Source organism: Amycolatopsis sp. cmx-11-32, from assembly GCF_047608695.1.
GTDB lineage: Bacteria > Actinomycetota > Actinomycetes > Mycobacteriales > Pseudonocardiaceae > Amycolatopsis.
Map to the genome: position 1 here is coordinate 1 of NZ_JADNQN010000001.1, position 888,816 is coordinate 888,816.

Genomic DNA, 888,816 nt, shown 5'->3' on the forward strand with positions numbered 1-888,816 from the left:
TCTCCAACAATGTCAAATTTGATCGAGGCAAATTTTACTTGCACTCAAAGAAACCTCAAACGAGGTTCACATACATAAGCTCTACTGGCTTAATTCACTAGCACACTGTTGAGTTCTCAAGCAACACGCTTTGTTTCAAAGCGATATTCACAAACTTTTCGTCGAGCATGCCGAATCCTACGGTCTTAGCTGCAGGGAGTCGGCGGCCGCTCGTGGGCCGACGCTGAACGTTACCTGGTCCGATTCGCGGTGTCAACCCGCTCGGCCCGTGTTCCTGGCCTGGGGCTTTTCGGCCCCGTTGGCCCGGTGTTCTTGGCGACGAAGAGAAGATTACATGCCCCGGAACCCCCCTGAAACAGGGGGGTCACATAACGGCATCGCCGCAGGTCAGCCGGTGCGAACCCCCGTCATCCGACGGTCTTCAGGTAGCGAGGCGTTTTCCGAGCGGGGACGACGCGCTCGAAGTCGGCCGCGTAGGCGAGCATCCGAGCGTCCGTCCACTGCCCGGCCATGAACGAGATCCCGACCGGGAGCGCCCCGACGAATCCGGCCGGCACGGTCACCGCCGGGTACCCCGCGACCGCGGCGGGGGTCGACGACGGGATCACGTCGTTGTCACCGGTCTTGCAGTCGGTTTTCCAAGCAGGCGGGTTCGTGGGTGCGACGATCGCGTCGAGGCGGTGCTTCGCGACGGTCTCGTCGATCGAGCGTTTCGCCAGGTCGGTCAGCTCGCGGCGCATCGCCAGGTAGCCGGGGTCGGACGGACCGGGCGCGGCGAGTGCCTGCTCGAAGAGTTCCTGCCCGGCGAAGCAGGTCTGCTCCAGCGGGTCGGATCGGTTGTAGGCGATCAGCGCGGCGAGGTCGCGCGGGCCTTCGGGGCGCGTGGCCAGGTAGCGATCGATGTCGCGGTGGAACTCCGTGAGCAGTGCCGGGAACTCGAGTTCACCGAGCCTCGCCTGGTACGGCGGTGTCACTTCGACGACTTCGGCGCCAGCCTTGACCAGCGAGTTCCTGGTCCGCGTCAGCACGTTGTCGACGTCCGGACCGAGTACCGGCAAGCGCCAGAGTCCGATGCGGGAGCCCTTCAGAACACCGGGCCGGAGGTGTGCGGCGTAATCGGTCGGCTGGTTCGGCGGGTACGCGCCGGTGGCCGGGTCGCTCGGGTCGCGGCCCTGGAGCGCGGACAGGGTCAGCGCGACGTCGACGACGTTCCTGGCGATTGGACCGGCGGTGTCCTGTTCGGCCGAGATCGGCACCACGCCGGTGCGGCTGACCAGGCCGAGGCTCGGTTTGTGCCCGACGGTCGAGGTCATCCCAGCCGGGCAGACGATCGAGCCGTCGGTCTCGCTGCCGATCGCGACCTGGGCGAGTGACGCGGCCACGCCCGCGGCGGATCCGGCGGATGACCCACACGGGTTGCGGTCGAGTACGTACGGGTTGTTCGTCTGCCCACCGACGCCGGACCACCCGGAAGTGGGTTTGGCGGCGCGGAAGTTCGCCCATTCGGACAAGTTCGCCTTGCCGAGGACCACCGCGCCCGCGTCACGCAGACGGCGGATCAAGGTCGCGTCCTTCGCGGGGTTGCCGCGCAGAGCGCGGGAGCCGGCGGTCGTCTGCATCGACCGGGTGTCGACGTTGTCCTTCACCAGGATCGGGATGCCGTCGAGAGGGCCTCGTGTCTTGCCCGCCCGGCGACGGATGTCGCTCCCCGCGGCTTGCGCGATCGCGGCCGGGTTGACCGCGATGACCGCGTTCACCTTTCCGTCGACCTTGCGAATGCGATCGAGATAAGCCGAGGTCAGACTTACCGCCGTGAGCCGCCCGGAGGACATCCGCGCCTGGAGCGCGGGGATGTCGGCGGCGTCGAGATCGAGAGGCCTACCGGTGGCGGATGCCGCCGGCGCGGCAGTCGCCGTGATGGTCACGGCGACCAGTGTCGTCAGGATTCGGAACACCGGTCGCCGCACCATCAGGTCTCCTTCTAGAGCACCGGAAGCAGGGTCCGCAGTTCGTACGGGGTCACCGCGCTGCGGTAGTTATCCCATTCAACACGTTTGTTGCGCAGGAAGAAGTCGTAAACGTGCTCCCCGAGCGCTTCGGGCAGAAGTTCCGATTTCTCCATCTCGGACAAGGCCTCGCCGAGGTTCTGCGGGAGCTGGGCGTATCCGGCCGCGCGGCGTTCGGCGTCGGACAGCTGCCAGATGTTGTCCTCGGCGGGAGGCGGGAGCTCGTAGCCCTTCTCAATGCCCTTGAGACCGGCGGCCAGGATGACCGAATAAGCCAGATAGGGGTTGCAGGCCGAGTCGAGCGTGCGGATCTCCACACGGCGTGACGACGCCTTACCCGGGGAGTACATCGGGACCCGGACCAGCGCGGAGCGGTTGGCCCGGCCCCAAGAGACGGTCGTCGGGGCCTCACTGCCGCTGATCAGCCGTTTGTAGGAGTTCACCCACTGGTTGGTGACCGCCGAGATCTCCTTCGCGTGGCGCAACAACCCCGCCACGAAAGCTTTACCTGTCGCTGACAACTCGTACGGGTCTTCGGCGTCGTAGAAGGCGTTGCGGTCACCCTCGAACAGGCTCACGTGGGTGTGCATCCCGGAGCCCGGCTGGTCGGTGAACGGCTTCGGCATGAAGGTGGCGCGGACCCCCTGGGTGATCGCGACCTCTTTGACGACGTAACGGAAGGTCATCACGTTGTCGGCCATGGTCAGCGCGTCGGCGTACCTGAGGTCGATCTCCTGCTGGCCGGGCGCGCCCTCGTGATGGCTGAACTCGACCGAGATCCCCATCGCCTCGAGCGTCTCGATGGCATGGCGGCGGAAGTGTGTCGCGGTCGCGTGGCTGGCCTGGTCGAAGTACCCGCCGTTGTCCGCGGGCTCGGGCTCGCTGCCGTCGTCCGGCAGGCTCGCGAGCAGGAAGAACTCGATCTCGGGGTGGACGTAGCAGGTGAAGCCCGCTTCGGCCGCCTTCGAAAGCTGCCTGCGCAGGACATGCCGCGGGTCCGCCCAGGACGGGGAGCCGTCCGGCATCGCGATGTCGCAGAACATGCGCGCCGAATACGGTCCACCGTCGGGGGTCTCCCAAGGCAGGACCTGGAACGTGGCCGGGTCGGGTTTCGCGACCATGTCGGATTCGTAGACGCGCGCGAACCCTTCGATGGCTGATCCGTCGAAGCCGATCCCTTCGCTGAAGGCTCCCTCGAGCTCGGCGGGCGCCACGGCGACGGACTTGAGAAATCCCAACACATCCGTGAACCAGAGCCTGACGAAACGGATGTCGCGCTCTTCCAAGGTACGGAGCACGAACTCCTGCTGGCGATCCATGGCCGCACCCTAACGAGAACGTGTTAACGACATGTTTCGCGACGCGCCGTAGGACCGGAAGTGGTGGATCACCCGACCAGAACCGGCTCGGGCTTGGCGGCCTTTGTAATCGACAGCGAAGCGACCGAAGCGAGCACCGCGAGACCCCCGGCGATGTACCAAGCGAGCGCGTAGCTGCCGGAAGAGTCGCGGATCGCTCCGGCGCCGAAGGCCGCGAGACCCGCGCCGAGCTGGTGGCTGGCGAAGACCCAGCCGAAGACGATCGGTCCGGCGGTACCGAATTGGCGGACGCAGAGCGCGACCGTCGGCGGGACCGTCGCCACCCAGTCGAGGCCGTAGAAGACGATGAACGCCCACATGCTCGGTTCCACCGATCCGCTCAACAGCTGCGGAAGAAGCGCGAGCGAAACGCCACGAAGGGCGTAGTAGACGCCGAGCAGGATGCGCGGATCGACCCGGTCGGTGAGCCAGCCGGAGGCGATCGTGCCGACGACGTCGAAGATCCCGACGAGAGCGAGCAGGCCGGCGGCGGTGGTCTGCGGCATGCCGTGGTCGTGCGCGGCAGGAACGAAATGAGTGCTGACCAGGCCGTTCGTCGTGGCACCGCAGATCGCGAAACCGGCTGCGAGCAGCCAGAACGTCTTCGTGCGCGTCGCTGAGCCGAGGACCGAGAGCGCGCGGCGGGCTGAACCACCCGTACGGGCCGGTGGTGCGACTTCGCCGGGTCCGGCGCCGTAAGCGGTCGTTCCGACGTCGGACGGGTGATCGCGGACCACCAGAAGGACGACGGGGACGACGGCCAATGCGGCGATGGCGATGACGAGCGACGCCGTCCGCCAGCCTTCGTCGATGGCGAGGTTCGCCACGATCGGGAGGAAGATCAGCTGGCCGGTGGCGCCCGCCGCGGTGAGGACGCCGGTGACGACGCCGCGGCTGCGGACGAACCAACGGGCGGCGACCGTCGCGGCGAAGCTCATCGCCATCGAGCCGGTGCCGACGCCGACCAGGACGCCCCAGCAAAGGATGAGCTGCCAGCTCGCGCTCATGAACACCGTGCCGCCCGCGCCGATCGCGACGACGAACAGCGCCGTCGAGGCGACGCGTCGCATGCCGAAGCGCTCCATAAGAGCTGCCGCGAAGGGCGAGAAGAGGCCGTAGAGCACGAGGTTGACGGAGACGGCTGACGCGATCGTCGCGCGTGACCAGCCGAACTCGTTGTGAAGCGGGTCGATGAGCACGCCAGGGGCCGCGCGGAAACCGGCGGCGGCCAGGAGGGCGACGAATGCCGCGGCGGCGACGAACCACGCGCGGTGGAGTCGGGTTTCGAGTTGCACGGGAACAGCGTCACCGACGGCTGCCCCCGGCGGAAGCGGCTGGGAGGACACCGTGCGAAAGATTCGGGCCAAGGCCATAGGCTCTGGCCATGCACTGCCGTCATCTCGTGCCGGCGCTGCTGCTCTCGGTCGGGCTCATCGGCGGCTGCGCGGGGTCACCCTCGTTGCCCCCTGCCCAGGATTTCGTGAGCGCGGCGGCCGACTCCCTCGTCTCGTTGCGCAGTGTGCGGTTCACGCTCGGGGTGAACGGCGTGGTCTCCGGGTTGCCGGTGCGCGGGCTCGACGGCGAAATCAGCCTCGAGGGTGGCGCAGTCGGTAATGCCGACCTGCAGGACGACTTCGAACGGATGAAGGTCAAGTACCGGTTGTCCGGTTCGGAGATCACGCTCAGTGGGTCTGGTGCGGAGCGCGTGATCCCTGCTTCGGCGCCGTACACGCCTCGGGCGATGCTCGGAGCTGAAGGGGGGCTTCGGCGGCTGCTGACCGGGGCGACCGAGCTGAAGGGCGAGCGGTGGGAGCGGGTGCAGGACACCGACTCGTTCCGGATCGGCGCGAAGGTGCCGGCCGCGGTGATCGGCGGGATCGTGCCGGAGATCAGGTCGGACGTGGTCGTGAAGCTGTGGATTTCGAAAGACGAGCCGCGGCGGCTGATGCGGGTGTGGGTGCAGGTGCCGCCGACGAAGCCGGAGGAGTTCGCGGTGATGCTGGAACTGGCGCTGACCGGGCATAACGCGGTGGTCGTCGGGGACGGGCGATAGCAAAGGTCCCTTGCTCCCCCGCTAGGTGCAGCGGGTGTCGGGGGCGGGCAACTCGCCGTCGATCAGGTACGAGTTGCCGGCGCCGTCGACGCACTCGTTGCCGTCGAGGAAGACGGTGTGCCGCGCGCCCTCGAACGTGAGCAAAGCTCCCTTGAGGTCGCGCGCCAGGTTCACGCCGGACGCGTATGGGGTCGCGGGGTCGTCGGTGGTCGAGATGATCAGTGGCCGCGGCAGGCCGTCGATCTTCGGGCTGTGGACCTCGGAGGTGGCGGGCACCGGCCAGACCGAGCAGATGTCGAGTTCACTCATGTCCGGGGTGCCGCCGGCGAGGAACGGCGCGCTCTGGAGCATCCGCTGATGAGCACCGTCGATGACGCGCCGGTCGGCGATCCGCGTGCTGTCGACGCAGCGGACCGCGAAGTAGACGTCGAGGATGCCGGTGTACCGGCCGTCCGGCTCACGGCCGTAGTAGCTGTCGGCGAGCGCGACGAGGGTTTTGCCGCTCCCCCGCCTGAGCTCTGCGAATCCTTCGTTGAGGAACTTCCAGGCGTCCTGCGAATACAGCGCGGCGCTGGTACCGGTGATGGCGTCCTCGAACGAAAGTTCACGGTTCCCTGCCGGGACCGGTTCGGTGATCAGCGGCCGGACCAGGTCCTGGAACGCCTTCGTCACCGCGCCGGCGTCACGACCGAGCGCGCAGTCTTCACGGGCGGCACACCACTTGCCGAACTCGATGAACGTGTTCTGGAAGCCGGCCATCTGCGTGACCAGCGATTCGGCGGTGTCGAGTTCGGGGTCGACCGCGCCATCGAGGAGCAGCGCCCGCACCTTGTCGGGGTAAGCCTCGGCATAGGCGGTCCCGATCTGGGTGCCGTACGAAAAGCCCAGGTAGGTGAGCTTCTCGTCGCCGAGAGCCGTGCGCAGGACGTCGAGGTCGCGGACGACGTCCCTGGTTCCGATGTTGGCGAGCAGCTCTTGGCCGTGCTTCGTGCGCTCGGCGCACTTCGCGGCGTACGCCCGGGCGTCGTCGAGTTGCTTCGCGATCCCGCTGGGAGTCGTGTCGCTTTCCGAGTCCTCCGCGCGGTCCGCGTCGCGTTCGGCGTCGGTGAGACAGACGAGCTTCGGTTCGCTGGTCCCGACGCCGCGCGGGTCGAATCCGACGATGTCGAACCGCGCGGCCAGCGTCGCCGCGGGATCGGACTTCGCGATACGCGCCGCCGCCGACACGCCCGAGCCGCCGGGCCCACCTGGGTTGACCACGAGCGACCCGATCCGCTGGTCGGTCTTCTTCGTTTTGTGCCGGAGGACGCCGATGGAGATCGTTTCGCCGTCCGGTTTCAGGTAGTCGAGCGGAACGGTGAGCTTCGCGCAGTCGAACGCCTTGTCCGCGAAGTCCGTGCACGCGCCCCACTTGAGCTTCTGCCCGGTGAACTTTTCCAGCGCCTTCGGATCCGGAGTCGGCGACACCGAAGTCGTCGGCGACACCTGCGGCGCGGGTTGCGGCCGTGGCGTCGTACACGAAGCGACGAGCACGGCGACAACGAGCACGGCCGGGACGCGGCGAAGGCTCATCTTATTTGGCCTCGCAGCGAGTGCCCTCGTCCGGTACGGCGCCGTCCACCAGGTATTCGATGCCGATCTGATCGACACACGAGACGCCCTGGAGGAACACCGTGTGCTGGTTCCCCTCGAACGTGAGCAAAGCTCCCTTGATCGCTTTCGCGAGGTTCACGCCCGCTTGGTAGGGGGTCGCCGGGTCGTTCGTCGTCGAGATGACCAGCGTCTTCGGCAGACCTTCGACCTTGGGCAGGTGCGGCTCCGAGGTGTTCGGCACCGGCCAGAAGGCGCAGGCGTCGCGCGCGGAACCGTCCGGCTTGCCGTCGTCGAGGAACGGCGCCGCCTGCGCGTACCGCTTCTGCGCGTCCAGGATCTTCGCCGGATCGGTGACCCGCGGATCGTCGACGCAGCGGATCGCGACGAACGCGTCCTGCGTCGTCCCGTAGCGGCCGTCGGCGCCACGCTCGTTGTAGAGGTCGGCCAGCCTTTCCAGGCCGTCGCCGCGCTGGCGCTTCAGTTCGTTGAGCGCGGTGTTCAGCGGTTCCCAGAGATCTTCCTGGTAGAGGGCCTGGATCACGCCGGTGGTCGCGTCCTCGTACGACAGTTTCCGGCCGTCGCCGACCGGGACGGGGAAGTCGATCAGTGGCCGCACCAGGTCCTGGAACGCCTTTGTCACGCCCGCGGCGTCGCGTCCGAGCGCGCAGTCCTCCCGCGCGGCGCACCAGTGGGAGAACTCACCGAACGCCTTGCCGAAGCCCTGCCCCTGCGCGACCAGCGATTCCACCGCGTCCTGCTCCGGGTCGACGGCCCCGTCGAGTACCAGCGCGCGGACGTTCGTCGGGAACGCCTCCGCGTAGGCGGATCCGATCCGCGTCCCGTACGAGTAGCCGAGGTAGCTCAGCTTCGGATCGCCGAGCACCGAACGCAGGATGTCCATGTCCTTGACGACCTCGCGGGTACCCACGTTCGCGAGCATCGAGGCGCCGTGTTCGGTCCGCTGAGCGCACCTGGTCGCGAAGTCCTGAGACTCGGTTTCCTGCTTTTTCACGCCTTCGGGTGAACCGTCCGTCTCGCTGTCGTCCGCTCGGTCCGCGTCGCGTTCGGCATCGGTCAGGCAGCGGATCTGCGGCTGGCTCGCACCGATGCCTCGCGGGTCGAATCCGACCACGTCGAAGCGTTTGCCCAGCTCGTTAGTCGCGGTCCGGGACGCGAGACCGGCCGCGGCCTGCATGCCGGAGGCACCGGGGCCACCCGGGTTGACCACGAGCGAGCCAATCCTTTCGTCGGTTTCCAGCGCCTTCCGGCGTAGGAGGCCGAGGGTGATCGAGTCGCCTTCAGGCTTCGCGTAGTCGAGTGGGACGGTCAGTCGGGCACACTGTGCGTCCTTCACCCGAAACGCCGTTTTTACGTCATCGGATGTCGCGTAGGGTGCACAGTCGGCCCAGGTCAGACTCTGTCCGTAGAACTTCTCGAGTCCTGCAGGCACTTGTCCGGACGGTGCGTGCGATTCGGTCGCCGGAGGCGGCGGCTGGGTTCTACCCTCTCCCGACGAGCAACCGGCGAAAGTGACGGCGAGCAGGCCGGACAGCGAGATCGCGGCGAATCGACGGGCACGGGACCTGGCGCTGACATGAGTGGACACGGTTGGATCGTGCCATCGGCCGTGGAACTCGGCCGCACCACCACTGCGTTGGTGATACGAGTGCGGACGGCAGAAGAACAGACGGGAGCACAGGGGTGGCAGCACTGATCAGCCGGGTGGGCAAGAAGCTGCGCCGGATCATCCAGCGGCCGGGCAGCGTCGAGCTGACCCGCTACGAAGCGCTGCTGCCGGCCATCGAGAAGCTCGAGCCCGAGTTGGAGAAGCTCTCCGACGAGGAGCTGACAGAGCGGGCCGGCAAGCTTCGGGACGCCACGGCCTTCGGCAACGACCAGCTGGTCGAGGTCTGCGCGCTCGGCCGTGAGGCCGCTCGGCGCGCCCTCGGCGAGCGTGCCTTCGACGTCCAGCTGCTCGGCACGATGGGCTTGCTCAGCGGGCACATCGTGCAGATGGAGACCGGTGAGGGCAAGACGCTGGCCGGTGCGCTGGCCGGCGCCGGGTACGCCCTGCGCGGCAAGCAAGTCCACGTCGTCACGGTGAACGACTACCTCGCCCGCCGTGACGCGGAGTGGATGGGCCCGATCTACGACCTGCTCGGCGTCTCCGTCGGCTGGATCGAGCCCGCGCACTCCCGCGACGAGCGCCGTGAGGCGTACGCGAAGGAGGTCACGTACGGCGCCGTCAGCGAGATCGGCTTCGACGTGCTCCGCGACCGCCTGGCGACGCGCGAGGAGGATCTGGTCCAGCGCGATCCCGAGGTGGCGATCGTCGACGAGGCGGACTCCGTACTGGTCGACGAGGCACGCGTGCCGTTGGTGATGGCGGGGTCGATCGACCACACCGATGCCGACGAAGAGGTCGCGAACATCGTCCGTCGGCTGCGGCTCGGGCTGCACTACGAGACCGACGCCGACGGCCGCAACGCCTGGTTGACCAAGGCGGGCGCTTCAGTGGTCGAGAAGGCTCTCGGCGACGACATCAACCTTTACGACGACACGGGTTCGGACCGGCTGCCCGCGGTGAACGTGGCGCTGCACGCGCACGCGCTGCTCACCCGCGATGTCGACTACCTCGTGCGTGACGGCAAGGTACAGCTGATCAACGCCGCGCGCGGCCGCGTCGCCGAACTGCAGCGCTGGCCGGACGGCCTCCAGGCCGCCGTCGAGGCGAAGGAGCAGGTGAAGGCGACCGACCGGGGCGAAATCCTCGACTCGATCACCGTGCAGGCGCTGCTCGCGCGCTATCCCGAGGTCGCGGGTATGACCGGTACCGCGGTCGCGGTCGCCGAACAGCTGCGCGAGTTCTACAAGCTCGAGGTCGCGGTCATCCCGCCGAACACGCCGAACATCCGCGAAGACCAGGAAGACCGGATCTTCGGATCGCCGTCGCAGAAGCTGCGCGCGATCGAAGAGGAGATCAGGCGGGTGCACGAGAGCGGACGGCCGATCCTCGTCGGCACCCAGGACGTCGCCGAGTCCGAGGAGCTGGCCGAGAAGCTGGCGAAGGCCGAGCTCGAGTGCGTCGTGCTCAACGCACGCAACGACGCCGAGGAAGCCGAGATCATCGCCGACGCCGGCAAGAAGGGCGCTGTCACCGTTTCGACCCAGATGGCCGGTCGAGGGACCGACATCCGGTTGGGCGGCAAGGAGGGCGACGGCCGCGACGAGGTCGTCGAACTGGGCGGCCTGCACGTGATCGGCACCGCCCGTTACCCGTCGAGCAGGCTGGACGGCCAGCTGCGCGGCCGGTCCGGACGGCAGGGCGACCCGGGCAGCGCGGTGTTCTTCGCCAGTCTGAACGACGAACTCGTGCTGTCGAACGCGCCGGACGTGCCCGAAGGCATTAGCTCCGACGTGGGCAGCGGCGAGGTCACCGACCCGGCGGCGCTGCGGCAGATCAACCACGCGCAGCGCGTCGCCGAGGGCGTCGACCTGGAGATCCACCGGAACACCTGGCGCTACACGCGGCTGATCGAGCGGCAGCGCGGCGAGCTGCTCGAGCACCGGGACAAGGTGCTGAGGACCGCGCACGCGGCGGAGGTGCTGGAGAAGGCGCACCCGGAGAAGTTCAAGGAGCTTTCGGAGGCTGTCGACGACGAAGCACGCGTCGAACAGCTCAGCCGTGAGGTGCTGCTGTTCCACATCGACCAGCTGTGGTCGGACCACCTGGCGTTCCTGACCGATGTGCGGGAGAGCATCCACCTGCGGGCGCTGGCGCGGGAGACTCCGATCGACGAGTTCCACCGCGCGGCGATCCCCGAGTTCCACAAGATCATCCCGGAGGCGGCCGAGCGGGCGGCGAAGACGCTCGAAGAAGCCGAGATCACCGAGGACGGGATCGACCTCGGTGACGCGGGAGTGCGGCGGGCGAACACGACGTGGACCTACCTGGTGCACGACAACCCGTTCGACTCCGACTTCGAGCAGACCATCAAGAAGGTGCGGAGCATGATCAAGCGGAAATAGCGCTCGGGTCCTGTCGCGGTAGCGGGGGACCTTTGCTATCACTCTCTTTTGGAGAGCGATAGCAAAGGTCCCCCGCTCTCTTTTCACACGACCGGACCCAGGTGGGCGATTCGGCACATCCGGTCGTCCCCGCGGACGCCGGTGGGTGAGAATGTCGGCATGCCGCAACTGCGCATCGCACTGGCCCAGGTCAACACCACCGTCGGAGACCTCGAGGGCAACGCCGAGCTCACCGTCGAGTGGACCCGTAAAGCCGCCGAAGCAGGCGCCCACCTCGTGGTCTTCCCGGAGATGTCCCTCACCGGTTATCCCGTCGAGGATCTCTCCCTCCGCCCGACCTTCGCCTCCGCCTCGAAGCAGATGGTCGAAGCGCTCGCCCGGCGGCTCGAGGACGCCGGATGCGGTGAGGTGCTCACCTACATCGGCTATCTCGACCTGGACGAGACCGGTCCGCGCGACGCGGCGGCCGCGCTGTACCGCGGCGAAGTGGTCGCCCGCCAGTTCAAGCACCACCTGCCCAACTACGGCGTCTTCGACGAACACCGCTGGTTCAAGCCGGGCAACGAACTCGAAGTCGTCCGCTTCCACGGTGTCGACGTCGGCATGGTGATCTGCGAGGACGTCTGGCAGGACGGCGGCCCGATCTCCGCGCTGGGCAAAGCCGGGGTGGACCTCGTGGTCGCGCCCAACGCTTCGCCTTACGAGCGCGCGAAGGACGACATCCGCCTGCCGCTCATCGCCCGCCGCGCGACCGAGGCCGGGGCGCCGCTGGTGTACACGAACCAGATCGGCGGCCAGGACGACCTCGTCTTCGACGGTGACTCGATCATGGTCGGCGCGGACGGCCGGTTGCTGGCGCGCGCGCCGCAGTTCGCCGAGCACCTGCTGATCGTCGACACCGACCTCGTCGCGGGCGGGCACACCGCCGAGGGCGAGTTCGAGGGGCTGCGGGTCAAACGCCGCGTCCTCAGCGACGAACTGGTTCCGGCCTACAGCCCGCGCACCGAATCCGCGATCAGCGAACCGCTCTCGGACGAGGCCGAGGTGTGGCACGCGCTCGTGATCGGCCTGCGCGACTACGTGCACAAGAACGGCTTCTCGTCGGTGACGTTCGGGTTCTCCGGCGGCATCGACTCGGCGGTCGTGGCAGCGCTGGCCGCCGACGCGCTCGGCGGCAACAACGTCTACGGCGTTTCAATGCCTTCGGAGTACTCCTCGGAGCACTCGAAGGGCGACGCCGCCGACCTCGCCCGCCGCATCGGCGCGCACTACCGCGTCGAACCGATCGCGGACATGGTCAAGGTCTACGTCGACCAGCTTCAGCTGACCGGCCTCGCCGAAGAGAACATCCAGGCCCGTGTCCGCGGCATGCTGCTGATGGCACTGTCGAATCAGGACGGTCACCTGGTGCTCGCCACCGGCAACAAGACCGAGCTCGCCGTCGGCTACTCGACGATCTACGGCGACGCCGTCGGGGCCTTCGCGCCGATCAAGGATTTGTTCAAGACACACGTCTGGCACCTGGCCAAATGGCGCAACGCGGAAGCCGAGAAGAACGGCGAGACCCCGCCCATCCCGGAGAACTCGATCACGAAACCGCCGTCGGCCGAGCTGCGGCCGGGGCAGCTGGACAGTGACTCGCTCCCCGACTACCTGATGCTCGACGACATTCTCGACGACTACATCGAGGGTGACCGCGGCTACGTCGACCTGGTCGACGCGGGCTTCGAGCCGGAGACCATCGATCGTGTGGTGCGCATGGTCGACAAGGCCGAATACAAGCGCCGCCAGTACCCGCCGGGCACCAAGATCACGTTCAAGGCGTTCGGGCGGGACCGGCGGCTGCCGATGACCAACGGCTGGAGCGAGGGCACCGTCGTGGCACGCTCAGCTCAGCGTGATTTGCTTCCCGGCTGAGTTTTGGAGCACGGCCACCATGCCGGGCTTCGCGTCACGCCGTACGAGCATGTCCATCCCGAGCGCCCGGACCGCAGTTTCCACCGCGGCCGGCTCGGGGTGGACACCGGTGACCAGGAGCAGCGGGATCGACGGGAGTCCGCGCGTCGTCGGATGCGGGGTGCTCCCCCAGTCGATAAGGAAGGGTGCGAGCCCGTCCAGGCCGCCGGCGCCGGTGAGACGCCATGTCAGCAGTTCGCCGTCGTCGGTGGCGCGCGACATCTCGAACGCCTCCCCCGGGTCGTAACCGCGCTCGCGCGCCTCGGCGATCGCGTCGTCGATGCCCCGCGCTCGCGCGGCCCAGGTGACCAGTGCGGGCGCGGTCAGCTCGTCGACGCCGAACGGTCTCGGCCTGACGTGCTCGGGTTGATCCGGATCGGGCCCGACCACCTCGAGATAGGCACCGGCACCGAGATCGGCCAGGTAGTTGGCCGTGCCGTGCCGTGCCCGACATGCCTGCCGCCGCGTACGGGCGTGACGCCGGTCAGATCGGCGACGCGCGCGACGGCCTCATCGAGATCCGGCCCGGCGTAGACGAGGTGATCAAGCACGAGGTCGCTCATGCGCATAGTCCTATCGCAGCCGCCGCGTCCTTAGGCACCGTGGTGTCGCCAAAAGCAGCAAAGCCGAAACTGTCGGACCTGTCTCGTACCCTGGACTCATGACGGCACCGGGCTACGCCGTGTTCGGCACCGCGATCGGCGACTGCGGCATCGCGTGGAACGAACGCGGGGTCATCGCGGTCCAGCTCCCCGAGGGCAGTGAGGAAAAGACCAGGACACGGCTCGCCGCTCGTCTGCCCGACGCGGTCGAATCCGTGCCACCGGCGGACGTCCAGCGGTCGATCGACGGCGTGGTCTCGTTGATGAACGGCAAGCGCACGGACCTCACCGGCGTCGAGCTCGATTACGAGGGCGTGCCGGAGTTCCATCACCGGGTCTACGAATTCATCCGCTCGATCCCCGCGGGCAAGACGCTGACGTACGGCGACATCGCGAACATCCTCGGCCTGCCCGGCGGGGCGCAGGCCGTGGGGCAGGCGATGGGCCGGAACCCGTTCCCGATCATCGTGCCGTGCCACCGCGTGCTCGCCGCGGGCGGCAAGGACGGTGGGTTCTCCGCGCGCGGAGGGGTCGCCACCAAGCGCCGGATGCTGGTCATCGAAGGCGCTTTGGCGGACGAACCGACGTTGTTCTAAACGGTCGCGGCCGGCGACCACGGCTTGAGCCAAGGTGTCTCCGGCCAGCCTTCCGCGGCGGCCATCAGCGGGATGGCGGTCGCGCCGTCGATGTGCTCGCGGATGATGTCGGCGTGCCCGGCGTGCCGCGCGGTCTCCTCGATGAGGTGGAAGAGCACCCAGCGGACAGACCAGGCGTCGACGTCCTGCGGGTACCAAGGCACGCCCTTCGGCACCGGGACCAGCTGGCCGAGGTCGGCGATTCCCGCGACGACGTCCGAAGTGCGGCGAGCGACCTCGTCGTAGCGTGCGAAGACGTCTTCGAGCGTCTCGCCGTCAGCCATCACGTAGCCGGCTTCGTATTCCTTCATCGTCTCCTCCATCGGCTTCGAAGGCTTCTGAAGGAGGATGTCGATCCAGCCGTCTTCCACGGTGGCGGTGTGCTTGATCAGGCCGCCGACGCTCAGTGAGCTTCTGGTCGGGACCGCTCTGGCCTGTTCTTCGGTCAGGCCGTGCGCGGCGATGCGCAGGACGTGCCGTTGCTGCTCGAGGTAGGCGAGGAGACCTTCGCGCTCGTCAGCGACCGGGGGAACGTTTCCAGCCATGGTGGCTCCTTCCGTAGGGAAGAAGATCTTTACATCAGGAAGGCGGGCTCGGGCCGGTTTTGCCAGGAAGAGAGCAAGGGACCTTTGCTACCACTCGCTTAGGCAGGCTAAGCAAGTGAGAGCAAAGGTCCCTTGCTACCGCTACGACTGGGGGCGCACGAACGGGAACAGCACGGTCTGCCGGATCGAAGCCCCGGTCAGCATCATCAGCAGCCGGTCGACGCCGATGCCGAGCCCGCCGGTCGGTGGCATGCCGTGTTCGAGCGCGAGCAGGAAGTCCTCGTCCAGTTCCATCGCCTCGACGTCCCCGCTCGCCGCGCGCAGCGACTGGGCCTCCAGTCGCCGCCGCTGTTCGAGCGGGTCGGTCAGTTCGGTGTAGGCCGTGCCGACCTCGGAGCCGAACGCGATCAGGTCCCAGCGCTCGGCCAGCCGCGGATCCACGCGATGTTGCCGGGTCAGCGGCGAGACATCCGTCGGGTAGTCGGTGTAGAAGGTCGGCATCACGGTCGAGCCTTCGACGAGATGCTCGTGCGCCTTCAGCACGAGGTCGCCGTGCCCGGCCTCCTCGTTCACCGGCACTCCCGCCGCGCGGCACAGCCGCTGGAGTTCGGCGACCGGGGTGCCCGCGTCGATCTTCGCCCCGAGCCCCGCCGAAACGGCTTCGTGGACCGGGATCACCGGCCAGTCACCGGAGATGTCGTACTCGACGACCTTCCCGTCCGGCCCCGGACGGCGAACGACCTGCGCGCCGTACGCGGCCTCCGCGGCGTGCTGCACGAGTTCTCGCGTCAGAGTCCGCATCGTGTTGTAGTCGGCGTACGCCTGGTACGCCTCCAGCATGGTGAATTCGGGGTTGTGCGTCGCGTCGACGCCTTCGTTGCGAAAGTTCCGGTTCAGCTCGAAAACGCGCTCGACCCCGGCCACGCACAGCCGTTTCAGATACAGCTCGGGCGCGATCCGGAGGTACATCCGCATGTCGTAGGCGTTGATGTGGGTGACGAACGGACGGGCGTTGGCGCCGCCGTGGACGGTCTGAAGCATCGGCGTCTCGACTTCGAGGTAGTCGCCCTGGTGCAGCCGTTCCCGCACCGCGCGCACCACGGTCGAGCGCATCCGCAGCATCGTCGTCGAATCCGGGTTCACCGCGAGGTCGAGGTAGCGCTGCCGCACTCGCGTCTCCGGATCGGTGAGACCCTTTCGCTTGTCCGGCAACGGATGCAGGCTCTTCGCCGTGACCGTCCACTCGTCGACGAGCACGGAAAGCTCACCGCGCCGCGACGTCACGACCTGCCCGCTCACACCGACGTGGTCGCCGAGGTCGATGCCCCGCCGCCAACCGCCGAGATCGAGCACCGAGGCGTCGAGCATCAGCTGGATCTCGCCGCTGAAATCCTTGACCCTGGCGAAACAGAGCCCGCCGAGGTTGCGCAACGCGAGCACCCGGCCCGCGATGCGGACCCGGTGACCGGTGTGAGTGTCCGGGCTCAGGTCGCCGAACTTGGCGACGACGTCGCCGAGCAGATCCTCCCGGGTGAAACCGACCGGATAGGGGTCGATCCCGGCTTCCCGCAAGCGATCCAGCTTCGCCATCCGTACGCGGACCTGGTCCGGGCGCCGCACCTGCTTCGGTGCGGGGGTGGCCGCGTTCGCGTCGATACGGTGGACTTCGGCGACGAATTCGTCGGTGACCGTCTCCAGTTTCAGCGCCCGCCCTGACCGTCCGGTCGGGACGAAACCTTCGAGCGCGCCGGCGACGATGCCGACCCTCGGCAGCCGTCGAGCCGAGGAATAGCACAGGAATCGCGGTTCCCAGTCGGGTCCGTACTTCGCGTTGGACCGGTAGAGCGATTCCAGCTGGAAGAACCGCGACGCCATGCTGAGGACACCGCGCCAGGCCCGCAGTACCGGACCCGCGCCGATCCGCTCTCCCTCGGAGAAGACCGCGCGGAACATCGCGAAGTTCAGCGAAATCCGTTGTGCGCCAAGGTGTGAGCTCGCCGCCACGACCTCGGCGATCATGTACTCGTTGAGGCCGTTCTCGGCGTCACGGTCGCGCCGCATCAAGTCCAGTGACAATCCGCGACGGCCCCACGGGACGAATGACAGCATGCCGCGCAGCTCGCCTCGGGCGTCGTACGCCTCGACCATCACGCTCCGGCCGTCACTCGGATCGCCGAGCCTGCCGAGCGCCATCGAGAATCCGCGCTCGGTCTCCGCGCCGCGCCATTGCTGCGCCTGCAACAGCAGCCGAGCCATTTCGTCGGCCGGGATTTCGCTGTGCCGCCGGACTTTCGTGGTGTATCCCGCCCGCTCGATCCGTTTGACCGCTTGGCGAACCGAGCGGCGTTCCGGCCCGGCGAGACTGAAGTCCCGGACGTCGAGGACCGCTTCGTCGCCGATTTCCAGGGCGCGCAGACCCGCGTCGGCGTAAGTCTTCGCGCCGCGTTCGCTCGCGCCGAGCACACCGGGGGTCCAGCCGTAGGTGCGTGCTTCGTTCAGCCAGGCGCGGACCGCGTCAAACCAGGCATCGGGATCACCGATCGGATCCGCACTCGCGACGCTGGTGCCCGCGAGCACGCGGTAAGCGACGGCGGCGCGGCCATTGAGCGAGAAGACGACACTCTTCTCGCGCCGGGTGGCGAAATAACCCAAAGAGTCGTCTTCGCCGTGTTCGGCGAGAAGGCGCCGTACGCGCAGTTCTTCCTCGTCTGTCCTCAAACGACGGCTGCGTACGCCACGGAAGAGCGTGTACAGCGCGGCCGTCGCGACGGCCGTCGCGCTGAGGTCGAGCACGAGGTCGAGCCAGGCAGGTCCTTCGCCGATGCCGACCCGTCGGAGCTGGATGTTCTCACCGGTCGTGTGGTTGACGACCCAGGCGAAGCGCGCCCAGGTGTCCGCGAGACGACCGGGGAAGGCCTCGCTCAGCCCCCAGCCGACGAGAATGACCGCGGCCAGCCCGCCGAACAGCATGGTGAGGCCGTCGCGCCACGCGCTCGGGGCGAGCCTGGCCGGGAACGCTGGCCGCAGGATCCACAGGAACGCGATCATGCCGATCGAGATCAGGTCGGCGATGGCCAGCACCCACACCTGATGCGGGATGTGCCGGACCTGCCACGGACCCAGTTTCAGCAGTTCGGGCCACCACAGCAGGGCGGCTTGGAAGGCCAGGGTCACCGCCAGGCCACTGATCTGGAACAGCAGCAGCGTGTAGAGGGCGGCGCGTTTGCGGCGGCGGAGCGCGGCGCCGAGGACGACGAGCAGCAGGACGATCACGAGGCTCGCGTTTGTCGGGATGCTCAGTGCCGAGAAGGCGACGTCGCCCATCTTGAGCACCCGCCCCTTCACGCCGCCGGCGAGAAGGAGGATCACTGAGAACACGGCCGCGAGCTGCACAAGAGTGGCGACGATGCCGCCTGCCCTCGCCTTCCACGGCGGGACACGGCTCGCTGGGTTTCCCATACTGGCCTTTCGGGGTACACACAGGTGATCGACAGCTGCTACTACTTGACGTCACACGACCCTGTGTGGTTGTCAAAGATCATCATCCTCTGGTCTGAATCTCTTCCTCGGCAGCGTCGACACCGCGGTGTGAAGCTGGTCGCAGGGCCTTGGGGGCGCTATCCCCGCGTGTCAGGCTTTGATCTGTTCAGCTCCACGACCCGGGGACCTCTTCGAGGCCTCGAGGGAAGGACGGTCGACAAGGATGTCTGCCACCGAAAAGGATTCCGGCGAACTCGCTGCCCCGTATGGAACCGGCGCGGCGCCCCAGGCCACATCTGGGAAGAAAGTCCGCGTACATCACCTTCGCGACATGAAGGAGCGCGGCGAAACCTGGCCGATGCTCACCGCCTACGACATGTACACCGCCGCACTGTTCGATGAGGTGGGCATTCCCGTGCTGCTCGTCGGGGACTCCGCGGCGAACAACGTCTTCGGCTACGACACGTCACTTCCGGTGACCGTGGACGAACTGCTTCCCTTGGTCCGAGCGGTGACCCGCTCGGTGAAGCGGGCGCTGGTCGTGGCCGATCTTCCGTTCGGCTCGTACCAGCTTTCGCCGCAGCAGGCGCTGGAGACAGCGGTGCGGTTCATGAAGGAAGGTCGTGCGCACGCGGTGAAACTCGAAGGCGGGCGGAAGTTCGCGCCGCATGTCGAGGCGCTGACGTCAGCAGGCGTCCCGGTGATGGGACATATCGGATTCACCCCGCAGAGTGAACACAATCTCGGCGGCTACCGAGTCCAGGGACGCGGCGAAGCGGCCGAAGCGCTGCTCGCCGACGCGCTCGCCCTGGAAGAGGCCGGCGCCTTCTCGGTCGTCATGGAGATGGTGCCCGCCGAAGCGGCGAAGCGGATTACGCACGAACTGAAGATCCCGACGGTCGGCATCGGCGCGGGGCCGGACTGCGACGCGCAGGTGCTCGTCTGGCAGGACATGGTCGGGCTTCGACGCGGCAAGACCCCTCGCTTCGTGAAGAAGTACGCCGATCTGGCGGGCGTGCTGGCCGGGGCCGCGACGGCGTTCGCGGAAGACGTCCGGCGAGGCGAATTCCCGGCCTCGGAGCACTCGTTCCACGACTGACCTGCAACTGACCTGCAAGAAGAGAGCAAGGGACCTTTGCTATCACTCCCGTTGGGGAGGGCGATAGCAAAGGTCCCTTGCTCTCTTTCGGGGCAGCCCGTGCGCACCGAGCCTCCTTTAGTCGTTCACGTATATGAACTTCAATCATGTCCTTGACTAGCGTTCGAGAGCTGCCTTACGGTCTAGCCGTCGCTGCCACGACCGAGCTTCGATCCCTCGACGAGGAGGACTACGGATGCGTATTCGTGAGCGGGTTCTGGCCATCGCGACCGGTGCCGCCCTGCTGTCGCTCCTGGCGACGTATCCCGCCCAGGCCGCGACGGTCCGCGTAGGCACTTCGGCGGAACTGACGTCCGCGCTCGCTTCAGCCAATCCGGGCACCGTCATCGAACTCACGGCCAACAAAACTTTCACCGGCAACTTCAAGGCGGCGAAGAGCGGTACCTCCGGCAGTCGGATCACGCTGAAGGGTCCGCGAAGCGCGGTCATCAAGGCCTCGGCGGGACGCACGCTCGAACTCACCGGCAGCTACTGGAACCTGACCGGCTTCACCCTCACCGGTGGCCAGAAGGGCCTGATGGCGACGGGCGTCAAGAACACGGTCGTCGACGGTATTGAGGTCACCGCCGTCGGCCATGAGGGCATCCATTTCCAGTACGCGAGCACCGACAACGTCGTAAAGAACTCCGAGGTGACCGATACCGGCCGCGAGTACGCGGGCTACGGCGAAGGCATCTATTTCGGTTCCGCGAAGGGCAACTGGCCCGGCGGCACGCCCGACCGCAGCGACCGCAACAAGGCGCTCGGTAACAAGATCGGCCCGAACGTGCGGGCCGAGTCGATCGACATCAAGGAAGGCACCACCGGCGGCGAACTGCGCGGCAACGTCTTCGACGGGACCGGGCAGAGCGGCGAGCACTTCGCCGACAGCTGGGTGGACATGAAGGGCAACAACTACGTGGTCGCGGACAACCGGGGCAGCAAGGTCTTCGTGCACAACGCGACCTACGGCGGCTTCGAGGTCCATGTCCAGCTCGACGGCTGGGGCCGCGACAACACCTTCTCCGGCAACACCGCGGACGTGCAGTCCAGTTACGCGTACGGCTTCTATCTCGTGAAGGCCGCGACGGGGAACAAGGTCTGCGCGAGCAACAAGGTGACCGGTGCCGGGAAGGGATTCGCGAACGTGGCCGCCACGGCGGGCTGCTGACGCGACCGAAGACCGGGGGCCCGCTCAGCCCGGCGGCGGGGGCGGGCCCCCACCCTTCGGACACTCGCCGATTCGGGCAGAGTGTCCATATGGACGATCTGTACCCGCCGATCCACGTGCGTGCCGAGGGCATGCTCGACGTCGGCGACGGGCACCGGATCTACTGCCAGGAAGCCGGGAACCCGAACGGCAAACCGGTGGTCGTCCTGCATGGAGGCCCTGGTAGCGGCATCTCGCCCATGGCCCGGCGGCATTTCGACCCCGAGGCTTATCGGATCATCTTGTTCGACCAGCGCGGTACCGGCCGCAGCACTCCGCACATCGGTGAGCCGGACGTCGACCTGTCGGCCAACACCCTCTGGCACCTCGTCTCGGACATGGAAAAGCTGCGCGAACGGCTGAATCTTGAACAATGGCAGCTCTTCGGCGGCTCGTGGGGCGCGGCCCTCGCCCTCGCTTACGCCGAGACCCATCCGAGCCACGTCAGCGAAATCATCCTGCGCGGCGTCTTCACCGCCCGCCGCGGCGAACTCGACTGGATCTACAACGGCGGCGCCGCGAACCTCTTCCCCCGCGAGTGGGAAGCCTTCCTAGCACCGATCCCCGAAGAGCGTCGCGACGACCCGCTGTCGGCCTACCGCGAACTCGTTTACCACTCCGATCGGGTGATCCGCGAGCGTGCCGCCATCGCTTGGAGTACCTGGGAAGGCGCGATCGTCTGCCTGCGCCCGGATCCGGCCTTCCGCAACCAGTACGCGTCGCCTGACTTCGCCCTCACCTTCGCGCGGCTGGCGCTGCACTACTTCTGCCATGGGCCCTGGCTTGAGGACGGGCAGTTGATCCGGGAAGCCGGAAAGCTGTCCGGGATCCCGGGTGTCATCGTGCAGGGGCGGTACGACGCGGTGTGTCCGCCGGCGACGGCTTACGAGCTGCATCGGGCTTGGCCGGACTCGAAGCTGGAGTTGGTGGAGGCGGCCGGGCACGCGGTGACGGATCCGGGGATGCTGGCGGGACTCCGGGCCGCGACGGACGCGTTTCGGTCGGTTTGATCAAGGCCTTTCGCAGCGCGCTCTTTCCAAGATCGTTGCTCCACGAACACTAATGCCCCGACCCACCCCCGACCAACGTCTACCGACTCATATGCGACCGCGCGACCGCTGCTACTTCTACGCCCAAGGGGCGGCTTGAGGGCAAGAGTTGATCCGGAAGCTGTTCAGGACCCCCGAAGCCATCGCGCTGGGACGGTTCGACGCCATGCGCCCTCCGGTGACGGCCTTACTCCACGACCGCGTCCCCTGACCGTCGCATCCCGATGATCCCGAGTCTCCAGCCAATGACCGACCATGGCCTTTGTCGCCATAACGACGTCCGCAATCGGTCGCGTCGTCGGCATGTCGACCTACTCGACGACCATTCCCGATGACGTCGCCCTCCTTCCGATTCTGCTTCGCCGCCGTGGCCGCGTTGCCACCGAACGGCAGCTGACTAACTGTCGCCAGAATCGCCAAACTCACCGGGCGCAGAATTTCGTCGAATTAACTGGCCTTTCGCTTCTTCACGCACGATTTCATCGCCAATATCATACAACTCTAAAAGGACGTTCTTCGCTTCAAGACCCGGAGTCCCCCCTAAAGCCCAAATTGCTTTCGTTGCGAGAGCGCGGTTTTCGTCCCAATCAAGGTAGTCAGGCACCCATATTGCCGCATGACGAAGAACACTCACAGATTCCGGAATTCGCAACGAGCCAATCATGGCCACGGCACTCTCATGCTGCTGATGCCAATCAGCAGAGACCAAACCGGCCAATAAGCCGTAATGCTCCATACCGACACCAAACGCATTGCATACAATGAGGGCAGCTTCAAGATCCACTGAACTCTTGTCGGCAACAGAATTTTGCAGCAGCCGCAGACCAAGAGCGCGACCGTCAGCCGTCTCGTAATGACGCAGAATATCGTCCTGCGAGCCCACTGTTTCACGCCCCGGAACAGTCACTAGCGAGAAGATCAAGTCATGCTCTTCCGGGGTCATCGAAGCCTCTCAAAGCCAACAATTCCGTCGTTGAATATATCAAGGGCTTTACCGCCACCCAATCCAATATTGACGTGCCCTGCCCCTTTACCCTTGAAGAATGCAGACGTTTCTCGCCAACCTCTTGAGACCAGCCCCATGTTCGGAAAGGCACGGGCCGAAGCAGCCGATGCGTCGCGGACACCAATATCGGAAAGCGACTCCGTCGTGCCCTTACGAACGGTGAAACGCACCAAGATACCGTCGTAGTCTTCCGAAAAGGCCCTCGTCGGAGAAATGAAGGTCTCGCGTGTCGCCGATAGGCGACCTGTCGCTTCAAGAGAGTCGAAGTGTCCTTGGCTCATAGTTCGATAGTAGCTCTCGTCGCCCCCACAGTTGTGGGTGAGGACAGGCGTCTGACCTGCGATAACGAAGTACGTGTGGTCGCCATCGGCGGTCAGGTTGTAGACCCGCCTGGTCTCAGACCACGACCGCGTCCCCGTGACCGTCGCGTCCCGATGATCCCCGGTCTCCAGCCGATGACCAGCCTTCAGATCAACAGCGTTCGACCACCGCTTCTCCGAGGCCACCCAGAACGGGTGCTCATCCGTCGCCACCACAGACCTACGACCAACCTCACCCGCGACACCGACCTCGACCAACGTCCGCTGACTCACATGCAAACGGGCATCCATCTTCACCCGAACTGCGGAACGCCCCGTCGTCGGATCCTCCACATCCTTGATCGGCTTACAAGACCCGTCACCCATCAACACGCTCCGCGGCCTCCCGCGCAGCAGCGGCCCCAGCCTCCCTCTTCGCCTATCACATTAATTGCAGGCAAAAATGTGCAGCAAGGAATCTATTGACACCCAGAGAAGTCGATACTTATTTACTCTGACGAGCGATCTCAATATCGGCCGTCAACGCACTTGCACGAAAAGGCACTACCGTGTCATCGAGGACTACGACGTGTAGTTCTTCGCCAACGTTCGGACCTTCAGCTCCTTCCACCCATCTAGGGTTCTTTGTGTTGTCAATAAATCCATCTTGACCATTGCCTGTTTTAACATTCAAGCCCCACGGCTTGATTTCCACGACCGCGACGTCTAATTCATCGTGAATCATAACCCGCCATCCATCGGAATCCAGGTCCGCTTATTTGTCATATCATTAAATTCTTTAAATCTTCCAGCTGGAATTCTGAACTCAATTCTTGCCGCACCACCCGGCCCCTGCCAGTCGTACCTTTGAGCCGTATCCGAGAACGATTCCAAAAAACCTGGCTTCATATCGTACCTCAAAATGCCACGAGCATACGATCCACGGCCTTGGTATTCAGCTGCCACACTCTGCTCACCGAAATATGCAGAATTATTGCCACCTGGCGAATCATGAGAGGAAGGATTCGGCCCGTTCGCTTCTTCGTATGCCCGGTCCGCCTCCTTTGGCGTTCTATATATCGAGCAAGCACCAGCTGTTGAGGAGTCTTCATTGTGAGTAAGGACGGGCGTGGCCCCCACCAGCACATAGTACGTGTGGTCGCCATCGACGGTCAGGTTGTAGACCCGCCTGGTCTCAGACCACGACCGCGTCCCCGTGACCGTCGCGTCCCGATGATCCCCGGTCTCCAGCCGATGACCAGCCTTCAGATCAACAGCGTTCGACCACCGCTTCTCCGAGGCCACCCAGAACGGGTGCTCATCCGTCGCCACCACAGACCCACGATCGGCACCACTCGCCACGCCGACCTCGACCAACGTCCGCTGACTAGCATGCGAACGGGCATCCGTCACCACCCGAACCGCAGAACGCCCCGTCGTCGGATCCTTCGCCAGAACCCGATCCCCGACCTTCACATCCTTGATCGGCTTACGAGACCCGTCACCCATCACCACCAGCGTGTCCGGATCAAAACTGTTCTTCTGTGTCACACAGCCCGGATCCGCCCCACCAGACGACTCATCATGATGCTTACCCCGCCCCTTGTTCCGCCCAGACAAACCACCCAACCCAGACAAAACATCATCAGGAGAAGCACCCGACTGAGCAACCTCCGACACCGCCGTCACCGTCTCCGCGACATTCTGGACGACAGCCCCATCCCCCACCACCTGCTTCTTGAAAAAGTCCGTGACCTGACCCGCATCCTGCACATTCGCCTTGAACGACTGCACAATCCGAGCCGGCACCAACGGCGACGAAGACACCAAATCCGTCCCCTTGAACACCGGCTTCAACGCCGCCTTCAACGAAGGAATCGGATTCCGCTTCGCCGTCCGCTCCGCAGCACCCCGCGCAGCAGCGGCAGCGGCCTTCTTCTTCGCCAGGATCGCCGCAGCCCGCCTAGCCGCGGCCGCAGCAGCCGCCTTACGAGCAGCCGCGACAGCGGAAGCCTTGCGAGCAGCGGACGAAGCGGCGTCACCGGCAGTTCGACGGGCCGCGCCCGCGACGTCGTCGCCATACCGGCGACCGAGACCGACGGCATCGTCGGCGTACCGGCCCGCCCGACGACCACCGCTGATGAGGTTGCCCGCCTTCCGCGCCCACTTCGCGGCGGTCGCGGCGTTGCCACCGAACGGGATCGCGCCCGCGGCCGACCACGCGGCATTCTCCCAGTCACCCTCCACCGCGTAGATCGCGGCGTTCGCCAGGTCGGCGATCTCACCGATACCGGGGATCATGCCCGCCACGTCCAGCGCGGTGTGCACGATGCCGCCCGCCTTGTCCCACAGGTCACTGAACCAACCGTGACCGTCGGGATCGAAGAAGTTCATCGGCGAGCCGAGCACGTAGGAGTACCGGTTGGCGCTGATCGACGGCGAGAACGGCAGTTCGATGCTGTCGCGGGAGGCGAAGGTGCCGGAACCCGGCTGGTACCACCGCGCCCCCATGTTGACGTTCCCGTTGTCGGCATCCGTCCAGTCGCCCTGGAAGCCGACAGAACGCTGGACACCTGTCGACGCGATCCGCTTGCCGTACGGGTCGTACGCCGTCGAGTCGACGACGCCTCCGGACGCGGGCGCCAACGCGCCGATGACATCGCCGTGCCGGTCGGAAAGCGTGAGCCTGGAATCGGTTCCCTGCGAAAGCGATACCAAGGAACCGTCGGGACCGCGTCCGAAGCGCGAGACACCGTCACTGACAGCGTCTCGTTCCATGCCCGCGTACGAGAACTGCTGTCCGCCTCGGGTCGCGAGCCGATCGAAGTCGTCGTAGGTGTACTCGGTCGTGCCGAACTTGGTCAGCCGATCGAAGGCGTCGAAGGAGTACTTCTCCTCCAGGCCGGACGACGTGCGTGAACTCAGTGAACCGCGCGGCGAGTACGCGTAGGTGTAGTCACCATCGGCGAGGACACGGTTCCGCTCGTCGTAGCTCGCGTTCTTGTCGCCAGCCTTGACCCGGTTGCCCGAGTCGTCCCATCCGTACTCGGTCGCCTTACCCGCCGGATCGGTCCAGGAGAGCATGCGTCCCTGGAAGTCGTACGAGTAGCTGTTCTGACCGGAGCCTGCCAGCCCCGCGGTGCTCTTCGTCTTGACCCGGTCATTCGGATCGTAGGTGTAGGCGATCGAAGAGAGGACCGATCCGTTGGCCTCCTTCAGGACATCCGACTTCGGCCGTGCGAGGTTGTCGTAGTCGTAGGTACGGACCCGGCCGGCGCCGTAGTCGACCGTCTTGACCTTGCCGGCTTCGTTGTAGCCGTAGGTCAGTTTGCCGCCGGTCGCGCCGTCGGTGACGGAGTCCAGCCGTCCCTTGAGATAGCCGTATTTGGTGGTACCGGCGGCATCCTTCCGGGTGGTGACGCGCCCGGCGGTGTCGTACTCGAAGGACGACGCGCCGGAGGCACCGGTCGCGGTCAGCAGGCCACCGCGGTCGTTGTAGGTGTACGCGTTGTTCCCCGCCACCCGCAGACGGCCGTCGGCGTCGTAGGTCCGTGCCTTGTCCGCGGTCTGCGTCTCGGCGCCGGAACCGGTCTCCGTGAGCATCCGGTTCAGCGCGTCGAACGTCCGGTCCCGGTTCACGTTTCCGGGCGCGGTCAGCCTGGTCGCGTTGCCCGCCGCGTCATAGGACTGCGTCCAAGTCCGATCGGCCGCCGCGGGGTGTGCGGCGGTGGCCGGTTCGACCACCGACTCCGGCAGGTTCAAACTGTTGTAGGTGAAGACGGTCTTGTTCGACCGCCCATCGGTGAACCTGGTGCGGTTTCCGGCCGCGTCGTACCCGAACGAGGTGGTGATCGTCTTGCCGTCCGCGACCGGCTCGAGCTGACTGGACAACCGGTTCGCCGCGTCGTAGCCGAACGTGGTGACGCGCTTTTCCCAGTCCTCCGCGGTGCGCATGTTGCCGGCGAGGTCATAGGTGAACTTGCGCTCCCGCAGCGCGGGCTGCGTGCCCGTCCACTGTGCGTCAACGTCGAACTCGGCGACCATGCGGCCAGCCAGGTCATAGTTGAGCCGCTTTGTGACGCCCGCACCGTCGCTTGCCCGGACCAGACGACCCTGCCGGTCATACCCCCGCTTGGTGGTGACCCCTGCCGGATCGACCGCGGTGATCAGCTGGTTCAGCTTGTCGTAGGTATTCAGACTCTTCTCGCCGGCCGGGTTCTCGACCGACATCACGTTGCCCGCGTCGTCGTAGCGGTACTTGGTCGTGTACGCGGCCGGTGCCGGGAACCGCTCCACCGCGGTGGACGTGGCCTTGCGACCCAACTCGTCGTACGTCGCCTCGACTCGGGCTCCGGTCGGCGAAGTGGCGGACAGGGGCAGACCGGTCAAGGTGTACGAGTACTTCCAGACGCCACTGGCCGTGCCGTCGGCCTGCGGGTCCTGGCGCTCCAGCAGCCTTCCCAGCTGGTCGTAGCGCAACTCGGTCGCGTGCTGCCGGGCGTCGATCTGCTTGATCACGCGCCCCATCGAGTCGTACCGGATCTCCTTGCTCGGAGTGACCGGCGTCGTGCTCCCGGGTGGCGTGTACGACGGCAGGCTCGACTTGACCAGCTGGCCGAGCCGGTCGTACTGCGCCGTGGTGATCCGGCCGACCGGATCCTTCGTGTGCGTGACCGAGCCGAAGGTGTCGTACCCGGTGACCATGGTCGCCTGAGTGTCGGTGGCCGCGCCGCCACCGGATTCGGTACGGACTCGCGGCCCGGTGGCCCGGATGGGCCTGGCCAACTCGTCGTAGTCCATCTTCGTGGTGAAGGCGGGTAAAGGCTCCTGTCCGAGGTTGCCGCGAGGATCCGTGACGGCCGTCGGCATTCCGCGTTCGTCGTACCGCCACCGTGTGGTGATCTGCTCCTGACCATTGTGGACGGTCTGCTGGATCCGCTTACCGGTCGTGTCGTAGACGAAATCGGTGGCTTCGGTGACGTTCGTCTGTCCGATGCCGACATTCGAAGAATTTCCGGACTTCTCCGACCGGACGACGTTGCCGCCACGGTCATAGGTGAACTGCGTACGCCGTTCGAGCCCACCCGAGTCCTCATTCGTCAGCGTGAGCCTGCTGACGGCGTCGTACTCGTAGGTCGTGGTCCGGTTACCCGCGGTGGTCTGCTTGGTCAAGTTCCCGGCACCGTCGTAACTGTTGTTCTCCAACAGAACGTCGCGGACATTCCCGGTCACCGGATCGCGGTAGCCTTCAGCAACCACCTGCGCGATGAGATCGTTGGCGTAGTAGTGATTTCGTGTCGCCCTGCCCATTGCATCGACGTGCAAGGTTTGCCGACCCGATTCGTCATAACGAAAGGACTCGAGCACTGTCGGCTTGGAGTTGCCGGGGTCGGTGTCACCTTCGCCGTCGCCGGGCCTGCCGTCACCGTCGGACGGGTCGACCACGCCGCCGTGCCAGCCGTGCAGCCGGACCTCCGCGACCTCATTCCGCGCCGTGTACGCGTACGACCTCTTCACACCGCTCGCGTCGATCACGAACGTCCGGTTGCCGAAGACGTCGAAGCCGTACCGGGTTTCCTTGCCTTCGGGGTTCACGACATGGACGAGCCTGCCGTGATCGTCGTATCCGCGCTTCGTGACCCGCGTCTGATCGCCGCCGGTGAGGTCCGAGACCTCCTCCCGCTCGACGTTCCCGTCCTTGTCATAGAGCGTCGCGGTCCGGGCGGTGTGCTTCACACCGGTGACGGGGTTCGTCGTCCCTGGTCCGATCTCGGCGATCACCCGTGAAAGTGCGTCGTACTCGTAGGTTGTCTTGACGCCGTCGGGATAGGCCGTCGTGTAGACCGTGGCCGATGTCTTGCGCCCGCCGACGTCGTAGCCGAACCGGGTGCGCATTCCGGCCTGCTCTTCGATCTCGCCGAGATCACCCGAGCTGTAGTACCGGTAAATAGTGGTGTCGCCGAGCGCGCCCCGTGTCGACGCCAGCAAGTCGGCCGGGACGGACAGGCTCACGTTGTCGAGCGACGGCTCGGTGCCAGTTGTGTAGATGTGCGTGACCCGTCCGCCGTCAGGCATCTCCTGGGTGAGGAGATCTCCCTTGGCGGTGTAGGTGTACGTCGTCAGATACCGGTTGTCGGTGGCGTTCGTCGACCTGCCGTCCCTGCTCCACGCGACCTTGTCGTTACTCGGGTCCAGCGGATTGCCCGCGTTGAGGAAATAGCCGAAGTACTCGGTCTGGCACCTCCCCGGCAACAGACAGGTTCGCTTGCTGGTCACGTTGCCGCGCTGGTCGAAACCGAGCACGACCTCGTTGAGGTTCTCGGAAACGATCGTGCTCTGGTTGCCTTCGTCGTCGTAGTCATAGCTACGGATTCCGTAACCGACCGGCTCACCGGGCTTGTCTTCCGGACGCACGCCGAGTCCCAGCGGCATGACCATCCGAAGGATCCGGCCCCGGACGGGGTCGTAGTCATAGGTGTGGTCGCGGTTCCCCGGATCCGTGAATTTCACGGTCCGGATCAGGTTGTTCTCCTCCCCGGTGATCACCGGGGCACCGAGCCGCCACACCCCGCCGTTGCGGTCGGTGTAGGTCTTCACCCGCTCGTTGACCGTGTCGTACCCGACCTCCGCGGCCGTCTTTCCGCTGGGCAGGACGATCTTGCTCAGCCCTACGGACGGCTGCGCGGCTTGGAAGTGTTCACGGACCACGGTCTCGCTGAGCGGCTTGCCGTAGACCGCGATCTCGTCGATCGCGCCGGCGAAGTACCCGTGGTCGTTGGCGGGCTTCGCCGGCCAGTTGCCCGCGATGAACCCAGCCCCGGCGTACACCTTGGTCTGGTTGCCGTGGTCGATCACGCCCTGCTTCGTCCCGGCCTGGACACCGTCCAGGTAGAGCCACTGTGTCGCCAGGGCCCCGGAAAGCACGACATGATGCCATTTACCGTCGTTGACCGAGGCGGCGGTGCGGATCGGATTGGTCGTGCCGTCGGAGAACTGGCCGTACAGCTTGCCGTCCGTACCGACGTAGAGTGCCGGCGTGTAGGCGTTCTGCAGTGCGCCGGTGATCTCGTTCTGCTGGTAGCCCAGCAGTACACCGGATCCGGTGGTCTTGAACCACAGTTCGACCGCGAGGTCCCTGCTCTTCTTGATCGCCCCGTCTTGAAGCTGCAGTACCGAACTCGAGCCGTTGAACGTCGCGGCGGTGTCGCCCGAGCCCGGCAGCGCACCAGGGGCACCGAGGACGACGTTCTTGTACTTCCCGTTGTCCTTGCCCCGGTTGAACGCCACCTGACTGACCGCGACGTCCCCGGTCAGGTCACCGAGCCGCCAGTACGCATCGGGCGACGCGTCGTTCACCACCGTGCGGAACCTGGACTGGTCCGTGTAGTCGTAATGGGTGGCGCCCCCCTCGGGGTCTTCGACCCGCTTCAGCCGATTTCCTTCGTAGAAGTATCTCCAGTTCCGGATCTGGCCGTTGATCTCGGAGGCGAAGACGTTCGCGACCTTGCCGTTCTGAACCAGGAAGACCAGCTGGCGTCGACTGGCGAGGTCGAGGACGCGGGAAAGGTTGGCACCGTCCCACTGCACGACCGCGCCACGCCCGACCCCGTCGGTGTATCCGGTCAGCTTGCCCGATGAGTCGAACCGGTAAGTGGTCGCCGACTTGTCGGTGAGACGCCAGCCACCGTCCGGGGTGGACGCGAAGTCCGCGAATCGGCCTTGAGGAGGCGCATAACTGCCATCTGGGTTGAGTCCGAAGCGCAGTTGCTGCCCGTCGGGATAGGTGACGAGGGTGTTCCCCGCGTAGTCGCGGACCACCTTCATGTCGAACTTCGTCGCCCAGCCCGTGCCGAACCAGTGGTCGCGCCGCGGGTCCAGCGAGTTGTACGTGCGGGTCACGCTCAGTTCGGGGCCAGCGGTCGGGAGCTGGACGTCGACCGCGCTGGAGTAGTAGTTGCCCACCATCGGATCGAAATCACGATCGGATCCGCTGTGCGGCGTCATCGCCATATGCGAGGTGATCGCGGGCTGGGGAACCGCGCTGAGGATCGCGCTGAACGGGAGCGGTTCGCTCTCGTTGGCACCGTCGAAGGCGAACGACCGCCAGAGATAGATCTTGTTCCAGAACAGTTTCTTGTCCGGCACCGTCCACGTGGGATTCGACTGGTACGCGGAACTGAAGCACTCGACCGGATTGTCGTCGTCACCCTTCCGGCACACCTCGAACCGGTACTTCAAGGTGCTGCCGGGCGGCGGGTCGACGTCGATACCGTTGGCCCACAGTTGCGGTGTCAGCGTCTGGACGGACGCACCGTTGGGCGGGTACTGATGCTTGATGAACGGCGGCACGTCGTAGACGTCGAGCCCGATCCGAGCCGGTGCGACCTGGTGGTCGGTGAAGTAGTCGCCCGGTTTGCGGACCATGCTGAAGTCGAGGAGGTAGCTGCCGACGCCGATCGCCTTGATCTCGGCGTCGAGCGTCACGGACGCCCCTCGCGCCACATCACCGGGAAGTTCGGCGGCCAGCTGAGAACTGACCGGCGTCCCGCTCCGGTCGAAGGCGCGGTAACCCAGCGCGAAATCGGCCCGAGTCCACAGCTGGGCACCGCGGTTGGTCACGGTGATCTTGACCTTGCCCGGGGTCGCCCGGGTGACCGGCGGTTCGGGGGTCGCGCGGTCGACGCGGTACTCGGCGTTGTACGGCGAATGCGTCACGTACAGCCGGGGCGGGTTCGCCGTGCCGAATCCGGTGAACCGCTTCCACGCGGCCGGATCATCCGGGGCCCGCAGGGCGAGGCCGTGGTTCGCCGCACCGCCCGCCCACTGCTGGACCAGGCTCCGGCCTTCGACACCCAGATCGACGAGTTCGTGCGCGGTCGGACAGTTGGACCTGGTCGCCAGCGGGGCCATGTACCCGTGCGAGAACACACCGCTGCCGAGCGCGCCACCGATCGGCGGTGTTCCGGACGAACCCCAGTCCGCGGTGACCGGGTGCACGTACATCGGGCGAGGCGCACAGGAACCGGACCAGAAGTTGGTCAGCTGCAACTGGGCGCCGAAGATCCGGTTGTCCTTCAGATCTCCGCCGATACCACCGAAACGAAGGTAGCTCGAAGCTGTCTTGCCACCGCTGCGGCCGACGCGCAGTTCGTTCGCGTTGGTGTGGCGCTGGCCGTTCTCCACCACCATGTTGCCGGTGCTGACCGACTCCTTGACCACGGTGGGGTCGACTCGCACGGGATAGACCCGGGCCGGGTCGCGCAACCAAGCGGAATCCAGTTCAACACGCAGGATCTGGCGGCCGTCACGAGACACGAGCCGGTAGGTGACACCGTAGGAGGTCGCGGGCTCGCCGCTTTCCTGTCGGCTCGAGTCGAGCATGTAACCGGCCGGGACACGCAGGACCACCGCGCCCGCCTGGTCGACGAAGACCACCGCGCCGTCGACGATCCTCGCTTCGAGTCCCTTCAGATCGAGAGCGAACTCCCAGGCGTGAGGAGCGTCGGGGCGCTTGAGGACGAACCATTCCTTGGCCGCGCCCGCGGAGAACTCGACCTGCAGGTCGGCGTTCGGAAGGACATCGGGGTAGCCGACGGTGTTGCCCTCCGCGCGTCCGGCCGAAGCCCGCGCACCCAGCAGGGTGAACGCGGCTTCCTGACCGGCGCCCGGACTGACGCGCATCGAGCCCGCTGTCTGCCCCATACGGACTTGGAGCGCGTCGCCCGCCTTACGCCATCCGCCGGCCTGGTCCGGCACGGCACGCGCGTCGACGGCACCGTAACCGCCCTCGGGCAGCGGATAGTTTAGTGGATCCTGGCCGTACACCGTGGTCTGGGTGCCGTCGGGATTGTCGTAGACGCTGCTGTGCGAGGTGCGCTGTTGCGGCAGTTCCCGACTGGCTTGCGCGTCGAATCCGCGCACCTGCGTGGCGGGCGGCGGAACGGTCTTGGCGCTGCTGCGCTTGTCCGCCGAGGGTTCGGGGAAGGTCAGAGGCGGGTACTTCGACTGCAACGACGCGGCCGTCGCGCGATTGACCGCGGGAGCGGCGGCACTGTCGAGGGTCGGCCGATCCGGAACATTTTCGGCGGATCCCGACTGCTGCTTGGGCGCGTCGGCCGCGGCCGTGGCACCCGCGTCGTCCGACGAGGGGAACCGTTGCGAAGCCGCCGGCCCCAGCGTCGCGACCAAGGCGACGATCAGCAGCAACGCGAGCGTCACCCGGAGTCTTGCGCGCAGGACAGGTCTACGACGGATCCGCTTCATGATTTCCCCCCATGGGATGCCCATCCAGGACAGCCCTCGGCTCCTTCAGAGCAGGTCAGCAAGTTGATATTGGTGGGCCGCGACGAGCCCGGCAAGACCATTTCCCGAAATTGGGCCGAATGGCCGTGACCGTTTGGGTACGAAGGCCTGTCCAGTCAGGCATCGAACTCACGTTCGACGACAAGAATACTCGCGGACGCAAATGAGCTTCGTCACAAAACACCGTTGGCGTTGATCGAATCATGCTTTCGGCCGAATGACGCCTCGCTGGCCAGCCGATAGCGTCCGGCGTGCGCATAGCCAAAACGAGGGCGCTGGGGGCGGATCGTCGTGTGGCGTTACAGAATGGACAACTCTGTCGCACCGTCGAAGTTTTGTGCGTTCGTGAGCACTTTCCGCGCATGGCACTCTCCGTATTCGGAGAAGGAAGGTCCAATGCGGATCCGAAGATCCCTGGTCGTCTCTGCGGCCGTCACGGTGTTGCTCGGCACTGTGGTCACGACGGCACCCCCGGCGAACGCCGCGCCGGTACTGCCCGCGGGGTTCGCCCTGTTCGACACCCCCACCGGCCACCAGGCTGGAGATCTCACCGACGCCGCCTACCTACCGGACGGAAGCGCGCTGACCACCGGCCGCCTGGGATCCGTCCGGCTGACACCACAGGGCGGTCAGCCGATCCAAATCGCCTCGCTCCCGGTGTTCACCGCCGGCTCGCTCGGCCTCACCGGCATCGCGGTGGCGCCGGACTTCGCCACCAGCCGGGCGGTCTACACCACTCGGGCGGTGTCGACTGGATCCTCCGCGGTGTTCCGCCTCAGCAGGTGGAAGGCAGGTGAAATCGGTGCCCCCACATCGCTGTCGGAAGAGTTCACGGTCTTCGAGTTCCCGGTTAACGCTGACAGCAAGGGTATCCAAGACGTGGCCGTGGACCCGTCGGGCACCTCGCTGTGGGTCGCCGTCGGCGACAACGCCACCGTGCGCTCCCACACCGACGCGACCAAAGACAATGTCGACAAGTTCGCGTTGCGGGCTCTGGATCCGACTCAGCCGACAGGCAAGGTCCTGCGCGTCGACCTTTCCGGCCATGGCGTACCGGACAACCCCTTCTTCGAGGCGACGGCAACGCAATCCTGGAAGAGCCGCAACTACTCGAGCGGGCTGCGTGATCCACGGATCGCGCTGGACCCACGCGGCGGCGTGATCGTCACCGACATCGGCTGGGCGGCGCGCCACGAGGTCGACCTCGCTTTCCCCGGCCAGAACCTGAAATGGCCTTGCTGGGAAGGCACGACACGAACGCCGGGCTATCGCGACACACCGGAGTGCAAGAATATCGCGAATTCCGGGCCGCTCGGCGAAACAGTTCACGGCACTGCGGATACCCTCGTGGGCGGTGTTCCGTACACCGGAGTCTCCTATCCCGAGGCTTACCGGGGAATTCATTTCGTAGCCAACAAGGGTGCGCAAACTCTTTCCACCCTGGGTTTCGACAGCGGGGGCGCCGTCACCCAGCCACTCACCGCCATCGCTTCGGATATCGGCGACCCGGTGTCCGTTCTGACCGCGCCGAACGGCGACATCGTGCTGGCCAACACCGCCACGTCGATGTTGCGCAGACTGAGCTACAAACCCGTCAACAAGACTCCCCGCGCCGCTTTCACCGCGACGACCGATCCGGCCACGCGCACTGTGTCGTTCGATGCGAGCGGGTCGGACGATCCTGACCGGGACGCTCTCAGTTACCAGTGGACCTTCGGTGATGGCACCACCGACACTGGGAAGACTGTGAGCCACGCCTACGCGGCTGGAGATCCGGTAACGGTGAGTCTCGCGGTCAGCGACCCACACGGCACCGTGTCGAACACCAGCCAGACGGTCATCCCGACCGAGCCGAGCCCCGCGATCGATCTCCTCCCCCCGTCATCGACGGTCTTCTCGGCCAACGACACCGTCTCAGTCGGTGCCACGGCGGAGGATCCGGTCGACGGACCGCTCACCGTGAGCTGGCGCGCGGAACGGACGCACTGCCCTCGCAACGCCGTTTGTGCGATCAGTCAGCTCAAGACCGGCTCCGGGCCGGCGTTCTCGATCGCTTTCCCGAACGAGAACGACACCCATGTCGTGGTCACCGCCACCGTGACGAATGTCCGCAACGTCATCACCAGCAAGCGGTACATCGCGAACCCGCGACTGGCCCGCCTCACCGTCATCGGAAACCACCCTGCCCAAATCAAGATCGGCGCGAACGAGGACGCCAACCGTCAGGTGACGGTGGGGACGCCGGTTCTGATCACCGCACCGGCGACCTCACTTGACGCGGCGAAGTTCGTCGAGTGGGCGGACAATCAGAGCGTGGAGCCGACTCGGCAAATTGTCATGCCCAGCGGTGGCCTCGGCTTGCGCGCGGATTATCAGACCCCGATCCAGAAGCGGTACGCCGACGAGGCGCCCCTCCGCACACTACTGGGAACTCCAGTAGGGCTGGAACTGATCGAAGGTGACGGGCACTGGCAGCTGTACACGTCCGGCCGTCTCTACTGGACGCAGCTGTACGGCGTGAAGGCCGTCGCCGGCGAAATCTTGACCAAGTACGTCACCCTTGGCGCCCACGCTTTCCTTGGGTCGCCGAAAACCGACGAACTCGTGGCCAGGGCGGGCAACGGCCGCTACAACGATTTCATCGGCGGCCCGACCACCGGTGCCGGGTCGATCTACTGGACCTCCAGCATCGGGGCGATGGGCATCCACGGTGAGATCCGCACGAAATGGCTGGCGACCAACGGCGAGGCAGGGCCGCTGGGCTTCCCGACCACCGACCAGCTGACCACCCCGGACGGGATCGGCCGCGTCAATCACTTCACCAACAACAACGCCTCGATCTACTGGACCACGGCGACCGGTGCGCACTATGTGTCGGGGCGGATCTGGCAGAAATGGCGTTCACTGGGCTGGGAGACTTTCTTCGGCTACCCGACCACCGATGAGGTGGCCACGCCGGACGGCGTCGGCCGGTACACCCACTTCAGTGGGAACGGGTCGATCTACTGGTCGCCGTCGACGGATGCCTTCGAGCTGCACGGATCGATCCGGGATCGCTACAAAGCGATCGGCTGGGAAGCCAACATGGGTTACCCCATCACCGATGAGCTGTGGACACCCGGCAATACGGGCAAGTACAACCACTTCCGCCAGGGCGGCTTCGATCACTCGATCTACTGGCGTTGGGGCACCAACGAGGCCTGGGAGGTCAAGGGGGCGATCCGGCTGCGCTGGCGGGATCTCGGCTGGCAGACGTCGTATCTCGGCTTCCCCATCAGCGGTGAGTACAACACACCGACCGGCAAGCGCAGTGATTTCCAAAACGGCTACATCACCTACAACGGTTCGACGGGAGCGATCGAAGACCGTCGGTACTGAGTGAAACCTGAGCGCCGGTGCGGCTTTCACAGCCGCACCGGCGTTTTTCACAGTCGTCCGCCCGAAGTCGTGTCGATGGAAAGACGTCGCGCCAGGTACACCGGCACCGTCGAAGCCAAATAGGCACCGCCGCGAGCACTGTCCCGAGGGTGAACGTCGTGACGATGATTCCGTCGAACGTCAACGCGAAGGCCAGCAGGGCCGAACGCAGCATCGGGAAGGTGACCAGCCAGAACGTCGTGAGCCGTCGCCGCCGAGATCCATCGACGCCTCTTCCAGGTTGCCGCCCATGCGCCGCAGCCGCGCGACGATCGCGGTGGACAGGCCGAGGATCGTCCGGAGCGCGTTGTTCAGCGCGATGCCGGGTAGCGCGATCGGCAGATTGATCAGCAACGACACCTGATTGCGGCCAAAGAACCGGTACTTCTGGAGCGCGAACGCCGCCATCGTACCGAGTACCAACGCGATCGCGTGGCCGCGAGTCCTGCTTGGACACTCGTGCCCAGCGCGTTCAGTGTGCTTCGTTCTCCGCAGCCCGTGACCACCACTCGAGGGTGAAGCTCGACGGCGGCCAGTCGAAGGTGGTGCCGCGTTGAAAGAACTTGAGCAGTACCACCAGCGAGGCGGACGCGCTTAACATCCTTCGCCGCCGAAGCGGCGACTTCGATCCTGGCGCGTACGGACCCGGTGATGGACACCATCGCGGGGATCTCGTGCTCGACGAGCACCCGCCCGGGTGTCGCGGTCGCCGCAGATCGCCTTGAGCACTCCGGGCGGCGGGAATTCGGCGAAGGGCAGGCTCGAAGCGGGAGTCGTGTCGGCCGGTTTGAGCATCACGGTGTCCCGCGCGGCGAGCACGGGTGCGATCTTCCAGACCGCCATCAGCAGCGGGTAGTTCCAAGGCGTAACCTGCGCGCACACGCCGATCGGTTCTCGGCGGACGAAAGAGGTATGCCCTTCCATGTATTCGCCCGCCGACCGTCCTTCCAGGACACGCGCGGCCCCCGCGAAGAACCGTGGCTGGTCGACGATCATCGGCAGTTCTTCCGCCGCAGTGAGCGCGAACGGCTTGCCGGTGTTCGCCGATTCGTCGAGCACGAGGCCGTCCGCGCGCGCTTCGACGGTTCAGCAGCGCGGGCTGGCGCTGCGCGGGCGTGGTCTCGCGCCAGTACTCGGGGCCGGTGACGGGATCGACGATGTCGGCGGCCTCACCCGAGGCGGATCCGATGTACTCGGTGCCGATGAAGTGTTCAACTGCTGCACGAGAGGTCCTGGCTATGGGGGCCTGGGCGTGAGGCGATAGCAAAGGTCCCTTGCTCCCTTTTGGGGAGCGAGAGAACTGAAACACATAAGTCCATAGGTTAAATGACAAACGATGGGGCAAGATTGGTTCCATCGGGTAGCGGTACGGGCGAAGGGCCACCATGCGTAAGGGGATGTCGCACAGCGCGCGGTCAGCGATGTTCGCGCCGCTCGACCAGATCGGCCGGGCGGAAGCGGTCACCGCGCGGCTGGTCGACGCCATCACGCTCGGGCTGCTGGCCGACTCGGAACAGCTGCCGAGTGAAGCCGAACTGGCCGCCCAGTTCGGCGTCTCCACCGTGACCGTCCGCGAAGCGCTCGTGGCCTTGCGACAGCAGGGCCTTGTTGAGACGCGACGTGGGCGAGGCGGTGGAAGCTTTGTGAAAACGCCCGTGGACCCTTCGGCCGCTTCTTGGCGAGAACGCCTTCGCACGGTTTCGCTGTCGGATCTGCGCGACGTCGGCGATCACTACCTGGCCATTGCCGGCGCCGCGGCCAAACTCGCCGCCGAGCGGAGTTCGCCCGAGGACATCGAGCGGCTCGAACTGGCGACCGAAGACATCCGTATCGCGACAGGCGCGGAAGCGTCGCGCGCCAGTTCCACCTCGAAATCGCCGCGGCCGCGCAGTCACCGCGGCTGACCAGGGAGGAAGTTCGGTTGCAGAGCGAGCGAGGCGGGCTGCTCTGGCTGCCACTCGAAGCGCACGGCACCCGAGAGAACGCCTACGCCGAACACCGCGCGATCACCGCCGCCATCGCGCAGGGCGACGGCGAGCTGGCCAGGAAACTCACCGAGGAGCACATCCTCGAGGCGATAGACCGGCTGGCGGACGTGCATTTAGCCCTTCTGGACCCTTAAGCTGCGGCATCCGAGGTGAGCATCGTGAACGACACACCGTCAGCCGGTTCCGAGGTCGTCGGACAGGTATCCGCCCTGGTCGAGGACGTTTTCGGACGGTTGAAGCCGGTCCTTGCCGGCGCCGAAGCGCTGCTGGCCGCCTCCGCCGATGCCACCGCCGACGACCTGACCCGGCTCCGGCCGCAGGTCTTCGACGTCCTCGGCGGCCTGGTCGTCGGCGCCGGGTTCATCAGCGCGCCGAACGCGCTGGCCGATCAGGAATTCGGCTTCGACTGGTGGACCGAGACCGGGGACGCCGAACCCGCTCAGCTGGTCATCAGCCTCGACCCGGCCAGCGACAACTTCCTCGACTACACCCGGCAGTCGTGGTTCACCGTCCCGCGTGACACCGGCCGCCGCCACCTCAACGGACCGTACGTCGACTACCTCTGCACCGACGAGTACACGCTGACCTTCACCGTCCCGGTCCAACGGAACGGCTCGTTCGCGGGGGTCGTCGGCGCGGACATCTACGTGCGCGAGGTCGAACGCCTGCTGCTGCCGAAACTGCGCGCGCTCGGCGGCCGCGCCGCGCTCGTGAACGCCCAGGGCAGGGTGATCGTGTCGAACAACGCGCGCCAGGCGACCGGCTCACTGGTCCGCGACGTCGACGTCCCGGCGTGGTGGTACTCCGGCGCGGAGCCGGTCACCCTCGAGAACGGCGCCACGCTACGACGGTGCGAGGACTCGCCGATCGCGCTGGTCAGGTCCGGGGGCTGAAGGACGCCATACCCGCATGTGACGCGAGGAAAGGGCCCTTCACCGCGTCACATGCGGGGAAAGCGTCCTTCAGCCCCCGCTGACCTGCAGCGCGAGCCAGAATTCGGCACGCACACCGGGGGAATCGAGGTCGCGGCCGGTCAATTCGGCGACCTTGCGCACGCGGTTGCGCAAGGTGTGCCGGTGCACGCCGAGCCGCGCGGACGCCAGATCCCAATGACCGTGATGTTCGAGCCAGCAGGTCAGTGAGGCGACCAGTTCACCTCGGCCGATCTCGTCGTGCTGCCGAAGCGGCGCCAGCAGACTGTCCGAAAACGCCTGTGCCGCTTGGGAATCGACCATCTTCAGGAAGCCGCGTCCGGCGTGTTCCGCGAACCGGACGAACTCGACCCGCTCGGCCTTCGCCGCTTCCGCCGCTTGCTTCGCCTGACGGAGCCCCGCCGAGAAATCCACTGTGGACACCGAATCAGAGAGCCCGGCGTGCAGCCCTCCGACGCGGGACACCAGCCGCGACACCACCTCCACGTCGCCGAGCACGACGACGAACGCCCCGGACTCACCGAAGAACACCTTCTCTCCGGACACCTCGTCGTCGAGCGCGTCGGCGAGTGAACGGCGGGCCGCGGCGGGACCGGTGACGGCGAGGACCGGCCATGGCGGTTCCGGAACACCACCCCAGAGGGTCTTCATCGTGCGGGTGGCGAGGTCGGCGTGTCCCGCGGCGAGCAGGTCGCACAGTCCGGACCGCAGCCGCCGGAGCGCGCCGACGTGTTCCCGGTTCTGTTCCAGCGCAAGGGAAAGCAGTGACACGGCGGTGTTGACGATGTGCTGTCCCGCGGCGTCGAGAGGCTCGCGGGTGCCGACGACGAGCACGCCGCGCGCACGGGTGTCGAGCGTCTGAAGGACGACCTCGTCCTCCCTTACCGCCGTCACCAAGGTGCCCGCGCGCAATCGCCCGAAGTCTTCCCGCACTTCGTCGGCGAGATTCCGGGCCGACGCGGGCGACGCTTCAGTGGCCGTGCCCGCCGAATCGAGCAGGAGCACCCAGCCGTCGACCAGGTTCGCCAGTTTGCGCACCACTCCACCGGGACCACCCTTCCCGACGGCGGTCCTGGTCAGTTCCTGCTGTCCCTTGCCGGTGCGCACGAGCGAGGCGTACTCGTCGGCGGCGACCGCACGGGAGACCGCGCGCGTGATCGCGATGAACGGCGTCTTCCTCGGCACTTCGAGGAGCGGGAGCCCCACCTCTTCGGCGGTGTCCACAAGGGACCTGGGAATGCTGTCGTGGCTGAGGCCAACTCCGAAACCGAGCCCCGCCACCCCCGCGCCGACGAGGCGCCGGATGTACTCCGGCGCCGTGCTCTCATCGAGTGAGAGGCCGGTGGTCAGCAGCAGTTCGCCACCTTCGAGGAAGGCCTGCGGGTCGGTCAGTTCGGTGGGATGGACCCAGCCGATCGGCCGGTCGAGTCCGGCCTCGGCCGCACGCACGCGCAGGCCCAGTGGGCGTTCGGCCGCGAGGGCGCGGAGCGTCAGTGCCATGTTGTCCAAGTCTACGCCTCGATATGGACAAGATGTCGAGCTGACGCGGACCGGCCCGGCTCTCATCCTGGAGGGCGACCCCGTCCCTCGTGTCCGCAGGAGTCTGGCCGTGACCGTCACCACCGAAACCCAGCGCAGGCTGCGCACCGAGATCCCCGGCCCCGCCTCACGCGCCCTGCAGGAACGCCGCGCCGGTGTCGTCGCCGCGGGCGTCAGTTCGGTGCTGCCCGTCTACATCAGCTCGGCCGAGGGTGGCCTGCTCACCGACGCCGACGGCAACGTCCTCATCGACTTCGGTTCCGGCATCGCGGTGACCAATGTCGGCCACGCCGCCCCCGCCGTCGTGGACCGCGTCCGCGAGCAGGTGGGCCTGTTCACGCACACGTGTTTCATGGTCACGCCGTACGAGGGGTACGTCGAGGTGTGCGAAGCCCTCGCCGAGCTGACGCCGGGCACCCACGAGAAGCGTTCGGTGCTGTTCAACTCCGGCGCCGAGGCCGTCGAGAACGCGGTGAAGATCGCCCGCGCCGCGACCGGCCGCCAGGCGGTCGTCGTATTCGACCACGCTTACCACGGCCGCACCAACCTGACGATGGCGCTGACCGCGAAGTCCATCCCCTACAAGCACGGTTTCGGCCCGTTCGCGCCCGAGGTCTACCGGGTGCCGGGGTCGTACCCGTACCGCGACGGCCTGTCCGGTCCCGAAGCGGCGCGCATCGCCATCGACCGTATCGAGAAGCAGATCGGCGGCGACCAGGTCGCGGCCGTCGTCCTCGAACCGGTGCAGGGTGAGGGCGGGTTCATCGAGCCCGCACCCGGTTTCCTGCCCGCGCTCTCGAACTGGTGCACCGAGAACGGCGTCGTGTTCGTCGCGGACGAGGTGCAGACCGGCTTCTGCCGCACCGGCGAGTGGTTCGCGTCCACGCACGAAGAGGTCGTACCCGATCTGATCGCGACCGCCAAGGGCATCGCGGGCGGACTGCCCCTGGCAGCCGTCACCGGCCGCGCGGAACTGCTCGACGCAGTCCCGCCGGGCGGCCTCGGCGGCACCTACGGCGGTAACCCGATCGCGTGCGCCGCGGCACTCGGCTCGATCGAGATCATGCGCCGGGAGAACCTCGCGACGTCGGCGAAGCGCATCGAGGACACCGTGCTGCCGCGACTGCGGACACTGGCCGAGGAGACCGGCGTGCTCGGCGACGTCCGCGGCCGCGGCGCGATGCTGGCCGCCGAGTTCGTCAAGCCCGGCACCACCGAACCCGACGCCGACCTGACCAAGCGGGTCGCGCAGGCCTGCCACCAGGCCGGAGTCGTCGTCCTCACCTGCGGCACCTACGGGAACGTCGTCCGACTGCTGCCGCCGCTGTCCCTGTCCACCGAACTGCTCGACGAAGGCCTGTCCGTCCTCGAGCACGCTGTCCGCACGGAGGCCGTCAAGTGAGCACTCTTTTGAACAGCTCGAGCCCTTTTTGGGTAGCCGGAAAGCCGGTCACCAACAACGAGACCGTCGTCGTCCGTCACTCCTTCGACGGAAGCGAGGCGGGCTCGCACCACGTACCGTCCACTTCGGACATCGAGACCGCGGTCCAGGCCGCGCACGACGTCCAGGACGAATTCGCGACACTGCCCGCGCACGTCCGGGCCGGCGCGTTGGACCACGTGTCCCGAGTTTTGGGTGAGCGGTCCGAAGAGTTCGCGCAGCTGATCACGGCCGAGTCCGGCAAGCCGCTGAAGTGGTCGCGCGGCGAGATCGGGCGTGCGGCGTCGACGTTCCGCTGGGCCGCCGAGGAGGCGCGCCGGTTCTCCGGTGACCTGCAGCGGCTCGACACCGACCCGGGCGGCACCGGACGGCTCGCGCTGGTGCGCCGCGTGCCGAAGGGCCCGGTCCTGGGCATCACACCGTTCAACTTCCCGCTGAACCTGGTGGCGCACAAGGTCGCCCCGGCGATCGCGGTCGGCGCGCCGATCGTGCTCAAGCCGGCGCCCGCGACGCCGCTGACCGCGCTGCTGCTCGGCGAGATCCTGGCCGAGACCGACCTTCCGGCCGGGAGCTGGTCGATCCTCCCGGTCAGCAACGAGGAATCGGCTCGGCTGGTCTCCGATCCGCGACTGCCGGTCGTGTCGTTCACCGGTTCCGTGCCGGTGGGCTGGGGGATCCGCGACAGCGCGCCGCGCAAGCACGTCGCGCTCGAACTCGGTGGCAACGCGGCGGTCCTCGTCTGTCCGGATTGGCCGGACCTGGACTTCGCGGCGCAGCGCATCGCGACCTTCGCGATGTACCAGGCCGGACAGTCGTGCATCTCGGTGCAGCGCGTGTACGCGCACACCGACGTCTACGACGAGCTTCAGGCGAAGGTGTTGGAGCAGGTGCGCGCGCTCGGGACCGGCGACCCGCGGGCGGACGGCGTCGACGTCGGGCCGCTGATCAACACCGCAGCGGCCGAGCGGGTCGAGTCGTGGGTCGCGGCCGCCGTCGACGCCGGTGGCGAGCTGCTGACCGGCGGCGAGCGCGACGGCGCGACCGTCGAGCCGACCGTGCTCGCGAACGTGCCGGAAGACGCGTCCGTGATGGCGGACGAGGTCTTCGGGCCGGTCGTGTCGATCACGCGCGTGGAGTCGGTGGACGACGGCGTGCGGCGGATCAACGACTCGCGGTTCGGGCTGCAGGCGGGCGTGTTCACCCGCGACCTGCCGACCGCGTTCGACGTGTCCGCGAAGTTGCGCGTCGGCGGCGTGCTCGTCGGGGATGTGCCGAGTTTCCGTGCCGACCAGATGCCTTACGGCGGCGTGAAGGACTCCGGCGTCGGCCGCGAGGGCCCGGCTTCGGCGATGGCCGACTTCACCGAGGAGCGCGTCACCGTCCTGACCGGCCTGACGCTCTGACCTCCTCGCGTTTCGTCCTCTAGTTGCGGTGGTTCGTGGCGCGAACTACCGCAACTAGAGGACGAGTTGCGTGAGGTGGGTGTGCGCTTCGACGAGCGAAGGGCCGTACCAGGTGAGATGGCGACCGGAGACGAGGACGTACTTCGCGCCGGGGAACGCTTCGGGGCCGTCGTCCGCAGCGAACTCGTAGGGCTCGTCAGGCAATACGAGCAAGTTCGCGTCTCCGTCCGCGAAGCGCGATTGGAGCTCTTCGAGCTTCGGACGCGGGTAGCGCTCTTCGTCCTCCGCGTAGGCGTTGCCGATTCCGACGCGATGCAGGACGTCGCCGCCGAAAGTGTCGCGACCGAGCACGATCCACGGCTTCCGCCAGACCGGCACGACCGCCCGAAAACGCTCCGGCAGGGTCTCCCGCCACACCTCTTCGGCCTCGACCAGCCATTCCGGCTCAGCGAGGTCGTAGGCCCGCGTCAGTATCCGCCGGATCGAGCCGAGCGCGCCGGGCACGGTGGCCGACGCCTCCATCACCCAGACCGCGATCCCGTCGGCACGCAGGCGTTCCACGTCCTCCGGCCGGTTCTCCTCGGAGTTGGCCAGCACCAGATCAGGTTCGAGTTCGAGCACTTTGTCCACGTTCGGGTACTTCGAGCCCCCTACCCTCGGGACGTCCAGGTCGACCGGGTGGGTGCAGTAGTCGGTGGCGCCCGCGAGTCTTCCCGGCGCACTCACCTCGACGGCCTCGGTCAGCGACGGCACGAGCGAAACCACCCGCGCCGCCGGTCCTCGCAGGGGGACCACTTCGCCGAGATCGTCGATCATGCGCGCTCGAAGGACAGTTTCCGCTTGTCGACGTCCACCGCGGTGAGCCGGACGCGGATCCGCTCGCCCTCGGGCAGCTTTTCGCCCGAGCACTTGGACATCACCGGCGGATCCTCGACGAGGATCTCGGCCTTGGTCTCGTCCGCGCGCAGGACGATCGCGCCGAACTCGCCGCCGATGTGCTCGGCCATCACCCAGACCTCGACCTGGTCGATACAGGCTCGTTCGACCTTGGCCGCCAGCGTGTCGGACGCGGTCATCTGCTCCGGCACCTCCTTGAGCGCCGCGCGCACCCACGCGGGCACTTCGCGGCCGGCGCTCACGGCCAGGCAGATCTCGGTGGCGAACCGGTCGACCAGGCGCCGGATCGGCGCGGTGACGTGGGCATACGCGCCACCGATCCCGGCGTGCGTGGTCAGCGCGGGCAGTTCGCCGTCGAACGCGGTGTACCCGGCACCCCGCAGAAGCCTCGTGGTATCGGCGAAAAGCGCCATGGAAGCGGGCTGACCGGGATCCAGCGCGGCCAGGAACTCCGAAACGCTCGTACCCTCGGGCCACTCGATGTTCAGCGCCTGCGCGGACCGCCGCAGCCACTCGATCGCTTCGGCGTCGGGCTGGGGCAGCGTGCGCAGGACACCGATCCCGGCGTCGATCATGATCTTGGCCGCCGCCATCCCGGTGAGCAGCGAGATCTCGGCGTTCCACGCGTCGACGTCGTTACGCGGCCGCTGGATCAGCGCCCAGCCGCCGTCGGGATCACCACTGATCTCCTGCTCCGGCAACTGCAGTTCGACCGCGCCGCGCCGGATCGCGAGTTCGCGGCGCAAGCGGCCGAGTTCCGGCAGCGCGGCGACCGACGGATGCGGGGTGCCCGCGTCGATCGACGCCTGGACGGTCTCGTAGTCGAACTGTTCGCCTGACCGGACCAGTGCCCGGCGGACCTTGGTCACGGTCGGCTCGCCCTTGGCGTCGACGTCGATGGTCCACAGCACCGCGGGCCTGGTCTCCCCCGGCAGCAGGCTCGCCGCGCCTTCGGACAACACCGGCGGGTGAAGCGGGACGTTGCCGTCGGGCAAGTAGAGCGTCTGACCCCGGCGGCGTGCCTCCCTGTCGAGCGCGCCACCCGGCGGGATGAACGCGGCCAGGTCGGCGATCGCGTAGTGCACCCGGAAGCCGCCGCCCTCGACGCGCTCGATCAGCACCGCCTGGTCCAGGTCCTTCGAACCGGGCGGATCGATGGTGACGAAGGGCAGACCGGTGGCGTCCTCACGTTCTCTCGCGGACTCGAGCGGGTCGACGACCGCCGCCTCCGCCTCGGCGAGCACGTCAGGCCCGAACGTCTCCGGCAGCGAGAATTCGGCTCGCAGGTGACCGAAGTCCCCTCCGGCCGTGTGTGTCCTGAGCACGAGTGAAGGCACCACCCAACCCTATCCCGACCCGGCCCGGTTGATCGCCCGTTCGGGTGCAGGCCGGCCGGGTGTACGTTACGAGCCGAAATGAAAACCGATACCCTTTTCAACACGACAGGGAGGGCCGTGGCGTGAAGATCGCGTTCGTCGGGAAGGGCGGCAGCGGCAAGACCACGCTGGCGTCGCTGTTCACCGCGTACTTGGCCGGAGCCGGGAAACCGGTACTGGCGATCGACGCGGACATCAACCAGCATCTCGCCGTCGCGCTCGGCGCGAGCGAGGAAGAGGCCATCGCGTGGCCGACGCTGGGCGACAACATGGGCCTGATCAAGGAATACCTGCGTGGCGACAACCCTCGGATCGCCGACGCGGCCTCGATGATCAAGACGACCCCGCCGGGGCGCGGGTCGCGGCTGGTCCGGCCGTTCGAGGACAACCCGATCTTCCAGGCCTGTTTCCGCGAGTTCGGCGGCGTGCGGCTCGGCGTCACCGGGCAGTTCGACGAGGACGACCTCGGCGTCGCCTGCTACCACTCGAAGATCGGCGCGGCGGAGCTGCTGCTGAACCACATGATCGACGACGCGGGCGAATACGTGGTCATGGACATGACCGCCGGCGCCGACGCGTTCGCGTCCGGGCTGTTCACGCGGTTCGACGTGACGTTCCTGGTGTGCGAGCCGACCGTGCGCAGCGTCGGCGTGTACCGGCAGTACGCCGACTACGCGCGGGACTTCGGGGTACGGCTGGTCGTCGTGGGCAACAAGGTGACCGAGGACGAGGACATCGAGTTCCTGCGCGACGAGGTCGGCGACGCACTGCTGGGCTGGATGGAGAACTCGCGGCACGTCCGCGCCGCCGAACGCGGCCGAGCGCGCCCGATCGGCGAACTCGAGGCGCACAACCTCGGGACGCTGGACTCGATGCTCGCGGCCGTCGATGCCGAGCGACGCGACTGGGCTCGCTACCAGCGTCAAGGCGTCGAGTTCCACCTGCGCAACGCGCGGGCGTGGGGCAGCGGGCGGGCCGGGGAAGACCTCACGGCGCAGGTGGACCCGGAGTTCGTGCTGGGGCCGGCGCTGGCCGGGCAGGACGCCTGAGCTTCGGGCGGCAGGGAGTGCAGGACGCTTTCCCCGCATGGCACGCGGAGAAAGCGTCCTTCACGTCGCGAGGTATCTCCCCACGCCCGGTCGGCGGCGGTCCACAGGGACCCTCAGTCACCGTTCCACTTGGCGTCCTCGGTGTCGGCCTGACGGGTGCGTTCCTTGGCGATGTCCAGGGCGCGCCTGGCCGTCGCCTCGTCCGGGTACGGGCCGAGGAGGTCGACGCTCCGGCCGCGTTCCAGGTGCTCGACCTGATTCGTCTTGGTGTTGAAGTACCAGCCCTGATCCGGGTTCGGGTCGCTCGACATAGGTCCAGCGTGACATCACCCGGACGTCCTGTCATCACTTGCGGTAGCGGTAGGGGATCTCCGTGGGATCACCGGTCGGACCGAACTCGCTGTTCTCGGGCGGATCCAGCTTCGAGCTCTCCGGTACGTTTTCGCCCATTTCGTCGAACCAGCCCCGGTTCATCGGGATGCCGCGCGGCGGGGTGGCGTCCTCCGGCGCGACGGGGATGCCCCGCGGCGGCGAACTGGGCGACACCGGCTGCGGCAAAGGCCCCGGAGGCGGCCCGGTCACCGGAGGAGCGGACGGCGGCGGGGTCATGGCGGGCGGCGGGGCGACCGGCATCGGCGGGCTCGCGGGCTGCGGCGGATCCGGCTGCGGTTCGGCCTGCGGCGGCGCGGCGGACTGCGTTTCCGGCGTGGCCGGAGGCATGCTCACCGCCGGAGGCGGCGCCTGCGCGGGCTGAGGCCGCACCGGCGGAGGCATGACCGGGGGCGCGGCAGGCGGCCCGGACTGAGGCGTGGCGGGCGGCGGGGATCCGCCCGGCGACGGCGGCGCGGCGGGCGGGGTGACCGTGCGCCACACCGGCGCCGGTCCGATGTTCATCGGCGCCGGGGCGCGCGGCGGCTGCGCGGTCACAGGCGGTGCGGCCTGCGAAGGAGGCGGTGGTGCCTGACGCCGCGCGGGCTTCGGGATCGGGTCGAGGCAGGAGACGAGCACCGTGGTGCTCGCCGGGTCCTCGATCTTCCGGCCGCTGCGCTCCCGGTAGATCATCTCGCCTTCGGTGTCCATCTCGACCAGGTAGCCGGCCTCCGCCAGCTGCTCCTCGTCGAGATCGACGAGCTTTTCGTACCGCGAAGGGACGACCCGGTAGATCGGCCAGGCGAGATGGGCGTTCTCGTGGTGGAACTGGGCCAGCAGGGCGGCCATCTGCTGCTGCCAGGGCAGCGACATCCCTTCGGCCAGCGAACGCGGCAACACCACGTAACCGGGGTCGACCCCCGGCCAGCCTTGCTTCAGCTGGTCGGCCAGCGGTGTGCTCGACGCCGGCCTCGCGGCCTGCCGCGCGGGTTGCGGAGTACCGAAAAGATCGCGGGGATCGACCTCCGGGCCGTGCGCCGCCGCGGGCTTGCCTCGCCTTCCGAATTTCCGTGCCACGCTCGTCATCCTCTGCCAGTGTGCGGCCGCTTGCCGGTGGACAGGCCGCCACTTCGGGTGAATCCGATGGTCCGCGGTCGCGAAACCACGCGTTCACCATGCTAAACGCCAGGACGGACCGCCTGCGCGACCACTTCGGCCTCGTCGAAGGAGAAGTCGCGGATGTGCACCGGGACCCCGGTCTGCTGCGCCTCGACGATCTTGCCCTCACCCAGGTACATCATCACGTGGTGGATGGTCGCCGGGTTCGACGGGACGGTGGCGAGGAACAGCAGGTCACCCGGCTGCGCCTGGCGGACCGGCAGCATCGCGCCGCCCTTGTACTGGTCACGGGAAACCCGCGGAATGATGATCCCGGCCGACTCGTAGGCCCGCAGCATCAGCCCGGAACAGTCGTAGGAATTCGGTCCGGTGGCGCCCCAGATGTACGGCTTGCCCTGCTCGCCGAGGGCGAACTTGATGGCCTGCGCGGCGGCCTGGCTCGGCGGCACCACACTGCCCACGCTCGAACCGCAGCCGACGACGTCGACGATCTGGCCCTCGTTCTGCACGAGGAGCGCCGCCATCGGCTCCCAGTTGTGATACCGGTCGGGGAAGCCGGACCGCTCCACCCGCTGCGCCGCGTCACCGGGACGCAGGTTCTCCCAGTCCGGCACGGCGAGCAGCACGTCGTAGAACTTGTTGACCTGGTACGGCGGGTCGGTGACCTGGGCGACGGTGCCCCAGCCCATCGACGGCCGCATCTGGAAGATGCCGAGCGAGTCGCGGTCGCCGTGGGTCAGGTTCCGCAGCTTGGACTCGGTCATCCCGGCCTGGATCGCCACCTGCCACGCGCGCGGCGACAGGGTCCGCTGCTTGCCGATCGAGATGATCAGCGCGACGATCCCCTTCTGTTCTTCGTCGAGCTTGTTGACGTCCGAAGAACCGCGATCGACCTGGCCGGGCAGGGTCGGCCCGATGGACGCGTCACAAGAGGTTTTGACGACGCCGCCCGCCTGCGCCTCCAGGTGGTCGGTCACCACCTCGGTGACCGTGTTCGTGGTGACCACCGCGGCGAAGACCGCGGCGATCAGCACGCCGATGATGATCCCGATCTTCATCGGGTCAGCCCGCTTGCGTGAACTTGGTGACCCGCCACCCGAAGTTCCGCTGGGTGACGGTGACCCGGACCTTGGGCCCGTCCGTCGGGACGTCCACCTCCATCGATCCGGCGAGCGAGGACACGACCTGCGGCTCCCCGGTCACCTTCGTGGCGGTGATGTTCGCGGGATCCACCGTCGTCAGTTCCCCGGCCAGGTATTCCTCGGTGGTGTACGGCCGCAATCCGTTCAGCCATCGCTCGGTCGTCGTACCGTCGGGATGGTTCGCCCATGCCGTCACCCACTCCTTGGCGACCCGGACACCGCTCTGGTCAGGTGGCGCGGACGACGGCGGTGGCTGGGTGGTGAGCCTCGGCGGCAACGTCGAGGTCACGGTCACCGGCGCCGCGACGCCCGGCCGCGAGGTGCTGGTCGTCGGAGAACCCGGCCCGGTGGCCAGCTGCCCCGGTTTGCCGACGGCCTTCGGCAGCAGGATGCCCACCGCGGTGAGGACCACCGCGAGGACCACCAGCGTGCCGGTGAGGTGGCGAGGTGAGCGCAGCGGCCAGCCCCACAGCCTGCGATAGACCGCGGTACGTCCGCGATTCGTCCGGATCGGCATGGGTCACCGGCCCACTGCGTGGTCGGTGTCCCGGAAGTCCTCGCGGACCTCGAGGCCGCGCGAAGGCCGGTACACCACGAAGACCTGCTTGCCCGCGACGACTTCGGGATCGACGCGGCGGGGACGCGGTGTGGACGGGCCCGGTTGCACCGGCACGACACCCGAGTGGTCGGGAATGGCGTAGCCGCCACCCGCGGAGTTCATCCGCGACGGCACCACGACCGGCTCCGGTTCGTCGCTCCAGCGCCGGTCGGCGACCGGCGACGTGTCGACGCGGCGGCTCGGCACTTGGATAGGGCTCCGCCCACCCGAGGTGAACATGGAGTCGCCGGGACTGCCCGCGGACGGGTTGTACTGGCCGAAGACCGGAACGCCTCCGCCGCCACCGCCGGAAGGAAGCGCGGCCATGCCGCCACCACCACTGCCGACCGCGCCCGGCCAGGGTGCTCCGGACCAGGCCGCGGCGGGCCGGATCGCGCCGGAACCGTTGTCGAGCCGCTGGGAACTGGCGAAGATCGTCGCCTCGGGCCGGAATCGCCCGCCGCCGACGGTCGCGCCCACGGGACCGCGGAGGTCGCCGTCGACGACGTCGTCGGTGTCGCGGACGTTCTGCCAGAACGCGTCCTGCGGCGTCTGCTCGTTGTTCTTCTTGCGGAAGCGGGAGAAGAGCCCGCCGCGTGGCGAAGGCGCCGCGCCGCCGACCATGCCGACGGACATTTCCACCATCTGCCACAGCCGCCGCACGGGACGGCCGACCATGAACAGCAGTACGGTGATGATTCCCGCCAGCACCATCTTGGTCAGCAGGGAAAGCGAGTTCCCCGCGGTGAAGATCGCCTCCAGCAGGAGGGTGTGCACACCCGCCAGCACCGAGAGCACCATGAGGTTGAAGGCGACCGCTCCGACCACCTTCAGGATGCGCTGCATGATCTGCGGCTGGAGCAGCGCGATCAGGCCGATCAGCGGAGCCGTCAGTACGAAGATCCTGATCAGCACCTGCGCGAGCAGGACCGTGGCCTTCGCCAGCAGCTGGAACAGCGAGTAGACGATTCCCTGGCCGAGGGAAAGGAAACCGGCGCCGACGCGGCTGCCGTCCTCGCCCGTGAAGTACCCGGTCGCCGGGCCGAGTTTGGTCGAGATGTCCTTGAACGCGGCCTTCTTGGAGTCCACCAACGCGGTGTCGGCATCACCGCCCTGCTGGATTTGGGGCCAGGTGAAGGCACGGGCGTCCAGCAGCGGCGGGCCGTATTGCAGTGCCTGTGGCGAGTCCGGACTGCCGAACTCCCCCCGGAGCCAGTTGTCGTAGACGACCCGGCAATGCAGTTCGGTCGGGACGCGGTCCCATGGCTCGCGCGCGGCGACGGCCTCCGGTGTCGCCTGGCACGGCTGTGCCGAGGGCGGGGTCGGCTGGTTCGGCGGAGGGGTCTTGGCTTCGTCGATGAAACCGGCCTGGATGTTGGTCGTGGTCTGCACGATCGCGTTGTCGATCGGATCGAGGAAACGCAGCAGTGCCAAGGAAGACGCCGCCAGCCAGACCGCGGCCAGGCCGTACAGCGCCCGTTTGCTGACCGCCGCGAGATCGCCACGCCAGATGTTGCGGAACAGCATGATCGACATGATCAGCGCGGCCAGGCCGAACAACTGGGCGTAGATGTTGTTGTAGACCTTTTCGGCCCCGGCCTTGACGGCGTTGTACAGCGGGCTGAGCAGGCTGCCCTGCAGCACGGTGTAGTGCAGCGAGTTCGTGGCGCCGACGAGGTTCTTGCCGATGTTGAAGAGCTGGTTTCCCGCCCAGGTGTCGATCGTCGAGTTGGGCGAGGTGATCCCGGCCAGCGGGCCGCAGTCGGTTTCGAAGGTGTCCCAGACATGTCCCGCGTATCCGTAGACGTTGTACGGGCTGCCACCTTCACCGCGAGCGGTCGCGGGCGGGTCGAGGGCGCCGACCATGCCGGCTCCGGGCCGTTCCGGGTTCGGCGCCTCACCACAGGCCGCGGCCGACGCCGCCGGAGCGGTCGCCACGGCCTGCAAACCCAGGATCAGCATGACGACGAACATCGTCGCGCGGCGGCTGGGCCTGCTCTTGCCCGGCCGCGGCCCCTCTTTGAGGCGGCGGCGCAGCGCGTGCCAGCCGGCGGCGAACGCGAGCACAGACGCCAGCGTGATCACCGTGTTCATGCGGCATCCCTGCCGGTGCCGCCCTTGCCGGCGCGCACGTGCTGCTCGCCCTTTTCACCGTTCGTGATGTGTCCATTTTGGACAGTGCCGTTGACCTCGCCCGTCTCGGCGGCCAGCGGGTCCGGGGCGCCGAGCATCTGCTCGTCGGTGAGGCCGACCTCGAGTTCGGCCGCGAGTTCGAGGTCCTCTTCGAGCTCGAAGTCGTCTTCCTCCGGCGGCGACGCCACGAACTGTTTCTCCGCCGGGGCCGCGAGTTCGTTACCCGGCCGGGAAGGCTTGGCGTCGGGTGAGCCCGGCGTCGTGTCCATGACCCGGCGCAGGTGTTCCAGGTGCGGCCCGGAGAAGTCGACGCGGATCCGCTCCACCCCACCGGCACCGTCACCGAAGATGAACTGGCGGGGCTCGACGTCCCGCTGGAGATCGCGGGACGAGCCGGGACGGCGGCCGAGTGCGGCCACCACCTGCTCGTAGCCGACGCCGACCGGGACCTTGAGCAGGCGCAGCGCGTCGGCCTGGGCGTCGTCGTCGTCGAGACGGCCGACGAACACCGAGTCCAGCAGTGCCACGAAACCCTGGATCTTCAGGAAGTCCGCGGGGATCTGCGAGGACAGCAGCACCCGGACGTTCCACTTACGCGAGTCACGCGCGAAGCGGTTCATCAGCACGCGACCGGTCGGGACCTCGGAGAGGAAGAACGCCTCGTCGATCCAGACGCCCTTGCGCAGTTCCTTCGGCTTCTCGTACACCGACCGCTGCGTCAGCCACGCGGCGAGGTTCAGCATCTCGACGCCGAGCGATTCCGCGTCCGTCCAGTACTCGCGCGGGACGCCGTCCTTGGGAAGGGTCAGCCCCGCCATGGTCAGCACGGTCATCCGGTCGTCGCGGGTCTCGGCGTACGGGTCCGCGTCGGTCTCCGGGATGAGCAGCGCCATCCGCTCGCGCATCTCGTCGAGGAAGTCCGCGACGACGACGGCGTGCTCGTGGTGCTCGCTGGAGTCCCGGCGCAACGCGTCGATGACCTGGCCAGGGTCGGCTTCGAACCGGCCGCCGACCGCGCGGACGGCGCGCAGCAGCACGATCCGGGTCTGCGCCATCCGCGAGACCTCGTACGGCAGGACACCGGTGAGGACGTCGAGCACGAGACGTCGCCGCGTCGCACCCGCGAGGGCCTTCTCCCGCCGCCAGGAACGCTCGGGGTCTTCCTCGTCCATGAAGTGCTCGATCTGCGGCTCGGCGACCACCCGGTACGGGTTGAGGATGCCGGGCTGCGCGTTGAGCAGGTTGATGTTCCGCGCGTACGGCCGCATCTCGGGCAGATCGCACAGGCGCGACAGCGGACCGGACGGGTCGAGGATCGTCCAGTGCGCGCCCGCGCGGAGTGTCTTGTAGACGATGCCGCCACCGAGGAACGACTTACCGCCACCGAGGCCGGCGACCATCGCGGTCAAGCCCGAACCGTCACGGATCTCCTGCGCCATCCACGGGTCCCACGCCACCGGGCGCCGGGTCGCGGTCACGGTCTCGCCGAGCAGGATGCCGCGGCGGTCACCCACTTCGGCCGTCGCCGTCGGCACCGACGAGGACGCCCACACGACCGAACCGCGGCGCATGTACGCCGCCGAGGCCAGCGGCTCGCCGGGGATGAATTCCCTGGCGAGCGCGTACTGGGCCTCGGGGTGTTCAACGGCGATCTTCGGCTTGTAGAGGTCGAGAAGCTGCTGGGCGAGGCGCAGCGCGTCACGCTCTGTCGGCCCGGAGACCGCCAGCCGCCACCAGGAGCGCACACGGGTGGCCAGCGCGGTGAAGCCCGACGTCATCTCGTCGTCGATCTCCAGCACCCGGCCCGCCTGGCGCGCCAGCGACTGCGGCGGCTCCAGTTCGTGCTCGTCGGTGTAGTGCTTGACCTGCGAGCGCACCTTGTTCATCTGGCGCTGCAGCTCACTGGCGACCTCTTCGGGCCGCCGGACGTAGATCCGCGCGGACACCTCGACCGCGGCGGGCAGCCGGTCCGCGTGCTGGATCCAGGGGTCGTCGACCTCGGGGATCTGCAGGCCGTGCATCTGGCCGACGGTGAGGACGGCGAGGTGCCGCGAGACCCCGGCGTTCGACCCGGTGCGGCCGCGCACGGTGACCGTCGGCGCGTAGGGCTCCGCGTGGAAGTCCGCCGCGTCGGTGAAGCTGGCGAGGTCTTCGGGTTCCCAGGCGGCGCCGGGGACCGCGGGCATGTGGCGCGGCGCGGGCAGGCCCAGCGAGCACGAGCGGTGCATCAACCAGGACATCTCTTCGGCGTGCACCGGTCGGCCTTCGAGCCCGGCCGAGCCGATCACCTGGTCGAGGTGCTCGACCTCGGAGTCGAGCGCGGCCAGTTCGGCGTCGACGGCCTCGGGAAGGATCTTGCGCAGTACCGGAGCGGCGCTCTCGACGGCGCGGTCGATCATCCGGCGGGTCTGCACCTGGATGCCGAGATAGACCTCCTTCTCGGCCATCGAGCGGCCCATGAGCTGCTGCTGCTCGCCGATGAGGTAGTCGTCGAAGGAGAGCGCGCCCTGGACGTCCTGGGGACGACCGACGGCGTTGTGCACATGAGCCTCGGCCCACATGCGGATCGGGTACGGCCGGTTGGTCACGCGCAGGTGCAGCCAGCGGCCCTGGAGCTCCGCGTACTGCCCGGCGATGGCCGCGATCAGGTCGCGACGCTGCGAGTCCGACCGGAACGACCAGCGCTGCGGCGCGAGCCGGTACCAGGCGTAGACCTCATGACCGGTACGTAACAGGTGCCCGTCGATGCTTCGCGCCGCGATCGACGGGGTGTAGGCAGGTATGGCCGCCTCCCCTGGCAGCCGCCTCCCCTTGCCGGCCTTCTTGGGCTGCGCGGAGCGGACCTGCTGGGGCTGGTTCCAGGCCCCTTGCTGCAGGTCACGATCACGTTTTCCTCGGCTTCCGCCGCGACCGAACAACGACTACCTCCCGGCCCGAGCCGCAGGGCGGCTCCGACGCGCTCTTGGTGTTCCCTGAGCTCCGGCGCCGCCGCCGTAGCCGTGTTGCTGGTACTGCCGTCTCCTGCGGTGCTTCGGCAGCGGGCGGGTCGCCCGCACCCGGACGCGGGACGCGCTGGCTGCGCCACCCGTACCCGTGGTCCGTTCTCTGGGTGAGTTGAGCTCTTTCGCCGCCATCGCGGCCACGGCGCCGAGCGGGCGCTCGTGGCTGATCTTGGCCGTGATCAATCTCGTGATCACAATTGTGGCGACGAAGGCCCAGGCGGTCGAGAAGAACCCGAAGCTCCAGCCCGCCCACCGTTCGACGGTGAGGACGAGCAGGAAGACCGGGATACCGACAAGCCACGCGACGTAGCGGGCTCTCCAGGGAAAAGTCGCTTTCGGCGGGCCCAGCCACACGGCGTCGACCCGGTAAACCTCGTCATCGGTACGGATACGCAACGCGGGCCCTGCCTCAGCCCGTGAAGAGGCCGGCGATCCACTGGCCCACGTTGACTCCGGCGCCGCTCACCGCGAGGCCGATGATCGCCAGCGCGATCACGACACCGGCGAGACGGCGCATGACACCGGCGTTGTCCCCCTTGCCACCGCCCAGCCACAGCAGCAGAAGTGCGACGGCCAGCAGCACAAGGGGGATGATGTTGTCGATCAGCCAGGTGCGGACGTTGCCGGTGCCGAGCTCGCCGGCGGCCAGCGTGTCGAGGGTGGTCAAGGTCATCATCGCATTACTCCCGGTGCGCGGAGAGGGGTTTCGCGCGGTTCTGGCTCGGTTGTGCTTCGAACATCATGGCGTCACGAGGGGTAGTGGTCAAAGCGCGCTCTGTAGACACCGTTTTGCCTACGAATTACAGAGCGAGGCACAGCACCACGACCATCCTCGGTCTCCATCATCGTTGCAAGGGTCGTCAGGATTAACCCCGGCCACCCGTATTTCGCAGTGTGCTGACGAACTCACCCGGTTGCGAGGTTCTTGCTCACTGTGAGTACGGATCGACGGCCGGGAATTGGGCCGCGACCAGTGTGACATGACTCGTTCGGTGGCTTTCCGCGAGTCCACTGCGTGAGCGCGTATTCGACAAAATTTATGGGCACCGATCAAGGGAAAGTCATGCTTCCGTTACCCAAAGCGAAAACTTAACCCGCATTTTCACTACATAGCGTGATTATCGGCCCGTGGAGAACACATTCGCCGGAAAAGCGCCGGCTTCGACAGCCTGGCGGCTCAACGGCCCACAGAGCTCGTGAAGCCGTTTGGTCTTCTCCTCGCCGAGGTGCTCCCAGGGCCCTGTCGACGCCGCGTTGGTGGCGGCTTCGACCCGTTCGCGAAGATCGTTCCCGGCCTCCGTCAAGCCGCCCTCGGCGTCGAGGACGCCCTTCTCGCGGAGAGCCTCGGCCGCCGCGTCCCACTGCTCGTCGCTCCAGCCACGGGAGGCCTTGGCCGCCGCGGCCTGGAAGCCCTTGCCCGTGGCGGTGTGCGTGACGAGAGCGTCGAGGCCGCCGAGACCGTTGAGGACGAGCGCCGCGATGTGGCCGTCGCCGCGGTGCTCACGCAACAAGGTGATGGCGTGCCAGAGGACGAGGTGCGGCTCGCTCGGCCAGTCGAGGTCCGCGTGCCCGGCGTAGAGCGGCCGCCCGTCGACCCGGCAGCCCCCGGTCGCCGCACGGGCTAGTTCGGCGGCCTCGGCGACCTCCTCGGAGTCGAGGGTGTCCTTGCCGAGAAGCCGGATCAGCGTCGCGTCGACGGCTTCGAACCGGGCCTCGATGATCCGGTCCGGGGTGGCCAGCGTCCACGCACGCGGGATGTAGCGGGCGACCAGCTCGGGATTGAAGTTGTAGAACGTGGCGGCGACGACGCCCGCGCTCACCGCGCCCATGGGGGCCGCGCGGCCCGCGAAGTACGTCATGCGCCCCGGCCGGAGCCCCGCGTCGGTGAGCGCGGCTTCCGTCTCCGGTGCGAAATAGGTGAGGGAATGCAGTACATCGAACGTTCCGCGGAACCGTCCCGTGACCCGACTCGCTTCGCCCATGAAGGCACCCTACCGGCAAGTAGACAGAGTGCGCAGCGTCCGAAGGGGCCGAGGCGGGGAGCAAGGGACCTTTGCTGTCACTTCCCAGGTCGGGGGCGGGTTCCGCGAGCGATCCGTGAGGCTGCCCTACTGCCGCCGGCCTCACCCCCGGTGCGGCGGCGCGGGCGCGTGGCGGGTCCCCAGCCACCCAGGCCAGGAGTACAGGAAGGCCCCCTTCCTCGCGCTAGGCAGAAGGAAGGGGGCCTTCGTACTCGGACGAGCCGGCGTGTAAGCCGGATCCTGTCCTCGCCTCGCCTTGCGGCTGGGCGAGTGGCGGTCATCCATCTAGGCCCGCCGTCGCCGACGGGCTCGAGCGGCCTACCCGCAGACTCGGGCGGGCAGCCCTCGGTCGTCTGCGCAGGAACCTCGCGGCTCCCTCTTGGCCTTGCTCCGGGTGGGGTTTACCTAGCCGTCCTGGTCACCCAGGACGCTGGTGGTCTCTTACACCACCGTTTCACCCTTACCTCCGCGAGCGGAGGCGGTCTGTTTTCTGTGGCACTGTCCCGCGGGTCGCCCCGGGTTGCCGTTAACAACCACCCTGCCCTGTGGAGTCCGGACTTTCCTCGAACCGGTCTCCCGGCTCGCGGCCGCCCTGCCGACTCGTCCGCCGGCGAATCCTACTGCACGGGCTCGGGCAGGCGGTTCAGGTTGTGCCGCCCGTCGGGTTCGATCACGAACCAGACGCGGTCGGTGCCCTGTCCGGTCCATTCGCCGGGCCGCGCGTTGCCGAACTTGCAGAGCGGCCAACCCGCCAAGGTCACCTGTCTGGCGCCTTCGAGACGTTCACGGTCCCCACTAGCGCGGGATCGATGCCGGTCACCGAGGCACGCCGAGCGGGCCTTGTGCGGGTCGTCGCGTTCGTAGCGGAAGAGGCGGCACCCGTCTCGTCAGCGCGGCCGGGCCCTCGGGATCAGCCGCCTGCCACCACATCGCGGCGCCCACGACGAGCGCCGCGAGGACGACGAGCATGGTCAGCCGCGATCGGCGCATCAGGCGTCTCCGTTTCTCCTTGACGGCCGGCGGGGTTCTGCTCCGCGATCTCATCGGTCCAATGAAGGACGGCGGACGGGCTGTCGAGGCCGACGACACCGGCGAGCACGACGTGGCCGCCGCGCGGCGCCTCGTGCCCGGTGACGCGCCGGATCCAGCCGGTGGCGCTCAGCACGCCCCAACGCCGGCGTCAGGCACATCGTCACGCAGGCGAACCGGGCCGAAAGCGTGGCGATGTCCCGCACCCCGCTGTCGTGGGGCGACGGGGCCGGGATGACCGCGAAGAGCGACACCGTCATGCGCGCCTGCCCGGCGAACCGAGCACCCGCACCACACCGAACGTCGCTCCCCCGGCGAGCCCCGCCATGAACACGCCGAGCGCGACGTCGCCACCGTCCCGTTCGGCGCCACCGGTGGCGACACCGTCAGTGAGATCGTCTCGGCGAGGCCGGTGCTTTCGAGCAGGGTCATCTGCCGCATGACGGTGTCGACGGCCGTCTGGGCGAAGGAACGCATCGCGTCGTCACGGGTGGCCGCCCGGACCTGTGAGGCGAGGCCGAAGATGCTCCCGTGCGCGGCACGGGCACGGTTGACGTAGACGCGGTCGAAGTCGGCGAACGCGGCGCCGGTGATCTCGTCGGCCCAGGACCGTTGCTCTTCGGTCGGCTCACCGGGAAGTTCGACACGGATTCTCGACGCGAGTTCGCGGGCCTGGCGTCGAGGCACTCGATTTCCGCGTAGGCATGGGCGGGCATTCCCGCCCATATCACCAGGCAGGCGATCACCACTCCGAGCAGCCGATAGATCATGTCACCCGTCCCCGTCCGTAAAGTGCCTCATGGGGGAGCACGGCGAACCGGAGCGACCGGTTCGATCTCTGTCCGCCCATGCCAGTGTGACGTGTATCACACGTCGCATTAGAACCGTTTCTCGCTGCCATACGTACCGGACGAACAATGGTAATTGGAGCACTACCGCACGTGACTTACGTCGATAGTCTGCGCTACGGTGTAGCGACCTGCGAAATCCTCCACCGCCGGGAGGTTGCGAACCTTATGGAAGCAGTGGGCAGAGGGTGCCGATTCGGCCGCGATCGCCAGGTCGCCGACCTGTCCGAAGTTCCTTCCGATGAGATGATGTTGTTGCTGCACAAGGACTTTGGAGACACGCTGTTCAGCCAGGTCCTGCATCTGACCGGCCATGATCAACAATGGACCGAAGACGTCGTCCAAGAGACACTGATTCGCGCCTGGCAACATTCGGGCATCCTGAACCGCGAGCCGGGAATGCTGCGTGACTGGCTGCTCACGGTCGCGAAGCGGATCGTGCTCGACGGCTGGCGAAACCGGCACGCCCGACCGCGGGAAATGAAGCTGGACAGTTCCGAAAACGCCGAAAAAGCGGACCAGACGGATCAGTCGCTGTCCGCACTCGTCATTTCGGAGGCGCTACGATATCTGGACAGCAAATATCAGGCTGTCCTCTACGAGACGTATCTGACCGGGCATACGGTCCGGGAGGCGGCGGCGATATTGGGAATCCCGGAGGGAACGGTCAAATCACGGCTGTACGCGGCTATGAGGACACTGCGACGGTCGTTAGGGGAACTGGGTTCGCGATGAGGAAGCGGAAGGCGAAACACACCGATGTCGCGGCCTTTGCGCTCGGTGTGTTCGATCAAAGCGAGGCATACGTCTTCGAAGAACACCTGAAGGGATGCGGGCGCCGCGGACGACAGGTCGCGGAATTCGCGTCGGTGGAAGCCGCGCTGGCGAAGGCCGATCCGCGCTACCTGTCCCCCGGCGCCGCACGGCGTCGCGGGCGGCTGTCACGGATCACGGCCAACCTCGTGGTGGTCCTCCTGATATGCGTCGTCGCGGCCGTGATGTCGTCACACCGGTCGTCCGGCCGGTGACTTCGACCAGCGACAGTTGCCGCAATCCGACACGAGGGTATCGACGGTGCATACCGGAGTAAATCCCGAGAGTCCCTTCAGCGGGTCTCGAAGCGCCACGCGCGCTCGGCCGTTCCCAGCGCGTGGACCACGATTGACGGTTTCCGGGGGCGGCGGGTTCACTCCGCGGCATGCCGGGAATCGAATCCGAACCACTCAAATTCGCCTATTGGGTCCCCAATGTGAGCGGCGGGCTGGTCACCAGCGACATCGAGCAGCGCACCGACTGGGGCTACGAGTACAACCGGGATCTCGCCGTCCTCGCGGAGAACAGCGGATTCGAATACGCGCTGAGCCAGGTCCGTTACACGGCCAGCTACGGTGCCGCCTACCAGCACGAATCAACCGGATTCAGCCTCGCGTTGCTGCTCGCGACGCAGCGGCTGAAGGTGATCGCGGCGATCCACCCCGGACTGTGGCATCCCGGAGTGCTCGCGAAGTTCATCGCCAGCGCGGACGTGATCTCCGGCGGGCGCGCGGCGGTCAACGTGGTCAGCGGCTGGTTCAAGGACGAATTCACGAACCTCGGTGAAGCGTGGCTCGAACACGACGAACGGTACCGGCGTTCGGAAGAGTTCATTCGCGTACTGAAGGAACTCTGGACGAACGACCACGCCGAATTCAACGGTGATTTCTACCGGATTCACGATTTCGACATCAAGCCGAAACCGGTCGGGCGGCCGCATCCGGAGATCTTCCAGGGCGGCAACTCCACCGCCGCGCGGAAGCTCGCGGGCCGGGTCTCCGACTGGTACTTCAGCAACGGCAAGGACTTCGACGGCTTCAGCGAGCAGGTTTCGGAGGTCCGTGGCTACGCGGCCGAGAACGACCACTCCGTCCGCTTCGGGCTCAACGGTTTCCTGATCGCGCGGGAGACCGAGAGCGAGGCGAAGGCCGTGCTGCGCGAGATCGTCGAGAAGGCGAACACCGACGCCGTCGAGGGATTCCGCAACGCCGTCAAACAGGCGGGAAGCTCCACTTCGGACAAGAAGGGGATGTGGGCCGACTCGGAGTTCACGGATCTGGTGCAGTACAACGACGGCTTCCGCACCGGGCTGATCGGCACGCCGGAGCAGATCGCGGACCGGGCCATCGAGTACAAGAAGCGCGGGGCGAACCTGCTGCTGCTCGGATTCCTGCACTACCTGGAGGACGTCGAGCACTTCGGGAAGCACGTCCTGCCGGTGATCCGGGCGAAGGAAGCGGACCTGGAGCAAGGCTCCGCCACCCCCGAACCCCTCACGCAAGTAGTCCTCTAGTTGCGGTAGTTGCGCGGCGCAAGGATCGCAACTAGAGGACGAAACGCGGAGGGGTCAGGGCAGGTAGACGGTCTGGCCCGGGTGCATGGTGGGGCCGCAGTCCTTGAGCGGCCCACCGAACCGCGCCGCCTCGACGTCCGGAAGGGTCTTCGCGGCGTAGTCCTGGGCCGCCTTCAGCTTCTCCGGGCTGGAGACGGCGTCCTTGCGCACGAAGTCCCCATTACGCGGCCCACCGCCCGGGTACACGAAGATCGGCTCGTAGTCGCGATCGATCCGCGGGTCGACGGTGATGCCGTTGCCCGCGGCCCACGGGCCCCACGAGTGAATGAAGGTCGGCTTGACCTTGTCGAACACGTAGTCGCGCAGCCCCGGCATGTCGCCGTTCTTGACGAAGTCCGCGACGTCCGCCTCGACCAGCCCGGCCATGTCGACCAGGTGCAGGCGGCTGGTCATCGACGAGCCACCGAGGTCGGGCAGCAGCAAGGACGCCTGCTGCAGGCCGAGGATGTCGGCGATGGTGTTGAAACCGCGGCCGAAGCGGTCGGCGATGAGGCACGCGGGCACTGTCGGAACCTCTTGGAACTTCTCCGACGACGACGCGAAGCCCATCCCGGACGGGATCGCGGCCGCGACCAGCACGAGCACCACGACGGCCCGCAGGACCGCGCGCGAACGGCGCAGCAGTTCGCCCGCGGCCAGCGTTCCCGCCAGCGCGGCGAGGATCCAGATCGGGGTGGCGAAGCGGTGCTGGCCCATCCAGTCCGGGACCATCACGCCGTAAGCGATGATCCCCAGCGCCAGCGGCGTGAGCAACGCGACCAGCGCACGCCGCCATTCCGCGCGGACGAGCGCGTAACCGACGGTCAGCGCCAACAGGATCGTCCCGGCGACACCGGCGTAGCCGACCAGCTCGAACGGCTGCTTCAGCGCCGAAAGGCCGGGAAGTCCCTGCCCCTTCGCGATGGACGGGTTCGCCAGCAGCCTGCCGAACTCCGCGATCCGCCAGGCGAGGTACGCGCCGAACGGGATCGCGAACGCGACCACGGAGACCACGATGAACTTGACGCTCTGCCCCAGCAGCGGCTTCCGCAGCTGGAACAGGACGACGAGCGGGTACGCGCCGCCGTAGATCAGGCCTTCGGGCCGGGTCAGCGCGGCGAACGCGACGAGCACCCCGGACCAGATGGCGATCTTCGCGGTGAGCACGGTGTTCTTGCGCACGGCCACGAACAGCAGCACCGCGAGCCAGGCGACGGCCATCCCGAACAGGGAGTTCTCCAGACCGGAGATGGTCCAGATGACGAACGACGGGATCGCGGCGAGAGTCAGCCCGACGACCAGCGTCGCCAGCCAGGCGAAGCGCGTGAAGACCTGCTTCGCGGCGACGTGGCAGGCAGCCAGCGTCCCGGCGGTGAACAGGAGCCCGAGCAGCTTCGGGAACAGGACGTAGTCGGGGAGGCCGAACAGCATGCCGCTGTCGAAGATCCCGACGAGCTTGCCGAGCGCCAGCAGCACCAGCCAGGTCGAGTTCGACCACCCCTCGACCGACGGCTGCCCCGGCTGCAGCACCGGGCCGAGTCCGTCGGCGAAGCTGCGCGCGTAGGAGAAGGTGATGGCCGCGTCGTCGACGATCCAGTGGCCGTAGAGGGTGGCGTGCCAGGCCAGCGCCGCGACACCGGCGAGCACCGCCAGGTACGGCGCGATCCGGGCGGCCGGGCCACGACGGGCCGACGTCTCCGCCGGGTCGGGCACGTCTTTTTCGGAAGCTTCGCTGAGTGCGCTCGCCGTCATGTCCCTGTCTTTGCCTTCTCGCTCACATGCCCGTCGCCGAAACTGTAGCCAATACCCCATCGGCCGTCCGCGACACGTCATATCCAGGCGTGATCCGCGACACATTCCCCCGCGTCAGGACAGATGCGAGATGTCGTTCACCAAGCGGACCGAAGCGTTGCCGTCCGGGTAGAACTCGACGATCGACAGCGAGGCCAGGTCCAGGTGCAGGCGGAACAGCAGCGACGGCCCGGCGTCCAGGCCCATCCGCAGCAGCGCCTTGATCGGCGTGACGTGGCTGACCAGCACGAGTGTCCGCCCGCCGTACTTCGCGATCAGTTCGTCGCGGGCCTTGCGGACACGGCGGTGGACGCCGTCGAAGCTCTCGCCGCCCGGCGCCGCGATGGAGGTGTCCGAGAGCCAGCCGGTCTGGAATTCGGGGTCGCGGTCCATGGCCTCTTTGAAGGTGAGGCCTTCCCAGTCGCCGAAGTCGGTCTCGATCAGCCCGGGGTGCGTCTCGACCCGGCCGCCGAGCGCGTCCGCGATCGCCTGGGCGGTCTGCTGGGTGCGGATCAGCGGCGAAGCGATGATCGGTGCGGCCTCGCCGTCGACGACCAGGCCCTCCATCGAGCCGAGGCGTTTCGCGGCGGCGGCCGCCTGCTGCTTGCCGTGTTCGGTGAGCGGCACGTCGCCGCGACCGGAGTAACGCTTGTCGACCGACATCGCCGTCTGGCCGTGCCGCACGAGGAGCAGTTTGGTCGGTGTGCCGGTCGCGCCGGTCCAGCCGACCGGGCTGATCCTGTCCTGCTTCACGGTCTTCGGCGCTTCTGGCTTCTTCGCGGCCTGAGCGCCGTCCATCGCCTCGTTCGCGAGCCCGTCCGCGTGCGAGTTCTCCGCGCGCGGGATCCACTCGTAACGCACGCGGGAAAAGCGCGCCGCGAGTTCCTTGGCCTCGGCGTTCAGCGGCCGCATCGACGGGTGCTTGACCTTCCAGCGCCCGGACATCTGCTCCACCACGAGCTTCGAGTCCATCCGGACGTCCACTGTGGACGCTCCGAGCTCGGCGGCCGCGGTGAGCCCGGCGATCAGACCGGAATACTCGGCGACGTTGTTGGTCGCGATGCCGACGTAGGCCTTGCGCTCGGCGAGCACCTCACCGGTGACCGCGTCCTTGACGACCGCGCCGTAGCCGGCGGGCCCGGGGTTGCCCCGCGAGCCGCCGTCGGCCTCGATCAGCACGTGGTCGGTCACAGGCCGGACTCCAGCGTGCGCACCAGGATGGCGCCGCAGTTCTCGCACTGGATGACGTTGTTCTCGGGTGCGGCCTTGATCTCGGCGATTTCGCGGCGGTCGATGTCGAGCTGGCAGGCGCCGCAGCGGCGGGCCCGCAACAACGCCGCGCCGATGCCCTTGTGCGCGCGGATCCGCTCGTAGAGCTTCAGCAGGTCGTCCGGGAAACGCGGAAGGAGCTTGGCGCGGTCTTCGTCGCGGCGTGCCTTCGTGGTGTCGAAGTCGGTGAAGTTCTCGTCGCGGCGGCGGACGGCTTCGGCGACCTCGTTTTCGGCCTTCGCGACTTCGGCGCTGGTGCGCTGGGCGTCGAGGTCGAGCGCCTCGCGGCGTTCCATCAGTTCGAGCAGGTCGTCCTCTAGCGCGGACTGACGCCGGTTGAGGCTGTTCAGCTCGTGCTCGATGTCGGTCATCTGCTTCGCCGCGACGGAACCGGATTCGAGGAGCTTGCGGTCGCGGTCGCCGCGGGCGCGCACCGACTCGATCTCCTTTTCCTGGCGGGCGATCTCGCGATCGAGGTCGGACGCCGCGGTCTGGACCGAGACCAGCGCGTCACGTCGATCGCGCACCGTCTTCTCGCCCGCGTCGATCTCGGCGATTTCCGGCAGGGTGCGGCGGCGGTGGGCGGTACGCGAAAGCTCCGCGTCCACCTTCGCGAGTTCGAGCAGCTGGCGCTGGACGGCGGGGTCGGCCTTCACGGTGCTCCTTGTAGTTTTAGTGCTCGGTTCGGGTGGCCCGTAGCGTCCACGGGTCGGTGCACCGCGTGGAGATGTGAACGTCGACGTTACCCGCAAACGCGGCGCGGACGACGGCCGAGGCTTGCTCGCACCACGGCCACTCGCTCGCCCAGTGTGTGACGCCGACCAGCGCGGGGACTTCGGCGATCTCGGCGAGGTGTTCGCCGGCGGGATGATGCCGGAGATCGGCGGTGACATACGCGTCGACCCCGGCGGCGGTGGCACGCTCGAGATAACTGTCGCCGGAGCCTCCCGACACGGCGACACGGCGGATCAGGCGGGCCGGATCACCCGCGCCGTAGACGCCGGGTTCCGTGCGGGGCAAGGCATTCGCGACCCGTTCGACGAAGACGGAGAACGGTTCGGGCGCGGGCAGTTCGCCGATGCGGCCGATACCGGTGACGCCGTCCCCGCGGGGGTCGAGCGGGCCGAGGACGGTCATGCCGATGGCGTCGGCGAGTGCGTCGGAGACGCCGGGTGACGCGGAATCGGCGTTGGTGTGCGCGCAGTAGAGGGCGACGCCCGCGCGGATCATGCGGTGCACGAGGCGGCCCTTGGTGCTGTCGGCGGGGACGCCGTGGACGCCGCGCAGCAACAGCGGATGGTGCGCGACGATCAGCCCCGCGCCGTCGGCGATCGCCTCGCCGACGGTCTCGTCGACCGGATCGACGCAGAACAGCACCTTGTCCACGTTCTCGGCCGGGTCGCCGCAGACGAGTCCGACGGCGTCCCACGATTCGGCGAGTTCGGGCGGGTACGCCTGCTCGAGGGCGGCGATGACTTCGGCTAGCGCGGGCACCCGGCGATTTTCGCACGTAGCGTTTCCGGGCACGCGACTTCGGGTGTCGATCTTCGCCGTGGTCCTGCTCCTCGTGGGCCTGCCCGCGCCCGCTTCGGCGTCTTCGGGTTCCTGGACGCTGACCGAGCCGGCCGCCCAGCGCGTGCGGATCGCCGACAAGGTCGCGGCCGCGAAGTTCGGCACGCCGTCGCCGATCGACGACCCGGTGCGCGAACAGCAGATCCTCGACTCGGTGGCGGCGAAGGCGCCCGGTCTCGGCCTCGACTCCGGCGGCGTGGTGCGGTTCTTCCGCGACCAGATCGAGGCGAACAAGGTCGTGCAGCGGGGCCTGTACGGGCGGTGGACCGCGCCCCCCGGTTCGCGGCCGCCCGGACGACCCGATCTGGCGACCAAGGTCCGGCCGGTGATCGACCGGCTCAACGCGGTCCTGCTCGCCGAACTCGCGGCGACCCGGGACGCGCGAGCGCGGCGGTCCTGCGACGCGCGGCTCGCGGTCACGGTGCGGCTGGTCGACGCGCGGCGCGACCTGGGCCGGTTGCACTCGGTCGCGTTCGGGGAGGCCGTCGGGTCCGCTTGCTCCCGCCCCTGACCTCGAGGCGGAAGCAAGGGACCTTTGCTGTCACTCGGGGCGCTGACCTGCGAAAAGAGAGCAAGGGACCTTTGCTGTCGCCGGTGGCCGAGGGGGTGCCACGGCCGCGGAAGCAAGGGACCTTTGCTATCGCGCCCGGCTCACTCCAGCGCCTTCGCGTCCTTGTTGACCGCCCAGCGGCCGGCCGCGCGCATGACGCGGCCCGTCCACAACATGGCCCGATACGCCTTCGTCGAGTGATCGGGGAGGTCGGAGTAGTCGACCTGATAGGGCGCGACGGACGCGCTCGACCGGAGGTGCAACGGCATCCTGGTCATCGCCTCTTTCGGCGATCTCGCCTGGACGAAGTGGTGCTCGGAAAGGATCCGCCCGACCTCGTAGGGGTGCGGATGTTTGACGGTGATGCGGTACCAGCGGAGCCCGGTTGCCGGGGATTCCACGGTGGGTGTTGGGGCGCTCATACGCGACCTTCCTGCGTGTTTCTCTCCAGGAGGTCTACTCCCGCTTCGTCCCGGCTTTCCAGCTTCGCGCGCCCGGAAGCCGTTCGGAGCCGGTGAGCGGTCGATCTCCCCTGCCTTCACACTGATCGGGTGCTGCACATCGTCTTCGTCTGTTCCGGCAACATCTGCCGCTCGCCGATGGCCGAACTCGTCTTCCGCGCGAAGGTCGAGGAGGCCGGTCTCGATCACCTCGTACAGGTGTCGAGCGCGGGCACCGGCGGCTGGCACGTCGGCGAGGCCGCCGACAAGCGGGCCCGCGCGAAGCTGGCCGAACACGGTTACCCGACCGGTCACGTCGCGGCCGAGGTCGATCGAGGTCATCTCGCCGCCGACCTGCTGCTCGCCGCGGACGACAGCCACTTCTCGTTCCTCCGGCGCAAGGTTTCGGATCCTTCGAAGGTCCGCCTGCTGCGCGAGTTCGACCCGTCCGCGCCCGAAGGCGCCGAGGTCCCCGACCCGTACTACGGTGAAGACGACGGTTTCGAGGACGTCCTCGGCATGATCGAGCGGTCCGTTCCCGGCCTGCTCGACTGGGTGCGCGCACACGCTTGAGGCGGACCGCTTACCGTGGTGGGGTGCGGTTGAAGTTCCTGCTGAAGCCCGGGTGGCTGGCGTTGACGTTGGTGGTGTTCACCTTCGCCGCCTGCTGCTTCACCCTGCTGGCACCGTGGCAGTTCTCCCGCGACACCGAACGCGAACACCAGAACGCGGCGTTGCGGGAGTCGTTCACCGGGCAGCCGAGGTCGCTGGACCAGCTGCTTCCCGGCGGAGCCGCCCCTGACCAGCGCACCGAATGGCATCTGGTCGCGATGAAGGGAACGTACCTTCCCGAAGGTGAGGTCGTGGCCCGTCTGCGCTCCGTACAGGGCGAAGCGGCCTACGAGGTACTGACGCCGTTCCGGACCGTCGAAGGCACGGTCGTGCTGGTGGACCGCGGTTACGTCCGGCTCGACGACAAATCGCGCGCGCTCCCTTTCGAACCGCCGCCCGCTGGGACCGTCGACATCATCACGCGGGCACGTCACGACGAGCGGGACGGGAAGAGCCGCGACGCTTTCGCCGACGAGTCGACCGGCGGGAAGCTGCAGAGCTACGTCGTCGATTCGCAGGTCGTCGCGCGGGCCGCGAAACTCGACATCCGGCCCGGCTATTTTCAGCTCGACGTTGAACAGCCCGGCGTGCTGGGTGCGCTGCCGCTGCCACAGACCGACTCGGGTCCGTTCTTCTCCTACGCGCTCCAGTGGATCGCGTTCGGGGCCATGGCGTTGATGGGCTGGCTGTACTTCACCGTCCGCGAGCTCAAGCCGGGCGGCGTGCTGACCACCGAACGGCCGCAGCGGCGCAAGAGTGTCGCGGAGATGCTGGCCGAGGACGAACGCTCCGAAGTGGCCACCTGATCCGACGCGAAACTGGACCTTTTATAGGTCCACTCCGCGTGCTCATACTCGGACATGCTGATTCACCCGTGGGACGCCGCCCACGACGACGCGGACTGGAAGGCCTGGCTCTCCGGGCACGACTTCGGCCAGCTGATCGCCGGTGGTACGGGCCGTGACCTGCCGGTTGTCAATCCGGTGCACTTCGTCCACGACGGCGACCGAACGGTCCTGCTGCACCTCGCGCGCCCCAACCCGGTATGGCCACTGCTGGAGGAACACCCGCGGGCGCTGCTCGCGGTGACCGACGACCACACCTACATCCGATCCGGCTGGAACACCCCCGCCGACCCACCGCACGGCGTCCCGACGTCGTACTACGCGTCGGTGCAGCTCGAATGCGACGTCCGGCTGGTCGATGACGTCGAGGAGAAGGCGGCGCTCCTGGACCGGCAGCTCGCGCATTTCGAGCCCGGTTCGGGCCGGTTGGGAGTGAGCGCCACCGAGGTGCCGGACAAGCGGCTGCTGCCGGGGATCCGCGGCGTCGAGCTGACCGTGACGGGGGTGCGGGCGAAGTTCAAGTTCGGCGGAAACAAGCAGCCGGCCGACCGGTCGCGGATCGACGCCGAGCTGGAGCGGCGCGGCGGCCCGATGGACTCGCGGGCACGGGCGCAGCTGGCCCGGCGAGAGCGATAGCAAAGGTCCCTTGCTCTCTTCCCGCAGGTCAGCGGTGCGGGTGGTCGATCGGGGATGTCGCAGCCCAGGCCGAGACGGGCAGGCGCGGTCCGGGTGATAGCAAAGGTCCCTTGCTCCCCTGAAGGTCCGTGAAGGACTCCTTGAGGGACCTAGAGTCCCTTAAGGGGGCCTTCACGGACTTGCCACGCGGTTCAGCGCCGCCGCCGAAGCCCCACCAAGACCGCCAGCACCACCGAGCTGAGCGCGCCCAGCCACCCGACCACTCGCGACAGCTCCACGGCCCGCGTCACGTGCCCGGCGTCCGGGTTGCGGCCGATGCCGAGCACCGGCAGCTCCTCGACCCCGTGCGGGTACACCGTCCGCCCGCCGACCCGGATCTCCAGCGCCCCGGCGAACGCGGCTTCGACGCGGCCCGCGTTCGGGCTGGGGTGAGCGGTCGTGTCACGGCGCCAAGCCCGCCAAGCGCCGCCCGCCGAGCCGCCGACGACCGGTGCTGCGAGGACGGTCAGCCCGGCCGCGACCCGCGTGGGCACGAGATGGACGATTTCGTCCAGCCGGGCGACGAACCAGCGGTACCGCTCGGGACGGCCCCGGCCGAGACCACGCAGCAGGCTGATCGCGCGCGAGCCGAGCAGACCGGGTGCGCCGGCCAGCGCTCCCCACACCAGCGGGGCGATGACGACGTCCGCGGTGTTCTCGGCGAGCGTCTCCACCGAAGCGCGCGAAAGGCCGATGACGCCGAGGTCGCCGGCGACCCGGGGGTCCAGTGTGGACAGTGTGCCGCGGGCGGTTTCGAGGTCGCCTTCCTCGAGATCGCGGGCGAGGGAGGTGCCGTGCGCGGCGAGGCCGGCGGCGCCGAGGACGGCCCAGGCGGTCACCGCGGTCGTGGTCGCCTGCAGGACAGGGCTACGCCGCCCGGCGCGTTCGACGAGCACGCCCGCCAGCACGGCGGAGCCCGCGAGACCGCCGGTCCACAGCACTCCGGCCACCGGATGTTCCGAGCGGACCTTCGCGTCCACCGCCGAGGCCGCCTTGGCGAACGCCGTCACCGGACGGCGCGATCGAGGGTTGCCGATCGCCCCGTCCGCGGCCACCCCCAACACCAAGCCGATCGCGCGTGCCGCGCTCACCGTCGCCCCCTGCGTGCAGTTCCCTCGAAAGACCTGCAGAGATTACTCGAAGATCATCCGTCCAACGCGACGGCCATCTCGTCCCGCGCCTGGATGACGATGTCCCGCATCGCGCGTTCGGCCCGGTCAGGGTCACCGGCGTCGATGGCGGCCGCGACTTCGACGTGCAGCGCGACGGCCTCGGGCTGCGGCTCCTCCGGCATCAGGCCATGCTCGGTCCGCCCGGCGAGCACTTCGGCGACGACCGCCGAAAGCTGCGCGAACATCGGATTCCGCGACGCGGTCAGGAGCAGCTCATGGAAAGCGACGTCGTGGCCGAGGAACGTCACGAGGTCCCGGCGGTGCGCCGTCTCCTCCAGCCGCTTCGCCAAAGCCCGGAGACGGCCGCCCTCTTCCGGCGTCGCCCGCAGCGCGGCGAACCGGGCCGCGCACGGTTCGACGCCGGAACGCAGTTCGGTCAGCGTGCGCAGCGCGGTCTTCCGCTCGGAGCCGTCGAGCTGCCAGCGAAGCAGCCTCGGGTCGTAGTGGTTCCACTCGCCCGGCTCGCGCACGATCATTCCGACCCGGCGTTTGCTGCTGGTCAGGCACATCGTCTCCAGTACGCGCACGACCTCGCGCGCCACCGTGCGGGACGCGCCGAACCGCTCCTGGAGCTCGTCGGACCGCAGCACCGAACCCGGCGGGATCTCCCCGTTCGCGATCGCGGAACCGAGCGCGTCGAGCATTTCGGCATGCCTGTCGTTGCCCACCTGGCGACCTTAACGTTCTGACTCGATTAAGTAGTACTTCATGTTGCTTAAGTAGTACTTTTGAGCTGTACTCGTCCCGGCTACAACGACGTGGGAGGTACGGATGACCGTCATCGTGGTGATGGGTGTTTCCGGCTCGGGCAAGACGACCGTCGGCACCGAACTGGCCACCCGGCTCGGCGTCGGCTACGCCGAGGCGGACACGTTCCATCCGCGGGCGAACATCGACAAGATGAGTTCCGGCCACCCGCTCAACGACGAGGACCGGCAGCCGTGGCTCGAAGCCATCGCCGGCTGGATCCGGGACCACCAGGAGTCGGGTGGCGTCGTCACGTCCTCCGCCCTCAAATACCGGTACCGCGACATTCTGCGCGGCGGCGGCGACGTCTGGTTCCTGCACCTGCACGGCGACCGCGCCCTGCTCGCGGACCGGATGAAGACGCGCTCCGGGCACTTCATGCCAGTGTCCCTTCTGGACTCGCAACTCGCTGACCTCGAACCGTTGCTGCCGGACGAGTTCGGCTACGTCGCCGACATCGCGAAATCGCCGGAACAGATCGTCGAAACCACCCTTTCCGCCTTCGAGGACCGTTGATGACCACCACTCTCGCCGCCTCTTGGACCGGGCACGACACCCGCCTCATCGGCGCGACGGTGCTCGCCATCGCCGTGATCGTCGCCGGAATCACCAAGGCGAAACTGCATCCGTTCCTGGCCCTCATCCTCGGTTCCGGCGTGCTCGGGCTCGTCGGCGGAATGCCGGTGGACAAGCTGATCAAGAGCTTCAGCTCCGGCGTCGGCTCCACCGTCGCCTCGGTCGGCGTGCTGATCGCGCTCGGCGCGATGCTCGGCAAACTGCTCGCCGACTCCGGTGGCGCGGACCAGATCGTCGACACGATCCTGCGCAAGGCGAGCGACCGGACGCTGCCTTGGGCGATGGCACTGGTCGCCGTCCTCATCGGACTGCCGATGTTCTTCGAGATCGGCCTGGTCATGCTGATCCCGGTGATCCTGCTGGTCGCCAAGCGCACCGGGAAACCGTTGCTGCTGCTGGGCATTCCGGCGCTCGCCGGGCTTTCGGTGCTGCACGGCCTCGTCCCGCCGCACCCCGGCCCGCTCGCCGCCGCCGGCGCACTGAACGCGAACGTCGGCCTCACCCTCGCCTTCGGCCTGCTCGTCGCGATCCCGACGGTGATCATCGCCGGACCGCTGTTCGGCAGGCTGGCCGTCAAGATGGTCCCGGACGCCGTCGCGCCCGAGCGGCTCGTGCCGGAATCGTCCTCGGGAGACGGACGGCGCCCCGGCTTCCTCGCGACGTTGTCGACAGTATTGCTGCCGGTCGTGCTGATGATGGGCAAGGCGCTCGCGGACATCCTGCTGGAGAAGGAAAACCACGTCCGCCGCGTACTCGACTTCATCGGCGACCCGCTGGTCGCCTTGCTCGCCGCCGTCCTGCTCGGCATGATCACCCTTGGCAAGGCCGCGGGCTTCACGCGCGACAAGATGTCGTCCACCATCGGCGATTCGCTCCCGCCGATCGCCGGCATCCTGCTCATCGTCGGCGCGGGCGGCGGGTTCAAGCAGACCCTCGTCGACGCCGGGGTCGGCGACGTCATCACCGGCCTGGCGACCGGAGCGAACCTGTCGCCGCTGCTGCTGGGCTGGCTGGTCGCGGTCGCGATCCGCCTCGCCACCGGTTCCGCGACGGTCGCGACCGTGTCCGCGGCCGGCATCGTGGCACCGCTCGCGGCGACCATGGACCCCTCGCACAGCGCGCTGCTGGTGCTGGCGATCGGCGCCGGTTCGCTGTTCTTCTCGCACGTCAACGACGCCGGATTCTGGCTGGTCAAAGAGTACTTCGGGCTTTCGGTCGGGCAGACACTGAAGAGCTGGTCGATCATGGAGACGGTCATCTCCGTGGTCGCGATCGCACTGATCCTTCCCCTCGGCGCACTCTTCTAGCGGCCATCGGTTGACACGTGACCTTTTGGTCACCTATTCTTCCGGTGTGCCCGACGACGACCTGGTTTTCAAGGCCCTGGCGGATCCGACCCGCCGGTTCCTGCTCGACCAGCTGTTCGCGCGTGACGGCCGCACGCTGACCGAACTCGAGTCCGAAGTGGACATGAGCCGGTTCGGCGTGATGAAGCACTTGAAACTGCTGGAAGAAGCCGGACTTGTCGTCACGCGCAAGGAGGGCCGGGAGAAACGGCATTTCCTCAACCCGGTTCCGATCCGGCAGATCCACGACCGGTGGATCGACAAGTTCACCGAGCGCAACGTGACCGCGTTGCTCGACCTCAAAGCCGAACTCGAAACCGAGGAGCCACCGTCATGACCGACACCACCGTCGCCACGACCCAGGTCTACCGCGTCTACATCAAGGCCACCCCGGAGAAGATCTGGGACGCCATCACGAAGCCCGAGTGGTCGCAGAAGTACGGCTACACCGGCCTCGTCGACTACGACCTGCGTCCGGGCGGCAGGCACGCCACCCACCCCACGAAGGACTTCATCGACGCCGGGTTCACGAACGACCTGACCGACGGCGAGGTGCTGGAGGTCGACCCACCGCGCAAGCTGGTCATCACCTGGAAGCTGCTGATGGACCCGTCCTTCGACAAGGAGCCGTACACCAAGCTCACCTACGAGATCGAAGAGACGAAGACCGCGGGCACCCGGCTGACCGTCACCCACGACGTCACCGACGCGCCCACGACCGCCGCGCTGGTCAACGGCTCGCAGGAGGACATCGACGCCGGACCGGGCGAGAACGCCGGTGGCGGCTGGCCGTGGATCCTGTCGGACCTCAAGTCGCTGCTGGAGACCGACGAGCCGCTGGTCCCGGCCGCTTCCTGAGCTGAAGGGGACTTTCCCCGCGTCTCACGCGACGAAGGGGCCCTTCACCGCATCGCATGCGGTGAAGGGCCCTTTCAGCCTCATCAGCTCCGTTTGGTCGCCGCCTTGAGCGCGACCTTGGCCGAGTCCTCGGCACCGATCGTGTCCAGGGCGAACAACGCCGCGCCGACCACGGGAGCCACGTCGACCACCTGGATCGAAGCGTGCGGCGCCACCTTCAGGCACCGCCGCTCGATCTCCGCGATCACCCTCGCGCCGACCCCGGTCAGTACTCCCCCGCCGAGGATGACTTCGGGCGCTTCCCCGGTCAGTTCCAGCCGCCGCAGGATGACCGCGACCAGCACGGCGACCTCGTCGACGAACCGGTCGACCACGTCCTGCGCCACCTCGTCGCCGTCCGCCGCGACGGCGAACAGCAGCGGGCACAGGCCGTGGATCGAATCGGCGTGAAGGTCCTCGAAGTGCAGGCTCCGCACCACTTCCAGCACCGACGACGCCTGGAAATGCGCGGTGACCGCGGCCTGCAAGGCCGTGCTCGGACCCCGGCCGTCCTCGGCGCGGACGGCCCACCAGAGCGCTTCTTCACCAAGCCGGTAGCCGCCGCCCCAGTCGCCGGAAATCTTGCCCAGCGCCGGAAAACGGTGCTCACGACCGTCGGTGCTGATGCCGGCGCCGTTGATCCCGGCACCGCACACCACCGCCACCCCGCTCCCGTCGGAGCTGCCCGCGCGCAGCAGCGCGAGCGTGTCGTTGCCGACGATCAGCGTGTCGCTCCACCCGCGTGCGGCCAGCGCCGCGTGCAGGATCGCTTCCTCTTCGGGGAAATCCAACCCCGCGAGGTACGCAGACGTGTGTGTCGCGAAAGGACGCTCGTCGGGAAGCCCCGCCCCGCGAAGTGCCTCCAGGACCAGCTCCTCCAGCGCGCGGACGCTGGCGTCGACCCCGATGTTCTGCGGGGACGCGCCCGGCCCCCGCGACTGCCCGAGCACCCGTCCGTCCCGGGAGACGATCAGGACGTCGGTCTTGCTGTTACCACCGTCGATCGCGACGACGACGTCCCGTGAACCGGCCGTCATGCTCCGGCCCACGGCAGGAACTGGCGATTGATCCGCACCAGCGTGTCCGCGAGCTGGTCGGCCTTGGCGTACTGGCCGACGAGCGGATGCGCGAGCAGCGCGTCGGCCACCCGGTCCCGGCCGCCCTTGATCGCCGCCTCCAGCGCGAGATGCTCGTACGCGGTCACGCCGGCGATGAGCCCGGCGAACCGCTGTTCCACCGGCGCCTGCGGGATCGGGCGAGGACCCTTACCGTCCACGAGGGACGGAACCTCGATGACGGCGTCGTCCGGCAGGAAGTCGAAAGTGCCTTCGTTGCGGACGTTGACGACGTGTTCCTCCGCGGGCCCACCTGAGGTGAGCGCGTGCACGAGCTGCACCGCGGCCTCGGAATAGTAGGCACCGCCCCGCTTTTCCAGCTGCTCCGGTTTGGTCACCACCTCCGGGTCGAGGTACACCTTGAGCAGCTCCTCCTCGACGTCGCTGACGACGTCCGCGCGCGGCCGCTCGGTGCGCTGCTTCATGACCTGCTCGTCGTGCCCGTAGTAGTACTTAAGGTAGTACGACGGCACGACGTTCATCCGCCGCATCCACTCGACCGGCGCGGTGACGTGCTCGCCGAGGAATTCCGCGTGCTCGGCAAGGAGTTCCGGCAACCGGTCCTCGCCGTTGACGAGCACTTTCCGTTCCCAGCTCAGGTGATTGAGTCCGGTGTGCACGAGTTTGACGTCGTCGACTCCGGCGCCGAGGAGATGGGCGAACGTGCGCTGGAGGTGGATCGCGACGTTGCACAGCCCGACGGCGCGGTGGCCCTCGTTCAGCAGCGCGCGGGTGACGATGCCGACGGGGTTGGTGAAGTTGACGATCCAGGTGTCGTCTCCGGCGATTTTCCGTACCCTGTCGGCGATGTCGAGCACCACCGGCACGGTGCGCAGCGCCTTCGCGAGGCCGCCCGCGCCCGTGGTCTCCTGCCCCACGCAACCGCAGGCGTGCGGGAACGTCTCGTCCCCGCGCCGCGCCCGCTGTCCACCGACCCGCAACTGGATCAGCACCGCCGACGCGCCCTCGACACCTTCTTCGAGATTGGCGGTGGTCCGCACCCGCGCCGGATGCCCGGCGTGGCTCAGCAACCGGTTGCTGAAGTCCCCGACCGCCTCCACCCGGTAGGCGTCCGGATCGATCAGCACGATCTCGTCGACGTCCAGAGTGGACCGCCGACCGGCGATCCCGTCGATCAGCTCGGGCGTGTAAGTGGACCCACCACCGACGACTGCCAGTTTCATCCCTTGACCCCTGTGAATGTGACGCCCTTGACGAAGGACTTCTGCGCGAATACGAACAGCACGATCACCGGCAGCATGATCAGCGCGGTGGCCGCCATGGTGAGGTTCCATTCCACGTGGTGCATCCCGCGGAAGGACGCGATCGCCAGCGAAAGCGGCCAGCTGTCGCGGGTCTCACCGGTGTAGAGCAGCGGACCGAAATAGTCGTTCCAGGTGAACAGGAAGCAGAACATCGCGGTGGCCGCGATCCCGGGCTTCGCCATCGGGATCAGCACCTTGGTCATCACCTGGAACTCGTTGCAGCCGTCGATCTTCGCCGCTTCGAGATAGTCCTTCGGAATGGTGAGGAAGAACTGGCGCAGCAGGAAAATCGAGAACGCGTCGAAGAAGAAGTACGGCACGATCAGCGGAATCAGTGTTCCGGTGAACCCGAGCCGCACCCACAGGTCGTACAGCGGCACGACGGTGACCTGCGGGGGCAGCATCATCGCGGCCACGGTCAGCATGAAGAACAGGTTCTGCCCGCGGAACTTCAGCTTCGAAAGCGCGTACGCCGCCGGGATCGCCGAAACGAGCGCCCCGAAGGTGGCCAACGTCGAATAGAGCATGCTGTTGCCGAAGTACTGCAACAGCGGGGCCTTTTCGAACACCTCGATGAAGTTCTCGAAGTGCCATTCCTTCGGCCAGAAGTTCGATGAAAGCGCCTGGTCGCTGGACATCACCGCGGTGAGGAACACGAACAGGATGGGCAGCATGAAGATCATGCCCATCGCGACCCCCACGCTGTGCGTCGCGATCCAGTACAGCTTCTTGTCCCATTGGCGCCGCACCCGCACCTTCGGCGGTTCGGACGCCGGGGCGGTGTGCCGGGGTTCGGCCAGTGTGGTCATCCGCCTTCCTCCTGGTGCTGGGACTTACGCAGCTGCCGGACCAGAATCCAGGTGAACCCGGCCGAAACGATGAACAGCAGGACCGCCATCGCCGCCGCGTAACCCATGTTGAAGTACCGGAAACCCTGGACGTACAACCAGACCGGATAGGTCAGCGTCGAGTTCTGTGGTGCGCCGATGAATCTCGTGTTGCCCGCGACGTCGGCCGCGCCCGCGGCCGCCGAACCCGCGACGATCGCCTGCGTGAAGAACTGCAAGGCGAAGATCATCGAGTTGACGACGCCGAACAGCAGCACCGGCGAGATCGACGGGAGCGTGACGTGCCAGAACCGGCGGACCGGTCCGGCGCCGTCGAGCTGAGCGGCTTCGTACTGTTCCTGCGGAACGTCGAGAAGCGCCGCCAGGATGATGATCATCAGCTCGCCCGACCCCCACATCACCAGCAGGGTCAGCGCGGGCTTCGACATCGTCGGGTCGTTGAACCACAGACCGCCGTCGATGCCGACCGCCCCCAGGAACGCGTTGACCGGGCCGTATTCCGGGTTGAACAGGAATACGAACGCCAGGGTCGCCGCGGCGGGCGGGGCCAGCGACGGCAGGTAGCAGAGCGTCCGCACCAGGCCGACGCCCGACTTGAGCCGGGAGATGATCGACGCCGTGCCGAGGGCGAACACCACGCGGCAGAACGTCAGGACGATCACCAGCCACAGCGTGTTGTACGCGGCGGTGCCGACCAGCGGCTCGCTGGTGAACATCCGGATGTAGTTGTCGAAGCCGACGAATTCCGGCGCGTTGATCAGGTCGTAGCGGGTGAACGAGTAGTACACCGTGGCGATCAGCGGGTAGCCGAAGAAGATCAGGAACCCGAGCATCGCCGGTGCGATGAAGTAGAAGACGGTGCGACGGCGGCGCGCTGCGTTCCCCTTCCGCGTCCGGGTGGACGCGGAAGGGGAACCGACCACGTGCGAGTCCAGGGTCGATGTCATGCGATCAGCCGCCGGCGCGTTTCTGGGCCAGCTCGTCGTTGATCTGAGCGTCGACCTGCTTGAGCCCCGCGGCCATGTCGGGGATGTTGCCCGCCTGCCACTTCTCCGCGAAGTCGTTGACGGCCTTGAGGTGCGCGTCGCCGATCGGGGTCGACGGGTTCGGCAGCAGCTTCCCGCCGTTGTACAGGTCGAGGAACGTCTTGAACTCCGGCGTGACCTCGAGCTTCGGGTCGGTCAGCGCGGCCTTGGTGCTCGGCACGTTCTTGAGCCCGTTGGAGAGTTCGACCAGCGTCGAGGTGTCCAGCGTGACCTGCTTGATCAGTTCCCAAGCCGCGCCGGGGTTCTTGGCTCCCTTGGGGATCGCGATGATCGTGCCCGTGGTGAACGCGCCGCCGTAGCGGTCCGGCTTGCTGTCGAGCACCGGCGGGGCGGCGGTGCCGAACTTCAGTGCCGACGCCTGGTCCTTGATGAACGCGGTGCGGTACTCACCGTCGATCATCATCGCGAGCTTGCCGCGCTGGAAACCGTGGTCCGCCGAGTACTCCTCGCCGAGGCCTGCCTTGAACTGCTCGACCTTGGCGTGGCCGCCGTAGAAGTCGACGAGCTGCTTCTGGAAGTCGAACATCGCCTTCCACTCGGCACTGTCGGCCAGGTGGGACTGCCCGTCCGGGCCGAGGTAGGTGGCACCGAAGTTCGGGGCCCAGTACTGCGCGTAGTTGGCGTAGAACGGCATCGACGGCAGGAAGCCCGCGGTCTTGATCGAGCCGTCCGGGTTGAACTCGGTCAGCTTCTTGGTGGCCTCGAACAGTTCCGAGGTCGTCTTCGGCGGCGACGTGATGCCCTTCGCCGCGAACATGTCCTTGTTGTAGTAGAAGCCGTAGACGTCGGCGAGCAGCGGCATGGCGCAGCGCTTGCCCTGGAACTCGGTGTAGCTGCGGACCGCGTCGGGGATCTGCGTCAGGTCGATCTTGTCGCGTTCGATGTAGGGCTTGAGATCCTGGAAGCTGCCCGTGGAACACCACGCGCCGAGGTTGTCGGTGAAGAACGAGATCGCCACGTCCGGCGGGTTGCCACCGCGGATGGACTGGGTGATCTTGTCGTCGTCCTGCTGCCCTTCGTGCTTGATCTCGATGTTCGGGAATTTCGCCTTGAGCTTGTTGAGCCCGGCGGTGACCACGTTGTACTCGCGGTCGGTGAACTTGCTGTAGACGGTCAGCGTGAGCTTCGCGTCCGCGGCGGGTGCGGCCGCCGCGTCACCCGACCCACCGTTGGGGCCGCTTGCGGCGCCCGAACAAGCGGACACCAGTGCGGCGACGGTGACCGCGCCGAGCACTATCGAGCCGCGCCAACGGCGGCCACTTCTGGAAACCTGGGTCGTGGAACTCATGACCCTCCTCCTAGTTGGTTGGGGCGGGAGACGGTGGTTCTGTTCGTGAATCCGGGATCGCCACGATCGGATGGGGCTCTCCCGCCCCGGACCTGCGGGGCCCGAGGAGTGCAGGGGTGTTGACGCCGAAGACGTCCCTGCGGACGGTGGCGAGGGCGGATTGAAGAGCGCCCTCGCGCACCGCGTTGCCCTGCACCGACGCGACCCCGACGGGGGTGCGGGGCAGGACCAGTTCGTGCAGCCTCTTCGCGACCAGCGCGGCGAATTCGTCGCCACCGGCGCGGCTGGTGTCACCCGACAGCAGGACGAGTTCGGGGTCGACGACCGCGATCAGGTTGGCCGCGCCGCCCGCGACGCGGCGGGCGAGATCGTCGAGGAAACCTTCGTTGTCGTCTCGTCGCGCCTTGGCGACGGCGTCCGCGCCGGTCTCGGCCTCGATGCCGTGCGCGGCGGCCAGGGCGACGACCGCGGGCGACGCGACGATGTCGCCGAAACGATCCCCGGCGCGGGGCTTGGGGTTCGGGGTGGCGACGGAAACCGGGTCGGGCACACGCATCCAGTCGATCTCACCGCCACCGCCGGTCGCGCCGCGCAGCAACCGCCGCCCCACCACCACCGCGCCGCCGACGCCGTCGCTGAGCCAGATCATCACGAAGTCGTCCAGTCCGACGGCCTGGCCGACGGTCATTTCGACGATCGCGACGAGGTTGACGTCGTTCTCGATGGTGACCTCGACTCCGAGTTCCTGGCTGAGCCTGCTCGGCACGTCGAAGCCGAGCCAGCCGGGGATGTGCGGGGCCGACGAGAGCAGGCCGGTGCGCGGATCGAAGGCACCCTGCGCGCCGATGACGACGTGACGGAGGTCGGTGGCGGCGAGCCCGGCTTCACCGGCTACGTGGCTGAGGGCCGTGCCGAAGGTGCCGACGACGTCCGCGCCCTCGTGGACCGGCAGCGGGACCTGGTACTCCGCGAGCACCGCGCCCGTGACGTCGGCGACGACGAAATCGGCGACGTGCGGCGTGAGATCCACGGCCGCGACGTAAGCGACGCAGCCGTTGACCTGCCAGAGCTGCGCCCTCGGCCCGCGACCCCCACCGCGCACGCCCGCCTTGGTGACGATGTCGTCCTGTTCGAGGCGCGTGAGCAGCTGCGCCGTCGCTGGCTTCGACAGGCCGATCTCGACCTCGAGTTCGGAGCGCGTCAGCGGCCCCTCCCTCAGGAGGACCTCGATGGCCGCGCGATCGTTGATCTCGCGCAGCATTCGCGGACTACCGGCTCGCACTGGGGTTCGCTCCCGACTTCGTTAGGAAACTTTACAGACGGTTTCCGGGGACTGTAGTGAGCCGAACCACAGTCGTCAACGGGCCTGGGAAACGGGGAGGTAACGCTTCTTCGTCTCGCACAGCGGGTAGATGTACCGCTGCGGAGCGTGTCCACTGAGGGACAGGGGGCGGACCTGTGTCGTGAGTGGCGATCCGCGCAGGTCGTCGGCGAATTGCGAATGGGGCGTTGGGTAATCGTGTCGCTGTCACGAAATCACCCTCCAGTGTTATTCGTGCCAATTGACGATCGCACAAATTACGAACATCTGTTCGATGGTTTTAGGTAGATTGGGGGTGTGTCCGAGACCGAGGTTTCCGTGCTTCCCGAGCCGCCGCAGGAGTTGTGGCGTGCCGGGAAGCTGGAACTCGCCCATGGTGTGACCCACGCGTTGGAAGTCATGCGTGCCGCGTCTGCCGTTCTGGGCACCTATGTGGCGGAGATCGAGTCTAGTGGCGTGAACGACTTGTACGGGTATGGCAGTACCTGGTCGTGGCTGGCCGATACGGCGCGGATCTCCCGTGGTGACGCGGAAAAGATCGTCAACCGCACGCTGGTGCTGAACCCGACCCGCGCGCTGGACGGCACGGAAATCCGCCTTCGCACCCACCACCGCGACGGCGGCTACGGAGGGCGTGCTCGGGGACGCCCAGGTGGATCAGATCGTCGCGTTCTTGAAGAAGATCCCGGTGGAGGTGTCACCGGAGAAGCGGGAGGGCGCGGAGAAGATCCTTACCGATCTCGCCCGCGAGGCCGGGCCCAGCGAAATCGCGAAGGCCGGTCACAACCTGCTCGCCCACCTGGACCCCGACGGCAACGAACCCAAAGACCCCGACCCGGCCGAGCCCCGCCGTGAACTCCAACGACCCGAATCACTCACGATCCCCGAGACCATCGGACGGGGTCAGTCGGTCCATCAAGCATCGACGGCTTGGCGTTCGATATCGATGTCCGCGCGGTCCGCGGCCGCCCGGCCCGCTTCCCAGCCGGCTCCGTTGCTGACCGTCGCGGAGCGCTGAACAGTGTGGCTGAACATCTTTTGGAAGGTCTCCTCGACCACCAGCGACCGGGCGGCCAGCACCGGGAGCAACCGCTTGTCTTCGACCGGGTCGTGTGCGCGTGAACTCGCCTCTTCGAGCCGCTCCCCGATACGAACGGCGTAGGACACCAGGAAGGACTGCCGGAACGACCGGGTCCGCGAGGTTCCGGACCGCGTGATCTGGCTGCCTTCGGCGACCATCGCGCGGGTGGCCTGTACCAGCAGCGAGGTGGTCAGCAATTCGGTGATCTCCAGGTCCATCGCCTCGCCGACCAAGGCGACGAATCCCAGTTTGGAGTAGAAGACCGATTTACTGCGGTTCGCCCTCGCGATCGCGGCGACCAGATGCGATTTGGCCTCGACATACGGCGTGTCCAGCCAGACCCTGACCGACGCCGCCGTCTGCTTCCGGTTCGCGTCGGCGTCGAGCAGGGCACGCTCGAAGGCGTACCGGTTCATCAACTCCTGCGCCTTGGCCGAAAAGGCCTCGGCTTCTTCGGGGTACTCCGTCGATTCCGCCTTGGCCAGCAGACCACGGACCTTGGCGAGCACCTTGTGGTCGACCCCGTTCGCCGAGGCGGACACTCGCGCCGAGGCCGAACCCGGCGGCGGCAGGATCTGCGGCAGCTCGGGCAGCTTCAGCAGCGAAGCAAGCACCTTGACCGTGGCCCACAACGCCTCGGCGAGGTCGGCGCCGTGCCGATCGGCCCAGTGCAGCAGATGGGGCCGATCGCGCTCCCACCAGATTTCGCCGCCGAGATCGTGGACCTGTCCAGCCCACCGATCGTCCACAGTGGATGGAGCGTATTTCGCCAGATCGACGGCGATACAGTCCACCAGCAGAGCGACCACCGGCGCGCTTTCGTCCCGGCGGATGAACTCCCAGACGTCGGCGGGCGTCCAGCCCACCTTCCACGCCCTGCCGAGCAGCTCTGCCACCGCGATCCCGGCACCGCTGGCCACCGCCCTGGGCTCGGCCACCGGATCGGCTCCGGCGAGATCCGCCACCACGCGTTCGGGGAAATCGCCGGCACCCCCCGGCCCATGGTCGGCTTGGTGGTCGAACGCGGCCTGTGTCAGCCCCTCGGCGATCATCTCCACGGTGAGCCGCCGCGGCGGGGGCACAGTGTATTCGTCGAACTCGCCGTCGTGCTTGGGCGCCGTGGGACCGCGCGCCGCCCGAGCGCGTTTCTTCGCCGCGCGCTTCTGACGGTTGTTCTTGCCCACTGAAACTCCTCGCTTATACCCCGGCCCAGGCCGCCAGCATGACGCGCGCGATCGACGAGTTCCCCGGCAGCACCAGCTGCCGCGCACCACCGGCGATCGGGGTCGGCACGGCGCCCGCGTTCCGCGACCGACTGTTCTCGAAAGCGGCCCGCACCTCCCCGCGCGAGACCCAGAACGCCTCCTCGATCTCGCCCTCCGCGGGCACGATCGTCGAAGAGATGTCGGCCCGCGCGGTGAAACCGAGCATGATCGACCGCGGGAACGGCCACGGCTGGCTGCCGAGATAACGCACATCGCGCACGTCGACACCGACCTCTTCGCGGATCTCCCGCTCGACACAGCCTTCGAGCGACTCCCCCGCCTCGACGAATCCGGCGAGGATCGAGTACCGGTTTTCCGGCCAGATCGGCTGCCGGGCCAGCAGGACGTGTTCGCCGTTGACACCGGCGTCGTCGTGCACCAGGCAGATCACGGCGGGGTCGGTGCGCGGGTACTCCTCCCGGCCGCAGCCGGTGCACATGCTCGCCCAGCCCAGCTGGACCAGCTCGGTCGGGCTCCCGCAGCGCGTGCAGAACTTCGCCTGGTGCCGCCAGTTCCGCAGCCCCTGCGCGGTGGTGAACAGCCCGGCCGACGCGTCGTCGAGCAGGTCACCGTAGCCGCGCAGGTCGACCCAGATCTCGCCTTCGTGGCGCGGAACCGCTTCGACGACACCCCAGCTTCCCGCCATCTCGACGGTCTCGGTCTCCCCCGCGGGGCGGCCGGGCAGCGACCAGAAGTCGGTGCCCCGCCACTCCCCCAGGAAGACCGCGTCGGCGGGCGGCTCGGCGCCGAAGTCCTGCGTCTTGCGGGTCGCGAGCGTGCCGGAACCCTCCACCACCGGGGTCCGCGCGTGCTCGTCGAGCAGTACGACGTGCGCGTCCGGCCAACGCTCGGCGAGCCTGTCCGGGTTGGTGCGCAAGGATTCCTGACGGTCCGCCGTGGAGCGCGAAAGCGTCGGGAGCGCCCCCAACCCGAACGGTGTCTCCATCAGGCCGGCTCCCCGACGGTCACGTCTCCCAGCGCCTCCAGCTTCGGCGCGAGGACGTCGGCGTCACCGACGACGACCCCGGTGAACCGCTTGGGCGCGAAGAACTCCAGCGCGGCATCCGCCACTTCTTCGGCGGTGACCGCGGCGAGCCGCGCCGGGTGCTCGGCGAGCCATTCGACGCCCAGCCCGGTCGCGGCGAGCGCGGCCAGCTGCGCGGCGAGGCCGCCCTGCGACGACGCCGCCGTGACCAGCGAACCGATCGCGTACTGCCGGACCGACTCGACCTCGTCGGCGGTCGGCGGCACGAGACCGAGCCTCGCCAGCTCGTACCGCGTCTCCATGAGGGCGGCCGCGGTCGCGTCGGTCGCGGTGTCCGCGTCGACGTTCACCACCGCGGTCTGGTCGGTGAACTCGAATCCCGAGTGCGCGCTGTAGGTGTAACCCTTGTCCTCACGGATGTTTTCGACCAGTCGCGACGAGAAGTACCCGCCGTACGCGAGGTTCGCCAGCTGCAGCGCGGCGTAGCGCGGGTCCGTCCGCGACACGGTCTGCGCGGACAGCCGGATCTGCGACTGCACGGCACCGGCCCGCGGCACCAGCAGGACGTTGCCGCCGGCGAGGTCGGGCAGTGCGGGCAGGCGGACGGCGGACCGGTCCGAAGCCCAGCCACCGAGCGCCTTCTCCAGGTCACCGATGACGGCCCGCGGGTCGATGTCGCCGACGAGCACCAGCACGGATCCCCTCGGCAGCACCGAAGCCTGGTGCAGTGCGCGAACCTGTTCCGGCGTCACGACGGCGACGTCTTCGGCCCGCGGGACTTCCCGCACCGCGGGGTGATTGCCGTAGCGGTGCTTCTGCAGCGCCTCGCGGGCGATCGTCCTCGGCTGCGTACGGGAGACCGCGATCCGCTCGATCAGCCGCTCACGTTCCCGCTCGACCTCGGCGCCGTTGTACGACGCGCCGGTGAGCGCGTCGGCGAGGACGTCGAGCATCGTCGGCAGACCGTCGGCCAGCGAGGTGCCGGTGATGGCCAGCCGCTCCGGGTCGACACCGGACGCGATGTCGCCACCGATCAGGGCCAGGTCCGCGTCGATCTCGATACGGTCGCGGCGGGCGGTGCCGGTCAGCAGGGTCTCGGCCAGCACTTCGGCGGTCGCCGGGTGCAGCGCGTCGTCGCCGGCGAACGGGATCCACATCCGCAGCTCGACCAGCGGCACGGTGGCCTTGCGGACGGCGAGCACCCGCAGCCCGTTGCTCAGCGTGGTGTCCACCTGGGACAGCTCGGCGGCGGCGCGCTGCGTCCCCAGCGGCGGGACCGGACGCGGCCCGACGGCCGTGCGGCCGATCTCTTCGGCGGTGCGGTGCGGTGCGCTCACTGCTCGGTACCTTCCTGGTCTGAAGATCCACTGGCTCCACTGCCCGGGCGGACGACGAGTACGGCGCGCGAATCCGGCCGCAGCGCCTTCGCCGCCGCCGAAACGGCCTCCCCGGTGACCGCCGAGATCTTCTCGGCGAGCCGGTACACCAGCGACGCGTCGCCGTACAGCAGTTCGAACGAGCCGAGGGCGAGCGTCCGGGACACCAGCTTGTCGTGCTCGGAGTGCAGGCTCGCGGCCCAGCGCGCGGTGACCTTCTTGATCTCCTGGTCTCCCGGCGGCGTGGCCGCCAGCTTCTCCAGTTCCTCGTCCAGCGCCGCGAGGACCTGGTCGGTGCGCACGTCCGGCGGGTGGATCGCGGTGATGGTGAAGGTGTCCGGGTCGCGGGCCTCGAACGGGCCGAACAGCCCGGCACCGGCGCCGATGTCGACGACCAGCGGCTCGCGGTGCACCAGGCGCTGTTGCAGCCGGGAACCGTCGCCGTCGGTCAGCACGCCGGCGAGCACGAGGTTCGCCAGGTAGCCGTCGAGGTCGTTGATCGGGTCCGGCATCCGGTAGCCGACGCCGACCGCTGGCAGCGGGGCGTGCGGGTCCACCTGCTCGCCGCGCAGCTCACCATCGGGTGCGGGCTCGGCGAACGAGGGACGCTCGGGCGCGGGCCGGTGCGGCACGTCACTGAAGTGCTTCTCGATCAGCTCGCGGGCCTGCTCGACGGTGAAGTCGCCGGCGACGGTCAGCACCGCGTTCGCGGGCGAGTAGTAGGTGTCGAAGAAGGCCGCGCAGTCGTCAAGGGTGGCCTGCTCGAGATCCTCGAAACCGCCGTAACCGTTGTGCGCGTTGGGGAACGTGGAGTACAGCACCGGCGGGAGGGTGATCCACGGGAACCCGCCGTACGGCCGGTTCAGCACGTTGAGGCGGATCTCCTCCTTCACCACGTCGATCTGGTTGGCCAGGTTCTCCTGCGTCAGTTTCGGCGCCCGCATCCTGTCCGCTTCGAGGAACAGGGCACGCTCGAGCGCCGCGGCGGGGAGGACCTCGAAGTAGTCCGTGTAGTCCGGATGGGTGGAGCCGTTGAAGCTGCCACCACTCGACTGGACGTGCCGGAAGTGCGCGAGCTTCTCCAGGCTCTCGCTCCCTTGGAACATCAAATGCTCGAAGAGGTGCGCGAAACCGGTGCGCCCTTCGGGCTCGGAACGGAAGCCCACGTCGTAGTGGACGCTGACACCCACCACCGGAGCGGTCGCGTCGGGCGCGAGCACCACGCGCAGACCGTTGTCGAGGGTGAATCGGACAAGCTCGGGATCGGCCATGCGCACCACCCTACGGGCTAGAGCGTGTCTCCCGAACTGAGGTTGGCAGGTTGGGTGAGGACACGCGCGCGCGTTTCTTGTCGGCCGGAGGCCTCGGTTTTGCGGCGGTGGGCCGCTGATATGGCTGAGTGGGTGCTAGTACTCCAGGCGACGACCCTGGCGGGTCGCGGCGAAGGTTCCCACTAGCGCGGCCGTGAAGTCGCTCACCCGCGCGAGGCCGTCCTCCTCGGCGCCTTCCTTTCCGTACCAGTAGATCTTGGGCGGACCCTTCAGTCCGGCGAAACCGGCGACCCACTGTTCTTGTTCGCCGAGAGCGAGCGCGTAGGGCAGCGCCCGCGAAAGCAGCACCTCGCGTTCGAGCTTCGGGACGGCCGCCGGCTTGGTCGACAGCAGCGCGGCACGGACGCCGAGCAGCCGCCGGTGCAGCGCGACGCCGGCACCGGTGCGCACCGGCAGCCACCGGGCGGCGACGGTGAGTACCGCGCCCGCCGCGACGACGATCAGCCCGAATTGCGCGTAGCCGACGGTGAGCGCCAGCAGGACGGTGAGGAACAAACCGTAAAAGCAGATACGCGGGCCGACGCGGACGAGCCTGCCGGGCAGGCGCGAATACCAGCCGCGCTCGACAACGCTGTCGCGCACCTTGCCGCGCACCGCCTCGATCCCGATCCGGGCGGACTGGATCTCCGACAGCAGCACCGACTCGCGTTCGTCCGGCAGCAGTGCGTCGAACACGGCTCGTTCGAAAGTGGTGAGCTGCTCGTCCGGCGGGTTGCGGCGGACGAGCAGCCAGCCGGTCAGCTCGCCGGGCTCCTCACTCACCCACAGGTAGTTCCGGACCACGAGGTCGACGGCTGTCGCGGCGAGATCGACGGCGTCGGCGTGCCCCGAAAGGACCATTCCGACCTGTCCCGGAAGCACACCGTCAGGTGACGCGAACGCCGCCTTGTCATCCTTACCGGTGAGCAGCCGGACCGGGAGTGCGTCGCCCGGGTGCTTGTCCCGCCTTCGGAGCAAGCCCAGCGCCACGGCGGCCGCGACCAGCGCGAGCGCGAAGCCGCCCCAGGCCCAGCCGACCGGAGCGGTGAGCACGAACGCGCCGGCGAACGTCTTCGACGGCTCCAGCCGGGCGTTCGCCGGGACGGTGCCGTCGGGCAACTCGACCGAGATCTCCATCCGCTGTCCGGTCGCGAGGTTCTGCTGGCTGAACCGGGTCAACCCGGAATGCGCGATCTGAGCGACCCCGCAGTGCGCGCGCGAACCCTCGGGACCGGCGTGACAGGTGACCGCGTTCGGGATGGCCGGTGCCGCGAAGCTCGCGCGCACGAGTTCGAGGCGGGTGTCCCAGCCGCCCGCGATCCGCCAGCCGACCCGCGTCAGGCCGTCGGCTTCGGCGACCGCGCCGTCCACCGTGTACCGGACGATCGAGGTGCCGCCCTTGAGCCGGATGACGAATTCGTCTTCGGTCAGCTCGGAGTTGCCCGCGCCTTCGATGACGACGTCACGGACGCCGATGATCCGGTCGCGATCGCTTGGCGCGGCCGTCCGCAGCGGAATGCGACGGGTCATCGTCGCCTCACTCGGCACGGACACCGCCTCGACGACCGAGAGGGCACCGTCGCGTTCCAGCTTGAGCGAGATCTCCGCGCTGTTGGGGAGCGTCGGTAGCGGAGCCTCACCCTGGGCTCCCGCCGGTGCCGCGCCCAGCACCAGCAGGAGGACCACCACGAGCACGGGGAACATCACGTCAGGCGGGGACCGGCTCAGGGCGGATCGAGCGCAGGTGCCCGGATTCGGCGAGCAGACCGTCCAAAGCGGACAGGAACGACGGCAGGTGCGCGGCGAACCGGCGCAGATCCCGATCGCCTTCGAGCCCGCCGAACCAGTACAGTCCGGCCGAACCGTCCGCCGACGGGTCGAGCGCTTCGAACGTCCGGAGCCAGTGTTCGGTGTCGCCGAGGACGATGGCGTACGGCAGCGACCGGGAGAACACCATTTCCCGGTCCGCCGGAGGAATCTCGGCGACCTTGACCGTGTGCAGGTACTCGAGCAGCCCGCGTACCTGGCCGACCAGGCGCCTGCCGCGCGAAGTCCGCGGCGGCACCCAGGAGGCGCCCAGCAGCACGGCGACCCCGGCGAGCGCGACCGCGACACCGAGCAGCGCGTGCCCGGCGGTGAACGTCAGGACCGCGGTGCCCACGAGTCCGAGCGCGACCAGGCCGATGCCCGCCAAGGTGAGCTTGCTCTTGCCCTTGTCGGGGCGACGCGAGAACCAGCCCTTGCGCACGACGTCGGCGTACATCGCCTCGCCCGCCACTCGGAGATCGACGGAGCCGCGGCCGCGCAGTTCCGACAGCAGCACGGAATCGGTGCCCTCGGGAAGGATCGCGGTGCAGATCTCGCGCTCGAAGGCGACGAGGTGCTCGTCCGGCGCGTTACGGCGGGCGATCTGCCAGTCGACGGTGCCCGCGCCGCGGACCTCGGCGATCCACAGGTAGTTGCGGACCGCGAGGTCGACCACCGTGCCGCTGACGTCCACGACGTCGACCGTCTCGTCGACGACCGTGCCGACCTGGCCGGGCAGGACGCCGTCGGGAGAGGCGAAGGAGACGCGACCACCGTCGCGCATGAGGACGTCGACCGGACCGGTGCCCGCCGTGAGCGCGCCCTTGTCGCGACGGCGCGACAACCAGACGGCCAGCGCGCCGAGAAGAAGGAACAGTGCCAGTGCGCCGAAACCGATCCCGGTGAGCGTGGTGAGGGCGAACGCACCGCCGACCGAGGCGATCCGCTCGAACCGCGCGTTCGCCGGGACGGTGCCCGCCGGGAGCTGGACGGCGAGGTCGACCCGCTCACCCGCCGCGAGCTTGTCCTGCTCGATGCGGACGACGCCGCTGTGGTCGGTCTCCGCGAGCGAACACTGCCTGTCCGAACCGAGCGGCCCGGCGAAACAGTCCACGGTGGGCATTTCGCGCGTCGGCGCGCTGAACGAAGCGGACACCCTGGACAGTTCGCCGCTCCAGCCGCTCGCGACCTGCCAGCGCACTTGCTGCGCGCCGTTGACGTCGGCGACCGCTCCGTCCACTTTGTACTTGAGGGTGGACGCGCCGCCGTCGAAGGTGGCGACCAGCTGCTCGCCGTTCGACTCGGTCTTGCCCGCGCCCTCGACGGAGACGTCACGGACCCCGTAGACGCGGTCCTGCTCCTCACCGGCGGGAACCTTCAACGGAAGCCTGCGTACCAGATGCTGTCCACCCGGGACGGTCACCTGCTCGGTGATCGACACCGAGCCGTCGCGTTCCACCTTCACCGCGACGTTCGCGGACGCGCCGGTCGGCGGCTGGAGCAGGCCGAGCTGGCCGCGCGCGCCGATCGGTGGCGGCTTCGGCAATTGTGGCGCGTTCGTCAGCGAAGGGCCCGCTTCGGGCGCCTCCGGAACGTTCGAATCCGTCGGCGGGGCCATCAAGGCCGTACTCGCCGCGACGGCCGCGACCGCCGCCCCCCATTTCGTCAACACAGCCACACACTCTAGGGCAGCCGATCTATGCTGACCGCCGAAACGCCGAATCCGCTACCTGGGTGAACGGCGTTGCCGACCGCATGGGGGATCCACTCGATGAACCAGCAGCCGCCCGGCCCGCCTGATCCGCGGCGCCGGCCGACTCCGCCACCGCGACCGCCGCAGGGCGGCCGTCCGCTCCCACCACCGGGCACGCGGCCACTGCCGCCGCGCGGTGGTCCGCCGATGCCACCGCCGAACCGGCCGGTCCACGGTGGACGCCCGGTTCCCGGCCGTCCACCGGTCTCACGGCCGACCCCGATGCCGGCCCCGCCGCCGCCGTTCCGGCCGGGTCCGCCGAGCGGCGGGATGCCGCTGCCCCCGCCGGGCGCGGCTCCGCTGCCGCCGCCGCGGATCGGCGCGCCGGTCCCGTTCCAGCCCGCCGCCGTCGGGCCGCCGCAGCTTCCCTACGGCCCGCGTTTCGCTCAGCCCGCGTTCACGCCCTACGGGGGATATCACGCCAAGAAGTCGAACGGCGGTGTCATCGCGGCCGTCGCGATCGTGGCCGTGATGGCGGTGATGGGCGGGCTGATCATGGTGATCGCCATCGCGAACAGCGGCTCGCGGCACGTCGCGGACGCCGGATACTCGAGCTATTCGACGAACCCGACGACGTCCTCTTCGGACTACACGACGACGACAACCTCCAGTGAGACGTCGACGACCGCCACTCGCTCGCGCGATTCGACCGCATCGCGCGAGACGTCGACCGGCTCGACCCGTGGGACCTCGGCGAGCCGGGCACCGTCCGGTCCGCAACCGCAGCACAAGCTGGCGGACAACCCGCTGTGGCTCAGTTCCAACGTCGGCCTGCCGAACCAGGCGTGCAACCTCTCGCGCTGGGCGAGCAACCCGAACGCGTCTTCGGCGTTCTTCGAAAGCGCGCGGCCCTGCCTGGACAGTGTTTGGCAGCAGGTCATGAGCTACACGAAACTGCCGTTCCGGGTCCCGACCGTGAAGTACCCGTCCGGCAAGAACTGGTCGAGCCCGTGCGGTGACGCCAGCGGCGGCACGGTGGCGGCGTTCTACTGCTCGCAGAACGAGACGCTGTACATGCCGTACGAAGGCCTTCAGCCCAACCAGTACGGCAACCGGCCCGGGGTCTACCTCGCGGTCTTCGCCCATGAGTACGCGCACCACGTCCAGGCGCTTTCCGGTATCTCGAAGGCCTATTGGGACGCACGGTACGAAGCGGGCACCGACTCGGCGGCGGGCCTGGAGATGTCGCGGCGGAACGAACTTTCGGCGCAATGTCTGTCCGGGACTTTCCTGGGCTCGACGGTGGGCCGCGGCGGCTCGGTCGATCAGGCGATGTACCGGGACGCGTGGGGGTCGCAGGACCGCGGCGACCACAACGGCGGTCCGCGCGACCACGGCTCCGACGCGCACGCGATCTCGTGGTGGCAGCACGGTGCGCAGAAGAACCGGATAGCGCAGTGCAACACGTGGGCGGCGAAGGCCTCGGACGTCTCCTGAAACCGCAACTAGAGGACTAATTGCCTTGCGGGGGGGCGCCCCGACCTGAAGTCCGTGAAGGACTCCTTGAGGGACTCTGGGTCCCTCAAGGAGTCCTTCACGGACCTGCGATTCGCCCCTGCACCATTAATTGCGGCGGTCGCTGGTCAGCCTGGTGGCGCGAAGGGGTTCTCCGCCAGCGGTTCCGCCGGGGTCTCCGGCGCCGGCTGCGTCACCGGAACCGGTGCGGTCACCGGCGCGACCGGCTGCGCGTATTGCGGCGGGTACCGAGGCTGCGGCGGCGGCGCGTACTGGGGCCGCAGCTTCACCTGATCCCGCCGCCGTCGCTCGGCCAGCACCGCCGACAGGTACGCCCAGGACGGCACCCCGGGCGGCATCGGTGCCCCGATCGCCGCCGCGACCTGCTGCGCGAGCCCGTACCCGAGGGCTTCGACCGCTTCGGGGCGAAGCTCGCTCGTGCGGCTCAAATACTGACGGACGGCGAGGGCGAGGTCGTTCGGCAGCCGGGTCAGGTCCAGCTGCGAAGCCCAGTACGCCAGCTGCGGCGGCATCCCGACGTAAGGAGTCCGGGAGGCGGGCATGCGTTCCCGGATCACCAGGGTTCCGGCGAGGTAGTCGCCGACGCGGCGGCCGTTGGTGGACAGCAGCGACGTGACCACCGCCACGACACCGAGCAGGCCCAGCGCCCAGAAGTCGATGAAGAACCCCGCGAGCCCGCGGACCAGCGCGTGCCGGAACCGGACCGGTCCGCCGTCGGTGCGGACCACGCGCAGGCCAAGCGCCATTTTCCCGAGCGTCCGGCCCCGGCTCAGCGTCTCGAAGATCACCGGGTAGCCGACCATGATCAGCACGAGGGTCACCAGGGACAGGGTCAGCGCCAGCGCTTCGTCACCGAACGCGGCGATCTGGCTCAGTATCAGCATCGCGACGAACAGCGTGATCAGCTGGAGAGCGACGTCGAGCATCATGGCGAGCCCGCGGCTGGCCAGTTTCGCCGCGCGCACGTCCAGGACGACGGCCTCGCCGGTGACGAGTTCGGACTCTTGTTCCACCTGGCAAGCGTAGTGACGAATAGGCTGGGCCACCAAGGACGATCGCCGGGAGGGCTCCGAGTTGGACGTGGACGTGTTCGTCGCCGCGCACCAAGCCGAATGGAATCGGCTGCGTGACCTCGTCGGCCGCGCCGGGAAACTCAGCGGCCCGGACGCCGACGAGCTGGTGACGCTGTACCAGCGTGTCGCGACGCACCTTTCGATCATCCGCTCGGTCGCGCCCGACCCCGTGCTCGTCGCGCAGCTGTCCGGCCTGGTCGCGAAGGCCCGGTCGGCCGTCACCGGTTCGCACAGCCCCGCCTGGCGCGAGGTCGGCCTGTTCTTCACCAGGCGGTTCCCCGCGGCGCTGTACCTGAGCAGGCGCTGGTGGCTGACGTCGGCGGCGGCGTCGATCGCGGTGATGGCGATCGCGGCGGTGTGGATCGCCGGTGACCCGCAGGTGCTCGCGTCGCTGGCCTCGCCGGAGGAATTCAAGGACCTGACGGCGCCGGGCGGGAAGTACGAGACGTACTACTCGTCCGACCCCGCGGGTTCCTTCGCCGCGCGCGTCTGGACCAACAACGCGTGGGTGGCGGCGACCTGCCTGTTCCTCGGCGTGGTGCTGGGTGTCCCGGTGATCTACGCGCTCTGGGCGAACTCGCTGAACCTCGCGATCGGCGCGGCGCTGATGTCGTCGGCGGGGCGGCTCGACGTGTTCTTCGGCCTGATCCTGCCGCACGGCCTGCTGGAGCTGACCGCGGTGTTCGTCGCGGCCGGGACCGGGCTGAAGCTCGGCTGGACGGTCATCGACCCTGGCCGCCGCTCCCGGACGGCGGCGCTCGGCGAACAGGGCCGATCGGTCGTGGTGATGGCGCTGGGGCTGACCGTGGTGCTGCTGATCTCCGGCGTCATCGAGGGTTTCGTGACGCCGTCGGGCCTGCCGACCTGGGCGCGGATCGGGATCGGCGTAGTCGCCGAAGTCGCCTTCTTGCTCTACGTGTTCGTAGTCGGGCGTAAGGCCGCGAAGGCGGGCGAAGTGGGCGACGTGGACTGGCGGTACGCCGGAGATGCTCGTCCAGAAGCGGGCTGACCTGCGAAAAGAGAGCAAGGGACCTTTGCTATCGCCTCCGTTGGGAAGGGCCGGGCTGTGTGGAAATAGGGACGTCGAGTGTCTCTATTTCCACACAGCTCAGCCCTTCCCGCGCCTGATTCGAGGCCGCTTGACCTGCGGAAAGGAGGCAAGGGTTCCTCCTGGTGATCGAGTCAGCAGGAGGTCGGAACCGCTATCGGGAATTCGGCATCACAGCCGGCCGGCGGCCTTCAGCGCGAGATACCGGTCGGCCAGCCGCGGCGGCAGGTCTTCGGGAACGGCGTCGACGACCTCGACCCCGTGCCGCGCCAGCCGCGCGGTGACCTGGCGCCGTTCCGCCAGCACCCGCTCGGCCGCGGCCGCGTCGTAGACGGCTTCCGCGTCGCCACGGCCCGCCGCCATCTCGGCGACCCGCGGGTCCGCCACCGAAGCGAGCACCAGCTGGTGCCGCGAGGTCAGCTTGGACAGCACCGGGAACAGGCCTTCTTCCAGCGGTGCCGCGTCCAGTCCGGTCAGCAGGACGACCAGCGCGCGCCGCCGGGTCCGCCGCAGCACCTCCGCGACCATCCCGCGCGCGTCGGTCTCGATGAGCGACGGCTCCAGCGGTGCCATCGCGTTCACCAAGGAGGGCAGCAAATCCGTCGATCCCTGGACGGCCGCGTGCACCTGACGGTCATAAGCCAGAAGGTCGACGTGATCACCCGCCCGCGCCGCCAGCACGGCCAGCAGCAGCGCCGCGTCCATCGCCGCGTCGAGCCGCGGCGCGTCACCGACCCGGCCCGCCGAAACGCGGCCCGTGTCGAGCACCAGCACCACGTGCCGGTCGCGTTCGGGCCGCCAGGTCCGCACCATGACGTCGGACGCGCGGGCCGAGGCACGCCAGTCGATCGATCGGACGTCATCGCCGATCACGTACTCGCGCAAGGAGTCGAATTCCGTGCCCTGGCCCCGGATCAGCACCGCGTTGCGGCCGTCGAGCTGCTGCAAGCGTGCCAGCCGGGACGGCAGATGCTTGCGGCTGTGGAACGGCGGCAGCACCCGCACGGTCCACGGCACTTCATGCGATCCCTGCCGCGCCGCGAGACCCAGCGGCCCGGTCGACCGGACGGTGACCCTGGACGCCCGACGGTCACCACGCCGGGTCGGCAGGAGCCGGGTGGTCACGACCCGGCGTTCGCCCGCGGGCAAGGACAAGCGGTGCCGGTCGTCCGCGACGGCGCTGGGCGGCCAGGCGTCACGGAGCCAAGCGCGCACTGGACGGCCACCGGGATTGGCCACGGTCAGCGTGATTTCGCACGCCTCACCCAGCCGCACGGACGTCGCGCCGGACCGCGCGAACCGCAGCCGCCGCACACTCCCGGCGAGCAGGAGATCCAGTATCACCAACAGAAGCAGCACCGCGGCGGCCAGCCCGATCCCGGCCCACGAGGGCAGCAGCAAGCCGACAACCGGCGCCGCGAGGAGCGCCAGCAGCCCGAGCCGCCCGGTGACGGCCATCAGCGTGGAACGGGCACGGACGCGAGGACGCGGTCCAGCACACCGTCGGCGGTCACGCCTTCGAGTTCGGCCTCGGGCCGCAGATCGAGCCGGTGCCGCAAAGACGGTCGTGCCAAGGCCTTGACGTCGTCCGGGGTGGCGTAGTCGCGGCCCGCGAGCCACGCCCACGCCCGCGTCGCGGCCAGCAGCGCGGTCGCGCCCCGCGGCGAGACACCGATGCGCACGGACGGCAGCGCCCGCGTCGCCCGGCAGACGTCGACGATGTAGGCGAGCACCTCGGGCCGCACGGTGACCCCGGAGACGGCGCGCCGCGCCGCGTCGAGTTCGACGATCCCGGCGACCGGTTTGATCCCCGCCGCGGCCAGGTTCCGCGGGTCGAAACCCTGCGCGTGCCGGGAAAGAATGCCGAATTCGTCCTCACGGGACGGTGTCGGCATGGTCAGCTTCAGCAGGAACCGGTCCAGTTGCGCCTCAGGAAGCGGGTACGTGCCTTCGTATTCGACCGGGTTCTGCGTCGCGATGACGATGAACGGATCGGGCAGCGGCCGGGTCTTGCCGTCGCTGGAGACCTGACGCTCCTCCATCGCCTCCAGCAGTGACGACTGCGTCTTCGGCGGGGTGCGGTTGATCTCGTCCGCCAGCAACAGGTTCGTGAACACCGGGCCCTCACGGAAGGAGAACTCGCCGCTGTGCGCGTCGTAGACGATCGAGCCGGTGATGTCACCCGGCATGAGGTCCGGCGTGAACTGCACCCGGGTCGTTTCCAGATCCAGCGACGCGGCCAAGGCCCGCACCAGCAAGGTCTTCGCCACACCCGGTACGCCTTCGAGCAGCACGTGTCCCCGGCACAGCAACGCGATGATGAGCCCGGTGACGGCCGCGTCGTTGCCAACGACGGCCTTCCCGACCTCGGCACGCAGGGCGATCAGCGCCGCCCGCGCTTCGGCCGCACTGTCCACACCGGACTCACCGGTCTGTTCGGTACTCAAGACCGTTCCACCTCTCGTTCCACGACATCGAGTCCGTCCGCCAGCCGCACCAACGCGGTGTCATCGGCGGGCGGGTCCCCATACAGCAGCGCGCCGATCTCGGCCGGTGCCCGGCCGGACCGTGCGGCGACGGATTCCACCAGTGCCGCCGGTTCGGCGTCACGGGGCAGCCCCAGCAACGACCGAAGCCGCGCACGGGCCGCCTCACGCAAGGTCTCCCCGGCGTGCGCGGCGGCCTTCGCCTTGCGATACAACCGAGCCCGTCCCTCGGTGGCCTCGGCCGCGCGCACCACGACCGGGATCGGCTCGGTCACCACCGGCCCCAACCGGCGGGAACGCCACAACGCCAGCAGGACCACCGCGACCCCGGCCTGCAACGCGGCGTACGACCAGCCCGACGGGATCAGTTCGGACAGCGGCTTCTTCTCGTTCTCCAGCGACGGATCGGCAGGCGTCGGCAGGTACCAGACCAGCCGCTCGTGCTTGCCGAGCAGCCGCGTCGTCAGTGCCGCGTTGCCCTCGTCGGCCAGCCATTCATTGGACAGCGGTTCGGGGGAGCCGAGTACGGTGACCGTCCCTTGTGGACCGGGCACCTCGAGGTACGAGCCGCCGTAGCATTCCTGCGCCCTCGGCTGCGTGGCCGCGTACTTCTGGCCGCCCAAGGTCGCGCTCCCGGCCGCGACGGGATCCGCCGCCGGACAGTCGGGTTGGCGGGTCTCCACTTCGAGCTGACCGTTCACCCGCACACCGGGAAGCATCTCGTCGACCGTGCTCGCGCTCGGCTGCACCAGCACGATGCGCGGAGAGATACGCCGGAATTCCGTGAACGCGCTCTTGGGCACATAGCCGGGCTGGGTGATCAGGACGGTCGCGCCCTCCGCGAAGTCCTTGGCCTCGGCCGCCGTGTGCACCGGGATGATCTTGACGCCTTCCCGTTCCAGCAAGGTCGCCAGCGCACGGCTGCCGCCGGGCTCGTACGAACCCGGTTCGAGCGCGCCGGTGGTCTGCTCCCCGCGGAAAAGCACGAGCAGGGTCCCGGTCAGCACGATCAGGAGGACGACCGCGAGCGGGAACCGCACCCCGCGCCAGATCCGGCGGGCGTCGGGCGAAACTGAGGTCATCCGGCCGCCAGGGCGACGGGCCTCGCACGGCGGCACCGTTCGTCCAATTCGGACAGTGATCGGTAGTCCGCCTCGGCGGCCGGGATCCCTCCATAGTGGACGTCGTCGAACAACCGGGCACCGGCGCGCAGGGCGTCGGCGACATCCGGGAGCAACCGTCCGGCTTCGATGGCGGCCTCGTCGGCGGTCCGGCCGGACTTCTCGTCCAGCAGCGCCCGCTCCTCCAACGACCGCACCACGGCGCGGAAGATCTCACGGACGGCTTCGTCGAAGTCGCCTCGCGACGCGGCTTCCCCGGCTGCCTTCCGGTAGTCACCGGAAGCCTTGCGCTGTCCGGCGAACACGGCCCTGCCACCCTTGGCCGCCGTCGCCAAGGGGCCGGACCGCAGCCGGATCACCACCACCAGCACGATCAGCACGACGACGAGCAGCACGACCGCGAAGATCCCGCCGGGTACGGCGCCGTTGACAGTGTCGAGGAAGCGCAGCACCCGTTCGACCAGCCAGGTGAAGGTGTCGGACAACCAACCAGGTCTCGCGGCCGCGTAAGTCGGATCCGAGAGTTCCTCGGTCGCGCGCAGCCGGGCGGTGTCCCGGTCGATGTCGACCGGGACCTCGGTGAAAAAGCGCGTCACCATGCCTGCGGCGGAGGCGGCGTCGCGATCCCGGCCGCGCGGGCCAGCTCGATGTCCATGCCTTCGCGGCGCATCCGCTGGTCGATGTAGAGGATCACGGTGACCAGCGCGGTGAACGGCCCGACGATGGTCTGCGCGATCACCGTGCCCACCGACTGCAGGATCAGGTCACCGGTCGAGGGGATGTACATCTGGTCCAGGTTGCCGAAGATCGACATGAACGCGCTGAAGCTGAACGGCAGCGTGATGATCGACGCCAGCAACGACGAGATCACGTAGGCCAGCAGCAGGATCCCGAAAACCCGCCAGAACATCCCCGAGACCAGCTTCACCGAGCGGCGGAACGCCTCCATCACGGTGCCGCGTTCGAGGATGAACGCCGGACTCGCCAGTGCCCAGAAGGTGTAGGGGATGATCGCGGGCAGCAGGCAGAAGATCGCCCCGACCAGGATCGCCAGCGTGTAGAGCACGGTCAGCCCGAGCAGCGGCAACAGCCGCGGCGTCGCCTCCTTCAAGGCCTCCTTGAAGGTGACCGGCTTGCCCAGTACGGCCTTGCCCATCAGGACGGTGAGGAATCCGGTGAGGAGGGTCGTCCCGAGCAGGGTGGCGACGAGGGTGATGGACGACGACGCCAGTGTCCCGCCCAGCAGGCCGAGCATCTGGTTCATCAGTTCCTGATCGGTGGCCGCCGGGCCGAGATCGCGGACCTGCTCGAGGTCGCCGGTGGTGTCGACCAGCAGCAGCCCGGCCAGGTTGAGGGCCGCGGTGAGCACGGCGGTCACCGCGGCGGCGCCGAAGACCATCCGCCAGTGCCTGCGCATGGCCGTGACCGCGCCGTCGAGGATGTCGGTCAGGTTCAGCGGGCGCAGTGGGATGACCCCGGGCCTGCCGAGACCGACCTTCCAGTTCGGATACTGCTGTGGCGGCGCCTGATAGGACGGCAGTGGCGGCGGCGGTGTCACCCCAGAGGGGGACTGCCACTGCTGCTCCGGCGCCGGTGGCGGCCGCACTTCACCCTGCGGCGGCGTCGGTGCGTCCGCCTGCGGCTTCGGCGTCTCGGTACCTTCCGGCCCGGACGGTCCGCCGGTCTCCCTCATGCGACAGCCCCTTACCCGTTCGCGTTGCTTGCGCACACTCTTCCAGAGGGTCCGACACCCGACCAGAGCTGGGGGGACGACACTGATGGGTGACCGCTCGGCTCCCGCTGGATACCCTCTGCAGCCGAGCAGTGGGAGGGAATGCCGTTAGCTCGTTATGCTGAACTATCGGGCCGGGTACCCCCGGTTCGCCCCTAGAACCACCGGGACCGACTTGATGACGCAACCGCCCCACGGCCAGTGGCCGCCACGCGGCGCCGTCCAGCCACCGCCGGTGCACGGCCAGCCCCCTGCCCAGTGGCATCACGGTGCGCCGCCCCAGTTTCCACCGCCGCCGCCACCACGCCGGTCCGTCGGCGCGATCGTCGGCATCTGCCTCGGCGCGGTCGCCGTACTGGCCCTCGGCCTTGTCGCGATCGTTTCACTCAATCGTGGCGACAAAGAGCACGTAGCGAACGCGGGCTACCAGACCCTGCCGAACCCGACTTCCCCGGCGGCCCTGCCGCCGAGCGGGTCGTCGTCACCCTCGTCCTCGCCGGACCCGTTCCCGACGACGTCGTCCAGGGCGCCTTCGTCGCCGACCGGGCCGCAGAAGGTCCTCAAGCTCGGTGACCACCCGATACTCCAGGATCCCAACGCCGGGCTGCAGAACCGCGTCTGCTCGCTGCCGCAGTGGCAGAGCAGCCAGCAGGCCGCCGAGGCGTTCTTCACCGCGGCGGGCAAGTGCCTCGACGACGCGTGGGGCCCTTTCCTCGGGGCCTACCGCCTGCCGTTCACCCCGCCCGCCCTGCACTTCCCCACCGGCGCCAGCTTCGAGACCGAATGCGGCACAATCCAGGTGGGCATCGCGACGGCGGCGTACTACTGCGAGAACAACCTCTACGTGCCGTTCCGGGGTCTGCAGACCGACCAGTACGGCAACAACCCCGGCGTCTACCTCGCCCTCTTCGCGCACGAGTACGGGCATCACGTGCAGGAGGTCGCCGGGTTGATGGACGCGGCCTGGCAGAAGATCTACGAGGCAGGCCAGAACAGCCCCACCGGACTGGAGATGTCGCGGCGCAAGGAACTGCAGGCGCAGTGCTTCTCCGGGATGTTCCTCGGCGCGCACGTCGACCAGGGCGGCACGGTCAGCCGGGACATGTACAACAAGGCCTGGAACGACCAGGAGACCCGGGGCGACAACACCTCACGCAGCCAGGACCACGGGACGAACGCGCATTACGCGTCCTGGTGGCGGGCGGGCGCGAGCAACAACCGGGTCGCCGACTGCAATACCTTCTCCGCTCCGGCCAGCGCCGTCTCCTGACCCACCCCACCCCACCCGCGTTTCGTCCTCTAGTTGCGGTACTTGCACGTGCAACTACCGCAACTAGAGGACGAAACGCGGTGGGTGGGGGTCAGGCCGTCGCCAGCCGACGCGGACCGCGCAGCACCAGGTAGACGTACATCCCGCCGGCGAAGCAGCTGAACACCAGCAGAGCCAGACCGACCGGCCGCCGCGCGTCTTTGGCCCCAGCCGCCGCGTCGGCCGCGTGCACCGAGACAGCGTTCCCGGAAGCACCATCGGGGACGACGACCTCGAGCCGCTCCCCCTTGCCGTGCCCGCAGCCGTTGAGCGCACCCTCCATCGGCTTGCCGCCGAATTCGAACTTGACGGTCTCGGCGGTCCCGCCCGCCACGCACGGCGTGGGCTGGACGACCTCGGCCTGGACGGTCGTCCCCTTGGCGTCGTTCGAGATGCCGAACAGCCCCGGCCCGGCGAACCAGGCCAGGAAGATCACCAGCAGGCCGGCACCGGCAGCCACCGCCAGGGAGTTCCATCCCGGGCTGAGCCCTCTGGCGGGGTCCGATCGCTTGCGCACGAACGCCATGCTTCCAGAACCCGGCGGCAAAACACAGCGAGCCCTCCGGTCGGAGGAGGGTGATACCAGCGGCAGAACACCGGAGCCCATTTGTCCGGGGGCTGCTGATACCAAAGGTCCCTTGCTACCGCTCGATCGTCTCCGCGGCTGTCACCTTGCGGATGTACAGCAGCCTGTCGCCCGGCTCGATCGCGTCCGCCTGCGGAGCGTCCACGCGGTACAGGACGCCGTCGCGGACGACACCCAGCACGATGTCCGACAGATGCCGCGGTGAACCGCCCTCTTCCGACGGCTCCACCGGGCGTTCGGCGATCGCGAGGCCGGACTCGGGGGTGAGCAGATCCTCGACCATGTCGACCACCAGCGGCGTCGACGTCGCCATGCCGAGCAGACGCCCGGCGGTCTCGCTCGACACCACGACCTGGTTCGCGCCCGACTGCTTGAGCAGGTGGACGTTCTCCGCTTCCCGCACCGAGGCCACGATGTGCGCCTTCGGTGCCAGTTCGCGAGCGGTCAGCGTGACCAGCACGGCGGTGTCGTCCCGGTTCGGGGCGACGACGACGGCCTTGGCCCGCTGCACACCGGCGACCCGCAGCACGTCGGCACGGGTGGCCGAACCGTGCACGGTCACCAGACCGAGCGAAGTGGCCGCTTCGAGGGCCTGCTGGTCGGTATCGACGACGACGATGTGGTCGGGTTCGGTGTTCTCGTCCCCGAGCAGCGCGTTGACCGCCGACCGGCCCTTCGTGCCGAATCCGACGACGACCGTGTGGTCACGCACCTTCGTCCTCCACTTTTGGATCTTGAAAGCCTGGCGGGAGCGCTCGGTGAGCACTTCGAGTGTGGTACCGACCAGGACGATGAGGAAAAGCACCCGCAGCGGGGTGATCACCAGGACGTTGACCAGGCGCGCCGACGACGTCGCGGGCGCGATGTCACCGTAGCCCGTGGTCGACAGCGACACTGTTGCGTAGTAGAGGCTGTCGAGAAAACTGAGCCCGTCGCCGTTGGCGTCGCGATAGCCGTCCCGGTCGAGGTAGACGATCAGCACGGTCGCCAGCAGGGCGAGCATCGCGCCGATGATCCGCTTAAGGATCGACCGCAGCGGGCTGACCGTCAGTTCCGGCATCCGGATCACGCCGACGAGCTCATGGTCCGGGCGGTCGCTCAGCCTGACCGGGAAACGCTTGAGAACCCTCATGCACAGGCTCCGGCCTGGTCCGCGTCACTCACGGTCGGGAGGATAGCCGACGAACCTTACGTTCAGCGCGGTATGCGAAGCTCAGGGGCATGTCCTCGGATTCCAAGCCGTCCCAGCGGCCCGCATACTTCCTCGCCGGCCTGCTCGGTGCGGCCGGTGTCCTGCACTTCGTCCAGCCGAAACCCTTCGACGCGATCATCCCGAAGCAGCTCCCCGGCTCGCCGCGGGCATGGACCTACGGCTCGGGGGTCGCCGAGCTGGGGGTCGCCGCCGCGGTCGCCGCTCCGAAGACGCGACGGCTCGGCGGGCTGACGGCCGCGCTGCTGTTCGTCGTGGTCCTGCCGGGGAACGTGAAGATGGCCCTCGACGCCGACCGCCGGAAGGCCCCGAAGCACTGGCGAGCGGCTTTCTGGGCCCGCGTCCCGCTCCAGATCCCGCTGGTCACCTGGGCCCTGAAGGTGCGCGACCGCGCCTGACCCCCGCCGCGTTTCGTCCTCTAGTTGCGGTAGTTGCGCGTGCAACTACCGCAACTAGAGGACGAAACGCTAGAGCGTCGGGACCCTGCGTAGGAGGTCTCGCAGGCCTTCGGCGTCCAGCAGATCCGCCGGGCGGACGGTCTTGTCGTGCTTCACGTAGTGGAACGCCGCCCGCACCTTCTCCACCGGGATCTTTCTCAAGGCCGCCCACGCCAGCCGGTATGCCGCCAGCTGTACGGCCAGCGGCGCGAGCCGGTCCTTCTCCGGGACGGCGCCGGTCTTCCAGTCGACGACGGTCCAGCCGCCGTCAGGATCGGCGAACACCGCGTCCATCCGCCCTCGCAGCGTCACGCCCACGATGTCGGCCGAGAACGGGACCTCGACGGCGTGCGGCACCCGGTTCGCCCACTCGCTCTTCTCGAACGCCGTCTGCAGCGCCTCCAGCTCGGAATCGGGCGCCTCGTCGACGTCCGCCGCGCCCGGCAGATCGTCGATCTCCAGCAGCTGCTCACCACCGAACCGCTGCTCCAGCCAACCGTGGAACGCCGTCCCCCGGCGCGCGTAAGTATTGGGACGCACCGGCAGCGGCCGTCGCAGCCGTTTGGCCAGCGCGGCCGGATCGGCCGACAGCTCCACCAGCTGACTCACCGAAAGATGCGGCGGCAGCACGACCTGCTGGACCCGGTTCCGCGCCCGCGCGCGTTCTTCCAGCAGCACCTTGGTGTCGGAGATCCAGCCGTCCGGATCGTCCTCTTCCTCAGTGTCCTCCGCGTCTTCGGTATCTTCCATGGCACCGAGCACCAGATCGACGCCGTTGGTGACGCCCTCGCGCCGCGGCCACAGCGGATCGACCGGCCACCGCGCCTTGCGTGAATCGGCGACCAGCGGGTTCTCCCCGTCGGCCTCGGGCTCGTCGGCCCAGTGCTCGATCCGGCCGACCGAGTTCGCCCGCATCACCTCGCCGATTTCGAGCAGGAACTCCGAAGGTCCCTTCGGCCGCGCGCTGCTCTCGTTCCACCAGTGCCCGGAAACCAGCATGGTGTGCTCAGAGCGGGTCAGCGCGACGTAGCAGAGCCGCCGCTCCTCATCCGCCTCTCGCGCCACGAATCCTTCTTCGTGCAGTTCCAGCGCTTCCTGGACTTCCTTGCGGTCGAAGCCTTCGGACACCCGCAGCTCCGGCAGGTCCTCCGAGTCGCCGCGCAGCGCGGCCGGAAGCGAGGTCGACGTCCGCAGCCACGACGACGACCGCCGCCTCCCCGGGAAGACCTCCTTGACCAGGTGCGGAACCGCGACGATGCGCCATTCCAGCCCCTTGGCCGAGTGCACGGTCAGTACCTGGACCCGGTCCGGGACGACCTCGACCTCGCCGGGGGTGAGCCCGTCCTCCGCGTGCGCGGCGGTGTTCAGATAGTCCACAAAGGACAGCAGGGTTGCCGTCGGCGAGGTCTCGGCGAAGTCCGTGACGACGTCGGCGAAAGCGTCCAGGTGCGCACGTCCGGCGGGCCCGGGACGGGCCAGCGATTCGACGTCGAGCAGCATGGTGCGTTCCACGTCGGCGACGAGTTCGGGCAGCGACTGGTCGAGGCGGCGGCGCAACGCCGAAAGCTCGCCACCCACTCGCCGGATCCGCCGGTACCCCTCGGGCGAATACCGTTCCGCGGTACCGGGGTCGTCGATCGCGTCGGCGAGCCCGGCCTGTTCGACCCGTTCGGTCACCAGCACCGGTTCGTCCACAGCGGACCTTTCCGAAGGCGGCACCGGCGAGGAGAGTTCGCCCGCCCGCCGCCACAACGCCGCGAGGTCGGCCGCCGCGATCCGCCAGCGCGCCCCGGTCAGCAAGCGCGCGGCCGCGCTGCCCGCGAGCGGATCGGCGAGCACCCGCAACGTGCTGACCAGGTCCGCGACCTCGGGTTCGTCGAGCAGACCACCGAGGCCGACGACCTCCACCGGAAGCCCCCGGGCCCGCATTTCGGCCGCGATCGGCGCCATGTCGGCGCGGCGGCGCACCAGCACCGCGGCGGTTGGCGGCTTTCCGGTCTCCTCCACGGTTTCGAACCAGCGTTTCGCCACCGCGTCGGCCACCCACTCGCGTTCGGCGCGGATGTCCGGCAGCAGCGCGGAGGCGATGTCGGCTGTTCCCGCGCCTTCCAGCGCACGCAACCTCGCGACACCGAGGCCGCGCTCCCGTAATGGTTCCGAGATCGCGTTCGCGAGCTCCAGCACCTCGGGTGGGTTGCGGAAACTGGTCAGCAGCCCGAACTCCAGTGCCGGGACGAGCCGTTCGCCGTTGTCGCGCGGGAAGTCCGTGGTGAACCGCGGCAGGTTCGCCGCACTGGCGCCGCGCCAGCCGTAGATGGCCTGCGCCGGGTCACCCACCGCCGTCACCGGCATCGGCGGATGTTCGACGCCGCCGAACAGCGATCGAAGCAGGATCCGCTGGGCGTGCCCGGTGTCCTGATATTCGTCGAGGAGCACCGCGCCGTACCGCTCACGTTCCCCTGCGACCACCGCCGGATAGCTGTCGGCGAGCTGCGCGGCCAGCGACATCTGGTCGGCGAAGTCGAGCGCGCCCTCGGCCCGCTTCCGCGCGTGGTATGCCTCGACCAGCGGCAAGAGCGCGAGCCGGAACCGTTGCGCCGTCATGACTTCGGCCAGTTTCTGCGGCAGCGCCGCACGCTGCCCCTTGGCTCGCGGCGCGTTTTCGATGACCTCGCACAACCACGACGTGTACTGCGCCAGCCGTTCGGTCTCGACCAGATGCTCGCCGAGTTCCCCGGCCAGCGCCAGCAACTGCGCGGTCACCGTGGAGGGCACGCGATCGGTGTCGAGGTCATTGTCCCAAGTGGACACCACGCGATGCGAGAACTGCCACGAAGACGTCTCCGAAAGCAGCCGGACTCCCGGCTGGACCGGCAAACGCAGGCCGTGTTCGGACAGCAGCCGCCCGGCGTACGCGTGATAGGTGAGCACGGTCGGTTCCCCGGCGGTCACCGTCATGCGGAGGTCGCCGGTCGGGTCGATCCTGTCGAGCAGCCCCGATCCGACGAGGCGGCGCAGCCGGGTGCGGACGCGTTCGCCGAGCTGGCGGGCGGCTTTACGGGTGAAGGTCAGGCCGAGGACACGTTCCGGCGGCACGACACTGTTGGCCACCAGCCACACCACGCGTGCGGCCATCGTCTCGGTCTTGCCCGCACCGGCACCCGCGACCACCAGCGACGGCTCGATGGGGGCGGCGATGACCTCGGCCTGCTCGTCGGTCGGGCTGTGCAGGCCGAGCGCGCGGGCGATCTCGGCCGGTTCGACCTGACGGCGCTGGAGTTCGGAGATCAAGGACCGGTCACCTGCCTGCCCTCGGGCCGCAGCGGACAGCAACCCCTCGCCGGACAACGATCACAGTCCGGGTTCTCGGTGACCCCGTACTCCGGGCCTGCGGCCGATCCGGCCGCCGAACGCACCAGCTCGAGCCATTGCTTGCCGCCGTCGGAGTCAAGCGGCGGCTGCTCACGCTGGGTGGATCCGGTCTTGTTGTTGGACTTCGCGACGTAGACCAGCCGCGCACCACCGGGTTTCGAACCGCCCTCGACCGCGCCGAGCAGTACGGCCAGCTGGTACGCGGCCAGCTGCGGATGCTGTTCGGCGTCGGAGGCGGAGATCGGGACCTTGCCGGTCTTGATGTCGATGACGACCTGGCGGCCGTCCTTGTCCATTTCCACGCGGTCGACGCGGCCGCGCAAGAGCACGCGGAGGTCGCCTTCGCCGACGGGCAGCTCGACTTCGATGTCCTGCTCGACCCCGGCCTCGATCAGTTCCTTGCGGCTGGATTCCAGCCAGGAGACGAAGTTGCGCAGCATCTGCTCGACCCGCGACCGCTCGCGGCGCGAGAACCACGGCGCCCCCGCGTCGACCCGTACCCACGCCTCGTCGAGGGCCGCGCGGATCTGCTCGTCGCTGCTGCCGCCCGCGACCGCCTGCGCGAGCCCGTGCACCAGGGTTCCGGTGACGGCCGCGAGTTGCGCCGGGTCACTGCCGCCGTGGCGTTCGATCAGCCATCGCAGCGGGCATTTGACCAGAACCTCCACAGTGGACGGTGAGATGCGGATGAGATCCCCCGCCCCGTGCACGGGTTCGCTGGTGGAGGGTTCCAGTAGCCCGTACCAGGTGCCCGGATGCGCGCCCGGCACCCCGGCGGCCGCCAGTTTGGCGAGCTGCCGCGCCGCTCGCTGCCGCCGCTCGGGCTCGCTCGTCTCGTCGCAGACGACCTCGCGCAGTTCGCCGACGAGTTCGGCGAGCACCAGCGAACGGCCCGCGGACTTCATCCGCGAGTCGAGGCCGCCGTCGTCCGCGCCGTTCTCCTCCAGGTCGTCGATGAACCGCGAGGGCTGCTCGTCCTCCCCCGCGACCGCGCTGACCAGCAACGTCTTCCGCGCACGGCTCGCGGCGAGGTAGAACAGCCGCCGCTCCTCGGCGAGGATCGGCGCGGTGGCGGACACCTTTTCGTCGTCGACACCGGACATGAGGTCGACCAGCCGCTCGACGCCGAGCACGGAACCGCGCAACCGCAGGTCCGGCCAACTGCCCTCCTGGACACCGGCGATCGCCACGACCGTCCACTGGCGTCCGGCGGACGCGTGCGCGGTGAGCAGCGAGACGCCCTCGCTCTTCAGTGCCGCGGGGGCCAGCGTGTCACCGGCGATGTTCTGCGAAGACAGGTAATCCGCGAACGAGGCGACACTCGCCCTCGGCAACCTGTCGACATAGCGACCGGCAGCGTCGAAGAGCGCGACGATCGCGTCGAGATCCCGATCCGCCTGCGAGCCCAGGGAACCACCGCGATCGACCAAACGCAGGAAGCGCTGCTCCAGAGCGCTGGCCTGCCACAGCTCCCACAGCACCTGCTCGACGCCGTCACCGCGCACGACGGCCTGGTGCGCCGCGTGGAGCAGGCCGCCGATCCGGCGCATCGGCAGCGCCTCCGCCTCCGCCAGGCCGGTGAGAACGTCGTTGGTGCGCAAGGCTTCCACCAGCAGTTCGTCGCTGGACCGCTGTCCACCGCCGGCGAGTTCCAGCCTGCGTAAACCGCGACGCAGCCGCCGCAGGGCGAGCGGATCCGCGCCACCCAGCGGTGAGGACAACAACATCTCGGCGAGGTCGACGTCGAGCAGTTCCGGGTCGGCGGCGAGCCGCAGCATCGCGAGCAACGGCCGGACGGCGGGTTGTTTCGCCAGCGGCAGTTCCTCGGTGGCCGAACCGATCGGCACCCCGGCGGCCCGCAGAGCACGTTGCAGGACAAGGAAAGTACGGGCAGGCGACCGGACGAGTACCGCCATCTCCGACCACGGGACGCCGTCGACGAGATGCGCGCGGCGGAGCTGGTCGGCGATCCAGCTCGCCTCGGACGCCGGTGTCGGCATCAGTCGGACGCGGACGGCGCCGCCCTCGGCGTCCGGCGCGTCGACGAGCTTGCGCTGCGGCGACGAACCCGGCAGCACCGAGCCGAGTTTCGTGACGGCCGTGCGGATCACCGGGGCGAGCCGGTGCGCGGTGGTCAGCAGGACCGTGCGCTCGCCGTCGTCATCCGAGTCGGCGAACAACCGGGGATCCGCGCCGCGGAAGGAGAACACGGACTGATCCGGGTCACCCGCGACGACGAACTCGTCGGCCGCGTGCCCGATGAGCCTGATGAGCCGCGTCTGCAGCGGGTCGAGGTGCTGGGCGTCGTCGACGAACAGGTGGCGGATCCGCCGCTGCTCGCGTTCGCGCAGTTCGGGGTCGTCCTCCAGCGCCAGCAGCGCGGAAGTGACGAGTTCCGCCGCGTCCAGCGCCGGGGCGCTCGCCACGCCCAGCGCGTTGCCGCCCGCACCCTGCAGCAACGTGACCTCTTCGTACTGGCTCCAGAAACGCCCGGCCGCGATCCACTCGTCACGGCCGCGGCGCCTGCCGAGTTCGGCGAGGTCCTCCGGGCCGAGCCCGCGTTCGGCGGCGCGCAGCAGGAGGTCTCGCAGTTCCTCGGCGAAACCGGGCACGTTCAGCGCGGGCCGCAGCTGTTCCGGCCAGTCGAGCGCCCCCGCTTCGAGGTCGCCCGCGAGCAGGTCTCGGACGACGACGTCCTGCTCCGCTCCGGCCAGCAGGCGCGGCGGCGGGAGTTCGTCGGCCTGGGCCTCCATCCGCAACAGCGCGTACGCGTACGAGTGCACAGTGCGCACCAGCGGCTCGCGGATCGTGCGGGGCAGCGGATCTTCTTCCGGATCGGTGGTGAGCCGGTGGGTGATGTCGGCGCGGAGGACCTCGGCGGCCTTGCGAGAGGTGGTCAGGATGAGGACGCTCTCCGGGTCCGCGCCTTCGGCGATGCGCCGCGACGCCGCCGACGCCAGCAAAGCCGTCTTGCCCGTGCCCGGGCCGCCGAGGACCCGGCGGAAGCCGTCCGGGGCGGCCAGCAGACGGCGGGCGCCGGAATCCCACTGGAACTCCCGTGTGCCGGTGACCGGCGTGCGGACCAGCCGCGCGTCGGTTCCTGCCGCTGTTCGCCGCCCGTTCACGCCCACGATGGAACCACGCCCCGCCGACACAACCTCGCAGCGGCACGGCAAAGTGGTCCCATGGATGACGAACTGCACGAGCGGGTGCGCGAGGTCATCGCGAGTGTGCCCGCCGGCTCGGTCGCGACTTATGGGGATATAGCGTCGGTTTCGGGAGCGCCGTCACCACGGCTGATCGGCCGGGTCCTCGGCGAGGACGGCCACGACCTCCCTTGGCACCGCATTCTGCGCGCCGATGGGACACCGGCTCCACATCTGGTCCACGAGCAGTTGGAGAAACTGCGCGCCGAGGGGGTCCTTGCCGACGGCCAGCGCGTCGACCTGCGAAAATACCGGTGGCAGCGTGATCCCGATGACGACGCCGGCTTGGGCGGCCTGTTTTAGGTTAGCCTCGCCTAATGATCTACATCGAGGCGAAGGTGACCGGTGTCCGGCGGCTCACCCCGCACATGACCAGGGTGACCTTCTCGGGGGCGTCACTGGAGGACCAGGCGCCCGACCAGTACCTGAAGGTGTTCTTCCCGCAGCCCGGGCAGACGGAACCCGTTCTGCCCGCGCCACTGGGCGGCGACGAGGTGTACTCCTGGTACAAGACCTACCTCGCGATGCCCGACGACGTCCGCCCGCCGATGCGCACCTACACCGTGCGCGCGCTGCGTCCGGCGATGCAGGAGGTCGACATCGACTTCGTGCTGCACGGCGACGAGGGCCCCGCTTCGGCGTGGGCTTCGAGCGCTTCGGAAGGAGACCGGGTCGCCCTCATGGGGCCGCACGGGCTCTACGACGTGCCCGAAGGTACGACCTGGCAGCTGCTGATCGGCGACGAGACCGCGATCCCGGCGATCGGCGCGATCGTCGAGGCCCTGCCCGCCGGGACACGGGCGCTGGTCTACGTCGAGATCGGCGACCGCGAGGACCGGCAGGTCTTCGAAACGCGGGGGACGGTGGAGCTGCACTGGGTGGTGCGCGGCTCCGGCGGCATCGGCGAGGCTGTCTTGGACGCCGTCCGCAAGGTGGACCTGCCGGGCGGGACGCCTTACGCGTGGATTTCGGGCGAGGCGAACATGGTGAAACTGGCGCGGCGGCACCTCGTGCGGGAGCGCGGGGTGGACAAGCGAGCGATCTGCTTCACCGGGTACTGGCGGCGGGGAATGAGCGAAGAGGCCGCTGGGCGTGAGGCGATGCGGCAAAGGGAGAGCGGAGAAATTCCGGCCGAGGAGGACTAAGTCTTATCCTCCGTCTCCTCCGTCTCCTCCGTCTCCTCCGTCTCCTCAAGTACACGATGGCCCCCTTCTTGCGCCCAGGTACAGAAAGGGGCCTCACACTCACCCCTGTGAAGGGTGAGGCACCTGGGGCCACCGTGGCGACCGAGAAGTCCGTGAAGGCCACCTTGAGAGACCCTGGGTCCCTTAGGGAGGCCTTCACGGACTACAGCGACCAACCCCAGCGCCCCAAAGCCCTCAGTGCGGAACCCAAAGCGTTACCCGAGTCCCCCGCCCCGGATGCGAATCGATCGTCCCCCGCCCACCGACCTCCGCCAGCCGCGCCATGATCGACTGGCTGATCCCGAACCCCGGCGGCCGGTCCAGCATGCTGAATCCGGTCCCCTGATCCCGCGCGATGACCGCGATGCCGCCTTCGCGCTCCTCGACGCGAAGCACGACCTGCTTGGTCCCGGCGTGCTTCACGGTGTTTCGGAGCGCTTCGCGGACGGCGTCGCGGATGGCGGTCCGGCGCGCGTGTGAGAGGCGGTAGTCCTCTTCGGTCTCGGCGGCGACGAGTTGGGTGCGGAGGCCGTCTCGCGCCATTTCGGTGGCGACCTCGGCGAGGTCCGCCGCGAGACCGCGGGCCGAAGGCGCGTCCGGGCCGGACAGTTCGCGCCGTAGTTCGGCGGCCTGCGCACGGGCCGCGGCCCGCATCTCGGCGAGCCTTCGCACGGCGGCCGAATCGTCGTCGGGCGCCTCCATGCCCATCGCTTCCAAAGTTTGCAGCACGGAGTCGTGCATGACCCGCTGAGTCCGCAGCCGTTCGGCGCGCTGCCCGCGACGCATCCCGATCCCCAGCGCGAACCTGGTCCCGACGCCGAGCAGGATCAGGATCCCCGCCGTGGTCACCATCGCGACGACCAGCGCGACCATGCATCCCACCGACCGGCTCACCGCGAGCGAGTGGTCGATCGGGAGCCCGCCGATCCAGGTCAGGAACGCCCGGAACGGGAAAGCCGCGATCAGCAACAGGAACGCGGCGGGCAGTCCGAACGACAGCGTCCACAACGCCACCGTCCCGACCAGCCACGTCCACGCGACGTCGATGGCGAACGGCTGGATCTCGGCGGGCGCGGTCGCGGCCACGACCGTCGTGAGCACCATGCCCATCGCGAGATCCGCGTACATCAGCCGCCCGGACGTCTTCGCCCGGATCCCGCGGCCCCGCACCACCCACCAGATGGCGAAGACGTTGAGCAGCACCGCCAGTATCGTCGTACTCAGCACCGGGACGATCCCGGCCGACCCGTTCGCGACCAGGAAACCGATGTACACCTTGGGAAACGCGGCCACACGGTAGAAGATCGGGCCGAGTGCGGAGTAGCGGATCGCGCGCATCAGCAGTAAGTCCGCCGAGTCTTCGCGATAACGCCAGTCGGGAACAGAATCGGGATCGGGTGCTTCGTCGGCCGGGCTCGCGCCCAGAACCGAAGACCCTTTGCGCAACATAGTTCGCACGAAGGTGACCGACTCGGACATCCTCCGCCCTCCCGTGCGTTCGCTGTCGAGCCTGGCAAAGGGGACCACACTCGTCAAGACGGCCGAATGCGCAGTTCCGCGACGAGAAGTTTCACCAGAGCGCCGAGCCTTTGCCGTTCGGGCTGGACAGTCGGTACTCCGGCGGCTTCCAACGGCGCCGCGGTCACCGGTCCGACGCACGCGCACAGCACCGGACCTCGCAGTGCGGCAAGGAGTTCCTCGCGACGCGGTCCCGCCAGCACGAGAAGGTTCGCCGCCGCCGGAGCGGAAGTGAACGCCAGGGCGCGCACCCGCCCGGCAAGCACACTTTCGACGAGATCGTGCACAGGTTCGACGTTCGCAGGCGAAAGCCAGCGATACGGCTGAGCCTGGACGACGTCCGCGCCGGAATTCCGCAGTAACCCGGTGAGTTCGGGCAGCAGGGTGCCGTGCAGCTGGACGGCGACCCGTGCCCCGCCGACCCCGGCGTCACGCAAGCCCTCGAACAGTTCGGCGTTGCTCTCCTCCGGTGCGGAGAATTCCTCACGCAGCCCCTCGCCGCGCACCGCGCCTGCCGCTTTCGGCCCGCGCACGAAGATCCGTGACGCCGCCAGTCGTTCCAGCAGCGGTTCGCGCAGCCCCCAGCCTTCGGCCGCGGAAAGCCAGCCGCGGAACCCGGCGCCGGTGGTGACCGCGGTGAATCCGACCGGTTCGGCCAGCACCGCGTCCGTCGCAGCCCGTAGTTCGGCGTCGTCGGGCAGCGGGACGATGCGGATGGTCGGCGCGTGCAGCACGGTCGCGCCGTGCCGCGTCAGCGCGGCGATGAAGTCGTCGGCCCGCCGCTCCGCGGTGATCCCGATCGTGATGCCGCTGAGGTCAGCCATAACGCGCGCCCATCTTCCTGATCTCCTCCGCCAGCCGCTCGCGCAGCTCCGGCGGTTCGAGCACTTCGAGGTTCCCGCCGAACCGCAGCAGTTCCCCGACGGCCTGCTCCCCCGGCTCGACGGTCAGTTCCATCGTCAGCCAGTCGTCCTCGTCCGGCCCGGCGCCGCCTTCGACGGCTTCCCGCAACGCTCGCACGCCGACCGCGCCCAGATAGAACGGTAGGAGTACGCGGGCGAACTCGTTCAGCCGGACCACCGCCACGCGCGAGTACATCCGCTTCTCGAACTGCTCCGACCACTCCTGCCAGTAGCGCGCGAGGTCGAAGTCGGACGGCCGCTCGAAGGGCTCGCCGAGATCTTCGAGCTCCTCGATCCGGGAGACGCGGTAAGTCCGGTCGGTCCCGTCGCACCGCGCCGCGAGGTACCAGTTGCCCGCCTTGAGGATCAGGCCCAGCGGGTCGAGGACGCGATCGACCTTCTTCTGGCCCCAGCGTTCGTACCGGACCTTGATCCGCCGCGCGTGCCACACCGCGTCGGCCAGTTCGGACAGTCGCGGCAGGCTCTCGATCCCGCGGTGCCAGCCGGGGACGTCCAGATAGAACCGGTCGGAGACCTTGCTCGCCCCCGCGCGCAGCTCCGCGGGCATGGCCGCGTGCAGTTTGAGCTGCGCGGCGGCGAGAACGGTGCCCAGCCCGAGTTCGGCTGCCGCGCCCGGCAGACCGGCCAGCGAAAGCGATTGCGCCTCCTCCTCGGTCAGCCCGGTCAGCCGCGTGCGATAGCCGTCGACCAGCTGGTATCCGCCCGTGCGGCCGCGGTCGGCGTACACCGGCACGCCTGCCGCCGACAACGCCTCGACGTCCCGATAGACCGTCCGGACCGACACCTCCAGCTCGGCCGCCAGCTCCTCGGCCGTCATCCGGCCACGGTTCTGCAGCAGAAGGAGGACCGACAGGAGTCTGCTCGCGCGCATGAATCCAGTATCCCCGAAAAACCTGACATGATCTGACAGGTATGACTGACAGGGTGAGTCCCATGAACACCTTCGCCATGAAGAACTGGGACGAAAGCATTGTCAGTGGTACCGAGGGCGGCCCGCGCGTCGCCTACGCCCATGCCACGTTCGCCTACAGCGGGGTGATCGACGGCGAATCGGTCGTCGACTACCTGCTGTACTACGCGGGTGAGGGCTCCGACGGCGACGGCACGACGGCCCCAGGGTTCGAACGCATCGAGGGCAGTGTGGACGGGCGCAAAGGAAGCTTCGTGATCAAGCACGACACCGGTTTCGACGCCCAGGGCGTCTCGTCGGCGTTCACGGTGGTCGAGGGCTCCGGAACGGGTGGACTCGCCGGGATCACCGGGTCCGGTACCACCACGGGCGTCGTCGGCGAGCCGACGATGTCGTACACGCTCGAATACTCGCTCTAGGGAGGACAAGTGCTCGAGGTCGATCGCGAACAGGTGCTGGCGTACCGGATCGCGGCGCACGGACTGCACCGCGAGGAGACGGACGCGGCCGCGGTGCCCGTATTCGACCTCGGCCTGCAGGATTCCGTGCGCGACACCGCCCTGCTGGGTCTCGCCGCCCGTCTCGACGGCGACGTGACGCCCGGCGTCTGGGACGACGAGCGCTTCGTGCTCGCGTGGACGCATCGCGGCGCACCGCATTTCCACCGCCGCGCGGAGCTGGACGGGATCCGGGCGGCGCTCGTCCCACTCGACGAGAAGGACGCGATGGCCCGGATCCTCTGGCAGCGCAAGCAGGTCGAGGACGCCGGAATGCCCGCGATGGACGCTCTGTTCACCGCCGCGAAGGCGATCCGCGAGGTCGTCACCGGTGTGCGGACCAAGGGCACGGTGAGCGGCGCGGTCACGAAACTGATCCCCGACGGCCTCTCGTACGCCTGCCGCGGCTGCGGTGTGGTGCACATCTACGAGCAGTTGATGCGGGTCGCGACGATCCACGCCGGTGTCCGCCTCGAAGTGGGTGCGACCCCGGCGACGTTGGCGCCGTGGGAACTGGCCCCATTCAAGAAGGGAGGCGCGCTGAAGACCTCGCCGGACGCCAAGGCCGCCACTCGCGTGGTCGAGGGCTACCTGCGGATCAACGGTCCGGCCGCCCCGGGCGACGCCGCCGCGTACGTCGGGACGACCCGCACCGGCGTCGACGCGATGTGGCCCGACGGCCTGGTCGAGGTCCGCGTCGACGGCAGGAAGGCGTTTCTGCCGGAAGACCGGGTTCCGCTGCTGGAGAACCCGCCGGAGCCGGACGTAGTCCGTCTGCTGCCGCCGCTGGACCCGTTCGTCCAGGCGCGGGACCGTGCCGTGCTGGTACCGGACAAGGCCAGGCAGAAGGAGGTTTGGAAGATCCTCGGCAACCCCGGTGTGGTGCTGGCCGACGGCGAGATCGCCGGGGTCTGGCGGGCCAAGGCGAGCGGTAAGAAGCGGCTCGACTTCACCGTCACCCCGTTCGACGCCCTCCGCCCGGCTGTGCGAAAAGAGGCCGAAGCGGAGGCCGCCCGTGTCACGGCCGCACGGGAGTTCCCCGATTTCCGCCTCACCTTCTCGTGACCTACCCCCGCGTTTCGTCCTCTAGTTGCGGTAGTTCGCGTTGCCAACTACCGCAACTGGAGGACGAAACGCGGGGTCACGGGTCGACGGCCAGGCGGTAGCCTCGTTTCACCACCGTCTGGACGAGTTTCGGGGCCCCCAAAGAGCTCCGCAGGCGGCCGATGGCGGTCTCGACGGCGTGCTCCTCGCCGCCATCGGGCAACGCGGAGATCAGTTCCCGCCGGGAGAAGACCCGGCCCGGCGACTCCGCCAGCGCCCGCAGCAAGGCCATCGGCGCGGGTGCGATGTCGCACCACTGCCCGTCCACCAGCGCCGCCTGGCCGCGCAGTTCGATGCTCCGCCCGGCCGCGTCCAACCGCGGCGAGCGGGCTTCGAGCGCGTCGGACACCGTCCGCGCCAGCGCCCCGATACGTGACCGCGCCGGCTGGACCGTCGGGATCCCGAGCGCGGCGAGCGGCCCCGCGGTGATCGGCCCGACACAGGCCGCCACGACTCGTTTCTCCAATGCCCGCACGATTCCCGGCAGCCGCCCGGTCCGTTTCGCCACCGCCAGCAGTGACGCGACAGCCGGCGCGCTGGTGAACGGCAACGCGTCCACCGAGCCGTCGAGCACCGCGTCCAGCAGCCGGTCCAGCGGTCCGGGATCGGCCGGGCCGACCCAGCGGTACACCGGCACCTCGATCACCTCGGCACCCGCGGCGCGAAGACGGTCCACAAAGTACGGAAGTGGTTCACCGTGCAACTGCACGGCGATCCGCTGACCGTCCACACCGGAATCGAGCAGATGTCGCAGCACCTCGGCGTTGCTCTCCGACGCGGGCGAGTACGCTTCCGAGAGCCCGGCCGAGCGGATCGCGCCCTTGGCCTTCGGGCCCCGCGCGAGCAGTGACGACTCCCCCAGCCGGTCCAGCAGTTCTTCCCCCAGCCCCCAGCCTTCGGCCGCCTCGGTCCAACCCCGGAAGCCGATCCCGGTCGTCGCGACGACGACGTCGACCCGCTCTTCCAGCAGGCGCATGGTGGCCGACCGTAGTTCGGTGTCGTCGGCGAGCGGCACGATCCGGATGGCCGGGCCGTACCGCACGGTCGCACCTTTACGCACGAACAGCGCGCCGAGCTCGTCAGCCCGTCGCGCCGCCGTGATCCCGATGACGAATCCCGCCAAGGGAGGGACGTCTGTCACGGTGAATCCTCCACCTCCACCACACCCCCGGTGACCCGGACCCGATACGCCTCGACCGAGACACTTTCGGCGTCGAGACAGTCACCGGACCGCAAATCGAATCGTTCCTTGTACACCGGTGAAGCCACCACCGGGACACCGCCCGCGTCGCCGACGATTCCCCGCGAAAGCACCGCGGCGCCGCTGATCGGGTCCATATTGGACAGTGCGTACCATCGGCCGCCGGGCAGCCGGAAAATCGCCACCTGCACGCCGTCGTCGAGCAGGGCGGCGACGCCGGACCATTCGGGGACCGCGCCCGCCGCGCAGACGGCGGTCCAGGTGCGCTCGATCGAGGTCGTCACTGTTTCACCTCCGGGATGCCCAGCAGCACGGGCACCTTCTGGTCGCGTTCGGTGCGGAACGAGATCGTCGGGTCCGGTGTGCCCGGCGCGTTGACGAACGAGCTGAACTTCGCCAGCTTCTCCGGATCCTCCAGCACTCCGCGCCATTCGTCGGCGTAGTCGCCGACGTGCTTGGCCATCGCCGCGTCGAGGTCTTCGCAGATGCCGAGCTTGTCGTCGACGATGACCGCGCGCAGGTGGTCGAGCCCGCCGTCCATCTCCTCGACCCACGGCGCGGTGCGCTGCAACCGGTCGGCCGTGCGGACGTAGAACATCAGGAACCGGTCGATCGTGCGGATCAGCGTCTTGGTGTCCACTTCGGACAGCAAAAGGTCCGCGTGCCTCGGGGTCGCGCCGCCGTTCCCGCCGACGTAAAGGTTCCAGCCTTTGTCGGTCGCGATGATGCCGAAGTCCTTGCTGCGAGCCTCCGCGCACTCCCGCGCACAGCCCGACACCGCGGACTTCAGCTTGTGCGGCGAGCGAAGCCCTCGATACCGCAGTTCCAGTTCGATGGCGAGGCCGACACTGTCCTGGACACCGTACCGGCACCATGTCGAACCGACGCAGGACTTGACCGTACGCAACGACTTCCCGTACGCGTGCCCAGACTCGAACCCGGCGTCGACGAGCCGCCGCCAGATCAGCGGGAGCTGGTCCACGGTGGCGCCGAACAGATCGACCCGCTGTCCACCGGTGATCTTGGTGTACAGCCCGAAGTCCATCGCCACCTGCGCGATCACCATCAGCTTCTCGGGCGTGATCTCGCCACCCGGGATCCGCGGGACCACCGAGTAGGTGCCGTTGCGCTGCAGGTTCGCCAGGAACTTGTCGTTGGTGTCCTGCAGGGTCGCCTGCTCACCGGCGAGGATGTGCCCGTTACCCAGCGTGGCCAGAATCGACGCGATCGCCGGTTTGCAGAGAGCGCACCCGGTTCCGCTTCCGTACCGGTCGATCATCTCGCTGAAGGTACTGATCCGCGTGGCCTGCAGGATCTGGAACAACTCCGCGCGCGACTGCGAAAAGTGCTCGCACAACGCCTTCGACTGCTCGACACCGCAAGCCGTCAGCAGCCTGCCCAGCAGCGGGACACACGATCCGCACGCCGTTCCCGCCCGCGTGCAGCCCTTGATCTTGGCGACCGAATCGCAACCGTCTTCGGTGATCGCGTGCGTGATCGCGCCCTTGGAGACCGCGTTGCAGGAACAGATCTGCGCGGCGTCGGGCAGCGCGTCGACACCGACCGCGGCGCCGCCACCGGCCGGGGCGAGGATCGCGCCCGGTTCGGCGGGCAACGGCCTGCCGACCATCGCGCGCAACGTGTTGAACTCGCTAGCGTCGCCGACGAGAACGCCGCCCAGCAACGTTTTCGAGTCGTCCGACACGACGAGCTTCTTGTAGGTCCTGGCGACAGCGTCGTTGAACGCGACTTCGAGCGCGCCCTCGGTCGCCGCGTGCGCGTCGCCGAAACTGGCGACGTCGACACCCATGAGCTTCAGCTTCGTCGACATGTCCGGCTCGGGGAACGTGCCCTCGCCGCCGGTCAGCCGCGCGGCGACGATCTCCGCCATCGCGTAGCCGGGCGCCACGATGCCGTACACCTTTCCGGCGACGGCCGCGCATTCACCGATCGCGTACACCGCCGGGTCGGACGTCCGGCACGCGTCGTCGACCAGGATGCCGCCCCGCGCGCCGACTTCCAGCCCGGACGACCGGGCGAGGTCGTCGCGCGGGCGGATCCCGGCGGAGAATACGACCAGGTCGACGTCCAGCTCGGTTCCGTTGCCCAGCCGGGCGAGGTACCGCTCACCGTCCGGTTCGATGGCGTCGGTCGACGTTCCCGTGTGGACGGTCACGTCGAGTTCGGTGATCAGCCGCCGCAGCAGGCCACCGCCGCCCTCGTCGACCTGCAGTGGCATCAGCCGCGGCGCCATCTCGACCACGTGCGGCGAGAGACCCATGTCCCGCAACGCCTTCGCGGCTTCGAGACCGAGCAGGCCACCGCCGATGACGACCGCCGACCGCCGACCTCGGCCGGGCCGGTGAGCGGCTGCCCGGATGGCGTCGAGATCTTCGATCGTCCGGTAGACGAAGCAACCGGGAAGATCGTGACCGGGCACCGGCGGAACGAACGGCCTCGAACCGGTCGCGAGGACGAGCGCGTCGTACGACTGCTCGTACCCGGACTCGGTGACGACGACCTTGCGCTCCCGGTCCACCGAGACCACCGCGTCACCGAGCCGCAATTCGACCAGTGGGTCGTCTGCGTAGTCCGCGCCGGGAAGTGCCAGCGAAGCCGGATCCCAGGTGTCCACATAGGACGTCAGAGCGACGCGATCGTAAGCGGGCCGCGCCTCCTCGGCGAGGACCACCACCTGCCATTCGCCCGTCTTGTCCTCCGCGCGCACCGCTTCGACGAGCCGGTGCGCGACCATGCCGTGTCCCGCGACGACGAGTTTCCGCATCAGACCTCCGCTCCGGCGAGCGCCAGACCTCGGGTGCCCGCCACCTCCGTCTGCTGTTTGCGCAGGTACACCGCCCAGGTGACGGTGAAGCACAGCCCGTAGAAGACGAGGAAGGCGACGAACGCCGGCACCCCGCTCTTCGTGTCCGCGAACGACTGCCGGAAGGCCAGGTTGATGAACAGCCCGCCGAGCGCGCCGATCGCCCCGGCCAGCCCGATCAACGCGCCGGAGAGCTTGCGTGCCTTGAGCATCTCGAGGGTCTCGTCGGCGCCCTCGCTGATCGCCACCCTCGCCTTGGCGCGGAAGATCGCCGGGATCATCTTGTACGTCGAGCCGTTGCCGACGCCGGTGAGCACGAACAACACGATGAACGCGACGGTGAACAGCGCGAGCGAGTTCGACGTCGACGCCAGGATCAGCACCACGGTCGCCGCGGCCATCCCGGCGAACGTCACGAAGGTGACCTTGCCGCCGCCGATCCGGTCGGACAGCCAGCCGCCGGCCGGCCGCGAGAAGGAGCCGAGCAGCGGCCCGAGGAACGTCACCGCCGCCGCCTGCAACGGGGTCCGGCCGAACTGGTTCTGCAACACGAGGCCGAACGCGAAGCTGTAGCCGATGAACGAACCGAACGTGCCGACGTAGAGTAACGACATCACCCAGGTGTGCGGATCCTTGACGACCTCCCGCATCGCCTTGGTGTCGCCCTTCATCGAGGCGAGGTTGTCCATGAAGAAGTACGCGCAGGTCGCGGCGAGCACGATCAGCGGGAGGTAGATCGCGAGCACCAGCCGGGGCGCGGTCGCACCGACGGTGCCGATGACCAGCAGCCCGATCAGCTGGATCGCCGCCACGCCGAGGTTCCCGCCGCCCGCGTTGAGTCCGAGCGCCCAGCCCTTGTGTTTCTCCGGGTAGAAGGCGTTGATGTTGGTCATCGACGACGCGAAATTCCCGCCGCCGACCCCGCCCAGCGCGGCGATCAGCAGGAACGTGCCGAGCGAGGTGCCCGGTTCCATCGCGATCGCGGCCAGCACGGTGGGCGCCAGCAGCAGCATCGCGCTGACGATCGTCCAGTTCCGGCCGCCGAACCTCGCGACCGCGAAGGTGTACAGCGGCCGCATGAGAGCGCCGACCAGCGTCGGCGTGGAGACCAGGAGAAACTTGTCGGCTGGCGAGAAACCGTACTGCGGCCCCATGAACAGGACCATGACCGACCACAGTGTCCAGACGGAGAAGCCGATGTGCTCGGCCAGGACGGAGAACCAGAGGTTCCGCCGGGCCACCTTCTTCCCGGTCTCTTCCCAGAACCGCTCGTTCTCCGGATCCCAGTGCTCGATCCAGCGCTTTCCACGAGCTGCCACGAGGTCCTCCTTGGTGGATGCGTTCGGGTTCATTGGGCGGCCAGCCATTTCGCGACCCCGCCGACGGCGTCCTTGCAGCCACCGCAGCCGGTCGTCGCGCGGGTCGCCCCGGCGAGGGCGGGAACGTCGGTGGCACCGGCGCGCCAGGCCTCGACGAGCCGCCCCTTGGTCACCGCGTTGCAGCGGCAGATGACCGCCGACGCGGGCAGATCGGCCGGGCTCGACGCCGACGGCGCCCCGGCGGGCAGCGCACGTCCCAACAGGACGGCGAGCCGGTCTTCTGGCACCGGGGTACCCCGGTCGTAGAGTTGCGCGATCGTCGCGGCCGCGTCGGGCAGGCCGAGCAGGATCGCGCCCGCCACCCGGTTTTCGCGGACGACGAGCTTGCCGTAGCGGCAGCCGGCCGGGTCGCTGAAGGTGAGCACCTCCGCGGTCGGGTCGTCGGCGCCGGTCATCGTCTCACCGAGCGCGGTGAGGTCGATGCCGCGGGCCTTCAGCCGGGTCACGGGCTGGGTGCCGCGATAACGCGACGCGGACTTCGTCCCGGTGACCAGGTCCGCGACGACGGCGGCCTGTTCCCACGCGGGTTGCACGAGGCCGCCGAACGAGCCGGGATGCCGGGCGCAGTCACCGATCGCGTGAATCCGGCCGTCGCTGGTGCGCAGCAGATCGTCGACGACGATGCCGCCCTCGACGGTCAGCCCGGCGTCCACGGCCAGTTTCGTCTCGGCACGGACGCCGGTCGAGACGACGATCAGGTCGGCGGGCACATGCGTGCCGTCGTCGAGTTTGAGCCCGTCGCCACTGACATAGCGCGCGGCCCCGACACCGAGCCGGAAACCGACGCCGAGTTCTTCGAGCTTCCTGGTCAGCACCCGCGCGGATTCCGCGTCCAGCTGACGTTCCATGATGTGCGGCATCGGATGTACGACGGTGACGAGGTTTCCGCGTCCCGCCAGGCCTCGCGCGGCTTCCAGGCCGAGCAGCCCGCCGCCGAGCACGACGACCGGGGCACCCAGTTTGGCGGCGTCGAGAATACGGGCGCAGTCGTCGAGAGTGCGGAACGCGACGACGTCCGGGCCGGGTTCGAGTCCTTCGACCGGTGGCATCCACGGGTTGGCGCCGGTGGCGAGCACGAGCGCGTCGTAGTCCACAGTGGACCCGTCATCGAGGTGCACCCGCCGCGCCGCGCGGTCGATCGACGTCGCGGCGACCCCGCGTCGCAGGTCGGCCCCGGTACGGGACGACCAGTCGTCGTCGTGGAGCCGGACGACCTCGGGCCGCATGGTCCCGGCGACCACCGACGACAGCAGCACACGGTTGTAGGCGGCGTGCGTCTCCGCGCCGACGACGGTGAGCCGGACGCGTTCGCCGTCGGGATCGCGGCGGCGGATGTCGTCCGCCAGCCGCGCGCCCGCCATCCCGTACCCGGTGATGACCACCGACCGGGGGCTCACGCGACGACCTCGGCCGGGGCGAGCGCGACCGCGCACACCTTGAACTCGGGCATCCGGCTCGTCGGGTCGAGTGCCGGGTTGGTCAGCAGGTTCGCCCTTCCCGCACCGGGGAAGTGGAACGGCAGGAACACCAGGTCCGGGCGCAGTGACGGCACGCAGCGGACGCGGGCGACGGTCTCCCCTCGCCGGGACCGCACGACCGCGAGGTCGCCCTCCGCCAGTCCCGCGTGCGCGGCGGTGTCCGGATGAACTTCCACGAAGGCCTCCGCAGCGACGTCGTTCAGTTCCTTGACCAGCCGGGTCTGCGCGCCGGACTGGTAGTGCTGCAGGATCCGGCCCGTGGTGGCCTGCAAGGGGAATTCGGCGTCGGGTACTTCGGCTGGGCCGACGTGGTCCACCGGAACGAACCGTGCGCGACCGTCCGGGTGGGCGAAGGAGTCGAGGAACATCCGCGGCGTGCCGGGATGCGATTCCGAGGGAACGGGCCAGTACAAGGCCTCACCGTCACGGAGCCGGTCGTAGGTGATGCCGGAGTAGTCGGCGACGCCACCCTTGGACGCCCGGCGGAGTTCGGTGAAGACGGTCTCGGCGTCGGAAGGGAACCGGCCGTCCGGCTGCCCGAGCCGCCGGGCGAGTTCCGAAAGCACGTACAGGTCGGTCTTCGCTCCGGACGGCGGGTCGATCGCTTTGCGCCGAAGCAGGATCCGGCCTTCGAGGTTCGTCATCGTGCCGTCTTCTTCGGCCCACTGAGTGACCGGGAGGACGACGTCGGCCATCGCCGCGGTCTCCGAAAGGACAAGGTCCGAGACGACCAAGAAGTCCAAAGAGGACAATTTTTCTTGGATGCTCCCCGCCCGGGGCGCCGAAACGACGAGGTTGCTGCCGAACACCATCAACGCGCTCGGTCCGTCGTCGGTGCCGAGCGCTTCCAGCAGCTCGACGGCCGAGCGGCCCGGACCCGGCAGGGATTCCGGTGGCACACCCCAGACCCCGGCGACGTACTCGCGGGCGGCTGGGTCGTCGATCTTGCGGTACCCCGGAAGCTGGTCGGCCTTCTGGCCGTGTTCGCGGCCGCCCTGGCCGTTTCCCTGCCCGGTCAGGCAGCCGAAGCCGGAGCCCTGACGCCCTGGCAGGCCGAGGGCGAGCGCGAGGTTGATCCACGCGTTCACCATCGCCGTGCCGTTGGCGTGCTGTTCGGTGCCCCGCGCGGTGAGAACGTAGGCGTTGCGAGCGGCGGCGAGTTTCGCGGCGACGCGGCGCTGGTCAGCGGCGGAGACCCCGGTGATCTGCTCGACGCGCTCCGGCCACCAGGCCGCGACCGACCGCCACAGCTCCTCGAAACCGTTCGTTCGGGTGTCCACATAGGACTGGTCGAGCAGGCCATCGGCGACGACCGCGTGCAGAATTCCTTGCGCGAGGGCGACATCGGTACCCGGCGCGGGCGCGAGATGCAGTCCGGCGAGTTCGGCCGTCGGGGTACGTCGAGGGTCGATGACGATCAGGTCCGCGCCACGCAGATGCTGCGTGAACGGCGGCATCGTCTCGGACGGGTTCGCCCCGACGAGCAGGACGGCGTCGGCGTCGGCGAGATCCGTGACCGGGAACGGCATCCCGCGATCGGCGCCGAACGCCATGACCGCGGCGGCCGCCGCCGACGACATGCAGAACCGGCCGTTGTAGTCGATCTGCGAGGTGCCCAGCGCGACGCGGGCGAATTTCCCCAGCAGGTAGGCCTTTTCGTTGGTCAGCCCGCCGCCGCCGAAGACGGCGACCGAGTCGGCGCCCTCGGCCGCCCGGATCTCGGTGAGCCTTCGCGCGACGAGGTCGAGCGCCTGTGCCCAGGTCGTCGGCCGGAGTTCGCCGTCGACCCTGATCAACGGTGTCGTCAGGCGGGAAGGTGAGGTCAGGAGCTCTCCCGACGTCCAGCCCTTCTGGCACAGGCCGCCGGCGTTGACCGGGAAGTCGCGCGGGGCGACGCGGGCGCCGTCGAGGCTCATCCCGCACTGCAGTGCGCAGTACGGGCAGTGCGTGGCCACGGCTCGGGCGGGGGCGGCGAGCGGCACGGGCACCTCCTCCAGGCGTCGATTTCGCTTGAAGGTAGGGAGGCCGTGTTACCTGAGAACTCCTGAATGTTTCAGGCGTTTGACATTGCCCGCCGCCGGTGGACGTCACACCGTGAGGTGGAGCGTGGGGCTGAAGGCTCCCTTCACCTCATGCGACGCGGCGAAGGGAGCTTTCACCTCATGCCACGCGGCGAAGGCTCCCTTCACCTCCAGACCTGGTGGCGGTCCGCCGCAGACGTCGCGAAAGCCACTTTCAGGACACCAGACGTCGCGAAAGCCACCTTCAGGACACCAGACGTCGCGAAAGCCACCTTCAGGACACCAGACGTCGCGAAAGCCACCTTCAGGACACCAGACGTCGCGAAAGCCACCTTCAGGGCACCAGACGTCGCGAAAGCCACCTTGAGGAACCCCGAGCCCGCAAGGAGGCCTCAACCTCCCCGCCCGCACCCCGCACCGCACCGCACCGCACCCGAGCTGAAGGGGACTTTCCCCGCATGTCACGCGACGAAAGCTCCCTTCACCGCATGACATGCGGGGAAAGTCCCCTTCAGCAACTAGGCACTGGATGTATAGAGCGAGCGTATACACACTGTGTATAGTTGCCGCATGTCCATCGGGAACACCCTGCTCGGCCTGCTCGAAGCCGGCCCCAAGCACGGTTACGACCTCAAACAGCTCTACGACAAGCAGTTCCGGCAAGATCGCCCACTGCACTACGGGCAGGTCTACTCGACGCTGAACCGCCTGCTGAAGAACGGTCTCGTCGAAGAGAACGGCATCGAGGCAGGCGGCGGTCCGGACCGGAAGCGGTACGCGATCACCGAAGCCGGCGTCACCAACGTCGAGGAATGGCTGAAAAGCCCGGAGAATCCCTCCGTTTACCTGCAGAACACGCTCTACACCAAGGTCGTACTCGCCCTACTGTCCGGCCGAGGCGCCCAAGACCTGCTCGACGCCCAGCGCGGCTCCCACCTCCGCGCCATGCGCGAGCTCACCGCCCGCAAGACCGACGGCGACCTCGCCGACCAGCTCATCTGCGATCACGCGCTGTTCCACCTCGAGGCGGATCTGCGATGGCTGGAACTCACGGCCGCCCGTCTCGACGACCTCGCGCGTCAGTTGACGCGCTGACCTGGGGACCACAAAGTGGAAACACTGTTGTTACAAGGCTTGAACCTGTACAAGGCTTTCGGCCCCGATCAGGCGCTGGCCGGGGCGGGCCTGACGCTCGAAGCCGGGGAGATCGTCGCGATCATGGGCCCGTCGGGCTCGGGGAAGTCGACCCTGCTGCACTGCCTGTCCGGCATCGTGCGGCCCGACGAAGGACGGGTGCTGTTCCGCGGCCGCGCGCTCTCTCAGATGGCCGACGCAGAACGCAGTGCCTTGCGGCGCACCGAGTTCGGCTTCGTCTTCCAATTCGGGCAGCTCGTCCCGGAACTGACGTGCCTGGAGAACGTCGCGTTGCCACTGCGGCTCGGCGGGATGAAACGCCGTCCCGCCGAGCGACTCGCGAAGGCCTGGCTCGACCGGCTGGAAGTCGGCGACTCCGAGGACAGCACACCCGCCCAGGTGTCGGGTGGGCAGAGCCAGCGGGTCGCCATGGCAAGAGCGCTGATCACCGAACCGTCGGTGGTCTTCGCCGACGAACCCACGGGCGCACTGGACACGCTCAGCGGCGAGCTCGTCATGCGCCTGCTTTCCGAGACGGCGAAACAGACGAACGCCGCCGTCGTCCTGGTCACCCACGAACCGCGGGTGGCCGCCTACTCAGACCGGGAGGTCATCGTGCGAGACGGCCGGACACGTGAACCGGTGGTGACCCGATGAGCGGGCGCGAAGACCTGCTGCTGGGGTTCCGGCTGGCCGTCGGGGGCGGCCGGGGCTCCATCGTCAGGCTCGTCCTGAGCGCCTTCGGCATCGGGCTCGCGGTGGTGATCCTGCTGACCGGCGCCTCCACGGGCACCGTCAAGGAGAACCGGGACCAGCGGGCGTTCGCCTCGTACGTGCGGAGCGAACCGATCCCTGGCGTCGCCCCGCTGGCCTACCGCCCGGCGACGACCGACTTCCGCGGTCAGGCGATCGCGCTCGTCCACCTGCGGCCCACCGGGCCGAACTCGCCGATCCCACCGGGCGTGGACCGGCTGCCCGCGCCGGGCGAGGTCTTCCTTTCGCCGAAACTGGAAGAACTCGTCGCAGCCGATACCAGTGGCCTGCTGCGGCCACTGCTGCCAGGCGAGCCGGTCAGGGTCATCGCCGCGGGAACCGTGCTCAATCCGAACGACCTGGTCGCCTACGTCGGCTCGGACACGTTGCGGTCCGGCTCGATGGTCTACGGCTTCGGCGCCGAACGCGGCTACGACTACACGATCGAACAGGAAGTACTGGCGCTGCTGCTGATCGGGCTCTTCGTTCTGCTCACGCCGGTGTTCATCTTCATCGGGACGATCTCCCGGCTCGGCGGCGCCACCCGGGACCGGCGGCTCGCCGCGTTGCGGCTGGCGGGCTCGTCCGTCCGGCAGCTGCGCCGGATCACCGCGGCGGAATCACTCGCGGGCGCCGCCGCCGGGCTCGTCGTCGGCGCCGCGTTGTTCCTGCTCTTGCGCGGTGCGGTGACGAACTTCCAGGTGTTCCGCTTCGGGCTCTACCCAAGCGACCTCACCCCGCCGTGGCCACTAGTGGTGCTGATCGTGCTTCTCGTCCCCGCCCTGACCGTGGTGACGGCGTGGTTCGCCCAGCGGCACACGATCGTCGAACCACTCGGCGTCGTCCGCGAGGCCACGCCGCCGAAGCGGCGGTTGTGGTGGCGACTGTTGCCGATCCTCGCCGGAATCGCCTTGGTGCTCCCGGATTTCGGCATGGAAAGTGGTCTCGGCCGGGCGGCGCTGATCGCCGGGGTGGTGCTGCTGATGCTCGGGATCCCGGCGCTGCTGCCGTGGCTGCTGGAACGCGTCGTGTCCGGGATCAAGGGTGGGCCACCGTCGTTCCAGCTCGCGATCCGCCGGCTGCGGAGCGACAGCGGGACGCCGTCGCGGGTGGTCGCGGGGCTCTGCGTGGTGCTCGCCGGGGCGATCGGGCTGCAGAGCCTGGTGGCCGGCCAGGCGGCGCTGCAGGACGAGTACCAGGACACGACGGCCGGTCGGACGATCGTCACCGCGGAGGGCCCGGTGGCCGACAAGGCGGTGGCCGCGGTGCGCGCGGTTCCGGGCGCGGCCGATTTCCAGGCCATGCGCTCGATGTTCGTCACCACGGCCGGCGGGGACCACTCCTTCTCCTCGTTCGCTGTCGCCGACTGCCCCACGATCGAAGCGTCGACGGGGACGACGGGTTGCCGCGACGGCGACGTGTTCGCCGAAGCCCCTTCGTTCCACAAAGGACAGTCGGTGACGCTCACCGACCTCGACAAACATGAGCAGCCCTGGTCCGTTCCGGCCACACCGCGACCGCTCGACCCGAAGAAGTCGGGGATCGCCGAATACCTCGGGGTGCGCGTGCTCGCGACACCGGGCGCGGCAGGGGGCATCGATCTGACGGCCGCCTCGGTCACGGTGAGCCTGCGTGACGGGGCCGCGAACCCGGACTTCGTCGAACTGGTGCGGAATTCGGTCGCCCCGCTCGGCTGGGAGGCCACGGTGGCCACGTACAACAGGGAACGGGTCACCGACGAGGCACAGATGTTCGGGGACGCGCGGAACATCCTGCTCGGCGGCGTGCTGTTCGTCCTGCTGCTGGCGGGGGTGAGCCTGCTCGTGCTCGCCCAGGAACAGGTCCGGGAACGGCGGCGGGCCCTCGGCGCGCTGTCCGCCACCGGGGTCCCGGTGCGCGTGATCCTTCGATCAATGGTGTGGCAGAACGGGATCCCGCTGCTGCTGGGGATCGTGATCGCGACGGCGACCGGGATCGGCATCGCCGCGGTCGGCAGGCGGATGTTCTGGGACACGTTGTACATCGACTGGGCCGCTGTCGGGGTGCTCGCCTGCGCGGCGGTCGTGATGGTGCTGCTGGTGACGGCGTCGACGCTGCCGTCGGTGCGCTCGGCCGCGCGGTCGGAGAATCTGCGAACCGAGTGAAAGTCCGGGCAGGCCCCGGTTTCGGGGCCTGCCCGGCTCTACAGCACAGCGCTGACGTCGCGGGCCGCGGCGCGGAGCCCGTCGTGCGCCGCTCGCGTCGACCGCGGGTCGAGGGCGTTGGCGGCCAGGCGGAAAAGGATGGCCCGCAGGAGAAGCTGGGGCCATTCCGGCAGATGCGCCCAGCGTTCGAGAAGATCGATGGTGGCGCCGCCCCAGGCCAGCGCGTCGACCGCGACGATCGCGGCGCCCCATTCACCCGGCCGGTAGTACGGCACGAAATCGACGATGCCGGGGGCCGCGTCACCGTCGAACAGCACGCCGGCGAGAAGCTCCCCGTGGACGACTTGATCCGGCAGCTTGACCGGTCTTCGGGACCCCGCCAGCACCTCGAACCAACGGCCGCCCTTGTTCTCGTCGAGGGACATGTCCGCTTCGCCCCACGCGAGTTTGTCGGCCAAAGCCTCGATATCGGTGCGCCGTCCCAGGAAATCCGGCCGAGGCAACCCCGCCGTCGTCCGGTGCAACTTGACCGCCGCGTGCACGACCTCGTCGTAGCGGTGCTCTGCCGTCCCGGACACGAACCGGTTCGCCGACCAGCCGCCGAGCACCCACCGGCCGTCACTGGACCGGACGGGCTTCGCGACCCTCAGCCCCGGCTCGTCCACGGCTTCCAGCGCTCGGGCCGTCCACAGGGTCCGCGACTTGTCCACGACCGGCTTCAGCACGAGATCGCCGTAGCGCCAGGCGGTGGTGCCGGGCAGCGGCTCCCCGTCACCGGTACGTCCGCCGAACGCCGCGCGGACGTGAGCCGGAGGGCTTTCCAGGGTGGCACGCACGGCTCGGCACGTTACCCCGTCTTCCGCGCCACGAACGAGAAGACGCGCTGGTGGAAGGGCAACGTTCGGGGCGGCAGCCGTCGGCCCGTGATGGCTTCCTTGCCCAGTACAGGAAGGCCCCCTTCCTGTACCCAGACGCAAGGAAGGGGGCCTTCCTGTACTTCGACCGTCAGTAGGTCGGCAGGCTCTGGTCGATCTGCCGCGCCCAGGCCAGTACGCCGCCACCGAGGTGGGTCGCGTCCTTGAACCCGGCCTGGTGCAACGCCGCGAGCGCCTCCGCCGAACGCGCGCCCGACTTGCAGTGCAGCACGATCGGCTTGTCCTGCGGCAGTTCCGACAGCGCCTCGCCCGAGAGGATCTTGTCCTTCGGGATCAGCGTCGCGCCCTTGATGTTCACGATCTCGTACTCGTGCGGCTCACGGACGTCGATGAGGGCGAAGTCGTCGCCGTTGTCGAACTTGGCCTTGAGCTCCGCAGGAGTGATCGTGTGCCCCGAAGCGGCCGAAGCGGCTTCGTCGGACACGACACCACAGAACGCTTCGTAGTCGATGAGCCCGGTGATCTCCGGGGTCTCCGGATCCTTGCGGATCTTGACCTCGCGGTACTTCATCTCGAGCGCGTCGTAGCTGACGAGCCTGCCCAGCAGCGGCTCACCGATGCCGGTGATCAGCTTGATCGCCTCGTTGACCATGATCGAACCGATCGACGCGCACAGCACGCCCAGCACGCCACCCTCGGCGCACGACGGGACCATGCCGGGCGGCGGCGGCTCGGGGTAGAGGTCGCGGTAGTTGAGGCCCTTGCCGTTCGGCGCGTCCTCCCAGAACACGCTCGCCTGGCCCTCGAACCGGTAGATCGAGCCCCACACGTAGGGCTTGCCGGTGAGCACGGCGGCGTCGTTCACCAGGTAGCGCGTGGCGAAGTTGTCGGTGCCGTCGAGGATCAGATCGTACTGCTCGAACAGTTCCAGCGCGTTCGACGACTCGAGTCTGTCGGTGTGCAGGTGCACCTTCACGAAGGGGTTGATCTCGGCGATCGACTCCTGCGCCGACGCGGCCTTGAGCTTGCCGATGTCGGACTGGCCGTGGATGACCTGGCGGTGCAGGTTCGATTCGTCGACCTCGTCGAAATCGACGATGCCGAGCGTGCCGACCCCGGCCGCGGCCAGGTACAGCAGCGCGGGGCTGCCGAGGCCACCGGCACCGATGACCAGCACCTTGGCGTTCTTCAGCCGCTTCTGCCCGGTCATCCCGACGTCGGGGATGATCAGGTGACGGCTGTACCGGGCCACCTCTTCCTTGGTGAGCTCGGCGGCCGGCTCGACGAGCGGCGGCAGCGTGCCTGACATCGGGTCCTCCATCTCGCGTGGATCGCGGGTCGCATCCCAGTATCTACAACACCGACAGGCGGAAACGACTTCCCCTGTTTCAAATCCTGGGAAATTCCAGCAGATGGGAGGGCGTGACTAAGGTGTCTGATTCGGCCAGGAGCCCGGCTTGCAGACCTTGCCGTCCGCCGGCACCTTGCCGCGATCACCGCCGGGGAGATTGTTCAGCTGCGCCACGAAGTCGTTGGAGACGCCGAACGTCTGCTGCATCATCACCGGCGCGATCCCGCCGTTCACCTGACAACCCACGTGCTTTCCGCCAAGTGCATGCCCGACCTCGTGGTTGATGGCGTACTGGCGATACCCGGTCATGTCGCTCTCGAAGGCCAACGCCCCCCGCACCCAGCGGGCGAGGTTGATCACCACGCGCTTGTCGAAGCTCGATCGATAGCACGACGTCTCGTAGGTGATCTGGAACATGCAGACGTCCGCGCGGTGCGTCGTGTTCGGTGTGGTGAGACTCACCCGGAAGCTGGGGTTCGGGAAACTCGCATCCACGCGCTGGAGCGCTCTCTTTCCGTCCCACGTCCAGCTCTTGGAATTGGACAGGATGCCCTCCACCGTCGTGGCGAAGCTGTCGTCACCGGTGTAGCTGGCCGGATCAATGCCGTCCTCGACCTCGATCGTGTAGGTGAACAGCTGCCCCGTGCCCACCTTCTCGCCCTTGCCCGCCACCACGTGATAGGTGCCCTTGCCGGACTCGGTGAAGGGACCGCCCTTGGGCAGGTCCGCGGTCGGGATCTTGAGATCCACCGGTTTGGCCGGATTCTCCGGGAGGACGTCGCCACCCCCGTCGACACCCGCGCCCGGCTCGCCGCCGTTTCCCGCGGAGCCGTCGGCCGAGGCGAGACTCGCCCCGCCGGGGGCGATCGGCTCGGCCGGGCCGGTGGCGGTGTTGAACACGACCAGCGCGGTGATCACCACGAGGATCGGCAGCGCGTACACACGCCAGCCGTAAGTCTTGGCGAAGTGGCCGATGCCGCCTTTGCTCTTGCGCCTGGCGGTTTTGGCGGCGCCGGGCTCGTGCGGCTTCCAGGACGCGCTGAGCGGCTGGGCACTGGTCCGGCGACTGCCAGGGCGGTAGCGGTCTTCGTCGAGCCGCTGTGACGGCGGCGGCGACGGCCGGTACTGGCCGGTGCGCGGGACGTCGGAGGTCCGGGGCTGGGCGCGTGGCGAACGACGGGCGGAAGCCGGGTACTGAGACCGCCGACCTTCGCCCTGCGCGCCATGCTTCACCCGATCCACGGGCACCAGGGTGCCATAACCGAACTGTGATGTTGTGAGCGACCGCCGCATCGCACGGCGTGTCCTCCTCACCCGAATGGGCTACCAGGTGCCCGATTCGACCGATTCCCACATTCCCAAAACGGCCTTTGCCACCACATTCGGGCGTTCCATCTGCGCCACATGGCCGGTTCGGGGCAGAACCAGCAACCGGGCGTGCGGAAGTAGCCGAGCGGTGCGCTCGGCGCGCCGGACGGAGATCACCCGGTCGTGCTGCCCCCATACGACGAGCGTCGGCGTGGCGACCGTCGGCGCGACGGCCCACAGCGACGCGGGTCCGCGCGCGGACCACGTCCGGAAGATGCCGAACGTGCTGCGGGCCAGCGCGGGGGCGGCCCAGGCGAAGCCGGCACGGGCGTTGTGCTCCTCCTCCAGTTCGCTCAGCCTGCTCTCGGCGAAGCGGGTCGGATCGGCGAAGCACAGCTTGATGACCTGCATGGCGCGTTCGCGCGGACCGAGCGCGGCCAGTTGACGGCGCACCCTCGGACCGATCAGCGGCAGATACGCGAACGCCATCCGCGGATCGGACAGCCGGCTCATGCTGGGACGGAGATCCGGCATCGCGGGCGAGATCAGCGTCAGCGTCTTCACCAGCTTTGGACGGCGGGCCGCGACGAGCAGTGCGACCGCGCCACCCATCGAGTTGCCGAGCAGGTGCACCGGCCCGGTTCCGAGGCTCTCGATGTGGCTCGCGACGATCTCGGCGTGCGCGTCGAGACTGAAGCTGAAACCGTTCGGTGGCTCCGAATAGCCGAATCCCGGCAAATCGACCGAAGTGCCGGCCGCCTGGGGCGCCAAGAGCGCGGCGAGGTCGGTCCAATTCGTGGACGAACCGCCGAGCCCGTGGACGTAAACCGCCGTTTCGGGGCCGCCTGGAGTCCGGCGGATGTGCAATTTCACCCCGCCGACATCTATTGTTTCCCCGGGCCACGGCGGCGGCGCGGGATCCAGCGACGGCAATGACCTGCGCGACAGCGGTACGTGGGTCAGCGGTGAGCGGCCCACGGCGGCACGGGAAACTGGAGAAGACACAGCATCAAGGATGCCCGACCCTTGGCGGTTCGGCCGTACCGGCGAGTAATCTCGAGTTCACTTCACGCGGCGGTGATCCCGCCCTGCGGAGCCCCGCTCGACTGGAGGAACGATGACCGAAATGGCGCGACTGCAAGCCCGAGGCGTCCGCCTGCCCAGGACGGAACGCCGGGCCCAGCTGCTGGCCGCCGCCCAGCGGGTGTTCGCCGCGAACGGATACCACGCCGCCGCGATGGACGAGATCGCCGAAGAGGCCGGGGTCAGCAAGCCCGTCCTCTACCAGCACTTCCCCGGCAAGCTCGACCTCTACATCGCGCTGCTGGAGAGCCACGTCGACGAACTGGTGCGGCGGGTCAAGGACGCGCTCGACTCCACGACGGACAACAAGCAACGTGTCCCGGCGACCGTCGGCGCGTTTTTCGACTTCGTCGACAACGACGCCGGCGCGTTCCGCATGGTCTTCGAGTCCGACCTGCGCGGCGAGCCTGCCGTGCAGGAGGCCGTGGACCGGGCGACGTCGGCCAGCGTCGACGCGATCACCGAGACCATCACCGCCGACGCGGGCCTCGACGAGGACAAGGCACGGCTGCTCGCCGTCGGCCTCGTAGGTCTCTCGCAGGTCAGCGCGCGGTTCTGGCTGGCGCACCACAAGTCGATGAGCAAGGACGAGGCCGTCGCGCTCACCGCCAACCTCGCCTGGCGCGGCATCGGCGGTGGTTTCCCGCTGCAGCACTGACCCGCGTTTAGTCCTCTAGTTGCGGTCCTTGCGCGTGCAACTACCGCAACTAGAGGACGAAACGCGTGGGTTCACCGGACGCGGACGCCCCGCAGGATGACCGCGACGGGGTGCTCCAGCCGCGCCAGGTCCTCACACGGATCTTCCGCATGGACGACGGCCCTGGCACCAGCCAGCCCTCCGCGACCGGCTCCGCACCGAGGACCGGATCGGCCGTCCAGCGGTCACCATCGGCGTGGAGATCGACGTACCCGCCGTCGGGAAGTGCTCGGCCTCGGACTCTGACGATCACGGTGCCCCCTCGTGAGTGGTGATTCGACTCAACCACGGACTGCCGGGGAGCAAGGGACCTTTGCTACCGCTTTCCACCATCCAGCGGCACCGCGACGGGCCGGGTTTCGGCTATGACTCGATCGACCGCGTTGCCGACCGGCGAGGAGTTCCCCATGCCCCACATCACGCTCGACGAGAACCTGCTCGGTATCAGAGCCCTGTTCGCCTACCGGCCCGAGACGGCGGCGCCGCTCGGACAACTCGCCGAAGTCCTGCTTCGCGGGCCGAGCAGCCTCAGCATTGGCGAACGCGAGCTGATCGGCGCTGTCGTTTCGCGCGGTAACGACTGCACGTTCTGCTCACGCAGTCACGCCGCCGTCGCCGCCGAAGCGCTCGAAGGCGGCATGCCGGTTGTCGAAGCAGCCTGGGAGGACATCGACGGCGCGCCCGTCTCGGCGAAGGTCAAGGCGCTCCTGCACATCGCGCTCGCCGTCCGTGAAGGCGGGAAATCCGTGAGCGAAGACCTGATCGCGGCGGCCCGTGCGGAAGACGCGACGGACATCGAAATCCACGACACGGTGCTGATCTCAGCGGCGTTCTGCATGTTCAACCGGTACGTCGACGGGCTGGGGACCATCGCCCCGGACGACCAAGACGCCTACCAGGGCGCCCGCCTCCTGGCGGGCGGCTATACCCGCCTCTGAGACAGCGAAACAGAGCAGGGGACCTTTGCTACCGCTTGCCCCACCGAGAGCGATAGCAAAGGTCCCCTGCTCCCTCTTCAGACCCTCGCGGCGCGGCGGACGAGTGCCGCGACGCGGTCCGAAACCTCCTGTGCCCGTTCCTGCGGAAGCATGTGCCCGGCACCCGGGTAGCGCACGAATTCGGCGTCCGGCAGCGCGTCGGCGATGACCTTGGCGTGGGTGGTCGGGCAGAGCCTGTCCCGCTCCCCCGACAGCACGATCACCGGTTTCCCGAGCAGCGCGGCCAGCGTGACACGGCAGTCGTGCCGTGAGATCGCGTCCTGGAATCCGGCGACGCTCGCCGGATGCGCGCACAGCAGCTGTTCCGCCACCGAATTGACGTCCTCCCGCCGCGGGCGCCGCCCGAAGACGAGCATTCGCGCGCCGGGGCGCACCACCGACAGCGGCAACGGCAAGGCGTCCCGGCGCTGTTTCGCGAGCAGTTTCGCGAGGCGCCGTTCGAACCTCGCCGCGCCGCTGCCCGCGATCCCCGGCAGGCCGAGGGTGATCCGGTCCATCTCACCGGACGACGTGGCGACGAAGGCGACACCGGCGACGCGCCGGGCCACGAATTCGGGGTGACTACGGGACAATTCCATGATCGTCATGCCGCCCATGGAATGGCCCGCGAGCACGATCGGCCCGTTCGGTACACGGTCTTCGATCAGCTCGGCGAGGTCGTTCGCCAGCGTCGGGATCGTCGCCGTGCCCGGTTTCGCCGGCGCGGAACCACCGTGCCCGCGCAGGTCGTAGCGCAGGATCCGGACGGAGTCGCCGAGCCGGGCCACCACGCCGTCCCAGGTCCGGAGGTCCTGTGTCCAGCCGTGCACCAGTACCAGCGTGAGTTCGGAGTCGGCGGGGCCGCTCGTCTCGACGTGCAGGGCGGTGCCGTCACCGGTCACGAACCGGTGTTCCCTGGACGGGTCCCAGGAAACGGTGCCGCGCTGTTCGACGCTCCTCATCGCTTCCCCGGCAGCAGGAAGGACTTGCGCCAGAAGTACATTCCCGGCTTCCCGACCAGACCGGCCTCCTGCAGGAACGGCATGATCTTCTCGCCGGCCCAGCGCACGCTGTCCTGCCAGTTCGGGTTGTTCATCGCGGCTTCGACGCCGTCACGCGGACGGATGCCGACGGCCTTGTAGACATGCGGGTTGATGAACGCCCGCGTCACGAAGTACGAGATCAGCGCGATGATGAACTGCTGATAGACGATTTCCTTCTTCGACAGCTTCGCCATCCCGCGAGTGACCTCTTCGCGGGCGAAGGTGACGTGACGGGCTTCTTCGAGCACGTGGATCCGGTTGACCATCCGCACCAACGGCTGGATGTCCGGGTCGTTCATCTGCTCGCGCTGAAGCCGGTCGAGGACCTCTTCGGCGACGAGGATCGCGCCGTAGCGCGCGGGCCCGTAGCTGATCGACGGCATCAGTTTCGCGAGGCGCCGCAGCCAAGGTACCGGCCCGTAGGACGGGCAACCGATCCGCGACGCCATCCGCGCGAACATCGTCGAGTGACGGCATTCGTCCGCGATCTCGGTCAGCGCGTACTGCGCGTGCGAACTGGTCGGGTCTTCGTCGTAGACCTCTTTGAGCAGCATCTGCATCAGGAGGATTTCGAACCACAGCCCGGTCGTCGCCACACTCGCGACCTCGTGCTTGCCGAGCTCGATGCGCTGCTCTTCGGACAGCGAGTCCCACAGCTTGGTGCCGTAGAGCGAGGAGCGATGTGCCGGGATGAAGTGCTTCCCGTCCACCAGCGGAGCGTTCCAGTCGATGTCGACGTCGGGGTCGTAGAACTTGTTTGCGGAGGACTTGAGCAGCCGCTCGGCCGTCTTCTCCCGGTCTGTTTCCTTCAGCGCCCGCGTCATGGCCGACACGCCCCTATCTGTAACTCGCGGTAACAGTTACCTCTGGTAGCATGACCGGGGTGATCGAACGTGTCAAGCGCAACAGCAAGCAGTCGAGCAAGCACCCCACGGCGGGTGAGGCCGACACGGGTGACGCCCGTCGCGATCGCTGGCGCAAGCACCGGATCGAGCGCCGCGCGGAATTCGTCGAGGCCGCCCTCCGCGCGCTCGACACCCACGGGCCGGACCTCGGCATGGAAGACGTCGCCGCCGAAGCGGGCGTCACGAAGCCTGTGCTGTACAGGCACTTCGACGACAAGGCCGACCTGTACGTCGCGCTCGGGCAGCGTGGCACCGAGATCCTCTTCCAGCGGCTGATCCCGGCCATCAACTCCGAGCTGGCCCCGGTCCCCCGGATCCGGATGGCGCTCGACGCGTTCTTCAGCGTCATCGAGGAGCACCCCAACCTGTACCGCTTGCTCGCGCGCGGTGGCCTGCAGGAGAAGGTACTCGTCAAGTCCGACGTCGTCGCCGAGGACAAGGAACTGATCGCCACCGCGCTGACCGCGCTGCTCGGCGACTACATGCGGATGTTCAACATGGACTCCGGCGCCGCCGAACCGTGGGCGCACGGCATCGTCGGCATGGTGCAGAGCACCGGCGAATGGTGGCTGGACCGGCGCTCGATGGGCCGCGACAGCGTCGTCGAATATCTGACGCAGATCATCTGGGCCGCGATCGACGGCCTCTCCCGGCAGCAGGGCATCGTCATCGACCCGAACCTGCCGCTCGAAGAGAACAAGGTCGTCCAGATGCGGAAGGAAGCAGAAGCACAATGAGCGAGCACGACGAAGACGGCTACTCCGGCGAAGCGGTCCTCGTGATCGACGGGACCGAGATCGCGGCCACGGTCGAACTGCGGGGCTACTTCCAGCCGATCGACGGCTACTACCGCTGGTACGGCCGCGTGGCCACCAGCGAGCAGGTGTCCGCGGCCGCCGACGGCAAGAAGACCGCTGTCGAGATCCGCGCGGGCGAGTACAGCGCGAAGGGCGAACTCTCCGACCCGGACCCGTGGGACCGCTACCGCATCATGGGCACCAGCACGCCGCCCTTCCACGTCCCCACCAGCCTCGAAGAGCTGAACGAACTCAACGCCTGACCGTGGCAGTACGTGAAGGCCCACTGGTCGGCGCCGCTCCCCGGCCCGAGGGCCGGTGATGTAGGAATGGGGACGTTCAGTGTCCCAACTCCTCCATCGTCACGAGGTCGCGCCGGTCTCGGACCTCGAGCAACGGAAGATCGAGCTCAGGCCAGTGGAGTGGGGAGGATTGGGGACGTTCACCGTCCGAAATCTTCCCCGCTCAGGCGTGTGCCGGGTACATGTCCCCGAATCTCTGTCGAGCAAGGTCCGCAACCGGTGTGACCTCGCAACGATGGAGAAATCGGGACACTCAACGTCCCCATTCCTCCATCGTCAGCCTCACGCAGCGACCACTAGCCGCCACCTCGACATTGCCGGGACCCTGCCTTGAGCCGAGGGAAGGGGCGTTCCCGCGAGAGGCCCCTTCAGCCCCGCCGCTGAGCAGGCACCTGCGTCACCGCTCCCAGATACTTCGGCCAGCTCGACAGCTTGTTCATCGCCCATTCGAGCGGCCCGCGCCCGATGAACTTCCGCCACAGCACCGCGGCGGTCAGCGCGACCACCGAGAACTCGACGAAATGCAGCACACTGAAGATCGAATCGCCGTCGCTCTCGTCCCACAGCACAGCGATCGCCACGAAATGCAGTACGTACGCGCTCAGCACCCGCCCGCCCAGGTCCGAAAGCGGCCGCAGCACGCGCCCGAACCTCGGCATCAGCAGCTGGCAGCCACCGATCACCGCCGCCGCGATCCCGATCGAGATCAGCAGGTCGAACGGCGTGTACGAGGTTCCGGTCGGCAGCAGCTCCCAGGCCCAGCTGGTGGTCGGCGGCGTGCCGTGGATCCAGGTCTGGTGGAGCCGGAAGAACTCCGGCGGCGTCATCCCCGCCTGCGCGGCGGCCGGTTCCAGCGAGCGGTAGACGGTCTGCATGCCGCCGAGCGGCCCGGTCGCGATCCAAGACACGAGGTACCCGCCCACCGCGAGCGCCGTTCCGCCGAGGAACAGGCGGCGGCACACGCTGCGTGAGGTCAGGTCCATCCGCCCGAGGGACATCCCCGCGAACACGTACGCCATCAGCGTCAACGCGGGGAAGGTCCCGGTCAGGACGAGCACACTCGCGGCCTTCAGCAGACCTGTCGAGGTGACGTCGTCCGCGGTCAGGTCCGGAGCGAAGAACAGCAGGTCACGGGGTAGCACTTGGGCCCTGATCAGATGCGAGGACAGCGGGCCCGCCACGGCGACGACGACCGCGGCGATCGCCAGCGCCTTCGCGCTCGCGCGCAGCCACGGAATCGCGAAGAGGAAACAGGCCCCGTAATAGGCCAGGATCACCATGTAGCCGGTTTCGAGGCTGGTCAGCCAGAGTCCCAGCGCCACCAAAAGCGGTGCGCGGGTCGCCAACTTGAGCACGACGCGGGTCCGGTCACGGCCCAGTTTCGGACGGCGACCGCCGGACATCAGCGCGATCGAGACCCCGGCCAGCACCGCGAACAGCGCCGCTGAGTGGCCTTCGAACGGTTTGAACAGCACCCCTACGCCGCCCTTGGCGGGATCAGGGCCGACATGCACCGCGTACATGCCGAGCACGGCCAGGCCGCGGGCGACGTCGATACCGGTCAGACGCCCAGCGCCCCGTCTGCCTCGTTCGGGAACAGTGCGCGCGCCGTCGACCAGCGCGCGGTCCATCACAGTGACGCCGTCCACCTCATTCCTCGGCTAGCCCCCGCCGTCCCCGCCTTAGCGTGACGATCAAAACTGAGAGCTGGCTGAGACACGGCGGTGACGCCACTGTGACATCGGACTACAACCCGATCGGGTCAGCCACCAACGGCGAAGCCGACCTTGCGAACGTCCGACGGCGCGATCTCGACGTAGGCGATCCGGTCGGTGGGCACGATGTACTTGCGGCCCTTTTCGTCGTCGAGGCGGAAGATCCCGTCGACGGCCCCCAAGGCGTTCGCGACCAGTGCCTCGACCTCGTCGGGCGACTGGCTGCTGGACACCACGAGCTCCCGCGGCGTGTCCTTGATGCCGATCTTGACCTCCACGTGGGACCTCCGCTTGAAAGTTCGAAATTACTTGTCCGACAAGGCTAGCCGAAGAGACCTCAGCCGAGCCCCAGTACCTGCATGCGCTTGGTGTGCCCCTGCTGCAACCGGCGGAACAGCGCGGCGATTCCCGAAAGGTCGCCCGATCCTTCGACGATCAGTTCGGCGAGCCCGTCCCGTTCGGCGACGACGTACTGGGCCTGCGTCAGCGCCTCGCCCAGCAGGCGACGGCCCCACAGCGCGAGCTTGTCGCGCGCCTTCGGGTCGGCTCCGATCCCGGCCGCGACCTCGCGCTCGGCGAAGGCCGAATGCCCGGTGTCGGCGAGCACGGTGAGCACCAGATCCTTGGTCTCGGGGTCGAGCCAGCTGGCCATCTCGCGGTAGAGGTCCGCCGCGAGCCCGTCGCCGACGTAGGCCTTCACCAGCGACTCCAGCCAGGAACGCGGCTTCGTGGAGGCGTGCCAGGCGTCGATGTGCCCGACGAACGGCCGCATCGCGTCCTCGATCGCGACGCCGTGTCCCGCGAGGTGCTTGGTGAGCAGGTCGTAGTGCCCGATCTCGGCGGCCGCCATGGACGCCAGCGCGGCCCGGCCGGACAGGGTCGGCGCGGTGCGCGCGTCCTCGGCCATGCGATCGAATGCGGACAATTCCCCATAGGCGAGTACGCCGAGCAAATCGACTACGCCCTCGCTGATCTGCTTTGCCTCCGTCACGGCGAAGAGGGTATCGCCGAACACACCCGCGGAGTGGTGAAGAGACCGATCACACCCACTCCGGCGCGGCGGGGACTATCCTGAAACCGCAGACCAGGTACACTGGCGGCCGGATACGACGGATCTTCCGTCCCGGATCGGGACGCTGCTGCGGCTGAAGGACAGCCGATGTGGCCCTGGTCAGCGCAAGAATGATGTGCGTGCACGCCATCCTGCGGCATTCCCACGAAGGGCCGCTTCAGCGCCAGTAGCGCGGAGCCGAGCGAATCCTCGTGGTCGAGTGTCGAACGGTGACCAGGGCAGTGCGCGCTGGTCACGAGAGAGGCGAGCACCCTGACCACGAACGAAATCACCACCGAAGAGAACACCACCACCGACGTCCCCGAGGCCGTCGCGCTGGAGCACAGCGAGACAGGCCCGGCGGCGCTCGACGTGTCGCACCCGCTTCAGGCGGGCGCGCCGGTGGAATCCGAAGCCGCTTCCTTCGCCTCCTTCGGCGTCAAGCCGGAGATCGTGAAGGCCCTGAGCGAAGCCGGGATCGAGCGCACCTTCGCCATCCAGTCGCTGACCCTGCCGCTGGCCATGGCAGGCGACGACCTCATCGGCCAGGCCCGCACCGGCATGGGCAAGACGCTGGGCTTCGGCGTCCCGCTGCTGCACCGCGTCGAGGTCCCCGGCGACGGCACCCCTCAGGTGCTGGTCGTCGTGCCGACCCGCGAGCTGTGCATCCAGGTCGCGAACGACCTCAAGGGCGCGGGCAAGCACCTCGGCATCCGCACGCTGGCCATCTACGGTGGCCGCCCGTACGAGCCGCAGATCGCGGCGCTCCGCAGCGGCGTCGACGTCGTCATCGGGACGCCCGGCCGCCTGCTGGACCTGGCCGAGCAGAAGCACCTGGTGCTGGGCAAGGTCCGCGGCCTGGTGCTGGACGAGGCCGACGAAATGCTCGACCTCGGCTTCCTGCCCGACATCGAACGCATCCTGCGGATGGTTCCGGACAAGCGGCAGACGATGCTGTTCTCGGCCACCATGCCGGGCCCGATCATCACGCTGGCCCGCACGTTCCTGACCCAGCCGACGCACATCCGCGCCGAGGAGAACGACGCCGGCGCGATCCACGAGCGCACCACCCAGTTCGTCTACCGGGCGCACTCGATGGACAAGCCCGAGCTGATCGCCCGCGCGCTGCAGGCCGAGGGCCGCGGCCTGACGATGATCTTCACCCGCACCAAGCGCACCGCGCAGAAGGTCGCCGACGAACTCGTCGAGCGCGGCTTCGCGGCCGCCGCCGTGCACGGTGACCTGGGTCAGGGCGCCCGCGAGCAGGCGCTGCGCGCGTTCCGCGCCGGCAAGGTCGACGTGCTGGTCGCCACCGATGTCGCCGCCCGCGGTATCGACATCGACGACGTCACGCACGTGATCAACTACCAGACACCGGAGGACGAGAAGAACTACGTCCACCGTATCGGCCGCACCGGCCGCGCGGGCCGCACCGGTGTCGCGATCACCCTCGTCGACTGGGACGAACAGCCGCGCTGGAAGATGATTTCCGACACCCTCGGGCTCGACATGCCCGAGCCTGCCGAGACGTACTCGTCGTCCAAGCACCTGTTCAGCGACCTGGGTATCCCCGAGGGCACCGCCGGCCGTCTCCCGCTCTCGAAGCGCACCCGCGCCGGCCTTTCGGCCGAGGTCGAGGAAGACCTGGGTGGCAAGCGCCGTGGCCGCGGCCAGGGCGTGGCGAAGGACAAGGACGAAGAGGCACCCCGCAAGCGCAACCGCACGCCGCGCAAGCGGACCCGTGGCGGTGCCGACGCGGCCGCCAAGATCGAGGCCGCCGACGCCGCCGCGAACGCTTCGGCGGACAGCGCCGAGGGCCAGAGCGAAGCCACTTCGGAGGGGCGTACTCGTACGCGCCGCCGCAGCCGTGGCGCCGCGAAGCCGAGCCCGGAGGTCAGTGGCCCAGCGGTCGAGAAGGAAGCAGGCGACAGCGCCGAGCGTCCGGCTCGCCGACGCCGCCGTCGCCGTCCCTCGACGACTTCTGATACACCTGCGTCGGCAGACTGAGCATCAGAACCGGGCGGCGGAGCTGAAGGCTCACTGCGGAACCAGCCACAAACGTGAACCTGCCCCGGCCGAAGGCCCCGCGATCCCTGCGGCAAGGTGCCTGGCTCGCACACGTGACCTGTGTGCCCGTCCAGCACCCTGGCGACGAGATCGCGGTCGCGGGTTCACCACTCAGAACGCAGACCGCGGACGTGGGGAGCTAAGGGCACGTGAGCGAACGTTGGGACGCCGCGCCGGACGAAGATCCGGCACGGCCCATGTCCGCTGATCCCGAACAGCCGTCGAACGGCGGCGAGCCGGACACCTCGGCCGCGATCGGCACCGAAGACGTACTGGACGCCGAACCCGCCCAGCCGGAGGCCACCGTGCCTCCGGCGGCCGGGAAACGCGCCCGGCGCTCGCCGTGGAACCGCACGCGGGATCGCGTGATCGTCGCGGTCATCGTGGTGGTCGTCGCGGTCACCGGTGTCGTGATCGGCGTGACCAGCGACAACGCGGCGACGGTCGCACAGATCGCCGCCACTCTGCCGCCCGGTCTCCCGCCCGCTCCGGCGGAAGTACCCGGCTCGCTGACCGAACTGTGGCAGGCGCCCAGTTCGTCGACGCCCGTCCCGATCGGTGAGGCCAACAGCGTCGTCACCGCCGACAAGGGCGAAGTACTCGGCCGGGACCCGTACACCGGCGATGTCCGATGGCGCTATTCCCGCGATCTCGAGCTGTGCACCGTCGCACTCGCCGGGATCAAAGTGGACGCGGTGTACCGCAAGGACACCGGCTGCAGCGAGGTCACCCAGCTCGACGCCGGGACCGGGCGCCGCACCGCGCAGCGCAACGGCGACGCCGAACTCGGCACCCAGCTGGTCGTGGACGGCTCGCACGTCACCACGACCGGCAAGAAACTGCTCAACACCTGGCGCGACGACCTGGTCAAGAGCATGGAGTACGGCCAGGTCCCGGCCATCGTGAACGCGAACAAGCAGCCGAGGACGGGCTGCACCTACGGCACGGTGGCCGCGGCGGCGGGCAAGATCGGCGTGATCGAGCGCTGCCCCGGCGACCCGGCCGACCGCTTCACCATCTACCGCGCGACCAACGACGAGGCCGACGACCCGAAGGTCGACTACAGCACCGTGCTCGCCGGGAAGAACGCCAAAGTCGTCGCGATGTCCGGCGACCTCGCGCTGATCGTGCTGCCGGAGCAGAAACTGCTGGTCATCTACGGCGGCGACGGCCTGCAGAAATCGGCGTACCCGCTCGACGCGCCCGCCGCGGACATCGAGCAGGATCCGGTGGGCGGCATCATGGCGACCGCGTGGACCGCGCAGGGCGTCTACTGGTTCACCGGCTCCAAAACCATGGCGTTCTCACGCGACGACCTCACGCCGCGCTGGACACTGAACAGCTCCGTCGGGCCCGGCGTCACCTTCGGGGATCAGCTGGTCGTGCCGATCCAGGGCGGGCTCGCCGTACTCGACGAGCTGACCGGCACCACGATCCGCACCGTCGGCGTCGACCGGCACGGCTACACCGGCCCGGTGCGGCTCTCGTCGGTCGGGCCTGTGCTGCTGGAGCAGCGCGGCGCCACCCTGGCCGCCCTCAAGTGACCGCCGGGCGATAGCAAAGGTCCCTTGCTGCGCTCGGTGGATCCGGTCACTACGTCGAAGATTTTGTACGAAGCCGGCTGACTTCTTTCCAGCACCATTTGCCGCCCTCGTCGGCGAGCGTGCCGGTGGCGGTGGCGGGTCGCCCCGCGATGCTCAGCGTGACGGCCACCGTGTACTTGGTCTCGGAGACCTTGGTGACCTCGCCGAGCATGGCGTTCGACGCTTCGCCGACTCGATCGATGACCTGGTCGATGTCCTTTTCCGCGTTCCCGCACTTGAGCGCCGTCAACGCGGTCCTGTCGCCGGCGTTGATGCCGTCGACGATCGCCCGCGCGGTCCCTTCAGGGCTGGTCACTTTGTCGGCCGCGTCGTCGCTGAGAAAGAACCCCGGAGCGACGAACCCGGTGATACCGAGCGTGACCAGCACCACGACAGCGGCGGCGATGCCCACCAGGAGGCCGGTCTTGCCGTTCTTCGGTGGCGCGGGCGGCCCGCCGAAGCCCTGCCCGTACTGCTGGTTCTGACCGTAGGGCTGCTGGCCGTAGCCGGGGTACTGCTGCTGGGGGTATTGCTGCTGGGGGTACGCGCCGCTCTGGTCGTAACCGCCCTGCTGGTACTGCTGCCCGCCATGGTCGTGGTGGGGCTGGGGTGGGTAGGTCATCAACGGTGCCTTCCGTGCTCGCTGTGCGGCAGCGTCTTCGTCTACGACGTGCCCAGTGAGCCACAGTTTCGCTGTGCCAGGTTACTTTTCCGGCAAGTGGCATTTTCCTGCCGTGTTCAGTTCCACCAGAACAGGCTCAGCGCGGCCGTCACGCTCACCACGACGCCGAGACCCGCGAAGCCCGCGACGCGACCATTCCGCGCATCGGCCACCCGCTGACAGAGCAGGGCGACCACCGTCGCGACCGGATGTCCGATCAGCATCAGCGGTCCCGGCCCCGGAACACCGGTGGACAGGCAGATCCCGGCGATCGAAAGCACGCACACCGCGAGGACGACCATCCCGGCCGCGAGCGAACCGGTCAGCCCGCGCCAGAACCGGCCGCGCCCGGACGCCGCGGAAACGTCCGGTCCCACGGGCAGCGGTGCGGTCGCGAGCTCTTCGGTGTCCGGTGACGACACGTCCTCGCCTGTCCAATCGTCGGGTTTCGAGCTAGGGCGCCAGCAGCTCCCACGGCTGGGATGCCGGTCCGGCCTCCTGGCCTGCCGCGCAGCTGGGCCGGAAGTCGCACCATGAGCAACGGCGGCTCGGGCGCGCGGGGAACAACACGTCCTCGTCGCCGCCGGCGTTCAGGGTATCCGTTGCCAGCCGTAGGTCCCCGGCGGTCTCATCGGCGCGCTGGAGATGCCGTTTGAGGCTCTGCTCGGTGTGCTCGGCGGCCGCGATGGTGCCCGTGGGCACGTGATGCAACTCGACCTGGTAGCACGGCGCCCGCAACGTTCTGGCGGCCGCGACCGCGTACAGCGCCAAAGCCTGCGAAGAGCGCGCCTCGTAGTCGTCCGGCTCACGACGACCGGTCTTGTAGTCGATGATCACCAGCTCCCGGCCGCGCTGGTCGATGCGGTCGGCGCGGCCTTCGATGATGAGGCTGGGCCCGCTGCCCGGTTCGAGCGTGACGGGCGCCGAAACCCAGCGCTCCAACCCGACCGGATCGACGCTGACGTCGTTGTGCTCGACGTACTCCGCCACCCACCCCTTGGCACGCGCGCGATAACGGGCGGCCTGGCCGGTGTCTTCGAACCCGGCGTCCTTCCAGTGCTCGGCGACGAGCGCCATCGCCCGCTGCGGCACGCGCTTGATCACCGGCAGGTCGAACAGCGCCCGCAACGCGTTGTGCACCACCGCGCCGAGCGTGCTGTGCGCCCACGCCCCGGTGCGGGTCGGGGACGGGCGGTCGAGGTACGACATGCGGTAACGGCGCGGGCAGTCTTCGAACGTCGCGAGGCGCGCGGGCGAGACCTTCGTCAGCTTGCGCGGTGCCTCGACGCCGAAGTCGAAACCAATCTGCTCCATCGGATCACCCCGCCCGCAACGCTACGCACCCCCACCGACACTTTTCGAGGGGATCCCCAGGGAGAGAGCAAGGGACCTTTGCTATCGCTTGCGCCTGGGCAGGGTCCGTGAAGGCCCCCTTCCCTACCGTCAGGGTCAGGGCCCCGGCAAAGTCGAGGTCTTGCGGGTCAGGCGGCTATCCGTCGCTGCGTGAGGCTGACGATGAAGGAATTGGGACGTTGAGTGTCCCCATTCCTCCATCGTCGCGGGGTCACACCGGTTGCGGAGCTTGATCAACAAGGGTTCAGGGGGATATGCCCCCCGGCACACGCCCGAGCGGGGAAGATTTCGGACGTTCAACGTCCCGAATCCTCCCCACTCGGGCCTGGCAGGCACTAGCGATGCCAAGCTCGAATCACCATCAGCAGCGCTGCGACTTTGCCGGGACCCTGACCCTCAAGTAGGGAAGGAGGCTTCACGGCATGCCAAGAGAGAGCAAGGGACCTTTGCTATCACCCGCGTTGTCGCCAGGGCACGCAGGTGGGCTGAAGGGGCCCATGACCGCATCCGACGCGGTGAAGGGAGCTTTCGCTTCATGACATGAGAGGAAAGTCCCCTTCAGCCCCCGTCACGTGCCCGCGATGAAGCCCTTCACCGAGTTCGCCACCAGCTCGACCGCGATGGCTGCCAGCAGCAAACCGGCGATCTTCGCCAGCAGCGTGATCCCGCTTTCCTTGATCAGCCGGATGACCACGCCCGAGTACCGCATGCACAGGTACAGCACGAAGTGCACCGTCACGATCGAAAGCGCGAGAGCCACGTACGCGCCGGGGTGCCCATCGGCCTGCCGTACGAAGACGATGGTCGCGGCGATCGCGCCCGGACCGGCGAGCAGCGGCGTTCCGAGCGGCACCAGCGCGACGTTGACGTCGTCCCCCGCCGCCTCGGCCTCACCGCCGGTGTTGCCGGTGAGCAACTGCAGCGCGATCAGCAGCAGCAACAGCCCGCCCGCGCCCTGCAACGCCGGGATGCCGATGCCGAGGTACGAAAGGATCGCTTGCCCGGCCACCGCGAACAGCGAGATCACCAGTAGCGAGACCAGTACCGCCTGCCGCGCGGCCTTGGCGCGGAACGCCACCGACTTCCGGCCGGTCAGACTCAGGAACACCGGCACCGTGCCGGGCGGGTCCATGATGACGATCAGCGTGATCGTCGCGCTCATGAACAGGCGCGCGTCGAAGAAGTCCGTGATCGTCACCGGGTCACGACCTCGTATCCGGTCGACCGCGAGACGAGTTCCTCCAGCGCGAGCGGGTCGGTGGTCTCGTCGCCGAGGTCGATGGTCTTGTTCGTGCCGTGGTAGTCGCTCGACCCTGTCCGCACGAGCCCCAGTTCCCCCGCCAGCCCGTGCAGCCGGACGCGGGTCTCCTCGTCGTGGTTCGGGTGGTCGACCTCGACGCCGGTGAGCCCGTGCCCCGCCAGCGCCGCGAGCACATCGACGGTGATGGTCGCGCCGCGCGTGTAAGCGAAGGGGTGCGCGATCACGGTGACCCCGCCCGCGTCCGCGATCATGTCGATCGCGTCCTCCACGAGCGTGTCCTGACGCGCCACGAAATACCCGCTGCCGTTGCCGAGATAGCTCCCGAAGGCTTCGTTCACCGACGAGACGACGCCGCCGCGCACCAGGGCCTGCGCGAGATGCGGCCGTCCGGCCGAACCGTCCTCCGGTAACAGCGACATGACCTCGTCGGGATCGACAGGCAGACCGTCGGCGGCCATCCGCTCGGCCATCACGCGCAGCCGCCACCGCCGCTCCGACCGCAGCCGGGTCTGCTCGGCGACCAGCGCCGGCGACGCCGGGTCGAAGAGATACGCGAGCAGATGGACGCTGACGTGCCGCCCGGTCACCGGATCGACGGAGATCGTGGACAGCTCGGCTCCGGGCACCAGGGAAAGGCCGGGCGGGAGGGCCTCGGCGGCCGGGGCCCAGCCGGCCGTGGTGTCGTGATCGGTGATCGCGACGACGTCGAGGCCCGCCTTCGCGGCGGCGGCTACCAGCCCGGCAGGGCTGTCGGTGCCGTCGGAGGCGGTGGAGTGGGCGTGCAGGTCGATGCGCATCAACTGTATTGTCTATCGCGCTGATCAGGGCCGCGCTGCCAGGGCGCGACTAAAGTGCCCTACGTCGCCATCGCGGTAAGGGCGCCCTGCCATCGCGCCCCTGAGGCCTGGCGGCCAAAAGGCGCGCGACTCCAAAAGATCAAAAAACTCCGGTCACCTCAGTCGAGGCAGGGGCTGCTGCGGCGTCGCCAGTCGGGATAGGCGGCTAGCCGACCTTCTTCTTGCCACGCGCCGCACGCTGCGCCTTGATCATCGAGAAGCGCTCGGCCTGCTTCTGCTTGTCGCCGAAGACGAGTTCGGAGATCGTGTCGTAGAACTCTTCCGGCCGCGGCAGGTAGTCGATGCGGTTCAGCGCCTGGATCTGACCGGCCGACTCGACCACCATCGTCCCGTATCCCACCATCCGGCCCCAGGCCGAACGCTCGTACGTGAGGTCGGTGACCTTGGTGATCGGCATCATCAGCACCTTGGTGGTGAAGACGCCGGTGGTCATCACGAAGCGTTTGTCCGTGACGACCAGCCGCTCGACCCACCACTCCATCACCACGTACGCGAAGCGCAGGATGACGAGCAACGCGGCATACCAGAGGATGTTCTGGATCACCCACGCGGCGGGCGGCAAGAGGTAGGACACCAGTACGCAGACGGCCAGCAACGCGGCCGTCTCGAAGGTTTCCCACAACAGCACAGCCCAGTGACGGCGGATCCTGATGACCCGCCGCTCGGTGTCGAGGAGATACTCGTCTGGATCGCGTGGTGCGAACATACCGATAGAGTATCCGCTCCTTCGCTAGCTGAAGACGCTGCTGACGAAGGTGATCACCGATTCGGCCGAGTCACGCAGGAAGCCGATGATGTTTCCCACGAGGCCCGCCGCCTGACCTGGCTGCGCGATCACGAAGAACAGCACCAACGCGATTCCTGCGAAAGTGAGGAGCTTTTTCGCGTTCACAGCGATCAATCCTGTCTCTTACGGTGACTGACTGCGGATACTGACCATTCATTTTGTACCGCACCTTCCACCCGCGCGGGAGGGAAGTCCCGCGCTTGGGTCAGTCGGCGAGGGGAAGTGTACCGTACGGCTACTCTCCGTGTACAGGACAGCCGTTGTCAGGGCGCCCGCGTCTACCATTCGGGAATGAACACCGTGTCGAACAGCACCGTCCGCTGTGTCGGCGGCATCGTCCACGACGAACGCGGTCGGATCCTGCTGATCCGGCGCGCGAACGAACCCGGACGGGGACTGTGGTCGGTCCCCGGTGGCCGTGTCGAACCCGGCGAAACGGACGAAGCGGCTGTCATTCGCGAGATGCGCGAAGAGACCGGATTGAACGTGATGCCGGGCACATACGTGGGCAACGCGTGCCGCGGCCGCTACGACATTCACGACTACGCCTGCTCGGTCACCGGCGGCACTCTCCGTGCCGGGGACGACGCCGACGACGCCCGCTGGATCGACGCCGTGACCTTGATCGAACTCGATGAAAGCGGCCGATTGGCCGAACTCCTGCTCGTCACTCTCCGCGACTGGGGAGTGCTGCCAACCGCCGATGGCTCACCGGAATGACAACCGCCGTGCCCGATTTGACGAATAGCATGTGATTAAACAGCGCAAGAGGTGAAAATTAACCTTGTCGATGCTTTACCGACGTCTCCCGGGGAGCCGAAACCTTAAACCGGGAGCCAGGTCATCCGCTGTCCGTGCGGCGCCGTCCTGGCCAGTGCGCGCGCGTCCGGGGTCCCGTCATCCCAATGGACGAGTCCGAGCACGGCCGATCCGCCGTTGGTAGCGGCCAGTTCGGTCCGGCCGGGGAGCAACGGCTCCAGCGCGGCGGCGTAGAACTCCTCGCTGACCCACCACAGCGGCCGCGCGGCCGCGAGTTCGCGCAAGGCGTCGAGGAAGTCGGCCCGCCGCTCCCCCAGATACGCCAGCACGTGACTGGTCAGCACCACGAGGGGGACATCCGAGGCCACGGTGGCGGCCGCCGAGGCGAGGTCGTCGACGGCGTCGCCGGTGATCAGCTCCGGCCGCTGCTTGGCCTGCGCGGCCGCGGCGGTGCGCAGGAGCCGGATCCGGTCCGGCTGGTCGGCCCAGACGCAGGCTTCGAGCCAGGCCAATTCGTCCTCGTCGGTCAAGTCCACCGGGGCACGGTCGAGGCCGGCGCGGGCGGTGACCGTCAGCTTCTTGGGCACCTTCGGTGTGACGGCGCCAGGCGCGAGGTCGAGCGCGCAATGCAGGCCCACAGCGGCCTTCGCGGGCCCTGCGGTGAGCTGCTCGCCGCCGTCGCACTGGTAGCGGTAGGCGTACCTGTCCAGGCCGAGGAGCAGCCCGGCGCTACAGCCGACCTCGAGCAGCGCGATCTTGCCACCTGCCTGCTTCGCCGCCGCCGTCACCGCGGGGTAGAGCAGTGCGGCGCGGCGGACCTCGTTGGTCTGCGTGTACCGCGAGGAGATGATCGCCCGTGCCCGGTCCGCCCGGTCCAGCAGGAACGAGCGGAACAGCGGCCACGTCTCCGAGTCCACGCCGTCGAAGCCGCCGACGGACGGGTAGTACCGCGAGAGCGGGTGGATCGGGTCGGCCTGGATGAGCCGGTGCGCGGTCGCCAGGAGCAGCGTGCCGCGCGCTTCACCGCCGCGCGCGTCGGTCAGCAGCCCGGCGACGTCGTCGTCCTCGGCCGCCTTCGCCGCCAGGTGCTCGTACAACGGCGAAACACCGGCCGCCTCGACCGTCGCGAACTTCCGCAAGCGGCTCTTGATCTCATCCAGCCCGATGGGCATCGACGCGCTCCCTCTTCGTTCGTGACACCCGTTATTCGTGCGGCACGGGACGGCCGGGCTGTTCGCCACCCCTGGCGTCACCGTAGGACTGTTTCGGCACCATCACCTTGCGACGGAACACACACACGATCGTGCCGTCCTGCTTGTAACCGCGGGTCTCGACGTAGACGACGCCACGGTCGTCCTTCGATTTCGAAGGCGTCTTGTCCAGCACCTCGGTCTCGCCGTAGATGGTGTCGCCGTGGAAGGTCGGCTTCACGTGTTTGAGCGACTCGACCTCGAGGTTCGCGATCGCCTTGCCGGACACGTCCGGCACCGACATGCCCAGCAGCAGCGAGTAGACATAGTTGCCGACCACGACGTTCTTGCCGAAGTCGGTGGTCTCCCCGGCGTAATGCGCGTCGAGGTGCAGCGGATGGTGGTTCATGGTGATGAGGCAGAACAGGTGGTCGTCGTACTCGGTGACCGTTTTGCCCGGCCAGTGCTTGTAGACGGCGCCGACCTCGAACTCTTCGTAATAGCGACCGAACTGCACCCAGTCCTCCTGCACGAGTAACGCGGCGTGAGCCTGGAACGACAGGCTTTCGTGTTGAGGAGTACCCTCGACCATTGGTGTCGGGTCGTCAACGCGACCCGCACCACTGTGCAACCGTCCGCCGAGCCGAGGAGGTGAGGAACCCGATGTCCAGTGGCGATACTCCGCTTCCTAGTAGTCGCAGCGTTTCCGCCTTCACGCCTCGCCGGATCCCCACCTGGCAGGGCTGACGAAACCGGGAACGCTGGCCTAGCCGAGCGGCCCCCCGACCGCTTGGCCCGTCGTCTTCGCGCACAAACGCACGACGTCTGCCCAGGAGATCCCATGCCTGCCATTCCCTCGCTCGGCGGCCTTCGCGGCCGGAGCAACGGCCGCGCCAAAAGCGTCGCCGAGCGCCCGCTGCCCGTCCCCCTTTCGGCGTACGTCGTCGACTGCGCGGTGTACGTGGAAGGCAAGCGCCTGCCCGGCCGCTGGTCGCACTCCGAGGCGATCAAAGAGGTGCGCAAACGGCACGCCGGGTTCGTCTGGATCGGCCTGCACGAGCCCGACGCGGTCCAGATCCAGGGCATCGCCGACACCTTCGGCCTGCACGAACTGGCCGTCGAGGACGCACTCGAAGCACACCAGCGGCCCAAGCTGGAGCGCTACGACGACACGCTGTTCATGGTGCTGAAGACGGTCCGCTACGTCGAACACGAGTCACCCGCGACGGCGAACGAGATCGTCGAGACCGGCGAGCTGATGGCGTTCCTCGGCCGCGACTTCGTGATCACCGTGCGGCACGGGAACCACTCGGGGCTCGCCAGGCTGCGCCGCGAACTCGACCAGGACCCGGAGCGGCTCGACCTCGGGCCGTCCGCGGTGCTGCACGCGATCGCGGACCACGTCGTCGACCACTACCTCGATGTCACCACCGCGATCGAATCGGACATCGACGAAATGGAGACGCACGTCTTCGCGCCGCGCTCCAAGGTGAGCGCCGAGCAGATCTACTTCATGAAGCGCGAGGTGCTGGAGCTGCGCCGCGCGGTCATGCCGCTGGGGACTCCGCTGCAGCGCCTCGCCGAGGGCTACACGCGGCTGATCCCGGACGAGGTCCGGTCCTACTTCCGCGACGTCTCCGACCACCTCACCACGGTCGCGGAGCGGGTCGCGAACTTCGACGAACTGCTGACCACCCTGGTGGACGCGACGCTGGCGAAGATCACGCTCCAGCAGAACACCGACATGCGCAAGATCACCGCGTGGGCGGCGATCATCGCGGTCCCGACGGCGCTGGCCGGCATCTACGGGATGAACTTCGACTACATGCCGGAGCTGCACTGGCGGTTCGGCTACCCGATGGCGATGACGGTCATCTTCGGCGTCTGCATCCTGCTTTACCGAATATTCCGGAAGAACCGCTGGCTCTGACCTTTCTTCCCCATTCGGTAGTTGCGGAGTTCCCTCATGCCAAGGATCCTGACCAACCTCAAGTTCTGGGCGCTGGCCTTCTGCGTCGTCTGGCTGGGCATCGTGATCGCGATCATCGCCAAGGACCCCGCGTTCGCGCACGGCCCCAAGTAGCGCCGCCGGCATTACCCTGGGGCGTATGAAGGCGCTGGTCGTCGCGGACGAGGTCGAGGAGCGGTTGTGGACGTCCGCCGTCCACCACCACCGGGCCGACCTCGTCATCGGTGCCGGCGACCTGCCGTACGACTACCTCGAGTTCCTGGCGAGCGCGCTCGACGTGCCGTGCGTGTTCGTTCCGGGCAACCACGATCCCGACCTGTCCGGCTACACGCGCTACGGCGGACTGTCTTTGAAGGACGGTATCCCCGCGGAGTGGCCGGGTCCGGCGGGCGGGGTGAACGCGGACGGCCGGATCGTCGACATCGGCGGGCTCCGGTTCGCCGGGCTCGGCGGCTCGGTCCGCTACAACGACGGCCCGAACCAGTGGACGCAACGCCAGCAGGCGCGGCGTGCGCGGCGGCTCGTGCGCCGGGCGCGGTTCCGCCGCTGGCGGGACGGGCGGGACGTCGACGTCCTGCTCACCCACGCGCCGCCACGGCACTGCGGCGACCGTGAGGACCCGCCGCACCGCGGTTTCGACTGTCTCCATCGCACGATCGAGTCACTGCGGCCGAAATGGTTGCTGCACGGGCACATCCACCCGCACGGTGCACCCGTGCCGGACCGGGTGGTCGGCGGAACCACGATACGCAACGTGGTCGGGCACCGGATCATGGAGTTCCTATGAAGGACACCGGATTTCCCCGGGCGGACGCGGAACACGACTTCCTCCGCGCACGACGGCGTCAGGTGCTGTCGCGGCTGGCGAACTGGCTGCGCGGCGAACCCGACGACGTCAACATCATGCTGCCGTTCCACGAGGTGGTCGACGCGCTCGGCTACCTCGGCGAACGGAAGATCGGGGCGCGGGTGATCCGGCTCGATTCGATCGTCGGCAGCGTCGACCGCGGCCGCGACTTCGACCGCCGCTTCCGCCCGACGTCCGGCCGCGTCCGCGAACGCTGGGAACGGCTGGCGCTCGCGACCAGACGTGGCGAGTCGATTCCGCCGATCCAGGTGTACCGCGTCGGTGAACTGCATTTCATCATCGACGGGCACCACCGTGTTTCGGTGGCGCACGCGATGGCACTGTCCACAATAGAGGCGATAGTCACCGAGGTGCGGACCAAACTGGACCCGAGCGGGATCCGGTACCGCGGCGACCTGATCGTCAAGGACTACCGGCGGCTGTTCCTGGAACGCGTTCCGCTTTCCGGGCACTCGCGGGCTTCGGTGGTGTTCACCGATCCGTGGGACTACGCGCGGCTCGGTGAGCACGTGGAGGCTTGGGGTTTCCGGCTGATGCAGGACGAAGGGCACTACTCGGACCGCGCGACGCTGGCGCAGCGGTGGTTTGACGAGGAGTTCGTCCCGGTGGTGGCGATGCTGCGGCAAGCGGATCTGATCGGCGACCGCACCGACGCCGAGGCGTATCTGTGGGTGGCTTCCGAACGGTACCGGCTGATCCGGACGCACCGGTGGGACGACGAGGTCTTCGAGGCCGTGCGCTCACAGTCCCGGTGACGCCTCCCCCGCGTGAGCTGAACGGGACTTTCAGTGCAAATTTTGCACTGAAAGTCCCGTTCAGCTCATCCTCCAGTTGCTACATGTGGACGGCGACCGGGGCGTCCGAAGAGGCGGCCTTCGCCGGGGCACCCGACCGCAGCAGCAGCCCGCAGATCACCGCACCCGTGACGAAGATCCATCCGCCCCACACGAAGGCGGTCGTGTAGCTGTGTACGGCCGCTTCAGCCGCGAGTTGCGGCGAAGGCGTCTTCCCGACCATAAACGACGTCGCGGCGTTTCCGGCCAGCGTGCTCAGCAGCGCGGTCCCGATCGAGCCACCGACCTGCTGCGCGGTGTTGACCGCCGCCGACGCGACACCGGCGTCGTGCGTGTCGACCCCGAAGGTCGCGACGCTCATCGCGGGCGCCATGGCGAGGCCGATACCGACACCCATGATCATCAGCGGGAACAGCACGCCGCTGGAGTAGGTGCTGGTGGTGTCGATCGCCGAGAGCCAGAACAGGCCCAGACCGGCGATCAGCATTCCCAGTGAAACCAACGGTTTCGCGCCGAACTTCGGCAACAGGACGGCTGTCGCCGACGTCGCGCTGGCCATCAGGGTGGCGACCATCGGCAGGAACGCGACCCCGCTCTGCACCGGCGTGAACCCGAGGTTCAGCTGGATGTAGAAGGTGAGGAACAGGAAGATCGAGAACATCCCGATGGCGAGCAGGAACATCGCGAGGTACGAACCGCCGCGGTCGCGGTCGAGCAGGACGCGCAGCGGCAGGAGCGGGTGTTCGGCCCGTTGCTGGATCGCCACGAACGCCACGATCAGCACGACACCGGCGGCGAGGAAACCCCACACCGAGATCGCGGACCATGAGTCGCGTTCGGCGTTCGCGAAGCCGTAGACCAGCGCGAACAACCCGGCCGACGCGGTGATCGTGCCCGGGATGTCGAGCTTCGGGCGCGGTCCGTCGGTCTCGGAGTCCTTCAGCAGCACGGCCGAGCCGGCGAACGCGATCACCGCGAAGACGATGTTGACGTACATCGACCAGCGCCAGTCGAGGTACTCGGTCAGCACGCCGCCGAGCAGCAGGCCAATCGCCGCACCGCCACCACCGATCGCGCCGAAGACCCCGAAGGCCTTGCCTCGTTCCTTCGGGTCGGTGAAGGTCGTGGTCAGCAGCGAAAGGGCGGCCGGGGCGAGAAGCGCGCCGAAGACACCCTGTGCGGCGCGGGCGATGAGCAGCATTTCGATGCTGGTGGCGGCGCCGCCGATCGCGGACACGATGGCGAAACCGGCGAGTCCGACGAGGAACGCGCGTTTGCGGCCGAAGAGGTCCGCGAGCCGCCCGCCCAGCAGGAGCAGGCTGCCGAACGCGAGCGCGTAAGCGGTGACGACCCATTGGCGGGCGTCGTTCGAGAAGCCGAGGTCCTGCTGCGCCGACGGGAGCGCGATGTTCACGACGGTGGCGTCGAGTACCACCATCAGCTGGGCAAGACCGATCATCACCAGGATCAGCCATCTCCTGGCGTGGTGCGGGTTGGCGTGCTGCGCGGCCGCGTCCCCCGACGGCGTGACGACAGCGGCGGATGAGTCAGACATACGGGTGGTTTCCTCACCGATAGTGACCAAGAGGCTATGTGGAGTAGGTATCTCCCCTTTTCGTCGCCAAGGTACCCGAAAAGCGGAGAAGCGTCCTCTACTTCATTTGTTAAGCTGGACGAATGGCTCGGGACCTCGCTCCCGCCGCATCGGCGCGGCCGCTGCGGCGCGACGCTGAACTCAATCGGCAGCGCATCATCGCGGCGGCACGCGATGTCTTCGGCGAGCGCGGGCTCGAAGCGACACTCGACGACGTCGCGCATCACGCCGGCGTCGGCGTCGGCACCGTCTATCGGCGCTTTCCGAGCAAGGAACACCTGGTCGAGGCGATGTTCGTCGACCAGTTCGAGACGATCCGCGAGTTCGCCGAAGAGGCGCTTCGCGCCCAAGATCCGTGGGAGGGCTTCACCGGCTTCACCTGGCGCGCGGCCGAACTGCACGCCGGTGACCGCGGGTTACGCGAAGTCATGCTGTCGAACGTCTTCGGCCACGAGCGCGTCGCCGAGGCGAAAGCACGCATGGTGCCGTTGATCACACAGCTCGTCGAGCGGGCTCAGTCGGCGGGCGTCCTCCGCGCGGACGTCGTGCCGACGGACATGCCGCTGCTGCACCAGATGATCGGCTCGGTCATCGAGTTCACGCACGGCATCCAACCGGACCTGTGGCGCCGGTGCCTCGCCTTGCTGCTGGACGGCCTGCGCGCCGAACCCGGCCGCGCCACCCCGTTGCCGCATCCGCCGCTGGACTTCGAGGCGCTGGACGAGGCGATGTGCTCCTTCCGGCTGCCCAAACTGCGCTGACCCGCCCGCAATTAGTCCTCTGGTTGCGGTCCCACCCCCGCCGCCAACCCCGAACTCGCGTGCTTGGACGCGGAACTCGCGTGTCCAGACGGACAACACGCCCGGCGCCACGCGTGTCGTCCACCCACTCACGCGAGTTCGCCATCTAGACACGCGAGTTCCGCCTTCAAGCACGCGAGTTCCGCGTCCAGTCACGCGGCGCGGAGCGAGGCCCACGCAAGTAGTCCTCTAGTTGCGGTAGTTGCGCGTGCAAGTACCGCAACTAGAGGACGAAACGCGGTCAGGGGAGCTTCGGGAACACCGCGACGGCGACTTCCCGGGCCGCCGCGCACGTGGCGTCCTCCGGCGCCCCGTCGACGCCGACCACCGAGAGCAGTGCCTGCTCGACTCGCTCCGGCGTGCCAGGGATCGGCCGGTGCGTGATCACCTGGCAGAACGCGCCCGACGTGGTGACCTGGACCTGACGCCCGCCCAGCGCCTCCGTCGCGCCCGGCGTGGTGTCCGCCCCCACCGACAGCGACACGCTGACCTTGCCTCGGATGCAGTTGTGCCCGGACAGCGCCGGGGCCGGTTTGGTCTCCGCCCCGGCGGCGTCGTCGAGTTCGTGCTGGTCGAGCAGTGCGCAGGGGGCGACGCGGCCCCAGGAGCGCTGGTCGAGGTTCAGCCGCCCGACCTTCCGCGCACCGATCACCCCCGCCGCGCTGCCGACCGTCGCGTCGGCGAACCGGCAACGGTCGGCCTGGTCGGACGGGTTCTCGTTGTCGGAGGTGACGACGACCGACAGCCGGATCCCGTCGGCGAAGGTCAGCAGCCGCGTGCAGGTGGTTTCCTCGTTGAACGTCGACTGCTGGACGCTGACGCCCTCCGGCAACGCCCCACCGTATTCGTAAGGCCGATTGTTCGGATCCTGCCCGGAAGTGATCGGGCCGGTGGTCACGGTGTAGCGATTGGCGCCCTCGACGAATTCCAGACGGCAGAACTCGAAGGAGGTCAACGGCGGTTTGACCGCGTTTCCCCCGCCGATCACCTTTTTCTGGTCGACCAGGCTGCAGTAATCGAGCGACGAGTAGTCCCCGAGCGCCTCGGAGGCGGTCAGGGCCTCGTCGCGAGCCGTAGTCGGCGACGACGTCGCCACCGGTTCCGGGGTGGTACAGGCCGCGGCCAGGAACAGGCCACAGAGGACCGCGATCAGTCTGTTCGAGGGCACCGGAGCAGTATCGTCAAAAGAACCGGGAACACCACCCCCTACGGGCGAAGAACACAGGGTCTTCGACGTTTTCCCAGGTGGGTGCTTTACCGCGATTTCACGCCCTTAGGGGTGTGTTTCGTTCCGTGGTGGGATGCGATCTCGCCGCCGGGCGACGAAAATGGGTTTCACACACACCGGATCGGATCCACCGATTCCGACCCACCGTGACGACCGAGAGGGAAGAACCCGTGAGCAACCCCGTAGCCGCCCGCCTGACCAGACCGCGACAGGGCCGCATGATCGGCGGCGTCTGCGCCGGTATCGCCAAACGCTTCGGCACCACGCCGGGCAAGGTCCGCCTGCTCGCCGTGCTCTCCTGCCTGCTGCCGGGCCCGCAGTTCATCGTCTACATCGTGCTCTGGCTCGCCCTGCCCGAGACCGACTACTGATCCAGGGCAGGACGAGCTTGAGTCAAGCCCGGGAACGCAGCTCCTCCTTTGAGAGCGGCGGCGGGGGCCTGGATGGATCAGTCGGTGTAGGTCAGGTTCTTGCCGCTGGCCCCGTCGAACAGCTTGATCTTGTCCGCGTCGAACCACAGCTCTACGTTCTGGTTCTCCGCGGCCGAGGACGCCGCCGAAAGGCGGGCCACGATCTGCGACTCCGAACCGGGGACGTCCGAGGATCCGCTGTCGGCGGCGAGATCCGCGAGGTCGGATGACGACGCGGCCTCACCCTCGACCGAGAAGTGCGCGAACTTCTCGGAACCCATCGACTCGAGGACGTCCACATGGGCGGTGAACGTCGCGCCCTCGCGGGCGGACGCGTCCACCAGTGCGGCGTCCTCGAAGTGCTCCGGCCGGATGCCGACGATGACCTCGCGGGGCGCGTCGGCGGCCTCGACCAGCCGCCGGACCCGGTCGGTGAGCGGGATCTCGCCCAGCGCGCTGCGGGCGACACCGTTCTCCAGCGTCGCCGCGACGAAGTTCATCGACGGGCTGCCGATGAACCCGGCGACGAACAGGTTCGCCGGGTTGTCGTAGAGGAACTGCGGCGACCCGATCTGCTGCACGTAGCCCGCCCGGAGCACGACGACCCGGTCGCCGAGGGTCATCGCCTCGGTCTGGTCGTGCGTGACGTAGAGCGTCGTCGTGCCCAGCTGCTTCTGGATCTTCGACACCGAGGTCCGCATCTGACCGCGCAGTTTCGCGTCCAGATTGGACAGTGGCTCGTCCATCAGGAACGCCTTGGGGTTACGGACGATCGCGCGTCCCATCGCGACCCGCTGCCGCTGCCCGCCGGAGAGGTTGGCCGGTTTGCGGTCGAGGTGCCCGGTCAGGTCGAGGATCTTCGCGGCCTCTTCGACCTTCGCGCGCACGGTCTTGTCGTCGACCTTGGCCAGCCGCAACGGGAACGCCATGTTCTCCCGCACGCTCATGTGCGGGTACAGGGCGTAGGACTGGAACACCATCGCGATGTCACGGTCCTTCGGCGCCTTTTCGTTGACGCGCTTGCCGTCGATGCGCAGTTCGCCGGAGGAGATGTCCTCCAGGCCGGCCACCATGTTCAGCGTCGTGGACTTGCCGCAGCCGGACGGCCCGACCAGGATGATGAACTCACCGTCGGCGATCGTCATGTCCACTTCGGACACCGCGAGGGCGCCGTCGGGGTACTTCTTGGACACCTTCTCGAGAACAATTTCAGCCATGGGTCAGCCCTTCACCGCACCGGACGTCAGCCCCGCCACGATGCGACGCTGGAACAACAAAACGAACAAGATGATCGGGACGGTGATCACCACGGCGGCCGCGGAGATCGTCCCGGTGGGGTCTTCGAACTGCGAGGACCCGGTGAAGAACGACAACGCCGCCGGGACCGTCCGCGAGGCCTCGGTCGAGGTCAGCGAGATCGCGAACAGGAAGTCGTTCCAGCAGAAGATGAACACCAGGATCGCGGTGGTGAACACCCCTGGTGCGGCCAGTGGCGCGATCACCTTCCGGAACGCCTGTGCCGGGGTCGCGCCGTCCATCTTCGCCGCCTTTTCCAGCTCCCACGGGATTTCCCGGAAAAACGCGGAAAGCGTGTAGATCGACAGCGGCAGCGCGAACGTGATGTACGGCAGGATCAACCCCGGCCAGGTGTCGAACAACCCCAGCTCACGTTCGATGTTGAACAGCGGCGTCACCAGCGACACCTGCGGGAACATCGCGATCAGCAGCGACATCCCGACCAGCAGTTGCTTACCGGGGAAGTCCAGCCGCGCGATCGCGTACGCCGCCATCGTGCCGAGCACGACCGCGATCACCGTCGCGATGATCGCGATCCCGATCGAGTTCACCAGTGCTCGGATGAACTCCGTGGTCTCGAAGATGTCCGCGTAGTTCTGCCACGTCCATTCCTGCGGGATGAAGTACCCGTCGTCCAAGGTCTCCTTGGTCTTGAACGAGAGGGACACCACCCACAGCACCGGGAACAGCGCGAACACCAGGACCAGGAGGTCCACCACGCCCCATTTGAGTTTGCGGCCGGGAGTGACCGCTCCACCGATGGCCATCAGCGTTTACCCCCGTTGTCACTACCAGGTGCGGCCGTGCCGAACACCTTGATGAAGATGAACGCGATGATCGCCACCGTGATGAAGATCAGCACCGCCATCGTCGATCCGATCCCGAGGTTCAGCCCCTTGACCAGGTTGTTGTAGGTCTGCATCGACACCGACGACGTGTCCTGCGCGCCATTCGTGAGCACGAAGATGTTGTCGAAGATGCGGAACGCGTCCAGGGTGCGGAACAGCAGCGCCACCAGGATCGCCGGCTTCATCACCGGCAGCATCACCTTGGTGAACCGCTGCCACGCGGTCGCGCCGTCCATCGACGCGGCCTTGAGCAGGTCGTCCGGTACCAGCGCCAGCCCAGCCATCAGCAGCAGTGCCATGAACGGCGTCGTCTTCCACACCTCGGCCAGCACGATGATCGCCAGCGAGGGCCAGTACTCGGTCAGCGGCGCGGTGTCGGGGAAGAACAGATTGGCAAGATACCCCGTGTCCGGCGTCCAGGCGTAGTACCAGGAGAACGCCGCGACCACCGTCACGATGCCGTACGGGATCAGGGCGACCGTCCGCACGAGGCCCCGTCCGACGAGCGTCCGGTGCATGATCAGCGCCAGTCCCATGCCGAGGACGAACTCGATCACCACCGAAACGATGGTCAAGCCCATCGTCGTCCCGAACGCCGTCCACCAATAGCCGTTGGACAGTACCGCGATGTAGTTGTCGAGCCCGACGAACTCCTGCTGCGCGGGGAACCGGAGGTCGTAGCGCTGCAGGGAAAGCCAGATCGAGTAGATGATCGGATAGCCGGTGACGGCGATCATCACGAACGCCGCCGGGGCACACAGCCAGAGCCCGAGTCTGCGCTCGGCCTTCTTTCCTTCGCTGAGAACGAGTTTCGCCTTCTTGCCCGGCTCGCTCTCGGTCGCCGAACCGGCGGTTTCCTGCACGGTCACGGGATCACTCCCTTCGACTGGAGCGCGTCGGCGAGCTGCTCCCGCAGCTTCTCCGCCGTCTTCTGCGGATCGATTTCAGAAGGCGGGGAGAGTAACTTCGACAACACGGTCGAAGCGTTCTGGTACGCCGGGGTCAGCGGGCGCACCGCGGCGTCCTTGAGCGCGTCCAGGATCGTTTCCCGCATCGGGTACTTCGTGTCCATGCTCGGGTTGTCGTCGCTCTGCGGCGCGGTCGCGTCGAGCGGCACCGTGTCCGTGTAGAGCGATTCGAGCGTCGGCGGGACACCGTCCTTGAGCGCGGAGAACTTCTGGTTCTTCTCGTTGCGCAGGCACAGCGCGACCTCGTAGGCCTCGGTCTTGTGCTTCGAAGTCGAGCTGACCGCCAGGTTGTAGCCACCGATCGTGGTCTTGGCGGGCTTGCCTGCCTCGAACTCCGGATAGGTGGTCCACTTGAAATGCTGCAGCTCGTCCTTCTTCTCCTTGGCGTAGGAGGCGTAGACGAACGGCCAGTTCAATTCGAAGGCCGCGTTGCCGCGCTGGAAGGACTGGCGGACCTCGTCCTCCTTCGAGTTGGTCAGCGACGGGTCGGTGACCCCGGCCGTGGTGACCTTCTTGAGCATCTCCAGCGCCTTGATCGCGCCCGCGTCCATCACGACCGATTTGCCGTCGTCGGAGAGGATCTTGCCGCCCGCCGACTCGACGAGCGTGTTGTAGATGACGACGAGGCCTTCGTACTGCGCACCGGTGAACACGATGTTCGCCGGTTTGCCCTGCGCCTTGAGCGCCTGGGCCTGTTGGATCATCTCGTCCCAGGTCTTCGGCGGCGTCGGCGTCAGCCTGTCGTCGTACCAGAGCAGCTGGACGTTGGTGTTCTTGGTCGCCGCGTAGAGCTTTCCGTTCCACGTGGCGGTTTCGAGCGGCCCAGGCAGGACACCGGCGGTCGCCTCGGCTTTCGCCTCCCCGGTCCACTCGTCCGCCCAGCCCGCCTCGGCGAACTCGGAAACCCAGGTGACGTCCAGCCCCAGTACGTCGAGTGAATCATCGCCGGCCGCCAGCCGGCGCACCATCTGTTCCCGCTGGCCGTCGGCCGGTCGCGGGAGCTTGTTGTAGACGACCTCGTACCGCCCGTTCGAGGCCTTGGTGCATTCGTCCACAACGGACTGGAAGTTGTCTTCGGGCGCGTAGTAGACGTTGATCTTGAGTCCGGCGTCCGACCCGCAGCCCGCCAGCAGGCCGACCGTCAGCGCCGTCGCGCCGAGTAGCGAGCCGGTGCGGCCCGGTGAGCGGCCCCTCCGGCTCGCGCTCATCCTCTTCCCCATGAGGCCTCCTCGCCCGCGCACGCCTGGGAGATGGCGGCGCTAGGACGCGTTGAAGAAGCCGCGCGCCAGCACCCCGACGTGCTAGTGCTCGGGCGAGCACGCTGGAGTACGTGACCGCCCGACTGGTGTTGTGCAACCTATTCCGGGCGATCTACGCCCGCAAGCAGTATCGGTAACGATTCAGCGGACCGCACGACGAACAGGTGAACCAGTACCGCCGAATGTCAGTGGTCCGGTCCCCGCGTCACCCCGGCGAGCGCAGCGCGAGCTGGGCGAGGAGCTCGCGGCCCTGCTCGGCCGTACGCGGCTGGCAGAGCACGTCGTAGCGGCCCGCGACCAGCTGGCTCGCGGAGGAGAAGTCGCGGCGGGACATGCCGTAACTGATCGCCGCGAAGACCGTCCACGCCAGGATGCCGAGCACGAGCCCGCCGATCATGGGCTGCCACGCGAAGCCCTGGTTGTCGAACATCCCCAGCAGCAGCCCGATGATCAGGCCGAACCACGCGCCCGACACCGCGCCGGTGCCCAGCACGCGGCCCCAGCTCAGCCTGCCGACGACGCGTTCGACGAGCATCAGGTCGACGCCGACGATGGTCACATCGGTGACCCCGAACTCCTTTTCCGCGAGGAAGCCGACGGCGTGCTGCGCTTCGCCGTACGTCGCGTAGGAGCCGATCGGCCAGCCGGAAGGCGGCGTCGGCAGTCGGGGCAGTCCGCCTGCGGCACGTCCGCCTCCGCCAAAGGGAGCACTCACGTAATCACCTCTCGCCCGTCCCGGTCCATCTTCTCAAGGACGGGCGAAAGGCGCGAACGTGAGCTGAAGGACGCCATCCCCGCATCGGACGCGGCGAAGGGAGCTTTCACCGCATGAGACGCGGGGAAAGCTCCCTTCAGCTCCCATTCAGGACCGGGACTTGTACTCGCGGAGCAGGCCGCGGCTGATGATGGTCTTCTGGATCTCGCTGGTGCCCTCGCCGATGAGCAGGAACGGCGCCTCGCGCATCAGGCGCTCGATCTCGTACTCCTTCGAGTAGCCGTAGCCACCGTGGATGCGGAACGAGTCCTGGGTGACCTCGGCGCAGTACTCGCTCGCGATCAGCTTCGCCATCCCGGCCTCGACGTCGTTGCGCTCGCCGGAATCCTTGAGGCGGGCGGCGTTGACCATCATCAGGTGCGCGGCCTCGACCTTGGTGGCCATCTCCGCGAGTTTGAACGCCACCGCCTGGTGCTCGGCGATCGCCTTGCCGAAGGTCTTGCGCTGCTGGGCGTACTCCACGGCCAGTTCGAACGCGCGGATCGCGATGCCGCAGGCACGCGCGGCGACGTTGACGCGGCCGACCTCGACACCGTCCATCATGTACGCGAAGCCCTTGCCCGGCGCTTCGCCGAGGACCTTGTCGGCACCGATCTCGTAGCCGTCGAAAACGGCTTCGGTGGTGTCGACGCCCTTGTAGCCCATCTTGTCGATCTTGCCGGGGATGGTGAGGCCGGGAGCGACCTCGCCGAAGCCCTCGGGCTTCTCGACCAGGAACGTGGTCAGGTTTTGGTGGGCCTTCTCGGCACCCTCGTCGGTCTTGACGAGCAGCGCGATCAGGTTGGAGCTGCCGCCGTTGGTGAGCCACATCTTCGAGCCGTCGATGACGTAACCGTCGTCGGTCTCGCGGGCGCGGGTCTTGATCGCGGCGACGTCGGAACCGAGGTCCGGCTCGGACATCGAGAAGGAGCCGCGGACCTCACCGGTCGCCATGCGCGGCAGGAAGTGCTGCTTCTGCTCCGGCGTCCCGTGACGGGTGATCATGTGCGCCACGATGAAGTGGGTGTTGATGACGCCGGAGACACTCATCCAGCCGCGCGCGATCTCCTCGACCACGAGCGCGTAGGTCAGCAGTGATTCGCCGAGGCCGCCGTACTCCTCCGGGATGGTGAGCCCGAACAGGCCCATCTCCTTCATCCCCTCGACGATGTCGGTGGGATAGGTGTCGGAGTGCTCGAGTTCCTGCGCGCGCGGGATGACCTCCTTGTCCACGAACTGGCGGACCGTGGCCAGGATTTCGGACTGCACGTCGGTCAAGCCGGCGGTCTGGGCGAGGCGAGCCATCGTTGCTCCCTAAATTCGCGCGCACCGGGCTCCCGGCGCTGGGTTACCGGTGAGTATGACGCGTGGCCGGGGACCTCGCTATGAGCGCAGTCACGCGTACGCCATCCGTGATCATGGCACTACAGTGACAGCCCGATCACAGTCCGAGGGGGACGAACGTGGCTCAGCAGCCCTTTGGTGGATTTCCACCGCACCAGCAGTACGGCTTTCCGCACCAGCCTCCGGCGCGGAGCAAGGACTCCGGTCTGGCGATCGCCGCCCTGGTCTTTTCACTCTTCGGGCTGATCGGACTGGTGTCGGTGATCCCGGGGATCGTCATGGGCCACGTCGCCTTCGCGAAAGCCCGGCGCGGAGAGGTGGGCGGCAAGGGCATCGCGCTGGCCGCTTTCGTCGTCGGCTACCTGATGATCATCCTGTACGCCATCGCGATTCCGGTCGTCCTGAACATCGCCGCGAAACATGGGGCGTTCCGCTAGCGATACGGTCCGGTGCCGGCGAGGGGACCATCATGACGAATCCGTACGACCCGTACGGGCACCAGCAGCAGGCTTCCGGGCAGTTCGAACAGCCCTACGGACTCCAGCCGTACCAGCCTCCGCAACACTTCTACGTCCAGCGGACCTACGTGCGGCCGCCGGACCAGGGCATGGCGGTGGCGTCACTGGGCTGCTCGGGCTGGTCATGTGCTCCCGGCGTTCCTGGGGTTCATCTTCGGGCACATCGCGCTTTCGAAGGCCAACCGCGGCGAAGCGGGCGGCAAGGGCATGGCACAGGCCGGGATGATCATCGGGTACGTCATCACCGGACTGTGGCTGATCCCGGTCATCCTGTGGTTCGTGGTCGTGGTGTTCGCGGTCGGTGCCGCGGGCGTCTCGTGACCCGTTGCCGGATACGGTGGGGTCTCGCACGAACCAGGGGGCCAACCGGATGAGCAGTTCCGACTCGCAGGACACGCCGTCGACGTCGTCCTACACCGACTCGAACACCTTCTCGGATCCGACGTCCGCGTCGGAAACGGTGTCGAGCCCGACGCCGGCGGAACCGCGGCAGTTCCAGCCGCCCGCGCCCTTCACGCCGCCTCCGCCGTTCGAGCCGCCCGCTCCGTTCGAGGCTCCTGGTTCGGCTCCCGCTCCCGTGGAGCCGTACGCGCAGGCCATCGACCCACTGACCGCCGAGCCCGTCCCGCAGCCCGAGCCTTCCTTCGCGGCTCCGGACCCTTCGGTTCTTCCGGTGTACGCGCCCGCGCCTATGCCGGTCGCGTATCCGCCGCAGCCGTACAACCCGTACGCGGCGTCGGCACCGCAGCGTCCGCAGGACAACGGGATGGCGATCGCCGGACTGGTGTGCTCGCTCGTCGGGATCTGCTCGTGCGTGACCGTGATCGTCGGGCTGATCCTGGGGCACATCGGGCTGGCGAAGGCAAACCGCGGCGAAGCGGGCGGGCGCGGCATGGCGCTCGCGGCGGTGATCATCGGCTACGTCGTCCTCGCGCTGTACGTCGGGTTCTTCGGGACGTTGATCATTTTGGGTGTCAACGGCGAGTTGGACTGAAGGGTTGAGGTTCCCCGGAAACCGGACACCGGGGTTTTAGCCGCGAGGTCCGGTTCCCGGGGGGACCTCATTCCGCCGCGTGTCGTCCGTCCAGTCACGCGAAACCGCCATCCGCGCACCGGCAAGTACGGACCTCAGACATGGTCGGTTCCAACCGTCGCTACCACTCACGAGCCCTGGTCCGCATCGTCTGGTGAGCGAGGCGCGGGCGCCACCTGACTATTGGCCTCCGGCGTCTCCCTCCTCGGCGTGTTCGCGTCGAGGAAGCGCAGCAGTTCCACCGGGAACGGCAGGACCAGCGTCGAGTTCTTCTCCGCCGAGACCTGCACGACGGTCTCCAGCAGCCGCAACTGCATCGCCGCCGGGGTGTCGGCCATGGTCGCGGCCGCCTGCGAAAGCTTGTGCGACGCCTGCAGTTCGCCGTCGGCCGAGATGACCCGGGCGCGCCGCTCGCGTTCGGCTTCGGCCTGGCGTGACATCGAGCGTTTCATCGACTCCGGCAGTGCGACGTCCTTGATCTCGACCCGGTCGATGTGGATGCCCCAGTCCAGCGCCGGGCTGTCGATCATCAGCTCCAGGCCCTCGTTGAGCCGTTCGCGGTTGGACAGCAGGTCGTCCAGCTCGCTCTTGCCGATGATGGACCGCAGCGACGTCTGCGCGACCTGGCCGACGGCCGAGCGGTAGTCCTGCACGTTCACCGCGGCCAGCACCGGGTCGACCACCTTGAAGTACACGACCGCGTCGACCCGCACACTGACGTTGTCGCGGGTGATGCCGTCCTGCGCGGGGATCGGCATCGTGATGATCTGCATGTTGACCTTCTGCAGCCGGTCCGCGAAGGGCACCAGCAGCGCGAGCCCTGGTTCCCGGACGGTCGCGCGCACCCGGCCGAACCGGAAGACCAGACCGCGTTCGTACTGTTTCACCACGCGCAGACCGGTCGCGAGCCAAGCGCCGCCCGCGACGGCGATCGTACCGAGAATCTCCACCACCATGGCCACTCCCCGGGGTTGCGTTCTCCCTGCTCACGGTACGCCTGGCCGGTCACGGGCGAAACACGGTGGACACGCCTGCCAAGGTGGGGATCGTGACCGGTTTCAAGATCCCGCCCCCATTCCTCGACCGCGCCGCCGGACTCGGCCCCGGAGCCGCCGAATGGCTCGACTCCCTCCCGTTCCTCGCCCAGAAGTACACGGCCAAGTGGAGTCTCACGCTCGACGGTGAGGCCATGCACGGCTTCGTCGGCGTCGCCCAGCCCGTCCGCCGCGCCGACGGCTCCCGCGCGATCCTCAAACTCGGCTGGCCGCACGAGGAATCCGACGACGAACCGCTCGCACTGTCCACTTGGGCCGGTCAGGGCGCGGTGCTGATGTACGACAGCGTGCCCGAGGACGGCGTGCTGCTCCTGGAGCGGCTCGACTCCTCCCGATCGCTCGAAACCGAGCCGATCCGGGAAGCCGTCGAGACCATCGGCGCGATGGCGCGACGGCTGGCCGTCCCGGCTCCCGAAGCGCTGCAACGTTCCCTTCGCGAAGAAGCCGAAGAGCTGGTCGCCGGACTTCCGAGGACCTGGAGCGAACTCGGCGAACCGTTCGACCGGAAGTACATCGACGCGGCGGTCGAAATCTGCGTGCACCTCGGGCCGGAAGCCGGCGAGCTGATGGTGAACGAGGATCTGCACTTCGAGAACGTCCTCGCCGGGGAACGCGAACCGTGGCTGGTGATCGATCCGAAGCCGCTGGCGGGCGACCTCGAGTTCGGCGCGATCTCGATCCTCTGGAACCGGGCGGCCGAGTCCACAATGGACGACAAGGTCGCGTGGTTCACCGCGGCGGCCGGAGTGGACGCCGAACGCACGCGGGCATGGACGCTCGTGCGCGCGGTGCAGAACTGGACCTGGCTTCACGAAGACCTCGCCGAGGGCGCCGAACCCGAGACCCTCGCCGAAGACCCGGCCTACGCCGCGGTCCCCGAAATCGCCGCCTGGGCATTGCGGTGATCACACGAATCGTCTCCCGGCCCGGGAGCCGATAACCTTCGGGCATGGCCACCGTGAACAGGGTATTCGCAGCTCAGTTGGCCGGTTTGCCGGTTTTCGGACCCGATGGCGAATCGATCGGCAAGGTGCGGGATCTGGTGGCGGGTCTCCGGCTCGACCAGCAACCACCGCGGATTTTGGGCATCGTCGTCGAGCTGACGACGAGGCGCCGCGTGTTCGTGCCGATGTTGCGCGTGACCTCGATCGAGCCCACCGCCATCACGCTCGCCACCGGTTCGGTCAACATGCGGCGGTTCCATCAGCGGCCCAACGAGGTGCTGGTGGTCGGGCAACTGTTCGACGCGTACGCCACGCTCGCGGGCTCGGACACCAGGGTCACCGTCGTCGACGCCGCCATGGAACCGACGAGGACCCGGGACTGGGTGCTCGCGAAACTCGCGATCCGCGAGCGCACGAGCAGGCTCGGCCTCGGCAGGCGTCGCGCGCCGATGCAGGTGCTGCCGTGGTCGGAGGTGTCCGGGCTCGGGCTCACCGACCTGACCGGCCAGACCCAGGGCGCGGCGCAACTGCTGATGCTGTTCGACACCATGCGCGCGGCGGACGTCGCAGCCACGGTCCGGGACCTGCCGCTGAAACGGCGGCACGAGGTCGCCGACGCGATGGACGACGAGCACCTCGCCGACCTCCTCGAGGAACTCCCCGAGGACGACCAGAAGGAACTGCTGTCCTACCTCGCCGAGGAACGGGCCGCCGACATCCTCGAAGCGATGAACCCCGACGACGCCGCCGACCTGCTCGCCGAACTGGCGCCCGCCGAACAAAGCCGGTTCCTGGAGCTGATGGAACCCGAAGAGTCGGCGCCGGTGAGGCGGCTGCTGGAGTACTCCTCCGACACCGCGGGCGGCCTGATGACGCCCGAGCCGGTGGTGCTGACACCGGACGCCACGATCGCGGAGGCGCTCGCGCACATCCGCAACGCCGACCTGCCGGTGGCGCTGGCGAGCATGGTGTTCGTCTGCCGTCCGCCGACGGAGACACCGACCGGACGTTTCGTTGGCGTCGTCCACTTCCAGCGTTTGCTGCGCGAACCACCCGCGGAGATGGTGGCGAGCGCCGTCGACACCCAGTTACCCGCGCTGCGGCCGAACGCCACCTTGTCCGAGGTCACCCGCTACTTCGCCGCCTACAACCTCACCTGCGGGCCGGTGGTCGACGCCGAGGACCACCTGCTCGGCGCGGTCACCGTCGACGACGTGCTCGACCACCTGCTCCCGGAGGACTGGCGCGAGACCGGGCTGCACGACATCACCGGCGAGATCACCGAAGAGACCGAGGAGGCCGAACGTGCCTGAACTGACGTCCGGGCGGCGGCTGGACCAGCCCCGAGGCCAAGGCCGGTTCAGGCTGAACATGGATCCGGACACGTTCGGCAGGCTCACCGAACGGGTCGCGCGGTTCCTCGGTACCGGCAAATACCTGTTCTGGCAGACACTGACCGTCATCGTCTGGATCGTGCTGAACCTGGTGGCGGTCTCGTTGCGCTGGGACCCGTATCCGTTCATCCTGCTGAACCTGGCGTTCTCGACGCAGGCCGCGTACGCCGCGCCGCTCATCCTCCTGGCACAGAACCGGCAGGACGACCGTGACCGCGTCTCGCTGGAGGAAGACCGGAATCGGGCCGAGCAGACCAAAGCGGACACCGAATACCTCGCGCGGGAGCTGGCGTCACTGCGGATCGCGGTCGGCGAGGTCGCCACCCGGGACTTCCTCCGCGGCGAACTCGACCGCCTCCGTGAGGATCTTGACGCCAAGCCGCGCAAGGGCAAACCCGACCGCACGGCTACCGGTACGTAACATGGACGTGTGACCAGTACGCAGCAACTCCCCAGCGTCGACGATGTCCGCACCGCGCTGAAGGCCGTGTACGACCCGGAGATCAAGAAACCGATCACCGACCTCGGCATGGTCAAGGGCGTGGAGGTGGGCTCGGACGGTGTGGTCACCGTCGGGATCTACCTGACGGTCGCCGGCTGCCCGTTGAAGGCGACGCTGACCAAGGACACGACCGACGCCGTCGCGAAGCTCCCCGGCGTCAGCGACGTCCGGGTCGAGCTCGACGTGATGAACGACGAGCAACGCACGGAACTGCGAAAATCGCTGCGCGGTGATGCCGCGGAACCGGTGATCCCGTTCGCTCAACCGGGTTCGCTGACGCGGGTCTACTGTGTCGCGTCCGGCAAGGGCGGGGTCGGCAAGTCCTCGGTGACGGTGAACCTCGCGGCGGCGATGGCCGAACGCGGGCTTTCCGTCGGCGTGGTCGACGCGGACATCTACGGGCACTCGGTGCCGCGGATGCTCGGCGCGCGGGAGAAGCCGACCAAGGTCGACACCATGATCATGCCGCCGCAGGCGCACGGTGTGAAGGTCATCTCGATCGGCATGTTCACCCCGGGCAACACACCCGTGGTGTGGCGCGGGCCGATGCTGCACCGCGCGCTCCAGCAGTTCCTCGCGGATGTGTTCTGGGGCGACCTCGACATCCTGCTGCTGGACCTGCCGCCGGGTACCGGCGACATCGCGATCTCGGTGGCGCAGCTGATCCCGAACGCGGAGATCCTGGTCGTGACCACCCCGCAGCAGGCGGCCGCAGAAGTGGCCGAGCGCGCGGGCGCGATCGCGTTGCAGACGCGGCAGCGGGTCGCCGGGGTCATCGAGAACATGTCGTGGCTGGAAACGCCCGACGGCGGCCGGATGGAGATCTTCGGGTCGGGTGGCGGACAGTCCGTGGCCGACTCGCTGTCGAAGTCGGTCGGCTCGACCGTGCCGCTGCTCGGGCAGATCCCAATGGACCCGCGCGTGGTCTCCCTCGGCGACGCGGGCACGCCGATCGTGCTGGCGGAGCCGGACGCGCCGGCGTCGCTCGTGCTCAAGGAGGCGGCGAAGAAGCTGACCGTCCGGGCGCGCGGGCTGGCCGGGATGATGCTGAACGTGACCCCCGCGGGGCGCTGACTTGCCTTTTCGCAATTAGTCCTCTACTTGCGGGCCTTGCGCCACGCAAATAGAGGACTGGTTGCGGTAGTTGCGCGTGCAAGGACCGCAACCAGAGGACTAAACGCGGGGGATCAGGTGGCGTCGGGGTCGACTGGAGGGCGCTCGCCCGGCTTCAACGGCTCGGGCTGCGCGGCGGTCGCCGCCGGGTAGCCGTTGGGCTTGGCCGTACCGTTCGCGCCGTTCGTGGCGCCATTGGTGCCGTTGACGTCCTTGAGCCCCAGCGGATCCGAGTCACCGTCGAACAGATGCTGGGTGACGACCCGCTTCGGGTCGAAGTTACGGAGGCCTCGCAGGTCCTCCAGCGGCTTGCGCAGCTGATCGAACTCCGGGCCCATCTCCTCGCGCAGTTGCGTCTTGGCACCGGTCGCGAAATCGCGGACCTTGCGGATGCTCTTCGCCGCCCATGACGCGGCTTCAGGGAGCCGCTCCGGACCGAGAATGAACAGACCCGCGACGATGATGATGAGGATCTCGCCCCAGCCGACACTTTCGAACACCCGTGTGAACCTCCGCCTCGGCGTCTTCCCCGTTCAGGGTACCCGGCTGGACTGGCTAGTCCGAGGCCAGTTTCACGTCCACCACGAGCGAAGACCCATCCCGGACGAGCCGGACAGGGACCATCTCGCCGACTTCGCGTGCGCGGACCGCGACGAGCAGTTCCGCCGAGTCCCGCACGAGCCGTCCGCCGACCTCGGTGATCACGTCGCCTTCCTTGATCCCGGCCGACGCGGCCGGGCCGCCAGGGGCGACATTGCGGACCTGCGCGCCCATGGTGCTGGAGCCCGCGACGGTCGACGAAGCGTTGATGCCGATGTCGGGGTGGACGACCTTTCCGTCCTTGATCAGTGTTTTCGCGATCTTCACCGCGTAGTCGCTCGGGATGGCGAACCCGATGCCGATGCTGCCGCCCTCGGCGGTGGAGGAGCGGATCGCCGAATTGATCCCGACCAGCGCACCGGTCGCGTCGACGAGCGCGCCGCCCGAGTTGCCGTGGTTGATCGCGGCGTCGGTCTGGATGGCCTCGTAGATCACCGGCGCGCTGCCGCCGTCGCCGCCCGCGGTCACCGGACGGTTGAGCGCGCTCACGATGCCGGCGGTGACCGAGTTCTGCAGCGCCAGCGGCGAACCTACGGCGATCACCGAGTCGCCGACGGCCAGGTCGGACGACTTCCCGACCTGCAGCGCGGTCAGGTTCTGCACGTTGACCTTGACCACGGCCAGGTCGGTCTTGGCGTCGGAGCCGACGACCTTCGCCTCGACGCGCCTGCCGTCGAAGAACACGGCCGTGACCTTGGTGGCCGAATCGGCCGTCGCCGCCGAGATCACGTGTTCGTTCGTGAGTACGTAGCCCTGGGGGTCGATGACGACGCCGGAACCCTGCTGCCCGGCGTCGGCGCCGGGCTTGAACACCTCGAGCGAGACGACGGCGGGCGCCACCCGGTGGGCGATGTCGGCGATCGAGCCCGCCGGACGCTCCTTGGCCGCGTCGGCCTCGGAGATGCTGGCCTGCCCGGTCAGTTCGGTGCCGGTGTCGGCGAACCACCAGCCGATCAGCCCGCCCGCGGCGCCGACGACCAGTGCGACGGCGGCGAGCATCGCCAGCGCCTTCGTCTGCACGCGCCGCCCGAAGAGGACTTCCGGGAGACTCAGCAGCGCGCCTTGCGGTCGCTTCACGCCCTTTTCCTGTTCTGATTCCGCCTGCACGGCGGGCCCGGCGAGCACCGCGCCGGACGAGGGGTCGCGCCACGGGTCCGAAGTCGTGGTCCAGAGCGGACCTTCCGCGCCGTTCTCGGACGGTTCGGGCCCGGTGCTCCCGTGCGGCCGCTCCAGCACGACACCTTCGGCACCCGGCGGGCGGCGGAAGGCCTCGGCGAGCGATTCCGGGGTCGGCGGTGCCAGGTTCATACCCGGCGTGGCCCGCCCGTTCGCGCCCGGCTGGTACAGCTTGTCGAAGGCGCCGTCGACGCCACGCGGCCTGCCGAACGTGGCCGCTTGAGCGGGATCGACGGCGGGCCGGGCCAGCGGGCGCGGCGCCAGCCGATCCCCCGCCGGGTCACCAGGCTGCTGCGGATTCGCGTTCGGCTGCTCGGTCATCATTCCCCGGGGCTGAGATCAGGTTGGCCGGACGCGAGAGTACGCCAAGCCTTGCCCTCCCGATTCTGCCGTGACCACGGTGAAGTGCGCGTTGATTTCCCCGGAACGACAAGAACTGTGACACTTGAGGCAACCATGTCTCACTTCTGGCAGTCTAATGACCATGTCAGCGAATCACGGGGGACAGTTCCCGCCTCAGCAGCATTGGCACCAACAGCAGCAATGGAACGAGCGGCAGGGGTGGCCGCTGCAACCACCCAAGAAGAAGGGCCTGTCCACGAGACTGAAAGTCCTGCTGCTCGTCGGCGCGCTCGTCTTGGTCGGCGGCGGGATCGGCCTGATCTTGGTGATGAAGGCGGCCGCCGGGCCGGAGAAGCAGGCGAAGAGCCTGACCGAGGGTGACTGTGTCGTGCTGACCGGCTCCGGCAAGGAGGCCGACGCGGTCAAGACGCCGTGTGATTCCCCGCAAGCGCCTTACGCGGTGAGCCTCACCGGTGTCGACAAAGGCGAGTGGAACTGCAAGGAAGGCTTCTACCAGTACACCGTCCCGAGGCCGGTGCGCGGGGACGGCGTCGCCTTGTGCCTGGCGATCAACGCCAAGATCGGGTTGTGTTTCGACGAAATCGAGACCAAGACCCCGCCGCCGCTGAAGGACTGCGGCTCGGCGCGGCTGCGGATCAGCGAGGTCTTCCCGCGGATGAGCGTGGTGAACAGCCCGTGCGCCGAGGGCACGGCGGAGGTCATTTCCTACGCCAGCTACGGGACTTCGAACTTCAAGAGCGCGACGATCTGCTTCGTCAAACCCTGACGAAGCAAATCAGCGAGCCGACACGGGCATGGGCGCGGTCGACGTGCTCGGGCTCGGCGTGGGGCTGCGCGGCGGTTCCGGCTTGGCACCGCCGCCCAGCTGCGCGGGCAGCAGACCGGCGTTGACACCCTGCGGGGGTACGAGAGCGGGGCTCGGCTGGTCATCCACGCCCTCACCCGAGGTCGCGACCAGGGCCAGGGCGCTCAGCACCAGACCCGAAACGACGACGCCGGCGCCCTGCGCGTACTTCCGCCGGGCGAGTCCGAACTTTCCACCACCCAGGACATTCGGGGACTGACCCAGTGGCGCCGATGAGCCCAACGGGGCTGTCCCGCCCAGCACTCCGGTGTCTCGAAGGCCGGCGACCCTGTCGGGTCGCTGGATGGCCACCAGCTGACCGTCGGCGGTCATCGCCAGGTTGTCCGGCGCGCCGGGGAGTTCGGTGTTCTGCGGGATGGAGCACAGGCTGGCCAGGAAACCCGCCGACATCGACGGGGCGCCCGCCTGCTTCACGGCGGTGACGGCCTGCCGTTGCGCCGCGACCTCGGCCGCGCACGACTGGCAATGGGCGATATGCGCCGATGCCCTGTCCTGGGCGCCGAGACTCAGCTCGCCGTCCACGAAGGCGACGATGGCGTCCGGAAGCAGATGCGACTCGGGGAGTCCCCAGCCTCGCGGTGCGGTCATACCCCCACCTTCGCAGACTCCTGCGCCGCGGCGCGACGACGCTCCAAAGAAGCGCGCAGCGCCTGGCGACCGCGGTGTATCCGGCTGCGCACGGTGCCGAGCTTGACACCGAGGGTGGCGCCGATCTCCTCGTACGAGAGGCCTTCGACGTCGCACAGCACGACCGCGGCACGGAACTCGGGCGGCAACTCGTCGAGCGCGGCCTGCAGGTCCGGGTCGAGATGGGTGTCCGAGTAGACCTGCTCGGGGCTCGGGTCGTCACCGACGATGCGGTCGGTGTCCTCGGGCAGGCCTTCCATCCGCACGCGTGAGCGGCGGCGGGCCATGTCGAGGAAGAGGTTCGTGGTGATGCGGTGCAGCCAGCCTTCGAAGGTGCCGGGCTTGTAGGACGCGAGGGAGCGGAAGACCCGGATGAAGGTCTCCTGCGTCAGGTCCTCGGCGTCGTGGGCGTTACCGGTCAGACGGTACGCCAGCCGGTACACGCGGTCGGCGTGTTCGCGCACGACCTCGTCCCAAGACGGCGGCGTCCACGCGGCCTCGTCCACGGTCACCGGTGTGACCTGGTCCACGTGCTGATCCTGCATCGTTTCCTGCATCGGGGAAGTAGGCACCTCCATCAGCGTCTTCTCCCTAACTACTCCACCCAACGCGGGCGATGTGCACGGTGTTCCCGTTGTCGAGACCCAGTCTCTCCGGCCTGCTTATGTTTCTAGTGAGACTGGACTGAGAGGAGGCTGAGAAGTTCGGTAGCAGGGAGTCTTCGCTGTTTTGTCCACAGGCAGCGCTAACCTCCGCGTGTGAATTCCGGGACGCATGCGGGCTCGGCGGCCGCGGCCGCCGACGCCGACCTCGTCGACGGGTACCTCCCCGACGACGAGGTACTGGCCACGGCGCGGGCGCGGTCGGCCGATCTGGGGTGCGGTCCGCTGAGCGCGGGCGCCGGCGCGACGCTGCGTTTCCTGGCCACGACGCTGCGCGCGAAGGCCGTCGTCGAGGTCGGGACCGGAGCGGGCGTGAGCGGGTTGTGCCTGCTCAGGGGCATGGTCGACGACGGGATCCTGACCTCGATCGACATCGAACCCGAGTACCACCGGGCGGCGAGGTCGGCGTTCCGGGAGGCGGGTTATCCGCCGGGACGGACCCGGCTGATCATGGGCCGCGCGCTCGACGTCCTGCCCCGGCTCACCCCCGGTGGCTACGATCTGGTGTTCGTCGATTCGGCGCCGATCGAGTACCCGAGTTGCTACGAGAAGGCCGTCGCGCTGCTCCGGCCCGGCGGGATACTGGCGTTTCACAACGTCTCGGGGGCCAGGGTGACCGATCCCTCACGGCGCGATCCGGACACCCTCGCGCTGCGCGAGGTCGCGCGGGCCTTCCGCGAGGACGAACGGCTGGTCCCGGCCCTGTTGCCCGTCGGCGGCGGGCTGCTGGTCGCCGCCATCGCGTAGCAAGGGACCTTTGCTATCGCCGGGAGCTGATGGGGACTTTCCCCGCATCTGACGCGGTGAAGGACGCTTTCCCTGCATGCGACGCAGGGAAAGTCCCCTTCAGCCGCGTTGGCACGGCCACTGCCGCCGCCGCGAGGGCGAGCCAGGCGGCGGTGAGCGCGATCAGCCAGGTCCAGCCCGCGTGCCCGTAGACGGTCGCACCGACGGCGCCGCCGATACTGCTGCCGAGGTAGTACGAAAGCGTGTACAGCCCGCCCACCTGGCCCCGGGCGTTCTCGGGCGCCTCCGCGGCTGCCCAGCCGTTGGCGACGGCGTGGGCGGCGAAGAACGCGCCCGTCAGCACGACGAACCCGACGATGACCAGCGGAAGCGAATCGGGCAGCGTCAGCGCGGCCCCGGCGATCGTGAGCAGCAACGCGCCGGAGAGCGATCGGCGACGTCCGAACCGGCCGACGAGTTTGCCCGCGGTCGCCGACGAGACCGAGCCCATCGCGTAGGCGAGGAAGACCAGCGACGCGATCGCGGGCGAGAGGTCCAGCGGCTCGCCGGTCAGGCGGAATCCGGCGGCGTTGTACAGCGCGACGAACGAGCCCATCGCCAGCAGCGCGACCGCGTACTGAACCAGGAGGATCGGCTTCCGAACGGCGGCGCCGAGGCCCGCGAGGACCGCCCGCCCCTGTTCACGCAGCCCCTCTGAACTGCGACGATCCGCCGAAGTGGTAGCAAAGGTCCCTTGCTCCCCCGGCGGCAGGGTCAGCACCGTGACCACCGCGCAGACCAGCCCCATCACCGCGACGACGAGCAGCGCACCGTGGTAGCCGAACGGACCGGCGGTGAACCCGGCCGCGAGCCTGCCGACCATGCCGCCGACGGTGTTCCCGGCGATCATCGCGCCCACCGCCGCCGCGAGCCCGGCCTTGCCGAGCCGTTCCGCGAGGTAGGCCGCGGCCACTCCGGGGAACCCCGCGATGGCGACGCCCTGCAACGCCCGCAGCACGAGCAGCGCCGGATAGCTGGGCGCCAGCGGCAGCAGGAAACCGAACACGACCGCCGAGACCACCGAAGCGATGATCACCGGGCGCCGTCCCACGACCTCGGAGAGCGCCGCGATCGGCAGCACGGCGATCGCGAGCGCGCCGGTCGCGACACTCACCGCGAGCGAGGCGCCGCCCGGGTCGAGGTGGTACTGCTCGGCCAGCTGCGGCAGCACCGGCTGCGGCGCGTAGAGCAGGGCGAACGAGGAGATCCCGGCCGCGGCGACGGCGATCGTCACGCGGCGGGTGGTTCCGGTGGCAGGCACGGTCTCGAAGCTAAGCCTGGCTAAACGATACGTCTAATACGTTCATCTGCGACAATCGATGCTGTGCTGAATGAAAGGATGACCGCCCAGCTAGCCCCCCAGCTCGCGTTGCTCTCCGCACTGCGCCGCACGACGAACGTCACACGCGCGGCCGAACTCCTCGGTGTCCCGCAGCCGACGGTGAGCCGCCGGATCGCCGCGCTCGGCGAAGCCCTCGGCGCCCCGTTGACCGTCCCCGACGGCCGCGGCATCCGCCTCACCCGGGCAGCCGAACTGCTGGCCGACGCCGCCGAACGCGCCCTCGCCGCCGTCGACACCGGAGTCCGCCAAGCCCGCGAAGAGGTCGACCCCGAATCCGGGCACATCGTCCTCGGCTTCCTGCACCTGCTCGGCCGGTCGCTGGTCCCCACCCTGCTCCGCGGCTACCGCGCGGAGCATCCGCACATGCGCTTCACGCTGGTCCAAGGCTCACGTCAGGACATGGTCGACAGGCTGACCAGCGGCGAACTCGACCTCGCGCTGCTCGCACCCGCGCCCGTCGGAGACCCGCTGCTCGACACCGCCGTGCTCGCCGAACAGGAGATCTTCCTGTCCGTCCCGACATCGCACCACCTCGCCGACCGGCCGAACGCCGCCATCGAAGACCTCAAGGACGAGGAATTCGTGCTCCTCGAGACCGGCTACGGCCTCCGCACCATCACCGACGATTTGTGCGCCGAGGCCGGCTTCGACCCGAAGATCGCCTTCGAGGGCCAGGAGTCCGACACCGTCCGAGGACTCGTCGCGGCCGGGCTCGGGGTGGCGCTGCTCCCCCGGTTCGAACCCGGCAGCCCGGCGGGCGTCGCCGAAGTCCCGCTCGTGCCGCCGGTCGGGCGGACCATCGGGCTGGCGTGGCGCAAGGACGTCGTCCTGCCACCGGCGGTCCTGCGGTTCCGGGAGCAGATCCGCGCCGAGCGGGTGTGAGGCGACATAGGTCCGTGAAGCCCACCACGCTTCCTGTACTCGAGATCCGAACCTCGGGACAGGCGGTAGCAAAGGTCCCTTGCTACCGCCCCGCTGGTCAGACGTAGGAAGCGACCAGTTCGACCAGCGTCCGCGCGGCGAAACCGGTGGCTCCCGGCACGACGTCGGCGTAGGTCTTGTCGGCCCGCGCGGGGCCGGCGATGTCGAGGTGCGCCCACGGCACGTCGCCGACGAACTCCCGCAGGAACAGCGCCGCGACGATGCCGCCGGGACCACCGGGCGCCTGCCGGACGTCGCCGAGCGAACCCTGCACGGTCTCGGCCAGGTCCTCCAGCAGCGGCATCCGCCACCACGCCTCGCCGACCCGCTCGCCCGCCTTCGTGACCCGCTCCGCGAGCGCGTCGTCGGTGGCGAAAACGCCGCCGGTCCGGACGCCGAGCGAGACCTTCATGGCGCCGGTCAGCGTCGCCGCGTCGATCACGGCGTCCGGTTTGTGCTTCCTGATGCCGTAGACGAGCGCGTCGGCGAGGACCATGCGGCCTTCGGCGTCGGTGTTGCCCACCTCGGTCGTCTTGCCGCCGTAGTGGCGGACGATGTCGCCTGGCCGGTACGACGAACCGGACACGTGGTTCTCGGCGGCGGGCACCAGCCCGGTCACCTTGACCGGCAGGCCGAGTGCGGCGATCGCACGGACCGCGGCGATGATCGCCGCACCGCCAGCCATGTCGGTGCGCATGAGGTGCATGCCGTCGGCCGGTTTGATCGAAAGGCCGCCGGTGTCGAAGGTGATGCCCTTGCCGACCAGCAGCAGATGCGTCGCCGCCCCGCGCGGCCGGTACTCCAGCTCGATCAGCCTCGGCGGCGCGGACGAACCGCCACCGACGGCCAGGACGCCGCCGAAGCCCTGCTCCGCCAGCCACTTCTCGTCCCGGACCGAGACGGTCAGGTTCGGGATGCCGCCGGCGACGCGCGCTGCGGTGTCGGCGAGCCAGGCGGGGGTCTTGATGTTCGAAGGCGCGTTCGCCAGGTCGCGGGCGAACGAGGCGGCCGCGGCGAGTTCGCGAACCCGCTCCAGTGCCTTCTCGTACGCGGGCACGGCGCGCTCGTAGCGGGTCAGGAGGCGCACGGTCCGCAGGCTCGGCCTCGGCTCCTCGGCCGTCACCGTGAACCGGTAGCCACCCAGCAACAGACCGAACGCCAGTTCCTCGACGTGCTCGGCGCCCGCGTCCTCGGGCAGTTCGACGGCGAAGGCGCGGAACGCCTTCTGACCCGCCTTCACGTCCTCGTCCAGTGCCGACGAGACGGCGCGGATCAGCGCGGCACCGGCTTTGCGGTACTGACGCGGTTCACCGTCGCCGACGCCCGCGAGCCAGCGGGTGCCCCCTGTCGGCACGGTCTGCACGTCGCCGGCCTTGCCGGTCGGCCGCACGCCGCCGATCTCCTCGAGTCCGGTGTCACCGTCCTCTTCGGACGGCGCCGCGATCAGCGTGGCCAGCGGTGTGCCGCGCCGCAGGTCGTCCGAGACCTCGATTTCGAGCAGCTTCCCCGGAACGGGGGGTAGCGGGTTACGCACAGTGAGCGACCTCCGGGCACAGATGAACCGCGACCCCGGCCTCCGAACGGAGACCGGGGTGCGGGTGGTTGAACGTTGGTGCGGTCCGGCTCAGCCGGTGACCTCCTGCAAGGCCGCGCCGAGATCCTTCGCTTCTTCCGCGGAGAGTTCGACGACGAGGCGCCCACCACCCTCGAGTGGTACGCGCATCACGAGGCCCCGCCCCTCCTTAGTCACTTCGAGGGGACCATCTCCGGTCCGGGGCTTCATGGCCGCCATAGCGTGCTCCCTCCGTCTCAACCGGCGCGCCCGGGTCGCGCTCGTCAAAGCCAGCCGGGTCTACTGTCCATTGTCCCTCATCAGCGGCCGGGCGCGAACGCGGACCGATCTTTTGCCGTCGTATCGGTGCTGGTATGCGGCTCGCGAGGCTGAAAGACTCCACTCAGACCGCAGTTTCGCCGACTAGGAGATCCCGTGACCACATCCGACGTTCTGCTGACCGCCGACGCCGATGGCGTGCGCACTTTCACGCTGAACCGGCCGCAGGCGTACAACTCGCTGACCGTCGAACTCAAGGAACTGCTGCTGGCGGGGTTGCGGGAGGCCGCGGCCGACGAAAGCGTCCGGGCCGTCGTGCTGACCGGCTCCGGCAAGGCGTTCTGCGCCGGGCAGGATTTGAAGGAGCATGTCGGACTGCTACAGGCGGGTGACCCGGCTCCGCTACACACCGTCAAGGAGCATTACAACCCGATCGTCAAGGCCATCGTGGGGATGCCGAAGCCGGTCATCGCCGCGGTGAACGGCCCCGCGGCGGGCGCGGGCGCCGCCTTCGCCTACGCGAGCGACCTCCGGATCGCGACGACGTCGGCGAACTTCCTGATGGCGTTCGCGAACGTCGGCCTCGGCCCGGACTCGGGCGCGTCGTGGACGCTGCAGCGGCTGATCGGCCTCGGCCGCGCGGCCGAACTGATGCTGCTGGCCCGCACTGTCGACGCGGCCGAAGCGCTGACGCTCGGGCTCGTCAGCGAGGTCGTCTCGGACGAGGAACTGGCGGGCCGCGCGCAGAAGGTCGCCGCGAAGCTCGCGGCCGGCCCGACGGTCGCCTACGCGAAGATCAAGAACGTCCTGTCCGTCGCCGCCGAGTCCTCACTCGAAGAGGCACTGGACGCCGAGGACGCCGCGCAGTCCGCGTTGGGCGCGACCTCCGACCACACAGAGGCTGTCGAGGCCTTCGTGGGGAAGCGCAAGCCGAACTTTCAGGGCAAGTAGCCCCTCGGGACGTGCCATGAACGGTCCGTTACTTGCAAATTTTGCAAGTAACGGACCGTTCATGGCATCGGCGCCCCGCTTCGGGACCGGTACCAAGCGGTGGCGGTTAGCGTTCCGCCGTGCTCCCGATCCCAGCCCACCTCCAGGCGAAAGCCGCGGAACACGGCCTCGGCGAATGCCTCCGTCGCTATCGCCGCAGGCCAGGGCTCGTCGGCACCTTCTTCGCGTTCGCACCACTAGCGGGCGCTCTGGCGCTCGGGATCCGCGAAGGCGACCTGACCGGAGCGCTGGCCGTCGTGCTGTTCGTGTGGCCGCCGCTGTTCCTCCCGTGGTGCCACTTCACGAGGAAACGCCTCGCCGGTGGCGTCTACGTCTTCACCGGCGGCTTCGCGGAGGTCTACGGACGCAAGATCCCGCACGCGATCACTTGGGCCGAAGTCCACGAAGTGCGCTACAAGGGCGTCGAGCACTGGGTGAACTTCTTCCCCGTCGCCTACGTCGCGTTGTGCACGATCGGCCTGCGCGACGGGCGCGAGATCGAGTTCGACGGCACTTACCGGCCGCTGGAACGACTGGCGAGCGACCTCCGAAGCAGTGCCTAGGCGTGTCTCCCGAACTGGGGTTGGCAGGTTGGGCGAGGACACACGCGTGCGTCTTTCGGCCGGAGGCCGCGGATTCGCGGAGGCGGGCCGCTGATACGGCTGGGTGAAGGACCAGCTGATGCCGCGGCCCGGCTGCGGAAACCCGAAGACACGCTTCGAGAGGGCCTAACCGGCCCGGAAGCAGTCCTTCACGTGGTCGTCGACCATCCCGGTCGCCTGCATCAGCGCGTAACAGGTCGTCGGCCCCAGGAACACGAACCCGCGCTTCTTGAGGTCCTTCGCCATCGCCTTCGACTCGTCGGTGATCGCCGGGACGTCCGCCATCGTGCGGGGCCGCTTCTGCCGCGCGGGCGCGAACGACCACAGCAGGTCGTCCAGTGCACCGTCCAGCTCCGCGATCACGCGCGCGTTGTTGATCGCCGCCAGGATCTTCGCCCGGTTCCGCACGATCGACGCGTCCTGCATCAGCCGTTCGACGTCGTCGTCGGTGAAGACGGCGACCTTCTTCGGCTTGAACTTCTTGAACGCCTTCCGGAACGACTCCCGCTTGCGCAGGATCGTGATCCACGAGAGCCCGGACTGGAACGACTCAAGGCACAAGCGCTCGTACAACTCTTCGTCCCCGTGAAGCGGCACGCCCCATTCGGTGTCGTGGTACTCGACGTAGTCCGGGGCCGAGTTACCCCATGAGCACCGCTTGATCCCGTCCGTGCCCAGCAAACCCGCCTCAGCCAACCCGGTACCCCTCCGCGTACTTCACGAACTTCTGCAGGCACAGCCGCAGCCCCAGCTCGAACCCCGGTTTCGCGACCGGCCAGCCGAGCCGCCCGACGACGCCGAACGGCGGCCGCAGCTGCTCCGCCCAGACGAACGTCGACGAATGCGGCCCCTTTTCGATCACCTGGAACACCCCGGTGCCCTGCACGATCTTGCCGAGGTGCCGGACGACGCAGCGCAGCGGTGGCTCCCAGCTGGTGATCTCCATGGTGTCGGTGAACCCGATCCCGGCGACGCCGGTGAAGGCCGACAGCTTCGAGCCCACGCTGCGCCCGTTGCCCTCGACGACCTTGACCTCGGTGCCGAGCATCCATTCGCCCTGGCGTTCCCAGTCGGTCAGGGCGAGCCAAGCCGTCCCGGCCGGTACCGCGACGTCGACGGAGACGACGACATCGGTCACCTGGCGCCCTCGCGCTCGGCCTCCAGCTCGGCCACCTTGGACCGCAGTTCGTCGATCTCGACGCCGAGACGCCGCATCACCCAGTCCACTTCGGACATCTTGTAGCCGCGCACCACCATCTGGTAGCGGACGGCGTAGACGTCCTCGGCGGTGATGTCCTCGGCGGGCAGTCTGGTCGGCGAACTGCCGGGGGACAGCGGGGCCAGTTCCTCACCCCGGCCGAACACCACGGCGGCCAGCAGAAACACCACTGCGGCCACCAGCAGCATGACTACGAGGTAGATCAGGGCGGTCGTCACGCGACGATCGTGGCACACGAACGCCACGATCGTCGCGCCAGCAACGCGAGTCGCACGCTGAGCACCACCCAGATGACCATCAGGATCCCGCACGGCACGGACAGGAACAGCCGTGACGCGTCGATGAGCCCGGTGGCGATCACCAGCAGCGCCACCGAAAGCAGGTTCAGCCCGACGGCCTCGCCGATCAGCACGCCGATGGTCCTGACCAGCTTGACCCCGTCCATCCGCCGGGAGAGCCAGCGCATGCAGAGGAGGGCGAACACCCCCAGCACCGGCACGATGAACACCGAACCGTGGGTGAACTGGGCGATGTACTTGTACCAAGCCGGGGTGGCCTCGAGCTGCGACCAGTCGCCGAAAGTCCATTTGCGGGCGAATTCCCAGGCGAGCTGCATCATCGGCACGCCGAGGATCAGCTTCCAGAGGGTGCGCGTGCCGCTGTGCATGCCCAGTTCGGCCTGATAGTCCCGCGCGATCAGGTGCGCCGGCCCGAAGTCGTCGACGGCGCGCCGCTGCGCCTCGTGCTCGCTCCAGCCGCCCTCGCGGTAGGCGTCGGCGGCGTCGTTGAGCCCGTCCCGCGCCTCGCGGAGCAGGTCCCGTTTGGCCGACGCCGGACCGTCCAGCCGCGCGCGCAGGTCACCGAGATAGGCCTCGATCACAGTCATGCCGTAGTTCTCCCGATGCTCCGCGCGGTCAGGCCGCGATCGCCATAGCCGGCCGCCGGTGACGGCGCGCGGCGACCGTGAGCCGCATGCTGAACAGGATCCACGCGCCGGACAGGACCGCGCACGGCACGCTGACGATCAGCCGCGCGGGCTCCAGCAGCCCGGTCGCGCCGCCGTACAACGCGACCGCGATGAGGTTCAGCCCCACCGCCGCGGCCACGGACAGCGAAATAAAGCGCGCGGCACGCGGGCCGTCCGTCCGCCGCGAAAGCAGCCGTGCCGCGATCACGCCGGCGACCGCGACCACCGGGGACAGCGCCGCCACGGTGTCGGCCGCGCCGATCGCGCGGTGGTACCAGGACGGCGGCGGGTCACCGAACCGCGACCAGTCGCCGAAGCTCAGCACCCGCAGGAGGTCCCAGCCGACGAGCAGCACGGGGACACCGACGATCAGCTCCCACAGGACACGGATGTCACGCCGCAGTCCCAGTTCCGCCTGGTAGTCACGGGCGATCAGGTCGGCGGGGCCGAAATCGGCGACGGCCCGCCGCTCGGCGTCCGCCTCGCCGGCACGGTAGGCCTCGGCCGCGTCGGTCAGGCCGTCCCTCGCCTCGGTGAGCAGATCGGCCTTGGCCTCCGCCGACCCGCTCAACCGTCTGTCCAGTTCCGAGATGTATGCCTCGATCGCGCTCATGCCGTGCTCCCCCCGAGGACACCACCTATGACCGTGGTGAACTCCTGCCACTCCGCCCGTTCCGCCGCCAGCGCCTTCTGCCCGGAGCGGGTGAGCTTGTACGTACGACGTTTGCGGCCGGATACGACGTCCCATTCGCTGGCGAGGAAACCGGCGCGCTCCAACCGGCGAAGCGCCGGGTAGACGGTGCCCGTCGGCAGGTCGAGCGCACCGTCACTGCGGAGCTGGAGCGCCTCGATGATGGCGTACCCGTGCAGCTTCCGGCCGTCGAGGACGGCTAGGAGCAACGCGTCGAGGTGCCCGCGCAGGCTGTCGGCCTTCATAGATAGACAGTCTACACATCGCCGCCGACCAGGGTAGCCGGATCTTTCCCGGACCCGCCTCAGGGAATGTCCCCGAGATCACCCCTGATTCATAGATTTGGTGGCTACATGTAGCCAGCCTACGTATACAGTGCCTCGGCATGGACGCACTCCCGATCGCGAGACTCCAGTTCGCGACGACGACCTCGTTCCACTTCCTGTTCGTGCTGCTCACACTGGGGCTCGTGACACTCGTCGCGGTGATGCAGACACGTTCCGCGCTCGGCGGCAAGCCGGAGCTCATGCGGATGACCCGTTTCTGGGGCAAGCTTTACGTGATCAATTACGCGCTGGGAATCGTCACCGGAATCGTGATGGAATTCCAGTTCGGGCTGACCTGGACCGGCTTGTCCACGGTCGCGGGCGACGTCTTCGGCGCACCGCTGGCCATCGAGACACTGGTGGCGTTCTTCGCCGAATCGACCTTCCTCGGACTGTGGATCTTCGGCTGGGGGCGGCTGAACAAAGGGGTCCACCTGACCCTGATCTGGCTGATCACGCTGACCGCGTACGCCTCGGCACTGTTCATCATGGTGGCCAACTCGTTCCTGCAGAACCCGGTCGGCACGCACGCCGAGAACGGCGTGCTGAAACTCGACGACTTCGGTGCGCTGTTCACCAACCCGGCGCTGACGATGTCGCTGCCCCATGTACTGAGCGCGGCGTTGATGACCGGCGGTTTCTTCGTGGTCGGCGTCAGCGCGTACCACTTCATCAAGCGCACCAAGGAGATCGAGTTCTTCCGGTCCTCGATGCGGATCGGCGTGCTCACCTCGCTGGTGGGCAGCGCGATGGTGATCGGCTTCGGTTTCGCCCAGTTCGGCCCGCTCGGGGAATACCACGCCAGGAAGCTCGAATCACCGGAACCGCTGGTCGGCGCCCCACTGGGGTTCATGATCCAGCTCGGCTTCATCGCCTTCCTCGCCTCGATCCTCGGCACGCTGCTGCTGTTCCGAAACTGGATCACCAAGGTGCGGCCGCTGCTGTACGTGATGGTGCTGGCCATCCCGCTGCCGTTCTTCGCCGCGATCTCCGGCTGGCTCGTGCGGGAGATCGGCAGGCAGCCATGGCTGATTCGCGGTCAGTTGACCACCGCGGACGCCGTCGCGTCGATCCCGGCGGGCCAGATCCTGTTCTCCTTCATCGCTTTCACGCTGTTGTTCGCGGTACTCACGGTCGCCGACTGGGTGCTGATGTCGCGGGTCGCCAAACGCGGCCCGGAACCCGAAGGCGAGGCGAAGATGCCTCAAGCTGAAAATCTAGTCCTGAGCGGAGTCTGACCATGGTGATCCTGTGGTGGTGTGTGCTCGGTTTCCTGACCGGCGGCTATTTCGCGCTGGCGGGCTACGACTACGGCGTCGGGATGCTGCTCGGCAGGCTCAGCCGTGACGAGGAAGGACGACGGCGCGTGCTCGGCGCTTTCGGCCCGTTCTTTCTCGCCAACGAGGCCTGGCTGGTGGCCGCGGTCGGCGTCCTGTTCGGCGCCTTCCCACACCTGGAAGGAAAAGTGTTCTCTGGGGCGTACCTCCCGGTCGTCACCCTGCTGCTCGGGCTTGTCACGTTCACCGCGGCGGTGCAGTTGCGCAGCAGGCGGCCGGACGCCGGACGTGGCACCTGGACGCTCGCGATCACCGTCGGCGCCTGGGTGACGGCGGTGTCCTGGGGCGTGTTCCTCGGCAACCTCGTCCTCGGGCTCCCGCTCGACGCCAAGGGGCTGCCGACAGGCGGTGTCCTCGCCGTGTTCGAACCGTACGCGCTGCTCTGGGGCGCCGGGTTCGTCGCGCTGTTCGCCTTACAGGGAGCGGCTTTCCTCGCTGTCCGAGCGCCTGTCGAATTCACCGACGGCGCGAACCGGATCGCCAGGGCCCTGCTCGCGCCCGCGCTCGCGTTCCTGGTCGTGGCGGTCGCCTGGGGCGCGATCGAGACCACCGCGTCGTGGACCGTACTGCCCGCGATCGGGCTGGCGTTCGGAGCGCTGGGTGTCGCGTTCACGGCACTGCGGGCGGGACGGCACAAGGCGGCACTGGTCGCCACGATGGTTCTGTCCGCGTCACCGGTGCTGGCCGTCGGAACGCTGCGCCTGCCGGACACGCTCGTGTCCTCTGTGGACGGCGGGTTTTCGCTGAGCCTGACGGAAGCGGCCGCCAGCTCCGAGACGCTCGGTCTGCTCACTTTTGTCCTGCCGCCCGCGCTGGTGGTGATCGCCGCCGTGCAGTGGGTGACCTGGCGTGGGCACGGCGACCGCGTCGACCAGCGCTCGTTGCTGCACTTCTAGGAGCTGATGATGCCTCCCCTTCCCGGACTGCGACGCCATTTCGGTGTGCTGGCCGTGCTCGGCACGCTGACCGCCGTGGCGGGCCTCGTCCAGGCGGACGGCCTCGCGACGCTGCTCACCGGCGGCGGCGTGACCTGGACGCTCGCGGCGGCGATCGCGGCGCGGGTGCTGCTCACGGGTGTTCAAGGTTCGCTCGGCGGCCGGTTCGCGGCGACGGTCAAAGCCGGACTGCGCAAGCGGCTTCTCGGCGCGGAAGCGGAAAATCCCGGTGAGGTCGCGACTTTGGTGACCAAAGGGATCGACGCCGGTGACGCCTACCTGACCGGCTACCTGCCGACGCTGGTGCTGTCGGCGATCGTGCCGGTCGCCGTGCTCGTCCGGTTGTTCACCGCGGATCTCGCGTCGGCGCTGATCATCACCGCGACACTGCCGTTGATCCCGGTGTTCGCGATCCTGGTCGGCCAGCTCGCGATGGCCAAGACGGCGAAGCAGTGGCAACTGCTTTCGAAGCTGGGCGGGCATTTTTTCGACGTCGTACGCGGGCTCGGCACGCTGAAGGTGTTCGGCCGCGCCGCCGCGCAGGCGAAGACGGTACGGGCGATGGCGGACGCGCATACGGACGCGACGATGCGCACGCTGCGGGTCGCGTTCCTGTCCGCGCTGGTGCTGGAACTGGTGGCGACGCTTTCGGTGGCGCTCGTCGCGGTGCCGATCGGTTTCCGGCTGCTGGAAGGCGGGATGGTGGTGCACACGGCCGTACTGGTGCTGCTGCTCGCCCCCGAGGCCTACCTGCCGTTGCGGGCGGCCGGGGCGAAGTTCCACGCCAGCGCGGAAGGGCTCGCCACCCTGCGGGAGGCGCTGGCCGTCCCCGCGGACGAGACCGTCCGGGGTTCTCAGGTGGCAGGCCGTGGTGCGCCGCGGATCGTGCTGGAGAAGGTGAGCGTCGCGTACGGCGACGAGATCGTTCTGTCCGAAGTGGACTTGGCGATCGAGGCGGGCGAGCACGTCGCGCTCATCGGCCCCAGTGGTTCCGGGAAGAGCACGCTGCTGGCTGTCCTGCTGGGCTTTGTCACGCCGACGTCCGGCCGGGTCCTCGTCGACGGCGTCGACCTGCGTGAACTGGATCCGATGCCGTGGCGGGCCAGGACGGCCTGGGTGCCGCAACGGCCGACGTTGTTCACCGGGACCGTCGAGGAGAACATCGCCATGGGCCAGGTGCCGGACGTCCAGGCGGCGGCCCGCGCGGCGGCGTTCGACGAGGTCGTGCGGGGGCTGCCCGGCGGCTACCGGACGCGGATCGGGGAACTGGGCGCGCCGCTTTCGGCCGGGCAGCGGCAACGGCTCGGGCTCGCCAGGGCGCTTGCCCGCACGGAGGCGGGCCTGGTGCTGCTCGACGAACCGACCGCCCGGCTCGACGCGGAGACCGAAGCGGCCGTGCTCGGCGCGACCCGCGAACTGCTCACCGGCCGGACCGCGGTGCTCGTGGCCCACCGGCCAGCCATGGCCGAGCTGGCCGTCCGCGTCTTCGAAGTCCGCAATGGCGCACTGAGAGAACGGGAACTCGTGTGAACGTCTGGGGTGTGTCCGCAAAGGACACTGTCCGATTGGTGCGCGCCGGGCTGATCGCGGCCGGTGCCGAACTGGCCGGACTGGCGCTGATGGCCACCGCGGCGTGGCTGCTGCTGAAGGCGGCCGAGCAGCCGCCACTGGCTTCGCTCACGGTGGCGATCGTCGCCGTCCGGACACTGGCGTTGCTGCGCGGCGGACTGCGTTACGCGGAACGGCTCGCCGGGCACGAAGTCGTCCTGCGCTATCTCGGCGCCTTGCGGACCCGCGTGTACACGTCGCTGGTGCCGCACCGGGTTTCCCGGCATTCCGGCGGCGACCTCGTCACGCGCCTGGTGTCCGATGTGGACGCCGTGCAGGACGCGATCCTCCGCTGCCTGCTGCCCGCCGGGGTCGCCGCCTTCGTGGGCCTTGTGTCGACCACGGTCGCGTTGATCGTCAGCCCGATGGCCGGTCTGGTGCTGGCGCTCGGCCTCGCCATCGCCGGGATCGGGTTGCCATGGCTTTGCGTGCGGATCACTCGCGCGGCGGCGGAGCAGAGCGCTCCAGCGCGGGCGGATCTGGCCGAACGGTCGGTCGAACTGATCAGCGGACGACGGGAGCTGATCGCCTACGGCGTGCACGAGTCCACCGTGGACGCCGCGCACACCGCTGTCGACGCCCTCGCCTCCCGGGACCGGGCGACGGCGAACCGGACCAGTCTGCTGACCGCGGCCGGGCTGCTCGTCCAGCTGCTGACCTGCGTCACGATCGCGCTGACCGCCGGGGTTTCACCGCCGCTGACGGCGGCGCTGGCCCTGGGCGCGCTGGCCGTGTTCGAGCTGGTCCTTCCGCTGACCGCGGCCGCCCAGCGCTGGGTCGAGGTCCGCGCGTCGGCGGGGCGGGTGCGCACGCTGCTGGCCGAGCCCGCTCCCGCGCGTGGAACGCTGGTGCCTGAACCTGGACACCTGCGGCTCGAAGGCGTCGGCGTGCGTTTCGAGGGCAGGGCTCCGACGCTGGACGGCGTCGACCTCGACCTCCCGCCGGGCAAGCGGCTCGGGATCCTGGGGCCGAGCGGTGCCGGGAAGACGACGTTGCTGAACGTGCTGCTGGGTTCCGTGGCGCCGACGTCCGGGCGCGCGCTGCTGAACGGAAGGCCGCTGGACGTGTACGACCCGGCGCTGCTGCCGTCGGTGGTTTCGGGCGCACTCGCGGACGCGCACGTCTTCCACACGACAGTCCGGGAGAACCTGCTGCTCGCGAAGCCCGGCGCGACCGACCCGGAGCTGCTCTCGGCGTGTGAAACGGCGGACTTCGCTCTGCCACTCGACCGCGAGGTCGGCTCCGATGGCGACGCTCTGTCTGGCGGGCAGCGCCAGCGGCTCGTGCTCGCGCGGGCGGTGCTGGCCGCCCCGCCGGTCCTGGTGCTGGACGAGCCGGTCGAAGGGCTGGACCCGGAACACGGCGACGCCGTCCTGGCAGACGTCCTCGCGGCCGCGCGCGGCACCGTCGTCCTCGTGACGCATCGCGAAGCGCACGTGGCCGGGTTCGACGAAGTACTACGGGTGGGTTAAACCGCGCACGTCCCGCATCGGCGGCCGGTCCCTCACCGATATCTCGGCCACCTCCGACAGCCACTCGTCCTCTACTTGCGCGAACTGGGTGAGCTGAGCCGGGTCGTCCGACTTGATGCCGCAGCGCGCGAGCGCCGTCCCGAGGATCTGCCGCGCCATCACACCCAGCTGAAGCAGCGAGCGGTTGCGGTGCTTGCGTACGCCGAGGTTGACCTGTGCGAGTCCTTCGAGGCCGTAGCGCGCTTCGGCGTCGAGGATGAGCCCGATCTCGACGCCGTACCCGGCCGCGAAGGGCACTGACTCGAGGAACTCGCGCGTCGCGGCGTACTCGCCGCCCAGGGGCTGGATGAGCCCCGAGAGCGACGGGCGCAGCGCCGAGAGGACCGGTCGCGCCAGCAGCTCGGTGACCCGGCCGCCACCGCTGCTCTCCAGCCGCAGCGGTCGCCGGTAAAAACCTTTGACCAGGTGGACGCCGTCTTCGCAGAGCAGGGGCCCGAGCAGGGTCGGCACGAACGCCGGATCCGGGTCGACCAGGTCGGAGTCGAGGAACACGACGACGTCGCCGGTCGTCGCGGCCAGCGACCGCCACAGCACTTCGCCCTTGCCCGGCACCGGCGGCAGTCCGGGGAGCACGTCCTCGCGGTGCACCACCCGCGCGCCGGCCCGTTCGGCGAGCTCGGCGGTGGCGTCGGTGGACCCGGAATCCATCACGACCAACTCGTCGACGACCGTGCCCAGCAGCGGCCGCACCGTGCCGACGACTTCGGCGACGGTGTCCTCTTCGTCGAGTGCCGGTAGCACGACCGAAACCGTCCGGTCACCCTTCGCGGCGACGATGTCGTCGAGCGTCCAACCGGGGTTCTGCCACGTGCGCCGCTCGAACCAACTCATGAGTAGTGATCGTGCCATGCTGGAGTCCGACACCCCGTCGATGGAGGAACCTTGCTACCGCTACTCGTCCGATTCGTGCTGGGCCCGCTGGTCAGGGCGCTGTACCGCCCCGAGATCCGCGGCGTGGAGAACATCCCCGCCGCCGGGCCCGTGCTGCTGGCGCCCAACCACCGGGCGGCCCTGGACACCGGCGTGATCACTTTCACGGCGATGCGGCCGGTCAAGTTCCTCGGCAAGGCGGAGTACTTCACCGGCCGCGGGCTCAGGGGCAAACTGATGGCGGGTTTCCTGGGCGGCCTCGGCTACGTCCCCGTCCAACGCGGCAACGCGCAGGCCGGTCTCGCCGCACTGGAGGCGGCGCGGAAGGTGCTCGACGCGGGCGGCGCGTTCGCGATCTACCCCGAGGGCACCCGCTCGCTGGACGGACGACTGCACCGCGGCCACACCGGCGTCGCGGCCCTCGCGCTGGCGACCGGCGCGAAGGTCGTCCCCGTCGCTCTTTCCGGCACCGAGGACCTGCAGCCTCCCGGAAAGCGGATCCCCCGACGGGCGAAGATCACGGTCACCTACGGCTCGCCCTTGGACTTCTCGCGGTATGAAGGACAGGACTCGTCACCGGCGATCCGGCGCTCGGTGACCGACGAGATCATGTACACGATCCTGGAGCTTTCGGGGCAGGAGTACGTCGACTCGTATCACAAACGCCCTGATCAGAGCGCCGCCTGACGCTCCGGCGATAGCAAAGGTCCCTTGCTTCCCCGACGACGCTCGGTGGAGGTTCCGCTGGCCGGGGTAGGTGACTGGGTGGATCTTGGGGCGTTAGCTGACCCAAACACAGCCACCCATCCCGGCGACCTTCACGAACTTCTGAGTCCCTCAAGGAGTCCTTCACGGACCCTGGGTCCCTCAAGGAGACCTTCACGGACCCTGAGTCCCTCATGGGGGCCTTCACGGACCGGCACTTCGCGGCCCCAGCGGCTCCAGCGGCTCCAGGCGTCACCGCAGCGGCACGTGAAGGCCTCCTTACCGCCTAAGCGAAGAAAGCTCGCCCCTCACAACCCTCCAAGTACAGAAAGGCCCCCTTCCTGTACCTAGGCGCAAGCAAAGGGGCCTTCATGCACTAAAAGAGCCCTACTTAACCCACTTAGGACGCGGCGGAGGCACGTAGCCCGCGAAGCCGTCCAGAAGCACCGAAGCGTCCGAATCGATCGAAAGCATGTCCCGGTACCCAGCCGACAGGAAACCCTCCGACACCATGTGGTCGGCGAACTTCAGCAGCGGCGCGTAGTACCCGCCGACGTCGACCAGCCCGATCGGCTTCTCGTGCAGCCCGAGCTGCGCCCACGTCCAGACCTCGAACAGCTCCTCCAGCGTCCCGGCCCCGCCCGGCAGCGCGAGGAACCCGTCGGACAGCGCGGCCATTTTCGCCTTGCGCTGGTGCATGTCGGCGACGGCGTGCAGTTCGGTCAGGCCGGCGTGTGCGATTTCGACGCTGCCCAGCGCCTCCGGGATCACGCCGATCACCTCTCCGCCCGCGGCCAGCGCGGCGTCCGCGATGACGCCCATGGTCCCGACCGAGGCACCGCCGTAGACGAGCCCGATCCCCCGCGAAGCCAGCAGTGTCCCCAGCGCGCGTGCCTCATCGGCGTAGCGCGGATCGAAGCCCATCGACGAACCGCAGAAGACGCACACCCGGCGCGGAGCCGCCATCAGTGGGTGTCGTCCCATGCCTGGTACGAGTCCTGCACGACCCGCACGGCGTCGTCGATGTCGTCGGTGACGTGCAGCAGGTCGAGGTCCTTCTCGCCGATTTTGCCCTCGGCGAGCAGCGTCTTGGCGATCCAGTCGTACAGGCCGCCCCAGTAGTCGCTACCGAACAGCACGACCGGGAACTTCGTGACCTTCTTCGTCTGCACCAGGGTGAGCGCCTCGAACAGCTCGTCGAGCGTGCCGAAGCCACCGGGCAGGCAGATGAACGCCTGCGAGTACTTGATGAACATCGTCTTGCGGGCGAAGAAGTACCGGAAGTTGACGCCGAGGTCGACCCACGGGTTCAGGCCCTGCTCGAACGGCAGCTCGATGCCGAGGCCGACGGAGAACCCGCCCGCTTCGTTGGCGCCGCGGTTCACCGCTTCCATCGCGCCGGGGCCGCCGCCGGTCATCACCGCGAAGCCGGCGTCGGCGAGCGCGCCGCCGATCTTGCGGCCGAGTTCGTATTCCGGGTGGTCCCGTTTGGTCCGCGCCGAGCCGAACACGGTCACCGCGCGCGGCACCTCGGCCAGCGCGCCGAAGCCCTCGACGAACTCCGCCTGGATCCGCAGCACGCGCCACGGGTCGGTGTGCACCCAGTCGCTCGGCCCCCGTGAGTCCAGCAGGCGCTGGTCGGTGGTGCTGCTGCCCTGGTCACGGCGATCCCGCCGCAGCACGACCGGGCCCTTGTGGCGCTCGATCGGACGTTCCGGGTACTGGCCGTCGGGGAACTCGCTGTTTGTCTCACTCACCCAACCAAGACTACGACGTCGTCACCGTCTGGAGCGGCAGCATCGCCGCGAACAGGAGTTGTCGGATTCGCGAACGTGGGGCCCGCCGGAGAGCGGGCCCCACGAACGCGTCTAGGAACGTCCTGCCAGCGAGAACGCGAGCATCGCCGTCGAGGTGAAGTCGATGGCGGGCTCGTTGCTCGGCCATGAGGCGAGGTCGTCGGTGTAACGGGACTCGGCCGTGTCGAAGGCGTCGTACGGCTTCGTGCACTCCTTCGCCCCGGCAGGGAACGGAAGGTCCGCGAAGTGTTCGGCCCCGTTCGGTCCGTTCACGACAGCGCCGTAGAGCACCTTGTCCTCACCCGCGAGGTTGGCCGCCTGGTGGTGCGGGCATTTCGGGGACGTCGTGCCGACCCCGACGACCAGCGAGATGCCCCAAGCGTTCGCGCCCAGGGTGAAGTTCCGTTGCTGCGAACCGAACGCCGCGTACCGCCGGTCACCGGTCACGTCGGCGTACAACCGCTCGGTCGCGGCGAAGCCGAAGCTCTTGCTGGCGGCGTCGAAGTCGGTGACGGACACAGCGGTCCGGAAAGGACTCTTCGCCGCGTTCGCGACACCTTCGTCGAGCTGACGCCGCAGGTCGCCGATCAGCTCCTCCGGGCCGAGCGCGGCACCCGGGACGCCGTGCCGCAGGAGCTTCGCCAGTTCGGCGTGTGCCAGCGCGCTGGTGTCGTACAGGTTGAGCGTGCTCTTCTCTTCGAGGTCGATGTAGGCCTTCGCCCAATGCGCCGCCTGCCGCGTCCATTCGACCGATCGCGGGTCCCGCAAGGCCTTGCCCGCCAAAGCGAGCTGTGTCGCGCCGAGTTCCATGTCGTCCCGCCAGGACGATTCCGGGTAGTACGCGTGCGGGAACGCGGTGACGAGCTCGCCGACGTCCTTGGTCTTGGCCTGCGCGAAGACCGAGGCGGCCTCGGCGAGGTACTTCTTCGCCAGTGCGGGGTTCCGCTTCGCCTCGACCTGCGCGCCGAGCGCGAACGCGGCGGCCACGCGGCCGGCGAGGTTCGGGCTGAGCGCGGAACCGCCGGGGTTGGCGGGGAAGACCGGCCGGTGTTTGACGAAGTACTTGGGGTCACCGGATTTCACGTCGAGCGGGTCGTCGTCGTGCGGGTTCCGCCAGACGTCGTGGTCGCCGAGGAACCCGAATTTGTCGCTGCCCGTCCCGATCCCGACCTGGGCGTAGAGCGTCTTGTTCCGCTGGTCCCACATCTTGTCGAGCCAGTCGAGGCCGAGCGTGACCTCCTTGGCCAGCACCGGGTCGTAGCCCTCGCGGAGCACATAACCCATCTCCGCCAGTGAATACGCCGTGTTCGAGGTGAACTTGACGAAGTCGCCCGCGTCGACCCAGCCGCCTTCGACGTCGATCGGCCCACCGACCGGCTTCAGCGGTTCGGCGATCTCGTCGCCGCCCTCGCCGACGAACACCGGCCAGTCGTAGACCGTGGCCTCCTTGTCCGCCAGGTGTGAAGGCTTCCTGCCGAGACGCCCGGGGATGATGTCGTCACCGTCGCGCTGCGCCTGGAAGAACTCGTTGGTGGCGCGGACGAGCGGCGTGAAGAGCCGCTGCCTCGTGTCCACCCGGAACGTCGGCGAGGTCGCCTTGGTCTCGCCGCTGACCTCGATCCGGTACTTGCCCGGCAGCCAGACCTTCGACAGGTCGAGCTGGTACACCGCCGGGTACTTCGCGTTCCACGCACCGAACGAGGGCCCGGTCCGTCCACGATGGACGGTCCAGCCTCGTTCGTCGACCACCGAGAACGACCCCGGCGCGCTGGACAGCAGATAGGCGTACTTGGTCTCGGTGATGCCGTAGCCGACCTGATCGACCCGGACCTCTCCTCGCACCGCCGCCGCGGCCGAAACCGCCGGAACCGTCAAACCCCCGAGGACCAGTGCCGACACCGCGGCCACCGCCCTGGACCAGGAACTCACCATCATCGGCGCCCCGCTCGAATTAGTTAAGAAAGTTTCCTTTTTATGGCGCATGACGCTAGCGCCAGGAGCACCCCCAGTCAATATGTCCGATTCGCCGGGTGAAAGTCACCGGAACGGGACCACTGTCAGCGGGTATCCCACAGATTGAGCCCCTGGAAGAGAACGTTGCCTCAAAGTCGGCACCGACTGTCTACACGTCGGCATCCGCGACGACACAGATCAGCGCGAACTCTCGTCCGAGGTCAGTCCGGTACTCGGGAAATCGTCTACCGTGGACTGATGCCCTCCCTGCGAACCGAGGCCGAATCGCTCGGCGCGCGGATCCGGCGGTTGCGCAAGGCGCGCGGGCTGACCCAGCGTGAGCTCGCCGAGCCCCGGTACGACCGCGGTTTCCTCGCCAAAGTCGAGTCCGGCAGCCGCGTGCCCTCGGACGACGTCCTGACCCATCTCGCGCGACGGCTCGGGCTGACCGCGGACGAACTCCGCTTCGGCAGGCCGCCGGGCGCCGCCGCGGAACTCACCGACGCGCTGGAAAGTGCATATCGGGAATTGCAACAAGGCGGACTCGGGGCCGCCGAGCGCGAATTCGCGCGGATAGAACAGCGAGCTGCCGCGTACCGCCTGCCCGACGTCCAGTGCCACGCGCGGTTCTATCTCGGCGAGGTCGACTGGCAGCGCTACGACATCCCGTTGGCGGACAAAGGGTTCGCCTACGCCATGGAACTCGCCGACGCCGCGTCACCTCGGTTGCGCGCGATGATCGTCAACCGCGTCGCCGCCTGCCGCGCGCTGTCGGGCGACCTGGGCGCGGCGGTCGCACTGGCCGAAACCGCGCTCGCCGGGCTCCGCGCCGCCGGCCCCGTCGACCCCGACGCCGAACTCGCGCTGGTGACCGCGCTGATCCACCCGCTCATCGAAATGGGTGCGCTCCGCCGTGCGCGGCGGGCCGCCGAAGAAGGGCGTCGGGCGCTGGCTTCCGCACACCGCAAGGACATCTCCGCGCGGTACCACCGGCAAGCCGCGCAGCTGTGGCAGGCGATCGGCCTGGCCGACCGCGCCGAAAAGGACCTTTCGCGGGCGTTGCGGCTGTTCACCTCCATCGGCTACGACCGTGACGCCGCCCGGAGCCGCTGGGCCCGTGGCTTCCTGTGGCGACGGCTGGGCAAACTCGACGACGCGCACGCCGAACTGCTGCTCGCCCGCGACCTCCTCGCCAAAGCCGGTTCGCGTGAAGGCGTCCTCGGCGCGACCATCGAACTCGCCGACGTCCGCCGCCGCCAAGGGGCACTCGACGAGGCCGCCGAACTCGCCGAGGGGATCCGGCCGCTTCTGGATCGATCCCCCGACGTCGAGGCCAAGGCGGAGGTTCTCCGCTTGCTGGGACTCATCGCCCGTGCCCGCGGCGATCTGCCCAAGGCGACCGCGTTGCTCGAAGAAGCCGCCACCGCACAGGAAAAGTCCGAACTGCGCGGCGCACTCGTCGCCACTTCGCTGCATCTGGGCGATACTTTGCGCGCCCGCGGATTAATCGACAAAGCCGCGGAGGCCTATCGGCGCGGCGTCCGCGCGGCCGCTATGTCCGATTCCGGGCCAACGGACTGAAAACCATACGAAAGTCGCTATATATCGCGACTGGCGACAAAAGCCTTACTACACAGGGATTTTATTCCTCGCATAGTGATCTTCACCCGTCCCGCTAGGCCATCCGGCCCATTGACGCCTCCCGTGACCGGCTCCTTTACTCGGACGTGTCCATCGAGATAACTCCAGTTATCCGAATGGACACGCTCCCCGTCCCCCGCCGTGCTCCCCGACTCGGTCGAATCCCCCGTCGCGCCTGTGGCCGTCCGGGTTCACGGTCCTGCCCATGGAAGGTTCCCCATGACCGTTCAGCGAGGGCTCAGAACAGGGTTGGCGGCCATCGCCGGCCTTGCCCTGAGCATGACGTTCCCGGTGACCCCGGCGAACGCGACCACCGCGACCGTCCAACCCGCGAGCCCCGACTCCGTGGCCGCGAGCGCGGCCGACCGGGCCGCCGCGACCGGTGTGGACCAGTTGCGCAAGGGTGCCGACGAAGGCTTCCGCCGCGTCGGACTGACCTCTGGTGGTGGAGGACTCTTCTACGCCGCTTACGAACGGACCTACCGTGGCCTGCCGGTCGTCGGCGGGGACGCGGTGGTGGTCGCCGACGGCGCCGGGCGCGTCCGCGGCACCAGCGCCGCGGAGACCGCGGCGATCTCGGTCGGCACCAAGGCCAAGATCACCGCGGCGAAGGCGGCCGAGGTCGCCCGCGCACAGCTGTCCGAAGTAGACAGTGTCACCGCGCCGAATCTCGTCGTGCTGGCCGGGAACTCCCCCAAGCTCGCTTACGAGGTCGTCGTCGCGGGCACCAAGGCGGCGACGCCGAGCAACCTGCACGTGTTCGTGGACGGCGCCACCGGCGCTGTCCTCCAGACGCGTGACGACGTCAAGATGTCAAACTTCTCCACCGCCGCCAAGGCGACGTCGAACGAAGCCAGTGTGCTGGGCGCCGGGAACAGTTACTACGTCGGCAACGTCACCATCGACACGACGAACTCCGGCGGCACCTACACCATGCGCGACCCGCAGCGCAGCAACATCAGCTGTGCCCGCCAGAACGGTTCGCCGTTCTCCGGGCCGGACGACAACTGGGGCAACGGTTCCGGCACCGACCTGGAAACCGCTTGTGTCGACGCGCTCTTCGGCGTCCAGACCGAGTGGAAGATGCTGAGCGAATGGCTCGGCCGCAACGGCATCAACGGCAACGGCGGCGGCTTCCCCGCCTACGTCGGCCTGAACCAGGCCAACGCCTACTGGAACGGCTCCTCGACCACCTACGGCCGCTCCTCCGACAGCCAGCGCCAGGCCACCCCGATGGACGTCGTCGCGCACGAGTACGGCCACGCCATCTTCCAGACCACGCCGGGCGGCGCGGGCAGCGGCAACGAGAACGGCGGCCTCAACGAGTCCACCGGTGACATCTTCGGTGCCCTCACCGAGCACTACGCGAACAACGCCAAGGACCGCCCCGACTATGACGTCGGCGAGGGCGTGAACCTGGTCGGACAGGGCCCGATCCGCTACATGAACCAGCCGAGCAGGATCTCGGGCAACCCGAACTGCTACTCGTCGTCCATCCCGAACACCGAGGTGCACGCCGCGGCGGGCCCGCAGAACCACTGGTTCTACCTGCTGGCCGAAGGAACCGCCCCGGTCGGCAAGCCTGCCAGCCCGACCTGCAACAACACCTCGATCACCGGCATCGGCATCCAGAAGGCGGGGAAGATCTTCTACAACGGCCTGTTGAAGAAGACCTCCAGCTGGAACCACCGGGCGGCCCGCAAGGCCACCCTGGAAGCGGCGCTCGCGCTGTACCCGGGTTCCTGCACCGAGTTCAACACCACCAAGGCGGCGTGGGAGGCCATCAGTGTCCCCGCGGCGACCGGTGAACCGACCTCGTGCACCCCGAGCGGCTCCGACTTCTCGGTCGGCGTCACCCCGGCGTCCGGCACGGTCAAGCCCGGCGAATCGGCGACCGCCACGGTGAACACCGCGACCGTCAACGGTGCGGCACAGTCGGTGGCGCTGAGCGCCAGTGGTCTCCCGGCCGGGGCGACCGCGACGTTCAACCCCGCTTCGGTCCAGTCCGGTGCCTCCTCGACGCTCACCATCGCGACGTCGGCGAGCACCCCTGAAGGCACCAGCACCATCACGGTGACCGGCACCGCGGCCAGCGGCGCGCACACCGCGCAGTACACGCTGACCGTCGGCACCGGCGGCAACATCCGGTCGTTCAGCAACGACACCGACTTCCCGCTGAACGACTACGCCACGGTGAACAGCTCGATCACCTCGACCGCGACCGGCAACGCCGTGTCGCCGGTGAAGGTGACGGTCACCGGGACGCACACCTGCTCCGAGGACCTTCGCATCAGCCTGAAGGCCCCCGATGGCAGCACGTACTCGGTGAAGGCGACCGGTTCCCTGCCCTGCACCGATCTGGGCACCCGGAACTACTCGGTCCCGGTGACCAACGAAGTCGCGGCAGGCACCTGGACCCTCGTGGTCTACGACGCCTACGCACAGGACACCGGCACGCTCAGCAGCTGGTCGATCACCGTCTAGCTCTCCCTCGCGCGTGAAGGACTCCTTCCCTCGACTCGGTCGAGGGAAGGAGTCCTTCACGCAAACCCGATCCAGGAAGGAAACCCCGGCATGAAGTGGGGAAAACGATTAGGAGTGGCCGTCATCGGCATGGCCGCCGTATTGGGCGTCGTCACGGCGCCCGCGCAGGCGGCAGGCAACGCCGCGCCGGACATCTCGCTGGCCAACGTCAAGGCGCACCTGAGCGCACTGCAGACGATCGCCAACCAGAACGGCGGCAACCGCGCCTCGGGACGGCCGGGCTATCCGGCGTCGGTGTCCTATGTGGCGCAGAAGCTGCGCGGCGCCGGCTACAACGTCACGCTGCAGACCTGCACGAGCTGCGCGGGTCAGAACCAGAACATCATCGCGGAATGGCCGCAGGGTGACGCCAACCAGGTCATCATGCTGGGTGCGCACCTCGACAGCGTCGCCGCAGGCCCCGGCATCAACGACAACGGTTCGGGCTCGGCCTCGATCCTCGAAGTCGCGCTGACGCTGGCCCGTGAGAACCCGACGATGGCCAAGCGGGTCCGCTTCGGCTGGTGGGCCGACGAGGAGTCCGGCCTGCGCGGGTCCAAGCACTACGTCGCCAACCTGCCCGCCGCCGAGCGCACGAAGATCAAGACCTACCTGAACTTCGACATGATCGGCTCCGACAACTGGGGCTACTTCGTCTACGACGACGTGGCTTCGGTCAAGGCCGTGTTCGACGAGTACTTCACGTCGATCGGCATCCGGACCGAAGGCGACACCGAAGGCGACGGCCGCTCGGACCACGCGTCGTTCAAGAGCGCGGGCATCCCGGTCGGCGGTCTCGCGACCGGCGCCGGCTACACCAAGAGCGCCGCACAGCAACAGAAATGGGGCGGCACCGCCGGAAGGGCGTTCGACAGCTGCTACCACCGCGCCTGCGACACGCTGTCCAACATCCCGGACACCCCGCTGGAGAAGAACAGCGACGCGATCGCCTACGCGGTCTGGAAGCTGGCCGTCGGCGCCTCCACAAGTCCCGACTTCTCGCTCGGCCTCTCCCCGGCCTCCGGCACCGTCCAACCAGGACAGTCGGCGACCGTCACGGTCAACACCGCGACCACTTCCGGTGCGGCACAAACGGTTTCACTGAGCGCCAGCGGTCTACCCGCCGGAGCCACCGCGACGTTCAACCCGGCTTCTGTGCAGTCGGGCGGATCCTCGACGCTCACCATCGCGACGTCGGCGAGCACCCCTGAAGGCACCAGCACGATCACGGTGACCGGTGACGGGACCTCGGTGGACCGCACGGCGCAGTACACGCTCACCGTCGGCAACGCCGGCGTGCGCACGTTCACCAACGGCGCCGACTTCGCGCTGAACGACTACGCCACGGTGAACAGCCCGATCACCTCCACCGCAACGGGTTCGGCGACATCGCCGGTCAAGGTGACCGTCACCGGGACGCACACCTGCTCCGAGGACCTTCGCATCAGTCTGAAGGCACCCGACGGCAGTACTTACTCGGTCAAGGCCACCGGATCCCTTCCGTGCACCGACCTCGGTACCCGGGACTACTCGGTCCCGGTGACCAACGAGGCCGCTTCCGGCACTTGGACGCTCGTGCTCTACGACGCCTACGCCCAGGACACCGGCACCCTCGACAGCTGGACCATCACCGTCTGACCCGCTGAATCGACAGGGCCATCTCACGGGGACACCCGGCTTCGTGAGATGGCCCTGTCCTTTCGCGGGGAAGAATCCGGCAACTCTTCGATATCTGGTCTAGACCACCCGATCGTCGGTAGCGCCACTCATGCACGGCGACCTATGTTGAGCCGAACGGCCGCTTCCTGTTCGTTCACAATCGCTTTCGAGATGGGAGCTGGGTATGTTCGGTCGCGTCTCACGGCTGCTCGCAATCACCGGCGCGGCGGCACTCGCCGTCACCACCTTGGTCGTCCTGACCCCGGCGCAGGCGTCGGTGGACGCCGAGGTCTGCGCGGTCAAATCGAAGCCGGCGGGCAAGGTCCTGCAGGGCTACTGGGAGAACTGGGACGGGGCCTCGAACGGCGTCCATCCGCCGATGGGCTGGATCCCGATCACCGACGCGCGGATCAAGGCCAACGGGTACAACGTGATCAACGCGGCCTTTCCGGTCATCCTGTCCGACGGAACGGCAAAATGGGAGGATGGGATGGACGCGACTGTGAAGGTCGCGACTCCGTCCGAAATGTGCGCCGCCAAGGACGCGGGCGCGACGATCCTGATGTCGATCGGCGGTGCCACCGCGGGCATCGACCTGAACTCGGCCACCGTGGCGGACAGGTTCGTCGCGACCATCGTGCCGATCCTGAAGAAGTACAACTTCGACGGGATCGACATCGACATCGAGACCGGCCTCGTCGGCAACGGGAACATCAACACGCTTTCCGCGTCCCAGAAGAACCTCATCCGCATCATCGACGGCGTACTCGCGGCGATGCCGTCGAACTTCGGGCTCACCATGGCGCCCGAGACCGCGTACGTCACCGGTGGCAGCGTCGTCTACGGCTCGATCTGGGGCGCGTACCTGCCGGTCATCAAGAAGTACGCGGACAACGGCAGGCTGTGGTGGCTGAACATGCAGTACTACAACGGAAGCATGTACGGCTGCTCCGGCGATTCGTACCAGGCCGGGACGGTGCAGGGCTTCGTCGCGCAGACGAATTGCCTCGACAAGGGCCTGGTGATCCAGGGCCAGACGATCCGGGTTCCCTATGACAAGCAGGCGCCGGGTCTGCCCGCACAGGCCGGAGCCGGCGGCGGCTACATGTCGCCGAGCCTGGTTTCCCAGGCGTACCGGAGCATTCCGGCGCTCAAGGGTCTCATGACCTGGTCGATCAACTGGGACGGTTCGCGGAACTGGACCTTCGGAAAAAACGTGAAGTCACTCCAGGGCCGCTGAGCATCTCGCGCGATACCTGGCGCATTTAGTCCTCTAGTTGCGGTAGTTGCGTGTGCAAGGACCGCAACTAGAGGACTAATTGCGGTCGGTCGGTGGGATACGCGCGCAACCTTCGGCGCGGTCGGCCGTATCGTTCCCGGGTATGGGCGAGGAGGTCGGCGGACGGCTACGGCGGTTGCGCGCCGAACGCGGCCTGACGCAGCGCGAACTCGCCGAACCGCACTACACCGCCGCGTACGTCTCGTCCGTCGAGACGGGTGCCCGGACCCCGTCCGGTGACGCGCTGCGCCACTTCGCCGCGCGGCTCGGGGTGGACACCGGCGAACTGCTCGGCGTGACCTCGCCCCGCGACGACGTCCGGCTCGAGCTGGACATCGCGGCCGCCGCGGCGGACTTCCTCGCGGGAAACGGCTCGGCGCCGAAGATGCGGCGGCTGGCGCGGCACGCGAAGGGGATCGGCAGGACCCGCCAGGCCGGGCTCGCCTGGCTGTGGCTCGCACGGTACGCCGAAGGCGAAACTCGGCCGCGACTGGTGGCCGCCGCCGAAACCGCTCTCGACGACGACATCCCGCCGTACCGGGAACTGGCCATGGCGCTGCGGGCGAACACGCTGATCGACCGCGGCGAGCCACACCACGCCATGCACCTGCTCCGGACCGCGCTCGACGCGAGCCTCGACCGTCATCCGCATCCGGTGCTCCTGTTGACGCTGCACGCGTACCTCGCCGACGGGCAGCTCCGCCTCGGCGAGACCACCCATGCCGCGCACCACGCCGGCGAGGCGCTCCGGCTGGTCCGCGGCGGCGAGGAGATCCTGGCCGAGCTCACCGAGAACCAGCGTCGGCTGGCCGAGGCCTATCTCGGCGAAGGACGGGTAGCCGACGCCGTCGCCGCCGTGTCGGCGCTGCACGACCTGCTCCACGAACGCGCGCTGCGGCCGGTGCTGGCCCGGTGCTTGTTCGCGCGGGCGCTGGTCCGGCGAACCGACGATCTCGATGGCGCTCTCGCGGACCTTCGCGCGTCACGAGCGGCCGTGTCCGATCCTGCCGTCACCCTGGAACTCGCCGATCTCTGCCGCGAACTCGGCCGTCTCGACGACGCCGCCGTGCTGCTCGCCGAAGCGGCCGAAGCCATCCCGGAGGACTCGCCACACTCCGCGTCCCTTACGTTCCAGCAGGGCTTACTCGCTCTGGCACGCGGAGACCTCGAAGCAGCCGAAACTAACTTCGCGCACGCCATCGACATCGCCGCCCTCCGCGAGGCTCGCGGCGTACTGGCCGCTTCGGTGGACAAAGCGGGAGAGCTGCTTCGCGACCAGGGGCGAACCGAAGAGGCCGTGGATCTGTTGCGGCGCGGACTGCTCCTACTAGGCGCCGAGGAGGACATTCCGAAATGACCGAAGTGGACAGGGAAGACATCCGTACCCGGCTGGTGAGCCGATTCGGTCCTGAGGCCGAAGAATGGCTCGCCGGGGTTCCGTCTCTCGCCGCGCGGCTAGCCTCCCGGTGGGGCTTCGTGCTCGGCGAGTTGTTCGAGAGCGGCGCCTCGTCCGTCGTCCTGCGTTGCCGCTGGTCCGACGGGACCCCGGCGGTACTCAAACTCAGTCCGGACCGGGCGCTGCCGGCCAAGCAGATCGAGATGCTGCGGGTGTTCGCCTCATCGGGCCGCGTGCCCGCCGTGCTGGCCGCCGACGCGGACGCCGGAGCGATGGTGCTGGAGGAGATCCTGCCGGGCACCGAGGCCGAGGACCTGCCCTCGCCGTCGTTGCCACAGCGGTGGGGAGAGCTGCTCGCCGCGCTGCACTCCGTGGACACGCCCGCGCACTGGCCGTGGAGCCTGCGCGGCCGGTGCGAGGAGGCCTTCGACCGGATCGGCCGGAGGCTGACCGAACCGGCCATCGACGCCCGGATCGGCAAGGAAACCTGGCGGCGGGCGATAAAGCGCTGTGAGACATTGCTGGACACGCAGGACAGGGTCGTGTTGCTCCACGGCGATCTGCACCTCGGCAACGTCCTGGACGGCGGCCCGTCGCGCGGGCTGATCGCGATCGATCCGAAGGCATGCGTGGGCGATCCGTGTTACGACGCCGTCGACTACGTGGTGTCCGGCGCCGGACACGAGGGTGTCGGGGCCCGGTGCCAGGTGGTGGCGAGCGCGTGCGGGCTCGACGGAGACAGGTTGTACGCCTGGAGCCGGGTCATCGCGCCCATGTTCGCCATCGCGTACCTCACTCATGGCGGTCCAGAGGGGGCGATCGAGGAACTGCTCGCCCTGGCTAGCTGAGGAACTCGCGCAGCACCGCGGCGACCTGCCGGATCTGACCGGCCCGCACGTTCTCCTGCCGCGTGTGCGCCAGCGTCGGGTCGCCTGGCCCGAAGTTCACCGCCGGAATTCCGAGAGCCGCGAAGCGCGCGACATCGGTCCAGCCCAGCTTCGCGACCGCCTTGCCGCCTGCCGCCGCGACCAATTCAGCCGCCGCGGGGGCGCTCAGACCAGGCAGCGCACCCGGCGACAAGTCGACGATCTTGACGTCGTAGCCCTCGAAGACCTCGCGAAGGTGTGCCTCCGCCTCCTCGGCGCCGCGGTCGGGGGCGAACCGGTGGTTGATCGTGAGCACGGCCTCGTCCGGCACGACGTTGCCCGCGACACCGCCGCCGATCTTCGTGGCCTGCAGGCCTTCGCGGTAGGTCAGGCCGTCGATGTCGACCACCCGCGGCGTGTACTCGGCCAGCCTGCGCAGCGGTTCGGCGAGGCCGTGGATCGCGTTGACGCCCATCCAACCGCGCGCGGTGTGCGCTCGGACGCCTTCGACGCGGATCTCGATCCGCATCGTGCCCTGGCAACCACCCTCGATACCACCGTTCGACGGTTCGCCGAGAATCGCGAGGTCCGCCCGCAGCCACTCGGGCAGCTCGCGCTCGATGCGGCCGAGGCCGTTCTTCGTCGCTTCGATCTCTTCACAGTCGTAGAACACGAAGGTCAGGTCGTGCCTCGGCTCGCGCAGAGCGGCGGCGAGGTGCAGGAAGACGGCGTCGCCGCTCTTCATGTCGACAGTGCCCAGGCCGTGCAGGACCTCGTCGTCGCCGGTCCCCTCACGACGTACCGGCAGGTTCTCGTTGACCGGAACGGTGTCGAGATGCCCGGCCAGCATCACCCGCGAAGAGCGGCCGAGATTCGTGCGGGCGAGGACGGCGTCGCCGTTGCGGATCACCTCGAGGTGCGGTGCCTGCGTCTCCAGCGCGGCCTGCACGGTGTCCGCGATGACCTTCTCCTCTTCCGAGACGCTGAAGATGTCCACCAGCGCGGCGGTGAGGTCGACGGGGTCCGCGTGCAGATCGAGCGAAGGCATGCCCGCACCGTACCCGCGTGGTCGCCGGGCTACCGTGAAGGAGTGCGCATGCGAGCGATCTTGGCCTGCCTTCTCCTGCTGCTCGGCGGCTGCGGATCGGGCGAGGTCCCGGTGACGGTGAAGCCCACCCAGAGCACGGCGCCGGACGTGCTGCCGATCAAGCTCAAGGCGCTGACCACCGACCAGTGCTATCTGGCGCCGGGGACCGAGTCGCCCAAGGGCTGCCAGAAGTACGTCACCGAACTCTCCGGCGCCGCGGGCGGCATCCGCAAGCGCCGCCCGGACCTGTCGTCGCACGCCGACGCCCTCGATCGCCCGATCTCGGCGTTCCGCACCACGAACTGCCAGGACCAGCCTGCCCCCGGCGGCCCGTGCGGACAGGCCCTCGGTGCCATGTCGGCGGCACTGACCTCGGTGAAGAGCCTCGTCGGCGGCTGACGTCGGTCACTGGGTTACCGTTCAGGGCGTGAGCGAGCAGACCCCTGATCCCGAAACGACCGGCGCCACCGGCGTCGGACTGGCCACCGTCACGACCGACGGCACGGTGCTGGACACCTGGTTCCCGCTGCCCAAGCTGACCGAGCGTGCCGAGGGCAAGCCCGGCACGGTGCGGCTGACCGCCGAAGAGGCCACCGAGGCCCTCGGCGAGGCGGCCGCCGCCCAGCTCGGGCCGGACACCGACCGCGGTGTCGAGGTCGTCGCGGTCCGCACGACCATCGCCGGCCTCGCCGACGCCCCCGGTGACACACACGACGTCTACCTGCGCCTTCACTTGCTGTCGCACCGCCTGGTCCAGCCACACGGCGCGAGCCTGGACGGCGTCTTCGGCCTGCTGGCGAACGTCGTGTGGACCAACCACGGGCCGTGCCCCGTCGAGGGCTTCGAGGCGACCCGGCTGCGGCTGCGGGCGCGCGGCAACGTCACCGTCTACAGCGTGGACAAGTTCCCGCGGATGGTGGACTACGTCGTGCCCACCGGCGTCCGCATCGCCGACGCCGACCGCGCCCGCCTCGGCGCGCATCTGGCCAACGGCACCACGGTCATGCACGAGGGCTTCGTCAATTTCAACGCCGGCACGCTCGGCGCCTCCATGGTCGAAGGCCGGATCTCGGCGGGCGTCGTGGTCGGTGACGGCTCCGACGTCGGCGGCGGCGCGTCGATCATGGGCACGCTGTCCGGTGGCGGCAGGGAGACCATTTCGATCGGCGAGCGCTGCCTGATCGGCGCGAACGGCGGCGTCGGCATCTCGCTCGGCGACGACTCGGTCGTCGAAGCCGGCCTGTACGTCACGGCGGGCACGAAGGTGAACTTCGAGGGCAAGGTCGTTAAGGCGCTGGAGCTGTCGGGCATCTCGGGCGCGGTCTTCCGGCGGAATTCCGGGACCGGCACCGTCGAGGTCGTCGCGCGCACCGGCGTCGGGATCGAGCTGAACGCGGCCCTGCACGCCAACTGACCTGCCGCGAGGCGTGACCAGGCGGATGACAGGAGGGTGTGTGGAAATAGAGACGTTGAGTGTCCCTATTTCCACACACCCCTCACCCCGCGTAGCGGACGCTAACTGATCGCGTGGATTTTGGACGTTAGATGTCCCGAAACCCACACAGTCACCTGAGGTGGCCCAGGGCCGCTTCGGCGCGGGAGCAGGGGACCTTTGCTGCCGCTTTTGGTCTCCCGGGTGTCGCGAAAGCGACTTTCGCGACGTCTGATGTCTCGAAAGTGGCTTTCGCGACACCCTCGGCAGCACGAAAAGAGAGCAAGGGACCGTTGCTGTCACTCTCCCCCAGAGAGCGATAGCAAAGGTCCCTTGCTTCTGTCACGGTCTGGGGGTGTCTCCCGGGTTTGAAGTGGACTGGTTGGGTGAGGGGCACGCGCGCGCGTTTCTTTTGGCCGGAGGCCTCGGGTTTGCGGGGGCGGGCCGCTGACACGGCTGGGTGAGTGATCCGCCATTTCCGTAGCCCGGCCGCGGAAATCCGGAAGCGCGCTCTGAGCGACACAGCCTGGACCACCTTGCCAGTTCACCTAGAATTCATCTTGTGACAGCCGAGACCCTGCCGCGCAAAAACGCCCCTTCGACCACTCCTGCCGCGCTCGGACTCGGCGACCGTCCCGCGAAAGCCGGGCCGGACGATCCGGCGGCCGCCCACGTCCGGGTCAAACTCGACGTCGAGATCCGCGCGCTCCTCGCGCACGAACCCGGCACCAAATCCGGCGCCGACCCCGAGGACCTGCACCAGATGCGGGTCTCGCTGCGCCGGATGCGCAGTGTCCTCAAGCTGTCGGGCCGCCTTGTCGGCCCGGACGCCGAACCGGTGCGCGCGGAACTCGGCTGGCTCGGCCAGTCGCTCGGCGACGTCCGCGACTACGACGTCCTGATCGGGCATCTCCGCGAGGTCGTCGCCGAGTTCGAGGTGCGCGACCAGCCCGCGGCGCGCCGTCTGGTCTCGATGTTCGTCACCGAACGCGGTGTCGCGAAACGGCGGCTCACCCGCGCGCTCGCCAGCCCCCGGTACGCCTCGATGTTGCGGGACATCGGCCGTCTCGCCCGGCCGCCCGCGGCCGAAGAGTCCGCCTCCGAAGCCCCTCTCACCTCGGCCGGCCTCATCGCCGGGCTGGCGAAGCCGCACCGCAAGCTCGCGAAGGCGGTGAAGGCGCTTCCCTCGAATCCCCCGGATGACGACCTTCACGCGCTCCGCATCTACGGCAAGAAACTGCGCTATGCCGCCGAGATGGCCAAGCCTGCCGCGAAGAAGAAGCAGGCGGCGAGAATCCAGAGGCTGATCAAGGCGACGAAGGACCTTCAGACCGTTCTCGGGGACCACCAGGACGCCTGTGTCGCCGCCGATCGCATGCGGGGAACCTTGGACTCCAGCGACGTCGAGGTCGCCTTCATCGCGGGCCGGGTCGCGGAGAAGGAACTGCTGCGCCGCGCCGAGGTCCGTGCTGTGTGGCGCGACGTCTGGGCAGAGGTCGACGCGGCCGCTCAGGCGGTGAGCCCGCGAATGTAGCCGTCCGGGCGGATCTGCACCTGTCGCCCGTTCTCGGCCTCGTACGCGGCGAAAGCGTGCCCGCCGACGTCTTCGAAGTCCCCATCGGACAGTGCGCTGCCCTCGGGCAGGATCCGGCGGGCGCCTTCGAGAGTCGGACCGTCGCCGAACACCAGCACCGTCGCCTGCGGACCGTGCGGCAACGCCTCGGGCGAGCGGTCCACCGCGGTACCCGATGTCGAACTGGCGGGTGTTCTCGCCGCGCTCGTGGGCGTCGTCCGCGCCCTCGGTGTACTTCTCGAGCAGCTCGGTACTGATCTTCAGCACCCGCGCGGCGACTCCTCGCCGACCCGGACCCCGCTCACCGGGCTGCGATGTGAGCTGAAGGGGCCCATGGCCGCATGTGATGCGGCGAAGGGCGCTTTCACCGCGTCGGATGCGGGGAAAGTCCCCTTCAGCTCACGGCGCCAGGTACTTGCCCAGCCTCAGGAAGCGAGCCGCTCCGCGGCCGCCTCGATCCGCTCGTCCGTGGCCGTCAGAGCGATGCGCACGTGCCGGCCACCCGTCGGCCCATAGAACGTCCCCGGCGCGGCGAGGATGCCGCGCTCGGCCAGCCAGTCGACCGTGTCGAGCGCGGTTTCCCCGCGCGTGGACCACAGATACAGCCCCGCCTCGGAGTACGAGATCTCAAAATTGCTGTCCAGCAACGCCTTCCGCAGCACCAGTCGGCGGCGCGCGTAACGCTCCCTTTGCACGGCAAGCGCTTCGTCGTCCTTCAGCGCGGCGACCATGGCCTCCTGCACCGGCCGCGGCATGATCAACCCGGAGTGCTTGCGAATCTCCAGCAGCCCGGCGACGAGCTTCGGGTCACCGGTGACGAACCCGGCCCGGTAGCTCGCGAGGTTCGCGGACTTCGACAGTGAGTGGACCGCGAGCAGGCCGTCGAGGGAGCCGCCGTGCACGGACGGGTGCAGGATCGACACGGGCTCGCTTTCCCAGCCCAGCGCCAGATAACACTCGTCGGAGACCACGACGACGTCGCGTTCCCGCGCCCATTCGACAACTTTGCGCAGGTGGTCGGCACCGAACACGCGACCGGTCGGGTTGGACGGCGAGTTCAACCACAGCATCGACGGCCGCTGCGGACCGAGCGCGAAAGTGCTGTCCGCGCGTAGCAGCGAAGCACCCGCCAGCAGCACACCGACCTCGTAGGTCGGGTACGCCACTTCGGGAATGACGATGAGGTCACCAGGGCCGAAGCCAAGCTGACGCGGCAGCGAGGCGACCAGTTCCTTCGAACCGATCGTCGGCAGGACGGCCGCTTCGGGAACGCCCTCGACACCGTGACGCCGTGAAAGCGCGTCTATCGCGGCCGCCCTCAGCTCAGGTGTCCCGTGCGTGGTCGGGTACCCCGGGACCTCCGACACGGACGCGAGCGCCGCGCGGATGCTTTCGGGGACCGGATCCACCGGCGTGCCGATCGACAGGTCGACGATTCCACCGGGATGCGCCTGGGCCTTCGCCTTGGCTTCGACGAGGGAGTCCCAGGGAAAATCAGGAAGGGCGATCCGGCTCATTCGCCCTGCGGGGGAAGAGCCTTGATGAAGGCGGGGTCGTGGCTGGTCTTGCCGACCTTCGAGGCGCCGCCGGGCGAGCCCAGCTCGTCGAAGAAGTCGACGTTGGCCTTGGTGTAGGCGTTCCACTCGTCGGGGACGTCGTCCTCGTAGTAGATCGCCTCGACGGGACAGACCGGCTCGCAGGCACCACAGTCGACGCATTCGTCCGGGTGGATGTACAGCATCCGGTCACCCTCGTAGATGCAGTCCACGGGGCACTCGTCGATACACGCCTTGTCGAGCACGTCGACGCAGGGTTCGGCGATCACGTAGGTCACTGCGCACTCCTGCTTTATCTCTGCTTCACCAGTCTGCAACGGACATTACGCGCCCACGGGCGCGACCAGCCCGCTTAGGCCACCCTTATCCGTACCCCGGGTATGGGCCCCTCAGCGGTCCTTTCGGCGAGGCGGCGGAGTGGCCCTGCTGTCCCCGGTGATGACGAACTTCGGCGCGGCGGGTTTCGCCTTTTCGGCGTCCGCCTCTTCGACGGCCTTCTCCGAGCCCAAAGCCCGGTTGAAGCCGTCGGAGATCTCGCGGACCAGGTCTTCGTTGTGCCGGTCGTCCTTGCGCGCGATGCTCATCGGGTTCCTCCCACTGCCTTCCTTGGCACAATCTAACCGTGAACACTGCGGAATTGCTCGAGCTCACCTGCAGTCAGGCCTGGATGCCCCTGCTGGAGAGCCGGATCGGCGACTGGAGGCTTCGCTGGGCCGGCGGGTTCACCGCCCGGGCGAACAGTGCCCTGGCGATCGGCGACCCGGGAAAACCGCTGCCAGACGCCTTGAAACAGGTCTGTGACTTCGCCCACGATCATTCCATCCCGCCGGCCGTTCAGGTGATCCAGAACACGTCGACCGAAGACGCCATCGAGGCCCAGGGCTGGGTCCACTATGTGGAACACCGTCCCGCACACGAGGTGCGTTTGCTGACCGGGCCGCTCTCGCGCGGGACCTCGGGGGGAGCGGTGATCCTCGACGAGCCGACGTCCGGATGGTGGGAGATGACGGCGGGCAGTGCGACGCCCGCGGAGGCACCGCGGCACGTTCTCGGCACCGGCAAGGTCGGTTTCGGGTTCGTCGAGCTGGACGGCGTCACGGCCGGGGCGGTGCGCGGTGCGGTCGTCGGCGAGTGGCTGCACATCGCCCGGCTGGAGGTCCGGCCGGAGTTCCGTCGGCGGGGGCTGGCGCGCGGGCTGATGAACGCGGTGGGCGCTTGGGGCGCCGCTCAGGGGGCGACGGGCATGCTCTTGCAGGTCGCGGTGGCGAACTCCGGCGCGCTCGCGCTATACGAGGACCTGGGCTGTACGGAGCACCACAGGTACCGCTACTGGGCCCCCGGTCCGGACACGTGCGAGGATCGCCTGTCGTGAAGGTCGTCATTTTGGTCGGCGGAGTGGGCGGGGCCCGCTTCCTGCTGGGGGTCAAGCAAGCACTGGGTCTGCCCGCGGTCGGTTCCGCGCCGGAATCACCACACGAGGTGACCGCGCTGGTGAACACCGGGGACGACGTGTGGATGCACGGTCTGCGCATCTGCCCGGACCTGGACACCTGCATGTACACCCTCGGCGGGGGGATCGACTCCGAACGCGGCTGGGGGCACTCGGGCGAGACCTGGACGGTCAAGGAGGAACTCGCCGAGTACGGCGCCGAGCCGACCTGGTTCGGTCTTGGCGACAAGGACATCGCGACGCACCTGATCCGTTCGCGGATGCTGCGCGCGGGCTATCCGCTCTCGCAGGTCACCGAGGCGCTGTGCGACCGCTGGCAGCCGGGCGTGCGCCTGCTGCCGATGTCGGACGACCGCGTCGAAACGCATGTCGTGATCGACGATCCCGAAGATCCGGACCAGCGCAAGGCGATCCACTTCCAGGAGTGGTGGGTGCGGTATCGCGCCGAGCCGAAGGCGCATTCGATCATCGCCGTCGGCGCCGACGAGGCCAAACCGGCGCCGGGAGTGCTGGAGGCGATCGCGGCCGCCGACCTCGTGCTGTTCGCGCCGTCCAATCCGGTGGTGTCGGTGGGCACGACCCTCGGCGTCCCCGGGATCCGCGCCGCGCTGCGGAAGACGCGCGCCAAGGTCGTCGGGATCTCGCCGATCATCGGCGGGAAGGCGTTGCGCGGCATGGCCGACGCGTGCCTGAGCGCGATCGGCGTGGAGACGTCGGCCGAGGCCGTCGGACGGCATTACGGTTCCCGCGAGGGATCCGCGGAGGGGGTGCTCGACGGCTGGCTGGTCGCCGAGGGCGAGACCGTCGACGTGCCGGGTGTCGCCGTCCGCGACGTCCCCCTGCTGATGTCCGATGTGGACAAGACCGCGGCGATGGCGCTCGCGGCCTTCGACCTGGCCGGAGTTTCTGTTGAGTGACCACGCTTCCACGAAAATCGAGATCCTGCCGGTCGAAGGTCTGCCCGAGTTCCGTCCCGGTGACGACCTGACCGGCGCGATCGTCAAGGCGGTCCCCTGGCTGCGTTCGGGCGACGTCCTGGTCGTGACGAGCAAGATCGTCTCCAAGGCCGAAGGCATGCTGATCCGCGTCCCCGCCGATCCCGAAGAGCGTGACGCCGCCCGGCGCAAACTCGTCGAGGACGAGTCCGTCCGCGTGATCGCGCGGATCAACCGGACGGTGATCACCGAGAACAAGCTCGGCATCGTGCAGGCGGCGTCCGGTGTGGACGCGTCGAACGTGGCCTCCGGTGAGGTCGCGCTGCTGCCGACGGATCCGGACGCCTCCGCGCTCGCGCTGCGGAACGGGCTGCGCGAGCGGATGGGCGTCGAGGTCGCGGTCGTGGTCACCGACACCATGGGCCGCGCGTGGCGGGTCGGGCAGACCGACGCCGCGATCGGCTCGTCCGGGCTGCGGGTGCTGCATTCGTACGAGGGTGAGATCGACAGCCAGGGCAACGAACTCGCGGTCACCGAGGTGGCGATCGCCGACGAACTCGCCGCCGCGGCGGATCTGGTCAAGGGCAAGCTCGGCGGGACACCCGCCGCCGTCGTGCGCGGACTGCGGCTGACCGACGACGGGTCCACCGCGCGCAAGCTGATCCGGCCGATCGAAGAAGACCTGTTCCGGCTCGGCACCAACGAAGCCATCGCGCAGGGCCGCCGGGAAGCGGTGCTCGCGCGGCGTTCGATCCGGTCGTTCACCGGCGAACCGGTCGATCCCGAGGTGCTGCGCCGCGCCGTCGGGACCGCGCTGACAGCGCCCGCGCCGCACCACACGAAGCCGGTCCGATTCGTATGGCTGCGTGAGGAAGGCCTGCGCCGTAAGCTTCTCGACGCGATGAAGGCATCGTGGCAGGCCGATCTCGAAGGCGACGACTTCACCGCCGAGCAGGTCGCGAAACGCCTCAGCCGCGGCGACATCCTGTACGACGCCCCTGAGGTCGTGGTGCCGTTCCTCGTCGCCGAGGGCGCGCACACCTACCGCGACGAGCGGCGGAATGCCTGCGAGCACACGATGTTCACGGTCGCCGGTGGCGCGGCGGTGCAGGGTCTGCTGGTCGCTCTCGCCGCCGAAGACCTCGGCTCGTGCTGGATCGGGTCGACCATCTTCGCCGCGGACATCGTGCGCGAAGTACTCGGCCTGGACGCGCGCTGGGAGCCGCTCGGCGCGGTCGCGATCGGACATCCCGCCGCCCTGCCGCCCGCTCGCGGCGCGAGCGAACCCGGAGAAGGACTTCTCGAACTGTGACCCTGCACAGCGATGTCGTGTCGACTTTGTCCGGTTGGCGGCCGGTGGACACGGCCCAGGAATCCTTGCGCCAGGCCTATCTCGGCTTCCTGGCCGCCCGTGACGACGTCTGCCGCCGCGAATGCGCGGCCGGGCACGTCACCGCGTCGGCCGTGCTTCTGGACGCCGAAGCGGAAAACGTCCTCCTCACCCTGCATCCGCGAGTCGGACGCTGGCTGCAGCTCGGCGGGCATTGCGAACTGGGCGACGCGACGCTCGCGGACGCGGCTCTGCGTGAGGCACGGGAGGAATCGGGCATCGAGGAGCTGGTGATCGACCCGGTTCCGGTGCATCTCGACGTCCATCCGATCACCTGCTCGCTCGGCGTGCCGACCCGGCATTTCGACGTGCGTTTCGTCGTGCGCGCACCCCGGGGCGCGCGGCCGGTACAAAGCGACGAATCGGACGATCTTCGCTGGTGGCCGGTGAATTTTCTCCCTCAGGGCTCGGAAGACCTCGCCGAACTGGTGGAAGCAGCCCTCCCCGCGCCCCTCGGCCGTTAGGGTGTCGGCTGACGTTCAAGGGGGAATGATGCTGACGACGCTGACGCCATACCTGGGCCGGGTCCGGGTCCACAGCGACGGAGACGGTGACGGCGCCGGCTGGGTACTGCTGATCCTGGCGATCATCATTGTCATCATCGTGATCGTGGTGATCATCGTGAAGGTCAACCAGGCGAAGAAGCCGCCGATGGCCTTCCCGCAGAACCCGAACTTCGGCGGTGGCGGCCCGGCTCCGGGCTTCCCGCCGCCCCCGCCCGCCGGTGGCCCCGCCCCGCAGGGCAACTGGCAGCAGCAGCCCGGTTTTCCGCCGCCTCAACCCGGTTATGGCCAGGCGCCCGGTTACCCGCCGCCTCCGGCTCCGGTTCCGGCGGGTTTCGCGCCGCCGCCCAGCCCGTTCGGCGCGCCCGGGATGTCCCAGCCGCCGATGCTCCAGCCGCCGATGCTCCAGCCGCCGATGCCGCAGCCCGGTTTCCCGCCTCCTCCTCCGCAGGCCGGGCCGCCGATCCACGGCAGCGCCGACCGCACGCAGGTCCTGTCCCGGCAGCAGCAAATGGACGCGGGCGCCGATCGCACCCAGGTCGTCTCGCCCGCCGGCGCCGATCGCACCCAGGTCGTCTCGCCCGCCGGCGGTGACCGGACGCAGGTGGTGCCCGGTAGCGCGGGTGACGCCACTCAGGTCGTCCCCGGCGGCGACCGGACCCAGGTGGTCCCGCCCCGCCAGTAGCCCGACATTCCGTGAAGGCCTCCTTCCCTACTCCATCCATGCCCCACCGCCGCCCACAACGGACGCGCTGCGCGCGCAGGTCGATTCAGAGTGGTGAAGGGAGGCCTTCACGGCATTTCCAGCAGGGAGAAACCGCATGGTCAGTGTCGACCCGAACTCCTCGGTCCCACCCTTCGAGCAGGTGCGCACCGCCTACGCGGCGCGGATCAACGACGGCTCACTGCCCGTCGGGGCGAAACTCCCGACCGTGCGGAAACTGGCCGAGGACCTAGGCATCGCCCCCAACACGGTCGCGAAGGCCTACCGTGAGCTCGAAGAGGCTGGCTTGATCGAGACCCGCGGCCGGGCGGGCACTTTCGTCGGCGCCGTCGGCGACGAAACCCGCGAACGGGTGAGGCAAGCAGCTGCCGACTACGCCGCGCTGACCAGGAAACTGGGCCTCGACCGCGACGAGGCGAAGGCGATCGTCGACGCCGCCCTGGGCTGATCTACCGTCCGCTGGAACGAACGAAGGGGTCTGCCGTGGCCGGGATCATCTTCTCGATCAAGGCGCTCAACAAGCCGAAGCAGCCGCCCGGCTGGTGACGGGGCGTCCGGTTAACCTCTTGGCATGGTCTTCCTTCTGGTGCTGGTGCTCATCCTCGTGGTCTTGGCGGCGGTCGGGATCGGCGTCTTCTTCCTCGTGAAGTCGAACAACAAGCCGCAGCCGCCCGCGCTCCCTCATCACCAGTACCCGCAGCACCCGAGCCAGCAGCAGCCGTACCCGCCGCGGGGCTGGGGCAGCTAGGCGCGGCTCGCACCTCGGGCCTGATGTCCCCAATGCCACATTGGGGACATCGACCAAGGCGCCGCAGGTGTTGGACGTCGGCCTCGCGAGACTCGCGGTAAGTCACATCGCGCGGTAATCGCGCAGTTCGATCTTCGGCCCGAATCGCGGGCGCCGGAATCCCGCCGTCGACAGGTAGCGCACCGCGCGCTGCCGCTGCGGTGAATACGGCGCCAGCACCTCGGACATCCCGGCGTCGTCGAGTTTCGTGCCGACGAGCGCGTGCCCGACCATCGACGGGATGTTGTAGTCGCCGAAGCTCACCGCGTCCGGGTCGCCCCAGGCGCGCTGCGCGATCTCCGCGGCGGTCCACACGCCGATGCCGGGTACCTTCCGCAGCCAAGCCCGGCCTTCAACGCCCTTCAGCTCGACGGCCTTCTCCAGCCGGGGCGCGACGCGGGCCGCTGTGATCAGCGTCGTTCGCCGTTTCAGGTCCACTCCTGCGCGATGCCATTCCCAGTCCACAATGGACCGGATGGCGACGGGCGACGGCGGCACGCGCAGCCGTGACGGCCCGGGCCCAGGCGCGGATTCCCCGAACCAGCGGCACAGTTCGCCCCACGACCGCAGCGCCTCCACGCTGGTCACCTTCTGTTCCAGCACGGCGAGCACCAGCGCGTCCCACACCCGGCCGGTAGCCCCGAGGCGCAGTCCCGGATTCCGGCGCCGCGCCGACGCGATGACGTCGTGGTGCGCCACGAATTCGGAGTCGTCGTCGTGCGCGCCCAGCATCGCCGGGACGCCGTCGAGCAGCCTGTCCGCGCCGGGCCCCCAGGCCTCCGCCTCGATCTCGCCGTCCGCGCGCCGCAGCAGCGCGAGCGTGCCCGCGCCGTCCGCGGTGTTGGCGGCCAGCCAGGTGACCCCGCCCTCGGTGCGGACGACGTTGGGCGACCGCGACCCACGGCTCAGCGGACCCAGGACGGTGTCCAGGTCGAGTTCGAAGCCGGGGCGGAACAGCACACGGTGAAACTACCCGGCACTCGGCTAGGGTTGTCCGAGCCACCCGACCCGTAAGCCGATGGAGGACACCGACGATGACCGAGCGACCGGCGAAGGCCTCGATCGTCAGCGGGTACTTCAACCCGCTCCACCAGGGCCACCTCGACCTGTTCGAGGACGCGCAAGCGCGGTCCGGCTACCTGATCGTCATCGTCAACAACGATCACCAGCAAGTGCTCAAAAAGGGCAAAGTGATCCAGACCGAGGACATCCGGGCCAGGATCGTCCGCGCGCTGCGCATCGTCGACGACGTGTACATCGCCGTCGAGCAGGGGCCGGGCATCAACGAATCGTTCGACCTGATCCGGGCGGCGTATCCGGACACGGAACTCGAGTTCTGCAACGGCGGCGATCGGCGCAGCGTCGACGAGCTTCCGGCCGACGAGATCGAGGCGGGGGCCCGCAACGACATCACGTTGCTCTACGGCATCGGGGGCACCGACAAGGCCGACTCCAGCACCCGGATCCTGTCGGACATGGAAGCCTGAGTTCCTTGAGGCCGGCCAGGTGCCTGCCGAGAATTGTCCGAAGACGTTTGCGGGTCTGCTGACGGCAGCCGCTCCTAGGGCCTACCCTAGACGTCACACAGTCGGCCCTGAACCCAGAGGGCCCCAGGTCAGTCGGGAGGCCTAGGGGATGGACCCCCGTGCTCGGGCGGACGCCTTGCTCGCACGCGCCAGTGCGCGTGGAGCCTTCGTCGTGACACCGGACAACGCGACGTCGCCGATGGACTCCGCGAACACCCAGCAGATCCCCCGATCGGTGGTCGCCGAGATCGACCGTTCGTCGGACCCGGACACGACCACGCAGCTACCGGCCTCGCTGATCGCGGAGAACGACCACCCGCTGGCGGGGCCCGAACCGACCACCCGGCTGGACCTGCCGCCGGTGCGGGGCGAAGGTTCGACACAGCCGCAGCCGTACCCGCGCCGTCGCGGTATGCAGCCGACCAGGCCCCTGCCGCAGGCGACGACCCCGCTCAACCGGCGGCCACCCGCCGCGCCGGTGCAGAGCCCCCTGATCGAGCAGCCGGAGCCGGACACCGTCGAGAACGAGATCGGTGGCTTGGTGCCGACGGTGAAGCAGAACCCTTCGGGGCGTTCGAACCTTTCGCGGCGGCTGGACGGCATCTAGCCCCTACTCGCGGGCAGCTCCGTCAGAAAGCCTGGATCACCCGATCGCAGCCCCTTGCCCGGATAGTGCCGCGCGAGCGAGCAGACACCGGCGTTGCCGCCGTCCTTGTAGTAGTTCCACACCGAGCCGAACTGCTCCAAGACGAATACGAGACTGAAGCCGTACCAAACGCCTTTGCCGTGGAGCACCTGCGGCGTGTGGAACTCCTTCGTGCGTTCCGGCGACAAGAACCGTTCTCCGCGAATCGCACGCAAAGACAGGACGAGGTCGCCGACAGTGCAGTACGCACCCCCATCGGGTGAACCGATCGGCGAGATGCGGTGGGGTGAGAAGCCGAGTCGCGCGAGTTCCGGTGGCCGGAACGGCTACTTCTTGCGGGTCTCCAGCTTGAGCCGCAGCGCGAGACCGGCCTTCACCGCGAGCATGACCGGCTTCCACAGAAGGCCGCGGTGACGGTCCGCGAGATAGCGGTAGGCGCTGTCGTGGTGCGCGCGCAGCATCTTTTCCGAAGCCTGCGAAGTCGAGTGCCCGCCGATGTGCATGACGCTGGACGAAGGGGCGTACACGTTCAGCCAGCCCGCGCGGGACAGTCGCTCACCGAGGTCGACGTCCTCGAAGTACATGAAGTAGCGCGTGTCGAATCCGTCGACCGAGTCGAACGCCTCGCGGCGGAACAGCTGGCAGGACCCGGAAAGCCAGCCCGCCGTCCGCTCGACCGGGGTACCGGTCTCCTGGCGGTACTGGCGCGTCCACGGGTTGCCCGGCCAGAACTTGCCGAATGCCGCGTGCCCGATCCCCCTGCCGAAGGACGGCAGCAGGCGAGCCGACGGGTAGACGGTCCCGTCTAGGTCGTGGATCAGCGGACCGAAGGCGCCACCACGCGGCCAGCGTCCGGCGACCTCCAGCAGCGCGTCGAGCGAACCGGGTTCCCATTCGAGGTCCGGGTTCACCACGACGATCCAGCCGTAGCTGTCGTCCAGCGCCGCGACACCGCGGTTGGCGGCCGTGCCGTAACCGACGTTCTCACCGATGCTGACCAGCTTGACGTTGTCCCGCCGGGCGGCCTTCTCGGGCGCGCCGTCCGTGGAGTCGTTGTCGGCGACGACGACCTGGACGTCCCGATCCGTCGCCTTCTCGAGGGTGTCGAGGAACTTCTCGAGGGTTTCGCCGGGGAAGTACGTCACGGTCACGACGGCGAGCCCGTCGCCGTAGCTGGGGTGCTCAGTCACGCGGCCATTGTCCACCCGTCACCGGACGCGACTTCGGCCCCCACCCCGGTCCGGCACCATTTGCCCCAAAGCAACTATGGGTAGTCGCCCGAACTCATTCCGCGATCGAGGTCGGGCAGAATGGATCCATGCCGTGCACGCCTCATCGACGGATCGGTGCGTGATCAGCGCCATCTCCTGTGCATGACCCTGGTCGCTCCGGCACAACTCTCGCGCTCACGACGAGAGCTGAACACCCTACTGTTGCCCGGCGCGCGGGAGCCGCACTTCAAGAAGGAGAAGGAAACCCCGCCGCAGGCAGCTGATCGGCCGGATCGCACTCTCGAAGCGGCTACCACGATTACGTGGGGACATGACCGGCTCATCGAAGCGGTCATCGACCTGTAGAAAGCGAAAAGCTTGTGAGACGACCGTCCGGACGCGTCACGAGCTTTCATACGGATACGTGTCCGCCAGAGGGACCGGTGTGCCCCTCAGCCGGCCCGCCGCTGCGCATGCCGGTGCCAAGCCTTCGCGTAGGCCTCCCGGTGACGCTCCGCGGTCGTCGCCCACGAGAACTCCTTCGCGCGCCGCTGCGCGGCTTCGGCCAGCTCCGCCCGCCGCGACGGATCGTCGAGCAGTTCCGAGATGGCCGCGGCGACGTCTCCGGCGCCGACACCGCAATAAGCGACCGCGTCCCCGCCGACCTCCGGCAGGGAAAGCCGCCGTGTCGTGAGCACGCTCGCGCCGCACGCCATCGCCTCCAGCACCGGCAGCCCGAAACCTTCACCGAGGCTCGGGTAGGCGACCAGTTCGGAGCCGCCGAGGAAGCCGGCGAGAGTGTCGAACGGCAGATAGCCGGCGCGGATCACCCGCAACCGGTGCGGTACGGCGTCCAGTGCGCGCTCGACCTGCGAATCCCAGCCCGGCTGACCGGCCAGCACCAGCGCGGGCGGGTTCGGCCTGCTGATCACGGCGTGCGCGAAGCCGCGGATCAGCGCCGGCACGTTCTTGCGCGGTTCCAGCGCGCCGAGGAAGGCGACGTACGGCGTCTTCCCGAGTCCGACGGCCTTTCGCGCGGCTTCGATCTCGGCGGGCGAGGGCGGATGGAATCGATCCGGTTCGACGCCGTGGTGGATGATCTCCAGCTCGGCCGTCCGCACCTGGCCGACGCGCTCCAGTTCGGCCGCCGTCGCGATGCTCGGCACGACGCACAGCGTCGCGCGGCGAAGCGCCGTCGCGGTCCAAGCGCGAAAGAAGCGCGCCTTCACCGACGAGTGCAGGATCGCGTCGGTGAAGAAAGTCGCATCGTGCAGTGTCACCACCGAAGCGGCCGGGCTGGCCAGCGGCATCGTGTAGTGCGGCGAGTGGACGACGTCGGCGGCGAGCCGCCGGACCAGCCGGGGCAGTGTCGCCTGCTCCCAGGTCAGCCGCGCGGTCCTGGTCGAAGTCGACGGCGAGGTGGGCACGATCCGCGCCCCCGGCGCCAGCCGGTCGTACAGCACCGCGTCCCGCGGCTGGCAGACGACGGTGATCCGCGCACCGTCCGTGTCCAGCGCCGCGACCAGCGAGTCCACGTAGCGACCGACGCCACCCCTGTCCGCCGGGACGGCTGTCGCGTCGATCAGCACGCGAGGGTCATCGGTCACCCCCGCAGAGTACGACGGCGCCCTGCCCCCGTGGCGGGGAACCGACAAACTAACGATGCAGGTGAAGAGCCCAAACGGCGGAAGCGGCACGCTGCCAGGTGAACTCACTCGAACGGTCGAGACCGCTGTCACGCAGCGCTGCCGCCTGCTCCGAATGGTCGAGTACGTCTCGCAGGGCACCAGCAAGCGCTTGCGCGTCACCCACCGGTACGACGATGCCCGCTCCCCCGGTGACCTCGACCAGGGCCGGGACGGCCGAGTGCACCACCGGCACCCCAGCCGCCATCGCCTCGATCAGCGGCAGCCCGAACCCCTCCGCCCGGCTCGGCATCGCCAGCACGGACGCGCCCCGCAACACGAACGCCAGTTCCGCGTCGCTCACCTTCCCCAGCAGCCGGACGTCCGCGCCGTACTCACGCGCCAGCGCCCCCGGATCGATCCCGCCCCAGCCCGGCTGCCCGGCCAGCACCAGCGGCACCCCGATCCGGCCGACTGCGTCGATCAGCACGTCGATGCCCTTACGCGGCTCGATCGTCCCGATCGCCAGCACGTAGCGCTCGGGCAGCGCGACCTCGGCGAACTCGGTATGCGGCCGCACCCCGTGCGGAATCACGCTCACCGGGACCGAGACCGGCACCAGCCCGGCGAGCTCGTCCGCAACCGCTTGCGTCGGCACGGTCAGCGCTGTCGCCCGCGACGCGGCCCGCGCGATCACCGCCTTGTGCCACGAGACCCCGCGCGGCGTCAGCGTCTCGGGATGCGTCCACGGCACGGTGTCGTGCACCGCGACCGACAGCGTCCGCCCCCTCGGCACCCGTGCGGGCGCGAGCGGTGTCGGCGCGTGGACCGCGTCGCCGCCCGGCCACCACGGCAGGCCCAGTTGCCAGGCCGCGATCAGCACCCGGGGCGGGACCGGCAGCACTCGCGGTCCGTCGACCCCTTCTACGACCGCGGCCTCGATACCCGCATGCCGTGCGACCACGCTCGACACCGTCCAGCCCGGCGGCGCGGTCTCGGCGAGCGCCCGCAGCAGCTCGCCGGTGTAGCGGCCGGTTCCGCCGGGGACGGGCGCCAGCAGCTGCTCGGCGAGCACGACCAGTTCGGGCATGGTCTCTATTCTCTCTGGCATGACCGCCGCCGAGCCCAGCACCACCGTCGTCGTGGTCACCTGGCGCGGCGCCGCGCATGTCACCGCCTGCCTCGACGCCCTCGCCGGGCAGTCCCGCCCGCACCGCACCCTGGTCGTCGACAACGCCTCCGACGACGGCACGGCCGCGCTGCTCGCCACCCACCCGTCGCGGCCCGAGGTGCTCCGGTTGCGGCGCAACACCGGCTACGCGGGCGCCATGGCCGCCGCACTGGACAAAGTGGACACTCCGCTGATGGCCTGGCTGAACGACGACGCCGCGCCCGCCCCGGAATGGCTCGCGAACTGCGAAGACACCCTCGCGAAAGCCCCGCTCGCCGCGGCTGTGAGCGCCCGACTGACGCTGGCCGACGGAACCGTCCAGTCCACCGGCGTCCGCCTGACCGCCGACGGCCACGGCGCCGACCTGCCGGAGCCCGCCGACGAGGTCTTCGGCTTCTGCGGCGGCGCGGCCGTGCTGAACGTCGAGGCACTGCGCTCCGTCGGTGGAGTCCCGGCCGCCTACTTCTGTTACTACGAGGACACCGACACCGCGTGGCGCCTGCGGCTCGCGGGCTGGGACGTCGTCAGCGCCGACGCCGAGGTCATCCACCAGCATGGCGCGAGCACTCGACCCGGTTCGGCCCAGTTCCACCTGTGGAATGAACGCAATCGCCTGCTGACCCTCCTCCGGTGTGCTCCGGGACAGGTGGCGATCCGGCAACTGGTGAAGTTCATCGTCCTGACGGCGATACTCCCCCTTCGAGGGCTCCGTCGTACCAAGAAACCAGCGGCCCCGAACTTCCGTCTCAGCCTCCGGTGCCGGGTCCTGGGTGCCGTCGTCGCCCGCCTTCCGCGCACGCTGTTCGAGCGGCGGGCCATCGGACGGCGGGCGGCGCTCGGCCGAGGCGCGGTCTGGGACGCGTGGGCCGGGCTTTAAGCTCTGGCAGAAGACGGAGATGAAGGCTGAGTCCGAGAAGGGCCTCGCCGGCACCAGTAGTGAGGGGCAGGCGAACGAGCGCCCTGGCGACGCGAAGCGGTCGCGGGCTCTTCATCGACGCCGTCCAATCGAGTGCAGGGAGTACTGCTTTGACGCAGGGGGAAACGCAACCGGTCGTCTCGGTGATCGTGGTGAACTATCGCGGGGCCGCCGACACCGTCACCTGCCTGCGCGCACTGGCCGGACACGATTACCCGAACCTCGAGGTCATCTGCGTCGACAATGCTTCCGGCGGCACCGACGTGGCCGAGATCAAGGCGGCGGCCCCGGGTGTCAAGCTCGTCGAGTCCCCGGTGAACTCCGGCTTCGCCGGAGGCTGCAACCTCGGCGCGAGGCACGCCACCGGTACCGTCCTCGCTTTTCTCAACAACGACGCCCGCCCCGCGCCCGGCTGGGTGGGCACGGCCGTCGCCGAACTGCGCGCGCAGCCGACGGTCGCCGCGGTGGCCAGCAAGGTCCTCGACTGGGACGGCACCGGCACCGACTTCGTCGACGCGGGCCTGACCTGGTTCGGCATGGGCTACAAGCGCCACGCGGGCAGCCTGCTGGCCGACGTCCCGGCCGCCGAGCACGAGATCGCCAAGGACGTCCTGTTCGCGACAGGTTCGGCGATGTTCGTCCGCGCCGGGGTGTTCGCCGAACTCGGCGGGTTCGACGAGCGGTTCTTCATGTTCTATGAGGACGTCGACCTCGGCTGGCGGCTGAACCTGCGCGGCTGGCGCGTCCGGTACGTGCCGGAATCGCTGACCTACCACAAGCACCACGCCACGATGTCCACAGTGGACGCCCCCGACTCCGGCCGTGAGACGTTTCTGCTGGAGCGCAACGCTTTGGCCGCACTGTACAAGAACCTCTCCGACGAGACACTGTCACGCGCGTTGCCCGCCGCGCTGGCGCTCGCCGTCCGCCGGGCGACCGCGCGCGGCGATCTCGACGCCACTCGGTTCGATCTCGCCAAGGGCGTCGGCCCGGCCGAAACCGGTCCGGTCGAGGTGCCGCGGACGACACTGGCCGGCGTGCTGGCGATCGACCAGTTCGTCGAACTGCTGCCGTCGCTCGCCGAGTCCCGCGCCGCCGAACAGGCCGTCCGTGTCCGCACCGACGCCGACCTGCTTCCCTTGCTGCGCAAGGCCTTGGAGCCCGCGTACCCACTGCCGCGCTACCTCGCGGCGCACGACATCCTGGTCGAGACGTTCGGCATCGACGCGCTCTTCGGGCAGCGCCGCAAGGTACTGGTGATCACCGGCGACGCGATCACCGAGCGAATGGCCGGCCCCGCGATCCGCGCGTGGAACATGTCCGCGACCCTGGCCACCGAACACGACGTCCACCTGGTGACGATCAACCCCCTCGCCGACCCGCCACCCGCTGCGTTCCAGGTCAGCGCGGCGACCCGGCGCGACCTGGAAGCCCCGATCGCCTGGGCCGACATCATCGTCCTGCAGGGCCACGTGCTGGAACTCGCGCCCTCGCTCAAGAAGCAGTACGCGCACAAGATCGTGGTCGCGGACCTGTACGACCCGATGCACCTGGAACTGCTCGAACAGGGCAAGGGCGTCCCCGACGACAAACGCGCCCTCGACCTCATCGGCGTCACCAAGGTCCTCGACGCGCAACTGGAACGCGGCGACTTCTTCCTGTGCGCGTCGGATCGTCAGCGCCACTTCTGGCTCGGCCACCTCGCCGCGATGGGCAGGCTCTCGCCGCGGCTCTACGACGCCGACCCGACCACCCAGTCGCTGCTCTCGATCGTCCCGTTCGGCCTGCCGCCGCAGGCACCGGTTCGCACCGGCCCCGGCCTCCGGTCCACTTTGGACGGAATTGGCGAGACCGATCACGTCGTGCTGTGGGCGGGCGGGGTCTACAGCTGGTTCGACCCGCTCACCCTGGTCCGCGCGATCGAGCGGCTGCGGCAACGCCGCGGCGATGTCCGCCTGGTGTTCCTCGGGATGAAGCATCCCAACCCCGAAGTCACCGAGATGGACATCGGCGCGCGCACGATGCTGCTTTCCGACACGCTCGGGCTCACCGGCAAACACGTGTTCTTCAACCAGAACTGGGTGCCGTACGAGGAGCGCCAGAACTGGCTGCTGGACGCGAATTGCGGCGTCACCACGCACTACGAGCACATCGAGACGACGTTCGCCTTCCGCACCCGGGTGCTGGACTACCTCTGGGCGGGCCTCCCGATCGTCACCACCGACGGTGACTCGTTCGCCGACCTGGTCCGTGAGGAACGGCTCGGCGTCGTCGTCCCGGCCGAGGACGTGGACGCGCTGGCCGACGCGCTGGAAAAGGCGTTGTACGACGAAGAGTTCGCGGCGGGCTGCGTCGAGCGGATGGCCGCCGTCGCCCGGCGTTACGCCTGGCCGGAAGCGCTGAAACCGCTGGTGGAGTTCTGCCGGAACCCGCGCCCCGCCGCGGACAGACTACCCGGTTCGGCGGACCTCGTACTCACCGAACCGGTGCGGGGCAAGGAAATACTGCGTCGCGACGTCGACTTGATCCGCGAGTACCTCGCCGACGGCGGCCCGAAGGAACTCGTGCGGCGCGTCGGCGGCCGGGTGGTCAAGGTCGCCAGGCAAAGGCTCGGCCGTGGCTGACCGCCCCTTGCGCGTCCTGCTCGACGGGACCCCGCTTCTCGGTGCCAGGACGGGTATCGGCCGGTACACGGTCGCGCTGTCCGAAGAGCTCGCGTCGATGTCCGAAGTGGACACTCGCGCGGTCGCGTTCACGTTGCGCGGCTGGCGGCGCCTGCGGAAGGTGCTGCCGCACGGCGTCCAGGCCCGCGGCATGCCGGTGGCCGCACGGTTGCTGCGCAAGGCGTGGCTGCATTCCCAGCTGCCGCCGGTGGAACTGTTCGCCGGCCCGACGGACGTCGTGCACGGCACCAACTTCGTCCTGCCCGGACGGCTCCGCGCGGCCGGTGTGGTGACGATCCACGATCTGGCCTTTTTGGACGCTCCTGGGGAGCTCTCGCCGAGCGATCACGAACTCCCTCGGCTGGTCCGCCGGGGCGCCCGGCTCTCCGACGTGATCTGCACGCCCACCAACGCCGTCGCCGACCGCATCGCCGAACGGCTCGACGTCGACCGCAGCAAGATCGTGGTCACCCCACTCGGGGTGAACCCGGCCTGGTTCACCGCGCGCCCACCGGACAAGGAACGCCGCGAGGAACTCGGCCTTCCGGACAAGTACCTGCTCTTCGCCGGTGCCCCCGGGCCGCGCAAGGGCCTGCACTGGCTCCGGCAAGCACACGAGGCCGCGCCGGATCTGCCGGAACTGGTGTTTGTCGGCCCCGGCTCGTTTCCCGTGGGCCCACGTTCGCGGCATGTCGGCTACCTGTCGGACGTGAACCTCCGGAGGGTCGTCGCCGGGGCGAGCGCGCTGGTGCTGCCGTCGCGCGACGAGGGCTTCGGGCTCCCGGTGCTGGAAGCGATGGCGTCGGACGTACCCGTGGTGTGCACGGACATCCCGGCGCTGCGCGAGGTCGCCGGGAACTGCGCGAGCCTGGTCCCCTACGAGGACGTCGACGGTCTCGTGGAGGCCCTGCGGATCGCCGTCAGCGACCCGCACGCCGTCGCCACCTCGGCCGTGCGCCGCGCTCACGTCGCGAACTTCACGTGGCGCACGTGCGCCGAACTCACCGTCGCCGCCTACCGCCAGGCCAGCACCCAGCACTGACCGCCCGCAATTCGTCCTCTAGTTGCGGTACTTGCATGCGCAACTACCGCAACTAGAGGACGAAACGCGAGGGGATCAAGAACCGAAGTAGGCCTTCAGCGCATCGGACCAGTCCTGAAGCGGCGTGAGGCCCGCCTCGCGCCACGAAGCGTTCGACAGCACCCCGTACACCGGACGCACCGCCGGACGCGGGAACTCCGACGTCGCACAAGGCTTCACCCGCGCCGGATCCGCGCCGAGTTCCGCGAAGATCGCCTGCGCGAACCCGCACCACGTCGTCGACCCACCACCCGTGCAGTGCAGCACCCGTTGCGACGGCCCCTGCCCGGAAGCGACCTTCCCGGCCAGTTCCAGCAGCCCGGCGGCGAGATCGCGGGACCACGTCGGCGAACCGGTCTGATCGTCCACAACGGACAGTTCTTCGCGTTCCTTCTCCAGCCGTGCCATGGTCTTCACGAAGTTCGATCCGGTCTTGCCGTACACCCAGGACGTCCGCACGATCCAGGACCGAGCCCCCGAGCCGAGGACCGCGTCCTCACCGGCCGCCTTCGTCCGGCCGTACGCGTTGAGCGGCCCCAGCAGATCACCGGTCTCGTACGGCGAAGTCGCGTCGCCAGGGAAAACGTAGTCCGTCGACACGTGGATGAGCGGCACTCCTCGCGACGAGCACGCCGCGGCGAGCACCCGGGGGCCGTCGGCGTTCACCGCGAACGCCCGCTCCTCATCGGCTTCCGCCGCGTCCACCGCGGTGTAGGCCGCCGCGTTGATCACCACCGGCGACGTTCCGGCCGCGCATGCCCGGTCCGCCAGTTCGGTCACCGCGGCGACGATCTGACCGGTGTCGCGCACGTTCAGCTCCGCCGACGACGGTGTCGCGGCGTCCGGCGCCAAGGCCGCGATGTCCTGTCCCAGCTGACCGGAGCCGCCCGGCACGAGAATGCTCGGCAACTCCTCACGCCCCCGCACGGTTCTTCAGCGGCTCCCACCAGGACCGGTTTTCCTGGTACCAGGCGACAGTGTCGGCCAGACCGTCCTCAAAGGACCGCTGCGGCGTGTAGCCGAGCTCCTGCGAGATCTTGCCGATGTCGACCGAGTACCGGCGATCGTGCCCCTTGCGGTCCTCGACCGGCTCGACACTCTCCCAGTCGGCGCCGACGGCGCCGAGCAGCAGCTCGGTCAGTTCGCGATTGGTCAATTCCGTGCCACCGCCGATGTTGTAGACCTCGCCCGGCCTGCCGCCGTCGGCGACGAACTGGATACCGCGACAGTGATCGTCCACGTGCAGCCAGTCACGCACGTTGAGCCCGTCGCCGTACAGCGGGACCTTCTTGCCGTCGAGCAGGTTGGTCACGAAGAGGGGAATGACCTTCTCCGGGAACTGGTACGGACCGTAGTTGTTCGAGCACCTGGTGACACAGACGGGCAGACCGTGAGTACGGAAGAAGGAGCGTGCCAACAGATCCGAGGACGCCTTCGACGCGGAGTACGGCGAATTCGGCTCCAGCGCGTGGCTTTCAGTCCAGGATCCCTCGTCGATCGAGCCGTAGACCTCGTCGGTGGACACGTGGACGAACTTCCCGACCTCGGCTTCGAGCGCGCCCTGCAACAGGGTCTGCGTGCCGAGCACGTTGGTCAGCACGAAGTCGGCCGCCCCGGTGATCGAACGGTCCACATGGGACTCGGCGGCGAAGTGGACGACCAGGTCGATACCCCGCATCAGCTCACTGACCAGGGCTGCGTCGCAGATGTCGCCCTTTTCGAACCGGTAGCGCGGGTTCTTGCTCACCGGTTCCAGATTCGCCTCGTTGCCCGCGTAGGTCAGCTTGTCGAGTACGACCACCTCGGCGTCGGCAAGACTCGGGTACGCCCCGCTCAGCACCTGACGGACGTAGTGCGAACCGATGAACCCGGCACCTCCGGTGACCAGCACGCGCATCCCGGGATCCTCCCTTTACGACTTCCGGCCCAGCCGAGTGTGCACGACCGGGGCAACCTCCCACCAGCCTACGGACGTCTAACACCAGGGTCAGTAGAGTCGTGGACGAGGCACGCGTGTGCCCTGGGGAGATTCGTGGAGGACCGCACGTGACCGAGTGGCCCGGGCCACCCCGTCCGGCACGCCGGAACGGCGGCGTCGTGGTGTTCGCCCGCCGTGGGGTGAAGGTCGTGTTCAGCCTGGTCTCGATCACGATCCTGGCGCTGACCTGGTGGGGCTGGCAGTTCATCGGCGACCCGACGAAGGGCTTCGCGACCACGAACATCTTCGAGGACAACGGTCACCCGCCGGCGAAACCGCTGGACGGCGCGATCGACATCCTGCTCGTCGGCCAGGACAGCCGCACCGACGCGCAGGGCAACCCCCTGCCGCGCGAGGTCCTCGACATGCTGCATGCCGGGGTTTCCGACGGCGAGCGCCAGACCGACACGATGATCCTGGTGCACATCCCGCAGAACGGCAAAAAGGCGGTCGCGTTCTCCTTCCCCCGTGACTCGTGGGTCGAGATCACCGGCGGCTTCGGCAAGCACAAGCTCAACAGCGCGTACGTGTACGCCTACAACGACACGTCGAAGACACTGCAGCAGCAGGGCAACTCGGACCTCAAGGACGTCGACGCCAAGGCCAAGGACGCCGGCCGCAAGAACCTGATCGCGACACTGGAAAAGTTCATCGGCAAGCCGAAGATGATCGACCGGTACGCCGAGGTGAACCTGTCGAGCTTCTACGAGATCACCAAGGCGATCGGCGGCGTCGAGGTCTGCCTGAACGGGCCGGTCAAGGAACGGAAGTCCGGCGTCGACCTGCCCGCCGGACGGCAGACCGTCGAAGGCGTCCAGGCACTCGCGTTCGTCCGCCAGCGATACGACCTGCAAAACGGCGACCTCGACCGGATCGCGCGCCAGCAGGCCTTCCTGTCCGGGCTGGCCAACAAGGTCCTGTCCTCCGACGTCCTGGTCAACCCGGCGAAGATCGCGAACCTCATCGACGCGGTGAAGAAGTCGGTCGTGCTGTCGGCGGGCTGGGACCTACCTGAGTTCGCCGCGCAGATGCGTGGCCTGACCAGCGGAAACGTCGAATTCCACACGATCCCGACCCAGGGCGACGCGACGATCGGTGGCGCCGCCGTGCTCCGGGTGGACCCGGCGCAGGTGCAGGCCGAGATCACCCGCCTGACCTCCGACGGGCAGACCACGCCCACCGAGACCTCGGCCAAGCTGCCGGGCGCGGAAGCGGTGACGGTGGAGATCTTCGACGGTTCAGGCTCCCCCACCCTGGCCACCGAGACCCGGAACCTTCTGCAGAGCAAGGGTTTCAAGCTCGCGGCCGACGCCAAGCTCAGCACCCGCAACTCCACGGTCGTCCGGTACGCGCCGGGCGACGAGGACGCGCTCGCCCTGATCAAGCAGGTCTTCGGCACCGCGGTCCAGACCGAAGCCGATCGCGACGTCGCCCCGGGCAAGGTCCGGGTCCTGCTCGGCAAGGACTTCAAGGGCGCTGCCGCCGGCGGCGCGACCACGACCCCGCCGAAGACGTCGACCCCCTCAAAGCCTGCTCAGCCCCCCTCCAGCGCTCCGGCGGTACCCAGCACGACGCCGATCGTCGCGGGCAATGTGCCCTGCGTCAATTAATGAGCGGGTACTCAGCGTGGCCGACCTCGCGGTGGCCTAGCCTTCTCCTACGATCGGATCAGTGGGTACGCCAGGGGAGGTGAACAGGGATGGACAGCGAAGACAAAGACGCGGATGAGCGTTCTGAGCAGTTGGACGCCGAAGACCCGGAACCGGAAGAAGACGCCACTTCGGACACCGAGAGTGACGAAGAGTCTCGGTTCGTCCCGACGCCGTACCCGCGGAATCCCCTCCCCCAGCCATCCACCCCGCCCGAAGACGAAGCGGTCTCGGGCGTACTCGCCTTGCCGGAGCGCCCGCTGCGCCGCGCCGGCCGGGTCACCCGCCGGATCGCGCTCGGTCTCGTGTCCCTGCTCGCCCTCGGCACGACGGGCTACGCGTACGTCACCAAGGACCAGCTGCAGAGCAACGTCCCCACGACGAACGCCCTGAGCAAGGCGGACGATCCCGCCGCACCGCCCGCCGACGACGGCGCGATCGACATCCTCCTGGTCGGCAGCGACGCGCGCACCGACGCGCAGGGCAACCCGCTGCCGCTCAAGGTCCTCAAGCAGTTGCGCACCGAGGAGAAGGCGGGCGTCAACACCGACACCATCATCATCTTGCGCATCCCGAAGAACGGCGGGAAGCCGTCCGGGGTCTCGATTCCGCGCGACACCTGGACCGACATCCCCGGCCGCGGCCCGAACAAGATCAATTCGGCGTATGGCGTCGCGAAGACCGACTACGCGAACGCGCACCGCGGCGAGCCCGACCAGGCGAGACTCGAACGCGATTCCGACCAGGAGGGCCGCAAGGCACTGGTCCAGACCGTTCAGGACCTGACCCAGCTCCGCGTCGACCACTACGCCGAGGTCAGCCTGCTCGGGTTCTACCTGCTGACCGAGGCGCTGGGCGGGGTCAAGGTCTGCCTGAACCACTCCACCGAGGACAAGGACTCCGGCGCGAACTTCCGGCGCGGCGAGCAGACCGTCTCGGGCGGCGAAGCGCTTTCCTTCGTGCGCCAGCGGAAGAACCTGCCGCGCGGCGACCTCGACCGCATCGTGCGACAGCAGACCTTCCTGTCCTCGGCGCTGAACCAGGTGCTCTCGGCGGGCACGCTCACCAGCCCGTCGACGATGAGCGGCCTGATGGACGTCGTTCGCCGGTCGATCGTCCTGGACGAGGATCTGGACCTGCTGGAGTTCGCGCAGCAGGCGAAGGGGATCGCGTCGGGTGACCTGACGTTCACGACCATCCCGGTGGTGAACGTCAACGGCCGCAGCGCGGACGGCCAGAGCATCGTCGAGATCGACCCCGCCGCCGTGCGGACCTTCGTTTCCGGCCTGGTGGGCCGGGGCGGGGGCGGCAGGTCCTCCGGCGCGGCTCCGCTGCTCGCCGCGTCGAGCGTTCCCTGCGTGAACTAGCGTGAGGGCGTGAGCCTCACCGAACTGCTGCTGCGGCCCCTGCTCGGGTCGCCCGCGAAACCGCTGATCACGCACTACGACGACAAGCAGGGCAGCCGGGTCGAACTGTCCGTGACGACCACGGTGAACTGGGCCGCCAAGACGGCGAACTGGCTGGTCGACGAGTTCGACGTCGAACCAGGCGACGAGGTCGCCGTGGTGCTGCCGTCGCATTGGCAGACCGCCGGCGTCCTGCTGGGCGCGTGGTGGTGCGGCGCCAGGGTGGTGACGGAGACCGCGGGCGCACGGGTGGCGTTCATCGCGCCGGACGGCGTTTCCGGCGCGGCCGCGACGGCCGTCGTCTCGCTGCACCCGATGGGCCTCGGACTGCCCGCCGGTTCCGTGCCCGACGGGGCCTTGGACTACCTGACCGAAGCCCGGCTTTCGGGCGACCAGTTCCGCCCGCTCTCGCCCATTCCCGGCGACACCCCGGCACTGGGTTCGTCCACTGTGGACGAGGTGCTGGCCGAAGCCCGTTCGCGGGCTTCCTCGGCGGGCTTGTCCACGGCGGATCGCGTTCTGTCCACTGTGGAATGGGCGAGCGAGGAAGGGATTCTCTCGGGGTTCCTGACGCCGCTCGCGGCCGGTGCGCATCTGGTCCAGGTCACCGACGCGGATCCGGCCAAACTGGCTTCTCGGCGCGAAGCCGAACGGACGACCGCGGATCTCCCCGCCTGACGTGCGATGAACGGGACTTTCATTGCAAATTTTGCAATGAAAGTCCCGTTCATCACCTTTGCCGAGGTGAACTCAGGCGTCCTGAAGCTGCTTCGCTTCACGCTTGCGTCCGAAGAGCACGTGGTCGAGCGACAGCTTTCCGGCGTTGAACCCGAGCGCGAGCCCGGTCACCGCCAGGACGAGGACGAATTCGTAACCGCCCTGACCGGTCAGGCCGTTGTCGAGGTGCACCGAGAGCAGCGCGCCGACGGAGACCACGACAAAGCCGAGGCCCACCAGCGGCGTCAAGAAACCGACGATGAACAAGATGGCTCCCACGATCTCCACCGCGATCGCGAAGATCGCCGCGAGCGTCGGCAGCGGGATGCCTGTCTGCTCGAAGAACTTCGCGGTGCCGTCGATCCCGTTTTCCCACTTCTGCAGGCCGTGTGCGAGGAAGACCACACCGACACCGATCCGGCCCAGCAGGAGGGCGACATCCTTGAAACGAGCGAACATCGGGTATCAGCTTTCTGGTCGGTGAATATTCAACTTACCCGGATCACGGTAGGGCACCGGGCGCTTCCGGCGGCACCTCCGGAGCGTGATCGACAGGTACCCGACAGGAACCAAGCCCGATCGGCGGCATGTCCGCTGCGGAAGGTCGTGGATGTTATTCCCCCGGTACGGCGACCTGCGGGCAGAATCTCCTGCTTGAGTGATGAAGGTCTGATCGGACCGCATGCTGTACCCGAGCGACAACTGGCCTTCTGCTGCGACGGCTCCCGATGGCTCCACTGGTCCAGCTGGAGCACCGAGTTCACGGTGTCGCGCTACACGTGGACGCGTTCACCCCTGGGCGAACTGGCCCTGAAATTCCACCACACCCTCGGCGGCACGTGGTCGATCGACAACGGCGTCACGCGGCACGACGTCGACTCCGACGAGAAGGAAGAATCCGTGGTCGAGGTCGGCCACCCCCAAGGTGCGATCTCACCCGCAATTAGTCCTCTAGTTGCGGTACTTGCACGTGCAAGTACCGCAACTAGAGGACGAAACGCGGAGTTCCCAAGCGCGTCGCGAGAAATCAGCCCTTGAGCAGGGCGCGGGCCATGACCATGCGCTGGATCTGGTTGGTGCCTTCGTAGATCTGCGTGATCTTCGCGTCGCGCATCATGCGCTCCACCGGGAAGTCGCGCGTGTAGCCCGCGCCGCCGAAGAGCTGCACGGCGTCCGTCGTCACCGACATCGCGATGTCCGACGCGTACGCCTTCGCGGCCGCGGCCATGTAGCCGCCGCGCTTGTCGCCACGCTCGGTCGCCGCGGCGGAGGCGTAGACGAGGTTCCGGGCGGCCTCGATCTTGATGCCCATGTCGGCCAGCATGAACTGGACGCCCTGGAACTCCGCGATCGCCTTGCCGAACTGCTTACGCTCCTTGACGTACGCGATGGACGCGTCGAGCGCACCCTGCGCGATGCCCAGCGCCTGCGCGCCGATGGTCGGGCGAGTGTGGTCGAGGGTGCGCAGCGCGGTCTTCAGGCCGGTGCCGGGCTCCCCGATGATGCGGTCGGCCGGGATGGTGCAGTTCTCGAAGTGGATCTCGCGGGTCGGCGAGCCTTTGATGCCGAGCTTCCGCTCCTTCGAGCCGACGGTGAAGCCAGGGTCGTCCTTGTGCACGGCGAACGCGGAGATTCCGTTGGCCTTCTTTTCGGCGTTGGGTTCGGTCACCGCCATTACCGTGTACCAGGAGGATTCCCCCGCGTTGGTGATCCAGCACTTGGTGCCGTTCAGCACCCAGTGGTCACCGTCGAGCTTCGCGCGGGTGCGCATCGACGCGGTGTCCGAGCCTGCTTCGCGCTCCGAAAGGGCGTATGACGCCGAGGCCTCGCCGGAGGCGATCGACGGCAGCACCAGCTTCTTGAGGTCTTCCGACGCCGAAAGGATGATCGGGACCGTGCCCAGCTTGTTGACCGCCGGGATCAGCGACGCCGACGCGTCGACACGCGCGACCTCTTCGATCACGATGCAGGCGGCGATGGCGTCCGCGCCCTGGCCGTCGTAGGCCTCGCCGATGTGGACGGCGTTGAAACCCGACTTGACCAGCGCGTTGTACGCCTCGAGCGGGTAGCGCTCGTTCTCGTCGACCTCGGCCGCGTACGGCTCGATTTCCTTTTCCGCCAAGGCACGGACCGCGGCCCGCAGCTCTTCGTGCTCCTCGGCAAGCTGGTAGAGACCCGGGCCGTCAGACACCTTTGTCACCTCTTCTAACGCGAATGGGAGTTCGACCGATGTTAGCGCTCGTTCACATTCCGCGACATCGCGAGCGCTTGTGTCCTTGACCGCAAAGTCCGTACGTTCGAGTGATGCAGCTCACTCCGTTCCCCCGATCGCTCGACTATCCCGAGGTCCCGGTCGGCTCGGTGCTGGCCGGCGCCGCTGCTCGCTGGGGCTCCCGCACGGCCTTCGCCCACCGAGACCAGAGCCTCACCTTCGCCGAGACGTACAGCGCGGCCTGCCGGTTCGCGAACGCGCTGCGTGCCGAGGGCATCGGGCGGGGCGACGTCGTCGCGCTCCACCTGCCGAACTGCCTCGCGTACCCGGTCGCGTATTACGGGACGCTGCTCGCGGGCGCCACTTTCAGCCCGGCGAACCCCCTGCTTCCGCCGGAGGACCTCGCCTTCCAGCTGGCCGACGCGGGGGCGGTCGCCGCCGTCACGGCCGGCCCGGTCGCGCGCGTGCTCGCTTCGATCCGTGACCGGACCTCGATCCGCCTGAGCATCGTCGTTCACCCGCCCGAGGCACTGAACGAAGGCGAAGTCGAGTTCACCGAGTTCCACTCCGGTCACCCCGACGAGCGGCCGGACGTGGAGATCGACATCTACCGCGATCTCGCCCATCTGGCGTACACCGGCGGCACCACCGGTCGCTCGAAAGGTGTCTGCCTGCCGCATCGGAACGTGGTGGTCAACAGTCTGCAGAGTTCCTGCTGGCGGCTGGGCGCGGTGCCCGCCCTCGACGCGTCAGGCGAGGTGATCGTCGAGCAGCTCGGCGGCCAGGACGAATGGCCGTCCCGGATCGGCACCGGGATCGCCCTCAACCTGACGCCGTGGTTCCACGCCATGGGCACCATCGCCGCGCTCAACGTCCCACTGCTCGACGGCGGCACCATCGTCCTCCACGACCGCTTCGACCCGGCCGCGTACGTGGCCGACGCCGAGATGCTGCGCGTCACCACCATCGGCGGGGCGCCCGCGCTGTTCGCCGCTCTGCTCGCGTGCCCCGAGTTCCACACGGCCGATCTGTCTTCGGTGTTGACCATCGGCTCCGGCGCCGCGCCGATGAACCACGAAATGATCCGCGCCCTGCAGAACCGCTTCTCCGGCGTGCTCGTCATCGAGGGCTACGGCCTCACCGAGGTCACCATGGGTGCGGTCATCGCGCCGTCCTCTCGCTCCGCCACCCGCAAGGTCGGCTCGGTCGGCCTGCCGTTACCCGACACCGAGATCAAGATCGTCCCGGCAGAAGGCGGTGAGAATCCCCTGCCGTCCGGCGAACGCGGCGAAGTGTGCCTCCGCGGGCCGCAGGTGATGACCGGCTATCGCAACCGCCCCGAAGAAACCGCGGCCGCGCTCGTCGACGGCTGGCTGCACACCGGCGACATCGGCGTTCTCGACGAGGACGGCTACTTGTCCATTGTGGACCGCAAGAAGGACATGCTGCTGTACAAGGGATACAACGTGTTCCCCCGCGAACTGGAAGAGCTGCTGATCACCCTGCCCGGCGTATCCGCGGCGGCCGTCGTCGGCAAGCCGGACACCGAGGTCGGCGAACTGCCGGTCGCATTCGTGGTCCGCAGCGACGAGAACGTCACCGCGGACCAGCTCATGGACGCGGTCAGCGGGCGCGTGCTGCCGTACAAACGATTGCGGGCGATCCACTTCGTCGACCAGATCCCGGTTTCGGCCGCCGGGAAGGTACTGAAGCGAGAGCTGCGGAAGCAACTCGCCGAGTGACCCCCACCGCAATTAGTCCTCTAGTTGCGGTGGTTCGACGACGAACTACCGCAACTAGAGGACTAATTGCGGTCAGCCTTCGACGCGTTTGCGCAGTGCGGCGTCCTTGTCGAGCACGAGCTGCTCGAGGTCCGCCTGGAACCGAGCCATCTTCGCCTGGAGTCCTTCGTCGGACGCGGCGAGGATCCGCACCGCGAGCAGGCCCGCGTTCCGTGCCCCCCCAACGGAAACCGTCGCGACCGGGACACCGGCAGGCATTTGCACGATCGAGAGCAGCGAGTCCATGCCGTCGAGGTACTTCAGCGGGACGGGCACACCGATCACCGGCAGCACGGTCGCCGACGCGACCATGCCCGGCAGGTGCGCGGCGCCGCCGGCGCCCGCGATGATCACGCGCACACCGCGCGAAGCGGCCGACGTCGCGTAGTCGAGCATCCGTTGCGGAGTGCGGTGCGCCGAGTAGACGCCGACCTCGTATTCGATGCCGAACTCGTCCAGCGCCTGGCCTGCCGCTTCCATCGTCGGCCAGTCCGAATCGCTGCCCATGATCAGGCCAACCTGCGGCGACATCTTCAACTCCTAGTGAATCTCGTAGCCGTCGAGCCAGACGGCGTGGGAAAGCCAGTGCGCGGAGAGCAGCGCGCGATCACGCAGTTCCTCCATGCGTTCGCCAACAAGATTGACGTGGCCGAGTTTGCGACCGGGGCGCTCTCCCTTGCCGTACAGGTGAACGCGAATGTCCGGGTACCGCGCGAACAGATGATGCAGCCGCTCGTCCGGCCCCATTTCGGGCGCCTCGGAGGCGCCGAGGACGTTCGCCATCACGCAGGCGGGAGCGATCAGGTCGGTCGCTCCGAGGGGGTAGTCGAGCACCGCGCGCAGGTGCTGCTCGAACTGCGAGGTCCGCGAGCCGTCCTGCGTCCAGTGTCCCGAGTTGTGCGGACGCATGGCGAGTTCGTTGACCAGCAGGCCTTCGTCGGTCTCGAACAGCTCGACGGCGAGCAGCCCGGTCACGTCCAGCGTCGCGGCGATCCGCAGCGCGAGGTCCTGCGCCTCCTGCGTGCGCGCGTAACTCAGGCCCGGTGCGGGCGCGAGCACCTCGGTGTTGATCCCGCCGGACTGCACGGTCTCCACCACCGGCCACGCCGCGCCCTGTCCGAACGGCGAACGGGCCACCAGCGCGGAGAGTTCGCGCCGCATGCCGACCTTTTCCTCGACCAGCAAAGGAGTTCCGGCTTCGAGCAGCTCAGGAACGGTTTCGCGCGCTTGCTGCGCGGTGTCGAGCATCCAGACGCCGCGGCCGTCGTAACCGCCCTGGGCCGCCTTGAGCACCACCGGCCACGAGTGCTTGTCACCGAAGGCGATCACGTCGTCCACAGAGGACACTTCGGCGAACTCGGGGCCGGGGATCTCGAGTCCGGCCATCATCTCGCGCATGACGAGTTTGTTCTGCGCCATCGACAACGCGGCCGGATCGGGCCGGATGGTGACGCCTTCCATCGCCAGCGTCAGCAGGTGCTCGCCGGGAACGTGCTCGTGGTCGAAGGTCAGCACGTCGACCCCGGCGGCGAACGAGCGCAGCGCTTCGAGGTCGGTGTGGTGCCCGTGCACGACCTCGCCCGCGACGAGGCCGGCGGATTCGTTCTCCCCGGCGGCCAGCACGCGCAGGGACTGGCCGAGGGAGATCGCCGCCTGGTGGGTCATCCTGGCCAGCTGTCCGCCGCCCACCATGCCCACGATCGGAAGACCGGTTCGTTTGTCCATAACGAGGGAGAGATTACTTGGCCGCCACCGCCGCGACCTGGGCGGACCCGCGTCGCAGCTCCCGCACGGCCAGGCCTGTGATGGCGGTCGCAGCCGTGAGCACGTAGACGTTGCCGAGCAGCGACCAGCCCAGCCCCCAGCCGAACTCGGTCTCCCCGCCGTTGGGCACGAACATGATCACGCCGCTCGCGAACAGCACCGCGACGCCCGCGGCCGGAACCCACGATCGGCGGATGACGAGCAGGACGAGCAGCGGCGCCGTCCACACCCAGTGGTGTGACCAGGACACCGGCGAGACCAACAGCCCGTAGAACGCGGTCACCAGCAGCGCGCCGACCGGGTCACCGCGGCGGTGCAGGCGCACGACCAGCCAGACGGCGGGTACGGCCAGGACGGCGGCGATCGCGATGGCCACCGTCAGCGACCACGGCGCGTGTTCCGAAGCGCGGTTCACCAGCCCGTTGAGCGATTGGTTGAAGATCCAGTGCACGGAACCGACCCGGCTGGGGTCGGTCGCCGATTCCGTCCAGAACCGGAAGGCGTCGCCGGGGATCACCGCGAACATCACCGCTTCGAGCGCGAAGAACGTGCCGAGCGCTCGCAGCGCGTCCTTCCAGCGGCCGGTGAACAGCAGGTGCGGCACGAAGATCAGCGGCGTCAGCTTGATCGCGGCCGAGATCCCGATCAGCACCCCGGCCCATCTTGATCCAGCGCAGTGCGAACCGCGCGCCGAAAGCACCAGGACGTCGAGGACGATCAGCGCCATCAGGATGAGATTGATCTGGCCGAGGAAGATCGTCTTCCAGACCGGCTCCAGCGCCAGCGCGCCCGCCGTTGCCAGCGGCAGTACCCACCATCGGGTGGTGGGAGCACCGCAGGCCCGGGCGACCACGGAGATCACGACGCTCAGGCAGACCAGCGAGAGCGCGCCGACGACTCCCCAGGTCAGCCCGGCCGGGACGATCGCGAGCGGCAGGAACAACGGCGCCGCGGCCGGGGTGTAGGTGAACGGCAGCAGTACCCACGGCGGCAAGGTCGTCAGCGCCTCGCGGGTGTAGAGCGGTTCACCCTTCAGCAGGGTGAGGGCACCGGCGCGGTAGACGGCGCTGTCCGCGCCGAGGTGCCATTCGCCGAGCCAGGCCGCGATGCCCAGCACGAGCATCGCCAGGGCGAGCACGCCCGCCAGCGTGACCCCGACGAGCCGTGGCTCAGCCGCCGGTCGCGATTTCAGCATGCTCGCCGTCGTCCCCAGCTCCGGTAAGCCGCTTCCGGCGCAGATACCACCAGCGCCCGGCGAGCGCGAGCGCCAGCACCAGCGGCATGAAGATGTACGCGCTGCCGAGGATGTTCTGCCACACCTGCCAGTGCAGCTCGACGTTGCGGCCGTTCGGCAGGATCAGCAGCACGCAGCTGATGAAGACGAAGAACACCGCGAACGTGCCCAGCCACCGTTTCCACGCCGTGGCGGGCGTGGTCTTCGGCAGCCGCGAGACCAGCAGCACGACCAGCGGCGCCACCCAGACCCAGTGATGCGTCCAGGAGATCGGCGAGATCAGCAGGATCCAGAACGCCGTCACCAGCATCGCCGCGAGCGGCTGGCCCTTGCGGTGGAAGCGCAGCACCAGCCAGATCGCCGGGATCGCGAGCAGCGCGCCGATCCCCAGCGCCGCGTTCGACGCCCAAGGCGCGAGCTCGGTGAAGCGGTTCAACAGCCCGCTCAGTGACTGGTTGCCCGCCCAGTGCACCGGGCCGATGCGGCCCGTGTTGAACACGGTGTAGGTCCAGTAACGCACCGTGTCATGCGGGATGATCAGGAACATCAGGCCCTGCATCAGGACGAACGTGATGAACCCGCGGATGGCGTCCATGCGGCGGCCGGTGATGAACAGATGCCCCAGGAAGACGATCGGGGTGATCTTCACCGCGGCGGCGACACCGACCAGTACCCCGCCCCAGCGGCTGCCCCTCGCCCCGACGACCAGGATGTCGAGCATCACGAGCGCCATCAGGATGATGTTGATCTGGCCGAGGAAGGTCGTGCGCCACACCGGCTCGAGGCCGAGGAAGACCAGGAAGAACGCGATCGTCGACCGTGCGGGCGAGGCCCACCAGCGGGGGCCGTCGGTCGACGGTTTCGGCAGCGCGCCGATCGCGATCCGGACGCACAGCGCCAGCGCCAGCAGCGAAACCGCGGTCAGGAGCCCCCAGGCGACCTGCGTCGGAACCAGTGCGAGCGGGATGAAGAGCAGTGCGGCCGTCGGTGGGTAGGTGAACGGCAGCAACGCCCACCAAGGCTCCACCGCGAGCGTGTTGGAGTCGTACAGCGGGTCGCCGTTCAGCAGCGTCTCGGCGCCGGCGCGGTACACCGCGCTGTCGACGCCAAGCACCCATTCGTGCTGCCAACCCCAGATGCCGAAACCGATCGCGACCAGCGGGATCACCGAGAGGATCAAGATCGATCTCGGCCGGACGGACAAGCGAGCGAGCGAGCGGCGCAACGAGAGGCGATGCTGCGGGCGGCTCGCCGATACGTCGCCGTTCGCGTCGGCGGGAACAGTCCGGGTCACGCAAACAGGAAATCATGAACCGGGTCGTCGCACCTCGACTGGGTCGCCCGCGACCTGGAGAACGTCTTGCGCTATCCCGGTTCAGGACCGGGCGAGGGAGCCGAGGAGATCGCACGCCTGGTCGTAGGTCGCCGGGAGCCGGACGGCCGAGATCTGCGGACGGCCGGTGTCACGCAACTGGGCGTCCACCGAAAGCCGCTCGTTGAGCGCCCGCCGCAGCGCGACGCCGGACGAAGCGAGCCTCACGTCCTTCGGCACCAGCGCGCCCGCGACCGACGGACCGAGCGAGGCGACGCTCTCGCCGCCGTCGAAGACCTGCTTCAGCGCGTCCGCGACCAGGATCATCCCGGTCAGCCGCGGCCAGCCCGCGACCGAACCGAAGTCCATCGAGACCACGAGCAGGGTGTGCGCCTCCGCGACCGGCCGCCCTTCGCGGCGGGCCTGGCGGTACAGCTCACTCAACCGGGTCCTGAGGTACGCGGCCGTGGGCAGTCCGGTGAGCGGTTCGGTGACTTCGGTGTGCACGAGCTGATCGGTCGCCACGTCCGCCCACGCCAAAGCCGTCACCCGGAGTAGCCGGGAAGGCGTGGAGTCGACATCCGGTGTGAGGAAACCGTCCACCGCGTCCGGGTCGGCGAGCACCGCGTGCAACGCCGCGAGATCCGCGAGCGTCTCAGCCAGTCCGGCACCCGCCGCGGCGCGTGCCCGGCCCAGTCCCGCGAGGGCGGTTTCCGCCACGTCGACGGGGACGGACCGGCCGTTCTTGATCACCGCCGCGCAGACGGCGTCGACCTCGGGGAGGCCCCAGTCACTGGGGAATCGCCAGCCCGCGGCCAGGCTGGCGGTCCGCCAGCGAGCCCGCAGGGCGCGGAGGGAGCGATCTCGTTCGAACCGGTTCCAGGCGGCTTGCCCGTCGGGTCCCCCGGACGGCGCACCGGTCGCCGGTACGTCCACTGGCCACCGCCCCTTCCGTCCCGATCTTTTCGATCTTGCGATCGCTTCACGGTGGGGACGCCGGTCCATGCCGGGCGTGACGGCGTTTCCCAAGGATCTTTCCGAACCCTCCATCCATGCCCCCGCCACCGCCCTCGACGGACGCGCTACGCGCGCAGCTCGAAATCCGACCCAGGCCGGGTGAAGGTGTTGCGCCCTCCGGGTCATCGACGGGGCCGCGAGGTGACGTGCGTCGCCCAGTCCGTCACACTGAGCGCGTTCGGGCGTTTAAAGAGTAGATGCGCCGAACCCGCTGATGAAGGAGTCCCGTGTCCACCGTTCCCGCCGATCTCTCCGGTAAGAGTGACGCCGAGCTGATCGCCGAGGTGCGTGACGGGAAGATCGCGTCCTACGGAACGCTCTACGAACGTCACGCCGGCGCGGCGCACAACCTCGCCCGCCAGCTCGCCAAGTCGAGTTCCGAAGCCGACGACCTCGTTTCGGAAGCCTTCGCGAAGGTGCTGGACACGCTGCGCGTCGGCAAGGGCCCCGACACCGCGTTCCGGGCGTACCTGCTGACGGCGCTCCGGCACACCGCCTACGACAAGACGCGCAAGGACAAGCGCGTCGACCTCAACGAAGACATGTCCGATGTCGGCGGTGCCGTCGGCGAAGCGCTGACAGTCCCCTTCTCCGACACCGCCGTCGCCGGGCTCGAGCGCACGCTCGCCGCGAAGGCCTTCACCCGGCTGCCCGAGCGGTGGCAGGCGGTGCTGTGGCATACCGAGATCGAGGAGCAGAGCCCCGCCGAGGTCGCGCCGCTGCTGGGACTGACCGCGAACGGGGTGTCCGCGCTCGCCTATCGGGCCCGTGAAGGCCTGCGGCAGGCGTATCTGCAGGTGCACCTGGCCGAGAACTCCGGCGAACGCTGTCGCGCGAGTGCGGACAAGCTCGGCGCGTGGACCCGCGACGGATTGTCCAAACGTGAACGGGCCCAGGTGGAGAACCACCTGGACGAATGTGAGAACTGCCGCGCGCTGGCCGCGGAACTGGCCGACATCAACGGCGGTCTGCGCGGGATCATCGCGCCGATCGTGCTCGGTGGCGCGGCTCTCGGTTACCTGGCCACCGCCGGGGCGGGCAAGGCGAGTGCGGTCACCGCGGTCGCGACGGCCGCCGCCGCGGGTTCGAGTTCGGGCGGGGCGGCCGGTGCCGCCGCGGCCGGACCACGCCAGTTCGCCGGAGTGGCCGGATCGAGCGCGGCCATCGTCGCCGCCGTCGCGGTGGCACTCGCCGCCGGTGGCGGCACCCAGGAGATCCCGGCCGCCGCGGCCGTCCCGCCGCCCGCCGTGGCTCCCGCTCCCGCGGTCCCCCCTGCCGTGCCTCCGGCGGTCCCGCCCGCCGTGCCTCCGGCGCAAGACGTGCCTCCCGCTCGGCAGCCGCCCCCGGTGGTACCTCCTCCGGTCGTGCCGCCGCCCACGACGCCTCCCGCTGAGGAGCCTCCGCCCGCCGAGGAGCCCCCGCCCGCGTCGTCGCCGGTGATCCCGTCGCCGCCGGTGATGACGGCGTCGGCCCCGATCGGCGGCGTCCAGCTCAAGCCCGGCGAGGACACCAACCTGCCGATCACCGTGCGCAACGACGGTGGATCGAAGTCCGAGCCGGTCGCGGTCTCGCTGAAACTGCCGAAGGGTGTCACGGCCGTTCCCGCCGGCGGCGGTGGCGGGATGGGCGTCAGCGGTTTCCGGCAGCAGGCGGGGCCGGCCCCGATCGCGGTGAGCTGCCCCGGCGGCACCGGCACGGTGACCTGCGAGACCGGCACCGGCCTGGAACCGGGACAGGCCGCGGTGTTGACGTTCCGGTTACGTGCCGACGAAACCGCCGAAGCGGGCGGCATGGTGACCGGTTCGGTGACGGCGGGCGCGCTGATCAAGGTGTCGGTTTCGGTGAGGGTCACCGTGAAGCCGCCGCCGGACGACCTCGCGCTCCGTGCCGAGAGCGACGGGCTGTCGGCGTTCCCCTGGAACCGCAACCCGCTGGTGATGATCCGGGTCAAGAACACGGGCAAGACCACGAAGCCGGTGACGATCACTCTCGATCACCGCGTGCTGAGCTCCTGGAGCGTGTCCGGCATCCGGTGCAGCCCGACCGGCGAAGGCGCGTCGTGCACTTCGCGTGACTCGCTGACTCCGGGACGTCAGGCGAGCCTGTGGGTCCGGTTGAAGGGCCGCCCGGCGGCCAATCTCCCGGTGACGGTGAACGCCACCCTCGGCGTCGCGAAGGCGAAACCGGTGGAGGTCCACTTCGGCTGCTGGCACCACTGGTGTGACGACTCCGCGCTGCTTCCACCGTCCACGCCTCCTTCGCTGCCTTCGGTCACTTCGAAGCCTTCGGTCACTTCGAAGCCTCCGGCCACTTCGGAGACAACGAAGCCGGGGCGGCCTGTGTGGCCTTCTCCATCGAAGAAGCCCGCGCCGTCCGCGACACATTCAGAGCCCGCGAAGCAGGAGCCCGCCCCACCGGCCGCGACCACGAGCGCGCCGCCGCGGCCGGGCAAGTCGAAGCCGACCACGGAGCCCAATGGGGTAGGCGACCGTATTTTCCAGTAACGTGCCCCTCATGCTGGGGAAGCATCGCGAGATGCTGCGTTTCGCCGTGGTCGGGAGTGCGAGTTTCGTCATCACGATGACGGTGACGTACGGGCTGAAGTTCACGGTGCTGACCGATAAACCGGTGACAGCGCTGGTGATCGGTGTCCTGGTGGCGACCGTTTTCTCGTACGTGGCGAATCGTGAATGGTCCTTCCGGACCCGTGGTGGCCGTGAGCGGCCTCACGAGGCGACGCTCTTCTTCCTGCTCAGTGCGATCGCGCTCGGCCTCAACGCGCTTCCGCAACTGGTGTCGCGACAGGTACTCGGGCTGCAACAGCCGCGGGTCGGCCTGCTGACACAGGAGATCGCGGACTTCGTGAGCGGAATGGTCATCGGAACACTGCTCGGCACGGCGTTCCGCTGGTGGTCGTTCAAGAAATGGGTGTTCCCGGAGGCCGGGGCGCGACCGCGGCTGCTGCGGGGCGGCGGACGGAGTTCTTCCGCCGACCGGGACGACTCAGCGGCCTGACCCGCGTCGGCGATAGCAAAGGTCCCTTGCTACCGGCTTCACGGCCAGCGAAGTATCAGCACATACAGGTGGTACGGCTGGGACACGTGTGACGTCGTGGAAGTCCGGTCCACCGCCGAAGAATCGCCCAAAGTGTCCTATAACGCTCCGACAGTGCCCTGCCGGCCCGTTGGACGGCCCGCGCGAATTAGAATGGTCGGGTGACCGTGGTCGAATCCGTCCTTTCCCGGACGCCCGAGCCGCTCCGATCCGTGCTGATCAAGCACCGCGAGCTGCTGAAGTTCGCGATCGTCGGCGGCACGACGTTCCTGGTCGACAACGGGGTCTGGTACCTGCTGAAGCTCAGCGTGCTGGAGCCGAAGCCGACCACGGCGAAGGCGATCGCGATCATCGTCGCGACGATCGTGTCCTACATCCTCAACCGCGAGTGGTCCTTCCGGACCCGCGGCGGCCGCGAGCGGCATCATGAGGCCGCGCTTTTCTTCGTGATCAGCGGGATAGCCGTGGTGGTCAACCTGATCCCGCTCTACACGTCGCGGTACATCTTCGATCTCGAAGTGCCGCACGTGACGCGGTTCGTCCAGGAGTTCGCGGACTTCACGAGCGGGTCGATCATCGGCATGCTGTTGGCGATGTTCTTCCGCTTCTGGGGTTTCAAGAAGTGGGTCTTCCCGGACGAGCTGGGCAAACGCCGCCGGGACAGCGACGAGGACGACGACGTCGTTCCTCTCCGATAGATACTTGTCAAAAGACATGTGATTGTTTAGGGTCATCCATGTCAACGTTCCTTCACTGCTGACGCCGGCCGGGTTCGCACGGGTCGAGCGGGACGAATCCGAGGTGATCGCCAAGCGCGAAGAGGACCGCATCCGGTTCGGATGACGGTTGAGCCTTTTCCCGTCTTGGCGGGGATTCGGAGCACTGCTCCGCGTCCTTCGCGTGTCCTCGTTCGTTCCAGTGAATGGATCTCTTTCTTGAGTACCGCTCCCGGGGCGCCTCCGCGCGCCCAAAACACCCTTGCCCTCGTCGGGCTCTTCGCCGCCGTGTTCCTGGCGATGCTCGACGCCCAGGTCGTCGCGACCGCCCTGCCTCGCATGGTCGGCGAACTCGGCGGCGCCACGTCGTTCGCCTGGGTCACCACCGCCTACCTGCTGGCGGGCAGTGTCAGCGCGCCCGTCCATGGAAAACTCGGTGACCTGTTCGGCCGTGAACGTGTCGTTCTCGTCGCGATCGCGCTGTTCGTCCTCGGCTCTCTCGCCTGCGCGTTCGCGCCGACGATGCCGCTGCTGATCGCCGCCCGCGTCCTGCAGGGTGTCGGCTCCGGCGGCCTGTTCGTCGCGGTCGCCGCGATCATCGGCGAACTGTTTCCCGGCCGCGAAGGCGCGCGTTATTTCGCCTGGTTCTCGATCTGTTTCGCCGGGTCCTCGCTGGCGGGTCCGGTCGTCGGCGGCGTGCTGACCGACCTCGCGGGCTGGCGGTCCATCTTCGGAGTCAACGTGCCGATCGGGCTGGCCGCCTTCGTCATCGTCGCGCGATGCCTGCGGCTCGAACGGCGCCGGACGACCGCCCCGTTCGACTTCGCCGGCATCGTCGCCCTGTCCGGCGCGATCGTCGGACTGACGCTGGCGACACCGCTGTCCGCGTCGATCGGCGTCGTGCTGCTCGTCGCCTTCCTGATCATCGAACGGCGGGCGGCCGAGCCGATCATCCCGCTTCGGCTGTTCCGCGCCAGGATGTTCAGCCTCAGCGTGCTGGCCAGTGCCGCCGCCGGGTTCGTCTTCTTGGGTTCGGTCAACTACCTGGCGCTGTTCCTGCAGACCGCGGGCGGCGCCGGGCCGTCGGAAGCCGGGCTTCTCCTGCTGCCCATGACGCTCGCCGTCGCCGTGTCGTCGATGGTCGCGGGCCGGGTCATCGCCAAGACCGGCGCCTATCGCTGGGCGCCGATCCTCAGCATGACGCTCGGCCTCACCGCCGCCCTCGCGATGTCCACAATGGACGAAATGACGCCCTTGCCGCTCGTCGTCGCCTACCTCGTCGTGTTCGGTGCGGCGGCCGGTCTCACCATGCAGGTGCTTTCCATGGCCGCCCAGCAGAACGTGCCCCGCACCGATCTCGGCGCGGTTTCGGCGACCGTCGGCTTTCTTCGTTCCCTCGGCACCACGGCCGGGCTGACCGTTTTCGGCGTGGTGTTCACGAGTTCGTTCAGCACCGAAAGTCCCAGTGGCTACGCCTCCGCGCTCAACGGGGTGTTCTGGGTGATGGTTCCCGCCCTGGCGATCGGCCTCGCCGCCTCCCTCTTCCTGCCGCGCGTTTCCCTGCGGCGCCACCACTAAGGAGTTCTTCGATGATTCTCGTTCTCGGTTCCACCGGCAAAATCGGCCGCGAACTCGTTCCCTCACTGCTCAGCAAAGGCGCTCGCGTACGCGCTCTGACGCGTGACCCCGCCCGCGCCCGGATCGATCCGCGTGCCGAAGTGGTCGCCGGCGATCTCGACGCTTTCGACCCCGCGCTGCTCGACGGCGTCGATCGCGTCTTCATCTTGACCTCCGGGCACGGTTCGGATCCGCTCGCACAGGAACGAACGGTGCTCAAAGCGGCCGCCGATGTCGCGCACGTCGTCAAACTCTCCACCACCGGCGTCCACTTCGGACAGACCGATCCGATCTCCCTTGTGCACACCGCGGCCGAACAGGCCGTGCGCGAGGCCGGGCCGGACTGGACGATCCTGCGTCCGGGCACGTTCATGGACAACCGGTTCGCTTGGCTGCACGCCGTGCGCGGGGACGGCGTCATCCGCGTCCCCGAAGGCGATCCGGCATCCGCACTGGTGCACGTCCGCGACATCGCCGAGGTCGCCGCGACGGTGCTGACCACCGGCGGGCACGCGGGCGAGACGTATCCGATCACCGGTGGCGAGGCCCTCACGACGCGGCGGCAAGTCGAGATCCTGGGCGACGCCCTCGGTCGACAGCTGACCTACGCCGAAGAGCCCGAAGCCGACGCCCGCGCCCGGATGCTCGGGTTCGGCTGGCCCGCTTCGGCCGTCGACGGGATCTTCGAGCTCAAACGGCAGTCCGCCGGGAACGAGGGGATCGTGTTCGGCACCGTTCGCGAACTCCTCGGCCGGGCGCCACTGACGTTCGCCGACTGGGCCCGCGAGCACGCTCCCGCCTTCGCCTGACCTGCGAAAAGAGAGCGAGGGACCTTTGCTATCACTCGCTTAGCATTCCTAAGTAAGCGAGAGCAAAGGTCCCTTGCTCCCCCGGCCTGAACCGAAGGTCAATGACTTGCGCTACGCGACACGGTGTTGTTGATCGTCGCCACCAGGCCGTGCCCCGTGCCGGGCACCGTCACCAGGTGACTGTCCCCGTTCGCATACGTCACGACTCGCCCGGCACCTCAGTCAGCGTCCTCACCAAGGCGGTGGCGTGCCGTTGATCGTTCGCGCCTTCGACCATGAAGACGTGCGGGCTGAACTAGTTCCTCGCTCTCCCAAGGCTGGACCGAAAGGGTTAAAGACTTGGGCTGGTTCCCGCGATACGCGACACTCATCAGGCGTTTAATTCTCGCCGGGTCCACTGTCCGGACCGCGCATTGTTCCCGGCCGGTCCTCTCGCTAGCGTGCCGCCTCGGGGATACAGGGGGACTACATGGACAGACACCTTCGCGTACTCGTGGTCGACGACCATCCACTGTTCCGGTTCGGGGTGTGCACCTTGCTCTCCAACGAGCCGAAGATCGGCGTGGTCGGCGAGGCCGCGAGCGGGGCGCACGCGATCAGCGCGGCGAGCGCCCTCAGACCCGACGTCGTGGTCATGGACCTGCACTTGCCCGATCTCAGCGGTGCCGAAGCGACTCGGCACATCGTCGCCGAACAACCCGGCGTCGGCGTGCTGATGCTGACCATGGCGGACGAAAGTGAATCGGTATTCTCCGCGATGCGGGCGGGCGCCCGCGGATATCTGCTGAAAGACGCGGAACCGGACGAGATCATCCGTGCCGTTCACGCCGTCGCAAGGCGCGAAGCGATCTTCGGGCCCGACATCGCGACGCGCGTTCTCGGCTTCTTCAACCACTCTCAGCCGAGCGCGGACACGGTGTTCCCGGAACTGACCGTCCGCGAACGAGAGGTCCTTTCGCTCATCGCCGGCGGGCACAGCAACACCGCCATCGCCAGCACCCTGTGCCTCAGCCCGAAAACCGTGCGGAACCACATTTCCAACGTGTTCAGCAAACTTCATGTCGCAGACCGCGCCGAAGCGATCGTCCTCGCCCGTGAAGCGGGACTCGGTCGTTGAACACCCCGGATAGGGCGGCTTTTCGGGCAAGGTCGGGACCGGAGTCCCATGCGCCCGGGACACCGCACCCGGCAGGGTGAGCAGTGCGAAGGGTGGGGCCCTCGCACCGTTCGAGGGGAATGGGAGTCACATGTTCGAACCGAACAGGACACCGGTGATCGTCCGCGCCACCGATCCGATCCTGCACAACGGCGTCTGTATGACGCTTCGCTCCCGTGACGACGTCTGGCTGGTGGACGGGGAGACCGCCGACCCGACCATGGTGGCCCTCCTGGTCACCGACCGCCTCGACGAGGCGATGACGCGATTGCTGTCCGCGCTGCACCACCAGGGGTTCACCCGCATCGTGCTCGTCGCGGGTGAAGTCGACGACAACGAGATCCTCAGCGCCATCGAGCACGGCGTCTGCGCGGTCGCTCGCCGCTCGGAGGCGGGCGCCGATGTCCTGGTCCGGCTGATCAAGGCGGCCGCGGCCGGGGAAGGCGCGCTCCCGCCCGACCTGCTCGGCAGGCTTCTGCACCGGGTCTCCCGGCTGCAGCGTCAGGTCCTGCAGCCGCGTGGCCTGCACCTCGGCGGCATGAGCAGCCGGGAAACCGAGGTGCTCAAGCTGGTCGCGTCGGGGTTCTCGACACAGGAGATCGCCGACCAGCTCTGCTACTCGCAGCGCACGGTGAAGAGCATCCTGCACGACGTGACCAATCGCTTCCAGCTACGGAACCGCTCGCACGCGGTGGCTTACGCACTGCGTGAGGGATTGATCTGACTCGTGATCACTCAGGTCGACGAGGCTTTGTGCCAGCTCATCGCACCGCATCTGCCGGAGGGGACGGTGGTCCGGCTGGATCCGCCGAAACCCACCTGGCAGACCGAGACGCGGGTGTCGAGCGTCGACTTGTTCCTCTTCGCCCTGCACGGTGCCGGCCCGGGAACCGGCACCGTGCGGGCGAAGCGGTGTGAGCTGTCGTATCTGGTCGCGGCGCGGGCGGGCAAGGTCCGGGACGAGCACACCCTGCTCGACCGGTCGCTGCGAGCCTTGATCTGGACCGAAAGCTTGATGGTCGACGAGCAGCCGGTGCGGCTGGCTCTCGGAGAAACCGACCCGACCGGGCTGTGGGTCAGCCTCGGCCTGCCCGCCAGGGCGGCGTTCGTCGTCACGGTCACGGCGGAGTACCGGGACTGAGCACCGAGGCCCGCCGCAGGACCACCCCTCCGATGGACGCCAGCTGCGCACCGAAGAACTCGCACCATTCGGCCGCCGTCGCGGGCGGGCCGCATTCACCGGCCCGTCGAGCCCAGCCGGCACGGACTTCGAGACGGTAGCCGAGCACACCGGTCAAGGTCAGCCCGTTCCGGCTGGCACCGACCCCGCAGCTGCCCCGGTAGATCCAGCGGTCCGGGGGCTGGAACACGGCGTTCTCCTGGACGAACCGATGACCCGCCGCTCCGGTGACGGTCGCGATCGGGGTGTCGATCCCGCTGACGAACAGGCCCTTCGAGAGCAGATCCAGGGCTTCGGCTTCCCTCCGCTCCACCCCACCGGCCGGACAGCGGTACGCGGACGGGTCGCCGTCGAAGGACAACCGCACGGAAACCGTCACCTTGCCGATCTCCACGGTCGCCGCGGCCACCGGATTCCCCGGTGGGCTGTATCGGAACGCCGACGCGTGCACCCCTCGACGTTAGGTCTGCGCGCTTCCCCGGCGTTGCCCGATCGGGAGATCCTTCGGGAGGTCCTAGCGAGGGACCCGCTCGGCGGGCCAGCGCACTTCGGCCACATCGCCAGGACGGGGGACCTTCAAAAAGAGGCTGAACACCGCGGGCTGCTTGCTCGACAACTCCAGCCGCCCGCCGTCAGCCTCGATGAGGGCACGGGCGAGGGCGAGCCCGACGCCGGTCGACCCGCCGCCGGAGAATCCGCGTTCGAAGATGTGCGGCGCCAGCTCGTCGGGCACGCCCGACCCGGTGTCGGCGACCTCGATGACCACGGTGCCGTCCGTGTCGCCACGCCGAGCCGCGAGCGTGACGGTCCCCGCGCCGTGACGCAACGCGTTGTCGAGCAGGACGCCGACAACCTCGCGCAACCGGCCAGGGGTGGCCCTCGCTCTTAACCCGTCACCGACACGGAGCCGCAGATGCCTGCCTTCGGCGCGAAGCAGCTGTCGCCATTCTTCCGACACGATCGGGAGCACCTCCGGCAGATTCACCGGTTCCGCGCCGACCTCGCGCGCCGCCCGCGCGGCGGCCAGCAGTTCGTCGAGTGCCCCGGCCAGCCGATCCGCCTGTTCCTGCGCGGCCTTCGCCTCGTCGACGACGTCCTGATCGGGATGGACGGTGAGCGGTTCGAGCCGCAGCTGCAACGCGGTCAGCCGGCTCCGCAGCTGATGGGAAACGTCGCCGACGAGCTGGCGTTCTCGCTGGACGAGCTGCGCCAGCGCCGAGCCGGACGCGTCGAGCGCTTCGGCGACCATGTCGAGTTCGCCGACGCCGTAGCGCTTCGGATCCGGCCGGAAATCACCGCCACCGAGTTTGACCGCGCGATCGGCGACGTGTCTCAGCGGTTTCGCGAGCCGTCGCGCCGTCACGGTCGCGACCACCGTGCCGGTGCCCACCGACAGCACGACCAGCAACACCACGAGCAACGTCACCTGGGTCTGCCGGGTACGCATCGGCCCGGCGGGAATGGCCAGCTCGACCTCGCCGTGCAACGCGATCGGCGCTCGCTCGGACACCACATCGGTACCGGGGTCGGAGCCATACCGCTTCTCGATCTGCCCCTGCGCGCGGACGGTCAGCAGCCCGCCCTGCGGCACGCCCACCCGGAGCAGGTCGAGGTTGATCGGCTGGCCGACGGCGATCTCGTTGTCCAGCGTCGCCGCGATCCCGCGCGCCGAGGAAGCCAGGTTCTCGCGGTTGAGGTTCTCGACCAGCTGCCAGGCGGTGATTCCCAGCGGGATGCCCAGCACCGCCGCCGTGACCGCGACGGCGAGAAGGATCGCCAGGAGGATGCGACGGCGCATGCTATTCCGCGTTGAAGCGGAAGCCGACGCCGCGGACCGTGGCGATCCGCCGTTCGCCGTCGCCGTTGCCGCCGGGCTTCGCCGTCCGGCCCGCGGCCTCGTCCGCGGCGATCGCGAGCTTCCGGCGCAGCCACGACATGTGCATGTCGAGTGTCTTCGAAGTCTTCGATTCGAGGTCGTTCCACACCTCGGCGAGGATCTCGTCGCGGCTGACCACCTGGCCGGCGCGGCTCATCAGCACCCGCAGCAGCTCGAACTCCTTGTTCGCCAGCTGCACCTCGTGCAGATCCACGGTGACCATCCGGGCACCGAGGTCCATCCGCACTCCCCCGGCGTCGAGCACCTCGGGTGCCCGGCGGCGGAGCAGTGCCCGGATGCGGGCCAGCAGTTCGGCGAGCCGGAACGGCTTGGCGACGTAGTCGTCGGCGCCCGCGTCGAGCCCGACCACGAAGTCGACCTCGTCCGTGCGCGCGGTGAGCATCAGCACCGGCACCTCGGTGCCGCTCGCGCGCAGGCGGCGGCAGACCTCGAGCCCGTCCATCCCCGGCAGACCGAGATCGAGGACCAGGAGGTCCACTCGATCACTCTCGGTCGCGTCGAGGGCGGCGGGTCCGTCGCCGACGACACGCACGTCGTATCCCTCCCGCTGCAGCGCGCGGGAAAGCGGATCGGCGATGGCCGGGTCGTCCTCGGCGAGTAACACCATGCTCACCTGGCCAACTCTACGACTGCCGGGCGTGAAAGCATCGTGACCGTGCCTGGCTACGAGAATGATCTGGAACTCGCCACCCGGCTGGCCGACGCCGCCGACGCCATCACCACCGACCGCTTCCGCGCGCTGGACCTGGCCGTGGAGCGCAAACCCGACCGGACTCCGGTCACCGACGCGGACACCGCCGTCGAAGACGCGATCCGCGCGATCCTCGCCACACAACGTCCGGAAGACACCGTCCTCGGCGAAGAACGCGGCGGTTCGGCCACGACCGGCCGGGCCTGGGTGCTCGACCCGATCGACGGGACCAAGAACTTCCTGCGCGGCGTACCGGTCTGGGCGACGCTGATCGCGCTGGTCGAAGACGGCACCCCGGTGGTGGGCATGATCAGCGCGCCGCTGCTCGGCCGCCGCTGGTGGGCGGCCGCCGGGGACGGCGCCTGGATGCGCGACTCCGCCGGCGAACGACGTCTTTCGGTGTCGAAGGTCGCGTCGCTCGAAGACGCGTACCTGTCGACGACCGACCTGAACTCGTGGGTCGAGTACCACTCGCGGGAGAAATACCTCGACCTCGTCAACGCGTGCTGGGAAAGCCGCGCTTTCGGCGACTTCTGGCACCACTGCCTGGTGGCCGAGGGCGCGCTCGACGTCACCGCGGAATGCGTCGTCAATCCGTGGGACGTCGCCGCGGCCCAGGTGCTGATCACCGAGGCGGGTGGACGGTTCACCGACCTTTCCGGCGTGGCGCGCTACGACAACGGCTCAGCGCTTTCGACGAACGGCCTGCTCCACGACGAGGTCCTCGCCATTTTGAAGCGCTGAATCACTGCGCGCCGGGGAGGAGGCCGACGGCGCCGCGCGCGACCTGTGACCAGGCCAGACGGCCGAAAAGGTAGTGGCAGGCGACCTGTTCACTGGTGAACCGCGCCCAGTCGTACCGGTTGCCCTGCTCACGCCAGAAGACTTCCCAGGCGGGCTCGGCGCCGTCTGTGCCTTCTGCGTCCGAGCGCATGAGACACCAGGCGTTGTCCGCCTCCGCGCCGACCGAGACCACCTCGGGCGGCACCCCCAGCGCGGCCAGCCATCGCAGGATCGTCCCCGTGTTCACCGAACCTCCCCCGTGACGTCCGCCAGAAAGCCCAGCGTGACGAGTTCATCGGCGCCCAGCACCGCCCGAAAACGGACTCCGCCGCCCGGCTGGCCGAACCACTCGGCGGTCACCGAACGCCAGACCGGCAACGGCCGGACGACGCGGTAACGCCGATACGCGGTGACCTGGCCGGGCGGCAACGAACGCATCGAATACAAGGTCGCGTCCTCGGCGAAGACCCGGCCGTGCCGGTCACCGAAGCGGTCGAGATGGGTACCGACCTCGAGCATCACCGGCTTCGCCGGATCGATACCGCCCTCGGGGAAGAGTTCGCCGGGCGGCCACAGATAGCCGGTTTCACCGAGGAAACGCTTTCGCCAGTCCTCTTGGGACCCTTCGCCCCAGGGGTCGTGTCCCCTGGTCAACGCCGGCGGGGGAACGACGGCCGGAGTCGTCGGCGATCGCCGGAAACCGCTGCTGACGTGCGACAACGCGTCCAGGTCGTCCAGCACGTCCGCCTCGGGGTGATCCAGCGGGCCGGAACCGCCGTCGGGGAGCGGCAACTGGCGCGCTGGTCTGCTCATCGCCACCGGAAGATGCCCGATGGGGAACATGTGCACGAGGAACAGCGCGATCACGCTCTCCCGTTCGGTCCGCAGGGCGCCCATGGGCGGCGGGGCGGCGGGCGGCGGAGGGAACGGAACTCGCAACGGCGCCACCGCGAGCGGCCACGGCGAAGGCGCGTATGGAGCGCGCGCACCGTGAGGCGGCGTCGGTGCGTCAGCGCCTTTGTACTGGACGGGCAGCCGAATCGGGCCCGTGCCGGCCTCGCTCGGATCGGTCACCGCACCTCCCCCAAGGAATCGGTCCCACCGGTGAAGGGGGAGGCAGCGGACAGGACGCGCTAAGACCTTAGCGCCGAACGGTGATCTCGTCGGCGGATACCCGGAAGCGCGTCAAGGCCCGCGCGGGCCGGCAGTCGCCACGGTTTCCCGGCGACGGTCTCATCCCGCGAGCGCGTTGACCACCCGTGACGGACTCGGTCGGCCCAGCTTCCCCGCCATCCACTTGCTCGTCGACACCAGCGCGTCGAGGTCGACACCGGTTTCGACGCCGAGACCGTCGAGCATCCACACCAGATCCTCGGTCGCGAGGTTCCCGGTCGCCGACTCGGCGTACGGGCAGCCGCCGAGACCACCGGCGGAGGAGTCCACAGTGGACACACCGCAGCGGAGCGCCGCCAACGTGTTCGCGAGCGCCTGGCCGTAGGTGTCGTGGAAGTGGACGGCCAGCGCGTCGACGTCGGAGAACTGCCCGATCAGCGCCTCGACCTGGCCCGCGGTGGCGACACCGATGGTGTCCCCGAGCGAAAGCTGCGAACAGCCGAGGTCCAGGAGACGTTTGCCCACTCCGGCGACCTGCGTGGCCGGGACGGCGCCCTCCCACGGGTCGCCGAAGCACATCGACACGTATCCGCGGACGTCGAGACCTTCGGCCCGCGCACGGGTGACGACCGGCTCGAACATCGCGAACTGGTCGTCCACCGTCGCGTTGAGGTTCTTCTTGGCGAAGGTCTCGGTGGCGCTGGCGAAGATCGCGATATGCGAGACCCCGGCCTCCAGCGCCCTGTCCAATCCGCGCTCGTTCGGGACGAGCACCGGATAACGGACACCTTCACGCCGATCGAGCCCTGACAGGAGTTGCTCGGCGTCGGCCAGCTGCGGCACCCATTTCGGGCTCACGAAACTGGTCGCTTCGAGCGTGGTCAACCCGGCGTCGGCGAGCTTGTCCAGGAACTCGAGCTTGACCTCGACCGGAACGATCGACTTCTCGTTCTGCAGGCCGTCCCGCGGGCCGACCTCCCAGATCGTCACCCGCTCCGGCAGCGCGGCGGCGGACGGGACGCGATCGGGCAGCCCCAGCTCTCGCGTGCCCATCAGCGACGCCGGTTTCCGCGCGGCTGGTGTCCCTGCGGCGGCAGGGGTTCGGTCTGCTGCGGCCCGCCCGCGGCGGGCGGCGCGAAGTCGTCGTACGGGTTGTCGTTGACCTCGCGGTAGATGACCGTGTGCACCCGCTCGACCTTGGGGATGTCGTCGAATTTGAGCGGTTCGTCCGAAGCCGACTCGATGACCAGCGTGCCGCAGCCGAAGACGCGGTCCAGCAGCCCGTGCTCGAACTGGACACTGTTGATCCGCGACAGCGGGATGTCGATCCCGGTGCGCTTGAGCACGCCCTCCCGGGCGATCAGGCGGTCCGTGGTCACGATGAAGTGCGTCGTGCGCCAGCGGACGAACGGCGCCAGGAAGAGCCACACGACGAGACCGAGCCCGATCGCGCCGACCGCGATCAGCGAGATCAGGTCCCACGGGGCCGCCGCGTCCTTCGCCAGGATGCCCAGCCAGACGCCGACGCCGAGCGTGACGATCAGCGCGACGAAGGGGAAGATCAGCATTTTGAAATGCGGGTGACTGTGCACCACGACGTGCTCGTTTTCGCTGAGCAAATCGTCCGGATAGGCCACGAGGGACGCTCCCAAAGTGTGTTCGGCGCTGGTGGGCTCACCGTACCGGCGAACGGTCTCGGCGGACGAGGAGGCGCCGAAAATCGAGACCTCCGGATCAAGCCTTGGCGGGCCTTACGTGGACGACGTCCCCGGCGAACACCGTGTACCGCTCACCACCGGGAACGTCGACCTGGAGCTGGCCGGCGGGATCGATGTCGGCGGCGCGGCCGGTCAGCGCCGAACCGTCGGGCAGCTGGACCTCGACGTCCTGGCCCAGCGTGGCGCAATGCCGCCGGTAGTCCCCGAGCAGGCCCGCCTCGGCCAATGACCCACGGGCGAGCCGCCAGCGGTGTTCGAGTTCGTCGAAACCGGTGAGCAGCCGCGCGGCGATCTCGGCGCGATCGGTCTCCGTCGCCCCCTGCTCGGCCAGCGAGGTCGCGGGCAGGCCACCGGGCCCGGCGGGGACGTTCTCGCCCAACGGCAGCACGTTCAGGCCGATGCCGAGCACCACGGTGGCCTCCTCTCCGGCGACCGCCTCCGCCAGGATGCCCGCGCATTTGGCGTGCTCCGGCCCGGCGAGGACGTCATTCGGCCACTTGAGGACGGCGTCGACGCCGAGGTTCGCGGCGACCTCCCGCACCGCGAGGCCGGCGACCACGGAAAGTGAACCCAAGGTGGCGAACGGGACCCCACGCGGACGCAGCAGAACGCTGACGTAGAGGCCCGCTCCCTTCGGCGAGGACCACCGCCGGGCGCGGCGGCCGACACCTGCCGTCTGCTCTTCGGCGATCAGCACGGTGCGGTCCTCGGCCCCCCTCGCGGCGGCTTCCCGCAGGTCGGCGTTGGTGGACCCGGTGCTTGCCACGACCTGGATCGCGGCATACCGGCCGGACAGCGCGGCACTCAGACGCTCGGCGTCGAGCGCTCCCGTCTCACTCATTTGTCCAGAATATGAGAGTCCCCCTAACGTGCAAGACGTTCGCTCGTTACGCAGAGGTGGTCTCCAATAACCTGGACGGCGTGACCGAGCCCGAGTCCGCCACGAGCGTGCCCGAAACCGGCCCGAAGAAGAAGTCGTGGGCCCATGGTGTGGCGATGCGCAGCCTGGTCGCCCTCCCGCTGGTCGCGGGGCTCGCGACGGCGGGCTGGCTGCTCGCGGGCGGCGACGATCCGGCGCCTGCCGGCGGGATCCAGCAGGCCCCGCTCCCCGCCGCCAACCAGGACCCGGCCACCGTCGGCGGCGGCGCGGGCCCGTCGGTCCTCGAAGTCAGCGCGCCGGTCAAGGCCCAGGAGACGCCGAAGGGCGCCCGGCCGCTCGAAGAGTGGGCCAACAAGCTCGCCGGGTCGCTCGACATCCCGGCGAAGTCGCTGATCGGCTATGCGAACGGCGAGCTCGCGCTGCGCGGCGAGCAGCCGAACTGTCATCTGTCCTGGGTCACCCTTGCCGGAGTCGGCGCGGCGAGCTCGAACCACGGACGTGGCGGCGACAACCCCCTCGGCCTGTCGGCACAGCAGTGGAAGAAGCACGGCACGTCGATTCCCGGGATCGCGAAACCCGCGCTCGCCGACCCCGATTCCGCCGCTGTCGCCGCCGGTCGCGCGCTGTGCGCCTCCGGGGCCGACCTCGGCGGCGGCAACGGCTGGTGGAAGGCGATCGCCGGCTACCAGGGCGGCAAGGGCAATGAAGCCGAACTGTTCCGCCAGCGCGTTCTGGGCAACGCCCAGCTGTACGCGACCCTGTCCCTCGACCCGGCGCGAGCCTCCAGCCCCGCGGTGAAGGCGGCCAGGTTCGCCCTCGGCCAGCTGGGGCTCCCGTACGTGTGGGGCGGCAACGGGCCGGAGGCGGGCGCGGCGGGCTTCGACTGCTCCGGGCTGACCAAGGCGTCCTACGACGAAGCCGGAGTCGGGCTTCCGCGGACCGCGGACAGCCAGTTCCGGGCCCTGCCGCAGGTCCCCGGTGGACAGGAACCGAAACTCGGCGATCTCGTGTTCTACGGGAACCCGGCGACGCGGATCCATCACGTCGGGCTTTATCTGGGAAACGGCCTGATGATCAACGCGCCCACCCAGGGCCAGGCGATCCAGATCCACACGTATCACTCGAAGGGCGACGACTACACCGGCGCGGGACGGCCGTCGGCCTAAAGAACGGGGCCGTCTCGGCGCCAACGCAGCCGGTGGACGGCGGGCATCGGCATGTCCCGCGAGAACGGCCAGCCGATTCCCGGGGTGAGCCCGGCCAGCAGGCGGGACACGAACGTACCGTGACTGCCCACCAGGACGACGCCGCCGAAGTGCTGATCCGCGATCTCCCCGACAGCGGCCATCGCCCGTGTCGTCAGTTGCCGCAGGCTTTCACCGCCCGGCCGAGCGAAGTCCGGATCGGCCCAGCTGCGCTCGTGGTGCACGGCGTAGTCCGCCGTCGGCTCCAGTCCCGAGTCCCATTCACGCAGCTTCCAGCGCATGGTGACTTCGAGCCCTGCCTTCCTGGCCGCGGGTGCGACCGTCGAGACCGCTCTCCGGTACGGACTCGACACCACCGCCGTCGGGTTCATCGCGACGAGTTCGTGCGCGAGGAGTTCCGAGGCCGCCACACCCGCCGCCGTCAGGGGCCGATCCGGGTCGTCGGGTTCCCCCGGCGAGGGCGGAACGGACTCGGCGTGCCGGACGAGAACGATGTCGCAGGTCAAGCGTGCTCTGCCAGCCATTCGAGCACGGACTCTCCGTGGCGGAGGATCGAGATGTGCCCGTCCTCGGGATACGCGCGCAACTCGGCCGTGGCGATCCGCCGAGCGAGCCACTCGCCATGTCCGAACGGCGCGATCCGGTCCGCGCCACCGTGCGGAAGCAGAACCGGCGCCTTGACGTCGGACGGCTGGAACCCCCACGGCGCGACGTACGCGAGATCGTCATCGATCAACCCACCCGGCCCGCCTTCGAGCGCCGGGCCGACGACATCGAGGAACCACTGCCAGTCGCCCGACAGGGTCGCGTGATCCGACGCGGTGAACATCTCGGGGTCGTACTCCGCCGATGCCTCGTATGCCTCCTTTCCGTTCGTCCGGCCAAGGCCGCGGTCAACGATTCGACACCCACCCTGCCCATTCCCTCGAACCAGTCGAGCCCTTCCCCGTCGCGCGGAGCCATACTCGCGACGCCGACCGCCGCCGAAACGCGTTCCGGGAGCAGAGCCGCGCAGGCGAGCGCGTGCGGGCCGCCACCGGAATGATCGAAGACCGCGAACCTCTCGATCTTCAGGGCATCGGCGATCTGCGCGACATCGCCCGCCACCGAGGCGGCGTTCCTTCCCCGCCGGGGCGTCGAGCCGCCATAGCCGGGCCGGTCGTAGGACACCCACCTCAGCCCGAGCAGTTCGGCGGCGGGAACAGCGGCGCCGGCTGAGCACCGATGTTCGGGGTTCCGTAGCGCCAGGAGACCACCGGGCCGGCCCCGCCCGTGTCGTACGTGTGCACTGTGGTCCCATCCCCCAAGTCCACGTCGGACTCGTTCACCATGAGCCGAGCGTACTGACGCGGCCGACGAAAACCGGGTGAGTTCCAGTACCGTCGACGATCATGACCGACCAGACGCGCCGGAGCTACGACCTGGTGGCCGACCGGTACGCCGAGGAACTCGGTGACGAACTCCGGCACAAGCCCCTGGACCGCGCCCTGCTCGACGCTTTCGCCGAACTGGTCCGCGAAGGAACGGTCGCCGACATCGGCTGCGGCCCTGGACAGGTCGCCGCTTATCTGGCCTCCCGAGGCTCGCGAGTCGTCGGCCTGGATCTCTCGACCGCGATGTGCGCGGCCGTCCGGCGCCGCACCTCGCTACCGGCCTGTGCCGCGGACATGACGGCGTTACCCCTGCGAGTCGCGGCACTGGACGGACTGGTCTGCCTCTACGCGACCATCCATCTCGACGACGACCACCGGGCGGCGGCCTATCACGAATTCGCCCGGGTTCTGCGGCCCGGCGCGTACGCCCTGCTCTCCTTTCATGTCCGTGATCCCGACTTCCCGTCCGGCGGGGTGAAGACCCTTGGCACCTGGTGGGGTCGCGATGTCGACCTGAGTTTCCGGTTCCTCGATCCGGACGCCGAGGTGTCGGCGTCGCGCACCGCGGGCTTCGACCTCGTCGCCCGCCTCGACCGCGGACCGCACGCCGGCTTCGAACATCCCAGCGAGCGGTGCACGCTGCTGTTGCGCCGGGCAACCTTGACCTAGACCTCCTCTTCGAGCCTCTGGAGCAGCATGTCGCGCTTTCACGAGATCAAGCACCGGGTGGCCACGACGTTTCAGCGGAACGTCGCGAACCCGCTCCTCGTCCGGCTGCCGAATCAGTCGATCCTCGAGACCACCGGCCGCAAGTCCGGGGTACCCCGGCAAACGCCGCTCGATGGCCGCCGGGTGGGCCGCGAGTTCTGGATCGTCTCGGAGTTCGGCGAGAAGTCGCAGTACGTCCGCAACATCCAGGCCGATCCACGTGTCCGGGTCCGGCTCAAGGGCCAGTGGCACACCGGCACGGCACATCTGCTCCCAGACGACGATCCCCGCGCCCGGTTGAAGGCCCTGCCCAGGTTCAACAGCGCCGCCGTGCGGGCGATCGGCACGAACCTCCTCACCATCCGAGTCGATCTCGACGAGTGATCTATCCGGACACAACCGTGGTCAGCCGTGGCGATCCGGACAAGGATTCTTGCCTTGACGCCAAGGACAAGGTTTACGCTCGGAACCATGCGGATCGGCGAACTCGCCGCGCGTACCGGAACCACCACCCGCGCGCTGCGTTTCTATGAGTCACAAGGACTTCTCGACGCACGGCGCGCGTCGAACGGGTACCGGGAATACGACGAGGACGACTACCGTCTGGTCAACGAGATCCTGACCCTGCAAGCGGTCGGGCTCAGCCTCGAAGACACCCGGCCTTTCGTCGAGTGCCTGCGCGCCGGTCACGAGACCGGCGACTCGTGCGCCGATTCGATCGAGGTCTACCAACGCAAACTCGCCGAGGTGGACGCCTGCCTGTCCAGGCTCAACGACGTGCGGGGCAGCCTGCTGGCCAAGTTGGCGGGCGCGCTGAAAACGCCGCCGGGTCCGTGTGTCGTCGTGCCGGAATACGAGGAGACCTGAATGTCATCCCTTTCTGTCGTCACCGATGAAACCTTCCGAGAACTCGTCCTGGAACAGGACAAGCCCGTCCTGGTGGACTTCTGGGCGCAGTGGTGCCCGCCTTGTCACATGATCGCGCCGGTGCTCGCCGAGATCGCCGATGAGCGCGCCGACGCGCTGATCATCCGCAAGCTGAACTCCGACGAAAACCCGCTTTTGGCAAGGAACTACCAGGTCATGTCCCTGCCGACCTTGATTCTTTTCCACGACGGGAGTCCGGTGTGGACGACCGTCGGCGCCAAGCCGAAAGCCCGGCTGCTGGCGGACCTGGATTCCGCTCTGCAGACGACCGGCGTCTGATCACCTCCTTTCACCCGGTCTTGCTGCTCGCTTTCGACATTAGCGCCAGTCGAACATATGCGCTAGTACCAATTCCGTGATGTGCGAACTTGTCAGGTTCACCCGATGGGCGCCTTTGGCCAGATACGGCCGCAACAGTGCGCTGTCAAACCTGACGAACATCTGTAATCACAGGTCGCTTGAGAGCGCGAAGTGTTCTGAAAGGACCTATGACGACAGGTCCGGGAATTGACTCACGATGCTTCGGCGGGCGATCTACGCAAAGTACCTTCGCCCACTTCGCGCACTGGCGCGTCCTAATTCTGTGCGCGGAACCCCTTCCTTGCGCTAGACACAAGAAAGGGCCCCTTCCTGTACTTAAGACGACATGCCGGGGTCGCGAACGATCTGCGCGGAAATCCCTCAGTGGCAACGAAGCCGCCCGTGACGACCGCTTCGCACGAAGGTTAAGTTGCCGTATCAGGTGGCGGGTCCGTGAAGGCCTCCTTGAGGGACTCTGGGTCCTTTAAGGAGGCCTTCACGGACTTCGAGACGGGGCACTGGCGTCACGACTATCCCAGCATCATCAGGGCAGTGAAGGAGTCCTTCACGGCCTGGCGAGCGCGGGGTGACCACACGCCACGTTGCACCCGAGTCACCACTCACGACTTTGTCGGACCCTTGGTGCATAGTGGCCGGCAGAGCGAGGAAGACAGCGGGCAGAAGGGGGAGCAAGGATCGACTGATGCCATAATTGTGTTGCGCGCGGAGCGATCCGTTCGCATCCTTCAGCACATGACTTCGACCCTCACTTTCCTGCCGCCGTCCTCCGCCGTCCGACGGGTGCGGGTGTGGCAGCAGGCCGTGACCGGTGTGAGGCCGACAGAAGTTCGACCATGAGCGCCGCGTTCGTCGCGGGCCTGCTCGCCGGCTATGGCATCGCCATACCGGTGGGCGCGGTCGCGACTTATCTGGTGGTGCTGACGGCCAGGACAGGACTCAGGATCGGCGTGTACGCCGCGTTGGGCGTCGCCACGGCCGATGGTCTCTACGCCTTGATCGCGGTGCTCGGCGGCAGCAGGCTCGTCCCGGTCATCCAGCCGATCGCCGTACCCCTGCGCTGGATTTCGGTGGCGGTACTGCTCGGGCTGGCCCTCCACATCGGCTTCACCGGGATCCGGAATTATCGCGACTCCGCGAAGGCCGAGGTGACCCAGCCGGTGGCGATCGGCCCGTTGAAGGCCTACGTGAGTCTGCTCGGGATCACGCTGCTGAACCCGACGACGGTGGTCTACTTCGCGGCACTCGTCCTCGGCAGCGAGGACATGACCGCCGCGAGCGGGGCGGAACACGTGGTCTTCGTGATCGCGGCGTTCGCGGCCTCCGCCAGCTGGCAGTTGTTCCTCGCGGGCGGCGGCGCGGTACTGGGCAAGGCACTTACCGGACGACGCGGGCGGTTGATCACCGCGCTCGCGTCCAGCGTGATGATCACGGTGCTCGGCGTTCACCTGCTCTGGTGATCCTCCGGAAAAGATCGCCGATGACCGAGGACCATAGTTGTCCGCATTAATTGCGAGGCTGTGCCCATGACCGAAACCGCTGAACGCCCGGCCTCCCTCCACTCCTACCTCGCCTACCGCGACGCTCCGAAGGCACTTCGCTGGCTCGAAAGCGCCTTCGGCTTCGAGACCCTTATGGAGTACCCCGACGACAAGGGCCTGATCCAGCATTCAGAACTGCGGCTTGGCGGAGCCTCCATCATCGTGTTCAGCGCCGAGGACGACTACGACCGCGCGACCCGCAAGGGCGAGACCGTCGGCCACGGCCTCTACGTCAGCCTTGCGACGCGAGAGGCCGTGGACGCCGTCTTCGCTTCCGCCATCGAAGCCGGCGCGACGCAGGTCTGGGAACCGGCGAACACCGAATGGGGCAACTACCGCTGCCGAGTCGACGACCTTGAAGGGTACGAATGGACCTTCGGCACACACATTCCCGGACAGCCAAGCTAGAGCAAGCGCGCGAACCATTCGCGGGTGCGGCGGAGCAGGTCCAGCTGGTGTTCCCGCCCGCGGAACGAATGCCCTTCGCCGGGATACACGACGAGGTCGTGTTCGACATCGAAGTGGCGTAGCGCGCGGTGGAAGAATTCCGCTTGGGACAAGGGGACGTTCGTGTCTTCCGCACCGTGCACGATCAGCACGGGGGTCTTGATCTTCGACGCGTACGAGATCGGGCTGAGCTGATCGTGCCGGTGCGGGCCTGTCCCTTCCCAGCCGATACTCCCGCTATGCGCGGATTCCACCAGCGGACCGAGTTCACCGGTCGCGGCGAGCATTCCCTAGTCAGAGATCCCGGCGACCATCAGCGCCGCCTTGAACCGGCGGGTCTGCCCGACGGCCCAGGCCGTCATATATCCGCCGTGACTCCCGCCCACGATCCCGAGCCGCTCCGGATCGGCCACTCCTTCGGCGATGAGGAGATCGATCCCGGTCTCGAGATCGCTCCATTCTTCCTGGCCTACCCGTCCCGCGACGGAAGCGGCGAATTCATGCCCATGGCCTTGTCCCCCACGGGGATTCGGCAGGAAGACGGCGTGCCCTGCCAGGGCCAGCCACTGCGCGGACGGGAACCAGCCGAGCATGAAGCAGTCCGCGTGCCGGTCGTACGGTCCGCCGTGAACCCGCGTGACCAGCGAGAAAGGCCCGTCGGCCCGAGTCTTCCCCGGCGGCAGAACGAGCAGGCCGTCCAACGCGAGGCCGTCGGACGCCTTGTAGGACAGCCGTTCCTGGGAGCCCCACGAAATCCCGGCGAACTCCGGCGCCGTGTCGCTGACCCGCGTCAACGCCCCACCCACCGGTCCACAATGGACATCTTTCGGCCGGTACGCGGTACTCAGCACGGTGACCACGATCTCGCCGTTCGAGGCCAGCGCGTCGGCTTGCCCGCGCCAGAACGACACTTCGCCGGACCCGAGCCGATGGAGGGCCGTGTCGAGTCCGTCGGCGACGAGCACCAGCGGAGCACCGGAATCGACCTGCGCGAGCTTGACCGGGCAGGTCGATTCCTCGGTCAGGTTCCGATGTTCCCCTGTTTCCACGGAAACGTCGAAGACCGCCCAGCCACCCACCAGTTCCGGAGTCCCGAGATACGCGATGTGCCACCCGGCCTCGTCCTGCCACCACACGGGGCTGGTGGCTTCGACCGCGACCTGACCGAGGTCACGCCGTACACCGGTTTCCAAATCCAGCACGGAAAGCCGGGGTTCGAGTCCGCCGGGGTCGAGTTCGGGCGTCGGCCAGGTGACGACAGCGAACGCCTTGTCGTCCGGACGGCGGGCGACGGCGACGACGTGGTCTTCGACCAGCGTCCTGATCTCGCCGGTCCGCGGGTCGAAACTCCGCAGCCGCGCCGGGCGAAGGCTCTCACTCCAGACCCAGACGGCCGGTGCGGGCGTCTCGTCCTCGGCGATGAACACGATCCGGTCGTGCAGCGGAAGGAACCCGGAGATCTCACTCTGCCAAGCGAACAGCTCCTCGTCCCGCGAACAGACACGGCCGTCCTTCAGGAAATAGAGGGCGTCCGTGGACCACTGGGGCGAGGACCCTTCAGTCAGCTTCCGCGGCTTTTCGCTGCCGTCCACAGCGGCGAGCCAGATCTCGGGGACGCCTTTCGTGATGGTCGAGACCTGGTAGGCGACCCACTTCCCGTCGGGGGAGAGCGCGGGTTGCGAGGGGAAGTGGCTGTCGACGATCAGCTCAGCGGTCAGCATGTCTCCATACTGCCGGAAGTTACCGCGCCACCGCTTTGCCCAGCTTGTCGAGCCAGTCGCCCGTTCCCTGCTCCCGCCAGCTCGGTTCTTCGTGCCCGTCGAGGAACGTGCCTTGTTCGATCAGCGTCAGCCGGGTGCCACCCGCCTCGGCTTCGAACAAGATCGTCGTTACGGACACTGTCGCCAAGACGTCGTTCGCGGAGAGTGCTGACGTGTAGACGATCCGCTCGTTTTCGACGATGTCCTTGTAATGCGACGTGAAGGCCATCCGTTTTCCGTCATCGGGCGGGCCGGTGGTGACTTCGCGGCCGCCGACGCGGAAGTCCAGGGAATGGCCGCCGCCGGGCACGGTGAACCAGCCTGCTTTCGCGGCGGGATCGGACCAAGCGGCGAAAACGCGCTCGGGCGGAGCGGAGTAGACGCGTTCGAGAGTGAAGGTGGCGTGTTTGACGGTCATGACTCGTTCCCTTCAGCGGAGTTCAGAAAGTCACCAAGGCGATCGAGCCGGTGTTCCCAGCCGGTGCGCTGCCCGCCGAGCCAGTCCTCGGCCATCCGCAGGCCGTCCGGTTCGAGGTGGCAGGTGCGAACGCGACCCGCCTTCTCCGACCGGACCAGCCCGCAGGCTTCGAGCACCTGGAGGTGCTGCATCACGGCGGGCAACGACATCGACAACGGCTGGGCGAGCTCCCCCACCGAGGCTGGTCCCCGGGTGAGGCGCTCGATCATTTCGCGGCGCGTCCCATCGGACAGCGCCTTGAACACCTGATCCATCCGTTGGTTAGGCACATGCTTAACCATCCGCCCACACCGAGCAATAGTCAAGTAGATGCTTAACTTTTACTTCTCCGCGGTCATGCCCTCGATGAGCAACCACTGGGCGGCCAGGTACGAGGTCAGCACGAAGGTCTCGAGGTTGGCCCGCACCCGCTCACTGGTGACGAAGTTGCGTCGGAGCAGAATCGCCAGGTCCGACACGGAGAACAGCAGCGCGCCGGCGGCGAGCCAGGTCCGGCGATCGTCCGACGGGACCGCCATCCCGCCCGATACGCGAGCCTTCGGCGCCAATGCCGGATCGGCCGCGAGGGTCGACGTCGCGCTCAGCAGGCCTCCGTAGACCGAAAGCACCGAAGAGACCGGAGACGGCTTCGGGAGCGTCATCGCGACAGCGGCCGCGGCCCACGCACCGAGCCGAGGTGTCGCGGTCGCCACACGCGGACGTGCGCCGCGTCGCCACAGGAACGCGGAGTACAGCACCTGCATCACACCGAACGACGTCGCACCCTTGATCAGTTCGCGGTCCTCGTGAGACCTGCCCATGAAGTGGTCGCCCGCACCAGCTGCGACCAAGGCGGCGACGAGCAGGCCCTTCTCCCCTGGGGCAAGCGTTTGCGCACGGGCGACACGAGCGGCGAGCACGGGGACGGCGGCCGGTTTCGTCACCAGCTGCAACCGCCGGTTGCCGATTCTGGCGGAGTACACCGTGCCGATCGCGGCGGCACCGAACAGCACCCGCTCGGCGAACTTGAGGACTTTCACTGGCGACCTCCGGAACTTATTTCCAGGTAAGTTACCAGCAGGTCAGCTCTCGGTCGTCCCTAAACCGCCTCGCGGAAGGTGTTCCGGTACGCGCTCGGTGAGACACCCAACGCGGCCTGCAGATGCTGGCGCAGCGACGCGGCCGTGCCGAACCCCGCCTCGGCCGCGATCTTGTCCACCGGCAGATCGGTCTCTTCCAGCAGCTGACGGGCCCGTTCGACCCGCTGCCGGGTCAACCACTGCAACGCCGAAACCCCGACCTCGTCCCGGAAACGCCGCGTGAACGTCCGCGTGCTCATCGACTCCTTCGCCGCGAGTTCGCGCAAGGTCAGCGGCCGGTCGAGGTTCTCCAGCGCCCAGGCCCGCGCCGCCGCCGTCGACGAGGACTGCGGTTCCGGCACCGGACGCCGGATGAACTGCGCCTGCCCGCCCTCCCGATGCGGCGAGACGACCGTGCCGCGCGCGACCTCGTTCGCGACCGCGGCACCGTGATCGCGGCGGATCATGTGCAGGCAGAGATCAATGCCGGACGCGACCCCCGCCGCGGTCAGGACCTTGCCGTCGTCGGTGTAGAGCACATTGGGGTCGAGGTCGACCTTCGGGAATTTCGCCTGGAAGTCCAGCGCCGAGCGCCAGTGCGTGGTCGCCTTCCGGCCGTCGAGCAGGCCCGCGGCGGCGAGCACGAAGGCGCCCGTGCAGATCGACGCGATCCTGGCGTCCGGCCGGATCAGCTCCAGTGCCCGCGCGAGCGGTTCGGTGAGGTCCTGCCCGGTCGGCTCGTATTCGGTGGACGACGCCGGGATGACGACGGTGTCGGCCTCGGCCAGCACCTCCGGCCCGAGCGGGACCGAGACGGTGACGTCGGCGTCGGTGCGGATCTGCCCGGGTTCCGGCGTGCAGGTGACGACCTCGTACAGCGCTTCGCCGTCCGCCGCCTTTGCCGTGCCGAACAGCCGGACGACGATGCCCAGCTCCATCACCAGCATTCCGTGCCGGACCAGGACGGCGACCCGATGGCGGCCCGGACGCGTGAAAAAGCCCATGGCTCGATTCTTGCACATGTTGGCCATCGAGCCACTCGCATCGATGGACGGGCCGAGAGACCTTGAGGACATGAACGTGTTGTGGATCTTCGCCCATCCGGAACCCCGTTCCCTCGGCGGCGCGCTGCGCGACGAAGGATTGCGCACGCTCCGCGAACAGGGCGCGAACGTCCGGGAATCCGACCTGTACGCGATGAAGTGGAACCCGGTGGTCGACGCCGAAGACTTCGGCTCCGCCGCACAGGGCGACCGAGAGGGCGACCGGCTGATCGTCGGCGCGACCTCGAAGAAGGCCTTCGGCTCCGGAGAACTGAGTGAAGACATCCGCGCCGAGCACGACAAACTGGCGTGGGCGGACACGGTGATCGTCCAGTTCCCGCTGTGGTGGTACGGGATGCCCGCGATCCTCAAGGGCTGGTTCGACCGCGTCTTCGTCAAGGGTTTCGCTTACGGCGTGCAGCGTTCCGATGGCCGGACGTCGCGCTACGGCGAAGGGGCGTTGGCCGGAAAACGCGCCATGGTCCTGCTGACCGCGGGCGCGCCGGAGGCCACGATCGGACCGCGTGGCGTGAACGGTGAGATCAACGAGGTGTTGTTCCCCCTGCAGCATGGAACCCTTTGGTACGCCGGGATGTCCGTGCTTCCCCCGCTGACGGTCTGCGGCGCCGACCGGGTTTCTCCCGAGCAGTACGCCGCCACCACCGAAGCACTGCGAGGCAGGCTGCGCGCACTGTCCACAAGCGACCCGATCCAGTTCCGCTCTCAGAACGGCGGCGACTACGACGAGAACCTCGTGCTGCGCGACGACCTCGCCCCCGGCCGGAGCGGAATCGGCGTCCACACGTCTTGAAGCTCAGGCACGCACGAGATCCGCCCCGGCGAAGAAGGTCTCGGCCGCCTTGAGCGCACCCTCGTCCAGCAGGACGTCGCCAGGACGGCTCCCGTTGCCGAGCAACTGCCCGCCCCAGTGCATTCCGAGATATTCGGCGGTTTTACGCAGGGTTCCGATCAGCGGTTCCGCCTGCTCCGGCTGCTCGGCGAGCGCGCTCACCCCCCACAGGGTCTTACCCCGCATCTGCTCCTTGAAGCGGAGTTCCGGCTGGTCCATCCAGCCCGCCCAGTGGTCGAAGTAAAGCTTCACCGATGCCGACACGCTGTACCAATAGACCGGCGACGCGATCACCAGATCCGTGGCAGCCATGGTCGCGTCGAACAGTGATCGCTCGTTCCCGGCGGGCGGGACGAACTCCTCACCGTCGTGTTTCCGGTCGACGAACGGCGCCAACGGCAACTCGGACGTCCGGATCCATCGCTGCTTCACAGCGCGAGGCAACTCCTTCGCCGCCCGCCTCGCCAGGATCTCCGTGTTGCCGCCCGCACGGGCGCTCCCGAGCAGGAACAGGAAGCTTCGATCGTCGGTCATCGCGATCCCCTCCGAAGTGATTTCAAAGTACATGTATGTGCAAGCAGATGCTGTCACTGCATGTAACCTGGTGTCAAGCAAATCCAGGGAGGTCGCCGTGACCGCCGACGAACAGGCATGGGGCCGTGTCCTCACGCTGCACGGGCGCATCGAGCAAGAACTCGCGAAGGCACTGCAACGACGGCACGGACTCGGACTCTCCGAGTTCCGCGCGCTCGGCAAGCTGGCCGCCACCGAGAAGGGTGTCCTGCGCATGCAGGAACTCGCCGAGGCGATCGGGCTCAACCAGAGTTCCGTGAGCCGGATGGTCGTCCGCCTCGAAGACGCCGGCCTGACGGAACGCGACCCCTGCGAGAACGATCGCCGCGGGGTGTACTCGTGCATCACCAAGGAAGGCAGGAAACGGTACGCCGAAACCGAACCGACCTATCACGAGGTCTTGGCGGCGGCCCTCGACAAGGCTCACGCCGACCCCGAACTGAAGAGCGCGGTAGCCGCCCTGCGCGGCGTTTGACCTAATATTCCCTTGCGGTTATATTCCCCTAACGGCACTTTAGGAGGTAACCGTGACCGATCGCGCCCGGCTGGAGACCGTCGGAGAACGTCCCGCGCTCCGCCTCGAACGGCGGCTCGCACACAGTCCCGAGCGTGTCTGGCGGGCGGTGACCGAGCCTTCGGAGCTCGCGAAATGGTTCCCCGCCGCGGTCACCGTCGACCTGCGCCCCGGCGGAACCATCGAGTTCACCTTCGAGGGTGAAAAGACCCCGACAGTGGGCAAAGTCCTCGAAGCCGACGAGCCTCGCGTCTTCGCGTTCAGCTGGAACGAAGACGTCCTCCGCTGGGAGATCACCCCGGAGGATGAAGGCAGCAGGCTGCTTTTCACGCATACGTTCGGCCGGGGTGAACCCGCCATCGCCAGGATCGCGGCCGGCCGCACGGCCGCCGGCTGGGACAGCTGCCTCGTCGCACTCATCGCGCTGCTCGACGGCGAAGAGTACGAACAGCCCGAGGACTGGGTCGGCCCCATCGAGGCCTACGTCGAGGAATTCGGGCTCGCGGACGGCGAAGTCCTGGAAACCGATGACGGCAAGGTGATCCGCTTCCGCCGCGACCTGATCTGGAAGCCACTCGACGACGTCTGGGCACTGCTCACCCCGGAACGGGCGGCGATCGGCCCCGGCACGGTCACACGCGAGGAACCGCCACGGCTGCTGGAGTTCTCCGTGCCGCGAGGGGGCGTCGTCCGCTGGGAATTCACCCACTCCGAACTCGAAGGGACCATGGTCGAGGTGACCCAAACGGTCCCCGGCGGACAAGACGACGTCGTAGCCGAGGCGCTGCGAAGCTGGCGCGAGAAGCTGAAGCAGTTCTTCGCGGCGGCGCACGGGAGCTGATCTCCACCCTGGGGATGACCTCCGCCGGACGGACGCGCGCAAGTCGTCCGCCCGGCTAGGTTCGCCGTATGGAACCGCCGTCCACGCTCCCCGGCCGGGTGCCGCACGTCCTCGACGTGATCGTCGCGCTGGTGCTGGTGGTGTCCGTCGGCGGGAACCTCGCCGCGAAGACGTGGACGTTCGCCGTCGCCATCCCGATGTGGCTCGCCTGGGCGACGGTCGCCGCGTGCGCGATCGCGATCGTGGTGCGAAGGCACTGGCCCGTGGCGGCCTACGGCGTCGGCCTGCTCAGTCTGACCCCGGCCGTCCTCGCCGGCAACGGGCTGGGCCCGGCCGCGATCCTGGCCATGGCTTGCGCCCTGTACACCCTGGCACTGGAATACCCGCGAGCCCGCTCGCTGATCGCCTTGGGCCTCGGCCTGCTCGTCGTCGCGGTCCTCGAAGTCGTGCGGCTCGGGCCCTCCACGTTCGCGTCGATCGCGTTCGCGGGCGGCGGGGTGGTCGGCTCGTGGGCGCTGGGCTGGACGGCGCGCCAACGACAGGCGAACCTCGCCCTGCTCACCGAGGCCCACGCCGATCAGGCGGTCTCCGACGAACGGCTGCGCATCGCCCGCGAGATGCACGACGTCGTCGCACACAGCATGAGCCTGATCGCCGTCAAAGCGGCCGTCGGCAACCACGTCGCGAAGGAACAACCCGAAGAAGCACGCGAAGCGTTGCGGGTCATCGAACTCACCAGCCGCGAAACCCTCGTCGAACTCCGGCGGATGCTCGGCGTCCTCCGCTCCGGCGACGGTACGCCCGAGGCCGCGCTCGGCCCCGCGCCGAAACTCGCCGATCTGCGGACCCTCGCCGAACGCGCCGGGCAGGCCGGAGTACGGGTCGAGCTGACCGGCGAGGTGGTGGACGAGCTTCCCGAAGGCGTCGCGCTTTCCGTCTACCGCATCACGCAGGAGGCGGTGACCAACGTCGTGAAGCACGCGGGGCCGTCGACCTGCCGGGTCACGATCACCGAGGGCCCCGGCGAAATCAGCGTCGAGATCGTCGACGACGGACGCGGCGAGGGCTCGGCCACGACCGTCGGCGGGCACGGTTTGATCGGCATGCGCGAGCGCGTCGCGGTCTACGGTGGTGACTTCGAAGCGGGGCCACTGCCCGCTGGGGGATTCCGGGTGTTCGCGCGGCTGCCGTACGCCACCGAGGAAGTGGGGACACGATGATCCGCGTACTGATCGCCGACGACCAGGCGTTGCTGCGCGGCAGTTTCCGCGTGCTCGTCGACAGCGCTCCGGACTTCGAGGTCGTCGGTGAGGCGGAAAACGGCGTGGAGGCCGCTGAACTGGCCGAGAAGGAACGCCCCGACGTCGTGCTGATGGACGTCCGCATGCCGGAACTGGACGGGATCGAAGCGACCCGGCGGATCTGCGCGTCGACCGCCACCGAAGGCGTCCACGTGCTGATGCTGACGACTTTCGACCTCGACGCCTACGTCTATTCGGCACTGCGCGCGGGTGCGAGCGGCTTCCTGTTGAAGGACACCCCGCCCGCCGAGCTGCTGACCGCGATCCGGGTCGTCGCGGCGGGCGAAGGACTGCTCGCGCCTTCGATCACGCGAAGGCTCATCGCCGAGTTCGCCCGGCTGCCCGACCCCGGCCAGCGCGTCGCGGCCTCGCTCGACAACATCACCACGCGCGAACGCGAGGTCCTGAGCCTGATCGCGCGTGGCCTGTCGAACGACGAGATCGCCGGCACGCTGCATCTCGGACTGGCGACGGTGAAGACGCATATCGGCCATCTCCTGCACAAACTCGCGGCACGGGACCGGGCGCAGCTGGTGATCGCGGCCTACGAATCCGGTCTGGTGCGGGCCGCGCTGTAGTCCGGACGTTGCCTACGCCACACGCGAAGTGACCGCTGAGTAGCTAGGCTGCGGATTCATGAGCAGTGCGACGGAGCCGCTCGGGACGCCGCCCGAGGACGAACCGGACATCCACACCACGGCCGGCAAGCTGGCCGACCTGTACCGCCGATACGACGAGGCGGTGCACGCGGGTTCCGCGAGGGCGGTGGAGAAACAGCACGCCAAGGGCAAGAAGACCGCTCGCGAGCGGATCGACCTGCTGCTGGACGAAGGCTCGTTCGTCGAACTCGACGAGCTGGCGAAGCACCGCTCGGTCAACTTCGGCCAGGAGAAGAACCGGCCCTACGGCGACGGCGTCGTCACCGGCTACGGCACCGTCGACGGCCGCCCGGTGTGCGTGTTCAGCCAGGACGTCACCGTCTTCGGCGGTTCGCTCGGCGAAGTGTACGGCGAAAAGATCGTCAAGGTGATGGACCTGGCGATCAAGACCGGCCGCCCGATCGTCGGCATCAACGAGGGCGGTGGCGCGCGCATCCAGGAAGGCGTCGTCTCGCTCGGGCTGTACGGCGAGATCTTCAACCGCAACGTCAAGGCTTCCGGCGTCATCCCGCAGATCTCGCTGATCATGGGCGCCAACGCGGGCGGGCACGTCTACTCCCCCGCGCTGACCGACTTCGTGGTGATGGTCGACAAGACCTCGCACATGTTCATCACCGGCCCGGACGTCGTGAAGACCGTGACCGGCGAAGAGGTCACCTTCGAGGAACTCGGCGGCGGGCGCACGCACAACACCCGTTCGGGCGTCGCGCACTACCTCGGCTCCGACGACGAGGACGCGATCGCGTACGTCAAGGAACTGCTCTCGTTCCTCCCCGCGAACAACCTGTCCGAAGCTCCGCTCTTCGAGACCGACACGCGTGCCGGTGGCTTCTTCGACGATGTCACCGAGTCCGATCGCGAGCTGGACACGCTCATCCCGGACTCGCCGAACCAGCCGTACGACATGCACGAGGTCATCAACCGCATCGTCGACGACGGTGACTTCCTCGAGGTGCACGAACTGTTCGCGCCCAACATCCTGGTCGGCTTCGGCCGGGTGGACGGGCGCAGCGTCGGCATCGTGGCGAACCAGCCGACCCAGTTCGCCGGTTGCCTCGACATCGACGCCTCCGAGAAGGCCGCGCGGTTCGTGCGCACCTGCGACGCGTTCAACATCCCGGTCCTGACCTTCGTCGACGTCCCCGGCTTCCTGCCCGGCACCGACCAGGAGTGGAACGGCATCATCCGGCGCGGTGCGAAGCTGATCTACGCCTACGCCGAAGCGACCGTCCCGCTGGTCACCGTCATCACCCGCAAGGCGTACGGCGGCGCGTACGACGTCATGGGTTCGAAGCACCTCGGCGCGGACGTCAACCTGGCCTGGCCGACCGCGCAGGTCGCGGTCATGGGCGCGCAGGGCGCGGCGAACATCGTCCACCGCAAGACGCTCGCCGCGGCCGCCGCCGACGGCAAGGACGTCGACGCGCTGCGGGCCGAGCTGATCCAGGAGTACGAGGACACCCTCCTGAACCCGTACGCGGCGGCCGAGCGCGGTTACGTCGATTCGGTGATCGTGCCCGCCCATACCCGTGGTCACATCACGAAGGCGCTCGCGCTGCTCCAGGGCAAACGAGAGACGCTACCGCCCAAGAAGCACGGGAACATCCCGCTGTGACCGCGCCCGAAACCCCGCTGTTGCGGGTCGTCCGCGGCAATCCGAGCGACGCCGAACTCGCCGCGTTGACCGCCGTCGTCGCGGTGGCGGCGAGCGCGCGGGCACCGGAGCCGTCGCCGAAACGGGATTCGTGGTGGGCGGACAAGGCCTCTCTCGTCCGGGCCCCGCTTTCCCCCAGCGAAGGGGCCTGGCGGGCTTCGGCGCTCCCTCGCTGACGCGACCCCGTCGAACAGCGCGGATCCGATTCCGCGGGCTATCGTGACAGGCCTGGCAGACCGGCTCGTCTGGTTTGCCGGGCCTTCGAGCCGATACGCCCCAGAAAGCCGTGCGTGACGAACCAGGACCATCTTTCCACCGAACTGCGCCGTCTGCGCAAAGCCGCCGGGCTGTCCGGTACCGAGGCGGCGAGCCTGACCGGCCTCAGCCAGTCCAAGGTCTCGCGGGTCGAAACCGGCGCGTTCATGCCGACCGAGGATCAGGTCGTCGCACTGTGCCGGGCCTACGGCGCGCCCGCGAAAGTCCGGCGGGCACTGGTCGCGATCACCCGCGACCTCCGCGAAGAAGCGTCGCCTGCCCGCGTCGTCTTCCAGCGGGGCGCCTGGCGGATGCAGCAGCGGATCGGCAAGATCGAGTCGGCGTCCGCCCGGATCCGGAGCTTCCAGCCGACGATCGTGTTCGGCCTGCTGCAGACCCGCGACTACATCACCGCGCTGTTCGGTGATTCCCTGCCGGACGGCGAACGCGATCAGACGGTCGAGGCCCGGCTGGAGCGCCAGCGGATCCTCCATTCGAACCGTGAATTCCACTTCGTGCTGACTGAAGGCGCCCTGCGCTGGAACATGGGCGGGGCGGCGACCATGCTGGCCCAGCTCGGCCATCTCATCGACCTGTCCCGCCGAGGGCGGGTGCGGCTGGGCGTGATCCCGTGGACCGCGCCGGTGTCGGTCCCCGTTCTCCACGGTTTCGACATCTACGACTCGCGCGCGGTGCTCCTCGGCACGCAGACGGCGACGGCGCTCGTCACGGACGAACGCGAAGTCGCCGACTACGAGAAGAACTTCGCCGAAGTCGAGCGCTACGCCACTTACGACGGTGTCGCGTGCTCGCATCTGGCCCGGATCGCGGATGACTACCGACGGCTCGCGACTGAATCACTCCAGTGACCAAGGACTCTTGGCGCTATGCACCCTGAGAGTGCATCTTGAGTAAAGCAGCTGTCGGTGAAGGTCCCCTTTTCTGCGCCGAGCGCGATCTCGGGGGCCTTCCAGGACCGTTCGCAGACCAGCAGCGGTAGATCACTCGAAATTGACAACTTTGCCTCCGCGCAACCCGTCTACTTGCCGAAACAGTCACTCGGGAAAGGGCGACTCCGATGACCACCTGGCACGAACGCATGACCGACTGGCACAAGTCGACCTACACGCACTGGGAAGAGAACGCCTGCGTGGAGGTCGGCGGACTGCCCGGTCTGGTCGGCATCCGAGACACCAAACAGTGGGCACTGCCGGACGAGACCCGGCCGATCCTGGTGCTCCCGGCCGCGTCCTTCGCCGCCTTGCTCGATCACTTGGGTCGATGAACGACGTCGCCGAGCCGTACATGGTCCATGATCCGCGGGAGATGGCGGGCCAGCTGATCAACGGCAACTGGATCGTCGCGCGGTGGGAGCATCTCGGCGAGGACGAGGACCTGGAGCACTGGACGGCCGTGCTTCGCGAGCACTGCGAAGAACTCGGTGTCGATCCGTACGTCATCAACATCCCGCGAAAGAGCCTGACGATCGTCTTCAACGGCGCGCTCCCCGCCCCGACGTTCGAACAGCTGGAGGATTCGATCGCGGCCATCGAATACCACCGCTTCCTCGAACGCGAAATCGGGCCGAGACGACTCAACTAGCTCGAACTAGGCGACCTTGGGGGCCGCGCGCATCCCGATGTAGACGCATTCCGTGCCGCTCGAAAGCGTCGAGAACACCACGGGCATCCAGTCCTCACTGAACGACGGGCCGGCGCCTGAGGCGGCGAACACCGTCTCCGTGACGGGGACCAGGTCCATGTCCAGCGCCGGCGAGAAGTCCTTCATCCCGTCGACGAACTCGTACGTCAGTTTCCGGTCTTCGGTCACCGTGATGACCACACCTTCGCGCCGATAGACACCCGCGAACCGCGCCAGATCCACGACCGGCGGTTCGGCGGGCGGCGCGAAGGCGCCGGGAATCCGGACATCGGCGAACTCGTCGAGCAGCTCACGGAACAGGGCCGCGTAAAGCTGCCTGGCGCCGCCGCCGTTGGTCACCAGTGCGACGGCCACGCCCGCCGACGGGACCACCCGCAGATACGCGTACTGCCCGATGGCCGCGCCGTCATGGCCGAAGCCGGCCGTGCCGTCCCAGTCGTAGAGCGTCCAGCCGAGCCCCCAGCCGTCCGCACTGACCGTCCACTTGTCGGGGACATCGGTCTCGCGGCGCTGCATCGCCCCCACCGTTTCCGGCGCCAGGACACGGGTCCCGTCGGGCGCGAGACCACCGTCGAGATGCATTCGCGCGAGCCGGACGACGTCACCGGCGGAGGCGATGACCCGCGCGCCCGGTCCCGACGACCGCGGCATCAGATCCCAGGCGGGTGCGGGCTCCGGGTCCCGCCCCGGCTCGCCGAGATGACTCATCGCCGCGCGGAAACTCAGGGCTTCCTCGGGCAAGGTCATCGACTGCTTCAGCCCGAGCGGCGTGAAGATCAGCTCCTTCAACGCCTGATCCCAGGTCAACCCGGTCAGGACCTCGACGATGCGGCCGAGCACCTGGAAACCGACGCTGCTGTAGGACACCGCGGTCCCCGGTGGGCAGTCCATCGCGATGCCCTTGCTCGCCTCGACGAAGCGGGCGATGCAGTCGTCACCCCGTCCGGTGTCGAGGTGGAAGTCGCAGGTGAGGCCGCTGGTGTGGCTCAGCAACTGCCGGACGGTGATCGTTTTGGTCGCCTCGGGATCGATCGTCTCGAACTCCGGCAGCACCCCGGCGACCGGTGCGTCGAGGTCCAGTTCGCCGGTTTCGGCCAGCCGCATGACCAGGGTGGCGGTGTAGATCTTGGCGATCGAACCGAGCTGGAACACCGAATCGGTCGTCGTCTCGACACCGGTTCCGCGGTGCAGGACGCCACTCGCGAGTTCGTGGATCTCGCCGTCCACCAGGATCGCGAGGACCGCGCCCGGAACGTGATGGGCCGCGCGGAGCTCGTCCAGCCTGGCCTGCCAGCGTCCGGCGTCCCAGTTCACGGTGTTCGTCATGATCTTCCTCTCGGTCGTGCGTACGTCGCTCTCGCCTTGCGCACACTGTACGCCTAAGCGATCGGCGTGCGCAACCAGGGAAGTTCACTTGCCGGTGGCCGAGTCCCGTCATATAGTCCACGCGGAATAATCGACACGGAATCTTCCGAGAGGACCATGGATGGCCGCGAAGCTCACCCCGCTCGCCATGGCGGTGCTGGAACTCCTCCACGAGCGGCCCATGCATCCGTACGAGATGGCACAGCTGATGAAGGAGCGCTACGTCAGCACCCGTGTCAAAGTGAAGGCCGGATCGCTCTACCATGCGGTGGATCGCTTACAGCAGAACGGTTTCGTCGAGATCGTCGAGACACAACGGGACGGGAAACGCCCCGAACGCACCGTCTACGCGATGACAGACGCGGGTCGCGACGAGTTCGTCGACCGCGCGCAGGACATGCTGAGCACTCCGGCCGAGGAGTTCCCCGAGTACCTCAGCGCGCTCGCCATCATCGACGAACTGGGCCCGGAGATGTCGATCACCCAGCTCAAGCACCGGGTGCTGCGACTCCAGGCCTCCGCCGCCGCCGACAAGGTCGTGCTCCAAAGCCTGGTCGAAGAGCACGAACTCCCCGAGGTCTACTGGCTCGACTGGTCCTATGCCACCGCGCGCCGGGCCTTCGAACTCGAGTGGACCCAAAAACTGATCGACGACCTGGAATCCGGCCGCATCCGATTCCAGGACCACTGCATGCCGAACTTGAACCTGGTCACCGAGGAAGCCACCGATGAACGCAAGACAAGCTAACCCCTGGGCCGCGCTTTCCGCACTGTGCCTGGGTTTCTTCATGATCCTGCTGGACACCACGATTGTTTCGACCGCGATTCCCGCCATGCTGCGCGAACTCGACGCCGGGCTGAACGCGATCGTCTGGGTGATCAGCGTCTACCTGCTCGCCTACGCGGTGCCGATGCTGTTCGCCAGCCGACTCGGCGACCGGTTCGGCCCGAAACGGGTCTACCTGGTGGGCCTCGTGGTGTTCACGCTCGCCTCGTTGTGGTGCGGCCTTTCCGGATCGGTCGAGATGCTCATCGCGGCCCGCGCGGTGCAGGGACTCGGCGCTGCCTTGATGACGCCACAGACCTTGGCGTTCATCAGCCACCTGTTCCCGCCGTCGAAACGCGGTCCCGCCATGGGACTCTGGAGCGGTGTCGCCGGGATCGCGGCGATCGTCGGGCCACTGCTCGGCGGTGTGCTCGTCGACCACCTCGGCTGGGAATGGATCTTCTTCGTCAACCTGCCGGTCGGCGTGGTCGCGTTCGCGCTGGCACTGCTCAAGGTGCCGGACTGGCAGCCGAAACACTCGCATTCCTTCGACGTGCCAGGAATCCTGCTCTCCGGCGCGGGGTTGTTCCTCGTGGTGTACGGAGTCCAAAATGGACAGCACTACGACTGGGGACGCGCACTCGGCCCGATCACCGTATTCGAGATCATCGGCGCCGGACTCGCCCTGCTGATCGCTTTCGTGATGTGGCAACGATTCAACCGCGACGAACCATTGCTGCCGCTGAGTGTCTTCGCGAATCGCAACTTCTCGGCCGGCGCGCTGACGTCGGCCACCGTCGGCTTCGCGATGACCGGCCTGTTCCTGCCGCTGGTGATCTACTTCCAGGCCGTCCTCGGCGAATCGCCGACGATGTCCGGCCTGTTGTTCGCGCCGATGTCGTTGCTGGCCGGCCTGATCGGCCCGTTCGTGGGGCGCGCTTCGGACAAGGTCAGCGGCAAGGTCCTGCTCATCATCGGGCTGACCGCGCTCGCCACCGGGATGGCTCTCGTCGCGCTGATCGCGCGGGCCGACACGAACGCGTGGGCGCTCACCCCGGCGCTGCTGGTGGCGGGTGCCGGGATCGGGTTCATCTTCGCGCCGATGGGCAACCTGGCGATGAGTTCGGTGGAGCCGCGGCTCGTCGGGACCGCGTCGGGCATCTTCAACACCGCCCGGCAGGTCGGCGGCGTGCTCGGCAGTGCCGCCGTTGGCGTGCTGTTACAGGCACGGATCAGCGCGTCGATCGCCGACGAGGCGGCGACGGCGGCGGCGACGACCGCTTTGCCGGAGCAGTACCGCGCGCCGTTCGTGGAAGGAATCGCGAAGGCCGCGGAATCGACCGGGGAGTTCGGCTCGTCCGGACAGGCGTCCATTCCGGGGCTTCCCGCCGAGGTGGCGAAGCAGGCTCAGCGGCTCGCGCTCGAAGCCGTCCACAATGGACTGACCGATGCCGCCAGGGTGACTCTGCTGCTGCCGGCGGCCGTGCTGCTGCTGGGCGTGCTGGCGGCACTGACGATGCGGCGCCCGGTGCCGCGGATTCCCGCACCGGCCCCGGCTGCGGCGACCGCCACCACCGCCGCCTGACCCTCCTTCGCAATTAGTCGACTACTTGCGTGCCACGTGCTTTCGCAAGTAGTCGACTAATTGCGTTGCCACCGGCGCGGTGAAGGGGCCTTTCGTCGCGGATTTCGCGACGAAAGGCCCCTTCATCTCATCCGCGGGAGGGCGGAAGCTTCCTATCGGCGGTACCGCAGGCCGAAGCCGTACGGGAACAGCGCCCTCTTGCCGTCGCCGACGTTCACCGGTTCCTGAGCCGCACTGGTCAGCCAGCCGAACGTCAGTTTCCCGGTCGGGTTGTAGTCGCCGTAGAGGACATCGGCGACACCGGCGCCTTCACTGCCCGGCAGCCAGGCCGCGACGAGACCGCTGAAGCCCGTCAGTTGCGGAGCGATGTCGAGCGGACGCCCGGACACGGTCACCACGACGACCGGGACCCCGGAACTCTTCGATTTGGCGATCGCGGCGAGGTCTTCCGCGTCGAGCCCGAAGCCGTTCGGGCGGTCTCCCTGCCCTTCGGCGTACGGCGTTTCCCCTACCACTGCGACCGCGACCCGGTAGCTGCGGACGCCATCGGGGCCAGCGCCGAACCGGCAAGGAGCAGGCCTGCGAGCACAGTGGTTTGCGTCGTGCGAAGTGATCCTCTGACGCGGAGGTGAGACGGCATTGTTTCCTCTGTAGCTCGAACAATCCATATGTTGCGCGCCACAACAAACTAGCTCCAGAGGCGAGTGTCCCAGGTCACAATCGGGCGACAGGCTCCTCGGAGGTCGATCGAGTACCTTCCTGCAGGTGCGTTTCGTCCTCGCTTCCCAGTCCCCCGCCCGCCTCGGCGTCCTGCGTTCCGCCGGTTTCGACCCGAGCGTCGTCGTCTCCGGCGTCGACGAGGACGCGGTGGCCGCGTCCCTGACCGACCCGGCTCCAGTCGAGCTGGTCCGTGCGCTCGCCGTCGCGAAGGCCGAGGCGGTTTTCGAGACGCTCGTCGGATCTCACGACGGAAGCGCCGACATGGTCATCGTGGGCTGCGATTCGATGTTGTCGATCAACGGCGAAATGGTCGGGAAGCCGATCACGCCGGAGGCCGCGCGCGAGCGCTGGGCGTCGATGGCGGGCAAATCCGGTGAACTTCTGACCGGGCACGCGATCATCCGCGTCGAGAACGGCGAGAAGACGAAGGAAACGTCAGGAACCGAAGGAACCACTGTTCGCTTCGGCACACCGTCACAGGAAGAAATCGACGCCTATATCGCGTCCGGAGAACCACTTCAGGTGGCGGGCGGTTTCACGCTGGACGGCCGGGGCGGCTGGTTCATCGAGGGCATCGACGGCGACTTCTCCAGCGTCATCGGGATCAGCCTGCCGCTGACCCGGCGGCTGCTGGCCGAGGTCGGCGTGAGCGTCATCGATCTCTGGACGCGTCCCGCATCCTGAGACAGCTCCCACGCGATCGGGTGATCCGGAAGAGTCCTGCCTCGCCGAACGTTCTTCACGTTCGGCCAATCAGGAAACTTTCACGCACCGGAGTCGCCCCGTGTCTTTCATTCGGACCTACACCAGGCCAAAAGTCTTCGCGGTGGCAGTCCTCGGCTCGCTCGTCGTGGGTGCCCTCCTCGGCGTCCTCGCCAGGAGCACCGAAGCGAGCTGGCTGACCGAACTGCTTGCCCAGATCGGCACGATCTTCACGACACTGCTGCAGATCGCGGTGATCCCGCTGGTCTTCACGGCGATCGTGGTCGGCATCAGCAGCCTGCGCAACCTCGGCGGTGGCAAGAAGGCCGCCCGGCTGGGTGGCAAGACCGTCCTGTGGTTCGCGATCACCTCGTTCATCGCGTCCTTGATCGGCATCGCCGTCGCGAAGCTGTTCAACCCGGGCAGCGGCGGTCTCGGCGAAGGCGTCGCCGCGACCGCGAAGAACACGGACAAGGCCGCCAAGGCCACTTGGGGATCGTGGAGCGACTTCATCAACGGGTTGCTGCCGAAGAACTTCTTCACCGCCTTCACCGAGGGCGAGACGCTTCAGGTGCTGTTCCTCGCCGTTCTGATCGGTGCGGCCGCCTACAGCCTCGGCGACAAGGCGAAGCCGTTCGTCGACTTCACGACCAGCGTTTTCGAGATCATCCAGCGCTACCTCGGCTGGATCGTGCGCCTGGCCCCGATCGGCATCATCGGCCTGATCGGCAAGGCCGTGTCGACCTACGGTGACTCGCTGTTCAAGCCGCTGCTCACCGCCACTCTCGCGGTGTACGTCGGCTGCTTCCTGGTGCTTCTGGTGGTGTACCCGATCCTGCTGCAGTTCGTGGCGAAGGTCAGCCCGCTGCAGTTCTTCTCCAAGGCCGGCACGGCGATCCAGTTCGCGTTCGCGTCGTCGTCCTCGGGCGCCACGCTGCCGCTGACCCGCCAGGCCGCGGTGAACCTGGGTGTCCAGCCCGGGTACGCCGGCTTCGCGACTCCGCTGGCGAGCGCCACGAAGATGGACGGCTGCGCGGCGGTGTTCCCCGCGATCGGCGCGATCTTCATCGCGAACCTGTCCGGCGTTTCGCTGAACTTCTGGCAGTACCTCGGAATTGTCGCGGCCGCGGTGTTCGGGGCGCTGGCGACCGCGGGTGTCACCGGCTGGCTGGCCGCGCTGACCCTGACCGCGTCGGTCATCGGGCTCGACCCGGCGCAGGTCGCGCTCGGGATCGCGCTGATCTACTCGGTGAACCCGATCATGGACATGATCCGGACCGCGACCAACGTCGCGGGCCAGATCGTCGTGCCGGTCGTCGTCGCCCGCAGCGAAGGCTTGCTGGACGACGAAGTCCTCAACTCGCCGACAGACCCTTCGCCCACCGACAACGGCGAAGCGGCCACCACCTCCTTCGAAAAGGAACCCGCCGCGACTGGTGCCAAGTAGTTCTCAGTACATGAAGGTCCCCAGTCCTTGCCCCTAGCTCCAGGGTCCCGGCAAAGTCGACGTCTTGCAGGCCAGGGGGCTATTGGTCGCCGTGTGCGGTTGACGATGAAGGAATTGGGACGTTGAGTGTCCCAATTCCTTCATTGACGCGGGTCACTAGCGGTATTGAGTCCGGATTACCAACGGCCGCGCTGACCAGCGGCACTTCAGCCTGGTTACTTAGCCATGCTCAGCAAGCGATAGCAAAGGTCCCTTGCTACCGCCTCAGGGACAGGTCCGCAGGTCGGCGCGGGTCAGCCGGACATCCGGCCAGCCTCTCAGTTCCGAGGGCGCGGTGTACCGGCGCGTGCAGCCCACCGAGCCGCTGGCGACGTCGTAGACCTCCGCGAGCACCGGCGCCGCCTGGCACCGGGCCGATCCGGACTGCGCGTCGGGGCACTCGTGCCGGACGACGATGACGTCCGCGATCCCGTCGGCGGTCACGTCGTTCAGGGCGATCGTCCCGGCGTCGGAGAAGTACGGCTTCCCGGGGTCCCGCCAGATCCCGCCGCGTGAGACGAACAACTCAGCCGCCGAGCCGTCGGCGGTCTTACCGCGCACCAGGCAGACCGGCGTGGCGCCGTCGACACAGCGCAAAGAATCGCCCGTGAGGGTGACCCCCATGTCGTTGATGATCAACGGGAACACCGAGTCCGCCCCGATCCGGACCACGCCCTGCTTCCCCGTTTCGTCGGCCAGCAGGACGATGGGCACCCCTCCGACGGTCATCGCGCCGACCTCCCGGCAGGCCGAGTAGCCGCAGCTGGCCCCCGGCGCGGTCGGGACGCCATCAGGCAGCGGAGGCACCCCGGCCTCACCGTCGGGCACCGGATCGGGCTGGCGAAGCAGGATCACGGCCACGATGACCCCCGCCGTCACCACGACGGCCAGCATCGCGGTGACCAGCACGGATCGCGGCGTCCGCACTTCCTGAGTCCGCATATCCGAGAGCGTAAGTGATCTAGCGGAGAGTGCACGTCTATGTTGTTCCGGTGACGAACCCCGGATTGCCCAACGCCCTGTTCCTCCCCGCGGCGAAAAGGCCGAAGGACTTCACGAGTGCGGAGATCGAGCTTCGCGAGACCAAGGACGGCCGGATGGCGTTGATCGCCTTCAGCACGGTGCGGCGCCTGGTCGAATGTTGCGGCCCGCACCAGCCGTGGGCGCTGGTCAAGGCCGAGCACCTCGGCCGGGTCTACCAGGCCCAGCCGTACGACCTGATCGTGCTCGATTCCGACCTTCCGGAAGAACTGCGGCACCGCGACGCGCTGGTGTAAGCCGTTCCAAGAGAACTGAGACACGGGGAGGTACTGATATAAACAATGTCACCGGGTGGCCTTGCTCTCACTCAACCAGAGCCGGAACTTCCGTAAACTGCTGCGGAGCCGCATCGGGGCGGCCCGACGTGCGAACGCAGGAGGTACGGCGTGACCGAGCAGGCCGGCACAGGTGGTCCGGTGACCAAGATCCTGATCGCGAACCGCGGCGAAATCGCGGTACGGGTGATCAGGGCGGCGAAGGACGCCGGGCTGACCAGCGTGGCCGTCTACGCCGATCCGGATCGTGACGCACCCCACGTCCGTCTCGCCGACGAAGCCTTCGCTCTCGGCGGCACCACCGCGGCGGAGAGCTATCTCGTCTTCGACAAGCTCCTCGACGCCGCCAAGCGGTCGGGCGCGGACTCGGTCCACCCCGGCTACGGGTTCCTCTCCGAGAACGCGGACTTCGCGCAGGCCGTGATCGACGCCGGGCTGACCTGGATCGGGCCGAGCCCGCAGGCCATCCGCGACCTCGGTGACAAGGTCACCGCGCGCCATATCGCGCTGCGGGCCGGCGCCCCCCTCGTGCCCGGTACGAAGGATCCCGCCAAGAACGCCGACGAGATCGTCGCTTTCGCCGACGAGCACGGCCTGCCGGTCGCGATCAAGGCGGCGTTCGGCGGTGGCGGCCGCGGTCTCAAGGTCGCCCGCACCCGCGAGGAGATCCCGGAGCTGTTCGAGTCCGCGACCCGTGAGGCGATCTCCGCCTTCGGCCGCGGCGAATGCTTCGTCGAGCGTTACCTGGACAAGCCGCGCCACGTCGAGGCGCAGGTGCTCGCCGACCAGCACGGCAACGCCATCGTCGTCGGCACCCGCGACTGTTCGTTGCAGCGCCGCCACCAAAAACTGGTCGAGGAGGCGCCCGCGCCGTACCTGACCGATGAGCAGCGCAAGCGCATCCACGAATCCGCGAAGGCGATCTGCAAGGAGGCCGGCTACTACGGCGCAGGGACCGTCGAGTACCTCGTCGCCGTCGACGGCACGATCTCGTTCCTCGAGGTCAACACGCGGCTGCAGGTCGAGCACCCGGTATCCGAGGAGACCACGGGCCTCGACCTCGTACGCGAGATGTTCCGCATCGCGCGCGGCGAGAAACTGCGCATCACCGAGGACCCGGAACCGCGCGGGCACTCGATCGAATTCCGCATCAACGGTGAGGACGCGGGCCGCGGCTTCCTGCCGGCGCCCGGCACCGTGACGAAGTTCGTCGCGCCGAGCGGCCCCGGCGTCCGCGTCGACTCGGGGGTCGAGTCCGGCAGCGTCATCGGCGGCCAGTTCGACTCGATGCTCGCGAAGCTGATCGTCACCGGCTCGGACCGGCAGAACGCGCTCGAGCGCAGCCGCCGGGCGCTGGCCGAAATGGTCGCCGACGGTATGGCGACGGTTTTGCCGTTCCACCGCGTGATCGTGGACGACCCGGCCTTCATCGGTGACGAGAACGGCTTCAGCGTGCACACCCGCTGGATCGAGACCGAGTTCGAGAACAAGATCGAGCCGTTCGTCGCCCCGGAAGCCGCCGAGGCCGAAGAAGAGCAGCCCCGCCAGAACGTCGTCGTCGAGGTCGGCGGCCGTCGTCTCGAGGTGTCGCTTCCCGGCGGGTTCTCGCTCGACGCCGGTGGCGGTGGCACGGCCGTCAAGGCCAAGCCGCGCAAGCGCGCGGGCGGCACCAAGGCCGCGGTGAGCGGCGACGCGGTCACCGCGCCGATGCAGGGCACCATCGTCAAGGTCGCCGTCGAAGAGGGCCAGCAGGTCGAAGCGGGCGAACTGGTCGTCGTGCTCGAGGCGATGAAGATGGAGAACCCGGTCACCGCGCACAAAGCGGGCACCGTGACCGGCCTCTCGATCGAGGTCGGCGCCGCGGTGACGCAGGGAACCCAGCTGTTCGAGCTGAAAGACTGACGAATGTCGTGGTAGACGGCGCCTTGCTCGGCCTACCATCGAAAGGGTGAGCGAAGCGCCGTCTCCGCAGCTGCGGATCAGTGACCAGGATCGAGAGTCCGCGCTGACCGCGCTCGGCGAGCACCTGAGCGTGGGCCGGATCGACATCGACGAGTTCGGCGAGCGGTCCGCTCAGGTCACTGCCGCCAAGACACGTGGAGAGCTGTCCGCGTTCTTCCTCGATCTGCCCGAACCGCACCCCGTCTTCGACGCACCTAAGACGGCCGTGAGCGAACCGGAGAAACCGGCGTCGCCGTCGGCGGGCATCTCCCCGATGCAACGGGTCATGGGCGCGCTCCTGCCGATCCTCTTCATCGCCTCCATCGCACTCATCGTCACCACCAGCGTCACCTGGTGGTTCATCCTCGTCCCGATCGGGATCAGCGCCGTCGGCGAAGGCATCTGGGGCAAGGGCTGGGACAACGCCCACAAGAAGCTCGGGAAGCAGCGCCGCCGGGAACTGGACGGCTGATCCGCCCGTAGACTCGGGACGTGAGCGCCGAGAGACCGGACATGCGGCTGAGCGACGCCGAACGCCAAGACGCGCTCGACGCGCTGGAAGAGCATGTCCGCACCGGCAGACTCGACCTCGACGAGTTCGGCACGCGCTCGGCCAAGGTCAGCGCCGCGAGGATGGCTAGCGATCTCGAACCCCTGTTCACGGACCTGCCCTCGCCCCGGCCGAGCGCGCTACTGCCCCTGCCCCCGATGCCCGGCGTCGCGCGGGCGAGCGCGAAGAACGAGGCCCAGCCGTCGAAATGGCTGACCGCCAGCGCCGTGCCGATCGCCGCCGCGGTCGCGATCGCGTTGTTCTTCTTCACCCGAGGGACGTTCCTGGTGTTCCTGCTGCCGTTGGCGGTCGCGCTGATCATGAGCCGCCGTCACTGAAGATCCGGTTACCCTCGAAGGGTGGAACCGGTGGAGATCAACGCGGGCGAGTACTACCTGCGGCAGCTGCGGGCGGACAAGGCCCTCGACGACCGTCCGGCGCTGGTCGCGGCCTTCGCCGATCCGACACACCGCAAGTACGTCCTGAACTACCGCTTGCGAGACCTCGACGAGGCGACCGAGTACGTCGCGCTGCGCGCCGCCCAGTGGGCCGGTGACGAACGTTGTTCCTGGGCCGTGGCCGCGCCGACGACCGGGGATCTGCTGGGCGAGGTCGGCCTGCGGGATCTCGATTTCGACCTCGGCTACGCGGAGGCGTCGGTCTGGGTGCGCGCGGCGTCGCGGGGCGAAGGTGTCGCGAGCACCGCGCTCAACGCGGCCCTGCGGTTCGGTTTCGGCGGACTCGGCCTGCGTGAGGTCAGCTACCGCTACGAAGAGACCAACGAGGTTTCGGCCTCGGTCGCCCGCAAATGCGGATTCACCCTGATCGGGCCCGAACTGGACCCGGCCCCGACCGGGGAACGCCTCATCCGCTGGCGCCGCACCGCCTGACTCCCCCCGCGTTTCGTCCTCTAGTTGCGGTAGTTCGCACTACGTACTACCGCAACTAGAGGACTACTTGCGGTGGTCAGAAGGGGTAGGTGGGGGGTGCGGCGCGGACGGTGACCCAGCGGGTTTCGGTGAAGGCCTCGACGTTCGCCGCCGCCCCACCGAAACGGCTTCCGGTGCCCGAAGCAGCGACGCCGCCGAAGGGACTGTTCGCCTCGTCGCTGACGGTCTGGTCGTTGATGTGCACGATCCCGGTCGGGACGCGGTCGGCCAGGTCCAGTCCTTTGAGGACGTCACGGGTGACGATCCCCAGCGAGAGCCCGTATTCGCTCGCCGTGGCGAGCCGGACGGCCTCCTCCGCGTCGGAGAACCGCACGACCGGCGCGACCGGGCCGAAGATCTCCTCGGCGACCGCGGGCGCCGTCGGCGGCACGTCGGCGAGCACCGTCGCGGAGTAGAACAGCCGGTCGAAGTCGGCACCGGCGGCGACCCGCGCCCCCGCCGCCACGCTGGCCGTGACCAGCGCGTGGATCTTGTCCCGCTGCCCGGCGTCGATGATCGGCCCGAGCGCGACCTCGTCCCGTGCCGGGTCGCCCACCCGGATCGCGGCCGCCTTCGCCGCCAGCCGCTCGACGAAGTCGTCGTAGATCCGCTCGTGCACCAGGTGCCGCCCGGTGGTCATGCAGATCTGGCCCTGGTGGAAGAAGGAGCCGAACGCGGCGACTCCGGCGGCTTCCTCCACGTCCGCGTCGTCGAGCACGATGAGCGCGGAGTTCCCGCCCAGCTCCAGATGTGCCCGCTTCAGATGTTTTCCGGCGAGTTCGCCGACCTTGCGCCCGGCGCCGGTCGACCCGGTGAAGGAGATGACCCGGACCGCCGGATGCGTCACCAGCGTCTCGCCGACGTCCGCGCCACCCGGCAGCATCTGCAGCACTCCCGGCGGCAGCCCCGCTTCCTCGAAGATCCGCGCGAGGACCACGCCGCCGGTGACCGCGGTGCGCGGGTCCGGCTTCAGGATGACGGCGTTGCCCAACGCGAGCGCCGGGGCGACCGAACGGATGCCCAGGATGATCGGCATGTTGAACGGTGAGATCACCGCGACGACGCCCGCCGGGACACGGCGTGCCATCGAAAGACGCGGTTCTTCACTCGGCAGGAGTTCGCCGTACGGGCGGCCGGGCAGGGCCGCCGCCTCGTAGCACTCCTGTTCCGCCACGTGCAGCGAGAAGCCGGCCACCCCCGGCACCGCGCCGACCTCACGCACGTTCCACCAGCGGATCTCGTCGGCGTGCTCGGCCCACAACCGGGCAGCGGTGCGCAAGATCGCGGCACGCCGGACGTGCGGCGTCGCCGCCCAGGACCGTTGCGCCTCGGCCGCGGTTTCCGCCGCTTTCGCGGCATCCGCGGCCGAAGCGATCCCGACGCTGCCCAAGACCGCACCGGTCGCGGGCTCTGTGACGTCACGGGTGCCACCGCTACTGGGCACCCACGAGCCCCCGGCGAAGATCCGGTCCGTCCACGTCGACGAGTCGAGAAACACCACAAGTCCGCCTTCCGCCTCAGGGACGGTCGACGCTATTTCAAATTCACCCGATCAGGCAATGACCGAATCAACTCACCGGTTCGATGATGCCGGAGCGTGCTTCCGGCGCGGACGACCGCAACGCGTCGGCGGCCTCGTCGCTCGGCTGCGACTGGGACTCCCGTTCCGCGTCCACCCGCGCCTTGTAGACCTCAACCTCGCGTCGGATCTGGTCCTCGGACCAGCCGAGCACCTCGCCCACCAGGATGCCGACCTGCTCGGCGCAGTCGACGCCGCGATGCGCGTACTCGATCGAGATCCGCGTCCGGCGCGCGAGGACGTCTTCCAGGTGAAGCGCGCCTTCGTGACTGGCCGCGTAGACGACCTCGACGCCGAGGTAGTCCGGCGCGTGCTCCAGCGGCTTGAGCAGTTCCGGCCGTCCTTCGCCGAGCGCGAGGACCTCGTGCACCATCGAGCCGTACCTGTCGAGCAGATGACGGACGCGGTACGGGTGCAGCCCGTGCTCGCCGGCCAGATGGTCGGCCTGGTTCACCAGCGCGTGGTAGCCGTCGGCGCCCAGCAGCGGCACCTTGTCCGTGATGGACGGCTGCGGCCTGCCGGGCAGGTCGACGGCCGCCGCGTCGACGGCGTCGGCCGCCATCACCCGATAGGTGGTGTATTTGCCGCCCGCGATCGCGACCAGTCCCGGAGCGACCCGGGCGACCGCGTGCTCACGCGAAAGCTTCGACGTCTCTTCGCTTTCCCCGGCGAGCAAAGGCCGGAGTCCCGCGTAGACACCTTCGATGTCGTCGTGCGTCAGCGGTGTCGCGAGCACGGTGTTGACGTGCTCCAGGAGGTAGTCGATGTCGTGCTTCGTCGCGGCGGGATGCGCGAGGTCGAGGTTCCAGTCGGTGTCGGTGGTTCCCACGATCCAGTGATTGCGCCACGGGATGACGAACAGCACGGACTTCTCGGTACGCAGGATCATGCCCGCTTCCGACACGATCCTGTCGCGCGGGACGACGATGTGCACGCCCTTGCTCGCCCGTACCCGGAACCGGCCGCGGCCACCGGAAAGCCGCTGCAGTTCGTCGGTCCAGACGCCGGTGCAGTTGACCACCGCGGAAGCGTGGATCTCGGTCTCGCGGCCGTCTTCGACGTCGCGTACGCGGACGCCGGAAATACGGTCCGCCTCACGGAGGAAACCGACCACCTGGGTGGAGGTGCGCACCACGGCGCCGTAATGCGCGGCGGTGCGGGCGACAGTCATCGTGTGGCGCGCGTCGTCGGATTGCGCGTCGTAGTAACGGATCCCGCCGATCAGCGCGGACCGCTTCAGCGCCGGAACCATGCGCAGCGCGCCCGCGCGGCTCAGGTGTTTCTGGCCGGGAACCGACTGCGCGCCGCCCATCGTGTCGTACATCAGCAGGCCGGCCGCGGTGTATGGGCGCTCCCAGATCCGGTGCGTCAGCGGGTACAGGAAGCTGACCGGCTTCACCAGATGCGGCGCGATCGTCGTCAGCATCAACTCGCGTTCACGCAGGGCTTCTCGTACCAGACCGAATTCCAGCTGTTCGAGGTAACGGAGCCCGCCGTGGAAGAGCTTGCTGGAGCGGCTCGACGTCCCCGAGGCGAGGTCGCGTGCTTCGACCAGCGCGACCCGCAGTCCGCGTGTCGCGGCATCGAGCGCCGTACCGGCACCGACCACTCCGCCGCCGATCACGACGAGGTCGAATTTGTCCTCACCCAGCCGCTGCCACGACTCTTCCCGCTTGAGCGGTCCCAGCCTGGCGGGGCTGTTTTCGGCTTCGCGCTGAAAGCTTGCCACGTGACATTCCTCCTTGGTGCCGCTGTCACACCAGCATCGCACGATCGGCCGCGACCGGTCCGTTATGCGGGTGACACATGTGGCGTAACCCTCGCCGATCTTGGAAGAATTCGTGCTCGCGGCGCCTGGAAGGAACAAATACGCGACGGTAACGTGCCTCGAACGTGGGTCGGCAAGGGCGCCGTGGCACACCGTGTACGACCCTGCGCGGAATGTCCCACGCAGTATGTCCACAGTGGAGGTCGAGCGGTGAGCGCAGGAGCCATATTCGTCTGGGAACTGCTGGGAACGGCGGTCCTGATCCTGTTGGGTAACGGCGTGGTCGCCAACCACGTGTTGCGGAAGAACAACGGCCACAACGGTGGCATCGTGATGATCACCCTCGGGTGGGCGTTCGCGGTCTTCACCGGTGCGAGCCTCGCCGCGCCGAGCGGCGCGCACCTCAACCCGGCGGTGACACTGGGCCTCGCCATCGCCGACAAGACTAAGTGGGCGGACGTCCCGATCTACTTCGCCGGGCAGCTGGTCGGCGCGATCCTCGGCGCCGTGCTCTGCTGGGCCACCTACAAACTGCAGTTCGACGACCATCCGAACCGCGACGAGACGCTCGGCATCTTCTCGACCGCGCCGCAGATCCCGAACAAGGCCTGGAACCTCGTCACCGAGGTCATCGGCACCTTCGTGCTGGTCGCGTGGATCCTGCTCAGCCCGATCTACGCCAACCCGACGAGCGACAGCGGAACGCCGAATTTCGGCAACTCCGCGCTCGGCTACGCGGGTGTAGCGTTCGTCGTGCTGGTCATCGGCCAGTCCCTCGGTGGCCCGACCGGTTACGCCATCAACCCGGCCCGAGACCTCGGCCCGCGCATCGCGTACGCGTTCCTGCTGCCCATCAAGAACAAGGCCAACCCGAACTGGGGTTACTCCTGGATCCCGGTCGTCGGCCCCCTGGTCGGCGGTGCCCTGGCCGCCCTGCTTTTCCTCGCCGTCCACAACCTGACCTGAGACTGGAGCTTCGATGACTTCGTACGTAGCCGCGATCGACCAGGGCACCACGTCGACCCGCTGCATGATCTTCGACCACTCCGGCCGTGTGGTCGCCGTCGACCAGCGGGAGCACGAGCAGATCTTCCCGAAGGCGGGCTGGGTCGAGCACAACGCCGAAGAGATCTGGGAGAACACCCGCGCCGTCGCGGCGGGCGCGCTCGCCAAAGGGGACCTGGTCGCGGGCGACATCGTCGCGGTCGGCATTACCAACCAGCGCGAGACCACGCTGGTCTGGGACCGCAGCACCGGGAAGCCGGTGTACAACGCGATCGTGTGGCAGGACACCCGCACCGACAGGATCGTCAGCGACCTGGGCGCGCTCGGTGGCGGGCAGGAGCGCTACCGCGAGAAGGTGGGCCTGCCGCTGGCGACCTACTTCTCCGGCCCGAAGATCAAGTGGATCCTCGACAACGTTGACGGTGCCCGCGCCAAGGCCGAAGCGGGTGACCTGATCTTCGGCAACATGGACACCTGGGTGCTGTGGAACATGACCGGCGGGGTCGACGGCGGCGTGCACGTCACCGACCCGACCAACGCCTCGCGGACCATGCTGATGGACCTCGACACCCTGGCCTGGGACGCCGGGATCGCCGAGGAGATGACGATCCCGCTGTCGATGCTCCCGGAGATCCGGTCGTCTTCGGAGACCTACGGCAAGGTCCGGGAGAAGGGAGCGCTGGCCGGTGTCCCGATCTCGGGCATCCTCGGCGACCAGCAGGCGGCGACCTTCGGGCAGGCGTGCCTCTCGCCGGGTGAGGCCAAAAACACCTACGGCACCGGCAACTTCATGCTGCTCAACACCGGCACCGAGAAGGTCATGTCGGACAACGGGCTGCTCACCACGGTCTGCTACAAGATCGGCTCGAACGACACGGTGTACGCGCTCGAAGGTTCGATCGCGGTCACCGGATCGCTCGTGCAGTGGCTGCGGGACAACCTCGGCCTGATCGGCTCCGCGGCCGAAGTCGAGCAGCACGCCCGCAGCGTCGAGGACAACGGTGGCGCGTACTTCGTGCCGGCGTTCTCGGGCCTCTTCGCGCCGTACTGGCGCTCCGACGCCCGTGGCGCGATCGTCGGCCTCACCCGGTACGTCAACAAGGGGCACATTTCGCGGGCGGTCCTGGAGGCGACCGCGTTCCAGTCGCGCGAGGTGATCGACGCGATGAACGCCGACTCCGGTGTCCCGCTGAAGTCGCTGAAAGTCGACGGCGGCATGGTCGTCAACGAACTGCTCATGCAGTTCCAGGCCGACATCCTCGGCGTGCCCGTGATCCGCCCGGTGGTCAACGAGACCACCGCGCTCGGCGCGGCCTACGCGGCCGGTCTCGCGGTGGGCTTCTGGAAGAGCGAAGACGACATCCGCAACAACTGGGCGCAGGACAAGCAGTGGGACCCGTCGATGGACGAGGCCCGCCGCGAGTCCGAGTACCGCAACTGGAAGAAGGCCGTCACGAAGACCTTCGACTGGGTCGAGGGCGAAGACTGAGAAAGCTCGTGAAGGCCTCCTATTCTACCTTGCGAGCAGGGAAGGAGGCCTCCACGGGCTTCAGCCGAAAGCGCCGCCGCCGGTCTGCGGAGCTCCCACCGGAATCTTCGAAACCTGACGTCCGGCCGCCGGTTTCACCGACGGAACCGTCTTCGGCGGCGTCTGCTTCGGCGGTTTCGTCGTCGGAGGCGGGGTCAGGGTCGGGGTCTTGCCCGGCGCGACTTCGAGGTTGATCGTCACCGTCGCCGTCTTGCAGGTCGCCTTGACCGCGTAGAAGCCCGGCTTCGCCTTGTCGCTGATGTGCGCGACCGCGCCGAGGATCACCGGGTCCTCCGAGGTCACCTCGAATTTCCCGATCCGGTCCAGCACCATCGACGTCACCTCGACGAAGTCGGCCACCGGGCAGCCGACCGAGACCAGGACGTCCTCCCCCGCCGTCGACTTCGACGGGGAGACGCCGATGAACGGGTATTGCATGGGCGGCGGGGTGAACGTCGTCGGCGGGGGTGCCTGGACGCCGTCCTGCGCGAACGCGACGGCAGGGGCGGCCAGGGCCACCCCGCACGCCACCACCAGGGCGGACCGGTACCTGATCATGGAACTCACCTCACGAGCAGCCGAGCGAAAACGATGATGTTGTCGAGATAGTTGTGCGACGCCTTGTCGAAGACCCCGCCACAGGTGATGAGCCGCAGTTCCGGCTCGGTGGTGTCGCCGTAGACCGCGTCGGTGGGGAACTTGTCCTTCGCCACCCGCTCGACCTTCGTGACCGCGAACTCGGCCGTCGTGCCGTCCTTGCGGGCGATCGAGACCTTGTCGCCGGGCGCCAGTTCCTTCAGCCGGAAGAAGATGCCCTTCTGCTTGTTCCCGTCCACGTGGCCGAGGATCACCGAAGGCCCGACCTCCCCCGGGGTCGGCCCGTTCACGTACCAGCCCGCCTGCATCGGCTGAGTCACCGGCGGCACCTCGACGGTGTTGTCCGCGTTGAGCCCGAGCGGGACCAGGCTGGACTTCGCCTCGATCTTCGGCACGTCGATCGAGACCGGATCGGCTTTCGGCATCCCGTCGGCCGCCTCACCTTGCGGCTCGGCACTCGGCGCCATCGGTGCCGCGGCCTGCTGCGTGACCTGCGGCGAAGCGGCCTGCCCGGTCTCCCCCGGACCGGACAGGACGACCACCACCGTCGCCAAGACGGCCACCAAGACGACGACGAGTACCAGCGGTGCCCGTCGTCCTCGCCACCACGTCGACTTCATGTTCACCCCCGAGGAAGCGGTGCGAGAGCGACGGAGCCGGTCACCCCCACGCCTGCCAGACGCCAGGCGCGACCGGACGGTTGCCCGCCCAGGTCACGAAACGATCGCGATCAGTTCCGCACCGCGCGACGACGGTACGCGGACGCGCCGAACTCGTCGGCCCCGTCGCGCACCTGAAGTCGATCTTGACCTGACCACCCGCGCGGCCCTTGGCGGGCGAGACGCTCGGCTCCCCGAGGATCCCGATCGGGGACGCGTACGGGCCGAGGCCTCGGTGGGGGAAGCCGGAGAAAAGGGCGAAGAAGATAAAAGTGAATCGATAGAGGAAAGAAAGGAATCCCGCGCCCCTGTTCACCCAGTGGCGGTTCTCCGTTTCCCAATCCCCGCATGACGCCTCGACCGGGGCCGGGCTGCCTGCCTTCATCACGAAAGGTCGCGAAAGTCAGGGTGCCATACTGCCGTCACCCGCGCGGGCGGCGCCGGAAGGTACTGCGCTCACCTGCCGGGGAGGAACGGAAAACGTTGCCGTGTGGTTCTTTCCGTTGCAGTTGACGGTCAGCGGGTAGGTGCCCGGTGCTGTGCCATCCTTGAGGTCGACCTCCGCGCTGACGTTCGCGGGGACCCCGACGAGCGGGCCGTAGTCGTACTTGCCCACGCTCAGCACCGGCGAGCTGAACGTCGTCGACTTCGGCGCTTTCAGTCCATCGCCGGGGCACTGCGCCAGCGCCACATTGGACTCACCGTGCACGTACTTGTCGACGAGCCCCAGTTCGTAGGCCGTGTCGTCGTTGAGCTGCACCGTGACGCCTGGTGTATCGGGCTGGGGCTGCTGGGCGAGACCGGTCGCCGAACCCGCCAGCACCGCCGCACCGATCGCCACCACTCCGAAGAGAACCCTGCGCACCACGAAAAACCCCTAGCTGCCAACGAAACATCCGACACGCGCTAGACGCGGGCACCCTCGCGAGGGTTGCTTCCCCGGAGAAGATCAGTCCAAGTCGTCGTGGCGCATCAGCTGGCGGCCCGCTTCGGTGATCGATCCCGAGAGCGACGGGTACACCGAAAAGGTCAGTGCCAGGTGCTCCACTGTGAGCTGGTTCTGGACGGCGAGCGCGATGGGAAGGATGAGCTCGCTCGCGTTCGGGGCCACGACCACCCCGCCGACGACCACACCGGTGGCGGGGCGGCAGAACAGCTTCACGAAACCACGTCGCAGGCCTTCCATCTTCGCGCGGGCGTTCGTCGCGAGCGGGAGCATGATGGTGCGGGCGGGCACCTCACCCGAGTCGATCGCCTGCTGGCTGATGCCGACGGTCGCGATCTCGGGGTGGGTGAACACGTTGGCGGCGACGGTCTTGAGCTTGATCGGCGCGACGCCTTCGCCGAGCGCGTGCCACATTGCGATGCGGCCCTGCATGCTGGCCACCGAAGCGAGCATGAGCACGCCGGTGCAGTCGCCCGCGGCGTAGATGCCGGGCGCGTTGGTGCGGGAAACGCGGTCGACACCGATGAAGCCGCCGGGGCCGGGCTCGATGCCGACCTTCTCCAGGCCGATGTCGACGGTGTTGGGCACGGAACCGACGGTCATCAGCGCGTGGCTGGCTTCGATCACGCGACCGTCGGCGAGGTGGATCGCGACGCCCTTTTCGGTGCGCTCGACCTTGTCGGCGCGGGCCTGCTTGGCGACGGTGGTGCCGCGCTGGGAGAAGACCTCTTCGAGTACGGCGGCGGCGTCGGCGTCCTCGTGCGGGAGCACGCGGTCGCGGCTGGACACGACGGTGACCTTGACGCCCATTTCGGTGTAGGCCGACGCGAACTCGGCGCCGGTGACGCCCGAACCGATGACGGCCAGGTGCTCGGGCAGCTCACGCAGGTCGTAGAGCTGACGCCAGTCGAGGATGCGCTCGCCGTCCGGCACCGCACCGGGCAGCACACGCGGGGTGGCGCCGGTCGAGATGAGGACGACGTCGGCGTCGAGGACCTCGACGGTGCCGTCGTGGGTGGTGACGGCGACCTTGTGCGTGGCGAGACCGGTCTCTTCGTCGTCGAAACGGCCCTGTCCGATGAGGACGCGGACGCCTTCGCGCTGGACGCGGGCGCGGATGTCGGCGGACTGCGCGAGCGCGAGACCCTTCACGCGACCGTGGACGGTCGGCAGGTCGACACTGGTGTCGGCCATGTCGGTGTTGATGCCGAGTTCGCGGAGGTCGTGCATGTTCGCGAGCGCGCCGGAAGAGGCGATGAACGTCTTCGACGGAACGCAGTCGTAGAGCACGCACGCACCGCCGAGACCGTCGCGTTCGACGATGGTGACGTCGGCCCCGTGCTGGGCCGCGACCAGTGCCGCTTCGTAACCGGCGGGGCCTCCGCCCATGATCACGATCTTGGTCACTGGTCTCCTCCTCTTAGCGCTGTCTGTGACTGCGTTTACCGTACGCGGGCGACCGCTGGGCGGATTGAGTGGCCGGACACGGCATGTACGTCCGGCCGGGCGACCGCCGGGTCGCTAGGCTGTCGCCGTGCCGTTGTATGCCGCGTATGGATCCAATATGGAGCCCGCCCAGATGTTGGAGCGCGCTCCGCACTCGCCCATGGCCGGCACCGGCTGGCTGGAAGGCTGGAGGTTGACCTTCGGCGGCGAGGACATGGGCTGGGAAGGTGCCCTGGCCACCATCGTCGAAGACCCGGGCTCCCGGGTCTTCGTGGTGCTGTACGACGTCACGCCGCTGGACGAGGACGGCCTCGACCGCTGGGAAGGCGGCGAGCTCGGCATGCACAGCAAGCTCCGGCTGCGCGTGCAGACCATGGACGGCTCGGTCCTGCCCTGGCTGTACGTCCTGGACGCCTACGAGGGCGGACTCCCGTCCGCGCGTTACCTCGGCGTTCTCGCCGATGCCGCCGAGGCCGCGGGCGCCCCCGCCGACTACGTCGACGCGCTCCGCACCCGCCCGTGCCGGGGCATCTCCGGCTGATCACGCGAGTTCTCCGCCCAATCACGCGTGACGTCCGCCTGATCACGCGACCGCGCGCATCTCGAACGCCCTGGCCAGCTCGGCCAAGACACGCTGGGGATCACGCAGGTCCGCCGCCGACACCCGGATCGTGATCCACCCTCGTCCAGCCATCCGTGCGTCTCGCTCGGAGTCATAGTCGTGGCGCCCCTCGTGAGATGCGAAGCCGTCATACTCCAGCGCGATCCGCCGCGACGGCCACGCCATGTCGAGTACGTACAGCTTGCGACCCTCGATCGTGGTGATCTCGTACTGCACCTCCGGTATCGGGAATCCTGCCTCGACGACGATCAGCCGAAGGATGCTCTCCGGCGGGGATTCCGCCTTGCCGGTCGCCAGGTCGAGCAGCAGGAGAGCCCTGTGGATACCTCGCCGGTCGCGGCGATCCATGATTCGGTCCCGGACGTTCTCACGCAGGGCCCGGACATGGTCCGGCGCAAGCCCGTGCATCGCCTCGTCCAGCGCGGCGATCGCGGTTCGCTTGTCACCGTCGCAGAGAAAATCGGCCAGCGCCAGATCCAAGGAGAACGTCGTGAGCCCGTCGAGTTCGACGACGTCCGAAGGCCGGAAATCGGCGTGGTGGATGACCAAACCTGGCTTCGGCTTGTTCCGTCGCGCGTAGGGCACCGTCACGTGGATGCTCGTGTCGTCCACGGCCGAGATCCCATGTAGCGCAAGGGATGTAGCTCCTGACAAAGCAGCAGGTTGCGCCACCACGAGCAGAGCGGCCTGCGCCCGCGTGGTCAGTTCGAGCGAATCGGCGGCATGGATGACGACTCCCCGCCATGGCTGTGCGAGGACACCCGCGGCCAGTCCTTCAAGGACCATCCGGCGCCCCAGAACTCTGTCAGCCTCACTACGCGAGACCGCCCCATGTCGTCCTCCCCAGTCGATCATGACCTCGAGAGTCGTGGGTTCCGGAGCCTCTGGAAAGCCCCTTTCCACAACCTGTGGATAGCTCCATAGGTTGTGGATAACCCTGTGGACAGTTGTTCGACACCGGAAGTGGCGAACAACTGTGACCAGGTGGAGATCACGCGTGACCAGAGGGAGAACACGCGTGATTGGGTGGAGATCAGGCCAGGGTGGCGAGGGCGGTGTGGACCAGGGTGCGGACACCGCACAGCAGGGCGCGTTCGTCGAGGGTGAACGTCGGGCGGTGGATGTCGGCCATGGGGCCTTCGCCGGGCCACACGCCGAGCCGCGCGAAGGCGCCCTGGACGTGCTCCAGGTACCACCCGAAGTCCTCGCCGCCGGACGACTGCTCAGTCCCGGCCACGCCGGCCTCCCCCAGCGCGGCTTCGACACCGGCCCGCATCAGCGCGGTCGACTCCGGGTCGGAGACGACCGGCGGGACCCCGCGGCGGTAGTCGAGCGAGAACCCGACGCCGGTCGGCGCGAGCAGCGACTCCACCGAAGACGCGACGAGCGGCTCCAGCATCGTCCAGACCTCGTGGTCCGCGGTCCGGAGCGTGCCGCGCAGCACCCCGTCCTGCGGGACGGCGTTGGCCGCCTGCCCGGCGTGCACCGCGCCCCAGACCAGCACGGTCCCGGAACGCGGGTCGACGCGCCGCGACAGGACCGCGGGCAGCGACGTGATCACCGTGCCGAGGGCGTGCACCAGGTCCGCGGTCAGATGCGGCCGCGAAGTGTGCCCGCCCGGCGAGGTGAGGCGCAGCTCGATGAGGTCCGCGGCGGACGTCAGCGCGCCCTCGCGCAGGCCGACCTTGCCGACCTCGAGCCGGGGGTCGCAGTGCAGCCCGTAGATCCGCTCGACGCCTTCCATCGCGCCGGCGGCGATCATGTCCAGCGCGCCGCCGGGCATGACCTCCTCGGCGGGCTGGAAGATCAGTCGCACGCGTCCCGGCAGCTCCGGCGCTCCCGCCAGCGCCCGCGCCGCGCCCAGCAGGATCGCGGTATGCGCGTCGTGTCCGCACATATGCGCTGCGCCGTCGGTCTTGGAGGCGTACGGGAGCCCGGTGGCCTCGGTCAGCGGCAGGGCGTCCATGTCGGCGCGCAGCGCGACGCAGCGGTCGCCGCTTCCGATGTCACAGACGACGCCGGTGCCCACCGGGAGCACCCATGGCTTGAGCCCGACCGAGCGGAGCAGGGACATGACCATTTCGGTGGTCGCGAACTCGTGGCGGGAGAGTTCCGGGTGCGCGTGGATGTGCCGGCGCCACGCGAGGACGTCGGTGGCGTTCGCGCGAAGCCAGTCGTCGAGCCAGAAGGGGCCACGCCCGGCACCCAGATCATCCACAGGTGTCATGCTGACGCCGGCCTCGGAGATCAGCGCGGTGGGCGCCTCTTTAGGGGCAACGACGCGACCCTCGGGGTCGCCTGGAATGTCCGGACGTGAATCGAGCACCGTCACGCCGCACCTCCTCCCGCAACACGGTTGCCTTCGTCTACCACCGTACGAGTGGTCACTGAAGACACGCTGGGTGCCGTTCGATCTGTGATACGCATTTGCGATAGATCGTGCACCATGCAGATGACAAGCCGCTCGTCGAGTGATCGAGCCCTAGACGGCCGGTAGTGGATCTGCGTTGAACGGCTCGGAGGAGTTCAGCCCGGGCTAAGCGGAGAGTCCTTCTACTTCCCGGGAGCGGTTCAGGACTTCTTCTTCTTGGAACGGGCGCGACGGCCGAGGACCACCAAACCCAGCAGTACCACCGCGATGACGCCCGCGATGATCTTGTTCTTGGTCTCCTGGCTGTTGGCCTTGTCGGTCTCGGCGGGGTCGAGGACCGGGCCCGGCGGCGCCTGCGATGGCACCTCGTGCACCGTCCCTGCCTGCATGATCACCGGCGAAGCGGCCGGGACCGCCGAAGACGGCGCGGCCGGCGCACAGACGACCAGTCCGGCGGCGATCAGCCCGGCCAGCTGCCCGAGGCGAGACCTTTTCGGCATGACTCCCTTTCGTCGGCACTCGGTTCGTTGACAGAGTGTTCGTCGACAGAGTGCGAACCCGATTCTGCACTCTGCCGCGTCCCCACGTCAGCCGCCACGCGGAGGACCGGAAAACGCCGACAGGATCTGTTGAGCGGCCAGCGTCGGCGTCAGTTCCCCGTCCCGGACCGCCCGTTCGACGTCCGGAACGACCGCTCGCACGTCCGGGTGCGCGGCGAGCCGCCCGAGCAGCTGTTCGCGGACCATCGACCAGGTCCACTCGACCTGCTGCCGCCGTCGCCGTCCGTCCAGTTCGCCGGACTCGGTCAACACGTCCCGGTGACGGCCGATCTCGGCCCACACCTCGTCCAGCCCGACGTCGGTGAGCGCACTGCACGTCAGCACCGGCGGGGTCCACTCGGCGTCTCGCCCGTAGATCATCCGCAGGGCGCCGGAGAGTTCGCGGGCCGCGCGTTTCGCGTCGCGTTCGTGGTCGCCGTCGGCCTTGTTGACCGCGATGACGTCGGCCAGTTCGAGGACGCCCTTCTTGATGCCCTGCAGCTGGTCGCCGGTCCGGGCCAGGGTCAGGAACAGGAAGCAGTCGACCATGTTCGCCACGGTCACCTCGGACTGCCCGACGCCGACGGTCTCGACCAGCACGATGTCGTACCCGGCCGCCTCCATCAGCACGATCGTTTCGCGGGTCGCTCGCGCGACACCCCCGAGAGTCCCCGAAGTCGGCGAAGGACGGATGAACGCCTTCGGGTCCACCGCGAGCCGCGCCATCCGGGTCTTGTCGCCCAGGATCGAGCCGCCGGTCTTGGTCGACGACGGGTCGACGGCCAGGACGGCGACCTTGTGGCCGGCTTCGGTCAGGTCCGTGCCGAGCTGGTCGATGAAGGTCGACTTGCCGACACCGGGGACGCCGGTGATGCCGACCCGTCGCGCGCCGCCCGCGTGCGGGAGCAGCTCGACCAGCAGTTCCTGCGCTTGCGCCCGGTGGTCTTCCCGGTTGGACTCGACGAGCGTGATCGCCCGCGACAGCAGGCCGCGGTCACCCGCGAGGACGCCCTTGGCCAGCGCTCCGACGTCGATCTTGCGCGGCAAGGTTCAGGACTCCTGGGCGGTCAGCTGTCCGATGAGGTCGATCGCCGCGTCGGCGATGACCGTGCCGGGACCGAAGATCGCCGCCGCGCCCGCCGCGCGCAGTTCCTCGTAGTCCTGCGGCGGGATGACGCCGCCGACCACGACGATGATGTCCTCGCGGCCCTGTTCGGCGAGTTCGGCGCGCAGGGCGGGGACCAGCGAGAGGTGCCCGGCCGCCAGCGACGAAACGCCGATGACGTGCACATCCGCCTCGATCGCCTGCCGCGCGACCTCGCCGGGAGTGGAGAACAGCGGACCGACGTCGACATCGAAACCGATGTCGGCGAAGCCCGTCGCGATCACCTTCTGGCCGCGGTCGTGACCGTCCTGGCCCATCTTCGCGACCAAGATCCGGGGACGACGGCCCTCGTCCTCGGCGAAACTCTCGACCAGTTCACGAGCCCTTTCGACATTCTCGGCCTTGCCGACCTCCTCGCGGTACACACCGGAGATGGTACGAATCTGACCGGAGTGGCGCCCCCAGATCTTCTCCAGCGAGTCGGAGATCTCGCCGACCGTCGCCTTCGCCCTGGCGGCGTCGATGGCCAGCGCGAGCAGGTTGCCGTCGGACTGGGCGCCCGCCGTGAGCCTCCGGAGCGCGTCCTGCGTGGCGTCTTCGTCTCGTTCTTCGCGCAGCCGCCGCAGTTTCTCCAGCTGTTGCGTGCGGACGCCGGCGTTGTCGACCTTGAGCACGTCGATCTGCTCGTCGTCGGTGACCTTGTACTTGTTGATGCCGATCACCGGCTGACGGCCGGAATCGATCCGTGCCTGGGTGCGCGCCGCGGCCTCCTCGATGCGCAGCTTCGGAATGCCCGCGTCGATGGCCTTCGCCATCCCGCCCGCCTGCTCGACCTCGGTGATGTGGCCCCACGCCTTGCGGGCGAGGTCGTACGTCAGCTTCTCGACGAACGCGCTGCCGCCCCACGGGTCGATGACCCGCGTGGTGCCGGATTCCTGCTGCAGCAGCAACTGCGTGTTCCGCGCGATGCGGGCGGAGAAGTCGGTCGGCAGCGCGAGGGCCTCGTCGAGGGCGTTGGTGTGCAGCGACTGCGTGTGTCCCTGGGTCGCCGCCATCGCCTCGACGCAGGTGCGGACGACGTTGTTGTAGACGTCCTGCGCGGTCAGCGACCAGCCGGAGGTCTGCGAATGCGTGCGCAGACTCAAAGACTTATCGTTCGTGGGCTGGAACTTTTTGACTAGTTTCGCCCACAGCAGCCGTGCCGCGCGGAGCTTGGCGACCTCCATGAAGAAGTTCATCCCGATCGCCCAGAAGAAGGACAGGCGTGGTGCGAACTTGTCGACGTCCAGCCCGGCCTCGGTGCCCGCGCGGAGGTACTCGACGCCGTCCGCGAGCGTGTAAGCCAGCTCCAGATCGGCGGTCGCCCCGGCTTCCTGCATGTGATAGCCGGAGATGGAGATCGAGTTGTACTTCGGCATGTTCCGCGAGGTGAACGAGAAGATGTCCGAGATGATCCGCATCGACGGCTGCGGCGGGTAGATGTAGGTGTTGCGGACCATGAACTCCTTGAGGATGTCGTTCTGGATGGTCCCGGCCAGTTTGTCCGGCGTGACACCCTGTTCCTCGGCCGCGACGACGTACAGCGCGAGCACCGGCAGTACGGCGCCGTTCATGGTCATCGAAACGCTCATCTTGTCGAGCGGGATGCCGTCGAAGAGCTGGCGCATGTCGTAGATCGAGTCGATCGCGACGCCCGCCATGCCGACGTCACCGGCGACGCGCGGGTGGTCCGAGTCGTAGCCGCGGTGCGTCGCGAGGTCGAAGGCGACCGAAAGGCCCTTCTGCCCGGCTGCGAGGTTGCGGCGGTAGAAAGCGTTCGACTCCTCGGCGGTGGAGAACCCCGCGTACTGCCGGATCGTCCACGGCTGGTTGACGTACATCGTCGGGTACGGGCCGCGCAGATAAGGCGCGACACCGGGATACGTGCCGAGGAAGTCCACTCCGGACAGATCGTCGGCGGTGTAGACCGGTTTGACTCCGATCCCTTCCGGCGTCTCCCACGCGAGCGCGTCGGGGCCCTTGCCGGTGGCGGCATGCAGGGCTTCGGTCCACTGAGGACGGTCGACCGGGTCAGGGGTGCCGAGGTCGACGCCTGCGAAGTTCGGGATGGTCATCACTGCACTCCGAGCTCGTTCAACGTGCCGGTCAGGACTTCGAGGGCGTCGCAGCCCGTGAAGAGATAACCCGAGACGTTCTCGTGATCGCCGGGTTTACCGGCGAGAAGCACTGACGTGGCGCCTGCTTCCTTCAACGCCTTCGCGACGCTGTCGCCTTCCTCCGCGTAGGAAGTGTTGCTTCCGCAGAGGCAGGCGATCTTCGTTCCGCTGGCCCGGAATTCCGCGATGAGGTCCTCCGGGGCGCCGGGGTTCACGGCTTCGATCCCGCCCGCTTGGAAGAGGTTCGCCGCGAAACTCGCCCGTCCGGTGTGCGCCGCGACGGGTCCGAGAGTGGCGAGGAAGACGCGGGGACGGCTGGGGTGCGCGTCCGCCCGGTCTCGCAGGGCTTCGAAGGCCTCGGCGTACCGATGCCGGGGCAGGCCGCCGTCCGGTAGGTCTTCGAAGGGATCGCGAGCGACCGTTTTCTCGGCCAGGTTGGGAAATTCGCTGACGCCGGTGATCGGGTCACGACGGGTCGAGAGCCGCTTCGACCGCTTTTTCCAGGTTTCGGCGAGTCGCCCGGCGAGCGCGCCGGAGGCCAGTTCGGCCTCGATCCCGCCCGCCGCCTCGATGGCGGTGAACTCGCGCCACGCGGCCTTGGCCAGATCGTCGGTGAGGTTCTCGACGTACCAGGAGCCGCCTGCCGGGTCGATGACGCCGGCGAGTTTGGACTCCTCCAGCAGGACGGCGTGCGTGTTGCGCGCGATCCGCGCGGAGAACGCGTCCGGCTGGCCGATCGCGGCGTCGAAGGGGAGCACGGTGATCGCCTCCGCGCCGCCGACCCCGGCACCGAAGCAGGCGAGCGTGGTCCGCAGCATGTTCACCCACGGGTCACGCTGGGTCAGCATCGCGGGCGAGGTGACGGCGTGCTGCCGCATACCCGCCCCCTTACCACCGGATACCTCGGTGACCCTTGCCCAAAGCCGCCGCGCGGCACGGAACTTGGCGATCGTGAGGAACTGGTCGGCCGTGGCGGCGAGCCGGAACTCGAGCTGCCCGGCCGCGGTGTCGATGTCCAGCCCCGCTTCGGTGAGCGCCCGCAGATAGGCGACGCCCGCCGCGATGGTCGCGCCGAGTTCCTGCGCGTCCGAACCGCCCGCCTCGTGGAACGGCAGGCCGTCGGCCACGATCGTTCGCACCTTCGGGTGACTGGAAGCGACGCGCGCCGCCAGTTCCGCGGCGGGGACGAGCGGATACGCCGAACCGGTGCGCGCGATCAGGCCGATCGGGTCGGCGCCGAGCGTCGCGGTGACCGCGCTCGCCGGGATCTCGCGTTCGGCGAAGAGGCCGAACAACTCGTTCGCCGCGGCTTCGTACTCTTCCCCCGCGTCGAGGGTGACAGGCGCGAGGTCGATGTAGACCTCGTTCAGCGCGTCGGCCAGGTCGGCGACGGGGACCCCGGTCGCGCCCACACGCAGCCAGATCGAGCTGACGCCGCCTTCGAGGTCGGCGAGGATCGCGGTGTTCGTGACTTTGGCGTCGCGTCGCGCGTACCGGGCACGGATGTCCCAGCCCGTCGTCACCGAACCCTCGGGCCGGGCGCTTCTCACGAACGGCGGAAGACCGGGGAAGCCCGTTCCCTCGACCGCGTCATCGGCGGTGTAGAGCGGCTGGATTTCCAAGCCGTCATACGTCCGGGTGACCAGTTTGCTTTCGGGCAGGCCATCGAACCCCTCAGCGATCGCGCCGCTCTTGCGCAGCACTCCGGCGACGAGTTCCCGCCACTGCTCGCGGCTCGCTTCCGGGAACTCCGCCGCGAGAGCCAGCGCATGGGGCTCGGCTGGTGCAGCGTGTCCATCGGGGGTCGGCACTGACTCCGTCTCGGCCACTTCCGTCATAACCAACGATGTTAACGGCCCTTAACAAGACTCACTTGTGACGCTAGTCGCGCCGGGAGGGGACCGTTCACTCCTCCAGGGCACGGCGCATCGGCCCGCCAGGTGGGCATACGACACAATTGGGGCCGTGCCGCCCGACACCACCGAGTCCAGCGAGAGCCCCGGCGACGAGAAGCGTGTCGTCGCCGGGCGATATCGGTTGCGCTCGGTCATCGGATCGGGGTCGATGGGCACCGTCTGGTCGGCCTACGACGAGTTCCTGCACCGTCCGGTCGCGGTCAAAGAGGTCCGCCTCCCGCCCGGCGTCCCGACCGCGCAGGCCGACGAACTGCGCGAACGGACCCTGCGCGAAGCCCGCGCGATCGCCGTCCTGAGTCACCCGAACGTGATCATCCTGCACGACGTCGCGCGCGAGAACGACGAACCCTTCGTGGTCATGGAGCTGCTGCCGTCACGCAGCCTCGCGCACATCCTGCGCGACCACGGGCCGCTGACGGTCGAGCAGACGGCGGCGGTCGGCATCGCGGTCGCGTCCGCGCTCGAAGCCGCGCACGCCGCCGGGATCACTCACCGTGACGTCAAACCGGGGAACGTCCTGGTCGCGGGCGACGGCCGCATCAAGCTCACCGACTTCGGCATCGCCAGGAACGTCTCCGAAGCCACCATGACCCGCACCGGGATGATGCTGGGCTCCCCCGCCTACATCGCGCCCGAAGTCGCCTCCGGGGGCGCGGTCGTCCCCGCCGCCGACCTGTGGGGCCTCGGCGCGACGCTGTTCGCCGCCATCGAGGGCTCTCCGCCCTACGACGCCGACGGCGACCCGCTCGAAACGGTCGGCAAGGTCGTCAACGGCAAGGTGCCGAAGCCCGGCCCCGGCCCGCTGTCCGACGTCATCGGCGCGCTCATGAAGAAGGAGCCGTCGAAGCGGGTCACTCTGCGTGAGGTGCGGCGACGCCTGTATCCGTTGCAGGCCAAGACACTGATCGACCTCTTCCCCGCCGAGCTGTTCCACACGCCCGACGGGAAGAAGACCACCGCGCACCTTGACGCGACCGACACCCAGGTGATCAAGCCGGTCGTCCCCGACAAGCCGGGCGAGGGCACGAGTTCCGAACTCGCCGCCGACCCCGGGCCGCTGCCGTTCCTGAACCCGCCCGCGGCGGCTCCGGAACCCCGGTCTCCGGAACCCCGGTCTCTGGAAGTCCGGTCTCTGGAACAACGGTCTCCGGAACAACGGTCTCCGGAACACCATTCTTTGGAACACCCAGCCGAACCCGCGCCGATGCCGACGGTCACGCCGGCCGCGCCGCGTCCGCTGAGCCGGTCGACGGTGGCCACGGTGGCCTTGGCGCTCGCGTCGGTCGTCGTCTTCCTCCTGGCAGCGGGAGGCGGGTTCGTCCTGGCCAGGACGGTCGGCGGGCAGCAGCTGCGGCCACCGGAAGGGACGCCGCAGGGCGGCACGATCGCCACTCAGCCCCCGCCGGTGCTCGTCACACAGCAAGGTGACGCGAGCACGGTGAACGGTGTCAAAGGCGGCCGGTTCAGCATCGGCGTGCCGGAGGACTGGAAGAAGTTCGTCGCGCCGCACGTCACCAGGGGTGTGCCCAGCACGGTGGTCCAGTACGTCGCGCCCGACGGCGGCCAGGTGATCCGGATCGAGCGGCTGACCGGCTTCCTCTCCGACAATTCGCCTCCGGCCTACTTCAGCTGGCTGAAGTCGCAGCATCCGGAGGTCTCCCTCATCGGGGAGCCCACCCCCGTGCCAGGGCGGGGCGACGACAGCATGCGGTACGTCTACCGGACGACCGAGCGCTCCGCCGCGGCCAGGGACTCCGCGAACGAGAGCATCACGCGCACGACGTTCATGGACCTGTTCAGCGGGGGCGTCGACCTGTGGATCCTCTCGGTGACCTCGCCGATCGAGCAGGAGACGTCGGCGAAGACCGCGGTCTTCGAGCCGGTCGCGCGGTCACTCGTCGTGGACGGCTAGCCAGGGGCTGAAGGGGACTTTCCCCGCATGCGATGCGGGGAAAGCGCCCTTCGCCGCGTGAGACGAGGGGAAAGTCCCCTTCAGCCCCCGCCGCGCAGTCACTCTTCGTCGACGGTGGGCCGCGCGAAGTGCGCCTTCGAAGCCCGCTGCTGCGCCAGCCTCCGCAGCACCGAAAGCAGCCTGTCGCCGAGAACGGTCTCCACGACGGCGATCTCGACGATGCGCTCCAGCGACTCGACCCCGGCGATGCCTTCGAGGTCCAGGTCGGCGATCCGGTCGGCGATCTCGGCGTAGCCGTCGAGTTTGTCGAGGTACCAGCCATGCCCGACCTCCCGGATCGCGCACAGGACGCCGACCAGGGCCTGGATGACCGGATCGTCGTCGTCCTTGCAGGGCCAGTTCCGGCGCTCCGCCAGCTCCCGGACCGTGGTGAGCGCCCAGTTCCGGGCTTCGTCGTCGACGATCTGCTTGGCGGTCGTGATGCCCTGCTGCGCGATGCCGAGGACGCGGTGGGGATCGGCTCCCCCGGCGTCGACCGCGGCGAGCACCTCGCCGACCGTCGTGAGCGCGAGCCCGCCGACGTCCATCAGCGCCCTGATCAGCTTGATCCGCTGGATGTGCCCGTCGCCGTACTTCGCCTGATTGGGGCTGGTCCGCTCACCCGGCGGGAGCAGCCCTTCCCGCAGGTAGTACTTGATCGTGGCGACCGGGACCCCGGCTTTTTCGCTCAGTTCCGCCATCCGCACGCGTTGTCACTCCGATCTCGGGGCCGGTTCCAGGGTCGTCCCTGAAGACTTCTCAGGATGGATAGTTTAACTTCCCATAACGGAGAGCATGACTATCCATTCTGGGAGGGACCCATGACCATCTTGACCGATCTCCGCGAGAGAACCCGCACCTGGCACCGGGGTTCGTATCGCCTGGCCCAGGCGTTCGCCGTGATCACCGTGCTGTGCGTGCTGGACATGCTGATCGACCAGCGGACACTGAACGGCGCGCCGCTCTGGGCGAAACCGTTCAAATTCGCCGTCTCCGCCGCGCTCTACTTCTTCACCTGGAGCTGGCTCGTCTCACTGCTGCCCAAGTTCCGGCGGACCACGAACTGGCTGGTGAACGTCCTCGTCGTGATCTTCGCGGCCGAGTACGCGCTGGTGGTGTTCCAGGCCGTCCGCGTCCGCGCGAGCCACTTCAACAACGCGACCCCGCTGGACAACACGATCTTCCAGGTCATGGGCGGGATGATCGCCGTGCTGTGGGTGGTGAACCTCGTACTGACGATCGCCGTCATGTTCACGCGGCTCCCCGACCGCGCGACGACGTGGGCCGCCCGGATCGGCGCGGTTCTCGGCATGATCGGGATCTCGCTGGCGACGCTGATGAGCAGCCCCACCCCGGACCAGCAGGCCGTGCTCGACGCGACCGGCCAGTCCGCGATGATCGGCGCGCATACCGTCGGCCTCCCCGACGGCGGTCCCGGCCTGCCGATCCTCGGCTGGAGCACGGTCGGCGGCGACCTCCGGATCCCGCATTTCCTCGGCCTGCACGGACTTCAGGCGCTTCCGCTGCTCGCGCTCGCCCTTGGCGTCCTGGCCGCGCGGTACCCGCGGCTTCGCGACGACGTCGTCCGGCTGCGGCTGGTCGTGGTCGCCGGCATCGGCTACGCGGGGCTTCTCGCCCTGCTCACCTGGCAGGCGCTGCGCGGCCAGTCCATCGTCGCCCCCGACGGCCAGACCCTGACGGCCCTCGCCCTGCTCATCGCCGGCGTCGCCGTTAGCGGGCTAATCGCGGTCGGGCGGCAGGCGAAGGACCGAGAGCTGGAGTACTCCCTTCGATGACCGCCGAGACCCTGTTCACCTGGACCTTCCCGTCGGCCGCGCCGTTCTGGCTGCTGATGATCTTCCTGCCGGGCTGGTCGTGGACCCGCCGGATCATGTCCTCACCGTGGGTGCCGCTGCTGCCGCTGATCCCGTACTTCGCGCTCGCCATCCCGCATCTCGGCGAGCTGTGGACGGCGGTGAGCAGGCCCGATCTGGACGTGCTCAGCGCGTTCACCGGTTCGCCGTACGGGGCGGCCGCGATCTGGGCCCACCTGATCGCCTTCGACCTGTTCATCGCGCGGTGGATGTACCTCGAATCCCGCGAGCACCGCATCCACCCGCTGGTGACGGGCCCGATCCTGGCGCTCACGATCTTCCTGTCCCCGTTCGGGCTGGTGGCGTTCCTGCTCGTGCGAAGTGTCCGGATACGCTCGTCGCATGAGTGAGAACGAGGTCGCGGCGGCCGCCGCCATCGCCGAACGCACCGGCGTCGAGAAGCACGACATCGCCGTCGTGCTCGGTTCGGGCTGGCGCCCTGCGGCGGACGTCATCGGGGAGCCGGCGGCGGAGATCCCGCTGGGCGAACTGCCCGGCTTCGTCGCGCCGGGCGCGGTCGGGCACGGGGGGACCGCCCGGTCGGTCCGCGTCGGCGAAAAGCGCGCGCTGATCATGCTGGGCCGCACACACTTCTACGAGGGCAAGGGCATCGACCCGGTCGTGCACAACGTGCGCACCGCCGCGGCCGCGGGCGCCAAGACGGTGCTGCTGACCAACGCGGCGGGCGGTCTGCGCGAGGGTTTCCGCGTCGGGCAACCGGTGCTGATCTCCGACCACCTGAACCTGACCGCGCGCTCGCCGATCGTCGGCGCGAACTTCGTCGACCTGACGGATCTCTACTCGAAGCGGCTGCGCGACATCGCGCGCGAAATCGACCCCTCGCTGGAAGAGGGTGTTTACGCGGGACTGACCGGGCCGCATTTCGAGACTCCGGCGGAGATCCACATGCTGCGGACGCTCGGCGCCGACCTCGTCGGCATGTCGACGGTGCTGGAGGCCATCGCCGCCCGCGCCGCCGGGATCGAGGTCTTCGGGCTCTCGCTGGTGACCAACCTGGCGGCCGGGATGACCGGGGAACCGCTGAACCACGAAGAGGTGCTCGAAGCGGGCCGCCAGTCGGCGACGCGGATGGGCACCCTGCTGAAGGAACTCGTCGCCCGCGCCTGACATACCCATGCGAAAGGCCTCGGCTCACCTGAGCCGGGGGCCTTTCCGTACTTCTCGACCTGCGAACCCGGGAAGCCGCTGCGCGACCTCGACGGCGAGCAGCTTTCGCGACTGCTCGAAAAGGGCGTCCTCAGCGCCGGTCAGCTGTGCACCCACCCCGGCCACGACGACGGCTTCGGCGTTCGTGGACGAACCACCGCGGCAGGACGTTTCCGAACACTTGCCCGATGACGGGATAGAACGACTCGGGTGGGGCATCGATGGCACGGGGTTGAGCATCGGGCCCGAAGAACGAGGCGAACGCCTCGCGCATTCCGAAACCGGCGCTTTCCGTGGCCACACCCGCCTTTTCGACGACCGGGCGCATGTCCTCACCGGTGGCGAATCAGGACGTCGCGCGCGGCGACGGCGAGCGGTAGCAGATGATCATGACCGACCCAGGGAAGTGAAGATCAATCGCACCTTCTCCAACGTACCCGTAGGCTGACTCGGTGACGACTTCCTTGACCCCGGAGCTCCGGGATCGGGCGTTCCGCTGGATCGCCGACGATCCGGACGACGATTCCCGTGTGGAGCTGCAGAACATCCTCGCCCGCGCGATGGGCGGGGAAGCCGGTGCGGCGGACGAACTCGCGGATCGGATGGCGGGCCCGCTCGAGTTCGGCACCGCCGGGCTGCGCGGCCCGGTGCGCGCGGGACCCCAGGGGATGAACGTCGCGGTCGTCACCCGAACGACGGCCGGAGTCGCGGCCTGGCTGACCGCGCAAGGACATCCGGGCGGGGTCGTGGTGGTCGGCCGCGACGCGCGACACGGTTCGGAAGCGTTCGCCAGGGCCGCCGCCGAGGTGCTCTCAGCCGCCGGATTCGCGGTGAAGGTGCTGCCAGGGCCGCTGCCGACGCCGGTGCTCGCGTTCGCCGTGCTGGAACTCGGCGCCGTCGCGGGCATCCAGATCACCGCGTCGCACAATCCCCCCGCCGACAACGGCTACAAGCTTTACGACGCGACGGGCGGCCAGATCGTCCCGCCTTCGGACGGCCAGATCGAACGCGCCATCGAAGCCGCTCCCCCGGCCATCAGCGTCCCGCGCGAGCCGGGCGCCGAGGTGCTGGGCGACGAACTCCGGGACGCCTATCTCGCCAAGGTCGCCGTTCTGCCACGCGGCCCGGAACGCGGGGTCAAGGTCGCCGCGACAGCGTTGCACGGCGTCGGCGCGGAAACCCTGCGTGCCGCCTTCGACCGCGCCGGTTTCACCGAGCTGAGCTTGGTGGCCGAGCAGTCCACGCCGGATCCCGACTTCCCGACGGTCGCCTTCCCGAACCCGGAGGAACCGGGCGCGACGGACCTTTTGCTCGCGCTGGCGTCCGAAGTGGACGCCGATCTGGCGATCGCGCTCGACCCCGACGCCGACCGGTGCGCGCTGGGCGTGCGCGAACGGGACGGTTCGTGGCGGATGCTGCGGGGCGACGAAACCGGCGTCCTCCTCGGCTGGCACATTCTGTCCACTGTGGACTCCATTGATCCGCTCGTGGCGACCACGATCGTGTCGTCGTCGATGCTCGGCGAAGTCGCGAAGGATTTCGGAGCGCGCTACGCGGAGACGTTGACCGGGTTCAAATGGCTGGTTCGCGCGGGCGATGGGCTCGTGTTCGCCTACGAAGAGGCGCTCGGTCTCTGCGTCAATCCCGGTTTCGTGCGTGACAAGGACGGCATCGCCGCCGCCGTGTTCGCCGCGGGACTGACCGCTTCGCTGCGCGCGTCGGGCCGCGGCCCACTGGACGTCCTCGACGAACTGGCCGTGAAACACGGGGTACACGTGACGGATCAGGTCTCGCTGCGGGTCACCGACCTGTCGGTACGGGAGAAGCTGATGGCGGGCCTGCGCGCCGCTCCCCCGGCGTCGCTGGGCGGCATCGACGTCACGATGGAGGATCTCCTGCCCGACGCCGACGTGCTGCGGCTGACCGGAGAGGGCCTGCGCGTCGTGATCAGACCGTCCGGAACCGAGCCGAAGCTGAAGGCGTACCTGCAGGTGAAGCAGCCGGTTTCCGGAGACCTCGCCGAGGCGCGCGTCGCCGCGGACACCAAGCTGGCCGCGCTCCGGGCCGACCTCGAGTCCCGTCTGGCCTGACGCCATGGCCAAGTTGCTGATCGTCCACCACACGCCCTCGCCCTCGACGCAGGAGATGTTCGAAGCCGTCCTCTCCGGCGCGAAACATCCGGATATCGAGGGCGTCGAGGTCGTACGCCGTCCGGCGCTGGGCGCGACCGTGCCCGACGTCCTCGACGCGGACGGCTACCTGCTCGGCACCCCGGCGAATCTCGGCTACATGTCCGGGGCGCTGAAGCATTTCTTCGACACCGTCTATTACCCGTGCCTGGATTCCACGCGAGGGCGGCCGTTCGGTTTCTTCGTGCACGGCGGCGGCGACACCACCGGGACCGTGCGCGGAATCGAGGGCATCACCACCGGTCTCGGCTGGGAGCGCGCGGCTTCCCCGGTCCTCGTCACCGGAAAACCGGGCAAAGAGGAACTGGAGGCTTGTTTCGAACTGGGTGGCACCCTCGCGGCCACCCTCATGGCCTGACCCACCGCCGCAATTAGTCCTCTAGTTGCGGTAGTTGGCGACACGAACCAGCCGCCGAAAGTGGAAAAAGTAAAGGGGCCTGTTACCGGAAGCCCTGGGGGTCGACCTCCGGCAACAGGCCTAGACCAAGGGTTCGCCGTGATGGCGATCAACCTTGGCTACCCAAGCGTACTACATCAAGCACGATCTTGTGCACCCGCCTGGAAAAACGCCTCTCACTCCGTTCTCCGTACACCCCCAGGGCACGGATTCCGGAGCAAGAGGCCCGGACACGGTACGAAACCGCTTGACAACTGTAAACCACTGCATACATAGGCTGTCAACAGCTGCGGACAGACAGAATCGCGTTACACTTCAACTACAGAACGGGACCATGGAACGAACGGGGGGCCATGTCGCCGCACCAGACCTTCGCCCAAAAACTGAGCGCGTTGATCGACTCGGTGCGCGCGGACGAAGGTGCACCGCACAGCTATCGCGAACTGTCCGCGGCGATCGATCGCGCCGGCGGGCCCGCCATGTCACCCGCGTACCTGCAGCAGCTCGCCACCGGCAAACGGATCAATCCGAAGATCCACTACGTCGAAGCGCTCGCGAGACTTTTCGGGGTCCCGATCACCTACTTCTTCGAAGACCAGGAACCGCACCCCATCGGAGAGGCGAAGCTCATGGCCATGCGCGCGCAGGAGCTTTCCCCGCAGGGCCGTCGTCAGGTCATGGATCTGCTGGAACTCGTCGAACGGTACGAACGGGCCGAACGCGAGCAGCCGGGTGAAAACCGATGAAGGAACGCGAACTCCGCAAACGCTGCCGAAAGATGTTGAACAGCCTCGACATCGAACCGCCGCTCGACGTCGGCGTGCTCTGCGAGCGGCTCGGCGAGCGGCGTGGCAGGCCGATCCGGTTGATGCCGTATCCGCTGGAGGTGCCCGGCCCGTTCGGCTGCTGGATCGCCACCTCGTCGGCGGACTACATCTTCTTCCAGCAGGAGACCACGAAGTCCCACCAGGATCACATCGTCCTGCACGAACTCGGGCATATGCTCGCCGACCACCATCCCGGCGGCGACGCCGAACCGGCCGACTTCCTGCGCGGCCCCGCACCCGGGCTCGACGGCGACGCCGTACACCGCGCTTTACGCCGCACCTCCTACGATGAGGCGCACGAATGGGAAGCCGAGACCGTGGCGACGATCATCCTCGAATGGGCGTCGGTCTTGAACTACACGATTCCCCGTCGCGCCGACGACGATGACGTCCGCCGTGTCCAAGGCGCGCTGGGCGACCATCAAGGGTGGCTGTGAACTCGCTGTTCTCCCCTCTCAACCTCGTGGCGATGACACTGTTCGCGACAGCGCTCGCCTGGCGGATCTATCAGACGTACCGGGCGCCGCGGGTGCTGTCCAACTGGGCGATCACCATCACGATCGTCTGCGTCGCCGGTTCCTTCCTCGCCCAGCAGAAAGTCATCTCCGGCTGGCTCGACGGCCTGACCGGCAGGGGCACCGGCCGCCTCGTCAACAACGTCATGCTCGCCTTCGGGGTCTGCGCGCTGTTGATCGTCTTCCTCGGCTCCGCGCTCGGCCCGCGCCGGCCACGACGGGTCCTCTTCGAACTGATTCCGCTGGCAGGCGCGATCGCGCTGATGCTGGTGGCCATGGCCATCACTCCGCCGGAAGCACGCGGGCTCGCGCTGAGCCCGAAGATCGTGCACGTGTCCGGGGTGGCACTGTTCTACCTCGGGGCCGGGCTGTACCTGATCTACGGCCTGTCCGCCTGCGCCTGGTGGATCTTCCGATACATCCGCACGGCGGACCGTCACCTGCGGACCGGGTTGAAACTCAGCGCCGCCGGACTGATCTGCCTTGCCGCAGGCAGCGTCATCCGCGCGCTCTACATCGTGATCGCCTGGGCGTTGGGGCCGTCGATGCCGCTTCTGCTCACCGTCGCCGTCCCGCTGGTGCTACTCGGGATCTTGCTCTTCCTCGCGGGGATCACCTATCCCGGTGTCCGCGCGCGGCTCGCCGCGCTGCGCCGCCGTCGCCAGCACCGCTTGCACCACGAACGGCTCACCCCCTTGTGGACCGCCCTCGCCGAGGTCTACCCGAACATCGTGCTCCGGACCACCCCGCAGGGATCGTGGGAGCGGTGGCGTCCGCGCACGATCCATCGCCATTACTACCGCCGTGTGATCGAGATCCGGGACGGGCTCGTGCAGTTGAGCCCCTACCTGGAAACCGATCTCACCTCGCTCGCCGTCGACGACCCCAGCGCGGCGGCGGAGGCACTGAAGACGGCGATCGCCAGGCAAACCGCGGGCGAGAAGACCGACGGGCGGGCGAAACTCGTGCTTCCCGGCGGTGGCGCGGACATCGAATCCGACGTGCGGCCGTTGCTCGCGCTTTCGGCCGCGGTATCCCGGAACGGGGCATGACCTTGCAGCTTCTCCTTACCGCCAGCCGGATCCTGCCACGCCCGAGCACACCCGTCGAGGACGGCGCCGTGCTCGTCGAGGGCGACCGGATCCTCGCGGCGGGCCCGCGCGCCGAAGTCACCGCGCAGGCGTCGCCGGACGCTGAAAGACTCGACTTCCCCGGCGCGACGCTGATGCCCGGCCTCTTCAACGCCCATGTGCACCTGGCTTTCGACGCCACCCGCGAGATGCTCCCGAATTTCCTGGCGAGTGACGACGTCGCTCTCCGCGCCGGGGCCAAAGACCGCTTGGGGCAGTTGCTGCGCAGCGGTGTCACGACGGTGCGAGACCTCGGCGACCGCGACGCCCTCGGCGCACGGGTCCGGGTGGAACTGGCGGCTGAAAGGATCGCCGCTCCCCGTCTGCTGACCGCGGGCACGCCGCTGACCGTGCCCAGGGGACACTGCCATTTCTTCGGCGGTGAGGTCACCGGCGACGGCGTGATCCGCGCGCTCATCGACGCCAACGCGGCCGACGGCGCGGACGTGATCAAGGTGATGGCCAGCGGCGGCCAGATCACCGAAGGCGGCGCGGACATGTGGGAGTCGCAGTTCGACGTCCGGCAACTGCAGTTGATCGTCGAACACGCGGCGAGCCACGGGCTTCCCGTCGCGGCGCACGCTCACGGCGCCGACGCGATCGAGGCGTCGGTCGAGGCCGGCGTCCGCACCATCGAACACTGCACGTGGATGACCGGGCCACAACAGCAGGACCGGCGTGACGGCGTCGCCAAACGGATGGCCGACGAGGGCATCGCGGCGTGCTCGACGAGCAGCCGCAACTGGCGCGTACTGGCCGAGCGCATGGGTGAGGAACTCGCGAAGAACGTCTACGGCCGGCTGTCCTGGCTGGAGGAACTGGACGTCCCGCTCCTGTCGGGGACGGACGCCGGGCTTCCCGGTTCGGTCTTCGACGACCCCGTCGGCGCCCTCGAACTCTACGAATGGCTTGGCTTCGGCAAGCGCCGGATCCTGGAGATCGCGACCGAGGACAGTGCCACCGGACTCGGCTTCGGCGACGTCACCGGACGGCTCGCCCCCGGACTGAGCGCCGACGTCCTGGTGGTCGACGGCGACCCGCTCACCGACCTTTCCGCACTCCGGAACCTTCGTCTCGTCCTCGCGCGCGGCTCCCAGGTCTGACCCGAGAGTGGGGCCGCCTGTTTGGTGACACCGTTTTAAAACGGTGTTATTGTCGCCTTCGCCACCACAGCGAAGGGAAAAACCATGGAAGGCCCGATCAGACTGTTCACGGTCATCGCGCTCGTGTCGCTGCCGACGGTGATGTACGGCGGATACGCCTTGATGGGCGTCCTGCGCGACCGGAAACTGACCGAACACCAGCGGACCATGTTCCGCGCCGGCCACGCCCACGCCGGTGTCCTGCTGGTCTTGGCGCTGGTCGCGCTGCAGATCCTCGGGCAGACCGGGCTCACGGACACCGCGTCGTGGATCGTGTGCTTTCTCCTGTTGTTCGGTGTGCTCGCCCAGTCGGGTGGCTTCTTCCTGCACCTGGCACCGGGCAAGGGCAAGCTCGGCGGCCGGGTCACCAGCGCCGGGGCCGTCCTGCTCGGGGCGGCGATCCTGACCACCGCGTACGGCGTGGCCTTCCCCTGACAAAAGCGTTGACGGCCGCTCGTTAAGCTTGCTGACGTGCCTGAATACCTGCCGACAGCCCCCGCCAAGGGGACCCGCGACTTCCTGCCCGCCGAGATGTCCGTCCGGACGCAGGTGTTCGGCCATCTCTACGACGTGCTCGAACTGCGGGGATTCCTCCGCTACGACGGCCCGATCCTCGAACCCGCCGAGATCTACGAGCGCAAGTCCGGTCAGGAGATCGCGGACCAGCAGCTGTACACGCTGACCACCAAGGGTGGCGAGCGGCTGGCGCTGCGCCCGGAGATGACACCGTCGGTCGCCAGGATGATCGCGGGCAACGCCAAAGCGCTGCAGTTCCCGGTGCGCTGGTACAGCCACCCGAACTGCCACCGCTACGAGCGGCCGCAGCGTGGGCGGGTCCGCGAGCACTGGCAGATCAACGCGGACATCTTCGGTTCGGACAGCGCGAACTGCGAGATCGAGATCTTCGAGCTGATCCACGACATGATGGGCGCGCTCGGCGCGACCCCGGACATGTTCCAGGTGCGCGCCAACGACCGGAACCTGCTCTCTTCGGCGCTCACCGACATCGTCGGCGTGACCGCGGAGCAGTTGCCGCAGGTGTTCACCCTGGTGGACCGCTGGGAGAAGTCGGACCGCACGAAGCTGAGCGACGTCGCGGCCGAGATCGGGCTGACCGGCAAGCAGTTCGAGAAGCTGACGGAGACCCTGTCGTCCGGCGCGGCCCTGCTCGACGAGCTGCCCGAGCAGGTCAAGGAGAACTCCAACCTGGTGAAGGTGCTGAACAGCGGCGCCGCGAACCTGATCACGTTCGATCCGATGATCGTGCGCGGGCTCGCGTACTACACGTCGACCGTGTTCGAGGTCTTCGACACCTCTCCGGAGAACCGCCGGGCCCTCTTCGGCGGCGGCCGGTACAGCGACCTGGCGTCGTTGTTCACGTCGCAGCAGATCCCCGGGATCGGCTTCGGCATGGGCGACGTCACGCTGATCGACTTCCTCGACACCCACGAGCTGACGCCGAAGCCGCGCAGCGAGGCCGATGTCGTGGTGATCCCGGTGGTCGAAGAGCTCACCGACGCCGCACGTGAGGTCGCGGGACGGCTCCGGAAAGCCGGTCTGCGCACGCTCACGCCCGTCGAACTCCGCAAGCTGGGCAAGGAACTCACCCGGGCCGACAAGGCCGGAGCGCGGGCCGTGGTGATCGTCGGCCAGGAGGACTGGGACGCCGGAAACGTGACGGTCCGCGGTCTCGCGACCCGCGAGCAGCAGACCGTCGCCCTCGACGCCGTGGTCTCGACCGTCGCTTCTTTGCTCTGACGCGGAAATCCGGCGCCGGGTTGATCCCGGCGCCGGACCTCGTCTCACTCAGCGCGAAAGCGTTCGCATGGACGCTTCGGGGTAGCGCTCCCCCGCGACCGCGTCAGCGGGTACCGCCGCCTCGATCGCGGCCACGTCCTCGGCGGTCAGCTTCAGCCCGACGGCCGCGACGTTCTCTTCGAGGTACTTGCGCCGCTTCGTCCCCGGAATCGGCACGACGTCCTCACCCTGGGCCTGCACCCACGCCAACGCCAGCTGGCCCGCGGTCACACCCTTCTGCTCGGCCAGCGCCCGCAGCGCCTCGACGATCGCCAGGTTCCGCTCCAGGTTGCCATCGGCGAACCGCGGCTGGGTCGTCTGCCGGAAGTCGCCGTCCGCGAAGTCCTCTTTGGACTTGAAGCGGCCGGTGAGGAAACCGCGTCCCAGCGGGGAATACGGCACCAATCCGATGCCGAGCTCCCGGCAGACCGGGACGACCTCGTCCTCGATGTCGCGCGACCACAACGACCATTCCGTCTGCACGGCCGTCACCGGATGCACGGCGTGCGCCCGCCGGATCGTCTCCGGACCGGCCTCCGACAACCCGATGTGCCGGACCTTCCCCTGCTCGACCAGTGAGGACAGCGCGGCGACGGTCTCCTCGATCGGCACGTCCGGGTCGACACGGTGCTGGTAGTACAGATCGATGTGGTCGACGTTCAGCCGCCGCAGCGACGCTTCGACCTGTTGCCGCACATAGAATTCGTCGCCGCGGATCCCGCGCTTGCCGGGATCCGCCTCGTCGCGGACGATGCCGAACTTGGTGGCCAGCACGACCTTGTCCCGCTTGCCTGTCAGCGCGCGGCCGACGAGTTCCTCGTTGCGGCCGAAGCCGTACATGTCCGCCGTGTCGATCAGGGTCACACCCAGCTCGATCGCGCGATGGATCGTCGCGACCGATTCGGTGTCGTCACCTTGGCCGTAGAACTCGCTCATGCCCATACAGCCGAGCCCCTGCGCGCCGACTTCCAGCGCGCCGAGACCGCGGGTGGGCAGGGTTGAACCCGTCATGTTTTCTCTCGCATTCTTCGGAGACTTATTTGCCGGCGGCGCGAGCGAGCCGCTCCGGGTAACGCTCACCGGCGATCGCCTCGACGGGCGCCGCCTTTTCGATGGCCGCGATGTCCACTTCGGACAGTTCCAGTTCCGCCGCGGCGGCGTTCTCTTCGAGGTACTTACGGCGTTTGGTGCCCGGGATCGGCACGACGTCGCCACCCCGCGACTGCACCCACGCGAGCGCCAGCTGTCCGGCGGTGACGCCCTTCTCCGCCGCCAAAGCACGCAGCGCCTCGACGATCGCCATGTTGCGCTCGACGTTGCCCTCGGCGAACCGCGGCAGTCCGCGGCGCATGTCGTCCGCGGGCAGGTCCTTCACCGACGTCACGCTGCCGGTGAGGAAACCGCGGCCGAGCGGCGAGAAAGGCACGACGCCGATCCCCAGTTCACGAACGGTCGAGAGGATCTCGCCCTCGATGCCGCGAGTCCACAGCGACCATTCGCTCTGCAGCGCCGTCACCGGGTGCACGGCGTGCGCGCGACGGATCGTCTCGGCGCCGGCTTCGGAGATCCCGGCGAACCGGATCTTCCCCTCCTCCACCAGCTCCGCGAGCGCGCCCCAGGTCTCCTCGACCGGCGTGTCCGGGTCGACGCGGTGCTGGTAGTAGAGGTCGATGTGGTCGACGTTCAGCCGTCGCAAGGACTCTTCGCAGCTCTGCTTGACGTACGCCGCGTCGCCGCGAGCGGTCATCCCGCCGTCTTCGGTCCAGATGATGCCGAACTTGGTCGCCAGCACGACCTGGTCCCGTTTGCCCGCGATCGCCCGGCCGACCAGTTCCTCGTTCTCGCCGCCGCCGTAGACGTTCGCCGTGTCGAGCAGGGTCACACCCAGTTCGAGGGCGCGGTGGACGGTCGCGATCGACTCCGTGTCGTCGTTCCGGACACCGTAGGCGTCGCTCATTCCCATGCAGCCGAGCCCCTGCGCCCCGACTTCCAGACCGCCGAGCTTCCTGGTGCTGATCACGCTGAAATTCCCTCCATGGTGACACCGGTGCCGAGCACCTTGCGTTCCACCTGGTCGTAGTGGTCGATCTTGTAGTCGAGGATGTCGAGGCAGGCCTGCAACTCGGCGATCCGGTCGGCGACCGAGGTGCGCTGGTCGACGAGGATCGACTTGCGCCGTCCCGCGCTCGCCGCTCCGTGGTGGCGCAGCGACGCGTACTCCCGCATGCGCTTGATGGGCATGCCGGTCAAGCGCAGCTTGGTCAGGAACCCCAGCCATCCGAGGTCGTCGTCGCTGTAGGCGCGACGCCCCGCGGCGTCCCGCGCCGGAGGCTCGACGAGTTTGATGCGCTCGTAGTACCTGAGGGTGTCGATGGACAACCCGCTACGTCGCGCGGCTTCCGCTATCGAGTAGCTCATGTGAACGACAGTACGACCTGGAGTGCACTCCAGGTCAAATCCGAATCCGAGCGATTGATAACAGCGTTGCGATACGCTCTGCTCATGCCCCGCCCCAGGACGCACGACGAGAACCTCCGGCTGAAACTGCTGGACCGCGCCGGTGAGCTCATCTCGGCCGACGGCCCGAAGGCCCTCAGCCTCCGCAAACTGGCCGCCGACGTCGGCACGTCCACCACCGCGGTCTATTCACTCTTCGGCGGGAAAACAGACCTTGTCAGCGCGCTTTTCTCGGAGGGCTTCCGGCGCTTCGGCGTCCGGATGTCCGGGGTCTCGCTGAGCGGCGACCCGGTCGAGGACCTGGTGCGCCTCGGCGTCGCGTACCGGGAAAGCGCGCTGGCCGATCCGCACCTCTACGCGATCATGTTCACGAAGTCGGTGCCGGGTTTCGAACCGGCCGAGGAGACGTCCGAGCAGGCTCGCGCCACGATGGCGCCGCTGGAGGAGACGATCCGCACCGCTGTCGCGGACGGCGTTTTCCTCGGCGCGCCGCCCGAGGTCATCGTCGTGAGCTGCTGGGGCACCGTGCACGGCCTCGTGTCGCTGGAACTGAACGGGAACCTGCCGGACGCGTACACCGTGAGCACCGCTTACGAGACGGCCCTGCGGGCGAACGCCTCCGGCTGGCTGCGCCGCTGACAGCTCGCGTTTAGCCCGCTAAACGCGACGCCGCGCGCTTGCTCAAGTACATGAAGGCCCCCATCCTTGCGCCTAGCTCCAGGGTCCCGGCAAAGTCGCAGCGACGCTGGTGGTAGTCCGGGCTTGACGTTTCTGGTGCCTGCAAGAGCCGAGTGGGAAGATTTGGGACGGTGAACGTCCGAAACCTTCCCCGCTCGGGCGTGTGCCGGAGGGAGACTCCGCGACCAGTGTGACCGCAGCGACGACTAACCGCCTAACCCGCAAGACCTCGACTTTGCCGGGACCTTGCGCCTAGTTCCGTGAAGGCCCCCTTCACGTACTCCCTGAAGCGGCGGGAAAGGGTCCTCACGCGCACCCGGATCGCGTTCAGCGGGCTAAACGCGATCGGAGTCCGCTCAAACGGCCCCGTACTGCCGGTCCCCCGCGTCCCCGAGACCCGGCACGATGAACCCGGAGTCGTTGAGCCGCTCGTCGACGCTCGCGGTCACCACCCGCACCGGCAGCCCGGTCTTCCCGAGGTGCTCGATTCCCTCGGGAGCGGCCAGCGCGCAGATCGCGGTGACGTCGGTGGCGCCGCGATCGGTGAGCAGCCGGATCGTGTACTCCATCGAGCCGCCGGTCGCCAGCATCGGGTCGAGCACCAGCACCGGCCGGTCGGCGAGCGATTCGGGCAGCGACTCCAGGTACGGCGTCGGCTTGAGCGTCTCCTCGTCGCGGGCGAGCCCGACGAAGCCCATCTGGGCGTCGGGGATCAGCTTGTGCGCCTGGTCCGCCATCCCCAGCCCGGCCCGCAGGACCGGCACCAGCAGCGGCGGGCTCGCCAGCGCGTAGCCGTCGGTGCGCGCCACCGGCGTGTGGATCCGGTCGACGCGCACGGGCATGTCGCGGGTGGCTTCGTAGACCAGCATGACGGTCAGTTCGTGCAGCGCCGCGCGGAAGGCGGCGCTGTCGGTGCGCGCGTCGCGCATGGTGGAGAGCCTGGCCTTGGCCAGCGGGTGATCAACGACGTGCACATCCATGCCGGTCAATTTAACGTCTCACGCCTGCCGCGCGAACCAGCCGACCCAGCGGCGCTGCCAGGGTGTCTCCACCGAACGCTCGTGGTGGTTCGCCCGTGCCCACGCCACGGCCTCGTCGGCGCTCAGCCCGCCGAGCGTCGCCAGGCAGGACAGCACCGTGCCGGTCCGCCCGACCCCGCCGTAACAGGCGACCTCGACGTTCTCTCCCGCCGCGGCCCGCCCGTGCGCGGCCACGATCTGCTGCCGGGCCTCCTCCCGGTCCATCGGGAGCAGGAAGTCGGGCCAGCGGATCCACTCGTGGTCCCAGTCCAGCTTGTGGTCGTGCTTCCGGCGCAGCTTCGCGCCACCCAGATATAGCCCGAAGTCCGGCGAAGGCCCCTCTGGCCAGGGACGACCCAGGCCTCGTCCTCGAATCTCGACACCGTCCGGCAGCGTGATCGCGCCGGGTAATGAGTTCCCCATCACGGCAGAATCCCATTGTCGGCCGGAAGGTGGACGCCCGGCCCTCCCGGCGGCGCTAGGCTCCTGCGCGTGAGCGAAGAGTCCGCCCTGCCGGGACCCGAACAGATGCGCATCTCCGACGCCGACCGCGAGCAGGTCGCGCAGGTGCTGCACGCGGCGATGTCCGAGGGCCGCATCACCATCAACGAGCTGGAAGAACGGCTCACCATCGTCTACGCGGCCAAGACCGTCGGCGACCTCGAACCGGTCACCGCGGACCTGCCGCGGAACCGCTCGGCGATCCAGCCGGCGACGTCGCGCGCGCTCGGTTTGCCCGACGACCGCATCGGCGGGCATCCGGGCTCCGGCGCCTCGATCGCCGTCATGTCCGGCGCGTCCCGCAAGGGCAGCTGGGTCGTCCCGCCGCAGCACAACAGTTTCGCGTTCTGGGGCGGGACCGACATCGACCTGCGGCACGCGCGCTTCGCCGAGAAGAACACGACGATCACCGCGGTCGCGATCATGGGCGGGATCGACATCGTCGTGCCCGACGACATCAACGTGGACGTCACCGGAATCGGCTTCATGGGGGCCTTCGAACTGGAGGACCGCGCCGGTACGCCCGCCGCGCCGCCGACCGCCCCGACGGTGAAGATCACCGGACTGGCGTTCTGGGGCGCCGTCATCGTCAAGCGAAAGCCACGCAACAGAGATGTACCTGAACTCGAAGGCTGAACCGAACCGGGGGGACCGTCTGATGCGCCGAAGTTTCGTCGCCATCGCTTGTGCCGCACTGCTTTCCGTCACTGCCTTCCCGGCGGCGGCGGGCGGAAAGACCGATCCGCGCCAGACCGCGATGGACGCGGCGGTCGCCGCCGGCATCCCGGGGATGGTCGCGGTCGCCGACGATTTCCGAGGCGTCAGCGGCGTCGCGAGCATCGAGCGGCCCGGCAAACCCGACGCCTCCGGGCGCTGGCGGGTCGCGAGCGTGTCCAAGGTCTTCGTCGCGACGCTGGTCCTGCAGCTGGCGGCCGAGAAGCGCGTCGGACTCGACGAACCTGTCCAGCGCCACCTGCCAGGGCTGCTGCCGTATCCGGAACCGATCACCGTCCGCCAGCTGCTGCAGCACACCAGTGGCCTCCCCCGCGACCTGCTTCCCGAGGACTCCTGGGCGACCGGGCCGGAGGTCGACACCGAACGCTTCCAGCACTTCGACAGCGACGACCAGATCCGCCTCAGCACGAAGAAGCAGCCGCTGGTGTTCAAGCCGGGGACGAACTGGGCGTACTCCAACACCGGCTACAACGTCCTCGGCCTGCTGGTCGAGAAGCTCACCCGCAAGCCGCTCGAACGGGTGCTGGACGAGCGCATCGCCCGCCCGCTGCACCTGCGCGACACCTCGCTCCCCCGCGACTTCCCGTTCCTGATCGGCCCGGCCGCCCGCGGCTACGAGCAGCTGTACGACGCCCCGCGCGGCCTCACCGACGTCACCACTTACAACTACTCGCGCTACTTCGGCGCGGGCGGCGTGGTGTCCTCGGGCGCCGACCTCAACCGCTTCTTCGAGGCGCTGCTCGGCGGCCGCCTGCTGCCGGCCGATCTCCTCGCGCAGATGAAGAAGACGGTCCCGGCGGGTGGGATGGAGTACGGCCTCGGCCTGATGAAGCTGAACCTCAAGAGCGCGGGCATCTGCGCGGAGGACATCACCATCTGGGGCCACGGCGGCGACCTGCCCGGCTTCAACACCCTCAGCTTCCGTGACGACGCGGGCAAGAACATCTCGACGCTGGCCACCGTGGACCTCACCGCGTCACCGGACGCCTCGCTCAAACGCCAGCTGCCGATGATCAGCGAGTTCTGCGCGCCGGTGCTGCCCGCGCCGGCCACCGCCCGGGCCCCGGTGCCCAGCCTGTAGGCCGCCTACACTCACCGGTATGACAGCTACGACCAGCTCGTCGGCGGTGACGGCCACCCCGGCGCCGCTGACGGACGCGACTCGCGACGAGGCGAGCCTGCGCCGGTTCCTGCACGGGCTGCCCGGTGTCGACCAGGTCGGCGTCGAGCAGCGGGCCGCGGGCCTCGGCACACGCAGCATCAAGAAGTCCGCCAAGCTCTGGGCGATCGACACCGCCATCTCGATGGTCGACCTGACGACCCTCGAAGGCGCCGACACGCGGGGCAAGGTCCGCGCGCTCGCGGCGAAGGCCAAGCGGCCGGACCCGGACCGCCCGGACACCCCGCGGGTGGCGGCCGTGTGCGTGTACCCGGACATGGTCGAGACGGCTGTCGAGGCGCTGCGCGGCACCGGCATTCACGTCGCGAGTGTGGCCACCGGCTTCCCGGCGGGCCGCACGAGCCGCGAGATCAAGCTGGCCGACACCAAGATCGCCGTCGACGCCGGCGCCGCCGAGATCGACATGGTGATCGACAGGGGCGCGTTCCTTCAGGGCCGCTACCTGGCGGTCTTCGAGGAGATCCAGGCGATCAAGGCCGCCTGTGGCAGCGCCCACCTCAAGGTCATCCTCGAGACCGGTGAACTGGCCACCTACGACAACGTGCGCCGCGCGTCCTGGCTCGCGCTGCTGGCGGGCGGCGACTTCATCAAGACCTCCACCGGCAAGGTCTCGCCGGCCGCGACGCTGCCGGTCACCCACGTGCTGCTGCAGGCCGTCCGCGACTGGTTCGTCCAGACCGGTGACCTGCGTGGCGTCAAACCCGCCGGTGGCATCCGGACGACCAAGGACGCGATCAAGTACCTGGTCGCGGTGCACGAGGTCGCCGGTGAGCAGTGGCTGACGCCGGACCTCTTCCGGTTCGGGGCGTCCAGCCTGCTCAACGACCTCCTGCTGCAGCGCCGCACCCAGGCCGACGGCCACTACAGCGGTCCCGACTACGTGACGGTGGACTGATCCATGGGCATCTTCGAGTACGCGCCCGCGCCCGAATCGCGCGACCTCGCGAACCTCAAACCGCACTACCGGCCGTTCGTCAACGGCGAGTTCGTGGACGGCTCCGGCGAGCCGCTCAAGACAATCAACCCGGCCACCGAAGAGGTGCTCGCCGAGGTTGGCACCGCGTCGGTGTCCGATGTGGACAAAGCGGTCAAGGCCGCACGCAAGGCGTACACCGGCGTCTGGTCCAAGATGCCGGGCTCGGAACGCGCCAAGTACCTGTTCCGCATCGCACGCCTGATCCAGGAGCGGTCGCGGGAGCTGGCCGTGCTGGAAAGCCTCGACAACGGCAAGCCGATCAAGGAATCGCGCGACTCCGACGTGCCGACGGCCGCCGCGCACTTCTTCTACCACGCGGGTTGGGCCGACAAGCTCGACTACGCGGGCTACGGCCCGAACCCGAAGCCGCTCGGTGTCGCGGGCCAGGTCATCCCGTGGAACTTCCCGCTGCTGATGCTGGCTTGGAAGATCGCACCCGCGCTGGCCACCGGCAACACCGTGGTGCTCAAACCGGCGGAGACCACGCCGTTGACCGCGCTCGTGTTCGCGGAGATCTGTCAGCAGGCGGAACTCCCGCCCGGGGTGGTCAACATCCTGCCCGGCGCCGGTGACATCGGCGCCGCGCTGGTGGGCCACGACGACGTCGACAAGGTCGCCTTCACCGGATCCACCGACGTCGGCAAGGCCATTCAGCGTCAGGTCGCCGGCACGTCGAAGAAGCTCACGCTGGAACTGGGCGGCAAGGCCGCGAACATCGTCTTCGACGACGCCGCGCTGGACCAAGCCGTCGAGGGGATCGTCAACGGGATCTTCTTCAACCAGGGCCACGTCTGTTGCGCGGGTTCGCGTCTGCTGGTGCAGGAGTCGATCGCCGACGAGGTGCTCGAAAAGCTCCGCTACCGCGTCTCGACCCTGCGGCTGGGCGACCCGCTCGACAAGAACACCGACATCGGCGCGATCAACTCCGCCGAGCAGCTCGCGAAGATCAAGGGACTGGTGGAATCCGGCGACGCCGAAGGCGCGGAGCGCTGGACCAGCCCGTGCCCGGTGCCGGAACGCGGTTTTTTCTTCGCTCCCACGGTGTTCTCGGATGTCCAGCAGTCGATGCGCATCGCCCGCGAGGAGATCTTCGGGCCGGTGCTGTCGGTGCTGACGTTCCGCACGCCGGACGAGGCCGTGACCAAGGCGAACAACACGCCGTATGGGCTCTCCGCCGGTATCTGGACCGAGAAGGGCTCGCGCATCCTGTGGATGGCGAACCAGCTCCGCGCCGGTGTCGTCTGGGCCAACACGTTCAACCGCTTCGATCCCGCCGCGCCGTTCGGCGGCTACCAGGAGTCGGGTTTCGGCCGCGAAGGCGGACGCACCGGACTGGAGGCCTACCTCGATGTCTGACCGTATTTCGGTGGCGAAGACCTACAAGCTCTACGTCGGCGGCAAGTTCCCGCGCTCGGAGTCGGGCCGGGTGTACCCGGTCACCGACGCCAAGGGCAAGTTCCTGGCCAACGCCTCGCACGCGTCCCGCAAGGACGTCCGCGACGCGGTTTCCGCCGCCCGCAAAGCATTCGGCGGCTGGTCAGCGGCGACGGCCTACAACCGTGGCCAGGTGCTGTACCGGGTGGCGGAGATGCTGGAAGGCCGTCGCGAGCAGTTCGTCGCGGAGGTTTCGGCGTCCGAAGGCGTGGCGGCGAAGAAGGCTCAGTCCCTTGTGGACGCTTCGATCGATCGCTGGGTCTGGTACGCGGGCTGGACGGACAAGATCGTGACCGTCCTCGGCGCGGCCAATCCCGTCGCGGGCCCGTACTTCTCCTTCACGGTCCCCGAACCGACCGGTGTCGTCGGCGTGCTCGCGCCGCAGCAGTCGTCGCTGCTGGGCCTGGTGAGTGTGCTGGCCCCGGTGCTGGCGACGGGCTCGACCGCCGTGGTCGTCTCCAGTGCGGAGCGACCGCTGCCCGCGATCACCCTGTCGGAGGTCCTGGCGACGTCCGACCTGCCCGGTGGCGTGGCGAACATCCTGACCGGACGGGCGTCGGAGCTGGGCCCGTGGCTGGCGTCGCACGCGGACGTCAACGCCCTCGACCCGACCGGCGCCGAGCCTTCGGCCCGTGCCGACCTGGCGCGAGACGCCGCGGGCACCGTGAAGCGCGTCCTGTCCGTCTCGGACGCCGAGCCGGACTGGACGGCCGACGCCGACATCGCGCGACTGCGGCGGTACCTGGAAGCGAAGACCGTCTGGCACCCGCTGGGCGTCTGACCCCCTGGCGCAATTAGTCCTCTAGTTGCGGTCCGTGTGGATCGCAACCAGAGGACTAAACGCGTTCCGGCGCCAGGCACCTCGTCGCGTTTAGTCCTCTGGTTGCGGCCGCTTTACGGGTGCAGGTCGGCGCCGGTCAGGGCCCGGCCCGGAAGCGGCTCGTTCGAGCCCGCGGCCCGCAGGCCGTCGATCATGATCCCGATGCACCGCCGGGTCGCCATCCGCGCGACCTCCTCGCCCTTGCCCGGCATCTGCCGCAGCACGGTCGCGAACAGGATCGCCACGTCACCGGTCGCGACGTCCGTGCGGAGCCGTCCCTCCGCCTGCGCTCCCCGCACGAAGGCGTCCATCACCAGCAGCAACTCGTCGCGCAGGGCCTTGATCGCGGGGTCGCCGGTGAGGATCGCCAGCGCGCGAGGCGACACCATCGCGAGCTGAATGCTCAGCTGCAGCTCCATCGACTGGTGCAAGAGCCGGATCAGGGCGTCCCAGTCGGAGGACTCCTGGTCCTTCGCGGCCTTCGCGTCCCTGAGAACCCGATCGAAGTTGTCGACGGCGACCGCCCGGATCAACGCGTCCCGGTCCGGGAAGCGCCGGTAGAGGGTGCCGACGCCGACGCCCGCCGAGCGCGCGATCTCCTCCATCGGGACCTCGGGGCCCTGAGCGGCGAAGATGACTCTCGCGGCGGCCAGGATCTGATCCCGGTTCCGGCGCGCGTCGGCACGCAAGCGGGTCTCGGGGTCGGCTGTCATGATCCTCGCCTCTCAAGGGTGCTTCGGCGCCGTGATTCTCGCACGTACGCGCGCGCCCTTCACGCTTCCCGGAGAACCACCCCTTCGCGAGTGGACGACCTGCCTCCACTTGAGTACCTTGGATGACATAAGCGGAATAAAACCATCCGCATACATTTTGGGGCCCACTTTCCGATATCGCCCGAACCCACCCGACATGCTGGGGAAGGACAAACCCGATGACCGACGTCGAGGAAACCACCGCCACCTTGCCGCTGGAACGCACTTGCCCGTTTTCACCGCCGCCGGAATACAAGAAACTTCGCGAGGAAAGCCCGATTTCCCGGGTCGGTCTGCCTTCCGGGCAGACGGCTTGGGCACTCACCCGGCTCGAAGACATCCGCGAAATGCTGAGCAGCCCGCATTTCAGCTCCGACCGGCTGAATCCGTCGTTCCCGTTGATGGTCACACGGCAAATCCGGCGTGAAGACAAGCCGTTCCGCCCGTCTCTCATCTCGATGGACCCGCCGGAGCACAGCCGAGCCCGGCGTGACGTCGTCGGGGAATTCACGGTCAAACGCATGAAGGCGCTGCAGCCGCGCATCCAGCAGATCGTCGACGAGCATATCGACGCCCTGCTCGCGGGCCCCAAACCCGCCGATCTGGTACAGGCGCTTTCCCTGCCGGTTCCGTCGCTGGTGATCTGCGAACTGCTCGGCGTCCCCTATTCGGACCACGATTTCTTCCAGGCCCGCAGTTCCAAGATGCTGAACCGTGAGGTCTCCCCCGAGGAAAGGCAGTCGGCGTTCGAGCAGCTCGAGAGCTATCTCGACGAACTCGTAACCAAGAAAGAAGCGAACCCCACCGAAGACGACCTCATCGGCCGCCAGATCCTGAAGCAGCGGGAATCGGGCGAGGAAGACCACGGCGAACTCGTCAGCTTGGCGTTTCTGCTGCTCATCGCCGGCCACGAGACGACGGCGAACATGATCTCGCTCGGCACGGTGACCCTGCTGGAGAACCCCGATCAGCTGGCGAAGATCAAGGCGGACCCGGACAAGACCCTCCCCGCGATCGAGGAGCTGCTGAGGGTCTTCACCATCGCGGAGATAGCGACCTCACGCTTCGCCACGACCGACGTCGAGATCGGCGGCACGCTCATCCGCGCCGGTGACGGGGTCGTCGGCCTGAGCAACGCCGGCAACCACGATCCGGACGGGTTCGAGAACCCCGACGACTTCGACATCGAGCGTGGCGCACGGCACCACGTCGCGTTCGGGTTCGGGGTGCACCAGTGCCTCGGCCAGAACCTCGCGCGGATGGAACTCCAGATCGTTTTCGATACGCTGTTCAAGCGTATTCCGGGCATCCGGATCGCCGTTCCGGTCGACGAACTGCAGTTCAAGCACGACTCGTCGATCTACGGCCTCCACGCCCTTCCGGTCACCTGGTAGGAGGATCCATGAAGATCATCGCGGACACCGGGAGGTGTGTGGGCGCGGGCCAGTGCGTGCTCACCGACCCCGATCTGTTCGATCAGAGCGAGGACGACGGGACGGTCATCGTGCTGAACGCGGAGCCCGAAGGCGACGCACAGGAGAACGCGCGCACGGCCGTGCATATCTGCCCTGGTCAGGCGCTCTCGCTCGCTTAAGTGAGTGGCTGTTCCGAGTCCGTGAAGGTCGCCTTGAGGGACTCTGGGTCCCTCAAGGTGGCCTTCACGGACCGCAGTCCGGCCCCAAGACCTACTTGACCGCGCCCATCGACAGGCCGCGGACGAGGTGGTTCTGCGCGATCCAGCCGACGATCATCACCGGCGACGACGCGAGCAGCGCGGCCGCGGACAGCTGCGCCCAGTACAGGCCCTCGCTGGTGATGAACCCGACCAGGAACACCGGCACGGTCCCGGCCCGCGCGGCGGTGAGGTTGACCGAGTAGAAGAACTCGGTCCACGAGAAGATCACGCAGATCAGCGCGGTCGCGGCCACCCCTGGCGCGACGACCGGCATGATGATCTTCCGCAGCAGCACCGGCAGGGTCGCGCCGTCGATCCGGGCCGCTTCGATCATCTCGTGCGGCACTTCGAGGAAGAACGACCGCATCATCCAGATGGCCAGCGGCAGGTTCATCGAGGTGTACAGGATGATCAGCGCCCACACGTTGTCCAGCAGCTGGGTGTTCTGCGAGATCACGTACAGCGGGATGATCGCCGCCACGATCGGCAGCATTTTCGTCGACAGGAAGAAGCCGAGCGCGTTGCTCGTCCCCTTCACCGGCGCCAGCGACAGCGCGTACGCCGCCGGGATTCCCAGCAGCAGCACGAAAATCGTCGAGACGATGGTGACGAACGCGGAATTCGACAGGTACGGCAGGAACCCGCGTTCGAGTACACCGGCGAACTGGTCGAGGGTCGGGGAGAAGAACAGCCGCGGCGGATCGGTGTAGGCGTCGGCCTCCTGTTTGAAGGCCGTGAGGATCATCCACAGCAGCGGGAACACGAACAGAATCGCGATCACCCAGGTCGCGACCGTCAGCGCGCCCGCGCCGAACCGGCCTCTCATTTCGCGCCTCCCTGGACCGAGAACGTGCGGAACATCAGTCGCAGCGCGAAAGTCGCGACGATCATCGTCAGGATCACGACGATGACGCCCATCGCGGACGACTGCCCGATGTCAAAACCTTGGAACGCCCGCTGGTAGATGTAGAACGGCAGGTTCGTGCTGGCCGTACCCGGGCCTCCTTGTGTCATCAGGAAGATCGCGTCGAAGCTGTTCACGATGTAGATCGCGCCCAGCAGCGTCGCCAGCTGCAGGAACCGGCTCAGATGCGGCAGGGTGATCAAGGTGAACGTCCGCCAGCGGCCGGCGCCGTCGACCGACGCGGCCTCCAGCACGTCCTTGGGCTGGCTCTGCAGCCCGGCCAGGATCAGCAGCATCATGAACGGCGTCCACTGCCAGACGACCTGGGCCATCACCGCCGCGAGCGGGAACTCCGAAAGCCAGTCGACGTCCGTGCCGAAGACGAAGTGCAGCAACCCGTAGGTCGGGTCGAACATCGTCGTCTTCCACAGCAGCGCGCCCGCCGCGGGCAGGATCAGGAACGGCGTGATCAGCAGCGTCCGGACCACGCCGCGGCCGAGGAACTCGCGGTCCAGCAGGATCGCGAGTCCCAGGCCGAGCAGCAGGGAGAAGAGGACGCAGACGACCGTGAGCACGACGGTGTTCAGCAGTGCGCCGAGGAACGTCGAGTCGGCGAAGACGTCGATGTAGTTCTGTAGCCCCACGAAATGCCGCGAGCCCGGCCGCACCAGGTTCCACGACTGGAACGAGTAGAACACCGTCAGCACGAACGGCAACTGCGTCACCGCGACGACGAACAGCAAAGCGGGCAACAACGGGAGCCGTCGTTTGAACGGCGTGTCGGTGCCGCGCTTCGGAGCCGCCTTCTTCGCGCGGGCGGGCTCGGTGCGGGCGGGAGCGGAGAGCGTGGCCATCACTGCACCTCCTGATACGACTTGCCGACGGTCTGCGCGTACTCCTGTGACTGCTCCAGTGCTTCGTCCACGGTGATCTGGCCCGCGATCGCCGCCGAAAGCTGCTGGCTCACGCGCGTGCCGAGATCCTGGAACTCGGGGATGCCGACGAACTGGATGCCGGGGTAGGGCACCGGATTCGCCATCGCCTTTCGCTGGTTGGCGTCCGCGATCCCGTCCAGCGTCGGCTGTGCGTAGGCCTTGGCGGCCTCGCGGTACTGGGGAATGTCGTAGGTCGACTTGCGCACGCCCGGCGGGACGCGGTTCCAGTCGCCATATTCCTGGGCGACCCGCCGCACGTAGGCCTTGTCGGTCATCCAGGACATGAACTTGAAGGCGGCGTGCTTGTCCTTGGCCACCTTCGGGATCGCCAGCGCCCAGGTGTAGAGCCAGCCGCTCGCCCGCGTCTTCTCCACCGGTGCCGGGGCATACCCGGACTTCCCGACGACCTTGCTGGCCGACGGGTCCTCGTTCGTGCCCGCCATGACGGTGGCGTCGTACCAGATCGCGGCCTGACCCTGCGTGTACCGCGTGCCGCATTCGGAGAAGCCCGCGCTCGACGCGCCGACCTCGCCGTGGTCGCGCACGAGGTTGACGTAGAACTCGGCGGCCGCCTTGAACTCGGGGCTGGTCAGCTTGGCGTTCCAGTCCTTGTCGAACCACTGGGCGCCGAAGGTGTTGGCGACCGTGGTGAACGGCGCGAGGCTCTCGCCCCAGCCCGGCTTGCCGCGCAGGCAGATCCCGGCCAGGCCCTTCGCCTTGTCGTCGAGTTTCGCGGCGTACTCGGCGATCTGCGACCAGGTCGGCTTGGCGGGCATGGTGATCCCGGCCTGCTCGAACAGGTCCTTCCGGTAGGCCAGGAACGAAGACTCGCCGTAGAACGGCACCGCGTACATCGATCCGTTGTGCGACAAGGATTCCTTGATGCTCGGAATGAAGTCGGCCGAGTCGTACGAAGGATTCGCCGCGATATGCGGTTCGAGGTTTTCGAGCCAGCCGTTCGCGGCCCACTGCGGCGCCTCGTAGTTGCTGATCATGACGACGTCGAACTCGCCGCCCTCGGTGGCCGTCGACGCGGTGATCTTGGCGCGCGCCTGGTTCTCGGGCAGGGAAACGAACTTGAGAGTGACACCGGGATTCGCCTTCTCGAACTCGCCGGAAAGCTCGATGGCGTCCTTCATCTGCGGGTTCGCGACGATCGCGACGACGAGCGTCCGGTCGCCGGTCCCGAGCGCGCCCGCACCGGCGCAACCGGTCAGGGTCAGCAAGAGAACCGTGAGCAGAGCGACCGTTTCACGCACTTTCGCCTCCCGGTAAGACCTGCACCTTCAGGCCGGCGCCGCTGCGCATGAGGGCGAGCGCGTCGGGGTACTGCTCCAGCGGCAGCGTGTCGGTGAGCAGGGCGCCGGTGTCGATGGCGCCGTCGGCGACCAGGTCGAGCGCGGCACCGAAGCTGTTCATGACGGCCATCGAGCCGACGACGGTGATCTCGTCGTTGTAGATCCGGAACGGCGAAAGCGCGACGCGTGCTTCAGCGGGCGCGACGCCGAAGACCAGCAAGCGGCCTCCGCGCTGAAGCGAGTCGAAGGCGGCTTCGATGGCCGGCGCGGCGCCGGTGCAGTCCGCGGCGGCGTCGAACTTCTCGTCGTCCAGGTCCTTCACGTCACCCGCGACCGCGACCGCGCCGAGGTCCTTCGCGCGACCGAGGCGGGAGGTGTTGCGGTCGACCATCGTGACGTGGGCGCCCGCACGCTGCAGCAACTGCTGCATGATCAGGCCCATCGTGCCCGCGCCCACGACGAGGAACCGCTCCCCCGCCTCGACGCCGATCCGGCGCACGCCGTGGACAGCGCAGGAAACCGGCTCGACGAGCGCGCCCTGTTCCCAGGTCATCGTGTCCGGCATCCGGTAGCAGTTCGCCGACGGAACGGCGACGTACTCGGCGAAAGCGCCGTTCACGGTGTCCCCGGTCGCGTTCCAGTTCTCGCAGAGGTTGCCGCGGCCGGACCGGCAAGGCTTGCAGTAGCCGCAGAACAGCGACGGGTCGACGGCCACGCGGTCGCCGATCCGCCAGCCACCCGGCACGTCGGCGCCGAGTTCGACGATCTCGCCGGCGAACTCGTGGCCGGGGACGATCGGATAGGGCGTCGGCGGGAAATGCCCGTCGGCGATGTGGAGATCGGTCCCGCAGATCCCACAGGCACCGACCTCGAGGACGACCTGGCGATCCCCCGGTCGAGGATCGGGCACCTCGCCGACCCTGATCTCCCCGGGCTTGTCCACGATCGCGGCACGCATGCCAGCTCCTCTTCTCTCCGCTCAAATGAGCGAGGTGGGCTTATGCTTTTGACTGCATGTCCAGGCATGGTGGGACTTTCCCTGTTGTTACGTCAACCTTTCGCACAGATTTCGCGCTACAGTGCTCATATGAGCGGGAAGAAACAGAATCCCGGCCTGGTGGAGTCGTTGCGCCTGGCCGCGGTCGCCCGGCGTTTCTACGAACAGGGCGCCTCGAAACTCGAAATCGCCGACGAGTTCGGGATCAGCCGGTTCAAGGTCGCCCGAATGCTGGACACGGCCAGGGAAAGCGGCATCGTCCGGGTCGGGTTCCACCTGCCGTCGCCGGTCGACCTCGTGCTGTCCGAGGAGATTCGCGCCGCGTACCGGCTGGACCGGGTCCTCGTGCTCGAACGAGCGCCGGAACCGGAATCCCGCGAAGTGGCCCGGCGGAAGATCGGCACGCTCGCGGCTCAACTCCTGGCCGAGATCGTCACTCCCGGCGACGTCCTCGGCCTGTCATGGGCACGTTCCGTGAACGCGATGACCGACGCGATCCAGTCGTTGCCGAAATGCCCGGTCGTGCAACTGTGCGGAGTGCAGGCGGGCATGGACATGCGGGACCGTTCGGTGGAGACGGTCGGCCGGGTCGCCTCCGTCTCCGGCGGACAGGCGTACCCGATCTTCGGCCCGCTCGTCCTCCCCGACCGCCGCACCACCGAGACGCTGCGACGGCAGCCCGGGATCGCGGAAACCTTCGGGCAGTTCAAGAACCTGACCAAGGCGGTCGTCAGCATCGGCGCGTGGAAACCCGAGGAATCGACGGTTTTCGACGCGCTCGACGAAACGGAACGAGGCGCGATAGCGAAACGCGGTGCCAAAGCGGAGGTTTCCGCGCGCCTGTTCGACGCCGACGGCACACCGATGTCCACCGGACTGGCCCACCACGTGCTGGCCATCAGCGCCGAGGAACTACTGGCGGTCCCCGAGGTGATCGCGCTGGGCTACACGGAACCGAAGGCAGAGGCGATCGACGCCGTCCTGCGCTCCGGCATGGTTTCGACGCTGATCACCGACGCGGCCGCGGCCGTCCCGCTCCTCAAGCTGGCCGAGGCCCGCCCGCACTCACTCACGTGATCCGCCTCCAAACACGCGAGATCGCCGGGCAATCACGCGAGATCGCGCGACTGGGTCGCCTTGTCCTGCGCGGACATCACGTCGTCACCGTGTCGATGGGCCCACTCCCCGAAGGCCTCGATGGGCCCCAGGAGGCTGACCCCGAGGTCTGTCAGCGAGTACTCGACCTTCGCCGTGCGACCGCAGTCACGCCTGCTGACCAGACCATTGAACTCCAGCCGCCGGACCGTCTCCGTGAGCACCTTCGTGCTGATCCCGCCGAGCCGTCGCCGCAGTTCGGCGGGCCGGAGCGCGCCGTCGCGCAGGGCCCACAGGACGACCGGGTTCCACGTGTTCGCCATCAGGTCGAAGGCCAGCCGGGCGCGGCAATCGGCGAGGAAGACGTCGTTCATGGGGACCTCCGGTAACCACTTGGTACCCGCGCGGCTTTCTACCGTCGTGCTGTAACTCGATCTTAGGGAGCAGCACAATGCGTATCGGCATTTTCGGCGCGGGCGGGATGGCGGAGGCGCTCGGGGGCCAGTGGGCCAAGGCCGGGCACGAGGTGATGGTCTCCGCCCGCGACCGGACCAAGGCCGCCAAGATCTCCCCACGAGTGGGACCTGGGAGGAAACCGCCAGGGCAAGTGAGGTGATCCTGCTCGCCGTTCCCGCCGCCTCGGTGACGGAAGTCCTTGCCGCGGCGGGAAATCTCACCGGGAAGGTCCTGGTCGACTGCACCAACGCGGTCGGCCCCGGCGCCGTGCTCACGGTGCCCGATCAGGCGGCCCGGATCGCCGCCGCCGCGCCGGACGCGCACGTGGTCAAGGCGTTCAACCTGTGCCACGTGGACGTCTGGCGGATGACTCCGCCGGTGTTCGGCGTGCGTCCGCTGGCGGTGCCGATCTGCGGCGACAAGGTCGGCGAAGTGAGTGAACTGGTCCGCGACCTCGGGTGCGTTCCCCTGGTCGCGGGCGGTCTCGACCGCGCGGCGCTCATGGAGGCGACGATGGCGTTCACGGTCGGGCTGTGGTTCGACGGCCACGACGCCCAGGCCTGCTTCCCGCCCCTTCCGGCCTGATTTCCGGGTCGTCCCCGATGTGCCGGGCGGGGCGGTCACGCGAACCTGTGCGGCGTGAAGACCAAGACCTGGCGACAGCTGACCGTGTGGCTGCATGTCATCACCTCGGTGGCCTGGATGGGCGAAGCCCTGGCGTTGTTCACCCTCCTAGCGATCAGCCGTACCACCGAGGACGGCGCGACCCGCGTCGCGGCGACCTCCATGGCGCATGAGATCGACTCGCTCCTGCTGGCACCGCTCGCCAACGCCTCGGCCTTCACCGGTTTCATGCTCGCGGCGACGACGGCCTGGGGTTTCACCCGGCATTGGTGGGTACTGGCGAAGTTCGCGATCACGCTCGTGCAGCTCTACGCCGGGATCTTCCTGCTGTCCGGCGCTCTACAGGACTCCGTCGAAGCGGCGCGGGCGGGCGAGCCGGAGCCCGCGCCGCCGGCGTTGGTCGTCGGCACCGCGCTGATGGCGAGCGCACTCGCGTTCCAGGCGTGGCTTTCGGTGGCGAAGCCGTGGGGCAAGGCCCGGACCGGTGTGAAGCTGCCGACGGCGCCGACGTGGGTGTTCGCCGCCGCCGTCGGCGCGCCGCTCGCCGATATCACAGTGGGCCTGATGCTGGGCTATCCACTGCCCGCGCTCTCGCTGGTCGTGCTGATCACGCGGTTGGTCCAACGCAGACGAGAGCTTCGGCCTCAGGTCGCGATGGCCGGGAGCTGAAGGGGACTTTCCCCGCATGTCACGCGACGAAGGACACTTTCCCCACGTGACATGCGGCGAAAGCGTCCTTCAGCTCAGGGCCGGTCCACCGCCGTGACCCGGATGATCGCCGACCCCGCCTCGTCCGAAGCCGCCAGATCGACCTCCGCACTGATGCCCCAGTCGTGATCACCCGCCGGGTCGTCGAAGATCTGCCGCAGCCGCCAGATCCCCGTCTCCTTCTCGATGATCAGCAGCTGAGGCCCGCGCGCGTCCGGCCCGATGCCGAGGGTTTCGTGTTCGTCGAAGTAGTCCTCGATGGCGTCTTCCCACGCGTCCGCGTCCCAGCCCGACGCGGCGTCCAGTTCGCCGAGCGTCCCGTAGGAACGCCGGGAAGCGAGTTCGACGCGGCGGAACAACTCGTTCCGCACCAGGACCCGGAAGGCCCGCTCGTTGCGGGTGACCGCGGGCGGCTCGGACGGCGGCCGCGTCGAGACCGGACCCTCGTCTTCGGGGTGCCGCAAGGCCTCCCACTCGTCGAGGAGGCTGGAGTCGACTTGCCGCACCAGTTCGCCGAGCCATTCGATGAGGTCCTGCAACCCTTCGGTCTTGGCCTCGTCGGGAACCGTGTGCCGGAGCGAGTCGTAGGTGTCGGTGAGATACCGCAGCACCAGCCCTTCCGACCGGGCGAGCTGGTAGAAACCGATGTACTCGACGAAGTTCATCGCACGCTCGTACATGTCGCGCACGACGGACTTCGGCTTGAGCTCGTAATCGTCGACCCACGGATGCCCTTGCCGGTAGCGGGAATACGCCGCCTCCAGCAGTTCTTCCAGCGGCTTCGGATAGGTGACGTTTTCGAGCAGTTCCATCCGCTCGTCGTACTCGATGCCTTCGGCCTTCATCGCCTGCACGGCCTCGCCACGCGCCTTGAACTGCTGCTGTGAAAGCACCGGACGCGGATTGTCCACAGTGGATTCCACAATGGACACGACATCGAGCGGATACGACGGCGAATCGACGTCGAGGAGTTCGATCGCGGCCAGCGCGAACGGCGAAAGCGGCTGGTTCAAAGCGAAATCGAACTGCAGGTCCACGGTGAGCCGGACGATCCGGCCCTGCTCGTCCGGTTCGTCGAGCCGCTCGACGACGCCCGCCGCGAGCAGCGCGCGGTAGATCGCGATCGCGCGCAGGATCAGCTTCCGCTGGGCCGGACGGTCGGAGTGGTTGTCCTCCAGCAGATGCCGCATCGAGTCGAACGCGTTACCCGGCCGCGAAACGACGTTCAGCAGCATCGAGTGGCTGACGTGGAAGCTGGACGTGAGCGGTTCCGGATCGGCGGCGATCAGCCGGTCGAAGGTGCTCTCCGTCCAGTTGACGAACCCTTCCGGCGCCTTCTTGCGGACGATCTTCTTTTTCTTCTTGGGATCGTCGCCCGCCTTCTCCAGCGCCTTGGCGTTGTCGACCACGTGATCCGGCGCCTGCACGACGACGTAGCCGTCGGTGTCGTAACCCGCCCGGCCCGCGCGTCCGGCGATCTGGTGGAACTCGCGCGCCTTGAGATGCCGTTGCCGCACACCGTCGTACTTCGTCAGCGCGGAGAAGACCACCGTGCGGATTGGTACGTTGATGCCGACGCCCAGGGTGTCGGTCCCGCAGATCACCTTCAGCAGCCCCGCTTGCGCGAGCTGTTCGACCAGGCGCCGGTACTTCGGCAGCATGCCGGCGTGGTGCACGCCGATACCGTGCCGGACCAGCCGCGAGAGGGTCTTCCCGAACCCGGCGGCGAAGCGGAAGTCGCCGAGCATCTCGGCGATGGCCTCCTTCTCCGCCTTGGTGGTGACGTTGATGCTCATCAGCGTCTGCGCGCGCTCGATCGCCGCCGCCTGCGAGAAGTGCACGACGTACACCGGCGACTGACCACCGTGGAGCAGCTCGGACATCGTTTCGTGCAGCGGCGTCAGCGCGTAGCGGAAGGTGAGCGGCACCGGCCGCTCGGCCGAGGTGACCACCGCGGTCGGGCGGCCGGTCCGGCGGGTGAGGTCCTTCTCGAAGAACGCGACATCGCCCAGCGTCGCCGACATCAGCACGAACTGCGCCTTCGGCAGTTCCAGCAGCGGCACCTGCCAGGCCCAGCCGCGATCCGGCTCCGAGTAGAAGTGGAACTCGTCGGCGATGACCTGGCCTACCGGCGCGTCGGCACCGAGCCGCAACGCCATGTTCGCCAGGATTTCCGCCGTGCAGCAGATGATCGGCGCGTCGGCGTTGACGCTCGAATCGCCGGTCATCATGCCGACGTTCTCCGCACCGAAGATCTCGATGAGCTGGAAGAACTTCTCCGAGACGAGCGCCTTGATCGGCGCCGTGTAGTAGCTGCGGCGGCCGTGCGCGAGCGCGGTGAAGTGGGCCCCGACGGCGACCAGGCTCTTCCCGGACCCCGTCGGCGTCGACAGGATCAGGTTCGCCCCGGAAACCACTTCGATGATGGCCTCCTCCTGCGCGGGGTACAGCGCTAACCCGCGCTCGACCGTCCAGGTGGAGAAGGCTTCGAACAGCGAGTCGGGGTCGGGATCCGCAGGCAGGAGGTCTGTAAGTGTCATCAGAGGACCTATCGTGCCATCCGTTGGTCGCTTCTTGCCTAGGGGTGATCGCGCCCTTCGATGGAAACCCGTAGGCTTCGCGGTACCGCGCACCCACCGGGCATGCATTTCCCGGCCGCGCGCACACAGGCGGTAATCCGAGAGGGCTAAGGAATGGCACAGGACATCATCCCGATCGAACTCGGCCTGCCACAGGGTGACGTCGTCACTCTCTGGGCGCCGCGCTGGCGGGAAGACGGCGAGGAGTGGGAAGCCTTCCTCGGCGACGAGGAAGACCTGTACGCCTTCCCCGACGCCGCGCACCTCGCCGCGTTCGTCCGGACTTCCGAGCAGCACGACCTGCTCGACCACCCCGCCTGGGAGGTCGTGCCCGCGCTGAACGTGCCCGAGCTGATCCCGGACGAGGACCACACCTACGACCTGGTGGGCGTCCCCGAGCTGGTCGCCGAGAAGCCGGACCAGTGGACGCTCGGCGAGCTGGCCGAGATCATCGGCATCGTGCGTTCGCTCGCGGACGTGTGCGAACTCGAAGACGTGCACGAGGTCCTCGACGCGCACGAGAGCTTCTCGCTGCTGGACCAGGGCACGCTGCCCTTCTCCGGCCGCGACGGCGAACGCCTCTGGGCGGACCTGTCTCAGGCCGTCTCCGAGAAGTGGGACGTCGTGCTCGACGCGATCGACGGTCTGGTGACCGCTCCCGACGTCGACGAGAAGGTGCTGGAGCAGACAGCGGAAGAGCTCGCGACCTTCCTCGCGGAATCCGCCGAAGCCGAGGCCGCTGCCGCCGCCGCTGACGACGACGAGGACCTCGAAGACGTCGACGTGGACGATGACGAAGAAGACGACGAGCCCGTCGGTTTCTGGGGCGAGGTCGGCATCGACCCGATCAAGATCATCACCTCCGGCGCCGAGTACTACACGCTGCGCTGCTACCTCGACGACAAGCCGATCTTCCTCGGCAGCGAAGGCGAGATCGACGTCTTCTCCTCCGAGAAGGCCCTCATCCGCGCGATCGCGGACGGCAAGGAGCTGGCGGACAACGACCTCGCCCAAGTGTCCACTTGGGACGAGGTGGCCATGAAGGCCACCGCGGGCGACCTCGAGGTCGACGTCGACACCGAGAACACCTACGTGCTCAACGGCATCGCCGACGACATCGCCGAGGGCCCCGAGTCGATCGACCCGATCCAGCTGGAGCTGGCCGTCGAGCTGATCACCGACGCCGCCGAGTGGGCCGAGGACGACAGCGTCGATACCGCGCTGGCCACCAACGAAAGCCTCGGCTGGCTGGTGTCGTTCGTGCTGCGGCCGGACCCCTCGCGTCTCGAGCCGAGCGCTCCGTTCGACGCCGAGCAGTCCGAATGGCGCAAGCTCGTCGAGAGCTTCGAGAACCGCCTAACTGTGTTGTAGCTCGCGCGCCACCTCGCCGAACTCGGTCTCCGGGAGGGCGCACGGCGGTGAAGGGGCGCCTGATCTCTCGACGTGAGTCGAAAGATCAACGGTGCCCCTTCGGCGTGTCTTCGTCAGCGCACGGCACCATAAATGCTGCCAGCACCGGGAAGATCGCGGCGACGCAGAAGGCCAGCGCGTAGCGGGAGTCGCCGATCACCAGGCCCAGCATCGGCGGGGTCAGGGCGGCGGCGATGTTCTGGCCGGTGTTCTGCGTGCCCATGGCCCGCCCCGCCCACGCGAGCCCGGCCATCTCCGCCGAAGCGGTGAACCCGAGCCCGTTGTCGGACACGGTGATCACCGCGGCCAGGACGAGCGCCAGCAGCACCAGCCACGGCCCTGTCGCGTCCCCGAGCGCGACCAGCAGCATCACCGCGGCGCTCGAGATCGCCAGCTGCCGCATCGGCCGCAGCCTGCTGCCGACGCGGTCGGACCAGTAGCCCGACACGAGCCTGCCCAGCGCGCCGAGGATCTGGACGGCGCCGACGAACCAGCCCGCCGACGCGGCCGTCCAATGGTGCATGGTCACCAGGTACACCGGCGTGAACGCGGAGACCGTGAACTGCGGGACGACGAGCAGCGCGCTCGCGCCGTGGACCCGCCACAACGCCGGTTTCCGGTACGGCGACGGCGGCTTCTCCCCGGCCGCGGTCCCGGGTTCCGGACGCGGCGGGTCGACCAGGAGCCAGGCGACGAGCAGCGCGACGACGATCGCGGCCACCGCGGGCAGCACGAGCGAGACCTGGAAACCCCAGCGATCCGCGAGCGGGGGGAGACCGAAGGCGGCCACTCCCACGCCGAGTGGCTGGGCCATCTGGCGGATGCCCATGGCGAAGCCGCGTTCGGCCGGACCGAACCAGCCGAGGACGGCCCGGCCGCTCGCGGCGTTCACTGACGCGGTGCTCGCGCCGGCGAGCAAGAACACTCCAAAGAGGATCCCGAGCGAGTGGTCACCGGTAGCCGCGTACACGAGGAGTAACCCTGAGACGCCCAGCCCGATGGCCATTACCAAACGCTCTCCGTAACGGTCCGCCGCCGCGCCCCACAGGATCAAGGTGAACAGCAGGCCAAGACTCGGCGCCGCGACCACCGTTCCCGCTTCGGCGAGCGTGAGACCCTCCGCACGCTGCATCGACGGGACCAGGAACGGGATCCCGTAGAGGAACGAACAGCTCGCGGTCTGCGCGGCGAGGCCGAGCGCGAGGATGCGCCAGCGTCGTTTGCCGCCGACCCCCACGTCCACGACCTGCGTCATCATCGCCACCGTTCCATTATTTGAGAAAGTTCTCCTATATAGTGAAATATAGTTGGCTATGCTAACGAACGCAAGGCTGCGTACCCGGGCTTGATGACCGTGTTGATGATGTCGAGCCGCTGGTCGAAATCGAGGAACGCGGATTTCATCGCATTGATGGTGAACCACTCGAGATCGGGCAACCCGAAGCCGAACGCCTCGGCCAGCGCGGCGAATTCGCTGGTCATCGTGCAGCCGCTCATCAGCCGGTTGTCGGTGTTGACCGTGACCCGGAAGCGCAGCCTGGCCAGCAGGCCGATGGGATGCTCGCCGATCGAGCGCACCGCTCCCGTCTGGACATTGGACGTGGGACAGATCTCCAGCGGGATCCGGCGGTCGCGGACATAGGCGGCCAACCGTCCCAAATGGACCGTGCCGTCACTGTCGGTCTTGATGTCGTCGACGATGCGGACTCCGTGGCCGAGCCGCTCCGCGCCACAATGCTGAATCGCCTCCCAAATAGACGCGAGCCCGAACGCCTCCCCGGCATGAATGGTGAAATGCGCATTATTCGTCCGTAGAAACTCGAATGCGTCGAGATTTCTGGTAGGCGGAAATCCGTCTTCCGGTCCGGCGATGTCGAACCCGACGACGCGGGCGTCGCGGTAGCGGACGGCGAGACCGGCGATTTCGAGGGCGCGGGCGTGCTGGCGCATCGCACAGAGCAACGTCCCGACCCGGATCCGGCCCCCTCCGGCCGCCACTCTCCGTTCACCTTCCGCGAAGCCGGCCTGAATAGCCTCGACCACCGCATCGAGTGACAGTCCGCGTTCGACGAAGAGTTCGGGCGCATAACGCACCTCGGCGTAGACGACCCCGTCGGCCGCGAGGTCTTCCACCGCCTCGGCGGCGACTCTGACCAGCGCTTCCTCGGTCTGCATCACGCCGCAGGTATGTGCGAACGTCTCAAGGTACGAGACGAGAGAGCCGGAATCGGCGGCTTCGCGGAACCATCGGCCGAGTTCCACGGGATCGGTGGCGGGCAAGCCGGTGTACCCGGTCAGGTCGGCGAGTTCGGCGACGGTGCCGGGACGCAGGCCGCCGTCAAGATGGTCGTGCAGGAGAACCTTCGGAGCGCGGGTCAGTACCGCCTCCGGGATGGGGGAACTGGTGCTTTCAGAGGACATACGTAACGGTAACCAGCCTGTCATTCCCCTACATGGCGGTAACTCTCATGCTGGACTTAACCCTCAGCTTTGTCGATCACGGGCTGAATCGGCCATCAGGGGCAGAGCTCGGCATTGTCCGATACCCGGGGGCCATACGCACAGCAATTTCGCAATGGATAAGCTTGCGGTCACGTCCCTCCCATTTCCCCGCCCACGAAGGACACCGCAGTGACCACTGACAACCACATTGCAGCCCCGTCCTTCGACCGGATGCGCAACATGCTGGTGCGCGCGGCCGAAGTGCGTGAGAGCGAACAGCAGCAGATCTTCGACGCGCTCGACGACATCTACGCCCGCCTCGCCCCGGTCGACTCGCTCGGCGCGGTCCGCAAGCGGCTGTCGGAGATGCCCGACCGCACCGAGACCAGTGTGCTCGCCGAACGCCTCGACGAGACCATGTCGCGACTCGAAGCGCAGGACACGGCGATCGCCGCCCTGACGCGCGCCGTCGAAAGCATCGTCGACAAGCTCGCCAAGCCCTTCGCCCAGCTCGACGGCCGCCTCGACGGCATGGCCGCGCGCCTCGAAGGCGTCGGGGGCCGGATGGACGGGCTCGAGGACAAGCTCCAGAACATCCACCGCCGTCTCGACGAGCTCGGCGCGCACCTCGACAAGCAGGACGTGAAAACCGAATCGCTGCCGCAGTCGGTGATCGGCCCGGTGCGCGAGCGCGTCGAGCAGGCCGAGTCGGCCCTGCGCGACCGCGTCGACACCGTCGACCGCGAACTGCGCACCCGCGTCGAGAACCTCGACAAGGCGACCAAAGACAGCCTCGCCGCGAACGCGGAGGCGCTGAAGACCGCGCTGACCGAGACCGGCGAGATGATCGACGCGTCGGAGCGGCTCGACGGCCTCGGCGACCGCCTCGAGAAGGTCACCTCGCGGCTCGACGACCTGGCGGAGCGGCTCGACAAGGTCGAGGACGGCTTCACCGGACGCCTCGGCGACCTCGACGGCTCGATCCGCAGCGGCCTGTCGAAGGTCGAGAGCACGCTGTCGAAGCAGCCGGACACCGACTCGGTGGACACGCTGGTGCGCAAGAGCAACGACGAGTCCGTGCGCCGCATCGGCGGCCAGCTGGACGAGGCGATGGCGACCTTCGCGGAGCTGATGCTCGGCGGTGGCCCGGCCGTGCAGCAGATCTCGCCGCCGGCGCCCGCCCCGCGCCAACCGCGCCGCAGCTCGCGCAACGGCCGGGCGCCCAAGGCGGCCGACGCCAAGACCAAGGCCGACGGCACCGACGAGCCCACCGACTGAGGTCTTCTCCCCTTCCCCGCGTTTAGTCCTCTAGTTGCGGTAGTTCGTATTACGTACTTCCGCAACTAGAGGACTAATCGCGATCCGGCTGTCGGTCGACCAGGCCGAAGGGCCCCATCACCCCACACCGGCCCGCGACCCCGACACGCCACCTCGTGAGCGACCACAGGTCGCGTTCAGCGGGCTAACCGCGATCAGGAGGGGCGCACGGTCTCCAGGACCAAAGGCGTCACCGCAGGGGCCTCCGAGGAGACCGCGTAGGCGTCGATGAGCGCAGCGAGCGCCGAAGGGACGGCATCCGGGGTGTCGGTGTGCAGCTCCAGCAACGGCTGCCCGGCCGCCACCTCGTCGCCCGGCTTCGCCAGGCACAGCACGCCCGCCGCGGCCTGCACCGGATCCTCCTTGCGCGCCCGCCCGGCCCCGAGCCGCCAGGCGGCGACCCCGACCGAATACGCGTCCAGAGACGACAACACGCCATCCGACGGCGCCTCGACGACATGGACGTGCCGAGGCCGCGGCAGAGCGGCCTCCGGATCCCCGCCCTGAGCGGCGATCATCCGGCACCACGTCTCGTACGCCCGGCCCGACGCGAGCACCGAAGCCGGGTCCACATCGGACAGACCCGCCAGCGCCAGCATCTCCCGCGCGAGCGCCACGGTCAGTTCGACGACGTCGGCCGGACCACCACCCCGCAGGACCTCGACCGACTCCGCGACCTCGATCGCGTTCCCGACGGCGTACCCGAGCGGGACGTTCATGTCCGTGATCAGCGCCGTCGTCGCGACACCGTGCGCGGTCCCGATCTCCACCAGGGTCCGCGCGAGTTCCCGGGCCTGCGGAAGCGTCTTCATGAACGCGCCCGAGCCGGTCTTCACGTCGAGGACCAGACCGGCCGAGCCCTCGGCGATCTTCTTGCTCATGATCGAGCTCGCGATCAGCGGGATCGACTCCACCGTCGACGTCACATCCCGCAGCGCGTACAGCTTCTTGTCCGCGGGAGCCAGCCCGGAGGTCGCCGCGCAGACCACCGCGCCGACCTCGTCGAGCTGCCGGATGATCTCCGACGTCGTCAAAGCGGCACGCCAGCCCGGAATCGACTCCAGTTTGTCCAGCGTCCCGCCGGTGTGCCCGAGCCCGCGCCCGGACAGCTGCGGCACGGCCGCACCGCACGCCGCCACGAGCGGCGCCAGTGGAAGCGTGATCTTGTCGCCGACACCGCCCGTCGAGTGCTTGTCGATCGTCGGACGGCTGACCTTCAGGTCCAGCCGCTCCCCCGACTCGATCATCGCGCCGGTCCAGCGCGCGATCTCACCGGAGTCCATCCCGCGCAGGAAGATGGCCATCGCGAGCGCGGCCATCTGTTCCTCGGCGATGTCGCCGCGTGTGTACGCGTCGATGGTCCAGTCGATCTGCTCGTCGGTGAGCCGGCCGCCGTCCCGCTTCGCCCGGATGACGTCGACGGCGGCGAAAGCGCTCACTTGTTCTCCGGCAGGTCGTCGGGGCCGAACGCGTCCGGTAGCACCGCGGACATCGGCAGGATGCCGCTGGGGGTGTCCACCAGGCACTCAGCGCCGCCGTGCTCGAACAGGATCTGGCGGCAGCGCCCGCACGGCATCAGCAGATCACCGGCACCGCTGCGGCAGGCGACGGCGACGAGTTTGCCGCCGCCGGTCAGCCGCAGCTGTCCCGCCATCGTGCATTCCGCGCACATTCCCAAGCCGTACGAAGCGTTTTCGACGTTGCAGCCGACGACGACCCGGCCGTCGTCGACGACACCGGCGACGCCGACGTGCAGCCCTGAGTAGGGCGCGTACGCCGACTTCGCCGCTTCAACAGCTTGAGCCCGCAGCGCTTCCCAAGCGAAGTCCGTCATGTCAGTCCCCGCCTCGCCGGTAGAGTGCGCCGTCCGCCTTGGGCGGCCGCAGCCGCTGCGAAGCCACCGCCAGCACGATCAGCGTCACGAAGTGCGCGGTGTACGGGATGAGGTCGCTGGGCAGGTCGTCGTTGGTCCAGTAGATCGCGTACAGCAGACCCGCGCCGGCGACACCGAGCGCGGAAGCGATCCACTGGCGGCGGAACAACTGCACGACCACGAGCACGGCAAGCAGGATCACCGCGCCGTACAGCAGCGCGAGCACCGCGGTCCCGCCGCCGGCGAGCTGGAGCCCGTCCGCGTAACCGAACAGCGCCGCGCCGCCGAGCAGGCCGCCCGGCCGCCAGTTGCCGAAGATCATCGCCGCGAGGCCGATGTACCCGCGGTTGTTGGTCTGGTTCTCCAGGTAGTCCGCCCCACCGGTGAGCAGCACGAGCGACGCGCCACCCATCCCGGCCAGCCCGCCGGAGATGATCATGGCGACGTACTTGTGCGCGTACACGTTGACGCCGAGGGACTCGGCCGCGACCGGGTTCTCACCGCAGGACCGCAGCCGCAGGCCGAATCGCGTCCGCCACAGCACGAAGTAGCTGATCGGGACGAGCGCGATCGCGATCATCGTCAGCGGCGCGACCTCGGTGATCAGCCCGTTGACGACCCCGGCGAGGTCGGAGAGGAAGACGCGCTGCATCTTCTCCAGATCCGAAAGCCAGTCCGAGAGGAACGTCGCCGAGTAGGTGTCGAACTTCGGGACCGGCGGCGACTGGCGCGGGTTCCCCGAAAGCGGGGTGAACACCAGGTTCGCGAGGTACTTCGCGACGCCGAGACCGAGCAGGTTGATCGCCACACCGGAGACGATGTGATTGACGTTGAAGGTCACCGTCGCGACGGCATGCAGCAGACCACCGAGCGTGCCGAACACGACCGCCGCGAGCAGCCCGGCCCAGACACCGCCGTAGAAGGCGCCCCAAGCGGCACCCCAGGTGCCGAGGATCATCATGCCTTCGAGGCCGATGTTGATCACGCCCGCGCGTTCGGCCCAAAGGCCGCCGAGCGCGCACAGCAGGATCGGCAACGCCAGCCGCAGCGCGGTGTGCGCGGTGTTGGTCGAAGTCAGTGTGTTGACGCCGGTGGCGTACGAAGCGGCCGAGAGCACGCCGATCGCCAGCAGACCCCAAATGGCGCCCTTGGCCCAACCCGGGATACGGCGCTTCGGCCGTTTCACCGGCATGGTGGTCCCGCCCGAGTTGGGCGAAAGAACGTCCGCGGTGGTCACACCGCACCTCCCTCGGACACGCTGGAACCCTTACCCGCCAGCGCGCGACCGACACGTCGCTGTTCGGCGGCCAGGTCCGCGCGGCGCACGATCTCGTACGCGATGACGACCGACAGCACGATCACGCCCTGCATGATCACCGCGATCTCTTTGGACACGTTGATCTGCTCGAGCGAAACGGCGGACCGGTCGAGGAACGCCCACAGCAGGGCGCCCAGCGCGATCCCGGCCGGGTGGTTACGGCCGAGCAGGGCGACCGCGATACCGGTGAAGCCGTACATCTGGGTCGAAGTGATGCCGTAGGTGAAGTCGCGGCCGAGCAGTTCCGGCATCGCGATCAGACCGGCGATGCCACCGGAAAGCAGCATCGCGATCAACGTCATCTTCTTGGCGTTCACGCCACCCGCGGCGGCCGCCGTCGTCGATTCGCCGCTGGCCTTCAGCTCGAAACCGAACCGGGTCCGGTTGAGCATGAACCAGTAGGCGGCGCCGATCAGGATCGCGATGATCACGAACCCGAACAGCTCGCCGGAGCCGATCGGGATGCCGGGGATCCGGCCGGTTTCGGCGATCTCGCGGGTGGCGATGTTGTTGCCGGTCTGCACACCGAACTGGTCGGCGTTGACCAGGAACGCCACGATGCCACCGACGATCGCGTTCAGCATGATCGTCGAGATGACTTCGGAAACACCGCGGGTCACCTTCAGCACGGCCGGGATGGCCGCGTAGAGCATGCCGCTGGCCACCGCGACGACCAGGATCGCCAGCACGTGAATCACCGGCGGCAGCTTCAGCGCCCCGCCGATGATGGCGGTGACGATGGCGGCGAACCGGTACTGACCCTCGACCCCGATGTTGAAGAGGTTCATCTGGAAGCCGATGGCCACGGCGAGACCGGACAGGTAGTAGACCGTCGCGAGGTTGATCGTGTCGACCGCGGTCGAGCCCTTGAACAGCTGGCCGATCATCGTGCCGTACGCCTGAAGCGGGTCGGCGCCCGAGATGATCAGCGCGATCGCGGTCAGGATGACGGCGAAAACGATCGCGAGCAGAGGCGGCAGCAGCCTCGTGCGCCAAGAACTCACGGTGTGCCTCCCGCGGAATTGCGCGCGACCGCGATCATGTCACCAGGGCGCGGCTGATACTTCTTGCCTTCGTGATCGGGGAGTGCGCCCTGCCGCCGCGATAGCGGCGCCTGCCGGCGGGCGCGCGCTCCTCGATCACCAGGGGTGCCGCGAATCTCGAACCTACTCACGCTGCACCTTCTTCGTCTTCGGAAGCCCCGGTCATCGCGGAGCCCAGTTGCTGCGGGGTCACGGTCGCGGGGTCGGCCTCGCCGACCAGCCGCCCGCGGAGCATGACCCGGATGGTGTCGGAAAGCCCGATCAGCTCGTCGAGGTCGGCCGACACCAGCAGCACGGCCAGCCCCGCCGCCCGTGCCCGGCTGATCTGTTCCCAGATCAGTGCCTGCGCGCCGACGTCGACACCGCGCGTCGGATGCGACGCGATCAGCAGCACCGGGTTCCCGGAAAGCTCACGGCCGACGATCAGCTTCTGCTGGTTACCGCCCGAAAGCGCGGCGGCCGGGACGTCGATGCCCGGTGTGCGAACGTCGTACTGCTCGACGATGCGGCGGGTGTCCTGGCGTGCGCCGGGGATGTCGAGAAGCTGGCCTTTCGCGACCGGGTTCCGCGTCTGGTAGCCGAGGATCCGGTTGACCCACAACGGCTGGGTGAGCAGGAGGCTGTGCCGCGTGCGGTCTTCGGCGATGTAGCCGATGCCCGCCTCGCGGCGGGCGAGCGTCCCCAGTTTGTGCAGTTCGACGGCCTTGCCGTCGGTGCCGACGAGTTCGATCCGGCCGCCGCCCTTGCGCATGCCCATGATCGTTTCGACGAGTTCGGTCTGGCCGTTTCCTTCGACACCGGCGATACCGAGCACCTCACCCGCGTGCACGGTGAAGGAGATGTGGTCGAGGACGTTCCGCTCGGAACCCTCGACGTTCAGGCAGACGTCGTCCAGGCGCAGCACGGGCCGGTCGGTCACAGTGGACTCGCGGGTCTCGGGGCTGGGCAGTTCCGAACCGACCATCATCTCGGCCAGCTGGCGCGAGGTGATCGCCTTCGGATCTGCCGTGCCGACGGTGGTGCCGCGGCGGATCACGGTGACCGTGTCGGCGATCGCGCGCACCTCGTCGAGCTTGTGGGAGATGAAGAGGAAGGTGAAGCCTTCGGCCTGCATGCCGCGGACCGTCTCGAACAGCGCGTCGACCTCCTGAGGCACGAGCACCGCCGTCGGCTCGTCCAGGATGATGATCCGTGCGCCGCGATAAAGCACTTTCACGATCTCCACGCGCTGGCGATCGGCGACGCCGAGTTCTTCGAGCAGCGTGTCCGGGCGGACGCGCAGGCCGACCTGCTCGGCCAGTTTCCCGAGCTTCGCCTTGGCGGCGCGGCCGATGCCGTGCAGCCCCTCGGCGCCGAGGAAGACGTTCTCCCCGACGGTCAGGTTGTCGGCCAGCATGAAGTGCTGGTGGACCATCCCGATACCGGCCCTCATGGCGTCCTGCGGGTTGCGCAGTCTCACCGGTGAACCGTTGATCGCGATGCCGCCCTCGTCCGGCTGCTGCATGCCGTAGAGGATCTTCATCAGGGTGGACTTGCCGGCGCCGTTCTCGCCGCAGACGGCGTGTACCTCGCCCTTGGCGACGGTGAGGTTGACGTCGGAGTTGGCCACCACACCCGGGAATCGTTTGGTGATCCCGGTCAGCTGCACGGCCGGTTCACCCCGGTCGGGGGCGTCGGTGACCTCGGCCTGGGGAGCGCTCATGAAAAGCCATCCAGTTCTGGGAGACAAACAGGTGGGGCTCGGAAGGGGTTACCCTCCCGAGCCCCGCTGCGAGACGAACCTTACTTCTGCGGCTTGTCCGAGACGGTGATCGCCCCGGAGACGATCTGCGCCTTGTAGCCGTCGAGGACGTCCTTGATGTCGTCGATCTTGCCGCCGGAGGTGGCGTAGCCGACGCCGTCGACCTTGAGGTCGAAGCGCTTCGGCAGCGACGTCAGGTCACCCTTGGCCAGTGCGCGCAGGTAGTCGAACACCGCCACGTCGACGCGCTTGAGCATCGAGGTGACGATGACGTCCTTCGACGCCTCGACCGTCTTCTGGTTGTACTGGTCGGAGTCGACGCCGATGGCGAGCGCGTTGCCGGTCTTCGCGGCCTCGAAAACGCCCTTACCGGAGGCGCCGGCGGCGTGGTAGACCACGTCCGCGCCCTTGGAGATCTGCGCCGCGGCCTTCACGTTGCCCTTCGCCGGGTCCTGGAACCCGGAGAAGTCACCGGCCGGGGTGAGGTACTCGTCCTCGATGACGGCCTTGGCTGAAGCGGCCTTCACACCCTGCAGGAAGCCGGCCTCGAACTTCTGGATCAGCGGCGTGTTGACGCCACCGACGAAGCCGACGTGACACTTCTTCGACTTGTAGGCGGCGGCGACACCGGCCAGGAACGAGCCCTGCTCCTCGGCGAAGACCAGCGGGGTGACGTTCGGGGCCTTGACGGAGTCGTCGTCGACGATCGCGAACTGGGTGTTCGGGTACTTCGGCGCGATGGCGCCGACGGCCTTGGCGTAGGCGAAGCCGACCGCGATGATCGGGCTGAAGCCCTGCGCGGCGAGCTGGTCGAGACGCTGCGACTTCGCGGCCTCGTCTTCGGACGTCGCCGCGGTGCTCTCGCTGACCGTGGCCACGCCGAGTTCGGCCTTCGCCTTGTCGGTGCCGGCGGCGGCGGAGTCGTTGAACGACGCGTCGCCACGACCGCCGACGTCGAAGGCCAGCGCGACCTTGAGCTTGCTGCCGTCGACCTTCTCACCGCTCTGGGTGCTGCTCGAAGCGGCGGGCGCGGCAGGCGGCTTCGGCGCGGTCACGCAGCCGGCGGCCTGGTCCCCCGTGCTCGCGTTGTTGTTGTTCCCCGCTCCGGAATCCTTCGCGCACCCGGCCAGTGCGAGTGCACCGGCCATGGTGACGGCGGCCAGCGCGGTTCCACGCATGCGACGCAACGTGTGTCTCCCTCCCCGCTGATCCAGCGGATGGTCCGAAGAAACGACCCGGCGACAGTGCCGGGTTCGACCGAGAGACGGTACCTAACGGCCGCTTAGCCGCCATAGGAAAGGCACGCTACGTAACACAAACGTTTACTCATGGATCGTACGCGCGACGAACAAAGTACTTAGGGTGATCGCAATGGGGTAGTCGCATGAGGCCCCCCTCCCTCGTTTGAGCCGGGTGAAGAGGGCCTTCACGCGCTGTTCAGGGCCAATCCGCAGGTGGTCAGGCCGCCCTGGTCACGTCGGCCGTCTTCGCCACCGTCGGTGAGCACGCACTCCTGCCTCAGACGAGTGCCGCGCGCCGAAGGGGGCTGAAGGGGACTTTCCCCGCATGCGATGCGGGGAAAGCGCCCTTCGCCGCGTGAGATGAGGGGAAGGTCCCCTTCAGCCACCGTCGGTGAGCAGGCGCCCGGGCTCTCACACGAGCTGGAAGGACTTCAGCCCGCGGATGTTCTGATGGCAGTTCGTCAGGCCGGACGAATTCAGGCTGCGGTAGACGCCCCATTTCGGCGCAGGTAGTGCACGTCCCCGCCACAGATCCGCGGCCTTCCGGACGTCGGCGACGGTCTTGGCACCGTCCTTGAGCACGCAACGCAGGTAGCCGCGGTGCGAAGCCTTGAACTCCCAGGACACGTCGATCCACTTGTTCTGCAGCGGCACGTAGTCGGCGAGGTCGGCCTCCGCCCCCGAGTCACCGGCGATGGTCAGCACCCCTTTGCCGCCCTTCTGGCGCGGCGTGAAGGTCCACTGCGGAGGGCCGACGTCGGGAACCTTCATCTGGAACAGGTGGGTGAACGCCGTCGTCGCGGTCAGCTCGGTGGGCCAGAAGGCCTGGTACGACATCCGCCAGGTCTGGTCCCGCAGGATCTTGTACGTCGTGTCGCCGTCACGCATCCCTTTCGCCTCGTTGCGCTGCCGGTCTGTCGATGTGTCGACATCCCGTGTGTGCATGTCGAAGCGCCAGTGGTCGCCGTGGGGGTAGATGTGCTTGACGCCGGGATGCGATCCGGCGCGGTCGTCCTCCAGGCCTTCGAACACGCGCAGACCGTCCTTCGCCGGGTCCGGGCTCCATCGCGGTGTCCAGGTGGCCGCGTGCGCCGTCCCGGTACCGAGCGCGGCCGCGCCGAGCACCCCCGCGCCCAGGATGAGCGCCTTCCGGCGGTCGAGGTTCTCCATGGCTACTTTCCCTTCTCGAGAGTGACCGCGAAGACGTGCGGTCTTGGGGTGGCGGCGGAACACGCTGGTGGAAGATCGCGAGCTTCACGGACTGGATCCCGGCCCGTGCGTGCAGTTGATTCGTGGTGGCGGCCTCGCTCTCGCCGGACGCCGCCGTCGCACGCCATCCGGTGAGCCGCTGGGAACGTCGGCCGATCCATCCACATAGGACACCTTCAGCGGTGTCGGCGGCGCCGAGCAGATGGAGGGCGGCGTACTTCCCGGCGGGCACCGGGATCGTCGCGCCGACGACGTTGTCCGGCGTGCCCTCGCTGCCGTTGGCGAACAGGAATTCCGGCACCGTCGTCGGTGATCCGCCCGGCCCGGCGCACCCGGTACGCCGTCGCGTTCTGCCCGCCGGCGACGAGCGGCTGGACGACCACGGTGGTGTCGCCCCTGGCTGCTCGCGGACGATGCGCGGCTCACCGCGAAAGTGAGACCGAAGCCTCGTTCTCCCGCGCTCGGTGCGACGTCCACCAAGAACAGATCGCGCGAGCTGTGCACGAACGCGCGGGTGTCTTTGCCGGTGGTCACGGTCCCGGTGAGCTCGGCGTTCCAGAGGTCGAGTCGCAGCCAGGCGCAGGTAAGTTCACCCACCGGTGTGAGCAGGACCCTCCCGATCGGGAGTCGCGCGACACCCCATTCGTTGCCGTTGCCCAGGAACGGCCGTTCCCAGCGCGGATCCTGTCCGGCGAGGAACCGAGACCAGTCCGCGCCGGCGCTCCTCCGGTGGCATCCGCCGAGCAGATCGCGGCGTGGGGAACCAGCGGGCTGGCCCATAGTCACCCCATCGTGAACTCGGCTGAGTGGTCGGATGTATGACCGGAGTGAACGTAAGATATGACCTATACCTCGTCAGCGAATTACAGGATTGTCACCTCATTCGGCCGAGCCCGACGGATCCCCTCCGGGTGTATCACTGAGAGAGATCTGATGTTCGGTGGCCTGAGCACTTGAGACCGGAGCGGATGCGACAAACCGGGGCGGATCCGACGGGGTCACCCGCGACGGGGCGTGATGTCTGGTCCATCACACAGACGAACCCGGAGGTGAGCCCACCGTGAGGAGCGGGTCTAGCATCCTTTTATCCACGCTCGATGACCATGATCTCGGCACCGTCGCCGGAGCCGTCCCCAGGTGGGCGTCCCGGCGGCAGGCGCGGAAACCAGCGGTCAGCGGGCCCAAGCCATGACGTTGGAGGCCGTTCACCGATGTCCACCACGGCTAGCACCGCCACCGAGGCGGCCTCGAGCGCCTCCACGGGTGCCTCACGCCGGCAAGGGACTTTCTACCGGGGCGACCCCGGTATGTGGTCCTGGGTGCTCCACCGCATCACCGGCGTGCTGACATTCTTCTTCCTCTTCGTGCACGTGCTCGACACCGCGCTCGTGCGCGTGTCACCCGACACGTACAACGAGGTCATCGAGACCTACAAGACCCCGCTGGTCAACCTCCTCGAAGTCGGCCTCGTCGGCGCGGTGCTGTTCCACGCGCTCAACGGCATCCGGGTCATGCTGGTCGACTTCTGGGAAAAGGGACCGAAGTTCCAGAAGCCGATGCTCTGGACGATCCTGGCCATCTGGGTCGTGGTGATGATTCCCGGTGCCTTCTTCATGATGAAGCGCACCGTCGAGGTTATGTTCGGGGGGCACTGACCATGGCTGAACTCGCACTCGAGCGCCCGCGCGCACCGAAGCGCGCCGCCGCCCGCCGCAGCAACTTCGAGCTCTACAGCTGGCTGTTCATGCGCATTTCGGGCCTCGCCCTGATCGTGCTGGTGCTCGGCCACCTGTTCATCATGAACATCCTCGACGGTGGCGTGCACCGCATCAACTGGGGCTTCGTCGCCGGCCGCTGGGCTTCGCCGTTCTGGCAGTTCTGGGACCTGTCGATGCTGTGGCTCGCCGAGATCCACGGTGGCAACGGGCTGCGCACGATCATCGACGACTACGCCCGCAAGGACAGCACCCGGTTCTGGCTGAAGATCGTCCTCTACGTCTCGATGGTGTTGATCCTCGCCGTCGGCACGATGGTGATCTTCACCTTCGACCCGGGTATCTCGGCCAACTGACGCCCACCACACGTTAAGCGGAGTCCTCAATGCAGTTCCACAAGTACGACGTGGTGATCGTCGGCGCCGGAGGCGCCGGCATGCGCGCGGCCATCGAATCCGGCCAGCGCACGCGCACCGCGGTCCTCACGAAGCTCTACCCCACGCGTTCGCACACCGGCGCGGCGCAGGGCGGCATGTGCGCCGCGCTCGCGAACGTCGAAGAGGACAACTGGGAGTGGCACACCTTCGACACGATCAAGGGCGGCGACTACCTGGTCGACCAGGACGCCGCCGAGATCATGGCGAAGGAAGCCATCGACGCGGTCCTCGACCTCGAGAAGATGGGCCTGCCCTTCAACCGGACACCCGAAGGCAAGATCGACCAGCGCCGCTTCGGCGGGCACACCCGCGACCACGGCAAGGCCGCGGTGCGCCGCGCCTGCTACGCCGCGGACCGCACCGGGCACATGATCCTGCAGACGCTGTACCAGAACTGCGTCAAGCACGGGACCGAGTTCTACAACGAGTTCTACGTGCTCGACCTGGTGCTGACCCCGGACGAGAACGGCAACCCGGTCGCCTCCGGCGTCGTCGCCTACGAGCTGGCCACCGGCGAGCTGCACGTCTTCCAGGCGAAGTCGATCGTGTTCGCCACCGGTGGCGCGGGCAAGATCTTCAAGACGACGTCGAACGCGCACACCCTCACCGGCGACGGCCTCGGCATCATCTTCCGCAAGGGCTTGCCGCTGGAGGACATGGAGTTCTTCCAGTTCCACCCGACAGGTCTGGCCGGGCTCGGCATCCTCATCTCCGAGGCCGTGCGCGGTGAGGGCGGCATCCTCCGCAACGCCGACGGCGAGCGGTTCATGGAGCGCTACGCCCCCACCATCAAGGACCTCGCGCCGCGCGACATCGTCGCCCGGTCGATGGTGCAGGAAGTGCTGCAGGGCCGCGGTTGCGGACCGAACAAGGATTACGTCGTCCTCGACGTCACGCACATCCCGGAAGAGACGCTGAACGCGAAACTCCCGGACATCATGGAGTTCTCCCGGACGTACCTGGGTGTCGACCCGGTCACCGAGCCGGTGCCGGTGTTCCCGACCTGTCACTACGTGATGGGCGGAATCCCGACGAACATCCACGGCGAAGCGTTGCGGGACAACGAGAACGTCATTCCTGGCCTGTACGCCGCGGGCGAGGTCGCGTGTGTTTCGGTGCACGGCTCGAACCGGCTCGGCACCAACTCGCTGCTCGACATCAACGTCTTCGGCCGCCGTGCCGGCATCGCCGCCGCCGAGTACGCGCTGGCGCACGACTTCGTCGAACTGCCGGAGAACCCGACCACCATCGTGGAAGAGCAGCTTTCGGGCCTGCTTTCGGAGCACGGTGACGAGCGCGTCGCCGACATCCGCACCGAACTGCAGAAGACGATGGACTCGCACGCTTCGGTGTACCGCACCGAGGACACGCTGAAGCAGGCGCTGACCGACGTGCAGGCGCTGAAGGACCGGTACGAGCGGATCACCGTGTCGGACAAGGGGAAGCGGTACAACACCGACGTCCTCGAGGCCGTCGAACTCGGCTTCCTGCTCGAACTCGCCGAGGTTCTCGTCGTCGGCGCCCTGGCGCGCAAGGAATCCCGCGGCGGACACGCGCGCGAGGACTACCCGAACCGCGACGACACGAACTTCATGCGGCACACCATGGCCTACAAGCAGGGTTCTGGTCTCGCCTCCGATATCCGACTGGACTACAAGCCGGTGACCTTCACCCGCTACGAACCGATGGAGCGGAAGTACTGATGACCACGGCCACCCCCGAGAAGTCGGAGGCCGTGTCCTCCGACCACACGCCGATCACCGTCACGCTGAAGATCCTGCGGTTCAACCCCGAGGTCGACACCGAGCCGCACTGGGAGTCCTACGACGTCCCGGCGCAGCGCACCGACCGGCTGCTGAACCTGCTCTTCTACGTGAAGGACTACATCGACGGGACGTTCTCGTTCCGTCGCTCGTGCGCACACGGCGTCTGCGGTTCCGACGCGATGCAGATCAACGGCATCAACCGCTTGGCGTGCAAGGTCCTGATGAAGGACCTGCTGGAGACCAGTGGCAAGAAGACCACCATCACCATCGCGCCGATCAAGGGCCTGACGACGCTCAAGGACCTTTACGTCGACATGGACCCGTTCTTCGAGGCCTACCGTGCGGTGAAGCCGTACCTGATCGCCTACGGGAACGAGCCCACGCGCGAGCGGATCCAGTCGCAGGCCGACCGCGACCGGTTCGACGACACGACCAAGTGCATCCTGTGCGCCTGCTGCACCTCCTCGTGCCCGGTGTACTGGAACGACGGCTCGTACTTCGGCCCGGCCGCGATCGTCAACGCGCACCGGTTCATCTTCGACTCGCGTGACGAAGGCGCCGAAGAGCGTCTCGACATCCTGAACGACTCCGAAGGCGTCTGGCGCTGCCGGACGACCTTCAACTGCACCGACGCCTGCCCGCGCGGGATCCAGGTGACCAAAGCCATCCAGGAAGTCAAGCGCGCTCTGCTCTTCAAGCGCGTCTAACCCTTCTGCGGCTCGCGGCTCCAGCGGCTGTCCGTGAAGGCCTCCTTGAGAGACCCAGGGTCCCTCAAGGAGGCCTTCACGGACTTCAGGGGAGTTATCCACAAGGGGTGGGTTATCCACAGGTCGGCGAAAGGTGTCTGGTGATCGCGGTGCCGGCAGGCCCACGCTGTGCTCATGAACAAGCGCGGCAGATGGGCTGAGCACCCCGAACTGCTCCAGGAACGAAGCCGGCACGGCGTCATCAAGGCCACGGCCTTGGAATCGCTCGAAAAATGGGCAGCAAGGTCATTTACCGACGATGCCTACCCGGCGGCCCATGGCAACGGCTGCTTCCAGGGATCATTCTTCTCCACAACACTGCTCCCACGTCTCTGGAACGTGTGACGGGAGCTTTGCTCCACGCAGGGCCGCGGGCGGTCGTGACCGGAGTGGAAGCCTGCCGCCGGCACGGCCTACGCCCACGCGAGCTACCTCCGGACGAAGACATTCACGTCCTCATCCCCCACGAACACAAAATCCGCAGCGCTGAATTCGTGACCGTCGAGCGAACCCATCGCCTACCGGAACCGCGAATCCGCGACAGCATCCCCTTGGCGCCACTCGTTCGGGCGACCACGGACACCTGCCGACGCCTGCGGACGGCCGAACCTGTCGGCCGTCTCCTCGTCGAGTCGATCCAGCGCGGCCGGTGCTCGCCCGAAGCTCTCGCCCACGAGTTGGACATCGGTTCCAAACGAGGCACAGCAGTCCCCCGTAGGATTCTCGCCGAGTGGAAGGACCTCTGCTCCGTGGCGGAGGCACGGGCGAAGATACTCAGTCGTAGTCTCATGGTCCGGCCGAGCCATTGGAATCCTGAGATCCGTGACAGCCATGGCGGCTACATCGGGCGTCCCGATGCCTGGTGGGACGAGGTGGCGCTCGCGTGGGAGATCGACTCCTTCGACTTCCATTTCTACCGCGACGATTACAAACGCACGGTTCTGCGGAACACCCGCTACGCCACCGCCGGGATCACTGTCGTGCAGACACTTCCTTCTCAGCTCCTGACGGATCCAGCAGGTGTAGTGGCTGAACTGAATGCGGCCCACCTTGCCGCGTCCTTACGCCCACGCCCTCCCGTCAACCTGGTCTCGCGAGCCGCTTGACGGTCCGTGAAGGCCTCCTTAAGGGACCCTGGGTCTCTCAAGGAGGCCTTCACGGACCACCCAACTCCACGCCTACTCCAGGATCCGCGCCAGCGCGGCCGAGGTACACCGAACGCAGTGCCCGCGCCTCGGGCGTGATGAACCAGCCCGGCCGATCCGGAGCGCCAGGGAAGTCCTCCGCACGCGGGACGTAGGTCAAATCCGGGTTGAAGTCTCGATTGACGTCGCTGCCGGGACGCTTCCGGTAGTCGTCGCCCTGGATGACGTCGCTGAGGTAGTTCCAGGCCGGCGGCCGGTCCTTGAGTCGCGGGAACTTCCGCTGCACTTCGGCCCACGACAGGTCGTTGCCGCGCCGGTCGAGTTCGGCGCCGTCCGGGTTCAGTTTCGGGACGGCGACGAAGGTGACGGTCTTCCGCAGCCGCTCGGCGTCCCGCGACTCCGATGTGCCGAGGTAGTCGAGAATCCGCAGCAGCGCGTCGGTACCCGTCTTCTCGTTGCCGTGGATCTCGCTGGACACGACGAAGACCTTCGGCCCGGTCCCGACGGTCGCCTGGTGGATCACCCGGCCGCGGTGGGAGCGCCCGACCTCTTCGACCGCCAGCCGCCCCTTGCTCACCCGCTCGAGCCTGCCGAGTTCGCGGACCATCTCGCGGTAATCGGTGAACTCGTTGATGGGCAGCTCTCGCGGTTCCTCACTGCAAGCCTGGACAGGCGCCGCCACCGCCGCGGGCGCGCTGACGAGCGGGACCACCACCAGGCCCACCATCACGGGAACCAACCGACCGAACACGGACATCGTGAACTCCCCACTGTCGAAGGTGTGCACAACGTAGCGAGGACGCCGTCGAAAGGGCCAGGAAAACGAAACGGGGCCGGCCCACGAAACGTGGACCGGCCCCGTGACAGCCGAACTACTTCACCGCGTCCAGAGCGTTGACGCGGCCGTGGCCGTAGTACGAGTTGTCCTTCGCCGGGCCTTCACAGACCGGCGCGGCGGTGCCGCAAGCGACCGTGTCGGCCTGGTGCTCCAGCAGCCAGGTCAGCAGCTGCGGCGGAGCGTGGCGGTAGCGGGAGGCGAGCAGCGCGGCGACACCGGCGGCGTGCGGGGACGCCATCGAGGTACCGCACTTGGTGCCGTAGGCGCCGTTGAAGATCGTTGACAGCGGGCAACCGGCGCCCTGGCCGGTCGGCGGCAGCTGGGCGCGGTCGCCGCCGGGAGCGGTGACCGAAACGTCGTTACCGTAGTTGCTGTACGACGACTTCGAGCCCGCGTAGCCGATGGCTGAGACGTTGACGACGCCGTCGATGGCCTTGGGCAGGATGCCGCAGCTCTCGTCGACCGGGTGCGGCCGGTTCGGGTCGACGGTCTGCTTGTCCGGGTCGAAACCGCTGTTGCCGGCGGCGGCGACGTTCAGCACGCCACGGCCGGTCGAGTGGACCACCGCGCGGCGGACGGCCTCGTACGCGGCCGCGTCACCCGGCTCCTTCGAGCAGTAGAACATGCCCGGGTCGATGTAGTAGCTGTTGTTCGTGACCGGGAAACGGTGCTTCGCGGCCCACATGAACCCGCACACGGCGGCTTCGGGAAGGATCATGCCGTCGTCGTTGACGACCTTGACCGACGCCAGCTTGACGCCGGGCGCGACGCCGGTGAAGCCGCGCGCGGCGTCCTTGCCCGCGATCGTGCCGGCGACGTGCGTGCCGTGGTCGGAGTTCGTCGGCGCCCAGGAGGCGGGCGTGGTGTCGGGCGCGCCCGTGTTGCAGCCGGCGGACACCTTCGGGTCCAGTGCGTTCTTCAGCGCGGGGTGGGTGGGCTCGATACCCGAGTCCAGCACGCCGACGGTCACCGAACGGCTGCCACCGGAGACCTTGTTCGCCTCGGGAGCCTGGATCGCCCGCATGTCCCACTGCTGGGCCGACAGGTCCTCGTCGACGGCGACGCTGGTGGTCTCTTCGCTTTCCTTGGTGTCGACCACGGCGGATCGGGTCGACCGGGACGAGGCCGCGGGCGGGAACGCCACGTCCCGGCCGCCCGAGTAGGCACGGTAGACGCCGATCTTCGCCTGGAAGTCGGCGTTGCGCGAGGTCGCCACCGCGACCCCGATCTCCGGGTAGTACGCCACCTTCTCGCCGCACTTCGCGCGCAGCTCGATGTCGACCTTGCGCTCCGGGGTACGCGGGTCGTAAAGCACCACGTAAGTGAACGGCGCGCTCGCGGTGTCGCACTGCGGCGCGGGCGCGGCGCTCGCCGACGGGGCCGCGAACACACTTCCCGCCGCCGCCGCGGCGAGCGCGGGGACGAGCAGGCGTCTGATCCGGGACATTCAACCTCCATGATTCGGTGGAGTGAACGTTAGGGAGCCAGAGCCGGACTCGCCACCGTCAAAAGGACGACAAACCCCATCGATCAGGCGTCAGCCTTTTCCGTGTCCCGTGACTTGGCGCCACGAAGCGTGCGCAGACCGATCAGGCCGATGATGGTGCCGAGCACGAACGAGACGACCGTCAGCACCGCGTGCACGATGAAGTAGGCGGTGGGCGAGCCGTCGGCGGCCCAGGCGCGATCGCTGTCCCAGAGGTTCTTGGCGAACGTGATCCAGATGATCCACGACCACACGCCGAAACCCAGCAGGAACATCGAAGTACCTCGCGAAATGCGCATGCCCCTGAGTATGAACCGAGCCCGGCGACGCTACATTGCTCGGGTGCACAGCGCTATCTCCCGGTCGCTCATGGTCCTCGTTTCCGGTGTGCTCGCCCTCGCGGTGACGCCGGTGGCCACAGCCGCTCCGAAGCCACCAGCCCAGGCGCAGCCGTGCGCGAACAAGACGACGCCTCCCGCGCCGATCGACACCTCCGAGAAGCCGCGCCCCGGCGAGGTCGCGCCAGAGCCGTTGCCGGTCCCGCCGGTGCCGGTGGGCGGCGAACGGATGGCCGAATGCGGGCTCGTGCTCCCGAAGCGCGCGCTGAACCCGCCCGAGGGGTCCACCGCCGCGTCCTGGGTGCTGCAGGACCTCGAAACCGGCGACATCATCGCGGCGAAGGATCCGCACGCCCGTCAGCGGCCGGCGTCGCTGATCAAGACCCTGCTCGGGCTGGTCGTGGTCACCGAACTGCCGCCGGGCAAGGTCATCACCCCGACCAAGGAGGACGCCGAGCAGGAGTGCACCTGTGTCGGCATCGTCGCCGGTGGCCAGTACACAGTGGACCAACTGCTGCACGGGCTGCTGATGCACTCCGGCAACGACGCGGCTCACGCGCTCTCCACCGTGCTCGGCGGCGTCGACGCCGCGGTCACCAAGATGAACGCTTTGGCCGCCCGCGTCGGCGCCACGGACACGCGGGCCGCGACACCGTCCGGGCTCGACGGGCCGGGGATGTCGACCTCGGCCTACGACATGAGCCTGATCTTCCACCACGCGATGAAGCAGCCGGAATTCGCGCGGGTGGTCAAGACCAAGAGCTTCGAAATCCCGCCCACCGGCGGAAAACCGGTCATCACGATCTACAACGACAACAGGCTCCTCGGCGTCTATCCCGGGTTCCTCGGCGGAAAGACCGGCTTCACCGACGACTCGCGCCACACCTACGTCGGCGGCGCGCTCCAGAACGGCCACCGGGTCGCGGTCGTGATGCTTCGCGCCGAGCAGCGCCCGACGCGGGTCACCGAGCAGGCCGCGAAGCTCCTTGATTACGGCATCGCGTTGCGAGAAGCGAAGGCGGAATCGGTCGGGCGGATCGACTACAAACCGGCGGAAACCGTGGAGCCGGGCCCGGCCAAGGCCGCGCCGAACGCCGACGGTACGTCGAACAGTGGCGCCGCCGCCGCGGCCGAAGACCCGTTCGGGACGGTTGGCTGGATCATCACGCTGATCGTCTTCCTGATCATCGTGGCCTGTTTCGTCATCGGTCACCAGCGCAAGAAAGCGATGGCAGACCACTAGGCAAGCCCGGAACCGCGAACCGGCCGACAGTGGCGGCTCCGGCCGCTACTCTGCTGTCTCCGCTTGCGAACCGTTCGGGGGACGGCCGCGGATGTCGTCCGCAAGAGCCGCAGCCGGCCGGTAGTCAGGATTTTCGGCGGCCGAACCAGCCCAACAGCGCACCGGTCGCGAAAGCTCCGCCGACGGCCGCGGTGCCCAGCCCTTGCTGAACGGTCACCCTCGGGTGAATGGACACGGGGGCAGGCGGCTCGATGACCGTCGACATGTTCTCCTTCGCCGTCGCGGTCCACGCGGTGACGAACAGCAGGAAGCGCGAAACGAGATTCGCGAAGACGAGCAGACCGATCACCGGTCCGAACAACGTGAACGCTGGTGATTTCGTGACGCTACCGAGGTAAAGGGTCGCGCCCTGCTGGAGCACGATGAACCCGACAGCGGCGAAGATCGCGCCCTTGACCGCGCTGCGCAGCGCGACGTGCTCACGAGGCAGCCTCGCGATGACCCAGAGGAACACCAGCGTGTTCGCGAGCAGGCCGAGCAGGATCGTCGCGACCTTGAGCAGCAACACCGCCCAGCTCTGGTTTTCCAAGCCGACGAGTTCGAGTAGGAACCGCCCGATCCCGCTGCCCGCGGCGGTGAGGCCGAACGAGATCACCAGCGCGAGGCCCAGCCCGACCAGTGACAACAGGTCCTTGATGGTCGTCGAAACCAGCGGCAGCTGCTGCTTTTCCTGGCCCCATTGGGCGGTCAGCGCGTCGCGCAGGTTCGTCATCCAGCCGACGCCGGAGTACAGCGCGAGCACCAGGCCGAACACCCCGATGCCGCCGCCGGACTTCAGTGCCGCGCCGACGATGCCGCCGACCAGGTCGCGCAGGCCGTCGGGCACCGACTTGTTGATGCCGTCGGTGATCTGGTTGAGCACCGTCTGATCGCCGGCGACCACCATCCCGATGACCGCGAAGGCGACCATCAGGATCGGGATCACCGAAAGCACGCTGAAGTAGGTGATGGCCGCGGCGTAGTGGTTGCCGTAGCGCTCGGTGAAGGCGTCGTTCGCCCGGATGAGGTGATCGAGCCAGCCGTATTTCCGCCTCAAGCGCGGTATCAGCTTGTCCTCGTCCGGCTTCGCGCCGTCATCTTTCGCCACCTGTCGACGCTAACCACGTCTACCGCGGCTCGCAGCGCGAATCAGCCCGCCGGGGGAAGGAAACCGATGTTCTCGTAGACGTTCCGCAAAGTCACCGAGGCGACTTCCCGTGCCCGCTGCGCGCCGAGGGCCAGCGCCTTGTCGAGCTCGGCGACGTCATCCAAATAGGACTGGACGCGCTCCTGCACCGGGGTGACCCAGTCGACGAACGCCTCGGCGACGCCCTTCTTCAGATCGCCGTAACCCTTGCCCTCAAAGGTGGTTTCGAGTTCGGCGACCGGCTGGTCGGTCAGCGCGGAGAGGATCGTCAGCAGGTTGGAGACACCCGGTTTGTTCTCGGTGTCGAAGACGATCTCGCGGCCGGTGTCGGTGACCGCCGAGCGAACCTTCTTCGCCGACTTCTTCGGGTCTTCGAGCAGTTCGATGAGGCCGTTGCCGGTCGACGAGGACTTGCTCATCTTCGCGGTCGGTTCCTGCAGGTCGTAGATCTTCGCCGTGTCCTTGACGATATGCGGCTCCGGCACCGTGAACGTCTTGCCATAGCGGTTGTTGAACCGCTGCGCGAGGTTGCGCGTCAGCTCCAGGTGCTGCCGCTGGTCCTCGCCGACGGGGACCTCGTTCGCCTGGTACAGCAGGATGTCCGCGGCCTGCAGGACCGGGTAGGTGAACAGGCCGACGCTGGCGCGATCCGTGCCCTGCTTCGCGGCCTTGTCCTTGAACTGCGTCATCCGGCTCGCCTCGCCGAACCCCGTCTGGCACTCCAGCACCCAGCCCAGCTGGGCGTGCTCGGGCACCTGGCTCTGGACGAACAGCGCGCTGCGGGCCGGGTCGACGCCGAGCGCGAGCAACTGCGCGGCCGAGCGGCGCGTGCGGTCCCGCAGCACCTTCGGGTCCTGCTCGACGGTGATCGCGTGCAGGTCGACGACCATGTAGAAGGTGTCGTGGGTGTCCTGCAGCCGCACCCATTGCCGCAGCGCACCCAGGTAGTTGCCAAGGTGGAACGAGTCGGCGGTCGGCTGGATCCCGGAGAGCACCCGCGGGCGCTTCAGTTCGTCGGACACGCCCGGATTCTGTCAGGCCACGCCGTGGCGGGTCATCCGAGGTGGCCCCGGCCGAAAGATGTAAACGGTTAACCGCCACATACTTCCGACGGTTCTGGGCGCGGTGTCCGGTTCCTAGCGTTCATGGCACCGGATCTTCCGGCCACACCGAAGGAGAACCCAGATGAAGGCACGATCCCTACTGATGGGCATGGCCATGGCGGCCGCGGCCGTCTTCTCGCTTTCCGGCGTCGCGGCGGCGGCCGAGCCCACCGGAGGCGTCCAGCCGAACATCGTCGGCGGCGGCAACGCGACCCAGGTCTACTCGTTCATGGCGTCCCAGCAGTCGAGCGGCGGCGGGCACCAATGTGGTGGCTCACTGATCAGCTCGACCTGGGTGGTCACCGCGAAGCACTGTGGCACGCCGTACCAGGTGCGCGTCGGCACCACGAACCGCACCAGCGGCGGCACCGTTGCCCGCGTGGCCCAGCGGATCGCCCACCCGAGCGCCGACCTGGCGCTGCTGCGCCTCTCGACGGCGGTGTCGCAGGCGCCGGTCACGATCGCCGACACGTCCGGGGCCGTCGGCACCGCGACGCGGATCATCGGCTGGGGCCAGACCTGCGCCCCGCAGGGCGCCTGTGGTGCCCCGATCACCCTGCAGGAACTGAACACCTCGATCGTCGCCGACAACCGCTGTCTCGGGATCAGCGGCGCGAGCGAGATCTGCACCAACAACCCCGGTGGGAACAAGGGCGCCTGCTACGGCGACTCGGGCGGCCCGCAGGTCAAGCAGGTCAACGGTGTCTGGCAGCTGGTCGGCGCCACCAGCCGCGCCGGGAACAACAGCAGCACCTGTGCGACCGGGCCGTCGATCTACGTGGACGTCCCCTACTTCCGCAACTGGATCCGCACCAACTCCGGAGTCTGATCCGGCCCCCGCGTCGCCCCACCGTCCCCTGGGGCGACGCGGTCCCAGCCTGTTCAGCAAGGAACCGGGTGGAAGTTCGAAGAGCCGCTCCAGCAGCGCGACCGCCTTCAGGGAGTCGCACCGCTCGGGGCGGCTTCTTCCGGTCCGCCAGTAGCTCAAGGTCGCGACACTGACCCGCACGCCCTGCTGGGCGAGCCGGTGCCGGATCCGGTCGAGTCCGAGACCGCTGTCGGTGATCGCCCGGTCCAAAGCACGCGGGAAGGGATCACCGGGCCGGCTGCGACGCCGCGTCACCGTCATGGACCTGAGCGTGGCGATCAGCGGGCGGCTAAACAATCCGGGCCGGACTAGGTGTCCCTACCCAAGAAATCCGACACGTCACGTTTCGCGGGCTAAGTGCGATCTGCCCGGTCCCGCCGCCGACCCGCGTTTAGCGGGCAAACTGCGATCCGGCGCCCAGGGACACCCTCGCGAGCGATGTCGACTTCAGCGGGCAAACTGCGATCCGACCGGGCCGGCGCCAGGGCGACTTCAGCGGGCAAACCGCGATCCCTGGGGCGGGTCGCGTTTAGCGGGCTAAACGCGATCTGGGGAGGGAAGGCGCAGGTCAGGGGAGCCGCGGGCGGGTGAGGGCGTCGCCCTTGGCGAGCACCGCCTCTGCCATCGCGGCGACGTCCGGGGCGGCGGGCTGGATCGGGGTGGCGACAGCGGGGCCGCCCGCGACGACGCGGGCCTTCCGGCGCTGACGCAACACACCCAAGGCCATGCCGACGATGCCGAGCGCGACAGCGATCAGGCCGACCGGGCCCAAGAGACCGAACGCCATCTCCGAACGCGAAGTCGACTCCGCGGCCGAGGCCGGGCCGGCGCCCGCGACGAGCAGGGCGACCGGGATCGCGACGACCGCCGCGGCTCTGGCCGCGGGCAGGGCCGACCGCATCAGGAGATGAACTGGGTTCCGCACCGGAGTGCCTCCCGTGAGGTGACATTGCTGAACCGGAACGCTAACCCGAACGAGTGAGCATTTCCAGGTTGCTGGTCAAAAAACTACCGAGCGTGTCAAGACCTGTGGGTTCTGATCAACTCGACCCGAGAATAGCCCCTCACAGGGGGGATCTTTCGAGCACCCCTCTTCTCAGAGTTGTCGTGGCCGGAAACGGTTTCTGACCGAACAGGACACGGGTTAGGCCATTCGGATGTCACCACAGAGCCGAACAGGCACGATCCGACTTTCCTCGGTTGGTTTCTTGTCCGCAATGGTCTATACCTGTTGGCCATACCTTTAAAAGGTATAGACCAATATCCCTGCATGGTCCCCTCGTACGAAGGAGCCACCGATGTCTCTTCGACGTATTCTCGCGGCGGTCGCCGCCACCTTCGCCGCCACCACGGTCGCCGTGGTCGTCCCGGCCCAGTCCGCCTCCGCGGCGGACTGCGTGGCGCCTTGGAAGGCGAGTTCGGTCTACCGGGGCGGCAACACCGCCTCCCACAACGGGCACAACTGGTCCGCGAAGTGGTGGACGCAGAACGAAACACCCGGCTCGGCGCAGGTCTGGGCCGATCAGGGTGCCTGCGGTGGCGGCTCGCAGAACCCGTCCGATTTCGTGGTCAGCGAAGCCCAGTTCAATCAGATGTTCCCGAACAGGAACCCCTTCTACACCTACAACGGCCTGGTCACCGCCCTCAGCGCATACCCGGCCTTCGCAGGCACCGGCAGTGACATTGTCAAGAAGCAGGAAGCGGCGGCCTTCCTGGCGAACGTCAACCACGAGACCGGCGGCCTGGTCCACATCGTCGAGCAGAACCAGGCCAACTACCCGCACTACTGCGACACGAGCCAGTCTTACGGCTGCCCGGCGGGTAACGCCGCGTACTACGGTCGTGGCCCGATCCAGCTGAGCTGGAACTTCAACTACAAGGCCGCAGGCGACGCGCTGGGCCTGCCGCTGCTGACCAACCCGTGGCTGGTGCAGAACGACGCGGCAGTCGCCTGGAAGACCGGCATCTGGTACTGGATGACCCAGAACGGCCCTGGCACGATGACCCCGCACAACGCGATGGTCAACAGCCGCGGCTTCGGCGAGACCATCCGCAGCATCAACGGCAGTCTCGAGTGCAACGGCGGCAACCCCGGCCAGGTGCAGAGCCGCGTGAGCAAGTACAAGCAGTTCACCGGCATCCTCGGCGTCGACCCCGGGGGCAACCTGTCCTGCTGATCCGTCCAGGGGACTGAAGGGGCCCTTCGCCGCACTTGACGCGGCGAGGGCCCCTTCGTCATTCAAGAGCGCCGAGCAGTCGACGCAGTGAGGCGTCCAGAACGTCAAGGTCGTCACCGAGCGGCGACAGCAGCTTCGCAACATTCGCGGCGTGGTCGGTCATCGCGGCGTCGACGACTTCGAACCCGCGTTCGGTCAGCGTGACCCGAAAGCTGCGCCGGTCCTCCGGGTCGAGGGCGCGCTCGACCAGTCCCGCCGACTCGAGTCTGTCGATCCGGCTGGTCATCCCGGCCCTGGACATCATCAGCGTCGCGGACAGCTCGGACGGGATGAGCGTGTACGGCTTCCCTGACCGCCTGAGCGCCGCGAGAACGTCGAACTCCCCTTGCTTCAAGCCGTGTTTCGAACACGGCCTCCACCATCGGCGTCGTCAGCGTCACCACGCGGCCGAGGCGCCCGGCGACCCCGATCGCGGCCAAGTCCAGTTCCGGCCGCTCCTGCCGCCAAGCGCCGACCACCGCGTCGGTCGCGTCGGCGTTTTGCTCGTCATTCACCACGACATCCTATTCGACAGGAGATAGTTTGGCAGCTAACTATCAGCAGTGGAACTATCTTGAGCAGCCGATGCCGAGACCGTCGGCGCGGACGGCGCGGCGCCGCACTACCACACCGGCTCCTCCGAGATGTTCTTCGTACTCGGCGGAAAGCTGGAAGTCCTTGTGGGAGAGGAGATCGTCACCGTTTCCGAAGGCGACCTGCTCGTCGTCCCGCCACTGACCACCCACGCGTTCCGCGCGGCCGTCGGCTCTCCGGCGGATGTGCTGATCGTGTTCATTCCCGGCGCGGAACGGTTCGGCTACTTCCGCCTGCTGGAGAAGGTCGGCCATGGCAAGGCGACTGTTCAGGATCTCTTGGACAGCCAAGAAGAATTCGACAACCACTTCGTCGAGAGTCCAGTGTGGACGGAGACGGCGAAGGCTCGTCAGTAGCCGCGCGGCGGGTATCCCTGCGGTGGGTACTGGGGTGGCGGGTACTGCGGCGGATACCCGTACTGCGGCGGGGGCGGGTACTGCTGCGGATACCCGGGATTCTGCGGCGGATACGGCTGCGGCGGGTACTGGGGCTGTGGCGGGGGTGGCGCGGCAGGCTGCCCGCCACCGAGGTGGAACGGCAACAGCGGCACCAGTTGCGCGAGCCTGCCCAGCGTCGCGAGTATGTCGTCCGGTTTGATCCGGCCGAACGTCGGATTCTCGACGTAGACCAGTTCCGGCCCCACCAACGACCAGGTGTGCAGCTTCAACGACCGCATCGTGGCGGCGACCTGCGGCGTGAGTACCTGGATCGCGACGTTCGGATCCGTGTCGATCAGCTTGTACCAGCGGTTGAACTTCCGGTCCGCGGTGGCGGGCTCCGGGTATCGCTCGACGTCCCAGGCGGATTCGATGCTCGACACGATCTGGAAGTTCGGCATCGACGCGGGCAGGGTGACCACCCAGACCGAGTCGATCGAGAGCGTGTCGAGCTCGTTGACCTTCTTGTTGGTCCACCGCGTGTGGACGCTTGTGACCGTCGGACGGCGGTGGTAGTCGAAGACGCTGAACCGAAGCCCGTTGTACGCGCCGTTCAGCGCGCCGAACGCCATCCGCTTGTCGCCGCGCTGGTTGAACGGCAGCACCGTCCAGCGCTCCAGGAGGTTCGGTGCGTCCGGACTGAACTCCCACCCGTACTGACCGGACATCTGGTAGCGCTCGGCGTTCGTCGCCTCGACGCGCCGGGCCTCGTTCGTCTCCATGATCGCTCGGGCTAACCGGAATACGTCGCCGTCACCGGCGCGTGGTCGGACCAGCGCTGGTCATAGGACTCGGCACGCTCGACCACGACGGAGGTGCACCGCTCGGCAAGACCAGGGGTGGCGATCTGGCAGTCGATGCGCCAGCCCGAGTCGTTGTCGAACGCCTTCCCGCGGTACGACCACCACGTGTACGGGCCGGGGCCTTCCGGGGCGAGTTTGCGCTGCACGTCGACATAACCGGCCTCGGTGAACACGCGGCCGAGCCATTCCCGCTCCTCCGGCAGGAAACCCGAGCTCTTCTGGTTCCCGCGCCAGTTCTTCAGGTCGGTCTTCTCGTAGGCGATGTTCCAGTCGCCCACGACCACGACCTCACGGCCACCGGCCTCGGCCTTGGCGCGCAGGTCGACGAGGTACGGCAGGAACGCCGCCATGAAGCGTTCCTTCTCGTCCTGGCGCGGGGTCCCGACGTCACCGCTGGGCAGGTACAGGCTCGCGACCACGACATTCGGCAAGTGGATCTCGGCGTAACGGCCGCTGTCCTCGAATTCGGGCTCGCCGAAGCCGATGCGGACCTCGTCCGGCTCGGCCCGGCTGAAGAGCATGACGCCGTTGCGCCCCTTCTGCGCGGACGGCGCGTGCACCACGTGCCAGCCTTCGGGCGCGGCGGCACCGGCCGGCAGCTCCTTGAGCTCGGCCCGGACCTCCTGGCAGGCGACGACGTCGGCCTTGGTGGAGCCGAGCCACTCGACGAAGCCCTTTTTCGCGGCGGCACGGAGGCCGTTGACATTCACTGTGGAGACGGTCAGCACTCTTCGAACGCTACCCGGAGGGTCCGACAGAACCGTCAGGGGTTGAGCCGCGCGGAGAGGAGGTGCGGAAGGAGTTCAGCGGCGAGGTGCCGGCGGCCGAGGAAGGCGCCCACTTGCGTTTAGCGGGCTTAACGCGATCCCACAGGTCATGGGCCACACTGGGAGCCTACGACCGGGGCCGCGTACTGGGCGGAGACCCACTTGCCCTCGGCGATCTTGCGGAAACCGTTCTCGACCACCGGCTGCGCGTCGATCTTCGCGTCCTTGTTGTACTTGCCGACGATCTTCTGCCCGCCGGGGGTGTCGCGCGCGTTGAGCACGTCGGCGGTCACCACGACCTGGCAACCGGTGGGGCTCGAAGCGCTCGACTCCCTGTCTTGTCCCGAGATGGCGACGACGACGATCAGCGCCGCGCCGGCGCCGAGGAACAAGACCGGTTTCGAGATGGCCATGATGGTCACTCCTCGAACAAGGGAATCGTTTTCTGCCTCGACCAGAGTGGCAGAAGCCGGGGCGGTCGCCCAGATCCCGGATTGCCAACCACCCGGAGGCGCCAACCCTGAACGGTGGCGTACTACCCACCGTCACAACGCCGGGCCGAAGAACGTGAAGGCCCCCTCCGCAAGAGAGGGGGCCTTCGCGTATTCGAAGCGAAACTCAGCCCTGGGAGATCTTCTTGGCCAGGTTCTCGTCCAGCGTCGCGAGGAACTCCTCGGTGGTCTGGAACGGCTGGTCCTTGCTGATCAGCAGCGCGAGGTCCTTGGTCATCTTGCCGCTCTCGACGGTTTCGACGACGACCTGCTCCAGCTTGTTCGCGAACCCGATCAGCTCCGGGTTCGAGTCCAGCTTGCCGCGGTGCTCGAGGCCACGGGTCCACGCGTAGATGGACGCGATCGGGTTGGTCGAGGTCGGCTTGCCCTGCTGGTGCTGGCGGTAGTGCCGGGTCACCGTGCCGTGCGCGGCCTCGGCCTCGACGGTCTTGCCGTCCGGGGTGCGCAGCACCGAGGTCATCAGACCCAGCGAGCCGAAGCCCTGCGCGACCGTGTCGGACTGCACGTCACCGTCGTAGTTCTTGCAGGCCCAGACGTAGCCGCCCTCCCACTTCATCGCCGCGGCGACCATGTCGTCGATCAGGCGGTGCTCGTAGAAGATGCCCTTGGCATCGAAGTCGGCCTTGAACTCGGCCTGGTAGATCTCCTCGAACACGTCCTTGAACATGCCGTCGTAGGCCTTGAGGATGGTGTTCTTGGTCGACATGTAGACCGGGTACTCACGGTCGAGGCCGTACTGCAGCGAGGCGCGCGCGAAGTCCTCGATGGACTTGCGGTAGTTGTACATCCCCATGGCGACGCCGCCGCCCTCGGGGAACTTCGCGACCTCGAACTCCATCGGCTCGGAGCCGTCGTCCGGGGTGTAGCTGATGGTCAGCGTGCCGGGACCGGGGACCTTGAAGTTGGTCGCCTTGTACTGGTCACCGTGCGCGTGACGGCCGATGATGATCGGTTTGGTCCAGCCCGGCACCAGGCGCGGGATGTTCTGGATGACGATCGGCTCGCGGAAGATCACGCCGCCGAGGATGTTGCGGATCGTGCCGTTGGGCGAGAGCCACATCTTCTTCAGGCCGAACTCTTCGACACGCGCCTCGTCCGGCGTGATCGTGGCGCACTTGACGCCGACGCCGTGCTTCTTGATCGCGTTCGCCGAGTCGACGGTGATCTGGTCGTCGGTGCGGTCCCGCTCCTCGATGCCCAGGTCGTAGTACTCGAGGTTGAGGTCCAGGTAGGGGTGGACCAGTTTGTCCTTGATGAACTGCCAAATGATGCGGGTCATCTCATCGCCGTCGAGCTCGACGACGGTGCCCTGGACCTTGATCTTGGCCATGAGCAGCGGTGCTCCTTCCGCGGATCTTCGCGTTCTTCTTGAGTCTCTCCGGTAGCGGTACAAGCGTACTGCTTAACGGTCCTGGATGGTTCCAGTAGTGGTCGGTATCAAGTCTCCACGAGGCCGATGTGGCCGACGTCACCCGGTCGGACGACGGCCATCCGGCCGTCACGCGACCCGCGGAGACCGCGACATCATCGAACCGCACTCCTCAGCCTGCCACCGGAAAGGGCGGTCCCCATGTCCACCAACCCCTACGCTGTACCGCCACACGAGCAGCCACCCGCACCGGAGCCGTACCTCCAGCCTAAGCAAAGCAGCCGCGCCGTGCCTCGCGTGCTCAGCGGGGTCGGCGGGGTGCTGCTCACGCCGGTCGCGCTCGGCCTGGTGATCTACGGCGGCACGCGGCTGCAACGGTCGCTTTCGCAGGGCTTCACCGTCAGCGGCGACCCTCTCGGCCTGTTCTTGCTGATTCTCGGTGGCGTTCTCCTGCTCGGCGTCGCGCTCCTCGGCGCGCTGTCCGGGCTCGGTCCGGTGATCGGCGGGCTGGTCTGGGGCGTGCTGCCCGGGCTGAGCGTCTTCTTGGGCCCGAGGAGCCTCATGAACGTCATGTACGACATCGGTGGGCGGGAGCTCGGCGTCGGCCTGGTGACCTGGCTGGTCATGGGCGCCCTGATCGGCTGCGGGTTCCTTCTGGTCGGGGCCGGCCTGGTCGGCACCCTGACCCGCCGGCGGCCGGGAGCGCGTTTAGCGGGCTAAACGCGCTCCCGGCGAGATCGATGTGAACCGTCCGGGTCTCCCGTCCGTAGTCCGGTTAAGGGAGGTGGCCCGCCCATGTCATCGCACCGGTACGTCGCGGAGTACGACGACGAGGACTACCAGGAGTACGGCGAGTACGAACAGCAACCGAAAGACCCGCGAAGGCCCTACGAGGACATCGAGTCGTACGAACCGTACGAGCCGCCTTACGAAGACGACCTGGGCGCCGAAGACACCCGCGCGGGCCGAGGCGCGCGTCGCGCCCTCAGCGGAGCGGGCGGGCTGATCCTGACGCCGGTCGCCCTCGGCCTGCTGGCTTGGGGCGGCCTGCGGCAGCAGATGCTCGTCCAGGCGACGCTCAGCACCCAGCGTGACGCTTTCGGCATCGGACTGCTCGTGGGCGGCGGGATCCTGCTGCTGGCGGTCGGGCTGCTCGGCGCGCTCTCGGCCACCGGCCCGATCCTCGGTGGCCTCGTCTGGGGCATCGCACCCGGCGTGGCCGCCGCCGCGGTCCCGGAATGGGGCTTCCGCCTGGTGAAGTACCTGCCGCAGAACGACGTCACCTACGGCGTCACGAGCTGGCTGTTCATCGGCGGGTTGCTCGGCACGGGCTTCCTCCTGGTCGGCGCGGGCCTCGCGTCGAGACTCGCCCGGCGGCGCCGCTGAGGAGGCTGAGACCATCGGCGCATGGGATTGTTCACCGTTCCTGAAGCCCGCGCCGAACTCGCCCGGCTACGCCCCGCGCTCGACGAGCTCGTCCGCCTCCGCGCCGACGCGGCCGAACTCGCCGCGGCCCTGCGCCCGGGAGGCCGGGAGACCGCGCTCGGCGGGATGCCGGAGTGGAAGGCCGCGCAGGCCCGGCTGGACGATCTGATGACCACCGTCCAGCGGACGGGCGCGGAGCTGAAGGGGTTCGCCCCGCTCCTGATCGACTTCCCCGCCGAACTCGATGGCGTCGACGTCCTGCTCTGCTGGCTCGAAGGTGACCCGGAACTGTGCTGGTACCACCGCACCGACCTGGGCTTCGCGGGGCGCCGTCGCCTCCCGGACACCGCCGTGGTCGTGCGCGAGGAGATCGCGGCGGGCCTCTTCGACGGTGTCGCCGCGCACTACGACGAAGACGCCTTTCACGGCCTCGTCGCCGACGCGCTTGTCGACGGCCTCGGCCGCACAGCTCCCGAACGCGTTCTCGACGTCGCGACCGGGACCGGCGTGGCCGCGTTCGCCGCGCTGCGCCTGAAGCCGGGTGAAGTGCTCGCGATCGACATCTCGCCGGGCATGATCGCCCAAGCCGAGACGAAGGCGGCGACACGAGACCCCGGCAGGCTCATCACCTGGCAGGTCGCTTCGGCGGTGCCGTCGCCGGTGGAGGACGAAGGCGCGGATGTCGTGTTGTGCGCGTCCTCGCTGCACTTCCTCGGCGCGGCCGCGCTCCGCGACTGGCTGCGTGCCCTGCGTCCCGGCGGCCGAGTGGGCTTCAGCCTGCCGCTGGCGTCGGCGTTCCGGCCGTCGGAGGCGTTCGCCGCGATCGTCCCCACCGACCTGAAGCTCCCGGAAACCGAGTACGACGCGGCCGGACTCGCCGCCGAAGCGGGCTTCACCGAGGTGACCGTGAAGCGCCTCGAGGTCGAGTCCGAGGACAGAATCCGGTCAGTGTTCGTGGTGCACGCGACCAAACCCTGACCCCTGCACCTGAGCGCAGAGCGGCACGCACGACGGGCTCGGGGTGGTTCGCGAACGACCAGACTTGCGCGCCGCCTCTCAGATCAGATCACAAGGGCACGAGGACCCGTCGTTCGATCGGGCTGGACATGACGATCGACGTCGTCGTGGTGCCCAGTGTGGACAGGTCTTCGAGAAGATCTTCCAGGTGGGAGGTGTCGCGGACGGCGATCTTGAGGATCCAGCAGTCCTCCCCGACGACGTGGTGCAGTTCGAGGATCTCCGGGCGGTCCATGATCTTCCGCGTGCGCGGATGCCGGACGGTGAACCCGCTGTGCGGTGCCATCCGCACGAACGCCCGCAGCCCGAGGCCGATCCCGGACGGCGAGACGAGTGCCGCGTAGCCGGTGATCGTGCCGTCGGCTTCGAGGCGTTTGACGCGTTCGCCGACGGCGGCCGGGCTCAGTGAGACGCGGCGCCCGAGTTCACTCAGGGTGATGCGGCCTTCCTCCTGGAGGAGTTCGAGGAGTCGCTTGTCGATCACGTCAAGTGAGCTTTCAGCGAAACCATGTTTTGACCGAGTTTCTTTCCGTGATTCCGCCGAATCGCCCATGTTCTACCCTTCAAACACCCGTGCTGCCACCGTAACACTGGTCGACATGAAGAAAGTGCTCGTTCTGGGTGGAAGCCGGTACTTCGGCCGCGGGGTGGTCGAGCGGCTGCGCGACGCCGGACTGGACGTCACCGTGGTCAACCGCGGCTCCACCCCGGCGCCGTCCGGCGTCGCTCACCTGATCGCCGACCGCGACGACGAATCGGGCCTGAAGGCCGCGCTGGGTTCCCGTTCCTTCGACGTCGTGCTCGACCAGGTCTGCTACACCCCGGTCCAGGCGGACATCGCGCGCCGCGTCATCCACGCGGGCCGGTACGTGATGACGTCCACGATCGCGGTCTACGACCGGATCCGGACGCACACCCCGATGGCCGAATCGCTGGTCTCGCGTTCCCCCGTCGACTTCGAACTTCCTTGGCACGACGAGGATTTCCTCGAAGCTCACTACGGCGACGGCAAGCGGCAAGCCGAGGCGGTCTTCGAAGCCGGAGACGTGCCGTTCGCTTCCGTGCGGGTCGCGCACGTCCTCGGCGGTGACGATTTCACCGGGCGGCTGCGGCATTACGTCGAACGGCTGGACGCGGGTGAAGCCGTCGCGATCCACGCGGCACCGCGGCCATCGACGTTCATCCACGAGCGGGAGATCGCGGACTTCCTGGCCTTGGCCACGCGAGCGGACTTCACGGGTCCGATCAACGCCGGTTCGCACGGCGAGCTGTCCGCGGTGGGCCTCGCCGCCGCGATCACCGCCGAGCCCCGGTTCCGGATCGTCGAGCGGGACGCGTCGCCGTACTCCTTCGACCGGTACGCCGTCCTGGACACCACCCGCGCGACCGACCTCGGTTTTTCCTTCTCCACCACCACCGATTGGCTCGGCGAAGCCGTCGAAGAAATCCGAAAGGCAGCTTGAGCATGCGCTACCGCAGCATCGGCGACATCGAAGTGAGCGCGATCGGACTGGGCGCGATGCCGTTGTCGATCGAGGGCCGCCCGGACCCCGAACGCGCCATCGCCACCGTCCACGCCGCGCTCGACGCCGGGGTCACGCTGATCGACACGGCGGACTCCTACCACTGGCACGCGGGCGAAACGGGGCACAACGAGATGCTGATCGCCGACGCGCTGGCCACCTACGGCGGTGGCTCGGACGCAGTTCTCGTCGCGACCAAGGGCGGCCGTGGCAGGCCCGGTGACGGCTCGTGGACCGTCACCGGGACGCCCACGCACCTCAAGAACGCCTGCGAGGGCTCACTGAGCCGACTCGGCGTCGAGGCGATCGGGCTCTACCAGTTGCACAAGCCCGACGAGCACGTGCCGTGGGCGGAGTCCGTCGGCGCGATCAAGGAACTGGCCGACGAAGGCAAGATCCGGCTCGCCGGAGTGTCCAATGTGTCCAGTGCGCAGATCCTCGAAGCCAGGGAAATCCTCGGCGAAAAGCTGGTTTCGGTGCAGAACGAACACTCGCCCGCCCACTTGGCGCACGAACCGGAACTGGCACTGTGCACGGAACTCGGGCTCGCCTACCTGCCGTGGGGTCCGCTGAGCGGGATCGGCGGGGAATTCCTTGCCGTGGCCGAAAATCATGGTGTCAGCCCGCAACGGGTGTGCCTGGCCTGGCTGCTCGCGAAGTCACCGTCGATGATCGCGATCCCGGGTTCGACACGGCCGGCGACGATCCGTGATTCGGCGGCCGCCGCCGAACTCGTGCTCACCGCCGAGGACCTGGCTCGCCTGCCGTGATCAGGCGCTGGCCACCAGCGTGACGCCGAGGGCGATCATCGTCGCGGCGACCAGGCCGTCCAGTACCCGCCACGACGACGGCTTGCGGAAGAACCCGCTGAGCAGCCTCGCGCCGAAGCCGAGTACGAGGAACCAGAGCACGCTGGCCGACACCGCACCGACGCCGAACGCCCACCGGCCGCCGCCGTGCCCCGCCGCGATCGCACCGAGCAGAAGCAATGTGTCGAGGTAGACGTGCGGATTCAGCCAGGTGATCGCCAGTGTGGTCAGCACGATGCGGCGCAGCGACCCGCCGGTCTCCGGATTCCCGGTTTCCAGTGCCGCCGGCTTGAACGCGCGACGGGCCGCGAGAGCGCCGTAGCAGAGCAGAAAGGCGCCGCCGACCAGGGCGGCGATGGTCAGCGCTTCGGGCGAGGTCCCTACCAGCGCGCCGACTCCCCCGACGCCGAGACTGACCAGGATGACGTCCGAGACGATGCAGATCAGCACCACCACGGGCACCGCTTCGCGCCGGATGCCCTGACGCAGCACGAAGGCGTTCTGTGCGCCGATCGCGACGATGAGGGCCATGGTGGCGCCGAACCCGGCTGCCGCGCTGAACAGGACGTTTCCCATAGAGAAAACACTACGAAGCCAATCGTCAACAGTACAGCTAAAGATTCTTACGTAAGATTAGCGCTTGTGATGACAGACTTGCCCCTCGACCTGGTCCGCACGCTGCTGGCGGTCGCCGACGAAGGCACGTTCGACGCGGCTGCCTCGGCCCTGCACGTGACGCCGTCGGCGATCAGCCAGCGCGTCAAGGCACTAGAACAGCGCACCGGCCGGGTCCTGCTGATCCGCGCGAAACCGGTGCGCCTGACCGAATCCGGGCAGGCGGTCGTGCGCTTCGGTCGTCAACTGGCCTTGCTGGAGGCCGACGCCCGGGCCGAACTCGGCCTGACCGCGGGCGACGAACCGGTCCGGCTGCCGATCGCGGTGAACGCCGATTCGCTGGCGACGTGGTTTCTGCCGGCACTCACGCGGGTGCCGCCCGAGCAGAAGATCTGCTTCGAACTGCACCGCGAGGATCAGGACCACACCACGACCCTGCTGCGCGAGGGTCTGGCGATGGCGGCCGTGACGTCGTCGCCGGAACCGGTCGCGGGCTGTTCGGTGCACCGGCTCGGGCACATGCGCTACCTGGCCGTCGTGAGCCCTCGCCTCGGGACAGACCTCGATCTCGCCGAAGCGCCTGTCGTCGTCTTCGACCGCCGTGACGACCTTCAGGACCGCTTCGCTCGCGAACGCGGCACGATCGCGAGTCCGCTACGGCACTACGTCCCCTCCTCCGAAGGGTTCTTCGACGCCGTCGCGGCCGGGATGGGCTGGGGCATGGTGCCGCTCGCGCAGATCGGCGACCGCCTGCGCGACGGGCGGTTCACCTGTCTCGATCCGGACCACCCGATCGACGTACCGCTGTTCTGGCAGCAGTGGAAACTCGACTCCCCCGCGCTGGCGGCGGTGTCGGCCGCCGTCACCGCCGCGGCCGCGGATCTGCTGGTCGACCCACACGGATGAGGACGCGCACCGCGGCGCGTTCGTGAGATCCTGGGCGCATGACGCGCGCATTGCACCTGGTCGGGGACGAGGAAGCGGACCGGCTGCTGACCGAAGACCCGTTCGCGCTGCTCGTCGGGATGCTCCTCGACCAGCAGTTCCCGATGGAACACGCGTTCCGGGGCCCGCAGAAGATCGCGGACCGGATGGACGGTTTCGACATCAAGAAGATCCACGCGATGGACGCCGAGACCTTCGTCGAACTCTGTGTCGTCCCGCCCGCGATCCACCGCTACGGCGGTTCGATGGCCCGGCGGGTGAAGGACCTCGCCGAGCACGTCGTCGACCGCTACGACGGCGACGCCGCCGGAATCTGGACCGCCGGGCGGCCCAAGCCGGACGGCCCCGAGGTCCTCAAGCGACTCAAGGCGCTGCCCGGTTTCGGCGACCAGAAGGCCGCGATCTTCCTCGCACTGCTCGGCAAGCAGCTCGGCGTGCAGCCCAAGGGCTGGCGCGCGGCCACCGGCTCGTACGGCGACCGTGGCTCCCGGCGTTCGATCGCCGACGTCGTCGACACGAAGACCCTAGGCGAGGTGCGGGCGTTCAAGAAGGCGGCGAAGGCCGCTGCCAAGGCTCCGGAGAAGTAGCTACTTCTTCGCGGCTCCCGGCCACGGTCCCGGCGTCTCGGCGGGCAGTTCGGCCTGCTCGACTCCGGTCCGGAACAGCCGGAAGCCACGTGCCTGATAGTTCTTGAGCGCGGCCGGGCCGTCCGTGGTGCAGGTGTGGACCGTCACGCGGCCCGTCGCCGTCTTGCCTGGCCAGCGCTCCGCGAGCGCCCACGCCTCCCGCAGCGCGATGGTCAGCAGGTGCCCGCCGATGCCCTTTCCGACGAAGGACGACATCAGGCCGAAGTACGCGAGTTCCACTTCGTTGTCTGCACTGCCGTCGAGTTCGAAGAAGCCACACGGCGTCCCTTGCGCGTACGCGACCCACGTCTCGACGCCCGGCCTGTCCAGCCACTCGACCCACTGAGTCCACGTCCAGCCCAGCCTGTCGATCCAGAACCAGTCGCCGCCGACGGCGGTGTAGAGGTACCGGTTCAGCTCAGGGCTGACCAGCTCGGCGCGGGTGACCGTCACCGGGACGGCGGGCGGTTTCGCCGCGCTCAGGTCGTCCGGCGAGGTCTGTTCGAGGTGCCAGGTCGTGATCTCCATGCGGGGATCATTTCAGTACGATTCCGTCCAGCACGTCCACCGCGGCCGGGTACGGACGCGCACGGCGTCCGCTACACCCGCGCGAACCACAACACGTCCGGTTCGCCTTGCGGCACCGGGATCTTCAGCTCGCGCACTTCACCGAACCGCGCCCGCATCCGCTTCGCGAAAGACGGCGCCGACTCGGCGCTCCACACCCCGAGAACACCGCCGGGCCGCAGCCGGGCGGCGAGCATGTCGAGCCCGTCGTTCTGGTACAGCTTGGCGTTGCCGTCGGTGACCGTCCACTCAGGACCATTGTCGATGTCGAGGCACAGCGCGTCGAACCGCTCTTCCGTCCGGCGCAACCACTTCACCAGATCGGCCTCGACCACGGTGACCCGCTTGTCGGAAAGGGCGTCATCGTGAACGTCCTTGAGCGGCCCTTCGCGGTTCCACCCGATCACGGCGGGTTCGCGCTCCACGACCACGATCTCGCCGACACCGGGGTGGTCCAGCGCGGCACGCAGCGAATAGCCGACACCGAGGCCGCCGATCAGCATCCGCGCCTTGCCCGGCACCAGGTCTGCCGCCACCGAGACGAGCAGCCGTTCGGATTCGCCGTTCCGGGTGTCCATCAGGAAGACGCCATTGGCGATGACCTCGAAATCGTCACCGACCCGGCGAAGCACCAGTTCACCACTTTTCCCGGCCACTAAGTCGAGCACGTCGGTCATCCGGGCAGCCTATCGGCGACGGTCACCACAGGCCCGCGCATTTCGCGGATCATGCAAACGCGGTAGCGGGATCACCTCCGGCGCTCCTACCCTCGAAGTTTCGGAGGTGGTACCCATGTACGCGACCGTCGGAGACGAGATCCACGTGCACGGACGCACGGTGGGCTCGGCTGGGCAACGCGGCGAAATCCTTGAGGTACGCGGCGAACACGGTGCCCCGCCGTACCTCGTCCGGTTCGCCGACGGACACGAAGGGCTGGTCTTCCCCGGCCCTGACTGCGAAGTCCAGTCTCGCGCCGAATAGGCGTCACTCGACCAGCGGGGGTTGCCTTACGCGGCTCCACCAGCCCGGCGACGACCACGGCCGCGCCGAGCGCCAGCACCGCGGCCCTGGGTGGTGCGAAAGTCATGGCTCCCCAGCTCCAGCCCCCTTTTGCGGCCACTTCCCGCCCCCGGCCCAGATCGCGATTAGGGGGCGAAAGTCGCTCCGGGCCCCGGTCACCCAGGTGCCGCACGGAGCGCGATTAGCCCGCTAAAGGCGAGGCGGTGCCGCAGGGGCCCAGACGACGCCAGAGCGCACTTAGCCCGCGAAAGTCGCCACGCTCGCCGCCCCGGCGCGGCCGACATGGTCCGCCAGCTGGCCGGACCCGGCACCGGGATCTCGTGCAGCGGTTCGACGTCGCCGTGACCAAGTCCACACTTACCAACCACCTGCGCACCCTGCGCGAAGCGGGCGGCATCATGGGCCGCCAGCAGGGCACCACACGCTACAACTCGTTGCGCCGCAACGATCTCGACGAACCCTTCCCAGGACTGCTCCAGGGAGTGCCCGCCGCCCGCCGCTGAGGGTGGGCAGCCTCACCCGAAACCGGGATGACAAACGCCCCCGTGATCCGTTGAACTGAACGCAGGACAGCTCGTCGACGTCGGGGCCGAACGCGCTGTCCACTTTCATGTCCGAGACCTAAATCGATTCAGTTGTCCATCCGCGACGGTGGGCGAGTAATCGTTTACTCACATACGACCCTCGAAGGGAGAGCCGTGCCCGTCGCGCTGCTCGCGCTCGCCATCGGTGCCTTCGGCATCGGGACCACCGAATTCGTCATGATGGGCGTACTGCCCGAAGCCGCCAGAGATTTCGGCGTGTCGATCCCGTCCGCCGGCTACCTCATCTCCGGCTACGCCCTCGGCGTCGTGGTCGGCGCCCCGCTCCTCACCGCCGCCGCTGTCCGGCTGCCGCGCAAGACCATGCTGCTGGCGATGATGGGGCTGTTCACGCTCGGCAACGTCCTCTTCGCGCTGTCGCCGAACCAAGGTTTTGGCGTCGCCTTCCGCTTCCTCGCCGGCCTCCCGCACGGCGCGTTCTTCGGCGCCGGAGCGGTCGTCGCGTCCAGCCTGGCCAAGCCGGGCGAACGCGCGAAGGCCGTCTCGATGATGTTCATGGGCCTGACCCTGGCCAACGTCGTCGGCGTGCCGCTCGGGACGCTGCTCGGTCAGAAGGTCGGCTGGCGTGCGACCTTCGGCGTCGTCGCGGTGATCGGCCTGGTCGCCATGGCCGCGATCGCGAAACTGGTCCCCCACCAGGGCAAACCGGTCGAGCCGTCGCTGCGCGGCGAACTCGGCGCCTTCCGTCGTCCCCAGGTATGGCTCGCGCTCGCGATCGTCACCTTCGGCCTCGGTGGCGTGTTCGCGTGCCTGTCCTACATCGCGCCCATGCTGACCGATGTCACCGGCTACTCGCCGTCCGACGTCACCTTGTTGCTCTCGCTGGCCGGGGTCGGCATGACGATCGGCAACTACCTCGGCGGCAGGCTCGCCGACAAGGCGCTGATGCCGAGCCTCTACGTCTCACTGTTCGGGCTGGCCACGGTGCTGGCGATCTTCACCTTCACCGCGAACGGCAAGGTCGGCGCCGCGGTGACGATCTTCTTCGTCGGCCTCGCCGGTTTCATGATCGGCCCGATGATGCAGGCCCGGATCATGGAGAAGGCGGGCGGGACGCCGTCGCTGGTCTCCGCCGCCGTGCAGTCGGCGTTCAACGTCGCCAACTCGATCGGTGCCTACCTCGGCGGTCTCGTGATCGCAGGCGGACTCGGCCTGGTCGCGCCCAACTGGGTCGGTGCGTCGCTGGCCGTTCTGGGGCTCTCGCTGGCCGTGGTGTCCGGCGGCCTGGACCGCCGCGAAGCCCGGCTCACGCCCGCCGTGGCCTCCTGACCCTCAGGACAGCGGGCCGCCGGTGATCGTGAAGGCGATGAAGAGGATCAAGACGGAAAGCGCGCCATAGGTCAGGACGTCGACCGGCTTGCCCCGGATCGCCAGCAACCCGGCCTTCGCGTCGGGCAGGACCGCCCTCAGCAGGCCCGCGAGCAGCAGCGCGCCGCCGATCAGCACGGCCCCCTGACGCCAGTGGTACTGGCCGATCCGCAGGGCGGCGACGGCCACCACGAGCATCACCAGCAGGAACGGCAGGTGACGGAGCAGTACCCCACGGTCACGCCGCTGTCCGGCCACCGCCATCAGTCCTCGTCCTTCATGGTCTCGCGGGCGAAACGGTTCACGCCGTCAGTATCCCGGGTGAGCAACCGGACAGCAGGTCAGGGCGTCTTCCGAGTTGTCAAGAGCGGCAAAACCCACATGCGGGGTGCACATGGGCGCGGATACGGTCAAAATGTGATCGTGGCACAACCGACGACTCAGCTGAACGCGACCGAGCAGGACACCCTGGTCAAACAGATCGGCCTCGCCCTGCTGCGGGCCGCGCCTCGTGATTGGCGGAAGGTGACCGCCGACTACCGAGCCGTCGGCAGGTACCACGAGATGACCGGCGAGATCATCACCGAGGACGGCACCGCGCACGAATGGGTCGCGACGCACGACATCGCGACGCTGTTCGGCAGGCTCCGTGCCGGGATGTACCGCGACGGCCGCGGCACCTGGTTCAACGCGCGTTACCAGCTCGACCACCCGTCCAGCTACAACCTCGAGTACAACCGCGACGAGCCCCAGTGGCGCCTCGCGCCACCTCCGCAGGCACTCTCCGACGAACTGCGCATGTTCCCCCGCTCCGAGGAGAATGTGCCCGAATGGCTGATCCGGCGCATGTCCGGTCTCGGCCCCGAACAGCCGGGACCGCACTTCCGCATCGCCCGCATCTTCGACACCATCGGCCCGGCCGGGCGTCCGGTGATCAACCGGCCCGACCTGGAGATCGAGGAGCAGGACAGACTGCTCGAGTACCTCGACCACGCGCCGCTGGTGGTCACCGAACGCGGCTACGACATCGACAGGCTCGCCCAGACCCCCGAGGCCACCGTCCCGGTCGCCTTCCACAGCGACGGCCTGTGGATCTGGCCCGCCGCCGTCAACTTCTACCTGCGCGAGTACGGCGTCTCGCCGGAACTCGACCTGATCGACCACGTCCGGCAGAACGGCTTCACCCTGCCCGAGGTCGACGACCCGACGCTGCAGGCCGCGGCGGGGTACCTCACCCGGGGGAACCAGCCTCCTCAGCAGCGCCCCAACGGTCCCGGTGGACCCAACGGCGGCCCCGCCGGTCCGCCTCCGCAGGGCCCGCCGCAGAACGGGCCTGTCCAGCACAGCCCGGGGCCGAACGCGCCCGTGCCGCCGCCGCAGCAGGCCGCGGTCAACCAGGGCCCCGTTCCCGCGGGTCCCGGCCCGAACCAGGCCGCTCACCCCCCCGTCCCGCCGCCGCACCAGCAGCAGGGCCCGGACGCGGCCTCGATGGCCGCCGCTGCCGCCGCACCGGTCGCTGCCGCCGCGGCCGTCCCCGCCGCCGAGGCAGGCGTCCCGGACCAGGCCGAGCAGGCCCAGCGGTACGAAGAGGACTACGACACCCAGGACTACCAGTCGCAGGACCTCCACGGAGCCGCCGCCGAACAGCAGTACGAAGACGGCTACGACGAGCAGTTCGGGCACGGAGCGGCGCAGTTCCACGAGTCCGAACAGGACGCCTACACCGACGAAGCCCGGCAGGACGACGCACCGCACCAGCGCGTCGAGCCCCAGCCACCGGCCGCGGACCCGGAGGCCACCACGTACGCGCGGCCTCCGCAGGTCAACGCTTACGAGCAGCCTCACGAGGAAGAGCAGGACGCGTACGTCCCGCCGGAAGAAGACCAGCCGTACGCGCCCCCCGAGGAAGAGGCGACCACTGGCTACACGCCGGTCGAGCAGGCCGACGCCAGTGCCGAGCCGCCCCTCCTCACACACGACGCGGAGCCGCCGAGTGCGCCCCCGCCGTCGGACTCCGAGATCACCCAGGTCGACGGCCCACCGCAGGAGCGGGGGACCTTTGCTACCGCCCCCGTGTCCCGCCCGGAGCCCGAACCGCGGCGCGCCGAGCACCCCGTCCCGGTGCTGAACGAGCTGCAGGCGAAGTTCGACGACCTCGACGTACCCGGCGACGTCTACCGCATCGGCTCCCCCACCGAGCACGGCTGGAGCGTCGAGCAGGTAGACGGTGGTGGCTGGCGGGTCGGCTGGTACGACGGGAAGCTGACCAACCCGGCGGTGTTCGGCGACGCCGAGGACGCGGCCGCGTTCATGCTCGGCAAGGTCCTCCTCAACCCGAACGGCGCTCCGCCGGTCACCGGGCAGCCCTTCGAAGAGCCGCCCGCTGCCGAGGAGCGGGCGATCGAGGAGCCGCCCCCGGCACCGGCGCCGCCCGTACTGGCGACGCTCTCCCCCGAGATCGCGACCGGTTCGCATCCGATTCCGCCGCGGGAGTCGATCCCGGCACAGGAACAGACGGCGTTCACGACGGCCGAGGAGCTGCTCGGGGACGACTTGGACGACGAGCCCGCCCCCGCACCGGTCCCGCCCCCGGTGCGGCCGAACCCGGTGCTGTCGAGCCCGCCGCCCCCCGTCCCGCCCCGGCGCGAACCGCCGATGGCCCCGGTGGCGCCGCCGCCGCCACCGATGCGGCGCGAGGAACCGGCCCGCCCGCTGGTTTCACCGGCCGGGCCTCCCGACGCCAAGCAGAACTGGCCGATCTCGCCGCTCAACGGTGAGCCGCCGCTGACGCTGTTCCGCGGCAAGGAACTGCGTGAGCTGCCCGCGGGCAGCGAGCTGGACCGCTTCGGTGGCCCGAACGGCAACCTGACCTACGCCGCCGGGACGCCGTTCGAGGAGCGCTCGCTCGTGCCGGAGTGGGTGAACCGGCCGTATCACGTGTACCGCGTGCAGCGTCCGTTCGAGGCGCTCGCCGGTGTCGCGATCCCGTGGTTCAACCAGCCCGGTGGCGGGTCGGCGTACCTGCTGCCGGCGTCCATCGAGGAGTTGCTGGCCGAGGGCGATCTCATCGAACTGGACCCCGGCGAACCGCCGATCGACTAGAGCGTGTCTCCCGAACTGAGGTTGGCAGGTTGGGTGAGGACAGGCGCGCGCGTTTCTTGTCGGCCGGAGGCCTCGGTTTTGCGGAGGTGGGCCGCTGATCTGGCTGAGTGGGTGACCAGCGGATGCCGCGGCCCGGCTGCGGAAATCCGAGAGCGCGCTTTGAGAGACACCGCCTAGTCCGACGTGTTATGGACGGACCTTGCATAACAGAATTCTGTTATGCAAGGTCCGTCCATGACATTCGGGGTCAGTGGATGACGAGGCCGTGCGCGGCGGCGTAGGCCACCGCGGTCTCGGTGTCCACGTGGACACCCGAGAGGTTCGCCTGCACGAGGCCGTTGGCGTCGATTCGCGCGCCGCGCAGGTCGGCGCCTTCGAGTTTCGCGCCAGCCAGCCGGGCGCCGGTGAGGTCGGCGCCGCGCAGATCGGCGCCGGTGAGGTCCGCCTCGATCAGGTTGGCCTCGCGCAGCCGCAGTCCGGACAGGTCCACTTTGGACAGTCGATTGCGGCTCAACGAGACCAGCGACAGGTCGCATTCGGTGAAAGCGACCTTCTGGAATCGGCAGTCCACAAAGGACGATCCGAGCATGGAGCAGGAACTCCACCGGGTACCGGCGAGCACACTGCGGTCGAAAGTGCACGACCGGAAGGCCGACGCCTCGTGGCGTGAGCCCTCGAAGTCGACCTTGGTGAAGTCGCACTGGTCGAAGGTGCAGCCCTGGGTGCGCAGCCCGCGCAAGTCGGCTTCGGTGAAATCACAGCCGACGAAACTGCGTTTTTCCCACCACTGCTGGGAAAGGACGGCTTCTCGGTAATCCTCGGCGGTCTCGATCACCCGTCCAGGATCGCACACCCGCTCACGGCCAGGTGATCCCACCGAACAACGCCCGCAGCTTCGCCGCCCGCACTGGCGAAGACGCGGCGATCCAGCCGATCCGGCCGAGCAGGTGAGCACGGAAGTCCGGTTTCCCGGCCCGGTTCTGCGCCTCCGGGCCGGTTCGGGCGCAGTTGTGGAGCAAGGCGCGCAGCGCGTCGTAATCGGCGCGCGTCGCCGCCGGTGTGCTGTTCACCACCAGGCCCGCGACGCGTTGCCGCTGGTGCGCGGCGGCGACCGACGTCTTGTCGTCCCGCAGCCGGAAGCTCGGTCACGATCCGCCGGACACCGGGCAGCAACCGGAGCAACGGCAGGGAATCCCCGGAGAACGCCAGATCGTCAGCGTACCGCGTGTAGGCCGCGCCCAGTGAACGCGCGAGGCCGTCGAGCCGCCGGTCCAGGTGGTGCGTGACCGCGTTCGCGACCGCGGGCGAGGACGGCGCGATGTGTGGCCGCCAGGTTGTTCAGCAGCCGACCGCGCGCCGGATCCCGCCGTCCCTCGGGTGCGGCGGCGAGGACGTCGGGCGGGGCGGCCGTGGTGAGCACGCCCGCGAGCGCTTCCGCCACGGCGGCCGGATATCCCGCGAGCGCGAGCAGAGCCGAGATCCGGCGCGCGGACACCGCCGGGAAGAACCCTTCGAGGTCCATCCTGACCACGGTCTCCCGGCCGGCGTGCGGTGCGGCGCAGGACATCGGCGAACGTCCGCGCCGGAACCCGTGCGCGGCCTCGTGCACCGGCAGCGCCTCGACGACGTGCCGCACGATCCGACGCTGCAGTTCGGCGATCCGCGGTTTCGGCCGCTCGATGAGCCGCACTCCGCCGGACGCCGTGGGGATCCAGCGGTAGCTGTAGTGCCGGACCGGCTCGGCCGCGCGTCGGTTCCAGCCCTTCGCGTCGGCGAACCACGAGAGTTCGCCGGGCGTCAGGTCGAGCGCGGCGGCGCAGTCGTCGAAGGTCACCCACCGGGCCACCTGCCACCGCCAGACCGGCATCGGCCCGAGGAGCGACGCGGAGGTGACTCTTTCTCCTGTCATCCGCGCGGCCTCGTACGCGAAGCATGCCGCGCTCGCGCGGGGCGCCTTGTCTCGCTGTCGTCGTGCTCCCCGGGGTTGCCCCGGAGTGGGTGGTGATCCACCGGCTCACCTCCGCGTCGCTGTCACCACCCTATCGACTTCAGCGGCTCGGGATGATTTTCGAACCCGACACGTACCGCATGGCCTCGATGAACTTCGGGTCGTTCATGCGGCGCTCCATCTCCGGGAAGCCGAGGTCGACGAGCCGGGTCTGGATCCACCACAGGTTGCCGAACGGGTCGCGGACCCGGCCGACGCGGTCGCCGAAGAAGAGTTCGGTCTGCTTCGTGACCTCTACGGCGCCCGCCTCGACGGCCCGGCGCTGCGTCTCGACACTGTCCTCGACGTAGAGCCGCAGGTACGCCGGGGTGTCGACCCAGTCGTCCTGCGCGTCGAACAGCATCACCACCGAGTCGCCGAGCCGGACCTCGGCATGCCCGATCTTCCCGCCCTCGACGTACACCGGTTCGCCCATCGGCTCGGCGTCGAAGACCCGCTCGAGAAAGTCGATCACGCCCGCGCTGTCGCGCGAGATGATCCACGGGGTGACCGAGTGGTAGCCGGCGGGGATCGGGTCGCTCATCAGAGTTCTCCTCAGTCGTCGTGGCGCGTTGAGAAGAACGCTAGAGGGCGTATAGGACAAGTTTTGTCCTAGTGGGATTTCAGCAGGAACGACGGCTTCGCGTCCTGCCACTCCGGCATGTCCAGGGAGTTGAGCACCTCGACGATGCGCTTCTCCTCGTAGCGGAAATGCGTCTCCATGATCGCCGTGAGCCCGTCGAGTTCCCGCTGGACATGCAGGATCTCGGCCGCACTCGACTCCGGTCCGACGCCCGCGACCAGTTCCTCGAGCCGTTCGATGATGCCGGTCATGACGTCGTGGTCGTGCGCGAGTTCTTCGAGCGCCGGGCGCAACTCAGGGAATTTCTCCGACAGCACAAGGAAAGCGCCGCCGTCCTCCCCGGTGTGATGTCTGGTCAGCGCCGAGCAGAAGGTGAGGCAATGCGCCCGTAGATCACGCAGCCGCTCGGCCCGCCCGGCCGCGACCGACCCGAGGTCGTCGTGCAGCCTGGCCAGCTCTTTACGCAGCCAGTTGTGCACCTGAACGAGTTGATTTCCGAACGCCGTCAGCCGGCCGTTCGATGAAGAAGGGGTTTCCATGATTTCCCATGGTCCGACGCCTCCGCGCCCACGACGGTCTCTTTGCCGGGTGCACTGCGACGCTGGATGCACTTCAGCACGACTCCCGGGTGATCGTCAAGAGGGACTCAGTGGAAGTCACGGGACTTGGCGGTGATCCGCAACGGCAAGTGCCGGATCTGTTCGGCGAGAACGTTCACCACCTCTCCGGTGCGTTCGACCACGCCGCGGATCAGCAGCGCGGGGCTGCCGCGGGCGACCCGGTGGTAGCGCTGCCACACCCCCACCGGGCAGATGATGTTGATCATCCCCGTCTCGTCTTCGAGGTTCATGAAGGTGACGCCGCCCGCGGTCGCCGGCCGCTGGCGATGGGTCACCGCGCCACCGGTCAGCACCCGCGTGCCGTGCGGGACCTCGCGCAGGCCCGCCGCCGTGACGACGCCGAGTTCGTCGAGGTCCTCCCGGATGAACTGGGTCGGGAAGCTGTCCGGCGACACCCCGGTGGCCCAGACGTCCGCGGCCGCGACATCGATTTCGTCCATACCCGGCAACATCGGCGCCTTGGCCCCGGTGGTGAGCCCCGGCAGTTTCTCCAGGCTTTCGTCGGCGACGGCGCCCGCCGCCCAGAGCGCGCTCCGCCTGCTCTCGCCGAAACATCCGAACGCGCCGGCCGTGGCCAGCGCCTCGACCTGCGGTTTGGTCAACCGCACGCGCCGGGCGACCTCGGGCAGGTCCGCGAACGGGCCGCCGCGTTCCCGTTCCTCGACGATCTCCTTCGCCAGGTTCTCGCCGATCATCCGCACGGTGGACAGCCCGCCCCGCACAGCGAGGAGTTCTCCCTTGTCCGGCGACGGTTCCAACGTCGCGTGCGGGAGGCTCGCGTTGATGTCGGGGCCGAGCACCTTCACGCCGTGCCGCCGCGCGTCGGCGACCAGCGACTGCGGCGAATAGAACCCCATCGGCTGAGCGCGTAGCAGTCCGGCCAGGAACGCGTCGGGGTGGTAGTGCTTGAAGTACGCGCTCGCGAACACCAGCAGGGCGAAACTCAGCGCGTGACTCTCCGGGAAGCCGAAATTCGCGAACGCCTTGAGTTTGCCGAAGATCTTCTCCGCGAGCTCCTCACCGATATCGTGCTTCGCTGCGCCTACGAGGAATCGTCGTTTGAGTCGTTCCATCTTCTGCTCGGACCGTTTGGCCCCCATGGCGTGCCGTAACTGATCGGCCTCCGCCGGGGTGAAATCGGCGACGTCGAGGGCGATCTGCATCATCTGCTCCTGGAACAACGGGACGCCGAGAGTCTTCTTCAGCGCGTTCTCCAGTTTCGGATGGTCGAAATCCCATTTCTCCTGCCCGTTCTTGCGCCGGATGTAGGGATGCACCGAACCGCCCTGGATCGGGCCGGGCCGGATGAGCGCGACCTCGACCGCGAGGTCGTAGAACTTCTTGGGGCGCAAGCGGGGCAGGGTGGCCAGCTGCGCGCGGCTCTCCACCTGGAAGACGCCGATCGCGTCGGCGCGGCAGAGCATTTCGTAGACGTTCTGATCCTTGAGATCCAATTCGGAGATGTCGACCTCTTCCCCTTTGTGGTCGTGAACCAGATCTATCATATAGTGCAGGGCCGACAACATTCCGAGCCCGAGCAGATCGAATTTGACCAATCCCGCGGCGGCGCAGTCGTCCTTCTCCCACTGCACGACACTGCGATCCGCCATCCGGGCCCATTCGATCGGCACGATCTCGCTCACCGGTTGTTCGCAGATCACCATCCCGCCGGAATGGATACCGAGGTGCCGGGGAAAGTCTTCGAGCGCGCAGGCGAGTTCGACGACTTCGCCGGGGATGTCGTGATCGTGGTCCTTCTCCGTGGAACGCAACGCACCCCAGCGGTCGATCTGTTTGCTCCACGCGTCCTGCTGGCCGGGCGAGTACCCCAGTGCCCGCGCCGCGTCCCGGACCGCGGACCGCGCCCGGTAGGTGATCACGTTCGCCACCTGCGCGGTGTTCAGCCGCCCGTATTTCTCGTAGACGTACTGGATCGCCTCCTCGCGGCGATCGGATTCGATGTCGAGGTCGATGTCCGGATAGCCGTCGCGATCCGGGGCGAGGAACCGTTCGAAGAGCAGGTTGTAGCGCACCGCGTCGACCTTGGTGATGCCGAGCGCGTAACAGACCGCCGAATTCGCGGCCGAACCCCGGCCCTGGCAGAGGATCTTGTTCTCCCGGCAGAATCGCACGATGTCCCAGACGATCAGGAAGTAACCGGGGAAGCCCAGCTCCTCGATGACTTCCAGTTCGTGCTCGATCAGCTTTCGGGCTTTTTGGCGGTACTTGGCGGTTTTGTTCTTCTCGTGGTCTTCCGCGCCTTTGTAAGTGAGATGCCGCAGGTAGGTCGCCTCAGTGTGGCCTTCGGGCACCTCGAAGGGCGGCAGCTTCGGTTCGATGTGGTGCAGTTCGAACGCGCACTCCCGGCCGAGCAGCGCCGCCCGCTGCACCGCGCCCGGGTACCGCGCGAAGATCTCGGCCATCTCCTCCCCCGACCGCAGGAACGCCGTCCCGGCGGCGGGCAGCCAGCCCTCCATGTCCTCCAGGCCCCGCCGGGCGCGGATCGCACTGAGCGCGTCGGCGAGCGGGGCCCGTTCCGGGCGGGCGTAGTGCGCGGCCGTGGTCGCCACCGTCGGCAGCCCGAACTCTCCGGCCATTTCACTCAGCAGGTCGTTGTGCGTGCTGTCCAACGGAAGACCGTGGTCGGTCAGTTCGACGTAGACGTTGTCCCGGCCGAAACAGTCGATGAGTTCCTTCAGTTTCCCCACCGCCGCGGAAGGCCCCTCGGCGATGAGCGCCTTCCGTACCGCGCCCTTGCGGCAGCCGGTGAGCACGACACATTTCCCGTCGACCTCTTCGGCGACCGCGCGCAGGTCGTAGACCGGCCTGCCCTTCTCCGCCCTTTCCTTGGCGGACAACGACTGCCTGTCGAAACCGTACAGCTGTCCGGCGGTGATCGCCCGGTTCAGGCTCAGGTAGCCACCCTGTTGTTTGGCCAGCAAGAGGAGATGCTCGCCCTCGGGGTCGGCGAACCCGTTCTGCGGTCCGGACAACCCGAAGCTGAGCTCCGTGCCGAAGACGGTGTGCACGCCCAGTTCCCTGGCCGCTTCGGCGAAGCGCACCACGCCGTACATGCCGTCGTGATCGGTGAGCGCGATCGCGTCCAGGCCCAGCCGCGCGGCCTCCTCCACCAGTTCCTCGGGATGGCTCGCCCCGTCCAGGAAGCTGAAGTTCGAATGGCAGTGCAGTTCGGCGTACGGCACCCGGCGCGCGGTGGCTCCGTCGTCTTCACCGATCAGCCCCGAGAGGTCGGCGGGTCGCTGGTAGCCCTCCCGTTTGGCGCTCCAAGCGGGGCTGTCACCGCCGTCGCCGGGCTGGACCTCGCCCGCGAGTTCGCGCGCGAGGTCCTTCCACGGCCGTGGAGGGTTGTCCCAGCCCATCGGTCACCGATTCTCGGTCGAGCGTCTCGGCGGCGGGACGAACACTTCCGCTCGCGGGACGCACGCCGCCCAAGCCGTGTCCAACTCGGCGCGCTGCACCGGGATGGCCGGTTCCTCCAGCCAGCGCCGCACCAGCCGCGTGTACTCCTCGTCCATGTTCAGTCGTACTTCCCTTCCAGTGTCCACATCGGATTCTTGTGGGGTTCGAAGCGGAGCAGCACCGCCTCCTCGGCGTCGTTCCCGTCGGCCAGCAGCACCTGCATCCGGATCCGGGTCCCCGACCGCGCGTGGCCTGCCCCGGCCCGGACGCCGACCGGCCACGGGCCGGCCCACGAAAGAACTTCGCGCGGCTCACCACCCTCGAAGCTCACGAGGAACGGTGCGGCGGTGATCCGGCGCCGCGCGGTGATCTCCACGACGCGCCCGTTCTCGTCCAATACCTTGGCGGGTACCGGCCGCGCGAACACCGTCGCCGGGGAAGGCGACGGGAGCCGCCCGGCCCAGTTCGCGTCCGCCCGCGCCGACTTCTCCCGCTTGTCACCCCACGGCACCAGCCGGACACGCTCGCCGGGATCACGGCCGCCGTCGAGGACCGCGGTGAAGACGCTCTCCGGGCCGAGCAGCCCCTGCACCCGCACCAGGGCGCGGCCGGCGCGCTCACCGGACAGGCCTTCGTCCTCGGTGGAGGGCCGCAGCCCGCCTGCCGAGGACGCCTGCCACAACCCGAGTTGCAGCGACCGGCCTTCGACGGTCTCCTCCGGCTCCAGCCGCAGCCGGACGACGCCGGACCGAGGCCGCGCTGAGGTGTCACGGACCTTCAGCCAGCCTTCGAACTGCCAGCGCACCCTGTCCGCGACGCCGAGCGGGGTCAGCGGTTCGGCGCAGCGCCACACCCGGCCGAGTTGTTCGCCGGTCTCGGTGGTGGCGTAGATGCCGAGGCGGGTGCAGGCCAGCCCGTGTGTGGCGAGCCCGGCGTGGAATCGTTCACCGAGCCCCTTCGCCACGAACGCGGCGGCGTCGACCCGGTCGATCGGCGGGTCGAAAGCCTGCGCGAGCGACAGTTCCGGCGGTGGACGGCGGCGCGACGGCGGCCGTTCGGACCGTCCTCGTGCCAGCCGGTGCGCGAGCACGCCCTCCATCCCGAAGCGCGCGGAGACGTCGCTTTCGTCGAGCGCCGCGAAAGCACCCAACGTGCGAAGGCCGAGTTGCCGGAGCAGGGTGACCAGTTCGGCTCGGCCGGCTTCAGGCTGATCGAGTTCACGGATGGGCAACGGGGCGAGGAATTCCGCCGTCTCGCCCGACCCGACCAGCGCCGACCGGCGGGCGGCGAGCGTCGCGGCGAACAAGCCGTCGGCGACGCCGACCTGGCATTCCACCCCCGCCGCCACGGACACCTCGTCCACCAGCCGTTCGAGGAGGCCGTGCTCACCGCCGAAGTAACCGGCCGCGCCCTCGACCGGGACGGCGACGATCCCCGGACGGACCACCTCGACCCCGACGGCCAATTCCTCCACCGCCTGCGCGACGGACTCGAAGAGCCGGGCGTCACGGCCGTCGTCCTCGCCGAAGACCGCCAGTTCCGGGCAGCAGGACTGGGCCTCACGCCGCAGCATCCCGCGGCGGACGCCGTCCCCTCTGGCCACCGCGGTGCAGGCGACCACGCGGTTCGCCGAGAAGACCGCGGCCGGACGGCCGACGGGCTCACCCGCCGCGGCCGCGGCGGCGACCGCGGGCCAGTCCGGGCACCACAGCACCAGCATGCGCACGGGCGGGTTCACGCCGTCCCCCACCTGGTCGCGGGAAAGTCCGCCCGCTCGACCGCACCCTCGCCGGGAAACCGCAGCAACGCCGACGTCGGCCGGGCGGCCGCACCCCGGCCACCGGCCCGCACCTCGATCTCACGGGCGCGCAGGTAGCCCGCGCCACCGCCTTCGAAGCCCGTCCAGCGCGAACGGCGGCAGCTCAGCTCGACCTCCGCACCGGGCCAGGAACCCAGCGAAAGCAGCACCGAGTCACGGTTGCGAGCGCGCGCGGACAGCCGTCTCGCCACGTCGGGCCGAGCGAGCCCCGGACCGACGACCACGAGATCGAAGCCGTCGAGCAAGGCCGCGGTCACCGCCGGGAACTCGGCACCGGGACGGGGGACCAGCGCGAGCCTGCCCACCTCGACCCCGAGTTCCGCGGCGGCGACCACCCCGAGCGCGGGCAGGCCGACCGCGACCGCCCACGCACCGCCGGCGGTGGCGGCGGCGAGCAGGGTGAGCATCAGTGACGTGGACCCCAGCACCGAAACGGTGCTCCCGCGCCGGAGCCCCGCGGCGGGCAGCAGACCGGACAACGCCGGGGACACCGGGAGCACCCTTCCCGTCGTCCTCGCGTGTTCGGCCGCGGAAGCCACGCCACTGGCCGTGCTCACTCCTGGCAAGGCCGCCAGTCTCGCCAACGGCAAGGCCCGTGCCTCGACCACCTCCGCTGTCACCGGACCTCGCCTCCCCACGACACCTAGACCATCCATCGAGGACGGCGCTGGCATGCCACGGGGAAGGCGGCATCTCGAACAGGTGTTCGATGACTCCAGTAGACCGGGTGTCTCGGTGGTTGTCAAGCGATAAGGGCACGATCACCGCACCTGCCCTGCCCGAAGCCGGGAAACACCCCCGGAGCCGCTCGGATAGCAGCACCGCGTTGAGCCCACCGTCGGAAGCACCCCAGGTGAGCACCTGCCGCGGACAGCCGATGTTGCGGTCGAACCAGGACAACAACGCCGTCTGGTCGTGGACGGCTTCGCGCGCCGAGAACCCGTTCGGCTTGCTGTAGAGCGACGCGGCCAGCTCGATCTCCTCGGGAACACAGCCCGGCGGGTAGATCTCGTGGTCGTACAGCAACAGTCCGCCGTTCCAGTACGGCGGCACTTCGACCCGGTATTGGGCGCCGTCGATCACTCCGGTGTGGACTCGGACGTCGTCCGCGGGCATAGCGGGGCGCCGGTGACGATCAGCGGGGCGGCCACGATTCCTGTCAGCGTCACGTCGGAAATGCCGGCAGCGCAAGGCTTGGCGGGAATCCGTCGAGACGCGGCTCCTCGCCTACGCTTCCGAGCGGACGAGTTCTTCCGCCAGCTCGACGACGACCCCCTCCGGGCCACCGACGTAGCAGAGCCGGTAACTGTCCTCGTATTGCACCAGCTCGCCGACGAGTGCGCCGCCGTACGGCCGCAAACGGTCGAGGGCGTCGTCGATGTCCTCGACCGAGAACACGAAGTGGCGAATGCCGGGCGTGTTCATAAGCGCCCGCGAATCACCTTCTCGTCCCTCCGGCGTCCGGTAGTGGATCAGTTCCACCCCTCCGTGACCGTCCGGCGGCCGTAGCACCGCGATATCCGTCCTGACCCCTTTCAATCCGGTGAGACGGTCGACCGTGTCGCCCGTGAGCGACGCCTCGCCTTCCAGTTCGAGACCGAGCGCGATGAAGAACGCCTTGGCCGCTTCGAGGTCGCGGACGACGACACCGACGTGTTCCAGCTTCTTGAGTGGCATGACAGTTCCTTTCAGGCACTCTGACGCGCTGCCTGCCGACGCAGGAGCTCTTCGACGGCGGAAGGCAGGGTGGTCTCGAAGTCGATGAGCTTGACCCAGGTCGGGGTCACCACGATCCGGACCATGCCGTCGTAGAGCGACCGCACGCCTTCCTCCCACTCGACCCGCTGCTCGGGCGTCATCTCGTAGGTGCCGTTCCACTGCATGTACTCGTCGGGGATGCCGTCGACGACGTCCAGCTCGGCCGTGCCGCGGATGAGCAGCACCTTCGGCGGGTGCGATTCAGTGTCGATCGTCAGTGCGACGGCGGGGTTGCGGCGCAGCGACGGCAGTTTCTGCGCGTTCGTCGCGGTGCACATGACGATCTCCTTGCCGTTCCAGTGGATCCCGATCGGGATCGCCCGCGGCGTGCCGTCGAGCGCGGTGTAGGCCAGCCGGGCCAGGTCACGGGCCAGGAGTTCCTGGCTGAGCGGGCGGTTCAGGATCTCGTCGATCGCGCTCTGCCGCATGTCGCTCTCCTTTGGGTCGCTGTCTTCGCGGACGTCCCAGGGACGCCGCTGTCCCCAGCACTTCGACACTCTCGAATGTGTCCCGCATCACATCGTCTTTAGCGGGCTAACCGCGACCTGTTTGTCGAAACGGCACCTGGCCGGGCGTCGCGTCTGTGAAGGCATACGAGAGGACAGTCCATGACGAAGGAATCCAAGGTCCGCTTCGAGGGCTTCCTGCCCGCCACACCCGCCGACACCTGGGCCGCGATCACGACGGGCAGCGGCGGCTGGCTCTGGCCGATCCAGTACGAACCACGCGACGGCGGTGCCGAATCCGGCCTCACCCCGAACGGCGGCATGGTGACCGTCTGGAAGCCGTCACAGCGCTTCGTCACTTACGCGGAAGACGAAACGGGCTGGTTCAACACGCTCGAGTACGTGCTCGAACCGAACGACGGCAGGACCTACCTGCGCTACGAACACACCACGGTCCTCGACGACGTCGAATACGACGCGTGCAAGCGGCACACGGCGTTCTACTACCACTCGCTGGGCGAGTACTTGACGCACTTCAACCGGCGCGAGGTGAAGTACTTCAAGACCGACGCGCCCGAAGCCTCGAAGGCTCCGGAGGCGTTCGAGGTCGTGCGGGCAGCGATCGGCGCGACGGTCGCAGGCGACCAGGTGCGCTTCGAGGTGCCGGGCGTCGGCACCATCGAAGGCGTCGTCGACTATCTGACGCACGTCTTCATCGGCGTCCGGACCGAAGACGCGCTGTACCGCTTCTACGGCCGGAACGCCTGGAGCTGGCCTGTCGGCATCGGGCACCACCTGTTCGCCGAAGACGCCGACGTGAACAAGGCCGAGAAGGCGTGGACGGCCTGGCTGAACGGCCTGTACGCCTAACGGGGCAGGTTCTTCGCGAGTTCGGCCCCGACGGACTTCGCCGCTTCGGCAGACTCTCCGGGCGGGATCGGTGAGTTCGTGAAGAACCCCTTGTCCCAGCCTTTGTAGGTGACGATGCCGACGTACACGCCTTGGGTGAAGCGCAGTTCCGCGCCGCTGAAGGCGCTGTCGGTGTCCAGAGTGACGAGAACTGCCTTCTCCCCGATGCCCTTCACCTGCTGCTGGCGTTCTGACGGCGCGGCCGACCCGACGGAGGACTCGGCCGCGCGCTTCTCGGCGTCCGGCCCCTCGTGGCGGTAGACCATGACCTGGAGGGTGCGGTCGTGGACGTTGTCGCCGTCCGGCGCCGACCAGGAGCAGCCGTACTGCTTGGTGACGATGTCGCCCGCCTTGATCTCGTTCTCGCGGACGCCCTGGAAGCTGTTGGTGACCGTCTTGTTCAGGGTCTCTGGGGAGATCTTGCACTCGGTGGGCGGCTGCTGGGAGACCGGCGCCTTGCCGACCGACGAGTAGTACTCCGACGCGAAGATGCCGCCTGGGATACCCAGGCCGAGCAGGACGACGCCGCCCACGATCAGGCCGACGATCAACCCGGTCTTTTTCTTCTTGGGCGGCTGCCCGTAGCCGGGCTGGGGGTATCCGGGATGCGAACCGTAACCGGGCCCACCGGGCCGGCCGTAACCCGGCTGCTGTCCGTATCCCGGCCCAGGTGGCGGGCCCTGACCCGGACCTGGGCCGTACCCCTGCGGCGGCTGGTGCACCGATCCTCCTACCGATCCTCGCGTACGCTCCGCGTCGCGTTTAGCCTGCTAAAGGCGACACGCGGCCAGCATGGCACGGCGGCCGGGGCCCGGGGCACCGGGAACGCCCACAGTGCTGTCCGTGGGCGCCCCCGGATCGCGATCAGGGGGCTGAACGCAAGTCGGCCGGATCGCGATTAGCCCGCTGAAGGCGACGTCGGTGCCAGGAGCGGCCTGATCGCGATTAGGGGGCTGAACGCAAGTCGGCGTTAGTGGGCGAAGTGGCGCGTGCCGGTGAGGTACAGGGTGACCCCGGCGGCCTCGGCGGCGGCGATGACCTCGGCGTCGCGGATCGAGCCGCCCGGCTGGACGACGGCGCGGACACCAGCCTCCAGCAGGACCTCCAGGCCGTCCGGGAACGGGAAGAAGGCGTCCGAAGCGGCGACAGCGCCCTTCGCCCGGTCCCCCGCCCGCGAGACCGCGAGCCGCGAGGAGTCGACCCGGTTGACCTGGCCCATGCCGACACCGACGGTCGCGCCGTCGTTCGCCAGCAGGATCGCGTTCGACTTCACCGCGCGCAGCGAACGCCACGCGAACTCGAGGTCGGCCAGCGTCCGCTCGTCGGCGGCCGCGCCGGCCGCCAGGGTCCAGTTCGCCGGGTCGTCGCCCTCGGCGGCGATCGTGTCGACGGTCTGCACCAGCATGCCGCCCGAGATCGGCCGGAACTCGATCGGATCCGGCGACGTGATCGCGGGCAGCTTCAGCAGTCGCAAGTTCTTCTTGCGCCGCAGGATCTCCAGCGCCTCGGTGTCGAAGTCCGGCGCCAGGACGACCTCGGTGAACACCTCGGAGATCTGCTCGGCGGCTTCGCGGCTCACCGGCCGGTTGGTCGCGATCACCCCGCCGTAGGCCGAAACCGGGTCGCAAGCGTGCGCCTTCCGGTGCGCTTCGGCGATGTCCTCGCCGACGGCGATCCCGCACGGGTTGGCGTGCTTGATGATCGCGACGGCCGGGGCGTCGAAGTCGTAGGCGGCGCGGCGCGCGGCGTCGGTGTCGACGTAGTTGTTGTACGACATGGCCTTGCCGTGCAGCTGCTCCGCGTGCGCGAGACCCGGCCGCCAGTGCTTGTACAGCGCGGCCTTCTGGTGCGGGTTCTCGCCGTAGCGCAGCACGTCACCGCGCTCCCACGAAGCGCCGGTGAAGTCCGGGAAGCCGGAGTCGTCCGCGGGCGCGTAGACGTTGGCGAACCACGCGGCGACAGCGGTGTCGTACGCGGCGGTGTGCGCGTACGCCTGCGCGGCGAGCCGCTTGCGGTCGGCCAGTTCGAAACCGCCGTCGGCGACGCGCTCCAGTACCCACCCGTAGCGGGAGGGGTCGACCACGACGGCGACGCTGTTGTGGTTCTTCGCCGCGGCACGCACCATCGCCGGGCCGCCGATGTCGATGTTCTCGACGCAGTCCTCAGGGCTCGCGCCCGAAGCGACGGTCTGCGTGAACGGGTACAGGTTCACCACGAGCAGGTCGAACGGCGCGATGTCCAGCTTCTTGAGCTGCTCGACGTGCTCCGGGCGGTCACGGTCGGCGAGCAGGCCCGCGTGCACGCGAGGGTGCAGCGTCTTGACCCGGCCGTCGAGGGACTCGGGGAACCCGGTGACCTCTTCGACCGGCGTCACCGGCACCCCGGCGTTGGCGATGACCTTCGCCGTGCCGCCGGTCGACACGATCTCGACACCCGCCGCGTGCAGCCCGGTGGCGAGTTCGAGCAGGCCGGCCTTGTCCGAGACGCCGATCAGCGCGCGCCGGATGGGCCGCTGCCGGAGTGCAGTACTCACGAAAACCTCACCTTTCGTCCCTCGACCGCGCACCCGCTCCGGCCGAGTCTTTCGATCGTTTCCACCAGGAGCCTGCGTTCCACGGCCTTGATCCGCTCGTGCAGGACGTGCTCGTCGTCGTCGGACTCCACGATCACCGGCTCCTGCGCGATGATCGGCCCGGTATCCACCCCGGCGTCGACGAAATGCACCGTCGACCCGGTGATCTTGACGGCCATCGCCAGCGCGTCGGCCACGGCGTGCGCGCCGGGGAACGACGGCAGCAACGCCGGATGCGTGTTGATCACACGGCCGGGGAACCGCGCGAGGAATTCGGCGCCGAGGATCTTCATGAATCCCGCCGAGACGACCAGGTCGGGCTGATAGGCGGCGACGGCTTCGGTGATCGCCTTGTCCCACGCCGTGCGGTCCGGATGGTCGGCCATCCGGACGGTGAACGACGGCACGTCGGCGCGTTCGGCCCGGGTGAGTGCCTCGATCCCGGTGCGGTCGGCTCCGACGGCGACCACCTTCGCCGGAAAGTTCGGCTTTTCGACCGCGTCGAGCACGGCTTGCAGCAGCGTGCCGGAACCGGACGCGAGGACGACGAGCTTCACCGGAGTGGGCAGGTCCAACCGACTAGCCAGAACGGGCTCCTTGCCACGGCGGTACGCACTCGGGCGTACGGCGCTTCACTCGGTCGCGACAACCCTAACGGTCGCCACCAGGCACGCTTTCGTCGCCGGACCCGTCGGTGGACTCGGTCACAGCGATGTCCTGCTCGGGCTGGGTTTCGGGCGGGGTCTCGTCGGAGTCTTCATCCAGCTCGCGGGTGAGTTCCGCTTCGGCTTCGTCGTCCAGATCGTCGTCGTCCGGTACTGATTCGTCTTCTTCTTCGGCTTCGACGATGGCTTCAGGTTCCGTCGGCGGCGCGGGCGGCTCGTGTGCCCCGGCGAAGAAGGCGACGAGCCCGCCGGGGATGACGATCCAGCAGAAGGCGATCACCGACGCGACCCCGACCGGCACGCTGACCGGGTCGAACGGCCCGTCGCCGAGCCTGCCGCCGGAGAGGGTCCCGAGGATGACGCAGCCGAACGCGACGAGCGCGCCCGCGACGGCGACCGCCCGCATCCGCAGCATCGGATCCTCGTCGATCGTGCGGATCTTCCAGCCGACGAGCGCACCGACCAGCGCGGGCAGGACCAGCAACGCCGGCCACCAGACCGCGTGGTGCGACGGGATCCCCGCCAGCACCGGCACGCCCGGCAGCTGTCCTTCCTGGTAGCCGAACATGCCGACGGTCAGCGAACCGACCGAAAAACCCGGACCGGTGGTGAAGGACAGCGCGGCGACGACCGCGTTCGGCAGATACGCCACGGAAAGCACGAACAGGCCGAAGCTCGCGCCGAGGCCGGGTTCGAACAGGCTGTCCACAGTGGACCAAGTGAGCGCGGTGGCGACGGTGAACACCACCGCGCCACAGGCGACCATCGCGGCGAGGCCGAGCGCGCCCGCCCGCAGGCCCTGCCCGGCCACCGGGTCGAACCGGTCCCGCACCGTGGCGGGAAGCCCGCAGCGCTTGGCGACTCCCGCGACGGCGGCGAATCCGGCGATGAGTCCAGGCACGCAGAAGGCGGTCAGCGGGTTCACCCCGATCGGCGATCCTTCTGCCAGCAGGGCGATGAACACACCGAACAGCGCGTGCGCCCCGGCTGTCACCGCTACCACCGGGACGGCGTCCGCCGGGGTCCGGCCGCCGATCCGGCGCACGGCGTGCGCGGCCGTCCTCGCCGCGAATCCCGCGACGACGAGTGTCGGTAGCAACGGAAGTACGCCGAGCGGGTGATCGTCGAGTTCGAGTTCCACCTGCCAGGAGGCGAGCCAGCCCGGCCCCGCGGCGAGCAGGGCGCCCATGGCGGAGAACCGGGGACGGTCGGCGGCGAACGCGACTACCGCGAGGACCGTCGCGACGGCGGTGTAGGAGAAGAGCAACGGCGTACAGGCCGCGGCGAGCAACACCCGAACCCGTTTCGCCCTGGACACCTCCGGCGGCGAGCGTTCGTCGCGGGTGAGCAGCTTCATGATCCGCACCATGACATCCGGACTGAGCCGTCCGGGTGAGGCACGCCGCCACCGGGTGACGTGCGTGGCCCAACCCACCCGGTCGGGTAACCCGGAAAAGAAAGCACCCATTGTGACACGGAGTGTCACAATGGGTGCTTTCTCGGTACGGAAGGTCAGCTTTGCCGGTCGAAACCACCCGGCGGCGTGCCCGGGTTCTGGCCCTGCTCCGAGGACGGCGGCTGCTGGAAGAACTGGCCCTGCTGCGGCGCGTACGTCGTTGCCTGCTGCCCCGGCGGCTGCGTGACCGGCGGCTGGAAGCCACCCGGCTGCGCGAACGGGCCGGACGGCTCACCTTGCTGCTGGCCCTGCTGCTGCTGCCCCGCACCGGGGAACGACTGGACCTGCGTGGCGGCCGGGCCCTGCTGGCCCTGCTGGCCGAACGGACCCTGCGGGCCCTGCTGCGGGAACTGCTGGCTGTAGGGGGCCTGCGGCGCCTGCTGCTGCGGCTTCGCGGCGGGCAGTTTGAGGACGCCGTGCTCGAACAGCAGCGCGGCGACCGCGATCAGCATCTGCAGGATGCCGAGGATCAGCACCACGGTGATGATGCCCGGGACCGAGACCTCCGGGCGGCCCTCCCCGCCGTCGACGGTCGGGTAGCCGATGATCAGGTCGAGCGCGCCGAACGCGCCGAGCACGCTGAACAACGCGGCGAACGGCAGCACCTTCGGGCCGCGCGGCAGCGCGTGCAGTGCCGCGAGCAGACCGCCGACCAGGAGGAAGACCGAGACCTCCTTGGCGGCGTCGGCTTCATCGGAGAAACCGACGAAGAACTGCACCAGGCCGAGGACGGTGACGGCGAGCGCGAGCAGCAGCGCCAGGTTCAGCGGTGACGACGGCGCCTGCTGCTGCGGGAAGGCTCCCGATCCTGGGTTGGGGTGTTGCTGGCCGCCACCCTGCTGGGGGTAGCCGGGCCCACCGCTGGGATAGGACATCCGAATGCTCTCCTGTCGTTGGACCGGCACCCCGGGGGCACGCGGAACTCCCGGGACAAACGAGGCGGCTGTGATGCTCGAACGCTAGCGCACGCACGCGGTCATCTCGCGCCTCGGGCTCTGAGACGTCTGTACACCTGATCGGGTTCCGCGCGGAACCCCTCGGCGACGCCCATTTCGCGTTTAGCCCGCTGAACGCGACGCGGCACCGAGTCGCGTTCAGCGGGCTAAACGCGAGCAGGCGGGCCGGGCACCCGCGTGGGTGCCCGGCCCGCCGGGGAAAACGCTCCGTCTCTGAAAGGATCAGAGGCTGTTGTACAGCTCGCGCGCCAGGACGGCGGTCTCGCTCGGGGTCTTCCCGACCTTGACGCCGGCGGCCTCGAGGGCCTCCTTCTTGGCGGCGGCCGTGCCGGAGGAGCCGGAGACGATGGCGCCGGCGTGGCCCATGGTCTTGCCCTCGGGCGCGGTGAAGCCCGCGACGTAGCCGACGACCGGCTTCGTCACGTTGTCCTTGATGTAGGCCGCGGCACGCTCTTCGGCGTCGCCGCCGATCTCGCCGATCATCACGATGACCTTGGTCTCGGGGTCGGCCTCGAACGCCTCGAGGGCGTCGATGTGCGTGGTGCCGATGATCGGGTCGCCGCCGATGCCGACACCGGTCGAGAAACCGATGTCACGCAGCTCGTACATCATCTGGTAGGTCAGCGTGCCGGACTTCGACACCAGCCCGATCGGGCCGTCACCGGTGATGTCGGCCGGGATGATGCCGGCGTTCGACTTACCGGGGCTGATCACGCCGGGGCAGTTCGGCCCGATGATGCGGGTCTTGTTGCCCGTCGCGACCGCGTGCGCCCAGAAGTAGGCCGAGTCGTGCACCGGGATGCCCTCGGTGATCACCACGGCGAGCGGGATCTCGGCGTCGATCGCCTCGATGACCGCGTCCTTGGCGAACTTCGGCGGCACGAAGATGACCGAAACGTCGGCTCCGGTCTCCTTGATGGCCTCCTCGACCGTGCCGAACACGGTGAGGTCCTTGCCCTCGACGGAGACGGTCTGACCGGCCTTGCGGGCGTTGACGCCACCCACGATGTTCGTGCCGGACTTCAGCATCTTGGTCGCGTGCTTCATGCCCTCGGAGCCGGTGAGCCCCTGGACGATGACCTTGCTGTTTTCGTTGATGAAGATCGACATCTCACGCACCTGCCGCGGCGAGCTCGGCGGCCTTGTCGGCCGCGTTGTCCATTGTGTCCACCACGGTGACCAGCGGGTGGTTCGCGTCGGCCAGGATCTGGCGACCCTCGATGACGTTGTTGCCGTCCAGCCGCACGACGAGCGGCTTGGTGGCCTCGTCGCCCAGGATCTTCAGCGCCTCGACGATGCCGTTCGCGACCGCGTCACAAGCGGTGATGCCGCCGAAGACGTTGACGAAAACGCTCTTCACGTCGGTGTCGTTGAGGATGACGTCCAGCCCGGCCGCCATGACCTCGGCCGAAGCGCCGCCGCCGATGTCGAGGAAGTTGGCGGGCTTGACGCCGCCGTGCTTCTCGCCCGCGTAGGCCACGACGTCCAAAGTGGACATCACGAGGCCCGCGCCGTTGCCGATGATGCCGACCTCGCCGTCGAGCTTGACGTAGTTGAGGTCCTTGGCCTTGGCCTTCGCCTCGAGCGGGTTCTCCGCGTCCTTGTCGACCAGGGCCTCGTGGCCCGGCTGACGGAACGAGGCGTTCTCGTCGAGGGTGACCTTGCCGTCGAGGGCGATGATCTTGTCCTGCGGGTCACGGACCAGCGGGTTGACCTCGACCAGCGTCGCGTCCTCGGAGACGAAGGTCTCCCAGAGCTTCACGACGACGTCGGCGGCCTCGTCGACCACGTTCTCCGGGAACTTGCCCGCGGTCAGGATCTCGACGGCCTTCGCCTTGTCGACACCGATGATCGCGTCGACCGGGATCTTCGCGAGCGCTTCGGGACGCTCGACGGCCAGCTGCTCGATCTCCACGCCGCCTTCGGCCGAAGCCATCGCGAGGAAGGTGCGGTTCGCACGGTCCAGCAGGAAGGAGAAGTAGTACTCCTCGGCGATGTCCGAGGCTTCGGCCACCAGCACGCGGCGCGTGATGTGACCCTTGATGTCGAGACCGAGGATCGCCTCGGCCTTTTCCGCGGCCTCGTCCGGCGTCTGAGCCAGCTTGACGCCGCCGGCCTTGCCGCGGCCGCCGGTCTTGACCTGCGCCTTGATGACGACCTGGTTGCCGATCTTCTCGGCGGTGGCCTTGGCTTCTTCGGGGGTGTTTGCCACGGCACCCGGCAGAACCGGTACTCCGTGGGCGGCGAAGAGATCCCTCGCCTGGTACTCGTAGAGGTCCACTACTCCAGTCTCCTGACGACACGCCACTGTGGTGGTCCGTTGCCGGACCGCGCTGTCGGACCAGTCGAGGTTAGCGACCTGCGCAGAAGCAGGGGACTCCGCACCTGGTGAAGTCGGTCACCGTATGCGGTCAGATGGTGTTTCCACGGTGTGAGACCGCACACCGGAGACCCAGTTCGCCGCCTCTTCCAGGCTTTCGAAGGCGTTCTCGAACTTGCTCGGGCCGTTACCGACCGCGAAGAGGAGGACGTCCGGGAGCGCTTCGGCGAGCCCTTCCGGTTCACTCGCGCCTCGCACGACGCCGAGGATGTCCGGATCCTCCTGTTCGGCCGTCCGCACCAGGTGCGCGACGGTGTCGAGGCGCCCGGTGTAAACGACCTCGACACCGTCATCACGCAACAGCCTGCCGAGCGCGACCGCCGCGCCTTCCTCCACGCCGAACTCGGCCAGCACGACGCGCGGCAGACGACGCGTCACTCGGACCGCCGTGAGCCCACGACGGCCGTCCCGGCCGCGACGAGGGAGACGGCGGCGGCGCCCAGCGCGAGCCAGAACCCGATCCCCGCCGACGCGTCGTCGTACTCCGCCCCGACGAGCGGCAGTTCCGCCGCGCGCAGACCGAGCACCAGCGCGGCACCGGCCAACGCGGCCGCGGCCGCGATCGGGCGCGAGCGCACGACGAGCGCGTACAACCCGAGGACGACCGCGAGCGCGCCGAGCAGGCCCCACGACGCCGCGCCGAAGTCCGACCACAGGCCCGGAGCGGTGTAGCCGGGCGCGATGAACACCGGCGTGCCGAACGCGGCGATCGCCAGCACCGCCGCGGCGACGACCGGGGTGAGCAGGTTGCCGTTCGCCCGCGAGCCGTCCAGCCCGGTGTCCATCGCGGCGTCCATCGCGGCGTCGTCGGTGACGTCGCGCTCCACGACCCCGGTGATCACCGCGGCGAGCGCGGCGACGGCCGCCAGCGCGAGCGCGATGAACGTCCAGGTGACACCCGGGCCCGCCGAGTAGCCGACCTTGTCCGGCGACGGCAGCGGCAGGTCGACACCGAACAGCGCCGGGTCGACCGCCTTGTCCTCGGTCACGGACAAAGCAGCGCTCAGCACGCCCGCGCCCGCGAGGACGACGCCCGCCCATGTGGCCGCGACGACTCCCCTGGCGAACGGTGAGAGCCTCGGCACGAAGACGAACAGCGCGGGAATGGCGAGCACGGCGGCGGCGCCGAGCAGCAGCCAGCGCGCCGGTGTCTCCGGGACGGGCGCCGGACCGTTGGCCGTCAGTACCGGTGTCAGCACGCCCGCGACCGCCGCCGCGGCGGCGAGCAGCGCCAGTCCGCCGGTGGCCAGCCGCCACCAGAACAGCCCGGGCAGCCTGGCCTCGCCCGCCAGATCGCCGGTGACCGCCTCGCCCGCTTCCTCGACGTCGAACCGGGTGAAGGCCAGCCCGAGCAGCAGCAGGCCCGCGACGGTCACCAGTACCGAACCCGGCGCGACCGAGAGCCGGTCCACGACCAGCCCCGCGACCACCTGTGGCACGCCGACCGCGAGCGCCGCCAGCGCGGCCCCGGCGAACCCGCCCTTGCCGACCGCTGCCGGGGGCCAACTCACCGCCACGAGCACGGTCAGCGGAAGCAGGGCCGCGAGCAGCAGGTATCCGGCCATCGCGACCGTCGGTCCCTCGAAGGCGTTCTTCGCCAGGAGGTACGCGTTGCCCGAACCGAGAGGTGCGAGCAGCAAGCCGATCCCGCCCGCCACGCCGAGCATGGGCCCGAGCAGCCGCCAGCGGCGCCGTCCGTCGAGTTCGCCCGCCAGTTCCGCCTCGTCACGGGCGGTCCCCGCGGCGAACGCCCCGGCGGCGAACGTGAGGAGGTGGCCGGCCACCAGCGGCCACAGTCCCGGCCCGGCCGGAGGCAGGGTGAGCAGGCGGTCGGCGAGGAACAGCTCCGGACGCGCGGCGAGGGATCCGTCCGCGAGCAGCTGCAGGTCCAGCAGTAGCCGTCCGGGCGCGAGCGCGGTCAGCCCGAGCACCAGCCCCGCCGTGAGCCCCGGACGTCCCGTCACCACGGCGTAGACCACGGCCACCGCGGGCGCCAAGGCCAGCACGACCAGCAACGGCCCGGCGGCGAAACCGGGTGAACCACCCCGGACGACGGGCATCAGCGCGCCGACGGCCAGCGCGACCGCACCGGCCGCCACCAGCCCCGCCGACAGCACAAGCGCTCGCGGGCGGGCGGGCGGTTCGCTCCGGAGTGGTTCGGCGGACACGGTCCCGGGGACGGCCTGCCCGGTGGATTCCGCGAGCACTGGAGAAACTGCGGATTCGTCACCGGGGTGCCGTGAGCGCGAAGTCATCGACGGCGACGCTAGCAAGCCGGGCTCGCACGGGCCCGCCAGCAGGGGCGCCGCAGGTCTCACCAGCGCTCAGCGGCACTCACGTGCTGCTCAACGGCACTCACCTACGGCACTCACCTGATGCCGCTGAGGCCTGAGTGGCCTCAGCAGAGGCCGAGAGCGGGTAAACCCCCTTCAACATCACCGAGCAACCAGTTATTTCCCTCGTTTGCCTCCCTCCTGGCCCTCCGGTACCCCGAACGGCCGCATGATCTTGTAACGCAAGTCACAAGGTTACGAGTAAACCCCAGCTAACTTTGGGTGATATTCACTGGATAACGGCCAGATCGTCATCGCCCGATCGGCCGAGGGCGCGGCCGAATCTTGCTGATCGGGGTGCCGCTTCGTTACTGTCCCCACGTCCCCATTACAGTCAGATCACGAATGAGAGTTCTGAACGAACCACCCCCGAGGTCGTTCACCGGGTCCCCCGCCCGGGCTCTTGATCCGACTCCCCGAACATGGAAGGCCCCGTCTTGGCTTCACACCGCTCCCCCGGCGGCCAAGCTCCTTCCCCGGCGCTCGAGAACGCACTCGATGGTGCGGTCGTTCGCGTCCGGGGCTCGCACCGACTGTCGCCCCCGTCTTCGGCCCTTCGTGGCCGTGTCGTGGTCGCGGCCGTCGCTGCCGGCGCCTTCGCGGCCGCCGCTGCCGGGCAGACTCTGAAGTCCGTTTCGGAATCCTCCGACGCAGCCGTTACCCCGCTGGCCAGCGCCCAGGACGCGAGCGCCTCGTTCGCCCTCGGTGGCGGAGCCGGTGGTGGCGCCCCCGAGTTGCTGCCGACCAGCCAGTCGGCGAACGCCTCGGCCGAGGCCCAGAAGCTCTCGGACAACAACAGCATCACCCAGGCCCGTGTGAAGCGTGAGGCCGACGCGGCCCGCAAGGCGGCCGAAGAGGCCAAGCGGCCCAAGACCTGCATGCCGACCAAGGGCACCTTCACCTCGGGCTTCGGTGCCCGGTGGGGCACGAGCCACCTCGGCATCGACCTCGCGGCCCCGATCGGCACGCCGATCGTCGCGGTCTCCGACGGCACGGTCATCGAGGCGGGCCCGGCCAGCGGTTTCGGCCTCTGGGTCAAGGTTCAGCTCCCCGACGGCACGGTCCACGTCTACGGCCACATGAACTCGTTCTCCGTCCGCGAAGGCCAGAAGGTCAAGTGCGGCGAGGAGATCGCCGAGGTCGGCAACCGTGGCCAGAGCACCGGCCCGCACCTGCACTTCGAGGTGTGGCAGAACGGCACGAAGAAGATCGACCCGCGACCGTGGCTCGCCTCCCGCGGCGTCAACGTCGGCTGATCGAGTCCTTTCTCACCCACCACATCGGTGATCACGCCCGCGCCAAGGGCACGCCTGGCAACGACGCCCTGGCGTGCCTTCGGAATCTCCGCTCCCCCCATTTCGGGCATAAGGGAGCGTCTTAGGTCCTCTGACTCGGCGCACGTTCGGCTTTCCGGACCCTCAAAGGGCTCATACGACACCGTCGGGCGGTCTTCGGACGAAGTACCCCACGGCGACTTGCCACACCGTGCAGAGTCCTGCCGGGCGCCGTCTGAGTGACGGCCACCAGGCGACCATTCCCCGGGAAGCCTCCCGGTACCCGGCTGACCGCGGCCCGAACAGCCATCGCCGCGCGTGCCCGCATACGACGCACCGTCCGGCCCCGTCCGGTTCGTGCATCCGCAGTAACGCGCGCCAGGCCGCGACCAGCCTGAGCACTTCCGGCGGTTCCGGACCCCGATCCGGTCCCGCCCCTTCTTCAACACCCCGCAGGTATTCGAGTACCCCAGCGGCGAGAACCCCAAACAAGACCCCGTCCACACCGTGCGCCCCCTCCCTTGGTCGGGGGACACCGGCTTTTCCAGCATACCCCAGCGCATCGAACTCGTGTTCGATGCGACAGGTATACGGGAGGGGTCCGACAGTTTTCGAACGCGGTGATAAAACCGCAGTTCAGGCTATAGTTTGACCATCGGCACGCTGCCGATGAGCATCAGCCGGACCTTGCCGGCGGCACCGAAGTCGATCGTCGCCGTGGCCCGCGGGCCGGCTCCGTCGCAGGCGACGACGGTCCCGAGCCCGTACTTGTCGTGGCTGACCCTGTCGCCGATGTCGAGCTTGAGCGCGACAGTGTCCTTCCAGCCTTTGCCGAACGGGCTCGTGCCCGTCGACCTCGACGGCGACGCGGAGCCACCACCGCGGCTTCCCCAGGTCGTCGCGGCGCGCGGCGAGCCGCCCGACGAACCGAAGCCGCCGGAGGACGACGACGGCGCGAGCCTGCGCCAATCGACCAGTTCGTCGGGAAGCTCGTCGAGGAACCGCGAAGCCGGGTTCATCTGCGGCTGGCCCCAGGCCGAGCGCACCATCGAACGGGAGACGTACAGCCGCTTCCTGGCCCGCGTGATCGCGACGTAGGCGAGACGGCGTTCCTCGGCCAGTTCGGCCGGGTCACCGAGCGCGCGCATATGCGGGAAGATCCCGTCTTCCCAACCGGTACAGAAGACGACGGGGTACTCGAGGCCCTTCGCGGTGTGCACGGTCATCAGCGTGACCACACCGGCGTCGTGCCCGTCGCCGTCATCGCCGCCGTCGGCCGCGGGAATCGAGTCCGCGTCCGCCACCAGCGAGACCCGCTCCAGGAAGGCGGGCAGCGAGCCCGGTTCCGGCACTCCGGGATCGGCCTCGGGCAGTTCGCCGTCCGGCCCAGCGACCTCGGCGGTGAACTCGGTGAATTCCCGCGCGACGGTGACGAGTTCCGTCAGGTTCTCCACCCGCGAGGCGTCCTGCGGGTCGTCGGACTCCTCGAGTTCCGCGCGATAGCCCGTGCGCTCCAGGACCGCTTCGAGGATGTCGGCGACTTCGGCGCCGCTCTCGGCGATTTCACCGAGTTCGTCCAGCAGCTCGACGAAACCGGTGATCGCCCTGGCGCTACGCGGATTCAGCAGCGGCACCTCACCGTTGACGGCGCCGCGCAACGCCTGCGCGAACGAGATGCGCTCCCGCTCGGCGTACGTCGCGATGACCGCTTCGGCGCGGTCGCCGATGCCGCGTTTGGGGACGTTCAGGACACGGCGCAGGCTCACCGTGTCCTCCGGGTTCGCCAGCACCCTCAAGTACGCCAGCATGTCCCGGACCTCACGCCGTTCGTAGAACCGCACACCGCCGACGACCTTGTAGGGCAGGCCGAGGCGGATGAAGATCTCTTCGAAGACACGCGACTGGTTGTTGGTGCGGTAGAAGACCGCGACGTCGGAGTAGTCCGCTTCGCCCTTGTCCGCCAGCGCGTCGATCTCGCCCGCGACGAACGCCGCCTCGTCGTGCTCGTTGTCCGCGACGTAGCCGACGATCTTCTCGCCGTCGCCGGAATCGGTCCACAGCCGCTTCGCGCGCCTGTTGGGGTTGCGCGCGATGACCGCGTTCGCCGCCGAAAGGATCGTCTGGGTCGAGCGGTAGTTCTGTTCCAGCAGCACGGTCCGCGCGTTCGGGAAGTCGCGTTCGAACTCCTCGATATTGCGGATGGTCGCGCCGCGGAAGGCGTAGATCGACTGGTCCGCGTCGCCCACGACGCACAGTTCCGCCGGGTCGATCGCGGCCTCCTTCGCCTCGGTGCCGACCAGTTCGCGGATCAGGGTGTACTGCGCGTGGTTCGTGTCCTGGTACTCGTCGACCAATACGTGCCGGAACCGCCGCCGGTAGTACTCGGCGACGTCCGGGAAGGTCTTCAGGAGTTCGACCGTCCGCATGATGAGGTCGTCGAAGTCGAAGGCGTTGGCCTGGTTCAGCCGCCGCTGGTACTCGACGTAGACCTCGGCGACGCGGCGTTCGAGGTCGTTGCCCGCGTCGGCGACCGCCGTGTCCGGATCGATCAGTTCGTTCTTCAGGTTCGAGATGTGCACGGCCAGCGTGCGCGGCGCGTACCGCTTCGGGTCGATGTCGAGATCACGGGAGACGAGCGTGATGAGCCGCTTCGTGTCGTCCGAGTCGTAGATGGAGAAACTCGACGACATCTCCAGCGTTTTGGCCTCACGGCGCAGGATCCGCACGCACATGGAGTGGAACGTCGACACCCACATGGCGTTGGCGCGGCGGCCGACGAGGTCGCTCACCCGCTCCCGCATCTCCGCGGCCGCCTTGTTGGTGAACGTGATCGCCATGATCTGGCCGGGATGCACGTCCCGCTCGGCGAGCAGGTACGCGATCCGCCTGGTCAGCACCCTGGTCTTGCCCGAACCCGCACCCGCGACGACCAGCAGCGGCGCGCCCGCGTGGGTCACGGCCTCGCGCTGCGCCGGGTTCAGGTCGTCGAGCAGGTCCGCGTGCCGGGGCTTGGCCGGGCCGTCCGCTGGGAGATCGAAGAGGGTGTTCATCGCCGGTCCACGCTACAGCGCCGGGCGTAGGCGCTGTTGCCGCCTGCCGTCCGACGCGCGGGCGGTGTTCGCGGCGGAGGATCGGATGCCATGGACACCAACGGAATTTCCTCCCGGCTCAGGGCCGCCGACGCCGACCGGGAGCGGGTCGCCTCGCTCATCCAGGCCGCCGGCGGCGAAGGTCGTCTCACTCTCGAAGAAGTAGAAGACCGGCTCAGCACCGTGTATTCCACGAAGTACACGGACGAACTCGCTACGCTCACCTCGGATCTGCCGAAACCCACGCCGAAGCGGCACCCTGTCGCCTTCGGGCATCCGGCGGTGCGGATCCACCTCGCGGTCGCCGTGGTGCTTTCGGTGCTGCTGATCGTCCGCTGGACGGTTTCGGGCGTGCCGTTCTTCTGGCCTGCGATGCCGATGTTCTGGCTGGCCATGAGCGTCCTGGTGCACGCGCGCGTCCGCGGGACGCGGCGCCGCTTCAAGCCGGAGGACGACTTCGCTGTGGCATAATGATGGTATGCGGCACCGCGCGACGCGATTTTTTTACGGGAACCGGACTCCGGCTCCCGTGATCGCATAGTGCCGTTATGCCATCACCCGAAGCCCCGGAGTCCACGGACCCCGGGGCTTTACGCTGTTCCGGGGGCCAGCAGGGAATCCGGACCGAAGAGAGGTCCCGATGGACACCACACAGAAGCCGGACGCCGAAGAACCCACCGCCACGGCCGAGGAGATCAGTGAGCTCCGCAAGGAGATCGACTGGCTCGACGGTGAGATCCTGCGGCTGGTCAAACGCCGGGTCGAGGTCTCCAAGACGATCGGCGCCGCCAGGATGGCCGCGGGCGGCACCAAGATCGTCTACAACCGCGAGATGGACGTGCTGGGGCGCTACCGCGAACTCGGGCCGGAGGGACGGCAGCTGGCGATGGCGCTGCTGAACCTGGGCCGGGGCAGGCTGGGGCGCTAGACCCGCGCCTCCAGGCCCACGGCACCCGGATCGCGTTCAGCCCGCTAAACGCGAGGCGGCCGCATCACGATCGCGTGCCGTGAGGAGAAACTCAGGGGTGTTCCCCGAGCCATGGCGACTGGGGACCAGGCAAACTGGACACATGATTAACCTCATCGCCATCGTGATCGCGATCGCCGGCGTGCTCGCCGCGTTGGGCCATCTCGGTTATCTCGCCATGTTGAACAACGCGGCGGGTAAGCGAGCGGGCGGTACGCCCATCGCTCAGTACGTCAAGTCGCGTTGGCCGATCGCAGCGGGTACCACAGCAGCCTCACTGTTCGCCTGGTTGCTCACTAGTGGGGGAACGCCGCTCGACATCATCGCCATTTTGCTTGCAGCGGGTAGTGGAATCACCGCCACCAAAGCCCTGCAGTCGACCCAGCAGAAGTACCGCAGCGGCAACTGAGGGGCCTCACCAGCACGAATAGCATTGCGTTACGTCATCAAGCCCGTTCGGCCGCGCCCGACCGAGTGAAACATCTGCAACTTGCAGAGTGGGTGAAGACTTGCGGGTGTCGAGCTTTTACTGTGGATCCCGTGAAGACCCTTGCGTCTGGGTCGGGCGATGCCCGAACGACGTGCGGGGGCAATAGCCCCGCGCGTCCACAGTCGCGTGCTCGTGCATTTGCTCACGAGAGTGCCCGGGAGTCTGCAAGCGAGGGATCCCGTGAAACCGCTGCGCCGTTCGGCTTGATCGGTGTCACATCGCCGTCAGGGACGGCCCGCGAGGGGGTCGCTCGGACATGACCGGCTGGGTGGAACACCTGGGACGTACCGGACGGGACGGCGCCGCGCACCCGGGCCGCCACCGGGCGGGCGGGACCGAGGGCTGGACCCCGCCCGTGCCGCCGAGGCGGCAGCGTCCAACCGGGCACGGGCATCACGCGCACAGCGAGTTCGCCCCGCCCGCCATCGGTTCCCTTCCCCTGCCGCCACCGCGGAACGGGAGGGCGCCGAGCCCCGGCTACGCCCCATCGAGCGGCCGACTGCCGCTCCCCCAGCCCGCACGCGAGGTTTCCGTGGAACGCCCGGCACGTCTCGAGGTCGCGTTCACCGAACCTGTCCGGCCCACCGCCGAAGAACGGCGCGCGAAGGCCGCCCAGCGCACGAAGGTGACACTGACGGCGCCCGCCCCCCGCCGCCCCGCACCGGTGGAAACCGAGGTCGGCGACGACGACGTCCGCGTCTACCTAGCCCCGCCCGTCGACGGCCTGAGCACCTTCGATCTCGGTTCGGTGCCCGCTTCGGTGACCCCGCCCAAGACCTGGCGCAAGGCCGCCTGGTTCGCCGCGTCCGCGTCCGCGCTGGTCGTCATCGGCCTGCTCTTCGCCGGTTCGTTCCTGGTCGGCAAACCCGCATCGGAGCAGCAGAGCCAGGGCGGCTGGCCCGGCTACCGCGGCGGCAGCCCGTTGACCAACGAAGGCATCGCCGCCGACCCGATCACACCGCCACAGGGCGGCGCGGCGGGCAACCCGTCCGGTTCCGAGACCGACTCCTCCCCCCAGGACGACCGCAGCTCCGTCAAGTCGGGCACCTCCTCCGACAGCGAGACCACCGGCGGTGGCGGGTCGCGGCCCGACTCGGGTGGACCGGTCACGAGCGGGCGGCCCGCGCCGTCTTCGAGCGATCGGCCGCGGAAGCCGCCGATCATGCCCGCCGACCGCACCACCACGACGGCCCCCTGGTACGCGTCGCAGCCGGACGCGCAGGCGATGGGCGACAACACCGAGGTCTTCCTCAACTCCGTCACCACCGACCCCCACGAAGCCTCCTCCGTCACCTCCGGTGGTCTGCGCGAAGAAGGTGCGCAGGGCCTCCGCGAGCGCTACGCCGAAGTCGCCTACTTCGAGGTGAAGAAGATCAGCATCGACCAGCGCCGTGGCGTCACCGTCAACACCGTCGAGGTCACCCACAAAGACGGTACGAAGACCATGGAGCAGCGCACGCTGACCTTCGGTGACGACGACAAGATCGTCGACGACGGTATGTAGGTGTCCACGCACGTGCAGGTGTGCTGTTCCGCTGCACGTGCGGAGCGGCGAGCGGTTGTCCCTGGTCCGGGTGGGTGACCTAAGCTGCCGTTCGTCGTATCGCGACGGCATTCCGGCGATAGAGCCTGGCCGCGGACCGTCTCCACAGGGTTACCTGACGACAGCAGGGTCCGCACCGTTCAGAAAACGACCGCGGATCAGAGGCGTCGGCCGAACGGCCTGACGTCTGCCCCAAACCAGAGCGAGGAATTTCGTGCTTGATCGACAGCGCATACGGCGTGAGGACGCCGTACGTGTCGAGGACGTCATCCCGGAAGAGATCCTGAACGACAACCGCGTCGACCGCGAGTACCTGGAGCAGGTCTTTCGCGAGCCGCAGAAGTTCGTTCCCGCCCGCACCCGCGAAGAGTCGTCGCCACGGCCAGAGCCCGAGGAAGAGCCGGAAAGCCGCGCCGCCCGGCGAGCCAAGCTGGCAGGCCTGGTCGCCGCCGGACTGCTGGTCGCGGGTGCCGTTGTCACCGCGGGCTTGCTCGCGGGAGCCCAGCGGCAGGACCCGTTGCCGGGCGCCGCGGCGCCCGAGGTGATGAGCGGAGCCGCCGCGCTCGGCGGGCTCGCCGTCCCGGACGCCACCGAACCGCGGCAGAAGCGGGAGACGCCGACGCCGCCGGGGACCAGCACGACGGCCCATCCGGCTTCGGGCACCGGCTCGGGTCCGGTCCCGCGGCGGGGTTCGGCGGCCAGCAGCACCAGTTCGCAGCCGATCGCCAAACCGGCCGCGATCAGCACGGCCGAGGACAAGATCGACGCGGTCCGAAAGTTCTACCAGACCGTCGACGCCGACCCCTATGGCGCGAAGTCGCTGCTCACGCCGGTGCTGGCCGACTCCGAAGCTGGCATGCTGATCCAGGCGTGGAGCACCATGGACGCCATCCAGATCCAGGACATCCGGGAGCAGGCCGACGGCACGATCCTCACCGTGGTGACCATGCGCAATCCGGACGGCGGCCTGGTTCGGGTCACGCAAGTGCTGGAATTCGCCGACGAGACGACGGGTCTGATCACCGACGCCCGGCTGCTGTCCGCGCAGCACATGTGACGGATACCGGGCGTGAAACAGCCCTCCACCCAGGGCGATCAGAGCGTACCGCGTGTGTGTGCGCAGAGTGAGGGCCTAGCCTTGTCACGAGTCGGTCTCGGAAAGCCGGCACACAGACCACTACATGTGCATACGCTCCAACGCTGTGGCGTGCTGAAGGCCGCACCGCGTGCGCGGACCACTCCGCGACGTGAAGACGGAGCCCAAAGGGAGGTCGCGTGAGCGACGAGGGTCGCCTGGTCGCCGGTCGATATCGCATCGCCGGGCGGATCGGCACGGGCGCGATGGGTGCCGTCTGGCAAGCGCACGACGAAGTACTCGGCCGCACGGTGGCGATCAAGCAGTTGCTGCTGCAGCCCGGCCTCGAGGCTCACGACGCCGAGGACGCCCGCCAGCGCACGATGCGCGAGGGCCGGATCGCGGCCCGGCTGCACCACCCGAACGCCATCTCGGTGTTCGACGTCGTCACCGACGACAACGGGCAGCCGTGCCTGATCATGGAGTACCTGAACTCCACCAGCCTCGCCCAGGAGTTGCAGGAGCATCGGACGCTGCCGCCGATCGAGGTGGCCAGGATCGGCGCGCAGGTCGCGGCGGCGCTGACCGAAGCGCACGCGGTCGGCATCGTGCACCGGGACATCAAGCCCGGCAACATCCTGCTGGCGCCCAACGGCTCCGTGAAGATCACCGACTTCGGCATCTCGCGGGCCAAGGACGACGTCACGGTCACGAAGACCGGGATGATCGCCGGAACCCCCGCCTATCTGGCGCCCGAGGTGGCCATCGGCGGCGACCCGGGCCCCGAGTCCGACGTCTTCTCACTCGGCTCGACGCTCTACGCGGCCTGCGAAGGCCAGCCGCCGTTCGGCCTCAGTGAGAACACGCTGAGCCTGCTGCACGCGGTCGCGGCCGGGCAGATCATCCCACCGCGCCAGTCCGGCCCGCTCGCCAGCGTGCTGGCCGTGCTGCTGCATCCGGAGATCCGGCACCGACCCACCGCCGAAGAGTGCGAGGAACTCCTCGCCGCTGTCGCGCGGGGTGAAACGCCGCTGGGCGGTCCCACGGACGAAACCGTGCTCGCCGCCCCCGTCGCGGGCGCGCTCGCGGGTGCCGGCGTGACCCAGGCGCTCGACAGTGAGGCGGCCGGGCATTCGGGCTCACTCCTCGACGAGCAGGCCGCGGCGGGACCGTACTACGACGACGAGGACGACTACCATCAACCGCCCGCGTCGAAGTACCCGGAAGACGATTACGACGGGTACGACAACTACGACGAGACGGCGTTGCTGTCCGAACGCGGCCACCCCGGTGGCCCGGAGCCCACACGCGCCGTCCCGGTGCCCACGGGCGACTACGACAACGATTCCTACGACGATTACGACGACCCGCCTCCTCCTCCCCCACCGCCGCCCACCCGTGCGCAGACCAGCCCGGCGGACGAGGACGACGAGAAGCCGGGCGCGTGGAAGAAACCCGCGATCATCGGCGGTGTCGTGGTCGTGGCGCTGGCCGCGCTGGGCTTCTGGCTGCTGAGCCCGAACAACCCGGAGACGCCCGCGCAGGTGGGGAACTCTTCTACGAAGCCGACCCCGTCGGCGACGTCTTCGGCGCCCGAGACGACGGAATCGCCGTCGGAGACGCAATCGGCCGAGCCGCCCAAGGAGACGGCGGGCTCGTCGAAGAAGACTTCGAGCAAGGCGACTCAGCCGCAGGAGCCGAATCGGCCGACCCCGCCGAAGTCGACTCCGAAGTCGACTCCGAAGCCGCCGTCTTCCCCTGACGACCCTCCGCCGAGCACTACCCCGAGCCCGACAACGACCCCGACTCCCGCCGGAACGTGATCCATTGAGTTCTGAAGGTTCCATCGTCGGCGGCCGGTACCGCCTGGACCAGCCCATCGGGCGTGGCCGGGCGGGCATCGTGTGGCTGGCGTTCGACACACGTCTGCTGCGCACGGTCGCGATGAAGCGCATGTACCTGCCCGTCGGTCTGCCGCCGGACCGGGCGGAGCAGGCCAAGGCCGTCGTCGTCCAGGAGGGCAAGGACGCGGCCAAGTTCGAGCACGCCACCGCCATCAAGGTGTACGACGTGCTGCCCGACGGCCCGGACGTGTGGCTGGTGATGGAGTACATCCCGTCGCGCGGGATGTCGACCTTCCTGGCCGAGCACGGCAGGCTGACCGCGGAACAGGCCGCCGCGCTGGGCATCATGCTCGGCCGCGCGCTGGCCGCGATGCACGAGGCCGGGGTGGTGCACCGGACCGTCGAGCCGGGCACGATCCTGCTGGCCGACGACGGCGGCGTGAAACTCACCGATATCGGCATCACCGGTGGCGGCGCGAGTCCGGCCTACCGGGCGCCCGAGGTGGCGCGCGGCGAACCGGCGACTTCGGCGTCCGACGTGTTCTCGCTGGGCGCGACGCTGTACACGGCCGTCGAAGGCGTACCGCCGTTCGGCGAGGACGGCGAGTCGTCGGAACGGCCGCCGCAGACCGCCGGTCCGCTGGCCGGTGCGCTGCGCAAGATGCTGCGGGCCGAGCCGGACGTGCGGCCGACGATGGCCGACACCGTCCGCTCGCTGGGCGCGATCACCGAGGGGCGGCAGACGGCGTTCATTCCGCCGACCGCGCCCGCCATGCCGACGATGCCTGCCTCGATGCCGATGCAGCAGGCGCCGCAGCAGCCGGTTCCGCAGTTCCCTCAGCACCAGCCGCCGCAGTATCAGCCCCCACCGCAGCAGCAGTACCCGCCGCCGCCGCAGCAGCAGTACGCACCCGCGCCGGCCGCGGCGAAGTCGCCCGACACCCGGAAGTGGCTGATCACGGCGGGCGCCGTGGTGGCGGCGATCCTCATCGGGGTGCTGTTCGCGGAACTGTTCCTGATCTGAACAACCGGGCAGGCTACAGCCGCTCGCGAACCAGTGCCGCCAGTTCGACGGGACGGCTGAGGAACGGGCTGTGGCTCGCCCGCCAGGTCACCTGCGTGTCGCACCGTGCGGCGAAGTGGGCGACCATTTCCGGTGCGATCGCCCGGTCTTCGGCACAGGTGAGGTAGGTGTTCGGGGTTTCCTTCCACGCCGCGCCCTCAGGCGACTCGTCGAAGATCGTGACGGGCTCCGGACGCAGCAGGGCCGTGGCCCATTCGGCGACGGCGTCCGAACAGTCGGCGTACAGGGCCTCGCGGACGGCGGTGCGGTCGAGATGGGTCATGCCCGCGTCGTCGAAGGTCAAGGGCAGCGACTCGGGTTCGCGTCCGGTTTCCTCCTTGATCCGCTCGATCCAGTACTGAGCTGTCTCACCGGGTTCGCTGACGATCGCGGCCAGAAGGATCAGGTGCGAGACCCCTTGGAGCCCGCTGGCGGTCACTCCGCCGTAGGAGTGCGCGAGCACCACCGGTGGTTCGGCCGCTCGGTCGACGATTTCCTGGACGGTCCGGGTGGTTTCGGCGATCGGGCGCGCACCGAGGTCGGGAACGGTGACCTCGACGCCTTCCCGGCGCAGGCGTTCGGCGATGTCGTCGAAATGGGCGGGCTGGTGCCAAGAGCCGTGCAGGATGATCAGGGGACGCACGGAGGTCCTTTCGCCGGCGGGGTCGGTGGCTTCCCTGCCAGGTTGCCGACCGCCGGCACGGCTGATCAAGCTCAGCCGGTTTTCGTGCCCGCCTGGTCAATCCCGGTTGCCTGTCCGGTCAGGCCGCTTTCGCCGCTTCACGGATCGCGCTGAGGAACCGTCGCACCGCGGGGTGTTCCCTGGCGTGCGCGGCCACGGCCGCATGGATGGAGCGGACCGGATCGGGGCGGCGGACCTTGCGGATCGCGACGCCGGGGTGCGGGGCGCCGAGGCCGAGTTCCGGGATCAGCGCGACTCCGAGCCCGGCGGCCACGAACCCTTGCGCCGTTTGGTAATCCTCGGATTCGACGACGTGGTTCGGGGCGAATCCGGCCGCGCCGCACGCGTCGAGCAGGATGTCGCGGCAGGCGCCGGGCAGGCCGTCGACGCCGACCCACGGATCCTCCGCGAGTTCGCCGAGATCGAGGACGCGTTTACGGGCGAGCCGGTGGTTCTTCGGCAGGATCGCGCGGTACGGGTCGTCGAGAAGGTGCACGTACTCGACACCCTTGACCCGGGGAAGGGTCGTCGGGAGCACGATCATCGCGACGTCGGCCTTGCCCGACTCGATCTCGAGCATCGAATCGTCGGGCTCGACCAGTTTCAGTTCGAGGCGGACCCCCGGAAAGTCCCGGCGCAGCGCGGCGACGGCCAGGGGCACCAGTGAGGCACCGGCCGTCGCGAAATAGCGGATCGCGAGTCTGCCGGTGCGGCCTTCCTTGAGTTCGGTGAGCGCGGCCTCGGCCTTGGCGAGCTGGGTGCTCAATGTTTCCGCGTGTTCGGACAGCAGCGAACCGGCGGGCGTCGGCCGCACGCCGCGTCCGACGCGCTCGAGCAGTTCGACGCCGGCTTCCCTTTCCAGCGTGGACAATTGCTGGCTGATCGCGGAAGGTGTGTAGCCGAGGTTCCTGGCGGCGGCGGTGATCGAGCCGCTGCTGATCACGGCTCGGAGGACCTGCATGCGGCGGACGTCCAGCATGGTCCGATCTTACAGTTCTTCTTAAAGCTCCCTGCAGTAATTCTCGCTTGTCCTTACGCGTCGGCGCGGCGAAGCTGAGCCGACGCGTAAGGGAGGACTGGGGTGGGCGAGACGAAGACCCTGCTGCGGATCGGCGCGCTGGCGCTCATGTGGGGATCGAGTTTCTTCTGGATCAAACTGGGGCTGGGCGCGTTCTCCCCGGTGCAGCTGGTACTGGCGCGGGTGACGCTCGGCGCGGCGGTGCTGATCGGGCTCTGCTATCTCGGCCGGGACCGGCTGCCGTCGGGACGGCGGATCTGGGGACATCTGGCCGTCGCGGCGTTCTTCCACAACGCGCTGCCGTTCCTGCTGTTCGCGTGGGGTGAGCTGACCGTCGACTCCGGGATCACCGGCGTCCTGAACGCGACGACGCCGCTGTGGGTGCTGCTCGCCGCGCCGATGCTGGGCACGCGAACGAAGATGACCGCGGTCCGGGTCGCCGGGCTGATCGCCGGGCTCACCGGGATCCTGCTGATCTTCGCGCCTTGGGAAGCCTCGGGGCTGCTCAGCTGGGGTGCGCTGGCCTGCCTCGCGGCGGCCGCGAGCTACGGGTTCGCGTTCGTCTACGAGGGCAAGTACCTGACCGGCACCGGCGACTCGCCGATGTCGCTGGCGGGTGGGCAGATGCTGCTCGCGACCGGGTTCCTGCTGCTGGCGATGCCGATGGGTGGCTTCGAACCGGTACACCTGAGCACCGGTGCCGTCGTCGCGGTCGTGATTCTGGGGATCGGGTCGACCGGGATCGCGTTCGCGCTGAACTACCAGCTCCTCGCGAGTGAGGGCGCCGTCGCGACGTCGATCGTCGGGTACCTGCTGCCGGTGGTTTCGGTGCTGCTGGGGGCGGTGTTCCTGCGGGAACCACTGAACTTCCGGGTGATCGCGGGGATGGTCGTCGTGCTGGGAGGCGTCGCGCTGACCCGGCTCCGCCAGAAGGAGCGGGGGACCTTTGCTACCGCCCCGGTGGTGGAGCGGCCCCTCGCGACCGCGGGGGAGGCGCCGTGACCCGCGTTTAGCGGGCTGATCGCGCTCCGCCCGCCCGGCACCTCCCAGGGCAGGCGGGACGACTTTCGCGGGCTAAGTGCGACGCGGCGGGGCCTGGGGGCTCACCGGATCGCACTTAGCCCGCGAAAGTCGCCACGGTCACCGGATCGCGATTTAGCCCGCTAAAGGCGACGCGAGTCAGAGGGCGGAGACGACGAGCAAAGCGGCCATGATCAGCTCGACCCAGAAGTAGAGCCAGCTCGGATAGAACCGCTCGGGCCGCTCCGCGAACCGGGCGACCAGCCGCCCGAAGGCCATCCCGGCGAGCGCGACGGCCACCGCGATCGCGGCGCCCCGCTGGATCCCGCCGACGTCGAAGGCCGCGAACCCGAGCAGCACGGCGATCGCCACCCCGAAGCCGCCGTAGACCGCGCGCACCTCGGTCCGCGCGGTCGCGGAGTCCAGCGTGATCCCGAACGGCCGGATCAGCCGCCTCGGCGCGACGAGCCCGAGCAGGCCCATCCCCAGGAAGAACACGGCCACCAGGCCGATGAGAACGGGCGTCACTCAGACGAGACGCCGGTCGGAAGCCCAGCGCGAAAGCTCGTACCGGTTCGAAAGCTGCGTCTTCCGCAGAACGCTCGACACATGCGTCTCGACGGTCTTCACCGAGATGAACAGCTCGGACGCGATCTCCTTGTACGCGTACCCGCGCGCGAGCAGCCGCAGCACATCGCGTTCCCGCGGCGTCAGCAGGTCCAGGTCCGGGTCGCTGATCGGCGCGGAGCCCGGCCGGTCGGCGAACGCGTCGAGTACGAACCCGGCCAGCCGCGGCGAGAACACCGCGTCACCGTCGGAAACCCGCACGACGGCGCGCACGAGTTCCTTCGACGAGATCGTCTTCGTGACGTAACCGCGGGCCCCGGCACGGATCACGGCGATCACGTCCTCCGCGGCGTCGGAGACCGAGAGCGCGAGGAACACGACATCCGGCAGTTCCGGACGGATCCGGCGCAGCACCTCGGCACCGCCGCCGTCCGGCATGTGCACGTCGAGCAGCACCACCTGCGGCTTGGTCCGCGCGATCCCCGCGACCGCCTCGGCCACCGAGCCCGCCTCACCGACCACGCGCACGTCGTCGGTGATCGAGTCCAGTTCGGTGCGCACGCCTGCCCGGAAGAGCGCGTGGTCGTCGACGAGGAAGACCTTGACCGGCTCCCGCGTCTGCTGGTTCTCCGTCACGATGCTCCCTCGCTCGCCCTGTCCCGTGAGCATAGCGACCTCACGCCGCACCCTTCCCCGCCTTGACCGGCATCTCCAGCTGGACCTCGGTTCCTTCACCCGGTGCGGTACGCAGCTTGCACTTGCCCCCGTGCCGTTCCATCCTCCCCCGGATGGAATCGGCGAGACCGTGCCGATCGCCCGGCACGACCTCGGGGTCGAAACCCTTGCCCCGGTCGCGCACGAAAACCGTCACCGACGTCGGCTCGACCTCGGCGTACACGCTGACCTCGTCGACTCCCGCGTGCTTCGCGGCGTTGACGATCGCTTCGCGGGCGGCCTGCACCAGCGCGGTCAGCGGCTCGTTCAGCGTGGCCTCCCCCACGACGACCTGCTGTACCGAAATCGCGAACGCGTCCTCGACCTCGCCGCACGCGGCCGCGAGCACCTCGGACAACTGCCCACTGATCGCTTCCTCTTCGGTCTTCTGGCTCTTTCCGTACCCCGTCGGCCCGTACAACCAGCCGCGCAGTTCCCGTTCCTGACCGCGCGCGAGCCTGGCGACCTCACGCGGCGATTCCGCCTGCTTCTGGATCAGCGCGAGGGTCTGCAGGACCGAGTCGTGCAGGTGGGCGGCGATCTCGGCGCGTTCGTCGGTGCGGACGCGGGCGGTGCGCTCGTCGGAGAGGTCACGGACCAGACGCAGCCAGAACGGGACGGTCAGCACGGCCACCCCGAACAGCGTCGCGATCACCGCGACCAGCGCGAACTTGACCTGGTCGATACTGCCGCTCTGCAGGACCACGACACCGATGCCGGCCATCACCAGCGCGACACCGGCGACCACACGGATCGCGGCCGACCAGCCCCCGCCGCCGAGGAAGGCCCCTGCGACACTGCCCTTCGCGCCGAGACGCCAGCGCCTCCGTTGCGACTCGTCGGCCTCACGCCAGACGACCGCCGCACCGATCATGGCCAGTGCCAGCGGGATGGCGACCCAGCCACTGATCAGGCCGGTCAGCGTGCCGCTGGCGACGGCGAGACCGACACCCAGCGCCATCAGGCCGAAAGCCTGCTGCTTCTCCTTCGGCGCGGCTTTCTCCGGCTCGACGTCACCGGTCTGCTGCTGGACGAAGACCCAGAGCAGGCCGTACGCGAGGAGGCCGATGCCATTCAGCGCGGCCAGCAACGCGAACGCGGTCCGGACCCAGAGCACCCTGACGCCGAGGTGGTCGGCGAGGCCGGCGGCGACACCCGCGATGGCGCGGCCGGACCGGCGCCGGTACATCTTGGGCGGCTCGAACGGCGCCGGTGACAGGCTGCCGGGCACGGGCACCGGAGTGCGCTCGATGAGCGTCGGCTTCCCCTGCTCGGCGAGGTCGTTGGAGGCGGATTCCTGCACGTTCTCCATGGTCACATGGAGTGCGGTACTGATCCATCGGGGAAACCCCTGACTCTTCCCGCTGGGGAAACCTCAGGGACGTTCCCGGATGTGGCGGGAGGTCACCGGGGCGCATTCTTTGTGGCATGAGTGGGAGTGAGACACATACACCGAGGCGCGGCCCTGCCGCCGGCTTCGAACACACCGTCAAGGATTTCTGGCGGAGCAGGCCGGTCCGCCCGGCGCACGGCCGCAAGTTCGCCGGCGTCGCCGCCGGGATCGGCTACCGGTACGGCATCGACCCGACCGTGGTCCGCGTCGCGCTGGTCGCGGCGACCGTGTTCGGCGGTTTCGGCGTCTTCGTCTATCTGCTGGGCTGGCTGTTCCTGCCGCAGGAGGGCGACAGCGTTTCCGCGTTCGAGGGCCTGATCGGCCGGGGCAGGGCGTCGAGCTCACCCGCGTTCGCGGTGCTGCTGCTGCTCCTGCTGTTCCCCGGTCTCACCTGGACTTTGAGCGGCGGCTGGATGACCGACGGCACCGGGCTGATCGGTTTCGCGCTGATGGCGGTCGCACTGTACCTGCTGCACCGCAACCGCGGTCAGTTCAACCGGCCGGTGATGCCCGCTCCGGCGTATCCGACCGCCGCGTTCTCGATGGCGTCGGCGGCGACCTCGGCCTCGACGGCGACCGAGAGCGGCTGGGACCCGCTCGCGGCCGACCCGTCCGCCTGGGACCTGCCGAACGCTTCGCCGTCCGGCGGCCTGCCGCCGCAGACCCCTCCCGCGCCGCCGGCGCCTCGCGGCCGGAAGTCGAAGATCGGCGCCGCGACCTTCGGGCTCGCCGTGCTGGTCGCCGGGATCGGCACCGTGCTGAACCTGGACGGCGAGGCGTGGTTCACCGTGCAGCACGTCGTCGGGCTCACCCTGGGTGTGGTCGGCATCGGGCTGGTCGCCGGTTCGTTCGTCCGGGGCGGTCGTGGGCTGATCGGGCTGGCGGTGCCGCTGGCGATCGTCGGGATGGCGCTGACGACGGTCCCGTTCGAGAACTTCTCCGCGAAGGGCGGCTTCGGTGACATCAAGGCGACACCGAGCGCGGCGTCCGAGGTGCTACCGGAGTACCACCGCTCTGCGGGGAACATCGACCTCGACCTGACCAAGCTGCCCGCGGGGACGCCGGTGACCACGAGAGTCTCCAACGGAGCGGGCAACTCGACGGTGCTCGTGCCGGCGGGTGCCGAAGTGAAGGTCACCTGCGAGACCGGAGCGGGCGAGGTCGACTGCCTCGGCCAGTCTCGCTCGGGGGTCGGCGTGGACACCGTCGACTTCACCTCGGCGGGTACCAGCGGCCAGAAGATCGTCCTGCAGGTCGAGAACGGTGTCGGAAACGTGGAGGTGCGTCGTGGCTGAGTACGACTACGACAACTACGACAACACGCAGTCGGCTCAGCCCGCGAAGCGCGGGGTAGACGTCTTCACGCTGATCGTCGGGATCGCGACGCTGCTGGTGTCGGGGTACGTCCTCTCGGACGGCTCCTCGTGGCTCCCGCGGTTCGACTTCCGGTGGGTCATGGCGGGCGGGGCGATCTTCGTCGGTGTCCTGCTGCTCGCCGCTTCGGTGCGCAAGAGCCGCCGCTAGCGGCGCCGCTCACGATCCACTCCACTCCGAAGGCCCCGGCCACTCGCCGGGGCCTTCGCCTTGCGCGGGGCCGCGCGACTTTAGCCCCCTAATCGTGATCCGGTGGGCCCCGAGCACCGGATCGCGTTTAGCGGGCTGATCGCGATCCGGGTCACGCGGGTGCCCTGGGTCGCCAGATCGCGCTTAGGGGGCTAAACGCAAGTCGGAGCGGTGCGGGTCACTCCCACTCGATGGTGCCCGGCGGCTTGGACGTGACGTCCAGGACCACCCGGTTCACCTCGGCGACCTCGTTGGTGATGCGGGTCGAGATCCGCTCCAGCACCTCGTAGGGCAGCCGCGTCCAGTCGGCGGTCATCGCGTCCTCGGACGACACCGGCCGCAGCACGATCGGGTGCCCATAGGTCCGCCCGTCGCCCTGGACGCCGACGCTGCGGACGTCGGCAAGCAGCACCACCGGGCACTGCCAGATCTCGCCGTCCAACCCGGCCGCGGTGAGTTCCTCGCGCGCGATGGCGTCGGCCGCGCGCAGTGTCTCGAGCCGCTCGGCGTCGACGGCGCCGATGATCCGGATGCCGAGTCCCGGCCCGGGGAACGGCTGACGCCGCACGATCGTCTCCGGCAGCCCAAGCTCCATCCCGACGCGGCGCACCTCGTCCTTGAACAGCAGGCGCAGCGGCTCGACGAGCTCGAACCGCAGGTCGTCGGGCAGCCCACCGACGTTGTGGTGGCTCTTGATGTTCGCCGCGCCCTCACCGCCGCCGGATTCGACGACGTCCGGGTACAGCGTGCCCTGGACCAGGAACTTGTAGTCGCCCTCGGCCTTCAGGTCACGCTCGGCCTGCTCGAACACGCGGATGAACTCGCGGCCGATGATCTTGCGCTTCTCCTCGGGGTCGGTGACCCCGGCCAGCGCGTCGAGGAACCGCTCACGCGCGTCGACGGTCACCAGGTTGACCCCCGTCGCGGCGACGAAATCACGCTCGACCTGGGTGCGCTCACCGGAGCGCAGCAGACCGTGGTCGACGAACACGCAGGTCAGCCGGTCGCCGATGGCGCGCTGGACCAGCGCGGCCGCCACCGCCGAGTCGACACCGCCGGAAAGCCCGCAGATCGCCCGGCCGTCGCCGACCTGCTCGGCGATGCGCTTGACCTGGTCGTCGACGATGGAAGACGTCGTCCACTGCGGCCGGATGCCCGCGATGTCGTGCAGGAAGCGGCGAAGCACCTCTTGGCCGTGCGGCGAGTGGTGAACCTCGGGGTGGTACTGGACGCCGGCGAAGCGGCGCTCGACGTCTTCGAACCCGGCGACGGCGGCGCCGTCGCTCGACGCGGTCACGGTGGCGCCCTCAGGGGCCTTGGTGACGCTGTCGTTGTGGCTCATCCAGGCGGGCTGGTTGTTGGGGAGGCCGGCGTGCAGGACGCCACCCTCACCGGCGACGCGGACCTCGGTGCGGCCGAACTCGCGGGTCCCGGTCGGCTCGACCGTGCCGCCGAGGGCCTGCGCGAGCACCTGGTGGCCGTAACAGATACCGAAAATCGGCACGCCGGCGTCGACCAGCCCGGGGGCGAGTGCGGGGGCGTTCTCCGCGTACACACTGGAAGGACCACCGGAAAGGATGATCGCGGCGGGGTCCTTCGTGAGGATGTCCTCGGCGGTGGCGGTGTGCGGGACGACCTCGGAGTAGACCTGGGCCTCACGCACGCGGCGCGCGATCAGTTGCGCGTACTGCGCCCCGAAGTCCACGACGAGTACCGGACCGGTGGGACTGGGCACCTGAAACCTCCAGATCAGAGCAGTACGCTTCCCCACCATCGTCCCAGGTGGGCCGGGTCACCTCGCCGCCAACCCCCTCACGATTCAGGACAGCGACTGACCGCTAAGGGGCCTACCTTCCGGGGACATGAGCATCGACTGGAGCAAGGAACTCTCCGAACAGCTCGACTGGCACTGGACACAGCACTTCCGTCCCCGGCTGGACACCCTCACCGACGACGAATACTTCTGGGAACCCGTCGAAAATTGCTGGTCGATCCGTCCTCAGGAGGACGGCCGCCTGATGATCGACTGGGCGCATCCGGAGCCCTCACCGCCTCCGGTGACGACGATCGCCTGGCGCCTCGCCCACATCACCATCGGAGTCTTCACGATGCGGAACGCGTCGCACTTCGGCGCCGAACCCGTCGACTACCAGACCTTCCCCTACGCGGCCTCCGCCGCCGAAGCGCTGAAGCAGATCGACGACGCGTACGCGCACTGGCGTGACGGCGTCCGCGCCCTCACCGCCGAAGACCTCGAACGTCCCTGCGGCGAGGCCGAAGGCCCGTACGCGGACTACCCGTTCTCGGCGCTCGTCCTGCACATCAACCGGGAGGCCATCCACCACGGCGCCGAGGTCCTCCTGCTGCGCGACCTCTACGCGCGTCGCGTTTAGCCCGCTAAACGCGACGCGGGCGGGGAGCGCGTTTAGCGGGCTAAACGCGACGCGCCCATACTGAGGCGAGCCCAGGAAAGGACCCGCCTTGCGAGCGACAGTCATCTACGGCGCCGGCGACGTACGCGTCGAGACCGTCCCGGACCCGAAGCTGAGCGAACCCACCGACGCCCTTCTCCGCGTCGTCCGCTCGTGCATTTGCGGCAGCGACCTCTGGCCGTACGGCAGCATGCCCGCGCGCGACCGCGGCGTCCGGATCGGTCACGAGTTCCTCGGCGTCATCGAGGCCATCGGCTCCGACGTCACCACGCTCAAAACCGGTGACCTGGTCGTGGCCCCGTTCGTGTACTCCGACAACACTTGTCAGTTCTGCCGCGAAGGCCTCCACACCTCCTGCCTGCACGGGGGCTTCTGGGGCGCGAAGGGCGTCGACGCCGGTCAGGGCGAGGCCGTCCGCGTCCCACAAGCCGATGGCACGCTGGTGAAACTGCCGCACACCGAGGACGACGACCTGCTCGCCTCGCTCCTCACGCTCTCCGACGTGTTCCCGACCGGACACCACGCCGCGACCAAGGCGGGCGTGAACGCACGCACCACTGTCACCGTCATCGGCGATGGCGCCGTCGGGCTCTCCGCGGTCCTCGCCGCGAAGCGTCTCGGTGCCGAGCGCATCATCCTGATGGGCCGCCATCAAGCCCGCACGGACCTCGGCCGCGAGTTCGGCGCGACGGACGTCGTATCCGAGCGCGGCGACGAAGGCATCGAGAAGGTCCGAGACCTGACGAACGGCGAAGGCACTCACACCGTTCTCGAGTGCGTCGGTACGAAGCCCGCCTTCGAGATGGGCGTCGGCGCGGTCCGCCCCGGCGGCACGATCAGCCGGGTCGGCGTGCCCCAGTACGACGAGGGCCCGATCGGCCCGCCGCTGTTCCGCCGCAACATCACCGTCACCGGCGGCGTCGCCCCGGCGCGGCACTACATCCCCGAACTGCTCGACGACGTCGTCGAGGGCCGGTACCAGCCGGGCAAGGTGTTCGACCGGACCATCGGGCTCGAAGAGGTCCCGGACGGCTACCGCGCGATGGCGGACCGCGAAGCACTCAAGGTGCTCGTCAAACCATGACTCGGTCGAGTGGGTGTTCACACCTTGGACACCCACTCGGAATACCTTGTCACACATGGACATGATCACCCCGGAGCCGCGTCCCGCCTGGATCGCCGGCCGCCCCGAACAGGGCGCTTCGACGCTCACCGTGCACCACCCGTTCGACGGAAGTGAAGTCGCGACCGTCGCGGTGCCCGGACCGGAGCAGGTCGAACGGGCGGTGAGTGCGGCGGCAGCCGTCGCGAAGGAGTTCCGGCGTTCCTCGGCGCACAGTCGCGCCGCGGCGCTCGACCACGTTTCGCGGGTCATCGCCGGCCGGGCCGAGGAGATCGCCGAGGTCATCACCGCCGAGAACGGCAAACCGCTCAAGTGGGCCGACGCCGAGGTGCGGCGCGCGGTGTCGGTGTTCCGGATCGCGGCCGAAGAGGCCCGCCGGTTCAGCGGTGACCTGCAGCGGCTGGACACCGACCCGGCGGGCGAGGGCAGGCTGGCCATCACCCGCCGCATCCCGCGCGGCCCGGTACTGGGGATCGCGCCGTTCAACTTCCCGCTGAACCTGGTGGCGCACAAGGTCGCGCCGTCACTCGCGGTCGGCGCGCCGATCATCGTCAAACCCGCGCCGCGCACACCTCTCTCCGCGCTGATCCTCGGCGAAATCCTGGCCGAGACGGACCTGCCGGAAGGCGCGTTCTCGGTGCTTCCGCTCGGCAACGAGGAGACTTCGGCGCTGGTCGCGGACCCCCGCCTCCCGGTCGTGTCGTTCACCGGTTCGGGTCCGGTCGGCTGGTCGCTGGCGGACGCCGCGCCGCGCAAGCACGTCGTGCTCGAACTCGGCGGCAACGCGGCCGCCGTCGTGCTTCGCGACTGGCCGGACCCCGAAGGCGCGGCGCACCGCATCGCGACGTTCGGCAACTACCAGGCGGGGCAGTCCTGCATCGCGGTCCAGCGGGTGATCGTCGAGCGCGAGGTCGCCGAGAATTTCCTGCCGGCGTTGGTGGAAGCGGTGCGGTCGCAGCAGCCCGGCGATCCCTACGACAAGAACACCGACGTGGGCCCGGTCGTCGACGAGGCCGCCGCGGAGCGGATCGTCGCGTGGATCGACGAGGCCGTCGCCGCGGGCGCGAAGATCCTCACCGGCGGCAAGCGGAACGGCGCGACGGTGGAGCCGACCGTGCTCACCGACGTCCCACCGTCCACAAAGGCCTGGGCGGAGGAGATCTTCGGGCCGGTGCTCGCCGTGTCCATTGTGGATGGTGTTGACGAGGCTTTCGCTTCGGTCAACGAATCCGCCTACGGCTTGCAGGCCGGAGTGTTCACTCGCGACGTGCATCTCGCCTTCTACGCGTCGACCGAACTCGAGGTCGGCGGTGTGATCATCGGCGACGTCCCGTCCTACCGCGCGGACCAGATGCCGTACGGCGGCGTCAAGGGATCGGGCGTCGGACGGGAAGGCGTGCTCGCCGCGATGCACGACCTCACCGAGGAACGGGTCACCGTCTTCACCGGCATCGACCTCTAGGCGGGAGTGACGGCCTGCGCGAACCCGAACACCTTGTCCGGGTCGAAGGTCTTCGCCACCCGCTTGAGGCGGGCGGCGTTGTCGCCGTAGTAGGCCGTCATCCAGTCGGGCAGGGCGGGGTCGATGTAGTTGACGTAGCCACCGCTCAGCCCGAGCCCTGTCACCACCTCGGCAACGGAATCTGTTGCCACGGAACGGTTACGCGTATCCGCCTGGCTGTAGATCTGCACGCTGCCGATCGCCTTCCGGTGCCAGAACGCGGTGGCGTCCGGGGCGATTTCGGCGACGGCACCGCCGAGACCGTCGACCAAGAGGTCCATTCCCCGCCTGCCGTCGAGGATCGACGTCAGCTTCGCGGGATCCACCACCTCACCGAGGATCCGTGAAGAGGCCACAAAGGACTGACGGCTTTCACTGCCGGAGAAGTACTTCATGGCACCGAGGTAGTCGAGTTGCTTCACCGTACGCGTGCTTTTGACCTTGCCGGTCAGTTTGTCCAGCTCCCTGGCCAGCGAAGCGGAATCGCCGACATAGCAGCCGGAAACCCGGGCACCGACCGGAGATCCTCCCGACAGTACGACGTTCGCCCACAACTCCGATGGAGCTTCGGGCAGCCATCGTTGCCACTCGGCGAGGACCTCGTTCGCGCTGCCCGCCGGGAATCGCAGGGAGAACACCGAAACGACCGAGGGCGACGGGTCGGTGCGGAAGGTGAACGAGGTGACGACCCCGAAGTTGCCGCCGCCTCCTCCGCGCAACGCCCAGAACAGCTCAGGCTCGGAATCCGCCGACGCCGTCCGGAGTTTCCCGTCCGCCGTGACGACTTGCGCCGACACCAGGTGATCACACGTGAGCCCGTATTTGCGAGCGAAGACACCGATTCCGCCGCCGAGTGTCAACCCGGCGATGCCGACGCTGGGGCACGACCCCGCAGGAAGACAACGGCCAGCGCCACCGAGCGTGGCGTAGACATCCTTGAGTTTCGCGCCCGCACCGATCACGACCTGTTCACCGCGAACGTCCACTGAGGACATTCCGTCGAGGTCGATCATCAGGCCGCCGTCAGGAACGGAATAACCTGCGTAGCTGTGGCCGCCGCTCCGAGCGGCGATCGGAACCCGCCTCGCCGCCGCCTCGACGGCGGCCTGCACGTCTTCCGGTTTGGCGCAATTCGCGATCGCGGCGGGCTTGAGGCCGTCGAAGGCCGGATTGAACACAAGTTTGGCGTTGTCGTAGCCGGAATCACCCGGCAAGAGCAGCGAGACCTTGTCGCGCAGAGCGGCCCAGTCCGGCGGCCCGGACGGCGGCGTGACACTGGTGCTCGGCGGCAGCGAAGCGCCCGGCGCCGAACTGGGCGCTTGTGCCGGAGGCGCGGCAGAGCACGCCGTCGCGGCCGCCCCCGCCGCGGCCGCGCCGGCGAGCTTGAGGAAGTTTCTTCGCCCCAACTTCATACTTGTGAAGACGCCTGGGCCGTGATCGGGTTGCCGCGATCACCCGGCCGAGTCACAGCCAATGCGGCAGCGGCGGCACTTCGCCGTCCAAAGTGGATCCGTCGGCGCGGCCGGTGATCCAGGCCAGGACGTCGCCGGGCGCGCCGGTCACCTTGGCAGGCTCGCCGGTGCCCATCCGCCATTCGTGCCGTGTCCCGTCGCCGTCGACGGCGATCAGGAGGACGGCGGGCAGTTCGTCGCCGTACCAGGCGATCGCGCTGCTCACCACCACCTCGAACTCCCGGCCGAGCAGCCCGGAGACCCGGTCGAAGTCGTAACCGGAGTCCAGGTCGACGAGGTGGATCGAGGTTTCGGACAGCCGTTTGAGCAGCACTCCCTCACCGGTGAGGCGATTGCCCAGCCGATCACGAGCCTCACCGGCCCATGCCTCGTCCGGCATGGACGCGGCCAGGTTCGCGAACCGCTCACCGGAGTCCACGACGTCGGCGACGATCACCGCGGCGGAGCGGTCGGCTCCGGCCTCGATGCCCTCGTCGCGAGCCGTGGCCGTGGTGTACATCGGCGTCTCGACGCCGGTCTTCGCCCAGGTCAAGAGGTTGCCGAGGCCGTCGGCGTTGCGCGCGACGTGCGAGAGCAGATGCGCCCTCGTCCAACCGGGCAACGCGCTCGGGGCGTGCACGGCGTCCTCGCCGAGGCCGCGGGCCACGAGCGCCCATTCGTCATGCAGGGCGCGGACGCGATCGAGCAGGGCGTGCGCGCGTTCGGAGGCGGTCACCTGCCCCAACTTACCGCCGAAGGGCCGCCGGTGCGTCCGCCGGAACGGACGGGTTCTTGGGCGCGATCGGTTCGAGCCGCGCGTACGGCAGGTCCTGCGACGGCCGATTGTCCGTTTCGCCCTTGTTGGGCCACAGGGAGAACGCCCGCTCGGCCTGCGCGGTGATGGTGAGCGAGGGGTTCACACCGAGGTTCGCCGTGATCGCCGATCCATCCACAATGGACAGTCCAGGGTAGTTGAAGACCCGGTGGTACGGGTCGATCACACCGTTGTCGGCCGCCGTGCCGATCGGCGCGCCACCGATGAAGTGCGCGGTGAGCGGGATGTCGAAGATCTCGCCCCAGGTACCGCCCGCCATCCCGCCGATGCGCTCGGCGGTGCGGAGATTGGCTTCGTGTCCGGCGGGGATGAAGCTGGGGTTCGGCTCGCCGTGCCCCTGCTTCGAGGTGTACTTGCGGCGGCCGAAGAGGCCGCGCTTGGTGTAAGTGGTGATGGAGTTGTCGAGGCTCTGCATCACCAGCAGGATCACCGTGCGCTCGCTCCAGCGGTAGCCGTTGAGCAGGCGGACCGTCTGGACCGGGTGCTTGACCATGAAGTCGACGGCCTGGCGCCAGCGCGGGACCGCCGAATCGCCTTCGGTGGCGATGGTCTGGAGCAGGCTCATCGCGTTGCTGCCCTTGCCGTAGCGGACGGGCTCGATGTGCGTGTTGTCGTCGGGGTGGATCGACGAGGTGATCGCGACGCCGCGGCTGAAGTTGCGCTCCTCGTCGACCGAGGTGCGGGCGGCGCCGATGATGGCCTCGGAGTTGGTGCGGGTCAGTTCGCCGAGGCGCGGCGAGAGCTTCGGCAGCTTGGCGGTGTCACGCATGCCGTGGAGCAGGTTCTGCGTGCCCCAGGTGCCCGCGGCGAGGACCACCTGCGCGGCGGTGAGCTTGTGTCGGAACTTGCGCGAGGTGGTCCCGGTCTTCTTGATGCTCACCTCGTACCCACCTGCGTTTAGCGGGCTAATCGCGCTCACGGTGGTGAGCGGGATGACCTGCGCGCCGTCCTTCTCCGCGAGGTAGAGGTAGTTCTTGACCAGCGTGTTCTTGGCGCCCACCCGGCAGCCGGTCATGCAGGCGCCGCATTCGGTGCAGCCGGTGCGCGCCGGGCCCGCGCCACCGAAGTACGGGTCCTCGGCACGCTCCCCCGGCTTGCCGAAATACACGCCGACGGGCGTCGGGTGGTACGACTCGGGGACACCCATGTCCGTGGCGACGGCCTTCATCACGACGTCCGACGGCGTGACGCTGGGGTTGGTGACTACGCCCAGCATGCGGCTGGCCTGGTCGTAGTGCGGGCCGAGCTCGGACTCCCAGTCGGTGATGTGGGACCACTGCGGGTCGACGTAGAACGGCTTCATGGGCCGGTACAGCGTGTTCGCGTAGACCAGCGAGCCGCCGCCGACGCCCGCGCCGGCGAGCACCATGACGTCTTTGAGCATGTGGATGCGCTGGATGCCGAAGCAACCGACCTGGGGTGCCCAGACGTAGCGGCGAAGGTCCCAGGACGTCTTCGCGAACTCGTCGTCGGCGAAGCGGCGGCCCGCCTCGATGACGGCGACGCGATAGCCCTTTTCGGTCAGGCGCAGTGCGGCGACACTGCCCCCGAACCCGGAGCCGACGACGATCACGTCGTAGTCGAAGTCGTCTTCAGTGGTGGTGTTACTGGCAGTCACACCCTCGACTGTAACCCCGGCCACCCCTTCTGACCAGAGGTAAGTTACTGGCCAGTCACCTTCCACCCGTCTGCGCGACGTCGACGATCCAGGTGACGCCGAAGCGGTCGGCGAGCATCCCGAAGGCGGGCGCCCACTGGGCGGGGCCGAACGCCTCGATCACGGTCGCGCCCTTGGCGAGGCCCTCCCATACGGGGCTGACCTCGTCGACGCTCTCACCGCGGACGGAGAGGAAGAACGGCTCCTTGGTGATCGTGGTGCCGTTTTCGCGATGCGTGCTCGGGGCGGCCGGGACCGCGGGCGTGTGCTCGCCGGGCACGTCGTAGGCCATGACCTGGAAGCCGTTGTCGGCGACGACCTGGCCGAACACGACGTGGGCGGCGCCGGGCAGTTCGGCGGGCATCCCGAAGTCGGCGTAGGTGACAACAGTGAGTTGCCCGCCGAAGACCGACTGGTAGAACTCCAGGGCTTCGCGAGCCTGGCCGTGGAAGTTCAGATGGGCGACAGCGTTGAGCGACATGGTTTTCCGGTCCTTCACCAGGGATTTCTGGCGCCGGAGGCTTCCGGCGACAAGAGCCACGATGTCAGTGGTACCGGTCAAAGAACGTCCGCTACTTGTGCCATGGTGAAAACATGCCGATCGCTTCCTCGACGACGACGTCCAGCCGGCTGCTGTCACTGTTGTCGATGCTGCAGGCCCGCCGCGACTGGCCGGGCGGCCTGCTCGCCGAGCGGCTGGGTGTCAGCGAGCGGACAGTGCGCCGCGACGTCGACCGGTTGCGCGAGCTGGGATATCCGGTTCAGGCGGTCAAAGGCCCCGACGGCGGCTACCGGCTCGAAGCGGGCAGTCGGCTGCCGCCCTTGCTGTTCGACGAGGAGCAGGCGGTCGCGCTCGCCGTGGCGCTGCGGATCGCCGTCGGGACGGGCGCGGGTATCGAGGAGGCGGCCGCGCGGGCCCTTGTCACCGTGCGGCAGGTGTTGCCGTCGCGGCTACGGCAGCGCGTCGACGCCCTCGAGATCAGCGCGGCCGGGCGCGGCGTCGATCCGCAGGTCGACACCGGGGTCCTGCGCACGCTGAGCGCCGCGGTCCGCGCCGGGGAGGAGCTGCGGTTCGACTACCGCCCGCCGGGACGCCCTGAGGACGCCGAACCGCATCCGCCCCGCCGGGTGCAGCCTCGTCACCTCGTGGCGCGGGCCGGGCGCTGGTACGTCGTCGGCTGGGACCCCGATCGCGAAGACTGGCGGACTTACCGTGCCGACCGGATGACACCACGTGTTCCGACCGGGCCGCGGTTCGTTGCCCGCGAAGTGCCGGGCGGCGACGTGGCCGCCTTCCTGTCGGCCCGGTTCACAGGTTCCGAGAGCACGAACACCTGGCCCTGCCGCGGCGAGGTGATCCTCGACCTGCCCGCGGCGGAGGTGGCGCCGTTCGCCGGTGACGGTGTCGCGGAGGAACTCGGCGCCGCCCGGACCAGACTGGCGACGGGGTCCTGGTCGTGGGCAGCTCTCGCGGCGGCGCTGGCGCGCTTCGACACCGAGATCGAAGTGGTCGGTCCGCCGCAGTTACGTGCGGCGTTCGCCGAACTGTCCCGTCGCGCCGACCGCGCCGCGGGGACCGGTGCATGCTCGTAGTCGTAGTCGATGATTTCGCGAAGGAGCACCTGCACAGCGACCTGCAAGTGGTCCGCGCGGCGATGCTCCGGAAGCTCGACGGGCTGCCCGAGTACGACATCCGTCGTCCCTGGCCTCGACCGGGACCAACCTGCTCGGCCTGGTCAAGCACCTGTCGGTGTGGGAATCCCGGTACTTCGGCGAGGTCTTCGATCAGCCGTTCCCCGAGCCCGTCCCCCGCTGGGACGACCCCGGACAGCGCGGGGCCGACATGTGAGCGACGAGCAGGAACACACGACGAGATCACCGGCCGCTTCCAGCGCGCATGGGCTCACTCCGCCGCGACGATCGCCGCGCTCGCCGTCGCCGCCCGGAGCGACTTTAGCGGGCAAATCGCGATCTGCTGAGCACGCAGAGAGGGCTGGATGACCACGGTGGTCATCCAGCCCTCCCAGATCACGTCATTCCGCCGGGATCGCGTTTAGCGGGCTAAACGCGATCCGAGGCGGGGAGCGAGCGTCAGCGGCGGACGGTCAGGCCGACGCGCTGGAACTCCTTCAGGTCCGAGTAGCCCGTCTTCGCCATCGCGCGGCGAAGCGCGCCGAAGAGGTTCACGACACCCTCAGCGTCCGAGGACGGCCCGAAGAGCAGCGTCTTGAGGTCGACGGCGTAGTCCGGCCCCAGCGCCACGCGCGAACGCGGCAGCGACGGGTGCGCGGCCGCCGACGTCCAGTAGAGCCCCTGCCCCGGAGCCTCGGAGGCGGCCGCCAGCGGTGCCCCGAGCATGACCGCGTCGGCACCGCAGGCGATGGCCTTGGCGATGTCGCCGGACACGCTCATCCCGCCGTCGGCGAGCACGTGCACGTACCGGCCGCCGGTCTCGTCGAGGTAGTCGCGGCGTGCGGCCGCGGCGTCGACGATCGCGGTCGCCATCGGCGTCCCGATCCCGAGCACGCTGTCGGTGCTCGTCACACCGCGGCTCGCGCCGTGGCCGACGATGACGCCGGCCGCGCCGGTGCGCATCAGGTGCATCGCGGTGCGGTAGTCGCTGACCCCGCCGGCGATCACCGGGACGTCGAGGCGTCCGATGAAGTCCTTGAGGTCCAGCGGCTCGGCGTCACGCTGCACGTGTTCGGCGGAGATGATCGTGCCTTGCACGACCAGGATCTCGACGCCCGCCTTCAGCAGGTCCGGCGTGAGTTCGGCGGCGTGCTGCGGGCTGACCCGCGCGGCCACCGTGACACCGGACTCGCGGACGGTCTTGATCGCCTCGGTCAGCAGGTCCAGCCGGATCGGGGCGGAGTGCAGTTCCTGCAGCTCGCGCACGATCGCGGTCGGGTCCTCGGTGTCCTCGGCGGCCCGGACGAGGCGGAAGATCGCGTCCTCGACGTTCGGGTGCCGCGCCCAGAGCCCTTCGGCGTTGAGGACGCCCAGCCCGCCGAGCTCGCCGACAGCCACCGCGGTGCCCGGCGACACGATCGCGTCGGTGGGGTGTGTGACCAGCGGCAGCTCGAAGCGGTACGCGTCGATCTGCCAGGCGGTGGACACGACCGAAGACGACCTGGTGCGCCGCGACGGCACGATCTCCACGTCATCGAGGTCATACGCCCGCCGCGCGGTGCGGCCCATGCCGATCTCGACCAGATCCCGCACGTCAAGTCCCTTCTCGCCGACGACCGTTACACCCCATTGTCGCTAGGCCGCGTGGGTGACCTGCGCACGGGGCACCCGAACCGGCCCCGAAGTCACACCAGCCCCATCTGCCTCACCAGTTTCACGATTAGCCCGCTAAAGGCGCGCCGGTGGGGCGAGTGGGACTGGAGGGTCAGGAGGAGACCGTCTTCTTGTAGGTGGTCCGGATCTCCTCGATCTCGCGGTTCGCTGAACGGGTACACGACGACGATCACCTTCGACTTCTCCCGAGAGATCACCCGTCCGACCCGCGCCACTGCCCGCGCCCGGTCAGTTCGGTGAACCCGTCCGGGAACCGCGGGGTGACGACCTCGTCGGTCAACTCGCCGCCGCCCGGCCGTCGTGCCGAAGTACAGCTCGGTGCGCTTCCACGGCTCACCCGGCGACGTCTCGGTGTCCCCGCGGCCTGCGCGGGCGGCGCGGCGGCGAAGACGGCCGGCGCAGTACGCCGTGGAGTGGTCAGCGAGAAGACATCGGGTTCCTCCCAGGAGACTGGATCAGCGGACCAAAGTCTCCCGAGCACGGAACCGGATGGGTAAATATCCTCGAGGGCGGACTACCGGGTGGTGTAGTTCGGCGCCTCGACGGTCATCGTGACGTCGTGCGGGTGGCTTTCCTTGAGCCCGGCCGCGGTGATCCGCACCAGCTGCGCCTCCTGCAGCTCGGGGATCGTCGACGCACCCGCGTAACCCATGCCCGACCGCAGCCCGCCCACCAGCTGGTGGACGACGTTCGCGAGCGGCCCGCGGAACGGGATCCGCCCCTCGATGCCCTCGGGGACCAGCTTGTCCTCGCTCAGCACGTCGTCCTGCGCGTAGCGGTCCTTCGAGTACGACTTCGCCTGGCCGCGCGACTGCATGGCGCCCAGCGAACCCATCCCGCGGTAGGTCTTGAACTGCTTGCCGTTGACCAGGATCAGGTCACCGGGCGATTCGGCCGTCCCGGCGAGCAGGCTGCCGAGCATCACGGTGGACGCGCCGGACGCGATCGCCTTCGCGATGTCACCCGAGTACTGGATGCCGCCGTCGCCGATCACCGGGATCCCGGCCGGGCGCGCCGCCTGGTCGGCCTCGTAGATCGCGGAGATCTGCGGCACGCCGACCCCGGCCACGATGCGGGTGGTGCAGATGGAGCCAGGGCCGACGCCGACCTTGATCCCGTCCGCGCCCGCCTCCACCAGCGCCTGCGCGCCGGCCCTGGTCGCGACGTTGCCGCCGACGATGTCGACGGTGTCGCCCAGTTCCTTCTTCAACAGCGCGACGGTCTCGACGACGGCGCGGGAGTGCCCGTGCGCGGTGTCGACCATCAGCACGTCGACCCCGGCGTCGGCCAGCGCCATCGCGCGCTTGTGCCCGTCCGGGCCGACGCCGACGGCGGCACCGACGATCAAACGGCCGTTGGGGTCCTTGGAAGCGTTGGGGTACTGCTCGGTCTTGACGAAGTCCTTGACCGTGATCAGCCCGCGCAGCTTGCCGGCACCGTCGACGATCGGCAGCTTCTCGATCTTGTGGCGGCGCAGCAGCCCCAGCGCGGCCTCCGCGGTGACCCCGACCTGCGCGGTGACCAGCGGCAGCTTCGTCATCACCTCGTGCACCGCACGGGTGTGGTCGACCTCGAACCGCATGTCGCGGTTGGTGATGATGCCCACCAGCGTCCCGGCGGCGTCGGTCACCGGCACACCGGAGATCCGGAACCGCGCGCACAGCGCGTCGACCTCGGCGAGGGTGTCCTCCGGCGAGCAGGTGACCGGGTCGGTCACCATGCCGGCTTCGGAGCGCTTCACAACCTCAACGGCGGACGCCTGGTCATCGATCGGCAGGTTGCGCTGCAGCACGCCCATCCCGCCCTGTCGGGCCATCGCGATGGCCATCCGGCCCTCGGTGACCGTGTCCATGGCGGCGGAGACCAGCGGGATGTTCAGGGTGACGTTGCGGGAGAGCCGGGTGCGGGTGCTGACCGCACTGGGCACCACGTCGGACTCGGCCGGCAGCAGCAGCACGTCGTCGAAGGTCAGCCCGAGCATGGCGAATTTGCTCGGGACGGGGGCGGTGACGCTGTCGCTGGTCATAGCAGGCGAACGGCCTTCCTAGCGGTGACTTATGGGGGCCGCCGTGGCTGGTGGCAGCACGGCGAGGGCCTGCCCCTCATGATATCCGGGCCGGGCGGCCGCTCGGCCCGGGTGGGCGCCCGGTAGCGTGCAGGCGTGCCGCAAGATGCGTTGCCCCCAGACCCGTTCGCGGATGACCCGGACGACCCGGCCCGCGCGTTCATCGACGACGCCGACCGGCTCGACGAGCCGATCAGCGACGAAGAGCGCACCGAGTTGCTGGCCGACCTCTCCGATCTCGCCGTCTACCAGGCGCTTCTCGAACCGCGCGGGGTACGCGGGATCGTGGTCGACTGCGGTGAATGCGACGAACCCCACTACCACGACTGGCATCTGCTCCGCGCCAGTCTCGAGCAGCTGCTCGCCGACGGCCGGATGCGGCCGCACGAGCCGGCGTTCGATCCGAACCCCGGTGACTACGTGAGCTGGGACTACTGCCGCGGTTTCGCGGACGGCGTCACGGCGAACGAGAGCGCTTACTAAGACACACCGAAAGGGCCTGGTGAGAGAGATCTCACCAGGCCCTTTCGGTTGTTCCTGAGGATGCTAGGACGTCTCGGCCGCGGCGGGCGCCTGCGCTCCGGCACCCGGCGACGGCTCGTTACGCGGGCCACCGGGGTCATTGCCCGAAGCGGGCGGGGTCGTCGAAGTCGTCGGCGGAGGCGGTTCGCTCGTCGAAGTCGGCGGAGTCGGTGTGGGAGTCGTGGTGCCCGGCAGACTGGTGCCGGGGTTGCCGCCTCCTGGCAGCGACGTCGGCGAAGCGGTCGGCTGCGGAGAGAGCTGAGGCGTGGTCGCGACCGGGGTCCGCGAAGGCAACTGCTGATCCGGCGGCAGCGGCTGCTGGCCAGGGTTCTGCAGCTGTGCGCTCAACTGGCGATGCTGCTCGAGCAGCTGATCGCGGTTCTCTTCATCGGTCACCTGGCTCAACGCGGCCTGTGCCTCGTCGAGCGCCTTACGCGCGTCGTCGAGGCGCCCACCGGCGAGCGCGAGGTTGGCCTTCTCCAGATCGAGTTTGACCGCGGCGGCGGCCTCGACCGACCGGGCGTGGTCGGCGTAAAGCACTTTGGTCAGGCCCCAGAGCGTGTCACCAGGCTGCGCGTCCTTCGCGGCGAGACCGGTACCGGCGAAGGCGATGGCCAGGACGGCCGCGGCGGCGGCCACCGGGACCAGCAGCCGGCGTCTTCCCCCGTGTTTGCGGGCGAGCGCGGCGGTCTTCACGGTGGTGATCGCGGTGTCGACGTCGACGAGTTCCGCGAGCGGTTCACTGTCGATGTCACGACGCCAGGCCAGCAGCAGCGCGTTGAGCTCCTGATCACCGAGGTCGTCGGCCATTTTCGGGTCCGAGCCGCCGAGCGCGTCGAGCAGCGCGTCATCGGCCTGAACGGCCGACAGATCCGCGGCGAACTCGGCCTCGGAAGACGTCAGCCCTCTTTCGAAGACCGTCAGTTCACGATCGGTCCCAGGGGAGAGCCGATGGTCGCGATCGGTCACTCAGATCACCTCCTCAGCGGCCAGAACCTTACGTAGGCGCGCGAGGGCGCGATGCTGAGCCACCCGGACGGCGCCAGGGGTGGACCCCACGGCCTCCGCCGTTTCTTCGGCGGACAATCCCACGACGACACGCAGGACCACGATCTCACGCTGTTTATCGGGAAGGACACGCAGGAGTTGCGCCATGCGCTCGTTCAGCTCGCCCTGGAGAGCGCGCTGCTCGGGGCCGACGTCACCCTCGATCTCGTCGGGGACCTCGGCGACCGGTTCGGCACGGTTACGGGCCGCGGCGCGATGCGCGTCGGCCACCTTGTGCTGGGCGATCCCGTAGACGAAGGCCAGGAACGGGCGGCCCTGATCACGGTACGAAGGCAATGCCGTGAGCACCGCGAGACACACCTCCTGAGCAACGTCGTCTGCGGAAGCGAACGAACGCTCCTGCCTGCCAACCCGAGCGCGGCAGTACCGCACTACCAAAGGACGGATGGCCGCCAGCAACCGCTCGACCGCTTGAGGATCACCCTCAACAGCAGCGGCGACCGGCTCATCCAGTCCGTCCCCCACATTGGCCATCGCAGACAACAGTCCCAGTGTTACGTATAGGCGTGCAAAGAGTCCGGCGTGTGACTTCGGAGGCCACTACCGGTGACAGCTACCGTACCGCCCCGGGCCCGTCGCCTTCGCTGACGACCGCCATCGGCGCGCCGCCCTTCCGGCGAGCGCGCTGAAACCGGGTCTTCCTGGTTCTCTTCGCTCGTAGTCGAACTTTCCACGAGTTGGAGCGCAGTGGGGTACGACGGTCCACCCGGAGGCGGACACGCTCGGGCAAGAGTGCCCGAGCTGTGAACGGAAAAGCACGAAGCGTGACAGGGAACACAGGTACGGGCCAGGGGCTTGCCCCCGGCCCGTTGTCACCCGTTGCCGCTATCAGCCGGTGAAATCAAGAAAGCGTTGTCAGGAAACAAGTCCACGGCGGAATCCGTGGGCGACCGCCTGAGCGCGGTCCCGCACACCGAGCTTGCGGAACAAGCGGCGCGCGTGGGTCTTCACAGTGTCTTCGGACAGGTACAGCTCGCGGCCGATTTGTCCGTTGCTCTTGCCCTGGCTCATCCCACGGAGCACTTGAAGCTCGCGCTCGGTGAGCTGAACACCGGGGTCGGACGGCTGGCGCGGCGCCGGCACCGAGGTGCTGGCGAGCGTATGCGCCAGTGCGGCGACCAGTTCGGGACGCGAGGCGTCCCAACGCAGGTAGCCGCGGGCTCCGCCGGCGATGGCGGCGGCGATGCTGCCCGCATCGTCCGGGGCGCCGAACACGATCACGTTCGCTTGGGGGTTCGCTGAGACGAGCCGCCTGGTGGCTTCGACGCCAGTCGGGACAGCGCGCTGGGTTCCGACCAGCACGACGTCGACCGGCTGACGGGAGTACCGGGCCAGCAGCTCGTCACCGTGCGCTACGCAGTCGATGCGACTGACCCCTGGGACCGCGGACATCACTCGAGTGAGCCCTTCGCGGACACTGCGTCGGTCGTCGCAGATCAAGACCGTCGTCACGGGGTTTCCTTCCTGCAGCCGGGTGACATTCCACTTCCCCTATCGGACGCTTTAGCCCGAACCTTGACACGATCCGGTGGCTTTTTTGAAAGTTTCTTAGCCCGGTTGCCGGAATGGGCCCTCCAACAGGCTAGACGCCCCGAGCGGGGACCCATGGAGATTCCCGGGCGAGCCACCTCCCGCAAGGATCTGCGTGCCGTAACACTGCGTGCAACAGTTCGGCACTTCTGAATCGATACTCACCGGCGTGTCCTGCCCCCATGTCCGCAGCGACCAGGCAGGCCACCCATAGAAGTGAATTGAATTCGTATTTCTCGGCGGTTTCGCGAGCGCTCTCGATCAGCGCCATCGCACGGTCTCGCTCAGCGGAACTTCCATTCGCGATCGTCACGCCGAGTACAAGCTGTGATTTGACGACATGTCGGCAGGCACCCTGGGCTCGCGCCGTTCCCAGCGCCATTTCCGCAGGTGCGATCGCGGCGCCGGAAATGTTACTCGCCAGTTCGATTTCCGCGCCCACCCAACCGGCCCTGGTCCGGCTCCGCCAGTTGCCGAGGTGCGCCTCCGCACGGGCCACCAGCCGCCGGGCGGCGGCCAGCCTGCCGCGCCCGAGGTTGTCCGCGGCCAGACCGAGGAGGGCGTCCGCGCGTGCCCCCTCGGCGTCCAGACCGTCGGGGTCGGGTTCGCCTCGCGGCTCCGCGATCACCAGCGCGAGCGCCTCACCGTCGAGGACGAGGGCCGCCGCGTGCCCGCCCAGCTGCCGCCGGTGCGACGCCAGCGTGCTCGCGGCCAACGACGCGAGCACCGGATCTTCGCTCGTGCGCAAACCGTGCAGCAGGGTGGCCGCCATCGCGTACCGGCCGCGGGCACCAAGCCCGATCGCGGCGAGCAGCCGGCCGCGAGGCGACGCGGGCACCGCGAAGGAGTTCGGCGGCGGCACGCCGTCACCGAACGCGGCGGACCGCAAGGACGCTTCCATTCGTCCTTTCTATCGCCTCGCACCGACAAGAACGTGCTCGATCCGATCGGCGGCCGTCGTCAGCTCGCCGAGCAGTTCGATCTTGTCCGGAAGCGTCGCGGGATCCCAGCCAGGGCCGCAGGCGAACAGCCTGCTGCGCTGACGGCCGCGGGACACCCTGGCGAACAGGCGCGGATCCGCGGTCGCGTGCCGCCCCGACCACAGCACCACCGCGGCCGGAACGCTGCGGCGGACGGTCACCGCGAGCACCTCGGCCGGGAGGGAGGCGCCGAACAGCTGGGCCCCGATCCGGCGTCCCGCGAGCGCCGCGGCGAGCGCGTACATCGGCATGTTGTCGCGCTCGTCCGGGACGCAGGTCAGCAGGACGGGCCGCTGGTTGCGCGGTTCGCGGAGCACCGGCGTCGCGCGGACCAAGGCGGCGTACACGCATTCGGCGAGCAGGTATTCGACCTCCGCGCCGGCGCTGACCCCCCGCCAGCGCGCGCCGAGCGCGGTCAGCACCGGCGACACGACGCCGGTCCAGGCGGGCAGGACACCGAGTTCGCGGATCGTGTCGGCGAGCATGCGCTGAACCGCGCCGAAATCCATCGCGAGCGCGGCCGTGCTCAAGCGTCTGGCGAGACGGGACGGGACGTCGTGATCCTCGGCGGGTGGCGCGGCGGCCTGTTCCTCCGCTTGGACCACAGGGGTTTTCGGGCTCTCCACCACCGTCCGGGGCATTTGCTCGAGCGCGTACTTCGCCGCTTCGGCCGTCGAGGCACCGCGGAGCAACGCGCGCTGCATCAGTTCGAGACGGCCGATGTCGGAGCTGCCGTAGCGGCGGTGGCGGCCGTTGGTGTGGCGGCTCGGCCCTACGCCGTATCTGCGGTCCCAGGTTCGCAGGGTGGACGGTGCGACCCCGAGCCGGCGAGCGACGGAGGCCACCGGCAGGGTGGGTTCTTCACTGCTGATCCGAGATCCCACTCGACCCAATATCCAGGCAGGCCGGGGCCGCGGCAACCGGAACGGAAAGTGTGGCTAACACATCCGGGGGATGCCTAAAGGCTGAATCGTCTTGAATCTCTTGAACAAGTATTGGCGCGCTTCTAACGTTACCGCCGTTGCATCGAATGGAGTAGCCGCAGCGCAGCAGAGCAGGTAAACGCTTCGACCGGATGACGGAGGCGGTCAGGATGGCGGACACACGCAGGCTCCCGGGACCCAACGCCGATGTATGGGACTGGCAGCTCGAAGGGTCGTGCCGAGGCATGGACAGCGCGTCCTTCTTTCACCCTGACGGCGAACGCGGGCCCGCCAGAGCCCGCCGCGAGGCGAGGGCCAAAGCCGTGTGCCTGGCTTGCCCGGTGCTGGCCATGTGCCGGAACCACGCACTCGCCGTGCACGAGCCCTACGGGATCTGGGGCGGGTTGTCGGAGTCGGAACGCGAGCACATCATCAAGGCGGACAAGCGCACATTGAGCATGTCGAACGGCTGATCCGGCCGAGTCGGCAACGCGGAAGGGCGGCATCCGGGTGGGGTGCCGCCCTTCCGCGTGTCCAGACCCGGACGCGTCACGATTAGCCCGCGAAAGTCGCTCCGCCCGGCCTCCGCTCCCCGCCGCCCCAGATCGCGATTAGCCCGCTGAACGCAGGTCGGTGCAGTCGCGGGGCACCCGGTCGCCGGATCGCACTTAGCCCGCGAAAGTCGCTCCCGTCGCGCCCGCGCTCCCCTGCCACCGGATCGCGCTTAGCCCGCTAAACGCGAGTGGGCGACCCCAGCGCACAAGAAAGCGGGGCGGCACTCCGCGTGGAGTGCCGCCCCGCTTCGGGGTGGAACGGTGGAGCTAGTGCGCGTGGCCGTGACCGGCCGCGGACGACTCCTCGCCGGCCGGCTTCTCGACGATGGCGCTCTCCGTCGTCAGCACAAGCCTGGCGATGGAGGCGGCGTTCGCCACCGCGGACCGGGTCACCTTGACCGGGTCGACGATGCCGGCGGCCAGCAGGTCGGTGAGCTCACCGGTGGCGGCGTTGAAGCCGTGCCCCCAGCTCTGCTCCTGGACCTTGTTCACGATGACCGCACCCTCGTGGCCCGCGTTGGTCGCGATCCAGAACAGCGGGGCGGACAGCGCGTCGCGGACGATGCGCACACCGGTCGCTTCGTCGCCTTCGAGGCCGAGGCCGCCGTCGAGTTCCTTGACCGCGTGCACGAGCGCCGAGCCACCGCCGGGCAGGATGCCCTCTTCGACGGCCGCCTTGGTCGAAGCCACGGCGTCCTCGATGCGGTGCTTGCGCTCGTTGAGTTCGGTCTCGGTGGCCGCGCCGACCTTGATCACCGCGACACCGCCGCCGAGCTTCGCCAGCCGCTCCTGCAGCTTTTCGCGGTCCCAGTCGGAGTCGGTGTTCTCGATCTCCTTGCGGATCTGCGAAACGCGCCCGGCGATGTCGTCCTTGGTGCCCGCACCATCGACGAGCGTGGTGTCGTCCTTGGTGACGACGATCCGGCGAGCACCGCCCAGCTGGGCGAGCGTGGTCTCGGACAGCTTGTGCCCGATCTCGGCCGAGACGACCTCGCCGCCGGTGACGACCGCGAGGTCGTCCAGGAATGCCTTGCGACGGTCACCGAAGAACGGCGCCTTGACGGCGACGGCGGTGATCGTCTTGCGCAGCGAGTTCACCACGAGGGTCGACAGCGCTTCGCCATCGACGTCCTCGGCGACGATCAGCAGCGGCTTCTTGGCCTCGACGACCTTTTCCAGCACCGGGAGCAGGTCGGCCAGGGCCGAGATCTTCTCACGGACCAGGAGGATGTAGGCGTCCTCGAGGACCGCCTTCTGCTCCTCCGGGTTGGTCGCGAAGTGCGCCGACAGGAAGCCCTTGTCGAACTGCACGCCCTCGGTGATCACGAGCTCGGTCGCCAGCGTGGACGACTCCTCGATCGTGATGACGCCGTCCTCGCCGACCCGCTCGACGGCCTCGCCGAGCAGGGCGCCGATGGCCGCGTCACGCGAGGTGACGGTGCCGACCTGGGCGATGTTGTCGCGGCCCTTGACCGGGGTCGCCTTCTCCTTGAGGATCGCGATGACCTTCTCCGCGGCGGCCTCGATGCCGCGGCCGACGGCCGTCGGGTTGGCACCGGCGGCGACGTTGCGAAGGCCGACCTTCACCAGCGACTGGGCGAGCACGGTCGCGGTCGTGGTGCCGTCACCGGCGACGTCGTTGGTCTTGGTAGCGACGCTCTTGGCGAGCTGGGCGCCGAGGTTTTCGAACGGGTCGTCGAGCTCGATTTCGCGAGCGACGGTAACGCCGTCGAGGGTGATGGTCGGGCCACCGAACTTCTTGTCGAGCACAACGTGGCGACCGCGCGGGCCGAGGGTGACCTTGACCGCGTCGGCGAGCTTGTTCACCCCGCGCTCGAGCGCGCGACGAGCGTCCTCGTCGAAACTGATCTGCTTGGGCATAGCCTTTTCCGCTTACCTTCCAGTTTTAAAGCTCGGAAAACACGAACGCCCCGTCCCCCGGCAATGCGGGGCCCGGGGCGTCATGCGCTGAGAGCGGACGTCAGTTGATGACGGCCAGCACGTCGCGAGCGGAAAGGATCAAGTAGTCCTCGCCGTTGTACTTCACTTCGGTGCCGCCGTACTTGGAGTAGATGACGACGTCGCCGACGGAAACGTCGAGCGGGACGCGGTTGCCCTTGTCGTCGATGCGGCCCGGGCCAACGGCCAGAACCTTGCCCTCCTGGGGCTTCTCCTTGGCGGTGTCGGGGATGACGAGACCGGAAGCGGTCGTCTCCTCGGCCTCACTCGTCTGGACAACGATCTTGTCCTCGAGCGGCTTGATGTTCACGCTCACCGGGTTGACCTCCACGGTCGTCGAAAGCGTTGGCAGGATGAATTACGGCTCCTACCACCCCCGCCGTCGCGGGTGCCGGGGCGTGTTCGGGCCGTGCAATTAGCACTCTAGCCATGTGAGTGCCAGCTTCGCAAGGAGGGTCCACTCACTCTGCGGAAACTCGGCTACTGAACGCCTGACCGGCCGTTTTGTTCCGCGATGCCCGCGACCGCATTCCCCCTTGCGCGTGCCCGTCCGGCTGAGCCACTTGCCTCTTGGAACCAAGTCCGGGCGGCGGGGACGGTCGCGCGATTAGCTTGTGACCTGCGGTCGGCCCGAGGGGAGGCAACGATGCTGCCGCTCGTCGAGCGGAACAAGCTGCCGGTGTACCTGCGCCTGATGCGGGCGGACAAGCCGATCGGCTTGCTGTTGCTGTTGTGGCCGACACTGTGGGCGCTGTGGATCGCGACGGCGGGTGAGCCGTCACCGTGGATCCTCGCCGCCTTCGTGGCCGGAGTGTGGCTGATGCGCGCGGCGGGCTGTGTGGTGAACGACTACGCGGACCGTGGATTCGACGGTCACGTGAAGCGCACCGCGCGTCGCCCGCTTCCCAGTGGCGCCGCGACGGCGAGAGAAGCGCGCTTCCTGTTCGCCGTGCTGGTGTCGCTCTCCTTCCTGGTGGTGCTGACGCTCAACACCTCGGCCGTCCTGCTGTCGGTGGTGGCACTGGCACTGGCGTGCGCGTACCCGTTCGCGAAGCGCTACACGCCTCTGCCGCAGGTGGTGCTGGGCGCGGCGTTCGGATGGTCGATCCCGATGGCTTTCGCCGCCGCGGGGGAATCCCTGCCGCCGATCTGCTGGCTGCTGTTCCTCGCCAATCTCCTGTGGGTGGTCGCGTACGACACGCTGTACGCCGCGGTCGACCGGGACGACGACCTGAAGATCGGCGTGAAATCCACGGCCATCCTGTTCGGCCGCCACGACAGATTGGCCATCGGCGTTCTGCAGGGAACGATGCTGGTGGTCATGGTGGCGGTCGGCCGAGTGGGCTCGCTCGGCTGGAAGTTCTACCTCGCCGCCGGAATCGCGGGCGCGTTGTTCGTCCACCAGCAGAGGCTGATCGCGCGGCGCGAGCGCGACGGCTACTTCCGGGCGTTCCTGAGCAACAACCACGTCGGGATGGTGCTCTTCCTCGGCCTGCTGGCAGGACACACCTGGTGACGGCCCCGCAGGTCACGATTAGGGGGCTGAACGCAAGTCGGGGCCCTGGTCACACCCGGGAGGCAGGGCGGCCGCCGGATCGCGATCAGGGGGCTAAACGCAAGTCCGTGAGGTCGCTCACCAGGGCATCGGGGTGCAGGGCGGCGAGGGACCGGCGCTTCGCCGGCGTAGTCGCGAGGGCGACCGAAGCGACTCCGGCGGCGCGAGCGGCGAGGACGTCCGCAGCGGAGTCACCGACCATCACGCACTTCCCGGGCGAAGTGCCGAGAGCCCTCACCGCGGCCTCGATCAAGACCGGGTGCGGCTTCAGGTGCGCCGGGTCGCTCGACATCCGCGCGCTGATCCGGCGGACCTGCTCGGCGAGTTCGTGCACGGCGAGGAACGCCCGGATCGCTTCGACGGAGTTGGTGCTGACGATCGTCACCGTGAACCCCTGCGCGACCCACTCACGGATCACCTCAACAGCACCGGGGGCGGGCGGCACCGTCGAGACGGCCTCGTTCTCCAGCCGACTGAGCTGTCGCTCGACGACGTGCGCGGCGTTCGGGCCGCACGAAGCCGCGTACCGGAGCACGTCGAATGGATCCGCCGAGGCGCTCACCTCACGAGGCAGGTCGGGTCCGACGAGTCGCTTGAGCCTGTCGGCCACCTCGCTCGCCGCCAGCTTCGCGAACACGTCGCACACCGGACCGTCGAAGTCGAGGAAGACGTGGTCCTTCTCCTGCAGAAGCTCCTTCACCCCAGTCATGCGCCCACCTTGCCACCGGATCGCGATTAGGGGGCTGAACGCAAGTCCGGGAGGGACCTTACGGAAGGGGCGGCTTTCTGGTTAGGTTCCGACCATTGGGGTCGGTCCTGTACAGCAGACCTAGACACTGGGGGTACACGCCCATGCCGCGTCCCTTCCGTCCCGTTGCCCTCCTACCGCGCCGGCGCCGACCCAAACGGACCGCCGGACTCGCGATCCTCACCCTCACCGCCGGTCTTCTCGCCGCAGTCCCCGCCCAAGCCGCCCCGGCGGGCCAACAGCGCCAACGGGACTTCGCGGCCGCCGCACAGGAGTTCGGCGTCCCTGAGAACGTCCTGCTCGGCGTCTCCTACCTGGAGTCGCGGTGGGACTTCAACGCCGGCACGCCGAGCACGTCCGCCGGTTACGGCCCGATGCACCTGACCGACCTGCGCGAAGCGGGCACCGGCACGCATCACGACGAAGGCGCGGAGGACGCGCGCGGCGACGACGCTCGCCAGGCGAAACTCCCGGTGACACCGGCTCCGACGACTCCCCCGGCCGGGCTCCAGACCATCGACGAGGCGTCCAGGCTGATCGGCCAGGACGTCGCGACGCTGCGCACGAACACCACGCAGAACATCCGCGGTGGCGCCGCTCTGCTGGCGAAATACCAGCGGGAAACCGGTGACTGGAACGCCGCCGTCGCACGCTACAGCGGCGCGAAGGACACGGCGGGCGCGCAGGCCTTCGCCGACGAAGTCTTCGACACCATCTCCAGGGGCGTCAGCCGCAAGACCGACGACGGCCAGAGCGTCACCCTCGCCGCCACTCCGGTGAGTCCGGCGCGCGACCAGGCCGACACCTCGAAGGCCGGCACCTCGACAACGGAGTGCCCGAAGAAGGTCTCATGCCTTTCGGTACCGGCGCCGTACCAGGAGTTGCCGAAGAACGACTACGGCAACCACGACAAGGCGGACCGGCCGAAAAGCCAGAAGGTCGAATACATCGTCATCCACGACACCGAGGGTTACTGGGACACGGCGATGGACCTTGTCACCGACCCGACGTACGTGAGCTGGCACTACACGATCCGCTCCACCGACGGCCAGATCGCGCAGCACGTGCCGACCAAGGACGTCGCATGGCACGCGGGCAACTGGTACGTCAACGCGAAGTCCGTCGGCATCGAGCATGAGGGCTTCGCCGCGAAGGGCACTTGGTACACGGAAGCGATGTACCGCACCTCCGCGAAGCTCGTCGGCTACCTCGCGCGGAAGTACGACGTCCCGCTCGACCGCGCGCACATCCTCGGCCACGACAACGTCCCGGGCACGATCCCCGCGACCATCAGGGGCATGCACTGGGATCCGGGCCCGTATTGGGATTGGTCGCACTACTTCGACCTGATGGGCGCGCCGCTGTCCGGCTTCGGCCGTCCCGGTTCGCCGCTGGTGACCATCACACCGGACTTCGCGACGAACCAGCCCGCGTTCACCGGCTGCGAGACCGCCGGAAAGCTTTGCCCGGCACGAGGTTCCGGTTCCGTCGTGCTGCGCAGCGAGCCGAACGACTCGGCGCCGCTGCTCAAGGACATCGGCCTGCGGCCGGACGGTTCGGCGAGCACGATGGCCGTCTCCGACATCGGCAGCCGCGCGGAGACCGGCCAGCGGTACGTGGTCGCCGAACGGCGTAACGGCTGGACGGCGATCTGGTATCTCGGCCAGAAGGGCTGGTTCCGCGACGCGCGCACGACAAGCCCGGCGTTCGGCCTGGTCGTCACGCCGAAGCCCGGCTTGGCGAACGTGCCGGTGTTCGGGCGCGCGTACCCCGAACCTGAGGCCTATCCGGCGAACGTGCCGGTGCAGCAGGTCATCCCGCTCCCCTACACCTTCTCGGCGGGGCAGCGGTACTCGGCAGGCAACGTGCTCGGGTCCGAGTACTTCTGGGCGACGACGTTCGATCCGGCCAACCACGTTGTCGTCAAAGGAAAGACACGCTACGTGCAGATCCAGTTCGGACATCGCGTCGCGTTCGTGAAGGCGGACGACGTCCGGATCCTGCCCGCTTTCTGACGCCGGTCCCGGGGTCAGGAGTCGAGGGCGACCTTGACCCCGGGAGCGTGCTCGGTGTTCCGCCGCGTCTTCGACCAGCCGTTCCGGCCGCGCACCAGGCGGAACAACGCCCGCCACGACGTGATGTAGAACGTGTAGATGTACAGCGCGTAGGCGAAGCCCATCCCGAGCCCGCGCAGGAGATTGCGGCTCTTCAAGCATTTGAACTGATAGATCGGGCCCCACACGATGAACGGCAGGAGCCCGAACGAACCGTAGATCGCGAACAGGATCCACGCGCCGTCGTCGGCGAACCAGGTCCACATCCGTGCCGGATCGCCCACCGTGGTGAACAGCAGCAGAAGGAACGGGATCGGGTACAGCAGCGAGCCGAGCAGCTGCATCCACGGCTGCGCGAGGTAGTACATCATCTCCGCCGCGCCCAGCGTGCTCACGTGCGGCGAATCCCAGATCCGCCGGAGATACCGCGAACACTGCATCGTGCCCTGGCCCCAGCGTGTGCGCTGCACCAGGAATCGCCGCAGGCTGTACAGCCCCTCCTGCTTCACATGGGAGTCCGGCGTGTACCCGGTCCGCCAGCCCGCGGTCAGCAGGTGCACGCCGAGTTCGAAATCCTCCAGCAGCGAACCGCGCCACGGCTGCGCGTCCTCGCCCGCGATCGAGTCCAATGCGGACAGTCGCGTGAACTGACCGTTGCCGCCCATGGAGATCGTGCCGGTGAACCCGCGCGAGGTCTGGATCGCCGCGATGGCCGTACGGAACTCGAGATCCTGCATCTGGGCCAGCTTCAGCCCGAAGGCGCGCGAGAACCAGTTCTTACCCGGCGGTCGGGTGTCGGCGTTGCCCATCCAGACGTCGAGTTGCACCGCGCCGATCGTCTCGTCGCCGAAGAGATGGTCCGCGGCGCACACCTCGAGGCAGTTCTCCGCCGGCCGTCCGTCCGCGTCGACGACCACGACGACGACGTCGTCACGGCTCGCGTCCGGGCCCATCCAGTCGTTGAGCGCCTGATAAGCGGCGTTGAGCGCGTCCCCTTTGCCTGTCCTCGCCTCCGGACGGCGCCGGGGAACGAGGTGCAGGTACGGGTCGTAGCCGCCGTTGCGCCGCCAGATCGACTTGACCACGCGGGCCGTGCGGTCCTCGGAGTCGTCGTCGACGACCCAGACGTGCGCGTGCCGGAACGTCGAACGCAGGTAGCGCACCGTTTCGCGGATGACGGTCTGTTCATCCCGGCACGGGACGAAGAAGTGCCAGGTGAAGTCGGCGGCCTCACCGACGGGCGCGGGTCTGCGCCGCAGGTACGGCACGACGATCACGACCACATACACGATGAACGCGACGCTCATGGTGAGGGCGAAAGCCTGCGTGATCGCGAGCAGGATCTTGATCGAGCCGCCGCCCATCAGGCTGTCCCGCGCTCGGCCCGCGGCCTGCGCGTGCTCAGCCAGACGAACAGCACGAGGGCGACCGCGCCGCCGATGACACTGACCATCGAGCCGAGCAGAGTGTGACCCCAGTAATAACCTTCGTCGATACCCATCATGTTCACGAGTCCCACGATCGCCAAAACCCTCATCTGATTGACAAGAACGACCGCTATCGCGGAAATCGCCAACGAACAGAACAGCCTCTTCGCATTTTTCGGACGGAAATACAACATGACGGCGGTCACCAACAACAGCGGCAACAACATGAATGCCGACGAGCATTCCGGCGTCATTCTCAACCCGAGTGGAGTATCGCTGGACAACCCAAAGTAGACAGTCTCGCGTTCACTGGCGACGTAGACACCCGATGTGGTGATAACGCTCAGTATCAGCCCCGACACCTGCACTTCGAACACCCGGTACAGGCGTTCGGCCAGCACCAGGCCGACCGCGACGGCGATCACCGCGATCACCGCCATACGCAGCGGAAATCGGCTTGAACCAGGCAAAGGAGCGCTCGCAACGGCCACGATGACCCTCTCAGGAAAGGCGCAGCAGACAACGGATTCGGCGAAGTGGACGGGGACCTCGCCGACGAGAGTAAGTCAGCGGGAGCCGGTCCTTTCGTCCGGGGTTCTCATTTCGCATGTGATCATGAGCCTTTCGGCACGATCGTGGCGAAACTGGCTGATCCGAACGAGTGACGCTATCAATGTCTTGTGGTAAATGTCCTCCAAGGTCACCCGATCAGGTGATTCTGGCCCCGTTCTGTGCAATTTCGGAAACACTCGCCGATAGACGATCCGCTAGCCGAGTCAGGCCAGCTGAGGATTCGTTCGCAACGGTCGTGCCCATGCGCCGACCGCAGATGAAAGCCCCCCCACGAATAAATTCGGAGGACCAGTTGAAGAACACGCACCTCTTGCGACGAGGCGGAGTGCTCGCCGCTGTGGTGGCGAGCGTGGCTCTCGCCGGTGCGGTGCCCGCCTCGGCGGCCCCCGGTGACGGCTCCGCTTATGGCGTCAAGGTCGATGTGAAGCTCCTCGGCCTCGACGCGGTGAAGGCCGGGCCGCTCGCCGAAGCGAAGACCTCCGGGCCGACCACCAACAGTCTCGCGAAGGCCAACGTCACCGGTGTGCTCACCGCGGGCGCGATCAACACCGAAGCCAAGCGCGAAGACAACTCCGGTGCCGTGACGGCCAAGGCCAGCACCGCCGATGTCGGGTTGCCGCTGCTCAAGGGCGCGCTCGGCGACGTCGGCGTCAAGGTCGTCGAAGCCACCTGCACCGCGACCCAGAAGGGCGTGCAGGGCGCGACCACCCTGGTCGGCGCAAACCTCGGCAGCGCGGGCGCGGTCGACTCCACGCCGGCACCGAACACCCAGGTCAAGGTCGGTCTCGGCACCGTCAACGTCGCGACGATCATCCTGAACGAACAGATCAAGAACAACGACGGCAGCCTGACCGTCAACGCGATCCACGTGAAGCTGCTGGGCGGCGCCCTCAACCCGCTCGGCTCCGGCGACGTGATCGTCTCGTCGGCCACCTGCGGGCCGGCCGGGCTGCCCGTGCCGCTCGCTTCGGGCGCGGGGCTGTGGATCGGTCTCGGACTGCTCGGTGCCGTCGCCGTTCCGGTCGGTATCCGCGTCGTCCGCAACCGGCGTCCGGCGACCACCGCCTGACCAGGGTGAAGTGAGGCCGAAATGTACAAGTTGCCTGGCGCCGGAGTCGGCGTCGCCGGTGGCGGGGTGGGTGCCCTCGCCGCCACCGGGGCCGATGTCGGCTGGTGGCTGGCCATCGGGGTGATCCTGCTGGTTCTCGGAACCATCGCGGTCATCGCCGGCTACCGCCGCACCAAACGGCTCGGCAAGGTCGGGAGCTGACTCCCTGGAACAGCACGGCCGCCGGCGTGGGCCCCTCGCACGCCGGCGGCTTTCCGGAACACTCGAATCCGTGGATGAGGAGCGCGAACGCGTGGACGTGATGTTGCTGGCCGGAACCCGCCCGGAGGCGGTCAAGCTCGCGCCGCTGGCATTGGCGCTGGCGGAGCACCCGCACCTACGGCCCTTCGTCGTCCACAGTGGACAGCATCAGGGCATGGTCGAACAGGCGCTGATCCCGTTCGGCCTGCCTGTCGATGCCTGGCTCGACATCCCACCGCGAACCACCGGGACCCAGGCGGAACTCGTTTCCGGGGTGCTTCCCGCGCTCGACGAGCTGCTGCGGCGGGTCGCGCCCGCGGCGGTCGTCGTCCAGGGTGACACGACGACGGGACTGGCGGGCGCGCTCGCCGCGTTCTGGCTGGGCATCCCGGTCGTGCATCTGGAAGCGGGGCTGCGCACGCACGACCTCGCCGCGCCGTTCCCCGAAGAGGGGACGCGGCAGATGATCTCGCGCATCGCGGCCCTGCACCTCGCGCCGACACCGGGCGCCGCGGCCGCGCTGCGCGCGGAAGGTGTTCCGCGCCAACGGATCGCCGTCACCGGCAACACCGTCGTCGACGCCGTGCTCGCGATCGCCGAACGTGATCTCCCGGCGAGGGACACCGCGTTCGCTTTGCTGGAGATGGAGATCGCCGAGGCGGGCGAACGCCTCGTCCTCGTGACGTCACACCGGCGCGAGTCCTGGGGCGAGCCGCTGAGCCGCACGCTCGCGGCCATCGAACTGATCGTCGCGGAACACAGCGACGTCCAGGTCCTGTTCCCGGTGCACCCCAACCCGGACGTGCGGGAGCAGGTCGTGGCCGCGCTCGGCGGGACCCCGCGGGTGACGATCACCGAACCGCTCGAATACCCCGATCTCGTGCGCGCACTGCGGCTCGCCGAGCTCGTCCTGACCGATTCCGGTGGTATCCAGGAAGAAGCGCCGACCTTCGGCACACCCGTCCTCGTACTCCGTGACGTCACCGAAAGGCGCGAAGCCATCGAGGCGGGCTGCGCCTGGCTCGTCGGTACGGACACCGGCCTCATCGCCGACACCGCGGCCAAGATCCTGCGCGGCGATCTCTACCCGACGCACGCCGGAAACCCTTACGGTGACGGCAATGCCGCCGCGTTGTCGGTGGCGGCGCTGGAGGAGCTGCTCGACCTCGCCCCGGCTCCGCGCACCGCCGCCGAATCGCGCTAGATCGAGACGATCTGGACCGGCAGTGCCGGATTGGCGGAGAAGTCGAGCGAGGCCCGCGGACGTCCGGCCGCGACCACGTGGGCGCCGAGCGCGGCGATCATCGCGCCGTTGTCCGTGCACAGCCGCGGCCGCGGGACGCGCAGGGTGATCCCGGCCTCGGCGCAGCGCTCGGCGGCGAGTTCGGACAGCCGTGAATTCGCCGCCACGCCACCGGAAATCACCAGCGTGTCCACTCCGTGTTCCTTGGCGGCACGGATCGCCTTCTTGGTGAGAACGTCGGCGACGGCCTCCTGGAACGACGCGGCGACGTCGTCGACAGGGATCTCCTCGCCACGGCGCTCGGCGCCTTCGATCCAACGGGCGACGGCGGTTTTCAAGCCGGAGAAGGAGAAGTCGAACTTGGCGTCTCGGGGTCCGGTCATGCCGCGGGGGAACGCGATCGCCGCACCGTCACCGTTCTTGGCCGCCTTGTCGACGGGCGGGCCGCCAGGGTAGGGCAGGCCGAGGACGCGGGCGACCTTGTCGTAGGCCTCGCCCGCCGCGTCGTCCACAGTGGACCCAAGCTCGGTGATGTCGGACGCAATGTCGTCCACCAGCAGCAATTGCGTGTGACCACCGGAGACGAGCAGGGCGAGACAGCGTTCGGGCAGCGGCCCGTGCTGGAGCGTGTCGACGGCGATGTGCCCGGCCAGGTGGTTGACGCCGTAGAGCGGGATATCGAGCGCGGCGGCGTACGCCTTGGCCGCGGCGACGCCGACCAGGAGCGCACCGGCGAGACCAGGTCCGGCGGTCACCGCGATGGCGTCCACATCGGACAGTTTCAGCCCGGCCTTGTCGAAGGCGCGCTCGACGGTCGGGACCATCGCCTCCAGGTGCGCGCGGCTGGCGACCTCGGGGACGACGCCGCCGAAGCGGGCGTGCTGGTCGACGCTGGAGGCGACCTCGTCGGCGAGGAGTTCGACCGTGTTGTCGTCGTGCAGGCGGACGAGGCCGACGCCGGTCTCGTCGCACGAACTCTCGATGCCCATGATGATGCGTGGCATCAGCCCGCCACCTCGTCTCGGACCTGGGCCCGCGGACGGGCCATCGTGTAGGCGTCGGCGCCGGAGGGCTGGTAGTAGCGCTTCCGGAGGCCGACGCGTTCGAAACCGTGCCGCTCGTAGAGCGTGATCGCCGCGTCGTTGTCGGTGCGGACTTCGAGGAACACCGGCGCGACGAGCTCGTCGGCGCGAACGAGGAGCGCTTTCAGCAGCGTGGTGCCGATGCCGTGGCGCTGCCATCCTGGGTCGACGCCGATCGTGTGGATGCTCGCCTCGTAGTCGCCGCGACGACCGACGACGGCGAGTCCGGCGTAGCCGATGACCTCGTCGCTTTCGTCCGGGCGCGCGACGAGATAGTGGCCGCCGGCGTCGAGTTCCGCGTGGAAGGCGTAGGCACTCCACGGCGAATCGCCGGGAAAGAGGATCTTCTCTATCTCGACACAGCGGGGAATATCCTTGCGGCGTAAGGGTTCCAGCCTCACGGCGTGGTCACCTTCTTGCGCGCGGCCGGTTCGACGGCGTCGGGGCGGCGGAGGTAGAGCGGGGTGAGCGGTGCGGGCTCGCTTCCGCTTTGGAGTGCTTCGCGGGCGGCCTTGACCAGTCCGAGGGGTGACGGGAAGCGCGGCTCGATCGGCTGGACGCCGAGGGCGTCCGCGTAAAGGAGGGCGCCGTCGCCCGCCGCGACCTTGATGGTGGTCTCGAGGTCGGCAGGACGCTGGACGTGCGGGCCGTCGGTGCGGGTGCTGTCGGCGGCGTACGCGGCCCAGTAGACCTCGCGGCGCCTCGCGTCGGTGAGGACGAGGAAGGGCGCTTCACCGGGGGCGACGTCAGCGGCGATCGCGTCGAGACTGCAAACCGGGTGGGCGGGGATGCCGAGGGCGTGGGCGAGCGACGCGGCGGTAGCCATTCCGGCGCGAAGGCCGGTGAAGGGGCCGGGGCCGACGCCGCAGACGATGGCGTCGAGATCGCGGAGCGTGACGCCCGCGGCCTTGACCGCTTCGAGGGTGTGGGGCGTGATCAGCTCGCCGTGCGCGCGCGGATCGACCGTGACGCGGTCGCCGCGTGACTCGAGCGTGTCGCCGTCGAGGGCGACGAGGCCCGCGGTGACCGCCGGGGTCGAGGTGTCGATGGCCAATACCAGCACGGTTACCCAGCCTACGACCAGGCCCGCGCGTCGCGTTTAGCGGCCTAAGTGCGATCCGGTGCCGTGACCGCTCCCCCGCCGCCGGATCGCACTTAGGCCGCTAAAGTCGCTCCCGCCTGGCCGCCCGCTCCCGCAGGTGACTCCGGCCGCCAGATCGCGATTAGGGGGCTAAACGCACGTCGGCGGCCGGAGCGGGGAGGGGTGTGAAGCAGGTCGCAGGGGTGGAGGCGGGTAGCGCGGTACGGTCCGTCCAGCGAGGGTCACATGCCCCGGCACGCGGAGTCGAGCAGGAGGTCACACGGTGCCCGATCGGTTGTTCCCCACCCTGGCGAGCGGCTCCGACAAGGAGGCCCTCCGCTTCGGCGGCACTTCCCTGACCTACGCGGACCTCGCGGCCGTCGCCGGCACGCTCGCCCGCGACCTGCCGAGCGGCCGTGTCGCCGTTTGGGCGACACCGACGGTGTACACCAGCGTCGCCGTGATCGCCGCGCTGCTCGCCGGCGTCCCCGCCATCCCGCTCAACCCGAAGATCGGTGAGCGCGAACTCGCGCACATCCTCGGCGACAGCGAGCCCGTCCTCGTTCTCGCCGAACCGGGCGCCGACCTGCCCTCCGGCCTCGCCGGCCTGCCCCGTCGCGACATCACTCTCGAAGGCGCACCCGTCGATCTCCCCGCGGAACCGGACGCCGAGGCCCCGGCGCTGATCGTCTATACCTCCGGCACCACCGGCCCGCCCAAGGGCGTAGTCCTCCCACGCCGCGCGATCTCGACCACTCTCGACGCGCTCGAGAGCGCCTGGGACTGGACGGCCGACGACGTCCTGGTGCACGGTCTTCCGCTGTTCCACGTCCACGGCCTGATCCTCGGCGTCCTCGGACCGCTTCGGCGTGGCGGCTCGGTCCGGCATCTCGGCCGGTTTTCCACGGAGGGCGTGGCACGCGAACTCGCGACCGGGGCGACGATGATGTTCGGCGTCCCGACCATGTATCACCGCATCGCGGGCGAAGTCGGCGACGACCCTTCGCTTGCCGAGGCTCTGAGCGGTGCCCGGTTGCTCGTTTCCGGATCGGCCGCGCTGCCCGTCCACGACCACCAGCGCATCACCGCGGCGACGGGCCAGCGCGTGATCGAGCGCTACGGGATGACCGAGACCCTCATGAACACCAGCGTTCGCGCCGACGGCGAGCGTGTCCCCGGCACCGTCGGCCTCCCGCTGGAAGGCGTCGATCTGCGGCTCGTGGACGAGGCGGGACAGCCCGTCGAGGAGATCGAGACCGTCGGCGAGATCCAGGTCCGCGGGCCGAACCTGTTCACCGAATACCTCAACCGCCCCGACGCCACTGAAGCCGCGTTCGACGACGGCTGGTTCAGGACCGGCGACATGGCGACCCGCGACGCGACCGGATACGTGAAGATCGTCGGCCGGAAGGCGACGGATCTGATCAAGAGCGGCGGTTACAAGATCGGCGCGGGCGAGATCGAGAACGCGCTCATGGAGCACCCCGGTGTCGCGGAGGTCGCGGTGACCGGCGAGCCCGACGACGACCTCGGCGAGCGCATCGTGGCCTGGGTGGTGCCCGACGGACAACGCCCGACGGAGTCGGAACTCGCCGACCACGTCTCGCGCCTGCTGTCGCCGTACAAACGGCCTCGGGTGGTCCGTTATCTGGAGGCGTTGCCGCGCAACGACATGGGCAAGGTCATGAAGCGGGCGCTCGGATGAGCAGGCCTTCCGCGCGGTCCGTCATCAAGGAGATCGCGACCGGTTTCGTGGACTTGGACGTTCCGCGTTCCGACGAGCCGGACGACGGGCCGATCGATTGGCCCGGCTACCGCTTGGCACGTGAGGCCGCCGCGGAGCGATCAGGTGAAGACGAGTCCGTCCTTTGCGGAACCGCCAAGATCGGCGACGTCGAGGCGGTCGTGATCGCCTTCGAGTTCGGCTTCCTGGGCGGATCGATCGGTCAGCGGACCGGTGATCGCGTCGAGGCGGCGTCGCGCGGGCAGTGGAGTCCCGGTTGCCCGTGGTGTCGTTGATCGCGACCGGCGGCAGCCGCACGCAGCAGGGGATGCGCGCGCTTTCGCAGCTGCAGCGCATCGCGCGGGCAGCGGCCGGAGCCCGGACGGTGCCACGGATCTCGGTGCTGCGCGATCCGACCACAGGCGGCGGCTGGGCGACACTTGGCGCGAGCGCCGACGTCATTCTGGCGCTCCCAGAAGCGCAGGTCGGCTTCGCCGGTTCACGGGTACGCCCTGCCGACGCGCCTGCGGAGGCGTACACGGCTGAGGCGAAGCTCGCATGGGGTCAGGTCGACAGGGTCGTGCCGCCCGCCGACCTTCCCGACGTGCTGGAACGGTGGCTGCGTTTGCTGTCTTCGCCGACGACGGAAGCCGCCGTGCGGAGTACCTCGACGCGTACTTCGATTGGCGTGAAGATGTCTCGGGCGACAGGTGCGGCGGAGTCGACTCCGGTGTCTTATGCGGCTTCGGCCGGCGAGGTGGCCGGACGATCGCGTACGCGGCGCAGTGCGGGACGGCGACGCTGCCCGCGGGGTTCCGGAAGGCGGCACGGCTGGTGAGGCTCGCGTCGCGGCTCGGGATCCCGGTGCTCACGCTCGTCGACACCCCCGGTGCGGCGAACGACGCGGCGGCCGAACGGGCCGGGGCCGGTGCGGCGATCGCGGAGTTGTTCGAGGCGATCGCGAGTGCTGCCGTGCCGATCACGACGCTGGTGATCGGGGAGGGCGGATCCGGTGGCGCGCTCGCGCTCGCGGCACCGGGATCGACCTGGGTGACGCCCGGCGCGTACTTCTCGGTCACCTCGCCCGAGGCGGCCGCGGCGATCCTCAAGCTGCCGGCCAACGAAGTCCCCGCCCTCGCGGACCGCCTGCGGCTACGCCCCCAAGACCTGGTCGATCTGGGAATCGCACGCTCCGTGGTCGCCCCCGCGGATCGCGTTTAGCCCGCTAAACGCGATCCGGGAGTTGCCGGCGCGGAAACAGAAGCGACAAACGGTCGAAGATCGGCGCTGAGCGGGCATTATGCGCCGAGAATGGCCATCTGAATAGGGCGAAGGTCGTCGTCGAACGTCCGGTACCGAACATTTCTTTCCATATCGACGACGGTGATCCACTCGAAAGTGTGACCGCGAAGAACTCTGGGTGTACTTAACTCTCGCTATCTGCGCAAAAAGATTGCGAGCCGCGTCCGCAACCACTCTTTCGTGTTACCACTGCACAATCCGATGACCCGGGGTGAATTACGCCGACCGCTCGGCGCAGGATCCAGCAACCTTTCACTTACCGCTCCGTAGGTCCGGAAAGTTCGTCCACAATGGCTTGTGTTGCGGCTCGGAAACATCCGTGTGTCGCGCATAAAGGAAGCGGCTCCCCATGCCGGGGGAGCCGCTTTGAGGTTCAACAGCTCCATCAACCCGAAGAAGACCTATGGAGGCGTCAAACATGCCCAGCGTAGCGCCGTGTTCCGGCGGTATGCCAGAGGAGCCACCCCAGCCGCAGGCGATGACCCCGGATACGAACCAGGATCACCACGGCGGGTGTCACCCGGCAGAAGTCAGTCTCGACGAATTGCTCGATTTGACGGGCGAACCGGTCGGCATGGTCACCGACCCCGCGTGCCGTCGCGTACATCTGCGTCCCGCGACGCAGTGGCCCGAATTCTGGCGAAGCACGTTCTTCGGCAGCCGGGAGAACACCAGGCGTGTCCTGCTTTATTGGTTCGCCTTGATCGCCGCACTTCTCGCACTGACCGTCGTCGCGACACCGGCCGCGCAAACCGGCGTGATCGGCCTGTGCGGAGTGTGGTGGCTTCACCATCGGCGCGGACGAGGCGGGCCGCAGGCCGAACCGGCCCCGGCCGTCTAGGAAAGGGTGCGCATGCCGCTGTTCGAACCAGCGGCATGCGCACCCCCAAGCCCGGACCACCGCGGTCTTGGGGCACGAAGGGGACGCTTCGCCAGGTCAACTCTGATGCGGCATCCGGGTGAGACTCGCGTTTAGCGGGCTAAAGGCGCTCCGGCCCGCTCGCCGCACAGATCGCGATTAGCCCGCGAAACGCAAGTCGGGCGTCCGGGACTCCCAGGTGCCGTGCGGCTCCAAGGTGACCATGCGGACATCGTCCTCGCGACGCTCCAGGCGCACGACGAGGTAGTCCTCCGAAAGGCGTTCCGCCGCTCCTTCGCCCCACTCGACGACCAGGGCGGACCGCTCGAGTTCGGTGTCGAGATCCAAATCGTCCAGCTGCGAGAGATCCCCACCGAGCCGGTACGCGTCGACATGCACCAGAGCTACCCCGGCCTCACCCGCCGGATGCACCCGGGCGATCACGAACGTCGGCGAGCTGACCCGCCCACCGACGCCGAGACCGTCCGCGATCCCGCGGGTCAGCGTCGTCTTGCCCGCCCCGAGCGGCCCGGCGAGCAACACCAGGTCGCCCGCGAGGAGGGAACGCCCGAGCGCGCGCCCGAAGTCCATGGTCGACTCGGGAGTCGGGAAAGCGAAGTTCATCAGCGCTGCCACCACCAGGTTCGCCGGTCAGGATTTTCACCATCGGTGCCCGTGCACCGCTGCATCAAGTCGATCAGGTGGCTGTTCACCAGTTCAGGTTGTTCCAGCTGCACCATGTGCCCCGCGCCGCGCACGCGCACCAGCTCCGCGTCCGGCAGCTCCGCCGCGATCCGCTCGGCGTGCGCGATCGGCGTGAACCGGTCGGAATCGCCGCCGATGACCAGCACGTGCGCGTGTTTCAACCCGGCGAGCGCGGCGTACCGGTTGTGGCTGCCGAGCGTGTCGACGAAATTCACGAGCCCGCGCACCGGCGTCACTTCGAGCATTTCCAGCATGAAGTCGACGAGTCGCGGAGACACGTCCCGGCTGCCGAAAGCCAGCCTGCGCACGGCTTGCCGGGTCAGCTGCCCTCCCGCCGCGCGCACGAACTCGACGAGTCCCGGCTGCCAGCCCGCCAGCCCGCCGACGCCTCGTGTGAGCGGGTTGTACTTCGAAAGCAGTGATCGTGGCAGTCCCCGAGCACCGACTTCGCCCGCCGCGGTCGCGATGAACGCGACACCGCCGACGCGGTCTTCGAACAGCTCGGGATGCTCCGAAGCGAGTTCCATGATCACCATGCCGCCCATCGAGTGCCCGATCAGCACGATGGGTCCCTCCGGCACCACCGAGCGCAGGACCATGTCGAGGTCGCGCGCCAGCTGTTCGATGGTGCTGGTTTCGGCGTTCGCGGCGCCGGATTGCCCGTGCCCGCGGTGGTCGTAGTACACCTGACGCACTCGCGGCAGCTTCAGCGACGCGAGGTCTCGCCGCTGGAAATACCAGCAGCGCTTCGACAACGCGAAACCGTGCACGCCGACGACGGTCAGCTCCGGTTCGCCGCCATCGGCCGGATCGATCTCCTCGACCGTGAGCGGCGTGCCGTCCTCCGCCGCCACCGTCGAAGTCCGGTCCGGTTCGAGATCCCCCAACGGCTCGTCCACGAACGGATCCTCACTCTGCCGCCGCTGCTGGGCGGCGACGGCGATCGCGGCGGCGGTGCCGGTGGCGACCGCCCCGACGCCGCCGACGATGGCCAGCAGTCGTCGTGAAGGTGTCACGAGCCTGCCTCCAGATACGTCCGGTGGATTCGCGGGCGGTACATCGAAGTCACGATCTCGTAGTCGATCGTCCCCAGCTTGTCAGCCCATTCCCGGGCCGTCGGCTCGCCAAACGTGCCCGGGCCGAAGAGGACCACTTCGCTGCCGACGGCCGGTTCGTCTTCTCCGCAGTCGACGATCAGCTGGTCCATGCAGACGCGTCCGGCCACCGGACGGCGACGTCCGCCGAGCCAGACGTCCATCCGCCCGGACAGCGACCGCGGCACGCCGTCCGCGTATCCGACCGGGACCAGGGCGAGGGTGGTGTCGCGCTCGGTCGTCCAGGTGTGGCCGTACGACACGGACTCGCCGGCGGCGATCCGTTTCGTGAGCACAACCGACGACTTGAAGGTCATCGCCGGGCGCAGATCCTCGGTGACGGGCACCGGGTTCAGCCCGTAGATCGCGATCCCGGGACGCACGAGGTCGAAGTGCAGATCCGGCCTGGTCAGCACCGTGGCGGAGTTCGCGAGGTGGCGCAGTGGGTCCAGGCCCGCCGCGCGGGCGATGTCGTAGGCCTCGTCGAACCGCTTCGCCTGCGCGTCGATGGACGGGTGACCTGGCTCGTCGGCGCAGGCGAGATGCGACCAGATCGCGACGACCTCGATGAGCGGCTTGGCGGCCGCCGCGGCCTTCACCAACGCCGGCCATTCCGCAGGTGGGCACCCATTTCGGGACAGCCCGGTGTCGATCTTGAGGTGCACCCGACAGAGCGCACTTAGGCCGCTAAAGTCGCGCGCCCGGCGCGCGCCGTCGGCCACTCGCGCGAGCTCGTCGAGGGAGCTGACGGCAACGTCGATGCCTTCGGCGACCGCGGGCGCGAAGTCGGCTTCGGGGGTATCGAGCCAGCTGAAGAGACGGCATCCGATCCCGGCGCGGCGCAGCGCGAGCGCTTCGTCGAGAGAGCAGGTGCCCAGCCAGGTGGCCCCGCCCTCGACAGCGGCCCGGCCGATCTCGAACGCGCCGTGCCCATAGCCGTCGGCCTTGACCACGGCCATGGTCTGGGCCCCTTGGGCGCGGGAAGCGAGCAGGGCGACGTTGTGCCGGATGGCGGACAGGTCGATGACGACCTCGGCACGCGGGAAACTGGCGGTCATAACGACCACCAGTTTCCCACGGACCCGGCTCAGGACAGGCGTGCCCCGGTGGTGGCGGAGAACACGTGCAACTCGTCGGAGCGGACCCGCAGGTGCAGGGTGTCGCCCATGACCGGCGGCTTGCGCGGGTCGACCCGGGTGACGACGTTCGACTTCGTGCCTTCGGCGTCGGTCTCGGCGAGCTTGCCGTAGACGTACGCGTCCGAGCCGAGCTCCTCGACGAGATCCACCTTGATCGGCAGCGTGCCGTCTTCGCTGGTGGTCACTTCGAGCGATTCCGGCCGGAAGCCGAGGGTGACGGTGTCACCGTCGGCCTTGGCGAGGATTTCGCGGGTCAGCGGCACTCGCGCACCGCCGAGTTCGGCACCGTCTTCGGTGAGCTTCGCGGTGACGAGGTTCATCGCGGGCGAGCCGATGAACCCGGCGACGAAAGCGTTTGCGGGCCTGTCGTACAGCGCGCGCGGGGTGTCGCACTGCTGCAGGAGACCGTCCGAGAGGACCGCGACCCGGTCGCCCATCGTCATGGCCTCGACCTGGTCGTGCGTGACGTACACGGTGGTGACGCCGAGACGGCGCTGCAGGGCGGCGATCTGCGTACGCGTGGACACCCGCAGCTTCGCGTCGAGGTTCGACAGCGGCTCGTCCATCAGGAAGACCTGCGGCTCACGCACGATGGCGCGCCCCATCGCGACACGCTGCCGCTGACCACCGGAGAGCGCCTTCGGCTTGCGGTCGAGGTACTGCTCGATGTCGAGCAGCTTGGCCGCGTCGAGCACCTTCTGTTTGATCTCCGAGGCCGGACGGCCCGCGATCTTCAGCGCGAAGCCCATGTTCTGGCCGACGGTCATATGCGGGTACAGCGCGTAGTTCTGGAACACCATCGCGATGTCGCGGGCGCGCGGTGGTAGCTGCGTGACGTCGCGGTCGCCGATCCAGACGGCGCCTTCGTCGATGTCCTCGAGGCCGGCGAGCATCCGCAGGCTGGTGGACTTGCCACAGCCGGAAGGCCCGACCAGCACGAGGAATTCGCCGTCGGCGATCTCGAGTTCGAGTGCGTCCACGGCGGGCCGCTCGGAACCGGCGTAGCGCCGGGTCGCCTTGTCGTAGGTGATCGTGGCCATCGGTTCAGTCCTCTTTCGGTTTCGCGGAAACGCCGTGCCCGAGTTCGCGGGCTTCGAGATGCCGTTGCTGGATCCGGTGTCCCTCGGCGCGGTCCGCCTCGGTCGGTTCGAGCGGGGTGTTGCCGTGGTCTTCCTGCCAGCGGGGAGGTTCCGAGCTGGAAGCGAGGGCCCAGGCCGCCTGCCGCGCGGCACCGACCGCGACGTACTCGGCGACCTCGGGGATGACGACGGGCACGCCGAACACGATCGGCGCGACCGCGCGGACGGCGGCCGACCGCGCGCCACCGCCGATCAGAAGCACTCGACGGACTTCGAGTCCCTGCTCACGAAGGGCGTCGAGACCGGCGGCGAGTCCGCACAACATGCCTTCGACGGCGGCGCGGGCGAGGTTTTCGGGCGTCATGTTGGCCCTGGTCAGGCCGAAGAGCGTGCCGGTGGCGTCCGGGAGGTTCGGCGTCCGCTCACCGTCGAGGTACGGGAGGAAGGTGAGGCCATCGGAGCCCGCGCCGGCGGCGAGCGCCAGGTTGTCGAAGTCCGCGAGTTCGACGTCGAGCATCGCGGAAGTCGCGGTGAGCACGCGGGCGGCGTTGAGGGTGCAGGCCAGTGGCAGGAATCGGCCGGTGGCGTCGGCGAATCCGGCGACGATGCCGGAGGGGTCGGCGCTCGCGGTCTCCGAAACGCCGAACACCGTGCCGCTCGTGCCGAGTGAGACCACGACGTCGCCGGGGGCGAGTTCGAGGCCGAGCGCGGCGGCCATGTTGTCGCCGGTTCCGGCCGAGACCAAGATCCCGTCCGACGTGTGCCCCGCGGCTTCGGCGGGACCGATGACCTTGGGTAGTTCGGGGGTACGGCCGCCGAACGCGTGCGCGAGGAGGTCTTGGCGGTAGACGCCGGCGGCGGGCGAGAAGTATCCGGTGCCGGAGGCGTCGCCGCGGTCGGTGACCGGCTCGGCGCCCTCGCCCAGCAGCCGCCAGGTCAGCCAGTCGTGCGGGAGCAGGACGCGGGCGACGCGATCGGCAAGCTCGGGCTCGTTCTCCGCCATCCAGCGCAGTTTCGTGACGGTGAAGCTGGCGACCGGTAGTGAGCCGACGGACTTCGCCCAGTGCTCGGGGCCGAGTTCGCCGCCGAGGTCTTCGGCCGCCCTCGCGGATCGAGTGTCGTTCCACAGCAAGGCGGGCCGGACGACCTCGCCTGCTTCGTCGAGGGTGACCATGCCGTGCTGCTGACCGCCGATGCCGATCGCGCCGACACCGTCGAGCAGGCCGTCGGTGGCCTCGCGGAACGCGTCCCACCACGCCGACGGGGCAACCTCGGTGCCATCGGGGTGCGCGGCGCGGCCGGTGCGGACGATCTCGCCGGTGTCCGCGTCGCAGACGACCACCTTCGTAGACTGGGTCGACGAGTCGATTCCGGCGACCAGGTCAGAACTCATATTCCGGGCCCTCCGGTGCGCATTCGACCTGCTCGATGGCCGTTCCGGCGAGCAGCGCCGCCTCGATCTCCTCGGTCGGCGCCTCTTCGTCGGTGATCAGGAGGTCGTAGTCGCCGATATCGCCGTACGCGTAGGTGGCGGTGCGGCCGAACTTGGAGTTGTCGACGACCAGGACGTTGCGGTCGGCGGTGCGCAGCGCTGCCTTTTTGAGCTCCGCGTAGTCCTGGACCGGGTGGAACAGGCGGCCGACCGCGACCGCGGCGACCGAGACGAACGCGATGTCGGCGTGCGTGCGGTCGAGGATCGCGACCACGTCCGGACCGGCGCACGAATCGAACTCGTGGTGGTAGCGGCCGCCGGCGAGGACGACCTCGACGCTCTTCGCCGGGCCGAGGATGCGGGCGGCTTCGAGCGAGTTGGTGATGACGGTGAGGTCCTCGACCTGGCCGAGGCGGCGGACGAACGGAAAAAGCGTCGTGGAATCATCGACGAAGACCGTCTGACCGGAGTGGACGTGCGCCGCGGCGGCCTCGCCCAGTGCGTCCTTCGTGGCCTGGTTGAAAGTGTCGCGGAAGCGGGCGGCCGACTCCATGGTCGTCGCCGGGTAGGCCTCGACCTTGCCGCGCAGTTTGCGGAGGAGGCGGCGCTCGGCGAGGTCGTCGAGGTCGCGGTGCATCGTCATCAGGCTGACGCCGAACCGTGCGGTGAGGTCGTCGATGCGGACCTCGCCGGTGGCGATGACGTGGTCGAGGATCTCCTGGCGCCGGTGCTCGACGGCGGCGTCCGAGGGCCTGGTCTTAGACATGGGCGACACCGTTCACGACCCGGACCTTCGCGGTCTCGGCGGGGTAGGTGTCGGCGCTCACACCAGCTTCTTACCAGATTATTCGCCCAGAGTTAACACGTAACTCGATAACTCTCCCATTTCCCCTCACCTCCCCCCTCCGCCCGCCGACGTGCGTTTAGCCCCCTAAGTGCGATCTGGGGGCGGGCGCCCGCAGAGCACACTTAGGGGGCTAAACGCACGTCAGGGCCCTGGTCAGGAGGCGAGGGAGCGGACGGACCGGATGGCGTCGGGGACGGCGTCGAGGATGCCGGACGCCGCGGTGGGCGCGCCGTCGGCGGCCAAGGATCCGGCGAGCGAGTGAGCGTGCGCGGCGGACCCCGCGGCGAGCCACGGATCGAGCCCGGCCGCGAGCAGTGCGCCGACAAGACCGGACAGGACATCCCCCGACCCGGCCGTCGCGAGCCACGATCCGCGGGGCGTGTTCACCAGCGCGCGCCCGTCCGGCGCCGCGACCACCGTGCAGTGCCCCTTCAAGAGCACGACGGCGTCGTACTTCCGCGCGGCCGACCGCGCCGCCGCGACCCGGTCCGCCCCCGGCGGCGACCCCATCAGCCGCTCGAACTCCCCCGCGTGCGGGGTCAGCACGAGCGGCGTGTCCGGATCCCGCGCGTCGAGTACGTCGGGCGAGCGCGCGATGATCGTCGTCGCGTCGGCGTCCGCACACACCGGCACGCCCCGCCCGAGCACGAACCGCAGCACATCCCGGCCCTCATTGCCGGTTCCGATCCCTGGACCGACGACCCACGCCTGCACCCGCCCGGCGTCCGTCACCGACCCCGTCGCGATGACCTCGGGCCAACGTCCGCGCACCACGTCGGCGGCGTGCCCGGCGTACCGAACCAGCCCAGACGTCGCCCGCATGGCGGCGCCGGCAGCGAGCACGGCCGCACCCGGGTACGTCGCGGATCCCGCGGCCACCCCGACCACGCCTTGGCTGTACTTGTCGTCAACCGGCCCCGGCACCGGCCACGCCGCGGCGACGTCCGCCGTGTCGAGCCGTTGAAGATCGGGCACGCCGAGTTCCGGCCGCAATCCGATGTCCACCAAGGCGACCTCGCCGCACGACACGGGAGCGAGAGCGTGTACCGGTTTGAGCGCGCCGAAAGTGACCGTGCGGTCGGCGACGACCGCCGGACCGTCGACGGCGCCGGTGTCGGGATCCACCCCGCTCGGCAGATCGACGGCCAGCACGGGTGCGGTCACGCGCTCGATCAGTGCGGCAGCATCCGCCCGCAAGGGCCCTCGCGCCGAGATTCCGACGATCCCATCGATGACGAGGTCGGCTCGATCAATCCATTGTGGACCGTCCTCAACAGACATAACCTTGCCACCGGATCGCTTCAAAGCGGCCAAACCCGGTCCGTGAGCGCGCTCAGGCTTCAACAGGATCGCCGAGACGGCCACATTGCGGCGGCGCAGGAACGCGCCTGCCCACAAGGCGTCACCGCCGTTGTTACCCGACCCGACGAGCAGCGTCACCCGCCGCCCGGACACCGAACCCGTGTGATCGGCCAGCATCTCGACGGCGTTCACCGCCAGAGCGAATGCCGCTCGCCTCATGAGCTCGCCGTCGGGAGTGACGGCGAGCAGCCGATCCTCCGCCGCGCGAATCCGTTTCGTGGTCCAGATTCCCTGCACGACGCCTCCGGTCCTTACTCGACGGTGACCGACTTCGCCAGGTTACGCGGTTTGTCGACGTCGTACCCGCGCGTACGGGCGATCTCGGCGGCCAGCACCTGCAGCGGAACCGTCGAAACCAGCGGCTGCAGCAGCGTCGGCACGGCCGGGATCTCGATCAGCTCGTCGGCGAACGGGCGGACAGTCTCGTCACCCTCTTCCGCGATCACGATCGTGCGGGCGCCGCGCGCCTGGATCTCGCTGATGTTCGACACCAGCTTCGAGTGCAACACCGCGCGGCCCTTCGGCGACGGCATCACCACGACGACCGGCAAGCCTTCTTCGATCAGCGCGATCGGGCCGTGCTTGAGCTCGCCGGCGGCGAAGCCCTCAGCATGCATGTACGCCAGTTCCTTGAGCTTCAGCGCGCCTTCGAGGGCGACCGGGAAACCGACGTGACGGCCGAGGAACAGCACGGCCTTCGAGTCGGCGATCCGGCGGCCGAGGTCGCGGACCTGGTCCACAGTGGACAGGACCTTCTGCACCGCGGCGGGCATGGCCTCGAGTTCGGCGAACTCGCGGGCGACCTCATCCGGGTACTTGGTGCCGCGGGCCTGCGCGAGCGCCAAGCCGACCAGATAGTTGGCCGCGATCTGCGCGAGGAACGCCTTGGTCGAGGCGACGCCGATCTCCGGACCGGCGTGCGTGTAAAGGACGGCGTCGGACTCGCGCGGGATCTGCGCGCCATTGGTGTTGCAGACAGCCAGGACGCGGGCCTTCTGCTCGCGCGCGTGCCGGACGGCCTCGAGGGTGTCCGCGGTCTCGCCCGACTGCGAAACGGCGACGACCAGCGTCGCGCGGTCCAGCACGGGGTCTCGGTAGCGGAACTCGCTGGCCAGCTCGACCTCCACCGGGAGACGGCACCAGTGCTCGATGGCGTACTTGGCGACCAAGCCCGAGTGGTACGCGGAACCACAGGCGACGACGAAGACCTTGTCGACGTCACGCAGGTCCTGGTCGGAGATGCGCTGCTCGTCGAGGATGATCCGGCCGCCGTCGAAGTGGCCGCGCAGCGTGTTCGCCAGTGCCTCCGGCTGCTCCTCGATCTCCTTGAGCATGAAGTACTCGTGGCCGCCCTTTTCCGCGGCCGAGAGGTCCCAGTCGACGGTGAACGGCTTGGCCTGGGCGGCGTCGCCGTGGAAGTCGGTGACCTCGTAACCCCCGCGGGTGATCACGACAAGCTGGTCCTGGCCGAGCTCGACGGCCTCGCGGGTGTGTTCGATGAACGCGGCGACGTCGGAAGCGACGAAGTGCTCGCCCTCGCCGACGCCGACGACCAGCGGGGAGGAACGACGGGCGGCGACGATGGTGTCCGGCTGGTCGGCGATGGTCACGACCAGGGTAAACGCGCCCTCGAGGCGACGGCAGACCGCGGCGACACTGGCCGGGAAGTCGCCCTTCGTGTCGCCCCCGATGTAGGCGCGGGAAATGAGGTGCGCGGCGGTCTCGGAGTCGGTGTCGCTCGCCATCTCGATGCCATCGGCCTCGAGTTCGCCGCGAAGGGCGGCGAAGTTCTCGATGATGCCGTTGTGCACGACGGCGACACGCTGGGAGGCGTCGCGGTGCGGGTGCGAGTTGCGGTCGACCGGGGCGCCGTGGGTGGCCCAGCGGGTATGACCCATCCCGGCGGTGCCGGTGAAGGCTTCCCTGCCGACGGTGTCGAGCTGGGACTCCAGGTTGGCCAGGCGACCCGCCTTGCGCTCGACTTTCAGTGCGCCGGCACCGTCTAGGACGGCGACGCCTGCCGAGTCATAGCCGCGGTATTCCATCCTGCGCAGTCCGCCGATGACGACGTCCAGGGCCGGGCGGTGTCCGACATATCCCACGATTCCACACACGGCCGCCAGCCTAACGAGAGAAATTCGGCCCCCTCGCGCGGGCGGCGCGCACTCGCGTTTAGCGGGCTAAACGCGTCGCGTTTAGCCCGCTAAAGGCGAACGCCGGGGCGGCGCGCGGGCCGGACGGAGGTGCGGGCAGTAAGGTCACGAGCATGGCCAGCAAGCCCAAGCAGCTGCTCGCGGAGCTGTCCCACCCAGGTCCGCACGAGGTTTTGCGCGGCAACCTCGCCCTGGTCGGGCTCCCCGGCGTCGTGTTCACGCCCCGTTCGGGGCTCGGTCTGCCCGCGATCGCGTTCGGGCACGGCTGGTTGCAGCCGACCGGGAGCTACCGGCACCTGCTCCGGCACCTCGCGAGCTGGGGCATCGTCGCGGCGGCTCCGGCCACCCAGCGCGGGCCGCTGCCGTCGCATCGGCTGCTGGCCGGCGACCTGCTCACCACGCTCGACCTGATCACCACGGTCCGTCTCGGACCGGACGGCATCAGCGTCGACCCGGCGAAACTGGGCCTCGCGGGGCATTCGACCGGAGGCGGTTCGGCGGTACTGGCAGCCGCGCAGGCCGTCGAGAACGACGATCGACCGCGAATTCAAGCTGTCGCGACCATCACTCCCGCACAGACGCTGCCGCCGGCGACGGTATCCGCCCAGTCGGTGACCGTGCCCGGTCTGCATCTCGCCGCGGGCGAGGACCTGGTCGCGCCCCCGGTCGGGCATGCCGAGGCCATCGCGGACGCGTGGGGCGGGCCGGTGCAGCTGCGGACGCTCGGGAAGTCGTCGCACCTCGGTGTCACCGAAGGCAAGCACTGGAGCCAGCTGCTGCTGCACGGGAAGCCGCACCGCGGGACCCAGCAACTGACGAGGGCGCTGTTCACCGCGTTCTTCCTCACTCACCTGACGGGGACGACGAAGTACCAGCCGCTGCTGGACGCCGACGTCAAACGCGCCCCGATCGAGCTCCAAGACGAACCCGCCGCCTGACCCGCTCCCCCGCTGACTTGCGTTTAGCAGGCAAATCGCGATCCGGGCCCTCAACCCGCACCTGGGTACTTAGCATGCCTACGCGTCACACTTAGCCCGCGAAAGTCGACACGGCCCGGGCGCGGGAGCCCTGCCGCCGGATCGCGATTTGCCCGCGAAAGTCGACGTGGGCTGGGCGAGCGGAGTGGGAATAGGAAGGGCCCGGCTCTGGTGAGCCGGGCCCGAAGTACGGTGAAGCGGGTCAGTCGACCATCCACGAGTTGTTCGAGAAGTCGTCGTCGTCGAAACCCTTGTCGTCGCGGGCGTGACGACCTCGGCGACGCGCGGGCGCGCCAGGTGCGTCGGGCGCCCCGGCACTCGGCGCGGGTGTGGGTGTGGGCGCAGGCGTCGGCGCCGCAGGCGGAGGGACGTCCACCGTCGCCGGCATTCCGGGCACCCCCGGCGCGACCAAAGGCGGCGGAGGAGGCAGCGGCGCCGGACGCGCCGTGTCGGGCCCCTGGCGGGTGCCGAACTCGGCGAACCGGGCTTCCGGCTTGCCGTCGTCCTCGATGTCGAAGCCGATCGTGTGACTGCGGTCGGCGGTCGTCTTGCCGGTCAGCCAGCCGCCCGCCTCCTTGCTCCGCTTCCCCAGTTCTTGCATGTGGGCGGCGTACTTGTCGTGGACGGCGGCGTCCTTCTGCATGGTCTCCATCGCCTGGGCTTTGGCGTCGGCGAGATGCCGCTCCCGTAGCCCGCGCTGCTCCAACTGCTCCGTGATGGCGGCGTCCTGCCTGGACATGGCGGCCGCCAGCCGGTCAACAGCGCTCATCGGTCCTCCTCGTTCCCCTGCTACCGATCATCGCTCGTAGCTGATCGAACGGTCGCCACCCTCGTCGTCGAGCGACCCGCTGATCCGGCCGCCCGCGCCACTGGTCTCGAAAATGCCACCCTCGACGCGGTACTGGCTCGACCCGCGTTGCGTGTCACCCCCGCCGCCGCCGCCACCGGCCGCGCCGCCCATGGCACCCATTCCACCCATCATGCCGCCCATTCCGGCGGACGAGCTTCCGGCACCGGCGCCCGCGGGGGCCGGGTCCATCCCGCCGGGCGCCATTCCGAGACCGCCGTCGGTCCCGGCCGGCTGCGCGCCGCCCCCGGTCTGAATGCCCGCCTCCAGCGAGCCGGCTTCGTTCAGCGACCCCGCCGAACCACCGTCGCCGACGCCACCGAGCGCGCCTTCGAAGCTGTTACCGCCTCCGCCACCACTGGCGGTCGGCACGGTGCCGTCACCATCCGAACCCGACGCCGCACCACCGGCGGCCGCGGCCTCCGCGGACACCGCGGCGGTCCCTTCGCCACCACTGACACCGGCGCCGACCTCGACGCCACCCGGAGCGCTGAAGCCTCCACCATCGGCGGGGGCGGGCATCGTGCGAACCTCGTCGACCTTGCCGGGCTGCGGATTGCCGGGATTCCGGTCGTCGAGACCGTTCTTGATGTCGTCGGTCTCGACGACATCGCCGGGCTTGAGTTCCTTCTTCTCACCCTTTTCGTCGAGGGTGTAAGTGGTCGGCTCGCCCTTGCCGTCATCGACGGTCACCACGGTCGGACCGTTCGGGCCCTGCGGCTGCTCGGCGGTGATCTTGAGGTTGCCGTCCTGGATGTGGATCTTGCCGTCCGGGCCGGGCCGGTAGACGCCGTCGGCGCCGGGCTCGCCTTCCTTGACCGCACCCTTCGGGCCGAAGTCGCCGTCTTTGCCCTCTTCGCCGGGCTTGCCGTCCTCGCCCTTCGGGTCGTCGAAGTCGAGCTTGTAGTCCTTCTCGTTGCCCTTGCCGTCGTCGACCTTGATGTCCATTTTGCCGTCTTTATCCGGCTCGGTCATCTCGATCTTGTTGTCGCCCTTTTCGACGGTCATGGTGTCCTGACCGTCGATGCCGTCCTTGATCGCATCGCCCGTCGCCGGGTCGATCGGGTACGGCTTGCCGGTCTCGGGGTCCAGCTCGAGCGGCTTCCCGGTGACCGGGTTCGTCCCGTCAGCGGGTTTGTCCTCCGGCTTCGGCGCCTCGGGAACCGACGCCGCCGGCGGGGTCCCGCCACCTCCGCCGGGCGGAGTGCCACCCCCGCCACCGGGCGGGGTCCCGCCACCACCACCGGGCGGAGTACTTCCGCCGCCATTGTCATCCTTGACCGGCGGTTTCTCGGCGGGCGGCTTCCCGGATCCGGCCGCGGGGAACGGATTCGTGTAGTCCTCCATAAACCGCGAAAGCTCGTGATACTGCGTGTTGATCGTGTCGGTCGCGTTCTTGCAGAGCTTCTTGAAGTTCTCGAAGCGTTCACCGAACTCTTTCGCGAACGAACCCTTCAGCCACTGCTTCGCGGCCCCGATCGCGTAATCCTTGTTCTCGTCGTTCAGCTTGCAGTCGTCGTCACGCAGCCGTTCGGCGAGATTGTTTCCCGGACACGCGGAGTCGAGCCAAGTCGCGACGTCCATGAGCTTTTCTTTGGAATCGACCTTGCCGTTCGCGATCTCGACGACCTGCTTCGCCGTGAAGAGCGGCGCGGTGGCGACCTTGTCGACACGCAGCTTCAGCGTTTCGTCGACCTTCAGCTTGAGCGCGGTGTAAATCTTGTCGATGGTCGAGGGCACCAGCTTGATGGCGCCGTCCATCTGCGCGATGAGTTCCCCTGCGTCGGGCTGGATTCGCTGCTCGTATTTGACCTTCGCGGCCGTCGCGCCTTCACCTTTCCAGTCGTGGAAAAGCGTGGTCAGCGCCGAAGTCGCGTCCGTCCTGGTCTGTTCGACGGCCTTCTTGGCGTCACCGAGATCCTCGACCTCGTCGAACATCGCCTGGAAATTGATCTCGCGGTTTTCGTGGAACCGATCCCAGACGTCGGTCTTGTAACTGATTTCGTACGGCCTGTCCGGCATTTTGTTCCAGACCTGCTCGGCCCAGTCGGAAAAGAAGTCCAGCGCCGGTTTCCCGAGGTCGAGCACCTGGTCCGACTTGGTCGTGGAACCACCCGCGGCAGGCCGGGCCATGGCGTCGAGGTCCTTGTCGGCCTGTTTCGTCTCGGCCGCCTGTTTTTTGTCCGCCCCCGCGTTCGAGTCACGTTCGGCGATGGCCTTCTCGTAGGCCGCGTCCCCACCGAAGATCAGCGCTTTCTTCGTGCCTTGCGTGATGTACGGATCGTCGAGCAGAGCTTTCTTCTGCTCCCACGTGTACTTGCTCATTGCGTCCCCGCCTTGTTGGCAGCCGCGGCGTTCGCCTGGTCGGATGTGGTGTAGCGGGTCGACGCGGTACTGACCCCACCGGCGAGCTGGGCGAGCTGGCCCGCGTAGCCCTTCATCGCGTCGGAAATGGCGAGGATTCCGGTGGCATAGCCCTTCTGGTGATCCTTGTGCACCCGGCCGAAGTCCGTGGGCTGGACCTGCGTCGGCCCCACCTTCCCCGCCTCGGACGTCGTGTTCTCACCTGCGCGCTCCAACGACGTCGACGCCGTGAGCATCGCCTCTGAATCGGCTTTGTAGCCCCCGTCCGGCATGACCGGTGCCCCCTTCGTCCCGCTGTATCCGCCTCGTTGTCCTACCTACGACGCACGCCGGCGGCATCAGGTGCCATCGCATATGCACACAGAATGTACCCACCGGTCATCGAGGCCGCAGGGACATTCACACCTTTGCTAACTCAAACGATTTCGGCGCAAGAGGCCTGGTAGACCGCGTTTCCGGGGCTTCGCGCCTGCCTCGACGGCCTCGGCGAGCACGGTCGCCGCTCCCCGGATGTCGACCAGGCGATCCAGCTCGTCGAGGTCGATGTCGATCCCGAACTCCACCTCGACCGTCGCCAGTAGCCGGACACGGCGCCGGGAGTCGACGCCCATTTCCGCGAAGGGCGTGTCCTCGTCGATGGTGTCCGGATCGACGTCGAAGGTCTTGCAGACGAGAGCCTTGATCTCGTCGACGTACTCGCTCCCGTCAGGTGCCATGGGGGGATTCTGTCCCATCCGGCGCCCAATACCGCGTTCTGGCCGCGGAACGCGCGACCTTGCCGCTGGAGGTCCGCGGCAGCCCGCCGGGTTTCACCAGGAAGAAGGCCCGAAGCGCCACGTCGTGACGCTCGGCGACGGCGCGGGTGACCGCCCGCACGATCTCGGGTTCGTCGAAGTCAGGGGCTTTCCGCGCACGCTCGGCGACCACGGCGACGCCCTCGCCTTCATCTCCGTCGACCGCGAAGGCGGCGACCCGCTCCGGCCCGAGAAGGGGGTGAGCGGCGGCGACGGTCTCTTCGATGTCGTGAGGGCTGTGATTGCGGCCGTCGACGATGATCAGGTCCTTGAGACGTCCGGTCACGGACAGCCTGCCGTCCCGGATCGACCCCAGGTCGCCGGTGCGGAGCCAGCCGCCTTCCCCGTCGAGTTCGGCGTCGAACACCTCGGCGGTCAACTCGGGCCGACGCCAATACCCGGCCCCCACGTTGGGCCCCTTGACCCAGATCTCGCCCGTGTCGACTTTAGCGGGCAAACCGTGATCCGGTGGGGCGACGACGCGGACCCGCTGCCCCCGGGGCCAGCCGATCTCGACGACTTCGCGGCCGTCGACCTCGATCACCACCGGACCACTGGAGTCGCCGCTGGCGACGTAGACCGTCGCCTCGGCCAGGCCATAGGACGGCCGGAACGCGCCGCGCGGGAAACCGTGGGGCTCATAGGCGGCGAGGAACTTCCGGACGGTCGCCGCCCGGACCGGTTCACTGCCGCTCAGCGCGATCGACACCGTCGAGAGGTCGTACTCGGCGCGCTTCGGCTCGGGCACGGCCTCGGTAACCAGGTCGTACGCGAAGTTCGGAGCCGCCGTGAGCGTGTTCGGATAAGCCGACATCAGCAGCAGCCAGCGCTCCGGGCGCCGGATGAACTCCAGCGGCGCGATGAACACCGTCCGGCCGCCGGAGTGCATCGTCCCCGCGAGCAGTTGCGCCAGCCCCATGTCGTGGAAGAACGGGATCCAGCCGACGCATGTGGTGTGCTCGCCGACGTCGTAGGCGTCGCAGATCTGCCAGCACGCCGCCGAGAGGGCCCGATGCGTGATGATCACACCGGCGGGTGATCGCGTCGTGCCGGACGTGTACTGCAGGTAGGCGGGGTCTTCGGGGGAAACCGGCGACGGTGGGGTCCGGTCCGCCGGATCCAGCGGCAGGGTGTCGACAGCGACGATCTCGCGAGGCGCCGGGACCGGCTCGGCCTCGGCGAACTCCGTGAGCCGCTCGACCAGGGAAGCCGAGGTGAGCCAGATGTCGGTGTCGCAGTCGTTGAGGACCCCGACGAGCCGCTCGCGGTGAGCGCGGACGTCGGGCGCGGACAGCGGAACCGTGACGGCTCCGGCGTACAGCGCGCCGAAGAACGCGACGACGTAGGAGAGGTCCTGTCGTGCCGTGATCGCGACACGGTCTCCCGGCTGGATCACCTCGCGCAGCTTCGCCGTGACAGCGCGGACGCGGACGAGGAGTTCGGCCCAGGTCAGCGTGTTCTCGACGAGTTCGTGCCGGTTCGAGCAGTCGAGGTGCGTGTACGCCGGGCGCTCAACATCCGCGCGCTCGAGCAGGCGGTGCACGAGCGGGGTCCGCAATACTTCTTCGGGCATTTCTTCGGACACTGGCACCTCCTCCGACCGCGGCATGGGCATCATACGAACGTGGACGACTTCTTCGTGCTGGACGATCCGGCGGACCGCGTCAAGGCCCTGCGCGACCGCGAGCTCAGCTCGAACCCGGGCGGTGCCGCCGCCGAGACCCCCAACCTCCTGCTGATGGACGGCGCGGACCACCGGCGGCTGCGCGCGGTCGTCAAGGAGGTCATCGCCCTGGTGGAGCCGCTGCCGGACGCCGTGCTCGCCGACCTGCGCGTCACGCTTAGCCCGCTAAAGTCGCGCGCTCGGTTCGACCTGGTGGCCGACTTCGCCAGGCCGGCGGCGGCCAGGGTGACCGAGGCGGTGCTGGGCACGGTCGAGCCGCTTGGCGCGAAGCTGCTGACGAACCTTACGGAGACCGCCGCGAACCTGGACGTCTGGTCGGGCGGGCCAGGCGGAGCCGACACCGCCGCGCTCAGGGTCGCGATGTTCTTTCTCAAGGCGACGGCCGTCGAAGGCGGCGGGCTGGCGCTGCTCCGCGAAGCGCACGAAGCAGGCCGGATCACCGAAGACGAACTGATGATCACGCCGGTGATGCTCGCCCACGCGGCGTACGAGAACTCCACGAACTTCCTCGCCCTCGCCGCCCTTGAAATTTTACGCCGCCCAGACGCTCTCGAAGACGTACGCGGTCTGATCCACGAGATCGCCCCGACCCGCTTCGCCGCCCGCCGCGTGACCGCGCCGTTCTCCTTGGCGGGCAAAGACTTCACGATCGGGGACAAACTGGCCATCCCGCTGGGCCCCGACGCCGAACTCGCGTTCGGCCTCGGCAGGCACACCTGCCCCGGCTCGCGAGTCGCCGTCGCCGAGGGCGAAGTGGCCCTTCGCGCTCTTGCCGAGATCCTGACTCCCGACCACGTCGCCGAAGACGTGGAGTACAAGACGCATGCCGTCTTCCACGGCGTCGAGCGGGCCATCGTGACGCTGCGAGCCTGACGGCTCAGGTCGCCAGCCAGTCGGTTTCGGCGAAATCGTCGTCGTCACCCCGTGCGGCCGACCGCCGATGCCGCCCGGCCGGACGCTCCTCGGGCACCGGGACCGGAGCCGACGGCGGCGGCGGCGGTAGGGGCGGCGGGGCCTGCGAGGCAGGAGTCGGCCGGAACGAGATCGGCGGCTCTTCGGCCCTCCGATATCCGGCGCGGCGCTCGTTCTCCGCCTCGTCCTCCTCGAACCCGAAATCGCCGTCATCTTCGGCCTTGTCACCGAGGGTCGACTCGGTCTCCCAGCCGCCCGCGGCCTCCGCCCGCCGCTTCTGCTCCAGCCGCGCGGCCAGCGCCGCGCTCGTCTCTTGCTTGAGCTTGTCGCCCGCGGCCTGGGTCTCCTCGATCGCCTTGGTCGCCCGGTTGTCGACCAGGTACATCCGGTCGCCGTTCTCGCGCTCCAGCCCGGCCAGCTTGTGCCGGAGTCTGGCGAGATCGTCCTCAGGATTCACTGATCCCCTCCCCTGACCCGCTAGCGGAAGCCGATGACGCCGTCGTCGTCGAGCGACCCGCTGATCCGGCCGCCCGTCGTCGTCGCGGTGTCGAACAGGCCGCCGTCGACCCGGTATCCGCTGGACGTGCGCTGCTGGTCTTCACCGGACCCCTGCCCGCCTCCGGCCGCTCCGCCGCCCATCATGCCCATGCCGCCCATCATCCCCGCTCCGGCCGCGGCCGGGTCCTGGGCGCCCCCGCCGGGAGCGGCACCGAGCCCGGACGGCGGCGACGGAACGGACGCGCCGCCACCGGATCCGGTGGGATCCGACGTGTCGCCAAGGCCATTGTCGTCGCCGTCGAACGGGTTGCTCAACGACTGGGCGGTGGTCGATTCGGAATCGCTGTCCACGGGCGCCGGAGCGGGTGCCCCGCCGCCGACACCGCCGGACATCACCGCGTCGTGCGGGCGAACGCTCTGCTCGGCCTGCTGACGCGGGACCTCTTGGACCGGCCGCGGCGCGGCACCGTCCGCGGCGTGCCTTCCCGCCGCCGGATCCGAACTCGCGTGACGACCGCCCGCGGGCTCGTTTTCGCCCAAGGCGTATTTCGACGGATGCCCTGATCCGTCGTCGACGGTGACCAACGTCGGCCCCCCGGGACCGCTGGGCCGTTCCGCGGTGATTTTGAGGCCACCGTCCTCGATGTGGATCTTGCCGTCGGGGCCCGGCTGGTAGACCTGTCCCGGGCTCGCGAGGGGAAGCGAGGCCGACTGCTTCTCCAGCCGCTCGGCGGTGTCCCGGTGCGCGGGCCCGCCTGCCGCGTCGTCGGCGCCGGGCGTGGCCTTTCTGTCGCCGAAGTCGAGGCTGTAGTCCTTGGCCTGACCGGTGCCGTCCTGGACGGAGATGCCCATCTTCTCGTCGGCGCCGGGTTCGGCCATGGAGATCTTGCGGTCACCCTGTTCGACCGTCATCGTCTCGGGCTGGGTGCGGTCCTTGATCGCCTCGCCCGTGCGCGGATCGATCGGATACGGCTCCCCGGTCGCCGGGTCGATGTCGAGCGGCTTGGCCGTGACCGGGTTCTTCTCCTGCCCTGGTACTTCGGGCTTTTCCGGCTGCAGGTACTCGACGGCGCTCGGCGGCGGCTTCTGCCCACCGCCGGAAGACGGGCCGCCACCACCGGAGGACGGGCCGCCGCCCCCGGTGTCCTTGCCGCCACCGCCCTTTTCCACCGGCTTTTCGCCGCCTGTCTCCGGGGTCTTGCCGAGATCCGCGTAGGGGTTCTCTTCGACCTTGCCGACCGACTCGGCGTACGCCTTCCACGCGCCGTTGATCGCGTCGCGGGTGTTCTCGCACACCAGCTGGAAGTTTTCGATGTGCTTGCCGAACCAGGCGAGGAAGACATCCTTCAGCCAGGCCACCGCCTGAGGTTTGAGAACCTCGTCGATGGTGCTCTGGTCGATGTCGCCCAAGTCGTCGTTGAAGGCGTTCTTGGCGTCGATGCTCAGGAACTTGATGCAGTGGATGATGTCGTTCTGGCTGCAGGAACCGCCGGCGATCCGCATGATCCGCTCAATGTCCTGCGCCGTGGCGTCGCCGATCTTGTCGGTGTACCACTTCTGCAGCCACTCGACCTTCTCACGACAGAACCTGCCCACCGAGGCGTTGGTCCGCAGAAGTCCGTCGCCCGCCGCCTTGAGCGCCTCGGCGACCTTTCCGTTCTTGTCCGCGTAGGCCTTCTGATACGCGCGGGCCTGGTCGGCCGCAGGGCCTTCCCAGGTGCCGAGCGAGTTCCCCAGCTTCCCGGAGACGTCCTCCGAAGAACCGGAAACGGCCGTGCCGAGCGCGGTCAGTTCGTCCGCGCTCGCCTTGAACAGGGTGAACGGGATGTTGTCCTGCTCGTGATACAGCCGCTGGAGCTCGCCGAGGGCGATGGCCGCTCCGCCGCCCGCGAAGCTCAGCGCGCGGACGTAGAGCGGATGGAAGATCTCGTAGACCTTGAACCCGGACAGGCCGGGGACCATGATGTCGTTCGAATTCGCGCAGCCCGGGTCGGTTTCGGTGGCGCGACCGGCGATTTCCTGCGTTTTCGCCGCGTCCTTGTTCAGCGCGTCGCGTTCGCCTTGCCGCCCTGCGGCCTGGTTCGCGTCGTACTTCTCGTGCGCGGTCTTGTACGCCGTTTGGACATCTTCGAGGTAGCCGTCATTGGAGTTGATGTCGCTCTCGGTGATCCAGTCACCGTTCATTGACTTGAGGTAGTCCCGGAAACCGTTCCGGTCGGCTTCGCTGGCGAAACCGCAGCTCTCCGGGCTCTCGTCCTCGATGTAGTCGATGTAGTTGAGGGCGAGTTCGCGTTTCGTGTCGCGATCGATGTTCGGGTCGTTGAGGATCTTTTCGACTTCGGCACGGCTGGGAATGTCGTGACCGGTGTCCCCGCCGACATCTGCGAGACCCATCAGTGCTTCCTCATCTCGGCGGCGTTCGCGTCCTCATTGGACTGATAGAGGTCCTTGGACGCCGCGAGTTTGCGGCCGAACTCGTCCGACGCCGCGACGTAGCTGCGCGCGCATTCCGCCAGTCGCCGCATGCTCGTGGAATAGCCGGTGAAGCAGTCCCCGTGCGCCGGCCCGAAACTGCCGGAACTCACGTTGCTCTGCTCGACCGCCCCGATCGGCCCCTCACAGGCCTGCTTGGGAAGGTCCCGCAGAACCTTGGCGGCTTCGTTCAGCTGCGCCGGATCGACCTTGTGCCCTTTGCCCGTCACCGTCACCCTCCCCTAGGTATACGCACACGGAATGTACCGGGCCGGTAACCGGGGCGCAGCCAGTCGGGAAGATCGCGAGAGGGCTTACGAGGCGGAGGAGACGACTCCCGCGAGCCGGTCCGCGGCCGCCTGTGCGGTGTCGTGCGCGGGGGCTTCGACCATGACGCGGACCAGTTGCTCGGTACCCGACGGGCGCAGCAGGACACGGCCCTGTTCGCCGAGTTCGGCCTCGACGGCATCGACGGCGTCGCGGACCGCGGCCGAGACGGCGACCGCCGCCTTGTCCGCCACGGGCACGTTCACCAGCACCTGCGGCAGGCGGTTCATGACGGCGGCGAGGTCGGCGAGCGACTTGCCGGTGGCCGCCATGCGGCTCATCACCCGCAGCGCGGTGAGGAGACCGTCGCCGGTGGTCGCGTACGCGGGAAGGACGACGTGACCCGACTGCTCGCCACCGAGGGCGAACCCGCTCGCGCGGAGCTCCGCGAGGACGTAGCGGTCGCCGACCGCGGTGGTGACGAGGTCGATGTCGTGCGCGCGCATCGCCAGGTGCAGCCCGAGGTTGCTCATCACGGTCGCGACCAGGGTGTTCTTGGTCAGCTCGCCGGTCTCGGCGAGGGCGAGCGCGAGGACGGCCATGATCTGGTCGCCGTCGATGAGCTCACCTGCGGCGTCGACCGCGACACAGCGGTCGGCGTCACCATCGTGCGCGATCCCGAGGTCGGCGGCGTGCTCGACGACGGCCGCGCGCAACGCGTCCGGGTGATTCGACCCACAGTGCTCGTTGATGTTCACGCCGTCCGGGTCGGCGTGGATCGCGATGACCTCGGCGCCGGCCTTGCGGTAGACGTCGGGGGCGGCGAAGGAGGACGCGCCGTTGGCGCAGTCGACGACGACGCGCAGGCCCGCGAGCGGGTGCGGGGTGGCGGACAGCAGGTGCTGGATGTAGCGATCACCCGCGTCGGGGACGTCCTTGACGCGGCCGACGCCGATGCCGGTCGGGCGGGCGACGGGAGCGGCGAGACCGGCCTCGATCTCGTCTTCGATCCCGTCGGGGAGCTTGTGGCCGCCCGCGGCGAAGAGCTTGATGCCGTTGTCGGGCATGGGGTTGTGGGAGGCGGAGATCATCACGCCGAGGTCGGCTTCGAGTGAGCCGACCAGGTAGGCGACGGCGGGTGTCGGGAGGACGCCGAGACGGAGCACGTCGGCACCGGCGGACGTGAGACCCGCCACGACGGCGGCCTCGAGCATCTCGCCGCTGGCCCGCGGGTCACGGCCGACGACCGCGACCGGACGGTGCGAACGGTCGTGGGCGGCGAGGACGCGGGCCGCACTGGCGGCGAGCGAGAGCGCCAGTTCCGGGGTCAGCTCCTCGTTGGCGAGGCCACGTACGCCGTCGGTACCGAATAGACGAGCCATCTGTCGACCTCCTTGAGAAACCACCACGACAACCTAGCGAGCCCCGAGAAAGTGCGTTTAGCGGGCTAAACGTGAAACAGGTGGGGCGCATGGGGCAGGTGGGACCACGGGGAAACGGGACCGAGAGACCCCGGAAACACGGAAGCGCCCATCCGAAAGACGGATGGGCGCTTCCGCGGGTTGCGCCAGAGGCGCGATCAGCGCTTGCTGTACTGCGGAGCCTTACGGGCCTTCTTGAGGCCGTACTTCTTCCGCTCCGTGGCGCGGGCGTCACGGGTCAGGAAGCCGGCCTTCTTCAGTGCCGGGCGGTCGTCGGCGTCGACCTCGACGAGCGCACGGGCGATCGCGAGACGGAGCGCACCGGCCTGGCCCGAGATCCCGCCACCGTGCAGGTTGGCGAAGATGTCGAACGAGTCGGGCTTGTCGACCGTCACCAGCGGCTCACGGATGAGCTGCTGGTGCACCTTGTTCGGGAAGTACTCGGCGAGCGTGCGGCCGTTGAGCTTGAACTCACCGGTACCGGGAACGACGCGGACCCGGACGACGGCTTCCTTACGGCGGCCGACGGTCTGGGCGTTGCCACCGGCGGCACGCGACGGACGCGCGGCGGCCGGGGTCTCGCTGGTCGCGACAGCGTCGCCGACAGCGGGGGTCTCCGTGGTCGCGACGGCCTCGGTGGTGGCCTCGGTCGCGGTCTCCTCGGTGCTGGTCACAGACTGTTCCTCACTCACTGCGCGACCTGCGCGATCTTGGTGATCTCGCGCGCCTGCGGCTGCTGCGCGGCGTGCGGGTGCTCAGGGCCGGCGTAGACCTTGAGCTTCTTCCCCTGGGCGCGGCCGAGCTTGTTCTTCGGGAGCATGCCCTTGACGACCTTCTCGAGCAGGTGCTCGGGCTTGGTGTCGAGCAGCTCGCCGAAGGAACGCTTACGCAGACCGCCGGGGTAACCGCTGTGCCGGTACGCGAACTTCTGTTCGCGCTTGTTTCCGGTGAGCGCGACCTTCTCGGCGTTGACGATGATGACGAAGTCACCGGTGTCCACGTGCGGGGCGAAGGTCGGCTTGTGCTTGCCGCGCAGCAGCGTGGCGACCTCGGTCGCGAGCCGGCCGAGCACGACATCCTCGGCGTCGATCACGTGCCAGGCACGAGTGACGTCGCCGGGCTTGGGGCTGTACGTGGGCAAGGGTCTACCTCGTCGTCAACATTGCGTGTGGGTTCTGTGCGGGCCTAGCGCTTACGCGCCGCAGCGCACAACGACATATGAAGATACCCCCACGCCCGACCCTACTGCGAAGCGGGGGTCGGTCCGGGGTCCCATACTAGGACCGGCGCCCGGCGGGCGCGTGGCAACTGTACCCCGCCGGTGTGGCGGAACCGCCCACGGCATCGTCCTTCGCGGGAGAGGATGAGACGATCCGGACGCGCACCGCGCGCGGGGGACTCGATCAGGGGAACGGCGATGAACAAACGGCCAACGACCATCTTGTGCGTGCTGGGTGCCGTGCTGGCGCTCACCACCGCCTGCGGCCAGGCCCGGGCGGGCACCGCCGTGCCGAAGGGCGACGACGCGGCGACCTACGTCGGCACGAAGTTCGAGGCGGCGATGAACAAGCTGCAGGACACCATCGGCGACCAGCGCGACGTCACCAGTGAATCGGGCGCCTACTTCCGCTTCGACGAGAAGTACGTCCGCAGCACGATCTCCTCGGCCCGCACCGGATCCCCGGAAGGCCGGGTCAGCCGCCAGCGCTCGCAGAAGAACCCGGACGACAGCATCGACTGGTACACCCCGGGTGACGGGACCGTCGAATACGCGTACCTCGGGCCCGCGTACAAGAGCCTCGCTCCGACGGCGTGGGTTTCGATGCCGAAGTCGGAGACCGGGCTGACCATTCCCTGCGCGTGGGTCGGGATCATCACCGCCTGCAAGATGGCCGACGCGATCGCCGTGTCCTACAACGCGGACAGGAAGATCGTGAAGGGCGCCAAGAGCCTTCCGGACAAGCGGATCGAGCTGACCGCCGACGTCCCGTTCGGGAAGTTCATCGAACGGCGGGTGGAGATCCTGCCGCCGTCGATCAGCGGGGCGATCACGGACGAGATGAAGAAGGCCCCGGTGCGGACCACCGTCTCCCTCAACGCGGACGGGACGCTGAACCAGATCGTGATGGACGCCAAGATCGAGGGCGGCGGACACAAGATCGAGCTGCGCTACGACTTCCGCTTCACCGGCAAGGCGACCACGCAGGATCTGCCGAGGCTGCCGGACGCCTCGCAGATCACCGTGCTGCCGGACAAGGCGGCCAAGGACGACTTCAACCGCCGGTTCAACGAGTTGAAAGGCGTCTGAGGCATGACTGAGCCGCAGCGACCGCAGCAACCACAACAGCCGCAGCAGTGGTGGCAGCCACCGGCGAATCCCGGGAACCAGCAGCAGGAAGAGCAGGCCACCGGACCGCATTCCGGGCAGTGGCAGCAGAACGACCCCAACGCCGCGAGCACCGGCTCGTACACGGGACAGTGGCAGCAGCAGCCCGGCGTCACCGGTTCGTTTTCCGGGCCCTGGCAACAAACCGGCGCCTCGGCGCCGGGCACGGCGTGGCAGCAGCAGCCCGCGCCGCAGCAGGATTGGCAAGCACAGCAACAGATTCCGGGCCCTCCCCCGCAGGGACAGTACGGCGGAGGATTCCAGCCCGCCCAGTCCTCCCACTACGGCGGACTCGGCGCTTTCGGTGCGCAGCCGGAAAAGAAGCCGAAGGTTTCGAAGAAGACGTTGCTGATCGGCGGAATCGCCGCGGCCGTCGTGGTCGCGGGCGGCGTCGGGGCCTGGTTGCTCGGCGCGTTCGCGGGTGACAGTCTCGACCAGAAGTCGGTCCAGGACGGGGTCACCCGTGTGCTGAGCGAGCACTACGGGGAGCCGGACGTGAAGAACGTGGCATGTCCTTCCGGCCAACCGGTGGAGAACGGCACCACGTTCGATTGCTCGATCGACCTTTCGGGGCAGCAGAAGAAGGTCACCGTTCGGGTGCTGAACACCACCCCGGAGTTCGAGGTCGGCGCGCCGCACTGACGCGCGGGAAAGCCGCGACGGCACACCGTCGCGGCTTTTCTTTCACACAAACGAAACGGCGGGCTCGGCATCCGAAGATGCCTGCCCGCCGTTGCTCGTTCGGAGCGTGAGACTCAGAACAGGCCGGTGACGCCCTGCTCCGTGCTCTGGTAGCCGTCGGCCAGCTGCGGCAGCACGCCGGCGACCTGCGCGAGGAGCTGCTTGAGCTCGTCGAACTTGGTGTCCCACTCCTGCTGAGCGGCCATGTACGCGGTCTTCGCGTCACCGTCCCAGGTGTTGACCAGCGGCGCCAGGTCGCTCTTCAGCTGTCCGAACAGGGACTCCAGCTCACCGCCGGTCGACGTGCAGTCGTCCGCCGCCGCGTGGATCGTGGCGTAATCGACCTTAATTTCGCCCATGGTTTCCTCCAGTGCTCAAGAAAGTCTTGGTTTGTGAACGGGTAGAGAGAAGATCAGCCGAGGACGCCGAAGCCCTTGTTGACCGAGTTGATCAGTTCCTGCTGCTGCTGCTCGGAAGCGTTGTACTTCGAGCCCGCCTGCTCGAGCAGGTCACCGATGTTCTGGAGAGCCTGGTTGAGACCCCGGCCCGCCTCGTCGAAGCGCTTCATCACGTTGTTGAACGCGAGCGCCGCGTCACCGGTCCAGCCCGCGCGGGTGGCCTCGATGTTGTCGCGAAGCTTGCTCAGGTTCTGGTCCATCGAAACGCGAACCTCGGTCACGCGCTTCTCGGACTGAGTGAACTGCTCAACTGTCCCGGTAAATCCGCCAGCCATGGGAGCTACCCCCTTCGTTCGTGGTTTATCCGTACTCGGTGAAGTTCGTTTGGTACGGACCTACGACGGAGACACTGCCACGTCTGGTTCCCCTTGTCGCTCGTTGGTTTCAAGTAGTTGCTTGCGTTAACGCTCCCGGCGGGAACCGAACGCGGGAACCCGGCGGGCGCACTGCGATTCCCGTACGGAAAAGCGCTTTCACCACGCGACTTAGCAAGTGCACAGGGGCCGGTCAATCGCCGCGGCTCATGATTCGCGACTGCGAAAAGTCCTCGTCGTCGTCACTCACCCGTGGCCGTCTGGTCGCCGGTTGTGGCCGAAAGGGAACCAAGTCTGCCGCCGAGGGCAAAGCGGGAACCGGAAGACCGGCGCCCGCGCGGAACCGCTTGGCGGCGTTCCGGACGACGGCGGGCGTCGGCGCGGTCTCACCGCCCGCGAGCCGTCCCTTGCCGAATTGCTTCGCCAGTTCCGCGTTTTCGCCGCGCCGGCGTTCGTACCGCGCTTTGGCCGTGCGGGCGACCTGCCGGGCATAGGTGACCGCGTCACGCCCTGTGCGCGCGAAATGTTCGGCGGCGGTCTCGGGTTCGGGTGGCATATGCCTCCCCCTTCAGTTGACGACCGCCATCGTTTTGACGACCTGCTCGCAGGCCGCGCTCACCCGCTGTTCGAGCGGTGATCCGGTGCCGTACTGGCAACCGATGTGGACGCGGATCTTTCCCTGCGCGACGACGTACCAGTCGACGCGGGCACTCGGCTTGGTCTCGCGGTAGTAGATGACGGTTTTACCGGCGTAGTTCGCGGAACCGTTGAAGCCGCTGTATCGCGCCGGCTCGTCCTCCGCCTCGCGCCCGAGTTCATCGACGAGTTTCTGTCTGTCGACCGTCGCGTCGTAGTTCATCACGAACTCCTGGGCGACCACGAGGTCGTCCCCGGTGAAGGAGTCGTTCGGATGGATCACCACCTGGCGCTTGGCGACGCGGTCGTCGGTCTGTATCCAGTCCATCGGCGCGATGAAGCGGTAGTCGTACTGGGCGAGCGTCCGGCCTTCCGGCACGTCCTCCCCGCTGTTGACCGCGAAGAGGACGCCACCGATGGCCGCGGCCACGACCACGATGGCCGCGGCGATGATCCAGGGCGTCTTCTTGGCCTTGCCGCCCCGCTCGGCGGGTTTGGCGTCCCGGGGAGGCTCACCCGGCCGCCACGGTGGCGGTGTGGTGATCCCGTGCTGTCCCCTCGGGGGCGACGGCGGCCCCTGCCGCGTCGCGTTTAGCGGGCTAAACGCGCTTTGCGGGGGCGTGGCGGGCTGGCGAGGGAACTGGGGGCGCTGGGTTTCGGGGCGCCGGTCGTTGGGGGCGGGCGCGCCGACGCGGGAGACAGCTGAGCCTGCCAGCGAACCCGTGCGGTCCGGGTCGATCAGCACCGCGCGCAGAGCGCCTCGCGCGACCACGGTCTCCGGCTGGTCCAACGTCGTGGGCACGACACCGGTCCGCTCGTGCACGAGCCGCGACACCATCGGAATCCGGCTCGACCCGCCCACGAGGAAGATCGCCGTCAGCTGCTTGGGCCGCAGCCCGGAATCGCCGATCGCGGCCACGGTCAGCTCGACGGCGCGTCCGAGGGGGCCCGTGATGAGCCGCTCGAGGTCCTCCCTGGTCACGTGGGCGTCGGCGAACGGCGGTGGCATCGGAACGTCGGTGTACGCGTGCCGGGACAGCGTCTCCTTCGCACCACGCACGTCCTGTCGCAGGACACGGCGGCGGCGCCGGTCGGTGAGCTCGCGGCCCTCGACCAGCTTCCGCCATTCCGGCGGGTCGACGGACGACACCAGCGAACCCACGTGCTCCAGGAGCGCCTGATCGACGTCCGCGCCCCCGAAGCTTGGATCCCCCCGGGTGGCCAGCACCTGGAACCCGGCGCGTTTAGCGGGCAAACTGCGATCCGCCGGACTGCCGGGCATGCGCTGGACCACGGAGACGTCGACGGTGCCACCGCCGAGGTCCAGCACCGCGAGGGCGTCACCTGGCCTGCCGCTGAACTCGACGGTGCGCTCGGAATTGAGCTCGGCCGGGGCGAAGGTCGCGGCGTGATAGACCGCCGCGGCCACCGGCTCCGGCACGAGGGCGACCTGGCGCGCGAGACCGCCCGCGGCCTGCCGGAGCAGACGGGTCCGCGTCGCGCCCCAATCGGCGGGATGGGTCAGGACGAGCAGCTCGACCTCGGCGTCACCGGCGAGCCGGCGTGCCTCGGTCACCGCGCGCTTCAACACGGCGCGGACGACATCGGTCACGCGGAGGACGTTGTCGCCAAGCAGCAGGTCGCCTTCGTCGATCCGGCGCTTCGGGTTCGGCTCGTAGCGCGACGGATCCACCGCCGCCTGCCGTTCCGCCTCCTGGCCGACGAACAGCGTCCCGTCCGGCGCGGCGTAGACCGCCGACGACATCAGAGGCTGCCCGTCCACCACGACGACCTGAGGCTCGCGGCCGTTGATCGAAGCGACTACGCAGGTGCTCGATGTCCCGAAGTCCACCGCTACCCGCACAGTCACAAGCCACTCCCGCAGATCGTCGTCGTCACCCCTCGCCCAGCCGGGACCTCACCTGGTTCAGCGGGAGATCAGTCCGGCTGGATCCACGAGACCTGCATGAGCTGCTTGCCGTGCTTCCGGGTCACGAGATTGCCTCGGCCCGGCGGCATCTGGCTCGGCTTCACGTTCGAGACGAGGTTGCCCTCGTCACGCGAGCCGTTCATGACCATACCGGGCGCCGCGATCTCCTTCAGCTTGCCGAGGATCGGGTCGAACATCGCCCGGCTCGCGCCGCCGCTCCGGCGCACCGCGATGACGTGCAGACCGACGTCCTTCGCCTGCGCGAGGAACTCGGCGAGCGGCTTCAGCGGGTTGCTCGTCTGCGTGGCGACCAGGTCGTAGTCGTCGACGATGACGAACAGCTCCGGACCGGTCCACCAGGACCTGGTCTTCAGCTGCTCCTGCGTCACGTCCGGACCGGGGAGCCGCCGGGTCATCGACCCGTGGACGTCCTTGACCATGCTGTCCAGCTGCGCGGCGGACACCGCGTAGCCCAGCAGCTGGTCTCCGCTGACGAAACCGAGCATCGTCCGCCGGTAGTCGACGAGGATGATGACCGCTTCCTGCGTCGTGTACCGCTCGGTGATGCCACGGGTGATCTGCCGCAGCAGGTTCGTCTTGCCCGACTCCCCGTCCGCGAAAGCGTAGAAGTGCGAGTCTGCCGCGAAGTCGAGGTAGATCGGCTGGAGGTCTTCCTCGTTGACGCCGATCGGCACCAGCTTCGTGTGGCGCTTGGTGTCGATGCCGAGCACCTCGTCGTAGGTGACCATCTCGGGCAGCAGGCGGACCTGCGGCGCCGGGCGGCCACGCCACGCGCCCTTGATCTTCGCCACCGCGTCGGCGACACCGGCGGCGACGTCATCGGGGTTGCTCGATCCGTCGATGCGCGGAAGACCGGTCAGCAGATGCAGCTTGTCCCTGGTCAGACCGCGGCCGGGGCGGCCTGACGGGACGTTCACCGCGACCCGGCGGTCGATGTCGGACTCGCTCGGGTCACCGAGGCGGAGCTCGAACCGGGTGCCGATCATGTCCTTGATCGCCGGGCGGATGTCCGCCCACCGGTTCGCCGCGATGATGACGTGCACGCCGTAGGAAAGACCCTGGGTGGCGAGCTTGGTGATCGAGATCTCCAGCTCGTCGAAGTCGTCGCGCAGCGCTTTCCAGTTGTCGACGATCAGGAAGGCGTCACCGAAGGCGTCATCCTCAGGCTTGATCTCGCCGCGCCGCTTGCGGTTGCGGAACTCGTTCATCGAGTCGATGCCCATCGCACCGAACCGGCCTTCCCGCTCGGTGAGCAGGGTGGTCAGCTCGGCCACGATCCGGCGGGCCTTGTCCGGCTCGCGCCGGGCGACGGCGACGCCACCGACGTGCGGCAGGCCCTGGAGACCGGCCAACGTACCACCACCGAGGTCGAGCGCGTAGAACTGCGCTTCCTCGGGGGTGTGGGTCAGCGACATGGACATGATCAGCGTCCGGAGCATGGTGGACTTGCCCGACTGCGGCCCGCCGACGATCACACCGTGCCCGGCGGCACCGGAGAAATCGGCCCACAGCAGGTCACGACGCTGCTCGTACGGGCGGTCGACGATACCCATCGGCACCTGCAGCCGTCCGTTGCCGAAGAACCCGACCGGGGACAGACCGCGGTCGTCGGTGGGGTTCAGGTTCGGCAGCAGCGTGTCGAGCGAGTTCGGTTCCTTCAGCGGCGGCAGCCACACCTCGTGCGCCGGCGGACCCTGCCCGATCAGCCGGGAGACGACCACGTCGAGCTCGCTGGGCTCGACGGCCTCCTCCGGCTTGGCCTGCTCGACCGGCGCGGCCTCGACCTGCTGCGGCTCCGGCTCTTTCGGCAGTTCGACGAAGTCCGGGACGAACAGCTGCGGGCGCTTGTCCGCGCGGACCACGGTCGCGACCGGGCCCGCCGCCTTGATGCCCGCGGGCCGGTACGGGCCCGAGACGTACGCGGCCTTGAACCGGACCAGCGTCGAGGTGTCGTACTTCAGGTAACCGCCACCGGGCACGGACGGCAGCTCGAACGCGTCGGGCACGCCGATCGCGGCGCGGGATTCCGCGGCGGAGAAGGTCTTCAGGCCGATGCGGTAGGAAAGGTGCGAGTCGAGACCGCGCAGCTTGCCTTCTTCCAACCGCTGCGACGCGAGGAGCATGTGCATCTGCAGCGACCGGCCCAGCCGTCCGATGGCGACGAACAGGTCGATGAAGTCCGGCTTCGCGGCCAGCAGCTCGGAGAACTCGTCACAGACGATGAAGAGCGCGGGCAGCGGGTCGAGGTCGGCGCCGTTCTCGCGCGCTTTCTCGTACTCCCAGACGTTCTTGAAGTTGCCGCCGTTTTTCAGCGCTTCCTGGCGCCGGTTCATTTCACCGGCCAGCGCGTCCTTCATCCGGTCGACCAGCGTGACCTCGTCCGCGAGGTTGGTGATGACCGCGGAGACGTGCGGCGCGGCGTCCAGCCCCATGAACGTCGCACCACCCTTGAAGTCGACGAGGACGAAGTTCAACGTGCTCGACGAGTGTGTGGCGAGCATGCCCAGCACCAGGGTGCGGAGGAACTCGGACTTACCGGAACCGGTCGCCCCGATGCACAGGCCGTGCGGGCCCATGCCCTCCATCGCGGCTTCCTTGATGTCCAGCTCGACCGGCTGGCCGTACTCGCCGACGCCGAACGGGACGCGATAACGGTCCCGCATCGGGCGCGGGCGCCAGGCCTGCTGGACATCGAAAGTCATCGGGTCACCGGGGATGCCCAGCAGCTCGAGCAGACCGGGGTTGGACAGCAGCGGCTCTTCCTCGGCGGCGTCCTGCGCGGCGGTGCCGACGCGGTACGGGGCGAGGAGTCGTGCCAGCGCTTCGGACTCGACGACGCTGAGCGTGTCCGGGCGGCCGAACCACTCGACGCCGCCGGCGCTGCGCGCGCCGAGGCGGTCTTCCTCGACGACCAGCCGCAGGCCGCGGCGGGCCGCGAGGTTGCCGATGGAGTCGGAAAGATCGATCAGGGTGACGCCGACCAGACCCTCTTCGAGGATGATCTGCTCCTCGCGGGTGACCTCGGCGTCGTCGACGATGATGACGACGTGCGGCTGGTCCGGGGCGGGCGTCGCGTTGCGGGAGAACCGCTGGCGGTCACGGAGTTCTTCGTCGAGCCACTCCTCGATCTGCGCGAGGGAGCCCGCCATCATCCGCAGCTGGCCGATACCGTCGGCGAGCGCCGGGTGCTGGGCGTGCGGCAGCCACTTCGCCCACTCCCACTCCTCCTTGGCGCGGCCCGCCGTCGCGACCGCGATGAGGACGTCGTCGGGGCTGTGGAAGGTGACCAGCTGAGCAAGCATCGCCCGGGTGAGGCCGCGGGTGAGGCCGCGGTCGCCCTGCATGCTGACCGCGGCGAATCCGCGGAGGGTGATCTGGGTCGGCAGATCCGGGACGATCGAGTGCGCGCGCACGAACCGGCGCAGGGCCAGCGTCGCGATCGGCTCCAGTTCGTCGACCGGACCGGTCTGCGGCGGCACGAGCCGCGTCGCGAGACGGTGCGAGCTGCGGCCGACGCGGAGGTGGAGGAAGTCCTGGTCGTTCTGGCGGCGTTCCCACATGCGACGGCTCGCGGCCAGCGACCACAGCGTCTGCGGGTCGGGGTGGACCCACTCGAGCGCGGCGCGCTGGTCGACCATGGCCTCACGGGCCCTGTCACGCATCTGGCCGAGGTAACGCAGATAGTCCTTTCGGTCCTCGTCCATCTCGGCTTTTTTGGCGCCACCGCCCTTGCCCGCGCCACCGGCCATCATGCCGACGGTGCTGAGCACCATCATGCCGCCCATCATCATCATCATGGGATTGCGTCCACCCGTGGTGAACATGAAGACCATCATCCCGAGGGAAGCGACGATCATCACCGCGGGAAGCAGCTTCATGACGATGTTGCCCGGGATGGTGCGCGGCACCTCAGGCGGCGGTTCGAGATGCACCTCGCCGCCCGGCGGGCGCGGTGCCGCCAGGCGCGGTGACTTCTTGAACTGCAGCGTGCTCATCGAAGGACCCCTCTTCAAACTCGACGATGGCGGCCACCGTTGGTGCGCGTACGGGTGCGCGAGACAACCTATCGAACGCGACCGGTGAAATCCGGACAACGCCGAGAACGACCCCGACCGGGGCCATACGCATGCCGGGGAGTGTAGGGCTCCGGACCGACAGACCCCAACGAACCCGCGGGCTCCAGACCAGGGCGCGGCGACTTTAGCGGCCTAAGTGCGATCCGGCGGCCGTGAGACCTCCCGGATGCTTAGGGCCGCTAAGCGTCGCAGTTTGCCCGCTAAAGTCGCCGCGCCCGGCCGCCGGTGAGAGGGCCGCGGAGGGCGCCTGCGCACTTTCGCCGGTCTTTTTCCGGCAGTCGATGATGTGGGCACCCGGGTTCGGTATAGGTTCCCCGGTGACCAGACTTTCAGGGCAGGGGGAAGGCAGTGGCAACGGGCACGACGGTATTCAGCAGGGTGACGGTGGTCGCGCCACGCACCCGGATCGACGTGGCTTTGCCGGCTGACGTCGCGGTGGCGGACCTGCTGCCCATGCTGTTGGAAATGGCGAAGGAGGCGACGCCGGACGGCGGCGCCCGCCACGGCGGCTGGGCACTGGCGAAGCTGGGCGACGCGCCTCTCGACCCGAGCCGGACCCTCGCGTCCCTCGGCGTCGTCGACGGCGAACTGCTGCAGCTGCGTAAACGCAACGAGAACCCGCCTCCGCCGCTGTACGACGACGTCGTCGACGCGATCGCCGAGTCGTCCCCGGACAGCTTCCGTCCGTGGACCAAGGAGACGGCGCGTCGTTTCGGGCACATCGCGGGCGGCCTGGCGCTGTTCTTCGCGGCCCTCGCGCTCTTCACCAGCGGGTCGTTCTACGGCGGCAACGCCCTCGCCGCCGCGATCGCCGGCGGTGTCGGCGCGATCGCGTGCGTCGCGATCGGCGCGACGCTGGCCAAGGCCTACAAGGCCGAGGCGACCGGCGTCCTGATCGCCGCGACGGGCGGCCTGCCGCTGGCCTTCGTCAGCGGCTTCTACATCGTGCCAGGGCTGTCCCTGTGGGCGAACCTGCTGCTCGCGAGCGCCCTCGTGATCATCGTGGCGGCGGTCTGCATCCTCGTCATCGGGCAAGGGATCACCACCTTCATCGCGGCCGCGACGACGGCCACGATCTCGGCGCTGACGTTCCTGGCCGCGACGCTCATCGACACCCCGATCGCCGGTGTCGCCGCCGGCGCCACCGCGTTCTCGCTGGCCTGCATCTCGATCCTCCCGCGCGCGACGATCAAGCTCGCGGCCCTCCCGACGCCGCACGTTCCCGGCAGCGCCGAGGAACTCAAGGAAGACTCGGGCTTCCCGGACTACCGCGCCATCGAGCGTCGCACCGCGGTCGCCCACGAGTACATGACCGGCCTGCTGACCGGCTGCGGCGCGGCCACGGCGTTGTTCGCGATCATCGCCTCGACGTCGCCGTCGATCTTCGGCCCGATCCTCGGTGTGGTCGCCACGCTGGTCCTGCTTCTGCGGGCGCGGGCGTACGCGAACGGCGCGCAGGCCATCGCGCTGCTGACCACCGGAATGGTGGCGGGCGCGGGCATCCTGCTCGGCTGGATGTGGTCGGCGAGCCCGCTGAACCGCGTCCTGTTCGTGTTCGGTGCGCTGGTGCTGATCGGCGCCGGCGCGCTCGTGGTCGGCGTGATCTTCCCGAACCAGCGCTTCTCGCCGCCGCTGCGGCGGACGGTTGAGATCTTCGAGGCCGTCTTCATCGCGACGGTGCTCCCGCTGGCGCTCGGCGTCATGGATCTCTACACGACGCTGCGCCACCTCAACTTCAAGTGACGACCCGATCGGATGATGCTCTGATGGCTGTAGCGCGGAAGTCCAGGGGGACGCGCGTCCGCCACCTCGGCTTCGCCGGGCGTACCGGAACGGTGCTGCTGGCGGCCGGTATCGGTGTTCTCTCGCCCGCGTCGGTCGCACTTCCCGCGTGGGCGCAGCAAAGCAGCGTCGCGCCGGACGCCGGTGGCTACTACGCGACTCCGCCGCCGGTGGACAGGAGCAAGAAACCGGCGGACGAAGGCAAGCCGGACAAGACCTACGAGAAGAAGACCGAGTGCGTACAGCGCAGCAAGCTCGGCGGCGACCAGGTCGACATCAAGAACCGCCCGTGGGGCCAGGAGTACCTGCAGATCGAAAAGGTGCACCAGCTGATGCGTGGCGCCACCAAGTCGGTCGGTGGGGGCGTCAAGGTCGCGGTGATCGACACCGGCGTCAGCGCGCACCCGTACTTCGGCGGACGTGTCGAATCCGGGGGCGACTACGTCGCGACCCCCGCCGGTAAGGCACCGGGGCTCGAGGACTGTGACGGCCACGGCACCGAGGTGGCGGGGATCATCGCCGCGAACCCGCCCGACGCGAGTATCGGGTTCCGGGGGGTCGCGCCGGACGCCACAATCCTGTCGATCCGGCAGTCCAGCCAGAACTACGAAGAGGCCGAGAAGAAGGCGGAACCGCCGCCCAGCACGGCATCCAGCTCCGCTCCGCCTGCTTCGTCTAACAAACCCAGTTCGCAGCTTCCGCCGTCCTCACAGGGAAACGGTGCAGCAGGCGGAACGGCACCGGGGCAGGACAAGGGCGGACGGCAGCAGGAACAGGGCAAGACCGCGGGGACGCTGAAGACGCTCGCGCAGGCTGTGGTCCGGGCCGTCGACAAGGGCTCCCGGGTGATCAACATGTCGGTCGACAACTGTCGTCCGGCCACCGGCAGCATCACCTTGGGCGAGCAGCAGCTTCAGGCGGCGGTGAACTACGCCGTCGACCGTGACGTGGTCGTCGTCGCGGCGGCGGGCAACGTCGGCGACAAATGTCCGCAGAACGACCAGCCGGACCCCAAATCCCCCAAGATGATTGTCACGCCGCCGTGGTTCGCCGACGACGTCCTGTCCGTCGCGGCGATCGACGACACCGGTGGTGTCGCGGACTTCAGCGTCAACGGACCTTGGGTCAGCGTCGCCGCTCCGGGCACCAAGATCATTTCCCTCGACCCGGCGGACGGCTCGAACAGCCTGGCCAACCTGACCATCGAGGGCAACGGAGAGCCGGGTGCCATCCAGGGGACCAGCTTCGCGGCGCCATACGTCGCCGGCGTGGCCGCTCTCGTGCGCGCGAAGTTCCCAGGTCTGCAGGCACGCGAGGTGATGAACCGGATCAAGGCGACGGCGCAGCACCCCGCGGCGCCGGGCGGACGGGACAACTTCGTCGGCTTCGGGGTCATCGACCCGATCGCGGCACTGACGGCGATCGTGCCGTCGGAGGCGGACAAGGCCAAGCCCGTCCAGCTGCCCGCGGATCTGCCGCCCGCGAACGACCGCGATCCCGCCCCGATGATCGTCGCGCTCGCCGGAACCGGCGGGGGCCTGGTGGCGCTGCTCGTCACGCTGTTCGTGGTGCACTCGGTCCGCCGCAACCGGCCGACCACCTCACCAGGCCGCAAAACCCCGTAGGCCTCGACTTTAGCGGCCTAAGTGCGATCTGCCCTGGACTCGCCTCCGAGCCGTCCAGATCGCACTTAGGCCGCTAAAGTCGCTCGGGCGCGTGGGGCACCTACTTGGCGGGTTTGGGCTTCGGAGCGGGTTTCGCCGGGCTGTCGTCCTCGCCGATCACGGGCGGGACGACCTGGCCAGGCTCGCCGACCACATCGGACGGCTTCGAGGTGGGCCGTGTCTTCGACTGGTGAGCCGCCCGGCCTCCACCGCCCATGCCCATCCCCATCGGCGCCATCCCCATGGGCATCATCCCCGTCCCCGACCCGGCCGCGGCCTGGCCCTGAGGCGGCGAAGCCTGCACGGACGCGACCTCCGGGATCGGCGCCTGTCCTTGTTCGATCAGCGGTTCCTGCGACCCGGTCTTCCGGCCGTCGGCGGGGTCGGCGGCCGCGGACGGCGAAGTCGACTGTTCCTCGGACGCGGCACTGGAATCCGATTCCGCGGCGTCCTTCTCCACGGTCGGCGCACCCGCCGCCGTGGAATCGTCATGGAGCTTGAACTCGTCCTGCGGGTACCGGTGAGCGATCTCGATGCTCCGCGAAACAGCATCGGGATCGTCCACCCCGTCACAAAGCCTCACAAAGCCCTCGAGGACGTCGCGGCCGGCTTCGAAAAGCGCCTTGGCCGACTCTTGCGCCTCTTCCAGCTGAGTTCGCGCCCGCCGGACGCCACCGACCGGCAGCATCGCGGTCTCGGAGGTCAGTTCGGCCGTGTCGACCAAGACTTCGACGAGGTCGGCCAGGATGCGACGGATCGACAACACCAGTTCGTCGAGCGAACCCGCCAGCGTGTTCAGGGCGTCTTCGACGTCGGAGCCCGCGATGTTGATGTCCCCGATGTACGCGACGAACGCATCGGCGTCCTTGCCGGACCACCCGGCGTCGAGACGGCCGAGGTCCTCCGACAGCTCCTTCGACACGGTGGCCGCGGTCATCGCCGCTTTTCGGAGCCGTCCCGCTTCGTCCTTCAGGTCCTCCCAGCGCCCCGCCAGCGGAGTCAGGTAGGCCTCGACCGGATCGATCAGCCCCAGATGGCCGGACAGCTCCGAAACAAAGGCGAGATGCGGCTCCGCATCCCCGATGAGGTCCTCACCTGCCGAGCCAGGCGCGTTTAGCGGGCTAAACGCGCTCGGCGCCGCCACAGGAGCGGCAGGGCGCGCGGACGCCATCGGGTGCGGGATGGAATCGGTCGGGTTCTCCGACTCGGCGATCATGCGGTTCAGAGCTCCACGGCGTGCTTGATCATCTGGGCGGCCTCGTCGTCGTGCCCGGCGTGCCGCGCGGTCACCGTGCGGAGGGCCTCCGACGCCGACCTCAGCGCGGCCGCGCCTTCCACCAGCTGACGCTGGATGGCCTCGGCCGCGCGTCCGTAAGACGCGCCGAGGCCCAGCTCCTCCCCCAGCGTGCCGTGGGATTCGACAGTGATGCCGTCTCCGGTCACCTCGGCGGCCGCCAGCTCGAGTTCTCCGGCGGCCGCGTCGACCCGCTTCGCGTAGTCACCGACGACGGTGCCGTCGATCTTCAGGCCGGCCACTGCGCCCTCCACTCACCCGACAGTGCTTGGGCGTTGAGACGCTTGTGCCGCCCCGAAGGTTCCCGCGATCAGTTTCCCGCCGGAGGCTGCTGCCCCTGCGTGGCGACCGATCCGGCCCTGTCGTCGATCGGCACCGTGTCGAACGCGCGAAGTACGTCCTGCGTGTTCAGCGACGCGCCGACCGGCAGGATCCTGACGATCGACTCCGGTGCGGGCACGCGCTTGTTGAGCCCGATCGAGTCCGCCGTGACAGCGTCAGGGATGCCGTAGCGGATCCCGCGATCGGAGATCAGCTGGATCGGCCCCTTGTCGAAGGTCTCCTTGCCGGTCGCCGACTGGACGACCGCCGCGAAACCGGGCTCCATGAAGAAGCTGTTGATCGGCGCGCCGACCGGGCCGGGAGTACCGATCTTGACCCCGGGCGCGGAACCGTCTGCGTTCCTGCCCTTCGGCAGCTTGTCGTCGACGAAAACCGCGGTGTGACCGTCCCGGCTGTTGCCGTCGCCGGTGATGGACCAGCTCAGGCAGGACACCCGGGAACCTTGGGTCGCGTTGAGCACCGTCGGCACGGTCTGGGGGTAGGCGTCGAGCTCGATGAAGCCCGGCTGCCCGGCGGCCACCCGCGTGACGTTGCGGATCTTGCCCAGCGCCACGGACATGACCGAAGTGCTGCCGTCGTTCTTCCCGGTCTGGACGATGTCCGCGACGGCCGGGGAGATGGACTGGATCCCTTCCCTCGTGATGAGGTGGAAGTCCTTCCGCCCTTCGGCCTGCTCGGTGGAGAAGACGTCACCAACCTTCATGCCTTCGATTTCGAAGCTGGGGTTCTCGCCCTTGCCCGTGACGTCCGGCTGCTTCAGCTCCGGCACCTCGGGGATCGCGTCCAGCAGGCCCTGGGAAATACCGCGAGGCTGGTCGGGCAGCTTCAACGCGGAGAGGACGGCACTGGCGTCGGGCTTGATCTCGGCCTTGACGGCGTTCGCGTTCGGGAGGTTGGGATTCGACGCCAGCCGGTAGATCAGATAGATCCTGCCGTTGGCGCCCCTGGCCATCAATGCCTCGTTCTGGCCGAGCTCACGGTTTCCGAGCTGTTTCACACCCGCGTAGACGGTCGTCTCGGTCTTCGTGAGATCTGGCCTGGGCACCGTCGGGTCGTACATGACCTCGTCGCACACACCCCAGTCCGGGGCGACACGCTGGCCTTCCGTCGGCATCAGCTGCGGGCCGTTGGGAATGCCCATGAGCTGACCGCGGGGAATGTTCTTCAGCTGTTCGTCCGAAACGACTGTGGGGTTCTTCACTTCGGAGGCCTGTGCGGGCCCGGAAGGCTTGCTGCCTGCCTGCTGCGCCCCTTGCTTGGACTGCGCGATGATCAGCAGCCGTGCGGAAGCGAGGTTGAAGGTCGGAATCAGTTTCTTCGGGTTCCCCGCAACGACGTACACCGTTCCGGACTGTTCGCCGATGACGATGTTGCCCGCCTCCGGAACGGAGGGTTTCGGGCTCAACAGCCCCCAGATGACGAAGACCAGTACGCCCAGCGCGGCCAGCACGATGCCCACGATGGTGGCGCGCGTGTGCGTGCGCATCGGGTCGTGGAGCATGACGGCGTCGCGACGGACCAGCGCGGATTGCATCCGGCGCAGAACGAACTGATAAGCCTGAACTTGAGACTTAGTAGTCGGTGTTGATGGCATTCTCGACCTACAGTCCTCCCCGTCGCGGTACGGTTCCGCAGGATAGCCGTACGGGGACCGTCTGGTGTGGGGTTTCTACCAACCCCAGCTAGTGTCAAGTTCCTCGGGACCGGCTTTCCGGGTACGCAGCACGCACGAGGGGAAGAGAAAGCGCGGATGTCCGTCACCACTCCTCCACGTCCGCCCGGCCCTCCGGGGTCTCAACCTCCAGGTCGCCCGCCGGGGCCGCCGCCAAGGCCCGGCAGACCAAATGGTCCTGGTGGCCCGGCCGGCGGCCAGGGAGGCCCCGGGGTTCCTCGTGGACCCGGTGGTCCCGGTGGTCCCGGTGGCCCTGGCGGACCGCAGGGGCCAGGCGGCCCCGGAGGTCCTGGGGGACCTAGTGGTCCTGGAGGCCCCAGTGGTCCGAGTGGCCCGGGCGGTCCTCCGTCCGGCGGCCCCGGCCCGCAGCCCGGTCCTCCGGCCACCCCCGCGCCGCGGATCGCCGCGCCGGCGCGGCGACGGACCGGCGGGATCAACCTCGGTCCGCTGCCCGTGGCGAACCTGGTCGTGCTCGAACTCGGGCTCGCGATCGGTCTCGTTCTCCTCGCGATCGACATGAAGCTGAAGTACGTCGCGATCGGTGTGCTCGGGGTCGCGATCATCATCGCGTTCCTGCGCTGGGGCGGCCGCTGGTTCACCCAATGGGCTGGACTCACCATGCGGTACATGTTCCGTTCGCACGATCGCGTGGCGGCTCCGCTTCCGCCGAGCAGCATCGAGACGCTCGCCACCGAAGAGGACGCCGTCACCGGCCCCGACGACGCCCGGGTGAACCTGCTTCGCCTCGCCGTTCCCGATCTCGTCGTCGCGCACGGCGTCGACCACGAACGCCAGCAGGTCGGCCTCGCGTGGAACGACGGGACGTGGACCGCGGTCCTGCTCGTCGAACCCGCGCCCGCGCTGATCACCCAGGCCGGCGGCGCGCCGAGCCTGCCGCTGTCCGCGCTCGCGCCGTGTTTGGAAGACCGCGGCGTGGTCCTCGACTCGATCCAGATGATCTGGCACTGCTACCCGGGCAGTGCGTCCCTTCCGTCGGACTCGCCGGCACTCAGCTCCTACATGGAGGTACTCGGCCCGCTCCCCGCGGCCGCGCGCCGGACGACGTGGGTCGCCATCCGGCTCGACCCGCGCCGGTGCCCGGCCGCCATCCGCGAACGCGGCGGCGGCGTCGTCGGTGCGCATCGCGCGCTGATCGGTGCGCTGTCGCGAGTGCGCAACGCCTTGGAGTCGCAGGGCGTGCCGACCCGGCCTCTCGACCCGGACGAGTTGCTGCGGTCCAGCATTTCGGCCGCGGAACTGACCGCGGTCGCCGGTTCGCCCGCGAAAGTCGGCCTGCAGGAGCGCTGGACCGGCGTTACCGCGGCGGGCATCGGACACGCGAGCTACGCGATCACCAGCTGGCCGAAGGGCAAGATCAGCGGCAGCCTGAACGCGCTGACCAGCGTCCGCGCGTTGTCGGCGACGGTGGCGATGTCGATCTCGCCGTCCGCCGATGAAGGCAAGATCGGCCTGCGGGGCATCGTGCGCCTGAGCGCGCGGAACCCGCGTGAACTGGACGCGGCCGACCAGCGGCTGCAGGGCATCTCGGACCGGCTGGGCGTGGCGCTGACGCCGTTGCGCGGCCTGCAGATCTCCGGGTTCTCCGCGACATTGCCGATCGGAGGCACGGCATGAGCACCCGTATGCGTGACGCCGGCCAGAACGCCGGTATCGCCCCGGAATTCACCGTCGACCCGGCGATGCTCGACGCGATCAGCCCGTCCGGCGACCGAGGCGGGATCGTCCTCGGCTCCGGACTCAAGGGTGAGCCGCTGACGATCTCCGCGCTCCGCTCGACGCCGACCCGGATCGTTCTCGTCGGAGGTCTGTACCTGGCTCGCCAGGTGGCGTTGCGGGCGATGGCGGTCGGAGCGTGGGTCGTCGTGGCGACCGGGCGACCGGCCGCGTGGCAGGTTCTCCCCCAGGCGGCGGGCAATCAGCCCAACGGCAGGCCGTCGCCGCTGGTACAGATCCGGCGGTTGTCGCCGGTGGACCTGCCGCGTCCGTCCGAGGACGCGCCGCTGCTGGTGGTGACCGACGGCGGCCCGACACCGCAGGACCTGTTCCCGCCGCGGTCGCCGTGGCAGACCACGGTCTACGTGCTGCCTTATCTGCATCCGCAGGCCGGGGCGACCGCGAACGCGGCCGACCTGGTGCTGATGCAGCGGCTCCCGCCTGGACAGGCCGAACTGGCCGCGCGGATCTGGCGACTCCCGCCGCAAATGATGAAGCAGCTCACGGCCTTGAAAGACGACCAAGTCGTCGCACTGGGACGCAACCTGTGGCGCCCTCTTCGCCTGGTCACCACCGCGAAAGAGCAGCAGATCCTGGGCCCCGTACGCCGCGGCGACTAAGCCGGCGCGGCGACTTTAGCAGCCTGATCGCGCTCTGCGGGGCACTGTCCACATCGGACAGTGTCCCCGTTTTGCGTCCCGCCCCGTTTCACGATTAGGCCGCTAAAGTCGACCTGGCTCGGGAAGCGGGTGGGGAGGTTGTCCGTCAAGGGGCAACTGCGCGGACTGTGGATAAGCCGGGGTTTGTGGATAAGTCGCCCCTGAAGGACCTGTGACGGCCATGCGTTGTCGGTCTTTTCGATCACGGTGTCGGCATGACCAAACCATTCGATTCATCCCATCTCCCCGACGTCTTCCGTGGCTCCGAGGCACGCAAAGCAGGCCTCATCACGGCAAGCCGCCTCCGCGGTCCCAGCGTGCGGAGGCTGTTCCAGGACGTCTACACGCGCGCTGACGTGGAGGTCACGCACGAGCTGCGCTGCCGAGGCGCCGCGCTACTGGCGCCTCCGGAAGCCGTGCTGACCGGACGATCGGCTGCGACCGTTCAAGGCATCGAGCTGGCCAACCCCAACGATCCGGTCGAGATGGTCGTACCGGAGAAATACCGCTTCGGACCGATAGACGGAATCAAGATTCGGCGTACCGAGATCAGGCCCGAAGAATCGGGGCCGTGGAACGGCATTCGTATCGCGCGTAAGACCCGGATCGCGCTGGACCTGCTCCTGCGGCTTTCTCCTCGAAAATCCGGTTGGGTGAGACGGCTCCGCACCGGCGTCCCCGATCTGGACCAGTTCATGAGAGCCGAGAAGCTGCGCGATCTACATCTCAACGGGGAGTTCTACGGTCGCCGCAATCGAGGAATCCGCCTGGCCAGACATGCTTTACGACTGTCCGATCCTCGCGCGGAGTCGCCCCCGGAATCGGAGGTTCGCATCGTGCTGGCCGCCGGCGGAATTACGGCGACACCTCGGTTCGAAGTCATCTCTCGAACGGGTCATTTCGTCGCTCGCCTCGATCTAGGAGACGAGGAGTACAAGGTCGCAATCGAATACGACGGACGCTGGCACAACACGCCAGCGCAACGAGCTCACGATCGGAAACGCCGAAGACGAGCGGAAGCCGAAGGCTGGCGCTTCGTCATCGTCACCGCGGAAGACCTGGCGACCGATTTCGAAGGCATCGTCGAGGCCGTCCTGCGTGCCCGCCGCGGCCCGGTTAGCCCGCTAACTGTGCCGCGCCCGGGTCAGGAGGGGGTGCGCATGGCGCGCGTTTGATCGGCGCGGGCGGCGAGTTCCGTGTCCGGCGGGTAGTCGACGGCCATCAGCGACAGGCCGTGTGCGGGAGCGACAGCGCTGTCGCGCGTGCGGTTCTCCAAGACGTCGCCGGGCCAACCCAGCGCACGACGGCCGTCTCCGACCAGAAGCAGTGCCCCGACCAGGCTGCGCACCATCGAGTGGCAGAACGCGTCAGCGGAGACGTCGACCTCGACCGCGTGTGGTCCGGTCCGCCGCCAGACAAGCCGCTGCAGCTCGCGAATTGTCGTGCTGCCTTCGCGCTGCTTGCAGAAGGCCGCGAAGTCCTGGAGCCCCAAGAGGGACGCCGACGCCTCGTTCATCGCGTCGATCGAAAGCGGCCGTCCCCAGGCCAAGGTGTCGTGACGCCGCAAGGGATCCACTCCCCACGGCGCATCCGAGACGCGGTAACGATAGTGCCGTCGCACAGCGGAGAACCGCGCGTCGAACCCCGGGGCGGCCACCCGAGCACCCAGCACCCGCACGTCACCCGGCAGGTACCGATTCCAGCGGTGACGCATCCGCCCCAGGTCGGGAATACCTTGCTCGTCCAGTTCAAGGCGACCGGATCGCGTTTTGCCCGCTAAAGGCGACACGTCGACGTGGACCACCTGGCCGGCCGCGTGCACACCGGCATCGGTGCGGCCGGCGACGACGACGGACTTCGGGACCGAGGCTCCTGGAGGCTGCTTCGCGAGCGCTTCTTCGAGGAGTCCCTGAACGGTGCGCCGCCCGGGCTGCCGCGCCCAGCCGGAGAAATCGGTGCCGTCGTAAGAGACATCCAGACGCAGACGAACGAGCCCGCCCTCCGCAGTGGGAGTGGCGGGCTCGTCCGGGGTGTTCGGTGCCGTCAGGACGTCAGTCCTTCTTGCTGTCCGCGTCCGCGGCGGGGGCCTCAGCGGCTCCGTCGGCGGCGGGAGCCTCGGTGGCCTCCGGAGCGTCAGCGGCGGCCGTGTCGGCTGCCTCGGTGGTCTCCTCGGCGGCCGGGGCGGCAGCCTTCGGCTCGTCCTTGGCGAACTTCGTCTTGCGCGCGGCCTCGGCCTCGGCGGTGACGGTCTTCTCGGCCACCAGTTCGATGACCGCCATGGGGGCGTTGTCGCCCTTGCGTGCCATCGTCTTGGTGATCCGGGTGTAACCACCCGGACGCTCCGCGAAGAACGGACCGATTTCGGCGATCAGCTTGTGCACGACGTCCTTGTCGCGCACGATGCGCTGGATCTGACGACGGTTGTGCAGGTCGCCCCGCTTCGCCTTCGTGATCAGCTTTTCGGCCAGCGGGCGCACCCGCCGGGCCTTCGCCTCGGTCGTCGTGATCTTGCCGTGCTCGAACAGCTGCGTGGCCAGATTGGCCAGGATCAGCCGCTCGTGCGCGGGCGACCCGCCGAGACGGGGTCCCTTTGTGGGGGTGGGCATCGGTTCTCCTCGTTCAGCTCACAGCTGGAGGCCGGGGCTCCCCCACCCCTACCGGTGAGGGAGCCGAAGCTGGCCCTACAGCTGCTCCGTCTCTGCGTAGTCCTGGCCATCGTCGTGGCCATTGTCCGAAATTCCGTCCGTGATGCTGTCGACGCCCTCGGACCAGCCTTCACCGTCGTAGCTGGCCGCGGCCGCGGTCGGGTCGAACCCGGGCGGGCTGTCCTTCAGCGCGAGGCCGAGACCGACGAGCTTGAGCTTGACCTCGTCGATCGACTTCGCGCCGAAGTTGCGGATGTCCAGCAGGTCGGCCTCGCTGCGCGAGACCAGTTCGCCGACGGTGTGGATGCCCTCGCGCTTGAGGCAGTTGTACGACCGGACGGTGAGGTCCAGGTCCTCGATCGGCATCGCGTAGGCGGCGATGGTGTCCGCCTCCTGCGGCGACGGGCCGATCTCGATGCCCTCGGCGTCGACGTTCAGCTCGCGCGCGAGACCGAACAGCTCCACCAGCGTCTTACCGGCCGACGCGACAGCGTCCCGCGGCGTGATCGACGGCTTCGTCTCCACGTCCAGGATCAGCTTGTCGAAGTCGGTGCGCTGCTCGACACGGGTCGCCTCGACCTTGTAGGTCACCTTCAGCACCGGGGAGTAGATGGAGTCGACCGGGATCCGGCCGATCTCCGCGCCCGCCTGCTTGTTCTGCAGGGCCGGAACGTAACCGCGGCCGCGCTCGACGACGAGCTCGATCTCGAGCTTGCCCTTGCCGTTCAGCGACGCGATGTGCAGATCCGGGTTGTGCACGGTGACACCGGCCGGGGGCACGATGTCGGCAGCGGTGACCTCACCGGGGCCCTGCTTGCGCAGGTACATGGTGACCGGCTCGTCCTCTTCCGAGGAGACCACGAGCTCCTTGAGGTTCAGGATGATGTCGGTGACGTCTTCCTTCACCCCGGGAACGGTGGTGAACTCGTGCAGCACACCGTCGATGCGGATGCTCGTCACGGCCGCGCCCGGAATGGACGACAGCAGCGTGCGCCGCAGCGAGTTGCCGAGCGTGTAGCCGAAGCCGGGCTCCAGCGGTTCGATGGTGAACCGGGAGCGGGTCTCGTTGACCGTCTCTTCGCCGAGAGCCGGCCGCTGGGAAATCAGCATCTTTCCTAATTCCTTTCCAAACGGCGCCCGCCATATGACACCGAAAGGGATGGCGAAACGGCGGCGCACTCCGGGCGCCGCCGCCCGTGCCCACACCGGGCCGGGGTTTCCCCGGCCCGGTGATGGATCACTTCGAGTAGAGCTCGACGATCAGCTGTTCCTGGACCGGAACGTCGATCTGAGCGCGCTCCGGGAGCTGGTGGACCAGCACCCGGAGGTTGGACGGAACAACCTGGAGCCACGCGGGAACGGGACGCTCGCCGAACGACTCCTTGGCAGCGACGAAGGGCAGCATCGCGAACGACTTCGGCCGCACGTCGATGATGTCCCACTTGCTGACCTGGTACGAGGGCACGTTGACCTTGACGCCATTGACCACGAAGTGACCGTGGCTCACCAGCTGACGCGCCTGACGGCGGGTGCGGGCGATGCCGGCGCGGTAGATCACGTTGTCCAAACGGGACTCGAGGATCTGCAGCAGGTTCTCACCGGTCTTACCCGGACGCCGGACGGCTTCCTTGTAGTACCGGACGAACTGACGCTCGAGAACGCCGTAGGTGTAGCGAGCCTTCTGCTTCTCCTGCGACTGCAGGAGGTACTCGGACTCCTTGATGCGCCCGCGGCCGTGCTGGCCCGGCGGGTAGGGGCGACGCTCGAAAGCCTGGTCGCCGCCGATGAGGTCAACCTTGAGGCGACGCGAAATACGCGTCGCGGGGCCGGTGTAACGAGCCATTTCTTCTTACTCCTCCCCGTTCCTCAGACCCGGCGCCGCTTGGGCGGGCGGCAGCCGTTGTGAGGCTGCGGGGTCACGTCCTGGATGGTGCCGACCTCGAGGCCGGCCGCCTGCAGCGAGCGGATCGCCGTCTCGCGGCCCGAACCCGGGCCCTTCACGAAAACGTCGACCTTCTTCATGCCGTGCTCGGCAGCCTTGCGGGCGGCGTTCTCGGCGGCCATCTGCGCGGCGAACGGGGTGGACTTACGCGAGCCCTTGAAGCCCACGTGACCACTCGACGCCCACGCGATCACGGCACCGGTCGGGTCCGTGATCGAGACGATGGTGTTGTTGAAGGTGCTCTTGATGTGCGCGTGGCCGTGCGCGACATTCTTCTTTTCCTTACGGCGGACCTTCTTGGCCCCCGCCGCAGTACGAGACTTCGGTGGCATGTTCTGAGGGTTCTCCTGTTAGCGCGCGTTCTCTTGGTGAGCGGCGACCGCTTCGGCCTGGCCGCGCCGGATGATCGAACCGGCGTCGGTGTACAGGTTGCGGAGCGCCATCGGGCGGGCGTAAAGCGCCTTGGGCGAGACACATGCCGAGCCGCGGCGGTGAACGCCGCCCATCTGCACGACCTTCTTGCCCTGGACGCTCACTTCTTGCCAGCCTTCTTCTTGCCGGCGACCGTCTTCTTCGGACCCTTACGGGTACGGGCGTTCGTCTTGGTCCGCTGACCACGGACGGGAAGTCCGCGACGCCAGCGAAGGCCCTCGTAACACCCGATCTCGATCTTCCGACGGATGTCGGCGTTCACCTCACGGCGAAGGTCACCCTCGACCTTGAAGTTCTCTTCGATGTAAACCCGCAGCTTGGCGAGGTCGTCATCGCTCAGATCCTTGACGCGAGTGTCCGCGTTGAGCTCGGCAGCCGCGACGAGCTGCTTCGAGCGGGTACGGCCGATGCCGTAGATGTAAGTCAGCGCGATCTCCAACCGCTTTTCGCGGGGGAGGTCTACGCCAGCGAGTCGTGCCATTGGCGTTGATGCTCCTTCATAGAATTCGTCTTCAGGTCTGCTCCCCGTCCGGTCCCGGGACCGACTCGCCTGTCGTGCCCTCGGCTCGCGCTTCGGGTGTCCCGGCCCCGGCCTGAAGTCCGGGGGTGAACCGGGCCGTTCGCACGGCCCGGCAGGTGCGGGGAGATTGTGTAGCCGTCAATCCACTCTGTACGAGTGCGAGTGATCAGCCCTGCCGCTGCTTGTGCCGCAGGTTCTCGCAGATCACCATGATCCGGCCGTGACGGCGGATCACTTTGCACTTGTCGCAGATTTTCTTGACGCTCGGCTGAACCTTCACGTCTCCTGCTCTCCTGCTTGTACTAACTCGTCGTGATCACTTGTAGCGGTAGACGATGCGACCACGAGACAAGTCGTAGGGCGAGAGCTCCACGACAACCCTGTCCTCGGGCAGAATGCGAATGTAGTGCTGCCGCATCTTGCCGCTGATGTGTGCAAGGACCTTGTGGCCGTTCTCCAACTCGACGCGGAACATCGCGTTGGGGAGCGGCTCGACTACGCGGCCTTCGACCTCGATGGCCCCGTCTTTCTTGCCCATGTCCTCCGCATTTCCTGTCGCTACGCTGTGTTATCAGTCAGAGCTTGAGTGCTTGGCTGGGTGGTGCGTCGGCACACTCCACCCGGGGTCCAATGTTCGTTCGCGAGAATTCACGAGCGCGCAGGATCCGGGCGCGATGAGTACACCGACTTGACAGTGTACGCAACCCGTGTCGCGAGGCCCAGACGGGGGGTAACTGTGTTACATGCCCCGGGCTCGCCGGAAGCGACCTCCCCCATCATACGCCTCCACCGACCTGCGTTTAGCGGGCTGATCGCGACCTGGCGGGCCTATTGCCCGGCGTGCTCGGCGGCCCCGAGGTGTGCCCGATGGGGGCAGCGCCCAGACGCCTCAGGCGAGGCGGGGCACTGCGCCGACCAGCGGGCGGACTTGCGTTTCGCGGCCTAACCGCGACCTGGCGCCCACCTGGGCGCACTTGCGTTTAGCGGGCTAAACGCGATCTGGGGCCGGAGAGGGTCAGGCGTCTTCGGGGGCGGTCAGCACCCACGGGCCGTCGTCGGTGATGGCGACGGTGTGTTCCCAGTGCGCGGCCCGCGAGCCGTCCGCTGTCACGACGGTCCAACCGTCGTCGAGCTCGACGGTCTCACCACCACCACCACCACCACCGGTCAGCATGGGCTCGATCGCGAGCGCCATTCCGGTCTTGAGTCTCGGGCCCTTGCCGGGCTTACCGAGGTTCGGCAGGAACGGGTCCATGTGCATCTGGCGCCCGATCCCGTGACCGCCGTACTCGACGATCATCCCGTACTCGATGCCGTCATCCTGGCCGGCCTTCTCGGCCGCGGTCTGCACGGCATGCGAGATGTCTGTGAGCCGCCCACCGGATGACACCGCGGCGATCCCCGCCCACATCGCCGCCTCGGTGGCCGCCGAAAGCGCGAGATCCGCCTTCGACACCTCACCGATCGCGAGAGTGACCGCGGAGTCGCCGTGCCAACCGTCGAGGATCGCGCCGCAATCCACCGAGATGATGTCGCCCTCGTTCAAGGCCTGCGTCTTCGACGGGATGCCGTGCACGATCTGCTCGTTCACCGAAGCGCAGATCGACGCAGGGAAGCCGTGGTAACCCTTGAACGAGGGCACCGCGCCGGCGTCGCGGATCGTCTGCTCGGCGAGTTCGTCGAGATCGGCCGTCGTCGCCCCTGGCTTGGCGATCTCGCGCACCGCGGTGAGGGTGCGCCAGACGATCAGACCGGCCGCGCGCATCGCCTGGAGCTCGCCCGGGGTCTTGAGTTCGATCATGCGCCCACGACGAAGCCGTTGCAGTACACGCAGTCCTCCGAGGTTCACGTGCGGTCGCGCAGCGCTTCCAGCACGCGGACGGAGATCTCGTCGACCGAGCCGACACCGTTGACCGTGACCAGGATGTCCGCGTAGTACTCGAGCAGCGGAGCCGTCTCGGACACGTAGATCTGCTGGCGACGACGGATGACCTCTTCGGTGTCGTCCGAGCGGCCACGGGACAGCAGCCGCTCGACGACGACGTCTTCGGAGACCTGGAGCTGGATGACCGCGTTCAGTTCGGTGTCGACCTCGCCGAGGATCTCACCGAGGACGTCAGCCTGCTTCGTGTTGCGGGGGAAGCCGTCCAACAGGAAACCGACCTTGGCGTCGGGTTCGGCAAGACGCTCACGCACCATCTCGTTCGTGACCGAATCGGGCACGAGTTCACCGGAATCCAGGTAGCGCTTGGCTTCCTGGCCCAGCGGCGTCTGCTCCCCCACGTGGGCGCGGAACAGATCGCCGGTCGAGATATGCGGGATCCGGAGCTTCTCCGACAGTGCTACCGCCTGAGTACCTTTGCCCGCGCCAGGAGGGCCAACAAGAACCAGGCGCGTCACTTCAAGAACCCTTCGTAGTTACGTTGCATCAGCTGGCTTTCGATCTGCTTCACGGTGTCGAGACCGACACCGACCATGATCAGCACAGCCGTGCCACCGAACGGGAAGTTCTGGTTGTTCCCGCTACCGGTAACGGACAGGAAGAAGTTCGGGAGGATCGCGATGATGCCCAGGTACAGCGAGCCCGGCAGGGTGATCCGGCCGAGGACGTAGCTGAGGTACTCCGCGGTGGGACGGCCCGGGCGGATACCCGGGATGAAGCCACCGAACTTCTTCATTTCTTCCGCACGCTCGTCCACGTTGAACGTGATCGTGATGTAGAAGTACGTGAAGAAGATGATCAACGCGAAGTACAGCAGGACGTGCGCCCAGCTGGACTGGTTGACGATGTAGTTCTGGATGAAGACCTGCCACCCGGCGTTGCTGTTGGCGTCAGCGACGAGGCGGCTGATCAGATCCGGCAGGTAGAGCAGCGACGAGGCGAAGATGACCGGGATGACACCGGCCTGGTTCACCTTGATCGGCAGGTAGGTCGAGGTCCCGCCGTACATGCGGCGGCCGATCATGCGCTTGGCGTACTGCACCGGGATCCGGCGCTGGCCCTGCTCGACGAAGATGACGCTGGCGATGATCACCAGGCCGAACACGCAGATGAGGGTGAACACCACGGGGCCCGCGCTGCTGAGGATGTTGCCACCCTCGATCGGGATGCGGGCGGCGATGTTCAGGAAGATCAAGACGGACATACCGTTTCCGACGCCGCGCTCGGTGATCAGCTCACCCAGCCACATCATGACGGCGGTACCGGCGGTCATCGTGATGACGATGATGGCCAGCGTGTAGACGCTGTTGTCCGGGATGATCGCGGTGTCGCACTGCGGGAAGAGCTGCTTGCGGTCGGCGAGCGCCACCACACCGGTGGCCTGCAGAACCGCGAGGGCGATCGTCAGGTACCGGGTGTACTGGGTCAGCTTGCCCTGGCCGGCCTGGCCTTCCTTCTTCAGCTCCTCGAACCGTGGGATGACCACGGTGAGGAGCTGGACGATGATGCTCGCCGTGATGTACGGCATGATGCCGGTCGAGAACAGCGACAGCTGCAGCAGTGCACCGCCACTGAACAAGTTCAGCAGCTGATAGACGCCCTCCTGCGACCCGGTTTCCGTACATTTCTGGACGGCGGAGTACGAGATGCCCGGGGCCGGGATGGTGGCACCGATTCGGTAGACCGCGACGATGGCTAGCGTGAACAGGATCTTCTTACGTAGATCCGGCGTCGCGAGAGCCGAGCGGAAGGCGCTGAGCACGCGGGGGACCTCCTCGGCGTCGTCGGCTGTCGTACCGACGATCGGCTTGGCCGACCTAGGGCCGGCAGGAACACACAGCTTTCTGGCACAAGCCAGGAACGCTTCGGGGCACACTCGTCCCGAAGCGTGTCGCCGACTCTAACAGCTTCACGGGGCGTGTCCGCAGTGCGTGTGGGTTTTCCGAACGAAGGTTGGTCCGCGAGGTTGATCGGCTTCCGCTTCTCGCTCCGGAACCTTGACAGATCGCCTTGTCGTTCCGTGCTTTCCGAGCCCATCGGATCGCGATTAGCCCGCTAAACGCACCGTGATCGGGGGTGGGTTCAGAGGCTCGACGCGGCGAGGGCTCCCGCCATGCCGAGGCACACGACACCGGTACCCCGATCGACGTTGCGGGCGACTTCACGAGCGCGCCGGCTCCGATGGAGGTCACGCCCGCGACGAGCTCGGCGACCACGTAAATGGCGCCGGGGGTCGCGATCTGGGCAGAAAAGGAGCCGTGAGCTGCGTCGATGAACTGGGGCACGAACGCGGCGAAGATGAGGATCGCCTTCGGGTTCGTGATCGCGACGACGAATTCCTTCCTCGCGACCTGCGGGGCCGGTACGGATTCAGTGTCCTGCGGCCCCGGGACCAGCGGTCCGCTCACCGCGGAACGTCGGCCACGGCAGCCGTCCGCCGATCCAGACCAGATAGGGGACACCTACCGATTTGATCACTGTGAGTGCAACTTCGGAGGCGGCGAGGAGTTGCCCAAGTCCTGCGGCGACGGTAGCGATCAACACTGTGAATGCACCCAATCGGCCTAACAGGCCCACCAGCCCTTTCCATCCACCCTGTGTCATGCCGTGGTGCAGGCTGAGCTGATTGTTCGCCCCTGGCGTAAAAGCCACGAGCACCGCCGCACCGAAAAGACCACCGCCCAGTCATCGGCCACCTCCACCCCCACGGTGTCGACCGACGCGAGCGCCTTTAGCGGGCTAATCGCGCGCTTTCGGGCCGGGATCCGGCGGAGGGACGAAGGCTGAATAGTCCGGAGGGGACATCGGCTGAGGTTCCGGCGGCAGCACCGCGATGTAAATGCCGTCCTTGGAGTGGGCAGGTCCGCGAGCCCCGGCTCATCGCTCACCGGCATTTCGACCTCCTCGACACGGTGAGTCATGACCGCCGCGCCCACCGCGGCGACCACGGCCGCGAACAGAGCCCATAAGCCCGCACTGAGCGTCATCGCCGATTCGGTGGGTTCTCCCAGCTGTTGTCCGGATCCCAGCATGGTGACGGTGAGACGACTCCTGGGAGGAATACCGCCCCGATGGTGACGAACCATCGATCCAAGGTTCCCGGCCGTCGTAAGAGGGCGGCACGGGCGCTGACGATCGTGGCCGCCAACAGGATCGTCGCGGCGATCAGGAGAGGAATACCGACAGGCGACGTCGACATCGTAAGGCTGCGTCCCCCGGGCTGGTTGATCATTGTTTCCCACGCGCCTTGAACGACCACGATCACGAGCTTGTCGCTGCGATCGAAGTCGAGTCGATGCTCCGTGGTGAAGAACGGGAAGAAGCAGCCGACGAGGGTCAGTACCACTGCCAGAGCCGCCAGGCCCGCTGCGACCTGCCCGCGAGGCTCGGGCTGGTCAGACCGGACCGGCACGCCTGCGGGGTCCATGGGACCTGACACCGAGATGACCGTCGGCGGCGCGACCGGCTGCTGCTGAAAGGGCTGCGGATCCTGCCCGGAAGGTGTTTCACCTCGCGAGCCTTCCAGCTCAGACCCCCGCCCGCCACGCTCGCCGCCTGGTGCGTTTAGCCCCCTGATCGCGATCTGAGCGGCGGGCACCTGGGCGACCGGCGGAGCGCGATTAGGGGGCGAAAGTCGCTCTCTGTGCCTTTGGCCCCAGATCGCGATTAGGGGGCTAAACGCAAGTCGGCGGGAGCGCCGGGGAGAAGGGACCGGATCGCACTTAGCCCGCGAAAGTCGAAGCCGCCGGGAGGAGCGCAAGCGAAAGGCCCGCCGGGCGGAGCCGGGCGGGCCTTTCGGTGAAGCGAGCGAAGAAAGCTCAGAGCGTGGTGGCGGAGCCACCGGCGGCGGAGAGCTTCTCCTTGGCGGAGCCGGAGAAAGCGTCGGCGGTGACGTCCAGCTTGACGCCGTTCAGGTCACCGTTGCCGAGTACCTTCACGAGCTTGTTCTTGCGAACAAGGCCCTTCGCGACGAGCTCCTCGTTGCCGACCTTGCCACCGTCCGGGAAGACGCGGGCGATGTCGCCCAGGTTCACCGGCTGGTACTCGGTACGGAAACGGTTCTTGAAGCCGCGCAGCTTCGGCAGCCGCATGTGGATGGGCATCTGCCCACCCTCGAAACCGGCGGGCACGTTCTTCCGGGCCTTGGTGCCCTTGGTACCGCGACCGGCGGTCTTGCCCTTCGAGCCCTCACCACGGCCGACGCGCATCTTCTCGCGCTTCGCGCCCGGAGCCGGACGAAGGTGGTGGATCTTGATGGCAGTCATGCCTTGACCTCCTCGACCTCCACCAGGTGGCGGACCGTGTGGATGAGGCCGCGAACCTGGGGGGTGTCTTCACGCACGACACTCTGCCGGATCTTGCGCAGCCCGAGGGTGCGCAGCGATTCACGGTGATTGTGCTTCGTGCCGATCTTGCTCTTGACCTGGGTCACCTTGAGCTGAGTCATGTCAGACCCCCTGACCCGCACGCTGACGCAGCATCCGAGCGGGGGCGACGTCCTCGAGCGGGAGACCGCGGCGGGCCGCGACCTCTTCGGGACGCTGCAGACCCTTCAGGGCCGCCACGGTCGCGTGCACGATGTTGATCGCGTTGTCGGAGCCAAGCGACTTCGACAGCACGTCGTGGACACCCGCGCACTCCAGCACCGCGCGCACCGGACCACCGGCGATGACACCGGTACCGGCGGACGCCGGACGGAGCAGCACGACACCGGCGGCTTCCTCACCCTGGATGGGGTGGGGAATGGTGCCACCGACGCGGGGAACGCGGAAGAAGTTCTTCTTCGCCTCCTCGACGCCCTTGGCGATGGCCGCGGGAACTTCCTTGGCCTTGCCGTAGCCGACGCCGACCTGACCGTCACCGTCACCGACGACCACCAGGGCGGTGAAGCTGAAGCGACGACCACCCTTGACGACCTTGGCGACGCGGTTGATCGTCACGACCTTCTCGAGGTGCGGGGTCTTGTCCTGGCCGGCCCCGCCACGACCGCTGTCGCGACGATCCCGGCCGCCACCACGACGTTCATTGCGGTCGTTGCCGCCCTGCCCGCCGGGTCCGCCCTGGCCGCCGCCGAATTGCCGTGTACGTCCCGGCATCAGGCTTTCCTTCCATTCACGAGCATCTGCATCAGAATTCCAACCCCGCTTCACGGGCGGCGTCGGCCAGTGCGGCGATGCGGCCGTGGTAGGCGTTACCGCCACGGTCGAACACCACAGCCGAGACACCGGCGTTCTTGGCGCGAGCGGCGAGAAGCTCCCCGACCTTGGCGGCCTTGGCCTTCTTGTCGCCGTCCAGCGCACGGACGTCCGCCTCGAGGGTGGACGCCGACGCCAGGGTCTTGCCGGCGAGGTCGTCGATCAGCTGCACGGCGATATGCCGCGAGGACCGCTTGACGACCAGACGCGGACGCAGGTCCGTGCCGTTGATCTTCTTGCGGAGCCGGAAGTGCCGACGGGCCTTCGCGACGCGGCGGCGGGTCGAGATGTCCTTGCCGACCGGCTTGCGCTTCGTAGTCGTGTCGCTCATGATCACTTACCCGTCTTTCCGACCTTGCGGCGGATTTTCTCACCCTCGTAGCGCAGGCCTTTGCCCTTGTACGGGTCCGGGCGGCGCAGCTTGCGGATGACCGCGGCGATCTGGCCGACCTTCTGCTTGTCGATGCCCGAAACCGAGAACCGGGTGGGGGTCTCGACCTTGAAGGTGATGCCTTCCGGGGCCTCGATCTTCACCGGGTGGCTGTAGCCGAGGGCGAACTCGAGGTCCGAACCCTTGGCCTGCACCCGGTAACCGACACCGTGGATCTCAAGCTTCTTCTCATAGCCCGCGGTCACGCCGACGACAAGGTTGTTGACCAGCGTCCGGGTGAGACCGTGCAGGGCACGGCTGTTGCGTTCCTCGTCGGGACGCTTCACCTGCAGCGTGCCGTCCTCGGCGCGCTCCACGGTGATCGGCTCGGCGATGATGTGCTCAAGGGTGCCCTTGGGTCCCTTGACCCTGATCTGCTGACCTTCGATGGTCACGTCGACCCCGGAGGGGACGGCGACCGGCAGCTTTCCGATGCGTGACATGTCTGTGCCCCCTTCCTTACCAGACGTAGGCGAGGACTTCGCCGCCCACGCTGTTGCGCTTGGCCTGACGGTCGGTCTGGAGGCCGGAGGACGTCGAGATGATCGCGACGCCGAGGCCACCGAGAACGTTCGGCAGTTCGGTCGATTTTGCGTAGACCCGCAGCCCGGGCTTGGACACGCGGCGGAGGCCGGCGATGCTGCGCTCACGGTTGGGGCCGTACTTCAGCTCCACGACGAGGTTCTTGTGCTTCTCGCCCGGCTCGTCGCGGTAGCTCGCGATGTAGCCCTCGCGCTTGAGGATCTCGGCGATGTTCGCCTTGATCTTCGAGTGGGGAAGCACGACCTCGTCGTGGTAAGCCGAGTTCGCGTTACGCAGACGGGTCAAGAAGTCTGCGATGGGGTCGGTCATCGTCATGGTGACCTGTCAACCTTTCTCGCCCTGGTTCCCTGCGGAGCGCGGGGCCTGTGGCGAAGTGGGAGTTAAAAAAGACTCTTACCAGCTGGACTTGCGGACACCGGGCAGCTCGCCCGCGTGTGCCATCTCGCGAAGGCAGATCCGGCAGAGCCCGAACTTGCGGAACACCGAGTGCGGGCGACCGCACCGCTGGCAGCGCGTGTAACCGCGAACCTTGAACTTCGGCGTCTTCGCGGCCTTGTGGACCAGTGCTTTCTTGGCCATCGACTCAGTTCTCCTTGAACGGGAAGCCGAGCTTGCGAAGCAGCGCGCGGCCCTCGTCGTCGGTGTTGGCGGTGGTGACGACAGTGACGTCCATACCGCGCGGGCGGTCGATGGCGTCCGGATCGATCTCGTGGAACATCGACTGCTCGTTGAGACCGAACGTGTAGTTGCCGTTACCGTCGAACTGCTTCGGCGAAAGCCCGCGGAAGTCACGGATACGCGGCAGCGCGATGGTCAGCAGCCGGTCGAGGAACTCCCACATCCGGTCGTTGCGCAGCGTGACGCGCGCACCGATCGGCTGGCCCTCACGCAGCTTGAACTGCGCGATGGACTTGCGAGCCTTGCGAACCTCGGGCTTCTGCCCGGTGATCGCGGCCAGGTCGCGGATGGCGCCTTCGATCAGCTTGCTGTCACGGGCGGCGTCACCGACACCCATGTTCACGACGACCTTGACGACGCCCGGGATCTGGTGGACGTTCTCGAAGGAGAACTCCTCCTGGAGCTGTCCCTTGATCTCCTCGCGGTACCGCACCTTGAGGCGCGGGGCGATCTTCTCTGCGGTGGTCATGATCAGATGTCCTTACCGTTCCGGCGCGAGACCCGGACCTTCTTGCCGTCCTCGCCGATGCGGTAGCCCACCCGGGTCGGCTTGCCGTCGGAGTCGACGACCATCACGTTCGAGACGTGGATGGGCGCCTCCTGCGTGACGATGCCGCCGGACTGCGCGCCGCGCTGGGTCTGGGAGATCCGCGTGTGCTTCTTGATCCGGTTCACGCCCTCGACCAGCACGCGCTCGCGCTCGGGGTAGGCCTGAATGACCTTGCCCTTGGCGCCCTTGTCCTTGCCGGCGACGACGACGACCGTGTCGCCCTTCTTCACCTTCATGCTCTACAACACCTCCGGCGCGAGCGAAATGATCTTCATGAACTTTCGGTCGCGCAGCTCGCGGCCCACCGGGCCGAAGATGCGGGTGCCGCGGGGCTCATTGTCGTTCTTGATGAGCACAGCAGCGTTCTCGTCGAAGCGGATGTAAGAACCGTCCGGACGACGGCGCTCCTTGCGCGTGCGAACGATGACAGCCTTGACGACGTCACCCTTCTTCACGCCGGCGGCCGGCATGGCGTCCTTCACGGTGGCGACGATGATGTCGCCGATACCCGCGTAGCGCCGCCCCGAACCGCCGAGAACGCGGATGCAAAGGATTTCCTTCGCGCCCGTGTTGTCGGCAACCCGTAGCCGCGACTCCTGCTGGATCACGTCAACTCCTGTATGTCGCGCTGGTTCTCGCGCCGAAGCGCGAGCCTTGCGGAACTAAGGGACTCAAAAAGAGCCCTACTTACTTGGCCTTCTCCACGATCTGCACCAGGCGCCAGCGCTTGGTCGCCGACAGCGGGCGGGTCTCCATCAAGGTGACCTTGTCGCCCGTGCCCGCCTCGTTGTTCTCGTCGTGCACCTTGACCTTCTTGGTGCTGCGGAGAACCTTGGCGTAGCGCCGGTGCTTCTTGCGGTCCTCGAGCTCGACCACGATCGTCTTGTTCATCTTGTCCGAGACGACATAGCCCTCACGGACCTTGCGGTCGTTGCGGCCGGCCGCCTCGGTGGGCTGCTCGCTCATGCGGCACCTTCACTCTCGGCGTCAGGGGAAACGGACAGGCCGAGTTCACGCTCGCGCATGACCGTGTAGATCCGCGCGATGTCCGTGCGGACGGTACGCAGACGGCGGTTGTTGTCGAGCTGTCCGGTCGCCATCTGGAAGCGGAGGTTGAAAAGCTCCTCCTTGTATTCCTTCAGACGCAGAACGAGCTCTTCCGCGGTGAGCTCACGAAGCTCCGATGCCAGAGCGGCACCTGCCTTCGCCATCAGAACTCACCACCTTCACGGGTCACGATGCGGCATTTCATGGGCAGCTTGTGGATCGCGCGACGGAGCGCCTCGCGGGCGGTCTCCTCGTTCGGGAAGCTGATCTCGAACATCACGCGACCCGGCTTCACGTTGGCGACCCACCACTCGGGCGAACCCTTACCGGAACCCATACGGGTTTCCGCCGGCTTCTTGGTCAGCGGGCGGTCAGGGTAGATGGTCGTCCACACCTTGCCACCACGCTTGATGTGACGCGTCATGGCGATACGAGCGGACTCGATCTGCCGGTTGGTCACGTAGCTGTGCTCAAGCGCCTGGATGCCGTACTCGCCGAAGCTCACATTCGTACCGCCCTTGGCGGCACCGTGGCGCTTCGGGGAGTGCTGCTTCCGGTGCTTGACCCTGCGCGGGATGAGCACGTGTCAGCCCTCCGTCTTTTCTGCAGTCTCAGCAGCCGGGGCCTCGGTGGCCGCGGGGGCGGCGTCGCCCTTGGCGGCGGCAGCGGCGCTGCCATCTGCCTCTCGAGCGGCGGCCCGTCCGGCTTCGGTCGAGGTCGGCGTCGTGCCCGACGCACCGGAACGGCGCGGGCGGGCGGGACGGTCTCCACGGTCACGGCGCGGGGCACGCTCGGCGGCCGCGGCGGCGTCGCGCGCCTCACGGGCCTTGAGGCCGCCCACGAGCTCGCCCTTGTAGATCCACACCTTCACACCGATGCGACCGAACGTCGTCTTGGCCTCGAAGAAGCCGTAGTCGATGTCGGCGCGCAGCGTGTGCAGCGGGACGCGGCCATCGCGGTAGTGCTCGGAGCGGGACATCTCGGCACCGCCGAGACGACCGCCGCACTGCACGCGGATGCCCTTGACCTGCGGCGAACGCATGGAGGTCTGGATCGCCTTGCGCATCGCGCGGCGGAACGCCACCCGGTTGCTCAGCTGCTCCGCGACACCCTGAGCGACGAGCTGGGCGTCGGCCTCGGGGTTCTTGACCTCGAGGATGTTCAGCTGGACCTGCTTGGCGGTCAGCTTCTCCAGCGCGCCGCGGATCCGGTCGGCCTCCGCACCACGACGGCCGATGACGATGCCCGGCCGGGCGGTGTGGATGTCGACGCGGACCCGGTCACGGGTGCGCTCGATCTCGACCTTGGAGATGCCGGCGCGCTCCATGCCCGTGGACAGCAGCTTCCGGATCTTGACGTCCTCGGCCACGTACTCCGCGTACTGCTTGTCGGCGTACCAACGCGACTTCCAGTCCGTGGTGATACCCAGGCGGAAGCCGTGCGGGTTGATCTTCTGGCCCACTACCGGCCACCTGCCTTCTTCTTGCCCTGTGCCTTCTTGGCCTCGGCCTTCGGACGCGACTCCACCTCTACGGTGATGTGGCTGCTCCGCTTACGGATCCGGTACGCGCGGCCCTGGGCCCGCGGACGGATGCGCTTGAGGGTCGGACCCTCGTCGGCGTAGGCGTTCTTGACCCAAAGGGTGTCAGGGTCGAGATCGAGGTTGTTCTCGGCGTTGGCCACGGCGCTGGCGAGCACCTTCGCGACCGGCTCGCTGGCCGCCTGCGGGGCGAACCGGAGCACGGCCAAGGCGTCGGCGGCGCTACGTCCCTTGATGAGCTCGATCACCCGGCGCACCTTGGTAGGCGAGTCCCGGACGAAGCGAGCCCGCGCGTAAGCCGTCGGCAATGCCTCGGCCACGTCGTTCTGGGCGTTCATCGCTAGCTTCCTTGTTCTCTCGTGCCCGCTCAGCGGCGGCGCGACTTGCGGTCGTCCTTGATGTGGCCCTTGAAGGTCCGAGTCGGGGCGAATTCGCCCAACTTGTGACCCACCATCGCCTCGGTGACGAACACCGGGACGTGCTTGCGACCGTCGTGCACCGCGATCGTGTGTCCCAGGAAATCCGGGATGATCGTGGAGCGTCGCGACCAAGTCTTGATGACGGTCTTCTTGCCCGACTCGTTGAGAACGTCCACCTTCTTGAGCAGGTGGTCGTCCACGAAGGGGCCCTTTTTAAGGCTACGTGGCATGTGCTTCTACCTCCCTGCTCAGCGCTTGTTCTTGCCGGTACGGCGACGACGGACGATCATCGCGTCCGAAGCCTTGCGGCGACGGGTGCGACCCTCGGGCTTGCCGTTCGGGTTCACCGGGTGACGACCACCGGAGGTCTTACCCTCACCACCACCGTGCGGGTGGTCGACCGGGTTCATGACGACACCACGGACGGTGGGGCGCTTGCCGCGCCAGCGGTTACGACCCGCCTTGCCCCAGTTGATGTTGGAGTGATCGGAGTTGCCGACCTCGCCGATGGTGGCGCGGTTGCGCACGTCGACGTTCCGGATCTCGCCCGACGGGAGACGAAGCTGGGCGTAAGGCCCGTCCTTCGCCACCAGCTGCACCTTGGCACCGGCGGACCGCGCCATCTTCGCGCCGCCACCGGGGCGGAGCTCGATCGCGTGGATCACGGTGCCGACCGGGATGTTGCGCAGCGGCAGGTTGTTACCCGGCTTGATGTCGGCGCGGGGGCCGTTCTCAACCGTGTCACCCTGCTTGAGCTTTTCCGGAGCGATGATGTAGCGCTTCTCGCCGTCGGCGTAGTGCAGAAGCGCGATACGAGCGGACCGGTTGGGGTCGTACTCGATGTGCGCGACCTTGGCGGGAACGCCGTCCTTGTCGTTCCGGCGGAAGTCGATCAGCCGGTACGCACGCTTGTGGCCACCGCCCTTGTGGCGGGTGGTGATCTTGCCGCTGGAGTTACGGCCGCCGGTCTTGCTCAGCGGACGCAGCAGCGACTTCTCCGGGGTGGACCGAGTGATCTCGGCGAAGTCGGAGACGCTGGAACCGCGACGACCCGGGGTCGTCGGCTTGTACTTGCGGATGCCCATGTGTCAGCTCAGTCCTTTACGCGGTGGGTCCGCCGAAGATCTCGATCGGCTTGCTCTCAGCCGAAAGAGTCACGATGGCGCGCTTGGTGTCCTTGCGCTTGCCGAAGCCGGCGCGAGTCCGCTTACGCTTGCCCTGGCGGTTGGCCGTGTTGACACTGACCACCTTGACGCCGAACACCTTCTCGACCGCGATCTTGATCTGGGTCTTGTTGGCGTCCGGGCGGACGATGAACGTGTACTTGTGATCCTCGAGCAGCCCGTAGGACTTCTCGGAGATCACCGGCGCGAGCAAGATGTCGCGGGGATCGGGGATGGCGATCGCACTCACTGCTCGTCACTCCCTTCGATCTCGCTCGACCGCGCGCTGGCCTTCGCGCCCTTGCCCCTGACGGGACCGGCGACGAACACGTCGTAAGCGGCCTTGGTGAACACCACGTCGTCGTTGACCAACACGTCGTAGGTGTTGAGCTGGTCGGGCGTGATGATGTGGACCTCGGCCAGGTTCCGCACGGAGTTCCAGCTCAGCTCGTCGTCGCGGTGGAGCACCACGAGAACGCGCTTGGCCTGGGTCACGGCGGCGATGGCGGCCTTGGCGGCTTTCGTGGACGGCTTCTCGCCGGTCACCAGTTCGGTGACGACGTGCAGCTGCCCGGCGCGGGCCCGGTCCGAGAGGGCGCCACGCAGGGCGGCGGCCTTCATCTTCTTCGGGGTCCGCTGGGTGTAGTCACGCGGCGTGGGGCCGTGGACGACGCCACCACCGGTGAACTGCGGCGCACGGGTCGAACCCTGGCGGGCGCGGCCGGTGCCCTTCTGGCGGTAAGGCTTCTTGCCACCACCGCGGACTTCACCGCGGGTCTTGGTGTCATGCGTGCCCTGGCGCGCGGCGGCCAGCTGGCCCACCACGACCTGGTGCATGAGGGGCACGTTGGCCTGCACGTCGAAGATCTCCGAGGGGAGCTCGACCGTGCCGTCGGCTTTACCGGCCGGGGTCTTCAGCTCGACGCTGGTCATGATCAGTTACCACCCTTCGCGGCGCTGCGAACGAACAGCAGGCCGCCCTTGGGACCGGGCACGGCGCCCTTGATCAGCAGCAGGCCGTCCTCGGCACGCACCGCGTGCACGGTCAGGTTCTGCGTGGTGACCCGGTCGTTGCCCATCCGGCCCGCCATGCGCAGGCCCTTGAAGACGCGGCCCGGGGTGGCGCAGCCACCGATCGAGCCGGGCTTGCGGTGCACGGCCTGGGCACCGTGGCTCGCGCCCTGGCCCTTGAAGCCGTGACGCTTCATGACGCCGGCGTAACCCTTGCCCTTGCTGGTACCGGTCACGTCGACCTCGATACCGGCCTCGAACACCTCGGCGGTGATCTCCTGGCCGATCTCGTAGGTCTCGGCGTCGGTGGTACGCAGCTCCGCAAGGAAACGACGCGGGGTCACGCTCGCCTTGTCGAAGTGGCCGGTGCGCGGCTTGTTCACCCGGCGCGGGTCGACCGCGCCGAAAGCCAGCTGCACGGCCTTGTAGCCGTCGGTTTCCTGGGTCCGAACCTGGGTGACCACGTTCGGACCGGCCTGGACGACGGTCACCGGGACGACCCGGTTGTTCTCGTCGAAGACCTGGGTCATGCCGAGCTTGGTGCCCAGGATGCCCTTCATTTGCCTGTCAGACATGAGTCTCTTACTCTCCGCCGCTCGCCAGCCGCTACTGGATGTTGACGTCGACGCTTGCCGGCAGGTCGATGCGCATGAGCGCGTCGACCGTCTTCGGCGTCGGGTCGAGGATGTCGATCAGACGCTTGTGCGTGCGCATCTCGAAGTGCTCGCGCGAGTCCTTGTACTTGTGCGGCGAGCGGATGACGCAGTAAACGTTCTTCTCGGTGGGCAGCGGCACCGGCCCGACAACACGGGCGCCGGTGCGCGTGACCGTCTCGACGATCTTGCGCGCCGAGGTGTCGATCGCCTCGTGGTCGTAGGCCTTGAGCCGGATGCGGATCTTCTGTCCCGCCATGGTGGCTGCGTTCCTTGTCGTCTCGTGCCGCTTTGTCTCTTCAAACCTTCGGCTGGGCCGGGGTTCTCGCAGTTCAACGGCCCTGTCCCCGGTCCACGCGGTCGGGCGTGTCGCGCCCGACGCACAGACGGATCCCGCGGGATCGTCGTCTTGCTGGTCTTCCTCATCTGAGGAGGCAGCGATCCGGCTGTGCCGTCTCAACCGCCGCGCCCGCTGGCCTCACCCGAAGGAAGAGCTCCACGGACCGTGGCCGCTCATACCAGGGCGGCCGGAACCCGGTTTCCGAAGAACCGCGAGTTCGGCCGCCCCAGGACGAGCAACCTGAATAGTGTCGCACACGTGATTTGACGCCTGGAACCCGGGGGTGTATCAGACCCCCGGGTGGCGTTGAATCACTTGTTGATCTTGGTGACCTGGCCGGCGCCGACGGTCCGTCCACCCTCACGGATGGCGAAACGCAGACCCTCGTCCATGGCGACCGGCTGGATCAGCACAACGCTGATGTCCGTGTTGTCGCCCGGCATGACCATTTCGGTGCCCTCCTTGAGGGTCACCACGCCGGTCACGTCCGTCGTACGGAAGTAGAACTGCGGGCGGTAGTTGTTGAAGAACGGGGTGTGACGGCCACCCTCGTCCTTCGACAGGATGTAGACCGAGCCCTCGAACTCCGTGTGCGGGGTGGTGGTGCCCGGCTTCACGACGACCTGGCCGCGCTCGACGTCCTCGCGCTTGATGCCACGGACCAGCAGACCGACGTTGTCGCCGGCCTCGCCCTGGTCGAGCAGCTTGCGGAACATCTCGACACCGGTGACGGTGGTCTTGGTCGACTTCTCCTTGATGCCGACGATCTCGACCTCTTCGTTCACGTTGACGCGGCCACGCTCGATACGGCCGGTCACGACCGTGCCACGGCCGGTGATCGTGAAGACGTCTTCGATCGGCATCAGGAACGGCTTGTCGAGCTCGCGCACCGGGTCCGGCACGCTCTCGTCGACGGCCGCCATGAGCTCGAGAACGCTCTCGCCCCACTTGGCGTCGCCCTCGAGGGCCTTCAGGCCGGAGACCTTGACGACCGGAGCGTCGTCACCAGGGAAGTCCTGGGAGGACAGCAGCTCGCGGACCTCGAGCTCGACGAGCTCCAGGATCTCTTCGTCGTCGACCATGTCGGCCTTGTTCAGCGCGACCACGATGTAGGGCACGCCGACCTGCTTCGCGAGCAGCACGTGCTCACGGGTCTGCGGCATCGGGCCGTCGGTCGCCGCGACCACGAGGATCGCGCCGTCCATCTGCGCCGCACCGGTGATCATGTTCTTGATGTAGTCCGCGTGACCGGGGGCGTCCACGTGGGCGTAGTGACGCTTCTCGGTCTGATACTCGACGTGCGAGATGTTGATCGTGATGCCGCGCTGCTTCTCTTCCGGCGCGTTGTCGATCTGGTCGAACGCCGACGCCGTGTTCAGCTCGGGGTACTTGTCGTGCAGAACCTTGGTGATCGCCGCGGTCAGAGTGGTCTTACCGTGGTCGACGTGACCGATGGTCCCGATGTTGACGTGCGGCTTGGTCCGCTCGAATTTCGCCTTCGCCACTGGAATGTCCTCCTGGACTGTTTTGCTTACTCACCGGCCGACGTGGCTGTCGTCAGACGGAGATTCGTTTCTCGGTGGGTGGTGCGGACGTTCAGGAGTTTTCCTTATGCCCGCGAGCGAGAGGGAACTACTCCCCTGTCGCCTTCGCGATGATTTCCTTCGCGACGTTCGCGGGAACCTCTGCGTAGGAGTCGAACACCATCGAGTAGTTGGCACGCCCCTGGGTACGCGACCGCAGGTCACCGACGTAGCCGAACATCTCCGACAGCGGCACCAGTGCCTTGACGACACGGGTACCGGCGCGCTCCTCCATGGCCTGGATCTGGCCACGGCGGGAGTTGAGGTCGCCGATCACATCGCCCATGTAGTCCTCGGGCGTGGTGACCTCGACGGCCATCAGCGGCTCGAGGATGACCGGGCTGGCCTTCCTCGCGGCTTCCTTCATCGCGATGGAGCCGGCGATCTTGAAGGCCATTTCCGACGAGTCGACCTCGTGGTACGCACCGTCCAGCAAGGTGAACTTCAACCCGACGAGAGGGTAGCCCGCCAGCACGCCGTACTGCATGGCGTCCTGTGCGCCCGCGTCGACCGACGGGATGTACTCCCGCGGAACGCGGCCACCGGTGACCTTGTTGGAGAACTCGTAAAGAGCACCATCGGTGGACTCAAGCGGCTCGAGCTTGACGATGACCTTCGCGAACTGACCGGAACCACCGGTCTGCTTCTTGTGCACGTAGTCGAGCTTCTCGACCGTCTTGCGCACCGTCTCACGGTAGGCGACCTGCGGCTTGCCGATGTTCGCCTCGACCTTGTAGTCGGACTTCATGCGGTTCACCAGCACCTCGAGGTGCAGCTCGCCCATACCCGCGATGATCGTCTGGCCGGTGTCCTCGTCCAGGTTGACCTGGAACGTCGGGTCCTCTTCGGCCAGCTTCTGGATCGCCAGGGACAGCTTCTCCTGGTCGGCCTTGGTCTTGGGCTCGATCGCGACGCGGATGACCGGCGCCGGGAACGTCATCGACTCGAGGACGACCGGGTTCTGCGGGTCGGCGAGGGTGTCACCGGTGGTGGTGTCCTTCAGGCCGATGACCGCGTAGATGTGGCCCGCCTGGGCCTCCTCGACCGGGTTCTCCTTGTTGGAGTGCATCTGGAAGAGCTTCCCGATGCGCTCCTTGCGCTCCTTGGTGGCGTTGATCAGCTGCGCGCCGGAGGAGACCTTGCCCGAGTACACCCGGATGTAGGTCAGCTTGCCGAAGAACGGGTGCGCGGCGATCTTGAACGCCAGAGCGGAGAACGGCTCCTCGGTCGACGGCTTGCGCGACACGACGGTCTCACCGTCGGGCAGCGTTCCCTCGACGGCCGGAACGTCCAGCGGCGACGGCAGGTAGTCGATGACCGCGTCGAGCATGGGCTGCACGCCCTTGTTCTTGAAGGCGGAACCGGTGAGCACCGGGTACGCCTCGCGGTTCACGGTGAGCTTGCGGATACCGGCCTTGAGCTCGGCTTCCGTCGGCTCCTCACCCTCGAGGAACTTCTCCATCAGGGAGTCGTCGGTCTCGGCGATGGCCTCGACCAGCTTCTCCCGGTACTCGGCCGCCTTGTCGGCGAGCTCGGCCGGGATCTCCTCGACGGCGTAGTCCTCGCCCTTCTGGACCTCTCCGCGCCAGGTCAACGCCTTCATGCGGACCAGGTCGATGACGCCTTCGAACTCGTTCTCGGCGCCGATCGGCAGCTGGATGACCAGCGGGCGGGCGCCGAGGCGCTCCTCGATGGTGCGGACGGTGAAGTAGAAGTCCGCGCCGAGCTTGTCCATCTTGTTGACGAAGCAGATACGAGGAACCTCGTACTTGTCCGCCTGACGCCAGACCTGCTCGGACTGCGGCTCGACACCTTCCTTGCCGTCGAAGACGGCGACGGCACCATCGAGCACGCGCAGCGATCGCTCCACCTCGACGGTGAAGTCGACGTGACCCGGGGTGTCGATGATGTTGATCTGGTGATCGGCCCAGAAGGTGGTGGTGGCAGCCGAGGTGATGGTGATACCCCGCTTCTGCTCCTCCTCCATCCAGTCCATGGTGGCGGCGCCATCGTGGACTTCACCGATCTTGTAGTTGACCCCGGTGTAGAACAGGATCCGCTCGGTGGTGGTGGTCTTACCGGCGTCGATGTGGGCCATGATGCCGATGTTGCGGACCTGGTTCAGGTCGGTCAGCACTTCACGTGCCACGAGAGTGTTCCCCTGTCTCAAAATTGGGGCCCGGCAAGGCTTTGATCGGCAGCCGGGCGGTCATCACCAGCGGTAGTGCGCGAAGGCCTTGTTGGACTCGGCCATCTTGTGCGTGTCCTCACGCCGCTTCACGCTGGCGCCGAGGCCGTTGCTCGCGTCGAGGAGCTCGTTCTGCAGGCGCTCGATCATGGTCTTCTCGCGGCGGGCCGCGGAGAAGGAGACCAGCCAGCGAAGCGCGAGAGTGGTGGAGCGACCCGGCTTGACCTCGATCGGCACCTGGTAGGTGGCACCACCGACACGACGGCTCTTCACCTCGATGGTGGGCTTCACGTTGTCGAGGGCGCGCTTCAGCGTGACGACCGGATCGGTGCCGGTCTTCTCGCGAGCGCCTTCGAGAGCGCCATAGACGATGCGCTCGGCCAGGGACCGCTTGCCGTCCTTCAGCACCTTGTTCACCAGCTGGGTGACCAGCGGGGATGCGTAGACGGGGTCAGAGATCAGCGGCCGCTTGGGGGCCGGACCCTTGCGGGGCATTAGCTCTTCTCCTTCTTCGCGCCGTACCGGCTGCGCGCCTGCTTACGGTTCTTGACACCCTGGGTGTCGAGCGAACCGCGGATGATCTTGTAACGGACACCCGGAAGGTCCTTCACACGACCACCACGCACGAGCACCATCGAGTGCTCCTGCAGGTTGTGGCCTTCACCGGGAATGTAGGCGGTGACCTCGATGCCGCTGGTCAACTTCACACGAGCGACCTTGCGAAGCGCCGAGTTCGGCTTCTTGGGGGTTGTGGTGTACACGCGAGTGCACACACCACGCCGCTGCGGGCTCCCCTTGAGGGCCGCGGTCTTCTGCTTGGCAGCCTTGTCCTGGCGGCCCTTACGGACCAGCTGCTGGATCGTGGGCAATGGACCAGCTTTCTGTTCGCGATCTTGCTACTACGTGTCTGTCTCCGGCCCCCGCGGTCGGGCGTGTCGGCCCGCGTCACGGTCTTGCGACCGGTAACTTCCCGTAGGGATTTTCCGTCGGATCCCCTGTGGGCGAAGCCTTCGAACCGGATGCCTGAGCACCCCGTTCACGCCGCACGGCACACGGGACGGCCCGACGCCTGCCGGGCACGGTCTCCAAAGATACCCGGCCACTTCCTGACCGACCAAATCGGGGGGTCGATAACTATATCGTGCTGGGCGTCACGCCGCGGCCACCCTGATGGAACGGCGTTTCGGCATGGTTCTCCATCCACGCCCCCGTCACCGCCCTCGACGGCAGCGCTACGCGCCCAGCCTTCATTCCTCGTCGGGCTTGGCGTGGTCCGCCCGGCCGGGGCGCGGATCCCGGCCGAGGTCGATCAACGGATGCACGGGAGCCCCCTCCGGCGTCGCGTGACTCCCCGGCCGGAGTTCCTCGGCGGTTTTCTGCTGCTCGGCGTCCACGACGCCTCCCCTCGCTCCACTGACACCGCCTTACTCAGCGAATCACGGTACCTATTTCCCCTAACGGGTGACCCGGATGGATCCGGAAAGCACACCATCGCGTCAAACCGGCGAATGGGTCACGATGACACCGGTCACACGCACAGGCACGGGGAGGCTCCATGTCGGCCGAGTTCGAACAGCTGGTCGCGGAATTCGAAAAGTTCCAGTCCAAGATCCACAAGGCCGAAACTCAGTTCGCGAAGGTCGGCGAAATGCAGGCGGAACTGGCGGAACTGGAGTCGGTGGCCACGTCGCCGGATCGTTCGGTCACCGTCGTCGCGGGCCCGGGAGGGTCGGTCAAGGACATCCGCCTGTCCCCGGAAGCCCTTCGGCAGCAACCACAACAGCTCGCCGCCACCCTTCTGTCCACTTTGCACACCGCGGTGGCCGACGCGGCGCGGAAGCAGGCCGGGATCGTCGACGAGCAGTTCGGCGGGACGTTCCATCTGAACGTCGAAGAACAGGTTCTCGAAGCCCAAGCGGAAGCGTTGGGAACCACAGCCGACGATCTGCGGTCTCAGCTGTCGGAGGAGCCACCGGCGGACACCGCCCGCCCCGCCCGCCGCCCTCGGAACGAGGACGACTTCAGCGAGGAGACGGTGCTCCGGCGGTCGGACGAACCGACTCCCGGCCCGTCGGCGGCGGGCGGGAACTCGGCCGGTGACCAGTTCCTCAAGAACCTGTTCGACGACCAGGAGGAACGCTGATGGGCGGCCCCGGAGGACACGAGGTCAAGACGCAGGCCTTGACCGACTACGCGAACAACCTCGGCTACTACAAGGACGAGGCCGGCAAGTTCGGCGGGCTCGTCGACCAGGCCGACGTCACCGACAAGTCGTGGGGCCTGATCGGGCTCGCGGTGAAGCAGACCTACACCGGCAAGCTCGCCGACCTGCGTGAGCTGCTCGAGCTGATGAAGACCGGGGTCGACGCCTTCTCCGGGAAGCTCAACCAGGCCGCGTCGATCTACAACGGCTTCGAGAACGACGCGACGATCACCCTGGGGAAGTACGAAGCCAAGATCGACGGACCGAAGTGAGCTGGGGGACGGCATGACCGACGAGAAGGCGAGCGTCGCAGGCGGCGTCAAGATCACGGGTGACGACAGCTTCGGCAAGAACGCGCTCGACGCGGCGAAGAAGGTGCCTGTCGCCGGCAAGGGCGTCACGACCGTCGCCAACGCCTACGACAAGTTCAGTACCGCGCAGGGGCCCGGCGACCTCGCGGCCGCCGGTGGGCAGCTGGTGCAGGACGGCGCGGGCTTCATCGCGGGGGCGGGGGCGGATCTCGCGGGCTTCGTGCTCGACCCGGTGGGCTGGCTGGTCAGCAACGGCCTCAACATCCTGATCGAGCTGATCCAGCCGCTGCAGGACGCGCTGCACTTCGTCACCGGTGACGGCCCGGCGCTCAAGACCGCGGCCGGAAACTTCGGCAACATCGCCAAGGGCTTCGTCACACTGGCCGACGACTTCGTCAAGACCGGTGACGACTCGCTGAAGGACTGGGTGGGCGAGGCCGGCGACGCGGCCCGCAACGCGCTCGGCGACTTCGCGGTCGGCATCAAGGGCATCGGCAACAGCGCCGGGACCGTGGCCGAGACACTGCAGATGTGGTCGATGGTGATGACCGTCATCGAAGAGGTCGTCAAGTCGATCATCTCCGAGCTGGTCACCTGGGCGATCTACATCTGGCTGCCCGCGCTGGCCGCGTCTGTCGTCAGCCTCGGCTCCTCGGTGGCCGCCGCGATGACCGCGACGATCGCCAAAGCCGCGAGCGCGATGGGCAAGATCACCAAGCACCTCGGCAAGCTCGGCAAGCTGCTCGACAAGTTCATGGGCTTCCTGCTCAAGTGGACCGACGACCTGGTCAAACAGGGTTCGAAGCTGACGAAGGCAGGCAAGATCGGGATGACGCCCGGTCAGGAGAAGTCGATCGTCGGCGCGTTCGCCAAGGGCTCCGGGACCCAGCTCGGCACGTTCGGCGATGCCGCGAAGGACGTCCTCAAGGGTGTGCCGAACCAGGCGATCAAGCAGGTGGTCGGGGTCAACCCCGCCGATATCTCGAAGGGTTCGGCGTACGCGGGCAAGGCGGGCTTCGACTTCGTGAACAAGACCATCGACAACTCGAGGACCACCATCGCCGGGCAGGAGTACGGCCGCACCGGCGGGCACCACACCGAAGAGGAGACCCGCGAGAACCTCGACATGGACCAGTAGGGTCGCCCGATGGACGATCAGCTGGCCGGGCCGTGGCTCGTCGCCGGTGGGTACACCCTGGCCCTGGCGTTGCTGCTGCTCGGCGAGCGCTTCGATGGACGGCGGCCCACGGCGGCGGCCGTCAGCTACGCCCTCTGCGGGATCCTCGTCTCCGAGACGTCGTTGTACTGGCTTTCGGCGGGGTCCGGGAGTGCGGTTCCAGGCTGGCTCTGGTTCGCGTTCCCGCTGGTCATCGCGACTTTGGCGGCGTGGCGGGGCTACTGGCAGAAGACCTGGATCGGCAGGCTCGACGGGGCCGGTGAGCCGGGCTTCGGGGTGCTTCCCTCGCGGGGAATCGCTGTCGCCTATACGTTTCCTGAATCCGTGGTGACGGCGGTCGAGTTCGGCCACAACGGGCATCGGCTGCTCGGGGTCGAGTACCGGCTCGGTGGTTTCGACGATTTCCCGGGGGCAGCCAGGACAGCTGACCTGACCGATGGGGCGTACGCCCTGATCCAGCTTCGGACGCCTGTCGTGCCGTCGGTCGTCATCACACCCAAGACAGGTGCTTTCGAGCCGGAGCGGTTCACACCGTTGGAGGACGCCCGCATCACGCGGAACACCGTCGGGGCACCGAAGCCGGACGCGCTGCTGCGACGGTTCGAGACGGGCACGGAGTTCGACCGCCGGTTCACCGTGGTGACGTCCGATCCGGAGTTCGCCCGCGCCCTGCTCTCCCCCGCCGTCTGTGAACTGCTGAACGGCGACTCGTGGTTCCGGGTCCGCGAAGTGGCGTTCCATGGCGGCTCACTGTGGGTCTCCGAAGCCGGGACGCTGACCGAAGAGACGATGTTCGCCGACTCCCGCCGTCTGGCGGTCCTGGCGTCCACGGTGGACTGGAGCGACGCGGATTTCCGTTCTGTCGCGGCGGCTTCCGACACCAGTGACGCCGGATGGCTCGGGAGCAGGCGGGGGCCGCTCGCCGGGCTCCGCGGCCCGCTCAACCGGCGCCGGGAAGCGGGGGGCCGTCAGCCGCTGTCCTCGCTGTCGCTGGTGGCGCGCTCGGTCGTCGCGCTCGCCCTGGTGCTGCCGGGGCTGGCGCTCGCGGTGAACTCACTGACCGCGCTGACCGGGCTCGCACCCGAGGCGCGGCTGACCGTGACCGCGACCCTCCTGGCGGAGGCGGGCACGTCGAACTGCACCAGTTGCGGCAACGGCAACCTGGTGGACGGCACCTACGAACTCGACGGCGAGACGCACGAGGTCAAGGACCTGCGGTGGATGTCGTTCGGGACCTTTCCGGAGCGAGGTGACGTCGTCGACATCTCCGTGACACCGCTGTGGTGGCATCCGCTGATCGAAGGCAAGGACGCGGGCGTCTTCCTGCTGCTGATCGGCCTGGCCCCCGCCCTCGCCGGTGCCCTCCTCACGAAGGCGACCTACGCTCCGCGCCCGCGTCGCGTTTAGCGGGCTAAACGCGATCCGACAGGGCTTCGACCAGGGACTTCGAGAAGTAGCAGTGGGCGAAGGGGTCGTCGTTGAAGGGCTCGACCTCGTCGTAGCCGAGGCGCGCGTACAGGGCCCTCGCCTCGACCAGATCGCTACGGGTGTCCAGGCGGATGGTCGTGGCCCCCAGACCGCGGGCGACGTCCTCGGCGGCGGCCACGAGCAGCGCCGCACCGCCGCTGCCCCGCTCGGAACGTCGGAGGAAGACTCGTTTGAGCTCGACGATTTCGGGCGAGACGATCCGGAGCCCGGCACAGCCGGCGAGCACCCCGTCGCGCCACGCGAGAAGGAAGGCGCCGGCCGGCGGGACCAGGTACCTGCTGTGGTGCTCCTCGAGCAGGGCGTCGAGTTCGTCTTCGGCGATCGGGCGCCCGTGGAACCGCGACGCGATTTCGTCCAGGTACTCGCGCAGCAACTGGGCGGCGTCCGGGTGATCGACGGGGGTGACTTCGAAGCTCCAGCTCATGGCCCCATTCTGCCCAACCCGGCCACCCATTTTCCCCGGCCACCGGATCGCACTTTGCCCGCTAAAGTCGCCACGCCGGGGCCGGCCCCGCACCAGGCCCCGGATCGCACTTTGCCCGCTAAAGTCGCCGCGCCGTTGAGCAGCACCACAGGTCGCGAGTGCGGCCATTACGATCCCCACGATGGGTGATGTGCCCGATCAGTTGTCTGCCTGCCATCGGTTCTTCTCACGAAAGCGGCGGCGCGGCCCGAGAGCCGCGCCGCCCGGAAGTCAGGACGGCAGCAGCCGGCCGGGGACGCCGTTGAGGGACTGGAGGAGGCCGAGCACCGGGACGCCGAGCGGCGCGAACGTCCAGATGTTGTCGAGGTCGCTCGTGTCGGGTTCGTCGACGACCACGACATCGCTCGGGGCGGCCTGTACGGCGAGCGCCGGAGCGGCCGAGCCGAGTACGACGAGGCCAGTGAGCGCCGCACCGGTGACCGCGCGGACGAAGGTCTTTTTCATGAGATTCTCCTTTACTGATAAGGGTTCTTACGAAATCGGCGTGATGATCCCGTAGATCGGGGCGAGGAGTTCGGTGGGCACGGGGACGACTCCGCCGAGCAGGCCGCCGAGGTCGAGGCCGGGGATCAGCCAGACCGCGGGGCCGCCGCCACCGGTCGGCAGGCCCGGCGACGGGTCGGCGGAGGCGACCCCGCCGGCAAGTCCGGACAGCGCGCCCGCGACGGCGAGCGGCAGCAGCACACGGGCCGCGATTCGCTTCATCTCTTCTCCTTTTCCTTACCGCTGCTGGAATCGAGCGGAATCCTTCACCGGAGTACCGAGCTGACCGGCACGATCGTGCCGTCGGGGATCCATTGCCCCGCGTAGTTCCGGTCGGCGATCATCCCGACCGCGTGCGGTTCGCCCGGGTACATCGGCATGGCGTTGACCTGTGCCGCCGCGAAGATCTGAACGTCGCCGTTCATCGACCTCCACTGGTCTCCGAGCCAGGTGCGGAAGCCGCCGAGGGTGGGGCTTTCGCCGCCGAAGGCGTTGCCCGCGGCGACCGCGAAACTCACGGCGACCTGCTCGCGCGGGTCGAACCTCAGTGGCAGCGAGGAACTCGCGACGGAGTTGACGATCGGGCCGTTCAGCAGCCAGGGCGCGAGGTACAGGCCGTATTGGTGGGTCGGCTTGAGCCGCTGGGACTCGGCCGCGCGGGTCATCGCCGTATAGCCGCCCGCCCAGCCGGACACCACGAACAGCGCGGTGTCCGGCCCGGCCTCGGCCTGTACCGGGAGGCCGACGCGTGCGGCGGTCTCCCGGACCAGCTTCGCGGCGGCGGTACCGCGCGGCGAGGCGTCCTCGACGAGAGTGAGCGCGGAAGGCTTGCGCCCGGCGAGGAACTCGACGAGTTTCACGAGCGAACCGCTGTCCTCGCCGGAAAGTGTGTCCGCAGGACATGAGGTGAGGACTTCGCGGCGGTCGGCGATCAGGCCGCCCAGCGCGGCCGAAGCACACTCGGGCGCGTCAACGTCCTCGATCGCGGGGCCCTGTTCCTCACCCGCGTCGACCTCGATCGTCGTCTTCTCGCCGCCGCGGCTGATGATCAGGTCGCCGCGCCCCTTCGGCAGGTCGACCTCGGCCCAGGTGCCCTCGGCACCGGGACGCACGATGGCCTTGCCGATCAGGCCGCCTTCGATTCCGGCGGACAGGTCGTCGCCCGCGCTCGCGGGGAAATGGACGAGGTTCTTGCCGGGCCGCTGCGGGCTCACCAGCACCGGGAACTGTCGGTCGCCGACGGACGCGTAGGCGAGCAGAGCGACTCCGGGAATCGGTGGAGCGGGCGGTTTAGGGATGGCCGCGAGGGCGCTCCAAGCGACGAAACCGAGGGTCACGGCCACCGCGCCGAATTGGTAAGCACGCGTGGATTCCGGTCCGGAGAACAAGAATCCGGCGACGACGGTGGCGACGACCGGCAGCACGGCGATCACCAGCAACGTGATGCCGAAGAGCGTTTCGTAGATCCGTCGGTCCAACCCGAGACCCGAGGAGAACAGCTGGACCGCACCAGCGACGACGAGAAGTCCGCCCAGCGTCAGGGAAAGCGGGCCGAGCCGGAAGTTCGTCTGGCGCCACCGGCCGGCGGGCACCCAGACGGAAAGAACGGTGACGCCGAACCACAAGGCCGCCGCCGCGACGTAGACGGTGTCGATGGCGAATTCGACGCCGGTCCGCCCGAGCGAGGTTTCGAGCACCACCAACGCGGCGAGCACGAGGGACGCCCAGCGCCCGGCGGACGGCCACCTGACGAGGATCGGAATGGCCAGCGCGAGCACGAGGTGCACGATCAGCGCGATGACGTTGACGTCGGTCGCGAAAGCGGAAACCGCCGCCAGCGCGGCGGAAACCCCGCCGAGCGCGACGATGGTGAGGTACAGGCGTTTCGGCAGTTCGCCCACGAGCGGGCGCAGGATTCCGGTGCCGGCGAGGAAAGCGGTCGCCAGCAGCAGGCCGAGCCGGAGCAGGACCAAGGCGATGCCGACTCCGGTCGAACCCGAACTCGCCGGTATGACGTGGTGATCCATGGGGACCTTCTCCGAGTAGATCGGCGAAGCCGTGGGTGACGGGGTGCGCCTGCCACCCACGGACTTCCGCGCCGAGCAGGGTTACTTGAGATCCGCGTCAGCCACGACGAACAGTTCGGAGTGCGGCTTGGCGTTGCCGAAGGACCCGTGCGGCCAGGTCTTCCGGTTGAAGTTGATCCCGACTCCTCCGGTGAACTCGTCCCGGAAGTTCCGGTCGACCGCGAGCTTCCCGTCCTGACCGAGGTTCAGCAGGTTGACCTTGTGGTCACCGTCCAAACCGGACCGTGCGACGAAGTAGTTCGACACCGCGAGGTGCTGCGGCTTGTCTGTTTCGCGGTAGTAGCCGTCGTCGCCGAGGACGAAGTTGTCGTACGCCCCCCAGTGCGGGCCACCACCCGGCGTGCCGGGGTTGATCGCGGCCGCGCCGACGACGGTCGGCAGGTCGCCGCCACCACCCTGCTGGGACTTCTCCTTCGTGTCGATCCGGCCGTTGATGTTCTCGACCTTGTCGCCCGCGGCGAGCAACTTCTGGATGTCGAGGACGTACACGCCACCCGTGGTGCCGGGGTCGTCCGGACCGAGCGCGCCCTTGGACCGGCCGGTGATCGCGCGGTAGAGGTACTTGTCGTCGGGGCTGGTCTGGATCCAGCCGCCGTTCGAGCCGCCACCGTTGGAATCGTTGTCCGGGTGGATCGCCTTGTTCGCGGCGCCGTCGTCGAACACCTGGATCCAGTGCGGCTCCTTGGCGGTGATGTCCGGCGTATAGAACACCGCGCCGCCCTGCATGGTCTGGGCGAACGCGCCCTTGTGGCCCGGCAAGTTGGTCACCGTGGTCTCCATGACCGCGCGGCTTTCCGCGTGCAGCGGGTCCGCCGGGTCCGCCCTCGGACCGTCCGGCAGGTACGAGACCGCCTTGAGCTTCGGCTTGTCGCGGTCGGAGATGTCCCACGTGCGGACGGTCGGCCGCCGCAGGTACGGCGACGGCTGCTTCACCGGGTCGAGGATGATGTTCCGCGGCTCGGCGTAGTCGCTGGTGACCAGGGTGTCGAGATCCTCGCGGGCCTGGATGCCGTGCGGGTTGGCGCAGGTCGGCTTGTCCAGCTGCGGGAGGTTGTCGCACAGCTTCTTGTTGTCGCCCTGCGGTGTGGCCGCCGGGGACTCGGAAAGCACCCGCGCGTTCTGGTCGAAGCGGACGACCTCACCGGGACTGCCGGCGAAACCGTTGCCCACCACGGTGGAACCGTTGGCGTAGGTGTGCGGGCCCGGCACGACCGGGCCGCCCATGTACGTGCCGTACGCGGTGCCGTCCTTGAGCACCCAGTACGCGTCCGGCACGGAACCGCCGAGGGTCTGGGTCGGGAGGCTGACGCCCTTGAGCTTCAATTGCGGCAACGCGGAGACGTCGAAGGCGTACGTCGCGGCGGCGAACAGCGCACCGGCGTAGATCGTGTCGCCCTTGTGCCACACGTACTGCATGTGGTGCGGCTCGTTCTCGACGAGCGGGCCGACGGTGGCGGTGTTGACGACCTTGCCGTAGGTCGGCGAACCCTGCGTCGCGTCGATCACGGCGAGGAAGTCCGGACCGGGCAACGCGTTCTTGATCTTGTTGAGGCCGCCGCCGAGCGAACCCGGCAGATTTTTGATGTCCTTGACCAGGGTGTCGGCGATGTTCTCGTCACCGGCCCAGACCAGCAGCCACTTCTTGCGCTGCCCGTCTGCACTCCTGGACGCCGCGACATCCTTGGACACAAGGTGGTTCTGGACCCAGTACTCCTTGCCGTCAGCCGCCTTCTTCGCGTCCTTGACGACCTGGACATCAGCGTAGGCACTCGTGGCGGAGCCGGTATAGGTCACCGTTCCCACGGCGAGCGCCGTCGCGATGGCGCCTATCACCACTTTTCGCCACCTGGGCGAGTTGGATAGCATTCTTTCTCCCTGTTTTCGCTACCGAAGCGCCAGACAATCGGCACATCTCTCCCCTTTTCGCGCAGGCGTCACCGGCCCGGATCAAGGGAAAGCAATCAACCGCCGGTTCAAGCAGGGAACCGTTGCGGCACAGCGGAAAACGTCAGCGCACGAAGAACGGGCACATCCGTTTCAGGAATCCATACACAGCGCGCTTGCTTGCTGCCGCAAGTCAACGTGCCGGCGCCACACCAAGGCGACTGGGGATTGCATGGGCGAAATACTCGTGTGAACCCGCCCAGGTGTCAATCTGGTGATCAAAGAATGGGAGACAACACGACAGAGTGAACTTCCCAGCATGCGGATGCGCCATTAGGCCGGACAGGTGGCGATTTTCCGAACACTGGGAATTAGGCCACCTGGCGGCACTACCTCAGGTCACAACGGACCAGTGAGCCGCGTCCGGCGACCACTGGGGCGTTATGAGTTCGTTATGTACTCTCGGTGGGTCCGCGGGGCTCCCGGACGAAGTGAGACAGGGCCACGCCGAAGACGTTCAGAAGGGCGCTGGGCGCCGTGGAACTGCCCGGCGCACTCCGGAAGACCGCCGATGGCGCCGAAGGCCCCGTATCCGCCGCGGCGGACCTCTGCGGATACGCCGGCCCGCGTAGAACGCGATCACTCGAGCGAGATTCGTGGACTGCCAACATGCATTTCGAACAGAGGCGTCAGAACCGGAACTGCCCGAAAAACGGGAAGGGCCCCCGCCGAATCGGCAGGGGCCCTTCTCGTGGATTTCGCTTCGATCAGCGGAAGTCGCGGCCGAAGTCGTAGTCGTCCAGCGGCACCGCGGCGCCCGGCGTGGAGCCGAACACATCCGGGGTGTAGTAGCCGTCGTCGTAGGACGGGATCGCGTAAGCGGCGACCCGCGCCTCCTCGGTCGGCTGCACCTGGATGTTGCGGTACTTGTTGATCCCGGTACCGGCCGGGATCAGCTTACCGATGATCACGTTCTCCTTGAGGCCAACGAGCTTGTCCGAACGGCCGTTGATGGCCGCGTCGGTCAGGACACGTGTGGTCTCCTGGAACGAAGCCGCCGACAGCCACGAGTCCGTGGTCAGCGAGGCCTTCGTGATCCCCATCAGCACCGGGCGACCCGAGGCCGGCTCGCCACCCTCGGCGACCGACGCCCGGTTCTTCGCCTCGAACTTGGTCCGCTCGGGCAGTTCGCCAGGGAGGAAGTCCGTGGCACCGGAGTCGATGATCGTCACGCGGCGCAGCATCTGCCGCACGATGACCTCGATGTGCTTGTCGTGGATCGACACACCCTGCGCCCGGTACACCTTCTGGACCTCGTCCACCAGGTGCATCTGCGCCTCGCGCGGCCCCATGACCCGCAGGACCTCATGCGGGTCCGGTGTGCCTTCGAGCAGCTGCTGACCGACGTTGACGCGGTCACCATCGCCCAGCGGGCCGTTCGAGGTGTTCGCGAGCCGCTGACGCTTGGACAGCTTGTCGAAGACGATCTCTTCGCTGCCGTCGTCCGGGATCAGCGTGATCTTCCAGAACCGCTCGCTCTCCTCGATGCGCACGCGGCCATCGACGTCGGCGATCGGCGCCTTGCCCTTCGGGACCCGGGCCTCGAACAGCTCCTGGACACGGGGCAGACCGGTCGTGATGTCGTCACCGGCGACACCACCCTGGTGGAACGTACGCATCGTCAGCTGCGTGCCCGGCTCACCGATCGACTGGGCCGCGACGATACCCACGGCCTCGCCGACGTCGACGAGCTGACCGGTCGCCATGGACCGGCCGTAGCAGGTGGCGCAGATACCGACGGCCGACTCACAGGTCAGCACCGAACGCACCTTGACCTTGGCGATCCCGCTCGAGATGAGCTTGTCCAGTGCCGGGTCGCCGATGTCGTCACCGGCGTTGAGCACGACGTTGCCCTTGGCGTCGACCGCGTCGGTCGCCAGGTTCCGCGCGTACACGCTGGTCTCGACGTGCTGGTCACGCAGGACCTTGCCGTCGCCGATGTCCTCACCGATCGGCATGTTGATGCCGCGGGTGGTGCCACAGTCGACCTCGCGGACGATGACGTCCTGCGACACGTCCACCAGACGACGGGTCAGGTAACCCGAGTCGGCGGTACGGAGCGCCGTGTCCGCCAGACCCTTACGGGCACCGTGCGTCGCGATGAAGTACTCCGCCACCGACAGGCCTTCACGGAAGTTGGCCTTGATCGGACGCGGGATGTACTCACCCTTCGGGTTCGACACCAGCCCACGCATACCGGCCAGCGACCGGACCTGCGTCATGTTGCCCGCCGCGCCCGACTTCACGATCATCGCGATCGGGTTGTCGTCCGGCAGCGCCGTCTCCATGATCTTGTGGACCTCTTCGGTGGCCTGCGTCCACACCTTGACGAGCTCGTTGTTGCGCTCGGTGTGCGACAGCTGACCACGCTGGTACCGCTTCTCGACCTGGTCGGCCTTGCCTTCGTACTCGTCCAGAATGGCCTTCTTGCCCGTCGGGACCAGCACGTCGGAGATCGCGACCGTGACGCCCGAACGGGTCGCCCAGTAGAAACCGGCGTCCTTCAGGCGGTCCAGGGTCTGCGCGACCTGCGTCATCGAGTACCGCTCGGCGAGGTCGTTCACGATCAGGGCCTGACGCTTCTTCGGCATCGGCTCATTGATGAACGGGTAGTCCGCCGGCAGCAGCTCGTTGAACAGCACGCGGCCCAGGGTGGTCTCGGCCAGCCAGGCCTTGCCCGGCTCCCAGCCCTTCTCCGCGAGCGCCGCTTCGTCGGCCTTGGCGGGCTGACGGTCGACGATGCGGATCTTGACCGGAGCGTGCAGGCTCAGCGCCTTGAGGTCGTACGCCATGATCGCTTCGGCGGGCGAGGAGTACGCGTTGCCCGCACCCTCGGCCTTCTCGGTGAGACGGGTCAGGTGGAACAGACCGGTCACCATGTCCAGCCGCGGCATGGCGAGCGGGCGGCCCGACGCCGGCGAAAGGATGTTGTTCGCCGACAGCATCAGGATGCGGGCCTCGGCCTGCGCCTCCGCGGAAAGCGGGAGGTGCACGGCCATCTGGTCACCGTCGAAGTCCGCGTTGAACGCTTCACAGACCAGCGGGTGCAGCTGGATGGCCTTGCCTTCGACCAGCTGCGGCTCGAAGGCCTGGATACCGAGGCGGTGCAGGGTCGGCGCACGGTTCAGCATCACCGGGTGGCCGGTGATGACCTCTTCGAGCACGTCCCACACCTGCGGGCGCGAGCGCTCCACCATCCGCTTGGCGGACTTGATGTTCTGCGCGTGGTTCAGGTCGACCAGCCGCTTCATGACGAACGGCTTGAACAGCTCGAGCGCCATGTCCTTCGGCAGACCGCACTGGTGCAGCTTCAGCTGCGGGCCGACGATGATGACGGAACGGCCGGAGTAGTCGACACGCTTGCCGAGCAGGTTCTGACGGAACCGGCCCTGCTTGCCCTTGAGCAGGTCGGACAGCGACTTCAGCGGGCGGTTACCGGGACCGGTGACCGGGCGGCCGCGGCGGCCGTTGTCGAACAGCGCGTCGACGGCCTCCTGCAGCATCCGCTTCTCGTTGTTGACGATGATCTCGGGCGCGCCGAGGTCGATCAGCCGCTTCAACCGGTTGTTGCGGTTGATGACCCGGCGGTAGAGGTCGTTCAGGTCGGAGGTGGCGAACCGGCCACCGTCGAGCTGGACCATCGGGCGCAGGTCCGGCGGGATCACCGGGACGGCGTCGAGCACCATGCCGCGCGGGTCGTTGCCGGTCATCTGGAAGGCCGCGACGACCTTGAGCCGCTTCAGCGCGCGGAGCTTCTTCTGCCCCTTGCCGTTGCGGATGGTGTCGCGCAGGTGGTCGGCCTCGGCCGCGACGTCGAACTCGGCGGCCAGCTTCTGGATGGCCTCCGCGCCCATGCCGCCGGTGAAGTACTCGCCGTAGCGGTCGATGAGCTCGCGGTAGAGCAGCTCGTCGGCGATCAGCTGACGGACGTCGAGCTTGGTGAAGGTCGTCCAGACCTCCTCGAGACGGTCCAGCTCGCGACCGGCGCGGTCACGCAGCTGACGCATCTCGCGCTCGCCGCCTTCCTTGACCTTGCGGCGGACGTCGGACTTGGCGCCCTCCGCCTCCAGCTCGGCCAGGTCGGCTTCCAGCTTCTGCGCCCGTGCCTCGATGTCCGCGTCACGCTTGGTCTCGAGGTTCTTGCGCTCGACGCCGATCTCGTTCTCGAGGGTCGGCAGGTCGGTGTGCCGCAGCTCGGTGTTCACACCGGTGATCACGTAGGCCGCGAAGTAGATGATCTTCTCGAGGTCCTTCGGCGCCAGGTCGAGCAGGTAGCCGAGGCGGGAGGGAACACCCTTGAAGTACCAGATGTGGGTGACGGGAGCGGCCAGCTCGATGTGGCCCATCCGCTCACGGCGCACCTTGGCACGGGTGACCTCGACGCCACAGCGCTCGCAGATGATGCCCTTGAAGCGGACCCGCTTGTACTTACCGCAGTAGCACTCCCAGTCCCGGGTCGGGCCGAAGATCTTCTCGCAGAAGAGGCCGTCCTTCTCGGGCTTGAGCGTCCGGTAGTTGATGGTCTCCGGCTTCTTGACCTCGCCGAAGGACCACTGACGAATGTCGTCGGCGGTAGCGAGGCCGATGCGGAGCTCATCGAAGAAGTTGACGTCCAGCACGTCTTTGCATCCCCTTGGGGTTGAGTCGACTAGAGGGGTTGGCGGTCGAGGCGGGACCCACGGGAGGCAGGCCCCGCCTCGGACAGCCGTCAGTGCACGACGTCGTCCACCGAGGGCGACTCGTTGCGGGACAGGTTGATGCCGAGGTTGGCGGCGGCGCGCTCGAGGTCCTCGTCGTCGGAGTCGCGCATCTCGATCGCGGCGCCATCGCTGGACAGCACCTCGACGTTGAGGCAGAGCGACTGGAGCTCCTTCAGGAGCACCTTGAACGACTCGGGGATACCCGGCTCGGGGATGTTCTCCCCCTTGACGATCGCCTCGTACACCTTCACGCGGCCGACCACGTCGTCCGACTTGATGGTCAGGAGCTCCTGCAGGGTGTATGCGGCGCCGTACGCCTGCATCGCCCAGCACTCCATCTCACCGAAGCGCTGGCCACCGAACTGCGCCTTACCACCCAGCGGCTGCTGCGTGATCATCGAGTACGGACCGGTGGACCGGGCGTGGATCTTGTCGTCGACAAGGTGGTGCAGCTTCAGGATGTACATGTAGCCGACCGCGACCGGGTACGGGTACGGCTCGCCGGAGCGGCCGTCCAGCAGCGTGGCCTTGCCGTTCTGCTTCACCATGCGCTCACCGTCGCGGTTCGGCTTGGTGGCACCGAGCAGGCCGGTCAGCTCGTCTTCCTTGGCACCGTCGAACACCGGGGTGGCGGTGTTCGTGCCGGGGTCGACGTCGTACAGCTCCTCGTTGAGGTTCTTCGCCCAGTCGGGGTTGCCCTCGATCTTCCAGCCCTGCGACGCCAGCCAGCCCAGGTGGAGTTCCAGGACCTGGCCGATGTTCATCCGTCGCGGGACACCGTGGGTGTTCAGGATGATGTCGACGGGCGTGCCGTCCTCCATGAACGGCATGTCCTCGGCGGGAAGGATCTTGCCGATGACACCCTTGTTCCCGTGGCGGCCGGCGAGCTTGTCGCCCGGCTGGATCTTCCGCTTCTGGGCCACGTAGACGCGGACCAGTTCGTTGACGCCAGGGGGCAGCTCGTCGTCGTCCTCTCGCGAGAACACGCGGATGCCGATGACCTTGCCGGTCTCGCCGTGCGGCACCTTCAGCGAAGTGTCGCGGACCTCACGGGCCTTCTCGCCGAAGATCGCACGGAGCAGGCGCTCTTCCGGGGTCAGCTCGGTCTCACCCTTGGGCGTGACCTTGCCGACCAGGATGTCGCCGTCGCGGACCTCGGCACCGATGCGGATGATGCCGCGTTCGTCGAGGTCGGCCAGGACCTCCTCGGAGACGTTCGGGATGTCCCGGGTGATCTCCTCGGCGCCCAGCTTGGTGTCGCGGGCGTCGATCTCGTGCTCCTCGATGTGGATCGACGTGAGCACGTCGTCCTGCACCAGGCGCTCGGAGAGGATGATCGCGTCCTCGTAGTTGTGGCCCTCCCACGGCATGACCGCGACGAGCAGGTTCTTGCCGAGCGCCATCTCACCGTTTTCGGTGGACGGGCCGTCGGCGATGACCTGACCCTGCTCGACCCGGTCACCCTCGTTGACGATCGGGCGGTGGTTGAAGCAGGTGCCGTGGTTGGAGCGGCGGAACTTGTACAGTCCGTAGCTCTTCCGCGTGCCGTCGTCGTGCATGATCGTGATCAGGTCGGCCGAGAGTTCCTCGACGACACCGGACTGCTCGGCGACGAGCACGTCACCGGCGTCCACCGCGGCCCGCAGCTCCACGCCGGTGCCGACGTACGGCGCCTGGTTGCGGAGCAGCGGCACGGCCTGACGCTGCATGTTCGCGCCCATCAGCGCGCGGTTCGCGTCGTCGTGCTCGAGGAACGGGATCATCGCCGTCGCGACCGAGACCATCTGTCGCGGCGAGACGTCCATGTAGTCCACGTCCAGCGGGTCGATCAGCTCGACCTCGCCGCCCTTCTTACGGACCAGGACGCGGTCTTCGACGAAGGTGCCGTCATCCGAGATCGGCGCGTTGGCCTGCGCCTTCACGAACCGGTCTTCCTCGTCCGCGGTGAGGTAGTCGACCTGGTCGGTGACCCGGCCCTCGACGACCTTGCGGTACGGGGTCTCGATGAAACCGAACGGGTTGACCCGCGCGTACGAACAGAGCGAACCGATCAGGCCGATGTTCGGGCCTTCCGGCGTCTCGATCGGGCACATGCGGCCGTAGTGCGACGGGTGGACGTCACGGACCTCCATGCCGGCGCGCTCACGCGACAGACCACCCGGGCCGAGGGCGGACAGACGACGCTTGTGCGTCAGCCCCGACAGCGGGTTGTTCTGGTCCATGAACTGCGACAGCTGCGAAGTACCGAAGAACTCCTTGATCGCCGCCACGACGGGACGGATGTTGATCAGGGTCTGCGGCGTGATCGCCTCGACGTCCTGCGTGGTCATCCGCTCACGGACGACGCGCTCCATCCGGGACAGACCCACGCGGATCTGGTTCTGGATGAGCTCGCCGACGGTGCGGAGACGACGGTTGCCGAAGTGGTCGATGTCGTCGGTCTCGACCGGGATGGTCTGGTCGCCGACGGTCACCTTGTCCTCGCCCGCGTGCAGCCGGACCAGGTACTCGATCGTCGAGACGATGTCCTCTTCGGTCAGCGTCCCGGTGTCGTACGGCGTGGTGAGGGCGAGCTTCTTGTTGACCTTGTACCGGCCGACCTTGGCCAGGTCGTAGCGCTTCGGCTTGAAGAACAGGTTCTCCAGCAGCGTCTGCGCGCTCTCCTTGGTGGGGGGTTCGCCCGGGCGCAGCTTGCGGTAGATGTCGAGGAGGGCCTCGTCGGTGCCGGCGGTGTGGTCCTTCTCGAGGGTGGCGAGCAGCGTCTCGGAGAAGGAGAAACGCTCGCGGATCGCCTCGGTGGTCCAGCCCAGCGCCTTCAGCAACACGGTCACCGGCTGGCGGCGCTTGCGGTCGATGCGGACGCCGACGGTGTCGCGCTTGTCGACGTCGAACTCCAGCCAGGCACCCCGGCTCGGGATGACACGGACGTTGAAGACGTCCTTGTCCGTGGTCTTGTCGACGCTGGTGTCGAAGTACACACCAGGCGAGCGGACCAGCTGCGACACGACGACACGCTCGGTGCCGTTGATGACGAAGGTGCCCTTGTCGGTCATCACCGGGAAGTCGCCCATGAAGACCGTCTGGCTCTTGATCTCGCCGGTGTTGTTGTTCACGAACTCGGCGGTCACGAACAGCGGGGCCGCGTACGTCATGTCCTTGTCCTTGCACTCCTCGACGGAGGCCTTGACCTCGTCGAAGCGCGGGTCGGAGAAGGACAGCGACATGGATCCGGAGAAGTCTTCGATCGGCGAGATCTCGTTGAGGACCTCTTCCAGGCCACCGACCGGGTTTTCTTCACCTTCTTCGACGCGGCGTTCGAACCACGCCTCGTCGCCGGTGAACCATTCGAAGGACCTGATCTGCACGTCGAGCAGGTTCGGGGTGTTGAGCGGCTCGCGAATCTTTGCGAAGGAGACCCGCTTGGGGGCTCCCGGGATTCCCGTGGACTCCGAGCGAGATACAGCCGAGGTGGTCGCAGCAGTGGCCTGGTTCGCGGGAGAGACTGCCAAGATGCGTCCTTCCGGGGACAATGAGCGGTGAGCAGCCGCGTCAGCAACAGCTGATGCGGACTGTCAAGGGTGCCGTGTGCCCACTATCCTAACTACCGGCTCCGGGCAGCCTGAAAGAGGGCAGCGCAAAGAGGCAGTCTAGCCCGAACGTCACGGTATGTCCAGGGGGCGCTCCTGATGGGGCCCAGCCTGCGTCGCGACGTCTTCAGGTATGCCTCTCCTCGGCTTCCCCGGACCGTCCCTCCCGCAAGGGCACCGCCGGTTCTCGCCGTTGGCAGTAAGCGTGACCCCACGCGGGCTCTGAGTCAAGATGCCGCGCGGCGGACCCGCCGGTTGGCGCAGCGTCGAAGTAGCGCCGCGACGAGGGCTTCACAGGACGGCCATCCTGGTTACCGCCCGGTACCCGCAGGTGACGGCGTTGGGGCACCGACCTGCGTTTAGCGGGCTAATCGCGACCCGCCGGGGGCCGTTCCGGAGAGTCACCGGGTCGGGGGGCGGAGTGCTCTTGGGCGGGCTGGGACTTGTGGCGGCTGTGGCCGGTGCGTCTTCTGGGGCGGTTCACAGGGAGGCCCTCAGATCGCGATCAGGGGGCTAAACACGACGCGGTAGCGAGCCCCCCGTCGAGGGCGGCCGGGTGCGCGCTGAGGGCCGCGTACGGGGATGGCGCGGTGGGCGGTGGCCGTCGGGGTCGTCAGTGGCGATTCGGGTCAGGGCGAGAGTGGTTCGGCTTCGGCTGGTCGCCGGTCCCGATCCGTGAAGGCCCCATCCCTCAGCTCAACCGAGGGAACTCGATCATCACACCCTGACCCAACTCACGGCGGCCCCGTGTCGCGTTTAGCCCGCTAAACGCGACACGACCGGACCCCGGGGCAAGCAGCGTTCCTGACCGAAGCGCCGGAGCACCAGATCACGATTAGGGGGCTAAACGCAGGTCGCCCGGCGGCCGGAGCGCGATCAGGGGGCTAAACGCGCTCCGGGGCGGGGCTACTTGGAGGGGGCTGGGGAAGCGGCTGGGTTGGGCGGAGCGGCATAGGTGTTCATCGCCGTGATCTTCCACTTGTCGCCCTGCAGTTCCGCGTTCAAGTGCAGCTGCGCGCTCCCGGCGGTCGTCTTGTTCGTGTCGGCCCGCGTCGAGCTCTGGTCGACGAACACCATCACGTCGGCCCGGTCACCTTCCAGCCGGATGACGGCGCTGCGGGTGACCTTGCAGGTCACGACCATCTTCTGCTGCGGGGCCAGTCGCTTGACCTCGCCCATCAGCAGGTTGTACTTCGCCCGCACCTCGTCGTTGACCAGCAGATCGCCCGCCGCGGTCTCGGTCTTCGCGATGTTGTTGTAGTCGTACGAGAACAGCGCCTCGGTCGCCTTCGCGACCTGGTCCTTGACCTGCGCGGTCTTCGCGACGTCCAGCAGCGCGGTGTTGTCCGTCGAGCTCGACACGTCGTCGGCCTGGATCTTGAACAGCACCGCGGACGCGGCCAGCAGCAGCCCGACGACGACCAGCGCGCCCGCCAGGATCAGCTGCGTGGAGACCGGCTTCTTCGCCTTTTCCGGCTTCTCATCGGAGTCGGAGTCAGCGTCGGACTCGGAAGCGACCTCGGCTTCGGCCTCTTCGATGTCGTCCGGCTTCGCCTTGGCGGCCGCCCGGACCTTCGCACGCGGACTCGGCTTCGCGACAACCTCGTCTTCAGGGGCCTCAGTGCTCTCAGGAGCCTCGACAGCGGCCACTGCAGGCGCAGCAGCCTGAGCAGGCTCCTCAACGGCCTCGGCAGGCTCGGGCGCCGGACGCGGAGCAGGCCTCGGCGACGGACGCGGCGACGGCTTCACCTCAGGCGACGGCTTCACCTCAGGCGTCTCCTCCACCGAAGGAGCCGTGTCGACCTCGGAAACGGAAGAGGAGCCAGGCCGTCGCAGACCGGCCACCCGTGGGCGGCGCACCGGCGGAGTGCTGCGAGGGGGCTGGCGGCGGGAGGAGGGCACTACGGACTCCGTTCTGGGTGACGCTCTTACTGGCCGGCCGCGACGAGGGGCACGTTGTCGATCCCGGACAGCTTCCACTCATCGCCGACCCGGGTCATCGAGACCTCCAGGCGCAACGCCTTGGAGCTCGCCTTGTCGCCCTGGGTGACCTGCGTGGTGATGGCGGCGAGGAAGCTCGCCTTGCCCTCGTGGTCGTCGAGTTCCTCGACGGCGATGTCCTGGATCGTGGTCGCGACCTTGGTCTTCGCGTCGCCGAGCGCCTTGCGGTAAGTCGGCTCGAGCTGTTTCAGCTGTTCGGCCATCTTCTCGTCGGAGACGGTCTTCTGCCGCTCGAAAAACTCGTTGAGGTTCTCGAAGTCGACCTCGGTGTACGCCTTGATCGCGGTGCCGCCCGCCTTGACGACGTCGTCACGCGAACGCGCGAGATCGGCGTTGTCGTCGGAGGCGGCCACTGCCCACTGGATCCCGAAGAGCGCAGCGGCGACGAAGGCGGCCAGGGCGAACGCCGCCGCCCCCAGGACCAGGGTCCGCGATCGAGAAGAACTCATGACACTCCAGGGTAGGTATACGGTCTCGGGCTCAGCCGGGCAGGCCCAGCAGCGCCCCGAGGCTGGCCAGGCTGACACCCGGGCTCTGCAGGACGCTCGGCATGCCCTGCGCCGCGCGCAGGCTGGCCAGCTCCTCGGCCGACCGGCCGGCGTTGGCGGCGACGTCGCCCTGCGACGGGATCTGCGGGACACCGTTGTACGGCACGTTCTGCGAACCGCGCACGTTGATCGGGCTGCCCTTCGGCTCGGCGCAGTACGCGTCGTCCTTCGGCGGGCGCACCGTCGTGTCGGTGCCTTCGCGGTACTTGTCGAGGCCGATGTAGCCTTTGGTGCACGAAGGCGGGTTGAACAGGTTGAGCGCGAGGCCCAGGTGCGCGGTGCCGTCGTTGGCGACGGTGTTCGCGCCCGCCGCGAGCATCGGATAGGTCACCAGGCCCTGCTCGAGTCCGTCGAGCCGGGTCACGAGCAGGTTCGACGTCGTGAGCAGGTTCGCGGTGAGCGCGCCCAGTCCCGGCCCCGATTCCGCGAGCACCTCGCTGATCTGGGTCGCCACCCGCGGGGTGATCCCGATCAGCTTCCGGATGTCGGCGTCGGAGTTCTTCAGCGTGCCGGAGAGCTTGTTCAGGTCCGCGCTGAACGACTTCATCGAGCTCGCCATGTCGTTTTGCGTCTCGAGGACCTGCCCACCCTTTTCCAGCAGCTGGATGGTCTGCGGCAGATACTCCTGCGCGGTCGTGGTGAAGCTGCGCGCGGTGTCGAGCAGCCGCTGCAGGTCCGGGCCGGTGCCGTTGAAGGCGTTGTACGACTCGTCGACGACTTTGCGCAGCGAGTCGGTCGGCACCGACGCCGCGAGGCTGTCGAGGTCACCGATGAGCTGCTCGGTGGGCACCGGCGTCTTGACCTTGTCTGCGGGGATGACCGATCCCGGCTTCAGGAACGGGCCCTTCTCTCCCTTGGGTCGCAGGTCGACGAACTGCTCGCCGACCGCCGACCGGTTCGCGACCACGGCGTCCAGATCGGCGGGCACCTGCGGGGCGTCGGGAGCGATGTCGAGGTCGGCTTCCAGCCCGGCCTTGGTCAGGCGCAGCTCGCCGACGCGGCCGATGTTGAAGCCGCGGTAGGTGACTTCCGCGTTCTGGAAGATGCCGCCCGACTGCTTGAGTTCGAGCTTCACCGTGTAGCCCTCGTCGCCGAAGACCTGGCCGAGACCGGCGAACCGGATCAGCGCGTACACGATCGCGACGACGGAGATGATCGCGAACGCGACCAGCTGGAGCTTCGTCCGACGGATCAGCATCAGCCCGCACCTCCCGAAAGCAGGCCGAAGATCCCGGCGGGTCCGGTCTGTCGCGGCTGTCCGCCGCCCTGCGGCGCGCTCGCCTGGTTGCCGGCGACGCCGCCGACGCCGCCGACGCTGTCGGGGATCGGCAGCGGCGGATTCACGCCGGGTCCCTCGGTCCCACCGGTGAGTCCCGGCACCGGGACGATGTCCTTGAGCGGGTTCTCACGGCTGCGGCCGAGGTTCTTGAGGATCTCGTTCAGGTTCAGGTCGACCTTCGCGAACAGGTTGAAGTAGTCGCCCTTGACGCCGTCGTAGGCGGCGTCACTGAACGGAAAGGTCAGCAGGATCTCCAGCGCCTTGGGCAGATCCGAACCCGCTTCGCCGAGCTTCCGCAGCGTCGGCTGCAATGCCTTGAGGTCGGCGACGAGGTCTTCCTTGCTCTTGTTCACCGTGTCGACGGCGACGCCGGAGAGCTGGTTGAGCGCGTTGAGCATGGTGACCAGCTGACCGCGCTGCTGTTCCAGCACGCCGAGACCGGGGCCGAGGTTGTCGACCGCGCCGACCAGCTTGTCCTTCTGGCCGTTCAGGGTCAGCGAGAGCCGGTTCAGCCCGTCGAGTGCCCGCGTGATGTTCGCGGACTGCTTGTCCAGGTTCGTCACCAGCTGGTTGGTGTTGTTCAGCAGCGCCTTGAGTTCCGGCGAGCGGCCACTGGTGGCGTTGTTGAGTTCCTTCGTGATGGTGTTGAGCTGTTCGACGCCACCACCGTTGAGCAGCAGCGAAAGCGCGCCGAGCAGCTCTTCGACCTCGACGCTGCGGTTCGTACGCGCCAGCGGGATCACCGCGTTGTCGGCCAGCTTGCCCTGACCGTCCGCGGGTGCGGCCAGCTCGACGTACTTCTCACCGAGCAGGCTCGACTGCCTGACGTTGGCCAGCGCGTTCGCCGGCAGCTTCACGTCACCGTTGACCCGGACGGTGACCTCGGCGTTCCAGCCGTCCTGGGTCAGCCCGATCGCTTCGACACGGCCGATGGCGACCTCGTTGACCTTCACCCCGGCCTGCGGGGTCAGGTCCAGCACGTCCCGGAACTGCACCTTGACCGTGTACGGGTGGTCGCCGAGTTCGGCGCCACCGGGCAGCGGGATGTCGTAGATCCCGCTGAAGGCGCAGCCGCTCAACGTCAGCGCGGCGACCGTTCCGGCGGCCGCGAGGGCGAGTGTCCTTTTGATCATTTCGCCGCCGATCCGTAGAGCTGCCCCGCGATGGGGAGCGGAAGCGGCGGCAGCTGGCCCGCCTGCGAGGACTGGATCACCTGCGCGATCGACGGCAGCGGCACCAGCCCGTCGACCAGTCCGGCGATCCCCTTGCACGCGTCGCCCAGCACGTCGAGCGCGTCCGGGGTCTGCTTGAGCAGGTTGCACACCATCACCAGCGGCGGCTGGGTGAGCTCGTTGAGGTTGGCCCGCGCGTCGAGCGTGCCCGAGGAGGCGTTGTAGGTGTTGACCAGGTTCCCGAGGCCGACCGGGGCGACGTCGAGGATCTCGGCGAGTGCGCCGCGCTGGTCCACGAGCACCTTGGTCACACTGGCCAGCTTGTCCACATTGGACTTGAGCCGGTCGCGGTTCTTCTCGATGAACGCCTGCACCGCGGTGAGCGTGTCGGACAGCTGCTTCACCGTGGCCGCGAGGTTTTCCCGCTCCCCCGCGAGGAATCCGCTGACGTCGGCGAGCTGCCGCTCGAAGTCGCGGACCTGCGAGTCGCTGTTCACCAGTGTCTGGGAGAAGGAGCCGAGGTTCTCGACGGTCTTGAACAGGTCGCCGGAGTTACCGGACAACGTGCCCGCGGCCTGGCCGAGTTTCGTGATCGTGTCGTGCAGTGCCTGCCCGTTGCCGTCGAAGTTCTTCGCGGCGGTGTCGAGCAGGTTCGACAGCGAACCGTTCTTGTTGGCGCCGTTGGGGCCGAGCGACTTGCTGACCCGCGAAAGGCTGGCGGCGAGTTCGTCGACTTCCAGGGGGACCTCGGTGCGGTCGAGGCCGATGACGGCGCCGTCGTCGATCCGCGGGCCGCCCTGGTAGGCCGGGGCCAGCTGCACGTAGCGGTCGCTGACCAGCGACGGCGACACGATGATCGCCTTCGCGTCCGCGGGCACCGCCACCGAACGGTCGTATTCGAGTTCGACGCGGACCTGGTTGCCCATCGGCTGGATCCTGGTGACCTTGCCCATGTCGACACCGAGCATGCGGACGCTGTTGCCTTCGTACAGTCCGACGGTACCGGCGAAGTAGGCGGTCACGTGGTTGCGGCCGGCGTCCTTGAGCGTCCACCACAGTGCGCCGGCGACGACCAGCGCGAGCACGATCGCGATGGTGAAGCCCCGGGTGAGGCTCTGACCGAGACGGGTACTCATTTCTCGTAGCACCCCTTCTCGTTGATCGGCCCGAACGACGGCAGGACCAGTCCGCAGATGTAGTTGTCGAACCAGCGGCCGTTGCCGATCGTATTCGTGAACACCCGGATGAACGGCGCGAACCGCGCGATGCCCTGGCCGAGGGCGTCCTGGTTGCGCTGCAGCATCGAGGTCAGCTGGTCGAGCTGGGTGAGCACCGGGTCGAGCTGCGCGTCGTTGTCGTCGACCAGCCCCTTGAGCTGGGTGGCGAGCGTGCGCGAGCCGTCCAGCAGGGCGGTGATCGCGTCCTTGCGACGGGACACCTCGCCGAGCAGCTTGTTCCCGTCGGACAGGAGCTTCTGGAACTCGGCGTCACGGTCGACGAGCGTCTGCGAGACCTGCCGCGTGTTCGCGAGCAGGGTCGACAGCTGCGAGTCCCGCGACGCGATCGTGTCCGAGAGGCGGGAAAGGCCGTTCAGAGCGCCCTTCACGTCGGCCGGGGTGTCGGCGAAGGTCTCCGTGATGACGTCGAAGCTCTTCGCCAGCTGTGCGGTGTCGATGTCGTCGACGGTCTGCGAAAGCCCGCGGAAGGCGTCGAGGACGTCGAACGGCGACATCGTCCGGTCACGCGGGATGGTCGCGCTCGGGTCGAGCGTGCGCTGCCCCTGCGGGTCGAGCGCCAGGTACTTCTGGCCGAGCACGGTCTTGATCTTGATCGCCGCGCTGGTCTTGTCACCGAGCCAGGCGTCCTTGACCTTGAAGGAGATCTTGACCTTGTCGCCGTCGAGTTTGATCTCGGAGATCTTGCCGACCTTCACCCCGGCGACCCGGACGTCGTTGTCCTCCTGCAGGCCCGAAGTTTCGCTGAAGTCCGCGCTGTAGGTCGTCCCGCCGCCGATCACCGGCAGGTCCTCGGAGTTGAGCGCGGCGAGGAAACCGAGCAGCAGCACCGAGATACCGACCAGCGCGATCGGGATCGGATTGCGTTTCTGGAACGACTTCATGCCGTGCACCTCGCCCGGTTCACCGGCAGCAGCGGCAGGTTGATCGGCTCGTTGATCAGCGGAGGCAGGGCGACGGCCCCCGTCAGTTCACAGGCGAAGAAGTTGAACCAGGAGCCGTAGTCGGCGGTGCGGGTCAGCGCCGTCACCTTCTGCGGCATGAACTGGATGAAGTGCTCGACGATCGGCTGGCTGTCGTTGAGGTTCTTCGTCAGCGTGCCGAGCGCGGCGATGTCCTGCTTGAGCGGCTCGCGGGCCTCGCCGAGCAGACCGGACGTCGTCTGGGCGAGGGTGCCGAGCGAAGCGATGGCGTCGCCGATCGGTTCGCGGTCCGCGGCCAGTCCGGAGACCAGCTGCTGCAGCTTGACGATCAGGTCGTTCAGCTGCGGCGTATGCGCGTTGACCGTGTCGAGCACCGAGTTCAGGTTGTCGATGACCTCGCCGATCACCTGGTCCTTGTCGGAGATCGTGGTGGCCAGCGACGCGGTGTGCCGCAGCAGGCTTTCGATCGTGCCGCCTTCACCCTGCAGGACCTGGATGACCTCGTAGGACAACTTGTTGATGTCGTCCGGGTTGAGCGCGGTGAACAGCGGCTTGAAGCCGTTGAACAGCTGCGTCAGGTCGAGCGCGGGCGTGGTGCGCTCCAGCGGGATGTTCCCGCCGGGCGCCAGCGTCTTGCCAGAGGAGTCGGTGCCCTGCCCGAGCGACAGGTAGCGCTGGCCGACCAGGTTTCGGAACTTGATCTGCGCGGTCACCCCGGCGGGCAGTTTGCGACCGGCGTCCACTTCGAACTCGATCTCGGCCTGGCGGCGGTCGACGATGCGGACCTCCTTGACCTGCCCGACCCGGACGCCCGCGATGCGGACGTCGTCGTTGGGCAGCACCAGGGTCGCGTCGCTGAAGCGCGCTTTGTAGGCGTTGGTGCTGGTGGTGTTGATGTTGGCGATGCTGATCCCGAGGATCGTCGTGAACAGCACGGTGATCACGACGAAGGCACAGAGCTTGATCAGCGGTGCGAGCAGACCCCTCACTTGACGTGCACCTCCGCTCCCCGATAGAGCGGTCCGACGAGCAGCGAGCCCCAGCCGGGCACGTCCGCGGCGGCCATGCCGACCTGCGGGGCGACCAGCTGCGCGAGGAAGTCCGATTCGGACGTGCTGTAGGACGGGCTACCGCCGGGCGCTCCCCCACCGTTGTAACCACCGACGCTGGCGAAACCGTTCGAGGGCGAGAGACCGTCGTTGGCCGACCGGGACGGCGGTTTGACCGTGCTGCCGTCCTTGATCGGGCCGTCCGGCGGGTATTGCGGGAACGGGTCCGGGAACTGCTTCAGGTCGTAGCAGCGCGGGCCACGTTTGTCCTCGAACTTCGGCTCGTCCTTGCCCGGCAGATACGGACCGCGGTTGACGGTGACCTCGATGGTCGCGTGCAGACCGGGCCGGTTGGTGCCCTTGCCCAGCGCCTTGTCGATCTTCGGCAGGCTGGCGGCCATCTGCCCGATCACGCACGGGTACGACGGCGCGTACTTCGCCAGCAGTTCCGCCGTCGGGCGGGCGCTGTCGGCGAGGCGGATCAGGTTGTCGGCGTTGTTCTGCAGGAAGGTCCGCAGGTCGACCGAGGCCTGGGTGACACTGCCGTAGAGGTTCTGCAGGTTCATCTTCTGATCGACCACGGTGCGTGTGGTGGTGCTCAGGTTGTCCAAGGTCTGCACCAGATCCGGGGCGACGGCACCGAGGTTGTCCGAGAACTCCGCCAGCTCCTTGAGGTTCCGCTGGAGCTGGGGCTCGTGCGGGTTCAGGTCGCCGACGTAGGTGCCGAGCTGCGCGAGCGTGTCACCGAGCTGATCGCCGCGGCCGTTGAGCGCGGTGGAGATCGCCGAAAGCGTGCTCGACAGCTTCTGCGGCTGGACCGCCTGCAGCACCGGCATCAGATGGGCGAAGGCCTGCTCGAGTTCGACGGCGCTGGACGTGCGGTCCTGGGTGATCACGTCACCCTCGGCGATCGTCTTCGCCGAAGGGGCGTCCGGGATTTCGAGGGAAACGAAGCGCTCACCGAACAACGTCTTCGGCAGGAATCGCGCCGAAACGTTCTGGGGGATCAGTTTCGCCGACTCCGGATTCAGCGCGAGTGTGAGTTCGGCACCCTCCGACGTCGCGGCGATGTCCTTGACCGAACCGACGATGAGCCCGCGGACCTTCACGTCCGACTGCTTCAGCAACTGGTTCCCGATGCTGCCCGACTGGAGTTTCACGCTCACCACGGGCGTGAACGCGCGCTGGTACAGCGCGATGCTCAACGCCACCCCGCCGATGAGCACGGCGACCAAGAGCAGGCCCAACAACCTGCGCCGCAGTGTGTTCACCAACCCACCCAACCCTGCATCATCCTGCGATCCTCACCGTGACGTCGGTTCCCCAGATCGCGAAACCGATGAAGAAGTTCATGATGGACACCGTGACGATGCTCAGCCGGACCGCCTTACCGACCGCAACGCCGACACCGGCGGGGCCACCGGAGGCCCGGTATCCGAAATAACAATGGGACAGGATGATCAAGACGCTGAACAACAGCACCTTGATGAACGAATAGAGCACATCCTGTGGTGGTAGGAACAGGTCGAAATAATGGTCGTAGGTACCCGCTGACTGGTTGTAGATATAGATAACGACCAGCCGGGACGCCAGATACGAACTCAGCAGGCCGATCACGTACAGCGGGATGACCGCGACGAAACCGGCGATGATCCGCGTGGTCACCAGGTACGGCAGGCTCGGCACGCCCATGACCTCGAGCGCGTCGATCTCCTCCGAGATCCGCATCGCGCCGAGCTGGGCGGTGAACCCGGCACCGACCGTCGCCGACAGCGCGAGACCCGCGACCAGCGGCGCGATCTCACGGGTGTTGAAGAACGCGGTCAGGAAGCCGGTGAAGGCCGAGGTGCCGATCGAGTTCAGCGCCGAGTAACCCTGAAGGCCGACGAGCACACCGGTGAACAGGGTCAGGCCGACCATGACGCCGACCGTGCCGCCGATGACGGCGAGCGAACCGGAACCGAAGCTCACCTCGGCCAGCAGCCGCAGCACCTCCTTGGTGTAGCGGCGCAACGTCCGCGGCGTCCACAGCAACGCGCGGCCGTAGAACGACATCTGGTCGCCGAGGTTGTCCAGTGTCTGCAAAGGACGGTTGGCCACTCCCTTGGCACGTGCGAGAAAGGTCATGCGTCAGTCCAGCTTTCCTGGCACGATTTGCAGGTAGATCAGCGTGATCACGAAGTTCACCACGAACAGCATGAGGAACGTGATGACGACCGCCTGGTTCACCGCGTCGCCGACGCCCTTCGGGCCGCCGGACGGATTCAGTCCCCGGTAGGAGGCGACGACCGCGGCGATGAAGCCGAAGATCAGCGCCTTCAGCTCGCCGACCCAGAGGTCCGGCAGCTGGGCCAGCGCGGAGAAGCTCGCCAGGTACGCGCCCGGCGTCCCGCCCTGGAGGACGACGTTGAAGAAGTAACCACCGAGCACGCCGATGACGCTGACCATGCCGTTCAGCAGGAGCGCCACCAGCATCATCGCGAGCACACGCGGCACGATCAGCCGCTGCACCGCGGAGACGCCGAGCACCTCCATGGCGTCGATCTCTTCGCGGATCGTCCGCGCGCCGATGTCCGCGCAGACCGCGCTACCGCCGGCGCCCGCGACCAGCAGCGCGGTGACCAGCGGACTGGCCTGCTGCACGGTGGCGAGCACCGACCCGGCGCCCGTGTACGACTGGGCGCCGAGCTGGCGGGCGAGCGAACCGAACTGCAGCGAGATGACCGCGCCGAACGGGATCGCGACGAGCGCCGTCGGCAGGATCGTGACGCTGGCGATGAACCAGGCCTGCTGGATGAACTCCCGCAGCTGGAAGGGGCGCTGGAAGATGCCACGAACGATGTCGAGGCCGAGAGCGAACAGGTTCCCGGTCTCGCGCAACATGCCGATCCCGGGAATCTTCGCCGATGAAGCGGGTGAGCTCACGAGCCACCTGACCCCGGATCATGTGGCCGCATGCGGTGGTTGCCCGATCTCCCCGGATGCGGGATGTGGGCGACCTGGTCGTCGGGCAGCTGACCCTGATGGTGGTTCGGCATCGAGCCGTCGCTCTGCTGCGAACGATGCCCCGCGGCGGCGAGCCGCTGCGGGCGGACACCGTAGTGCTGCTGCTCCTCCGGGGAGAGCGACTCGATGATGCTCTGCTGCGCCTCGTGCGGGAGACCGGACAGGATCTGCATGACGCGGTCCTTGCGGCGGACCGCGCCCATCCGCGTAGGCACACCCGGCGTCGGCTGCATCTGCGGCGGCACCCCGCTGACGTCCTCGACACCGCCCGAGTGGTGACCGGCCTCGAACATCGCGCGCTCGGCGGCGAGCTGGGCCGAGTCCTTCTCCTCGCTCATGCCGATGGGGCCGTCCATCTTGCCGTTCAGGAACTGCTTGACGACCGGCTCCTCGCTGGTCAGCAGCACCTCGCGCGGGCCGAACATGACCAGTTCCTTGCGGAAGAGCATGCCCAGGTTGTCCGGGACGGTGCGGGCGAGGTTGATGTTGTGCGTGACGATCAGGAACGTCGCGTCGATCTGCGCGTTGACGTCGAGGAAGAGCTGGGAGATGTAGGTGGTGCGGACCGGGTCGAGGCCGGAGTCCGGCTCGTCGACCAGGATGATCTGCGGGTCCAGCACCAGGGCGCGGGCGAGCCCGGCGCGCTTGCGCATACCGCCGGAGATCTCACCGGGCAGCTTCTTGTCGGCGCCGTTGAGACCGGTCATCTCGAGCTTCTCGAGGACGATCCGGCGGACCTCGGTCTCCGACTTCTTCGTGTGCTCGCGCAGGGGGAACGCCACGTTGTCGTAGAGGTTCATCGAACCGAACAGCGCGCCGTCCTGGAAAAGGACGCCGAAGAGCTTGCGCACCTCGTAGAGCTGGTGTTCGGAGCACGTCACGATGTCGACGCCGTTGATCATGCAACGGCCACGGTCCGGCTTGAGCAGACCGATCATCGACTTCAAGAAGACGGACTTACCGGTTCCGGACGGACCGAGCATCGCCGACACCTCGCCCGGAGGCAGGGTCAGCGTGACGTCCCGCCAGATGGCCTGCTTACCGAAGGACTTCGAAAGACCTTCGATGACCACCTCGGCACCCATCGCACCTCCAGGAGCTGTTCCGCGTCGTCGCGCACTGCCGTCTCGTGTCACTGGCTCGAGAGAACGCACGCGTCCGCGCAGCGATACCCGCGTCAACCAGGTGTAACGAGCTGAGTGCGAACAGGTTACTCACCAGTTTTCTTTTCTGGCCAGACCCGCGGGTAACTTTTCGCTCGGTCCGCTACCGACCCGTGCACCGCTTGCAGCACCGTAGTGCACGTCACCCCCACGCGCAGACCCACAACGCCCCTTGCCCAGGTCGGCGCCTTGCCGCGTCGCGATTAGGGGGCTAAACGCAGGTCAGCGGGCCTCCTACCGGACCCCTCCAGCTCGCCTCCCGCTCTTGCCGCGCGGATCGCGATTAGGGGGCTGAACGCGCTCCGGGACCCAGGTGCTTAGCGTGGCTACGCGTCGCACTTAGCCCGCGAAAGTCGACCGGGCAGGAGGACGGAAACAGCGAAGGGGCGGGCATCCGTGGTGGATGCCCGCCCCTTCGACGGTGCTGCGGTAGGCGCTGACGCGCCCGAGATCACTTGATGGCGATCTTGGCGCCCGCGGCCTCGAGCTTCTCCTTGGCGGCCTCGGCGGCCTCCTTGTCGACCTTCTCCAGGAGGGCCTTGGGAGCGGCCTCGACCAGCTCCTTGGCCTCCTTCAGACCCAGACCCGAGACGACCTCACGGACGACCTTGATGACCTGGATCTTCTTCTCACCAGCGGACTCGAGGACGACGTCGAACTCGTCCTGCTCCTCGGCGGCCGGGGCGGCAGCGGCACCCGGGGCGGCGGCGACAACGGCAGCCGGGGCGGCCGCGGTGACGTCGAAGGTGGTCTCGAATTCCTTTACGAACTCGGACAGCTCAAGAAGGGTGAGCTCCTTGAAGGCGTCGATCAGCTCGGTGGTGCTCAGCTTCGCCATGGTGGCTTTCCTCTCTGAAACGAACTAAAAGTTCGGGGTGGGGGTGTTCAGCTCTCGGCGGGTGCTTCGGCTGCTTCGGTACCGGCGTTGCGCTGCTTGTCCTCCAGCGCGGCAGCCAGGCGAGCGACCTGGGACGCCGGCGCCTGGAACAGCGCGGCGGCCTGGGAAAGCTTCGCCTTGAACGCGCCCGCCGCCTTGGCGAGCAGGACCTCACGGCTGTCGAGATCGGCGATCTTGTTGATCTCGTCCACGGACAGCGTCTTGCCGTCCATGAAGCCGCCCTTGATCACAAGCGCGTTGTTGTCCTTCGCGAAGTCGCGAAGCGCCTTCGCGGCGTCAACAGCTTCACCTTCGACAAAGGCGATGGCGGTCGGGCCGACGAACAGGTCTTCGAGGCCCTCGATGCCCGCGTCCGTGGCGGCACGCTTGACGAGGGTGTTCTTCGCGACCCGGTACTTGGCACTGGTGCCGAGAGCGCGGCGCAGCTGGGACAGCTGGGACACGGAGAGGCCGGTGTACTGGGTAACGACTGTGGCCGAGCTGCTGCGGAAGCTCTCCGCGATCTCGGCGACGGCCGCCTCCTTGTCGGGCTTCGCCATGGTCGCCTCCTCTCTTGGCTAGTGGTCCACTGGCCTTGAGAGCCCTGAAACGACGAAACGCCCCAGCGCAGACAGGCGCGGGGCGTCAGGGCAGGCGACAGAATGCGTCGCGAGCGAGCCTCGTTCCTCCTGCGCGGGTCGCCCGCCCTAGCGGGGCCTTCGTTCTCCAGGCCAGATGACCAGGAGAAGACCAGCGGTCTTCGGTAGAACCTTGACAAGAGTACGCGACCCTCTCCCGGCCTCCGCACGGGGCCCTCCCAGGTCGCGTTTAGCCCGCTAAACGCGACCGGCGGAGTGCGTCGGGGGTCCGGCGGGGCATCATGGTGACGTGGCGGAGCAGCGTGATGACGGAAAGCCGGGCAGTGAGCCCGGCACGGACATCGAGCCCAAGGCGGGAGGTCAGCCCGCGCCCCAGCTGAACGACGAGCAACTGCGCCAGTTCCAGCAGTTTCAGCAGTTCCAGGACTATTTGAAGTTCACCGAGGCCCAGCAGCAGGGCCTCGTGCCGACCCAGCCCACGCAGCCCGTGACCCAGCATCACGGACAGCCGCCGTCACCTCCGGGACCTCCTCCCGGCGAACTCGTCAGGGCCCCACAGCCGCGCGTGCCGCGCTGGCTGCGGCGTCTGGGTGGGAAGCTCCTGGCCTGGGTGATCGTGATCGTGCTGATCTGCGTCGGGGCCACCATCGCCTACCGGCAGATCTTCCCCAGCGACGCCGGGCAGGACACGGCGACGTTCGTTCAGGGCGGAGGCGGCAAACACCACACCAACCAGGTGCTTTCGACCAACCCCTGGGAAGCCGTGCGGGCCATCTACGACACCATCGGGAAGCGGTACGAGCCTGCCCTCCGGGTCCAGAAGGCCTGCCTGTCGATGAGCGAGCAGGCGCAGACCGAGTTCGCCCGGAATCTCGGCTACCCGGACTGCGGCACCGCTGTCCTGGCCTTGAACGCCAAAGTCACCGACAGCACGACGTATATCTACGCGGTGAAGCCGAAGTCGAGTGTGGTCCCACGGCAGAACCTGACGATCCACTCGTGCTGGTACAGCATCAGCGGAGGCCCCCCGCTGGGCAGCTTCACCCTGCAGGAAGTCGAGATGGGCCAGTGGCTGATCACCGGGCACACGAACTCTCCCGAGCCCTGCCCGCCTCCGCCCACCGGCAACTGACCTGGGCCTGGTCCACCCCAGATCGCGATTAGGGGGCGAAACGCAAGTGCCCGCCGGATCGCGATCAGGGGGCTAAAGTCGACGCCGGTCAGAGGTCGTGCGAGGTCAGGAAGCCGGTCAGCGCGGAGCCGAAGGCGGGGTGCGTGACGGCGGTCAGGTGATCGCCGGGGACGCGGACGAGCCGGGCACCGGCGATGGCGGCGGCCAGGCGTTCGGGTTCGGCGGCCAGCGGGTCGTTGTCGCCGGCGAGGACCAGGGTCGGGACGGCGATGGCCGTCAGGTCCAGTTTCGGGTTCGCGGTCCCGCGCGCGGCGGCGGCGAGCGCGACGCGGTCCGCGCGCAGAGCGTCGGCCAGGACCCGGAAAGGCGCCGAAGCGCGCGGAAGCGTCGAGGGATCCTCCGCCAGCAGAGCCTCGCTGATCGCCTCCGGCGTGACCACCCGCGTGTCCACACCCCCGAAGTCGACGATCCCCGAGCCGACCCCACCGATCGCGAGGCATCGGATCCGCGGATCGGCGGCCACCGCGCCGAGCGCGATCATCGCGCCCATCGAGTAGCCCACCATCGACACCTCGTCGAGGCCCAGCGTGTCGAGCAGCGCGGACACGTCGCGGACCATCGCGTCGTCGCCGTAGCTCACCTCGTCGTGCGGTTTCGCCGACCGCCCGTGCCCACGCGCGTCGAGGCTGAGCACAGTCAGCCCCGCCTGCTGAAGCGTGGCGACGACGCCGGACGCGATCCAGTTGGCGTTCGTGTCAGCGGCGAAGCCGTGCTGAAGGAGCACCGGGCGTCCTTCGCCCTCCCACACGGTGTAACTCAGCTGGAGCCCGTCGAACGACGCGAAAGTAGGCATGCCCTCCAGCAAACACGAAAAAGGGGCGGCCCCGCCGTAGCGGGACCGCCCCTTCTCAGTGATGTCTAACTCAGCCTTACGCGTCCTCGGAGAGGAGGTTGCGAGTCCGGGCGGGGTCGACCGGGACACCCGGGCCCATCGTCGTGGAGATCGTGACCTTCTTCAGGTAGCGACCCTTGGCCGACGACGGCTTGGCGCGGAGGACCTCGTCCAGCGCGGCCGCGTAGTTCTCCACCAGCTTCTCGGTGTCGAACGACGCCTTGCCGATCACGAAGTGCAGGTTGGCCTGCTTGTCGACGCGGAAGTTGATCTTACCGCCCTTGATGTCCGTCACGGCCTTCGCGACCGCGGGGGTCACGGTGCCGGTCTTCGGGTTCGGCATCAGGCCACGCGGGCCGAGGATACGGGCGATACGTCCGACCTTGGCCATCTGGTCCGGCGTCGCGATCGCGGCGTCGAAGTCGAGCCAGCCACCCTGGATGCGCTCGATCAGTTCGTCGGTACCGACCACGTCCGCGCCGGCGGCCTCGGCCTCGGCGGCCTTGTCACCGACGGCGAAAACGATGACGCGAGCGGTCTTACCGGTGCCGTGCGGCAGGTTCACGGTGCCGCGGACCATCTGGTCGGCCTTACGAGGGTCGACACCGAGGCGCATGGCGACCTCGACGGTGGCGTCCATCTTCGTCTTGGAGGTCTCCTTGGCCAGCTTCGCGGCCTCGAGCGGGGCGTACAGCCGCTCGCGGTCCACCAGCTCGAGGGCCTGACGGTAGGCCTTGCTGTGCTTGGTCATGCTTCTGTCCTTAACTCTTCAAACGGATCAGTGTGGTGCGTGAGCCAGCACTGGCTCTCCCACGTGATGCTGAAAACAGCGTCAGTCGACGACCGTGATGCCCATGGAACGGGCGGTGCCGGCGATGATCTTCGCGGCCTGGTCGACGTCGTGCGCGTTCAGGTCGGATTCCTTGGTCTTCGCGATGTCGCGGACCTGGTCCCAGGTGACCTTGGCGACCTTGGTCTTGTGCGGCTCGCCGGAGCCCTTCTCCACGCCCGCGGCCTTCAGCAGCAGCTTCGCGGCCGGCGGCGTCTTGAGCTTGAAGTCGAACGAGCGGTCTTCGTACACGGAGATCTCGACCGGGACGACGTCCCCGCGCTGCGACTCGGTCGCGGCGTTGTAGGCCTTGCAGAACTCCATGATGTTGACGCCGTGCTGACCCAGCGCGGGGCCGACCGGCGGCGCGGGGTTGGCCGCACCCGCCTTGATCTGCAGCTTGATGATCGCCGCAAGCTTCTTCTTCTTGGGTGGCATTTCGTTGGTTCCTTCTTACTGACTTGAGTCCCCCGCACACCTGCCAGTACGCGGGGACTGCCGGCCGTCTGGCGGCCGTCAGATCTTGGAGACCTGGTTGAACGACAGCTCGACCGGGGTCTCCCGGCCGAAGATCGACACCAGGACCTTCAGCTTCTGCCCGTCCACGTTGACCTCGGAGATCGTCGCGGGCAGCGTCGCGAACGGGCCGTCCATGACGGTGACCGACTCGCCGATCTCGAAGTCGACCTCGACCGCGGGGCCGCCCAGCTGCGACTCCGACGCGGCGGCCTCACCCTTGCCGGACTTGGCGGGAGTGGCGGCCTCGACCTTGGGCGCGAGGAACTTCAGTACCTCTTCGACCGTCAGCGGCGAGGGACGCGACGTGGCACCGACGAACCCGGTGACGCCCGGGGTGTTGCGCACCGCGCTCCACGAGGCGTCGTTCAGGTCCATCCGGACCAGGATGTAGCCGGGCAGCACCTTGCGCTGCACCTGCTTGCGCTGGCCGTTCTTGATCTCGGTGACCTCTTCGGTCGGGACCTCGATCTGGAAGATGTAGTCCTCGACGTCCAACGTCTGGGTACGGGTCTCGAGGTTGGTCTTCACCTTGTTCTCGTAACCCGCGTACGAGTGCACGACGTACCACTCGCCGGGAGCGGCGTTGAGTTCCGCGCGCAGCTTCTCGACCGGGTCGACGTTCTCGTCGGGCTCGGGCTCGGCGGCGGTGTCGTCGTCTTCGGTCTCGACGGAAGCCTCTTCGGCCTCCGCGACATCTCCGGCTTCGTCGACCTCGTCGCCTGCGGCGGGCACCTCGACGGAGTCCAGGTGCTCGGACTGCTCGTCGCCGAGTGCCGCGTGCACCTGCTCGTCGGAAAGCTCGGTCAGCTCATGACCGGCTGCTGTGCCGTTGTCGGAGGTCACGTTCCGTCCTCTCAGTTGATCGGTTGCCGTGGCGCAGGCCACCGTGCGGTGCGCTCAAGCACCGCGACCGGCTGCCTCAGCTGCCGAAGACGGCACCGACGACCTCTTTGAAGGCCAGGTCGAGGCCGCTCACCAGCGCCACCATGAACACCACGAAGACCAGCACCACCGCGGTGTAGGTGACCATCTGCTTGCGGTTCGGCCAGATGACCTTGCGCAGCTCGGCCCAGACCTCGCGGATGAAGCGCATCAGCCGGGCGAAGATCGACGCCTGCTTCGGCTTGCGGTCGCGCTTCGGGGTCGCCGTGCTCTTGGCGTCCTTGGATTTCTCGGTCTTGTCCCCGGCCTTCGCCTTGCCGGCGGGGCGGGTCTTGTCATCCGACTTGGCGTCGGACTTACCGGACGGGCGCGCGGACGCACGGCGCTCACGCCGGGCAGCGGCGGTCACCGGGCGGGACTGTTCGTCGGGCTTCCGCCCGACGCCGTCCTGCGCCTTTTCACCGCTGGCGTCGCTGTCGCTCACGACCACTCCTCCGCCTTCACCAGTTCGTTTACGCAGGGGTGACAGGACTTGAACCTGCAACCTGCGGTTTTGGAGACCGCTGCTCTGCCAATTGAGCTACACCCCTTCGGAACCCCGATGCTCTAGGGCTCCCGAGGACGCATTCCATCGTCCCCACCGCCGTGGCGGGGATGACCGTAGTGCGTTCCGAGACCAGAAGTCTACGGCAACCCCCGAACAGCTTCGCAACCGCGCCCCTCAAAGCGGCGCGGAGCAGCCTTCCGTGAGGAAACTCCCCCACGGCCGACCCCATGATCGTGCCACGATGTCGCCATGAGCGCTCCCCCACCCTCGGCTTCGCCGGCTCCACGCGTCTCCGCCCGCATCGGCGGCATCACGCCGTCGGCCACGCTGGCCGTCGACGCGAAGGCCCGGGAGCTCAAGGCGCAGGGCCGTCCGGTGATCGGGTTCGGCGCGGGGCAGCCGGACTTCCCCACCCCGGCCAACGTGCTCGAAGCCGCCGAAGCGGCCGTCCGGGACAGGGTGAACCACGGTTACACGGCCGCGGGCGGGCTGCCGGAGCTGCGTGAGGCGATCGCCGCGAAGACGGCCCGCGACTCCGGGTTCGAAGCGGACCCTGGCCGTGTCCTGGTGACCAACGGCGGCAAGCAAGCGGTCTATTCCGCGTTCGCCACCCTGCTCGATCCCGGCGACGAGGGGCTGCTGCCCGCGCCGTACTGGACGACCTACCCGGAGTCGATCGCCCTCGCCGGCGGTGTCCCGGTGCGGGTCACGGCGGACGAGACGACGGGTTATCTGGTCACCGTCGAGCAGCTCGAAGCCGCCAGGACGCCGCGCACGAAGGTGTTGCTGTTCGTCTCGCCGTCGAACCCGACAGGCGCGGTGTACCCGCGTGAACAGGTCGAGGCGATCGGGCGCTGGGCCTACGAGAACGGCCTCTGGGTCATCGCCGACGAGATCTACGAGCACCTGGTCTACGACGGCGCCGAAGCGCCTTCGATGCCCGTCGTGGTCCCGGAACTCGCCGACCGGACGGTCGTCCTCAACGGGGTCGCGAAGACGTACTCGATGACCGGCTGGCGGGTGGGCTGGTTGCTCGCCCCGCAGGACGTGGTCAAGGCGGCGACGGCGTATCAGTCGCATTTGTGCGGCAACGTTTCGAACGTCGCGCAGCGGGCCGCGCTGGCGGCGGTGAGCGGTCCGCTCGACGCCGTTTTCGCGATGCGCGAAGCGTTCGACTCTCGCCGCAAGACCGCACTTTCGCTCCTTTCCGAGATCGCCGGTGTCGAAACTCCGGTGCCACTCGGCGCCTTCTACGTCTACCCGTCGATGAAAGCTTTGCTAGGTAAAGAGATTCGCGGTGAGCGACCGGCCGACACGGTGGCGCTGGCCGAGCTGATCCTGCGCGAGGCCGAAGTCGCCGTGGTACCCGGCGAGGCGTTCGGGACACCCGGGTACTTCCGGATCTCCTACGCGCTGGCCGAAGACGATCTCACCGAGGGGATCACCAGGATGGGCCGACTGCTCGCGGAAGCACGGTGACCGTGATGCGTCTGGGAATCGCCCTTCCGCAGTACGGAACCCTCGCGACAATGGACGCCGTCGCCGGTTTCGCCACGGCCGCGGAGGAACTCGGATACGCGTCCTTGTGGGTCGGAGATCGGGTTCTGGCCCCGGTTACGCCGTCGGACTTCTATCCCGGCGGCACCCCGGAACGGCCCTATCCGCCCGAATTCGTCACCTTCGCCGATCCGCTGATCCTGCTGACGGTGGCCGCGAGCGTCACGACGAAGGTCCGGCTCGGTACCAGCACGCTGACCGGGACGGTGTATCCGGCCGTGGTGCTCGCCCGGATGCTCACTTCACTGGATCAGGTGAGCGGTGGCCGGCTGGACGTCGGGCTGGGCACCGGCTGGCTTCGCGACGAGTACACCGCGACAGGCACGCCGTGGAAGGCCCGCGGCAAGCAACTGGAGGAGCTTCTCGACGTCCTTCGGGAGTTCTGGACCGGCGACCCCGTCGAGCACAAGGGCGAGCGCTGGCAGATCCCGGCGTCGAAGGTGGGACTGCGGCCGTCGCAGAACCCGCATCCGCCGGTCTTGCTTGGCGGGCTGTCGGCGGCGGCGCTGGACCGCGTCGGGCGGCGCGCGGACGGCTGGTTGCCCGCCGGGCCGCCCGCGCCCTACCTCGCGAAGCTCTGGGAGACCGTGGTGAGCGCGGCCGAGAAGGCCGGCCGTGACCCTGGCGCGCTGCGGCGGGTGCTGCGGATCAATCCGAAGCCGGGCACCGACCTCAAGGACGTCGCGGCGCAGCTGGAGGCGGCCGCCGAAACCGGGGTCACCGAGGCCTTCGTCGACCCGCACTACCTCGCTCGGGACGTCACGCACGCCCTCGATCTCGCCGCTGAGCTGCGCGGTCTCGTCCCGAACGACTGAGGTCCGCGGAAAGGGGTCAGGCTTCGCCGCCGTCGAGCTGAACAATTCACCGACGGTCGGACCGATGACAAACGTGACCCAGGTCGCGTACAACGAATGGGTGACGCAGCGGAGAACTGGCGGCGGCTGTCTGTTCCTGGTGATCGTGCTGTCCGTCCTGGGGATCGCCTACCACCTGTGGGAGCGCGGGACGTCGGTGACACCGGCGGGGGTCACCACATCGGATGGCGCGGGCCGCTATGTAGCACTGGGTGACTCGTACACGGCTTCGCCGGGCACGGGACGACCTGTGGGAGCGCCGACGGGCTGCGACCGCTCGGACAACAACTATCCGAGCCTGCTCGCCGCGAGCCTGCGTCCGGCCGAGTTCGTCGATGTCAGCTGCGGTGGCGCCACGACCGAGCACCTCACCGGCGAGCAGAAGACCCGTGACGGCACGAACGCTCCGCAGCTCGACGCCATCGACGGCGACACGACGTTGGTGACCGTCGGTATCGGCGGCAACGACGTGGGCTTCGTCGGCTTCGCGGGCCAATGCGCGACGCAGCACCAGACCGCTTCGCCCTGCAAGACCCGGCTGACCGCGGGCGGCCGCGACCAACTCGCGGAGCGGATCACCGCCGCGGCGGACCGGCTCGGCGGGGTCCTGGACCAGATCCGCTCGAAGGCCCCCGAAGCACGCATCGTGGTCGTCGGGTACCCAACGGTGCTTCCGGACGACGACAGTGGTTGCTGGCCGGTCCTGCCGGTCGGCGCTGGGGACGTCGCCTACTTCCGCGAGTCGCTGGAGCGGCTGAACACCACGCTGCAGGAGACGGCGAAGGAACACGAAGCGGGCTTCGCCGACATGTCGACCGCGAGCAAGGGTCGGGACATGTGCACTGCCGCGAACCGGCGATGGGTCGAGGGCCCGGCGCCCGCGGTGCCCGCCGCGCCGCTGCACCCGAACGCCCGGGGTGAGGAGGGCATGGCTGAGGTCATCGGGAAGCTGCTCAAGCTGCCGTGAGGTCAGGCGCGGACGACCGCTTGGGCCTTCCCCAGGACGGCCTTGCCGTCGAACTTGGCGGTGATGTCGATCCGCGCCGTGCCGTCGTCGTTGACCACGGCGACCTTCCCGGTGAACTCGATCGTCGCCGTGCCGTCGTTCGGCACGACCACGGGGCGCGTGAAGCGCGCGAAGTAGTCGACGAGGCGGCCGGGATCGCCTAGCCAGTCGGTGACGAGCCGCGCGCCGAGCGCCATGGTCAGCATGCCGTGCGCGATGACGTCCGGCAGGCCGACCTCCTTGGCGAAGGCCTCGTTCCAGTGGATGGGGTTGAAGTCCAGCGCAGCGCCGGCGTAGCGCACCAGCTGGTCCCTGGTGACGTCGATGGTCAGCGGCGTCAGTTCTTCTCCGGCGGTGAACGTGCTCACGCGCCCTCCCCTCGGACCACGAGCTGGGCGTGCGTAGTGGCGATCGGGCCGCCGTCGGCGCCGGAGATCTCGGCGCGCAGGTTGATGAAGTCGTTCCCGGCGCGGGTCATGATGTTGTCGATGTGCGTGGTGAGCGACAGGACGTCGCCCGCGTGCACCGGCCGCGCGTAGGTGAACCGCTGGTCGCCGTGCACCATCCGCGAATAGTCGAGCCCCAGCTCGGGATCGGTGACGATCGCGTTGATCGAGGCGAGGTTGATGATCGTGAGGAACGTCGGCGGTGCGATGACGTCGGGGTGACCGGCCGCCTTCGCCGCTTCGGCGTCGAGGTAGAGCGGGTTCGCGTCGCCGAGCGCGTCGGCGAACTCCCGGATCTTCTCGCGACTCACTTCATAGGTACTGGTCGGCGGGTACACCCGCCCGGTGAACGACTGGTCCAAGGCCACCCGATCAGGCTACCGAACCCGAAAATGCCCGAAGCCGCCCTGGTGACCAGGACGGCTTCGGGTGAGACTTGTAGAACCGCCAGACGCTCAGCGGGTCTCTTTGTGAGTCCGGTGCGTACCGCAGTTCGGGCAGAACTTCTTCATCTCCAGGCGATCCGGGTTGTTGCGCCGGTTCTTCTTGGTGATGTAGTTGCGGTGCTTGCACTCCTCACACGCGAGCGTGATCTTCGGTCGCACGTCAGTGGCAGCCACAGCATTTCCTTCTCTACTAGGCCTGGGATACCCAGGATTACCGCGTAGCGGTGGCCGGACTTGAACCGGCGACACAGCGATTATGAGCCGCTTGCTCTGCCAGCTGAGCTACACCGCCCTTACATAACCCTAACCGCGACACGCTTGCGTGACGCGGTTGAGGTTGCGAGCCCCTTTACGGAATCGAACCGTAGACCTTTTCCTTACCATGGAAACGCTCTACCGACTGAGCTAAAGGGGCCTTGCCCTCTCGCGAGGACTTGGAAAGATTAGCAACACCTCCGTGACCCCCGTGAAGGAGGGGTCACTTTACCGCAAAACCTCAGGTCAGCAGGGTTAGAACGGTCTCGGAGTGTCGACCCGGCGAGCGCGCCGTGCGAGCCTGCAGCCACGCCTCCAAGCGGTCCTCCGGTAGCGGCCGCGAGATGAGATAACCCTGTGCCACGTCACATCCCATCGCCTCGAGCTGATCCCGCGCGACGTCTTCCTCGACGCCCTCGGCGACGACCGTGAGGCCGAGCGAATGGCCGAGTTCGACGATGGAGCGCACGACGGCGAGGTCGCCGAGGTCGGTGCCCATGCCGAGGACGAAGCTCTTGTCGATCTTGACCTGGTCGACCGGGAGCTGCCGCAGATAGGCCAGCGACGAGTAGCCGGTGCCGAAGTCGTCGACGGCGAGCACGATGCCCAGCGAGTGCAGTTCCCGCAGGATCGGCAGTGCCTTTTGCGGGTCGGACATCACGCCGGATTCGGTCAGCTCGAAGGTGAGCAACTCCGGCGGGATGCCGAAGCGGTCGAGTTCACGGGCGACCTTCGTCGGGAAGTCCTCGTCGGCCAGGTTTCGCACCGACAGGTTCACCGCGGCGGAGATGCGCAGGCCTTCGTCGAGCCACTTCCGCACGCGCTTCAGCGACTCTTCGAGCACGAAGGACGTCAGGACGCCGATGAGGCCCGCCGCTTCGATCGCCGGGACGAACTCGTCCGGGCCGAGCCTGCCGAACTCCGGGTGCACCCAGCGCACCAAGGCCTCGACACCCTGGATCTGCCGGTTCGGCAAGGTGATCTTCGGCTGGTAGTGAACGCTCAGCTGGCCTTCTTCGAGCGACTGCCGGAACTGCGTGACCATCTGGAACCGGCGCATGAAGATCTGGCCCATGCTGGCCATGTAGCCGCGGACCTCTTCCCCGCCCTTGGTCGCGCGGACGGCTACGTCGGCGCGCTGCAGGAGCCCGTCGACGTCGACCTGGTCGTCGTCTTCGGCGGAGGACGTGGCGTAGCCGATCATCGCGTTGGCTTCGACGGAAAGCCGGTCCACCGGATACGGGGCGACGAGTTCCGCGCGGAGCAGTTCCGCGGCGGCTTGAGCGCGTTCCGGCGCACAGCCGACGAGGAGTGCCGCGAAAGACGCGCCTTCGAGCCTCGCGAGCGGGACGTCGGGGCCGAGCGCGTCGCGGATCCGGCGACCGGCGGCGATGACCATCCTGTCGGCCCACACGTAACCGAGCGCGTCGCTGACGGTGGAGAAGACGTCGAGGTCGACCCGCAGTACGACCGCGTCGACCTGTTCCCGCAACGGTTCCTTGGCGACCTGGCGGAAGCCCGGCCGGTTGAGCAGGCCGGTCAGCGGATCGTGGTAGGCGTCGTGGCGCAGGGTCGCGAGGAGGCGCCGGTTGTCCAGTGACGTCGCGAGGTGGCTGGCCATCGTGCCGAGCAGCTGGACGTCGTACTTGCCGAAACCGCGCCAGCGGGACAGCCTGTCGTGCGCTTCGACGACGCCGAGGAGCTGGTTCGCACTGCGCAGCGGGACGACCAGCGCCTCCTGCGCACCGCGGTCGAGCAACGCGGAGCGGACATCGGGATTGGCTTCGGTGATCCGGAAATGCCGGACGTGCGCGCCGGGCAGGCGCAGCAACGGGTCGTCGGCGGCCGGGTCCACGGGCGGCAGTTCGTCACCCGCGACGACCATCCGCATGGTGTCCTTGGGTTCCAGCCGCAGCCTGAGCACGACGCGGCCGGCGGCGAGCTGGTCCTTGATGCGTTCGGCGATGGTCGCCCACTCGCGGACGTCCACGCCGCCGACGAGTTCGTCGGCTCGCCCGGCGGGACGCGCGGCGGCCTGCTGACCGGAGCGCGCGACCATCAGGCTGACGTCGGACAGCGCTTCCATGTCGCGCTGTTCGCGGAGCAGATCGGAGTACGCCCAGTACAACGCGGTGAGCCCGAGGAAGACGGCCAGTACGAGCGGCCAGGCCTTCGGAGTACCGGATATGACCAAATAACCGGAAAGACCGACCGAGGCGTTGACGAATCCGACGACGAGGATGCGGCCGGTCAGCCGGATCGCGGTGCTGACCCGCATGCGGCGGCGCAGCACGCGAACGGCGGCGAGCGCGAGCAGCGTGCTGACCAGCGGCGCGGTCAAAGTGCCTGCCAGCGCGGCGATCCAGGTCATGTCGTGGGCGCCGGAGGCCTGTTTCACCAGTCCTGCCACGGCGAACGCGCCGGTGATCTCCAACAGGAACGCGCCCGCGTTGTAGAGGACGCGGCCGGCGACCTTGCGTGCCAGCAGGGTGCCGATGCCCGCCGCGAGATGCGCGGCGAGGACGACTTCGAAGGGTGCGACGAAGAATCCGATGACCAGAGGAATCTCGGTGAACGAGATCGTCCACGAAATACCGCTGCGGACGTCGACGTTGATCCCGAGCTGTTCGGCCAGCAGGAAGGCGAGCGCGAGGATCGGCCCGATCCACAACAAGTCGTCCGAGGCTTCGAAGTCCAGCCACAGGCTGACCGCGGCCGCGGCGGCGATGCCCATGGTGAGGACGGTGAAGGTGTAGACGCGGAATCGCCGCTCGTCGGTACGAGCCTCCGTAACGGCCCCTCCCTTGCCCGGTGCCGCCTGTGCGGCGCTTCCGGGCTTGCCGTTCGTGTCCGGCATCCGACCTTCCTTCCCGGCTGCCCAACCGGTCTTGTCCTACCGCAACCTCGGAGACGAGGGCAATACAGTACCCCGGAGGGCGTACCCGAGTCCCATTCGAGACAGTATGAGATCACCCCAGGGTTAACAATGGGCGCGTCGCGCTGACCTGCGTGGACCACGGGGTGAAATGGGAGCGTTATTCGCGTTCCTTCCGACTACCGGAAGTCACCTGGCGCCACGGCCTGGCCAATCTCGTGAAGTTCCCGGCGGACCCGTCGGTAGGGGCTTGAATAGTCCTATGAATAGCCACGCCATCGCCGCCGGGCATGCCGAGCGGCTCGCCACCGTGGACGCCCTGCTCCCCGAAATGCCTGCACTGGAGCCTGTCGAAGGCTCCGTGTCACTCTCCGCGACAGAGGGCGACTCGGCCGCTGCCGGAATGTCGGTACGGACCGAGGCGGGCCTCGATTCTGTTGACTCTCCGTGGCGGGCCCTCGTCGAGCATCGCCTCGAAGCCCGGCTCACCGGCCCCCGCCCGGAGGCGGCCCTTGACGCATTACTCACCCAATGGGATGAACATCTGAAGGCGGTCGCCCCACCTGGGGATGTCGAAACGGCGGCGACCGTGGTTCGGCCCAGCCGCGATTCGCCCGGCTCGGCCGAATTGCTGCGCCGCGGATTCGCCCCGGTGCTGGTGATCGCGGTCCGTCCAGCCGATCGGCTGGCCGTGACGGGAGCGCCCGCCACTCCCGGAGTGCACATCCGGCCCGCCGAAGCGGATGATCTCGAAACCGCCGTCGGGCTCGAGCTGGAATTGCAGCGTTATGACGCGCAGTTCGGTTCTGTCACGTTGCGCGAGGGCGCGGAGGAAGCGATCACCGCGGACCTGTCGAAACAATTGGGCCGCGAAAATCCGACCTTGTGGATCGCCGAGCTGTACGGGCGCGCGCTGGGCATGGTGCGGGTGCAGTTCCCCGACGAGACGTCGTGGATCGGCGACCGGGTCGCGGCCGACCGGGTCGGCTACCTGTCGTCGCTGGCGGTGGCCGAACCGGCGCGGTCGAGCGGGGTGGGGTCGGCGCTCGCCGCGCACGCGCACCAGGTCTTCGACGAATGCGGGACCGAAGCCGTGCTGCTGCACCACGCGCTGGCCAATCCGCGCTCGACGCCGTTCTGGTACGCGCAGGGCTACCGGCCGCTCTGGACGTACTGGCAGCGGCGGCCGGCGGTGCCCTGACCCCGCTAGGCTGATCGTCGAGGATCAGGGGGTTTCTGTGACCAGGGACGATGACGCGGCCCCGGTGGCGCCGACCGGGGTCGACACCGAAAAGCCGTCCGCGGCGAGGATCTACGACTGGTTCCTCGGCGGGACTCACAACTGGGCCGTCGACCGTGAGTTCGCCCGCGCGTTGGAACGGCAGTGGCGGTGGGTCAAACCGGGCGCGCGGCACAACCGCGAGTTCATGAACCGCGTCGTGCGCGCGGCGCTGAACGCCGGGATCCGGCAGTTCGTCGATCTGGGCTCCGGTGTCCCGACCGCCGGGAACGTGCACGAGATCGTCGAAGAGGAACTGGAGCCGGGCGATACGGCGAAGGTCGTGTACGTCGACTACGAGCCAGTGGCGGTGGCGCACGCGGAACTGATCCTCGAACGGCATAAGGCGACCGACTGGGCCGGGATCGTCCATGCGGACATGCGGCGGCCCAAGGACGTCCTGCGGCATCCGGAGACGCTGCGGCTGATCGACTTCTCGCAGCCGGTGTGCCTGATGATGATGGCCGTGCTGCACTTCGCCGGGCCGCACGACGATCCGCCAGCGCTGGTCGCGACCTACCGGAACGCGCTGGCGCCGGGCAGCTGGCTGGGACTGTCGCACATGAGCTTCGGGGGCCAGACCGGCGAGGACGCCGACGGACTCCGCTGGATGGTCGAGCAGTACCGGAAGACGAGCAACCCCGTGTGGATGCGGGACCGCGAAGAGATCGAGCCCCTCTTCGGGGACTGGCCGCTGCTGGAACCCGGCGTCGTCAACCTGCCCGACTGGCGGCCGGTGCGAGAACTGCGGCGAGACGAGGAAGGCGCCCGGCCATTCGCCTGGTGCGGTGTCGCCACCCACCCCTGACCTCCGACCTCTGACCGCGACGCGTCGCCTTTAGCGGGCTAAGTGTCACGCGTTGGGTCGTAGACGTCGGAGGACCGGGGAGCGGATGGCCTGAGGGCCCCGTGGCGACGTTCTACGTCTCTAAGGGGGCCTTAGTGACGCTTGATCGCTTCAAAGGTCCGACCTCCAGGGGCGACGCGTCGCCTTTCGCGGGCTAACCGTGCCGCGTTGGGGCACGGAGGTCGGAGGGGTGGGTATCGCTGACGGCGAACGCGAGAAGGAAACAAACGGGTCGATCGGAGAGTTGAGCTAAGCAGACTCAACTAACCGAGGAGTGCACAGATGACCGACAACCGCCTCCTGCCCGTCCTCCCGCTCGATGACGACGTCGTGCTGCCGGGCATGATCGTCCCGCTCGACCTCGCCGACACGGAGACGCGCGCCGCGGTGGAGTCCGCCCAGGCCAACACGCCTGCCCAGACTTCCTTCCCGGGGATCCGGTCCGGCGCGGCCAGCAAGGCCGAGGTGCTGATCGTTCCCCGTGTCCACGGCGAGTACGCCGAGCTCGGCACCATCGCGACCGTCGAGCGCATCGGCCGCGTGCCCGGTGGCAAGACCGCGGTGCTGCTGCGTGGTACCCGCCGCGCCGTCGTCGGCCGGATCGCCGACGGCCCCGGTGCCGCCCGCTGGGTTCACGTCGAGGTCGCCACCGAGACCACCGACGACAATTCCGCGAAGCTCGCGACCGAGTACAAGAGCGTCGTCCTCGCGATCCTCCAGCAGCGTGGCGGCTGGCAGATGATCGACGCGGTCCAGGAGGTCGAGGACCCGTCCGCGCTCGCCGACCTCGCGGGCAACTCGTCCTACCTGACGACCGAGCAGAAGCTCGAGCTGCTTTCCACGCTCGATGTTTCGGCACGGCTCGAAAAGGCCCTCAAGTGGAGCCGCGAGCAGCTGGCCGAGCTCGAGGTCACCGACACCATCCGCAAGGACGTCCAGGAGGGCATGGAGAAGCAGCAGAAGGAGTTCCTGCTGCGCCGCCAGCTCGAAGCGATCCGCAAGGAGCTGGGCGAACTCGACGGCACCGCCAACGACGACGACTACCGCGCCCGCGTCGAGGGCGCCGAACTGCCGGACGCCGTCAAGAAGGCCGCACTGTCCGAAGTGGACAAACTGGAGCGGACGTCCGACCAGTCCCCCGAGGGCGGCTGGATCCGCACGTGGCTGGACACCGTCCTCGAGCTGCCGTGGAACAACCGCACCACCGACGTCCACGACATCGCCGCCGCGCGCGAGATCCTCGACGCCGATCACGCCGGTCTCGACGACGTGAAGGAACGCATCATCGAGTACTTGGCCGTCCGCAAGCGCCGCGCGGAGTCGGGTCTCGGCCCGGTCGGCGGACGCCGCGGGATCGAGGCAGGGCGAAGCTCCGTTGAGGGTGGTGGTGGGCGAGGGGCTGGCACGGTGCTCGCGCTCGCCGGCCCTCCCGGAGTCGGCAAGACGTCGCTCGGCGAGTCCGTGGCGAAGGCGATGGGCCGCGAGTTCGTCCGCGTCGCGCTCGGCGGCATCCGTGACGAGGCCGAGATCCGCGGTCACCGCCGCACCTACGTCGGCGCGCTGCCCGGCCGGATCGTCCGCGCCATCAAGGAAGCGGGCTCGATGAACCCGGTCGTGCTGCTCGACGAGATCGACAAGGTCGGCGCCGACTACCGCGGCGATCCGACGGCGGCACTGCTGGAGGTGCTGGACCCGGAACAGAACCACACGTTCCGCGACCACTACCTCGAGGTCGAGCTGGACCTGTCCGACGTCGTGTTCCTCGCGACGGCGAACGCGCTCGAAACCATCCCCGGTCCGCTGCTGGACCGGATGGAGCTGGTCACCCTCGACGGCTACACCGAGCACGAGAAGGTCACCATCGCCCGCGACCACCTGCTCCCCCGCGAGCTGAACCGCGCGGGCCTCGTCAAGGACGACGTCACGCTGACCGACGACGCGTTCAGCCGCATCGCCGCCGAGTACACGCGGGAAGCCGGGGTGCGCAACGCGAACCGGACCATCGCGAAGGTGCTGCGCAAGGTGGCGACCAAGGTCGCGCTGGACGAGGTCGAGCTGCCGCTGACCATCGACGCCGACGGGCTCGAGACCTACCTCGGCCGCCCGCGGCACCTGCCGGAGTCCTCACTGCCCGCGTCGACGCAGCGCACGTCGACCCCCGGCGTCGCGACCGGTCTGGCCGTGACCGGCGCCGGTGGTGACGTCCTCTACATCGAGGCGTCGCTGGCGGATCCCGAGTCCGGCTCGACCGGGCTGTCACTGACCGGTCAGCTGGGTGACGTGATGAAGGAGTCGGTGCAGATCGCGCTGTCCTACCTGCGTTCCCACGGCGCCGAGCTGGAACTGCCGGTCGGCGACCTGAAGGACCGCGGCATCCATGTGCACGTCCCGGCGGGCGCGGTGCCCAAGGACGGGCCGAGCGCCGGCATCACGATGACGACCGCGCTGGCCTCCCTGCTTTCGGGCCGGGTCGTGAAATCGGACGTCGCGATGACCGGTGAGGTGTCGCTGACCGGGCGCGTGCTGCCGATCGGCGGGGTCAAGCAGAAGCTGCTCGCCGCGCACCGGGCGGGGATGAAGACGGTGATCATCCCGCAGCGCAACGAGCCGGACCTCGACGACGTGCCGGCCGAGGTGCTGGCCCAGCTGGACGTCCACACGGTCGCGAACGTCCGTGACGTGCTGGACATCGCGCTGGCCCCGGCGACGGCTCCGGTCGCCCAAGCGGCGTAACAGCGCGAGGCCGAGGCCCCGGGTCCCGCTCAGGATCCGGGGCTTTCGGCATTTCAAGATCCGGACGGATCCGGACATTAATCAGGCTTAAACTTCATATCACGGTTTGATAACGTACATTTCGTGCCACCCCGCCGGGTGCGGCCACCGAGCCTCGAGAGGGCAAGGTCATGAGTCACGGAATTCTGTACCCCCTGCTGCCGAGGCGCAGGTGCGTTTCGGCAGGTCAGATTGTCTGTCTGAGCATTCTCACCGCATTCACCACCCTGCTGACCTTCGCCGGCACGAGCGCACCGATCGCGGCGGGGATCGCGGTCACCCTGCTCGGTGCCGTCCTCGGCCGTCCCGTGTCGGCGCGGGCACGCCGGTGAACACCGAATCGGAGTTCATGGGACATCTGCGCGAACTCCGCGACCGAAGCGGCCTCAGCATCCGCGCGCTGGCCGCCACGACCGGTCAGTCACGCAGCACCTTGGCCGACACCTTGGCCCGGAACACCTTGCCCAGCAACGAAACCCAGATGCGAGTCCTGCTCCGCGCGTTACTGCGGGCCGTTCCAGGGGAGCCGGGACTCGACGATCATCTCGCCGCCTGGCGTCACCTGATCGGACGCCGCCACCACCGCAATGGAGGATGCGCCCCGCTCGATCGGATACTCCTCGCCATCGACATCGCGGAACAGCGCGGCGGAGACGACGCCCCTGGTCTGCGCAAAGCGAAGGAAATCGTTCTGAGTGAAGGTTTCCTACGAAAGTTCTCTTCTCGCGGCGAATACGCCGCGAATTCACCTGGAGGTCCCGTTCCACCCGTAACCTCCGATCCGCTCCTTTCCCGCACCACCACATCAGCGGATGTCTTGGAGGCATGAGTGAAGCGACGGAATTTCCTGCGCGCGGCCGTGGTCGGCGCCGGTGTCACGGCGTTCGGCAACCGGCTTTCTGGGACGGCCTTGGCCGCGCCCGCGCAGAACGGCCCCAGCCCGTACGGCGCGCTCCAGGCGGCCGACGCGAACGGGATCCAGCTGCCCGCGGGGTTCACCAGCCGCGTCATCGCGCGCTCCGGCCAGAAGGTCGCGAGCACCGGTTACACCTGGCACAGCGCCCCGGACGGCGGCGCGGTGTTCGCCGACGGCAGCGGCTGGATCTACGTGTCGAACTCGGAGATCACCCCGGGCGGCGGCGCCAGCGCGGTCAAATTCGACGCGAGCGGGAACATCACCGGCGCCCACCGCATCCTGTCGAATACGCGCCAGAACTGCGCGGGCGGCAAGACTCCTTGGAACACTTGGCTTTCCTGTGAGGAGATCGACCTCGGGTTCGTCTACGAGTGCCAGCCGAACGGTCCTGCCTCGGCGGCGGTCCAGCGGCCCGCGATGGGGAAGTTCAAGCACGAGGCCGCCGCTGCCGACCCGGTGCGCAAGGTCGTCTACCTGACCGAGGACACCTCGGACGGTTGTTTCTACCGCTTCGTCCCCACGACCTGGGGCAACCTCTCCGCCGGAACGCTACAGGTGCTGAAGGCGGGCACGGCGACGTCGGGCAGCTTCACCTGGGCGAACGTGCCCGACCCGGACGGCTCCCCGACCGCCACGCGCAACCAGGTGTCCGGCGCGAAACGGTTCAGCGGCGGCGAAGGCCTGCACTACGCCAACGACACCGCGTGGTTCACTACCAAGGGTGACAACCGCGTCTGGCAGCTCAACCTCACGAACAGCACGTACGAGCTGGCTTACGACGACTCGCTGGTCAGCCCCGGTTCGGCGCCGCTGACCGGCGTCGACAACGTCACCGGGACGTCGTCGGGTGACCTGTTCGTCGCCGAAGACGGCGGGAACATGGAGATCTGCATCATCACGCCGAACGACATCGTGGCGCCGTTCCTGCGTATCTCCGGCCAGAGCTCGTCGGAGATCTGCGGTCCCGCGTTCACCCCGGCGGGGAACCGGCTGTACTTCTCGTCGCAACGCGGTACCTCCGGCTCGTCCTCGGGCGGGATCACCTACGAGGTGACCGGGCCTTTCCGCTCCTGAAACACGCGTACGGGGTGCCTGGATCCAGGCACCCCGTACGACATCAGGCGTTGGTGCGGTTCTTCTCGCGCAGCCGGGTCCCCACGAAGAGTGCCAGCGCGAGCACGACGGCCGCGATCACGAAGTACTGGAAGAATCCGGCGTACTCCTCCACCAGGTGCCAGCTCTCCCCCAGCCCGTACCCGGCCAGGACGAACACCGTGTTCCAGATCAGGCTGCCCACCGTCGTCAGAGTCAAGAACCGCCAGAACGGCATCCGCTCGATCCCGGCGGGCAGCGAGATGAGACTGCGGAAGATCGGCACCATCCGGCCGAGGAACACCGCCTTGGCACCATGCTTCTGAAACCAGGCCTCGGTCTTGTCGAAGTCGGAGGTCTTGACCAGCGGGATCTTCGCCATCCAGCGACGCGTGCGGTCGCGGCCGAGCAGCATGCCGAGGTAGTAGACGATGATCGCGCCGGCGACCGAGCCGAAGGTCGTCCACACCAGCGCTTCCGCCAGGGTGAACGTTCCCCGACTCGCGGAGAACCCGGCGAGCGGCAGCACCAGTTCGCTGGGAATCGGCGGGAACAGGTTGTCCAGCCCGACGATGATCGCGGCTCCAGGACCTCCCAGTGAGTCCATCAGTGACACTGCCCAGCCGGCGAGGCCGCCCATCGGTTCGTCGGCGGCGTCGGCGAGGAGGAGGTTCATGGCGGCCTTTCGTGGTCGTCTGCGGTTTCAACGAACGTACGAACTGCCCGAGTTCCACACCCTGCGGTGAAGCAGCACAGATCACTGCGGAAAACCGCAATACCGATCTTCGGACACCCCGCTAGCCTGGCGTTATGCCTGTTTCGGCAGCGATGCGCCGCTACCCGCGCAAAGCACTCCGCGGCACGTTGGGCCTGGCGATCGGCGCCATGACCGCGGTCGCGGAGTTCTTCTACGTCCTCTTCGGCGGCATCGCGCTCGCGATTCCCGCGCTGCGGCCATCCGTCTTCGCCGGCGCCCGCGCACTGTCCGAACTGGAGCGGCGACGGCTGGAGAAATACCTCGGCGCCGAGAACGCGACCGACTACACCGGACGCCGCGCGATGGCCTACCTGGCCCCGCGGTGCGTCCTCGGACTGCTCAGCGCCGGAATCTTCGTCCTGATCCTGTTCGGTGCCGGATCCGGCGTGATCATCGGGTACCAGCTTCTCAGCGGCAGAGCACCCGGCGGCGAGGCCCCGGCCGACTGGTACGACCCCGTCACCACCACACTCTTCGGCGCGCTGCTTATTTTTCTTTCCATACAGGGACTCCTTGGGGTCACGACACTGGAACGCGAGCTGGCGAGGCGGTTCTTCGGGCCCAGCAAGAAGGAACAGTTGCGCCGCCGGGTCTCCGAGCTCTCGACCAGCCGCGCCGAGGTGGTCGAAGCGGTCAATGGCGAGCGCCGCCGGATCGAACGGGACCTGCACGACGGCGTCCAGCAGCGGCTCGTCGCGCTCGGGATGCTGCTCGGCCGGGCACGGCGCACCGGCGATCCGGACAACGCGTCGGAGCTGCTCCGGCAGGCGCACGAAGAATCCCAGCGAGCCCTCGAGGACCTGCGTGAGGTGTCGTGGCGGGTCTATCCGATCGCGTTGGACTCGGACGGGCTGCACCCCGCGCTGGAGGCGCTCGCGGAACGCTCCGGGGTGCCGGTCCACCTGCGTGTCGACCTGCCGGAACGGCCACCGGCGGCCATCGAGACCGTCGTCTACTTCGTGGCGTCCGAGGCGGTCACCAACACCATCAAGCACGCCGCGGCGACGCGGATCGACATCGAGGCCGAGCGGAACGGGGACAGTGTGCGGGTGCGGATCACCGATGACGGTACGGGTGGGGCGCGGGAGTCCGGCGGCGGCCTTTCCGGCCTCGCGCGGCGCGTCGCGGCGGCGGACGGGGAGTTCACCGTGCACAGTCCGCTCGGCGGTCCGACCGTGGTGACGGCGGTATTGCCGTGCGAGTGATCCTCGCCGAGGACTCGACTTTACTGCGGGAAGGCCTGGTCCGGCTGCTGGTCGAAGAGGGACATGACGTGGTGGCGTCGGTCGGCGACGGCGACGCGCTCCTCTCGACGACGGCCGCGTTTCAGCCGGACGTGATCGTCACCGACGTGCGGATGCCGCCGACCCACACCGACGAGGGGCTCCGCGCGGCGCTCGAGATCCGGAAACGGTGGCCGGAGATCGGGGTGCTGGTGCTCTCGCAGTACGTCGAGAAGCGCTACGCCGCTGAACTGATCACCGGCGACGGTGAACGTGTCGGCTACCTCCTGAAGGACCGGGTCGCCCAAGTTGGCGAATTCTTGGACGCGCTCGACCGGGTCGCCGCGGGCGGGGCGGCGTTCGATCCGGAGGTCGTCAGGCGGCTGCTCGCGAGGACCACGCACACCGATCCGCTCCGGAAGCTGACCGCACGCGAACACGAAGTGCTGGAAAAAATGGCGCAGGGCCACACGAATGCCGGAATCGCCGAGTCGCTGTACGTGTCGCAGAGCGCCGTCGAGAAGCACGTGAACGCCATCTTCGACAAGCTCGGGCTGGCCAATACCGCCGGCTACAGCCGCCGCGTCCTGGCGATCCTGCGCTACCTGGGCTCCTGACCCCGATTTGACAGGCAAGTGACGACTTGCCTATAACTGGTCCGTGGACGTCGATCCCGATCTGTTCAAGGCCATCGGCGACGCGACACGACGCGTCATCCTGGACGAGCTGACCGAGAAGGACGGTCAGACGCTGTTCGAGATCTGCGGACGGCTGACCATGAAGCACGGCCTGGCCTCTTCGCGCCAGGCCATCTCGCAGCACCTCGCGATGCTCGAACAGGCGGGCCTGGTGCACACCCGGCGGCAGGGCCGCTACAAGTTCCACCACATCGACACGAGTCCGCTGCGCTCGATCGTCGAGCGGTGGCCCATCGACCGAGAGGAACCGAACCCGTGATCCGCATCAACATCACCAGCGTCTTCGTCGACGACCAGGCCAAGGCGCTCGCCTTCTACACCGAGAAGCTGGGGTTCCAGAAGAAGCACGACGTGCCCACCGGCGACGCCCGCTGGCTCACCGTGGTCTCCCCCGCCGACCCGGACGGCGTCGAGCTGCTGCTCGAGCCGGACGGCCACCCCGCGGCGGGCCCGTTCAAGAGAGCGCTGGTCAGCGACGGTATCCCGGTCACCCAGTTTGCCGTCGACGACGTCTTCGCCGAGGTCGAGAGGCTCAAGGGATTGGGCGTCGAGTTCACCCAGGACGCCGTCGACCTGGGGCCGGTGGTCACCGCCGTCTTCGACGACACCTGCGGCAACCTGATCCAGCTCGCCACGATGAAGTAGCTCCCGCGAGGAAGAGCGGGGCTCGATCCACAAATGTCCACTGTGGACCGAGTCCCGCTTCGACGATTCCTTACTGCTGCACCCATTCCACGAGTTCCACGGGTACACCGTTCGGGTCGGTGACCATGAAAAGACGTTCTCCCCACGGCTCTTCCCGCAACGGCAACGTGATCTCGACACCTTCGTCGCGCAGGCGCTTCTCTTCGGCTTCGAGGTTCTCGACCGTGAAGGCCACGATCACGCCGGCCGCGCGCTGCTGCCGCAGGTTCTCCGGCAGGACCTCGATCCCCGCCTGAAGCAGGACGATGGCCACCTTCGCGGTCTCATGCCCGAGGGAGACGAAACCCTCCGCGGCCATCTGCTCGGTGAAGCCTAAGTGCTCGGTGAAGAAGCGACTGGAGGCGGCGACGTCATCGACGGTCAGCGAAACGGTGGAGGCTAGGACGTTCATGGGCTATCCCCTTCGGTCGGCGGTGAGTTTTCGGAGGTGCTGGTCGGTCAGTACGACCGGCGGCGCGGGACGCCGATCGAGCGGCGCACCGGCGTCGAGCGGCCTGGGAACGGCTGCTGATGACGGCGGTCGTTCCGGCGGACCTGGGCGCGGTCGATGTCTTCGTTGCCTTGGGGGATTCGAGCGGTCAAGGAGCCTCTTTTCTCAAGCGGTAGTACGGACGTAATTTTACACTCGAACTACTCGACGTCAAGGATATTTTTACTACGGTGGTAAAGTTTACTCATGACCAGCACGGATGTGGGTTTGCGAGAGCTCAAGAAGCAGGAGACGCGGCAGCTGATCTCCGACCAGGCGACACTCCTCTTCATCGAGAAGGGCTTCGAGGAGACGACGATCGCCGAGATCGCCGCGGCGGCGAGAGTCGCGAAGAAGACTGTTACCAATTACTTCGCACGCAAAGAGGATCTGGCGCTGGACCAGCACGAGGAGTTCACAAACGGGCTGGCGAACGCCGTCGGCTCCAGGAAGGCCGGCGAGTCGGCGCTGGCCGCGCTACGACGCACCTTCCTGGACGCCGTAGCGGAGCACTCGCCCGTAATCGGCTTCACCGGGCCGGTCTTCGCGAAGATGGTGCTGGAGAGCCCGACCCTGACCGCACGACTGCGTGAGCTGCACGAACTCCGCGAGGAGGCGCTTGCGAAGCTCCTCGCGGCCGAGACCGGCGCCGACGCGGACGACGTCACTCCGGTCATGGCGGCCGCCGAACTCAACGCGATCGACCGCGTCCTCTTCCGCGAGGTCCTCCGGCGCTCCCATGCCGGTGAGAGCAACGACGAGATCGCCGAAACGCTGACGAAGGCGACTAAGCGGGCTTTCGAACTGCTTGACCCAGCCTTCGGCGACTACGCGATCCGCGAGTAGCTCAACGCTTTTTGGTGGCCAGCACGACCGCGACGACCACAGCGGCGACAAAGGCGACCGCCAAGAGCAGGATGATGAGGTGCAACGGCGTGATCGCGAACATGGAACCCCCTTTACCAGAGGAGCATCCTAGTGACCTTCACCGACGAAGAGATCGCGTACCTACGTTCGCAACCTTTAGCCCGCTTCGCGACCCTGTCAGCGGACGGCGAGCAGCCCGACGTCGTCCCACTGGCGTTCGAGTTCGACGGCACCCACGTCTGGGTCGGCGGCGGGAGCGAGTCGGTCCTCACAACCCGGAAGTTCCGCAACATCCAAGCGGGACAACGGAAAGTCGCCCTGGTCATCGACGATATGGTCTCGTCCGACCCGTTCATCGCGCGTGGTGTCCGGATCTACGGGGAGGCCGCCGATCCGATCGAACGGGTGGGAATCATCGGCCCCGGCATCTATTCGCGCGTCACGCCGACGGTGTCATGGAGCTGGAACATGGCGGGCGAACCCGTGGGCGAGACCTGGTACGCATCGAGGCGAGCGGTTCACGGCGACACGTAGAGGTGCGTGTCCCGCGCGGTGCCGCCGAACTCCTGGTGGGCGGGCAGTAGTCCTTCGTGCCGGTAGCCGCCTTCTCGGCTTCAATGATCACGAACGGAAAGTCCCTTCCCTAGGCATGACGGCTTTGCTGCCGTCGCTCCCAGTCTTCGGCTTCCTGCCCTCGTGGCATGCGGGAAGGCTGCCGATGAGCGGAAGGTACGGATCTTCACCGAGTTCGAGGGCGGGGGCAGGGCAGCGGCTCGGTCATCGGTCCATTCTTGTCGGGGGTCGGCGGTACGGTCGGTTGATGCGGGATCTGGTCGTGACGGAGAACAGCACAATCGACGGCGTGATCGAACTGGCGGGTGACTGGTTCAGCCCAGGCGACGGCGATCCGGACGTCGACCTGTCGGACGTCCTGGCCACGCTCCACGCACACCGTGAAAACGCCGACGCGTTCCTCCTCGGGCGCGTCACCTTCGAAGACATGCGCGGCTACTGGCCGAAACAGACGGAAGACAAGACGGGCATCTCGGCTTATCTCGACTCGGTGAGCAAGTACGTGGTCTCCAGCACGCTGACCGAGCCGGAGTGGGAGAACACGACAGTGCTCTCCGGTGGCCTGCGTTCGGAGATCGAGCGGCTGAAGGCCGCCGAGGGCAAGGACATCGTGACGACCGGCAGCATCTCGCTGGTGCGGGCACTCATCGCCGAGGGGCTCGTCGACGAGTACCGGCTTTTCGTCTATCCGGTCGTGGTCGGGGAAGGGCGCCGGCTGTTCGAGGCAGCGACGAGCGTTCCGAAGCTTCGGCTGGTGGAGGAACGGACGTTCACCTCGGGGATCGTGCTGTTGCGCTACCGGTCCTCGTCGGAATGACGTGCTCACCGACCGCTCGGTAGGGTCGTCGTACTCCGGTGTAGCGGCTGGAGAACGACGGAGGTGGCGGTCATGGTCGACGCGTCGAAGTTCACGGCCGAGGTGTATCGCCGCGCGGCCGCCCGGCCCGATGCCCCGCCGCGGCTGACCCGTGCGGCGAACTGCGTCCAGGACGGCAAGTTCAGCTGGGAGGAAGTCGCCGCCGGAACGTGCCCGCATCCGCTCGCACAGGCACTGTTCACCCCGAAGGCACAGGAAAAGCTGTGGCCGCTGCTGGCCGAGGTCGCCGCGGACGTCAAACCCGCGCCCGCACCGGCCGAACCTCCGCGCGCGAGGAAAGCGGCCCCGACGGACGACGACTTCAGCGAGTACACCTACCTTGAGGACCTGGCCGCGCCGACCAGCCATCCGGCGTGGCCGCAGAGGCCGGACCACCACCGGTGAGCACCCGCGTTTGCAGACGCGATCGATACTTGCCCGACCGGGCGATCCAGGAAACCGACGAGCGTCTTCGCACGTCTGCGGTTCGACCGGACCAAGTGACACGGAGGGGTCAAATGCCACAGTCCCAGGGGTTCAGCGTCGAGATCGACGATCTGAAAGCCATGGCCACGGACAAGGGCGGCCACGGGATGCCCAGTGCCGAGAACCTGGTCCGAACGGCGTCGACGTCGATGCGTGACCTCTACACCTCGCCCGTCGAAGCGTTCGGGTCCGAGGTCGACGAGGCCACCGAGCTGGGCCGCAACCGGAACAAGCTGATCGCGCTGCTGATCACGGGCGGGCTGGGCATCGGCGATTCGCTCGACGTGGCGGCGTCACGACTCAAGACCATCGCCGAGATGTACGAGCGGATCGAACGAGAAATCGTCGGGAAGTAGGGGACTTCGATGACCGACATCAGTTCTGGCGCCTTCACGGCGATGTACAAGAGCCTGTGCGAGAAGGCCCGCAGCGAGTGGCCCGCGGTACCCGGTGCCACTGACGACACCCTTTTCCTGTTGAACCCGCTGCGGGACTGGCTGAAGTACGCCGTGGACGGCGAGCTCGGCGCGTTCTCGGGGGCGACGGGCGACATCCTCCGGAAGAAGGAGGCGTTCGAGGAGTCCCGGAACATCCTGAAAGGCATCGGCGACCGGCTGGTCACCCACTGGTCAGGGGAGGCGTCGCGGGAATACACCACGTATCTCAACCTGGTGCAGAGTCACCTGGGGTACTTCGCGGGCGGATCCGAAAACATCGACGACGCCGAAGGTTATCTGCCCGAGGCGTCCGGGCTGCTCGACGCGGCGTTCGCGGTCCAGGCCGCCCGCAAGAACGACCTGCACCAGCTGGGGATGTCGCTGGACTCGGCACTGGACCGGCTCGACGAAGGCGGCGACAACCGCGAGGCCATGCTCTTCTGCGGCAAGGTGGCCGAGCTCGCGATCGGCACCCTTCCCAACGGGAAGCTCGGCCTCGACGTGCTCAGGCTGCTCTGGGGGACGAGCGGCCTTGCTTCCGGAGCACCCTCCCAAAGCCAGGGCGGGGACTCAACGCACATCACCACCGACGGCGGGATCACCGGCGTGATGTGGCAGTTCGAGCAGCAACTGAACAAGGTTATGGAGAACTACCGCAACGCCGTGAAGGCACTGAACGGGCGGATGGACAGGTTGTTCGCCCACATCGACGCCCGCAACGCCGCCGATCTGGAGTGGAAGGACCACATCCCCAGCTGGGAAGGCCGGACCGGTCTCACACTGGCGCAGCTTCTCTCGCTGGCCAACTCGAACTCGACCCCGGAACTCGCCGAGAAGGCCGGCAAGACCCGTGCGCCGGAGATGCCGGTCGAGAAGAAGAAGGAAGAACACCGGCCGCCCGGCCCGCTCGTCGGGACCTGAGCCGCGCCGGCCAGGTCACTCGGATGGTTGCTAGAGCAGGTGCGACTTGCGCCACGGATCGGCGTAGACAGGCGCCTCAGCCGAGGAAAGCCGTCCGGGTGTGACTTGCATAGTGAGGGGAGTCGCAGCCACACCAAGAGACAGCGCCTCCCCATTCGCGAACCAGCCCCGCCGAGAAAGCGAGGATCTCTTCCTGCGCCTGGAGAGGGGCAAGGGACATGCCGAGGGGTAAGGCAATGGTGGCGTCGGAGGGGGTGGCCACCAGGACTGTCGCGCCGGACTGGCCTCACCGCCGAGATCGGTCGGACCACTAGGCCGCTCTTGAGCACTCCTCCAACACGCGATGGTGTCCGCTCGCGACCGCGTGACCAGAGCTTTCAGCGACGGGTGCCCCCGGAGAACCTGGGAGCGGCCGACCGCACGGAGCCGCGCACGGCACGAACAAGAGCGGCCCCGTGACCTGGTCGCGGGGCCGCTCTGGTGTGGCGAGTGAGGGATTCGAACCCCCGAAGGCGTAGCCGTCTGATTTACAGAGAGATCCCCACATGCGCTCTGACCTGACGTTTCCTGCGCATCTCGGAGAACTTTGGCGTGCATTTGGCGCGGCGGTCCGGTGCTGCCACCGTCAAGGGCTACCGCTCCAGCGGTGAGAGCGGCCTCGCCGACGCCTGGACCCGCTACCCTCCCACCGCCCGATACCGGGGATTCCCGGTAACTGCGGTAACCCCGGTAACCGTGCAGGTCAGACGGTTACCGAGACGAAATCGATGCGGTAACTGCGGTAACCCGGTTACCGAGGTTACCGACCCGAAAAACCATCGGTAACCGCCTGACCAGCGAAGTTACCGAAGTTACCGCAGTTACCGACAACACCCGCCCAAACCACCAAGGAGACACCCATGCCCAACGCGCACACCTCACGCTTTGCCGAGTAGGCCGACTAGCCAGGTGCCCTATCCTGGAGACATGTCGAACGTCTTCACTGCCGCCGTCCATCGGGAAGAGGACTGGTACGTGGCCCAGTGCCTGGAGGTCGACGTGGCCAGCCAGGGCCAAACGCTGGATGAGGCGCTGTCGAACCTGGGCGAAGCTGTCGGGTTGTACCTCGAAGAGGCGTCCGACCCGCACCCCACCGCGACGCCGCTGGTGACCTCGTTCCAGGTGCCGAGCGACGCCGCGTGAGTCCAGCACTATCCGACCTCCCGGTACGCAAGGTCGTTCGCACACTGGAGTCCATCGGGTTTGAGTACGTCCGCACGAAGGGAAGCCACGCCGTGTACCGGCACTCTGATGGCCGAGTGGTTGTGATTCCCCAGCACGGCACTATCAAGCGCGGCACGCTGAGTTCCATTCTCCGCCAAGCTGGCCTAACTTCGGCCGAGTTCCTCGACCTGTTGAAATAAATCAGCCAGACTTAGCTAACCCATGTGCAATGTCACACATATCTTCAATGACTAGCGAGTCAGCCTTCTCAAATAGTTCTCGCTTGCCGGGCTTGTTAGCCAAAGCGACTGAACGCACGCCCACTTTCGCGGCAACCTCGATATCAGTCATGGAGTCGCCAATGAACACAGCATCAGCGGGGTCGGACTTGGCGCTCGCCAAGGCCTGCCACATGGGATACGGATGCGGCTTCATGAGGCCCGGATTTGCATAGGCGCGCCCAATGAGGGGCTTAAAGTCAAACAAGACTGCTGATGTCTTGAAAAACCGCGCTACAGCCTGCGAAGAATTATTACTTACGACGCCAACCACTTTCCCCGCAGACAGACCGGCAATCATAGATTCGATACCACCGGGCGTAAGGATGGCGGAATCTACCGCCTCAAGCTCTGCCATCACTAAGTCATCTTCGACGGCCCGGACCACGTCTTCTCCGAACTGCCGAGATTCCTCTAGCACCCGCAAAGGGTCATCCGAGTCTACCTTGCTGTCCAAATGGCGCTCAATCCGGCGAGCCACCAACGCCGCTGGCAGCCCAGCGAAAACGTCGCAGATCGGGCCGTCGAAGTCGAATAGCAACACCTTTGCACCCTGCAGCAGGGCGACCAGTTCCGGGTCTGACACTAGAGTTCCACATCCTTGGCAACTGAGTCCCAGACGCTGTCAAACCATTTTTGAGCTTGCTCAACATACTGAGAATCCACAGCACCCGAATCCTCAGAACTCGCGTAGTGGAACAGAACGGCATCCTTACCCATCGGATCAAAGATCTCAACGGGCTCACCTGAAATAGCAACTGAGTGCTGAAGCACTGGGTAAAACCCAAAGAAAGCTTCATTGCGATTGAGCAAGAACAGCTTAAAGAGCGGCGGGGCATGATAAACGCGAACCTGCGCTGTCGCGGACTCCACCAAACCGAGTGCAGAAAGCTCCTGCACAGTGTCGACGATCCCCTGGGTAGACCGCTGGACAATCCGTTCCGCCCGCTTGCGGACGTCGGGAGAGTCCACGCCGTCCGGCGCCAACGCAGGCAGGCCGATCGGCTTCGACAGATCCGGAAGCAGGATGCGGATCTGGAGACTTTCGGGCTGGAGACGGCCGGACCGAACCTTGTCCAACGGCTCGCTGATCACACCATGCAGGGTCTCCCCCGAGAAACCGGCGAAGTCGATCGCTACGGCGCCGCTCTCGAAGATTGCTTCGACATGCGGCCGTAGGCCCACTGAGCGCTCTGTGCGCTGCCGGACAAACGAGCCTTTCCCTTGCCTGGAGATCACCAGACCCTCGTCCCGGAGCACCCCGACAGCCTTCTGAGCTGTCATCGGGGCGACGCCGTACTGCGCTGCCAGATCGGTATAGGACGGCAGCCGGTCACCTGGCTGCAATGTGCCCGTAAGGATTGCGGCCTTCAAGACCCCTGCTACCTGCTGAAACGGCGGGCGTGTGTCATCTGGGTCAAGTGCGTTCATTGCGACAGCATAGCCGACACCCTGCTAGCCCATCTAGGTGAATGTCCCTATCCAGCTAGCTCTACTAGTTGTACTTGCTTGACTCTACTAGCTGACCTATGTGAGTCTCTGGTTGTCGCAAACATCACGACCTAGAAGGAGACCCGATGAGGGCCGCACACATCTCCCGCCGTCAGGCCGAAGCGTCGTTTGACGGGGTGGAGTTCGATGTTTCTGCTGTTCAGGCTGCCGCGCCGATGGCGTGGGACTTCCTGGACTACACGAACGAGGAGCGCGAGGTTGACGCGTTGATCGCGTCGGTGGACGCGGAGTTGGCGGCGGCGACGGTTGCGGCGGATGTGCGGGTGACGCACTCGTTCACCGACGTTCGCCGGGCGACCCGCTCGGAGCGTCGTAGCGGCCGGACGGTGCTGCGGGCGCTGCCGTCGCTGCTGGACACCACCGCCGCCACGTCTGAGGGCGAGGCCGCGTGATGCATACCTTCGATGAGGCGTTGCCGCAGATCCAGCGGGCTCACGAGCACGTACGGGACGACCTGCGGAAAGCGGATACGAAGGCACAGGCGCTGCTGTCGATCGTGGCTGCGGTGCTGGCCGGTGTGGTTGCGCTGTCCACGCGGTCGGTGTCGACGGCGGCGATGGTCGCGCTGTGGGCGGCCGCTGTTCCGGTGTTCGGGGCGGTGCTGGTGCTGCTGTCGGCCCTGCGTCCCCGGATTTCGCAGTTCCCCACGCCGGGGTCTTGGTTGCACGCGGTCTACCACGGCCCGGCCGCGCTGCTGGAGGCGGCGAGTTCAGCGGCCGCGCAGACCATCGCGGCGGACGTGGTGCTCATCGGCGGGGTCGCGGTGCGGAAGTACCAGCGGATCTCCCGCGCGGTCGGGCTGCTGTTCGTCGGGATCTGCGTTCTCGCCGTTGCCCTGGTGCTGGCGGTGCTGACATGACCGCCTACCGGATTCTCGCCGCCGTATTCGCTGTCTCTGACCCCGGCCCGCGCGGCTCGAACCGCCAAGAACGCTCCACGCGGACCGGGACTCCCCACCACCACACAGGTAGTAACTCGGGAAGGACTCTCATGGTAGGCACCAACGGCCCCGACTTCTCGCCCGCGATCCCGGTCACCACCCCGATTCCTCACGAGGTCGTGGCGCACCTGATGCGGACCCGGCCGCACCCGGCCAACTCGCCGCTCTCGGACCGTGTCGGGTGGCTGTTCGAGATGGCCGACGCGTTGGCCGCCGCCGGTGGGCAGGACGACGCCGACACCACCCGCACTCTCGCGCTGGATCTGGTCCGCGACGCCGTCACCATCGTGGCCGGTGGGGGTGTGCGCTGATGGCCCGCCAGTACCCGTGGACGCTGCGGCCGGTGCCGTGGTCGGACTTGCAGGAGTTCACCCGTGGCACGTGTGACGGTCTGCCGCTGCTGTCCTGGGGCATCGCCCCGACCGACAAGCTCGCGACCCGCCGCCAGTTGCGGGCGATGGGGTTGCGTCCGGGTGGTCAGGACCCGGTGGCCGTTCTGTACTTCCGGTGCGCCCGTGCAGGGAAGAAGGTCCACGCCGACCTGTTCCTGATCGACGGCGCGAAGCCCGTTCGGCCGATGACCCCGGCCCGGCAGGCAGCGCTAGACAAGGCGATGGCCGCCCGCCGCACCTGCCGCCAGTGCGGCGAGACCGGATGGGCCGAGTTGCCCAAGGCCGACCGCATGTGTGAGCCGTGTCGGTACCGGGCTGGGCTCGAACCGGATTCCTACCTGCACGACTACGTGGCCGGAACCCCGGTCCTCGCGCCGCACGAAGGCCCCAGCCCTTACCGCGGCTTCAGTCCTGCCGGGTTGGCGCCGGTGATTCCGATCCGTTCCGCACGGCCCGGCCGTGACGAGTTCCCGAAGGTGGTGGCCTGAATGTCCACGCAAACCCTCATGATCCTGGGCGGCCTGGCGCTGGTGGGTGTGTTCAGCGTGTGGCGTGCCGGGCGCAAGTCCGCCACCAAGGCACAGAAGGGCGTGCGGGAGGTGACCCGCATGACCGGCAACACCATCCGGCTCATCCTGGCCACCGCCGTCATCGCGTTCGTGCAGTGGCTCGTGGTCGTGAAGATCGGCAACACCGCCGCCACCTGGATCGCGCTCATCATCCCAGCCCTGTTCGCCGCCGCCACCATCGTGCGGCTGATGGCCATCACCGAGGTTGTCACCACCACGCGGGGAGGTGGACGCCGATGAGCACGACCTTCACGGGGTTCTCGCCGGTGCAGGCCGATGGCCTGGCGTGCGTGATCTGCCACCGCGACTACCTCACCGACACCCACCCGTCCCGCCCCGTCGGGATCGCCGACGCCACCGGCTCACAGGTGTTCGCCTGCACCGGTGGATGCCACGCCATCGCCACCACGACCACGACGCCCGAGGGAGGCGAGAACCGATGACCACCACCGAGATGAAGGACGCACGGCACGTGCCGCTGTCGGAGGCGGACAAGCTCCGCCAGGACGCCGAGTCCGCCGCACAGGTCCGCCGTCTGGCCAACCACCCCGACGTGATCGCGCTGCGAGTGGAGAAGGTCCGCACCCAGATCGACGTCCTGCTGTGGGTCGGGATCTTCCTCGGTCTCGCCTTCACGATGGTCAACGTCCAAGCCTTCGCCGCCTCCGGTGCGGACATGTGGTCGCTGGCGTGGCTGTCGGCGTGGCTGCTGGACCCGATGGTGTCGCTCGTGCTGGTCGCCGTCCTGCGGGCGGAGCAGATCACCGCCCGCTACCAGGTCCAGACCGGGAAGTGGGCCCACCGGACGAAGTGGTTCGCGTTCCTGGCCACCTACGTGATGAACACCTGGAAGTCCTGGACCCACCTCGACGTCGCGGGGGTCGCGCTGCACTCCGTTCCTCCGGTGCTGGTGTTCCTCGCCGCCGAAACCGCCCCCGTGCTGCGGGACAAGCTCACCGAGGCCGTCATGAAGGCTGCTGGACACGCCTTCACCGGTGAGGCGGATACGCGGGGGCAGACCGCCCCGGCCGCCGAGGTCACCCCCTCCGTACCCGCCGACACCCCAGACCAGGAAGCCGTGTCCGATTCGCCGGCACTTCCGGCACCCCGGACCCCGCGCCGCACCACCCGCACAACCAAGGCCCCCGCTAAGCAGGGCCGCAAGCTGCGCGCCGATTACCTCGCCGAGGTCCGCGCCGCCTGGGCACCCGGCATCGAGATCACCCCGGCCTGGGTGCGTGAGGTCTGCCCCGAGGTCTCGCGCGGCACCTCCAAGAACGTCGCCGACGACCTGATCGCCGAAACCCGCACCACGCCCACCGCGCTCCCTGTGAGCGTCCCGACCACCACCGTCCGCATCGACTCGGAGGAGGCCGCCTGATGTCCACCACCGCCGACCACACCCCCACCCCCGAGCCCGCGAAGGACAACTCTGTGAACACGCCCAACCCGCTGCCCGAGAAGACCAACCCGGAGACCGAGGACCGCCCGGACGGCCGTGTCGTGAACGGCAACGTCGTGGAGTTCAAGCCTGGCACCGCCCGCACCCCGGAGGAAATCCCCACCCCGCGCGAGACCAGCCCCGTGTACGCCGCCACCGGCGACACCGAGCCCGTCGACGCCGAGGTCGTGGAGGAGTCCGAGCCCGCCACGTCCACGGTGAAGGTGGACCCGCCGGAGGTCAAGAAGTCCTGGTGGGAGACCGTCGCCGATGCCAAGGCCCGGCCGCTGGTCGCGTCGTGGCTGCTCTCGGCCGAGGAGTTCAAGTCCCGCGCGAAGTTCCTGGTCCAGCTTGCCGGACACCAGACCGCGTTCCACGCGCTGCGGGTCCCCGTGTACGTCCCGAGCGCCATCGTGAAGGCTCCGGGCGCGTTGCGCCGGGGCACCGTTCGTGTACACCGCTGGGTGTACGACGCCGAGTCGAAGCCGGTGCGCATGAACGCCCGCGACCGCAACGACCAAGACGCCTACCTCAAGCTACTGGCCGTCCGGAACGAGACCGTTCGCCGCCGGATCGCGCCGGTGATGGTCGGGCTGCTCGTGCTGATCGCGATCGTGTATCTCGCGATCACCTACGTCACCCCGTTCTGGAACTGGACCTGCCTCGTTCTCGCCATGACGCTGGTGGGCTGGTTCGGGGCACCGAAGGACAAGCCGGTGGCCGGTCGCGCCGTGGACCAGAGCAAGACCCCGAAGATGACGTCAGCGATGGTCGAGGACGCCCTGTCCTCGCTCGGTATCGGCGCGTTGAACCAGGCCATCGCCAAGGGCAAGCGCATCGAGTTCCCCAGCCCCATCGCCCGAGACGGCGACGGCTGGCGCGCTGACGTCAACCTGCCGTCGGGCGTTCCGGCGGGCGACGTCATCGCCAAGCGTCAAGAGCTGTCTTCTGCGCTGCGTCGGCAGATCGGGTGTGTGTGGCCCGAGGGTGACGCGAAGGTCCACGAAGGACGGCTGGTGCTGTGGGTCGGGGACAAGGACATGTCCAAGTCCACCCAGAAGCCGTGGCCGCTGGCGAAGCCGGGCGTGACGGTGGACCTGTTCAAGCCCCAGCCGTTCGGCACCGACCAGCGCGGCCGGTGGGTGGACGTGACGCTGATGTTCGTGTCCGTGATCATCGGGGCGGTGCCCCGGATGGGGAAGACGGTCACCCTGCGGGAGCTGCTGCTCATGGCCGCCCTCGACCCGCGCGCGGTGCTGTACTCCTACGACCTCAAGGGCACCGGTGACCTGTCGCCGCTCGCTCCGTGCTCGCACGCCTACGGTGTCGGCGACGAAGCCGAAGACGTCGAACGCATGCTGGCGGAGATGCGGGAACTGCGCGAGGAGATGCGCCGCCGCACCAAGGTGATCCGTGGTCTGCCGGAATCGGTGTGTCCGGACAACAAGGTCACCCCGGAACTGGCCGCCCGCAAGGACTTGCGGCTCGCACCGATCGTGGTGGGCGTGGACGAGTGCCAGGTGTGGTTCGAGCACGACAAGTACGGTGCCGAGTTCGAGGAAATCTGTGTGGACCTGGCCAAACGCGGTCCGGCCCTGGGCATCATCCTGATTCTGGCCACCCAACGGCCGGACGCGAAGTCCTTGCCCACCGGCATTTCCGCCAACGCCATCCTGCGGTACTGCCTGAAAGTCCAGGGCCACACCGAAAACGACATGGTGTTGGGCACTGGACAGCACAAGGCCGGTGTCCGGGCAACGATGTTCGCCCGATCTGACCGGGGTATCGGCTACCTGGTCGGTGAGGGCGACGACGCCAAGATCGTGCGCAGCGTCTACAAGGACGCCACCGACGCCAAGAAGATCGCCGCCGGTGCCCGCGCCCGCCGTGAAGCCCTGGGCAACATCACCGGCTACGCCGCCGGGGTGGAAATCGACCTCGACGCCGCCCGCCTGGACACTCTCGCCGACGTCCTGTCGGTGTTCGAGAAGGGTGAGGAGAAGCTCTGGTCGGATGTGATCGTGTCCCGGCTCGCCGAGCTGCGCCCGTCGACCTACGGGAAGTGGACCCCGGCCGCGCTCGCCACGGCGCTCAAGCCGGACGGGGTGAAGCCCGGACAGGTGTGGGCCACCGACCCCGAATCCGGCAAGGGCAGCAACCGCAACGGCTACACCCGCGACGCCCTCACCAAAGCCAAGAGTAACCGAGCGTGACAAAAATCTAGGGCTAGGGGCGCGCCGCGCTCTAGACCGGAGCGCCCCTAGACCTAGACCCCCACTCTAGAACCCCGCGACTTTCTGACCAGGACTCTAGGGACCTAGACCACCCTCGCGCCGACCAGCGGAAACCCCCGAAAACCCCCGGCTAGCCGCCATCGCCACCGGCCCTAGCCCTGACCGAACACGGCCTCCGACAGGCACACACAGTCACCAACGTTAGGACTCGCTTTGACCACGCACACCACCGGCCGCGCCCTCATCGCCGCCGTCCCGCTCGCCCTCACCGCCCTGTTCGTCACCGGCTGCGAGCTACCGGCCGCCACCGGAACCCCCAGCGGCCTCGACGCCACCACCGCCACCCGGCAGCTCGCGAAGCTCGCCGTGAAGCCCGTCGACACCGGAGCCCACTACAACCGCGACGACTGGCCCCACTGGGACAGCGTCGGCAAAGGCTGCAACCGCCGCGAAGACACCCTCAAGACCCAAGGCCGCAACGTCACCACCGGCAAAGGTTGCAAGGTCCTGAGTGGAGAGTGGACCAGCCGCTACGACGGCGTGAAGGTCACCGACCCCGAAACCGTCGACATCGACCACATGGTGCCGCTCAAAGAAGCGTCCCGCTCCCACACCCGCGACTGGACCGAAGCCCAGCGCACCCGCTACGCCAACGACCCGGCCGTCCTCGTCGCCGTCACCGCGAAGTCCAACCGCGCCAAGGGCGACCAGGACCCCGCCAAGTGGCTGCCCGCCAAAGACAAGTGCGGCTACGTCACGCACTGGGTGCGGGTGAAGACCACCTACCGGATGAGCGTCGACAAGGCCGAGCACGACGCCATCGCCGCCGCACTCAAGCACTGCTGAACCACTGTCCCTGACTGTCCACTGTGGAAGGTAGTTCGATGACCGCGCACGCTGGAAACCCGCTCTTGGACTGGGCGCTCTACCTCGCCGGGATGGGATGGGCGGTGTTCCCGCTCGCGCCGGGAACCAAGCGGCAGCCCGCCGTGAAGGACTGGGAGAACCGCGCCACCACCGACCCCCTCCGTATCCGCCGCTGCTGGTCAGACGACCACTACAACATCGGCGTAGCCACCGGCCCGTCCCGGCTAGTCGTGGTGGACCTGGACATGCCCAAGGACGGCGACACCGGCCCGGACGGCGTGACCGCACTCGCCGACCTCGCCGCCGAACGCGGGGCACCGGTGCCGGACACCTACACCGTGTCCACCCCGTCCGGTGGGCGGCACCTGTACTACCTCGCCCCGGCAGGGACGACGCTGCGCAACAGTCAGGGACAGCTCACCTCCTGTGTGGACACACGGGCCGGAGGCGGATACGTGGTGGGGCCGGGGTCGGTGCTCCCCAACGGCGCCTACGACCTCGCCGACGACACCGACCCCGCCGAACTGCCGGGCTGGTTAGTGCAGGTTTGCGCGGAACGGCGCTCCACGGCCAACTCAGGGCCGCTTGAGATCCGCTCCACCGACACCACCCGCTACGGGGCGGTCGCACTCGCCGGAGAGTGCGACCGCATCCGCAACGCCACACCAGGCGCCTACAACGAAGTCCTCTCCAGCGCGGCCTACACCATCGGCCGCAAGGTGGGCGGACAGATCATCGACCACGCCACCGCCCGCGCCGAACTCATCGCCGCCGGGGAAACCCTCATCGGCTCCGCCCACTGGCCACCCAACGCCCGCGAAGTCGTCCGCGTGGTAGACGCCGGGCTGACCGCCGGTGCCCGAAACCCTGTCACCCGAGGAAGGGCCGCCTGATGACCGTGCCCGCGCTGCGGGTGGTGTCGCCTCCCCTGGAGCCGACCGCCACATCCGCCGACGGCGCCGAAGTCCTAGACCAGATCGGAGAGTTCGTGTCCCGCTTCAACGTCTTCCCCTCGCAGCACTGCGCGCCCATGCTCGCGCTCTGGTACGCCCACACCCACGCCGCCGAGCACTTCTACATCACCCCGCGCCTGATCCTGTCCTCTGCCGAACCCGGTAGCGGGAAGACGCGTGTCCTGGAGGTCGCGCAGTACCTCGTGGCCTCCCCGGAGATGACGTTGTCCGCCTCCCCTGCCGCACTGTTCCGGCTCGTGTCCGCCGCTCCGATCACGATCCTGTTCGATGAGGTGGACGCCATCTTCAACCCGAAGAACAGCGGCAACACCGAGGACCTGCGCGCCCTGCTCAACGCCGGATACAAGCGCTCCGCCACGATCCCGCGCTGTGTCGGCGACGCCAAGGCCATGGCAGTGCAGCGGTTCAAGGTCTACGCCCCCGCCGCCCTTGCGGGGATCGCCGGGCACATGCCCGACACCATCACCACCCGCGCCATCACCGTCCACATGCGACGCCGCGCCCCCGGCGAAACCGTCGAACCCTTCAAAACCCGCCGCATCGAAGCCGAGGCCGAACCCCTGCGGGACCGGCTCGCCGACTGGGTCCACAGCGTCGCCGAACAGGTCGGCGAGGCGGAACCCGAGATGCCCGACGGCGTCACCGACCGATCCGCCGAAATCTGGGAACCCCTGCTCGCGCTCGCCGACGCCGCCGGGGGCGAGTGGCCGAAGAAGGCGCGCGAGGCGTGCAAACACTTCGTGGCCAACAACAACCCCCGCGCCGGAAGCATCGGAACCCGCCTGCTCGCCGATCTTCGGGACGTCTTCACCGCACACCAGGCCGAGCGCCTGCCCACCACCGCCATCCTCGAAGCGCTCCACGCGATGGACGAAGGCCCCTGGGCCGACTACTACGGCAAGCCGTTCGACGCCCGCCACCTGTCCAAGGAACTGGGCCGGTACGGCGTCGAGGTCCACGCGTTCAAGCACAACGGCACCACCACCAAGGGCTACCGCACTACGGGTGAGACCGGGCTCGCCGACGCCTGGACCCGCTACCTGCCACCGCCCGACACCGGGGAATCCCGGTAACTGCGGTAACCCCGGTAACCGTGCAGGTCAGACGGTTACCGCACCGAAATCGCTGCGGTAACTGCGGTAACCCGGTTACCGAGGTTACCGAGCCGAAAATCCCTCGGTAACCGTCTGACCAGCGAAGTTACCGAGGTAACCGAAGTTACCGACAACACCCGCTCAAGCCACCGAGGAGACCGCCATGCCCATCGCGCACGCCACCAGCACGCACCACCGCGCGAGGAGAACCCGCCATCATGGCCACCACGAACTGGCTCACAGTCGCCGAATTCTGCGCCGAAATGAAGATCTCACGTCGGACATTCCAGCAGTGGCGCGCTACCGGGCGCGGACCTAGCTGCCTGAAACTGCCGAACGGCGACCTCCGTATCCGCCGTTCCGAGTACGAACGCTTTCTGGACACGTGCGAGGAGGCTGCTGCCTGATGGCGACCACACATGACGTCCGAATCTGGACGCTTTACAAGTACGAGGGCAAGCGGAAGACGACGCACCGAGCCCGCTGGGTAGTTGCTGGTGAACAGTTCGGCGAAAGCTTCGACACGTTCGCACTCGCCGACAGTTTCCGTTCTAAGCTGCTCACCACCGCACGCGAGGGAGAAGCGTTCGACACACAGAGCGGGCTACCGGTCTCAATGCTTCGCGCAACCGAGGTCAAATCTTGGTTTGCGTTTGCTTGCGAGTACGCGGACATGAAGTGGCCGGAGTCGTCACCCAAGTACCGCGCGTCTCTCGCCGAATCCCTGATGACAATCACGGTACCCATGCTCAAAGGAAAGGCACCATGCGACCCGAAGACCTTACGAAAGGCTCTCAAGACCGCCTTCAACTTGAACACTAGGAACGCGCCACAAACCGACAAGGTCCGACAAGCGCTCTTATTCGCCGCGAAGGCGAGCCGCAACGTCGGCGAGCTAGCGAATGCGGACACGTTGCGCACTGTTCTACGCGCCCTGGATTTGAAGCTGGACGGGAAGAAGGCAGCAACGAACACCGTGCGACTTCGGCGCGTTGCGCTGGTGAACGCGATTGAGTACGCAATGTCCCCCGAGCAAAAGCTCCTGACGGCGAACCCTGTCGAGGACGTGAAGATGAAGAAACGAAAGTTCGTCGTCCATGAGGTAGACCCGAAATCCGTCGTGAATCCGATTCAGGGGCGAATGCTGCTCGAAGCGGTCGGCACAGTCGGGAAGCAGGGTCCGCCCCTGGTCGCGTTCTACGGGCTGATGTACTACGCCGCTCTCCGCCCGGAGGAGGTAGCGAGCCTGAACAAGGCCGACCTGTCCTTGCCCAAAGAAGGCTGGGGGGATCTCCTCCTGAGGAGGGCGCGCCCGGAGATCGGGCAGGAGTGGACGGACTCCGGCGAGGCGTCCGAAGAAGGGCCGCTCAAGCACCGGGCCGAAGAGGAGGAGCGGACGGTGCCGTGCGCGCCCCAACTCACCGCGCTACTGCACGAGCACCTACGGCAGTTCGGGACCGCGTCGGACGGCAGGCTGTTCCGGGGCGCCCGTGACGGTGGTCGTGTCGGCAGCTCGGTCTACGGCCGGGTGTGGGCGACGGCACGCGAGCGGGTTTTCACGGCTGAGGTGGCCGCTGGGCCTCTGGGGAAGCGCCCATACGACTTACGGCACGCTGCGGTGTCTACGTGGCTCAACGGGGGCGTGGAGTCCACCCGAGTAGCCAAGTGGGCCGGACACAGCCTCTCCGTCCTGCTGAGGGTCTACGCGAAGTGCCTTGACGGCGGGGAGCAAGCCGCCCGAGACCGCGTGACCAGGGCACTTGGTGGCGAGTAGACCCCGGAGAACTTTGGCGCGTATTTGGCGCGGCCAGCCGCCAACAGCCGCGCAGAGCTGCACACAACTGCACATAACAAGAGCGGCCCCTTGACCTGTTCTAGCTGGTCAGGGGGCCGATCTTGCTGGTGTGGCGAGTGAGGGATTCGAACCCCCGAAGGCGTAGCCGTCTGATTTACAGTCAGATCCCTTTGGCCGCTCGGGCAACTCGCCGTGGCCGGGCAAGCCCGGTCGAGATGAAAGAATACCCAAGGCCGTGGCGGGCCCGTCAACCGGGTTACACAGGGCTAGGGTGGAAGCTCCTGACAAGCGAGTACGAGGTGTGAGAACACGTGGCGGATCCCTCTTTCGACGTGGTGAGCAAGGTCGATCGCCAGGAGGTGGACAACGCCCTGAACCAGGCCAGCAAGGAACTCGGTACGCGGTTCGACTTCCGGGGTACCGGGACCAAGATCGACTGGTCCGGCGAGGAGGCGATCGCGATCGAGTCGGAGACCGAGGAGCGGGCGCTGGCGGCGGTCGAGGTGTTCAAGGAGAAGCTGATCAAGCGCGGTATCTCCCTGAAGGCCTTCGAGGCGGACGAGCCGGCGTTGTCCGGCAAGATCTACAAGTTGAGCGGCAAGATCCTGCAGGGAATCGCGTCGGACAAGGCGAAGCAGATCGCCAAGTTCATTCGCGACGAGGGCCCGAAGGGGGTCCAGGCGCAGATCCAGGGCGACCAGCTGCGGGTGTCCGGCAAGAAGAAGGACCAGCTGCAGGACGTGATCGCCTTGCTCAAGGGCAAGGACTTCGAGATCGCGCTGCAGTTCACGAATTACCGCTGATTCCAGCGGAGAGGGCCACCTTCGGGAGCACCGAAGGTGGCCTTCGTCCTGCCTACGACGCGGTGACCGTCCAGGTCCCGTCCCCTCCGATCGACACGAACGCGGGGCCGGGCACGGGAACGTCGCCCTGGTAGTCGCCGAGCTGGTTCACGGGGAGATCCGAGAAGTCGTCGCCGTGCACCCACACCGTGGTGCGGCCGCTGTTCTCGGTGATGACGGCGACCGACGAGACGGTGTCGGGCACAGAGAAGACGGCACGGGCAGGCCGCTTTCGTCGGTGATGGTCAGTGTTCAGGCGGCGTTCGCCTTGATCGTGAACGCCTTCGCCTGGTAGCCGGGCATGTCGTTGATCCACTGCGTGCCCTTGTATGGGCCGCTGTCGTTGACGATCAGCTCGTTCTCGGTGTCGACCGCGACGTGCCCGGAGCACTTCGGACAGTCGAAGGTCACGAAGCCCAGGCGCATCGGCCAGGCCATGGTGACCGTCGCACTCCCCTTGCCCGAGTGCTTCTCCGCAGGCCGGGCGGCGGGATGGGAGCGCCGGAGGAATCACGTAGGCCCTCGGACGCGGCCCGCGGGACGACGCGACCCGTGTTCGGCCGAGCAGGCCACCAGCAGCACGGCGCTCAAGGCCGCGCAGAAACGCCTGACACCAGTACCCTAGTCGAGCCCCCAACGGATCTTTGCGAAGGGCCCGGCGTTCTGGTCCACCCGGTAGTGTGAAGTCGTAGGTCGGACGACTACGAAGCGGGGGCGCTGGATGAAGGGCATCGTGCTGGCGGGGGGCAGCGGGACGCGGCTGCATCCCATCACCCAGGCCATCTCGAAACAGCTGTTGCCGGTCTACGACAAACCGATGATCTACTATCCGATCTCGGTGCTGATGTTCGCCGGCATCCGCGAGATCCTGATCATCTCGACCCCCTCCGACCTGCCGAACTTCCGCAAGCTCCTCGGTGACGGCAGCCAGTTCGGGCTCAGCTTCAGCTACGCCGAACAGGCCGCCCCCAACGGGCTGGCCGAGGCGTTCGTCATCGGCGCGGACTTCGTCGGTAACGACGAAGTCGCGCTCGTGCTCGGTGACAACATTTTCTACGGCCAGGGCTTCTCCAGCAGGCTGCAGGCCGCCGCGACCGGGCTCGACGGCTGCGTCCTGTTCGGCTACCCGGTGAAGGATCCGCAGCGCTACGGCGTCGGCGAGATCGGAGCCGACGGCAAACTCCTCTCCATCGAGGAGAAGCCCGAGAAGCCGAAGTCGAACAAGGCCATCACCGGTCTGTACTTCTACGACAACCAGGTCCTCGAGATCGCCCGTGACCTCAAGCCCTCCCCGCGCGGCGAACTCGAGATCACCGACGTCAACCTCGCCTACCTGCGGCAGGACCGCGCGACCCTGGTCGATCTGGGTCGCGGGTTCGCCTGGCTCGACACCGGCACGCACGACTCGCTGCTGGAAGCGGGCCAGTTCGTACAGGTCCTCGAACACCGGACGGGCGTCCGGATCGCCTGTCTCGAGGAGGTCGCGCTGCGGATGGGCTTCATCGACGCGGAGGAGTGCTTCGCGCTCGGCGCGAAGCTCGCGAAGTCCGGCTACGGCGAGTACCTGATGAACGTCGCGCGCACGCAAGGCGCTACCGGCTGATCAAGTGCTCCGCAGGTGCCGCCGAGGGCGAAGGGCGCGGCCGGCATGGTCAGCAGCTCGCCGGGCTCGCGGCCGTGGGCGGGCAACCGCCGTTTGACGTCGGCGGCCCCCACGCAAGTAGTCCTCTAGTTGCGGTCCTTGCGCACGCAACTACCGCGTTTAGTCCTGTAGTTGCGGTAGTTCGAGGGTGAATTACCGCAACTAGAGGACTAAACGCGGGGAGGGAGGGGGGTGGGGTCAGAAGGAGCGGCGGGACATTTCTTCGAGGCGCCGGATGCGTTCGGCCATGGGCGGGTGGGTCGAGAAGAGTTTCGAGAGGCCCTCGCCCTGCCGGAACGGGTTCGCGATCATGAGGTGCGACTGCGACACCAGCTTCGGCTCCGGCACGAGCGGCGCCGCGCGCGTCCCCCGGTCGAGTTTCCGCAGCGCCGACGCCAGCCCGAGCGGATCGCCGGTGAGTTCCGCGCCCGACGCGTCGGCCTGGTACTCCCGCGACCGGCTCACGCCGAGCTTCACGACGGCGGCCGCGATCGGCCCGATCAGCACCAGCAGCAACGCGACCAGCGGGCTGTCGCCGTCCTCGCGGTTTCCGCCGCCGAAGACGCTGGTGAACATCGCGATGTTGGCAATCACGCTGATCACGCTCGCCAGCGCGCCCGCGACACAGGAAATGAGGATGTCGCGGTTGTAGACATGGGACAACTCGTGCCCCAGCACGGCCCGCAATTCGCGCTCGTCGAGCAGATCGAGGATGCCGGTGGTGCAGCACACCGCCGCGTGCCGGGGGCTGCGGCCGGTGGCGAACGCGTTCGGGGCCGACGTGGGGCTGAGGTAGAGCCGCGGCACCGGCTGACGCGCGGTGGTCGCCAGCTCACGCACGATCCGGTACATCGCCGGATGCTCGGCCTCGGAGACCGGCCGGGCGCACATGGCCCGCAGCGCCAGCTTCCCGGAGTTGAAATAGGCGTAGGCGTTGACCCCGAGCGCCACCACCAGGCCGATGACCAGCGCACCCCGCCCGAAGAACCCGCTGATCCCGACGATGAGCGCGGACAGCGTGCCGAGCAGGACGACGGTCTTCAGCCCGTTCCGGTGTTTGTGCACGGCGTCCTGCTCCTTTCTTTCTCCGGGTATTCGGACGAGGGGAGGTTACTCATCGGAAACAACGCGGTCGGGGGGCGCTGAGTTCCTTCGCCCGTACGCCTGCGCGAGGGCCCGAACTGAGCTGCCGCGCCCTGCTCTCGCCGGCCACGGCAGGCGCTTCCGCGCTCGCCTTCGCACCGGCGGCCAGAGCCTCGTCGAGGTCGGGGGCGCCCCGGAGGCGGTCGCGGTGAATTCCGTCACCGGCTTCGCCTACGTCTCGAACCCGTCCATCGGCACCGTCGGCGCGATGATCCCGGTCGGCGGCGAGCCCACCGGGCTGGCGGTGGACGCCGTGACCGACCGTGTCTTCGTCACGAATCCGCCCGCCGGGAGCGTCCAGTGTCGACATCGACGAGCAAGCGAACCGCATCTACGCGGTCAGTGACCTCACCGGGACACTCGCCGTCCTCGACGGCGTCAGGTCGCCGTGCACCGCGGGAGCGGTACGGTGTTCGTCGCGAATTCGGCGATCCATCATCTGTCCGTTGTGGACGCGAGCGCGTGCGAGGAGAAGGCGACCGTGCTGCTGCGCTCGGAATCGTCGGCCGTCGCGGTCCACCAGGGCACGAACACCGTGTGACCTGCTCACCGGTGACCTGTCACTCGGGGTGAACCCGGGGCGCGGTCGCGATCGATCAGCGCACCAAAACGGTGTACGTTACGGATCCCTTACGCGGCAGGGTTTCCTTGATCAGGGATCTTTGAGGTCTCGCGTGGAGTGACTCCGGGTTTGCGAGTCCCGGACCTCACGTGGCCGGACGGGGCGAGCGCGCTGGGCGCCGATCTGGCGGCCGTCGCCAGGAAGGCCGGCCCGAGAACGACATGATCGAGGCCTGCACCGCACTCGGTTCCTCGCCGCGCACACCGAACGCGCGAAACACCGGTGTGCCCTGCTCGCGCAGGCCATCCCGACGCTCGACGTGTTCAAGCAGCACTGCGAAAACGAGGCCGTGACGACGCCGAAATCACCAAGACCGTTTATCACACCCCAGACATCGGGCGCGGGGCGAGAAGCTCTGACGCTACTCGCTCACCTCGCCATCCACGGGCATGATGGCGGGGTGAGCGAGTACGAATTGCGTGGCGGACTGCAACCGGACGTGTCGGCGGTGGCCGCCGTACTGGCGCACCACGGTGTCGAAGGGCCGGACGGCAAGGCTCCCAGCGAGGCGTTGATCTTCGCCGCGTCCGGCGGGATCGGGGCGGGCTACATCCTGTGGGACTTCGCGCACGAGACGATGTCGACGATCGTGTTCGGCTTCCGTACGCGATGGCAATATCCGCAGGAGTGGCTGAAGTCCACAGTGGACCGTCTCGGGCTGCGGGCGGGCCTCCACACCACCGGCGGCAAACGCGCCGCCGCGAAACGGCTCACCGCGGACCTCGAAGCGGGTCGACCGGTGATCGTCCTTCCCGACCGCGAGTCGCTCGGCTACTGGCATCTGCCGCCGGAGATGTCCGGTGGCGGCGGGCATTTCGTCGTCGCGTACGGCGAGGAGGACGGCCGGGTGCTCGTCGACGACCGGAATCTCGCCCCGCTGACCGTCGACCGGAAGACGTTCGACGCCGCGCGCGGACGGGTCGGCTCGTACAAGAACTTGCTCGCGACGATCGAACCCGGCGAGGTCGCCGACTGGCGGGCGGCCGTGCGCGGCGGGCTGACGGACTGCGCGCGAAACCTCTCCGCGTCGTCGAAGTCGTTCTCGCTGCCCGCCTGGGGGCGCTGGGCGAAGGCGATGACCGACGAACGCGATCCCAAGGGCTGGCCGCGCGCGTTCGGCGAGCGGCGCGGGCTCGTCGGGGCGTTGCTCACCGTGTGGGAGAGCGTCACCCCGGCCGGGATGGAGGGCGGGCATCTGCGCGCGCTGTTCGCCGACGCGCTCACCGAGTCCTCCGGGCTGCTCGATCTCCCCGCACTGGGCGAACAGGCGTCGACCTGGCGCGGGATCGCCGAACGCTGGGCGGAACTGGCCGAGACCGCCGTTCCGGCGTCGAACGCGGAGTTCGCCTGGATGCGCGGGCTGGTCAGCGCGGTGTCGGCGGGTGTCCGCGAAGGCGACGCGGGGCAGGACGCGGCCGCGTCGGCGGGCGAGGAGATGTGGAAACTCCGCGCGCACTACAACGACGAAATGCCGTTCACCGACGTCGAGATCGGTGACCGCTTCGCCGCGATGGGCACGCTGCTCCGGGACATCCACACCGCCGAGACCACCGCGATCCGCGAACTTTCCGAAGCCCTGATGGAGTGAACCGGGCCGGTGTCACCTCAAACGGCTGACGCGGTTCAGCGGGACGATCGACGCAATTTCGCCGCCCGCTGAAACGGGTTTTCAACCGTTTATGCTCCATTTCCCGCGACACTGGAACACGGCTGGGCCGTTCAGCGGCTGATCATCACGCTTTTCGGCCGGTACCTTCGAAAGACCTCTCCCTCGCAGAGATCCCCGGAGGTATTCATGCCACGGTCGAAGTCTGTCCGCCTTCTCGCACCCTTGATCGGCGCACTCATGCTGACGAGCGGGGTCGCCGTCGCCGCCCCAGCCGGGGCCGACCCCCAGTTCATCCGGCTGGCCAGCAGAACCTTCGACCCGCTCACCCAGCGGACGGCCGTGAGCCAGGACTGGAAGGGCGCCTACCTGCTCCAGGTCCGGGGCGCGCTGACCGACGTGCAACGCGGGCGATTGCGCGCACTCGGCGTGCGAATCGGGACCTACATTCCCGATTTCGCCTACGTGGTCCGCCTGCAGCCGGAGAACAGGGAATCGGTCACGAAAGTGGATTTCGTCCGCTGGCTCGGCGAATACCGGCCGGACGACAAGGTGGAGATCTCACTGGCCGCGACCGGCAGCTACCTGGTGACGCTGGTGGAATCCGACGCGCGGGACCAGCGCGTGGTCGCCGAGCGAATCCTGCGGCTCGGCGGCGGCATCGAGGCGATCTCGCAGAGCGGGCAGCACATCGTCGCGAAGCTCGGCTCCGGTCAGGTCGCCTCCGTGGCCCAGGGTGCCGAGGTGCTCGCCGTCGGCGCGATCACCGCCCCTGGGACCGACATGGCGAACGCGCGGGAAAGCAGCGGCGCGAACCACATCGAAAGCGTCGGCGGCTATCGAGGCCAGGGCGTGCGCGGCGAGGTGATGGACGGCGGGCTGCGCGCCACCCACCAGGAGTTCAAGGCGCGGCCGACCGTGTTGCACGGCTCGAACTCGAGCGACACGAGCCACGGCACCTCGACGTACGGGCAGATCTTCGCCTCCGGCGTGAGCGCGCCGCAACGCGGTCTGCTGCCCGAAGCCCAGGGCATCTTCGCCACCTACAGCAAACCGGACCGCTATGCCCACACCAAGGAACTGGTCGACCCGGCTGGCAAGTACCGCGCGGTGTTCCAGAGCAACAGCTGGGGCGGCGGGCTGACGACGGCGTACAACTCGGTTTCGGCCGAGCTCGATCGCATCGTCTTCGACCACGACCTGCTGATCTGCCAGTCGCAGAGCAACGCGGGGACCCAGCGGTCGCGGCCGCAGGCCTGGTCGAAGAACGTGCTGTCGGTCGGCGGGCAGTACCACTACAACACGCTCGGCCGCACCGACGACAAGTGGAACGGCGGCGCCAGTATCGGCCCGGCCGCCGACGGGCGGATCAAACCGGAGCTGTCGAACTACTACGACCGGATCGACACGACGTCGTCCGGCAGTGACACCTCGTACACGACGTCGTTCGGCGGTACGAGCGGCGCCACCCCGATCACCTGCGGGAACGCCGGCCTGCTGTTCCAGATGTGGGCCGACGGCGTGTTCGACGGCGCCCCCGGCAAGGGCCGCGACGTCTTCACGAGCCGCCCGCACGCCGCGACCGCGAAGGCACTGCTGATCAACGGCGCCGACCAGTTCGCGTTCAGCGGCACCTCGCACGACCTGACCCGGACGCACCAGGGCTGGGGCACCGCGAACGTGCGGTACCTGCACGAGCAGGCCAAGGCGAACGGGTGGAAACTGCCGGTGCTGGTCAACGAGACGGATCTGCTGAGCACCGGGCAGTCCAAGAAGTACACGGTCGCGGTGAACGGGTCCAAGCAGTTCAAGGCGACGCTGGCCTACACCGACCCGGCTGGCTCGCCGACCGCGTCGGTCACCAGGGTCAACGACCTGACCCTGAAGGTCACCGCGCCGAACGGGACGGTGTACTACGGCAACAACGGGTTGAAGGCAGGCAATTTCTCGACCGAGGGCGGGTCGCCGAACACGATCGACACGGTGGAGAACGTCATCCTCGAGAAGCCGGCCGCGGGTACGTGGACGGTGGAGGTCGTGGCGACGCAGGTGAACGCCGACGGGCACCCGGAGACTTCGGCGACCGATGCGGACTACGCGTTGGTGATTTCTTGACGGTGTGAGGCAGGTCCGTGAAGGGGGCCTTCTGTAGCCCCGGAGGCCGGTAGCCGTCTGACCTGCGCTAACACGGCTACCGGCCTTCGGCGGTACGCAGCGGGTACACAACAGCCGAGAACAGGTCATCCATGAGCGAGCGGGCGCGTTCGTGAGCCTGCTCAAACAGGTGCCCGTACGTCTCGGACGTGGTGACGATCGAAGCGTGCCCCATGTAGTCGCGGACCTGTTCCATGGACGCTCCCCGGTGACCGGGGCCGCCTTCGATGAGCCGGGACGCGTAGTAGTGGCGAAGGTTGTGCATCCCGTAGGCCCCGCCGGACTTCAAGCCGTCCGCCTGGATCGCGGGGTGCCAAACGTCCCGGTTCCACGCGCCCGACGTGAGCAGGCCGCCCTTGGCGTTGGTGAACACGATGTGCCAGTCCTTGTTGCAGCACGTGCAGCGGACGACCGTGGTTCCATGCTTCTCCGCGTGCTGGGCAATGGCGGTCGCGGTGACGTCGGCGAGCGGGACCGTGCGGACCTTGCCGCCCTTGGGCTTGGCTAGGACGAGCTTCCCGCCGACGCGCTTCACCTGGTGGCGGATGGTGATCTCCTTGCGGAAGCGGTTCACGTCCTTTAGGGCGACGGCGAACGCTTCGCCCTGCCGATGCCCGCACGTCGCCGACACGAGCCCGATGGGCCGTTCCCGCTCCGGCATGGCGGCAAGCACGGTGTTGACCCGCTCTTGCTCCCAGATGTTCCGGACACGCCTGTCACGCCGGGGCACCTCCACGTCCCACCCGTCGAAGGGGTGCACGGGCAGGAGCTTGGTAGCGCCCTTGACCGCCGTCCGCAGGAACGACCCAAGTGGACGTAGACAAGCTCAAGGGTGCTGGTCGCGTACCGCTCGCCGTTGGGCTTGGTCTTCTCGCACATGTCCGCCCACCACTCCATGACCCGCGACAGGGTGATGTCACAGACCCGCAGGTGACCGAACGTCGGCAAGATGTGGTTCTTGAACCGGGACGCGACCGTTCGGCGGGTCTGAACGTCGGAGTAGCGCTCTTTGAGCCACTTGGGGACCGCCTCCGAGACCAGGACGCGCCCGGCCGTCGGATCGAACGGCACAAGGCCCTTGAGCAAGTCGTTGTTGACCTTGACGTCGTGGGCCTGCGCGTCGCTCTTCTTGTGAAAGGACATGGTCCGGGCGCCCTTGTTCCGCACGCGCCACCGCTTGCCCCGGCCGTAGTCCGACGTGCGCTTGCGGGTGCCCTTGTGGTGCCACCGGTCCTCAACGCTCATGAGTTCGACCCTCCAGTGCTCAATCTGTCAGATTGTGGGAAATACTCCACACGGCAGACTGTAGCGTATATCCCACATTCGGGGGGTGCGTTACCTTGTGGCCATGCCGAAGACCGCAGAGGATGAGCCCGCCCCGGAGCGGCGTGTGGCGTTCGGACTCCGCCTGCGGCGGCTGCGCACGGAAGCCGACTTAAGCCAAACGGCGGTCGCGTCAGCGGCAGGCCTGGACCGGTCCTACTACGCGCACGTGGAGGCCGGGCGGTACAGCATTTCCATAGATAAAGTCTTTAAAATCGCCGACGCGCTCAAGGTTGACCCGTCACACCTGTTCGTTGACCTGTCGAACTGACACAGGCAACGGCTAACTTTCTATTGACAGTGAGCGATACGCGTCCAATACCCGCGCTCTCCAAAATTGACCCGTTAATGCGCAGAGGTCATTTGTCAAGAATCGGAATACTTTGCACCGCGGCCGACGACGGGTTGAGCAAGTTCGGTGCTCATTTACGGATGCGGGCGTTCCCGACTGTTCCAGCGCGGTCGCGGTGCAGCAGTAGCACGGATGTGCCGAGGAAGCGCCGTTTCTTCACGTCTTCGTAGAATCGCATGATCTTGTCTCGCCAGTATTCGGCGTCATCGTGTGTAGCGCCCATATCCGGGTCATCTGTCCAGACAACGGGGGCGGCGAATGCTTCGCACGATGCGCAGATAGCGACGTCGTCGCGGTGGCGGTCGGCGCACCACATTGCCGAACATTCGTAGCAGCGAAGGTCGATCAGGTCGTCGGAAATAAATCGCCGACGCGAGCGCGGCACCATGCCAGTGTCGGTGAGTTCGATATCCGGCGGGGTAACTGTTCCCCATCGCCAGAACCGCGCGGGCCATTTCACGCGGCCACCTGGACAGCCTGCACGGCGGACTTGTCGGCAGGAATGGTGTCGGTGAACCGCGCGGACACGGCCAGCCGGAAAGGTCCGCTTCGAAGTCACCGGGGACGTTCTCGGCGAGGCGGATATCCGGCGCCTGTCGCACGCCCACGCCCACCATCGTTCCGTCCAAGACCACGGCCGTGCCATCTGTGGCGCCGTGAATGTGCACGATCGGAGGCAGTTCCTCACGCTGATCACGGGTGAGGGTCTCGCGCAGGTGCCGCCGGACGTCACCGGAAACGAGAAGAGTGGTTGCCTCGCCAAGGGTTTCAACACGTGACATCGCGGCGGACAGCTCGGTGAACGTGAGCGCGGCGAGCGTGGCCACTTGCGTCACGGTGCCATTGCCGATCAGGCCCTTGTGAGGCTCATGGGCTCCGGGGATGCCGTTCAGCAACGCGGCATCCATCGCGCGGCCCACATCGTTGAGACATGAGCGTTCGAACGCGGCGAGCACGTCCGGGCCGAAGTCCTGCCGGACGTCTTCAGGGAGTCGCCGTTGAATGCCGACCTTATCCACCCGGCGTGCCTTCATGAGCGCCTTAAGATCCACATCGGCGAGCGGGTACACGCCACCCGCTGGAATGTAGCTCGCTGCCTGCTCTCGACCGACAGGGGGAATCACCGGCACCCGAACATGATTGCTGCGGTCAAAAGATGTCACGGTGACCGCGTTCAGCACCCGCGAATTGTAATCTCGCACCGTAAGCGGTCGCATGGTCGGTGCCCCCACCCCCGACAGCGGCATTTCAGTAATCGCCCGCGCGGGAAGTTCGTCGATACCGCCACGAGAACGCACCTCGAACAAAGCCCGCATAGGATTACCGAACACCACACCATATTTCGAACCATCGACAACCATAGAGGCCGAAATCTCCTTCGAGTCAAGAGCAGCAGCAAGGGCGCGAGCATCGCGCACAGGACGAGCAGGGCGGCCAATCGGTCGCGGACCAGCAATGAAAACGATAGAAGACGACCCGATCACTCCACGCCGAGCCAATTCACGCACATCACGGCCGGTCGAAGTATCAGGCAACTCGAAAGCGAACCGTTCGCCACTGATCACCAGACTCCCACCCGTGGTCCGGGCCATCACCTTCGACACATCACCACCCATGGTGGCCGCGATGTCGCCATAGTTCGCCACCAAATACGGCAAGGAAGCGTCCGTGCCCGTGACGTAGTAGCCATCGTTCACGCGATGGAGCACCAGCGAAGCCCCGCCGGGCGAAAGAACTTCAGACATCAGAACCCCCTTTAACAGGACTCACACAGTGCTTAAATGGCGAGTTCACGCCCTTAACAACGATTCACGACCAGCGGTTTCCCGGAACACGAAGGCGGGACCTGCGGAAACTCACTTCAAAAAACGGATTCGCACTCAGGGCGTGTGCAAAAAGGGGCCGGGGTGTTCTGACCGGCGGCAGGCCGCAGACTTCAGCCCCGCTCTCCCATGTCAGGAAGTTCTACACTTTCAGGGAATCGACAGCGCGTGGCCACACCTGAAGGATCGTCGGACACCGAAAGCCCGCCTAGTCAGGAGCACAACCCCCATGCGTCTTGTCGAGAAGACCGCCCTTGCCACGGTAGTAGCAGCCGCCCTGGTCGGATTCGCCCCTACTGCGACCGCCGCCACCGACCAGACCAGTGCAGAAGGTGCACGCATCCAGCAACTTGGCGGCCTGCCCGTAGTTGGTGACCTGCCCATCGTCGGTGGCCTACTCGGCCCGAACGGTCCGCTCAGCAAGCTCCTCGCCGTCTAAATGTCCGACAGCCTGCCCATAGTCGGCGACCTGACCCGCAACTAGAACGGCCGTGTCGGCCTGAAAATCCTTCGGACGTTCTCGTCCTCCGTCTTAGCCCGGTGGCATCCAGTGCAGAGAACCTGGATGTTGCCGGGCTGATCTTTGCCCCCGTCTCGAAGCGCCTCGACGTGGTCGATCTCGATGGCCCGCGACGGGAAGACGTGGCCGCAGCTTGCGCACCGTGCCCCGCCTGCGCGGTTGACCGCTCGTCGGACTGCCTGCCGGACGCGGTCACCCGCCCTCCGGCGATGGCCACCCCCGCAGCGCTCGCAGTGGGCGCCCCCAGGGACGGCCGTCCGGGGACAGGTCATGCACGCGCGTCGGAACATGAGCACCCCCAGGGCTGTTTGCGGCCTCTACTTACTTCAGTGGCGGTGGGGTGACATCCGACCAGGCGAAACGCCCTTCCTGTGGCGCACGCCATACCAAGAAGTGTCGAAGTGTCGATTGAACCCTTTTTCTGTAATCCCCTTAGAGAGAAGAGAGCTATATAAGACCTAGAAACACCCGTACTTCGACACTTCGACACTCCGCCCCGCGTCTGCCCGCAGCACGGCACGTGCCGCGTGTCGATTCCACCCATGTACCTATAGGTACTACTAACCCTTAGAGAAGAGAGAGATATAGGGTTATATGAACTGACAGGTACATGGGTGGAATCAGCATCATGCGCCGCTGGCCTGCATCAATGCTAGTCGTCGAGGCGCCCGCTACCCCCGCGCTCCAGGTCGTCGTACACCGCGTCAAACCACGTCGCGTGAAGCGTCCCTTGTAAGACTCGGTAGGCGGCCGACTGCGACACACCATGCCGCGCGGCCACCTCGGCCACCGACCCCACAGGGCTAGGCTCGCCTACGTTTACCGCCAGTTCGAACCGGGCCAACTCCACGATGCACGGTTCAGTGAACCGCACCGGCTGGTTGTACATGTCGCGTCGCTCCGGCAGACGACGCCCCTCTGCCTTAACCTCCCGGCGCCACCGCAGGTACTCCAGCGGCCACGTGTGACCCTGCACGGTCCGGTAGATCGTCGTCGTGCTCACTCCATACTCACGGGCGAGCGCACGCAGCGTTTGGCATTCCTCCCAGTATTTGACCAGAATGTCACGGACATCATTCTTGGTAAGCTTCGCGCGAAGCTTACCGCGCCGCCCATTCGCTCTACCCGCCACTGGACTACGGCCCTTGGATCGTCCCGTATCGAACTTCAGAACTACCGCCATGACTCACCCCTCGCGGGGCCACCTCCTGAACACGTCACATCGCGACCGATTCGATCATGACCGGTCACTACCTACTGGTTCAGTGGCGGCAGGGGGACACGGCAGAAAAGGCCCCGCGGCCGGCGAGGGCATATTCGCAGGTCAAGGGTGTAATCGACGCACTCTGAGGTGCTTTGACACCCGGCAGGGGCGTAACCTCAGGCGCGTGGTTCGCACAGAACAGATGCTCGCAAACACGAGAGGCCCCCTCCCCGCGCCGGGAGGGGGCCTCTAGACCCCTGCCAGAGGTTCCCGACAGGGTCTTTCGTGGTTCTGCGGCCGTCTCAGAGCTTCAAGCTCAACCTGTAGGCGGCATAGTCACGGGCCATTTGTGCGCGCTCCGTCGCTCCCGGCTCCGAATCAGTGGCGGCCCAATAGCTCCATAAGCCCGAGATATAGACAGTAAAAGCAGTCAGTGCATCGTCTCCGGCAACAGACAAGGGCGTGGCTTCTCGTGCCCATGATTCGGCGCGTTCTGGATTGTGGCCGGTCCCAATGAGTCGGATAGTCAGGAAGGCCGAGTCTATCCATGGCTGTCCGGCGCCAGGGAAACCCCAGTCGATGACGTGCACCTTGCTGTCGCCGTCAATAATGAATTGGTCTTTGTGGAGGTCGGTGTGAACCAGTCGGTCACCGTGAACCAGTTCTGGTGCCATCTGCTCCCATTTGATCAACTGGTCAACGGGGGTACTCATGGCGGCTACGGTGTCAGGGCTTTCGTCGGCCAATGTTTGCCACGATTCGCCGCCTGACCACCTGTCGCGGAGAGAACGGAACCCGTTTGCGGGCAGTTCCGCTATCCTGCTTACGGTGGCGGCAATCAGGGGAAAGTCGATCGAACTGGGGGCGAGATTGGCAGCTCGACCGGTGACGTGCTCGAAACCAACTACGAACCAATCATCGTTCCCGACCGTGATGTCTTCATGAAACAAGACCTCCGGAGACAAGCCGAGCGCGATATCACCGGCGGTGGCCTCATTCCGTAAGAACCGCATTCGGCGACTGATACCACAGACACCCTTAAGGAAGACCTTTTCGCCGCTAGCAAGGTCAAGGGTCGCGGCTACGTCGGATGTCTGACCATCGGTATTTGCGGTTGCGCTGGCCACTTCTCCAATATGGTCTTGAACTTTCATTCGCACAACGTCGGGAAGATCGTCCCACTCGTAGTTGGTCGACACTCTCAGCCTTCTGTGTTTAGTCGCTACCGTTTGTCCGGATCATTCGTGTCGGTGTTCTCGTTCCCGTCGTTCCCTGACGCACGGCACTTTTCGCCATCATTACATTTTGCACTGGGCGCGGTCCACAGGTCGAGGTCCACCGCGTAACCCGCCTTACGGATAGCGTCGGTAGTGACAACACTCGCTCCGCGACCCCCCTTGTTCTCGTCGCTGTCATTCGGTTCGTGGTCGATGAACCGCCCGGCCGCCCTGTCACAGAATTCGCGGTAGTGGCGCGTGTACAGGATGAACGTGTGCCACCCGATGTCGACCTGCGCGGAAGGCGAAAGCCGTTCGGTCGTGACGGCGCAGGTTCCAAGGAACGCTAGGGCCTGGTCCATGATCGCGGCGGCCTGGCCGTAGTCGATGGAGTGTTCTTCCTGGATCCGGGACACGAGGCGGTTGAATAGGTCTTCGGATACGAGGCCCTGCCCGGTTTTCTCTTCGACTGCGATAGTCATTGCTGACTCCTTTTGGTTGTCGCGTCAAGTTTCTCAGGTGTGTCAAACGGAACGTCAGACTTATCGCCTCACCCCTAGTTTCCAGTCATCCTCCGGCGTCGACTCCGGAACCGCCCCGTACAACGCCGTAAGGAAGTCCCCGCAATACCGATGAAAAATGAGCCACTGTCTGGCCTGGGCGACCGCGTGTTCCATGGCGGTGTGAAGGTCGGTCCACGAATCACCAGTGATGAAAAATAGCTCATCGGATCCGTCTACAAACGTCATTGCCGGGCTTCCACCTTGATACGTTGCGATGGCGCGAACCTTGCACGAGGCGTGTATACCGATCTCGCAGCGGTCCCCAGAGTATTTCACGCCTTCACCTTTCGACGCACACAGAACATCGGGCAGGCTGGAAGACAGCACCGCCGGGTGTGCGGGGGGCGTTTCCTTTCAAGGAGTCCCCGGCGGTGCTGACAGAAGCTCAACCACCGCCGTCGGGAAGGTCTTCGTGGCGGTGATCTTTGCTCCGTTAGGGTGCGACCGATCTTCGGATGGCAACCGTTGCCCGTTCGCTCCCTGTCACCAAGTGTTCAGCAGAGCGGAGTCGGGAACTTGCACACTTTTTGCACAACGACCACCATTGAAGACATGGCAACCGCGCTTGACCCTCCTGGACCGGGTCGGAACGTGGCGACGCTGCGCAAAGCTCGGGACATGACCCAGACCGGTCTAGCTCGCGCGGCGGGGGTGTCGCTCTCCACGGTCAGCAAGATCGAGGTAGGTGACCGGGCGCTAAGTCAGGGCATGGCCGCAGCGTTCGCGAGAGCCCTCGGTGTGACCTTGGCCGAGGTTCTCGGAACCGACACCGTGAAGCCGGACGAGTCAGAGTCGTTGGATGCGTTGCGGGCGACTATCCGGCGGTTTGATCTTCCCGGAGACTCCCTGGTGACCTCGGAATCGCTGCGGCACGGACTGAACGAGCTAATCAAACTTCGCGGGGATGCCAACCTGACCACAGTGTTAGCGCGGCTCCCTCAACTGCTGAGCGATACCACCAACTACGCCCATGCCGCTGGTTCGCCGGAAGCCTGGGCCATGGTCGCAGATTTCTACTCGGCCGTGTACTGGCTAGCCGCCCGTCATCGGTGGATGGATCTCGCAGACCTAGCCGTCCTGAAGCAGAAACTAGCCGCCGAACGAGCTACACCGCTGGTCGCCGCGATTGCTGCGCGTGATGAGGCTGGAGCGTTCCTCAACTCCGGCGACTTCGACGGTGGTCTAGCAGTGGTCGAACGCGCCATCGTGGCTACGGAAAGCACCCTAAACGGCCGTGAGAAGGCGCTAGGACTCGGAATCCTCCACCTTCGAGGGCTGACCCTGACGGGACGTATGGGCAACTCCAGCGAAGCAGAGCGGCACTCAGCCGGAGCGTGGCAAGCATCGGAAGAGTTCCCCGTGGACGTCAACGCCGCCGGGATCACGTTCGGTGCTGCGAACACGGCTACGCACGTCCTCGCTACTGCTGTGGATCTTGAACACCACCGTGAAGCGCTGGACGTTGCCCAACGACTCGAAGGTCAAGATCTCGACCTTCCGGCTACCCGCGTCGGTCCGGTGCACATGAACATTGCTCGGGCAAAGCTCGCTCTCGGGGATCGTGACGGCGCTCTGGCCTCGCTCGCGGACGCGTGGGGCGCAGCACCGCAGATGTCAAAGGTTCACCCGACCAGCCGGGAACTCATGCGCGTACTGATCTCTTTGCACAAGCGAAGCAACCCCGTCCTGACGAAGCTGGCTCGCAAGGCTGGGGTTCACTTCTAGCGTCGTAACACGGAGGCGGACAGCAGAAGGCCCCCACCTGGGCAAAGGTGGGGGCCAACGGCTTGCGTACCGGTACGCACTGGGTGCACAGGAGCACCGATAAGGCTAGGTAGCAACCGGTACTAACAGGATCGGTTTTCGCTGGTCACGCGCCCTTCCTGCGCGTTTGCGCAGTTCAGAAAGCGGCCATTACAGAAGGGCCCCTTCCCTACTCTGAAGGTCAGGGTCCAGGCAAAGCCGAGGTCTGGTAGGTCAGGCGGCTCTTCGTCGCTGTGTGAGGCTGACGATGGAGGAATGGGGACGTTGAGTGTCCCCGTTCCTCCATCGTCGCGGGGTCATACCGGTTGCGGAGCTTGATCAACGGAGGTTCAGGGACCTGCCCCCGGCACACGCTCGACCCCTTCAGGTATTAGCGATGCCAAGCCCGGAGGCCTTCACGAACAGGGCCATCAGGAACGTGAGCAGCGGTTCGTGCTCCGAACTCACCCTCAGTCACCATGGCCCGCGCCCGGATGGCGGACACGTCGGCGCCGATGGCCGAGACGTCAGGTTTCGGTTGGGAGACAGAAGCACGAGAGCTCTGAAAGGCATGTAACGAGGCGACCCGGGGTGCCGACGTCTGGGATACGTGACGCGAGCCTAGGAGCCTTTCGATGACCACCTGCCGACTCTGCGGCTCGGCCCATCTCGCCAGCGTCGTCGACCTCGGAGCGACGCCGCCGTGCGAGCGATTCCTGACCGCGGAGCAGCTCGCGGACCCGGAGCCGACTTACCCCCTGCACCTGCAGGTCTGCACCGAATGCCAGCTCGCCCAGATCCCGCCGCTGATCACCCCGGAAGAGACGTTCACCGAATACGCGTACTTCTCGTCGTATTCCGCCTCCTGGGTCGAACACGCCAAGACGTTCGTCGACGGCGCTGTCGAGCGGCTCGGACTGGATGATTCCTCGTTCGTCGTCGAGGTCGCCAGCAATGACGGCTACCTGCTCAAACACGTTGTGGCACAGCAAATCCGCTGTCTGGGCGTGGAACCTTCGGTGAACGTCGGCCAAGCCGCGCGTGACGCCGGGGTGCCGACGAAGACCGCCTTCCTCGGTCCCGAGAGCGGACGTGAAGTCCGCGAGGAGCACGGTTCCGCCGACCTCGTCGTGGCGAACAACGTTTACGCGCACATTCCGGACATCATCGGCTTCACGCACGGTCTTCGTGCCCTCGTCGCCGACGACGGCTGGGTCAGCATCGAGGTCCAGCACCTGCTGACGCTGATCCAGGAGAACCAGTACGACACGATCTATCACGAGCACTTCCAGTACTACACGGTGGAATCCGCGCGCCGGGCCCTTTCACGGGGCGGTTTGTCCGTTGTGGACGTCGAACTCCTGCCAACCCACGGCGGTTCCATCCGGCTGTGGGCGCGCCCGGACGCCGTCGCGGGCGAGCCGAGCGAGCGGATGACGCGGATCCTCGACGCCGAGAAGGCGGCCGGGCTGCACGAAATGTCCGGCTACACCGAGTTCTCCGAGCGGGTCACCAAGGTCCGGCTCGACCTGAACAAGTTCCTCACCGACGCGGCGCTCGAAGGCAAGACCGTCGTCGGCTACGGCGCTCCCGGCAAGGGCAACACGCTGCTGAACCACTGCGGTATCCGGCCGGACGTGCTGCGGTACACCGTCGACCGCAACCCGTACAAGCACGGCCGGTTCACCCCCGGCACCCGGATCCCCATCCTCCCGCCGGAGCGCATCGAAGCGGACCGGCCCGACTACGTGCTCGTCCTTCCGTGGAACCTCCGGGAGGAACTGACCGCCCAATTGTCCTTTGTCGGTGATTGGGGCGGAAAACTGGTTTTCCCCATCCCGCACCTGGAAATCGTCGAGGTGAAGTCGTGAAGGTAGTCCTCTTCTGCGGCGGCTACGGCATGCGGATGCGCAACGGTGACGCGTCCGATGTGCCAAAGCCGATGGCCATGGTCGGCCCCAGACCCCTGATCTGGCACGTGATGCGCTATTACGCGCATTTCGGCCATACCGAGTTCATTCTCTGCCTCGGCTACGGTGCGCACCACATCAAGGAATTCTTTCTCAATTACCAGGAAACGGACTCCAACGATTTCGTCCTGCGGGGCGGCAAGGCGGAACTGCTGTCGACCGATATCGCGGACTGGTCGATCTCCTTCGTGCAGACCGGTCTCGAATCGGCCATCGGCGAGCGGCTGCGCCGGGTGCGCCCGTACCTCGAGGGTGACGAGATGTTCCTCGCCAACTACGCCGACGTCCTCACCGACGCCCCGCTGCCGGAGATGATCGAGCGGTTCTCGAACACCGACGCCGGCGCGTCGATGATGGTCGTACCGCCGCAATCGTCGTTCCACTGCGTCGAAATGGGCGAGGACGGCCTGATCGGCTCGTTGACCCCGGTCAGCGAGATGCCGCTGTGGGAGAACGGCGGGTACTTCGTGCTGCGCCAGGAGGTCTTCGACCACATCCCCGAGGGCGGCGACCTGGTGGCCGATGGCTGCGGCGAACTCGCCAAGCGGGGCAAGCTGCTCGCGTACCCGTACCGCGGGTTCTGGAAGCCGACCGACACCGTCAAGGAACGCGTCCAGTTGGACGACGCCTACGCGCGCGGAGACCGCCCGTGGGCGCGGTGGGAGCGCGAACCCGCGACGGCGGGCACGGCGTGATCGCTCTCGGTACCGGCGGGATCGAGCGGATCGTCGCGCTCGGCGCGCATTGCGACGACATCGCCATCGGGGCGGGCGGCAGTTTGTTGACCATTTGCGACCAAAACCCGGGCGTCCGGGTCGACGCGCTCGTCCTGTCCGGCGGCGGCACCGAACGGGAGGCCGAGGAGCGGGCCGCGCTCGCGGCCTTCTGCCGAGGAGCCGACGTCAAGGTCACCGTGCTCAAGCTGCCCGACGGCCGGTTCCCCGCGCACTGGGAAGAGGCCAAGAACGGGCTGGAGGAACTGCGCCTCCGCACCGACCCGGACCTCGTCCTCTCGCCGCGCACGGCCGACGCGCATCAGGACCACCGCGGTCTGGCGACGCTGGTGCCGACGGTGTTCCGCACGCATCTCCAGCTGGAGTACGAGATCGCCAAATGGGACGGCGACCTCGGCAAAGCATGCGCGTACGTCCCGCTTTCCCCCGAGCGGGCCGAGGAGAAGGTCCGCCTGCTGCAGGAGCACTACGCCTCGCAGCGGCACCGCCGGTGGTACGACCGGGAAGCTTTCCTCGGCCTCGCCCGCATTCGCGGTATCGAATGCGGGCAGCGCTATGCGGAGGCCTTCGACCTCAAGAAACTCACGCTCGACCTCTCTTCGAAAGGCTGAAAGCCATGCGTGTGCTGCTGACCGGGCACCAGGGTTACCTGGGCACGGTGATGGCCCCGGTGCTGGCCGCCGCCGGCCACGAGGTGATCGGCCTCGACTCCGGTCTCTACGACACCTGCGTGCTGGGCCCCCAGCCCGAAGACCCCGAGGGCTACCAGGTCGACCTTCGTGACGTCACGGCCGAGCACGTGTCCGGCGTGGACGCCGTGATCCACCTCGGCGCGCTGTCCAACGACCCGCTCGGTTCGCTGGCGCCGGAACTGACCTACGACATCAACCACCACGCTTCGGTCAGGCTCGCCAAGCTGGCGAAGGAAGCCGGGGTCAAGCGGTACCTCTACGCCTCGACGTGCTCTGTCTACGGCGCCTCGGGTGGCGACGGCCTGGTCGACGAGGACGCGCCGCTGCGCCCGGTGACGCCGTACGCCGAGTCGAAGGTGCGGGTCGAGGACGACGTCCAGGAACTCGCGGACGACGACTTCAGCCCGGTGTACCTGCGCAACGCCACCGCGTTCGGCTTCTCGCCGCGGCTGCGTGGCGACATCGTGCTCAACAATCTGACCGCGCACGCCCACCTCTCCGGCGAGGTGCTGGTGCTCTCCGACGGCACGCCGTGGCGGCCGTTGGTGCACGCCAAAGACATCGCCCGTGCTTTCACCGCGGCGCTGGGAGCACCGAAGGAAGCCATTCACGGCAAGGCGTTCAACATCGGCACCGAACGCAACAACGTGACCGTCGCCGAGATCGCCGAGGAGGTCGTCGAGGCCGTTCCCGGCTCGACGCTGCGGATCACCGGCGAGGCGGGCGCGGACCCGCGGTCCTACCGGGTGGACTTCTCCCGGTTCCGCGCGGCCATCCCCGGTTTCGACTGCGACTGGTCGGTCAAGGACGGCGCGCTCGAACTGATCGAGGCCTACCGGACCCACGGCCTCACCGAACACGGCTTCCAGCGCCTGTTCACCCGCCTGGCACGGTTGCAGGACCGCACCGCCGCCGGTGAGCTCGACGACACCCTGCGACGTCGCTGATGACTCACCGGGAACTGGAGACGGGCGCCGACCTCGAGAAGCTGGTCGAGCGCCTGTATCCGCTGTGCCGCAGCATCACCGGCGACGGCGTCCGCCGCACGCTGGAGATCGTCGGCGAGCACATCCCGCTGGAGATCCACGAGGTCCCCACCGGCACCCGGGTACTGGACTGGACGGTGCCGCAGGAGTGGAACATCCGCGACGCGTACATCAAGGACGCCTCCGGCCGCCGCGTGGTCGACTTCCAAGAGTCGAACCTGCACGTCGTCGGCTACAGCGTCCCGGTATCGAAAAAGATGCCACTGGCGGAACTGCGCGAACACCTGCACACCGTGGCCGACCGGCCGTCCTGGGTGCCGTACCGGACCAGCTACTACTCGCCGACCTGGGGTTTCTGCCTGTCACAAGACACCCTCGACGCGATGCCGGACGGCGAGTACGAAGTGCACATCGATTCTACTTTGGACGACGGGCACCTCACCTACGCCGAACACGTCGTGCCGGGCGAGGTCACCGACGAGGTGATCATCTCCTGTCACACCTGCCACCCCTCGCTGGCGAACGACAACGTCGCCGGGATCGCGATCGCGGCCGCGTTCGCGCAGGCGCTCGAAAAGCCGCACTACACCTACCGGTTCCTGTTCATGCCGGGCACGATCGGCGCCATCACCTGGCTCGCCCGCAACAACGACCGCGTCGGCCGGATCAAGGCGGGGCTCGTGCTGGCGTGTGCCGGTGACCCGGGATCGCTGACCTACAAGCGAAGCCGCCGGGGCGACGCCGAGATCGACCGCGTCCTCGCCCATGTCCTCGCCGAGCGCGAGCACAAGATCGTGGACTTCTCGCCGTACGGGTACGACGAGCGCCAGTTCTGCTCCCCCGGCTTCAACCTCGGTGTCGGATCGCTGACGAGGACGCCGTACGCGGGTTATCCCGAGTACCACACCTCGGCCGACAACCTCGATTTCGTGTCCGCCGCGGCCATGGAGGAGACCCTCCAGACCCTGCGGGACGTACACGCCGTCCTCGACCGCAACCGCAGCTACGTCAACCTCAGTCCCTACGGCGAGCCGCAACTCGGCAAGCGCGGGCTGTACGACTCGCTCGGCGGGAGGAGCGACGCCAAACAAGCCCAGATGGCCATGCTCTGGGTGCTCAACCTCTCGGACGGCGAGCACAGCCTGCTCGACGTCGCCGAGCGGGCAGGGCTGCCGTTCGATTCCGTCGCCGCCGCCGCAGAGGCGCTGCACGACGCCGGATTGCTCAAGGATTAGAGACCGATGCGATCACTTCTGCGTTCCCAAGCCGTCCGGGCCATGGCCGGACGGCTCAGCTGGGGCTTGGGCGACCAGGCCGTCTCCAGCATCACCAATTTCGCGGTCGGCCTCTACGTCGCGCGTTCGCTCGGCACCACGGCGTTCGGCATGTTCAGCCTCGCCTGGGTCAGCTACGGCGTGGTGCTCAACCTCTCGCGCGGGCTGACGACCGACCCGCTGATGGTGCGGTTCTCCGGTGTGTCCACCGAATCCTGGCGGGCGGCGACGGCACGGGCGACCGGGACGGCGCTCACCGCGGGCGTCGTGGCGGGTGTCGTCAGCGTGACGGCCGGGCTCCTGGTGGGTGACGACATCGGCGGCGCGTTCGTCGCACTCGGGATCGTCATTCCCACCTTGTTGCTGCAGGACGCCTGGCGGTTCACCTTCTTCGCCGCCGGGCACGGGAAAAAGGCGTTCGTCAACGACGTCGTCTGGGGCATCGCGCTGATCCCGGCACTGTTCGTCGCGAACCGGTGGTTCGACACGGTCGTCGCCTTCATCCTGGCGTGGGGCCTCTCCGGAGCGGTCGCCGCCGGGTACGGCTGTCTGCAGGCGGGGGTCCGGCCGGATCCGCGCGGCACGCTCGAGTGGCTCAAACGGCACCGCGACCTCGGCGCCCGATACGTGGTCGAAAACGTCAGCAACGCCGGTTCGACCCAGCTGCGGATGTACGGCCTCGGCGCGATCGCCGGGCTCGCGAGCGTCGGCGCGGTACGCGGCGCCGAACTGCTGCTCGGACCGTTCTTCGCCCTTCTGATGGGACTTTCCCTGGTCACGGTGGCCGAAAGCGCGCGGGTGCTCCAACGGGCCCCGCACCGCCTTCGGAACTTCTGCGCCGTTCTCGGCGCCGGCCAGGCGGCGGCGGCCCTGCTCTGGGGTCTCGCCTTGCTTCTGGTACCCCACGACGCCGGCCGGTTCGTGCTCGGTGACGTCTGGGATCCCGCTTCGGAACTGATCCTCCCGGTGACCATCGGTATCGCCGCTGCGGGGTTCAACACCGGGGCGGCCGCCGGATTGCGTGCGCTCGGCGCTGCGAAAAGGAGCCTTCGCGCCCAGCTGATCAACTCGGCCGGCTACGTCGGTTTCGGGCTCATTGGCGCCTTCTTGGCCGGGGCGTCCGGATCCGCTTGGGGGGTCGCGTTGGCGATCACCAGCGGGTCAGCGGTGTGGTGGCTTCAGCTGCATGCCGCGCTCAAAGAACATCTGACTTCGGAGAAGGAAGAAATGAGGACGTCATGAGCACCGCTCCTCGGCTGAGCATCGGGCTCCCGGTCTACAACGGCGAGGACTACCTCGCCGAATCGCTGGACGCACTCCTCGGCCAAAGCTACGAGAACTTCGAACTGATCATCTCGGACAACGCGTCCGTGGACCGCACCGAAGAGATCGGCCGTGAGTACGCGAAACTGGACTCCCGCGTTCGCTACGTGCGCCAGCCGGTGAACATCGGCTGCGCGCCCAACCACAACTACTGCGTCGACGTCGCCCGCGGCGAGTTGTTCAAGTGGGCCTCGGACGACGACCTCTACGCGCGCGACCTGCTGGAGCGCTGTGTCGAGGCGCTCGACGAGCACCCCGAGTTCGTCCTCTCGCACTCGTGGACGGCGATGATCGACGAGAAGGCCGTCGTCACGCAGGCGCTGGAGTACCCGCTCAACACGGTTTCGCCGCACGCCGCGGAACGCTTCCGCAGCACGCTGTTCGCACCCGGCGGGGACGACGACGGCGCGGTCATCCGCACCGAGGTGCTGCGCCGCGTCGCGCCGCTGGACAGCTACCACCACGCGGACCGCACGATCATCTCGGAACTCGCCCTGCACGGCCGGTTCCACCAGGTGCCCGACTGGCTGTACTTCCGGCGTGACCACCCCGGCCGCTCCGAACACGAGCATCCGACCGTGCGCAGGCGTGCGACCAACCTCGACCCGAAGCGGGCCGACAAGCTGCGTCACCCGATGGTGCGGCTGCTCGGCGAGTACGTCCTGGGTTACGTCAACGCGATCCGCAACGCGCCGATCTCCGGCGCCGAGAAGCGCGAGTGCTTCCGGTACCTGCGGCAATGGATGCTGAACCGGGCGGGAAACCCGGCCATGGGACGGATGCCGGTCCAGGCCGAGGCCGAAACGGGGCCGCGTGAGGTTTCCGTGGTCTCAGTCGTCGCCGGCCAGGAGGGACGAGTCCCTTGACCCCGCCCGTGAGAATCGGGCTGTTCGGTCTCCTCGGATCAGGGAATCTGGGCAACGACGGTTCCTTCGAGGCGGTTCTCGGGTATTTGCGCGCGGAGCATCCCGCTGCCGCGCTCAGCGTGATGTGCGGCGGTCCGGAAATCGTCGCGTCACGCTACGGACTCGAGACGACCGCGTTGAACTGGTACCAGGGTGAGTACCGGACAGCTTCGGGTCCGTTGTCCATCGTCATGAAGGGGTTCGGCAAACTCGTCGACGTCGTCCGCACGGCGACGTGGGTGCGGCGCCAGGACGTCGTGATCGTGCCGGGGATGGGCGTCCTCGAATCCACCCTTCCCCTGCGCCCGTGGGGTTTCCCGTACGCCCTGTTGCTGCTGTCGGCGTCCGGCAGGCTGGTCGGCACCAAGGTCGCGCTGGTGAGCGTCGGCGCCAACGTCAGCACGCACCGGATCACCCGGTCGATCATCGGCCGGGCCGCGTGGCTGGCGGCGTTCCGGTCCTACCGGGACGAGCCGTCACGGGACGCGATGCGCGCGATGGGGGTGGACGTCACGGACGACCGTGTCTACCCCGATCTCGCCTTCGCTCTCTCGGCGCCGTCGGAACCGGTGCTGCCCCGCTCCGTCGGGGTCGGGGTGATGGCCTACCACGGCGGGAACGACGACCGGGCCCGCGCCGGCGAGATCTATGAGTCCTATGTGGACAAAATGACCCGGTTCGTCGCCGGACTGGTCGCCGACGGCCGCCCGGTGCGGTTGTTCATCGGCGATCGAGCCGACCGGCAGGTCGTCGACGAGATCATGACGGAACTGGATTCCCCGTTGGTCACCGCCGCCGACACGTCCACTTTGGACGACGTGCTGCGGGCGATGTCGGCGGTCGAGACCGTCGTCGCCACCCGGTACCACAACGTCCTGTGCGCGCTGAAGCTGGCGAAACCGACGTTGTCCGTCGGGTACGCCCGCAAGAACGACGTCCTCATGGCCGCGTTGGGCCTCGGAGAGTTCTGCCAGCGCGCCAAGGAGATCGATCTCGACAAACTGGTGCGCCAGTTCGCCGAACTCGAGAGCCGCGCGGGCGAACTGACCGAAACCCTGGTGAAACGCGGCGCGGAGCAAGTACGACTGCTGGACGAGCAGTTCTCCGAACTGTCGGCCGCCTTCCTGCCGATGGGAGTCCGATGAAGACGATCCCGGTGCCCGCCATCGCGGGCGCGTACCTGTTCGAGCCGACACCGCACGCCGACGAACGCGGCTTCTTCAGCCGCACGTTCGACGCCGACGTCGTCCGGTCGGCGGGAATCGACCCGAACGGGTTCCTCCAGGACAGTGTTTCCCGGTCTCGAAGAGGAGTGCTGCGCGGGATGCACCTCCGCTCGGGTGCGGGTGAGGCGAAACTGGTCCGGTGTTCGTGGGGCGCCGTCTTCGACGTCGTCGTCGACCTGAGGCCGGATTCGCCGACCTACCTCGGCAAGGAGACGTTCGAACTGTCCGGGGAGACGCAGGTTTCGCTGTACATCCCGGCCGGGTGCGCGCACGGGTTCCAGGCGCTCACCGAGTACGCCGACGTCTCCTACCGGATCGACCGCGCGCATGATCCCGCCGAAGACGTGGCGATCGCCTTCGACGACCCGGAGCTGGCGATCGACTGGCCACTTCCGGCCGCCTTCGTCTCGGAGCGGGACCGCCGGGCCCTCCCGCTCTCCGCGGTACTACAGAACACGAGGTGATTCGAAGTGTCCCGTCAGCTTCCCCAGTCCATGCGGGCCAATGAGCGCCTCCACGCGATGATCCCCGGAGGCGCGCACACCTACGCCAAGGGCGACGACCAGTACCCGGACAACCTGGCACCGGTCATCTCCCACGGGCGCGGCGCGCACGTCTGGGACGTCGACGGGCACGAATACATCGAGTACGGCTCAGGGCTGCGCGCGGTCAGCCTCGGGCACGTGCACCCGCGGGTCAGCGAAGCCGCCCACCGCGAGATCGACCGGGGCGCCAACTTCGCCCGTCCGTCCATTATGGAGGAACGGGCGGCGGAGAAGTTCCTCGAGACCGTACCCACCGCGGAAATGGTCAAGTTCGCCAAGAACGGCTCCGACGCCACCACGGCCGCGGTCAAGCTCGCCAGGGCGGCCACCGGCAGGCCGCTGGTGGCGATCTGCCACGACCACGCCTTCTTCTCCATCGACGACTGGTTCATCGGCACCACGCCGATGTCGTCGGGTATCCCCGGCGAGATCACCGACCTGACCATGTCGTTCCCCTACGGCGACCTGCCCGCGACGGAACAGGTGCTGCGGGAACACGAAGGCCGGATCGCCTGCCTGGTCCTGGAGGCGTCCACCCAGCTCGAACCGCCGCCCGGCTACCTCGCCGGCCTGCGGGAACTCGCCGACCGGTACGGCTGCGTACTGATCTTCGACGAGATGATCACCGGTTTCCGCTGGTCCGAGGCCGGAGCGCAAGGGCTCTACGGTGTCACGCCGGACCTCTCGACGTTCGGCAAGGCGCTCGGGAACGGGTTCGCCGTCTCGGCGCTGGCAGGCAAACGCGAACTGATGGAACTCGGTGGCCTCCGTACCGCCGGGGAGCGGGTCTTCCTGCTGTCCACCACGCACGGCGCCGAGACGCATTCGCTGGCCGCCGCGATCGCGGTCATGGAGACCTACACCGAAGAAGGTATCGCCGCGCGGCTGCACGCGCTCGGCGACCGGCTCGCCGCCGGGGTCCGCGAAGTCGCGGCCTCGGCGGGGGTCGAGGAACACGTCGTCGTGCGTGGCCGGGCGAGCAACCTCGTCTTCGGCACGCTCGACGCGGAAAAAAAACCGTCACAGGACTACCGAACGTTGTTCCTGCGGCAACTGGTCACGGGTGGCATCCTCGGACCGTCGTTCGTGGTCAGCAGCGCATTGTCCGAAGAAGACATCAACCGGACTGTCGAAGTGGTCTCGCAGGCCTGCCTCGTGTATCGCAAAGCACTCGACGCGGATGATCCGGCGCCGTGGCTGGGTGGCCGTCCGGTGAAGCCGGTGTTTCGGAGAAGGGTATGAGTTCAGGGATCGCCTATCGCTCGGCCGGCTCACGCGCGCTCTGCGTCGCACTGTCGGTACTACTGCTCCAGGTCGCCGTTGAATCCACAGCGGTGGCGACTCCAGAGCCGACCCGAGGGGTGTGCGGCACGACCGTCGGCGTCCCTTCCGCACCGGAAGGCGCCCAGGTCGTCGAACCGGGTATCGATCTGACCGACAAGACCCGGTTCAGCCCGCCGGGGAGCACGTTCTGGCTCGCGCCCGGCACGCACATCCTGAGTTCCGACCAGTTCGGGCAGGTGATGCCCAAGGACGGCAACGTCTACCTCGGCGCGCCCGGTGCCGTACTGGACGGACGCGGGCTCAACCGCGCGGCCTTCACCACCTCGGCCAAGGACGTGGTGATCCGCGGGCTGACCATCCGCGGTTTCGTCGCCGAACGTGATCAGGGCGTGGTCAACCACGACTCCGGCGAACGCTGGGTCATCGAAGGCAACATCATCGAGGACAACAGCGGCGCCGGGATGATGACCGGGACCGGCCAGCGGGTGATCGGGAACTGCCTGCGCAACAACGGGCAGTACGGCATCAACGCCTACCGTTTCGGCGGCGGGCTGGCCGATCTGGTGATCGAGGGCAACGAGATCGCCGGGAACAACACCGACGACTGGGAAAGGAAGGTCCCTGGCTGCGGATGCAGCGGCGGTGCGAAGTTCTGGGCCGTCAACGGGGCTGACATCGTCGGCAACTGGGTCCACGGCAACCACGGTGTCGGGCTCTGGGCCGACACGAACAACAACGATTTCCTCATCGAGGACAACCTGATCGAGGACAACGCGTCCGAAGGGCTGTTCTACGAGATCTCCTACAACCTGGACCTGATCGGGAACACGTTCCGGCGCAACGCGCTGATACAGGGCCGGAGCAAGGCCGCAAAGGGCGACAACTTCCCGGTCGCCGCGGTGTACCTCAGCGAATCGGGTGGAGAACCGAGGCTGCCCGCCCGGACCAGTAAGATCGACATCCGGGGAAACATGTTCTCCGACAACTGGTCGGGGATCACGCTGTGGGAGAACGCCGACCGATTCTGCAACAGCCCGGCCAACACCTCCACGCTCTCGTGCACGGCGCTGATCTCACCGACGTCCTCCTGCTCCGATCCGGGCATCGCCACCGAGCCGCTGTACAGCGACTGCCGATGGAAGACCCAGCGCGTTTCGGTGCACGAGAACACGTTCGAGTTCGATTCGTCGATGGAAGGCTGCCTCGGCCTCTGCGGACGAATGGCGGTGCTCTCGAACTACGGGACCTTCCCGGCCTGGTCGCCGTACCGGGCCGCCGTGATCTCGGACGCGATCACCTTCCGGCAGGAGAACCGGTGGCACGACAACAAGTACTACGGACCTTGGACGTTCGTCGCCCATGACATGTCGCGGCGGCTGACCGCGGCGCAGTGGCAGGCCGCGCCCTATCTGCAGGACACCTGCAGCGGGTTCGGGGAGATGGAGACGTGCTGAAGGTTCACCTGTAAGTGTCCGTCTGGGACCGTCCATAGTGGCTTACCGTTTCAGGCATGCCCGCGTTCCTGGTCACTTTGCTGCTGCTCGCGACAGGAGTCATCACGGCTCTACCGGCTGAGGTCTCTCCTGTCGCGGTCTGCGACGCGGGACCGGTGAGCCCTTCGAAACCCGACGGCGCCGTGGTCGTCGAACCAGGGACCGACCTTTCCACGAAGACGCGCGAGCTCCCGGCCGGCACGACGTTCTGGCTGGCCGGGGGCGAGCACACCCTGAGCCCGGACGAGTTCGGCCTGATCATCCCGAAGGACGGCAACGCCTATCTCGGCGCTCCCGGCGCTGTTTTGGACGGTGGCGGTGTCAACCGCTACGCGTTCACCCAGCAGGCGCGCGATGTCGTCCTCCGTGGCCTCACGATCCGCGGTTTCGCGGCGCCGCGGGATGAGGGCGTGGTAAACCACGACTCCGGTGAGCACTGGCTCATCGAAGGCAACACCATCGAGGACAACCGGGGCGCCGCCATGATGGCGGGTCCGCGCCAGGAGATCCGGCGGAACTGCCTGCGGAACAACGGGCAGTACGGCATCAACGCCTACCGCGCCGGCGACGGCATCACCGGACTGGTCGTCGAGGGCAACGAGATCGCCGGGAACAACACCGACGACTGGGAAAAGAAGAACCCCGGCTGCGGCTGCAGCGGCGGCGCGAAATTCTGGGCCGTGAACGGCGCCGACATCCGCGGCAACTGGGTCCACCACAACCACGGCGCGGGCCTGTGGGCGGATACGAACAACAACGACTTCGTCATCGAGGACAACCTGATCGAGGACAACGAGGCGGAGGCGTTGTTCTACGAGATCTCCTACAACCTCGTGGTCCGAGGGAACACCTTCCGGCGGAACACCCTTGTGCAGGGTCGCGCTTTCGCCGCGCGTGGTGACAATTTCCCGGTCGGGACGATCTACCTTTCCGAGTCCGGGGGTGAGCCGCGTATTCGTGCCCGGACTTCCTCGGTGGAGATCGTCGACAACGTCTTCGAGGACAACTGGGCCGGAATCACCCTGTGGGAGAACGCGGACCGTTTCTGCAACAGCCCGGCGAACACATCGTCTGGCTCATGTACTCGTTTGGTCCCTTCGGTCTCGTCCTGTTCGGCGCCGGGGATCGCGTCGCCGCCGCTGTACGACGACTGCCGGTGGAAGACGCAGCGGGTTTCCGTTCACGGCAACAAGTTCTCGATCGGCTCGGCGTGCACGGGGTTGTGCGGGCGGATGGCTGTATTGGCGAATTACGGGACCTATCCGGAGTGGTCGCCTTATCGCGGTTCTTCCGTTTCGGACGCGGTCACCTTTCGGCAGGAGAACCGGTGGTACGACAACGCCTATTCGGGGGATTGGCGTTTTGTCGTTCATGACACTTCGCGGACCTTGGGCGTTTCGGGGTGGCAGGGGGCTCCTTACTCGCAGGATGCTTGTAGTTCTTTTGGGGACGGTGGGTGCTGAGGTCGTGACCGGACCTTTCGGTACAACCGTGGTTCATGTTCAACGGAAGTTCGGGCACGAGCGGGGAGGCCACGTGACGATGTAGGAATTGGGACGTTGAGTGTCCCAATTCCTACATCGTCACGGACATGATCTCGTGACTGGGACTTTCATGCACGTAAGGCAGGTATTGTCGGTGGCCGGTCGCATAGTGCTCGGGTGCGACGAGGAATCTGGACCACTCACCCCTTGCTCACCGCTCCGGACCGGCCGGAAGTGGTCCGCGCGACCGATCTCGAACAGATCGGGGTGCCGCGCCGGACCATCTCCCGCCGGTGCGCCACGGGCGGGCCCTGGCGAACGCTGCTGCCCGGCATCGTGCTGCTAAGCAGTGGTACCCCGACCGACGAGCACCGGATCCGCGCCGCCTTGCTCCACGCTCGACGGGACGCGGTACTCACCGGCACTTGGGCGCTCCGCCGCCATGGTCTGGAGAGGGTGCCTCGGCAGGAGGAAATCCATGTCCTCATACCGGCCAACCACGGTGTCGCCGACGTCGAGTTCGCCCACGTGGAGCGGACTCACCGCCTTCCCCGTCCTCACCTGCGGGGAGGCCTCCCGGTCGCGCCCGTTCCCCGAGCCGTCATCGACGCCGCCCGAAGGCTCACGAACGGAGACGAGATCCAGGCGCTGATGGCCGAGGCCGTCCAACGCCGCTTCTGCACCACCGACATGCTCTCCCACGAACTCGACCAAGCAGGGCGAGCCGGAACCGCCCTGCCCAGGAAGGCCCTGACCCCACTACTCGCCGGAGCGAGATCCGTCGCCGAAGCCGACGCGTGGCACCTCTGGCAACGCTCCGGTCTCCCACCGGGCCACTGGAACGTCCCGATCTTCGACGCGGACGGGAACTACATCGCCACTCCGGACTTCTGGTGCGACGAGATCGCCTTCGCTTGGGAGATCGACTCCTACCGCCACCACACGAGCCTCGAAGACCATCGTGCCACCGTCGCCCGCAACGCTCGTTACGTCGCCGCGGGAATCGTCGTGCTTCAGACGCTGCCGTCCAGGCTGCGCACCGAGCCGGACCGGGTTCTCAGCGAGCTTCAAGCCGCGTTCTGGTCCGCGCAGAGGCACCCGCGGCCGAACGTCGCGATCAGGCGAACCGCGTAGCGTGAGGAGATTGCAGCCTTTACAGGCACTCTCCCGATACCCGATCGCTGCCCCTCGGCCCCAATGCGGGCAGCGATCCTCTACAAACTCGACGGACTCTCGGCGACCGAGCTTCGCGCGGCACGCGTGGCCACTTGGATGTCAGCCGGGAACTGCTCGACGGCGTCAAGCGGGCCGCGTGAGCCGGTCCACCGCCCACGCCACCACCGGCACCACCGCGACAGCCACCCCGAAGCCCCCGAAAGTGTCCGTCGGGTAGTGCGCCCCCAGCGCCACCTCGGCCCACCCCATCGCGAGCGCCGAGAACGCGACCAGCCCCACCAGCACCCCGGTCCCGCCAAGAGGCCCAAGACCGCGCACGTCGATCACCAGCAGCGCGACGACCGTCGCCACGGTCACCGCGAAAGCCGTGTGCCCGCTGGGATAGGAGAGGAACTCGCCGTGGATCAGCCTGCCGGTCAGGGGTTTCAGGCCGGTGGTCAGCGCCACGGTCACCCCGGAGGCGGCCACCAGCAGGATCGCCGTCCGCGGCCGCCGGTGCCGCAAGCACAGCCAGCCGAACAACGCGATGACCACCACCGCGCCCACCGGTTCGCCCGCGAAGTCGATCGCGGTCGCCAGGTACCAGAGTGGGCCTTCGACCCGGTCGACGACCGGCAGCACGAGGGCGTCCAGTCCGGCGGTGTGGGAGGTTCCGGCGTAACGCACGCCGAGGATGAGGGCGACGAGGAAGCCGCAGGCGCCCAGAGTCCAGAGCGGGACCCGCACCCGCGGCGGGAGAGCGGGCGGGCCGGCGATCACGCGTCGATCGCGGCCTGGTAGCCGCCGATCAGCCGCTCGAGGCCGATCTTCGGCGTGAATTCCTGTTCGTACACCAGCCGGGCCGCCCAGCCCATCTCCTGGTTCCCTTCGGCGTCGCCGACGACCTCCCGCAGCCGTGCCGCGAGCGACTCGGGGTTCCCGGGTTCGTGTAGCAGGCCGGTGACGCCGTCTTCCACCAGTTCGCGGAAGGCGCCGTGGGCAGCGGCGACCGTCGGGACTCCGGCGGCCATCGCCTCGACCACGACCAGGCCGAACGCCTCCAGCCACTCCGAAGGGGCGACGACGGCGTTCGAGCGGGCGATCAGGTCTCGACACTCCTCTTTGGACTGGAGCCCGACATAGCGGACGTCGTCGCGGCCGTGTGCCCAGCGTGCGACCTCGTCCTGCATCGGGCCGGTGCCGGCGATCACCAGCGGCGGCACCGGGCCGCCCACCGCGGCGAGCTGGTCCCAAGCCTTCATCAGCAGGCCGATGCCCTTTTCCTCGGTGATCCGGCCGAGGAACAGCACATGCTCCCCCGCGCCCTTGCGCGTCTTGCCCGGGTCGGCGACGAAGTTGTACTTCACCGCGAGCCGCTCGGCGGGCATCCCGGCGGCGATCAGCACCTCGCGTTGCGCCCGTGAGATGCAGAAGAACCGCGAAACCCCGGACCACCAGCGGTTGCGGTTCAGCAGCAGGCTCGCCGCCATCGGCACGGTGGCGAGCCGCGAGCCGCGGTAGCAGCCGTGCCGCACCGCCGGGATCGGCTTGCGTCCCACGCAATCGGTACAGATATAGCCCTCGCGATACAGCGTGCCGGGAGGGCAGATCAGGGTGTAGTTGTGCACGGTCGCGACCGTCGGGACCCCGGCCTCGGCACACGCGGCCAGCACCGAAGGCGACAGCAGCGGGAACGTGTTGTGGATGTGGACGACGTCCGGCCGGTCCTCGGCGAGGCGCCGGGCCAGTTCCGCGCGTACGGCCCGGTTCCACGGCACCTGAAGCGGGACGACGGCCTTGCGCGGCAGGGACATCTCCGCGATGTCGTCACTGCGCCGCTCGAACAGGCCGACGTCGTGCCCGGCCTCGCCCAGCAGCGCGATCTCCTGGTCGACGACGTTGTTCTCACCGCTTGGCTGCTCGGATCTGTACCGGTTGTGGATCACGAGGACCTTCACGCGGGCTCCTTGAGGAATTCGGGGTCGTCGGCGGGCACACGTACCAGCAGCGACGCGGCCAGGGCCAGGTGCAGCAGGTACGGCGACGCGTCGCCGAGGCCCGCCTCGGTGTAGGAGGCGGAAAGACAGTAGGTGATCAGGAAGATCGCGCACGCCCTGGCGGGCGAGGGCGGCCGCAGCACCGCGACCACGACCAGCACGAGCAGGAACGCCGCCACGATCGCGATCCCGACGAAGCCTTGCTCGTGGTAAACCGCGAGCCAGCTGCTGTCGATCGGGAGACCGTCGTAGGACTTGTCGGTCAGGCCGACGCCGAACAGGTACTCCAGCGTCGTGCGCGGCGCGCTGAGCAGCGCGTCCCACACCTTCGCCCGGCCAGTGAGGCTTGAGAAGTTCTCCTCGGACTGCCCCCGCAGGAACCACGTCTGCAGCAGCCCGCCCAGCACCACCGCGGCGAACACCCCGCCGAGGACCAGCCCGGTGAACACCTTGCGGGCGCGGGCGCTGGACATCCACTGCGACATCAGCGCCACGATGGTTCCGGCCACCAGGCCGAGCATCGCGGTGCGGGTGTGGGTCAGCAGCAGGATCCCGAAGGTCGGGACGATGACGATCAGCGCGTTCCGCCGGTCCAGTTTCCCGCCGAGCCACAACAAGGTCGTGAGGCCGATGACGATGGCCGCGTATTGGCCGACCTGTGGCGGGGTCAACGGCCACAGCGTCCCGGTGAGCCGTCCGCCGTACTCGAACGGCATCGCGTTGCCCGGGCTCAGCGCGAGCCCGATCACCACCGTCACCAGCACCGCGCCGTAGGTGCGGATGTGCTGGCGGACGAGGTCGAGGCCGCCGTTCCACCAGCGGGTCAGCAACCACAGGGTGCCGAGGAAAAGGGTGAACCGGAAGCAGCGGAACAGCGCGCCGAACCCGCCTTCCAGGTTCAGGCTCGCGGCGGTGCTCAGCACCAGCAACACCGTGAGCAGGAAGAGGTAGGCGCTCGGCCTGACCCGCAGCCTGCTGTTCAAGGCCAGTGCGATCAGGAAAGCGGCACCCAGCGAGCCCATGGTGATCAGCTGGCTGACCGACCTCGGCAGTGGAATGACCGTCTTCGCCCCTGTCGAGCCCAGGGTGTTGATGATCAGCAACGTCCAGGCGATGCCGACCGCCTTGGGTGTGCTCCGGCGGATCGCCGCTTCGGTCCGGACCACGGGATCGAGCAAGTCAGCCACCTCCCGCGCGGGCGAACTTGCTGCCCTGGTCCTGACGGTAGGGCGCGCCCTGCCATTCACCGAAGCCCAGCACCCGGCTCGGCTCGAAGGCCACGAAGTTCCACGGCCCGGAGTAGGTGTTGTCGTGGAGCCGGTTCCCCTGGTCGAAGGTGATCGCCTGCTGGACGACCTCGCCCTTGTACGGCGACCAGTCCGGGAACGTGCCGAAGTTCGCGAGCATCGCCATCCGCGCGCAGCTCTCTTCGCAGTTGGCGACGGCCGGGTCGAGCACGAACCGGTTGTGGTGGATCTCGACGCGCTGGGTTTTCCACCGGCAGTCGTCGTTCAGCGGGCCAGCCGCGATCGCGGGCTGCGCGCAGTTCGCCTGTTCGGGCACCAGCCGCGTGCAGGAGCCGGACGACGTGTTGGCCGCGCTGTTGCAGAACCGGTCGGAGTTCTCCCACAGGGTGACCCCGTTCCAGTTGTTCTCGAACGAGTTGCCGGAGATCTCCAGTTTGTCCGTGCGCGCCTTCACCCTCGGCTCGCCGCCGGACTCGGAGATGTAGATCGACGCCACCGGAAAGCTGTCGCCGCGGTCGATGTAGCCCTTGCCGTCCACCCAGTTGTTGCGGCGGAGGGTGTTGCCGCTGATGACGGCGTTGTAGCTGGTCTCGTACATCAGGGCGGAGCCGTCGTTGTTCTCGATGACGTTGCCCTCGATGAGGAAGTCGTTGTTGTTCGTGTCGGCCCACAGTCCGACGCCGCGGTTGTCGTGCACCCAGTTGCCCCGGATGTCGGCGCCGTTGACCGACCAGAACTTGACCCCGCCGGTGCAGCCGCAGCCGTCGATCCTGCTTTCCCAGTCGCCGGTGTTGTTCCCGGTGATCTCGTTGCCCTCGACGAGAAGCCCGGTGATCCCGTTGCTCTGCGCGTACGCGTTCATCCCGTACTGCCCGTTGCGCCGCAGGCAGTTCCCCCGGACCTGTTGCCGCGCGCCCGCCATCAGCGCCGCGCCGTCGTTGTCCTGGACGGCGCTGTGCTCGATGACCCATCCGTCGGCCGAATCGTGGTTGACCACGCCCTCGTCGTGCGGCGCGGCGAAGCCCTGCACGGTCAGGTACTGGATCTTGACGTCGGTGGCGTTGCCGGAGAAGGCGTACTGGTTGATTTTCCGGCCGTCGAGGACCGCTTTGGGGCCACCCACGTAGACGTTGCCCTGCTTTGGGTTGACCTGGTCGTAGCGGTCGTCGCCGAGTTTGTGCGTCCCCGGTGCCAGCCAGAACGTCGTCCCGGCCGGGCTCGACCGCGTCTTCGCGGCGAGGTCGTTCGGCACCGCCGGGTCGATCTTCACCGCCCCCGCCGGCGCTTCCGCCGGACCCGGCGGCAACTTGTCGCACACCTGCGCGGTCGGACCGGACGGCGTCTTGGCCGGATCCGGTCCGGGCCCTGCCTCGTCGGCCGGGGTCGTGCAGGCGGTGAGCGCCAGCGGGCCGAGCAGCACCACTAACGCTGCCCGGCGGAGACGATGCGGTCGTGCGGTCACGATGGGGGATCCTCGTTACCTGTGTCGAAGGTGAGCTGGGTGGACAACGCGCCCTCGGCGCCCACGGTTCCGGCTCCGAGCAACGTCCACGCGGGCTCGCGGCGGCCGAACCCGGCCGAGTACCAGCCGAGCGGCGGAGTGGTCTCGCCGCGGTGTGCCGACCAGCGTAGTTCCGGTGGCAGTTCGAGCGAAGCCTGCCGCTCCTGGCCGTCGACCGTCCACGACAGCGTCGCCGTCCCGCCGGAAAGCGCGACCTCGACGGCCGGGCCGAAGTGGAACGCGAGACGGCACCGTCGCGCCTCACCGCCGCGAACCTCGTCCAGGATCCGCAGCGTCGAGTCCTCCAGTTCCACCGACCGCTGATGGACCGCCGGGGCGTAGCCGTCGTGTTCGGCACTCCAGCGCGACGGCGTTCCGGCCCCGATCACGGTGGTGACGGCGTGTTTCGTCCACAGGAACGGGCCACCGGAAACGGACTGGTCGGTGTCACCGAGTTCGAGGGTGTTGTGCGCGGCCGTCGACCGGAAATACGAACGCCACTTCGGTTCACCGTGGTAGCAGTAGGTTCCAGGATCGGCGAGGATGTCGACACCGTCGTGCCGGACCTCCACCGACAGCGCGTCCGCGTGCGCGTGCGCGGCGATGGACAGGAAGCCGTGCGGTCCACCGTCGCAGCGGCACCAGATCTCGCCGCCACGCAGGATGGTCATCCCGGCGTCGGCGAAGTCGTCCCGCCGCCGGGCCGGGCGCCGCGAGCCGACCTGGATGTCCCTGGCCAGCGCGGAGAAGAGCGGGGTACGGACATCCCCGCCGGGTACCTCCGGCCACCAGTCCAACCGTCCGAAAAGGACTGATCCGGTGTTGAGCAACGACGCCCAGCGGCTGGTTTCGTCACCGACAGCGCCATCCACGATGAGACCGAAGCCGTCGTCGGCGTCACCTTGCCGCGGCGGCCGCAGCCGGTTGTCCACCATGGACGCCAGCGCGTCGGTCATCCGCAGCAGCACGAGCCAGGTCGACTCGGGCACCACGACACCGGCGGCCTTCGCCTCCAGCGCACCGGCGAGCCCCAGTTCCAGGACGAGCCCGTGATACTCGGTGGCGAGCTCACGGTTGATACCGGAGTCGAAGGTGTTGTGCCGCAACATCTTGTCCAGCGACGCCAGCGCCGAATCCCGCCACTGGCCCGATTCCGGGAACCAGTCGAACGCGCAGGCGGCGGCGAGTTGCCCGGCGTCCTCGGCGATCACGTGGTTGTTCGCCGACGAACCCCGGCTCGGGAACGCGGCAAGCCAGCGCTGGTGCTGCCAGATCTGGGTGAGCGCCACCGGATTGTCCTCGAACAGCGCCGGTGCCTGCGCCCAGCCGTCGAGCAGCCGCCGGACCCACACCCACGACAGCAGCCGGATGCCGAGTTCGATCCCGCTGACCCAGTGCACCCCGCGCATCGGCGGGTTCGCCGCCCACCACGACTTCAGGTGCGCGGCGACACGCTCGGCGTACCGGTCCTCACCGGTCAGGGCGTACGCGGCGGCCAGCACGGTGAGGTGCTGATGCCGGGACGGCTCCCAGATCTGCTTGATGTCACCGACGGCGTCCTCGCTCCGATACGGGATGTCGAAGGAGTACACATCGGACGGTGCTCGGCGTCCGGTCTTCGGGTCGTACGACCAATCCGGGTCGGCGAGGTCGTCCCGCTCGACACCGAAGTACTCGGCACGGCCGTCCATGAGCCGGTCCGCCTTGACGAGCAAACCTTTCACCGCCTCACCGGAGACGCTGGCGAGGATGTCTTCGCCCGGCACCCGCGTGAACCGCCGGTCCGGCAGCCAGGACGCCTGCTCGCCCGCGACCCCGCGCCACTGGCGTTTGCGCACGACGTCGGTGACCCGGCCCGCGACCTCGGCGGGCCCCATCCTCGACAGTCTTCGCAGGTACCAGGACGGATCCATCAGCCAAGGCCCTCCGTGTCCTTGTCGGTGAACCCGCGGCCGCGATCGACGTCGGCAGGGCGCTGGTCGGTAGAACACGTCACGATGGACGCGGAGGGCGCCCTGCCACCGCGATAGCGGGGCCCACGGCCGGGCGGGTTCACGCGTGTGGTCACTTCCCCGACGTCCTCTCAGCTCCGCCACCGTGCTCAGCGGCGTTGATCCGCACCGGCGAACCGGTTTCCAGGCTGCGGTTGACCGCGAGCGTGGCCAGCGTCGTCGAAACGAGCGAGTCGACGGACACCGGCATCGAGACGCCGGTCTTCAGCGCGTTGACGAACGCTTCGAGTTCGGCGGCCTGACCCTTGTCACGCCCCTTGGGGATGCGGGAACTGGCCCACTTCTTGCGGCCGAACACCGAGGCACGCGCGAAGTCGTCGAACTTCAGCACCTTGCCGTCGGCGGTGACGTCGATCGTCTCCTTGGGGAACGCCGACGAACCGCTGGTGGTGTAGGCGATCGACGCTGTCGAGCCGTCCGGGTAGCGCAGCAGGATCTGCAGGTCCTGATGCCCCGGCGTCGCGGTGGCGTACACCGAAACCGGGTCGGACCCGAGCAGCCAGCTGACCGTGTCGATGAAGTGACCCCCCTCGCCCGCGAAGCGCGAACCCTCGCTGTCGGCCTGGTTGTACCAACTGCCGGCGTCGAGCTGACCGGCGTTGACCAGGTACCGCACCGAAGCCGGGCCGATCCGCGGTCCGAAGTTGAGCACCGACTCGTTCAGCAGCGGGGCGAACCGGCGGTTGAAGCCGACCTGCAACCGGTCGTTGCCGGATTCTTCGATCGCACCGAGCACGACCTCGAGTTCCTTTTCCGACAGCGCGAGAGGCTTTTCTACGAAGACGGCCTTGCCCGCGAGCAGCGCCCGCCGGGTCAGCTCGGCGTGCGAGCTGTGCCGGGTCACGATGAACACCGCGTCGATGGCGGAGTCTTCGAGCATCGTATCGAGATCGGTGGAGGCGCGGGCGAAGCCGAACTTGCGCTGGGCGTTCGCGCCCGAGAGCGCGGAGGTGGTGACGACCTCGGTCAGGTGGACGTGCTCCATCTCCGCCAGCCGCGGCAGGAGCATCGAGGACGCGTAGTTACCCGCGCCGATGAACCCGATCCGCACGCCACCGGCCTTCGGCGCCGCGCGAACGGCCGAGGGTTTGGGCGCGGAAACCGAGGTGACGGCCTGCTCGCCGACGCCTGCCGTCCGCTTCTCGTATTCGAACAGCACCGCGACGGCCTTGAGCTCGCCCTCGTTCAGCTTCCGGTACGTCTCGACGGCGTCGGAGAAGTCCGAGGTGTGCGAGATCAGCGGCTCGACGTCGAGACGGCCGCTGCCCATCAGGTCGACGACGCATTCGAGGTTGCGGCGCTCGGTCCAGCGAACCTGACCGATCGGGTAGTCCCTGCCCTCGAGTTCGTACTCCGGGTCGTAGCGGCCGGGGCCGTACGAGCGGGAGAACCGGACGTCGAGTTCCTTTTCGTAGTAGGCGTTCCACGGCAGGTTCAGCGAGCACTTGCCGATGTCGATCACCCGCCCGCGGTCGCGGCTCAGCTTCGCGGCCAGCTCCACCGGCTCGTTCGTGCTGCCGCCCGCGGCGAGGTACACCTGATCGACGCCGTGCCCGGCGCTGATCTCCGCGACCACGGTGTCGATGACACCGGATCCCGGGTCGCCGCAGTTGAGCGCGCCGAGCTGCTCGGCCAGCGCGCAGCGGGTCGGGTCCGGGTCGACGCCGACGACGCGGACACCGGAGGCGACCAGCAGCTGGACGACCAGCTGGCCGATCAGACCCAGCCCGATGACCAGCGCGATGTCGCCGATCTGCGGTTCACCGCGCCGGACGCCCTGCATCGCGATCGAACCGACCGTGCCGAACGCGGCATGCCTCGGGTCGACGCCGTCGGGAACCTTGGCGTACAGGTTCTTGGGCACCCAGTTCAGTTCCGAGTGCAGCGCGTGCTCGTTTCCGGCGCACGCCACGAGATCCCCGACGGCGACGTCGTGGATCCCCGAGCCGACCTCTTCCACCACGCCACAGAGCGAATACCCCAAGGGGGTGTAGGAGTCGAGTTTGTTCATCGCCTTGCGGTAGGTGGCGCCCAGCCCGTTCGTCGCGACGCTCTGCATCACCTTCGCGACCTGGTCCGGCCGCGCCTTCGCCTTGCCCACCAGGGAAAGACTCGCCTCCGACACCTTCATCATCTCGGTGCCGGTGGAGATCAGCGAATAGGCGGTGCGGACCAGCACACCCCCCGGTTTGCACGCGGGGACCGGAACGTCGAGGAGCGCCAGCTCCCCGCTCTTGTAGTTCTGCACTACCTGCTTCACGTCGCTCCTAATGGGGGTAAGGCAAGGTGAGATGTGGAGGCGGAGGTATCGCGTGGGTCGGGCTGGTCGTGAGTAGCGCACGGACATGTCGCGAAAGCCACTTTCGGGACATCTGATGTCCCGAAAGTGGCTTTCGCGACACCCAGAGCACTCACGACCCACCTGGCCGAGCTGGGGTGGATCGGGCCGAAAGGGCGCCGCGATACCAGTACTCGAGGGTCAAGATGTGCCAGAGATGTTTGGACCGGTCCTGCTGCCCGGACGCGTCTTCGTCGACGAGCCGTTGCAGGGCCTCACGACGGAGGAACCCGGCCTTCACCAATTCGCCTTCGTTCGTCACCTCGCGCACCAGTGGCGCGAGGTCGCGGCTCATCCAGGCCCGCAGTGGTGCGCTGAACAGCCCCTTCGGCCGGTGCACGATCTCGGCGGGGAGGATCGACAGCGCTGCCTCTTTCAACGCCATCTTCCCTTGGCGCTTCACGATCTTCTTGTCACCGGGGATCCGGAACGCGGCCTTCACGACCTCGATGTCGACGAACGGCGTCCGCACCTCGGTGGAGGCGGCCATGCTGGACCGGTCGGTGTAGGCGAGGTTGAGCCCCGGCAGGAACAGCCGGGAATCGGCGAGGCACATGCGGTTCACGAAGTCCGACAAGGTGTTGTCGTGATAGGTGTCCGCGTGCTCGGTGATCACGTCGTCGACAGCGCCCGCGAGATCCGGGTTCAGCAGCCCCACGAGCTCGGCCTGGTCGTACATCGTGTAGCTGCGCCGGAACGCGGTCTCCTCCGGCAGTTCCGCGAACGAGAGGAACCGCTTGGCGAACCGGACCGAACGGAACCCGCGCTTCGAGGTCGCCACCGGCAGTCTGTCCACAACGGACTCGATGGGGCGGCGGACCAGACCGGGAACCCGCTGGTACCGCACGGCGATCTTGTTCGCGAGGTGCTTGCGGTACCCGGCGAACAGCTCGTCGGCGCCCATGCCCGACAGCATCACCTTGACACCCGCCTCGCGGGCGGCGGTGCAGATCAGGTAGCTGTTGATCGCGGCCGGGTCGCCGATCGGCTCGTCGAGGTGGTAGGTCATCCGCGGCAGCAGGTCCAGCACCTGCGGCGCGATCTCGATCTCGTGCAGGTCGACACCGAACTTCGCGGCGACCCTCTTCGCGTACATCAGATCGTCCGGCATCGCCTCGAACTTCGCGTCCTCTGCCCGGAAACCGATGGTGTACGCGGAGATCCCGGGGTTTTCGCGCGCGGCGAGCGCGGTCAGGTAGCTGGAGTCGAGGCCGCCGGAAAGGAACGTCGCGACCGGCACGTCGGCCATCAGGTGCTTGCGCGTGGAGTCCTCGATGACGGCGTTGAGGTCGAACTCCCCCTCGTAGTCCGCGCCTTCCTCGGCGACCTGGCGCAGTGACCAGAAGGTGCCGCGCTCCACGTCGCCGTTCGGCCGGAAGCGCGCCCAACTGCCCGGAGGCAGCTTCTCGGCCTCGGTGAACGCGCAACGCCCGTCCGGGACCCAGTAGTAGAGCAGGGAGGCGACGAGCGCGGTGTCGTCGACGGTCAGCGAGCCGCCGAGTTCGGTGGCCAAGGCCTTCAGCTCGGAGGCGAACGCGACGCCCTTGCCTCGGCGCACCATGAACAGGGGTTTGATGCCCAGCTGGTCTCGGACCAAGGTCAAAGCGCCGGTGCGCTCGTCGAAGACGCCGAACGCGAACATGCCGCGAAGGCGGTGCAAGCCGTCGGTGCCCCACTCGCGCCAGGCTTCCAGCAGGACCTCGGTGTCGGACGTCCCCCGGAAGCGCACGCCCGCCGCTTCGAGTTCCTTCCGCAGCTCCGGCGAGTTGTACAGCTCGCCGTTGTAGGTCAGCGCGAGGCCGTCCTTGACCATCGGCTGTGCGCCGGTCTCGGTCAGGTCGACGATCGACAGCCTGCGGTGTCCTAGATGGACTTCCCCGGCACCGGCACGATGGTCGTACCGGCCCGAACCATCCGGTCCGCGATGGGCGATGATCTTGGTGAGCCGATCGGTGAGCGGTCCCCCGTCCGGCCAGAAGTAGGCCCCTGCGATGCCGCACATCTACTTTCGCTCCCTATAGCGCTTCGGCGTTGTCCGGTGACACGGGCGAGAATCGTTTGGTCGGCTGGTCGGCGTTGTTGTCGTGGTCTTCGGGCCGCTTGTACGGCGTCGGAGGACGTCGACGCGCGCTCTTCTTCTCCCTCGGCGGCTCCAGCACCCACTCGACGGTGCGTTCCGCGTCCGTCTCGACCGGCACCACCCTCGAGAGCCGCCGCACCGGGGCGTCCTCGTCGGGGAACATCTCGACCGGTTTCGGCGCGGGCCTGGCGACCCGCTCGGCCATGACCTTCCGCTGCGGGACGACCGGGCGGGCGGGCGCCACCGGCCGCGCGGGCACGGGCACCGGCGACGGCACGGCACCGGCGCGCCCCCGCAACGCGGTGTGCAGGCCGTCCCACAGCGTCCCGTCGGTGTGGTCGCGCGGATCGGGATCCACCACGACGACCCCGACGATCGGGATCCGCCGGTCGGCCAGTTGCCGCGCGACGGTGTGCAGCCATTCGGTGTTCGCGTGCCCGGTCTGGACGACGAGGATCGTTTCGGCGCCGAGGAATTCAAGGTCGGTCCACGCCGTCCCCGGTTCGATCGACCCGACGCCGATGCGACGTTCCTTACCGGCCGCCGGCACGTCGCCGCGCTCCAGCACCTGGACCGGCCCTTCGCCTGCCAGCTCGCGAAGATTCACCTTCGGCAGGTCGTCGACGAGCGAGACCGGCCCCTTCTCCGCCAGTTCGCGCGCCATGTCGACAGCGAGCGCGGCGGTGACCTTGCGGGCGCCGAGGTCGAGCACCGACACCGAACCGCCCTCCTGCCGGACGGCACGGACCAGGGTCGTCGCGACCCGCTGCCGCCGGGTGGCCGCGTGCGAGACCCGCAGGAAACGCGGCGGCTTCGGCAACTGCGCGATGACCGAGGCGCCGAGGTGCCGCGAGATCTCGCGGCGCAGCACCGGCCGGTCCTTCACCACGCTCGTGACGGCCGCGAGCGCGAGTCCGGCGAGCAATCCCAGCGCGAAACCGATCCCGGCGTCGGTGGCGAGGGTCTTGAGCAGCGAATGCGGCAGGATCCGCGGTGCGTCCACGATCTGCGTCCCGGCGGCCACCTTCGGCGTCCCGATGCCCGCTTCCTGCGCGCGACCGTCGTAGTCGGAGATCTTCGAGTTCAGTTCGGCCCGGCGCGAGTAGAACCGCTCCAGCTGGGCGGGGTTGGCGTTGCGGCCCTTGGCCTCTTCGGCGACGATCCCGCCTTCGATCGTGGTGAGCTCGTTCTGGGCCAGGTTACGCTGATCCAGCAAGGCCTTCTGGGTCGCCGCCGCGGCCGCCTGGTTGCGGGCGATGTACTCGGTGATGAAGGCGTCGGAAATCGCCTGCGCGCGGGCCAGCGCCTCGTCCTCGCTCTTTCCCTTGACCGTCAGCTGGAGGACGTTGTTCGTCAGGCCCAGCCCCTCGTAGTCCTTGAGGAATTCCTCCGGTGCCTGGGTGCTGTTCAGCTTCTTCAGTGCCTCGTTGGCGATCTTCGTCGTCTGGAGCACGGCGACGTCGGTCCGCATCAGCGTCCCGCTGTCGGTCGGCGAGTCGTCGGGGTGGATGACCAGGATCTGCGCCACGGCGGTCGGCGGCGACGGCAGGAACAGCGCGACCAGCCCGCCGGCGATCAGCCCCACCAGCGCGGTGGCCAGCCACAGTCGACGGCGTCTGCGTACCGAGACGACCAGCCGCTGGAGGTCGACGAGCGGCTCGGACTTCGCTTTTTCGGCGCTGGTCACGCTGTACCTGCCAGTGCTTCGTGATCGGTGGGGGTGGAGGCGCCGGATCGGGTGCGGGTCGGCCGGACCGGACGGGTCAGCACGGTGCCCACCACGGTGACACCGGCGTCGGCACAGGCTTCGGCGATCCCGACCAGCTCCCAGGCCGGCCGGGAACCGAGGCTCGACACCACGAGGACACCTTCGGCGTCGGTGTCTCCGACGACGGGCCGCACCGGGGAAACCGTCACAGGAGTGAACCACCGGTCGGCGAGACCGGCGATCCGCTCGGCGGCCGCCCGCCCGGCGTGGTCACCGTCGGCGGTCAGCACGAGCAGCCGCCGGTGCGGGAGCCGGGAAAGCAGGCGCCGGTACTGGACGTCGGAGTCGAGCTCGTCGGCGAACACGTCGACCCGCGGGATGTTCCACGGCTTGTCGTCACGGAGGAGCTTGGCCCGCAAACCGGTCCCGGCCGGCTGCTCGTCCACGACGTCGAAGGTGGCCAGCACCGGGCCGCCGAGCGCCGCGGCGATCTCCGCTTCGTCCCGCAGCCGCCGGTCGGTGCGGGCGGTGAAGAGGTGCCCGAACAGGCCGATGAGGAAGAACAACACCGCGCCGCCGAGCGCGAGCTGCCCCACCGTGGGTGCCGCGGCCGCGGACGGCAGCTCGGCCGAGCCCAGTACGACGATGTTGCCGTGACCGCTGGCGGTGTCGGCCGCGTTCAGGCTGGACATCGCCGACTCGATCGACGAGCGCAGGCCTTGCAGTTCGGTGCGGAGCTGGACGCTCTCCACCGTCGTCTTGCCCTCGTTGACCTTCGCGGAGAGTTCGCTGATTCGCTGGTTGGTCTGCGCGACCTGCTGCCGCAACGTCTCGCGACGCTCCTGCGCCAGCTGCACCGCGGCGTCACCGGAACCGGCGATGATCTGCGTGGAGTACTTCACGAACTCCTGCGCGAGCTGGTCCGCCATCCGCTGCGTCTGTTCGGCGGTGTCACCAGTGGTCTCGATGGTGATCACATTGCCCTGTGCGACCGAAGTGGCCACCTTGTCCCGCAGATCGGCACCGGTCTCACCGTCTCCGAGGACGGCGGCGGCCCGGTCGAGGACGACCGAGCTGGTCGCCACCTCGGCCTGGGTGAGCAGTTCGTCCGCCTCGCGCGGGCCCTGAAGCAGCACGCTGGACGTGGTCCGGTAGCCGGGGGAAAGGATCACCGACGATCCCGCGCCGATGAGGGCACCGAGGACGGCGAGGACCACCAAGGTCCGCCATCGTCCGCGCAGAACCTGCCCGATCATGGACAGGCGCACCGTATCGTCAGTCAAACCGGGATCTCCCATCGGCGCGTTTTCGTGCGGCATCAATCCCGTCGGCTCGAACGCGGCGTTGGTTACAGGATTGCCCGAGTCTTGTTCGAAACGCGACCGGGGAGTCGATCAACGGACCGCGGCGGCATAGGCCGCGAGCAGGGCTTTCTGGGAGTTCTTCCAGGAGAGCGGACCGGCGACGCGCTCCCTGCCCAGCTCGCCCATCTTCGCCCGCTCCTCCGGGGAGTCGAGCAGGTGCGCGATCAGCTTCGCGAACTCCGGCTCGTCGTTCGCCGGCGCGTACAGCGCGGCCTCCCCGGCCGAGACACGGGCCTCCCGCAGTTCGAAGGAGACGATCGGACGGCTCATCGCCATGTACTCCATGATCTTGTTCATGGTCGACACGTCGTTGAGCGGGTTCAGGGGATCCGGCGAAAGACAGACGTCGGCCGAGGACAGGTAGCGCAGGAGATCTTCGTCGGAGATCCGGCCGGTGAACTCGACCTGGTCGTCCAGCTCGAGTTCCTTGGACAACGCCACCATGGCGTCGAAGGCGTCACCGGAACCGATGAACACGGCGTGCCAGTCAACGCGGCCGACCTCGTCACGCAGCGAAGCGAGCGCACGCAACGCGTAGTCGACGCCGTCCTGCGGGCCCATCACGCCGAGGTACGCCAGCAGATGCGGCTTGCCCTTCTTCAGCTCGGGCTCGGGCGGGACCAGGTGGAACCTCTCGACCACGGGCGCGCTGCGCACGACGAAGACGTCGTCCGGTGACTTGCCGCCGCGTTGCACCGCGACGTCCTTGTAGCTCTCGTTGGTCGCGATGACGACGTTCGCCGTCTTGTAGGTGCGGCGCTCCAGCGCGCAGACCGCGCGGTAGAGGAAGTCCTCGCCGCGGTCGAAGCGCGAGAGGTACAGCTCCGGGCAGAGGTCGTGCTGGTCGAAGATGAACTTCGCGCCCTGGCGTTTGAGGTACAGCGCGACCAGGAACAGCATGTCCGGCGGGTTGCAGGCGTGCACGACGTCCACCCGGCCGACCTTGCGGGCGAGCCGGAGCGTGTGCCACAGCGCGGAGCCGTACTCCTGGACGTATCCGGCCGGACCACCGGTGGCGGCCTTGAGCGGGTAACGCAGGATGTGGACGCCGTCGATGGTGACTTCGGCCTCGGCGTCCCGCTTCGTCCCTTGTGGACAGATGACGTGGACTTCCCAGCCGGCGCCCGAAAGCGTCTGGCATTCCTGCCACACACGGCGATCGAAGGGGACGGAAAGGTTCTCGACGAGGATGAGAGCTTTACCAGGCAAGACCGACATATCCCTCTTCAGTCCGGCGCCGGTCGGCGTCGGGTACGCGGACGAGATCGATGATGGTGTGGCCGCCGCCCGCCGGGAGCGCCGCGAGGACGTCCGGGTCGGTGCAGCCGATGAGACAGACCTCGGCGTGGTCGATGACCTCGTCGACGGAGCCGGCCAGCAACTGGCCGAGATGCGGCAGCCTGCCCTCGATGTACTCGCGGTTCGCGCCCATCAGCCGCGAAAGGCTTACGTTGGCATCGTAGATGCGGAGGTCGTAACCCTTGCCGAGCAGGCGCTCCGCGAGCTCGACGAGCGGGCTTTCGCGAAGGTCGTCGGTGCCGGGTTTGAAGGACAGGCCGAACAGCCCGACCTTCCGTTTGCCGGTGCGCGCGACCAGGTCGAAGGCACGCTGGAGGTGTTCGTCGTTGGACGGCAGGACGTGCGCCAGGATCGGGACGGCGACGTCCGCGCGCTGCGCGGCGTAGACCAGGCCGCGCAGATCCTTGGGGAGGCACGAGCCGCCGAAGGCGAACCCGGGGCGGAGGTAGGCGGGGCTGATGTTGAGCTTGCGGTCGGCGAGGAAGACGTCGATCACCTGGTGCGAATCGAGTCCCAAGGCGCGGCAGATGGCACCCAGCTCGTTCGCGAAGCCGATCTTGAGCCCGTGGAAGGAGTTGTCGGCGTACTTCGTCATCTCGGCGACGGGGATCGCCACGCGGAAGACTTCGCCGGGAAGCCCTTCGTAAAGCGCCGCCACGACGTCGCCGCTGGCCGCGTCGAGCTCGCCGATGACGGTCTTGGGCGGGTCGTAGAAGTCCTTGACGCTGCTGCCCTCGCGCAGGAACTCGGGGTTCACCGCGACACCGAAGTCGACGCCGGCGGTGAGACCGGACGACTTCTCGAGGATGGGGACCAGCAGGTCGAGGCAGGTACCCGGCAGCATGGTGCTGCGGAAGACGACGGTGTGCCGTTGCGTCTTGGTCTTGAGCGCTTCGCCGATCTCATCGGCCACGCGCTCCAGGAACGCCGTCGACAGGCTGCCGTTCGGCGCCGACGGGGTACCGACGCAGATCAGGGACACTTCGCTGTCCGCGATCGCCTGTCTGACGTCGGTGGTCGCTCTCAGCGCACCGCTCGCGACGACCTCCACGGTCAGTTCGCCGATGCGCTCCTCGACCACCGGCGCCTTGCCGCTGGAGATGAGGTCGATCTTCACCGGGTTCACGTCGACCCCGACGACCTCGTGCCCGCGCCCCGCCAGGCACGCCGCCGACACACAACCGACGTAACCGAGCCCGAAGACACTGATCTTCATGACGAATTCCTCCAGCCGCATGCCGCTGAGGAGTTGGTCGGCCGGAGGACCGGGTTCGTTACCGCCGCCGCGAGTTCGCCTGCTTTTGACGGAATGCCTGTGCGGCAAGGGAATTACTCATCGCTCAAGCGGTCGGAAACGCTACAGGCGGGACGTAAGGGTTTTGTCTCGATCTGCCGTACACGCCGGAACGTCCTCGCGGTTGCCTTCTGGTAACGCCGGAATGTTCCGTACTGGGCTTCGCTTACCTGCGTCGTACCTGGCCCGCGGGCTGACGATGCGGGAGTCGGGACGTTCAGTGTCCCAATTCCCACCTCACCCCGGCACAGCCGCTTCGCCTGGCGGAAGTACATGAAGGCCCCCTTCCTTGCGCCTAGCGCAGGGAAGGGGGCCTTCATGTACTCGAAAAGGGGCTTCACACGTCGCGAGGTTCGGTCAGCCCTGGACGATGGACAAGCCTGGAGACTCGGGCCAGCACCCGTCCCGCTCGACGGTACAGGCCGGCCCGATCAGCGAGTACGCCGTCGATCCACTCCTGGTCGACGTCGTACCGGACCTTGGTCCGCGGACGCAACAAGCCGTCGCGTGACGTCGCGCCGCCTTCCGTGGTGTAGATCCTCGTCGCGCCGGAACGCCGGAGCCTGCTGAGCACCCGCCGGTCGTAGGCGCCGAACGGCGGCACGTACGCGCGGACGGGCTTCCCGCTCAGGTCGGCGAGCAGCCTCGGCGCGACTTCGAGTTCACGCTGGGCGTGCCTGTCGTCGAGCCGCCGCCAGTCACGGTGCTCCCAGCCGTGCGAACCGATCGTCATCCCCGCTTCGACCAACTCGCGGAGGCCGTCGGCGTCGACGAAGCCCCGCTGGCCGATGCGGCCGGCCAGCGGAAAGAACTCCGCCGTGAGGTCGCGCTCGAGCAGTTTCGGCAGCACGATCTCGACGTCGGAGGAGTTGCCGTCGTCGAAGGTGAGCCCGACGTCTTCACATCCGGTCACCGCGTCGAGCACCCGCTCGAACTGCTCGACGGTCACCCACGTTTCGTTTTCGCCCGGATCCAGCGCGCGCACGGGTCTGCCCACGCCGCCGATCGCCAGGATCACCATCCGCACCTCATTCGGGACCGAGTGTTTCCCGATTAATCGAGTTGGCGAATGGAGTAGTTACATGATCGCGCAAGGTGTCCACGAACGGATTACTTGCGGATCTCCAGGGTGCAGCACTTCGGGCCGCCACCCGCCTTCCTGAGCTCGGAGATGTCGACGAAGACGACCTCGTAGCCGCGTTCGGTCAGCCGAGCCGCCAAAGCGGTCGCTTCGACCGGCAGGACGACGTTGCGTCCGTCGGACACCCCGTTCAGCCCAAAGCACGCCGCGTCGGCCCGGTCCGCGATTACGGCGTCCGGGAACATCCGCTCCAGCACCTTCCGCGACCCGGCCGAGAACGCCTCCGGGTAGTAGACGATCTGGGCGGGCGCGGCGTCGGTGGCCTCGGCGAGCACGAACAGCGCGGTGTCGAGGTGGTAATAGCTCGGGTCGATCAGCCGCAGCGAGACGACCGGGACGCCGAGGACCTCCTGCGCTTCGGCGTGCGCGGCCGGGTCGGTCCGGAAGCCGGTGCCGGCGAGCAGGACCTTGCCGGTCCAGGCGAAGTCGCCTTCGGCCTCGTTGATCTTCTCGGGCATGGTGAGGTCGCGGTAACCGTGTTCGACGAACCAGCGGCGGAAGTGCTCGGCCTCGGCGGTGCGCTGCGGGGCGCGGAACCGGGAGCCGAGGACGCGGCCGTCGACGACGGTGCCGGAGTTCGCGGCGAAGACCATGTCGGGCAGGCCGGGCTTGGCGTCGATCTCCTCGACCGTGTGGCCCAGGCGTCGGTAGGTGTCACGGAGTTCGGTCCATTGCGCCATCGCGGTGTCGACGCTGACCGGGACGGAAGGGTCCATCCACGGGTTGATGACGTAATCCACCGCGAAGTATCGCGGCGGGCACATGAGGTAGCGGCGCGTCGTGGGCACACGGGGCTGCTCTAGTACCGGCATACTCGAAGGGTAAGGTTACCCAATTCCGCAATCAATCGCTGTTCGCTGCGCATATACCTGCTAAACATTGCGTGTGAACACCATCGACCAGCGAATCGTTTCATGTTTGATGGCCAACGCGAGGTCCAGCTACGCCGACATCGGGAAAGTCGTCGGCTTGTCCGCGCCCGCAGTGAAAAGACGGGTCGACAGACTGCTCGAAACCGGGGTCCTGCGCGGTTTCACCGCGGTCGTCGACCCCGAGGCGCTGGGCTGGGGCACCGAGGCGTTCGTCGAGATGACCTGCAACGGCAACATCACCCCGGCCCGGATCCGCGCCCGGCTGGAACCGTTGCCGGAGGTCGTCGCGGCGTACACGGTGTCCGGCGCGGCCGACGCCATCGTCCACCTGCGCGCTTCGGACATCCACCATCTGGAGACCGCGCTGGAGCGGCTGCGCGGCCTGGAGATCGTCGACCGCACGGTCTCCACCGTCGTCCTTTCCCGGCTACTGGAACGCCCGCCGACCCCCGAGGCATGAAACCCTCGACACCGTGACCGATCAGATCCGCTCCAGCCATGACGGCGGCGTCGCCGTGCTCACCATCGACGCGCCCTCGACCCGCAACGCCCTGACCCTCACCCTGTCCACCCAACTGTCCGAGGCCGTCGCGGGTGCCGAAGCCGACGAGAGTGTCCACGCACTGGTCATCACCGGTGCACCACCGGCCTTTTGCGCGGGCGCGGACCTCGACACACTCGCCGGCGCACGGGAGGACGGGCTCCGCGCGATCTACGACGGCTTTCTCTCGGTGGCCCGGTGTTCCTTGCCGACGATCGCGGCGGTCGGCGGTGCGGCCGTTGGCGCCGGACTGAACCTCGCGCTCGCCGCGGACGTCCGCATCGTGGGACCGAGGGCGAAGTTCGTGGCCAGATTTCTCGACTTGGGCATCCACCCCGGCGGCGGGATGACCTGGATGATCCAACGGCTCGTCGGCCCGCAGAAGGCCGCGGCGATGACACTCTTCGGAGAAGTCGTCAGCGCCGAAGCCGCTGTAGAAGCCGGGCTCGCACTCCGCCTCGTCGAAGGAGATCTGATCGAGGCCGCCCGTGAGCTGGCACGACCCGCCGTCGACGCGCCTCGCGACGTCCTTCTCGTGACGAAGCGCACGCTTCGGCACACTGCTTCACTGACCGACCATTCGGCCGCCGTAGACGCCGAGATCGCGCCGCAGCTCGCGTCACTCGCCGCGCCCGCATTCACCGAACGGCTCGCCAAGCTCAGGGCGGCGATGACCGGCCAATGACCGTTCCTCGACCGGACTTCACTACGCTGGAGGGAGATACGGCTCACAATCGAGGCAGATCATTAACCGTTACCATCGGTAACACATAAACCGGAAAACCCCCGCTCAGCGACGAGCTCAGGACACTCGAGAAGTAGGTCCAGGCCATTGCATGCGGCAACCTGGGAAGTGTCCCGAGGACTAACCTCGGGAGATGGCACCTGTGACCTGGCCGACATCGCCGGGCGAGGCACGCCGGTCTCCGGCGCTGCCGGGGACGACGCACGTCGGGAGAGAGGGAATCCCTGACTTATGAGCACGAGCGCGAACGGCGACGGCTCCTTGTCGGCCGTGAGGCCCACCGAGGTCGCCAAGCTGGACCGGGTGGTCATCCGGTTCGCCGGCGACTCCGGTGACGGCATGCAGCTGACGGGCGACAGGTTCACCTCGGAGGCGGCCGCCTTCGGCAACGACTTGTCCACCATGCCGAACTTCCCCGCGGAGATCCGTGCGCCACAGGGGACCATCCCGGGCGTCTCGAGCTTCCAGGTGCACTTCGCCGACTACGACATCCTGACGCCGGGCGACCGGCCGGACGTCCTGGTCGCGATGAATCCTGCGGCGCTGAAGGCGAATCTCGCCGATGTTCCGTCAGGCGGGACGATCATCCTGAACACCGACGACTTCACGAAGCGGAACCTGGTCAAGGTCGGCTTCGAGAACGACCCCCTCGACGACGACACCCTTTCGGCCTATCAAGTCCACCGGGTGGCCATGTCGACGTTGACCAGAGGCGCACTCGAAGAGACCGGACTGTCCAAAAAGGACGCTGAGCGCGCGAAGAACATGTTCGCGCTCGGGTTGCTCTCCTGGATGTACCACCGGCCGACCGAAGGCACGGAACGCTTCCTGCGCGAGAAGTTCGCGAAGAAGTCCGACATCGCCGAGGCCAACATCCTGGCCTTCCGGGCGGGTTGGAACTACGGCGAGACGACGGAGTCGTTCGCGACGACGTACGAAGTCGCCCCGGCGAAGCTGAACCAGGGCACGTACCGCCAGATCACCGGGAACACCGCGCTGGCGTACGGACTGGTCGCCGCCGGGCAGCAGTCCGGCCTGCGGATCCTGCTGGGCACGTACCCGATCACCCCCGCGTCGGACATCCTCCACGAGCTGTCCAAGCACAAGAACTACGGCATCCTCACCTTCCAGGCCGAGGACGAGATCGCCGGCATCGGCGCGGCGCTCGGCGCCTCCTACGGCGGCGCACTGGGCATCACCTCGACGTCCGGGCCCGGTGTCGCGCTGAAGTCCGAAGCACTCGGCCTCGCGGTGATGACCGAGCTGCCGCTGGTCGTCGTCGACGTCCAGCGCGGCGGCCCGTCGACAGGGCTGCCGACCAAGACCGAGCAGGCCGACCTGCTGCAGGCGATGTTCGGCCGCAACGGCGAGTCCCCGGTCCCGATCGTCGCGCCGCTGTCCCCCGCGGACTGCTTCGACGCGGCGCTGGAAGCCACCCGGATCGCGCTGAAGTACCGCACGCCGGTCTTCCTGCTGTCGGACGGCGCGATCGCGAACGGCTCCGAGCCTTGGCTGATCCCGGATGTCCGGACACTGCCGGATCTGCGGGTGGAGTTCGCCACCGAGCCGAATGCCGAGGACGGTTCCGGGGAGTTCTGGCCGTATGTACGCGACCCCGAGACCCTCGCCCGCGCGTGGGCGGTGCCGGGCGCGGCCGGTCTGCAGCACCGCATCGGCGGGCTGGAGAAGGCCGACAAGACCGGCCACATCTCCTACGACCCGGACAATCACGAGAAGATGGTCCGCCTGCGGCAGGCCAAGATCGACGGCATCGACGTCGCGGACCTCGTCGTCGACGACCCGAGCGGCGGCGGGGCACGCGTCCTGGCGCTCGGCTGGGGCTCCTCCTACGGGCCCATCGGCGCCGCGTGCCGCCGCGTCCGCAAGGAGGGCATGCCGATCGCGCAGGCGCATCTTCGGCACCTCAACCCGTTCCCGGGGAACCTCGGTGACGTACTCCGTTCGTACGACACCGTGGTCGTCCCCGAAATGAACCTCGGGCAGCTTTCGATGCTCTTGAGGGCGAAGTACCTCGTGGACGTGAAGTCGTACACCAAGGTCGCCGGGCTGCCCTTCAAGGCAGAGGAGCTGCAAGGCGTGTTCACGGAGATCATCACCAGTACGGAGGCGGCGAAGTGACCGCGATTGACCTGGGGATTCCTACTCTCGGCGGCTTGGATCTCGTGCCGTCCGACACCGAACCGCAGAAGGCGAAGGACTACAAGTCGGACCAAGAGGTCCGCTGGTGTCCCGGCTGCGGGGACTACGTCGTGCTCAACGCCGTGCAGTCGTTCCTGCCGACGCTCGGCCTCAAACGCGAGAACATCGTGTTCATCTCGGGGATCGGGTGCTCGTCCCGGTTCCCGTACTACCTCGACACCTATGGCATGCACTCGATCCACGGCCGCGCGCCGTCGATCGCGACCGGCCTCGCGACCGCGCGGCCGGACCTGTCGGTGTGGGTCGTCACCGGTGACGGCGACGCGCTGTCCATCGGCGGCAACCACCTGATCCACGCGTTGCGGCGCAACGTGAACATCAAGATCCTGCTGTTCAACAACCGGGTCTACGGCCTCACCAAGGGCCAGTACTCGCCGACGTCCGGGCCGGGCATGGTCACCAAGTCCACCCCGATGGGCTCGGTCGACACCCCGTTCAACCCGCTTTCGCTGGCGATCGGCGCCGAGGCGTCGTTCGTGGGCCGCGCGCTCGACTCGGACCGCAAGGGCCTCACCGAGGTGCTGGAGGCCGCCGCGAAGCATCGCGGTTCGGCACTGGTGGAGATCTACCAGAACTGCCCGATCTTCAACGACGGCGCGTTCGACGTCCTCAAGGACAAGGACGAAGCCGCGAGCCGGCTCATCGCGCTGCGGAGCGGCGAGCCGATCAAGTTCGGGCCGCAGGGCGAGTACGGCGTCACACGCGGCGGCTGGGGCGGACTGGAGGTCGGGAAGGTCGCGAACATCGGCGAGGAGAACCTTGTCGTGCACGACCCGGCGATCCAGGACACCGCGTACGCGTTCGCGCTGTCGCGGCTCGGTGACCAGAACCTGAACCACGTGCCGACCGGCATCCTGCGTCAGGTCTCGCGGCCGACCTACGACGACCAGGCACGTGCCCAGGTCGAGGAGGCGCGCGCGGCGAAGGCGCCGAACCTGCAGTCGCTGCTACGGGGCAAGGACACCTGGACCGTGCTCAGCTGACACTGGGGTGCGGAAACGTAATAGAACGGGACTTTCCTTGCGATTTCGCAAGGAAAGTCCCGTTCATCACATCTCTGGGACTCAGCTGAGGGGACGGAACCCCACGCGCTCCGCGTCCGAAGCGGTCCGGAACCACACCTCGGCGACCATCTTCGGGAACGAAGGCGAGTCCTCGGTGCAGTACCGCAGGGCCGTCACGCTGGCCTTGACCGCGAAGTCGTCGGCGGGACGCCCACCGCCCGGCCGAGGCATCGCCGAACCGGGACCGAACGGGCCGGGCGGAACGGACTCGGCCACCGGAGCGGCGGTCTGCCGTGCGGGCGGGGGCTCCGGCGCGGGCATCGCGTCGCCCGGCTGGACGGCGGGCTCGAACAGCGAGCCGCTCCGCCCACCGGACAGGTCAGGCTCGCGGCGCTCGATCGCCCGCATCGACGGCTGGATCGGCTGCGGCGGCTCGAAACCGCCGCGCACAGCGCCTCCTCGCGGCGTGCGCTTGGGCAACACCTGGGTGGCCTCGGCGGGCGTCTCGGGCTCCGAGCCGAGGAGGCCGGCCTGCGCTTCTTCGTCGGAACCGAAGGCGTACGCGGGCGGGTTCTGCAGCTCTTCTTCCCGCTCGAACCAGTTGGTCTCGATGGGCGCCTGCTCCGTGTCCACGCGCGACGCGGGGTTGAACAACGAGACCGGCTCCGGCTGCGTCTCGACGCCTTCCGGGTCCAGCTGCATCTCCAGGCGGGACCGGTACGGCACTTCGCTCGGCAATACCGGCTCGGGCTCGGGTTCCGGCTCGACGTCCAGTTTCGACGCGGGCTGGAGGTACTCGGTCGCCGCGGTGGCGTACGGGTTCTCCGGCTCGGGCTCTGATTCCGGCTCCAGCAGGGCCGCCGGAATGAACTGCGTCCGCTCGGCGGCGGGCTCCGGATCAGGCTCCAGGTCCGCCTCGGGCGCGGTGCGGTACTCGGCCTCGTACTCTTCTTCGGGCTCGAAGGTCTGCGTCGCGGCAGGAACGTGCTCCGGCCCCGGCTCCTCGGCGAAGTCCTCGTGGACGTCCTGAGCGGGCTCCGGGGTCTGTTCCTCGACAGGTTCGGACCACGGCTGCGCGGGCTCCTGCTCGGTGAGGGTCTCGGGGTACGCGGGCGTCGGCTTCTCGGCGGCCGCGAACTCCTCGTCCAGCTCGTCGTGCGACGGCTTCGTGAAGTACGCGGTCCCGCCCGCGGCGGCCGCGGCCCCCGCGCCGAAGCTCACCCCGGCGGGCAACCGGGACGTCTCGGCGTGCGCGGTGGTCAGCGAGCTTTCCAGCTCACGGATGCGCTTGCGCGCGGGAAGCACCAGTACCAGCCAGGTGAGCAACGCGCCGACGACGAACGCCAGCAGGCTCCACAGCCAAACCTGTCCGAAAATGGACATCTAACCTGCCCCTTGTCAATGCGTTCGCTCGACCAGGTAGTCGGCGACCGATGCGCAGGCGTCCCGGGCCGGCGACACGGGCAGCGCCGCGAGCTCGGCACGCGCCCGACGAGCGTAGTCGGAAAGAGTTTCGCGTGCGCGTTCGAGTCCGGACGAGACCCGCAGCAGGTCCAGGGCCTCGGCGACGAGCTTGTCGTCCGAAATCGGGCCCGAAAGCAGCTCGACCAGGCGCGGGTCGGTGGCCGGATCGGCCAGCGCGTACAGCATGGGGAGCGTGCGGACACCTTCGCGGAGGTCCGTGCCCTGCGCCTTGCCGAGTTCGTCCGAGGCCGAGGCGATGTCGATGACGTCGTCGGAGATCTGGAACGCCGTCCCGATGATGTCGCCGAAGCGTCGAAGCGCGTCGATGTACTCATCGGGGGCACCGGACATCATCCCGCCGAAACGGCCGGAGGTGGCGATCAGCGAACCGGTCTTCTGTGCGATCACCGTGAGGTAGTGCTCGACCGCGTCGTCGCCGTCGGCCGGGCCGACCGTCTCGCGCATCTGGCCGGTGACCAGCTCACCGAAGGTCTCGGCGATGATCCGGGCCGCGTCGGTGCCGAGGTCCGCGACCAGCCGTGAGGCGTGTGCGAACAGGAAGTCGCCGGTCAGGATCGCGATGGTGTTGTCCCAGCGGGCGTTGACGCTCTCCGCGCCGCGGCGCATCGTCGCCTCGTCCATCACGTCGTCGTGGTACAGCGTCGCGAGGTGCACCAGCTCGACCGCCGCGGCGGCGGTGACCACCTGGTCGCCCTGCTTCGGCCCGAACTGCGAAGACAGCAGCGTGAACAGCGGACGGAAACGTTTGCCCCCGGCCTCGACCAGATGCGAAGCGGCGTCCTCGACGGCCTTGACGTCACTGCGGACGACTTCACGAAGGAGGGTCTCGACGTCGGCGAGACCGGTCGCGAGGGTGCGCAGGAGCTGTTCGTCGTCGATCTGGAGCCCCACGGACGCGCGCAGGTCCTCGATGGCACCACCTGGGGCAGGTGAAGACACAGACACGTCGGCTCCGCTCTCTTTGACACCGGTTCGGGATTGCTTCCAGCGTAGTGGCTACCCACTCGGGCCTGTTGACGTGCTGTCCAGGGGAAACGGTGACGAATATGACACCCCCGCCGAGTATCCTGCGGCTCATCGCACGAACTGGGGAAAAAGCATGACGACACCGGATGATTCCGGCGAAAGACCGGCGTGGGCGCCTCCCGCCGAAGACCATCGGGAGCAGCGTTCGACGGTGTGGATCACCGTCATCCTGTTCGCCGTGTTCATGGTGGTGATGCTGGTCGTCGCCGCGCTGGTGGTGGGCGGCGTGAAGGAGTCGAAGGCCGGCGCCGGACAGACCCGCCAGCCGACCGTCTCGGCGCCTTCCGCTTCCTCCGCGCCTTCGACCTCGCGTCCGCCCGTGCCGATCCGAAAGTACGAGACGGCGGACAACCCCCTCGTCGCTCCCGGCGTGACCATGCCGAAGGTGACCTGTGAGCTGCCGAGACTCGGGCGCGCGAAGGAGAAGCTGGAGGCGTTCTACCTGGCTCTGCTCCCTTGCCTGGAGCAGGCGTGGCATCCCACCCTGACCCAGGTCGACGAGCCGCGGATCCCGGTCGAGGTCACCACCGACGACGTCGAGACCACTCCCTGCGGCGCTCCTCCGCCCGCTGCGGAGGCCATGGGCTTCTACTGCTCCGAGGGCCCGACGATCTTCGTCCCGTTGCCGAGACAGCTCGAATACGGCGGCCCCGACCTGCTGACCCAGCTGTTCCTGCTCGCCCACGAGTACGGGCACCACGTCCAGGAGCAGTCCGGCATCATGTCGAAGCACGACGCGCTCTACCGCGAGGCCGACGGTGACCAGACGAAGATCCTCGACCTGAGCAGGCGGCTCGAACTGCAGGCCGACTGCTTCAGCACCCTGTTCCTGGCCAATGCCGCCGGCCGCGGCTCGATCGCCGCCAAGCTCCTCACCCCGCTCAAGCAAACCGGGCTCGAGGCCGCGGACAGCGAGACCCACGGTTCGGCGAAGAACGGCGCGTTGTGGCAGAAGCGCGGCTTGAACGCAAAGGACACTTCGGCGTGCAACACCTTCGCGGCCCCGGCGAGCGAGGTTTCCTGAAAGCCTGAGGTCAGCGGCGCCGAACTTTGATGTCGTCCATGCAGGTCGCCTTTCCCGCGACGTCGCGGTACGGGTAGCCCTTGGCGTCCAGCAGTTCCATGACCTTCAGTTCGGCCTCGTCGAGCACGTCGCGCTCTTCTTCGCCCACCAGCGTGATCCGGAAGGTGAACGCGCCGAGGTGGGCGCTGTAGGTGAACAAGCCGTCCTCGGTGAACCCGATCGCCTGGTGCTGATCCAGCTCGGCGAGAAGCCGAGCGCGGGTGTCGGCGTCGGGGTGGTCGAACTTGCCGTTGACGAGGACGCGGTAGGTCGGCATGAACTCGAATATACAGAACTGTATCCGAATGCGAACCTGAATATCCAATGGGTGTCCATGATCCACGGTCGAGTGAAACGACCGGCACGCGCGCAACGATCGAATCCGACACGCAGATAGTGATGACACGAGGAAGAACGGCCAACCCGGCTCGGTCTCCATCACGTGAGGAGAACGCCCATGCGCGCCACCGTCGCAAGTCGGGCCGGCCTGGTCGGCGCGCTGCTGCTGGCCGGTCTCGCCGCCGGAGTGACACCTGCCGCCGCGGCCAACCCCGCGGGCGTCGCCTCGCTCGGCTCCGCAGCTTTCACCAAGGGCAGTTCCGCGCCAGTCTCGATCTCGTCACTCGGCGACTGCGCGGTCGAGGGACCGACGAGCAACTCGTCCGGTCCCGTGGCGAGGACCGGGATCACGTTCGGTGGCGGCACGACGACGTGCGTGACCACGGTCGCCACCTCGATGAATGGCATCACCACGACGAAGTCCGAAGCCAAGGGCAAGGGCTTCGAGCTGTCGGCACTGGCCTCGGCGGGCGGGCCGCGCATCGCCGTCGGCAACTACACAGTCTCCTGTTCGGCGACGCAGAAGAACACGAGCGCGAGCTGGACCTACAGCGCGGCGAGCGGGCTCGGCACCCTGCCGCAGCCGGTGCCGGCGGGCTACGTCAAGCCGCTCACCAAAGCCGACGGGACCCTGCTCGCCGAGGTGATCTTCGCCGAACAGCACCTCCCCGGCAACGGCAGCATCGGGCTGACCGTGCTGCGGATCAAGTTCGCCCCCGCCTCCGGCATCGCCGGTGAAGTGGTCATCGGGCGCGCGGCCTGCTCCCCCACCCCCTAAGCCATCACGCCAGGGAAAGGGGCGCCCGGGGCCATCCCGGGCGTCTCTTTTCTACCCTGGCTTATATAAGTCTACGCTGATACTTTGGCCGCAGCCGAGCCAAGGAGGACACCCATGGTCGACGTGACCAGCCACCTCAACTCCGTTCAGCGCGAGCTGGGCAAGCGCGTGGTCGAAGCGGGCGAGGCGGTGACGGCCACCGTCTGCCAGGTCTACGACACCGACCTCGACGACCTCTGGAACGCCTGCACCAACGCCGAACGTATCCCGCGCTGGTTCCTCCCGATCAGCGGCGAACTGCGCGTCGGCGGCAAGTACCAGTTCGAAGGCAACGCGGGCGGAACGGTCGAACGCTGCGATCCGCCGAAGAGCTTCGCCGTGACCTGGGAGTACGGCGGTGACATCAGCTGGGTCGAGGTCCGGTTGAGTGCCGAAGCCGAGGGGCGGACGCGGTTCGAACTCGACCACACCGCCGTCGCAGGCGAGCACTGGAAGCAGTTCGGCCCGGGCGCGGTCGGCATCGGCTGGGACATGATGCTGCACGGCCTCGCACTGCACCTCGAATCCGGCGAGGCCAACGACCCCGAGGCCGCCATGGCCTGGATGGTGAGCGAAGACGGCGTCCGGTTCATGACGCTGAGCAGCGAGGCCTGGTACGAGGCCGACGTCGCCAACGGGACCGACGCGGCCACCGCCCGCACACGTGCCGACGCGACCCTCGCCGCCTACACCGCGCCGCCGGAGAGCTGAAGGTCTTCAGCGAGTTCCGGGGCGCGAAGCAGGTCGATGAGTTCGTCGTCCTTACGGAACACGGCGCGGGCGCCGGGCATCCCCGCCTGCCGGAGCATCGCGTGCAGGACGTCGGCGTGCGGCTGGTCGAGCAGGGTCCAGACCATCGCGCGCCGCTTCACGTCGTCGTCCAGTTCGCGCGCGGTCCACCAGCCCGTGACGAGCGCGCTCACCTGGGTGACCGCCGTTTCCCGACCACGCGCCAGTTGCGCGCGGTTCAGGCCGCACACCTTGATCGTTTGCTCGCCCTTTTCGGTCAGCGCGCGATAGGTCCCGATCGACAACACCAGGAACAGGTGCTCCAACGGGTCTTCGGCGGTCGGGTCGATCAGCAGGCTGTTGCCGTAGTCGTCGACGGGGAACAGGTCGCGCTTGTGGTGACTGTTGCAGTATTCGCAAGCGAGCACGTGGTTGAGCCAGTCGAACGCGCGCCCCGGATTCCGCGCTATCGGCTCGAAATGGTCCACAGTGGACCCGAGGCCGTCACCGCAGTACATGCAGTACCCGCGACCGGCGGCCATGACGTCCAGTCCCGCCCGCAAAGAACGCCGCACAGCACGGGAAACCCGCCAAAGCCGTCGCGCTTCTTTGCTGTCACCCGACGGGATCCGCGTGGTCAGGTCTTCAAGGTCGGCCACCACCCGCTCCGGCAGCGCGATCCGGCGGATCCCGATCACCGATCGTCGGCCTCCAACCGCCTGGCCACCTCGTCGACCCGGCTCGGCGGCGAGCTGCTCAGCATGTCCCGGAGACGTTCCCATTCCCGGACACCGTTCGCGTCGGCCCGCCCGGAAGCCACCTGGAACTCGAGCTCGGCGAGGTGTTCGCGCAGTTCGACCGCCTGCGGCGAATAAGGCGTGTCCAGGCCGAAGAGGTCGGAGAGCACGGCGTCGTCCCCCGTGCCGAACACGACCCGTTCGTACAGCTCCTCGGAGACCACCCTCGGCGGGACTTCCTCGTCCGGCCCGGAAAGCCGGATGAGCCCGCCGGGATCGGCGGCCTGGCAGACGTACGGACTGTGCGTGGTGACGATGAACTGGATCCGCGGGAAATGCGCCTTGAACCACGGGCCCATGCGTTTCTGCCACGACACGTGGAGATGGGCGTCGACCTCGTCGATGATCACGACACCGGGACTCTCGTGATCGAGGCCCGCGCCGTCGAGTTGCTTGAGCAGGTCGACCACCAGCGCGGTCACCGTGCGGTAGCCGTCACTCATCTCGCGCAAGGGGAAACGATCGCCCCGGTATTCGACCCAGAGCCCGTCCGAGTCGACGTCCCGGATCCGGTAGCCGCCGGGCAGGAGCCCGTCACCGAGGATCTCCAGCGCCGCGTCCTTCAACTCGCGGGCGCCCGCTTTTCCTTCCAGGGCGCGAAGATGCTGGTTGATCAGCCAGGTGACGCCCTCGGCGAGCGAGGCGTCCTCGTGGAACAGGCTGGCCATCCGCGCCAGCGACCCGGCGCCGCGCATCCACGACTCGGCCTCCCCGCTGCCGCCCGCGAGCCGCCGGAAGGGTCCGTAGGCCGCGCAGAACGGCTGGCCCGGCGGGAGTCCGGAGATCGGCAGCAGGCCGGAGTCGAGCCAACGGACCTCGACCGGCGCCGGGCCCTCCTCGCGCATCACCGACAGCTCGATCGACCCGGATGTCTGGTCCGTCGAGATCCAGCTCCCGGCGTCCGACAGCAGCCCCCAGGCCACGTCCGGTGCCGCCGCGACCGCGATGGCGCGCAGCAGCGAGGTCTTGCCAGAGCCGTTGCGCCCGGCGAGCACCACCCAACCGGGGCCGGGCAACCGGAGGTCCACGGTGCGGGCACCGCTGAAGCCGCGGATGTTCTCCAGCCGGACCCGCTCGATGTACATGAAGGAAGCTTACGACGGCGCGGACGTCACCTGGTCACCCGAAAGTGGGTCGCCATTCGCCAATTCCATCACAGTCCGCACCCGCGACGTCCACGGCCGAGACCGCCTTCGAACGCTCCCAATCGTCGATGCCCCGCTCCCACTCGGGCGAGATCGTCAACCGGAGATTTCCGCGCGCGTCGAGATTCCCCAGCGGCGAGACGTAAAGGAAGAACTCGCGATCGTCCTTGGAGCGGAACGTGAAGCCCGGGTTTCCGCTGAACGAAGTCCGCTGGTGATCTTTGAAGGTCCCGTCCGGATCCGCGAGCCACTCCCCCGGCGCGCCACCGTTTCGCGGTGGCCCCGGCCTCGATCTGCAGCCGACGCAGTGGCTCGACGAAGTAACAGGTCCCCGGCGTGGCGATCGGCTCGAAGTCCAGCCCGAAAGTCTTCTTGACCGCGTCGCGGAACACCGCGCCGGCGGCGAGGATCAGCTCCGCGCCCGCGGGCACTTGGGCGTTCATGGCCGGATCGCAGTTCTCGCCCCCGCTGTGGAGACCTAGTTCGCGCAGGCCCCGACTCGGGCGTTGTCCTGACCGTCCGGCGGATAGACCAGCTCGCGAGGAAGCTTCGCCGCACCGGCGGTGGCGAAGTCGCGGAGGAGTTCGCAGTCCTTGCTCCGGCTTCCGGGGCCGATCTCGAACTTGATCGCCCGGTGGAAGCTGACCGGGACTGTGACCGCACAGCCGCTGACTCCGCCCTCACGGCGGGTTTCGAACTGGCAGGCCTTCACCCCGCCCAGGTCGACTACGGCTCCGTCGTTCCGGAGCGACGTGTGCCGCGGGTCCATGTCGTGGACGATGAGTACCTCGTACTCGTCGCGGACGAGCGAACAGTGCTTCCTGCCGTCCTTCACCTTGGGCTCGCGAGTAACGGGCCGGGTATCGCCCGCCTTCCTGCGGTTGGCTGCCATTTCGGAAACTGCGGTCGCGGTGGGGTCGTGGCCACGGAATCCATACATGCCGTCAACAGCCCGACGAGTACTGCGCCGAGAATCACTCTTCGAACTTTATTACGCAGAGTATGCGCAGGTCACCTGTCACTCAGCAGCATGTACCCCGCCATTCGGGACCATTCATACGATCGATTTCACGGATAGTCACCATCATCCACCACGCTATTCAGGAGGGAACGGAACTTTATGCGGACGTGTTCGCCGCCTCCGGAACCCTGGTAATCTTCCCGGCGTCGGATTACGCAGGGTGCATCGCGGATAACGCGCCTTGTAGCCACGGGAGGGGCACATGACGACGGTGACTTCGGGGCGGGTTCGCCCATTCAGCGGGGATCGATTCTGGGCGGCGGGGGTGCATGGCCGTGCCTGAGGGATCACCTGTCTACCAGCCAGGCTTCAACCCGGATTCGATCTGCAAAGCCCCGCCAACCGGCGGCTCCTACGGCACACCGGTAGCGGACGGCGCGGGGTTCAAGTACGACGAGGCGACGCTTCACGAACTGGTGAACGAGTGGAATGCTTTAGCCCAGGAGTACACCGACGACCTTGAACATGCAGAGTTCATCGTCAAGGTCCGACCTCCGGGCTGTGAGTACGCGAGCGGGGACAATGCCACGATCACGCAACAGTCCGGTACTGCGCTCATGGAAGCTCTCAATCAGCGCATCACCTACTGCAAGAACATGGCCGCTAAGTACATAGCTGCTCTCGGCAAGTACGCCACCGTAGACGAGCATGCCAAAACGGTCATCAACCAGCAGCCGAAGGGCATCTTCTGATGCAACGCACCGCCCTGATGCTCAGCTTGGCCACTCTCGCCCTCGCGGCCTGTTCCAACCCCACCACCAATGGCACGCCCACGCCCACAAGCGGTGGATCAAGCTCACCCCCCTCAACCTCGACCAGCCTGCCTTCAGGTGTCCCCAAGGTCGAGCACCCGATTGATGTGACGCGATTCAAGCAGGACCCTTGCACCGCGCTGACCAAGACGCAGGTCGAAGACCTCCTCGGGTCGCCTAACACCGAAACCGTGCCTCGTCCAGACGGTGAAGCGGGCCCGGCATGCAGGTGGTCCATTCCTTCAACGGCTCAACCCCGCGTCAACGTGATCTTTGGCAGCTCTCCAGACGGCGGCACAGCTAGCGTCTATGCGGCCAAGGGGAACACCTACAAACTGGTCGAACCGCTCGAGTCAATAGACGGATACCCAGTGACCGCTTACGGCGTCGTCGACCGCCGCGCTGAGGGCGCCTGCTCGGTGTCGTTGGGAATCAGCGACACCGAAACGGTCGGCATCGCAGCAACGCAATCCACTGCGAACGTCGGCAAGAAGGATCCCTGTGCTGCTGCACGTGAAGGTGCAATCAGGGTGCTGGCCACCATCCGAGGGGGCAACTGATGCCGGCAGGACCACTCACCGCCGCCCAGATCTACGAACAGGTCACAGGTGGCGAAGGCACCGGGTCACTGTCTGAGGCACAGGCGCGTGCCTACAACCTGACCGTCAAGCACCACGAACGGGCGCAGAGGCTCACCGTGCTTGCCCAGAAGACCGCCTCAGGCTGGCAAGGCGGAGCGAGCAGCGCGGCCGTGGACGCGACGAAGCCGCTCGTCGAAGCCTCGATGGATGACGCGATGCATCTGGCCCGCGCTCAGAGCGCCATCACCGCGCAGATGGGCGCGTTCGGGTCGGCGAAGAACTCGGTCAAGCCGGTGCCGCCGGAGCAGCCCCAGCCCACGGCTCAGGACGCGATCGACCTGATGGAGGGCAAGCCCGTCGGTTACTTCGACAAGGTCAAGGGCTACCAGGCCGACAGCCAGCACAACATCGACACCTTCGCGACTTACCATTCGGCCAGCACTTCCAATGGTGACGAGCTGCCCGCCCAGTACGCGCAGCTCACCGATCCCGGCGGTTCCGTGACTCTGGATGACGGCAGCTCCGGAAAGCCGTCAACGAAGGGGTTCGGCGAGGATGGGCGCGAGCCCGGCATCGGCGAGCCGTATCGCGGACCGAGTGGGCCCGGCGCAACAGGTGGGCCGGGGCCCGGCCAGAGTGATCCGGGTCAAGGCAACGCTGGGCACAGCGGCCCCCAACCCGGCCACGGCCCCCAGCCGGGCGAGTCCCAGCCCGTCCAGCCACACCCTGTCCAGCCCCATCCGGGCGCGCAGCAGCCCGACGACGGAACCCGCGCGAACTCGTACACACCGCCCCAGTCCAACCCGATCGTGCCACCGGCGGCGAACCTCGACTTCGGGCCGACCGGCAAGCCGGGCACCGGGTACAACCCGCCCGGCACCTTCCCACCCGGATACGGGCCGTTCGGTCCAGGAACGAGTGGCCCCGGACCCGGCGGCCCGGGAACGGGTGGTAGGTCGCCGGGAGGTCCGGGTGGCGGCTACCGAGGCGGTGTCCCAGGCGTGCCAGGCGGTCCAGGGCAGCCCGGCATGGGCGGCCGCAGCGGCGCCGGGATGCCGGGCGAGGGCGTCGGCGGGCGAGGCACCGCGGGAGCGGCCGGAGCAGCGGGCCGGGGCGGGGCGAACGGGATGCCGATGGCGCCCGGCGCGGGCCGAGGGAAGGGCGAGGACGACAAGGAGAAGAAGGCGCCAGCGTACCTCCAGAACCCAGATCCTGACGAGACCTTCGGCGGCTACACCGAAAAGCCGATGCCGCCGGTGATAGGCGAAAAGAAGATCTAGCACCACAGTCCCAGGGGAGGGAGGCACGTGGTGCTCGCGCGCCCGGTCGAGATCACGCTCGACACCTTGCTGACCGCGTTCCGTCACGCGGGCTGCGGAGATCCGCATCTCATCTTCGCGGGCGGCCTGCGCTACATCCCGCCGTCGGCACGAAACGGCGAGGACAGGGCGGCGTTCGAGGAACTCGGTGGGCTCGGGTTCACCGAGGGCAGGCGGTTGACCAGTGACTTCGAGGACGTCCTTCACATACTGGACCGGCCGAACACCGAGTACTACGCGACCGTGCGGACGGAGACGGAGCAGTACAGCGCGCTCGTCGCCGTTCGCGGGCGGGCGGCGGTGACCGCGATCTGCGAGGGCGGCCGGGTGTGGCTGAAAAGCGTGCGGACCGCCGATCGCGCGGCGGCGCTCGTGCTGAACCTGCCCGAGTACCCGCCGGCGCGATTCGCCCCGTTTTCCCTGCCACAGGACAACTTCAAGCTCGGTGCCGGGAGCGACCTCTACGACGAACCCGAGCCCCGCAGCCGGGAGGCGCGGCGCCTGGACGAGGTCTTCGAGCAGCCGTATTTCGGCGTCGGGTTCTTCGCCGCGGCCAAGCGCCCCGACGGCGGAAAACGCATCGAAGCCACTGACGGCCTGACGTACCTGGACCTCGACGCCGGACGGGTCGCCATGCACGTGGCCGGTTCGCCCCGGAACCGGTACATCACCGTCTTGCCCGGCGAACCCACGCTACTGGCCCAAAAGGTCGCCGCGTTGCGGGCGAGCCTCGATCACTGAGCACGACTCGAGCAGGCGCACCGATCGCACGGGATCCAGTGCCATCGCGTCCACAGTGGACTGAAGGTAGGGCTCGACATCGTCGGGCCGATGCAGGAAAAGCCCGGATCGCCGATGCTCCAAGTACACCACCGGCCGAGAAGGGGATCACCCGCCGTTCGATGGTGGACCGTTCGGCCATCGAGACGAGATGTCGAAGCTGGTTCGCCATCACCCGACGCCCGCCGATCTGGCGGGGCAGCGCCCCTTCATCGAGGTAGGCGATGAACTTCTTGCGCCCCAGCACCAAGGGGCGGTGATCGAGGCGTTGCTGTTCTTGGTCATGGACCACTATCGAAGTCCGGCCTGACACGAAAAAGCCCCCTCACGACGGCAAGGGGGCCTTCTCGTACCGAAAGAACTACTTGAGGGCGAAACCGCCGGAGCCCGCCCAGTCGAGGGCGAACGCTGGGACCAGCCCGAGCACCAGCGTGACGATGACACCGAGCGTGATCGCCGTCGTGGTGAACGCGCCGGGCACGGTGACGGTCGGACCGTCGGGCGACGGCTCGGAGAAGTACATCAGCACGATCACCCGCAGGTAGAAGAACGCGGCGACGGCGCTGAAGATCAGGGCGACGACCACCAGCGGCGCCATCCCGTCGGACAGGGCCGCCGAGAACACCACGAACTTGCCGACGAACCCACTGGTCAGCGGGATCCCGGCCAGTGCGAGCAGCAGGAAGGTGAACACCCCGGCCAACACCGGAGACCGCTTCGCCAACCCCGCCCACGCGGACAGGTGCGTCGCCTCGCCGTTCGAGTCCCGCACCAGCGAGACGACACCGAAGGCGGCGAGCGTGGTGAAGCCGTAGGCCAGCAGGTAGAACAGCGTGCTCGACAGGCCTTCCTCGGTCATCGCGATCGCACCCACGAGCAGGAACCCGGCGTGCGCGATGGACGAGTAGGCGATCATGCGCTTCACGTCGGTCTGTGTGAGGCCCAGCACCGCGCCGATCAGCATCGAGATGATCGCGACGCCCCAGAGTACGCCGCGCCATTCCCAGCTGGTCGATTCGAACGCCACCGAGAACACCCGCAGGATTCCGCCGAACGCGGCGACCTTGGTGCAGGCGCCCATGAACGCGGTGACCGGGGTCGGCGCGCCCTGGTAGACGTCCGGAGTCCAGGTGTGGAACGGGCCGACCGAACCCTTGAACAGCAGGCCGACCGCGAGCAGCCCGAGCCCGGCGAACAGCAGTGTGTCCGACCGGTCCGAACCGGCGGCGGCGTTGGCGATGTCCGACAGTTTCACGGAGTTCGCGTAGCCGTAGAGCAGCGCGAGACCGTAGAGGAAGAACGCCGACGAGAACGCGCCGAGCAGGAAGTACTTGACCGCGGATTCCTGCGAGAGCAGGCGACGGCGCCGCGCGAGACCGCACATCAGGTACAGCGGCAGGCTCAGCACCTCGAGCGCGATGAACATGGTCAGCAGGTCGTTGGCCGCGACGAACGACATCATGCCGCCGAGCGCGAACAGCGTCAGCGGGAAGACCTCGGTCTGCATGCCGGTGGTGCCGACCTGCGCGCGGTCCTGCAAGGTGCCCGGGCGGATACCGGCCTGCGCGACGAACGCGCCGCCCGGCTCGACCGAGCGGTCGGCGATCAGCAGCAGCGCGCCCAGCGCCAGCGCCAGCAGCGTGCCCCACAGGAACAGCGACGGCCGGTCGACGGCGATCGCGCCGCTGAACGTCGTGATGCCGTCCTTCGGCGCGGACGAACTGGCGTACCAGACGAGGAAGACGCCTGCCGCCCCGATCCCGAGCACGGACAGGAGTACCTGCGAAGGCCACCGCATGTGCTTGGGCAGGAAGGCTTCGAACAGCACGCTGACGCATGCGGCGCCGAGGATGATCAGGATCGGCGTGACGGCGAAGTAGTCGATCGACGGCACCTTCACCGGTGGCGCCTGAGTCAAGAAGAGCACGGTTTACTTGCCTCCCTGCACGGACGACATGGTCGCCTGCACCGACGGGGTGATCGTGTCGAGCACCGGCTTGGGATAGAACCCGAGCGCGATGATCAGCACGACCATCGGCGCCAGGATCGCGATCTCCTTGCCGCCGAGGTCCTTGATGGCTTTGGTCGCACCGAGTTCGGGGGCGATCGCGGTACTGGTCGCAGCCGGCGACCGATCGATGGCCGGGGTGGGAGGCCCCGTCGGGGCCGGCGACAACAACGCGTCACCGCGGACGGGGCCCTGCATGACGCGCTGGTAGAGCCAGAGCACGTACGCCGCGGCCAGCACCATGCCGACCGTCGCGATGATCGTGTACACCGGGTAGTCCACAAAGGACCCCAGCAACACCAGGAACTCACTGATGAAGGAGTTCGTGCCGGGCAGGGACAAAGTGGACAGACCGGCGATGAGCAGCATCCCGCCGAGCAGCGGGGTCACCTTCGCCATGCCGCCGTAGTCGGAGATCTTGGTGGATCCGCCGCGCGTCACGATGAGCCCGACCACCACGATCAGCATCCCGGTGGCGAGGCTGTGGTTGAGCATGTACGACACCGAGCCGACCATCGCCTGCTCGTTGAAGGTGAAGATGCCCAGCGCGATGAAGCCGAAGTGGGCGATCGACACGTAGGCGATGAATCGCTTCATGTCGCTTTGCCCCGCCGCGAGGATCGATCCGTAAAGGACACCCGCGACGGCGAGCACCAGTACCCACGGCGCGAGTTCCTTGCTGGCCTCCGGGAACATCGGGAGGCAGTAGCGCAGGAACCCGAACGTGCCGACCTTGTCCAGCACACCGACCAGCAGCACCGCGACGCCGATGGGCGCCTGGCCCGCGGCGTCCGGCAGCCAGGTGTGGAACGGCACCAGCGGCGCCTTGATCGCGAAGGCGAGGAAGAACCCGAGGAACAGCCAGATCTGCGTGCCCGTCGGAGCGTCGCGGACGACCGTGACGAGCGTTTCCCAGTCGAAGGTGCCCTTGCCGAGTTCGTCCGACGCCATCGAGTAGGCCCCGATGGCCGAGGCCAGCATGATCAGGCCGCCGAGGAACGAGTACAGGAAGAACTTGACCGCCGCGTACTGCCGGTTCGGGCCGCCGTAGCCGCCGATCAGGAAGTACATCGGGATCAGCATGATCTCGAACAGCACGTAGAACAGGAAGACGTCGGTCGCGGCGAACACCGCGATGGTCAGCGACTGCTGCACCAGGATCAGCGAGAAGTACCCGCCCGCCGAGCGCCCGGCCGGGAGCTTGTCGGTCAGGCCGAGCGAGCCGACCACGATCGGCACCAGCAGCCCGATGACCGCGATCATCACCAGCGCGATGCCGTCGATGCCGAACGAGATGTGGATGCCGAAGTTCGGGATCCAGTCCATCGAGGACTTCTGCTGGATCCGGTCCCCCGTCGGCGAATAGCTCGCCCACAGCGGGATCACCAGCAGGAAGGTCAGGATGGACACCCCGAGCGCGGTGAACGTCGCCAGCCTGTCGTTCTTCTTCATCCCCGCGACGACCGCTGCACCTACCAGCGGCACCAGGATGGTTGCCAGGAGCCAAGTCATCAGGAGAACCTCACCAGCAGGAGTGCCACCAGAAGCAGGAATGTGCCGCCCAGCATGGACAGTGCGTACGAGCGGACGAAGCCGGTCTGCAGACGGCGCAGGCGACCGGATCCGCCGCCGAGCGCGGCGGCGAGGCCGTTGACCGCGCCGTCGACCCCGCGGTTGTCCACGTAGACCAGCGCGCGGGCGAGCCAGGTGCCCGGACGGGCGACCAGCGTCTCGTTCAGGGTGTTGCCGTAGAGGTCGTTGCGCGCGGCCTTGACCACGGCGGAGACCCGCTCTGGGCGTTCCACCGGAACGTCCTTACGACCGACGAAGAGCCAGGCGGCCACCGCACCGAGTACGGAGAGCGCCACGGTGAGGATCGGGACCAGCGCGTGCGGGATGACGCTGTGGCCGCCCTCTTCGAGCGGTCCGACCACCGGCGAGAGCCACTCGGCGAACCTGTCGCCCAGTGCGAAGAACGCACCGGCGCCGATCGAGCCGATCGCCAGGACGATCATCGGCCACTTCATCACCGCGGGGGATTCGTGCGGGTGGAAGTCGCGGCCGTCGCCGCTCTTGATCTCCTTCCAGCGTTCCTTGCCGAAGAAGGTCATCACCATCAGGCGCGTCATGTAGAACGCGGTGAGCCCGGCGCCGAGCAGTGCCGCACCGCCCATCACCCAGCCGCGCCAGCCGCCCTGGCTCAGCGCCGCCTCGATGATCGCGTCCTTGGTGAAGAAGCCGGAAAGCGGCGGGATGCCGATCAGGGCCAGGTAACCGAGCGCGAAGGTCCAGAAGGTGACCGGCAGGTGCTTGCGCAGCCCGCCGAACTTCCGCATGTCGACCTCGTCGTTCATGGCGTGCATGACCGAACCGGCCCCGAGGAACAGTCCGGCCTTGAAGAAGCCGTGTGCCACCAGGTGCATGATGCCAAGCGCGTACGCGATCGGCCCGAGGCCGACGGCGAGCATCATGTAGCCGATCTGGCTGACCGTCGAGTACGCCAGGACCTTCTTGATGTCGTCGTAGGCGCAACCGATGACGCACCCGATCAAGAGCGTGACCGTACCGACGAGGGTGACGACCAGCCTGCCGTCCGGGGTGGCGTTGAAGATCTCGTGCGCGCGGGCGACCAGGTAGACGCCGGCGGTGACCATCGTCGCCGCGTGGATGAGGGCCGAGACCGGGGTCGGGCCCTCCATCGCGTCCGGAAGCCAGGCCTGCAGCGGGAACTGACCGGACTTACCGCAGGCACCTAGCAGCAGCAGGATCGCGATGGCGGTGATCGCGCCGGTGGGGATCCTGTCGATCGCGCCGAACACCTCGGCGTAACCGGTGCTCCCGACGTACTTGAACATCAGGAAGATCGCCAGCGCGAGCCCGACGTCACCGACGCGGTTCATCAGGAACGCCTTCTTGGCCGCGGAGGCCGCGGACGGGCGGTCCTGGTACCAGCCGATGAGCAGGTACGACGCGAGGCCGACGCCTTCCCAGCCGAGGTACAGCGTCAGGAAGCTGTTGCCCAGCACCAGGATCAGCATCGAGGCGACGAACAGGTTGAGGTAGGCGAAGAACCTCGACCGGTCGCGGTCCTCGGCCATGTAGCCGATCGAGTAGAAGTGGATCAGCATGCCGACGCCGGTGATCAGCAGCACGAACGTCAGCGACAGCGCGTCGATCCGGAGCCCGAAGTCGACCTGCAGCGCCGAAACCGGGATCCACGAGAACAGCTTGACGTCCGCGATGTTCTTCGTGTCGGCCGTGAAGAAGAGGATCAGGCCGTAGACGAAGGACAGTGAGACGGTCGCGCTGCCGAGGAGGTGTCCCCAAGGGCGGGCGCGTTTACCGGCCAGCAGAAGAACAAGGGCGCCGAGGGCAGGGAAGGCCACCAGCAGCCACGATGATGCGGTCACTCTCGAATCCAATCAGTCGCGCGGAGCGCGTCCGTCAAGGGTGGGTGGTGGGGATGAGGCGGCACCCTCAGTACTTCAGCAGGTTGGTGTCGTCGACCGAGGCCGAGCGCCGGGTGCGGAAGATCGCCATGATGATCGCCAGCCCCACCACGACCTCCGCGGCGGCCACGACCATCACGAAGAACGCCATCACCTGACCGTCGAGCGACCCGTTGATCCGGGCGAACGTGACCAGGGACAGGTTCGCCGCGTTCAGCATCAGCTCGATGCACATGAACACGACGATCGCGTTGCGGCGCACCAGCACCCCGACCGCGCCGATGGTGAACAGCAGCGCGGACAGGAGCAGGTAGTACGTCGGGGTCATTCCTTCTCCCCTTCAGGCTTGCCCACGAGAGCGTGCGGGCCTACAGCGTCGTCGGTCGAGCCGGTGACCTGCTTGCGCTCGTCTTCCAGCCGCGAGGCCGAGGTCGACTCGATGATGTCCGAAAGCGACTCCGGCGCGATCGAACCGTCCGGCAGCAGTGCCGGGGTGGCGATCGAGTTGGCGGTCGCGAAGACACCCGGGCCGGGCAGCGGCGAAGGCCGGTCGTGCTTGCCGGTGAACCGGTCGACGACGAGTTCCTTCTGCGACTTCTTGCCGCCCTTGGCGTGCCGGTCGGTGAAGGCGAGCACCATCGCGCCGAGCGCGGCGGTGATCAGCAGCGCCGAGGTGAGCTCGAACGGGAACAAGTACTTGGTGAAGATGAGCCGTCCCAGGCCGCCGGGGCCGCCGCCGTCCAGGCTCGCCGGGTCGAGCGGCAGCGCCGGGGTGACGTTGGCCAGCGAGCGGGCGAGACCCGCCGCGAGCAGCCCGCCGACGCCGATGCCGAGCAGGGTCGCCATGACCCGTTGCCCGCGAAGGACTTCGACGACCGAGTCGGAACTCTCGCGGCCGACCATCATCAGCACGAACAGGAACAGCATCATGATCGCGCCGGTGTAGACGATGATCTGCGTGAAGCCGAGGAACGGCGCCTGCTGGATCATGTACAGCGCGCCGAGGCACAGCATCGCGAGGACCAGCCATAGCGCCGAGTGCACGGCGTTACGGGAGAAGATCATGCCGAGCCCGCCGAGCAGCGCGAGCGGGCCGAGCACCCAGAAGGCGATGGTCTCGCCGGTGGTGATCCCGGCCGAGACGTCGGTCTGCGCGAGGAAAGCCGTGATCACTTGACCGGCTCCTTCGGCTCAGCCGGCTGCCGTGCGAGTTCGGGGCCGTTGACGTAGTAGTCCTGCTCGTTCTCACCGAGCCGCATCGGATGCGGCGGCTGCTCCATCCCGGGCAGCAGCGGCGCGAGGAGGTCTTCCTTGGTGTAGATCAACCGCTGCCGGTCGTCGTCGGCCAGCTCGTAGAAGTTGATCATCGTCAGTGACCGGGTCGGGCAGGCCTCGACGCACAACCCGCAGCCGATGCAGCGCAGGTAGTTGATCTGGTAGTCGGCGCCGTATCGCTCACCGGGTGAGAAGCGTGCCTCCTCGGTGTTGTCGCCGCCTTCGACGAAGATCGCGTCCGCCGGGCAGGCCCACGCGCACAGCTCGCAGCCGACGCATTTCTCCAGCCCGTCCGGATGCCGGTTCAGCTGGTGCCTGCCGTGATAACGCGGGGCGGCGGGGGCGCCGGCCTCCGGGTACTCCTCGGTGGCGACCTTCTTGAACATCATCCCGAAGGTGACACCGAAACCCTTGATGGGATCAAACATCCCCATCGCCGGCCTCCCTTCCACTGGAAACCGCCGCGGGCTTGCGCTTGGCCGCCCGGGCTTCGGCCTTCGCGAGGGCCTTCTGACGCGGGGTCTGATCCGGAACCTGCAGGTCGAGCGGCGGCACCGGGAACCCGCCACCGGTCAACGGGACGTAGTCGTCGTCCGGGACCTTCTTGTCCGGCAGCAGCAGGCTCAGGATGACGACGACGAGAATGAGCGCGCCGCCGCCGATGAGGATCTGCGGGGTGGAGAGCCCGCCCGAGTTCGTGACCGCGCGGACCGAGACGATCACCACGATCCAGACCAGGTTGACCGGCACCAGGACCTTCCAGCCCAGCCGCATGAACTGGTCGTACCGCAGCCGCGGCAGCGTGCCGCGCAGCCAGATGAAGCCGAACAGCAGCATGAACAGCTTCGCGGTGAACCAGAGCAGCGGGAGCCAGCCCTGGTTGAGCGCGTGCTCGGCGCCGACGAACGGGAACTTCCAGCCACCGAGGAACAACGTGGTCGCGAACGCCGAAACGATCACCATGTTGACGTACTCGGCGAGGAAGAACATCGCGAACTTCATCGAGCTGTACTCGGTGTGGAAACCGCCGACCAGCTCGGATTCGGCCTCGGGGAGGTCGAACGGGGCGCGGTTGGTCTCACCGACCATGGAGATCAGGTAGATCACGAAACTCGGCAGGAGCAGGTAGAAGTACCAGCCGGTCTGCTGCGACTCGACGATCTGCGAGGTCGACATCGAACCCGCGTAGAGGATGACGCCCACAATGGACAGACCCATCGCGATCTCGTAGGAGATCACCTGCGCTGCCGAGCGGAGCCCGCCGAGCAGCGGATACGGGGATCCGGAAGACCAACCGGCCAGCACGAGGCCGTACACGCCGATCGAGGAGCAGGCCAGGATCACCAGCACGCCGACCGGCAGGTCGACCAGCTGGAGCACGGTCCGCTCACCGAAGATCGAGACCACCGGGCCGAACGGGATCGCCGCCAGCGCGATCAGCGCCGGCACCGCGGAGATCACCGGCGCGAGGAAGTACACCTTGCGGTCGGCGGTGTCCGGGATGATCTGTTCCTTGAACGGCAGCTTGATCGCGTCCGCCAGGGACTGCAGGTAGCCGCCGGGCCCGACCCGGTTGGGGCCGGGGCGGTTCTGCATCCGGCCGACGGCCTTGCGCTCCCAGACGATCAGGAAGATCGTCAGGATCGGGCCGATCAGCAGGATGACGACCGTCTTGATCAGGATCAGCCACAACGGGTCGTCCGCCAGCAGCGCCGCCCGCTCGGTGGCGTCCGGTATCTGGCTGAGCAACGGAGTCACTTCTCACCTCCGGTGAGGTTGACGGCGGAGCCGTGTCCGGCCGCGAGCGCGGCGCGGACGGCCGAGCCGTCGGAGTTGCCCGGAAGCCACACGACGCCGTCCGGCAGGTCGGCGACCTCGATCGGCAACGTGATGGAACCGCGTTCGGTGGAGACCTTTACGGTGCCGCCCAGGCCTTCGGCGGTCTTCGCCGAAAGCTTGGCGACGACCTCGCGCTGGGTGCCCTTGAGGTGTGGCTCATCGTCCTGCAGCGATCCGTTGTCGATCAGCTGACGCCAGGTGGCGAGGAGGGCCTGGCCGTCCTTGGGCTCGGCGCGTGCAATGAACGGTCCGTTACTGGCAAATTCTGCAAGGAAAGAGCCGTTCCTAGCAGGCAGCTTGGCCAGATCGGCGGCGGCGGCGGCCGGAGTCTGGGTGAAGATGTCCGCGTCCATCTCGACGGCGAGGGTGTCGAGCACCCGGCAGTCCGGCAGGGCGCCGGTGCCTTCGAGGGTGACGGCGAACTCGCGGCGACGGCCTTCACAGTTCAGGTAGCTGCCCGCCTTCTCGACCGCCGGGGCGATCGGGAGGACGACGTTCGCGTGCTCGGTGACCGCGCTGCGACGCAGTTCCAGGCTCACCACGAACTTCGCGTTCCCGAGCGCGCGGCGGGCGAGATCCGGGTCCGGCAGGTCGTCCGGGTCGACGCCGCCGACGAGCAGGCCGTCGAGGTCGTTCCCGGTAACCGCATTGAGGATCTCGGTGGTGTCGCGCCCTTCGGTAGCGGGAAGCGTGACGCCCCAGGCCTTTTCGACCTCGGCGCGAGCCGAGGCGTCGGTGACCGAGCGGCCACCCGGCAGCAGTGTCGGCGCCGCGCCCGCCGCCAGGGCACCGCGTTCACCCGCGCGACGCGGGATCCACGCGAGCCGGGCGCCGGTGCGCTCCACCAGGCGGTGCAGGGCCGAGAAGAGACCGGGGACCTCGGCGGCACGCTCGCCGACGAGGATCACCGACCCCTCGGCGGTCAGTGCCGCGTCGACGTCCTGCGCGTGCTGCGCGATGCCGTCGATCGCGGCGGCCTCGCTGCCCGGCGCGCAGGCCAGCAGCTCACCGAAGGTCTTGCGCACCGAGGAGGTGGTCCATTGTCCCAAGTGGACGACGCGGGTGCGGTTCTTGCGGGCCGCCTTACGCAGCCGCAGGAACACGATCGGCGCCTCGTCCTCCGGCTCGAACGCCACGCACAGCACCGTGCGTGCCCGCTCGATCTCGCCGAACGTGACACCGCTTTCCGGCGTCGTCCCGACCACGTGCGACGCGAGGAAGCCCAGTTCCTCGGCCGAATGCGGGCGGGCGCGGAAGTCGATGTCGTTGGTGCCCAGGGCGATCCGCGCGAACTTCGAGTACGCGTAGGCGTCCTCGACGGTCAGGCGGCCGCCGGTCAGCACCGCGGCGCCCCTGCCGTCACGTGCCTCGGCCAGTCCGGCCGCGGCCGCACGCAGCGCGTCGGTCCAGGAAGCCTCCTCCAGCACGCCAGCGGCGTTGCGGACCAGCGGACGGCGGATGCGGTCGTCGGCGTTGGCGTAGCGGAAGGCGAACCGGCCCTTGTCGCAGAGCCACTCTTCGTTGACTTCGGGGTCGTCGCCCGCGAGCTTCCGCATGACCTTGCCGCGGCGGAAGTCGGTCCGCTCGGCGCAGCCGGACGAGCAGTGCTCGCACACGCTCGGCGCGGACACCAGGTCGAACGGCCGCGAGCGGAACCGGTACGCGGCCGACGTCAGCGCGCCGACCGGGCAGATCTGGATGACGTTGCCGGAGAAGTACGACTGGAACGGCTGGCCGGACGTGGTCCGGGAAGCCAGGTCCAGCACGTCGGCGGTCTCAGCCGTGCCGATCTGCTGGTGGACGCCGCGTTCGAGCAGCTCGATGAACGGGTCACCGGCGATCTCGCGGGAGAACCGGGTGCAGCGCTGGCAGAGCACGCAGCGCTCCCGGTCCAGCAGCACCTGCGAGGAGATCGGCAGCGGCTTCGGGAACGTCCGCTTCACGTCGACGAACCGGGATTCCGTACGGCCGTGCTCCAGCGCCTGGTTCTGCAGCGGGCATTCGCCGCCCTTGTCGCAGATCGGGCAGTCCAGCGGGTGGTTGATGAGCAGCAGCTCCATCACACCCTGCTGGGCCTTGTCCGCGACGGCCGAGGTCAGCTGGGTCTTCACGACCATACCGTCGGCGACGGTCATGGTGCACGAGGCCTGCGGCTTCGGCATCGGGCGGCCGCCCATTTCGACCTCGACCAGGCACTGGCGGCAGGCGCCCGCCGGGTCGAGCAACGGGTGGTCGCAGAAGCGCGGGATGACCGTGCCGAGCCGCTCGGCGGTGCGGATCAGCAGCTCGCCCTTGGGCGCGATGACCTCTTCACCGTCGATGACCAGCTTGACGTGGCCCTCGGGGACCGGAGTGTCCTCAGTGGATGTTCCGGGCTTGTCGGGTGCGATCGTCATGCCTGCGCCCCCACCAGTTCGCGCTTGTTTACCTGACACAACGCGAGGAATTCCTCGCGGAAGTACTTGATCCCGCTCTGGATCGGCGAGACCGCGCCGTCACCGAGGGCGCAGAACGAGCGGCCGAGGATGTTGTCGCAGACGTCGAGGAGGGTGTCGATGTCCTCTTCGGTGCCCTTGCCCTCGACCATGCGCTCCAGGATCTGCGCCAGCCAGTACGTGCCTTCACGGCACGGCGTGCACTTGCCGCAGGACTCGTGCTCGTAGAACTGCGTCCACTTCATCACGGCCCACGGCACGGAAACGGTTTCGTTGAAGACCTGCACGGCCGTCGTGCCCAGCATCGACCCGGCTTCCGCCGCGCCCTCGAAGTCCAGCGGAACATCGAGGTGTTCCTTGGTGAACATCGGCGTGGACGAACCACCCGGCGTCCAGAACTTCAGCGGGACGCCGTCCTTCATGCCGCCCGCCATGTCGAGCAGTTCGCGCAGCGTGGTGCCGAGCGGGCATTCGTACTGGCCGGGCCTCTCGACGTGGCCGGAGATCGAGTAGATCTTCGGGCCGGGCGACTTCTCGCGGCCCATCTGGCGGAACCAGTCGGACCCGCCGTTGATGATGTACGGCGCGCTGGCGATGGTCTCGACGTTGTTCACCGTGGTCGGCGCGGCGTAGAGGCCCGCGGCGGCCGGGAACGGCGGCTTGAGCCGCGGCTGGCCGCGACGGCCTTCCAGCGAGTCCAGCAGCGCCGTCTCCTCGCCGCAGATGTACGCCCCGGCGCCCGCGTGCACGGTGATGTCGAGGCCGAATCCGGAGTCGAGGATGTTCGGGCCGAGGTAGCCCGCTTCGTACGCCTCTCGCACGGCCGCGTTGAGACGGCGGATGCAGTGCAGCGCCTCGCCGCGGACGTAGATGAAGCAGTGGTGCGAACGCATCGCGTACGAGGCGATGATGCAGCCCTCGATGAGCGAGTGCGGGTCCGCCATCATCAGCGGGATGTCCTTGCAGGTCCCCGGTTCGCCCTCGTCGGCGTTGATGACGAGGTAGTGCGGCTTGTCCTCGTTCGGCGGCATGAAGGACCACTTGATGCCGGCCGGGAAGCCCGCGCCGCCACGGCCGCGAAGGCCGGAGTCCTTGACCAGCTGGACGATCTGCTCGGGAGTGCCCTTGAGGGCCTTGCGGATCGCGGTGTAGCCCTCGAGGGCTTCGTAGGACTGGATCGTCCAGGAGTTGGGCGAAAGCCAGCGCTTCGTGAGGACCGGGGTGATGGGATCGGCGGTCATTTCTTCTGCACCTCCGGCAAGGGAACGTCCTTCATGGCCGGTGCCGTCCAGCCGCGGTCCTGCGCGACCTGCGCGCCCCGCAGGGTTTCGACGGCCTGCGAAGGACCGTCGACGTCCGTGCGGTACTGCTGCGCGTCCTCCGGGAAGAACCCGGCGAGCTGCAGTTCGGCGCCCTTGAAGCTGGTCAACGGCGCGCCGCGCGTCGGGGCGGGCTTCTTGCCCGCCTGCAACGCGTCGACCAGCGCGACGGCCTTGTCCTCGGTCTGGTTGTCGAAGTACTCGTAGTTGACCTGGATGACCGGGGCGAGGTCACAGGCCGCGAGGCATTCGGCGTGCTCGAGGGTGATCGAGCCCTGCTCGTTCGGCGTACCCGCGGTCTCGTTGTGCCCCAGCGGCTTCTCCTCGGAACCGAGGTGCGTCTGGAGCTTCTTGTAGATCGCGTCGCCGCCCATGGCCGCGCACAGCGTGTTCGTGCAGACGCTCACCAGGTGCTCGCCGCAGGGGCGGCGCTTGTACATGGTGTAGAACGTCGCGACCGCGCTGACCTCGGCGTCGGACAGGTCCAGCTGCGCGGCGCAGAAGGCGATGCCTTCCTGGCTCACGTATCCCTGCACCGACTGCACCAGGTGCAGCAGCGGCAGCAGTGCCGACCGCGACTGCGGGTAGCGCGAGATCAGGTTCTGCGCCCTGGCGTAGGTGTCGGCATCGAAGATGTCTTCGAGCTTCGCGTTCTCCAGGAACCCTTCCGCCTCGGCGGGATCCGGCGCGATCGCGATCACGTCGACGTCACCGCCGGCGGCGACGTGGGTCTGCTCGGCGAAATCGGTGCCGGGCTCGGGTGTCGGTGTCGTTCCGGGCTGGGTGCTCAACGGTCCACTCCCCCCATGACGGGGTCGATCGAGGCGATGGCGGCGATGACGTCCGCCACCAGGCCGCCTTCGGCCATCGCGGGCATCGACTGCAGGTTCACGAAACTCGGTTCGCGCACGTGTACCCGCAGCGGCCTGGTGCCGCCGTCGGACACGAGGTGCACACCGAGTTCGCCACGCGGCGACTCGACCGTCGTGTACGACTGGCCCGCCGGGACCTTGAAGCCCTCGGTGACCAGCTTGAAGTGGTGGATCAGCGATTCCATCGACTGGCCCATGATCTTGCGGACGTGCTCGAGCGAGTTGCCCATGCCGTCGCTGCCGAGTGAGAGCTGCGCGGGCCAGGCGACCTTCTTGTCCTCGACCATGACCGGGCCCGGCTCGAGCTTCTTCAGGCACTGTTTGATGATCCGCAGGCTCTGGTGCATCTCCTCGACGCGGATCAGGTACCGCGCCCAGCAGTCCGCGTCGGTCGAGGTCGGGATGTCGAACTCGAACTCGTCGTAGCGGGAGTACGGCTCGGTCTTGCGCAGGTCCCACGGGAGACCGGCGCTGCGCAGCACCGGGCCGGTGACACCGAGCGCGAGGCAGGCGTCCACCGGCAGGTAGCCGACGCCCTTGAGCCGGTTACGCCAGATCGGCTGACCGGTGAAGAGCTTGTCGTACAAGGGAAGCCGCTCGTCCATCGTCTTGACGAACGCGCTGACCACCTCTTGGTAGTCGGCGGGCATGTCCTGCGCGAGGCCGCCGGGGCGGATGAACGCGTGGTTCATCCGGAGACCGGTGAGGTGCTCCAGCAGGTGCAGGACCTCTTCACGCTCACGGAAGCCGAGCGTCATCGCCGTGGTGGCGCCCAGTTCCATCCCGCCGGTGGCGATGTAGACCAGGTGCGAGCCGATGCGGTTGATCTCCAGCAGCATCACGCGCAGCAGTTCGGCGCGGCGCGGGGCCTGGATGCCGAGCAGCTTCTCGACCCCGAGGCAGTACGCGAGTTCGGTGGAGAGCGGCGCGAGGTAGTCCATGCGCGTCACGAAGGTGACGCCCTGGGTCCACGTGCGGTACTCGCAGTTCTTCTCGATCCCGGTGTGCAGGTACCCGATGACCGAGCGGAGCTGGGTGACGGTCTCGCCCTCCATCTCCAGCACGAGCCGGAGTACGCCGTGCGTCGACGGGTGCTGCGGGCCCATGTTGATGACCATGCGCTCGTCGTGGCGGGAATCCTCGATGACGTCTTCCCAGTCACCACCGGAAACGCTGTAGACGCGGCCTTCGGTGGTGTCCCGGGAATCGGCTTCGGGGACTTCGGTGCTGTCGGCGCTGTCCCGGGAGTCGGCGTAGTCGACGTCGTCGGTGCTGTCCGCGCCCTGAGGTCCCGTGGCCGTGCCCGTCGTGACGTCGGAGAGGTTTTCGGTGCTCACGAGTACGACCTCCGCTGGTCCGGCGGCGGGATTTCCGCGCCCTTGTATTCGACCGGGATCCCGCCGAGCGGGTAGTCCTTGCGCTGGGGGTGGCCGTCCCAGTCGTCCGGCATGAGGATGCGGGTCAGCGCCGGGTGACCGTCGTAGACGATGCCGAACATGTCCCAGGTCTCCCGCTCCTGCCAGTCGGCGGTCGGGTAGAGCCCGACCAACGACGGGACGTGCGGGTCTTCGATGTCGAGGGTGACTTCCAGCCGGATGCGGCGCCGGTACGTCATCGACGTGAAGTGGTACACCGAGTGCAGCCGCTGCGGGACGTCGACGCCGTAGTCGACACCGGACACCGAGCTGAGCAGTTCGAACCGGAGACCGGTGTCGTCGCGCAGGGTCCGCGCGATCTCGACGAGGTGCTCGCGGGCGACGTAGAAGGTGATCTCGCCACGGTCGACCGTGGTCTGCAGGACCGCGCCGGCCGGAACCTTGTTGTCCGCCAAAGCCGCGTAGAACTCGTCGGCGAACTCGTCGAACCACCCGCCGTACGGGCGCTCCGCCGGCGGCGGGTTGTACGCGGGGAGACGGACGCCGCCGTAGCCGGAGGTGTCACCGGTGCCGCGCACGCCGAACATGCCCTGGCGCTCTCTACCGGTGACGACCGGTTCGGCCGGACGGACACCCTGCGGCTCGAGGCCGCCTTCGGGCCGGTCGGCGCTGGACTGCTCGCCGCCGATCTCCGGCGTTTCTGCGTTTTCGTCGGGCACGTCGCTCACTTCTTCGCGTACTTGATCGAGGAGGCGATCAGCTCGGTGCGCTCACCACTGGCGGCGCGGATCGCGGCGCGGCGGGCGTTGATCGGCTCGTCCTGGATCTTGGCGTGCAGTTTCAGGATCGCGTCGAGCAGCATCTCGGGGCGCGGCGGGCAGCCGGGGAGGTACATGTCGACCGGGACGATGTGGTCGACGCCCTGCACCACGGCGTAGTTGTTGAACATCCCGCCGGACGAGGCGCAGACGCCCATCGCCAGTACCCACTTGGGCTCGGCCATCTGGTCGTAGATCTGGCGGAGCACCGGCGCCATCTTCTGCGTGACGCGGCCGGCGACGATCATCAGATCCGCCTGGCGCGGTGTCGCGCTGAAGCGCTCCATGCCGAAGCGGGCGATGTCGTACCGGGAACCGCCGACGGTCATCATCTCGATCGCGCAGCAGGCGAGACCGAAGGTGGCAGGCCACATCGAGTTCTTGCGCGCCCAGTTGACCAGGCCTTCAAGACTCGCGAGAAGGATGCCGTTGGGGAGTTTTTCTTCGAGGCCCATGCTTCTCTAGTTCCAATCCAGGCCGCCGCGACGCCACACGTAGGCGTACGCGAAACCGACCGTCGCGATGAACAGCACGATCTCCACCAGGCCGAACATGCCCAGCGCGTCCGCGGAGACCGCGAACGGGTAGAGGAAGACCATCTCGATGTCGAACAGGATGAACAGCATCGCGGTGATGTAGTACGCGACCGGCATCCGGCCGCCGCCGACGACCGGCTGCGGCGACGGTTCGATACCGCATTCGTAGGCCGCGGTCTTCGCCCTGTTGGGACGGCTCGGGCCGACCAGCGGGCCGAGCAGCACCGAGAGCACCGCGAAGCCGAGAGCAAGGACGAACAGGAGGACCAGGGGGAGGTACATGTTCAGGTTGGGCACCGAAGGGGTGCTCGCCTGGGTCAGCACGGGCAACATCAGCACGGGTTTTCGCCATCCTTTCCGCGCCGCTGCGGTTTTCGAGTCGGGGTTCACCGCTTCCCTCGATCGGCACCCTAAGTCACCTGGGTCACACCGCCGAGGGTTAGGCAACCCTTACGGGCCGTGCATGACGGCCTCCTTGCTTGTGAAATAGTTCACAAGCCTCTCGTCGAGGATGTGAAGCGATTCACAAAGCATGGGGGGAGTGTAGGACGTGACTCACATTCTTGTCCCTAGCCCCCGTGCTTTAAGGCTGCCCTAACCTGACCACCCGGCCGGCACGGTTACTTCCGGCGTGCGATACCGATGACCTGCGACGTCGCTCCCAAGATCGACTCCGATGCGGGTATTGACCGGTTCTGTCCTGTGACCGATACCACTGCCCGGAGTACCGGCGATTGGTCCAGACGTGTGGAGCGGCGCAGGTGGGACGTAAGACCGGCCGCGTGCGGCGCGGCCTGAACGGCGAGTCCGTGAAGGCCTCCTTGAGGGACTCTGGGTCCCTTAAGGAGGCCTTCACGGACTCACGAGCGTGTCAGCGTGGAGTAGGCGTCGCCCGGGCCAGCGCGGCGATCAGGCGATCCACGCCGTCCCCGCCCTTGGCGTCGTAGCAGCCCGAAAGTCCCTTGTAGACCAGCGGAAGGATCGAGTTGATCCGCAGTCCGTACTTCGTCGCGGCGTGCATGATCTTCGGCTTCCCGATCAGCTTCGCGAACACGTTGCCGAGCCGGTAGTAGCCGCCCATCAGCTCACCGACCGCGCGCGGATAACCCTCCAGCGCCCGCTCGCGCGACGGTCCTTCGCGCCGCGCCAAGGCCTGTACGACGAACTCCGACGCCAGCTGCGCGGACTCCATCGCGGCCGAGATGCCCTCACCGTTGAACGGGCTGACCATGCCGCCCGCGTCCCCGAGCAGCAGCAGCCCGTCGCGGTAGTGCGGTGTGCGGTTGAAGCCCATCGGGAGACCGGCGCCGCCGATCTTGCCGATGGCGTTCTCCTCGCGATAGCCCCATTCTTCGGGCGTCCCGTCGAGCCACTGGCGCAGCAGCGCGCGGTAGTCGGTGCCGCGGAACGCGGCCGACGTCGACAGCATGCCGAGGCCGACGTTCACCGTGCCGTCGCCGAGCGGGAACGCCCAGCCGTAGCCGGGCAGCAGCTTCGGGTCACGCGGGTCCGAGCGGTCCCACAGCTCCAGGTGGCCCTCGATGAACGGGTCGTCGTGGCGCGGGCTCTTGTAGTACTGCCGGACGGCGACGCCCATCGGGCGCTTTTCGTTCTTCTGGATGCCGACACTCAGCGCGAGCCGCGCGGAAACGCCGTCGCAGGCCAGGACCAGCGGAGCGCGGTAACTCACCGGTGTCTTCTCCGGGCCGACCTTCGCCTCGACGCCGATCACGCGACCGGCCGGGCTGGTGATCGCGCCGATGACGGTCGTGCGCTCGTAGAGCCGCGCGCCCGCCTTGACCGCGGTCTTCGCGAGCAGGTCGTCGAAGTCCTGACGAGTACGCGAAACGCCGTACGGCGGGTAGCTGGTCAGATCCGGCCAGTCGAGTTCGAGCGTCAGCTCGCCGGTGAGGATCCGCAGGCCACGGCTGTGCACCCAGCCCGCGTCCTCGCTGGTGTCGATGCCGAGGTCGATGAGCTGCTTGACGCCACGCGGGGTCAAGCCGTCGCCGCACACCTTCTCGCGCGGGAACTCGGTCTTCTCCAGCAGCAGCACGTCGACGCCCGCGCGGGCGAGGTACGTGGCGGCGGTGGAGCCGGCCGGTCCGGCACCAACGACGATGACTTCGGCGTCGTGGTCTGCGTTGCGACGGGTCATGCCTACGAATCTACAGCCGGGCGAAGCCCGTCCGGTGAGGGTGGCGGCGGGGAGGAAGACGGAGTTACCGATGGCTTCTTCGCGCGGTGGATGGCGACGACGCCGAACGTGAGGTTCAGCCACTCCACCTCGGTCCAGCCGGCGCTCGCGATGATCTCGCCCAGCGTCCGCTGGTCTGGCCACGCCAGCATGGATTCGGCCAGGTAGGAATAGGCCTCGGGGTTCGACGAGGTCCGGCTGCCGATCCAGGTGAGCAGCTTCGCGATGAACTTCCGGTGCAGGAACCGGATCGGTGGCAGTGTGGGCGTCGACACCTCGCAGATCACGAGACGGCCGCCCGGTTTGACCACGCGCGCGATCTCGGTGAGCGCGGCTTTGGTGTCGACGAAGTTCCGCAGCGCGAGCGAGATGGTCACCGCGTCGAAGCTGTCGTCCGCGAACGGCAGCCTCAACGCGTCGGCGGCGACCATCGGGACGCCGCGGTGCTTACCCGCCTTGAGCATGCCGACCGAGAAGTCCGCGGCCAGGCACCAGGCCCCGTTGCGCGCGTACTCGACGGTGGACACGCCGGTGCCCGCCGCGAGGTCCAGCACCTTCTCGCCGCGCACGGCGTCCAGCACCCGTGCGGTGGTGGTGCGCCAGCGGCGGTCGAAGCCGAAGGTCATGAACGAATTCGCGCGGTCGTAGCCGTCCGCGACGTCGTCGAACATGGCGGCGACTTCGTGCGGATCCTTGTCAAGACTCGCTCGGGACATGGCTCTGAATCTAGACCTCGGGGTCAGGGTGTCCTGTGGTGAACCCACTCCGCGCCCGCACGAAGTCGTGGAGACCATTCGACCAAGGCAAACGGAAAGCAAAGTAACGGCAAAGCCAAGGGGGGCAACCTTGTTTTCAGCGGCGGGAAACAGCCCGCCGGTTGAGAAAGGCAACGAGATGAGCTTCGTGAAGAAGACGGCCACCGCGGCCGCGCTGACCGGCGCCGTCATCGGCGGCGCGCTGATGAGCGCCGCCCCGTCGATTGCTGCTCCCGCCTCCACCGATGGCGTCGTGGTCATCCAGGGAACCTGTGGAGACACGAAGGCACCGTCCGTCGGCGGCGGCGCGGCCGGCTGGACCATCACCTGCGGGGCAGGCAGGATCCGCGTCCAGGGCTGGGTCAAGGACACGGACGCCGATGGCAAGGCCGCCGAGGTCTACGGCTCCTGGGGCTACGACAACGCCAGCTTCGGTACCGTCCGCGCGGGCGGTGAAGGCACCAAGAAGAACTTCGACAAGTCCCACAAGGGGTCGACGGTCTACCTCTACCTCCGCGTCATCTGACGTATATGACCTGGTCGAATAGCGCGGGGGCCGGTGACACACCGGCTCCCGCCGCTTCACCCGCGAGGATCCGCCGCTCCAGGAACCGCAGTTCCGGCCCCGGTTCGAGGCCGAGCTGACCGATCGACACCCGGCGAGCGCGCCGGTAGGCCGCCAACGCGTCGGACGTGCGCCCGGCCCGCCAGAGAGCGTCCATCAGAAGGTATTGGGCGCGCTGCCGCAGCGGGTGCCGCCGCACCAGGTCCGCGAGTTCCACGGCCGCGCTCGCGTGCTGCCCGAGGGCCAGTTCCGCCTGGTACAGCGCTTCGAGCAGGACCAGCCGGTGCTCGACGAGCCGCATGCTCTCGTCGGAGAGCAGCGGGACGTCCAGGCCTTCGTACGGCGCGCCCTGCCAATGGCCGAGTGCCTGCCGGATCAGCGACGCGCGCTGCGCGGGATTCGACGACTTCAGGGCCTGGCCGCCCAGCGTCTCGAAGGTCTCGACGTCGAGTTCGCCGGGGTGGACCTGCAGCCGGTAGCCGCCGTTGTCGAACTCGAGCCGCTCGCCCTCGGGCAGGGCCTGCCGCAGCTTGTGGACGTGCCAGTGCAGTTTCGGCACCGCCCGCGGCTCCCAGCGGCTCTCCCACAGGGCTTCGGTGAGCACGTCCACCGGCACGAAGCTGTTCGCCCGGACCAAGAGCACTCCGAGCAGTGTTCTTCTCATCCGTCCGCGCAGCGGGACCGACCGTGAACTGGAAGAGATGCAGAACGTCCCCAGTACTTCGAACCTCACGTGCCGTCCTCTCGCTCGATGGCTGAGGGGACGATGAATGCCGGGTGTACAAAATGGATACAAAGTGATCACTTGAGTGCGGAGAGCACTCGCCGGACCGGCGGCGACCGTCCAGAGTGGACGATCGGTTCAGGCCGCGCGGGCGACTTTGCCCTGGACGGCCTCGTAGTGGCCGACCAGTTCCCGGCAGACGGCGGGCCAGGTCCGGCCCAGCACCACCTTGCGCGCCTTATCCCCCAGCCTGGCGCGCAGCGCGTCGTCACGCAGGTCGTTCACCCTGTCCACCAGTGCCGTCGCGAACCCGGCCCGGTCCGCGGGCAGCAGGTAGCCGGTGCGGCCGGGCAGGACCAGGTCCTTCGGCCCGCCCGCGTTCGGCGCGAGTACCGGCAGCCCGGACGCCATCGCCTCCTGAATGGCCTGGCAGAACGTCTCGTGCGGTCCTGTGTGGACGAAGACGTCGAGGCTCGCGTATGCGGCGGAAAGCTCTTCGCCGTACAGGGCGCCCAGGAACGCGGCCCCCGGGATCCGCTCGCGCAGCATCGGCAGTTCCGGCCCGTCGCCGACGACGACCACGCGTATTCCGTCCACCCCGGCGAGCGCGGTCAGCCGCTCGACCTCCTTTTCGGGCGCGAGCCTGCCGACGAAGCCGACCAGCAGCTCACCGTTCGGCGCCAGCTCGGCACGCAACGCGGGATCGGCGTGGACCGGCGAGAACCGCTCGATGTCGACGCCACGCGCCCAGCGGTGCACCCGCGGGATCCCGTGCAGTTTCAGCTGCTCCACCGAATCCGACGACGGCGCGAGCGTGCGGTCGGCCCGCGAGTGCAGCCGCCGCACCCAGCGCCAGGCCGCGCGGGCCGCGAGGCCGAAGCCGTACGCGGCGGCGAAACCGGCGATGTCGGTCTGGTACACCGCGATGCACGGCACCCGCAGCCGTCTGGCCGCGGCGAGACCGCGGGCACCGACCACGAACGGCGACGCCAGATGCACCACGTCCGGCCCGAAATCGGCCAGCGCGGTGAGCACCGTCCTGGTCGGCACGCCGATCGGGAGGGAGTTCACCCCGGGGAAGTCGAGGGCGGGAATGCGCACGACCGGGGCGCCGAGGTACTCCGTGGGACCCGGGCCCGGGGCGATGATCAGCACGTCGTGCGCGCGGTCGCGGAGGTGTTCCACGACGCGGAGCACGGAGTTGGTCACGCCGTTCACCTGTGGCAGAAAACTTTCGGTGACTATCGCGACTCGCACGATGCTCACCTTCGCATCCGGTTGTGACACCCACGCCAACAAAAACGGAACAGACGACATGTCATCTCAAGGTCGTGTTCCGGAAACCAGTTTCGGCCACACTAGGCAGGCATGACCCTCCTGTCGTCAAGGCCGCCGCAACCCGTCGAGCCCGGGTTGCTGTCGAGGGCCCTCGAAGTGGCCGGGCGGCTGGCCAACGACGCGACCGACGTGATCACCGCGACCGCGGGCCGGGGCGCCCAGCCGGATCTGCACGACTCGCCCTTCGACTGGGTCACCGACACGGACCGGATCCTCGAACGCCACACCCGCCGCGTGCTGACCGCGGAGTTCCCCGGCATCCCCGTCGTCGGCGGTGAGTTCGGCGCCGACCACGGTGCCGACGTCGCCGACTACCGCTGGGTGGTCGACCCGGTGGACGGCACCGCGAACTACGTCGCCGGCGTCCCCTGGTGCGCGTACAGCCTCGCCCTGATCGACGCTTCCGGGCCGGTGGTCGGGGTGGTCGCGGACCCGTATCGCGCCCAGATCTACGCCGCCGCGCGCGGCCGCGGCGCCAGGGCGAACGGCAAGCCGATCAGGCTGACCGACCGCTGCGTGACCGCCGGGGCGATCGTCTGCACGGAACTCACGCGCAAGGGTGTCTGGCCGGGGATGGGCCAGTTCATCGAACGGGCCGCCGCCGCGCACGCCGGCGTCCGGGTGCTGGGTTCGGCCGCGCTGGCCATCGCGCAGGTCGCGCTGGGGCACGCGGCCGCGGCGGTACTGCACAGCTACCGCGAATGGGACGTCGCCGGCTCGGTCGCACTGGCCATCGAGGCGGGGGCCGTGGTGCTGGACCGGCACGGGGAAGACTCGGCCCTGCCGGTCGACGCGCTTCTGGTGGCGGCGCCGGGAGTGGCCGACGAGGTCCTGGGCTGGTGGCAGGAGTCGGTCGGCTGAGTTCGCCTTCCAATCACGCGAGTTATCCGTTCAATCACGCGTGTCGTCCGGCCGATCACGCAAGTTCGCCGGTTCCGCACAGCGGGCCCGCATGTCTCATCGGACGACTCGCGTGATCAGGCGGCGAACACACGTGATCAAGTGGACAACATGCGTGATTGGAAGGCGAACTCGCGTGATCAGGCGGCGGACTCGGCGCGCGAACGGGCGTTCAGCCGCCGGATCCACCACAGCAGCGGACCGGCGACCAGCCAGGTGAAGAAGATCATGCTGCCCAGCGGGAGCAGCGTGTTCGCCGCCGAGCGGCCCGCCACCCGCGCGAGTTCGGGGTCGCCGACGTCGTACTCGATGTTCACCAGCTGCCCGGCGGCCAGTCCGGCCGGGTAGAGGACGCCGTTGGCGGGGCTGTGCACGATGCCGTCGGGAGTGGCGTAGTTGATGATCGTGCGGTCGAACGTCACCGACTCGACCTGCGCGGTCGCCTGGCCGAGTTCGGCTTCGATCGCGCCGTCGTTGCGGAACGCGGCGAACAGCAGCGAGACGCAGAGCACGGTGACGAGTGAGGCGACAAGAAGGGCGGCAACCCACCCGATGCGCCTCACTCGCTCCGCTTTGGCCGTCACGCCGCGAGCGTAGCGCTACCCGTCAGTGGGCATGTCGCTCGGCGAGGAATTCGTGCGTCGCCTTGATCTGCGGATAGGACTTCGGCGCCACCGGGGCGGAAACGGCCCGCAGCGCGGAAGCCGCGGTCCCGTTAGGACTCACGGCGGGCTTGCCCTTGGTGTACAGCCAGGTCTGGAACAGGTCGTACAGCGGCTTGCCCGAGATCTTCTCCGCGAGCGCGATGAACTCTCCGATCACCGCCGACTTGCTCTTCTTCACCTGCTGCCAGGTCTGCAGGATTCGGAAGAACGTGTCGTCGCCCACAGCCTTGCGCAACGCGTGCACCGCGAGCGCGCCGCGGTCGTAGACGGCCCCGTGGAACTGGTTGTCCACGCCCGGGTCGGCGGGCAGGACCTGCCAGAACGGGTCCTCGGCTGGCACCGAGTCGTAGATGTACTGCGCGAGTTCGTCGGCCGTGCCCTCGCCGGTCTCCTCCGACCACAGGAACTCGCCGTAGGAGGCGAAGCCTTCGTTCAGCCAGATGTCACTCCACTTGCCGAGCGTGACGCTGTCGCCGAACCATTGGTGCGCCTGCTCGTGCGCGACGATCGAGGTGTTGGAGCCGGACCGGAAGGCCCGCGCGCCGTACACCGGCCGCGTCTGGTTCTCCAGCGCGAAAGTGATGCCGGTGGTGACGACACCGCCCTGCGCCTCGAACGGGTACGGGCCGAACTTCGAGGCGAGCAACTCGGTGATCTCCGGCGTCCGCTCGATGCTGGCCTTGGCCGCGCCGAGCGATTCGCCGAGGTCGGCGCCATAGGCGGTGATGAACGGCTTGCCGTCCGGCGTGGTCTGCTCGTTCACCTCGAACTTGCCGACCTCCAGCGACGTGAGATACGTCGCCTGCGGTTTGGTGCTGCGCCAGTTCCAGCGCGTCCAGCCAGGGCGCTGCACGGTCTTGCGCACGAGCGAGCCGTTGGACAGCGCCGCGACGTCGTTCGGGACCTCCACCGAGACGTCGTAGGTGGCCAGGTCGGTCGGGTGGTCGTTGGACGGGAACCACCAGGCCGCGCTCTGCGGCTCGTCGACGGCCAGCGCACCGTCCGGGGTCTTCTTCCAGGCGGTGAAGCCGTCGATCTTCACCTTCGACGGCGTGTCCGCGTAGGCCACGACGACGGTCGCCGTCTTGCCCTTCTTCAGCGGTGTTGACGGCGTGACGGTCAGCTCACCGGTGCCGTCGGTCGACGTCGCGAACCGCGCGGGCCGGTTGTCGACCCGGACGCTCGACACCTTGAGGCCGAAGTCGAGGTTGAACCTCGACAAATCCTGCGTCGCGGTGAGCAGGATCGTCGTGGCACCGGACAGCAGATCGGTGGACGGCTGGTAGGTCAGCCGGAGGTCGTAGTGCCCGACGTCGTAGCCGCCGTTCCCGGCGTGCGGGTAGTACGGGTCGCCGACGCCGATCGAGCCAGGCGCGGGTGCGGCGGCCGCGGAGCCCACGAGCAGCACCGAGACGACGCCCGCGGTCAATCCGGCGAAGCCGGCGCGAGTCTTCAAGCGCATTGCGAATCCCTCCCAGGATTTGTCAGCGCGCTCGAACGTAGCCAGATGATCACCGCGGAGACACGTCCGAAGGAGGGGTTCCTACCCTCTGGACCGAGACGGAAGTCTCCGTCCATGCCCCCGCCGCCATCCTCAACGGACACGCTGCGCGCGCAGGCCGATTCAAACAGCGCGCACGGCCGACGAAACCGCCGTACGGAGGCGTGCGTGCAGCTCGCGGTGGCGCGTTCGGTCCACTCGGACCTCCACCACCCGCAGACCGGGCGCGGGCTTCAGCGCGGCGCGGAACTCGGTGAGCGTCTCGGCGACGACGTGCGGGACGCGGTAGCCCGCGCAAAGCGCGCCGAGATCGGCGCCGTGCGGCGTGCCGAAAACGCGCTCGAAGCTGGCGTTGTGCTCGGGCGCGCCCTGCTCCAGGAGGGAGAAGATGCCCCCGCCGTCGTCGTTGAGCACCACGATCGTCAGGTCTGGACGCTGCTCGGCCGGCCCGGTCAGCAGGCCGCTCGCGTCGTGCAGGAACGTGAGGTCGCCCAGCAGGGCGTACGAATGTCCCCTGTGGACGGTCGCGGCGCCGATCGCGGTCGAGACCATGCCGTCGATCCCGGCGACACCGCGGTTGCGGTGCACGAGGACGTCGGGCCGCAGCCGCCCGGCGAGCGCGACGTCGCGGGTCGGGTTGGACGAGCCGACGACCAGCAGCGACCCCTCCGGCATCGCGTCGATCAGTTCGCGGGCCAGCCGCAGCCCGCTCGGCCACGGTTCGACGGCCAGCGCCTCGGCCACCGCCGACGACGCCGCCTTGTCCGCGCGCTGCCAGCTGGCGAGCCACTCCGGATCGGCCGGTTTGGTCGGCTCGTCGAACCACTGCCCGACCTGCCGGACGTTGTGCGCGGGCGCGGGCCAGTCCGAATCGGGCCGGACCAGCAGCACCTCGACGTCGGGATCGGACAGAACCCGCTGGACCTGCCGGAACACCGTCGGACGGCCGATGCAGAGCACCTGCTCGGGCTTGTGCCGCGAGATGAACTCCTCGACGCCGAGCAGCCACGCGCCGGACGAGATCGCCGTCGCGCCGGCCAGCCCGATACCGCCGGTCTCGGAGACCACCGGCCAGCCGTGCAGCTCCGCCCATTCGCTCGCGGCTTGCACGCCGGTGTCGCACGCGATGACCAGGCCGGAACGGGCCGAAGGCACCACGAACGAGGGAAGCGCGCCGAAGTCGGGCAGCTCGGTCCACCGGGCGCCGTCGGGCCGCCCTTCGAGTGACTCGTACCACTCACCGTCGTCGTCGATGTCCGGCACGAGCGGCTCGCGGAACGGGATGTTCAGGTGCACCGGCCCACAGCGCCATTCGCCGTACGCGGCGTTCCAGACGCGGCAGATCTGGCCGCGCCAGTACGAGTTCTGCCCGGCACGGCGTTCGGCGACGGCGAGCTCGTCGAAGTAGCGGATGGCGTTGCCGTAGAGCTGGTGCTGGTCGATGACCTGGCTCGCACCGGCGGCCCGCAGCTCGGGCGGACGGTCCGCGGTGAGCACGATCAGCGGGACACCGGCGCGGTCGGCCTCCAGCACGGCGGGGTGGAAGTTCGCGGCCGCGGTGCCCGAGGTGCACAGCACGGCGACGGGACGGCCGGTCCGCGCGGCGATACCGAGGGCGAGGAAGCCCGCGCCGCGTTCGTCGATCCGGACGTGCAGCTGAAGGCGCCCGGCCGCCGCCGCGTCGTAGAGCGCGATCGACAGCGGCGCGTTGCGTGAACCCGGGCAGAGGACGACGTGCGAGACGGTGTTGCGAACGAGTTCGTCGACGATGACCCTGGCCTGCGCGGTGGAAGGATTCACCGGCAGACCTCGGGTTTCACACTACGACTCACGGCCACACGTCCTATTCTCCCAAACGTGGATGACGCCCAGGTTTCCGAGCTGTTCGACCCCGCCTTGTGGACGGAAGTCGAAGGTTTCGACTTCACCGACATCACCTATCACCGCTCCGCTGAGAGCCGCTCAGGCAAACGTGTCGTGCGTATCGCGTTCGACCGTCCTGAGGTCCGCAACGCCTTCCGGCCGCACACCGTCGACGAGCTGTACCGCGCGCTCGACCACGCACGGATGAGCTCGGACGTCGGCTGCGTCCTGCTCACCGGCAACGGCCCGTCGCCGAAGGACGGCGGCTGGGCGTTTTGTTCCGGTGGTGACCAGCGTATTCGCGGACGCTCCGGGTATCAGTACGCGGATGGGGAGACCTCCGACACGGTCGATCCGGCGAGGGCCGGACGGCTGCACATTCTCGAGGTCCAACGGCTGATCCGGTTCATGCCGAAAGTGGTCATCGCGGTGGTACCGGGGTGGGCCGCCGGTGGCGGGCACTCACTGCACGTGGTGTGCGACCTCACGCTCGCCTCGGCCGAGCACGCGCGGTTCAAGCAGACCGACGCCGACGTCGGCTCCTTCGACGGCGGCTACGGCTCGGCGTACCTCGCCAAGCAGGTCGGGCAGAAGTTCGCGCGGGAGATCTTCTTCCTCGGCCGCGAGTACACGGCCGAGCAGATGCGGGCGATGGGCGCGGTCAACTCCGCCGTCCCGCACGCGGACCTCGAGACCGAGGCGCTGGACTGGGCATGGACGATCAACGGCAAGTCGCCGACGGCGCAGCGGATGCTGAAGTACGCGTTCAACCTCACCGACGACGGTCTGGTCGGCCAGCAGCTCTTCGCCGGTGAGACCACCCGGCTGGCTTACATGCAGGACGAGGCCGTCGAAGGCCGCGACTCCTTCCTTGAGAAGCGAGACCCCGACTGGTCGGCCTTCCCGTACTACTACTGACCCCCTCGCGTTTCGTCCTCTAGTTGCGGTAGTTGGCAACACGAACCACTGCAACTAGAGGACGAATTGCGGGCATAGGCTGGCGGGATGCGTGCGGTAGGGGTGGACGGGAGTCCGGCGTCGATCACCGAGCTGACCTCGGCATTGGACGAGGCGCTCGGTGGTGGTCCGGCGGTCCTCCCCTACGCGTCGGAGGCCCTGCGGGACGCGATGGAGCCGGCGCGCCCGGCCGAACCGGGGACCGCGGTGATCATCGCCACCTCGGGATCCACCGGCGAACCCAAGGGCGTCCTGCTCTCGGCCTCGGCGCTGGCCGCGTCGGCCCGCGCGACCCACGAGCGGCTCGGCGGACCGGGACGCTGGTTGCTCGCGACCCCGGCGCAGTACATCGGCGGGCTGCAGGTGCTGGTCCGCTCCCTGCTGGCCGGGACGGCTCCGTCGGTGCTGCACGCCTCCGGTTTCCGGCCGGACGACTTCGCCGAAGCCGCCGCGCCCCTCCTCGCGGTGGACGGGCCGCGCTACACCGCGCTCGTCCCGACCCAGCTGGGGCGGCTGCTCGACGCGGGCGGGCCGGGGCTGGCGGCGGCTCGCGCGTTCGACGCGATCATCGTCGGCGCCGCGGCGACGACCACCGAACTACGGGAGCGCGCGGCCGAAGCGGGCGTGAACATCGTCCCCGCGTACGGCATGAGCGAGACCGCGAGCGGTTGCGTTTACGACGGCGTACCGCTGGATGGAGTACACGTCGAACTCGAGGACGAGCGGGTCTGCATCACGGGTGAGGTGCTCGCCCACGGCTACCGACTGCGACCTGACCTGACCTCCGAGTCCTTCGAGGGAGGCCGGTTCCGCACATCCGACCGCGGCAGGCTGTCGCCCGATGGACGTTGGGAGATCCTCGGGCGGATCGACGACATGATCAACACCGGCGGGGTGAAGGTGGCCGCGGCGGCGGTCGAAAAGATCTTGACCGCGCAGCCCGGAATCCGCGACGCGTGCGTGGTCGGAGTGCCTGATCCCGAGTGGGGCGAAGCGGTCGTCGCACTCGTCGTCGGCGCTGGTTGCGACGTCGACTCCCTGCGCGCGGCGTGCCGCGACGAGGCCGGGGCGGCGGCCGCTCCGAAGCGGGTCGAATTCACCGACGAACTGCCGCTGCGAGGCCCCGGAAAGGTCGACAGGACGGCCGTCCGGAATCTCCTACGAAGGTCGTGAATTCCCCACCGATCACTGGGACGTTGTTGACATGAACATTACCCGCGGGTTTACGTCTAAGGCATGACGCGCTGGACACGCACAGTATTGGCCTGCACCGCCGTCACGATGGGTCTGGTCGCTTTGGCCGGGCCCGCGCTGGCGGACGACCCGGAAACCGCCGTTCCGAACAGCGGCACGCTCACCTGGACACTCGAAGGCACCGTCAAGGATCTGAAATAGCACGGCCCGTCCCGTGTTCGCGGTGGCTCGGCACCGCGAGCAGGTGACGAGCCCCGCATACCGGTCGGTAGTCGCCAGGGCCAGAATGGCGGCATGGCGACTGCTGGTGAATGGATCGAAGGGGCACGCCCGCGGACGCTGCCCAACGCGGTGGCGCCGGTGGTCGCCGGAGTCGGCGCGGCGGTCGCGCTCGAAGGCTTCTCCTGGCCCCGTTCGGTCCTCGCGCTGCTGGTTTCGCTCGCCCTGATCGTCGGCGTCAACTACGCCAACGACTACTCCGACGGCATCCGCGGCACCGACGAGAACCGCGTCGGCCCGCTGCGCCTGGTCGGCTCCGGTGTCGCGAAGCCGAAGGCCGTACTGGCGGCCGCCCTCGTGGCCCTCGGGCTCGCCGGGGTCCTCGGGCTCGTACTCGTCGCGATCAGCGGGCTGTGGTGGCTGCTGGCGATGGGCGCGGTCTGCATCCTCGGCGCCTGGTTCTACACCGGCGGCAAGAAGCCTTACGGCTACTACGGTTTCGGCGAGATCGCGGTCTTCGTCTTCTTCGGGCTGGCCGGCGTGCTGGGCACGGTGTACGTCCAAACCGGACGGCTCAGCTGGACGGCGCTCGGCTGCGCGGTCGCCGTCGGCGCGTTCTCGACCGGCGTCCTGACCGCCAACAACCTCCGCGACATCCCGACCGACATCGAGTCCGGCAAGCGCACGCTCGCCACCCGGCTCGGCGACAAGGGCACCCGTCGGCTCTACCTGGCGCTGATCGCGGTGCCGTACGTCGTCAGCGTGCTGCTCTCGTTCGTGACGCCGTGGGCGCTGCTCGGCCTGCTGACCGCGCCGCTGCTGGTGAAATCGGTCAAGGCCGTGGGCGGTGGCGCGCAGGGGCGGGCGCTGATCCCGGCACTGCGGGACACCGGCCTCGCGATGCTGGGGTGGGCGATCCTGACCGCGGTCGCACTGGCCCTTTAGCGTCTCGTGAGTGGTAGGGGTCCGTGAAGAACCGTTTTTTACCACTCACGAGGCCCGCTACAGCTGCGGCAGGAACTTCCCGCTCATCAGGAACTCCTGGTACATCTCCTGGTACGGCGCGATGTCGATGTTCTTCCGCGCCAGCCACTCGTCGTTGTAGTACGTGTTGGCGTACCGCTCGCCGCCGTCGCACAGCAGCGTGACGACGCTGCCCGCCTGGCCCTCCGAGATCATCCGCGAGATCAGCGTGAACGCGCCGAAGAGGTTCGTCCCGGTCGAGCCGCCCGCCCAGTGCCCGGTGCGTTCACGCAGCAGCCGGATGGCCGCCAGCGAACCGGCGTCCGGCACCTGCAGCATCTCGTCGATCACGCCGGGCACAAACGACGGCTCGACGCGTGGCCGCCCGATTCCCTCGATCCGCGACGGCATGCCGGTCGCGTAGTCGAGCGCGCCGGTCTCCCAGGCGCCGAAGAACGAAGAGTTCTCCGGGTCGACGACGGCGATCTTCGTGGTGTGGCGCTTGTAGCGCACGTAGCGGCCGAAGGTCGCGCTCGTGCCGCCGGTCCCGGCGCCGACCACGATCCAGGTCGGCACGGGGTGCCGCTCGGACTGCATCTGCGCGTACACCGATTCGGCGATGTTGTTGTTCCCGCGCCAATCCGTCGCGCGCTCGGCGTAGGTGAACTGGTCGAGGTAGTGGCCGTTGCACTCCGAAGCGAGCCGCTCGGCCTCCGGGTACATGTCCGGCGCGCGGTCCACGTAGTGACACTCGCCGCCATAGAACTCGATGAGCGCGATCTTCTCCGGCGAAGTGCTCCGCGGCACCACGGTGATGAACCGCAGTCCGAGCATCCGCGCGAAGTACGCCTCCGATACCGCCGTCGAACCACTGGAAGCCTCGACGAGCACGGTGTTCTGCCCGATCTGGCCGTTCACCAGGCCGTACAGGAACAGTGAACGCGCGAGCCGGTGCTTGAGCGAGCCGGTTGGATGGACGGACTCGTCCTTCAGGTAAAGATCGATGCCCCAGTCCGCGGGCAGCGGGAAGACGTGCAGGTGTGTGTCCGCGCTGCGGTTCGCGTCGGCCTCGATGATGCGGACGGCTTCGCGGACCCAGCTCCGGCTGTGCAGCCGGCTCACGCTGTCCCGTCCACCCGGTCGCCGCGCAGCTGGGAGCGCAGTTCGGCACGAGCGCGAGCGCGCTTTTCGTTGCGGCGGGCGAGCCCGGCGGTCACGCGCGCGTTCAGCGAGCGGAACAGCAGCAGGCCCAGCGGCAGCCCCACGACCAGGCCGATCAGCATCGCGACCAGCAGCGGGACGTTGGCCAGCAGCAACCCGCCACCGATGACCCCGACCAGGAAGAACCTGGCCAGCACGTACAGCGTCAAGTCACGGGCGAGGTGATCGGCGGTTTCCGGATTGTCGCTCACATCAACGCAGGCTACGCGTTGCCGTTGCGGCCGTCCTCCAGGCCCGCGCTGTTGGGCCGTCCTTCGAACCGGGTCGAGAGCACGACGGTGGTGTTCGTCCGGCCGACGCCGGGGATGCGCCGCAGGCGGTTGAGCGTCGCCTCCAGGTTGTCGACGGTCGCCACCCGCACCTTGACGACGAACGCCTCGTCACCCGCGACGGCGTAGCAGCTTTCGACCTCGTCGAGCGCCCCGAGTGCGGCCGCGACGTCCTCGTCGCTCGCCGTGTCGGTGGGGTGGATGCCGACCAGCGCCGTCACCCCGAGTCCGACCGTGCTCGGATCGACCATGGCGTGGTAGCCGGTGATCACGCCGGCGGCCTCGAGTTTGCCGACCCGCTCGTGCACCGATGAGGCCGAGAGCCCGACAGACCGGCCGAGGTCGGCGTAGGTAGCCCTGCCATTCTCACGCAATGCCGCGATGATCTTCCGATCCACCTGGTCCACCGCTACACCTTAGGTGCCACGGCCCGATTCGCAGGACCAGGGCGCGTTTTCGTACATCCGTGACAATGTCGCGGTTGTCGGTTTTGACCTTTAAGGGCTCTTTACTGTTGGACAACCGTTCGAGTACCTGACGGGTGAGATGCAACGATTGCCGTGTTGGCTACCCGGCACGACGGCTTCCGGTTAGCAGTGGAGCTGTGAAGGAGGCGGAAAATGACCGCGACGATGGGCGGAAGGTTGCTCACCCCCGGCGAAGTGGCGGCCCTGTTCCGGGTTGACCCCAAGACCGTGACCCGCTGGGCGACCGCGGGCCGGATCGGCTCGATCCGCACTCCCGGTGGGCACCGCCGGTTCCGTGAGGCCGAAGTGAACGAGCTCCTCGCCGAACTCACCACCGACGCCAGCGAGCCCGCCCGCAAGGTCTGACCTCGCGCTTTCAAGGCACAAGCCCTTGAAATAAGACTCCAGTGACGAAGGGCGCAAAGCGACCCTTCGTCACATTGGGGTATCCATGAGTCCCCCCGCACGCGGCAAAGAGGCTAGCCTCGTGGGACTGAGCAACGTCCTCCACGCGGAAAGGGACCGAGCATGATCTATTTGCTCGCGGCCATCGGAGCGCTCACCGTCGCCGTTGTCTTGTGGCGCGCGTTCGGGATCGAGCGTGTCGGGGTGCCCTCGACGCGGCCGACCTTGGCCCCGGACGACGACCCCGACTTCCTGCGCAAGCTCGGTGAGCAGCAGCGCAAAGGTAAAGAGGAAGACAAAGACTAGGGCTGGACCTGGCGGTACTGCTGGCCTCCGAAGCCGTCGGCGACGGTGGCGGCCAGTTCCAGCAGCGCGAGCCGGGTGTCCGCGTCGAGCCGGTCCAGTTCGATCTCGGCGCCCTCTTCCAGGTGCGGATCGAACGGGATGCGGCAGACCGACCGAACCCGCGCGCCGAAGTGCGCGGAGAGCTTGTCGAGGTCGACGGAGCCGCCCTTCGGCCGCACCGAGTTGATCACCGCGACGGAGCGTTTGACCAGGTCACCGTAGCCGTGTGCCTCCAGCCAGTCGAGCGTGGCCGAAGCACTGCGTGCCCCGTCCACGGAGCCTGAAGAGACCACCACCAGCGCGTCCGCGACGTCCAGGACGCCCTTCATCGCCGAGTGCATCAAACCGGTCCCGCAGTCGGTGAGCACGATGTTGTAGAAATGCTCCAGCAGGTCGACCGTGCGCCGGTAGTCGTCCTCGGAGAACGCCTCGGAAACCGCCGGGTCCTGCTCGCTGGCGAGGATCTCCAGCCTGCTTCCGCCCTGCGAGGTGTACGAACGGACGTCGCTGTACCTGGTGATCTTGTCCGCGTCCCGCAGCAGGTGCCGGACGGTCGCGGTGGTCTCGATCGGAATCTTCTGCGACAGCGTCCCGCGGTCCGGGTTCGCGTCGACGGCGACGACCCGGTCACCGCGCAGCGACGCGAACGTCGAGCCCAGCGTGGTGGTCGTGGTGGTCTTGCCGACGCCGCCCTTGAGGCTCAGCATCGCGATCTTGTAGCACCCGCGCAGCGGCTGGTTGATCTGTGCGATCAGTTCACGCTTGCGGGTGTCCGCCGGGCTCTCCCCTGGGTTGAGGAGCTTCCCCGTTCCCACGTACAGCGCCTTGCGCCAGCCCGACTGCGGCTTGCGCTTCTGCGGCTTGACCAGGCTCGCGGTGGCGAGTTCGTCGGGGAGCGCGTGCCTGCCCTGCGGTTGCGGGAGCCCCGGAACCGCAGGCTGGAGGACAGCCTGCTGCTGCGGCGCGTACTGCTGCTGAGGTGGGTACTGGGCGGCCTGCTGAGGCGGGTACTGGGCGGCCTGCTGAGGCGCCTGCTGGAGTTGCTGAGGCTGTTGCTGAGGGTGCAGCGGGGGCAGGTTCTGGTCGTAGGGCTGCTGGTACTGCCCGTGCGACGGCTGCGGTAGCGGCGGCTGGTGCTGCTGAGCGGGCTGCGGCGGCTGAGCGGGCTGCTGCGCGTACTGGGCCTGCTGGGCCTGCTGGACCTGCGGTGGGTACTGCGGCTGGACGACCTGCGTCGGTTCCGCCTCGAAACCCGCGGCCGGATGCGGCGCCGAATCCGTCCTGTCCTCGGAGAACAACTCCGAAGGCTGGACCTCCTCGGTGGGTTCGGGGTGGCCAGGAGCCGATTCTTCGCTGGGTCCGGTCACCGCTGAATTCCTCCTCCGCGCACGTCTTCCCCCGTTACCTCAGTATTGACGGTAGTCGGCTCGCGTGCAGCGGCGACGGTCAGCCCCCGGCGTAGGAGTGCAGACCCGACGTCACCAGATTCACGAAGAACATGTTGAAGATCGTCGCGGAGAATCCGACGATGTTGATGATCGCGGCCCGCTTCCCGCGCCAGCCCGCGGTGGCACGGGAGTGCAGGTATGCCGCGTAGACCACCCACGCCACGAAAGCGACGGTCTCCTTGGGGTCCCAGCCCCAGAACCGGCCCCACGCCGCCTCGGCCCACACCGCGCCGCAGAGCACGCCGAAGGTGAAGACCGGGAAGGCGAAGATGGTGGTGCGGTAGGCGATGCGGTCGAGCACGTCCGCGGCGGGCAGCTTCGAGCCGAACTTGGCGAACTTCGCCGGGTCGTCGTCGTGGGCGGCGCGGAAGAGGTACAGGACGCTCGCGACACCCGGCACCAGGAAGACACCCGAACCGATGATCGCCGCGGAAACGTGGATGATCACCCAGTAGGACTGGAGCGCGGGCTGCACCGGCGCGGCCGTCGTGTACAGCATGGTGCCGTTGACGAACATCAGGATCACGACCGGCAGCAGCAGGAAGCCGGTGAGGTGGCGGACCGGGAACTTCCGCATGATGACGAGCCAGGTCACGACGGCGACGAAGGTCGTGGCCATGCCGTATTCGTAGAGGTTGCCCCACGGCGCGCGGTGCACGGCGAGCCCGCGCAGCACGATCGCGGCCAGGTGGAGCAGCGCGGCCAGCACCAGCAGCGCGGTGCCCATGCGGCCGATGCGCTCGGGGCGGCCGATCTCGCGCGGGGGCTCGATGGGCGTCCCGTAAGCCGGCGGCGTCGACGGCGGACCACCCGCGCCGACCAGGTCACGGGAACGCTGGATGCTGCGCTCCGCCGCGAGGCGGCCCTTCGCGCCGAAACCCTGCTCGATGAGGGCGAACATCAACGCGATGACGTAGATCGCCGTCGCGGTGGTATAGGAGTAGTCGCTGTACTGGGACAGCGTCTCGTTGATGATCGGCATGACCTCTAGTTGCCTCTCTGCCCCTGGACCAGCTTGTCGCTGATTCGCTGGAACTCTTCGCCGTAGCCCGCTTGATCGGTGCGCGCCAGCCCGGCGACCTCGATCACGGTACCTGTCCCGCCGTCGCGCGCCGGGGTCACCCGGATCCACACGCGGCGCCGCTTGACCAGCAACGATCCCGCCAGCCCGATCAGCATCGCGACCGCGCAGACCAGCACCCAGCCCTGCACCGGGTCGTGCGAGACCTGGATGGCCACCCATTCCTGCACGCCGTCGAAGCGGACCTTCGTGCCGTCGTCCAGCACGGTCTCCTGGCCCTGGTCCAGATTCTGCCGGGTGAGCTTCTTGAGCCTGCCGTCCTCGACGAGCGACTGGTCGATCTGGAAGATCGACTGGCCGCGGCCGGCGTCGAGGCCGAGGTCACCGCGGTAGATGTCGACGGCCACGGCCGGCTTTTTCGCCTCGGGCCGCGACGACGTCAGCACGTTGCCGTGCATGAACGCGGTCGGGGCGAGCAGACCGGTGATCGCGAGCTGCCGGGTGCGGCGTTCGATCGGGTCGGTGATGCCGGGCTGGTCGATCTTCGTGGCGCCTTCGGAGAGCTTCGTCGGCTCGTCGGCGGGACGCCACGGCGTGATGTTGGTGCGGACGGTGCCGTCCGGGAAGGTCACCGTGAACTTCGGGGAGTAGCCGAAGTTCAGCAGGTAGACGCGGTCGCCCGCGGTGCGCAGTGGCGAGTTGACCTCGAGCCCGTACGGCTTCCACGCGCCGGTCCGCAGGTCTTCGCCGGACTGGTACTCCATGGTGGAGTGGTAGTAGTTCGCCTGCCCGGCGTCGGTGTAGCGCGCCTCGAAGTCCTTCAGGCGGATGCAGAAGGGGTTCAGGTCGGTGCCGTCGACGCGGAGACCGGCGTTGAAGGTGTCGTAACCGAGGATCCCGGAGTTGCACCACTGGCTGTTGTCGGCCTGGACGATGACCTGGCCTTCGTAACCGAACAGCTTGCCCAGCGCGAAGAAGACGATCAGGCCGAGCATGCCGAAGTGGAAGACGAGGTTGCCGGTCTCGCGGAGGTACCCGCGTTCGGCGGAGATGCTCCGGACGCCGTCGGCCTCTTCGCGCTCTACGCGGCGCCATCTCTTGAGCAGCGCGTGCGTGTCCTTCATGACCGCGTCGGGAGTCCGATCGGTCGTGGTGGACAGGTGGTGCGGCATCCGCGTGAGCTTGCGCGGCGTGAGCACCGGCTTCGCGCGCATCGCCTTCGCGTAGTCGAGGCTGCGCGGCGCGAGGCAGCCGATGAGCGAGACCATCAGCAGGAGGTAGATCGCCGAGAACCAGACGCTGCCGTAGACCTCGAAGAACTGCGTGCGGTCGAGTAGTTCGCCCCACCAGCCGTGCGCGGCGATGTACTCGTCGGTCTTGGCGACGTTGAGGTTCCGCTGCGGCAGCAGGGCGCCGGGCATCGCGGCGAGCGCGAGGAGGAACAGCAGCACCAGAGCGGTGCGCATCGACGTCAACCCGCGCCAGGTGTTGCGCAGGAAGGCGAGGACCCGCTTCAGCGGTGTCTGGCGGTATTCGGTGGTCACAAGGGCAGCCTGAGGTCGTTCACGAGGGTGTTCCGGATCCAGCCGATCATGTCGCCCCACAGCCCGGTCACCAACAGGATGCCGACGATCATCAGCAGGACCCCGCCGAAGACCTGCACCTGACGGCCGTGGCGGCGCAGCCAGTCCGTCGCGCGGACGGCCCAGCGGGCACCGACCGCGATGAGGAGGAACGGGACGCCGAGGCCGAGGCAGTACACGAGGATCAGCGCGTAACCGCGGACGGCGGCGCCGCCGGTGGCGCTGGCCAGGGTGGTGACCGCGGACAGCGTCGGCCCGATGCACGGCGTCCAGCCGAGCCCGAACACCGCGCCGAGCACCGGCGCGCCCCACAGTCCGCCGCGCGGCACGCGGTGCGAACGGAACTCACGCTGCAGTCCCGGAATCCAGCCGAGGAAGACCAGCGCCATCGCGATCGTCAGCACGCCGCCGAGGCGCTGGAGGAGGTCCATGTTGAGCTGGACGACGTCGGCGATCCACACCAGCGTCCCCAGCGTCACCACGAAGACGACGGTGAACCCGAGCACGAACAGCGCCGCCGCGCCGACAACGGCGTAACGGCCCTTTTTGCGCTCCTCGTCCGGGCTGACCGCGGGGGCGTCCGCGCCGACCAGCGCCGCGAGGTACGCGAGATACCCCGGCACCAGCGGGACGACGCAGGGCGACGCGAAGGAGATCGTCCCGGCCAGCAGCGCGACACCCGCGGCGAGCAGCAGCGGCCCGGAGAGCGCCAGCTCGGTTACCCCCGTCGCCAACGTGGCCACGCCTCTCGAGGAGTTACAGCGTTCACACAAAGGAGCGTAGGCAGTGTGGTCGAGGTGAGAACGCCGGGGCTTGCCCAACGGGACCTACGTCGCACCCGATCAGGACGTTGGTCCCGTCCGTCCCGCCCGTCGCGGTGCCTGCCGCAAGTAGAGGACTACTTGCGGTCGGGCAGGGGCGGAGAAAGAGCGGGACACGCGTCCGTCCCGCGTTTCGTCCTCTGGTTGCGGTAGATGCACGCGCAACTACCGCAACCAGAGGACTACTTGAGGGTGTCGGGCGGCGTGAGCGAGATGGTCGGGAAAGCGGACGCGGGCGCCGGCTTGGGACGGCGGTCACGGAACACCCAGCCGCCTGCCAGGCCGCCGAGGAACCCGAAGAGGTGCGCCTGCCAGCTGACCCCCGCGTCCTGCGGGAACAGGTTCGTGAACTGGTACGCGAAGCACAACGCCATGACCAGGCCGATCACGATGTCGATCTTGTGCCGGTCGAAGATCCCGCGTACGAGCACGTACCCGAAGTAGCCCATCACCAGGCCGCTCGCGCCGACGCCGACGGTGCCGGAGTCGTGCAGGGCCCAGGCGCCGAGGCCGCTCGTCACCGCGATCAGGACAGTGACACTGAGGAACTTCTTCACTCCGCGATACGCCGCGAGGAACCCGAAGATGAACAGCGGCCCGGAGTTGAACTCGATGTGTCCCCAGCTGGCGTGCATCAGCGGCGCGGTGAGCACGGTCGGCAGCGAGCTGATCTCCCGCGCTCGTGTCCCGTATTCGAGGGCGAGCTCGTAGCCGTCGAGCGCGTTGTAGATCTGGATCAGCCAGAGGACCACGAGCACGCCGACCATGACCCAGAGCGCCTTCTTGGCCTCCGCGATCATGGCCTCGGCGTCACGTTGTCCGGATCTGGATACGTCTGAAGCAGTCGTCATTTCCTTCTCCCCAGTTCAGAGCCGCTCCACGCGGCGGAATGAGGAGGATAGCCAGCCCGTACGACAGGAGTGAGGGGGCGCCGGAACTCGGCGGGCGGTTCACCCCTCGGCCAGCCGCGTTTCGTCCTCTGGTTGCGGTAGTTGCGCGTGCAAGGACCGCAACCAGAGGACTAAATGGCGTCAGGCGGGTTCGGCGACCAGGCGTTCGACGACGGGCAGCAGGTCCGAAGCCAGCAGGTCCCGCAGGAACACCGCCGCGACGCGGTGCTGTTTGTCCAGCACGATCGTCGACGGGATGATGTTGCGCGGGTAGCCCGAGAGCTGCAGCAGCGTCCGCCCGGACGGGTCGTAGATCGACGGGTACGTCAGCTTCCGGTCCCGCATGAAGTCCTGCGCCGGGGTCCGGTCGTTGTCGCGCAGGTCGATGCCGACCACCTGGACGCCGGACGCCTTGGTCCGGTCGTAGACCTTCTGCATCTCGGGCGCCTCGACGCGGCACGGCCCGCACCACTGGCCCCACAGGTTCAGCACGACGACCTTGCCGGGGAAGTCGGCGATCGAGAGCTGTTCGCCCTCGTTCATGAGGTCGTCGCCGGACAGCGTCGGCGACTGCTGGCGGTCCGCGACGTCGTAGGTGATGTCGACCTTCCCGCCCGGCGACACGAAGTTGAAGCTGCCGCCGGTGACGACGGCGTCCTTGCCGGTCGTGCAGCCCGTGACGACGAGCAACAGCACCGCCAAGAACGCCAGCGTCCGCTTCATGCCCCGGTCACCTTCGGGTCGGTCGTGCCGGCGGGCTCGCTGTAGACGATCCGCACGAGTTCCTCGCCCTCGAAGACCAGGCTGGTCAGCGAAGCGAGCGAGCATTGCCGGACGCGCGGGTCGTGCCAGAGCCGCTTTGCCTCCAGGAACCGGCGCACGGTCCAGATCGGCAGCTGGTGCGAGACGCACAGCGCCTCGTGACCCTCGGCCGCCTGCCGCGCCCGGTAGATCGCGCCGAGCATGCGGTGCGCGATCTCGACGTACGGCTCGCCCCAAGACGGCCGGAACGGGTTGACCAGCTTCGGCCAGTGCTTCGGCTGGCGAAGGGCGCCATCGCCGACGGCGACGCGCTCGCCTTCGAACTGGTTGTCCGCCTCGATGAGCCGGGCGTCGGTGTCGACGTCGAGCCGGTGCGCGGCGGCGATCGGCGCCGCGGTCTCCTGCGCGCGCTGAAGCGGCGAAGCGACGACGTGCGTGATGTCGTGCTTCGCGACGGCTTCGGCGACTGTCAGCGCCTGGCGCTGGCCGCGGTCGGAGAGCTTGAAGCCGGACAGGCGGCCGTACAGGATCTTGTCCGGGTTGTGCACCTCACCGTGGCGAAGCAGGTGCACGATCGTCGTCTCGCTCACGCCTGGACCGCCTCGGCCGCGGCGCGAGCGGCCACGCGCAGCGCGGAGGAGATGATCTCGAATTCGGCGTCGCCCATGGCCGCGTTGACGAACCAAGCCTCGTACGCGCTCGGCGGCCCGTAGACGCCGTTGTCCAACAGTGCGTGGAAGAACGCCGGGTACCGCCAGGTCTCCGAGGCTCGCGCGCCCGGATAGTTCGTCACCGGGCCGTCGCTGAAGAACACGCTGACCAGGTTGCCCGCGTACTGCACGGAGTGCTTGACCCCGGCCTCGGTCAGTGACCGGTCGAACAGGTCGCCGAGCCGCTTCGCGTTGGCGTCGAGGGCCGCGTACACGGCGTCGTCGGCCGCGCGCAGGGTCGCGAGCCCGGCGGCGACGGCGACGGGGTTCCCCGACAGCGTCCCCGCCTGGTACACCGGCCCGCCCGGGGCCAGCTTCGCCATCACGTCGGCGCGGCCGCCGAAGGCCGCGGCGGGCAGCCCGCCGGACATGACCTTGCCGAAGGTGTACAGATCACCGGCGACGCCTTCGAGGCCGAACCAGCCCGCCTTCGAGACGCGGAACCCGGTCATCACCTCGTCCATGATCAGCAGTGCGCCGTGCTCGTGCGCGAGCTCCTTGAGCCCGGCGTTGAAGCCGTCGGCCGGGGCGATGGCGCCCATGTTGCCCGCGGCGGCTTCGGTGATGATCGCGGCGATCGAACCGGGGTTGTCCACAAAGGACTTCCGGACCGCGTCGAGGTCGTTGTAGGGCAGGACGATCGTGTCGGCCGCCTGCGCGCCGGTGACGCCGGGCGACGTCGGGAGGCCGAGCGTCGCGACGCCGGAGCCCGCTTCGGCGAGCAGCGCGTCGACGTGGCCGTGGTAGCAGCCCGCGAACTTGATGATCTTCGCCCGGCCGGTGAACCCCCTGGCCAGCCGGATCGCGCTCATCGTCGCCTCGGTGCCGGAGTTGACCAGGCGGACCTGCTCCACCGGCTCGACGCGCCCGATGATCTCCTCGGCAAGTTTGACCTCGCCGAGGGTCGGTGTGCCGAACGACAGCCCGTTGACGGCGGCTTCGCGCACGGCGGAGACGACGGCCGGATGCGCGTGCCCGAGGATCATCGGCCCCCACGAGGAGACCAGATCGACGTAGCGGTTGTCGTCGGCGTCCCAGAGATACGGACCCTCGCCGCGCACCATGAACCGCGGGGTGCCGCCGACGGAGTTGAAGGCCCGCACCGGGGAGTTCACCCCGCCGGGGACCACGGCTTTCGCTCGTTCGAACCATGCCTTGGACTGATCGACTCCGGTAGTCACGCCCCCAGTCTCGCAAATCCCGGATGACACCCCTCGCCGAGTCCTCGCGGTTCCGGGCGCGGCGTGACCGGCCCCACTAGGGTGGGAGCACTCCTGTCGAACCCTCGCGGAGGAATCAACGTGTCCACGGTGCCGCCGCCGAGCCATCACCGCCGCCTGCGCTGGCAGGCGCTGGCCGGGTTCGTCGCCATGGCGGCGATCGTGGGCGGCGTGGCCGCGCTGGCCGTGGCCACCCGCTCCGAGACGCACTCCGCGCTGGCCCGCCCGTCATGGGCGCCACCGGGCTGGCTTTACGGTCCGATGTGGTCGGCCCTGCTCCTCATGGTCGCCGTCGCGGGCTGGTGCTACTGGCGGACCGACGGCGAAACGCGCGGCTTCGCCTTCTACGGCGTGTGCCTGCTGCTGACCCTGCTGTGGACGCCGTTGTTCTTCGCCGGCGGCGCGCATGTCCTGGCACTGGCCGACGTCGTCGTGCTGGACTTCGTCGTACCCATCACGATGATGGAGTTCGTCCGCCGATCGCGGCTCGCGGCCTGGCTGCTCGTGCCGTACCTGCTGTGGCTGCTGTTCTCGACGGCGGTCAACGCCGCCGTCGTCTGGCTCAACTGAGCTCGGGTTTCTCAGTACTGGGGTACCTTCGGCTTGCGTCCCTTGGCCCGGACGGCGAGCAGGAACTGGCGGATCGCGTCCACCACCAGGATCGCGGCCAGGACGCCCAGCCCGATGGCACCGGCGAGCGGACCACCGAAGTAGCGCTGCGATTCGAGGGTCGTCGTTTCGCCGTAGCTGATCAGGACCGGGACGACACCGGCCTTCCAGCACGCGAAAGCACCCCACACCGCGAGCGCGGCCAGTATCAGTTCGACGGCTCCCACCAGAGCGCGCAGGGGTTTGTGCAGCCGGGCCGAGGGCCGGGTGTCCTCCGGTGGCCACAGGTCGGCCCCGGTCGGCTGGGGAAGGTCGATCACAGTGAGCAGCTTCTCATGACTCTGTGGTGCGAGCACGCACCAAATCCTCGAGAGCCTCGCGAAGGGCGTCCGGATCCTTGGCCCAGGCGCGGACGAAGACGCCGTCGTCGAGCTTCAACCCGACCTCTCCGTGCTTCTTGGGGATCGTCCAGCCGCCCCCGAGTACCCGCGAACCGACCGGCGCCTCGTCGTCTTCGAGGACCTCGGTGATCCGGGCCGCCTCCAGGGTCTCCCTGCCCTGCCGGAAACCGTCGGCGGTGACTTCGAGCGAGAGGTACCGGCGGCGGGCGTACACCCACGGCACGGTGATCAGCACCAGTCCCGCCGCGACCAGAATCCACGCCAGCCAGTGGACCGGCCCACCGGTCGCCAGTTCGGCGAGCAGCCCGGCGAGGGCGAACAGCGGTGCCCACAGCAACGCCGTCCAGCCGACGCCGGGTTCGCCGTAAAGAGCCGGCTCGGGCGTCATGGCAGCTCGCGCCCGGCCTTCGGGAAGTAGCCCGCGACGCTGGGCAGGTACATCAGGATCAGCGCGATCACCGCCAGCAACGTGCCAAGGACCACGAAAATCGCGCCGGCGAGGTAAAAGAGCCCGACGAGCGCCAGGACGACCGCGAGAACGGTCAGCACCGTCCGGGCCGAACGCGTTCCTTCCCTGGCCTTGTAGGCGAATAGGGCGAAGAGCAGGGCGAAGGTGATCGCCCCGACGAACAGGTTCAGGATCAGTCCGTCGACCCCGTCGACGATCCGCGCCGGATCGACCTTCAGCGCGGGGTCGCGTTGTTCGGCATTCTGCCGGGAGAACTCGTCGATCACCGTCTGCCTGCCGATCAGCAGGTAGACCGGCCCTGCCAACAGGAAGAGACCGGTGGTGATCCACAGCCAGAACGAGATGGCGACCGGCTTCGGCACGGTGGGCTTCGGCGCCTCCTGGCCGGGGAGGATCGGGTCGGGTGCCCTCCCCCGCCTGCGGCGCTCGTCGTCCGTTTCGTCGGCTCTGCTGTCGCTCACGGTCGGCAGCCTACGTGGTCCGGCCGGTCAGTCGAGCCAAGCAGCGGCTTCGGCTGCCCAGTAGGTGAGGATCATGTCCGCGCCCGCACGGCGGATCGACGTCAGCACTTCGAGGATCGTGCGCTCGCGGTCGAGCCAGCCGTTCGCCGCGGCGGCTTCGACCATCGCGTACTCGCCCGAGATGTTGTACGCCGCCACGGGAACCGGCGACGCTTCGGCCGCGGCCCTGATGACGTCCAGATAGGACAGTGCGGGCTTGACCATGACCATGTCCGCGCCCTCCGCGATGTCCAGCTCGATCTCGCGCAACGCTTCGCGCACGTTGCCCGGGTCCTGCTGGTACGTCTTCCTGTCGCCCTTCAGCTGCGAGTCGACTGCCTCACGGAAGGGGCCGTAGAACGCGCTGGCGAACTTCGCCGAGTAGGCGAGGATGCCGGCGTCGGTACGGCCGGCCCGGTCGAGCGCGCTGCGGATCACGCCGACCTGCCCGTCCATCATCCCGCTGGGCCCGAGCAGCTGCGCGCCCGCTTCCACCTGCGCTAATGCCATTTCCGCGTACAAGCGCAGGGTCGCGTCGTTGTCGACACCGCCTTCGGCGTCAAGGACGCCGCAATGGCCGTGATCGGTGAACTCGTCGAGGCACGTGTCGGCCATCAGGACCGTCGAGTCGCCGAGTTCGGCCCTCAGGTCGCGCAGGGCGACGTTGAGGATGCCGTTCGGGTCGATCGCGCCGGTGCCCTCGGCGTCACGGGTCTTCGGGATGCCGAACAGCATCAGACCGCCGACACCGGCGTCGACCGCGTCGACGGCGGCCTTGCGCAGTGTGTCGCGAGTGTGCTGGACGACGCCCGGCATGCTGGAGATCGGGTGGGGCGTGTCGATGCCCTCGGCCACGAACATCGGGAGGATCAGCTGGCGCGGGCTCAGCGTCGTCTCACCGACCAGCCTGCGCATGGCCGGAGTGGTACGGAGCCTGCGGGGACGATGCTCAGGAAACACCCTTACGAAGGTACTCCGGCTCGCTTGAGAACCGGTCCGCAGGCGCGATGAACGGCTCGTTGGTCCGGTCGGGCGGCGAAACCTAAGGGATGGCAAAGAATCACCTTTGCCCGTTTTGCCATCGGTGTGACGCGCGTTACGTTCCACCTCATGTCAACGGTGACCGACCAACTGGAAGAGCCGCCCGTCGGCTGGCGCGCACGACTGCGCCAGGTCGGGCCAGGGATCATGGCCGCGGCGACCGGGGTCGGCGCGGGCGACCTCGTCGCGACGATGGTGGCCGGATCGCGCTTCGGGTACACGCTGCTGTGGGCGGTGCTCGTCGGGACGATCTTCAAACTCGCGCTGGCCGAAGCCGTCGGCCGCTGGCATCTGACGTCGGGCCGGACGATTCTGGCAGGCTGGCGGACGCTGGGGATCTGGGCGCTGATCTACTTCGGGATCTACGCCGTGATCTGGGGATTCGTCTACGGCGCGACCGCGATGTCGGCGTCCGGTCTGCCGCTGAACGCGCTCTTCCCCGCGCTTTCGGTGCGGTACTGGGGGATGATCTGCGGCCTGCTCGGCTTCGCGCTGGTGTGGTTCGGCCGCTACGCGATCATCGAGAAACTGATGACGGTGCTCACCGGCGTGATGTTCGTGACCGTGGTCGGGACCGCGATCCTCGTCATGCCGAACTTCACCGCGTTGTTCGAAGGCGCCGTCCCGTCCCTGCCCGACGGCTCGCTCGTCTACGTCCTCGGTCTGGTCGGTGGCGTCGGCGGCACGATCACCATGGCCGCCTACGGCTACTGGACGCTCGCGAAGGGTTGGCGTTCGGCGAAGTGGCTGCCGATGATGCGCACCGACAACGCCGTCGGGTACGTCATGACCGGGATCTTCGTGATCGCGATGCTGATCATCGGCGCGGAACTGCTGCTGGGTCAGAAGATCATCTCGGGTGACAAGGGCCTGCTGTTCCTCGGTGACACGCTCGCCGCGGACTACGGGCAGTGGGCGCGGATCCCGTTCCTCATCGGCTTCTTCGCGGTCTCGTTCACGTCGGTGATCGGCGTCTGGCACGGCGTGAGCCTGCTCTTCGCGGACTGGTGGCGCATCCTGCGGCTCCCCGCGAACAAGACGGAAAGTGTCGAGGCGTATGAGAAGAAGGCCGGAGAACGCAGCCCCATGTACCGGGCTTACGTGCTGTGGCTGACTTTTCCGCCGATGGCGTTGCTGTTCCTGGATCAGCCCTTCCAGCTCACCGTGATCTACGGCGTACTGGGCGCGTTGTTCATGCCGTTCCTGGCGGGGACGTTGCTGGTGCTGATGAATACGTCGCGGGTGCCGCGGGAAGGGCGGTCCGGCTGGATCTCGAACGGGCTGCTGGGGATTTGTCTCGCGATGTTCGCTTACCTCGCCTACACGGAGGTGGTGAAGTTCTTCAGCTGAGGACACCGGCGAGTGAGGTCGATCTCGACGTGAGGTCCGGAGCTGTCGGGACGCCTTACCCCTTAAAAAAGACCCGAATCGCCACTCACGACCCCTGTACCGAGGTGACCAACCCTCGCAAGTAGGCAACTACTTGCGAGGGTCCCAAGTACATGAAGGCCCCCTTCCTTGCGCCTGGAGCAAGGAAGGGGGCCTTCATGTACTTCAACGAACTGTCAGGAGCGACGGGCCCGCTTCGCCTTGCGCGGCGGCGGAAGCGCACCTTCGGCGCGAAGCCGGGCGGCGTGCTCGGCGAGTGCGTCGACCAGGTGCGGGACGTCGGCCTTCTCGGGCTGGACGTCGACCCGCAGCCCGAACTCCACGGCGGTTTCCGCGGTCTTCGGGCCGATGCACGCGACCAGCGTGCGGGTGTGCGGCTTGCCGGCGATGCCGACGAGGTTCCGCACGGTCGAGGACGAGGTGAAGCAGACCGCGTCGAAACCGCCGGTCTTGATCATCTCGCGGGTCTCGGCAGGCGGCGGCGCGGCGCGCACCGTGCGGTACGCGGTCACGTCGTCGATCTCCCAGCCGCGTTCCCGCAGGCCCGCCGAAAGGGTCTCGGTGGCGATGTCCGCCCGCGGCAGCAGCACGCGGTCGACGGGGTCGAGAACGTCGTCGTACGGCGGGAACTCGGCGAGAAGGCCTTCCGAGGACTGCTCACCTTCCGGGATCAGCTCGGGGATGATGCCGAAGGAGCGCACCTTCGCGGCGGTCGATTCGCCGACACAGGCGATCTTCACGCCGGAGAAAGCGCGGGCGTCGAGCCCGAACTCTTCGAACTTCTCCCACACCGCGCGGACGGCGTTGGTCGAGGTGAAGACGATCCACTGGTAGCGCCCGTCGACGAGGCCCTTGACCGAACGCTCCATCTGCGCGGGGCTGCGCGGGGGCTCGACCGAGATGGTCGGGACCTCGTGCGAGGTGGCGCCGTGGCCGCGAAGCCGCTCCGCCATCTCACCGGCCTGCTCCTTGGTGCGCGGCACCAGGACCTTCCAGCCGTACAGCGCACGCGACTCCCACCACGACAGCTTCGAGCGCTGGCCGACGGCCTGCCCGATGGTCACGATGAGCGGGCCGACGAGCTCGCCCGCTTCGTTCGCGACGGTGGCCAGCGTGGTGTCCAGGGTGCGCTGGGTATTTATAGTCCCGTTCGACGTAACGGCGACCGGGGTGGTCGACGGCAGTCCGTGCTCGGTCAGCGCGGACGCGGCCTCGGCGAGGTGCGCCGACGTCGCGTGCAGCACGATCGGGCCAGGGGTCGCGGCCAGCGCGGCCCATTCGACGTCACCGCGCACGTCGACCTCGGTGTGCGTGCCGCCGAGCGCGACACCGGCGTACGCCGGGACGGCGGCGCCGGGCGAGACGCCAGGGATGATGTCGAATACGGCGCTGGTCCGGGAAACGGCCTGCACCTCGGCGACGACGGCGGGCTGGGTCAGCGGGTCACCGGCGATCAGCCGGAGCACCAGCCGTCCTGCCTTGGCCTCGTTCACCAGGTCCTTGGCGACCTCGGTGGCCTCACCGACGGCGGGGCGCACTTCGGCGCCTTCGGCGGTGAAGGCCAGGACGCCCGAAGGGACGTCCGGGTCGGTCACCACGACCTCGGCCTTGGCGAGCAGCTCCTGAGCGCGGACGGTCAGCAGACCGGCGTCACCGGGGCCCGAGCCCACGAAGGCGACACGCCCGGTGGTCTTACGCGCGGGGGTCATCTGTGCGTTCTCCTCTTAGGCGGCCGCGGTCGTTCGCGGCCGTAACTGTCTCTCTCAGCTCACTGGGCGGGGCCGGACAGCGCGCCGGCCCCCAGGTCGAGCAGCTCTGCGGCCAATGTCCGGCCGAGCTGCTCAGCATCGCGGATGTCGGCGAGCGCGGAGGCGCGCACCATGTCGACCGCGTCCCCGTCTCCTTCGACGGCGGCGGTGCCCCGCAACGAGATCCGCTCGACGACCCGGCCATCGGCGTCCAGGTCTTCGACGATCTCCGCCAGCGCTCCGACCGGTGCGCTGCACCCGGCTTCCAGCGCCGCGAGCAACGCCCGCTCGGCGGTCGCCACGGCACGGGTGCCTTCGTCGTCCACTGTGGATCCGAGCAGGTGCTCGATGTCCACGTCGCCGGCCCGGCACTCCACCGCCAGCGCACCCTGCGCGGGAGCGGGCAGCATCTGGATCGGGTCGAGGGTCTCGGTGATCTCCTCCGCCCGGCCGATCCTGGCCAGTCCGGCACGCGCCAGGACGACGGCGTCGAGCTCTCCGTCGCTCACCTTGCGCATGCGGGTGTCGATATTGCCTCGGATCGGCACGATTTCCAAACCGAGACCGAGCGCACGCAGTTGCGCGGTGCGCCGCGGCGAGCCGGTCCCGACGGTCGAACCGGGCGGAAGCTCGCCGAGAGTCAGCCCGTCGCGGGCGATCAGCGCGTCACGCGGGTCCTCGCGGCGCGGCACGGCGGCGAGCACGATGCCCGCCTCCGGCTTCGTCGGCAGATCCTTGTAGGAGTGCACGATGACGTCGACTTCCTCGCGCAGCAAGGCTTCGCGCAGCGCGGAAGTGAACACGCCGACCCCGATCGTCGGGATGGGTGCGGACGACCTGTCACCGGGGGTCGTCACGGTGACGAGTTCGATCTCGGCCCCGGTGGCACGCAGGGCGTCGGCGATGGTGCCGGTCTGCGCGAGGGCGAGTTTGCTGCCGCGCGTCCCGATCCGGATGACTCTGCTCACTGATCACTGTCTTTCGTAGCGGTGGGACTCGCCACGGCGGCGGGTGCCTGCGGATCGAGGCAGAACAGCTCGCGCAGCGCGTTGGCGTAATCGGTGTCGGCCGTCTCGGCCGCCAGCTGCTTGACCCGCACGGTCGGCGCGTGCAGCAGCTTGTCGACCACGCGGCGGACCGTGCGGCCGACCTCCTCGCGAACCCCGGCTTCGAGGTCCGGCAGTCGGTTGTCCAGCCGCAGCAGTTCGGCGTCGACCACCTCGGCGGCCCGGCGCCGCAGCGCCGTCACCGTCGGGGTGACCTCGGCGCTGCGCTGACCGGCGAGGTACTCGCGCACCTCGTCGAGCACGATGCCGGTGGCCTTCGCGGTCTGCCGGTCGGTGGTCGGGGTGCCCTTGTCGCGCATGCGGCGCTGGATGGTCTCGAGGTCGACCACGGTGACGTCGGCCAGTCCGGCGACGTCGTGCTCGACGTCACGCGGGAGTCCGAGGTCGCAGACGACCAGCGGGCGACCGGCGCGGGCCGGGACGTGTGCGGTGGTGAACACGGCTTCCTGCGCGCCGGTGGAGCAGACGACGACGTCCGCCTCGGCGACCGCGGCCGCGATCCCGCTCATCTGCACGGCCTTGGCGGGAACGCCCTGCTCGACGCTCGCGGCGGCGAGGCGGGCGGCCCTCGCCTCGGTGCGGTTGGCGATGGCGAGCTCGCCGATCCCGGATTTACGCAGGTGGGACGCGGTCAGCGCGCCCATCGAACCGGCGCCGATGATCAGCGCGTGCTTGCCGGTGAGGTCTGGGGAAGCCGCACGCAGCGCCTCGGAGACGACCGACGCACCCAGCTGATCCAGCCCGGTCTCGGTGTGGACGCGTTTGCCGACGCGCAGCGTGGTCTGGATCAGCTCGTGCAGCGTGCGGCCGACGGTGCCGGCGTCCCGCGCGGTGGCGTACGCGGACCGGATCTGGCCGAGGATCTGCGTCTCGCCGACGACCATCGAGTCCAGGCCGGAGGTGACCGAGAACAGGTGCTCGATCGCGGCGCCGGCGTAGTGCACGTACAGCGAGTCGTAGAGGTCCGCGGGCAGCATCCCGGCCTGGCGGGCGAGCACGTCGGAGACGTCGTTCAGGCCGCCGTGGAAGGTCTCGACGACCGCGTAGACCTCGATGCGATTACAGGTCGAGACGAGGATCGCCTCACTGACGTGCTCGGCCTGCTGCAGTTCGTGGAGCACCTTGGTCACGTCGGTCGCGGGGACCGCGACGCGCTCCAGGGTGTTCAACTCGGCACTGCGGTGCGAGAGCCCGACCGCCAACACGCTCATTCTCAGCGCACCACCATTCCATTGCCGTGGCCGTTCACGCTGCCATTCTCGTCGCCCTTCGGGCCAGCGTCCCCTCCGCCATTGCCGTTAGCGGCCAGATCCGCGCGGCGAGCGACGTGGAACGACAGGATCTGCAGTTCGACGGCGAGGTCGACCTTGCGCACCTCGATATGGGCCGGAACCTGCAGCACCACCGGGGCGAAATTCAGGATGCACTGCACGCCACCTGCGACGAGCCGGTCGCAGACCGACTGCGCGGCGGTGGGCGGAGTGGCGATGACGCCGATGGAGATCTGCCGTTCGGCGCAAACTTTGGGGATCTCGTCGAGATGCGAGACCGGGAGACCACCGACCGGTACACCGACCAGGTCCGGGTCGAGGTCGAACAGGGCCTCGACCGGGAACCCGCGTCCCGGGAAGCCGCCGTAGTTGGCCAGCGCGTGCCCGAGATTACCGATCCCGACCACGGCGACCTTGTGCTTGCGGGTCAGGCCGAGGATCCGCTCGATCTGGCTGACCAGCACCTGGACGTCGTAGCCGACGCCGCGGGTGCCGTACGAGCCGAGGTAGGACAGGTCCTTGCGCAGTTTCGCGGAGTTGACGCCCGCGACCTGTGAGAGTTCCTCGCTGGAGATCGTCGTCGCACCCTGCTCGGCCAGCCCGGAAAGGACGCGGAGATAGACGGCGAGGCGGGCGACCGCGGCTTCGGGGATCGACTTCGCGCGGACCGCTTCCGGCTCGGCGGCGGTCTCGACGGCCGGCATCTCCGCGGTGGGCGCGTTGTCGGCGTCCGGTGTCACCCGGGTGCGCCGGCCTCGTTGCGACACCACGCTTGTCCGCTCCTCTGGTCCTGCTGACGACATGATTCGCCTGAACCAGGAAATCGGCTCTTGACCCGAAACGCTGAGTCCGGTTCGATACGGGCGCTTTCGGAGGCGACGTATCTACGGTAGCCACTTGTGAACGCAGGCACAAAGTCACTGGTGAGCGCTGTGGTCAGCGTCTCTGGTGCGCGTTGACCGAGACCGTGTGGAGTCCGGTCGCCCCGTCGGGCACGGTTCCGACCCGCTCTTCCGTCTGCGTGTGGCCGGACTGGTCCGTGGCACGGACGGCGACCTGATGCCGACCAGCGGTGACGTCGACCTCGGTCCACCACATCCGCCAGGTGTCCTTCGACGTCTCGGCCGACAGGACGGTCTCCCGCCACGGCCCCTGGTCGACCCGCACCTCGACCTTCGCGACGCCGGTGTGCTGCGCCCACGCGATTCCGGACACGACGACCTTCCCCGCGGTCACGGCGGAAACCTTCGTGTCGATCCGCGACTGCGTCTTCACCGGCCCCTCCCGGCCCCAGCCGCGGTCGAGCCAGTACGCCTCGCGCTCCTTCCAGGTGGTGATCTCCAGTTCGGTCACCCATTTCGTGGCGGACACGTAGCCGTACAGCCCGGGGATCACGATCCGCGCGGGGAAGCCGTGTTCGATCGGCAGCGGTTCGCCGTCCATGCCGATGGCGAGCATCGCGCCGCGACCGGGATCCAGCGCGGCTTCGACGGGGGTTCCGCAGGTCCAGCCGTCGACGCTGGTCGCGAACATCTGCTCGGCGCCGGGTTTCACACCCGCCTCGTTCAGCAGGTCACGCAGGTCGATGCCGATCCAGCGCGCGTTGGAGATGTACGGGCCGCCGACCTCGTTGGAGACGCAGCACAGCGTGACGTCGCGTTCGAGCAGCGGCCGCGAGCGGATGTCGTCATACGTATAGGTGACTTCGCGGTCGACCATCCCGTGGATCCGCAGGCTCCAGTCCTCGGTGCGGACCTGCGGGACGACCAAGGCGGTGTCGATCCGATAGAAATCCTCCGAAGGAGTGAGATAGGGCGGGGTGCCGAACTTCACGAAGTCCGCGTCGGGCGGGATCGGGGGTGCGGTTCTCGCCGCGACAAGCCTGCCGACAGCGGCGCGCGACTCCTCGGCGTTCTTCCTGGTCCCGATGAACTCCCCGGCCAACGCGGCGACACCGGCCCCTGCCGCGACGGAGGCGCCGGTGATCAGCACCTTCCGCCGGCCCGGCCCTTCACTCTCGCGGACGTCGAAGAACACGCGCGGCAGGAAGAACCGGTGCAGCCAGGTGAAGACGACCATCCCGGCGACCGTCGCGGCCACCGGTGCCAGCAGTGAGACCTGCCCGAGGTCGGTGCGCACGTAGACGGCGGCGACCCCGGCCGCGCCCAGGACGCCGACGACGAGCTGGCCCGGCAGCGGTTTACTCCGCGACAACTGCCCGGCGAGCAGCGCGATCAGCACCAGCACCACGGCGAGGCCGATCTTGAGGACGGGCTTGTCCCACGTCTCCAGCGTCCGCTCCGCCCAGGCAACGACGGCGTGCGGGCTGTGGTCGATGACGAAGTTCGCGACGGCGACGAACGGCGAGGCCGTGTACCCGACGAAGCCCGCCACGAGATGCCCGACGCCGAGCGTGGCGGCGAGCGCGAGCAGCCCGGTCAGAGCGGCTTGCGGGAAGGTGAGCCTGCGTTCTTCGTCCACGACTCCATCTTCGGAGCGGATTGGCTCCCAGGTCGGCCGTTCGCCCTTACGAGTGTGTTACGCCAGTGCTTTCCGGAGCCTGTCCTCTTCGACCCGCCAGTAGCCGTGCTCGGCGTCGTCGATCAGGATCACCGGCACGCGGTCGCCGTACTCGGCCCGCCATTCGGGGTCGCTGTCGACGTCCCGCGCCGACCAGGCGACACCCAGTTCGCCACAGATCCGCTCGATGTCCTGTTCCGCGACCTCGCACAGATGACAGCCCGTGCGGGTCATGACGGTCACTTGGTGCGCCATGGCTCCATCCTTACCTGAGCCGGATACGCCGGAGCTTCCCGGTGGCCGAATGCGGCAGCGACTCCGCGAACTCGACGGTGTGCGGCACCTTGTACCCGGCCAGGTGCTCCGCGCAGTGCTCGACGACCTGCTGTTCCGAAAGCGACGCGCCGGGCGCCGGGACGACGACGGCTTTCACCGCCTCGCCGGTGCGCTCGTCGACGACGCCGACGACACCCGCCTCGACGACCTCGTCCAGCATCGAGATCACGTTCTCGACCTCGTGCGGGTAGACGTTGAAGCCGTTGACGATGATCAAGTCGTTGGCCCGGTCCACCAGGTGCAGGTCGCCGTCGGTGTCGAGGTAGCCGACGTCGCCGGTGCGGAACCAGCCGTCTTCGCCGGGCCCGTGCGAGCCGTCGGGCCAGTAGCCGGAGAACAGGTTCGCGCCGCGGATCGACACCAGCCCGGTGCCGCCGTCCTCGTCGAAGGCGTCGCCGAGTTCGTCCGGGTCCTGCGAGACGGGCGTCGCGTCGCCGTCGCTGTCGACCAGCCGGACCTCGACGCCGGGCAGCGGCCGCCCGACCGAACCCGGCTTCGGGTAACCGGTGACCAGCGTCGTGGTGACCACGGGCGCGCATTCGGTGAGGCCGTAACCCTCGTAGACGTCCAGCCCGGTGGCGCCGCGAAGCGCGGTGAGGATCTTGGGGTGCAGCGGCGCCGCTCCCGACGTCATCCGCCGGACGGTGGAGAGGCCGGCCCCCAGTTCGTCGGGGTCCATCGCGGCGAACTCGGCGTACATCGCGGGCACGCCGGCGATCGAGGTCACCCGGTGCTCGGCGCAGTCGGCGAGGGTCCGCTCGGCGAGGAAGCGCTCGGAAAGGATCGCGGTCGCGCCCACCGACGTGGTCTGCAACAACCCTGGCCCGAGGCCGTAGACGTGGAACAGCGGGATGGTGATGAGCACGCGGTCGCCGTGCACGAGCGGCGTCGGGACGATCCGGCTCAGCTGGTCGAGGTTCGCCAGCAGCGCCCGGTGCGACAGCATCACGCCGCGCGGCGGGCCGGTCGTTCCGGAGGTGTACGAAATGACCGCTATGTCCTCACCGGCCCCGGCCGCCTCGGCCGGTTCGACTGCTCCATTCGAGGTAACAGGTGGTGAGAGGCTTGTCACTCCATCGAAGAGTTCCTCGGTCGGTTCGCGTTCGAGGACGAGCCGCGCGCCGCTGTGCTCCAGCAGTCCGTTCAGCTCCGCCAACGGAGCCTGCGGCGAGATCGGGACGACCACCGCGCCCGCCCGGAGTGCCCCGAACAACGAGACGGCGAACGCGGCCGACGTCGGCAGCCGTAAGGCCACCCGGTCGCCACGCTCGATTCCCGCGTCGAGCAGGGCACGGGCCAGCGCGTGGGCGGCGTTGTCGAGCTCCGCCCACGTCAGCGAGACCCCTTCGCCGGTCTCGTGGACGGCTGCCTTGCCGGGCCACTGTCGGGCGGCCTCGGCGAGCAAGGTGGGCACGCTTCGTTCGGCAACCTGCTCCGCGTTCAACTGCGAACCTCTTCCCTCGGTGAACGGCGTTGTCAGTTTGTCATCTCCACCACCGTCATGGGTGCCACTCGCTTTCGTCGCAGTTCCGTGACCCAGGCACCGCTACCTACTTCGCGGTAACTAGACGTATGCTGCTGATCGTCGTCGAGTGGTGTTGATCACTCGATGGTGAGAAAAGGAGTCCGGACGTGCAGATCTTGCAGGCCCACGCGGCCGTGGGACATGCGGGCCGGTCTTCCCTGTCCGGAACGGGAGGTGCACCGTGACCCTTCCCGTGCCGAACCCCGTCTCGATGCTGGCGGGCCACATCCTCCGCCGGAGCGGGTGCCCCTCGGTGCCGTCGTCCAGGCCCAAAGCCGAGGAGAGCACCGACGCCGCGGCCGAAGCCGCGAAGGTCGAAGCGTGGGAGCTGGTGAGTGCCGCGCAAGGCGGCGACACGTCCGCGTTCGGCCGTCTCTACGACCGCTACGTCGATGTCGTCTACCGCTACGTCCTGTTCCGCCTCGGCGACCGGGACCTCGCCGAGGACGTCACCAGCGAGACCTTCCTGCGCGCGCTGCGCCGCATCACGTCGGTGAGCTATCAGGGACGTGACGTCGGCGCCTGGTTCGTCACCATCGCGCGCAACATCATCCTCGACCACGTGAAGTCGAGCCGGTTCCGCCTCGAGGTCGTCACCGACGAGGTCGCCGAGCCGAACGGGGCACCGATCGGCAACGTCGGCGTACAGGCTGTCGCGGGTCCCGAACAGCAGGCCATCAGCCGCGCCACCCGTGCCGAACTGCTGCGTTGCGTCGCCGAACTCGGTGAAGACCAGCGCGAGTGCATCGTGCTGCGGTTCATGCAAGGACTCTCGGTCGCCGAGACCGCGGCCATCATGAAGCGCAACGAAGGCGCCATCAAGGCCCTCCAGCACCGCGCGGTACGCCGTTTGGCACAACTTCTGCCCACCGGTTTGCGTTAACCCGCCGATATATCCACCACCGCCCTCAACGGAGATGCTCCGCATCGCTGCGATGTCCTAATATTCATCCCTCACCGGGCCTTGCCGTAACCCCAGAGCGTTCCCGCTCGTTTCCCAGCCAGACCGGTGTCAGGACCGGGCTGAGCAGATGGAGACTTCGCCGTGGGCGTGCCGGGATGGTCCGCACGGGAGCGAGCGGACGGTGACCGCTTCGCGGGCCTTGTCGACGCCACCGCACCACGGGACGACGAATTCGAGCTGGAACTCGCACTCGTCGGCGGTCTGCGCGAACTGGGCGCGAGTGGCGCCCCCGACGCCGAAACCCGGAAGCGGATCCGCGACGAGATCGCCGGACGCCTCGCCGAAGCCGAGGAGCTGCCGAGGCGGCGCAGTCGTGCCATCGCCAACCTCGCCGCGGCGGCCGTCGCGCTCGTGCTCACGCTGGGCGGCATCACCCTGCTGTTGTCCAAGGACGCGTTGCCCGGTGATCCGCTCTACGGCATCAAACGAGCGGGTGAATCGACCGCGCTCAGTCTCACCTTCGACGAGCAGGACAAGGCGAAGAAACATTTGGATTTCGCCACGAACCGCGTCGGCGAACTCGGCGAACTGACCCGGCAGGGCGCGTCCACCGGCGCCTACTTCACCGGCCTCGCCGATTTCGAGACCGATCTGCGCGCCGGCGTCTCCCAGCTGACGTCGATCGTCACCGATCAAGGCGGCCAGATCCGGCTGTCCGAACTCCGCATCTGGGCGCGACAGCAGTCCGACCGGCTCGGCCTTCAGGTCGGGCAAGCCCCCGCCGGGGCACGCGACAAGTTCGCCGCCGTCCGCGTCCTGCTCGACAAGGTCCAGGCACGCACGACGGATCTCGGCTCCCGCTTGGTCTGCTACACGATCACCACGGGCTCGTCCGACGAGCTGGGCGCGCTCCCGGCAGCCGGTGACTGCGTCCGTGACCCCGGCTCCCCCGACGCTGTCGTGCCGCCCGTGACGCCGTCCGCGCCGTCCTCGGCGCCGACCGGATCGCCGACGCCGACTTCCGCGCCGCCGTCGTCCGGCGTGGACACCGCGGCCCCGACCGGACCGCTCGCGCCACCCTCGGGAAGCACGCCGCCGCCCGTCGTGGCCACGCCCGCCCCAACGACGAAGACACCACCCCCGACGACCACCACACCACCGCCGCCGCTGATTTCGATTCCGCCGCTCATCCCGGGGTTACCGCCGATAATCATTGGCTGACGCTCCGTCGATGAGGGAGGCGCCACACCCGGGACGTGCCGGTAAAGCGATCGCTACGCTGTGCGTAGGCACCTGGGATTCCGGAGGCGGTGTGCGTGTCAGTTTGGCGGGGCAAGGATAAGAGTCAAGAGCTCGAACGGCTGGCCGAGCTCGCGGGCGAGGCGTCGGCCGAGGCCGCCATGGCGACCGCGTCCGCCGAAGCCCTCGAACCGCCCGCGCCGCCCGCCCCGCCGGACCTGACCGCGGCCGCGTTCTTCGACGTCGACAACACCATGATGATGGGCGCGTCGATCTTCTACTTCGCCCGCGGCCTGGCCGCGCGCAAGTTCTTCACGTCCGCCGATCTGGCCGGATTCGTCTGGCAGCAGGTGAAGTTCCGGCTCGGCGGCCGGGAGAACAAAGAGGACATCAAAACCCACCGCGAGCGCGCACTGTCCTTTGTGGCTGGTCGTACCGTGCAGGAACTCACCGACATCAGCGAAGAGATCTACGACGAGCTGATGTCGGACAAGATCTGGTCCGGCACGCGGGCGCTCGCGCAGATGCACCTCGACGCCGGGCAGCGCGTCTGGCTCGTCACCGCGACCCCGATCGAGCTCGCGGCCATCATCTCGCGGCGCCTCGGCCTCACCGGCGCGCTGGGCACGGTCGCGGAGACCAGGGACGGCGTCTACACCGGCCGTCTCGTCGGCGACCTGCTGCACGGCCGCGCGAAAGCACACGCCGTCCGGGCGCTGGCGTCACGCGAAGGGCTGAATCTCAAGCGCTGCACGGCGTATTCGGACTCGCAGAACGACGTCCCGATGCTGTCGGTCGTCGGGACCGCGGTCGCGGTGAACCCGGACGGTGGACTTCGCGACGTCGCACGTGCGCGCGGCTGGGAGATCCGCGACTTCCGGACCGGCCGAAAGGCCGCGAAGATCGGCGTGCCCTCGGTGCTCGGCGCGGGTGCCGTGGCCGGTGCCGTCGCGGCCGGCATGGCCTACCGGCGCCGCTGACACCTCGCCACTCCCGCAATTAGTCCTCTAGTTGCGGTCCTTGCGTGTGCAAGTACCGCAACTAGGGGACCAAACGCGCCGGGGGTCAGCCCCTGAAGACGCTCTTCCGCTGCGAAAGGCGTTTGTACAGCGACTGCTGGATAGACTCCCGCACCTGGTCGGTCAGCGTGAACACCAGCATCGGGTCGTCCACGGCGTCCGCGTCGTAGGTGTCCGTGCGGATGGGCTCGCCGAACTCGATGCTCCACTTCGTCGGCAGCGGGATCGCGCCGAGCGGGCCGAGCAGCGGGAAGAACGGCGTCACCGGGAAGTACGGCAGGCCGAGCAGCCGCGCGAGCAGCTTGAGGTCGCCGACCTTCGGGTAGATTTCCTCCGCGCCGATGACCGACACGGGAATGATCGGCACTCCGGTCCGCAGCGCCGCGGAAACGAAACCGCCGCGGCCGAACCGCTGCAGCTTGTACCGCGACGAGAACGGTTTCCCGATGCCCTTGAACCCTTCCGGCCAGACGCCGACGAGTTCTCCCTTGCGCAGCAGGCGTTCCGCGTCGGCGTTGCAGGCGAGCGTCTGCCCGGACTTGCGGGCGAAGGAGCCGACGAGCGGTACCTGGAACACCAGGTCCGCGCCGAGGCCGCGCAGGTGCCTGCCACCGGGGACGTAATCGTGCACGGCGACGGCGGTCATCAGCGCGTCGAGCGGCAAGGTTCCGGAGTGGTTCGACACGAGCAGCGCGCCGCCGTCGGCGGGCAGGTTCTCGACGCCGAAGGTGTCGACGCGGAACCACTTCTCGAACAGCGCGCGCAGCGGCGGCAGCAGCAAGGTCTCGGTGAGCTCGGCGTCGAAGCCGAACTCGTCGACGGTGTAGTCACCGGTCAGCCGGTCCCGCAGGAACCCCAGCGCCGTCCGGAGCGAGGCCGGGAGGAGGTCCGTGTCGGCCGGGCGGGTCCGGGCGGGCGAGACCCGCGCCGAGCCGGGGAACTCGACGACGGGCGCGTCCGCCCGGCGCTCCCGTTCCAGCTGTACTCGCGCCTCTTCGGACTCGCGAAGATCCCGCTCCGCCTGAGCCGCCCGGTCCGGTTTCTCTCTGCCGGGGCCGCGCAACGGGATGACCTGCGCTTCAGCGCCGCTCACGTCTTTCGCCTCGCCTTCGTGAGAGTTTCGGGGGTCGTTCTCGTGTGGCCTGCTCACCGGTGCCCCGCCTGCCCGGTGGCCGCGGCCACCAGGACCTTGCCGGCGAATCCGGCCAGCCTGCCGCCGTCCACCACGGGCCTGAGCCCGCGGCCGGTGATGTAGTCGTCGAACGCCTCGCGCGTCGTCCACCGTGGCGTGTAGCCGAAGTCCTTCTTGAGCTTCGCGATGTCCACGACCCGGCCGAAGTTCAACAGCCGCACCTGGTCGGCGGAGAAGTCGACCACGCGGGCTCCCCGTAGGACCTTGCCGATCGACGGCACGACACCGCTGGGCATCGGCAGTTGGACCCGGCCGGCTCGCCGGATCGCCTGTGACAGGGTGAGTACCCCTTCCGAGCCGACGTTGAACACGCCGGACTTGTCTTCCAGCGTCGCCTGCTCGAAGACGGCCAAAGCGTCCGAAGCGTGCAGCAGCTGGATCCGCGCGTCGTAGCCGAAGACGGTCGGGACCACCGGCAGCGCGAAGTAGCGCGAGAGCACGGTGTCGATCTCGGGGCTGATGATGTTGGCGAACCGGAACAGCGTCGTCGTGATGTCGGGACGGCGGCGCATGAGCCCGCGCACGTACCCCTCCATTTCGACGGCGTCCTTGGCGTATCCGCTGGTCGAAGTGGGGATGAGCTCGGAATCCTCGGTGAAGACCGCCTGCGAACGCGCTCCCGCGCCGTAGACCGCGGCCGTCGACTTCACCACGAGCTTGCGCACGAGCGGCGAGCGCTGGCAGGCCGCCAGCAGCCGCATCGTGCCGATGACGTTGAGCTCTTTGATCGCCGTGCGGCGAGCGGGCCCGGCCGGATGCACGGTGCACGAGGCGTGCACGACGGTGTCGACCTCGGCCGTGCTGATCACCTTGGCGATCAGCGGGTTACGAATGTCCGCGCGGATGTATTCGGCGCGGCCCATGCGCTGCAGTACCGACTTCTGCGGAGGCGTGGTGTCCACGCCGATCACCCGCTCGAACTCCGGATTGTTGCCGAGTCTGCCGAGCAGTTTCCCGCCAAGGTCTCCCCCGACCCCGGTCACGAGCACGATGTTCGACGGCATAGGACTCCCTGCGGCTTTGGTCGGTTCTCGGACTCGATCACGGAGTCCTGACGACCTCGAGCGCGAACTTGATCTACCGAGCGTGCGCGAACCCGCACTCACTGGAAGCATCGCGCGGCTGCCCTTGAGATGTTACCGCTCATTAGGGGTAGTCGACTCAGCGCTTACATGCTATTAACCGGGCGCTCGCAGAGGGGAGGCACGGCTCACTCGAATGGGCGGACGACGTCCACTAAATGGGAGTGGCCCGCCCAGAAACTGGACGGGCCACTCACCGGCTGTGTCTTACTTGCCGGCCTTCCTACGCTGAACTCGCGTCCGGCGCAGCAACTTGCGGTGCTTCTTCTTCGACATGCGCTTACGGCGCTTCTTGATCACAGAGCCCATCGTGAGCGCTCCTTCCTTCGTCGTCGGTCACGCTGCCCGGCGCAGCGTCCAACGGGTGGAGCGCACAGGCACGAGCGGTCTTCCAGGGTACTCGCGCCCCGGAAGACGCTCTCCGGCGGGCATACTGTGCCCCGCGAAGCGGGCCTCAGCCCACGTCGAAGTACGCGCCCCGCAGATACTCGTGAACGGCCTTTTCGGGCACTCTGAACGACTTCCCCACGCGCACCGCAGGCAACTCGCCCGAGTGAACCAGGCGGTAGACGGTCATCTTGGAGACCCGCATCAGCGTGGCCACCTCGGCGACCGTCAGGAACTGGACCTGACCCACTGAGGGCAGATCATCCTTCTTGTTCGACGGCATGAATCACCGTGCCCTTCGACACGTGTCGCGCCACGCGGCTTCCCCACCTGTGGTATCGACACGCACGTGCTCTCTTGAGAGTAGCGGGACACGTGTGACTAAAGCGACGCGAGTCACCGAGATGGGCCTGTATCCAGGAGCTGAAGGACCCTTTCGCCGCGTCTTAAGCAGCGAAAGCGTCCTTCACCGCTTCCTATGCGGGGAAAGTCCCCTTCAGCTCTCGTGAGCGGCGCCCAGTTCGGTCGAGCGCTCCTTCGCGGCCTCGATGGCGGCCAGCAGCGCCGCGCGGACGCCGTGCTTCTCGAGTTCGCGGATGGCGTTGATGGTCGTTCCGGCGGGTGAAGTGACGGCTTCGCGCAGCAGTACCGGGTGCTCGTCGGACTCCGCGAGCATCTTCGCCGCCCCGACCGCCGACTGGATGATCAGCTGCCCGGCGAGCGCGCGGGGCAGGCCGAGCAGGATCCCGGCGTCGATCATGGCCTCGACCAGGTAGAAGAAGTACGCGGGCCCAGACCCGGACAGCGCCGTGACGGCGTCCTGCTGCGACTCCGGCACCTCGACGACCTGTCCGACGTGCGAAAGCAGGTCCTTCACCAGCGCGATGTGTTCGGCGGTCGCGTACGCACCCGCGGAAACCGCGCTCATCGCCTCTCCGACGAGCATCGGGGTGTTCGGCATGACCCGCACCACCGGGACGCCGTCGGCCAGCCTGCGCTCGTACAGGGCGGTCGGCAGGCCCGCGCACAGCGAGACGACCAGCGACTCCCTGCCGAGCAGCGGCGCGAGGTCGGCGAGAACCGGGTCGATGTCCTGCGGTTTGACCGCGACGACCAGCACGTCGGCTTGGCGCGCGGCGTCGGCGACGGTGACCCCCCGCACGCCGTAGCGCTCCGTCAGCTCGGCCGCGCGCACCGGATACCGCTCGGTGAACAGCAGGTCGCCGGGGCTGTGGCCGCCATGCAGCAGGCCCGAGAGCAGGGCCTCCCCGATCTTTCCGGCACCCAGAACCGCGATCACACTCATGCCTGCTCCTCGTACCGGGTCACTTCACGGCGCATGAGCGGGCACTGTGTCACTGATCCGCTCGCAAGCTCGCTCATGCGGTTCAGCGTGCCAAACCGCCGTCAGCCCCCGGGCGCCGGGGCAAGCGCCAGCTGACGCGCCTGGCAGACCAGCCTGCCCTGCGAGTCCACCACGGTTGCGTCCGAGTCGAACCAGGCCTCGTGCACCGAGTGGGCCTGCACGATCACCCGCAGCCAGCCCGGCGCCGGCCGGGTGCGCAGCAACGCGGTCAGCTGGACGGTCGGCGACCAGCCGACGCGACCGAGGTTGTAGACCACCGGCGGGTTCACGTCCCCCGCGAGCAGGGCGAAGAACGGATCCGGCGGACCGTGCCGCGGCCGGACCCACAGCCGCATCTTCGGCGGGTCGCCGATCCGGCCGTGCAGGTAGCCGGCGCTCGCCGGATCCAGCCGGACCTCGCAGCCCTGCGCCAGGTTGAACATCCCTTCGGACGTCTCACCGGTGACGGGCACCGCGCCGGGCGGGGGCTCCGCGGGCATGGTCGGGACGCCGGTCCACTCCGGACGCCGCATCGGCAGCCGTCCGGTGGTCACCCTGGCCTCGACGCAGCTGCGGCCCCGCTGCTCCAGCAGGACCGCGACGACCGAGGCGCGCCTTCCGACCTTCCGGACGTCGGTGCGCAGCAGCACCGGCCCCACCGCGGGCGGGTGCAGGAACTCCGCGCTGATCGCCAGCGGCTCGGACGGCGGCTCGCCGCGTTCATGAAGGAGCGAGAGAGCGGTCCGCGCCATCAGTGCCATCAGGAAGCCGCCGTGCGGATGCCCGCCGATCGACCATTCCGTGCGCAGTACCGCTGTGAACGTGCCGTCACCCAGTGAGCGCGTCGCACATGCCGCGTCGAAGGAGGTGCTCGTGTCGTCAGCCGCGCTCACCGAGCACTGACCCAGGCCACGAGCCGATCCATCGGGGTGCGGGAGATCAACAAACGCAGCTGGTTCACGGTCGGAACTTTACGTGTACCAGCGCCTCGAGCGCAGGGAGGAATGAATCTCCGCACCTGGGGACGATCTTTGTCACTGACCGAGGTGAAGCCTCGCGAACAAGAGTGACTCCGCGAGATCTCTCGACCGCTGTGCCGCGCCCGGCGAGCGGCGGGTGTTGATCTCCAGCACGACCTGCCCGGAAAAATCGCTGTTCACGAGCTTTTCGAGAAGTTCGGCGCAAGGCTCGATCCCGCGTCCGGGCACCAGGTGCTCGTCCTTCGGGAGGCCCGTGCCGTCCGCCAGATGGACGTGCGTGAGCCCTTTTCCCATCCGTTCGGCGAGCGCGAGGGCGTCCATACCGGCTGCCGCTGTATGGGACAGGTCGAGCGTGTAGTGGCGAAACCCTACGTCCGTAGGGTCGATCGAGGGCCGGAAGGCCGACACGCGCGACGTCCGCGAGCCACCGGGCGGGCGGACCTTGAACATGTTCTCGACGGCGACCTCGATGCCGCTCTCTTCTTCGAGTTCGTCGACGAGGTCCCCGAACGTGTCGCCGTAGCGGCGCTGCCACCGGAACGGTGGATGCACCACGACCGTGCGCGCGCCCAGTTCCAGCGCCGCGTCCACGGACATCCGCAGGCGCACCTCGGGATCCGGCGACCACACGCGCTGAGTGATCAGCAGCGACGGCGAGTGGATCGACAGCACCGGCACGCCGGTGCGGCGCGACCAGCGGCGCAGCGCGGAGACGTCCTGGCTGACCGGGTCGGCCCAGATCATCACCTCGACGCCGTCGTAGCCGAGGTCGGCGGCCATCTCGAAGGCCACGCCCGCCTTCAACGGCCAGACGGACGCGGTCGAGACACCCACCGGAATGCGAGCTGCCATTCCGGCATCCTTCACGAAGCCGCTAACGCGCGACCAGGAGGAGTGCGGCCGGTGAGACCGTCACCACCAGCCCGACCAGCACCGCGAGCACCGTGGTCTGCAGGTCGTCCGCCCGGCGGATCTTGCGGACGATCCACACCAGCGCGACGATCACCAGCAGCGCGGCGACCAGCGCGGCGGCGGGGATGTTCACCCACAGCCAGTTGAAGCCCAGCCAGACCCCGGCGCCGCCGACCACGCCGAGCGCGAGCTGACCGGCGAGCGCCAGCCACTGCTTCCCCGGCGAAGCGTTCTCGGCAGGCTCCTCGGGCTCGGCCTCTTCGACGACGTCCGCGTCCTGCTCGTCGTAGTCGTCTTCGTACTCGTCGGAGCGGTAGCCGTAGTCGTCGCGTGCGAAGTCCGGACCGCCGTCGGGGTACGCCGGGTCGGCGAACTCGCGCTCGTACTCGTCGAGGTCGTCCGACCGGCGGTCGCGGTCGTCGAGCGAATGCGGTGGCACGAACGGCATCGGAGCGGGATGGGGCGGGTGGGAAGACTCCATGATGGACGGCCCGGCGCCGAATGGGTCCGGTTCGGGGTCGGTGTCCGGTTCGACGGGCGCGACCGGGGGCGGTACCGGCGGGATCCCGCCGATCTCGGTGTCCTCGGACTGCACCTTCTGCCTGCGCTTGCGCCATCCGGCGAGCCCGGCGGGCGGCACCGCGGGCTCGACGGGCGCGGGTGCTTCGGATTCGGTGTCGTCGCCGACCGCGGCGAACTGCTCGGTGCTCGGCTCGCCCTTGGGCTGGGCGGGACGAGCGGGCGGACGGCGGCGCCGCGCCGGCTGCGCGGGCGGGGTCGCGAACGCGCCGCTGGCCATCGGCCCCGGCGCTTCCTGGACGTCCTCGGGCGGAGCGTCCGCCCCGCCGTCGAGTCTCGCCGAAAGTCCCGTGGACGGGGGTCCGGCGGGCGGCTCGGGGCGACGGCGGACCGGCGGCACCGCGCCGCGGGTCTCCTCCGGGTCCGCGGGCCGCGAACGGCCGCGGGGGGGCAGGCCTTCGGAATCCGGCGGACGCTGCTGGTAGCCGGACTGTTCCTGCGGCGGAGTCGGCCGGACGAACTGGCCGGACTGCTGCGGCGGACGCTGCTGGTAGCCGCTCTGCTCCGGCGGCGGAGTCGGCCGGACGAACTGGCCGGACTGCTGCGGCGGAGCGGGGCGTGCGAACTGCCCGGATTCCTGCGGCGGCTGGCCTGGCTTCGGCGAGCGCACCGGCGGTGTCTGCCTGGTCGGGGTGGACGCGACGTCCGGCGGCACCGGCAGCGGCGCGGAATCCTGCTGCGGCGGCGGAACGGGGCGCGCGCCCGAGTCCTGGGGGCGCGAACGGCGTGGCGGTCGCGACGGCGGCGGAGGGGTGTCGCCGGACACCCTGTCGATGATCGCCTGCGGCGCGGTGTCACTCACCGAGGGCGCGCGGCGGCCGCGTGGCGGCTCGGGAGCCTCGTCCTCGTCGTCGTCGGCCGCGCGGCGTCGCCTGCGGCGCCCGCCTTCCGGCTGGGCTCCGTGCTGCGCGAGCAGCTCCGCCACGGTCTTCTGGGGCGGGCCGCTCTGTGTTTCGTCCGTCATACCGTGTTGTCCAATGCGCGCTCCAGCCGTTGTGAACCGGCACGCGACGGGGCATCGGCGGCGTCGCGCGCGCTATCCACCGTCATCCGCGTTTCCGTCACCTCTTCACCGTGCCCGTTCTCCTTCGACGAAGTCCAATCGGGCGCTGCCGCCCCCAGTCTCGTCCGCACCATTCGAATGGTCCAGCCGTCGCAGGATGACACCTTCTCGCAGTGCCCACGGACAGATCTCCAGTTCTTCCAGGGAAAGCGCCCGCATGGTGGCTTGTGCGACGAGCGCGCCCGCCACCAGCTGATGCGACCTGCTCGCGCTGACCCCCTCGAGTTGTGCCAGGTCATGGGCGGTCATCCGGGAGATGAACGCGATGAGCTGGCGCAACGCGGTGTCGGTCAGGGTACGGCGCGCGTGCGGCCCACTCGCCGACGGCGCCGCTCCGGTCAGCCTGGCGAGTGACCGGAACGTCTTCGACGTCGCCACGACACGATCGGGTTCACCCAATTTGGCGACCTTCTTCGCGAGTGGGGCGAGCTGTTCTTCGAGCCACGCCGAAGTCGCGATGAGCTCGGAGCGGGTCGGCGGGTCGTGCTGGAACCGCGTCCGGGTGGTCCGGCCCGCGCCCAACGGGAGGGACTCGGCCAGTTCGGGCTCCTCGTCACGGCCCATCGCGACCTCCAGGGAGCCGCCGCCGATGTCGAGCACCAGCAGCTTGCCCGCCGACCACCCGAACCAGCGGCGGACGGCGAGGAAGGTGAGCCGGGACTCGTCGACACCGGAAAGCACCTTCAGCTCCACACCGGTTTCGTCATGGACCTTCGCCAGCACCTTCGGGGCGTTCTTGGCCTCGCGGACCGCCGAGGTCGCGAACGCCATGACCTCTTCGCAACCGAGGCGCAGGGCCGCCGCCTTCGCCGATTCGACCGCCTGCACGAGGCTGTCCGCGCCCGCGCGGCTCAGGTCACCGTTGCGGGTGATCTGCTCGGCGAGCCGGAGGACGGCCTTTTCGGAATGCATCGGGGTCGGGTGGGCGCCACGGTGGGCGTCGACCACGAGCAGGTGGACGGTGTTGGAACCGACGTCGAGTACCCCAAGGCGCACGAGCGTCTACGGTACCCGCCCGCACGTCAGGTCACGAAACCGTAACCGTGATCTGTATCGCAACGGGCGGGGCTGAAGGGGACTTTCCCCGCATGGGATGCGGGGAGAGCGCCCTTCACCGCGTCTTATGCGGGGAAAGTCCCCTTCAGCTCACGTCTCGAACTTGTAGCCGAGCCCACGCACCGTGACCAGGTGCCGAGGCGATCCAGGGTCCGGTTCGATCTTCGACCGCAGGCGCTTCACGTGGACGTCGAGCGTCTTGGTGTCGCCGACGTAGTCCGCGCCCCACACCCGGTCGATCAGCTGCCCGCGGGTGAGCACGCGGCCCACGTTGCGCAGCAGGTACTCGAGCAGGTCGAACTCCTTCAGCGGCAAGGAGACCTCCTGGCCGTCGACGGTCACCACGTGCCGCTCGACGTCCATCCGCACCGGCCCGGCGGTCAGCACCAGCGGCGCCAGCTCGCCTTCGGAGCCCGGCTCACCGCCGCGGCGCAGCACCGCCCGCACCCGCGCGATGAGCTCGCGGGCCGAGTACGGCTTGGTGACGTAGTCGTCGGCGCCCAGTTCCAGTCCGACGACCTTGTCGATCTCGCTGTCGCGCGCGGTCACCATGATCACCGGCACGGCGGAGCGCTGCCGGAGCTGCTTGCAGACGTCCGTCCCGCTCATTCCGGGGAGCATGAGATCGAGCAGGACGATGTCGGCGCCGTTGCGGTCGAATTCCTCGAGCGCCTGCTGCCCCGTTCCGGCCACGGCGGCGGTGAAGCCCTCCTTGCGCAGCAAGAACGCGAGCGGGTCGGCGAACGACTCTTCGTCCTCGACGATGAGAACCCTCGTCACAGGTTTCCTCCATGGTCGGGGCTTTCTTGCCCTGTTGCCACGAGACGGGGTGTCCGCTCGGGGGTCTTCTCCGGCCGGGATGCCGGCGGAGCCTGTTTCGCGGTCGCGGCCGGCTCGGCACCGATGTGCGCGGGGATCCGCAGGGTGAACGTCGACCCGGTGCCCGGACGGCTCCAGAGGCCGACCGAACCACCGTGGTTGGCGGCCACGTGCTTGACGATCGCCAGGCCGAGCCCGGTGCCGCCGGTCGACCGCGACCGCGCCTTGTCCGAGCGGAAGAACCGCTCGAAGACACGCTGCTGCTCGTCCTCGGCGATGCCGATGCCGCGATCGGTCACCGCGATCTCGACCTTCCCGTCGACCAGCCGCCTGCTGATCGACACCGGGCTGCCCGCCGGTGAGTACGCGACGGCGTTCTCCAGCAGGTTCGACAGAGCGGTGACCATCAGCGTCCGGTCGCCCTCGATGAGCAGCCCGCTGGCCGAATCGGTGGTGATGGTGATTTCGGCGGATTCCGCCGACAGTGTCGTCCGGCCGAGTGCTTCGCGGACGACGGCGTCGACCTCGACCACGTTCAGATCGGGCAGCCGCTCGGCGCCCTGCAGCCGCGACAGCGCGATCAGTTCGGTGACGAGCTGGCCGAGCCGGGTCGACTCGCGGAGGATCTTGCCGCCGAAGCGGCGGACCTCCTCGGTGTCCTCCGCGGCGTCGAGCACGGCCTCGGTGAGCAACGCGATCGCACCGACCGGGGTCTTGAGTTCGTGACTGACGTTCGCGACGAAGTCCCGCCGGACGGCTTCGAGGCGGATGGCCTCGGAGTGGTCGACGGCCTCGACCACGGTGAACCCGTCGCCGAGCGGGCGGACCTCGCCGAGGACGGCTTCGGGCTGGCGGCCCCTCGCCTCCACCGGGGACAGGTCGATCTCCATCGGGTCGTCGGTCTCGACCACCTGCTCGGCGGCTTTGCGGGCCCGCGGATCGGCCTGGTTGACCTTCACCAGTCCCAGCTCGTAGGCGCGCGGGTTGTGCAGGACCATGTCCCCGAACTTGTTGAGGACGACGACACCGTTGTTGCTGGACCGCACGAGGCGTTCGAGCAGTTCGGCGACGGTGGGTCCGGTCGGGCGCCGTTCCTCGCGGCGGGCGCGGCCCCTCGCGATCAGGAAGCCGACGACCACACCGACGATCAGTCCGCCGACGGCAAGGGCGAGTGCAACAGGCGTGGTCACAAGGGGATCGTAAGGGCGTGGGTAGTCTTTTGGCCTAGTCCCGGCCGCGTACTCGTGATGCCTATGACACCTGGGGACACCCTGTTCGCCTGCAGGTCAGGCGCCGTTCATGTGACCGATCCCATGTCGAGATCTCCTGGGTGAGGCGGATCACCCGAACCGGGGACACCGGTGGCGGCTCGCGTCCGGATCCCTACTTTCGTCGCGACTCTCCGCCACCCGCGTCGCCCGCGCGCCGGGAAAAGCGATGTTCCCGTCACGGCGGCCGGGGAATGTTGGAAGACTGTCGCGGTGGAACTCGTCAGTGACATCTCCCTGATTCGCGGAGAAGAAGAGCTGTTCGACCGGACGGCTCATCTGTTCGTCGCGGCGACCGACATCGCGTGCGCGGCCGACGATCTGTACACCTGGGCGCTTTCCCGGCCGTCGCTCACCCGGCAGGGCGAGCGGCTGGTGCGCGACAAGCGGATCCGCAAGCTGTACCGCCCCGGTGTCCTGCTGAACGAGCAGACCGCGCGGCACCTGCACCACCTCTCCGGTCTCGGCGCGCAGATCCGGATCGGGACCGAGGAGATCAACGAGACGATCCTGCTCGACGAGCGGGTCGCGATCATGGCGGGCGACGAGGGCAAGGCAGTGCGCTCCTACAGCGTCATCTCGCGCCCGGAGCTGGTCCAGGGCATCCTGTCCCTGTTCGAAACCGCCTGGCAGGCGGCCGCCACACTGGAGACCTTCGACGCGCGGTTCGCCGACATCCGGATGGAGGCACCGCAGATCCTCGAGTTCCTGACCACCGGCTGCAAGGACGATAAGGCCGCGAAGAGCCTCGGCATGGGTGTGCGCACCTATCAGCGGCGCGTCTCGGAACTGCTGGTCGCGCTCGGCGTGACTTCGCGGCTCCAGGTCGACGCGCGGGCGAGAGAGCTCGGCCTCCTGTGAGGCGCTGGGCGGGATTCGCCGTGCTGCTCGTGCTCGCGGGCTGCACCACCACCGTCTCCGGCACCGCCAGCCCCGAACCCGCGAGCCCGCCCTCGAACCTCGCGCTGGTGAACCCGGCGGGCACGGCTTCGGTGCTGACGTCGGTCAAGAAAGCCGTCGAAGCGGTGTTCTCCTACGACAGCACGGCCCTGCCCGCCTATGAGAAGGCGACCACCGAGAACCTGACGCCCGCGGCGCGCGAAGAGATCGCGAAGCTGCTGGCCGAGGTCCGGAACTCGGCGGAGCCGATCAAGCTGGTGACGCGGGTGATCGTCTCGGCGGCCGTCGAGCAGACGGCGGACAAGGCGCAGGTGCTGACCGTGCTGGACCAGAGCAGCAGCCGGGCGGGCACCACCAGCAAAGGCCTCGCTTCGGTGCTGCTCGCGGTCGTGCGCGAGGGCGACCGCTGGCGGATCGGCGAGGTCAAGGTGAACCCGGCAGGGTCGCCGCTCGCCCCGGAGAAACCGGGCGTGGGAGACCGAGTGATCGCGAGAGTGCGGGACTCCGCGCGCGACGGCGCTCTGCGTGTCGCGGAGGTCCTGTTGAGCGTGAATCCGGCCGATCCCGAAGGCAGCTTCGCCCGCTACGAGTCCGTCTCGACCGGACAGCTGCTGACGCAGTTCCAGCAAGGCAAAGCGACTCAGGTGAGCCAGATCCGGGCCGCGGGCACGAAGTCGTCGATGGCGCCGAACCCCGTCGCCGCGGTCATGGAGGTCGTGGACGACAAGGCGAGTGTGCTGCTTTACGCGGCGACGAACGTCACGGACGCGGTGGGCCAGGTGACGAAGAAGTACCTGCCGATCGTCCTGCGCCTGCGGCACCTGCCGGAGGGCTGGAAGGCCGCCGGTGTCGAGACGGTCCAGCCCCTCCCCTGACGCAATTCGTCCTCTGGTTGCGGTGATTCGAGAGCGAACTACCGCAACTAGAGGACGAATTGCGAGAGGTCAGCGGCCCTGGTTCGCCACGGCGGCCGCGGCTTTCTTGGCGGCTTCCGGGTCGAGATAAGTACCGCCGGCGGTGACCGGCTTGAGGTCCTCGGTGAGGTCGTAGCGCAGCGGGATGCCGGTCGGGATGTTGAGCCCGGCGATGGCGTCGTCGGAGATGCCGTCGAGGTGCTTCACCAGCGCCCGCAGCGAGTTGCCGTGCGCGGCGACCAGCACGGTCTTGCCCGCGCGCAGATCCGGCACGATCGCGGACTCCCAATACGGCAGCAGCCGCGCGACGACGTCCTTGAGGCATTCGGTCAGCGGGGCGGAGTCGCCGAGGTCGGCGTAACGCGCGTCGCCCGCCTGGCTGAACTCGTCGGCCGGGTCGATCGGGGGCGGCGGGGTGTCGTACGAGCGGCGCCAGAGCATGAACTGCTCCTCACCGAACTCGTCCAGGGTCTGCTTCTTGTTCTTGCCCTGCAGCGCGCCGTAGTGCCGCTCATTGAGGCGCCAGTCGCGCCTCACCGGGATCCAGTGCCGGTCGGCGGCGTCGAGCGCCAGGTTGGCGGTCGAGATCGCCCGGCGCATCAGCGACGTGTGGAGGACGTCCGGCAGCAGGCCGGACTCGGCGAGCAGCCGCCCGCCCTTGCGCGCCTCCTGCTCGCCCTGCTCCGACAGCGGCACGTCCACCCAGCCGGTGAACAGGTTTTCGGCGTTCCACGTGCTCTGCCCGTGACGCAGCAGCACCAGAGTCCCAAGCTCAGCCATGGGGTTCAGCCTGCCAGAGCAGGCGGAAGCGCCGGTCAGAGGGCCGGGATCTACGGAGAGTGCATTACCTGCGAGTAACACCTTCACCCGTCCAGAAGACGGGTTGCCAACAAGTCCCGATCTCCGGAAATCAGGCTGCACTCCGTTATCCCGGTTTTCGAATTTCACTCTAACGGAGTAACCAGTAGTCTTGTGATTACAGGTGGAGATCTGACAGTTTGACTAAGTCCCGCGCGGCCGGATTCCACGCACTCCCCGGCTCGCCGCGGGCGACGACCGCGACTCGTCTCCCCCCTGCCGAGTCGCGGCGCCCGCCGGCCCCGTTGGCATCCCCCTCGTCACCGGGTCCACCTTGGCGGGAACTTCAGCGGGGCGGCTCGAGATCGCGACTCCCCCCTCCCTCGAGCCGTCCCGCCTAGTCTTTCCCGGGCCCGCGCGGGCTTGCCCGCCGGAAGGGTCCTTCCCACGCCACCGTGGTGACTGGTGGACCACTGGGGCGACCTGCCGAGTGTTCCGAGTCCGTGAAGGACTCCTTGAGGGACTCTGGGTCCCTCAAGGAGTCCTTCACGGGCCGCGATCCTGCCTTCACCGGCGCCTTGGATACCTCAGTCCAGCGGTGGTGCGGACGGCAGATCCGACGCCGTCGCCATCGCGGGCGCCGCCGGACGGCGCCGCTTGCGCAGCCACCACACCAGCGCGACCGCGGGAATACCGAAGACGAGCAGGAACGGCGCCATCGCCCCGAGCACGACTAGCAGGCCGCCTCCGAAAGTCAGGAACGCGTCCCAGCCGCCTGCCAGCCCGTCGAGGAACCCGTTGCGGGACTCTTCCGCGACCACGACTTCCTCGGCCTTCACCTGCAGGGAAATAGTCGACATGGCGACACTTCCGGCGAGGCTCTCGCGACGCTTCTGAAGCGATTCGAGTTCGGCTTCACGGTTCGTCAGCTCACTCTCGACCGAAGTGATCTCCGCGACCGACGTCGCCCTCGCGAGCAACGCGCGGATGCGCTCGACGCTCGCCCGCTGGGTGGCGAGCCGGGAGTCGACATCGACGAGCTGCTCGGTCACGTCCGTCGCGGTGGCCTCTCGCCGGACCAGCTTTCCCAGCTTCCCCAACTGGTCCAGCACACCGTCGAGGCGTTCGGAGGGGACGACGACACTGATCGTCGCCCGCTTCTCCTGGGTGCTCTCCTGCCCGGTGTAGCCGGCGGCGCCCTGCGTGATGACGCGGACCTGCGAGATCAGGTCGGCCACGTTCGGCGTGGTGAGCTCCATGCTCGCCGTGCGCACCAGTTTGCGGTCGGTGACCCCCGGCTGCCCGGCGGGCACCGGCGCCTTCTCCTGCCCTGCCTTGCCGCCTTTGTCCTGATTCGGCGCGCCTTGGTTCGGCACCGCCTGCTTTCCGTCGGACGACATCGGCATCGCGGCGGATTCGCCGCCGGAATCGTTCGCCGAGCAGCCCGCCAGTGCCAGCACGATGCCGGCGGCGGCGATCCATCTCACTCGCTTGCGCATAAGTCCTTCTCCCTCCAGTGCTGCGGAAAGAGACGGAGCGGACTTCAGTGCCGTTGCACCGTTCGGGTCACGAGTCGGTCAAGGCTCCGGGCTCGTGTCCGTTCGCGGGCTCGACGAGGTGCTTGAACGCCTGCAGGTTCGCCAGCGACTCGCCGCGCGACACCCGCCAGTCCCATTCGCGTTTGATCGACTCGGCGAACCCGAGTTCGAGCAGCGTGTTGAAATCGCCGTCGGCGGCCTCCAGCACCTGCCCGAGGATCTTGTCCAATTCGGACTCGGTCACCGTGTCCAGACCGAACCGGCCGACCAGGTAGATGTCGCCGATGGCGTCGACCGTGTAGTGCACGCCGTACAGTTTCGCGTTGCGGCGCAACAGAAATCGGTAAACGTCCTCATGGGACTCATCGGGACGGCGGCAGACGAAGGCCTCGACGGAGAACGCGTGATCCCCGGCGACCAGCCAGCAATTCGTCTGCAACTTCTTGGTACCGGGCAGCGTGACGAAGTACCTGCCCTCGCCACGCCTGTCGTACTCCAGGCCCGCGTTGTCCAAAGAGGACCGCAAGGTCTCGTCGAGCGTCAAACCGCCACCTCCGCGCGCTGTTCGAGGGCACGCCGGAACGCGCCGGTCGCCTGAGCGTACGTGTCCAGCAACCGGTCCGTCGTACGGCGCCAGGAAAAGCGCTGCGCGTGGACGACGGCGTTGGCCGAAAGTTCGGCACGCCAGCCGGGCCGCAACGCGACGTTCGCGAGCGCGCCGGCCCACTCCTTCGGATCGTGCGAAGGCACCAGCAGCCCGGAAACGCCGTGCGGGACCGCGACCGGCAACCCGCCGACCTCGGCCGCGATCACCGGTGTCCCGCAGGCCTGCGCCTCGAGCGCGACCAGTCCGAACGACTCGTTGTAGCTCGGCACGGCGACGACGTCGGCCGCGCGGTAGACGTTGACCAGCGATCGGCCGGGCTGCGGCGGCATGAACCGGGTCTGCTCCTCGATGCCGAGGGAGACGGCGAGTTCGCGCAGGGCCTGCGGCTGCTCCAGCCCGGTCCCGGACGGACCGCCGACGATCAGCACGACCAGCCGTGCCGCCAGCTCCGGCCGCTCGCGCAGCATTTCGGCCGCGGCCAGCAGGAGGACGTCCGGTGCCTTCAGTGGCTGGATCCGGCCCGCGAAGGCCAGCACGATCGCGTCCTGCGGCAGGCCCAGCGCCCGGCGCGCCGCCGGGCGCGAACCCGGCGTGAAGCGATCCAGGTCGACCCCCGGCGGGATGGCGTGCACGGCGTGCGGGTCGGCGTCGTACAGCTCGATCAGCTCGCGGGCTTCGACGCGGGTGTTCGCGACCAGGCAGTCCGCCTCGGTGACGACCTGCTCTTCGCCGATCACGCGGGTGCGTGGCTCGGGGGTGTCACCCTCGGCCAGCGCGGCGTTCTTGACCTTGGCCAGGGTGTGCGCGGTGTGCACCAGCGGTACCCCCCAGCGGTCACGGGCGAGCCAGCCCGCCTGGCCGGAGAGCCAGTAATGCGAATGGATGAGGTCGTAGTAGCCCGGTTCGTGGAACGCCTCCGCCCGCAGCACCCCGGCGGTGAACGCGCACAGCTGCGCCGGCAGCTCGTCGCGTCCCAGCGGCTCGAACGGCCCGGCCGGGATGTGCCGCACCAGGACGCCGGGCGCCAGTTCGGCGACCGGGGGCTGGTCCGAGGACGTCGCCCGCGTGAACACCTCGACCTCGACGCCGCGGCGGGCCATCTCGGTGGCCGTCTGGCTCACGTAGACGTTCATCCCGCCGGCGTCGCCGGTACCCGGCTGTTCCAGCGGAGAGGTGTGCAACGACAGCACCGCGACGCGCCTTGGCGCGGCATCGAACCCGTGCAGAGGGAACGTCACCTGGTCAACACTCCTGAAGTCCTACTGATCGGCGAACCCGCGCAGCAGATCACCGAACTCGTCCGCTGCTTCGGCGAACGGCAGATGCCCCACCTCAGGTAACCAACGCAGGACAGCCCCCTGAATCTTCCCGGCCGCGTATTCCGCGCAAGTCGGATCGATCACAGCGTCCGCGAGACCATGGACGATCAGTGTCGGTTTGTCCAGATCGCGAAGAACGTCCTCGCTACCGACGTCGCGCCGGAACAGCGCGGAGCGCACCGAAGGCGGTGTCGAGAGGCAGGCGCCGAGCAGCGATTGGGTCAGTGTCCCGGACACCGGCGAGGCGGTCATCCGCGCGCTGAACTGCACCAACGCGGGGATCGCGACCGCCGGATCGTCCGACAGCACCGCCGGGATGGCCTCACGCATCGCGGGGCCGACCTTGCCGCCGGGCCGGTTCTTGCCGATTTCTGTGATCGCGCCCACCAGCACGACACCACCGAGCCGTGCGGAACCGTGCACTCGAAGGAAGTCGGTGATGACGAGCCCGCCGTAGGACCAGCCGACGACGATCGCGTCGTCACCGGCGAAGTCGAGCACGGAAGCGAGGTCTTCGGCCCAGACCCGTGGGTCGTCGTAACCCGCCGAAGGGACCTCGGAATCCCCGTGACCACGCAGATCCATCGCGACCAGGCGAAACCGCTCGGAGAGCGCGGGATCGGCCATCTGGGGCGCCCAGGCCTTGGCGGACTGGGCCCAGCCGTGCACGAACACGATCGGACGGGTGTTCTCGGCGCCTTCGACCCACAGGCCGATCCGCGTTCCGCCGTAGCCGACTACCTCGGTCTTCATACCCGCACTTTATGGGCCCGCGCGATGCTCGTGAGTGCCAAGGACGGTTGGAGCCGGGCGTATTTCAGGCACCTACGCTGGGTGCTGGTCCGTGAACACCGTCTCCGGCCTCGGTAAGACCACCAGTCACTACGGCCGGCCCCAGCGACCAGGGCGGCGACACCGCGCGGGTCAGCGCGGTCGTAAGTGGCCATCAGAGAGTCGAACCGTCCTTGCCACTCAAGAGACCGAAGGACTACTTGATCGCCGACAGGGCCTTCCAGGACTTCCAGTCGTAGAACCAGTTCTTGACGTCCGATTTGATCGGGCTGCTCAGTTTCGAGCCGGTGATCTCGACCGGGTCGCCGATCATCGCCGAGTCGAAGTACTTCTTCGCGTCAGCCTCGAGCAGGTTCACGCAGCCGTGCGAGGTGTTGGCCTTGCCGATGTTCGAAGCGTTGTCCTGGTTCTCGTGGATGTATTCGCCGTTGTTCGAGATCCGGCAGGCCCACTTCTTGTTGACGTTGGTGTAGCCGTAGCGCGCGTTGTCGAAGCGGGCCGTCGGCTCCTTGGTCATCACGATGAACGTGCCGTTGGGGGTGTTGCGCTGGACGTCGCCGTCGAGCCCGTTCGAGCACGGGTAGCTCGCCGACTCCGAACCGCCGCGGTAGACCTTCATCGTGTGGTCCGGGGTGTTGACCTTGACCACCTGGTTGCGGCCGATCTTGAACTTCGTCGTGACGTCGGCCTTGCCGTACGCGCCACCGCCGAGCGCGACGCCGTAGAGCTTCGCCTCGACGTTGACCGTGATGTTGGCGGGCCAGTACTCCTTGGGCCGCCAGTCGACCTGCACCTCCGACAGCCAGCCCCAGGAGCCTTCGACGTCCTTGTCGGTCGTCACCTTGAGCGCCTTCTCGACGGCGGCCTTGTCCTTGACCGGGGACGCGAACTTCACGCTGATCGGCATCGCGACGCCGACCTCGGCGTCGTCGGCCGGGTTCAGCGTGGCGCGAACCTCCTTGGCGGGCTTGACCGTGGTGAAGGTGCCTTTGAGCTCGGCCTGCTTGTTGTCGCTGCCGGTGGCCTTCGCGGCGTACGTGTACGTCTTGCCGTAGCCGAGTACCTCGGAAGCGGTCCAGGTGAGCCCGTCTGGGGAAAGCTCGCCCTTGACGTCCTTGCCCGCATCCCCGGTGACCTTGACCTCGGTGAGCTTGCCGTCGGCGACCTTGACCACGACCGGCGTCACCACGGAGGCGTCCTTGGCGTCGACGGCGGGTTCGGCGGTGATCTTGGCGACCGGCGGCGCCGAGGCCTCTCCTTCGCCACCGCTGCCCTCCGCCTTGGCGTTGCCGCCCGCTTCGCTGGAGCAGGCAGCGGCCAGCATGGCCGCACCCGCGGCGAGCGCGGCCTTGAACACCGTGCGCCGTTCGATCACCGTCAACCTCCCATTGGCCCCCCGCGAGCTTCTACCCGCTCAGCGCTGAGGACCTCTCCGACGTTACCCGCGGCGACGGAACTCACCCTCGCCCCTCACGGGGATAGACGCGCAGGGGTGGCGTGGGGTTGTTCGCGTTTCTCCGGTTTGCATACCGAAACGCCTGGCCTTCGCCCGGCGGGTACCCCGGTCCCCGCGTTTAGTCCTCTAGTTGCGGTCGTTGCGTGTGCAACTACCGCAACTAGAGGACTAAACGCGGGAGGGGTCAGAGTGCGCAGTTGATGAGCAGGGGTTCTGGGTGCAGCGAGACGCCGAAGCGAGCCTCGACGCCGTCGCGCACTTCGCGGGCCAGCGCGAGAAGATCCGCCGTGGACGCCTTACCTCGGTTCGTGAGCGCCAGCGTGTGCTTCGTCGACAGCGACACCCGGCCACCCGGCCCCTCGTGCCCCTTTACGAACCCTGCCCGCTCGATCAGCCACGCCGCGGACAGCTTCGTGCCGCCGGGCGCCGGGTATCGCGGCACGCGCACGTCCTCGCCGACGACGTCCACGATCCCCGCCAGTACCTTCCCGACCTGCGCCTCCCCGATGATCGGGTTGGTGAAGAAGGAGCCCGCGCTCCACGTGTCGTGGTCGTCCGCGTCCAGCACCATGCCCTTGCCGCGACGCAGCCCGAGGACTGCTTCGCGTGCTTCGGCCGCCGGGACTCGGTCACCGATCTCGACGCCGAGCGTGCGGGCGAGTTCGGCGTAGCGGATCGGGGCCGACAAGCCGTCATCGGTGACCTTGAAGCGCACCGTGAGCACGACGCCCGCGTCAGTCCCCTTCAGGATCGACGTGCGGTAGCCGAAGCCGAGTTCCTCGGCGGTCAACGTGCGGGTCTCGCGGGCGGCGCGGTCGTAGAGATCGACCGAGACGAGTGACTCGGCCACCTCGCAGCCGTACGCGCCGACGTTCTGGATCGGCGTCGCGCCGACCGAACCGGGGATGCCGGAGAGACATTCCAGTCCGCCGGCGCCTTCGGCGACCAGGCCCTCGACGAAACCGTCCCAGTTCTGCCCCGCCGCGACCTCGACGAGATCTCCGTCACGTGTCCAGCCGGTGTTGCCGACCTTCAGCAACACACCCTCGAAGCCTTCATCGGCGACGACGAGGTTCGAACCGCCGCCGAGCAGCAGGACCGGCTCGCCCGCGTCGTCGGCCTCGCGGACCGCGTCGACCAGGGCCCGCGCCGTCGTCGCTTCGGCGTAGCGCCGCGCCGGGCCACCGAGCCGCAGCGTGGTGTGCTCGGCGAGGGCGGCGTGCTGAGTGGGAGTTTCGGCAGTGCTCACGCCCATGAACGGTACTGTCTGGCGCCATGGCATCCCGTATCGAGCACCGCACAGCCTTCGCCGCCGACCTCGCGAGCGCATGGGACGCGGTGGCGAGCGAAGCCGCGCTGCGTGCCCGGCTGGAGCAGATCGGCGGCGACAACGCGGAGCTGCTGGAGTACGTCCCGGCCGAGGACGGGGTGCGCTACAGGCTGCGTCAGGGCATCAGCTCGGACAAGCTCCCGTCCGCCGTCCGGACACTGCACCGGGGCGACCTCGTCGTCGAGCGCGAGCAGACCTGGCGGTCCTCCGGAGCCGGATACACCGGCAACGCGACGGCGTCCGTGCAAAGCGTGCCCGGTGAGATCACCGCGAAGACGTCGCTGACCGGCGAAGGCGAACAGACGACGCTGGTCAACAGCGGCCAGGTCAAGGTGCGGCTCCCGTTCGTCGGCGGGAAGCTGGAGACCGTGATCGCCGAACAAGTCACCAAACTGCTGGAACGCGAGGCGGAATTCGTCGCGAAGTGGCTGGCCGAGCACTGAAACCGGTCGGGGCACCGACACGCGGGACGACCAACCCCAACCGGCTCCGCCGCGTGGACCGGTGGCTCGCGAGCGACCCGGCCGTGACGCGGCTGCTGCGCCGCGCGGACGAACCGCTCGTGGTCGACCTCGGCTACGGCGCCTCACCGGTGACCACGGTGGAGATGGCACGCCGGCTGCGCTCGGTCCGGCGCGGCGTCCGCGTGCTCGGCCTGGAACTGGACGCCGAACGGGTCGCCGTCGCGCAATCCGCCGTCGACCGGCCGTGGCTGGACTTCCGGCGCGGCGGCTTCGAGCTCGCCGGGACGCGGCCGGTGCTGGTGCGCGCGTTCAACGTGCTGCGGCAGTACGACGAGGCCGAGGTTTCGGGGGCCTGGTCGCGGATGCTGGACGCGATGGCGCCGGACGGGCTCCTGGTCGAGGGCACCTGTGACGAGATCGGACGGCTGAGCACCTGGGTCGCCGTCGGGCACGACGGCCCGCACGCGCTGACCTTGTCAGTACACCTCGCCAGCCTGGAACGTCCGTCCACAGTGGCCGAACGCCTGCCCAAGATCCTCATCCACCGCAACGTTCCCGGCGAACGCGTCCATGACCTACTGTCTACTCTGGACATCTGCTGGGCGACGGCGGCACCGCACCAGAACTTCGGCGCCCGTGCCCGCTGGGCGCATACCGTGCATCTGCTCACCGCCCGGGGCTGGCCGGTGCTGAACCGGCCGTCGCGGTGGCGGCTCGGCGAACTCACCGTCCCCTGGTCCGCCGTGGCGCCCGGCTAGGAATTCATCGGCCGAACCCCGCTCCGTCACCCCAAAGCGACCTGCGGTGATCACCATGGGACCGTGGAACTGCTGGAGTACGTCACCGAGCTGCTTCGGGGCTCGCTGGGATCACCCTGGCTGTGGGTGATCGTGTTCCTCGTGTCCGGGTTGGACGCACTCCTGCCGTTCATGCCGAGTGAGACGACGGTCATCACCGTCGCGGTCCTGATCGGCCCGGATCCGCCGCGGCTGGCGCTGCTCGCCGCGGTCGCCGCGCTCGGGGCCTGGCTCGGCGACTGCCTCGGCTACACCGTCGGCGCCGCGGCCGGCCCGCGAGCGCTGTCGCGCCTGCAACGCGGTCCGGACGGGATCCGGCGCTACGAATGGGCGAAGATCCAGGTGCAGCGCAACGCCGTCCCGCTGATCCTCGCCGCCCGCTACCTGCCCGGCGGCCGCGTCGCGAGCGGGCTCGCCAACGGCAGCCTCGGCTACCCGCCGCGCAAGTTCATCCCGCTCGACGCTCTCGGCGCGAGCATCTGGGCGGTGTACAGCGTCCTGATCGGTCTCGTCGGTGGAGCGGCCTTCGCGGACCAGCCGGAGAAGGGCCTTCTGCTGTCCTTCGCACTCGGGTTGCTGCTGGTCGCGGCGATCGAGGTCGGGCGGCGGATCCGCGTGCGCATCCTGACCCGGCGCCGCGCCGCGGCCGAGACCGGCGACAATGGAGTGCGTGTCGAACCCTGAACGCCGCTACGTGATCTCCTTCGGCTGCCCCGACCGCACCGGCATCATCGCCCGGATCTCGGGTTTCCTCGCCGAGCACGGCGGCTGGATCGTCGAAGCGGCGTACCACACGGACCCGGACACCGGCTGGTTCTTCACCCGCCAGGTCGTCCGCGCCGACTCGCTCCCGTTCGACGCAGCCGAACTGCGCACACGCTTCGCCGACGTCGCGAAGTCACTTTCGGCCGAGTCGAATTGGCAGGTCAGCGACACGGGTGAGCGCCGTCGCGCGGTGATCCTCGTCTCGAAGGCCGGGCACTGCCTCTACGACCTTCTCGGCCGCGTCGCGTCCGGGGAGCTGGACGTCGACGTCGCCGCGGTCATCGGCAACCACGCGTCGCTGGGCGACATCACCCGCGCCCACGGCATCCCGTTCCACCACGTCCCGTTCCCCACCGGTGACGCCGCCGCCAAGGCGTCCGCGTTCGCCGAGGTCCGGAAACTGGTCGACGAGCACGACCCGCACGCCGTCGTCCTCGCCCGGTTCATGCAGGTCCTGCCCGCGGAGCTGTGCGAGGCCTGGGCCGGACGGGCGCTCAACATCCACCACAGCTTCCTGCCGTCGTTCGTCGGCGCGCGGCCGTACCACCAGGCCCACGCCCGCGGGGTGAAGCTCATCGGCGCGACCTGCCACTACGTCACCGCCGACCTCGACGCGGGCCCGATCGTCGACCAGGACGTCATCCGGGTCGACCACGGCGACTCGGTCGACGACATGGTCCGCAAGGGCCGCGACATCGAAAAGGTGACGCTGGCGCGCGGGCTGCGGTGGCACCTCGAAGGCCGTGTTCTGGTGCACGGGAACCGCACCGTCGTCTTCTGATGGTTCACTGGGGTCATGGGGACTTCGGAGATCACGGTGATCGAGACGCGGGAAGCGCTACGCGAGCACTTGGGCCACGCCAAGGACACGACCAAAGGGAAGATCCTCTCCCGGATCGACCAGCACGCGCGCACGGTGATCGAGCACTCGCCGTTCTACCTGCTGGCGACGGCGTCGTCCGACGGGACCTGTGACGTCTCCCCGCGCGGCGACCCTGCCGGTTCGGTGCTGGTGCTCGACGAGAAGACGCTGGTATTGGCCGACAGGCCAGGCAACAAGCTGCTGGACAGCCAGACCAACATCCTCGAGAACCCGCACGCCGGGCTGTTGTTCCTGGTGCCGGGCATGAACGAGACGCTCCGGATCAACGGCCGCGCGAAACTGGTCGCGGACGCGCCGTTCTTCGACGACCTCGTGGTCAAAGGCAAACGGCCGCGGCTGGCGATCATGCTCGAGGTCCAGGAGCTGTACCTGCACTGCGCCAAGGCGTTCCTGCGGTCCTCGCTGTGGAAGCCGGAGACCTGGCCGGACCGCTCCGGTATCCCGAGCGCCGGCCGGATATTCCGTGACCAGATGAACCTGGACATCTCGGCGGAGCAGCTCGACGCCGATTTGACGAAGGGCGCGCTCACGACGCAGTACTGAGCATGTGATGAACGGGACTTTCCTGGCGAATTCTGCGAGGAAAGTCCCGTTCATCACCCGGGCGGGGGTCAGACGCGGACCAGCATCTTGCCGGTGTTCGCCCCGCCCAGCAGGTCGAGGAAGGCCTGCGGCGCGTTGCGGATACCGTCCACAATGGTCTCGGAGTACTTGAGTTCGCCGTCAGCGACGAGCGGCGCGACCTCCTTGACGAACTGCGGCTGCAGCGCGAAGTGGTCGCCCACGAGCATGCCGCGCATGGTGAACCGCTTCGCGATGATCGACGCGAGGTTGCGCGGCGCCGCGGCGGGTTCGGTGTTGTTGTAGACCGAGATCATCCCGCAGATCGCCATCCGGCCGTGCAGGTTGATCGAGTCGATGGCCGCTTCGAGGTGGTCACCGCCGACGTTGTCGAAGTACACGTCGATGCCCTCGGGCGCCGCCGTGCGCAGCTGATCGATGACCGGGGCGTCCTTGTAGTTGAACGCCGCGTCGAAGCCCAGCTCGTCGGTCAGCCATTTGACCTTGTCGTCCGTGCCGGCGCTGCCGATGACCCGCTTCGCGCCCTTCAGCTTCGCCAGCTGGCCGACGACGGACCCGACCGCGCCGGCCGCGCCGGACACGAAGACGGTGTCGCCCTCCTTGAACTCCGCGACGTCGAGCAGTCCGGCGTACGCGGTGAGCCCGGTCATGCCGAGGACGCCGAGGTACGCCGTGATCGGCGCTGCCTCGGGGTCCACCTTCACCGCGTGCTTCGCGGCGACCACGGCGTGGGAACGCCAGCCGAGGCCGTGCAGCACGATGTCGCCCGGTTCGAAGTCGTCCACGGTGGACTCGAGCACTTCACCGACGGCGCCGCCGTGCATGACCTTGCCGACCTCGTACGGCTCGGCGTAGGATTTCGCGTCGCTCATCCGGCCGCGCATGTACGGGTCCACGCTCAGCACCTGGTTGCGGACCAGGATCTGCCCTTCGCCCGGCACTGGGATCACGACGTCCGCGATCTCGAAGTTCTCGAGCGTCGGGACACCGTGGGGACGGGAGGCGAGCCGGATCTCGGTTGCGTTCACGAGGTAACTCCAAGTCTGTTGCGAACCACAAGCGGGGCGATCGCCCCGTATTCACGACGGGTACAACAGGCTAACCGGGGCGACCATTCCGATTGTGGCGAGTACTACACGACCTCGGCGAGTTTGCCGAGAACTCCCTCGTAGATCCGCTTGAGGCCACCGGGCGCGAAGGTCTTCTCGAAGAAGCCGCCGATGCCGCCCGCGCCGTCCCAGCTCGTCTCGATCCGCACGAGGCTGCCGTCCGGCACCTCGCGGACGGTCCAGGTGGTGACCATGCTGGAGTTCGCGTCAGTCTCGACGAGGGTGCCTTTGGACGGCTCGGTCACCGTCGCGGCCACGTCGCGCACGCGCTTCGACGTCGCCTGAAGCTTCCAGCTCGCCTTCGTGCCCGCGCCGACGCCACCTTCGGTGACCTCGTAGTCGCGGTAGTGCTCTGTCAGCAGCTTCGGCCGGGTTTCGGTGTAGTCGGCGACGAGCGCCCTGACCTTGTCGGCCGGCGCCTCGATGGTGCGCTCCGCGATGGCCGTGACCTTTCCCATCCCATTCCCTTTCACCCGTGTGCAACGACAGCACCCACGATTCCACCGGGCCTCGCGTCCGGCACGGGCGGCCCGCCCAGAACGAGATGAACGGGACTCTCATCGCAGATTTTGCAATGAAAGTCCCGTTCATCTCACTTGAGGTGGGGCTAGTGTCGCGTGACCCTGCTTGCTTGACGTTTGGTTTCGTTCCTCGGACGGCGATTTCGCGTGATCAGACGGCGGTTACGCGTGATTGGACGGCGATCTCCGGAGATCGCCGTCTGATCACGGGTAAGACCTGCAGGATCACGCGACACTAGATGAGGGACTTTTCCTTCAGCCAGTCCTTCGCGACGTCGCCCGGCTTCTCGCCGTCCGAGTCGACGCGCTTGTTCAGCTCACGCAGCTGCACGGTGTCGAGGGCCTTGCTCACGGCGTTGACGACGGCCGCGAAGTCGGCACCGCGTTCGTCGAGGACCTTCTTGTTCACCGCGGGCACGACGTTCTCGGTCGGCACGATGGCGAGGTCATCCTCCAGCGCCACGAACTGCGGGTCGCCGACGAGCGGGCTCACCGAGTCGACCGGGATGACGGTGACCTTGCCGGACCGCAGCTGCTCGACACGCGGGCCCGCTTCCTGCACGGTCTGGAAGGTGGCCTTCAGCTTGTAGACGTCGGTGAAGCCCTTGAAGCAAGGAAGCCGCTTCTCGCACTCCGGACCACCCGCGACGATGACGTTGTCGACCTTGGACAGGTCGCTGATCTTCGCGAGGCCCTTCTCCTTGGCGAGGTCGGCCTTCACGATGTAGGTGTTCTTGTCCTCCGCCGGCGAGTAGTCCAGCAGGCCGATGCCGTCGGCCTCGAACAGCTTCTTGAGCTGCTCGTGCTCGCCCGCCGCGTCCTTCGCGGCGTCCTTGCCGAAGCCGGTGGTGATGGCGGCGCCCTGGTACTCGGGGATGAACTGCAATTCGCCGGACTTCAGCGCCGGATAGATCAGCTCGCGCGAACCGAGGTTCAGCTTGCGGGTGATCGGATAGCCCTTGGCCTCCAGCGCGTTCGCGTACAGCTCGGCGAGGACCAGGCTGTCGGTGAAGTTGAACGAGGCGACGACGATCGGGGCCCCGCCCTTGCCCTGCGCGGCCGGAGCCGCTGCGTCGTCGCCACCCCCGCAGGCGGTCATACCGAGGACGGCGGCGGCGAGCACCGCGCCCACTCGAACATTCCGTGTCCAGCGCACGTGCACACACTCCTATGACTCGATCAGAGAAATGGACAGTATCCCCGGGTCACGACAGAATCCACATTTTGAGAGTTCCGCCCCGTGTGCTCTCAGAGAGCGGAATCGAGCCGCCCGAACGGGGTAGGGTCGGCCGGTGCGAGCCTCCTCCGTGTTCCCCGTACCCGCCCAAGGCGGGCGGCCGCTGTTCGAATGGCGGTGGGTGGACCGCCATCTCGACGAGATCCTCGATCGGCTCGGTGAGCACATCACGCTGACCGCGGTGGCGCTCGCCATCGGACTGGTGGTGTCGGTCGGTGTTTCCGTGGTTTCGTTGCGTCGCCGGTGGTTCTACGTCGTCGCGCTGAGCACGGCCGGTTCGCTGTACGTCATCCCGAGTCTCGGCGCCTTCGCCGTTCTGGTGCCCTTCACCGGACTGACGTCCTTCACCACCGCGGTCATCCCGTTGGCGACTTACACGTTGCTGATCCTCATTCGCAACATCGTCACGGGTGTCGAGCAAGTGCCCAAGGAAGTCCGCGAAGCCGCGATAGGCATGGGTTTCACGCGTTCGCGGTTACTGTGGCAGGTCGAACTGCCGCTCGCGCTGCCGGTGGTGATCGCGGGTCTGCGCGTCGCGGCGGTGACCACGATCGGGCTCGTGACGGTGACCTCCATGCTCGGCAAGGGCGGGCTGGGGTACTTCATCCGCAACGGGATCCAGACCTCGACCCCGAATCCGACGTCGATCATCGTCGGTGTCGGGCTTTCCGTGGTCCTCGCCGTGGTGGTGGATCTGCTGCTGTGGCTCGGCGGGCGCGCTCTCGCGCCGTGGTCGCGGAAGGCGGCGTCGCGATGAGCATCATCGACCAGACCATCGAGTGGTTCGGCGAACCGAACCGCTGGAGCTGGAGCGATCCTGAAGGCGTCCCGTACCGGACGGTCGAACATCTTCACTTCTCGTTGCTGGCTCTGGTGATCTCGGCCGTACTGACGATCCCGCCCGCGTTGTGGCTGGCGCACTACCGCCGCGCGCAGTTCCTCGCGACGAGCGCGGTGAACATCGGCCGCGCGATTCCCAGCTTCGGGCTGGTGATCCTGTTCTGGTTCCTGGCTTCCCGGCTCGAAGTCGACACGACGTTCTGGCCGTTGATGCTCGCACTCGTCGCCTTGGCGCTGCCGCCGTTGTTCACGAACACGTACGCGGGCGTCATCCAGTTGGAGCAGGAAACCGTCGACGCCGCGCGGGGAACCGGCTACCGCGAGTGGCAGATCATGCTGCGCCTGGAGTTGCCGCTCGCGTCACCGGTCATCCTCGCGGGTGCCCGCGTCGCGTTCCTGCAACTGGTGGCGACCGTCGCGATCGGCGCGATCGTCAACGACGGCGGCGGGCTCGGACGGTACATTGTGGACGGTTTCGCGCTCGGGGATCCGGGCCACGGCGAGATCCTGGCGGGCGGCATCGCCGTCGTCGTACTGGCTTTGGCGTGCGAGGCCGTCTTCGCGCTCATCACCCGAGTGGTGATTCCGCGCGGGCTGGCGATCCAGTCCCGCGCGGAAGTCCGGTCCTGATCCCGTCGTCAGAACGGCCCGAATCCCAAGGAGGAAAACGCGGCGACAAGAGCAGTCACTTCCGGCCCCAAGGACCGATCCGCGGTCACTGGCGGCACCAATTCCCGGATCCGCGCGTACGCCGCCCGAAGGCCGGGCGGCCCGTCACCTGTCGCCAGCCACCGCGCCTGCGAACCCGCGATCAGCTCACAGGCCGTGATAACGGACATCCGCGCGCACGCGTCACGAAGCTGATTCCCGGCCGCCCAGGCGAACGCCTGCACGTCCTCCTGTCCGGCGGAAGTTTCGACGGAGCCCAAGGTGGCCGGCGTGGCCAGCCGCCGCAACGCGTGCAGCTCCCCCACCGCGCGTTTGTGCAGCGGCACCAGCCCCGCCTGCGGCCCCGGATCCACCGCCAGCTGGGCGGGCAGTCCACTGAACCGCTCGTCCAGCAACCGGTGCATCCGCTGGACGCCGACCTCGCCGAGATGCACCAGCGCCGCCGTCACCGCGTCCATCCGCAGTCCGAGTTCGACGGCGTGAAAACCCGTCGTGGACACGAATTCGCCGTCCAGGAACGACGGCGAGTCCGTCGGCATCGACCTGAGCAGGACCTCGCCCAGTTCGTCGGCGACCCGTGTCAGATGGGCGATCGCCCTCGGCGCGACCCGTACGGAAGCGGGTGCCTGCACGACCTCCGGCCGTTCGACGGAACCGTGGATCAGCCCGCTCACTTCGAGAAGCACCGCACGGAGAACCTGATCGTCTCCCGCCAGCGAAGGGCGATAGACCGCTTGCGGCGCACCGAGGACGTCGATCGCGATCGCCGCGGTCAGCGTCTGCAGCTCCACCAGCCGCCGTACCCCGGCCAGTGCGAAAGCCGCCAGCGTCTCGGCCAGTGGCGAACCCTGGATGAGCGTCGCGCCTTCCTTGAGGCCCAGCTCGTACGGCCTCGCCAGCACTTCCGACGCGGGCGTCTCGACGCCGTCGACCAGCACGGTCCCGACACCGAGGAAGGTCTGGAAAGCGTGCGCCAGCGGGATGATCTCGCCAGCGCTGCCCAGTCCCGTCCTCGGCACGGCCGGGGTGAATCCCTCGTTCAGCCGGTCGACGAGGAACGTCACCAGCTCCGGGCTCGCACCCGCCTCCGGCGCGAGGAGATCCCGTAGGCGCATCAGCAGGAGCCGGCGCACCTCGTCGGCCGAGAGCCAGGGCGGACCGCCGACGGCACGGCCGATCAGCAGAGTCCGCTGGTGCCCTTCGGGCGTGCCGAGCGCGACCCCGGCGAGCCGTCCCATGCCGGTGTTCACGCCGTAGACGGGTCGCTCGTCCAGCGCGGCGAGGACTCGGGCGCGATTCTCACCGAGCCTCGCCAGCAGAGCGGGGTCGATCTCGAGAACTTCAGCCTCGAACGCCGAGTCCAAGTCGAAGTCCTTCGTGGACAGTCTCACTCGACGGGGCGCGCGAGACCTTCGATGACCTCGGCGCCGGGCAGGGAGGCGAGAGTCGAGCCCGAGATCAGCAGTTTGCCGCCGCGGACCCCGCTGCCGATGACCAGTTCGGGTTCGTCCGCGACGCGCTGGTCGATCAGGATCGGCCAGCCCTCGGGCAGGCCGACCGGGGTGATGCCGCCGTACTCCATACCGGTGAGCGAGACGGCCTCGTCCATCGGGGCGAAGGACGCCTTGCGCACGTCGAGGCGGCGCTTGATCACGCCGTTCACGTCGGCTCGCGTGGTGGCGAGGATCATCGCGGCGGCGAACCGGACCTCACCGGCGCGCTTGCCTGCGACGACGACGCAGTTCGCGGACGCCGACAGCGGGGAGCCGTACGCCTCGCAGAAGGCGGCGGTGTCGGCCAGTCCGGCGTCGATCTCGACGACGCCGACGGCGTCCGGATCAGCGAGGGAGGCGAGTGCTTTGGCGACGGGCTCGGCGAGCAGGTCCGTGCGCGAGAGGGCGGGAACGACGGTGAGGCTTCCGGCGATGGTCCAGGTAGTCACGCCGTTGAATGTAGCCGCGACGCGCGGCGTCTCCGTCACCAGTTACGGCCGCCGCGTTGGACCTCGATGAGCTTCGGGCGGACGTCCACCAGGTAGACCAGGACCGCGACGAGCGCGGGCAGCCACAGGATCATGCCGCCGCCGTAGAACTCGAAGAGGGTCATCACGACGGTGGACCCGCCGGTGATGAGCATCCAGATGGGTTTGGTCTTGCGGTCGGCGGCCGAATACGCGTCCGCGCGCTGCAGCAGCGCGTGCACGAAAGCGAACAGCCCCGTCAGTGCGCCGCCCCAGTGGATGGCGATGAGGATCCAGGTGGCAACGAACACGAAGTCAGCTTACGTCAAACCGGGCGAATGACCCGGGCCCCTGGTACCGAAGCCGGTACCAGGGGCGTGCGAGTTCACGCGGACCTTACTTCTCGGTCGTCTTCGGCGCGGTGGCCGGCTTCTTGGCGACCGGGCTGCTGGTGGTGCGGCGCACGGGGGCCGTGGTCTTCGGCGCGGTCTTGTCGGCGGCCTTGCGCGAAGCCGAGCGGGTCTCGTGCGCGAGGTCGTCGCCGATCTCTTCGACCTCACCGGCGATGTCGACGGCGACATCGGAGACCTTGCGGGCGGCCTTCTCGCCCACCGAGCGGGTGCTCTTGGTGACCTTGCCGAGCACGGTGTCGATGCGCTCACGGGTGTCCGAGGTCGCGTCCTCGAGCTGCTCGATGGCCTTCTTGACCTGCGGCTGCCCGGCGATCTTGTCCCACGCCTGCTCGCCGGACTCGGCCAGCTTGTTGTACAGCTTCAGCGCGGCTTCGGTGTACTCGTCGATGACCTTGCGCAGCTCGGTCGGGTCCAGCTTCTCGCGGAGGCCCTCGACGTCGTGGGGGAGTTCTTCGATGTTCTTGCGAGCGGTCTCGCCGCTCTCGACGACCTTCTCCTTGGCCTTGTTCACGGCGTCGACGACGGCCTGGCTGGCCAGGTTCCCGGCGCCCAGCGCGGCGAGCAGCGGCGTGCGGAACTGGTCGAGGGCGGTGTTCTTGCGGTCGGTCTTGCTGTTCGTGGCCGTGGTCATGCTGACTCCTTGGATTCGACGGCTTCTGCTTTGACTGGTGCTGTGTCTGTGGTTTCCGCCGGTTCGGGCCTCGCGGCGGCGTTCTCTCGGCGGAACGATTCGTAGACGTCGAGCAGGACCTGCTTCTGCCGCTCGGTCAGCTCGGTGTCGGCGCGGATCGCGTCGCCGACCGGGCCGCCCGTCGGCAGATCGAGGATTCCCGCTTGCACGTAGAGCGCCTCGGCCGAGATACGCAGGCCCTTGGCGATCTGCTGCAGGATCTCCGCGCTGGGTTTGCGGACCCCGCGCTCGATCTGGCTCAGGTACGGATTGGACACGCCGGCGAGTTTCGACAGCTGCCGCAAGGAGATCTTCGCGTTGCTGCGCTGCTGGCGGATGTACTCGCCGATGTCGGAAGCGATGTCCGCGACCTTCTCCATCGGTCCGCCCGATGGGGGCTGATCCCGGGTGGTGTCTGACAACGGTCACCTCCTCGCGACATCTTCGACGCTACGCGCGAGTGCTAGCTATTGCAAGCACTCTGCTTGCAACCATCGGGTGTGTTGCCGCTCACCCCGCTACGGTGGAGGGATGTCGAGTGCGACGCGACTGCGGCGACGCCTCGTCGAGCATCTGCTCGCCGAAGGCGTGCTGCACGACGCGCACTGGACGACCGCGTTCCGCACCGTGCCGAGGCACGTCTTCCTGCCGCGGTTCTTCGTCCCGGCGGCGAACGGCTGGGCCGCGATGGAGAACGGCGACGACGGCTGGCTGAGGCGCGCCTACTCCCCCGAGGTCCTGGTCGTCCAGCTCGACGACGACTCCGGGCTCTGGGAGCGGGCGCGCTACCTCGGCACGCAGCCGGGAACGCCGACGAGTTCGTCCAGCCAGCCGTCGATCATGGCGATCATGCTCGAAGAGCTCCGGGTCGCCGACGGGCACCGCGTGCTGGAGATCGGCACCGGGACCGGCTACAACGCCGCCCTGCTGTGCCAACGGCTCGGCTCGGGGCTCGTGTACACGGTGGACATCGACCCGGAGCTGGTCGACGCCGCGCGCGAGCGGCTCGCGGAAGCCGGGTACGCGCCGTCTTGCGCCGCGTCCGACGGCGCCGAGGGATTCCCTGCCGGCGTCCTCTACGACCGGGTGTTGTGCACGTGCTCGGTGTCGTCGATCCCGCCCGCGTGGCTGGAACAGACGGTGCCGGGCGGACTGATCGTCACCACGCTGAACCGGCCGATCGGCGGCGGGCTCGTCCGGATCGTCGCGGGCGAAGGCGCGACGGGACAAGGGCGCGTGCTCGCCCGCGACGGTCGCTTCATGCCGCTGCGCGCGCACCGGTTCAAGCCGTCGAAGCTGCCGGACGGCGATATCGCTTGGCGGCCGACCCAGCTGCCGTTGGGAGCCATCACCGAAGTCCGCAGCCGCTTCGAGTTCTTCGCCGGACTCCAGCTTCCCGGGGTGTCGACGCTGCGGGACGGCCAGAACGCCGCCCTCGTCCACCCCGATGGCTCATGGGCGCGGCACCGGAAGCGGGGGCGCGAGTTCGAAGTGGCGGAAGGCGGGCCGCGGCGGCTCTGGGAGCTGGTCGAGCAGGCGCGGGAGGACTGGCTGGAACTCGGTCAGCCGTGGCGGGACCGGTTCGGGCTCAGCCTCGACGGCGACGACCAGGTGATCTGGCTGGACTCCCCCGAAGGCAGGACTTGGCCGCTACGACCGTGAAAGCAGGCCTCGCACCCACGTCTCCACGCGATCGACGGCGGCGTCCACCGGGAGGTGGGTGGTGTCGAACACCTCGACCGGCGGATCCAGCGACGGCGCTTCCCGCCGCAGCCACTCGTTGAACTCCAGCATCTCCTCGACCCGATCCTCGTCCCACTCGCGCCAGGCGGGCCGGGCCAGCAAGCGCTTGCGCAGGGCTTCGGGCTCGCTGACGAGCGCCAGGTAGTGGATGTCGGAGAAGAAGACGCGCTCGGGCAACTGCTCGAACTCGGGCGGTGCGACGGTGCCGCAGAGCACGACCGGCCGCCCGTTCTGGTGCAGCATCGCCGCCATTCGCAGCCAGGTCGAGCGGAACGCGGGATGGCCGGGGACGTCGTCGCGCAACGCCCCGGTCCACAGCACGTCCTGCTCGACCACGAGCGCAAGGTCACCGAGGCGTTCCGCCAGACGCGGCCCGACCGTCGACTTGCCCGCCCCGCTCGGCCCGGTCAGCGCGAACAGCGGGAGCCGCCGGAACGGCCACCGGTGCGCGCAGTCCGCGCACACCAGCAGCCCGCTCTCGACGTGTGGCCGTTCGGCGCGATCACCGCAGGCCGGGCAGATCTTGAGATCGAGGACCACGGTCAGTCGAAGAGGCCCTCGAGGAAGCCGCCCTTACGACGCTTGCCCTGGTGGCCGTACCCGTGCGGGGAGTCGGCGTGGCCGCGGTAGCCCTTGGGCGAATCCGCGTAACCGCCACCCCGGTAGCCCTTCGGCGAGTCGGCGTACCCGCCGCGATGCGGGCGCGGCGAGTCCGGCCGTCCGTAATGCGGAGCCGGCGCGTGCCCACCTCCCTGGTACGGCGGAGGCTGATGCCCGCCGTAATGCGAGTTCTCGGCACCGGCGATGGCCTCCAGCTCGCCCCGGTCCAGGAAGATGCCGCGGCATCCCTGGCACTGGTCGATGTGGATACCGTTCTTGTCGACGGTCTTCATGGCGTTCTGACACTTCGGACAAATCACGTATCAGAGGTTACGCATTTTTCGCGCCCGAGGTCAGCAGGCACACAGACAAAACGGGTGACCGGCCGGATCCGCGTAGACCCGGAAGCTCTTCGGGGAGTCGTCGAGCAGCTTCGCGCCGATGGCCAGCGCACGCTCGTGACCGGCTTCGAGATCGGTGACGTCGAGGTCGACGTGCGCCTGCTGCGGGTTCTCCGCCGACGGCCACGCGGGTGGCCGATAGTCCGGCACGCGCTGGAACGAGAACCGCGCGCCGCCCTCCGGGTTCCGCAGAGTCACCCAATGGCCGTCTTCGGCGACCTCGGCCGCCTTCCAGTCGAGCAGCTCGCGGTAGAACTCCGCCAGTGCGACCGGGTCCGGACAGTCGAGGGCCACCGCACCGAAGGTCGGTATCGCACCCATGGTTCAGCCTCCACGATGATCGAGTAACCAGCGAACCGAGTATGCGGGTTATCGCAGCCGATGACAACAGGTCTCGCCCGTACACTGGGCGGGGTGAACACCGACGCGTCCCTGGTGGTCGAGTTTTTGAACACGGTGAACGTCGAACGCGGCTCCGACCTCCTGGACGATCTGGAGACCTGGCAACGCTGGGCCCGCGATCACCGGCTGCGCGCGGATACCCCCGCGGCCGCGCGCGAAACCCGGGACGCGCTGCGCTCGGCGATCGGCGATCCGCGCCTGCCCCGGCTCGGCCTGCGCGCACCGGCGGAGATCGTCCTGGGTCCGGAAGGCCCGCTCCTGGTCGCGGAATCGGTCAGCGAGGCGGTGATGGCGGCGTCGACCCGGCTGACCGTGCTCGGCGAATGGATCCGGCTCAAGATCTGCCCCGCGGACGACTGCCTGTGGGCGTTTTACGACGAATCGCGCAACCGGTCGCGGACGTGGTGCTCGATGCGGGCGTGCGGGAACCGGGAAAAGGCGCGGGCCTGGCGGGCGCGGACGGCGGACGTCTCGACCTGAGCGCTGAAGGGGACTTTCCCCTCATCTCACGCGGCGAAGGGCGCTTTCCCCGCATCGCACGCGGGTAAAGTCCCCTTCAGCCGCCCGCGACCACAACTTCTGGGGTCACCCACCCCCGAGTTACCCCCAGGTGTTGTGCACACCGTTAGGCCAAAAACGTGAAATGTTGTGGATAACCCTGGGGATGACTCCACTTCCTGTGGACAACTCCCGGCGTGGCCTCCAGAGTGTGGTATAAGTGCCGCCGCTCAAAAGAGCAGCTGCGCGACCGCGTAGATGACCAGGCCGGCGAGCGCGCCGACCACCGTGCCGTTGATCCGGATGAACTGCAGATCCCGGCCCACTTGGAGCTCGATCTTGCGCGAGGTCTCATCCGCGTCCCAACGCTCCACGGTGTCGGTGATGATCCCGGTGATCTCGCGGGAGTAGTTGGTGACCAGGTAGGCCGCCGCACCCTCCACCCAGTTGTCCACCTTGGACCGGATGTGGTCGTCGGAGACCAGCCGCCCGCCCAGTGCCTCGAGTCCGGTGCGCACCCGGCGCCGCAGCTCGCTCGACGGGTCCTCGGCGGCGTTGAGCAGCATCTCCTTGGCCGTCGCCCATGCCGAGCCGATCAGCTTCTGCACCTCGTCGTGCCCCAGCATCTGGGCCTTGACCTGCTCGGCGCGCGCCATCACCTCGGGGTCGGTCTGCAAGTCCTGGGCGAACTCGCCGAGGAACTTGTCCAGCGCCAGCCGCATGGGGTGGTTGACGTCGGTCTTCACCGCCCACACGAAGGAGAGCACCTCGCCGTAGACCTTGTCCGCGAGCATCCCGTCGACGAACTTCGGCGACCAGCTCGGTGCCCGGTCCGAGACCACGCGCAGCATCGTCGTGTGGTTGTCCCGCACCCATTCGTAGGCGCGGTCGCACATCAGGTCCACCAGCTTGTGGTGCGCCCCGTCGGCGAACACGCCCGCCAGGATCTTGCCCAGCGGCGGACCCCACGGCTTGTCCACGATCCGCTTGACCACGGCCTGTTCCATGATCGCCTGGACGTCTTCGTCGCGGAGCACCTTGACGGCGGCACGCACGACGGTGGCCAGCTCGGACGTCACGCGTTCGGCGTTCTTCGGTTGCGAGAGCCAGCCGCCGAGCCGCTTCGAGATCTCGACCCGGCTCAGCTTCTCGCGGATCACGGACTCGGACAGGAAGTTCGAGCCGACGAAGTCACCGAGGCTGCTGCCCAGCGCGTCCTTCTTGTTCGGGATGATCGCGGTGTGCGGGATCTTGATCCGCAACGGATGCCGGAACAGCGCCGTCACCGCGAACCAGTCCGCGAGCGCGCCGACCATCCCGGCTTCGGCGGCGGCGCGGACGTAGCCGACCCAGCCCGGCCAGCCCGCGGCCTCGGCCCAGCTGGTCAGCAGGAAGATCACCGTCGCACCGAGCAGGAACGACAACGCGACCATCTTCATCTTGCGCAGGCCACGGCGCTTCTCCTCCTCGGCGGCGGTTCCACCGGGTGGATCGGCTGGGGTCACCTTGGCGGGCGTCAGTTGCTCCACACGCCCATTGTCCGTGAGGATGGCTGATCGTGCGCGAACCTGTCCTCGTACCCCGCCTCCAGCCCTTCACCTCGACCATCTTCGCGGAGATGACGGCACTGGCCGTCCGCCACGAAGCCGTCAACCTCGGCCAGGGTTTTCCCGACACCGACGGGCCTGCCGGAATGCTCGACGCCGCCAAGAACGCGCTGTTCGGAGGCGCCAACCAGTATCCGCCGGGTCCCGGACGGCCGGAGTTGCGCGCGGCGATCGCGCGGCACCGGCTCCGGTACGGCGTCGAATACGACCCCGGTACGGAGATCCTGGTCACCGCCGGGGCCACCGAGGCCATCGCGGCGTCACTGATCGCGCTGACGCAAGCGGGTGACGAGGTCATCGTCATCGAGCCGTACTACGACTCGTACGCGGCCGCTGTCGCCATGGCGGGGGCGGAGCGGCGCGTCGTCGGCCTTGTCGAACGCGACGGCCGGTTCGCGCTGGACGTCGAGGGCCTGCGCGCCGCGGTGTCCGACCGGACCAGGGCGATCCTGATCAACTCGCCGCACAACCCGACCGGAACGGTGTTCACGCGTACTGAACTGGAAGCCGTCGCCGCGCTGTGCGTGCAGCACGACCTGATCGCCATCACCGACGAGGTGTACGAGCATCTGGTGTTCGACGGCGCCGAACACTTCCCACTCGCGACCCTGCCCGGAATGCGAGACCGCACGGTCTCGATCTCCAGTGCGGGCAAGACGTTCAACTGCACCGGCTGGAAGATCGGCTGGGTCTGCGCGAGCCCCGAACTGGTCGCGGCGGTGAAAGCGGTGAAGCAGTTCATCACCTTCGTCTCGGGCGGCCCGTTGCAGCCGGCGGTCGCCCACGCGCTGGACCACGAACTGCCGTGGGCCGAAGAGCTGCGCACGAGCCTGCAGGGCAAACGGGACCGGCTCGCGGCGGGCCTCGCGGAGGCGGGGTTCGCGGTCCGGCCGACCGCCGGGACGTACTTCATCTGCGTCGACGTCCGCCCGCTCGGCTTCGACGACGCCGCGGAACTGGCCTGGGAGCTCCCCGAACGGGTGGGCGTGGCGGCCGTGCCCGTAAAAGTGTTCACCGATCACCCGGAAGAGTGGAACCACCTGCTGCGTTTCGCGTTCTGCAAACGGAATGAGGTCATCGACGAAGCGGTCACCCGCTTACGCAAACTGCGGTGACCCGTCCGATGTCCCTCAGGCCCAGCCGCCCTTTTCGAGAGCCCTTTCGAGCCGGTCCAGACACCGTCTTCGCACCCTGCCGATACTGGCAGGACTGATCCCCAGCTCCCCCGCGAGCTGGGCGTAGGACAGCTCCGGCCGGTGCGCGAGCAGCCAGATCAGCCGCCGGTGCAAGTCCGGTAGGCAATCGACCGCCGCCCACAGCGCGCGGTCGCGTTCGGCGCGGACGACCTCGGCCTCCGGGGTCGTGTCCGGCCCCGGGAGCGGACGCGGTGTTTCACGCCTGCTCCTGGTGATCATCCGGAGCGCGCGACGCCGCGCAGTGGTCGTCAGCCACGCCCGGAGGTTCGCTTCGTCACGCAACACGCCCGGCGCGCGGAGCAGTTCCAGCCAGGCTTCCTGACAGACGTCCTTGGCGTCGGCTTCGCTCAGCCGGTAGGTCTTCAGCGCGCTGAGCACCGCTGCCGAAACTACTTTCACGTCCCACATCGCGGACTCTCCCCTCCCGGCGGCTCGCATCCGCCATCCCGATCACCGAACGCGACTTCGACGGCACGCACCGCAGCGAGGATCCGGAAAAGGTCAGGTCACCGAGGATTTGAGTAGTTCCACCCAGGCCCGGATGACCGCCGGGCACACACCGAGAGTGATCAACTTCGGTACTCCAGGCACCGGAGCCGGTTGCGTCGTTCCGCCTAACGGGCTGGATCGACGGCGGCTGAAGTGAAACACTCCCCTCCGGTGCTAAAACTGGTGCAGCCCCGGGGGAACTGCGACCTGACCGGAAAAGACCCCAAGCAAGATCGAACTCACGCGGAGAACGTGGGTTTCAGGCGTGAACGGTGGTGATTGCTGTGAGTGGTCCGGCAGTCGTGCGTCGTCGCGGCCTCGTGCCCCCGAAAGCGGGAGCGCGAATCCTCTTCGCGGGCGGGCTCGCTCTCACGGGCTGGATCCTCGGCGCCGTCCTGAGCACCCCGGCTTCGGCCGAGGAACAGACTTCCGCGACGCCGGAGACCTCGGTGGTCCAGCCGTCGAACGAAACGACCACTACGCCGAAAGAGTCCACATCGGACTCGAGCAAGGCCGGTACCTCGAAGGCCGAATCACCGCACGAAGAGCCCGTCCCCGCAGAGAGCGAGGAGCCTGAGGCCGCCGTCGAGGAAAAGGCCGTTTCGAGCGCGAGTTCCGTCGAGAAGTCCGCTTCTCTGGAACCGGTCAAAAAGACCGCGAAGCCCCAGGCGGCCAACGGTTTACTGGGCGGCCTCATCGGTGGCGTGCTGAACATCGTCACGAACACGGTCGGCGGCGCCGTCGAAACCGTGGGCGGGGTCGTCGGCGGAATCGGCGAAAAGGTCATCGCGCCGATCGTCATGCCGGGCCCGTGCTGCGATGCGGGCGAGCCGGTGATCCTGCCGGGCGTCGGGGACACCCTCGACCCCGTCTTCGGCGGCGGCTCGGGTGAGTCGGCGAGTGGCTCGGTCACCATCGCCGTGCCCGCCGAGGTCACCACGCCGAGCACGCCCGCGCCGATCACCCCGGACCCGCGTCCGTTCGTGCCCGCCGAGACGCCCGCTCCGGCGACGGCCGTCCAGAACCAGAACCACCACGTCGCCCTGCCCACCCGGGTCAAGTCCCACGACCGGCCCGCTCCGGCGGCGCCCGCCGAGTCCGAGACGCACGTGTCCCCGGACGGCGGCGGCTCTGGAGGCGGCGGCGGTGGCCTGCCGAACACCCCGGTCGCCCCGCTCGCGCCCACGACGAGCGCCCAGCCAGGGCACGACCACTCCGGCGGCGGCCGCGGGCCGCTCGCCGTGCTCGACTCCGGAATCCCCGCCACGCAGCTGAAACTCCTTGGAACCGGCTGCGACCATGAAGGCGAGCGCACCGGCAGGGAAGCCGCGCTTCCCACCACCTCCCCCGACTGACCTGACCGGGTCGCCGGGGAGAACCACGTCCAAACCAAGATCGACTCCGGTTTTCGGCGTCTTCTGAAATCCCTGGCACAAGTCGCTTTTCAGCCTGCCCTCAGTCAGGTTTTCCCGTCTTTCCGAACGGCCGACCGCGCCCGGCCGGTTCGGATCCCGGCCCCGGCGCCGCGCTGCCCCTGCGGCGCCGGGACCAGCACCGGGTGGACTTCGTGGGTTTCTGCTCACCGCGCCGAGCAGGAGCCGGTCAAGCTCGAAGACCACCTGTAACCGCGGGCGGTTCCCGGCACGTCGAGGGGCTGTGCCGGGTAACCGCCGCGGTGCCCGCTTGCGAGGTTTCGGCCTCGGAGCGGGCCGGATAGCCGGTGCGCTGGTCGTGCGGCGCCGATGCCCTCCCTGGAGCATCGGCCGCCCCGCCGGCGCACCGGCTATTTCCGTTTCCCCACCTCCGCGTTTCGTCCTCTAGTTGCGGTAGTTGGCGGTGCGAACTACCGCAACTAGAGGACGAAACGCGGGACTCAGGTGACCTGGACGGCCAGCGGGGCGGCCGTGGCGGGAGTAACGGCCACCGAAGCGGCGGCCGCGCCCAGCCGTCGCACGGCCTCGAAGAGCCGGTCGGCCGGAAGCGCGTACGGCAGCCTTAGCCAGCGCTCCAGTCCACCGTGGACGCCGAACCGGGAGCCCGGCGCCACCTGCACCCCGTGACCCGCCGCCGCGACGGCCAGCCGCGTGCTCATCGGCTCCGGCAGACGGCACCACAGCGAAAGCCCGCCCGGCGGCACAGTGAACGTCCAGTCCGGGCAGTACCAGTTCAACGCGCCGGTCAACGCGTCGCGCAGGGCCCGCGTCTCCTCGCGGCGGCGCGCCAACGCGGCCCCGCCGTCGTCGAGCAGTTCGGCGAGGACGAGTTGCTCGAAGACCGGAGACCCCAGGTCGACGGCGAAACGGGCCGCGACCAGCCTGCCGATCACGTCCTCAGAAGCGCGGATCCAGCCCAGCCGCAGCCCGGCCCAATGCGACTTCGACGCCGAGCCGATCGTGATGCCGAGGTCGCCGGCGAACGCGCCGAGCGGCGGCGGGCCGTCGGCCGGATCGCCTTCGAGGTCCAGTTCGACCAGTGTCTCGTCGATGATCGACGGCGTCCGCGCGCGGCTCAGCGCGGCCGAGAGCCGCTCCCGGCCCGCCGCGTCCAGCCGCAGCCCTGTCGGGTTCTGGAAATCCGCGACGAAGTACGCGAGCCTCGGCGCGGATTGCCGCAGCGCGGCTTCGATGCCGACGACGTCCCAGCCGGTGGCCGGGTCCAGCGGCACCGGTACTCCGATGGCGTGCGCGGCGCCGATGGCTTCGAGCGCGTTCGGGTACGTCGGCTGCTCGACCAGCACCCGGTCACCCGGACCGGCCAGCATGCGCAGGACCTGCACGAACGCGTGATGCGCCCCGTTGGTGATCATCACCTGGTCGGCGTTGGTTGGCAGGCCGCGTTCGGTGTAGCGGCGGGCGATCCGCTCGCGCAGGACCCGCAGTCCACGCACGTGATAGCCGTTCTCGCCGAGGTGGTCCGCCAGCGCCTTCCGCGCGGCGTCCACGGCGGGGACCAGGCCGGCGATGGCGGGCGGGCAGGCCTGGGCGAGGTCGATGAGGTCCTCCCCGGTCGGCAGCGGCACGTCCCGGCCCCGGCCGCCGGGGGACGCGATCCAGGAACCGGCCCCGCGACGGCTGGCGACCAGGCCGTCGGCCCGCAGTTTGTCCAGCGCGGCTCCGATCAGCGTGCGGCTGACCGTCAGTGCGTCGGCGAGCTCCCGTTCGGCCGGGAGTTTCGTGCCGAGAGGGAGCCTGCCGTCGAGGATCAGCAGCTCGACCGCCGCCGCGAGGTCCGCCGCGCCGTGACGAGAACCACTCTGACGCCAGCTCCCCAGTAAAGTGGCCAATTTTGCGCCCGAAACGCGTCCAGTCAGCGGGATCAGCGGTTCCATGAGACCAATTCTTACAGATTGGCCATGGTCAAGAAAGCCACTTACCCCTGATGGTGTATTCGTGGCACTTACACTCGACCTCCGTCCCGTGGGCATCTCCCACGACACCACCCGCCGCTCGTTCCAGCTCGTCGGCGGGCTCGCCCTCTACGGCGGCAGCATGGCCATGCTGACCAGGTCCGGCCTCGGCCTCGACCCGTGGGACGTGCTCCACGAAGGCCTGATGAAGATCACCGGTCTCTCCTTCGGCACGGTCACCGCGTTCGCTTCGGTCGCGGTACTCCTGCTCTGGATCCCCCTGCGGCAGCGGCCCGGTATCGGCACCGTCGCGAACATCATGGTCATCTCGGTCACCGTCGACCTGGTGCGGATCTTCCTTCCCGATCAGCACGTGCTCGGCTGGCAGATCTTCAACCTGGTCGCCGGCGTCGTGCTCAACGGCCTCGCCGCCGCGATCTACGTCGGCGCGCGGCTCGGCCCCGGCCCCCGCGACGGGCTGATGACCGGCTTCGCGGCCCGGACGGGTAAGTCGATCCGCCTCGTCCGGACCCTCATCGAGATCACCGTGCTGGCCGGAGGCTGGCTGCTCGGCGGCACCGTCGGCGTCGGCACGGTGCTCTACGCGCTCGCCATCGGGCCGCTCACGCAGGCGTTCCTGCCCTTGGTCACCTGGCGTGAGCGCGCCAAGAGCTGAAGGGGACTTTCCCCGCGTCTCACGCGGTGAAGGGGACTTTCCCCACGTGACATGCGGGGAAAGTCCCCTTCAGCCCCCGCTAGCTGGCCGCGCGCCGCTCCAGCAGGCGCCGGACGGCGAGGTAGTCGATGCCGCGCTGGGCGAGGACGTCGGCGGCCACCCCGGGGAGCGAGGTCAGCGCGAGCAGGATGTGCTCGGCGTCGATGCGCTTGTCCCCGACGTCGATGGCTTCACGAAGGCACTTCTCCAGCACCTTCTTCGCCTCCCGCGTGAAGGGCCGGTGGCCGCGTTTGCTCCGCGTCCCACCGGTCAGCGCGCCTTCGCCGTGGGTCTGCTCGACCCGTTCGACGATGTGCTCGACGTCGATGCCGAACCCGCTCAGGGCTTCGACATCGGCGTCGCTCATCCCGCCCCGGCGGCGGACCCGCCGGAGGTCGTCGGCCAGTTCTTCCGCCGGGCAGCCCAAGGTGGCGAGCAGGCCCGTGTTCAGGGACAGCGAGGTCAGCAGGTGGAACGCGTCTACGTTCGCGGACTTCTCGTCCGACGCGACGCGCTGAGCCCCGATCACGACTTCTCGGGCTTCGGTGCTGAAGCGTTCGAACATCAGTGCCTCCCGTACTTCTTGTGGACCGCTTGCCTGCTGACCCCCAGCTCGGCCGCGATCTCCTGCCAGGACCAGCCGTGCACCCGCGCGCTGCGGACCTGCACGGCCTCGAGTTGCTCCAACAGCCGGCGCAAGGCGGCGACGGCGCGCAACCCCACCCGGGGATCACGGTCACCGGCTCGCGCGGCCAGGTCTGTCGCTTCGGTCATGACGTCAACCTACGTTGACATGTCGGCAGTGTCAACGCCGGTTGACAGTTAGGGTCTTGTCATGGTCGAAATCGCAGTGGCGGAAAGGGACGGAGTAGGCGCGGACGGAGCATCGCGCCCGACCGAAGACCACGTCGCCGTACTCGCCAACGCCGTGGTGGTGCTCGACGGAGCGACCTCGCCGCGGCCGGATCTGCCGTCCGGCGGCTGGTACGCGAGCCTGCTCGTGCACGCCCTGTCGCAGGCGCTGACCATGGACCCCCACGCGGATCTCACGGTCCTGCTAGCCGAGTCGATCGCCGACGTCGCGCGCCGCGAAGGTCTGGCGCCGGGACACTCGCCGTCGAGCACGGTCGCGATCGCACGCTGGACGGACGACACCGTCGACGGGCTGGTGCTCGCCGACAGCCCGATCATCGCCTTCGGGCCTTCGGGCGCCGATCCCCTCACCGACGACAGACTGGTCTCGCTCCGCGACGGTGGTCAGCTCCGCACCGGTGCCGACGTCCGCGCGAAACGCAACGCGCCGGACGGCTTCTGGGTCGCCGAGGCGGAACCGAAGGCGGCTGTCGAGGCCGTACGCCGCAGCTGGCCGCGCTCGGAGGTCGAGGCCCTGCTGCTGGCGACGGACGGCGTCGCGATCGGTGTCGACGAGTACGCGCTGTTCGACTGGCCGGAAGTGCTCGCCATCAGCCGGGAGCGTGGTCCGGACGCGGTACTCGACGCGGTGCGCACGGCGGAGAAAACGGACCCGGACGGCGACCGCTGGCCCCGGGCGAAAAGGCACGATGACCAGCTACTGGTACTGGTCGAGTTAGGGGTAGCCCCAGGGTAGAACCGGGGGCTTCCCGGATCGGAAATGCGCGGTCTCGCGAGCACACTCGACGCATGACGTTCCCTGGGGGGCCCTCGCGTGCCAGACCTTGGCTGATCGCGTCGGCGGTGGCCATCGGCTGGGCGGTGTCCACGATGGTCGTGCTGCACCTGATCAGTTCACGAGATCCGGTCTTCGACACGTTGTCGAGTTACGCCTACGTCGATCGCGGCACGGGCATGCTCGGCGCGAGCGTGCTGTCGTTGTCCATCGGCTCGCTCACCGCGCTCGGCGCCCTGGCCGCCGCCGGGATCCACCTCAGCCACACCACGAAGGTGCTTTTCGTGCTGTGGTCGCTCGGCTTGGCGGCGGCCGCGATCTTCCCGGCGAGCTACCCCGAGTTCCCGGACCCGGTCAGCGGCGAGATCCATCTGTACGCGTGCCTCATCGCGTTCCTCAGCCTGCCCGCCGCCGGGTTCACCCTGCGCGACAACCTGCGCGGCACCCCCGCGGCCCGGCAGATCGGCCGCCTGGCCTGGGGCAGCGCGGCCGGGCTGATCGTCTTCGGGCTCACCTTCATCTTCGTGCGCCTGTCCGATATCCCGTTCTTCAGGACGCTGACCGACATCGCGCCGGTCGGCGTCGCGCAGCGGCTTTCGCTGGTGGCGCACGTGCTCCTGATCGGCGGGATGCTGAAGGTCGCGTCAGCGGCTCACCGTGTCGGTGAATTCCGGGGCGTAACCGTAGAGGCCGGGCAGACCACCCGTGTGCAGGAAAACGACGTGCTCCTCGGCCGCGAAATGGCCTTCGGCAGCCCAATCGACCAGCGCGGCGGCCACCTTGCCGGTGTACACGGGATCGAGCGCGATCCCTTCCGTGCGGCCGAAAAGCCGAACCGCGTCCCACGTCTCGACGGTCGGGATCCCATAGCCGGGGCCGATCGCGCGGTCGTCGATGCGCAGACCTTCGAGTGACGGCGGCCCAGTTCCCAGCAGCACGGAGACCGCCGTGGTGAGGTCGGCCAGGTTGTCCAGGGCCTCGTCGACCGGATGGCTGACGCAGGCGACGTCGAGCGTCAGCCAGTCGAGGTTCGCCGTCCCGACGATGAGCCCGGCCGAAGTCCCGCCGCTGGCGTGCGGAACGACCAGCCGCGCCTTGGTGATGCCGCGGTCGGCGAGTTGTCCGGCGATCTCGTGCGCGGCCGCCACGTACCCGAGTGCCCCGACGGCGTCGGAGCCGCCGACGGGGAACGTGGCCACCTTGCGGCCCTCGGCCGCGGCCTCGGTGATCAGCCGGTCGTAGGTCCCGCCGGTCTCCTCCCCGTCGCGACAGACGTGCACGTTCGCGCCGAAGAGGTGATCGAGCAAGACATTGCCGGACCGTTCGTACGCGTCGCCGCCACGAGGAACCTTCGCGGTGAGCACGAGTTCGCACCGCAGCCCGAGCTTCGCGCAGGCAGCGGCGGTCTGGCGACCGTGGTTGGTCTGCAGCGCGCCGAAGGTGATCACCGTGTCGACGCCCGCCTCGATCGCCGCACCGAGCAGGAACTCGAGTTTGCGCAGCTTGTTGCCGCCCACGCCGAGCGGATGCACGTCGTCCCGTTTGAGCAACAGGTTCGGCAGGCCGAGTGCCTCACCCAGCCGGGGTGCCGGATGCAGTGGCGTCGGCAGGCCACCGAGGTCGACGCGGGGAAAGCGATCGAAGTTCATGCAGGTCACGTAACCACACCGAGGCCACACGGTGGTATCGTTCGTTTGAACGAACGAGATACGCAGGGGGAGTCATGACCACCTCGAAACCGGACCTCGCGTTCACCGGCCTCGCCGAACAGGCCTCGATGCTCGCCAGCGGGACCACGACGTCTGTCGAGCTCACGCGCTTGGCGCTCGACAGAGCCGAAGCCAGCCAGCCGACTCTCAACTCCTTCAAGTGCCTTCGCCCCGAAGAAGCCCTTCGCGAGGCCGAGGACGCCGACCGGCGGCTGGCCGCCGGTGAAACCGCTCCCCTGCTCGGCGTCCCCACCGCGATCAAAGACGACCTCGACGTCACCGGCCTGCCGACGGCGTTCGGCTGCGACGGCGACTTCTCCCCCGCGACGGCGGACTCCCCGCCCGTCGCGGCACTCCGCCGGGCAGGTGCGGTACTCATCGGCAAGACCAACACTCCGGAACTCGGCCAGTGGCCCTTCACCGAAGGCCCGGCGTTCGGCGCGACCCGCAATCCGTGGGATCCCGAGCGGACTCCTGGCGGTTCCTCAGGCGGCGCGGCGGCGGCCATCGCGTCGGGGGTGATCGCCGCCGCGCTGGGTTCCGACGGGGCCGGGTCGATCCGGATCCCGGCCGCGTGGACCGATCTGGTCGGGATCAAACCGCAGCGGGGCCGCGTCCCGACCGAACGTGAACTGTTCCACGGGCTGACCGTGGTCGGCCCGCTCGCGCGCACCGTCGCCGACGCGGCCCTGCTGCTCGACGTCGCGGCCGGGACCGGGACCGCGTTCCAGGCGGCCGCCCGCCGCGAACCGGGCCGGATGCGCATCGGGCTGTCCACGCGGATCCCTTTCACCGCCACGAAAACCCGGCTCGACCCGCAAGCGCACGCGGCCGTCGTCCGGCTCGCGGAGCGGTTCGCCGAACTCGGCCACGAGATCGTCGAGGTCGAACCGGACTACCGGCTGATCGGCCTCACCTTCCTGCCGCGTTCGCTCGTCGGCGTGCGTGACTGGTCCCGTCGCGTCCCGGATCAGGCCCGGCTCGACCCGCGCACGCGGGCCAACGCGCGGCAAGGCTCAGCGCTCGCCGGTCCGGCGCTGCGGCTCGCGCGGGCCACGGAACCGTTGCTGCAGCGACAGATCGGCTCGGTGTTCGGCCGGGTGGACGTCCTGCTCACGCCGACCACCGCGACGCCGCCGCCGCGGATCGGCACCTTCGACGAGCTCACCGGCTGGCAGACCGATCAGGCCATGATCGCCGCGTGCCCTTACGCTTGGCCGTGGAACGTGCTGGGCTGGCCGGGGGTCAACGTGCCTGCCGGGCCGAGCCAGGAAGGCCTGCCACTCGGCGGGCAGCTGCTCGGCCCGTCGCACTCCGAAGAACGGCTGATCTCCCTGGCCGCGCAACTGGAAGAGGTCGAACGGTGGCAGGACCGCAAACCCGAGACCGCTTGGTGAACACCCGCGTGACGATTCTCCACGCCACGCTCGAGGTGGTCGGGGAACAGGGCGTCGGCGGGCTGACCAACCGCCGGATCGCGACCGCCGCCGACGTCTCGCTCGGCACGCTGACCTATCACTTCCCCAGCCAGACCGCGTTGCTGCGCGAGGCGATGCTGCTGTTCGCCGAGGAGGAGACCTCGAAGCTGACGGGGTTCGTCGACGCCTACCGGGAGAAGGGCTTGAGCGTCGAAGAAGCGGCGTCGGTCGTCGAGCAGGTGATCGCGAAATTGCCCTTCGGCACCGACGAACTCGGCGCGCACGAGCTGTATCTGCAGGCCGCGCGTGATTCCGGACTCCAGGACGCGGCCGCGCGGTGTTTCGCCGCCTACGACGAACTCGCGCTGGTCATCCTGCGGACGCTGGGCGTCCCCTCGCCGGAACGGCTGACCGGTCCGGTCGTGGCGTTGATCGCCGGACTGCAGTTGCGCAGGCTCGCCACGGGTGACGACGGCGTTCCGGTGGCCCTGCCCCTGATGATGCTCATCCGCGGCGCGTCATGAGCGGTCCGCCGATCGTCAAGGGGACGGCGGCGTGGAAGTACTTCGGGGACTTCCGGGCCGGGCTGCTGGCCGGGCAGGTGCTGGTGCTGCAGGTCGCGCATCCGGTGGTCGCCGCGGGGGTCCGCGATCATTCCGACTACATCGAGGATCCGTGGACACGGCTGGTGCGCACGGCCGCGTCGCTGTCCATCTACGTCTACGGCGGCCCGGAAGGCGCCAGGTACGAGGCCGACCGGTTGCGCGCGCTGCACCGGTCGTTCACCGGCGTCGACGCCGACGGCCGCCGGTACAGCGCGCTGCACCCGCGCGCGTACGCCTGGGTGCACGCCACGCTCGTCATGGTTCCCGTTGACACGCAACGGTTCTACGGCAAGCCGATGACGCCTTCCGAACTGGACGAGTACTACGCGCAGATGTGCGACATCGGACGGCTTCTCGGCCTGCGCGAGCAGGACCTGCCGCCGACGTGGGCGGAATTCGAGCGGTACTACGCGGATATGGTCGACGACTTCGGCCCGAACGAGACGATTTCGACGTTGTTCGAAACGATCCGGACGGTGAAGAAGCCGTGGCGGTGGCTGCCCGACCAACGCTGGATCCGGTTGCGGCGATGGCAGTACCTGGCGCAGATGTTCGTCATCCGGGGCACCCTTCCGCCCGCGCTGCGTGACCGGATCGGTCTACAGTGGACTGATCGGGACCGGCGCCGGTTCGACCGGTTCCGCTCGGTGGTCAGGTTCTTCGGCGGGCTGGTGCCGACGACGTTGCGTTCGTCGCTCGTCCGCCGGATCGGCAGGCTCAACGTCTGGTTCCGCGCCCATCCACGCGCGTACCGTTTCCTGGGTGGCAGTGGCGGGCCCAGTGGGGGCTGAAGGACGCTTTCCCCGCATAAGACGAGGCGAAGGGCGCTTTCCCCGCATCGCATGCGGGGAAAGTCCCCTTCAGCCCCCACCGGAGTAAGGGTGCTGGTCCCCTGTACGGGGGACCCCGATTCACCCCGCGCCGTGACGCTTTCCCCGGCCCCGGCCGTTAGCTTCAGGCGGGATGGGGAATTCACCGAGGGGGCGGCGCGCGGCGCCGTCGGTCATCGCCCGCGTACTCGTGCTCTGTGCGCTGGCTTCGTTACTGTTGGGCGGCACGGCCCAGGCGGACGGCGTGTCGAGCGGGGCGGACGTCCAGGTCGCGCAGACGCTCGGCACCCGGGATCTCACCGTCGTGTTGCGGCGGATGGACATCGCGCCCGGCCCACTGCACGTCGACGTCGTCACGCACACCGGGAGCGCGCCGGGCACGCTGAAGCTGCGCGCGTCCACCGCGGGAACGACGTTCTCCGAAGCCACCGTCCGGCTGGACGGGAAACCCGGCGCCCATCCGGTACTGCTGCGCGTCGACCAGCCAGGGCCGTGGGAACTCGGCCTCGACGACGGGACGGACACCGCTTCCATCCCGTTCATCGTCCCGGCCAGGGTCATCCCCCCATGGGAGAAGGCCACCTTCGGCGGTTTCGTCGCCGCGGGGGTGTTCCTGGTGATCGGTCTCGTCGTGGCGATGCGCGTCAGACGGCCACAGCTCGCGCTGATCCCGGCGGGTGGCATGGTCGCCGCGCTCGCGGTCGCGATCACCGGGGCGATGCTCTCGGCGTCGACCCCGCCGCCGCCCGCGCCGGGCGCGGCACTGGATCCGACGATCGACAACATCCAGGACCCGTACGCGAACGCGCAGATGTCCACGGTGGACTTCTCGCGGCCGCCGGTGAACCTGGCCGTACGGTCGCCGAACGCGCGATCGGGCGGACTCGCGGAAATCCGGGTCGCGCTGGCCGACGGCGCGACCGGCCGCCCGGTCGACGACCTTCTGGTACACGACAACGCCTTGATCCACCTCGTCGTCATTTCACCGACGGGCAGGCTCTGGCATCTGCATCCGGTGCGCGTCGGCCCCGGTGACTACCGCGTGAAGTTCACGCCACCCGAGGCAGGCACCTACGCCGTCGCCGCGGAACTCGCCCGGCGAGGCGGTGGCGTGCAACTGGCACGCACCACGATGGTCGTCGCGCCCGGAGCGGACTCCCCCGCCGAACCCGCGCCCACGGGGGCGGGCACGCGGATGATCGACGGGAACCCGGTCGACGTCGACGTCGAACCTGGCCCGCCGACGACGATCACCGCGCGGTTCGGCAAGGCGGATCTCCAACCGTGGCTGGGCATGCTCGGCCACCTGATCGTCGTCGGCCCGATAACCGACGACCGCCGGGTCGGCGCGGACGCCGCTGCCGCGCCGACCTGGGCCCACGTGCACTCGATGATCCCGCAATCGCCTGGTATGCCGGGGAAACCGGACGAGACCGTCGCCGCTTACGGCCCCGACGTCCCGTTCACCTACACCTTCGCCGCACCCGGCAAGTACCGGATCTGGCTGCAGGCCGAACGCGACTACACGGTGCTGACCGTGCCCATGCAGCTCGAAGTCCCGCAAGGAGGCACCCCCCAGTGACGTCCACAGTGGACACGCAAAGACGCAAGCCAGTCCTGCTGATCTCGGTGGTCGCCGTGCTCGTGGCGGCGATCGTGGCCTGGCTGGTCTGGCCGAGCGGAGATGGGGAACAAGTACAGAGCTCGACCCAGGGCCCGTACACCGTGCGGTTGTCGGTCGAAGATCCGCACCAGGGCGGCAATGTCTTCGCCCTGACCGTCACCGGCGCCGCACCGGACGTGGTCACCCTCGAGCCCGTGATGCCGCAGATGGGGCACGCGCTCGCGCCGTCGCCCGCGATCGCGGAGGCACCCGGCCGGTATCGCACCGGCGACGTCCTGCTGCCGATGCCGGGGCAATGGGAGATCACCGTTTCACTGCGCGGGCCGTCCGGCGCCACGCAGCACGTTTTTCCTTTGCTGGTCAAGTAAGAGAGGGAGGTCGGGAATGGATCTCACCGCGGGAGGGGCGAGGGTCGCCTCGGTGGCACGCAGTGCACGCGCCGGTCTCGTGCCGGCGGGTACGGTGCTGGCCGGGTCGGTGGTCTCGCTGATCGGGCTGACCTGGGACATCCAGTGGCACGGCGACGTCGGCCCGGACACGTTCTTCACGATGCCGCATCTGTTCCTGTATTCGGGCAGCGCGATCTCCGGGCTCGCGAGCCTCGTGGTCGTCCTGATGACCACGGCCGCGCGCCGGGCGGGCCGCCAGGCCGACGCGCGCGTCGGCGGTCGTGCGATCAACGTGTTCGGCAAGGTCTTCGCCGCGCCGGCCGGCTACCTGGTGACCGGGACCGGCGCGGCGATGTTCCTGCTGTACGGCCTGTGGGACCAGTGGTGGCACGGCCTGTACGGCTTCGACGCGGTGATCGACTCGCCACCGCATATCGGGCTGTTGCTGTCGATCACGCTGAGCATCATCGGCACGGTCATGGTGTTCGCGGCCGCGCGGGAGCACCGCTGGGGCACCCTCGGCGTGGTCGGCACCCTCGGTGTGCTGATCGCGTTCAGCATGGTCACCGTGCTGGGGCTCAAGCAGATCGACGTCGACCTGGTCGACGTCGTCTCCGTGGGCGTCGCGCTGCTTTCGGTGCTGCTGGTCTCGGCGGGCGCCGGGTTCTGGGGGCGTCCTGGCGGAGCGGTCCGGGTCGCCGCGTCGCTGGCGGTCATCCAGGCGATCACCTGGTGGTTCTCACCGTGGGCCGCGGAGGCGTACGCGAGCGCCGTCGGCCTGCCGATGCGGGACTACATCGACGGCGTACCGGCGATGCCCTCGATGATGCCGATGGCGCTGCTGCCGATCGCGGCCGTGCTCGAAGCGGTTTACCTGCTTTCGCGGCGCGGCTGGTCCGCGGGCCGCGTTTCGGTGCTGGCGGGCGGGATCGGCGGTCTCCTGGTCGGCGCGAGCATGCCGATCCAGGACACCATCGTCTACGAGAGCGGCTCCGTCGACTGGGCGGTCGTGTTCGCGACGGGCGCCTTCGGTGCGGTGCTCGGGCTGCTCGGCGGATTCGCCGGGTGGCGGTTCGGCGGGATGCTGCGGCTGCTGGCCCCGGCGAAGGAGGACAACGCGCATGCGTAGGACACTGCTGGCGCTGGCGGCGGCGATCGGGTTGCTGTTCGCGACCACCCCCGCGGCGAACGCCTACGAACCGGTGAACATCGTCCACACCGAACGGGTGCAGATCGGCCCGTACGGGATGACGGTCGGGTTCAGCACTTGGCCGTTGCGTGCCATGCAATCACTGGATTTCACGTTCATCCCGGACGACGGGATCGCCGGGAAGTCGGGGACGCTCGCGTTCGTCAATCCGGAGACCGGACGGCTGGGCCGTCCGCAACCGCTGGCGAAGCATCCGCGGAAGCTGGAGGTATGGGGGCTGGACATCCGGGCCCTGCAGACCGAGGGCTCGTGGGCGTTCCGGTTCGAGCTCGACGGGCCGGCGGGCAAGGGCGTGGGGGAACTCCGCGACCTGACGGTGCTCGAACAGCCGGGGCCGCCGATGGCGGTGAGCTGGTCGATCAGCCTGATCCCGCTGATCGTCCTTGCCGTCTTGATCGCCATCGCGTGGCGGCGCACCAAATCCAGGCTGCGCTCTTCGTCGCGCGCTGACGGGATCCCGGCCACAGTGTGACTCGAAGTGACCGAAGATCGGATGGCTCGCGTGTCCCGATGGGGCACGCGAGCCTCTCGTCATGGACTCAAATCGAACTGTCCGGCCTTGACCGCCTTGAGGAAGGCGTTCCACTCACCGGAATCGAAGACGAAGACGGGACTCTCGGCCAATTTGGTGTCACGTACCCCGACCAGCCCTTCCCTGCCTAGGTTGACCTCGACACAGTTCCCCCCGTTGGGCTCGCTCGCGAAGGACTTCTCCCACACGGCGTCGTCGAACAGCGACACGGCCGTGGTCGGATCGTAATCCGCCGCCGATGGATAATCGGCCATTGGTCGTACCTCCGAACGTCGGTCGGGGGTGCGGGTCGCGACCTGCGCGAACCGTCACGGCCCCGTCTTCTCCCTGCTTCAACGGGACTATCCCGCACGGCCAAGTGGGTGATCAACTCCGCCCACTCTCGACATGAAGATTATTCCAGGAGTAGGATTAATCGCAGCGGCCGGGGCTCGGTTGTTGGTGAATCGCTCGCAGTACGCGAAAACCTCGGTGGCAGGTGTCACCGAGGTGGCGTTCAGCAGGGAGTTTCGCCTTTCCGGCAGGACACCGACGGCAGGTGAACGGCAGGGCGGCAGCACCCCGCGGCGCATGACCACCCACCGCCGACCTCGTGGGGGAGGATCAGCGTGATCATTCAGGACACCATGCCTGCGACGGTACTCGCCGTCGGCAGGCTCATGGCCGGAACGGCGGGCGAGAGCCGCCGCTCCGCGCATCTCTTCGACCTGCACTCCCGGGGTTCACACCCCGAGTTCCTGCACACCCGTTGTGGCGCGGCGATGCCTTTCGACCACTTGGAGTGGATCCCCGTCGGTTCGGGGATGCCCTGTGAGCGTTGTCTCGGCCTCGTAGGTTCGGCCGAGCAGGCGCGGTTGCCGCGTCCGAGCCGGGGGGTGTGACCGGAATGGCCGTCCGCCTCACCACGCTCTTGTTCCGCCGTGAGGACGAACGCCTTGCCTCGGCGAAGCACCGCAACATCGGGCTCGAACTCCGTCAGCGTTTCGGGTTCAGCCTCATCCAGGCCCCGCTGCGCAAGCAGCCACCGTGGAACTCCGAAGTCGATTTCCCCGGCCGGCGCGGCGCGCACCGGGACCTGATCAGGACCGGCCGTCCGTTCGAAGGTCAGTTCGAAATTTCGCCCTTGATCGGGCATCTGACCGGCCGGGCCTGACTTCCGGGGGTCTCAGGGCTTGCGGCCCAGTCCGCCGAGCCCGCCGGTGAACGTCGGATCGTCGGCGAACCTGTCGCTCGCGCGGGAAGCCGCTTCGTCCAGATGCCAGGCGGCCATCCAATCGATCCCCGGCTCGACCATCTCCAGTCCGTCGAAGAACGCGGCGAACTCGGCGCGGGAACGCAGGTGGAACGGCGCACTCGTCTTCTTGTACAGCTCCTGGACGTTCTCCCGGTTGTCGTTCGCCTTGCGGGTGACGCCGTCCTCGGTCAGATGCGAGGACAGGAAGTACGACCCGGACGGCAGCAGGTCGAGGTAGCGCCGGACCATCTCGTGGACCGGTTCGTCCGGGCCGAGGAAGTACAGCAGGCCGACCAGGACCAGCCCGATCGGCTGCCGGGGATCGAGCACCCCGGTTTCGAGGGCGCGCTTCCAGATGTCGGCGGGGTCCCGCACGTCGCCCTGCAGGACCGCGTGCCGCCCGAGCAGTCCCTCGCGTTCCAGCAGCAGCTGGGAGTGCGCGACGGCGACCGGCTCGATGTCGACGTAGACGACGCGGGAGTCCGGGTTGATCGCGCTCGCGATCTGATGGACGTTGCCGACGGTGGGGACCCCGGAGCCGATGTCGAGGAACTGAGTGATCCCTTGGCGGGCCAGGTAGCCGACGCCGCGGCCGAGGAAGTCGCGCCCGACCCTGGCGAACGTCTTGACCTCCGGGAACTGCTTGAGCACCTGCGTGCCGAACTCGCGGTCGACGGCCCAGTTGGCCGAGCCGCCGAGGAACCAGTCGTACACCCTGGCCACGTTGGGGCGTTCGAGATCGACACCTTCGGGGGCTTCGGGATCCTGCTGCGTCGTCATGCGGTCACACCTCGTCACAAAGCGGGTTTGCGGGCGACCCCGCCGATGGTGCAGCTAAGCGTAGGCGAGCGGGAGTCGTCCAGCCTCCACGCGCCGACCGGGACCAGACCCGGCGCCACGAGGTCGAAATCCCCGAAGAAACCCAAGATCTCTTCCCTGTCGCGGAAGGAGGCGGGTGTGCTCGACTGCTCGTACTGCTTCACGACGCTCTGGACCTGTTCCAGCTCGTCCCCTTCCACGCCGGACATCGTGACGTGGGAGAGAACGTAGAACGACCCGGCGGGCAGCAGCTTCCGGTACCGCGCGACGACGGTGGCGATTTCGGGGCCCGGCACGAAATGCAGGACCGCGACGGTGAGCAGGGCCACCGGTTTCGCCGGGTCGAGCACGCCGGTGTCGACGGCGCGTTCCCAGACGTCGTCCGCGTCGCGCAGGTCGGCGCCGAGCACCGCGTGCCTGCCGGGGTCGCCGCACTTCTCCAGCAGGATCCTGGCGTGTGCGACGGCGACCGGTTCGTTGTCGACGTACACGCACCGGCTGTCGCCGTCGACCTCGTCGGCGATCTCGTGGACGTTGCCGACCGTCGGCACGCCGGAACCGAGGTCGAGGAATTGGTTCACGCCGTTCTCCGCGCAATGCCGCACCGCGCGGCCGAGGAAGGCGCGGTTGGCCCTGGCGAGGGAGCGGATGAGCGGGAATGTCTTGACCAGTTGTTCGCCGAATTCCCTGTCCACCGCCCAGTTCGCGGTTCCCCCGAGTGCCCAGTCGTAGATACGGGCGGCGTTGGGCCGCTCGAGATCGACACCCTCGGGCAGGAACTGCGGGTCCACGTTCAGCCCCTGTCCACTCGACCGCGCTGACGCCGGTAACCCTACCGAAGGAAGGCCGGGTGCTCTCAGGATTGCATCTGATTGCGGTACAGCTCGGCGAGTTCCTTGAGGAATTGCCGAGTCTCCTGGCGCTCCAGCGCGGCGCCGCGCAGGCGGTCCCAAGAATCGACGAAAATGTTGAAATCCTTGACGTCGTCGAGGTACAACCCGCCCGCGGAATGCTCGATGTAGACGAAATCCCTGGTGCGGTCGGGAAAACGCATGATGGTGAAGTCGTTGGGCACGGCGGCGAGCCGCGCGCTGAACGGCAACACGTGCACATACACGCGCGGATGCTTGTCCAGTGCCAGCAGATGCTCGACCTGGTCCAGCATCACGGCGGGGGCGGAGCCGCCGGGAGCGCGGCGCAGGGCGCCTTCGCTGATGATGAACCGGTAGTACGGCGGCTGCTGTTGCTCGAAGACGGCCTTGCGGTCCAGCCGGTTGCGGACCAGCGAGGTGACGTCGGTGGCGCCGGCTTCGGTGAACTGCTTGAGCATGTAGTGCTCGGACTGCAGCGGGCCGGGGATGCGCTCACCATGCCAGGTGAGGATCTCCGCGGCCGCGGGTTCGAGGTCGGTGAAGGTGCGGAACCAGTGCGGCACCACGGATCGGTAGCCGGACCAGTGACCACGCTGCCCGGCGGCGGCGCGGGCGAGGTTCATCAGCGTGTCGGCCTCGTCGCCGTTGATCCCGAACGCGTTCAGCATCGATCGCACATCCCCGAGTTTGACCCCGACGGCACCGGACTCGATCTTGTTGACCTTGCCCTGGGTGCAGCCGAGAACCTCGGCGACCTGCTGCTGTGTCATCCGCGCGGCGTTGCGGGCATGCCGGAGCTCGTTTCCGAGCTGCTTCCGGCGCGAGGTGACGGTGCTGGCCATCAGCCTTGCTCTCCCGGACCACATAGCCAGGACAGCGGCTTCCCGCCGTCCTGCGCGCGAACACTTCGAACCCACCCAGGGTACTGCACCTTGCGGGGTTCGATGATGACATTGCGCAGCGTTCCAGGAAACGGCTGAAAACACCAGTCACCGGGCACATCACCCTGGTGGCGGAACGATCTCGTCACATACCGGGCACCTTCGTCCGGCATAGTGACCGGGTGGACCAATCCCCCTTCGCCCAGCGGGTCACCGACGATGTCTACGGGTACGTCCAGCCCGACGGCTCCTGGTGGATCAACAACTGCGGGTTCGTCGCCGCGGGCGATCACACCGTGGTGATCGACACGTGTTCGACCGAGCGGCGTACGCGCGCTCTGCTGGAGACGGCGGTTTCGACCGGCGGGGCGCCGGTGACCACTGTGGTCAACACGCATCACCACGGCGATCACACGAACGGGAACTACCTGGCGACCGGTGCGACGATCGTCGGGCACCGGAAGACGCGTGAGGTGATGGTCGCGACCGGGATCAACACCTACGACAACGCGTTCACCGGGAGCGACTGGGGTCATCTGGAGCTCGGGGATTCCCCAAGGTGCTGTTCGACGACCGGCTGACCGTGCACGCCGGCGACGTCCGGCTGGAGCTGATCCACCCGGGACACGCCGCGCACACCACCAACGACGTACTGGTCTGGCTGCCGGAGCGGCGGGTGCTGTTCGTCGGGGACCTGATCTTCAACGGCGGCAGCCCGTTCGCGTTGATGGGTTCGCCCGCCGGCTGGCGGAAGGCCCTGGACCTGGTCCGTGAGCTGGAGCCGGAGACGATCGTGCCGGGCCACGGTCCGGTGTGCGGGCCCGAGGCGATCGACGTCGTCGACGGATACCTCGGTGTCCTGCAGCGGATCGCCTCACAGGGGAAGGCCGCCGGCCTGACGCCTCTCCAGGCCGCTCGCGAAGCCGATCTCGGGCCTTACGACGCACTGTCCGAACAGGAACGACTGCCCGGGAACCTGCACCGGGCCTACGCCGAACTGGACGGTCTCGACTGGGGCGCGCCGATCGATCTCGGGGCCGCGATGGCGGACATGGTCACCTACAACGGCACCCCGATCCACTGCTTCTCCTGACCGGACTGCGCCTTCGCCGACAACCGCCGGCCGCAGCGTCCTGCAACCCCGGACCTGGGACCTGGGTGTCGCGAAAGCCACTTTCGAGTCATGTGACGTCCCGAAAGTGGCTTTCGCGACACACCGAAAATCCCCGCGCGCCCGAACCCCAGCCCCCCGCCCGTCCCTGGGGGACGGCCCCGCACCCAGCGTATCGGTGCCCACCGTCGGTCCGGGGTAGTCGAGCCGAGTTGCCCACAGGTGGATCCGGTTGTGGACAACTCGCGTTCGATGCCTTCTCGCCCCGGCGCCGTATCCCTCAACGGGGATAGGCTCGGCAGGGGAATCGAAGCGGAAGGGTGCGGATGAGCAAGAAGGCGAGCATCGGGGTCACCGGCTTGGCGGTCATGGGCCGCAACCTGGCCAGGAACCTCGCGAGGCACGGGCACACGGTGGCCCTGCACAACCGCTCCGAGAAGCGGACGAAGGAACTGGTCGAGCAGTTCGGCGACGAGGGCGACTTCATCCCCGCGTATTCGGCGCAGGAGTTCGTCGCCGCGCTGGAGCGGCCGCGCCAGGTCGTGATCATGGTCAAGGCCGGGGCGCCGACGGACGCCGTGATCGACGAGTTCGTCCCGCTCCTCGAGAAGGGCGACGTGATCGTCGACGCGGGCAACGCGCACTTCGCGGACACCCGGCGTCGGGAGGCCGCGCTGCGTGAGAAAGGCATCCACTTCGTCGGCACCGGGGTGTCCGGCGGCGAGGAGGGCGCGCTGCACGGGCCGAGCATCATGCCGGGCGGGTCCGAGGAGTCGTACCAGTCGCTCGGGCCGCTGTTCGAGGACATCTCGGCGAAGGTCGACGGCGAGCCGTGCTGCACGCACGTGGGCGCGGACGGCGCCGGGCACTTCGTGAAGATGGTGCACAACGGCATCGAGTACGCCGACATGCAGTTGATCGCCGAGTCGTTCGATCTGCTGCGCGGCGCGGGTGGCTACTCCCCCGCCGAGATCGCCGACGTCTTCCGGACCTGGAACTCCGGACGGCTGGATTCGTATCTGATCGAGATCACTTCACAGGTGCTGGCCCACACCGACGCCGCCTCCGGCAAGCCGTTCGTCGACATCGTGGCGGACCAGGCGGAGCAGAAGGGCACCGGCCGCTGGACCGTCCAAATCGGACTGGACCTGGGCGTGCCGATCAGCGGGATCGCGGAGGCCGTCTTCGCACGGTCGCTGTCCGGATCGTCGACCCTGCGTGAGGCCTCCCGCGGTCTGGGTGGTCCTTCGCGTACTCCGCTGACGGGGTCCGCTTTGGACACCTTCGCGGACGACGTCGAGCAGGCGCTGTACGCGTCGAAGGTGGTGGCGTACGCCCAGGGCTTCAACCAGATCCAGGCGGGCGGCGCCGAGTACGGCTGGGACATCGACCTCGGCAAGGTCGCGTCCATCTGGCGCGGCGGCTGCATCATCCGCGCGAAGTTCCTGAACGACATCACCGCCGCGTACGCCGAGGAGCCCGCGCTTCCGACGCTCCTGACGTCCGGCGGCTTCCGCAAGGCCGTCGAGGACGCCCAGGACTCCTGGCGTTCGGTGATCTCCACGGCGGTGCGGCTCGGGATCCCGACCCCGGGCTTCTCGACCGCGTTGGCCTACTACGACGGTCTGCGTGCGGAGCGGCTCCCCGCCGCGCTGGTGCAGGGGCAGCGGGACTACTTCGGTGCCCACACGTACCGCCGGGTCGACCGCGAAGGTTCGTTCCACACCGCTTGGGCGGCCGACAACCGTCCCGAATCCTCCGCCTGACGGAGCTGAAGGGGACTTTCCCCGCATAAGACGCCACAAAGGGGCCCTTCACCGCATCACATGCGGTGAAGGGCCCCTTCGCTAACTCGCGATCCGGACGTCCGGGCGAACCCTCGCCGCTGCGGCCGCATGCGCGGCCAGCAACTCCTCGATCACCTTGTCCGGCTCGGTGCGCAGGCGCGAAGGCAACGTCTGGAGAACCAGCACGCCAGCCGCGGCGTACCGCCCATTTCTCGCCAGTGTCCGATCGAACCCGTCGACGGCCTTGAGGTGGAACGACAGCGAGTCAACCTCCCAGGCCAGCCCGACATCGTCGAACCAGCCATCCGGCTTGGCGATGTATTCGCCCGATGTGGTGTACAACTTCTTGTTCCACATCGGCTCCGGCAAGCCTGACCGTGCCCAGACCTGTCGTGCATCGATCTCCGCGATCGACTCCGACCCGAAAGCCAGCTCCGTGAGAACGTGCCGAGGCAGCGCACTGCCACGCTGGCTACCGTGAGCCAACTCGTGAGACAACCGCTCGAAAGAGCTGTACTTGCGTTGAACCACTTCGCTCACCAAGGCTTTGACGGGCCGGACCTCTGTCTGTCTGCGACAGAGGTCGAGGGTCGCACGGGTGACTTCCGCGAGCGGCCGTCCACCTCGGGTCACCAGCCGTGGCATCCGCTGAGTTCGCTCGACTACCACAAAACCGTAATTGTGGAGCTTCCGTTCGTGCGGAACGAGGAGATGGACCTCTTCGCCGGTATCGGGTAAATCGCGTAGGCCGTAAGCCCGGCAAGCCACACTGCCGGTGATCAGGGCAGTCTCGCCGCCGTAGAGCATCGCGGCTGCGATCTGCTGTTCGCGAGTGGGTGGTGCGTTGAAGAGGAGGACGATCCCCGGCAGAAGTCTCGTCCATGGACCGCCGGGCCCGCATCTCCGATACGTCGTGGTCGAGGAAACCCCCATTTCTTGAAGGCGCATCGCCCGGATGACGCCATGGTCGCTGTTCTCCATCAGGAGGTCGGGGTCGTCGCCCCATGATCCTTTTTTCATTCCTCGATCTTGCGACCGGTTCCAGCGCCTGCCTAGCCGCGATTCCGCGACCTGTGGATAACTGGGGTGTTGTGGATAAAGCTGAAGGGGACTTTCCCCTCATGTGATGCGGTGAAGGACGCTTTCGCCTCATCAGATGCGGGGAAAGTCCCCTTCAGCCCTCCCTGGCGGCGACGATCTCCGCCAGTGCCCCCAAGATCGTCGCTTCGACCTTCTCCTTCGAGAGCCCAAGCTCGCTGAGCACAGTGAAGTCCTCGATTTCGAACAGGGCCAGCAGGATGTGCTCGGTCCCGATGTAGTTGTGCCCGAGCCGCAGCGCCTCCCGCATGGTCAGCTCCAGCGCCTTCTTGCTCCGCGCGCCGAACACCATCTTCGCCGCCTCCGCCGGTTCGGCGGCGGGTTCCGGTAGCCCCGCCACCGCGGCCTCGCGGACGGCGTCGAGGGTCACGTTCTGCGCCACGATCGCCCCGGCGGCGAGCGCGGCGGGCTCGGCGAGCAGACCGAGGATCAGGTGCACGGGCTCGATCTGCGGGCTCTTCGCCGCGACGGCCTCGTCCCGCGACGCGACGACGACGTGCCGGGCGCGATCGGTGTAGCGGCTGAACACCTTCACCAGGTCTTCGAGTGAGGTGCCTCCACCGGATTCCTTGGGGACGAAGCGTTTCTGGGCGGCCTGTTTGGACACCCCCATGTTCTTGCCGATTTCGGTCCAGGACGCGCCGGAGCGCCGCGCCTGGTCGACGAAGTGGCCGATCAGGTGGTCCGCCACTTCGCCGAGGCGCTCGCCGAGGAAGACCGCGTCGAACAGCTGGCCGAGCACGTCGCCGTCGGGATGCTGCTGCTTGATGTGGGAGATGAGGTCGTCTAGCCGGACCGGATTCGTCATATCGTCAACTTTAGGTTGACGATCCTCGATCGTCAACCGCGAGTTGACGCAAGGGTCGCCTTCAGGTCGAAGCCGTTGGCCTCCAGCGTCTCGAACCGCGGCGCCGGATCCGCGGCGAACAGGCGGCGCGCGGCGATGTGGTCCGGCGGGCGGTTCACCGACTCGACACCGGCGAGCACACCGTCGCGGAACGACAGCACCGAGAATTTCCCGCCCTCCCGGTCCCCGGTCACGACGGTCTCTTCCGCCCCGGTCAGGATCCCGGCGATCTGCAGTTTCGCGCCGAGCTGATCGGTCCAGAACCACGGCAGGCTGTCGTAGGGCGCGGGTTCGCCGGCGATGGCCGCGGCCGCCGCCCGCGCCTGGTCGACGGCGTTCTGCACCGACTCCAGCCGCGTCGCCGTCCCCGCCTGGACACACGGGAAGTTCGCGCAATCCCCGACCGCCGAGATCTTCGGGTCGCTCGTGCGCAGATGTTCGTCGACGACGACACCGTTCGCCACCGCCAGCCCCGCCTCCTCGGCGAGCCGCGTCCTCGGCTCCACCCCGACCCCGACCAGCACCAGATCGGCGAGCAGCAGGCTGCCGTCACTCAATTCCACCTCGGCCACCCGGTCGTCGCCACGCAACGCGGCGACGCCCTGGCCGAGCAGGATCGTATGCCCGGCGCCCTCATGCAAAGCGGCGAAGAACGCCGAGACCTCCGGAGTCGCGACACGTGCCATCAGCCTGTCCTGCGCCTCCACGATCGTCACGGGCCGCCCGGCGTGCGCGGCGAATTCGAGCCCGATGAACCCGCCCCCGACCACGACGACGTTCTTCGCGCTTTCCAGTGCCGCGCGCAAGACGTCGGCGTCGTCTTTGGTGCGCAAAGTGAACACACCATCCAAAGTGGACCCAGGTACCGGCAGCACGCGGTTGTTCGCTCCCGTCGCGAGGACGAGATGGTCGTACCCGTGTGCACTTCCGTCCTCGAGCACCACGTTCGCGGCCTCGCGATCCACCGACGCGACGCGGCCAGGGATCAGCTCGATGCCCTTCTCCGCGAAGAAGTCTTCGGGCCGCAGACGTAACTGGGCGTCGCCCGCCGTCCCGGCGAGGTAGCCCTTCGACAGCGGAGGCCGTTGGTACGGCAGGCCGGGTTCGTCGCCGATCAGTACCACCCGCCCGTCGAACCCCTTGTCCCGCAGCGAGGTCGCCACCCCGAACCCGCTCTGTCCGGCCCCTATGACGAGGACGGTCTCCATCGGCGCTCCTTCCGTTGTGCCCGGTGTCCATTCAACACAGATCCAGCCCTTTCGACCGCCCCTTCGCAACGTGATCCTCATACGGCGGACGCGCTACGGTCCCAGCCGAGGTCCACCCGGTCGATTAGCGTCCTCCGCTGCCGCGGGGATCGCGACGCCGATACCGGCGCTCGGGATCGGAAGGCTCTTCGGCATCCGGCTGCCGGTGGTGGCGGGCGCGACGTTCATCGTGGTCAATCCGATGATCATGATCGCGTCGGGGGTGTTCGGCCTGCTCATCGCGAAACCGTTCGCCAAGATGATCCGGTTCTTCCCGCCGATGGTTTCGGGCACGCTGCTCGTCGTCATCGGCATCTCGTTGATCGCCCCCGGCGTCGGCCTACGCGAAACCGGCCGACATCGCGCTCGCGTTCGGCGTGGTCGCGGCCGTGCTCTCGATGTGCGTCGTGATGCTGGTGACCTACACCGACTCCGACCTCGCGCGCGGTCTCGCCGCCGACGGTCGTTCGGCCAGCCTCGGCGGCGCGATGAACACGTTCCCGGACACGGCTTTCGCGCAGAACGTCGATTCGGTGTCGGCCTGCTGCCCGCGTTCTCGACGACCAGTTCGGCAACTCGATCTTCTTCCAGCACTTTCCGGCGTGGCTGCAGACCATCCGCGGCAGCCCCATCACGGTCGCCGCGATCGTCGCCTTCACACTGAACCTGCTGTTCAACCACCTCGGCAAGCTGCGGGAGCCAGATCTACTGAAGGCGCGCTGAACACGGCAGGATGACCGGCATGCGCCTCACCCTTCGCGTGCTGGGCTGGATCGCCGTGGTGTCGCTCGCCGCCGCTCTGGTCACCGTCGTGTTGCTCACCTTCGGTCCCCTTCCCCGCGAGGTGCTGTCCGGTACGAGCGGACTCTCGGTGGCGGAACGGATCAAAGCCGAATCCGACGTTCGCACGTCGCTCCTGCAAGCGGTGGCGGGGACCTTGCTCGTCATCGGCGCCGTCACCGCCTGGCGGCAAATGCTGATCGCCCGCGGTCAACACCGGTTGAGCCACCGGACGGCGGTGACCGAAGCCTTCACGAAGGCCGTGGAACAACTGGGAGACGCCGATTCGTCCGCGCTCCGGCTCGGTGGGATCTACTCACTGGACCGGGTCGCCGAAGACGACCCGGCGGAGGCCCGCAGGATTGGCGAGATCCTTGCGGCGTTCGTGCGCGAACGTGCCACCACCACGCCGGTGGCCCATGAGGTCGCCGCGGCGGTTTCGGTGCTGGCCGCACGAAAGTGGCCGGGTGCGGTCGACCTGTCCAGGACCGTACTCACCGGACTCGACCTGGGGAACGCGAAGCTGTCCGACGCGAGCCTGGCAGGCAGCGACCTCACCGGTGCCACCCTCTGCGGAGCCCACCTACGCCGGGCAGATCTCAGTGGAGCGAACCTGCGTGAAGCCGATCTCAAAGGCGCTGACCTCAGGGAAGCCGCACTCCACGACGCCAAGATGTCGGGCGCGGTGGCCGACTCAGCCACCCGCTGGCCCACCGGCTTCGTCCTGGCCGACAACGGTGTCCGGCTCAGTTGAGGGAACCAGAGCCATGAGCGCGAACCGGATCGCGCTCCCGACGTCGATCGTCTCGTGTTGTTTCACGACCAGTGTCCCGCTTTCGTCCCGCTCCGGAACAAACAGGTACGAGCAATCGTAAGAGTCCTTTATCTCGTCCGCAGCCAGCTGGAAATTCGCGACCGCCTTCCCGTGCTCTCCGAGGAAAACTTCAGCGATCGCGAGGTTGTACCTGCTCAGGGAGCGCTCGTCCGCCGTATCCGCGAGCTCGATGGCGTTCACCGCCCATCGTGCCGCCTCGCCTGGGTCAGTCGAGCAAAGCAGCACGAAGGCGCAGTCGTTCGCCGATCGCCATCTCGGCCGCAACCGGTGCGCGGTCTGGAACAACTCGATCGATTTCGCGAGATCTCCTTCCTCGAAGGCAGTGAACGCGCCGGCCAGCTGGTAGTCCGAATGTCCGGTCATCAAGTCGGCCACCTCGGTCTGGATGAGCCATTCTCGCAGCTGGGGCCAGGGAGCCAGGGGTTGCCGAAGGCGTTCGACAGAGATCCGGCCGCCGTGGCGTTCCACCGCCCGCCGGGTCGCGATGAAGGCTGGCTCACGCTCGATGTCGAAGTCCGCCATATCCGCAGACGTGATCCACCTGATCGCGGTGTTGTCCCCGAACACGCAGGTCAGTTCGGTGATGTCGAGCGCGGCCGGGAACCCGGCACGGACGATCCCCTCGTAGAGGTAGGCGACGGTGTGATTGCCGGGCGCGTCCATCGACAGAGACGCCAGTGCCTTGAGTCCGACGCCCAGGGTGTCCTGGCTCATACCAGGGCAACACGTCCGGAGGAGCGTTCCCCTGGTCGTCGCCGTGAGATCGCACAGCAGGAAATCAAGCTGTCTGCTCATCAGGTGGTTGAACGGCAGACTGTTCATCAGCTGCGTATGCGAGTGAACAGACTCCGCACCACGCCCGCTCATCGTCCACAGCCGGATGTAGATCTCATCGAACATCGATCCGGCGAACCGAACGCGGCCGTTGTCGATCTCGATGATCTTCGCCTTGACGAGATCGTCCCGGCATCGATCGAGCACCTCGGGTGCCATCGCGTCGCGAACGTAGAGATGGTGCGCGAACAAGGCCTCCGCGAGGGTCGCCCTGTCTCTGGCCGAACACAACACGTTCAGCACGAGAAGCTGTTCGTGGGTGAGTGTTTTCACGGCGTCCAGCAAGGCGTGCTCACGTGACAGTCTGCGCTTGTCCATGATCGCCAGCACGTCGTCGAGGGCTTCGGGTGTGAGCTTCATCGTCTTCGTCACGCCTCGCTGCCATCGGCTGAACATGGTGTGGCAGTAGAACTGGATCTCGTACGGGTTGCCGTCTGTGAGCATCGCCAGGTTGTTCGCCGTGTCACGGATGTCGGAGAAACACTCGGCGACGTCGAGGCCGGCGGCGGTGAGCGGTCTCGCCGCACAGTCCTCGATCTCCGCGGTCTCGGCGAATCGCGCGACCTCGACGAATTCGAATTGCCGCAGGAGATGGTCGAACACCACGTTGATGCGATCGATCAGCTCCGTCGTCCCGGCCAGGACGAAGACGAACCCCCGTAATTGCATCCCCAGGGTGCGCAGGAGGGAGAGGACGTCTTCGTTGTCCGCGATGAGCTGGGCCTCGTCGACCAGGACGACGATCGGTCGCTCGGCCCGTGTCACGAGGTAAGTGAGGTCGGTGCGCAGCGCCATCTCGGAGAGAGGGGCACCGGACCGTGCTTGCGCGAGGTTCTCCGGAAACTCCAAGGGGAAATCGTCTTCCGGGACTTCGCCCCCGGCGATCCGGCGGATCCGCCGCGGCGTGGCCGGTCCGAGGTCGGCGACCTCGCTCACAGCACCGAGCACTTCCTCGTAGAACTTCCCGACGAAGGGCAGCAATCCAGCGTCGGCGGGTACCAGATCGAGCCGGACCACCGGACAATCGCGTTCTTTCGCCATTAGCTCGATCATGTTGAGCAAGCTGGTCTTTCCGGCGGCGCGCTGACCATGGACGGCGACATAGCCGACCGGCTTGTCCGGGTCGGCCGCCGCGAGGACGGTGGCGACCTGGGACAGTTCCGGCCTGCGCCCGGCGAACACGTTCTCGTCGCTGACCGGGTTCGCATAGTCGTATGGGTTGCTCAGCGCCGAGATATCCACCCGTACATAGTGCTACAAAAGAAGACGCCCTAACACCAGAGCCACTTCGGCCACAGGTTGCACTCTTCGGTGGGCGTCGTGGTGGGCGGTGCCGGAGTCGGGTTGGGCGGCTTAGGCGCGCCCGTCGACCCTGTCGTCCGCGGCGGATCAGCGGGCTTGTTCGACGAGGTCGGCGTCGTGGGGTCGGGCGAGTCGGAGGTGGGCGCGGCCGAACTCGACGTGCGGCGGCTGGACGTCGTCTTGGCGGGCTGCGACGAGGTCCCTGCGCCGCTGCTCTCACCGGTTCCGCCCGTCTCGATGGTCTGGACCGCCGAGGTGGCGTCGGCTCCCCTGTTCTCCGAAGGCCGCTTCGGCATCTCGATGACGCTGATCTGGTTCGGCTGCGCATTCTGTTCGGGCTCCGAATCGAACCCGAAGAGAACAGCGGCCGCGCCGCAGGCGACGACCACGCCGATGGTTACCGCGATAACTCTCCAGCGTGACTTTGCCCGTGACTCCTCGTGGTCGTCCCAGCCCTCGCGAATGAGCAGGTCGGCGACCGAAACGTCGTCGTCATCCACCAGCTGAACCTTTCGCACTGGGAACAGGCCGACAGTAGTTTTACCCGAGCTCACCGCCGAATGGGTGAGGTTGTCCAAGAGTAATTCACCCGATGGAACACCATAGCGGGTGTCGGTCACGCAACGTGTATTCATATGCTTTCGCGCATATCAGCACTGGTCGCCCTCCGGTTCGCGTATACAGCGCCCTCCATGGGTGGTGTAATCGACGGTGCCAGCACCGGAAGAGGGGGTTCGGACGGATCATGGAGGCTGACGCCCTCGCCGTGCCGGGAGCCGGAAATTCCGCGGGTCCGGCAGGCGCACCGCTCGGGAACGAGCCGGTCGGCGATCTCGGCCTCGCGGGCGACCACGCCGCCATCTGGTCGTACGACTTCGAGAACGAGACGCTGTCCTGGCTGCCAGGGCTGGAGAACCTGCTGGGTGGAGCCGGACTCTCCGAAGCGGAGCTCACTGAGTCTGATCTTGAGGCGAGGCTCGCCGATCTGGTGGCCCCGCTGACCTCCGGCACCCGCACTTCCCCGCCTTGGCGTGAGTTCGAACTCGAGCAGTCGTTCCGGAACCCGGCCGGCGAGATCCGCTGGATCCGCCTGCGCGCCCGCACCATCGGCGACGAGGACGGCTCGTCGGGGCTGCTCGGGATCGCCACCGACGTGACCGACGTCCGCGAGAATCGGCAAGCCCTCGAAGATCTCACTGACCGTTACCGGCTTTTGGTGGAACTCAGCCCCGACGCGGTCTGTGTCCACGAAGCCGGTGTCGTCACGTACGTGAACAGGGCCGCCGTCACCGCGCTCGGAGCGTCCTCGACCGCCGAGCTGATCGGGCGCCCGATCATGGACTTCGTCGCCGACGAGTCGCTCCCGGCCCTGCTGGACAGGATCGCGTCACTCCACCGCCAGGGCGCGTCGACCGATCCCGCCGACGCCGTCATGCTCCGCCTCGACGGTACGAAATACCTGGTCCAGAGCATCTCGGTACGGACCACCTGGGAAGGACGGCCCGCTTTCCAGGTCATCATGCGCGACATCAGCGCGCAGAAGGCCGCCGAAGCGACACTGCGCTACCAGGCCGCGCTGATCAGCCACGTCAGCGACGCGATCATCGCGACCAGCGGCACCGGCGTGGTGACCAGCTGGAACCCGGCCGCGGAGAATGTCTACGGCTGGACGGCGAACGAGGCGATCGGCGGCACGGTGAGTGACCTCGTCGGCGCCGCGCTCGACCCGGAAACGGTGCTGCGCAAGGGCGGCGTCCTGCGGACGACCCAACGCCACCGCAACGGCTCGACACTGGCCATCCGCATCTCGGCCGCGGAGATGAACGACGGTTTCGTCCTGGTCTGCGCCGACGAAACGGCCCGGCGGCGCGCCGAGCAGCACTACAGCACGGTGGTCGCGTCGCTCGACGAAGGCGTGATCGTGATCGGGCCCGGCGGGCTGATCGAGTCGGCCAACCCGGCCGCGTGCCGGATCATCGGTGTCGGCCACGACGACCTCATCGGCGTCCCGTGCGTGCTGCTGGAGCTGTACGACGAGCTGGGCCGCATTCCCCCCGCCCGGATGCCGTCGGTGGTGACCCGGCGCACCCGGGTCACGCAGACCGGCCTCGTGCTGCGGCTGCGGAGATCCGACGGCGGCGATGTCTGGATCTCGATGACGTCGCGGCTGCTGACCCCGGAAGACCCCTCGGCCACGGCGGTGGTCGCCTCGTTCACCGACATCACCGAACGCCGCGCGATCGGTGAGCGGCTCGCGCACGAGGCGACGCACGACCCGCTCACCGAACTCGCGAACCGGACGCTGGTGCTGGACAGTCTCGCCGAGGCGTTGTCCGGCGCGGGCCGCGCCGAGCTGACCACGGTGCTGTTCATCGATCTCGACAAGTTCAAGGTGATCAACGATTCCCTCGGCCATTCCGTCGGTGACAAGGTGCTCCGCATCGCGGGTGAACGACTGCGCCGGGGGATCGGCGAGAACGACCTCGTCGGCAGGCTCGGCGGAGACGAATTCGTCGTCGTCACCGCGGAGATCACCGAATCGGCCGAGATCAAGGCGCTGGCCGAGCATCTGCGCGAGGCGCTGACCGAACCGATCACGGTCAACGGCAGGCAACTGCACATCGACGCCAGCATCGGCATCGTCACCGCGGCCAACGACGACACCCGGACCGCCGAGGACCTGCTGCGGGACGCGGATGTCGCGATGTACCAGGCGAAAACGCTGGGCCGCGCGCGCTACGAGTTCTTCGACGTCGAGCTGCGCGAACGGATGCAGCGGCGGCTCCGGATGGAGCAGGACCTGCGCGAAGCCCTGCAGAACGGCGAACTCTGGGCGGCGTACCAGCCGGTCGTCGACATCGAATCCGGCGAGATGGTCGCCGTGGAAGCGTTGCTGCGCTGGAAACATCCGGCGCACGGCACGATCTCACCCGCCGAGTTCATCCCACTCGCCGAGGAAAGCGACCTGATCAACCTGATCGGCAAGTACGTCCTGCGTACGACCACGCGCGAGATCGCCAAGCGACGCGAGCAGCTCGGCATCGACCTGAACCTCAAGGTCAATCTTTCGGCCAGGCAGCTGGACGATCCGCATCTGGTGGCAGGAGTGCAGGACGCGATGAAGACCACCGGGCTCCCGCCGCACGCGCTGACCCTCGAGGTCACCGAAAGTGCGTTGATGCGAGACCAGGCAGCGGCCGCCGAAGTACTGACGTCCTTACGTGATCTCGGTGTCTCACTCGCGATCGACGACTTCGGCACCGGCTATTCGTCGCTCGCGCAGTTGCAGCGGCTGCCGCTGGACACGCTCAAGATCGACCGCACCTTCGTCACCGGCATCGCGGAATCACGCGACGCGGCCGCGATCGTCAAGAGCATCATCGCGATGGCGCACGCCGTCGACCTGATCGTCGTCGCCGAAGGTGTCGAGAACGAAGACCAGCTCACCGTCCTGCGTGAGCTGCGCTGTGACCAGGCGCAGGGTTTCCACTTGGGCCGCCCCGCGCCCCCGGACGAACTTTTCGGAGTCGCTGAATGAGTGTCGAGATCAAATCCGGTGAAGACCGCTACGACATCGTCGTGGACGGCAAACCCGCCGGGTTCCTGGAAACCCGCACCCGGCCGGACGCGATTCTGTTCCTGCACACGGAAATCTCCGACGACTTCGCCGGGCAGGGGCTGGCGGGCAAGCTCGTGACCGCCGCGCTCGACGACGTCCGGGCGCAGGGCGGGTCCGTCCTGCCCCACTGCCCGTACGTGCGCTCCTTCATCGCGAAACACCGCGAGTACGAAGACCTCGTCCCCGAGGACAAGCGCGCGGAATTCGAGCTCTGAGCCCTCACCCCCGATAGATCTTCAGCAGCTTCGCGAGTTCGTCTTCGGTCAGCACGACGTCCAGCTCGCGCAGCGTCGCATCGAGCCGCTCGGGCGGGATCGTGCTGGTCTCCTTGGTCCCGTCCGGCCGCTCGACGATGAACTCGTCGCCGATCAGCTTGCGGCTGAGCCCTTCCTCCAGCCGCATGATCACCAGGCGCCCGGTGAACGGCGAGCGCGGATGCGTCGACGTGTAGTGGTGGTAGACCTCGTAGTCGATCCGGTGCATCGGCGTGAGCGTGAAGGCGTGCAGGTCGGTCCAGTCGTCGCCCTCCTGCTTCTGGAGACGCCACCAGTCGCCGTCGGCGACCAGCCGGTGCGGCCAGCCGGCCTGATCCACCACGGCACCGTCGACCAGCGGCATCGGAACCAGCATCCCGGCCCCGAAACCGACGTCGACCAGGTGCTGGACACCGTCGGCCTCGATCGCGAGGGTCATATGCGTGTACGGCCCGTTCTTCTGCGGTTGCACCCGCGCGACCAGGCGGCGCACGGGGTAGCCGAGCTGCTCGGCGGCCGCGGCGAACAGGCTGCCGTGCTCGTAGCAGTAGCCGCCGCGATGACGGCGGACAAGCTTGCCGATCACGTCGTCGAGCGCGATCCCCTTGTGCTGCCCCAAAACGACGTCGACGTTCTCGAACGGAATGGCAAGGATGTGCGCTTTCGCCAGCTCACGCAACGCGGCGGCGGACGGGTTCGCGCGCTCCTGGGCGATCCGGCTGAGATACGCGTCGAGGTCGAGGGCGTCGGCGGTCCATTCGGCGACCTGTTCAGCTGCGAGTGTCATGACCCGAGCCTGACACCTCTACCTGACTCGAGGTCAAGATCAGCGCCAGCCTCCTGGGTGATCGCTTACGCGGCCACCGTGCCATCGCCGCCCGCCTGGCCTGGACGACGACCGTCGCACCCGGCTTCGACGGCTTGTCGGCCTGAAACACTCCGATGACCGTCGAGTCCATTGTGGACATCTTGACCTATTCCGAAATCTGCTCCGGCTTCGGCGGCGAGTTCAGGCACGCTGAAAGTTCTCGCGGCGGAACTCACGGGCTTTCCGTTCCGCAGGCCGATCGGGGTGCAACTCAGGGTGGGGGTCACGCGTCTTGTGACTGTGACCGGTGGCAGAGAGCTTTCTTGGGACGGGTGTGTCAATGTTCGTGACCTGGGCGGGCTGGGCCGAGCCAGACCGCGTGCGGTGGTCCGGATGGAGGCGCCGACGCGGTTGAGCGAGGCGGGGTGGGCGGCCGCCTGGGCGTACGGGGTCCGCACGGTGGTCGATTTGCGCAATCCCGACGAGCGCGAGCCGGAGCTCGCGCCGAGACCGGCGGGTATCGCGACCGTGCGTGCCCCACAGGATCCGATCGGCACACCGTTCTACGAGCAGTGGACAAAGATCGACAACTTGGCCTCGCCGCTGTACTACCCGGCGATGCTCGTGGAACACCCTGAGCCGGTGGTCACGAGCCTGTCACCGCCGTGCGGGCGATCGCCAACGCCGCACCGGGATGCGTGGTGTTCCACTGCGCCAGCGGCAAGGACCGGACCGGGCTGCTGGCCCTCGTGTTGCTCACGCTGGCCGGAGCGGCGCCGGACGAGATCATCGCCGACTATCTGCTGACCTACGACCGGTTGAAGCAGCAGTATGACGAACTCGGTGTCCGCGACCAGCTCACCGCTGTGACCGAGCACCTTGCGGCCCGCAACACCACCATCGAGGCATCGCTCACCTCGACGATCGCGTCATTGACGATGCCTGACTTCCTGCTCGGGAACGGCTTGTCCGATACCGAACTCGCCGCCCTGCACGCCCGCTTGACTATCTGAGAAACAGGTCCAACGACGAAAAACCCGGCGCCAGTCACTGGAGGGAGAGACTGGCTGCTTATTCTCATGACGGGCTTCCGGCGCGCTCCGCGCCAACCCGCACCGCGGTCGGTTCGTCTCGTCGATCGGGCGCTCGACCTCGTAGCGCAGTTCGAGGAACTCGAAGTAGGTCACCAGGCTCTGTACGCACGCCGCTCGGGTCGACCCAAAACCCACTCTGACAGGTTGCTCGGGTCAGCGCCGCTCCGGTCCGCCGCCGCGCTAGAAGCAGCAGGGACGAGGGGAACGGGGGCGAACAGGCACACGACGAACGCAACATCGGCCCTCGACCAGCGACACCAGGCCCAGACCTGCCGGGCAACCCGCGTGCAACAACCGGCGGCCAAGGAGGGCAACCACGGTCAACAGTGGACAGACTCAAGATCGGCCGCAGGCATGGAAAAACCGCCTTGACCTGGGTCAAGACGGTTTCAAGAGCGGTGGCCAGGGCCGGGGTCGAACCGGCGACCTTCCGCTTTTCAGGCGGACGCTCGTACCAACTGAGCTACCTGGCCGGGAACGCCGGCCTGGAGCCGAACGATCTTGCGACCCTGACGGGACTCGAACCCGCGACCTTCGCCGTGACAGGGCGACGCGCTAACCAACTGCGCCACAGGGCCTTGCATGCTGCTTTGTAACTGTACTGCGTACTCCCAACGGGATTCGAACCCGCGTTGCCGCCTTGAAAGGGCGGAGTCCTAGGCCGCTGGACGATGGGAGCCCGGTTCGGTTTCGGCGAACCGACCGACCCGCGCTCTCCGGTGTCCCCGGGAGCGAACATAACTATAGGACACGCTCGTTTCAGCTCCCGCACAGGGGGTCCCCTAGTTGTTCGCGGGGCTGGGACCTGCGAGAACGCGGTGACTTCAGGATATCAGGGCCGAGGCGTCCCGCAGGGCGCCGAGCCGTCGCCGAAGCTCCTCCCGGTCGACATCCGAAAGGGTGACGGCGAGAAGTTCGGCCACACGCTGGTCGGTCAGGTGCTCGGCGTGCCGCCACCGCTGCCGCAGATCGCCCTTCGCCTCCGCCCTGGCGATCAGTTCGTCGGCGGCCTCCTCGGGCCACGCGGTGCGCAGGAGGCGCCCACGTCCACCTTCCGGATCCGAGACGACGGCCTCGGGCACCGTCAAGCCCACCGCGCGCAGGGCGGCGAAGTGGACACCGCCGCGGAACTCGCGGAAGACCATGAGCGCGAACGCCAGGCGCTCGACGTCGTCCTCCGGCCGTTCGGCGAGTTGCCATCCGGCGAACAACGCGAGACCACTCGCGTCCGCGGCGTCCACGAGACGGAAGAGCAGATCGGCCAGGCGACCGGGGTCGTCGGTGCCCGAAAGGTTGACGCGCGCCCACCGCGCCGATGACCGCGAGTAGGCACGGACCGCGGCGGCCGCGTCGAGGGCCGCCATCGCGGGCGGCAGGGCGAACTCGAAGAGCCAGTGCGGGAAGATCCCGAACAGTTCCGCGACGACCTTCGGCGGCGGGTCGCCCAGCACCGCCGAACGCCCTCGCAGGTACAGCGTCCGCGGCGGCAGGCCCGCCTCGGCCTCGACCTCGGCGAGCTCTGGAGAGGTCATGAACTTCCCACCCAGGACCTGCACCGTGTCCCGGATCTCCCGCGCCGTCGCGATCGCCTCTTCGTCACCCATGCCGCTTGCCGCCTTCCCGCCAGTTGAATAATAACAGTGTTACACAACTGGCGGCCCCCTCGTCAAGCACAAACGAAAGCCCGGCCACGTGGCGAACACACCACACGACCGGGCATCGCGAACGAACTCAGCGCTGGACGGGCGCCCGCCCGTCCTCGTCCAACGTCAACCCCAGCATGTCCAGCAACTGGACACAGTCATCGACACCCAGCGCGCCGTTGGCCACCGCCAGCCGGGCACGCCGCACCTGGTCGTCGGACACCCGCTGGGTATCCCCCTGACCCGTGCGCTGCGCCGGCAGGCCACCCGCCAACGTTGTCGAACTTCCCCCATCGGCACCTTCGTACCGAAGGAGGAACTGTCGAACTTCCACAGACCCACCCATGGTTCCTCCAGACGGCCAACGAACAGCTTGGCCGCGAGGCTAGCCAGAGCCGGCCGCGACACACAGCCCCCCGGAGAGTGAACCTGTCGCCACGCTCCGCACAACGCAGAGCAATCACGCGTGCACCGGCATCACATGAACCACAGGGGAACCACAGGTGTCGTCCCGACCGGAATTCTGCCCGCGCCCACTCGCCCTTCTCAGCAAACCGTGCGACAATCGCTTTGCTGACACACCCCCGGTCAGCGCCTGTGGAGATCCCCTCCGACCCCCGCGTTCCTCCCCCTGGCGCGGGGGTCGCTCCGTGTTTTGGGGGGCCACCCCCCAAGCCCCCAGGGTCCGGTCTGTGGCGGTTGGCGGCCCCGGACTCGGTCCGGGTGAGTAGCGATCTCGGGTGGCGTGAATCGTTCTCGTTCGAGTTGATGATCGCGTTTGTGATCACTGGGCGCGTCGTTCTCTTGGGGTGTTAGGCCATCTGAGACGAAATAATGGGTGTGTCGTGGCTCACTGTGGTTGGTTTGCCGAGACCGAACCGTTATCGTGGCCTGGTGCCCCTTCCTTCCCTGAGCCGTCGTAGCGGCAGCCGCACGAACCTCAAGCCGGTCAACCCCGGTCGTCACCGCAACTCCTCCACCAAGGAGGCCGAAGCGGTCGTCGAAGACACGGAGCTCACCAGCTACCTTCGTGCCCTCGCCCCCGACAACGACCCGGAGAGCACCGGCACCGGCAAGCGCTTCGGTGAAGCGCAGGTGTTCCAGCTGCGGATGAACCTCATCGCCATGGAACAGCTCAAGGACGCCGCCCGGGAACGCAGCCTGTCGCCGCAGGCGCTGGCGCAGGAATGGATCCTCGAGCGCCTCTCGTGGGAATCGCAGGCCAACTCGGCCCAGCAGCGGCGCCACGAAGAAGCCCACACCGACGAATTCCGCTTCGACGCCGACGCGTTCGAGCAGCCCGTCCCCCGCTGATCCCGTCGAACTCGGAACGGAAACAGCACACCCGAAGAAGCTTTCAAAGCCATGGAAAAGCCCCCGGCGAGAAAATGCCGGGGGCTTTTCTGTTCAGTCTGAGCAACGCCGAAAGGCGGACTCAGATCGCGCGGACCTTTTGGGCCTGCGGGCCCTTCTGTCCCTGACCGACCTCGAACTCCACTCGCTGATTCTCCTCGAGAGTGCGGAAACCGCGGCCCTCGATCTCCGAGTAGTGAACGAAGACGTCGCCCTCGCCGCCATCCTGCGCGATGAAGCCGAAGCCCTTCTCCGCGTTGAACCACTTCACAGTGCCTTGCGCCACCGCTGTACTCCTCGTTGCACATCCGCTTCGAGTGCCACCGAAGTGACACCCAGACCGTCCCGGGCGGTTCCAACGAGTCGAGCGAAGAGCGCGTCACCGGCTCATGGCTCGCGTCAGAAGTTCCGCGAGTGTGAAGCCACGAACACGCAAAACGACGGCCTGATTGCAGAGTACCGGGATCTGGCCATATTTGAAGCCCGTGATGGGACTCCAAGCACCCCCAAGTACCAAGGTCACCGGAACGTCGTATAGCGCTCCTTCTTCTGTCGGACCCTTTCACTACCCTGTCGCCGCGCACCGACCTGAGGTCAACGCCGGACACGGACCGAAGTCGGCCATGCCCCGATCGTGAACTATGATCCACCCGATTGTGACTCGCATCACTCTCCGTGCGGTCAACTTCGAGGGCGGTCCGAACGTCATGATCGGTGTACAAGGGGAGCAAAGGGGAAGCTTTGAGGTTCACTGAAACCGCCCGCCGCCGCGCGGCGATCGCGGCACTGGGGCTGGTGGCCGTTCTGACGCTGGGGGCGTGCAGCAGCGAGCCGACCGTGTCGGCCAGCGGGCCCGACGGCGGCGGCCCGATCAGCAGCGAGACCGGCGGACGGGCGCCCGCGCCCGCCAAGTTGACTTACGAACCCGCGGCGGGTGCCCAAGACGTCGCGCCGGGCCAGCCGATCAAGGTCAGCGTCGGCGACGGCACGCTCGACCAGATCGTGCTGACCAACCCGGAGGGCAAACAGGTCGCGGGACAGCCGACCGAGGACAAGAAGAGCTGGGCCACCACCGAACAGCTCGGCTACGGCAAGACCTACACGTGGTCCGGCAAGGCCACCGGCACCGACGGCAAGCCCGTCGAGGTCGGCGGCGTCTTCACCACGGTCAAACCGCGCAAGCAGGTGGGCGCGAACATCAACGTCTTCGACGGGCAGACCTACGGCGTCGCCATGCCGATCACGCTGACCTTCCCGAGCAAGGTCACCGACAAGCCCTCGGTCGAGAAGACGCTCTCCGTCGAGACCACGCCGAAGACCGAGGGCTCCTGGGCCTGGGTCCACGACGACACCTCGGTGCACTGGCGGCCGAAGGCCTACTGGCAGCCCGGCACCACCGTGAAGTTCAACGCCAAGATTTACGGCGTCAAGATCGGCGAAGGCGTGTACGGCAAGGAAGACCGCTCGGCGAGCTTCACGATCGGGCGCTCTCAGGTCGTCAAGGGCAACACCCAGACCCACCGGCTCCTGGTGATCCGCGACGGCCGGCAGATCGCGGACTACCCGGCCAGCTACGGCCTCGACGCCGACCAGGGCCGGGTCACCCCGAGCGGCACGCACGTGGTGATGTCCAAGCACGACACGTACTCGATGACCAACGAGCGCTACGACTACGAGAACATCGTCGTGCCGTCCGCGGTGCGGTTCTCGACCAACGGCGAGTTCATCCACGGCTACGGGCCCTCGATCTGGGCACAGGGCAAGAAGAACATCTCCCACGGCTGCGTGAACCTCGCGCCGGCGAACGCCAAGGAGTACATGGCGGGCACGCTCGTCGGCGATCCCGTCGAGATCGAGGGCAGCACGGTGAAGATCAACCGGGCGCGCGACTACAGCGACTGGACCTATTCCTGGGACGAGTGGACGAAGCTGTCCGCTTTGGGGAGCTGACGTACTTCCGCGAAGCCGGGCGGCCGGAGACCTCTTTGGTCTCCGGCCGTTCGTGTTTGAAATCCCGGGGAAAGTCGATGCAACCCCAGGACGGGCGGGACGCATGTCTAACGACGGAAGGCGCCGCGGCCAATGAGCGGCGCCCGGATCGAGGAGACACCCTTGCGTACTCGTATCGCACTTTCCGTCGGAGCCCTGCTGCTGGCCGGCGGCGCCGCGTTCTTCGGCACCTCGCTGGCGTCGGCCGACCAGAGTGCCCCGTCGCCGACGTCGACGCAGGCGCCGAACCAGCCGCCGCAGCCGACTCAGGCGCCCACGACGGCGAAGCCGGCGGACCCGACCCGCGCCACCACCGCCCCGCGGCCCGCCCAGGAGACCCCGTCGGTCGTCGCTCCGGGCGAGCACCGTGTCCCGAAGGCCGTCCCCGCCGGGCCGACCGGGGACCTGAACCTCCCCGCCATCGTCGAAGGAGCCGGTAGCTAGGTGTCGTTGAGCCGCTCGTCGAAGACCGGGACGGGCTCGCCGTGGGACGGCGAGTTCGCCCGGTACTTCGATGAGCGCGCGCACAGCCTGCGTGCCACCGCGTACCTCCTGTGCGGGGACTGGCACCAGGCCGAGGACATCGCCCAGGCCGCGCTGCTGAAGCTGTACCTGGCCTGGCCGAGACTCTCCCGGCACGACGCGCTCGACGGCTACGCGCGCAAGATCGTGCTGCGGACGTTCCTCTCCGAGCACCGGCGCGTCTGGCGCAAACGGGAGAAGCTCACCGACACCCTCCCCGAAGTCCCGGGTGAAACGAGCGGTAAGGAACAGGAGATGCTGGTCAGGCACGCCCTGTCCGGCATCGCCCCGAAGCAGCGGGCCGTGCTGGTGCTGCGCTATTTCGAAGATCTCAGCGTCGAGGAGACGGCCGCGGCGCTGGGCTGCAGCACCGGCAACGTGAAGAGTCAGGGCGCGCGGGGTCTGGCGACCCTGCGCAAGCGGCTCGGACCGCATTTCAGCGAACTGGCCTTGAGTGGAGCGCACGGCGATGGGAGGTGAGGAGATGGACGAGGACATCAAGAGCGTGCTTTCGCACGGCGAGGGTGGTCCGCCGCTGGGCATCCGGGCGGCGGACATCATCGAGCAGGGTGGCCGGATCCGGCGACGACGCAAGCGGCTGGCCGTGGCGGGGAGTTCGCTGGCGACGGCCGCGGTGATCGTGCTCGGCGCGATCGCCGTCGGCGGTCGCGGCGGTGAGGGATCCGCGCCGGTGCGGCCCGCCGGGCCCGGCCTGTCGACCATCTCCCCGGCACCGGTCTCGCCGACGCCTTCCGAGGCGACCACCCCGCCGGAGGCTGCTCCGGACCCGCCCGTTCAGGGGACGGTCCCGAAGCCGGGCCAGACACGCTCGACGCCTCGGACCTCGCAGCCGGGCCGGACGACGACGGTCGGTTCGCCTCACGTTCCCAGCCCGACGAAGGAGCCGATCGAACCACCGACGGCAGGCACGACGACCCGTTGACGCCGTCCGGAACGCCCGATTTCCGAGGTATTACCCGACGTAATCGGAAATTCGCTGACATCGGTTTCAGCTGGTGGCGCGTCACCTTTTTGGGGGTACGACACTCACGCGATCGCTCGAAAATCGCTGAATCGCTACGTTTGAACACCTGCGGTCGAGGGAACAAACCGTCGACGATGGGTAAGTAAACGGGTGGGTCGGGAGGTCAAACCCATGGCCGAAGAGGCGCTGAGTGCGGCGCATCAGGAAAAAGGGGAACCGGCGGAGGCCCCACCTGAGCAGATCAGAAAGGCCGTCGCCGGAGCGGCGATGGGTAACTGCATCGAGTGGTACGACTTCGGTGTCTTCGGCTTCATGCCTGCCATCCTTGGGCAGGTCTTCTTCAACGCTTCAAGCACTTCAGAGGGCGCGCTGGCGACGTTCGCGGTCCTCGCGATCACGTTCATCGTGCGGCCGTTCGGCAGCTTCGTGTTCGGTCCGCTGGGGGACAAGATCGGGCGCCAGAAGGTGCTCGCGCTGACGATCATCCTGATGTCCGGTTCGACGTTCGTCATCGGGCTGCTGCCGTCCTACGCCACGATCGGACCCGCCGCGGCGGTGCTCCTGATTCTGTTGCGTACCATCCAAGGCTTCTCGGCGGGCGGTGAATACGGTGGTGCGGCGACGTTCATCGCCGAGTACGCCCCCGCCCGGCGCCGGGGTTTCTGGGGCAGCTGGCTGGAGTTCGGCACCCTCGTCGGGTTCGCGATGGGCGCGGGCTTCGTCACGATCTTCACCGTGGTCCTCGGCGACGACGCCATGCGCGAATGGGGCTGGCGTCTGCCGTTCCTGATCGCCGGGCCGCTCGGCATCGTCGGTCTCTACCTGCGGAACAAGCTGGAAGACACTCCGCTGTTCCAGGAGATCGAGAAGAAGCAGCAGGTTGAGAAGTCGCCGCTGAAGGCGTTGTTCAAGAAGCACTGGACCTCGATCCTGCACCTGATCGGCATCGTGGTGATGCTGAACGTGGCCGACTACATCGTGATCACGTACCTGGAGACCTATCTCAAGGACGTGGTCGGTTTCGGCGGGCACACGCCGTTGTTGATCATTCTGGCGACCATCGCGTTGATGCTGATCCTGATCGTTCCGGTGGGCATCCTGTCCGACCGGATCGGGCGAAAACCCATCCTGATCGCGAGTTGCGCGAGTTTCCTGGTGCTGCCGATCCCGGCGTTCTCGCTGATGGGCGCGGCCGCCGACGATCGGAACGCCGGGCAGCTCATGCTCGGCCTGGTGCTGATCGCGGTGCCGCTGGTGCTGATCCTCGCCGTGCTGGCGGCGACGCTGCCGGCGATGTTCCCGACACAGGAACGCTACGGCGGTTTCTCCATCGGCTACAGCGTTTCCACCGCGTTGTTCGGTGGCACGGCGTCGTACGTCATCGGCACTCTGGTGAACAAGACCGGCGACAACCTGTGGCCCGCGTACTACCTGATGGGCGCGGCGGCGATCGCGGCCATCCCGATCCTGCTGCTGCCGGAGACGGCAGGCGTGTCGCTGCGCGGCATCGTGAACTCGCGGGTCGCGCGGCGCCGCAAGCCGGAAACGACCACTCCCGACGGCGCCTCGGAGCTACCGGCGAGTTAACGTCTGTCCATGAGCCGTATCTCGCAGCCGTGGCCGCCGGTCGAAGTCGAACCGGCGACCGTCCACCCGAAAGCCCCACAGCCGGGCAGCCATCTGGGCATCCACTTCGGTGAGTGCTTCGGGTGCGGTGACGAGATCGAGGCAGGGCTCCATCTGCAGTCGACGGTGGGCGAAGGGACGACGGTGTACTCGAAGTTCACCGTCACCTCCGCCCACCAGGGTGCGCCCGGCCTCGCTCACGGCGGCCTGCTGGCCTGCGCGTTCGACGAGGCGCTTGGCGCGACCGTCGGCAACCTGCTGCGTCGTCCCGCCGTCACCGGGAAGCTGGAGACGGACTTCCTCCGGCCGGTTCCGGTCGGCTCGACCCTGCACATCGCCGCGAAGCTGGACGGCGTCGCGGGCCGGAAGATCTACGTGAGCGCCGTCGGACGGCTCGACGCCGAGGACGGCCCTGCCGCGGTGCGCGCGCGGGCGTTGTTCGTGCAGGTCGAGTTCGAGCACTTCAGCAACCACGGGGACCCCCAGGCCCTGCAGAAGCTCGCCGCCGCGCACGAGAAGGCCAAGCGCGAACGCGAGTGGGACATCAACCCCTGAGCAATTCGTCCTCTGGTTGCGGTAGTTCGTAGGCCGAACTACCGCAACCAGAGGACGAAACGCGGGGTCAGGTGAGGGTGCGGGGCCGGATCGCGTTGGCCTTGTCGACGAGTTCGACACGCTGGTCGACGGTACCGGCGAGGCGGGCCAGCGTCCGGTAGCAGCGCTCGAGCCCGAAGCGCAGGTCCCGTTCGTCCAGGGCACAGCCCAGCACCTTCGCGCCCGGCGTCGGCCGGTTCTGCGCGTTGAGCCAGCCGTACGCCGCTTCGAGCACCTCCGCCGACAAACGCGTGCGGCGTTCGGCGTCGAGCTGCAGACGCTCGAGCCGCGTCGAAGCGTCGACGAGATCCCGCTCCGACACCAGCACCGGGTCCTTGCCGCCGCCGTTAATCCTGGTCTTGATCTTGATCGCGGCCACCTGCGCGGCGACGTGGTGCGTGGACGACGCCGGGACGGCCTCCAGCACCTCGATCGCGCTGGCCCGGGCGCCCTGCGCGAGGTACACGCGAGCGAGCCCGAAGGCGGCGCTGACGTACGACCGGTCCGTTCGCCACACCAGCTCGTAGTAGCGCGCGGCGCCGAAGTAGTCCCCGACACCCTCCGCGCTGACGGCCAACGCCAGCTTCGGCGCGATCTCGCCGGGAAGGTCGTCGTACACCGCTTCGAACGCGACTTGCGCGACGCGGGACCGGCCGCCCGCGAGCTCGATCAGGCCGCGGTACCAGTCGATCCGCCAGTCGTGCGGGAATCCGGCCTTGATCGCGAGGTACTGCCCGGCCTGCAGCTGCCGCTGTGCCTCGACCAGTTCGCCGAGCTCGATCCGGGCCCGGACGATCCGCAACCGGACCTCGATCGACTCACGCGGCGCACCGGCCAGCGACTCGATCGCGCCACCGGGATCGAGCGCGACCGTCGAGGCGAGCATGCCCGCCGCCGGGTCGTCCGTGTCGACCTGCGGGATCGGCAGGCCCGACACCACCTCGCCCGGATCCGGCAGCGGCACGCTCCCGCCGTGCTCCGGAACGACCAGGTCGACGCCGAACGTGCGGGTCTCCGGACCGAAGACGGTCGAAGCGCCCGGGCGCGGTTTCCCGGTGCCCAGCGCCATGATCTCGCGGAGCACACCGGTCAGCTGGTCGCCCATCTCCTCGGCCGCGATGAACCGGCGGTCCGGGTCGGTGTGCGTCGCGCGCCTCAGGAATCGGTAGTACGAACCGAAGAGCGCGAACAGCGGGACGACGTCCGGGCCGGGCAGGGTCGCCTTGAACTTGCTGGTGTAGCCGGAGAACTCGAAACTGAGGACGGCGAGCGTACGGCCGACGGTGTAGAGGTCCGACGCCACCGAAGCGCCGTGAGTCGCCAATTCGGGCGCGCTGTAGCCGGTGGTGAAGAACAGCGGGCTCTCGTAGTCGTCGATGCGGCGGACCGCGCCGAGGTCGATCAACTTGAGCTGTTCGTGCGTCTGGATGACGTTGTCGGGCTTGAGGTCGCAGTACAGCAGGTTCTGGCTGTGCAGGTAGCCCATGGCGGGCAGGATCTCGAGCCCGTAGGCGATCACCTGGCCGATCGGCAGCGGCTCCGGTCGCTTCGTTTCGCGGTGGTGCGCGAGCGCGAGCTGCCGCAACGACTGGCCGCCGACGTACTCCATGACGATGTAGCCCACGGAGTTGCCGGTGTCGCCGTCCGGATGCTGCACGAAGTTGTGGATCTTGACGATGTTCGGGTGCTCGACCTCGGCGAGGAATCGCTGCTCGTTGGCGGCGGCCGCCATCGCGGTGGCGTCGCCGGTGTCGATCAGGCCCTTGAGCACGACCCAGCGGTCGCTGACGTTGTGGTCCTGCGCGAGATAGATCCAGCCGAGCCCGCCGTACGCGAGCGCGCCGAGCACCTCGTACTGGCCGCCGACGATCTCGTTCGGCCGCAGCTTCGGGACGAAGGAGAACGGGTTCCCGCACTTCTCACAGCTGCCCTCGGGCGAACCGGGTTCGCCGTCCTCGCCGCGGCCTACCTTGGCGCTGCAGTTGCCGCAGAAGCGTTTCTCCTCCGACACCATCGGGTTGTCGAGGACGGCGGACGCCGGATCGCGGTACGGCACCTGCGGGACGTCGACGAGCCCGGCGCCGAGACGGCCGCGGCGAGAGGTGCGAGACGACGTCCGGCGTGCGGTGCCGGGAAACGACCCCGTTCCGGTGCCGGTCCCCCGGCTGCCCGTGCCGGTCCCGGTTCCCCTGCTTTCGCTGGAACGTTCGGGGAGGACGCTTTCCGTGCCAGGGTCCGGCAGCTGCCCGGGCCCTGGGTCGACGCGCGGCGCCGGCGGCATGATGCTCTGCGTCTCCGGAGCGGGCGAGGAGAGCACGCTGGTCGGCTGGGGCGCGTCGGCCGGTGCCTGCCACGCGGGACGGACGACCTGGGTCTGCGGACTGACGGGGGCCATCTCGCCCGGCGGGCGGGTCGGGTCCTCGGCACCGGGGATCGGGCGCTGCTGGCCGCGCGGAGGAGTCTGGTGGCGCTGAACCGGCGCGTGGAGGATCGTGCGCTCGGCGTCCGTCTCCGGCTGCGGTTGTGGCTTCGGCTTCGGCTTCGGCGAATCGGTGAGATCGAGCCTGCCGGAAATGGACGGTTCGGGTGTCTCCCAGCGGACCGGCGCCGGTGGCGTCCAGGAGGCGGACTCCGCCTCCTGATCCGGTCTGGTGTCATCCGGCGCTGCGTGCCGAGGACGGCGCGGCTCCTCCGACACTGGTACCTCCCGAAATCCCCGCGATGAAGTCGGACCCAGTCTAGGGGTGACCAGGCAGGTCGTGCCCGCACCGGGCCGAACCCGCTACGGTGCGAGAGAGAACCGATTCGGCAGGTGATGAGGGGGAGGCTGTAATGGAGGGGGAGTCTTAGCGGTGCCTGCGTCATTTTCGATGTCGATGACCCAGCTCGACGTCGTACTCGAAGAACTCGGGCTCGGCAGATTCGTGGTGCCTTTCGAAATCCCGACCGTCGGCACCACCATCACCGAACGCGAGCGGCACTGCGAGGAAGTCTGGACCGACCTGGCCGACCGAGGCTTCGCACGCGGCCGCGAACTCCTGCGCGACTACGAAGAGACACTCCGGCTTTGGGCAACGGGGGACTTCGTCGTCACCCTGGAGGCGCACGAAGTCGAGCAAAACGCCGAATACCTCTATCGAGGCTGCTGGAACCGCCACCTTGGCGTCATCAGTCAGCAACGCGGCTTCGACATCCTCTTCGAGCCGGTTTACCCCGAACAGGTTGTCGCCGCCCTCCTCGGTAACTTGCCGTCGCTGCAGCCTTTCCCCGGACGGGTGATGACGTCCAACACGCTTCCCCCGTCCAAGCGGCCGGACGATCCCTTCGACAAGGACCCCGCCAACCTCCGCTTGGGCGCGGCGAGCCAGTTCTTCGAGCACCCGCTCGCGCGACTCGGCACGGTCAGCATCACTTTGCGCGACGACCGGGGTAAGCCCCAGCAGAAGAGCGTCCAATGGTTCGACAGCGTCCAGGGCCGCTTCATGCTCACCACCGACCGCTTCCCCGACGGCGAAGTCCGGCGCACGTTCACCCCGACGAACGGCTCTCACCTGGCACGATGGATTCACGACCTGGTCGAAGCCGCCCGCGTCGGCAGCGCGTGATTCCCACCGGGAGGCGGCCTTTCGGACCTCTTCCGCTGATATCGTGATCTGACGAGCGCTACGAGTAACCGGGACTTGGTACAGGGGAGAGACCATGACTGACGGCACCGGCGGACCGCCGGGCAACTTCTCGGAGATGCTGGGCGATTTCTCGGCGCGGGCCGACGCCATGGTGAAGGCCGCGAAGGACGGGGACTTCAAGGTCAGCGAAGAGGCTGGCGAGGCACTGAAGACCGCGATCGACGACTACATCGATGACTGGACGAACAACCAACGACACTTCAACCGCCTCGCCGAGAAACCGAAACTGGGCACTGGCCAGTTTGCCCAACAGGTCGGCCATCACGCGACGTTGGTAGCAGACGGCGACGAACTTTCCGCCAAGAAACAATTGGATGCGCTTCAAGATGTGCTCAACCGCGCCAAGGAAGCCATCGATCTAGCCAAGGTTCGATACCGAAAACAAGATTCGAACAACGCTGACCAGCTGAAAATCACTGCGACAGGACTGACAGACCACTGACATGACCACCAAAACAAGGTTTCGGGTTTTCGCCGCGCTGCTGCCTGCCATGGCGCTCACGGTCTCCGCTTGTTCATCGGAAGAGCCCGGCAATGCCACGCCGGTGACGAGCCCGACGCCTCCTCCGTCCTCTTCGCAAGGAAATGGTCCCGAGAACATATTCGGCGATCTGAAAGCCTGCGACCTTCTTGCGCCGACCACGACACCAAAAGGCTTCGATCCACCAGTTGTCGAGACAGCCGAGAGCGACAACGGATGTGCCGCACAGAAACGTCGGTACGCCTCCGTGAGCATCTACCTCGTGCCCGAGGCCGGGATCGATCAACTGTCCCCAGGCCAAGGAACCAAGATTCCGACAAAGGTCGGCGACCGTGAGGCCGTGGAAATTCCAGGAGACTCCGGGACAGAAGCCTGCACGGTGGCCATCGCCGTCACCCCTAATGCCCGGATGACGGCATCGACCTCCCTCAACGAGGGAACGAACGCAGAAGCCTGCGCTCTGTCCAGGGAAATCGCAACAGCCGCTGAACCGAAACTGCCGAGAGGCAACTGACGACGGAACGGGGAGGGACCATGGTCAACGTCGGGCAAGACGACTTCAACAGCACGTTCTCGGTGTCGGGTAAGGCGAACCGCGATTACGAGGCCAAGCGCTACTCCGACACCTACAACGAGGCCAATGCCGGCCCCGGCGGGAACCCCCTGACCGCGAAGCTGACCGCGGAGGCGAAGGCGGGTCAGTACTCCGGCGAGCAGGCCGCAGCGCTCACTCAGGGGCAGCAGTTCCGCACCGGCCTCAATCCTTCGGAACAGCGCTACGAAGCGGTCCCGCACGGTGAGCTGAAGAACATGGTCACGCAGGACCTCGACCCCCGCGACATCGATGAAAAGGGTGAGCTCTGGAACAACCAGGGCAACTCCCTGAACACTTTCAGCAGCGCCGTCAAGGCCGCGATCGGCAAAGAGGGCGATCACTGGCGGGGAGACGGCGCGCGAGCGGTCACCGACTTCTTTTCCCATGTCAGCAAGTGGGCCGATACCGCGGGCGACGGCGCGTATCTCGCGTCCAACCGGTTCTCCCAGTCGGCGGCCGCGGCGACCACCGCGAAGAACTCCATGCCCGAAGAGGTTCCCTTCGATCGCAACGCCGAGTACAAGAACGCCCTGCAGCAGTTCGCGTCGGGGAACTTCGGGGGCGCGGTGGAGACGGTCGGCAACATCTCGGCCAAGCAGGAGCAGTCGTTCCAGGCGCACCAGCAGGCCGCGCAGGTCATGCACACCTACGACCAGTCTCTTTTCGACGTCAATTCCCAGCAGCCCACCTTCGCCTCGCCGCCGGAAATGGGCGATTCGACGACGGCGTCCGGGTTCTCCGGGGGCAGCGACGTCAAGGGGTTCGGCGGCGGGCCCGGTAGTGGTCCCGGGTCCGGGCCGGGGGCGCCGGGGCCAGGCTACTCGGGTGGACCGGGGCCTGGGCCCGGGCCTGGTGCAGGACCTGGTCCGGGGATCACCACGGGCGGCGGGCACACCGGGGTCTCGGGGCCGGGACAGTCGCTCGGCGGGCCGCCGGGGTCGTTCCGGCCCGGGCCGAATCCGGGGCTGGCGGCCATGAACGGCCCGGGACCCACCGGTCTCGGGCGGCTGGGCAGCGAGCGGTATCGCGGCAAGCCCGGGCGGACGCCGGGCGGGCCGGGTGGCAGTGCGGCCAGCCGGTTGACCGGCGGGGGAAGCGGCGGGTTCGGTCGTAACGGCGGGTCGGGCAACGTCGCCGAGCGGCTCGCGGGCGGCAAGGTTTCGGCCGGTGAGGCCGAGAAGCTTGCGGGCAAGGGTGGCGGCGGGTCCGGGTCGGGCAAGCTGCCTGAGGAGCGCATCACCCGCGGTGGCGCGGCCGCGGCCGGCAAGAGCGGCGGTCCGGGTGCGATGGGCGGCGGTGGCCCTGGCGGCAGAGGGCAGAAGGAAGAGGACAAGGAAAAGAAGGCCCCGGACTACCTGCAGGAAGAAGACGCCGACGTCTTGTTCGGCGGCTACGAAGGCGAAATGAAGCCGGTGCCGCCGGTGATCGGCGAGAAGTCCCCCTGAACCGGGGCGGGCCGTTCGGGAGCGATCCCGAACGGCTCCTTCTCACCTGTACTGGGGCTGAGGCGGCGTTCCGCCTTCGAGCTTGTTCCCGATCCACTTCGCGTAGCTCGCCTGCCACGCGCCACCGCGCACGGTGTCCAGCACGGCGTTCACGTACCGCACCATGTCCTCGTTCTCCTTCGGGACACCGATTCCGTAGTTCTCCTCGGTGAACCGGTCCCCCACGATCTTCAGCGTCGGGTCCTGCGCGAGCATCCCGGCGAGGATGACGTCGTCCGTCGACACGGCCTCGACCTGCTTCTGCTGCAGCATCACCAGGCAGTCCGACCAGTTGTCCACCGAGACCGGCACCGGCTTCGAGGGATCCGCCGCGATCTTCAACAGCGAAGTCGACGTCTTGGTCGCGCACACCCGCCGCCCGGCGAGATCCGAGAGCTGGGCGACCTTCGAGCCGGATTCGACCAGGATCCGTTGCCCCGCCTGGTAGTACGCCGTCGAGAAGTTGACCTTCTTCAGCCGGCCGCAGGTGATGCTGTAGGTCCGGACCACGATGTCGACCTGCTTCTTTTCGAGCACTTCTTCCCGCAGTTTCGACGGGATCGCCCGGAACTGCACACGGCCTTCCGCGCTGCCGAATATCGCCTTCGCGATCTCGTTGACCATGTCGATGTCGAAGCCTTCGAGCTGACCCGACGTCGGATTGCGGAAGCCGAACAGGAACGTCGTCTGGTCGACGCCGGCGATCAGTTTGCCCTTCTCCTTGATCTTCGCCATCGTCGAGCCGCTGGTGATCGACGTGCCGTTGGTCGGCCTCAGGCTGGCCAACGGGTTGCAGCTCGTGTCGGTCGTTCCGCCACTGCCGGTGTTGTCGGCGCCGCCGACGTTCGCGGGCTGTGGTGGGGCGACGTCGCCCACCGGGGCCGGGTCGACCGGCGCCCCCGCGCTCCCACAGGCCGTCGCCAGCACCAAGACGGCGCCGAGCACGGCCCCTCGCAGACCGTTCCGCATCACCGGTACTCCCTCAGCCGTTCACGGATTCCCAACGCGGCCCCCGCCGCCGCGATCAGTGCCAGTACCGCGATCCCCGGCGCGAGCAGGGTCAGCGCGCGATCGGCGCCACGGGTGTCGTCCAGGAATTCCTGCCGTCCCACGTTGATCGCGGCCACCAGGCTGTTGTCGAGCCGCAGGAACGCCCCTGCCGCGCCGCCGGTCTTGTCGTCGTGGATCGCCGTGTCGACGGCGTCCTGATAGCTGCCGTCGTCGTCTTGGCGCCGCACTTCGGCGTGCGCCTTGAACCACGCCGACGCGGCCTGGATCGCCTCGTCCACCTTGCCGGCGGCCCCGCCGCCCTCCGCGAGGCCACGGGCCTCACCCAGCAGGCCGCCCTGGCCGTCGGGCCCGCCGAGTTGCGCGGCGAGATCGCCGAAGTCCTTTTCGTACGCCGCGCCGTCGCCGCGCGCGACGAGGGTCAGCGTCTCGTCGGCTCGCGCCTGCAGTGCCGCGATCCGGGCGCGCACCAGGACGTCCACCTGGTGCGAGCCGTCTTCTTCACCAGCGCCGACGAGGCTGCTCTGCACGATCAGCGCCACCGCGCCCCACAGCAGGGCGACCACCACCGACACGGACGCGACGACGAGGCCGACGTTCAGCAGCCGGTTGGTCTTCCGCGTCAGGTGCACCTGCGTGACGATCAGCGCGGCGAGCAGAGCGAGTAACAAAGCCGTTGCCAGCCAAGGGAATTCGGTCACGTCGTCCTGTTCGGCGGCGAGCCGGTCGGTGTCGACGCGGTACAGCTCCTGTGCGGCGGGAAGAATTTTCGCCCGCATCAGCTCCGAAGCCTCACGCAGATATGAGGCACCGACGGGATAGCCCTGTCGGTTGTAGGTGCGCGCGGTCTCGACCAGTCCTGTGTAGACGGGGATCTCGCGGCCGAGGGTGTTGATCTGCTCGGCGGCCGCGCCGATCCCGGAAGAGTCCGACGCCGCCTTCGCCAGCGCCGCACCGGCCTCCGCGACGTCACGTTCGTACCGCTCGCGCATCGGGAGCGGCTCGGTGCCGATCGAGAGAAACGAACTGGCCGCGGTCGCGTCGGCGTCCGAAAGCGCGCGGTAGACCTGCTGCGCGGCGGCGGCCAGCGGTTCCCGGTGGTCGATCAGGCCGTTGATCGTGTCTTTCTTGTCCTGCGCGGCCAGCGTGCCGAACAGGCCCGCGACCAGCGACAGCAGGACGAGACCGATCGCGATGACCGACAGTCTTCCCGGCGTGGTCGCCGCGGACCGGACGATCGCGCGGACCCCGTTCCCCGGCAGTTCGAGCAGGCCGGCGATCCCGCTGCGGCCCTCGGGCGCGGGGGCGGCGGGGTTCCCCGGCGGCCCCGGCCGGGTCACAGTGCTCGTCATCGCCGATCCTCCCCATTGGCTCTACCGCAAAGAAGGTATCCGAGTCGGGATCAGCGCAGCCAGTGACACCGGCGGGTGTCATCGGCACGTGATCTCCTGACCGCGTCAGAGCCCTTTTTCCAGGCCGTAGCGCACGGCCTCCGCACGATTGCGCACACCGATCTTGGCGAAGGCGTGGTTGATGTGGCTTTTCACGGTGGCCTCGCCGATGAACAGTTCGGCGGCGATTTCCGGGTTGGACAGCCCGCGGGCGATGAGGCCGAGCACTTCGGTTTCGCGGGCGGTGAGCCCGTCCGGGAACTCGGTCTTGGCCCTGCTCACCGTTCTCGCGTCGAGTGCGGCGACGAGTCTGTCGGAGACTTCGGCGGCGAAGATCGCCTGTCCGTTGGCGGCGGAGCGGACGGCCGCCCCGATCTCGGCGCGGCCGGCGTCCTTGGTCAGGTAGCCGCGGGCTCCGGCGCGCAACGCGTCGGCGATCGAGGCGTCGTCCGCGTACGTCGTCAGTACCACGACCGCGACCTCCGGGTGATCCCGTTTGAGCAGCTTGGTCGCGGCCACCCCGTCCAGGACGGGCATGCGCAGGTCCATCAGCACGACGTCGGCGGCGGTCCCGCGGAGCAGGTCGAGTGCCTGCCGCCCGTCTCCCGCGGAACCGGCGACCTCGACCCCGTCGATCAGGCCCAGCAACGCGACGAGCCCTTCGCGCATGACCTGCTGGTCATCGACGACGACCACCCGGATCACGACCGCACCACCGCCTCCACCGTCCAGCGCCCGTCGTCCGGGCCCGCGGTCAGCGTGCCACCGGCGAGCGCGAGCCGCTCCCTCATCCCGGTGAGACCGAACCCGCCGCTGTCCTCCGTCCGGATGGCGTCGCCGAGTTCGTTGCGCACCCGCAAGCAGACCTCCTCCGGTGTGAAGAGCAGCCGGAGCGCCACTGGCCGGCCGGTGGCGTGCTTGGCCGCGTTGGTCAACGCCTCCCGCGTGACCCCCGCCAGCGACACCACCGCGGCGGACGGCAGTGGCCGCTGCTCCCCCTCGACCTCGAAGGACACCTCGTCGTGGTGCGCGTCCACCAGCAGCCGCACGGCTTCGGCCAGCGACGGGACGTCGCTGCGGAGGGCCGCGACCGCGTCACGCGCCTCGGACAGCCCGTCCGCGGCCAGACGGCGGGACAGCCGCACCCTGCCGAGTGCACCGTCCACATCGGACTTCTCGGCCAGCAGGGCCTCGGCGACCTCCAGGTGGATCCCCAACGCCCCGAGCGAATGCGCGAGGACGTCGTGGATCTCCCTGGCGATCCGGGTGCGCTCGTCGAGCGCGGCGGCCCGCGCGTGTTCGCTCTGCGCCAGCCTGGTCTGCTCCAGCAGCGCGGCCGCCTGCGCCGCCTGTACCTCGTACTGCCGCCGGTTCAGCCCCAGCAGCATCAGCACGAGCAGCACGCCGACGTTGCCGAACACCAGCGGCGCGGACGCGCCCGCGACCAGGCCGGTGACCGCCGCGAGGCTCACGTCGAACCCCACCACCCCCAGAATGGCGGCCACCGACGGCTCGGTCAGGGTGGCGAACCGGCTGACCGTGACCACCGCGAGCACGATGGCGGAGGAGTCCTCCGCCCAGCCGAGCGCGATCGACGGCGCGGCACTCGCCACCGCGAGCAGGAGGGTCGCCACCCTGGGGAAGCGTGGGGAGGTCGCCACGAAGCCCAGCCAGCAGGCGCCGCAGACGGCGTACGCCGCCCAGATCCACGCACTGGACTCGCTCGCGGTCAGCAGCACCACCGCGACCGCCGCCGTGCCGAGCAGCTGGACGACCAGCCAGCTCGGCGCGATCGTGTCCGGCAGCAGCGGCCGTTCCCGCCTCCCCATTTCCCCCCTCAGCGATCACTCAGCCGCGTGATCATCTCCACCAGGATCAGCCGGTAGGCAAGGAACCCCAGCAGGACGACGACACCTATCACTACCAGCGCCATCAGGCCTTTCGCGTTCATTTTTCCCATGACACGGACGTTAGGCACGCCGAGGGGTGGGACGGGACCATCGCCGGGTTGAGCCGGGGGTGGAGGTTCAGTCGCGGACGGCGGGCGCGAGGGAGTACGGGAGGACCTCGCCACCGTCGGCGGGCCGTTCGACGACGACCTCGACGTCGTCGGCGAACCGATACGGCCTGCCCAGCAGGATGCCGCCGAAATGCCGCCTCATCCGGGACATCTCCGCGCGAACGGTGACGGTGCGGGCGGCGTCGCCGAAGAGGTCGAGCGACAGTTCCGACGCCGACCTTCCCTCCCGATGGCGCGCGAGGACGTACAGCATCTCCGCGTGCCGCGGGCTCAGCCGATGCGACCAGGTCCCCGCCGGGCAGCGGCTCCAGCAGGCAGTTTCCGTAGGTGGGCAGCCAGGTCCGGCCCGCGGTCGCGTCGTTGGGCAGCGCGATCCGGCCGACCGGGACGAGGCCTGCCGACGCCGCGATCCAGCCGTGCGGATCGGTGATCACCGCCCGGCCCTTCACCTTGGCGAGCAGGGGCGAGGCGAGGCCGCGCAGCCGTTCCAGCTCGGAGAGGTGTGTGGTGCGCAGCTGCGCCTCGGCGAGTTTCGCGACCGCGTCGACCAGTGCCAGTGTTGTCGGGTGCACGGTCGAGGCCGGGCCGGAGAGGTCTACGACGCCGAGCAGCCTGCCGTCCCTCGGATCGTGCAGTGGCGCGGCGGCACAGGTCCAGTCGTGCTGGTTACGGACGTAGTGTTCGGCGGAGTAGACCTGCACCGGATGTCGGGTGACCAGCGCCGTACCGATGGCGTTGGTACCGGCGGAGGTCTCGTGCCAGTCGACGCCTTCGACGAACCCGAGCCCGTCCGCGCGGCGGCGGACCGCGGTACTGCCGTCGCGCCAGAGGACGCGGCCTTCGGCGTCGACGACGGCCATGATGTGCGCGGCCTGCTCGGCGAGGCTGATCAGGCCTCCGCGCAGGGCGGGCAGGACGGCGGCGAGACCGCTCTCGCGACGGCGGGCTTCCAGCTGCTCCGGGACGAGCACGGGGGCCGGGGCGCCACGATCCGGGTCGAGGCCGAGTTCGCGCATGCGCCGCCAGGACGCGGCGATGACCGCGCGCGGGTGACCCGGGAGCGCGCGACCGGCGAGGGCGGCTTCGTGCACTTCGGCGAGCGCGCGCGCGTGCCGCCGCGGGTCCGCGCCGACCGGCAACGCCGCCTCCAGCTGCACCTGGCCCACCCCTCCGGTCCGTTTCGGCCAGTGTGCCCGGGTGACCCGGCGTTCGGAAGGTCTCTGTGACCTGGGCTGGGTTTACCCGGTGAAGGGCGCTTCCACCAGGTGGGACGCCGGAAAAGCCCCCTGCGGTTTCCGCCCCAGGAGCAGGCCTTTCCTGGTCGCCTCGGCCATCACGGCGCGGACGTCGACGCACCACGGGCCATCGGACTTCAGCTCGACGAAAGCGCTCTCTCCTCGTCTCAGTACGAAGTGCGGTTCGCCGTCGAGCGCGATGGAGCCGCCCGCGGCGGCGAGGTCGACCCGGACCCCTGGGTGCAGCACGCTCCAGCCCCGGACGCCCACCGCCCGTACCTCGCCGGGCGCGATCGGCGCCTGCACGATGTACGGCGTCTCCTCGACCGGCCCGAGTGAAAGCGCGACACCGTCCACAGTGGACTTCGGGCTGGGGCAGAGCCTGCCGGGGATACTCGACAGGCCGATTCCGTCCGGTACGGCGAACGTGCAGTACAGCTCGGTCAGTGACGCGGGATCCCAGCGGCTTTCGGCCGACACGCTGACGTCGGTCAGCGCGATCTCGCGGCGCGCCTTCGTGACGACCTCGAGCACGGTCGCGCGGTTCGTGACCAGGTCCGTGTCCACCTGATGGGTGGCCAGCAGCCCGGCGGCGAGCCCGGCGACGGTGGGCTCGTCGGTGCTCCCGGTCGGCAGCATGAGCAGCGGGACGTCGCCACAGGCTGCCGCCGCGGCCCGCATCAGGCCGTCACCACCCAGGCAGATGAGCACGCTCGCCCCCGCGTCCACCATCCGGCGGACGGTGCCGATGATCTTCCCCGCCTCGGTCCACACCATCACCCGGCCGACCCCGGCCACCCGGAGTGCCGAACGCAGGCTCTGGATGTCACGCTCCGAAGCGGGGTTCGCCACGATCCCCGCAACCGCTTCGCCCACATGTCCTCCGCTGCCGCGCCAAGTCCCTACAAGGAAACGACTTCAGGGCCACGAAAGAAAGAGTTGCACGAGGTTGCATCGCCAGGCTAGGGGCCGAGGTGCCCGATCTTCGGTCGAACGCCGTCCGGCGGACAAGCACGACCGGCAGGATCCGTTCGGCCTGCCCGCTCACCGCGCGGGCGTCGACCAGGAACGTCCCCACGAAGACCACCAGCGCATGCGTCCCGCCTGGCGGAGCAGTCCCCGTCACCCCGTGGGGGACCTCGGGTGTCCCCCGCGAGGGGATGTGCCCGGCCCGCGGCGTCGTTAGCGTCGGGACATGGCTTCGAACGGCGGTTCCTTGGGGTGGGCGCTCCTCACCGGGCGCGAGGCCGATCTCGAACCGCCGTCGGCCTGGTGGCGCGGGCCGGTCTGGGTCAAGACGGTTCTCTTCGGCTCCGCGCTCGCCGTGTTGCTGGGCTTGACCTACAGTTCGTGGGCGCGCTACCTCGGCGGCAGCAGTCTGCCGCTGGTCTTCTTCCTGCTGCTCCTGCAGATCACGCCGCCGCTGCTGGCCGTCCCGTTCCCGCTGACCGCCGTCCGGGTGGCGGCGGCGGGGATGGTCGGCGCGATGATCGCCACCCTCTTCCCCGCGGACTACCAGCCGTTCGGCCGGACACTGTCGGACTGGCCGTTGCAGGTCCACGTCCTGCCGTATCTGCCGGTGCTCGCGATGACGCTCGCCCGCACGAAACCCGGGCAGGGCCGGGGGATCTCGATCGTCGCGGTGATGCTCGCCACCGCGGTCGGCGTCGTCCAGCTACCACGTGCGGGCACGAAGAGCCTGGTGTGGTCGTTGATCGTGGTGACCGTGACCATCGTGGCGGGATACGGGATGCAACAACGCCGCCGCGCGCTGGAGCAGGCCGACGCGGCCGAGCGCACGACCGTGGAGGAGCGGTCGAAACGGGCCGCGTTGCAGGAACGCGCGCTGGTCGCCAGGGAACTGCACGACATCATCGGCCATCACCTCTCCCTGATCGCGCTGCGGACCGACAGCGCGCGCTACCGCGTCCCCGATGTGTCGGAGGCCGCGGCGGAGGAATTCCGCGCGCTCGGGGTCGCGGCGAGGGAAGCGCTCGACGAGGCGCGACGGCTCGTCGGCGTGCTGCGGGACGCCGACGCCGAACCGGAACACGAACCACAGCCAGGACTCGCGGAGGTACCGTCGCTGATCGACGGCTGCCGGGCCTCCGGGATCGAGATCCGGGCGGAGATCTCCGGCGGGGACGGCGTTCCCGCGATGATCGCGTTGGCCGCGTACCGGATCCTGCAGGAGGCGTTGAGCAACGCGGCACGGCACAGCCCGGGGTCCACTGTGGACGTCGAGGTGCGGCGGGAACCGGACGGGCTCACGATCCTCGTCGAAAACGGGCCGCCCACGCGGCCTGCCGCGCCTGGTGCGGGGGACGGCACCGGCCTTGCCGGGATCGCCGAACGCGTTACGCTGATCGGCGGCTCGTACGAGACCGGACCGCGGGCGGACGGCGGTTTCCGCGTGGCCGTCACGCTCGAACTCCCGGGGGAGAGTGGCGTGTGACGACCGTCTTCATCGTCGACGACCAGGCCATGGTGCGGGAAAGCTTCGCCGCCCTGCTGAACGCGCAGCCGGGGTTGGCCGTGGTAGGCCAAGCGGGTGACGGGATGGAGGCGCTGGCAAGCATCTCCGCCTTGCCCACGCCGCCGGACGTCGTCCTGATGGACATCAGGATGCCGGAGATGGACGGTCTCGAAACGACCCGGCGCCTGCTCGAAGGCGACGGCGAGAAGCCGAAGGTGCTCGTCCTGACGACGTTCCATTTGGACGACTACGTCTACGAAGCGCTGCGGGCGGGCGCGAGCGGGTTCCTGGTGAAGGACGCGCCGTCGGCCGAGCTGATCACCGCGATCGGCGTGATCGCCGCCGGTGACGCGCTGCTCTCCCCCGCGGTCACGAAGCGGCTCATCGCGAACTTCGTGGCCAGTACGCCGGTTCCGCGGCCGTCCCCGGCGCGGTTCGACGTGCTCACCGAACGCGAGCGGGAAGTGCTGCGGTTGATAGCGAAAGGACGGTCCAATCCGGAGATCGCGGCGGATCTGGTGCTTTCGGCGCAGACCGTGAAGACGTACGTCGGCCGGATACTGGCGAAACTCGGATTACGGGACCGGGCGCAGGCGATCGTGCTGGCCTACGAGACCGGATTGGTCTCGCCTTGAGGCCTTGAAAGACCCCGGAAAAGCAGCAGGGCCGCCTCCCCGAGGGGATGGCGGCCCAGCTTGGAAAGCCTGGATCAGATCACGTTGACCGAGGTGGCCTGCGGACCCTTCGCGCCCTGCCCGATCTCGAACTCCACGCGGGCGTTCTCCTCGAGGCTACGGAAGCCGTTGCCCTTGATCTCGCTGTAGTGCACGAAGACGTCGCCGCCGCCGTTGTCGGGAGTGATGAAGCCGAACCCCTTCTCGGAGTTGAACCACTTCACAGTGCCCTGAGTCATAAAATCTCCATATGCAACACAAACAAACAGGAAGCCACGTCGGCAGCCCGGGTCATGACCAGACGGTTTGCTTCCCCGGAAACACGAGGAGACACTACGCCCGCTGAGTTCTGCGAGCGTGAACCAACACGAACACAAAAAACGAGACCTGAAGCAGTAAAGCACACCTCACGCAGGCCGACAAGCATCGTCACCCGGGTGTGCGCGGCCTCGCAGTACCCTTTACCGCTGGGCTATTCGCCACTCGCCGCACGCAACGGTACATCGGCGCCGAACGGTGAATAACGCAAGGCCTCCCGATTCGTGGCCACGACGGCTGTGTCGTGGGTCTCCGCGTCCGCACTGAACTGCACCGGCACGACGCCGGAAACGGACTTGCTCTCCTGTGGCTTTTCGTCAGCCATGTTTTCTCCCTGTGTCAACACAACGCTCGAAGTACCGCGTGCGGTAGTGCGTGCCAACAACCCACCGGCGGACGGCGGCGGCCCTGTGGTCGGTGGCGCGGTAGTCAAGGACCCAGTGGCCGCACCGGTCCATATCGGACTCTCGGTGTTGCCGCGATTGTGCCACGACCGACCGACAAAAGCCGATCTCCGCGACCTGAACTCAGCCGAGTCGTCACTGACTTCCCACCCCTTGGGGCTGGTGGCGGCCGCCCCACCAGGGTTCCTGTGTATCCCCTGAGAAAAAAGTACCGCCCGGTAATCGGCTGATCGGCCCTACTGTCCACCCTGCTGCGGCCTCGCGGCGCCCAGCAGGCTCGTCAGCCGGACGTCCGGCGTCACCACGTCCGGATCCGTCCTGATGTCGATCACACACGGCCGTTGCCGGACCAGTGCGCTCGCGATGATCGGCTCCAGCTCTTCACGGTCGTCCACGGTGTACCCGGCGGCGCCGAGCCCCCGTGCCCACGACGCGAAGTCGGTGGTGGGGACGGTGACCCCCGACAGCCGTCCGTGCTTGCGCGCCTGGTGCACGGCGAGCGGACCGTGCAGCCCGTTCTGGAACACCAGGACGGTCACCGGCACGCGGTAGCGGACGGCGGTCTCGATCTCCTGCCCGGTCATCAGCGCGCCGCCGTCGCCGACCATCGCGATCACCGTCCGGCGCGGCTCGGCGAGTTTCGCCGCGATCGCCGCGGGCACCGCGTAGCCCATGGCCGCGTTGCTCGGGCCGAGCTGACTGCGCGGCGCGGTGAAACACCAGTAGCGGTGCATGAACTGGGCGAAGTTGCCCGCGTCGCTGGTCACGATCGCGTCTTCGGGCGCGAGCTTGCGCACCGCGCGGATGACGTCGGCGGGGTGGATACGGGTGGCGCCGCTGGTGTCGGGCGGTGTCATGAAGGTGTGCACGGCGGCGTTCGCGGCCGACGCGCGGCGGGTCCGCGGCGAGGCGACGTTGCGCAGTTCGCGCAGGAACGGCTCGACCTCGGAGTCGACCCGGAAGGTCAGGCCGCCGCGCCGGGCGGGCTCGATCCCGGTGCCGACCAGCACCAGCGTCTGCGACGGCGTCGGGTAGCGGAAGGACTGGGTGGTGACCTCGTCGAGCTGCGTGCCCAGCGCGAGCACGAGGTCGGCACGCTCCAGCGCGTCGAGTTGCCGCGCCGGGATGCCGATGCCGAGGTGGCCGGCGTAGCGCGCGTGGTTCTCGGGGAAGGCGTCCTGGCGGCGAAACGCGTTGTACACCGGGAGCGCCAGCTCGTCGGCGACGGCGATCAGCTCTTCCCGCCCCGCTCGCGCCCTTCCGCCGACGATGACCACCGGGTACCGGGCCTCGTCGACCAGCTGCGCGACCGCCTCGGCTGTCCGGCCGAGCGCGCCGGTGGCAGGCGGTTTGACGGCGGTGACCGGCTTGGCCGAGTCGAAGGGGACGCCCCAGAAGTCGGCGGGGACGGCGACGACGGTGGGCCCAGGCCGCCCTTCGCGGCAGCGGGTCAGCGCCTCGACCAGCAGTCCGGGGACCTCGTCCGGGGATTCCGCGCGGCCCGTCCACTTGACGAGGGGCTCGAACATCGCGGTCAGGTCGGCGGTGGGCAGTTCACTGGTCGGGCCGGGGCTGGACGGCGGGTTCTCCAACAGGACGACCATCGGGCTCTCGTCCTGGTACGCCGTGGAGACGCCGATCGCGAGGTTCGCCGCGTTCGGGCCGCGGCCCGCCAGCAACACCGCCGGCTGCTCGGTGAGCTTGCCCTCGGCCTCGGCCATGAAGGCCGCGCCGGAGTCGTGCCTCGCCGAGACGAAGGTGATCGACCGCTCGCGTTGCAACGCGTCGAGCAGATCGAGGAAAGACTCACCCACCACCGCGTACACGCGGTGGATTCGCGCCTCGGTCAGGATCCTCACGGCCGTCTGGGCGACGGACGCTCCCGGTTGGTATCTAATGACAAGAGCTTAGGCGGGCGGTGATCGGTGCCGTCAAGCGATCTTTCGATTCCGGCAACCCCGGGGCGCAGAATGTCCGATATCGGAACGTGTTCGAGCAAGGGAGCACGAAAACGTGACCTCAGCCACCGCAGGACGTGAAACTGTTTTCACCTACGGCGCACCGGCCTTGAAGTACGGCGCCGGGTCGAGCGACGAGATCGGCTACGACCTCACGCAGTACGGCGCCCGTCGGGTGCTCGTGCTCACCGACCCGGGTGTCGCCGCGACGGGCTGGCCACAACGGATCGCCGAAGGCATCGAGACCTACGGCGTCGAAGCGGTCGTCTTCGACGGCGTGCACGTCGAGCCGACCGACGTCAGCATGCGGAAGGCCGTCGACTTCGCCAGAGGACAGGGCGAGTGGGACGCCTTCGTCGCCGTCGGCGGCGGGTCGGCCATCGACACCGCGAAGGCGGTGAACCTGTTGACGAGCAACGACGGCGACCTCATGGATTACGTCAACGCGCCGGTCGGTGGCGGTCGAGCGCCGAGCGCGCCGCTGAAACCGCTGGTCGCGGTGCCGACCACCACCGGAACCGGCTCGGAGAGCACCACGGTGTGCGTGCTGGACGTGCTGTCACTGCGGGTGAAGAGCGGCATCAGTCAGCTGAAGCTGCGGCCCAGCCTCGCCGTGGTCGATCCGAGGCTGACCGTTTCGCAGCCGCCGGAGGTCACCGCGGCGAGCGGGATGGACATCCTCTGCCACGCCGCGGAAAGCTACACGGCCAAGCCGTACACCGAATTCGACCGCAAACGCCCCGAAGACCGGGTTCCTTACTGTGGCGCGAATCCGCTGGCCGACATGTTCGCCGAGCAGTCGCTGCGGCTGCTCTCGTGGGCGCTACCGGCGGCCGTGGCGGACGGCTCGGACATGAAAGCGCGCGAGGCGATGGCGCTCGCGGCGACGTTCGCCGGACTCGGGTTCGGCAACGCCGGCGTGCACATCCCCCACGCCAACGCGTATCCGATCGCCGGACAGGTCAGGGAATTCCATCCCGCCGGTTATCCGGGTGAGGAACCGTTGGTGCCGCACGGGATGGCGGTCTCGCTGACCGCGCCCGCGGCGTTCCGCTTCACCTTCGACGCAAGTCCGGACCGGCACCTGCGGGTGGCCCGGTTGCTGGCCCCGGACTACGAGTGGCCGGGTGATCTGCAGGACCACCTGCCCGCGGTGCTGCGGCAGCTCATGCGGGAGACCGGGATCCCCAACGGGATCGGCGCCGTCGGCTATGCCGAGTCCGATGTGGACTCACTGGTTTCCGGCACGGTCAAACAGCAACGACTGCTGGCGACCGCGCCCCGTGCGGCGTCCGAAGAGGACCTCGCCGGGATCCTGCGGGATTCGGTGGAACTGTGGTGAACGCCGAGTACCCGCACTGGCAGACGATTCCGTTGCGGTGGAAGGACAACGACGTCTATGGGCACGTCAACAACGTCGTCCACTACTCGGTGATGGACACCGTGATCAACACCTGGTTGATCGAACGCGGCGGGCTCGACATCGAGACCGGCGGGGTCATCGGGCTGTGCGTGGAATCGCAGTGCAAGTACCACGCTTCGGTGTCGTTCCCGGGAGAACTCGAAGTCGGCCTGCGGGTGGGGCATCTCGGACGGTCGAGCGTGCGTTACGAGGTCGGGATGTACTCGAAGGAGAGGGTGATCGCGGAGGGCCACTTCGTGCACGTCTTCGTCGATCGCGAGTCCCGGCGCCCGGTCGCCGTCGAAGGTCTACTCAGGGGCGCGCTGGAAGAACTGCGCACTGGGCTGGGGTAGCCGAGGCGCCCACGCGTGCATGAGCTGGGCGTAGCGCGTGGACCGGTCCATGAGTTCGAGGTGGGTGCCGAGGGCGGTCTCCTTGCCGTCCATCACCAGGACCCGGTCCGCGCGCAACGCCGACGTCAGCCGGTGCGCGATCACCACCAGCACCCCGCCCCGCTCGGCGAACGCCCGTTCCGCGCGGGCTTCGGCGGGCGGGTCGAGGTGCGACGTCGCCTCGTCGAGGACGACGACGCCCGCGTCGCTCGCGTACACCCGAGCGAGGGCGATCAGCTGCGCCTCACCGGCGGACAGCGCCCCGTGCCCGATCTCTCCGTCGAGCCCGCCCAGCCGCGTGACCAGCGGTTCCGCTCCGACGGCGGTGATGGCCGCCCAGAGTTCGGTGTCCATCGCGGTCTGCGCGAACAGGCCGGTGTTGTCCCGCACGGATCCGGCGAAGACGTAGGCCTCCTGCGGGATCAGCGCGACCATCCGGTGCCGCAGCGCCGCCGGGATCTCCCGGACCGGGGCGCCGCCGAGCAGCACCCGGCCCGCCTGCGGTTCGAGCAGCCCGGTCAGGAGCCCGGCCAGTGTCGACTTGCCGATCCCGCTCGGCCCCACCACCGCGAGCCGCTCGCCGGGCCGCAGATGCAGATCCAGCCCGCGCACCACCGGCTCGGCCGCCGCACCCCAGCTGAAGGTCAGGTCGCGTACATAGATTGCGGTCCCGTCGGGTTCGGCCGTGCCGTCCGCCTCCGGCTCGGCCTCCGCGGTCTCCGCCAGCCGCCGCAACGCGACGATCAACCGGAGCACCACGGTGCTCGCGGTGGCGGCCAGCCCGCGTAACGCCGGTTGCATCGTCGTCGCGAGGTAGACGAGCGCGCCGAGCGCGGCGCCCGCGGTGAGCACGCCGTCCCTGACCATGCCCGGTGCCACCAGCAACGCCAGGAGCAGCGGCACGAAGGCACCGGTCGCGATCACCACCGTCCGGGCCGCCCCGGACCGCGCCACCCGAACGGCCGCCTTCGCCTGCGTGTCGACGGCGTCGTAGAGCTCAAGCGCGGCAAGGGGTTCCGCGCCACAGGCGACGACGTCACGCATACCGGACAGCGACGCGCCCGCGATCTCGGCGGTTCGCTCGTCGGCCAGCGCGAGCGCGCGCTGACGGCGGGCCAGCGACGGCAGCAGGCAGGCGAACACGAGAATCGCGACCACCACCGGGATCGCGACGATCAGCGCGAGCGAACCGGCGACGGTGAACAGCCCGGCCAGCGCCGCGACCGTCGTCACGATCATCCCGCGTGCCTGCACCAAAAGCCCGGCCGTGGCGTCGCGGACCACTTCGACGTGCTGGGTGATGCGGGCGACGCCGCTGGCGTCCGGCTGGTTCCGCGGTGGCGACGGATCGTGCAGGACGCCGCGCACGACGGCGGTCACCAGCGCGTCGCGCAACGGCTCGACGACTTTGCCAAGCTGATGCCACACCAGCCGCGAACCGAACGCGCCGATCACCGCGACCAGGCCGAAGATCGCGAGCCAACGCAGTCCGGTGCCTGGCCGATCCGCGGCAAACCCCTCGTCAACCGCGAGTTCGACCAGGCGACCGGACAAGAACGCGGGCGCGCTCTCCAGCACGGAACAGGCCAGCAGTACCAGCCCGCCTCTCCACTGCCCGGCCAGCGCCGAGCGGTAGAGCCCCCAGACGCTCACTGCGCGCCCTCGGTGCTCGTTGGCGAACCTTCGTACTCGGCTCGGTATGCGCTATTCATGCCTGCTCCGCCCCCAGGCTCCCGGTGAACACTGCCTGATACGCCGGATCCCGCCACAGCGCCTCATGCGTGCCGATCGCGCGGACCCGGCCCTCTTCCAGCCACACCACCGTGTCCGCCCGCGCCGCGGTGGCCGCGCGATGCGTCACCACCACCCGGGTCCGGCCGGGCAGGGTGCGTTCGATCGCCTCTTCCACGGCGGCTTCGGTGACCGTGTCGAGGCTGGCGGTGGCGTCGTCGAGGATGAGCACCCTCGGCGCGTGCGCGATCGCGCGCGCCAGCCCGATCCGCTGCGCTTCCCCGCCGGAGAGCGGGGTTTCCGAAAGCGGCGTCCGGTAGCCGTTCGGCAGCCGGACGATCAGGTCGTCGACCTGCGCGGACTGGCAGGCGCCGCGCACGGCGGCCTCACCGGCCCACGAGCCGTACCCGACGGCGTCGCCGATGGTCGCGCCGAGCAGCGCGGGCCGCTCGAAGGCGAACCCGACGACCGCGCGGAGTTCGTGCGGCCGCAGCTTGTCCAGCGGACGGCCGTCGAGCGCCGCCGTCCCCTCGTCCGGGATCAGCAGCCCGCCGAGGACGTTGACCAGCACGGACTTCCCCGCGCCGGAGCGCCCGACGACCGCGGTGAACCGGCCGCCCCGCACGAGCAGGTCGACCTCCCGCAGCGCGCCTTCGACGGTGACGCCGCGCAGTTCGAGCGTGCCCCGCCCGGGGACGACCCCCAGGTCACCCGGTTCGGGGACCGGCGAGTCCAGCACCGCGTTGATCCGTTCCGCGCATGATCGCGCACGGGAAAGTGTGGTGAGCAAAGGAATCTGGGTGATCAGGCCCATGCCGAGCGCGACGTAGCCGAGCGCCGCGAGGACCTGCCCGACGGACAACCTGCCCGCCATCACGCCGAAACCGGCGGCGGCGAGCACCGAGAGTTCCACCGCGGGCAGCAGCAGGCCGGAGCGCCACACCATCCTGGCCTGCGTGCGCCACATCCCGCGACCGGCGAGACTCAGTTTCGGCAGTGGCCGCAGTACGCGATCGGCCTCGCGGTCGGCGGTGCCCGACGCGGCGATCGTGCGCAGTCCGGTGACGGCGTCGACCATCCTCGCCGCCAGTTCGCCGGAGACCTCTTGATAGGTCAGGACGTCGTCGGCGGTGTTCTTCAGATGGGTGCGCGCGAGCATCAGGCCGAACGGGATGCTGCCGAGGAAGACGAGCGCGAGCCGCCAGTCCATCAGGGCGAGCAGGATGACGGATCCGCCGGAGATCAGGGTGGTCGACCCGAGCTGGACGACGACCGAGGCGACCAGTCCGGCGCCGGTGCAGTCACCGGTGAGCCTGCTGATCGCGTCGCCGTCGGCGAAGGCCGAACGGGTGCCGAGCGCCAGGTAGCGGTCGGTGAGCCGTCGGCGCAGCCACGCCGTCGAGGAAGCCGTCATCCGCGCGGCCAGGATCCCGCCGATCAGGCCGACGGCGATCTCGGTGATACCGAGGACGATCAGCCAGGAGACCTCGGGAAGGCTGGGACGTCCGGCAACGGCGGCGTCGACCGCGGCCGCGAGCGCGCCGGGCAGGAGCAGCCCCGCCGCCGTCCCGGCGAGCGCGGTCAGTGCCAGCCCGAGCAGGCGGGGGCGATCGAGTGCGGTCACGGTGACCAGCAGGCGATCGGCGGAACCCGCCATCCCACTCCTCAAGTCCCTAAGTCGAAGGTGAGGGGCCCTTTCCCCCCCCGTCTCACGCGGTGAAGGGCGCTTTACCCGCGTCGCATGCGGGGAAAGTCCCCTTCAGCTCCGCGTCCCATTCCTTCGAACGTGATCCCATCGAGATGCATCGTTGGGCAAAATGAAAGCGCGGGAGCGGCGCACTTGGCCTGTGCCGCTCCCGCACCTTCAGTGCTCAGCCGATGATCAGTGGCAGGTCAGCAGGCTGATGGTGCTGTTCGCGCAGGAGGCGAGCAGGCTCAGGTTGCTGGCGCCGCCACCGCCGCCGCCGTGACCGCCGTCGAGAACCTCGGGAGTTTCCAGGGCCTGCAGGTCGAGAACCAGTTCCATGGTGTTCCCTTTCGTTGATTTCTTGGTCCGCCGGTCTTAATGGCCGGCAGTTCGGGAGGACAGGAAGGGCAGCGCGGCCTTCCCGTCCAGGGTGGCGGCGAGGGCGAGCAGGATGCCCGCGCCACCGGTGACGACGTCCATCGACAGCCGCAACAGCTGATTGCCGGGGAACGCCAGGCCGCCCTTGTACGGCACCGCGTACCAGGCCAGCCGGGAAAGGTGCAGGTCGATGGTGTCGCGGACACGCTCGTCCGGTTCGGCGCCCATGGCGAGCGCGGTCATCAGCCCGCTCCGGCCGAACAGCAGGCCGGGGTGGATGACGAACTCACCGCGGCAAGATTCACGCAGGCCGGGAAGGCTCTTCAACGCCTTCGCGTCGGGACGGTACTTCGCCAGCTCCTCGGCGACCATGAGGATCCCTGCGCTGCCGACACCCGCGTAGGGCAATGTCCGGGTCTCGCCGTCGCGGACCTGTAGCGAGCCGTCGTCGGACTCGGCGCACTCCTCGATGTCCCGCTCCAGCGCCTGGTCGGCGAAGGACAGCCAGCCCTCTTCGCGGGTGCGCTCGAACAGCCGGATGAACAGCAGCGCCGGACCGGACCAGCCGTTGAGCAGCCCTGCCCTGGCGAAGTCACCGGGCGGGTCGGCGGTCTCGAGCGCTTCGGCGAGCCGGACGGCGGTGGCGAGCGCCTGCCTACCGGACTCGTTGTCCTTACGGGCCACCGCGAAGTGCAGCTGGGTGAGCCCAATGCCGGACAAGCCGCCTTCGAGACCGTGATCGGTGGTCTGCTCCACCAGCGTCGCCGACGCCGTCAGCAGCTTGCTGGCCTCTTCGCGGTAGCCGAACTCTTCGAGGACGTACGCGATTCCGTACGAGCCGTCGTAGAAGCCCGGGCGTCCCGGCGGATCGCGGCGGATCGAGTCCAGCAGCCAGCGCTCGTGATCGGGATGGCGCTCACCGCCGGCCGCTTTCAAGGCGTAGAGGACGCCGGCCGCGCCGTAGCCGAAGCACGCTCCGCCGACGCGGAACTGCTCGATGTCGCCGGGGAAGAGCCGGTCGGCGCGTTCGGGGGTCGCGCTGGCGAGGATCGCCTCGGTGATCTGCTTGCGGACCAGCGCCCAGTCCGGCTTGTCCTGGTCCAGTTCGGTCACGCTCGTCAGCGGCGGGATGTCCCGGGGTGCGAGCTCCGCGACGATCGAGTCGGCGTAGCCCTCCGGGACGTCGAACCGCTTCTGGACGAAGTCCGCGAGCCCGCGCAGCTTCGCCGGGGCGAGTTCGAGGAGCGTGGTGAGCGGCAGGAAGATCCACAGCTTCAGGACGGCGAGCGCGTACTCGTCGACCTCGAACCCGTTCCGGTCCCGCGGGGCGCGGAAGCCGGGTGCGCCGAGGGCGGGCCGGTCGCCGCTTTCGACGTCGGAAGCCATCTCGAAGTCGATCAGCGAGACGGCGTCGTCGTCCCCGTCGACCAGGATGTTCATCGAGTGCAGGTCGCCGAAGACGATCCCGCGGCCGTGCACCTCGCCGACCATCCCCTCCACCCGCCGGACCAGCGCCAGCGCGCGTTCGGTGTAGGTGGCGATGTCGGCTTCGGTGGTGTCCCGCCGGGTGAGCGGATAATTGCGGGCGAGCCAGCTGCCGAGCGAGACGCCCGGCATGTACTCCATCGCCAGGAAGTGGTGCTCCCAGACGGTGAAGCGGTCGAAAGCGGTGGCGATGCCGTCGATGCCCTTCAGCCGCTCCAGCACCTCGTGCTCACGGCGCAGGCGTTCGACGGCGTCGATCCCGTCGCGGTCCAGGCCGGCGAACGGCCTGGCCTCCTTGAGGACCACCTCTTCGCCGTCGGAGTTCCGGTCGGCGAGGTACACACCGCCGCCGTTGGAGAAGTGCAAGGAGCTCTTCACCCGGTAGGGGAACTGATCCGCGTCGCCGCCCTTCCGAGCGGCGAGATGAGGTGCGAGGAACTCCGGAATCGTCACCCAGTCGGGTAAGGAGAAGGTCGGTTCGCGCTTGTCCGGGACCAGTGTCCCGTCCGGTTTGCGCACCGCGAGGACACGCTTGCCGTCGAGTTCGACCCATTGCTCGGCGAATCCGCCGTAGCGGACGTAGAGCGGCCCGGCACCGTACCGGAGATCACTCAAAATGTACGCGCCTGGCTCCCCGTCGAGCTTCGCGGACAACTCGGCGAGAACGCGCTCGAGCTCGTTGTTGTCAGCTGGATAAAGAGTCAGTAACTTGCCGCTTCCGTCACGCGGAGCGTATTTGGAATTTCGTGCCAGCAGGGTGCCCCGTGAGCGCAGGTGCTTGTAGGACAGATTGTGCTCGATACAATGCTCATGCACCTTCACGAGCACTCGTTCGGCGTTGTCCAAACCTGCCGACACGTGGATTTTCCAGCCCTGCAAAGGAAGGTTTCGAGCAAGAGGGTGCAGCATCCGCCACACTCCGCGCATCCCGGTGCGCCAGCCGGACTCGGGAGCGGGCAACAGGGAGGCGAAATCGTCGGCGGCGTCCCCGGATTCACGCTGCTCATCGAAGAACAGCGGATCGGCGAAGCAATACGCTTCGTACCGGACATCCATCGAGCGACCCCTCCTTCGCACCAATCGGATGAGCCAACTGCACCATCGCGATGAGGAATATTCCACCCGCCGGACAGCGAACGGCCAATCCGCCATACCGGGGGTTCGGATGGGCTGTTCAGGGACGTGAATTCGAAACCTACCGAATGGTAGGGGTACCCAGGGTGAGATCACCGCTGTTTTCAACCACCCGGTCGGTGTGTAACAGGACCGCGCTTGTCCCGTAATCCCTGGTCCGGGTACTGAACACAAGAATGCGCGACCGAATTGACCGAGCGCCGACCGAACGCGCTTCGTGATCTATTCACCCGGGGTCTGGACCACTCGTGCCCTCCGTGGCCCCCGCCACGTCCCCTGCTGGTCGCCCGTCGACGGCGATGCGCCCGAAGGTACGTTGTCGCCGTCGGAGTAGGTAGGGAGGCGTGCGTGATCACAGGCTTCGCGGTGACCGTCGCGATCTGCGCGACGCTGGTCGCGGCGTGGAGTTTCGTGCAGTCCGCGCGCAAGAAGCTGCCGGACAACCCACTGCTCGCCGGTCTCGCCGTGGTTGAGATTCTCCTGGTGGCCCAGCTCGTGATCGGCGTCATCCTGCTGATCGACGGCGGCCGCCCCGGCAGCATGGCCACCTATCTCGCCTATCTGATCGGCTGCCTGGTCGTACTTCCGCTCGGGACGTTCTGGGCACTGGCCGAACGCACGCGGTCGAGCACCGCGATCCTCGGGATCGCCTGTCTCGCCATCCCGGTGATGGTGCTCCGGCTGCACGAGGTGTGGGCGGGCGCCAGTGCCTGAAGAAACCGAGGAGAACACGGTGGACACCGCTACCGACACCCACCCGGACAAGACCTCCGGCCCTGGACGGATCCTGGTCGCCGTGTACGCGATTTTCGCGCTGGCGGCGACGTCACGCGCCGCCGTGCAGATCAGCACCAAATTCCACGAGGCCCCGCTGGCCTACGTCCTCTCCGCGTTCGCGGCCGTCGTCTATCTCCTGGCCACCGTCGCACTGGCCCGCCGCGGCGCCGGATGGTGGCGGATCGCGTTGCTCGCCTGCGGCATCGAACTGCTCGGCGTACTGACCGTCGGCACGTTCAGTCTTTTCGACCGTGCGGCCTTCCCGCACGCGACCGTGTGGTCGGTGTACGGGCAGGGCTACCTCTTCATTCCGCTGGTGCTGCCGGTGATCGGGTTGTTCTGGTTGCGTAGGACGAAGCCGTAGCGGCCGGTATTGGCGGTGTCGCGTGACCAGACGAACAACTCGCGTGACGGGATGGACGACACACGTGTCCAGAGGGACGACTCGCCGCGCAGCCCGGCCGAGTGTTCCAGGTCCGTGAAGGACTCCTTGAGGGACTCTGGGTCCCTCAAGGAGTCCTTCACGGACCGCGATCCTGACTCATCCACCGTAGGAACTCAAGAAACCCCTGGCTTTCACTTCTCGAAGCACCCTTTCTCGTTGACCGGCCCGAACGAGGGCAGGACGAGGCCGCACAGGTACCCGTCGATCCAGCGCCCGTTGCCCGCGGCGTTGGTGAGCACGCGGATCGCCGGTGCGAACGCGGCGATGCCCTTGGCCAGCGAATCCTGGTTGCGCTGGAGCATCGACGTCAGCCGGTCGAGTTGTTCGAGCACCGGCCCGAGTTGCCCGTCGTTGTCGGCGATGATGCCGTCGAGGGCGGTCGCGAGCCGTTTCGAGCCGTCGAGCAGGTCCTTGATCGCCTGTTGCCGGGTGGAGATCGCGCGCAGCAGCGCGTTGCCGTCCTGGATCAGCCGCTGGACCTCGGTGTCACGGTCGACGAGGGTCTGCGAGACCTGCCGCGTGTTCGCCACCAGTGTCCGGAGTTGCCGGTCGCGGGACGCGATGGTGCCAGAGAGCTTCGAAATCCCGTCGAGCGCCGCGCGGACGTCGGCAGGCGTATCGGCGAAAGTCGCCGAGATCGCGTCGAAGCTTTTGGCGAGCTGATCGACGTCGATGGCGTCGACGGTTTTCGACAGATCCCGAAACGCTTCAAGGACGTCATACGGCGCGGTGGTCCGCCGCAGCGGAATCGCGTCGCCCGGATCGAGAACGTTTTCGCCGCGCGGGTCGAGCGCCAAGTACTTCTGTCCCAAGACGTTCTTGATCTGAATGGACGCGCTCGTGGCTTCGCCGATCCAAGCGCCCTTCACCCGGAAGGAGACGACCACCCGGTCGCCCTCGAGGTCGATCTCCGACACCTTGCCGACCTTCACCCCGGCGACCCGGACGTCGTTGTCCGTGCGCAGCCCGCCCGCGTCGGAAAATTCCGCGGAATAGGTGGTACCACCGCCGATCACCGGCAGGGCATCGGCGTTGAGCGCCGCCGCCATCCCGAGCGCCATCGTGGTGAGCCCGGCGAGCGCCATCTTGACCGGATCCACCGCGCCGAAGGACCTCATCGTCTCACCTCGCAGGTCACGAGCGGGCCAGCCTAGGGGCAGGCCCGTCCGATGGCCAGGCGAAACGTTGCACCGATCGGGTGGCAGCGTCTGTCCACTAAGGACTTCTACTTGGGGTCGAGCCTGACTTCGTAATGCAGCGTTTTGTGTTTCTTCAGCCGATGCAGGAGGGGGACGAGGAAGCCGTGCAGAAGCCGGTGCTTCCTGGCCAGGAGATCAGCCGCGTGCCGCGCCTCCTCGCCGTCGAGGAGGCGCACCTGCCCACTGACCGGCTCCCCTGTCGGGTCCCCGCGGAATGTCGAAGGAGCGATTTCGACCCGCGGATCGTTCCGCATCCGCTTGGCCTTCCACGCCGCGTCATACGTGCGGATGTACGCGTGATCCCCTTCGACGGCGATGTTGACCGGCGTTCCGATCGGCGTCCCGTCCCGCTTGAACGTCTTCAACAAGATCGTCTTCTGGTCGATGAACCTGTCGAGCTGTGCTGTCATGCCACTCCGGACGATGCCGCCGCGCGAAACGTGACAACCTAGCGCCAGAGGTCGTCGGCCGTCCCCCGCGCGACATGCTCCTCGTAGACCTCGACCTTCCGGTTGATCAGCGCCAGGCAGTCGGCCAGCTCGGCGATCCGCTCGTGGACGCTGCGCTGATGTTCTCTCAGCAGGCCCAGTCGCTTTTCCTCGTTCCCCGGCCCCTGCCGGACGAGCTCGGCGAACACGCGGATGGTGGCGAGCGGCATCCCGGACGCCCGGAACTTCGTACAGTTCAGGAGCCATTCGACGTCCTGCTCGGTGTAGACGCGACGGCCGTTCGGGTCCCGTTTCACCGGCGCCGCGAGCAGCCCTTCCTTCTCGTAGAAGCGAAGTGCGTGCACGCTGAGGCCTGTTCGGTCGGTGACCTTGCCGATCGCGAGTTCCGTCACCTCGCCGACGATAGCGGTTGACCTAGAGAGCCCTCTAGCTCCTAGCGTTCGCCGCATGACCACCTCACAGCACAGGATCGGGTCCGGCTTCGACGCACGCACCACCGCGCGGGAAGTCCTGCGCGGGATCGACCTCTCGGGGAAACTCGCCCTCGTCACCGGCGGATATTCGGGGCTGGGCCTGGAAACCACGCGTGCGCTGGCGAACGCCGGCGCGCGCGTGGTCGTTCCCGCCCGCCGTCCGGCCGAAGCGGAGGCCGCCCTCGCCGGGATCTCCGGCACCGAGGTCGGCGAGCTGGACCTCGCCGATCTGGCGAGCGTCGAGACCTTCGCCCGCCGATTCCTCGGCTCCGGACGCCCGATCGACCTGATGATCGCGAACGCCGGGATCATGGCCGCACCGGAACGGCGGGTGGGCCCCGGCTGGGAGTCGCATTTCGCGATCAACCACCTCGGCCACTTCGCGCTGGTGAATCACCTCTGGTCCGCGCTGTCGGCGTCCGGCGGCGCCCGTGTCGTCGTGGTGTCCTCCGCCGGTCACCACTCTTCGCCGATGCGCTGGGACGACGTCCAGTTCGAGCGTGGCTACGACAAATGGCTCGCCTACGGCCAAGCCAAGACGGCGAACGTGCTGTTCACGGTGCAGCTGGACGCACTCGGCGCCGAACACGGGATCCGCGCGTTCAGCCTGCATCCAGGCGCGATCCTCACCCCACTGCAGCGGCATCTCCGACGGGAGGAGATGGTCGGCTTCGGCTGGATCGACGAGCACGGTGACCAGGCCGACCCGGATTTCAAGTCACCGGAGCAGGGCGCGGCCACCCAGGTCTGGGCCGCGACCTCACCGCGGCTGGAAGGCATGGGCGGGCTCTACTGCGAGGACTGCGACGTCGCCGAAATCGCGCTCGAAGAGGGCGAGTGGGTCGGCGTCCGTCCCTACGCGATCGACGCCGGTGAGGCCGCGCGGCTCTGGCAGGTATCCGCCGGCCTCACCGGGGTCAGTTCCAGAACTTGATCTCGGGGTTGCCCGCCACCGGCCCGTCCAGCAGCGGCTGACGCCCGCCGCGCAGGTGCTTGTCGAAGAACGCGGAGACGTAGACCCTGGTCAGCGACATTCCGCGCTCGCCTCCGAGGGTGCCGGGCGGGGTGAGGCCGAGCTGCTCGCCGAGCACGCCGACGTCGGTGAAGGACGGGTGCCCGGCCGCCGCGACACTGACCCAGCGCTTCCAGCCGGTGAGGTTCGGCCAGTTGGCCGCCCAGGTCGTGTCGGGACCCACCGGCGTGTACTCGCTTTCTCGGCCGAGCAACAGGAACGGCCGGTCGATTCCGGACGCGGGGATCGGCGACCACAGCCTGCCGTCCATGTCGACGCCGGCGCGGATCCGCTGATCGGCGGCCATCGCCGTCGGCGTGCTGTAACCCCCGATGGAATGCCCGGCCATGCCGATCTTCGTCCGGTCGATCAGCCATGACCACTTCGACGAAGGCCTGGTCAGCGTGTCGAGGACGAACGAGGCATCCAGGGCGCGGATCGGCGGGAGCAGCGTGGAGTCGGACCCGCAGGCGGCGCATCCGGTGACCCGCCCGCCGGGGAAGGCGGTGCCGTGGGATTCGTAGTTGTGGCCGATCACCGCGACGACGAAACCCTTGCTCGCCAGTTCTTCCGCGAGTCCGGTGAGCGTGGTGCGGGGTTTGCCGAACCCTGGCGACAGGACGACCAGCGCACGCTTTCCCGGCAGCGGCGGGGCGTCGACCCTGGCGCTGGTCCGGACTTCGGCGAGCCGCCAGGGGTCGACGTCCGGGACGCCGGATTCGGTCAGAAACGCCTTGGCCTCGGCCAAGGTGAGATACGGCCGTTTCGGGCCGGCCGGCAGGAGAGCCGGGTAGAACATCGACACCATCAGCTCGCGTGGCCCGGTCGGCACCCAGGGGTCCTCGCGCGACCGGTCGATCAGGTGCAGGTCGGTGGAGCCGACGGGATGCGAGCCGGTCGGCGGTGGCAACGTCAGTCGTGGGGCCGCCGAAGCCGGGCTCGCCAGGGACACCACGGCGGCGAGGGCGACCAGCGTGACGAGAAGCCTTCTCATGAGGATTCCGTTTCTGTCGAGGATCTTCCGCCACCCAGCCTGTGCCCCGGCGTCGTCTTCGCGCGTCTGTCGCAGGTCGTATCCCGAGGTCTGTCCCGAGGGGGATCCGCGTCGCCCGATCCGGGGTTACGCTCGGTCGGTGCTGGCCCTCTTCAGAAATCGCCCGAAGGCCGTGGACACCGGCCTGACCGTACTCATCGGACTGTCCACTGTGGTCACCGCCGACGACCCGGAGGGCTTCGAGTGGTGGCTGGCCTCCTTGGTGTCCTTGGCTTCCTTGCTGGTTCGGCATCGCAATCCCGTGATGACGTTCGCGGCCGGGACCACGGTCTCCCTCCTGCATCTGATCATGGGCAACGATCTCCACCCGGTCGACGTCGTGGCGTTGCTCGGCCTGTTCTCCGTCGCGGCCTGGGGGTCGCGACGGCTTTCCTTCGCGCTGCTGGCGGCGGGACTGCTCGTCACCGCCGCGTGGTCGTTCTATGCCTCCGAAGCGAACACGCGGACGCCGGTCCCGATGCCGCCGCGGATCATCGTTATCGACCCGCTGGCACCGCCGACCGAACGCGACGACGACCAGGTCCAGGACTGGGGCGGCTTCCCCGGCGTCGGGTTGTCGCTCGCGGTGGCGTGGCTGGCCGGGCTGAACACGCGGCAGCGGCGGATCCGGCTGTCGGCGCTGGAACAGCGGGCCGCCGATCTCGAACGCGAGCGGGACACCCAGGCCGCGCTGGCCGTCGCCGCCGAACGCGGGCGGATCAGCCGCGAACTGCACGACGTCGTCGCACACGCGCTTTCGGTGGTGGTGCTGCAGGCTCAAGGCGCCCAGGCGGAACTGGACCGGCGACCCGAGCGAGCGCGGGAGGCGCTGGACGCCATCGTCGGCACCGGGCGGACCGCGTTGAGCGAGATCCGGCGGCTGCTCGGCGCGCTCGGCCAGGACACGCCGGATCGGGAACCCCAGCCGGGCGCGGAACGCCTGCCACGGCTGGCCGCCGACGTCCGTTCCGCGGGCACGCCCGTCGAGTTCGCGGTCGAAGGAGAACCCCGGCCACTTTCGTCCACAGTGGACTTGGCGGCCTACCGGATCGTGCAGGAGGCGCTGACGAACGTGGTGAAACACGCCGGCCCGGGCGCGTCGGTGACTATCGTGCTGCGGTACGAGCCCGACGAGCTGGAGATCGAGGTGACCGACGATGGCATCGCGACCGAAGCCCCGTCCGGAACCGGGCACGGCCTCGAAGGGATGCGGGAACGGGTGAACGTCCTGGGCGGCACTTTCGAAGCGGGACCGCGCCCCGAACGCGGCTTCGCCGTCCGCGCGACCCTGCCGTCATGACGATCCGGGTGGTCATCGCCGACGATCAGGCGCTCGTGCGCACCGGCCTGCGGATGATACTGGACAACGCGGAGGACATCGACGTCGTGGGCGAGGCGGGTGACGGTGCGGAGGCCGTCGAGCTGGTGGCGGACCTCGATCCCGACGTCGTGCTCATGGACATCCGGATGCCCGGGATGGACGGCGTCGAGGCCACCGCCGCGATCGCCGCCGACCACCGCGCCCGTGTCCTGGTGCTGACCACCTTCGACCTGGACGAATACGTCTACGCCGCGCTCCGGGCGGGGGCCAGCGGGTTCCTGCTCAAGGACGCGCTCGCGCCGGACCTGCTCTCCGGCGTTCGCGTCGTGGCCTCCGGCGAGGCCACTCTCGCGCCCACCGTCACCCGGCGGCTGCTCGACCGCGTCGTCACCGGCCTGCCCGTGCCGTCGCCGGACGACAGGCTCGCTCTGCTCACCGGCCGCGAACACGAGGTGCTGCAGCAGCTGGCCCGCGGCCTCTCCAACGCCGAGATCGCCGGAGTGCTGTTCCTGTCGCCGGGGACGGTGAAGACCCACGTCGGCCGCATCCTCTCGAAGCTCGGGCTCCGCGACCGGGTCCAGGCCGTCGTCTTCGCCTACGAGTCCGGGATGATCAGCCGCTGACCGTGGCGGGAGCGCGCCAATGCTTGCCGCGGCGAGGCCGCCGGTGCTGACCGCGCCTGCCGAGATCGCCGAGGTCGTCCGGGCGGCGCGCGGCGAACTCGTCGGCGGTGATGCCCATCCGCACCAGGTACTTGATCTCGCCTCGCACCACTTCGGTGTCGCGCAGCCTGCCCTCCTCGCGGAAGCCGAGGCTGCCGTGCAGCGAAAGCGACGCCAGATTGCCGCCGTACACGCTGACCTCGCATTTACGGAAGCCGCGTTGTTCGAACATATGCGTCAGGAGGACGCTGATGGCGTCCGTGGCGTAGCCGCAGCGCTGGTGGCGTGGGGCGATCCCGATTCCGTAGCCGAACAGGCCGGTCACCTGGTCGGCGCCGATGGTGCAGACCGAACCGACCAGCATGCGGCCTCGGACCGTCTCGATGCCGAAGTGGATATCGTCGCCCGCGGAACCCGAACGGTGCGAGGCCCAGTGCCGGTGCCCGCCGCCGATCAGCGGCGTCGCCTCGCGGGCCATGTCGCGGTCGAAGCCCATCAGGACCCGGCGGTCCCGGAGGCCGACCTCGCGCAGCCGCACCTTCCGTCCGACCTGCTCGGGCTCCGAGGTGGAGCGGCTCACCGCGTCCGGCCGCACGGGCGCTCACGAACGATCACAAGCATCCCAGAACGATATCGGTAGCCGGGACGGGAGCTCCACAGCCCATCGTCGGGCCCGTGAATGAGCCTGGCCACACAGTCTCTGACGCAGGAGCCTAGAACCGGCCGCAGTTCCCCGTCGCGGGCTTTCCGGCGAAGCGTTCGCTCAACCAGTTCGCCGCGTCGCCCTGGGCACTGGAAATCCCCAGGATGTGGGAAAAGATCGGGCTCAACGACAGGATGTCCTGATAGCGCACGTTCGCGCCCTTGGCGCACCAGTCCTTGCCGAGCTGTTTGCCGATGCTCGACGGGATGACGTCGTCGTTGGGCGTGTGCGCGACCAGCACCGGCACGGCGGGCCTGAGGGTGCCGATCCGGTTCGCCGCGACGATGCCGCGGAAGGGCTCCTGCTCCAGGTAGGCCGAAACGGGACGGCCGTCCTTCGTCAGCTGTGCGGTGTTGCGGTACATGTATTTCAAGACGGCGTCCAGCGTGCAGGTCTTCCGCGCTTCTTCGAAAAGCTGCCTACCGGCGTCGTTGGCGAGATCCAGGATCTTGGCGTCCGGATAGGCCGCGTTGAGGCCGACCAGCGAATACCCGAGGAAACCGACGTACATTCCGCCGTCCAGGCTCTTCGCGAGCGCCGCCTTGTCAGCGGGCGCCGCGCCGACGTAGGCGCCTTTCAAATCAAGTTCGGGAGCGTAAGCGGGTGCCAGCTCGGCCGCCGACGCGGAGGCGCCGCCGCCTTCCGAATAACCCGCGATGCCGACGGGCGAAGCGGGCGAAAGCCCGGTGCCGGGCAGGCGTTGCGCCGCCCTCAGCACGTCGAGTACCGCGTGCGCTTCCGATTCCCGCACCACGTAGGTGTGCTCCCCCGGTGTCCCGAGACCTTCGTAGTCGGTCTGGGCGACCGCGAAACCCTTGTCGAGCAAAGCACCCACGAAGGAGTTCTGGAACCCGGACACGAAGTCGCCACCTTCGCCGGCCATGGACTTCGACGGCGCGCATTGGTCGCCCATGCCCGCCGTGAACGGCGCGTACGCCACGACCGGACGCTGACCCGGCCCGCTCCATGCCTTGTCCGGCACCAGAACCGTGCCGGTGATCGGTATCGCGCGGTTGGCGGCGTCCCGGCTCAGGTACATGATCCTGGTCGACTTCGCACCGCTGAAGCTCGAAGGCAGCGTCTTGATCACGTCACCGTTGCCACCCTGCGGAAGCGGTGACGGAGGTTCGTAGAAACCAGGTGCGGCCTCGGCGGGAACTGCCCCGAAAGTCAGCAAAGCCGCTGTCACCACTCCGGAAAGCAGCGCACGCCGCCGAGAGGACCGGGAGAATCCGTGCATGCTGAACCCCACCCACCGAGTTCGGATTCGCTCGCGGATCCGCGAGCGAAGCCAACAGTGGCGGCACGCTTCGGCGGCGTCAACCGGCTCTTGCTCGCCTTGTGAGCCAAAGAAGAAGGCCTGAACGGGTTCTTGTCACTCGCTGTCGAGTAGCTCGTCCCAGTCCGGCGCCGCCACGAAATGGACGTCGTACCGTTCGTGGATCCGGTCGATCTCGTCCTTCGACAGCTCCCCGCTCAAGATGTCGGGCAGTGCGCGGAAGTAGTCGAAGCGCTCGACGGCCGGAGCCAGCGTGATGAGGACGTCGGCGGCGGTGTCCGGGGGTGCGGCGAACGCGTGCCGCACGCCGGGCGGGACCACGGCGTAACCGCCTCTTTCGAGGGTGAGCGACTCGGTGCCCACCATCATGCGCAGCGCTCCGTCGAGCACGTAGAACGCCTCCGCGGACTTCTCGTGATAGTGCGGCTTCGTGCCCGGCTCTCCGGCCCGCAGGTACAGCCGGTTCGCGCCGAGTAGCCCGCCCGTGTGACCGCTGTCGGCCAGCAACCACAACGCGGGCTTCTCGATGGTCTCCGCGTCTCCTGCCCGAACCACCCAAGCGTCGTTCGTCATAGCTCTCCCCATCTAGTTGAAGTCTTCAACCAAAACTAGACTGAAGTAGTTGAAAGCGTCAACTGCTACCTTGGCGGCGTGACCAACTGGCTCGAAGCGGATCAGCAGCGCGACTGGCGGGCGTTCATCGAAGGATCGGTCCGGTTCGTCGACCTGCTCGACCGGAGGCTGCGGGAGCGGCACGGACTGTCGCTCGCGGAATTCGAACTGCTGGTGAGGCTCTCCGAAGCGGACGGGCACTCGATGCGGATGGCCGACCTCGCCAAGTCGGCGTACTACTCGCGCAGCCGGCTGTCCCACCGCGTCAACGGGCTGGAGACCCGTGGCCTGGTCCGGCGGGAGTCGGCCGCCGAGGACGGACGAGGGGTAAGCGCACTGCTCACCGAAGCGGGACACGAGACTTTGCGGCGCGCGGCGCCGGACAACCTACGCACCGTCCGGGAGCATTTCGTGGACGTGATCGGGCCGGAAGACCTTCGGGCCGTCGGCCGGGCCATGACAGCCGTCACACGTCGGCTAGATCACTGAGCACCCCTTGAACGACCGAAGACCCCCACCCGGTTCGGGCAGGGGCCTTCGGTATGAAAAAACGTCAGATGGCGACGACGCGCTGGGCCTGGGGGCCCTTCTGGCCTTGGCCGATCTCGAACTCCACGCGCTGCCCTTCATCCAGGGACTTGAAGCCGCTCCCCTGGATTTCCGAGTAGTGCACGAACACGTCCGGTCCGCCGTCGTCCTGCGCGATAAAGCCGAAGCCCTTTTCGCCGTTGAACCACTTAACGCTGCCCTGAGCCATACTTTTACCTGCTCTTCATAGCGAGTCTGAGCCCATTCGATGCTCCGATCTCAGTAACCATTCTGACAGGTGCCGCCGGAGAGCACACGCCGTGTCCCAAAAAACTCTGAGATCCGAGTCGCGAAGAAGAACTTTCCGCAGGTCAGCGCGGTGCCGGTGCCCAAAAATTTTTACCCCTGGCGAGTCGTCCGGAGGGTCGGCTCCCGACCTCGACGTCGTCGGGTTGGTCGATCGCGAAGGCGATCGCTCCGGCCACCGCCGCGGGATCGATCCCGAGATCGGCCATGGTTCCCTTGACCCGCTCCCGGAGGCTCGGATCGTCAACTGCGTTGTCGATGAGTTCGGTGCGGACTTAGCCGGGGGAGATCGGTGACGTCCACGCTGATGGCGGCCGCCTGGCCACCGTCGGCTTCGATCTCGGCGGCGAGCCGGTCCAGCCGGTCGGCGCGGCGGGCGCAGAGGACGACGGGCGCGCCGAGCGAGGCGAGGTGGCGCGCCGTCGTTTCACCGATCCCGCCGCTGGCGCCGGTGATGGCGACCACCCTGCCGTGCAAGGTCACGAACATCCTCCGACTAGAGTGGACATATGTCCGGTTATCCTGACCACCATAGCGGACACATGTCCGCTTCCGTTGAGAACGGCGTCTCCCGCCGTGCGGACGCCCAGCGCAACCGCGAACGGATCCTTCGAGCGGCGCGTGATCTGGTGCGCGGGCCGGGCGAGCTGAAGCTCAACGCGGTCGCGAAGGCCTGCGGCATCGGGCAGGGCACGCTGTACCGGCACTTCCCGACGCGTGAGGACCTCCTCGCCGAGGTTTACCGCCGTGACGTGGAAGACCTGGTCGCCGCGGCTCCACGGCTGCTGGCGACGTACAAGCCGCTGGACGCGCTGGCGGCGTGGTTCGATCGGGTGGCCGCGTACGCCAGGGTCAAACGCGACGTGTTCGCCGCCGTCGAAGCGGCGACGTGGCGTGACCTCGCCGCCCACAGCTTCGGCCCGATCGGCGACGCGGTGGAACTGCTGCTGGCCGCCGGCCGCTCGGACGGCAGTGTCCGCACCGACGCCGAAGCGAGGGACGTCATCGTGCTCATCAGCTGGTTATCACGGCTGGACGACGCCGAACTCGACGAGCGAGGGCCTCGGTTGCTGTCGATCCTCGTCGACGGTCTCCGCGCGCACCACGACTGAATGTGGCGCACTCCCTCGGCGGTCGCTACGCGCATCGAAGGGTCGGAGTCGATCCGCCCATCTCGAGTACGGCACCGAAGGAGGTTGCTGCGAACCGACCTCGCGGCGCGCCAAGCCGTCCAGCCGCAACGACCGGGGCATGGCCGAGCGACCTCCGCGTCATCTCCTGAGCGGTGTGTGCTTTGTCCGGTAGGCGGGTAGTCACTTCTCATGACGAACCTCGATGACCAGCCGACCGCGAAGCTGGACGCGTTCGTGCTCGCCCGGCTCTCGGAGGACGAGAAGCGATTCCATGCGCGCGAGCTGCCTCAGCTGGACGAAGCCGAGCGACGAGGCTTGCTTCGGATCATGTACGCCGACGATGGTGACGGGCTCCTCCTCGTCGGTGGACCGGTGGGGGCGATGGAGGACCGACACCCGGTGCCGTTCGCCGAGAAGGTCGAATTCTTGCGCCGTGAGATCCGCGATGGCCACGACGACGCATCGGTGAAGCTGGTCGCGTCCGTTTACCGAACCCATCCGGACTGGCGGGAGGAGTGGCATTCCTGACCAAGTCAGGGGCCGTGTCTCGGCCGGACACAGACGGCGACCGGTCATCGGCAGTCTCGACCGGCGGGGTGACACGGGGTTTCCGGTCGCGGCGACCGGGTAAGTCTTGAATACCGGCCGTGACGGAGCCGGATTACCCTTCAAGGAGGTCGTGGTGGCTGCTGTTGCGCACTATGTGGAGGTCAACGCACCCGCTCAGGCGTGTTACGACTGGTGGCGGCCCCTGACTCGGCTGCCCCAGGTGTTCTCCGACGTCAAATCCGTGGAGGCCGTGGACGACGACGCGTCACGGACCAGGTGGAAGGTCGACGGCCCGCTGGGAACCACCGTGGAATGGGAAGCTCGCATCGTCGAAGACGCACCACCGCGAAAAATCGCGTGGGCCACCGTCGACGACGCCGACCCGGACGTCAAGAACTCGGGCGTCGTACGGTTCGACGACAAGGGTGACGGCCGCACCGGCGTCGAGATCGCCCTCGAGTACGAGCCCCCGGCCGGCAAGCTGGGCGAAGCTGTCGCTTCGCTACTGGCCGACCCGCAGAAGAAGGTCGAGCGGGCCGCGGCGGAATTCAAAACCGTCATCGAAGCCCGCTGACTTCGTAGGAAAATTCAAACCTCGTTGTCGCGGTGGCAGCGTCCACCAACGCGGATGAGAGCCGATCGGCCGGTTCCTTCGCTCACGGATGGTCTCCTCTTCGCGGACCAGCCAAGATTCTCCTCCCGCCTTCACGCAAGCAAGGACCCACGATGCCTGAGCCGACGAAGCCAGAACCCATGCCGGCCGACTTGCGGGCGTTGGCTGCCGAGGCCGACGCTCTCGCCGAACGAACCGCGGAACTGGCCACCCGCCTGACGACCGCGGCTGACGATCACTTGCAACGTTTGGCTCAGCCCATGCACAAAGCCACCGACGACCTGATCGACTGCACCGACGAGATCACCCGGACCGCCGAGTACCTGACCCGCGTCCGGGTGTCTCGCGACCCTAATCTGTGCGACGTCCCTTGGGGCGTCTGCCCTGCCCACGGCGTCACCTTGCGTTCGGCCGACGACCGAGCCTGGTGCACCAAAAGCGGTTGCGCCAATACCTGGGAATACGACCGGCTCCACACACCCTGCACGGAACCCGCCACAGCGACCGCCACCGATGAAGATGGCGCGACCGGCTCATTGTGCTCGGCTCACGCGTCGGACGCCGCTCAACGGCTGATCGGCTGCACCATCCACTATCTCGACAACCGCGCGACGAACAGCTGATCAGGTGCGTGAAGAAACAGGCCTGGGTGCGGTTGCACCCAGGCCTGGTCGATCTGTATCGAATACCGGCGTTACCCGCGGAGCATGGTGTTCGCCGAACGGGTGACCTGTTGCACAGCGATCAGGCCGGGTGCGCCAACCACCGGCGAAGACTTGGCGGTGTCGGTCACGCTCCGGCCGGTGTTGAGGGCGGGAACATTCCGGGTCAGTGCGACGAGTTCACCGAACAACGGCAGGCCACCTGTACCCAGGTTCGCGGGAAGAATCGACTGGCCGATCGGCAAGAGCCCTTGCAGCGGAAGCGCGGTGAGAGGGTTGTCGGCGCGTTGAGTGCGGCCCGGTACGGCGTACATCCCCGACGTCGCGGCCGGGCTGGGGGTGTCCTGCGCGTTCGCCATCGACGGCGCGGCAACGGTCAAGGCGGTCACCCTGGTACCCGAGTCAGCGTCGAGCGGGTCGGTGGCGACGGTTCCGTTCACCGGCACGGGGAGCACCGCCAATTCGCTCTGGACGGGTGTGCTCGGCAGCCGCACCGGAAGCGGGCCCTCGGCGGGCTCCACCTTCGAAAGAACCGGCAGGGCAGGCAACTCCGCGGCGCCCAGCTCAGCACCCAGCGGGCTGTGCAGGTCCGGCTCCCGCACCTCGTCGGCGACATTGCTGAGCTGCACCGGCAGGGAGTGCAGCAAGTCCGCCGGGATCAGGTAGACCGGTCCGGCCGGGGTCTTGATGGGCGGCACGGCGGCCGGAACCTCGGTGGCCGCGGCGTGGACGGTGGGTCGCAGGGAGTCCTGGTCCGCCGTGGCCAGCTGGTGCAGCGGCTGCGCCTGCCGCATGGCGTCGGTCAGCCCGCTGACCGCGGGGGCGGCGATCTGGTCCAGCGGCGACGCGGGCAGATCGGGGTTGACGTTCTCGGCCGCCGAGGCGATACCCGTGCCCAGCGTCAGCAGTCCACTACCGACCAACGAGGTCTGCAGGATGTACTTCACCCAGTTCTGCATGACAAATACTCCTTTGATCATCAATGGGAAATACGTCGTGGTGGTTGCCGACACGTCATCGCGACCAGGTCCACCACGGGAAAGGAAAAACGGCGAGAAGCCGTGAAAGCCGCTCACCTGGTGGCAAAGATCGGCCAAGCCGAGGCGAGCAGGAGAAGACCGACCACGTACACGGTCGGAATGCGATTAACCGGGTGTGACGCCCGGGCGGATCGCGGTGGCGCGGGTGGCCTGCCGTCCGAAGTCGCAGTTACGCGGGGAAGGCCGGGCACTCGACGCGGAGCGTCCAGGCATAGTGGCACTGACCCTGTGGTCGCCACCGTTTACCACAGCGGCGCTCGTGGAGGCTCCACACGCCGACAGCGGCGACCACGGCGGAACGAAATCCCGACCGTCGTGCGCTGAAATACGCGGATATACGTGCGGCGGCATCGAAGACGAATCACCACCGGCAAAATGACGCAGGCATGGCGAATCAGCCGACTCGGAGGCGTCCGCTGCCCCACCTTGAGCAGGCAGGCCGGCAACGGCTGGAACCGGGCCGGACCCGGTACCGACGGCCATGACATCGCCGATGTGGTCACGCACGACTTCCGAAGGCCGCTGCGGCATCGGGTCATCGACCGTCAGAGCCGTCACGCGATGTGCCGAGGCGGCAACAGAAGTCACGATGCCCGCGGCGGGTTTCACCACCGAGCCCAGGTAAGTCAACGGCACAACTGTGCGGGGGTCGAAGGCGCGCACGCTTTCTGCGGCGTGACTCAAGGACGGGGTCACAGTTTCAGGGAGAGCTCGACGTATCACCACGCGTGCTCGATCTTCCGCCTGCGACAACATCGGTGATGGCGGCTGATCGATCTCGACCGAGGTAGCCGATCCCGCGCTGTTCTCGGGGACGGAGGCATCCGCTCGAGTCACATTGTCGGCGGACCATGCCATAGCGGTGGCCGCCACCGCGCCGCCCAGCACGACGAGCGCACGAACCAGGAAACAACTGACACGTGATGTGCCACTCGCCTGGTTTCCCACGTCCGTCACTGCGGCCAACTCCGATTATCCGTCGAATCCATATGCGGTCCTCATCGACACGTCAGTGCCGCGATCGCCCGTGGAAACACCATAGCCATACCGGTTTCCGGCTACGTCACGCCCCCACCGCACAAATCACCTCAACCGCGCCTTGGCCGACATTCACGAAACGGCCGCCCGGGACTGACCAGCAACAATTCCGCGAGTAGCGCCGCGGCAGGACGGTCAACACCTTTCCGGCTGATCCGCTCGAATTGATGACCATCTACCGGGTGGAACGAATAATCACGTAACACGATCGTGGTGAAAATTCTCTTTGGATGCCAACGAGAGTTCCCGCAGCAGTCCTCATCGCTGTCACATCCGCTGAACAGGCAGAGCGGTTGGGTCACAGGTCGCCGGAGGTCACGGTGAACCCCCTCCCGGCCCGTCGGTTCGGCCGGTCGAGCAACCCACCGTCCAGGTGCGGCTAGCTGGACGCGAAACTTCGGCACAGCGGAGCGAACGGAGACGAAACAGAGCCCCATCGCGGTCAACGCCGAGGCAGGCAGGCCACAGAAAGATCAACATTCCCGCTGATCAGCGGGAATGTTGATGGAGGGGGGGCCGCCTGGGGCTCGAACCCAGAACCTACGGATTGAAAGCCCGCGGGTTCGATCACGATATCTTGGGATGGGTCCTATTTGCAGGGATTCTACCTGCGGGTTCCCTGTCCAATGGCAATCAGTAGAAACGTGGTGACGTGGAGGACAGTCACGGACTGTCGGTCTTTGAGTCAGCTCCGGCCCGACGGCACAGCGAGATCACCAGGTGCGCACTACCGCGCGGGCCGCCTCGTCTGCATCTTCGCCACCGACACGAGCCACCAACACGGCCTGGAGAACGGACGCGGTCTGGGCGAAGACCATTTCCGACGAGTTCATTGGATCAAAGCCCGCCCGGTCGATCGTCAGCATTCCTGAGGGAAGCTGAGGTCCCTCGCCCAGGGTCCTCGCCACCGAACGGGCGAATTCGCTGGGCAGACCGATGGTGAACGGCTGGTTCCACAGCCTGCTTGCACAGGTCGGCTCGTCCTCTGCGTCGAATAGTCCGAAACCCGCAACGCCGACACTAAGCTGTGTCCGGTCACCTGGGCCGGGAACGAACTGCCCGCCGATGAGGGCACGCGGACTGAGTCCGCCGAACCTGCGCAGCGCTTCGACATGCATCCGGATGGGCGCCATCGAACGGGATGTGACTGACGCCGATCGGGACGACCGCAGCCATTCCGTGGCCCGGTACGCCGCTTCATGGTCGCCTTCGCTGATCGCGACGATGCCATGTCGCTCGACGTCGACAACGCTCATCGGGGCCCCAACCCGTTCATCTTCCGCCACCACGGATTAAACTCCGGCGACTGATCGATCACGTCGGGATCATAGTTCTTACCTGGCGGATGAGACTTCAACGCCTCCGCGTGAGCCTCGTCGTATCCCATTCCGTCATCCATCAGTTTCGCTTCAACTGTTTCGTGCCGCATGAAGTTCGTCTGCGCCTCGGACAGGCGGTCTCCCTTCAGCCAGCGCCTTGTCGATTCGGTCCAGCATCACGTTGTTCGCTTCGAACGGGTCAAGTTCAGGTCGCGATAGATGTCGCCTGACCCGTGAAGCATCGGTCGGCGCGAAACTCGTCGGCATGTCCGGCGATTCGCCGCCCGCGTGCGGGCCGCTACCGGGTTCGTCGCCGTCATTCTCCCTGGTGACCAACGGTCACCTGAGACAAAGTGTCCGGTAACCGAAGTTGCTCACCCGGCCTCGCCTTCGGCGGAATCTCACACCGCGCCTTCGCCCGTAGGAGTTTCAAGGTCCAGGTCACGAGCTTCGTCACACAGGGCTCAGTCCAGTGATTGCTGGAGGCCATCGAGGCGTGGCATCGGACATCTCGGCGGGGGTCGAGGAAGACGCGGTGGTTGTCGTCGTCGTCGGCAACAACAAAGCATCCTATGAAAGGATGATGCCATGGGGCAGAGAGCGAAAATTTGGTATGTGGTGGGGGTCGTCGGGCTGGCCGTCGGACTCGCAGGCATGGTGCTGTTCTTCATGGTCGATGAGGTGCCGTGGTGGGTTGTGGTGCTCTTGGGTGCCATCGTCCTCGGCGCGATAGTGGGAGGCGGACTGGTGGCCGTGGCGTGGCGTGAGCGGTTGCGCACGTTACAGTACGTGCATGGGCAGGAGTTGACGCTTCCCCAGGTTCGACGGGCGATACGTGCTTCGTCGTTCGGTCCGGTTCCCCAGGACCCGGTCGTGTACCGAATCGCGGTCGACGTCGCCGAGGACGGAGTACGCACCGCACGGGTGACCCGGTGGCCGTCAGTAGGAGTATTTGCTGTTTTTCTCGCGCTGGGCTTGCTTTCGCTGGGCTCCGACCCGTTGTGGTGGGTATTGCTGAGAGTGGTGTTCTGGAGCCTGATGATCACCCTGTCGTTGATCTCGCCTTGGTGGGCGGCGAAACGTCTTGCCCGGCTGCGCAACAACCCCCCTGCCGGGCCGAGCAGTACCGTGCCCGCCCCGCCCGCCGCACCGGCACCACCGCCTGAGAGGAGCGATACGTCATCATAATTCCTCGCCCGCCAGCGGAACGCGAACGTAGGTGCGGTTCACCGCAGAGCAACTCCGCGATCTCGACGGCTGTGTAGTCGCCGGAGTCGGGCACGCGGCAGGCTTCGCTGGTGTGCTGGAAATCTTGTCCCGCTGCGGGAGACCCGAGCCTGTCACGCTTTTGTGTAAGTCAGAGGTGATTACTTACAGTTGCAAGTGATCGGAACGGGAGTCTTCCCGGGAAGACTCGGGCGAGTGTGTTGAGTGCCACTTTCCATCCGTGTGTTCCGGTTCCTGATGTACCTCCGCGTTGGCTGGATTTGTTTCGGAGTCCGAGGTAAAGCAGTTTCATGGCCGCGTCTTTGTCGGGGAAGTGTCCGCGATTTCTGGTGATTTTGCGTAGTTGGAAGTTGATGGATTCGACGGCGTTGGTTGTATAAACGATTTTGCGGAGTTCGGCCGGGTAGTCGAGGAAAGGAATGAAGTCGTTCCAGGCGTTGCGCCACACGTCGATGCCTCCAAAATATTGGGTTCCTCAAGTCTTGTCGAGTTCAGCGAGCGCGAGTTCCGCGCCGTCGAACGTGGGTGCACAGTAGATCTCACGCATCGATGAGGCGGTCTTCTTGCGGTCACCATAGGATACGAAATTCGAGGCGTTGCGGATCACGTGGACCACGCAAGTCTGGACGACAGTGTCAGGAAAGACTGTCTTGATCGCGTCGGGCAGGCCGGTCAAGCCGTCGCAGCAGGCGATCAGGATGTCTTTCTCGCCACGGTTGCGCAGGTCGGTGACGACCTTCGGTCAGAACTTCGCGGCCTCGGCGTCGGAGATCCAGCAGCCGAGGGCGTGCTTGCGGCCATCGACGTCGACCCCGTTGGCCAGGTAAGCGACCTTGGTGGTGACCACGCCGTTGTCCTTGACCCGGATCCGGATTCCATCGACATAGAGAATCGGGTAAACCCCGTCGAGTGGACGCGATTGCCATGCCTTGATCTCGTCGACCACGACCTCGGTGATGTTAGAGATCAATTCCCGTGAGGCGTTCACCCCTTGAACTTGGTACAGCTGGGTGCTCCGGCGGGCGGTGGCATCGGCGTGGGCGTCGTCAGCGACGCGTTCTTGGTGCGCTTGGGTGGTGGCGGCGACGGCCTGTTGGTGAGCGAGGCCTTCGTACTGTTGAGGTAGGGCGCGTTCGCGTTGCCGAGGTCGGCTTCGGTGGAGTGCTGGCGTCGCCAGGCGAGATAGAGCGCGACCACGCCGCCGCTGCCGACGCCGATGCTCAGCGCGTCCGGCCGCGCCTTCACCAGGTCCGCGCCCGGGAGCCGGCAGTGGCAGGCCACCACAACGCGATCACCGCACCCGCGGTCAGGACCGCGATCACACTCGCGGTCCACCACATCGCGGCCCGCGTCAGCTCAGGCAGCCGCTTCAACGAGGCCGACGCTGATCTCGGTGCTGAGGAGGTGCTCGCGGCCCCCGGCCGCGCATGGTCGGTCATGACCGTCAACGTCACAAAAACGGCAGGGATGTCGCAGAGCCAGGCGCGCCGCTGCCCCACCCGGTGGCAAAAGCATCGGCGCGCCGTGGACCCGCTGCAACTAGCTTGGGCACGCACTTCGGCACAGCGGAGCGAACGGAGACGAAACAGAGCCCCATCGCGGTCAGCGCCGAGGTGGACATGCCACAGAAAGATGAACATCCTCGCTGGCCAGCGAGGATGTCGAGGGAGTGGGCCGCCTGGGGCTCGAACCCAGAACCTACGGATTAAAAGTTTGCGGCTACCCGGTGTCACCGAGTGCCGCTCAGTGTCACTCTGCACCGCTAGCGCAGGTTGATGCGAGAGACGTTCACCTTCGAGTGGCGTGTAGTGCCTGCCAGTGTCGGGCAATGATTCGGCACAGGAGCACCCGGGGAGCACCCTGCGGCGGGTGCGCAGTTGCCGGTCGCGAGGCTGCCGGGCTCGTCAAGGTGCAGACCATCGTCCACGAACACGCCGACGTCTCCCGCCGCACGCATCTGATCAGACCTCCCGTCAGCGCCGGGCCTTCGGCAGAAAACATGCTGTGTCGAAGGACAAAGAGAGCCCGTGGTCGAACCGCGTCAGGTAGCCCTCGATGCGGGCTCCTTCAGGGGATGTCCATACGAATCCAGGTGGTTGCGGATCGCTCGGACCTGTCCGCCGGTGGCTCGGCGGACCGGTGAAGCCATATCGTCCGGCGACCTCCCGGAGCGCAGTCTCGAGGGCGGTCCACTGTGCCTCGGTAATGACCGTGTACCCGGCGGTGGAGGCACTACCGGTGCCACGGTAGCCACGGCCGTGCGCAGTGTCCCGGTCGCATCCACTACGGCTCCCGTCGAGCAGAGCATCCTCAGTAGGCCAACTCAAGCCCGGCACAGCGGCGGCCGCCGCGTCAGCAAGCTGTTGGTGCATCTGCCGGTAGCGGGCCTTGACGGTCTCGAAGTCCGGTCGCGCCCGCATCGCCACGATCCGCTGTTCCCGTTCCGCCGCCGTCTTCGCGTCCCGTGCCGCGATATCCGGCTCGGCGCTGAGAACGGAACAGGAATACCCGCACCCGGCGAACACCAGCAGCCACGCACCAAGAACCCACGGCCCCGACCAACGGCGACGGCGGAGCGCGATTCCCCCGCCGATCCCGGCGCCCACCACACCAACGATCGTCGCGACCATCGGCATATACGCGACCAGATCTTGTTTGCCGCAGATCGCCTCGAAGCTCTCACACGGGAACGGAACCACCGCCACCGCGAGTATCATGATCAAGGTCGCCACGACACCGAAGCCCACCAAAGCCATTAACCCGCAGCCCAACCGCGAGGCCCGACGGCCAGTCCGCGGCAGCTCACCCGCTTCCTTGTCGTCCTGAGTGTCCACCCGAACGACATTAAGATCATCCGCAGGCCGCGCCAAGCGGGAAACTACTCAACCACCCCACGCTCTGACACCGCTACAACTCGACATACCCGGGCTGAACGGGATGTCCCGCGGCTGTTTGCCTTCGCCCATAAACTGGCACCGGGTCGTGGCCGGAAATTTGAGTGGCTGGAGGGTGGACTTGCCGTACGCCGTATGGCTGGAACTGACCGCACCGGAGCCGGTGAGCGACGCGGCTGCCGCGGAGCACTTGCCGGATCTGATCGTCGAGCTGCTGAAGGCAGGCTGGGACGTCCCCGTAGTGCCGAGCCTCGACGACGAGGACGCTCCTCCCGCCTTCGACGAGGACGAAGACACTGGCCCCGGCCTGCTCGATATGCGTGTACTGGGATATCCCGACGGCGCCATGATCGGCCTCGCGGTGGACACCAACATCCTGGAGATCGCCACGACCATCGGCGCAAGCCTCGGCCGGCACCTGGCTGACGCGGCACCCGCCCTGCTGGGCTGGACGACCGAATCCCTCCGCGCCACGAAATTGACCTCACCAGACCCCTCGGGTGACTGGTTGCCGCCATTACGCGACGACGGCCCCCGGTTTCCCGTCGCGGAACACTTGCGCAGTGACCTGCTCGAGATGGCCGCCCAGTTCCTGATCGCCGGTGCCGTGCGCGACCTGCACGACCCAAGCGGTGAAAGCCGCTACACCCCCGAAGCGGTCGATGCCGCCGATCTTGTCGCCGGAGCCGCCACACAGCACCCCTGGGGCCGCGAAGTGGCAGGAGACCTTGGCACGCTCCTGATCACGGCCGGCCGCGGCGAAGCCGCCTCCGGCACCCGGCGGCCGCTGATCGGCCGTGGCGGCGGGGACCCCGCACTGGCACAGCAGCTGCTGGAGTCCGTACGTGGCGAGATCGACGAGCCGGCTATCGAGTTCGACGACGACCGGATGCGTGGCCACGTACTCGTCGAAGAGTTCATGGAACGCCACGGCCTGCAATGGAACCAGTCCAGCGACGAGGACCCGGATGCCGGCGAACGACGTAGCAGCGACCAACTACGGGCGCTGCTGTGGGCAGGGCTGCGCGTCCTGGCCACTCTGAGCCACGATGTCACCGACCATGCCCGCTCGCCCTGGCTCTGGCTTGCTGGGCTCCGCATCGATCAGGTCAGTCCCGCAGTCGGCGTGCTCGCCGAAATCGATGACGAGCGCCTCACTGTTGCTGACGAGGACGACGACGAGGAGCTCACCAGCGCGGCCCAGGCACATCTACTCGTCCGTGCGGCGCTGCTATATCCCGACCTCCTCGACAGCGAAGCCTTCACCGAGCCCTGGTCACCGCTGTCCGACACCACCGTCACCGCCGGACCTTTGCACCACATCGCCGGCGAAGCACTGACCGCCCTGGGCGCCGACGCCATCCAGAAAGCGGCCAGCACCACCAAACTCCGCAAGACCGCGGACCTTGTGCTGCCCCCTCTCCGCGCCATCGAAGCCCTGCGAGAAGACGACGCGGATGACGAGGGCGATCCCTACAACGATCTTTTCGACGCGCTCGAACAGCTACTTCCCGGGCCACACACGAAAACGAACAAGCGGCTCCGCCTGAACCGCGACTTCCTGTCGCTCCTCACCGCCGCAGCGAACACCGCAGCCGAAACACCAACCCAGATCGCGAGCAGCCTGGTCATCGCTCCCGCCGCGACAGCCTGTGTCCTGCTCTCCAGCGACGACAGCAACCGGACCGAACAACGGCTGCAAACACACATCCTCGTCGTCGCAGCCGCCCTCGACCCCACCCTCGCCGGAAGCTACGCGGCCGACCTCCCCGCTCTGCACAGCAAAGATCCCCGCGACGAACCCGCCCTGCGCAACCAGGTCAACATCTGGTGGAACCGCGTCCTCCACATCCTCCGTCAGCAACCCGAACTCGTCGCCGACCATCCACCGTGCCCGGACCCTGGTGCAAGCCTGCTGAAGACGATTACGGCAGACAACACAGAACTGTCGGGCACACTCGACCACCTGACCACAGCACAAGCCGCTGTCGCCGTCATCCAAGCCATCTCAGCCATCAGCGTCGCCCACGACGACCCCGACCTTCCCGCCGAGATCCTTCAGTAGCCCACTGCTATCCCGCCACGGACACAAGTGACTCACACCGAGCGGGCCATGGACCGTAGCCGACCGGGCGCAGAATGGGACAGGGTCGCGGGCACGAAATAACTATGGCCGGAAGATGCTGCGCGGTGGCGGCAGGGTGGGTACCTGCTGCTGGCCCCGGCGACGGCGCCTTCCGCTGGCCACCCTATAAAGGTTGGGTGACCACTTCTTCCGAGTCTCCCGAATCGCAGCGTACACACGGTGAGGCGGCGGCCGCTGGTGACAGCCGGGGCGGAGGTCAAGGTGGTCTTCCCCATGATCACGCCGCTGAGCAAGCGACTCTCGGTGGCATGATGCTCAGCAGGGACGCGATCGCCGACGTGGTCGAGGTCCTGCACCCGCGTGACATCTACGACGCCACACATGCCGCGGTCTACGACGCCATCCTCGACCTGTACGGCGAGGGCAAACCGACAGACCTGAAAGCCGTCGCCGGGAAGCTGGAGAAGCTGGGCGGACTGGCTCACGTGGGTGGTGACGCGTATTTGCAGACCCTGACCGAGATGGTGCCGACGGTTGCGAACGCCGGGTACTACGCCGAGATCGTGGCGGAGAAGGCGGTACTTCGTCGGTTGTGGCTCGCCGCTGGAAAGATCGCGGAACTCGCCGACAAGGGTAACGAAGAACCCGGCGTCGACACCGACGAGGCCATCCGACGCGCCCGGTCGTTTATCGACGATGCGGCGTCGAACAGTACGAGCAGTGACGTTACGGAACTGGGCGACTTGCTCCTGTCGACCCTGAATGAGCTGGACGCCATCGCTTCCGCGGGAGGAGCCGCGCAGAACATCCCGACCGGCTTCGGCGAACTCGACGAGATCATCGGCGGTCTGCCGAAGGGCTCTCTCACCGTGATCGGCGCTCAGCCTGGCGTAGGTGCCAGCACTCTTGCACTGGCCTTCGCGCGGTCGGCAGCCGTACGCCACGGCATCCCCGCCGCGTACCTGACGTTGGACGGCACGGTCGAGACAGTTACCCAGCGGCTGCTCAGCAGCGAAGCTCGGATACGCCTGGAGGACATGCGGACCGGGCGGATGGACGACGACGCCTGGACTCGCCTGGCCACGCGAATGACCGAGATCAGCGGGTCGCCGATCGTGATCGCCCGCCCCGCGGACTTCGAGATCGGTCCGCTCACCAGCGAGATCAGTAGCCTTGCTACCCGACGGGACGTGCAGCTTGTCGTGATCGATTCACTTCATCTGATCACCGCTCGGCGTGACCTGCCCTACGAGAACCGCGAGCGAGAAGTCGCTGAGATCACCCGCCGACTCAAACGACTTGCCCTGGACGCGCGCATCGCTGTCGTCGTCACCTCGCAGCTGTCTACCAACCCCGGCCCCCGGCAGCCGATTCCCACCTTGCCGTCCCTTGCCGATCTGCGTGACTCCGGAACCATCGCCCACGTGGCCGACTACGTACTGCTCATCCACCGCCCCGACGCCTGGGAACGCGACGACCCGCGCGGGGGCGAAGCCGACCTCATCCTCGCCAAACACAAGCACGGTCGCACAGCCACGATCACGGTCGCGCACCAACTCCACTACTCTCGGTTCGTCGACTTCTTCACTCGCCCGGAGGAACATGCAGGTTCTGAAATTTGACTTCATTTTCTCAAAGCAAACTCATCTGCATCGCATAAATGAAGTGGGAATAAGATTCGCGGCGTTCCTCGTGATTGTCGCGTGAACATGGTCGGCCAGGTTTGGCAAGTTCAGGCGCGAGGTTCGCAGATGTCAGGGCGTATCGCGGGTGAGCGTATTCGACTCGTCGACCTTTTGCCAGAAGCGTTCCCGGAGTCGATATCGGATCTCCGGGCTCAGGTCGTAGACGCCGAGGTCGTCGGAAAGATCGGTGAGCAGGGCACGATCGACCTCGCTCGGGATCGATGGCCGGCTGAGAGACAGTTCTGTCCGCCGGCTGGCGGGCGCGGCATCGAGCCAGGTGCTCAGAATCTTGCCGACGACTCGATCTATGGCCGGATCATGATCACTCACGGCGCTGTACTGCGGCGCAACGACGGGCTCGGAGCCGGTGGTGCTCGTATAGACCACGGACGACGGAGGCACGGAAGCTTTTATGCTCGACGCGAGAGGCAGGGGTGTGTCCGTCGGCCCCGGCACGCGACTTCCACTCGCCAGAACCGATGGGGATGGGACAGTCACCGCACTCTTGCGCCCCACTATCTTCTGAGGGCTGCTGACGACCGCGCGAGCGCGCACTGCGGCGTCTAGCGCATCGCCGTCAAGCAGGTCCAATCCGTCCGCCGCACCCTGCAGATGGCGACTTACACCATGTGGACGGCCTTCTCGGGTGGGAACAGCAAGTATCGTCACCTGCACCCCGTGCGCTTGTGCCTCGTCAACAGCCTCGGTGAGGTCGTCATCACCCGACACCAGATACATGGAGTCGACAGCGGCATTGCGGGCGTGTGTCGCGAGATCAAGCCCGATTCGAAGATCTACGCCCTTCTGCTCGCCGCCGACCCCTAAACGTCCAAGACGGAGCTTCACCCGGCGCAGCAAGCCGATGCTCTCCTGCGTTGTGTTCGGCACACCATTGGCGGCAGAGTCGTACCAGTAGATGCGGAGCAGGGGAAGCCCGGACTCCGCAGAAGCCCGGGCGGCGAGAATCTCGATCAGCGACTGGTAGTCCACAATGACACTGGAGCGGAGGGACGTGCCCGTCGCCCGCGTTGCGGCAGCGGCAAGCAGATAGCCGACGTCGACGTAGACCGCGCAATGTGATCGCACCCCACCACTCCTCCACCAGTGTCATGGGAACGTTAGTGCTCCCGGCGCAGCGCCGAACGCTCACATGCGTGCCGAGAGAACGGAGTTGCAAGCCTGTTACCTGACGGCAGTTACCGGCCCCGGCCGCGGTTCGGCAGGTGGTCGCCGCCTCGGCGACGGACGTCACTCGCTCGAGGGGCGCCATGGAGGTCCTACTGCGAACCACGTTTCTGCGGTCAGAGCATGGAGAACAAGCCGGGCAACAAGACCGCGCTCACGGCCACAGACTCCCCCGGCCACAGGCCAGAAGGAGGGCTGAACTGCGGCTATCCGAGCGCCGGTCGTCTGCGCGGGTGGCGACGCGGCAGCGCGAGTGCGATCATGGACGGTCCACCTGCCGGGGAGTGAATGGGGAGTTCACGATGGTGATGACCACGCACGAGGACGTTCACACCGGATTCAGTGCCGCGATCCTGGTCGGAATCGGCGATGACGACAACGTCGATTGCGTCGCAGAGCAGGATTTCGACACCGAGGACCAGGCCCGCCGCTGGATCGAGCAGACCCTGCCCATCGCCGCGCTGCCGGGCTGGGTGCACGAGCGCCCGCACGGCGCGGCGGGCGCGTTCCTGTTCGGCACCTACCAGCAAGGATTCCGCGTCCACGAGGGCGAAATCTCCCGCTGGGAGCCCTTCCCGGAGGACGCCGAAGAACGCACCGCCGACCTGCTTGATGGGACGGTGCGCTGGTGGCCGATCAGTCGGAAGCGGAGGTAGCTGCCCGTCGCTGCGCGAGAGTCCCGTCCGGCCATGTCGCGTTCGCGGGAGCCACGACGACATCCCAGCGGGCGAGCCCGCCGGCATAGCGATCCGAAGACCGGCGCGGTAGTCACCATGCTGGAGGTGGCGGGTACTTCGGTGGTAGTCGCTGATCGCGACGCGCAGCGGGTCGCCGGTCTGCTTCGCGAGGGCGACATGGCGTTCGGAGGCGAGCGCGGCGAGGTCGCCTTGCCTGAAGCGGCCTGCGACCGTGGCGGCGAGGCGGAACGCGTCGTGGAGCGCGGCACGCGCGAGTTCACCGGCGCAGTTGGGCTGGTCGGCCAGGGCATACAGGTGGTGCAGCAACGTGGGTAGCGGCTCGGCGGCCTCGTCGTGGTGAAGAGCCAGCACCTTCGCCGAGGCGAGGTCGAGGCGGCCGGTGATTGTGGTTAGGTCGAGCAGCGGTCCGTCCGGGCGCGGGTCGTCGTAGGCGTCCAGGGCGCTACGTAGCTCGGCTACTCCAGCGGCTTCGGCGCTTAGGTCGTCGACGATGAGGGCGCGGCCGTCGAAGCTGTCTGCCGGAAGATCAGCGACGAGCTCCTGCCTGTGGTTGTGGACTCGATATGGCTAAGGTTTACACGTCCCGTTCGATGCGTTCGAAGATGTCGATGTCGGTGGCCTTCTGCCACTCGGGCAGGTCGTCCCAGTCCGCGACGTAGGACGGTTTCGGGTCGGGGAAGTGTTTGAAGATCTGACCGATCCAGCACAGGGCGACGAAGCGGCCCTTCTGGTCTGAGGTGAGCTTTGCCGTGGCGCCGTTCGTGGCGGTGATGAAGGCCAGTACTTGGTCGTACACCGCGGTGGCGGCATCGCGTTCCCAGTCCGGTGTCTCGTCCCAGGGCGTGATGTAGCCGGGTTTCGGTTCACCGGGGTAGTGCTTGATGACTCCGGCGATCCATGCTTCGCGGAACACACGGCCACGGTCGTTGGACATGCTGTCCTCCTCCACTATGCGGCGTGGCCGCTGACGAGGCCGGCGATCTCGGCGTCGAGCCGCTGAATGTTCTGGTCGGCGAGCAAGGGAGCCAGGTACGGCTGGAGGCCGCGTAGTTTGCGAGCGACCACCCCGGATCCGGTCTGGCGAGCGGTGGCCAGGACGGCGTCGGCGTAGGTGATGACCTGGTCGGGATCGGCGCGGTGGACACCGATCATGGCCAGGTCGGTCAGGACACCGGCCTTCCGCCGGGCGGTGAGCGCGCCGTTGAGAGCATCAGCAAGGGCCGCTTCGGCCAGCTCGAGGCGGCCGAGAGTGACGTAACAGGTGCCGCGCTCCTCGGCCAGGCGGGAGCCGTCGAAGCGGAGCCAGCCGCCGTTGTGCACGCGCCCGGTCAAGTGCTGGACTTCTGCCGCGGTGTCGAGTGCGTGCTGGCAGGCGTCGAGGTCACCGAGGCCCGCGAAGGTTTCCGCTTGGACTGCGGCGACCCAGTGCCGGGTCGACAAGCCGGTGTCACCCCGGGACGCCAGATTGGCAGCCAGATCGAGCAGCGGACGGGCGTCTATGAAGTGGCGTTCGTAGACGGCGATGAACGCATGCCGGGTCAGCGCACAGGCCCACAAGTCCGGCGCTCCGGCTTCCTTGCTCGCGTCCGCGGCCAGGGCGTAGCAGTGAGCCGCGTTGGTATAGCGGTCGCCGTCGAAGTAGATCTCGCCTGCCAGCTGGAACAGATCCGCGGTCAGCCGGCAGAGCCGTTGCCGTGTCGCCGGTGTTTGCGACTGGCGCAGCGCGTCGGTGAGCACATCGAGCTGGGTTCGCACGAGCGGCAGCACTTGGCTCTTGTTCGACGCCAGCCCGTACACCCGCCACAGATGGCTGGCGAACACGGCGAATTCCTCTGCCCCCGCGGCGGCGGCCCGGGCGACATCCCCGGTTGCCGGCGGCAACGCCAGCAACGCCCCTGTCGCGCTGAACAGGCGCAGCAGGTCGCGACGGTTCATGTCGTCGGCCTCCGCAAGATCGGGTGGAACTACGGCCACGGTCGCCGGGCACCGCGCCGGAGCCGGTGCCTGCCCTAGCAACGTACCTAGTTCCTGCAAGGTGACGCCGAGCGCCTTCGCGATCCGGGGCCTACGGAACGGCTGCGGGGTCGCCTCACCACGTTCCCACCGGCCGACGGTGGAGAACTCCACCTTCAGCTCGGCAGCGAAAGTCTCCTGGGTGTAGCCCATCGCCTCCCGCCGTGCGACGAAAGCGGTCCGCCGGTCGCCCATGAAACACCACCCTGCCCCGTTGGTCACCGGTCACGATAGCCAGAAACCCGCCGGGACTGATCAGCACGCACCGAGCTGTACCCGTTCGGACCACCACCACACAAAGAGGCATTCGTGCAGGTCAGAGACGCCAACGCCTACTTCGTGCGTAGTTAATGCGTAGTGCGCGCTCTGGCCGTCACGAGTCGGCGGAACGTTGACTGAGCTCGCAACAGCCCGAGCGCTCGTCCGGACATGGAATGCCGCCGCGGGCGCTATGTGCAAGCGAACGGACAAGGAGACGTCGAGATGGATGTGGACGCGATGTTCACCGGAGAACTGGTGCTCGGTGTGCACTCGGTGGAGGGGCTCTACTCCCCGAAGATGCCCGGCGACGCTGACGGCAACGACAAGGGCGACCACTGCGCCAGCTAATCGACCAGCCTTTGCACTGCGGCTCGGGCAGCGTGTGCTGCCCGAGCCGCACCGCAGAAAGGGACCAGATCCACCATGCTCTCGTTTCGTCTGGCGCTGAGCACCCGCACCGATGCGACGTGGCACTGGGACACCGATCGATGGTGCCGCGGCGACAGCTGGATACGACCGGTTGTTCATCCCGCGCTGCGTCACGACATCGACCAGCGTCCGGGGGTCACTACGGTCCTGGTCCGTGACGCAGCAAGCCCGCTGACTTTGCCGGAGACGACGCACCACAACCGCCGCGATGACAGCGTGGCAGGCGCCGAACGAGGAGACGCGCTGCTGCTCCGTATACAACCAGGACAGATCACCCTCACCTCGGGCGCCGGTGGCACCGTCCCGCTCTACCTCGCCGCCGACGGAGGCGCCTTGCACGGCGCCTGGGGTCTCCCCGCGCTCCGCCACCTCACGGGGCGGTCCGGCCTTCTCGATCGCGCCGTGGCACGCGCCCTGACCAGACGGCACCGCTACACCAGCGACACCCTCTTCACCGACGTGACGATGCTGACCGAACGCGCGACCGCGACGTTCAACGAATCCGGCCTGCGCACCGCGTACCCGGCCCCGGCCGAGCACGTCATGCAATCACGGGTTCTACGCCCCGGCGTAGAACCCACAGCCGTGCTTGCCCATCTGCTCACCGACGCACTGCGCCCTTGGCATGAAAGCAACATCATGATGGGGCTGGAACTGTCGGGCGGGCTCGATTCCGCGACCATTGCGGTCGCCGCACGCACGACTGCCTCGACTCCGCTGCGAACCTTTGGCCTCATCGTCAACGGCGCCCTCGGCGAGGAGCAGCACCGCCGCCGTCTGACGATCGCCAGGAAGGTCGGCGCGGTCGACGACATTCTGCGTGCACACGACCATGCCCCGTTCTGCGAGAGCGGCATACGCGCCAGCGGGGCGGCGCATGATCCCCGCGGCGAGTTCTACCGCGAGGCGTTCGAAGCCCTCGCCGAAAGGGCTGCCCGCAGCGGCGTAGGGATCATGCTGACCGGCAACGGCGGCGACGAGATCATGGCACCCCGCATCGACGAACTCCCCCCACCTCCACCCCAGCCCCTGACAGAAGTGTCATGGCTTGGGCCACGCGCCCGCGATGCTGTCGTCGAGATCGACGACAACCTGGCGCCCTCCGCCGTGTTGCCGACGCCGACCTTGATGGGGTTCGCCATCCACCACCCCGCCTACCTGAGGTCAGGAATCTGGCCTGTCGCCCCGTTCACCCACCCGCCCCTGGGCCGGTTCGCCGAACAGCTCCCGCTCGAACTCCGCCGACACAAAAAGCTTTACCGCGACTTCCTCGCCCTAGCCAGCCTGCCGCCTCTGGTCACCCACCCGCAGCGAACCGAGCACTTCCGGGACCTGATGCAACACGGCCTGCGGCACAACGGACTGCGGCTGGCCGAGCGCCTGCTGGCCGACGGCATGATCCTCGCCGATCAAGGCTTCGTCGACCCCGACGCGCTCCGGCGAACCGTGCAACGCGCCCACCAGAGCGCTACCGTGCCGTCCGTGCTGTGCGACACCCTTGTCCTCGAAGTCGGCCTTCGGTCACTGCTGGCCCCGACAACCACCCCGGCCGCATGAATCTCGCCGCCAACAACATCGCCTACCGACGTCCCGACCTCTACGAGGCACTCACCCGCGACAGCACCGCGGCCGCGACCTGCCAGCGCCTTATCGACCAGTTCGGCACCACACCCCCGGGCAGCGTCCTCGACCTCGGCTGCGGCACCGCTCGCGACCTCGCCCGGCTCGCTGCCACCCACGACTGCGTAGGCGTCGACCTCCAGCCCGCGCTCATCGAACACGCACGACAACGGTATCCCGCCCTCGACCTCCGCGTCGGAGACCTGCGCACCGTCCGATTGGACGGCACCTTCGACACGATCACGTGCCTCGGCAACACCCTGGCCTACCTGCGCCGCAACAACGACATCCAGGCCGCGTTCACCACGTTCGCCATCCACGCGCACCCCAGAACACTGCTGATCATCGTCACCCAGATCGCCCCTACTGCCACCACCACGCCCACCTCCGGTCGGATCGACGCGGCAGGACTCCACGCCGAAGTCACCACCGAGCACAGCTGGGACCCCCGCACGCAGATCGCCACGGTCCGCCGCACGTGGCGACTCGACAACGGCACCACCGAACGCGACCTCATCGAACGCCGCGTCCTGTTCCCTCGCGAACTAGAGCTCTACGCCGGCCTCGCCGGGTTCACGCCCCTGGCGCTGTTCACCGACCCGCAGAACCACACCGGGCCACTGATCGGCTCTACCGCGCACTTCGTCGCCAGGTACAACCCGGTTTAGCGGGTGACGTCGAGCAGAGGCGGGGTTCGCTTCTTCGAGTGCGTCGATGAGCGCGTCGAGCCCCGCGGATCCGGCTTGGCGTACTTGGGGCCCGGTCAGCGACCCTGAGACCGATCGCCTTGGCCAGTTCGCGGACGAGCGACGGGTAGATGCGGTCCTCGACCCGGTAGCCAGCGCGGCGCCAGGACGTGCATCGTCGGTCATGCCTATCAACGCCGCAGAGATCGGCGAGGACGATGCCGCGAACTTCCGAGGGCTCAGTCCGGAACCACGGCCCCTTCCACATCCACAACGAAGACTGTCCGCTCATCCTCTCTGGCAGGGATCCACTGCCAGTGGGGATGCCATCCGACCTGTGGATACTCAGCTCCGATTACAAACAGATATCGTATTCGACGGGGTCGAATTTAGTGTCGTCTGCCATGAGCATGGGCTCACGGCACGTCGTTCAGCGTGTCCGCGCCGCCTGTGGCTGGAAGGTTTGCCCCGCCTGGTCCCGATAGGTCCGGAACCTCAATGCTCGGTGGAGCCGGGCGCACGAACCCAGTGGCCACGGTCCCCTCCCTGCCCGGCGACACAGCGACGCTGTCTGGCCGCAGACCGCCCGCAGCCTGTTCCGGCAACGCCTCTCCATCGGGCCCACGCCCAGCGTCCGGATGATGATCGGACTGCACGGGGCGGCCGGTGACGCCGACCGGTTCACCGTCCGACGCACGGCAGGTCCCGCGATCTCCCGCTCCTCCACGGCGCCACCAGTGCCCGTGGTCTGGCCGACGGAGAAGGCCCGTCGGACTCGCCGGTGATCTGGCCGAACTCGACCGGCTTCGCCTGCGCGTGACCATCGCTGGTGCGGGTGAAGCTGTTGTAGATCTCGTTGTTCCGCTGGATTGCGGCGTTGCGCTCGTTGAGTTGGATCGCGGCCTGCGCGAGCGGGCGCAACCCGTCCCGGGCCGCGTCGCCGCCTTGTCCCGTCCAGGCGTTCTCCAGCCGCGCGACCGCCGCCAGTGTGTCCGCCTCGATACCTTGCTGTTCCTGGGCCTGCAGTGCCCCCGCGCGCCGGGCCTCCCCGAGGCTGGCCGTGCCGGGCCCGGTCTTGACCATGCGGACAAGGTCGGTGGGTACGATCAGCTTGCCTTCGGCCTGCAGCTTCTGCAGATAGGCCATCATGGCCTCGGTCGGCGCGAAACTCATCAGGCACCGCTCTTCAACGTCGTCACGGCCAGATCCGCCACCATCCGGGCATCCGTACAGGGATCAACCGTCCCCACCTTCGAGTCGACGACGTTCACATCGACCTCGAAGACTGCGTTGTCCGCGACCCCGACCAGCACCCCGCAGTCGCCCAGTGTCTGCCGCGTGTCGTTTCCCCCGTAGGGCACGACCGGGTAGCCCTGCACCGGCTCCAGCGGCTCCCACAACTTGTATCTCTGCTTGTTCGCGTAGAACTGGCTCAGGCCGTGCCGCGCCGCGTACAGCATCTGAATGCCGATACTCGAACCGCGGCTGATGTCGGCCCAGCGGCAGTCCTGCGCGATCCCGGTGTCCTGGGCCGGCTGGACCTCCGGCTGGCGTTGGAACAGCGACGAAATCTGCGTCGGGGTCAGGACCTCGCACGGATCACGCTGGATCACCGAGGCTGGTATGGGGTTGCCGACCCTCGGCGCGTCCACGTATGGCAGAGCCGCTGTCGATGATGGTCCCGAGCTGGTGGCCGGGGGTGTCTCCGGCTTCTCGGTGCATCCGGCCAGCAGCAGGACCGAGGCCGTCGCCAGCACCGTCAAGGGCATGTACCGCATCAGAAGTGTCCTCCGCCGACGTTGCCGATCTCCGCGGCCGCCTGCTCGTCGTGCTGCTGTGTCATCCCCAGTGCAGCCTCGATCTTGCCGATGATGGTCGCCACGAACCGGCTCTGCCGGGTAAGGAGATCATCGTAAGATTCTCCAGAGGCGTTGCTGGCGGTGGTGTTACGCACGGAGGCCGGATCGCTCCCTGGCGACACGATCGACCACAGAGGAGCGGCGCGCCTTCGCTGGATCTCGATCCGGTTATGAAGGCGCCTCAGGTTCTCCAGCTCCGCGGTCATGTCCTCGCGGCTCAGGGTGAAGCCGCCCGCGGAACCGGCCCTGTTGAGATCGTCGGCGACGAAGAAGTTCAGTCCCGCCAAGGAGAAGTCGTCGCCGACGGTGTGTTCTTCAGACCTGCCGTCCTCTCCTAGCCGCGCAGGTTGTCGATGACGAACTCGGAGATCTTCTTGGCCGCGCCGCAGGGATCGTTCCGCCAGGGACCGGCTTCCGCACGGCCGCGTGTGTTGGCGCCGACGTACACCAGTGTGGTGTCATCGACGCCGAGAGCCAGCCTGCACGCCAGAGGTCCCTCGTCCTTCTTGCTCGGGATGTTCTCCTCGATCTCCGTGATCACCCCGGGGTAGCCGTTGATCGTGACTTCTTCCCAGTTTTTCGGGTTGTGGCGGCCCCGAGCGTGATCGCGGTACAGCGTGCTGATGTTGTTGCTGTCCTCCAGCACCGGATGCCACGATGCGGTCACCTCGACCAACCGGCCGAACGCGACGAAGCATTCCCCGTCCCTGCCGCGTTGCTTGGTGCCGTTGTCGGCGAAGCCGATGCTCTGCAGCTGTTCCACGGTGATCGCGGTGCACGGATCGGCCTTGAACTTGGCGCCGTTCAGCTGTGCGGGGATGGGCGGGACCGACACCGACGGTTCCGGCGGCGGAGGCGGCGGACTCGTGCCGCAGCCGGCCAGCACCACCAGCCCGCCGGCGATCAGCGGGGCGAGCCTTCGGGACAAAGGTGGCTTCACGAAGGATCGGCTCCCGGTTTGATCCGCCAGCGGCGGGGTTCCCCGACCACCTCGGCACTCGTGCCGACAGCCGGGATCTTGGGGAAGGTGGTTTCGATGGCCGTCAGCTCGAGACCGCTCCCGACCAGCGCCCCGATGTCGGTGATCATTCCGGCTATGAGTGTGTTGCAGTCACGCCAGAACTTCTCGAAGGCAGAGTTGATCGCGTCCACGAAGTCCTTAGCCGACAACACCGCCAACGGCGGGACGACCACGGACCCGAGAACGATTGCGAACTTCCCGCTCAGCTGCGCGAGGTTGGCCGCACAGTTCCCGAGCGCGAGCAACAGGTTCTTGTACGTGTCAATCACCGTAATCGCGACCGCGCTCACCGTTTTGGTCAGGCTCGTGACGGAAGCCTGCCCCTTGTTCAGGCTGTCCACGACCATCCCGGAATACATCGAGTACTGGTCGAACGCATCGCCATGCCACGCGGCATTGAGCGACAGCTTGGCATCATTGACCTTCTCGGCCGCTTCCTTCAGCTTACTCTGCCTGGCGAACACGTCCGCGAGATCCAGCGTTTTCTGCAGGTCACCGGCGACGAACACGCGGAGCTTGTCGAGCAGCCCGATGATCCCGTTCGCGCCGATCAGGTCCGCGTACTCCCGGATCTTCGCGTCTGCGGCCTCCGGATAGGTCATCGTGGTGAGTTCCGCGGCGGCCTGCCCGGGATCGGGGGTGGTCACTTGATCTCACCCTCCAGCTTCTTCATCCGCTCATACGCTTCCTGATCCAGCTGCTCATAATGGTTCGCGGCCTTGCCCAACACCGCGCTCAGCACCGCGAGCTGGGTCGAGTTCTCGGCCGTGATCCGCTGAATCGCGCCGATGGCCGCGTTGTACCGGTCCACCGTCCCCAGGCCGTCAAGCCCGGGCATCAGGTTCGTCGCCGTCCCCGGCAAACCAAGGTCATAGGGGCCGAGCGCGACGTTCGCCAGATCCACGATCGCGAAGTTCTGCAACAGGTCCGCTGCCTCCGCGATCGTGTCAGCCGCGTCGCGTAGCTTCTCCGGGTAGACGTGATAACCCTGACCGGGACCGGGGTCGAACGGATCCGGGAAGCTCATACCAGCCGCTCCTCATCCCGGACGGCAGCGATCGCCGCGTCATACCGCTGGGCCGCGGTCTCCTCGGCCCGCTGGATACCCAGCAGCAGCTGCCGCGACAGACTCGCCGCGCTGTAGGCCTTCATCGCGGCCACATCCACCGACACATCGACCAGCTCACCCGCACCCGTCACCGTCACCGACCCCAGCTCCCCCGGCAACGTCCACGTGACACGATCCCGCGCCGCACTCGTCGCGGCCTGCTCGACCGCCGCCACCGTCGCGTCAATCTCCCGCGCCAGGTGATACAGCTCAGTCTCGTAGCTCACCAGCGATCCCGCCCCTCGTCCTCGAGACCGTCGTCGTCCAAGAAATCGAGCTGATCGAAACTCTCTTCCTCGACCTCTTCGGTATCTCGGCGAACGGCACGAGGCTCGGCCGTCACCCCGGCTCGAGGAGCAGGCGGCGGAACAGAGTCCTCCTGCCGGCCAGGTGCCGATCCGCGAGCGGGTTCGGGCACCCACTCCTGGTCCTTGTCCACCACCGCACGCACCTTGACGACACCGGCCTGCGCGGCCTCACGCCGAGCCGCGGACACCGCCTCGATCACCGCCGGACCCAACCGCTGCGGATGCGTACTCCGGATCACATGATCCGCGATCATCAGATCCACCAGCTTGCCCTGACCAGTCACCACCGCCGACGCAATACCATCAGCCGACCGCCCGGTAAACCGAGCCTGCTCCAGCTCAGCATCAAGCTCACCAGCCTGCTGCCGCAGCTTGGCCGCGTTCAATGACACGTCGGTTCGCCCTCCCCGTCGTCCGACATCTCCCATCAGCCGCCCCCACGGCCCGACCGCATCGCCCGCGATCAACTCACGAGCGTGATCGGTCGAGCGGTCAGCGTAGTCGAGCCCGCCGACCTGTGTCTCGTTGTTCCCGTCACTCCGCCGGGAACAGATAGCTCGATGTCCCAGGCGCCAGGTGAACTTCCAGCTAGGCCTTCCGGCTCGTCTGTCTGCCACGATGCACGCGCGTGGTCGAGGTAGGCGATCACATTCGTTCCGCGGCGGCGGGCGACCCGGGATGCTCAGGACCCACGGGCTCTCGCTATGCTCATGGTCACGGGCCGTTAGCTCAATTGGTAGAGCTGTGGACTTTTAATCCATAGGTTCCGGGTTCGAGCCCCGGGCGGCCCACTGTTATGCAGGTCAGACGAGTTATGCTCCTAGCCGACGCTCCTGGCATGAGGGTTCGTACGAGGCCAGTTCCGGCACCGAGCCCCGCCCATGGCATCCCAGTCCATTCCGCAACCTGTTCGGCTGCCATGCGGGTGCTGCAGTTGGGGCAGGTGGCGGAGTATCTCCCAGGCGGGTAAGTGTCTGCGGACTGTTCGACCTCATCGATCAAGTCGACCTTCAGCACCTCGGCGTGGTCGGAGAATCGCCGGACGACGCAGACCGCGCTCTTCAGTGCGACAACGTTTCTTGGTGGCCAAGCGCTAGTTTCGGCCAGGTGCGGCTGCGAAGGCAGGCCGCGCTGGCCGGTTCAGGTGTAGTGCGTGGCCGGGAGCTCATGGCGTCACCGTATGGAGCATTCGCGAAACGGCGTGACTGGCAGTCGCGCTGTGGCCAGGATGAAGGCATGCTTGTCGACGACTTTCCGCTGGTTGGGCTGCGCCTGATGACGCCGCGGCTGGAACTTCGCTTGCCTTCGGCCGAGGAGCTTGGTGCCCTTGCGGCTCTCGCGGCAGATGGCATTCATCCTCCGAGCGCGATGCCGTTTCTTGTGCCGTGGACCGACCGGCCGTCGGCCGAGGTCGCTCGAGGTGTGATCCAGCATCACTGGTCGCGGCTGGGCAACTGGACCCCGGACGACTGGTCGCTCAACCTCACGGTCCTTCACTCTGGTGTCGTCGTTTGGCAACAGACCCTCGGCGCACGTGATCTTGCGATTCTTCGCGAGGTGGGCACCGGTTCGTGGCTCGGAAAGCGTCACCAAGGGCAGGGAATTGGCACCGAGATGCGGGCTGCAGTACTGCATTTGGCCTTTGCGGGACTGGGCGCAGAGTCGGCCATATCGGGCGCGTTCGAGGACAATCTTGCCTCGCAGGGCATCTCCCGCAAGCTCGGCTACCGGCCCGACGGCCTCCAGCGTCACGCCGTGCGCGGTGGCGCACGTACTGTGCGTCGGCTCCGCCTTCTGCGGGCTGATTGGGAGCGTTGCCGCAGCATTCCGGTCACCATCGACGGCCTCAGCCTTTGCCGACCCTTGTTTGGGATCGCTCCTGCGTAACTGGCAGGCGGTATAGCAGCTCCTGGCGTCCGGACACTGACGCGAAACACCGCCATGACGACCGAATGACGACACAGGACACGACATCAAGGACCACCAAGTGGGCCCGATCTACACGGCCGCGTTCGGACGCGGCCGCCGCGTTCGGCGTCCGTCGCCAGGCCGAACCGCTCGTGACCCCGGTCGCCGACCCGCACGACGACGGCGGTCGTCGGCTTCGCTGAGTAGCCCCCTAGTCGCGGAATGATGCCCTATGCTCGGCCGTCGAGGGTCGATCGACGTGAACATTAGGGGAGGGTTCCGTGATGATGGGGGTTTCAGGGCGGCATCGTCCGGTCGCTGGGGTGCGGTGCGAGGTGCGAGCGGTGATCCATGCCTGAGGGATCTCCCGCCTACGAACCGGGGCTTGACCTGGGCGTGTCCGGTTACTTCCGTCCGACCGGCGGTACGTACGGTGAGCCTGTTCCGGAGGGCGCGGGGTTCACGTACGACGAGGTCACCCTGCACGAACTCGTCAAGGAGTGGCGGGCTCTCGCCCAGGAATACCGGAATGACATCGTGGACGCGAGGCACATCGCCAAGGCACAGCCGCCGGGCGCCGAATACGCGAGCGGGGACAACGCCCAGCTCGTCCAATCGTCCGGCGAAGCGCTCATCGTGGCTTTGAATCAACGCGTCGCCTACTGCGAGAAGATGGCGGACAAGTACGTGGCCGCGCTCGGCAAGTACGCCACCGCCGAAGAGCGGGCCACCGAAGACATCAACCAGCAGTCGAAGGGCATCTAGTGACGCAACGCACGATCCTAGTCCTCGGCGCGGCGGCGCTGGTCCTGACGGCCTGCTCCACCCCGAACGATGGAAACCCGACACCGTCTGTCGGCGGGACCAGCTCGGTACCGTCGAGTTCCGCCGGCCAGGTACCCGGACCTGATGTTCCCAAGGTTAGCGAGCCGATCGACCTGGCCCGGTTCCGGGCGGCGCCCTGCGACGCTCTGACCAGCACTCAAGCCCAAGACCTCATCGGGCCCAAAGTCGAAGCCACACCCCGGAACGAGTCTGCGGGACCTGCGTGTGTGTGGGTCACCCCGTCCACGTCGCGTCCTTCTGTCAACGTCGTCATCGGTAACGGGCCGGACGGTGGGACGGCTGCCGTCTACGCCGCCAAAGGCGGTGCCTACAAGATCGTCGAACCGCTCGAACCGATCGAGGGCTACCCCGTGACCGCGTACGAGGTGCTTGCCAAGCGCGTCGAGGGCGGATGCGCGGTCGCTCTGGGCACGAGCGATGACCAGACAGTGACCGTCGCGGCGGAGCAGTCAGAGCACAACATCGGCAAGAAGGACCCGTGTGACGCTGCGCGCCAAGCGGCGGTCAGTGTGCTGGCTACGCTTCGGGCGGCGAAGTAGCGGAGGCCGAGGCCCCGGGGGGCGTCGGCTTAATCGAGTCGGCGGCCTTTCCGTCGGGGCGTGATCCCTGCCGCGAGCAGCTTCCGCCGCATCATGCTGTAGGTGCAGCCGAAGCTTTCGGCGACCTCGGGGATGGACATCCCGGCTTCGTAGGCGATCACCATGCTCCGCGACGCCGGTACGACTGACGGCGGGCCGTTCTTGCGTAGCGTCGTGCCCGCCGCCAGCAGCAGCACCCGCGCCCGGTGATAGGTGAGGCCATGGCGGGACTTCAGATCAGCGATCGTGGCACCGTCCTCATATTCCCGCCGGAGCGTCGCGCCGAGGTCGTCAGTCACTGCCTGCCTCGTGGTCGCAGCGTGACCCCCGCCGCGAGGAGCATGCGGCGAATTTGGCTGTAGATACGGTCGTATCTTTCGGCGAGCTGCCGGATCGTGGCACCTCGCTCATACAGGTTGACCATGCCTGGCGGGCAAGGCGGCAATCGGACCTTCGGAGGTCGCAGCGTTCCGCCGAGCGCGGCGCTCGTGGCGGGCTCGGCGAAGGGCCCTGAGCGTGAAGACGGCCACCCTGTGCGGCATGACCGGCGTCGTCGACGGCGTAAGGAATCTTATGACCCGGCCGTCGTCGCGTTGTTGACGAGGCTCGAGGCGAGAAACCGACCGTGCGCCAGGCGCCGCTCGACATCCGCCAGCGTTCGAGTAAGCCATTCCCGGGTCTCTCGCCGGTCGAGTGCCAGTTCCGCCAAGCGTTCCAGTTGCCCCTCGTAGTAGCCGACATCCCGTACTTGTTCCAGGAAGAGGCTGGCGGTAGGTAGCTGATGGTGGACGACAGGGGGATGCTCGTCGTGCCGGTACAGGGTGAAACCTATGCAGAGATCAGCCACGAGGGCGTCCGCGGGAACGAGGTGGATGTGGCAACCGGGAAGTGAAGACAGGATCGACAGATGCACCAGTTGCTCGTGTATGACCTCCGCGCGCCCGGAGTTGGCAAGGAGGGCTCTTTCCGGAATGTAGAACGTGAAAGGGCCGGGTTTGCACATGGATGCCGGCTGCCGGGTGAGGCGAGCCCGTACCGCTGCGTCCAGTGCGGGACCGTCTTCGTAGCCATGCTTTCTGAGGACGATGCGGATGTACGGTTCGATTTGGAGACACCAGGGGATCTCGAGAGCATCGTAGCTGGCGAAAGAGCTGCTTTCGTCGTCGAGCAGGGTAACAATAGGCAGTGAGTCGGGGAAACCCGTTGGGTGAGGCCGGGCTTGGTAGCCGTCGTCGGGAAAACGGTCGAGCGCCACCAGGCGCTCGAACTCCTCGGTGGTTGCTTTCGCTCGTGCGAGGTAGAGCGCCACCCTTCCCTCTGGGGGCCTGCGTGTGCCGTTCTCCAAGTGCGAGATCGCAGGCTCGCCCCAATTCAGCATAGACGCCATGTTGACACCGAGATAACCTGCACGTTTGCGGATTCGCCTAAGTTCGGCGCCCAGTTCCCTTCTTTTAGCGGTCGAAAAGTTCTTTTCTCGTTTTGTGTTCAACGGATGCCTCGCTATCGTGTGCGCCATCGATTGCCCTGGTTGTCGGTCGGCTGACCCCGAGTTACGCGGACTGCGGTTTAATCTCGGCTAGGCGGTCGGTGAGCTGCTTTCGGGTCTCGTCGCGACTGAGGGCTAGGCTCGCGATATGTTGCAGACGACTTTCGTAGAAGGTGATGTCGGTATCGTTTTCGAGGAAGAGGCTGGTGGTGGGTTGTTGGAGGTGCAGCACGGGGCGGTATTCGCTGTGTCGGTATAAGGTGAAGCCTGCTCGAATACCCGTCAGGGGTGTGTCCGCTGGAACGAGGCGGATATGGAAGGGCGGCAGTGAGGACACGGTCGTCAGATATGCCAGCTGCTCGTGCGTGACTGTGAGGCTTCCGAGTCCCCCGTTGAGTGCTGCTTCAGAAAGGTAGAAGGTAAAGGAGCCGGGTCGACGAAGAGAGGATGGGCGACGGGAGAGCCGGGCCTCCACCGCCGAGTCGAGCACCCGCTCGTCGTATCCGTACTGACTGAGCGCATCACGGATGTAGGGTTCGACCTGGAGGTAGTGGGGCAATTCCACAGGGGTATAGCTGGTGATGGATGTACTTTCGCGGTCGAGCATGGTGACGATGGGAAAGGTCAGGGAAACCCGCAGGGTGAGACCTGATTTGATAGCCGTCATCCGGACAGCGATCCAAAGCCACCAGTTCATCGAGTTCAGCGGGAGTGGCATTCGCCCGCGCTAGATAGAGCGCGACTTTCCCGTCCTCGACCTTGGTGAGACCGTTCTCCAGACGCGAAACTGTGGACGCATTACAGTTCAGCAACTTGCCCAGGTCGCCTCCGCCGCGACCCTCCCGCTTGCGGATTCGCTGAAGCTCGAGTCCCAGCTCCCTCATCTTCGCGGTCGATAAAGAGGTCACGTTACTTTTCTTCACAATTCCTCAAAGTGCTTATCTGATCCGCGCCGAAGCACGACGCGACTTCCGCAGGCGCGATACGTGTTGTGGGTGAGGTTGGTAGATAACATTGACCTACGATCCTGTGGTCTGCTGGACCCGTGTCGGTTCTGGTCAGGCGCCGGCCTCGTGCGCGAGTTGCGCCTTGTCGAAGCGCTGGTAGAAAAACTCCAGGTAAAACAAGTAGTCGGCGGCGATGTACAGCCGGCCCTTCTGATCCAGCGTGAGACCCCATACAGCCACGTCCGCCTGGGCCGGGTCGGCGAACCATTCGGCTGCGGCCGCGAAGACCTCCGCATAGGTGCGGCCACTGACCGTCTCGAGCAGAACCGTTTTGCCGGCGTGCTGGTACGACATAAAGACTTTTCCCTTCAGAGGCATCGGTTGTAACGGGCATGGAAATCGGCCGTAGGTTGAATGAAGCGCAAAGCATCTGTTCCTAACCGTGAGACGGCGGATAACACACATCGCACCAGGACAGGGCCCGCTCGCCTGCGGGGAACGGTGGGCCGCAGAGCTTCCCGCAGTGACTCACGCTGAGCGCGATCCGGCCGTACCGGAGCCGGTGCCGATAGCGGGGTGTAACACGGTGCAGGACAACGCGACCGTAGAACCAGTACTCGGCCAGCTCGGGGCAGATCCCGTCGAGAGCTCCGCTGACCACGCCGTCTGCCACGACCGATCACCGGGCCAGTTCCCGGGAATCCACGGTACGTACCCCGACATCAAGAGCCATCAGGATGCCGGCGTTCGGCGACGAGGGATACCTTGACCTAGTCACGTGGCCACCTCAAGACCGCGTCGACAACCGAGCTCACGCATCCGCCCACGGCACGCCACGCACGACCCAGAACCCCCGTGATCACCTGGTGACCGGGATAGCGGTGAGCGAAGGCATGGTCGCCAGGCCCCAGGAATATGACATCCGTGTGCCCTAGGCCGACGCGGACAAGCCACGCGTCGGCCACAGCGTCAGCCGCGCCGGGATACAGCGAACGGAATCCGCTAGCCATGGCGAGATCACGCACGACACACTCGGTGGTACCCCGAGAATTCCTGCGGTGAAGTCCTGATTGCGATGTCACGTGGCCTCATTCGGGTCGGTAGCCGCAGGATCCTCAGCCCTCGGCCTGGGGATGTCCCGTCGGCCAGAACCGGTGCCCCTGCGGTGCAAAAGCCGGATGAGGGCGCAGTGTCGTCGGTGTCCGGCCCGGCTACGGTGCGGTGGCTGCCTCTTCTCGCGCGCGTACAGATCCCGGACATCGAGCGGAACCGCGGCCAGAGCCTCTCGCCGACTCAGATGTCTGAGTGCCCGGACGCACTCTCGGCAAGCACGTCCCGAGGGCCAGTCGTCGACCTGAGGAAGAATGACCGCCCCGCAAAGTGCGGTAATCCCGACGGCTGAGCGGACCCCGGCACTCCCGTCGGTGGAGACCTGATGCTTGATCTTCGTTACGGCACAGGTGACCGAGCGCGCGGCACGCGTAGCGGAAGGCTGAAGCTTCTCGAGCATGGTGGCGTCCAGAAAGGTCTGTAATGAACGGAGACAGGGCGAACAGGTGAAGTACCCGGTCCTTAGCGGCGCGCAGGACTCAGGCTGACGGCGCCCGACGCGGGAGGGCTACTCCGGGGCGCCCAATCACTTGCCCACCCGCGGCAAGCTGTGGACTACGGCTGATCTCTGGAAAATCGGTCCGCCCGGGAAGGCCAGTGTGTCGTCTACGGAGGCTCGCGGCCAGAGGGCTGCTGGACAGCTGGGTCGCCCCAGGCCAGATACGGCGCCCCGGGGCATGCAGCCACGGCGACGGGACTCGGGCCGTTCCATGAAGCCGCTGTCCCCAATTCGGAGCAGTGCAGTCGTCTGGATGAGGAAGAGCGAGAAGCCGCCTCAGGGCATCGTCCGTCCCGCCGCCGAACGACCAGCAAATCAACTCAGGCGTGAAAGGATCGACGCCCGGAGCGAGCGGAGTTCGATAGGCTTCAGCGGAGACGCGACAACGGAGAACCAAGATGTCCGCATGAGCCGGCCACCGGTAGAGAAAGACCTCGCCGAGCGGGGCGGAGTCAAGCCCAAATCGCCATTCCTCCCAACCGCGGATACGCAGGTTATGAAAGTCGTCGTCAAGAGTCATGGGAACCTCGGGGAATTCTCGCAAGAAATGGCGTATCACTCGTCGATCAAGAACCTGGTATCTGCCGCAAAGCTTGCCGACGGGCGGGCATTCGGCGAGGTCTTCGACAATGTGTGTAGCCCCCGAGAAACGCGCGACATCAACACCCAGGTAGGGGGATCAACCGGCGGCAGGGGCAGAGATGTTGAAAAGCAGTTAACGCTGCTTGCCCAAGCAGGTGCGAAACGCTCTCGACGCGGATCGTCGCGTACAGGCAACGGATCGGGAACCCGGCGTCGGCGCGTGTCGACAACAGAAGGAAACCAGTCGGTAGTCACAAACATCAGCTCCTTGGGGACGTGATGTCACGACATTGGTATGCCCTGTCGGCGATGACCAGAGCGCCAACCCCGCAGCAACTACGCAGGAACCTCGCACGCGACCCATTGACCTGCGGTAACGTGTGTCCTGTCACGATGTGTATTGGCGGGTGAACATATGGCAACCAAAGAGTCGGCCCTGGCGGCGGCACGGGCGACAGTCGGGCTCACACAGGAGAACCTTGCCTTCGCGTTGGACGTCAGCGTCAGCACCCTCAGTCGTTGGGAAAACGGCTTAGTCAAGCCGCTTCCACCTAAGCGTCCGAAGCTGGCCAGACTTCTCAACGTCTCGCTCTCGGAGCTCGAGCTTCTGCTTCGAGAGGTCCATGAACGGACGTCTGGGCGTTCGCCGGAACGCTCCGTCAGCGTGGAGTTCGACTACGACTCGTGGGAAGACGATCTAGACCGAACGGCGATCTGTCTCGGGCGGCAGGAATTCGACCTTGCGAAGCTTCTCCTGGATCGCTGGGTCCTGCGGTTCCGAGCGGAGACAGCTGGCATGCTGGGTCTGCACCTGTACGGACGATCTCTGCGGTTACTAGGTGATCTACGGCAAGATCAAGGCCTGCTTCGCGGGCCGCTATCAGCTCGGCAAAGCTACCTGAAAGCGATCCAGGTCTATGGCGAGTTAGGCGCCGACCGGCGTGTCGCGCAGCTCGAACTACAGCTGGCGGTTCTCGATGAGATGGATGGTCGGCTGGTCGAGGCGGCAGAGGCGTATAAGCGGCTGGCTACCGACCAACGACTGGCTGAGCGGGATCGCGCGCGCGCTCAGCTTTGGGTTGGCACAGCACTGAGCAAGCATGGATTGAACGTTGAAGCAGTCTCCTTCATCCGTCCTGCAATCCGGCGATTCGAACAGCTGGAAGAGCCGCAAGACTGGTCAGTCGCCTATCAGAAGCTGGCACTCGCCCATCGTGGTGCGGCCGACCTGCGAAGCGCCTCCGACGCGATCGAGATTGCCTTGAACAACCGCGCCGGAGACGCGCCCATGCAAAGAGTCCGGCTCGATACCGCCCACGCTCACATCCTACTCTCGGATGCGGCCACCGCAGACAACGGCTTAGCCCTGCTCGACGCGGCAGCAGCCACGTCAGCGCGGTACGGCATGATGCACCAGCTGGTGAGTATCGAGGGTATCCGCCACGCCTTCGAAGGCAAGTCATGAGTGCAACCCGCGCACAACTGAGGAGTACTACGCATCGTGAAGCTCGGACTAACTGAGTCGCAATGGCTGGCCGCGGAGCTGGTCTGGGACTACCACCAGATGCATCACATACTCCGACCCTGCTCAGTCGCAATCGCTCTCGGTTGTAACGACATCGGCGTTGCTTCATATACGGCAGCCCTCTACAGCCAAGGCCTTTTTTCAACCGTCGTCTTCACTGGTGCAACCAGTCGGGACACAGCGGCAGTGTTTCCTCGCGGGGAAGCTGTCCATTTCCGCGAGCACGCGTTGGAACTTGGCGTACCGGAACAAGCCATCGTTCTCGAGCCGGAAGCACGCAATACCGGATCGAACATCTCGCTTGCGCGGCTGGCGCTGGCCGATGCGGGAGTGGAAACTCCGGACTCAGTCCTTCTTATATCTACGCCATACATGGAACGACGCGCCTACGCAACGTGTCGCAAGCTCTGGCCCGACGTAGAGGTGGTCTGCGCGTCATCGCCCCATATGCTAGAAGAGTACGTCAAAACCATCGGCGACGCAGTCGAGGTCGTGGACATGATGGTCGGTGATCTTCATCGAGTTATGGAATACCCCAGCCAAGGTTTCGCGATTAAGCAAACTGTTCCCCAGGCGGTTCGGGATGCTTTCGACCTGTTGACAAAGGAAGGATTCAACAGTCGGCTTCTTTCCTAGGCGTCGTGCTGATTGGTAACAGGTCCTCTCCGCGCTAATATCCGCCGGCCCTGATTCTTTGGCGTTGAGGTCCGATATCGGATCACCTTCGACGATCAAGAGGTCGATGCTATAGCCAACTGAGCCTGCAAGAACCTCGCGCAGAAGGGTCCGGTCGGCCGCCGGGAGGCGGGCGCGAGCGGACCGCTTCTACCAGGGTATTTGGTGGTCATGCAACCATGCGGGTGGATTCATGGCGCCGCTTTGAACCGCCTGGGTGACTCTGTGGTCGCGGCGTCGCTGCTCGATCCAGCGCGGTGTCCCGCGGCGGTGTGTTGTGCGGCTGTGTCGGCTGGATCCGGCCCGTGTGACTCTTTCGCGTCGCGTCGCTTCGAATCCTTCGATTGCCGATGTTGTCTTTTGGTTGTCGCGCAGGGTTTGACCTAAGACGACGGCATCTTCGAGGGCCAGTGCGGCGCCCTGCTCTGTGGCTGGCGGGACTGCGTGTGCTGCGTCGCCGATAAGGACGATGTGGTCGGTGTGCCACGCCGGCATGGTGTCGAGCGTGCGTGTGTTAGAGGGCAAGATGACGTCCGCGGTTCGGATGATGGTCGTGGCTGGCGTGTGGTCGCGTCGGAAGAGTCTGATAAGGCGTTTGCGCCAGGTTTCGATGTCGCGCGGTTCATCCGCTGGGAGTGGTTCTGGTGAGGCGATGTTGGCATACCAGTAGATGTCCCCGGCAGCGGTTGTGTAGCCGAATGTCGCCTTCTTTCCCCAGTAGATGTGAAAGGCGTCCGGCGACGGAGGAGCGGCGGTGCTCGCGGGGGCGTAGCCGTAGACGAGGTGGGTTCCGGCGTAGTGGGGTTCTGGTGCGGAGGGAAAGGTCAGCTGGCGGGTTGTGGAGTTGAGTCCGTCTGCGCCGATGAGCACGGTGCCTTCGGCGGTGGATCCGTCGCCGAAGGTTGCTATGACGCTGCCGGAGCGGCTAGTCGCGGCTATCAGGCGCTTGTTCATGGTGACGGCCGCTCCGCGGTCGGCGGCCGCGGTGCGCAAGACGCGGGCGAGTCGAGCGCGGGGCATCGTGCGGGGGACGTCATTGGGTCCGTTGCCGGTGAAGGAGACCGTGCCGAGGTGTCGGCCGGTGCCTGAGCTGAGTTCGGTGTTGGCGACGGGGTAGGAGATCTCGGTGACGATGTCGTGTGCGTCGATGGCGCGCAGGGCGTTGAGACCGTTGCGTGGAAGGCGTAGTGCGGCTCCGCTGTAGTCGCCTCCGTCGTGCCGAGCTTCATAGACTTCGGCTGTGATGCCGGCTTTGCGCAGAGCTAGGGCGGCTGCGGACCCCGCGATGCCGCCGCCGACGATGATCGCGTGATGGGTCACGCGGCCCTCCCTGAGGTAGCTGAGTGTCTGGCAGCAAAGGCACGTGAGAGCGCTACGAGTTCGTCGACCTCGTCGTACGCTGAGTTGGTCTCCGGGATCGCGAGAGGGACGGCCCGCTGTTGCTCACCTCGGTCACCACGGGAGCCGCGGAGTGCTTCGGCGATGAGGTCTGACAGCGGTGTGTCGGCTGGATGGTCTTCGCGGAGTTTCGCCACGCGTGGGCTGATTCGGACGAGTCCGTCTCGGCATTCGATCATCCGACGGTAGTAGCGCCGGTGCACGTCCCATACGCGGAGGGAGTCCCACGGCGTGGTGGAGGCGCGGAGAAATTCGTCTTCAGGAAATGCGTGGTGTAGAGCTGTCCACAACGGCCCGAGTGCTTGGTAGGCGCGACGTTGACGCCACCAGATACGTATGGCGGTCAGCCGCATGCGGGCCGCCGGATAGAGGAGGCCACCGACGATCGCGACGATGCCGGTGAACGACAGTGTCCCGTTCACGCCGATGATGTCCATGAACAGGGTTCCGGTGAACCAGTACTCGACGTCGATCGCGGCGAATATTCCGCTGGTCACCGCGACCAGGACGAAGCCGACGGCCGCGACGCGAAGTCCCATACTCAGCCGCCGTTCGGCCTGGCGGGCGTAGCGCAGTGCCGAGACCGCGCATGCTGCGAGCGCGCAGCCCATGAAGAGGTTGGCGGCGAAGTAGATGACCGACATGTGCGGAACGGACCGTGGCGCCGGCGCCAAAGCGGCAGCACCGATCATGACGAGTTCGGCGGTGACGAGCACCATCAGGTTGCGGCGAGTGCGGCGTTTGGCCACCTGTCGAGGCAGCGTCGCAGCATCGAAGAAGAACAGCAGGGAGAAAACGGCGGCCGACGTGGGAGCGTGCCAAGCTACGGCGGACCACACTGGGCCCCCGCGCACGAGCGACGCGTCGCCGACGACGTCACGCAGGATGCGCCCGACGAGCGCGAAGGCGAGGAAGCCGACGATGCCCTGAAGGGGGAGGTTCCAGGGCTGCCGGCTGAGCTGATAGCCCTTCCAGATCAGGCCGCCGAGGAGGCAGCTGATCAGTGCAGCACTGATGAGCCAGCTCATAGCCAGCCGATCCGGGCGCCGAGAGCGGTGTCCATGCCGCGCGCGGCGCCGTCAGAGGGCCGCGGGGCCGCGATATTCAGGATCGACGCCCATTCGAGGATGATCGTCGCGACTGCTTCGGCCTCCCGTTCGTGGTCTGTGTCGTAGGCAGTTCTCCGGAGCGCTCGTTTCACCGCGTCCTCGCCGATATCCGGGTACTGCTCGCTCAGCGATCGTGTGCCTGGCGTTGTGAGCCCGTCGGGAAGGACGTCTCTGTCGAGAGCACCCTGATGGCCGCCGAGGATATGGCCCAGTTCGTGCAGGACGATGTGGTCCTGGTGCAGTTTGGACGTTTCCTTCTGGAAGAGGATGTAGTCCGCTTCTCGTGTGGAGATCCACATGCCGAAAGGGCCGGGGACCGGGATGGGGTAGGCGATCAGGCGGATCGGTTTGCCGCGAATCTCGCCCATCTGACGGCATAGCTCGGTCACGTCCAGGGGCGGGCGAATATCGAGCTTGCTCAGCATCTCACGGCATTGTCGGCGTATGCGCCGTTCAGACACCCGCACCCTCCCTTCGCGCCAGCGACTTCGGGCAGCATCGCAGAAATCGCTATGGCCGGTCCGTTCTAGACGCCTGGAAGCCCTCCATCGGGTGGCGGGGGCCTCTCGGCTTGTTCTTGCTGGTAGACGAGTTCGAGCATGTCCTTCACCAGCTTCAGCCGTTCGGGTGATAGCTGGCCGGCGCGCATCGCCAGCAGCTGAATCTCGTCGTCACCGGAAAGGCTGGCCATCCTGGCGCGCTCCGCCTTCAGCGCTTCCAGCTGCAGGTCGACTTGCCGCACCAGCTCGTCGTCGTCATCGAAGAAGTACGCGACCGGGACCTCGAAGAAGGCGGCTAGCCCTTCCAGGTAGCTCTTCGTCGGATTGGTCTTCGTGCCGTTACGGAGTCCCCAGATGTAGCTCTGCGATGCCGTCCTGGCGTATCCGCCGGCAACAATGAATTCGGCGACCTGCTCGTTGCTGTACTCCTTGCCGTTCGGTCGCTTCTTCGTCGCGAAGAGGTCGTTCAGCTTCGCGGCGAGCGTTCGCGTCGCTTGCCCTGCCACCCCAGGCCTCCATGACAGCCTCTGTATCTTCACTGGTGAGACACCCAATCGGGTGATCACTTTCTTGTCAGTTGAAAAGAACTTTCTCCTGAGAATAGTCTCGAGACTACGAAGTCTCAACTGAGGAGAAAGTTCGCCACCCAGGTGGGCTAGCGAGCTTGGAGCCTCAAGGTCGGAGGAAGTTGATGGTGACCGCAATGGCGCCAGTGCAGGTGGCAGGTCCGGGCTCGCCCCGGCACAGCGGGGCAAGAGCGGCTCGCTTCTAGCGCGGTCGATTGCTCTGCGGATGGGGAGACGCAGATGCGACAGATCAACAGCTTTGCCGAGGCGGTGCACCGGCTGCGCCGTGAGCAGGGAATGAGCCTGGGTGATGTGGCCGCGAAAGCCCGCTACAGCCCGAGCTACTTATCCAAGCTGCTCCACGGCCACCGGCGCCTTCTGCCGGAGGTCGTGCGCCAGATCGACACGGTCCTCGACGCGAAGGGGCAACTCGAACGCCTCGCCGAACAACAACGCTCCGAAGGCTCGGCGGGCGGGGAGAAGCCGATGCAACTGCCCGCCGACGTCCCAGGCTTCGTCGGACGCGCAGACGTCCTGCGGACGATGGATGCCACACTCGCGAGCCGGGCAGAGGGGAGCGCCCACACGATCGTGATCGAAGGAGGCTTCTGGGTCGGAAAAACGGCGCTGGCCGTGCACTGGGTCACCCGAATCCTGGATCGGTTTCCCGGCGGCTGCCTCTTCGCCGATATGCGCGGGCTCGGCCCCGGTACGCCCAGGACGCCGGAGGAGGTACTCGATGGCTTCTTGCAGGCATTGGGTGCCGCTCAGGCCGACCTGAACGGCACACTAGAGGTCAGGGCCGCACGGTTCCGATCGATCCTCGCCGAACGTCCCGCCGTGGTCGTCCTCGACAACATCGCCGACTACAGCCAGGTGCGGCATCTGCTGCCCGGCGGCGGGAGTGTCGTCGTTGCTACCAGCCGCGAGCACCAAGCCAGTCTGCTGCTGCGGACCGGTGGCGTGTCGATCGACTTGCCCGCCTTGCCGGTCGCCGACGCACTGACCTTGCTCGCCAGCCGCGCCGGCCGTCATCGGCTAGCCGCGGACCCCGTCGCCGCGGAAGCCGTCGTTCGGCGCTGCGGCCGGCTTCCCATGGCGGTCCTGATCGTCGCTGAACACCTCCAACAGCGTCCCGACAGCACGCTGGGCAAAATCGCCGCCCAGCTGGCGACCGACCGCCACCGGCTGGACCTCTTCACCTCGCCAGACCCCACGGTCAACATCCATGGCGTGATCGACCTGTCCTACCTCGCTCTGCCACCGGCCGCGGCACGGCTGTTCCGTCTGTTGGGGATCAGCCCCGCGTACATCGTCAGTGCGGACTCCGCTGCCGTGCTCGCCGACATCGAACCCGACCTCGCGGAGTCACTTCTTATTGTGCTTCGGCAGGCTCACCTGGTAACGCCCATGCCGGACGGTCGCTACTGCATCGACTACCTTCTCCGGGCATATGCACACCAGCGTGCGCTGGTCGAGGAACACCTCCGCGACGTCGAGAAGGCTCAAGACCGGGTTCTCAGGTGGTACACAGCGCGGGCGCTTTCCGCCAACAACTCGCTCATCCCGAACTGGCGTGACTCGACGATCAACAGCCTGCTCGCGAACTTCGACCAAGACCGCCCTGGCTTTGACGAGGCGATGTCCTGGTGTCAGACCGAGGTCGCGACCGCCCTGCAAATCGCGAAGAACACCCGCAGCCACCTCGCAAAGGACCTCCTGTGGGTCCTGCCGACGGCATTCCTTCCCTACTTCGCCATCACTCGCAGCTGGACGGACTGGCTCATCGCCGCCAACCACGGGCTCGACGCCGCGACCGCGACGGTAAGCACTCCGGGCACTGCTCGTAGCCTGCAAGTCCTCGGCTGGGCCGAGCGTGACCTCGGCCGGACAGCCGAAGCCATCTCGCATCTCACGCAAGCACTCGAGCTTTACACCAAACTCGGAGACGAGCTGGCCGCAGCATGGACCGCACACGGCTTGGCGCTCGCACTCTCCGATAGCCAACGGCACAGTGACGCGATCGTCCATTTCCAGGCGGCGGACGACCGGTTCCAGGCACTTCACCACGGAATCGGCGTCGTCATGAACCAGGCAGCACTCGCCCTTGCCTTCCACGAAGCCGGTGATCGCGAGCGAGCCATCGATACCGCGCGCGAGGCACTGAGCCTCGCTCAAAGGCACGACTCCGACGGTATCCACAGCCTGGCGCACCACAACCTCGGCATCCTGCTGCAACGCAGAGGCGAACATAAGGCGGGCCTTACACACTTCGATGCCGCAGCCTCCATTCGGCAGCGCCCGTGGCAACAATGGAACCTCGCTGACACACTGATCGCCCGAGCGGACTCCCTAGCAGCCCTGGGGTTTCGTCCCCAGGCCACAGCCACCTACGAAAAAGCTGCCGGCATGCTGGAAAGCCTCCGCGATTCCCGGGCGCACGAAATTCGCGTGTCAATGGTCAGTTTTTTCTCCCCGTAGGCGGCCAGATGTTCTCCCCGCTGGCGGCCAGGCCGATCTCCCCAACCGCGGCCAAATACTTCCCCGCCTGGTTAGGACTCAGATCAACGCAGCGGTCT

The 888,816-nt window shown here is 68.0% G+C and carries 877 protein-coding genes, 8 tRNA genes, 1 other RNA gene and 18 pseudogenes; 374 read left to right on the forward strand and 530 right to left on the reverse strand.

The genetic code is table 11. From position 1 onward, the window contains the following. Positions 1-407: 407 nt before the first annotated feature. From ACM6LR_RS00005 to ACM6LR_RS00015, 3 genes are all read right to left on the reverse strand, one after another. Positions 408-1,970 (reverse strand): amidase, encoded by a 1,563-nt coding sequence (locus tag ACM6LR_RS00005; RefSeq protein WP_414935493.1) that lies wholly within the window; start codon positions 1,968-1,970, stop codon positions 408-410. 11 nt (positions 1,971-1,981) lie between these two features. Then, complete coding sequence (glnA, locus tag ACM6LR_RS00010; RefSeq protein ID WP_414935494.1) at positions 1,982-3,325, reverse strand: type I glutamate--ammonia ligase; 1,344 nt, start codon at positions 3,323-3,325, stop codon at positions 1,982-1,984. A 68-nt stretch (positions 3,326-3,393) separates the two neighbouring features. Continuing rightward, positions 3,394-4,659: an MFS transporter gene (locus ACM6LR_RS00015; protein WP_414935495.1), complete on the reverse strand. Its 1,266-nt coding sequence runs from the start codon at positions 4,657-4,659 to the stop codon at positions 3,394-3,396. An 89-nt stretch (positions 4,660-4,748) separates the two neighbouring features. Here ACM6LR_RS00015 and ACM6LR_RS00020 point away from each other — a divergent pair, with 89 nt between their 5' ends. Further along, positions 4,749-5,417 (forward strand): LppX_LprAFG lipoprotein, encoded by a 669-nt coding sequence (locus tag ACM6LR_RS00020; RefSeq protein ID WP_414942929.1) that lies wholly within the window; start codon positions 4,749-4,751, stop codon positions 5,415-5,417. Positions 5,418-5,438: 21 nt separating this feature from the next. Here ACM6LR_RS00020 and ACM6LR_RS00025 read toward each other — a convergent pair whose 3' ends face one another. Both ACM6LR_RS00025 and ACM6LR_RS00030 read right to left on the reverse strand, forming a co-directional pair. Further along, positions 5,439-6,989, reverse strand: a complete 1,551-nt coding sequence (locus ACM6LR_RS00025; protein WP_414942930.1) for an alpha/beta hydrolase — start codon at positions 6,987-6,989, stop codon at positions 5,439-5,441. 1 nt (position 6,990) lies between these two features. Further along, positions 6,991-8,562: an alpha/beta hydrolase gene (locus ACM6LR_RS00030; protein ID WP_414943218.1), complete on the reverse strand. Its 1,572-nt coding sequence runs from the start codon at positions 8,560-8,562 to the stop codon at positions 6,991-6,993. A gap of 149 nt (positions 8,563-8,711) precedes the next feature. Between ACM6LR_RS00030 and secA2 the strand changes: the two genes are divergently transcribed. Then, positions 8,712-11,039: an accessory Sec system translocase SecA2 gene (secA2, locus tag ACM6LR_RS00035; RefSeq protein WP_414942931.1), complete on the forward strand. Its 2,328-nt coding sequence runs from the start codon at positions 8,712-8,714 to the stop codon at positions 11,037-11,039. A 159-nt stretch (positions 11,040-11,198) separates the two neighbouring features. Next, positions 11,199-12,956 carry an NAD+ synthase gene (locus ACM6LR_RS00040; RefSeq protein ID WP_414935499.1) on the forward strand — a complete coding sequence of 586 codons (1,758 nt, stop codon included), beginning with the start codon at positions 11,199-11,201 and terminating at the stop codon, positions 12,954-12,956. Here the strand turns inward: ACM6LR_RS00040 and ACM6LR_RS00045 are convergent. After that, a pseudogene (locus ACM6LR_RS00045) lies at positions 12,927-13,558 on the reverse strand (VOC family protein). The gene ACM6LR_RS00040 and the pseudogene ACM6LR_RS00045 overlap by 30 nt on opposite strands. A 98-nt stretch (positions 13,559-13,656) precedes the next feature. On the opposite strand from ACM6LR_RS00045, the gene ACM6LR_RS00050 reads away from it, so the two are divergent. Further along, positions 13,657-14,193: a methylated-DNA--[protein]-cysteine S-methyltransferase gene (locus tag ACM6LR_RS00050; RefSeq protein WP_414942932.1), complete on the forward strand. Its 537-nt coding sequence runs from the start codon at positions 13,657-13,659 to the stop codon at positions 14,191-14,193. Here the strand turns inward: ACM6LR_RS00050 and ACM6LR_RS00055 are convergent. Together ACM6LR_RS00055 and lysX are read right to left on the reverse strand one after the other, a co-directional pair. Further along, a complete protein-coding gene (locus ACM6LR_RS00055) occupies positions 14,190-14,777 on the reverse strand; it encodes a DinB family protein (RefSeq protein WP_414942933.1) in 588 nt (195 codons plus the stop codon). The two genes, ACM6LR_RS00050 and ACM6LR_RS00055, sit on opposite strands and share 4 nt — an antisense overlap. Positions 14,778-14,918: 141 nt before the next feature. Next, complete coding sequence (gene lysX, locus ACM6LR_RS00060) at positions 14,919-18,236, reverse strand: bifunctional lysylphosphatidylglycerol synthetase/lysine--tRNA ligase LysX (protein ID WP_414942934.1); 3,318 nt, start codon at positions 18,234-18,236, stop codon at positions 14,919-14,921. 244 nt (positions 18,237-18,480) lie between these two features. Between lysX and panB the strand changes: the two genes are divergently transcribed. From panB to pip, 3 genes are all read left to right on the forward strand, one after another. After that, entirely contained in the window at positions 18,481-19,356 is an 876-nt protein-coding gene (gene panB / locus ACM6LR_RS00065; RefSeq protein ID WP_414935504.1) for a 3-methyl-2-oxobutanoate hydroxymethyltransferase, read from the forward strand. Positions 19,357-19,591: 235 nt separating this feature from the next. Continuing rightward, positions 19,592-20,566, forward strand: coding sequence for a hypothetical protein (locus ACM6LR_RS00070; protein WP_414942935.1), 975 nt, complete (start codon positions 19,592-19,594; stop codon positions 20,564-20,566). Positions 20,567-20,655: 89 nt separating this feature from the next. Further along, a complete protein-coding gene (gene pip, locus ACM6LR_RS00075; protein WP_414942936.1) occupies positions 20,656-21,615 on the forward strand; it encodes a prolyl aminopeptidase in 960 nt (319 codons plus the stop codon). A 436-nt stretch (positions 21,616-22,051) separates the two neighbouring features. Here pip and ACM6LR_RS00080 read toward each other — a convergent pair whose 3' ends face one another. The 4 genes from ACM6LR_RS00080 to ACM6LR_RS00095 form a co-directional block, all read right to left on the reverse strand. Next, positions 22,052-22,597, reverse strand: a complete 546-nt coding sequence (locus ACM6LR_RS00080; protein WP_414942937.1) for a hypothetical protein — start codon at positions 22,595-22,597, stop codon at positions 22,052-22,054. After that, positions 22,594-23,346, reverse strand: coding sequence for a polymorphic toxin-type HINT domain-containing protein (locus ACM6LR_RS00085; protein ID WP_414943219.1), 753 nt, complete (start codon positions 23,344-23,346; stop codon positions 22,594-22,596). The genes ACM6LR_RS00080 and ACM6LR_RS00085 overlap by 4 nt, the downstream gene beginning before the upstream one ends. 118 nt (positions 23,347-23,464) lie before the next feature. Then, positions 23,465-23,704: a hypothetical protein gene (locus ACM6LR_RS00090; protein ID WP_414942938.1), complete on the reverse strand. Its 240-nt coding sequence runs from the start codon at positions 23,702-23,704 to the stop codon at positions 23,465-23,467. Beyond that, on the reverse strand, positions 23,701-33,222 hold the full coding sequence (locus tag ACM6LR_RS00095) for an RHS repeat-associated core domain-containing protein (protein WP_414942939.1): 9,522 nt from the start codon (positions 33,220-33,222) through the stop codon (positions 23,701-23,703). Before ACM6LR_RS00095 ends, ACM6LR_RS00090 begins: the two co-directional genes overlap by 4 nt. Before the next feature lie 435 nt (positions 33,223-33,657). Here ACM6LR_RS00095 and ACM6LR_RS00100 point away from each other — a divergent pair, with 435 nt between their 5' ends. Beyond that, on the forward strand, positions 33,658-36,639 hold the full coding sequence (locus ACM6LR_RS00100; protein ID WP_414942940.1) for a PQQ-dependent sugar dehydrogenase: 2,982 nt from the start codon (positions 33,658-33,660) through the stop codon (positions 36,637-36,639). A 47-nt stretch (positions 36,640-36,686) separates the two neighbouring features. Here ACM6LR_RS00100 and ACM6LR_RS00105 read toward each other — a convergent pair. Next, positions 36,687-37,279: pseudogene (locus tag ACM6LR_RS00105) on the reverse strand (ABC transporter permease). Then, positions 37,236-37,918, reverse strand: a pseudogene (locus tag ACM6LR_RS00110) (aldehyde dehydrogenase family protein); the annotation flags it as partial. The pseudogenes ACM6LR_RS00110 and ACM6LR_RS00105, both read right to left, overlap by 44 nt. A gap of 181 nt (positions 37,919-38,099) precedes the next feature. Between ACM6LR_RS00110 and ACM6LR_RS00115 the strand changes: the two are divergent. From ACM6LR_RS00115 to ACM6LR_RS00125, 3 genes and pseudogenes are all read left to right on the forward strand, one after another. Further along, positions 38,100-38,273 (forward strand): annotated as a pseudogene (locus ACM6LR_RS00115) (GntR family transcriptional regulator); the annotation flags it as partial. Between the two features lie 80 nt (positions 38,274-38,353). Next, on the forward strand, positions 38,354-38,800 hold the full coding sequence (locus ACM6LR_RS00120) for an FCD domain-containing protein (RefSeq protein WP_414942941.1): 447 nt from the start codon (positions 38,354-38,356) through the stop codon (positions 38,798-38,800). 24 nt (positions 38,801-38,824) lie between these two features. Then, positions 38,825-39,559 carry a cache domain-containing protein gene (locus tag ACM6LR_RS00125; RefSeq protein WP_414942942.1) on the forward strand — a complete coding sequence of 245 codons (735 nt, stop codon included), beginning with the start codon at positions 38,825-38,827 and terminating at the stop codon, positions 39,557-39,559. Between the two features lie 69 nt (positions 39,560-39,628). On the opposite strand, the gene ACM6LR_RS00130 is transcribed toward ACM6LR_RS00125, so the two are convergent. Continuing rightward, positions 39,629-41,098 carry a PucR family transcriptional regulator gene (locus ACM6LR_RS00130; RefSeq protein WP_414942943.1) on the reverse strand — a complete coding sequence of 490 codons (1,470 nt, stop codon included), beginning with the start codon at positions 41,096-41,098 and terminating at the stop codon, positions 39,629-39,631. A 109-nt stretch (positions 41,099-41,207) separates the two neighbouring features. Here ACM6LR_RS00130 and gabT point away from each other — a divergent pair, with 109 nt between their 5' ends. Both gabT and ACM6LR_RS00140 read left to right on the forward strand, forming a co-directional pair. Next, entirely contained in the window at positions 41,208-42,539 is a 1,332-nt protein-coding gene (gabT, locus tag ACM6LR_RS00135) for a 4-aminobutyrate--2-oxoglutarate transaminase (RefSeq protein ID WP_414935511.1), read from the forward strand. Further along, positions 42,536-43,981, forward strand: a complete 1,446-nt coding sequence (locus tag ACM6LR_RS00140; RefSeq protein WP_414942944.1) for an aldehyde dehydrogenase family protein — start codon at positions 42,536-42,538, stop codon at positions 43,979-43,981. Before gabT ends, ACM6LR_RS00140 begins: the two co-directional genes overlap by 4 nt. A gap of 54 nt (positions 43,982-44,035) precedes the next feature. On the opposite strand, the gene ACM6LR_RS00145 is transcribed toward ACM6LR_RS00140, so the two are convergent. Both ACM6LR_RS00145 and ACM6LR_RS00150 read right to left on the reverse strand, forming a co-directional pair. Continuing rightward, positions 44,036-44,797, reverse strand: coding sequence for a helical backbone metal receptor (locus ACM6LR_RS00145; RefSeq protein WP_414942945.1), 762 nt, complete (start codon positions 44,795-44,797; stop codon positions 44,036-44,038). Further along, positions 44,794-46,203, reverse strand: a complete 1,410-nt coding sequence (locus tag ACM6LR_RS00150; protein ID WP_414943220.1) for an RNB domain-containing ribonuclease — start codon at positions 46,201-46,203, stop codon at positions 44,794-44,796. The genes ACM6LR_RS00145 and ACM6LR_RS00150 overlap by 4 nt, the downstream gene beginning before the upstream one ends. Positions 46,204-46,337: 134 nt before the next feature. Here ACM6LR_RS00150 and ACM6LR_RS00155 point away from each other — a divergent pair, with 134 nt between their 5' ends. Next, entirely contained in the window at positions 46,338-47,303 is a 966-nt protein-coding gene (locus ACM6LR_RS00155) for an AAA family ATPase (protein ID WP_414935514.1), read from the forward strand. Positions 47,304-47,416: 113 nt separating this feature from the next. Here the strand turns inward: ACM6LR_RS00155 and ACM6LR_RS00160 are convergent, their stop codons facing one another. The 13 genes from ACM6LR_RS00160 to ACM6LR_RS00220 form a co-directional block, all read right to left on the reverse strand. Beyond that, positions 47,417-47,614, reverse strand: coding sequence for a hypothetical protein (locus ACM6LR_RS00160; protein ID WP_414935515.1), 198 nt, complete (start codon positions 47,612-47,614; stop codon positions 47,417-47,419). A gap of 34 nt (positions 47,615-47,648) precedes the next feature. Next, positions 47,649-48,749 carry a hypothetical protein gene (locus ACM6LR_RS00165; protein ID WP_414935516.1) on the reverse strand — a complete coding sequence of 367 codons (1,101 nt, stop codon included), beginning with the start codon at positions 48,747-48,749 and terminating at the stop codon, positions 47,649-47,651. Positions 48,750-48,850: 101 nt separating this feature from the next. Further along, a complete protein-coding gene (locus ACM6LR_RS00170) occupies positions 48,851-49,849 on the reverse strand; it encodes a C40 family peptidase (RefSeq protein WP_414935517.1) in 999 nt (332 codons plus the stop codon). 4 nt (positions 49,850-49,853) lie between these two features. Continuing rightward, entirely contained in the window at positions 49,854-50,450 is a 597-nt protein-coding gene (locus ACM6LR_RS00175; protein WP_414935518.1) for a hypothetical protein, read from the reverse strand. A gap of 3 nt (positions 50,451-50,453) precedes the next feature. Further along, on the reverse strand, positions 50,454-52,625 hold the full coding sequence (locus ACM6LR_RS00180) for a magnesium transporter (RefSeq protein WP_414935519.1): 2,172 nt from the start codon (positions 52,623-52,625) through the stop codon (positions 50,454-50,456). Continuing rightward, entirely contained in the window at positions 52,622-55,582 is a 2,961-nt protein-coding gene (locus ACM6LR_RS00185; RefSeq protein ID WP_414935520.1) for an ATP-binding protein, read from the reverse strand. The genes ACM6LR_RS00180 and ACM6LR_RS00185 overlap by 4 nt, the downstream gene beginning before the upstream one ends. A 3-nt stretch (positions 55,583-55,585) precedes the next feature. Next, a complete protein-coding gene (locus tag ACM6LR_RS00190) occupies positions 55,586-56,062 on the reverse strand; it encodes a hypothetical protein (protein WP_414935521.1) in 477 nt (158 codons plus the stop codon). Between the two features lie 13 nt (positions 56,063-56,075). Then, positions 56,076-56,342 (reverse strand): hypothetical protein, encoded by a 267-nt coding sequence (locus ACM6LR_RS00195; protein WP_005166545.1) that lies wholly within the window; start codon positions 56,340-56,342, stop codon positions 56,076-56,078. Between the two features lie 442 nt (positions 56,343-56,784). Continuing rightward, positions 56,785-57,648 carry an SCO6745 family protein gene (locus tag ACM6LR_RS00200; protein WP_414942946.1) on the reverse strand — a complete coding sequence of 288 codons (864 nt, stop codon included), beginning with the start codon at positions 57,646-57,648 and terminating at the stop codon, positions 56,785-56,787. Positions 57,649-57,900: 252 nt separating this feature from the next. Next, positions 57,901-58,290: RNase P RNA component class A (gene rnpB / locus ACM6LR_RS00205), an RNA gene on the reverse strand. Between the two features lie 14 nt (positions 58,291-58,304). Beyond that, positions 58,305-58,448: a hypothetical protein gene (locus ACM6LR_RS00210; protein ID WP_414935523.1), complete on the reverse strand. Its 144-nt coding sequence runs from the start codon at positions 58,446-58,448 to the stop codon at positions 58,305-58,307. Positions 58,449-58,597: 149 nt separating this feature from the next. Beyond that, positions 58,598-58,852, reverse strand: coding sequence for a hypothetical protein (locus ACM6LR_RS00215; protein ID WP_414935524.1), 255 nt, complete (start codon positions 58,850-58,852; stop codon positions 58,598-58,600). Then, a complete protein-coding gene (locus tag ACM6LR_RS00220; protein ID WP_414935525.1) occupies positions 58,846-59,403 on the reverse strand; it encodes a DUF4142 domain-containing protein in 558 nt (185 codons plus the stop codon). The genes ACM6LR_RS00215 and ACM6LR_RS00220 overlap by 7 nt, the downstream gene beginning before the upstream one ends. Before the next feature lie 329 nt (positions 59,404-59,732). Between ACM6LR_RS00220 and ACM6LR_RS00225 the strand changes: the two genes are divergently transcribed. The 3 genes from ACM6LR_RS00225 (at position 59,733) to sfnG (ending at position 61,890) form a co-directional block, all read left to right on the forward strand. Beyond that, positions 59,733-60,299, forward strand: coding sequence for a sigma-70 family RNA polymerase sigma factor (locus ACM6LR_RS00225; protein ID WP_414937035.1), 567 nt, complete (start codon positions 59,733-59,735; stop codon positions 60,297-60,299). Then, positions 60,296-60,592, forward strand: coding sequence for an anti-sigma factor (locus ACM6LR_RS00230; RefSeq protein WP_414942947.1), 297 nt, complete (start codon positions 60,296-60,298; stop codon positions 60,590-60,592). Before ACM6LR_RS00225 ends, ACM6LR_RS00230 begins: the two co-directional genes overlap by 4 nt. Positions 60,593-60,762: 170 nt before the next feature. After that, positions 60,763-61,890 carry a dimethylsulfone monooxygenase SfnG gene (gene sfnG / locus ACM6LR_RS00235; protein WP_414942948.1) on the forward strand — a complete coding sequence of 376 codons (1,128 nt, stop codon included), beginning with the start codon at positions 60,763-60,765 and terminating at the stop codon, positions 61,888-61,890. A 54-nt stretch (positions 61,891-61,944) separates the two neighbouring features. On the opposite strand, the gene ACM6LR_RS00240 is transcribed toward sfnG, so the two are convergent. From ACM6LR_RS00240 to ACM6LR_RS00255, 4 genes are all read right to left on the reverse strand, one after another. Next, complete coding sequence (locus tag ACM6LR_RS00240; RefSeq protein ID WP_414935527.1) at positions 61,945-63,681, reverse strand: hypothetical protein; 1,737 nt, start codon at positions 63,679-63,681, stop codon at positions 61,945-61,947. A gap of 114 nt (positions 63,682-63,795) precedes the next feature. Further along, positions 63,796-64,911, reverse strand: a complete 1,116-nt coding sequence (locus tag ACM6LR_RS00245; protein WP_414935529.1) for a bifunctional RNase H/acid phosphatase — start codon at positions 64,909-64,911, stop codon at positions 63,796-63,798. After that, positions 64,908-65,645, reverse strand: a complete 738-nt coding sequence (locus ACM6LR_RS00250) for a zinc ribbon domain-containing protein (RefSeq protein ID WP_414935530.1) — start codon at positions 65,643-65,645, stop codon at positions 64,908-64,910. Before ACM6LR_RS00250 ends, ACM6LR_RS00245 begins: the two co-directional genes overlap by 4 nt. Positions 65,646-65,661: 16 nt before the next feature. After that, positions 65,662-66,483 (reverse strand): Nif3-like dinuclear metal center hexameric protein, encoded by an 822-nt coding sequence (locus ACM6LR_RS00255; RefSeq protein ID WP_414935531.1) that lies wholly within the window; start codon positions 66,481-66,483, stop codon positions 65,662-65,664. 43 nt (positions 66,484-66,526) lie between these two features. Between ACM6LR_RS00255 and aroQ the strand changes: the two genes are divergently transcribed. After that, positions 66,527-67,072, forward strand: a complete 546-nt coding sequence (gene aroQ / locus ACM6LR_RS00260) for a gamma subclass chorismate mutase AroQ (protein WP_414942949.1) — start codon at positions 66,527-66,529, stop codon at positions 67,070-67,072. A 140-nt stretch (positions 67,073-67,212) separates the two neighbouring features. Here aroQ and ACM6LR_RS00265 read toward each other — a convergent pair whose 3' ends face one another. Continuing rightward, positions 67,213-67,533, reverse strand: a complete 321-nt coding sequence (locus tag ACM6LR_RS00265; RefSeq protein WP_414935534.1) for a hypothetical protein — start codon at positions 67,531-67,533, stop codon at positions 67,213-67,215. Between the two features lie 129 nt (positions 67,534-67,662). On the opposite strand from ACM6LR_RS00265, the gene ACM6LR_RS00270 reads away from it, so the two are divergent. From ACM6LR_RS00270 to ACM6LR_RS00280, 3 genes are read left to right on the forward strand one after another with little or no spacing between them, the layout of a single operon-like run. Then, positions 67,663-68,124 (forward strand): low molecular weight protein-tyrosine-phosphatase, encoded by a 462-nt coding sequence (locus tag ACM6LR_RS00270; protein WP_414935535.1) that lies wholly within the window; start codon positions 67,663-67,665, stop codon positions 68,122-68,124. A 23-nt stretch (positions 68,125-68,147) separates the two neighbouring features. After that, positions 68,148-68,969 (forward strand): SURF1 family protein, encoded by an 822-nt coding sequence (locus ACM6LR_RS00275; protein WP_414935536.1) that lies wholly within the window; start codon positions 68,148-68,150, stop codon positions 68,967-68,969. A 54-nt stretch (positions 68,970-69,023) separates the two neighbouring features. Further along, a complete protein-coding gene (locus tag ACM6LR_RS00280; RefSeq protein ID WP_414935537.1) occupies positions 69,024-69,644 on the forward strand; it encodes an FMN-binding negative transcriptional regulator in 621 nt (206 codons plus the stop codon). Positions 69,645-69,835: 191 nt separating this feature from the next. Here ACM6LR_RS00280 and ACM6LR_RS00285 read toward each other — a convergent pair whose 3' ends face one another. Together ACM6LR_RS00285 and ACM6LR_RS00290 are read right to left on the reverse strand one after the other, a co-directional pair. Beyond that, on the reverse strand, positions 69,836-70,774 hold the full coding sequence (locus ACM6LR_RS00285; protein ID WP_414942950.1) for a cobalamin biosynthesis protein: 939 nt from the start codon (positions 70,772-70,774) through the stop codon (positions 69,836-69,838). 53 nt (positions 70,775-70,827) lie between these two features. Beyond that, entirely contained in the window at positions 70,828-71,499 is a 672-nt protein-coding gene (locus ACM6LR_RS00290; RefSeq protein WP_414943221.1) for a FadR/GntR family transcriptional regulator, read from the reverse strand. 127 nt (positions 71,500-71,626) lie between these two features. Between ACM6LR_RS00290 and ACM6LR_RS00295 the strand changes: the two genes are divergently transcribed. The 4 genes from ACM6LR_RS00295 to ACM6LR_RS00310 are packed head-to-tail and all read left to right on the forward strand — an operon-like array spanning position 71,627 to position 74,382. Next, positions 71,627-72,118, forward strand: coding sequence for a gluconokinase (locus ACM6LR_RS00295; RefSeq protein ID WP_414935539.1), 492 nt, complete (start codon positions 71,627-71,629; stop codon positions 72,116-72,118). Further along, complete coding sequence (locus ACM6LR_RS00300; RefSeq protein WP_414935540.1) at positions 72,118-73,485, forward strand: gluconate:H+ symporter; 1,368 nt, start codon at positions 72,118-72,120, stop codon at positions 73,483-73,485. Before ACM6LR_RS00295 ends, ACM6LR_RS00300 begins: the two co-directional genes overlap by 1 nt. 46 nt (positions 73,486-73,531) lie before the next feature. Further along, positions 73,532-73,861 carry an ArsR/SmtB family transcription factor gene (locus ACM6LR_RS00305; RefSeq protein ID WP_414935541.1) on the forward strand — a complete coding sequence of 110 codons (330 nt, stop codon included), beginning with the start codon at positions 73,532-73,534 and terminating at the stop codon, positions 73,859-73,861. Then, positions 73,858-74,382, forward strand: a complete 525-nt coding sequence (locus ACM6LR_RS00310) for an SRPBCC domain-containing protein (RefSeq protein WP_414935542.1) — start codon at positions 73,858-73,860, stop codon at positions 74,380-74,382. Before ACM6LR_RS00305 ends, ACM6LR_RS00310 begins: the two co-directional genes overlap by 4 nt. Before the next feature lie 83 nt (positions 74,383-74,465). On the opposite strand, the gene ACM6LR_RS00315 is transcribed toward ACM6LR_RS00310, so the two are convergent. The 6 genes from ACM6LR_RS00315 to ACM6LR_RS00340 all read right to left on the reverse strand — a co-directional run bounded on the left by ACM6LR_RS00315 (position 74,466) and on the right by ACM6LR_RS00340 (position 81,244). Continuing rightward, positions 74,466-75,470: an N-acetylglucosamine kinase gene (locus tag ACM6LR_RS00315; protein WP_414935543.1), complete on the reverse strand. Its 1,005-nt coding sequence runs from the start codon at positions 75,468-75,470 to the stop codon at positions 74,466-74,468. Continuing rightward, a complete protein-coding gene (locus ACM6LR_RS00320; protein ID WP_414942951.1) occupies positions 75,455-76,720 on the reverse strand; it encodes a 6-phospho-beta-glucosidase in 1,266 nt (421 codons plus the stop codon). Before ACM6LR_RS00320 ends, ACM6LR_RS00315 begins: the two co-directional genes overlap by 16 nt. Then, on the reverse strand, positions 76,717-77,610 hold the full coding sequence (locus ACM6LR_RS00325) for a carbohydrate ABC transporter permease (RefSeq protein WP_414942952.1): 894 nt from the start codon (positions 77,608-77,610) through the stop codon (positions 76,717-76,719). Before ACM6LR_RS00325 ends, ACM6LR_RS00320 begins: the two co-directional genes overlap by 4 nt. Further along, entirely contained in the window at positions 77,607-78,596 is a 990-nt protein-coding gene (locus ACM6LR_RS00330) for a carbohydrate ABC transporter permease (protein WP_414935546.1), read from the reverse strand. The genes ACM6LR_RS00325 and ACM6LR_RS00330 overlap by 4 nt, the downstream gene beginning before the upstream one ends. Positions 78,597-78,600: 4 nt before the next feature. Then, on the reverse strand, positions 78,601-79,929 hold the full coding sequence (locus tag ACM6LR_RS00335; RefSeq protein WP_414943222.1) for an extracellular solute-binding protein: 1,329 nt from the start codon (positions 79,927-79,929) through the stop codon (positions 78,601-78,603). A 64-nt stretch (positions 79,930-79,993) separates the two neighbouring features. Next, positions 79,994-81,244, reverse strand: coding sequence for an ROK family protein (locus ACM6LR_RS00340; RefSeq protein WP_414935547.1), 1,251 nt, complete (start codon positions 81,242-81,244; stop codon positions 79,994-79,996). A 712-nt stretch (positions 81,245-81,956) separates the two neighbouring features. Here ACM6LR_RS00340 and ACM6LR_RS00345 point away from each other — a divergent pair. Beyond that, on the forward strand, positions 81,957-82,322 hold the full coding sequence (locus ACM6LR_RS00345; protein WP_414935549.1) for a DUF222 domain-containing protein: 366 nt from the start codon (positions 81,957-81,959) through the stop codon (positions 82,320-82,322). Here ACM6LR_RS00345 and ACM6LR_RS00350 read toward each other — a convergent pair. From ACM6LR_RS00350 to ACM6LR_RS00375, 6 genes are all read right to left on the reverse strand, one after another. Beyond that, on the reverse strand, positions 82,220-83,569 hold the full coding sequence (locus ACM6LR_RS00350) for a DUF2786 domain-containing protein (RefSeq protein WP_414942953.1): 1,350 nt from the start codon (positions 83,567-83,569) through the stop codon (positions 82,220-82,222). The two genes, ACM6LR_RS00345 and ACM6LR_RS00350, sit on opposite strands and share 103 nt — an antisense overlap. 13 nt (positions 83,570-83,582) lie before the next feature. Beyond that, entirely contained in the window at positions 83,583-84,596 is a 1,014-nt protein-coding gene (gene nudC / locus ACM6LR_RS00355; protein ID WP_414942954.1) for an NAD(+) diphosphatase, read from the reverse strand. Beyond that, positions 84,596-85,972 carry a M16 family metallopeptidase gene (locus tag ACM6LR_RS00360; protein WP_414942955.1) on the reverse strand — a complete coding sequence of 459 codons (1,377 nt, stop codon included), beginning with the start codon at positions 85,970-85,972 and terminating at the stop codon, positions 84,596-84,598. The genes nudC and ACM6LR_RS00360 overlap by 1 nt, the downstream gene beginning before the upstream one ends. Further along, positions 85,969-87,282, reverse strand: coding sequence for a M16 family metallopeptidase (locus ACM6LR_RS00365; RefSeq protein WP_414935553.1), 1,314 nt, complete (start codon positions 87,280-87,282; stop codon positions 85,969-85,971). Before ACM6LR_RS00365 ends, ACM6LR_RS00360 begins: the two co-directional genes overlap by 4 nt. Positions 87,283-87,417: 135 nt before the next feature. Further along, a complete protein-coding gene (locus tag ACM6LR_RS00370; protein ID WP_414935554.1) occupies positions 87,418-89,025 on the reverse strand; it encodes a DUF2207 family protein in 1,608 nt (535 codons plus the stop codon). Between the two features lie 4 nt (positions 89,026-89,029). Then, positions 89,030-90,799 carry a DUF2207 family protein gene (locus ACM6LR_RS00375; RefSeq protein WP_414935555.1) on the reverse strand — a complete coding sequence of 590 codons (1,770 nt, stop codon included), beginning with the start codon at positions 90,797-90,799 and terminating at the stop codon, positions 89,030-89,032. Between the two features lie 228 nt (positions 90,800-91,027). On the opposite strand from ACM6LR_RS00375, the gene ACM6LR_RS00380 reads away from it, so the two are divergent. Further along, a complete protein-coding gene (locus tag ACM6LR_RS00380) occupies positions 91,028-92,317 on the forward strand; it encodes a neutral zinc metallopeptidase (protein ID WP_414937038.1) in 1,290 nt (429 codons plus the stop codon). Between the two features lie 146 nt (positions 92,318-92,463). Here ACM6LR_RS00380 and ACM6LR_RS00385 read toward each other — a convergent pair whose 3' ends face one another. Next, positions 92,464-93,369 (reverse strand): RDD family protein, encoded by a 906-nt coding sequence (locus ACM6LR_RS00385; RefSeq protein WP_414942956.1) that lies wholly within the window; start codon positions 93,367-93,369, stop codon positions 92,464-92,466. Positions 93,370-93,430: 61 nt separating this feature from the next. Between ACM6LR_RS00385 and ACM6LR_RS00390 the strand changes: the two genes are divergently transcribed. Beyond that, positions 93,431-94,438 carry a stage II sporulation protein M gene (locus tag ACM6LR_RS00390; protein WP_414935557.1) on the forward strand — a complete coding sequence of 336 codons (1,008 nt, stop codon included), beginning with the start codon at positions 93,431-93,433 and terminating at the stop codon, positions 94,436-94,438. 210 nt (positions 94,439-94,648) lie between these two features. Here the strand turns inward: ACM6LR_RS00390 and ACM6LR_RS00395 are convergent, their stop codons facing one another. From ACM6LR_RS00395 to ACM6LR_RS00415, 5 genes are read right to left on the reverse strand one after another with little or no spacing between them, the layout of a single operon-like run. Continuing rightward, on the reverse strand, positions 94,649-95,935 hold the full coding sequence (locus tag ACM6LR_RS00395) for a DUF58 domain-containing protein (protein ID WP_414935558.1): 1,287 nt from the start codon (positions 95,933-95,935) through the stop codon (positions 94,649-94,651). Then, positions 95,935-96,924 (reverse strand): AAA family ATPase, encoded by a 990-nt coding sequence (locus ACM6LR_RS00400; RefSeq protein ID WP_414935559.1) that lies wholly within the window; start codon positions 96,922-96,924, stop codon positions 95,935-95,937. The genes ACM6LR_RS00395 and ACM6LR_RS00400 overlap by 1 nt, the downstream gene beginning before the upstream one ends. Next, positions 96,921-98,045 (reverse strand): DUF4350 domain-containing protein, encoded by a 1,125-nt coding sequence (locus ACM6LR_RS00405; RefSeq protein WP_414935560.1) that lies wholly within the window; start codon positions 98,043-98,045, stop codon positions 96,921-96,923. The genes ACM6LR_RS00400 and ACM6LR_RS00405 overlap by 4 nt, the downstream gene beginning before the upstream one ends. Continuing rightward, positions 98,042-98,683, reverse strand: coding sequence for a DUF4129 domain-containing protein (locus tag ACM6LR_RS00410; protein ID WP_414942957.1), 642 nt, complete (start codon positions 98,681-98,683; stop codon positions 98,042-98,044). The genes ACM6LR_RS00405 and ACM6LR_RS00410 overlap by 4 nt, the downstream gene beginning before the upstream one ends. Next, complete coding sequence (locus ACM6LR_RS00415; protein WP_414935562.1) at positions 98,677-99,777, reverse strand: hypothetical protein; 1,101 nt, start codon at positions 99,775-99,777, stop codon at positions 98,677-98,679. Before ACM6LR_RS00415 ends, ACM6LR_RS00410 begins: the two co-directional genes overlap by 7 nt. 217 nt (positions 99,778-99,994) lie before the next feature. On the opposite strand from ACM6LR_RS00415, the gene ACM6LR_RS00420 reads away from it, so the two are divergent. Beyond that, positions 99,995-101,086, forward strand: a complete 1,092-nt coding sequence (locus tag ACM6LR_RS00420) for a neutral zinc metallopeptidase (protein ID WP_414935563.1) — start codon at positions 99,995-99,997, stop codon at positions 101,084-101,086. 91 nt (positions 101,087-101,177) lie between these two features. On the opposite strand, the gene ACM6LR_RS00425 is transcribed toward ACM6LR_RS00420, so the two are convergent. Next, on the reverse strand, positions 101,178-101,585 hold the full coding sequence (locus ACM6LR_RS00425) for a hypothetical protein (RefSeq protein ID WP_414943223.1): 408 nt from the start codon (positions 101,583-101,585) through the stop codon (positions 101,178-101,180). 181 nt (positions 101,586-101,766) lie between these two features. Further along, complete coding sequence (locus ACM6LR_RS00430; RefSeq protein ID WP_414935564.1) at positions 101,767-102,843, reverse strand: potassium channel family protein; 1,077 nt, start codon at positions 102,841-102,843, stop codon at positions 101,767-101,769. Positions 102,844-102,932: 89 nt separating this feature from the next. On the opposite strand from ACM6LR_RS00430, the gene ACM6LR_RS00435 reads away from it, so the two are divergent. Then, the gene (locus ACM6LR_RS00435; RefSeq protein WP_414935565.1) at positions 102,933-103,319 is read left to right on the forward strand and encodes a hypothetical protein; all 387 of its coding nucleotides are present in this window, start codon (positions 102,933-102,935) and stop codon (positions 103,317-103,319) included. A gap of 69 nt (positions 103,320-103,388) precedes the next feature. On the opposite strand, the gene ACM6LR_RS00440 is transcribed toward ACM6LR_RS00435, so the two are convergent. Continuing rightward, positions 103,389-106,649: an ATP-dependent helicase gene (locus ACM6LR_RS00440; RefSeq protein WP_414935566.1), complete on the reverse strand. Its 3,261-nt coding sequence runs from the start codon at positions 106,647-106,649 to the stop codon at positions 103,389-103,391. After that, entirely contained in the window at positions 106,646-109,861 is a 3,216-nt protein-coding gene (locus ACM6LR_RS00445) for an ATP-dependent helicase (protein ID WP_414942958.1), read from the reverse strand. The genes ACM6LR_RS00440 and ACM6LR_RS00445 overlap by 4 nt, the downstream gene beginning before the upstream one ends. A gap of 54 nt (positions 109,862-109,915) precedes the next feature. Between ACM6LR_RS00445 and ACM6LR_RS00450 the strand changes: the two genes are divergently transcribed. Both ACM6LR_RS00450 and ACM6LR_RS00455 read left to right on the forward strand, forming a co-directional pair. Next, a complete protein-coding gene (locus ACM6LR_RS00450; protein ID WP_414942959.1) occupies positions 109,916-110,239 on the forward strand; it encodes an MGMT family protein in 324 nt (107 codons plus the stop codon). 14 nt (positions 110,240-110,253) lie between these two features. Next, entirely contained in the window at positions 110,254-111,081 is an 828-nt protein-coding gene (locus ACM6LR_RS00455) for a siderophore-interacting protein (RefSeq protein WP_414942960.1), read from the forward strand. Positions 111,082-111,315: 234 nt separating this feature from the next. On the opposite strand, the gene ACM6LR_RS00460 is transcribed toward ACM6LR_RS00455, so the two are convergent. From ACM6LR_RS00460 to ACM6LR_RS00470, 3 genes are read right to left on the reverse strand one after another with little or no spacing between them, the layout of a single operon-like run. After that, complete coding sequence (locus tag ACM6LR_RS00460; protein WP_414935570.1) at positions 111,316-112,599, reverse strand: sensor histidine kinase; 1,284 nt, start codon at positions 112,597-112,599, stop codon at positions 111,316-111,318. A 53-nt stretch (positions 112,600-112,652) separates the two neighbouring features. Then, positions 112,653-113,462, reverse strand: a complete 810-nt coding sequence (locus ACM6LR_RS00465) for a uroporphyrinogen-III synthase (RefSeq protein ID WP_414935571.1) — start codon at positions 113,460-113,462, stop codon at positions 112,653-112,655. Continuing rightward, positions 113,455-114,432, reverse strand: coding sequence for a helix-turn-helix transcriptional regulator (locus tag ACM6LR_RS00470; protein WP_414935572.1), 978 nt, complete (start codon positions 114,430-114,432; stop codon positions 113,455-113,457). The genes ACM6LR_RS00465 and ACM6LR_RS00470 overlap by 8 nt, the downstream gene beginning before the upstream one ends. 62 nt (positions 114,433-114,494) lie before the next feature. Between ACM6LR_RS00470 and ACM6LR_RS00475 the strand changes: the two genes are divergently transcribed. After that, a complete protein-coding gene (locus ACM6LR_RS00475; RefSeq protein WP_414935573.1) occupies positions 114,495-114,890 on the forward strand; it encodes a DUF3224 domain-containing protein in 396 nt (131 codons plus the stop codon). 9 nt (positions 114,891-114,899) lie between these two features. Then, positions 114,900-116,033: a DNA glycosylase AlkZ-like family protein gene (locus ACM6LR_RS00480; protein WP_414942961.1), complete on the forward strand. Its 1,134-nt coding sequence runs from the start codon at positions 114,900-114,902 to the stop codon at positions 116,031-116,033. 76 nt (positions 116,034-116,109) lie between these two features. Here the strand turns inward: ACM6LR_RS00480 and ACM6LR_RS00485 are convergent, their stop codons facing one another. Genes ACM6LR_RS00485 through ACM6LR_RS00510 form a run of 6 tightly spaced genes read right to left on the reverse strand, consistent with a single transcriptional unit; the run spans position 116,110 to position 124,870 of the window. Beyond that, positions 116,110-117,213 carry a uroporphyrinogen-III synthase gene (locus tag ACM6LR_RS00485; protein WP_414935575.1) on the reverse strand — a complete coding sequence of 368 codons (1,104 nt, stop codon included), beginning with the start codon at positions 117,211-117,213 and terminating at the stop codon, positions 116,110-116,112. After that, complete coding sequence (gene nirD, locus ACM6LR_RS00490; protein WP_414935576.1) at positions 117,210-117,557, reverse strand: nitrite reductase small subunit NirD; 348 nt, start codon at positions 117,555-117,557, stop codon at positions 117,210-117,212. The genes ACM6LR_RS00485 and nirD overlap by 4 nt, the downstream gene beginning before the upstream one ends. After that, on the reverse strand, positions 117,554-120,058 hold the full coding sequence (gene nirB / locus ACM6LR_RS00495; RefSeq protein WP_414935577.1) for a nitrite reductase large subunit NirB: 2,505 nt from the start codon (positions 120,056-120,058) through the stop codon (positions 117,554-117,556). Before nirB ends, nirD begins: the two co-directional genes overlap by 4 nt. Next, positions 120,058-121,449, reverse strand: coding sequence for a nitrate/nitrite transporter (locus ACM6LR_RS00500; protein ID WP_414937040.1), 1,392 nt, complete (start codon positions 121,447-121,449; stop codon positions 120,058-120,060). The genes nirB and ACM6LR_RS00500 overlap by 1 nt, the downstream gene beginning before the upstream one ends. Then, a complete protein-coding gene (locus tag ACM6LR_RS00505) occupies positions 121,446-122,873 on the reverse strand; it encodes an FAD-dependent oxidoreductase (protein WP_414942962.1) in 1,428 nt (475 codons plus the stop codon). The genes ACM6LR_RS00500 and ACM6LR_RS00505 overlap by 4 nt, the downstream gene beginning before the upstream one ends. Then, positions 122,870-124,870, reverse strand: a complete 2,001-nt coding sequence (locus tag ACM6LR_RS00510) for a molybdopterin oxidoreductase family protein (RefSeq protein ID WP_414943224.1) — start codon at positions 124,868-124,870, stop codon at positions 122,870-122,872. Before ACM6LR_RS00510 ends, ACM6LR_RS00505 begins: the two co-directional genes overlap by 4 nt. A 675-nt stretch (positions 124,871-125,545) precedes the next feature. Between ACM6LR_RS00510 and ACM6LR_RS00515 the strand changes: the two genes are divergently transcribed. Genes ACM6LR_RS00515 through ACM6LR_RS00525 form a run of 3 tightly spaced genes read left to right on the forward strand, consistent with a single transcriptional unit; the run spans position 125,546 to position 129,006 of the window. After that, positions 125,546-126,070: a PadR family transcriptional regulator gene (locus ACM6LR_RS00515; RefSeq protein WP_414935579.1), complete on the forward strand. Its 525-nt coding sequence runs from the start codon at positions 125,546-125,548 to the stop codon at positions 126,068-126,070. Between the two features lie 15 nt (positions 126,071-126,085). Further along, positions 126,086-126,766, forward strand: coding sequence for an ABC transporter ATP-binding protein (locus ACM6LR_RS00520; protein ID WP_414942963.1), 681 nt, complete (start codon positions 126,086-126,088; stop codon positions 126,764-126,766). Next, complete coding sequence (locus tag ACM6LR_RS00525) at positions 126,763-129,006, forward strand: FtsX-like permease family protein (protein WP_414942964.1); 2,244 nt, start codon at positions 126,763-126,765, stop codon at positions 129,004-129,006. The genes ACM6LR_RS00520 and ACM6LR_RS00525 overlap by 4 nt, the downstream gene beginning before the upstream one ends. Before the next feature lie 38 nt (positions 129,007-129,044). On the opposite strand, the gene ACM6LR_RS00530 is transcribed toward ACM6LR_RS00525, so the two are convergent. The 4 genes from ACM6LR_RS00530 to ACM6LR_RS00545 form a co-directional block, all read right to left on the reverse strand. Next, the gene (locus ACM6LR_RS00530; protein WP_414935582.1) at positions 129,045-129,842 is read right to left on the reverse strand and encodes a TIGR02569 family protein; all 798 of its coding nucleotides are present in this window, start codon (positions 129,840-129,842) and stop codon (positions 129,045-129,047) included. Positions 129,843-130,011: 169 nt separating this feature from the next. After that, positions 130,012-131,190 (reverse strand): adenylyltransferase/sulfurtransferase MoeZ, encoded by a 1,179-nt coding sequence (moeZ, locus tag ACM6LR_RS00535; protein WP_414935583.1) that lies wholly within the window; start codon positions 131,188-131,190, stop codon positions 130,012-130,014. A gap of 117 nt (positions 131,191-131,307) precedes the next feature. Further along, on the reverse strand, positions 131,308-132,474 hold the full coding sequence (locus ACM6LR_RS00540; RefSeq protein WP_414935584.1) for a DUF3152 domain-containing protein: 1,167 nt from the start codon (positions 132,472-132,474) through the stop codon (positions 131,308-131,310). An 81-nt stretch (positions 132,475-132,555) separates the two neighbouring features. Beyond that, positions 132,556-133,413 (reverse strand): alpha/beta fold hydrolase, encoded by an 858-nt coding sequence (locus tag ACM6LR_RS00545; RefSeq protein ID WP_414937042.1) that lies wholly within the window; start codon positions 133,411-133,413, stop codon positions 132,556-132,558. A 244-nt stretch (positions 133,414-133,657) separates the two neighbouring features. On the opposite strand from ACM6LR_RS00545, the gene ACM6LR_RS00550 reads away from it, so the two are divergent. Continuing rightward, the gene (locus tag ACM6LR_RS00550) at positions 133,658-134,281 is read left to right on the forward strand and encodes a TetR/AcrR family transcriptional regulator (protein WP_414935585.1); all 624 of its coding nucleotides are present in this window, start codon (positions 133,658-133,660) and stop codon (positions 134,279-134,281) included. A 49-nt stretch (positions 134,282-134,330) separates the two neighbouring features. On the opposite strand, the gene ACM6LR_RS00555 is transcribed toward ACM6LR_RS00550, so the two are convergent. Further along, positions 134,331-134,573, reverse strand: a complete 243-nt coding sequence (locus ACM6LR_RS00555; RefSeq protein WP_414935586.1) for a hypothetical protein — start codon at positions 134,571-134,573, stop codon at positions 134,331-134,333. Between the two features lie 154 nt (positions 134,574-134,727). Here ACM6LR_RS00555 and ACM6LR_RS00560 point away from each other — a divergent pair, with 154 nt between their 5' ends. After that, positions 134,728-135,258 (forward strand): carboxymuconolactone decarboxylase family protein, encoded by a 531-nt coding sequence (locus ACM6LR_RS00560; protein ID WP_414937043.1) that lies wholly within the window; start codon positions 134,728-134,730, stop codon positions 135,256-135,258. A gap of 77 nt (positions 135,259-135,335) precedes the next feature. Here the strand turns inward: ACM6LR_RS00560 and ACM6LR_RS00565 are convergent, their stop codons facing one another. Further along, on the reverse strand, positions 135,336-136,259 hold the full coding sequence (locus ACM6LR_RS00565) for an alpha/beta fold hydrolase (protein ID WP_414935587.1): 924 nt from the start codon (positions 136,257-136,259) through the stop codon (positions 135,336-135,338). Then, positions 136,256-137,164 (reverse strand): AurF N-oxygenase family protein, encoded by a 909-nt coding sequence (locus ACM6LR_RS00570; protein ID WP_414942965.1) that lies wholly within the window; start codon positions 137,162-137,164, stop codon positions 136,256-136,258. Before ACM6LR_RS00570 ends, ACM6LR_RS00565 begins: the two co-directional genes overlap by 4 nt. Positions 137,165-137,214: 50 nt before the next feature. On the opposite strand from ACM6LR_RS00570, the gene ACM6LR_RS00575 reads away from it, so the two are divergent. Together ACM6LR_RS00575 and ACM6LR_RS00580 are read left to right on the forward strand one after the other, a co-directional pair. Beyond that, positions 137,215-137,982, forward strand: coding sequence for a TetR/AcrR family transcriptional regulator (locus ACM6LR_RS00575; RefSeq protein ID WP_414935588.1), 768 nt, complete (start codon positions 137,215-137,217; stop codon positions 137,980-137,982). Further along, positions 137,979-138,305 carry a DUF4873 domain-containing protein gene (locus ACM6LR_RS00580; protein WP_414935589.1) on the forward strand — a complete coding sequence of 109 codons (327 nt, stop codon included), beginning with the start codon at positions 137,979-137,981 and terminating at the stop codon, positions 138,303-138,305. Before ACM6LR_RS00575 ends, ACM6LR_RS00580 begins: the two co-directional genes overlap by 4 nt. A 407-nt stretch (positions 138,306-138,712) precedes the next feature. Here the strand turns inward: ACM6LR_RS00580 and ACM6LR_RS00585 are convergent, their stop codons facing one another. The 3 genes from ACM6LR_RS00585 to ACM6LR_RS00595 form a co-directional block, all read right to left on the reverse strand. After that, a complete protein-coding gene (locus tag ACM6LR_RS00585) occupies positions 138,713-139,993 on the reverse strand; it encodes a heparan-alpha-glucosaminide N-acetyltransferase domain-containing protein (RefSeq protein ID WP_414942966.1) in 1,281 nt (426 codons plus the stop codon). A gap of 113 nt (positions 139,994-140,106) precedes the next feature. Next, complete coding sequence (locus ACM6LR_RS00590) at positions 140,107-140,337, reverse strand: DUF3107 domain-containing protein (RefSeq protein ID WP_414935591.1); 231 nt, start codon at positions 140,335-140,337, stop codon at positions 140,107-140,109. 59 nt (positions 140,338-140,396) lie between these two features. After that, positions 140,397-141,050, reverse strand: a complete 654-nt coding sequence (locus tag ACM6LR_RS00595) for a ferritin-like fold-containing protein (RefSeq protein ID WP_409492784.1) — start codon at positions 141,048-141,050, stop codon at positions 140,397-140,399. Positions 141,051-141,482: 432 nt separating this feature from the next. Here ACM6LR_RS00595 and ACM6LR_RS00600 point away from each other — a divergent pair, with 432 nt between their 5' ends. Beyond that, a complete protein-coding gene (locus tag ACM6LR_RS00600) occupies positions 141,483-143,117 on the forward strand; it encodes a DEAD/DEAH box helicase (protein WP_414935592.1) in 1,635 nt (544 codons plus the stop codon). A gap of 209 nt (positions 143,118-143,326) precedes the next feature. After that, entirely contained in the window at positions 143,327-144,721 is a 1,395-nt protein-coding gene (locus ACM6LR_RS00605; RefSeq protein WP_414942967.1) for a hypothetical protein, read from the forward strand. A 49-nt stretch (positions 144,722-144,770) separates the two neighbouring features. Here the strand turns inward: ACM6LR_RS00605 and ACM6LR_RS00610 are convergent, their stop codons facing one another. The 7 genes from ACM6LR_RS00610 to ACM6LR_RS00640 form a co-directional block, all read right to left on the reverse strand. Then, the gene (locus ACM6LR_RS00610) at positions 144,771-145,382 is read right to left on the reverse strand and encodes a hypothetical protein (protein WP_414935594.1); all 612 of its coding nucleotides are present in this window, start codon (positions 145,380-145,382) and stop codon (positions 144,771-144,773) included. Between the two features lie 116 nt (positions 145,383-145,498). Then, positions 145,499-145,843, reverse strand: a complete 345-nt coding sequence (locus ACM6LR_RS00615; protein ID WP_414935595.1) for a hypothetical protein — start codon at positions 145,841-145,843, stop codon at positions 145,499-145,501. A gap of 31 nt (positions 145,844-145,874) precedes the next feature. Beyond that, positions 145,875-146,735, reverse strand: a complete 861-nt coding sequence (locus ACM6LR_RS00620) for a PD-(D/E)XK nuclease family protein (protein WP_414935596.1) — start codon at positions 146,733-146,735, stop codon at positions 145,875-145,877. Between the two features lie 607 nt (positions 146,736-147,342). Beyond that, a complete protein-coding gene (locus tag ACM6LR_RS00625) occupies positions 147,343-147,972 on the reverse strand; it encodes a MarC family protein (RefSeq protein WP_409492778.1) in 630 nt (209 codons plus the stop codon). Then, complete coding sequence (locus ACM6LR_RS00630) at positions 147,969-148,832, reverse strand: PHP domain-containing protein (RefSeq protein ID WP_414942968.1); 864 nt, start codon at positions 148,830-148,832, stop codon at positions 147,969-147,971. Before ACM6LR_RS00630 ends, ACM6LR_RS00625 begins: the two co-directional genes overlap by 4 nt. A 205-nt stretch (positions 148,833-149,037) precedes the next feature. After that, positions 149,038-149,598 (reverse strand): PH domain-containing protein, encoded by a 561-nt coding sequence (locus tag ACM6LR_RS00635; RefSeq protein WP_414935598.1) that lies wholly within the window; start codon positions 149,596-149,598, stop codon positions 149,038-149,040. A gap of 24 nt (positions 149,599-149,622) precedes the next feature. Next, positions 149,623-149,784, reverse strand: coding sequence for a hypothetical protein (locus ACM6LR_RS00640; protein ID WP_169812906.1), 162 nt, complete (start codon positions 149,782-149,784; stop codon positions 149,623-149,625). A 186-nt stretch (positions 149,785-149,970) separates the two neighbouring features. Here ACM6LR_RS00640 and ACM6LR_RS00645 point away from each other — a divergent pair, with 186 nt between their 5' ends. Next, the gene (locus ACM6LR_RS00645) at positions 149,971-150,399 is read left to right on the forward strand and encodes an NUDIX hydrolase (protein WP_414942969.1); all 429 of its coding nucleotides are present in this window, start codon (positions 149,971-149,973) and stop codon (positions 150,397-150,399) included. A 104-nt stretch (positions 150,400-150,503) separates the two neighbouring features. Here ACM6LR_RS00645 and ACM6LR_RS00650 read toward each other — a convergent pair whose 3' ends face one another. Next, entirely contained in the window at positions 150,504-151,610 is a 1,107-nt protein-coding gene (locus ACM6LR_RS00650; RefSeq protein WP_414935600.1) for a DUF2332 domain-containing protein, read from the reverse strand. 31 nt (positions 151,611-151,641) lie between these two features. Then, positions 151,642-152,145 carry a MaoC family dehydratase gene (locus ACM6LR_RS00655; RefSeq protein ID WP_414935601.1) on the reverse strand — a complete coding sequence of 168 codons (504 nt, stop codon included), beginning with the start codon at positions 152,143-152,145 and terminating at the stop codon, positions 151,642-151,644. A gap of 324 nt (positions 152,146-152,469) precedes the next feature. On the opposite strand from ACM6LR_RS00655, the gene corA reads away from it, so the two are divergent. From corA to ACM6LR_RS00670, 3 genes are all read left to right on the forward strand, one after another. Continuing rightward, entirely contained in the window at positions 152,470-153,558 is a 1,089-nt protein-coding gene (gene corA / locus ACM6LR_RS00660; protein WP_414935602.1) for a magnesium/cobalt transporter CorA, read from the forward strand. Between the two features lie 178 nt (positions 153,559-153,736). Further along, positions 153,737-154,384, forward strand: coding sequence for a metallophosphoesterase family protein (locus ACM6LR_RS00665; protein WP_414935603.1), 648 nt, complete (start codon positions 153,737-153,739; stop codon positions 154,382-154,384). Then, positions 154,381-155,220 carry a chromosome partitioning protein ParB gene (locus ACM6LR_RS00670; RefSeq protein ID WP_414942970.1) on the forward strand — a complete coding sequence of 280 codons (840 nt, stop codon included), beginning with the start codon at positions 154,381-154,383 and terminating at the stop codon, positions 155,218-155,220. Before ACM6LR_RS00665 ends, ACM6LR_RS00670 begins: the two co-directional genes overlap by 4 nt. A 79-nt stretch (positions 155,221-155,299) precedes the next feature. Here ACM6LR_RS00670 and ACM6LR_RS00675 read toward each other — a convergent pair whose 3' ends face one another. Continuing rightward, entirely contained in the window at positions 155,300-156,814 is a 1,515-nt protein-coding gene (locus ACM6LR_RS00675; RefSeq protein ID WP_414935605.1) for an MFS transporter, read from the reverse strand. Positions 156,815-156,936: 122 nt separating this feature from the next. Between ACM6LR_RS00675 and ACM6LR_RS00680 the strand changes: the two genes are divergently transcribed. Beyond that, the gene (locus ACM6LR_RS00680) at positions 156,937-157,614 is read left to right on the forward strand and encodes a TetR/AcrR family transcriptional regulator (protein WP_414935606.1); all 678 of its coding nucleotides are present in this window, start codon (positions 156,937-156,939) and stop codon (positions 157,612-157,614) included. A 280-nt stretch (positions 157,615-157,894) separates the two neighbouring features. Here ACM6LR_RS00680 and ACM6LR_RS00685 read toward each other — a convergent pair whose 3' ends face one another. Further along, positions 157,895-158,821 carry a hypothetical protein gene (locus ACM6LR_RS00685; protein ID WP_414935607.1) on the reverse strand — a complete coding sequence of 309 codons (927 nt, stop codon included), beginning with the start codon at positions 158,819-158,821 and terminating at the stop codon, positions 157,895-157,897. 230 nt (positions 158,822-159,051) lie between these two features. Between ACM6LR_RS00685 and ACM6LR_RS00690 the strand changes: the two genes are divergently transcribed. Beyond that, complete coding sequence (locus tag ACM6LR_RS00690; RefSeq protein WP_414935608.1) at positions 159,052-159,252, forward strand: PspC domain-containing protein; 201 nt, start codon at positions 159,052-159,054, stop codon at positions 159,250-159,252. 77 nt (positions 159,253-159,329) lie between these two features. On the opposite strand, the gene ACM6LR_RS00695 is transcribed toward ACM6LR_RS00690, so the two are convergent. The 6 genes from ACM6LR_RS00695 to ACM6LR_RS00720 form a co-directional block, all read right to left on the reverse strand. Continuing rightward, positions 159,330-160,508: an ABC transporter ATP-binding protein gene (locus ACM6LR_RS00695; RefSeq protein ID WP_414935609.1), complete on the reverse strand. Its 1,179-nt coding sequence runs from the start codon at positions 160,506-160,508 to the stop codon at positions 159,330-159,332. A gap of 3 nt (positions 160,509-160,511) precedes the next feature. Beyond that, the gene (locus ACM6LR_RS00700; protein ID WP_414935610.1) at positions 160,512-161,354 is read right to left on the reverse strand and encodes a carbohydrate ABC transporter permease; all 843 of its coding nucleotides are present in this window, start codon (positions 161,352-161,354) and stop codon (positions 160,512-160,514) included. Beyond that, positions 161,354-162,304 carry a carbohydrate ABC transporter permease gene (locus ACM6LR_RS00705; protein ID WP_414935611.1) on the reverse strand — a complete coding sequence of 317 codons (951 nt, stop codon included), beginning with the start codon at positions 162,302-162,304 and terminating at the stop codon, positions 161,354-161,356. Before ACM6LR_RS00705 ends, ACM6LR_RS00700 begins: the two co-directional genes overlap by 1 nt. Next, positions 162,301-163,623, reverse strand: a complete 1,323-nt coding sequence (locus tag ACM6LR_RS00710; protein WP_414935612.1) for an ABC transporter substrate-binding protein — start codon at positions 163,621-163,623, stop codon at positions 162,301-162,303. Before ACM6LR_RS00710 ends, ACM6LR_RS00705 begins: the two co-directional genes overlap by 4 nt. Before the next feature lie 244 nt (positions 163,624-163,867). Further along, complete coding sequence (locus ACM6LR_RS00715; RefSeq protein WP_414942971.1) at positions 163,868-164,377, reverse strand: general stress protein; 510 nt, start codon at positions 164,375-164,377, stop codon at positions 163,868-163,870. A 147-nt stretch (positions 164,378-164,524) separates the two neighbouring features. Next, a complete protein-coding gene (locus tag ACM6LR_RS00720) occupies positions 164,525-165,721 on the reverse strand; it encodes an acyl-CoA dehydrogenase family protein (protein WP_414935614.1) in 1,197 nt (398 codons plus the stop codon). A gap of 158 nt (positions 165,722-165,879) precedes the next feature. Here ACM6LR_RS00720 and ACM6LR_RS00725 point away from each other — a divergent pair, with 158 nt between their 5' ends. The 3 genes from ACM6LR_RS00725 (at position 165,880) to ACM6LR_RS00735 (ending at position 167,272) form a co-directional block, all read left to right on the forward strand. Then, positions 165,880-166,197: a DUF4190 domain-containing protein gene (locus tag ACM6LR_RS00725; protein WP_414935615.1), complete on the forward strand. Its 318-nt coding sequence runs from the start codon at positions 165,880-165,882 to the stop codon at positions 166,195-166,197. A 207-nt stretch (positions 166,198-166,404) separates the two neighbouring features. Beyond that, a complete protein-coding gene (locus tag ACM6LR_RS00730; protein ID WP_414935616.1) occupies positions 166,405-166,599 on the forward strand; it encodes a DUF4190 domain-containing protein in 195 nt (64 codons plus the stop codon). Positions 166,600-166,648: 49 nt separating this feature from the next. Next, the gene (locus tag ACM6LR_RS00735; protein ID WP_414942972.1) at positions 166,649-167,272 is read left to right on the forward strand and encodes a DUF4190 domain-containing protein; all 624 of its coding nucleotides are present in this window, start codon (positions 166,649-166,651) and stop codon (positions 167,270-167,272) included. Positions 167,273-167,439: 167 nt separating this feature from the next. Here ACM6LR_RS00735 and ACM6LR_RS00740 read toward each other — a convergent pair whose 3' ends face one another. Continuing rightward, positions 167,440-168,267, reverse strand: coding sequence for a slipin family protein (locus tag ACM6LR_RS00740; RefSeq protein ID WP_414935618.1), 828 nt, complete (start codon positions 168,265-168,267; stop codon positions 167,440-167,442). A gap of 92 nt (positions 168,268-168,359) precedes the next feature. On the opposite strand from ACM6LR_RS00740, the gene ACM6LR_RS00745 reads away from it, so the two are divergent. Genes ACM6LR_RS00745 through ACM6LR_RS00760 form a run of 4 tightly spaced genes read left to right on the forward strand, consistent with a single transcriptional unit; the run spans position 168,360 to position 172,280 of the window. Continuing rightward, on the forward strand, positions 168,360-169,271 hold the full coding sequence (locus ACM6LR_RS00745; RefSeq protein WP_414942973.1) for an aminoglycoside phosphotransferase family protein: 912 nt from the start codon (positions 168,360-168,362) through the stop codon (positions 169,269-169,271). Between the two features lie 44 nt (positions 169,272-169,315). Beyond that, complete coding sequence (locus ACM6LR_RS00750; protein ID WP_414935620.1) at positions 169,316-170,623, forward strand: magnesium transporter MgtE N-terminal domain-containing protein; 1,308 nt, start codon at positions 169,316-169,318, stop codon at positions 170,621-170,623. Continuing rightward, positions 170,616-171,125: a DUF1003 domain-containing protein gene (locus ACM6LR_RS00755; RefSeq protein WP_409492754.1), complete on the forward strand. Its 510-nt coding sequence runs from the start codon at positions 170,616-170,618 to the stop codon at positions 171,123-171,125. Before ACM6LR_RS00750 ends, ACM6LR_RS00755 begins: the two co-directional genes overlap by 8 nt. 9 nt (positions 171,126-171,134) lie before the next feature. Next, positions 171,135-172,280 (forward strand): Mrp/NBP35 family ATP-binding protein, encoded by a 1,146-nt coding sequence (locus ACM6LR_RS00760; RefSeq protein WP_414935621.1) that lies wholly within the window; start codon positions 171,135-171,137, stop codon positions 172,278-172,280. Positions 172,281-172,393: 113 nt separating this feature from the next. Here ACM6LR_RS00760 and tatB read toward each other — a convergent pair whose 3' ends face one another. Together tatB and ACM6LR_RS00770 are read right to left on the reverse strand one after the other, a co-directional pair. Continuing rightward, positions 172,394-172,819, reverse strand: coding sequence for a Sec-independent protein translocase protein TatB (gene tatB, locus ACM6LR_RS00765; RefSeq protein ID WP_414935622.1), 426 nt, complete (start codon positions 172,817-172,819; stop codon positions 172,394-172,396). A gap of 55 nt (positions 172,820-172,874) precedes the next feature. Next, a complete protein-coding gene (locus tag ACM6LR_RS00770) occupies positions 172,875-174,416 on the reverse strand; it encodes a S1C family serine protease (RefSeq protein ID WP_414942974.1) in 1,542 nt (513 codons plus the stop codon). A gap of 163 nt (positions 174,417-174,579) precedes the next feature. Between ACM6LR_RS00770 and ACM6LR_RS00775 the strand changes: the two genes are divergently transcribed. Beyond that, entirely contained in the window at positions 174,580-175,224 is a 645-nt protein-coding gene (locus ACM6LR_RS00775) for a hypothetical protein (RefSeq protein ID WP_414942975.1), read from the forward strand. Between the two features lie 9 nt (positions 175,225-175,233). On the opposite strand, the gene ACM6LR_RS00780 is transcribed toward ACM6LR_RS00775, so the two are convergent. Further along, on the reverse strand, positions 175,234-175,911 hold the full coding sequence (locus tag ACM6LR_RS00780; RefSeq protein WP_414935625.1) for an anti-sigma factor family protein: 678 nt from the start codon (positions 175,909-175,911) through the stop codon (positions 175,234-175,236). Then, positions 175,908-176,528, reverse strand: coding sequence for an RNA polymerase sigma factor SigE (gene sigE / locus ACM6LR_RS00785; RefSeq protein WP_414935626.1), 621 nt, complete (start codon positions 176,526-176,528; stop codon positions 175,908-175,910). Before sigE ends, ACM6LR_RS00780 begins: the two co-directional genes overlap by 4 nt. A 180-nt stretch (positions 176,529-176,708) precedes the next feature. Between sigE and ACM6LR_RS00790 the strand changes: the two genes are divergently transcribed. Then, positions 176,709-177,359 carry an O-methyltransferase gene (locus ACM6LR_RS00790; protein WP_414942976.1) on the forward strand — a complete coding sequence of 217 codons (651 nt, stop codon included), beginning with the start codon at positions 176,709-176,711 and terminating at the stop codon, positions 177,357-177,359. 13 nt (positions 177,360-177,372) lie between these two features. Here ACM6LR_RS00790 and ACM6LR_RS00795 read toward each other — a convergent pair whose 3' ends face one another. After that, a complete protein-coding gene (locus ACM6LR_RS00795; protein WP_414943225.1) occupies positions 177,373-178,632 on the reverse strand; it encodes an MFS transporter in 1,260 nt (419 codons plus the stop codon). A 105-nt stretch (positions 178,633-178,737) separates the two neighbouring features. On the opposite strand from ACM6LR_RS00795, the gene ACM6LR_RS00800 reads away from it, so the two are divergent. Then, positions 178,738-179,622 carry a LysR family transcriptional regulator gene (locus ACM6LR_RS00800; protein ID WP_414935628.1) on the forward strand — a complete coding sequence of 295 codons (885 nt, stop codon included), beginning with the start codon at positions 178,738-178,740 and terminating at the stop codon, positions 179,620-179,622. A 97-nt stretch (positions 179,623-179,719) separates the two neighbouring features. On the opposite strand, the gene ACM6LR_RS00805 is transcribed toward ACM6LR_RS00800, so the two are convergent. Further along, positions 179,720-181,195, reverse strand: coding sequence for a leucyl aminopeptidase family protein (locus ACM6LR_RS00805; protein ID WP_414935629.1), 1,476 nt, complete (start codon positions 181,193-181,195; stop codon positions 179,720-179,722). Positions 181,196-181,285: 90 nt separating this feature from the next. Beyond that, entirely contained in the window at positions 181,286-181,453 is a 168-nt protein-coding gene (locus tag ACM6LR_RS00810; protein ID WP_005155393.1) for a DUF3117 domain-containing protein, read from the reverse strand. A 195-nt stretch (positions 181,454-181,648) separates the two neighbouring features. Between ACM6LR_RS00810 and ACM6LR_RS00815 the strand changes: the two genes are divergently transcribed. Together ACM6LR_RS00815 and ACM6LR_RS00820 are read left to right on the forward strand one after the other, a co-directional pair. Then, positions 181,649-182,443 (forward strand): enoyl-CoA hydratase-related protein, encoded by a 795-nt coding sequence (locus tag ACM6LR_RS00815; RefSeq protein ID WP_414935630.1) that lies wholly within the window; start codon positions 181,649-181,651, stop codon positions 182,441-182,443. Between the two features lie 119 nt (positions 182,444-182,562). Next, complete coding sequence (locus tag ACM6LR_RS00820; RefSeq protein ID WP_414942977.1) at positions 182,563-183,045, forward strand: hypothetical protein; 483 nt, start codon at positions 182,563-182,565, stop codon at positions 183,043-183,045. A 165-nt stretch (positions 183,046-183,210) separates the two neighbouring features. On the opposite strand, the gene ACM6LR_RS00825 is transcribed toward ACM6LR_RS00820, so the two are convergent. The 6 genes from ACM6LR_RS00825 to ACM6LR_RS00850 are packed head-to-tail and all read right to left on the reverse strand — an operon-like array spanning position 183,211 to position 186,206. Further along, on the reverse strand, positions 183,211-183,780 hold the full coding sequence (locus ACM6LR_RS00825; RefSeq protein ID WP_414935632.1) for a DNA-3-methyladenine glycosylase I: 570 nt from the start codon (positions 183,778-183,780) through the stop codon (positions 183,211-183,213). Next, the gene (locus ACM6LR_RS00830; RefSeq protein WP_414935633.1) at positions 183,773-184,222 is read right to left on the reverse strand and encodes an SRPBCC family protein; all 450 of its coding nucleotides are present in this window, start codon (positions 184,220-184,222) and stop codon (positions 183,773-183,775) included. The genes ACM6LR_RS00825 and ACM6LR_RS00830 overlap by 8 nt, the downstream gene beginning before the upstream one ends. Then, positions 184,219-184,521, reverse strand: a complete 303-nt coding sequence (locus ACM6LR_RS00835; protein WP_414935634.1) for a DivIVA domain-containing protein — start codon at positions 184,519-184,521, stop codon at positions 184,219-184,221. Before ACM6LR_RS00835 ends, ACM6LR_RS00830 begins: the two co-directional genes overlap by 4 nt. Further along, positions 184,518-185,189, reverse strand: a complete 672-nt coding sequence (locus ACM6LR_RS00840; RefSeq protein WP_414942978.1) for a permease prefix domain 1-containing protein — start codon at positions 185,187-185,189, stop codon at positions 184,518-184,520. The genes ACM6LR_RS00835 and ACM6LR_RS00840 overlap by 4 nt, the downstream gene beginning before the upstream one ends. 28 nt (positions 185,190-185,217) lie before the next feature. Further along, positions 185,218-185,883, reverse strand: a complete 666-nt coding sequence (locus tag ACM6LR_RS00845) for a permease prefix domain 1-containing protein (protein WP_414942979.1) — start codon at positions 185,881-185,883, stop codon at positions 185,218-185,220. Next, positions 185,880-186,206, reverse strand: a complete 327-nt coding sequence (locus ACM6LR_RS00850; protein ID WP_005155407.1) for a helix-turn-helix transcriptional regulator — start codon at positions 186,204-186,206, stop codon at positions 185,880-185,882. The genes ACM6LR_RS00845 and ACM6LR_RS00850 overlap by 4 nt, the downstream gene beginning before the upstream one ends. 140 nt (positions 186,207-186,346) lie before the next feature. Here ACM6LR_RS00850 and ACM6LR_RS00855 point away from each other — a divergent pair, with 140 nt between their 5' ends. The 4 genes from ACM6LR_RS00855 to cydC are packed head-to-tail and all read left to right on the forward strand — an operon-like array spanning position 186,347 to position 191,639. Then, the gene (locus tag ACM6LR_RS00855) at positions 186,347-187,525 is read left to right on the forward strand and encodes a cytochrome ubiquinol oxidase subunit I (protein WP_414942980.1); all 1,179 of its coding nucleotides are present in this window, start codon (positions 186,347-186,349) and stop codon (positions 187,523-187,525) included. A 2-nt stretch (positions 187,526-187,527) separates the two neighbouring features. Next, a complete protein-coding gene (locus tag ACM6LR_RS00860; RefSeq protein ID WP_414942981.1) occupies positions 187,528-188,520 on the forward strand; it encodes a cytochrome d ubiquinol oxidase subunit II in 993 nt (330 codons plus the stop codon). A 9-nt stretch (positions 188,521-188,529) separates the two neighbouring features. Continuing rightward, positions 188,530-190,089, forward strand: a complete 1,560-nt coding sequence (gene cydD, locus ACM6LR_RS00865; protein WP_414942982.1) for a thiol reductant ABC exporter subunit CydD — start codon at positions 188,530-188,532, stop codon at positions 190,087-190,089. 38 nt (positions 190,090-190,127) lie between these two features. Further along, positions 190,128-191,639 carry a thiol reductant ABC exporter subunit CydC gene (gene cydC, locus ACM6LR_RS00870; RefSeq protein WP_414942983.1) on the forward strand — a complete coding sequence of 504 codons (1,512 nt, stop codon included), beginning with the start codon at positions 190,128-190,130 and terminating at the stop codon, positions 191,637-191,639. On the opposite strand, the gene ACM6LR_RS00875 is transcribed toward cydC, so the two are convergent. Beyond that, the gene (locus tag ACM6LR_RS00875) at positions 191,625-192,530 is read right to left on the reverse strand and encodes a glucosyl-3-phosphoglycerate synthase (RefSeq protein WP_414942984.1); all 906 of its coding nucleotides are present in this window, start codon (positions 192,528-192,530) and stop codon (positions 191,625-191,627) included. The two genes, cydC and ACM6LR_RS00875, sit on opposite strands and share 15 nt — an antisense overlap. A gap of 51 nt (positions 192,531-192,581) precedes the next feature. Between ACM6LR_RS00875 and ACM6LR_RS00880 the strand changes: the two genes are divergently transcribed. Then, positions 192,582-193,256, forward strand: a complete 675-nt coding sequence (locus ACM6LR_RS00880) for a lysophospholipid acyltransferase family protein (protein ID WP_414935642.1) — start codon at positions 192,582-192,584, stop codon at positions 193,254-193,256. Positions 193,257-193,661: 405 nt separating this feature from the next. Here ACM6LR_RS00880 and ACM6LR_RS00885 read toward each other — a convergent pair whose 3' ends face one another. The 3 genes from ACM6LR_RS00885 to ACM6LR_RS00895 form a co-directional block, all read right to left on the reverse strand. Further along, entirely contained in the window at positions 193,662-194,240 is a 579-nt protein-coding gene (locus tag ACM6LR_RS00885) for a TIGR00730 family Rossman fold protein (RefSeq protein WP_414937046.1), read from the reverse strand. Further along, positions 194,240-195,031: a TIGR00730 family Rossman fold protein gene (locus ACM6LR_RS00890; RefSeq protein ID WP_414935643.1), complete on the reverse strand. Its 792-nt coding sequence runs from the start codon at positions 195,029-195,031 to the stop codon at positions 194,240-194,242. The genes ACM6LR_RS00885 and ACM6LR_RS00890 overlap by 1 nt, the downstream gene beginning before the upstream one ends. Before the next feature lie 111 nt (positions 195,032-195,142). Beyond that, on the reverse strand, positions 195,143-197,005 hold the full coding sequence (locus ACM6LR_RS00895) for a glycoside hydrolase family 9 protein (RefSeq protein WP_414942985.1): 1,863 nt from the start codon (positions 197,003-197,005) through the stop codon (positions 195,143-195,145). Between the two features lie 276 nt (positions 197,006-197,281). Here ACM6LR_RS00895 and ACM6LR_RS00900 point away from each other — a divergent pair, with 276 nt between their 5' ends. The 6 genes from ACM6LR_RS00900 to ACM6LR_RS00925 all read left to right on the forward strand — a co-directional run bounded on the left by ACM6LR_RS00900 (position 197,282) and on the right by ACM6LR_RS00925 (position 206,369). Beyond that, the gene (locus ACM6LR_RS00900) at positions 197,282-198,604 is read left to right on the forward strand and encodes a tetratricopeptide repeat protein (protein WP_414935645.1); all 1,323 of its coding nucleotides are present in this window, start codon (positions 197,282-197,284) and stop codon (positions 198,602-198,604) included. A gap of 279 nt (positions 198,605-198,883) precedes the next feature. Then, a complete protein-coding gene (locus tag ACM6LR_RS00905) occupies positions 198,884-201,148 on the forward strand; it encodes a M4 family metallopeptidase (RefSeq protein WP_414935646.1) in 2,265 nt (754 codons plus the stop codon). 90 nt (positions 201,149-201,238) lie between these two features. Beyond that, positions 201,239-202,825 (forward strand): M20/M25/M40 family metallo-hydrolase, encoded by a 1,587-nt coding sequence (locus ACM6LR_RS00910; protein ID WP_414935648.1) that lies wholly within the window; start codon positions 201,239-201,241, stop codon positions 202,823-202,825. 205 nt (positions 202,826-203,030) lie between these two features. After that, on the forward strand, positions 203,031-204,086 hold the full coding sequence (locus tag ACM6LR_RS00915; protein WP_414942986.1) for a chitinase: 1,056 nt from the start codon (positions 203,031-203,033) through the stop codon (positions 204,084-204,086). A gap of 142 nt (positions 204,087-204,228) precedes the next feature. Beyond that, entirely contained in the window at positions 204,229-205,482 is a 1,254-nt protein-coding gene (locus tag ACM6LR_RS00920) for a helix-turn-helix domain-containing protein (RefSeq protein WP_414942987.1), read from the forward strand. After that, positions 205,479-206,369, forward strand: a complete 891-nt coding sequence (locus ACM6LR_RS00925) for an aminoglycoside phosphotransferase family protein (RefSeq protein ID WP_414942988.1) — start codon at positions 205,479-205,481, stop codon at positions 206,367-206,369. Before ACM6LR_RS00920 ends, ACM6LR_RS00925 begins: the two co-directional genes overlap by 4 nt. Here ACM6LR_RS00925 and dapE read toward each other — a convergent pair. Next, positions 206,362-207,435 carry a succinyl-diaminopimelate desuccinylase gene (gene dapE, locus ACM6LR_RS00930; RefSeq protein ID WP_414935652.1) on the reverse strand — a complete coding sequence of 358 codons (1,074 nt, stop codon included), beginning with the start codon at positions 207,433-207,435 and terminating at the stop codon, positions 206,362-206,364. The genes ACM6LR_RS00925 and dapE overlap by 8 nt on opposite strands. A 48-nt stretch (positions 207,436-207,483) precedes the next feature. Between dapE and ACM6LR_RS00935 the strand changes: the two genes are divergently transcribed. The 3 genes from ACM6LR_RS00935 to ACM6LR_RS00945 all read left to right on the forward strand — a co-directional run bounded on the left by ACM6LR_RS00935 (position 207,484) and on the right by ACM6LR_RS00945 (position 210,440). Continuing rightward, on the forward strand, positions 207,484-207,873 hold the full coding sequence (locus ACM6LR_RS00935; protein ID WP_414935653.1) for a hypothetical protein: 390 nt from the start codon (positions 207,484-207,486) through the stop codon (positions 207,871-207,873). 28 nt (positions 207,874-207,901) lie between these two features. Continuing rightward, entirely contained in the window at positions 207,902-208,888 is a 987-nt protein-coding gene (dapD, locus tag ACM6LR_RS00940; protein ID WP_414935654.1) for a 2,3,4,5-tetrahydropyridine-2,6-dicarboxylate N-succinyltransferase, read from the forward strand. A gap of 580 nt (positions 208,889-209,468) precedes the next feature. Beyond that, positions 209,469-210,440, forward strand: coding sequence for a CHAD domain-containing protein (locus ACM6LR_RS00945; RefSeq protein WP_414935655.1), 972 nt, complete (start codon positions 209,469-209,471; stop codon positions 210,438-210,440). Here ACM6LR_RS00945 and ACM6LR_RS00950 read toward each other — a convergent pair. From ACM6LR_RS00950 to ACM6LR_RS00965, 4 genes are all read right to left on the reverse strand, one after another. Further along, positions 210,416-210,643, reverse strand: coding sequence for a hypothetical protein (locus ACM6LR_RS00950; RefSeq protein WP_414942989.1), 228 nt, complete (start codon positions 210,641-210,643; stop codon positions 210,416-210,418). The two genes, ACM6LR_RS00945 and ACM6LR_RS00950, sit on opposite strands and share 25 nt — an antisense overlap. Positions 210,644-210,904: 261 nt before the next feature. Beyond that, on the reverse strand, positions 210,905-211,996 hold the full coding sequence (dapC, locus tag ACM6LR_RS00955) for a succinyldiaminopimelate transaminase (RefSeq protein WP_414942990.1): 1,092 nt from the start codon (positions 211,994-211,996) through the stop codon (positions 210,905-210,907). Then, the gene (gene fdxA / locus ACM6LR_RS00960) at positions 211,993-212,313 is read right to left on the reverse strand and encodes a ferredoxin (RefSeq protein WP_007031860.1); all 321 of its coding nucleotides are present in this window, start codon (positions 212,311-212,313) and stop codon (positions 211,993-211,995) included. Before fdxA ends, dapC begins: the two co-directional genes overlap by 4 nt. Positions 212,314-212,424: 111 nt before the next feature. Continuing rightward, positions 212,425-212,619, reverse strand: a complete 195-nt coding sequence (locus tag ACM6LR_RS00965) for a hypothetical protein (RefSeq protein WP_076163259.1) — start codon at positions 212,617-212,619, stop codon at positions 212,425-212,427. 53 nt (positions 212,620-212,672) lie between these two features. Here ACM6LR_RS00965 and ACM6LR_RS00970 point away from each other — a divergent pair, with 53 nt between their 5' ends. From ACM6LR_RS00970 to ACM6LR_RS01000, 7 genes are all read left to right on the forward strand, one after another. Beyond that, positions 212,673-213,407: a GNAT family N-acetyltransferase gene (locus ACM6LR_RS00970; RefSeq protein ID WP_414943226.1), complete on the forward strand. Its 735-nt coding sequence runs from the start codon at positions 212,673-212,675 to the stop codon at positions 213,405-213,407. After that, positions 213,404-214,402, forward strand: a complete 999-nt coding sequence (gene cofD / locus ACM6LR_RS00975; RefSeq protein ID WP_414935658.1) for a 2-phospho-L-lactate transferase — start codon at positions 213,404-213,406, stop codon at positions 214,400-214,402. The genes ACM6LR_RS00970 and cofD overlap by 4 nt, the downstream gene beginning before the upstream one ends. Next, positions 214,338-215,732 (forward strand): coenzyme F420-0:L-glutamate ligase, encoded by a 1,395-nt coding sequence (locus tag ACM6LR_RS00980; protein ID WP_414935659.1) that lies wholly within the window; start codon positions 214,338-214,340, stop codon positions 215,730-215,732. Before cofD ends, ACM6LR_RS00980 begins: the two co-directional genes overlap by 65 nt. Beyond that, entirely contained in the window at positions 215,729-216,274 is a 546-nt protein-coding gene (locus tag ACM6LR_RS00985) for an NUDIX hydrolase (RefSeq protein WP_414935660.1), read from the forward strand. Before ACM6LR_RS00980 ends, ACM6LR_RS00985 begins: the two co-directional genes overlap by 4 nt. Before the next feature lie 28 nt (positions 216,275-216,302). Further along, complete coding sequence (locus ACM6LR_RS00990) at positions 216,303-216,998, forward strand: hypothetical protein (protein ID WP_414935661.1); 696 nt, start codon at positions 216,303-216,305, stop codon at positions 216,996-216,998. Positions 216,999-217,134: 136 nt separating this feature from the next. Then, positions 217,135-217,485: a GntR family transcriptional regulator gene (locus ACM6LR_RS00995; RefSeq protein WP_414935662.1), complete on the forward strand. Its 351-nt coding sequence runs from the start codon at positions 217,135-217,137 to the stop codon at positions 217,483-217,485. Positions 217,486-217,608: 123 nt separating this feature from the next. After that, a complete protein-coding gene (locus ACM6LR_RS01000) occupies positions 217,609-217,785 on the forward strand; it encodes a hypothetical protein (protein WP_414935663.1) in 177 nt (58 codons plus the stop codon). Between the two features lie 102 nt (positions 217,786-217,887). Here ACM6LR_RS01000 and ACM6LR_RS01005 read toward each other — a convergent pair whose 3' ends face one another. Continuing rightward, positions 217,888-218,784 (reverse strand): DNA-3-methyladenine glycosylase family protein, encoded by an 897-nt coding sequence (locus ACM6LR_RS01005; RefSeq protein WP_414935664.1) that lies wholly within the window; start codon positions 218,782-218,784, stop codon positions 217,888-217,890. A 74-nt stretch (positions 218,785-218,858) separates the two neighbouring features. Here ACM6LR_RS01005 and ACM6LR_RS01010 point away from each other — a divergent pair, with 74 nt between their 5' ends. After that, positions 218,859-219,311, forward strand: coding sequence for an adenylyltransferase/cytidyltransferase family protein (locus ACM6LR_RS01010; protein WP_414935665.1), 453 nt, complete (start codon positions 218,859-218,861; stop codon positions 219,309-219,311). Positions 219,312-219,459: 148 nt separating this feature from the next. Next, the gene (locus tag ACM6LR_RS01015; protein WP_414942991.1) at positions 219,460-219,957 is read left to right on the forward strand and encodes a hypothetical protein; all 498 of its coding nucleotides are present in this window, start codon (positions 219,460-219,462) and stop codon (positions 219,955-219,957) included. Here ACM6LR_RS01015 and ACM6LR_RS01020 read toward each other — a convergent pair. Continuing rightward, on the reverse strand, positions 219,954-220,184 hold the full coding sequence (locus tag ACM6LR_RS01020) for a hypothetical protein (RefSeq protein ID WP_414935667.1): 231 nt from the start codon (positions 220,182-220,184) through the stop codon (positions 219,954-219,956). The two genes, ACM6LR_RS01015 and ACM6LR_RS01020, sit on opposite strands and share 4 nt — an antisense overlap. Before the next feature lie 138 nt (positions 220,185-220,322). After that, positions 220,323-221,186 (reverse strand): glycosyltransferase family 2 protein, encoded by an 864-nt coding sequence (locus ACM6LR_RS01025; RefSeq protein ID WP_414935668.1) that lies wholly within the window; start codon positions 221,184-221,186, stop codon positions 220,323-220,325. 156 nt (positions 221,187-221,342) lie between these two features. Between ACM6LR_RS01025 and ACM6LR_RS01030 the strand changes: the two genes are divergently transcribed. Further along, complete coding sequence (locus ACM6LR_RS01030) at positions 221,343-221,573, forward strand: hypothetical protein (protein ID WP_414942992.1); 231 nt, start codon at positions 221,343-221,345, stop codon at positions 221,571-221,573. An 86-nt stretch (positions 221,574-221,659) separates the two neighbouring features. On the opposite strand, the gene ACM6LR_RS01035 is transcribed toward ACM6LR_RS01030, so the two are convergent. Then, the gene (locus tag ACM6LR_RS01035) at positions 221,660-222,796 is read right to left on the reverse strand and encodes a glycosyltransferase family 4 protein (RefSeq protein WP_414937048.1); all 1,137 of its coding nucleotides are present in this window, start codon (positions 222,794-222,796) and stop codon (positions 221,660-221,662) included. Between the two features lie 67 nt (positions 222,797-222,863). After that, positions 222,864-223,922 (reverse strand): glycosyltransferase family 4 protein, encoded by a 1,059-nt coding sequence (locus ACM6LR_RS01040; RefSeq protein ID WP_414942993.1) that lies wholly within the window; start codon positions 223,920-223,922, stop codon positions 222,864-222,866. Positions 223,923-223,941: 19 nt separating this feature from the next. Here ACM6LR_RS01040 and ACM6LR_RS01045 point away from each other — a divergent pair, with 19 nt between their 5' ends. The 3 genes from ACM6LR_RS01045 (at position 223,942) to ACM6LR_RS01055 (ending at position 228,624) form a co-directional block, all read left to right on the forward strand. Further along, entirely contained in the window at positions 223,942-224,880 is a 939-nt protein-coding gene (locus ACM6LR_RS01045) for a glycosyltransferase family 2 protein (RefSeq protein ID WP_414935671.1), read from the forward strand. 149 nt (positions 224,881-225,029) lie between these two features. After that, positions 225,030-227,543: a glycosyltransferase gene (locus tag ACM6LR_RS01050; RefSeq protein ID WP_414935672.1), complete on the forward strand. Its 2,514-nt coding sequence runs from the start codon at positions 225,030-225,032 to the stop codon at positions 227,541-227,543. Further along, complete coding sequence (locus ACM6LR_RS01055) at positions 227,536-228,624, forward strand: glycosyltransferase family 4 protein (RefSeq protein ID WP_414935673.1); 1,089 nt, start codon at positions 227,536-227,538, stop codon at positions 228,622-228,624. The genes ACM6LR_RS01050 and ACM6LR_RS01055 overlap by 8 nt, the downstream gene beginning before the upstream one ends. Before the next feature lie 75 nt (positions 228,625-228,699). On the opposite strand, the gene rfbD is transcribed toward ACM6LR_RS01055, so the two are convergent. Together rfbD and rfbB are read right to left on the reverse strand one after the other, a co-directional pair. Continuing rightward, positions 228,700-229,590: a dTDP-4-dehydrorhamnose reductase gene (gene rfbD, locus ACM6LR_RS01060; protein WP_414942994.1), complete on the reverse strand. Its 891-nt coding sequence runs from the start codon at positions 229,588-229,590 to the stop codon at positions 228,700-228,702. After that, positions 229,577-230,560 (reverse strand): dTDP-glucose 4,6-dehydratase, encoded by a 984-nt coding sequence (rfbB, locus tag ACM6LR_RS01065; RefSeq protein WP_414942995.1) that lies wholly within the window; start codon positions 230,558-230,560, stop codon positions 229,577-229,579. Before rfbB ends, rfbD begins: the two co-directional genes overlap by 14 nt. 149 nt (positions 230,561-230,709) lie before the next feature. Here rfbB and ACM6LR_RS01070 point away from each other — a divergent pair, with 149 nt between their 5' ends. From ACM6LR_RS01070 to ACM6LR_RS01080, 3 genes are all read left to right on the forward strand, one after another. Further along, positions 230,710-232,251, forward strand: coding sequence for an LCP family protein (locus tag ACM6LR_RS01070; protein WP_414935676.1), 1,542 nt, complete (start codon positions 230,710-230,712; stop codon positions 232,249-232,251). A gap of 89 nt (positions 232,252-232,340) precedes the next feature. Next, positions 232,341-233,657: an LCP family protein gene (locus tag ACM6LR_RS01075; RefSeq protein ID WP_414942996.1), complete on the forward strand. Its 1,317-nt coding sequence runs from the start codon at positions 232,341-232,343 to the stop codon at positions 233,655-233,657. A gap of 9 nt (positions 233,658-233,666) precedes the next feature. Next, on the forward strand, positions 233,667-234,374 hold the full coding sequence (locus ACM6LR_RS01080) for a TIGR03089 family protein (protein WP_414942997.1): 708 nt from the start codon (positions 233,667-233,669) through the stop codon (positions 234,372-234,374). A 72-nt stretch (positions 234,375-234,446) separates the two neighbouring features. Here the strand turns inward: ACM6LR_RS01080 and ACM6LR_RS01085 are convergent, their stop codons facing one another. Continuing rightward, positions 234,447-234,872: a DoxX family protein gene (locus ACM6LR_RS01085; RefSeq protein WP_414935679.1), complete on the reverse strand. Its 426-nt coding sequence runs from the start codon at positions 234,870-234,872 to the stop codon at positions 234,447-234,449. 195 nt (positions 234,873-235,067) lie between these two features. Between ACM6LR_RS01085 and ACM6LR_RS01090 the strand changes: the two genes are divergently transcribed. Beyond that, positions 235,068-235,451, forward strand: a complete 384-nt coding sequence (locus tag ACM6LR_RS01090; RefSeq protein WP_414942998.1) for a hypothetical protein — start codon at positions 235,068-235,070, stop codon at positions 235,449-235,451. On the opposite strand, the gene ACM6LR_RS01095 is transcribed toward ACM6LR_RS01090, so the two are convergent. After that, positions 235,441-236,613 (reverse strand): acyl-CoA dehydrogenase family protein, encoded by a 1,173-nt coding sequence (locus ACM6LR_RS01095; protein WP_414935680.1) that lies wholly within the window; start codon positions 236,611-236,613, stop codon positions 235,441-235,443. The two genes, ACM6LR_RS01090 and ACM6LR_RS01095, sit on opposite strands and share 11 nt — an antisense overlap. A gap of 104 nt (positions 236,614-236,717) precedes the next feature. Here ACM6LR_RS01095 and ACM6LR_RS01100 point away from each other — a divergent pair, with 104 nt between their 5' ends. Further along, a complete protein-coding gene (locus ACM6LR_RS01100; RefSeq protein ID WP_414935681.1) occupies positions 236,718-238,367 on the forward strand; it encodes a class I adenylate-forming enzyme family protein in 1,650 nt (549 codons plus the stop codon). Between the two features lie 72 nt (positions 238,368-238,439). Here the strand turns inward: ACM6LR_RS01100 and purE are convergent, their stop codons facing one another. The 5 genes from purE to ACM6LR_RS01125 all read right to left on the reverse strand — a co-directional run bounded on the left by purE (position 238,440) and on the right by ACM6LR_RS01125 (position 243,652). After that, positions 238,440-238,937, reverse strand: a complete 498-nt coding sequence (purE, locus tag ACM6LR_RS01105) for a 5-(carboxyamino)imidazole ribonucleotide mutase (RefSeq protein WP_414935682.1) — start codon at positions 238,935-238,937, stop codon at positions 238,440-238,442. 9 nt (positions 238,938-238,946) lie between these two features. Then, positions 238,947-240,131 (reverse strand): 5-(carboxyamino)imidazole ribonucleotide synthase, encoded by a 1,185-nt coding sequence (locus ACM6LR_RS01110; protein WP_414942999.1) that lies wholly within the window; start codon positions 240,129-240,131, stop codon positions 238,947-238,949. A gap of 13 nt (positions 240,132-240,144) precedes the next feature. Beyond that, positions 240,145-241,365, reverse strand: coding sequence for a glycosyltransferase 87 family protein (locus ACM6LR_RS01115; protein ID WP_414935684.1), 1,221 nt, complete (start codon positions 241,363-241,365; stop codon positions 240,145-240,147). Continuing rightward, the gene (locus tag ACM6LR_RS01120; protein ID WP_414935685.1) at positions 241,340-242,698 is read right to left on the reverse strand and encodes a glycosyltransferase 87 family protein; all 1,359 of its coding nucleotides are present in this window, start codon (positions 242,696-242,698) and stop codon (positions 241,340-241,342) included. Before ACM6LR_RS01120 ends, ACM6LR_RS01115 begins: the two co-directional genes overlap by 26 nt. Positions 242,699-242,779: 81 nt before the next feature. Beyond that, positions 242,780-243,652, reverse strand: coding sequence for a GGDEF domain-containing protein (locus ACM6LR_RS01125; protein WP_414943000.1), 873 nt, complete (start codon positions 243,650-243,652; stop codon positions 242,780-242,782). Positions 243,653-243,960: 308 nt separating this feature from the next. Here ACM6LR_RS01125 and ACM6LR_RS01130 point away from each other — a divergent pair, with 308 nt between their 5' ends. The 8 genes from ACM6LR_RS01130 (at position 243,961) to ACM6LR_RS01165 (ending at position 252,226) form a co-directional block, all read left to right on the forward strand. Then, positions 243,961-246,237: a sigma-70 family RNA polymerase sigma factor gene (locus ACM6LR_RS01130; RefSeq protein ID WP_414943001.1), complete on the forward strand. Its 2,277-nt coding sequence runs from the start codon at positions 243,961-243,963 to the stop codon at positions 246,235-246,237. Between the two features lie 10 nt (positions 246,238-246,247). Then, positions 246,248-246,748, forward strand: a complete 501-nt coding sequence (locus tag ACM6LR_RS01135; RefSeq protein ID WP_414935688.1) for a GtrA family protein — start codon at positions 246,248-246,250, stop codon at positions 246,746-246,748. 200 nt (positions 246,749-246,948) lie between these two features. After that, positions 246,949-247,485 (forward strand): GtrA family protein, encoded by a 537-nt coding sequence (locus tag ACM6LR_RS01140; protein WP_414935689.1) that lies wholly within the window; start codon positions 246,949-246,951, stop codon positions 247,483-247,485. 237 nt (positions 247,486-247,722) lie between these two features. Next, positions 247,723-249,081 carry an MDR family MFS transporter gene (locus ACM6LR_RS01145; RefSeq protein ID WP_414935690.1) on the forward strand — a complete coding sequence of 453 codons (1,359 nt, stop codon included), beginning with the start codon at positions 247,723-247,725 and terminating at the stop codon, positions 249,079-249,081. An 11-nt stretch (positions 249,082-249,092) separates the two neighbouring features. Further along, entirely contained in the window at positions 249,093-249,929 is an 837-nt protein-coding gene (locus ACM6LR_RS01150) for an NAD(P)H-binding protein (protein WP_414935691.1), read from the forward strand. A 469-nt stretch (positions 249,930-250,398) separates the two neighbouring features. Continuing rightward, complete coding sequence (locus ACM6LR_RS01155) at positions 250,399-251,046, forward strand: response regulator (RefSeq protein WP_414935692.1); 648 nt, start codon at positions 250,399-250,401, stop codon at positions 251,044-251,046. A 130-nt stretch (positions 251,047-251,176) separates the two neighbouring features. Then, the gene (locus ACM6LR_RS01160) at positions 251,177-251,809 is read left to right on the forward strand and encodes a response regulator transcription factor (RefSeq protein WP_414935693.1); all 633 of its coding nucleotides are present in this window, start codon (positions 251,177-251,179) and stop codon (positions 251,807-251,809) included. 3 nt (positions 251,810-251,812) lie between these two features. Then, positions 251,813-252,226 (forward strand): hypothetical protein, encoded by a 414-nt coding sequence (locus ACM6LR_RS01165; protein WP_414935694.1) that lies wholly within the window; start codon positions 251,813-251,815, stop codon positions 252,224-252,226. Here the strand turns inward: ACM6LR_RS01165 and ACM6LR_RS01170 are convergent. The 3 genes from ACM6LR_RS01170 to ACM6LR_RS01180 all read right to left on the reverse strand — a co-directional run bounded on the left by ACM6LR_RS01170 (position 252,204) and on the right by ACM6LR_RS01180 (position 254,769). Beyond that, the gene (locus ACM6LR_RS01170) at positions 252,204-252,716 is read right to left on the reverse strand and encodes a hypothetical protein (RefSeq protein ID WP_414943002.1); all 513 of its coding nucleotides are present in this window, start codon (positions 252,714-252,716) and stop codon (positions 252,204-252,206) included. The genes ACM6LR_RS01165 and ACM6LR_RS01170 overlap by 23 nt on opposite strands. A gap of 63 nt (positions 252,717-252,779) precedes the next feature. Then, positions 252,780-254,063 (reverse strand): ATP-binding protein, encoded by a 1,284-nt coding sequence (locus ACM6LR_RS01175; RefSeq protein ID WP_414935696.1) that lies wholly within the window; start codon positions 254,061-254,063, stop codon positions 252,780-252,782. A gap of 1 nt (position 254,064) precedes the next feature. Beyond that, on the reverse strand, positions 254,065-254,769 hold the full coding sequence (locus tag ACM6LR_RS01180) for a response regulator transcription factor (protein WP_414937049.1): 705 nt from the start codon (positions 254,767-254,769) through the stop codon (positions 254,065-254,067). Between the two features lie 42 nt (positions 254,770-254,811). Between ACM6LR_RS01180 and hisN the strand changes: the two genes are divergently transcribed. After that, positions 254,812-255,597: a histidinol-phosphatase gene (gene hisN / locus ACM6LR_RS01185; protein WP_414935697.1), complete on the forward strand. Its 786-nt coding sequence runs from the start codon at positions 254,812-254,814 to the stop codon at positions 255,595-255,597. Between the two features lies 1 nt (position 255,598). Here the strand turns inward: hisN and ACM6LR_RS01190 are convergent, their stop codons facing one another. From ACM6LR_RS01190 to ACM6LR_RS01210, 5 genes are all read right to left on the reverse strand, one after another. Next, a complete protein-coding gene (locus ACM6LR_RS01190) occupies positions 255,599-255,883 on the reverse strand; it encodes a hypothetical protein (protein WP_414935698.1) in 285 nt (94 codons plus the stop codon). After that, positions 255,880-256,710, reverse strand: coding sequence for a TNT domain-containing protein (locus ACM6LR_RS01195; protein WP_414935699.1), 831 nt, complete (start codon positions 256,708-256,710; stop codon positions 255,880-255,882). The genes ACM6LR_RS01190 and ACM6LR_RS01195 overlap by 4 nt, the downstream gene beginning before the upstream one ends. Positions 256,711-256,869: 159 nt before the next feature. Continuing rightward, on the reverse strand, positions 256,870-257,802 hold the full coding sequence (locus ACM6LR_RS01200) for a hydroxymethylglutaryl-CoA lyase (RefSeq protein WP_414935700.1): 933 nt from the start codon (positions 257,800-257,802) through the stop codon (positions 256,870-256,872). Then, positions 257,802-258,386: a PH domain-containing protein gene (locus ACM6LR_RS01205; protein ID WP_414935701.1), complete on the reverse strand. Its 585-nt coding sequence runs from the start codon at positions 258,384-258,386 to the stop codon at positions 257,802-257,804. The genes ACM6LR_RS01200 and ACM6LR_RS01205 overlap by 1 nt, the downstream gene beginning before the upstream one ends. A 97-nt stretch (positions 258,387-258,483) precedes the next feature. Further along, positions 258,484-259,308, reverse strand: coding sequence for a biotin--[acetyl-CoA-carboxylase] ligase (locus tag ACM6LR_RS01210; RefSeq protein ID WP_414943003.1), 825 nt, complete (start codon positions 259,306-259,308; stop codon positions 258,484-258,486). 80 nt (positions 259,309-259,388) lie between these two features. On the opposite strand from ACM6LR_RS01210, the gene ACM6LR_RS01215 reads away from it, so the two are divergent. After that, positions 259,389-260,513 (forward strand): C40 family peptidase, encoded by a 1,125-nt coding sequence (locus tag ACM6LR_RS01215; RefSeq protein ID WP_414935703.1) that lies wholly within the window; start codon positions 259,389-259,391, stop codon positions 260,511-260,513. On the opposite strand, the gene ACM6LR_RS01220 is transcribed toward ACM6LR_RS01215, so the two are convergent. Genes ACM6LR_RS01220 through ACM6LR_RS01235 form a run of 4 tightly spaced genes read right to left on the reverse strand, consistent with a single transcriptional unit; the run spans position 260,510 to position 261,883 of the window. Then, complete coding sequence (locus ACM6LR_RS01220; protein ID WP_414935704.1) at positions 260,510-261,076, reverse strand: histidine phosphatase family protein; 567 nt, start codon at positions 261,074-261,076, stop codon at positions 260,510-260,512. The two genes, ACM6LR_RS01215 and ACM6LR_RS01220, sit on opposite strands and share 4 nt — an antisense overlap. Next, a complete protein-coding gene (locus tag ACM6LR_RS01225; protein ID WP_414937134.1) occupies positions 261,055-261,381 on the reverse strand; it encodes an alpha/beta fold hydrolase in 327 nt (108 codons plus the stop codon). Before ACM6LR_RS01225 ends, ACM6LR_RS01220 begins: the two co-directional genes overlap by 22 nt. Next, positions 261,285-261,722 carry an alpha/beta fold hydrolase gene (locus ACM6LR_RS01230; RefSeq protein WP_414935705.1) on the reverse strand — a complete coding sequence of 146 codons (438 nt, stop codon included), beginning with the start codon at positions 261,720-261,722 and terminating at the stop codon, positions 261,285-261,287. Before ACM6LR_RS01230 ends, ACM6LR_RS01225 begins: the two co-directional genes overlap by 97 nt. Positions 261,723-261,727: 5 nt before the next feature. Then, positions 261,728-261,883 carry a hypothetical protein gene (locus ACM6LR_RS01235; RefSeq protein ID WP_414943004.1) on the reverse strand — a complete coding sequence of 52 codons (156 nt, stop codon included), beginning with the start codon at positions 261,881-261,883 and terminating at the stop codon, positions 261,728-261,730. Positions 261,884-261,943: 60 nt separating this feature from the next. Between ACM6LR_RS01235 and ACM6LR_RS01240 the strand changes: the two genes are divergently transcribed. The 6 genes from ACM6LR_RS01240 (at position 261,944) to ACM6LR_RS01265 (ending at position 265,827) form a co-directional block, all read left to right on the forward strand. After that, complete coding sequence (locus ACM6LR_RS01240) at positions 261,944-262,594, forward strand: class I SAM-dependent methyltransferase (RefSeq protein ID WP_414943005.1); 651 nt, start codon at positions 261,944-261,946, stop codon at positions 262,592-262,594. Positions 262,595-262,621: 27 nt separating this feature from the next. Beyond that, on the forward strand, positions 262,622-263,017 hold the full coding sequence (locus tag ACM6LR_RS01245; protein ID WP_414935708.1) for a nitroreductase/quinone reductase family protein: 396 nt from the start codon (positions 262,622-262,624) through the stop codon (positions 263,015-263,017). Positions 263,018-263,104: 87 nt separating this feature from the next. Next, on the forward strand, positions 263,105-263,500 hold the full coding sequence (locus ACM6LR_RS01250) for a MerR family transcriptional regulator (protein ID WP_414935709.1): 396 nt from the start codon (positions 263,105-263,107) through the stop codon (positions 263,498-263,500). Next, entirely contained in the window at positions 263,501-263,839 is a 339-nt protein-coding gene (trxA, locus tag ACM6LR_RS01255; protein ID WP_414943006.1) for a thioredoxin, read from the forward strand. An 875-nt stretch (positions 263,840-264,714) separates the two neighbouring features. Continuing rightward, positions 264,715-265,338 carry a LysE/ArgO family amino acid transporter gene (locus ACM6LR_RS01260; protein WP_414943007.1) on the forward strand — a complete coding sequence of 208 codons (624 nt, stop codon included), beginning with the start codon at positions 264,715-264,717 and terminating at the stop codon, positions 265,336-265,338. A 66-nt stretch (positions 265,339-265,404) separates the two neighbouring features. Continuing rightward, positions 265,405-265,827, forward strand: coding sequence for a VOC family protein (locus tag ACM6LR_RS01265; protein WP_414943008.1), 423 nt, complete (start codon positions 265,405-265,407; stop codon positions 265,825-265,827). Here the strand turns inward: ACM6LR_RS01265 and ACM6LR_RS01270 are convergent. From ACM6LR_RS01270 to ACM6LR_RS01290, 5 genes and pseudogenes are all read right to left on the reverse strand, one after another. Then, positions 265,824-267,587: pseudogene (locus ACM6LR_RS01270) on the reverse strand (S9 family peptidase). The gene ACM6LR_RS01265 and the pseudogene ACM6LR_RS01270 overlap by 4 nt on opposite strands. A gap of 19 nt (positions 267,588-267,606) precedes the next feature. Further along, entirely contained in the window at positions 267,607-268,044 is a 438-nt protein-coding gene (locus ACM6LR_RS01275; RefSeq protein WP_414935714.1) for an SRPBCC family protein, read from the reverse strand. Continuing rightward, on the reverse strand, positions 268,041-268,358 hold the full coding sequence (locus ACM6LR_RS01280) for an ArsR/SmtB family transcription factor (RefSeq protein WP_414937050.1): 318 nt from the start codon (positions 268,356-268,358) through the stop codon (positions 268,041-268,043). The genes ACM6LR_RS01275 and ACM6LR_RS01280 overlap by 4 nt, the downstream gene beginning before the upstream one ends. 66 nt (positions 268,359-268,424) lie before the next feature. Beyond that, a complete protein-coding gene (locus ACM6LR_RS01285; protein WP_414935715.1) occupies positions 268,425-269,123 on the reverse strand; it encodes a lysoplasmalogenase family protein in 699 nt (232 codons plus the stop codon). A gap of 59 nt (positions 269,124-269,182) precedes the next feature. Next, positions 269,183-270,193 carry a GlxA family transcriptional regulator gene (locus ACM6LR_RS01290; protein WP_414937051.1) on the reverse strand — a complete coding sequence of 337 codons (1,011 nt, stop codon included), beginning with the start codon at positions 270,191-270,193 and terminating at the stop codon, positions 269,183-269,185. A 43-nt stretch (positions 270,194-270,236) separates the two neighbouring features. Between ACM6LR_RS01290 and ACM6LR_RS01295 the strand changes: the two genes are divergently transcribed. Then, positions 270,237-271,016 (forward strand): NAD(P)H-dependent oxidoreductase, encoded by a 780-nt coding sequence (locus ACM6LR_RS01295; RefSeq protein ID WP_414935716.1) that lies wholly within the window; start codon positions 270,237-270,239, stop codon positions 271,014-271,016. Between the two features lie 3 nt (positions 271,017-271,019). Here the strand turns inward: ACM6LR_RS01295 and ACM6LR_RS01300 are convergent, their stop codons facing one another. After that, positions 271,020-271,589: a flavodoxin family protein gene (locus ACM6LR_RS01300; protein WP_414935717.1), complete on the reverse strand. Its 570-nt coding sequence runs from the start codon at positions 271,587-271,589 to the stop codon at positions 271,020-271,022. Positions 271,590-271,686: 97 nt separating this feature from the next. Between ACM6LR_RS01300 and ACM6LR_RS01305 the strand changes: the two genes are divergently transcribed. The 9 genes from ACM6LR_RS01305 (at position 271,687) to ACM6LR_RS01345 (ending at position 278,454) form a co-directional block, all read left to right on the forward strand. Further along, positions 271,687-272,103 (forward strand): MarR family winged helix-turn-helix transcriptional regulator, encoded by a 417-nt coding sequence (locus tag ACM6LR_RS01305; RefSeq protein ID WP_414935718.1) that lies wholly within the window; start codon positions 271,687-271,689, stop codon positions 272,101-272,103. 52 nt (positions 272,104-272,155) lie between these two features. Beyond that, positions 272,156-272,983, forward strand: coding sequence for an SRPBCC family protein (locus ACM6LR_RS01310; protein WP_414943009.1), 828 nt, complete (start codon positions 272,156-272,158; stop codon positions 272,981-272,983). Positions 272,984-273,051: 68 nt separating this feature from the next. Beyond that, positions 273,052-274,203, forward strand: coding sequence for a sensor histidine kinase (locus ACM6LR_RS01315; protein ID WP_414943010.1), 1,152 nt, complete (start codon positions 273,052-273,054; stop codon positions 274,201-274,203). Continuing rightward, on the forward strand, positions 274,200-274,862 hold the full coding sequence (locus ACM6LR_RS01320) for a response regulator (RefSeq protein ID WP_414943011.1): 663 nt from the start codon (positions 274,200-274,202) through the stop codon (positions 274,860-274,862). The genes ACM6LR_RS01315 and ACM6LR_RS01320 overlap by 4 nt, the downstream gene beginning before the upstream one ends. Before the next feature lie 58 nt (positions 274,863-274,920). Further along, positions 274,921-276,558, forward strand: a complete 1,638-nt coding sequence (locus tag ACM6LR_RS01325; protein ID WP_414935722.1) for an acyl-CoA carboxylase subunit beta — start codon at positions 274,921-274,923, stop codon at positions 276,556-276,558. Further along, the gene (locus ACM6LR_RS01330) at positions 276,555-276,773 is read left to right on the forward strand and encodes an acyl-CoA carboxylase subunit epsilon (protein ID WP_414935723.1); all 219 of its coding nucleotides are present in this window, start codon (positions 276,555-276,557) and stop codon (positions 276,771-276,773) included. Before ACM6LR_RS01325 ends, ACM6LR_RS01330 begins: the two co-directional genes overlap by 4 nt. 114 nt (positions 276,774-276,887) lie before the next feature. Beyond that, the gene (locus ACM6LR_RS01335) at positions 276,888-277,721 is read left to right on the forward strand and encodes a helix-turn-helix domain-containing protein (RefSeq protein ID WP_414935724.1); all 834 of its coding nucleotides are present in this window, start codon (positions 276,888-276,890) and stop codon (positions 277,719-277,721) included. Between the two features lie 209 nt (positions 277,722-277,930). Beyond that, on the forward strand, positions 277,931-278,137 hold the full coding sequence (locus ACM6LR_RS01340) for a DUF397 domain-containing protein (RefSeq protein ID WP_414935725.1): 207 nt from the start codon (positions 277,931-277,933) through the stop codon (positions 278,135-278,137). Further along, positions 278,134-278,454, forward strand: coding sequence for a hypothetical protein (locus ACM6LR_RS01345; RefSeq protein ID WP_414935726.1), 321 nt, complete (start codon positions 278,134-278,136; stop codon positions 278,452-278,454). Before ACM6LR_RS01340 ends, ACM6LR_RS01345 begins: the two co-directional genes overlap by 4 nt. 6 nt (positions 278,455-278,460) lie before the next feature. On the opposite strand, the gene ACM6LR_RS01350 is transcribed toward ACM6LR_RS01345, so the two are convergent. Beyond that, positions 278,461-279,840 (reverse strand): serine hydrolase domain-containing protein, encoded by a 1,380-nt coding sequence (locus ACM6LR_RS01350; RefSeq protein WP_414935727.1) that lies wholly within the window; start codon positions 279,838-279,840, stop codon positions 278,461-278,463. A gap of 160 nt (positions 279,841-280,000) precedes the next feature. On the opposite strand from ACM6LR_RS01350, the gene ACM6LR_RS01355 reads away from it, so the two are divergent. Together ACM6LR_RS01355 and ACM6LR_RS01360 are read left to right on the forward strand one after the other, a co-directional pair. Then, the gene (locus ACM6LR_RS01355) at positions 280,001-280,627 is read left to right on the forward strand and encodes a PadR family transcriptional regulator (protein WP_414935728.1); all 627 of its coding nucleotides are present in this window, start codon (positions 280,001-280,003) and stop codon (positions 280,625-280,627) included. Next, positions 280,608-282,230: a DHA2 family efflux MFS transporter permease subunit gene (locus tag ACM6LR_RS01360; protein WP_414943012.1), complete on the forward strand. Its 1,623-nt coding sequence runs from the start codon at positions 280,608-280,610 to the stop codon at positions 282,228-282,230. The genes ACM6LR_RS01355 and ACM6LR_RS01360 overlap by 20 nt, the downstream gene beginning before the upstream one ends. Before the next feature lie 152 nt (positions 282,231-282,382). Here ACM6LR_RS01360 and ACM6LR_RS01365 read toward each other — a convergent pair. Then, a pseudogene (locus ACM6LR_RS01365) lies at positions 282,383-282,796 on the reverse strand (glycoside hydrolase family 3 C-terminal domain-containing protein); the annotation flags it as partial. 199 nt (positions 282,797-282,995) lie between these two features. Here ACM6LR_RS01365 and ACM6LR_RS01370 point away from each other — a divergent pair. Together ACM6LR_RS01370 and ACM6LR_RS01375 are read left to right on the forward strand one after the other, a co-directional pair. Then, the gene (locus ACM6LR_RS01370) at positions 282,996-283,634 is read left to right on the forward strand and encodes a Maf family protein (RefSeq protein ID WP_414935730.1); all 639 of its coding nucleotides are present in this window, start codon (positions 282,996-282,998) and stop codon (positions 283,632-283,634) included. 100 nt (positions 283,635-283,734) lie between these two features. Further along, positions 283,735-285,099: a dicarboxylate/amino acid:cation symporter gene (locus tag ACM6LR_RS01375; RefSeq protein ID WP_414943013.1), complete on the forward strand. Its 1,365-nt coding sequence runs from the start codon at positions 283,735-283,737 to the stop codon at positions 285,097-285,099. Between the two features lie 264 nt (positions 285,100-285,363). Here the strand turns inward: ACM6LR_RS01375 and ACM6LR_RS01380 are convergent, their stop codons facing one another. Then, positions 285,364-286,080 (reverse strand): hypothetical protein, encoded by a 717-nt coding sequence (locus ACM6LR_RS01380; protein WP_414943014.1) that lies wholly within the window; start codon positions 286,078-286,080, stop codon positions 285,364-285,366. A 50-nt stretch (positions 286,081-286,130) separates the two neighbouring features. Between ACM6LR_RS01380 and ACM6LR_RS01385 the strand changes: the two genes are divergently transcribed. From ACM6LR_RS01385 to ACM6LR_RS01405, 5 genes are all read left to right on the forward strand, one after another. Next, positions 286,131-286,415 carry an SAV_915 family protein gene (locus ACM6LR_RS01385; RefSeq protein WP_414935734.1) on the forward strand — a complete coding sequence of 95 codons (285 nt, stop codon included), beginning with the start codon at positions 286,131-286,133 and terminating at the stop codon, positions 286,413-286,415. Positions 286,416-286,565: 150 nt separating this feature from the next. Next, positions 286,566-288,356, forward strand: a complete 1,791-nt coding sequence (locus ACM6LR_RS01390) for an acetyl/propionyl/methylcrotonyl-CoA carboxylase subunit alpha (protein ID WP_414935735.1) — start codon at positions 286,566-286,568, stop codon at positions 288,354-288,356. A gap of 46 nt (positions 288,357-288,402) precedes the next feature. Next, positions 288,403-288,867, forward strand: coding sequence for a DUF1707 SHOCT-like domain-containing protein (locus ACM6LR_RS01395; protein WP_414943015.1), 465 nt, complete (start codon positions 288,403-288,405; stop codon positions 288,865-288,867). Between the two features lie 41 nt (positions 288,868-288,908). Beyond that, entirely contained in the window at positions 288,909-289,283 is a 375-nt protein-coding gene (locus ACM6LR_RS01400; RefSeq protein WP_414937052.1) for a DUF1707 SHOCT-like domain-containing protein, read from the forward strand. A 21-nt stretch (positions 289,284-289,304) separates the two neighbouring features. Beyond that, positions 289,305-289,835, forward strand: a complete 531-nt coding sequence (locus ACM6LR_RS01405; RefSeq protein WP_414935737.1) for a GNAT family N-acetyltransferase — start codon at positions 289,305-289,307, stop codon at positions 289,833-289,835. Positions 289,836-289,911: 76 nt separating this feature from the next. On the opposite strand, the gene ACM6LR_RS01410 is transcribed toward ACM6LR_RS01405, so the two are convergent. Both ACM6LR_RS01410 and ACM6LR_RS01415 read right to left on the reverse strand, forming a co-directional pair. Next, complete coding sequence (locus ACM6LR_RS01410; RefSeq protein ID WP_414943016.1) at positions 289,912-291,375, reverse strand: benzaldehyde dehydrogenase; 1,464 nt, start codon at positions 291,373-291,375, stop codon at positions 289,912-289,914. A 67-nt stretch (positions 291,376-291,442) separates the two neighbouring features. Continuing rightward, entirely contained in the window at positions 291,443-293,182 is a 1,740-nt protein-coding gene (locus ACM6LR_RS01415) for a glycerol-3-phosphate dehydrogenase/oxidase (RefSeq protein ID WP_414935740.1), read from the reverse strand. A gap of 249 nt (positions 293,183-293,431) precedes the next feature. Here ACM6LR_RS01415 and ACM6LR_RS01420 point away from each other — a divergent pair, with 249 nt between their 5' ends. Further along, on the forward strand, positions 293,432-294,187 hold the full coding sequence (locus ACM6LR_RS01420) for an MIP/aquaporin family protein (RefSeq protein WP_414935741.1): 756 nt from the start codon (positions 293,432-293,434) through the stop codon (positions 294,185-294,187). 13 nt (positions 294,188-294,200) lie between these two features. Further along, the gene (glpK, locus tag ACM6LR_RS01425; RefSeq protein WP_414935742.1) at positions 294,201-295,715 is read left to right on the forward strand and encodes a glycerol kinase GlpK; all 1,515 of its coding nucleotides are present in this window, start codon (positions 294,201-294,203) and stop codon (positions 295,713-295,715) included. A 60-nt stretch (positions 295,716-295,775) separates the two neighbouring features. Here glpK and ACM6LR_RS01430 read toward each other — a convergent pair whose 3' ends face one another. The 4 genes from ACM6LR_RS01430 to ACM6LR_RS01445 form a co-directional block, all read right to left on the reverse strand. Then, on the reverse strand, positions 295,776-296,312 hold the full coding sequence (locus tag ACM6LR_RS01430) for a hypothetical protein (protein ID WP_414943017.1): 537 nt from the start codon (positions 296,310-296,312) through the stop codon (positions 295,776-295,778). Positions 296,313-296,317: 5 nt separating this feature from the next. Further along, positions 296,318-296,971 (reverse strand): class F sortase, encoded by a 654-nt coding sequence (locus ACM6LR_RS01435; protein ID WP_414935744.1) that lies wholly within the window; start codon positions 296,969-296,971, stop codon positions 296,318-296,320. Positions 296,972-297,413: 442 nt separating this feature from the next. Further along, on the reverse strand, positions 297,414-297,878 hold the full coding sequence (locus ACM6LR_RS01440; protein ID WP_414935745.1) for a hypothetical protein: 465 nt from the start codon (positions 297,876-297,878) through the stop codon (positions 297,414-297,416). An 81-nt stretch (positions 297,879-297,959) separates the two neighbouring features. Then, positions 297,960-299,363: an NAD(P)H-quinone dehydrogenase gene (locus tag ACM6LR_RS01445; protein WP_414935746.1), complete on the reverse strand. Its 1,404-nt coding sequence runs from the start codon at positions 299,361-299,363 to the stop codon at positions 297,960-297,962. A gap of 127 nt (positions 299,364-299,490) precedes the next feature. On the opposite strand from ACM6LR_RS01445, the gene ACM6LR_RS01450 reads away from it, so the two are divergent. Continuing rightward, positions 299,491-299,943, forward strand: a complete 453-nt coding sequence (locus ACM6LR_RS01450) for a gamma-glutamylcyclotransferase (protein ID WP_414935747.1) — start codon at positions 299,491-299,493, stop codon at positions 299,941-299,943. A gap of 42 nt (positions 299,944-299,985) precedes the next feature. Here the strand turns inward: ACM6LR_RS01450 and ACM6LR_RS01455 are convergent, their stop codons facing one another. The 6 genes from ACM6LR_RS01455 to ACM6LR_RS01480 all read right to left on the reverse strand — a co-directional run bounded on the left by ACM6LR_RS01455 (position 299,986) and on the right by ACM6LR_RS01480 (position 308,033). Further along, positions 299,986-300,810: an endonuclease domain-containing protein gene (locus ACM6LR_RS01455; RefSeq protein WP_414935748.1), complete on the reverse strand. Its 825-nt coding sequence runs from the start codon at positions 300,808-300,810 to the stop codon at positions 299,986-299,988. 247 nt (positions 300,811-301,057) lie between these two features. Further along, positions 301,058-302,356: an amidohydrolase gene (locus tag ACM6LR_RS01460; protein WP_414935749.1), complete on the reverse strand. Its 1,299-nt coding sequence runs from the start codon at positions 302,354-302,356 to the stop codon at positions 301,058-301,060. 239 nt (positions 302,357-302,595) lie between these two features. Next, positions 302,596-302,895, reverse strand: a complete 300-nt coding sequence (locus ACM6LR_RS01465; protein ID WP_414943018.1) for a hypothetical protein — start codon at positions 302,893-302,895, stop codon at positions 302,596-302,598. 87 nt (positions 302,896-302,982) lie between these two features. After that, positions 302,983-303,981 carry a methylmalonyl Co-A mutase-associated GTPase MeaB gene (meaB, locus tag ACM6LR_RS01470; RefSeq protein WP_414935751.1) on the reverse strand — a complete coding sequence of 333 codons (999 nt, stop codon included), beginning with the start codon at positions 303,979-303,981 and terminating at the stop codon, positions 302,983-302,985. Positions 303,982-303,984: 3 nt separating this feature from the next. Continuing rightward, a complete protein-coding gene (gene scpA / locus ACM6LR_RS01475; RefSeq protein ID WP_414935752.1) occupies positions 303,985-306,153 on the reverse strand; it encodes a methylmalonyl-CoA mutase in 2,169 nt (722 codons plus the stop codon). Then, on the reverse strand, positions 306,153-308,033 hold the full coding sequence (locus ACM6LR_RS01480) for a methylmalonyl-CoA mutase family protein (RefSeq protein WP_414943019.1): 1,881 nt from the start codon (positions 308,031-308,033) through the stop codon (positions 306,153-306,155). The genes scpA and ACM6LR_RS01480 overlap by 1 nt, the downstream gene beginning before the upstream one ends. 127 nt (positions 308,034-308,160) lie before the next feature. Here ACM6LR_RS01480 and ACM6LR_RS01485 point away from each other — a divergent pair, with 127 nt between their 5' ends. Beyond that, positions 308,161-310,023 (forward strand): protein kinase domain-containing protein, encoded by a 1,863-nt coding sequence (locus tag ACM6LR_RS01485; protein WP_414943020.1) that lies wholly within the window; start codon positions 308,161-308,163, stop codon positions 310,021-310,023. A 98-nt stretch (positions 310,024-310,121) separates the two neighbouring features. Here the strand turns inward: ACM6LR_RS01485 and ACM6LR_RS01490 are convergent, their stop codons facing one another. Then, positions 310,122-310,763, reverse strand: a complete 642-nt coding sequence (locus ACM6LR_RS01490) for a MerR family transcriptional regulator (protein ID WP_414935755.1) — start codon at positions 310,761-310,763, stop codon at positions 310,122-310,124. Between the two features lie 120 nt (positions 310,764-310,883). On the opposite strand from ACM6LR_RS01490, the gene ACM6LR_RS01495 reads away from it, so the two are divergent. The 11 genes from ACM6LR_RS01495 to hisS all read left to right on the forward strand — a co-directional run bounded on the left by ACM6LR_RS01495 (position 310,884) and on the right by hisS (position 321,061). Continuing rightward, positions 310,884-311,858: a hypothetical protein gene (locus ACM6LR_RS01495; RefSeq protein WP_414943021.1), complete on the forward strand. Its 975-nt coding sequence runs from the start codon at positions 310,884-310,886 to the stop codon at positions 311,856-311,858. Beyond that, positions 311,855-312,286: an ABA4-like family protein gene (locus tag ACM6LR_RS01500; RefSeq protein ID WP_414935757.1), complete on the forward strand. Its 432-nt coding sequence runs from the start codon at positions 311,855-311,857 to the stop codon at positions 312,284-312,286. The genes ACM6LR_RS01495 and ACM6LR_RS01500 overlap by 4 nt, the downstream gene beginning before the upstream one ends. After that, positions 312,279-313,064, forward strand: a complete 786-nt coding sequence (locus ACM6LR_RS01505; protein WP_414935758.1) for a purine-nucleoside phosphorylase — start codon at positions 312,279-312,281, stop codon at positions 313,062-313,064. Before ACM6LR_RS01500 ends, ACM6LR_RS01505 begins: the two co-directional genes overlap by 8 nt. Before the next feature lie 491 nt (positions 313,065-313,555). Then, entirely contained in the window at positions 313,556-315,193 is a 1,638-nt protein-coding gene (locus ACM6LR_RS01510) for a phospho-sugar mutase (RefSeq protein WP_414935759.1), read from the forward strand. 4 nt (positions 315,194-315,197) lie between these two features. After that, positions 315,198-315,650, forward strand: coding sequence for a flavodoxin family protein (locus tag ACM6LR_RS01515; protein ID WP_414935760.1), 453 nt, complete (start codon positions 315,198-315,200; stop codon positions 315,648-315,650). A gap of 392 nt (positions 315,651-316,042) precedes the next feature. Continuing rightward, entirely contained in the window at positions 316,043-316,435 is a 393-nt protein-coding gene (locus ACM6LR_RS01520) for a helix-turn-helix domain-containing protein (RefSeq protein ID WP_414935761.1), read from the forward strand. Next, positions 316,432-316,953, forward strand: a complete 522-nt coding sequence (locus tag ACM6LR_RS01525; RefSeq protein WP_414935762.1) for a hypothetical protein — start codon at positions 316,432-316,434, stop codon at positions 316,951-316,953. Before ACM6LR_RS01520 ends, ACM6LR_RS01525 begins: the two co-directional genes overlap by 4 nt. Next, positions 316,950-318,083, forward strand: coding sequence for an MAB_1171c family putative transporter (locus tag ACM6LR_RS01530; protein ID WP_414937053.1), 1,134 nt, complete (start codon positions 316,950-316,952; stop codon positions 318,081-318,083). Before ACM6LR_RS01525 ends, ACM6LR_RS01530 begins: the two co-directional genes overlap by 4 nt. Continuing rightward, positions 318,080-319,264, forward strand: a complete 1,185-nt coding sequence (locus ACM6LR_RS01535) for an amidohydrolase family protein (RefSeq protein WP_414943022.1) — start codon at positions 318,080-318,082, stop codon at positions 319,262-319,264. The genes ACM6LR_RS01530 and ACM6LR_RS01535 overlap by 4 nt, the downstream gene beginning before the upstream one ends. A gap of 84 nt (positions 319,265-319,348) precedes the next feature. Next, entirely contained in the window at positions 319,349-319,738 is a 390-nt protein-coding gene (locus ACM6LR_RS01540; RefSeq protein ID WP_414935764.1) for a hypothetical protein, read from the forward strand. Between the two features lie 36 nt (positions 319,739-319,774). Continuing rightward, on the forward strand, positions 319,775-321,061 hold the full coding sequence (hisS, locus tag ACM6LR_RS01545; protein WP_414935765.1) for a histidine--tRNA ligase: 1,287 nt from the start codon (positions 319,775-319,777) through the stop codon (positions 321,059-321,061). Positions 321,062-321,109: 48 nt separating this feature from the next. Here hisS and ACM6LR_RS01550 read toward each other — a convergent pair whose 3' ends face one another. The 3 genes from ACM6LR_RS01550 to ACM6LR_RS01560 are packed head-to-tail and all read right to left on the reverse strand — an operon-like array spanning position 321,110 to position 323,518. After that, positions 321,110-322,111: an aldo/keto reductase gene (locus tag ACM6LR_RS01550; RefSeq protein WP_414935766.1), complete on the reverse strand. Its 1,002-nt coding sequence runs from the start codon at positions 322,109-322,111 to the stop codon at positions 321,110-321,112. A gap of 25 nt (positions 322,112-322,136) precedes the next feature. After that, complete coding sequence (locus ACM6LR_RS01555; RefSeq protein WP_414935767.1) at positions 322,137-323,120, reverse strand: aldo/keto reductase; 984 nt, start codon at positions 323,118-323,120, stop codon at positions 322,137-322,139. Next, positions 323,117-323,518 (reverse strand): MerR family transcriptional regulator, encoded by a 402-nt coding sequence (locus ACM6LR_RS01560; protein WP_414935768.1) that lies wholly within the window; start codon positions 323,516-323,518, stop codon positions 323,117-323,119. Before ACM6LR_RS01560 ends, ACM6LR_RS01555 begins: the two co-directional genes overlap by 4 nt. A gap of 84 nt (positions 323,519-323,602) precedes the next feature. Here ACM6LR_RS01560 and ACM6LR_RS01565 point away from each other — a divergent pair, with 84 nt between their 5' ends. Further along, on the forward strand, positions 323,603-324,196 hold the full coding sequence (locus ACM6LR_RS01565) for a TetR/AcrR family transcriptional regulator (protein ID WP_414935769.1): 594 nt from the start codon (positions 323,603-323,605) through the stop codon (positions 324,194-324,196). A gap of 395 nt (positions 324,197-324,591) precedes the next feature. Here ACM6LR_RS01565 and upp read toward each other — a convergent pair whose 3' ends face one another. Then, a complete protein-coding gene (gene upp / locus ACM6LR_RS01570; protein ID WP_414935770.1) occupies positions 324,592-325,215 on the reverse strand; it encodes a uracil phosphoribosyltransferase in 624 nt (207 codons plus the stop codon). 18 nt (positions 325,216-325,233) lie between these two features. Further along, complete coding sequence (locus tag ACM6LR_RS01575) at positions 325,234-325,677, reverse strand: protein tyrosine phosphatase (RefSeq protein WP_414935771.1); 444 nt, start codon at positions 325,675-325,677, stop codon at positions 325,234-325,236. 105 nt (positions 325,678-325,782) lie between these two features. Here ACM6LR_RS01575 and ACM6LR_RS01580 point away from each other — a divergent pair, with 105 nt between their 5' ends. The 5 genes from ACM6LR_RS01580 to ACM6LR_RS01600 are packed head-to-tail and all read left to right on the forward strand — an operon-like array spanning position 325,783 to position 330,861. Next, on the forward strand, positions 325,783-326,391 hold the full coding sequence (locus ACM6LR_RS01580; protein ID WP_414937054.1) for a DUF1707 SHOCT-like domain-containing protein: 609 nt from the start codon (positions 325,783-325,785) through the stop codon (positions 326,389-326,391). Between the two features lie 22 nt (positions 326,392-326,413). Then, positions 326,414-327,571: a serine hydrolase domain-containing protein gene (locus ACM6LR_RS01585; protein ID WP_414943023.1), complete on the forward strand. Its 1,158-nt coding sequence runs from the start codon at positions 326,414-326,416 to the stop codon at positions 327,569-327,571. 19 nt (positions 327,572-327,590) lie between these two features. Next, positions 327,591-328,565 carry a deoxyribose-phosphate aldolase gene (gene deoC / locus ACM6LR_RS01590; protein ID WP_414943024.1) on the forward strand — a complete coding sequence of 325 codons (975 nt, stop codon included), beginning with the start codon at positions 327,591-327,593 and terminating at the stop codon, positions 328,563-328,565. A 3-nt stretch (positions 328,566-328,568) separates the two neighbouring features. Continuing rightward, a complete protein-coding gene (locus tag ACM6LR_RS01595) occupies positions 328,569-330,002 on the forward strand; it encodes an aldehyde dehydrogenase family protein (RefSeq protein ID WP_414935774.1) in 1,434 nt (477 codons plus the stop codon). Then, positions 329,995-330,861: an aldehyde dehydrogenase family protein gene (locus tag ACM6LR_RS01600; RefSeq protein WP_414935775.1), complete on the forward strand. Its 867-nt coding sequence runs from the start codon at positions 329,995-329,997 to the stop codon at positions 330,859-330,861. The genes ACM6LR_RS01595 and ACM6LR_RS01600 overlap by 8 nt, the downstream gene beginning before the upstream one ends. Positions 330,862-330,974: 113 nt before the next feature. Here ACM6LR_RS01600 and ACM6LR_RS01605 read toward each other — a convergent pair whose 3' ends face one another. Next, positions 330,975-331,613 (reverse strand): TetR/AcrR family transcriptional regulator, encoded by a 639-nt coding sequence (locus ACM6LR_RS01605; protein WP_414935776.1) that lies wholly within the window; start codon positions 331,611-331,613, stop codon positions 330,975-330,977. Positions 331,614-331,831: 218 nt separating this feature from the next. Here ACM6LR_RS01605 and ACM6LR_RS01610 point away from each other — a divergent pair, with 218 nt between their 5' ends. Together ACM6LR_RS01610 and ACM6LR_RS01615 are read left to right on the forward strand one after the other, a co-directional pair. Continuing rightward, on the forward strand, positions 331,832-333,046 hold the full coding sequence (locus tag ACM6LR_RS01610; protein WP_414935777.1) for a cytochrome P450: 1,215 nt from the start codon (positions 331,832-331,834) through the stop codon (positions 333,044-333,046). An 8-nt stretch (positions 333,047-333,054) separates the two neighbouring features. Then, entirely contained in the window at positions 333,055-333,246 is a 192-nt protein-coding gene (locus tag ACM6LR_RS01615) for a ferredoxin (protein ID WP_414935778.1), read from the forward strand. A gap of 91 nt (positions 333,247-333,337) precedes the next feature. Here the strand turns inward: ACM6LR_RS01615 and ACM6LR_RS01620 are convergent, their stop codons facing one another. Genes ACM6LR_RS01620 through ACM6LR_RS01635 form a run of 4 tightly spaced genes read right to left on the reverse strand, consistent with a single transcriptional unit; the run spans position 333,338 to position 337,422 of the window. Then, positions 333,338-334,153 (reverse strand): carbohydrate ABC transporter permease, encoded by an 816-nt coding sequence (locus ACM6LR_RS01620; protein ID WP_414935779.1) that lies wholly within the window; start codon positions 334,151-334,153, stop codon positions 333,338-333,340. Then, positions 334,150-335,085 carry a carbohydrate ABC transporter permease gene (locus ACM6LR_RS01625; RefSeq protein ID WP_414935780.1) on the reverse strand — a complete coding sequence of 312 codons (936 nt, stop codon included), beginning with the start codon at positions 335,083-335,085 and terminating at the stop codon, positions 334,150-334,152. Before ACM6LR_RS01625 ends, ACM6LR_RS01620 begins: the two co-directional genes overlap by 4 nt. After that, positions 335,085-336,425 (reverse strand): ABC transporter substrate-binding protein, encoded by a 1,341-nt coding sequence (locus tag ACM6LR_RS01630; RefSeq protein ID WP_414943025.1) that lies wholly within the window; start codon positions 336,423-336,425, stop codon positions 335,085-335,087. Before ACM6LR_RS01630 ends, ACM6LR_RS01625 begins: the two co-directional genes overlap by 1 nt. Continuing rightward, a complete protein-coding gene (locus ACM6LR_RS01635) occupies positions 336,418-337,422 on the reverse strand; it encodes a zinc-dependent alcohol dehydrogenase family protein (protein WP_414935782.1) in 1,005 nt (334 codons plus the stop codon). The genes ACM6LR_RS01630 and ACM6LR_RS01635 overlap by 8 nt, the downstream gene beginning before the upstream one ends. 129 nt (positions 337,423-337,551) lie before the next feature. Between ACM6LR_RS01635 and ACM6LR_RS01640 the strand changes: the two genes are divergently transcribed. Further along, positions 337,552-338,538, forward strand: coding sequence for a sugar-binding transcriptional regulator (locus tag ACM6LR_RS01640; protein WP_414943026.1), 987 nt, complete (start codon positions 337,552-337,554; stop codon positions 338,536-338,538). A 32-nt stretch (positions 338,539-338,570) separates the two neighbouring features. Here ACM6LR_RS01640 and ACM6LR_RS01645 read toward each other — a convergent pair whose 3' ends face one another. Next, on the reverse strand, positions 338,571-338,930 hold the full coding sequence (locus tag ACM6LR_RS01645) for a winged helix-turn-helix transcriptional regulator (protein ID WP_414935784.1): 360 nt from the start codon (positions 338,928-338,930) through the stop codon (positions 338,571-338,573). A gap of 77 nt (positions 338,931-339,007) precedes the next feature. On the opposite strand from ACM6LR_RS01645, the pseudogene ACM6LR_RS01650 reads away from it, so the two are divergent. Both ACM6LR_RS01650 and ACM6LR_RS01655 read left to right on the forward strand, forming a co-directional pair. Then, a pseudogene (locus ACM6LR_RS01650) lies at positions 339,008-339,597 on the forward strand (NADPH-dependent F420 reductase). Positions 339,598-339,651: 54 nt separating this feature from the next. After that, on the forward strand, positions 339,652-340,305 hold the full coding sequence (locus ACM6LR_RS01655; RefSeq protein WP_414943027.1) for a DUF2269 family protein: 654 nt from the start codon (positions 339,652-339,654) through the stop codon (positions 340,303-340,305). Positions 340,306-340,379: 74 nt separating this feature from the next. Here the strand turns inward: ACM6LR_RS01655 and ACM6LR_RS01660 are convergent, their stop codons facing one another. Continuing rightward, on the reverse strand, positions 340,380-342,884 hold the full coding sequence (locus ACM6LR_RS01660) for a DEAD/DEAH box helicase (RefSeq protein ID WP_414935786.1): 2,505 nt from the start codon (positions 342,882-342,884) through the stop codon (positions 340,380-340,382). Between the two features lie 153 nt (positions 342,885-343,037). Between ACM6LR_RS01660 and ACM6LR_RS01665 the strand changes: the two genes are divergently transcribed. Beyond that, positions 343,038-344,294, forward strand: a complete 1,257-nt coding sequence (locus ACM6LR_RS01665) for a primosomal protein (protein ID WP_414935787.1) — start codon at positions 343,038-343,040, stop codon at positions 344,292-344,294. An 85-nt stretch (positions 344,295-344,379) separates the two neighbouring features. Here the strand turns inward: ACM6LR_RS01665 and ACM6LR_RS01670 are convergent, their stop codons facing one another. Then, positions 344,380-345,588, reverse strand: a complete 1,209-nt coding sequence (locus ACM6LR_RS01670; RefSeq protein ID WP_414935788.1) for an MFS transporter — start codon at positions 345,586-345,588, stop codon at positions 344,380-344,382. A 56-nt stretch (positions 345,589-345,644) separates the two neighbouring features. Then, the gene (locus ACM6LR_RS01675; protein WP_414935789.1) at positions 345,645-346,754 is read right to left on the reverse strand and encodes an adenosine deaminase; all 1,110 of its coding nucleotides are present in this window, start codon (positions 346,752-346,754) and stop codon (positions 345,645-345,647) included. 210 nt (positions 346,755-346,964) lie between these two features. Between ACM6LR_RS01675 and ACM6LR_RS01680 the strand changes: the two genes are divergently transcribed. Next, the gene (locus ACM6LR_RS01680) at positions 346,965-348,053 is read left to right on the forward strand and encodes a PA containing protein (protein WP_414943028.1); all 1,089 of its coding nucleotides are present in this window, start codon (positions 346,965-346,967) and stop codon (positions 348,051-348,053) included. Between the two features lie 194 nt (positions 348,054-348,247). Here ACM6LR_RS01680 and ACM6LR_RS01685 read toward each other — a convergent pair whose 3' ends face one another. From ACM6LR_RS01685 to ACM6LR_RS01715, 7 genes are all read right to left on the reverse strand, one after another. Further along, positions 348,248-349,531 (reverse strand): thymidine phosphorylase, encoded by a 1,284-nt coding sequence (locus tag ACM6LR_RS01685; RefSeq protein WP_414943029.1) that lies wholly within the window; start codon positions 349,529-349,531, stop codon positions 348,248-348,250. After that, the gene (locus ACM6LR_RS01690; protein ID WP_414935792.1) at positions 349,528-349,926 is read right to left on the reverse strand and encodes a cytidine deaminase; all 399 of its coding nucleotides are present in this window, start codon (positions 349,924-349,926) and stop codon (positions 349,528-349,530) included. The genes ACM6LR_RS01685 and ACM6LR_RS01690 overlap by 4 nt, the downstream gene beginning before the upstream one ends. A gap of 1 nt (position 349,927) precedes the next feature. Beyond that, complete coding sequence (locus ACM6LR_RS01695; RefSeq protein WP_414935793.1) at positions 349,928-351,202, reverse strand: ABC transporter permease; 1,275 nt, start codon at positions 351,200-351,202, stop codon at positions 349,928-349,930. Further along, on the reverse strand, positions 351,199-352,287 hold the full coding sequence (locus tag ACM6LR_RS01700) for an ABC transporter permease (protein WP_414935794.1): 1,089 nt from the start codon (positions 352,285-352,287) through the stop codon (positions 351,199-351,201). Before ACM6LR_RS01700 ends, ACM6LR_RS01695 begins: the two co-directional genes overlap by 4 nt. Before the next feature lie 166 nt (positions 352,288-352,453). Then, the gene (locus ACM6LR_RS01705) at positions 352,454-354,028 is read right to left on the reverse strand and encodes an ABC transporter ATP-binding protein (protein WP_414935795.1); all 1,575 of its coding nucleotides are present in this window, start codon (positions 354,026-354,028) and stop codon (positions 352,454-352,456) included. Positions 354,029-354,108: 80 nt separating this feature from the next. After that, the gene (locus ACM6LR_RS01710) at positions 354,109-355,245 is read right to left on the reverse strand and encodes a BMP family lipoprotein (protein ID WP_414935796.1); all 1,137 of its coding nucleotides are present in this window, start codon (positions 355,243-355,245) and stop codon (positions 354,109-354,111) included. A gap of 474 nt (positions 355,246-355,719) precedes the next feature. After that, a complete protein-coding gene (locus ACM6LR_RS01715; RefSeq protein WP_414943030.1) occupies positions 355,720-356,478 on the reverse strand; it encodes a Tat pathway signal sequence domain protein in 759 nt (252 codons plus the stop codon). 221 nt (positions 356,479-356,699) lie between these two features. On the opposite strand from ACM6LR_RS01715, the gene ACM6LR_RS01720 reads away from it, so the two are divergent. The 7 genes from ACM6LR_RS01720 (at position 356,700) to ACM6LR_RS01750 (ending at position 362,287) form a co-directional block, all read left to right on the forward strand. After that, entirely contained in the window at positions 356,700-356,954 is a 255-nt protein-coding gene (locus tag ACM6LR_RS01720) for a hypothetical protein (protein WP_414935798.1), read from the forward strand. Between the two features lie 774 nt (positions 356,955-357,728). Further along, positions 357,729-358,172, forward strand: coding sequence for a succinate dehydrogenase, cytochrome b556 subunit (sdhC, locus tag ACM6LR_RS01725; RefSeq protein ID WP_414935799.1), 444 nt, complete (start codon positions 357,729-357,731; stop codon positions 358,170-358,172). A gap of 2 nt (positions 358,173-358,174) precedes the next feature. Beyond that, entirely contained in the window at positions 358,175-358,588 is a 414-nt protein-coding gene (locus tag ACM6LR_RS01730; RefSeq protein WP_005165555.1) for a succinate dehydrogenase hydrophobic membrane anchor subunit, read from the forward strand. A 29-nt stretch (positions 358,589-358,617) separates the two neighbouring features. Then, positions 358,618-360,372 (forward strand): succinate dehydrogenase flavoprotein subunit, encoded by a 1,755-nt coding sequence (sdhA, locus tag ACM6LR_RS01735; protein ID WP_414935800.1) that lies wholly within the window; start codon positions 358,618-358,620, stop codon positions 360,370-360,372. Then, entirely contained in the window at positions 360,372-361,142 is a 771-nt protein-coding gene (locus ACM6LR_RS01740) for a succinate dehydrogenase iron-sulfur subunit (protein ID WP_414935801.1), read from the forward strand. Before sdhA ends, ACM6LR_RS01740 begins: the two co-directional genes overlap by 1 nt. Before the next feature lie 174 nt (positions 361,143-361,316). Further along, on the forward strand, positions 361,317-361,526 hold the full coding sequence (locus ACM6LR_RS01745) for a hypothetical protein (RefSeq protein ID WP_414943031.1): 210 nt from the start codon (positions 361,317-361,319) through the stop codon (positions 361,524-361,526). 404 nt (positions 361,527-361,930) lie between these two features. After that, complete coding sequence (locus ACM6LR_RS01750) at positions 361,931-362,287, forward strand: hypothetical protein (RefSeq protein WP_414943032.1); 357 nt, start codon at positions 361,931-361,933, stop codon at positions 362,285-362,287. A gap of 49 nt (positions 362,288-362,336) precedes the next feature. Here ACM6LR_RS01750 and ACM6LR_RS01755 read toward each other — a convergent pair whose 3' ends face one another. The 3 genes from ACM6LR_RS01755 to ACM6LR_RS01765 all read right to left on the reverse strand — a co-directional run bounded on the left by ACM6LR_RS01755 (position 362,337) and on the right by ACM6LR_RS01765 (position 364,949). Beyond that, positions 362,337-363,083 (reverse strand): M14 family zinc carboxypeptidase, encoded by a 747-nt coding sequence (locus ACM6LR_RS01755; RefSeq protein ID WP_414943033.1) that lies wholly within the window; start codon positions 363,081-363,083, stop codon positions 362,337-362,339. 115 nt (positions 363,084-363,198) lie between these two features. Beyond that, complete coding sequence (locus tag ACM6LR_RS01760) at positions 363,199-364,611, reverse strand: S8 family peptidase (RefSeq protein WP_414935804.1); 1,413 nt, start codon at positions 364,609-364,611, stop codon at positions 363,199-363,201. Between the two features lie 83 nt (positions 364,612-364,694). Continuing rightward, the gene (locus ACM6LR_RS01765; protein ID WP_414935805.1) at positions 364,695-364,949 is read right to left on the reverse strand and encodes an SCO4848 family membrane protein; all 255 of its coding nucleotides are present in this window, start codon (positions 364,947-364,949) and stop codon (positions 364,695-364,697) included. A 43-nt stretch (positions 364,950-364,992) separates the two neighbouring features. On the opposite strand from ACM6LR_RS01765, the gene ACM6LR_RS01770 reads away from it, so the two are divergent. Next, the gene (locus ACM6LR_RS01770; protein WP_414935806.1) at positions 364,993-366,231 is read left to right on the forward strand and encodes a D-alanyl-D-alanine carboxypeptidase family protein; all 1,239 of its coding nucleotides are present in this window, start codon (positions 364,993-364,995) and stop codon (positions 366,229-366,231) included. Positions 366,232-366,355: 124 nt separating this feature from the next. On the opposite strand, the gene ACM6LR_RS01775 is transcribed toward ACM6LR_RS01770, so the two are convergent. Beyond that, entirely contained in the window at positions 366,356-367,378 is a 1,023-nt protein-coding gene (locus tag ACM6LR_RS01775; RefSeq protein ID WP_414935807.1) for a YhjD/YihY/BrkB family envelope integrity protein, read from the reverse strand. A 41-nt stretch (positions 367,379-367,419) separates the two neighbouring features. Then, a complete protein-coding gene (gene trpS, locus ACM6LR_RS01780) occupies positions 367,420-368,439 on the reverse strand; it encodes a tryptophan--tRNA ligase (RefSeq protein WP_414935808.1) in 1,020 nt (339 codons plus the stop codon). Positions 368,440-368,602: 163 nt separating this feature from the next. Between trpS and ACM6LR_RS01785 the strand changes: the two genes are divergently transcribed. Beyond that, positions 368,603-369,349 (forward strand): S1 family peptidase, encoded by a 747-nt coding sequence (locus ACM6LR_RS01785; RefSeq protein ID WP_414935809.1) that lies wholly within the window; start codon positions 368,603-368,605, stop codon positions 369,347-369,349. Positions 369,350-369,956: 607 nt separating this feature from the next. Here ACM6LR_RS01785 and ACM6LR_RS01790 read toward each other — a convergent pair. After that, positions 369,957-370,289, reverse strand: a complete 333-nt coding sequence (locus ACM6LR_RS01790; protein ID WP_414937056.1) for a hypothetical protein — start codon at positions 370,287-370,289, stop codon at positions 369,957-369,959. A gap of 397 nt (positions 370,290-370,686) precedes the next feature. Here ACM6LR_RS01790 and ACM6LR_RS01795 point away from each other — a divergent pair, with 397 nt between their 5' ends. Next, complete coding sequence (locus tag ACM6LR_RS01795; RefSeq protein ID WP_414935810.1) at positions 370,687-371,565, forward strand: glycoside hydrolase family 19 protein; 879 nt, start codon at positions 370,687-370,689, stop codon at positions 371,563-371,565. Positions 371,566-371,623: 58 nt separating this feature from the next. Here the strand turns inward: ACM6LR_RS01795 and ACM6LR_RS01800 are convergent, their stop codons facing one another. Beyond that, the gene (locus ACM6LR_RS01800) at positions 371,624-371,959 is read right to left on the reverse strand and encodes a MarR family winged helix-turn-helix transcriptional regulator (RefSeq protein WP_414943034.1); all 336 of its coding nucleotides are present in this window, start codon (positions 371,957-371,959) and stop codon (positions 371,624-371,626) included. 256 nt (positions 371,960-372,215) lie between these two features. On the opposite strand from ACM6LR_RS01800, the pseudogene ACM6LR_RS01805 reads away from it, so the two are divergent. Continuing rightward, a pseudogene (locus ACM6LR_RS01805) lies at positions 372,216-372,554 on the forward strand (cupin domain-containing protein); the annotation flags it as partial. Here the strand turns inward: ACM6LR_RS01805 and ACM6LR_RS01810 are convergent. From ACM6LR_RS01810 to ACM6LR_RS01825, 4 genes are all read right to left on the reverse strand, one after another. Beyond that, positions 372,548-373,357, reverse strand: coding sequence for a hypothetical protein (locus tag ACM6LR_RS01810; protein WP_414943035.1), 810 nt, complete (start codon positions 373,355-373,357; stop codon positions 372,548-372,550). The pseudogene ACM6LR_RS01805 and the gene ACM6LR_RS01810 sit on opposite strands and share 7 nt — an antisense overlap. 11 nt (positions 373,358-373,368) lie before the next feature. Next, a complete protein-coding gene (locus tag ACM6LR_RS01815; protein WP_414935813.1) occupies positions 373,369-374,166 on the reverse strand; it encodes an exodeoxyribonuclease III in 798 nt (265 codons plus the stop codon). 146 nt (positions 374,167-374,312) lie between these two features. After that, on the reverse strand, positions 374,313-374,618 hold the full coding sequence (locus ACM6LR_RS01820; RefSeq protein WP_414935814.1) for an SH3 domain-containing protein: 306 nt from the start codon (positions 374,616-374,618) through the stop codon (positions 374,313-374,315). A gap of 205 nt (positions 374,619-374,823) precedes the next feature. Then, positions 374,824-376,047: an NADP-dependent isocitrate dehydrogenase gene (locus ACM6LR_RS01825; protein ID WP_414935815.1), complete on the reverse strand. Its 1,224-nt coding sequence runs from the start codon at positions 376,045-376,047 to the stop codon at positions 374,824-374,826. Between the two features lie 240 nt (positions 376,048-376,287). Here ACM6LR_RS01825 and ACM6LR_RS01830 point away from each other — a divergent pair, with 240 nt between their 5' ends. The 3 genes from ACM6LR_RS01830 (at position 376,288) to ACM6LR_RS01840 (ending at position 378,489) form a co-directional block, all read left to right on the forward strand. Continuing rightward, positions 376,288-376,806, forward strand: a complete 519-nt coding sequence (locus tag ACM6LR_RS01830; protein WP_414943036.1) for a hypothetical protein — start codon at positions 376,288-376,290, stop codon at positions 376,804-376,806. 75 nt (positions 376,807-376,881) lie between these two features. Further along, a complete protein-coding gene (locus tag ACM6LR_RS01835; protein WP_414935817.1) occupies positions 376,882-377,472 on the forward strand; it encodes a hypothetical protein in 591 nt (196 codons plus the stop codon). Positions 377,473-377,493: 21 nt separating this feature from the next. After that, complete coding sequence (locus ACM6LR_RS01840) at positions 377,494-378,489, forward strand: DUF2203 family protein (protein ID WP_414935818.1); 996 nt, start codon at positions 377,494-377,496, stop codon at positions 378,487-378,489. Positions 378,490-378,577: 88 nt separating this feature from the next. Here ACM6LR_RS01840 and ACM6LR_RS01845 read toward each other — a convergent pair whose 3' ends face one another. After that, entirely contained in the window at positions 378,578-379,012 is a 435-nt protein-coding gene (locus tag ACM6LR_RS01845) for an Lrp/AsnC family transcriptional regulator (RefSeq protein ID WP_414935819.1), read from the reverse strand. 115 nt (positions 379,013-379,127) lie between these two features. Here ACM6LR_RS01845 and ACM6LR_RS01850 point away from each other — a divergent pair, with 115 nt between their 5' ends. Together ACM6LR_RS01850 and ACM6LR_RS01855 are read left to right on the forward strand one after the other, a co-directional pair. After that, entirely contained in the window at positions 379,128-379,991 is an 864-nt protein-coding gene (locus ACM6LR_RS01850; protein ID WP_414943037.1) for an NAD-dependent epimerase/dehydratase family protein, read from the forward strand. A 2-nt stretch (positions 379,992-379,993) separates the two neighbouring features. Continuing rightward, positions 379,994-380,821 (forward strand): aldo/keto reductase, encoded by an 828-nt coding sequence (locus ACM6LR_RS01855; protein ID WP_414935821.1) that lies wholly within the window; start codon positions 379,994-379,996, stop codon positions 380,819-380,821. Here ACM6LR_RS01855 and ACM6LR_RS01860 read toward each other — a convergent pair whose 3' ends face one another. Next, positions 380,822-381,436 (reverse strand): LysE/ArgO family amino acid transporter, encoded by a 615-nt coding sequence (locus ACM6LR_RS01860; RefSeq protein WP_414935822.1) that lies wholly within the window; start codon positions 381,434-381,436, stop codon positions 380,822-380,824. It lies immediately after the preceding gene. A gap of 66 nt (positions 381,437-381,502) precedes the next feature. Between ACM6LR_RS01860 and ACM6LR_RS01865 the strand changes: the two genes are divergently transcribed. Together ACM6LR_RS01865 and ACM6LR_RS01870 are read left to right on the forward strand one after the other, a co-directional pair. Then, a complete protein-coding gene (locus ACM6LR_RS01865; RefSeq protein ID WP_414935823.1) occupies positions 381,503-382,381 on the forward strand; it encodes a LysR family transcriptional regulator ArgP in 879 nt (292 codons plus the stop codon). Between the two features lie 38 nt (positions 382,382-382,419). After that, entirely contained in the window at positions 382,420-383,007 is a 588-nt protein-coding gene (locus tag ACM6LR_RS01870) for an HhH-GPD-type base excision DNA repair protein (protein ID WP_414935824.1), read from the forward strand. On the opposite strand, the gene ACM6LR_RS01875 is transcribed toward ACM6LR_RS01870, so the two are convergent. Both ACM6LR_RS01875 and ACM6LR_RS01880 read right to left on the reverse strand, forming a co-directional pair. Beyond that, the gene (locus ACM6LR_RS01875) at positions 383,008-383,574 is read right to left on the reverse strand and encodes a GNAT family N-acetyltransferase (RefSeq protein WP_414943038.1); all 567 of its coding nucleotides are present in this window, start codon (positions 383,572-383,574) and stop codon (positions 383,008-383,010) included. A gap of 71 nt (positions 383,575-383,645) precedes the next feature. Next, positions 383,646-384,290: a spermidine synthase gene (locus ACM6LR_RS01880; RefSeq protein ID WP_414935826.1), complete on the reverse strand. Its 645-nt coding sequence runs from the start codon at positions 384,288-384,290 to the stop codon at positions 383,646-383,648. A gap of 115 nt (positions 384,291-384,405) precedes the next feature. Here ACM6LR_RS01880 and ACM6LR_RS01885 point away from each other — a divergent pair, with 115 nt between their 5' ends. The 3 genes and pseudogenes from ACM6LR_RS01885 to ACM6LR_RS01895 all read left to right on the forward strand — a co-directional run bounded on the left by ACM6LR_RS01885 (position 384,406) and on the right by ACM6LR_RS01895 (position 386,504). Further along, positions 384,406-384,594: a DUF1918 domain-containing protein gene (locus ACM6LR_RS01885; RefSeq protein ID WP_414935827.1), complete on the forward strand. Its 189-nt coding sequence runs from the start codon at positions 384,406-384,408 to the stop codon at positions 384,592-384,594. A gap of 219 nt (positions 384,595-384,813) precedes the next feature. Next, positions 384,814-385,136: pseudogene (locus tag ACM6LR_RS01890) on the forward strand (helix-turn-helix domain-containing protein). A 195-nt stretch (positions 385,137-385,331) separates the two neighbouring features. Next, on the forward strand, positions 385,332-386,504 hold the full coding sequence (locus tag ACM6LR_RS01895; RefSeq protein WP_414935828.1) for an MFS transporter: 1,173 nt from the start codon (positions 385,332-385,334) through the stop codon (positions 386,502-386,504). A gap of 3 nt (positions 386,505-386,507) precedes the next feature. On the opposite strand, the gene ACM6LR_RS01900 is transcribed toward ACM6LR_RS01895, so the two are convergent. Beyond that, positions 386,508-386,807 carry a DUF3017 domain-containing protein gene (locus ACM6LR_RS01900; RefSeq protein ID WP_414935829.1) on the reverse strand — a complete coding sequence of 100 codons (300 nt, stop codon included), beginning with the start codon at positions 386,805-386,807 and terminating at the stop codon, positions 386,508-386,510. A 153-nt stretch (positions 386,808-386,960) separates the two neighbouring features. Between ACM6LR_RS01900 and ACM6LR_RS01905 the strand changes: the two genes are divergently transcribed. Next, the gene (locus ACM6LR_RS01905; protein ID WP_414935830.1) at positions 386,961-389,645 is read left to right on the forward strand and encodes a TNT domain-containing protein; all 2,685 of its coding nucleotides are present in this window, start codon (positions 386,961-386,963) and stop codon (positions 389,643-389,645) included. A gap of 247 nt (positions 389,646-389,892) precedes the next feature. On the opposite strand, the gene ACM6LR_RS01910 is transcribed toward ACM6LR_RS01905, so the two are convergent. From ACM6LR_RS01910 to ACM6LR_RS01955, 10 genes and pseudogenes are all read right to left on the reverse strand, one after another. After that, entirely contained in the window at positions 389,893-390,480 is a 588-nt protein-coding gene (locus tag ACM6LR_RS01910) for a pentapeptide repeat-containing protein (protein ID WP_414943039.1), read from the reverse strand. A gap of 22 nt (positions 390,481-390,502) precedes the next feature. Beyond that, a pseudogene (locus ACM6LR_RS01915) lies at positions 390,503-391,512 on the reverse strand (reverse transcriptase family protein). 181 nt (positions 391,513-391,693) lie between these two features. Then, positions 391,694-392,176 carry a VOC family protein gene (locus tag ACM6LR_RS01920; protein ID WP_414935833.1) on the reverse strand — a complete coding sequence of 161 codons (483 nt, stop codon included), beginning with the start codon at positions 392,174-392,176 and terminating at the stop codon, positions 391,694-391,696. 68 nt (positions 392,177-392,244) lie between these two features. Continuing rightward, complete coding sequence (locus ACM6LR_RS01925) at positions 392,245-392,694, reverse strand: hemerythrin domain-containing protein (RefSeq protein WP_414935834.1); 450 nt, start codon at positions 392,692-392,694, stop codon at positions 392,245-392,247. A 167-nt stretch (positions 392,695-392,861) separates the two neighbouring features. Then, entirely contained in the window at positions 392,862-396,215 is a 3,354-nt protein-coding gene (locus ACM6LR_RS01930; protein WP_414935835.1) for an error-prone DNA polymerase, read from the reverse strand. Positions 396,216-396,218: 3 nt separating this feature from the next. Further along, positions 396,219-396,371 (reverse strand): hypothetical protein, encoded by a 153-nt coding sequence (locus ACM6LR_RS01935; protein WP_414935836.1) that lies wholly within the window; start codon positions 396,369-396,371, stop codon positions 396,219-396,221. A 2-nt stretch (positions 396,372-396,373) separates the two neighbouring features. After that, positions 396,374-397,975, reverse strand: coding sequence for a DNA polymerase Y family protein (locus ACM6LR_RS01940; RefSeq protein WP_414937057.1), 1,602 nt, complete (start codon positions 397,973-397,975; stop codon positions 396,374-396,376). A 14-nt stretch (positions 397,976-397,989) separates the two neighbouring features. Then, positions 397,990-398,694, reverse strand: a complete 705-nt coding sequence (locus ACM6LR_RS01945) for a hypothetical protein (RefSeq protein ID WP_414943040.1) — start codon at positions 398,692-398,694, stop codon at positions 397,990-397,992. A 607-nt stretch (positions 398,695-399,301) separates the two neighbouring features. Then, on the reverse strand, positions 399,302-399,751 hold the full coding sequence (locus ACM6LR_RS01950; protein ID WP_414935838.1) for a VOC family protein: 450 nt from the start codon (positions 399,749-399,751) through the stop codon (positions 399,302-399,304). Between the two features lie 11 nt (positions 399,752-399,762). After that, on the reverse strand, positions 399,763-400,260 hold the full coding sequence (locus ACM6LR_RS01955) for a pyridoxamine 5'-phosphate oxidase family protein (protein ID WP_414935839.1): 498 nt from the start codon (positions 400,258-400,260) through the stop codon (positions 399,763-399,765). A gap of 180 nt (positions 400,261-400,440) precedes the next feature. On the opposite strand from ACM6LR_RS01955, the gene ACM6LR_RS01960 reads away from it, so the two are divergent. After that, on the forward strand, positions 400,441-401,148 hold the full coding sequence (locus tag ACM6LR_RS01960) for an SRPBCC family protein (protein ID WP_414943041.1): 708 nt from the start codon (positions 400,441-400,443) through the stop codon (positions 401,146-401,148). Here ACM6LR_RS01960 and ACM6LR_RS01965 read toward each other — a convergent pair. The 9 genes from ACM6LR_RS01965 to ACM6LR_RS02005 form a co-directional block, all read right to left on the reverse strand. Beyond that, on the reverse strand, positions 401,145-401,909 hold the full coding sequence (locus tag ACM6LR_RS01965) for a hypothetical protein (protein ID WP_414935841.1): 765 nt from the start codon (positions 401,907-401,909) through the stop codon (positions 401,145-401,147). The genes ACM6LR_RS01960 and ACM6LR_RS01965 overlap by 4 nt on opposite strands. Positions 401,910-402,157: 248 nt before the next feature. After that, positions 402,158-403,720 carry a bifunctional phosphoribosylaminoimidazolecarboxamide formyltransferase/IMP cyclohydrolase gene (purH, locus tag ACM6LR_RS01970; protein WP_414935842.1) on the reverse strand — a complete coding sequence of 521 codons (1,563 nt, stop codon included), beginning with the start codon at positions 403,718-403,720 and terminating at the stop codon, positions 402,158-402,160. After that, a complete protein-coding gene (gene purN, locus ACM6LR_RS01975) occupies positions 403,717-404,334 on the reverse strand; it encodes a phosphoribosylglycinamide formyltransferase (RefSeq protein WP_414935843.1) in 618 nt (205 codons plus the stop codon). Before purN ends, purH begins: the two co-directional genes overlap by 4 nt. 76 nt (positions 404,335-404,410) lie before the next feature. Continuing rightward, complete coding sequence (locus ACM6LR_RS01980) at positions 404,411-405,793, reverse strand: DUF6350 family protein (protein ID WP_414935844.1); 1,383 nt, start codon at positions 405,791-405,793, stop codon at positions 404,411-404,413. A gap of 143 nt (positions 405,794-405,936) precedes the next feature. Then, the gene (locus tag ACM6LR_RS01985; protein ID WP_414935845.1) at positions 405,937-406,755 is read right to left on the reverse strand and encodes a DUF5336 domain-containing protein; all 819 of its coding nucleotides are present in this window, start codon (positions 406,753-406,755) and stop codon (positions 405,937-405,939) included. A gap of 303 nt (positions 406,756-407,058) precedes the next feature. Continuing rightward, positions 407,059-407,946 carry a succinate--CoA ligase subunit alpha gene (gene sucD / locus ACM6LR_RS01990; protein WP_414935846.1) on the reverse strand — a complete coding sequence of 296 codons (888 nt, stop codon included), beginning with the start codon at positions 407,944-407,946 and terminating at the stop codon, positions 407,059-407,061. 1 nt (position 407,947) lies between these two features. After that, positions 407,948-409,117 (reverse strand): ADP-forming succinate--CoA ligase subunit beta, encoded by a 1,170-nt coding sequence (gene sucC, locus ACM6LR_RS01995; RefSeq protein WP_101612251.1) that lies wholly within the window; start codon positions 409,115-409,117, stop codon positions 407,948-407,950. Positions 409,118-409,234: 117 nt separating this feature from the next. Further along, the gene (locus tag ACM6LR_RS02000; RefSeq protein WP_414935847.1) at positions 409,235-409,594 is read right to left on the reverse strand and encodes a hypothetical protein; all 360 of its coding nucleotides are present in this window, start codon (positions 409,592-409,594) and stop codon (positions 409,235-409,237) included. Beyond that, complete coding sequence (locus tag ACM6LR_RS02005) at positions 409,591-411,471, reverse strand: hypothetical protein (RefSeq protein ID WP_414943042.1); 1,881 nt, start codon at positions 411,469-411,471, stop codon at positions 409,591-409,593. Before ACM6LR_RS02005 ends, ACM6LR_RS02000 begins: the two co-directional genes overlap by 4 nt. 647 nt (positions 411,472-412,118) lie before the next feature. Between ACM6LR_RS02005 and ACM6LR_RS02010 the strand changes: the two genes are divergently transcribed. Continuing rightward, positions 412,119-412,805, forward strand: coding sequence for a M23 family metallopeptidase (locus ACM6LR_RS02010; protein WP_414935849.1), 687 nt, complete (start codon positions 412,119-412,121; stop codon positions 412,803-412,805). Positions 412,806-413,464: 659 nt separating this feature from the next. On the opposite strand, the gene pcrA is transcribed toward ACM6LR_RS02010, so the two are convergent. Then, the gene (pcrA, locus tag ACM6LR_RS02015) at positions 413,465-415,873 is read right to left on the reverse strand and encodes a DNA helicase PcrA (RefSeq protein WP_414935850.1); all 2,409 of its coding nucleotides are present in this window, start codon (positions 415,871-415,873) and stop codon (positions 413,465-413,467) included. Between the two features lie 90 nt (positions 415,874-415,963). On the opposite strand from pcrA, the gene ACM6LR_RS02020 reads away from it, so the two are divergent. The 7 genes from ACM6LR_RS02020 to ACM6LR_RS02050 all read left to right on the forward strand — a co-directional run bounded on the left by ACM6LR_RS02020 (position 415,964) and on the right by ACM6LR_RS02050 (position 422,855). After that, positions 415,964-416,383 (forward strand): DUF1707 SHOCT-like domain-containing protein, encoded by a 420-nt coding sequence (locus ACM6LR_RS02020; RefSeq protein WP_414943043.1) that lies wholly within the window; start codon positions 415,964-415,966, stop codon positions 416,381-416,383. Between the two features lie 169 nt (positions 416,384-416,552). Next, positions 416,553-416,840 carry a chorismate mutase gene (locus ACM6LR_RS02025; protein ID WP_414935852.1) on the forward strand — a complete coding sequence of 96 codons (288 nt, stop codon included), beginning with the start codon at positions 416,553-416,555 and terminating at the stop codon, positions 416,838-416,840. 142 nt (positions 416,841-416,982) lie between these two features. Beyond that, positions 416,983-417,288 (forward strand): hypothetical protein, encoded by a 306-nt coding sequence (locus ACM6LR_RS02030; protein WP_414935853.1) that lies wholly within the window; start codon positions 416,983-416,985, stop codon positions 417,286-417,288. Positions 417,289-417,625: 337 nt separating this feature from the next. Then, on the forward strand, positions 417,626-418,873 hold the full coding sequence (locus ACM6LR_RS02035; protein WP_414943044.1) for a hypothetical protein: 1,248 nt from the start codon (positions 417,626-417,628) through the stop codon (positions 418,871-418,873). A gap of 253 nt (positions 418,874-419,126) precedes the next feature. Then, on the forward strand, positions 419,127-419,969 hold the full coding sequence (locus tag ACM6LR_RS02040; protein WP_414935855.1) for a hypothetical protein: 843 nt from the start codon (positions 419,127-419,129) through the stop codon (positions 419,967-419,969). A 218-nt stretch (positions 419,970-420,187) separates the two neighbouring features. Beyond that, on the forward strand, positions 420,188-421,810 hold the full coding sequence (locus ACM6LR_RS02045; RefSeq protein ID WP_414935856.1) for a protein kinase domain-containing protein: 1,623 nt from the start codon (positions 420,188-420,190) through the stop codon (positions 421,808-421,810). Positions 421,811-421,814: 4 nt separating this feature from the next. Further along, positions 421,815-422,855, forward strand: coding sequence for a serine/threonine-protein kinase (locus tag ACM6LR_RS02050; RefSeq protein ID WP_414935857.1), 1,041 nt, complete (start codon positions 421,815-421,817; stop codon positions 422,853-422,855). Between the two features lie 13 nt (positions 422,856-422,868). On the opposite strand, the gene ACM6LR_RS02055 is transcribed toward ACM6LR_RS02050, so the two are convergent. Beyond that, a complete protein-coding gene (locus ACM6LR_RS02055) occupies positions 422,869-423,537 on the reverse strand; it encodes an alpha/beta hydrolase (RefSeq protein WP_414935858.1) in 669 nt (222 codons plus the stop codon). A 118-nt stretch (positions 423,538-423,655) separates the two neighbouring features. Further along, positions 423,656-424,555 (reverse strand): LysR family transcriptional regulator, encoded by a 900-nt coding sequence (locus tag ACM6LR_RS02060; RefSeq protein ID WP_414935859.1) that lies wholly within the window; start codon positions 424,553-424,555, stop codon positions 423,656-423,658. Between the two features lie 102 nt (positions 424,556-424,657). Between ACM6LR_RS02060 and ACM6LR_RS02065 the strand changes: the two genes are divergently transcribed. After that, a complete protein-coding gene (locus tag ACM6LR_RS02065; protein WP_414935860.1) occupies positions 424,658-425,596 on the forward strand; it encodes a DMT family transporter in 939 nt (312 codons plus the stop codon). Positions 425,597-425,773: 177 nt separating this feature from the next. On the opposite strand, the gene ACM6LR_RS02070 is transcribed toward ACM6LR_RS02065, so the two are convergent. Genes ACM6LR_RS02070 through ACM6LR_RS02080 form a run of 3 tightly spaced genes read right to left on the reverse strand, consistent with a single transcriptional unit; the run spans position 425,774 to position 428,213 of the window. Further along, on the reverse strand, positions 425,774-426,142 hold the full coding sequence (locus ACM6LR_RS02070) for a DUF4345 domain-containing protein (RefSeq protein ID WP_414943045.1): 369 nt from the start codon (positions 426,140-426,142) through the stop codon (positions 425,774-425,776). Further along, entirely contained in the window at positions 426,143-426,850 is a 708-nt protein-coding gene (locus tag ACM6LR_RS02075) for a response regulator (protein WP_125680018.1), read from the reverse strand. A gap of 7 nt (positions 426,851-426,857) precedes the next feature. Continuing rightward, the gene (locus ACM6LR_RS02080; protein ID WP_414935862.1) at positions 426,858-428,213 is read right to left on the reverse strand and encodes a PspC domain-containing protein; all 1,356 of its coding nucleotides are present in this window, start codon (positions 428,211-428,213) and stop codon (positions 426,858-426,860) included. A gap of 110 nt (positions 428,214-428,323) precedes the next feature. Between ACM6LR_RS02080 and ACM6LR_RS02085 the strand changes: the two genes are divergently transcribed. Both ACM6LR_RS02085 and ACM6LR_RS02090 read left to right on the forward strand, forming a co-directional pair. Further along, on the forward strand, positions 428,324-429,583 hold the full coding sequence (locus ACM6LR_RS02085) for a PspC domain-containing protein (RefSeq protein WP_414943046.1): 1,260 nt from the start codon (positions 428,324-428,326) through the stop codon (positions 429,581-429,583). Then, positions 429,576-429,812: a hypothetical protein gene (locus tag ACM6LR_RS02090; protein ID WP_414943047.1), complete on the forward strand. Its 237-nt coding sequence runs from the start codon at positions 429,576-429,578 to the stop codon at positions 429,810-429,812. Before ACM6LR_RS02085 ends, ACM6LR_RS02090 begins: the two co-directional genes overlap by 8 nt. Positions 429,813-430,029: 217 nt before the next feature. Here ACM6LR_RS02090 and guaA read toward each other — a convergent pair whose 3' ends face one another. Next, positions 430,030-431,586 carry a glutamine-hydrolyzing GMP synthase gene (guaA, locus tag ACM6LR_RS02095; protein WP_414943048.1) on the reverse strand — a complete coding sequence of 519 codons (1,557 nt, stop codon included), beginning with the start codon at positions 431,584-431,586 and terminating at the stop codon, positions 430,030-430,032. A 127-nt stretch (positions 431,587-431,713) separates the two neighbouring features. Here guaA and ACM6LR_RS02100 point away from each other — a divergent pair, with 127 nt between their 5' ends. The 3 genes from ACM6LR_RS02100 to ACM6LR_RS02110 all read left to right on the forward strand — a co-directional run bounded on the left by ACM6LR_RS02100 (position 431,714) and on the right by ACM6LR_RS02110 (position 434,868). Then, entirely contained in the window at positions 431,714-432,244 is a 531-nt protein-coding gene (locus ACM6LR_RS02100; protein WP_414943049.1) for a DinB family protein, read from the forward strand. 88 nt (positions 432,245-432,332) lie between these two features. Continuing rightward, complete coding sequence (locus ACM6LR_RS02105) at positions 432,333-433,367, forward strand: zinc-dependent alcohol dehydrogenase family protein (protein WP_414935867.1); 1,035 nt, start codon at positions 432,333-432,335, stop codon at positions 433,365-433,367. Positions 433,368-433,422: 55 nt separating this feature from the next. Continuing rightward, on the forward strand, positions 433,423-434,868 hold the full coding sequence (locus ACM6LR_RS02110; RefSeq protein ID WP_414943050.1) for an aldehyde dehydrogenase family protein: 1,446 nt from the start codon (positions 433,423-433,425) through the stop codon (positions 434,866-434,868). On the opposite strand, the gene ACM6LR_RS02115 is transcribed toward ACM6LR_RS02110, so the two are convergent. From ACM6LR_RS02115 to ACM6LR_RS02130, 4 genes are read right to left on the reverse strand one after another with little or no spacing between them, the layout of a single operon-like run. Continuing rightward, entirely contained in the window at positions 434,865-436,319 is a 1,455-nt protein-coding gene (locus tag ACM6LR_RS02115) for an FAD-binding oxidoreductase (RefSeq protein WP_414943051.1), read from the reverse strand. The genes ACM6LR_RS02110 and ACM6LR_RS02115 overlap by 4 nt on opposite strands. 52 nt (positions 436,320-436,371) lie before the next feature. Next, positions 436,372-437,094 carry a maleylpyruvate isomerase N-terminal domain-containing protein gene (locus tag ACM6LR_RS02120; protein WP_414935870.1) on the reverse strand — a complete coding sequence of 241 codons (723 nt, stop codon included), beginning with the start codon at positions 437,092-437,094 and terminating at the stop codon, positions 436,372-436,374. A 10-nt stretch (positions 437,095-437,104) separates the two neighbouring features. Further along, complete coding sequence (locus ACM6LR_RS02125; RefSeq protein WP_414943052.1) at positions 437,105-438,811, reverse strand: GMC family oxidoreductase N-terminal domain-containing protein; 1,707 nt, start codon at positions 438,809-438,811, stop codon at positions 437,105-437,107. 55 nt (positions 438,812-438,866) lie between these two features. Then, on the reverse strand, positions 438,867-439,331 hold the full coding sequence (locus ACM6LR_RS02130; protein WP_414935872.1) for a VOC family protein: 465 nt from the start codon (positions 439,329-439,331) through the stop codon (positions 438,867-438,869). Between the two features lie 113 nt (positions 439,332-439,444). On the opposite strand from ACM6LR_RS02130, the gene ACM6LR_RS02135 reads away from it, so the two are divergent. Continuing rightward, a complete protein-coding gene (locus ACM6LR_RS02135; RefSeq protein ID WP_414943053.1) occupies positions 439,445-440,443 on the forward strand; it encodes a helix-turn-helix transcriptional regulator in 999 nt (332 codons plus the stop codon). A gap of 498 nt (positions 440,444-440,941) precedes the next feature. On the opposite strand, the gene ACM6LR_RS02140 is transcribed toward ACM6LR_RS02135, so the two are convergent. From ACM6LR_RS02140 to guaB, 3 genes are all read right to left on the reverse strand, one after another. After that, positions 440,942-442,075 (reverse strand): GuaB3 family IMP dehydrogenase-related protein, encoded by a 1,134-nt coding sequence (locus tag ACM6LR_RS02140; protein WP_076163063.1) that lies wholly within the window; start codon positions 442,073-442,075, stop codon positions 440,942-440,944. Between the two features lie 274 nt (positions 442,076-442,349). After that, positions 442,350-442,493, reverse strand: coding sequence for a DUF3574 domain-containing protein (locus ACM6LR_RS02145; protein WP_414943054.1), 144 nt, complete (start codon positions 442,491-442,493; stop codon positions 442,350-442,352). Positions 442,494-442,670: 177 nt separating this feature from the next. Continuing rightward, positions 442,671-444,182 (reverse strand): IMP dehydrogenase, encoded by a 1,512-nt coding sequence (gene guaB, locus ACM6LR_RS02150; RefSeq protein ID WP_414935875.1) that lies wholly within the window; start codon positions 444,180-444,182, stop codon positions 442,671-442,673. 135 nt (positions 444,183-444,317) lie between these two features. On the opposite strand from guaB, the gene ACM6LR_RS02155 reads away from it, so the two are divergent. After that, on the forward strand, positions 444,318-444,704 hold the full coding sequence (locus ACM6LR_RS02155; RefSeq protein ID WP_005166667.1) for a DUF5319 domain-containing protein: 387 nt from the start codon (positions 444,318-444,320) through the stop codon (positions 444,702-444,704). A 63-nt stretch (positions 444,705-444,767) separates the two neighbouring features. Here the strand turns inward: ACM6LR_RS02155 and ACM6LR_RS02160 are convergent, their stop codons facing one another. From ACM6LR_RS02160 to ACM6LR_RS02180, 5 genes are all read right to left on the reverse strand, one after another. Further along, a complete protein-coding gene (locus tag ACM6LR_RS02160) occupies positions 444,768-445,712 on the reverse strand; it encodes an anti-sigma-D factor RsdA (protein ID WP_414943055.1) in 945 nt (314 codons plus the stop codon). Then, positions 445,713-446,285 (reverse strand): sigma-70 family RNA polymerase sigma factor, encoded by a 573-nt coding sequence (locus tag ACM6LR_RS02165; RefSeq protein WP_414937058.1) that lies wholly within the window; start codon positions 446,283-446,285, stop codon positions 445,713-445,715. 381 nt (positions 446,286-446,666) lie between these two features. Next, a complete protein-coding gene (locus ACM6LR_RS02170) occupies positions 446,667-447,263 on the reverse strand; it encodes a response regulator transcription factor (RefSeq protein WP_003073605.1) in 597 nt (198 codons plus the stop codon). 130 nt (positions 447,264-447,393) lie between these two features. Next, positions 447,394-448,242 carry a hypothetical protein gene (locus ACM6LR_RS02175; RefSeq protein WP_414935877.1) on the reverse strand — a complete coding sequence of 283 codons (849 nt, stop codon included), beginning with the start codon at positions 448,240-448,242 and terminating at the stop codon, positions 447,394-447,396. Positions 448,243-448,251: 9 nt separating this feature from the next. After that, entirely contained in the window at positions 448,252-449,166 is a 915-nt protein-coding gene (locus tag ACM6LR_RS02180) for a MerR family transcriptional regulator (RefSeq protein ID WP_414937059.1), read from the reverse strand. Between the two features lie 248 nt (positions 449,167-449,414). Between ACM6LR_RS02180 and ACM6LR_RS02185 the strand changes: the two genes are divergently transcribed. Further along, positions 449,415-449,717, forward strand: coding sequence for a WhiB family transcriptional regulator (locus tag ACM6LR_RS02185; RefSeq protein WP_037335869.1), 303 nt, complete (start codon positions 449,415-449,417; stop codon positions 449,715-449,717). Between the two features lie 348 nt (positions 449,718-450,065). Here ACM6LR_RS02185 and groL read toward each other — a convergent pair whose 3' ends face one another. Together groL and groES are read right to left on the reverse strand one after the other, a co-directional pair. Beyond that, a complete protein-coding gene (gene groL, locus ACM6LR_RS02190) occupies positions 450,066-451,679 on the reverse strand; it encodes a chaperonin GroEL (RefSeq protein ID WP_414935878.1) in 1,614 nt (537 codons plus the stop codon). A gap of 100 nt (positions 451,680-451,779) precedes the next feature. Next, complete coding sequence (gene groES, locus ACM6LR_RS02195; protein WP_007031106.1) at positions 451,780-452,073, reverse strand: co-chaperone GroES; 294 nt, start codon at positions 452,071-452,073, stop codon at positions 451,780-451,782. A 330-nt stretch (positions 452,074-452,403) separates the two neighbouring features. Here groES and ubiA point away from each other — a divergent pair, with 330 nt between their 5' ends. Continuing rightward, entirely contained in the window at positions 452,404-453,273 is an 870-nt protein-coding gene (gene ubiA, locus ACM6LR_RS02200) for a 4-hydroxybenzoate octaprenyltransferase (protein WP_414943056.1), read from the forward strand. An 85-nt stretch (positions 453,274-453,358) separates the two neighbouring features. Here the strand turns inward: ubiA and ACM6LR_RS02205 are convergent, their stop codons facing one another. Next, complete coding sequence (locus tag ACM6LR_RS02205) at positions 453,359-454,021, reverse strand: HAD family hydrolase (RefSeq protein WP_414935880.1); 663 nt, start codon at positions 454,019-454,021, stop codon at positions 453,359-453,361. Between the two features lie 143 nt (positions 454,022-454,164). Between ACM6LR_RS02205 and ACM6LR_RS02210 the strand changes: the two genes are divergently transcribed. Beyond that, the gene (locus ACM6LR_RS02210) at positions 454,165-456,075 is read left to right on the forward strand and encodes an N-acetylmuramoyl-L-alanine amidase (protein ID WP_414943057.1); all 1,911 of its coding nucleotides are present in this window, start codon (positions 454,165-454,167) and stop codon (positions 456,073-456,075) included. Positions 456,076-456,089: 14 nt separating this feature from the next. On the opposite strand, the gene ACM6LR_RS02215 is transcribed toward ACM6LR_RS02210, so the two are convergent. Together ACM6LR_RS02215 and xrtP are read right to left on the reverse strand one after the other, a co-directional pair. Continuing rightward, on the reverse strand, positions 456,090-457,478 hold the full coding sequence (locus tag ACM6LR_RS02215; RefSeq protein WP_414935882.1) for a glycosyltransferase: 1,389 nt from the start codon (positions 457,476-457,478) through the stop codon (positions 456,090-456,092). Beyond that, entirely contained in the window at positions 457,478-457,981 is a 504-nt protein-coding gene (gene xrtP / locus ACM6LR_RS02220; RefSeq protein ID WP_414937060.1) for an exosortase P, read from the reverse strand. Before xrtP ends, ACM6LR_RS02215 begins: the two co-directional genes overlap by 1 nt. 425 nt (positions 457,982-458,406) lie before the next feature. Here xrtP and ACM6LR_RS02225 point away from each other — a divergent pair, with 425 nt between their 5' ends. The 3 genes from ACM6LR_RS02225 to wecB all read left to right on the forward strand — a co-directional run bounded on the left by ACM6LR_RS02225 (position 458,407) and on the right by wecB (position 460,627). Next, entirely contained in the window at positions 458,407-459,183 is a 777-nt protein-coding gene (locus ACM6LR_RS02225; protein WP_414943058.1) for a choice-of-anchor P family protein, read from the forward strand. Between the two features lie 21 nt (positions 459,184-459,204). After that, positions 459,205-459,384 carry an LPXTG cell wall anchor domain-containing protein gene (locus ACM6LR_RS02230; protein ID WP_414935884.1) on the forward strand — a complete coding sequence of 60 codons (180 nt, stop codon included), beginning with the start codon at positions 459,205-459,207 and terminating at the stop codon, positions 459,382-459,384. Positions 459,385-459,475: 91 nt separating this feature from the next. After that, a complete protein-coding gene (wecB, locus tag ACM6LR_RS02235; RefSeq protein ID WP_414943227.1) occupies positions 459,476-460,627 on the forward strand; it encodes a non-hydrolyzing UDP-N-acetylglucosamine 2-epimerase in 1,152 nt (383 codons plus the stop codon). On the opposite strand, the gene tsaD is transcribed toward wecB, so the two are convergent. From tsaD to tsaB, 3 genes are read right to left on the reverse strand one after another with little or no spacing between them, the layout of a single operon-like run. Further along, positions 460,624-461,670 carry a tRNA (adenosine(37)-N6)-threonylcarbamoyltransferase complex transferase subunit TsaD gene (gene tsaD / locus ACM6LR_RS02240; RefSeq protein ID WP_414943059.1) on the reverse strand — a complete coding sequence of 349 codons (1,047 nt, stop codon included), beginning with the start codon at positions 461,668-461,670 and terminating at the stop codon, positions 460,624-460,626. The genes wecB and tsaD overlap by 4 nt on opposite strands. Then, positions 461,670-462,149 carry a ribosomal protein S18-alanine N-acetyltransferase gene (rimI, locus tag ACM6LR_RS02245; RefSeq protein ID WP_414935886.1) on the reverse strand — a complete coding sequence of 160 codons (480 nt, stop codon included), beginning with the start codon at positions 462,147-462,149 and terminating at the stop codon, positions 461,670-461,672. Before rimI ends, tsaD begins: the two co-directional genes overlap by 1 nt. Continuing rightward, on the reverse strand, positions 462,146-462,811 hold the full coding sequence (gene tsaB / locus ACM6LR_RS02250) for a tRNA (adenosine(37)-N6)-threonylcarbamoyltransferase complex dimerization subunit type 1 TsaB (protein ID WP_414935887.1): 666 nt from the start codon (positions 462,809-462,811) through the stop codon (positions 462,146-462,148). The genes rimI and tsaB overlap by 4 nt, the downstream gene beginning before the upstream one ends. Before the next feature lie 301 nt (positions 462,812-463,112). On the opposite strand from tsaB, the gene ACM6LR_RS02255 reads away from it, so the two are divergent. From ACM6LR_RS02255 to ACM6LR_RS02265, 3 genes and pseudogenes are all read left to right on the forward strand, one after another. Beyond that, complete coding sequence (locus ACM6LR_RS02255) at positions 463,113-464,534, forward strand: acyl-CoA synthetase (RefSeq protein ID WP_414943060.1); 1,422 nt, start codon at positions 463,113-463,115, stop codon at positions 464,532-464,534. Further along, positions 464,531-465,773: pseudogene (locus ACM6LR_RS02260) on the forward strand (carboxyl transferase domain-containing protein). The gene ACM6LR_RS02255 and the pseudogene ACM6LR_RS02260 overlap by 4 nt, the downstream one beginning before the upstream one ends. 499 nt (positions 465,774-466,272) lie before the next feature. Continuing rightward, complete coding sequence (locus tag ACM6LR_RS02265) at positions 466,273-466,695, forward strand: hypothetical protein (protein ID WP_414943061.1); 423 nt, start codon at positions 466,273-466,275, stop codon at positions 466,693-466,695. 177 nt (positions 466,696-466,872) lie between these two features. Here ACM6LR_RS02265 and tsaE read toward each other — a convergent pair whose 3' ends face one another. The 8 genes from tsaE to glmS all read right to left on the reverse strand — a co-directional run bounded on the left by tsaE (position 466,873) and on the right by glmS (position 476,485). Beyond that, on the reverse strand, positions 466,873-467,337 hold the full coding sequence (gene tsaE, locus ACM6LR_RS02270) for a tRNA (adenosine(37)-N6)-threonylcarbamoyltransferase complex ATPase subunit type 1 TsaE (protein ID WP_414935890.1): 465 nt from the start codon (positions 467,335-467,337) through the stop codon (positions 466,873-466,875). Then, positions 467,337-468,434, reverse strand: a complete 1,098-nt coding sequence (locus tag ACM6LR_RS02275) for an alpha/beta fold hydrolase (protein WP_414935891.1) — start codon at positions 468,432-468,434, stop codon at positions 467,337-467,339. The genes tsaE and ACM6LR_RS02275 overlap by 1 nt, the downstream gene beginning before the upstream one ends. Next, positions 468,431-469,570 (reverse strand): alanine racemase, encoded by a 1,140-nt coding sequence (gene alr / locus ACM6LR_RS02280; RefSeq protein ID WP_414935892.1) that lies wholly within the window; start codon positions 469,568-469,570, stop codon positions 468,431-468,433. The genes ACM6LR_RS02275 and alr overlap by 4 nt, the downstream gene beginning before the upstream one ends. 29 nt (positions 469,571-469,599) lie before the next feature. Further along, positions 469,600-470,691, reverse strand: a complete 1,092-nt coding sequence (locus tag ACM6LR_RS02285; protein ID WP_414935893.1) for an ABC transporter ATP-binding protein — start codon at positions 470,689-470,691, stop codon at positions 469,600-469,602. 4 nt (positions 470,692-470,695) lie between these two features. Next, the gene (gene xylB, locus ACM6LR_RS02290) at positions 470,696-472,123 is read right to left on the reverse strand and encodes a xylulokinase (protein WP_414935894.1); all 1,428 of its coding nucleotides are present in this window, start codon (positions 472,121-472,123) and stop codon (positions 470,696-470,698) included. Next, positions 472,113-472,928, reverse strand: a complete 816-nt coding sequence (locus tag ACM6LR_RS02295) for a DeoR/GlpR family DNA-binding transcription regulator (RefSeq protein ID WP_414943062.1) — start codon at positions 472,926-472,928, stop codon at positions 472,113-472,115. Before ACM6LR_RS02295 ends, xylB begins: the two co-directional genes overlap by 11 nt. 234 nt (positions 472,929-473,162) lie before the next feature. Continuing rightward, positions 473,163-474,608 carry an NAD(P)H-hydrate dehydratase gene (locus ACM6LR_RS02300; protein WP_414943063.1) on the reverse strand — a complete coding sequence of 482 codons (1,446 nt, stop codon included), beginning with the start codon at positions 474,606-474,608 and terminating at the stop codon, positions 473,163-473,165. Positions 474,609-474,622: 14 nt separating this feature from the next. Further along, a complete protein-coding gene (glmS, locus tag ACM6LR_RS02305) occupies positions 474,623-476,485 on the reverse strand; it encodes a glutamine--fructose-6-phosphate transaminase (isomerizing) (RefSeq protein ID WP_414935897.1) in 1,863 nt (620 codons plus the stop codon). Between the two features lie 152 nt (positions 476,486-476,637). On the opposite strand from glmS, the gene ACM6LR_RS02310 reads away from it, so the two are divergent. Continuing rightward, on the forward strand, positions 476,638-477,462 hold the full coding sequence (locus ACM6LR_RS02310; protein ID WP_414935898.1) for a dienelactone hydrolase family protein: 825 nt from the start codon (positions 476,638-476,640) through the stop codon (positions 477,460-477,462). Between the two features lie 241 nt (positions 477,463-477,703). Here the strand turns inward: ACM6LR_RS02310 and ACM6LR_RS02315 are convergent, their stop codons facing one another. The 5 genes from ACM6LR_RS02315 to ACM6LR_RS02335 all read right to left on the reverse strand — a co-directional run bounded on the left by ACM6LR_RS02315 (position 477,704) and on the right by ACM6LR_RS02335 (position 483,079). Further along, entirely contained in the window at positions 477,704-478,270 is a 567-nt protein-coding gene (locus ACM6LR_RS02315; RefSeq protein WP_414935899.1) for a hypothetical protein, read from the reverse strand. A 27-nt stretch (positions 478,271-478,297) separates the two neighbouring features. Beyond that, positions 478,298-480,673 (reverse strand): hypothetical protein, encoded by a 2,376-nt coding sequence (locus ACM6LR_RS02320; protein ID WP_414935900.1) that lies wholly within the window; start codon positions 480,671-480,673, stop codon positions 478,298-478,300. Beyond that, entirely contained in the window at positions 480,670-480,984 is a 315-nt protein-coding gene (locus tag ACM6LR_RS02325) for a hypothetical protein (protein ID WP_414935901.1), read from the reverse strand. The genes ACM6LR_RS02320 and ACM6LR_RS02325 overlap by 4 nt, the downstream gene beginning before the upstream one ends. A gap of 138 nt (positions 480,985-481,122) precedes the next feature. Continuing rightward, positions 481,123-481,428 carry an acyl carrier protein gene (locus tag ACM6LR_RS02330; protein ID WP_414935902.1) on the reverse strand — a complete coding sequence of 102 codons (306 nt, stop codon included), beginning with the start codon at positions 481,426-481,428 and terminating at the stop codon, positions 481,123-481,125. Continuing rightward, positions 481,418-483,079 (reverse strand): fatty acyl-AMP ligase, encoded by a 1,662-nt coding sequence (locus tag ACM6LR_RS02335; protein ID WP_414943228.1) that lies wholly within the window; start codon positions 483,077-483,079, stop codon positions 481,418-481,420. The genes ACM6LR_RS02330 and ACM6LR_RS02335 overlap by 11 nt, the downstream gene beginning before the upstream one ends. Before the next feature lie 51 nt (positions 483,080-483,130). Between ACM6LR_RS02335 and ACM6LR_RS02340 the strand changes: the two genes are divergently transcribed. Next, positions 483,131-484,063, forward strand: coding sequence for a cytochrome P450 (locus tag ACM6LR_RS02340; protein ID WP_414943064.1), 933 nt, complete (start codon positions 483,131-483,133; stop codon positions 484,061-484,063). A gap of 4 nt (positions 484,064-484,067) precedes the next feature. On the opposite strand, the gene ACM6LR_RS02345 is transcribed toward ACM6LR_RS02340, so the two are convergent. The 6 genes from ACM6LR_RS02345 to rplM form a co-directional block, all read right to left on the reverse strand. Beyond that, complete coding sequence (locus ACM6LR_RS02345) at positions 484,068-484,559, reverse strand: hypothetical protein (RefSeq protein WP_414935904.1); 492 nt, start codon at positions 484,557-484,559, stop codon at positions 484,068-484,070. Between the two features lie 20 nt (positions 484,560-484,579). Further along, positions 484,580-486,994 (reverse strand): hypothetical protein, encoded by a 2,415-nt coding sequence (locus tag ACM6LR_RS02350; protein WP_414935905.1) that lies wholly within the window; start codon positions 486,992-486,994, stop codon positions 484,580-484,582. After that, positions 486,994-487,302, reverse strand: coding sequence for a type VII secretion target (locus tag ACM6LR_RS02355; protein WP_414935906.1), 309 nt, complete (start codon positions 487,300-487,302; stop codon positions 486,994-486,996). The genes ACM6LR_RS02350 and ACM6LR_RS02355 overlap by 1 nt, the downstream gene beginning before the upstream one ends. Positions 487,303-487,386: 84 nt before the next feature. Beyond that, a complete protein-coding gene (gene glmM / locus ACM6LR_RS02360; protein WP_414935907.1) occupies positions 487,387-488,721 on the reverse strand; it encodes a phosphoglucosamine mutase in 1,335 nt (444 codons plus the stop codon). A gap of 197 nt (positions 488,722-488,918) precedes the next feature. Then, positions 488,919-489,434 (reverse strand): 30S ribosomal protein S9, encoded by a 516-nt coding sequence (gene rpsI, locus ACM6LR_RS02365; RefSeq protein WP_414935908.1) that lies wholly within the window; start codon positions 489,432-489,434, stop codon positions 488,919-488,921. A gap of 14 nt (positions 489,435-489,448) precedes the next feature. Beyond that, positions 489,449-489,901 carry a 50S ribosomal protein L13 gene (gene rplM, locus ACM6LR_RS02370; RefSeq protein ID WP_101612195.1) on the reverse strand — a complete coding sequence of 151 codons (453 nt, stop codon included), beginning with the start codon at positions 489,899-489,901 and terminating at the stop codon, positions 489,449-489,451. A gap of 276 nt (positions 489,902-490,177) precedes the next feature. On the opposite strand from rplM, the gene ACM6LR_RS02375 reads away from it, so the two are divergent. Both ACM6LR_RS02375 and ACM6LR_RS02380 read left to right on the forward strand, forming a co-directional pair. Then, entirely contained in the window at positions 490,178-491,068 is an 891-nt protein-coding gene (locus ACM6LR_RS02375; RefSeq protein ID WP_414935909.1) for a hypothetical protein, read from the forward strand. 3 nt (positions 491,069-491,071) lie between these two features. Next, a complete protein-coding gene (locus ACM6LR_RS02380; RefSeq protein WP_414943065.1) occupies positions 491,072-491,788 on the forward strand; it encodes a DUF4333 domain-containing protein in 717 nt (238 codons plus the stop codon). A gap of 113 nt (positions 491,789-491,901) precedes the next feature. On the opposite strand, the gene ACM6LR_RS02385 is transcribed toward ACM6LR_RS02380, so the two are convergent. The 5 genes from ACM6LR_RS02385 to eccCa all read right to left on the reverse strand — a co-directional run bounded on the left by ACM6LR_RS02385 (position 491,902) and on the right by eccCa (position 499,181). Then, the gene (locus ACM6LR_RS02385) at positions 491,902-492,186 is read right to left on the reverse strand and encodes a WXG100 family type VII secretion target (protein WP_414935911.1); all 285 of its coding nucleotides are present in this window, start codon (positions 492,184-492,186) and stop codon (positions 491,902-491,904) included. Positions 492,187-492,239: 53 nt separating this feature from the next. Continuing rightward, positions 492,240-492,560: a WXG100 family type VII secretion target gene (locus tag ACM6LR_RS02390; RefSeq protein WP_409489773.1), complete on the reverse strand. Its 321-nt coding sequence runs from the start codon at positions 492,558-492,560 to the stop codon at positions 492,240-492,242. Positions 492,561-492,792: 232 nt separating this feature from the next. Continuing rightward, positions 492,793-493,155: a hypothetical protein gene (locus ACM6LR_RS02395; RefSeq protein ID WP_414935912.1), complete on the reverse strand. Its 363-nt coding sequence runs from the start codon at positions 493,153-493,155 to the stop codon at positions 492,793-492,795. A gap of 12 nt (positions 493,156-493,167) precedes the next feature. Next, complete coding sequence (locus ACM6LR_RS02400) at positions 493,168-495,105, reverse strand: type VII secretion-associated protein (RefSeq protein ID WP_414943066.1); 1,938 nt, start codon at positions 495,103-495,105, stop codon at positions 493,168-493,170. Positions 495,106-495,173: 68 nt separating this feature from the next. Further along, complete coding sequence (gene eccCa / locus ACM6LR_RS02405) at positions 495,174-499,181, reverse strand: type VII secretion protein EccCa (protein WP_414935914.1); 4,008 nt, start codon at positions 499,179-499,181, stop codon at positions 495,174-495,176. Positions 499,182-499,640: 459 nt separating this feature from the next. Here eccCa and eccD point away from each other — a divergent pair, with 459 nt between their 5' ends. After that, positions 499,641-501,005: a type VII secretion integral membrane protein EccD gene (eccD, locus tag ACM6LR_RS02410; RefSeq protein WP_414943229.1), complete on the forward strand. Its 1,365-nt coding sequence runs from the start codon at positions 499,641-499,643 to the stop codon at positions 501,003-501,005. A 23-nt stretch (positions 501,006-501,028) separates the two neighbouring features. Further along, complete coding sequence (gene mycP / locus ACM6LR_RS02415) at positions 501,029-502,669, forward strand: type VII secretion-associated serine protease mycosin (RefSeq protein WP_414935915.1); 1,641 nt, start codon at positions 501,029-501,031, stop codon at positions 502,667-502,669. A gap of 100 nt (positions 502,670-502,769) precedes the next feature. On the opposite strand, the gene ACM6LR_RS02420 is transcribed toward mycP, so the two are convergent. The 3 genes from ACM6LR_RS02420 to eccB all read right to left on the reverse strand — a co-directional run bounded on the left by ACM6LR_RS02420 (position 502,770) and on the right by eccB (position 505,938). Beyond that, positions 502,770-503,924 (reverse strand): WXG100 family type VII secretion target, encoded by a 1,155-nt coding sequence (locus ACM6LR_RS02420; protein ID WP_414943067.1) that lies wholly within the window; start codon positions 503,922-503,924, stop codon positions 502,770-502,772. A gap of 5 nt (positions 503,925-503,929) precedes the next feature. Beyond that, positions 503,930-504,244, reverse strand: coding sequence for a hypothetical protein (locus ACM6LR_RS02425; protein WP_414935917.1), 315 nt, complete (start codon positions 504,242-504,244; stop codon positions 503,930-503,932). Between the two features lie 68 nt (positions 504,245-504,312). Then, positions 504,313-505,938, reverse strand: coding sequence for a type VII secretion protein EccB (gene eccB, locus ACM6LR_RS02430; protein WP_414935918.1), 1,626 nt, complete (start codon positions 505,936-505,938; stop codon positions 504,313-504,315). Positions 505,939-506,469: 531 nt separating this feature from the next. Between eccB and eccE the strand changes: the two genes are divergently transcribed. The 3 genes from eccE (at position 506,470) to ACM6LR_RS02445 (ending at position 509,584) form a co-directional block, all read left to right on the forward strand. Beyond that, on the forward strand, positions 506,470-507,651 hold the full coding sequence (gene eccE, locus ACM6LR_RS02435; RefSeq protein WP_414935919.1) for a type VII secretion protein EccE: 1,182 nt from the start codon (positions 506,470-506,472) through the stop codon (positions 507,649-507,651). Beyond that, positions 507,648-508,370 carry a hypothetical protein gene (locus ACM6LR_RS02440; RefSeq protein WP_414935920.1) on the forward strand — a complete coding sequence of 241 codons (723 nt, stop codon included), beginning with the start codon at positions 507,648-507,650 and terminating at the stop codon, positions 508,368-508,370. Before eccE ends, ACM6LR_RS02440 begins: the two co-directional genes overlap by 4 nt. A 254-nt stretch (positions 508,371-508,624) precedes the next feature. Beyond that, positions 508,625-509,584, forward strand: a complete 960-nt coding sequence (locus ACM6LR_RS02445) for an endonuclease domain-containing protein (protein WP_414943068.1) — start codon at positions 508,625-508,627, stop codon at positions 509,582-509,584. Here the strand turns inward: ACM6LR_RS02445 and truA are convergent. The 40 genes from truA to ACM6LR_RS02645 all read right to left on the reverse strand — a co-directional run bounded on the left by truA (position 509,554) and on the right by ACM6LR_RS02645 (position 534,624). Further along, the gene (gene truA / locus ACM6LR_RS02450) at positions 509,554-510,387 is read right to left on the reverse strand and encodes a tRNA pseudouridine(38-40) synthase TruA (RefSeq protein WP_414943230.1); all 834 of its coding nucleotides are present in this window, start codon (positions 510,385-510,387) and stop codon (positions 509,554-509,556) included. The genes ACM6LR_RS02445 and truA overlap by 31 nt on opposite strands. A gap of 73 nt (positions 510,388-510,460) precedes the next feature. After that, positions 510,461-511,015, reverse strand: coding sequence for a 50S ribosomal protein L17 (gene rplQ / locus ACM6LR_RS02455; RefSeq protein WP_414943069.1), 555 nt, complete (start codon positions 511,013-511,015; stop codon positions 510,461-510,463). 75 nt (positions 511,016-511,090) lie between these two features. Continuing rightward, positions 511,091-512,164, reverse strand: coding sequence for a DNA-directed RNA polymerase subunit alpha (locus tag ACM6LR_RS02460; RefSeq protein WP_005166811.1), 1,074 nt, complete (start codon positions 512,162-512,164; stop codon positions 511,091-511,093). A 127-nt stretch (positions 512,165-512,291) separates the two neighbouring features. Beyond that, entirely contained in the window at positions 512,292-512,897 is a 606-nt protein-coding gene (rpsD, locus tag ACM6LR_RS02465; RefSeq protein WP_037314696.1) for a 30S ribosomal protein S4, read from the reverse strand. 23 nt (positions 512,898-512,920) lie between these two features. After that, positions 512,921-513,328, reverse strand: a complete 408-nt coding sequence (rpsK, locus tag ACM6LR_RS02470; RefSeq protein WP_004558885.1) for a 30S ribosomal protein S11 — start codon at positions 513,326-513,328, stop codon at positions 512,921-512,923. A gap of 18 nt (positions 513,329-513,346) precedes the next feature. Further along, positions 513,347-513,532 (reverse strand): hypothetical protein, encoded by a 186-nt coding sequence (locus ACM6LR_RS02475; protein WP_004558884.1) that lies wholly within the window; start codon positions 513,530-513,532, stop codon positions 513,347-513,349. Continuing rightward, positions 513,529-513,909 (reverse strand): 30S ribosomal protein S13, encoded by a 381-nt coding sequence (gene rpsM / locus ACM6LR_RS02480; RefSeq protein ID WP_101612179.1) that lies wholly within the window; start codon positions 513,907-513,909, stop codon positions 513,529-513,531. The genes ACM6LR_RS02475 and rpsM overlap by 4 nt, the downstream gene beginning before the upstream one ends. 205 nt (positions 513,910-514,114) lie before the next feature. Further along, positions 514,115-514,228 carry a 50S ribosomal protein L36 gene (gene rpmJ / locus ACM6LR_RS02485; protein ID WP_004558882.1) on the reverse strand — a complete coding sequence of 38 codons (114 nt, stop codon included), beginning with the start codon at positions 514,226-514,228 and terminating at the stop codon, positions 514,115-514,117. 36 nt (positions 514,229-514,264) lie between these two features. After that, positions 514,265-514,486 carry a translation initiation factor IF-1 gene (infA, locus tag ACM6LR_RS02490; RefSeq protein WP_005166804.1) on the reverse strand — a complete coding sequence of 74 codons (222 nt, stop codon included), beginning with the start codon at positions 514,484-514,486 and terminating at the stop codon, positions 514,265-514,267. Positions 514,487-514,963: 477 nt separating this feature from the next. Further along, positions 514,964-515,749 (reverse strand): type I methionyl aminopeptidase, encoded by a 786-nt coding sequence (map, locus tag ACM6LR_RS02495; protein ID WP_414943070.1) that lies wholly within the window; start codon positions 515,747-515,749, stop codon positions 514,964-514,966. A gap of 44 nt (positions 515,750-515,793) precedes the next feature. Beyond that, positions 515,794-516,348 carry an adenylate kinase gene (locus tag ACM6LR_RS02500; protein WP_414935925.1) on the reverse strand — a complete coding sequence of 185 codons (555 nt, stop codon included), beginning with the start codon at positions 516,346-516,348 and terminating at the stop codon, positions 515,794-515,796. Beyond that, positions 516,345-517,652 carry a preprotein translocase subunit SecY gene (secY, locus tag ACM6LR_RS02505; protein WP_414935926.1) on the reverse strand — a complete coding sequence of 436 codons (1,308 nt, stop codon included), beginning with the start codon at positions 517,650-517,652 and terminating at the stop codon, positions 516,345-516,347. Before secY ends, ACM6LR_RS02500 begins: the two co-directional genes overlap by 4 nt. Before the next feature lie 608 nt (positions 517,653-518,260). After that, positions 518,261-518,494, reverse strand: coding sequence for a hypothetical protein (locus tag ACM6LR_RS02510; protein ID WP_414943231.1), 234 nt, complete (start codon positions 518,492-518,494; stop codon positions 518,261-518,263). Positions 518,495-518,873: 379 nt separating this feature from the next. Beyond that, a complete protein-coding gene (locus tag ACM6LR_RS02515) occupies positions 518,874-519,317 on the reverse strand; it encodes a hypothetical protein (protein WP_414943071.1) in 444 nt (147 codons plus the stop codon). Positions 519,318-519,708: 391 nt separating this feature from the next. Next, positions 519,709-520,155 carry a 50S ribosomal protein L15 gene (gene rplO, locus ACM6LR_RS02520; protein ID WP_409489789.1) on the reverse strand — a complete coding sequence of 149 codons (447 nt, stop codon included), beginning with the start codon at positions 520,153-520,155 and terminating at the stop codon, positions 519,709-519,711. Next, positions 520,152-520,337, reverse strand: a complete 186-nt coding sequence (rpmD, locus tag ACM6LR_RS02525; RefSeq protein WP_076163011.1) for a 50S ribosomal protein L30 — start codon at positions 520,335-520,337, stop codon at positions 520,152-520,154. Before rpmD ends, rplO begins: the two co-directional genes overlap by 4 nt. A gap of 1 nt (position 520,338) precedes the next feature. Further along, the gene (gene rpsE, locus ACM6LR_RS02530; protein ID WP_076163010.1) at positions 520,339-520,986 is read right to left on the reverse strand and encodes a 30S ribosomal protein S5; all 648 of its coding nucleotides are present in this window, start codon (positions 520,984-520,986) and stop codon (positions 520,339-520,341) included. Positions 520,987-521,017: 31 nt separating this feature from the next. Then, positions 521,018-521,416 carry a 50S ribosomal protein L18 gene (gene rplR, locus ACM6LR_RS02535; protein ID WP_414935928.1) on the reverse strand — a complete coding sequence of 133 codons (399 nt, stop codon included), beginning with the start codon at positions 521,414-521,416 and terminating at the stop codon, positions 521,018-521,020. A 2-nt stretch (positions 521,417-521,418) separates the two neighbouring features. Further along, on the reverse strand, positions 521,419-521,958 hold the full coding sequence (gene rplF, locus ACM6LR_RS02540) for a 50S ribosomal protein L6 (protein ID WP_414935929.1): 540 nt from the start codon (positions 521,956-521,958) through the stop codon (positions 521,419-521,421). 16 nt (positions 521,959-521,974) lie between these two features. Further along, positions 521,975-522,373, reverse strand: coding sequence for a 30S ribosomal protein S8 (rpsH, locus tag ACM6LR_RS02545; RefSeq protein WP_414935930.1), 399 nt, complete (start codon positions 522,371-522,373; stop codon positions 521,975-521,977). Positions 522,374-522,451: 78 nt separating this feature from the next. Next, positions 522,452-522,637 carry a type Z 30S ribosomal protein S14 gene (locus ACM6LR_RS02550; protein WP_005166789.1) on the reverse strand — a complete coding sequence of 62 codons (186 nt, stop codon included), beginning with the start codon at positions 522,635-522,637 and terminating at the stop codon, positions 522,452-522,454. Between the two features lie 4 nt (positions 522,638-522,641). Beyond that, positions 522,642-523,205, reverse strand: a complete 564-nt coding sequence (gene rplE / locus ACM6LR_RS02555) for a 50S ribosomal protein L5 (RefSeq protein ID WP_016331092.1) — start codon at positions 523,203-523,205, stop codon at positions 522,642-522,644. Positions 523,206-523,207: 2 nt separating this feature from the next. Beyond that, positions 523,208-523,522, reverse strand: a complete 315-nt coding sequence (gene rplX / locus ACM6LR_RS02560) for a 50S ribosomal protein L24 (RefSeq protein ID WP_076163007.1) — start codon at positions 523,520-523,522, stop codon at positions 523,208-523,210. A gap of 3 nt (positions 523,523-523,525) precedes the next feature. Next, entirely contained in the window at positions 523,526-523,894 is a 369-nt protein-coding gene (gene rplN / locus ACM6LR_RS02565) for a 50S ribosomal protein L14 (protein ID WP_005166785.1), read from the reverse strand. A 79-nt stretch (positions 523,895-523,973) separates the two neighbouring features. Next, a complete protein-coding gene (gene rpsQ, locus ACM6LR_RS02570) occupies positions 523,974-524,252 on the reverse strand; it encodes a 30S ribosomal protein S17 (protein WP_101612170.1) in 279 nt (92 codons plus the stop codon). Beyond that, positions 524,249-524,497: a 50S ribosomal protein L29 gene (gene rpmC / locus ACM6LR_RS02575; protein ID WP_005166783.1), complete on the reverse strand. Its 249-nt coding sequence runs from the start codon at positions 524,495-524,497 to the stop codon at positions 524,249-524,251. Before rpmC ends, rpsQ begins: the two co-directional genes overlap by 4 nt. Then, the gene (gene rplP, locus ACM6LR_RS02580) at positions 524,497-524,916 is read right to left on the reverse strand and encodes a 50S ribosomal protein L16 (protein ID WP_414935932.1); all 420 of its coding nucleotides are present in this window, start codon (positions 524,914-524,916) and stop codon (positions 524,497-524,499) included. Before rplP ends, rpmC begins: the two co-directional genes overlap by 1 nt. Positions 524,917-524,919: 3 nt before the next feature. Continuing rightward, complete coding sequence (rpsC, locus tag ACM6LR_RS02585; RefSeq protein ID WP_414935933.1) at positions 524,920-525,795, reverse strand: 30S ribosomal protein S3; 876 nt, start codon at positions 525,793-525,795, stop codon at positions 524,920-524,922. Further along, entirely contained in the window at positions 525,795-526,211 is a 417-nt protein-coding gene (gene rplV / locus ACM6LR_RS02590) for a 50S ribosomal protein L22 (RefSeq protein WP_414935934.1), read from the reverse strand. The genes rpsC and rplV overlap by 1 nt, the downstream gene beginning before the upstream one ends. A 29-nt stretch (positions 526,212-526,240) precedes the next feature. After that, on the reverse strand, positions 526,241-526,522 hold the full coding sequence (gene rpsS / locus ACM6LR_RS02595; protein WP_026468892.1) for a 30S ribosomal protein S19: 282 nt from the start codon (positions 526,520-526,522) through the stop codon (positions 526,241-526,243). An 18-nt stretch (positions 526,523-526,540) separates the two neighbouring features. Beyond that, the gene (rplB, locus tag ACM6LR_RS02600) at positions 526,541-527,377 is read right to left on the reverse strand and encodes a 50S ribosomal protein L2 (RefSeq protein ID WP_414935935.1); all 837 of its coding nucleotides are present in this window, start codon (positions 527,375-527,377) and stop codon (positions 526,541-526,543) included. A gap of 16 nt (positions 527,378-527,393) precedes the next feature. Then, complete coding sequence (gene rplW / locus ACM6LR_RS02605) at positions 527,394-527,705, reverse strand: 50S ribosomal protein L23 (protein WP_005166778.1); 312 nt, start codon at positions 527,703-527,705, stop codon at positions 527,394-527,396. Next, entirely contained in the window at positions 527,702-528,388 is a 687-nt protein-coding gene (rplD, locus tag ACM6LR_RS02610; RefSeq protein ID WP_414943072.1) for a 50S ribosomal protein L4, read from the reverse strand. Before rplD ends, rplW begins: the two co-directional genes overlap by 4 nt. A gap of 2 nt (positions 528,389-528,390) precedes the next feature. Beyond that, positions 528,391-529,041: a 50S ribosomal protein L3 gene (gene rplC / locus ACM6LR_RS02615; protein WP_414935937.1), complete on the reverse strand. Its 651-nt coding sequence runs from the start codon at positions 529,039-529,041 to the stop codon at positions 528,391-528,393. A gap of 31 nt (positions 529,042-529,072) precedes the next feature. Then, positions 529,073-529,378, reverse strand: coding sequence for a 30S ribosomal protein S10 (rpsJ, locus tag ACM6LR_RS02620; protein WP_003102098.1), 306 nt, complete (start codon positions 529,376-529,378; stop codon positions 529,073-529,075). 392 nt (positions 529,379-529,770) lie between these two features. Beyond that, a complete protein-coding gene (tuf, locus tag ACM6LR_RS02625; RefSeq protein ID WP_414935938.1) occupies positions 529,771-530,964 on the reverse strand; it encodes an elongation factor Tu in 1,194 nt (397 codons plus the stop codon). A gap of 127 nt (positions 530,965-531,091) precedes the next feature. Continuing rightward, positions 531,092-533,191, reverse strand: coding sequence for an elongation factor G (fusA, locus tag ACM6LR_RS02630; protein WP_414935939.1), 2,100 nt, complete (start codon positions 533,189-533,191; stop codon positions 531,092-531,094). A 63-nt stretch (positions 533,192-533,254) separates the two neighbouring features. Beyond that, positions 533,255-533,725, reverse strand: a complete 471-nt coding sequence (gene rpsG / locus ACM6LR_RS02635) for a 30S ribosomal protein S7 (RefSeq protein ID WP_005166770.1) — start codon at positions 533,723-533,725, stop codon at positions 533,255-533,257. Continuing rightward, the gene (rpsL, locus tag ACM6LR_RS02640) at positions 533,725-534,099 is read right to left on the reverse strand and encodes a 30S ribosomal protein S12 (RefSeq protein WP_003102113.1); all 375 of its coding nucleotides are present in this window, start codon (positions 534,097-534,099) and stop codon (positions 533,725-533,727) included. The genes rpsG and rpsL overlap by 1 nt, the downstream gene beginning before the upstream one ends. A gap of 378 nt (positions 534,100-534,477) precedes the next feature. Further along, entirely contained in the window at positions 534,478-534,624 is a 147-nt protein-coding gene (locus ACM6LR_RS02645; protein ID WP_414943073.1) for a hypothetical protein, read from the reverse strand. Positions 534,625-534,785: 161 nt separating this feature from the next. Here ACM6LR_RS02645 and ACM6LR_RS02650 point away from each other — a divergent pair, with 161 nt between their 5' ends. The 4 genes from ACM6LR_RS02650 to ACM6LR_RS02665 are packed head-to-tail and all read left to right on the forward strand — an operon-like array spanning position 534,786 to position 538,328. Continuing rightward, positions 534,786-535,373 carry a YbaB/EbfC family nucleoid-associated protein gene (locus ACM6LR_RS02650; protein ID WP_414935941.1) on the forward strand — a complete coding sequence of 196 codons (588 nt, stop codon included), beginning with the start codon at positions 534,786-534,788 and terminating at the stop codon, positions 535,371-535,373. Continuing rightward, positions 535,373-535,705, forward strand: coding sequence for a hypothetical protein (locus ACM6LR_RS02655; RefSeq protein ID WP_414935942.1), 333 nt, complete (start codon positions 535,373-535,375; stop codon positions 535,703-535,705). The genes ACM6LR_RS02650 and ACM6LR_RS02655 overlap by 1 nt, the downstream gene beginning before the upstream one ends. Before the next feature lie 13 nt (positions 535,706-535,718). Next, positions 535,719-536,882 carry a hypothetical protein gene (locus tag ACM6LR_RS02660; protein ID WP_414935943.1) on the forward strand — a complete coding sequence of 388 codons (1,164 nt, stop codon included), beginning with the start codon at positions 535,719-535,721 and terminating at the stop codon, positions 536,880-536,882. 9 nt (positions 536,883-536,891) lie between these two features. Further along, complete coding sequence (locus ACM6LR_RS02665; RefSeq protein ID WP_414943074.1) at positions 536,892-538,328, forward strand: hypothetical protein; 1,437 nt, start codon at positions 536,892-536,894, stop codon at positions 538,326-538,328. Positions 538,329-538,332: 4 nt separating this feature from the next. Here ACM6LR_RS02665 and ACM6LR_RS02670 read toward each other — a convergent pair whose 3' ends face one another. From ACM6LR_RS02670 to rplJ, 20 genes are all read right to left on the reverse strand, one after another. After that, a complete protein-coding gene (locus tag ACM6LR_RS02670) occupies positions 538,333-538,833 on the reverse strand; it encodes a GNAT family N-acetyltransferase (RefSeq protein WP_414935945.1) in 501 nt (166 codons plus the stop codon). Positions 538,834-539,103: 270 nt separating this feature from the next. After that, positions 539,104-539,337 carry a hypothetical protein gene (locus ACM6LR_RS02675; protein WP_414935946.1) on the reverse strand — a complete coding sequence of 78 codons (234 nt, stop codon included), beginning with the start codon at positions 539,335-539,337 and terminating at the stop codon, positions 539,104-539,106. A 27-nt stretch (positions 539,338-539,364) separates the two neighbouring features. Next, positions 539,365-539,598 carry a hypothetical protein gene (locus ACM6LR_RS02680; protein WP_414935947.1) on the reverse strand — a complete coding sequence of 78 codons (234 nt, stop codon included), beginning with the start codon at positions 539,596-539,598 and terminating at the stop codon, positions 539,365-539,367. Between the two features lie 44 nt (positions 539,599-539,642). Next, positions 539,643-541,403: a hypothetical protein gene (locus tag ACM6LR_RS02685; protein ID WP_414943075.1), complete on the reverse strand. Its 1,761-nt coding sequence runs from the start codon at positions 541,401-541,403 to the stop codon at positions 539,643-539,645. A gap of 81 nt (positions 541,404-541,484) precedes the next feature. Further along, entirely contained in the window at positions 541,485-543,329 is a 1,845-nt protein-coding gene (locus ACM6LR_RS02690) for a hypothetical protein (RefSeq protein WP_414935949.1), read from the reverse strand. Between the two features lie 785 nt (positions 543,330-544,114). Continuing rightward, positions 544,115-548,026 carry a DNA-directed RNA polymerase subunit beta' gene (locus ACM6LR_RS02695; RefSeq protein WP_414935950.1) on the reverse strand — a complete coding sequence of 1,304 codons (3,912 nt, stop codon included), beginning with the start codon at positions 548,024-548,026 and terminating at the stop codon, positions 544,115-544,117. A gap of 89 nt (positions 548,027-548,115) precedes the next feature. Continuing rightward, positions 548,116-551,616, reverse strand: a complete 3,501-nt coding sequence (locus ACM6LR_RS02700) for a DNA-directed RNA polymerase subunit beta (RefSeq protein WP_414935951.1) — start codon at positions 551,614-551,616, stop codon at positions 548,116-548,118. 984 nt (positions 551,617-552,600) lie between these two features. Continuing rightward, complete coding sequence (locus ACM6LR_RS02705; RefSeq protein WP_414943076.1) at positions 552,601-553,344, reverse strand: hypothetical protein; 744 nt, start codon at positions 553,342-553,344, stop codon at positions 552,601-552,603. Positions 553,345-553,622: 278 nt separating this feature from the next. Beyond that, complete coding sequence (locus ACM6LR_RS02710; RefSeq protein ID WP_414935953.1) at positions 553,623-554,144, reverse strand: hypothetical protein; 522 nt, start codon at positions 554,142-554,144, stop codon at positions 553,623-553,625. Positions 554,145-554,175: 31 nt separating this feature from the next. Further along, entirely contained in the window at positions 554,176-555,441 is a 1,266-nt protein-coding gene (locus ACM6LR_RS02715) for an MCE family protein (protein WP_414935954.1), read from the reverse strand. Further along, positions 555,441-556,655: an MCE family protein gene (locus ACM6LR_RS02720; protein WP_414935955.1), complete on the reverse strand. Its 1,215-nt coding sequence runs from the start codon at positions 556,653-556,655 to the stop codon at positions 555,441-555,443. Before ACM6LR_RS02720 ends, ACM6LR_RS02715 begins: the two co-directional genes overlap by 1 nt. Next, complete coding sequence (locus ACM6LR_RS02725) at positions 556,652-557,830, reverse strand: MCE family protein (protein WP_414935956.1); 1,179 nt, start codon at positions 557,828-557,830, stop codon at positions 556,652-556,654. The genes ACM6LR_RS02720 and ACM6LR_RS02725 overlap by 4 nt, the downstream gene beginning before the upstream one ends. Further along, positions 557,827-558,813 carry an MCE family protein gene (locus ACM6LR_RS02730; protein ID WP_414935957.1) on the reverse strand — a complete coding sequence of 329 codons (987 nt, stop codon included), beginning with the start codon at positions 558,811-558,813 and terminating at the stop codon, positions 557,827-557,829. The genes ACM6LR_RS02725 and ACM6LR_RS02730 overlap by 4 nt, the downstream gene beginning before the upstream one ends. Continuing rightward, positions 558,810-559,841: an MCE family protein gene (locus tag ACM6LR_RS02735; protein ID WP_414943077.1), complete on the reverse strand. Its 1,032-nt coding sequence runs from the start codon at positions 559,839-559,841 to the stop codon at positions 558,810-558,812. Before ACM6LR_RS02735 ends, ACM6LR_RS02730 begins: the two co-directional genes overlap by 4 nt. Beyond that, complete coding sequence (locus tag ACM6LR_RS02740) at positions 559,838-561,172, reverse strand: MCE family protein (protein ID WP_414935959.1); 1,335 nt, start codon at positions 561,170-561,172, stop codon at positions 559,838-559,840. Before ACM6LR_RS02740 ends, ACM6LR_RS02735 begins: the two co-directional genes overlap by 4 nt. 19 nt (positions 561,173-561,191) lie before the next feature. Beyond that, positions 561,192-562,028, reverse strand: a complete 837-nt coding sequence (locus ACM6LR_RS02745; RefSeq protein ID WP_414943078.1) for an MlaE family ABC transporter permease — start codon at positions 562,026-562,028, stop codon at positions 561,192-561,194. Between the two features lie 3 nt (positions 562,029-562,031). Further along, positions 562,032-562,784, reverse strand: coding sequence for an MlaE family ABC transporter permease (locus ACM6LR_RS02750; RefSeq protein WP_101612142.1), 753 nt, complete (start codon positions 562,782-562,784; stop codon positions 562,032-562,034). A gap of 38 nt (positions 562,785-562,822) precedes the next feature. Beyond that, positions 562,823-563,992 (reverse strand): ABC transporter ATP-binding protein, encoded by a 1,170-nt coding sequence (locus ACM6LR_RS02755; RefSeq protein WP_414935961.1) that lies wholly within the window; start codon positions 563,990-563,992, stop codon positions 562,823-562,825. Positions 563,993-564,521: 529 nt separating this feature from the next. Beyond that, positions 564,522-564,908, reverse strand: coding sequence for a 50S ribosomal protein L7/L12 (gene rplL / locus ACM6LR_RS02760; RefSeq protein ID WP_409489819.1), 387 nt, complete (start codon positions 564,906-564,908; stop codon positions 564,522-564,524). 47 nt (positions 564,909-564,955) lie between these two features. Then, complete coding sequence (rplJ, locus tag ACM6LR_RS02765) at positions 564,956-565,507, reverse strand: 50S ribosomal protein L10 (RefSeq protein ID WP_101612139.1); 552 nt, start codon at positions 565,505-565,507, stop codon at positions 564,956-564,958. Positions 565,508-565,835: 328 nt separating this feature from the next. On the opposite strand from rplJ, the gene ACM6LR_RS02770 reads away from it, so the two are divergent. Next, positions 565,836-566,678: a hypothetical protein gene (locus tag ACM6LR_RS02770; RefSeq protein WP_414935962.1), complete on the forward strand. Its 843-nt coding sequence runs from the start codon at positions 565,836-565,838 to the stop codon at positions 566,676-566,678. Between the two features lie 88 nt (positions 566,679-566,766). Here ACM6LR_RS02770 and ACM6LR_RS02775 read toward each other — a convergent pair whose 3' ends face one another. From ACM6LR_RS02775 to ACM6LR_RS02800, 6 genes are all read right to left on the reverse strand, one after another. Further along, positions 566,767-567,531 carry an alpha/beta fold hydrolase gene (locus tag ACM6LR_RS02775; RefSeq protein WP_414935963.1) on the reverse strand — a complete coding sequence of 255 codons (765 nt, stop codon included), beginning with the start codon at positions 567,529-567,531 and terminating at the stop codon, positions 566,767-566,769. A gap of 76 nt (positions 567,532-567,607) precedes the next feature. Beyond that, complete coding sequence (rplA, locus tag ACM6LR_RS02780) at positions 567,608-568,321, reverse strand: 50S ribosomal protein L1 (RefSeq protein ID WP_414935964.1); 714 nt, start codon at positions 568,319-568,321, stop codon at positions 567,608-567,610. An 81-nt stretch (positions 568,322-568,402) separates the two neighbouring features. Then, positions 568,403-568,837, reverse strand: coding sequence for a 50S ribosomal protein L11 (gene rplK / locus ACM6LR_RS02785; protein WP_076164368.1), 435 nt, complete (start codon positions 568,835-568,837; stop codon positions 568,403-568,405). Between the two features lie 78 nt (positions 568,838-568,915). Next, complete coding sequence (gene nusG, locus ACM6LR_RS02790) at positions 568,916-569,761, reverse strand: transcription termination/antitermination protein NusG (RefSeq protein WP_414935965.1); 846 nt, start codon at positions 569,759-569,761, stop codon at positions 568,916-568,918. Positions 569,762-569,837: 76 nt separating this feature from the next. After that, the gene (gene secE, locus ACM6LR_RS02795) at positions 569,838-570,290 is read right to left on the reverse strand and encodes a preprotein translocase subunit SecE (protein ID WP_414943079.1); all 453 of its coding nucleotides are present in this window, start codon (positions 570,288-570,290) and stop codon (positions 569,838-569,840) included. Between the two features lie 27 nt (positions 570,291-570,317). After that, positions 570,318-570,390, reverse strand: a tRNA-Trp gene (locus ACM6LR_RS02800). A gap of 206 nt (positions 570,391-570,596) precedes the next feature. On the opposite strand from ACM6LR_RS02800, the gene ACM6LR_RS02805 reads away from it, so the two are divergent. The 3 genes from ACM6LR_RS02805 (at position 570,597) to ACM6LR_RS02815 (ending at position 573,725) form a co-directional block, all read left to right on the forward strand. After that, on the forward strand, positions 570,597-571,826 hold the full coding sequence (locus ACM6LR_RS02805; protein WP_414943080.1) for a pyridoxal phosphate-dependent aminotransferase: 1,230 nt from the start codon (positions 570,597-570,599) through the stop codon (positions 571,824-571,826). Continuing rightward, on the forward strand, positions 571,823-572,719 hold the full coding sequence (locus ACM6LR_RS02810; RefSeq protein WP_414935968.1) for a TIGR03619 family F420-dependent LLM class oxidoreductase: 897 nt from the start codon (positions 571,823-571,825) through the stop codon (positions 572,717-572,719). The genes ACM6LR_RS02805 and ACM6LR_RS02810 overlap by 4 nt, the downstream gene beginning before the upstream one ends. 73 nt (positions 572,720-572,792) lie before the next feature. Further along, positions 572,793-573,725, forward strand: a complete 933-nt coding sequence (locus ACM6LR_RS02815; protein ID WP_414943232.1) for an SGNH/GDSL hydrolase family protein — start codon at positions 572,793-572,795, stop codon at positions 573,723-573,725. Positions 573,726-573,727: 2 nt separating this feature from the next. Here the strand turns inward: ACM6LR_RS02815 and ACM6LR_RS02820 are convergent, their stop codons facing one another. The 6 genes from ACM6LR_RS02820 to ACM6LR_RS02845 all read right to left on the reverse strand — a co-directional run bounded on the left by ACM6LR_RS02820 (position 573,728) and on the right by ACM6LR_RS02845 (position 577,768). After that, positions 573,728-574,132, reverse strand: coding sequence for a MaoC family dehydratase (locus ACM6LR_RS02820; RefSeq protein ID WP_414935969.1), 405 nt, complete (start codon positions 574,130-574,132; stop codon positions 573,728-573,730). Next, positions 574,129-574,578, reverse strand: coding sequence for a MaoC family dehydratase N-terminal domain-containing protein (locus tag ACM6LR_RS02825; protein WP_414935970.1), 450 nt, complete (start codon positions 574,576-574,578; stop codon positions 574,129-574,131). The genes ACM6LR_RS02820 and ACM6LR_RS02825 overlap by 4 nt, the downstream gene beginning before the upstream one ends. A gap of 87 nt (positions 574,579-574,665) precedes the next feature. Continuing rightward, a complete protein-coding gene (gene rpmG / locus ACM6LR_RS02830; protein ID WP_005152047.1) occupies positions 574,666-574,830 on the reverse strand; it encodes a 50S ribosomal protein L33 in 165 nt (54 codons plus the stop codon). Between the two features lie 45 nt (positions 574,831-574,875). Then, positions 574,876-574,948, reverse strand: a tRNA-Met gene (locus ACM6LR_RS02835). Between the two features lie 50 nt (positions 574,949-574,998). Continuing rightward, positions 574,999-575,071, reverse strand: a tRNA-Thr gene (locus ACM6LR_RS02840). Positions 575,072-575,152: 81 nt separating this feature from the next. Beyond that, entirely contained in the window at positions 575,153-577,768 is a 2,616-nt protein-coding gene (locus ACM6LR_RS02845) for a putative bifunctional diguanylate cyclase/phosphodiesterase (protein ID WP_414935971.1), read from the reverse strand. 280 nt (positions 577,769-578,048) lie between these two features. Here ACM6LR_RS02845 and ACM6LR_RS02850 point away from each other — a divergent pair, with 280 nt between their 5' ends. The 6 genes from ACM6LR_RS02850 to ACM6LR_RS02875 all read left to right on the forward strand — a co-directional run bounded on the left by ACM6LR_RS02850 (position 578,049) and on the right by ACM6LR_RS02875 (position 584,674). Then, a complete protein-coding gene (locus ACM6LR_RS02850) occupies positions 578,049-578,987 on the forward strand; it encodes a GNAT family N-acetyltransferase (protein WP_414935972.1) in 939 nt (312 codons plus the stop codon). Between the two features lie 37 nt (positions 578,988-579,024). Continuing rightward, on the forward strand, positions 579,025-579,873 hold the full coding sequence (locus ACM6LR_RS02855) for an SAM-dependent methyltransferase (RefSeq protein ID WP_414935973.1): 849 nt from the start codon (positions 579,025-579,027) through the stop codon (positions 579,871-579,873). 321 nt (positions 579,874-580,194) lie between these two features. Further along, a complete protein-coding gene (gene lon, locus ACM6LR_RS02860; protein WP_414943081.1) occupies positions 580,195-582,645 on the forward strand; it encodes an endopeptidase La in 2,451 nt (816 codons plus the stop codon). Between the two features lie 170 nt (positions 582,646-582,815). Next, a complete protein-coding gene (locus tag ACM6LR_RS02865) occupies positions 582,816-583,016 on the forward strand; it encodes a hypothetical protein (RefSeq protein ID WP_414935975.1) in 201 nt (66 codons plus the stop codon). Beyond that, positions 583,013-583,513 (forward strand): helix-turn-helix domain-containing protein, encoded by a 501-nt coding sequence (locus ACM6LR_RS02870; RefSeq protein ID WP_414935976.1) that lies wholly within the window; start codon positions 583,013-583,015, stop codon positions 583,511-583,513. Before ACM6LR_RS02865 ends, ACM6LR_RS02870 begins: the two co-directional genes overlap by 4 nt. Beyond that, positions 583,514-584,674: an alkaline phosphatase PhoX gene (locus ACM6LR_RS02875; protein WP_414935977.1), complete on the forward strand. Its 1,161-nt coding sequence runs from the start codon at positions 583,514-583,516 to the stop codon at positions 584,672-584,674. It abuts the gene before it with no gap. A gap of 43 nt (positions 584,675-584,717) precedes the next feature. On the opposite strand, the gene ACM6LR_RS02880 is transcribed toward ACM6LR_RS02875, so the two are convergent. Then, complete coding sequence (locus ACM6LR_RS02880; RefSeq protein ID WP_414935978.1) at positions 584,718-585,368, reverse strand: DedA family protein; 651 nt, start codon at positions 585,366-585,368, stop codon at positions 584,718-584,720. Positions 585,369-585,520: 152 nt separating this feature from the next. On the opposite strand from ACM6LR_RS02880, the gene ACM6LR_RS02885 reads away from it, so the two are divergent. Genes ACM6LR_RS02885 through ACM6LR_RS02900 form a run of 4 tightly spaced genes read left to right on the forward strand, consistent with a single transcriptional unit; the run spans position 585,521 to position 588,015 of the window. After that, the gene (locus ACM6LR_RS02885; RefSeq protein WP_414943233.1) at positions 585,521-586,654 is read left to right on the forward strand and encodes a histidine kinase; all 1,134 of its coding nucleotides are present in this window, start codon (positions 585,521-585,523) and stop codon (positions 586,652-586,654) included. Further along, entirely contained in the window at positions 586,645-587,289 is a 645-nt protein-coding gene (locus ACM6LR_RS02890; RefSeq protein WP_414935979.1) for a response regulator, read from the forward strand. Before ACM6LR_RS02885 ends, ACM6LR_RS02890 begins: the two co-directional genes overlap by 10 nt. Positions 587,290-587,332: 43 nt before the next feature. Continuing rightward, complete coding sequence (locus tag ACM6LR_RS02895) at positions 587,333-587,629, forward strand: ArsR/SmtB family transcription factor (RefSeq protein WP_414943082.1); 297 nt, start codon at positions 587,333-587,335, stop codon at positions 587,627-587,629. After that, positions 587,626-588,015, forward strand: coding sequence for a VOC family protein (locus ACM6LR_RS02900; protein ID WP_414943083.1), 390 nt, complete (start codon positions 587,626-587,628; stop codon positions 588,013-588,015). The genes ACM6LR_RS02895 and ACM6LR_RS02900 overlap by 4 nt, the downstream gene beginning before the upstream one ends. 70 nt (positions 588,016-588,085) lie before the next feature. On the opposite strand, the gene ACM6LR_RS02905 is transcribed toward ACM6LR_RS02900, so the two are convergent. Together ACM6LR_RS02905 and ACM6LR_RS02910 are read right to left on the reverse strand one after the other, a co-directional pair. Further along, a complete protein-coding gene (locus ACM6LR_RS02905) occupies positions 588,086-588,466 on the reverse strand; it encodes a VOC family protein (RefSeq protein ID WP_414943084.1) in 381 nt (126 codons plus the stop codon). Between the two features lie 47 nt (positions 588,467-588,513). Continuing rightward, positions 588,514-588,657, reverse strand: coding sequence for a hypothetical protein (locus ACM6LR_RS02910; protein ID WP_414943085.1), 144 nt, complete (start codon positions 588,655-588,657; stop codon positions 588,514-588,516). Positions 588,658-588,751: 94 nt separating this feature from the next. Between ACM6LR_RS02910 and ACM6LR_RS02915 the strand changes: the two genes are divergently transcribed. From ACM6LR_RS02915 to ACM6LR_RS02950, 8 genes are all read left to right on the forward strand, one after another. Next, entirely contained in the window at positions 588,752-589,390 is a 639-nt protein-coding gene (locus ACM6LR_RS02915; protein WP_414935984.1) for a TetR/AcrR family transcriptional regulator, read from the forward strand. 132 nt (positions 589,391-589,522) lie between these two features. Then, entirely contained in the window at positions 589,523-589,945 is a 423-nt protein-coding gene (locus ACM6LR_RS02920; RefSeq protein ID WP_414943086.1) for a PPOX class F420-dependent oxidoreductase, read from the forward strand. Positions 589,946-590,231: 286 nt separating this feature from the next. After that, positions 590,232-590,801: a dihydrofolate reductase family protein gene (locus ACM6LR_RS02925; protein ID WP_414935986.1), complete on the forward strand. Its 570-nt coding sequence runs from the start codon at positions 590,232-590,234 to the stop codon at positions 590,799-590,801. A 72-nt stretch (positions 590,802-590,873) separates the two neighbouring features. Further along, complete coding sequence (locus tag ACM6LR_RS02930) at positions 590,874-591,245, forward strand: hypothetical protein (protein ID WP_414943087.1); 372 nt, start codon at positions 590,874-590,876, stop codon at positions 591,243-591,245. Between the two features lie 113 nt (positions 591,246-591,358). Further along, positions 591,359-591,682, forward strand: a complete 324-nt coding sequence (locus ACM6LR_RS02935; protein WP_414935988.1) for a hypothetical protein — start codon at positions 591,359-591,361, stop codon at positions 591,680-591,682. Between the two features lie 9 nt (positions 591,683-591,691). Next, on the forward strand, positions 591,692-592,684 hold the full coding sequence (locus ACM6LR_RS02940) for a hypothetical protein (protein WP_414943088.1): 993 nt from the start codon (positions 591,692-591,694) through the stop codon (positions 592,682-592,684). A gap of 966 nt (positions 592,685-593,650) precedes the next feature. Continuing rightward, positions 593,651-593,866: a type II toxin-antitoxin system HicB family antitoxin gene (locus ACM6LR_RS02945; RefSeq protein WP_414943089.1), complete on the forward strand. Its 216-nt coding sequence runs from the start codon at positions 593,651-593,653 to the stop codon at positions 593,864-593,866. Next, on the forward strand, positions 593,863-594,087 hold the full coding sequence (locus ACM6LR_RS02950; protein WP_414943090.1) for a type II toxin-antitoxin system HicA family toxin: 225 nt from the start codon (positions 593,863-593,865) through the stop codon (positions 594,085-594,087). The genes ACM6LR_RS02945 and ACM6LR_RS02950 overlap by 4 nt, the downstream gene beginning before the upstream one ends. Before the next feature lies 1 nt (position 594,088). On the opposite strand, the gene ACM6LR_RS02955 is transcribed toward ACM6LR_RS02950, so the two are convergent. Together ACM6LR_RS02955 and ACM6LR_RS02960 are read right to left on the reverse strand one after the other, a co-directional pair. Further along, positions 594,089-594,751: an HAD family hydrolase gene (locus ACM6LR_RS02955; protein ID WP_414943091.1), complete on the reverse strand. Its 663-nt coding sequence runs from the start codon at positions 594,749-594,751 to the stop codon at positions 594,089-594,091. Continuing rightward, positions 594,751-595,596 (reverse strand): GntR family transcriptional regulator, encoded by an 846-nt coding sequence (locus ACM6LR_RS02960; RefSeq protein ID WP_414943092.1) that lies wholly within the window; start codon positions 595,594-595,596, stop codon positions 594,751-594,753. The genes ACM6LR_RS02955 and ACM6LR_RS02960 overlap by 1 nt, the downstream gene beginning before the upstream one ends. Before the next feature lie 146 nt (positions 595,597-595,742). Here ACM6LR_RS02960 and ACM6LR_RS02965 point away from each other — a divergent pair, with 146 nt between their 5' ends. From ACM6LR_RS02965 to ACM6LR_RS03025, 13 genes are all read left to right on the forward strand, one after another. Further along, entirely contained in the window at positions 595,743-596,069 is a 327-nt protein-coding gene (locus ACM6LR_RS02965; protein ID WP_414943093.1) for a hypothetical protein, read from the forward strand. After that, positions 596,069-596,536: a Pycsar system effector family protein gene (locus tag ACM6LR_RS02970; RefSeq protein WP_414943094.1), complete on the forward strand. Its 468-nt coding sequence runs from the start codon at positions 596,069-596,071 to the stop codon at positions 596,534-596,536. The genes ACM6LR_RS02965 and ACM6LR_RS02970 overlap by 1 nt, the downstream gene beginning before the upstream one ends. 131 nt (positions 596,537-596,667) lie before the next feature. Then, on the forward strand, positions 596,668-596,928 hold the full coding sequence (locus tag ACM6LR_RS02975) for a hypothetical protein (protein WP_414943095.1): 261 nt from the start codon (positions 596,668-596,670) through the stop codon (positions 596,926-596,928). Beyond that, complete coding sequence (locus ACM6LR_RS02980; protein WP_414943096.1) at positions 596,928-597,497, forward strand: RRQRL motif-containing zinc-binding protein; 570 nt, start codon at positions 596,928-596,930, stop codon at positions 597,495-597,497. The genes ACM6LR_RS02975 and ACM6LR_RS02980 overlap by 1 nt, the downstream gene beginning before the upstream one ends. Next, positions 597,498-597,818: a hypothetical protein gene (locus ACM6LR_RS02985; protein ID WP_414943097.1), complete on the forward strand. Its 321-nt coding sequence runs from the start codon at positions 597,498-597,500 to the stop codon at positions 597,816-597,818. After that, positions 597,815-598,021 (forward strand): hypothetical protein, encoded by a 207-nt coding sequence (locus ACM6LR_RS02990; protein WP_414943098.1) that lies wholly within the window; start codon positions 597,815-597,817, stop codon positions 598,019-598,021. The genes ACM6LR_RS02985 and ACM6LR_RS02990 overlap by 4 nt, the downstream gene beginning before the upstream one ends. Then, the gene (locus tag ACM6LR_RS02995) at positions 598,018-598,959 is read left to right on the forward strand and encodes a hypothetical protein (protein ID WP_414943099.1); all 942 of its coding nucleotides are present in this window, start codon (positions 598,018-598,020) and stop codon (positions 598,957-598,959) included. The genes ACM6LR_RS02990 and ACM6LR_RS02995 overlap by 4 nt, the downstream gene beginning before the upstream one ends. Beyond that, positions 598,959-601,232: an FtsK/SpoIIIE domain-containing protein gene (locus ACM6LR_RS03000; protein WP_414943100.1), complete on the forward strand. Its 2,274-nt coding sequence runs from the start codon at positions 598,959-598,961 to the stop codon at positions 601,230-601,232. Before ACM6LR_RS02995 ends, ACM6LR_RS03000 begins: the two co-directional genes overlap by 1 nt. A gap of 234 nt (positions 601,233-601,466) precedes the next feature. Then, entirely contained in the window at positions 601,467-602,099 is a 633-nt protein-coding gene (locus ACM6LR_RS03005; RefSeq protein ID WP_414943101.1) for an HNH endonuclease family protein, read from the forward strand. 38 nt (positions 602,100-602,137) lie between these two features. Continuing rightward, positions 602,138-603,013 (forward strand): bifunctional DNA primase/polymerase, encoded by an 876-nt coding sequence (locus ACM6LR_RS03010; RefSeq protein WP_414943102.1) that lies wholly within the window; start codon positions 602,138-602,140, stop codon positions 603,011-603,013. Then, positions 603,013-604,167: a DUF3631 domain-containing protein gene (locus tag ACM6LR_RS03015; protein WP_414943103.1), complete on the forward strand. Its 1,155-nt coding sequence runs from the start codon at positions 603,013-603,015 to the stop codon at positions 604,165-604,167. The genes ACM6LR_RS03010 and ACM6LR_RS03015 overlap by 1 nt, the downstream gene beginning before the upstream one ends. 239 nt (positions 604,168-604,406) lie before the next feature. After that, on the forward strand, positions 604,407-604,595 hold the full coding sequence (locus ACM6LR_RS03020; protein WP_414943104.1) for a helix-turn-helix transcriptional regulator: 189 nt from the start codon (positions 604,407-604,409) through the stop codon (positions 604,593-604,595). Then, positions 604,595-605,962 (forward strand): tyrosine-type recombinase/integrase, encoded by a 1,368-nt coding sequence (locus tag ACM6LR_RS03025; RefSeq protein WP_414943105.1) that lies wholly within the window; start codon positions 604,595-604,597, stop codon positions 605,960-605,962. Before ACM6LR_RS03020 ends, ACM6LR_RS03025 begins: the two co-directional genes overlap by 1 nt. A 131-nt stretch (positions 605,963-606,093) precedes the next feature. Here the strand turns inward: ACM6LR_RS03025 and ACM6LR_RS03030 are convergent. Next, positions 606,094-606,175: transfer RNA gene (locus tag ACM6LR_RS03030), tRNA-Tyr, on the reverse strand. 119 nt (positions 606,176-606,294) lie between these two features. Here ACM6LR_RS03030 and ACM6LR_RS03035 point away from each other — a divergent pair. Then, entirely contained in the window at positions 606,295-606,786 is a 492-nt protein-coding gene (locus tag ACM6LR_RS03035) for a YajQ family cyclic di-GMP-binding protein (protein WP_414935990.1), read from the forward strand. A gap of 52 nt (positions 606,787-606,838) precedes the next feature. On the opposite strand, the gene ACM6LR_RS03040 is transcribed toward ACM6LR_RS03035, so the two are convergent. Both ACM6LR_RS03040 and ACM6LR_RS03045 read right to left on the reverse strand, forming a co-directional pair. After that, positions 606,839-607,030 carry a hypothetical protein gene (locus ACM6LR_RS03040; protein ID WP_414935991.1) on the reverse strand — a complete coding sequence of 64 codons (192 nt, stop codon included), beginning with the start codon at positions 607,028-607,030 and terminating at the stop codon, positions 606,839-606,841. 47 nt (positions 607,031-607,077) lie between these two features. Continuing rightward, positions 607,078-607,263 (reverse strand): hypothetical protein, encoded by a 186-nt coding sequence (locus ACM6LR_RS03045; protein ID WP_414943106.1) that lies wholly within the window; start codon positions 607,261-607,263, stop codon positions 607,078-607,080. Between the two features lie 283 nt (positions 607,264-607,546). Here ACM6LR_RS03045 and rfbA point away from each other — a divergent pair, with 283 nt between their 5' ends. After that, positions 607,547-608,428 (forward strand): glucose-1-phosphate thymidylyltransferase RfbA, encoded by an 882-nt coding sequence (gene rfbA, locus ACM6LR_RS03050; protein ID WP_414935993.1) that lies wholly within the window; start codon positions 607,547-607,549, stop codon positions 608,426-608,428. 237 nt (positions 608,429-608,665) lie between these two features. On the opposite strand, the gene htpX is transcribed toward rfbA, so the two are convergent. After that, positions 608,666-609,532: a zinc metalloprotease HtpX gene (htpX, locus tag ACM6LR_RS03055; protein ID WP_414935994.1), complete on the reverse strand. Its 867-nt coding sequence runs from the start codon at positions 609,530-609,532 to the stop codon at positions 608,666-608,668. 226 nt (positions 609,533-609,758) lie between these two features. Between htpX and ACM6LR_RS03060 the strand changes: the two genes are divergently transcribed. The 4 genes from ACM6LR_RS03060 to ACM6LR_RS03075 all read left to right on the forward strand — a co-directional run bounded on the left by ACM6LR_RS03060 (position 609,759) and on the right by ACM6LR_RS03075 (position 613,953). After that, positions 609,759-609,956 carry a hypothetical protein gene (locus ACM6LR_RS03060; RefSeq protein ID WP_414935995.1) on the forward strand — a complete coding sequence of 66 codons (198 nt, stop codon included), beginning with the start codon at positions 609,759-609,761 and terminating at the stop codon, positions 609,954-609,956. A 63-nt stretch (positions 609,957-610,019) separates the two neighbouring features. Further along, positions 610,020-610,151 (forward strand): hypothetical protein, encoded by a 132-nt coding sequence (locus ACM6LR_RS03065; RefSeq protein WP_414935996.1) that lies wholly within the window; start codon positions 610,020-610,022, stop codon positions 610,149-610,151. A gap of 481 nt (positions 610,152-610,632) precedes the next feature. Next, complete coding sequence (locus tag ACM6LR_RS03070) at positions 610,633-611,820, forward strand: BtrH N-terminal domain-containing protein (RefSeq protein ID WP_414935997.1); 1,188 nt, start codon at positions 610,633-610,635, stop codon at positions 611,818-611,820. Between the two features lie 207 nt (positions 611,821-612,027). Then, complete coding sequence (locus ACM6LR_RS03075; protein ID WP_414943107.1) at positions 612,028-613,953, forward strand: S8 family serine peptidase; 1,926 nt, start codon at positions 612,028-612,030, stop codon at positions 613,951-613,953. 76 nt (positions 613,954-614,029) lie between these two features. Here ACM6LR_RS03075 and ACM6LR_RS03080 read toward each other — a convergent pair whose 3' ends face one another. Together ACM6LR_RS03080 and ACM6LR_RS03085 are read right to left on the reverse strand one after the other, a co-directional pair. Next, positions 614,030-614,752, reverse strand: a complete 723-nt coding sequence (locus ACM6LR_RS03080) for a tyrosine-type recombinase/integrase (protein WP_414943108.1) — start codon at positions 614,750-614,752, stop codon at positions 614,030-614,032. A 137-nt stretch (positions 614,753-614,889) separates the two neighbouring features. Then, positions 614,890-615,237 (reverse strand): annotated as a pseudogene (locus ACM6LR_RS03085) (hypothetical protein); the annotation flags it as partial. A gap of 103 nt (positions 615,238-615,340) precedes the next feature. Between ACM6LR_RS03085 and ACM6LR_RS03090 the strand changes: the two are divergent. After that, positions 615,341-615,586, forward strand: a complete 246-nt coding sequence (locus ACM6LR_RS03090) for a helix-turn-helix domain-containing protein (protein ID WP_414943109.1) — start codon at positions 615,341-615,343, stop codon at positions 615,584-615,586. A gap of 311 nt (positions 615,587-615,897) precedes the next feature. Here ACM6LR_RS03090 and ACM6LR_RS03095 read toward each other — a convergent pair whose 3' ends face one another. Further along, positions 615,898-617,412 carry a hypothetical protein gene (locus tag ACM6LR_RS03095; RefSeq protein ID WP_414943110.1) on the reverse strand — a complete coding sequence of 505 codons (1,515 nt, stop codon included), beginning with the start codon at positions 617,410-617,412 and terminating at the stop codon, positions 615,898-615,900. A gap of 307 nt (positions 617,413-617,719) precedes the next feature. On the opposite strand from ACM6LR_RS03095, the gene ACM6LR_RS03100 reads away from it, so the two are divergent. After that, positions 617,720-617,929, forward strand: coding sequence for a hypothetical protein (locus tag ACM6LR_RS03100; protein WP_414943111.1), 210 nt, complete (start codon positions 617,720-617,722; stop codon positions 617,927-617,929). Positions 617,930-617,970: 41 nt separating this feature from the next. Here the strand turns inward: ACM6LR_RS03100 and ACM6LR_RS03105 are convergent, their stop codons facing one another. From ACM6LR_RS03105 to ACM6LR_RS03120, 4 genes are all read right to left on the reverse strand, one after another. Beyond that, on the reverse strand, positions 617,971-618,300 hold the full coding sequence (locus ACM6LR_RS03105) for an HNH endonuclease (RefSeq protein ID WP_414943112.1): 330 nt from the start codon (positions 618,298-618,300) through the stop codon (positions 617,971-617,973). 362 nt (positions 618,301-618,662) lie between these two features. Beyond that, positions 618,663-619,193: a hypothetical protein gene (locus ACM6LR_RS03110; protein WP_414943113.1), complete on the reverse strand. Its 531-nt coding sequence runs from the start codon at positions 619,191-619,193 to the stop codon at positions 618,663-618,665. Between the two features lie 323 nt (positions 619,194-619,516). Then, positions 619,517-620,413: a phosphotransferase gene (locus ACM6LR_RS03115; protein WP_414943114.1), complete on the reverse strand. Its 897-nt coding sequence runs from the start codon at positions 620,411-620,413 to the stop codon at positions 619,517-619,519. Between the two features lie 23 nt (positions 620,414-620,436). Continuing rightward, the gene (locus tag ACM6LR_RS03120) at positions 620,437-620,913 is read right to left on the reverse strand and encodes a glycine-rich domain-containing protein (protein WP_414943115.1); all 477 of its coding nucleotides are present in this window, start codon (positions 620,911-620,913) and stop codon (positions 620,437-620,439) included. A 633-nt stretch (positions 620,914-621,546) separates the two neighbouring features. On the opposite strand from ACM6LR_RS03120, the gene ACM6LR_RS03125 reads away from it, so the two are divergent. From ACM6LR_RS03125 to ACM6LR_RS03190, 14 genes are all read left to right on the forward strand, one after another. Further along, positions 621,547-622,719 (forward strand): helix-turn-helix domain-containing protein, encoded by a 1,173-nt coding sequence (locus tag ACM6LR_RS03125; protein ID WP_414943116.1) that lies wholly within the window; start codon positions 621,547-621,549, stop codon positions 622,717-622,719. A 653-nt stretch (positions 622,720-623,372) separates the two neighbouring features. Further along, complete coding sequence (locus ACM6LR_RS03130; protein ID WP_414935999.1) at positions 623,373-624,608, forward strand: class I SAM-dependent methyltransferase; 1,236 nt, start codon at positions 623,373-623,375, stop codon at positions 624,606-624,608. Then, positions 624,605-625,402 carry a glucose-1-phosphate cytidylyltransferase gene (locus ACM6LR_RS03135; protein WP_414943117.1) on the forward strand — a complete coding sequence of 266 codons (798 nt, stop codon included), beginning with the start codon at positions 624,605-624,607 and terminating at the stop codon, positions 625,400-625,402. The genes ACM6LR_RS03130 and ACM6LR_RS03135 overlap by 4 nt, the downstream gene beginning before the upstream one ends. Further along, entirely contained in the window at positions 625,399-626,052 is a 654-nt protein-coding gene (locus ACM6LR_RS03140; protein WP_414937068.1) for a PIG-L deacetylase family protein, read from the forward strand. Before ACM6LR_RS03135 ends, ACM6LR_RS03140 begins: the two co-directional genes overlap by 4 nt. 5 nt (positions 626,053-626,057) lie before the next feature. Continuing rightward, positions 626,058-627,080, forward strand: coding sequence for an NAD-dependent epimerase/dehydratase family protein (locus ACM6LR_RS03145; RefSeq protein WP_414936001.1), 1,023 nt, complete (start codon positions 626,058-626,060; stop codon positions 627,078-627,080). Then, positions 627,080-628,354, forward strand: coding sequence for a DUF4910 domain-containing protein (locus ACM6LR_RS03150; protein WP_414936002.1), 1,275 nt, complete (start codon positions 627,080-627,082; stop codon positions 628,352-628,354). Before ACM6LR_RS03145 ends, ACM6LR_RS03150 begins: the two co-directional genes overlap by 1 nt. Before the next feature lie 6 nt (positions 628,355-628,360). After that, complete coding sequence (locus ACM6LR_RS03155; protein WP_414936003.1) at positions 628,361-629,635, forward strand: hypothetical protein; 1,275 nt, start codon at positions 628,361-628,363, stop codon at positions 629,633-629,635. Then, on the forward strand, positions 629,632-630,582 hold the full coding sequence (locus tag ACM6LR_RS03160; protein WP_414936004.1) for a glycosyltransferase family 2 protein: 951 nt from the start codon (positions 629,632-629,634) through the stop codon (positions 630,580-630,582). Before ACM6LR_RS03155 ends, ACM6LR_RS03160 begins: the two co-directional genes overlap by 4 nt. Then, positions 630,579-631,766, forward strand: coding sequence for a polysaccharide pyruvyl transferase family protein (locus ACM6LR_RS03165; RefSeq protein WP_414943118.1), 1,188 nt, complete (start codon positions 630,579-630,581; stop codon positions 631,764-631,766). The genes ACM6LR_RS03160 and ACM6LR_RS03165 overlap by 4 nt, the downstream gene beginning before the upstream one ends. After that, positions 631,763-632,311, forward strand: a complete 549-nt coding sequence (locus ACM6LR_RS03170; RefSeq protein ID WP_414936006.1) for a dTDP-4-dehydrorhamnose 3,5-epimerase family protein — start codon at positions 631,763-631,765, stop codon at positions 632,309-632,311. The genes ACM6LR_RS03165 and ACM6LR_RS03170 overlap by 4 nt, the downstream gene beginning before the upstream one ends. 6 nt (positions 632,312-632,317) lie before the next feature. Continuing rightward, complete coding sequence (locus tag ACM6LR_RS03175; RefSeq protein ID WP_414943119.1) at positions 632,318-633,634, forward strand: glutamate-1-semialdehyde 2,1-aminomutase; 1,317 nt, start codon at positions 632,318-632,320, stop codon at positions 633,632-633,634. Then, positions 633,631-635,130, forward strand: coding sequence for a right-handed parallel beta-helix repeat-containing protein (locus ACM6LR_RS03180; protein WP_414943120.1), 1,500 nt, complete (start codon positions 633,631-633,633; stop codon positions 635,128-635,130). The genes ACM6LR_RS03175 and ACM6LR_RS03180 overlap by 4 nt, the downstream gene beginning before the upstream one ends. 56 nt (positions 635,131-635,186) lie before the next feature. Continuing rightward, the gene (locus tag ACM6LR_RS03185) at positions 635,187-636,632 is read left to right on the forward strand and encodes a right-handed parallel beta-helix repeat-containing protein (protein ID WP_414943121.1); all 1,446 of its coding nucleotides are present in this window, start codon (positions 635,187-635,189) and stop codon (positions 636,630-636,632) included. 198 nt (positions 636,633-636,830) lie between these two features. Continuing rightward, the gene (locus ACM6LR_RS03190; RefSeq protein ID WP_414936010.1) at positions 636,831-637,787 is read left to right on the forward strand and encodes a hypothetical protein; all 957 of its coding nucleotides are present in this window, start codon (positions 636,831-636,833) and stop codon (positions 637,785-637,787) included. A gap of 165 nt (positions 637,788-637,952) precedes the next feature. Here ACM6LR_RS03190 and ACM6LR_RS03195 read toward each other — a convergent pair whose 3' ends face one another. The 13 genes from ACM6LR_RS03195 to ddaH form a co-directional block, all read right to left on the reverse strand. Then, the gene (locus tag ACM6LR_RS03195) at positions 637,953-638,588 is read right to left on the reverse strand and encodes a phosphatase PAP2 family protein (RefSeq protein WP_414936011.1); all 636 of its coding nucleotides are present in this window, start codon (positions 638,586-638,588) and stop codon (positions 637,953-637,955) included. Beyond that, positions 638,585-639,766 carry a glycosyltransferase family 4 protein gene (locus tag ACM6LR_RS03200; protein WP_414943122.1) on the reverse strand — a complete coding sequence of 394 codons (1,182 nt, stop codon included), beginning with the start codon at positions 639,764-639,766 and terminating at the stop codon, positions 638,585-638,587. The genes ACM6LR_RS03195 and ACM6LR_RS03200 overlap by 4 nt, the downstream gene beginning before the upstream one ends. Beyond that, positions 639,763-640,983, reverse strand: coding sequence for an O-antigen ligase domain-containing protein (locus tag ACM6LR_RS03205; protein WP_414936013.1), 1,221 nt, complete (start codon positions 640,981-640,983; stop codon positions 639,763-639,765). The genes ACM6LR_RS03200 and ACM6LR_RS03205 overlap by 4 nt, the downstream gene beginning before the upstream one ends. A 1-nt stretch (position 640,984) precedes the next feature. After that, positions 640,985-642,514 (reverse strand): right-handed parallel beta-helix repeat-containing protein, encoded by a 1,530-nt coding sequence (locus ACM6LR_RS03210; protein WP_414943123.1) that lies wholly within the window; start codon positions 642,512-642,514, stop codon positions 640,985-640,987. Continuing rightward, positions 642,511-644,466: an alginate lyase family protein gene (locus tag ACM6LR_RS03215; RefSeq protein ID WP_414943124.1), complete on the reverse strand. Its 1,956-nt coding sequence runs from the start codon at positions 644,464-644,466 to the stop codon at positions 642,511-642,513. Before ACM6LR_RS03215 ends, ACM6LR_RS03210 begins: the two co-directional genes overlap by 4 nt. A 151-nt stretch (positions 644,467-644,617) precedes the next feature. Further along, positions 644,618-646,825, reverse strand: a complete 2,208-nt coding sequence (locus ACM6LR_RS03220; RefSeq protein WP_414943125.1) for a bi-domain-containing oxidoreductase — start codon at positions 646,823-646,825, stop codon at positions 644,618-644,620. A 151-nt stretch (positions 646,826-646,976) separates the two neighbouring features. Beyond that, complete coding sequence (asnB, locus tag ACM6LR_RS03225; RefSeq protein ID WP_414943126.1) at positions 646,977-648,905, reverse strand: asparagine synthase (glutamine-hydrolyzing); 1,929 nt, start codon at positions 648,903-648,905, stop codon at positions 646,977-646,979. 13 nt (positions 648,906-648,918) lie between these two features. Further along, entirely contained in the window at positions 648,919-650,670 is a 1,752-nt protein-coding gene (locus tag ACM6LR_RS03230) for a Wzz/FepE/Etk N-terminal domain-containing protein (RefSeq protein WP_414943127.1), read from the reverse strand. Further along, positions 650,667-651,947, reverse strand: a complete 1,281-nt coding sequence (locus ACM6LR_RS03235) for an exopolysaccharide biosynthesis protein (RefSeq protein WP_414943234.1) — start codon at positions 651,945-651,947, stop codon at positions 650,667-650,669. The genes ACM6LR_RS03230 and ACM6LR_RS03235 overlap by 4 nt, the downstream gene beginning before the upstream one ends. A gap of 138 nt (positions 651,948-652,085) precedes the next feature. Beyond that, positions 652,086-653,273 (reverse strand): glycosyltransferase family 4 protein, encoded by a 1,188-nt coding sequence (locus ACM6LR_RS03240; protein ID WP_414936019.1) that lies wholly within the window; start codon positions 653,271-653,273, stop codon positions 652,086-652,088. After that, positions 653,254-654,570, reverse strand: coding sequence for a nucleotide sugar dehydrogenase (locus tag ACM6LR_RS03245; RefSeq protein WP_414943128.1), 1,317 nt, complete (start codon positions 654,568-654,570; stop codon positions 653,254-653,256). Before ACM6LR_RS03245 ends, ACM6LR_RS03240 begins: the two co-directional genes overlap by 20 nt. Positions 654,571-654,985: 415 nt before the next feature. Continuing rightward, on the reverse strand, positions 654,986-655,669 hold the full coding sequence (locus ACM6LR_RS03250; protein WP_414936021.1) for a polysaccharide deacetylase family protein: 684 nt from the start codon (positions 655,667-655,669) through the stop codon (positions 654,986-654,988). Positions 655,670-655,758: 89 nt separating this feature from the next. Then, entirely contained in the window at positions 655,759-656,601 is an 843-nt protein-coding gene (ddaH, locus tag ACM6LR_RS03255) for a dimethylargininase (protein WP_414936022.1), read from the reverse strand. A gap of 73 nt (positions 656,602-656,674) precedes the next feature. Between ddaH and ACM6LR_RS03260 the strand changes: the two genes are divergently transcribed. The 4 genes from ACM6LR_RS03260 (at position 656,675) to ACM6LR_RS03275 (ending at position 661,150) form a co-directional block, all read left to right on the forward strand. Continuing rightward, positions 656,675-657,121, forward strand: coding sequence for an Lrp/AsnC family transcriptional regulator (locus tag ACM6LR_RS03260; protein WP_005151923.1), 447 nt, complete (start codon positions 656,675-656,677; stop codon positions 657,119-657,121). 13 nt (positions 657,122-657,134) lie between these two features. Beyond that, complete coding sequence (locus ACM6LR_RS03265) at positions 657,135-657,887, forward strand: enoyl-CoA hydratase (protein WP_414936023.1); 753 nt, start codon at positions 657,135-657,137, stop codon at positions 657,885-657,887. A gap of 291 nt (positions 657,888-658,178) precedes the next feature. Next, entirely contained in the window at positions 658,179-660,086 is a 1,908-nt protein-coding gene (locus ACM6LR_RS03270) for a 2-oxoacid:acceptor oxidoreductase subunit alpha (RefSeq protein WP_414936024.1), read from the forward strand. Further along, the gene (locus ACM6LR_RS03275) at positions 660,083-661,150 is read left to right on the forward strand and encodes a 2-oxoacid:ferredoxin oxidoreductase subunit beta (RefSeq protein ID WP_414936025.1); all 1,068 of its coding nucleotides are present in this window, start codon (positions 660,083-660,085) and stop codon (positions 661,148-661,150) included. The genes ACM6LR_RS03270 and ACM6LR_RS03275 overlap by 4 nt, the downstream gene beginning before the upstream one ends. 81 nt (positions 661,151-661,231) lie before the next feature. Here ACM6LR_RS03275 and ACM6LR_RS03280 read toward each other — a convergent pair whose 3' ends face one another. Then, positions 661,232-662,554 (reverse strand): hypothetical protein, encoded by a 1,323-nt coding sequence (locus tag ACM6LR_RS03280; protein ID WP_414943129.1) that lies wholly within the window; start codon positions 662,552-662,554, stop codon positions 661,232-661,234. 15 nt (positions 662,555-662,569) lie between these two features. Next, entirely contained in the window at positions 662,570-663,595 is a 1,026-nt protein-coding gene (locus ACM6LR_RS03285) for a polyprenyl synthetase family protein (protein WP_414937070.1), read from the reverse strand. Between the two features lie 160 nt (positions 663,596-663,755). Between ACM6LR_RS03285 and ACM6LR_RS03290 the strand changes: the two genes are divergently transcribed. After that, positions 663,756-664,706 (forward strand): neutral zinc metallopeptidase, encoded by a 951-nt coding sequence (locus ACM6LR_RS03290; protein ID WP_414936027.1) that lies wholly within the window; start codon positions 663,756-663,758, stop codon positions 664,704-664,706. Positions 664,707-664,716: 10 nt separating this feature from the next. Here the strand turns inward: ACM6LR_RS03290 and ACM6LR_RS03295 are convergent, their stop codons facing one another. Further along, positions 664,717-665,022 (reverse strand): DUF6204 family protein, encoded by a 306-nt coding sequence (locus ACM6LR_RS03295; protein ID WP_414936028.1) that lies wholly within the window; start codon positions 665,020-665,022, stop codon positions 664,717-664,719. Between the two features lie 180 nt (positions 665,023-665,202). Between ACM6LR_RS03295 and ACM6LR_RS03300 the strand changes: the two genes are divergently transcribed. Both ACM6LR_RS03300 and ACM6LR_RS03305 read left to right on the forward strand, forming a co-directional pair. Continuing rightward, positions 665,203-665,862, forward strand: coding sequence for a hypothetical protein (locus ACM6LR_RS03300; RefSeq protein ID WP_414936029.1), 660 nt, complete (start codon positions 665,203-665,205; stop codon positions 665,860-665,862). A gap of 114 nt (positions 665,863-665,976) precedes the next feature. Then, on the forward strand, positions 665,977-666,612 hold the full coding sequence (locus tag ACM6LR_RS03305; RefSeq protein WP_414943130.1) for an SRPBCC family protein: 636 nt from the start codon (positions 665,977-665,979) through the stop codon (positions 666,610-666,612). Here ACM6LR_RS03305 and ACM6LR_RS03310 read toward each other — a convergent pair. From ACM6LR_RS03310 to ACM6LR_RS03320, 3 genes are all read right to left on the reverse strand, one after another. Continuing rightward, positions 666,588-667,328, reverse strand: a complete 741-nt coding sequence (locus tag ACM6LR_RS03310; protein ID WP_414936031.1) for an HNH endonuclease — start codon at positions 667,326-667,328, stop codon at positions 666,588-666,590. The genes ACM6LR_RS03305 and ACM6LR_RS03310 overlap by 25 nt on opposite strands. Beyond that, a complete protein-coding gene (locus ACM6LR_RS03315) occupies positions 667,325-668,512 on the reverse strand; it encodes an AAA family ATPase (protein ID WP_414936032.1) in 1,188 nt (395 codons plus the stop codon). Before ACM6LR_RS03315 ends, ACM6LR_RS03310 begins: the two co-directional genes overlap by 4 nt. Before the next feature lie 538 nt (positions 668,513-669,050). After that, positions 669,051-669,464, reverse strand: coding sequence for a hypothetical protein (locus ACM6LR_RS03320; RefSeq protein WP_414936033.1), 414 nt, complete (start codon positions 669,462-669,464; stop codon positions 669,051-669,053). 398 nt (positions 669,465-669,862) lie between these two features. On the opposite strand from ACM6LR_RS03320, the gene ACM6LR_RS03325 reads away from it, so the two are divergent. The 4 genes from ACM6LR_RS03325 to ACM6LR_RS03340 are packed head-to-tail and all read left to right on the forward strand — an operon-like array spanning position 669,863 to position 672,986. Continuing rightward, positions 669,863-670,285, forward strand: coding sequence for a hypothetical protein (locus ACM6LR_RS03325; protein WP_414936034.1), 423 nt, complete (start codon positions 669,863-669,865; stop codon positions 670,283-670,285). Next, the gene (locus ACM6LR_RS03330; protein ID WP_414936035.1) at positions 670,285-670,905 is read left to right on the forward strand and encodes a DUF3558 domain-containing protein; all 621 of its coding nucleotides are present in this window, start codon (positions 670,285-670,287) and stop codon (positions 670,903-670,905) included. Before ACM6LR_RS03325 ends, ACM6LR_RS03330 begins: the two co-directional genes overlap by 1 nt. Then, on the forward strand, positions 670,905-672,206 hold the full coding sequence (locus ACM6LR_RS03335) for a PPE domain-containing protein (RefSeq protein ID WP_414936036.1): 1,302 nt from the start codon (positions 670,905-670,907) through the stop codon (positions 672,204-672,206). The genes ACM6LR_RS03330 and ACM6LR_RS03335 overlap by 1 nt, the downstream gene beginning before the upstream one ends. Positions 672,207-672,233: 27 nt before the next feature. After that, the gene (locus ACM6LR_RS03340; protein ID WP_414936037.1) at positions 672,234-672,986 is read left to right on the forward strand and encodes an ESX secretion-associated protein EspG; all 753 of its coding nucleotides are present in this window, start codon (positions 672,234-672,236) and stop codon (positions 672,984-672,986) included. Here the strand turns inward: ACM6LR_RS03340 and ACM6LR_RS03345 are convergent. After that, positions 672,913-673,251 carry a Scr1 family TA system antitoxin-like transcriptional regulator gene (locus tag ACM6LR_RS03345; RefSeq protein ID WP_414937071.1) on the reverse strand — a complete coding sequence of 113 codons (339 nt, stop codon included), beginning with the start codon at positions 673,249-673,251 and terminating at the stop codon, positions 672,913-672,915. The genes ACM6LR_RS03340 and ACM6LR_RS03345 overlap by 74 nt on opposite strands. Here ACM6LR_RS03345 and ACM6LR_RS03350 point away from each other — a divergent pair. Continuing rightward, on the forward strand, positions 673,177-673,335 hold the full coding sequence (locus ACM6LR_RS03350) for a hypothetical protein (RefSeq protein ID WP_414937135.1): 159 nt from the start codon (positions 673,177-673,179) through the stop codon (positions 673,333-673,335). The genes ACM6LR_RS03345 and ACM6LR_RS03350 overlap by 75 nt on opposite strands. Positions 673,336-673,386: 51 nt before the next feature. Here the strand turns inward: ACM6LR_RS03350 and nuoN are convergent, their stop codons facing one another. The 16 genes from nuoN to ACM6LR_RS03430 all read right to left on the reverse strand — a co-directional run bounded on the left by nuoN (position 673,387) and on the right by ACM6LR_RS03430 (position 691,865). Further along, on the reverse strand, positions 673,387-674,952 hold the full coding sequence (nuoN, locus tag ACM6LR_RS03355; protein WP_414936038.1) for an NADH-quinone oxidoreductase subunit NuoN: 1,566 nt from the start codon (positions 674,950-674,952) through the stop codon (positions 673,387-673,389). Between the two features lie 3 nt (positions 674,953-674,955). Beyond that, positions 674,956-676,545 (reverse strand): NADH-quinone oxidoreductase subunit M, encoded by a 1,590-nt coding sequence (locus ACM6LR_RS03360; RefSeq protein WP_414936039.1) that lies wholly within the window; start codon positions 676,543-676,545, stop codon positions 674,956-674,958. After that, positions 676,545-678,443, reverse strand: a complete 1,899-nt coding sequence (gene nuoL, locus ACM6LR_RS03365) for an NADH-quinone oxidoreductase subunit L (RefSeq protein ID WP_414936040.1) — start codon at positions 678,441-678,443, stop codon at positions 676,545-676,547. Before nuoL ends, ACM6LR_RS03360 begins: the two co-directional genes overlap by 1 nt. A gap of 67 nt (positions 678,444-678,510) precedes the next feature. Beyond that, positions 678,511-678,810, reverse strand: a complete 300-nt coding sequence (gene nuoK, locus ACM6LR_RS03370) for an NADH-quinone oxidoreductase subunit NuoK (RefSeq protein ID WP_061980060.1) — start codon at positions 678,808-678,810, stop codon at positions 678,511-678,513. Beyond that, entirely contained in the window at positions 678,807-679,655 is an 849-nt protein-coding gene (locus ACM6LR_RS03375; RefSeq protein ID WP_414936041.1) for an NADH-quinone oxidoreductase subunit J, read from the reverse strand. The genes nuoK and ACM6LR_RS03375 overlap by 4 nt, the downstream gene beginning before the upstream one ends. Beyond that, positions 679,652-680,191: an NADH-quinone oxidoreductase subunit NuoI gene (gene nuoI, locus ACM6LR_RS03380; protein WP_414936042.1), complete on the reverse strand. Its 540-nt coding sequence runs from the start codon at positions 680,189-680,191 to the stop codon at positions 679,652-679,654. The genes ACM6LR_RS03375 and nuoI overlap by 4 nt, the downstream gene beginning before the upstream one ends. Then, positions 680,178-681,515 (reverse strand): NADH-quinone oxidoreductase subunit NuoH, encoded by a 1,338-nt coding sequence (nuoH, locus tag ACM6LR_RS03385; protein ID WP_414943131.1) that lies wholly within the window; start codon positions 681,513-681,515, stop codon positions 680,178-680,180. Before nuoH ends, nuoI begins: the two co-directional genes overlap by 14 nt. Then, complete coding sequence (locus ACM6LR_RS03390; RefSeq protein WP_414936044.1) at positions 681,512-683,992, reverse strand: NADH-quinone oxidoreductase subunit G; 2,481 nt, start codon at positions 683,990-683,992, stop codon at positions 681,512-681,514. Before ACM6LR_RS03390 ends, nuoH begins: the two co-directional genes overlap by 4 nt. Next, positions 683,989-685,272 (reverse strand): NADH-quinone oxidoreductase subunit NuoF, encoded by a 1,284-nt coding sequence (nuoF, locus tag ACM6LR_RS03395; protein ID WP_414936045.1) that lies wholly within the window; start codon positions 685,270-685,272, stop codon positions 683,989-683,991. Before nuoF ends, ACM6LR_RS03390 begins: the two co-directional genes overlap by 4 nt. Then, positions 685,269-686,141 carry an NADH-quinone oxidoreductase subunit NuoE gene (nuoE, locus tag ACM6LR_RS03400; protein ID WP_414936046.1) on the reverse strand — a complete coding sequence of 291 codons (873 nt, stop codon included), beginning with the start codon at positions 686,139-686,141 and terminating at the stop codon, positions 685,269-685,271. The genes nuoF and nuoE overlap by 4 nt, the downstream gene beginning before the upstream one ends. After that, complete coding sequence (locus ACM6LR_RS03405) at positions 686,138-687,559, reverse strand: NADH-quinone oxidoreductase subunit D (protein ID WP_414936048.1); 1,422 nt, start codon at positions 687,557-687,559, stop codon at positions 686,138-686,140. Before ACM6LR_RS03405 ends, nuoE begins: the two co-directional genes overlap by 4 nt. Continuing rightward, positions 687,556-688,317, reverse strand: a complete 762-nt coding sequence (locus tag ACM6LR_RS03410; protein ID WP_414936049.1) for an NADH-quinone oxidoreductase subunit C — start codon at positions 688,315-688,317, stop codon at positions 687,556-687,558. Before ACM6LR_RS03410 ends, ACM6LR_RS03405 begins: the two co-directional genes overlap by 4 nt. A 5-nt stretch (positions 688,318-688,322) precedes the next feature. Next, complete coding sequence (locus tag ACM6LR_RS03415; RefSeq protein ID WP_005151847.1) at positions 688,323-688,871, reverse strand: NuoB/complex I 20 kDa subunit family protein; 549 nt, start codon at positions 688,869-688,871, stop codon at positions 688,323-688,325. Between the two features lie 6 nt (positions 688,872-688,877). Continuing rightward, complete coding sequence (locus ACM6LR_RS03420) at positions 688,878-689,285, reverse strand: NADH-quinone oxidoreductase subunit A (protein ID WP_414937072.1); 408 nt, start codon at positions 689,283-689,285, stop codon at positions 688,878-688,880. Between the two features lie 538 nt (positions 689,286-689,823). Further along, positions 689,824-691,110 (reverse strand): geranylgeranyl reductase family protein, encoded by a 1,287-nt coding sequence (locus ACM6LR_RS03425; protein ID WP_414936050.1) that lies wholly within the window; start codon positions 691,108-691,110, stop codon positions 689,824-689,826. A 2-nt stretch (positions 691,111-691,112) separates the two neighbouring features. Beyond that, positions 691,113-691,865: a demethylmenaquinone methyltransferase gene (locus tag ACM6LR_RS03430; protein ID WP_414936052.1), complete on the reverse strand. Its 753-nt coding sequence runs from the start codon at positions 691,863-691,865 to the stop codon at positions 691,113-691,115. A gap of 178 nt (positions 691,866-692,043) precedes the next feature. On the opposite strand from ACM6LR_RS03430, the gene ACM6LR_RS03435 reads away from it, so the two are divergent. Further along, positions 692,044-692,430, forward strand: a complete 387-nt coding sequence (locus ACM6LR_RS03435) for a hypothetical protein (protein WP_414936053.1) — start codon at positions 692,044-692,046, stop codon at positions 692,428-692,430. On the opposite strand, the gene ACM6LR_RS03440 is transcribed toward ACM6LR_RS03435, so the two are convergent. Continuing rightward, on the reverse strand, positions 692,423-693,133 hold the full coding sequence (locus ACM6LR_RS03440) for an AfsR/SARP family transcriptional regulator (RefSeq protein ID WP_414936054.1): 711 nt from the start codon (positions 693,131-693,133) through the stop codon (positions 692,423-692,425). The two genes, ACM6LR_RS03435 and ACM6LR_RS03440, sit on opposite strands and share 8 nt — an antisense overlap. Positions 693,134-693,331: 198 nt before the next feature. Beyond that, positions 693,332-694,450, reverse strand: coding sequence for a glycosyltransferase family 4 protein (locus ACM6LR_RS03445; RefSeq protein WP_414936055.1), 1,119 nt, complete (start codon positions 694,448-694,450; stop codon positions 693,332-693,334). 111 nt (positions 694,451-694,561) lie between these two features. Here ACM6LR_RS03445 and ACM6LR_RS03450 point away from each other — a divergent pair, with 111 nt between their 5' ends. Next, complete coding sequence (locus ACM6LR_RS03450) at positions 694,562-695,392, forward strand: inositol monophosphatase family protein (RefSeq protein ID WP_414936056.1); 831 nt, start codon at positions 694,562-694,564, stop codon at positions 695,390-695,392. Between the two features lie 179 nt (positions 695,393-695,571). Here ACM6LR_RS03450 and ACM6LR_RS03455 read toward each other — a convergent pair whose 3' ends face one another. From ACM6LR_RS03455 to menD, 3 genes are all read right to left on the reverse strand, one after another. Beyond that, positions 695,572-696,015, reverse strand: coding sequence for a DUF3592 domain-containing protein (locus ACM6LR_RS03455; RefSeq protein ID WP_414936057.1), 444 nt, complete (start codon positions 696,013-696,015; stop codon positions 695,572-695,574). A gap of 22 nt (positions 696,016-696,037) precedes the next feature. Continuing rightward, positions 696,038-697,558, reverse strand: a complete 1,521-nt coding sequence (locus ACM6LR_RS03460) for a M1 family metallopeptidase (RefSeq protein WP_414936058.1) — start codon at positions 697,556-697,558, stop codon at positions 696,038-696,040. Between the two features lie 162 nt (positions 697,559-697,720). Beyond that, positions 697,721-699,397 (reverse strand): 2-succinyl-5-enolpyruvyl-6-hydroxy-3-cyclohexene-1-carboxylic-acid synthase, encoded by a 1,677-nt coding sequence (menD, locus tag ACM6LR_RS03465; RefSeq protein WP_414936059.1) that lies wholly within the window; start codon positions 699,395-699,397, stop codon positions 697,721-697,723. 57 nt (positions 699,398-699,454) lie between these two features. On the opposite strand from menD, the gene ACM6LR_RS03470 reads away from it, so the two are divergent. The 4 genes from ACM6LR_RS03470 to ACM6LR_RS03485 all read left to right on the forward strand — a co-directional run bounded on the left by ACM6LR_RS03470 (position 699,455) and on the right by ACM6LR_RS03485 (position 702,775). Further along, complete coding sequence (locus ACM6LR_RS03470) at positions 699,455-700,378, forward strand: 1,4-dihydroxy-2-naphthoyl-CoA synthase (RefSeq protein ID WP_414936060.1); 924 nt, start codon at positions 699,455-699,457, stop codon at positions 700,376-700,378. 87 nt (positions 700,379-700,465) lie between these two features. Then, complete coding sequence (gene menE, locus ACM6LR_RS03475; protein ID WP_414936061.1) at positions 700,466-701,590, forward strand: o-succinylbenzoate--CoA ligase; 1,125 nt, start codon at positions 700,466-700,468, stop codon at positions 701,588-701,590. Positions 701,591-701,653: 63 nt separating this feature from the next. Next, positions 701,654-701,812, forward strand: coding sequence for a hypothetical protein (locus ACM6LR_RS03480; RefSeq protein WP_414936062.1), 159 nt, complete (start codon positions 701,654-701,656; stop codon positions 701,810-701,812). Positions 701,813-701,905: 93 nt separating this feature from the next. Then, positions 701,906-702,775 (forward strand): 1,4-dihydroxy-2-naphthoate polyprenyltransferase, encoded by an 870-nt coding sequence (locus ACM6LR_RS03485; RefSeq protein ID WP_414936063.1) that lies wholly within the window; start codon positions 701,906-701,908, stop codon positions 702,773-702,775. A 57-nt stretch (positions 702,776-702,832) separates the two neighbouring features. Here the strand turns inward: ACM6LR_RS03485 and ACM6LR_RS03490 are convergent, their stop codons facing one another. Genes ACM6LR_RS03490 through ACM6LR_RS03500 form a run of 3 tightly spaced genes read right to left on the reverse strand, consistent with a single transcriptional unit; the run spans position 702,833 to position 704,690 of the window. Beyond that, positions 702,833-703,915 (reverse strand): PLP-dependent cysteine synthase family protein, encoded by a 1,083-nt coding sequence (locus tag ACM6LR_RS03490; RefSeq protein ID WP_414936064.1) that lies wholly within the window; start codon positions 703,913-703,915, stop codon positions 702,833-702,835. Beyond that, on the reverse strand, positions 703,912-704,205 hold the full coding sequence (locus ACM6LR_RS03495) for a DUF4229 domain-containing protein (protein ID WP_414936065.1): 294 nt from the start codon (positions 704,203-704,205) through the stop codon (positions 703,912-703,914). Before ACM6LR_RS03495 ends, ACM6LR_RS03490 begins: the two co-directional genes overlap by 4 nt. A gap of 11 nt (positions 704,206-704,216) precedes the next feature. Then, positions 704,217-704,690, reverse strand: a complete 474-nt coding sequence (locus ACM6LR_RS03500; protein ID WP_414936066.1) for an Lrp/AsnC family transcriptional regulator — start codon at positions 704,688-704,690, stop codon at positions 704,217-704,219. A gap of 213 nt (positions 704,691-704,903) precedes the next feature. Between ACM6LR_RS03500 and ACM6LR_RS03505 the strand changes: the two genes are divergently transcribed. Then, positions 704,904-705,116 (forward strand): BldC family transcriptional regulator, encoded by a 213-nt coding sequence (locus ACM6LR_RS03505; protein WP_005151795.1) that lies wholly within the window; start codon positions 704,904-704,906, stop codon positions 705,114-705,116. A gap of 162 nt (positions 705,117-705,278) precedes the next feature. Next, positions 705,279-705,461 (forward strand): hypothetical protein, encoded by a 183-nt coding sequence (locus ACM6LR_RS03510; RefSeq protein WP_414936067.1) that lies wholly within the window; start codon positions 705,279-705,281, stop codon positions 705,459-705,461. Here the strand turns inward: ACM6LR_RS03510 and ACM6LR_RS03515 are convergent. From ACM6LR_RS03515 to hemL, 8 genes are all read right to left on the reverse strand, one after another. Further along, the gene (locus ACM6LR_RS03515) at positions 705,458-706,867 is read right to left on the reverse strand and encodes a MinD/ParA family ATP-binding protein (RefSeq protein WP_414943132.1); all 1,410 of its coding nucleotides are present in this window, start codon (positions 706,865-706,867) and stop codon (positions 705,458-705,460) included. The genes ACM6LR_RS03510 and ACM6LR_RS03515 overlap by 4 nt on opposite strands. Before the next feature lie 79 nt (positions 706,868-706,946). Next, on the reverse strand, positions 706,947-707,930 hold the full coding sequence (gene ccsB / locus ACM6LR_RS03520; RefSeq protein WP_414936069.1) for a c-type cytochrome biogenesis protein CcsB: 984 nt from the start codon (positions 707,928-707,930) through the stop codon (positions 706,947-706,949). 5 nt (positions 707,931-707,935) lie between these two features. Next, positions 707,936-709,435: a cytochrome c biogenesis protein ResB gene (locus tag ACM6LR_RS03525; RefSeq protein ID WP_414937073.1), complete on the reverse strand. Its 1,500-nt coding sequence runs from the start codon at positions 709,433-709,435 to the stop codon at positions 707,936-707,938. A gap of 74 nt (positions 709,436-709,509) precedes the next feature. After that, positions 709,510-710,295: a cytochrome c biogenesis CcdA family protein gene (locus tag ACM6LR_RS03530; RefSeq protein WP_414936070.1), complete on the reverse strand. Its 786-nt coding sequence runs from the start codon at positions 710,293-710,295 to the stop codon at positions 709,510-709,512. 260 nt (positions 710,296-710,555) lie between these two features. After that, positions 710,556-711,224 (reverse strand): rhomboid family intramembrane serine protease, encoded by a 669-nt coding sequence (locus ACM6LR_RS03535; protein ID WP_414943133.1) that lies wholly within the window; start codon positions 711,222-711,224, stop codon positions 710,556-710,558. Positions 711,225-711,404: 180 nt separating this feature from the next. Continuing rightward, the gene (locus tag ACM6LR_RS03540) at positions 711,405-711,986 is read right to left on the reverse strand and encodes a TlpA family protein disulfide reductase (protein ID WP_414943134.1); all 582 of its coding nucleotides are present in this window, start codon (positions 711,984-711,986) and stop codon (positions 711,405-711,407) included. After that, on the reverse strand, positions 711,983-712,615 hold the full coding sequence (locus tag ACM6LR_RS03545; RefSeq protein ID WP_414936073.1) for a histidine phosphatase family protein: 633 nt from the start codon (positions 712,613-712,615) through the stop codon (positions 711,983-711,985). The genes ACM6LR_RS03540 and ACM6LR_RS03545 overlap by 4 nt, the downstream gene beginning before the upstream one ends. After that, positions 712,612-713,916 (reverse strand): glutamate-1-semialdehyde 2,1-aminomutase, encoded by a 1,305-nt coding sequence (hemL, locus tag ACM6LR_RS03550; protein ID WP_414943135.1) that lies wholly within the window; start codon positions 713,914-713,916, stop codon positions 712,612-712,614. Before hemL ends, ACM6LR_RS03545 begins: the two co-directional genes overlap by 4 nt. A gap of 120 nt (positions 713,917-714,036) precedes the next feature. On the opposite strand from hemL, the gene ACM6LR_RS03555 reads away from it, so the two are divergent. Beyond that, positions 714,037-714,525 carry a TspO/MBR family protein gene (locus tag ACM6LR_RS03555; RefSeq protein WP_414936076.1) on the forward strand — a complete coding sequence of 163 codons (489 nt, stop codon included), beginning with the start codon at positions 714,037-714,039 and terminating at the stop codon, positions 714,523-714,525. Between the two features lie 11 nt (positions 714,526-714,536). Here the strand turns inward: ACM6LR_RS03555 and ACM6LR_RS03560 are convergent, their stop codons facing one another. From ACM6LR_RS03560 to hemB, 4 genes are read right to left on the reverse strand one after another with little or no spacing between them, the layout of a single operon-like run. Next, a complete protein-coding gene (locus tag ACM6LR_RS03560) occupies positions 714,537-714,920 on the reverse strand; it encodes a hypothetical protein (RefSeq protein WP_414943136.1) in 384 nt (127 codons plus the stop codon). Further along, on the reverse strand, positions 714,898-715,353 hold the full coding sequence (locus ACM6LR_RS03565; RefSeq protein ID WP_414943137.1) for a hypothetical protein: 456 nt from the start codon (positions 715,351-715,353) through the stop codon (positions 714,898-714,900). The genes ACM6LR_RS03560 and ACM6LR_RS03565 overlap by 23 nt, the downstream gene beginning before the upstream one ends. Further along, a complete protein-coding gene (locus tag ACM6LR_RS03570; protein WP_414943138.1) occupies positions 715,350-715,895 on the reverse strand; it encodes a hypothetical protein in 546 nt (181 codons plus the stop codon). The genes ACM6LR_RS03565 and ACM6LR_RS03570 overlap by 4 nt, the downstream gene beginning before the upstream one ends. A 27-nt stretch (positions 715,896-715,922) precedes the next feature. Next, positions 715,923-716,894: a porphobilinogen synthase gene (gene hemB / locus ACM6LR_RS03575; RefSeq protein ID WP_414936080.1), complete on the reverse strand. Its 972-nt coding sequence runs from the start codon at positions 716,892-716,894 to the stop codon at positions 715,923-715,925. 150 nt (positions 716,895-717,044) lie between these two features. Here hemB and ACM6LR_RS03580 point away from each other — a divergent pair, with 150 nt between their 5' ends. Further along, positions 717,045-718,325: an Nramp family divalent metal transporter gene (locus ACM6LR_RS03580; protein ID WP_414936081.1), complete on the forward strand. Its 1,281-nt coding sequence runs from the start codon at positions 717,045-717,047 to the stop codon at positions 718,323-718,325. Between the two features lie 215 nt (positions 718,326-718,540). Here ACM6LR_RS03580 and ACM6LR_RS03585 read toward each other — a convergent pair whose 3' ends face one another. From ACM6LR_RS03585 to ACM6LR_RS03615, 7 genes are all read right to left on the reverse strand, one after another. Then, entirely contained in the window at positions 718,541-720,073 is a 1,533-nt protein-coding gene (locus ACM6LR_RS03585; RefSeq protein WP_409489938.1) for a uroporphyrinogen-III synthase, read from the reverse strand. A 59-nt stretch (positions 720,074-720,132) separates the two neighbouring features. Beyond that, the gene (gene hemC / locus ACM6LR_RS03590; protein ID WP_414936082.1) at positions 720,133-721,080 is read right to left on the reverse strand and encodes a hydroxymethylbilane synthase; all 948 of its coding nucleotides are present in this window, start codon (positions 721,078-721,080) and stop codon (positions 720,133-720,135) included. Next, on the reverse strand, positions 721,077-722,390 hold the full coding sequence (locus ACM6LR_RS03595) for a glutamyl-tRNA reductase (protein WP_414943139.1): 1,314 nt from the start codon (positions 722,388-722,390) through the stop codon (positions 721,077-721,079). Before ACM6LR_RS03595 ends, hemC begins: the two co-directional genes overlap by 4 nt. Positions 722,391-722,392: 2 nt before the next feature. Next, positions 722,393-723,220 (reverse strand): redox-sensing transcriptional repressor Rex, encoded by an 828-nt coding sequence (locus tag ACM6LR_RS03600; protein ID WP_414936084.1) that lies wholly within the window; start codon positions 723,218-723,220, stop codon positions 722,393-722,395. Positions 723,221-723,386: 166 nt separating this feature from the next. Further along, complete coding sequence (locus ACM6LR_RS03605; RefSeq protein ID WP_414943140.1) at positions 723,387-724,931, reverse strand: molybdopterin-dependent oxidoreductase; 1,545 nt, start codon at positions 724,929-724,931, stop codon at positions 723,387-723,389. Positions 724,932-724,988: 57 nt separating this feature from the next. Continuing rightward, positions 724,989-725,225, reverse strand: a complete 237-nt coding sequence (locus ACM6LR_RS03610; RefSeq protein WP_364034374.1) for a glutaredoxin family protein — start codon at positions 725,223-725,225, stop codon at positions 724,989-724,991. A 10-nt stretch (positions 725,226-725,235) separates the two neighbouring features. Next, positions 725,236-726,720: an AMP-binding protein gene (locus tag ACM6LR_RS03615; RefSeq protein ID WP_414943141.1), complete on the reverse strand. Its 1,485-nt coding sequence runs from the start codon at positions 726,718-726,720 to the stop codon at positions 725,236-725,238. A 292-nt stretch (positions 726,721-727,012) separates the two neighbouring features. On the opposite strand from ACM6LR_RS03615, the gene ACM6LR_RS03620 reads away from it, so the two are divergent. The 3 genes from ACM6LR_RS03620 to ACM6LR_RS03630 all read left to right on the forward strand — a co-directional run bounded on the left by ACM6LR_RS03620 (position 727,013) and on the right by ACM6LR_RS03630 (position 729,954). Continuing rightward, entirely contained in the window at positions 727,013-727,714 is a 702-nt protein-coding gene (locus ACM6LR_RS03620; RefSeq protein ID WP_414936087.1) for a sigma-70 family RNA polymerase sigma factor, read from the forward strand. Positions 727,715-727,876: 162 nt separating this feature from the next. Next, a complete protein-coding gene (locus ACM6LR_RS03625) occupies positions 727,877-728,956 on the forward strand; it encodes a DUF5667 domain-containing protein (RefSeq protein ID WP_414936088.1) in 1,080 nt (359 codons plus the stop codon). 95 nt (positions 728,957-729,051) lie between these two features. Next, positions 729,052-729,954, forward strand: a complete 903-nt coding sequence (locus ACM6LR_RS03630; RefSeq protein WP_414936089.1) for an HAD family hydrolase — start codon at positions 729,052-729,054, stop codon at positions 729,952-729,954. 85 nt (positions 729,955-730,039) lie between these two features. Here ACM6LR_RS03630 and ACM6LR_RS03635 read toward each other — a convergent pair whose 3' ends face one another. From ACM6LR_RS03635 to ACM6LR_RS03685, 11 genes are all read right to left on the reverse strand, one after another. After that, positions 730,040-731,143 carry a lysophospholipid acyltransferase family protein gene (locus tag ACM6LR_RS03635; protein WP_414936090.1) on the reverse strand — a complete coding sequence of 368 codons (1,104 nt, stop codon included), beginning with the start codon at positions 731,141-731,143 and terminating at the stop codon, positions 730,040-730,042. After that, positions 731,140-732,189, reverse strand: a complete 1,050-nt coding sequence (locus ACM6LR_RS03640; protein WP_414943142.1) for an NAD-dependent epimerase/dehydratase family protein — start codon at positions 732,187-732,189, stop codon at positions 731,140-731,142. Before ACM6LR_RS03640 ends, ACM6LR_RS03635 begins: the two co-directional genes overlap by 4 nt. Positions 732,190-732,474: 285 nt before the next feature. After that, positions 732,475-732,576 (reverse strand): 30S ribosomal protein bS22, encoded by a 102-nt coding sequence (locus ACM6LR_RS03645; protein ID WP_007030867.1) that lies wholly within the window; start codon positions 732,574-732,576, stop codon positions 732,475-732,477. A gap of 145 nt (positions 732,577-732,721) precedes the next feature. Further along, positions 732,722-732,937 (reverse strand): helix-turn-helix domain-containing protein, encoded by a 216-nt coding sequence (locus tag ACM6LR_RS03650; protein ID WP_414936092.1) that lies wholly within the window; start codon positions 732,935-732,937, stop codon positions 732,722-732,724. A gap of 213 nt (positions 732,938-733,150) precedes the next feature. Beyond that, entirely contained in the window at positions 733,151-733,960 is an 810-nt protein-coding gene (gene proC / locus ACM6LR_RS03655; RefSeq protein WP_414936093.1) for a pyrroline-5-carboxylate reductase, read from the reverse strand. A gap of 101 nt (positions 733,961-734,061) precedes the next feature. Further along, on the reverse strand, positions 734,062-734,892 hold the full coding sequence (locus ACM6LR_RS03660; protein ID WP_414936094.1) for a thioesterase family protein: 831 nt from the start codon (positions 734,890-734,892) through the stop codon (positions 734,062-734,064). A 141-nt stretch (positions 734,893-735,033) separates the two neighbouring features. Beyond that, complete coding sequence (locus ACM6LR_RS03665; RefSeq protein WP_414936095.1) at positions 735,034-735,831, reverse strand: sugar phosphate isomerase/epimerase family protein; 798 nt, start codon at positions 735,829-735,831, stop codon at positions 735,034-735,036. Positions 735,832-735,853: 22 nt separating this feature from the next. Continuing rightward, positions 735,854-737,434, reverse strand: a complete 1,581-nt coding sequence (locus ACM6LR_RS03670) for a hypothetical protein (protein ID WP_414936096.1) — start codon at positions 737,432-737,434, stop codon at positions 735,854-735,856. Positions 737,435-737,539: 105 nt separating this feature from the next. Beyond that, the gene (locus tag ACM6LR_RS03675; protein WP_414936097.1) at positions 737,540-738,529 is read right to left on the reverse strand and encodes a hypothetical protein; all 990 of its coding nucleotides are present in this window, start codon (positions 738,527-738,529) and stop codon (positions 737,540-737,542) included. A gap of 150 nt (positions 738,530-738,679) precedes the next feature. Further along, a complete protein-coding gene (locus ACM6LR_RS03680) occupies positions 738,680-739,369 on the reverse strand; it encodes a response regulator (protein ID WP_414936098.1) in 690 nt (229 codons plus the stop codon). Next, positions 739,366-740,598 carry a sensor histidine kinase gene (locus tag ACM6LR_RS03685; RefSeq protein WP_414936099.1) on the reverse strand — a complete coding sequence of 411 codons (1,233 nt, stop codon included), beginning with the start codon at positions 740,596-740,598 and terminating at the stop codon, positions 739,366-739,368. The genes ACM6LR_RS03680 and ACM6LR_RS03685 overlap by 4 nt, the downstream gene beginning before the upstream one ends. 291 nt (positions 740,599-740,889) lie before the next feature. Here ACM6LR_RS03685 and ACM6LR_RS03690 point away from each other — a divergent pair, with 291 nt between their 5' ends. Both ACM6LR_RS03690 and ACM6LR_RS03695 read left to right on the forward strand, forming a co-directional pair. Then, positions 740,890-741,537: a DNA-binding response regulator gene (locus tag ACM6LR_RS03690; protein WP_125788663.1), complete on the forward strand. Its 648-nt coding sequence runs from the start codon at positions 740,890-740,892 to the stop codon at positions 741,535-741,537. 20 nt (positions 741,538-741,557) lie between these two features. Further along, positions 741,558-742,451 carry a hypothetical protein gene (locus ACM6LR_RS03695; protein ID WP_414943143.1) on the forward strand — a complete coding sequence of 298 codons (894 nt, stop codon included), beginning with the start codon at positions 741,558-741,560 and terminating at the stop codon, positions 742,449-742,451. Positions 742,452-742,520: 69 nt separating this feature from the next. On the opposite strand, the gene ACM6LR_RS03700 is transcribed toward ACM6LR_RS03695, so the two are convergent. From ACM6LR_RS03700 to ACM6LR_RS03730, 7 genes are all read right to left on the reverse strand, one after another. Beyond that, positions 742,521-743,270 carry a phosphoglyceromutase gene (locus ACM6LR_RS03700; RefSeq protein WP_414936101.1) on the reverse strand — a complete coding sequence of 250 codons (750 nt, stop codon included), beginning with the start codon at positions 743,268-743,270 and terminating at the stop codon, positions 742,521-742,523. Between the two features lie 605 nt (positions 743,271-743,875). Beyond that, positions 743,876-744,787 carry a DUF4349 domain-containing protein gene (locus ACM6LR_RS03705; RefSeq protein WP_414936102.1) on the reverse strand — a complete coding sequence of 304 codons (912 nt, stop codon included), beginning with the start codon at positions 744,785-744,787 and terminating at the stop codon, positions 743,876-743,878. A 67-nt stretch (positions 744,788-744,854) separates the two neighbouring features. Further along, positions 744,855-745,370 carry a YbjN domain-containing protein gene (locus ACM6LR_RS03710; protein WP_414936103.1) on the reverse strand — a complete coding sequence of 172 codons (516 nt, stop codon included), beginning with the start codon at positions 745,368-745,370 and terminating at the stop codon, positions 744,855-744,857. Next, a complete protein-coding gene (mshA, locus tag ACM6LR_RS03715) occupies positions 745,367-746,671 on the reverse strand; it encodes a D-inositol-3-phosphate glycosyltransferase (protein ID WP_414936104.1) in 1,305 nt (434 codons plus the stop codon). Before mshA ends, ACM6LR_RS03710 begins: the two co-directional genes overlap by 4 nt. A 21-nt stretch (positions 746,672-746,692) precedes the next feature. Next, entirely contained in the window at positions 746,693-747,505 is an 813-nt protein-coding gene (locus ACM6LR_RS03720; protein WP_414936105.1) for an alpha/beta fold hydrolase, read from the reverse strand. 235 nt (positions 747,506-747,740) lie between these two features. After that, positions 747,741-748,919: a L,D-transpeptidase gene (locus tag ACM6LR_RS03725; RefSeq protein WP_414936106.1), complete on the reverse strand. Its 1,179-nt coding sequence runs from the start codon at positions 748,917-748,919 to the stop codon at positions 747,741-747,743. Positions 748,920-749,184: 265 nt separating this feature from the next. Continuing rightward, positions 749,185-750,249 carry a UDP-N-acetylmuramate dehydrogenase gene (locus ACM6LR_RS03730; RefSeq protein WP_414936107.1) on the reverse strand — a complete coding sequence of 355 codons (1,065 nt, stop codon included), beginning with the start codon at positions 750,247-750,249 and terminating at the stop codon, positions 749,185-749,187. Between the two features lie 26 nt (positions 750,250-750,275). Between ACM6LR_RS03730 and ACM6LR_RS03735 the strand changes: the two genes are divergently transcribed. The 5 genes from ACM6LR_RS03735 (at position 750,276) to ACM6LR_RS03755 (ending at position 753,782) form a co-directional block, all read left to right on the forward strand. Next, positions 750,276-750,773 carry a DUF2505 domain-containing protein gene (locus ACM6LR_RS03735; protein ID WP_414936108.1) on the forward strand — a complete coding sequence of 166 codons (498 nt, stop codon included), beginning with the start codon at positions 750,276-750,278 and terminating at the stop codon, positions 750,771-750,773. Further along, the gene (locus ACM6LR_RS03740) at positions 750,755-751,552 is read left to right on the forward strand and encodes a class I SAM-dependent methyltransferase (RefSeq protein WP_414936109.1); all 798 of its coding nucleotides are present in this window, start codon (positions 750,755-750,757) and stop codon (positions 751,550-751,552) included. The genes ACM6LR_RS03735 and ACM6LR_RS03740 overlap by 19 nt, the downstream gene beginning before the upstream one ends. Before the next feature lie 63 nt (positions 751,553-751,615). After that, on the forward strand, positions 751,616-752,275 hold the full coding sequence (locus tag ACM6LR_RS03745) for a DedA family protein (RefSeq protein WP_414943144.1): 660 nt from the start codon (positions 751,616-751,618) through the stop codon (positions 752,273-752,275). Continuing rightward, positions 752,253-753,137: a formyltetrahydrofolate deformylase gene (gene purU, locus ACM6LR_RS03750; RefSeq protein ID WP_414943145.1), complete on the forward strand. Its 885-nt coding sequence runs from the start codon at positions 752,253-752,255 to the stop codon at positions 753,135-753,137. Before ACM6LR_RS03745 ends, purU begins: the two co-directional genes overlap by 23 nt. A gap of 15 nt (positions 753,138-753,152) precedes the next feature. Then, the gene (locus ACM6LR_RS03755) at positions 753,153-753,782 is read left to right on the forward strand and encodes a pyridoxamine 5'-phosphate oxidase family protein (protein WP_414936112.1); all 630 of its coding nucleotides are present in this window, start codon (positions 753,153-753,155) and stop codon (positions 753,780-753,782) included. Between the two features lie 68 nt (positions 753,783-753,850). Here the strand turns inward: ACM6LR_RS03755 and ACM6LR_RS03760 are convergent, their stop codons facing one another. From ACM6LR_RS03760 to ACM6LR_RS03770, 3 genes are all read right to left on the reverse strand, one after another. Beyond that, entirely contained in the window at positions 753,851-754,849 is a 999-nt protein-coding gene (locus ACM6LR_RS03760; protein WP_414936113.1) for an NADP-dependent oxidoreductase, read from the reverse strand. 104 nt (positions 754,850-754,953) lie between these two features. Then, on the reverse strand, positions 754,954-755,388 hold the full coding sequence (locus tag ACM6LR_RS03765; protein ID WP_414936114.1) for an SRPBCC family protein: 435 nt from the start codon (positions 755,386-755,388) through the stop codon (positions 754,954-754,956). 298 nt (positions 755,389-755,686) lie between these two features. Further along, the gene (locus tag ACM6LR_RS03770) at positions 755,687-756,583 is read right to left on the reverse strand and encodes an ABC transporter substrate-binding protein (RefSeq protein WP_414937074.1); all 897 of its coding nucleotides are present in this window, start codon (positions 756,581-756,583) and stop codon (positions 755,687-755,689) included. A gap of 175 nt (positions 756,584-756,758) precedes the next feature. Between ACM6LR_RS03770 and ACM6LR_RS03775 the strand changes: the two genes are divergently transcribed. Both ACM6LR_RS03775 and ACM6LR_RS03780 read left to right on the forward strand, forming a co-directional pair. Further along, complete coding sequence (locus tag ACM6LR_RS03775; RefSeq protein WP_414937075.1) at positions 756,759-757,445, forward strand: ABC transporter permease; 687 nt, start codon at positions 756,759-756,761, stop codon at positions 757,443-757,445. After that, a complete protein-coding gene (locus tag ACM6LR_RS03780) occupies positions 757,442-758,158 on the forward strand; it encodes an ABC transporter permease (protein ID WP_414936115.1) in 717 nt (238 codons plus the stop codon). The genes ACM6LR_RS03775 and ACM6LR_RS03780 overlap by 4 nt, the downstream gene beginning before the upstream one ends. Before the next feature lie 8 nt (positions 758,159-758,166). Here ACM6LR_RS03780 and ACM6LR_RS03785 read toward each other — a convergent pair whose 3' ends face one another. The 5 genes from ACM6LR_RS03785 to ACM6LR_RS03805 form a co-directional block, all read right to left on the reverse strand. Then, the gene (locus tag ACM6LR_RS03785) at positions 758,167-759,588 is read right to left on the reverse strand and encodes an aromatic amino acid lyase (RefSeq protein ID WP_414943146.1); all 1,422 of its coding nucleotides are present in this window, start codon (positions 759,586-759,588) and stop codon (positions 758,167-758,169) included. Next, the gene (locus tag ACM6LR_RS03790; protein WP_414936117.1) at positions 759,585-760,139 is read right to left on the reverse strand and encodes a YbaK/EbsC family protein; all 555 of its coding nucleotides are present in this window, start codon (positions 760,137-760,139) and stop codon (positions 759,585-759,587) included. Before ACM6LR_RS03790 ends, ACM6LR_RS03785 begins: the two co-directional genes overlap by 4 nt. A gap of 35 nt (positions 760,140-760,174) precedes the next feature. Then, positions 760,175-760,468 carry a DUF2516 family protein gene (locus ACM6LR_RS03795; protein WP_414936118.1) on the reverse strand — a complete coding sequence of 98 codons (294 nt, stop codon included), beginning with the start codon at positions 760,466-760,468 and terminating at the stop codon, positions 760,175-760,177. Positions 760,469-760,553: 85 nt separating this feature from the next. After that, positions 760,554-761,201 carry a hypothetical protein gene (locus ACM6LR_RS03800; RefSeq protein ID WP_414936119.1) on the reverse strand — a complete coding sequence of 216 codons (648 nt, stop codon included), beginning with the start codon at positions 761,199-761,201 and terminating at the stop codon, positions 760,554-760,556. Further along, entirely contained in the window at positions 761,198-761,620 is a 423-nt protein-coding gene (locus ACM6LR_RS03805; protein ID WP_414937076.1) for a helix-turn-helix domain-containing protein, read from the reverse strand. The genes ACM6LR_RS03800 and ACM6LR_RS03805 overlap by 4 nt, the downstream gene beginning before the upstream one ends. A gap of 151 nt (positions 761,621-761,771) precedes the next feature. On the opposite strand from ACM6LR_RS03805, the gene ACM6LR_RS03810 reads away from it, so the two are divergent. Beyond that, positions 761,772-762,902 (forward strand): methyltransferase domain-containing protein, encoded by a 1,131-nt coding sequence (locus ACM6LR_RS03810; RefSeq protein ID WP_414943147.1) that lies wholly within the window; start codon positions 761,772-761,774, stop codon positions 762,900-762,902. On the opposite strand, the gene ACM6LR_RS03815 is transcribed toward ACM6LR_RS03810, so the two are convergent. Genes ACM6LR_RS03815 through ACM6LR_RS03825 form a run of 3 tightly spaced genes read right to left on the reverse strand, consistent with a single transcriptional unit; the run spans position 762,891 to position 764,305 of the window. Continuing rightward, a complete protein-coding gene (locus tag ACM6LR_RS03815) occupies positions 762,891-763,523 on the reverse strand; it encodes an AAA family ATPase (protein ID WP_414943148.1) in 633 nt (210 codons plus the stop codon). The two genes, ACM6LR_RS03810 and ACM6LR_RS03815, sit on opposite strands and share 12 nt — an antisense overlap. Positions 763,524-763,525: 2 nt before the next feature. After that, positions 763,526-763,903 carry a zf-TFIIB domain-containing protein gene (locus ACM6LR_RS03820; RefSeq protein WP_414936122.1) on the reverse strand — a complete coding sequence of 126 codons (378 nt, stop codon included), beginning with the start codon at positions 763,901-763,903 and terminating at the stop codon, positions 763,526-763,528. Between the two features lie 33 nt (positions 763,904-763,936). Then, on the reverse strand, positions 763,937-764,305 hold the full coding sequence (locus ACM6LR_RS03825; RefSeq protein ID WP_414936123.1) for a VOC family protein: 369 nt from the start codon (positions 764,303-764,305) through the stop codon (positions 763,937-763,939). A gap of 60 nt (positions 764,306-764,365) precedes the next feature. Here ACM6LR_RS03825 and ACM6LR_RS03830 point away from each other — a divergent pair, with 60 nt between their 5' ends. After that, complete coding sequence (locus tag ACM6LR_RS03830) at positions 764,366-764,866, forward strand: CGNR zinc finger domain-containing protein (protein WP_414936124.1); 501 nt, start codon at positions 764,366-764,368, stop codon at positions 764,864-764,866. Between the two features lie 248 nt (positions 764,867-765,114). Here the strand turns inward: ACM6LR_RS03830 and ACM6LR_RS03835 are convergent, their stop codons facing one another. Then, the gene (locus tag ACM6LR_RS03835; protein WP_414936125.1) at positions 765,115-766,413 is read right to left on the reverse strand and encodes a DUF445 domain-containing protein; all 1,299 of its coding nucleotides are present in this window, start codon (positions 766,411-766,413) and stop codon (positions 765,115-765,117) included. Between the two features lie 29 nt (positions 766,414-766,442). Here ACM6LR_RS03835 and ACM6LR_RS03840 point away from each other — a divergent pair, with 29 nt between their 5' ends. Next, complete coding sequence (locus ACM6LR_RS03840) at positions 766,443-767,606, forward strand: pyridoxal phosphate-dependent aminotransferase (protein ID WP_414936126.1); 1,164 nt, start codon at positions 766,443-766,445, stop codon at positions 767,604-767,606. Positions 767,607-767,621: 15 nt separating this feature from the next. Here the strand turns inward: ACM6LR_RS03840 and ACM6LR_RS03845 are convergent, their stop codons facing one another. Continuing rightward, on the reverse strand, positions 767,622-768,095 hold the full coding sequence (locus ACM6LR_RS03845; RefSeq protein WP_414936127.1) for an RNA polymerase sigma factor: 474 nt from the start codon (positions 768,093-768,095) through the stop codon (positions 767,622-767,624). A 365-nt stretch (positions 768,096-768,460) separates the two neighbouring features. Between ACM6LR_RS03845 and ACM6LR_RS03850 the strand changes: the two genes are divergently transcribed. Next, entirely contained in the window at positions 768,461-769,531 is a 1,071-nt protein-coding gene (locus ACM6LR_RS03850) for a hypothetical protein (protein WP_414936128.1), read from the forward strand. A gap of 518 nt (positions 769,532-770,049) precedes the next feature. Here the strand turns inward: ACM6LR_RS03850 and ACM6LR_RS03855 are convergent. Then, positions 770,050-771,504: a PLP-dependent aminotransferase family protein gene (locus ACM6LR_RS03855; protein WP_414943149.1), complete on the reverse strand. Its 1,455-nt coding sequence runs from the start codon at positions 771,502-771,504 to the stop codon at positions 770,050-770,052. A 61-nt stretch (positions 771,505-771,565) separates the two neighbouring features. On the opposite strand from ACM6LR_RS03855, the gene ACM6LR_RS03860 reads away from it, so the two are divergent. After that, on the forward strand, positions 771,566-772,198 hold the full coding sequence (locus tag ACM6LR_RS03860) for a YczE/YyaS/YitT family protein (RefSeq protein ID WP_414943150.1): 633 nt from the start codon (positions 771,566-771,568) through the stop codon (positions 772,196-772,198). A gap of 79 nt (positions 772,199-772,277) precedes the next feature. Here the strand turns inward: ACM6LR_RS03860 and ACM6LR_RS03865 are convergent, their stop codons facing one another. Both ACM6LR_RS03865 and ACM6LR_RS03870 read right to left on the reverse strand, forming a co-directional pair. Beyond that, complete coding sequence (locus tag ACM6LR_RS03865) at positions 772,278-772,802, reverse strand: Clp protease N-terminal domain-containing protein (protein WP_414943151.1); 525 nt, start codon at positions 772,800-772,802, stop codon at positions 772,278-772,280. Continuing rightward, on the reverse strand, positions 772,802-773,011 hold the full coding sequence (locus tag ACM6LR_RS03870; protein ID WP_004559389.1) for a sigma factor-like helix-turn-helix DNA-binding protein: 210 nt from the start codon (positions 773,009-773,011) through the stop codon (positions 772,802-772,804). The genes ACM6LR_RS03865 and ACM6LR_RS03870 overlap by 1 nt, the downstream gene beginning before the upstream one ends. A gap of 61 nt (positions 773,012-773,072) precedes the next feature. Between ACM6LR_RS03870 and ACM6LR_RS03875 the strand changes: the two genes are divergently transcribed. Both ACM6LR_RS03875 and ACM6LR_RS03880 read left to right on the forward strand, forming a co-directional pair. Beyond that, positions 773,073-773,846, forward strand: coding sequence for a hypothetical protein (locus ACM6LR_RS03875; protein WP_414943152.1), 774 nt, complete (start codon positions 773,073-773,075; stop codon positions 773,844-773,846). Between the two features lie 134 nt (positions 773,847-773,980). Continuing rightward, positions 773,981-774,448: pseudogene (locus ACM6LR_RS03880) on the forward strand (DUF998 domain-containing protein); the annotation flags it as partial. Positions 774,449-774,529: 81 nt separating this feature from the next. Here the strand turns inward: ACM6LR_RS03880 and ACM6LR_RS03885 are convergent. Then, positions 774,530-775,534, reverse strand: a complete 1,005-nt coding sequence (locus ACM6LR_RS03885; RefSeq protein ID WP_414943153.1) for a D-cysteine desulfhydrase family protein — start codon at positions 775,532-775,534, stop codon at positions 774,530-774,532. Between the two features lie 74 nt (positions 775,535-775,608). On the opposite strand from ACM6LR_RS03885, the gene ACM6LR_RS03890 reads away from it, so the two are divergent. The 7 genes from ACM6LR_RS03890 to ACM6LR_RS03920 all read left to right on the forward strand — a co-directional run bounded on the left by ACM6LR_RS03890 (position 775,609) and on the right by ACM6LR_RS03920 (position 782,142). Then, on the forward strand, positions 775,609-776,991 hold the full coding sequence (locus ACM6LR_RS03890) for an amidase (protein ID WP_414943154.1): 1,383 nt from the start codon (positions 775,609-775,611) through the stop codon (positions 776,989-776,991). Continuing rightward, the gene (locus tag ACM6LR_RS03895; protein WP_414937077.1) at positions 776,988-777,536 is read left to right on the forward strand and encodes a TetR/AcrR family transcriptional regulator; all 549 of its coding nucleotides are present in this window, start codon (positions 776,988-776,990) and stop codon (positions 777,534-777,536) included. The genes ACM6LR_RS03890 and ACM6LR_RS03895 overlap by 4 nt, the downstream gene beginning before the upstream one ends. Further along, positions 777,533-778,408 carry an oxygenase MpaB family protein gene (locus tag ACM6LR_RS03900; protein ID WP_414943155.1) on the forward strand — a complete coding sequence of 292 codons (876 nt, stop codon included), beginning with the start codon at positions 777,533-777,535 and terminating at the stop codon, positions 778,406-778,408. Before ACM6LR_RS03895 ends, ACM6LR_RS03900 begins: the two co-directional genes overlap by 4 nt. Positions 778,409-778,580: 172 nt before the next feature. Continuing rightward, entirely contained in the window at positions 778,581-780,029 is a 1,449-nt protein-coding gene (locus ACM6LR_RS03905) for a hypothetical protein (RefSeq protein ID WP_414943156.1), read from the forward strand. Next, the gene (locus ACM6LR_RS03910; RefSeq protein WP_414943157.1) at positions 780,026-780,439 is read left to right on the forward strand and encodes a FixH family protein; all 414 of its coding nucleotides are present in this window, start codon (positions 780,026-780,028) and stop codon (positions 780,437-780,439) included. The genes ACM6LR_RS03905 and ACM6LR_RS03910 overlap by 4 nt, the downstream gene beginning before the upstream one ends. 16 nt (positions 780,440-780,455) lie before the next feature. Then, a complete protein-coding gene (locus tag ACM6LR_RS03915; protein WP_414943158.1) occupies positions 780,456-781,589 on the forward strand; it encodes a hypothetical protein in 1,134 nt (377 codons plus the stop codon). Continuing rightward, on the forward strand, positions 781,582-782,142 hold the full coding sequence (locus ACM6LR_RS03920) for a hypothetical protein (RefSeq protein WP_414936137.1): 561 nt from the start codon (positions 781,582-781,584) through the stop codon (positions 782,140-782,142). The genes ACM6LR_RS03915 and ACM6LR_RS03920 overlap by 8 nt, the downstream gene beginning before the upstream one ends. Positions 782,143-782,201: 59 nt before the next feature. On the opposite strand, the gene ACM6LR_RS03925 is transcribed toward ACM6LR_RS03920, so the two are convergent. Next, on the reverse strand, positions 782,202-782,456 hold the full coding sequence (locus tag ACM6LR_RS03925; RefSeq protein WP_414936138.1) for a DUF397 domain-containing protein: 255 nt from the start codon (positions 782,454-782,456) through the stop codon (positions 782,202-782,204). Between the two features lie 354 nt (positions 782,457-782,810). Between ACM6LR_RS03925 and ACM6LR_RS03930 the strand changes: the two genes are divergently transcribed. Continuing rightward, positions 782,811-783,083: a hypothetical protein gene (locus ACM6LR_RS03930; protein ID WP_414936139.1), complete on the forward strand. Its 273-nt coding sequence runs from the start codon at positions 782,811-782,813 to the stop codon at positions 783,081-783,083. A gap of 5 nt (positions 783,084-783,088) precedes the next feature. Continuing rightward, positions 783,089-783,355 (forward strand): hypothetical protein, encoded by a 267-nt coding sequence (locus ACM6LR_RS03935; RefSeq protein WP_414936140.1) that lies wholly within the window; start codon positions 783,089-783,091, stop codon positions 783,353-783,355. 12 nt (positions 783,356-783,367) lie between these two features. On the opposite strand, the gene ACM6LR_RS03940 is transcribed toward ACM6LR_RS03935, so the two are convergent. The 3 genes from ACM6LR_RS03940 to ACM6LR_RS03950 form a co-directional block, all read right to left on the reverse strand. Beyond that, positions 783,368-784,216, reverse strand: coding sequence for an SAM-dependent methyltransferase (locus ACM6LR_RS03940; protein WP_414936141.1), 849 nt, complete (start codon positions 784,214-784,216; stop codon positions 783,368-783,370). A 14-nt stretch (positions 784,217-784,230) separates the two neighbouring features. Further along, positions 784,231-785,046, reverse strand: a complete 816-nt coding sequence (locus ACM6LR_RS03945; protein WP_414936142.1) for an SAM-dependent methyltransferase — start codon at positions 785,044-785,046, stop codon at positions 784,231-784,233. A 65-nt stretch (positions 785,047-785,111) separates the two neighbouring features. Further along, positions 785,112-785,969: a helix-turn-helix domain-containing protein gene (locus tag ACM6LR_RS03950; RefSeq protein ID WP_414936143.1), complete on the reverse strand. Its 858-nt coding sequence runs from the start codon at positions 785,967-785,969 to the stop codon at positions 785,112-785,114. Positions 785,970-786,190: 221 nt separating this feature from the next. Between ACM6LR_RS03950 and ACM6LR_RS03955 the strand changes: the two are divergent. Beyond that, positions 786,191-787,101, forward strand: a pseudogene (locus tag ACM6LR_RS03955) (MBL fold metallo-hydrolase). Between the two features lie 344 nt (positions 787,102-787,445). Then, positions 787,446-788,885 carry an NADP-dependent phosphogluconate dehydrogenase gene (gene gndA, locus ACM6LR_RS03960; protein WP_414936144.1) on the forward strand — a complete coding sequence of 480 codons (1,440 nt, stop codon included), beginning with the start codon at positions 787,446-787,448 and terminating at the stop codon, positions 788,883-788,885. An 81-nt stretch (positions 788,886-788,966) separates the two neighbouring features. On the opposite strand, the gene ACM6LR_RS03965 is transcribed toward gndA, so the two are convergent. The 4 genes from ACM6LR_RS03965 to ACM6LR_RS03980 form a co-directional block, all read right to left on the reverse strand. After that, positions 788,967-789,887, reverse strand: a complete 921-nt coding sequence (locus tag ACM6LR_RS03965; protein ID WP_414936145.1) for a hypothetical protein — start codon at positions 789,885-789,887, stop codon at positions 788,967-788,969. 193 nt (positions 789,888-790,080) lie between these two features. Continuing rightward, the gene (locus ACM6LR_RS03970) at positions 790,081-790,812 is read right to left on the reverse strand and encodes a Clp protease N-terminal domain-containing protein (protein WP_414936146.1); all 732 of its coding nucleotides are present in this window, start codon (positions 790,810-790,812) and stop codon (positions 790,081-790,083) included. A 32-nt stretch (positions 790,813-790,844) separates the two neighbouring features. After that, a complete protein-coding gene (locus ACM6LR_RS03975; protein ID WP_414936147.1) occupies positions 790,845-792,059 on the reverse strand; it encodes an NAD(P)/FAD-dependent oxidoreductase in 1,215 nt (404 codons plus the stop codon). Between the two features lie 93 nt (positions 792,060-792,152). Further along, positions 792,153-792,407, reverse strand: coding sequence for a hypothetical protein (locus ACM6LR_RS03980; protein ID WP_414936148.1), 255 nt, complete (start codon positions 792,405-792,407; stop codon positions 792,153-792,155). A gap of 68 nt (positions 792,408-792,475) precedes the next feature. Here ACM6LR_RS03980 and ACM6LR_RS03985 point away from each other — a divergent pair, with 68 nt between their 5' ends. Continuing rightward, a complete protein-coding gene (locus ACM6LR_RS03985; protein WP_414936149.1) occupies positions 792,476-792,835 on the forward strand; it encodes a hypothetical protein in 360 nt (119 codons plus the stop codon). A 5-nt stretch (positions 792,836-792,840) separates the two neighbouring features. Next, on the forward strand, positions 792,841-793,632 hold the full coding sequence (locus tag ACM6LR_RS03990; protein ID WP_414936150.1) for a pentapeptide repeat-containing protein: 792 nt from the start codon (positions 792,841-792,843) through the stop codon (positions 793,630-793,632). Here the strand turns inward: ACM6LR_RS03990 and ACM6LR_RS03995 are convergent. Together ACM6LR_RS03995 and ACM6LR_RS04000 are read right to left on the reverse strand one after the other, a co-directional pair. Further along, positions 793,573-795,789 carry an AAA family ATPase gene (locus ACM6LR_RS03995; protein WP_414936151.1) on the reverse strand — a complete coding sequence of 739 codons (2,217 nt, stop codon included), beginning with the start codon at positions 795,787-795,789 and terminating at the stop codon, positions 793,573-793,575. The two genes, ACM6LR_RS03990 and ACM6LR_RS03995, sit on opposite strands and share 60 nt — an antisense overlap. Before the next feature lie 29 nt (positions 795,790-795,818). Continuing rightward, a complete protein-coding gene (locus ACM6LR_RS04000; RefSeq protein ID WP_414943159.1) occupies positions 795,819-796,469 on the reverse strand; it encodes a serine/threonine protein kinase in 651 nt (216 codons plus the stop codon). A 125-nt stretch (positions 796,470-796,594) separates the two neighbouring features. On the opposite strand from ACM6LR_RS04000, the gene ACM6LR_RS04005 reads away from it, so the two are divergent. After that, a complete protein-coding gene (locus ACM6LR_RS04005) occupies positions 796,595-799,387 on the forward strand; it encodes an EAL and GGDEF domain-containing protein (protein WP_414943160.1) in 2,793 nt (930 codons plus the stop codon). Beyond that, positions 799,384-799,683, forward strand: coding sequence for a GNAT family N-acetyltransferase (locus tag ACM6LR_RS04010; RefSeq protein WP_414936154.1), 300 nt, complete (start codon positions 799,384-799,386; stop codon positions 799,681-799,683). Before ACM6LR_RS04005 ends, ACM6LR_RS04010 begins: the two co-directional genes overlap by 4 nt. Positions 799,684-799,687: 4 nt before the next feature. On the opposite strand, the gene ACM6LR_RS04015 is transcribed toward ACM6LR_RS04010, so the two are convergent. Beyond that, positions 799,688-800,509 (reverse strand): arylamine N-acetyltransferase family protein, encoded by an 822-nt coding sequence (locus ACM6LR_RS04015; protein ID WP_414936155.1) that lies wholly within the window; start codon positions 800,507-800,509, stop codon positions 799,688-799,690. A gap of 321 nt (positions 800,510-800,830) precedes the next feature. Between ACM6LR_RS04015 and ACM6LR_RS04020 the strand changes: the two are divergent. Continuing rightward, a pseudogene (locus tag ACM6LR_RS04020) lies at positions 800,831-801,013 on the forward strand (tyrosine-protein phosphatase); the annotation flags it as partial. A gap of 182 nt (positions 801,014-801,195) precedes the next feature. Then, positions 801,196-801,543, forward strand: a complete 348-nt coding sequence (locus ACM6LR_RS04025) for a tyrosine-protein phosphatase (RefSeq protein ID WP_414943161.1) — start codon at positions 801,196-801,198, stop codon at positions 801,541-801,543. 480 nt (positions 801,544-802,023) lie between these two features. On the opposite strand, the gene ACM6LR_RS04030 is transcribed toward ACM6LR_RS04025, so the two are convergent. The 5 genes from ACM6LR_RS04030 to ACM6LR_RS04050 form a co-directional block, all read right to left on the reverse strand. After that, a tRNA-Phe gene (locus ACM6LR_RS04030) sits at positions 802,024-802,097 on the reverse strand. Between the two features lie 31 nt (positions 802,098-802,128). Beyond that, positions 802,129-802,202 (reverse strand) — tRNA-Asp (locus tag ACM6LR_RS04035). A 28-nt stretch (positions 802,203-802,230) separates the two neighbouring features. Next, positions 802,231-802,303: transfer RNA gene (locus tag ACM6LR_RS04040), tRNA-Glu, on the reverse strand. A 145-nt stretch (positions 802,304-802,448) separates the two neighbouring features. Further along, a complete protein-coding gene (locus ACM6LR_RS04045) occupies positions 802,449-803,228 on the reverse strand; it encodes an SCO6745 family protein (protein ID WP_414936157.1) in 780 nt (259 codons plus the stop codon). Positions 803,229-803,355: 127 nt separating this feature from the next. Next, complete coding sequence (locus ACM6LR_RS04050) at positions 803,356-803,613, reverse strand: hypothetical protein (protein ID WP_414936158.1); 258 nt, start codon at positions 803,611-803,613, stop codon at positions 803,356-803,358. 548 nt (positions 803,614-804,161) lie between these two features. On the opposite strand from ACM6LR_RS04050, the gene ACM6LR_RS04055 reads away from it, so the two are divergent. Further along, on the forward strand, positions 804,162-804,581 hold the full coding sequence (locus ACM6LR_RS04055) for a hypothetical protein (protein WP_414936159.1): 420 nt from the start codon (positions 804,162-804,164) through the stop codon (positions 804,579-804,581). 121 nt (positions 804,582-804,702) lie between these two features. Here the strand turns inward: ACM6LR_RS04055 and ACM6LR_RS04060 are convergent, their stop codons facing one another. After that, positions 804,703-804,906: a cold-shock protein gene (locus ACM6LR_RS04060; RefSeq protein ID WP_003097368.1), complete on the reverse strand. Its 204-nt coding sequence runs from the start codon at positions 804,904-804,906 to the stop codon at positions 804,703-804,705. A gap of 455 nt (positions 804,907-805,361) precedes the next feature. Here ACM6LR_RS04060 and ACM6LR_RS04065 point away from each other — a divergent pair, with 455 nt between their 5' ends. The 6 genes from ACM6LR_RS04065 to ACM6LR_RS04090 all read left to right on the forward strand — a co-directional run bounded on the left by ACM6LR_RS04065 (position 805,362) and on the right by ACM6LR_RS04090 (position 810,297). Further along, positions 805,362-806,570: a L,D-transpeptidase gene (locus ACM6LR_RS04065; RefSeq protein ID WP_414943162.1), complete on the forward strand. Its 1,209-nt coding sequence runs from the start codon at positions 805,362-805,364 to the stop codon at positions 806,568-806,570. A 132-nt stretch (positions 806,571-806,702) separates the two neighbouring features. After that, complete coding sequence (locus ACM6LR_RS04070; protein WP_414936161.1) at positions 806,703-807,053, forward strand: hypothetical protein; 351 nt, start codon at positions 806,703-806,705, stop codon at positions 807,051-807,053. After that, positions 807,054-807,611 (forward strand): SigE family RNA polymerase sigma factor, encoded by a 558-nt coding sequence (locus ACM6LR_RS04075; RefSeq protein ID WP_414936162.1) that lies wholly within the window; start codon positions 807,054-807,056, stop codon positions 807,609-807,611. It begins immediately after the preceding gene. Positions 807,612-807,615: 4 nt separating this feature from the next. Beyond that, positions 807,616-808,074 (forward strand): hypothetical protein, encoded by a 459-nt coding sequence (locus ACM6LR_RS04080; protein WP_414936163.1) that lies wholly within the window; start codon positions 807,616-807,618, stop codon positions 808,072-808,074. Between the two features lie 213 nt (positions 808,075-808,287). Continuing rightward, positions 808,288-809,703: an MFS transporter gene (locus tag ACM6LR_RS04085; protein WP_414936164.1), complete on the forward strand. Its 1,416-nt coding sequence runs from the start codon at positions 808,288-808,290 to the stop codon at positions 809,701-809,703. Between the two features lie 9 nt (positions 809,704-809,712). Beyond that, positions 809,713-810,297 (forward strand): PaaI family thioesterase, encoded by a 585-nt coding sequence (locus ACM6LR_RS04090; RefSeq protein WP_414936165.1) that lies wholly within the window; start codon positions 809,713-809,715, stop codon positions 810,295-810,297. A gap of 67 nt (positions 810,298-810,364) precedes the next feature. On the opposite strand, the gene ACM6LR_RS04095 is transcribed toward ACM6LR_RS04090, so the two are convergent. After that, positions 810,365-813,034 carry a tetratricopeptide repeat protein gene (locus tag ACM6LR_RS04095; protein WP_414936166.1) on the reverse strand — a complete coding sequence of 890 codons (2,670 nt, stop codon included), beginning with the start codon at positions 813,032-813,034 and terminating at the stop codon, positions 810,365-810,367. 154 nt (positions 813,035-813,188) lie between these two features. On the opposite strand from ACM6LR_RS04095, the gene ACM6LR_RS04100 reads away from it, so the two are divergent. The 4 genes from ACM6LR_RS04100 (at position 813,189) to ACM6LR_RS04115 (ending at position 816,543) form a co-directional block, all read left to right on the forward strand. After that, positions 813,189-813,941 (forward strand): ESX secretion-associated protein EspG, encoded by a 753-nt coding sequence (locus ACM6LR_RS04100; protein ID WP_414943163.1) that lies wholly within the window; start codon positions 813,189-813,191, stop codon positions 813,939-813,941. 94 nt (positions 813,942-814,035) lie between these two features. Then, a complete protein-coding gene (locus ACM6LR_RS04105) occupies positions 814,036-814,464 on the forward strand; it encodes a hypothetical protein (RefSeq protein ID WP_414943164.1) in 429 nt (142 codons plus the stop codon). A gap of 1 nt (position 814,465) precedes the next feature. Further along, entirely contained in the window at positions 814,466-815,017 is a 552-nt protein-coding gene (locus ACM6LR_RS04110; protein ID WP_414943165.1) for a DUF3558 family protein, read from the forward strand. 20 nt (positions 815,018-815,037) lie between these two features. Further along, entirely contained in the window at positions 815,038-816,543 is a 1,506-nt protein-coding gene (locus tag ACM6LR_RS04115) for a hypothetical protein (RefSeq protein WP_414943166.1), read from the forward strand. A 42-nt stretch (positions 816,544-816,585) separates the two neighbouring features. Here ACM6LR_RS04115 and ACM6LR_RS04120 read toward each other — a convergent pair whose 3' ends face one another. From ACM6LR_RS04120 to ACM6LR_RS04150, 7 genes and pseudogenes are all read right to left on the reverse strand, one after another. Continuing rightward, positions 816,586-817,551 (reverse strand): glutamate ABC transporter substrate-binding protein, encoded by a 966-nt coding sequence (locus tag ACM6LR_RS04120; RefSeq protein ID WP_414936171.1) that lies wholly within the window; start codon positions 817,549-817,551, stop codon positions 816,586-816,588. Then, positions 817,551-818,942 (reverse strand): hypothetical protein, encoded by a 1,392-nt coding sequence (locus tag ACM6LR_RS04125; protein ID WP_414943167.1) that lies wholly within the window; start codon positions 818,940-818,942, stop codon positions 817,551-817,553. Before ACM6LR_RS04125 ends, ACM6LR_RS04120 begins: the two co-directional genes overlap by 1 nt. A gap of 105 nt (positions 818,943-819,047) precedes the next feature. After that, entirely contained in the window at positions 819,048-819,686 is a 639-nt protein-coding gene (locus tag ACM6LR_RS04130; protein WP_414936173.1) for a response regulator, read from the reverse strand. Beyond that, positions 819,683-820,810: a sensor histidine kinase gene (locus ACM6LR_RS04135; RefSeq protein WP_414936174.1), complete on the reverse strand. Its 1,128-nt coding sequence runs from the start codon at positions 820,808-820,810 to the stop codon at positions 819,683-819,685. Before ACM6LR_RS04135 ends, ACM6LR_RS04130 begins: the two co-directional genes overlap by 4 nt. Positions 820,811-820,818: 8 nt before the next feature. Beyond that, the gene (locus tag ACM6LR_RS04140; protein ID WP_414936175.1) at positions 820,819-820,941 is read right to left on the reverse strand and encodes a hypothetical protein; all 123 of its coding nucleotides are present in this window, start codon (positions 820,939-820,941) and stop codon (positions 820,819-820,821) included. A 67-nt stretch (positions 820,942-821,008) separates the two neighbouring features. After that, a pseudogene (locus ACM6LR_RS04145) lies at positions 821,009-822,167 on the reverse strand (GAF domain-containing protein). A 72-nt stretch (positions 822,168-822,239) separates the two neighbouring features. Further along, positions 822,240-823,112, reverse strand: a complete 873-nt coding sequence (locus tag ACM6LR_RS04150; protein WP_414936176.1) for a diacylglycerol kinase family protein — start codon at positions 823,110-823,112, stop codon at positions 822,240-822,242. A gap of 319 nt (positions 823,113-823,431) precedes the next feature. Between ACM6LR_RS04150 and ACM6LR_RS04155 the strand changes: the two genes are divergently transcribed. Both ACM6LR_RS04155 and ACM6LR_RS04160 read left to right on the forward strand, forming a co-directional pair. Further along, positions 823,432-824,691 (forward strand): sensor histidine kinase, encoded by a 1,260-nt coding sequence (locus ACM6LR_RS04155; RefSeq protein ID WP_414943168.1) that lies wholly within the window; start codon positions 823,432-823,434, stop codon positions 824,689-824,691. Beyond that, complete coding sequence (locus tag ACM6LR_RS04160) at positions 824,688-825,347, forward strand: response regulator (RefSeq protein WP_414943169.1); 660 nt, start codon at positions 824,688-824,690, stop codon at positions 825,345-825,347. Before ACM6LR_RS04155 ends, ACM6LR_RS04160 begins: the two co-directional genes overlap by 4 nt. A 74-nt stretch (positions 825,348-825,421) precedes the next feature. Here the strand turns inward: ACM6LR_RS04160 and ACM6LR_RS04165 are convergent, their stop codons facing one another. The 3 genes from ACM6LR_RS04165 to ACM6LR_RS04175 all read right to left on the reverse strand — a co-directional run bounded on the left by ACM6LR_RS04165 (position 825,422) and on the right by ACM6LR_RS04175 (position 828,006). Then, the gene (locus ACM6LR_RS04165; protein ID WP_414936179.1) at positions 825,422-825,625 is read right to left on the reverse strand and encodes a cold-shock protein; all 204 of its coding nucleotides are present in this window, start codon (positions 825,623-825,625) and stop codon (positions 825,422-825,424) included. 233 nt (positions 825,626-825,858) lie between these two features. Continuing rightward, positions 825,859-826,029 carry a hypothetical protein gene (locus ACM6LR_RS04170; RefSeq protein WP_414936180.1) on the reverse strand — a complete coding sequence of 57 codons (171 nt, stop codon included), beginning with the start codon at positions 826,027-826,029 and terminating at the stop codon, positions 825,859-825,861. A gap of 315 nt (positions 826,030-826,344) precedes the next feature. Further along, positions 826,345-828,006 carry a thiamine pyrophosphate-binding protein gene (locus ACM6LR_RS04175; protein WP_414937079.1) on the reverse strand — a complete coding sequence of 554 codons (1,662 nt, stop codon included), beginning with the start codon at positions 828,004-828,006 and terminating at the stop codon, positions 826,345-826,347. A gap of 115 nt (positions 828,007-828,121) precedes the next feature. Between ACM6LR_RS04175 and ACM6LR_RS04180 the strand changes: the two genes are divergently transcribed. Together ACM6LR_RS04180 and ACM6LR_RS04185 are read left to right on the forward strand one after the other, a co-directional pair. Next, positions 828,122-829,408, forward strand: a complete 1,287-nt coding sequence (locus ACM6LR_RS04180) for a hydroxyacid-oxoacid transhydrogenase (protein WP_414936181.1) — start codon at positions 828,122-828,124, stop codon at positions 829,406-829,408. Continuing rightward, positions 829,402-829,821, forward strand: coding sequence for an acyl-CoA thioesterase (locus ACM6LR_RS04185; RefSeq protein ID WP_414943170.1), 420 nt, complete (start codon positions 829,402-829,404; stop codon positions 829,819-829,821). Before ACM6LR_RS04180 ends, ACM6LR_RS04185 begins: the two co-directional genes overlap by 7 nt. Here the strand turns inward: ACM6LR_RS04185 and ACM6LR_RS04190 are convergent. The 4 genes from ACM6LR_RS04190 to lanKC all read right to left on the reverse strand — a co-directional run bounded on the left by ACM6LR_RS04190 (position 829,777) and on the right by lanKC (position 836,197). Next, positions 829,777-831,513 (reverse strand): ATP-binding cassette domain-containing protein, encoded by a 1,737-nt coding sequence (locus ACM6LR_RS04190; RefSeq protein ID WP_414936183.1) that lies wholly within the window; start codon positions 831,511-831,513, stop codon positions 829,777-829,779. The genes ACM6LR_RS04185 and ACM6LR_RS04190 overlap by 45 nt on opposite strands. Positions 831,514-831,568: 55 nt before the next feature. Then, complete coding sequence (locus ACM6LR_RS04195; protein ID WP_414936184.1) at positions 831,569-833,248, reverse strand: ABC transporter ATP-binding protein; 1,680 nt, start codon at positions 833,246-833,248, stop codon at positions 831,569-831,571. Positions 833,249-833,473: 225 nt separating this feature from the next. Then, positions 833,474-833,617 (reverse strand): SapB/AmfS family lanthipeptide, encoded by a 144-nt coding sequence (locus tag ACM6LR_RS04200; RefSeq protein ID WP_414936185.1) that lies wholly within the window; start codon positions 833,615-833,617, stop codon positions 833,474-833,476. Between the two features lie 36 nt (positions 833,618-833,653). Further along, entirely contained in the window at positions 833,654-836,197 is a 2,544-nt protein-coding gene (gene lanKC / locus ACM6LR_RS04205; protein ID WP_414943171.1) for a class III lanthionine synthetase LanKC, read from the reverse strand. Between the two features lie 426 nt (positions 836,198-836,623). Between lanKC and ACM6LR_RS04210 the strand changes: the two genes are divergently transcribed. Further along, a complete protein-coding gene (locus ACM6LR_RS04210) occupies positions 836,624-836,989 on the forward strand; it encodes a hypothetical protein (RefSeq protein ID WP_414936187.1) in 366 nt (121 codons plus the stop codon). 19 nt (positions 836,990-837,008) lie between these two features. Then, positions 837,009-837,416: a hypothetical protein gene (locus tag ACM6LR_RS04215; RefSeq protein WP_414943172.1), complete on the forward strand. Its 408-nt coding sequence runs from the start codon at positions 837,009-837,011 to the stop codon at positions 837,414-837,416. Positions 837,417-837,628: 212 nt separating this feature from the next. On the opposite strand, the gene ACM6LR_RS04220 is transcribed toward ACM6LR_RS04215, so the two are convergent. The 3 genes from ACM6LR_RS04220 to ACM6LR_RS04230 all read right to left on the reverse strand — a co-directional run bounded on the left by ACM6LR_RS04220 (position 837,629) and on the right by ACM6LR_RS04230 (position 839,537). Continuing rightward, positions 837,629-838,615: an MCE family protein gene (locus ACM6LR_RS04220; RefSeq protein ID WP_414936189.1), complete on the reverse strand. Its 987-nt coding sequence runs from the start codon at positions 838,613-838,615 to the stop codon at positions 837,629-837,631. A 107-nt stretch (positions 838,616-838,722) separates the two neighbouring features. Continuing rightward, positions 838,723-839,106 carry a PPOX class F420-dependent oxidoreductase gene (locus ACM6LR_RS04225; protein ID WP_414936190.1) on the reverse strand — a complete coding sequence of 128 codons (384 nt, stop codon included), beginning with the start codon at positions 839,104-839,106 and terminating at the stop codon, positions 838,723-838,725. A 38-nt stretch (positions 839,107-839,144) separates the two neighbouring features. Beyond that, positions 839,145-839,537, reverse strand: coding sequence for a MerR family transcriptional regulator (locus tag ACM6LR_RS04230; protein ID WP_414936191.1), 393 nt, complete (start codon positions 839,535-839,537; stop codon positions 839,145-839,147). Positions 839,538-839,592: 55 nt separating this feature from the next. Between ACM6LR_RS04230 and ACM6LR_RS04235 the strand changes: the two genes are divergently transcribed. Beyond that, positions 839,593-840,552 carry an SDR family NAD(P)-dependent oxidoreductase gene (locus ACM6LR_RS04235; protein WP_414943173.1) on the forward strand — a complete coding sequence of 320 codons (960 nt, stop codon included), beginning with the start codon at positions 839,593-839,595 and terminating at the stop codon, positions 840,550-840,552. On the opposite strand, the gene ACM6LR_RS04240 is transcribed toward ACM6LR_RS04235, so the two are convergent. After that, positions 840,536-841,624 carry an alpha/beta hydrolase family protein gene (locus ACM6LR_RS04240; RefSeq protein WP_414936193.1) on the reverse strand — a complete coding sequence of 363 codons (1,089 nt, stop codon included), beginning with the start codon at positions 841,622-841,624 and terminating at the stop codon, positions 840,536-840,538. The two genes, ACM6LR_RS04235 and ACM6LR_RS04240, sit on opposite strands and share 17 nt — an antisense overlap. A 139-nt stretch (positions 841,625-841,763) precedes the next feature. Here ACM6LR_RS04240 and ACM6LR_RS04245 point away from each other — a divergent pair, with 139 nt between their 5' ends. Together ACM6LR_RS04245 and ACM6LR_RS04250 are read left to right on the forward strand one after the other, a co-directional pair. Next, on the forward strand, positions 841,764-842,963 hold the full coding sequence (locus tag ACM6LR_RS04245; RefSeq protein WP_414943174.1) for a sensor histidine kinase: 1,200 nt from the start codon (positions 841,764-841,766) through the stop codon (positions 842,961-842,963). Beyond that, positions 842,960-843,607: a response regulator gene (locus ACM6LR_RS04250; RefSeq protein ID WP_414943175.1), complete on the forward strand. Its 648-nt coding sequence runs from the start codon at positions 842,960-842,962 to the stop codon at positions 843,605-843,607. The genes ACM6LR_RS04245 and ACM6LR_RS04250 overlap by 4 nt, the downstream gene beginning before the upstream one ends. On the opposite strand, the gene ACM6LR_RS04255 is transcribed toward ACM6LR_RS04250, so the two are convergent. The 3 genes from ACM6LR_RS04255 to ACM6LR_RS04265 all read right to left on the reverse strand — a co-directional run bounded on the left by ACM6LR_RS04255 (position 843,597) and on the right by ACM6LR_RS04265 (position 846,201). Further along, positions 843,597-844,241, reverse strand: a complete 645-nt coding sequence (locus tag ACM6LR_RS04255) for a GNAT family N-acetyltransferase (protein WP_414936196.1) — start codon at positions 844,239-844,241, stop codon at positions 843,597-843,599. The genes ACM6LR_RS04250 and ACM6LR_RS04255 overlap by 11 nt on opposite strands. 118 nt (positions 844,242-844,359) lie before the next feature. After that, positions 844,360-845,589, reverse strand: a complete 1,230-nt coding sequence (locus ACM6LR_RS04260; protein ID WP_414943176.1) for a lipase family protein — start codon at positions 845,587-845,589, stop codon at positions 844,360-844,362. Between the two features lie 135 nt (positions 845,590-845,724). Next, on the reverse strand, positions 845,725-846,201 hold the full coding sequence (locus ACM6LR_RS04265; protein WP_414936199.1) for a cupin domain-containing protein: 477 nt from the start codon (positions 846,199-846,201) through the stop codon (positions 845,725-845,727). Positions 846,202-846,279: 78 nt separating this feature from the next. Between ACM6LR_RS04265 and ACM6LR_RS04270 the strand changes: the two genes are divergently transcribed. After that, a complete protein-coding gene (locus ACM6LR_RS04270) occupies positions 846,280-846,729 on the forward strand; it encodes a MarR family winged helix-turn-helix transcriptional regulator (RefSeq protein ID WP_414936200.1) in 450 nt (149 codons plus the stop codon). Between the two features lie 64 nt (positions 846,730-846,793). On the opposite strand, the gene ACM6LR_RS04275 is transcribed toward ACM6LR_RS04270, so the two are convergent. Further along, positions 846,794-846,997: a cold-shock protein gene (locus ACM6LR_RS04275; RefSeq protein WP_005149851.1), complete on the reverse strand. Its 204-nt coding sequence runs from the start codon at positions 846,995-846,997 to the stop codon at positions 846,794-846,796. Between the two features lie 320 nt (positions 846,998-847,317). After that, positions 847,318-847,563, reverse strand: coding sequence for an SDR family NAD(P)-dependent oxidoreductase (locus tag ACM6LR_RS04280; RefSeq protein WP_414943177.1), 246 nt, complete (start codon positions 847,561-847,563; stop codon positions 847,318-847,320). Positions 847,564-847,616: 53 nt separating this feature from the next. Between ACM6LR_RS04280 and ACM6LR_RS04285 the strand changes: the two genes are divergently transcribed. From ACM6LR_RS04285 to ACM6LR_RS04300, 4 genes are all read left to right on the forward strand, one after another. Continuing rightward, positions 847,617-848,186 carry a TetR/AcrR family transcriptional regulator gene (locus tag ACM6LR_RS04285; RefSeq protein ID WP_414936202.1) on the forward strand — a complete coding sequence of 190 codons (570 nt, stop codon included), beginning with the start codon at positions 847,617-847,619 and terminating at the stop codon, positions 848,184-848,186. 210 nt (positions 848,187-848,396) lie between these two features. Continuing rightward, positions 848,397-848,735 carry a hypothetical protein gene (locus tag ACM6LR_RS04290; RefSeq protein ID WP_414936203.1) on the forward strand — a complete coding sequence of 113 codons (339 nt, stop codon included), beginning with the start codon at positions 848,397-848,399 and terminating at the stop codon, positions 848,733-848,735. A gap of 154 nt (positions 848,736-848,889) precedes the next feature. After that, on the forward strand, positions 848,890-849,330 hold the full coding sequence (locus ACM6LR_RS04295; protein ID WP_414936204.1) for an SRPBCC family protein: 441 nt from the start codon (positions 848,890-848,892) through the stop codon (positions 849,328-849,330). Positions 849,331-849,482: 152 nt separating this feature from the next. Then, the gene (locus ACM6LR_RS04300) at positions 849,483-849,992 is read left to right on the forward strand and encodes a hypothetical protein (protein ID WP_414943178.1); all 510 of its coding nucleotides are present in this window, start codon (positions 849,483-849,485) and stop codon (positions 849,990-849,992) included. 71 nt (positions 849,993-850,063) lie between these two features. Here ACM6LR_RS04300 and ACM6LR_RS04305 read toward each other — a convergent pair whose 3' ends face one another. Next, positions 850,064-850,990 (reverse strand): hypothetical protein, encoded by a 927-nt coding sequence (locus tag ACM6LR_RS04305; RefSeq protein WP_414936206.1) that lies wholly within the window; start codon positions 850,988-850,990, stop codon positions 850,064-850,066. A 1,832-nt stretch (positions 850,991-852,822) separates the two neighbouring features. Continuing rightward, a complete protein-coding gene (locus tag ACM6LR_RS04310) occupies positions 852,823-853,365 on the reverse strand; it encodes a hypothetical protein (RefSeq protein WP_414943179.1) in 543 nt (180 codons plus the stop codon). A gap of 651 nt (positions 853,366-854,016) precedes the next feature. Between ACM6LR_RS04310 and ACM6LR_RS04315 the strand changes: the two genes are divergently transcribed. Further along, the gene (locus ACM6LR_RS04315; protein WP_414943180.1) at positions 854,017-854,616 is read left to right on the forward strand and encodes a hypothetical protein; all 600 of its coding nucleotides are present in this window, start codon (positions 854,017-854,019) and stop codon (positions 854,614-854,616) included. Between the two features lie 169 nt (positions 854,617-854,785). On the opposite strand, the pseudogene ACM6LR_RS04320 reads toward ACM6LR_RS04315, so the two are convergent. The 4 genes and pseudogenes from ACM6LR_RS04320 to ACM6LR_RS04335 all read right to left on the reverse strand — a co-directional run. Further along, positions 854,786-855,661 (reverse strand): annotated as a pseudogene (locus ACM6LR_RS04320) (IS256 family transposase); the annotation flags it as partial. Then, entirely contained in the window at positions 855,640-855,900 is a 261-nt protein-coding gene (locus ACM6LR_RS04325) for a hypothetical protein (RefSeq protein WP_414943181.1), read from the reverse strand. The gene ACM6LR_RS04325 and the pseudogene ACM6LR_RS04320, both read right to left, overlap by 22 nt. After that, positions 855,897-856,094 carry a hypothetical protein gene (locus ACM6LR_RS04330; protein WP_414943182.1) on the reverse strand — a complete coding sequence of 66 codons (198 nt, stop codon included), beginning with the start codon at positions 856,092-856,094 and terminating at the stop codon, positions 855,897-855,899. The genes ACM6LR_RS04325 and ACM6LR_RS04330 overlap by 4 nt, the downstream gene beginning before the upstream one ends. Positions 856,095-856,628: 534 nt before the next feature. Next, positions 856,629-857,489 (reverse strand): LppA family lipoprotein, encoded by an 861-nt coding sequence (locus tag ACM6LR_RS04335; protein WP_414943183.1) that lies wholly within the window; start codon positions 857,487-857,489, stop codon positions 856,629-856,631. Positions 857,490-857,712: 223 nt separating this feature from the next. Between ACM6LR_RS04335 and ACM6LR_RS04340 the strand changes: the two genes are divergently transcribed. Next, positions 857,713-859,614: a hypothetical protein gene (locus ACM6LR_RS04340; RefSeq protein ID WP_414943184.1), complete on the forward strand. Its 1,902-nt coding sequence runs from the start codon at positions 857,713-857,715 to the stop codon at positions 859,612-859,614. A 197-nt stretch (positions 859,615-859,811) separates the two neighbouring features. Further along, a complete protein-coding gene (locus ACM6LR_RS04345) occupies positions 859,812-861,257 on the forward strand; it encodes a DnaB-like helicase C-terminal domain-containing protein (protein WP_414943235.1) in 1,446 nt (481 codons plus the stop codon). Positions 861,258-861,389: 132 nt separating this feature from the next. On the opposite strand, the gene ACM6LR_RS04350 is transcribed toward ACM6LR_RS04345, so the two are convergent. Then, positions 861,390-862,406 carry an NYN domain-containing protein gene (locus tag ACM6LR_RS04350; RefSeq protein WP_414943185.1) on the reverse strand — a complete coding sequence of 339 codons (1,017 nt, stop codon included), beginning with the start codon at positions 862,404-862,406 and terminating at the stop codon, positions 861,390-861,392. A 401-nt stretch (positions 862,407-862,807) separates the two neighbouring features. Here ACM6LR_RS04350 and ACM6LR_RS04355 point away from each other — a divergent pair, with 401 nt between their 5' ends. Together ACM6LR_RS04355 and ACM6LR_RS04360 are read left to right on the forward strand one after the other, a co-directional pair. Beyond that, the gene (locus ACM6LR_RS04355) at positions 862,808-863,161 is read left to right on the forward strand and encodes a hypothetical protein (protein ID WP_414943186.1); all 354 of its coding nucleotides are present in this window, start codon (positions 862,808-862,810) and stop codon (positions 863,159-863,161) included. Between the two features lie 117 nt (positions 863,162-863,278). Next, entirely contained in the window at positions 863,279-863,518 is a 240-nt protein-coding gene (locus tag ACM6LR_RS04360) for a hypothetical protein (protein WP_414943187.1), read from the forward strand. 259 nt (positions 863,519-863,777) lie between these two features. Here the strand turns inward: ACM6LR_RS04360 and ACM6LR_RS04365 are convergent, their stop codons facing one another. Together ACM6LR_RS04365 and ACM6LR_RS04370 are read right to left on the reverse strand one after the other, a co-directional pair. Further along, on the reverse strand, positions 863,778-864,137 hold the full coding sequence (locus tag ACM6LR_RS04365) for a hypothetical protein (protein WP_414943188.1): 360 nt from the start codon (positions 864,135-864,137) through the stop codon (positions 863,778-863,780). 14 nt (positions 864,138-864,151) lie between these two features. Then, entirely contained in the window at positions 864,152-865,411 is a 1,260-nt protein-coding gene (locus ACM6LR_RS04370; RefSeq protein ID WP_414943189.1) for a helix-turn-helix domain-containing protein, read from the reverse strand. A gap of 288 nt (positions 865,412-865,699) precedes the next feature. Here ACM6LR_RS04370 and ACM6LR_RS04375 point away from each other — a divergent pair, with 288 nt between their 5' ends. The 3 genes from ACM6LR_RS04375 to ACM6LR_RS04385 all read left to right on the forward strand — a co-directional run bounded on the left by ACM6LR_RS04375 (position 865,700) and on the right by ACM6LR_RS04385 (position 868,194). Further along, complete coding sequence (locus ACM6LR_RS04375) at positions 865,700-865,825, forward strand: hypothetical protein (protein ID WP_414943190.1); 126 nt, start codon at positions 865,700-865,702, stop codon at positions 865,823-865,825. Positions 865,826-865,900: 75 nt separating this feature from the next. Beyond that, on the forward strand, positions 865,901-867,463 hold the full coding sequence (locus tag ACM6LR_RS04380) for an asparagine synthase-related protein (RefSeq protein ID WP_414943191.1): 1,563 nt from the start codon (positions 865,901-865,903) through the stop codon (positions 867,461-867,463). Next, the gene (locus ACM6LR_RS04385) at positions 867,460-868,194 is read left to right on the forward strand and encodes a class I SAM-dependent methyltransferase (protein ID WP_414943192.1); all 735 of its coding nucleotides are present in this window, start codon (positions 867,460-867,462) and stop codon (positions 868,192-868,194) included. The genes ACM6LR_RS04380 and ACM6LR_RS04385 overlap by 4 nt, the downstream gene beginning before the upstream one ends. Positions 868,195-868,893: 699 nt before the next feature. Here ACM6LR_RS04385 and ACM6LR_RS04390 read toward each other — a convergent pair. Genes ACM6LR_RS04390 through ACM6LR_RS04425 form a run of 8 tightly spaced genes read right to left on the reverse strand, consistent with a single transcriptional unit; the run spans position 868,894 to position 872,900 of the window. Then, entirely contained in the window at positions 868,894-869,385 is a 492-nt protein-coding gene (locus ACM6LR_RS04390) for a hypothetical protein (RefSeq protein WP_414943193.1), read from the reverse strand. Continuing rightward, a complete protein-coding gene (locus tag ACM6LR_RS04395) occupies positions 869,385-869,990 on the reverse strand; it encodes a DUF3558 domain-containing protein (RefSeq protein ID WP_414943194.1) in 606 nt (201 codons plus the stop codon). Before ACM6LR_RS04395 ends, ACM6LR_RS04390 begins: the two co-directional genes overlap by 1 nt. Then, complete coding sequence (locus ACM6LR_RS04400; RefSeq protein ID WP_414943195.1) at positions 869,990-870,358, reverse strand: hypothetical protein; 369 nt, start codon at positions 870,356-870,358, stop codon at positions 869,990-869,992. Before ACM6LR_RS04400 ends, ACM6LR_RS04395 begins: the two co-directional genes overlap by 1 nt. A 47-nt stretch (positions 870,359-870,405) precedes the next feature. Further along, on the reverse strand, positions 870,406-871,011 hold the full coding sequence (locus ACM6LR_RS04405; protein ID WP_414943196.1) for a DUF3558 domain-containing protein: 606 nt from the start codon (positions 871,009-871,011) through the stop codon (positions 870,406-870,408). Then, a complete protein-coding gene (locus ACM6LR_RS04410) occupies positions 871,008-871,739 on the reverse strand; it encodes a hypothetical protein (protein WP_414943197.1) in 732 nt (243 codons plus the stop codon). Before ACM6LR_RS04410 ends, ACM6LR_RS04405 begins: the two co-directional genes overlap by 4 nt. After that, on the reverse strand, positions 871,736-872,119 hold the full coding sequence (locus tag ACM6LR_RS04415) for a hypothetical protein (protein WP_414943198.1): 384 nt from the start codon (positions 872,117-872,119) through the stop codon (positions 871,736-871,738). The genes ACM6LR_RS04410 and ACM6LR_RS04415 overlap by 4 nt, the downstream gene beginning before the upstream one ends. Then, the gene (locus ACM6LR_RS04420; protein WP_414943199.1) at positions 872,116-872,427 is read right to left on the reverse strand and encodes a hypothetical protein; all 312 of its coding nucleotides are present in this window, start codon (positions 872,425-872,427) and stop codon (positions 872,116-872,118) included. Before ACM6LR_RS04420 ends, ACM6LR_RS04415 begins: the two co-directional genes overlap by 4 nt. Continuing rightward, a complete protein-coding gene (locus ACM6LR_RS04425) occupies positions 872,424-872,900 on the reverse strand; it encodes a YbaB/EbfC family nucleoid-associated protein (protein WP_414943200.1) in 477 nt (158 codons plus the stop codon). The genes ACM6LR_RS04420 and ACM6LR_RS04425 overlap by 4 nt, the downstream gene beginning before the upstream one ends. Before the next feature lie 326 nt (positions 872,901-873,226). On the opposite strand from ACM6LR_RS04425, the gene ACM6LR_RS04430 reads away from it, so the two are divergent. The 5 genes from ACM6LR_RS04430 to ACM6LR_RS04450 all read left to right on the forward strand — a co-directional run bounded on the left by ACM6LR_RS04430 (position 873,227) and on the right by ACM6LR_RS04450 (position 875,801). Continuing rightward, a tRNA-Lys gene (locus ACM6LR_RS04430) sits at positions 873,227-873,299 on the forward strand. A gap of 445 nt (positions 873,300-873,744) precedes the next feature. Next, on the forward strand, positions 873,745-874,395 hold the full coding sequence (locus ACM6LR_RS04435) for a GNAT family N-acetyltransferase (protein ID WP_414943201.1): 651 nt from the start codon (positions 873,745-873,747) through the stop codon (positions 874,393-874,395). Positions 874,396-874,460: 65 nt separating this feature from the next. Beyond that, a complete protein-coding gene (locus ACM6LR_RS04440; protein ID WP_414943202.1) occupies positions 874,461-874,619 on the forward strand; it encodes a hypothetical protein in 159 nt (52 codons plus the stop codon). Positions 874,620-874,767: 148 nt separating this feature from the next. Further along, positions 874,768-875,181, forward strand: coding sequence for a hypothetical protein (locus ACM6LR_RS04445; RefSeq protein WP_414943203.1), 414 nt, complete (start codon positions 874,768-874,770; stop codon positions 875,179-875,181). Further along, positions 875,181-875,801, forward strand: a complete 621-nt coding sequence (locus tag ACM6LR_RS04450; RefSeq protein WP_414943204.1) for a DUF3558 domain-containing protein — start codon at positions 875,181-875,183, stop codon at positions 875,799-875,801. Before ACM6LR_RS04445 ends, ACM6LR_RS04450 begins: the two co-directional genes overlap by 1 nt. A 29-nt stretch (positions 875,802-875,830) precedes the next feature. Here ACM6LR_RS04450 and ACM6LR_RS04455 read toward each other — a convergent pair whose 3' ends face one another. From ACM6LR_RS04455 to ACM6LR_RS04480, 6 genes and pseudogenes are all read right to left on the reverse strand, one after another. Then, positions 875,831-876,139, reverse strand: coding sequence for a hypothetical protein (locus ACM6LR_RS04455; RefSeq protein ID WP_414943205.1), 309 nt, complete (start codon positions 876,137-876,139; stop codon positions 875,831-875,833). Next, complete coding sequence (locus tag ACM6LR_RS04460; RefSeq protein ID WP_414943206.1) at positions 876,136-876,264, reverse strand: helix-turn-helix domain-containing protein; 129 nt, start codon at positions 876,262-876,264, stop codon at positions 876,136-876,138. Before ACM6LR_RS04460 ends, ACM6LR_RS04455 begins: the two co-directional genes overlap by 4 nt. A gap of 147 nt (positions 876,265-876,411) precedes the next feature. Next, positions 876,412-877,356 (reverse strand): helix-turn-helix domain-containing protein, encoded by a 945-nt coding sequence (locus tag ACM6LR_RS04465; protein ID WP_414943207.1) that lies wholly within the window; start codon positions 877,354-877,356, stop codon positions 876,412-876,414. A gap of 34 nt (positions 877,357-877,390) precedes the next feature. After that, entirely contained in the window at positions 877,391-878,044 is a 654-nt protein-coding gene (locus tag ACM6LR_RS04470) for a DUF5753 domain-containing protein (RefSeq protein ID WP_414943208.1), read from the reverse strand. A 31-nt stretch (positions 878,045-878,075) separates the two neighbouring features. Then, positions 878,076-878,210 (reverse strand): annotated as a pseudogene (locus ACM6LR_RS04475) (helix-turn-helix domain-containing protein); the annotation flags it as partial. 174 nt (positions 878,211-878,384) lie between these two features. Next, positions 878,385-878,627: a hypothetical protein gene (locus ACM6LR_RS04480; RefSeq protein WP_414943209.1), complete on the reverse strand. Its 243-nt coding sequence runs from the start codon at positions 878,625-878,627 to the stop codon at positions 878,385-878,387. 1,508 nt (positions 878,628-880,135) lie between these two features. Between ACM6LR_RS04480 and ACM6LR_RS04485 the strand changes: the two genes are divergently transcribed. The 3 genes from ACM6LR_RS04485 to ACM6LR_RS04495 all read left to right on the forward strand — a co-directional run bounded on the left by ACM6LR_RS04485 (position 880,136) and on the right by ACM6LR_RS04495 (position 882,625). Next, entirely contained in the window at positions 880,136-880,744 is a 609-nt protein-coding gene (locus ACM6LR_RS04485) for a hypothetical protein (protein ID WP_414943210.1), read from the forward strand. A 135-nt stretch (positions 880,745-880,879) separates the two neighbouring features. Then, positions 880,880-881,929 carry a helix-turn-helix domain-containing protein gene (locus tag ACM6LR_RS04490; protein WP_414943211.1) on the forward strand — a complete coding sequence of 350 codons (1,050 nt, stop codon included), beginning with the start codon at positions 880,880-880,882 and terminating at the stop codon, positions 881,927-881,929. A 36-nt stretch (positions 881,930-881,965) separates the two neighbouring features. Then, the gene (locus ACM6LR_RS04495; RefSeq protein WP_414943212.1) at positions 881,966-882,625 is read left to right on the forward strand and encodes a YdcF family protein; all 660 of its coding nucleotides are present in this window, start codon (positions 881,966-881,968) and stop codon (positions 882,623-882,625) included. 189 nt (positions 882,626-882,814) lie between these two features. Here the strand turns inward: ACM6LR_RS04495 and ACM6LR_RS04500 are convergent, their stop codons facing one another. From ACM6LR_RS04500 to ACM6LR_RS04515, 4 genes are all read right to left on the reverse strand, one after another. Then, positions 882,815-883,984: an FAD-dependent monooxygenase gene (locus tag ACM6LR_RS04500; protein WP_414943213.1), complete on the reverse strand. Its 1,170-nt coding sequence runs from the start codon at positions 883,982-883,984 to the stop codon at positions 882,815-882,817. Further along, entirely contained in the window at positions 883,981-885,090 is a 1,110-nt protein-coding gene (locus ACM6LR_RS04505) for an MAB_1171c family putative transporter (protein WP_414943214.1), read from the reverse strand. Before ACM6LR_RS04505 ends, ACM6LR_RS04500 begins: the two co-directional genes overlap by 4 nt. Further along, positions 885,087-885,632, reverse strand: coding sequence for a hypothetical protein (locus tag ACM6LR_RS04510; RefSeq protein WP_414943215.1), 546 nt, complete (start codon positions 885,630-885,632; stop codon positions 885,087-885,089). Before ACM6LR_RS04510 ends, ACM6LR_RS04505 begins: the two co-directional genes overlap by 4 nt. Before the next feature lie 65 nt (positions 885,633-885,697). Next, complete coding sequence (locus tag ACM6LR_RS04515) at positions 885,698-886,177, reverse strand: XRE family transcriptional regulator (protein WP_414943216.1); 480 nt, start codon at positions 886,175-886,177, stop codon at positions 885,698-885,700. Between the two features lie 300 nt (positions 886,178-886,477). On the opposite strand from ACM6LR_RS04515, the gene ACM6LR_RS04520 reads away from it, so the two are divergent. Further along, positions 886,478-888,718, forward strand: a complete 2,241-nt coding sequence (locus tag ACM6LR_RS04520) for a helix-turn-helix domain-containing protein (protein ID WP_414943217.1) — start codon at positions 886,478-886,480, stop codon at positions 888,716-888,718. Positions 888,719-888,816 lie beyond the last annotated feature (98 nt).

Coding starts and splice junctions, on each gene's coding strand:
- ACM6LR_RS02515 (WP_414943071.1), bottom strand. CDS start 519,317: ATGGACCCCGCAGGCGTGCCGGTCCGGTCTGACCAGCCCGAGCCTCGC.
- ACM6LR_RS03250 (WP_414936021.1), bottom strand. CDS start 655,669: ATGGTGATCCTGGCGATCGGCGGCGTGGGCAGACCCGTGCGCGCGCTG.
- ACM6LR_RS03450 (WP_414936056.1), top strand. CDS start 694,562: ATGACCCTCCTGTCGTCAAGGCCGCCGCAACCCGTCGAGCCCGGGTTG.
- ACM6LR_RS01920 (WP_414935833.1), bottom strand. CDS start 392,176: ATGAGCGACCCGATCCCCGCCGGCTACCACTCGGTCACCCCGTGGATC.
- ACM6LR_RS04090 (WP_414936165.1), top strand. CDS start 809,713: ATGAGCCGTATCTCGCAGCCGTGGCCGCCGGTCGAAGTCGAACCGGCG.
- ACM6LR_RS03425 (WP_414936050.1), bottom strand. CDS start 691,110: ATGACCCGTCGCAACGCAGACCACGACGCCGAAGTCATCGTCGTTGGT.
- ACM6LR_RS03390 (WP_414936044.1), bottom strand. CDS start 683,992: ATGACGATCGCACCCGACAAGCCCGGAACATCCACTGAGGACACTCCG.
- ACM6LR_RS04235 (WP_414943173.1), top strand. CDS start 839,593: ATGACCACCTCACAGCACAGGATCGGGTCCGGCTTCGACGCACGCACC.
- rplF (WP_414935929.1), bottom strand. CDS start 521,958: ATGTCACGCATCGGAAAGCTGCCGGTCGCCGTCCCCTCCGGGGTCGAC.
- ACM6LR_RS03240 (WP_414936019.1), bottom strand. CDS start 653,273: ATGTCGGTCTTGCCTGGTAAAGCTCTCATCCTCGTCGAGAACCTTTCC.
- ACM6LR_RS04200 (WP_414936185.1), bottom strand. CDS start 833,617: ATGGAACTGGTTCTCGACCTGCAGGCCCTGGAAACTCCCGAGGTTCTC.
- ACM6LR_RS03315 (WP_414936032.1), bottom strand. CDS start 668,512: ATGTACATCGAGCGGGTCCGGCTGGAGAACATCCGCGGCTTCAGCGGT.
- alr (WP_414935892.1), bottom strand. CDS start 469,570: ATGACCGCCAGTTTCCCGCGTGCCGAGGTCGTCATCGACCTGTCCGCC.
- ACM6LR_RS04290 (WP_414936203.1), top strand. CDS start 848,397: ATGACGAACCTCGATGACCAGCCGACCGCGAAGCTGGACGCGTTCGTG.
- ACM6LR_RS03925 (WP_414936138.1), bottom strand. CDS start 782,456: ATGGCCGATTATCCATCGGCGGCGGATTACGATCCGACCACGGCCGTG.
- ACM6LR_RS04225 (WP_414936190.1), bottom strand. CDS start 839,106: ATGACAGCACAGCTCGACAGGTTCATCGACCAGAAGACGATCTTGTTG.
- ACM6LR_RS00025 (WP_414942930.1), bottom strand. CDS start 6,989: ATGAGCCTTCGCCGCGTCCCGGCCGTGCTCGTTGTCGCCGTGCTCGTC.
- lysX (WP_414942934.1), bottom strand. CDS start 18,236: ATGGGAAACCCAGCGAGCCGTGTCCCGCCGTGGAAGGCGAGGGCAGGC.
- ACM6LR_RS00965 (WP_076163259.1), bottom strand. CDS start 212,619: ATGAGCATCGCGCGCAAGGACGACCGGCACAACGAAGACCTGGTCCGC.
- ACM6LR_RS01595 (WP_414935774.1), top strand. CDS start 328,569: ATGGGCATCTTCGAGTACGCGCCCGCGCCCGAATCGCGCGACCTCGCG.
- pcrA (WP_414935850.1), bottom strand. CDS start 415,873: ATGAACACCCTCTTCGATCTCCCAGCGGACGGCCCGGCCAAGCCCCGG.
- ACM6LR_RS01825 (WP_414935815.1), bottom strand. CDS start 376,047: ATGGCCAAGATCAAGGTCCAGGGCACCGTCGTCGAGCTCGACGGCGAT.
- ACM6LR_RS03920 (WP_414936137.1), top strand. CDS start 781,582: ATGCGTAGGACACTGCTGGCGCTGGCGGCGGCGATCGGGTTGCTGTTC.
- ACM6LR_RS02805 (WP_414943080.1), top strand. CDS start 570,597: ATGAGCGCTCCCCCACCCTCGGCTTCGCCGGCTCCACGCGTCTCCGCC.
- ACM6LR_RS03580 (WP_414936081.1), top strand. CDS start 717,045: ATGTCAACGGTGACCGACCAACTGGAAGAGCCGCCCGTCGGCTGGCGC.
- ACM6LR_RS02670 (WP_414935945.1), bottom strand. CDS start 538,833: ATGAGCTGGAGCTTCGAAGTCACCCCCGTCGATCACCCGGACGCCGCC.
- ACM6LR_RS02730 (WP_414935957.1), bottom strand. CDS start 558,813: ATGAAGTCGTTCCAGAAACGCAATCCGATCCCGATCGCGCTGGTCGGT.
- ACM6LR_RS01515 (WP_414935760.1), top strand. CDS start 315,198: ATGGCCAAGTTGCTGATCGTCCACCACACGCCCTCGCCCTCGACGCAG.
- ACM6LR_RS02380 (WP_414943065.1), top strand. CDS start 491,072: ATGACTGAGCCGCAGCGACCGCAGCAACCACAACAGCCGCAGCAGTGG.
- ACM6LR_RS01870 (WP_414935824.1), top strand. CDS start 382,420: ATGACGCGCGCATTGCACCTGGTCGGGGACGAGGAAGCGGACCGGCTG.
- ACM6LR_RS04070 (WP_414936161.1), top strand. CDS start 806,703: ATGAGCGGCGCCCGGATCGAGGAGACACCCTTGCGTACTCGTATCGCA.
- ACM6LR_RS00720 (WP_414935614.1), bottom strand. CDS start 165,721: ATGGCTCGCCTCGCCCAGACCGCCGGCTTGACCGACGTGCAGTCCGAA.
- ACM6LR_RS03915 (WP_414943158.1), top strand. CDS start 780,456: ATGGATCTCACCGCGGGAGGGGCGAGGGTCGCCTCGGTGGCACGCAGT.
- ACM6LR_RS01950 (WP_414935838.1), bottom strand. CDS start 399,751: ATGCCACTCAAGAAGCTGGAACACGTCGGTGTCGTCGTCCGCGACCTC.
- ACM6LR_RS00265 (WP_414935534.1), bottom strand. CDS start 67,533: ATGAGCGCCCCAACACCCACCGTGGAATCCCCGGCAACCGGGCTCCGC.
- rplO (WP_409489789.1), bottom strand. CDS start 520,155: ATGACTGCCATCAAGATCCACCACCTTCGTCCGGCTCCGGGCGCGAAG.
- proC (WP_414936093.1), bottom strand. CDS start 733,960: ATGAGTGTGATCGCGGTTCTGGGTGCCGGAAAGATCGGGGAGGCCCTG.
- ACM6LR_RS01550 (WP_414935766.1), bottom strand. CDS start 322,111: ATGACGGGTTCAACCCTGCCCACCCGCGGTCTCGGCGCGCTGGAAGTC.
- ACM6LR_RS02335 (WP_414943228.1), bottom strand. CDS start 483,079: ATGCCCGAAGAAGTATTGCGGACCCCGCTCGTGCACCGCCTGCTCGAG.
- ACM6LR_RS02115 (WP_414943051.1), bottom strand. CDS start 436,319: ATGAAGTTGGGGCGAAGAAACTTCCTCAAGCTCGCCGGCGCGGCCGCG.
- ACM6LR_RS00525 (WP_414942964.1), top strand. CDS start 126,763: ATGAGCGGGCGCGAAGACCTGCTGCTGGGGTTCCGGCTGGCCGTCGGG.
- ACM6LR_RS00365 (WP_414935553.1), bottom strand. CDS start 87,282: ATGGCCGATCCCGAGCTTGTCCGATTCACCCTCGACAACGGTCTGCGC.
- ACM6LR_RS03120 (WP_414943115.1), bottom strand. CDS start 620,913: ATGACTATCGCAGTCGAAGAGAAAACCGGGCAGGGCCTCGTATCCGAA.
- ACM6LR_RS01980 (WP_414935844.1), bottom strand. CDS start 405,793: ATGGTGCGGATCATGAAGCTGCTCACCCGCGACGAACGCTCGCCGCCG.
- ACM6LR_RS03320 (WP_414936033.1), bottom strand. CDS start 669,464: ATGGCAGCCAACCGCAGGAAGGCGGGCGATACCCGGCCCGTTACTCGC.
- ACM6LR_RS02020 (WP_414943043.1), top strand. CDS start 415,964: ATGGACACCAACGGAATTTCCTCCCGGCTCAGGGCCGCCGACGCCGAC.
- ACM6LR_RS04300 (WP_414943178.1), top strand. CDS start 849,483: ATGCCTGAGCCGACGAAGCCAGAACCCATGCCGGCCGACTTGCGGGCG.
- ACM6LR_RS00850 (WP_005155407.1), bottom strand. CDS start 186,206: ATGAAGGCCGACAGCCTGCGCGGGCACCTCGACGCGTTGCTCCTAGCC.
- ACM6LR_RS03145 (WP_414936001.1), top strand. CDS start 626,058: ATGCGTGTGCTGCTGACCGGGCACCAGGGTTACCTGGGCACGGTGATG.
- ACM6LR_RS03010 (WP_414943102.1), top strand. CDS start 602,138: ATGACCGCGCACGCTGGAAACCCGCTCTTGGACTGGGCGCTCTACCTC.
- ACM6LR_RS02310 (WP_414935898.1), top strand. CDS start 476,638: ATGGCCAGCAAGCCCAAGCAGCTGCTCGCGGAGCTGTCCCACCCAGGT.
- ACM6LR_RS00180 (WP_414935519.1), bottom strand. CDS start 52,625: ATGAACACGGTGATCACGCTGGCGTCTGTGCTCGCGTTCGCCGCCGGC.
- ACM6LR_RS03885 (WP_414943153.1), bottom strand. CDS start 775,534: ATGAACTTCGATCGCTTTCCCCGCGTCGACCTCGGTGGCCTGCCGACG.
- ACM6LR_RS00090 (WP_414942938.1), bottom strand. CDS start 23,704: ATGATTCACGATGAATTAGACGTCGCGGTCGTGGAAATCAAGCCGTGG.
- ACM6LR_RS00565 (WP_414935587.1), bottom strand. CDS start 136,259: ATGAGGAGCGTCGAACAGCGCGGCACCGTTTCCTGGGACCCGTCCAGG.
- rpmD (WP_076163011.1), bottom strand. CDS start 520,337: ATGACTCAGCTCAAGGTGACCCAGGTCAAGAGCAAGATCGGCACGAAG.
- ACM6LR_RS01200 (WP_414935700.1), bottom strand. CDS start 257,802: ATGGGCACGCGAGAGCTGGGGCTGCCCGATCGCGTCCCGTCCGCCGCC.
- ACM6LR_RS00405 (WP_414935560.1), bottom strand. CDS start 98,045: ATGACCTCAGTTTCGCCCGACGCCCGCCGGATCTGGCGCGGGGTGCGG.
- ACM6LR_RS00645 (WP_414942969.1), top strand. CDS start 149,971: ATGAACACCGTGTCGAACAGCACCGTCCGCTGTGTCGGCGGCATCGTC.
- sigE (WP_414935626.1), bottom strand. CDS start 176,528: ATGGAGGTGCCTACTTCCCCGATGCAGGAAACGATGCAGGATCAGCAC.
- ACM6LR_RS02865 (WP_414935975.1), top strand. CDS start 582,816: ATGAGTCACGGAATTCTGTACCCCCTGCTGCCGAGGCGCAGGTGCGTT.
- map (WP_414943070.1), bottom strand. CDS start 515,749: ATGATCGAACTCAAGACCCCGGGCGAGCTCCAGGCGATGCGCGCGGCC.
- rplJ (WP_101612139.1), bottom strand. CDS start 565,507: ATGGCGAAGCCCGACAAGGAGGCGGCCGTCGCCGAGATCGCGGAGAGC.
- ACM6LR_RS03800 (WP_414936119.1), bottom strand. CDS start 761,201: ATGACCACGGCCACGAACAGCAAGACCGACCGCAAGAACACCGCCCTC.
- ACM6LR_RS01535 (WP_414943022.1), top strand. CDS start 318,080: ATGACCTTGCAGCTTCTCCTTACCGCCAGCCGGATCCTGCCACGCCCG.
- ACM6LR_RS04480 (WP_414943209.1), bottom strand. CDS start 878,627: ATGTCGTACCAGCACGCCGGCAAAACGGTTCTGCTCGAGACGGTCAGT.
- ACM6LR_RS01880 (WP_414935826.1), bottom strand. CDS start 384,290: ATGACCGACGTGCTCGACTTAGTGGCCGGGAAAAGTGGTGAACTGGTG.
- ACM6LR_RS01715 (WP_414943030.1), bottom strand. CDS start 356,478: ATGGAGAACCTCGACCGCCGGAAGGCGCTCATCCTGGGCGCGGGGGTG.
- ACM6LR_RS01755 (WP_414943033.1), bottom strand. CDS start 363,083: ATGTCCGTGTTCGGTCGGTTGGTTCCCGTGATGGTGGGCCTGGTGGTG.
- ACM6LR_RS00550 (WP_414935585.1), top strand. CDS start 133,658: ATGACCGAAATGGCGCGACTGCAAGCCCGAGGCGTCCGCCTGCCCAGG.
- ACM6LR_RS04370 (WP_414943189.1), bottom strand. CDS start 865,411: ATGGGCGACCGGCGGACCGCTTTCGTCGCACGGCGGGAGGCGATGGGC.
- ACM6LR_RS00670 (WP_414942970.1), top strand. CDS start 154,381: ATGAAGGACACCGGATTTCCCCGGGCGGACGCGGAACACGACTTCCTC.
- ACM6LR_RS01930 (WP_414935835.1), bottom strand. CDS start 396,215: ATGGGCTGGGACAACCCTCCACGGCCGTGGAAGGACCTCGCGCGCGAA.
- ACM6LR_RS02655 (WP_414935942.1), top strand. CDS start 535,373: ATGGGCGGCCCCGGAGGACACGAGGTCAAGACGCAGGCCTTGACCGAC.
- purU (WP_414943145.1), top strand. CDS start 752,253: ATGGAGTGCGTGTCGAACCCTGAACGCCGCTACGTGATCTCCTTCGGC.
- ACM6LR_RS03830 (WP_414936124.1), top strand. CDS start 764,366: ATGACAACAGGTCTCGCCCGTACACTGGGCGGGGTGAACACCGACGCG.
- ACM6LR_RS00175 (WP_414935518.1), bottom strand. CDS start 50,450: ATGCCGATCCGGACGAATCGCGGACGTACCGCGGTCTATCGCAGGCTG.
- ACM6LR_RS00935 (WP_414935653.1), top strand. CDS start 207,484: ATGCGAGCGATCTTGGCCTGCCTTCTCCTGCTGCTCGGCGGCTGCGGA.
- ACM6LR_RS00330 (WP_414935546.1), bottom strand. CDS start 78,596: ATGACATCGACCCTGGACTCGCACGTGGTCGGTTCCCCTTCCGCGTCC.
- sdhA (WP_414935800.1), top strand. CDS start 358,618: ATGCAGTTCCACAAGTACGACGTGGTGATCGTCGGCGCCGGAGGCGCC.
- ACM6LR_RS04310 (WP_414943179.1), bottom strand. CDS start 853,365: ATGAGCGTTGTCGACGTCGAGCGACATGGCATCGTCGCGATCAGCGAA.
- ACM6LR_RS01220 (WP_414935704.1), bottom strand. CDS start 261,076: ATGGCTGGCAGAGCACGCTTGACCTGCGACATCGTTCTCGTCCGGCAC.
- ACM6LR_RS00225 (WP_414937035.1), top strand. CDS start 59,733: ATGGAAGCAGTGGGCAGAGGGTGCCGATTCGGCCGCGATCGCCAGGTC.
- ACM6LR_RS01500 (WP_414935757.1), top strand. CDS start 311,855: ATGACCGCCGAGACCCTGTTCACCTGGACCTTCCCGTCGGCCGCGCCG.
- ACM6LR_RS04460 (WP_414943206.1), bottom strand. CDS start 876,264: ATGGTCAACCTGTATGAGCGAGGTGCCACGATCCGGCAGCTCGCCGAA.
- ACM6LR_RS02085 (WP_414943046.1), top strand. CDS start 428,324: ATGAGTGGGAGTGAGACACATACACCGAGGCGCGGCCCTGCCGCCGGC.
- moeZ (WP_414935583.1), bottom strand. CDS start 131,190: ATGTCAGGCACGCTGCCGCCGCTCGTCGAGCCGGCCGCCGAGCTCACC.
- ACM6LR_RS02745 (WP_414943078.1), bottom strand. CDS start 562,028: ATGACCTTTCTCGCACGTGCCAAGGGAGTGGCCAACCGTCCTTTGCAG.
- ACM6LR_RS00515 (WP_414935579.1), top strand. CDS start 125,546: ATGTCCATCGGGAACACCCTGCTCGGCCTGCTCGAAGCCGGCCCCAAG.
- ACM6LR_RS00280 (WP_414935537.1), top strand. CDS start 69,024: ATGCTGATTCACCCGTGGGACGCCGCCCACGACGACGCGGACTGGAAG.
- ACM6LR_RS03855 (WP_414943149.1), bottom strand. CDS start 771,504: ATGGAACCGCTGATCCCGCTGACTGGACGCGTTTCGGGCGCAAAATTG.
- ACM6LR_RS01480 (WP_414943019.1), bottom strand. CDS start 308,033: ATGACGGAAGTGGCCGAGACGGAGTCAGTGCCGACCCCCGATGGACAC.
- ACM6LR_RS03970 (WP_414936146.1), bottom strand. CDS start 790,812: ATGACGAATCCGGTCCGGCTAGACGACCTCATCTCCCACATCAAGCAG.
- ACM6LR_RS00450 (WP_414942959.1), top strand. CDS start 109,916: ATGGATGACGAACTGCACGAGCGGGTGCGCGAGGTCATCGCGAGTGTG.
- ACM6LR_RS02285 (WP_414935893.1), bottom strand. CDS start 470,691: ATGGCCACGATCACCTACGACAAGGCGACCCGGCGCTACGCCGGTTCC.
- ACM6LR_RS02230 (WP_414935884.1), top strand. CDS start 459,205: ATGTACAAGTTGCCTGGCGCCGGAGTCGGCGTCGCCGGTGGCGGGGTG.
- ACM6LR_RS01320 (WP_414943011.1), top strand. CDS start 274,200: ATGATCCGCGTACTGATCGCCGACGACCAGGCGTTGCTGCGCGGCAGT.
- ACM6LR_RS02680 (WP_414935947.1), bottom strand. CDS start 539,598: ATGAAGCGAATCGCGGCCCGTGTGCTGCTGCCGCTCGCCGTCGCGGGC.
- ACM6LR_RS00675 (WP_414935605.1), bottom strand. CDS start 156,814: ATGTCTGACTCATCCGCCGCTGTCGTCACGCCGTCGGGGGACGCGGCC.
- ACM6LR_RS00095 (WP_414942939.1), bottom strand. CDS start 33,222: ATGAAGCGGATCCGTCGTAGACCTGTCCTGCGCGCAAGACTCCGGGTG.
- sfnG (WP_414942948.1), top strand. CDS start 60,763: ATGCCGGGAATCGAATCCGAACCACTCAAATTCGCCTATTGGGTCCCC.
- ACM6LR_RS03980 (WP_414936148.1), bottom strand. CDS start 792,407: ATGACGACGAGCAGCGTGCCCGAAACCATCGGCGGGAAGAACCGGATC.
- ACM6LR_RS00500 (WP_414937040.1), bottom strand. CDS start 121,449: ATGAACCCGAACGCATCCACCAAGGAGGACCTCGTGGCAGCTCGTGGA.
- ACM6LR_RS02420 (WP_414943067.1), bottom strand. CDS start 503,924: ATGATCGCCGAGTCGGAGAACCCGACCGATTCCATCCCGCACCCGATG.
- ACM6LR_RS01290 (WP_414937051.1), bottom strand. CDS start 270,193: ATGGCCAACATGTGCAAGAATCGAGCCATGGGCTTTTTCACGCGTCCG.
- tsaD (WP_414943059.1), bottom strand. CDS start 461,670: ATGCCACGCATCATCATGGGCATCGAGAGTTCGTGCGACGAGACCGGC.
- ACM6LR_RS04355 (WP_414943186.1), top strand. CDS start 862,808: ATGGTGATGACCACGCACGAGGACGTTCACACCGGATTCAGTGCCGCG.
- ACM6LR_RS01795 (WP_414935810.1), top strand. CDS start 370,687: ATGTCTCTTCGACGTATTCTCGCGGCGGTCGCCGCCACCTTCGCCGCC.
- ACM6LR_RS02690 (WP_414935949.1), bottom strand. CDS start 543,329: ATGCTATCCAACTCGCCCAGGTGGCGAAAAGTGGTGATAGGCGCCATC.
- ACM6LR_RS04265 (WP_414936199.1), bottom strand. CDS start 846,201: ATGACGAACGACGCTTGGGTGGTTCGGGCAGGAGACGCGGAGACCATC.
- ACM6LR_RS02440 (WP_414935920.1), top strand. CDS start 507,648: ATGAGCACCCGTATGCGTGACGCCGGCCAGAACGCCGGTATCGCCCCG.
- ACM6LR_RS03755 (WP_414936112.1), top strand. CDS start 753,153: ATGGGGACTTCGGAGATCACGGTGATCGAGACGCGGGAAGCGCTACGC.
- ACM6LR_RS02885 (WP_414943233.1), top strand. CDS start 585,521: ATGCGCCGCTACCCGCGCAAAGCACTCCGCGGCACGTTGGGCCTGGCG.
- ACM6LR_RS02325 (WP_414935901.1), bottom strand. CDS start 480,984: ATGCCGGACGGGGGCTACAAAGCCGATTCAGAGGCGATGCTCACGGCG.
- ACM6LR_RS03075 (WP_414943107.1), top strand. CDS start 612,028: ATGCCACGGTCGAAGTCTGTCCGCCTTCTCGCACCCTTGATCGGCGCA.
- ACM6LR_RS00290 (WP_414943221.1), bottom strand. CDS start 71,499: ATGCTCGACGCGCTCGGTTCCGCGATCGCGAACGGGGAGATCCCGCCG.
- ACM6LR_RS00460 (WP_414935570.1), bottom strand. CDS start 112,599: ATGTCCGAGTCGGTCACCTTCGTGCGAACTATGTTGCGCAAAGGGTCT.
- cydD (WP_414942982.1), top strand. CDS start 188,530: ATGCCTCCCCTTCCCGGACTGCGACGCCATTTCGGTGTGCTGGCCGTG.
- ACM6LR_RS03180 (WP_414943120.1), top strand. CDS start 633,631: ATGAGTTCAGGGATCGCCTATCGCTCGGCCGGCTCACGCGCGCTCTGC.
- ACM6LR_RS00230 (WP_414942947.1), top strand. CDS start 60,296: ATGAGGAAGCGGAAGGCGAAACACACCGATGTCGCGGCCTTTGCGCTC.
- ACM6LR_RS02135 (WP_414943053.1), top strand. CDS start 439,445: ATGCCGATCGCTTCCTCGACGACGACGTCCAGCCGGCTGCTGTCACTG.
- ACM6LR_RS02210 (WP_414943057.1), top strand. CDS start 454,165: ATGCCGCGTCCCTTCCGTCCCGTTGCCCTCCTACCGCGCCGGCGCCGA.
- ACM6LR_RS01760 (WP_414935804.1), bottom strand. CDS start 364,611: ATGTCCCGGATCAGACGCCTGCTCGTCCCCGCGCTCGCCGCGGCGGCG.
- ACM6LR_RS03940 (WP_414936141.1), bottom strand. CDS start 784,216: ATGACGACGCAGCAGGATCCCGAAGCCCCCGAAGGTGTCGATCTCGAA.
- ACM6LR_RS02975 (WP_414943095.1), top strand. CDS start 596,668: ATGGTAGGCACCAACGGCCCCGACTTCTCGCCCGCGATCCCGGTCACC.
- ACM6LR_RS03510 (WP_414936067.1), top strand. CDS start 705,279: ATGATCTATTTGCTCGCGGCCATCGGAGCGCTCACCGTCGCCGTTGTC.
- sucD (WP_414935846.1), bottom strand. CDS start 407,946: ATGTCGATCTTCATCAACGAAAACAGCAAGGTCATCGTCCAGGGGCTC.
- ACM6LR_RS00200 (WP_414942946.1), bottom strand. CDS start 57,648: ATGGGCGAAGCGAGTCGGGTCACGGGACGGTTCCGCGGAACGTTCGAT.
- ACM6LR_RS00800 (WP_414935628.1), top strand. CDS start 178,738: ATGACCGCCCAGCTAGCCCCCCAGCTCGCGTTGCTCTCCGCACTGCGC.
- ACM6LR_RS04170 (WP_414936180.1), bottom strand. CDS start 826,029: ATGGCTGACGAAAAGCCACAGGAGAGCAAGTCCGTTTCCGGCGTCGTG.
- rplX (WP_076163007.1), bottom strand. CDS start 523,522: ATGAAGGTGAAGAAGGGCGACACGGTCGTCGTCGTCGCCGGCAAGGAC.
- tsaE (WP_414935890.1), bottom strand. CDS start 467,337: ATGAACTTCGCTTTCCCGACTCCCGAGTCGACCATGGACTTCGGGCGC.
- ACM6LR_RS03565 (WP_414943137.1), bottom strand. CDS start 715,353: ATGACGCCCGAGCCGGCTCTTTACGGCGAACCCGGCGTCGGCTGGACG.
- ACM6LR_RS01045 (WP_414935671.1), top strand. CDS start 223,942: ATGACCGCCGCCGAGCCCAGCACCACCGTCGTCGTGGTCACCTGGCGC.
- ACM6LR_RS04120 (WP_414936171.1), bottom strand. CDS start 817,551: ATGCGGAACGGTCTGCGAGGGGCCGTGCTCGGCGCCGTCTTGGTGCTG.
- ACM6LR_RS04415 (WP_414943198.1), bottom strand. CDS start 872,119: ATGAGCTTCCCGGATCCGTTCGACCCCGGTCCCGGTCAGGGTTATCAC.
- deoC (WP_414943024.1), top strand. CDS start 327,591: ATGACAGCTACGACCAGCTCGTCGGCGGTGACGGCCACCCCGGCGCCG.
- ACM6LR_RS03585 (WP_409489938.1), bottom strand. CDS start 720,073: ATGACCCCCGCGCGTAAGACCACCGGGCGTGTCGCCTTCGTGGGCTCG.
- glmM (WP_414935907.1), bottom strand. CDS start 488,721: ATGGCTCGTCTATTCGGTACCGACGGCGTACGTGGCCTCGCCAACGAG.
- ACM6LR_RS01180 (WP_414937049.1), bottom strand. CDS start 254,769: ATGGTGTTACTCGCCGAGGACGACCCGGCCATCGCCGATCCGCTTTCC.
- ACM6LR_RS00910 (WP_414935648.1), top strand. CDS start 201,239: ATGAAGTGGGGAAAACGATTAGGAGTGGCCGTCATCGGCATGGCCGCC.
- ACM6LR_RS03105 (WP_414943112.1), bottom strand. CDS start 618,300: ATGTTCCGACGCGCGTGCATGACCTGTCCCCGGACGGCCGTCCCTGGG.
- ACM6LR_RS04010 (WP_414936154.1), top strand. CDS start 799,384: ATGAGTGTCGAGATCAAATCCGGTGAAGACCGCTACGACATCGTCGTG.
- ACM6LR_RS01840 (WP_414935818.1), top strand. CDS start 377,494: ATGGGATTGTTCACCGTTCCTGAAGCCCGCGCCGAACTCGCCCGGCTA.
- ACM6LR_RS02970 (WP_414943094.1), top strand. CDS start 596,069: ATGCATACCTTCGATGAGGCGTTGCCGCAGATCCAGCGGGCTCACGAG.
- dapC (WP_414942990.1), bottom strand. CDS start 211,996: ATGAGCCGGATCGCCCTTCCTGATTTTCCCTGGGACTCCCTCGTCGAA.
- ACM6LR_RS01240 (WP_414943005.1), top strand. CDS start 261,944: ATGACCGACCAGACGCGCCGGAGCTACGACCTGGTGGCCGACCGGTAC.
- ACM6LR_RS00710 (WP_414935612.1), bottom strand. CDS start 163,623: ATGGGGAAGAGGATGAGCGCGAGCCGGAGGGGCCGCTCACCGGGCCGC.
- ACM6LR_RS01850 (WP_414943037.1), top strand. CDS start 379,128: ATGAAGAAAGTGCTCGTTCTGGGTGGAAGCCGGTACTTCGGCCGCGGG.
- ACM6LR_RS02915 (WP_414935984.1), top strand. CDS start 588,752: ATGACCAGCACGGATGTGGGTTTGCGAGAGCTCAAGAAGCAGGAGACG.
- ACM6LR_RS03335 (WP_414936036.1), top strand. CDS start 670,905: ATGCCGGCAGGACCACTCACCGCCGCCCAGATCTACGAACAGGTCACA.
- nuoI (WP_414936042.1), bottom strand. CDS start 680,191: ATGGGGATGTTTGATCCCATCAAGGGTTTCGGTGTCACCTTCGGGATG.
- ACM6LR_RS00570 (WP_414942965.1), bottom strand. CDS start 137,164: ATGACGCGGGCGCTGAAGGAAACAGACCGGGAGAAGACGGCCGAGCGG.
- ACM6LR_RS01435 (WP_414935744.1), bottom strand. CDS start 296,971: ATGAAGTCGACGTGGTGGCGAGGACGACGGGCACCGCTGGTACTCGTC.
- ACM6LR_RS01640 (WP_414943026.1), top strand. CDS start 337,552: ATGAGCGGGAAGAAACAGAATCCCGGCCTGGTGGAGTCGTTGCGCCTG.
- ACM6LR_RS00860 (WP_414942981.1), top strand. CDS start 187,528: ATGGTGATCCTGTGGTGGTGTGTGCTCGGTTTCCTGACCGGCGGCTAT.
- ACM6LR_RS01040 (WP_414942993.1), bottom strand. CDS start 223,922: ATGCCCGAACTGGTCGTGCTCGCCGAGCAGCTGCTGGCGCCCGTCCCC.
- ACM6LR_RS03805 (WP_414937076.1), bottom strand. CDS start 761,620: ATGGAGAAGGTCGCGGACATCGCTTCCGACATCGGCGAGTACATCCGC.
- rpsH (WP_414935930.1), bottom strand. CDS start 522,373: ATGACGATGACCGACCCCATCGCAGACTTCTTGACCCGTCTGCGTAAC.
- ACM6LR_RS03825 (WP_414936123.1), bottom strand. CDS start 764,305: ATGGGTGCGATACCGACCTTCGGTGCGGTGGCCCTCGACTGTCCGGAC.
- ACM6LR_RS03155 (WP_414936003.1), top strand. CDS start 628,361: ATGCGATCACTTCTGCGTTCCCAAGCCGTCCGGGCCATGGCCGGACGG.
- ACM6LR_RS01900 (WP_414935829.1), bottom strand. CDS start 386,807: ATGGCGGTGGCCGGACAGCGGCGTGACCGTGGGGTACTGCTCCGTCAC.
- rpsS (WP_026468892.1), bottom strand. CDS start 526,522: ATGCCACGTAGCCTTAAAAAGGGCCCCTTCGTGGACGACCACCTGCTC.
- rplB (WP_414935935.1), bottom strand. CDS start 527,377: ATGGGCATCCGCAAGTACAAGCCGACGACCCCGGGTCGTCGCGGTTCC.
- ACM6LR_RS03535 (WP_414943133.1), bottom strand. CDS start 711,224: ATGACGACTGCTTCAGACGTATCCAGATCCGGACAACGTGACGCCGAG.
- ACM6LR_RS00780 (WP_414935625.1), bottom strand. CDS start 175,911: ATGACCGCACCGCGAGGCTGGGGACTCCCCGAGTCGCATCTGCTTCCG.
- ACM6LR_RS02025 (WP_414935852.1), top strand. CDS start 416,553: ATGGACACCACACAGAAGCCGGACGCCGAAGAACCCACCGCCACGGCC.
- ACM6LR_RS03765 (WP_414936114.1), bottom strand. CDS start 755,388: ATGGGAAAGGTCACGGCCATCGCGGAGCGCACCATCGAGGCGCCGGCC.
- ACM6LR_RS00740 (WP_414935618.1), bottom strand. CDS start 168,267: ATGGTGGTGGAGATTCTCGGTACGATCGCCGTCGCGGGCGGCGCTTGG.
- ACM6LR_RS02265 (WP_414943061.1), top strand. CDS start 466,273: ATGCCCAGCGTAGCGCCGTGTTCCGGCGGTATGCCAGAGGAGCCACCC.
- ACM6LR_RS00855 (WP_414942980.1), top strand. CDS start 186,347: ATGGACGCACTCCCGATCGCGAGACTCCAGTTCGCGACGACGACCTCG.
- ACM6LR_RS03670 (WP_414936096.1), bottom strand. CDS start 737,434: ATGACGGACGAAACACAGAGCGGCCCGCCCCAGAAGACCGTGGCGGAG.
- ACM6LR_RS01585 (WP_414943023.1), top strand. CDS start 326,414: ATGCGCCGAAGTTTCGTCGCCATCGCTTGTGCCGCACTGCTTTCCGTC.
- ACM6LR_RS01340 (WP_414935725.1), top strand. CDS start 277,931: ATGACCACCTGGCACGAACGCATGACCGACTGGCACAAGTCGACCTAC.
- ACM6LR_RS03420 (WP_414937072.1), bottom strand. CDS start 689,285: ATGTTGCCCGTGCTGACCCAGGCGAGCACCCCTTCGGTGCCCAACCTG.
- ACM6LR_RS01325 (WP_414935722.1), top strand. CDS start 274,921: ATGAGCAGTGCGACGGAGCCGCTCGGGACGCCGCCCGAGGACGAACCG.
- ACM6LR_RS02710 (WP_414935953.1), bottom strand. CDS start 554,144: ATGAGTTCTTCTCGATCGCGGACCCTGGTCCTGGGGGCGGCGGCGTTC.
- ACM6LR_RS02960 (WP_414943092.1), bottom strand. CDS start 595,596: ATGAACGCACTTGACCCAGATGACACACGCCCGCCGTTTCAGCAGGTA.
- ACM6LR_RS00395 (WP_414935558.1), bottom strand. CDS start 95,935: ATGGCCGTCACCGGGCGGCTCGGGCTGCTGGCGCTCCTCGCGGCGCCG.
- ACM6LR_RS01885 (WP_414935827.1), top strand. CDS start 384,406: ATGTACGCGACCGTCGGAGACGAGATCCACGTGCACGGACGCACGGTG.
- nudC (WP_414942954.1), bottom strand. CDS start 84,596: ATGGAGACACCGTTCGGGTTGGGGGCGCTCCCGACGCTTTCGCGCTCC.
- ACM6LR_RS00630 (WP_414942968.1), bottom strand. CDS start 148,832: ATGCGCATCGACCTGCACGCCCACTCCACCGCCTCCGACGGCACCGAC.
- ACM6LR_RS00070 (WP_414942935.1), top strand. CDS start 19,592: ATGCGTATTCGTGAGCGGGTTCTGGCCATCGCGACCGGTGCCGCCCTG.
- ACM6LR_RS04375 (WP_414943190.1), top strand. CDS start 865,700: ATGGATGTGGACGCGATGTTCACCGGAGAACTGGTGCTCGGTGTGCAC.
- ACM6LR_RS04220 (WP_414936189.1), bottom strand. CDS start 838,615: ATGAGGTCCTTCGGCGCGGTGGATCCGGTCAAGATGGCGCTCGCCGGG.
- ACM6LR_RS01000 (WP_414935663.1), top strand. CDS start 217,609: ATGGTCTTCCTTCTGGTGCTGGTGCTCATCCTCGTGGTCTTGGCGGCG.
- ACM6LR_RS00295 (WP_414935539.1), top strand. CDS start 71,627: ATGACCGTCATCGTGGTGATGGGTGTTTCCGGCTCGGGCAAGACGACC.
- ACM6LR_RS02395 (WP_414935912.1), bottom strand. CDS start 493,155: ATGCCACCCGAACCCGAGACCGCCGCCGAACATTTCGCGCGCACAGGG.
- ACM6LR_RS00810 (WP_005155393.1), bottom strand. CDS start 181,453: ATGGCGGCCATGAAGCCCCGGACCGGAGATGGTCCCCTCGAAGTGACT.
- ACM6LR_RS04435 (WP_414943201.1), top strand. CDS start 873,745: ATGCTTGTCGACGACTTTCCGCTGGTTGGGCTGCGCCTGATGACGCCG.
- ACM6LR_RS00410 (WP_414942957.1), bottom strand. CDS start 98,683: ATGGTGACGCGCTTTTTCACCGAGGTCCCGGTCGACATCGACCGGGAC.
- ACM6LR_RS04485 (WP_414943210.1), top strand. CDS start 880,136: ATGAGGAAGAGCGAGAAGCCGCCTCAGGGCATCGTCCGTCCCGCCGCC.
- ACM6LR_RS00380 (WP_414937038.1), top strand. CDS start 91,028: ATGCCACCGCCGAACCGGCCGGTCCACGGTGGACGCCCGGTTCCCGGC.
- ACM6LR_RS03595 (WP_414943139.1), bottom strand. CDS start 722,390: ATGAGCGTGTTGGCGGTCGGGCTCTCGCACCGCAGTGCCGAGTTGAAC.
- ACM6LR_RS04390 (WP_414943193.1), bottom strand. CDS start 869,385: ATGAGTTTCGCGCCGACCGAGGCCATGATGGCCTATCTGCAGAAGCTG.
- nirB (WP_414935577.1), bottom strand. CDS start 120,058: ATGCGGAAACTCGTCGTCGCGGGACACGGCATGGTCGCGCACCGGCTC.
- ACM6LR_RS04275 (WP_005149851.1), bottom strand. CDS start 846,997: ATGGCTCAGGGCAGCGTTAAGTGGTTCAACGGCGAAAAGGGCTTCGGC.
- ACM6LR_RS00920 (WP_414942987.1), top strand. CDS start 204,229: ATGGGCGAGGAGGTCGGCGGACGGCTACGGCGGTTGCGCGCCGAACGC.
- ACM6LR_RS01010 (WP_414935665.1), top strand. CDS start 218,859: ATGACCGAGCGACCGGCGAAGGCCTCGATCGTCAGCGGGTACTTCAAC.
- menE (WP_414936061.1), top strand. CDS start 700,466: ATGCGTGCGGTAGGGGTGGACGGGAGTCCGGCGTCGATCACCGAGCTG.
- ACM6LR_RS00130 (WP_414942943.1), bottom strand. CDS start 41,098: ATGGCACTGACGCTCCGCGCCCTCGCGGCCGAACGCCCACTGGGCCTG.
- ACM6LR_RS04380 (WP_414943191.1), top strand. CDS start 865,901: ATGCTCTCGTTTCGTCTGGCGCTGAGCACCCGCACCGATGCGACGTGG.
- rpsQ (WP_101612170.1), bottom strand. CDS start 524,252: ATGAGCGAGCAGCCCACCGAGGCGGCCGGCCGCAACGACCGCAAGGTC.
- ACM6LR_RS02390 (WP_409489773.1), bottom strand. CDS start 492,560: ATGGCTGGCGGATTTACCGGGACAGTTGAGCAGTTCACTCAGTCCGAG.
- ACM6LR_RS00430 (WP_414935564.1), bottom strand. CDS start 102,843: ATGAGGGTTCTCAAGCGTTTCCCGGTCAGGCTGAGCGACCGCCCGGAC.
- rpsK (WP_004558885.1), bottom strand. CDS start 513,328: ATGCCACCGAAGTCTCGTACTGCGGCGGGGGCCAAGAAGGTCCGCCGT.
- ACM6LR_RS04015 (WP_414936155.1), bottom strand. CDS start 800,509: ATGACACTCGCAGCTGAACAGGTCGCCGAATGGACCGCCGACGCCCTC.
- rplK (WP_076164368.1), bottom strand. CDS start 568,837: ATGCCACCCAAGAAGAAGAAGCTTGCGGCGATCATCAAGCTGCAGATC.
- ACM6LR_RS03865 (WP_414943151.1), bottom strand. CDS start 772,802: ATGTTCGAACGCTTCAGCACCGAAGCCCGAGAAGTCGTGATCGGGGCT.
- ACM6LR_RS04490 (WP_414943211.1), top strand. CDS start 880,880: ATGGCAACCAAAGAGTCGGCCCTGGCGGCGGCACGGGCGACAGTCGGG.
- ACM6LR_RS01295 (WP_414935716.1), top strand. CDS start 270,237: ATGAACGTGTTGTGGATCTTCGCCCATCCGGAACCCCGTTCCCTCGGC.
- ACM6LR_RS01135 (WP_414935688.1), top strand. CDS start 246,248: ATGCTGGGGAAGCATCGCGAGATGCTGCGTTTCGCCGTGGTCGGGAGT.
- ACM6LR_RS04240 (WP_414936193.1), bottom strand. CDS start 841,624: ATGAGAAGGCTTCTCGTCACGCTGGTCGCCCTCGCCGCCGTGGTGTCC.
- ACM6LR_RS01765 (WP_414935805.1), bottom strand. CDS start 364,949: ATGCGCATTTCGCGAGGTACTTCGATGTTCCTGCTGGGTTTCGGCGTG.
- ACM6LR_RS01160 (WP_414935693.1), top strand. CDS start 251,177: ATGTTCGAACCGAACAGGACACCGGTGATCGTCCGCGCCACCGATCCG.
- ACM6LR_RS03650 (WP_414936092.1), bottom strand. CDS start 732,937: ATGCCGTCGAACAAGAAGGATGATCTGCCCTCAGTGGGTCAGGTCCAG.
- ACM6LR_RS04135 (WP_414936174.1), bottom strand. CDS start 820,810: ATGGGGAGGCGGGAACGGCCGCTGCTGCCGGACACGATCGCGCCGAGC.
- lanKC (WP_414943171.1), bottom strand. CDS start 836,197: ATGGATGTCCGGTACGAAGCGTATTGCTTCGCCGATCCGCTGTTCTTC.
- ACM6LR_RS03045 (WP_414943106.1), bottom strand. CDS start 607,263: ATGGCCTGGCCGATGCGCCTGGGCTTCGTGACCTTCGACTGTCCGAAG.
- ACM6LR_RS01705 (WP_414935795.1), bottom strand. CDS start 354,028: ATGAGCGCTCCCCAGGCCGAGGTCACCGACGCCCCCGACCGGGGTGAA.
- ACM6LR_RS03990 (WP_414936150.1), top strand. CDS start 792,841: ATGCGCCTCACCCTTCGCGTGCTGGGCTGGATCGCCGTGGTGTCGCTC.
- ACM6LR_RS02100 (WP_414943049.1), top strand. CDS start 431,714: ATGAGCATCGACTGGAGCAAGGAACTCTCCGAACAGCTCGACTGGCAC.
- ACM6LR_RS02905 (WP_414943084.1), bottom strand. CDS start 588,466: ATGAACGTCCTAGCCTCCACCGTTTCGCTGACCGTCGATGACGTCGCC.
- ACM6LR_RS02750 (WP_101612142.1), bottom strand. CDS start 562,784: ATGTTGCGCGAGACCGGGAACCTGTTCGCTCTCGGCCTCGACATCGTT.
- ACM6LR_RS04250 (WP_414943175.1), top strand. CDS start 842,960: ATGACGATCCGGGTGGTCATCGCCGACGATCAGGCGCTCGTGCGCACC.
- ACM6LR_RS01565 (WP_414935769.1), top strand. CDS start 323,603: ATGCCCCGCCCCAGGACGCACGACGAGAACCTCCGGCTGAAACTGCTG.
- ACM6LR_RS04140 (WP_414936175.1), bottom strand. CDS start 820,941: ATGGGAAAAATGAACGCGAAAGGCCTGATGGCGCTGGTAGTGATAGGT.
- ACM6LR_RS03295 (WP_414936028.1), bottom strand. CDS start 665,022: ATGCCGACCTACCGCGTCCTCGTCAACGGCAAGTTCGACCACCCCGAC.
- ACM6LR_RS02665 (WP_414943074.1), top strand. CDS start 536,892: ATGGACGATCAGCTGGCCGGGCCGTGGCTCGTCGCCGGTGGGTACACC.
- ACM6LR_RS02215 (WP_414935882.1), bottom strand. CDS start 457,478: ATGGGCGGCGGCTCGATCAAGATCCTGCTCGCGATCACGCAGGCTTTC.
- ACM6LR_RS01015 (WP_414942991.1), top strand. CDS start 219,460: ATGGACCCCCGTGCTCGGGCGGACGCCTTGCTCGCACGCGCCAGTGCG.
- ACM6LR_RS01820 (WP_414935814.1), bottom strand. CDS start 374,618: ATGGCCATCTCGAAACCGGTCTTGTTCCTCGGCGCCGGCGCGGCGCTG.
- ACM6LR_RS00145 (WP_414942945.1), bottom strand. CDS start 44,797: ATGATCGACGATCTCGGCGAAGTGGTCCCCCTGCGAGGACCGGCGGCG.
- ACM6LR_RS02945 (WP_414943089.1), top strand. CDS start 593,651: ATGTCGAACGTCTTCACTGCCGCCGTCCATCGGGAAGAGGACTGGTAC.
- ACM6LR_RS04470 (WP_414943208.1), bottom strand. CDS start 878,044: ATGCCACTCCCGCTGAACTCGATGAACTGGTGGCTTTGGATCGCTGTC.
- guaB (WP_414935875.1), bottom strand. CDS start 444,182: ATGACCAGCGACAGCGTCACCGCCCCCGTCCCGAGCAAATTCGCCATG.
- ACM6LR_RS00195 (WP_005166545.1), bottom strand. CDS start 56,342: ATGATGACCTTGACCACCCTCGACACGCTGGCCGCCGGCGAGCTCGGC.
- ACM6LR_RS03245 (WP_414943128.1), bottom strand. CDS start 654,570: ATGAAGATCAGTGTCTTCGGGCTCGGTTACGTCGGTTGTGTGTCGGCG.
- ACM6LR_RS04105 (WP_414943164.1), top strand. CDS start 814,036: ATGACTGACGGCACCGGCGGACCGCCGGGCAACTTCTCGGAGATGCTG.
- infA (WP_005166804.1), bottom strand. CDS start 514,486: ATGGGCAAGAAAGACGGGGCCATCGAGGTCGAAGGCCGCGTAGTCGAG.
- ACM6LR_RS00905 (WP_414935646.1), top strand. CDS start 198,884: ATGACCGTTCAGCGAGGGCTCAGAACAGGGTTGGCGGCCATCGCCGGC.
- ACM6LR_RS02935 (WP_414935988.1), top strand. CDS start 591,359: ATGCCACAGTCCCAGGGGTTCAGCGTCGAGATCGACGATCTGAAAGCC.
- ACM6LR_RS01855 (WP_414935821.1), top strand. CDS start 379,994: ATGCGCTACCGCAGCATCGGCGACATCGAAGTGAGCGCGATCGGACTG.
- ACM6LR_RS03185 (WP_414943121.1), top strand. CDS start 635,187: ATGCCCGCGTTCCTGGTCACTTTGCTGCTGCTCGCGACAGGAGTCATC.
- ACM6LR_RS00040 (WP_414935499.1), top strand. CDS start 11,199: ATGCCGCAACTGCGCATCGCACTGGCCCAGGTCAACACCACCGTCGGA.
- ACM6LR_RS03540 (WP_414943134.1), bottom strand. CDS start 711,986: ATGAAGCGGACGCTGGCGTTCTTGGCGGTGCTGTTGCTCGTCGTCACG.
- eccB (WP_414935918.1), bottom strand. CDS start 505,938: ATGCCATCAACACCGACTACTAAGTCTCAAGTTCAGGCTTATCAGTTC.
- ACM6LR_RS03270 (WP_414936024.1), top strand. CDS start 658,179: ATGAGCACGAGCGCGAACGGCGACGGCTCCTTGTCGGCCGTGAGGCCC.
- ACM6LR_RS00875 (WP_414942984.1), bottom strand. CDS start 192,530: ATGAGTTGGTTCGAGCGGCGCACGTGGCAGAACCCCGGTTGGACGCTC.
- ccsB (WP_414936069.1), bottom strand. CDS start 707,930: ATGCCGATCATCAACGAGACGCTGTCCCAGTACAGCGACTACTCCTAT.
- ACM6LR_RS00560 (WP_414937043.1), top strand. CDS start 134,728: ATGCCCCACATCACGCTCGACGAGAACCTGCTCGGTATCAGAGCCCTG.
- ACM6LR_RS01360 (WP_414943012.1), top strand. CDS start 280,608: ATGAACGCAAGACAAGCTAACCCCTGGGCCGCGCTTTCCGCACTGTGC.
- ACM6LR_RS04085 (WP_414936164.1), top strand. CDS start 808,288: ATGGCCGAAGAGGCGCTGAGTGCGGCGCATCAGGAAAAAGGGGAACCG.
- glpK (WP_414935742.1), top strand. CDS start 294,201: ATGACTTCGTACGTAGCCGCGATCGACCAGGGCACCACGTCGACCCGC.
- ACM6LR_RS02850 (WP_414935972.1), top strand. CDS start 578,049: ATGAATAGCCACGCCATCGCCGCCGGGCATGCCGAGCGGCTCGCCACC.
- ACM6LR_RS00320 (WP_414942951.1), bottom strand. CDS start 76,720: ATGAAACTGGCAGTCGTCGGTGGTGGGTCCACTTACACGCCCGAGCTG.
- rplA (WP_414935964.1), bottom strand. CDS start 568,321: ATGACCAAGCACAGCAAGGCCTACCGTCAGGCCCTCGAGCTGGTGGAC.
- ACM6LR_RS00900 (WP_414935645.1), top strand. CDS start 197,282: ATGCCCTCCCTGCGAACCGAGGCCGAATCGCTCGGCGCGCGGATCCGG.
- ACM6LR_RS03110 (WP_414943113.1), bottom strand. CDS start 619,193: ATGGCGGTAGTTCTGAAGTTCGATACGGGACGATCCAAGGGCCGTAGT.
- ACM6LR_RS01505 (WP_414935758.1), top strand. CDS start 312,279: ATGAGTGAGAACGAGGTCGCGGCGGCCGCCGCCATCGCCGAACGCACC.
- ACM6LR_RS01620 (WP_414935779.1), bottom strand. CDS start 334,153: ATGAGAGGCCGGTTCGGCGCGGGCGCGCTGACGGTCGCGACCTGGGTG.
- ACM6LR_RS02985 (WP_414943097.1), top strand. CDS start 597,498: ATGTCCACGCAAACCCTCATGATCCTGGGCGGCCTGGCGCTGGTGGGT.
- ACM6LR_RS00170 (WP_414935517.1), bottom strand. CDS start 49,849: ATGAAGATCGGGATCATCATCGGCGTGCTGATCGCCGCGGTCTTCGCC.
- ACM6LR_RS00885 (WP_414937046.1), bottom strand. CDS start 194,240: ATGGCGGCTCCGCGCCGGGTGTGCGTCTTCTGCGGTTCGTCGATGGGC.
- ACM6LR_RS04045 (WP_414936157.1), bottom strand. CDS start 803,228: ATGGGTGACGAAGAGGCGATCGCGACGGCGCGGGAGATCCGGGACACG.
- ACM6LR_RS02845 (WP_414935971.1), bottom strand. CDS start 577,768: ATGCCGGACACGAACGGCAAGCCCGGAAGCGCCGCACAGGCGGCACCG.
- ACM6LR_RS03810 (WP_414943147.1), top strand. CDS start 761,772: ATGTCGAGTGCGACGCGACTGCGGCGACGCCTCGTCGAGCATCTGCTC.
- ACM6LR_RS02685 (WP_414943075.1), bottom strand. CDS start 541,403: ATGGATCACCACGTCATACCGGCGAGTTCGGGTTCGACCGGAGTCGGC.
- ACM6LR_RS02060 (WP_414935859.1), bottom strand. CDS start 424,555: ATGCTGGACGTCCGCCGCATGCAGGTCCTCCGAGCCGTGATCAGCAGC.
- ACM6LR_RS03950 (WP_414936143.1), bottom strand. CDS start 785,969: ATGGCCAGCACCGTCACCTCGCGCCGGAAGCAGCTCGGAAACGAGCTC.
- ACM6LR_RS04005 (WP_414943160.1), top strand. CDS start 796,595: ATGGAGGCTGACGCCCTCGCCGTGCCGGGAGCCGGAAATTCCGCGGGT.
- ACM6LR_RS03125 (WP_414943116.1), top strand. CDS start 621,547: ATGGCAACCGCGCTTGACCCTCCTGGACCGGGTCGGAACGTGGCGACG.
- ACM6LR_RS01355 (WP_414935728.1), top strand. CDS start 280,001: ATGGCCGCGAAGCTCACCCCGCTCGCCATGGCGGTGCTGGAACTCCTC.
- ACM6LR_RS03290 (WP_414936027.1), top strand. CDS start 663,756: ATGACGACACCGGATGATTCCGGCGAAAGACCGGCGTGGGCGCCTCCC.
- rpsD (WP_037314696.1), bottom strand. CDS start 512,897: ATGGCTCGTTACACCGGCCCCGCGACGCGTATTTCGCGTCGCCTCAAG.
- ACM6LR_RS02165 (WP_414937058.1), bottom strand. CDS start 446,285: ATGGCCAATGTGGGGGACGGACTGGATGAGCCGGTCGCCGCTGCTGTT.
- ACM6LR_RS01260 (WP_414943007.1), top strand. CDS start 264,715: ATGAGCGCCGCGTTCGTCGCGGGCCTGCTCGCCGGCTATGGCATCGCC.
- ACM6LR_RS03150 (WP_414936002.1), top strand. CDS start 627,080: ATGACTCACCGGGAACTGGAGACGGGCGCCGACCTCGAGAAGCTGGTC.
- rpsG (WP_005166770.1), bottom strand. CDS start 533,725: ATGCCCCGCAAGGGTCCGGCCCCCAAGCGGCCGCTGATCTCTGACCCC.
- ACM6LR_RS01830 (WP_414943036.1), top strand. CDS start 376,288: ATGTCCACCAACCCCTACGCTGTACCGCCACACGAGCAGCCACCCGCA.
- ACM6LR_RS04195 (WP_414936184.1), bottom strand. CDS start 833,248: ATGGCGGGTTCCGCCGATCGCCTGCTGGTCACCGTGACCGCACTCGAT.
- ACM6LR_RS03170 (WP_414936006.1), top strand. CDS start 631,763: ATGAAGACGATCCCGGTGCCCGCCATCGCGGGCGCGTACCTGTTCGAG.
- ACM6LR_RS03900 (WP_414943155.1), top strand. CDS start 777,533: ATGAGCGGTCCGCCGATCGTCAAGGGGACGGCGGCGTGGAAGTACTTC.
- ACM6LR_RS02510 (WP_414943231.1), bottom strand. CDS start 518,494: ATGACACAGGGTGGATGGAAAGGGCTGGTGGGCCTGTTAGGCCGATTG.
- ACM6LR_RS00610 (WP_414935594.1), bottom strand. CDS start 145,382: ATGACCTACCCACCCCAGCCCCACCACGACCATGGCGGGCAGCAGTAC.
- ACM6LR_RS04385 (WP_414943192.1), top strand. CDS start 867,460: ATGAATCTCGCCGCCAACAACATCGCCTACCGACGTCCCGACCTCTAC.
- ACM6LR_RS02720 (WP_414935955.1), bottom strand. CDS start 556,655: ATGATCAAAAGGACACTCGCCCTCGCGGCCGCCGGAACGGTCGCCGCG.
- ACM6LR_RS03935 (WP_414936140.1), top strand. CDS start 783,089: ATGGCCGTCCGCCTCACCACGCTCTTGTTCCGCCGTGAGGACGAACGC.
- ACM6LR_RS04285 (WP_414936202.1), top strand. CDS start 847,617: ATGTCCGCTTCCGTTGAGAACGGCGTCTCCCGCCGTGCGGACGCCCAG.
- ACM6LR_RS00415 (WP_414935562.1), bottom strand. CDS start 99,777: ATGAGGGAGACCGGCGGACCGTCCGGGCCGGAAGGTACCGAGACGCCG.
- purE (WP_414935682.1), bottom strand. CDS start 238,937: ATGTCGCCGCAGGTTGGCCTGATCATGGGCAGCGATTCGGACTGGCCG.
- ACM6LR_RS02030 (WP_414935853.1), top strand. CDS start 416,983: ATGATTAACCTCATCGCCATCGTGATCGCGATCGCCGGCGTGCTCGCC.
- ACM6LR_RS03505 (WP_005151795.1), top strand. CDS start 704,904: ATGACCGCGACGATGGGCGGAAGGTTGCTCACCCCCGGCGAAGTGGCG.
- ACM6LR_RS03700 (WP_414936101.1), bottom strand. CDS start 743,270: ATGGCTGAGCTTGGGACTCTGGTGCTGCTGCGTCACGGGCAGAGCACG.
- ACM6LR_RS01075 (WP_414942996.1), top strand. CDS start 232,341: ATGGACAGCGAAGACAAAGACGCGGATGAGCGTTCTGAGCAGTTGGAC.
- ACM6LR_RS01175 (WP_414935696.1), bottom strand. CDS start 254,063: ATGCGCCGTCGCATCCTCCTGGCGATCCTTCTCGCCGTCGCGGTCACG.
- ACM6LR_RS03480 (WP_414936062.1), top strand. CDS start 701,654: ATGACGCGCTGGACACGCACAGTATTGGCCTGCACCGCCGTCACGATG.
- ACM6LR_RS04465 (WP_414943207.1), bottom strand. CDS start 877,356: ATGGCGCACACGATAGCGAGGCATCCGTTGAACACAAAACGAGAAAAG.
- ACM6LR_RS00300 (WP_414935540.1), top strand. CDS start 72,118: ATGACCACCACTCTCGCCGCCTCTTGGACCGGGCACGACACCCGCCTC.
- ACM6LR_RS04360 (WP_414943187.1), top strand. CDS start 863,279: ATGCTGGAGGTGGCGGGTACTTCGGTGGTAGTCGCTGATCGCGACGCG.
- ACM6LR_RS03090 (WP_414943109.1), top strand. CDS start 615,341: ATGCCGAAGACCGCAGAGGATGAGCCCGCCCCGGAGCGGCGTGTGGCG.
- ACM6LR_RS00770 (WP_414942974.1), bottom strand. CDS start 174,416: ATGACCGAGCAGCCGAACGCGAATCCGCAGCAGCCTGGTGACCCGGCG.
- ACM6LR_RS00990 (WP_414935661.1), top strand. CDS start 216,303: ATGCTGACGACGCTGACGCCATACCTGGGCCGGGTCCGGGTCCACAGC.
- ACM6LR_RS02130 (WP_414935872.1), bottom strand. CDS start 439,331: ATGTCGCTCAACGCTGTCGCCCATCTGAACTTCCACGGCCAGGCTCGC.
- ACM6LR_RS00160 (WP_414935515.1), bottom strand. CDS start 47,614: ATGTCGAGCGACCCGAACCCGGATCAGGGCTGGTACTTCAACACCAAG.
- ACM6LR_RS01660 (WP_414935786.1), bottom strand. CDS start 342,884: ATGACACTTACAGACCTCCTGCCTGCGGATCCCGACCCCGACTCGCTG.
- ACM6LR_RS03665 (WP_414936095.1), bottom strand. CDS start 735,831: ATGGCAGCTCGCATTCCGGTGGGTGTCTCGACCGCGTCCGTCTGGCCG.
- ACM6LR_RS00845 (WP_414942979.1), bottom strand. CDS start 185,883: ATGAGCGCGATCGAGGCATACATCTCGGAACTGGACAGACGGTTGAGC.
- rfbB (WP_414942995.1), bottom strand. CDS start 230,560: ATGCGCGTGCTGGTCACCGGAGGTGCCGGGTTCATCGGTTCGCACTAC.
- rpsE (WP_076163010.1), bottom strand. CDS start 520,986: ATGCCGGGACGTACACGGCAATTCGGCGGCGGCCAGGGCGGACCCGGC.
- trxA (WP_414943006.1), top strand. CDS start 263,501: ATGTCATCCCTTTCTGTCGTCACCGATGAAACCTTCCGAGAACTCGTC.
- ACM6LR_RS01560 (WP_414935768.1), bottom strand. CDS start 323,518: ATGAGCTACTCGATAGCGGAAGCCGCGCGACGTAGCGGGTTGTCCATC.
- ACM6LR_RS03025 (WP_414943105.1), top strand. CDS start 604,595: ATGGCGACCACACATGACGTCCGAATCTGGACGCTTTACAAGTACGAG.
- ACM6LR_RS02375 (WP_414935909.1), top strand. CDS start 490,178: ATGAACAAACGGCCAACGACCATCTTGTGCGTGCTGGGTGCCGTGCTG.
- ACM6LR_RS02320 (WP_414935900.1), bottom strand. CDS start 480,673: ATGAGCAAGTACACGTGGGAGCAGAAGAAAGCTCTGCTCGACGATCCG.
- rplC (WP_414935937.1), bottom strand. CDS start 529,041: ATGTCTGACAGGCAAATGAAGGGCATCCTGGGCACCAAGCTCGGCATG.
- ACM6LR_RS04315 (WP_414943180.1), top strand. CDS start 854,017: ATGGGGCAGAGAGCGAAAATTTGGTATGTGGTGGGGGTCGTCGGGCTG.
- ACM6LR_RS01940 (WP_414937057.1), bottom strand. CDS start 397,975: ATGCTGGTGCTGTGGTGCCCGGACTGGCCCGCGGTCGCCGCCGCGGCC.
- ACM6LR_RS01985 (WP_414935845.1), bottom strand. CDS start 406,755: ATGTCCTATCCCAGCGGTGGGCCCGGCTACCCCCAGCAGGGTGGCGGC.
- ACM6LR_RS00055 (WP_414942933.1), bottom strand. CDS start 14,777: ATGGCTGGAAACGTTCCCCCGGTCGCTGACGAGCGCGAAGGTCTCCTC.
- ACM6LR_RS00665 (WP_414935603.1), top strand. CDS start 153,737: ATGAAGGCGCTGGTCGTCGCGGACGAGGTCGAGGAGCGGTTGTGGACG.
- ACM6LR_RS01605 (WP_414935776.1), bottom strand. CDS start 331,613: ATGACAGCCGACCCCGAGACCCGCTTGCGTGCCGACGCGCGCCGGAAC.
- corA (WP_414935602.1), top strand. CDS start 152,470: ATGCCTGCCATTCCCTCGCTCGGCGGCCTTCGCGGCCGGAGCAACGGC.
- ACM6LR_RS01275 (WP_414935714.1), bottom strand. CDS start 268,044: ATGACCGTCAAACACGCCACCTTCACTCTCGAACGCGTCTACTCCGCT.
- ACM6LR_RS03095 (WP_414943110.1), bottom strand. CDS start 617,412: ATGTCTGAAGTTCTTTCGCCCGGCGGGGCTTCGCTGGTGCTCCATCGC.
- ACM6LR_RS01540 (WP_414935764.1), top strand. CDS start 319,349: ATGGAAGGCCCGATCAGACTGTTCACGGTCATCGCGCTCGTGTCGCTG.
- ACM6LR_RS01740 (WP_414935801.1), top strand. CDS start 360,372: ATGACCACGGCCACCCCCGAGAAGTCGGAGGCCGTGTCCTCCGACCAC.
- nuoF (WP_414936045.1), bottom strand. CDS start 685,272: ATGACCGCCGATCCCATCACCCCGGTCCTCACGAAGCGCTGGCTTTCG.
- ACM6LR_RS00840 (WP_414942978.1), bottom strand. CDS start 185,189: ATGACTGTGATCGAGGCCTATCTCGGTGACCTGCGCGCGCGGCTGGAC.
- ACM6LR_RS00100 (WP_414942940.1), top strand. CDS start 33,658: ATGCGGATCCGAAGATCCCTGGTCGTCTCTGCGGCCGTCACGGTGTTG.
- ACM6LR_RS00470 (WP_414935572.1), bottom strand. CDS start 114,432: ATGCGCGCGAGCAGACTCCTGTCGGTCCTCCTTCTGCTGCAGAACCGT.
- ACM6LR_RS00775 (WP_414942975.1), top strand. CDS start 174,580: ATGTCAGCGAATCACGGGGGACAGTTCCCGCCTCAGCAGCATTGGCAC.
- ACM6LR_RS01210 (WP_414943003.1), bottom strand. CDS start 259,308: ATGAGTGAGACGGGAGCGCTCGACGCCGAGCGTCTGAGTGCCGCGCTG.
- ACM6LR_RS04330 (WP_414943182.1), bottom strand. CDS start 856,094: ATGACCGACCATGCGCGGCCGGGGGCCGCGAGCACCTCCTCAGCACCG.
- ACM6LR_RS00695 (WP_414935609.1), bottom strand. CDS start 160,508: ATGGCTGAAATTGTTCTCGAGAAGGTGTCCAAGAAGTACCCCGACGGC.
- ACM6LR_RS00310 (WP_414935542.1), top strand. CDS start 73,858: ATGACCGACACCACCGTCGCCACGACCCAGGTCTACCGCGTCTACATC.
- rplV (WP_414935934.1), bottom strand. CDS start 526,211: ATGAACGCCCAGAACGACGTGGCCGAGGCATTGCCGACGGCTTACGCG.
- ACM6LR_RS01525 (WP_414935762.1), top strand. CDS start 316,432: ATGAAGGAACGCGAACTCCGCAAACGCTGCCGAAAGATGTTGAACAGC.
- ACM6LR_RS01250 (WP_414935709.1), top strand. CDS start 263,105: ATGCGGATCGGCGAACTCGCCGCGCGTACCGGAACCACCACCCGCGCG.
- ACM6LR_RS00420 (WP_414935563.1), top strand. CDS start 99,995: ATGACGCAACCGCCCCACGGCCAGTGGCCGCCACGCGGCGCCGTCCAG.
- ACM6LR_RS03610 (WP_364034374.1), bottom strand. CDS start 725,225: ATGGCGCACCAAGTGACCGTCATGACCCGCACGGGCTGTCATCTGTGC.
- ACM6LR_RS00650 (WP_414935600.1), bottom strand. CDS start 151,610: ATGCCCATCGGGCTGGATGAGATCAAGAGCCGCTTGCGGAAGTTCGCG.
- ACM6LR_RS03735 (WP_414936108.1), top strand. CDS start 750,276: ATGGCATCCCGTATCGAGCACCGCACAGCCTTCGCCGCCGACCTCGCG.
- ACM6LR_RS02715 (WP_414935954.1), bottom strand. CDS start 555,441: ATGCTGATCCGTCGGACGAAGCTCCAGCTGGTCGCGTTCGCGATCATC.
- ACM6LR_RS02185 (WP_037335869.1), top strand. CDS start 449,415: ATGGCGGACACACGCAGGCTCCCGGGACCCAACGCCGATGTATGGGAC.
- ACM6LR_RS03215 (WP_414943124.1), bottom strand. CDS start 644,466: ATGGATCCGTCCTGGTACCTGCGAAGACTGTCGAGGATGGGGCCCGCC.
- ACM6LR_RS00995 (WP_414935662.1), top strand. CDS start 217,135: ATGGTCAGTGTCGACCCGAACTCCTCGGTCCCACCCTTCGAGCAGGTG.
- ACM6LR_RS03000 (WP_414943100.1), top strand. CDS start 598,959: ATGTCCACCACCGCCGACCACACCCCCACCCCCGAGCCCGCGAAGGAC.
- ACM6LR_RS02035 (WP_414943044.1), top strand. CDS start 417,626: ATGACCGGCTGGGTGGAACACCTGGGACGTACCGGACGGGACGGCGCC.
- ACM6LR_RS00005 (WP_414935493.1), bottom strand. CDS start 1,970: ATGGTGCGGCGACCGGTGTTCCGAATCCTGACGACACTGGTCGCCGTG.
- scpA (WP_414935752.1), bottom strand. CDS start 306,153: ATGACCATCCCGAACTTCGCAGGCGTCGACCTCGGCACCCCTGACCCG.
- ACM6LR_RS04440 (WP_414943202.1), top strand. CDS start 874,461: ATGACGACACAGGACACGACATCAAGGACCACCAAGTGGGCCCGATCT.
- ACM6LR_RS01615 (WP_414935778.1), top strand. CDS start 333,055: ATGAAGATCATCGCGGACACCGGGAGGTGTGTGGGCGCGGGCCAGTGC.
- xrtP (WP_414937060.1), bottom strand. CDS start 457,981: ATGGCGGTGATCGCGGTGATCGCCGTCGCGGTCGGCCTGGTGCTGGCC.
- dapE (WP_414935652.1), bottom strand. CDS start 207,435: ATGCCTTCGCTCGATCTGCACGCGGACCCCGTCGACCTCACCGCCGCG.
- ACM6LR_RS04305 (WP_414936206.1), bottom strand. CDS start 850,990: ATGCAGAACTGGGTGAAGTACATCCTGCAGACCTCGTTGGTCGGTAGT.
- ACM6LR_RS01610 (WP_414935777.1), top strand. CDS start 331,832: ATGACCGACGTCGAGGAAACCACCGCCACCTTGCCGCTGGAACGCACT.
- ACM6LR_RS02660 (WP_414935943.1), top strand. CDS start 535,719: ATGACCGACGAGAAGGCGAGCGTCGCAGGCGGCGTCAAGATCACGGGT.
- ACM6LR_RS01455 (WP_414935748.1), bottom strand. CDS start 300,810: ATGGTCCTTGAAGGACTGGCCGCGGGTGTCCTCGCACAGCCATGGCGG.
- ACM6LR_RS00925 (WP_414942988.1), top strand. CDS start 205,479: ATGACCGAAGTGGACAGGGAAGACATCCGTACCCGGCTGGTGAGCCGA.
- ACM6LR_RS00435 (WP_414935565.1), top strand. CDS start 102,933: ATGTCCTCGGATTCCAAGCCGTCCCAGCGGCCCGCATACTTCCTCGCC.
- ACM6LR_RS01280 (WP_414937050.1), bottom strand. CDS start 268,358: ATGGATCAGGTGTTCAAGGCGCTGTCCGATGGGACGCGCCGCGAAATG.
- ACM6LR_RS01465 (WP_414943018.1), bottom strand. CDS start 302,895: ATGCCGAAAAGGTCTCGCCTCGGGCAGCTGGCCGGGCTGATCGCCGCC.
- ACM6LR_RS03160 (WP_414936004.1), top strand. CDS start 629,632: ATGAGCACCGCTCCTCGGCTGAGCATCGGGCTCCCGGTCTACAACGGC.
- ACM6LR_RS03780 (WP_414936115.1), top strand. CDS start 757,442: ATGAGCATCATCGACCAGACCATCGAGTGGTTCGGCGAACCGAACCGC.
- ACM6LR_RS01790 (WP_414937056.1), bottom strand. CDS start 370,289: ATGCGGTCGGCCCTGCCCGCGGCCAGAGCCGCGGCGGTCGTCGCGATC.
- ACM6LR_RS01430 (WP_414943017.1), bottom strand. CDS start 296,312: ATGATCAGGTACCGGTCCGCCCTGGTGGTGGCGTGCGGGGTGGCCCTG.
- ACM6LR_RS03360 (WP_414936039.1), bottom strand. CDS start 676,545: ATGACTTGGCTCCTGGCAACCATCCTGGTGCCGCTGGTAGGTGCAGCG.
- ACM6LR_RS00085 (WP_414943219.1), bottom strand. CDS start 23,346: ATGGGTGACGGGTCTTGTAAGCCGATCAAGGATGTGGAGGATCCGACG.
- ACM6LR_RS01380 (WP_414943014.1), bottom strand. CDS start 286,080: ATGCGGACTCAGGAAGTGCGGACGCCGCGATCCGTGCTGGTCACCGCG.
- ACM6LR_RS01665 (WP_414935787.1), top strand. CDS start 343,038: ATGGCACAGGACATCATCCCGATCGAACTCGGCCTGCCACAGGGTGAC.
- sdhC (WP_414935799.1), top strand. CDS start 357,729: ATGTCCACCACGGCTAGCACCGCCACCGAGGCGGCCTCGAGCGCCTCC.
- gndA (WP_414936144.1), top strand. CDS start 787,446: ATGAGCAAGAAGGCGAGCATCGGGGTCACCGGCTTGGCGGTCATGGGC.
- ACM6LR_RS04505 (WP_414943214.1), bottom strand. CDS start 885,090: ATGAGCTGGCTCATCAGTGCTGCACTGATCAGCTGCCTCCTCGGCGGC.
- rpsM (WP_101612179.1), bottom strand. CDS start 513,909: ATGGCACGACTCGCTGGCGTAGACCTCCCCCGCGAAAAGCGGTTGGAG.
- mycP (WP_414935915.1), top strand. CDS start 501,029: ATGGCTGTAGCGCGGAAGTCCAGGGGGACGCGCGTCCGCCACCTCGGC.
- ACM6LR_RS03020 (WP_414943104.1), top strand. CDS start 604,407: ATGGCCACCACGAACTGGCTCACAGTCGCCGAATTCTGCGCCGAAATG.
- ACM6LR_RS00340 (WP_414935547.1), bottom strand. CDS start 81,244: ATGCTGCGCGAGATCAACGATCGCGCGGCCATCGAGGTCCTCCTGAGG.
- ACM6LR_RS01675 (WP_414935789.1), bottom strand. CDS start 346,754: ATGTCCTCTGAAAGCACCAGTTCCCCCATCCCGGAGGCGGTACTGACC.
- ACM6LR_RS01150 (WP_414935691.1), top strand. CDS start 249,093: ATGATTCTCGTTCTCGGTTCCACCGGCAAAATCGGCCGCGAACTCGTT.
- ACM6LR_RS03720 (WP_414936105.1), bottom strand. CDS start 747,505: ATGAAGACCGAGGTAGTCGGCTACGGCGGAACGCGGATCGGCCTGTGG.
- ACM6LR_RS01110 (WP_414942999.1), bottom strand. CDS start 240,131: ATGGACAAACGAACCGGTCTTCCGATCGTGGGCATGGTGGGCGGCGGA.
- ACM6LR_RS01315 (WP_414943010.1), top strand. CDS start 273,052: ATGGAACCGCCGTCCACGCTCCCCGGCCGGGTGCCGCACGTCCTCGAC.
- ACM6LR_RS00370 (WP_414935554.1), bottom strand. CDS start 89,025: ATGTTCCCCGTGCTCGTGGTGGTCCTCCTGCTGGTGCTGGGCGCGGCA.
- ACM6LR_RS02675 (WP_414935946.1), bottom strand. CDS start 539,337: ATGAAAAAGACCTTCGTCCGCGCGGTCACCGGTGCGGCGCTCACTGGC.
- ACM6LR_RS00080 (WP_414942937.1), bottom strand. CDS start 22,597: ATGACCCCGGAAGAGCATGACTTGATCTTCTCGCTAGTGACTGTTCCG.
- rplL (WP_409489819.1), bottom strand. CDS start 564,908: ATGGCGAAGCTGAGCACCACCGAGCTGATCGACGCCTTCAAGGAGCTC.
- ACM6LR_RS01690 (WP_414935792.1), bottom strand. CDS start 349,926: ATGACGGACTTCGCTTGGGAAGCGCTGCGGGCTCAAGCTGTTGAAGCG.
- ACM6LR_RS01955 (WP_414935839.1), bottom strand. CDS start 400,260: ATGCGGCAGAGCGCGATCGACGAGATCCTGAACCGCCCGCTCAGCCAG.
- ACM6LR_RS01670 (WP_414935788.1), bottom strand. CDS start 345,588: ATGACGCAGGTCGTGGACGTGGGGGTCGGCGGCAAACGACGCTGGCGC.
- ACM6LR_RS02775 (WP_414935963.1), bottom strand. CDS start 567,531: ATGCCTACTTTCGCGTCGTTCGACGGGCTCCAGCTGAGTTACACCGTG.
- ubiA (WP_414943056.1), top strand. CDS start 452,404: ATGCTGCCGCTCGTCGAGCGGAACAAGCTGCCGGTGTACCTGCGCCTG.
- ACM6LR_RS01085 (WP_414935679.1), bottom strand. CDS start 234,872: ATGTTCGCTCGTTTCAAGGATGTCGCCCTCCTGCTGGGCCGGATCGGT.
- ACM6LR_RS01835 (WP_414935817.1), top strand. CDS start 376,882: ATGTCATCGCACCGGTACGTCGCGGAGTACGACGACGAGGACTACCAG.
- ACM6LR_RS03905 (WP_414943156.1), top strand. CDS start 778,581: ATGGGGAATTCACCGAGGGGGCGGCGCGCGGCGCCGTCGGTCATCGCC.
- rplE (WP_016331092.1), bottom strand. CDS start 523,205: ATGACCACCGCAGAGAAGATCGCCCCGCGCCTCAAGGTGCGGTACCGC.
- ACM6LR_RS04445 (WP_414943203.1), top strand. CDS start 874,768: ATGCCTGAGGGATCTCCCGCCTACGAACCGGGGCTTGACCTGGGCGTG.
- ACM6LR_RS04165 (WP_414936179.1), bottom strand. CDS start 825,625: ATGACTCAGGGCACTGTGAAGTGGTTCAACTCCGAGAAGGGGTTCGGC.
- ACM6LR_RS00635 (WP_414935598.1), bottom strand. CDS start 149,598: ATGTTCGCACCACGCGATCCAGACGAGTATCTCCTCGACACCGAGCGG.
- lon (WP_414943081.1), top strand. CDS start 580,195: ATGACCGACAACCGCCTCCTGCCCGTCCTCCCGCTCGATGACGACGTC.
- xylB (WP_414935894.1), bottom strand. CDS start 472,123: ATGAGTTCTGACCTGGTCGCCGGAATCGACTCGTCGACCCAGTCTACG.
- ACM6LR_RS04080 (WP_414936163.1), top strand. CDS start 807,616: ATGGACGAGGACATCAAGAGCGTGCTTTCGCACGGCGAGGGTGGTCCG.
- ACM6LR_RS04395 (WP_414943194.1), bottom strand. CDS start 869,990: ATGCGGTACATGCCCTTGACGGTGCTGGCGACGGCCTCGGTCCTGCTG.
- rpsJ (WP_003102098.1), bottom strand. CDS start 529,378: ATGGCGGGACAGAAGATCCGCATCCGGCTCAAGGCCTACGACCACGAG.
- ACM6LR_RS00510 (WP_414943224.1), bottom strand. CDS start 124,870: ATGAGCCTCGACGGCGCCCGCGTCGCCCCGCGCGACTTCCCGGTCAAC.
- ACM6LR_RS02175 (WP_414935877.1), bottom strand. CDS start 448,242: ATGGAAGCGTCCTTGCGGTCCGCCGCGTTCGGTGACGGCGTGCCGCCG.
- pip (WP_414942936.1), top strand. CDS start 20,656: ATGGACGATCTGTACCCGCCGATCCACGTGCGTGCCGAGGGCATGCTC.
- ACM6LR_RS01155 (WP_414935692.1), top strand. CDS start 250,399: ATGGACAGACACCTTCGCGTACTCGTGGTCGACGACCATCCACTGTTC.
- ACM6LR_RS04155 (WP_414943168.1), top strand. CDS start 823,432: ATGGCTTCGAACGGCGGTTCCTTGGGGTGGGCGCTCCTCACCGGGCGC.
- ACM6LR_RS03870 (WP_004559389.1), bottom strand. CDS start 773,011: ATGACCGAAGCGACAGACCTGGCCGCGCGAGCCGGTGACCGTGATCCC.
- ACM6LR_RS03280 (WP_414943129.1), bottom strand. CDS start 662,554: ATGTCCATTTTCGGACAGGTTTGGCTGTGGAGCCTGCTGGCGTTCGTC.
- ACM6LR_RS01400 (WP_414937052.1), top strand. CDS start 288,909: ATGCGGCTGAGCGACGCCGAACGCCAAGACGCGCTCGACGCGCTGGAA.
- ACM6LR_RS02650 (WP_414935941.1), top strand. CDS start 534,786: ATGTCGGCCGAGTTCGAACAGCTGGTCGCGGAATTCGAAAAGTTCCAG.
- ACM6LR_RS01300 (WP_414935717.1), bottom strand. CDS start 271,589: ATGACCGACGATCGAAGCTTCCTGTTCCTGCTCGGGAGCGCCCGTGCG.
- ACM6LR_RS01810 (WP_414943035.1), bottom strand. CDS start 373,357: ATGGAGACGAACGAGGCCCGGCGCGTCGAGGCGACGAACGCCGAGCGC.
- ACM6LR_RS01645 (WP_414935784.1), bottom strand. CDS start 338,930: ATGAACGACGTCTTCCTCGCCGATTGCCGCGCCCGGCTGGCCTTCGAC.
- ACM6LR_RS03460 (WP_414936058.1), bottom strand. CDS start 697,558: ATGCGCTTGAAGACTCGCGCCGGCTTCGCCGGATTGACCGCGGGCGTC.
- ACM6LR_RS03235 (WP_414943234.1), bottom strand. CDS start 651,947: ATGATCGGGCAGGTTCTGCGCGGACGATGGCGGACCTTGGTGGTCCTC.
- ACM6LR_RS01875 (WP_414943038.1), bottom strand. CDS start 383,574: ATGGAGATCACGACCTGGCACCTCGAACAGACCTCGCCGGACGACCTG.
- ACM6LR_RS03325 (WP_414936034.1), top strand. CDS start 669,863: ATGGCCGTGCCTGAGGGATCACCTGTCTACCAGCCAGGCTTCAACCCG.
- ACM6LR_RS01350 (WP_414935727.1), bottom strand. CDS start 279,840: ATGACGAACACCGTGAACTGGGACGCCGGACGCTGGCAGGCCAGGCTG.
- ACM6LR_RS02460 (WP_005166811.1), bottom strand. CDS start 512,164: ATGCTGATTTCCCAGCGGCCGGCTCTCGGCGAAGAGACGGTCAACGAG.
- eccCa (WP_414935914.1), bottom strand. CDS start 499,181: ATGAGCACGCTGCAGTTCAAGAAGTCACCGCGCCTGGCGGCACCGCGC.
- ACM6LR_RS02990 (WP_414943098.1), top strand. CDS start 597,815: ATGAGCACGACCTTCACGGGGTTCTCGCCGGTGCAGGCCGATGGCCTG.
- ACM6LR_RS02755 (WP_414935961.1), bottom strand. CDS start 563,992: ATGGGTGCCGAGGTGGTCATCGAAGGTCTTTCGAAGTCCTTCGGTAAG.
- ACM6LR_RS03015 (WP_414943103.1), top strand. CDS start 603,013: ATGACCGTGCCCGCGCTGCGGGTGGTGTCGCCTCCCCTGGAGCCGACC.
- nuoK (WP_061980060.1), bottom strand. CDS start 678,810: ATGACCCCGACGTACTACCTGCTCCTGTCCGCGCTGCTGTTCACCATC.
- ACM6LR_RS03890 (WP_414943154.1), top strand. CDS start 775,609: ATGACCACCTCGAAACCGGACCTCGCGTTCACCGGCCTCGCCGAACAG.
- ACM6LR_RS00475 (WP_414935573.1), top strand. CDS start 114,495: ATGAACACCTTCGCCATGAAGAACTGGGACGAAAGCATTGTCAGTGGT.
- ACM6LR_RS03645 (WP_007030867.1), bottom strand. CDS start 732,576: ATGGGCTCTGTGATCAAGAAGCGCCGTAAGCGCATGTCGAAGAAGAAG.
- ACM6LR_RS03485 (WP_414936063.1), top strand. CDS start 701,906: ATGGCGACTGCTGGTGAATGGATCGAAGGGGCACGCCCGCGGACGCTG.
- ACM6LR_RS01625 (WP_414935780.1), bottom strand. CDS start 335,085: ATGGCCACGCTCTCCGCTCCCGCCCGCACCGAGCCCGCCCGCGCGAAG.
- rplR (WP_414935928.1), bottom strand. CDS start 521,416: ATGAGCGACACGACTACGAAGCGCAAGCCGGTCGGCAAGGACATCTCG.
- ACM6LR_RS03525 (WP_414937073.1), bottom strand. CDS start 709,435: ATGCGCACCGCTCTGGTGCTGCTGTTCCTCCTCGCGCTCGCCGCGATG.
- ACM6LR_RS02550 (WP_005166789.1), bottom strand. CDS start 522,637: ATGGCCAAGAAAGCACTGGTCCACAAGGCCGCGAAGACGCCGAAGTTC.
- ACM6LR_RS00750 (WP_414935620.1), top strand. CDS start 169,316: ATGGCCACCGTGAACAGGGTATTCGCAGCTCAGTTGGCCGGTTTGCCG.
- ACM6LR_RS03435 (WP_414936053.1), top strand. CDS start 692,044: ATGAGCTTCGTGAAGAAGACGGCCACCGCGGCCGCGCTGACCGGCGCC.
- ACM6LR_RS00700 (WP_414935610.1), bottom strand. CDS start 161,354: ATGGCCATCGGTGGAGCGGTCACTCCCGGCCGCAAACTCAAATGGGGC.
- ACM6LR_RS01600 (WP_414935775.1), top strand. CDS start 329,995: ATGTCTGACCGTATTTCGGTGGCGAAGACCTACAAGCTCTACGTCGGC.
- ACM6LR_RS01265 (WP_414943008.1), top strand. CDS start 265,405: ATGACCGAAACCGCTGAACGCCCGGCCTCCCTCCACTCCTACCTCGCC.
- ACM6LR_RS03430 (WP_414936052.1), bottom strand. CDS start 691,865: ATGTCCCGAGCGAGTCTTGACAAGGATCCGCACGAAGTCGCCGCCATG.
- ACM6LR_RS01115 (WP_414935684.1), bottom strand. CDS start 241,365: ATGCTGAAATCGCGACCGGCGGCTGAGCCACGGCTCGTCGGGGTCACG.
- rpmC (WP_005166783.1), bottom strand. CDS start 524,497: ATGGCGAAGGCAGGTGCCGCTCTGGCATCGGAGCTTCGTGAGCTCACC.
- ACM6LR_RS03640 (WP_414943142.1), bottom strand. CDS start 732,189: ATGCCGTCGAACATCGTGCTCGTGACCGGGGTCGGGGGAGACCTTGGC.
- ACM6LR_RS03875 (WP_414943152.1), top strand. CDS start 773,073: ATGGTCGAAATCGCAGTGGCGGAAAGGGACGGAGTAGGCGCGGACGGA.
- ACM6LR_RS03415 (WP_005151847.1), bottom strand. CDS start 688,871: ATGGGCCTCGAAGAAAAACTCCCCAACGGCATCCTTCTCGCGAGTCTT.
- ACM6LR_RS00050 (WP_414942932.1), top strand. CDS start 13,657: ATGACGGCACCGGGCTACGCCGTGTTCGGCACCGCGATCGGCGACTGC.
- ACM6LR_RS00680 (WP_414935606.1), top strand. CDS start 156,937: ATGGCTCGGGACCTCGCTCCCGCCGCATCGGCGCGGCCGCTGCGGCGC.
- panB (WP_414935504.1), top strand. CDS start 18,481: ATGTCTGCCACCGAAAAGGATTCCGGCGAACTCGCTGCCCCGTATGGA.
- ACM6LR_RS00325 (WP_414942952.1), bottom strand. CDS start 77,610: ATGACCACACTGGCCGAACCCCGGCACACCGCCCCGGCGTCCGAACCG.
- ACM6LR_RS02075 (WP_125680018.1), bottom strand. CDS start 426,850: ATGCTCACGGGACAGGGCGAGCGAGGGAGCATCGTGACGGAGAACCAG.
- ACM6LR_RS03705 (WP_414936102.1), bottom strand. CDS start 744,787: ATGCGCAAGCGAGTGAGATGGATCGCCGCCGCCGGCATCGTGCTGGCA.
- ACM6LR_RS02315 (WP_414935899.1), bottom strand. CDS start 478,270: ATGAGCGCTGTTGACCGGCTGGCGGCCGCCATGTCCAGGCAGGACGCC.
- ACM6LR_RS02965 (WP_414943093.1), top strand. CDS start 595,743: ATGAGGGCCGCACACATCTCCCGCCGTCAGGCCGAAGCGTCGTTTGAC.
- ACM6LR_RS00620 (WP_414935596.1), bottom strand. CDS start 146,735: ATGGAGCAGATTGGTTTCGACTTCGGCGTCGAGGCACCGCGCAAGCTG.
- ACM6LR_RS02880 (WP_414935978.1), bottom strand. CDS start 585,368: ATGAACCTCCTCCTCGCCGACGCCGCCGACGAACCGATGGGCGGCCTC.
- ACM6LR_RS01580 (WP_414937054.1), top strand. CDS start 325,783: ATGCGCATCTCCGACGCCGACCGCGAGCAGGTCGCGCAGGTGCTGCAC.
- ACM6LR_RS03330 (WP_414936035.1), top strand. CDS start 670,285: ATGCAACGCACCGCCCTGATGCTCAGCTTGGCCACTCTCGCCCTCGCG.
- ACM6LR_RS00915 (WP_414942986.1), top strand. CDS start 203,031: ATGTTCGGTCGCGTCTCACGGCTGCTCGCAATCACCGGCGCGGCGGCA.
- ACM6LR_RS01860 (WP_414935822.1), bottom strand. CDS start 381,436: ATGGGAAACGTCCTGTTCAGCGCGGCAGCCGGGTTCGGCGCCACCATG.
- ACM6LR_RS00020 (WP_414942929.1), top strand. CDS start 4,749: ATGCACTGCCGTCATCTCGTGCCGGCGCTGCTGCTCTCGGTCGGGCTC.
- ACM6LR_RS02005 (WP_414943042.1), bottom strand. CDS start 411,471: ATGACTTCGCGCTCACGGCACCCCGGTGACGAATCCGCAGTTTCTCCA.
- ACM6LR_RS03975 (WP_414936147.1), bottom strand. CDS start 792,059: ATGGAGACCGTCCTCGTCATAGGGGCCGGACAGAGCGGGTTCGGGGTG.
- ACM6LR_RS02205 (WP_414935880.1), bottom strand. CDS start 454,021: ATGACTGGGGTGAAGGAGCTTCTGCAGGAGAAGGACCACGTCTTCCTC.
- ACM6LR_RS03305 (WP_414943130.1), top strand. CDS start 665,977: ATGGTCGACGTGACCAGCCACCTCAACTCCGTTCAGCGCGAGCTGGGC.
- ACM6LR_RS00980 (WP_414935659.1), top strand. CDS start 214,338: ATGTGGACAAGACCGCGGCGATGGCGCTCGCGGCCTTCGACCTGGCCG.
- ACM6LR_RS01935 (WP_414935836.1), bottom strand. CDS start 396,371: ATGGACGAGGAGTACACGCGGCTGGTGCGGCGCTGGCTGGAGGAACCG.
- ACM6LR_RS01575 (WP_414935771.1), bottom strand. CDS start 325,677: ATGGGGAACTCATTACCCGGCGCGATCACGCTGCCGGACGGTGTCGAG.
- groL (WP_414935878.1), bottom strand. CDS start 451,679: ATGCCCAAGCAGATCAGTTTCGACGAGGACGCTCGTCGCGCGCTCGAG.
- ACM6LR_RS03350 (WP_414937135.1), top strand. CDS start 673,177: ATGTCGAAGCTGGTTCGCCATCACCCGACGCCCGCCGATCTGGCGGGG.
- ACM6LR_RS01245 (WP_414935708.1), top strand. CDS start 262,622: ATGTCGCGCTTTCACGAGATCAAGCACCGGGTGGCCACGACGTTTCAG.
- ACM6LR_RS04280 (WP_414943177.1), bottom strand. CDS start 847,563: ATGTTCGTGACCTTGCACGGCAGGGTGGTCGCCATCACCGGCGCCAGC.
- ACM6LR_RS04110 (WP_414943165.1), top strand. CDS start 814,466: ATGACCACCAAAACAAGGTTTCGGGTTTTCGCCGCGCTGCTGCCTGCC.
- ACM6LR_RS02350 (WP_414935905.1), bottom strand. CDS start 486,994: ATGGGTCTCGCAGATGTCGGCGGGGACACCGGTCACGACATTCCCAGC.
- ACM6LR_RS00455 (WP_414942960.1), top strand. CDS start 110,254: ATGATCTACATCGAGGCGAAGGTGACCGGTGTCCGGCGGCTCACCCCG.
- ACM6LR_RS01520 (WP_414935761.1), top strand. CDS start 316,043: ATGTCGCCGCACCAGACCTTCGCCCAAAAACTGAGCGCGTTGATCGAC.
- ACM6LR_RS02725 (WP_414935956.1), bottom strand. CDS start 557,830: ATGAGTACCCGTCTCGGTCAGAGCCTCACCCGGGGCTTCACCATCGCG.
- ACM6LR_RS04520 (WP_414943217.1), top strand. CDS start 886,478: ATGCGACAGATCAACAGCTTTGCCGAGGCGGTGCACCGGCTGCGCCGT.
- ACM6LR_RS01960 (WP_414943041.1), top strand. CDS start 400,441: ATGACGAAGGAATCCAAGGTCCGCTTCGAGGGCTTCCTGCCCGCCACA.
- ACM6LR_RS00580 (WP_414935589.1), top strand. CDS start 137,979: ATGAGCGAGCACGACGAAGACGGCTACTCCGGCGAAGCGGTCCTCGTG.
- ACM6LR_RS01100 (WP_414935681.1), top strand. CDS start 236,718: ATGCAGCTCACTCCGTTCCCCCGATCGCTCGACTATCCCGAGGTCCCG.
- ACM6LR_RS04260 (WP_414943176.1), bottom strand. CDS start 845,589: ATGCACGGATTCTCCCGGTCCTCTCGGCGGCGTGCGCTGCTTTCCGGA.
- ACM6LR_RS03130 (WP_414935999.1), top strand. CDS start 623,373: ATGACCACCTGCCGACTCTGCGGCTCGGCCCATCTCGCCAGCGTCGTC.
- ACM6LR_RS00465 (WP_414935571.1), bottom strand. CDS start 113,462: ATGGCTGACCTCAGCGGCATCACGATCGGGATCACCGCGGAGCGGCGG.
- ACM6LR_RS04115 (WP_414943166.1), top strand. CDS start 815,038: ATGGTCAACGTCGGGCAAGACGACTTCAACAGCACGTTCTCGGTGTCG.
- ACM6LR_RS03845 (WP_414936127.1), bottom strand. CDS start 768,095: ATGTGGGACGTGAAAGTAGTTTCGGCAGCGGTGCTCAGCGCGCTGAAG.
- ACM6LR_RS04365 (WP_414943188.1), bottom strand. CDS start 864,137: ATGTCCAACGACCGTGGCCGTGTGTTCCGCGAAGCATGGATCGCCGGA.
- ACM6LR_RS02940 (WP_414943088.1), top strand. CDS start 591,692: ATGACCGACATCAGTTCTGGCGCCTTCACGGCGATGTACAAGAGCCTG.
- ACM6LR_RS00575 (WP_414935588.1), top strand. CDS start 137,215: ATGACCGGGGTGATCGAACGTGTCAAGCGCAACAGCAAGCAGTCGAGC.
- upp (WP_414935770.1), bottom strand. CDS start 325,215: ATGGATGTGCACGTCGTTGATCACCCGCTGGCCAAGGCCAGGCTCTCC.
- ACM6LR_RS01235 (WP_414943004.1), bottom strand. CDS start 261,883: ATGGTGAACGAGTCCGACGTGGACTTGGGGGATGGGACCACAGTGCAC.
- ACM6LR_RS04125 (WP_414943167.1), bottom strand. CDS start 818,942: ATGACGAGCACTGTGACCCGGCCGGGGCCGCCGGGGAACCCCGCCGCC.
- ACM6LR_RS01490 (WP_414935755.1), bottom strand. CDS start 310,763: ATGGCGGAACTGAGCGAAAAAGCCGGGGTCCCGGTCGCCACGATCAAG.
- ACM6LR_RS02295 (WP_414943062.1), bottom strand. CDS start 472,928: ATGTCTAAGACCAGGCCCTCGGACGCCGCCGTCGAGCACCGGCGCCAG.
- ACM6LR_RS00895 (WP_414942985.1), bottom strand. CDS start 197,005: ATGATGGTGAGTTCCTGGTCCAGGGCGGTGGCCGCGGTGTCGGCACTG.
- rplQ (WP_414943069.1), bottom strand. CDS start 511,015: ATGCCCACCCCCACAAAGGGACCCCGTCTCGGCGGGTCGCCCGCGCAC.
- ACM6LR_RS01635 (WP_414935782.1), bottom strand. CDS start 337,422: ATGCGTGCCGCGATCGTGGACAAGCCCGGGGAGATCAGGGTCGGCGAG.
- ACM6LR_RS02930 (WP_414943087.1), top strand. CDS start 590,874: ATGGTCGACGCGTCGAAGTTCACGGCCGAGGTGTATCGCCGCGCGGCC.
- ACM6LR_RS02110 (WP_414943050.1), top strand. CDS start 433,423: ATGGACATGATCACCCCGGAGCCGCGTCCCGCCTGGATCGCCGGCCGC.
- ddaH (WP_414936022.1), bottom strand. CDS start 656,601: ATGCCGGTACTAGAGCAGCCCCGTGTGCCCACGACGCGCCGCTACCTC.
- ACM6LR_RS01785 (WP_414935809.1), top strand. CDS start 368,603: ATGAAGGCACGATCCCTACTGATGGGCATGGCCATGGCGGCCGCGGCC.
- asnB (WP_414943126.1), bottom strand. CDS start 648,905: ATGTGCGGCATCGCAGGGGCCTACTTCTGGCCGGACGGGGGACCGCTC.
- rfbA (WP_414935993.1), top strand. CDS start 607,547: ATGAAGGGCATCGTGCTGGCGGGGGGCAGCGGGACGCGGCTGCATCCC.
- ACM6LR_RS00240 (WP_414935527.1), bottom strand. CDS start 63,681: ATGACGGCGAGCGCACTCAGCGAAGCTTCCGAAAAAGACGTGCCCGAC.
- ACM6LR_RS02925 (WP_414935986.1), top strand. CDS start 590,232: ATGCGGGATCTGGTCGTGACGGAGAACAGCACAATCGACGGCGTGATC.
- ACM6LR_RS00735 (WP_414942972.1), top strand. CDS start 166,649: ATGAGCAGTTCCGACTCGCAGGACACGCCGTCGACGTCGTCCTACACC.
- ACM6LR_RS01495 (WP_414943021.1), top strand. CDS start 310,884: ATGACCATCTTGACCGATCTCCGCGAGAGAACCCGCACCTGGCACCGG.
- ACM6LR_RS03965 (WP_414936145.1), bottom strand. CDS start 789,887: ATGGAGAACAGCGACCATGGCGTCATCCGGGCGATGCGCCTTCAAGAA.
- ACM6LR_RS01745 (WP_414943031.1), top strand. CDS start 361,317: ATGAACAAGCGCGGCAGATGGGCTGAGCACCCCGAACTGCTCCAGGAA.
- ACM6LR_RS01225 (WP_414937134.1), bottom strand. CDS start 261,381: ATGTTCACCGCGTCGGATCACGCGACCCTGTCGGGCGACTGGCAGTGG.
- ACM6LR_RS01730 (WP_005165555.1), top strand. CDS start 358,175: ATGGCTGAACTCGCACTCGAGCGCCCGCGCGCACCGAAGCGCGCCGCC.
- ACM6LR_RS02980 (WP_414943096.1), top strand. CDS start 596,928: ATGGCCCGCCAGTACCCGTGGACGCTGCGGCCGGTGCCGTGGTCGGAC.
- ACM6LR_RS03100 (WP_414943111.1), top strand. CDS start 617,720: ATGCGTCTTGTCGAGAAGACCGCCCTTGCCACGGTAGTAGCAGCCGCC.
- glnA (WP_414935494.1), bottom strand. CDS start 3,325: ATGGATCGCCAGCAGGAGTTCGTGCTCCGTACCTTGGAAGAGCGCGAC.
- ACM6LR_RS02445 (WP_414943068.1), top strand. CDS start 508,625: ATGACCAAACCATTCGATTCATCCCATCTCCCCGACGTCTTCCGTGGC.
- ACM6LR_RS02330 (WP_414935902.1), bottom strand. CDS start 481,428: ATGGCACCTGACGGGAGCGAGTACGTCGACGAGATCAAGGCTCTCGTC.
- ACM6LR_RS01345 (WP_414935726.1), top strand. CDS start 278,134: ATGAACGACGTCGCCGAGCCGTACATGGTCCATGATCCGCGGGAGATG.
- ACM6LR_RS02385 (WP_414935911.1), bottom strand. CDS start 492,186: ATGGGCGAAATTAAGGTCGATTACGCCACGATCCACGCGGCGGCGGAC.
- ACM6LR_RS01710 (WP_414935796.1), bottom strand. CDS start 355,245: ATGCGTGGAACCGCGCTGGCCGCCGTCACCATGGCCGGTGCACTCGCA.
- ACM6LR_RS02995 (WP_414943099.1), top strand. CDS start 598,018: ATGACCACCACCGAGATGAAGGACGCACGGCACGTGCCGCTGTCGGAG.
- ACM6LR_RS03300 (WP_414936029.1), top strand. CDS start 665,203: ATGCGCGCCACCGTCGCAAGTCGGGCCGGCCTGGTCGGCGCGCTGCTG.
- ACM6LR_RS03440 (WP_414936054.1), bottom strand. CDS start 693,133: ATGAGAAGAACACTGCTCGGAGTGCTCTTGGTCCGGGCGAACAGCTTC.
- ACM6LR_RS04050 (WP_414936158.1), bottom strand. CDS start 803,613: ATGGGTGGGTCTGTGGAAGTTCGACAGTTCCTCCTTCGGTACGAAGGT.
- rplD (WP_414943072.1), bottom strand. CDS start 528,388: ATGACCAGCGTCGAGCTGAAGACCCCGGCCGGTAAAGCCGACGGCACG.